This window comes from Sphingopyxis macrogoltabida (assembly GCF_001314325.1).
Classification (GTDB): Bacteria; Pseudomonadota; Alphaproteobacteria; order Sphingomonadales; family Sphingomonadaceae; genus Sphingopyxis; species Sphingopyxis macrogoltabida.
Map to the genome: position 1 here is coordinate 2,814,354 of NZ_CP009429.1, position 909,060 is coordinate 3,723,413.

At 65.2% G+C, this 909,060-nt stretch carries 848 protein-coding genes, 16 tRNA genes, 1 other RNA gene, 8 pseudogenes and 1 riboswitch (2 of these 874 running past the window's edge); of the genes and pseudogenes, 427 read left to right on the top strand and 446 right to left on the bottom strand.

All coding sequences use genetic code 11. The features are described 5' to 3' along the window. The 3 genes in view from LH19_RS13810 to LH19_RS13820 are tightly spaced (at most 59 nt apart) and all read left to right on the top strand, a layout consistent with a single transcriptional unit that may run on beyond the window. Positions 1 to 72: the end of an alpha/beta hydrolase gene (locus LH19_RS13810; RefSeq protein WP_054728989.1), read on the top strand. Its footprint begins 858 nt before the window's first position; only the last 72 of its 930 coding nucleotides appear in the window; its start codon lies beyond the left edge, outside the window; the stop codon is at positions 70 to 72. A 35-nt stretch (positions 73 to 107) separates the two neighbouring features. Next, positions 108 to 611, top strand: a complete 504-nt coding sequence (locus LH19_RS13815) for an SRPBCC family protein (RefSeq protein WP_054728991.1) — start codon at positions 108 to 110, stop codon at positions 609 to 611. A 59-nt stretch (positions 612 to 670) separates the two neighbouring features. Next, positions 671 to 1,861 carry a serine hydrolase domain-containing protein gene (locus LH19_RS13820; protein WP_054728995.1) on the top strand — a complete coding sequence of 397 codons (1,191 nt, stop codon included), beginning with the start codon at positions 671 to 673 and terminating at the stop codon, positions 1,859 to 1,861. Positions 1,862 to 2,296: 435 nt separating this feature from the next. On the opposite strand, the gene LH19_RS28690 is transcribed toward LH19_RS13820, so the two are convergent. Together LH19_RS28690 and LH19_RS13830 are read right to left on the bottom strand one after the other, a co-directional pair. Beyond that, complete coding sequence (locus LH19_RS28690; protein ID WP_145923367.1) at positions 2,297 to 2,845, bottom strand: S24 family peptidase; 549 nt, start codon at positions 2,843 to 2,845, stop codon at positions 2,297 to 2,299. A 20-nt stretch (positions 2,846 to 2,865) separates the two neighbouring features. Further along, a pseudogene (locus LH19_RS13830) lies at positions 2,866 to 3,965 on the bottom strand (IS3-like element ISSpma1 family transposase); the annotation flags it as partial. Between the two features lie 158 nt (positions 3,966 to 4,123). Here LH19_RS13830 and LH19_RS13840 point away from each other — a divergent pair. Both LH19_RS13840 and LH19_RS13845 read left to right on the top strand, forming a co-directional pair. Further along, complete coding sequence (locus LH19_RS13840; RefSeq protein ID WP_006954973.1) at positions 4,124 to 5,338, top strand: IS256-like element ISSpma2 family transposase; 1,215 nt, start codon at positions 4,124 to 4,126, stop codon at positions 5,336 to 5,338. Between the two features lie 117 nt (positions 5,339 to 5,455). Further along, positions 5,456 to 7,126 (top strand): class I adenylate-forming enzyme family protein, encoded by a 1,671-nt coding sequence (locus LH19_RS13845; protein ID WP_158514399.1) that lies wholly within the window; start codon positions 5,456 to 5,458, stop codon positions 7,124 to 7,126. Positions 7,127 to 7,428: 302 nt separating this feature from the next. On the opposite strand, the gene LH19_RS28030 is transcribed toward LH19_RS13845, so the two are convergent. After that, positions 7,429 to 8,547: an AraC family transcriptional regulator gene (locus tag LH19_RS28030; protein ID WP_082395699.1), complete on the bottom strand. Its 1,119-nt coding sequence runs from the start codon at positions 8,545 to 8,547 to the stop codon at positions 7,429 to 7,431. Positions 8,548 to 8,741: 194 nt separating this feature from the next. On the opposite strand from LH19_RS28030, the gene LH19_RS13855 reads away from it, so the two are divergent. Next, positions 8,742 to 9,913 (top strand): IS3-like element ISSpma3 family transposase gene (locus tag LH19_RS13855; protein ID WP_120218809.1). Its coding sequence is split into 2 segments (ribosomal slippage): positions 8,742 to 8,994 and positions 8,994 to 9,913, totalling 1,173 coding nucleotides; the frame shifts between segments, so codons are not numbered across the junction. A 33-nt stretch (positions 9,914 to 9,946) separates the two neighbouring features. Here LH19_RS13855 and LH19_RS29470 read toward each other — a convergent pair. Beyond that, positions 9,947 to 10,638: pseudogene (locus LH19_RS29470) on the bottom strand (IS3 family transposase); the annotation flags it as partial. 321 nt (positions 10,639 to 10,959) lie between these two features. Between LH19_RS29470 and LH19_RS13860 the strand changes: the two are divergent. The 4 genes from LH19_RS13860 to LH19_RS13875 all read left to right on the top strand — a co-directional run bounded on the left by LH19_RS13860 (position 10,960) and on the right by LH19_RS13875 (position 14,239). Then, on the top strand, positions 10,960 to 12,603 hold the full coding sequence (locus tag LH19_RS13860; RefSeq protein WP_054588524.1) for an FAD-binding oxidoreductase: 1,644 nt from the start codon (positions 10,960 to 10,962) through the stop codon (positions 12,601 to 12,603). A gap of 19 nt (positions 12,604 to 12,622) precedes the next feature. Next, positions 12,623 to 13,318: a glutathione binding-like protein gene (locus LH19_RS13865; protein ID WP_054588525.1), complete on the top strand. Its 696-nt coding sequence runs from the start codon at positions 12,623 to 12,625 to the stop codon at positions 13,316 to 13,318. 168 nt (positions 13,319 to 13,486) lie between these two features. Beyond that, entirely contained in the window at positions 13,487 to 13,678 is a 192-nt protein-coding gene (locus LH19_RS13870; protein WP_054588526.1) for a tautomerase family protein, read from the top strand. 366 nt (positions 13,679 to 14,044) lie between these two features. After that, positions 14,045 to 14,239: a hypothetical protein gene (locus LH19_RS13875; RefSeq protein WP_054729007.1), complete on the top strand. Its 195-nt coding sequence runs from the start codon at positions 14,045 to 14,047 to the stop codon at positions 14,237 to 14,239. A 102-nt stretch (positions 14,240 to 14,341) separates the two neighbouring features. Here the strand turns inward: LH19_RS13875 and LH19_RS13880 are convergent, their stop codons facing one another. Further along, positions 14,342 to 14,578: a hypothetical protein gene (locus LH19_RS13880; protein ID WP_013832744.1), complete on the bottom strand. Its 237-nt coding sequence runs from the start codon at positions 14,576 to 14,578 to the stop codon at positions 14,342 to 14,344. 272 nt (positions 14,579 to 14,850) lie between these two features. On the opposite strand from LH19_RS13880, the gene LH19_RS13885 reads away from it, so the two are divergent. Then, the gene (locus LH19_RS13885) at positions 14,851 to 15,135 is read left to right on the top strand and encodes a DUF6437 family protein (RefSeq protein WP_234715932.1); all 285 of its coding nucleotides are present in this window, start codon (positions 14,851 to 14,853) and stop codon (positions 15,133 to 15,135) included. Between the two features lie 117 nt (positions 15,136 to 15,252). On the opposite strand, the gene LH19_RS13890 is transcribed toward LH19_RS13885, so the two are convergent. From LH19_RS13890 to LH19_RS29740, 6 genes and pseudogenes are all read right to left on the bottom strand, one after another. Beyond that, positions 15,253 to 15,642, bottom strand: coding sequence for a single-stranded DNA-binding protein (locus tag LH19_RS13890; RefSeq protein ID WP_038575578.1), 390 nt, complete (start codon positions 15,640 to 15,642; stop codon positions 15,253 to 15,255). Positions 15,643 to 15,939: 297 nt separating this feature from the next. Continuing rightward, the gene (locus tag LH19_RS29475) at positions 15,940 to 16,368 is read right to left on the bottom strand and encodes a DUF6915 family protein (RefSeq protein WP_082395701.1); all 429 of its coding nucleotides are present in this window, start codon (positions 16,366 to 16,368) and stop codon (positions 15,940 to 15,942) included. Between the two features lie 10 nt (positions 16,369 to 16,378). Then, the gene (locus LH19_RS13895) at positions 16,379 to 16,816 is read right to left on the bottom strand and encodes a DUF6878 family protein (RefSeq protein ID WP_054729011.1); all 438 of its coding nucleotides are present in this window, start codon (positions 16,814 to 16,816) and stop codon (positions 16,379 to 16,381) included. Positions 16,817 to 16,933: 117 nt separating this feature from the next. After that, on the bottom strand, positions 16,934 to 17,887 hold the full coding sequence (locus LH19_RS13900) for a DUF2493 domain-containing protein (RefSeq protein WP_054729014.1): 954 nt from the start codon (positions 17,885 to 17,887) through the stop codon (positions 16,934 to 16,936). Between the two features lie 300 nt (positions 17,888 to 18,187). Beyond that, complete coding sequence (locus LH19_RS13905; RefSeq protein ID WP_015459196.1) at positions 18,188 to 18,610, bottom strand: hypothetical protein; 423 nt, start codon at positions 18,608 to 18,610, stop codon at positions 18,188 to 18,190. An 11-nt stretch (positions 18,611 to 18,621) separates the two neighbouring features. Continuing rightward, a pseudogene (locus tag LH19_RS29740) lies at positions 18,622 to 18,942 on the bottom strand (zincin-like metallopeptidase domain-containing protein); the annotation flags it as partial. 144 nt (positions 18,943 to 19,086) lie between these two features. On the opposite strand from LH19_RS29740, the gene LH19_RS13915 reads away from it, so the two are divergent. The 3 genes from LH19_RS13915 to LH19_RS13925 are packed head-to-tail and all read left to right on the top strand — an operon-like array spanning position 19,087 to position 22,228. Continuing rightward, entirely contained in the window at positions 19,087 to 20,304 is a 1,218-nt protein-coding gene (locus tag LH19_RS13915) for a tyrosine-type recombinase/integrase (RefSeq protein WP_054732971.1), read from the top strand. Continuing rightward, positions 20,301 to 21,239, top strand: a complete 939-nt coding sequence (locus LH19_RS13920; protein WP_054725041.1) for a tyrosine-type recombinase/integrase — start codon at positions 20,301 to 20,303, stop codon at positions 21,237 to 21,239. Before LH19_RS13915 ends, LH19_RS13920 begins: the two co-directional genes overlap by 4 nt. Continuing rightward, the gene (locus tag LH19_RS13925) at positions 21,236 to 22,228 is read left to right on the top strand and encodes a tyrosine-type recombinase/integrase (protein ID WP_054725040.1); all 993 of its coding nucleotides are present in this window, start codon (positions 21,236 to 21,238) and stop codon (positions 22,226 to 22,228) included. Before LH19_RS13920 ends, LH19_RS13925 begins: the two co-directional genes overlap by 4 nt. 82 nt (positions 22,229 to 22,310) lie before the next feature. On the opposite strand, the pseudogene LH19_RS28045 reads toward LH19_RS13925, so the two are convergent. Next, a pseudogene (locus LH19_RS28045) lies at positions 22,311 to 22,937 on the bottom strand (ArdC family protein); the annotation flags it as partial. 155 nt (positions 22,938 to 23,092) lie between these two features. Further along, positions 23,093 to 25,081: a ParB/RepB/Spo0J family partition protein gene (locus LH19_RS13930; protein WP_054729017.1), complete on the bottom strand. Its 1,989-nt coding sequence runs from the start codon at positions 25,079 to 25,081 to the stop codon at positions 23,093 to 23,095. A gap of 167 nt (positions 25,082 to 25,248) precedes the next feature. Here LH19_RS13930 and LH19_RS13935 point away from each other — a divergent pair, with 167 nt between their 5' ends. Next, the gene (locus tag LH19_RS13935) at positions 25,249 to 25,734 is read left to right on the top strand and encodes a hypothetical protein (protein ID WP_082395703.1); all 486 of its coding nucleotides are present in this window, start codon (positions 25,249 to 25,251) and stop codon (positions 25,732 to 25,734) included. A gap of 39 nt (positions 25,735 to 25,773) precedes the next feature. Here LH19_RS13935 and LH19_RS13940 read toward each other — a convergent pair whose 3' ends face one another. Genes LH19_RS13940 through LH19_RS13950 form a run of 3 tightly spaced genes read right to left on the bottom strand, consistent with a single transcriptional unit; the run spans position 25,774 to position 28,650 of the window. Continuing rightward, positions 25,774 to 26,493, bottom strand: coding sequence for an RES family NAD+ phosphorylase (locus LH19_RS13940; protein ID WP_054729020.1), 720 nt, complete (start codon positions 26,491 to 26,493; stop codon positions 25,774 to 25,776). Beyond that, complete coding sequence (locus tag LH19_RS13945) at positions 26,490 to 26,903, bottom strand: MbcA/ParS/Xre antitoxin family protein (RefSeq protein WP_054733577.1); 414 nt, start codon at positions 26,901 to 26,903, stop codon at positions 26,490 to 26,492. The genes LH19_RS13940 and LH19_RS13945 overlap by 4 nt, the downstream gene beginning before the upstream one ends. A 55-nt stretch (positions 26,904 to 26,958) precedes the next feature. Beyond that, positions 26,959 to 28,650, bottom strand: a complete 1,692-nt coding sequence (locus tag LH19_RS13950) for a strawberry notch C-terminal domain-containing protein (protein ID WP_234716184.1) — start codon at positions 28,648 to 28,650, stop codon at positions 26,959 to 26,961. A gap of 209 nt (positions 28,651 to 28,859) precedes the next feature. On the opposite strand from LH19_RS13950, the gene LH19_RS13955 reads away from it, so the two are divergent. Genes LH19_RS13955 through LH19_RS13965 form a run of 3 tightly spaced genes read left to right on the top strand, consistent with a single transcriptional unit; the run spans position 28,860 to position 32,316 of the window. After that, positions 28,860 to 30,407, top strand: coding sequence for a tyrosine-type recombinase/integrase (locus LH19_RS13955; RefSeq protein ID WP_054725389.1), 1,548 nt, complete (start codon positions 28,860 to 28,862; stop codon positions 30,405 to 30,407). Beyond that, positions 30,401 to 31,315 (top strand): tyrosine-type recombinase/integrase, encoded by a 915-nt coding sequence (locus tag LH19_RS13960; RefSeq protein ID WP_030540399.1) that lies wholly within the window; start codon positions 30,401 to 30,403, stop codon positions 31,313 to 31,315. Before LH19_RS13955 ends, LH19_RS13960 begins: the two co-directional genes overlap by 7 nt. Continuing rightward, positions 31,312 to 32,316 carry a tyrosine-type recombinase/integrase gene (locus LH19_RS13965; RefSeq protein WP_030540398.1) on the top strand — a complete coding sequence of 335 codons (1,005 nt, stop codon included), beginning with the start codon at positions 31,312 to 31,314 and terminating at the stop codon, positions 32,314 to 32,316. The genes LH19_RS13960 and LH19_RS13965 overlap by 4 nt, the downstream gene beginning before the upstream one ends. A gap of 137 nt (positions 32,317 to 32,453) precedes the next feature. Here LH19_RS13965 and LH19_RS13970 read toward each other — a convergent pair whose 3' ends face one another. Further along, positions 32,454 to 34,922 carry a strawberry notch family protein gene (locus LH19_RS13970; protein ID WP_054729026.1) on the bottom strand — a complete coding sequence of 823 codons (2,469 nt, stop codon included), beginning with the start codon at positions 34,920 to 34,922 and terminating at the stop codon, positions 32,454 to 32,456. A gap of 103 nt (positions 34,923 to 35,025) precedes the next feature. After that, the gene (locus LH19_RS13975) at positions 35,026 to 35,934 is read right to left on the bottom strand and encodes a DUF7146 domain-containing protein (RefSeq protein ID WP_054729029.1); all 909 of its coding nucleotides are present in this window, start codon (positions 35,932 to 35,934) and stop codon (positions 35,026 to 35,028) included. A 217-nt stretch (positions 35,935 to 36,151) separates the two neighbouring features. Between LH19_RS13975 and LH19_RS28050 the strand changes: the two genes are divergently transcribed. Then, positions 36,152 to 36,721, top strand: a complete 570-nt coding sequence (locus LH19_RS28050) for a lytic transglycosylase domain-containing protein (protein WP_234715934.1) — start codon at positions 36,152 to 36,154, stop codon at positions 36,719 to 36,721. Between the two features lie 44 nt (positions 36,722 to 36,765). Continuing rightward, positions 36,766 to 36,945 carry a DUF5818 domain-containing protein gene (locus LH19_RS29045; RefSeq protein WP_054729032.1) on the top strand — a complete coding sequence of 60 codons (180 nt, stop codon included), beginning with the start codon at positions 36,766 to 36,768 and terminating at the stop codon, positions 36,943 to 36,945. On the opposite strand, the gene LH19_RS13985 is transcribed toward LH19_RS29045, so the two are convergent. Further along, positions 36,933 to 37,694: a site-specific integrase gene (locus LH19_RS13985; RefSeq protein ID WP_234715935.1), complete on the bottom strand. Its 762-nt coding sequence runs from the start codon at positions 37,692 to 37,694 to the stop codon at positions 36,933 to 36,935. The two genes, LH19_RS29045 and LH19_RS13985, sit on opposite strands and share 13 nt — an antisense overlap. Positions 37,695 to 38,051: 357 nt before the next feature. On the opposite strand from LH19_RS13985, the gene LH19_RS13990 reads away from it, so the two are divergent. Next, on the top strand, positions 38,052 to 39,266 hold the full coding sequence (locus LH19_RS13990; protein ID WP_006954973.1) for an IS256-like element ISSpma2 family transposase: 1,215 nt from the start codon (positions 38,052 to 38,054) through the stop codon (positions 39,264 to 39,266). Here the strand turns inward: LH19_RS13990 and LH19_RS28055 are convergent. After that, on the bottom strand, positions 39,233 to 39,634 hold the full coding sequence (locus tag LH19_RS28055; RefSeq protein ID WP_082395705.1) for an Arm DNA-binding domain-containing protein: 402 nt from the start codon (positions 39,632 to 39,634) through the stop codon (positions 39,233 to 39,235). The two genes, LH19_RS13990 and LH19_RS28055, sit on opposite strands and share 34 nt — an antisense overlap. 94 nt (positions 39,635 to 39,728) lie before the next feature. Here LH19_RS28055 and LH19_RS13995 point away from each other — a divergent pair. After that, positions 39,729 to 39,810: transfer RNA gene (locus LH19_RS13995), tRNA-OTHER, on the top strand. Between the two features lie 496 nt (positions 39,811 to 40,306). Here LH19_RS13995 and LH19_RS14000 read toward each other — a convergent pair. Next, positions 40,307 to 42,301 (bottom strand): ATP-binding protein, encoded by a 1,995-nt coding sequence (locus LH19_RS14000; protein ID WP_205626791.1) that lies wholly within the window; start codon positions 42,299 to 42,301, stop codon positions 40,307 to 40,309. A 663-nt stretch (positions 42,302 to 42,964) separates the two neighbouring features. On the opposite strand from LH19_RS14000, the gene LH19_RS14005 reads away from it, so the two are divergent. The 5 genes from LH19_RS14005 to LH19_RS14025 all read left to right on the top strand — a co-directional run bounded on the left by LH19_RS14005 (position 42,965) and on the right by LH19_RS14025 (position 50,142). Next, positions 42,965 to 43,279 carry a hypothetical protein gene (locus LH19_RS14005; protein ID WP_054729035.1) on the top strand — a complete coding sequence of 105 codons (315 nt, stop codon included), beginning with the start codon at positions 42,965 to 42,967 and terminating at the stop codon, positions 43,277 to 43,279. Between the two features lie 396 nt (positions 43,280 to 43,675). Then, positions 43,676 to 44,254 carry an RNA polymerase sigma factor gene (locus LH19_RS14010; protein ID WP_054729038.1) on the top strand — a complete coding sequence of 193 codons (579 nt, stop codon included), beginning with the start codon at positions 43,676 to 43,678 and terminating at the stop codon, positions 44,252 to 44,254. After that, positions 44,251 to 45,159, top strand: coding sequence for a FecR family protein (locus tag LH19_RS14015; RefSeq protein WP_054729042.1), 909 nt, complete (start codon positions 44,251 to 44,253; stop codon positions 45,157 to 45,159). Before LH19_RS14010 ends, LH19_RS14015 begins: the two co-directional genes overlap by 4 nt. Before the next feature lie 82 nt (positions 45,160 to 45,241). Next, positions 45,242 to 48,175, top strand: coding sequence for a TonB-dependent receptor (locus tag LH19_RS14020; protein WP_158514428.1), 2,934 nt, complete (start codon positions 45,242 to 45,244; stop codon positions 48,173 to 48,175). Beyond that, the gene (locus LH19_RS14025) at positions 48,169 to 50,142 is read left to right on the top strand and encodes an Atxe2 family lasso peptide isopeptidase (RefSeq protein ID WP_054729048.1); all 1,974 of its coding nucleotides are present in this window, start codon (positions 48,169 to 48,171) and stop codon (positions 50,140 to 50,142) included. Before LH19_RS14020 ends, LH19_RS14025 begins: the two co-directional genes overlap by 7 nt. Here LH19_RS14025 and LH19_RS28060 read toward each other — a convergent pair. The 8 genes from LH19_RS28060 to LH19_RS14050 all read right to left on the bottom strand — a co-directional run bounded on the left by LH19_RS28060 (position 50,049) and on the right by LH19_RS14050 (position 55,919). Beyond that, on the bottom strand, positions 50,049 to 51,641 hold the full coding sequence (locus LH19_RS28060; RefSeq protein WP_167346280.1) for an asparagine synthase: 1,593 nt from the start codon (positions 51,639 to 51,641) through the stop codon (positions 50,049 to 50,051). The genes LH19_RS14025 and LH19_RS28060 overlap by 94 nt on opposite strands. A 101-nt stretch (positions 51,642 to 51,742) precedes the next feature. Then, positions 51,743 to 52,387 (bottom strand): lasso peptide biosynthesis B2 protein, encoded by a 645-nt coding sequence (locus tag LH19_RS14030; protein WP_054729052.1) that lies wholly within the window; start codon positions 52,385 to 52,387, stop codon positions 51,743 to 51,745. Between the two features lie 65 nt (positions 52,388 to 52,452). Then, positions 52,453 to 52,581, bottom strand: coding sequence for a benenodin family lasso peptide (locus LH19_RS28695; RefSeq protein WP_145923460.1), 129 nt, complete (start codon positions 52,579 to 52,581; stop codon positions 52,453 to 52,455). Positions 52,582 to 52,650: 69 nt separating this feature from the next. Then, positions 52,651 to 52,773: a hypothetical protein gene (locus tag LH19_RS29650; protein WP_257720431.1), complete on the bottom strand. Its 123-nt coding sequence runs from the start codon at positions 52,771 to 52,773 to the stop codon at positions 52,651 to 52,653. A 100-nt stretch (positions 52,774 to 52,873) separates the two neighbouring features. After that, the gene (locus tag LH19_RS14035) at positions 52,874 to 53,494 is read right to left on the bottom strand and encodes a GntR family transcriptional regulator (RefSeq protein ID WP_158514429.1); all 621 of its coding nucleotides are present in this window, start codon (positions 53,492 to 53,494) and stop codon (positions 52,874 to 52,876) included. Then, positions 53,491 to 54,378, bottom strand: coding sequence for a phytanoyl-CoA dioxygenase family protein (locus LH19_RS14040; RefSeq protein ID WP_054729058.1), 888 nt, complete (start codon positions 54,376 to 54,378; stop codon positions 53,491 to 53,493). The genes LH19_RS14035 and LH19_RS14040 overlap by 4 nt, the downstream gene beginning before the upstream one ends. Positions 54,379 to 54,389: 11 nt before the next feature. Next, positions 54,390 to 54,998: an acyl-homoserine-lactone synthase gene (locus LH19_RS14045; protein WP_054729061.1), complete on the bottom strand. Its 609-nt coding sequence runs from the start codon at positions 54,996 to 54,998 to the stop codon at positions 54,390 to 54,392. Between the two features lie 180 nt (positions 54,999 to 55,178). Next, positions 55,179 to 55,919, bottom strand: a complete 741-nt coding sequence (locus tag LH19_RS14050; RefSeq protein ID WP_054729064.1) for a LuxR family transcriptional regulator — start codon at positions 55,917 to 55,919, stop codon at positions 55,179 to 55,181. Between the two features lie 8 nt (positions 55,920 to 55,927). On the opposite strand from LH19_RS14050, the gene LH19_RS29050 reads away from it, so the two are divergent. After that, positions 55,928 to 56,065 carry a hypothetical protein gene (locus tag LH19_RS29050; protein WP_158514430.1) on the top strand — a complete coding sequence of 46 codons (138 nt, stop codon included), beginning with the start codon at positions 55,928 to 55,930 and terminating at the stop codon, positions 56,063 to 56,065. 91 nt (positions 56,066 to 56,156) lie between these two features. Here LH19_RS29050 and LH19_RS14055 read toward each other — a convergent pair whose 3' ends face one another. From LH19_RS14055 to LH19_RS14195, 29 genes and pseudogenes are all read right to left on the bottom strand, one after another. Beyond that, a complete protein-coding gene (locus tag LH19_RS14055) occupies positions 56,157 to 57,089 on the bottom strand; it encodes a DUF2493 domain-containing protein (protein WP_054729067.1) in 933 nt (310 codons plus the stop codon). Between the two features lie 309 nt (positions 57,090 to 57,398). After that, the gene (locus LH19_RS14060; protein WP_054729070.1) at positions 57,399 to 58,430 is read right to left on the bottom strand and encodes a DUF7146 domain-containing protein; all 1,032 of its coding nucleotides are present in this window, start codon (positions 58,428 to 58,430) and stop codon (positions 57,399 to 57,401) included. Between the two features lie 11 nt (positions 58,431 to 58,441). Beyond that, positions 58,442 to 60,304 (bottom strand): annotated as a pseudogene (locus tag LH19_RS14065) (strawberry notch C-terminal domain-containing protein); the annotation flags it as partial. Positions 60,305 to 60,352: 48 nt separating this feature from the next. Then, on the bottom strand, positions 60,353 to 61,357 hold the full coding sequence (locus LH19_RS14070) for a tyrosine-type recombinase/integrase (RefSeq protein WP_030540398.1): 1,005 nt from the start codon (positions 61,355 to 61,357) through the stop codon (positions 60,353 to 60,355). Continuing rightward, complete coding sequence (locus LH19_RS14075; protein ID WP_030540399.1) at positions 61,354 to 62,268, bottom strand: tyrosine-type recombinase/integrase; 915 nt, start codon at positions 62,266 to 62,268, stop codon at positions 61,354 to 61,356. The genes LH19_RS14070 and LH19_RS14075 overlap by 4 nt, the downstream gene beginning before the upstream one ends. Further along, positions 62,262 to 63,809: a tyrosine-type recombinase/integrase gene (locus tag LH19_RS14080; RefSeq protein ID WP_054725389.1), complete on the bottom strand. Its 1,548-nt coding sequence runs from the start codon at positions 63,807 to 63,809 to the stop codon at positions 62,262 to 62,264. Before LH19_RS14080 ends, LH19_RS14075 begins: the two co-directional genes overlap by 7 nt. 145 nt (positions 63,810 to 63,954) lie before the next feature. Continuing rightward, a complete protein-coding gene (locus tag LH19_RS14085; RefSeq protein WP_082395717.1) occupies positions 63,955 to 66,519 on the bottom strand; it encodes a strawberry notch-like NTP hydrolase domain-containing protein in 2,565 nt (854 codons plus the stop codon). A 92-nt stretch (positions 66,520 to 66,611) separates the two neighbouring features. Then, entirely contained in the window at positions 66,612 to 67,256 is a 645-nt protein-coding gene (locus LH19_RS14090; RefSeq protein WP_054729073.1) for a hypothetical protein, read from the bottom strand. 64 nt (positions 67,257 to 67,320) lie between these two features. Then, positions 67,321 to 67,830, bottom strand: a complete 510-nt coding sequence (locus LH19_RS14095) for a hypothetical protein (protein ID WP_054729076.1) — start codon at positions 67,828 to 67,830, stop codon at positions 67,321 to 67,323. Continuing rightward, complete coding sequence (locus LH19_RS14100) at positions 67,823 to 68,314, bottom strand: hypothetical protein (protein WP_054729079.1); 492 nt, start codon at positions 68,312 to 68,314, stop codon at positions 67,823 to 67,825. Before LH19_RS14100 ends, LH19_RS14095 begins: the two co-directional genes overlap by 8 nt. A 150-nt stretch (positions 68,315 to 68,464) precedes the next feature. Beyond that, a complete protein-coding gene (locus LH19_RS14105; protein ID WP_054729082.1) occupies positions 68,465 to 70,591 on the bottom strand; it encodes a ParB/RepB/Spo0J family partition protein in 2,127 nt (708 codons plus the stop codon). A gap of 198 nt (positions 70,592 to 70,789) precedes the next feature. Continuing rightward, a complete protein-coding gene (locus LH19_RS14110) occupies positions 70,790 to 72,016 on the bottom strand; it encodes a tyrosine-type recombinase/integrase (protein WP_054729085.1) in 1,227 nt (408 codons plus the stop codon). A gap of 299 nt (positions 72,017 to 72,315) precedes the next feature. Then, positions 72,316 to 72,531 carry a helix-turn-helix transcriptional regulator gene (locus LH19_RS14115; protein ID WP_054729088.1) on the bottom strand — a complete coding sequence of 72 codons (216 nt, stop codon included), beginning with the start codon at positions 72,529 to 72,531 and terminating at the stop codon, positions 72,316 to 72,318. Then, complete coding sequence (locus LH19_RS14120) at positions 72,528 to 72,755, bottom strand: hypothetical protein (protein WP_054729091.1); 228 nt, start codon at positions 72,753 to 72,755, stop codon at positions 72,528 to 72,530. The genes LH19_RS14115 and LH19_RS14120 overlap by 4 nt, the downstream gene beginning before the upstream one ends. Next, positions 72,752 to 73,084, bottom strand: a complete 333-nt coding sequence (locus LH19_RS14125; RefSeq protein ID WP_054729094.1) for a hypothetical protein — start codon at positions 73,082 to 73,084, stop codon at positions 72,752 to 72,754. Before LH19_RS14125 ends, LH19_RS14120 begins: the two co-directional genes overlap by 4 nt. After that, positions 73,081 to 73,269, bottom strand: a complete 189-nt coding sequence (locus tag LH19_RS14130) for a hypothetical protein (RefSeq protein WP_054729096.1) — start codon at positions 73,267 to 73,269, stop codon at positions 73,081 to 73,083. The genes LH19_RS14125 and LH19_RS14130 overlap by 4 nt, the downstream gene beginning before the upstream one ends. Continuing rightward, positions 73,266 to 73,448 (bottom strand): TraR/DksA C4-type zinc finger protein, encoded by a 183-nt coding sequence (locus tag LH19_RS14135; RefSeq protein WP_054733579.1) that lies wholly within the window; start codon positions 73,446 to 73,448, stop codon positions 73,266 to 73,268. The genes LH19_RS14130 and LH19_RS14135 overlap by 4 nt, the downstream gene beginning before the upstream one ends. A gap of 262 nt (positions 73,449 to 73,710) precedes the next feature. Next, positions 73,711 to 74,208, bottom strand: a complete 498-nt coding sequence (locus LH19_RS14145) for a hypothetical protein (protein WP_054729104.1) — start codon at positions 74,206 to 74,208, stop codon at positions 73,711 to 73,713. Continuing rightward, positions 74,205 to 74,381 (bottom strand): hypothetical protein, encoded by a 177-nt coding sequence (locus LH19_RS28700; protein WP_156344041.1) that lies wholly within the window; start codon positions 74,379 to 74,381, stop codon positions 74,205 to 74,207. Before LH19_RS28700 ends, LH19_RS14145 begins: the two co-directional genes overlap by 4 nt. Continuing rightward, complete coding sequence (locus tag LH19_RS14150; protein WP_054729107.1) at positions 74,378 to 74,701, bottom strand: hypothetical protein; 324 nt, start codon at positions 74,699 to 74,701, stop codon at positions 74,378 to 74,380. Before LH19_RS14150 ends, LH19_RS28700 begins: the two co-directional genes overlap by 4 nt. Then, entirely contained in the window at positions 74,698 to 74,883 is a 186-nt protein-coding gene (locus tag LH19_RS14155) for a hypothetical protein (RefSeq protein WP_054729110.1), read from the bottom strand. Before LH19_RS14155 ends, LH19_RS14150 begins: the two co-directional genes overlap by 4 nt. Beyond that, positions 74,880 to 76,016, bottom strand: coding sequence for a DUF6551 family protein (locus tag LH19_RS14160; RefSeq protein WP_054729115.1), 1,137 nt, complete (start codon positions 76,014 to 76,016; stop codon positions 74,880 to 74,882). The genes LH19_RS14155 and LH19_RS14160 overlap by 4 nt, the downstream gene beginning before the upstream one ends. Next, complete coding sequence (locus LH19_RS14165) at positions 76,013 to 76,234, bottom strand: hypothetical protein (protein WP_054729118.1); 222 nt, start codon at positions 76,232 to 76,234, stop codon at positions 76,013 to 76,015. Before LH19_RS14165 ends, LH19_RS14160 begins: the two co-directional genes overlap by 4 nt. Further along, a complete protein-coding gene (locus LH19_RS14170; RefSeq protein ID WP_054729121.1) occupies positions 76,231 to 77,094 on the bottom strand; it encodes a hypothetical protein in 864 nt (287 codons plus the stop codon). The genes LH19_RS14165 and LH19_RS14170 overlap by 4 nt, the downstream gene beginning before the upstream one ends. Positions 77,095 to 77,206: 112 nt before the next feature. Further along, positions 77,207 to 77,902, bottom strand: a complete 696-nt coding sequence (locus LH19_RS14175) for a hypothetical protein (RefSeq protein WP_054729124.1) — start codon at positions 77,900 to 77,902, stop codon at positions 77,207 to 77,209. Next, positions 77,899 to 79,158, bottom strand: coding sequence for an ATP-binding protein (locus LH19_RS14180; RefSeq protein WP_054729127.1), 1,260 nt, complete (start codon positions 79,156 to 79,158; stop codon positions 77,899 to 77,901). The genes LH19_RS14175 and LH19_RS14180 overlap by 4 nt, the downstream gene beginning before the upstream one ends. Beyond that, on the bottom strand, positions 79,155 to 80,285 hold the full coding sequence (locus LH19_RS14185) for a DUF6551 family protein (protein ID WP_054729130.1): 1,131 nt from the start codon (positions 80,283 to 80,285) through the stop codon (positions 79,155 to 79,157). Before LH19_RS14185 ends, LH19_RS14180 begins: the two co-directional genes overlap by 4 nt. Further along, the gene (locus LH19_RS14190; protein ID WP_145923461.1) at positions 80,282 to 80,632 is read right to left on the bottom strand and encodes a hypothetical protein; all 351 of its coding nucleotides are present in this window, start codon (positions 80,630 to 80,632) and stop codon (positions 80,282 to 80,284) included. The genes LH19_RS14185 and LH19_RS14190 overlap by 4 nt, the downstream gene beginning before the upstream one ends. 190 nt (positions 80,633 to 80,822) lie before the next feature. Beyond that, on the bottom strand, positions 80,823 to 81,629 hold the full coding sequence (locus LH19_RS14195) for a S24 family peptidase (RefSeq protein ID WP_082395719.1): 807 nt from the start codon (positions 81,627 to 81,629) through the stop codon (positions 80,823 to 80,825). Here LH19_RS14195 and LH19_RS28705 point away from each other — a divergent pair. The 25 genes from LH19_RS28705 (at position 81,623) to LH19_RS14310 (ending at position 96,291) form a co-directional block, all read left to right on the top strand. Continuing rightward, positions 81,623 to 81,835 carry a hypothetical protein gene (locus tag LH19_RS28705; RefSeq protein ID WP_054729138.1) on the top strand — a complete coding sequence of 71 codons (213 nt, stop codon included), beginning with the start codon at positions 81,623 to 81,625 and terminating at the stop codon, positions 81,833 to 81,835. The two genes, LH19_RS14195 and LH19_RS28705, sit on opposite strands and share 7 nt — an antisense overlap. Beyond that, positions 81,832 to 82,818 (top strand): CHC2 zinc finger domain-containing protein, encoded by a 987-nt coding sequence (locus tag LH19_RS14205; RefSeq protein ID WP_201258355.1) that lies wholly within the window; start codon positions 81,832 to 81,834, stop codon positions 82,816 to 82,818. The genes LH19_RS28705 and LH19_RS14205 overlap by 4 nt, the downstream gene beginning before the upstream one ends. Further along, positions 82,815 to 84,248, top strand: a complete 1,434-nt coding sequence (locus LH19_RS14210) for a replicative DNA helicase (RefSeq protein ID WP_054729143.1) — start codon at positions 82,815 to 82,817, stop codon at positions 84,246 to 84,248. The genes LH19_RS14205 and LH19_RS14210 overlap by 4 nt, the downstream gene beginning before the upstream one ends. Next, a complete protein-coding gene (locus LH19_RS14215) occupies positions 84,241 to 85,011 on the top strand; it encodes a DUF1376 domain-containing protein (RefSeq protein ID WP_054729146.1) in 771 nt (256 codons plus the stop codon). The genes LH19_RS14210 and LH19_RS14215 overlap by 8 nt, the downstream gene beginning before the upstream one ends. After that, positions 85,008 to 85,190: a hypothetical protein gene (locus LH19_RS14220; RefSeq protein WP_054729150.1), complete on the top strand. Its 183-nt coding sequence runs from the start codon at positions 85,008 to 85,010 to the stop codon at positions 85,188 to 85,190. Before LH19_RS14215 ends, LH19_RS14220 begins: the two co-directional genes overlap by 4 nt. Continuing rightward, positions 85,183 to 85,836 carry a transcription termination/antitermination protein NusG gene (gene nusG, locus LH19_RS28065; RefSeq protein ID WP_145923462.1) on the top strand — a complete coding sequence of 218 codons (654 nt, stop codon included), beginning with the start codon at positions 85,183 to 85,185 and terminating at the stop codon, positions 85,834 to 85,836. Before LH19_RS14220 ends, nusG (LH19_RS28065) begins: the two co-directional genes overlap by 8 nt. Further along, positions 85,827 to 85,903: transfer RNA gene (locus LH19_RS14230), tRNA-Met, on the top strand. The genes nusG (LH19_RS28065) and LH19_RS14230 overlap by 10 nt, the downstream gene beginning before the upstream one ends. A gap of 88 nt (positions 85,904 to 85,991) precedes the next feature. Next, positions 85,992 to 86,162: a hypothetical protein gene (locus LH19_RS28710; protein ID WP_156344042.1), complete on the top strand. Its 171-nt coding sequence runs from the start codon at positions 85,992 to 85,994 to the stop codon at positions 86,160 to 86,162. Then, positions 86,155 to 86,457: an HNH endonuclease gene (locus LH19_RS14235; protein ID WP_054729156.1), complete on the top strand. Its 303-nt coding sequence runs from the start codon at positions 86,155 to 86,157 to the stop codon at positions 86,455 to 86,457. Before LH19_RS28710 ends, LH19_RS14235 begins: the two co-directional genes overlap by 8 nt. Next, positions 86,442 to 86,678 carry a hypothetical protein gene (locus tag LH19_RS14240; RefSeq protein WP_054729159.1) on the top strand — a complete coding sequence of 79 codons (237 nt, stop codon included), beginning with the start codon at positions 86,442 to 86,444 and terminating at the stop codon, positions 86,676 to 86,678. Before LH19_RS14235 ends, LH19_RS14240 begins: the two co-directional genes overlap by 16 nt. A 166-nt stretch (positions 86,679 to 86,844) precedes the next feature. Then, positions 86,845 to 87,003 (top strand): hypothetical protein, encoded by a 159-nt coding sequence (locus tag LH19_RS28715; RefSeq protein WP_156344043.1) that lies wholly within the window; start codon positions 86,845 to 86,847, stop codon positions 87,001 to 87,003. A gap of 285 nt (positions 87,004 to 87,288) precedes the next feature. Further along, on the top strand, positions 87,289 to 87,771 hold the full coding sequence (locus LH19_RS14245; protein ID WP_054729162.1) for a hypothetical protein: 483 nt from the start codon (positions 87,289 to 87,291) through the stop codon (positions 87,769 to 87,771). Then, positions 87,707 to 89,353 carry a terminase large subunit gene (locus LH19_RS14250; RefSeq protein WP_234715936.1) on the top strand — a complete coding sequence of 549 codons (1,647 nt, stop codon included), beginning with the start codon at positions 87,707 to 87,709 and terminating at the stop codon, positions 89,351 to 89,353. Before LH19_RS14245 ends, LH19_RS14250 begins: the two co-directional genes overlap by 65 nt. After that, a complete protein-coding gene (locus LH19_RS14255) occupies positions 89,350 to 90,591 on the top strand; it encodes a phage portal protein (protein ID WP_082395723.1) in 1,242 nt (413 codons plus the stop codon). Before LH19_RS14250 ends, LH19_RS14255 begins: the two co-directional genes overlap by 4 nt. Beyond that, positions 90,588 to 91,445 (top strand): head maturation protease, ClpP-related, encoded by an 858-nt coding sequence (locus tag LH19_RS14260; protein WP_054729167.1) that lies wholly within the window; start codon positions 90,588 to 90,590, stop codon positions 91,443 to 91,445. The genes LH19_RS14255 and LH19_RS14260 overlap by 4 nt, the downstream gene beginning before the upstream one ends. Before the next feature lie 17 nt (positions 91,446 to 91,462). After that, positions 91,463 to 92,782, top strand: a complete 1,320-nt coding sequence (locus LH19_RS14265) for a phage major capsid protein (protein WP_234715937.1) — start codon at positions 91,463 to 91,465, stop codon at positions 92,780 to 92,782. A gap of 42 nt (positions 92,783 to 92,824) precedes the next feature. Then, complete coding sequence (locus LH19_RS14270) at positions 92,825 to 93,103, top strand: hypothetical protein (RefSeq protein WP_145923463.1); 279 nt, start codon at positions 92,825 to 92,827, stop codon at positions 93,101 to 93,103. 2 nt (positions 93,104 to 93,105) lie between these two features. Next, on the top strand, positions 93,106 to 93,468 hold the full coding sequence (locus tag LH19_RS14275) for a hypothetical protein (protein ID WP_054729172.1): 363 nt from the start codon (positions 93,106 to 93,108) through the stop codon (positions 93,466 to 93,468). A gap of 2 nt (positions 93,469 to 93,470) precedes the next feature. Then, positions 93,471 to 93,971 carry a head-tail connector protein gene (locus LH19_RS14280; RefSeq protein ID WP_054729175.1) on the top strand — a complete coding sequence of 167 codons (501 nt, stop codon included), beginning with the start codon at positions 93,471 to 93,473 and terminating at the stop codon, positions 93,969 to 93,971. Further along, entirely contained in the window at positions 93,971 to 94,315 is a 345-nt protein-coding gene (locus tag LH19_RS14285) for a head-tail adaptor protein (protein ID WP_054729178.1), read from the top strand. The genes LH19_RS14280 and LH19_RS14285 overlap by 1 nt, the downstream gene beginning before the upstream one ends. Then, on the top strand, positions 94,308 to 94,769 hold the full coding sequence (locus LH19_RS14290) for an HK97-gp10 family putative phage morphogenesis protein (protein WP_082395725.1): 462 nt from the start codon (positions 94,308 to 94,310) through the stop codon (positions 94,767 to 94,769). The genes LH19_RS14285 and LH19_RS14290 overlap by 8 nt, the downstream gene beginning before the upstream one ends. Then, positions 94,769 to 95,152, top strand: a complete 384-nt coding sequence (gp17, locus tag LH19_RS14295; protein ID WP_054729182.1) for a tail completion protein gp17 — start codon at positions 94,769 to 94,771, stop codon at positions 95,150 to 95,152. Before LH19_RS14290 ends, gp17 begins: the two co-directional genes overlap by 1 nt. Before the next feature lie 16 nt (positions 95,153 to 95,168). Then, positions 95,169 to 95,600, top strand: a complete 432-nt coding sequence (locus tag LH19_RS14300) for a phage tail tube protein (RefSeq protein ID WP_054729185.1) — start codon at positions 95,169 to 95,171, stop codon at positions 95,598 to 95,600. Then, complete coding sequence (locus LH19_RS14305; RefSeq protein WP_054729188.1) at positions 95,597 to 95,977, top strand: hypothetical protein; 381 nt, start codon at positions 95,597 to 95,599, stop codon at positions 95,975 to 95,977. Before LH19_RS14300 ends, LH19_RS14305 begins: the two co-directional genes overlap by 4 nt. A gap of 89 nt (positions 95,978 to 96,066) precedes the next feature. Further along, positions 96,067 to 96,291, top strand: coding sequence for a hypothetical protein (locus tag LH19_RS14310; protein ID WP_054729191.1), 225 nt, complete (start codon positions 96,067 to 96,069; stop codon positions 96,289 to 96,291). Here LH19_RS14310 and LH19_RS28720 read toward each other — a convergent pair whose 3' ends face one another. Further along, complete coding sequence (locus LH19_RS28720) at positions 96,292 to 96,711, bottom strand: hypothetical protein (RefSeq protein ID WP_145923464.1); 420 nt, start codon at positions 96,709 to 96,711, stop codon at positions 96,292 to 96,294. Between the two features lie 302 nt (positions 96,712 to 97,013). Here LH19_RS28720 and LH19_RS28725 point away from each other — a divergent pair, with 302 nt between their 5' ends. The 15 genes from LH19_RS28725 to LH19_RS14385 all read left to right on the top strand — a co-directional run bounded on the left by LH19_RS28725 (position 97,014) and on the right by LH19_RS14385 (position 109,041). Further along, positions 97,014 to 97,250, top strand: a complete 237-nt coding sequence (locus LH19_RS28725) for a hypothetical protein (protein WP_145923466.1) — start codon at positions 97,014 to 97,016, stop codon at positions 97,248 to 97,250. A gap of 59 nt (positions 97,251 to 97,309) precedes the next feature. Then, positions 97,310 to 97,840: a hypothetical protein gene (locus tag LH19_RS14320; RefSeq protein WP_145923467.1), complete on the top strand. Its 531-nt coding sequence runs from the start codon at positions 97,310 to 97,312 to the stop codon at positions 97,838 to 97,840. Continuing rightward, positions 97,837 to 98,304 carry a hypothetical protein gene (locus tag LH19_RS14325; RefSeq protein WP_145923468.1) on the top strand — a complete coding sequence of 156 codons (468 nt, stop codon included), beginning with the start codon at positions 97,837 to 97,839 and terminating at the stop codon, positions 98,302 to 98,304. The genes LH19_RS14320 and LH19_RS14325 overlap by 4 nt, the downstream gene beginning before the upstream one ends. 195 nt (positions 98,305 to 98,499) lie before the next feature. Continuing rightward, entirely contained in the window at positions 98,500 to 100,878 is a 2,379-nt protein-coding gene (locus LH19_RS14330; protein WP_054729204.1) for a phage tail length tape measure family protein, read from the top strand. Continuing rightward, entirely contained in the window at positions 100,875 to 101,468 is a 594-nt protein-coding gene (locus LH19_RS14335; RefSeq protein WP_054729207.1) for a hypothetical protein, read from the top strand. Before LH19_RS14330 ends, LH19_RS14335 begins: the two co-directional genes overlap by 4 nt. Continuing rightward, positions 101,468 to 102,070 carry a hypothetical protein gene (locus LH19_RS14340; protein ID WP_054729210.1) on the top strand — a complete coding sequence of 201 codons (603 nt, stop codon included), beginning with the start codon at positions 101,468 to 101,470 and terminating at the stop codon, positions 102,068 to 102,070. The genes LH19_RS14335 and LH19_RS14340 overlap by 1 nt, the downstream gene beginning before the upstream one ends. After that, positions 102,070 to 102,483 carry a DUF6950 family protein gene (locus tag LH19_RS14345; RefSeq protein WP_145923469.1) on the top strand — a complete coding sequence of 138 codons (414 nt, stop codon included), beginning with the start codon at positions 102,070 to 102,072 and terminating at the stop codon, positions 102,481 to 102,483. The genes LH19_RS14340 and LH19_RS14345 overlap by 1 nt, the downstream gene beginning before the upstream one ends. After that, positions 102,476 to 104,092: a phage tail protein gene (locus LH19_RS14350; RefSeq protein ID WP_145923470.1), complete on the top strand. Its 1,617-nt coding sequence runs from the start codon at positions 102,476 to 102,478 to the stop codon at positions 104,090 to 104,092. Before LH19_RS14345 ends, LH19_RS14350 begins: the two co-directional genes overlap by 8 nt. Further along, positions 104,092 to 104,583 carry a hyaluronate lyase N-terminal domain-containing protein gene (locus LH19_RS14355; RefSeq protein WP_054729222.1) on the top strand — a complete coding sequence of 164 codons (492 nt, stop codon included), beginning with the start codon at positions 104,092 to 104,094 and terminating at the stop codon, positions 104,581 to 104,583. Before LH19_RS14350 ends, LH19_RS14355 begins: the two co-directional genes overlap by 1 nt. A gap of 10 nt (positions 104,584 to 104,593) precedes the next feature. Beyond that, positions 104,594 to 104,974 carry a hypothetical protein gene (locus LH19_RS14360; protein ID WP_054729224.1) on the top strand — a complete coding sequence of 127 codons (381 nt, stop codon included), beginning with the start codon at positions 104,594 to 104,596 and terminating at the stop codon, positions 104,972 to 104,974. A gap of 2 nt (positions 104,975 to 104,976) precedes the next feature. Beyond that, positions 104,977 to 107,145 carry a hypothetical protein gene (locus tag LH19_RS14365; RefSeq protein WP_054729228.1) on the top strand — a complete coding sequence of 723 codons (2,169 nt, stop codon included), beginning with the start codon at positions 104,977 to 104,979 and terminating at the stop codon, positions 107,143 to 107,145. Between the two features lie 39 nt (positions 107,146 to 107,184). Continuing rightward, positions 107,185 to 107,541, top strand: a complete 357-nt coding sequence (locus tag LH19_RS14370) for a hypothetical protein (protein WP_054726344.1) — start codon at positions 107,185 to 107,187, stop codon at positions 107,539 to 107,541. Continuing rightward, entirely contained in the window at positions 107,538 to 108,326 is a 789-nt protein-coding gene (locus tag LH19_RS14375; RefSeq protein WP_054726352.1) for a glycoside hydrolase family 19 protein, read from the top strand. Before LH19_RS14370 ends, LH19_RS14375 begins: the two co-directional genes overlap by 4 nt. Further along, a complete protein-coding gene (locus LH19_RS14380; RefSeq protein ID WP_054726353.1) occupies positions 108,323 to 108,682 on the top strand; it encodes a hypothetical protein in 360 nt (119 codons plus the stop codon). The genes LH19_RS14375 and LH19_RS14380 overlap by 4 nt, the downstream gene beginning before the upstream one ends. Then, positions 108,679 to 109,041 (top strand): hypothetical protein, encoded by a 363-nt coding sequence (locus LH19_RS14385; protein WP_054729231.1) that lies wholly within the window; start codon positions 108,679 to 108,681, stop codon positions 109,039 to 109,041. Before LH19_RS14380 ends, LH19_RS14385 begins: the two co-directional genes overlap by 4 nt. Positions 109,042 to 109,299: 258 nt before the next feature. Here LH19_RS14385 and LH19_RS14390 read toward each other — a convergent pair. The 7 genes from LH19_RS14390 to LH19_RS14420 form a co-directional block, all read right to left on the bottom strand. Then, positions 109,300 to 109,373, bottom strand: a tRNA-Gln gene (locus LH19_RS14390). A 1-nt stretch (position 109,374) separates the two neighbouring features. After that, positions 109,375 to 109,448, bottom strand: a tRNA-Trp gene (locus tag LH19_RS14395). 19 nt (positions 109,449 to 109,467) lie between these two features. Further along, a tRNA-Pro gene (locus LH19_RS14400) sits at positions 109,468 to 109,543 on the bottom strand. A gap of 104 nt (positions 109,544 to 109,647) precedes the next feature. Further along, a complete protein-coding gene (locus LH19_RS14405; RefSeq protein ID WP_054729234.1) occupies positions 109,648 to 109,875 on the bottom strand; it encodes a hypothetical protein in 228 nt (75 codons plus the stop codon). Next, on the bottom strand, positions 109,865 to 110,305 hold the full coding sequence (locus LH19_RS14410) for an HIRAN domain-containing protein (RefSeq protein ID WP_054729237.1): 441 nt from the start codon (positions 110,303 to 110,305) through the stop codon (positions 109,865 to 109,867). The genes LH19_RS14405 and LH19_RS14410 overlap by 11 nt, the downstream gene beginning before the upstream one ends. Before the next feature lie 8 nt (positions 110,306 to 110,313). Next, positions 110,314 to 111,585, bottom strand: coding sequence for a tyrosine-type recombinase/integrase (locus LH19_RS14415; RefSeq protein WP_054729240.1), 1,272 nt, complete (start codon positions 111,583 to 111,585; stop codon positions 110,314 to 110,316). A gap of 183 nt (positions 111,586 to 111,768) precedes the next feature. Beyond that, a tRNA-Tyr gene (locus LH19_RS14420) sits at positions 111,769 to 111,854 on the bottom strand. Between the two features lie 80 nt (positions 111,855 to 111,934). On the opposite strand from LH19_RS14420, the gene rlmB reads away from it, so the two are divergent. Continuing rightward, on the top strand, positions 111,935 to 112,702 hold the full coding sequence (gene rlmB, locus LH19_RS14425) for a 23S rRNA (guanosine(2251)-2'-O)-methyltransferase RlmB (RefSeq protein ID WP_054729242.1): 768 nt from the start codon (positions 111,935 to 111,937) through the stop codon (positions 112,700 to 112,702). Between the two features lie 18 nt (positions 112,703 to 112,720). Here the strand turns inward: rlmB and LH19_RS14430 are convergent, their stop codons facing one another. Further along, complete coding sequence (locus tag LH19_RS14430) at positions 112,721 to 113,038, bottom strand: 2Fe-2S iron-sulfur cluster-binding protein (protein ID WP_054587150.1); 318 nt, start codon at positions 113,036 to 113,038, stop codon at positions 112,721 to 112,723. A gap of 101 nt (positions 113,039 to 113,139) precedes the next feature. On the opposite strand from LH19_RS14430, the gene LH19_RS14435 reads away from it, so the two are divergent. The 3 genes from LH19_RS14435 to LH19_RS14445 all read left to right on the top strand — a co-directional run bounded on the left by LH19_RS14435 (position 113,140) and on the right by LH19_RS14445 (position 114,852). After that, positions 113,140 to 113,757, top strand: a complete 618-nt coding sequence (locus LH19_RS14435) for a DNA-3-methyladenine glycosylase family protein (protein ID WP_054729245.1) — start codon at positions 113,140 to 113,142, stop codon at positions 113,755 to 113,757. Positions 113,758 to 113,852: 95 nt separating this feature from the next. Further along, positions 113,853 to 114,254, top strand: coding sequence for a ketosteroid isomerase-related protein (locus tag LH19_RS14440; protein ID WP_054729249.1), 402 nt, complete (start codon positions 113,853 to 113,855; stop codon positions 114,252 to 114,254). Between the two features lie 10 nt (positions 114,255 to 114,264). Further along, positions 114,265 to 114,852, top strand: a complete 588-nt coding sequence (locus tag LH19_RS14445) for a GNAT family N-acetyltransferase (RefSeq protein WP_054729252.1) — start codon at positions 114,265 to 114,267, stop codon at positions 114,850 to 114,852. An 86-nt stretch (positions 114,853 to 114,938) separates the two neighbouring features. On the opposite strand, the gene LH19_RS14450 is transcribed toward LH19_RS14445, so the two are convergent. From LH19_RS14450 to LH19_RS14460, 3 genes are read right to left on the bottom strand one after another with little or no spacing between them, the layout of a single operon-like run. After that, positions 114,939 to 116,351: an efflux transporter outer membrane subunit gene (locus LH19_RS14450; RefSeq protein ID WP_054729254.1), complete on the bottom strand. Its 1,413-nt coding sequence runs from the start codon at positions 116,349 to 116,351 to the stop codon at positions 114,939 to 114,941. Continuing rightward, positions 116,348 to 119,539 carry an efflux RND transporter permease subunit gene (locus tag LH19_RS14455; protein ID WP_054729257.1) on the bottom strand — a complete coding sequence of 1,064 codons (3,192 nt, stop codon included), beginning with the start codon at positions 119,537 to 119,539 and terminating at the stop codon, positions 116,348 to 116,350. Before LH19_RS14455 ends, LH19_RS14450 begins: the two co-directional genes overlap by 4 nt. Next, complete coding sequence (locus tag LH19_RS14460; RefSeq protein ID WP_054729260.1) at positions 119,536 to 120,723, bottom strand: efflux RND transporter periplasmic adaptor subunit; 1,188 nt, start codon at positions 120,721 to 120,723, stop codon at positions 119,536 to 119,538. The genes LH19_RS14455 and LH19_RS14460 overlap by 4 nt, the downstream gene beginning before the upstream one ends. 158 nt (positions 120,724 to 120,881) lie before the next feature. Here LH19_RS14460 and LH19_RS14465 point away from each other — a divergent pair, with 158 nt between their 5' ends. After that, on the top strand, positions 120,882 to 121,466 hold the full coding sequence (locus LH19_RS14465) for a TetR/AcrR family transcriptional regulator (RefSeq protein WP_054729262.1): 585 nt from the start codon (positions 120,882 to 120,884) through the stop codon (positions 121,464 to 121,466). A 15-nt stretch (positions 121,467 to 121,481) separates the two neighbouring features. On the opposite strand, the gene LH19_RS14470 is transcribed toward LH19_RS14465, so the two are convergent. Both LH19_RS14470 and LH19_RS14475 read right to left on the bottom strand, forming a co-directional pair. Beyond that, positions 121,482 to 122,486 carry a pyridoxamine 5'-phosphate oxidase family protein gene (locus LH19_RS14470; RefSeq protein WP_054729266.1) on the bottom strand — a complete coding sequence of 335 codons (1,005 nt, stop codon included), beginning with the start codon at positions 122,484 to 122,486 and terminating at the stop codon, positions 121,482 to 121,484. Beyond that, positions 122,483 to 122,872 (bottom strand): hypothetical protein, encoded by a 390-nt coding sequence (locus LH19_RS14475; protein ID WP_145923471.1) that lies wholly within the window; start codon positions 122,870 to 122,872, stop codon positions 122,483 to 122,485. The genes LH19_RS14470 and LH19_RS14475 overlap by 4 nt, the downstream gene beginning before the upstream one ends. A 215-nt stretch (positions 122,873 to 123,087) precedes the next feature. Between LH19_RS14475 and LH19_RS14480 the strand changes: the two genes are divergently transcribed. Further along, positions 123,088 to 124,218, top strand: coding sequence for a GGDEF domain-containing protein (locus LH19_RS14480; protein WP_082395733.1), 1,131 nt, complete (start codon positions 123,088 to 123,090; stop codon positions 124,216 to 124,218). A gap of 9 nt (positions 124,219 to 124,227) precedes the next feature. Here LH19_RS14480 and LH19_RS14485 read toward each other — a convergent pair whose 3' ends face one another. The 7 genes from LH19_RS14485 to LH19_RS14515 all read right to left on the bottom strand — a co-directional run bounded on the left by LH19_RS14485 (position 124,228) and on the right by LH19_RS14515 (position 131,648). Continuing rightward, on the bottom strand, positions 124,228 to 125,337 hold the full coding sequence (locus LH19_RS14485; protein WP_054729272.1) for an NAD(P)-dependent alcohol dehydrogenase: 1,110 nt from the start codon (positions 125,335 to 125,337) through the stop codon (positions 124,228 to 124,230). A gap of 69 nt (positions 125,338 to 125,406) precedes the next feature. Next, positions 125,407 to 126,423, bottom strand: a complete 1,017-nt coding sequence (locus LH19_RS14490; protein WP_054729277.1) for an aromatic ring-hydroxylating oxygenase subunit alpha — start codon at positions 126,421 to 126,423, stop codon at positions 125,407 to 125,409. Beyond that, positions 126,420 to 127,583: an ATP-grasp domain-containing protein gene (locus tag LH19_RS14495; RefSeq protein WP_054729279.1), complete on the bottom strand. Its 1,164-nt coding sequence runs from the start codon at positions 127,581 to 127,583 to the stop codon at positions 126,420 to 126,422. The genes LH19_RS14490 and LH19_RS14495 overlap by 4 nt, the downstream gene beginning before the upstream one ends. Continuing rightward, the gene (locus tag LH19_RS14500; protein ID WP_145923472.1) at positions 127,576 to 128,826 is read right to left on the bottom strand and encodes a cell division protein FtsA; all 1,251 of its coding nucleotides are present in this window, start codon (positions 128,824 to 128,826) and stop codon (positions 127,576 to 127,578) included. Before LH19_RS14500 ends, LH19_RS14495 begins: the two co-directional genes overlap by 8 nt. Next, a complete protein-coding gene (locus LH19_RS14505) occupies positions 128,816 to 129,664 on the bottom strand; it encodes an MBL fold metallo-hydrolase (protein ID WP_054733594.1) in 849 nt (282 codons plus the stop codon). Before LH19_RS14505 ends, LH19_RS14500 begins: the two co-directional genes overlap by 11 nt. After that, entirely contained in the window at positions 129,661 to 130,656 is a 996-nt protein-coding gene (locus LH19_RS14510; protein ID WP_054729286.1) for an NAD-dependent epimerase/dehydratase family protein, read from the bottom strand. Before LH19_RS14510 ends, LH19_RS14505 begins: the two co-directional genes overlap by 4 nt. Further along, positions 130,656 to 131,648 (bottom strand): 3-oxoacyl-[acyl-carrier-protein] synthase III C-terminal domain-containing protein, encoded by a 993-nt coding sequence (locus tag LH19_RS14515; RefSeq protein ID WP_054729289.1) that lies wholly within the window; start codon positions 131,646 to 131,648, stop codon positions 130,656 to 130,658. The genes LH19_RS14510 and LH19_RS14515 overlap by 1 nt, the downstream gene beginning before the upstream one ends. 102 nt (positions 131,649 to 131,750) lie before the next feature. Here LH19_RS14515 and LH19_RS14520 point away from each other — a divergent pair, with 102 nt between their 5' ends. Beyond that, positions 131,751 to 132,356, top strand: a complete 606-nt coding sequence (locus LH19_RS14520; protein ID WP_054729292.1) for a TetR/AcrR family transcriptional regulator — start codon at positions 131,751 to 131,753, stop codon at positions 132,354 to 132,356. A gap of 3 nt (positions 132,357 to 132,359) precedes the next feature. Here LH19_RS14520 and LH19_RS14525 read toward each other — a convergent pair whose 3' ends face one another. The 20 genes from LH19_RS14525 to coxB form a co-directional block, all read right to left on the bottom strand. Beyond that, the gene (locus LH19_RS14525; protein ID WP_054729294.1) at positions 132,360 to 133,664 is read right to left on the bottom strand and encodes a sugar MFS transporter; all 1,305 of its coding nucleotides are present in this window, start codon (positions 133,662 to 133,664) and stop codon (positions 132,360 to 132,362) included. A gap of 44 nt (positions 133,665 to 133,708) precedes the next feature. After that, complete coding sequence (locus LH19_RS14530) at positions 133,709 to 136,165, bottom strand: glycoside hydrolase family 3 protein (protein WP_234716186.1); 2,457 nt, start codon at positions 136,163 to 136,165, stop codon at positions 133,709 to 133,711. 109 nt (positions 136,166 to 136,274) lie between these two features. Next, complete coding sequence (locus LH19_RS14535; protein ID WP_054729299.1) at positions 136,275 to 137,480, bottom strand: MFS transporter; 1,206 nt, start codon at positions 137,478 to 137,480, stop codon at positions 136,275 to 136,277. After that, positions 137,473 to 138,537 (bottom strand): LacI family DNA-binding transcriptional regulator, encoded by a 1,065-nt coding sequence (locus LH19_RS14540; RefSeq protein ID WP_082395735.1) that lies wholly within the window; start codon positions 138,535 to 138,537, stop codon positions 137,473 to 137,475. Before LH19_RS14540 ends, LH19_RS14535 begins: the two co-directional genes overlap by 8 nt. After that, a complete protein-coding gene (locus tag LH19_RS14545) occupies positions 138,537 to 139,469 on the bottom strand; it encodes a glycoside hydrolase family 16 protein (RefSeq protein ID WP_054729302.1) in 933 nt (310 codons plus the stop codon). The genes LH19_RS14540 and LH19_RS14545 overlap by 1 nt, the downstream gene beginning before the upstream one ends. Then, positions 139,466 to 140,965: a tryptophan halogenase family protein gene (locus tag LH19_RS14550; RefSeq protein WP_054729305.1), complete on the bottom strand. Its 1,500-nt coding sequence runs from the start codon at positions 140,963 to 140,965 to the stop codon at positions 139,466 to 139,468. The genes LH19_RS14545 and LH19_RS14550 overlap by 4 nt, the downstream gene beginning before the upstream one ends. Then, the gene (locus LH19_RS14555) at positions 140,962 to 141,993 is read right to left on the bottom strand and encodes a cupin-like domain-containing protein (protein ID WP_054729307.1); all 1,032 of its coding nucleotides are present in this window, start codon (positions 141,991 to 141,993) and stop codon (positions 140,962 to 140,964) included. The genes LH19_RS14550 and LH19_RS14555 overlap by 4 nt, the downstream gene beginning before the upstream one ends. Then, complete coding sequence (locus LH19_RS14560; RefSeq protein WP_054729313.1) at positions 141,986 to 142,705, bottom strand: SapC family protein; 720 nt, start codon at positions 142,703 to 142,705, stop codon at positions 141,986 to 141,988. The genes LH19_RS14555 and LH19_RS14560 overlap by 8 nt, the downstream gene beginning before the upstream one ends. Beyond that, entirely contained in the window at positions 142,702 to 144,267 is a 1,566-nt protein-coding gene (locus tag LH19_RS14565; RefSeq protein WP_054729316.1) for a tryptophan halogenase family protein, read from the bottom strand. Before LH19_RS14565 ends, LH19_RS14560 begins: the two co-directional genes overlap by 4 nt. A gap of 104 nt (positions 144,268 to 144,371) precedes the next feature. Continuing rightward, positions 144,372 to 147,272, bottom strand: coding sequence for a TonB-dependent receptor (locus LH19_RS14570; RefSeq protein WP_234715938.1), 2,901 nt, complete (start codon positions 147,270 to 147,272; stop codon positions 144,372 to 144,374). 254 nt (positions 147,273 to 147,526) lie between these two features. Beyond that, on the bottom strand, positions 147,527 to 148,417 hold the full coding sequence (locus LH19_RS14575) for a class I SAM-dependent methyltransferase (RefSeq protein WP_054729323.1): 891 nt from the start codon (positions 148,415 to 148,417) through the stop codon (positions 147,527 to 147,529). Next, positions 148,410 to 149,807, bottom strand: coding sequence for a threonine synthase (gene thrC / locus LH19_RS14580; protein WP_054729326.1), 1,398 nt, complete (start codon positions 149,805 to 149,807; stop codon positions 148,410 to 148,412). The genes LH19_RS14575 and thrC overlap by 8 nt, the downstream gene beginning before the upstream one ends. A gap of 81 nt (positions 149,808 to 149,888) precedes the next feature. Further along, positions 149,889 to 150,533: an SURF1 family protein gene (locus LH19_RS14585; protein WP_054733597.1), complete on the bottom strand. Its 645-nt coding sequence runs from the start codon at positions 150,531 to 150,533 to the stop codon at positions 149,889 to 149,891. Continuing rightward, entirely contained in the window at positions 150,526 to 150,921 is a 396-nt protein-coding gene (locus LH19_RS14590) for a DUF983 domain-containing protein (protein ID WP_054729328.1), read from the bottom strand. Before LH19_RS14590 ends, LH19_RS14585 begins: the two co-directional genes overlap by 8 nt. Then, positions 150,922 to 151,797, bottom strand: a complete 876-nt coding sequence (locus LH19_RS14595; protein ID WP_054588118.1) for a cytochrome c oxidase subunit 3 — start codon at positions 151,795 to 151,797, stop codon at positions 150,922 to 150,924. A gap of 81 nt (positions 151,798 to 151,878) precedes the next feature. Then, on the bottom strand, positions 151,879 to 152,436 hold the full coding sequence (locus LH19_RS14600) for a cytochrome c oxidase assembly protein (RefSeq protein WP_054729331.1): 558 nt from the start codon (positions 152,434 to 152,436) through the stop codon (positions 151,879 to 151,881). Next, a complete protein-coding gene (locus LH19_RS29055) occupies positions 152,433 to 152,582 on the bottom strand; it encodes a hypothetical protein (protein ID WP_167346282.1) in 150 nt (49 codons plus the stop codon). Before LH19_RS29055 ends, LH19_RS14600 begins: the two co-directional genes overlap by 4 nt. Beyond that, complete coding sequence (locus LH19_RS14605; protein ID WP_054729334.1) at positions 152,579 to 153,490, bottom strand: heme o synthase; 912 nt, start codon at positions 153,488 to 153,490, stop codon at positions 152,579 to 152,581. The genes LH19_RS29055 and LH19_RS14605 overlap by 4 nt, the downstream gene beginning before the upstream one ends. A gap of 72 nt (positions 153,491 to 153,562) precedes the next feature. Next, positions 153,563 to 155,233 carry a cytochrome c oxidase subunit I gene (ctaD, locus tag LH19_RS14610; protein WP_054729337.1) on the bottom strand — a complete coding sequence of 557 codons (1,671 nt, stop codon included), beginning with the start codon at positions 155,231 to 155,233 and terminating at the stop codon, positions 153,563 to 153,565. A gap of 17 nt (positions 155,234 to 155,250) precedes the next feature. Next, positions 155,251 to 156,360 (bottom strand): cytochrome c oxidase subunit II, encoded by a 1,110-nt coding sequence (gene coxB, locus LH19_RS14615; RefSeq protein ID WP_054729340.1) that lies wholly within the window; start codon positions 156,358 to 156,360, stop codon positions 155,251 to 155,253. Between the two features lie 232 nt (positions 156,361 to 156,592). Here coxB and pyrE point away from each other — a divergent pair, with 232 nt between their 5' ends. From pyrE to LH19_RS14645, 6 genes are all read left to right on the top strand, one after another. Then, positions 156,593 to 157,183: an orotate phosphoribosyltransferase gene (pyrE, locus tag LH19_RS14620; protein WP_054729343.1), complete on the top strand. Its 591-nt coding sequence runs from the start codon at positions 156,593 to 156,595 to the stop codon at positions 157,181 to 157,183. Continuing rightward, entirely contained in the window at positions 157,180 to 157,929 is a 750-nt protein-coding gene (locus tag LH19_RS14625; RefSeq protein WP_054729345.1) for a pyridoxine 5'-phosphate synthase, read from the top strand. The genes pyrE and LH19_RS14625 overlap by 4 nt, the downstream gene beginning before the upstream one ends. Positions 157,930 to 158,044: 115 nt before the next feature. Then, entirely contained in the window at positions 158,045 to 160,201 is a 2,157-nt protein-coding gene (locus LH19_RS14630; RefSeq protein WP_158514433.1) for an autotransporter outer membrane beta-barrel domain-containing protein, read from the top strand. Between the two features lie 63 nt (positions 160,202 to 160,264). Further along, entirely contained in the window at positions 160,265 to 160,666 is a 402-nt protein-coding gene (gene acpS, locus LH19_RS14635; RefSeq protein WP_054729351.1) for a holo-ACP synthase, read from the top strand. Positions 160,667 to 160,673: 7 nt separating this feature from the next. After that, positions 160,674 to 161,516 carry a signal peptidase I gene (gene lepB, locus LH19_RS14640; protein WP_054729355.1) on the top strand — a complete coding sequence of 281 codons (843 nt, stop codon included), beginning with the start codon at positions 160,674 to 160,676 and terminating at the stop codon, positions 161,514 to 161,516. An 11-nt stretch (positions 161,517 to 161,527) separates the two neighbouring features. Beyond that, positions 161,528 to 162,631, top strand: a complete 1,104-nt coding sequence (locus LH19_RS14645) for an AI-2E family transporter (RefSeq protein ID WP_054729358.1) — start codon at positions 161,528 to 161,530, stop codon at positions 162,629 to 162,631. A 34-nt stretch (positions 162,632 to 162,665) separates the two neighbouring features. Here the strand turns inward: LH19_RS14645 and LH19_RS14650 are convergent, their stop codons facing one another. Both LH19_RS14650 and rpoZ read right to left on the bottom strand, forming a co-directional pair. Next, a complete protein-coding gene (locus LH19_RS14650; protein WP_054729359.1) occupies positions 162,666 to 163,199 on the bottom strand; it encodes an FKBP-type peptidyl-prolyl cis-trans isomerase in 534 nt (177 codons plus the stop codon). Between the two features lie 161 nt (positions 163,200 to 163,360). After that, the gene (gene rpoZ, locus LH19_RS14655; RefSeq protein ID WP_054588129.1) at positions 163,361 to 163,705 is read right to left on the bottom strand and encodes a DNA-directed RNA polymerase subunit omega; all 345 of its coding nucleotides are present in this window, start codon (positions 163,703 to 163,705) and stop codon (positions 163,361 to 163,363) included. A 145-nt stretch (positions 163,706 to 163,850) separates the two neighbouring features. Here rpoZ and LH19_RS14660 point away from each other — a divergent pair, with 145 nt between their 5' ends. Further along, positions 163,851 to 165,047 (top strand): phospholipase D-like domain-containing protein, encoded by a 1,197-nt coding sequence (locus tag LH19_RS14660; RefSeq protein ID WP_054729361.1) that lies wholly within the window; start codon positions 163,851 to 163,853, stop codon positions 165,045 to 165,047. Between the two features lie 3 nt (positions 165,048 to 165,050). Here the strand turns inward: LH19_RS14660 and LH19_RS14665 are convergent, their stop codons facing one another. Further along, on the bottom strand, positions 165,051 to 165,686 hold the full coding sequence (locus tag LH19_RS14665) for a class I SAM-dependent methyltransferase (RefSeq protein WP_054733600.1): 636 nt from the start codon (positions 165,684 to 165,686) through the stop codon (positions 165,051 to 165,053). 162 nt (positions 165,687 to 165,848) lie between these two features. Between LH19_RS14665 and LH19_RS14670 the strand changes: the two genes are divergently transcribed. After that, positions 165,849 to 167,147 carry an MFS transporter gene (locus tag LH19_RS14670; protein WP_054729364.1) on the top strand — a complete coding sequence of 433 codons (1,299 nt, stop codon included), beginning with the start codon at positions 165,849 to 165,851 and terminating at the stop codon, positions 167,145 to 167,147. Between the two features lie 3 nt (positions 167,148 to 167,150). On the opposite strand, the gene LH19_RS14675 is transcribed toward LH19_RS14670, so the two are convergent. Next, positions 167,151 to 169,475, bottom strand: a complete 2,325-nt coding sequence (locus tag LH19_RS14675) for a CDC48 family AAA ATPase (protein WP_054729368.1) — start codon at positions 169,473 to 169,475, stop codon at positions 167,151 to 167,153. A 162-nt stretch (positions 169,476 to 169,637) separates the two neighbouring features. Between LH19_RS14675 and LH19_RS14680 the strand changes: the two genes are divergently transcribed. Then, complete coding sequence (locus tag LH19_RS14680) at positions 169,638 to 170,516, top strand: LysR substrate-binding domain-containing protein (RefSeq protein WP_054588133.1); 879 nt, start codon at positions 169,638 to 169,640, stop codon at positions 170,514 to 170,516. 28 nt (positions 170,517 to 170,544) lie between these two features. Here LH19_RS14680 and LH19_RS14685 read toward each other — a convergent pair. Beyond that, positions 170,545 to 170,619 (bottom strand) — tRNA-Thr (locus tag LH19_RS14685). Between the two features lie 118 nt (positions 170,620 to 170,737). On the opposite strand from LH19_RS14685, the gene LH19_RS29655 reads away from it, so the two are divergent. Further along, on the top strand, positions 170,738 to 170,866 hold the full coding sequence (locus LH19_RS29655; protein ID WP_257720432.1) for a hypothetical protein: 129 nt from the start codon (positions 170,738 to 170,740) through the stop codon (positions 170,864 to 170,866). 86 nt (positions 170,867 to 170,952) lie between these two features. After that, the gene (locus LH19_RS14690) at positions 170,953 to 171,393 is read left to right on the top strand and encodes an MAPEG family protein (protein ID WP_054733603.1); all 441 of its coding nucleotides are present in this window, start codon (positions 170,953 to 170,955) and stop codon (positions 171,391 to 171,393) included. 7 nt (positions 171,394 to 171,400) lie between these two features. Here LH19_RS14690 and LH19_RS14695 read toward each other — a convergent pair whose 3' ends face one another. Both LH19_RS14695 and LH19_RS14700 read right to left on the bottom strand, forming a co-directional pair. After that, positions 171,401 to 172,081 (bottom strand): MBL fold metallo-hydrolase, encoded by a 681-nt coding sequence (locus LH19_RS14695; RefSeq protein ID WP_054729371.1) that lies wholly within the window; start codon positions 172,079 to 172,081, stop codon positions 171,401 to 171,403. Positions 172,082 to 172,122: 41 nt separating this feature from the next. Further along, positions 172,123 to 172,998, bottom strand: coding sequence for an EamA family transporter (locus LH19_RS14700; RefSeq protein ID WP_054729375.1), 876 nt, complete (start codon positions 172,996 to 172,998; stop codon positions 172,123 to 172,125). Positions 172,999 to 173,090: 92 nt separating this feature from the next. On the opposite strand from LH19_RS14700, the gene LH19_RS14705 reads away from it, so the two are divergent. Further along, on the top strand, positions 173,091 to 173,579 hold the full coding sequence (locus LH19_RS14705; RefSeq protein ID WP_054733606.1) for an Lrp/AsnC family transcriptional regulator: 489 nt from the start codon (positions 173,091 to 173,093) through the stop codon (positions 173,577 to 173,579). 25 nt (positions 173,580 to 173,604) lie between these two features. Here LH19_RS14705 and LH19_RS14710 read toward each other — a convergent pair whose 3' ends face one another. The 3 genes from LH19_RS14710 to ygfZ all read right to left on the bottom strand — a co-directional run bounded on the left by LH19_RS14710 (position 173,605) and on the right by ygfZ (position 175,596). Further along, the gene (locus tag LH19_RS14710) at positions 173,605 to 174,165 is read right to left on the bottom strand and encodes a retropepsin-like aspartic protease family protein (RefSeq protein WP_054729377.1); all 561 of its coding nucleotides are present in this window, start codon (positions 174,163 to 174,165) and stop codon (positions 173,605 to 173,607) included. Positions 174,166 to 174,226: 61 nt separating this feature from the next. After that, on the bottom strand, positions 174,227 to 174,838 hold the full coding sequence (locus tag LH19_RS14715) for a hypothetical protein (protein ID WP_054729381.1): 612 nt from the start codon (positions 174,836 to 174,838) through the stop codon (positions 174,227 to 174,229). A 32-nt stretch (positions 174,839 to 174,870) separates the two neighbouring features. Continuing rightward, on the bottom strand, positions 174,871 to 175,596 hold the full coding sequence (ygfZ, locus tag LH19_RS14720; protein ID WP_054729384.1) for a CAF17-like 4Fe-4S cluster assembly/insertion protein YgfZ: 726 nt from the start codon (positions 175,594 to 175,596) through the stop codon (positions 174,871 to 174,873). Between the two features lie 326 nt (positions 175,597 to 175,922). Between ygfZ and pyrC the strand changes: the two genes are divergently transcribed. Next, the gene (gene pyrC / locus LH19_RS14725) at positions 175,923 to 176,945 is read left to right on the top strand and encodes a dihydroorotase (RefSeq protein WP_054729388.1); all 1,023 of its coding nucleotides are present in this window, start codon (positions 175,923 to 175,925) and stop codon (positions 176,943 to 176,945) included. 89 nt (positions 176,946 to 177,034) lie between these two features. Here the strand turns inward: pyrC and rarD are convergent, their stop codons facing one another. Both rarD and LH19_RS14735 read right to left on the bottom strand, forming a co-directional pair. After that, entirely contained in the window at positions 177,035 to 177,952 is a 918-nt protein-coding gene (rarD, locus tag LH19_RS14730) for an EamA family transporter RarD (protein WP_054729391.1), read from the bottom strand. Positions 177,953 to 177,977: 25 nt separating this feature from the next. Then, the gene (locus LH19_RS14735) at positions 177,978 to 178,199 is read right to left on the bottom strand and encodes a hypothetical protein (RefSeq protein WP_054588143.1); all 222 of its coding nucleotides are present in this window, start codon (positions 178,197 to 178,199) and stop codon (positions 177,978 to 177,980) included. Between the two features lie 186 nt (positions 178,200 to 178,385). On the opposite strand from LH19_RS14735, the gene LH19_RS14740 reads away from it, so the two are divergent. From LH19_RS14740 to LH19_RS14755, 4 genes are all read left to right on the top strand, one after another. Further along, the gene (locus LH19_RS14740) at positions 178,386 to 178,793 is read left to right on the top strand and encodes a glycine zipper 2TM domain-containing protein (protein WP_054729394.1); all 408 of its coding nucleotides are present in this window, start codon (positions 178,386 to 178,388) and stop codon (positions 178,791 to 178,793) included. 180 nt (positions 178,794 to 178,973) lie between these two features. Further along, positions 178,974 to 179,525 carry a GNAT family N-acetyltransferase gene (locus LH19_RS14745; RefSeq protein WP_082395741.1) on the top strand — a complete coding sequence of 184 codons (552 nt, stop codon included), beginning with the start codon at positions 178,974 to 178,976 and terminating at the stop codon, positions 179,523 to 179,525. Beyond that, positions 179,522 to 179,971, top strand: coding sequence for a DUF1330 domain-containing protein (locus tag LH19_RS14750; protein ID WP_054729397.1), 450 nt, complete (start codon positions 179,522 to 179,524; stop codon positions 179,969 to 179,971). The genes LH19_RS14745 and LH19_RS14750 overlap by 4 nt, the downstream gene beginning before the upstream one ends. Before the next feature lie 86 nt (positions 179,972 to 180,057). Then, positions 180,058 to 180,813 carry a hypothetical protein gene (locus tag LH19_RS14755; protein WP_054729400.1) on the top strand — a complete coding sequence of 252 codons (756 nt, stop codon included), beginning with the start codon at positions 180,058 to 180,060 and terminating at the stop codon, positions 180,811 to 180,813. 72 nt (positions 180,814 to 180,885) lie between these two features. On the opposite strand, the gene LH19_RS14760 is transcribed toward LH19_RS14755, so the two are convergent. Further along, on the bottom strand, positions 180,886 to 181,068 hold the full coding sequence (locus tag LH19_RS14760) for a CsbD family protein (RefSeq protein ID WP_054729406.1): 183 nt from the start codon (positions 181,066 to 181,068) through the stop codon (positions 180,886 to 180,888). Positions 181,069 to 181,293: 225 nt separating this feature from the next. After that, positions 181,294 to 181,500: a 30S ribosomal protein S21 gene (gene rpsU, locus LH19_RS14765; RefSeq protein ID WP_003047635.1), complete on the bottom strand. Its 207-nt coding sequence runs from the start codon at positions 181,498 to 181,500 to the stop codon at positions 181,294 to 181,296. A 273-nt stretch (positions 181,501 to 181,773) separates the two neighbouring features. On the opposite strand from rpsU, the gene LH19_RS14770 reads away from it, so the two are divergent. Next, complete coding sequence (locus LH19_RS14770) at positions 181,774 to 182,538, top strand: class II aldolase/adducin family protein (RefSeq protein WP_054729410.1); 765 nt, start codon at positions 181,774 to 181,776, stop codon at positions 182,536 to 182,538. Positions 182,539 to 182,565: 27 nt separating this feature from the next. Then, positions 182,566 to 183,111, top strand: a complete 546-nt coding sequence (locus tag LH19_RS14775) for a (2Fe-2S)-binding protein (RefSeq protein ID WP_054729414.1) — start codon at positions 182,566 to 182,568, stop codon at positions 183,109 to 183,111. Between the two features lie 31 nt (positions 183,112 to 183,142). Here LH19_RS14775 and LH19_RS29485 read toward each other — a convergent pair whose 3' ends face one another. After that, entirely contained in the window at positions 183,143 to 183,613 is a 471-nt protein-coding gene (locus LH19_RS29485; protein ID WP_234715939.1) for a hypothetical protein, read from the bottom strand. On the opposite strand from LH19_RS29485, the gene LH19_RS14780 reads away from it, so the two are divergent. Continuing rightward, a complete protein-coding gene (locus LH19_RS14780; protein ID WP_234715940.1) occupies positions 183,572 to 184,207 on the top strand; it encodes an RcnB family protein in 636 nt (211 codons plus the stop codon). The two genes, LH19_RS29485 and LH19_RS14780, sit on opposite strands and share 42 nt — an antisense overlap. A 120-nt stretch (positions 184,208 to 184,327) precedes the next feature. Then, positions 184,328 to 185,608 (top strand): metal-dependent hydrolase family protein, encoded by a 1,281-nt coding sequence (locus LH19_RS14785; RefSeq protein WP_054729420.1) that lies wholly within the window; start codon positions 184,328 to 184,330, stop codon positions 185,606 to 185,608. 70 nt (positions 185,609 to 185,678) lie between these two features. Here the strand turns inward: LH19_RS14785 and LH19_RS14790 are convergent, their stop codons facing one another. After that, a complete protein-coding gene (locus tag LH19_RS14790; RefSeq protein WP_054729424.1) occupies positions 185,679 to 188,330 on the bottom strand; it encodes an EAL domain-containing protein in 2,652 nt (883 codons plus the stop codon). Between the two features lie 146 nt (positions 188,331 to 188,476). Between LH19_RS14790 and LH19_RS14795 the strand changes: the two genes are divergently transcribed. Next, positions 188,477 to 189,508, top strand: coding sequence for a fatty acid desaturase family protein (locus LH19_RS14795; protein ID WP_054729427.1), 1,032 nt, complete (start codon positions 188,477 to 188,479; stop codon positions 189,506 to 189,508). Between the two features lie 3 nt (positions 189,509 to 189,511). Here the strand turns inward: LH19_RS14795 and LH19_RS14800 are convergent, their stop codons facing one another. The 3 genes from LH19_RS14800 to LH19_RS14810 form a co-directional block, all read right to left on the bottom strand. Next, complete coding sequence (locus LH19_RS14800; RefSeq protein ID WP_054729429.1) at positions 189,512 to 189,991, bottom strand: asparaginase domain-containing protein; 480 nt, start codon at positions 189,989 to 189,991, stop codon at positions 189,512 to 189,514. Then, the gene (locus LH19_RS14805; RefSeq protein ID WP_054733612.1) at positions 189,988 to 191,616 is read right to left on the bottom strand and encodes a lysine--tRNA ligase; all 1,629 of its coding nucleotides are present in this window, start codon (positions 191,614 to 191,616) and stop codon (positions 189,988 to 189,990) included. The genes LH19_RS14800 and LH19_RS14805 overlap by 4 nt, the downstream gene beginning before the upstream one ends. A gap of 266 nt (positions 191,617 to 191,882) precedes the next feature. Continuing rightward, the gene (locus LH19_RS14810) at positions 191,883 to 192,194 is read right to left on the bottom strand and encodes a DUF2059 domain-containing protein (protein WP_054729432.1); all 312 of its coding nucleotides are present in this window, start codon (positions 192,192 to 192,194) and stop codon (positions 191,883 to 191,885) included. 201 nt (positions 192,195 to 192,395) lie between these two features. On the opposite strand from LH19_RS14810, the gene LH19_RS14815 reads away from it, so the two are divergent. After that, positions 192,396 to 193,610, top strand: coding sequence for an IS256-like element ISSpma2 family transposase (locus LH19_RS14815; protein ID WP_006954973.1), 1,215 nt, complete (start codon positions 192,396 to 192,398; stop codon positions 193,608 to 193,610). Positions 193,611 to 193,989: 379 nt separating this feature from the next. Next, on the top strand, positions 193,990 to 194,376 hold the full coding sequence (locus LH19_RS14820) for a PilZ domain-containing protein (protein ID WP_054729435.1): 387 nt from the start codon (positions 193,990 to 193,992) through the stop codon (positions 194,374 to 194,376). A gap of 383 nt (positions 194,377 to 194,759) precedes the next feature. Here the strand turns inward: LH19_RS14820 and LH19_RS14825 are convergent, their stop codons facing one another. The 4 genes from LH19_RS14825 to LH19_RS28080 form a co-directional block, all read right to left on the bottom strand. After that, on the bottom strand, positions 194,760 to 195,170 hold the full coding sequence (locus tag LH19_RS14825; protein WP_054729437.1) for a hypothetical protein: 411 nt from the start codon (positions 195,168 to 195,170) through the stop codon (positions 194,760 to 194,762). After that, positions 195,143 to 195,454 carry a hypothetical protein gene (locus LH19_RS14830; protein WP_054729439.1) on the bottom strand — a complete coding sequence of 104 codons (312 nt, stop codon included), beginning with the start codon at positions 195,452 to 195,454 and terminating at the stop codon, positions 195,143 to 195,145. Before LH19_RS14830 ends, LH19_RS14825 begins: the two co-directional genes overlap by 28 nt. A 7-nt stretch (positions 195,455 to 195,461) precedes the next feature. Next, positions 195,462 to 195,674, bottom strand: coding sequence for a hypothetical protein (locus tag LH19_RS14835; RefSeq protein ID WP_145923473.1), 213 nt, complete (start codon positions 195,672 to 195,674; stop codon positions 195,462 to 195,464). Between the two features lie 87 nt (positions 195,675 to 195,761). Beyond that, complete coding sequence (locus LH19_RS28080) at positions 195,762 to 196,583, bottom strand: helix-turn-helix domain-containing protein (protein ID WP_082395745.1); 822 nt, start codon at positions 196,581 to 196,583, stop codon at positions 195,762 to 195,764. Between LH19_RS28080 and LH19_RS29880 the strand changes: the two genes are divergently transcribed. The 51 genes from LH19_RS29880 (at position 196,473) to LH19_RS15085 (ending at position 235,039) form a co-directional block, all read left to right on the top strand. Next, the gene (locus LH19_RS29880; RefSeq protein WP_145923474.1) at positions 196,473 to 196,715 is read left to right on the top strand and encodes a helix-turn-helix domain-containing protein; all 243 of its coding nucleotides are present in this window, start codon (positions 196,473 to 196,475) and stop codon (positions 196,713 to 196,715) included. The two genes, LH19_RS28080 and LH19_RS29880, sit on opposite strands and share 111 nt — an antisense overlap. Positions 196,716 to 196,717: 2 nt before the next feature. After that, positions 196,718 to 197,779 (top strand): ParB/RepB/Spo0J family partition protein, encoded by a 1,062-nt coding sequence (locus LH19_RS14845; protein WP_082395749.1) that lies wholly within the window; start codon positions 196,718 to 196,720, stop codon positions 197,777 to 197,779. Then, entirely contained in the window at positions 197,776 to 198,078 is a 303-nt protein-coding gene (locus LH19_RS14850) for a hypothetical protein (RefSeq protein WP_054729451.1), read from the top strand. Before LH19_RS14845 ends, LH19_RS14850 begins: the two co-directional genes overlap by 4 nt. Then, complete coding sequence (locus tag LH19_RS14855; RefSeq protein ID WP_054729454.1) at positions 198,075 to 198,386, top strand: hypothetical protein; 312 nt, start codon at positions 198,075 to 198,077, stop codon at positions 198,384 to 198,386. The genes LH19_RS14850 and LH19_RS14855 overlap by 4 nt, the downstream gene beginning before the upstream one ends. After that, complete coding sequence (locus LH19_RS14860) at positions 198,383 to 198,934, top strand: hypothetical protein (protein WP_054729457.1); 552 nt, start codon at positions 198,383 to 198,385, stop codon at positions 198,932 to 198,934. Before LH19_RS14855 ends, LH19_RS14860 begins: the two co-directional genes overlap by 4 nt. A gap of 97 nt (positions 198,935 to 199,031) precedes the next feature. Beyond that, entirely contained in the window at positions 199,032 to 199,268 is a 237-nt protein-coding gene (locus LH19_RS14865; protein ID WP_062912968.1) for a hypothetical protein, read from the top strand. Next, a complete protein-coding gene (locus tag LH19_RS14870) occupies positions 199,268 to 199,732 on the top strand; it encodes a hypothetical protein (RefSeq protein ID WP_054729464.1) in 465 nt (154 codons plus the stop codon). Before LH19_RS14865 ends, LH19_RS14870 begins: the two co-directional genes overlap by 1 nt. Further along, on the top strand, positions 199,729 to 201,696 hold the full coding sequence (locus LH19_RS14875) for a transposase domain-containing protein (RefSeq protein WP_054729468.1): 1,968 nt from the start codon (positions 199,729 to 199,731) through the stop codon (positions 201,694 to 201,696). Before LH19_RS14870 ends, LH19_RS14875 begins: the two co-directional genes overlap by 4 nt. A gap of 13 nt (positions 201,697 to 201,709) precedes the next feature. Continuing rightward, on the top strand, positions 201,710 to 202,705 hold the full coding sequence (locus LH19_RS14880; protein WP_054729471.1) for an AAA family ATPase: 996 nt from the start codon (positions 201,710 to 201,712) through the stop codon (positions 202,703 to 202,705). A 23-nt stretch (positions 202,706 to 202,728) separates the two neighbouring features. After that, complete coding sequence (locus LH19_RS14885; RefSeq protein WP_054729475.1) at positions 202,729 to 203,382, top strand: DUF3164 family protein; 654 nt, start codon at positions 202,729 to 202,731, stop codon at positions 203,380 to 203,382. Beyond that, positions 203,382 to 203,642: a hypothetical protein gene (locus LH19_RS29060; protein ID WP_054729477.1), complete on the top strand. Its 261-nt coding sequence runs from the start codon at positions 203,382 to 203,384 to the stop codon at positions 203,640 to 203,642. Before LH19_RS14885 ends, LH19_RS29060 begins: the two co-directional genes overlap by 1 nt. After that, complete coding sequence (locus LH19_RS29065; RefSeq protein WP_054729480.1) at positions 203,639 to 204,040, top strand: hypothetical protein; 402 nt, start codon at positions 203,639 to 203,641, stop codon at positions 204,038 to 204,040. The genes LH19_RS29060 and LH19_RS29065 overlap by 4 nt, the downstream gene beginning before the upstream one ends. Next, positions 204,037 to 204,303 (top strand): LexA family protein, encoded by a 267-nt coding sequence (locus tag LH19_RS29070; protein WP_054729482.1) that lies wholly within the window; start codon positions 204,037 to 204,039, stop codon positions 204,301 to 204,303. Before LH19_RS29065 ends, LH19_RS29070 begins: the two co-directional genes overlap by 4 nt. Further along, on the top strand, positions 204,300 to 204,875 hold the full coding sequence (locus LH19_RS14905; protein WP_054729485.1) for a regulatory protein GemA: 576 nt from the start codon (positions 204,300 to 204,302) through the stop codon (positions 204,873 to 204,875). The genes LH19_RS29070 and LH19_RS14905 overlap by 4 nt, the downstream gene beginning before the upstream one ends. After that, the gene (locus tag LH19_RS14910) at positions 204,875 to 205,327 is read left to right on the top strand and encodes a DnaJ-like cysteine-rich domain-containing protein (protein WP_054729488.1); all 453 of its coding nucleotides are present in this window, start codon (positions 204,875 to 204,877) and stop codon (positions 205,325 to 205,327) included. Before LH19_RS14905 ends, LH19_RS14910 begins: the two co-directional genes overlap by 1 nt. Then, entirely contained in the window at positions 205,324 to 205,578 is a 255-nt protein-coding gene (locus LH19_RS14915) for a hypothetical protein (protein ID WP_054729491.1), read from the top strand. The genes LH19_RS14910 and LH19_RS14915 overlap by 4 nt, the downstream gene beginning before the upstream one ends. After that, on the top strand, positions 205,578 to 205,817 hold the full coding sequence (locus tag LH19_RS14920) for a hypothetical protein (RefSeq protein WP_062912969.1): 240 nt from the start codon (positions 205,578 to 205,580) through the stop codon (positions 205,815 to 205,817). Before LH19_RS14915 ends, LH19_RS14920 begins: the two co-directional genes overlap by 1 nt. Beyond that, positions 205,814 to 206,089: a hypothetical protein gene (locus tag LH19_RS14925; protein WP_054729497.1), complete on the top strand. Its 276-nt coding sequence runs from the start codon at positions 205,814 to 205,816 to the stop codon at positions 206,087 to 206,089. The genes LH19_RS14920 and LH19_RS14925 overlap by 4 nt, the downstream gene beginning before the upstream one ends. Beyond that, the gene (locus tag LH19_RS14930; RefSeq protein ID WP_054729499.1) at positions 206,086 to 206,472 is read left to right on the top strand and encodes a hypothetical protein; all 387 of its coding nucleotides are present in this window, start codon (positions 206,086 to 206,088) and stop codon (positions 206,470 to 206,472) included. The genes LH19_RS14925 and LH19_RS14930 overlap by 4 nt, the downstream gene beginning before the upstream one ends. Positions 206,473 to 206,863: 391 nt before the next feature. Then, positions 206,864 to 207,412 carry a glycoside hydrolase family 108 protein gene (locus LH19_RS14935; protein WP_054733615.1) on the top strand — a complete coding sequence of 183 codons (549 nt, stop codon included), beginning with the start codon at positions 206,864 to 206,866 and terminating at the stop codon, positions 207,410 to 207,412. Further along, positions 207,409 to 207,933, top strand: a complete 525-nt coding sequence (locus tag LH19_RS14940) for a hypothetical protein (RefSeq protein WP_054729504.1) — start codon at positions 207,409 to 207,411, stop codon at positions 207,931 to 207,933. The genes LH19_RS14935 and LH19_RS14940 overlap by 4 nt, the downstream gene beginning before the upstream one ends. A gap of 1 nt (position 207,934) precedes the next feature. Continuing rightward, complete coding sequence (locus LH19_RS28730) at positions 207,935 to 208,078, top strand: hypothetical protein (RefSeq protein WP_156344044.1); 144 nt, start codon at positions 207,935 to 207,937, stop codon at positions 208,076 to 208,078. Continuing rightward, on the top strand, positions 208,071 to 208,304 hold the full coding sequence (locus LH19_RS14945) for a hypothetical protein (protein WP_054729507.1): 234 nt from the start codon (positions 208,071 to 208,073) through the stop codon (positions 208,302 to 208,304). The genes LH19_RS28730 and LH19_RS14945 overlap by 8 nt, the downstream gene beginning before the upstream one ends. Continuing rightward, entirely contained in the window at positions 208,304 to 208,531 is a 228-nt protein-coding gene (locus tag LH19_RS14950; RefSeq protein WP_054729510.1) for a TraR/DksA C4-type zinc finger protein, read from the top strand. The genes LH19_RS14945 and LH19_RS14950 overlap by 1 nt, the downstream gene beginning before the upstream one ends. Beyond that, entirely contained in the window at positions 208,531 to 208,878 is a 348-nt protein-coding gene (locus LH19_RS14955) for a DUF2730 family protein (RefSeq protein ID WP_054729514.1), read from the top strand. The genes LH19_RS14950 and LH19_RS14955 overlap by 1 nt, the downstream gene beginning before the upstream one ends. Then, a complete protein-coding gene (locus LH19_RS14960; protein ID WP_054729517.1) occupies positions 208,875 to 209,171 on the top strand; it encodes a VpaChn25_0724 family phage protein in 297 nt (98 codons plus the stop codon). The genes LH19_RS14955 and LH19_RS14960 overlap by 4 nt, the downstream gene beginning before the upstream one ends. Before the next feature lies 1 nt (position 209,172). Then, positions 209,173 to 209,799, top strand: a complete 627-nt coding sequence (locus LH19_RS14965) for a phage protein Gp27 family protein (RefSeq protein WP_054729520.1) — start codon at positions 209,173 to 209,175, stop codon at positions 209,797 to 209,799. Continuing rightward, complete coding sequence (locus tag LH19_RS14970; RefSeq protein ID WP_054729523.1) at positions 209,796 to 211,430, top strand: hypothetical protein; 1,635 nt, start codon at positions 209,796 to 209,798, stop codon at positions 211,428 to 211,430. Before LH19_RS14965 ends, LH19_RS14970 begins: the two co-directional genes overlap by 4 nt. Beyond that, positions 211,427 to 213,544, top strand: coding sequence for a phage portal protein (locus tag LH19_RS14975; protein ID WP_054729526.1), 2,118 nt, complete (start codon positions 211,427 to 211,429; stop codon positions 213,542 to 213,544). The genes LH19_RS14970 and LH19_RS14975 overlap by 4 nt, the downstream gene beginning before the upstream one ends. Further along, complete coding sequence (locus LH19_RS14980; RefSeq protein ID WP_054729530.1) at positions 213,541 to 214,263, top strand: HK97 family phage prohead protease; 723 nt, start codon at positions 213,541 to 213,543, stop codon at positions 214,261 to 214,263. The genes LH19_RS14975 and LH19_RS14980 overlap by 4 nt, the downstream gene beginning before the upstream one ends. Positions 214,264 to 214,562: 299 nt before the next feature. Then, positions 214,563 to 215,879: a phage major capsid protein gene (locus LH19_RS14985; RefSeq protein WP_054729533.1), complete on the top strand. Its 1,317-nt coding sequence runs from the start codon at positions 214,563 to 214,565 to the stop codon at positions 215,877 to 215,879. 117 nt (positions 215,880 to 215,996) lie between these two features. Further along, the gene (locus LH19_RS14990; RefSeq protein WP_054729536.1) at positions 215,997 to 216,542 is read left to right on the top strand and encodes a hypothetical protein; all 546 of its coding nucleotides are present in this window, start codon (positions 215,997 to 215,999) and stop codon (positions 216,540 to 216,542) included. 37 nt (positions 216,543 to 216,579) lie between these two features. After that, entirely contained in the window at positions 216,580 to 217,536 is a 957-nt protein-coding gene (locus tag LH19_RS14995; protein WP_054729538.1) for a hypothetical protein, read from the top strand. A gap of 4 nt (positions 217,537 to 217,540) precedes the next feature. Further along, entirely contained in the window at positions 217,541 to 218,107 is a 567-nt protein-coding gene (locus LH19_RS15000; RefSeq protein WP_054729541.1) for a head-tail connector protein, read from the top strand. Positions 218,108 to 218,204: 97 nt separating this feature from the next. Next, positions 218,205 to 218,774 carry a DUF1643 domain-containing protein gene (locus LH19_RS15005; protein ID WP_054729543.1) on the top strand — a complete coding sequence of 190 codons (570 nt, stop codon included), beginning with the start codon at positions 218,205 to 218,207 and terminating at the stop codon, positions 218,772 to 218,774. Then, entirely contained in the window at positions 218,771 to 219,124 is a 354-nt protein-coding gene (locus LH19_RS15010) for a hypothetical protein (protein WP_054729546.1), read from the top strand. The genes LH19_RS15005 and LH19_RS15010 overlap by 4 nt, the downstream gene beginning before the upstream one ends. Beyond that, positions 219,124 to 219,561, top strand: a complete 438-nt coding sequence (locus LH19_RS15015) for a hypothetical protein (RefSeq protein WP_054729549.1) — start codon at positions 219,124 to 219,126, stop codon at positions 219,559 to 219,561. Before LH19_RS15010 ends, LH19_RS15015 begins: the two co-directional genes overlap by 1 nt. Then, positions 219,554 to 219,979 (top strand): hypothetical protein, encoded by a 426-nt coding sequence (locus LH19_RS15020; protein ID WP_054729552.1) that lies wholly within the window; start codon positions 219,554 to 219,556, stop codon positions 219,977 to 219,979. The genes LH19_RS15015 and LH19_RS15020 overlap by 8 nt, the downstream gene beginning before the upstream one ends. Before the next feature lie 34 nt (positions 219,980 to 220,013). Further along, positions 220,014 to 220,622, top strand: coding sequence for a hypothetical protein (locus LH19_RS15025; protein ID WP_054729555.1), 609 nt, complete (start codon positions 220,014 to 220,016; stop codon positions 220,620 to 220,622). Between the two features lie 10 nt (positions 220,623 to 220,632). After that, entirely contained in the window at positions 220,633 to 220,860 is a 228-nt protein-coding gene (locus tag LH19_RS15030) for a hypothetical protein (RefSeq protein WP_054729559.1), read from the top strand. A gap of 40 nt (positions 220,861 to 220,900) precedes the next feature. Further along, positions 220,901 to 221,362 (top strand): hypothetical protein, encoded by a 462-nt coding sequence (locus tag LH19_RS15035; RefSeq protein ID WP_054729561.1) that lies wholly within the window; start codon positions 220,901 to 220,903, stop codon positions 221,360 to 221,362. Between the two features lie 2 nt (positions 221,363 to 221,364). Beyond that, positions 221,365 to 221,601, top strand: coding sequence for a hypothetical protein (locus LH19_RS15040; RefSeq protein ID WP_054729564.1), 237 nt, complete (start codon positions 221,365 to 221,367; stop codon positions 221,599 to 221,601). Beyond that, on the top strand, positions 221,594 to 224,488 hold the full coding sequence (locus tag LH19_RS15045) for a M23 family metallopeptidase (protein WP_054729567.1): 2,895 nt from the start codon (positions 221,594 to 221,596) through the stop codon (positions 224,486 to 224,488). Before LH19_RS15040 ends, LH19_RS15045 begins: the two co-directional genes overlap by 8 nt. Beyond that, positions 224,488 to 225,183 carry a hypothetical protein gene (locus LH19_RS15050; protein ID WP_054729569.1) on the top strand — a complete coding sequence of 232 codons (696 nt, stop codon included), beginning with the start codon at positions 224,488 to 224,490 and terminating at the stop codon, positions 225,181 to 225,183. The genes LH19_RS15045 and LH19_RS15050 overlap by 1 nt, the downstream gene beginning before the upstream one ends. After that, a complete protein-coding gene (locus LH19_RS15055) occupies positions 225,167 to 225,763 on the top strand; it encodes a hypothetical protein (RefSeq protein WP_145923477.1) in 597 nt (198 codons plus the stop codon). Before LH19_RS15050 ends, LH19_RS15055 begins: the two co-directional genes overlap by 17 nt. Then, a complete protein-coding gene (locus LH19_RS15060; protein WP_054729575.1) occupies positions 225,748 to 226,182 on the top strand; it encodes a DUF6950 family protein in 435 nt (144 codons plus the stop codon). The genes LH19_RS15055 and LH19_RS15060 overlap by 16 nt, the downstream gene beginning before the upstream one ends. Then, positions 226,167 to 226,775: a hypothetical protein gene (locus LH19_RS15065; RefSeq protein ID WP_145923478.1), complete on the top strand. Its 609-nt coding sequence runs from the start codon at positions 226,167 to 226,169 to the stop codon at positions 226,773 to 226,775. The genes LH19_RS15060 and LH19_RS15065 overlap by 16 nt, the downstream gene beginning before the upstream one ends. Continuing rightward, positions 226,775 to 228,235 (top strand): phage tail protein, encoded by a 1,461-nt coding sequence (locus tag LH19_RS15070; protein WP_054729581.1) that lies wholly within the window; start codon positions 226,775 to 226,777, stop codon positions 228,233 to 228,235. The genes LH19_RS15065 and LH19_RS15070 overlap by 1 nt, the downstream gene beginning before the upstream one ends. Positions 228,236 to 228,245: 10 nt before the next feature. Beyond that, the gene (locus LH19_RS15075; RefSeq protein WP_054729584.1) at positions 228,246 to 231,509 is read left to right on the top strand and encodes an SGNH/GDSL hydrolase family protein; all 3,264 of its coding nucleotides are present in this window, start codon (positions 228,246 to 228,248) and stop codon (positions 231,507 to 231,509) included. Positions 231,510 to 231,689: 180 nt separating this feature from the next. Then, complete coding sequence (locus tag LH19_RS15080; RefSeq protein WP_054729587.1) at positions 231,690 to 234,431, top strand: ATP-dependent DNA helicase; 2,742 nt, start codon at positions 231,690 to 231,692, stop codon at positions 234,429 to 234,431. Positions 234,432 to 234,487: 56 nt separating this feature from the next. Further along, positions 234,488 to 235,039 (top strand): SixA phosphatase family protein, encoded by a 552-nt coding sequence (locus tag LH19_RS15085; RefSeq protein WP_054733618.1) that lies wholly within the window; start codon positions 234,488 to 234,490, stop codon positions 235,037 to 235,039. A gap of 12 nt (positions 235,040 to 235,051) precedes the next feature. Here LH19_RS15085 and LH19_RS15090 read toward each other — a convergent pair whose 3' ends face one another. From LH19_RS15090 to rpmF, 5 genes are all read right to left on the bottom strand, one after another. Further along, positions 235,052 to 235,456 (bottom strand): MerR family transcriptional regulator, encoded by a 405-nt coding sequence (locus LH19_RS15090; protein WP_054729590.1) that lies wholly within the window; start codon positions 235,454 to 235,456, stop codon positions 235,052 to 235,054. Positions 235,457 to 235,470: 14 nt separating this feature from the next. Then, positions 235,471 to 235,764, bottom strand: a complete 294-nt coding sequence (locus LH19_RS15095) for an integration host factor subunit alpha (RefSeq protein WP_054733622.1) — start codon at positions 235,762 to 235,764, stop codon at positions 235,471 to 235,473. 171 nt (positions 235,765 to 235,935) lie between these two features. Further along, positions 235,936 to 236,901 carry a beta-ketoacyl-ACP synthase III gene (locus LH19_RS15100; protein ID WP_054729593.1) on the bottom strand — a complete coding sequence of 322 codons (966 nt, stop codon included), beginning with the start codon at positions 236,899 to 236,901 and terminating at the stop codon, positions 235,936 to 235,938. Continuing rightward, positions 236,898 to 237,932, bottom strand: coding sequence for a phosphate acyltransferase PlsX (gene plsX / locus LH19_RS15105; protein ID WP_054729596.1), 1,035 nt, complete (start codon positions 237,930 to 237,932; stop codon positions 236,898 to 236,900). The genes LH19_RS15100 and plsX overlap by 4 nt, the downstream gene beginning before the upstream one ends. Positions 237,933 to 237,955: 23 nt before the next feature. Further along, positions 237,956 to 238,135 carry a 50S ribosomal protein L32 gene (gene rpmF / locus LH19_RS15110; RefSeq protein WP_011541714.1) on the bottom strand — a complete coding sequence of 60 codons (180 nt, stop codon included), beginning with the start codon at positions 238,133 to 238,135 and terminating at the stop codon, positions 237,956 to 237,958. A gap of 333 nt (positions 238,136 to 238,468) precedes the next feature. Between rpmF and galE the strand changes: the two genes are divergently transcribed. Continuing rightward, the gene (galE, locus tag LH19_RS15115) at positions 238,469 to 239,485 is read left to right on the top strand and encodes a UDP-glucose 4-epimerase GalE (RefSeq protein ID WP_234715942.1); all 1,017 of its coding nucleotides are present in this window, start codon (positions 238,469 to 238,471) and stop codon (positions 239,483 to 239,485) included. 8 nt (positions 239,486 to 239,493) lie between these two features. On the opposite strand, the gene LH19_RS15120 is transcribed toward galE, so the two are convergent. The 6 genes from LH19_RS15120 to LH19_RS29075 all read right to left on the bottom strand — a co-directional run bounded on the left by LH19_RS15120 (position 239,494) and on the right by LH19_RS29075 (position 249,245). Continuing rightward, entirely contained in the window at positions 239,494 to 240,066 is a 573-nt protein-coding gene (locus tag LH19_RS15120; RefSeq protein WP_054729599.1) for a TMEM165/GDT1 family protein, read from the bottom strand. A 232-nt stretch (positions 240,067 to 240,298) separates the two neighbouring features. After that, positions 240,299 to 240,496 carry a hypothetical protein gene (locus tag LH19_RS15125; RefSeq protein ID WP_054729602.1) on the bottom strand — a complete coding sequence of 66 codons (198 nt, stop codon included), beginning with the start codon at positions 240,494 to 240,496 and terminating at the stop codon, positions 240,299 to 240,301. Then, positions 240,496 to 244,725: a translocation/assembly module TamB domain-containing protein gene (locus LH19_RS15130; protein WP_054729605.1), complete on the bottom strand. Its 4,230-nt coding sequence runs from the start codon at positions 244,723 to 244,725 to the stop codon at positions 240,496 to 240,498. Before LH19_RS15130 ends, LH19_RS15125 begins: the two co-directional genes overlap by 1 nt. Next, the gene (locus LH19_RS15135) at positions 244,725 to 247,091 is read right to left on the bottom strand and encodes an autotransporter assembly complex protein TamA (protein WP_054729608.1); all 2,367 of its coding nucleotides are present in this window, start codon (positions 247,089 to 247,091) and stop codon (positions 244,725 to 244,727) included. The genes LH19_RS15130 and LH19_RS15135 overlap by 1 nt, the downstream gene beginning before the upstream one ends. A 146-nt stretch (positions 247,092 to 247,237) precedes the next feature. Beyond that, a complete protein-coding gene (locus LH19_RS15140; protein ID WP_054729611.1) occupies positions 247,238 to 248,701 on the bottom strand; it encodes a protein adenylyltransferase SelO in 1,464 nt (487 codons plus the stop codon). A 226-nt stretch (positions 248,702 to 248,927) separates the two neighbouring features. Beyond that, positions 248,928 to 249,245, bottom strand: coding sequence for a hypothetical protein (locus LH19_RS29075; protein WP_158514435.1), 318 nt, complete (start codon positions 249,243 to 249,245; stop codon positions 248,928 to 248,930). A 30-nt stretch (positions 249,246 to 249,275) separates the two neighbouring features. On the opposite strand from LH19_RS29075, the gene LH19_RS15145 reads away from it, so the two are divergent. The 5 genes from LH19_RS15145 (at position 249,276) to LH19_RS15165 (ending at position 254,555) form a co-directional block, all read left to right on the top strand. Beyond that, the gene (locus LH19_RS15145) at positions 249,276 to 250,760 is read left to right on the top strand and encodes a right-handed parallel beta-helix repeat-containing protein (RefSeq protein WP_257720433.1); all 1,485 of its coding nucleotides are present in this window, start codon (positions 249,276 to 249,278) and stop codon (positions 250,758 to 250,760) included. Positions 250,761 to 251,016: 256 nt separating this feature from the next. Beyond that, complete coding sequence (gene ftsH / locus LH19_RS15150) at positions 251,017 to 252,960, top strand: ATP-dependent zinc metalloprotease FtsH (RefSeq protein WP_054733626.1); 1,944 nt, start codon at positions 251,017 to 251,019, stop codon at positions 252,958 to 252,960. A gap of 89 nt (positions 252,961 to 253,049) precedes the next feature. After that, positions 253,050 to 253,415, top strand: a complete 366-nt coding sequence (locus LH19_RS15155; protein WP_234715943.1) for a hypothetical protein — start codon at positions 253,050 to 253,052, stop codon at positions 253,413 to 253,415. Positions 253,416 to 253,452: 37 nt separating this feature from the next. Further along, complete coding sequence (locus LH19_RS15160) at positions 253,453 to 253,944, top strand: DUF11 domain-containing protein (protein ID WP_082395753.1); 492 nt, start codon at positions 253,453 to 253,455, stop codon at positions 253,942 to 253,944. A gap of 5 nt (positions 253,945 to 253,949) precedes the next feature. Further along, the gene (locus tag LH19_RS15165; RefSeq protein ID WP_054729624.1) at positions 253,950 to 254,555 is read left to right on the top strand and encodes a DUF3800 domain-containing protein; all 606 of its coding nucleotides are present in this window, start codon (positions 253,950 to 253,952) and stop codon (positions 254,553 to 254,555) included. 10 nt (positions 254,556 to 254,565) lie between these two features. On the opposite strand, the gene LH19_RS15170 is transcribed toward LH19_RS15165, so the two are convergent. From LH19_RS15170 to LH19_RS15190, 5 genes are read right to left on the bottom strand one after another with little or no spacing between them, the layout of a single operon-like run. Continuing rightward, positions 254,566 to 255,582, bottom strand: a complete 1,017-nt coding sequence (locus tag LH19_RS15170; protein WP_054729627.1) for a zinc-dependent alcohol dehydrogenase family protein — start codon at positions 255,580 to 255,582, stop codon at positions 254,566 to 254,568. Continuing rightward, on the bottom strand, positions 255,582 to 256,400 hold the full coding sequence (locus LH19_RS15175) for an SDR family NAD(P)-dependent oxidoreductase (RefSeq protein ID WP_054729630.1): 819 nt from the start codon (positions 256,398 to 256,400) through the stop codon (positions 255,582 to 255,584). Before LH19_RS15175 ends, LH19_RS15170 begins: the two co-directional genes overlap by 1 nt. Beyond that, entirely contained in the window at positions 256,397 to 257,164 is a 768-nt protein-coding gene (locus tag LH19_RS15180; protein ID WP_054729633.1) for an SDR family NAD(P)-dependent oxidoreductase, read from the bottom strand. The genes LH19_RS15175 and LH19_RS15180 overlap by 4 nt, the downstream gene beginning before the upstream one ends. Beyond that, positions 257,161 to 258,576 (bottom strand): aldehyde dehydrogenase family protein, encoded by a 1,416-nt coding sequence (locus LH19_RS15185; RefSeq protein WP_054729637.1) that lies wholly within the window; start codon positions 258,574 to 258,576, stop codon positions 257,161 to 257,163. The genes LH19_RS15180 and LH19_RS15185 overlap by 4 nt, the downstream gene beginning before the upstream one ends. Beyond that, the gene (locus LH19_RS15190; protein WP_054729640.1) at positions 258,577 to 259,671 is read right to left on the bottom strand and encodes a phosphotransferase family protein; all 1,095 of its coding nucleotides are present in this window, start codon (positions 259,669 to 259,671) and stop codon (positions 258,577 to 258,579) included. It lies immediately after the preceding gene. A 203-nt stretch (positions 259,672 to 259,874) separates the two neighbouring features. On the opposite strand from LH19_RS15190, the gene LH19_RS15195 reads away from it, so the two are divergent. Then, entirely contained in the window at positions 259,875 to 260,252 is a 378-nt protein-coding gene (locus tag LH19_RS15195; RefSeq protein ID WP_145923480.1) for a nuclear transport factor 2 family protein, read from the top strand. On the opposite strand, the gene LH19_RS15200 is transcribed toward LH19_RS15195, so the two are convergent. Next, positions 260,253 to 261,254, bottom strand: coding sequence for a LysR family transcriptional regulator (locus LH19_RS15200; RefSeq protein WP_054729648.1), 1,002 nt, complete (start codon positions 261,252 to 261,254; stop codon positions 260,253 to 260,255). 150 nt (positions 261,255 to 261,404) lie between these two features. On the opposite strand from LH19_RS15200, the gene LH19_RS15205 reads away from it, so the two are divergent. The 4 genes from LH19_RS15205 to LH19_RS15220 all read left to right on the top strand — a co-directional run bounded on the left by LH19_RS15205 (position 261,405) and on the right by LH19_RS15220 (position 266,435). Continuing rightward, positions 261,405 to 262,670 carry a cytochrome P450 gene (locus LH19_RS15205; protein WP_054729651.1) on the top strand — a complete coding sequence of 422 codons (1,266 nt, stop codon included), beginning with the start codon at positions 261,405 to 261,407 and terminating at the stop codon, positions 262,668 to 262,670. A 191-nt stretch (positions 262,671 to 262,861) separates the two neighbouring features. Further along, on the top strand, positions 262,862 to 265,129 hold the full coding sequence (locus LH19_RS15210) for a TonB-dependent receptor (RefSeq protein ID WP_158514437.1): 2,268 nt from the start codon (positions 262,862 to 262,864) through the stop codon (positions 265,127 to 265,129). Between the two features lie 64 nt (positions 265,130 to 265,193). Then, complete coding sequence (locus LH19_RS15215) at positions 265,194 to 265,628, top strand: GFA family protein (protein WP_234715944.1); 435 nt, start codon at positions 265,194 to 265,196, stop codon at positions 265,626 to 265,628. Positions 265,629 to 265,637: 9 nt separating this feature from the next. Further along, a complete protein-coding gene (locus LH19_RS15220) occupies positions 265,638 to 266,435 on the top strand; it encodes an SDR family NAD(P)-dependent oxidoreductase (protein WP_054729656.1) in 798 nt (265 codons plus the stop codon). A 6-nt stretch (positions 266,436 to 266,441) separates the two neighbouring features. On the opposite strand, the gene LH19_RS15225 is transcribed toward LH19_RS15220, so the two are convergent. From LH19_RS15225 to LH19_RS15260, 8 genes are all read right to left on the bottom strand, one after another. Beyond that, positions 266,442 to 266,816 (bottom strand): limonene-1,2-epoxide hydrolase family protein, encoded by a 375-nt coding sequence (locus LH19_RS15225; RefSeq protein WP_054729657.1) that lies wholly within the window; start codon positions 266,814 to 266,816, stop codon positions 266,442 to 266,444. After that, positions 266,813 to 267,586 (bottom strand): SDR family NAD(P)-dependent oxidoreductase, encoded by a 774-nt coding sequence (locus tag LH19_RS15230; RefSeq protein ID WP_054729658.1) that lies wholly within the window; start codon positions 267,584 to 267,586, stop codon positions 266,813 to 266,815. The genes LH19_RS15225 and LH19_RS15230 overlap by 4 nt, the downstream gene beginning before the upstream one ends. A gap of 4 nt (positions 267,587 to 267,590) precedes the next feature. Beyond that, a complete protein-coding gene (locus LH19_RS15235; RefSeq protein WP_054729659.1) occupies positions 267,591 to 268,703 on the bottom strand; it encodes a hypothetical protein in 1,113 nt (370 codons plus the stop codon). Positions 268,704 to 268,727: 24 nt separating this feature from the next. After that, positions 268,728 to 269,135 (bottom strand): hypothetical protein, encoded by a 408-nt coding sequence (locus LH19_RS15240; RefSeq protein WP_054729662.1) that lies wholly within the window; start codon positions 269,133 to 269,135, stop codon positions 268,728 to 268,730. Continuing rightward, positions 269,132 to 270,160 (bottom strand): phosphotransferase family protein, encoded by a 1,029-nt coding sequence (locus tag LH19_RS15245; RefSeq protein ID WP_054729665.1) that lies wholly within the window; start codon positions 270,158 to 270,160, stop codon positions 269,132 to 269,134. Before LH19_RS15245 ends, LH19_RS15240 begins: the two co-directional genes overlap by 4 nt. Then, positions 270,157 to 271,218 carry a zinc-binding dehydrogenase gene (locus LH19_RS15250; protein ID WP_054729668.1) on the bottom strand — a complete coding sequence of 354 codons (1,062 nt, stop codon included), beginning with the start codon at positions 271,216 to 271,218 and terminating at the stop codon, positions 270,157 to 270,159. The genes LH19_RS15245 and LH19_RS15250 overlap by 4 nt, the downstream gene beginning before the upstream one ends. A gap of 107 nt (positions 271,219 to 271,325) precedes the next feature. Beyond that, the gene (locus LH19_RS15255) at positions 271,326 to 272,066 is read right to left on the bottom strand and encodes a helix-turn-helix transcriptional regulator (RefSeq protein WP_082395761.1); all 741 of its coding nucleotides are present in this window, start codon (positions 272,064 to 272,066) and stop codon (positions 271,326 to 271,328) included. A 168-nt stretch (positions 272,067 to 272,234) separates the two neighbouring features. Beyond that, complete coding sequence (locus tag LH19_RS15260; protein ID WP_062912970.1) at positions 272,235 to 274,547, bottom strand: TonB-dependent receptor; 2,313 nt, start codon at positions 274,545 to 274,547, stop codon at positions 272,235 to 272,237. 223 nt (positions 274,548 to 274,770) lie between these two features. Here LH19_RS15260 and LH19_RS15265 point away from each other — a divergent pair, with 223 nt between their 5' ends. The 4 genes from LH19_RS15265 (at position 274,771) to LH19_RS15280 (ending at position 278,154) form a co-directional block, all read left to right on the top strand. Then, the gene (locus LH19_RS15265; protein WP_158514438.1) at positions 274,771 to 275,499 is read left to right on the top strand and encodes a GntR family transcriptional regulator; all 729 of its coding nucleotides are present in this window, start codon (positions 274,771 to 274,773) and stop codon (positions 275,497 to 275,499) included. A gap of 129 nt (positions 275,500 to 275,628) precedes the next feature. Then, complete coding sequence (locus tag LH19_RS15270) at positions 275,629 to 275,943, top strand: EthD family reductase (protein WP_054729681.1); 315 nt, start codon at positions 275,629 to 275,631, stop codon at positions 275,941 to 275,943. 20 nt (positions 275,944 to 275,963) lie between these two features. Then, positions 275,964 to 277,166 (top strand): hypothetical protein, encoded by a 1,203-nt coding sequence (locus tag LH19_RS15275; protein ID WP_201258360.1) that lies wholly within the window; start codon positions 275,964 to 275,966, stop codon positions 277,164 to 277,166. A 4-nt stretch (positions 277,167 to 277,170) separates the two neighbouring features. Beyond that, a complete protein-coding gene (locus tag LH19_RS15280; RefSeq protein WP_054729687.1) occupies positions 277,171 to 278,154 on the top strand; it encodes a phosphotransferase family protein in 984 nt (327 codons plus the stop codon). A gap of 58 nt (positions 278,155 to 278,212) precedes the next feature. Here LH19_RS15280 and LH19_RS15285 read toward each other — a convergent pair whose 3' ends face one another. From LH19_RS15285 to LH19_RS15300, 4 genes are read right to left on the bottom strand one after another with little or no spacing between them, the layout of a single operon-like run. Then, positions 278,213 to 278,602, bottom strand: a complete 390-nt coding sequence (locus tag LH19_RS15285) for an acetyl-CoA carboxylase biotin carboxyl carrier protein subunit (RefSeq protein WP_054729691.1) — start codon at positions 278,600 to 278,602, stop codon at positions 278,213 to 278,215. Further along, positions 278,599 to 280,317 carry a pyruvate, phosphate dikinase gene (locus LH19_RS15290; RefSeq protein ID WP_054729693.1) on the bottom strand — a complete coding sequence of 573 codons (1,719 nt, stop codon included), beginning with the start codon at positions 280,315 to 280,317 and terminating at the stop codon, positions 278,599 to 278,601. The genes LH19_RS15285 and LH19_RS15290 overlap by 4 nt, the downstream gene beginning before the upstream one ends. Then, positions 280,314 to 280,916, bottom strand: coding sequence for a hypothetical protein (locus LH19_RS15295; protein ID WP_054729696.1), 603 nt, complete (start codon positions 280,914 to 280,916; stop codon positions 280,314 to 280,316). Before LH19_RS15295 ends, LH19_RS15290 begins: the two co-directional genes overlap by 4 nt. Beyond that, a complete protein-coding gene (locus LH19_RS15300) occupies positions 280,913 to 281,659 on the bottom strand; it encodes a PEP-utilizing enzyme (RefSeq protein ID WP_201258361.1) in 747 nt (248 codons plus the stop codon). Before LH19_RS15300 ends, LH19_RS15295 begins: the two co-directional genes overlap by 4 nt. Before the next feature lie 155 nt (positions 281,660 to 281,814). On the opposite strand from LH19_RS15300, the gene surE reads away from it, so the two are divergent. Next, on the top strand, positions 281,815 to 282,609 hold the full coding sequence (surE, locus tag LH19_RS15305) for a 5'/3'-nucleotidase SurE (RefSeq protein WP_054729699.1): 795 nt from the start codon (positions 281,815 to 281,817) through the stop codon (positions 282,607 to 282,609). A gap of 141 nt (positions 282,610 to 282,750) precedes the next feature. On the opposite strand, the gene LH19_RS15310 is transcribed toward surE, so the two are convergent. The 4 genes from LH19_RS15310 to LH19_RS15325 are packed head-to-tail and all read right to left on the bottom strand — an operon-like array spanning position 282,751 to position 286,575. After that, positions 282,751 to 283,809, bottom strand: a complete 1,059-nt coding sequence (locus LH19_RS15310; protein WP_145923482.1) for a phosphotransferase — start codon at positions 283,807 to 283,809, stop codon at positions 282,751 to 282,753. Next, entirely contained in the window at positions 283,799 to 284,986 is a 1,188-nt protein-coding gene (locus tag LH19_RS15315) for an acyl-CoA dehydrogenase family protein (protein WP_054729706.1), read from the bottom strand. Before LH19_RS15315 ends, LH19_RS15310 begins: the two co-directional genes overlap by 11 nt. After that, positions 284,983 to 285,744, bottom strand: coding sequence for an SDR family NAD(P)-dependent oxidoreductase (locus tag LH19_RS15320; RefSeq protein WP_054729709.1), 762 nt, complete (start codon positions 285,742 to 285,744; stop codon positions 284,983 to 284,985). Before LH19_RS15320 ends, LH19_RS15315 begins: the two co-directional genes overlap by 4 nt. A gap of 36 nt (positions 285,745 to 285,780) precedes the next feature. Continuing rightward, the gene (locus tag LH19_RS15325) at positions 285,781 to 286,575 is read right to left on the bottom strand and encodes an enoyl-CoA hydratase/isomerase family protein (protein ID WP_054729710.1); all 795 of its coding nucleotides are present in this window, start codon (positions 286,573 to 286,575) and stop codon (positions 285,781 to 285,783) included. Positions 286,576 to 286,735: 160 nt separating this feature from the next. On the opposite strand from LH19_RS15325, the gene LH19_RS15330 reads away from it, so the two are divergent. Beyond that, entirely contained in the window at positions 286,736 to 287,392 is a 657-nt protein-coding gene (locus LH19_RS15330) for a TetR/AcrR family transcriptional regulator (RefSeq protein WP_054729713.1), read from the top strand. Here the strand turns inward: LH19_RS15330 and LH19_RS15335 are convergent. Then, positions 287,387 to 288,415, bottom strand: coding sequence for a LacI family DNA-binding transcriptional regulator (locus LH19_RS15335; RefSeq protein ID WP_054729716.1), 1,029 nt, complete (start codon positions 288,413 to 288,415; stop codon positions 287,387 to 287,389). The two genes, LH19_RS15330 and LH19_RS15335, sit on opposite strands and share 6 nt — an antisense overlap. Before the next feature lie 127 nt (positions 288,416 to 288,542). Here LH19_RS15335 and LH19_RS15340 point away from each other — a divergent pair, with 127 nt between their 5' ends. From LH19_RS15340 to LH19_RS15365, 6 genes are all read left to right on the top strand, one after another. Next, positions 288,543 to 290,753, top strand: coding sequence for a beta-glucosidase family protein (locus LH19_RS15340; RefSeq protein WP_054729719.1), 2,211 nt, complete (start codon positions 288,543 to 288,545; stop codon positions 290,751 to 290,753). Positions 290,754 to 290,775: 22 nt separating this feature from the next. Continuing rightward, positions 290,776 to 293,043 carry a TonB-dependent receptor gene (locus LH19_RS15345; RefSeq protein ID WP_054729722.1) on the top strand — a complete coding sequence of 756 codons (2,268 nt, stop codon included), beginning with the start codon at positions 290,776 to 290,778 and terminating at the stop codon, positions 293,041 to 293,043. Positions 293,044 to 293,108: 65 nt separating this feature from the next. Next, complete coding sequence (locus LH19_RS15350; RefSeq protein ID WP_054729725.1) at positions 293,109 to 294,815, top strand: alkaline phosphatase family protein; 1,707 nt, start codon at positions 293,109 to 293,111, stop codon at positions 294,813 to 294,815. A gap of 16 nt (positions 294,816 to 294,831) precedes the next feature. Then, complete coding sequence (locus LH19_RS15355) at positions 294,832 to 296,376, top strand: carboxylesterase/lipase family protein (RefSeq protein WP_054729728.1); 1,545 nt, start codon at positions 294,832 to 294,834, stop codon at positions 296,374 to 296,376. 22 nt (positions 296,377 to 296,398) lie between these two features. Next, positions 296,399 to 298,009, top strand: coding sequence for a carboxylesterase/lipase family protein (locus LH19_RS15360; protein ID WP_158514439.1), 1,611 nt, complete (start codon positions 296,399 to 296,401; stop codon positions 298,007 to 298,009). A 44-nt stretch (positions 298,010 to 298,053) separates the two neighbouring features. Continuing rightward, complete coding sequence (locus LH19_RS15365) at positions 298,054 to 299,334, top strand: sugar MFS transporter (RefSeq protein ID WP_054729735.1); 1,281 nt, start codon at positions 298,054 to 298,056, stop codon at positions 299,332 to 299,334. Between the two features lie 14 nt (positions 299,335 to 299,348). Here LH19_RS15365 and LH19_RS15370 read toward each other — a convergent pair. Then, positions 299,349 to 299,423, bottom strand: a tRNA-Gln gene (locus LH19_RS15370). Between the two features lie 55 nt (positions 299,424 to 299,478). Further along, positions 299,479 to 300,564, bottom strand: a complete 1,086-nt coding sequence (locus LH19_RS15375) for a branched-chain amino acid aminotransferase (protein WP_054729738.1) — start codon at positions 300,562 to 300,564, stop codon at positions 299,479 to 299,481. 79 nt (positions 300,565 to 300,643) lie between these two features. Here LH19_RS15375 and LH19_RS15380 point away from each other — a divergent pair, with 79 nt between their 5' ends. Then, positions 300,644 to 301,156, top strand: coding sequence for a MarR family winged helix-turn-helix transcriptional regulator (locus LH19_RS15380; RefSeq protein ID WP_054729741.1), 513 nt, complete (start codon positions 300,644 to 300,646; stop codon positions 301,154 to 301,156). Between the two features lie 2 nt (positions 301,157 to 301,158). Here LH19_RS15380 and proC (LH19_RS15385) read toward each other — a convergent pair whose 3' ends face one another. Both proC (LH19_RS15385) and LH19_RS15390 read right to left on the bottom strand, forming a co-directional pair. After that, positions 301,159 to 301,989 carry a pyrroline-5-carboxylate reductase gene (gene proC / locus LH19_RS15385; protein WP_054729744.1) on the bottom strand — a complete coding sequence of 277 codons (831 nt, stop codon included), beginning with the start codon at positions 301,987 to 301,989 and terminating at the stop codon, positions 301,159 to 301,161. Between the two features lie 37 nt (positions 301,990 to 302,026). Beyond that, positions 302,027 to 303,709, bottom strand: coding sequence for an alkaline phosphatase family protein (locus LH19_RS15390; protein ID WP_082395765.1), 1,683 nt, complete (start codon positions 303,707 to 303,709; stop codon positions 302,027 to 302,029). Between the two features lie 84 nt (positions 303,710 to 303,793). Here LH19_RS15390 and LH19_RS15395 point away from each other — a divergent pair, with 84 nt between their 5' ends. The 5 genes from LH19_RS15395 to LH19_RS15415 all read left to right on the top strand — a co-directional run bounded on the left by LH19_RS15395 (position 303,794) and on the right by LH19_RS15415 (position 308,193). Next, positions 303,794 to 305,863: a protein-disulfide reductase DsbD family protein gene (locus LH19_RS15395; RefSeq protein ID WP_145923484.1), complete on the top strand. Its 2,070-nt coding sequence runs from the start codon at positions 303,794 to 303,796 to the stop codon at positions 305,861 to 305,863. Then, complete coding sequence (locus LH19_RS15400) at positions 305,863 to 306,603, top strand: TlyA family RNA methyltransferase (protein WP_054729749.1); 741 nt, start codon at positions 305,863 to 305,865, stop codon at positions 306,601 to 306,603. Before LH19_RS15395 ends, LH19_RS15400 begins: the two co-directional genes overlap by 1 nt. 64 nt (positions 306,604 to 306,667) lie before the next feature. After that, positions 306,668 to 307,216, top strand: coding sequence for a TspO/MBR family protein (locus LH19_RS15405; RefSeq protein WP_054729753.1), 549 nt, complete (start codon positions 306,668 to 306,670; stop codon positions 307,214 to 307,216). A 37-nt stretch (positions 307,217 to 307,253) separates the two neighbouring features. Beyond that, on the top strand, positions 307,254 to 307,595 hold the full coding sequence (locus LH19_RS15410) for an accessory factor UbiK family protein (RefSeq protein ID WP_054729757.1): 342 nt from the start codon (positions 307,254 to 307,256) through the stop codon (positions 307,593 to 307,595). Positions 307,596 to 307,686: 91 nt separating this feature from the next. Further along, positions 307,687 to 308,193 carry a type III secretion system chaperone family protein gene (locus LH19_RS15415; RefSeq protein WP_054587356.1) on the top strand — a complete coding sequence of 169 codons (507 nt, stop codon included), beginning with the start codon at positions 307,687 to 307,689 and terminating at the stop codon, positions 308,191 to 308,193. A 112-nt stretch (positions 308,194 to 308,305) separates the two neighbouring features. On the opposite strand, the gene LH19_RS15420 is transcribed toward LH19_RS15415, so the two are convergent. The 6 genes from LH19_RS15420 to LH19_RS15445 all read right to left on the bottom strand — a co-directional run bounded on the left by LH19_RS15420 (position 308,306) and on the right by LH19_RS15445 (position 315,502). Then, positions 308,306 to 309,265, bottom strand: coding sequence for a right-handed parallel beta-helix repeat-containing protein (locus tag LH19_RS15420; protein ID WP_082395767.1), 960 nt, complete (start codon positions 309,263 to 309,265; stop codon positions 308,306 to 308,308). A gap of 93 nt (positions 309,266 to 309,358) precedes the next feature. Then, positions 309,359 to 311,977 carry a methionine synthase gene (gene metH, locus LH19_RS15425; protein ID WP_054729764.1) on the bottom strand — a complete coding sequence of 873 codons (2,619 nt, stop codon included), beginning with the start codon at positions 311,975 to 311,977 and terminating at the stop codon, positions 309,359 to 309,361. Between the two features lie 22 nt (positions 311,978 to 311,999). Then, complete coding sequence (locus LH19_RS15430) at positions 312,000 to 312,524, bottom strand: GNAT family N-acetyltransferase (RefSeq protein WP_054729767.1); 525 nt, start codon at positions 312,522 to 312,524, stop codon at positions 312,000 to 312,002. A 4-nt stretch (positions 312,525 to 312,528) separates the two neighbouring features. Next, positions 312,529 to 313,578, bottom strand: a complete 1,050-nt coding sequence (locus tag LH19_RS15435) for a homocysteine S-methyltransferase family protein (protein WP_054729772.1) — start codon at positions 313,576 to 313,578, stop codon at positions 312,529 to 312,531. Beyond that, a complete protein-coding gene (gene metF, locus LH19_RS15440) occupies positions 313,575 to 314,513 on the bottom strand; it encodes a methylenetetrahydrofolate reductase (protein ID WP_054729775.1) in 939 nt (312 codons plus the stop codon). The genes LH19_RS15435 and metF overlap by 4 nt, the downstream gene beginning before the upstream one ends. Then, positions 314,510 to 315,502 carry an ArsR/SmtB family transcription factor gene (locus LH19_RS15445; protein ID WP_054587350.1) on the bottom strand — a complete coding sequence of 331 codons (993 nt, stop codon included), beginning with the start codon at positions 315,500 to 315,502 and terminating at the stop codon, positions 314,510 to 314,512. The genes metF and LH19_RS15445 overlap by 4 nt, the downstream gene beginning before the upstream one ends. Positions 315,503 to 315,738: 236 nt before the next feature. On the opposite strand from LH19_RS15445, the gene LH19_RS15455 reads away from it, so the two are divergent. From LH19_RS15455 to LH19_RS15470, 4 genes are all read left to right on the top strand, one after another. Beyond that, entirely contained in the window at positions 315,739 to 316,065 is a 327-nt protein-coding gene (locus LH19_RS15455; protein ID WP_054587349.1) for a hypothetical protein, read from the top strand. 185 nt (positions 316,066 to 316,250) lie between these two features. After that, the gene (locus tag LH19_RS15460; RefSeq protein ID WP_054729781.1) at positions 316,251 to 316,580 is read left to right on the top strand and encodes a hypothetical protein; all 330 of its coding nucleotides are present in this window, start codon (positions 316,251 to 316,253) and stop codon (positions 316,578 to 316,580) included. An 84-nt stretch (positions 316,581 to 316,664) separates the two neighbouring features. Then, on the top strand, positions 316,665 to 316,868 hold the full coding sequence (locus LH19_RS15465) for a hypothetical protein (RefSeq protein WP_054729784.1): 204 nt from the start codon (positions 316,665 to 316,667) through the stop codon (positions 316,866 to 316,868). A gap of 145 nt (positions 316,869 to 317,013) precedes the next feature. Continuing rightward, positions 317,014 to 317,697 (top strand): DJ-1/PfpI family protein, encoded by a 684-nt coding sequence (locus LH19_RS15470; RefSeq protein ID WP_054729787.1) that lies wholly within the window; start codon positions 317,014 to 317,016, stop codon positions 317,695 to 317,697. Here the strand turns inward: LH19_RS15470 and LH19_RS15475 are convergent. The 6 genes from LH19_RS15475 to LH19_RS15500 all read right to left on the bottom strand — a co-directional run bounded on the left by LH19_RS15475 (position 317,694) and on the right by LH19_RS15500 (position 323,980). Continuing rightward, on the bottom strand, positions 317,694 to 318,440 hold the full coding sequence (locus tag LH19_RS15475; RefSeq protein ID WP_054729790.1) for a glutaminyl-peptide cyclotransferase: 747 nt from the start codon (positions 318,438 to 318,440) through the stop codon (positions 317,694 to 317,696). The genes LH19_RS15470 and LH19_RS15475 overlap by 4 nt on opposite strands. 207 nt (positions 318,441 to 318,647) lie before the next feature. Beyond that, a complete protein-coding gene (gene groL, locus LH19_RS15480) occupies positions 318,648 to 320,291 on the bottom strand; it encodes a chaperonin GroEL (RefSeq protein WP_054729793.1) in 1,644 nt (547 codons plus the stop codon). A 63-nt stretch (positions 320,292 to 320,354) separates the two neighbouring features. After that, positions 320,355 to 320,645 (bottom strand): co-chaperone GroES, encoded by a 291-nt coding sequence (gene groES, locus LH19_RS15485; protein ID WP_054587343.1) that lies wholly within the window; start codon positions 320,643 to 320,645, stop codon positions 320,355 to 320,357. Between the two features lie 121 nt (positions 320,646 to 320,766). Continuing rightward, positions 320,767 to 322,164 (bottom strand): MATE family efflux transporter, encoded by a 1,398-nt coding sequence (locus LH19_RS15490; protein ID WP_054729796.1) that lies wholly within the window; start codon positions 322,162 to 322,164, stop codon positions 320,767 to 320,769. A gap of 102 nt (positions 322,165 to 322,266) precedes the next feature. Beyond that, entirely contained in the window at positions 322,267 to 323,382 is a 1,116-nt protein-coding gene (locus LH19_RS15495; RefSeq protein WP_054729798.1) for a TIR domain-containing protein, read from the bottom strand. A gap of 25 nt (positions 323,383 to 323,407) precedes the next feature. Next, entirely contained in the window at positions 323,408 to 323,980 is a 573-nt protein-coding gene (locus LH19_RS15500; protein ID WP_054729801.1) for a Pycsar system effector family protein, read from the bottom strand. Positions 323,981 to 324,134: 154 nt separating this feature from the next. Between LH19_RS15500 and LH19_RS15505 the strand changes: the two genes are divergently transcribed. The 3 genes from LH19_RS15505 (at position 324,135) to LH19_RS15515 (ending at position 327,671) form a co-directional block, all read left to right on the top strand. Beyond that, the gene (locus LH19_RS15505; RefSeq protein ID WP_054590139.1) at positions 324,135 to 324,371 is read left to right on the top strand and encodes an acyl carrier protein; all 237 of its coding nucleotides are present in this window, start codon (positions 324,135 to 324,137) and stop codon (positions 324,369 to 324,371) included. 7 nt (positions 324,372 to 324,378) lie between these two features. Then, positions 324,379 to 325,581, top strand: a complete 1,203-nt coding sequence (spt, locus tag LH19_RS15510) for a serine palmitoyltransferase (RefSeq protein ID WP_054729804.1) — start codon at positions 324,379 to 324,381, stop codon at positions 325,579 to 325,581. 113 nt (positions 325,582 to 325,694) lie between these two features. Beyond that, complete coding sequence (locus tag LH19_RS15515) at positions 325,695 to 327,671, top strand: ATP-binding protein (RefSeq protein WP_054729807.1); 1,977 nt, start codon at positions 325,695 to 325,697, stop codon at positions 327,669 to 327,671. A gap of 35 nt (positions 327,672 to 327,706) precedes the next feature. Here LH19_RS15515 and LH19_RS15520 read toward each other — a convergent pair whose 3' ends face one another. From LH19_RS15520 to LH19_RS15530, 3 genes are read right to left on the bottom strand one after another with little or no spacing between them, the layout of a single operon-like run. Further along, a complete protein-coding gene (locus LH19_RS15520; protein WP_054729810.1) occupies positions 327,707 to 328,567 on the bottom strand; it encodes a hypothetical protein in 861 nt (286 codons plus the stop codon). Between the two features lie 13 nt (positions 328,568 to 328,580). Continuing rightward, complete coding sequence (locus tag LH19_RS15525) at positions 328,581 to 329,555, bottom strand: diacylglycerol/lipid kinase family protein (RefSeq protein WP_054587336.1); 975 nt, start codon at positions 329,553 to 329,555, stop codon at positions 328,581 to 328,583. 6 nt (positions 329,556 to 329,561) lie between these two features. Then, a complete protein-coding gene (locus tag LH19_RS15530) occupies positions 329,562 to 330,035 on the bottom strand; it encodes a DUF2141 domain-containing protein (RefSeq protein ID WP_054729815.1) in 474 nt (157 codons plus the stop codon). Between the two features lie 133 nt (positions 330,036 to 330,168). On the opposite strand from LH19_RS15530, the gene lptF reads away from it, so the two are divergent. From lptF to LH19_RS28735, 3 genes are read left to right on the top strand one after another with little or no spacing between them, the layout of a single operon-like run. Beyond that, complete coding sequence (lptF, locus tag LH19_RS15535; protein WP_082395769.1) at positions 330,169 to 331,377, top strand: LPS export ABC transporter permease LptF; 1,209 nt, start codon at positions 330,169 to 330,171, stop codon at positions 331,375 to 331,377. Continuing rightward, positions 331,377 to 332,474 carry an LPS export ABC transporter permease LptG gene (gene lptG, locus LH19_RS15540; RefSeq protein WP_054729817.1) on the top strand — a complete coding sequence of 366 codons (1,098 nt, stop codon included), beginning with the start codon at positions 331,377 to 331,379 and terminating at the stop codon, positions 332,472 to 332,474. The genes lptF and lptG overlap by 1 nt, the downstream gene beginning before the upstream one ends. Before the next feature lie 4 nt (positions 332,475 to 332,478). Next, complete coding sequence (locus LH19_RS28735) at positions 332,479 to 332,919, top strand: hypothetical protein (RefSeq protein WP_145923485.1); 441 nt, start codon at positions 332,479 to 332,481, stop codon at positions 332,917 to 332,919. A gap of 50 nt (positions 332,920 to 332,969) precedes the next feature. On the opposite strand, the gene LH19_RS15545 is transcribed toward LH19_RS28735, so the two are convergent. Continuing rightward, positions 332,970 to 334,061 carry a fatty acid desaturase family protein gene (locus LH19_RS15545; RefSeq protein ID WP_234716187.1) on the bottom strand — a complete coding sequence of 364 codons (1,092 nt, stop codon included), beginning with the start codon at positions 334,059 to 334,061 and terminating at the stop codon, positions 332,970 to 332,972. 126 nt (positions 334,062 to 334,187) lie between these two features. Here LH19_RS15545 and LH19_RS15550 point away from each other — a divergent pair, with 126 nt between their 5' ends. Then, positions 334,188 to 335,357: a hypothetical protein gene (locus LH19_RS15550; RefSeq protein ID WP_054729825.1), complete on the top strand. Its 1,170-nt coding sequence runs from the start codon at positions 334,188 to 334,190 to the stop codon at positions 335,355 to 335,357. Positions 335,358 to 335,396: 39 nt separating this feature from the next. Here the strand turns inward: LH19_RS15550 and LH19_RS15555 are convergent, their stop codons facing one another. Beyond that, positions 335,397 to 336,155 carry a TorF family putative porin gene (locus LH19_RS15555; RefSeq protein WP_054729827.1) on the bottom strand — a complete coding sequence of 253 codons (759 nt, stop codon included), beginning with the start codon at positions 336,153 to 336,155 and terminating at the stop codon, positions 335,397 to 335,399. A 271-nt stretch (positions 336,156 to 336,426) separates the two neighbouring features. On the opposite strand from LH19_RS15555, the gene ispG reads away from it, so the two are divergent. From ispG to LH19_RS15570, 3 genes are all read left to right on the top strand, one after another. Next, entirely contained in the window at positions 336,427 to 337,578 is a 1,152-nt protein-coding gene (gene ispG / locus LH19_RS15560) for a flavodoxin-dependent (E)-4-hydroxy-3-methylbut-2-enyl-diphosphate synthase (RefSeq protein WP_054729830.1), read from the top strand. Positions 337,579 to 337,648: 70 nt separating this feature from the next. Continuing rightward, the gene (locus LH19_RS15565; protein WP_201258362.1) at positions 337,649 to 338,065 is read left to right on the top strand and encodes a hypothetical protein; all 417 of its coding nucleotides are present in this window, start codon (positions 337,649 to 337,651) and stop codon (positions 338,063 to 338,065) included. 31 nt (positions 338,066 to 338,096) lie between these two features. Next, on the top strand, positions 338,097 to 338,585 hold the full coding sequence (locus LH19_RS15570; protein ID WP_054729833.1) for a GNAT family N-acetyltransferase: 489 nt from the start codon (positions 338,097 to 338,099) through the stop codon (positions 338,583 to 338,585). Between the two features lie 5 nt (positions 338,586 to 338,590). Here the strand turns inward: LH19_RS15570 and LH19_RS15575 are convergent, their stop codons facing one another. After that, complete coding sequence (locus LH19_RS15575; protein ID WP_054729835.1) at positions 338,591 to 339,334, bottom strand: class I SAM-dependent methyltransferase; 744 nt, start codon at positions 339,332 to 339,334, stop codon at positions 338,591 to 338,593. Positions 339,335 to 339,456: 122 nt separating this feature from the next. Between LH19_RS15575 and LH19_RS15580 the strand changes: the two genes are divergently transcribed. Further along, positions 339,457 to 339,879, top strand: coding sequence for a VOC family protein (locus tag LH19_RS15580; RefSeq protein WP_234715945.1), 423 nt, complete (start codon positions 339,457 to 339,459; stop codon positions 339,877 to 339,879). Here LH19_RS15580 and LH19_RS15585 read toward each other — a convergent pair. The 4 genes from LH19_RS15585 to LH19_RS15600 all read right to left on the bottom strand — a co-directional run bounded on the left by LH19_RS15585 (position 339,876) and on the right by LH19_RS15600 (position 344,023). Beyond that, positions 339,876 to 340,961: a S41 family peptidase gene (locus LH19_RS15585; RefSeq protein ID WP_054729843.1), complete on the bottom strand. Its 1,086-nt coding sequence runs from the start codon at positions 340,959 to 340,961 to the stop codon at positions 339,876 to 339,878. The two genes, LH19_RS15580 and LH19_RS15585, sit on opposite strands and share 4 nt — an antisense overlap. Before the next feature lie 81 nt (positions 340,962 to 341,042). Then, entirely contained in the window at positions 341,043 to 341,240 is a 198-nt protein-coding gene (locus LH19_RS15590) for a hypothetical protein (RefSeq protein ID WP_054729847.1), read from the bottom strand. 10 nt (positions 341,241 to 341,250) lie between these two features. Then, positions 341,251 to 342,384 (bottom strand): acyltransferase family protein, encoded by a 1,134-nt coding sequence (locus LH19_RS15595; protein ID WP_054729850.1) that lies wholly within the window; start codon positions 342,382 to 342,384, stop codon positions 341,251 to 341,253. Positions 342,385 to 342,505: 121 nt separating this feature from the next. Beyond that, on the bottom strand, positions 342,506 to 344,023 hold the full coding sequence (locus LH19_RS15600; RefSeq protein ID WP_054729852.1) for an acyl-CoA carboxylase subunit beta: 1,518 nt from the start codon (positions 344,021 to 344,023) through the stop codon (positions 342,506 to 342,508). 57 nt (positions 344,024 to 344,080) lie between these two features. Here LH19_RS15600 and LH19_RS15605 point away from each other — a divergent pair, with 57 nt between their 5' ends. Together LH19_RS15605 and LH19_RS15610 are read left to right on the top strand one after the other, a co-directional pair. Continuing rightward, complete coding sequence (locus LH19_RS15605; protein WP_054729854.1) at positions 344,081 to 344,578, top strand: thioredoxin family protein; 498 nt, start codon at positions 344,081 to 344,083, stop codon at positions 344,576 to 344,578. Beyond that, positions 344,575 to 345,354 carry an SDR family NAD(P)-dependent oxidoreductase gene (locus tag LH19_RS15610; protein ID WP_054729857.1) on the top strand — a complete coding sequence of 260 codons (780 nt, stop codon included), beginning with the start codon at positions 344,575 to 344,577 and terminating at the stop codon, positions 345,352 to 345,354. Before LH19_RS15605 ends, LH19_RS15610 begins: the two co-directional genes overlap by 4 nt. Positions 345,355 to 345,370: 16 nt before the next feature. On the opposite strand, the gene LH19_RS15615 is transcribed toward LH19_RS15610, so the two are convergent. Together LH19_RS15615 and LH19_RS29660 are read right to left on the bottom strand one after the other, a co-directional pair. Further along, positions 345,371 to 345,844, bottom strand: coding sequence for a hypothetical protein (locus LH19_RS15615; RefSeq protein ID WP_145923486.1), 474 nt, complete (start codon positions 345,842 to 345,844; stop codon positions 345,371 to 345,373). A gap of 197 nt (positions 345,845 to 346,041) precedes the next feature. Further along, positions 346,042 to 346,176 carry a hypothetical protein gene (locus LH19_RS29660; RefSeq protein ID WP_257720434.1) on the bottom strand — a complete coding sequence of 45 codons (135 nt, stop codon included), beginning with the start codon at positions 346,174 to 346,176 and terminating at the stop codon, positions 346,042 to 346,044. Positions 346,177 to 346,204: 28 nt separating this feature from the next. Here LH19_RS29660 and LH19_RS15620 point away from each other — a divergent pair, with 28 nt between their 5' ends. After that, positions 346,205 to 347,107 carry a DMT family transporter gene (locus LH19_RS15620; protein WP_054729861.1) on the top strand — a complete coding sequence of 301 codons (903 nt, stop codon included), beginning with the start codon at positions 346,205 to 346,207 and terminating at the stop codon, positions 347,105 to 347,107. Here the strand turns inward: LH19_RS15620 and LH19_RS15625 are convergent. Further along, positions 347,104 to 348,036: an L-threonylcarbamoyladenylate synthase gene (locus tag LH19_RS15625; RefSeq protein WP_054729863.1), complete on the bottom strand. Its 933-nt coding sequence runs from the start codon at positions 348,034 to 348,036 to the stop codon at positions 347,104 to 347,106. The genes LH19_RS15620 and LH19_RS15625 overlap by 4 nt on opposite strands. Before the next feature lie 76 nt (positions 348,037 to 348,112). Here LH19_RS15625 and LH19_RS15630 point away from each other — a divergent pair, with 76 nt between their 5' ends. Then, positions 348,113 to 349,855, top strand: coding sequence for an acyl-CoA dehydrogenase (locus tag LH19_RS15630; protein ID WP_054729865.1), 1,743 nt, complete (start codon positions 348,113 to 348,115; stop codon positions 349,853 to 349,855). 13 nt (positions 349,856 to 349,868) lie between these two features. Here the strand turns inward: LH19_RS15630 and LH19_RS15635 are convergent, their stop codons facing one another. Next, complete coding sequence (locus tag LH19_RS15635) at positions 349,869 to 351,716, bottom strand: gamma-glutamyltransferase family protein (RefSeq protein WP_054729867.1); 1,848 nt, start codon at positions 351,714 to 351,716, stop codon at positions 349,869 to 349,871. Between the two features lie 160 nt (positions 351,717 to 351,876). Here LH19_RS15635 and LH19_RS15640 point away from each other — a divergent pair, with 160 nt between their 5' ends. After that, complete coding sequence (locus tag LH19_RS15640) at positions 351,877 to 352,545, top strand: helix-turn-helix domain-containing protein (protein ID WP_054729869.1); 669 nt, start codon at positions 351,877 to 351,879, stop codon at positions 352,543 to 352,545. A gap of 9 nt (positions 352,546 to 352,554) precedes the next feature. Here LH19_RS15640 and LH19_RS15645 read toward each other — a convergent pair whose 3' ends face one another. After that, positions 352,555 to 353,205 carry a glutathione S-transferase family protein gene (locus LH19_RS15645; RefSeq protein WP_054729871.1) on the bottom strand — a complete coding sequence of 217 codons (651 nt, stop codon included), beginning with the start codon at positions 353,203 to 353,205 and terminating at the stop codon, positions 352,555 to 352,557. A 173-nt stretch (positions 353,206 to 353,378) separates the two neighbouring features. Here LH19_RS15645 and LH19_RS15650 point away from each other — a divergent pair, with 173 nt between their 5' ends. The 8 genes from LH19_RS15650 to LH19_RS15685 all read left to right on the top strand — a co-directional run bounded on the left by LH19_RS15650 (position 353,379) and on the right by LH19_RS15685 (position 364,182). Then, positions 353,379 to 355,007, top strand: coding sequence for a CHASE domain-containing protein (locus LH19_RS15650; RefSeq protein WP_054729873.1), 1,629 nt, complete (start codon positions 353,379 to 353,381; stop codon positions 355,005 to 355,007). Continuing rightward, the gene (locus LH19_RS15655) at positions 354,991 to 358,593 is read left to right on the top strand and encodes a hydantoinase B/oxoprolinase family protein (RefSeq protein WP_054729875.1); all 3,603 of its coding nucleotides are present in this window, start codon (positions 354,991 to 354,993) and stop codon (positions 358,591 to 358,593) included. Before LH19_RS15650 ends, LH19_RS15655 begins: the two co-directional genes overlap by 17 nt. Continuing rightward, entirely contained in the window at positions 358,594 to 359,277 is a 684-nt protein-coding gene (locus LH19_RS15660) for a DUF969 domain-containing protein (RefSeq protein ID WP_054729884.1), read from the top strand. It begins immediately after the preceding gene. After that, the gene (locus tag LH19_RS15665) at positions 359,274 to 360,212 is read left to right on the top strand and encodes a DUF979 domain-containing protein (protein ID WP_054729886.1); all 939 of its coding nucleotides are present in this window, start codon (positions 359,274 to 359,276) and stop codon (positions 360,210 to 360,212) included. Before LH19_RS15660 ends, LH19_RS15665 begins: the two co-directional genes overlap by 4 nt. 105 nt (positions 360,213 to 360,317) lie before the next feature. Further along, on the top strand, positions 360,318 to 361,307 hold the full coding sequence (locus LH19_RS15670; RefSeq protein WP_054729888.1) for a DUF2891 domain-containing protein: 990 nt from the start codon (positions 360,318 to 360,320) through the stop codon (positions 361,305 to 361,307). Between the two features lie 170 nt (positions 361,308 to 361,477). Then, on the top strand, positions 361,478 to 362,488 hold the full coding sequence (locus tag LH19_RS15675) for a LacI family DNA-binding transcriptional regulator (protein ID WP_054729890.1): 1,011 nt from the start codon (positions 361,478 to 361,480) through the stop codon (positions 362,486 to 362,488). Positions 362,489 to 362,586: 98 nt separating this feature from the next. Beyond that, complete coding sequence (locus tag LH19_RS15680) at positions 362,587 to 363,762, top strand: GGDEF domain-containing protein (protein WP_054729893.1); 1,176 nt, start codon at positions 362,587 to 362,589, stop codon at positions 363,760 to 363,762. Positions 363,763 to 363,882: 120 nt separating this feature from the next. Then, positions 363,883 to 364,182, top strand: coding sequence for a hypothetical protein (locus tag LH19_RS15685; RefSeq protein ID WP_054729895.1), 300 nt, complete (start codon positions 363,883 to 363,885; stop codon positions 364,180 to 364,182). 244 nt (positions 364,183 to 364,426) lie between these two features. Here the strand turns inward: LH19_RS15685 and tig are convergent, their stop codons facing one another. Further along, entirely contained in the window at positions 364,427 to 366,043 is a 1,617-nt protein-coding gene (gene tig, locus LH19_RS15690) for a trigger factor (RefSeq protein WP_054733644.1), read from the bottom strand. A gap of 90 nt (positions 366,044 to 366,133) precedes the next feature. Then, a tRNA-Leu gene (locus tag LH19_RS15695) sits at positions 366,134 to 366,218 on the bottom strand. Positions 366,219 to 366,397: 179 nt separating this feature from the next. Between LH19_RS15695 and LH19_RS15700 the strand changes: the two genes are divergently transcribed. The 3 genes from LH19_RS15700 to LH19_RS15710 all read left to right on the top strand — a co-directional run bounded on the left by LH19_RS15700 (position 366,398) and on the right by LH19_RS15710 (position 369,189). Further along, positions 366,398 to 366,616: a hypothetical protein gene (locus tag LH19_RS15700; RefSeq protein ID WP_054587146.1), complete on the top strand. Its 219-nt coding sequence runs from the start codon at positions 366,398 to 366,400 to the stop codon at positions 366,614 to 366,616. 88 nt (positions 366,617 to 366,704) lie between these two features. Next, positions 366,705 to 368,390, top strand: a complete 1,686-nt coding sequence (locus LH19_RS15705; protein ID WP_054729897.1) for an amidohydrolase — start codon at positions 366,705 to 366,707, stop codon at positions 368,388 to 368,390. 40 nt (positions 368,391 to 368,430) lie between these two features. Beyond that, positions 368,431 to 369,189, top strand: a complete 759-nt coding sequence (locus LH19_RS15710; protein ID WP_054729899.1) for a hypothetical protein — start codon at positions 368,431 to 368,433, stop codon at positions 369,187 to 369,189. On the opposite strand, the gene LH19_RS15715 is transcribed toward LH19_RS15710, so the two are convergent. The 6 genes from LH19_RS15715 to LH19_RS15740 all read right to left on the bottom strand — a co-directional run bounded on the left by LH19_RS15715 (position 369,186) and on the right by LH19_RS15740 (position 376,201). After that, positions 369,186 to 370,517 carry an amidohydrolase family protein gene (locus tag LH19_RS15715; RefSeq protein WP_054729900.1) on the bottom strand — a complete coding sequence of 444 codons (1,332 nt, stop codon included), beginning with the start codon at positions 370,515 to 370,517 and terminating at the stop codon, positions 369,186 to 369,188. The two genes, LH19_RS15710 and LH19_RS15715, sit on opposite strands and share 4 nt — an antisense overlap. A 13-nt stretch (positions 370,518 to 370,530) precedes the next feature. Then, the gene (locus LH19_RS15720; protein ID WP_145923488.1) at positions 370,531 to 371,013 is read right to left on the bottom strand and encodes a hypothetical protein; all 483 of its coding nucleotides are present in this window, start codon (positions 371,011 to 371,013) and stop codon (positions 370,531 to 370,533) included. Positions 371,014 to 371,094: 81 nt separating this feature from the next. Beyond that, a complete protein-coding gene (gatB, locus tag LH19_RS15725) occupies positions 371,095 to 372,561 on the bottom strand; it encodes an Asp-tRNA(Asn)/Glu-tRNA(Gln) amidotransferase subunit GatB (RefSeq protein ID WP_054729906.1) in 1,467 nt (488 codons plus the stop codon). Position 372,562: 1 nt separating this feature from the next. After that, a complete protein-coding gene (gene gatA, locus LH19_RS15730; protein ID WP_054729909.1) occupies positions 372,563 to 374,044 on the bottom strand; it encodes an Asp-tRNA(Asn)/Glu-tRNA(Gln) amidotransferase subunit GatA in 1,482 nt (493 codons plus the stop codon). After that, a complete protein-coding gene (gene gatC, locus LH19_RS15735; RefSeq protein ID WP_054729912.1) occupies positions 374,044 to 374,346 on the bottom strand; it encodes an Asp-tRNA(Asn)/Glu-tRNA(Gln) amidotransferase subunit GatC in 303 nt (100 codons plus the stop codon). Before gatC ends, gatA begins: the two co-directional genes overlap by 1 nt. Positions 374,347 to 374,419: 73 nt before the next feature. Further along, the gene (locus LH19_RS15740) at positions 374,420 to 376,201 is read right to left on the bottom strand and encodes a DUF4153 domain-containing protein (RefSeq protein WP_054729924.1); all 1,782 of its coding nucleotides are present in this window, start codon (positions 376,199 to 376,201) and stop codon (positions 374,420 to 374,422) included. A gap of 182 nt (positions 376,202 to 376,383) precedes the next feature. On the opposite strand from LH19_RS15740, the gene LH19_RS15745 reads away from it, so the two are divergent. From LH19_RS15745 to LH19_RS15765, 5 genes are all read left to right on the top strand, one after another. Beyond that, positions 376,384 to 377,661, top strand: coding sequence for a DUF3089 domain-containing protein (locus LH19_RS15745; protein ID WP_054729926.1), 1,278 nt, complete (start codon positions 376,384 to 376,386; stop codon positions 377,659 to 377,661). A gap of 97 nt (positions 377,662 to 377,758) precedes the next feature. Then, complete coding sequence (gene ruvX, locus LH19_RS15750; RefSeq protein ID WP_054729929.1) at positions 377,759 to 378,220, top strand: Holliday junction resolvase RuvX; 462 nt, start codon at positions 377,759 to 377,761, stop codon at positions 378,218 to 378,220. Then, on the top strand, positions 378,217 to 378,534 hold the full coding sequence (locus tag LH19_RS15755; RefSeq protein ID WP_234715946.1) for a DUF1294 domain-containing protein: 318 nt from the start codon (positions 378,217 to 378,219) through the stop codon (positions 378,532 to 378,534). The genes ruvX and LH19_RS15755 overlap by 4 nt, the downstream gene beginning before the upstream one ends. 13 nt (positions 378,535 to 378,547) lie before the next feature. After that, entirely contained in the window at positions 378,548 to 379,543 is a 996-nt protein-coding gene (locus LH19_RS15760; protein WP_054729932.1) for an aspartate carbamoyltransferase catalytic subunit, read from the top strand. Continuing rightward, positions 379,534 to 380,757, top strand: coding sequence for a dihydroorotase (locus tag LH19_RS15765; protein WP_054729934.1), 1,224 nt, complete (start codon positions 379,534 to 379,536; stop codon positions 380,755 to 380,757). Before LH19_RS15760 ends, LH19_RS15765 begins: the two co-directional genes overlap by 10 nt. A 177-nt stretch (positions 380,758 to 380,934) precedes the next feature. Here LH19_RS15765 and LH19_RS15770 read toward each other — a convergent pair whose 3' ends face one another. The 4 genes from LH19_RS15770 to LH19_RS15785 form a co-directional block, all read right to left on the bottom strand. Then, entirely contained in the window at positions 380,935 to 381,174 is a 240-nt protein-coding gene (locus LH19_RS15770) for a hypothetical protein (RefSeq protein ID WP_054729942.1), read from the bottom strand. Between the two features lie 200 nt (positions 381,175 to 381,374). After that, positions 381,375 to 382,742, bottom strand: coding sequence for an SPOR domain-containing protein (locus LH19_RS15775; RefSeq protein ID WP_054729945.1), 1,368 nt, complete (start codon positions 382,740 to 382,742; stop codon positions 381,375 to 381,377). 2 nt (positions 382,743 to 382,744) lie between these two features. Next, positions 382,745 to 383,392: a hypothetical protein gene (locus LH19_RS15780; RefSeq protein ID WP_054729948.1), complete on the bottom strand. Its 648-nt coding sequence runs from the start codon at positions 383,390 to 383,392 to the stop codon at positions 382,745 to 382,747. 15 nt (positions 383,393 to 383,407) lie between these two features. Further along, positions 383,408 to 384,130, bottom strand: a complete 723-nt coding sequence (locus LH19_RS15785) for a ParA family protein (RefSeq protein ID WP_054587134.1) — start codon at positions 384,128 to 384,130, stop codon at positions 383,408 to 383,410. 269 nt (positions 384,131 to 384,399) lie between these two features. Here LH19_RS15785 and LH19_RS15790 point away from each other — a divergent pair, with 269 nt between their 5' ends. Next, the gene (locus LH19_RS15790; protein ID WP_054729950.1) at positions 384,400 to 385,770 is read left to right on the top strand and encodes an SPOR domain-containing protein; all 1,371 of its coding nucleotides are present in this window, start codon (positions 384,400 to 384,402) and stop codon (positions 385,768 to 385,770) included. Positions 385,771 to 386,011: 241 nt separating this feature from the next. Beyond that, positions 386,012 to 386,512: a hypothetical protein gene (locus tag LH19_RS28740; RefSeq protein WP_145923489.1), complete on the top strand. Its 501-nt coding sequence runs from the start codon at positions 386,012 to 386,014 to the stop codon at positions 386,510 to 386,512. A gap of 2 nt (positions 386,513 to 386,514) precedes the next feature. On the opposite strand, the gene LH19_RS15795 is transcribed toward LH19_RS28740, so the two are convergent. Beyond that, on the bottom strand, positions 386,515 to 388,302 hold the full coding sequence (locus LH19_RS15795) for a sensor domain-containing diguanylate cyclase (RefSeq protein ID WP_054729953.1): 1,788 nt from the start codon (positions 388,300 to 388,302) through the stop codon (positions 386,515 to 386,517). Between the two features lie 60 nt (positions 388,303 to 388,362). Next, the gene (locus tag LH19_RS15800) at positions 388,363 to 388,965 is read right to left on the bottom strand and encodes a TetR/AcrR family transcriptional regulator (RefSeq protein WP_234715947.1); all 603 of its coding nucleotides are present in this window, start codon (positions 388,963 to 388,965) and stop codon (positions 388,363 to 388,365) included. A gap of 115 nt (positions 388,966 to 389,080) precedes the next feature. On the opposite strand from LH19_RS15800, the gene LH19_RS15805 reads away from it, so the two are divergent. Next, on the top strand, positions 389,081 to 390,523 hold the full coding sequence (locus tag LH19_RS15805; protein ID WP_054729955.1) for an 8'-apo-carotenoid 13,14-cleaving dioxygenase: 1,443 nt from the start codon (positions 389,081 to 389,083) through the stop codon (positions 390,521 to 390,523). Here the strand turns inward: LH19_RS15805 and LH19_RS15810 are convergent. Both LH19_RS15810 and LH19_RS15815 read right to left on the bottom strand, forming a co-directional pair. Further along, entirely contained in the window at positions 390,444 to 391,304 is an 861-nt protein-coding gene (locus LH19_RS15810) for an NTP transferase domain-containing protein (protein ID WP_082395779.1), read from the bottom strand. The two genes, LH19_RS15805 and LH19_RS15810, sit on opposite strands and share 80 nt — an antisense overlap. After that, positions 391,301 to 392,329 carry a D-alanine--D-alanine ligase family protein gene (locus LH19_RS15815; protein WP_054729957.1) on the bottom strand — a complete coding sequence of 343 codons (1,029 nt, stop codon included), beginning with the start codon at positions 392,327 to 392,329 and terminating at the stop codon, positions 391,301 to 391,303. Before LH19_RS15815 ends, LH19_RS15810 begins: the two co-directional genes overlap by 4 nt. A gap of 134 nt (positions 392,330 to 392,463) precedes the next feature. On the opposite strand from LH19_RS15815, the gene LH19_RS15820 reads away from it, so the two are divergent. Together LH19_RS15820 and LH19_RS15825 are read left to right on the top strand one after the other, a co-directional pair. Then, positions 392,464 to 393,978, top strand: a complete 1,515-nt coding sequence (locus tag LH19_RS15820; RefSeq protein WP_054729961.1) for a hypothetical protein — start codon at positions 392,464 to 392,466, stop codon at positions 393,976 to 393,978. Positions 393,979 to 394,142: 164 nt separating this feature from the next. Next, entirely contained in the window at positions 394,143 to 395,132 is a 990-nt protein-coding gene (locus LH19_RS15825; protein ID WP_054729970.1) for a hypothetical protein, read from the top strand. Between the two features lie 99 nt (positions 395,133 to 395,231). Here LH19_RS15825 and rplL read toward each other — a convergent pair whose 3' ends face one another. Together rplL and rplJ are read right to left on the bottom strand one after the other, a co-directional pair. Continuing rightward, on the bottom strand, positions 395,232 to 395,603 hold the full coding sequence (gene rplL / locus LH19_RS15830) for a 50S ribosomal protein L7/L12 (protein WP_054587123.1): 372 nt from the start codon (positions 395,601 to 395,603) through the stop codon (positions 395,232 to 395,234). A 58-nt stretch (positions 395,604 to 395,661) separates the two neighbouring features. After that, positions 395,662 to 396,177 carry a 50S ribosomal protein L10 gene (gene rplJ, locus LH19_RS15835; RefSeq protein WP_054729973.1) on the bottom strand — a complete coding sequence of 172 codons (516 nt, stop codon included), beginning with the start codon at positions 396,175 to 396,177 and terminating at the stop codon, positions 395,662 to 395,664. A gap of 363 nt (positions 396,178 to 396,540) precedes the next feature. Between rplJ and LH19_RS15840 the strand changes: the two genes are divergently transcribed. From LH19_RS15840 to LH19_RS15865, 6 genes are all read left to right on the top strand, one after another. Then, the gene (locus LH19_RS15840) at positions 396,541 to 396,984 is read left to right on the top strand and encodes an acetyltransferase (RefSeq protein ID WP_054729976.1); all 444 of its coding nucleotides are present in this window, start codon (positions 396,541 to 396,543) and stop codon (positions 396,982 to 396,984) included. A gap of 112 nt (positions 396,985 to 397,096) precedes the next feature. Beyond that, on the top strand, positions 397,097 to 397,702 hold the full coding sequence (locus LH19_RS15845; protein ID WP_407696662.1) for a PadR family transcriptional regulator: 606 nt from the start codon (positions 397,097 to 397,099) through the stop codon (positions 397,700 to 397,702). Then, entirely contained in the window at positions 397,702 to 398,022 is a 321-nt protein-coding gene (locus tag LH19_RS15850; RefSeq protein ID WP_054729980.1) for a DUF2218 domain-containing protein, read from the top strand. The genes LH19_RS15845 and LH19_RS15850 overlap by 1 nt, the downstream gene beginning before the upstream one ends. A 220-nt stretch (positions 398,023 to 398,242) precedes the next feature. Continuing rightward, positions 398,243 to 398,770, top strand: coding sequence for a DUF2975 domain-containing protein (locus LH19_RS15855; RefSeq protein ID WP_054587119.1), 528 nt, complete (start codon positions 398,243 to 398,245; stop codon positions 398,768 to 398,770). After that, positions 398,770 to 398,979: a helix-turn-helix domain-containing protein gene (locus LH19_RS15860; protein ID WP_054729982.1), complete on the top strand. Its 210-nt coding sequence runs from the start codon at positions 398,770 to 398,772 to the stop codon at positions 398,977 to 398,979. Before LH19_RS15855 ends, LH19_RS15860 begins: the two co-directional genes overlap by 1 nt. Before the next feature lie 135 nt (positions 398,980 to 399,114). Then, entirely contained in the window at positions 399,115 to 399,417 is a 303-nt protein-coding gene (locus LH19_RS15865) for a TFIIB-type zinc ribbon-containing protein (RefSeq protein WP_054729986.1), read from the top strand. Between the two features lie 3 nt (positions 399,418 to 399,420). Here the strand turns inward: LH19_RS15865 and LH19_RS15870 are convergent, their stop codons facing one another. From LH19_RS15870 to LH19_RS15880, 3 genes are read right to left on the bottom strand one after another with little or no spacing between them, the layout of a single operon-like run. Then, on the bottom strand, positions 399,421 to 400,818 hold the full coding sequence (locus tag LH19_RS15870) for an amino acid permease (protein ID WP_054729989.1): 1,398 nt from the start codon (positions 400,816 to 400,818) through the stop codon (positions 399,421 to 399,423). Positions 400,819 to 400,875: 57 nt separating this feature from the next. Beyond that, complete coding sequence (locus LH19_RS15875) at positions 400,876 to 401,517, bottom strand: YoaK family protein (protein WP_054729992.1); 642 nt, start codon at positions 401,515 to 401,517, stop codon at positions 400,876 to 400,878. Positions 401,518 to 401,521: 4 nt separating this feature from the next. Then, a complete protein-coding gene (locus LH19_RS15880) occupies positions 401,522 to 401,809 on the bottom strand; it encodes a 4a-hydroxytetrahydrobiopterin dehydratase (RefSeq protein ID WP_054587114.1) in 288 nt (95 codons plus the stop codon). A 51-nt stretch (positions 401,810 to 401,860) separates the two neighbouring features. On the opposite strand from LH19_RS15880, the gene LH19_RS15885 reads away from it, so the two are divergent. The 4 genes from LH19_RS15885 to LH19_RS15900 all read left to right on the top strand — a co-directional run bounded on the left by LH19_RS15885 (position 401,861) and on the right by LH19_RS15900 (position 404,049). Continuing rightward, positions 401,861 to 402,289, top strand: coding sequence for a metallopeptidase family protein (locus LH19_RS15885; protein ID WP_054587113.1), 429 nt, complete (start codon positions 401,861 to 401,863; stop codon positions 402,287 to 402,289). After that, positions 402,286 to 402,870 carry a heme ABC exporter ATP-binding protein CcmA gene (ccmA, locus tag LH19_RS15890; protein ID WP_054729999.1) on the top strand — a complete coding sequence of 195 codons (585 nt, stop codon included), beginning with the start codon at positions 402,286 to 402,288 and terminating at the stop codon, positions 402,868 to 402,870. Before LH19_RS15885 ends, ccmA begins: the two co-directional genes overlap by 4 nt. Positions 402,871 to 402,994: 124 nt before the next feature. After that, entirely contained in the window at positions 402,995 to 403,642 is a 648-nt protein-coding gene (locus tag LH19_RS15895) for a heme exporter protein CcmB (protein ID WP_054730011.1), read from the top strand. Further along, positions 403,639 to 404,049 (top strand): VOC family protein, encoded by a 411-nt coding sequence (locus tag LH19_RS15900; protein WP_054730014.1) that lies wholly within the window; start codon positions 403,639 to 403,641, stop codon positions 404,047 to 404,049. The genes LH19_RS15895 and LH19_RS15900 overlap by 4 nt, the downstream gene beginning before the upstream one ends. A gap of 52 nt (positions 404,050 to 404,101) precedes the next feature. On the opposite strand, the gene rplA is transcribed toward LH19_RS15900, so the two are convergent. The 10 genes from rplA to LH19_RS15950 all read right to left on the bottom strand — a co-directional run bounded on the left by rplA (position 404,102) and on the right by LH19_RS15950 (position 413,980). After that, positions 404,102 to 404,800, bottom strand: coding sequence for a 50S ribosomal protein L1 (rplA, locus tag LH19_RS15905; RefSeq protein ID WP_054730017.1), 699 nt, complete (start codon positions 404,798 to 404,800; stop codon positions 404,102 to 404,104). Between the two features lie 4 nt (positions 404,801 to 404,804). Beyond that, positions 404,805 to 405,236, bottom strand: coding sequence for a 50S ribosomal protein L11 (rplK, locus tag LH19_RS15910; protein ID WP_054587108.1), 432 nt, complete (start codon positions 405,234 to 405,236; stop codon positions 404,805 to 404,807). 156 nt (positions 405,237 to 405,392) lie between these two features. After that, positions 405,393 to 406,319, bottom strand: coding sequence for an acyl-CoA thioesterase (locus LH19_RS15915; protein WP_054730022.1), 927 nt, complete (start codon positions 406,317 to 406,319; stop codon positions 405,393 to 405,395). Between the two features lie 40 nt (positions 406,320 to 406,359). Then, positions 406,360 to 406,896, bottom strand: a complete 537-nt coding sequence (gene nusG, locus LH19_RS15920) for a transcription termination/antitermination protein NusG (RefSeq protein WP_054587106.1) — start codon at positions 406,894 to 406,896, stop codon at positions 406,360 to 406,362. Between the two features lie 44 nt (positions 406,897 to 406,940). Beyond that, entirely contained in the window at positions 406,941 to 407,138 is a 198-nt protein-coding gene (gene secE, locus LH19_RS15925; RefSeq protein WP_054730026.1) for a preprotein translocase subunit SecE, read from the bottom strand. Positions 407,139 to 407,324: 186 nt separating this feature from the next. Next, positions 407,325 to 408,677 (bottom strand): MFS transporter, encoded by a 1,353-nt coding sequence (locus LH19_RS15930; protein ID WP_082395783.1) that lies wholly within the window; start codon positions 408,675 to 408,677, stop codon positions 407,325 to 407,327. A gap of 30 nt (positions 408,678 to 408,707) precedes the next feature. Further along, a complete protein-coding gene (locus tag LH19_RS15935; RefSeq protein ID WP_054587103.1) occupies positions 408,708 to 409,028 on the bottom strand; it encodes a DMT family transporter in 321 nt (106 codons plus the stop codon). A 148-nt stretch (positions 409,029 to 409,176) separates the two neighbouring features. After that, entirely contained in the window at positions 409,177 to 411,291 is a 2,115-nt protein-coding gene (locus LH19_RS15940) for a TonB-dependent receptor (RefSeq protein WP_054730036.1), read from the bottom strand. A 44-nt stretch (positions 411,292 to 411,335) separates the two neighbouring features. Next, positions 411,336 to 413,369, bottom strand: a complete 2,034-nt coding sequence (locus LH19_RS15945; RefSeq protein ID WP_054730038.1) for a prolyl oligopeptidase family serine peptidase — start codon at positions 413,367 to 413,369, stop codon at positions 411,336 to 411,338. A 113-nt stretch (positions 413,370 to 413,482) separates the two neighbouring features. Next, entirely contained in the window at positions 413,483 to 413,980 is a 498-nt protein-coding gene (locus LH19_RS15950; protein ID WP_054730040.1) for an SRPBCC family protein, read from the bottom strand. Between the two features lie 169 nt (positions 413,981 to 414,149). Between LH19_RS15950 and LH19_RS15955 the strand changes: the two genes are divergently transcribed. Continuing rightward, positions 414,150 to 415,301, top strand: a complete 1,152-nt coding sequence (locus tag LH19_RS15955) for a helix-turn-helix transcriptional regulator (RefSeq protein WP_054730048.1) — start codon at positions 414,150 to 414,152, stop codon at positions 415,299 to 415,301. Positions 415,302 to 415,418: 117 nt separating this feature from the next. Next, positions 415,419 to 416,309 carry an alpha/beta fold hydrolase gene (locus LH19_RS15960; RefSeq protein ID WP_054730051.1) on the top strand — a complete coding sequence of 297 codons (891 nt, stop codon included), beginning with the start codon at positions 415,419 to 415,421 and terminating at the stop codon, positions 416,307 to 416,309. Positions 416,310 to 416,336: 27 nt separating this feature from the next. On the opposite strand, the gene LH19_RS15965 is transcribed toward LH19_RS15960, so the two are convergent. Further along, positions 416,337 to 417,512, bottom strand: a complete 1,176-nt coding sequence (locus LH19_RS15965) for a helix-turn-helix transcriptional regulator (protein ID WP_054730053.1) — start codon at positions 417,510 to 417,512, stop codon at positions 416,337 to 416,339. 118 nt (positions 417,513 to 417,630) lie between these two features. Between LH19_RS15965 and LH19_RS15970 the strand changes: the two genes are divergently transcribed. The 4 genes from LH19_RS15970 (at position 417,631) to LH19_RS15985 (ending at position 425,187) form a co-directional block, all read left to right on the top strand. Further along, entirely contained in the window at positions 417,631 to 419,322 is a 1,692-nt protein-coding gene (locus LH19_RS15970; RefSeq protein ID WP_158514440.1) for a DUF885 domain-containing protein, read from the top strand. Between the two features lie 17 nt (positions 419,323 to 419,339). After that, positions 419,340 to 421,406, top strand: a complete 2,067-nt coding sequence (locus LH19_RS15975) for a prolyl oligopeptidase family serine peptidase (RefSeq protein WP_158514441.1) — start codon at positions 419,340 to 419,342, stop codon at positions 421,404 to 421,406. Positions 421,407 to 421,556: 150 nt separating this feature from the next. Next, a complete protein-coding gene (locus tag LH19_RS15980; protein ID WP_054730058.1) occupies positions 421,557 to 423,686 on the top strand; it encodes a TonB-dependent receptor in 2,130 nt (709 codons plus the stop codon). 142 nt (positions 423,687 to 423,828) lie between these two features. Beyond that, entirely contained in the window at positions 423,829 to 425,187 is a 1,359-nt protein-coding gene (locus tag LH19_RS15985; protein ID WP_082395791.1) for an MFS transporter, read from the top strand. Positions 425,188 to 425,312: 125 nt separating this feature from the next. Here LH19_RS15985 and LH19_RS15990 read toward each other — a convergent pair. The 7 genes from LH19_RS15990 to LH19_RS16020 all read right to left on the bottom strand — a co-directional run bounded on the left by LH19_RS15990 (position 425,313) and on the right by LH19_RS16020 (position 429,710). Beyond that, positions 425,313 to 425,388, bottom strand: a tRNA-Phe gene (locus LH19_RS15990). Positions 425,389 to 425,483: 95 nt separating this feature from the next. Then, complete coding sequence (locus LH19_RS15995; protein WP_054730063.1) at positions 425,484 to 425,678, bottom strand: DNA gyrase inhibitor YacG; 195 nt, start codon at positions 425,676 to 425,678, stop codon at positions 425,484 to 425,486. After that, positions 425,668 to 426,660: an Rne/Rng family ribonuclease gene (locus LH19_RS16000; protein ID WP_054730065.1), complete on the bottom strand. Its 993-nt coding sequence runs from the start codon at positions 426,658 to 426,660 to the stop codon at positions 425,668 to 425,670. Before LH19_RS16000 ends, LH19_RS15995 begins: the two co-directional genes overlap by 11 nt. Further along, positions 426,653 to 427,225, bottom strand: coding sequence for a Maf family protein (locus LH19_RS16005; protein WP_054730067.1), 573 nt, complete (start codon positions 427,223 to 427,225; stop codon positions 426,653 to 426,655). The genes LH19_RS16000 and LH19_RS16005 overlap by 8 nt, the downstream gene beginning before the upstream one ends. Positions 427,226 to 427,239: 14 nt before the next feature. After that, the gene (gene infA / locus LH19_RS16010; RefSeq protein WP_010162480.1) at positions 427,240 to 427,458 is read right to left on the bottom strand and encodes a translation initiation factor IF-1; all 219 of its coding nucleotides are present in this window, start codon (positions 427,456 to 427,458) and stop codon (positions 427,240 to 427,242) included. A gap of 192 nt (positions 427,459 to 427,650) precedes the next feature. Further along, positions 427,651 to 428,517, bottom strand: a complete 867-nt coding sequence (locus LH19_RS16015) for a cupin-like domain-containing protein (protein ID WP_054730069.1) — start codon at positions 428,515 to 428,517, stop codon at positions 427,651 to 427,653. Beyond that, positions 428,514 to 429,710, bottom strand: a complete 1,197-nt coding sequence (locus LH19_RS16020) for a GNAT family N-acetyltransferase (protein WP_054730072.1) — start codon at positions 429,708 to 429,710, stop codon at positions 428,514 to 428,516. The genes LH19_RS16015 and LH19_RS16020 overlap by 4 nt, the downstream gene beginning before the upstream one ends. 80 nt (positions 429,711 to 429,790) lie before the next feature. On the opposite strand from LH19_RS16020, the gene LH19_RS16025 reads away from it, so the two are divergent. Continuing rightward, positions 429,791 to 430,219, top strand: coding sequence for a hypothetical protein (locus LH19_RS16025; protein ID WP_054730075.1), 429 nt, complete (start codon positions 429,791 to 429,793; stop codon positions 430,217 to 430,219). Between the two features lie 36 nt (positions 430,220 to 430,255). Here the strand turns inward: LH19_RS16025 and LH19_RS16030 are convergent, their stop codons facing one another. The 12 genes from LH19_RS16030 to LH19_RS16085 all read right to left on the bottom strand — a co-directional run bounded on the left by LH19_RS16030 (position 430,256) and on the right by LH19_RS16085 (position 446,226). Then, the gene (locus tag LH19_RS16030) at positions 430,256 to 432,151 is read right to left on the bottom strand and encodes an XrtA/PEP-CTERM system amidotransferase (RefSeq protein WP_054730079.1); all 1,896 of its coding nucleotides are present in this window, start codon (positions 432,149 to 432,151) and stop codon (positions 430,256 to 430,258) included. 11 nt (positions 432,152 to 432,162) lie between these two features. Further along, positions 432,163 to 433,677 carry an exosortase A gene (gene xrtA / locus LH19_RS16035; protein WP_054730081.1) on the bottom strand — a complete coding sequence of 505 codons (1,515 nt, stop codon included), beginning with the start codon at positions 433,675 to 433,677 and terminating at the stop codon, positions 432,163 to 432,165. Then, the gene (locus LH19_RS16040; RefSeq protein ID WP_054730084.1) at positions 433,677 to 434,882 is read right to left on the bottom strand and encodes a TIGR03087 family PEP-CTERM/XrtA system glycosyltransferase; all 1,206 of its coding nucleotides are present in this window, start codon (positions 434,880 to 434,882) and stop codon (positions 433,677 to 433,679) included. Before LH19_RS16040 ends, xrtA begins: the two co-directional genes overlap by 1 nt. A 12-nt stretch (positions 434,883 to 434,894) precedes the next feature. Further along, positions 434,895 to 435,941, bottom strand: a complete 1,047-nt coding sequence (locus LH19_RS16045) for a FemAB family XrtA/PEP-CTERM system-associated protein (protein WP_082396342.1) — start codon at positions 435,939 to 435,941, stop codon at positions 434,895 to 434,897. 17 nt (positions 435,942 to 435,958) lie between these two features. After that, the gene (locus LH19_RS16050; protein ID WP_054730087.1) at positions 435,959 to 436,819 is read right to left on the bottom strand and encodes an XrtA system polysaccharide deacetylase; all 861 of its coding nucleotides are present in this window, start codon (positions 436,817 to 436,819) and stop codon (positions 435,959 to 435,961) included. Between the two features lie 50 nt (positions 436,820 to 436,869). Next, positions 436,870 to 438,273 carry an XrtA/PEP-CTERM system-associated ATPase gene (locus LH19_RS16055; RefSeq protein ID WP_054730089.1) on the bottom strand — a complete coding sequence of 468 codons (1,404 nt, stop codon included), beginning with the start codon at positions 438,271 to 438,273 and terminating at the stop codon, positions 436,870 to 436,872. A gap of 21 nt (positions 438,274 to 438,294) precedes the next feature. Continuing rightward, positions 438,295 to 440,007 carry a hypothetical protein gene (locus LH19_RS16060; RefSeq protein ID WP_054730090.1) on the bottom strand — a complete coding sequence of 571 codons (1,713 nt, stop codon included), beginning with the start codon at positions 440,005 to 440,007 and terminating at the stop codon, positions 438,295 to 438,297. Next, positions 440,007 to 441,023, bottom strand: a complete 1,017-nt coding sequence (locus LH19_RS16065) for a P-loop NTPase (protein WP_054733658.1) — start codon at positions 441,021 to 441,023, stop codon at positions 440,007 to 440,009. Before LH19_RS16065 ends, LH19_RS16060 begins: the two co-directional genes overlap by 1 nt. 14 nt (positions 441,024 to 441,037) lie before the next feature. Then, complete coding sequence (locus LH19_RS16070; RefSeq protein ID WP_054730093.1) at positions 441,038 to 442,585, bottom strand: XrtA system polysaccharide chain length determinant; 1,548 nt, start codon at positions 442,583 to 442,585, stop codon at positions 441,038 to 441,040. Positions 442,586 to 442,636: 51 nt separating this feature from the next. Beyond that, positions 442,637 to 443,293 (bottom strand): XrtA/PEP-CTERM system exopolysaccharide export protein, encoded by a 657-nt coding sequence (locus LH19_RS16075; protein WP_054730096.1) that lies wholly within the window; start codon positions 443,291 to 443,293, stop codon positions 442,637 to 442,639. A gap of 174 nt (positions 443,294 to 443,467) precedes the next feature. Continuing rightward, positions 443,468 to 444,697 carry a pyridoxal-dependent decarboxylase, exosortase A system-associated gene (locus LH19_RS16080; protein ID WP_054730100.1) on the bottom strand — a complete coding sequence of 410 codons (1,230 nt, stop codon included), beginning with the start codon at positions 444,695 to 444,697 and terminating at the stop codon, positions 443,468 to 443,470. Continuing rightward, complete coding sequence (locus LH19_RS16085) at positions 444,694 to 446,226, bottom strand: acyl-CoA ligase (AMP-forming), exosortase A system-associated (RefSeq protein ID WP_054730108.1); 1,533 nt, start codon at positions 446,224 to 446,226, stop codon at positions 444,694 to 444,696. Before LH19_RS16085 ends, LH19_RS16080 begins: the two co-directional genes overlap by 4 nt. A gap of 74 nt (positions 446,227 to 446,300) precedes the next feature. Here LH19_RS16085 and LH19_RS16090 point away from each other — a divergent pair, with 74 nt between their 5' ends. From LH19_RS16090 to LH19_RS16105, 4 genes are read left to right on the top strand one after another with little or no spacing between them, the layout of a single operon-like run. Continuing rightward, positions 446,301 to 447,263 carry a GNAT family N-acetyltransferase gene (locus LH19_RS16090; protein WP_234715948.1) on the top strand — a complete coding sequence of 321 codons (963 nt, stop codon included), beginning with the start codon at positions 446,301 to 446,303 and terminating at the stop codon, positions 447,261 to 447,263. Next, positions 447,260 to 447,526 (top strand): acyl carrier protein, encoded by a 267-nt coding sequence (locus tag LH19_RS16095; RefSeq protein ID WP_054730113.1) that lies wholly within the window; start codon positions 447,260 to 447,262, stop codon positions 447,524 to 447,526. The genes LH19_RS16090 and LH19_RS16095 overlap by 4 nt, the downstream gene beginning before the upstream one ends. 17 nt (positions 447,527 to 447,543) lie before the next feature. Continuing rightward, on the top strand, positions 447,544 to 448,212 hold the full coding sequence (locus LH19_RS16100; RefSeq protein ID WP_054733661.1) for an alpha/beta hydrolase family protein: 669 nt from the start codon (positions 447,544 to 447,546) through the stop codon (positions 448,210 to 448,212). Continuing rightward, positions 448,197 to 448,988: a hydrolase 1, exosortase A system-associated gene (locus LH19_RS16105; RefSeq protein ID WP_054733664.1), complete on the top strand. Its 792-nt coding sequence runs from the start codon at positions 448,197 to 448,199 to the stop codon at positions 448,986 to 448,988. The genes LH19_RS16100 and LH19_RS16105 overlap by 16 nt, the downstream gene beginning before the upstream one ends. Here LH19_RS16105 and trxB read toward each other — a convergent pair. Next, entirely contained in the window at positions 448,985 to 449,950 is a 966-nt protein-coding gene (gene trxB, locus LH19_RS16110) for a thioredoxin-disulfide reductase (protein WP_054730119.1), read from the bottom strand. The two genes, LH19_RS16105 and trxB, sit on opposite strands and share 4 nt — an antisense overlap. A gap of 96 nt (positions 449,951 to 450,046) precedes the next feature. Here trxB and LH19_RS16115 point away from each other — a divergent pair, with 96 nt between their 5' ends. Continuing rightward, positions 450,047 to 450,673, top strand: coding sequence for a class I SAM-dependent methyltransferase (locus LH19_RS16115; protein ID WP_054730124.1), 627 nt, complete (start codon positions 450,047 to 450,049; stop codon positions 450,671 to 450,673). 33 nt (positions 450,674 to 450,706) lie between these two features. Here the strand turns inward: LH19_RS16115 and LH19_RS16120 are convergent, their stop codons facing one another. Beyond that, complete coding sequence (locus LH19_RS16120) at positions 450,707 to 451,099, bottom strand: RidA family protein (protein ID WP_054730127.1); 393 nt, start codon at positions 451,097 to 451,099, stop codon at positions 450,707 to 450,709. A gap of 143 nt (positions 451,100 to 451,242) precedes the next feature. Between LH19_RS16120 and LH19_RS16125 the strand changes: the two genes are divergently transcribed. Further along, complete coding sequence (locus LH19_RS16125) at positions 451,243 to 451,839, top strand: TetR/AcrR family transcriptional regulator (protein WP_054733668.1); 597 nt, start codon at positions 451,243 to 451,245, stop codon at positions 451,837 to 451,839. An 18-nt stretch (positions 451,840 to 451,857) separates the two neighbouring features. On the opposite strand, the gene trhO is transcribed toward LH19_RS16125, so the two are convergent. The 10 genes from trhO to LH19_RS16175 all read right to left on the bottom strand — a co-directional run bounded on the left by trhO (position 451,858) and on the right by LH19_RS16175 (position 462,372). Beyond that, a complete protein-coding gene (gene trhO, locus LH19_RS16130; RefSeq protein WP_082395793.1) occupies positions 451,858 to 452,595 on the bottom strand; it encodes an oxygen-dependent tRNA uridine(34) hydroxylase TrhO in 738 nt (245 codons plus the stop codon). Between the two features lie 28 nt (positions 452,596 to 452,623). Beyond that, positions 452,624 to 454,639, bottom strand: a complete 2,016-nt coding sequence (locus tag LH19_RS16135; protein WP_054730135.1) for a GMC family oxidoreductase N-terminal domain-containing protein — start codon at positions 454,637 to 454,639, stop codon at positions 452,624 to 452,626. Between the two features lie 29 nt (positions 454,640 to 454,668). Further along, entirely contained in the window at positions 454,669 to 455,463 is a 795-nt protein-coding gene (locus LH19_RS16140) for an SDR family NAD(P)-dependent oxidoreductase (RefSeq protein WP_167346284.1), read from the bottom strand. 31 nt (positions 455,464 to 455,494) lie between these two features. Continuing rightward, complete coding sequence (gene dmeF, locus LH19_RS16145; protein WP_054730141.1) at positions 455,495 to 456,427, bottom strand: CDF family Co(II)/Ni(II) efflux transporter DmeF; 933 nt, start codon at positions 456,425 to 456,427, stop codon at positions 455,495 to 455,497. Positions 456,428 to 456,438: 11 nt separating this feature from the next. Next, positions 456,439 to 456,711 carry a metal/formaldehyde-sensitive transcriptional repressor gene (locus LH19_RS16150; protein ID WP_054730144.1) on the bottom strand — a complete coding sequence of 91 codons (273 nt, stop codon included), beginning with the start codon at positions 456,709 to 456,711 and terminating at the stop codon, positions 456,439 to 456,441. A 215-nt stretch (positions 456,712 to 456,926) separates the two neighbouring features. After that, entirely contained in the window at positions 456,927 to 458,180 is a 1,254-nt protein-coding gene (locus LH19_RS16155; RefSeq protein ID WP_145923491.1) for an N-succinylarginine dihydrolase, read from the bottom strand. After that, positions 458,181 to 459,182 (bottom strand): arginine N-succinyltransferase, encoded by a 1,002-nt coding sequence (locus LH19_RS16160; protein ID WP_054730151.1) that lies wholly within the window; start codon positions 459,180 to 459,182, stop codon positions 458,181 to 458,183. After that, complete coding sequence (locus LH19_RS16165) at positions 459,179 to 460,390, bottom strand: hydrolase (RefSeq protein WP_054730153.1); 1,212 nt, start codon at positions 460,388 to 460,390, stop codon at positions 459,179 to 459,181. Before LH19_RS16165 ends, LH19_RS16160 begins: the two co-directional genes overlap by 4 nt. A gap of 73 nt (positions 460,391 to 460,463) precedes the next feature. After that, positions 460,464 to 461,135: a spermidine synthase gene (locus LH19_RS16170; protein WP_054730159.1), complete on the bottom strand. Its 672-nt coding sequence runs from the start codon at positions 461,133 to 461,135 to the stop codon at positions 460,464 to 460,466. A gap of 58 nt (positions 461,136 to 461,193) precedes the next feature. Further along, positions 461,194 to 462,372, bottom strand: a complete 1,179-nt coding sequence (locus LH19_RS16175; RefSeq protein ID WP_201258363.1) for a hypothetical protein — start codon at positions 462,370 to 462,372, stop codon at positions 461,194 to 461,196. Between the two features lie 188 nt (positions 462,373 to 462,560). On the opposite strand from LH19_RS16175, the gene LH19_RS16180 reads away from it, so the two are divergent. Then, complete coding sequence (locus LH19_RS16180; protein WP_054730160.1) at positions 462,561 to 464,654, top strand: malate synthase G; 2,094 nt, start codon at positions 462,561 to 462,563, stop codon at positions 464,652 to 464,654. Positions 464,655 to 464,672: 18 nt separating this feature from the next. Here the strand turns inward: LH19_RS16180 and LH19_RS16185 are convergent, their stop codons facing one another. Further along, positions 464,673 to 465,125: a hypothetical protein gene (locus LH19_RS16185; RefSeq protein WP_054730162.1), complete on the bottom strand. Its 453-nt coding sequence runs from the start codon at positions 465,123 to 465,125 to the stop codon at positions 464,673 to 464,675. A 193-nt stretch (positions 465,126 to 465,318) separates the two neighbouring features. Here LH19_RS16185 and LH19_RS16190 point away from each other — a divergent pair, with 193 nt between their 5' ends. Together LH19_RS16190 and LH19_RS16195 are read left to right on the top strand one after the other, a co-directional pair. Further along, complete coding sequence (locus LH19_RS16190; protein ID WP_054590101.1) at positions 465,319 to 465,567, top strand: hypothetical protein; 249 nt, start codon at positions 465,319 to 465,321, stop codon at positions 465,565 to 465,567. Positions 465,568 to 465,608: 41 nt separating this feature from the next. Further along, positions 465,609 to 466,379, top strand: coding sequence for an alpha/beta fold hydrolase (locus tag LH19_RS16195; protein ID WP_054730164.1), 771 nt, complete (start codon positions 465,609 to 465,611; stop codon positions 466,377 to 466,379). Here the strand turns inward: LH19_RS16195 and LH19_RS16200 are convergent. From LH19_RS16200 to LH19_RS16210, 3 genes are all read right to left on the bottom strand, one after another. Further along, a complete protein-coding gene (locus LH19_RS16200; RefSeq protein ID WP_054730165.1) occupies positions 466,315 to 467,367 on the bottom strand; it encodes an alpha/beta fold hydrolase in 1,053 nt (350 codons plus the stop codon). The genes LH19_RS16195 and LH19_RS16200 overlap by 65 nt on opposite strands. Positions 467,368 to 467,449: 82 nt before the next feature. Continuing rightward, the gene (locus tag LH19_RS16205; protein WP_054730166.1) at positions 467,450 to 469,117 is read right to left on the bottom strand and encodes an MFS transporter; all 1,668 of its coding nucleotides are present in this window, start codon (positions 469,115 to 469,117) and stop codon (positions 467,450 to 467,452) included. 114 nt (positions 469,118 to 469,231) lie between these two features. Further along, a complete protein-coding gene (locus LH19_RS16210; RefSeq protein ID WP_054730168.1) occupies positions 469,232 to 470,641 on the bottom strand; it encodes a DEAD/DEAH box helicase in 1,410 nt (469 codons plus the stop codon). A 359-nt stretch (positions 470,642 to 471,000) separates the two neighbouring features. On the opposite strand from LH19_RS16210, the gene LH19_RS16215 reads away from it, so the two are divergent. After that, positions 471,001 to 472,473: a glycerol kinase gene (locus LH19_RS16215; RefSeq protein ID WP_054730170.1), complete on the top strand. Its 1,473-nt coding sequence runs from the start codon at positions 471,001 to 471,003 to the stop codon at positions 472,471 to 472,473. A gap of 14 nt (positions 472,474 to 472,487) precedes the next feature. On the opposite strand, the gene rpmE is transcribed toward LH19_RS16215, so the two are convergent. The 12 genes from rpmE to rpsB form a co-directional block, all read right to left on the bottom strand. Continuing rightward, positions 472,488 to 472,715: a 50S ribosomal protein L31 gene (rpmE, locus tag LH19_RS16220; RefSeq protein WP_054587052.1), complete on the bottom strand. Its 228-nt coding sequence runs from the start codon at positions 472,713 to 472,715 to the stop codon at positions 472,488 to 472,490. A 115-nt stretch (positions 472,716 to 472,830) separates the two neighbouring features. Further along, positions 472,831 to 473,310, bottom strand: coding sequence for a 3-hydroxyacyl-ACP dehydratase FabZ (fabZ, locus tag LH19_RS16225; RefSeq protein ID WP_054730173.1), 480 nt, complete (start codon positions 473,308 to 473,310; stop codon positions 472,831 to 472,833). A 5-nt stretch (positions 473,311 to 473,315) separates the two neighbouring features. After that, entirely contained in the window at positions 473,316 to 474,005 is a 690-nt protein-coding gene (locus tag LH19_RS16230; protein WP_054730176.1) for an OmpH family outer membrane protein, read from the bottom strand. Further along, complete coding sequence (bamA, locus tag LH19_RS16235) at positions 474,005 to 476,707, bottom strand: outer membrane protein assembly factor BamA (RefSeq protein ID WP_054587049.1); 2,703 nt, start codon at positions 476,705 to 476,707, stop codon at positions 474,005 to 474,007. Before bamA ends, LH19_RS16230 begins: the two co-directional genes overlap by 1 nt. A gap of 72 nt (positions 476,708 to 476,779) precedes the next feature. Further along, a complete protein-coding gene (rseP, locus tag LH19_RS16240) occupies positions 476,780 to 477,913 on the bottom strand; it encodes an RIP metalloprotease RseP (protein ID WP_054730179.1) in 1,134 nt (377 codons plus the stop codon). Beyond that, on the bottom strand, positions 477,906 to 479,069 hold the full coding sequence (locus LH19_RS16245) for a 1-deoxy-D-xylulose-5-phosphate reductoisomerase (protein WP_054730181.1): 1,164 nt from the start codon (positions 479,067 to 479,069) through the stop codon (positions 477,906 to 477,908). The genes rseP and LH19_RS16245 overlap by 8 nt, the downstream gene beginning before the upstream one ends. A 1-nt stretch (position 479,070) precedes the next feature. Next, a complete protein-coding gene (locus tag LH19_RS16250; RefSeq protein ID WP_054730183.1) occupies positions 479,071 to 479,745 on the bottom strand; it encodes a phosphatidate cytidylyltransferase in 675 nt (224 codons plus the stop codon). A gap of 2 nt (positions 479,746 to 479,747) precedes the next feature. Beyond that, entirely contained in the window at positions 479,748 to 480,440 is a 693-nt protein-coding gene (gene uppS, locus LH19_RS16255) for a polyprenyl diphosphate synthase (protein WP_054730185.1), read from the bottom strand. A 34-nt stretch (positions 480,441 to 480,474) separates the two neighbouring features. Further along, a complete protein-coding gene (frr, locus tag LH19_RS16260; protein ID WP_054730188.1) occupies positions 480,475 to 481,029 on the bottom strand; it encodes a ribosome recycling factor in 555 nt (184 codons plus the stop codon). 50 nt (positions 481,030 to 481,079) lie between these two features. Beyond that, positions 481,080 to 481,802 carry a UMP kinase gene (pyrH, locus tag LH19_RS16265; RefSeq protein ID WP_054730191.1) on the bottom strand — a complete coding sequence of 241 codons (723 nt, stop codon included), beginning with the start codon at positions 481,800 to 481,802 and terminating at the stop codon, positions 481,080 to 481,082. Positions 481,803 to 482,034: 232 nt separating this feature from the next. Continuing rightward, on the bottom strand, positions 482,035 to 482,961 hold the full coding sequence (gene tsf / locus LH19_RS16270) for a translation elongation factor Ts (RefSeq protein WP_054730194.1): 927 nt from the start codon (positions 482,959 to 482,961) through the stop codon (positions 482,035 to 482,037). A 134-nt stretch (positions 482,962 to 483,095) separates the two neighbouring features. After that, positions 483,096 to 483,947 carry a 30S ribosomal protein S2 gene (gene rpsB / locus LH19_RS16275; RefSeq protein WP_054730202.1) on the bottom strand — a complete coding sequence of 284 codons (852 nt, stop codon included), beginning with the start codon at positions 483,945 to 483,947 and terminating at the stop codon, positions 483,096 to 483,098. 310 nt (positions 483,948 to 484,257) lie between these two features. Here rpsB and LH19_RS16280 point away from each other — a divergent pair, with 310 nt between their 5' ends. Next, a complete protein-coding gene (locus LH19_RS16280) occupies positions 484,258 to 484,518 on the top strand; it encodes a hypothetical protein (protein WP_054730205.1) in 261 nt (86 codons plus the stop codon). Here the strand turns inward: LH19_RS16280 and LH19_RS16285 are convergent. Then, a complete protein-coding gene (locus LH19_RS16285; RefSeq protein ID WP_054730209.1) occupies positions 484,502 to 485,284 on the bottom strand; it encodes a CDP-alcohol phosphatidyltransferase family protein in 783 nt (260 codons plus the stop codon). The two genes, LH19_RS16280 and LH19_RS16285, sit on opposite strands and share 17 nt — an antisense overlap. A gap of 1 nt (position 485,285) precedes the next feature. Continuing rightward, on the bottom strand, positions 485,286 to 486,020 hold the full coding sequence (locus tag LH19_RS16290) for a phosphatidylserine decarboxylase (RefSeq protein WP_054730219.1): 735 nt from the start codon (positions 486,018 to 486,020) through the stop codon (positions 485,286 to 485,288). Between the two features lie 140 nt (positions 486,021 to 486,160). Between LH19_RS16290 and LH19_RS16295 the strand changes: the two genes are divergently transcribed. Both LH19_RS16295 and LH19_RS16300 read left to right on the top strand, forming a co-directional pair. Further along, positions 486,161 to 487,375 (top strand): NADP-dependent isocitrate dehydrogenase, encoded by a 1,215-nt coding sequence (locus LH19_RS16295; RefSeq protein WP_054587037.1) that lies wholly within the window; start codon positions 486,161 to 486,163, stop codon positions 487,373 to 487,375. Positions 487,376 to 487,451: 76 nt separating this feature from the next. Then, a complete protein-coding gene (locus tag LH19_RS16300; RefSeq protein WP_054730227.1) occupies positions 487,452 to 489,233 on the top strand; it encodes a cation:proton antiporter domain-containing protein in 1,782 nt (593 codons plus the stop codon). 30 nt (positions 489,234 to 489,263) lie between these two features. On the opposite strand, the gene LH19_RS16305 is transcribed toward LH19_RS16300, so the two are convergent. Beyond that, entirely contained in the window at positions 489,264 to 492,236 is a 2,973-nt protein-coding gene (locus LH19_RS16305; protein WP_054730229.1) for a M16 family metallopeptidase, read from the bottom strand. Between the two features lie 99 nt (positions 492,237 to 492,335). On the opposite strand from LH19_RS16305, the gene LH19_RS16310 reads away from it, so the two are divergent. Continuing rightward, a complete protein-coding gene (locus LH19_RS16310; RefSeq protein WP_054730232.1) occupies positions 492,336 to 493,193 on the top strand; it encodes a carbon-nitrogen hydrolase family protein in 858 nt (285 codons plus the stop codon). 127 nt (positions 493,194 to 493,320) lie between these two features. Here LH19_RS16310 and LH19_RS16315 read toward each other — a convergent pair whose 3' ends face one another. Then, entirely contained in the window at positions 493,321 to 493,554 is a 234-nt protein-coding gene (locus LH19_RS16315; protein ID WP_054730234.1) for a hypothetical protein, read from the bottom strand. A 173-nt stretch (positions 493,555 to 493,727) separates the two neighbouring features. Continuing rightward, positions 493,728 to 494,525 carry an NUDIX hydrolase gene (locus LH19_RS16320; RefSeq protein WP_054733678.1) on the bottom strand — a complete coding sequence of 266 codons (798 nt, stop codon included), beginning with the start codon at positions 494,523 to 494,525 and terminating at the stop codon, positions 493,728 to 493,730. Between the two features lie 104 nt (positions 494,526 to 494,629). Between LH19_RS16320 and LH19_RS16325 the strand changes: the two genes are divergently transcribed. Continuing rightward, positions 494,630 to 495,286: a DUF4126 domain-containing protein gene (locus LH19_RS16325; RefSeq protein ID WP_054730242.1), complete on the top strand. Its 657-nt coding sequence runs from the start codon at positions 494,630 to 494,632 to the stop codon at positions 495,284 to 495,286. 202 nt (positions 495,287 to 495,488) lie between these two features. After that, positions 495,489 to 498,221, top strand: a complete 2,733-nt coding sequence (locus LH19_RS16330) for an autotransporter family protein (protein WP_054730245.1) — start codon at positions 495,489 to 495,491, stop codon at positions 498,219 to 498,221. Between the two features lie 3 nt (positions 498,222 to 498,224). Here LH19_RS16330 and LH19_RS16335 read toward each other — a convergent pair whose 3' ends face one another. From LH19_RS16335 to LH19_RS16385, 11 genes are all read right to left on the bottom strand, one after another. Next, positions 498,225 to 499,451, bottom strand: coding sequence for an NAD(P)/FAD-dependent oxidoreductase (locus tag LH19_RS16335; protein ID WP_054730249.1), 1,227 nt, complete (start codon positions 499,449 to 499,451; stop codon positions 498,225 to 498,227). 141 nt (positions 499,452 to 499,592) lie between these two features. Next, positions 499,593 to 500,183, bottom strand: coding sequence for a methylated-DNA--[protein]-cysteine S-methyltransferase (locus tag LH19_RS16340; RefSeq protein WP_054730256.1), 591 nt, complete (start codon positions 500,181 to 500,183; stop codon positions 499,593 to 499,595). A gap of 64 nt (positions 500,184 to 500,247) precedes the next feature. Then, a complete protein-coding gene (fahA, locus tag LH19_RS16345; RefSeq protein WP_054730259.1) occupies positions 500,248 to 501,561 on the bottom strand; it encodes a fumarylacetoacetase in 1,314 nt (437 codons plus the stop codon). Between the two features lie 99 nt (positions 501,562 to 501,660). Further along, complete coding sequence (locus tag LH19_RS16350) at positions 501,661 to 502,551, bottom strand: ROK family protein (protein ID WP_054730266.1); 891 nt, start codon at positions 502,549 to 502,551, stop codon at positions 501,661 to 501,663. 161 nt (positions 502,552 to 502,712) lie between these two features. Then, the gene (locus LH19_RS16355) at positions 502,713 to 503,657 is read right to left on the bottom strand and encodes an alpha/beta hydrolase fold domain-containing protein (RefSeq protein WP_054730269.1); all 945 of its coding nucleotides are present in this window, start codon (positions 503,655 to 503,657) and stop codon (positions 502,713 to 502,715) included. 4 nt (positions 503,658 to 503,661) lie between these two features. Further along, positions 503,662 to 506,889 (bottom strand): amidohydrolase family protein, encoded by a 3,228-nt coding sequence (locus tag LH19_RS16360; RefSeq protein WP_234715949.1) that lies wholly within the window; start codon positions 506,887 to 506,889, stop codon positions 503,662 to 503,664. A 19-nt stretch (positions 506,890 to 506,908) separates the two neighbouring features. Further along, positions 506,909 to 507,958, bottom strand: a complete 1,050-nt coding sequence (locus LH19_RS16365; RefSeq protein WP_054730275.1) for a YncE family protein — start codon at positions 507,956 to 507,958, stop codon at positions 506,909 to 506,911. A 79-nt stretch (positions 507,959 to 508,037) separates the two neighbouring features. After that, the gene (proC, locus tag LH19_RS16370; RefSeq protein WP_054730294.1) at positions 508,038 to 508,814 is read right to left on the bottom strand and encodes a pyrroline-5-carboxylate reductase; all 777 of its coding nucleotides are present in this window, start codon (positions 508,812 to 508,814) and stop codon (positions 508,038 to 508,040) included. Beyond that, positions 508,814 to 510,088, bottom strand: a complete 1,275-nt coding sequence (locus LH19_RS16375; RefSeq protein ID WP_234715950.1) for an amidohydrolase family protein — start codon at positions 510,086 to 510,088, stop codon at positions 508,814 to 508,816. The genes proC (LH19_RS16370) and LH19_RS16375 overlap by 1 nt, the downstream gene beginning before the upstream one ends. Beyond that, on the bottom strand, positions 510,085 to 511,473 hold the full coding sequence (locus LH19_RS16380) for an amidohydrolase family protein (protein ID WP_054730297.1): 1,389 nt from the start codon (positions 511,471 to 511,473) through the stop codon (positions 510,085 to 510,087). The genes LH19_RS16375 and LH19_RS16380 overlap by 4 nt, the downstream gene beginning before the upstream one ends. Beyond that, entirely contained in the window at positions 511,470 to 512,072 is a 603-nt protein-coding gene (locus LH19_RS16385) for an FMN-binding negative transcriptional regulator (RefSeq protein ID WP_054730300.1), read from the bottom strand. Before LH19_RS16385 ends, LH19_RS16380 begins: the two co-directional genes overlap by 4 nt. A gap of 211 nt (positions 512,073 to 512,283) precedes the next feature. Here LH19_RS16385 and pdxR point away from each other — a divergent pair, with 211 nt between their 5' ends. The 7 genes from pdxR to LH19_RS16420 all read left to right on the top strand — a co-directional run bounded on the left by pdxR (position 512,284) and on the right by LH19_RS16420 (position 522,091). Next, positions 512,284 to 513,744, top strand: coding sequence for a MocR-like pyridoxine biosynthesis transcription factor PdxR (gene pdxR / locus LH19_RS16390; RefSeq protein ID WP_054730302.1), 1,461 nt, complete (start codon positions 512,284 to 512,286; stop codon positions 513,742 to 513,744). Positions 513,745 to 513,838: 94 nt separating this feature from the next. Then, on the top strand, positions 513,839 to 514,336 hold the full coding sequence (locus LH19_RS16395; RefSeq protein WP_054730304.1) for a hypothetical protein: 498 nt from the start codon (positions 513,839 to 513,841) through the stop codon (positions 514,334 to 514,336). Next, positions 514,294 to 516,000: an amidohydrolase gene (locus LH19_RS16400; protein ID WP_234715951.1), complete on the top strand. Its 1,707-nt coding sequence runs from the start codon at positions 514,294 to 514,296 to the stop codon at positions 515,998 to 516,000. The genes LH19_RS16395 and LH19_RS16400 overlap by 43 nt, the downstream gene beginning before the upstream one ends. Before the next feature lie 165 nt (positions 516,001 to 516,165). Next, the gene (locus tag LH19_RS16405; protein ID WP_054730306.1) at positions 516,166 to 518,340 is read left to right on the top strand and encodes a TonB-dependent receptor; all 2,175 of its coding nucleotides are present in this window, start codon (positions 516,166 to 516,168) and stop codon (positions 518,338 to 518,340) included. A 150-nt stretch (positions 518,341 to 518,490) separates the two neighbouring features. Further along, positions 518,491 to 519,582, top strand: a complete 1,092-nt coding sequence (locus tag LH19_RS16410; RefSeq protein WP_062912976.1) for a PepSY-associated TM helix domain-containing protein — start codon at positions 518,491 to 518,493, stop codon at positions 519,580 to 519,582. A gap of 2 nt (positions 519,583 to 519,584) precedes the next feature. Next, on the top strand, positions 519,585 to 520,889 hold the full coding sequence (locus LH19_RS16415; RefSeq protein ID WP_062912977.1) for a putative porin: 1,305 nt from the start codon (positions 519,585 to 519,587) through the stop codon (positions 520,887 to 520,889). Further along, positions 520,889 to 522,091: a carbohydrate porin gene (locus LH19_RS16420; RefSeq protein WP_054730311.1), complete on the top strand. Its 1,203-nt coding sequence runs from the start codon at positions 520,889 to 520,891 to the stop codon at positions 522,089 to 522,091. The genes LH19_RS16415 and LH19_RS16420 overlap by 1 nt, the downstream gene beginning before the upstream one ends. Before the next feature lie 9 nt (positions 522,092 to 522,100). On the opposite strand, the gene LH19_RS16425 is transcribed toward LH19_RS16420, so the two are convergent. From LH19_RS16425 to LH19_RS16435, 3 genes are all read right to left on the bottom strand, one after another. Beyond that, positions 522,101 to 524,134, bottom strand: a complete 2,034-nt coding sequence (locus LH19_RS16425) for a TonB-dependent receptor plug domain-containing protein (RefSeq protein ID WP_145923493.1) — start codon at positions 524,132 to 524,134, stop codon at positions 522,101 to 522,103. Between the two features lie 113 nt (positions 524,135 to 524,247). Then, on the bottom strand, positions 524,248 to 525,357 hold the full coding sequence (locus tag LH19_RS16430; protein ID WP_054730316.1) for an amidohydrolase family protein: 1,110 nt from the start codon (positions 525,355 to 525,357) through the stop codon (positions 524,248 to 524,250). A 38-nt stretch (positions 525,358 to 525,395) separates the two neighbouring features. Beyond that, complete coding sequence (locus LH19_RS16435) at positions 525,396 to 527,573, bottom strand: TonB-dependent receptor (protein WP_054730318.1); 2,178 nt, start codon at positions 527,571 to 527,573, stop codon at positions 525,396 to 525,398. Between the two features lie 137 nt (positions 527,574 to 527,710). Between LH19_RS16435 and LH19_RS16440 the strand changes: the two genes are divergently transcribed. Together LH19_RS16440 and LH19_RS16445 are read left to right on the top strand one after the other, a co-directional pair. Beyond that, positions 527,711 to 528,289, top strand: a complete 579-nt coding sequence (locus tag LH19_RS16440) for a TetR/AcrR family transcriptional regulator (protein ID WP_054730321.1) — start codon at positions 527,711 to 527,713, stop codon at positions 528,287 to 528,289. A gap of 200 nt (positions 528,290 to 528,489) precedes the next feature. After that, the gene (locus LH19_RS16445; RefSeq protein WP_145923494.1) at positions 528,490 to 530,262 is read left to right on the top strand and encodes a tetratricopeptide repeat protein; all 1,773 of its coding nucleotides are present in this window, start codon (positions 528,490 to 528,492) and stop codon (positions 530,260 to 530,262) included. Positions 530,263 to 530,447: 185 nt separating this feature from the next. On the opposite strand, the gene LH19_RS16450 is transcribed toward LH19_RS16445, so the two are convergent. Both LH19_RS16450 and LH19_RS16455 read right to left on the bottom strand, forming a co-directional pair. Continuing rightward, positions 530,448 to 531,422: a DUF6607 family protein gene (locus tag LH19_RS16450; RefSeq protein ID WP_054730324.1), complete on the bottom strand. Its 975-nt coding sequence runs from the start codon at positions 531,420 to 531,422 to the stop codon at positions 530,448 to 530,450. 20 nt (positions 531,423 to 531,442) lie between these two features. Then, positions 531,443 to 533,686: a TonB-dependent hemoglobin/transferrin/lactoferrin family receptor gene (locus tag LH19_RS16455; RefSeq protein WP_322787383.1), complete on the bottom strand. Its 2,244-nt coding sequence runs from the start codon at positions 533,684 to 533,686 to the stop codon at positions 531,443 to 531,445. A gap of 179 nt (positions 533,687 to 533,865) precedes the next feature. Here LH19_RS16455 and LH19_RS16460 point away from each other — a divergent pair, with 179 nt between their 5' ends. From LH19_RS16460 to LH19_RS16470, 3 genes are read left to right on the top strand one after another with little or no spacing between them, the layout of a single operon-like run. Further along, positions 533,866 to 534,846 (top strand): toll/interleukin-1 receptor domain-containing protein, encoded by a 981-nt coding sequence (locus LH19_RS16460; protein ID WP_054730327.1) that lies wholly within the window; start codon positions 533,866 to 533,868, stop codon positions 534,844 to 534,846. Between the two features lies 1 nt (position 534,847). Continuing rightward, on the top strand, positions 534,848 to 535,834 hold the full coding sequence (locus LH19_RS16465) for a hypothetical protein (RefSeq protein WP_054730334.1): 987 nt from the start codon (positions 534,848 to 534,850) through the stop codon (positions 535,832 to 535,834). Positions 535,835 to 535,836: 2 nt separating this feature from the next. Continuing rightward, a complete protein-coding gene (locus LH19_RS16470) occupies positions 535,837 to 536,694 on the top strand; it encodes a hypothetical protein (protein WP_054730338.1) in 858 nt (285 codons plus the stop codon). On the opposite strand, the gene LH19_RS16475 is transcribed toward LH19_RS16470, so the two are convergent. The 9 genes from LH19_RS16475 to LH19_RS16515 all read right to left on the bottom strand — a co-directional run bounded on the left by LH19_RS16475 (position 536,691) and on the right by LH19_RS16515 (position 543,369). Continuing rightward, a complete protein-coding gene (locus LH19_RS16475) occupies positions 536,691 to 537,698 on the bottom strand; it encodes a PhoH family protein (RefSeq protein ID WP_054730340.1) in 1,008 nt (335 codons plus the stop codon). The genes LH19_RS16470 and LH19_RS16475 overlap by 4 nt on opposite strands. A gap of 130 nt (positions 537,699 to 537,828) precedes the next feature. Beyond that, positions 537,829 to 539,178 (bottom strand): tRNA (N6-isopentenyl adenosine(37)-C2)-methylthiotransferase MiaB, encoded by a 1,350-nt coding sequence (gene miaB / locus LH19_RS16480; RefSeq protein ID WP_054730345.1) that lies wholly within the window; start codon positions 539,176 to 539,178, stop codon positions 537,829 to 537,831. Positions 539,179 to 539,185: 7 nt separating this feature from the next. Then, positions 539,186 to 539,983 carry a lysophospholipid acyltransferase family protein gene (locus LH19_RS16485; protein WP_234715952.1) on the bottom strand — a complete coding sequence of 266 codons (798 nt, stop codon included), beginning with the start codon at positions 539,981 to 539,983 and terminating at the stop codon, positions 539,186 to 539,188. Then, complete coding sequence (locus LH19_RS16490) at positions 539,952 to 540,377, bottom strand: Fur family transcriptional regulator (RefSeq protein WP_054586989.1); 426 nt, start codon at positions 540,375 to 540,377, stop codon at positions 539,952 to 539,954. The genes LH19_RS16485 and LH19_RS16490 overlap by 32 nt, the downstream gene beginning before the upstream one ends. A 133-nt stretch (positions 540,378 to 540,510) precedes the next feature. After that, on the bottom strand, positions 540,511 to 540,942 hold the full coding sequence (locus LH19_RS16495) for a MucR family transcriptional regulator (RefSeq protein WP_054586988.1): 432 nt from the start codon (positions 540,940 to 540,942) through the stop codon (positions 540,511 to 540,513). Positions 540,943 to 541,057: 115 nt separating this feature from the next. Next, on the bottom strand, positions 541,058 to 541,528 hold the full coding sequence (locus LH19_RS16500; protein WP_145923495.1) for a GNAT family N-acetyltransferase: 471 nt from the start codon (positions 541,526 to 541,528) through the stop codon (positions 541,058 to 541,060). Then, positions 541,525 to 542,142 (bottom strand): tRNA (adenosine(37)-N6)-threonylcarbamoyltransferase complex dimerization subunit type 1 TsaB, encoded by a 618-nt coding sequence (tsaB, locus tag LH19_RS16505; RefSeq protein ID WP_054730347.1) that lies wholly within the window; start codon positions 542,140 to 542,142, stop codon positions 541,525 to 541,527. The genes LH19_RS16500 and tsaB overlap by 4 nt, the downstream gene beginning before the upstream one ends. A 20-nt stretch (positions 542,143 to 542,162) precedes the next feature. After that, complete coding sequence (locus LH19_RS16510) at positions 542,163 to 542,756, bottom strand: malonic semialdehyde reductase (protein ID WP_054730350.1); 594 nt, start codon at positions 542,754 to 542,756, stop codon at positions 542,163 to 542,165. A gap of 37 nt (positions 542,757 to 542,793) precedes the next feature. Then, entirely contained in the window at positions 542,794 to 543,369 is a 576-nt protein-coding gene (locus tag LH19_RS16515; RefSeq protein ID WP_054733699.1) for a NifU family protein, read from the bottom strand. 79 nt (positions 543,370 to 543,448) lie between these two features. Between LH19_RS16515 and LH19_RS16520 the strand changes: the two genes are divergently transcribed. Both LH19_RS16520 and LH19_RS16525 read left to right on the top strand, forming a co-directional pair. Continuing rightward, complete coding sequence (locus LH19_RS16520) at positions 543,449 to 544,321, top strand: hypothetical protein (RefSeq protein WP_054730353.1); 873 nt, start codon at positions 543,449 to 543,451, stop codon at positions 544,319 to 544,321. Positions 544,322 to 544,402: 81 nt separating this feature from the next. Then, positions 544,403 to 544,478, top strand: a tRNA-Thr gene (locus LH19_RS16525). A 45-nt stretch (positions 544,479 to 544,523) separates the two neighbouring features. On the opposite strand, the gene LH19_RS16530 is transcribed toward LH19_RS16525, so the two are convergent. Together LH19_RS16530 and LH19_RS16535 are read right to left on the bottom strand one after the other, a co-directional pair. Continuing rightward, positions 544,524 to 545,315 (bottom strand): DUF2569 family protein, encoded by a 792-nt coding sequence (locus LH19_RS16530; RefSeq protein WP_145923496.1) that lies wholly within the window; start codon positions 545,313 to 545,315, stop codon positions 544,524 to 544,526. A gap of 557 nt (positions 545,316 to 545,872) precedes the next feature. Then, entirely contained in the window at positions 545,873 to 547,087 is a 1,215-nt protein-coding gene (locus tag LH19_RS16535) for an IS256-like element ISSpma2 family transposase (protein WP_006954973.1), read from the bottom strand. Positions 547,088 to 547,245: 158 nt separating this feature from the next. Here LH19_RS16535 and LH19_RS16540 point away from each other — a divergent pair, with 158 nt between their 5' ends. The 11 genes from LH19_RS16540 to LH19_RS16590 all read left to right on the top strand — a co-directional run bounded on the left by LH19_RS16540 (position 547,246) and on the right by LH19_RS16590 (position 556,969). Then, positions 547,246 to 547,428 (top strand): Flp family type IVb pilin, encoded by a 183-nt coding sequence (locus LH19_RS16540; RefSeq protein WP_054730359.1) that lies wholly within the window; start codon positions 547,246 to 547,248, stop codon positions 547,426 to 547,428. A 73-nt stretch (positions 547,429 to 547,501) separates the two neighbouring features. Further along, a complete protein-coding gene (gene cpaB / locus LH19_RS16545; protein WP_082395799.1) occupies positions 547,502 to 548,452 on the top strand; it encodes a Flp pilus assembly protein CpaB in 951 nt (316 codons plus the stop codon). Next, positions 548,442 to 549,896: a type II and III secretion system protein family protein gene (locus LH19_RS16550; protein ID WP_145923497.1), complete on the top strand. Its 1,455-nt coding sequence runs from the start codon at positions 548,442 to 548,444 to the stop codon at positions 549,894 to 549,896. The genes cpaB and LH19_RS16550 overlap by 11 nt, the downstream gene beginning before the upstream one ends. Then, complete coding sequence (locus LH19_RS16555; protein ID WP_054730370.1) at positions 549,886 to 550,149, top strand: hypothetical protein; 264 nt, start codon at positions 549,886 to 549,888, stop codon at positions 550,147 to 550,149. The genes LH19_RS16550 and LH19_RS16555 overlap by 11 nt, the downstream gene beginning before the upstream one ends. A 67-nt stretch (positions 550,150 to 550,216) precedes the next feature. Next, positions 550,217 to 551,353 (top strand): AAA family ATPase, encoded by a 1,137-nt coding sequence (locus LH19_RS16560; protein WP_167346285.1) that lies wholly within the window; start codon positions 550,217 to 550,219, stop codon positions 551,351 to 551,353. A gap of 4 nt (positions 551,354 to 551,357) precedes the next feature. Further along, positions 551,358 to 552,725, top strand: coding sequence for a CpaF family protein (locus tag LH19_RS16565; protein ID WP_234715953.1), 1,368 nt, complete (start codon positions 551,358 to 551,360; stop codon positions 552,723 to 552,725). 1 nt (position 552,726) lies between these two features. Further along, a complete protein-coding gene (locus LH19_RS16570; protein WP_054730376.1) occupies positions 552,727 to 553,728 on the top strand; it encodes a type II secretion system F family protein in 1,002 nt (333 codons plus the stop codon). Position 553,729: 1 nt separating this feature from the next. Next, entirely contained in the window at positions 553,730 to 554,710 is a 981-nt protein-coding gene (locus tag LH19_RS16575; RefSeq protein ID WP_054730379.1) for a type II secretion system F family protein, read from the top strand. Continuing rightward, positions 554,707 to 555,603 (top strand): tetratricopeptide repeat protein, encoded by an 897-nt coding sequence (locus tag LH19_RS16580; protein WP_062912978.1) that lies wholly within the window; start codon positions 554,707 to 554,709, stop codon positions 555,601 to 555,603. Before LH19_RS16575 ends, LH19_RS16580 begins: the two co-directional genes overlap by 4 nt. Beyond that, entirely contained in the window at positions 555,603 to 556,502 is a 900-nt protein-coding gene (locus LH19_RS16585; RefSeq protein WP_054730384.1) for a tetratricopeptide repeat protein, read from the top strand. The genes LH19_RS16580 and LH19_RS16585 overlap by 1 nt, the downstream gene beginning before the upstream one ends. Next, entirely contained in the window at positions 556,499 to 556,969 is a 471-nt protein-coding gene (locus tag LH19_RS16590) for an A24 family peptidase (protein WP_054730387.1), read from the top strand. Before LH19_RS16585 ends, LH19_RS16590 begins: the two co-directional genes overlap by 4 nt. An 18-nt stretch (positions 556,970 to 556,987) precedes the next feature. Here the strand turns inward: LH19_RS16590 and LH19_RS16595 are convergent, their stop codons facing one another. The 4 genes from LH19_RS16595 to LH19_RS28745 are packed head-to-tail and all read right to left on the bottom strand — an operon-like array spanning position 556,988 to position 559,429. After that, on the bottom strand, positions 556,988 to 557,425 hold the full coding sequence (locus LH19_RS16595; protein ID WP_054730390.1) for a TadE/TadG family type IV pilus assembly protein: 438 nt from the start codon (positions 557,423 to 557,425) through the stop codon (positions 556,988 to 556,990). After that, positions 557,422 to 557,880, bottom strand: coding sequence for a TadE/TadG family type IV pilus assembly protein (locus LH19_RS16600; protein WP_082395804.1), 459 nt, complete (start codon positions 557,878 to 557,880; stop codon positions 557,422 to 557,424). The genes LH19_RS16595 and LH19_RS16600 overlap by 4 nt, the downstream gene beginning before the upstream one ends. 4 nt (positions 557,881 to 557,884) lie before the next feature. Further along, the gene (locus LH19_RS16605; protein ID WP_054730397.1) at positions 557,885 to 559,105 is read right to left on the bottom strand and encodes a pilus assembly protein TadG-related protein; all 1,221 of its coding nucleotides are present in this window, start codon (positions 559,103 to 559,105) and stop codon (positions 557,885 to 557,887) included. Between the two features lie 42 nt (positions 559,106 to 559,147). After that, positions 559,148 to 559,429, bottom strand: a complete 282-nt coding sequence (locus LH19_RS28745; protein ID WP_145923499.1) for a hypothetical protein — start codon at positions 559,427 to 559,429, stop codon at positions 559,148 to 559,150. Positions 559,430 to 559,523: 94 nt separating this feature from the next. On the opposite strand from LH19_RS28745, the gene LH19_RS16610 reads away from it, so the two are divergent. Further along, entirely contained in the window at positions 559,524 to 561,308 is a 1,785-nt protein-coding gene (locus LH19_RS16610) for a gamma-glutamyltransferase (RefSeq protein ID WP_054730400.1), read from the top strand. A 37-nt stretch (positions 561,309 to 561,345) separates the two neighbouring features. Here the strand turns inward: LH19_RS16610 and LH19_RS16615 are convergent, their stop codons facing one another. The 5 genes from LH19_RS16615 to LH19_RS16635 form a co-directional block, all read right to left on the bottom strand. Beyond that, positions 561,346 to 562,263: an alpha/beta hydrolase gene (locus LH19_RS16615; RefSeq protein WP_054730403.1), complete on the bottom strand. Its 918-nt coding sequence runs from the start codon at positions 562,261 to 562,263 to the stop codon at positions 561,346 to 561,348. Beyond that, entirely contained in the window at positions 562,263 to 563,537 is a 1,275-nt protein-coding gene (locus LH19_RS16620) for a metal-dependent hydrolase family protein (protein WP_082395806.1), read from the bottom strand. Before LH19_RS16620 ends, LH19_RS16615 begins: the two co-directional genes overlap by 1 nt. Further along, positions 563,534 to 565,234: a DUF885 domain-containing protein gene (locus LH19_RS16625; RefSeq protein WP_054730406.1), complete on the bottom strand. Its 1,701-nt coding sequence runs from the start codon at positions 565,232 to 565,234 to the stop codon at positions 563,534 to 563,536. Before LH19_RS16625 ends, LH19_RS16620 begins: the two co-directional genes overlap by 4 nt. 17 nt (positions 565,235 to 565,251) lie before the next feature. Next, positions 565,252 to 566,955: a gamma-glutamyltransferase gene (locus LH19_RS16630; RefSeq protein WP_054730408.1), complete on the bottom strand. Its 1,704-nt coding sequence runs from the start codon at positions 566,953 to 566,955 to the stop codon at positions 565,252 to 565,254. A gap of 208 nt (positions 566,956 to 567,163) precedes the next feature. Then, positions 567,164 to 568,318: a helix-turn-helix transcriptional regulator gene (locus LH19_RS16635; protein ID WP_082395808.1), complete on the bottom strand. Its 1,155-nt coding sequence runs from the start codon at positions 568,316 to 568,318 to the stop codon at positions 567,164 to 567,166. A gap of 119 nt (positions 568,319 to 568,437) precedes the next feature. On the opposite strand from LH19_RS16635, the gene LH19_RS16640 reads away from it, so the two are divergent. The 10 genes from LH19_RS16640 (at position 568,438) to LH19_RS16685 (ending at position 582,365) form a co-directional block, all read left to right on the top strand. After that, a complete protein-coding gene (locus LH19_RS16640) occupies positions 568,438 to 570,477 on the top strand; it encodes a prolyl oligopeptidase family serine peptidase (protein ID WP_054730411.1) in 2,040 nt (679 codons plus the stop codon). A 105-nt stretch (positions 570,478 to 570,582) separates the two neighbouring features. Next, on the top strand, positions 570,583 to 572,583 hold the full coding sequence (locus tag LH19_RS16645; RefSeq protein ID WP_054730414.1) for a S9 family peptidase: 2,001 nt from the start codon (positions 570,583 to 570,585) through the stop codon (positions 572,581 to 572,583). Positions 572,584 to 572,756: 173 nt separating this feature from the next. Then, a complete protein-coding gene (locus LH19_RS16650) occupies positions 572,757 to 574,898 on the top strand; it encodes a TonB-dependent receptor (RefSeq protein WP_167346286.1) in 2,142 nt (713 codons plus the stop codon). 64 nt (positions 574,899 to 574,962) lie between these two features. Next, a complete protein-coding gene (folD, locus tag LH19_RS16655; protein WP_054730420.1) occupies positions 574,963 to 575,904 on the top strand; it encodes a bifunctional methylenetetrahydrofolate dehydrogenase/methenyltetrahydrofolate cyclohydrolase FolD in 942 nt (313 codons plus the stop codon). A 73-nt stretch (positions 575,905 to 575,977) separates the two neighbouring features. After that, positions 575,978 to 577,225 carry a sarcosine oxidase subunit beta family protein gene (locus LH19_RS16660; RefSeq protein ID WP_054730423.1) on the top strand — a complete coding sequence of 416 codons (1,248 nt, stop codon included), beginning with the start codon at positions 575,978 to 575,980 and terminating at the stop codon, positions 577,223 to 577,225. Between the two features lie 12 nt (positions 577,226 to 577,237). Next, a complete protein-coding gene (locus LH19_RS16665; protein WP_054730426.1) occupies positions 577,238 to 577,537 on the top strand; it encodes a sarcosine oxidase subunit delta in 300 nt (99 codons plus the stop codon). Beyond that, positions 577,534 to 580,464, top strand: a complete 2,931-nt coding sequence (locus LH19_RS16670; protein ID WP_054730428.1) for a sarcosine oxidase subunit alpha family protein — start codon at positions 577,534 to 577,536, stop codon at positions 580,462 to 580,464. Before LH19_RS16665 ends, LH19_RS16670 begins: the two co-directional genes overlap by 4 nt. Further along, positions 580,457 to 581,020 carry a sarcosine oxidase subunit gamma gene (locus tag LH19_RS16675; RefSeq protein WP_054730431.1) on the top strand — a complete coding sequence of 188 codons (564 nt, stop codon included), beginning with the start codon at positions 580,457 to 580,459 and terminating at the stop codon, positions 581,018 to 581,020. The genes LH19_RS16670 and LH19_RS16675 overlap by 8 nt, the downstream gene beginning before the upstream one ends. A gap of 33 nt (positions 581,021 to 581,053) precedes the next feature. Beyond that, a complete protein-coding gene (purU, locus tag LH19_RS16680; protein WP_054730434.1) occupies positions 581,054 to 581,890 on the top strand; it encodes a formyltetrahydrofolate deformylase in 837 nt (278 codons plus the stop codon). A gap of 37 nt (positions 581,891 to 581,927) precedes the next feature. Continuing rightward, on the top strand, positions 581,928 to 582,365 hold the full coding sequence (locus LH19_RS16685) for a DUF1801 domain-containing protein (protein ID WP_054730437.1): 438 nt from the start codon (positions 581,928 to 581,930) through the stop codon (positions 582,363 to 582,365). On the opposite strand, the gene LH19_RS16690 is transcribed toward LH19_RS16685, so the two are convergent. The 4 genes from LH19_RS16690 to LH19_RS16705 all read right to left on the bottom strand — a co-directional run bounded on the left by LH19_RS16690 (position 582,353) and on the right by LH19_RS16705 (position 587,079). Further along, on the bottom strand, positions 582,353 to 583,591 hold the full coding sequence (locus LH19_RS16690; RefSeq protein WP_054730440.1) for an SAM-dependent methyltransferase: 1,239 nt from the start codon (positions 583,589 to 583,591) through the stop codon (positions 582,353 to 582,355). The genes LH19_RS16685 and LH19_RS16690 overlap by 13 nt on opposite strands. 41 nt (positions 583,592 to 583,632) lie before the next feature. After that, positions 583,633 to 584,412: a molybdopterin-dependent oxidoreductase gene (locus LH19_RS16695; RefSeq protein WP_054730443.1), complete on the bottom strand. Its 780-nt coding sequence runs from the start codon at positions 584,410 to 584,412 to the stop codon at positions 583,633 to 583,635. Further along, positions 584,409 to 585,248 carry a cytochrome b/b6 domain-containing protein gene (locus tag LH19_RS16700; protein ID WP_054730446.1) on the bottom strand — a complete coding sequence of 280 codons (840 nt, stop codon included), beginning with the start codon at positions 585,246 to 585,248 and terminating at the stop codon, positions 584,409 to 584,411. Before LH19_RS16700 ends, LH19_RS16695 begins: the two co-directional genes overlap by 4 nt. A 118-nt stretch (positions 585,249 to 585,366) precedes the next feature. Continuing rightward, positions 585,367 to 587,079: a class I adenylate-forming enzyme family protein gene (locus LH19_RS16705; protein WP_054730449.1), complete on the bottom strand. Its 1,713-nt coding sequence runs from the start codon at positions 587,077 to 587,079 to the stop codon at positions 585,367 to 585,369. A gap of 77 nt (positions 587,080 to 587,156) precedes the next feature. Between LH19_RS16705 and lgt the strand changes: the two genes are divergently transcribed. The 6 genes from lgt (at position 587,157) to LH19_RS16735 (ending at position 593,033) form a co-directional block, all read left to right on the top strand. After that, positions 587,157 to 588,032, top strand: coding sequence for a prolipoprotein diacylglyceryl transferase (gene lgt, locus LH19_RS16710; RefSeq protein WP_054730452.1), 876 nt, complete (start codon positions 587,157 to 587,159; stop codon positions 588,030 to 588,032). 25 nt (positions 588,033 to 588,057) lie between these two features. Next, positions 588,058 to 589,095 (top strand): class I SAM-dependent methyltransferase, encoded by a 1,038-nt coding sequence (locus LH19_RS16715; RefSeq protein WP_054730455.1) that lies wholly within the window; start codon positions 588,058 to 588,060, stop codon positions 589,093 to 589,095. Further along, positions 589,092 to 589,610, top strand: a complete 519-nt coding sequence (locus LH19_RS16720; protein WP_054730459.1) for a GNAT family N-acetyltransferase — start codon at positions 589,092 to 589,094, stop codon at positions 589,608 to 589,610. The genes LH19_RS16715 and LH19_RS16720 overlap by 4 nt, the downstream gene beginning before the upstream one ends. Further along, a complete protein-coding gene (gene pgeF, locus LH19_RS16725; RefSeq protein ID WP_054730461.1) occupies positions 589,607 to 590,368 on the top strand; it encodes a peptidoglycan editing factor PgeF in 762 nt (253 codons plus the stop codon). The genes LH19_RS16720 and pgeF overlap by 4 nt, the downstream gene beginning before the upstream one ends. Before the next feature lie 18 nt (positions 590,369 to 590,386). Further along, positions 590,387 to 591,670 (top strand): MFS transporter, encoded by a 1,284-nt coding sequence (locus LH19_RS16730; RefSeq protein ID WP_054730463.1) that lies wholly within the window; start codon positions 590,387 to 590,389, stop codon positions 591,668 to 591,670. Between the two features lie 70 nt (positions 591,671 to 591,740). Next, a complete protein-coding gene (locus tag LH19_RS16735) occupies positions 591,741 to 593,033 on the top strand; it encodes a cystathionine gamma-synthase family protein (protein WP_054730465.1) in 1,293 nt (430 codons plus the stop codon). Here the strand turns inward: LH19_RS16735 and LH19_RS16740 are convergent. Beyond that, positions 593,030 to 593,755 carry an HAD family hydrolase gene (locus LH19_RS16740; RefSeq protein WP_082395810.1) on the bottom strand — a complete coding sequence of 242 codons (726 nt, stop codon included), beginning with the start codon at positions 593,753 to 593,755 and terminating at the stop codon, positions 593,030 to 593,032. The genes LH19_RS16735 and LH19_RS16740 overlap by 4 nt on opposite strands. Before the next feature lie 89 nt (positions 593,756 to 593,844). On the opposite strand from LH19_RS16740, the gene LH19_RS16745 reads away from it, so the two are divergent. Genes LH19_RS16745 through LH19_RS16760 form a run of 4 tightly spaced genes read left to right on the top strand, consistent with a single transcriptional unit; the run spans position 593,845 to position 597,381 of the window. Next, the gene (locus tag LH19_RS16745) at positions 593,845 to 594,951 is read left to right on the top strand and encodes an ABC transporter permease (RefSeq protein ID WP_054730468.1); all 1,107 of its coding nucleotides are present in this window, start codon (positions 593,845 to 593,847) and stop codon (positions 594,949 to 594,951) included. Next, positions 594,951 to 595,829 (top strand): ABC transporter ATP-binding protein, encoded by an 879-nt coding sequence (locus tag LH19_RS16750; protein WP_054730471.1) that lies wholly within the window; start codon positions 594,951 to 594,953, stop codon positions 595,827 to 595,829. The genes LH19_RS16745 and LH19_RS16750 overlap by 1 nt, the downstream gene beginning before the upstream one ends. Then, positions 595,829 to 596,770 carry an MlaD family protein gene (locus tag LH19_RS16755; protein ID WP_054730474.1) on the top strand — a complete coding sequence of 314 codons (942 nt, stop codon included), beginning with the start codon at positions 595,829 to 595,831 and terminating at the stop codon, positions 596,768 to 596,770. The genes LH19_RS16750 and LH19_RS16755 overlap by 1 nt, the downstream gene beginning before the upstream one ends. An 11-nt stretch (positions 596,771 to 596,781) precedes the next feature. After that, positions 596,782 to 597,381, top strand: a complete 600-nt coding sequence (locus tag LH19_RS16760; RefSeq protein ID WP_054730476.1) for an ABC-type transport auxiliary lipoprotein family protein — start codon at positions 596,782 to 596,784, stop codon at positions 597,379 to 597,381. 9 nt (positions 597,382 to 597,390) lie between these two features. On the opposite strand, the gene LH19_RS16765 is transcribed toward LH19_RS16760, so the two are convergent. Continuing rightward, positions 597,391 to 597,864, bottom strand: a complete 474-nt coding sequence (locus tag LH19_RS16765) for an Lrp/AsnC family transcriptional regulator (protein WP_054730479.1) — start codon at positions 597,862 to 597,864, stop codon at positions 597,391 to 597,393. 118 nt (positions 597,865 to 597,982) lie between these two features. On the opposite strand from LH19_RS16765, the pseudogene LH19_RS29885 reads away from it, so the two are divergent. The 3 genes and pseudogenes from LH19_RS29885 to LH19_RS16775 form a co-directional block, all read left to right on the top strand. Further along, positions 597,983 to 598,312 (top strand): annotated as a pseudogene (locus LH19_RS29885) (Glu/Leu/Phe/Val dehydrogenase dimerization domain-containing protein); the annotation flags it as partial. Between the two features lie 190 nt (positions 598,313 to 598,502). Further along, entirely contained in the window at positions 598,503 to 599,024 is a 522-nt protein-coding gene (locus tag LH19_RS29245; protein ID WP_201258365.1) for a Rossmann-fold NAD(P)-binding domain-containing protein, read from the top strand. After that, entirely contained in the window at positions 599,021 to 599,383 is a 363-nt protein-coding gene (locus LH19_RS16775) for a nuclear transport factor 2 family protein (RefSeq protein ID WP_054730482.1), read from the top strand. Before LH19_RS29245 ends, LH19_RS16775 begins: the two co-directional genes overlap by 4 nt. Positions 599,384 to 599,387: 4 nt before the next feature. On the opposite strand, the gene pepN is transcribed toward LH19_RS16775, so the two are convergent. Further along, positions 599,388 to 601,979, bottom strand: coding sequence for an aminopeptidase N (gene pepN, locus LH19_RS16780; protein WP_054730485.1), 2,592 nt, complete (start codon positions 601,977 to 601,979; stop codon positions 599,388 to 599,390). Between the two features lie 46 nt (positions 601,980 to 602,025). On the opposite strand from pepN, the gene LH19_RS16785 reads away from it, so the two are divergent. Further along, positions 602,026 to 602,817 (top strand): Rossmann-fold NAD(P)-binding domain-containing protein, encoded by a 792-nt coding sequence (locus LH19_RS16785; protein ID WP_054730489.1) that lies wholly within the window; start codon positions 602,026 to 602,028, stop codon positions 602,815 to 602,817. Here LH19_RS16785 and LH19_RS16790 read toward each other — a convergent pair. The 5 genes from LH19_RS16790 to LH19_RS16810 all read right to left on the bottom strand — a co-directional run bounded on the left by LH19_RS16790 (position 602,814) and on the right by LH19_RS16810 (position 609,737). Further along, complete coding sequence (locus tag LH19_RS16790; RefSeq protein ID WP_054733716.1) at positions 602,814 to 604,052, bottom strand: DUF445 domain-containing protein; 1,239 nt, start codon at positions 604,050 to 604,052, stop codon at positions 602,814 to 602,816. The genes LH19_RS16785 and LH19_RS16790 overlap by 4 nt on opposite strands. Positions 604,053 to 604,167: 115 nt before the next feature. Further along, the gene (locus tag LH19_RS16795) at positions 604,168 to 607,584 is read right to left on the bottom strand and encodes an efflux RND transporter permease subunit (RefSeq protein ID WP_054730493.1); all 3,417 of its coding nucleotides are present in this window, start codon (positions 607,582 to 607,584) and stop codon (positions 604,168 to 604,170) included. A 31-nt stretch (positions 607,585 to 607,615) separates the two neighbouring features. Continuing rightward, complete coding sequence (locus LH19_RS16800) at positions 607,616 to 608,818, bottom strand: efflux RND transporter periplasmic adaptor subunit (protein ID WP_407696664.1); 1,203 nt, start codon at positions 608,816 to 608,818, stop codon at positions 607,616 to 607,618. 264 nt (positions 608,819 to 609,082) lie between these two features. Next, positions 609,083 to 609,352: a GlsB/YeaQ/YmgE family stress response membrane protein gene (locus LH19_RS16805; protein ID WP_054730500.1), complete on the bottom strand. Its 270-nt coding sequence runs from the start codon at positions 609,350 to 609,352 to the stop codon at positions 609,083 to 609,085. Between the two features lie 121 nt (positions 609,353 to 609,473). Beyond that, positions 609,474 to 609,737 (bottom strand): GlsB/YeaQ/YmgE family stress response membrane protein, encoded by a 264-nt coding sequence (locus tag LH19_RS16810; RefSeq protein ID WP_054730503.1) that lies wholly within the window; start codon positions 609,735 to 609,737, stop codon positions 609,474 to 609,476. Positions 609,738 to 610,118: 381 nt separating this feature from the next. Here LH19_RS16810 and LH19_RS16815 point away from each other — a divergent pair, with 381 nt between their 5' ends. From LH19_RS16815 to LH19_RS28750, 8 genes are all read left to right on the top strand, one after another. Beyond that, positions 610,119 to 611,036 (top strand): MBL fold metallo-hydrolase, encoded by a 918-nt coding sequence (locus tag LH19_RS16815; RefSeq protein ID WP_054733719.1) that lies wholly within the window; start codon positions 610,119 to 610,121, stop codon positions 611,034 to 611,036. After that, complete coding sequence (locus LH19_RS16820; RefSeq protein WP_054730506.1) at positions 611,037 to 611,825, top strand: hypothetical protein; 789 nt, start codon at positions 611,037 to 611,039, stop codon at positions 611,823 to 611,825. Next, positions 611,822 to 612,463 (top strand): DUF4230 domain-containing protein, encoded by a 642-nt coding sequence (locus LH19_RS16825; RefSeq protein ID WP_054730509.1) that lies wholly within the window; start codon positions 611,822 to 611,824, stop codon positions 612,461 to 612,463. Before LH19_RS16820 ends, LH19_RS16825 begins: the two co-directional genes overlap by 4 nt. Before the next feature lie 67 nt (positions 612,464 to 612,530). Then, complete coding sequence (locus LH19_RS16830) at positions 612,531 to 613,244, top strand: hypothetical protein (RefSeq protein WP_054730512.1); 714 nt, start codon at positions 612,531 to 612,533, stop codon at positions 613,242 to 613,244. Between the two features lie 69 nt (positions 613,245 to 613,313). Then, complete coding sequence (gene nadA, locus LH19_RS16835; protein WP_054586943.1) at positions 613,314 to 614,303, top strand: quinolinate synthase NadA; 990 nt, start codon at positions 613,314 to 613,316, stop codon at positions 614,301 to 614,303. A 129-nt stretch (positions 614,304 to 614,432) separates the two neighbouring features. Beyond that, a complete protein-coding gene (locus LH19_RS29250; RefSeq protein WP_082395814.1) occupies positions 614,433 to 615,626 on the top strand; it encodes a DUF2853 family protein in 1,194 nt (397 codons plus the stop codon). A gap of 844 nt (positions 615,627 to 616,470) precedes the next feature. Then, a complete protein-coding gene (locus LH19_RS28100) occupies positions 616,471 to 616,683 on the top strand; it encodes a hypothetical protein (RefSeq protein ID WP_234715954.1) in 213 nt (70 codons plus the stop codon). Between the two features lie 98 nt (positions 616,684 to 616,781). Next, positions 616,782 to 617,087, top strand: a complete 306-nt coding sequence (locus tag LH19_RS28750) for a hypothetical protein (RefSeq protein ID WP_145923500.1) — start codon at positions 616,782 to 616,784, stop codon at positions 617,085 to 617,087. Between the two features lie 152 nt (positions 617,088 to 617,239). Here LH19_RS28750 and LH19_RS16845 read toward each other — a convergent pair whose 3' ends face one another. The 5 genes from LH19_RS16845 to LH19_RS16865 form a co-directional block, all read right to left on the bottom strand. Continuing rightward, positions 617,240 to 618,958 (bottom strand): M56 family metallopeptidase, encoded by a 1,719-nt coding sequence (locus LH19_RS16845; protein ID WP_054730514.1) that lies wholly within the window; start codon positions 618,956 to 618,958, stop codon positions 617,240 to 617,242. Further along, positions 618,955 to 619,323: a BlaI/MecI/CopY family transcriptional regulator gene (locus tag LH19_RS16850; protein ID WP_054730517.1), complete on the bottom strand. Its 369-nt coding sequence runs from the start codon at positions 619,321 to 619,323 to the stop codon at positions 618,955 to 618,957. The genes LH19_RS16845 and LH19_RS16850 overlap by 4 nt, the downstream gene beginning before the upstream one ends. 361 nt (positions 619,324 to 619,684) lie before the next feature. Beyond that, positions 619,685 to 621,010, bottom strand: a complete 1,326-nt coding sequence (locus tag LH19_RS16855; protein ID WP_054730520.1) for a L,D-transpeptidase scaffold domain-containing protein — start codon at positions 621,008 to 621,010, stop codon at positions 619,685 to 619,687. Then, the gene (locus LH19_RS16860; RefSeq protein WP_054730523.1) at positions 621,010 to 621,264 is read right to left on the bottom strand and encodes a hypothetical protein; all 255 of its coding nucleotides are present in this window, start codon (positions 621,262 to 621,264) and stop codon (positions 621,010 to 621,012) included. The genes LH19_RS16855 and LH19_RS16860 overlap by 1 nt, the downstream gene beginning before the upstream one ends. 157 nt (positions 621,265 to 621,421) lie before the next feature. Beyond that, positions 621,422 to 621,862: an RrF2 family transcriptional regulator gene (locus LH19_RS16865; RefSeq protein WP_054730526.1), complete on the bottom strand. Its 441-nt coding sequence runs from the start codon at positions 621,860 to 621,862 to the stop codon at positions 621,422 to 621,424. A gap of 131 nt (positions 621,863 to 621,993) precedes the next feature. On the opposite strand from LH19_RS16865, the gene LH19_RS16870 reads away from it, so the two are divergent. Together LH19_RS16870 and LH19_RS16875 are read left to right on the top strand one after the other, a co-directional pair. Further along, a complete protein-coding gene (locus LH19_RS16870; protein ID WP_082396343.1) occupies positions 621,994 to 622,362 on the top strand; it encodes a group III truncated hemoglobin in 369 nt (122 codons plus the stop codon). A gap of 45 nt (positions 622,363 to 622,407) precedes the next feature. Then, complete coding sequence (locus tag LH19_RS16875) at positions 622,408 to 622,857, top strand: globin domain-containing protein (RefSeq protein WP_054730533.1); 450 nt, start codon at positions 622,408 to 622,410, stop codon at positions 622,855 to 622,857. A gap of 205 nt (positions 622,858 to 623,062) precedes the next feature. Here the strand turns inward: LH19_RS16875 and grxD are convergent, their stop codons facing one another. The 3 genes from grxD to LH19_RS16890 are packed head-to-tail and all read right to left on the bottom strand — an operon-like array spanning position 623,063 to position 624,011. Continuing rightward, complete coding sequence (grxD, locus tag LH19_RS16880; RefSeq protein WP_054586938.1) at positions 623,063 to 623,395, bottom strand: Grx4 family monothiol glutaredoxin; 333 nt, start codon at positions 623,393 to 623,395, stop codon at positions 623,063 to 623,065. A gap of 51 nt (positions 623,396 to 623,446) precedes the next feature. Continuing rightward, positions 623,447 to 623,680 carry a BolA/IbaG family iron-sulfur metabolism protein gene (locus tag LH19_RS16885; RefSeq protein WP_054586937.1) on the bottom strand — a complete coding sequence of 78 codons (234 nt, stop codon included), beginning with the start codon at positions 623,678 to 623,680 and terminating at the stop codon, positions 623,447 to 623,449. Positions 623,681 to 623,684: 4 nt separating this feature from the next. Further along, positions 623,685 to 624,011, bottom strand: coding sequence for a DUF1476 domain-containing protein (locus LH19_RS16890; RefSeq protein WP_054730536.1), 327 nt, complete (start codon positions 624,009 to 624,011; stop codon positions 623,685 to 623,687). A 211-nt stretch (positions 624,012 to 624,222) separates the two neighbouring features. Between LH19_RS16890 and LH19_RS16895 the strand changes: the two genes are divergently transcribed. The 8 genes from LH19_RS16895 (at position 624,223) to LH19_RS16930 (ending at position 645,185) form a co-directional block, all read left to right on the top strand. Further along, positions 624,223 to 627,324, top strand: coding sequence for a CHAT domain-containing protein (locus LH19_RS16895; RefSeq protein ID WP_082395817.1), 3,102 nt, complete (start codon positions 624,223 to 624,225; stop codon positions 627,322 to 627,324). 4 nt (positions 627,325 to 627,328) lie between these two features. Continuing rightward, the gene (locus LH19_RS16900) at positions 627,329 to 629,413 is read left to right on the top strand and encodes an adenylate/guanylate cyclase domain-containing protein (RefSeq protein WP_054733724.1); all 2,085 of its coding nucleotides are present in this window, start codon (positions 627,329 to 627,331) and stop codon (positions 629,411 to 629,413) included. Then, positions 629,400 to 630,158, top strand: coding sequence for a hypothetical protein (locus tag LH19_RS16905; protein ID WP_054730542.1), 759 nt, complete (start codon positions 629,400 to 629,402; stop codon positions 630,156 to 630,158). The genes LH19_RS16900 and LH19_RS16905 overlap by 14 nt, the downstream gene beginning before the upstream one ends. A 175-nt stretch (positions 630,159 to 630,333) precedes the next feature. Further along, positions 630,334 to 632,142, top strand: a complete 1,809-nt coding sequence (locus LH19_RS16910) for a ShlB/FhaC/HecB family hemolysin secretion/activation protein (RefSeq protein WP_054730545.1) — start codon at positions 630,334 to 630,336, stop codon at positions 632,140 to 632,142. A 28-nt stretch (positions 632,143 to 632,170) separates the two neighbouring features. After that, positions 632,171 to 642,325, top strand: coding sequence for a hypothetical protein (locus LH19_RS16915; RefSeq protein WP_054730546.1), 10,155 nt, complete (start codon positions 632,171 to 632,173; stop codon positions 642,323 to 642,325). Positions 642,326 to 642,371: 46 nt separating this feature from the next. Further along, entirely contained in the window at positions 642,372 to 643,838 is a 1,467-nt protein-coding gene (gene cysS, locus LH19_RS16920) for a cysteine--tRNA ligase (RefSeq protein WP_054733726.1), read from the top strand. Between the two features lie 38 nt (positions 643,839 to 643,876). Then, a complete protein-coding gene (locus LH19_RS16925) occupies positions 643,877 to 644,233 on the top strand; it encodes a hypothetical protein (protein WP_054730549.1) in 357 nt (118 codons plus the stop codon). A 7-nt stretch (positions 644,234 to 644,240) separates the two neighbouring features. Next, positions 644,241 to 645,185, top strand: a complete 945-nt coding sequence (locus LH19_RS16930; RefSeq protein WP_054730553.1) for a D-2-hydroxyacid dehydrogenase — start codon at positions 644,241 to 644,243, stop codon at positions 645,183 to 645,185. Here the strand turns inward: LH19_RS16930 and LH19_RS16935 are convergent. Then, positions 645,179 to 645,736 (bottom strand): hypothetical protein, encoded by a 558-nt coding sequence (locus LH19_RS16935; RefSeq protein WP_201258366.1) that lies wholly within the window; start codon positions 645,734 to 645,736, stop codon positions 645,179 to 645,181. The two genes, LH19_RS16930 and LH19_RS16935, sit on opposite strands and share 7 nt — an antisense overlap. Before the next feature lie 88 nt (positions 645,737 to 645,824). On the opposite strand from LH19_RS16935, the gene LH19_RS16940 reads away from it, so the two are divergent. After that, a complete protein-coding gene (locus LH19_RS16940) occupies positions 645,825 to 646,868 on the top strand; it encodes a winged helix-turn-helix domain-containing protein (protein ID WP_082395819.1) in 1,044 nt (347 codons plus the stop codon). Here the strand turns inward: LH19_RS16940 and LH19_RS16945 are convergent. From LH19_RS16945 to pyk, 6 genes are all read right to left on the bottom strand, one after another. Continuing rightward, entirely contained in the window at positions 646,865 to 647,713 is an 849-nt protein-coding gene (locus LH19_RS16945; protein ID WP_054730560.1) for a phosphodiesterase, read from the bottom strand. The genes LH19_RS16940 and LH19_RS16945 overlap by 4 nt on opposite strands. A 42-nt stretch (positions 647,714 to 647,755) precedes the next feature. Next, complete coding sequence (locus LH19_RS16950; protein WP_054730563.1) at positions 647,756 to 649,690, bottom strand: cytochrome c3 family protein; 1,935 nt, start codon at positions 649,688 to 649,690, stop codon at positions 647,756 to 647,758. A gap of 10 nt (positions 649,691 to 649,700) precedes the next feature. Further along, entirely contained in the window at positions 649,701 to 650,582 is an 882-nt protein-coding gene (locus LH19_RS16955; RefSeq protein WP_234715955.1) for a hypothetical protein, read from the bottom strand. Beyond that, the gene (locus LH19_RS16960) at positions 650,582 to 653,014 is read right to left on the bottom strand and encodes an NAD(P)-binding domain-containing protein (RefSeq protein ID WP_054730567.1); all 2,433 of its coding nucleotides are present in this window, start codon (positions 653,012 to 653,014) and stop codon (positions 650,582 to 650,584) included. Before LH19_RS16960 ends, LH19_RS16955 begins: the two co-directional genes overlap by 1 nt. A 206-nt stretch (positions 653,015 to 653,220) precedes the next feature. Next, positions 653,221 to 653,994, bottom strand: a complete 774-nt coding sequence (locus LH19_RS16965; protein WP_054730570.1) for an arginyltransferase — start codon at positions 653,992 to 653,994, stop codon at positions 653,221 to 653,223. A 316-nt stretch (positions 653,995 to 654,310) separates the two neighbouring features. Beyond that, positions 654,311 to 655,765: a pyruvate kinase gene (gene pyk / locus LH19_RS16970; protein ID WP_054730572.1), complete on the bottom strand. Its 1,455-nt coding sequence runs from the start codon at positions 655,763 to 655,765 to the stop codon at positions 654,311 to 654,313. 106 nt (positions 655,766 to 655,871) lie between these two features. Between pyk and LH19_RS16975 the strand changes: the two genes are divergently transcribed. The 15 genes from LH19_RS16975 to pal all read left to right on the top strand — a co-directional run bounded on the left by LH19_RS16975 (position 655,872) and on the right by pal (position 665,226). Next, on the top strand, positions 655,872 to 656,192 hold the full coding sequence (locus LH19_RS16975) for a DUF1244 domain-containing protein (RefSeq protein ID WP_054730574.1): 321 nt from the start codon (positions 655,872 to 655,874) through the stop codon (positions 656,190 to 656,192). Between the two features lie 62 nt (positions 656,193 to 656,254). Beyond that, complete coding sequence (locus tag LH19_RS16980; RefSeq protein ID WP_054586923.1) at positions 656,255 to 656,497, top strand: DUF2312 domain-containing protein; 243 nt, start codon at positions 656,255 to 656,257, stop codon at positions 656,495 to 656,497. A 32-nt stretch (positions 656,498 to 656,529) separates the two neighbouring features. Continuing rightward, the gene (locus LH19_RS16985) at positions 656,530 to 656,847 is read left to right on the top strand and encodes a heavy metal-binding domain-containing protein (RefSeq protein WP_054733731.1); all 318 of its coding nucleotides are present in this window, start codon (positions 656,530 to 656,532) and stop codon (positions 656,845 to 656,847) included. 56 nt (positions 656,848 to 656,903) lie between these two features. Then, a complete protein-coding gene (locus tag LH19_RS16990) occupies positions 656,904 to 657,650 on the top strand; it encodes a YebC/PmpR family DNA-binding transcriptional regulator (protein WP_054730577.1) in 747 nt (248 codons plus the stop codon). Next, a complete protein-coding gene (gene ruvC, locus LH19_RS16995) occupies positions 657,647 to 658,120 on the top strand; it encodes a crossover junction endodeoxyribonuclease RuvC (RefSeq protein ID WP_054730579.1) in 474 nt (157 codons plus the stop codon). Before LH19_RS16990 ends, ruvC begins: the two co-directional genes overlap by 4 nt. Before the next feature lie 127 nt (positions 658,121 to 658,247). Continuing rightward, positions 658,248 to 658,847, top strand: a complete 600-nt coding sequence (gene ruvA, locus LH19_RS17000) for a Holliday junction branch migration protein RuvA (protein ID WP_054730583.1) — start codon at positions 658,248 to 658,250, stop codon at positions 658,845 to 658,847. A 5-nt stretch (positions 658,848 to 658,852) separates the two neighbouring features. After that, on the top strand, positions 658,853 to 659,188 hold the full coding sequence (locus tag LH19_RS17005) for a hypothetical protein (RefSeq protein ID WP_145923501.1): 336 nt from the start codon (positions 658,853 to 658,855) through the stop codon (positions 659,186 to 659,188). Next, the gene (locus tag LH19_RS17010; protein WP_054730588.1) at positions 659,185 to 659,589 is read left to right on the top strand and encodes a GFA family protein; all 405 of its coding nucleotides are present in this window, start codon (positions 659,185 to 659,187) and stop codon (positions 659,587 to 659,589) included. The genes LH19_RS17005 and LH19_RS17010 overlap by 4 nt, the downstream gene beginning before the upstream one ends. Continuing rightward, positions 659,582 to 660,610 carry a Holliday junction branch migration DNA helicase RuvB gene (gene ruvB / locus LH19_RS17015; protein ID WP_054730592.1) on the top strand — a complete coding sequence of 343 codons (1,029 nt, stop codon included), beginning with the start codon at positions 659,582 to 659,584 and terminating at the stop codon, positions 660,608 to 660,610. Before LH19_RS17010 ends, ruvB begins: the two co-directional genes overlap by 8 nt. Before the next feature lie 101 nt (positions 660,611 to 660,711). After that, complete coding sequence (locus LH19_RS17020; RefSeq protein WP_054730595.1) at positions 660,712 to 661,206, top strand: YbgC/FadM family acyl-CoA thioesterase; 495 nt, start codon at positions 660,712 to 660,714, stop codon at positions 661,204 to 661,206. Then, positions 661,200 to 661,898 (top strand): protein TolQ, encoded by a 699-nt coding sequence (gene tolQ, locus LH19_RS17025; RefSeq protein ID WP_054730598.1) that lies wholly within the window; start codon positions 661,200 to 661,202, stop codon positions 661,896 to 661,898. The genes LH19_RS17020 and tolQ overlap by 7 nt, the downstream gene beginning before the upstream one ends. After that, positions 661,898 to 662,395, top strand: a complete 498-nt coding sequence (gene tolR / locus LH19_RS17030) for a protein TolR (protein WP_054730601.1) — start codon at positions 661,898 to 661,900, stop codon at positions 662,393 to 662,395. The genes tolQ and tolR overlap by 1 nt, the downstream gene beginning before the upstream one ends. Positions 662,396 to 662,471: 76 nt before the next feature. Then, positions 662,472 to 663,236 (top strand): hypothetical protein, encoded by a 765-nt coding sequence (locus LH19_RS17035; protein ID WP_201258367.1) that lies wholly within the window; start codon positions 662,472 to 662,474, stop codon positions 663,234 to 663,236. Positions 663,237 to 663,238: 2 nt separating this feature from the next. Continuing rightward, a complete protein-coding gene (gene tolB / locus LH19_RS17040) occupies positions 663,239 to 664,603 on the top strand; it encodes a Tol-Pal system beta propeller repeat protein TolB (protein ID WP_407696666.1) in 1,365 nt (454 codons plus the stop codon). Positions 664,604 to 664,716: 113 nt separating this feature from the next. Continuing rightward, on the top strand, positions 664,717 to 665,226 hold the full coding sequence (pal, locus tag LH19_RS17045; RefSeq protein WP_201258368.1) for a peptidoglycan-associated lipoprotein Pal: 510 nt from the start codon (positions 664,717 to 664,719) through the stop codon (positions 665,224 to 665,226). Positions 665,227 to 665,246: 20 nt separating this feature from the next. Here pal and LH19_RS17050 read toward each other — a convergent pair whose 3' ends face one another. From LH19_RS17050 to LH19_RS17120, 15 genes are all read right to left on the bottom strand, one after another. Next, complete coding sequence (locus LH19_RS17050; RefSeq protein WP_054730611.1) at positions 665,247 to 666,032, bottom strand: prepilin peptidase; 786 nt, start codon at positions 666,030 to 666,032, stop codon at positions 665,247 to 665,249. Between the two features lies 1 nt (position 666,033). Further along, positions 666,034 to 666,744 carry a type II secretion system protein N gene (gene gspN, locus LH19_RS17055; RefSeq protein ID WP_234716190.1) on the bottom strand — a complete coding sequence of 237 codons (711 nt, stop codon included), beginning with the start codon at positions 666,742 to 666,744 and terminating at the stop codon, positions 666,034 to 666,036. 2 nt (positions 666,745 to 666,746) lie between these two features. Next, positions 666,747 to 667,229, bottom strand: a complete 483-nt coding sequence (gene gspM, locus LH19_RS17060; protein ID WP_054730617.1) for a type II secretion system protein GspM — start codon at positions 667,227 to 667,229, stop codon at positions 666,747 to 666,749. Further along, on the bottom strand, positions 667,226 to 668,368 hold the full coding sequence (gspL, locus tag LH19_RS17065) for a type II secretion system protein GspL (RefSeq protein ID WP_054730621.1): 1,143 nt from the start codon (positions 668,366 to 668,368) through the stop codon (positions 667,226 to 667,228). The genes gspM and gspL overlap by 4 nt, the downstream gene beginning before the upstream one ends. Position 668,369: 1 nt before the next feature. Further along, positions 668,370 to 669,374 (bottom strand): type II secretion system minor pseudopilin GspK, encoded by a 1,005-nt coding sequence (gene gspK / locus LH19_RS17070; protein WP_054730627.1) that lies wholly within the window; start codon positions 669,372 to 669,374, stop codon positions 668,370 to 668,372. Beyond that, positions 669,371 to 669,982, bottom strand: a complete 612-nt coding sequence (gene gspJ, locus LH19_RS17075; protein WP_054730630.1) for a type II secretion system minor pseudopilin GspJ — start codon at positions 669,980 to 669,982, stop codon at positions 669,371 to 669,373. Before gspJ ends, gspK begins: the two co-directional genes overlap by 4 nt. After that, positions 669,979 to 670,344 (bottom strand): type II secretion system minor pseudopilin GspI, encoded by a 366-nt coding sequence (gene gspI / locus LH19_RS17080; RefSeq protein ID WP_257720435.1) that lies wholly within the window; start codon positions 670,342 to 670,344, stop codon positions 669,979 to 669,981. Before gspI ends, gspJ begins: the two co-directional genes overlap by 4 nt. Next, positions 670,334 to 670,897, bottom strand: coding sequence for a GspH/FimT family pseudopilin (locus LH19_RS17085; RefSeq protein ID WP_082395823.1), 564 nt, complete (start codon positions 670,895 to 670,897; stop codon positions 670,334 to 670,336). Before LH19_RS17085 ends, gspI begins: the two co-directional genes overlap by 11 nt. Further along, complete coding sequence (gene gspG, locus LH19_RS17090) at positions 670,872 to 671,351, bottom strand: type II secretion system major pseudopilin GspG (protein WP_054733739.1); 480 nt, start codon at positions 671,349 to 671,351, stop codon at positions 670,872 to 670,874. The genes LH19_RS17085 and gspG overlap by 26 nt, the downstream gene beginning before the upstream one ends. 10 nt (positions 671,352 to 671,361) lie before the next feature. Then, a complete protein-coding gene (gene gspF / locus LH19_RS17095) occupies positions 671,362 to 672,579 on the bottom strand; it encodes a type II secretion system inner membrane protein GspF (RefSeq protein ID WP_054733742.1) in 1,218 nt (405 codons plus the stop codon). Then, positions 672,572 to 674,065, bottom strand: coding sequence for a type II secretion system ATPase GspE (gene gspE, locus LH19_RS17100; protein WP_054730633.1), 1,494 nt, complete (start codon positions 674,063 to 674,065; stop codon positions 672,572 to 672,574). Before gspE ends, gspF begins: the two co-directional genes overlap by 8 nt. After that, positions 674,062 to 676,263: a type II secretion system secretin GspD gene (gene gspD, locus LH19_RS17105; protein WP_054730636.1), complete on the bottom strand. Its 2,202-nt coding sequence runs from the start codon at positions 676,261 to 676,263 to the stop codon at positions 674,062 to 674,064. Before gspD ends, gspE begins: the two co-directional genes overlap by 4 nt. 4 nt (positions 676,264 to 676,267) lie before the next feature. Continuing rightward, on the bottom strand, positions 676,268 to 677,149 hold the full coding sequence (locus LH19_RS17110) for a type II secretion system protein N (protein ID WP_054730639.1): 882 nt from the start codon (positions 677,147 to 677,149) through the stop codon (positions 676,268 to 676,270). A 135-nt stretch (positions 677,150 to 677,284) separates the two neighbouring features. Continuing rightward, positions 677,285 to 679,981, bottom strand: a complete 2,697-nt coding sequence (locus LH19_RS17115) for a TonB-dependent receptor domain-containing protein (RefSeq protein WP_054730642.1) — start codon at positions 679,979 to 679,981, stop codon at positions 677,285 to 677,287. A gap of 85 nt (positions 679,982 to 680,066) precedes the next feature. After that, entirely contained in the window at positions 680,067 to 681,635 is a 1,569-nt protein-coding gene (locus LH19_RS17120; RefSeq protein ID WP_054730645.1) for a hypothetical protein, read from the bottom strand. A gap of 299 nt (positions 681,636 to 681,934) precedes the next feature. Between LH19_RS17120 and LH19_RS17125 the strand changes: the two genes are divergently transcribed. Further along, a tRNA-Leu gene (locus tag LH19_RS17125) sits at positions 681,935 to 682,021 on the top strand. 471 nt (positions 682,022 to 682,492) lie between these two features. On the opposite strand, the gene LH19_RS28755 is transcribed toward LH19_RS17125, so the two are convergent. Both LH19_RS28755 and LH19_RS17135 read right to left on the bottom strand, forming a co-directional pair. Beyond that, positions 682,493 to 682,720 carry a hypothetical protein gene (locus LH19_RS28755; protein ID WP_145923503.1) on the bottom strand — a complete coding sequence of 76 codons (228 nt, stop codon included), beginning with the start codon at positions 682,718 to 682,720 and terminating at the stop codon, positions 682,493 to 682,495. Between the two features lie 113 nt (positions 682,721 to 682,833). Then, positions 682,834 to 683,187: a UrcA family protein gene (locus tag LH19_RS17135; RefSeq protein WP_054730651.1), complete on the bottom strand. Its 354-nt coding sequence runs from the start codon at positions 683,185 to 683,187 to the stop codon at positions 682,834 to 682,836. 119 nt (positions 683,188 to 683,306) lie between these two features. Between LH19_RS17135 and LH19_RS17140 the strand changes: the two genes are divergently transcribed. Next, positions 683,307 to 683,528 (top strand): hypothetical protein, encoded by a 222-nt coding sequence (locus LH19_RS17140; protein WP_082395829.1) that lies wholly within the window; start codon positions 683,307 to 683,309, stop codon positions 683,526 to 683,528. 125 nt (positions 683,529 to 683,653) lie between these two features. Continuing rightward, a complete protein-coding gene (trpC, locus tag LH19_RS17145) occupies positions 683,654 to 684,520 on the top strand; it encodes an indole-3-glycerol phosphate synthase TrpC (RefSeq protein WP_082395831.1) in 867 nt (288 codons plus the stop codon). A 161-nt stretch (positions 684,521 to 684,681) separates the two neighbouring features. Here trpC and LH19_RS17150 read toward each other — a convergent pair whose 3' ends face one another. Together LH19_RS17150 and LH19_RS17155 are read right to left on the bottom strand one after the other, a co-directional pair. After that, the gene (locus LH19_RS17150) at positions 684,682 to 685,905 is read right to left on the bottom strand and encodes a threonine ammonia-lyase (RefSeq protein ID WP_054730654.1); all 1,224 of its coding nucleotides are present in this window, start codon (positions 685,903 to 685,905) and stop codon (positions 684,682 to 684,684) included. Positions 685,906 to 685,954: 49 nt separating this feature from the next. Further along, positions 685,955 to 686,083: riboswitch (SAM-I-IV-variant riboswitch) on the bottom strand. A gap of 167 nt (positions 686,084 to 686,250) precedes the next feature. After that, positions 686,251 to 689,025 (bottom strand): M16 family metallopeptidase, encoded by a 2,775-nt coding sequence (locus tag LH19_RS17155; RefSeq protein WP_054730658.1) that lies wholly within the window; start codon positions 689,023 to 689,025, stop codon positions 686,251 to 686,253. A gap of 230 nt (positions 689,026 to 689,255) precedes the next feature. Between LH19_RS17155 and LH19_RS17160 the strand changes: the two genes are divergently transcribed. The 3 genes from LH19_RS17160 (at position 689,256) to LH19_RS28760 (ending at position 689,684) form a co-directional block, all read left to right on the top strand. Further along, a tRNA-Leu gene (locus tag LH19_RS17160) sits at positions 689,256 to 689,335 on the top strand. A gap of 15 nt (positions 689,336 to 689,350) precedes the next feature. Then, a tRNA-Ile gene (locus LH19_RS17165) sits at positions 689,351 to 689,426 on the top strand. A 45-nt stretch (positions 689,427 to 689,471) separates the two neighbouring features. Beyond that, positions 689,472 to 689,684 (top strand): helix-turn-helix domain-containing protein, encoded by a 213-nt coding sequence (locus LH19_RS28760; protein ID WP_145923504.1) that lies wholly within the window; start codon positions 689,472 to 689,474, stop codon positions 689,682 to 689,684. Between the two features lie 800 nt (positions 689,685 to 690,484). Here the strand turns inward: LH19_RS28760 and LH19_RS17170 are convergent. Next, positions 690,485 to 690,844 (bottom strand): hypothetical protein, encoded by a 360-nt coding sequence (locus LH19_RS17170; RefSeq protein WP_167346287.1) that lies wholly within the window; start codon positions 690,842 to 690,844, stop codon positions 690,485 to 690,487. Between the two features lie 179 nt (positions 690,845 to 691,023). Next, positions 691,024 to 691,623 carry an outer membrane protein gene (locus LH19_RS17175; protein ID WP_054730663.1) on the bottom strand — a complete coding sequence of 200 codons (600 nt, stop codon included), beginning with the start codon at positions 691,621 to 691,623 and terminating at the stop codon, positions 691,024 to 691,026. A 510-nt stretch (positions 691,624 to 692,133) separates the two neighbouring features. Here LH19_RS17175 and LH19_RS17180 point away from each other — a divergent pair. After that, complete coding sequence (locus LH19_RS17180; RefSeq protein ID WP_054730666.1) at positions 692,134 to 693,045, top strand: DUF481 domain-containing protein; 912 nt, start codon at positions 692,134 to 692,136, stop codon at positions 693,043 to 693,045. Positions 693,046 to 693,062: 17 nt separating this feature from the next. After that, on the top strand, positions 693,063 to 693,671 hold the full coding sequence (locus LH19_RS17185; protein ID WP_234716191.1) for an SOS response-associated peptidase family protein: 609 nt from the start codon (positions 693,063 to 693,065) through the stop codon (positions 693,669 to 693,671). A gap of 118 nt (positions 693,672 to 693,789) precedes the next feature. Here the strand turns inward: LH19_RS17185 and LH19_RS17190 are convergent, their stop codons facing one another. Together LH19_RS17190 and LH19_RS17195 are read right to left on the bottom strand one after the other, a co-directional pair. Continuing rightward, positions 693,790 to 696,564, bottom strand: a complete 2,775-nt coding sequence (locus tag LH19_RS17190) for a M16 family metallopeptidase (protein ID WP_082395835.1) — start codon at positions 696,562 to 696,564, stop codon at positions 693,790 to 693,792. A gap of 6 nt (positions 696,565 to 696,570) precedes the next feature. Beyond that, complete coding sequence (locus tag LH19_RS17195) at positions 696,571 to 697,176, bottom strand: TonB-dependent receptor (protein WP_145923505.1); 606 nt, start codon at positions 697,174 to 697,176, stop codon at positions 696,571 to 696,573. A 38-nt stretch (positions 697,177 to 697,214) separates the two neighbouring features. Between LH19_RS17195 and LH19_RS17205 the strand changes: the two genes are divergently transcribed. Further along, positions 697,215 to 698,386 (top strand): IS3-like element ISSpma3 family transposase gene (locus LH19_RS17205; RefSeq protein ID WP_145923318.1). Its coding sequence is split into 2 segments (ribosomal slippage): positions 697,215 to 697,467 and positions 697,467 to 698,386, totalling 1,173 coding nucleotides; the frame shifts between segments, so codons are not numbered across the junction. Between the two features lie 106 nt (positions 698,387 to 698,492). On the opposite strand, the gene LH19_RS17210 is transcribed toward LH19_RS17205, so the two are convergent. The 9 genes from LH19_RS17210 to LH19_RS17245 all read right to left on the bottom strand — a co-directional run bounded on the left by LH19_RS17210 (position 698,493) and on the right by LH19_RS17245 (position 707,251). Then, complete coding sequence (locus LH19_RS17210) at positions 698,493 to 699,578, bottom strand: hypothetical protein (RefSeq protein ID WP_201258369.1); 1,086 nt, start codon at positions 699,576 to 699,578, stop codon at positions 698,493 to 698,495. 534 nt (positions 699,579 to 700,112) lie between these two features. Then, positions 700,113 to 700,334, bottom strand: coding sequence for a hypothetical protein (locus tag LH19_RS28765; protein ID WP_145923506.1), 222 nt, complete (start codon positions 700,332 to 700,334; stop codon positions 700,113 to 700,115). A gap of 68 nt (positions 700,335 to 700,402) precedes the next feature. Next, positions 700,403 to 701,734, bottom strand: coding sequence for a spinster family MFS transporter (locus tag LH19_RS17215; protein ID WP_158514443.1), 1,332 nt, complete (start codon positions 701,732 to 701,734; stop codon positions 700,403 to 700,405). Between the two features lie 185 nt (positions 701,735 to 701,919). Beyond that, entirely contained in the window at positions 701,920 to 702,882 is a 963-nt protein-coding gene (locus LH19_RS17220) for a Gfo/Idh/MocA family oxidoreductase (protein WP_054730679.1), read from the bottom strand. Next, positions 702,879 to 703,721, bottom strand: a complete 843-nt coding sequence (locus LH19_RS17225; RefSeq protein ID WP_054730682.1) for a class III extradiol dioxygenase subunit beta — start codon at positions 703,719 to 703,721, stop codon at positions 702,879 to 702,881. The genes LH19_RS17220 and LH19_RS17225 overlap by 4 nt, the downstream gene beginning before the upstream one ends. After that, a complete protein-coding gene (ligA, locus tag LH19_RS17230; protein WP_054730686.1) occupies positions 703,721 to 704,131 on the bottom strand; it encodes a protocatechuate 4,5-dioxygenase subunit alpha in 411 nt (136 codons plus the stop codon). The genes LH19_RS17225 and ligA overlap by 1 nt, the downstream gene beginning before the upstream one ends. Further along, the gene (locus tag LH19_RS17235) at positions 704,128 to 705,153 is read right to left on the bottom strand and encodes an amidohydrolase family protein (protein WP_054730689.1); all 1,026 of its coding nucleotides are present in this window, start codon (positions 705,151 to 705,153) and stop codon (positions 704,128 to 704,130) included. Before LH19_RS17235 ends, ligA begins: the two co-directional genes overlap by 4 nt. Next, positions 705,150 to 706,028 (bottom strand): DUF1932 domain-containing protein, encoded by an 879-nt coding sequence (locus LH19_RS17240; protein ID WP_054730692.1) that lies wholly within the window; start codon positions 706,026 to 706,028, stop codon positions 705,150 to 705,152. Before LH19_RS17240 ends, LH19_RS17235 begins: the two co-directional genes overlap by 4 nt. Positions 706,029 to 706,099: 71 nt before the next feature. Further along, positions 706,100 to 707,251, bottom strand: a complete 1,152-nt coding sequence (locus LH19_RS17245; protein ID WP_054730695.1) for a LysR substrate-binding domain-containing protein — start codon at positions 707,249 to 707,251, stop codon at positions 706,100 to 706,102. A gap of 98 nt (positions 707,252 to 707,349) precedes the next feature. Between LH19_RS17245 and LH19_RS17250 the strand changes: the two genes are divergently transcribed. The 3 genes from LH19_RS17250 (at position 707,350) to LH19_RS17260 (ending at position 710,019) form a co-directional block, all read left to right on the top strand. Continuing rightward, positions 707,350 to 708,024, top strand: coding sequence for a 4-carboxy-4-hydroxy-2-oxoadipate aldolase/oxaloacetate decarboxylase (locus LH19_RS17250; protein ID WP_054730698.1), 675 nt, complete (start codon positions 707,350 to 707,352; stop codon positions 708,022 to 708,024). Positions 708,025 to 708,097: 73 nt separating this feature from the next. Beyond that, positions 708,098 to 709,132, top strand: a complete 1,035-nt coding sequence (locus LH19_RS17255) for a 4-oxalomesaconate tautomerase (protein ID WP_054730701.1) — start codon at positions 708,098 to 708,100, stop codon at positions 709,130 to 709,132. Further along, the gene (locus tag LH19_RS17260; RefSeq protein WP_054730704.1) at positions 709,129 to 710,019 is read left to right on the top strand and encodes an amidohydrolase family protein; all 891 of its coding nucleotides are present in this window, start codon (positions 709,129 to 709,131) and stop codon (positions 710,017 to 710,019) included. The genes LH19_RS17255 and LH19_RS17260 overlap by 4 nt, the downstream gene beginning before the upstream one ends. Here LH19_RS17260 and LH19_RS17265 read toward each other — a convergent pair. Together LH19_RS17265 and LH19_RS17270 are read right to left on the bottom strand one after the other, a co-directional pair. Continuing rightward, entirely contained in the window at positions 709,998 to 710,960 is a 963-nt protein-coding gene (locus tag LH19_RS17265; RefSeq protein WP_054730707.1) for a glutaminase, read from the bottom strand. The genes LH19_RS17260 and LH19_RS17265 overlap by 22 nt on opposite strands. A gap of 56 nt (positions 710,961 to 711,016) precedes the next feature. Then, positions 711,017 to 712,336, bottom strand: a complete 1,320-nt coding sequence (locus LH19_RS17270; RefSeq protein WP_054730710.1) for a metal-dependent hydrolase family protein — start codon at positions 712,334 to 712,336, stop codon at positions 711,017 to 711,019. Between the two features lie 253 nt (positions 712,337 to 712,589). Here LH19_RS17270 and LH19_RS17275 point away from each other — a divergent pair, with 253 nt between their 5' ends. Together LH19_RS17275 and LH19_RS17280 are read left to right on the top strand one after the other, a co-directional pair. Then, positions 712,590 to 714,917 carry a TonB-dependent receptor gene (locus LH19_RS17275; RefSeq protein WP_054730713.1) on the top strand — a complete coding sequence of 776 codons (2,328 nt, stop codon included), beginning with the start codon at positions 712,590 to 712,592 and terminating at the stop codon, positions 714,915 to 714,917. A 242-nt stretch (positions 714,918 to 715,159) separates the two neighbouring features. Continuing rightward, positions 715,160 to 716,656: an amino acid permease gene (locus LH19_RS17280; protein WP_082395838.1), complete on the top strand. Its 1,497-nt coding sequence runs from the start codon at positions 715,160 to 715,162 to the stop codon at positions 716,654 to 716,656. Between the two features lie 87 nt (positions 716,657 to 716,743). On the opposite strand, the pseudogene LH19_RS29490 reads toward LH19_RS17280, so the two are convergent. The 3 genes and pseudogenes from LH19_RS29490 to LH19_RS17295 form a co-directional block, all read right to left on the bottom strand. Continuing rightward, positions 716,744 to 717,219, bottom strand: a pseudogene (locus LH19_RS29490) (arginine N-succinyltransferase). Positions 717,220 to 717,284: 65 nt separating this feature from the next. Beyond that, positions 717,285 to 718,259, bottom strand: a complete 975-nt coding sequence (locus LH19_RS17290) for a LysR family transcriptional regulator (RefSeq protein ID WP_054730720.1) — start codon at positions 718,257 to 718,259, stop codon at positions 717,285 to 717,287. A gap of 214 nt (positions 718,260 to 718,473) precedes the next feature. After that, positions 718,474 to 719,625: an aminotransferase class V-fold PLP-dependent enzyme gene (locus tag LH19_RS17295; protein ID WP_054730723.1), complete on the bottom strand. Its 1,152-nt coding sequence runs from the start codon at positions 719,623 to 719,625 to the stop codon at positions 718,474 to 718,476. A gap of 196 nt (positions 719,626 to 719,821) precedes the next feature. On the opposite strand from LH19_RS17295, the gene LH19_RS17300 reads away from it, so the two are divergent. Continuing rightward, positions 719,822 to 720,766, top strand: coding sequence for a Rossmann-fold NAD(P)-binding domain-containing protein (locus LH19_RS17300; protein ID WP_054730726.1), 945 nt, complete (start codon positions 719,822 to 719,824; stop codon positions 720,764 to 720,766). Here LH19_RS17300 and LH19_RS17305 read toward each other — a convergent pair. The 4 genes from LH19_RS17305 to LH19_RS17320 all read right to left on the bottom strand — a co-directional run bounded on the left by LH19_RS17305 (position 720,729) and on the right by LH19_RS17320 (position 726,280). Then, the gene (locus LH19_RS17305; protein WP_082395844.1) at positions 720,729 to 721,337 is read right to left on the bottom strand and encodes a 4-hydroxylaminobenzoate lyase; all 609 of its coding nucleotides are present in this window, start codon (positions 721,335 to 721,337) and stop codon (positions 720,729 to 720,731) included. The genes LH19_RS17300 and LH19_RS17305 overlap by 38 nt on opposite strands. A gap of 155 nt (positions 721,338 to 721,492) precedes the next feature. Continuing rightward, positions 721,493 to 723,310 carry an AMP-binding protein gene (locus LH19_RS17310; protein ID WP_201258371.1) on the bottom strand — a complete coding sequence of 606 codons (1,818 nt, stop codon included), beginning with the start codon at positions 723,308 to 723,310 and terminating at the stop codon, positions 721,493 to 721,495. Positions 723,311 to 723,395: 85 nt separating this feature from the next. Next, on the bottom strand, positions 723,396 to 724,832 hold the full coding sequence (locus tag LH19_RS17315) for a glutamine synthetase family protein (protein ID WP_054730728.1): 1,437 nt from the start codon (positions 724,830 to 724,832) through the stop codon (positions 723,396 to 723,398). Between the two features lie 143 nt (positions 724,833 to 724,975). Beyond that, positions 724,976 to 726,280: an aromatic ring-hydroxylating dioxygenase subunit alpha gene (locus tag LH19_RS17320; protein ID WP_054730731.1), complete on the bottom strand. Its 1,305-nt coding sequence runs from the start codon at positions 726,278 to 726,280 to the stop codon at positions 724,976 to 724,978. Between the two features lie 153 nt (positions 726,281 to 726,433). On the opposite strand from LH19_RS17320, the gene LH19_RS17325 reads away from it, so the two are divergent. Further along, complete coding sequence (locus LH19_RS17325; RefSeq protein WP_054730734.1) at positions 726,434 to 727,234, top strand: IclR family transcriptional regulator domain-containing protein; 801 nt, start codon at positions 726,434 to 726,436, stop codon at positions 727,232 to 727,234. Positions 727,235 to 727,265: 31 nt separating this feature from the next. Here LH19_RS17325 and LH19_RS17330 read toward each other — a convergent pair whose 3' ends face one another. Continuing rightward, positions 727,266 to 728,234: a LysR family transcriptional regulator gene (locus LH19_RS17330; protein ID WP_054730735.1), complete on the bottom strand. Its 969-nt coding sequence runs from the start codon at positions 728,232 to 728,234 to the stop codon at positions 727,266 to 727,268. 246 nt (positions 728,235 to 728,480) lie between these two features. On the opposite strand from LH19_RS17330, the gene LH19_RS17335 reads away from it, so the two are divergent. The 3 genes from LH19_RS17335 to LH19_RS17345 all read left to right on the top strand — a co-directional run bounded on the left by LH19_RS17335 (position 728,481) and on the right by LH19_RS17345 (position 733,858). Continuing rightward, positions 728,481 to 730,655, top strand: a complete 2,175-nt coding sequence (locus tag LH19_RS17335; RefSeq protein WP_158514446.1) for a TonB-dependent receptor — start codon at positions 728,481 to 728,483, stop codon at positions 730,653 to 730,655. Between the two features lie 135 nt (positions 730,656 to 730,790). After that, positions 730,791 to 732,485 carry an amidohydrolase gene (locus LH19_RS17340; RefSeq protein ID WP_054730742.1) on the top strand — a complete coding sequence of 565 codons (1,695 nt, stop codon included), beginning with the start codon at positions 730,791 to 730,793 and terminating at the stop codon, positions 732,483 to 732,485. Then, on the top strand, positions 732,482 to 733,858 hold the full coding sequence (locus LH19_RS17345) for an MFS transporter (protein WP_054730746.1): 1,377 nt from the start codon (positions 732,482 to 732,484) through the stop codon (positions 733,856 to 733,858). The genes LH19_RS17340 and LH19_RS17345 overlap by 4 nt, the downstream gene beginning before the upstream one ends. Before the next feature lie 20 nt (positions 733,859 to 733,878). On the opposite strand, the gene LH19_RS17350 is transcribed toward LH19_RS17345, so the two are convergent. Then, positions 733,879 to 734,739 carry a patatin-like phospholipase family protein gene (locus tag LH19_RS17350; protein WP_158514447.1) on the bottom strand — a complete coding sequence of 287 codons (861 nt, stop codon included), beginning with the start codon at positions 734,737 to 734,739 and terminating at the stop codon, positions 733,879 to 733,881. Between LH19_RS17350 and LH19_RS17355 the strand changes: the two genes are divergently transcribed. Continuing rightward, positions 734,648 to 736,321, top strand: coding sequence for an amidohydrolase (locus LH19_RS17355; RefSeq protein WP_234715956.1), 1,674 nt, complete (start codon positions 734,648 to 734,650; stop codon positions 736,319 to 736,321). The two genes, LH19_RS17350 and LH19_RS17355, sit on opposite strands and share 92 nt — an antisense overlap. A gap of 75 nt (positions 736,322 to 736,396) precedes the next feature. Beyond that, a complete protein-coding gene (gene hisN / locus LH19_RS17360) occupies positions 736,397 to 737,179 on the top strand; it encodes a histidinol-phosphatase (RefSeq protein WP_054730756.1) in 783 nt (260 codons plus the stop codon). On the opposite strand, the gene LH19_RS17365 is transcribed toward hisN, so the two are convergent. Continuing rightward, positions 737,176 to 737,439 carry a helix-turn-helix domain-containing protein gene (locus LH19_RS17365; RefSeq protein ID WP_234715957.1) on the bottom strand — a complete coding sequence of 88 codons (264 nt, stop codon included), beginning with the start codon at positions 737,437 to 737,439 and terminating at the stop codon, positions 737,176 to 737,178. The genes hisN and LH19_RS17365 overlap by 4 nt on opposite strands. 116 nt (positions 737,440 to 737,555) lie before the next feature. On the opposite strand from LH19_RS17365, the gene LH19_RS17370 reads away from it, so the two are divergent. Together LH19_RS17370 and LH19_RS17375 are read left to right on the top strand one after the other, a co-directional pair. Further along, positions 737,556 to 738,563: a hypothetical protein gene (locus LH19_RS17370; protein WP_054730762.1), complete on the top strand. Its 1,008-nt coding sequence runs from the start codon at positions 737,556 to 737,558 to the stop codon at positions 738,561 to 738,563. A 16-nt stretch (positions 738,564 to 738,579) separates the two neighbouring features. Continuing rightward, a complete protein-coding gene (locus LH19_RS17375; RefSeq protein WP_006954973.1) occupies positions 738,580 to 739,794 on the top strand; it encodes an IS256-like element ISSpma2 family transposase in 1,215 nt (404 codons plus the stop codon). A gap of 160 nt (positions 739,795 to 739,954) precedes the next feature. On the opposite strand, the gene LH19_RS17380 is transcribed toward LH19_RS17375, so the two are convergent. Both LH19_RS17380 and LH19_RS17385 read right to left on the bottom strand, forming a co-directional pair. Continuing rightward, on the bottom strand, positions 739,955 to 740,386 hold the full coding sequence (locus LH19_RS17380) for a DUF5681 domain-containing protein (RefSeq protein ID WP_145923508.1): 432 nt from the start codon (positions 740,384 to 740,386) through the stop codon (positions 739,955 to 739,957). Further along, the gene (locus tag LH19_RS17385; protein ID WP_054730767.1) at positions 740,376 to 741,668 is read right to left on the bottom strand and encodes a site-specific DNA-methyltransferase; all 1,293 of its coding nucleotides are present in this window, start codon (positions 741,666 to 741,668) and stop codon (positions 740,376 to 740,378) included. The genes LH19_RS17380 and LH19_RS17385 overlap by 11 nt, the downstream gene beginning before the upstream one ends. A 717-nt stretch (positions 741,669 to 742,385) precedes the next feature. On the opposite strand from LH19_RS17385, the gene murA reads away from it, so the two are divergent. Next, positions 742,386 to 743,669, top strand: a complete 1,284-nt coding sequence (gene murA / locus LH19_RS17390) for a UDP-N-acetylglucosamine 1-carboxyvinyltransferase (RefSeq protein WP_054730770.1) — start codon at positions 742,386 to 742,388, stop codon at positions 743,667 to 743,669. Positions 743,670 to 743,779: 110 nt separating this feature from the next. Here the strand turns inward: murA and LH19_RS17395 are convergent, their stop codons facing one another. From LH19_RS17395 to LH19_RS17415, 5 genes are all read right to left on the bottom strand, one after another. Continuing rightward, complete coding sequence (locus LH19_RS17395; protein WP_054730773.1) at positions 743,780 to 745,054, bottom strand: alpha/beta hydrolase family protein; 1,275 nt, start codon at positions 745,052 to 745,054, stop codon at positions 743,780 to 743,782. A gap of 46 nt (positions 745,055 to 745,100) precedes the next feature. Next, complete coding sequence (locus tag LH19_RS17400) at positions 745,101 to 746,063, bottom strand: DMT family transporter (protein ID WP_054730776.1); 963 nt, start codon at positions 746,061 to 746,063, stop codon at positions 745,101 to 745,103. Then, a complete protein-coding gene (locus LH19_RS17405) occupies positions 746,060 to 747,070 on the bottom strand; it encodes a threonine aldolase family protein (protein ID WP_054733759.1) in 1,011 nt (336 codons plus the stop codon). The genes LH19_RS17400 and LH19_RS17405 overlap by 4 nt, the downstream gene beginning before the upstream one ends. 40 nt (positions 747,071 to 747,110) lie before the next feature. After that, a complete protein-coding gene (locus tag LH19_RS17410) occupies positions 747,111 to 747,857 on the bottom strand; it encodes a hypothetical protein (RefSeq protein ID WP_054730781.1) in 747 nt (248 codons plus the stop codon). A gap of 533 nt (positions 747,858 to 748,390) precedes the next feature. Further along, the gene (locus tag LH19_RS17415) at positions 748,391 to 749,608 is read right to left on the bottom strand and encodes an argininosuccinate synthase (protein WP_054586890.1); all 1,218 of its coding nucleotides are present in this window, start codon (positions 749,606 to 749,608) and stop codon (positions 748,391 to 748,393) included. Positions 749,609 to 749,747: 139 nt separating this feature from the next. Between LH19_RS17415 and LH19_RS28775 the strand changes: the two genes are divergently transcribed. Further along, on the top strand, positions 749,748 to 750,821 hold the full coding sequence (locus LH19_RS28775; RefSeq protein WP_054730784.1) for a tetratricopeptide repeat protein: 1,074 nt from the start codon (positions 749,748 to 749,750) through the stop codon (positions 750,819 to 750,821). A 20-nt stretch (positions 750,822 to 750,841) separates the two neighbouring features. Here LH19_RS28775 and LH19_RS17425 read toward each other — a convergent pair whose 3' ends face one another. Then, a complete protein-coding gene (locus tag LH19_RS17425) occupies positions 750,842 to 751,393 on the bottom strand; it encodes a hypothetical protein (protein WP_082395854.1) in 552 nt (183 codons plus the stop codon). Positions 751,394 to 751,474: 81 nt separating this feature from the next. Between LH19_RS17425 and LH19_RS17430 the strand changes: the two genes are divergently transcribed. Next, positions 751,475 to 752,434 carry a helix-turn-helix transcriptional regulator gene (locus LH19_RS17430; protein WP_054730787.1) on the top strand — a complete coding sequence of 320 codons (960 nt, stop codon included), beginning with the start codon at positions 751,475 to 751,477 and terminating at the stop codon, positions 752,432 to 752,434. Between the two features lie 10 nt (positions 752,435 to 752,444). Here LH19_RS17430 and LH19_RS17435 read toward each other — a convergent pair whose 3' ends face one another. Further along, entirely contained in the window at positions 752,445 to 753,422 is a 978-nt protein-coding gene (locus tag LH19_RS17435; protein WP_054730790.1) for an XdhC family protein, read from the bottom strand. A 42-nt stretch (positions 753,423 to 753,464) separates the two neighbouring features. Between LH19_RS17435 and LH19_RS17440 the strand changes: the two genes are divergently transcribed. Then, positions 753,465 to 754,043: a nucleotidyltransferase family protein gene (locus LH19_RS17440; RefSeq protein ID WP_054730793.1), complete on the top strand. Its 579-nt coding sequence runs from the start codon at positions 753,465 to 753,467 to the stop codon at positions 754,041 to 754,043. Positions 754,044 to 754,055: 12 nt separating this feature from the next. On the opposite strand, the gene paoC is transcribed toward LH19_RS17440, so the two are convergent. Genes paoC through paoA form a run of 3 tightly spaced genes read right to left on the bottom strand, consistent with a single transcriptional unit; the run spans position 754,056 to position 757,855 of the window. Next, complete coding sequence (paoC, locus tag LH19_RS17445; protein ID WP_054730796.1) at positions 754,056 to 756,263, bottom strand: aldehyde oxidoreductase molybdenum-binding subunit PaoC; 2,208 nt, start codon at positions 756,261 to 756,263, stop codon at positions 754,056 to 754,058. A 3-nt stretch (positions 756,264 to 756,266) separates the two neighbouring features. After that, a complete protein-coding gene (locus LH19_RS17450) occupies positions 756,267 to 757,217 on the bottom strand; it encodes an FAD binding domain-containing protein (protein ID WP_054730799.1) in 951 nt (316 codons plus the stop codon). Further along, positions 757,214 to 757,855, bottom strand: coding sequence for an aldehyde dehydrogenase iron-sulfur subunit PaoA (gene paoA, locus LH19_RS17455; protein WP_054733764.1), 642 nt, complete (start codon positions 757,853 to 757,855; stop codon positions 757,214 to 757,216). The genes LH19_RS17450 and paoA overlap by 4 nt, the downstream gene beginning before the upstream one ends. A gap of 270 nt (positions 757,856 to 758,125) precedes the next feature. On the opposite strand from paoA, the gene LH19_RS17460 reads away from it, so the two are divergent. Further along, positions 758,126 to 761,104 carry a DUF2339 domain-containing protein gene (locus LH19_RS17460; RefSeq protein WP_054730802.1) on the top strand — a complete coding sequence of 993 codons (2,979 nt, stop codon included), beginning with the start codon at positions 758,126 to 758,128 and terminating at the stop codon, positions 761,102 to 761,104. A 41-nt stretch (positions 761,105 to 761,145) separates the two neighbouring features. Here the strand turns inward: LH19_RS17460 and ald are convergent, their stop codons facing one another. The 4 genes from ald to LH19_RS17480 form a co-directional block, all read right to left on the bottom strand. Further along, positions 761,146 to 762,270 (bottom strand): alanine dehydrogenase, encoded by a 1,125-nt coding sequence (gene ald / locus LH19_RS17465; RefSeq protein WP_054730805.1) that lies wholly within the window; start codon positions 762,268 to 762,270, stop codon positions 761,146 to 761,148. A 115-nt stretch (positions 762,271 to 762,385) separates the two neighbouring features. Beyond that, positions 762,386 to 763,786: an amino acid permease gene (locus LH19_RS17470; RefSeq protein WP_054730808.1), complete on the bottom strand. Its 1,401-nt coding sequence runs from the start codon at positions 763,784 to 763,786 to the stop codon at positions 762,386 to 762,388. A gap of 103 nt (positions 763,787 to 763,889) precedes the next feature. Continuing rightward, positions 763,890 to 765,836 (bottom strand): CocE/NonD family hydrolase, encoded by a 1,947-nt coding sequence (locus LH19_RS17475; protein WP_054730811.1) that lies wholly within the window; start codon positions 765,834 to 765,836, stop codon positions 763,890 to 763,892. Between the two features lie 111 nt (positions 765,837 to 765,947). After that, positions 765,948 to 766,847 (bottom strand): LysR substrate-binding domain-containing protein, encoded by a 900-nt coding sequence (locus tag LH19_RS17480; RefSeq protein ID WP_054730814.1) that lies wholly within the window; start codon positions 766,845 to 766,847, stop codon positions 765,948 to 765,950. Positions 766,848 to 767,049: 202 nt separating this feature from the next. Between LH19_RS17480 and pip the strand changes: the two genes are divergently transcribed. Beyond that, on the top strand, positions 767,050 to 767,997 hold the full coding sequence (pip, locus tag LH19_RS17485) for a prolyl aminopeptidase (RefSeq protein WP_201258482.1): 948 nt from the start codon (positions 767,050 to 767,052) through the stop codon (positions 767,995 to 767,997). Positions 767,998 to 768,012: 15 nt separating this feature from the next. Here pip and LH19_RS17490 read toward each other — a convergent pair whose 3' ends face one another. The 4 genes from LH19_RS17490 to LH19_RS17505 form a co-directional block, all read right to left on the bottom strand. Beyond that, positions 768,013 to 769,266: a DmpA family aminopeptidase gene (locus LH19_RS17490; RefSeq protein ID WP_054730817.1), complete on the bottom strand. Its 1,254-nt coding sequence runs from the start codon at positions 769,264 to 769,266 to the stop codon at positions 768,013 to 768,015. 25 nt (positions 769,267 to 769,291) lie between these two features. Beyond that, a complete protein-coding gene (locus LH19_RS17495; RefSeq protein ID WP_054730820.1) occupies positions 769,292 to 770,185 on the bottom strand; it encodes a CPBP family intramembrane glutamic endopeptidase in 894 nt (297 codons plus the stop codon). Between the two features lie 38 nt (positions 770,186 to 770,223). Further along, positions 770,224 to 772,494 (bottom strand): penicillin acylase family protein, encoded by a 2,271-nt coding sequence (locus tag LH19_RS17500; protein WP_158514448.1) that lies wholly within the window; start codon positions 772,492 to 772,494, stop codon positions 770,224 to 770,226. Positions 772,495 to 772,721: 227 nt separating this feature from the next. After that, a complete protein-coding gene (locus tag LH19_RS17505) occupies positions 772,722 to 774,458 on the bottom strand; it encodes a TonB-dependent receptor (protein WP_054730828.1) in 1,737 nt (578 codons plus the stop codon). A gap of 87 nt (positions 774,459 to 774,545) precedes the next feature. Between LH19_RS17505 and LH19_RS28110 the strand changes: the two genes are divergently transcribed. Next, positions 774,546 to 775,342, top strand: a protein-coding gene (locus LH19_RS28110; protein ID WP_407696735.1) for an IS5 family transposase whose coding sequence is annotated in 2 segments (ribosomal slippage) — positions 774,546 to 774,918 and positions 774,918 to 775,342 — 798 coding nt in all. Because the reading frame shifts where the segments join, the coding sequence is not laid out codon by codon here. Here the strand turns inward: LH19_RS28110 and LH19_RS17520 are convergent. The 13 genes from LH19_RS17520 to LH19_RS17580 form a co-directional block, all read right to left on the bottom strand. Beyond that, on the bottom strand, positions 775,307 to 776,110 hold the full coding sequence (locus LH19_RS17520; protein WP_054730831.1) for a TonB-dependent receptor: 804 nt from the start codon (positions 776,108 to 776,110) through the stop codon (positions 775,307 to 775,309). The two genes, LH19_RS28110 and LH19_RS17520, sit on opposite strands and share 36 nt — an antisense overlap. Positions 776,111 to 776,165: 55 nt before the next feature. Further along, positions 776,166 to 779,789, bottom strand: coding sequence for an ABC transporter permease/M1 family aminopeptidase (locus LH19_RS17525; RefSeq protein ID WP_054730834.1), 3,624 nt, complete (start codon positions 779,787 to 779,789; stop codon positions 776,166 to 776,168). A 10-nt stretch (positions 779,790 to 779,799) separates the two neighbouring features. Then, on the bottom strand, positions 779,800 to 780,678 hold the full coding sequence (locus LH19_RS17530; RefSeq protein WP_054730838.1) for an ABC transporter ATP-binding protein: 879 nt from the start codon (positions 780,676 to 780,678) through the stop codon (positions 779,800 to 779,802). 465 nt (positions 780,679 to 781,143) lie between these two features. After that, positions 781,144 to 781,629 carry a heme-binding protein gene (locus LH19_RS17535; RefSeq protein WP_054730840.1) on the bottom strand — a complete coding sequence of 162 codons (486 nt, stop codon included), beginning with the start codon at positions 781,627 to 781,629 and terminating at the stop codon, positions 781,144 to 781,146. 11 nt (positions 781,630 to 781,640) lie between these two features. Then, positions 781,641 to 783,734: a PQQ-dependent dehydrogenase, methanol/ethanol family gene (locus LH19_RS17540; protein ID WP_054733770.1), complete on the bottom strand. Its 2,094-nt coding sequence runs from the start codon at positions 783,732 to 783,734 to the stop codon at positions 781,641 to 781,643. Between the two features lie 57 nt (positions 783,735 to 783,791). Next, complete coding sequence (locus LH19_RS17545) at positions 783,792 to 784,079, bottom strand: hypothetical protein (RefSeq protein ID WP_054730843.1); 288 nt, start codon at positions 784,077 to 784,079, stop codon at positions 783,792 to 783,794. Positions 784,080 to 784,089: 10 nt separating this feature from the next. Then, a complete protein-coding gene (locus tag LH19_RS17550) occupies positions 784,090 to 786,171 on the bottom strand; it encodes a M13 family metallopeptidase (RefSeq protein ID WP_054730847.1) in 2,082 nt (693 codons plus the stop codon). Positions 786,172 to 786,251: 80 nt separating this feature from the next. Further along, entirely contained in the window at positions 786,252 to 787,688 is a 1,437-nt protein-coding gene (locus tag LH19_RS17555; RefSeq protein ID WP_054730849.1) for an amidohydrolase family protein, read from the bottom strand. Between the two features lie 220 nt (positions 787,689 to 787,908). Beyond that, on the bottom strand, positions 787,909 to 789,756 hold the full coding sequence (locus LH19_RS17560; protein WP_201258372.1) for a DUF885 domain-containing protein: 1,848 nt from the start codon (positions 789,754 to 789,756) through the stop codon (positions 787,909 to 787,911). Positions 789,757 to 789,845: 89 nt separating this feature from the next. Then, the gene (locus LH19_RS17565) at positions 789,846 to 791,936 is read right to left on the bottom strand and encodes a PQQ-dependent dehydrogenase, methanol/ethanol family (RefSeq protein WP_054730852.1); all 2,091 of its coding nucleotides are present in this window, start codon (positions 791,934 to 791,936) and stop codon (positions 789,846 to 789,848) included. Positions 791,937 to 791,976: 40 nt separating this feature from the next. Then, on the bottom strand, positions 791,977 to 793,050 hold the full coding sequence (locus tag LH19_RS17570; protein WP_054730859.1) for a dipeptidase: 1,074 nt from the start codon (positions 793,048 to 793,050) through the stop codon (positions 791,977 to 791,979). Positions 793,051 to 793,067: 17 nt separating this feature from the next. Beyond that, a complete protein-coding gene (locus LH19_RS17575) occupies positions 793,068 to 794,636 on the bottom strand; it encodes an amidase (RefSeq protein ID WP_054730862.1) in 1,569 nt (522 codons plus the stop codon). 82 nt (positions 794,637 to 794,718) lie between these two features. Next, the gene (locus LH19_RS17580; RefSeq protein WP_158514449.1) at positions 794,719 to 796,968 is read right to left on the bottom strand and encodes a TonB-dependent receptor; all 2,250 of its coding nucleotides are present in this window, start codon (positions 796,966 to 796,968) and stop codon (positions 794,719 to 794,721) included. Between the two features lie 570 nt (positions 796,969 to 797,538). On the opposite strand from LH19_RS17580, the gene LH19_RS17585 reads away from it, so the two are divergent. Next, positions 797,539 to 798,432: a LysR substrate-binding domain-containing protein gene (locus LH19_RS17585; RefSeq protein WP_054730868.1), complete on the top strand. Its 894-nt coding sequence runs from the start codon at positions 797,539 to 797,541 to the stop codon at positions 798,430 to 798,432. A gap of 303 nt (positions 798,433 to 798,735) precedes the next feature. On the opposite strand, the gene LH19_RS17590 is transcribed toward LH19_RS17585, so the two are convergent. The 5 genes from LH19_RS17590 to LH19_RS17610 all read right to left on the bottom strand — a co-directional run bounded on the left by LH19_RS17590 (position 798,736) and on the right by LH19_RS17610 (position 809,277). Next, on the bottom strand, positions 798,736 to 800,058 hold the full coding sequence (locus LH19_RS17590; RefSeq protein WP_054730871.1) for a serine hydroxymethyltransferase: 1,323 nt from the start codon (positions 800,056 to 800,058) through the stop codon (positions 798,736 to 798,738). A gap of 82 nt (positions 800,059 to 800,140) precedes the next feature. Continuing rightward, on the bottom strand, positions 800,141 to 800,923 hold the full coding sequence (locus tag LH19_RS17595) for a phytanoyl-CoA dioxygenase family protein (protein ID WP_054730873.1): 783 nt from the start codon (positions 800,921 to 800,923) through the stop codon (positions 800,141 to 800,143). A gap of 496 nt (positions 800,924 to 801,419) precedes the next feature. Further along, positions 801,420 to 803,435, bottom strand: coding sequence for a S9 family peptidase (locus LH19_RS17600; protein ID WP_082395864.1), 2,016 nt, complete (start codon positions 803,433 to 803,435; stop codon positions 801,420 to 801,422). An 11-nt stretch (positions 803,436 to 803,446) separates the two neighbouring features. Then, on the bottom strand, positions 803,447 to 806,383 hold the full coding sequence (locus tag LH19_RS17605; protein WP_054730876.1) for a TonB-dependent receptor plug domain-containing protein: 2,937 nt from the start codon (positions 806,381 to 806,383) through the stop codon (positions 803,447 to 803,449). A gap of 107 nt (positions 806,384 to 806,490) precedes the next feature. After that, entirely contained in the window at positions 806,491 to 809,277 is a 2,787-nt protein-coding gene (locus tag LH19_RS17610; RefSeq protein WP_054730879.1) for a TonB-dependent receptor plug domain-containing protein, read from the bottom strand. 187 nt (positions 809,278 to 809,464) lie between these two features. Here LH19_RS17610 and LH19_RS29745 point away from each other — a divergent pair, with 187 nt between their 5' ends. The 4 genes from LH19_RS29745 to LH19_RS17630 all read left to right on the top strand — a co-directional run bounded on the left by LH19_RS29745 (position 809,465) and on the right by LH19_RS17630 (position 813,085). Next, complete coding sequence (locus LH19_RS29745; RefSeq protein ID WP_145923511.1) at positions 809,465 to 811,405, top strand: isoaspartyl peptidase/L-asparaginase; 1,941 nt, start codon at positions 809,465 to 809,467, stop codon at positions 811,403 to 811,405. After that, entirely contained in the window at positions 811,405 to 811,851 is a 447-nt protein-coding gene (locus tag LH19_RS17620; protein WP_054730882.1) for an Lrp/AsnC family transcriptional regulator, read from the top strand. Before LH19_RS29745 ends, LH19_RS17620 begins: the two co-directional genes overlap by 1 nt. A gap of 70 nt (positions 811,852 to 811,921) precedes the next feature. After that, entirely contained in the window at positions 811,922 to 812,206 is a 285-nt protein-coding gene (locus LH19_RS17625) for a hypothetical protein (protein ID WP_234715958.1), read from the top strand. 33 nt (positions 812,207 to 812,239) lie between these two features. Next, positions 812,240 to 813,085, top strand: coding sequence for a hypothetical protein (locus LH19_RS17630; protein WP_054730885.1), 846 nt, complete (start codon positions 812,240 to 812,242; stop codon positions 813,083 to 813,085). On the opposite strand, the gene LH19_RS17635 is transcribed toward LH19_RS17630, so the two are convergent. Continuing rightward, positions 813,082 to 813,702, bottom strand: coding sequence for a cation transporter (locus LH19_RS17635; protein WP_054730889.1), 621 nt, complete (start codon positions 813,700 to 813,702; stop codon positions 813,082 to 813,084). The two genes, LH19_RS17630 and LH19_RS17635, sit on opposite strands and share 4 nt — an antisense overlap. Before the next feature lie 69 nt (positions 813,703 to 813,771). Between LH19_RS17635 and LH19_RS17640 the strand changes: the two genes are divergently transcribed. Together LH19_RS17640 and LH19_RS28115 are read left to right on the top strand one after the other, a co-directional pair. Then, entirely contained in the window at positions 813,772 to 814,185 is a 414-nt protein-coding gene (locus LH19_RS17640; RefSeq protein WP_054730892.1) for a MerR family transcriptional regulator, read from the top strand. A 146-nt stretch (positions 814,186 to 814,331) separates the two neighbouring features. Next, positions 814,332 to 815,183, top strand: coding sequence for a BON domain-containing protein (locus LH19_RS28115; protein ID WP_201258373.1), 852 nt, complete (start codon positions 814,332 to 814,334; stop codon positions 815,181 to 815,183). A gap of 106 nt (positions 815,184 to 815,289) precedes the next feature. On the opposite strand, the gene ssrA is transcribed toward LH19_RS28115, so the two are convergent. Both ssrA and mscL read right to left on the bottom strand, forming a co-directional pair. Next, positions 815,290 to 815,644: a transfer-messenger RNA gene (ssrA, locus tag LH19_RS28120) on the bottom strand. A 30-nt stretch (positions 815,645 to 815,674) separates the two neighbouring features. Continuing rightward, entirely contained in the window at positions 815,675 to 816,091 is a 417-nt protein-coding gene (gene mscL, locus LH19_RS17650) for a large conductance mechanosensitive channel protein MscL (protein ID WP_054730895.1), read from the bottom strand. Between the two features lie 118 nt (positions 816,092 to 816,209). On the opposite strand from mscL, the gene LH19_RS17655 reads away from it, so the two are divergent. Genes LH19_RS17655 through LH19_RS17675 form a run of 5 tightly spaced genes read left to right on the top strand, consistent with a single transcriptional unit; the run spans position 816,210 to position 819,298 of the window. Next, positions 816,210 to 816,812, top strand: a complete 603-nt coding sequence (locus LH19_RS17655) for a LemA family protein (RefSeq protein ID WP_054730898.1) — start codon at positions 816,210 to 816,212, stop codon at positions 816,810 to 816,812. Between the two features lies 1 nt (position 816,813). Further along, positions 816,814 to 817,659, top strand: coding sequence for a TPM domain-containing protein (locus LH19_RS17660; RefSeq protein ID WP_407696667.1), 846 nt, complete (start codon positions 816,814 to 816,816; stop codon positions 817,657 to 817,659). Positions 817,660 to 817,671: 12 nt separating this feature from the next. After that, positions 817,672 to 818,352 (top strand): TPM domain-containing protein, encoded by a 681-nt coding sequence (locus LH19_RS17665; protein WP_054730901.1) that lies wholly within the window; start codon positions 817,672 to 817,674, stop codon positions 818,350 to 818,352. A gap of 12 nt (positions 818,353 to 818,364) precedes the next feature. Further along, positions 818,365 to 818,910, top strand: a complete 546-nt coding sequence (locus LH19_RS17670) for an NUDIX hydrolase (protein WP_054730904.1) — start codon at positions 818,365 to 818,367, stop codon at positions 818,908 to 818,910. Between the two features lie 55 nt (positions 818,911 to 818,965). Then, positions 818,966 to 819,298, top strand: coding sequence for a hypothetical protein (locus tag LH19_RS17675; protein ID WP_054586851.1), 333 nt, complete (start codon positions 818,966 to 818,968; stop codon positions 819,296 to 819,298). A gap of 43 nt (positions 819,299 to 819,341) precedes the next feature. Here LH19_RS17675 and LH19_RS17680 read toward each other — a convergent pair whose 3' ends face one another. The 5 genes from LH19_RS17680 to carA form a co-directional block, all read right to left on the bottom strand. Further along, a complete protein-coding gene (locus tag LH19_RS17680) occupies positions 819,342 to 819,977 on the bottom strand; it encodes a rhomboid family intramembrane serine protease (protein WP_054730907.1) in 636 nt (211 codons plus the stop codon). A gap of 17 nt (positions 819,978 to 819,994) precedes the next feature. Beyond that, a complete protein-coding gene (gene greA, locus LH19_RS17685) occupies positions 819,995 to 820,471 on the bottom strand; it encodes a transcription elongation factor GreA (protein ID WP_054730910.1) in 477 nt (158 codons plus the stop codon). Positions 820,472 to 820,567: 96 nt separating this feature from the next. Beyond that, a complete protein-coding gene (carB, locus tag LH19_RS17690) occupies positions 820,568 to 823,888 on the bottom strand; it encodes a carbamoyl-phosphate synthase large subunit (RefSeq protein ID WP_054730913.1) in 3,321 nt (1,106 codons plus the stop codon). Next, entirely contained in the window at positions 823,889 to 824,113 is a 225-nt protein-coding gene (locus LH19_RS28785; RefSeq protein WP_145923512.1) for a methionyl-tRNA formyltransferase, read from the bottom strand. A 3-nt stretch (positions 824,114 to 824,116) separates the two neighbouring features. Further along, complete coding sequence (gene carA, locus LH19_RS17695) at positions 824,117 to 825,319, bottom strand: glutamine-hydrolyzing carbamoyl-phosphate synthase small subunit (RefSeq protein ID WP_054730917.1); 1,203 nt, start codon at positions 825,317 to 825,319, stop codon at positions 824,117 to 824,119. Between the two features lie 131 nt (positions 825,320 to 825,450). Between carA and LH19_RS17700 the strand changes: the two genes are divergently transcribed. The 7 genes from LH19_RS17700 (at position 825,451) to LH19_RS17730 (ending at position 832,886) form a co-directional block, all read left to right on the top strand. Further along, positions 825,451 to 825,903 (top strand): GatB/YqeY domain-containing protein, encoded by a 453-nt coding sequence (locus tag LH19_RS17700; protein ID WP_054730920.1) that lies wholly within the window; start codon positions 825,451 to 825,453, stop codon positions 825,901 to 825,903. A 108-nt stretch (positions 825,904 to 826,011) separates the two neighbouring features. Next, positions 826,012 to 826,401, top strand: a complete 390-nt coding sequence (locus LH19_RS17705; protein ID WP_145923513.1) for an endonuclease domain-containing protein — start codon at positions 826,012 to 826,014, stop codon at positions 826,399 to 826,401. Next, positions 826,398 to 828,284, top strand: coding sequence for a DNA primase (gene dnaG / locus LH19_RS17710; protein WP_054733786.1), 1,887 nt, complete (start codon positions 826,398 to 826,400; stop codon positions 828,282 to 828,284). Before LH19_RS17705 ends, dnaG begins: the two co-directional genes overlap by 4 nt. 35 nt (positions 828,285 to 828,319) lie before the next feature. Further along, positions 828,320 to 830,335: an RNA polymerase sigma factor RpoD gene (rpoD, locus tag LH19_RS17715; RefSeq protein ID WP_054730923.1), complete on the top strand. Its 2,016-nt coding sequence runs from the start codon at positions 828,320 to 828,322 to the stop codon at positions 830,333 to 830,335. A gap of 376 nt (positions 830,336 to 830,711) precedes the next feature. After that, the gene (locus LH19_RS17720; RefSeq protein WP_054586842.1) at positions 830,712 to 831,005 is read left to right on the top strand and encodes a PspC domain-containing protein; all 294 of its coding nucleotides are present in this window, start codon (positions 830,712 to 830,714) and stop codon (positions 831,003 to 831,005) included. 258 nt (positions 831,006 to 831,263) lie between these two features. After that, entirely contained in the window at positions 831,264 to 831,935 is a 672-nt protein-coding gene (locus LH19_RS17725) for a DUF6975 family protein (protein ID WP_054730926.1), read from the top strand. Positions 831,936 to 832,040: 105 nt separating this feature from the next. Further along, positions 832,041 to 832,886, top strand: coding sequence for an AAA family ATPase (locus LH19_RS17730; RefSeq protein ID WP_054730929.1), 846 nt, complete (start codon positions 832,041 to 832,043; stop codon positions 832,884 to 832,886). Between the two features lie 86 nt (positions 832,887 to 832,972). On the opposite strand, the gene LH19_RS17735 is transcribed toward LH19_RS17730, so the two are convergent. Continuing rightward, positions 832,973 to 834,370 (bottom strand): methyl-accepting chemotaxis protein, encoded by a 1,398-nt coding sequence (locus LH19_RS17735; protein ID WP_054730933.1) that lies wholly within the window; start codon positions 834,368 to 834,370, stop codon positions 832,973 to 832,975. A gap of 274 nt (positions 834,371 to 834,644) precedes the next feature. Between LH19_RS17735 and LH19_RS17740 the strand changes: the two genes are divergently transcribed. The 4 genes and pseudogenes from LH19_RS17740 to LH19_RS17755 form a co-directional block, all read left to right on the top strand. Then, positions 834,645 to 835,823, top strand: a complete 1,179-nt coding sequence (locus LH19_RS17740) for a vWA domain-containing protein (protein ID WP_054730936.1) — start codon at positions 834,645 to 834,647, stop codon at positions 835,821 to 835,823. Between the two features lie 7 nt (positions 835,824 to 835,830). Then, positions 835,831 to 836,523 (top strand): immunity protein Imm33 domain-containing protein, encoded by a 693-nt coding sequence (locus LH19_RS17745; protein ID WP_054730939.1) that lies wholly within the window; start codon positions 835,831 to 835,833, stop codon positions 836,521 to 836,523. 41 nt (positions 836,524 to 836,564) lie between these two features. After that, positions 836,565 to 837,371: a lipid II flippase Amj family protein gene (locus tag LH19_RS17750; protein ID WP_082395868.1), complete on the top strand. Its 807-nt coding sequence runs from the start codon at positions 836,565 to 836,567 to the stop codon at positions 837,369 to 837,371. Continuing rightward, positions 837,364 to 838,206: pseudogene (locus tag LH19_RS17755) on the top strand (DUF817 domain-containing protein); the annotation flags it as partial. The gene LH19_RS17750 and the pseudogene LH19_RS17755, both read left to right, overlap by 8 nt. A 359-nt stretch (positions 838,207 to 838,565) precedes the next feature. On the opposite strand, the gene LH19_RS17760 reads toward LH19_RS17755, so the two are convergent. The 4 genes from LH19_RS17760 to LH19_RS17775 form a co-directional block, all read right to left on the bottom strand. Then, positions 838,566 to 839,810: a M24 family metallopeptidase gene (locus LH19_RS17760; RefSeq protein WP_054730942.1), complete on the bottom strand. Its 1,245-nt coding sequence runs from the start codon at positions 839,808 to 839,810 to the stop codon at positions 838,566 to 838,568. A 14-nt stretch (positions 839,811 to 839,824) separates the two neighbouring features. Further along, the gene (locus LH19_RS17765) at positions 839,825 to 841,030 is read right to left on the bottom strand and encodes an exo-beta-N-acetylmuramidase NamZ family protein (protein ID WP_054730945.1); all 1,206 of its coding nucleotides are present in this window, start codon (positions 841,028 to 841,030) and stop codon (positions 839,825 to 839,827) included. Further along, positions 841,027 to 841,593: a DOMON-like domain-containing protein gene (locus tag LH19_RS17770; RefSeq protein ID WP_054730948.1), complete on the bottom strand. Its 567-nt coding sequence runs from the start codon at positions 841,591 to 841,593 to the stop codon at positions 841,027 to 841,029. The genes LH19_RS17765 and LH19_RS17770 overlap by 4 nt, the downstream gene beginning before the upstream one ends. 114 nt (positions 841,594 to 841,707) lie before the next feature. After that, a complete protein-coding gene (locus tag LH19_RS17775; protein WP_054730952.1) occupies positions 841,708 to 842,019 on the bottom strand; it encodes a GIY-YIG nuclease family protein in 312 nt (103 codons plus the stop codon). 183 nt (positions 842,020 to 842,202) lie between these two features. On the opposite strand from LH19_RS17775, the gene LH19_RS17780 reads away from it, so the two are divergent. The 3 genes from LH19_RS17780 (at position 842,203) to LH19_RS17790 (ending at position 844,547) form a co-directional block, all read left to right on the top strand. Next, a complete protein-coding gene (locus tag LH19_RS17780; protein WP_054730955.1) occupies positions 842,203 to 842,883 on the top strand; it encodes a hypothetical protein in 681 nt (226 codons plus the stop codon). Between the two features lie 21 nt (positions 842,884 to 842,904). After that, positions 842,905 to 844,131 carry a tyrosine--tRNA ligase gene (gene tyrS, locus LH19_RS17785; protein WP_054730958.1) on the top strand — a complete coding sequence of 409 codons (1,227 nt, stop codon included), beginning with the start codon at positions 842,905 to 842,907 and terminating at the stop codon, positions 844,129 to 844,131. A 74-nt stretch (positions 844,132 to 844,205) separates the two neighbouring features. Further along, positions 844,206 to 844,547, top strand: a complete 342-nt coding sequence (locus LH19_RS17790; RefSeq protein ID WP_054586832.1) for a PilZ domain-containing protein — start codon at positions 844,206 to 844,208, stop codon at positions 844,545 to 844,547. On the opposite strand, the gene recG is transcribed toward LH19_RS17790, so the two are convergent. Then, positions 844,544 to 846,610 carry an ATP-dependent DNA helicase RecG gene (recG, locus tag LH19_RS17795; protein ID WP_054730960.1) on the bottom strand — a complete coding sequence of 689 codons (2,067 nt, stop codon included), beginning with the start codon at positions 846,608 to 846,610 and terminating at the stop codon, positions 844,544 to 844,546. The genes LH19_RS17790 and recG overlap by 4 nt on opposite strands. A gap of 159 nt (positions 846,611 to 846,769) precedes the next feature. Between recG and LH19_RS17800 the strand changes: the two genes are divergently transcribed. Next, on the top strand, positions 846,770 to 847,030 hold the full coding sequence (locus LH19_RS17800; protein WP_054730963.1) for a succinate dehydrogenase assembly factor 2: 261 nt from the start codon (positions 846,770 to 846,772) through the stop codon (positions 847,028 to 847,030). Further along, complete coding sequence (mfd, locus tag LH19_RS17805) at positions 847,027 to 850,521, top strand: transcription-repair coupling factor (RefSeq protein WP_054730965.1); 3,495 nt, start codon at positions 847,027 to 847,029, stop codon at positions 850,519 to 850,521. The genes LH19_RS17800 and mfd overlap by 4 nt, the downstream gene beginning before the upstream one ends. Before the next feature lie 121 nt (positions 850,522 to 850,642). Here mfd and LH19_RS17810 read toward each other — a convergent pair whose 3' ends face one another. Further along, entirely contained in the window at positions 850,643 to 851,839 is a 1,197-nt protein-coding gene (locus LH19_RS17810) for a GGDEF domain-containing phosphodiesterase (RefSeq protein ID WP_054730967.1), read from the bottom strand. A gap of 60 nt (positions 851,840 to 851,899) precedes the next feature. Between LH19_RS17810 and moaA the strand changes: the two genes are divergently transcribed. From moaA to LH19_RS17825, 3 genes are all read left to right on the top strand, one after another. Continuing rightward, positions 851,900 to 852,913 carry a GTP 3',8-cyclase MoaA gene (gene moaA / locus LH19_RS17815; protein ID WP_054730968.1) on the top strand — a complete coding sequence of 338 codons (1,014 nt, stop codon included), beginning with the start codon at positions 851,900 to 851,902 and terminating at the stop codon, positions 852,911 to 852,913. A 23-nt stretch (positions 852,914 to 852,936) separates the two neighbouring features. Continuing rightward, positions 852,937 to 853,707 carry an NAD kinase gene (locus LH19_RS17820; protein WP_054733792.1) on the top strand — a complete coding sequence of 257 codons (771 nt, stop codon included), beginning with the start codon at positions 852,937 to 852,939 and terminating at the stop codon, positions 853,705 to 853,707. A gap of 58 nt (positions 853,708 to 853,765) precedes the next feature. Next, positions 853,766 to 853,840: transfer RNA gene (locus LH19_RS17825), tRNA-Asn, on the top strand. Positions 853,841 to 854,424: 584 nt separating this feature from the next. On the opposite strand, the gene dpdD is transcribed toward LH19_RS17825, so the two are convergent. From dpdD to LH19_RS28125, 3 genes are all read right to left on the bottom strand, one after another. Beyond that, positions 854,425 to 856,719: a protein DpdD gene (gene dpdD / locus LH19_RS17830; RefSeq protein ID WP_054730970.1), complete on the bottom strand. Its 2,295-nt coding sequence runs from the start codon at positions 856,717 to 856,719 to the stop codon at positions 854,425 to 854,427. A gap of 738 nt (positions 856,720 to 857,457) precedes the next feature. Continuing rightward, entirely contained in the window at positions 857,458 to 858,084 is a 627-nt protein-coding gene (locus tag LH19_RS17835) for a TetR/AcrR family transcriptional regulator (RefSeq protein ID WP_082395870.1), read from the bottom strand. 120 nt (positions 858,085 to 858,204) lie between these two features. Then, positions 858,205 to 859,740 (bottom strand): glycosyltransferase, encoded by a 1,536-nt coding sequence (locus tag LH19_RS28125; RefSeq protein ID WP_201258374.1) that lies wholly within the window; start codon positions 859,738 to 859,740, stop codon positions 858,205 to 858,207. A 208-nt stretch (positions 859,741 to 859,948) separates the two neighbouring features. Between LH19_RS28125 and LH19_RS17845 the strand changes: the two genes are divergently transcribed. Next, a complete protein-coding gene (locus tag LH19_RS17845; protein ID WP_054730972.1) occupies positions 859,949 to 861,577 on the top strand; it encodes an inorganic phosphate transporter in 1,629 nt (542 codons plus the stop codon). Positions 861,578 to 861,639: 62 nt separating this feature from the next. After that, positions 861,640 to 862,587 (top strand): CorA family divalent cation transporter, encoded by a 948-nt coding sequence (locus tag LH19_RS17850; RefSeq protein WP_054730974.1) that lies wholly within the window; start codon positions 861,640 to 861,642, stop codon positions 862,585 to 862,587. Here LH19_RS17850 and ppk2 read toward each other — a convergent pair. The 3 genes from ppk2 to phhA form a co-directional block, all read right to left on the bottom strand. Beyond that, the gene (gene ppk2, locus LH19_RS17855) at positions 862,584 to 863,495 is read right to left on the bottom strand and encodes a polyphosphate kinase 2 (protein ID WP_054733799.1); all 912 of its coding nucleotides are present in this window, start codon (positions 863,493 to 863,495) and stop codon (positions 862,584 to 862,586) included. The genes LH19_RS17850 and ppk2 overlap by 4 nt on opposite strands. A 112-nt stretch (positions 863,496 to 863,607) precedes the next feature. Continuing rightward, complete coding sequence (locus LH19_RS17860; protein WP_054730976.1) at positions 863,608 to 864,834, bottom strand: amino acid aminotransferase; 1,227 nt, start codon at positions 864,832 to 864,834, stop codon at positions 863,608 to 863,610. Next, the gene (gene phhA, locus LH19_RS17865; protein WP_054730979.1) at positions 864,831 to 865,691 is read right to left on the bottom strand and encodes a phenylalanine 4-monooxygenase; all 861 of its coding nucleotides are present in this window, start codon (positions 865,689 to 865,691) and stop codon (positions 864,831 to 864,833) included. The genes LH19_RS17860 and phhA overlap by 4 nt, the downstream gene beginning before the upstream one ends. Positions 865,692 to 865,803: 112 nt before the next feature. Here phhA and LH19_RS17870 point away from each other — a divergent pair, with 112 nt between their 5' ends. Beyond that, a complete protein-coding gene (locus LH19_RS17870; RefSeq protein WP_082396349.1) occupies positions 865,804 to 866,256 on the top strand; it encodes an Lrp/AsnC family transcriptional regulator in 453 nt (150 codons plus the stop codon). A gap of 30 nt (positions 866,257 to 866,286) precedes the next feature. On the opposite strand, the gene LH19_RS17875 is transcribed toward LH19_RS17870, so the two are convergent. Beyond that, on the bottom strand, positions 866,287 to 867,624 hold the full coding sequence (locus LH19_RS17875; RefSeq protein WP_054730983.1) for an aspartate aminotransferase family protein: 1,338 nt from the start codon (positions 867,622 to 867,624) through the stop codon (positions 866,287 to 866,289). Positions 867,625 to 867,776: 152 nt separating this feature from the next. Between LH19_RS17875 and LH19_RS17880 the strand changes: the two genes are divergently transcribed. The 7 genes from LH19_RS17880 to LH19_RS17910 all read left to right on the top strand — a co-directional run bounded on the left by LH19_RS17880 (position 867,777) and on the right by LH19_RS17910 (position 880,350). Next, positions 867,777 to 868,325 (top strand): cupin domain-containing protein, encoded by a 549-nt coding sequence (locus LH19_RS17880; RefSeq protein ID WP_054730985.1) that lies wholly within the window; start codon positions 867,777 to 867,779, stop codon positions 868,323 to 868,325. Between the two features lie 163 nt (positions 868,326 to 868,488). Next, positions 868,489 to 869,775 (top strand): porin family protein, encoded by a 1,287-nt coding sequence (locus LH19_RS17885; protein WP_054730987.1) that lies wholly within the window; start codon positions 868,489 to 868,491, stop codon positions 869,773 to 869,775. Positions 869,776 to 869,796: 21 nt separating this feature from the next. Beyond that, positions 869,797 to 874,503, top strand: coding sequence for a hypothetical protein (locus LH19_RS17890; protein WP_054730988.1), 4,707 nt, complete (start codon positions 869,797 to 869,799; stop codon positions 874,501 to 874,503). Positions 874,504 to 874,613: 110 nt separating this feature from the next. Further along, entirely contained in the window at positions 874,614 to 875,300 is a 687-nt protein-coding gene (locus tag LH19_RS17895; protein ID WP_054730990.1) for a response regulator transcription factor, read from the top strand. 167 nt (positions 875,301 to 875,467) lie between these two features. Beyond that, a complete protein-coding gene (locus LH19_RS17900) occupies positions 875,468 to 876,643 on the top strand; it encodes a sensor histidine kinase (RefSeq protein WP_322787414.1) in 1,176 nt (391 codons plus the stop codon). Continuing rightward, positions 876,640 to 877,230, top strand: coding sequence for a hypothetical protein (locus tag LH19_RS17905; RefSeq protein WP_054730992.1), 591 nt, complete (start codon positions 876,640 to 876,642; stop codon positions 877,228 to 877,230). Before LH19_RS17900 ends, LH19_RS17905 begins: the two co-directional genes overlap by 4 nt. A gap of 285 nt (positions 877,231 to 877,515) precedes the next feature. Then, on the top strand, positions 877,516 to 880,350 hold the full coding sequence (locus LH19_RS17910; protein ID WP_082395872.1) for a CHAT domain-containing tetratricopeptide repeat protein: 2,835 nt from the start codon (positions 877,516 to 877,518) through the stop codon (positions 880,348 to 880,350). A 22-nt stretch (positions 880,351 to 880,372) separates the two neighbouring features. Here the strand turns inward: LH19_RS17910 and LH19_RS17915 are convergent, their stop codons facing one another. Further along, on the bottom strand, positions 880,373 to 881,032 hold the full coding sequence (locus LH19_RS17915) for a TetR/AcrR family transcriptional regulator (protein WP_234715725.1): 660 nt from the start codon (positions 881,030 to 881,032) through the stop codon (positions 880,373 to 880,375). Between the two features lie 146 nt (positions 881,033 to 881,178). On the opposite strand from LH19_RS17915, the gene LH19_RS17920 reads away from it, so the two are divergent. From LH19_RS17920 to LH19_RS17965, 10 genes are read left to right on the top strand one after another with little or no spacing between them, the layout of a single operon-like run. Next, complete coding sequence (locus LH19_RS17920; protein WP_234715959.1) at positions 881,179 to 882,345, top strand: amine dehydrogenase large subunit; 1,167 nt, start codon at positions 881,179 to 881,181, stop codon at positions 882,343 to 882,345. After that, on the top strand, positions 882,345 to 882,863 hold the full coding sequence (locus LH19_RS17925) for a MauE/DoxX family redox-associated membrane protein (RefSeq protein ID WP_054730995.1): 519 nt from the start codon (positions 882,345 to 882,347) through the stop codon (positions 882,861 to 882,863). Before LH19_RS17920 ends, LH19_RS17925 begins: the two co-directional genes overlap by 1 nt. Continuing rightward, positions 882,860 to 883,450, top strand: coding sequence for a redoxin family protein (locus LH19_RS17930; protein WP_054730997.1), 591 nt, complete (start codon positions 882,860 to 882,862; stop codon positions 883,448 to 883,450). Before LH19_RS17925 ends, LH19_RS17930 begins: the two co-directional genes overlap by 4 nt. Before the next feature lie 31 nt (positions 883,451 to 883,481). Then, positions 883,482 to 884,042 carry a methylamine dehydrogenase light chain gene (locus tag LH19_RS17935; protein ID WP_054730999.1) on the top strand — a complete coding sequence of 187 codons (561 nt, stop codon included), beginning with the start codon at positions 883,482 to 883,484 and terminating at the stop codon, positions 884,040 to 884,042. Then, the gene (locus LH19_RS17940; RefSeq protein ID WP_054731002.1) at positions 884,042 to 884,485 is read left to right on the top strand and encodes a c-type cytochrome; all 444 of its coding nucleotides are present in this window, start codon (positions 884,042 to 884,044) and stop codon (positions 884,483 to 884,485) included. The genes LH19_RS17935 and LH19_RS17940 overlap by 1 nt, the downstream gene beginning before the upstream one ends. Beyond that, positions 884,482 to 884,958 carry a hypothetical protein gene (locus LH19_RS17945; RefSeq protein WP_054731004.1) on the top strand — a complete coding sequence of 159 codons (477 nt, stop codon included), beginning with the start codon at positions 884,482 to 884,484 and terminating at the stop codon, positions 884,956 to 884,958. The genes LH19_RS17940 and LH19_RS17945 overlap by 4 nt, the downstream gene beginning before the upstream one ends. 29 nt (positions 884,959 to 884,987) lie before the next feature. Continuing rightward, on the top strand, positions 884,988 to 887,207 hold the full coding sequence (locus LH19_RS17950) for a TonB-dependent receptor (RefSeq protein WP_234715960.1): 2,220 nt from the start codon (positions 884,988 to 884,990) through the stop codon (positions 887,205 to 887,207). Positions 887,208 to 887,220: 13 nt separating this feature from the next. Then, positions 887,221 to 888,630 (top strand): aldehyde dehydrogenase family protein, encoded by a 1,410-nt coding sequence (locus LH19_RS17955; protein WP_054731008.1) that lies wholly within the window; start codon positions 887,221 to 887,223, stop codon positions 888,628 to 888,630. Then, entirely contained in the window at positions 888,627 to 890,234 is a 1,608-nt protein-coding gene (locus tag LH19_RS17960; RefSeq protein ID WP_054731009.1) for an AMP-binding protein, read from the top strand. The genes LH19_RS17955 and LH19_RS17960 overlap by 4 nt, the downstream gene beginning before the upstream one ends. Then, the gene (locus tag LH19_RS17965) at positions 890,231 to 891,904 is read left to right on the top strand and encodes an AMP-binding protein (protein WP_054731011.1); all 1,674 of its coding nucleotides are present in this window, start codon (positions 890,231 to 890,233) and stop codon (positions 891,902 to 891,904) included. Before LH19_RS17960 ends, LH19_RS17965 begins: the two co-directional genes overlap by 4 nt. Here LH19_RS17965 and LH19_RS17970 read toward each other — a convergent pair. Further along, positions 891,895 to 892,605 carry an anti-sigma factor gene (locus tag LH19_RS17970; protein WP_054731013.1) on the bottom strand — a complete coding sequence of 237 codons (711 nt, stop codon included), beginning with the start codon at positions 892,603 to 892,605 and terminating at the stop codon, positions 891,895 to 891,897. The genes LH19_RS17965 and LH19_RS17970 overlap by 10 nt on opposite strands. Then, a complete protein-coding gene (locus LH19_RS17975) occupies positions 892,602 to 893,090 on the bottom strand; it encodes an RNA polymerase sigma factor (protein WP_054733807.1) in 489 nt (162 codons plus the stop codon). Before LH19_RS17975 ends, LH19_RS17970 begins: the two co-directional genes overlap by 4 nt. A 139-nt stretch (positions 893,091 to 893,229) precedes the next feature. Between LH19_RS17975 and LH19_RS17980 the strand changes: the two genes are divergently transcribed. The 4 genes from LH19_RS17980 (at position 893,230) to LH19_RS17995 (ending at position 897,565) form a co-directional block, all read left to right on the top strand. Next, positions 893,230 to 894,471: a S8 family serine peptidase gene (locus LH19_RS17980; protein WP_054731015.1), complete on the top strand. Its 1,242-nt coding sequence runs from the start codon at positions 893,230 to 893,232 to the stop codon at positions 894,469 to 894,471. Positions 894,472 to 894,551: 80 nt separating this feature from the next. Further along, complete coding sequence (locus LH19_RS17985) at positions 894,552 to 895,448, top strand: hypothetical protein (RefSeq protein WP_054731017.1); 897 nt, start codon at positions 894,552 to 894,554, stop codon at positions 895,446 to 895,448. Between the two features lie 163 nt (positions 895,449 to 895,611). Continuing rightward, on the top strand, positions 895,612 to 896,520 hold the full coding sequence (locus LH19_RS17990) for an alpha/beta hydrolase (protein ID WP_158514450.1): 909 nt from the start codon (positions 895,612 to 895,614) through the stop codon (positions 896,518 to 896,520). 43 nt (positions 896,521 to 896,563) lie between these two features. Continuing rightward, on the top strand, positions 896,564 to 897,565 hold the full coding sequence (locus LH19_RS17995) for a LacI family DNA-binding transcriptional regulator (RefSeq protein ID WP_054731021.1): 1,002 nt from the start codon (positions 896,564 to 896,566) through the stop codon (positions 897,563 to 897,565). A 5-nt stretch (positions 897,566 to 897,570) separates the two neighbouring features. On the opposite strand, the gene LH19_RS18000 is transcribed toward LH19_RS17995, so the two are convergent. Continuing rightward, complete coding sequence (locus LH19_RS18000) at positions 897,571 to 898,500, bottom strand: alpha/beta hydrolase (RefSeq protein WP_054731023.1); 930 nt, start codon at positions 898,498 to 898,500, stop codon at positions 897,571 to 897,573. A 149-nt stretch (positions 898,501 to 898,649) separates the two neighbouring features. Between LH19_RS18000 and LH19_RS18005 the strand changes: the two genes are divergently transcribed. Genes LH19_RS18005 through LH19_RS18020 form a run of 4 tightly spaced genes read left to right on the top strand, consistent with a single transcriptional unit; the run spans position 898,650 to position 905,012 of the window. Beyond that, positions 898,650 to 900,953 carry a TonB-dependent receptor gene (locus LH19_RS18005; protein ID WP_054731026.1) on the top strand — a complete coding sequence of 768 codons (2,304 nt, stop codon included), beginning with the start codon at positions 898,650 to 898,652 and terminating at the stop codon, positions 900,951 to 900,953. A gap of 4 nt (positions 900,954 to 900,957) precedes the next feature. Continuing rightward, positions 900,958 to 901,914 carry an alpha/beta hydrolase gene (locus tag LH19_RS18010; protein ID WP_054731028.1) on the top strand — a complete coding sequence of 319 codons (957 nt, stop codon included), beginning with the start codon at positions 900,958 to 900,960 and terminating at the stop codon, positions 901,912 to 901,914. Next, positions 901,914 to 903,398 carry an alpha,alpha-trehalase TreF gene (gene treF / locus LH19_RS18015; RefSeq protein ID WP_054731030.1) on the top strand — a complete coding sequence of 495 codons (1,485 nt, stop codon included), beginning with the start codon at positions 901,914 to 901,916 and terminating at the stop codon, positions 903,396 to 903,398. Before LH19_RS18010 ends, treF begins: the two co-directional genes overlap by 1 nt. Before the next feature lie 27 nt (positions 903,399 to 903,425). After that, positions 903,426 to 905,012: a long-chain fatty acid--CoA ligase gene (locus tag LH19_RS18020; RefSeq protein ID WP_201258375.1), complete on the top strand. Its 1,587-nt coding sequence runs from the start codon at positions 903,426 to 903,428 to the stop codon at positions 905,010 to 905,012. Here LH19_RS18020 and LH19_RS18025 read toward each other — a convergent pair whose 3' ends face one another. The 4 genes from LH19_RS18025 to LH19_RS18040 all read right to left on the bottom strand — a co-directional run bounded on the left by LH19_RS18025 (position 905,013) and on the right by LH19_RS18040 (position 908,280). Next, positions 905,013 to 906,014, bottom strand: coding sequence for an alpha/beta hydrolase (locus tag LH19_RS18025; RefSeq protein ID WP_054731035.1), 1,002 nt, complete (start codon positions 906,012 to 906,014; stop codon positions 905,013 to 905,015). Then, positions 906,011 to 907,246, bottom strand: coding sequence for an MFS transporter (locus LH19_RS18030; RefSeq protein ID WP_054731036.1), 1,236 nt, complete (start codon positions 907,244 to 907,246; stop codon positions 906,011 to 906,013). The genes LH19_RS18025 and LH19_RS18030 overlap by 4 nt, the downstream gene beginning before the upstream one ends. A gap of 183 nt (positions 907,247 to 907,429) precedes the next feature. Further along, positions 907,430 to 907,505: transfer RNA gene (locus LH19_RS18035), tRNA-Val, on the bottom strand. Between the two features lie 55 nt (positions 907,506 to 907,560). After that, complete coding sequence (locus tag LH19_RS18040; protein ID WP_201258376.1) at positions 907,561 to 908,280, bottom strand: MarR family winged helix-turn-helix transcriptional regulator; 720 nt, start codon at positions 908,278 to 908,280, stop codon at positions 907,561 to 907,563. Positions 908,281 to 908,837: 557 nt separating this feature from the next. Between LH19_RS18040 and LH19_RS18045 the strand changes: the two genes are divergently transcribed. Continuing rightward, positions 908,838 to 909,060, top strand: partial view of a thermonuclease family protein gene (locus tag LH19_RS18045; RefSeq protein WP_054731040.1) — the start only. 365 nt of this gene lie beyond the right edge of the window; 223 of the gene's 588 nt are visible here — the first part of the coding sequence; the start codon lies at positions 908,838 to 908,840; the stop codon falls past the right edge of the window.

Consider the following 909,060-nt stretch of genomic DNA (forward strand, 5'->3'; position numbering starts at 1 on the left):
GAAACGCACATCACGGTAAAGCCCGCCGCGATGCACAGCTTCCTGCGAGCTTTCTATCTGAGGCACGGCTGATCCGGCTGCTGGGCCACCGACGCAACGGAGCAAACATGACCAAACCCGCCATATTCGTCACGATCGTCAACCACCTCGCCGCCGACATCGCCGCCGAACCCGATGCCGTCTGGGCCGATATTATCGATACGTTCGCCGAGGCCCGGCAGTGGCAGGCGGACGGTTATGTCATCGAGCGGATCGATGAGCCCGCCGCGGTTCTGAGTGGTTATCGCATGCAGCTCGAGCAGGACGGCGATGCTGCGGATCGGCGGATCGTCCATATAACCGAACGCGACGATACCGAACGGCGGCTCAGCCTGTTCGTCGAATTCCTGTCGGTTCCGAACGATGTGCTGGTTTATGCGACTTATCACGCACGGGAAGCTCCGGGTGGCGTGCACTACACGATCGATTGCCATACGCGGATGGGCATCGAACCGCCCGCGGAGGGCAGCAGGACCGCCGTCGCAACGGCAATCGACGGCCTGAAAAGCCATTTCGAGGCTCACCTCACCGGCTATCTCGAGCGCGTCAAGGCGCGTCTCGAGCCGGCCTGACCGTCCGGTTCAAAAACAGATCCGTCTCGCCAATCGCGGAATAAATGTCAGGAAAATCAATGAGCAGCTTCGATTTCACACCCTCCACCGCGTCGGACGCCGGCTTTGCGGCCGAACCCTTGCAGGAACTGCGGCTGTTTCTGCATACGGCCGTGGGACACGGAAACCTGCCGGGCGCGGTCATTTTCCTCGCGCGGGGCGACAAGGTCGTGCTGCACGAAGCAATCGGCCGGGGCGACATCGACGATCCCGCCCCCCTCCGCAGCGACGCGATCTTCCGCCTTTATTCGATGACGAAGCCGATGACCGCCGCCGCAATGCTGCTCCTCTACGAGGAAGGAAAGTGGAGCTTTGACGATCCGCTGTCGAAATATCTTCCCGAATTCGACGGCATCGCCGAACTTCCCGGCAGTCAGGCCTCGCGCGAGCCGGTGCTGCGCGAGCTGTTCACCCACAGCAGCGGGCACGGGTTCGGCGACACGATGGACGAGATCTTGGCGACCGTCGCCCGGATCGACATCTTCGGGGCAAAATCGCTGACCGATCTTGTCGGTCGCTACGCCCGGCTGCCGCTCCGGTATGAACCCGGAACGCGCTGGGAATACAGCATCGCCATGGACCTGCAGGCGTCGATCGTCGAACGGATTACAGGCCTCCGCTACGACCGCTTCCTGGAAGAACGGATTTTCGACCCGCTGGGCATGGCCGACAGCGGCTTCGCGCTGAGTCACGCGCAGAATGCCCGCCTCGTGCCCGGCTATGCGATGGACGCCGGGACCCGGCGGCTGCGGCCCGGCAATATGCTGGAAATGCAGGAGGTCATCTTCCCGCTGGGCGGCAGCAGCTTCCGTTCGACTATTGCCGACTATGCGCGTTTCGCTCGCATGCTGCTCAACCGCGGCACCCTCGGCGACACGCGCATCCTGAAGCCCGAGAGCATCGACCTGATGCTGACCAACGCGCTGCCGGACGATTTCCTCGCGAACAGCTACAACACGCTCCACTATGTCATAGGCGGCGGCAACGGCCACGGCATGAACGGCATGGTCTGCATCGATCCGGACAAGGCGAGCCGCCCCGTCGGCAAGGGCACCTATGAGTGGGCGGGTGCCCATGGCACTTGGTTCTGGGCCGATCCGGAGCATGATATCGTCTTCGTCGGGATGACCAACCGGGCCATGCCCCATCCGGAAATCCCGCCGCTCAGTACGGTGTCGCAGGATCTTGTCTACCGGGCTCTACGGGGTTGAACGCTGATCCCAAGAAGACTGCCGTCCGGTGTCACCAATGGTGGCGTCAGTTCCCGGCCGTGCGAGGATCAGCCATTTCCAATTCCCCAGTCAGAAGGCGTCAAGCGACGATCCTGAATTCGGAAACCAACCTCAATATTTCAATGGGTTAGATAAAACGACCGATAGATGCGGCAGCCATCGATCTCGCAAACTATCTAATAGTTCAACAATTTAGATGGGTTGGTAGCGGAGGAGGGATCCACCAACCTCACTTAAGCAGCTGTTAAATTGGCAGTTCTCTATTAGCTTCGCCAAAAATACCCCCTGCAATACCCCCATCTTGGGACCTTTGCGATGAGCGGAAATTCGATCGCGGCAAACCGTTGGACTTATCCCGAGCAGTGGGCATTCACTGCGCAAGTTGGCGTATGTCGCAGGCAGCATAGCTCCCACTCACCACACCTGAGAACCAATCCAGATCACTCTGCCGACGACATTGATCGCCTTTCGCTGAACACCGTTCCAGCTTGGATAAGCGGGATGGTCGGTCAGGACAGAAATGCGATTTTTGGTCGGATCCAGAGCGATCCGCCTGACGAACGTCTCTGACGATCCCCGGACAGCGTAGAGCCCGTCTTGAAGGGCATCGTGAGAGCGCAGCCTTTGGATTATGACTTCGTCGCCATTCTGCAGGGTCGGCTGCATAGCCTCACCAGCAATGGGTAAGATCGCCAAACCTGCAGGCCTGTTGCATAGGCGTCTTAGCCAGGCTTCATCTACGATCCGAGATCGTTCCTGTGGGATTTCCAAGCCCTTGGCCTCAATTACCGGCACAGTGATGACCGAACGTCGCGGAGTTGAAGGGCTCTCTTTTCCCCCGAGCAATTTGGCAGGAACATCGAAATGCAGAGCCAGCTGAGCGATGTCGCTTTGATCGAGACGCGCGGGCGTGCCGCGCTTGATGTATTGCTGGATATAGGCGGAGTTTTGGTCTGCCCCCACCGAGTGGACCGATTGGTTTGTTAGTGCATTAAGCTCATCGCCGCCATATCCGGACGGAGGTGGAGCGAAGCGGAACCGGAGGCCGGATATGGCGGTGTCGCCGTTTCCGGTGCCGGTGGCCGGTAGCCCAAGCTGCTATGCGGGCGGACGGTGTTGTAATGCCGCCGCCATGCCTCGATCAGCACCCTGGCCTCGGCGAGGCTGTAGAAGATCTCGCCATTGAGCAGTTCGTCGCGAAGCGACCCGTTGAAGCTTTCGTTATAGCCATTTTCCCATGGTGATCCCGGCGCGATATAGAGGGTCTTTACGCCGATCTGCCCCAGCCATTTCTGGACGGCGGTCGCGATAAACTCGCTACCATTATCGGATCGTATATGCGCTGGCGGCCCACGCGAGATGAACAGGTCGGCCAGGGCCGCCAGAACATCCTCATGCTTGAGTTGCCGTGCAACGATGAGCGCCAGGCATTCCCTGCTGGCCTCGTCGATGATCGTGAGGATGCGGAACTTGCGACCGTCATGCGTCCGCCCCTCGACGAAATCGTAGGCCCAGACATGCCCCGGATATTCGGGGCGTAGCCGGATGCACGATCCGTCATTGAGCCATAGACGCCCGCGCTTTGGCTGGCGCTGCGGGACTTTCAGTCCTTCACGCCGCCATATCCGCTCGACACGTTTATGGTTCACCGTCCATCCCGCATGGCACAGCAACGCCGTGACCCGGCGGTAGCCGTAACGACCATATTGCTTCGCCAATGCAATGATGTCCTCGGTCAGTGCCTGTTCGTCATCCGCCCCGCGCGGCATCTTGCGCTGCGTCGATCGATGCTGACCCAGCACCCGGCATATCCGTCGCTCGGATACCCGGACTGGCAGATCCCGTCGTACCTGATCGATGCAGCGCCGCCGCCGCGCGGGGCTCAGAAGTTTCCCCGTGCAGCCTCCTGCAAGATCAGCTTGTCCAAGGTCAGGTCCGAGATCGCCCGGCGCAGCCGCTGGTTCTCCTTCTCCAGATCCTTCATCCGCCGCGCCTGGTCGGTCTTCAGGCCGCCATACTCCTTGCGCCACCGATAATAGGTCTGCTCGCTGACCGCGATCCGGCGACAGGCTTCAGCCGTGCTCGTTAGCGTCCGCGCTCGTGGTGTAATTTCCGGTGTAGGCGATGGTGTATTCCGGGGTGGGGCATGCCCCACCCCGGAATGCGGCGTCGCTGGTGGCCACCGGGTTCATCGTTATGGTGGAGTTTGCACACTTCAACCGTGACGAAGAGGAGTTCCCGATGACCGAGGACAGATTACTGATCGAAGAGCTTGCTGCGAAGGGCGGCCAACCGGATTTTTTGCGCACCATCGCCGAGAACGTGCTGCAGCTGATCATGGAGGCCGACGTTGATGGCCTGATCGGCGCGGGTCGCCACGAACGCAGCAGCGAGCGCGCGACCTGGCGCAACGGCTATCGCGACCGTTCGCTGGATACCCGGGTAGGCACGCTGAACCTGAAAATCCCCAAGCTGCGTGCTGGGTCCTACTTTCCGGGCTTCCTTGAGCCCCGCAAGATGGTCGAGAAAGCGCTGGTTGCGGTGATCCAGGAAGCGTGGATCGGCGGGGTCAGCACCCGGCGGGTCGATGAACTCGTCCAGGCCATGGGCATGACCGGCATCTCCAAGTCCACCGTCTCCAAGCTTTGCAAGGACATTGACGAGCGCGTCCATGCCTTTCTGAAACGCCCGCTCACCGGCGAATGGCCGTATCTCTGGCTCGATGCCACCTATCTCAAGGTACGCGAAGGCGGGCGGATCATCAGCGTTGCCGCAATAATCGCCATGGCCGTCAACACCGAGGGCCGGCGCGAGATCGTCGGCCTGCATATCGGCCCCTCGGAAGCGGAGGTCTTCTGGTCCGACTTCCTGAAGGACCTTGTTCGGCGCGGTCTTACCGGCGTGAAGCTGGTCATCTCCGATGCTCACGAGGGCCTCAAGGGCGCGATCACCCGCGTCATGGGCGCCACCTGGCAGCGCTGCCGGGTGCACTTCATGCGCAATGCCCTGTCCTATGTGCCCAAGGGCCAGAACACTGTCGTCGCCGCCGCGATCCGCCAGGTCTTCCTGCAGCCCGATCAGAAAAGCGCAACGCAGGTCTGGCGACAGGTCGCCGACCAGTTGCGCACCCGTTGGCCCAAGCTCGGCGCCTGCATGGACGAGGCCGAAACCGACGTGCTCGCCTACACCGGCTTTCCCACCCAGCACCGCACGAAGTTACACTCAACCAATCCGCTCGAGCGGCTCAACAAGGAGGTCAAGCGCCGCGCCGACGTCGTCGGAATCTTCCCGAACGAAGACAGCATCATCCGCCTCGTCGGGGCTGTGCTGATGGAGCAGAACGACGAGTGGCAGCTCCAGCACCGATACATGCAGATCGAAGGCATGGCCGAACTCAACCAACCCATGATCGAGGAGGAAAATCAGCCCCTACACATCACCGCCAAAGCCGCCTGACGATGGCCCACGGCCACAGCCGAAATTACACCACCTTGACGGACGCGACCGGTTAGCGTATTAGTCTTGTGCCGATTTGAGCAAAAGTTGCAGCGAAGGATTAGAAAGGTTGGGATCGTGGATAGGGCAAGAGCTATTGCAAAACTTACGGCACCCGGAAGAAAGTATGAACTGCAAAATGTCTGTGTGAATGGAAACGAGGTAAAGTGGTTCGTAAACGCACCCACCTCGCTCAGACAGCTGATTAGCGAAGCGCGCTGCGAGAAGACATTTTTTGTCTATAATGATGAGCGCTACACGTTTGAGGAATTCTATCAGCGTGCGTCAAATCTGGGCAGACGCCTGATCGATGACTATGGAGTCAAACCTGGCGACCGGGTCGCAATTGGCCTTCGCAACTACCCTGAATGGGCGCTCGCATTTGCGGCGATAACTTCTATCGGAGGGATCGTCGCGGGGCTCAATGCATGGTGGGAATCGGACGAGCTTGAGTATGGCATTAGGCATATCGGGGCAAAGGTGGCCATAGTCGACCAGGAACGGCTTGACAGAGTCAAACTCCAAAGTGGTCTTGATTTTCTGACTCTTATTTCGGTCCGTTCAGAGCCATGTGACCGTGCCACACCCATCGATCAGCTTCTGCGTCAGCACGGCGAGCTTCCCGATATCCAAATCGAACCCGATGATGATGCGGTCATCTTGTTTACATCGGGATCGACTGGCCACCCCAAAGGGTCCGTCTCGACGCACCGCAACATCATTGCGGCGCTCTTGTCCTGGGAGCTTGATCTGGCAGTTTTGGCAACAATCCACGGTGGCGCGCCCAAAGGGCAATCGAAGCCGCATTATCCGGACGCAGCCTTGCTTGGCATGCCGCTTTTTCACGTCAACGGACTTCTTGCTGTATTGCTGACCAGTTTCCGCAGAAAGCGGAAGACTGTTGCGATGTACAAATGGGACCCGAATGTCGCTGTCGAGTTGGTTGAGGCAGAAAAAATTGTCAGCTTTGTTGGAACGCCCGCAATGACGGGAGACCTTATGCTGGCGGCGCAAAAGCAGGATAAAGATGTGAGCAGCTTGCTCGCCGTGGGTGGCGGCGGATCGGCGCGCGCTGAATCTCAAGTGAAGGGCATTGACGAGACATTCAAGAATGCAAAGCCGAACACCGGATGGGGGATGACTGAAACCAACTCGATCGGCACGTCGATCGGTGGCGAAGAATATCTAATGCGACCATCCAGTTCGGGCAGGGTGAGCGCGGTTCTTGAGCTCGGAATTGTTGACAGCGACGATAACTTTGTAAAGGCCGGAGAGCGCGGAGAATTGCTTGTTCGAGGAACCTCGGTGATTCACAAATATTGGGACCGACCAGATTCGAGCGGCGATTTTCTGGAAGGTGGTTGGTTCAGGACGGGAGATATCGCTTATCTCGACGAAGATGGATATCTCTACATCGTAGATCGGTTGAAACAGATCATCATTCGGGGTGGTGAAAATATCGGTTGCGCCGAGGTGGAATCGGCAATGTTAAACGATCCGGCAATTATTGAGGTCAGCGTTTACGGCGTAGCCGACCAAAGGCTGGGCGAGGATGTTGCGGCGACAATATATGTTGATCGGGAAGTAGACGTCGACGCCATAAGATCAAATCTGAAGCTCAAGATTGCCGGTTTCAAAATCCCAAAGCACATCCGGGTCACAACCGAGCCATTGGTTCGTATCGCGTCCGGTAAGATTGATAAGAAGACGATCCAAAAAGATCATCAAAAACTCCTAGATTTGGAGTGACGCAGATGAATATTCCAGGCTGTCACAATGTGACTGATTTTCATCGTCTCGCCCAGCGTCGAATTCCATTTCCAGTGTTCGATTATTTTGACGGCGCGGCCGAGTATGAAATCACGCGATGGCGCAACAGAGAGGCTTATGAGAGCTGCGACTGTTCCCCGTCAGCGTTCATGAGACAGATTAGCGGTTGAAGTTTAGGAGGGTTTTGGTTCTCGTCGTAGTGACGAAGGAACGAACATGAGAACCAAAAGTCGAGGTCGAAGCGCCCTGCCGAGTAGGTTGTAGCTTGAGCAGTGGAATCGCTAGGATGTATTCGCTTTGCGCCAACGACCGGGTGCCATTCCACCGACCCGTTTAAAAGCTCGACAAAAACTACCTGCTTCAGAGTATCCAAGCGTGTAAGCGATCTGCTCTAATGTCATGGTTGATGATAATAAGAGCTGGCAAGCACGTTCAAAAATAACTTCGGACTGGATTTGTCGAAAATTTGTTTCTTCTGTATGCAAACGACGCCTCAGAGTACTCATTGAGCACCCTAAAGCTCGACAAATTTCTGGCTCAGTGGACAGCTTTTCATTTGACATCTGCAGAAGCATTTCCTTGACTCTGTTTTTTGTACTTGAGTGGCGCCTTTCAAGGGTGTTGCTCAGCTTGTCCTCTAATCTCATGCGTGACCAACGGTCATCGAATTTCAATTGCATACGAAACAAGCTGCGATTGAATGAAATTGAATAGTTTTTCTGCCCAAATAGCGTTTCTGTTCCAAACGCCTTTCCAACCTCATCCATATTGTCCGGTCTATCGTTCTTGAATGAAGTTTGGCATGGATATACTTCGGAATTGGTTAACTCTTGGACCCAGGTAACCAGGGCAGCCATGCCTCTTGTAGCTAGAAAGTGTTGACTGAATGGTGGCAGCTTGTGCCCAAGAATCACGAATTTGATGGTGTCAGGATCTCGGACAACGGAAACTTCGTTGATCCACAAAGATATCTTGTAGAATTTGGCGCCAATCGTTAGCGCTTGTTCCAGCGTGCGGCTAGCCATCATGGCGAAACCTAGTGTTCCATAACAGGTCAGGTGTTGGCGCATTCCCAAAATCACGCCGTTGGCAGGATCATCGTCTATCTCCAGCAAGTTTTGAATTGCTCGGAGTTCTTGCCAGACCTGAATTTCGCAATATGGGTCTTCAATATCATCCAGATCTAATTCCGTTCCTTTCAGGATTTCGAGGGCTGGAATGTCGTGTTCGCGCGCGAAATAAACAAGGAGTCTCAACGATGTAACTTGTCGAATATCTGAAAATTCTTTTTTGTATGAGATGTGGGTCATTTTCGCGTCACCAAAGTTGAGACCACTTGTCTCCGATTGGAGCGGCAATGACAAGACTTCACCTGACTTCGGATCGATGAACTGGGCCATAGGCGCTGACGGGGAACATTGAGATTGAAGACATTGAAGTGAATAGCGCCTAGTGATCTAGACGCCTTCATTGTTTGTTTTTTGCTGTCGTTCGAAGTTCACAGGTGACAACATGGGGTTTGTGGCGTGTGACGTGACCCCCTGATTTTCCTCCAACAGTGATTAGAGTCCGGTCTTGAAGGAAGGACGGACAGATGAAGCGTTTGAGGTTTTCGGAAGAGCAGATCATCGGGGTGTTGAAGGAAGCGGAGGCGGGCGCGAAGACCGGCGAGCTGGCGCGGCGACACGGGGTGTCGGAAGCAACGATCTACAACTGGAAGGCCAAGTATGGCGGCCTTGAGGTGTCGGAGGCGAAGCGGCTACGCTCGCTCGAGGACGAGAACGCGAAGCTGAAGCGGTTGCTTGCGGACTCGATGCTGGACAATGCGGCGCTGAAGGATCTTCTCACAAAAAAATGGTGACGCCCGCCGTTCAGCGGGAAGCGGTCGCCCATCTCCAGGCTTGCCATGGGATGAGCGAGCGGCGGGCGTGCCGTGTCACAGGCGCCGATCGGAAGAGCATGCGCTACCGGTCGCAGCGTGGCGACGATGCCGAGGTTCGGGAGAAGCTGCGCGAGTTGGCGCAGCAGCGTCGCCGGTTCGGTTATCGGCGCCTGCATATCCTGCTGCGCCGGGAGGGCGTGATGATCAACAGGAAGAAGACCCAGCGCCTGTATCGAGAGGAGGGGCTGATGGTCCGACGAAGACGCAACCGGCGCCGGGCGATCGGTGCGCGGGCGCCCGCACCGGTGCTCGCGCTGCCGAACCAGCGGTGGAGCCTCGACTTTGTGCATGATCAGATGGCGTCAGGTCGGCGGTTCCGGGTGCTCAACATCGTGGACGATGTCACGCGGGAGTGCCTGCGCGCGGTGCCCGACACGTCGATCTCCGGGCGCCGGGTCGTGCGCGAGCTCAGCGATCTGATCGAGGAGCGCGGCAGACCGGGGATGATCGTCAGCGACAATGGGACCGAGCTGACATCGAACGCGGTGCTCGCATGGTGCGGTGAGGTCGGGGTCGAGTGGCATTATATCGCGCCGGGCAAGCCGATGCAGAACGGCTATGTCGAGAGCTTCAATGGCCGGATGCGCGATGAGCTTCTGAACGAGACGCTGTTCCTCGACCTCGATCATGCCCGCACAGTGATCGCGGCCTGGGCCGAAGATTACAACCAGGCGCGGCCACACTCGGCCCTTGGATATGAGACACCGGCGGCGTTCGCCGCCGAACTGCATAAGCAATGGCCTGTGCAGCTACGCCCTTCGGGCTCCGCTGCACAGGCCATTGCTTACACTGCGCTCATGCGCAACAAAGCTGCTGGGCTCTAATCCCCGCTGGTGGAAACCAGGGGGTCACGTCACGTGCTTTCGCACGGGGTTATAGAATTTCGATGTAGTCGAACTCATCCTGCCGAGCTTCTGCGCGGGTTTTTTATGTCCGCCTTCGGATCCGTTCGCGTTTGAGCAGGTTAAGGAAGCTCTCAGCGAACGCATTATCATGGCAGTTCCCGCGCCTGCCCATTGAGTGCTTGAGATTGTGGGCATGGAGGAGCCAGGTTCATTCGCGGGAGATAAACTGTGAGCCCTGATGGAGTGGATCAGAACTACGTTCTTCGGCTTTCTGCGCCACACCGCTATCAGCAGTGCCTGGCAGACCAGATCAGCGGTCTGCCGACTTTGTATCTGCCAACCAACCACCGCCGTGAATAGAGATCGATCACCACTGAGAGGTAAGCGAAGCCCTCATGCGTTCTGATGAAGGTGGTGTCTGTTACCCATGCTGCGTCGGACGCTGACACTGCAAACTGGCGATCCAACGTATTGTCGATCACAACTGATGGCGTGCCACAATAGCTGTCTGGACGCCGCTTATAGCCAACTTGAGCTTTGATCCCGGCTTGCCATGCAAGGCGAGCCACACGGTTGGGACAGCTCTGCTCACCCTGATCAAGCAGAACATCATGCAGATGCGGTTGCCGTACACCCTGCCACTCTTCCCGTGCCTCGTGGATGAGCTTGGTCTGTCGGGCATCTTCCTGCGCCCTCTGAATCAACTTATGAGACCTGACCCTGGCTGGGAAGTGTCTCGGGATCGACGCTGGAGCCAGACATGCAACGGTTCCTAACAACGAATCACTTCGCAGGCAGCGACCGCGAGCAGTTGAATTGGCTGATGGGCTTCTCGCGCCTGAACATGAGGCCTGTAGCAGCCCGCAATAGCCGAGGTTCTTGTCTGAATTTTCCAATCCAAGGGAGATCCCGGCCGCGCACGAAGTTGAATGAATCTGTCAAAAAACTGACTTCAATGGCAATAGAATAGGTTCGTCGACCCGTTAACTTCTGGTGCTCAAACTGATTTCTGAGGGCATTGAATCATGACTGAGCAAGCTGGCTACTATGGTAAGAGGCGCAAATGGCATAGCTGGGGATACGAAGACGAGGTCATTTCCCAGGCTGAGGTCAAGGAAATGGCCGTTCGCGTTGGCAAACGCCTGGGCATTGATGAGCCGGTGGTCTTGTCTGATCCAACGCTCGAGGAAATCGAGTTGAGGGAATCGCGGATCTCCATCCCTGCTTCCTTGTCGTCTTTTTGTAATTCAGACAAATGGGATCGCGTTTCTCATTCCTACGGCAAGAGCTTCAAGGACCTGACGCGCATTTTTCGGCGAGATTTTACCAATCCGCCTGATGTGATTGCCTATCCTCGCAACGAGGCCGAGGTTGCCGCAGTTTTGGATTGGTGCGGTGATAATGGCTATGCGGCAATTCCATATGGCGGCGGATCAAGTGTCACGGACGGCTTTACTGCCCCGGAGGATTGCGACGGTTCGGTAATTATCGATTTGGGGAACATGAACCAGGTGCTGGAGGTTGACCCGGTCTCCCGCTGCGCACTTATCCAGGCAGGTACGCTTGGGCCTTCGCTTGAAGATCAGCTAAAGCCGCACGGCCTCACATTGAGACATATTCCGCAATCCTGGGAGTTTTCATCGCTTGGCGGCTGGATTGCGACGCGTTCTTCGGGCCACTATGCTACCCACCTTACCCATATTGACGATATGGTGCAGAGCCTCAGGGTCGTAACGCCGCGCGGAACGATAGAAAATCGCAGATTGCCGGGATCAGGTGCCGGCCCGGATCCCGACCGCCTCTTTATCGGTTCTGAAGGCTCGCTCGGGATTATCACACAGGCATGGATGAAGCTTCAGGGGCGAGTGGTCTTCCGGGCGAATGCGACCATCACCTTTGACACGTTCTATCAAGGTGCCGCAGCCATTCGGCAGATCACACAGGCAGGCCTGTTTCCTGCGAATTGTCGTTATCTGGACGCGCAAGATGCCCAGTTTTATGGCGCTGGTGATGGCACAAAATCTGTGCTGCTGCTTGGCTTTGAATCTGCGGATCATCCCGTGGATGTCTGGCTGGAGCGCGGCGTTGAAATTTGCCAGGACCACGGCGGTGAAGTCGTGACCAAGACCGGATCGGGCGGCGATGCCTTGAAGTCAAGCCGCAGCGGCGCGCAGGGGAATTGGCGCGAGCAATTCCGTTACCTGCCGCGATTGATGCATACGCGCGCTGCGATGGGCGTGGTCAGCTTTACCTTTGAAACGGCCTATACCTGGGACAAATTCGAAGCCGTGGACACGGAAATTATTCGCCGGGTCAGCGAGGCGCAAAAAGCGCTGACCGGCGGTGGCATTGTTTGCCGCAGATTCTCCTTCCTCTATCCCGATGGGCCGGCGCCCTATTATTCCGTCGTTGCGCCTTCCACGCACGAGACGAGCCTTGAACATTACCAGGCGCTTTCCGACGTGGCTTCTGATGCGATATCGGAGCTTGGCGCGACAATCACGCACCACCATGCGGTCGGACGCAGCTTCCGTCCGTGGTACGACAAGGAAGTGGACCCGCTTTTCCGGGATATGTTGGCTGGCGCAAAGAATGCTGTTGATCCAGATTGGATTATGAACCCGGGAATGCTTCTCGACCGTTCGAATCATCTCAAGATCGTCGGATAAGGGGAGCAGGTCGCACGCTATGATCGAACTGTTTTTCTGGCCTACTCCCAACGGATACAAGGCGACGATTGCTTTGGCGGAATTGGGATTGCTTGGCAAAGTTACGCCAATCAATATTCTGGCCGGTGAACAGTTCGATCCGGCATTTCTTAAGATCAGTCCAAACAACAAGGTTCCCGCCATCATCGATCACGATGGTCCAAATGGCGAGCCGGTTGCGATATTCGAATCTGGCGCCATATTGCTCTACCTGGCTGAAAAGACCGGAAAGCTTCTTCCCAAGTCTGAAGTGAAAAGGCTGGAAGCCCTGCAATGGCTTTTCTTCCAGGTGAGTAGCATGGGGCCGATGCTCGGGCAGGCACACCATTTTAGAACATACGCGCCCGAGAAGATCGAATATGCGGTAGACCGCTACACACAAGAGGCCGCTCGCCTTTACAAAGTGCTCGATAACCGGCTGGCGGATCATGAATATCTGGCGGACGAATTTTCGATAGCCGATATAGCTACGTTCACATGGGTCAGGCCCCGAAAAATGCAGGGCCAGGACCTTGAAGATTATCCAAATGTGAAACGTTGGTATGACCAGATCAAGGTTCGCCCGTCTGTCTCTGAGGGCCTGAGTGTTCTGTCCGACAAGATGAAATGGCAAGCTAAGCCCGGTTCCAAGGAATGGAAATCGATGTTCTCCGGCTCGGAGAAAAAGTCAGATTGATCGGTCGGGCTTGCAATGCCTGCAATGAATTGCCCGAGAATCGCCCCACCGACGAGTTCGGGATTGTGAAGCAGGCAAAGTTGCCGGTCACGGCGACATTGATGATTCATCGGCATTCGGACAGAAGCCCATGATTTCACATCATATTTTTGAACAGGATTTGCCGCGATGCCTTATATCAATGTCCAGTTTACCAAGGGCGCTACCAAGGAAGCCAAGCGAGAGATCGTAAAAGGTGTCACAGATTTAATGGTGGAGCACCTCGGTAAGAGGCCCGAGCACGTCCATGTCGTGATTCAAGAAGTTGAATTTGAAGATTGGGGGTTCGCCGGAAAACTCGTTGCGGAGCTGTCAGACTAACTGTACCTGATTGAAAATTGGACCCAATTGGGTGCTGTCAGACTTGCTACAGCTCGTCTCCGATTGACAGAGCCATGGCAAGGTCGCGCTGAGATTAGGCAGCAAGAAACTGCCACTCGCCAAAATCGGCCGTTACTCGCTAATCTAACTCAGCTTCACCAGCAGCAGCTACTGCGTTCGGTGTGCTCTTCCGTCCCCAGCTTAGAGGGTAGGTTCCAGTGTCATGACCTGCACGGGATCGACGGTTTTGAATTCCCAAGACCAAGGGACGAAGACGATGCCGCTCGATTGCCGATCGTGTTAAAGATCGATCGAGTCCGCCGGCAGGAAGAATGGTGTCGCGGGCATCCCACCGGGAGCATGGCTATGGCGGACGTAACACTGAGCGCGACACCCAAAGGCAATGGTTTCCAGGCAACCGTGACCTATTCGAGCGGCGTGTCGATCAGTTCAGCGGAAGCCTTTCCGACGAAGGCAGAGGCTATTTCAGCAGCGGCCATGAAGGTACTCGACATGCCCGATCGGCTGGAGGAATTCGATGCGTCTAACGCCGAGGACTGATGCTGCAGGGAATGCTCGCGCGATGCCTACGGGAGCGACAATACGGGACCCGAGCAAAAAGAAAGGAGGAAGTCCTGACGGACTTCCTCCTTGTGTGTAGCCTCAGAATTCATCGCTCAGCTTTCCAGGCACTGTGTCGATGACCCGGTCCAGCATGGCCTTGGGCAGTGCGCCGTAATCGCCCTCATCGACCGCGATGTAACCTGCCTCACCATCGGTCAGGACATATTGGGTAAAGTAGCTGTGAAGGGACCGGGCATGAGCCTTGTCGAGTGCGGCAACGAAGGCTGCCTGATCTGCCTGGAATGAACCCTGCGCGATATTCAGTGAAGCGTACATGATCTTTCCTCCTGATGTTCGATGCGTCGCATCAGGAGCTGCGAGGATGTGGGCGACGGGCCGGGTCAGGGACCGCGCGTAGCGCGGCCGCGAAGCGGCGATGGGGGAAACGATTTTTGCCGGGCTTGCCCGGTAAAAATGGTGGGGCCCCGTCGTCCTTGACGCGGCCCCAAAGCCCGCATCACACTTGGACTTTCTGCGAGAGAGACCTCTCCAACGTCAGCGTGAAAAGCACTGGCATCGCGGCAAAAACCGTTTTCCTACATGGCCCCATGCTGGCACTGTCGCGCGTGGAGGGGACCAACGGCCAGCGAAAGGACAATCTGATGGCCAGGTCCAAACCGAGCGCGCGTAATGCGCTCAAAAAACTGCGCGAGCAGCGCGAAGAACTCGATGCACAGGAGGCCAGGCTCCGTGATGAAGCGGCCGCCGAACTGGGCAAGGTTCTTCTCGAATGCGGAGCCGAGACGATCGAACCGGCGCAACTGAAGCAGCTCATCCGCGAATCGCTCACCATCGGGATCGACGATGCCCTCAAGCGGCTCTCCCCCGCCTGACACTTCAACCGCGGCGGGGTGTGGGCTCGATGCCCCGCCCCGCCGTTCACGCCAGCGAGCACAAAAAAAGGCCCCGATGGCGCGAACCATCGGAGCCTTGTTGTTTGCGGGAAGAACTCAGTCCTCGTCGATGTCGGGCGCACCCTCATTGTTCGACGCCCGGCCTTTGGTGAGGAAGTCCACCTTGTCGGCGATGATCTCGCAGCCGTAGCGCTTGGTGCCGTCCTGGTCTTCCCACTGCGTATAGTGGATGCGCCCCTCGACCGTCACGAGCTGGCCCTTGGTGCAATACTTGGCGACGTTCTGGCCGAGCCCGTTGAAGCAGGTCACGCGGTGGAATTCGCTGTCCTTGGCGGTGTAGCCGTTTTCGTCCTTGTAGGTCTTGCCGTCCTTGCGGGCGGGACGGTCGGTGACGACCGAGATCGAGGTGATGTTGGTGCCGCCTTGGGTCGTACGGGTTTCGGGATCGCGGGCAATGCGGCCAACGAGGATAACGAGATTGGTCATGGTCTTTCTCCTGATCGAGCATTCCGGGTCCATCCCGGCTGCAAACCCGACTAGGAAGCGGCCCCGGCGAAGCGCACCGAAGGGAAACCTCGATCTGGTTCGGGTGGTGCGGGCAGCCGGGCGCAGCCCGGCAACTCGGCCGGACCAGATCGGGGTTGCGCGTCTCGACGGGGATGCTTCAGGAAAGGTTTGCTTACAGGCCGGGTTGGTCCCGAGTGCCTTGCACAGGCCAAGCCATGACTTTTCGTATTATCGGGATGCCACGTACCCCTGACCTCGCCTGCCTCGAAGGCGACATCATATCTCGACTACGGACGCTCCTCCCGAAGCCGACGAAAGACCCCCTGAAAACGCACCGCTAGCACCAGTCTCCACAGTGCCAAGCGGCATAGGCTCTTCCAGACGATGACCCCGCAACATCCAGTCTTGGGGCGTGATGAGGCGCCCCCAATCCGCAAAGGAAGGAATCGTACCCAAGTCCTCGCGGACGTGCTGTTCGCCTACAAGGCGAACGGGCACAACACGGCTATCGGCGTTGACGATAGTAGGCCCGAACAGCGTTTCGAGCATGAAGATGCCTTCGGCATGGTGCCGAAGGGCCCGGTGCCGCGGATCAGCAAAGATCGCCTTTGACTGGTCAAACCATTGGTGGAGCGGGAGGTAATCGTCCACCACCCCTCCCCATTTCCGAACCGACGATAGGGCGTGATAATAGCAATGAGCCATCGCACTTCTCCTAGAGATCAGTCGAATGGTCGTCGGCCGCCGTGTAACGCAGCTGGCAGTCCAGAACGAAACTCGGCGTAGCCACGTCGATGACCAGTTCGCCGCAAGCACCATCATTGATTTCCCATCCGGGATGATGGCGTTCGAGAGCAAGGTAAGTCAGTTGCTCGAGGGCGGAATTGAGGCTCTGGTCGTCGCCTTCTCCAGCACAGTCGATCATCACTTCGGGACACGGAACACTCGCCCCGCCGGCGTTAGAGAAGACGCATTCTTCGACCGCACCGCTGTCGCCGCACCCATCGAAACGGATTTCTACGCGGGCAATTTCGGCATTGCGCAGCGGGGCAATGATAGCTGCCTTGAGCCGTTGGATTTCACTTTGTGCCTGCGCCGCGCGTTCGGCTTGGCGGACAGTAAAGTCCGCCATGATTGCCTGAAAATCAGTCATGAGATTTCTCCTGCAATGTGCGGGCAAGAACCGATCGTCTTGCCCACGATATCAGGCGATCTCTTTCCTCTGACGGGCTGCGCCAGCGCCGATGGCGCTGGCGCGATGCCGGACGCATCAGTCGGTATCCTGAGCCGCGCGCTTGGGAGAAGTTCCAAGCGGACCGCGGCGATCGACGACGGTAATCCGACGGGATTTCGCTTCGATGACGAGGCGCTCCAGGACCCCGTTTCCGGGAAAGGCGACGACATAACGGGGGTCAAGCGAGAGCATACGCTCGTTGCGCTTGAATCCTGCGCGTGCCCCCAGGCGCATGTCGAGGGAGAAGCTGATTTGCGGGATGTTGCGTCGTTCCGCCCATGAAGATGCCAGACGGTCAACGCCCTTGGTATCACCGCCGTGGACAAGAACCATGTCAGGAACCCGGTCGTGAACCTTGTCCAGAGTAGCCCAGACGTTGTTGGCAAAAGTGAGAGCGTCCTGCTCGTTTGGATGGCGTGTGCGGCCACCGGAAAATATCACCGGCGTACCTTCTGGCATGGCGGCGCGGCGCTTGGCTTCGGACCGGGCTCGGACGAACTCGCGCCCCTCGACAAGCGCGGAAGTCAGCATGGCGCTGTGATTGAAGCGCGAACTCGACACGGGCTTCCACGAGGAGCCGAATTCGTTGAGATAGAGGGCAGCGGCCACTTCGCGCATCTCTTCGAGAGCGATCATGGCCCCTTCGGCACACTGTGCCCGCTCAACCTGGGTCTCGAGTTCATGGGTGTGAATTTCGGATCCATCGGCAGTAGCGAGGAGCGCTCGGACTTCGTCGGTTGCGCGGTCGACTGCGGTCGATTTGCGGGTCGCGGAACGGTGAAACATGTTGACGAACGCCCAGCCGAGGTCCTCGGCATCGGCCTCCAGCGCAGTCCCAGAGACCATCGCAAATAGATCGGACCAGACAGCTTCGAGCGTCTGGACTACCGCATCGTGGACCGGAAAATCATTGGTGGAAACCGGGGCAGGACCAATCGAAAAACCGGAAAGATCGAGGCCGGCAAGTTGGTCAGAAAATGATGAGTGCATGGGTATTGTCCTCCTGACTGGCGTGAGGCTGACGCACCCGCTCATGGCTGCGCCAGCGAGAGCCCGTCAGGGCCAGCTGGAGGCAGTCTCCGCACCCGACAGGGGAAACCTGCTTGGGCAGGCTGGCGCGGGCAGGCCAACGGCCCACAGGGCCGGGCCAACTCGGGCCTGCGCAAGCCGGGTTGCGGAAGACTGGCGGCTGGCCCAGGGCCTTTCTCGCATGGCTTCAGACCATGAGTGCAAAAGCAAGCTTCGTCAGGGAGGACAGGCACCTCGCCACGGTCAAAGTGACTGGCGCATTCAGGCCACCCGTTTTGCGTAAACGCCTTCACCGTTCGACATGTGACCGAGGCAGACGTAGTCGCCGAACAACGCTTCAAAACGCGGGGCGATCTGGGACAGCCAGCGTTGTGCTCTGGGCGATCTGGCCGTGCGCCAATCGGCATCCCAATAGGCGCCATCGTCACGCTCGACGATCCACACCGCGACTAGGCCGGCGTAAACCGACACGCCGAAATCTGCATAGGCATTGCGCATGAGGATGCGGTCTTCGCGGCCTCGCCAACCGTCGTGCGCGATCAGGGAAGGGAATGCCTGCCCTGCGCGCTCACGCAGATCCTCGCGGAGCCACTCATATTCGAAGTCCCAGTCGTCGTCGTTTTCGACTTCGAGCACGGTGAAGGCGACAATGGCCCCGCTGGGGTAACTGACCGATCGGCCCATGACACCCTCCTTCAGGCGGCCAACGCAGCGTCGGCAGACGCTTCGTCGGTATCATCGGCAGAGATCCGTCCTCCGAGTCTGAGCAAAAGCCTTGATGCTTCCTCAGCCTTCGCGGCAGCGGTGAGAATGGCACGGTCATCCTGCTTCAGGAGCTTGAGCCAGTGCTCGATATAGCTCGCATGGCTATCGAGGTGGGTGACTGGCAGACCGAGTTCAGCGCCAAGCATAGCGCTCGAAAGTTCGGCAATGAGTTCCTCGGCAGCGTAAGCTGCAGAACCAAATCGATTCTTGAGATTGCGGTCGAGGCGACTGGCATGGCCGGTCCAATGCGACTTATGCCGATATCGGCATAAGTCGCATAATGCCGTAACCCAAATTATGCCGCATCGTGGCGAGAAGGCGCGGTTGGCGGCATGATCGCGCTTGGCCCATTCGGCATAATCTTCGTCGCTCCAACAACATGGAGCACGATGATCATGACGGAAACTCAGTACACTTGCATCGAACCCTATCTCGACTCGTTCATCGAGAGCTTCGCGGCCGCCAATTACAAAACGGGAACGCTCAAAACCTACCGCCATCTCGTTCGGAATCTGGGGCGGCTGATGGACGCTGAGGGCGTGGAGCCTTCCGCATTGACGCTCGATCAGGCCGAACGGCTGGGACGGATGGTGCCGCGAAAACAGGGTCAGAAGCTTTGTCCGCATAATCTGGCGCGTCGGTTCGCCGCGCATCTCATCGACATTGGCGTGGCGCAGCCTGTGCCGCTGACGGACGCTGAGGTGATGCGGACCACGCTGTTGGCGGACTTCGAGGCCTATCTGGTCAAACAACGGGGCCTGAGCCCGCGCACGATCAGGCACACGCTGGGCTTCGCGAACCGGTTCCTCGACTATCGCTTCGGCAGGCAAATGATCGACCTGACGCGGTTGAGCGGTGCCGACATCACTGGCTTCGTGCAGCAAGTGCTGGCGCGCCGGACGCCCTATCGCGACAAGACGGTAGCGACGCATCTGCGGACCTTCTTCCAATATCTGTTCGCGCGTGGCGCGACCGCGACCAATCTCGCACCCAGCGTCCCCAAGACAGCCCAGCGCTGGGATGCGCGACTGCCCCGGCACCTCTCGCCCGATGGCGTTGAGGCGGTGCTTCGCTCGGTGCGCAGCAATCCCCGACATGCCGCACGCGACTATGCGATGTTGCTGCTGATGGCGCGGCTCGGGTTGCGAGCGCCCGAGGTGATCGCGATACGGTTGGACGATATCGACTGGCGCGCGGGCGAACTCATGGTGCGCGGCAAGGGCGAGTTGCACGATCGGTTGCCGATATCCGGCGAGGTCGGGGACGCGCTGAGCCGCTATCTTCGCGATGAGCGCGGGCCAACGACATGCCGAGCCGTGTTCGTCAGCCACCGCGCGCCGCACCGCGCGTTTAAGAACGGCCAGATCGTCAACGCCATCATCAAGGATGCACTGGCGGCGACCGGGCAAAAGCCGGTGACGCCATACGTCGGATCACATGTGTTGCGTCATAGCCTTGCGACCAGACTGGTGAACGCCGGTGCTTCGCTCGACGAGGTGAGCGACGTGTTGCGGCACCGCTCACGGTCATCGACCCTGATATATGCGCGGCTCGACATTGACGGGCTGCGGTCGGTCGCGCAGCCTTGGCCAGTTGCGGGAGGCGTGCAATGAGCATCGTCCTTCAACTCGACCGTTATCTGAGCGTTCGGCGCAGTCTCGGCTACGATCTTCGTACGGATGAACGGATACTCCGGCGCTTCGCCCGCTTCGCCGATCAGGAACGCGCTTCGCACGTCGATACGGCGCTGTTCCTGCGCTGGGATGCGAGCCTGCCCGTTGTAGGCACATCCACACGCTCGGCACGGTTCGGCAAGGTGCGGCTGTTCGCGCAGTGGCTGAGCGGTATCGACCCGGCGCACCAGGTGCCGCCGCGCGGGCTGCTCCCTGAGCGTTATGCGCGGCAGCGTCCTTATATCTATACGGAGGCCGAGATCGCCGCGATCGTCATGGCGGCCAAGGGTCTGCCGTCCATCTATGGCCTGCGCGCGCTGGCCTGCTCAACCCTGTTCGGGCTTATCGCCGTAACAGGGCTCAGGATCAGTGAAGCGCTGGCGCTCAAAGACGATGACATCGACACCGAGACTGGCGTGCTGCGCATACGGCGCGGAAAGCTTGGCAAGGAACGGTTGCTTCCGCTCGACCCAAGCGTGGTAGCGCAGCTCATCGCCTATGCTGCAGAGCGCGACCGACTGCTTGGACGGTCCTCGCCAGCACTGTTCGTCACGGAAAAGGGAACCCGCCTGACCGACTGCAGTGCCCGCTACAACTTCGCGCACGTCTGCCAGCGGATCGGGCTGCGGCCCGGCCAACAATATGGTCGGCACGGCCGGGGGCCGCGCATCCATGACCTTCGCCACAGCTTCGCGGTGCGCACGATGATCGGGTGGTATCGCGCGGGCAAAGACCCCGCGCGCGAAATGATCCGACTGACGACCTATCTGGGTCATACCAATCCCTCCAACACGTTCTGGTATCTGGAGGCGGTCCCGGAACTGCTCGATCTGGCGATGGCCCGTGCAACCCGCCGGCCGGAGGTGAACCAATGAGCGTCGCGACCTTGCCTGCGCTGATCCAGCGCTTCTTCACCGACCGGCTTTGCACGCAACTGGAGGCAAGCCGCCACACGGTTGCAGGCTACCGCGACACGTTCCGGCTCCTGCTTCGATATGCGAGCGCGCAACGTGGCAAGCCGCCGGTCAAGCTGACGGTCGAAGACATCGACGCCGATCTGGTTGCCGACTTCCTCAGCCATATCGAAACGGCGCGGGGCAACGGCGCTCGCAGCCGTAATACCCGACTGGCCGCGATCCGATCGTTCTTCCGCTTCGTCGCGATGACCGACCCAACCTGGCTACTGCACTGCCAGCGCATCCTCACCATGCCCAACAAGCGCTATGTGAAGCGTGCGGTCACATTCCTTGACGCGGATGAGATCGCGGCGTTGCTCGCAGCGCCGGATCGCACGACATGGACGGGGCGGCGTGATCATGCTCTGCTGCTGCTCGCGGTCCAGACTGGTCTGCGGGCATCCGAACTGGTTGGCCTCACGCGGGGTGATGTGGCGCTCGGCACCGGCGCGCACGTCCGCTGTATGGGTAAGGGCCGTAAGGAGCGCGCCACCCCGCTTCGCCGCGAAACGGCTAAGCTGCTGGCGACGTGGATCGGCAACGACAAGGATGAGAGCAGGCCGCTGTTCCCATCGATCCGGGGCGAGCGGCTGAGCCGCGACGCGCTCGAACATCTGGTACGCAAGCATTGCCTGACGGCATCGCGCGCATGCCCGAGCCTCGACACCAAGCGGGTCACACCGCATACGCTTCGCCACAGCACGGCGATGGAACTGCTCCACCACGGTGTCGATCAAACGGTGATCGCGCTCTGGCTTGGTCACGAAAACGTCGAGACCACCCAGATTTACATCCATGCCGACATGAGAATGAAGGAAAAGGCGCTCGCTCGCGTCGCGGCCCCTGCCACCCCGCCCGGCCGGTTCCGACCAGACGATAACCTCTTGGTGTTCTTAGAAGGGCTCTGATTATGCCGAACAGCCGCATGGCCGATGCCGGGCTGTCTGGCCTCCAGCGGAGGCCATGCGGCATAATCTGGGTTACGGCATTATGCGACAGCTCGTGCGCGAGCGTCGCGTAATAGTGGTCGAAGCCCGAGAAGAGATGCGCAGGCGGCATTGTCACCCGGTCAGCCACTGACTCATAATAGGCTTCGTCGCCCTGATGCCGCAGTACGGCCGGAATACGGGCAAAGAATGAGTCGAGTTCAGCCTGACGGCCCTCGGGCTCCACCACCTCAAGCGTCGCGGCGGGATGGAAACGCTCGGGCAGACCTTCGACCTGATCAGCATTGAAAACCGGATAGGCCTTCAGCACACGACGACTTTCGTCGGTTTTTTCGCCGGTGTCGGGTGCTTCGACTTCCTTGGTGTAGCTCTTGTAGAAGATGGCGATGGTGGATTTTTCACCTTTGCGCACCTGCGCGCCCAGTTCTTTGGCCTGATTGTAGGTCATCCAGAACGGCGAGGCGTAACCGCACATGTCGGCAACCATCCAGAGCCAGAATACATTCATGCCGCGATAAGGGACGCCGCACGCCCGCAATGGGCGCGCGACCGGCACACCGCGCCACGGCTTGATCCACGGCTTCGTGCCGGACTCGAGGCGGGCGATGATTTCTTGGGTGATACGGGTAGCAGGCGACACTCCGCCGCTTTGTCCCTTGCGATAGGCCATGTTGGATCTCCTGAAATGGCCTGACGACAGTTCCGTCGGTCAGTGCCGGAGATCCCGGAGCCCCCTCCGCTCTCTTTCCATGAAGGAAGCGGCCCCCCGGCATGTGCCGGAGGACCGCTTCACGGTGGCGAGCAGCCGTTCCTGTCAGGAGGAGGTCAGGCGGCCAGCTCGCTCGGGGGCTGATTGTCGTCGTTGGCGACGAAATCCGCGTCGGGGCTTTGCGCTTCGTTATCGGCAGGAATTTCCGGCTGATCGGCAAAGCGCATGACTTCGGGCACCCAGGCGAGCGCCCTTTCCCGAACTTCGACCTCGGTGATGTAGGTCCCCGCGAAGACGCGCTCGGCGCTCATCGCAAGATCGCCCTTTTTCACCGATGCAAAGCGTGAGGACAGTTCCAAACCGCCAACATCGGTGAGCGCATCAAGGATGACCTGCTTCGAGACGCGGTCGAAGTAGTTTGCCGCGGTCGGACGCCACCATTGCGCCATGTCGATGCCGATCGTGCTGCCCAGATGATCCTGGAACGTGATCTGACGTTCGCCTGCCATGTTGAGGCTCGCCTCGAGCGTGCGAGCGACGACGAAGCCGAGCCATGCTGCGCGGCTTTCATCAGCGAGTGCCCGAAACATCTTGAAGCGCGACGAAGCGTCCTCGCCAGATCGCCAGCTCTCATCGAGACCAGAGCGCAGGTCCGCAAGGGATGCGCTTGCCGGCGCATCCTTCGCTTCGAACCCGACAATCGGACCCGCAGGGACGCCGCCACGCAGGGTCGTGGCCGCGCGCGACCGCCAGTCGTGGGTGTCGGCATCCGCGAGGGTGAAGACCATGATGTCAAGCGAAAGGCCGGGATCCGAGGCTACGTGGAGCGCGAGCACGTCACGACGTTGCATCGCAAGTTCGTCGACCAGGCGCTTGGAAAGCGCTGCACGGCGTTTGCCATCACTGCCGACACTCGCAACGACTTCGACGACATCTTCGTCACCAACGACTTCGATGTCGCGCTCGCCATAGAACACCGGCTGGAGAACCGGTGTGCCGTCGCGCGAGAGAACGAGGATCATTCCGGCATCGGCCTTCAGTTCGGGTGCCAGCTCCGGGGGCTTTGCCCGAATGTCCTGGCATTCGCGCTCGATCGCTTCGATCGTCGCCTCGGCCGCAGCAATTGCTTCTTCGGCGCTGTCTTCGTCTTCAAGAATGGCAGCATGCTCGTCGTACGAGGCATCGAGCTCATCAAGGCGGGCCAGTTCGGCGTCAGTCAACGGAGCCGGCTCGGCTGGAAGTCGAATGAGGCCTTCGACGAGATCGTGACTGGCATAGGCGTCAAGCGTCGGCTTGACCCAGGCAAGACCCTGCTCTGCTGCGAGCGCCTTGGCGCGCTTCTCCATCTCTTGCACGGCGAGCGTTTCGAGAAGCGCGACATCGACCCAGGACTCGCTGTCATCGTCGTCGAAGAGTTCGCGTTCGATCCGGCCACCTGCAGCGATATAGGCTTCGCGACCGACAAGACGGGCCCGAGCATCGCTGCCGCGAACCGTGCCGGAGAGCACCATGCGTCGGATACTGTCGACGCTGGGCGCATAATAGCCCGAAGACGCTTGCTCATAGACGCGAGCCTGAATTTCTTGATCGGAGGTCGCGCCGAAAGCTTTGGCGAGATCGAGAGTGATTTCACCGGATGCCAGAGCATCGAAGACGACAGGCGCGAGAATCGCGAGACGCAGACGGCCTTCGACGAAGCGGACCGTCAGCCCGAAGCGGCGCGCGACATCTTCCGTCGAGGCACCAGCATCAATAAGGGCAGCGAAAGCCTGCGCTTCATCGGCTGGGTTCATCGCGAGGCGATGGAAGTTTTCGGCCAGGCTCGTTTCGACTGCGATTTCCGCATCGTCCTCAAGCACGAGGCAGGTAACCTCGTAGCCCTTCGGCAGGACTTTCTCCTCGGCAAGCGCCAGCAAGGCGCACCGGCGGCGCTCTCCGGCTTCGACCTCGAATTTGCCACGAGCCGCAGGCCGAACAATGAGGTTCTGCAACAACCCATGGGCTGCAATGCTCGCTTTCAGTTCGGAATCTGCGACTGGGTCGCCGTGACGGCGTACATTGCGAGGGGACTGGACCAACTTGGTCAGCGGGATCGTCTTGATCATGGGACTTACTCCTGATTGCGAGCTCAAGCATCGACCATCGACGCTCCTTCGGCTCAGTCAGAAGCAAGCTTCCTTTCCTCTTCTATGGGCGCAGTCGTTGATAAGGAAACCAGTCATTTACTGGTAAGATGGCATGTCACACCAGTATGATGCACGGCCCAACAGACATGTGGAACGAAGACAACGCCATTTACGATGATGGTGAATGGATTACCTGGACTGAGATCAACACACATCTGGCGCGTTTGGAGTTCGAAGCCCGGTTTCCGAACCTCGACGTCGATCTGGTTCCGATCTTTCAAGACTTGCTCGCTGTTGCGCAGAACTATTACGAGCTCACGGGTAGCCACCTTCAGGTGTATGGCGATCTCGGCGAACTCTATGGGGCAATCACTCACGGGCTCAAACTGCACCGGAATTACGCACAAGGATCAGATGGCAAAATTGGCAATCACTTCGTTGAAGTGAAGACGATTACGCCTTTCAAGAGCAACGACACAATTACGCTCAATCTCAGGCGCAACTTTAGCAAGGTCCTGATCGTGAAGATTGATTCTGACTTTGAGGTGCAGGGCAAGCTGCTCGACCGCAAAGCCCTGCCCAAGGTGAAGGGCACTACGTTGAAATTGAGTTGGGCGGATATCGTTTCATAGCTGGATTGCCTTTTGGCCTGCGCGCCGTAGATCTTTCGCTCAAGCAGAACCGACCACCCGAAACACTGCCCCTGTACCCGCATCTCGAACCAGATCGACACCCATTCCGTCCCAGTGGTAGTCGAGGTGACGTCCCTGAGTGGGGTCGGATGCACAGTCCGGGTAGAACAAGCCGACACATTCACCACCCGGATGCCGGATGCTCGGATAGACAAGACCTTCGGCCCCGCCCCCTTTAAGCTCAACAGCGAGGGCTTGCGATGCAGCATAGTTGTCGGGATCAAGTGCGGGATCGCCTGCGGCAAGGCTCCTGAGATCGTGAAGATTGGCGCTTACCGAAAGGATGATCTCACGGAACTGCGAGGTCCAACCTGGCGCTTCGGAAGTGCGAGCCATGAAGCGGACATGATGATGGATTGTCTCGAACAGCGCAGTTTCAAATGCATCCCCCGCGTATAAGACGCCGTAGGTCCCATCGGTGAATCGACTTGGTCGGTCAGTGCTGACATGCGTGAACGGGGCCATCAGATAGGATGCGCCGTTGCCCCCTACCCGGCGGTCAGCAGGTACCAGATCGAGATTGCCGATCGTCGCCATAATGCGGGGATTTGTTTTTTGCTCGGCGGAGATCAGCAGCGGCCAATCTGCAGGGTCTGCGATGTCTTCGAACAGGTCGATCGGTGGAAAGGCACTGCGGATAATCCGTACAGCGTCTTCCCACTCGACCTGGGCAACCGGAATCGCCTTGGGATCAATCACCAGGCACCACGTTCGGCATCAAGATAGCGACGCACCCGCATGATATCGGTCAGTTCGCCGCCAAGCATGACATCGAGCGCACTCGCTCCGGCAAAGGCGGCGTTACCTGCCTTAATCCAGGCGTAGCCACGCTGGGCTTCTGAAAAGATGATCCTCAGCGCCTTGTGGATACCCATCAGGTTGGAGAGCCGCGCCGCGCCATCGCGCGAGACACGGCCTGCACCCTCAGCCTTCCACCGCCGATAGGAGCGAACCGGCATGTCGAGCAAAGTCGCGGCTTGTTCGTCGGTTAGTTCCCATTTCCCAAACAGGTTCAGCACGGCGCGGAACATCGCCGCTGCTTCCTCTTGGGTTACAGGATCGGGCCGGAAGGCGTGGGGGACGGTATCAATTGGTTGCAGAGCCAGCATGACTATTCTCCATATGGCAGCATATACCACTTTGAATGCCATTTGGCAAGATGCATCAAATTTGGCCTGCAAGCCGCGCCAAGACCGCCACTGCGTTCGTCGTCGGGACGAAAAGCCGCGTCTGATAGCGTATGATCTCGGTGAAGCACCCATGTGCCTTGTACCAATCGAGGCGCGACGCCGACCAACCAGCCAGTTCGAGCCGCTGCGCGCCATTCACGAGGCTGCGCTTGAGCGTAAGCGCTTCGCGGCTTTTGATTTGCATCGGTCGCCCTGTCCCGAGCACCGCATCGACGGTCTGCTCTGCCGAAAAGGAATGTTCGTCTTCGAGCCCAAGCGCCTGGCACAGTTCGGGCACGCAATGAAGCGGAACCTCCCGACCTAACAGCGAGCGTCCGTCTCGCGCCGAGATCCGGCTGACCCGAACATAGTCGGAAGGTAGTTTGTCCCACACCGGAAGCAGCAGGCCGGTTGCAAGATGCAGTCGCTCGCGCTTGTGATTTGATGCGGCGTCATCGACCTCCGCCTGCCACAGGCGCTGAAATTCGGTTGGGTCCACCGGTTCCCAATTGCTCTCTTCGAGTTGATCGGCAGTGATGTGTCCGTGCTTCAAGGGGCGGACAAGTTCGAAACGGGCCACCCGTATACCTTCGTCTGTGAGCAGGCTGCGCGCTGGGACAAGCAGCCCGATCCGGCCTGAGCGCGTATTACGGAGAAGCTGCTGACGCGCACGTGAAAAGCCGTAGAGATCCTCGAGGCGTTCGAGACGCAAAGGCTTGAGCGCGCGGGCGATCTCGAGTTCCAGGAGATGCGTAGTCGCGCCCGACAGCGCATCGGTGCGCAGTAGCGTGTCGGTCAGCACCTCGTAATGCTCCACCGGAATGGTCTCGACCCCAATGTCGAGCGTGCCGGCCTGGCGTGCTGCATCGATCCGCGCTTCGACGAGGCCGAGAAACTCGTCAAATACGCCGTTTTGCAGAGCAATCGGCAATGCGAGGATGCGATTGAGCCAGCGCTGGATTGTTGGCAGGTCATCGACCATCCCGCCGTCGGGCCCTTCGACCCTGAGCCCGCTCAATTCCTCAAACCGAGAAAGCGTAACGGCTTCCAGCTTGCCTGCGAACAACAGGCCGAACCAGCGATGGAGCGCCTCCTTGGCGTAGGTGCTCTCGAGATTGTCGGCAGGATCGAAGAGGTTCTGCCCACCTGTCTGGCGCTGCCCTCGGGTCAGTGCCCCGAGACTGTCGAGCCGACGTGCAATGGTCGATATAAACCGACGTTCGCCACGCACGTCGGTGGTCACCGGGCGGAACAGCGGAGCCGACGCCTGATTGGTGCGGTTGGTACGGCCAAGGCCCTGAATTGCGGCATCGGCCCGCCAGCCCGGCTCAAGCAGGAAGTGGACCCGGCGCATCTGGTTCTTTGCCGCAAGGTCGGCATGATAACTGCGGCCGGTGCCACCGGCATCGGAGAAAACCAGAATCCGCTTTGTCCCGTCCATAAAATCTCGCGTTTCGGCCACATTGGCGCGCGGAGAGCGCGACTGGAGCACCTGGCGTCCATCGCGCCCGACGATCAGGCGGCGGGTACGGCCGGTGACTTCGGCGACCTGATCGACACCGAACCGTTCGATGATCGCATCGAGCGCCGTCGCGATCGGCGGCAAGGCACAGAGCTGCTCGATCATGCGGTCGCGCGCGGCAAGCGCCGAACGACAGAGAACAGGAGCACCATTCTCATCACTCATCGGTTCGGACCGGGCATTGCCATTCTCGTCCGTGAACACCGCCATCAACCGAACCGGGAAGCTTTTGGTGAGGTAATCGACCACGTATTCTTTGCAGTCGCAGTTTATGTCGAGCGTGGCGGCGGTAGGCGCAGGTTTCCTTCGGTTTTCCATGATTTCACTCCAGATAACTACGGTTCCGTCGACCTCAGCAAGTCGAAGGAGCCAACATGCGAACACGATCATCACTGCCGTTTCGGACTGCCCCGCTCCGGGTCGAAGATTCGCCCAGTCACGGCACTCTTCTCGCCGCATTTCTCTCCTCTCTGTCGCTCGACGAGAGGTCAGGCTGTGCGGTTCTGTATGGCGCGGCGGTCCGCCATTTCCTGCATTGGCTGGACCTGCACGAGATCGCGATCCGCACGATTGACGATCGGGCTGTCCGGCGGTTCGAGAAGCATCGGTGTCGGTGCCACCGGTATTCGGCGCAGCAAGCGCACTACAAGGCTGACCAAGCAGCAAGGGTCAGGCGCTTCGTCCGGTTCCTGGAAGATCAAGGCTACGTCGAAGTCGACGACGGGATCGACGATCTGCCACGGCACCTCGCTGACTATTCCGATGCGATCGATCGCCTGCAACTCGCCGAGGGACCCGCGCAGGCCTATCGGTCCGAGGCCGAGCATTTCATGGCCTGGCTTCGCATTACGCGACGCCAATGGATCGATATCGACGACACGATCATCGACCAGTACGCTGCGCATGATTGCCGATGCCCGGTATGGCGCAAGCGCGGCAAGCTGGTCGCCACGGGCACGAAGCGGCGGCGGCGATGCGCACGGCACTTCGTCGAGTTCCTGCGAGGCCGCGGTGTCATCCCATCGGTTGAACCGGTGGCTGACGATGACCCGCACATGTCGGCTTACCTCACGTGGCTCAAGCAACATCGCGGCGTCACCGATGAGACGATCCGGCGCTACCGGACCGATATCAGACGGCTCATGCCGATGCTGGGCGAGCCTTCGCAATGGGATGCCGCCGGACTCAGGAGCGCATTTCAACGACGAAGCAAGGAGACGCCGGGCTCGGCATCGCTGCTCGTCACGATAATGAGGAGCTACATCCGGTTTCTGGTCGTGCGTGGCGAGTGCCGGCCTGCATTGTTGCATGCAGTTCCATCAGTGCAGCGCTACCGCCTTTCGACGCTGCCGCGCCACGTCGACCCGGCAACGATCGAGAGGATCATTGCGGCCTGCCCGACAGATCGTCCGGTAGAAGTCCGGGACAAGGCCATCATTCTCCTGCTCGCCAGGCTCGGCCTGAGGGCTGCCGATGTTCAGGACATGCGTCTCGACGACATCGACTGGCGGTCCGGCCACCTGACGGTCAAGGGCAAGACGCGTCGACCGGACCGTCTGCCATTGCCGCAGGATGTCGGCGACGCGATCTTGGCATATCTTGCGGCAGCCCGCCCGGAGGCCGCCGAAGAGCATCTGTTCCTGCGTGCACAAGCACCGTTTCGGCCATTCCGCTCGTCCGCCGAGATCGCGGGCATCGTCGCTCGAACGCGCGACCGCGGTGGGATCGAAGGAGTGTCGACCGGGTCGCACATATTCCGGCATTCGCTTGCCACCAACCTGCTGCGCGCGGGCGCAGGCCTGGAGTCCGTTGGGACCATCCTGCGTCACAGCTCGCCTGAGACCACTGCCATCTACGCCAAGGTCGATCTGCCGATGCTCATGAAGATCGCGCAGCCATGGCCGGGAGAACCGTCATGCTGAACATGCACATTTCCAGATACGTCTCGCTCCATCGCAGCTTGGGACGGAAGTTCTCCGAACAGGAACGCTTGCTGCGCCAATACGCCGATTTCGCCGGCCGCGCCGGTGACCGGCACACCCAAGTGCAGCGCATTTACGACTGGTGCCACACGGCAAGCTCGCAGAACGTGGCCCGCCATAGGTTCGACGCCGTACGTAACTTCAGCCTTTTCGCTCATGCTGAAGATCCAGCTCACGAGGTTCCGCCTGCGGGCGTCTTCGGTCGGGGCAAGCGGCCACGCCCGACCCCGACCATCATCGAACCGGAACAGGTCCGGGCGATCATGACCGCGGTATTGGACGTTGCGCCCCAAGGCACGATCAGCCCGTACACGTATCATTATCTGTTCGGCCTGCTGGCGGCGACAGGTCTCCGGATTTCCGAGGCCCTCGCTCTTCAATGCAACGATCTGGTCGAGGATGGCCTGATCGTCCGCAACGGCAAGTTCGGCAAGCAGCGGCTGATTACCTTGCAGCCATCGACCCGTCAGGCGCTCGAAGCATATCTCGCCACCCGAGCAAGGCTTGGCGCCACGGGCAATGACCTGTTCGTGACCATTCGGGGGAGAGCACCACACAAGGTGCGCGCCCACGTGGTGTTCGTCAGGCTGGCCCGGCAGCTCGGATACCGCGGACCGACCGGAACGGCCGGGATGCGGTTACACGACCTGCGGCACACTTTCGCCGTGCGTTCCCTTGAGTCCTGTCCGCGCGACAGGGAAGCCATCGCACACCACATGGCCGGACTCAGCGTATATCTGGGGCATGCGTCGGTCGCCAACACCTATTGGTATCTCGAGGCCACTCCGGTGCTGCTGCGCGATATCGCTGTCGCCAGCGAGCAACTTTACCGGGGAGAAGCGGCATGACGGCACTCGCTCCGCACCTCTCGATCTACCTGCGTGAACATCTGCCGCGCGAACGTGCTGTCAGTCCGCACACGGTGAAGACCTATGCCAACTGCTTTGTCCTCCTGGTCCAGTTCGCTGCCGATCGGCTGAAGCGTCGGCCGACCGATCTCGAGATCGAGGATCTCGGCACCGACATGATCATGGCCTTCCTTGACCATGTCGAGAACGGTCGCGGCAGCTGTGTTCGGACCCGCAATGGCAGGCTCGCCGCGATCCGGTCCTTCTTCCGCTACATCGAGTATCGTATTCCGGCCTGCCTGGATCAGGCCCTTCGCGTCAGATCGATCCCTACCAAGAAGACCGACAAGGCGCTGATCGACTACCTCGACCGGGCAGAGATCAAGGCTTTGCTCGACGCCCCGGATCCCCGGACACGCCTTGGCACCCGCGATCGCGCAATGCTGCATCTGGCCTATGCTGGCGGGCTGAGGGTGTCGGAACTCGTAACGCTACAACTGCGCGATTTCCCGGACCGCTTCCTGTCCACCGTGCACATCATGGGCAAGGGACGGCGTGAACGGGTCCTCCCGCTCTGGAAGGAGACTCAGTTCGCATTGCGCGCGTGGCTTGCGATCCGCCCCGATGCGCAAGCTGCCGAGATATTCCTCAATGCCAGCGGGCAACCCATGACCCGCGACGGATTTGCGTTCCGTTTGGCGGAGCACGTCAAGCGCGCGGCAGAGAAGCAGCCGTCGATCCTTGGCAAGCGCGTAACACCGCACGTGCTGCGCCACTCCTGCGCAATGCACACGCTCGCGGCGACAGGGGACATTCGCAAAGTCGCATTGTGGCTCGGCCATGCCAGCATCCAGAGCACCGAGACCTATTTGCGCGCCGATCCCGAGGAGAAGCTGCAGATTCTCGCGGCGCACGGCGCTCCTGCCATCAAGCCCGGGCGCTTCAAGCCGCCATCCGATGCCCTGATCACGATGCTCACCGACGTTCGAAGGCGGGCCTAGCCCGTCTCCGGACAACCCCCTGGCACTCATATTATCTGGAGTGAAATCATGGAAAACCGAAGGAAACCTGCGCCTACCGCCGCCACGCTCGACATAAACTGCGACTGCAAAGAATATGTCTAATGTTGAGCTCAACATTACACGTATTCGCGAGGGGAGAGATCGATTTCGAGTGCTTCACGTTCCGCATCGGAGAGATCAGCGAGGCGGCGGTTGAGCATGGCTTCGGCGGTCGAGACAAGTTGCACTACAACAGCGTTGCCGTCGGCAAGTGCCGTATCAATCGCAGGCAGCAGGCTCGGCAGTTTCATGGATAGAAGGAGCTGCGCGAAGAAGCGCTGCTTGGTGCCTTCAAACACCGAAAGCGCAGCCGATTTGGCACCTGAATTGAGTGTCTCGCCACTGTCAGTGTCGACGATCCGCGTTGCCTCGAGAGCTTCGCGCAGGTTGGCATGAATGATTGCCCAGGCGTCTGCATAGGCGTCATAAACCGCTACCTGGTCGGGGGTCAGGCAATGCTCGAGAATCTCGTACTCAACTCCGGCGAATGAAAGTGCCCTCGCCGCGTACAGCCCCAGTGACTTCAGATCGCGCGCAACCAGTTCCATTGCAGCGATACCGCCATCGCGGATATCTGCGACGAAGGCTTCGCGATTGGCAAAAGCCGTCTCGGGACCCCAGAGGCCAAGACGGGTGGCATAGGCGAGATTATTGACGTCGGATGCCCCGGTCGCCGAAGCGTAGAGCACGCGGGCGCGCGGCAGCAGATTCTGGATGCGAACACCGGCAATGCCCTGCTCCGATCCCTTGACCTTACCACGTGAGCCCTCCCCGCCTGCGGCGTTGGCCATCGCATGGGCTTCGTCGAAGACGATGAGCCCGTCGAAGTCCTCCCCTGCCCATTCGAGAATCTGATCGAGCCGGGTCGCGTCGCTTCGACCCGAACGCAGTGTCGGATAAGTCACGAAGAGTATGCCCTCGCGCATCCCGATCGGGACACCGAGCTTCCATTGGCCAAGGGGCTGGACATCGATGGGAAGGCCGCCGAGCGCGCTCCAGTCGCGGCGGGCATCTTCGAGCAGAGCTTCGTTCTTGGAAATCCAGATGTGGCGCCGTTCATTCCTCACCCACCGGTCGAGGATGACAGATGCGACTTGTCTGCCTTTACCTGCGCCAGTTCCGTCACCAAGAAAGTAGCCCATGCGGTAGGCGTGCCCCTCAGCGCTCGCCTTCAAAGCGCAGCCCATGTCGTCGGGCTCGAACCGGCCCGGCAGATCGCGGGCATGCGCGCTTGCGGCATAGATCAGGGTCTCGGCCTGCGCAGCGGATAGGACGCCTCCAGCAATGATACTCGAAGGAAGCTGAGGCACCACTTCAGGCACGGGTGCGGTTATCGAACCCATCGCGACAGATTCGACCAGCGGGGTCGGGTGGGAGACCGCATCCGCAATTGAGATCCGGCTCGGCCGGTAGGGCAAATAATGCCCAACCTGGCTTTCGATCGGCGCAGGTGCTTCGAGCGGAGTAAAATCAAGCGGCAGGATCGACGGCACCGCAGCGGTTGGATGGACCTTAAGTGGAACTGGTTTCGCCCTGTTCGCCACCAGTCGAAGCGGCAATGCTGGCTTGATGCCGATGCTGGGTCCCGCGGGCAGGCTTACCCGGTCAGGGAGCATATCGATCAGCAGATGAAGCTCGGCAAAGTTTGCCGGCTGGGCGATGATCGGGCTGGTACCATCCTCAGCTTTGTCGAGAACCACGAGCCGGGTTGAGATTGAGGTGCCCTGCTTGATGAAACCGCGCTCAATCGTCGCGTTGAGGCGCAACGAGAGGGGACCAGCGATCCCGGCGAGGAACTTCGGAAGCTCGAACCATTCGGGCATCACAGCGACCAGGCGGCCACCGGGCATAAGGCGCTTCCAGGCAGAACGTAAGTGCCGGTCGCCAGTGCGGCTATCGTGGCCCCTCTCGATACCGTGTGAATAGGGCGGGTTCATCAGCACCACGCTCGGACCCACGTCGGGCGTGAGAAGTTCGTCGATCAGTTCCCCGTCAAATCCCGTGACTGTCGCCTCCGGAAACACAGTGCCCAAGCATTCGCGGCGCAGCGGCGATATCTCGTTGAGAGCGAGACGCGCAGCTGCCTTTGCTGCCCATACGCCCAGCATCCCGGTCCCGGCCGACGGTTCGAGAACCAGTTCAGCGGCAGAAATCGCGCATGCCTTTGCAGCCATCCAGGCCAGACGGGGCGGCGTCGCGAATTGTTGCCACTCGATCTGCTCGTCGCTCCGGTTGGACTGGGTCGGGACCAGACCTTCAAGGCGCGTGAAAGCCTCATCGGCAAAGCTGGATGACATTGCAGGTGAGAATTCAGTTGCCTGCGCCAGGAACAGCACCTGCGCCAATTCAAGTGCGGCATGGGCATCGCGTACGGACCAGCGTCCTTCGGCGTCGCTACCGCCGAAGTGATCGGCCATCATTGCATTCACAGTGACCCGTGAAATTGCTTGATCTGCAGCGAGCCGCGCGGCCAGCGCCCTCGCCGCAGCCAGCACTTGCGGCTCGGCGGGATCGGAGAATGCGAAAGCGGTATTTGCGTGTGACATGAGAGACCTCCTGAAGAGGCCCTGGGTTTGTCCGGGTGTCCGTTCGGATGGATCCGCCCGGGGGCCTCACAAGGCCCCAAGCCCGCTTTCCTCTAACCGACATTCAGACCGCAGCTCGGACTGAGCGCATGAGCACATCATTCCAGTCGTCGCCGGTTAGCTCCGGACGCCTGGTGACAATCAGCCGCCCTTCGCAAGCGTAGGCCTCTCGCGCACGCTCTTCAGCAAGGCGCCCGCCCGCATCATTGTCGACAAAGAGATATAGCTGGTGCACCGATTCCGGGATTGTGGCCAAGCCGAAGCGTTCGTTTCCTAGCGTCGCCCAGCAGGGAACCTTGAACATTTGCATCGCTGAGAGGGCCGTTTCGTTTCCTTCTGCGAGGCCAAGGCGTCCCTCATCCGGGTGCGCGAAACGCACCGCCCCAGAACCGGGGCTGCCTAACGCACGCCTGGGCTGATCGAAAGAAGCCAAACTAGTTTTGTCGAGGTCGAGGAAGGAGCGATGCAGCGCGAGAATTCCGGCATCATTGCGCACGGCCGCGACCATCGCGGGAAGAAACCGGACAGCACCCTTTGGCCCCAGAGGCATACGCGGGTGGAAACGCAGCTCCGGCGAAGCAATCGTGATGCCTCTGGACACGAGGTACTTTTCGGCGGGGCTGCCAGCGATGGTCGACGCCTCACGCCAGAGCCTCAGCGCATTGCGATTGGCGACTTCCTCGCGCGGTTCGGCCACGATCGGACCACTCGTGCCGTCGAACAGATCCGCAATTCGTATTCCGAGCCCGGCCATGGCTTCTATCACCGCCTCGTTCGTGCAGCCGGCAAAGCAATGAACAAGAATTGCGCGCTTTCCGAGCGTGATGCTTAGCGAAGGAGTGCGGTCGTCGTGGGCCGGGCAGCAGCACATTCCGCGCGAACGCGACCAGGCACCGCCCAGCTGCTCGACTATCTTGCGCGCGCGGGTTTCCAGTTGCAGACCTTGGAATTGGGATGATCGGTGTTGGTGCATGGGGGCATCTCCATTGTAACGTGCCTCCACCCGCGCAGCCTCCGCTCTGCGTCGCTGACGTTTCATTTTCCTACATCGCATGTTCTATATATGTTCTTTCCCGATTCGACCACCAAAGGATTCGGGAATGAGACTGAAATGGGCAGTAGTTGCAGCGGCAACGACAGGATTTGGGTCCGTCCTCCCCGCTCACGCGCAGGAACTTGAGCCCACTCAGATGACCGTTGCCTCGGAGTTGACGACCGATGGCTTCCGCGTTGCAGAAGGAACCGATGGCTTCCTTCTCGTCGAACACGGCATTTGGAGAATGCCTCCAGCGGGCTCGTCCGAGCCGCCGGCGACCGATGCGGGTCGAACCTATTTGCCCTATCGATATCCAAAGCCCCAAGGCAGCGCGCCATCCGGCTTCCGTCGGGCAAGCTACCTTCCTCATGTTTACGCTGCTGAGGCTCAATACTCGCTACCAAGTGGCCTTCTCGACGCTCTTGTATGGACGGAATCACGATATAATCCCATGGCCATCAGCAAGGCAGGCGCCGCAGGTTTGGGACAATTGATGCCAGGGACAGCGCGGGACCTTGGCGTTTCAAATCGCTTCGATCCCAAGGCGAACATCTTGGGTGCGGCCAGATATCTACGCCAGATGCTCGACAAATTCGGGGTAGTTCATCTCGCCCTCGCTGCCTACAATGCGGGCCCTGGCGCCGTCGAGCGGGCCGGCGGTATCCCACGTAATGGCGAGACACCGGCCTATGTGCGCGACGTGCTGCGTCATTGGCAATTTTGAGCAGGGGGTGGTTTGTGAGTTCCGGTCGAATACGCGTGTCGGGAATGCTGAGCCGCGGACGACGCGGAATGATCCTGACCACGAAATCGGACGAGGTTTGGATCGTCGAAAGCGAGGAAGTTACCGACGATCTCATCGGTTCGAACGTGATTGTCGAAGGCGTCGTTGCAGGCATGGATCGCCTACGCGCCGACTGGATTGGCGCGGGCAGTCATCTTTCTTGATTCTGGGGAGGATATTTCGCGACGAGCAGTAGAACCTCCCTACCCCACAGTGCGAGAGCTTCGCGTTTTTCATTCGTGTACTGATGCCGATGATAGACCCCGGCGACGCCAGCCATTGCCGAGCCGGACTGATGATTGAGAACGGCTTCTGAAACGACCAGCGGTATTCCAATCCTTTGCAGTCCGGTCGCCACCGTCCGGCGAATGTCATGCATGGTAAAATGAGCGGCTTCATAGCCGAGTTTCTCGTCCACGCTTGCCCTTATCCGCTTCCAGGCCTTTGACAGCCCACTGACACTGTTTGTGCTGGTGACCTTGGATGCCAATAGAATTTGGGATTGCTTGTGAGCATCTTCAGGCGCGATCCCGGCGGCCGTGAAGATGTCGGTGACGACCTCGAGAGCCTGTGCGGATAAAGGCACCACATTTGCCTTGCCGTTTTTCGCTCTATCTCCTGGTACAGTCCAGACTTTCCCCTTGAAGTCGAATTCGTCGCAAGTGGCGTCGAGCACCTCTCCCCGGCGCTGGGCCGTGAGAATCAACATCTGCACAAGATGACCAAACGGATAGCCATCCTCGACGGCGGCTTGCCACAGTGCAGCGACCTCTCGATCGCTGAGCACCCGGTCGCGAGGCTCGCTCCTTTTTGGGCGCCAGGCGTCCCGGCACGGATTGGCTGGCAAATGTTCAAGTCTGGTGAGCGCCCATGAGTAGAACGTCGAAAGGTGCCGATAAACGATGCGAGCCATCGTCAGGGTTTCCTTGCCCCGCTCAAATGCGATCTTCTCTACGAAGCGGCTGACGTCGCTTCGGGTGATCGAATCGGCGAGGCGGTCGCCTAGCTCAGGTTCAATGTACTTGCGGAAAACCCGGTCGAACTCATTCGCGCTCCGCTTTTTGCCGACGATCTGTTGAGCCAGGTATGTCTCGTATAGTTCAGCGACGGTGCGTTAGCGTCCGCGCTCGTGGTGTAATTTCCGGTGTAGGCGATGGTGTATTCCGGGGTGGGGCATGCCCCACCCCGGAATGCGGCGTCGCTGGTGGCCACCGGGTTCATCGTTATGGTGGAGTTTGCACACTTCAACCGTGACGAAGAGGAGTTCCCGATGACCGAGGACAGATTACTGATCGAAGAGCTTGCTGCGAAGGGCGGCCAACCGGATTTTTTGCGCACCATCGCCGAGAACGTGCTGCAGCTGATCATGGAGGCCGACGTTGATGGCCTGATCGGCGCGGGTCGCCACGAACGCAGCAGCGAGCGCGCGACCTGGCGCAACGGCTATCGCGACCGTTCGCTGGATACCCGGGTAGGCACGCTGAACCTGAAAATCCCCAAGCTGCGTGCTGGGTCCTACTTTCCGGGCTTCCTTGAGCCCCGCAAGATGGTCGAGAAAGCGCTGGTTGCGGTGATCCAGGAAGCGTGGATCGGCGGGGTCAGCACCCGGCGGGTCGATGAACTCGTCCAGGCCATGGGCATGACCGGCATCTCCAAGTCCACCGTCTCCAAGCTTTGCAAGGACATTGACGAGCGCGTCCATGCCTTTCTGAAACGCCCGCTCACCGGCGAATGGCCGTATCTCTGGCTCGATGCCACCTATCTCAAGGTACGCGAAGGCGGGCGGATCATCAGCGTTGCCGCAATAATCGCCATGGCCGTCAACACCGAGGGCCGGCGCGAGATCGTCGGCCTGCATATCGGCCCCTCGGAAGCGGAGGTCTTCTGGTCCGACTTCCTGAAGGACCTTGTTCGGCGCGGTCTTACCGGCGTGAAGCTGGTCATCTCCGATGCTCACGAGGGCCTCAAGGGCGCGATCACCCGCGTCATGGGCGCCACCTGGCAGCGCTGCCGGGTGCACTTCATGCGCAATGCCCTGTCCTATGTGCCCAAGGGCCAGAACACTGTCGTCGCCGCCGCGATCCGCCAGGTCTTCCTGCAGCCCGATCAGAAAAGCGCAACGCAGGTCTGGCGACAGGTCGCCGACCAGTTGCGCACCCGTTGGCCCAAGCTCGGCGCCTGCATGGACGAGGCCGAAACCGACGTGCTCGCCTACACCGGCTTTCCCACCCAGCACCGCACGAAGTTACACTCAACCAATCCGCTCGAGCGGCTCAACAAGGAGGTCAAGCGCCGCGCCGACGTCGTCGGAATCTTCCCGAACGAAGACAGCATCATCCGCCTCGTCGGGGCTGTGCTGATGGAGCAGAACGACGAGTGGCAGCTCCAGCACCGATACATGCAGATCGAAGGCATGGCCGAACTCAACCAACCCATGATCGAGGAGGAAAATCAGCCCCTACACATCACCGCCAAAGCCGCCTGACGATGGCCCACGGCCACAGCCGAAATTACACCACCTTGACGGACGCGACCGACGGTGCCGACACCCTTCGATCCCTTCCTCTTAGCTCCCGGCTTTCTGGCGATGCTTTTGCCTTGCTCAACATCGACGAGTAGGTCCCGCGCCTTCCGACGGGCGTGTGCAAGAGTGAAATTCGGGCCATGCCGCCCGATAGTCACGTTCAACCATTTACCTTGGACGCGCTTACGCAAGATATAAGTCTTGGTGCCGCTCGCTCCCATTCGGAGCCGCAGACCGGTCACGATGCCATCCGCGACCTCAATCTGCCCGCTTGCAGGCGCTTTCAATCCTGCGATCCGAGCATCTGTCAAACCAACCTTGTTCGCCATATGATCCTGCTACCTTAGGTAGCTTTTTGTAGTGGATACTGGTGAACATTTCAAGAACAATGCGGACTATGAATCGCAGATTTCCGCCGTTTTTGGACGCATGCGGAAGCGTAAGGACCCTCTGATTTCAGCTCTTAATCAGCGGGTCCTAGGTTCGAGCCCTAGTGCGTCCACCATTTCCTTGAAATCATTAGGAAATTTTTGCAGGCCTATACCCTGATCGCAATTGCGCTCGAATTAGGTCGGAAAACTCTGCACAAACCACAAATCCATCGCCGCGAAATCAGCCGTTTTTCAATGCTGTAGCACTTCGTATTTGCAAACGAGTTAGTAGGTCCGAATTGCCTATCCTTGGATGCTGCTGCTCATTTTGGCGACAAATTTGTCGGCCGATCAGGCAACCCGATCATGCAGGTGATCGATAGGACGGGTCTCTATCGATCAGAAATGGCCGGTATCTTGATCGATAGGCGCACTCGCTATCGATCATGAAGTGTATCCGGTAATGGCCGGCAAGCGAACGCCTCCCCCCGATCAAGCGCGGTCTGTCCGTCCTGCAATGGCCGATCGTTGACCGGCAGGTTTCGGGTGACGAGGCGGAAAATGCCGCCTCTCGTTGCAACAGATCAATTAGATTGCCAGGCTTTATGCAACCCCCCGGGAAACAGGGCTCTAGTCGGCGCTGAAGTAGCTCTTCCCGCTGATCCCGGCGCGATCAAAGAAGGCCTGATTGCGTCCGCGTGCGTCTCCCAGCAGCGTATCCCAGCCGACAAGTTCGATCGAGCCGTGGAAGCCGTCCCGAGGCTGATAAACGCGTCCCCGTCCGTCCGCAGTCCGCTGCCAGGTGTAGGTCCAGTCATCGAGCTTGCCGACAATGTCGGCTACCACAAAGCAGTGAAACACGGTGAGGTGATCGAGCTTGATTGGGCGGCCCTTCACATCTGTCATGGTGCCCGACTGCAGCCGACGGACATAGCGTTCAACCTGCAGCTGGGGGTTCTCATCGTCTGCATAGCTGGTCCGCCCGGGACGCTTGAACTCAATCAAAAGAACCTTCGACGGTTCCTCGACTTGGCGAAGGCCATGAACGTAGTCGAAGATGAGCACATCGGGCCGCTCATCGCTGTCGGTGGCGGCAGACAAGACGCTGAATTCCACGTCGGAGCTGAAATACTGCGCGAAGGTTAGACGCTCATCGACGATCCAAAGGTCGTGAGAACTCGCCGGCGCAACCTTCTTCGTCCCGTCTTCCAGCGTGTTCACACGCAGCGGACAGATGAAGGAATGCAGCACGTCCTCGCGCTGGTAGGAGCTGTCGCGCGTATCGTCGCGGACCTTCTCCATCAATATTTCGATGAAATCGAGAACCACCTTTCGGCGGATGATGTATTCTGCGAGGCTTCGCTGCTCGGCATCCTCAATTGCTCGGCCGGCCTCGCTCACTGCCGTGGCGAAAGAATCCACAGTGACGGCGCCATCCTTCAAACGAGTGAGGACGGACCTGATCTTCTCGGCCTGGCGCTGGTCACGCCTGAAGCGCTCCCGCGACAGATGCCCGTAGATTGCGTCATCATTTAGCTCGCCAGAAGGCAGCTTCGCCTGCAACTCGTCAGTGCTTCCGAAGGCCACCGATGGATAGGACTGCGTGATCTCTTGGATGATTCCTCGTTGCTCTCCGCTCAGCTTGGCGAGCGGCTCCTCAAGGAAGCGCTCGATCTCAACAGTGCAGACGTCGTTGATGATGCGGTCGAGGATTAAATCCTCGAACATGAATGCCGTCCGCTCCTGATTCACGTTCTGGTCAAGGAAATCACCTGTGAGGATCGCATGGAACACTCGGTCCTCACCCGGACCGAAGTATTTCAGCCCTAGCTTTCCATCGATGCTTTGCGAATGGACGGTCCGGTCATGCGCGATAAAGTGGACGAAATGCGATCCTTTTAGGTCAGCGCTCGCCACCTTATCACATTCCATCAGGGTAAGAAGCAGCTTGCCATACTCTTCGGTGACCAGCTCGATCCCCGCCTCCTTGCGATGCACGATCTTGTCGATGTCGCCGGGATAGTGGCGCGTCTCGTCACCGACATAGACCGTAACTGCCGGGCACCTTCCGCCGATGAACGTCGGCAGGAAGTGGGAGGTCAGATGCTGAAAAACGAAGCTGTCACGCCCGGGAAAGCGGGTTTGGTAGCCGTTGTCGCGCAAGCCCTCGAATCGGACGTGGAAAGACGTCCCCGCATCTGCCGTGGCGGAGGCCTCGACATAGCCTTCGATCTGGTCGTCGTTCGCCAAACGGAACCTAAAACTTCGGCTCGTTAAACGGTCATCATCCTGAAAAACTGTCCTCACATCAATCTTTTGGAAGCAGTCCAGCCACAACAGGCGACCGACGCCCTTACCGCCGATGCCGAGCTTGTTGTCAGTGTCCGTCGTCGTGAAGGCGTCCCAGTTGCGGTCGTCGAGGCCAAGCCCATTATCCTCGACCGTCGCCCATACACCCTCCTTCTTGCGATTGGTGTTTACGGTCACGAATACACGTCCCTCGGTTGTCACTGACTCGCCGAACTTGTTCTGCACCGAGTGGATGGCGTTGCTGATCGCCTCGAATAGCGGCTGCATCGCAGCCGCGACTGAGGTCGGCTTCGGCAGCCGGTCGATGCGCTTCACAAGATTCGGACGGAGGGATGTCACGCGCCTAGAACAACGTAGAACCCTGTGGAAGTCAATGCGGCGGGGTGTAGCGAACTGCCATGCTCACCCCCACCCCGCTACGCTCCACCGTCTTCTATCGTCTCAGAGTTCGGCTCCTGACACCGCTCCCAACGCCGCAATACGTATGGCCGCTTTCAGGATCATCATTCACAACGCTGAATGACTACGATCGGGCGCATTACCGACGCAAAAAAGGCGGCCCGAAAGGCCGCCAAGTTTGTGATGAAGGAGCTCCTCCATCGGGTCGCGACGCGCTGATACAAGAGGGAGATCAAGCCGCCCAATTATCGACCAACGGGAACGCGATTGTTTCCCGCTGATGCTGCTTTGCAACACACTGTATCTTTTGAAACTTGTCCCGCTATACGCAGCGCAATCAGGTGTTATTCTGCCCAACGACAATCAGAGATGTCATCACGCGGAATGCCTGCTATCAGGCGGTGCGTCCCGAGAGGATGAAGTAGCCGTTCAACGAGCATGGCGCATCGAAGACGAGAAAAGGGATCGTCCCCTACATGCCTTCCTCACCTTCACGCGCAGATCCGTCCGAGTTCGACATCGACAATGACAGTTAGCAAGCGGCCTGCAGGTACATTCCGGCGATTTATCCATCGACACATGCTCCGTTTCGACGAGCGCGCCTGTCGCTCATTACGGTTCCCGCCCGATTATATGCTGCCCGACGACGATACGGGACGGCGACTGCGGGAGCTGCTGGAACGTCTGGCATCCGGGAAAGTCACAGCCTTCTATGACAATGGCCTGCGCGTGCCCCGATCCATCTTTCATTCGCGGTCCGCCGGTCTGCTCTTCTCAGAGGAGGCCCGTTCCCGCCTGCTCGTGATCACGCCGTATTTTTTCTGCAGCGGCCGCGAGATTTCGGTGAACGCTGGGGAATTCAAAGCGCCTTGGGGTGGGTTTTCGGACCGATAAAGAGCGCCGCGAGCCGACTGTAGTAGACCTTCTCGTCCGGCTGGACGCGCTCGCGCGCCCGCGACAAAGTTAAACTCCCCCGCCCGGATCCTGTCAGCGCGCCCGAGCGCGGCGCACGGCGCGAAACCAGGCTTCGAGAAGAAGATTCAATCTGGACCAATCTCTCCCGGCGCGCTTGCCCTTCCGTTACGGCGGACTATGCTGATCCTCGCATCGGGTGTGAGAAGCGCGGTGCCGGGGATTGAGACACCCGCTTGACGTTCAAGGATTTTTGCCATCCCGCCGGGTGGCCGCGACGCATGTCCAAGCCTTCGGGCCAAAGGTTGCGGCCTCGTCGTCAAGCGAGACTCAACACCCGGCTACCCGCCGTCTCCTTCCGGGCTGGAAGGCAGACTTATGGATTTTGACAACGACGACGATCGCCGCCCCGGACTGAGCTCAGCAGACGCGGTGCCGCCCGGAGACTGGGAAGGGTTTGGCCGGGCCGCCCGGACCGAGGCGATCCTCGCCGAGCAGCGCCCTCGCCTTGCCGGTTTCTTCCGTCGCAATGCGCATCCGCAGGATGTTGCCGATCTCGTCCAGGAAAGCTTTCGGCGTTTCTTCAGCGCCAAGGGCTATTTCCACATTGGCGACAAGCCCGGCGCCTATCTCGCGCAGACAGCGCGAACGCTCCTTCAGGAAAGAGCGCGGTCGGGTGCCCGGCGCCAGAGTTCGGCACATCACAGTTTCGAGGAAGAGGATGTCGCGGGCCCCGATCCCCATCAGGCTCTCGAGGCGCGCGACCTGCTGCGACGCGCCGAGGAAGCGCTCGCCGACCTCGATTCCACCACACGGGATGTATTCCTTATGCACCGCGTCGAAAATCTCAGCTATTCTGAAATAGCTCGAATCAAAGGCATAAGGGTGAAGCGCGTGGAAAAGCTCATCAGCAAGGCCGTGACCGCAATACGCAAGGCGCGAGACAAGCAAAGGTGACGCAGCAACAGCAGGAGGCGGACGATTGGGTCGCCCTGATGCATGGCCCCGATGCCGAGACGCATCGCGAAGCGTTCGAGGCGTGGCGCAGCGAACCTAGGAACGCCGCGGCCTATGCCCGTTCGGCCGAGGCTTATGCCGTTGGATCCAGCATGTCGCCGGCGCGCGTCGAGGCGATGGCGCGCGCGAACGAGGAGAAGCGCGCCAAAACGCGCTGGGGCCTCGCTACGGCCGCGGCGCTGGTCCTGGTCGCCGGGGGAGCGCTCTATGTGCAGTCGCTAAGCGACGAAACGCGGCTGGCCCAGTCGCCGAATGCCAGCGAGGAGCGCGAGCTCGCCGATGGCACCAAGGTCATACTGACCAGCGGCGCCAAAATCGAAACCCGGTTCACCCCGGAGCGCCGCCTCGTCATTCTCACCAGCGGCGCCGCGCGTTTCGAGGTGGCGCACGACGCGTCGCGCCCCTTTACGGTCATCGCTGGCCGCTCGGAAACGACCGCACTCGGCACGGTTTTCGAAGTCGATCTGCGTAAGGGCGCCCCGCGTATTCGCCTGGTACAAGGCCTCGTCGAAGTCCGGTCGAACAGTGGCGGAGCCGTGCTCCGGCTCGAGCCCGGCCAGAGCGCCGACGTGCCGGCGGAGGGTCCGAAGATGGCGGGCATGATGGCGAGCCCGGTTCCGACAAAACTGCTCGCCGCGGACAATCTTCCGCTCAGATCGGTACTCGATGGCGCGAACAAGCTGAACGCGAAGCCGATCCGCCTCGCCGATGCGGCGCTGGCAAATCTGCCCGTCTCGGGGCGCTTCGATCTCGCGGACAGCGGAGCCCTCGCGCGCAAGCTCGGCACCGCCTTCGGGCTGGCGGTCGACGAACGGGCGGACGAAATCATCCTCGCCAAAAAATAATTCGCGTCGGCCGGGGAAATTTCCATCCCCCGGCATTTTGCCCCCCCGGACGGCCATCACGGCCGCAACCGGGAGGGTAAGAATGCGAAGGAAATATCTGGCCGCGATGCTGGCCTCGACCGCGGCGCCGGCCGTACTCTACGCGCCTATGGCGCAGGCACAAACCGACCAGCGGAGCTACGACATTGCTCCACAGCGGCTCAGCGATGCGCTGCGCAAATATTCGGAAGTGTCGGGCCGCGAGGTGATTCATTCGGGTAACCTGACCGAAGGCAAGCGCAGCGGCCGAGCACAAGGCCGCCTCACCCCCGACGCCGCCCTCACCCGCCTGCTTTCCGGCACCGGCCTGATCGCCGAAGTCGTCGATGGGGCGCTCGTGATCCGCGAGGGAAACGGCGATGCGGGGGCGGACCTCGCTTCGATTGACGCGGACGGCGATGCGATCATCGTCACGGGCTCGCGCATCCGCGGCGCCGGGCCGATCGGCTCGCCGGTCGTTACCCTCGATCGTGCCGCGATCGAGAAGGCCGGCTATGGCACGGTCCAGCAGATGCTTCAGTCGTTGCCGCAAGCCTTTGGCGGTGGACCCAACGAGACGGTCTCGGGAACGACGACGCGCAACGGCGGCGGCAATGACAGCAGCGCCGGATCGAGCATCAACCTGCGCGGGCTCGGAACCTCTTCCACGCTCGTGCTGATCGATGGCGCCCGGCCAGCCATCGGCGGGATCGGCGGCGTCTTCGCCGACATTTCGCTGATCCCGGTCAATGCGATCGACCGGGTCGAGGTGCTCACCGATGGCGCCTCGGCCATCTACGGCGCGGACGCCGTCGCGGGCGTGGTCAATATCCGGATGCGCACTCGCTTCGAAGGCGCCGAGACGCTGGTGCGGGCGGGAACGGCGGATGGCGACATGGGTGAAATCCAGGTCGGCCAGGTTTTTGGCAAGCACTGGGGCGGTGGACGCCTCGTCCTCGCCTATCAGTTTTCCGACCGCAGCGCCCTCCCCGGCTCAAAGCGCGATTTCTTCACCGAGGACCTACGGCCGTTCGGCGGACCGGATTATCGATCGCTCTATGCTGCACCGGGGACAATCACCGCGGCCAACGGCCAGCGCTTCGGCATCCCGCAAGGACAGGATGGCCGCGCACTCGCCGCGTCGGCGCTGCTCCCCGGGGTCCAGAACAAGCGCGACCAGCGGCAAGCGAGCGATATTCTTCCTCACCAGCGCACGCATAGCCTCTACGCGGCAGGCGAGATCGCGATCACTGATGGTCTTACGCTCCGCGCCAATATTCTCGCTGCCCAACGTCGCTTCAGGAAGGTGGCCAAGAGCGACTATCTGCAGGCCGCGCGAGTGCCGGTAACCAACCCATTCTATGTCGATCCGATTGGCACCAATCAGCCAGTGACGGTCACCTACAGCTATGTGAATGACCTCGGTCCGCAGATCGACACCGGCAAGTCGCGTGGTCTTACGGCCTCGGCGGGACTGGAACAGGAGGTCGGCCGATGGCGCATTCAGCTGGGCGGCGCGTTCGGCACACAGAAGAGCACGCTCGACCGCCTCAATGTCCCCAACCGCGCACGATTGGCGGCTGCGCTGGCCGACACCGACCCTGCGACGGCCTTCAATATCTTCGGCAATGGCACCGCCAACAACCCGGCGACTGTCGACCGCATCCGCGGCAGCTTTTCCTCGGTCGACGATTTCGAGAGCTGGTCCGCCGCGCTCCGCGCCGATGGACCGTTGCTGCGGCTGCCCGGCGGCGATGTGCGCCTCGCGATCGGCGCGGAGTATCGACGCGAGCGCTATGATACGGTGTCGATCAATGACATCAGCGCACTCGCGCCCTCGATCGACGATTTCGAATATTTTCCTGGGCCGCGCCATGTCCGCTCGACCTATGCGGAGCTTCTGGTGCCAATATTCGGACCGGACAATGCAGTTCCCGGTTTCCGGCGCCTCGACCTCACGCTGGCCGGACGCCTCGAGGATTACAGCGATGTCGGCCGGACCGCGAACCCGAAATTCGGTGTTCGCTGGGAGCCTGTTGCCGGCATCGCACTCCGCGGCAGCTATGGCACATCCTTCCGCGCCCCGGCATTCGACGAGCTCGTCGGCCCCGCGATCTCGCTGTACACGGCGGAGCAGGTGCCCGATCCGGCTTCGCCGACCGGCGTATCGACGGTGCTGGCATTGTTCGGCTATGCGCCCGGCATCGGCCCCGAGAAGGCAACGACCTGGACAGCCGGGTTCGACGTCGCGCCGCCTTCCATCCCTGGGCTCAAGGCCACGCTTACCTATTATGAGGTCGATTATAAGGGGCGGATCGGGACGGCGAGCGAGGATTATACCCGCTTCCTCGCCAACCGAGACCTGTTCGCAGGCGTGATCCAGGACAACCCTCCGCTCGCTCTGGTCCAGAGCTATTTCGATGCGCCGACCTTCTTCAACGTCGTAGGTGCGGCGCCGACCGACATCGTCGCCATTCTCGACGGCCAGATCCGCAACCTTTCGCGCGAGCAGCAGAAGGGGCTCGACTTCGACCTCGGCTACGCGCCCGAATTCGCCGGCGGCACGCTGGAATTCGGCTTGGGGGGAACGCATATCTTCTCGATCCGACGCCAGCTCACGCCCGGGGCACCGGCGGTCGATGTCGTCGGAACCTATGCCAATCCGGCCCAATGGCGTCTTCGCGGTCGCCTCGGCTGGTCGAAGGACGGCTTTTCCGTCGGCGGTTTCGTCAACTATATCGACGGTTACTGGAATCAGACCGCGAACCCCGTGCAACGCGTTCCCTCGTGGACGACGGTCGATCTGAATGTCAGCCAGAAAATCGGCGGCGACGATAATGGTCGCGGTTTGTCGCTGGGCCTCAGTGTCCTCAATCTGTTCGACAAGGATCCACCGCTCGTCTTCAACCGGAGCAATACCTCGGCGCTCGCCTACGATCCTGAAAAGGCGAGCCCGATCGGCCGCTCGATGGCGATCCAGGCGGTCATTCGGTGGTAGGGCGGTACGCCCTGTCGCTCGCCCTGCTGGCCGCGGCGTCGCCTGCGGCCAGCCAGGTGACGCCGCGCGAGATCGCCGAGATCGCCGATATCTCGGGGCTGGCAGCTTCTCCTGATGGAAGATGGCTCGCCTATCGCGTCGAACGACCTTCTACAGCAGACAACCGGATCGACGCCGAATGGTTCATCGTCGCCGCCGACGGCAGGACAAGCCCCCGTTCGCTGGGGCAGCTGGGCACCGCGCTATCTAATGACGCGGGCAGCATTCTTCCCGGCGAAATCGGCTGGACGCCGGACAGCCGTTCGATCGTCGTCCGTGCGCTGGTCGACGAGCGGGTCGGCCTCTGGAGAAGCGCTATCGACGGCTCTGGCTTTTCCCCAGCGATTGTCGCCGATGGCGATGTCGAGAATTTCGCGCTTCTTCCCGACGGCACGCTGGTCGTCAGGCAGCTCCCCTCGCGCGCAGAAACGATGCGCGCCGAGGAGCGTGAACGCGAGGCCGGAATTTTGGTCGATGGCCGCACCGACCTTGCCGCTCCCCTCTTCCGGGGCGGGATCGTGAACGGTCGCCACGCGACCCAGCGTTTCACCGGCGACTGGTTCAACCGCGCACCCCTCCTCGGCGAGCGCCCACCTATCCTGCGAACATGGAAGTTAGACACAGGCGAGGAGCGCCCGCTGTCCAAGGGAGAAATTTCGGCGCTGGCCGATCGACCGACCCTGGAACTTCCTGCCGCTCCGGCTGCCGCCCTCGAGGCTGCTGGCGCGTGCATCGCAGGTCCGGCATGCGCCGACGCCACGCTACGCCTCTCCTCGTGGATCGGGGCCCTGGGTGGCAGGATCGTAATGGCCCTCCGGGACGGCGCCTATCGGCAGACGCTTTATATTTGGTCGCCAGAGACCGGCAATGTCCGGAAATTGGCGTCCGGCGAAGGCTTGCTCGCGGGCAACCGGCTGGAAAGCACAGCCTGCGCTCCCGTCCCGGACGCCGTTTTCTGTGTCGAAGCCGCACCCTCGATCGCCCCTCGCCTCGTTCGCATCGGCTTCAACGGGCGCAAGACGATCATCGCATCACCCAATGGTTATCCTGGCGACGACGGGCTCCTTGCCGAAACCGTCGCTTGGCAGGTGAGCGGCAGCCGTGCGTCGGGCATACTTATCCGCCCGAAGATCCCCGGACGGCTGCCGCTCTTCGTCACCTATTATCGATGCGCGGGCTATCCGCGCGGCGGACTGGGGGATGAATGGCCACTGCGCGCACTTGCCGCCAGCGGAATTGCGGCGCTCTGCATCAACGCGCTCCCGGGCGGCGCGAAGGCGGAAGATCGATACGGGCTCGCGATGGCCGCGGTTCGTGCAGCGATCGACGAGCTCGATCGCCGGGGGATCGCCGATCGCAATCGCGTCGGAATGGGCGGTCTCAGCTTCGGGAGCGAAGTGACGATGTGGATCGCGACCCATAGCGACATGCTCCGCGCGGCCTCGATCGCCTCGCTGCAGATGGGTCCCGCCTATTATTGGTTCAACGCGCGGCCCGGGCGCGAGATGTTCACCGCGAATCTTGAGCAATACTTCGGCGTCGGGTCACCCGATGATGATCCCGACGGGTGGCGGCGAATGTCTGCTGCGTCGAATCTCGACAAGCTCGAAGCGCCCCTGTTGTTACAGCTTCCAGAACATGAGGCACGGCAGACCATCGAACTGATTTCGAAGGTCGCGACTGCCGAGATCGGCGAGACACACATTTTCCCGCTCGCGCCGCATATCAAGGTGGAGCCTCGACAGAGGCTGGCAGCCTACAACCGCAATCTCGACTGGTTTCGCTACTGGCTGAAGGACGAGAGCGACCCCGATCCCAAAAAGGCAGCGCAGTATCAGCGCTGGGCCGCCATCCGTGCCGCACGCGACGCACTCTCCAGCGAACGGAGCCAACGTTCGATATCCGCAATCTCGAGCAACCGGAAGTAATCGTGATCGCCAGAGATGCCGTCGCGGGCAAGATAGGCTTCAATTGCGGCGCGGTTGAGAAAACCGAGTGCGGCCAGTCGGCCGTCGAGCAACAGGCCGCGAAGTGCGGGCCGCTGCCGCAAATAGGCAGCGCTGCAGGCGCTCTCGAGCCGTCCCTTGCCCTTGCGCCATATGATCGACGCCGGCAGGCGCCGCGCAAAGGCCTGCCGCGCAATCGCCCGGTCGCGCCCGCCGGTGAACCATGTCCAGCTCGGAATAGAGAGGCATAGTTCGACGACGGGCTGCGATAGCAGCGGGGCAATGACGTCGCGGCCTGTCCAGCGCTCGGGTCGATCGAGAAAGTCGAGGATCCGGCGGATCGCCGCGACATGCTTGCGCTTCCCGCGCGGCGTGATCTCAGGGGCATCGTCCCAAGGATGGGGAAGCGGCTGCTCTGGCATCGCCTCGTTCCGACAGAATTGCGTTTCACGCACCCAAGGGGATCGCGGACCGTCGCGCCATGCACGCCACGAAAGCCGCGCCGCCTGCCAGAGGGTTGCCTCGCTTGCTTGGGCAACATTTCGGAGCGCAGCAAAACTCGTCCCGGATACGCCGCACGCCTGCAACGCGTCGATGACCGGGGCAACCGACGTGTCGAAGTCGAAGACATTGTCGCCTCCGATTCCTCCGAAAATCGCAACTGACCTGGCGCCCACGGCTTGTTCAAACGCGAGATCGAGCCCGCCAAGCACGCCATAGGCTCCGGGACGCGGGCGCACGGTGTTCGGCATCCCGACCAGATCGATCGTTGCTTCGTCGTTGAGCACTTCGAGCAGTTCACGACCGAATTGCGCGGAAACTGCAGCCGCGAAGCCGCGCTCGTCTCCGTCTGCGGCCGCAGTGGCAAAATTGATCGCGGAAAAGTCCGCGCCTGCGGCGTCGAGCGCCGCCGCGACGATGGAGGAGTCGAGGCCCCCGGAAAGTTCCAGCAGGATTTCGGGCCGACCCGCGCACCAAGCCCGTGTGCAGTCGATGATCACCGCCTCCAACTGCCGCGCAAGGTCATCGACGGAAACTGCCGGCTGGGGAGCGATGTAATTCCAGGGCGACCATGCCTCGGTCGTCGTGGCCGATGTGCCTGTCCAACCAAGCCGGCTGCCTGAGAGCAACTCGTTCAAACCCGAGACGCCGGTGCGCTCGGTGCGCAGATTGGGATAGGCGAGACTGTTCCCGACAAACGCTTCGTCAACCGCAAGACCGCATCCGAGCTCGGAGAGGATCTCCAGGCTCGTCGAGCAGAGAACCCCCTCGTCTTGCCTGGTCCAGTAGAGCGGCAACCCGGTCAGCGGCGCTCTCTCGATCGTCGCGGAACGGCCCGAGGCGCCGAAAGCGAGGTAATTTCCCCAACCTTCATCCGGACGGCCGGGACCGGATCCGCAGGGGGCAAAGCAATCGCCTACCACGATCGAGCCGTCTTCCAGACTCCGGCTGGGCAGGTCCGGCGAGCAATAGAGATGCAACGACCCGCCTTCATGGAGCGGCGCGAGACCGCAGCGTCTCGCTACGCCCGCAGCCCTGCCGCGGCTTGCCGGCGCTCCTAGCGCAGCGAGAATGTGGCGCCTCATCCGACCGTCAATATGGGAGTGAAGTTTCGGGCTTCGGCGGCGGTTCCTGTCAATATGGCTCGCTCCGTCTGTAGCCAGCAATGCGCGTTGAAGGGATTGAGCCTGACTCCGAAGACGAGGGTCGCGGCGACACCCTCACGAAGAAGAAGCCAGTCGAGCGCGAGGGCATCGACCAGGCAGCGCGGCGCGACGGGAATCAGCCAGCGGCTCGCGGCAAACCCCGCGGCCAGATCCTCGGCTTTGCTCTGCTTCCCGGCTCCCGCCCTGTCCGCCTTGGCGGCGGCAAGATATTCTGCAGTCCGCGCAAGCCGGGCGGGCCGCATTGCGAGGCGCGCCCAGATCAAGCCCCGCGCCGCCGCGAAGGCCGTGCCCCATCCGGAGCCGGACCGGGCGGAGCAGGCCGAGAGATCTTCCTCAGGGACGATGATCTCCGTTGCCCTGATCGCCCTCCCGCCATTCCCGGCGACGATCAAACCGCTGCCGGCGAGCCGCGTCATTGCGCGTTGATCGCCGGTCGCGCCAGAGCGCAAGCGATCGAATGTCACGCGGTCCTCGCCGCGAAGCGCGAGGTAGCGGTCGCGACGCAGGTCCAGAAACAGCAGTTCTCCGCCCACTTCGCAGAAGCCCGTGCCGGATGCCAATCGCCATTCCATATCGGTGCACGAGCTACCTCCGGGAGTGGCGCTTGCCGCTCCCGGACGCAGGCTCAGTCCTGGGCAAGACCGGGGCGGGTCATGCGGCCGCCGGATTCGAGCGGCAGTCCGAAATCGCCGGCCGTGTCGCCGCTGACTGTGCCGAGTTCGACGAGATCGTCCGTTTGCAGTTCGCGTTCCATAATCGCATCCTTGTGTGAAGCTTGAAGAGCGAGGCCGGGAGCCGGCAACACCGACCCCCGGCGCCCGGATCAGTCCTGGGTCAGGCCGAGCGGCTGATATTTGCCGCCGGATTCGATTCCGACCCGGTCTTCGCCCGCCGTGTCGACGCTGACGCTGCCGAGCTCGACGATGTCATTGGTTTCACGATCCATGATCGCTCTCCTTTGCCATGCTGCCGCGGAATTGCGGCACTACCAAAGCTACGCCGCTGATTTCAGATAGGAATTTTATAATTTTCGAATATGCCGAATATTATCTGAGTGGCTCGGTCCGGGGCTTGAGCTCGGCAACGATCCGCCCCGCCTGCGCGACACGGCGACGATGGAAGCTTGTGATTTTGCTCCGCAATCCGGTCCAGCGGCCGAAGCGATAATCCTCTTCCATTGCCGCCAGTAGCTCGCGGGATGCCGGGTCGATGCGCGCTTCTGCTGCACGGAAGATCTGACTTCGCTCGATATTAGCGATGAGCGCGTAGCGAAGCTCGCGATTCTGCGCGCCGATCGCGATCGTGCGAAACAGCGACTCGACCGCTTCCATGTAGCCGGCGTGCCCGGGCAGCTCGAAAAGACCGCCGGTCATCGGGTGCGGCGTCCTTCCCTTCAGCGCGTGGGAGAGCAACAAGCCTCCCCACCCGTAGAGATCGCAGAGATCGGCCTCGGCCAGTGAAGGCTGGCGAAACCCTTCCTGATGCCAGCTCTCCACGATGCGCTCGCCCGAAAGCCGGTGGAGCGCATCACGTACCGGGGTCGCGCTCGCATCGAGTGTCTTGGCGAGCTGCGTCGGATCGAGCCGCGTCCCCGGCGGATATTGCCCTGAGATGATCCGCGCCTTGAGGTCGAGATAAACCCGCTCCATCGTTGCGCCCGGGCTCATGATACTACCGCCCCGCCGCTCTCGCGCTGTCCCGCAACAAACTCCTCGAGCAGCGCATTCTGGTCGGGCCGAAGCGCATCGACCGCGGCGATCGGGTCTTCGGGATAGCCGCCGAACAGGAGCGATGGGCATTGGCCCTCGAAGTTGCCAAGGTTGGGCCGATGCTGCGTGTAGCCGACGAGCGCGGCAACCTCGGGCGGGAAATCGCATGCGATGTAGGGCGGATATGCCAACCACTGATTCTCGTATGGCTTCAGCCAGCCGAGACAGTAGCTGACGATAATCGCGCGGCGAACAGCATCGCTCCGGTTCGCGCCCGCCCCATGCAGGGTCGAGCCCAGGAAAATGATCGCGTCGCCCGGTTCGGCGATCGCAGCGACCGGCGGCTCGGGCGGCTGCTCGATGAGCGCCTCCTCGCCATGACTGCCGGGCCAGATGAGCGTCGCACCATTCTCGATTGTGAAAGGCGTGAGCGGCCACATGACGTTCACCAGATATTCGACCTCGCCGGTCACGCCCTGCCACATCTCCTGGTCGCGGTGCGGGAATTGGGCGAGCGCGCCGGGGTGGAGTTCGATCGCCTGGGTCAGGTTGAGTTGCATGCGCTCGCACCAGGGAAGGAGCGCCTCCTCTGCCGCAGCGAGAACGGCAGGATGCATCACCAGCTCGGCGGAGCGCGGCGCACGCAGCAGCAGGCGCCCGAACCGTTTCGTTCGCTCGCCATAGAAGCCGCCCTCGCAAAAGGGCGCGGCGTGAAAACGCGCGTCGAGATCGCGATCGATCGCCATCATCGCGTCGGGCGCCATAGCGCCGCGGAGGATCGCAAAGCCCCGCTCGTTGAGATCGGCCAGCGGGGATGCAACGACTTTGGAATGCCTGGTCATGGTCATTGTCCTCAGGCCGCCGCGGCGGCAGGCGCCGCCACCGACCGGATTCCTGCGGCCGCGAGCCGCCCCAATGTCTGCGCATCGATATCGATCCGCAGGGCGACCAGCGCTCCTTCGCCCGCGCCCTGCGGGGCACCGAGCATCCGGCAGTCCCAGCCGAAGGTCTGGATCTTGCGGAACCAGCCGAGCTCGGCGACCCCGACATAGGCGGAGATCCCGTTCGACAGCGCGAAGTCGACGAGCCCAATGAGGAGCGCGTCGCGCGCCTCGCGCCGCATCGCAGCGCCGATGTCCGGCGACAGGCAGAAGCGGGTGATCTCGAGGATATCGTCGCCCTCGGGCATCTCGCCATCGACGAGCGCCGGATAGAGGCTGCCGAGCAGCGATGGCCTCGTCGTCATAAGGAGCCGCGCCGAGGCGCGGTGCGCATTGTCGCGTCCGGCGACGAGGAGATAGGTCGCGTAAGCGTCATCGAACTGGTCGAGCTCGAATCGCCCTGCGAGAACGGGCACGTCCCATTTCAGAAGATCGATGAAGACGCGTTTACGCGCCTCGAACATCGAACGGAGCACCGCATGTTCGCGGGCACGGTTGGTCTGGTCGACGACTAATAGCATGGTGTCTCTCCGGATCAGGGTGAAAGAGACAGACCAATTGAACCGCATTTCGGAGCGGCGCCATATCAAGAAATGGGGGTGTCGCAGTCGCGGCGCACGGAGCTCGGCGCAGTGCTCGGCGCGCGGCAAAGCCGCGGCCTGCAAAATCTGGATTCCCTACGTGAAGGCTTCGCGAAGGCTCTAACGGCCAGCAATATCGGTGAAACTGATCGTTCCGTCCCAGAGCGCCCGAATGGCGAGTACTGTTCTGCTCGGCGCGTCGTAGCGGCCGCGGGCATTGCGGAGATGCTCGACGACGGTCCCGGGACGGAGCGCGAGAATCTGCCCGATCGCCCAGTCGGATTTACCGCGCGCCGCCCAGATGACGATGTCGCGCTGGCGGTCGGTGAGCCGCGGACGGTTCGCCTCGGGGACAGGGCCCGCAATCTGGCGCGCAGCCTCGAACGCGAAGGGTCCGAACATGCCGGCAAAGGGAAGATCGCGAACCGTCGGCCCGCCGCGGTGCCAGGCAAAGGATACCGAGCCGTGCGCTTCGCCTGGCACGTGTGAGGGAATTGTAAGTCCATCGCGGATGCCGTGCCGGCGCGCTTCGCCAAGCACGAGATCATCGCCCGCGCGAACCGGCGTCCAGCGCGGCGCCTCTTGCCACAGAAAGGCGGCGCTCGTGCGCTGGCTGGCGCGGTGAATGGGATCGGAGGGACCGAGGCGCTGCTCGTCGAAGCGCCTTGCCCAGCTATCAGGATAATTGTGAACGCGTATTCCCTGTCGGGGCGACAGCAGGAAATCGACATGGTGGCTAAGCGCAAAATAGTCGCAGCCCAGACGCGCGGCGGCAGCACCCATGAGGTCGAGCAGGCCCGCCTCGGTCCTTACCGTCATCACGTCGATCGCGAGCTCGCTCGCGGCGTCGAGAATGAACATTATGATCCATGACAATGCCGGTGAACGTCGCCAAGCCGAACATCTGGCACTGTTCCTTCGCCAAGAGCCCGCCGGCGGCGCCCACTCAATTAGGCACCGGCGAAGCGATGACATCACCGCTGGTCAAAGTGATCGGATGCACGTGAAAATGTGTAAGCGACGGATATATTGCAAATATATTCCGCAGAAACATCCAAATTGAGGATAGTTTTGGCGGCGCGCCCGCCACGCATGCGCTCAGCCCGGTTTGCCGCGATGGTCCCACACCGGGATCCCGAGCTTCTTCGCCTTGTCGACAAGATTGTCCTGAATGCCCGTGCCTGCAAACACGATGACGCCCGCAGGGAAGGCTTCCAGCATCGCGTCGTTGCGCTTGAACGGTGCCGCCTTCTTGTGTTTTGCCCAGTCCGGGCGGAATGCGACCTGCGGCACGCTTCGGCTTTCCGCCCAGCAGGCCGCGGCACGTTCGGCGCCGGTCGGCGTCGCGCCGTGGAGCAGCACCATGTCGCTGTGCCGCGCACGCACCCGGTCGAGGACATCCCAGATCTTCCGGTGATCGCCTCGGTCGGCACCGCCGGTGAAGGCGATGCGCGTACCTTCGGGAAGCAGTGCGGCTGCCTTCGCGCGAAGTCTCGCGTCGAGAAAGTCCCGGCTGTCGATCAGCGCGGACGTCATGGCCTTTTGATTGCTTCGTGACCCCGTGCGCGGCAACCATGCCTTGCGCAACAGCAGACGGAATTGGTCGGCGGCGGCCTCGCGGAAAAATTCCATCGCGTCGCGCCGCTCGATAAGCGAGATGCCCTCGCGCGTTGCCCGCTCGAGTTCGAGCGAGCGGATCTCGCTGCCATCCTGCTCGCGTTGGAGCCGTCGCTGGGTCTGTTCATTGTCGTCGAGCTGCCGCTCGACCCGCTCGCCGGCACGGTGGAAGATATTGACGAGATTCCAGAGAAGGTCGTCGAGATCGGGCTCGATCCGGGTCTCCACGAGACACCCCGCTAGCGCATCGAACATGTCGGCGATTGCACCCCTGGCAAGATGCGCATCGGGGAGCGGTCTCGGGTCGGGCTCATCCTCGAAGGGCCGATGACCGAAGAGCTGCATTTCCTGAAGCAGATAGGCCGTCGTTCCGGGTTCGGCTGGATGGTCGTGAGGGGTGGCGTCGCCGTGCATGATGGATCTCCGTCTGATTGTGCCGCGCCTCGCGCGGCCTTCGTGGCGACGGCCCGCGGCATGCGGGGTGGGCCCGCATCGCGGCAGGCCGCGACCGGAGCGCAGCGGAGGATGGCGGGCGCGCGGCTATTTTGTTTCGCGATGCAAAGGGGCCGCGAGGCCCCGGCGGAAAATAGCCGCGCGACCGCCATTGCGGTCCCGCTCCGCCTGCCGCAGTCGCCCTCTAACGAAGGCCGGGCGCGCGCCCGGCAGCGGGTGGCATACGCGACCGCCTGCCGCCCCCTGTCCCTTCCGGCCAGTCCAAGGCGATCAGAGAAGCTTCAATCGATCGGAAGGAACAAGCTGGCTGCGAAGCGAGGCCGCCAACGCGGCGCGGCCCACGGTCCTGAGGTCGCCGTTGAAGTCGCCATGCCGGGGTTCGAGCGGCCAAACGTCGATGCCGCATCGTGACGCGCGCTCGCTGAGCGTCGACAGCGCAGCGTCGCCGGCGGGATCATCGTCGCGCGCGACATAGAGCCGCTTCAGCATATCGGGAAACGTGATGGCGGCAAGATGCGCGCCCGAGAGCCCCGAGATCATCGGGAGGGCCGGCATGACCTGACGCAAGGACAGGATGGTCTCAATGCCCTCGCCTGCCGCCATGACCGTTCCCGACGCCCCGAAACGGACGCCATTGCCGAGGAGATGCCCGATAGCGCGTCGCGGATAGGCGATCGGCGCCTTGTCGGCGCTTTCGGGGTCGAGCCAGGTCCGATGGACGCCCATGACCGTCCCGGCGAGGTCGGTCACCGCCGCGATCATCGCCGGCCACGCCGGTCGCCCTCCGGGTGCATCGTCGATCGAGGCCCGGTAGAAGCAATGCGGATGAAAGCGCAGCGGATAATCCGGAAGGAGCTCGGTGATCGATCGTCCCACAAGATAGGCCTCACCGAGACTGGCCTTCAATGGCTTGGTCGCCGCCAGCAGCCGCCGCGCCGACTCCGGTGACCCGGTGGGAGCTTTTGTGGGTGCGGGGTTTCGCGGTGCCTCGGGCGGCGGCGGCATGCTTAGAAACCGCCGTGCTTCCTCGAGGGTCTCACGAAATGCCGTATGGCCGCAGCTCGCGGCGATGACGTCGAGGAGATCGCCATGATCGCCGCTCGCAGCGTCGGTCCATTTCCCGGGGGCGCCGCCATTGGCACTGGAAGCAAGCCGCACATAGAGGCTTCGCCCCGGAGAATTGCTGATGTCGCCGACCATCCAGTAATGGCCTTCGCGGCGCCCGTTGGAGAGATAACGACGGCACACCGCCTCGGCATTCTCCCCGAGACGGCGCGCAACTTCGGATGCTGGACTGGACATGCGGGGCTCCTTCAGGCGGCCTTGCGATCGGCGACCCGCACAATCGGAAACCGATCGACGAGCGCAGCGAACACATCGGCGCCAGCAGCCCCTGCCGGCACGTAGAGCCTCAGTTTCCACGAGACGATCTCGGAGATCAAGCCCATAGCCTTCAGCCGCTCGACGCCGAGATCGTTGAAGCCCGTAAGCTCGACGCGCCAGTCGTTCATCGCGCGCACCCGACGGACTATTTGCCCCTCCGCGAGCGACAGCACGACGTCGCCCGACTGCACCATGCGCCAGGCGTCGGCGACCGGCAGCTTTGCCGGCGCCTCGCCTGTCACGGCTGCGGCCCATGCCGGAGAGACCTTGCGACCGATCAGCCGCTCGCCCGCATCGGTCTGCAGCCGGTAGACTCGCGTGGACTCCTTCGGCAGCCGCTTCCAGATCGGCAGCAACAGGCCCGCGACCATGTGCAGCGTCGAATGCTCAAACTCGGGAAGCTCGCCGAGTTCCTTCGTCCACGCCGCAGCGAAACTGTCCTCGGAACACTTCTCCCAATTCGTGCCCTCATAATCGTCGGCGAGCATATGCAGTCGCTCGAGCGGCCGCTGCAGACGGATGCGCCGATGCACCGCGCCATCGTCATCGATGATGCTGCGCGCTCGCGACTTCATTGCTGCCCGGCAAGATCGGCTGTTCAAGACGAGAACGCCCATGCCCGTGGCCGCGACCTCTAGGGCATCGGCAAGGCTGATCGGAGACACCCGGTCCTTGCGCTGGATCGTGAGGAGCTGGGTCACCGCGCCGGTTCCGGGATGGGTGTAAATCGTCTCGCGTGCGGCGACCGTGAAGCTTTCGGCACGCAGCGTTTCGAGACCCATCTCATATGTCCCAGACGCGATTGCCCCCTCGATCCGCTGCGACAACAGACCCTCGAACACCTCGAACAGGATGTTCTGCAGGTCGATCTTCAGCGCGAGCATGCGGTTAAGGAAGGTGGTGATCGGCGGAAGCTCATCTTTGAGACCGCCATCGTCGAGGAGCGAGAGTCCCGTCGCCGCTTCGAATGTGAGCAGCGAGCAGCCATCGACCTTGCCGTCGGCGAGCAGGCCGTAGAGCTGACGGAGCGCATCGCGGGCATAGTGCGATTCCAGATTGTCGAGCGGACGGAACATATTCTGCCCGCCGGTCTGCCGCTGCCCGCGCGTGATTGCACCCAGCGTGTCGAGCCGCCGCGCGATCGTCGAGATGAACCTCTTTTGCGCCTTCACATCGGTCGAGACGGGACGGAAGAGCGGGGGCTGCTTCTGGTTGGTGCGATTGGTGCGCCCGAAGCCCTGGATCGCGGTGTCGGCCTTCCAGCCCGCCTCGAGCAGATAATGGATGCGCCGCCGCTGGTTCTTCACGCCAAGATCGGCATGATAGGATCGCCCGGTCCCGCCGGCTTCAGAGAAGATGAGGATGCGCTTCTCGTCATCCATGAAAGCATGCGTCTCGCCGAGGTTCGCGCTGCCCGGACGGTTCTGCACCGCGAAGCGCACCGGCTCCCCTTCCCCGCCGACGGGCACGATCCGCCGCGATCGCCCCGTGACCTCAGCAACCTGTTCGGTCCCGAAATGCTGCACGATCTGGTCGAGCGCACCCGGAACTGGGGGCAGCGATGCGAGCTTTTCGATCATGGCGTCGCGGTGGCGAGCGGCCTCGCGGTTGACGACCGGGTTGCCATCGCCATCGAACACCGGCCGCGACGACAGATTGCCGTCGCTGTCCTCGCAAGGCTCATAGAGCTGCACGGGAAAGCTGTGCGCCAGATAGTCGAGGACATATTCTTTGCAGTCGCAGTTTATGTCGAGCGTGGCGGCGGTAGGCGCAGGTTTCCTTCGGTTTTCCATGATTTCACTCCAGATAATATGAGTGCCAGGGGGTTGTCCGGAGACGGGCTAGGCCCGCCTTCGAACGTCGGTGAGCATCGTGATCAGGGCATCGGATGGCGGCTTGAAGCGCCCGGGCTTGATGGCAGGAGCGCCGTGCGCCGCGAGAATCTGCAGCTTCTCCTCGGGATCGGCGCGCAAATAGGTCTCGGTGCTCTGGATGCTGGCATGGCCGAGCCACAATGCGACTTTGCGAATGTCCCCTGTCGCCGCGAGCGTGTGCATTGCGCAGGAGTGGCGCAGCACGTGCGGTGTTACGCGCTTGCCAAGGATCGACGGCTGCTTCTCTGCCGCGCGCTTGACGTGCTCCGCCAAACGGAACGCAAATCCGTCGCGGGTCATGGGTTGCCCGCTGGCATTGAGGAATATCTCGGCAGCTTGCGCATCGGGGCGGATCGCAAGCCACGCGCGCAATGCGAACTGAGTCTCCTTCCAGAGCGGGAGGACCCGTTCACGCCGTCCCTTGCCCATGATGTGCACGGTGGACAGGAAGCGGTCCGGGAAATCGCGCAGTTGTAGCGTTACGAGTTCCGACACCCTCAGCCCGCCAGCATAGGCCAGATGCAGCATTGCGCGATCGCGGGTGCCAAGGCGTGTCCGGGGATCCGGGGCGTCGAGCAAAGCCTTGATCTCTGCCCGGTCGAGGTAGTCGATCAGCGCCTTGTCGGTCTTCTTGGTAGGGATCGATCTGACGCGAAGGGCCTGATCCAGGCAGGCCGGAATACGATACTCGATGTAGCGGAAGAAGGACCGGATCGCGGCGAGCCTGCCATTGCGGGTCCGAACACAGCTGCCGCGACCGTTCTCGACATGGTCAAGGAAGGCCATGATCATGTCGGTGCCGAGATCCTCGATCTCGAGATCGGTCGGCCGACGCTTCAGCCGATCGGCAGCGAACTGGACCAGGAGGACAAAGCAGTTGGCATAGGTCTTCACCGTGTGCGGACTGACAGCACGTTCGCGCGGCAGATGTTCACGCAGGTAGATCGAGAGGTGCGGAGCGAGTGCCGTCATGCCGCTTCTCCCCGGTAAAGTTGCTCGCTGGCGACAGCGATATCGCGCAGCAGCACCGGAGTGGCCTCGAGATACCAATAGGTGTTGGCGACCGACGCATGCCCCAGATATACGCTGAGTCCGGCCATGTGGTGTGCGATGGCTTCCCTGTCGCGCGGACAGGACTCAAGGGAACGCACGGCGAAAGTGTGCCGCAGGTCGTGTAACCGCATCCCGGCCGTTCCGGTCGGTCCGCGGTATCCGAGCTGCCGGGCCAGCCTGACGAACACCACGTGGGCGCGCACCTTGTGTGGTGCTCTCCCCCGAATGGTCACGAACAGGTCATTGCCCGTGGCGCCAAGCCTTGCTCGGGTGGCGAGATATGCTTCGAGCGCCTGACGGGTCGATGGCTGCAAGGTAATCAGCCGCTGCTTGCCGAACTTGCCGTTGCGGACGATCAGGCCATCCTCGACCAGATCGTTGCATTGAAGAGCGAGGGCCTCGGAAATCCGGAGACCTGTCGCCGCCAGCAGGCCGAACAGATAATGATACGTGTACGGGCTGATCGTGCCTTGGGGCGCAACGTCCAATACCGCGGTCATGATCGCCCGGACCTGTTCCGGTTCGATGATGGTCGGGGTCGGGCGTGGCCGCTTGCCCCGACCGAAGACGCCCGCAGGCGGAACCTCGTGAGCTGGATCTTCAGCATGAGCGAAAAGGCTGAAGTTACGTACGGCGTCGAACCTATGGCGGGCCACGTTCTGCGAGCTTGCCGTGTGGCACCAGTCGTAAATGCGCTGCACTTGGGTGTGCCGGTCACCGGCGCGGCCGGCGAAATCGGCGTATTGGCGCAGCAAGCGTTCCTGTTCGGAGAACTTCCGTCCCAAGCTGCGATGGAGCGAGACGTATCTGGAAATGTGCATGTTCAGCATGACGGTTCTCCCGGCCATGGCTGCGCGATCTTCATGAGCATCGGCAGATCGACCTTGGCGTAGATGGCAGTGGTCTCAGGCGAGCTGTGACGCAGGATGGTCCCAACGGACTCCAGGCCTGCGCCCGCGCGCAGCAGGTTGGTGGCAAGCGAATGCCGGAATATGTGCGACCCGGTCGACACTCCTTCGATCCCACCGCGGTCGCGCGTTCGAGCGACGATGCCCGCGATCTCGGCGGACGAGCGGAATGGCCGAAACGGTGCTTGTGCACGCAGGAACAGATGCTCTTCGGCGGCCTCCGGGCGGGCTGCCGCAAGATATGCCAAGATCGCGTCGCCGACATCCTGCGGCAATGGCAGACGGTCCGGTCGACGCGTCTTGCCCTTGACCGTCAGGTGGCCGGACCGCCAGTCGATGTCGTCGAGACGCATGTCCTGAACATCGGCAGCCCTCAGGCCGAGCCTGGCGAGCAGGAGAATGATGGCCTTGTCCCGGACTTCTACCGGACGATCTGTCGGGCAGGCCGCAATGATCCTCTCGATCGTTGCCGGGTCGACGTGGCGCGGCAGCGTCGAAAGGCGGTAGCGCTGCACTGATGGAACTGCATGCAACAATGCAGGCCGGCACTCGCCACGCACGACCAGAAACCGGATGTAGCTCCTCATTATCGTGACGAGCAGCGATGCCGAGCCCGGCGTCTCCTTGCTTCGTCGTTGAAATGCGCTCCTGAGTCCGGCGGCATCCCATTGCGAAGGCTCGCCCAGCATCGGCATGAGCCGTCTGATATCGGTCCGGTAGCGCCGGATCGTCTCATCGGTGACGCCGCGATGTTGCTTGAGCCACGTGAGGTAAGCCGACATGTGCGGGTCATCGTCAGCCACCGGTTCAACCGATGGGATGACACCGCGGCCTCGCAGGAACTCGACGAAGTGCCGTGCGCATCGCCGCCGCCGCTTCGTGCCCGTGGCGACCAGCTTGCCGCGCTTGCGCCATACCGGGCATCGGCAATCATGCGCAGCGTACTGGTCGATGATCGTGTCGTCGATATCGATCCATTGGCGTCGCGTAATGCGAAGCCAGGCCATGAAATGCTCGGCCTCGGACCGATAGGCCTGCGCGGGTCCCTCGGCGAGTTGCAGGCGATCGATCGCATCGGAATAGTCAGCGAGGTGCCGTGGCAGATCGTCGATCCCGTCGTCGACTTCGACGTAGCCTTGATCTTCCAGGAACCGGACGAAGCGCCTGACCCTTGCTGCTTGGTCAGCCTTGTAGTGCGCTTGCTGCGCCGAATACCGGTGGCACCGACACCGATGCTTCTCGAACCGCCGGACAGCCCGATCGTCAATCGTGCGGATCGCGATCTCGTGCAGGTCCAGCCAATGCAGGAAATGGCGGACCGCCGCGCCATACAGAACCGCACAGCCTGACCTCTCGTCGAGCGACAGAGAGGAGAGAAATGCGGCGAGAAGAGTGCCGTGACTGGGCGAATCTTCGACCCGGAGCGGGGCAGTCCGAAACGGCAGTGATGATCGTGTTCGCATGTTGGCTCCTTCGACTTGCTGAGGTCGACGGAACCGTAGTTATCTGGAGTGAAATCATGGAAAACCGAAGGAAACCTGCGCCTACCGCCGCCACGCTCGACATAAACTGCGACTGCAAAGAATACGTGTAATGTTGAGCTCAACATTACACATATTCGCGCGGCGTGATGTCGACCGACACGTCGCCCCACTCCTCGGTCGGGATCTCGGCGAGCCGCCGCTCCTGCAAGGCCTCGCCGGTCGAGACGATCTGCACCACCGCCGCATTGCCGGCATCGAGGTCGGCAGTGATGCTCGCGATCGTCGCCGGCGTCTGCATCGCGGTGATGAGATGGTTGAAGAAGCGCTGCTTCGTGCTCTCGAACGCCGAACGCGCCGCCGATTTCGCCTGCGTGTTGAGCGTCCCGTGGAGACTGCTCGTCACCCCGGACGCCTCCATCGCGGCATCCAAATTGTTGTGGATGACCTGGAAAGCGCCGGCATAGCTGTCGTAGATCCGGCGCTGCTCATCGGTCAGCGCATGTTCGAGCAGCTCATATTCGACGCCGTCGAATGAGAGCGAGCGGGCCGCGTAGAGACCGAGCGCCTTCAAGTCGCGCGCGAGCACTTCCATCGCGGCGACCCCGCCGTCCTCGATCGCCGCGACGAACTCGCTCCGCGTCGCGAACGGGAAATCGCTGCCGCCCCAAAGACCGAGCCGCTGCGCATAGGCGAGGTTCTGCACGGTGGTCGCGCCGGTTGCCGAGACATAAACGATGCGCGCATCGGGGAGTGCGTGCTGCAGCCTCAGTCCGGCACGCCCCTGCTGCGATGGCTTCTGGTCGCCCCGATCGCCCTTCCCGCCGGCGGCATTCGCCATCGCATGGGCTTCATCGAAGATAATCACCCCGTCGAAGTCGGGTCCCAGCCATTCGACGATCTGGTCGACGCGGCTGGCCCTGCCTTCACGCCCCTGGCTCCGCAGCGTTGCATAGGTGGTGAAGAGAATGCCCTCGGGGAGCTTGATAGGATTTCCCTGCCGATAGCGCGACAGCGGCGTCACGAGGAGTCGCTCTTGCCCCAGCGCCGACCAGTCGCGCTGTGCGTCTTCGAGCAGGCGGTCGGAAATCGACAGCCACACGGCGCGCTTCCGACCCTTGAGCATATTGTCGAGGATGATCCCAGCAACCTGCCGACCTTTGCCCGCACCAGTGCCGTCACCGAGGAACCAGCCGCGGCGGAAGCGGACGGCGGCCTCATTGTCCTCGCTCGCGGCAGTGACCATGTCCCACGTCTCGTCGACCGTCCACGCGCCCGAGAGATGCCCGGCATGGGCTTCGCCCGCATAAATGATCGATTCCAGCTGCGCGTCTGACAGCACGCCGTCGGCGATCAGATGCTCGGGAAGATGCGGTCGATAGGATGGCTTCGGCGGCGCGACCGACGCCATCGCGGCGGATTGCACGAGCGCGGTCGGATGCGGTTTCGACGACGGAATTGCGAGCGACTGCAGCGCGTAGGGCTCGTAGATCGCCTCGGCGAGTTGGCCTTCGGGCGCCTGCCAGTCGCGAGATTCATAACCGAGTTCGGGCGCCGCGACCGGGGCCGCAGACGACGAAAGCGTCCGGGCCGCGCCGTTCCCGGCCTGCACCAGAGCTCCGGTAGTAGCCGCGACACCCTCACGGGCCGGCGCCTCCGGAGGTGCCGGAGGCGTCCGGGGCGGCACATCCGCACGGACCCATTGGAGCAAGGCCCCAAGGTCGCCCGCCTCACCGCGCGACGGCGCGATCGCCGAAGCATCTGCGGCAGGCATCTTATCGATCACGAGGAGGCGCGTGCTCGTCGTCGTGCCATGCTTCGCATAGACTTTGCCGGCGATCGCCGCCGAGAACAGGATCGTCCCCAGCGCCTGCAGCCGCACGAACGCATCGCGCCATGCGGGCGCGTCGGGCGAGCAGTTCGCGCTAACGATCGCGACCAGGCGGCCGCCGTCCTGCAGCCGCGACAGTGCCGAGCCGATATGCCGGAGAGCGGCATCGCGCATCGTCCGCTCGACCTTGGCAACCGCCGAAAAGGGCGGGTTCATGAGGATGACGCTCGGACGAACGGCAGGAGCCAGCCTGTCGTCGATCGACGCGGCGTCGTGACGTGTCACGGCCGAGGGCGCGAACAGCAGATCGAGAAGATCGGCGCGGCACTCGCCCAGCTCGTTGAGCGCGAGGCGCGCGCCAGCGAGCTCGGCGTGAATGGCGAGCATGCCGGTCCCGGCCGACGGCTCGAGGACGGTGTCGTCCGGCTGGATCGAGGCGGCGTGGGCGGCAACGAAGGCTAATGGCAGGGGCGTCGAGAATTGCTGCATCGCCTGACTCTCGGAGGAGCGGCGCGTGTGCGTCGGAATGCGGCCCGCGAGACGCTGCCACATCGCGAGCTGTGCGATCGCGGAGAGCTTGCGAACCGCGGGCGTGGCGCCGTAGCGCCGGAGCAGGAGGATCTGTGCGACCTCGCACGCGTCATAGGCGGCTTTCCAGTCCCACGCGCCCTCGGCGTCGCTTGCGCCGAAGGCACCGGCCATAGCCGCGCGCAGCGCGGCCGTGTCGAAGGGATGGCCCGCTTCGAGCAGAGGAAGGATGGCCTCACCCGCCGCAAGCAGCTGCGCTGCAAAGGGGCTGGAGGGAACGGGCGCGGAATGGAGCGCCGCGGCTGACGCCGCGCGCGAAGGGAGGCTTTGCATGTCGGGAATTCCTCGGGAGAGCGGGCAGGAACAAGCCGCCGGCCGCTCTCTCTCGGACCCGGTGGCTCATCCCTTCCCGGCCCGTCTCTCCTCTATCCGAACCGCTCCCCTTGTTCGGTGAAGCTGTAGCCGTTGGCGATAATCGCCTCGTCGACCACCGCGTCGGAGCTCAGATAGTCGCTCTCGTCCTCGAGCTTGCCGTAGAGCCAGCGGGCGAGGTCGCGCAGCGCCTCGCTGAGGTCGTCCTCCGCGGTCGCGGTCATATCCTGATACCCGAGGCTGTCCCGCTGGACGCCGATTTCCATACTATACTCATGATAGTAGCGGCCGCGGTGACTGATGCGTGCTCTGAGCTGGAAAAAGTTGGGCCACTGGATCGCCGCCAGTGCATCGGCAATCCGATGGAGTTCAGTATCCTTTGGCGCATACGCGCGGATCAATGAGTCGGAACGCTTCGCGTAGCTATAGTCGCCCTCGAAGCAGGCACCGTCCCCCTGGCTCGCGAAGCCCGAGAACCAGATGCAGGGCTTTCGCCGCGTACCGCCCCCGTGGAGGCGAACAGGCACGGTCGCGAGGTCGACGCCCAGAATCTCGCATATCCGTTCGAAATCCTCATAGACGGCCCAATACCAGTCGTGGTCAAACGCGCCCTGAAGATACCACGCCCGCGCCTTCTCCTTTGCCTCCTCCGACAGTTCCTCGAGGCTGTAGACCGTCGTCTCGATAATCTCGGCCATGACAATCTCCTGAAAAAGAAAAGGCCCGGCGCTGCGGCCGGGCCAGGTCGGGACGATGGACGGGTCAGGCGTTGGCCAGCTCCTCGGGCCGCAGTCGGTTCCGAACCTCGTCGAGGAATGAAGCGGTCGACATCGTCTTGATCGCATCGGCGGTGATCAGCGTCGCCATCCCGCCGAAGCCGTCGGGCCGCATCTTGGTGCAGGTCCAGGCAGCAACGACCTCCACATCATCGAGCGCATCGCAGCGTTTGATGATGTCCTGGAAGATGCCCTCATAGCCGATCACCGACATGTCGAGGGCCAGCTCGCCCTCCGCCGGATCGAGCTTGCGCAGGTGATCCCGGATCGCCGTGACGGCATAGCTGTCTGGGAAGGGATCGACCTCGAGCAGCTGATGCACCTCGGCAAGGTCGAGATGGAGAAGGTCGTTCACATAGTCCTCCGCGAAGAAATAGACTTCGTCCTCGCCTCCCTCGTGGCTGAACATCCCGATCAGGAGACGATGCTCGAGCAAGGTCATCGCGGCGCGCGGGATATCCGGGCGCACGATCGTTGGCGAATGATAGTCAGCCATGCGCCGTCTCCTGCCCGTCCGCCTCGGCGGGAATGTCGGGATCGCCTTCGATGACGAGAGGCGGCACGGTGAACTCGGCCTCGTCGAAATAGCCGAGAATGCCCTCGACGCTGCCGCGCCGGACCACTTCGTGCCGATCGATCAGGACGCGATCGGATTCGTCGACGATGAAGCTGTCGGGCGTGCCTTCGCCGCGGAAGACGATCCGCTCTGCGCTCCATTCGGCGAAGAATCCGCCCGCCCAGAATCGGTAAGGCAGGCCATGATCCTGGCAGAAGGTTTCGAGCGGCTCGACCTTTCCCCAGGCGACTTCGTTCGCAAACAGTTCGAGCGGTTCGCCGACGGTACGGTGCGAAGACTCGAAGGCGGGGCCGTCCCATTCGATGGAAAGGCTCTCGCCCGCGATGACCGCCGCGAGTGCGAGCCAGGTCTCGGGCGTGAGATGGCCGCCGAGCTTGAACGATATAGAGACGCGGTCAGCCATGATGACCTCCCGCGACGAGGACCGGCATCGCCGGCGCGTTTGCTTGATTTTCTTTTCGCATCTTCAATCTCCGTGAAAAAGCGAAAGCCCGGCGCGATGGCCGGGCTTTCGAGGTGGAAGTTCGCAGGTGCCGCTATGCGCGGCGGAGATTCATTCGGCGCCGATCGCTTCGGGATCGCCCGCATCCTCACCTCCTTCCTCCGCGAGAAAGGCGGGAAGCTCGTCATCCGCCTCGTCGTTGGCCGGCGCCGTTGCCTCCGGCGCCGGGATGGCAGCGCTCTCGAGTTCGGGCGTCCGCATCGGCTCGGGGAGCCAGCCAGCGTCTTCGAGCAGGCGCTCGGCCTCGCGTGCCATGTCGCCCTTCTTCAAATGGTCGATCATTCCGGCAAGATTCTCGCCGCGTGCCTCGGCAACGTCGGCAAGAATCCGCAGCTTCGGAACGCTGCTCAGATAGCCGTCGGCGGTCGGGCGCCAGCCGGCCTCCACGACATCCAGCCCCACGGCCCGCGCGAGCACATGGCTGTGCGCCAGCCGCCGGGCGATCCCGTGCGCCGAGACGCGGCCGTCATAGCCCCGGACGATCTCCGCCTGTGCATTGACGCCGAGCGAGGCGCAATGCGCAAGAAGGCTCGCGCGGTCCTCGTCGCCGAGTTCAAGCAGCCAGTCCCAGACCTCCTTGTCGCTTTTCGGCAGGCGACCACGCCATTCGTCGAGGCGTTCCGCGATCGCCTGCCCCGGGGCGCAGTGACGCAGACCTGCCGGAGCGTTGGAAAAATGGACCGAGTTGATCGACGTCTGCAGACAGCTTTCGCGGCTGTAACCGTAAAAGCAGGACAGGACGAACGCATGGAGCACAGCGATATAGGCCGTCTCCGGGCACTTCGCGAAGGCGTCCTGTAGCGCGAGCGTTCTCCACGCCGTGAGGTCGGACACGAGGCGCTCTGACATCGGCTTCAAGGCACCTTCATCGTCCTCGGGCTCGGCCGCAGATTGGCCGGGAGCCGAAGGCGCGGACTTGGAACTGCCGTCGCCGCCGCCTGCGTCGTTCGCGCCCTCGCCCGTGCCCTGATCGCCCTCCTCCGGCTCGGCTTCGGGTTCATCCTCCGGCTTCACATAGCCGCGCTCGACGCTCAGCCTCCCGTCGATCCCGATCGAGACGAACGCGCCGGCGATGGCGATCTCGGCGGCATCGAAGACGATCGGGCGGTCGTTGATGCGGCTGATCTCGGCGTCGATCTCCTCGAGCCGGGTGTGGACCTCGTCGGGAACCTCGTCCGCATCGCTCCATTCGTTGCTCAGCGCTTCGCCCTCCGCTTCGAGGTCCGCGCCGAGCTTCTCCTCCTCTGCGCTCATCGGCACTTCGTCGCCGGCAAGGACGCGCATGCCGCGCCCCGGATTGAAGACATGCTCGATCGCGGCGTCGATCCATTTCCAGCCTTCCTCGCCGATCCGCGCCGCTTCGGCTTCGAACTTCTCGGCGACGAGCCGGTCGAGCAGGCCGACGTCGGTGAGCCAGCCGCCGTGATCGACTTCGAACAGGTCGCGAACGACACTGCCACCCGCCTCGACATAGGCGTCGAGCCCGACGAAGCGGACACGCTTGTCGGATACGCGGACGCTGTTCTCGGTCAGCCTCTGGCGGATGAGCGAAGCGGACGGCGGGAAGTCGTGCTCGACCATCTCCCAGACCTGAATCTGGCGCTCTTCATCGTCCGTCACCGTGAAGGCCATCAGGGTCTCGAGCGACATGCCGTCGTCACCATAGATGTCGAGTAGCTTTGGCGAGACGCTCGCCAGCTTGAGGCGCTGCCTGACCACCGCCGGCGTCACGAAAAAATGTGCGGCAATGTCCTCGACGGCATTCCCCTTGTCGGCGAGCGCCTGCATGCCGCGAAACTGATCGAGCGGGTGCAGATTTACGCGCTCCGAATTCTCGGCGAGACTGTCCTCTTCGGCCAGGATATCGTCGTTCGCAGCCCGCACCCTGCACGGGATCGGCGCATTGTTGGCGAGCCGCTTCTGCTTCACCAGCAGTTGGAGCGCGCGGTAGCGTCGCCCGCCCGCCGGCACCTCAAAATCACCGGTAGGGTTGCCCTCGCTATCGAGGATCGGACGGACATTCAGGTTATGCAGCAACCCGCGCCGTGCGATGCTGTCAGCCAGTTCGGCAACTGACTGGCCGGGCTTGATCCGCCGAACATTTGCGTCCGAAAGCCGCAACCGGTCGAGCGGGATGGCCTGCGGTTGATCGAGCGTGATTTTTTGCTTGGAAGCCATGACTTATCTCCGCGACGGCCGACCAAGAGACTCTCTCTCGGCCTTCGAACCGTCGCGAAGCGCCCCTTCCCTCTTGCTCTCACCCGCGCGGTTGGGGGGAGGCAGGGAAGTGAGCTACCGTTCACAACAATGATGCGAACTGCTTTTTGGCCCGCGATGATAACCACGTTTCGATGCTTGATAGGGAAAACGGCTCGTCTACTCCGCGTCTCCGCCTCCTGTCTGTTCCCCGTCGTCCTCAACAACTTTGCGGCCGAGGCAATAACTGCCCCACGCACCCATGAGCCTGACACGCTCGCCAGGCTTTTCCGCGGTCCCGAGGTAGGTCGTCCGACGGTAAGCGGCCTGCACTGCATCCGGCGTCTTGTGCGCAAGCGCCGCTTCCACAACGGCATCGGGGAAACCCTCGTTCGCCGCCCAATCGGTGAATGTCGACCGGAAGCCGTGGACATGAAAAGGCTCAGCCATGTCACGAAGGACTTTGAGCAGCGTCATATCGGACATATTCTTCCCACTCGCACCGGGGAAAATCACGTCTGTGTCCGGGAGCCTGAAAGCATGCGCTTTTGCAATCACTTCCAGCGCGGCATCGGACAGCGGCACGATATGCGACTTGCCACGCTTCATATGATCGGCGGGCACAGTCCATAGCCGCGCTTCGATGTCGAGTTCGTCCCAAGTCGCCAGACGCACCTCCTGGCTGCGCGCACCGGTCAGGATGAGTAGTTCCAAGGCAAGCCTGCTGTAGGATGGCTTGCGCTTCAGTGCAGTGATGAAACCGGGCAAAGCCGCATATGGCATAGCCTTGCGATTTTCGGTCTTCTTGAGTTGCCGCGGCAAGCCACGCCCCGCTTTCAGGCTGCTATTACCTGAGGGAGCCTCGCGTGAACGCCAGCCCTTTGCATGCGCATAATCCAGCACGGTGCAGATCCGGTTGCGCACCTGACGGGCGGTCTCGGGTATCTCCTGCCAGATCGGCGTGAGCACGTTTATGATGTCAGCCGCGACAATCGCACCGGTCTGCTCGTCGCCCAGTTTCGGGAAGGCATAATTCTCGAGGCTGGAAAGCCATTGGCGGGCGTAGATCTCGCTCTTCCATCCCGCCTCGTTCTCGGCGTGATATTGCCTCGCCGCCTCGCGAAACGTCACCTTGGCAGACTCCTCGTCCTTCCGCTCAGCCAATATGTCGCGCCGGTCGACCTTGACCGCCTTGCGAAGCTCGCCGGCCTTCTCGCGGACCTGCGCCAAAGTGAACAACTTCGCACTGCCCAGCCCGATGTCCTGACGCTTGCCGTCGCGCTGCAGGCGAAGGGTCCAAGACGCCCCTCCCCGCTTGTCGACCTTCAAAAACAAGCCGTCACCATCCTGGTACGTGCCCGGATTCGCGAGAGCGGCCTTGACTGCAACCGCCGTGAGTTTGCCCATGGGAATCTTCCCCCACACTTTCTCCCCACATTCTGGGGAACACGAGTGTGGGGGAAAGACAATCTTCCCCCACACTTCCCCCACACCACGCTCCGGCTGCAGGCAAATTGCCCCGGACGCATGCGGACGATGCGTGGATGATACGCTAGGTTTTCTGGGATTTCTAGGGGGTTCGGCGGACACCCTCGGATGGGAGGGTGGTGGACAGGGCTTCCGTCGAATTAGAGCCCATAAATGGCGCTTTTATGCGGGTTCTGGCCGGGGGTGATTTTACGATACCCCCACGCCTACCCCCATTTTTATTTTTGCTCCATTTCGGGAATCGAACTGTGGTTCGATTCGGGAAGCGAATTGAGGTAGTCGAGTATCTCCTGTTCGCGCCAGCAGACAACCCCTCCGCCGAGGTCTTGCGACTTCGGGAAGGTGCCCGCCTTCATGCGTGCATAGATGGTCGACGCGCTGAGCGGCACAAGCTTCATGACCTCCTTGAGGCGGATGCGGCGCTGCGATGTCATAGGCCTTCTTTCATCAGGCGATCCATGGTGGCGAAATTGCGCGGGTAGCCGATCGCGAACAACACGAGATCCACGGCAAGTTCCCGCTGCTGCTCAGTGTGCGCCTTCGGATCGTTGAACTTGATCGCGCGCTCGCCTGAGGCGTTGCGCACGATCTCGAAAGCAACGCCGGCCTCGGCCATTATGTGCAGCACGCGTCGCGCCATCTTCTCGCCGCGCTTCACTGGGCCTGCTCCTTCGGGATAACCGCGAACCCGAGCTCCCGCAAAGCTTCGACCAAAAAGCCCGCCATCGGGGCGAACGGCTCGCACGGCTCAACACTGCCGTCGGCATAGTCGTATGTCGCGAGCGCTTGGCTAACCGCTTTGATGTCGGTTGGTATCGGCCCGTCGATGTTCAGCCCCTCAACTGCCGCATTGCCGACGATCAGGAAGCCGTTTGCGGCGAGGGCGGAGAGGATGTCGCCTGTGATCGCATTTGCGCTGCCGGGACCGCCAGTCCTGCTGATCGCGACGTAGACCGCCCCGGATATAATGTCTGCGGCTTTCGTCATAACTGGTTCTCCGCTGTAGCCTCGACCGCTGCGATCGCCGCGCGCCCGACGGTGCGCGCGACCAGATCGGCGCGCCTCTCAACGAGAGGCTTGAGGGGTCCGGTGCCGACCTCTTCAACGAGGTCGCGCAGAACGGCATAGCCGACCGCGAGCATCCGAAATTCTTCGATCCTGCACTCGCTCATCGCGGCGACCTCCCGTCTCGGCAATATCCGCACCAGCCGTTCACGAGCCTGGGCATGTCCTCGCCGCACTTCTCGCACTCGCCGGGCACGCCGGCCGGGACCGGCGCGCGCGCGGCGCGCAAACTGTGTGCAAGGTGCTGGTCGGCAAGCTCGGTTGCCATGTCGATGTCATCAGCCATCAGCATGGCCCCTGAAAGCCATCGGGCTCGAACTCGCCGCACCAGTCATATCCTTGCGTGTATGGATAGCTGGTCGCATTGATCAGACCCGCTGTCTCGGCGCAGCCTTCATAGCGACGGGTAAAGGCGTACATTGCCCCGTCGAACGTGGGCGCTGACCGGCGGCATTGCCCGATGGGCTCCTCGTCTTCGCTCCGCCTGCTGTTGGCGTCCTTGAGCGCGTTCCAGAATCGACACGGCGCCGCGCAGCATTCCGAGCCCTTCATTCCGACTTCTCCGGCCAGCAGACGACCCGCGCGATTTCTTCGCTGATGATGAACTCGGCGCCGGGGTTCTGCTTCGCGAGGCGCGCCGCCTCCTGATGCGCCTTGAAGAAATTCGGGTGCTGCCGCCGCGGCCGCGCCGGGTCGGCCTTGTGCAGGATCATCGGCCCCCGCGATCGAGCAGCGGCGTCTTCGTCTGCCCGTGTCGTGTCGATAAGCGTCGTCTTGACCTCGGGAGGCTGGCCATAGTTGCCCGATCCGTAGACTTCGAAGGGCGGCGGGATGGTGGCGCTCATGTCGTTCTCCTGCTGAGCGGTGGGAGTTTGCTGCGCTGTGCAGCGAACCTCGGCGGCCGGGGCCGTCGTCGGGCTGTCGTTTCCGCAGACCGGGCAGAATGCGGCGATCATCCGACGCGCGGCTTCCTTGGCCTCCATCGGCAGTTTGACGACTGACCAGACGTGGCCGCACTCGGGGCACTTGGCGTAGAAGTCGCTCACGATGGAATGTCCCAGCCGACGATGACCTCGGCCTCGATGCCTGTGCATTGTTCACCGTCGCGGTCCGCGTGCGGCTTAGGAACCTCCACACCGCCGGGTATTTTATCGCGCCCGATCACGACCGTTTCGACAGCGCGCCAGCAATGGTCGCAGAGTTTGAGTTCACGCGTCACGACCGCTGCCCCTTTATCCGAGCCGGAAAAACCGGAGCCCACACAATTGCAGCGCGACCGCTCGCGTTCGGCCGGCGCTGGCCGCTGTCGCGGACCTTGCCGAGCCGGGACAATTCGGTGAGCCGCGGCCGGATCGAAAGGATCGACAGCCCCAGCTTGCCCGCGACTTCATCGGCGGTGAGGCCGTTCGAGCGCTCGACGACCGCCAGCGCGCGGGCGCGAAGCTGCGGCGTTTCCGGCGCGATCTTCGTAGCTGCCGCGCGCGAGGTGTCCCGATCCTGCGCGCCGGGCGCATGGGGATAGGTGAAGAGGTCCGTCACCGCTTCGGGTCCAATTCGATGTTCGCGATGGTTCCGTCAGCGGCGTATGTGACCTCCGCGCTCATGTCGGGTCGGCTGGACAGATCGATGCCGAAGATGATGAGGCGAGGCGGCACGACGCCCTGATATTCGGCGTCGCTGTGATCGCAGCCGTGGGGCTGTCCGCAGGCCCGGCAAGTCATGCCGCCACCTGCGCGTCGCTGTAGGCTGCGAGCAAGAAGTCGCGGATATGCTTGTTGCGGTCCGTTCCGCCCTTGCATTCAGCGATCAGGCTGGCCCAGCCGGGCATATCGAGGGTGCGGACGCCGGCGAGCAGGCGCGCGCGGTCGGGTTGCAACTCGGTGTCGACCAGTATGGCGCAGATGCCGGTGAAGACGGGGGAGCCGACAACCAGCCGCTCGCCCTTGAACGCCTCGGCCATGATTTCGAGCGCGGTCATTACGACGCGCTCGCCATGTCGGCGGCGCGCCTTCCCGATCGCGCTGGTGAACGCGACCTCGCCTGGCGCCCATGCGCCCGATCCGGTCTTGCGGCTGACCGTGAAGCCGACGGCCTCGATCAATCCCTTGATTGCCAGCGCATCCTCGTTGCCGCTGGCTTGCGCGGCGTGGAAGTCGTCGAGCCGGTTCACCGCGCGGCGCGCGCGGTTCATGGCGACGAACATCTTCGCTTCCTCGGCAACGCTTTCGAAGACGAAGACGCAGCAAGGCAGGAAAGGAATGTCAGTGCGCAGGTTCGACGCGGCAAGCCGGTGCTGCCCGTCGATGACGTAGAAATAGCCGTCGTCGCGCTTCGAAACGACCAGCGGCAAGCACATGCGCCAGTCCCAATCGTTCGCGATCCTGTTGATCAGCGCGCGGCTCGGCCCGGTGTCGATAGACCGCTGATAGCTATCGTCGATCCGCAACTCGCCGGGGTTCCGCATCTCGATTGAAGGCGGATTGCCCTTCGGCGCTGCGAACTTGCGTCCGACCGGCTTGGGCTTCGGCGGGTTCACACGCTTCATCACGAAAGGCTTCTTCGGCGCCGCAGCAGCGGGAGCGGTCTTCGGGTCCGGCTTTTCGGCCTCTTCCATCTCGGTGATGAACCGGCGCGCATCGTCGGCGTCGGGCCGGGTGTACGCGATACCGTTCCGCTCAAAGACGATCGCGCCCTTATGGACACGCGCCCGCAGATCCTCATCCTTGCCGACCTTGGTGCGGATCAGGAACGAGCCGTTCTCGTCCGGCCGCCCGACGGCATGTTTCAAAAGCCAGTCGGGCCACGCGGTCTTGGGCTGGCCCTTGTTGATGAATGAGGGGATTGTTCCGGTCATGCTGCCGACTCCGGGCCGGTGTCGGCAGCAAGCAGCGCCTCAAACTCCTTCTGAAGGCGCCAGACCTCTATCGCCAACTTGCAGCGGTCGGCGCTGCCAGCCATCGTGTCGGCTTCCTCCACGGCAAAATCGTACATCGCGTGGAGCCGGATGCGGGCGGCGTCGAATGCGGCCCATGCCGCCTCGACCGGAGATTGTTCGTACGCCAGGCGCATCATAGGGCCTCCTCAAAAATATGGTCGAATGCTTGGAGTGCGGCCGGATCGATCAGCGTGTCGCCAAGGGTCGTTTCGCTGTCGTCGGACAGGCGCTCGTTCAGGCTCATCGTTTTGCTGAACCGTGATGCGCCGCAGTCACTAATCGTGCGGTTCATGATTGCGCCGCCAAGCGCCTCCAGTTCATTTTCTGGAATGACGCCTTCCAGCACCGCGACGTAAAGATCCGAGATGATATCGGATCGGATGTCATCGGCGAACGCTCTGGGCACTAGCGCGTCAATGCGACCGAACAGCGCATCCTTGACGGATGACGACCTGACCACCTGTTGGCGGAGCTTCCCGGCTCGTGACCTTGTCCGAACATGCGGACACTCCGCCAACCACCGTTCCAAGACCGCGCTCGACGTCGAGTAATGAGACAGCAGTTGCCGCTTAAACATCGTCGGCGCGACAGCGACAAAATCTTCCGGCGCGCTCCGGCGATTCTTCGGAATTTCTCGCGCAGAAAGCCCAGTGTCCGCGAGCCAGCGCGCCACGACATCAAGCGATGTGTTAAAGTGCTTTCGGAGGTCCGAGCGCGTCATCCCTTGGCGAACCGTTAGAGCGAAATTTTCCGGCAGGGCGCGTCGTTCGCGACCTGACTTTGCGGTTGCCGGCAATTCTTGCTTCCCCTTGAGTTCGGCAATGAGCGGGGCAAGCCGATTACGGACAACATTCTTGCTCAGACCAACTTCGCGCCCGATGGCGCGAACGCTCGCGCCCTTAAGAAACATCGAGCGAATGGTAGCCATCGTGCCGGGGCCAACCTTGATAGGTTTACGCCCGACCGCTGCGGCGGTTGTGTCATTGACGCTCTTCATTTCAGCACCTGCGCGGCAAGATCTGCGATCGCGAGGCCAAGCGCGGCGAGCGCCATGGCCGTGAACAGGATCGCGGCCTCCCAGAGACGGCCGGACGGGTTGCGGGGCGCGCTCATGCGGCAAGGAGCCATGCAGGCTCGCCTTCTTCGGATTGCCCGGGGTCAGTGCACCGGCCGGACGCAATGGCGTCGTCCCGCTTGGCCCTTTGCTCGGGGGATAGCCATGTCATGTGGCGATAGACGGCCGTTTTCGACATGCCGGTCTTGGCGCAGATGCTCGCCACCTTCTCGCCAGCAACGAGCATCGCCGGAACTTCCCGATCGCGATTATTCGATTGGAGCCTGTGAAGCTTGCTGAGGTGCCGCGCCCGCTTCGGCGAGATGCGCTCCATCTCCATCGCCTTGCGCTGTTCGCGCTGCTCGGGCGTCAGGTAGCCTAGATATTTGCGGGCGGTCTTCGGCGCCATGCCGAACATCTTTTCAATTTCGGAGTACGCCAAGCCCGTCATGATCGCTTCGACCATGACCCGACGCTTCTCGATCTCTTCGGGCGAGGCCGTGCGAGTATCGGCGCGAGCCTGCAACGCCTTGGTCCGGGTGCGAACGCAGCCCCACTTATGAAAGCGCTCCTTGCCGCAGACGCAGGGCGGCAACGTGCCTTGCAGCTTCATGATCGCCACGAAGGGCGCCATGGCTGAGCGCGTCTGTTGGTGGCCGACACCTGTCATCGCGGACAGGTCGCGGTAGCTGTCGACGGTCGGCAGCAGCTCGACCATCATCGCCAGAAGCTCCGGGGCAACCTCGGTCATTTCGCCCTCCCGTGAAGCGGAACGACGTTGTCGTCTTCGTCCTCGGCATCGTCGGCGAGCAGGAGGGCTTGCATGTCCTCGGGGCGCATCGCCGGGAGCGGTGTGATGCCCTTCTCCGCCCCGGCCTTGCCCTGCGTCATGCAGGGGCCGACGGTGACCATCATCGGCCGGCGGGAGATCGCGGGACCGAGGGCGAGGAAGTGGCCCCGGACGAGATTGCGGACGCGCTCGCCGTCCTGCCGGGCGAGCCCGAGCAGATCGACGGCACGGTTGATGTCGATGTCGAGGAAGGTCCGGCCAAGCAGGAAATTGCTCGCCTCGGCGGCGACATTCTTGTGAAGCTTCGACAGGCGCTGCGTTGCGATGATGCCCGCGAGGCCGCGCTTGCGGCCCCGGCACATAAGGTTTTGCATCGCCTGCAGGCTGGCCTTGCGGGTGTCGCGATCTTCGCCATTGTCGCCGGTCGGCGCGAACAGGTGAGCCTCGTCGACCGCAACGATTGCCGGGTGCCAGTCTTCGGCCGGGGCGTCGAACAAGCCGCCGAGGAACGCGGCCACGGCATCCATCTGCCCGTCGATATCGAGCCCGTCGAGGTTGAGCACGACGGACCCCCGCGCGCGGCGGGTCCTGCCCGCGATCGACGCGAGGCGCCCGGTGTTGAAGTCGGCCGCATTGATGACCGTATGGCCGAACGCCTCACCGAAGCTGATGAAATCGCCTTCGGGGTCAATGATGACCTGCTGAACGATGCCCGCGCATTCTTCGAGCAGGCGGCGCAACAGGTGCGTCTTGCCGCTGCCGCTGTTGCCCTGAATGAGCAGGCGCGTCGTCAGCAATTCCTCAAGGTCGACGAAAGCCTTGCCGTCGATGCGGTCGCCGATCTCAAGGGCATTCTCGCCGGCCGGTTGAACCGGCGCGGCAAACGCCTCCTGAGCTTGTGCGGGAGTGATCAGCCGCGGCTCCGTCACCGAGGGGGATGAGGAAGGCGGCGAGAGCCGCGGCTGATCCGGCGCGGGGGCGTTGCGCCGTGGGGGTTCGATATAGCGCGCCTCGGCAATCCGCTCGGCGGCGCGCGCGGCGGCGGCGGCCGGGACGTGCTCGCCCAGCCCCTCCTCCTTGCGCCACCAAGCGATATTGTTGACGGAGGTCGAGCAGGCGTCCGCAATCTCGCGGTCGGTCTGCCCGGCCTCGTACAGGGCGCGCGCCAGCGACTTTTGAACTTCGCCGAAGTGGGAGCCGGTGCGGTGGAACATCATTCCGACTCCGCCTCGGCATAGGCTTCTTCCATCGCCTTGAGCATGGAGTCGATGCGGTCCTGACCGCTGTCGACGCCTTCGGTCGCCTCCTTCCAGCCGGGAATGCCGACTTCGGAGAGAACGCTGACCATCAGGTCGGCGTCGATCGGCCGGCCGTCCTTCTCCCTGCTCTGAATGAAGATGCAGAGCCCGGTGAAAATTGCGCCGCCGCCGGTCAGCACCAGCCCGTCAAAGGCTTGCGCGATCATGGTCAGGGCGCGCGTCGAGATTTCCCGGCCCTGCGAAATGAGCGCCTTCTTGATGGCCGCGACGAAAATCACCTCGCCCGGTTGCCAATACTGCCACGCCTGATTGCGGCCGACGATCAGGCCCGCGTCGGTGACGACATTGTGGATCTCGACCGCCTTGGCGTCGCCAGCGACGACAGCGGCGTGGAAGTCGTCGAGCGTGGACATCGCGCGGCGGCTGCGGTTGGCCTGAACGAACAGTTCGGCCTCTTGCTTCGGGTCGTCGAAATCGAACACCACGACGGGCAGATCGCGAATGTCGCCGCGCAGCTTGGCGCCTTCAAGGCGGTGCTGGCCGTCGATGACATAGAGCGAGCCTTCACGGCGCGAGACGATCAGGGGAAGGCACAGACGCCAGTCCCAATTCTCGGCGATCTTGATGATCAGCTTCTTCGACGCCCCGCCCTCGATCGAGCGCTGATAGGTGTCGTCCACGTTCAACTGGTCGAGCTGAGCGAATTGCGGCGCGGGCGGCGAGCCGATCATCGGCTTGAGCCGAAGCTGCTTATCACCGGCCCGGCGAGCCTCGCGGCTCTGGCGCTGGATGGCCGGGACCGGCGCGCGGGCCGCCTCGGTCTTCTGCGCCAGTTCGGCGACCGCCTCGTTGTCGGCGCCGACAGTCGCGGCGAGCTTCGCCTGAACCTCTTTCGGCAGGCAGGCATAGACCTGCCCGTCATAATCGAAGACAGCGAAACCACGTTCGACCCGCGTTTCGCCATCGCCGCCCGCGATGATGAAGCTACCGTTATCGGCGATTTCGGGCGATGCCATGGCCGCGACAACCCACTCGGGAAGTTCCTTGCCGACGGCATTGATCCAGATGCGCGAGGGGGCGGTCACGGCTGGCCCCCGTTCTGTTCACGGAGCGCAAAAAGGGCGGTGCGAAGCTGGCCGCTTGCGCCTTCCAGTCGATCCTCTACGAGCCCGGCGAAGACAGTAGCCTTCTCGATCAGATCGCAAAGATAGACCGAGGCATTACCGCCGGCCGGACGAACTTCACGGAGCGCGTCGTGCGTAAATCGGGCGATGGCATCCAGCAGCGCCTCGACAACCTGAAGATCGCCCAGCGAATTATCGATGAGGTTGGAAATTTGGACCTCTGCGGCCCGCGCGCGCGCCGCTTCTGCGGCGTCTTCCATGTTGGTAGTGCTGCGGACAATCCGCGGCGGACTTACATCGGCGGCCATGAGCCAACCTCCTGCTAGTGTGGAGCAGGTGGGATCGGCGGAGGCTGGCCCCGTCTGGTGGCCGAGCGCGTCTTTCCGTGCCTGCATCACCGTCTTCGGCCCGGAGGCGATCAGGTGATGCAGCACTTATAGGGTGTGTTTTACAACACCGTCAACCCCGTTAGGTGTTTTTTAACACTCTCTCCCGAAATCAGACCTTTCGGCCGATCCACACGACGCGGCCGGCAATGAAAACGTCGTCGGCATCGACTTCCTCCGGCGGGATGGTGGTATTGTCGGACATTATACGGACGCGATTGGGGCCGACGGTGCGCAGCCGCTTAATCATCGCCGCGCCGTGGACGCTGAGAGCCCAGATTCGATCCTGCATATTGAGGCGGCGCTGCGAGGTGTCGACGATGACCTGATCGCCGTTGATCATCGTCGGAAACATTGAGTCTCCGTCCCCTTGCGCGACGAACAGCATTTCGGGCGACGCGTGCGTCAAGCTGCGCAAAAACCCGGGGTCGAACAGCACCGGCAGCTCGTCCGGATAATCCTCGATATTGCGCCCGGCACCCATCGCATAGCTGATATCGACTTGGCGAAGCGCAATCGCACCGTCGCCTGCGTGCGCGGAGATAATCGGCGGATGATCCGACTGCACCGCCTGCCGCGCGCTCACTCGGCCGAAGGCGTCGGGCAACAGATCGCCAATCGACAGGCCAAGCACCTTCGCCAACTTCTCCACAGTGCCGAGCCGTACATCGCCCGTCTTTCCCTGAAGAATGTCGCGCACGACGGTTTCACCTAGCCCGGCGGTTCTCGCGAGCGCCTTCGGATTCGCGTTGCGCATCTTCATCGCCTGTTCCAGGCGGACGCGCAAAACCTCGATTGCTGTTTCGTTGCTCATGTCTTCGTGTGCCAAAAAACCGGCCTCCCCGCCATACGGTGATAAAAAACACCTTCTGCGCTTGAAGGTGTTACGAAAAACACCTATGAGCAGGGTTAATGACATCCCCTATCCTTGATGAAATCGAGCGCTTTCTTGCGCTGACCGGCATGAAGCCGACGCCATTCAGCCTCCGGGTGACCGGGGGCAAGGACCGCCACCTCGTGCGCGCCGCGCGAAACGGTCGCCAGTTGCGACCTGCGATGCAGGAAAAGGCGCGAAGGTTCATGACGGATTATGCGATGAACGTCGCGCGGGACAGCCGGGCATGATGTCGAAGCGGGGACGGCTGCCTGAAGCCGAGTTCAACCGGCGGATCGACGAAGCCCTCGGTCGTGTGAATCTGTCAGATGTCGTCCGGCCATATACAGCTCTGAGGCCGCGCGGCCGGGAATTGGTCGGGCTCTGTCCATTCCACGACGAACGGTCGCCTAGTTTCGAGGTCAACGACGCGAAGGGCACCTATCATTGCTTCGGGTGCGGTGAGGCCGGGAACGCACTGATCTTCCTGATGAAGAAAGCGGGGCTGACCTTCGGCGCTGCATTCGAAGCGCTCAGCGGCGACAAGTTCCCGACCGTTTCCGAGGAAGAGCGCGCGCGCCGAAAGGAAGAGGACGCAGCGCAGCGCGCGGCCGCGATCGCAGACGCGAGAATGTTCTGGAACCGGACGCGCCCTTATCGAAACAGCGTTGGCGAAACCTATGTGCGGGCTCGCGGCATCACCGCCGAGCTTCCCGCTTCGATCCGCTTCGGTCATGTTCCGCTCGGCCGGGACGATGACGGGAACTGGCGCGAGCCTATGCCAGCGCTGGTCGGCGCAATCACGATGGGGTCAGACCTTGTTGCGATCCAGCGCATATTCCTGCGCGACGACGGTAGCGACAAGCGATGGCCAAAGCCGCGCCGGTCGAAGTTCAGTCTCGGCCGGGTAAAGGGCGGCGCCTTGCGCCTCGATCACGGCCTGACCGGCTCCGAGATTGTCATCACCGAAGGCCCGGAGGACGGCATGACGCTGATGCAGGAAATGCCCGGCCGCCGTGTCTGGGTGGCGCTCGGCACGGACATGATGCCCGCCATCGAGTTTCCGCCCGATGTGGATAGCATCCTGATCGCTGGCCAGAATGACAAGGCCGGCCGTGGCGCTGTCGAACGGGCTGGCGAGGCCCTTCTGGCGAGGGGCTATTCCGTCCGCGAGACCTATCCGGCCCCTGAGTTCAAGGATTGGAACGACCAGCTTCGGGGGATTCGGACATGACTGCGGTGGCCGATCAATTCGAGCGGGCGGAAAGCATCAATCCGTTGGCCAACCCGGAAGCCGAGGTCCGGTTTCTGAGTGACCTGATCGCCGATAACCGGCTGATCGACCCCGCTGCCGACAGGTTGCGACCGGTCGATTTTTCGGTGCCTATGCACGGCGCCGTCTTCGGGGTCATGTTACAGCAGGCGGCGGCCCGGACGAATGTCGATGCCGTGACAATCGCTCCGTTCGTGACGGAGTTCGAGGACTGGCCGAAACTGAGCCGAACCCTCTCCGCGGCTGATCTTAATGCCGGTTCGACAAAGCAAACGAAGGCCTACCTAGAGCAGATCGTCGAACTGTCTCAGCGCCGCCGGATGGTGCTCGGTCTCAATGAGGTGATCCGGTCTGCAAAGTCGCCGGATATTAGCCCTGACGAGCTTGTCGTCCAAGCGGATGAAGCTGTTGCGGAAATGGCCGATCAAACGGCCGGTGATGAACAGGCCTCGGCGGGCGAATATGCCCAGCGCGTCATTGACAGCTTCGGCAAGCCGATCGTCGGGGTTCGTTCCGGCATCAACTCCATAGACAAGGTCGTAGGCATTCTTCGTCCGTCGTGGATCATCGTCGCCGGCGGGCGCCCTGGCATGGGCAAGACCGCGATGGTTTCGAGCTATGCAATCGGCGCTGCCCTGCTTGGCCACTCAACACTCTTTTTCAGCTTGGAAATGTCGGCCGACCAGATCACGCGGCGGATGCTGTCCGATCTTTGCCACAGCCGGGATTTTAGCGTTCCCTATGAGCAGATTCGCGACGGGACCGTGAAAGGCCGAAACCTAGAAGCGGTCATTGCAGCAAAAAATCGGCTCGACCAGCTACCAATCGAGATTTGCGACCGCGGCGGCCTGACGCTGGCGATGCTCGGGCGCCGGGTTCGCCGTCACAAGCGCCGCCTCTCTGCGCAGGGCAAGCGTCTCGAGCTTGTCATCATCGACTATCTGCAACTCATGCAGCCGAGCAGATCGAGCATGTCGCCGTACGAGTCTGCGACCGAGATCAGTAAAGGGCTCAAGGCACTGGCCAAGGCGGAGAATTTAACCGTCTTCGCTTTGGCACAGCTCAATCGTGACGTCGAAAAGCGGCCCGACAAGCGCCCTGCCCAAGGCGACCTGCGCGACAGCGGACAGATCGAGCAGGATGCCGACGTGCTGCTGTTTCTCTACCGCGAGGAATATTACCTCAACCGGAAAAAGCCCGCCGACGAGTTCGGCCCGAAATTTGAGGACTGGCGCAACGACATGGAGGCGGTGCGCGGTAAGATCGAGTTCCTCGTTCCGAAGCATCGCCACGGCCCCGATGGGCAGGCGCTGGGCTTCTTCTTTGGCGAAACCGTCTGCATTCGCGGATCCGATTTCTATTCGGCGGGGGAGGAGCAGGATTATGGCTGAGTTCCCTGCCCTGCCCCTGTTCACCGACGCCTATCTCGGCGACACGACTCATCTGACGACGTTCGAGCACGGCGCGTACTTACTCCTGCTCATCGTTTCGTGGCGCACGCCGGGCTGCCGCCTGCCCGACGACGATGTTTTACTCGCGCGATACGCTCGAACACCCCTCGGCAAATGGCGCAAGCTGCGCCCGATCCTGTCGCCGTTTTTCAAGATCAGCGAGGGGCACTGGCATCAGCCTCGGCTTCAAGATGAATTTCAGCTTTTGCAAAGCCGGAAAACCCAACAGAGCGAAGCTGGTAAGGCCAGCGCCAAGGCTAAAGCATTGAAAAGGCAGCATCGCGGCTCAACGCCCGTTGCCTCACCGTTGCAACGAGACGGCAACGAGACTCCAACCCCCACACCCACACCCACATCCGTATCTAAAGATACGGGCGCTGGCGCGCCGTCTGACGATCCTTTGAAGACCCTGTTCGACGCAGGGATTGAGCTGTTGACCGGCACCGGGACGCCCGAAAAGCAGGCGCGTTCGCAAATCGGCAAATGGCGAAAGATGATCGGGGAGGCGGAAACTCTCGCTGCCATCGTTGCCGCTCGAGATGCCAATCTCAGTCAGCCCAAAGAATGGATCGAAGCACGGGTGAACAAGATCATGGGGGGCCGGGCTGGCGACGAGGACGAAGAGCGCGCGATCAGTCGTGCGACGGCCGAGCGGTATCGGCGCATGGGGTTGGCAGGCAGCGGACCGAAAGGGGAAAGATGATGAAGGATCACACGCCTTGGCTCGCTCTATGGCCGCTCGCGACCTTGATGGTTGCCGCTCAAGACAAATCGAGCGCTGACGCTGATGCCGTCATCATGGCGTCGGCCATTGTCGCGGGATGCATAATCCTCGCCGTCTGGGGACTTTGCAGTCTGATCAAAGGGGCTTTCAATGACTGAACTATCGTGGTGCATTCTGCGAACCGGCGGCTCGCGGACCCTACCGCTGTGCCGATCGCTCAACGCGGCCGGGCTGGATGCGTGGACGCCAACTGGCGTTGCCGATCGTCGACGCGGCCGGTCGCGGGCGCGGGTCGAAGCTCCCGCCCCGATCCTCCCGACGTTTGTGTTCGCTGCCGCCTCCAATATCGAAACGCTGCTGGCGCTATCGTCGTCGCCCATCAATCCTCACCCTTCGTTTTCGGTCTTTCATCATGAGGGCCGGGTTGCGATCGTTGCCGAAGCCGAGCTTGCCCAGCTCCGTACCGAAGAGGGCCGGATTGCGCTGGTGCGGAAGCGCCGCGAGCGTCACGTCTTCGCCAAGGGCGCGAAGGTTGCGGTGCCCGACGGCCCCTTTGCCGGACTGACTGGCGTCGTCGAGGACGGCGGGAACGGCAAGTTCACGCTGGTCATGTTTGGCGAGATGCCCATTCAAATCGCGTCTTTTCTTTTGCGCGCCGAAGATATACAGGAAGGGCCTGCCCCAATGGGCCTCGCCGCACAGGTAGCGGCATTGTCGGGAAGCGTGGCTGAGCCACCCCCGGCGCCAAACGCAGGAAGCCCCGCTTCCGGCGCTGTGCAACGCAATTCCACAATGTCAGGGTAGAGCAGTCCGGTAGCTCGTCACGCTCATAACGTGAAGGTCGCGGGTTCAAATCCCGCCCCTGCCTCCAGTTGATCGAGGGTGCGGAGTGCGGTGGGGCCTACCGCTTGATGCCGTAGCAGGCGCTCCCCCTCGGTCATCCCGTTCGGGAGCAGCCCATGCCCCAGCCCGAAATCGCAACGAAGCTGCAGGACATCGCGCGCGGCGTTCATGATGTCGCATTCGACTTCATGGAGCCCGCCCGCGATCGGCGCGACGCCGAGGACCGCATTGCCCGGGTTGAGGATTTGGCGGCACGGTTGAGGGCAACGGTTCGCGGTCGTGGGTAGGCCGGCCGGTGGCTATCGATCCGCAGCCAGCAAGTGGTACGGATCGAAGCGATGGAAGGTCCGCCGCCGAGCCCAGCTTACCGCGCACCCGCTGTGCAAGATGTGCCAGGCCGAAGGTCGAACCACCGCCGCGACGATCGCCGATCACGTCATCCCGCACCGCGGCGACGAAGGCCTGTTCTGGAATGGCAAACTCCAGTCGCTCTGCAAGCCGCACCATGACAGCGACAAGGCCCTGATCGAAGCCGGTAAGGCGCCGATCACATACGGAGAAGATGGATGGCCGATCGGTTAAAGGTCATGATGAAGCAGAAGTATGACGGCGAGTTGACGCCGCTCCTCTGCACCCCTGATGGCACACCTCTGCCGGGCCAAGTGCGCGTCGATATCCGCACCGAGACGGATGAGCCTCCAAGCCTCACGGTCGAGTTCACCAATTTTGAGTTCGCGCTTCCGGATCCTCCCGCGCCGGGAACCGCGATCCTCCCCGATGGCCTGCCGCGCTACGATGCCTGAGATGATTTTCTTCGGCGGCACCTGTCTTTTTGTCGGGTTCGTCGTTGGCGCGATCTTCGAGCGGGATGCTTGGGAAACCGCGTCACGCGTTCGGGGTCAGGCATTGCCTCCGCCCCCGCCGCCCCCCGGTGCGCCGCCCCCGCCGATGCCCAAATAGGAGAACGTGATGGCCAGTGTGATCCACCGCGTCGACATGAAGCAGGTAAAGATATCGGTGAAGCTGCCGCGCGCCTTCGGGCTCCGCATATGGCTGACTGCCAAGCTTATCCGCCTCGCCGGTCTGGTGGCGCCGGTAACGATCGAGGTCGAGGTGAGCGATGCTTGAGCGGATCCGCATCGCGATCCGCGTTGCCACAAGCGCTGACCTGCCCGACTGGTTTGATGATGGTAGGCTCGCGATCCTCCTTGCCATTGCGTCGGGCCTGCTATCCATCGCCACAATCATTCGAACGGCCTAAAATCACATCGCAATGTGAGCAAAAGGGGCCGGGGGAGGGTCAAAACTTCCCATTTGGGAGGTTGGCTAGCGCGGTGGGCCCACGGAAAAACCACTAACACAGTTTTTTGCCCCGATTTCGCACCCTGAGCGCACATTGCAATGTGAGGCCATATGGCAAAGACGCCGCGCAGGCAGCGGGTCGATACGACCGCTGCCGCGATCAAGATCATGCAGGGGGCGAGCCGCGAGATTGTCCCTCCGGCGCACGTCCCGCTCGACGATTGCGACTGGCCTTTCTGGGAAAGCGTCGTCGCTGAGTTTGCGCGTGCCGAATGGACCGAGCATCAACTCGAACTAGCCGCTTTCCTCGCGAAGGACATGGCCGACGCCGAGCGCAACCGCCGCGAGATTCGCGTCGAAGGCGAGGTTCTGACCGCTACCGGCAAGGCGAACCCGCGCTGCAACGTGCTCGTCGCGATCGGCAACCGCATTCTGGCCACCCGCCGCAGCCTGTCGCTTCATGCGCGCGCGCGAGGCGGCGAGGCCCGCGACGTCGGCAAGCGCAAGGCCGCTGCCAAGGATTTAGAGAATGCAGCAGCCGGCCCCGGCGAAGAGGAAGAAGACGACCTCATCGCCCGCCCCACCGCCCACTAACCCGATCGTCTGCGGGCCAGTCCCGAAGCGGCGGGACTGGCGCAAGCTGAAGACGAGGGAACTTACTCGAGCCGAGCGCAACATGCGCTTTATCGAGATGCACTGCAAAATCCCGGAGGGGCCGAAAGGAACCGTCGGCCAGCCGATCCGGCTCGCGGGGTATCAGGAAGATTTCATCTACGCGGTTTATGACAACCACGTACCGACGAAGACCGCCATCCTGTCGATGGCTCGAAAGAATGCGAAGACCGCGACCATCGCCGCGCTCGTCATCGTCCATATTGCCGGGCCCGAGGCGGTGCAGAACAGCCGCATCAGTTCGGGCGCGCGTTCGAAAAAGCAGGCTGCGGAGGTCTATAACTACGCCTCTAAAATGGTGGCGACCAGTCCGAAGCTTGGCCCGCTGATCAAGCCGGTACCGAGCGGCAAGAAACTGATCGGCCTCCCGATGAACGTGGAATATGAGGCGCTCGCAGCCGAAGGCACGACGGCACACGGCGGCTCGCCGATCGTCGCGATCCTCGACGAGGTCGGCCAGGTCAAAGGGCCGAACGACGATTTCTTCGAAGCCATCATCACGTCGCAAGGTGCCTATGACGACGCGCTGCTGATCGTCATCTCGACGCAGGCGCCGACCGACGCGGCGATGTTGAGCGTGATGATCGACGATGCCGAGACATCGCAGGATCCATCCATCGTCTGCCACGTCTACCGCGCGCCCGACGAATGCGAACTGATGGACGAGACGGCGTGGGCGGCCGCTAACCCTGCAATGGGGCTGTTCCGGTCGAAGGCCGATGTCGCAAATCAGGCGCGCAAGGCCGTGCGAATGCCGTCAAGCGAAGGCCCGTTTCGCGTTCTTTATCTGAACCAGCGGGTCAATATGAACTCGCCGTTTGTGTCTGCGGCCATCTGGAAGAAGGGCAATCGGGAACCGAGCCCGTTTGTCGGGCCGGTTTATGGCGGGCTCGATCTCTCGTCGACCACCGACCTCACCGCCCTCGTCCTGACCAACCGGCAGGCCGACGGGCTGCACGTCCGTCCGTACTTCTGGATGCCGCGCGACACCGTGCTCGAAGCCAAGAAGCGGGACCGCGCACCCTATGACGTCTGGGTCAAGAAGGGGCTGCTGCGCACGACGCCGGGCAAGGTCATCGATTATGATTTCGTCGCCCGCGACATCGGCGCCATCTGCGCCGACCTCGATATTGCGATGATCGCTTTCGACCGCTGGCGGATGGACCGGATGAAATCGGCGCTCGAGCGGCAGGAAGTCGAGTTGCCGCTCGTCGCGTTCGGACAGGGTTTCGCGTCGATGTCGCCCGCGCTCGACGCGCTCGAATCGGATTTGTTGCAGGAACAGCTTTTCCATGGCGGGCACCCGGTGCTCGCGATGTGTGCGGCGAATGCCGTGGCTGTCGAAGATGCCGCGGAAAACCGCAAGCTCGACAAGGCGAAGGCCACGGGTCGCATCGATGGAATGCAGGCGCTCGCCATGGCGGAAGGGGTTGAGACCATGACGGCTGATACCGAAACCTCCACAGACGATTGGCTTGAAAGCCTCCGGGCGAGCGCCGCGTGAGCATTTGGACGAAGGCCCGAAACTGGCTTCTCACCAGCGTGGGACTGACGGACCCCCGTCTGTATGAGGTCCTGAGCGGCCGCTCGGCCGCGGGCGAGACGGTGACGAAAGAGTCTGCGTTGGGGCTCTCGGCCACGTGGGCCTGTGTCAATCTTGTGGCCGGCACCATTGGCAGTTTGCCGATCAACGTGTACCGACCTGGCGCTGACGGCCTGTCTATCGTTGCGAAGGATCACGCCCTCTATTCATTGCTGCACGACAGCCCGAACGCCGACCAGACGGCCTTGGATTTCTGGGAGTTCATTGCTGGATCGATCGAGCTCGATGGCAACGGAATCGCGGAGAAGGTCTTCCTCGGCGACAAGCTGGTAGCGCTCAAGGCGCTGCGTGCCGATTATGTAGGCCGTCAACGCCTCGCCTCGGGCGCGATCGAGTATCGATGGACCGACGAGGACGGGACGCCTCGCGTCGAAACTGAGAAGAAGGTCCTTCATATCCGAGGCTTTGGTGGCGGGCCGCTCGGTGGATTGGCCACCCTTTCCGTATGCCGCAATGCGTTCGGCTCGGCGCAGGCGACGGATCGAGCCGCGTCCGCGGTCTTCGGAAATGGCGCGACTCCGTCGGGTATCCTGTCAACCGACAAGCCGCTGAAGGCAGACCAGCGCAAAGAGGCAGAGGACCTCCTCACACAAAAATTTGCGGGCGCGTTGAATGCCGGGCGTCCGATGCTCCTCGACAACGGATTGTCGTGGACGCAGCTCAGCATCAACCCCGAAGATGCGCAGATGCTAGAAAGCCGCAAGTTCAGCGGCGAGGAAATTTGCCGCCTGTTCGGCGTGCCCCCGGCGATGGTCGGCTATGGCGACAAGGCCTCGAATTGGGGCACCGGTAAGGAGGTCGATGTTCTCGGCTTCCAGAAGTTCAACCTCCGCCGCCGCCTGAAGCGTATCGAGCAGTCGCTGGAGAAGCAGCTACTGACCGCCGCCGATCGCGCGGCCGGTATCACTATTCGGTTCAACATCGAGGCCCTCTTGCGTGGAGCGAGCGCCGAGCGCTCCTCGTTTTATCAGTCCGGCCTGACCAACGGCTGGCTGACGATCAACGAAGTGCGAGCCCTCGAAAACATGCCCCCGGTCGAGGGCGGCGACGTCCCGCGAATGCAGAGCCAGAATGTGCCGATCACCGAGGCCCCACAGATTGGCCACAACGGCGGCCCTCGCTTGGAGGAAACAGAATGAGCCTTCGCCCGCTGCCCGATATTCAGATCGCGCCCCCAAAGGCCGATATGAGCTTCGACCTCGCACCCAAGGCGCTCGCCGCTTGGGAGCCCGTCGCCGCTTCGACCACCGAGGATGACATCATCACCATCTTCGACCCGATCGGGGAGACGTGGGACGGCAAAGGCGTTACGGTCAATCAGATCGCCGAAGCGCTGCGGAGCATCGGCGCAAATCCCGTCACGGTTCAGATTAACAGCCCTGGTGGAAATTTCTTCGACGGGCTCGCTATCTACAATTTGTTCCGCGCGCACGCGGCGATGGTGACCGTCCAAATCATGGGCGTAGCCGCCTCGGCCGCCTCGGTCATCGCAATGGCTGGTGACGAAATTCAGATTGCGCGCTCCGGGCTCATGATGATCCACAACGCCCAATGGATCGCGGTCGGCGACCGTCATGCGATGATCGAAGCGCATGACAGGATGGTTCATTTCGACGAAGCAATGAACTCGCTATATGTCGACCGCACCGGAATCGATGCCGAAGAGATTGGCACGATGATGGACGAAACCACGTTCATGACCGGCCCAGAAGCGCTGGACAAAGGCTTCGCGACCGGCCTGCTCGAAGCCGATGAGGCGCCCACGAAAGTGCGCGCCACCGCGGATCGCTCGCCGCTGTACCGGCTTGAAGCCGTGCTCGCGCGTCAGGGGGTTTCCCGGACCGAGCGCCGCAAGCTAATCAAGGAAATTTCGGACGGTATGCCGCGCGCTGCCGACGAGAACGCCACGCCGCGCGCTGGTGACCCCGCCGTCGAAGACGGCACCGTTGGGCTGAGCCTCGCGCTGGCCCGGATGAAACTGGCACGGGCATAACGCCCTAGGAGACTATCATGCGTAAGAAGCACTTTGGCGGCGTCGCTTTGGCGGCGCTCGGCCCGATGACCCCTGCAGAAATCAAGGCTGGGCGTTATATGCGCGGTCCTGACCACCCCCGCACCGACATGGATACGGCGGCCCTTCTCAAGGAAGTGTCGGCTGAACTGGTCCGCGTCAGCGAGGACTTCACCAAAAAGGCCGACGAGGCGCTGACCGAAGTCAAGAACGCCGGGAAGCTCGCGGAGGAAACCAAGGCGAACGTCGATGAGCTGGCGACCAAGCAGACCGGTCTGATCGGACAGGTCGACGAACTGAAGGCCCAGCTCGGCGAAGTCGAGCAGCAGGTCGTTCGCCGTGGCCCCGAAAACGGCGGCTCTCGTACCCAGAGCGTCGGCGCGCAGCTCATCAGCGATCCGGATAAGATCAAGGCATTTGCCACGGCCCTTCAGGGCGGGCAGCGCCTCAACGTCCCGATCCAGAACGTGCAGGCGGCGCTCATCAGTTCGGGCGTCGGCGAAGGCATCGTCGAGCCGCAGCGCCTGCCGGGCGTCGATCAGATGCCGAAACAGCGCCTGTTCATCCGCGACCTGATCGCACCCGGCCGTACCGGCTCGCCCGCGATCTTCTGGGTGCAGCAGACTGGATTCGTGAATAACGCTGCGGCTGTCGCGGAAAACACGAAGAAGCCGGAATCGACGATCAGCTTCGACAGCAAGATCACGCCGGTTGCGACGATCGCGCACCTGTTCAAGGCGTCGAAGCAAATCCTCGACGACTTCCCGCAGCTTCAGTCGACGGTCGACGCCGAAATGCGTTACGGACTGAAATTCGCCGAGGAGCAGGAAATCCTGTTCGGCGATGGGACCGGCGTGCATCTGCTCGGCATTGTGCCGCAGGCTCAGGCTTTCGACCCTGCGTTCACGGTCGACTTCCAGAGTCCGATCGACGATCTCCGCCTTGCGATGTTGCAGTCGCAGCTTGCCCGCCTCCCGGCTGACGGCTTCGTCCTTCATTTCATCGACTGGGCGAAGATCGAACTGACCAAGGATGCGAACGGCCAGTACATCCTCGCCAACCCGCTCGGTCTCGCTGGTCCGACCCTCTGGGGTCTGCCCGTCGTTTCGACCGAGGTGCCGGAATTTGAGGGCGAGTTCCTGACCGGCCCGTTCAAGACCGGCGCGCAGTTGTTTGACCGCGAAGATGCCAACGTCGTGATCTCGACCGAGAACAACGACGACTTCGAAAAGAACATGATCACCATCCGTTGCGAAGAGCGCGCTGCGCTCGCGGTGAAGCGCCCCGAGGGTTTCATCACTGGCCCCTTCAGCTCGTAACAGCAGCCGGCCCGGCTTCGTCCGGGCCGGTCACCCAAGGAGGTGACCATGAAGGTCAGAGCATTGCGGACCATCCGCACCGACGCCGGGAACGTAAAGCGCGGGACAGTTTCCCCCGACCTTAGCGGTCCCGTAGCCAAATCGCTGATCGATCGCGGCCTCGCCGAAGCGATCGAGGACGAGGCGGATGCCGAGGAAAAAGCACCGAAGCCGCACGTTGCGGCGAAACCCAAGCCCACGGAAAGCGCGGAGGCGAACGCCAAAGCGCGAAAAACGGACGCCGCGGATGATCCCGCCGCCTCCGATGCGAAAGGAAAATAGTCATGCGCCGTCTCTCTGTTGAAATCACCACCGCTGCCGACGGCAGCGCCACTGCTTACTCGCCCCGAGTGTCGGGCGCGGTCCATTCGATCGTGTACGAGAAGATCGACTTTGCCGATGGCGTCGACTTCACCGTCACCGCCGAAAAGACCGGCGAAGGTATCTGGGCCGAGAGCAACGTCAACGCCGCGGCCTCGCGCTACCCGCGCGCCGCGACGCACACGACCGCCGGCGCGGCAGCTCTCTATGCGTCGGGCGGAACCGCTGTGCTCGACAAGCCCGCGATCGCGAACGACCGTTTCAAGATCGTGATCGCGCAGGGCGGGAATGCCAAAAGCGGCGTTCTCCACTTCTTGGTCGATTGATCATGGTCGATATCGCGCTCGCGAAACAGCATCTCGAATATGATGACACGGATCGCGACGCGCTGATCGGCCAGTATATCGCGGCGGCGGCGGCGTGGGTGGAGGGCTATACTGGCCTTCTGCTCACCCGCCGCGCCGTCACGCGGCGCTTCGCCAGCGCCGCCGCATATGTTGACCTGCATGTCGGACCGGCGCCGGTGATCGACAGCATCACCTATCAGGATAGCGATCTTGTCGAGACGACGATCGCAGACACAGAATATACTCTCGTCGATGGACGGCTCTATCCTGCATCGGCATGGCCCTATGCCCGGTACGGCCTCGTCGCCACCATTACGGCGGGCTTCGAGGACGGAGTACCCGCCGACCTGATCAGCGCCCAACTCCTGTTGATCGGCCATATGTTCGCCAATCGCGAAACGGTGATCACCGGCACGATCGCGACCGCCCTGCCCCTTGGCGTTGAGGCGCTGTGCCAGCCGCACCGGTTGGTACTCGTCTGATGCAAGCCGGGCGCCGCGACCGGAAGGTTTCGATCCAGCGACAGGGTGCGCCGGTCGATGACGGGTATACGATGAAGCCGGGTGCCTGGGCAGAGCTTGCGACGCGGAAGGCCCAGATCATCTGGCCGAAGGGCTCCGAACCTTTCGAGCAGGAGGGCATCGTGAGCCAGAAGCCCGCGACATTCATCCTGCCTTCCGACAGTCTGACCCGGACGATCACGACGCGCGACCGCATCGTTTATGGCGGGCAGGCCTATGACCTGAAAAGCGTCAACGACATCGGTCGCAACGAAGGCGTCGAATGCGTCGGCGTCTCGGATCCGGCTCGGCCGTCCGATGTCTAGTTTCAAATTCGAGGGCGGCAAGGAGCTGGAGGCCGCCCTAATGAATCTCGGCTCGCGCGTGACGGCGCGCAACGTCGGCCGCCGGGCGCTGACCAAGGCAGCGGAGCCCATCGCCGCAAAGGCGCGGTTGCTTGCGCCGAAAGATGAGGGCGACCTTGAGCGCTCGATCAAGGTCGGGAAAGCGATCCCGGCCTACCAGCGTGACGGAAACCGAGGGGACTATATCGCAGTCTTTGTCGGGATCGACGCGAGCGTTGATGAGCGTCTCGTCGTGTACGCCGCCGAGCAGGAGCGCGGCAACCCTGCTCGGAACCTTGAGGCCCAGCCCTACATGCGGCCCGCGTGGGACAGCGAGAAAGGCAAGGCGGTCGACCGGATCGCGCCCGAGCTGTGGGATGAGATCACCGCGGCCAACGCGCGCGCGGCGCGCAAGGCCGAGCGAAAGGCGAAGTGATGGAGGAAGCGCTTCGTTCCCGCCTGAAAGCAGCCGGACCGGTCGCCGCTATCGTCGGCACGCGGATCGATTGGGGCCTCCGGCCTCAGGGCGACCCGTACCCGTCCGTCGTCCTGAAGGTGATCAGCGATCCGATGCCGCAGGATTACAAGGGTTTCATCGCGATGCGCGAGACGCGCGTTCAGATCGATTGCCTAGCCGATGATCGGCTTACCGCCATCGCGCTTCGCAAAGCCGTCATCACCGCGATCGTCGCGGGCGGCACATATTTCGGCACGCGCTTCGGCCGTGCCTTCATCGACTCCGTTCGGGATTTGGGAGCGAAGACCGGCACGGAATTTGTCCATCGCGACAGCATCGACGCTCTCATCTGGCATAACTGAACCATAGGAGGCCTATATGGCTGGAGAAGGTATCGGGTGGGGCACGGAGTTCCACCTGCACAACGGCACGTCCCTCATCGAACTGCTCGGCGTTTTCAATGTCGGCATTCCCGAAGCGACCTCGGACGACGTCGAGATCACGCATTACAAGTCGCCCGACAAGTACCGCGAGTTCATTCAGGGGCTCAAGGATCGCGGCGAGTTCGTCGTCGAGATGAACTATGTCGCGGGCAGCGCGACCGACTTGCTGTGCCAGGCGGCGCTGAACGCAGGCGATACCCGCCCGTTCAAGACCGTCCTTCCCGATGACGCCGGCGATCCGGCGTGGGAGATCGAGGGCACGGCCTATGCGAAGGGCTACGCCCGCAACATCCCAGTCGATGATCGCATGACCGCGCAGCTCACATTCCGCGTCAGCGGCAACGTCACCGAAGGAGCGCCGGCATGAACCCGACCGTTAAGCACGTCACCGTGGGCGACAATGCCCTGACCCTGACCTTCAACTTCGGGACCATGTGCACCGCTGAAAAGGAACTCGGCAAGCCCTTTCAAAGCTTGTGGGCTACCGGCGAAGGGGCCGTGTCGGGCGTATCTTTCGATACCATTTCAATTCTGTGGTGGGCGGCCCTTCAGCGCAAACACCGCATGAGCCGCGATGGCGCCAATGCCTTGGTCGATGATGCGGGCATCGAGCAGGTTTCGACCTGGCTGACCGAAGGCATGGCCGACTATTTCGGGACCAGTTCGAAGGCCGACGGTGAGGCCGATGCCGACCCCGCGCCCGACGAACCGAAGGCGGGAAACGCCAAACGCAAGAAGGGCTAGATTACTTCGGCCTTCTGGAAAATTGGGTCGCAGCCGGCTTTGCTCCCGGCGAATTTTGGGAGCAGTCGGTTGCCACCTTCAACGCGGCGATGCGCGGCGCGGTGAAGGGGCGCAAGATCGCGCTTGAGCAGGCGGCGGCGGCGGCATGGTGGGGTAGCTATTTCGACCGCGAAAACCGGCTCGCGCCGTTCGGGAAGTATCTCAAGAAGATGCGTGGCGGCGGGCTGAACCGCGCCGCCGAAATCGCGTCGGCGTTCAAGGCCATGGAGAAGTCCGGCCTCAATGTGAAGGTTCGGAAGATCCCGAAGGGGTGATCACCGAAGCCCGTCGCACTCAGAACTGTCAGCCAATTCCGAAACGCGACCTTTCGTGATCGATACCGCATAGGTCTCCCATCCGGCATATGCGCCGAAGGCATTCTTCCCGTTCGCCTCGAAGCAATAGAGGTCGGGGTGCTTCCATGCCGGCCAGCGATAGCGAGTAGCTGGTTCATCTCGCAGGTACCGATCCATCAGCGCTCGGATTTGTCCCTGCAAAGTTGCAGGCAGGGGGCGGTCTTTGAAGGCAATTCCGCGCTGCTGAAAATTCCGGTTTTCTGCGGCCAGTTTGTCAAGGCGCTCCTTATCATCCCTGCAAATCTCGCCAGCTCGCGTCAGTCGGTCGCGAGCCGCACTACCGGCGGGCGGGCAATCTATTGGCTCAGCAGCCAGCAGGGCAAGAAGTAGAATCGACATTTGAGCCTCCCCGGAAAGGCCGGGAAGTTACTCGGCGTCGAGACCTTTTTCAACAAGGCGGCGGATTGCCTCGGGCCGATTAGTGTCGCCCGGCTGCGTTGACCGCCAGTCATCGATTCGGCGAAGTAACTTGCGTTCGATCCGCACCTTCACCGCCTCACTGTCAACAGGAGGCCTGCCCATCTTTTTAGGTCCATTAAGTGTTGACATGAATAGTTAATAGACCCATAAAGTCCGGGCGGCAAGGGAAATTGAGCCTTCCCAAGCCGCCCTAACCATCACCGATCCTTAGGAGATCAATCATGGCTTCTGTTGCCCCTATCACACCGCAAGTTAATAAAACATCCGCGCTGAGTGTCGCGCGAGACGTCCAATCATTGCTAAGTCAAGCTGAGGCAGTCCTGACGCTGGCGATCAACGACATCGAGGGCACCGGTAACGGCGTCAACGCGCTCGGCGCCGTGCGTGGCCTGATCGAGCTGTCGAACACGCAGACGGAAGATATCGAAATGCTTTTGATGCAGGAGGGCCGCGCATAATGGCCACTGCTGCAACCGCGATCGAGCTTCCGCCGATCCAGATCGAGGCGATCAGCTTTATGCTGATCGGCGACAGTCCACTCATCGTCCATGCGTGGTCTGAAAAGGCCAAGCGCCAGATGCTTGATAAGCAGATGAAAAAGGCGACCAAGGCCAAGGAGGCTAAGGACCCGCAGGCCGATTACGAGGCCTGTTTCTATCGCACGGCATCGGGCGGCTATGGCTTCCCGGCTATCGGCGTGAAGGCCGCGATGATTTCGGCTTGCCGGTTCGCCGATTTGAAGATGACCCTCGCGCGCGGCGCCTTCCATATCGATGCCGAAATGCTCGATGTCATCGGCGAACCCCGGCCCCGCGAAGACATGGTCAGGGTTGGCATGGGCACGGCGGATATTCGGTATCGTCCTGAGTTCGTCGAATGGCGCATACCGGTCACGATCAAGATCAACGCCAGCGTGATCAGCCCCGAGCAGGTCGCAAATCTTCTCAACATCGCTGGCTTCGGCGTTGGAATCGGAGAATGGCGTCCTGAGAAGAACGGGCAATATGGCCGCTTTCATGTCGCGTCGAGCGCGGAGGTCGGCTCGTGACGATGGTCTATCAGTGGAAGTCCGGGGCCTCGATCAAGCTCGACCCTGAGGTGGCCGGCGCCGTCCTCGAACGGCTTCGCACGACGCACAACGGACGGCTCACCGCCGAGGCCGTCGTCACCGAAGCCCAACCCCGCACGTCGCCGCTACACGACGCCTTCGAGTGGGATGATCGCAAGGCCGGACGGAAATGGCGCCTCGAACAGGCCAGTCACATGATCAGGTCGATCGAGGTCATCCGCCTCACGCCGGAGCAGAGCAAGCCAATCCGGGCATTCGTCAGCGTCCTGCGCGACGAGGATCGGTCCTATACGAGTACCGCCCATGCCCTGTCCGACCCGGAGCTTCGCGCTCAGGTCGTCTCGCAGGCGTGGCGCGATCTGGAAGCGTGGCGGCAGCGTCATGCAGAGCTGATCGAATTTGCGGCGGTTTTCACCGCAATGGATCAGGCTCGGGGCGCCTAAGACCCCGAAACACGGCAGGCAAGGCTGGGTGAGGCAAGGCATGGCGCGCCCCGGCGTGGACTGGCGCGGCAGGCGAGGCAGGTCATGGCATGGCGACGCGAGGCGCCGGCAGGGCAGTCAACTACCACAGTGCTGACAATCGGGACGGTCCTTTGGGGCCGTCCCCTTTGCACGTTCAGATAATAGGAGGCGCGGATGGCGGAGCTTTTGGGCAGCCTCCTTGTGCGATTGGGCCTCGAATCGGGCGCATTCAAATCGGGCCTCGACGCCTCGACGAAACAATTCCGACAGGCGCAAAAGCAGTTCGAGAAGATCGGCGCTTCAATGGCCGATGTCGGCCGCAAAATGACCTTGGGCATCACCCTGCCGATGGCGGCGATGGCCGCGCAGGCAGTGAGGGGCGCGCTCGAGCAACGAGCGGCAATGGGTCAGGTCGAATCAGCCCTCGCGTCGATGGGCAATGCGTCTGGTAAAACTGCCGACCAGCTCGCCAAAGCAGCCGATGCGATGGAAATGCACAGCCTCTTCGCGGCTGATGAAATTCTGACGAAAGTTACGGCAAATCTTTTGACATTCGGCAATGTCGCCGGGGAGCAGTTCGACCGGGCGCAACAGGCCGCCATCGATATGGCGACCCGCATGGGCGGTGACCCGCAGTCGGCCGCGATCATGCTCGGAAAAGCATTGAACTCGCCGATACAGGGCATCACTGCCCTGACCCGCGTCGGTGTCCAGTTCACGGCGGCGCAGAAGGCGCAGATCGAAGCGTTCACCAAAACCGGACAGGTCGCGCGCGCGCAAGGCATCATTCTCGGAGAGGTCGAGCGCCAGTTTGCGGGCGCAGCCCAAGCGGCGGCCGATACCCAGCCTTGGCGTCAAGCGCAGGTCGCGATTGATCAGGCCATGGACGCTATCGGCGAAGCGATTCTACCCGTTATTCCGAAAATAGTCGGTGCCGTAAAATCCGTCGCGGAGGCTTTTCTGAGCCTGTCACCGTCGATGCAAAAAGTCGTCTTCGTGACCGCCGGTGTAGCAGCGGCGTTCGGCCCGGTAGTGACCGTAGTCGGCCAGTTGACCATAGCGCTCGCTTCGAAACTCGCCCCGGCACTGTTGGCAATGCAAGCGAGGCTCGCGGCGGTTGCGGCGGCGGAGGTTACAATGGCAGGCGCCTCGGTCGCGTTGGCGACCGCTCTTCGCGGACTGTTGATCGCAACCGGGATTGGGATCGCGATCACCGCTCTAGCGGGCGGGATATACCTTTTCACTAATCGGACCCGCGAAGCCGTTCCCGCTTCGCACGCGTATAGTCGCGCATTGAGCACCGCAGAGCAGACGGCGAGAGATGCCAAGGTGGCATCCGACAACCTGGCAGGAGCGATGGGACGGGAGCGCGAGGCGGCGTTGAAGGCAGCAATGGCGCAGCGCGAACTGGCGGCCCAAAGGCTACGGGCTGCGCAGACGCGACTCCTTCAAGCTGAAACGGACGCTAGGGCGGCCGTCGCCGAGGCAAAGCGCACGGCGGCGCTCGCCAGCGGCGGCGGCCCCGGCGAGGGCATACAGGGCCGTGTTTCTTCCAGCCAGGAGAGGTTCAATAATGCGCGCCGGCAAGCTGGACAGGCGGTGTCTGACGCCAAGGCGGCCGAGGCAGCGGTTATCACCCTGCTCGGTGCCAAAGCGAAACTCGACCGAGACATTGCGGCCGCCACAGCGCCTATCAATTTGCCAACCGTCAATACCGCCAACATTGATGCGGGGACGAAGGCCGTTGAGCGGACCTCAGGTGCGGTCGGTGGGCTAGGAAAAGTAGCAAGCAACCTTCAGGAGATCCTTGACCGGCTTTTTCCTGCCGAAGCGAAGGCGCGAGAAGCGAATGAAACGCTAGGCGCCCTGAAGCAGGCGCTTGATCGCGGCAAGATCAGTGCGGAACGCTATTCGGACGCCATCGCGCAACTCTGGCGCAACTTCCTTGATCAACCCGATGGCTGGCTTGATGTCGACATCGCACCGGTCGACGGCACGAAATCCCTCGAAGAAATCAGCGCCGACATCTCCGACCGCATGGGCGAGGCGTTCGGCAAAGTAGGCCAACAGGCCGCGGTCATGAAGGTACAGGTCATCGAGAGTGTCGCGCAGATGGTCGAGGGCGCTCTGAGCGAGTTGGACCGTTTCGTCCGCGGCATTAAGTCCGGAAACTTCTTCGACATCATTGGCGGCATCTTCGGCGCGCTCGACAAATTTGGAAGCATCTTCACCGGGGGCAAGGGTTTCAGCCTGTTCGGGATGGAGTTTGGGAAAATCTCCGGAGCCCTCGCCGAAGGAGGCCCGGCGATGGCTGGGCGAAGCTATCTCGTCGGCGAAGAAGGGCCGGAGATTTTCACGCCCCACATCAGCGGCTCGGTCATTCCGAATGATGGCATCGGGCGCGGGGGTGGCATCGCGCAAATCGTCCCGTCCCCCTACTTCGACGTGATCGTGAACGGCCACGTCATGCGCGCCGGTCCCGGCATCGCCGAGGCTGGCGCGGCGCGCGCGCACGAACAATCGGCCTTCGCCAGCAACTGGAAGCTCGCATGATCGAGCTACCCGATGGCGTCGTCCCGAACGGCTTTTCGCCCGCGCTGATCGACTATGGCGGCATTCTGCGCCCGCCCACCGGCGGCGCGATCCAGCGCATCAATCGCTTGGGCAATCGCTTCCGCGTGTCGGTGTCGCTGCCGCCGATCCCCAACAAGGAATTGGGCCGTGTCGTCGTCTCCCGGCTGCTGAAGGCGAAGACCGAAGGCATCCGGATCGAACTGCCGTTGGCAGGTGTGGAACAGGGCTCGCCCGGCGCCCCGCTGGTCATGGGCGCTGGACAGGCGGGCGGCAGCATCATCGCGGACGGCTTTCGGCCGGGCTACGGCGTAAGCGAGGGCTTCTGGCTCAACATCGTTACCGGGGGCCAGTACTATCTCTACAACGCTGCCGCCCCGGTTCAGGCCGACAGCGACGGCGAAGCAACGATCCAGTTGACCCCGCTGCTCCGCAAGTCGCCCGCCGACAATGACGTGATCGTCCTGCAAAAGCCGATGATCGAAGGCCTCGTGATCGGTGATGAAATCGGCTGGTCGATCAGCCTCGCGCATCACATCGGTATCAGTTTCGACATCGAGGAAGCGGCCTGATGGATATCCTGACGCTGGCCGGGCTCGTCAAAGTCGAGCTGCCCGATGCGACCCTGCGGCTCTGCGACGGCGCGTTCGTGAAATGGGACGCCGAGACCTTCGAAAGCCAGGACGAAAAGTTCGGCACGATCGGTTCGCTGGAAACCCCCTCGCAGGGAACGGGCGACGACATCCCGGCAATGCGCGCGACATGGCTCCCAACCTCGTCCGCCGCCGCCGCCGACCTGTCGCAGGCGACCTATCAGGGGTGCCGGGTGCGGATGTGGATCGCCGAAGTCGATCCGGACACCGCAGCGGTTACTGGAACGCCGAGCCTTGAGTTTGACGGACAGGTCGATTCGACCGACCTCCTGATTGACCGGGGCCAGCGCGATCTCGAGATGACCATCTCGTCGCGCGCCGCGCGCCTGATGATCATCAACGAGGGCAACAATCTCAGCCCGCGTTGGCATAAGACGCTGTTCCCCGGCGAGACCGGCGAAGACAATGCCATCGGCGTGTCGGTCGGGGTGGCATGGGGCACGGGGCAGCCTGCGCAGACATCCGGAATATCTTCCGGCGGCAGCGGCGGTGGCGGCCGGCAATGGGCGGCGCAATTCTGATGAACCTCGCCGAACGCGCCGCCGCGACCCAGAAAACCTACGACAAGTTCCGGGGCAAATCGTTCGACTGGCACGGCGCGACATGCGGCCATCTGCTGCGCTCGCACCTTCGCAACATGGGGCACAAGCCGCCGCCTATGCCGTCGTACCGCTCTGCCGTCGGCGCGAAGCGGGCGCTCAAGGACATGGGGGCGTGTGACCTCACCGCCCTGCTCGAAGGTCTTGGCCTGATGCCGATCCTCCCCGCTGAGATGATCGTCGGCGATCTCGCGGTACTGCCGGGCGAGGACGGCCCCTTTGACGCTGTGGTGGTCTGCGCCGGGAACAAGATGATGGGCTGGCATGGCGCCGGGGAGGGCTTGCAGATGATCGCCGATGTCCTCCCCCATGTGAAGGCCGCCTTCCGTGTCTAAAGTGCTGCGGACGGTCGGAAAGATTGCCGGCGTCGTGGCGGGTGTCGCGCTGATCGCGTCGGGCGTCGGCTCGGCGCTCGGCGGGACCATGATGTTCTCCGCGCTGGGGGTGACGGCATCGGCGGCATCCATCGCCACCTATGCTGGGCTCGCGTCCGGTCTGGCCGGGATGCTTGCGCAGGCCACCGCAAAGAAGCCGCCAGCGCAGGGCAGCGTGAACCAGATCACCGTCGATCCGAATGCGCCCTCGCCCTACATCATCGGCGAGACCTATTTCGGCGGCATTCTCCGACACGATGTCGGTTATGGCGGCAAAGTCGGCAAGGTCCAGAATCCCTACCGAGGGATGGTGATCGAATATTCGGTGTGCGGGCCGGTCGAAGCCTTGGTCTCGATGCACGCCGATTTCGTAGAAGTGCCCTTCAGCGGCGGCGATGCGACGGGCTATTACGCCGGTTTCATGCACCGGGACTATCAGCTCGGCGCCTGCCCTGAAGCATCGGCGCTGGTCCCGAATTGGACGCCGATGCCGGGGTGGGATGCATCGTCGAAGCTGTCAGGCAAGGCCGCTATTCTCTGGGGCGCGCTGTTCGACAAGGCCGGGAAGAAATACACCAGCGGCGTGCCGCAGTTCGGCGCCGTCTGGCGGGGGGTGAAGGCGTATAATCCCCGGCTCGACGATACCTATCCGGGCGGATCGGGGGCGCAGCGCAGCAATGACCGCACGACGTGGGCCTACAGCGAGTGGCCCGACGATCACGCCCTGACCTATGCTCTGGCGCATTGGTACAGCGGGAAGAAAATGTTCGGCATCGGCCTGCCAGTCGATGCGATCGACGTTGAGGCCTTCGTCGCGTGGGGCAACGTCTGCCGCGCCAATGATTGGAAAGTCGGCGGCGTCATCTTCGAGCCCGGTGACCGGTGGGCGAACCTGAAGCGCATCATGGCGGCTGGATCGGCTGAGCCCATCTTTTCGGGCGGCGTCCTGTCGGTCAAATACGACGCGCCTCGCGTGTCGCTCGTCACCATCACGCCCGATGATTATGCGGATGGCCCGATCCGCACGCGCGGGATGCAGACGTGGGCCGAGCGCAAAAACACATATATCCCGAAATATCGCTCGGGCGATCATAAGTGGGAATATGTCGAGTCCGACGCGATCACCGACGCCGGTTATCTCGCCGAAGACGGCGAGGAAAAGGCGGACACCTATCAGATCGACCTTTGCCAGGACAAAGACCAAGCCGCGCAGCTCACCGCCTACAAGCTCGTCAATGGGCGCGAGATGTTCCCGATAGAGCGCAACCTGAAACCGCAGTTCCGCTTCTACAAGCCGGGGGACATGGTGACGATCGACGATCCGGAAGGCGGGCTGAACGCACAGGATTGCGTGATCGTTCGCCGGTCCATCGATCCGCAGACTCTCGCCGTTCGCTGGACCCTCATGTCAGAGACCGCGGGCAAGCATCCCTTCGCCCTCGGGCAGATCGGCACCGCCCCGCCGACGCCGACGCTGCTCGACCCCGCCGACCGCGACGAAGTGGCCAACGAGAACGGCGAAGACCTTGATTACGACGGCGGGGATTCGACGACGGAGGCCGAGGACTGATGGCTATCGTCAAGTTCCGCATCCGACGCGACACAGCCGCGAACTGGACGACCAACAACCCGACCCTCGCCCTCGGTGAGCCTGGCCTTGAGACCGACACGCGAAAGGTTAAATATGGCGACGGCGCGACGGTATGGACCAGCCTCGACTATTCGGCGGCCGGGGAAGTCGATTGGACGGACATCGCCAGCAAACCTGTTAGCCTGATCGCTATCGCTGCCCTGACTCCGGCGGCCGACCGGTTCCCCTATTACACATCGGGCAGCGTGGCAGCGCTCGGTACGATCACGGCTTTTGCGCGCACCATCCTTGACGACGCCGATGCGGCGACGGCGCGCGGGACGCTGGGGCTGGTGATCGGAACCAACGTCCAAGCCTATAGCTCAAAGCTCGCCGCCATCGCCGCGGCAACCCCGATTGCCGACGGCGCGCATGTCGCTGGGGGCATCACGATCACCACTGTCGGCGGGATCATCACCGCCATAGCCTGAGGAAAATCGCATGACCGTTCCGGCAACGTGGCCGCGAGACATCGCGGCGGCGGGCGGCGCCTATTGGCAGTTGCCGCAATTCAACGATGAACCGCTCAATTGCGTCTTTACCGTGATGGACACCGATTACACGGATGCCGATTTTGAAGGCGGCGTGCGGGCTGCGTTCGAAGAAAGCAGCCCTGTCCTTAAGGCCTTTACCTTCTCCACCGAGCTGGTCGAGGGGCACACGATAGTAACCTTCGGCCTGTCCGAAAGCGACATCCAAGACCTGCGCGAGGGCACTGACCCCGGCGCGAACGAAACCCTGTTCTGGAACCTGAAGGTCACGCCGGACGGCGAGCCCAAACGGACTTGGTTCGCGGGCGAATTTATTCTGATGGGAGCGTAGGAATGGCGACGAGAGCAATTGTCGGACAGCCGCCGGTTGAAGTCTATTTCGGCGAAAACACCGTACTGGCCCGGAAGGCAGCGGACGATGCGGCCGCGGAAGTCGTGCGAGCCCAAGCATGGGCAGAAGGCACCGAACCGGGCGGACCGGGAACCTATAGCGCCAAGGAGGGCGCAGAGCTATCCGAAGCATGGGCAACCGGAACCGAACCCGGTGGCCCCGGCACGAAGAGCGCGCAGCAAATCGTCGACGAGATCGACGCCGGGACCATGCTCCGTCAAGCCGAAAGCCCCGAAGCTGGCTTGCTGATCACCAATGGCGGCGAAGCCTTTGCCGTGGTGTCCGATCCGGAGGCAGGCGGGGCCATCTATCGCAACACGCCAAGCTCGAACCTATATAACACCGCGGCGAAGGTGACCGGCTATTACATCCAGTCGTCGACCGGCGCGCTGTCCCCGAACGTATCCGCAGCGGTCAGCGCCGACATCCCTTGCTCGCCGGGCGATCAGTTCACCATCTCGACCAACGGTAACCGGCAGGCCGAAGTTGCCTTCTACACCGGGCCGAATGCGACCGGGCCCATCTTGCCGGTCAACACCACGCTCGATCCCAAAACGGTGACCGCGCCTGCCACTGCAGCATTTATGAAGCTGACGGTGGCGTTTCCGGGCAAACCCGAGCCGTCGCAGATCATGGTCAACGCCGGGGCCGTCGCGCTGCCCTATGAGCCGTTCGGCAGCACGGCTGAACTGGTTTCGGTCTGGCCGCCCTCGTCTGCGGGTGCGACGCTGCATCTTGCCGGGAGCGGGATCAGCTATGTCGAAAGCGCGCGATCGGGAACGCTGATCCGCAACGGATTTGTCGCATTCCCTGTGCCGAACCTGACTGCCGCGCCGTGCCGCGTGAACCTGCGCGACAACCGGATTGGCGGGGTGCAGCTTCGCGACGGGTCGGACGATTCCGCGCCCGACAAGATCCTTGGTACCGATCTGGGCGGCAACCACGGCTATCGCATCAGCGAATGCACCGCGAACGGGCATGGCAAGGTCACCGCCGACGAAGGATCGGTATGGGCGCAATCGGGCGTTGAGTCTGTGCTGGTCAAGGTGCTGGACGCGAACAAGCTGTTGATGGCGCGCCGGACGACGAACGCTTTCATGACGACCGGGACGTGGACGCATGTTTCGGGTGCGACCAACACCGGCAATATCGTCATCACCGCGCAGCTCGGCAAATCTTGGTTCCCGCCGCACAAGAATTACAGCATCCGCGTCATGGTCGATGGCGTCACCATCGAAGATCAGACGGGGGACTGGCCCTATTCGAGGGACGTCAAAATTGTCGAAAGCTGCGATTTCATCTCGCGCCCCGACTATATCGCGTGGTGGGTCGCGAACGGCGGCGCATCGGGCGCCCCGGTCAACGCTGCGGCGAGCTATACGCAGACGCTGACCCATTATTTCGACCGCGACGGCCAACTGACGATCTATTGCGACTGGCTGGTCCTGAAATCGACGGCGATGGAATATCTGCGCGGCTTTCAGGTCGGGCTCCTCGGCTCGCCGCTCAGCATCGTCGTACCCGGTGCGGTGCCGTTCACCTATCAGGGCAACAGCATCGATTACAGTCGGGGGGCCGCCGCCAACCTGACCGTCGCTGGTAACGAGGCGATCAAGTTCGACGCGGCAAAGCTGCAGGCGACGGGCGAATATGGATCGCGGGCGCTGACGCTGTGGTCCGATGCGATCTTTGCGACCGGCTTCCTGCCAATCGGCGATGTCGCCCCCGGCGTCCGCCGCACGCGGGTGGCCAATCTTGCGCTCGAAATCGAGACGTCGGGCAAAATCTATGGCCGCGTCCTCGACATCGGCGCCCGCACCGCAGCGGCGGGCGAGCGGTACAGCATGGCGGCCTATCGCCATATTATCCCGCGCAGTTCGGCGCGTCTCAGTCTCTACACCGTCCGCACCCCGGATGGTGGAGCTTATGTCTATGCCGACTGGATCGACAAGCCTGGCCTCGATCGGCTGCCGCTGCCCGATGACCTGATCGGCCGCAACTTCACGGTCGTGGAGGCGCGCGGCGTAACCCTCTCGGCGGGCATTGTCGCCGGGTCGCTGCCTGTCGTCGTTGCCAACGGTGTCGCGGCGCTTATCCTGCGGGTGGACTGAGATGACCGACGGCACCGGCAACACCGAAATGGTCCGGTCATGACCCAGAGCCTCGGAGACGCCGCAACGACCCGCGCCATCGCCGAACAAGTCGGCAAGGCTTCGGCCGAAATAGCGATCAGGGAATTTGTGCAGACCCATCCCCATTTCGCGCCCGCTGCGCCGAAGCCTGACACGCCCACCTATGTGAAGTGGGGCGCCGGTATCGGGGCCACCCTCGTTGCTGCCGCGATACTCTGGATGGCCAATACGCTGAACCAGCTTCAGATCACCGTCGCGCGCATCGACGAGCGGCAAATCACCGACACGACGAAGGCCGACATCATCGAACTGCGGAAGCGGGTGACAGACCTCGAATCCTACCACCGGACACAGCCGACGGAGCGCAAGCAATGACCCCGATCCAGATGCTCGACATGGCCCGTCTCGCGGCGGCGAAGGTGCTGGTCCCAACCCCGAAGCCCGTCGTTATCCAGCCCCGCCCGGAACCGCGGATCGCGCAAGACCTGTCGTTTGCGCAGCGCCAGATCGATATCGACTTCCTCTGCCTCGCTTTCCCGCAGAACAAGCGAGCGAACCTCCTCCAGTGGGTGAAGCCGACGCAGGACGCCTGCTATCGCTGGGGAATCGACACCTTCCGCGAGGTCGCGAGCTTCCTTGCAAATATCAGCGTCGAGAGCATGGGCCTGACCCGCCTAGAAGAGAACCTGAACTATTCAGCGCGCCGCATGGCCGAAGTCTGGCCGGGGCGCTATGCGATCGGCGGCAAGGCGGCGAACGGGCCGAACGCGCTCGCGCACAGCCTCGCGCACAACCCTGAAAAACTGGCGAACAATGTCTATGCGAACCGCATGGGCAACGGGCCGCCGGCGTCTGGCGATGGATGGCGTCATCGCGGCTTCGGGCCAAAGCAGACGACGGGGAAGAAAAACCAGCAGGCGTTCGCCGACGCGGCGGGCATTCCGCTCGCCGACGTGCCTGCCTACATTCGCACGCCCGAGGGCGGGATGATGTCGGCAGGCTATTACTGGAAGGCCAACAATCTGGACGCCAAGGCGGCGACGCCCGGGTGGAAGGATGATCGGATCGCCGTCAACGGTGGCACCATCGGCCTCGCCGCTGTGGAAGCGATCGCAGACGACCTGATCGAAGAGTTGCTGCGGCGGGAGGCTATGGCATGACCAACCGCACCCCCGTCGAGCAGATCGAGCGCACCCGCAACATCCTCGCCTTCCTTCTGGTCGGCGCTTTCGTGGCGGTGATCCCCTTCCTGCTGTTCAAGGTGATCCCCGAGAAGAACGAGCAGATCATCACCTACATGGTGGGCCAGCTCAGCGGCATGGCCGTCATGGCTCTCGGCTTCTACTTCGTGAACAAGGTCGGGCAGGACGCGATCGATGCGACCAAGGCTGAGAACAGCCGGAAGTTCGCTGATGCCGTGGTTGCCGTCGCGCAGGCGACTGGATCCTCGACCCCCGAGCCCGATGTCATCCTGAGGCCGGGAGAGACGGCGCAGGCGGAGGAGCCGAAGTCATGATCAGCCTCATTGCCTATGCGCTCGCGCCCCGTCTCGGCGCTCGCATGGCGACTGTCACCGCATGGGCGCTCACCATCGGACTCGCCTTCCTCGCGCTGTACCTGGCCTATTGCTGGGCATGGGATCAGGGGCGGGACCACGAACGGGCAAAGTGGGAAGCCGCCGCCGAACTGCTCGAAGACGCCGACGCCGCGGCCGATGCCGAAGCGCTGGACGTCGCCCACGATATGAAAGGACAGGTCGATGCGACCAATCAACGCGCGCGCGATGCTGCTGCCGCTTCTGATGACCCTCTCGCTGCCGGGATTGGCGAGCTGCGGCGACAGGGTGGCGGTCAAGGCGACCAAGCCGCCAAGTGAATTGCTCACGTGCTCGGGCGAGCCTGTCGCGCCGCTCCTAGAGCCATCGGACGGGAGCGCAGAGATTCAGCGTCGCCGGGATTTGGCTACGCTGGCATACATCCTCAGCCTGCGATCCGCGTGGGGAGATTGTTGGTCAAAACTATCGGGCGTTAGGGCATGGGCTGATCGGCTGCCGGATTAAAAGGTAACCGACGCTTACATTTTTGCGCTGGGGCGAAGGGGCGGGGTGGACTTCGGTCTGTCCCGCCTTTTCTCTGGATCTCGCTGGTGGGCTCGAACCACCGTTTCCGCAGCCAAAATGCGGCGTCCTACCGCTAGACGAAGCGAGAATGGCATCGGTGGTAGGAATCGAACCCACGTCTTCGGGATTGGAAGCCGCTGCTCTACCATTGAGCTACACCGACACAGGGTGCGCTGATTAGCTGGTCAGGGGAACAGGATTTGAACCTGCGGCCTCTCGGATCCAAACCGAGCGCTCTACCAACTGAGCTACCCCCTGAAAGGCGGAGGTAGCGGACGCGCTTACCCTCGCCAGCTTTCGCTGACGGGTCGCGGTCGTTGTTGGAGGCGAGCATTCATTGCCATAGCCCGCATATGGCAGAATCAGCGTTGCTGCGCAACCCGCTGCGCCACCGCCATCCCTTTCCCGGTCAGGTCCGCGAATGCGCCGCCGAACGGCTCGGTATAGCGGACGATCAGGAACATAGCGGCAATCTCGTCGTCGCCCGCGGCCCATGCCAGCGCCTTGCCCGCCCGGGCGAGCGCGAGGAGGCGGCGCTGCTGGGGCCCTGATAGCTGGTCGGCGATATAGGCGAAGTCCTCACGCGCCAAACTCAGGCCCTTCCTCGTCTGGCCACCACTCGTCGCCAGCGCCGCGCTTCCCCGGCTCTGGCGCCGCGCGCGCGCCGCGCTGGCCCGGCTCATCGCGTTCGCCAGCGGCGGGCTCGGGCAGCACCGGCGCCTCGTCGAAGCCGATCCGAATGAAGGCGCCGAAGTCGTCGGCCCCCTGAAAGATCGCCGTCACTTCGCCGCGCGTCATCATCATGCCAATGAACGGCGCGCGCTCGGCCGGGACATAGCCCATCTGCACGCCCTCGGCCGTGTGGACCGCGATAGCGTTCGGGTCGGCCGGGTTCTTCGGCTCGCGGCGCAGTTCGACCGGATCGCCCGGCCGCTGCAGGTCGACGGCGAAGCGGCGGCTCACGCCGCGCGCGTTCGGGAATTGGACGCCGACGATCGGTAGGGTGATTTGCGACGGCATCCGCGTTCCTAGTTGCGCAGCCCTTCGAGCACATCGCCGGCCGGTTGAATATCCTCAAGCAGCATGTCCGCCCATATTTGCGCCAGCTCGCGGCGCCGTTCCATATGCGCGGCACGATTATAGGCGCCCTCGACCTTGTCTTCTGAGACGTGCGCCAGCATGAGGTTGATGACCTCGCGATCGTCGGGGGTCTTATTCTTGCGGCGCCATTCGTTCATGATCGTCGAGAAGGCCGAGCGCCAGCCGTGCGGACAATGCCGATGATTGTACTTGCCCTCCTGCACGCGGATCATCATCCCCCGCACCGTGTTATCCGACATCGGCCGGTGCCCATGCCGCTCGTTCGGGAAGACGAAGGGCAGATGCCCCGTCAGCGTCCGCATCGCCTCGATGACCTCGACCGCCTGTCGCGACAGCGGGACGATATGCTCATAGGTGACATCGTCTTTCAGCTTGAGCGCGAGCTTCATCGTCGCAGGCGGGATGCGCCAGATCGGCTCGTCGCCGTCCAGCCCCTCAAACTCCGTCCAGCGCGCGTGTCGCTGGACGGCCGAGCGCACCGCCGTTAGCGCGATCATGCGGTTGGCCAGCTTCGTGATAGGGCTCCCCCGCTCCCACTCCATGTCATAGATGAGCTGCTTGCATTCAGCCAGGTCGGTAAGGGCCGGTTGCTTTCCCGCCTTCGGCTTGGGCTTGAGGAGCGATTTCACGACCTCGGCCGGATCGCCGGTGCGGAGGCCGCCGGCCGCCGCGAAGGCGAAGACGCCGCTCGCGCGCTGGCGCAGGCGGTGCGCCGTCTCGATCGCGCCGCGGTTCTCCACCTTGCGGAGCGCATCGAGCAGGACCGCTTCGTTGACATCCTTGATCGGAAGCGAGCCGATGACCGGGAACAGGTCGGCCTCCAAACTGGTGATGACGTTTTTCGCGTGCCAGTCGCCCCAGCGAGGCTTGTTGAGCGCGTACCATTCCCGAGCGCACGCCTCGAAGGTATTGGACGACGCTAGCGTTCGCGCGGCGGCGGCCTGCTTCTTCTCAACGCCGGGGTCGCGGCCCTCGCGCAGCGTCGCCTTCGCTGCCTCGCGCAGCTCGCGCGCGCGGACGAGCGACACCTCGGGATAGGCGCCGAAGGTCAGCAGCTTCTCCTTGCCGCCGAAACGATATTTCAGACGCCACGACCGGTTGCCCGTCGTCGACACCAGCAGGAACAGCCCGCCTGAGTCGGACAGCTTATAGGGCTTGTCGGCGCCCTTGGCCTTCTTCGCCTGAACATCGGTGAGCACGCCGTTTCCTCCATCCTCTGGGGGTATCGGCGCTGGGGGTACGAGACAGTACCCCCGAGGCTACCCCCAATTTCGTTCGCAGAGGTCGGAAGGTCTCGGACAATGCCGGACAGCGGAACCCCCGCATTTGCAGGGGTTACTTACGCTTTCTCGGAAGATAATGGAAGCTCCCGGAGGAACATATGGTGGACAGGGCTGGATTCGAACCAGCGTACGGAAAACCGGGCAGATTTACAGTCTGCTGCCTTTAACCACTCGGCCACCTGTCCATGGGGCCCGCTTTGGGAAGCGGTCCAATGGCGAAACGAGGCTTGCCTGTCAATGCCAGTCATGGGAAAGGCCGCGCATCATGCGACAATTTTCCCGTCACCGCCGCCCGCAGGGCCAGAGCACGCGCGGCCAGCCTATCCGCTTCTGGGGACGCCACGCCGTGCTGGCGGCGCTCGCCAATCCCGAACGCACCGTCAAGCGCATCTGGGGCACCCGCGAGGCGCTGGGCCAGCTCGACCTGCCGCCGGTGATTCCGATCAGCTATGCCGACGTCACCGACCTCGCGCGCCTCGTCGCGCGCGATGCGCCGCATCAGGGGCTGGTGATCGAGGTCGATCCGCTCGAAAGCGTCTATCTCGGCGATCTGCTGCAGGAAGAGGTCGATGCCGACAGCCGGCGCCCGCTGATCGTCCTCGATCAGGTCACCGATCCGCATAATATCGGCGCGGTGCTGCGCTCGGCCGCCGCCTTCGATGCCGCCGCGATCATCACGCAAGATCGCCATAGCCCGCCCGAAAGCGGCGTCATCGCCCGCTCGGCGTCGGGGGCGCTCGAAACCGTGCCGTGGGTGCGCGTCGTCAACCTGTCGCGCGCGCTCGAAGAGATTGCCGAGGCGCAATATTGGCGCATCGGGCTGATGGGCGATACCGAAACGACCCTCGGCTCGACGCTCGACGGCAGCAAGGTGGCGCTGGTGCTTGGCTCCGAAGGCGACGGCATGCGCCACAATGTCATGGAGCATTGCGACGTGCTGGCACGGCTGCCGATCTCGCCGCGGATGGAAAGCCTCAACATCTCGAACGCCGCCGCGATCGCGCTCTACGCGGTCGCCACGGCGGGGCAATAAGCCGCTTATCAGGCGAAATCAGTCCTCGGCGGCGATCCGTACGCGCAGGCCGTCGAGCGCATCGCTGAACGGGAGCTGGCACGACAGGCGCGAATTGTCGTCGCGGTCGGTCGTCGAATCGAGCAGGTCGTTCTCGTCCTCGCTCATCGCGGGCATCGCAGCCTTGTCGCCCGCCTCGACATGGACGTGGCAGGTCGCGCACGAACAGCAGCCGCCACACAGCGCGAGCAGTTCGTCGAAGCCGGCGTCGCGGATATTTTCCATCACGGTCAGGCTGGTGTCGCCCTCGATCTCATGTTCGGTCCCGTCGCGCGTCACCACAATCAGCTTGGCCATGTGCATCCCCATATCGTTCGATTCGGATGGGCTATGTCGCGCGTTGCGCGGCAAATCAAGCGCTGCTAGAGCGGAAATCAGGAACAAAAGGAGAATATGCGATGGGCCTGAGCCAGCAGCAGCTCAACGCCGGAATCGACGCCCTCGCGGCGCTCGATACCAATTTCGCGCGCGCGTTCGGCCATGCGGGCTATCCCGAACCGCGTATCCGCGCCCCGGGTTACACCACGCTTTTACGCACTATCGTCGGCCAGCAGGTCAGCGTCGCCGCCGCCAATTCGATCTGGAACAAGCTGGAAGCGGGTTTTGGCGAGGGTTGTCCGGCCGAAGCGGTGGCCGCCGCCGATTTCGATGCGCTGCGCGCGTGCGGCCTGTCCGGGCAGAAACAGGGCTATGCGAAAAGCCTCGCGCAATTGATCCTCGACGGCGAACTGAAATTCGACGCCCTGCCCGCCGACGACGAGGAAGCGATCGCCCTGCTCACCAAGGTCAAGGGCATCGGCCGCTGGTCGGCCGAAATCTACCTGCTCTTTGCCGAGGGACGCCCCGACATCTGGCCCGCGGGCGACCTTGCGGTACAGGAGGCGGTCGGCCGCATTCTCCAACTCGAAGCCCGGCCGAGCGAGAAACGGGTACGCGAGCTCGGCGAAGCCTGGCGCCCGCATCGCGGCGCCGCCGCCATCTTCAGTTGGCACTGTTATAATATGGATGTGATCTAGGCTCTTCCCTGAGCCTGAGCCCTGCTATTTCTATATTGCGGCGAACCGGACAAGACGCCAATCGGGATCGCACAATCCCAGTCGATGAGGCTTTCATGACCACCACCCGCGATATCGTCACCACTTATTATGCGGCGTTCAACGCCGGCGACAGCGAAGCGATGCTCGCCTGTCTTGCCGAGGATGTCCGCCATGACGTCAACCAAGGCGATCCGCGCCACGGCAAGGCGCTGTTCCGCGAATTCAACGCGCATATGGCGAAATGCTATCGCGAACAGCTCACCGACATGGTGATCTTCGCCGAAGCCGACCGGGCCGCCGCCGAGTTCATCGTCAACGGCACCTATCTCGCCACCGACGAGGGACTGCCGGAGGCGAACGGCCAGATCTACCGCCTCCCCGGCGGCGCCTTCCTGTCGGTGAACGCCGACGGGCTGATCGACCGCGTCACCACCTATTACAACCTTACCGACTGGATGCGGCAGGTCGGCGCATGAGGATCGGCGCATGACCGTCGCGGTCGCGCCGGTGACGGGCGCGGGACTGACCGACGTCATCCCCGCGCTTGCCCGGCTGCGCATTACGGTGTTTCGCGACTTTCCCTACCTCTATGACGGCGCCGCCGCCTATGAGGTCGATTATCTCGCCGATTTCGCCGCCGCCGACGGCGCGGTCGTCGTCGTCGCGCGCGACGGGTCGGAAATCGTCGGGGCCGCGACCGCCGCGCCGCTGGCGGCCCAGGACGACGCCTGGCAGGCGCCGCTCGCCGCGGCGGGTTTCGACATCGCCCGCACCTTCTACTTCGGCGAATCGGTACTGCTCGGGGATTATCGCGGTCAGGGCATCGGCCACGCCTTTTTCGATCACCGCGAAGCGCAGGCGCGTGCCGAGGGCGCCGCACACGCCGCCTTCTGCAGCGTCATCCGCGCCGCCGACCACCCCGAGCGCCCTGCAGCCTATCGCCCACTCGACGCTTTCTGGCGCGGCCGCGGCTATGCCCCGCTGGACGGCGTGACGGCGTGGTACGAGTGGAAGACTATTGGAAGTGCGAAGGAAGAGCGGCATCAGCTTCAGTACTGGACGCGGAAGCTCTGATTTCCGGCAAAGGCTGAGGCGGCGTGACCTCTATCGGCCGAAACCAGCCGTCGGCCTCGCCGTCTGATCGGCGTGACAGCGTTCGCTTAGGCAGCCGCGTCCTGCCAGCCGCCGCCGAGCGCGAGGAACAGCGACACGAGATAGGTCGCACGTTGCTGTTCGGACTGGGCGATGCTCGCCTGAATCTGCGCCAGCGAGCGTTCGGCGTCGAGCACGACCTGAAAATTCTCACGCCCCGCCTCATAGCGCAGCCGCGCGATCCGGGCCGCCTCGCCCGCCTCGTTCGCCGCACGGCGCAGCGCCGCGAGCCGGTCGAGTTCGCCGGCATAGGCGGCGAGCGCGCTTTCGGTCTCCTCGAGCGCCGACAGCCAGCTCCCGTCGAAGGCCGCGAGCGCCGCGTCGGCGCCCGCTTCGGCCTGCTTCAGCCGCGACCGCGCAACCTCCATATTGGGGAAGTTCCACGAAATCAGCGGCCCGAGCGAGAAACGGAAGCCGTCCGACTTGCCGAGCCCCGAAATCGAATCCGCCGTCGATCCGATCGAGCCACCAAGGCTGATGCTCGGATAGAGGTCGGCGGTGGCGACATTGACCCGCGCCGATGCGGCGGCAAGTTCGCGTTCGGCGCGGCGGATGTCGGGCCGGCGCGCGAGCAGCGAGGCACCGTCGCCGACCGGAATCGGCCGGTCGAGTTCGGGCGGCGCCTGACAGGCGAGAACCGCCGCGGCGGGCGCCTCCGCCGGTGGCTTGCCGGTCAGCACCGCGAGCCGGTAAAGCGCCGCCGACCGCTGGGCGGTCAGCGTCGGGATCGTTGCGCGCGTCTGTTCGAGCAGCGCCCCCGCCTGCCCCGTTTCGAGCCGCGTCGCGCGGCCGCCTTCATACAGGCGGCGCGTCAGGTCGAATGTCTGCTGCTGGATACGCAGCGTTTCTTCGGCGACCGCGATCTGGCGGTTGAACGAGCAGACGTCGGCATAAGCGCGCGTCGTTTCGGCGGCGACGGTGATGCGCGTCAGGTCGAACGCGGCCTGTACCGCCTCGGCATCGGCACGGCTGGCGCGGATCGCGCTGCCGACGCGGCCGAACAGGTCGACCTGATAACCGACGTCGAGGCCGACGTCGTAGCTTTCGCCCTCGACCGTCCCCGGCCCCAGCGGGTTGCGCTGCCGCGCATAGGCGCCGCTGGCACCGACGCTGGTCGTGGGCAGCCGCCCGGCCCGCGATTCGCGCAGGACCGCGCGCGCCTGCGCCAGATTGGCGGCGGCGACGCGCAGGTCGGTGTTGGCGACGAGCGCCTGCTCGACAAGCGCGTCGAGCGTCGGGTCGGCGAACAGGCTCCACCATTCGCCCGGCGGCTGGTCGCCGGTGAAGGCCGGCGACTTGCCGGTTTCGAGGAACGGCGCCTGCGACGGCGCTGCCGGCGTCGGCGAGACATAGGCGGGGCCGACCGTGCAGGCCGACAGCGCCAGCGCGCCCGCGCCGATGAACAGGTTACGGATCATCATTGCGCCTCCAGCGGCGTATCTTTGTGTTTGTCGCGCGGTCCCATCAGCCGCTTCGCGCGGTCGCCGAGCTTGCGGCAGACGACGTAGAAGATCGGCGTGAAGATCAGCCCGAAGATGGTGACTCCGAGCATGCCGAAGGTCACCGCGGTGCCCAGCGCCTGCCGCATCTCCTGCCCCGGCCCGCTCGCAATCGCGAGCGGGATCACGCCGAAGATGAAGGCAAAGCTGGTCATCAGGATCGGCCGCAGACGCGAGCGCGCCGCGTGGACCGCCGCGTCGAGCGGGCTCATCCCGTCCTGTTCCTCGGCCTGCTTGGCGAATTCGACGATCAGGATCGCATTCTTCGCGGCGAGCGCGATGAGCACGACCAGCCCGACCTGCGTCAGGATGTTGTTGTCCATCCCGCGCAGGTTCACGCCGAGCATCGCCGCAAGGATACACATCGGCACGATCAGGATGACCGCGAGGGGCAGCGGCAGCGATTCATATTGCGCCGCAAGCACGAGGAAGACGAACACCACCGCGAGCAGGAAGATCAGCACCGCGCTGCTCCCCGCCGCCTTTTCCTGATAGGCGAGGCCGGTCCATTCATAGGCGAACCCAGCGGGCAGCGTCTTCGCCGCCAGCCCTTCCATCGCGGTCAGCGCCGCGCCCGACGAGACGCCCGGCGCCGCCTGTCCCTGCAGTTCGACCGCAGGGAACAGATTGTAGCGCACGACGCGCGTCGGCCCGCTGTCGTTGCGGAAGGTCGCGACCGACGACAAAGGCACCATCTCGCCCGACGTCGAACGCACCTGCAGGCGGCCGACGTCCTCGATCTTGCTGCGCGCCGACGGTTCGGCCTGCGCGGTCACGCGGAAGGTGCGGCCGAGGAAGTTGAAGTCGTTGACATAGGTCGACGCCAGATAGGTGCCGAGCGCCGAGTAGACCTGCGTCGGGTCGACGCCCAGGATCTGCGCCTTGTCGCGGTCAACCTCGGCGAAGATGCGCGGGCTACCGGTGTTGAAGAGCGAGAAGACCTGCGTCACCTCGGGCACCTGCTGCGCCCCGCCCATCATCGCCATCGTGGCCTGTTCGAGCTCGCGATAGCTTTCGCCGCCGCGCGCCTGCAGCATCATCGTGAAACCGTTGCCGTTGCCGAGACCCTGCACCGCGGGCGGTGCGATGACGAAGGCATTGGCTTCGGGGAGCGCATTGGCGAGCGCGCCCGAAAGCTGTCCCGACAGCGCTGCGGCGCTCAAATCCTTGCCGCGTTCTTCCCAGTCCTTCAGGCGGATGAACATCGTACCGGCGTTCGATGCGGTCGAGAAACTCGACCCGTCGAGCCCCGAAAAGGCGGCGATACTCTCGACCCCGTCGATGCCCGACACAGCGGTCCGCGCCCGTGCCAAGACCTCGCTCGTGCGGTCGAGCGACGCGCCCGGCGGCAACTGGACGACGCCGATCAGCACGCCCTGATCCTGGTCGGGGATGAACCCCGTCGGGGTCGCGGTCAGGCGCCAGCCGGTGAAGGCGAGCAGCACCGCATAGATAACCAGCATCATCCCGGTCTTGCGGATCAGCGACGCCGTCGTGCGGCCATAGCGGTCGGACAGCTTGTCGAAGCCGCTATTGAACTTGTCCGCGGCGCGGCGGACGAAGCGCATCACCGGGTTCTTCGGCTCCGCATGATGCTCCTCGTGCGGCTTCAGGAACAATGCCGCCATCGCCGGCGACAGGGTCAGCGAAGTCAGCAGCGAAAAGACCGTCGCCGCGGCAATCGTCACCGCGAACTGCTGGTAGAAAATGCCCGGAATGCCGGGAACGAAGGCCGTCGGCACAAACACCGCGACGAGCACCAGCCCGATCGCGATCAGCGCGCCCGACACCTCGCCCATCGTCCGGTGCGCCGCCTCGCGCGGGGTCAGCCCCTCGCGGATATGTTTCTCGACCGCCTCGACGACGACGATCGCGTCGTCGACGACGATGCCGACCGCGAGCACCAGCGCAAACAGCGAGAGCGAATTGATCGAGAAACCGAGCGCGAGTTGGACCGCGAAGGTGCCGACGAGCGCGACCGGAATCGCGACGATCGGGATGATCGCGGCGCGCCAGGTCTGGAGGAACACCAGCACGACGAGCACGACGAGCACAATCGCCTCGAGCAGCGTTTCCTGCACCGCGGTTACCGACGCCTGGACATATTCGGTCGGGTTGAACGGAATCTCATATTCGAGTCCCGGCGGGAAATCCTTCGATGCGTCCTGGACTTCCTTGAGCACCAGGTTGGCGGCGTTGAGCGCGTTGGCGCCGGGCTGTTGGATCACCGCCATGCCGATGCCCTTTTGCCCGTTGAACACGCCGCGCACGCCATAGTCCTGCGCGCCGAGTTCGACGCGCGCGACGTCCTTCAGGCGGGTGATCGCGCCGTTCGTCGTGTCGGTCTTGACGACGACATTCTGGAACTGTTCGGGCGTGACGAGGCGTCCGGGGACTTCGACCGGCAATTCGAAGGCAGGATTGCCCTTGCCATAGGGCGGCGCGCCGACCGAGCCGCCGGCAACCTGGACGTTCTGGCTCTGCAGCGCGGCGACGATTTCGGTCGCGGTCATGTTGCGCGCCGCTGCCTTGTCGGGGTCGATCCAGACGCGCATCGAATAGAAGCCGCCGCCGAAAATCTGCACGCCGCCGACGCCCTCGAGCCGCAGCAGGCGGTCGCGCAGCGTCGAGTTCGCATAGTTGCCGACATAATCGATATCGATCGCCGGATCGGTCGACTTCAGCGCGACGATCATCAGGAAGCCCGATTCCTGCTTGTTCACCTGCACGCCGATCTGGCGCACCTGTTCGGGCAGCCGCGGTTCGGCGAGCGCGACGCGGTTCTGCACCAGCACCTGCGCGGCATCGAGATCAGTGCCGGGCTGGAAGGTGACGGTGATCTGCGCCGCCCCCTGCGTTGACGACGACTGGATATACAGCATATTCTCGACGCCGTTGATCTCCTGCTCCAGCGTCGAGGCGACCGTTTCGGCGATCGTGTCGGGCGAAGCGCCGGGATAGGCGGCGTTGATGCTGATCGTCGGCGGGGCGATCTCAGGATATTGGGCGAGCGGAAGCTGCGGATAGGCGAAGGCGCCGATCAGCGTGATGAAGATCGCGATGACCGCCGCGAAGATCGGGCGGTCGACGAAAAAGCGGCTGAAATTCACTTGCCGGCTTCCTTGTTCGCCGGCGCCTTCTTCGCCTGCCCTGCCGGTGCTGCAACCTTGGGCATCAGCACCTTGCCGTCAGGCGCGATCCGGCCCTGCTGCGTCTTGACCGGCTTGCCCGGCATCGCGCGCTGGATGCCGTTGACGATGACGCGGTCCTTGGCGGTCACGCCCGAACGGATCACGCGCAGCCCGTCCACGACAGGGCCGAGTTCGACCGGACGCGCCTGCACCACGTCCTTGGGCCCGACGACATAGACGAGGCGGCGGGCGGCGTCGGTGACGATCGCCGTATCGGGCAGCAGGATCGCGGACCGCGGCGCCGACGCCGCGAGCTGGAGCTGGCCGAACAGGCCGGGGCGCAGCTTGCCGTCGGGGTTCTGGACGACCGCGCGCACGGCGATCGTGCCCGATCCGTTGCTCAGGGCATTGTCGACGAAGTCGATCCGCCCGTTCAGGCGGTAATCGTCTTCGCCCTGCAACCGGATGCGCACCGGCGAGCCGTCGATCGTGTCGCCGCGCCGCTCATATTCGAGCAGGCTCGCTTCCGATCCCTGGAAGGTGAAGTGCAACGGATTGGTCGACACGATCGTCGTCAGGATCGTCTGGTCGGCGGTGACCGAGTTGCCGGGGTCGACCAGCCGCTGCGACACGCGGCCCGAAATCGGCGCGGTCACGCGGGTGAAGCCGACGTTGAGCTCGGCACCGCGAATCGCGGCGCGATTGGCCGCGACATCGGCCTCGCCCGTCCGTACCGCGGCGCGGCGCTGTTCGACCTCTTCCTTGCTCGCTGCCTGCGACGCCGCGAGCGTTTCCGAACGCGCGAGTTCGGTGCGCGCGTTGGCGAGCGTCGCCTGCGCGCGGGCCAATTGGGCGCGCGCCTGATCGAGCGTCGCCTGCGACGGGCGCGCGTCGATGGTGAACAGCAATTGCCCGGCGCGCACATATTGGCCGTCGGTGAAATGGGCGCGCTGCAGATAGCCCGAGGCGCGCGGCCGCACCTCGACGCTGGAGACGGCTTCGAAGCGGCCGACATAATCGTCCCATTCGGTGACCTCGCGGACGAGCGGGGCCGCGACGGTCACGGGCAAGGCGGGAGGCCCGCCCTGCTGGTCGCCGCCGCCCGAACAGGCGGTCAGCAGCAGCGAAAGAAAGATTACGGGCGCGAGGAAGGGAGAGCGCATGGTTTTGGACCTATGTCTTTTTTCTAGGGGCATGTTCCGACATCGCGCCGCAGGGAGGGGGGAAGCGCAGCACGATGCCGGACAATGCCGACTAATGCCCAAGCCGAAATAAGTCAACAGATGTTGATTTATGTCCAGACCCGTGCAAAGGCGCCACCATGGAGCGGACCACATCCATCAAAAAGCGCGATGCCGCGGCGACGCGCAGCGCGATCCTGTCGGCGGCGCAACAGCGTTTCCTGCGTGAAAGCTATGACAGCGTCGGGCTGCGCGATATCGCCGGCGACGCCGGTGTCGATGTCGCATTGATCGGCCGCTATTTCGGCGGCAAGGAAGGGCTGTTCCGCGAGGTCGTCACCCATGACGACCGGCCGGGCATGTTTCGCGAACCCAAGAACATCGCCGAACTGCCTGCCTATCTCGCCCGCCTCGTCGCCGAGGATGGGAGCGACGACCGGCAGAAGCGCATGGAAATGTTCATCATCATGCTGCGTTCGGCCTCTTCGCCCAAGGCGAGCGAGATCATCCGCGACCTCGTCCATCTCGACGTCCTCGGGCCGCTCGCCGAACTGATCGGCGGCGATCACAGCGAGTTGCGCGCCAACATGCTGCTCGCGATCCTGATGGGCATTGGCGTATTGTCGACGATCATGCGGGTCGACAATTTCGGCGGCAGCGGCGCCGAGCGCGACGAATGCACCGAACGCTTCCGCTGCCTGTTCGAGGCGGCGCTAACCTGCTGACGCCATGTCCCGGCATCAATAGAGATTGTCCTTATAATCCTTGGCGAGGCCGCGCTCCATCAGGCCCGGCACCGATACGAAGGCACCGGCCAGCCGCGCCGCGAGCCCCTTGTCCTTGTTGAGCCGCACATGGTCGGCGAACATTCTGGCCGGCCGGATATCGCCGGGCGCTGCGGCCGCGGGCCACAGCCGCGCGCGACCGAGCGCCGCGCTGGCGCGCATCTCCATCGTCACATCGTCGATGCGCGCCGCCAGCAGCGGCGTCTTGTCACGAACCGCAAAGGCCGCCCGCGCCGATTCGTCGGCGGTCAGCCGGGCCTGCCCCCGCACCGACACCACCCCCGTCGATCCGGGAATCAGCAACGCCGCAGCGATTCGCGGCTGGACGACGATGTTGCGAAAACTGTCGGCGCGGCGGTTGCCCGGCCGATCGGCAAACCAGAGCCCGCCGGCACCCATCCGCGCCATGCTACCCGCGGGATCGCCCTTCGGGCTGAGGTCGGCGCCGCCGTCGGCATCGACCGTCGCAAGCGCCATGAAGCGACTCGCGTTGACGAAGCTGCCCGGATCGCCGGGCCACTCGCCGAGCGGCTCGGCCGACCAGAAATCGGAGCGGATGAGCGCCTTGGCGCAATGGCCGTAGCATTCCTCGATGGCGACGCGCAGGATGCCGCCATCGGTGCCGACGACGCGGCCGTTGATGCGCAAAGTTTCTCCGACGCCGGGAATGAGGAAAAGCGAACCGAATCCTGCGCCCGGCACCGCGAGTGCGGGATCGTCGATCAGGTCGAGCGGTATCGCCAGCACGGCCGGGTCCGCGGCGGACGCAAAGCCCGGATCGCCGCCGCCGAGCGTGATCGCGATCCCCTGCCCGTCCCCGAATCCGGCGAACATCAGCGGCGACGCGGCGAGCCAGCGCCGCGCGTTGGCATCGGCATGGTCGATCACCTTCAAATTGACCGGCGCCGGCGTCTTCCCGATCACGCCCTCGAGCACCGCGAGGCTGTCGATGGCGCTCATTGAAGGTCCCGCGGCGCAAGGGTGAGGAGGATTCGCGTCGAGCAGAGCGCACAGTCGAGCGCCGTGGCGGCGCCTTCTTTCGCGGCGAGGCAGCCCGGCACGCTTCCTCCTCCGCCGAGCAGCTTGGCAAGGCGTATTTCGTCTTCCGACAGCCCGTCCGCGCTGCCGACCGCGAAAGGATGGTCGAGCGCTTGTTCGTAAAGGTTGAGCAGACTGTCGAACGCCGCGGCGAGCATCGGGCAGCGCCGTTCCGACAACAAGGCGTGCAAGCGCGGTTGCGTCGCTTCGCCCTTGTCGCGCGCCGATCGCCAGCAGCGCGCCGCGGCCGTCGCCAATTCGGCCCGGTCGGGCGAAACCGCGGTGCCGTCGATCGCGACATGCATCATCGTCTTTTCCTTCGTTTGCGGCCCCTCAAAACCCGTTACGAGGCCTATGTCATATTTGCGAATGATTCGCAATAAGTCATTCACCGGGACCAAGCCAATGATATTCCAGCCTGTTTCTGCGGGTGCGATTCTCTCCTCCTCGCCCGCTCCGGACCCGTCGCCGAAAAGCGCTGAAACCCGCTTAAATCTAGCAACCAGCGCCCGTTAAACGTCGCATGACCACAAAAGCGACATCATCGAACGAGCCGGTAGGGCGGCTCCTAGATTGGCTGGGGCTGCGCAACCCGCACGGCAACGCCCCGACGCAGGAGAGTCCGCCACCCGGCGCGCGGCCTGCCTCGCTCGACCTCGCGCGGCAGGCGCGGCAGCAACTCGCACAGGCGATCACCGGCTTCCTGCTCGATCATGATCTCGACATATCGGCGTCCAACCTGTCGCTTGCCCACGGCGTCTTTTCGGGCAGCAACCCCGGCCTCGCGCGGCAGATCAACGCGCGGATCGCATCGGGTGAGGGTATCACCCAGCAATGGCTCGACGAATTCGCCAAGGAAGAGGCGTCGGGGCTCGATCATAGCGAAATCGACCGCATCGTCGCTCGCCTCGAATCGAACCTCGACGCCTTCCAGACCCACACCAAAGCGGCGCGCAGCGTCACCAGCGACTATGGCAGCGAGCTCGAACGCCATGTCCTCGACCTCGAACAGGTACAAAAGACCGGGCAGCTCGTCTCGAGCCTCGCCGATCTTGCCAAGGCGATGCTCGAACGCACCCGCCGCGCCGAAGACGATATGCGCAAGAGCGAGGACGAAGCAAAGGCGCTGCGCCGCAGCCTCGCGCGCGCCAAGCGCGACGCCGAAATCGATTATCTGACCGGCCTGCCCAACCGCCGCGCCTTCGAGGTGCTGCTCGAACGCCACCATGCCGAAGCCCGCGCCGCCTGCGAACCGCTGAGCGTCGCCTTCTGCGACATCGACGAATTCAAACGCGTCAACGATATCCATGGGCATGAGGCCGGCGACCGCGTCATCAAGCTGATCGCCGACACGCTGTCGAAGATTTCGGACGATCATTGCCATGTCGCGCGCCATGGCGGCGAGGAGTTCGTCATGCTGTTCCGCGGCCTCGCCCCCAGCGAAGCGGCGAAGCGGCTCGACGAGGCGCGCGAGCAGCTCGCCGAACGACGGCTGATCAACCGCAAGACCGACGAGCCGTTCGGCCAGATCACCTTCTCGGGCGGCGTGGCCGACGTCTTCGGCTATGGCGAGGTGCGCGAGGCGCTGAAAGCCGCCGACGAGGCGCTGTACCGCGCCAAGCAGGCCGGGCGGAACCGCATCGAACTCGCCTGACGGCTGCGGTCAGGGAATCAGCACGACCTTGATGCAATCGCCGCGCGCCTGCGCGGCGATTGCCTCGTTGATCTGATCGAGCGGAAAGGTCTGGATCAGCCGGTCGAACGGGAAGCGCCCCGCGGCATGGTGCGCGATCAGCTCGGGAATGAAGACCTGCGGGTCGCTGTCGCCCTCGATGATCCCGATGATGCGGTGGCCGGGGGTCATCAGCGCCGCGATATTGACGTTGATCGACGCCTCGGCCTTTGCCGGCACGCCGACCAGCCCGATCGCGCCGTGGCTGCCGAGCGCCGCCAGCCCCGCCTCGATCACTTCGGTCCGGCCGCTGCTGTCGAAGGCGAAATCGACGCCTTCCGGAACGATCGCGCGGATCGCTTCGGCAATATCGCCGGCCGCCGGATCGATCACATGCGTCGCCCCGAGCTCTTTGGCGATCTCGCGGCGCGCTGCAACGGGTTCGACGAGGATGATCGGCGAGCAGCCCTGGATCACCGCGCCCATGACGGCAGCAAGACCGACCGGCCCGCCGCCGAAGATCGCGATGCTCGCACCCGCCGGACAAGCGAGTGAGCGCATCACGCCGCCCGCGCCGGTCTGGAACCCGCAGCCGAGCGGCCCCAGCAGTTCGAGCGGCGCGGCGCTGCCGGTCACTTTGACGACGTTGCGCGCGCGCGTAATCGCGTGGCTCGCGAACGAAGACTGGCCGAAGAAATGCGACCCTACGGGCCCCTCGCCGTCCGCCCATGATTTCGAGCCGTCCTCGAGCCGCATCCCCGCATAGTTCAGCGGCACGAAGCTGCGGCAATAGCTCGGCAGTCCTTCGTCGCAGCGCGGACAGGTGCCGCAGCTCGAAAAGCCGAGCACGACCTGATCGCCGACTGCGAGCCCCTCGACCCCTTCGCCGACCGCCTCGATCACCCCCGCCCCTTCATGCCCGAGTACCGCGGGCAGTTGATAGGGGACGAACTGGTCGCGAAAGATCAGGTCGGTGTGGCAAAGCCCCACCCCGGCGATGCGCACGAGCACCTCGCCCGCGCGCGGGCTCTCCAGTTCGAGTTCTTCGACCGAAAAATCGGCGTGCGGCGCGCGCGCCACGGCTGCGGTGGCCTGGGTCATCCTCTTCTCCTGTTTTTGGTCGTGTAGCGGCGGCGTCCGCGGACGGCAATCGCCGCGCGCCCTGCCCCGTCAAAGCATCGCGTCGACGGGCGCATCCTGTCCGGCGGCGATCGTCTCGCCCTGCCACAGCCGCGACAGGCGGCTGCCCAATATATCGCCGGGCCCGGCGGTAAAGCGCGGAAAGCCGAAGGTCGTCATCACCTCCGACTGGCGCGCCAGCGCGCGGCGGTCCTGCGCGACGACGGGCGCGAGGAACAGCCGGATCGCCGCCTGCTTGAGCCAGCCGGGCGCGATCCCGCGCGGGGTGGTAAAACAGGCGAAGGGCATGAAGCTGTCGTCGGTCGACGGGGTGAAGAAGGCGGTGACGCACAGCGTCAGCTTTTCGGGGCCCTCCCAGCGTGCCTGCACGACGGTCGGCGGATAATAGCGCGATATGCTGCGCGACCGGTCGCGTTCGAGGAAACGCGACATCAGTCCGAGATCGGGCTGCTGCTGCTCGATCACCATCGCAATGCCGCGGCCGTCGCTTTCGACGAGCAGCGAGACGGGCAATCGCTTGTCGCGGCGACGGATGAAACCATGATGGAGATGGTTGGTGTGGAACGGATCCATCACATTTTCGATCGCGTCGAACGCCCGCCCGCGCCAGGTCCCCTGCTGCCACCAGAAATGGTCGTGTCCCGCCGCACCCAGCGTCGGCGGCAGCGGTGGTTCGGGCGGCGCATCGTCGCCCAGCGCCACGAAGATCCCGCCATGCCGCTCGGCGACGCGCAGCGCGTCGGCGCGCAATGTCTCGCTCCGCGCCGTGTCGAGCCGGCAACCGGGCACCGCAAGGCATTCGCCCGCCGTATCGAAACGCCAGCCATGATAGGGACATTCGATGCCGCCCCGATGCACCCGTCCTTCGGACAGCGGAAAGTTGCGGTGCGGGCAGCGATCGACCAGCGCGCCCGCCCTGCCATCCGCACGGAACAGGACGATCGGCACGCCGCAGAGCTTCAATCCCCGGACCTGCCCGACCTTGAGCTGGCGCGACAAGGCAACGAGGTGCCAGGCATTGCGCACCGCATCGGGGAGTTTCATCATGGCAGATCCTCTCCGTCCCATGCGATATCGGCGACCGTCATCGCGCTCGCGCTGGCGCCGCGCAGCATGCCCCGGAAGGCGAAGCCCAGGCCATCGGCAAATGCGCCGAGCGCGGGAAGCCGGTCGCCGGGCTGCCCGATCACGTCGCGGCCCTCCCGCAGCGCCGCGATCCAGCCGCCAAGGTCGCCGCGGCGCAACGCAACGCCCAGCCCGAAACTGAGCATCGCAGGAAGCAGATGGCGCGGGCGGCCGTCACCGCCGAGGCAATCCTCGCCGCTGCCGTCGATCGCCGCGGCCAGCCGCCCTTCCCCGGCGAGGAAATGGACCCCGCTCGTCGCGCGCGGGTTGCATTCGATCAGCCACGGCTGCCCATTTGCATCGAAGATAGCGTCGCAGGCGAACTGCCCGGTCAGCGACAGGCGTCCCGCGAGCACGGCCGCAATCTCGCGCAGAGCCACTGCCTTGGCTGCATCGAGCGGCTCGAACCCGAAACTCGCGCCGCCGCCGAGGCGCCAGTCCGATCGATAGGCGGCGAATGCGCGCAGCTCACCGTCGCGGGCGACCGCGTAAAAGCAGGCCTCGCCGCCGGGCACCCGCCGCTGCGCCACCCAGCCGCGCCCGGGCGCAGGTTCGACGCGGCGCAGTTCGCCCGCGGCAGGGCCAACCAGCGCGGCTTCGCCGAAGCGGCTGAAGCAGGGTTTGAATACCCACCCCGCAGACCCGTCGGCGAAGCGCGCGACGTCGGCCTCGCTCTCCAGCAAATGCGTTTCGGGCACCGGCAGGCCGAAACCCGCCGCCAGCCGGGCGAAGCGATATTTGTCGTGCAGGTCGCGCAGGGTCGCCAGCGGCGGCTGGAAAAGCCTGTCCGCCAGCCGCGGCGCCAGCGCCGGTGCTGCAAGGTGGAACGCTTCCTCGCAGGTCGGGACGATCAAATCGACCGACAGTTCGTCGACCAGTTCGCAGATGCGCTTGGCAAAGGCCGCAGCGTCCGCGCGCGGCGCGGGATAGGACAGGAATGTCCCGGTCCGCCGCGACCAGCGGCTGATCCGTGCCGATGCGCTGTCGGCGCAAAAGGTCCGGTACCCCGCGGCCGCGAAGTCGCGGGCGATATCGAGCGCCGCGGCGGCGCGCGCGCCGGTGACCAGTACCGTCCTAGTCATGCCAGATGACCCGTCGCCGCTTGGGGAAGGGTTCGGCGGGCCGTTCGTGCGACAGGCTGACGGCAACCGGAATGGCGAGCCGCTCCCGAAACTGCGCGGCCGCCCGCTCAGCGCTTTCGGCCGGAATGCGCGGGTCTAGGCGCAATTCGACCGTCTGCGGACCGCCGATCGCCTGCCAGAGCGCGGGCACGCCGAGCAGGCGATCGAGACAATCCGCGACCGCGCCCGGCGCGATCGCTTGCCTGCCCCAGCGCCAGATATCGCCGACCCGCCCGGCAACCGGGCGGATGACACGCCCCGCATAACCGCAGGCGCAACCTTTCCCCGCCGGTTCGAGATAATCGTCGAGCCGCACCCGCACTACCGGCTGGCTGTGGCGGCGCAGATCGGTGACGACCGGACGAAAACCGGGGGTATTTGCGACCGGTTCGAGCTCGACGGCCAAGCTGTGCTCGTTGAGGTGCAATGCACCGGCGGCGCAGGCAGCGCCGACAAATCCTTCGGTCGCCTGATAGATCGAACGCGGCCGGACCCCGAACACCTCCCCCACCCAATCGATTTCCGCCTCGCTCATCGGTTCCGAACCGAAAAAGATGTGTTGCAACGCCGGCATGGCGCCGCGACCGCGCCCGCCACCCTCGGCGAGTGCGAGCAGGCGATGCGGCGGCGCGATCAGGACCGTCGGCGCGAAGGAGGCAAAGGCTGCGCGCGTCACAGCCGCCGGTTCCGCCAAAGGAAAATAGCGAAAGACAAAGAAGCGGCCGCCGACATCGCTGTAGAGGTTGCTGTTTGCACGAAGGTGGAGCGCGATGCGCTGCGGCCGGAGCATCGCACGAAGCGGCAGCAGGCGCGCGAGGCTTTGTCCGATATAGTCGGCGCGCTCGTTCGCATCGGCGATGAACAGGCCGCGCTGGCCGCTCGTCCCCGTCGACCAGCCGACCCCGAGCCCGTCGATGATCCCCTCCGCCGACCCGGTTTCCGCGGCATCGGCGGCGCGGCACAGGCGATCGTGATCGAGGCCGAGGCTGTTCCATGCGCCATAGTCGCGCCGCATATCGGCGGGAGCGACAACGGGAAAGGCGCCCGGTTCCTTGCCCGCCAGATCGGCAAGCGCGGGCGTCCGCCGCAGCGCGGGCTGCAACGCCGCCCATTGGCGATCGCGCTGCCGCGCCAGTTCGGGCGCCGTCATGCGCATCGCCCGGCGCGTCCGCAGGATCGAGGCAAGGATGGCGCTAGACCGCATCGCCGTCCGTATAGGCCGCGGCCGCGCGGGTGCAGTGCGACGGCAGGATGGCCAGCGCGCGATTGTTCGTCAGCGCTGCGTGCAAGCTCGCGAGCGTGTCGCGATAGGTTCGCGTTTCGCCAAGCAATGCGGTGGTCAGCCGCGGCGGCGGCACGCAGCGCCGGATCGCCTCGATCGACCAGGACGCATCGCCCGCAAGCAGCACCGCGCGGTCGGCCCGGTCGCGCAGGGCAAGGCCCCAATGTCCCTTGCAATGCCCCGGCAGCGGCACTGCGATCAGGCTGCCGTCGCCCAATATGTCGGCGCCCTCTGTAAAGGGCGCGAAGTCGGCGGGAAGCGCCACGACCGGCGCATCCTCGAAGAAAGAGCAAGCGGCGTCGCATTCGGCGGGGACCAGATCGGCGAGCAGGCCCTGCCGGACCCGGCGCAACCGGCCCGGGCGGCGCAATTCGGTCAGGCCCGCCGCCGAGCAATGGATCGGCACGCCGGCAAGGTTGCGCATCCCCGCGACATGGTCGCCGTGGAAATGCGATACCACGACCGCGGCGATCTCGTCCGCCGCAATGCCATGCGTCGCGAGCCACGTCTGCCAGGCAAGATCGGGCGAAATCCGCACCGGCGTGGTCCAGCGATAGAGGCGCTCGGGAAACGGCCTCGTCGCCTCGATGAACGCCGGATCATAGCCGGTGTCGAACAGGATGATCCCGCGTTCGGGATGGCGGATCACCCCGACCATCGCCGGAAAGTCGGTCGCGCACAGGCTGGCGCCGCGCATCGTCATATATTCGGGATGGCGGCACGATCCGCGCGCCAGCCATTGCAGTTCGACGCGCCTCATCGCTTCGCCTTCCATTGCGCGGCCTCGGCCAGCAGGGTTTCCAGCGCATCGTGGCGCGGGCGAAAACCGAGCAGCCGCTCGGCGGGCGCCATGTCGAAGCTTTGCGAACAGGCGAGCGTCGCCAGCGTATAGCGCGTCAGCACCGGCTCGGCGGCGGATCGTGTCAGCCGCCCCCACCCCTCCGCCACCACGGCGATACTGCGCGCGAGCGGCACCGGGAGCGTGACCAGTTCCGAGTTGGTGCCCAGCGCCGCCGCCAGCCGCACCGCGACGTCGCGCACCGCGACCGGCCGTCCGCCCGAAATATTGATCGCGATCCCGCCGATATCGGGGGCGCGGTCTTCGGCAAGCATGATCGCTTCGGCGGCGTCGCGAAGGTCGGTGAACTCGACGCGCGCATGGCCGCCGCCGGGCAGCGGCATCCGCCGCCGCATCGCAAGTTCCGCCAGCTTCGGCAGGATCACCCGGTCGCCCGGCCCGACCAGTGCGCGCGGGCGGATGGCGCAGCAGGCCATGTCGGCCGAATCGGCGGCAAGCACCATCCGCTCGGCGGCGAGCTTGGTCCGCGCATAATCGTTGAGCGGCGGATCGGCAGGGGCGGCGTCGATGCCGATATTCTCGCGATCGCGGAAGGAGGCAAAAATCGACGGCGAGGAAATGAAGACGAAGCGCCGGCACCCCGCCGCGCGCGCGGCGTCCAGCAACCGTGCGGTCGCTGTGACATTGGCGCGGACGAAAGCCTCCCTCGCCCCCCAGCTCGCCGACAGGGCGGCCGCGTGAATGACCGACTCGACACCCGCGACGAGCGGCGCAAGGTCGCCCGCTTCCGCAAGGTCGGCGGGTACGAACCGCGCCCCCAGCGCTTCCAGCGCCCGCGCCTTGTCCGCCGAGCGTCCGGTCGCAACGACGTCATGCCCCCGTGCGCGCGCCGCGCGCACCAGCGCGGCGCCCAGCCCGCCGGTCGCGCCGGTGACGAGAAGGTGCCGCACCATCAGACGCGCAGCACCATCGCGCCGGCGCTGATCCCCGCCGCGGTGCCGAGCATCAGCACCGTAGAGCCCGATGCGATCCGCCCCGTCTCCAGCCCGTGCGCGAGCACGGTCGGGATCGACGCCGCGATCTGGTTGCCGGTGTGCGCAAAGATGTCGATCACCCGCTCGGGCCGCGGCTCGAACAGGCGGCGGACATGCTCGACCCCCGGTGCGCTCGCCTGATGGCAGACGACGGTGTCGATATCGTCGATCGTGCAGCCAGCATCGGCGAGAACGCGGTCCAGCACGCCAGGCAGGCAGCGTGCCGCCGCCTTGAAGATGCCGAACGCATCCATCTCGAACCGCGATCCGGCGACGAGCGCGTCATAGCCTTGCTCGACCCGGATGCGCGTGCCCCCGGCGCGGAGCTGCGCGAGCGCATGATCGGCGCCGTTGGTGACGAAATGCGACGACAGCAGCCCCGCCGTTCCGCCCGGCGCCGCCTCGACCGCCAGCGCGGCGGCCCCGTCGCCAAAGATCGACATCGTCTTGGGCCGCGACGGGTCGAGCCCTGCCGAAGCGATATCGCTCGCGAAGACGAGCGCGCGGCGCCAGCGGCCGGTCGACAGCCCCATCGCGGCGATGTCGAGCGCGGTCAGGAAAGACAGGCAGGTCTGGTTGACGTCGAACGCCATGATTCCCGAGCGGCCGAGGCCGAGCCGGTCCTGCACGAGCGCGGCGGTCGACGGGATCGGCTGTTCCATCACGCCGCAGCCGCCGATCAGCACGTCGAACGCGCCGTCGTCCCAGCCCGCGCTCGACAACGCGCCCTGCGCCGCGGTTGCCGCCATCATCGAACTCGTCTCGTCCGGACTGGCGACATGCCGCGCCGCAATCCCGAACTCGGCCTCGCTCCAGCCGCGTGGCCGGCCGAAACGCACGTCGAGTTCGTCGGAGGTCACCACCCGCTCGGGGCGGTAAGCGCCCCAGCCAGCGATCTTCATCGGGATCATGTCTCGTCTTCCCATCAACATGAGCCGACTTCTACCCGATTAATTATGCACTGTTCAATATATAAATTAGACAGTGTCCAATTTTGGTGCTAGCGCGAGGTCATGGCCCGCCGATCCGATCACACACCCAAGGAATTGCGCCAGCTTCTGGTGAATTGCGGCCATGCGCTGATGGCCGAAACGGGCTTTGCCAAATTCTCCGCACGGGCCGCAGCGCGGCGGGCGGGCTATACCGTCGGCACGATCTACAATGTCTTCGGATCGCTCGATTCCTACCTGCTCGCGATCAACACGCGCACCTTCACGCTATGGGCCGACTGGCTCGAAGCGGCACTGGCGCGATGCGAAGATCGCGACGCACGGATCGAAGCGCTGGTGCGCAGCTATTTCTCTTTCGCCGAGGCGAACCGCCATTGCTGGATGGCGATCTATGACCATCGCCGCCCGTCCGGCCTGTCGCTCGACGAGGCCGACATGCGCGAGCGGCACCGGCTGACCGCGATCGTCGATCGCGAAGTGACCGCGGCGCTCGGGCGCGACGAAGGCGAGGCCACGCGCCGCCTTGTCCGCTCGCTCATCGCGACGGTGCACGGCCACTGCGCGCTGCACCTCGGCGGCAGCTATGCCCTGATGGACGAGCCCGATCCGACCGCGCAGGCCGTTGCCCGCGTGCGCGAGATATTGGAAGCGAACCGGACTCGCGGCTGATGGCTACGCCGTCGCCCGGCGCGCCGCCCACAGCCCGAAGCCCGCGATGATCGCATAGCAAATCAGCGGCACAGCAAGCGCGAGCCGGATGTTGCCGCTGACGTCGGCCACCGTTCCGAACAGATAGGGGACGATCGCACCGCCGACGATCGCGGTGCACAGGATGCCCGATCCCTGCGGCGTCCGTTCGCCCAGCCCCTCGGTACCGAGGCTGAAGATCGTCGGGAACATCAGCGAGTTGCAGAAACCGACGAGGATCAGTGCCCAGCCCGACAGCGCCCCGGTCGTCACCGCCGAGAGGATGATCAGCGATATCGCCCCTGCCGCAAAGGTCGCGAGGACGCGTCCGGGCTTCGCCAGCCGCAGGATGAAACCGCCGAGCAACCGGCCGACCAGTGCGCCCAGCCAGTAGATGGCGACCAGCTTGCCGGCATCCTGCATTCCCAGCCCCATCACGCTCGGTTCGCCGAGATAGGCGATGAGGTTCGATCCGATGGCGACCTCGGCGCCGACATAGGTGAAGATGCACAAGGCGCCGAGCTGGACGCGGCGATTGTGGGTGAGCAGGCTCCACGTCCCCTCGAGCTTCACATCGTCGGCCTTGGCGTGATCGAGCGCGCCGCGGAACATCCAGAACACCGCCGCGATGACCAGCATCAGTATGCCGAGCCACATATAGGCGGTGCCGATCGAGGCGCCCTCGGCGACGCGATAGGCCTGGATTTGCGCTTCGGTCGACGTTTCGGGGTCAAGCGGCTTGGAATCGCCCAGCAGGAAGGTCGCGCCGCCATAGACCATCAGGAACACGCCGATCGAATTGAACGCCTGCGCGAAGGTCAGGCGGCTGTGCGAGGTTTCGATCGGTCCCAGCGTCGTGATTACCGGATTCATCGCTACCTGCAGCACCGTGATCCCGGCGCCGATGCAGAACAGCGCCGCAAGGAAGCCGGGATAGGATGCCGCCGCCGATGCCGGAACGAAGAGGAACGCCGCCGCCGCGACCAGAACGAACCCGAGTACGAAGGTGCGGATATAGCCAAGCTTCGACATGATGATGCCGGCGGGAATCGAAAAGGCGGCATAAGCGATGAAAAACGCCATTTGGACGAGGTTCGCCTGCGCGTGCGTCAGGTGGAACATCGACTTGAACTTGCCGACCAGCAGGTCGTTGATGTTGGTCACCCCGCCCAGCAGGAAAAACACCGCAAAGGCGAGGATGAGCACGACCAGCGTGCCGCCGCCGCTCTTGCCCGGCCGTCCGGCCGGGTTCGGGTCTGCGCTCGTCGCAACATTCGGCGCCAGTGCCATGCTCTTCTCCCCTTCCACTCCTGCCCGCTATGTTGCGGGTCTGGTCATTTCGCGGCTGGCGGACAGGGCAGATTCTCCCCGACCGCCTCGACATTCGCATTCAGCAGCGTCACCGCCAGCCCCTTGTCGCCGCCGAGCGTCACCGCATGGGCGACACGCGTCAGATCGGCGCCCGCGTCGGCGAAGCAGCGCAGCGGCAGCTTGATCGTCGAAACCTGCTCCTTCGGCGCGGCGCTGACCAGCGCAGAAATGTCGAACGCCGGGCCGCCGAGCGCGATACTGACCGGCCCCTGCCCGACCGCGTCGACACGCCAGTCGAGACGCAGCGCGAAACTGTTATTGAGCTGGCGCGACAGGTCGGCGTTGGGGCCCGACAGGGTGAACGATGCCGGGCCGTTCCAGACGAAGCTCTTGCCGTCCTCCTGCGCCTTCACGTCGACCGAGCGCGTCTTCAGCAGGCCATAGCTGCTGTCGACCGGTGCCGATCCGACTTGCCGCGATCCGCCCGCATCGACGATCGACAAGGTCCACGGCGCGCGCGCGCGGCCGCCGCTGAAGAATTTTTCGACATTGAGCATACCGGCGATGTCGACGCCGGGCGCTTCAGGCAACTGCGGCACCGCGGTCTTGTCGCCATAGGCCAGCCCATAACCGACCGCGAACTGCGGCTTTTCGACCGGCGAACGTGCGTCGGCGGGCCAGGCGAAGGGCAGCTTGCCGGTAAAACCGCGCGCCGTCTTGCCGCCCTTGCCCGCAACCAGCACATCGGCGATGCCGGCCGCCTGCGATCCGGGCAGCCAGCCGGCCACAAAGGCATCGGCGGCATTGATCTCGGGGTTGGTGAACAGCGGCCGCCCCGACAGGAACAGCGCCACGACCGGGATGCCCGCCGCCTTCAGTTTCTTGAGCGTCGCGAGATCCTTCGCCTCCGCCGGCTGGTAATCGAGCGTCGGGACATCGCCCTGGAATTCGGCATAGGGCTCCTCGCCGAATACGACGATCGCGACATCGGGCTTTTCGGTGAAGCTGCCGTCGGCCGAGAGCGTGGCCTTGCCGCCCGCCTCGCCGACCGCCTTGTTCAGCGCTTCCCAGATCGTCTGGCCGTTCGGAAAGTCGGCGTGGGTCACGTCGGTTCCCTGCCAACTGATCGTCCAGCCGCCCGACTGCATCGCCATATTGTCGGCGCCCGGCCCCGCGACGAGCAACTTCGCGCCGGGCTTGATCGGCAGAACGCTACCATTATTCTTGAGCAGAACCAGCGATTTGGCGACCGCTTCGCGCGCGACTTCAAGATGTGCGGGCGCGCCCACGGCGGCAAAATCGCCGCGGCTGCCATGTCCCGCGTCGAACAGCCCGAGCTTGTATTTCACCCGCAGGATGCGCCGCACCGCATCGTCGAGCCGCGCCGCGGAAATCCGGCCGTCCTTCGCCTGCGCCAGCGTCGTCTCGTACAGCCCCTTCCAGCTATCGGGCGCCATGAACATGTCGAGCCCGGCGTTGATCGACTGGGCGCAGTCGGTGACGCTGCATCCGGCGACCTGCCCATGCCCGTTCCAGTCGCCAACGACGAAGCCGGCAAAGCCCATCTTGTCCTTGAGCGCGTCGGTGAGCAGCCCCTTGTTGCCGTGGTGCTTGATCCCCTGCCAGCTCGAAAAGCTTGCCATGACGGTGAGCGCCCCGGCATCGATCGCGGCTGGATAGCCCTGTGCGTGCTTGGCGATCAGCTCCTGCTCGTCGATCTTGGCATCGCCCTGGTCCTTGCCCTCGAACGTGCCGCCATCGGCGAGGAAATGCTTGGCTGTCGCCGCCACGTGCGTCGCATCGACCGTCTTTCCGGCCACCAGCGGCCCCTGCAGGCCGAGCACCATCGCCTTGGCATAATCGGCGATCAGTTTCGGGTCGGCGGCATAGCCTTCATAGCTGCGGCCCCAGCGCAAATCCTGCGGGACCGCCAGCGTCGGCGCGAAAGTCCATTCGATGCCGCTACCCGCAATCTCGGCCGCCGTCACGGCGCCGATCCGCTGGATCAACTCGGGATCACGCGCTGCGCCGAGCCCGATATTGTGCGGAAACAGCGTCGCGCCGGGGATATTATTATGTCCGTGGACGGCATCGACGCCGAAGATGATCGGGATCGCCACGCCATTCGCCTGCGGGCGCAGTGACACCGCGCGAAACTCGCCGACCAGTTTCGCCCAGTCGGCGGCACTCGACCGCTCGTTGCCGTTCGGGCCGCTATTGCCGCCGGCGAGGATCGAACCGAGCGGATAGGTTTCGAGGTCTTTGGGCGTGATCGTGCTGATATCGCCCTGCACGAGCTGGCCGACCTTCTGCTCGACCGTCATCTTCGCGATCAGCGCATCGATCGCCGCTTCGGTCTTCGCATCGGTGATCGCCGCGGGGCTCTTGGCCGCAGGCCAGAGTTCGGGATGGACGGCCGCGGCCTCGGTGCCCGCCTGCTCCGGCGCCGTCGCCAGTGCGGTGCCTGCCAACAGCAGCATGCTCGCCACAGCTATCGCCTGTCGCCGCATAATCTCTCCCGATCCTCATTATGTGAACGTTATCAAACGCTCCTCTCGCATAGCCCCGAGGTGAAATCAAGCGGTTGTTTCAGGCGGACCGCGGGCGCTGGGGCATCGTCGCGAGCAACAGCACTGCAACGCTCGTCAGCGCGGCGAGCAGCAGGAACAGCGCATCGAAGCCGAAGCCGGGGACGAGCGAAATTGTCAGCCAGGGCATGATCAGCGACGGCACGGTGTTGGTCAGGTTGAAGATGCCGAGATCGCGGGCGCGATGTTCGGGGCGCGGCAGGATGCGCAAGGTCTGGCTGGTGTGCAGCGACAGAAAGACGGTCGTCGCGATGCCGAAGACGAGATAGCTCGCCTTGGCAAGATCGGGCGTCGCCGACAGCGCCATCCCGACCATACCGATAGCCGAAACCGCCGCAGCGAGAACGAGCGGGCGAAAGGGCCGGTCGTGGCGGTCGGCCCAGCGCCCCGCCACCAATGCGATCGGCACCGCGAGCGTCAACGCGAAGCTGAAGATACGCGCCTTTTCATTGTCGTGCATAGCCGGATCGATCGACCGGAACCAGAAATAGAGATAGGCGAACAACGCCGCCTCGGCGATCTGGACCAGCAGCCGGGCGAGCCACATCCGCACCGCAGGGCCCGTCGGACGCGCCGCGCGACCGTCCGCGACGACGGCCGGGGCCGGCGCGCCAAGTTCGGGAAAGGCGCGCGGCCGGCCGAGCAGCAGCACCGGCAGTACCGCCGCGGCGACCAGCGCAGCGATCAGCGCCAGCCGGTCATTCGCCGACACCAGCCCCGGCAGCGTCACCAGCGCCCCCGACCAGGCGCCGAGGGCTGGCGAGAAGGCGAGGAGCCCGCCGAGCAGCCCCTTCTGATCGTCGGGGACGCAATCGCCCGCCCATGCGGCAAGCGGACCGAGGATCATGTTCAGAGCCAGTTGCCAGGCGACGATCAGGCCGACGAGCGTCGTCACATCGTCCGCCAGCGGCATCGCGATCAGCAATCCGATGGTAAGTGCAAGGCCGGCGGCCACCCAAGGCCTCCGGCTCTGCGTCCGGTCGCTCAGCCAGCCGAACACAATCCCGCCGACGCTCGCGGCAACCGCACCGAAGAAAGTGACATAGCCGAGCGATTGCACGTCGGCCGCACCCGCGAGCCCGCTCATCCGCGCGGGCAGCCAGATCGTCAGAAAGGGGACATAGGCGATCGCACCGCCGGCCGAAGCGAGCGCATAGAGCAGCAGAAAGCGGATTGACTGGCGGCGCGCGACGCCCGTGTCAGTCATTGCGATCCGCTGGCAGGGCCGCCGTCGAACCGCGCTGGACGAGGCTGCCCTTGACCACCGTCGGCTTGTCGGGACGCGGTCCGCCGCGCTGCGCCGCGATGATCAGTTCGACCGCGCGCGAGACGGTATCGGCGACCGGCTGGTCGACCGCGGTCAGCGGCGGCTGGGTAAAGCGCACGATCGGGGTATTGTCGAAACTGACGATCGACAGGTCGCGCGGCACGTCGAGACCGCGCGCCCGCGCCACTTCGAGCGTCGCGAGCGCCATCTGGTCGTTGCTCGCGATGATCGCGGTCGGGCGGTCGCCACCGTCCAGCAGCTTCGCCGCCGCGGCCTCGCCCGAAGCAAAACCGAAATCCCCCTCGGCAAGCAGGCCGTCGGTGGCCAACCCGGCTTCGGCCATCGCCGCCCGCCAGCCGTCGACGCGCCACCCGCTCAGATTATATTCCGACGATCCGGCGATGAAGCCGATGCGTTTGTGCCCCAGGTCGATCAGGTGCCGCGTCGCGAGTTCGGCCGAGCCCTCATCGTCCATCGTTAACGCAATGCCGGCCTCGCCGCCGAGCGAGCCGATGCGCGCGAAGGGGATTTTCTGGTGATGGAGCAGCCCCACGATCTGCACATTGTCGGAGTGCGGCGGAGTCAGGATCACGCCGTCGGGCTGCAACGCGGCGATCGTCGCGCGCAACTCGCGTTCGACATGGTCGCTGTGCGTGTCGACCAGTTCGAAGATCATCCGGTAACCAAGTTCGGCGCATTTGAGCATCCCGCCGAGCAGCATCTGGTCGACCCAGTCGACCCCCTGCCGCCCGCGCCAGTCGGCGATCGTCCGTTCGCGGTCGTTGATCGCAAGGATCAGATAGGATCGCGAACCGCTCATCCGCTGCGCCGCGATCGACGGGACATAGCCGAGCTTGTCGATCGACGCCTGCACGCGCTCCTTCATCTCGGGACGCACATTGGGTTCGTTGTTGATGACGCGGCTCACCGTCTGCAGCGACACCCCCGCGTCGGCAGCCACATGCTTGATCGTAACCGATTGACGTCGCCGCCCCATCATCTTCCCCGGTGGCTGATTGCGCTGCAATCGCTAATGGCATCGTCACCACATTGCCAGACGCGAACCCAGTCTATTTCCATAATTTTGGGATATCCGCTTTCATCAACTCCCTTCACTCCGCGTCCTTCGGCGAGCCCGCCGCCGATGGCGAGGTTCAGAATCAGGTGAAAGGGCCGGTCGAACGGCGCCGCCGGATCGTCAGCCCCGCTCGTCGACCATTCGCTTGCGACGCGCGTGGCATAGGGCTGGCCGTCGACCGTCCAGACGATCTTTCCCTTTTCCCAAACGATGCCGAAGACATGAAATCCGTCGAGCGGTGCGGGCAGCGCCGTTTCGTCGCCCTTATGCTTGTTGTCCGGCCACGCTCCGCCGAAATGCAGGGTGCCGAGGATGCGGTTCTCGATTCCGCCGGCGCAGCTTTCGCAGCGGACGCCAAGGTTCACCGCCTCCAATATGTCGATCTCGCCCGACGCTGCCCACGGTCCATAGACGGGCCTTTCGGGCAACATCCAGATCGCCGGCCAGGTCCCCTGCCCCTGCGGCAATTTCGCGCGCACCTCGATCTTGCCATAGGTCCACGCCGCCCGGCCGCGCGTGACGAGGCGCGCGGAGCTATAGTCCTTCGTCGCGGTCGCTTTCGCCTTTGCGGCATCGTCGCGCTGCGACAAAGGGAAAGCCGGGCCCGTCGTCCGTTCCCGCCGCGCCGTGATGACCAGCCGGCCGTCTTCGATCGCGGCGTTGGCGGCCTTGTCGGTGTAGCATTGCCGTTCGTCATTGCCGCCGCCCCAGCAATCGACATCGAAATCCCATTTGCTCCGGTCGATGGCGGGGCCGTCGAATTCGTCCGACCACATCAGCCGCCAGCCATCCCCGGCCGATCCGGCCGCGGCGCCACTCGCCAGCAAAAGGATCGCAGCGGCAGCGGTCATGCCGTCGCCGGAGCCTCCGCCCCGCAATAGCGAGCGACATAGGCGTGGTGTTCGGGCAGCGTCGCGACGGTGCTCGTCACATTGTCGCGCAGCATCTGCAGCAGCCGGTCGAGTTCGTCGTCGCGCAATTTCTCGGCGATCGGGTGATAACTTTGCGGCTCGATCCCCTGCCCCATCATCACCTGCACCCAGCTATTCTCGGCGAACAATTCCTCATTCTTGCGGAAGACGCGGCCGGTCTCGCGGAACAGCTCGATTTTCTGCTCGAGCGAGGCGGGGATCGGCATGTTCGCGACGTGGCGCCAGAAGGGGCTGTCGCGGCGGTTGGTCGCCTTGTAATGCAGGATGACGAAGTCGCGGATTTGTTCGATGTCCAGCCGCTGCTGGTCGTTGAACTCGGCGGCGTCGCACTCGCTGACCCGGCCATTCGGCATCATGCGGATAAAGCGCAGCACCGCGCGCTGGATCAGATGCACCGTGGTCGCCTCGAGCGGCTCGACGAAGCCGCCGGCCAGCCCGACCGCGACGCAGTTGCGGAACCATTGCTTGCGCCGCACCCCGCCCCTGAACTTGATGTCGAAAGGCTCGATCCGCGGCGTGCCGACGCTCGACATCAGCCGCTCATAAGCGGCATCGCGCGACAGATAGCCGCTCGAATAGACAATTCCCGCGCCCATCCGGTGCTGTAGCGGGATGCGCCATTGCCAGCCCGCGTCGTGCGCGATCGCCTGCGTATAGGGCATCGGCGGGCCGAGATGGTCGGACTGGACCGCAATCGCGCTGTCGTTCGGCAGCCAGTGCCCCCAATCCTCGAACCCCGCGTGCAGCGCGCCGTCGATCAGCAGGCCGCGAAAGCCGGTGCAGTCGACGAACATGTCGCCCTCGATCCGCCGGTCGCCGTCGAGCAACAATGCCGCAATGTCGCCGCTCTCGCTGTCGAGTTCGACGCGGGCGATCTTGCCCTCGACACGCCGCGCGCCATCCGCCTCGGCCAGCTTGCGGAGGAAGCGGCCATAAAGCGTCGCGTCGACATGATAGGCATAGTTCATCCGTTCTTCGGGCAGATGCGCGAACTTGCCCTGCAGCCCCGCGACCAGTTCGACGCAATAATCATCATAGGATTGCGCGTGCCCGCGCGCCTTGCCGTGCAGCCAGAAATGCTGGAAACCCGCCGACCAATGGTCCTTCCCCGACAGGCCGAAGCTGTGGAAATAGCTGTGGCCGTCGTGCTTCCAGTTGTCGAACAATATGCCGAGCTTGAAGGTCGCCTGCGCCGCCCGCATAAATTCGGGCTCGGGAATACCGAGGATGCGGTTGAAATTGACCAGCGGCGGGATTGTCGATTCCCCGACCCCGATCGTCCCGATCGCTTCGGATTCGACGAGGGTCAGGTCGACCGTGTGCCCCATCGTCCGCGCGATCGCCGCCGCCATCATCCAGCCGGCGGTACCACCGCCCGCGATCACGATACGGCGGACGGGTTTGTCTTCATTCATCGGCTGAGCATCCTTAACAGAAAAGCCCGCAGCCGCCCCGCACTCTCGGGAGTGAGCGGGGCCAATATGCCGCGGGCCGGTTCGGGAATATGGTCGGTCACATGCGCGCCATTGTCGAAGACATAATGGTCGAACATCACGCGCCAGATCGCCTTATCGGCGTCGGGCAGGTCGCGGATCGCGAGGATCGCGTGATGGAGCGCGTCCTGCGGCTGGCCGAGCCAGGCCGGGCTGCGCCGCCACCAGTAATTGACCAGCACATTGAAATCTTCGAGCCCCTCGACATGGTGCCACCACATCGACGGGATGAAGATCGCGTCACCGGGTTCGAGCTCGACGGTCTGCGCCGCGGCGAGCGCGTCGACAAAGCGCGGGTGCGCGGCGAGGTCGGGCGCATCGAAATCGACCATGCTGACCACCCGTCCGGCGGGGGTATTGTCGATCGGGCCCAGATAAAGGTTCGAAAACTGGTGCGGCGGGAACAGCGTGAAGCGGCGGCGGCCGACTGCGCAGCACGCAAGATTGTCGGGAAAATCATTGTGCGCCGCGATCCTGGTCCGGGTCCCGATCCAGATGCTTTTCAGCAGATCGCGCGCGCCAAGGTCGATCCGGTTCGCTTCGTCGAGCCCGTCGAAATGCGACGGGATATCGATCGAGGCCAGGTAGACGGTGCGGATGTCGCCAAGCTCTTCAGCCTTGTCGAGCCCGGCGAAGATATCGCCGAGCTTGCCCGTCCCGACGCGGAAATTCATCGCCATGTCGGCGTCGTAGAACAGCCGCCCGTCGTGCCCCGGCGGGCCGATAGAGACCTTGAACGCGCGGTCGCGGGCGTGATCGAGCAGGTAGCGCCGCGCCGCCCGCGCCCCCTCTCTGCCCGCCGCGACCAGCGGCCAGTCGGCGACGAGTCCGCGCAGGACAAAGGGCTCGCGCGCGCCTTCCAGCAACGCGTCGAGCCCTGCCCCCTTATCCCATAGCCGCTCGGGCACCGGCGCGATGCGCTCGTAAATGGGCGTATTGCGTTCAGCCACTGGCGAGCCTGCGGTTCTTTCGCGCGACGAGCGCCGAAAGCTGCGACAGCGATGCCAGCGCCATGAAAATGGGCATCAGATGCCCGTCGGCATGCAGGCGCGCCAGCGCCCCGGCGTCGAGCGCCTGCAGCTTCGTCTCGTCGATGATGTGAAAGCCGACGAGCGAATGGAGCGAACCGTCGTCGAGCGTCACCTCGAGGCTGAACGGTTCGAGCAGGTCGTGCTCGCGCAGCGCAGCGAAAAACGCACCGCTGGCCCGGTAACCGTCGTCGAGGTCGCCCATCCGCTCGGCAATATCCTCGAGATAGGGCGTCGGACCGCCCTCGGCGTCGAACAGGCGGACGCCTTCACCGCCTGCGGCGATACGCGGGTGGTCGAGGTCGATATGCACCTGACCCGGCCCGTCGCCGCTCGCCGGGCGCCCGATCAGGAAGGGCTGGATCGCCAGCGACCAAGGGCGATAGCGCGCATCCCAGCGGCCGCCTTCCAGGAAAAGATTTTCGGCCGGTTCAAAACCGAACAGCGCCAGCGCGGTAAAATCGTCGCGCCCGGTCTCGCGCCGGAACAGGATCGGGAAATGGCCCTGTACGCTGCGAAACTCGCTCGGCACGGTCAGCGTCGCCATCACCCCGTCGCCCAGTTCCGCCGCGGCATTGGCGCGGACGCGCAGGTCGCGATGGCTGTTGCTGTCGAGGACGGCGTGATGGGTCATTCGGCAGCTTCTTTCTGTTCGGCCGCGGCGCGGTCGTCCGCCAGCGCATCGAGATAAAGACGGTTCGTCGGCAGCCCGGCGGCAAGCGTGCGCGCCCGTTGCCGCATCTCGGCCAGCGCCGCCAGCGCACGGTCGCTCGCGGGCCAGCCGGCGGGGGCCGGAAAGCCCATGCCATAAAGGATATATTGGTGGCTCTGCGCCGAGAAAATCTCGTCGACATAGGGGAAATCCCACGCCGACGGCGGCTGGCTGCGCCACAGCTCGAGCATTTCGGCAAGATGCGGGGGAATATGCGCCGGGTCGCGATGCGCGCGCCAATAAGGCTCATCGCGGCGGCTGAGCACATAATGGAGCTTCAGGAATTCGACGATGCGGTCCCAGCGATAGCGGAACAATTTGTTGAAGCGCCCGGCATGGATATCCATCGCGGCGCGGTCGGCCGGAAAATTGTCGGTCAGCGCGCGCAGCGACAGTTCGATGAGGACGATCGCCGAGGCTTCGAGCGGCTCGATGAACCCCGCCGCCAGCCCGATCGACAGGCAGTTCTTTTCCCAGAAACGCGCGCGGTGCCCGGTCCGGAAACTGATATGCTTGAACGGCACCCCGAAGGCCTTCGTCTCCGGCACCGCCCCCGGCAATTCGCGGGCGATATAGTCGCGCAGGACCGTCTCGGCCCGCTCGGCGTCCATGAAACGGCTCGAATAAACGCAGCCGATGCCGCGCCGCGACGGCAGTCCGATGTCCCAGATCCAGCCCGCCTCGTGCGCGGTCGCGATCGTCTGCGAGGCGATGGGACTGCCCGGCGGCACCGGCACCTGCGACGCGATCGCGCGGTCGTTAAAGGCGTGATCGCTGCGGTCGATCCAGTCGACCCCCAGTGCGTCGCCGATCAGCAGTCCCTTGAAGCCGCTGCAATCGATGAACAGGTCGCCGGCGATCTCGCGGCCGCTGCGCGTCGTCAGCGCGGCGATGTCGCCATTGTCGGCGTGCCGGACGCCGGTCACATGGTCGAGGATATGGGTGATGAGCGGGCTCTGCTTCGCATGCCGCGCGAGCAAGGCGCCGAATTTCTCGGTCGCGAAATGATAGGCATAGTTGGTCGCGCCCTGATAGTCGGGCATCGAGCGCTGGCGCGGCGCGAGGTGGAGATTGCAGACCGCCGCCTGCGCGCTCATCGCCGCGGCAAAGGGCTGGTCGGGCGAAGCCTCCTGCCAGGCCGCCAGCAACTCACCCGTCGGCAGCGCCGGCGGCGTGGTGAAGGGATGAAGGTAGCTGTCGCCGGCGGAACCATCGCGCCAGCCGTCGAACCGCGACGCCTGCTTGAACGCCCCGTCGCACGCCGCAAGAAACTCGCTCTCGTCGAGGCCGATCGTTGCCAGCGTCGTGCGCATCGTCGGCCAGGTGCCTTCGCCGACGCCGACGATGGGCACGTCGGGCGCCTCGACCAGCGTGATCGACAGCGGCGCGGCCTTCGCACGGCGCGAGTTTGCAATCAGCGATGCCGCGAGCCAGCCGGCGGTGCCGCCGCCGACGATGACAACCCTCTCCACCAAATCGTTCATTGCACCCGATCCTAGGCCTGCGTTGGCCCCGCGTCACGCAAAAGAGCCGCACCCGGCACGGGCGCGGCTCTCTCACCAGGGGGACTGGCTGACAAATGCCCGTCCTAGAAGCTGAACCTCACCCCCGCCGCGTAGCGGGCGAAGCCGGGTGACACGAAGGTGACGTTGTTCACATGCCGCATATGCTTGCGCTGGCTTTCACCGGTCAGGTTGATCGCCTCGACGAACCCGGTAATCCCCGGCATGAACTCGTAACTCGCGCTCGCGTCGATCTGCCAATAGGCCTCGGTATAGGTCGGGTTCGGACCCGACGAGAACAGGAATTTGTCGCGCCAGTTCCACGCGACGCGCGCCTGGATCGGACCCTTGTCATAAAAGAGCACAGCGTTGGCGCTGTCGCTGAGCCCGACCAGCGCGAACTGCGGCACCGACGCCGGCTGCGCATTGTCATAGGTCGCGCTGCCGTTGACGATCGTATAGTTCAGGATGACGCCGAAGCCGGTGTCCCAGAAACTGTGCTGCAGCGCGAACTCCCACCCGTTCAGCGATGCGGTCTGATCGCTGTTGATCGGCGTCGTGATCTCGAAATTGACCAGCGGATCACCCGGCGCGGCGTTGATGATATTGCCCGTCACCGTATCGGGGAAATTGGTGATGATATATTGCCGGATCTCGGCAACGGTGGCGTCGGCGCCAAGATCGGCCAAGGCGGCGTTCCAGCGCGGCCCGCCCACCGGCGTCGTCAACCCGAACGCGCTGCTGTCGATCCGGGTCGAGGATATGAAGTTGCTCACATCCTTGTGGAAATAGCCGGCAGAAATATAGCTGTCGCGGGCATAATACCATTCGGCCGACAGATCGATATTCTTCGACTTGTACGGGATCAGCCCCGGGTTGCCCTGCGCGCCGCCGCCGCCGCCGACGCGGAACAGCGTATCGATCGTACGCCCGCCCTGCATCAAATCATAGGACGGACGCGTGATGGTGTGGCTATAGGAGGCGCGCAGCTTGACATTGTCCATCGGCGATACGTCAAGGTCGAACGCGGGCAACCAATTGTCGTACGAACCCTTGAAGCGGGTGAAATCGCTGTCGCCCGAAAACACGACATTGAATTCATTGTCGCCGACCCACGTCGTCGTCACCGGCACGGGAACCAGCGCCGACGATGAAATGTCGGTTGTCTCGTAGCGGATGCCGGCGACGAAATGCGCCGGATTCTGGAACAGGTCGAATTCGGTCGCGACCTGCAGATACGGCGCCAGCGTTTTTTCCGAAATCCGGCGGTCGGTGTTGAAATTGGCAAGACAGGTGCCCGGGATCGCCGAGCCAGTGGCGGGATTGCTGCATGTCTGGAAATTCTGCTCGACCAGGTCGGCCATGCGTTCGAAATCGAAGGTATAGAAACTCTCGATCATCCCCGGCTGGGCCAGCCCCGGGAATTTGTCGGGCAAGGTGACCAGCGAGAAAATATCGTCGGGAATGCTCGATGCCGGCCCCGCCCCGCCCCAGGTGTCGTCGTTCTGGATCGTGCCGAAGGCAGAGCGAACCTTGCTGTCGACATAGGAGACGCCGAAATCGATACTGTCGAGGAAGCCGCTGTCATGGTCATAATGACCGCGCAACTGGACCTGGTCGATCCGGTTGCGGAAATAGGCGTTGCGGAACGCATTGCCGGTCGGCGTGATCAACGAGGTATCGAGCGGGTCGATCCCCGGATACATTTCATAGGAAATGACGGGGAGGTCGTTTTCAAAATTAATCCCCTGCCCGCGCACCCCGAACACGGCATTGCCCAGTGACATGCTCGATCCGAAGCGATTGACTGGCTTGACGGTCGCGGTCGAATGATGCGCGTCGAGTTCGAACGTCACACCACCCGGGCCATTCCATTCGAGATTGAAGCCCAGCGACTTGTTTTCGGCGCGGTTTTCGGTCAGCGCGCCGCTGTACGACAGGTCCTTGCCGCCATAGAGCGCGTTCGGCCCCGGCGTCCCGGTCGGCGGCGCAAACAGCTCCGAATAGAAGATCGGGCCGGCGACCGGACCGTCGGTCCATGCACTCGACGTATCTTCGTGGTTGAACCAGACACCGACGTTGCTGTTCCGGTTCTCAACCGTATTGCGCGAATAGATATAATCGATCGTCGCGGTCAGATCGTCGCTTGGCCGGAACTGGAGGACGGCCTGGCCGTTGATCCGCTCGCGATTGATGTCGTTGAGGTCGTAAGAAGCGTTCTGCGGCACCTGATAGACGTCGGTCGGCCCCGGCCGGTTGGTAATATTATCGGCCCGCGGCGTGCCCGGCTGGGCCAGCGAGCCCCAATTATTCTCGTTGCCGAGATAGCCGTCGCGCCAGCCGACATTGGCGACATTCTCGCTTGCCTTGCGCTTCTGGTACGAGCCCGCAACCATGATGCCGATTGTGTCGTCGGCGAAGGTCGAGCTGAAGATGCCCGAGATTTCCGGCGTGACCGGATTACCCTCGTTGCGCGACGAGTCATAGACAGCTTTAGCGGACAGGCTGCCGCGCATTCCCGGCTTGTCCAGCGGACGCGGGGTCCGAATGTTGATGACCGAGCCGATCCCGCCCGATTCCATCGTCGCGCGGCCGCTCTTGTAGACCTCGACCGCCGCGATGCCTTCCGATGCGAGATTGTCGAAATCGAACGAGCGCGACGACGGCGCATTGTCGCCGCCGCCGATCAGCGCGGTCGGCATCTGGCGGCCGTTCAGCGTCACGAGGTTGAACTCGGGGCCGAAGCCGCGCACCGTCACCAGCGATCCTTCGCCGTTCGAGCGGTCGATCGACACACCGGTAATGCGCTGGAGCGATTCGGCGAGGTTGGTGTCGGGGAACTTGCCGATATCTTCGGCCGAGATCGCATCGACAACCCCCTGCGCCTCGCGCTTGATGTTCGCCGAGGCCTCGAGGCTGGCGCGGATACCGGTGACGACGATTTCGTCGCCGGCTGCTTCGCCTTCGACCGGAGCCTCCTGGGCCATCGCCACTTGCGCCATGCCCATCAGGGACAGAGCAGACGTACCGACCAGAAATTTGGCAAACCACTGTTGCTGAGACGCCCGCATCCCTTTTCCTCCCACATCGACCGCTCTTTTCGTGGCGGCATACCCGTTATGTGAACGTTATCTAAATGGGAACGTTATCATTGTCAACGCATCGACTGTCCGTTTCCGGACATTTTGCTGCGCATTTGATGCAGCAAACGTATGCAACATAATCTTGCCGGCGCTAAGCGTCAGCGACTCCAGCGCGCGAAAATCGCCGTAGGCAGCAACAGCCCCCTCGCCTCCTCGCGCACCGCAAGTTCGCCACATTCGATCGTCCCGGGCAGATCGGCGAACAATTGCGCCAGCAATTCGCCAATCGCCAGCGCCGACATGCGCACGGCATAGACGGTCAGGAACAGCGCGCGGCTGTCGGCGTCGAGCAATTGGCGGCAGTCCGCGAGCAGCGGCGCCAGCCCCTCCTCGATCTGCCAGCGTTCGCCCCCCGGACCACGGCCGAACTTCGGTGGGTCGAGCAGGATCGCGTCGTACCGCCGTTCGCGCCGCACCTCGCGCGCCGTGAATTTGCCCGCGTCGTCGACGATCCAGCGCACCGGCTTGTCGGCCATGTCCGCCAGCGCCGCATTCTCGCGCGCCTGCGCCACCGATTTCTTCGACGCATCGACGTGGGTCACCGACGCGCCGATTGCGGCCAACGCCTGGCTGCCGACCCCGGTATAGCCGAACAGGTTGAGGAAGGCCGGATCGGGTTTGTCCGCAACCCTGTCCCGCAACCAGTCCCACACCGGCGCCATGTCGGGAAAGAAGCCGAGGTGTCGAAACGGCGTGCACGACGCCGTGAAGCGCGTCTCGCGCCAGCCGAGCGGCCAGCCCTCCGCCGGCACGGGTTTGCTGTAATACCAGCGGCCGCCGCCATCGTCGTCCGAAGCCGGAATGAACTCGCCATCGGCGGCATCCCATTCGCTGGCAGCCAGCGCGGGCCGCCACATCGCCTGCGGTTCGGGGCGGATGAAGCGATAGCGGCCATAGCGTTCTAGCTTGCGCCCGCCGCCGCTGTCGATCAGCCCGTAATCGTCCCAAGCCTCCCCGACGAGGGTGCGCAGGGGAGCAAGCTCAGCCACGCGCCGCCTCGGCGAGGATATGGGCCTTCACCGCGTCATAATCGCCGGGCAGCTTCGCATAACGTTCCTCGCGATCGAACAAATTGCCGAGCCGCGCCGGCAACGGCGGACGAACCCCGGTCGCGCGCTCGACCGCGTCGCGGAACTTCGCCGGATGCGCGGTGGCCAGCGTGACGACCGGCGTCGCGGGATCGATGTCGAGGCTGCGCGCGGCGGCAAGGCCGACCGCGCTGTGCGGATCGATAATCTGGCCGCCATGCTCCTGCGCCCAGCGCAGCGCCAGCGTCATCGCGTCGCCGTCGATCCGCGCGCTCGAAAACAGCCCGCGCGATCCCGCGAGCATGTCGGCGGGAATGGTCATCGCACGGTTGCGGTCGAAATCGCCCATCATGCCGTTGATCGCGGCGCCATCGCGGCCTGAAAGGTCGAAGAGCAAGCGTTCGAAATTGCTGCTGACCTGGATGTCCATGCTCGGCGTCGCGGTCGGGGTGACCGTGCCGGCGCTGTAGTCGCCGCTGGTCAGCGCGCGGTGGAGGATGTCGTTGACGTTGGTCGCGACGACCAGCCGTGCAACGGGCAATCCCATCTGCGCCGCGACATAGCCCGCAAAGATATCGCCGAAATTGCCCGTCGGGACACTGAACGCCACCGGCCGGTCGGGCCCGCCGAGCCGCACCGCGGCGTAGAAATAATAGACGACCTGCGCCATCAACCGCGCCCAGTTGATGCTGTTCACGGCCGACAGCGTGATCTGCCCGCGCGCTTCTGCGTCGCCGAACAGCCGCTTCACCATCGCCTGCGCATCGTCGAAGCTGCCGTCGATCGCGATATTGTGGACGTTCGGCGCCAGCACCGTCGTCATCTGGCGGCGCTGGACGTCGCTGACCCGGCCTTCGGGATGGAGCATGAAGATGCGAATATGCTCGCGCCCTGCCACCGCTTCGATCGCCGCCGATCCGGTATCGCCCGAGGTCGCGCCGACGATCGTGATGTCGGTGTCGCCGCCCGCAAGGAACTTCTCGAACAATTGCCCGAGCAGTTGCAGCGCGACGTCCTTGAACGCCAGCGTCGGGCCGTGAAACAGTTCGAGCAGCCAGTGGCGATGATCGAGCTGGACCAGCGGCGTCACGGCATCATGGCCGAAGCGGCCGTAAGCGGCGCGGCACAGCTCGTGTAATTCGTCCTCGGTCAGCACGCCGTCGACGAACGGGCGCATGACGCGCACGGCGGTTTCGACATAGTCGAGCCCGGCAAGCGCGCGAATCTCGTCGATCGACATCTGCGGCCAGCGTGCCGGCACATAAAGCCCGCCGTCACCGGCAAGCCCCGCGAGCGTCGCGGCACGAAAGTCGAGGGTCGGCGCAGAGCCGCGGGTGCTGATATATTCCATGACGCCGATGCGCCTAGAGCGGTTTCAAGCGAAATGGAACATTTCGCGGCGCGGAAATCGCGGAAAAACTTCGGCGACGGCTCAAGGCCGCAAGCGGCGACGGACCGCCAATATATAGATGACCAGCGCCGCGGCGGCGAACAGGAACCATTGCCCGGCGTAGGCGAGATGATTGTTCGGCGTGTCGGCCGCCGAAGGCACCGCGCTCGCGCGCAGTCCGGCGGCAGGCGCATCGGTGACAAGCATCGCGCGTGCCGGCGTCGCCTTGCCCGTCATCCGCGCGATCAGCGTCGGCTGCTCGGGGCCCGGGACGATCGTTCCCTGCACGATGCCGCCGGTCCATTTCGGCGGCGCGAAATCGTCGCCGATGCCGATATCGACCAGCACGCCCGGCCCTTCGGCGCCGGTGCGGCAATCGGCGACCATCCGGATCCCCGCCTTGCCGGCGCGGTCGGTGCCGCTGCGCGGGTCCCAGCGTACCGGCTCGAGGCAGACGACGCTGCTCTTGCGATAAAGAAACCTGTCCTCGACCGGCGGCAGTTCGGGATAGGTGACCAGCGACGACATCGCCATGTTGCGCTGATAGAGTGCGATCAGCGCTTCCTTCTCGCCCTTGCGCTGCAACTGCCACACGCCGAGCGCGATCATCACCGCGACGGCGGCGAGCACCAGAATCGTCGGGATCAGCGGCCAGCGCGGCCCGGCCTGCGGTGTCTCGTCAGTCATGCGGTTCATCCATGCGGCGCCCTTCCGCTGCCTTGCGCTGATGCTCGCTCGCCAGCAACGCGCCCTTGCCGACCCTGAGACCATAAACCACCGCCGCGGCAGTGAGCGGCACCCAGAGCACGATATGCACCCAAAGCGGCGGCCGGACCAGGGAATCGAGCGTCAGCGCAGCTGCAATCAGCAACGCGCCGATGATCAGGGTCAGGAACGCCGCGGGCCCGTCGCCGACATTATAGGCGCCATAGTCGAGCCCACACGCCGGGCAGCGGTCGCGGAACTTTACCGGCCCCTCGAACAGCGTCGGCCCGCCACATTCGGGACAGAGACCAAAAAGGGCAGCGCGCCAAACCGGCGGCTGCCCCTTTTGAGACTGGTTATCGACCGTCACTTAGTGCGCGGCGACAGGTGCGCCCCAGCCGCCCCAGACATAGACGATGATGAAGAGGAACAGCCATACGACGTCGACGAAGTGCCAGTACCAGGCGGCGGCTTCGAAACCGAAGTGCTGCTGCGGGGTGAAGTGGCCCTTGTAGGTGCGGACGAGGCAGACGATCAGGAAGATCGTGCCGACGAGGACGTGGAAGCCATGGAAACCCGTCGCCATGAAAAAGGCCGAGGTGTAGTTGATCGTGCCGAAGGGGAACGGTGCCTCGGCATATTCATAGGCCTGAATGCAGCTGAAGACCGCGCCCAGGATGATCGTCGCCCACAGGCCTTTCTTCAGCCCCTCGCGGTCGCCGTGGATCAGCGAATGGTGTGCCCAGGTGATCGTCGTGCCCGAGCAGAGCAGGATCAGCGTGTTGAGCAACGGCAGCGAGAAAGCGTCGATGACGTGGATGCCCTTCGGCGGCCACATGGTCGCGGCAGCGGCGCCGTCCTGTCCGAACAGCGAGGTCACCGCGCCGTCGACCAGTTCGACGGGCACCGGGAAGAGCGAAAAATCGAACCATGCCCAGAACCAGCCGACAAAGAACATCACTTCCGACGCGATGAACAGGATCATGCCGTAGCGCAGATGGAGCTGGACGACCGGGGTATGGTCGCCGGCATGCGCTTCGTTGATGACGTCCGACCACCAGCTGAAGAAGGTCGCGATCACGCCCATGAAGCCAAGGCCGAGCACCCATTTGCCGGCGCCGCCGAAATAATCGGCGTGCATCGCCATCACGAGCCCGAAGAACATCACCAGAGCCGCGACCGAACCGATCAGCGGCCAGACGCTGGGATTTACGAGGTGATAGTCATGATGTTTTGCACCGGACATTGCATATTTCCCGTTTTTGCAGCCCCAGCATCGCGATTCCCCATCGCCCGCCGGTCTTGAAAGACTCTGTCGATCGCGGCCTTAGCTCGCGTTTTTGTCCTCGTCTACAGGGTGGAAGGTGTAGCTGAGTGTGATTTCCTGAATGTCGCGCGCGTCGGGGTCGTCCATGATCTTGGGATCGACGAAAAACAGCACCGGCATGCGCATCTGCTGCCCCGGTTCCAGCCGTTGCTGGGTGAAGCAGAAACACTGGATCTTGGTGAAATATTTGCCCGCCTGATCGGGGGTGACATTGAAGCTCGCGGTCCCGACGACCGGATGCGCCGATTGATTCTCGGCGATGAAGATCGCCATGTCGCGCGCGCCGATGCTGACCGTATCGGTCGGATGTTCGGGATAGAATTTCCACGGCAGCTTCGGCGAGACATTGGCGTCGAAGCGAACCGAGATGGTGTCGCTGAGGATCTTCGGCGTTTCGGCGGCGGCGACCGGATCGTAGCGCTGCGTCGTGCCGCCGAAGCCGGTCACGCGGCAAAACAGATTATAGAGCGGCACCGCCGCGAAGCCGAGCCCGACCATCGCCACGGCGAGCAGGGCAGCCAGACTGCCCGTTTTGGCATTTCGCGACATCGTCTTCATTTGGGGCCCACCATCCGCGCGATCGTGATGAAGAAAAAGAGGAAGGCCAGCCCGCCGAGCAGCCAGCCCATCAGATTGGCGCGGCTGCGCTGGCGGCGGCGATATTCTGCCTCGTCGAACGGTTCTTGCGTCGGCTCTTCGGTCATAATGTCCACCAATGGTCGGCGACGACGGCGCCGAAGAGAATGAAAAGATAGGCGATCGAATAAGCGAAAAGCCGCTTTTCGGGCTGCATTGGATCGCCCTCGCGCGAAACGCGCGTCCCGACCTGGATCGACAGCAGCACGAACAGCGCCGACAGCAGGGTCGCGGTCCAGCCATAGGGCGCGCCGGTGTAGCCGAGCGGCCAGGGCGCGATCGCGGCGACCGCCATGATCAGCGCATAGAAGAGGATCTGGCGCCGCGTCGATTTTTCGCCCGCCACGACCGGCATCATCGGGATCCCCGCGGCGGCATAGTCCGACCGCACGAACAGCGCGAGCGCCCAGAAATGCGGCGGCGTCCACAGGAAGATGAGCAGGAACAGCAGCACCGGCAGCGGCGCGATGCTGCCTGTCGCCGCGACCCAGCCGATCAGCGGCGGAAAGGCCCCGGCGGCGCCGCCAATGACAATATTCTGCGGCGTCCGCGGCTTCAGCCACATTGTGTAGATGAAGACGTAGAACAGGATAGAGCCGGCGAGCAGAAGCGTCGCCTGCCAGTTCGACGCGAACAGCATCAGGAACAGCGAAAAGGCAGCAAGGCCGACGCCGAACTGCAACGCGGTCTGCGGGTCGAGCCGCCCCGCGGGAAGCGGCCGCCCTGCGGTGCGCTTCATCTTCGCGTCGAGGCCGGCTTCATACCATTGGTTGAGCGCGCCCGACGCCCCTGCCCCCAGCGCAATCGCGAGGATCGACGAAAAGGCGAGCACCGGGTGGACGCTGTCCGGCGCCGCGAGCAGGCCGCACAGCGCGGTGAACACCACCAGCGACATGACGCGCGGCTTGGTCAGCGCGAACAGGTCGCGCCAGTCGGCGGGAAGCGCCGTTTCGCCATGGGTCAGGCTCTGCGCCATGTTTACTCCGGCCTGTTGGGCATCGCCCCCTGCCGGAAGTCGGCAGAGGGCGAAGCTTGTCAGGCGATAGTCTTACGCGATCCGGGGCAGTTCGTTGAACTGGTGGAACGGCGGCGGGCTCGACAGCGTCCATTCGAGCGTCGTCGCGCCTTCGCCCCACGGATTGTCGGCGGCCTTCTTACCCGCGAACAGCGAGTAGATGATGTTCACGAAGAAGAAGATCATCCCGACGCCCATGATCACATAGCCATAGGACGAGATCAGGTGCCAATGGGCATAGGCTTCCGCATAGTCGGGGTAACGGCGCGGCATGCCCTGCTGACCCAGGAAGTGCTGGGGGAAGAACATGACGTTGACGCCGATGAAGAAGATCCAGAAGTGCAGTTGGCCAAGCGCTTCGCTGTACATCCGGCCCGACATCTTCGGGAACCAGTAATAGAAGCCGGCGAAGAGCGAGAAGACCGCGCCCAGCGACAGCACATAGTGGAAGTGCGCGACGACATAATAGGTGTCGTGCAGGTTGGTGTCGACGCCGCCGTTGGCGAGAACGACGCCGGTGACGCCGCCCACGGTGAACATGAAGATGAAGCCGAGCGACCAGACCATCGGGGTCTTGAAGCTGAGCGAACCGCCCCACATCGTGGCAATCCAGCTGAAGATCTTGATGCCCGTCGGGACCGCGATGACCATCGTCGCTGCGGTGAAGTACATCTTCAGGTTCACGCTCATGCCGACGGTGAACATGTGGTGCGCCCACACGATGAAGCCGACGACGCCGATCGCGACCATGGCGTACGCCATGCCGAGATAACCGAACACCGGCTTGCGGCTGAAGGTCGAGATGATCTGGCTGACAATGCCGAAGCCCGGCAGAATCATGATGTACACTTCGGGGTGGCCGAAGAACCAGAAGAGATGCTGGTACAGAACCGGATCGCCGCCGCCCGTGGCATCATAGAAGGTGGTGCCGAAGTTGCGATCGGTGAGCAGCATGGTGATCGCTGCGGCAAGCACGGGAAGCGCGAGCAGCAGCAGGAAAGCGGTGACGAGCACCGACCACACGAACAGCGGCATCTTGTGCAGCGTCATACCCGGCGCGCGCATGTTGAAGATGGTGGTGATGAAGTTGATCGCACCGAGGATCGACGCCGCGCCCGCAAGATGGAGCGAGAAGATCGCCATGTCGACCGCAGGCCCGACCGAGCCGCTGGTCGACAGGGGAGCATAGACCGTCCAGCCCGTCCCGGCGCCATTGCCGCTACCGCCCGGGACGAACAACGAACCGCACAGCATGACGAACGCGACCGCCGTCAGCCAGAAGGACACGTTATTCATGCGCGGGAAGGCCATGTCGGGCGCGCCGATCATCAGCGGCACGAACCAGTTGCCGAAACCGCCGATCATCGCGGGCATGACCATGAAGAACACCATGATCAGGCCGTGCGCCGTAATCATCACGTTCCAGAAATGCTTTGCCGCCGTCAGGTCCTGCGCGCCGCCCATCGCCTGCGCCCAGGTCCCCAGATACTGGATGCCGGGGTGCGCGAGTTCGAGGCGCATGAGCCCCGACAGACCGCCGCCGACGATGCCGGCGATGATCGCGAAGATCAGGTAGAGGGTGCCGATGTCCTTGTGGTTCGTCGACATGAACCAGCGGACGAAGAAGCCCGGGGTGTCGTGATCATGGTCGTCATGCGCATGGTCGTGGCCGTGCGCGGGTGCAGTCGCTGCGATATCGGTCATCTGTCGGACCCCTTGGATTATTTCTTGGCGGCCGGGACAGCGGCGGGAGCCGCAGCCGGCGCTGCTTCGGTCGTGGTGGCAGCCGGCGTGGCCGGCGCGGGAGCGGGCGCAGCCGCAGGCGTTGCGGCAGGAGCCGGCGCCGCAGCGGCAGGCGCCGCGGCCTCGGGACCGGCCGGGTTACCGCCCTTCGAGCGGACCCACGCTTCCCACTTGTCGACCGGCAGGACTTCGACCGCGATCGGCATATAGCCGTGATCGACGCCGCACAGTTCCGAACACTGGCCGTAATAGACACCGACCTTGGTCGGGGTGAAGGTCGTTTCGTTGGCGCGGCCGGGAACCGCGTCCATCTTGGTCCAGAAGGCGGGAACCGCGAAGCTGTGGATCACGTCGGCGCCGGTGATGATCAGCTTCACCTGACGGCCGACGGGAACGACCATGCGGTTGTCGACGGCGAGGTGATAGGGCTCGCCCGCGGCCTTCGCCTGGTCTTCGGTCAGGATCTTCGAGACATATTCGCCGATGCCCTGATCGGGATAGGCATAGCCCCAATACCATTGATAGCCGGTGACCTTGATCGTCAGCGCGTCCTTCTTCGGCGGCTCATATTGCGCCGCAAGCAGGCGGATCGACGGCACCGCGATCACGGCGAGGATCAGCACGGGGATCGCGGTCCAGATGATTTCGATGAAGGTGTTGTGCGTCGTCTTCGACGGCACCGGGTTCGCCTTGGCGCGGTAGCGAGCGATGACCCAGAGCAGCAAGCCCAGAACAAGCAGCGTGATGACCGTAATCACCGGCAACAGGATATAGTGGTTGAACCAATAGGCCTGCTCGCCGATCGGAGTGACCTGCGGCTGGAAGTTGATGCCCGCATCGACCGGCTGGCCAACACCGGGGGTCGGCTTCATCGGGACGTAAGTCGCATCGCCCGCGGGAACGGCGGCATCCTTTGCAGCCGGCGCAGCAACCGGAGCCGCCGAGTCAGGCGCTGCCGGTGCCGGAGTCGCAGCCGTCGTCGCGGCGGGTGCTTCGGCAGGAGCCGCCGCCGGCGCCTGCGCATGGCCGGCGCCCACGGCGCCGAGCGACAAAGCCGCCGCGATTACAAGGGTTTTCAAGCTCTTCATAAGGATAGTGCCGCCCGTTGCTTGTTGTTATTCTGATGCTTCATTCCCGCCTTCGCCGACCGCGGACATGCGTCGCGGCCGCCGTCCGGCGGGCTGAATCTCGCGGGCGCTATAGACCCGCTTGCCGCTTGCCTCAAGCATCTCTAACACTATTTTACGGCAGGCAAATCCCGGCCGCCCAAACCCCGCCGTCCACCATGGACGACGACAGCAACAAAAGACCGATCTCCCGATGACCGACGATGAAATCCTGGCCGAATTCCGCGCCGCCGACGCCCTGCTGCAGGGTCATTTCCTTCTCTCCTCCGGCCGCCACAGCGAATATTATCTGCAGTGCGCGCGCGTCCTGATGGACACGGCGCGCGCCGGCCGGCTCGCGAGCGCCCTCGCCGCCAAGCTGCCGCGCGACCTTCGCCAGGCGATCGACATCGTCGTTTCGCCCGCGATGGGCGGCGTCATCATCGGGCATGAAATGGGCCGGGCGCTCGGCAAGCCGGCGCTCTTCGTCGAGCGTCCGACGGGAACCTTCGAGCTGCGTCGCGGCTTTGCGATCGATCCCGGCGCCAAGGTGCTGATGGTCGAGGACGTCGTGACGACCGGCCTGTCGTCGCGCGAAGCGATGGATGCCGTGCGGGCCGCCGGCGGCGACGTGATCGCCGAGGCCGCGCTCGTCGACCGCTCGGCCGGCAGCAACATCGACCTCGGCGTCCCCTTCTATCCGCTCGTCGCGATCAACTTCCCGACCTATGCCGCCGATGAGTTGCCGCCCGAACTCGCGGCCACCCCGGCGATCAAGCCCGGCAGCCGGAGCGTCGCAGCTTGACCGGCAACGCTTCTTCCCGCCTGCGGCTCGGCGTCAACATCGACCATGTCGCGACGATCCGCAACGCGCGCGGCGGCGAACATCCCGACCCGGTGCGCGCCGCCGAGATCGTCGCGGCGGTCGGCGGCGACGGCATAACCGCGCATCTGCGCGAGGACCGGCGCCATATCCGCGACGACGACCTTGCCCGCATTCAGGCGGCGACCGACCTGCCGCTCAATCTTGAGATGGCGGCGACTGACGAGATGCTCGAGATCGCGCTGCGTCACATGCCGCATGCCGCGTGCATCGTCCCCGAAAAGCGCGAGGAGCGCACGACCGAAGGCGGGCTCGACGCGGCGGGGCAGCACAACCACCTCGCCCCGATCGTCGGCCGCCTCAACGATGCGGGAATCCGCGTCAGCCTGTTCATCGAACCCGATCCGCGCCAGATCGAGGCGGCGATGCGGCTGAAGGCACCCGTCGTCGAATTTCACACCGGCCGCTACGCGCATTGCGAGGGCGAAGAGCGCGCCGCCGAGCTGCGCCGCCTCGCCGACGCCGCTGCGCTCGCATGGAAAAACGGCATCGAGCCGCACGCCGGGCACGGCCTTACTTATGACAATGTCATTCCGGTCGCCGCGATCCCCCAACTCGCCGAACTCAACATCGGCCATTATCTGATCGGCGAGGCGGTGTTCGTCGGGCTGGAAGCCGCGGTGCGCAGGATGCGCGAGCTGATTGACGAGGTTCGCGGCGCTCCGTAAATATCTTCTAAAATAAAGTGGTTCGGTCGCAGCACTCTACTATCGGGGGAAGAGGGATATGCGGTGGCAGGCGTCAGGACGCATTTCGCTTTTGGCAATGATGGCGGGCGATCCGTTGGGATTCAGCGTAGCGAGCGCCCAGACGACGACCGAGACATCGTCGAGCGGCGACCTTTACATGAGCGAAGACACGTCGGAGACCGTTACGGGCTCGACGCTTTATTCGGCGGAATTCCAGACCGAGATTAACGGCGAAAGCGGAACGATACCGCTGACCGGCCTGCTCCGCTATTTTGACCGGTTTGACGACGCCGAAATCCAGCAAGCCGCTGCGGCGCAATTGCCCGCCGAACATGTTCATATGGTCGGAGACGTACCCGTCACAATCGTCAGTTGGTCGCCCGCGGAGCTGGTCGAATCCAATTATGAGGTCATCGACACTTTCACGTCGGAAACGCCCTATTCGACCGTCAGCAGCGTCGTCACGACGCAGCTCACGTCAGGCGACGGCCCCGACAATGTCGTGCCGACGGGGTATCGGTCGGACTGTTATTCATTTGGCGCCAATGGCGCGACCAATTTTGAACCCTTCGGCGGCTCCTTCGCCGACTGCTCGGGGGGTGAAGAGTTTTTCGAGGTCGCGCCGGGAACGGTCAACAGCAACACCCATACGACAACCGTCTATACCCAGGGCACCCGTTATGTCGAAAGCGTTGATGAAGGCTATTTCGACCGATATGTCCTGCGCCCGCGCGAAAGCCTGAGTGCCTCGTCGGGCACGCTGGCAACGACGATCCGGTCGGCAACCACGGTACGAACCGACAGCTACGAAACGCGGATCATGGGAATGGTCGGCGACACCAACCTGTTCGACACCAGCCAAGCGGGTGCCTTTACCGATGCCGCGGTCCAGGCCGCAATCGTCGATCTGTCCAAACCCCGCGGCTATGCGATCGGCGGCGCGCCCGTCGTCGTCACCTGGTCGGCTCCGGTCCGCGTCGCGAGCAGCGAGCAATTGCTTTCCTCCTCTGTCGACACGCAGACCAGCACGCGCCGCTTCGATGCGGTCACCATAACGACCACCAACGGCGGGATGGCCGGCGGCGAAGTGCTGATCGGCGATCGCGGAACCTGTACCGATACGGGGACCGGAGGGGCGACGAACGGAGCTTCGCCGACCGGTGCGTTCGCCACCTGTGATGGCGGCGTGACCTATACGCTCGCCAGCGGCGAGACCAACACCAACATCCACACGACCGATGTTACCGAAACCACGATCAGCAGCGTCACGACCGAAAACTGGCTGAATTCGGAAACCTACCGGCTTGCGGGCACTCCTGTCGCGATCGGCCAGATTCACGCCGCGCTGCGCGATGTCCTGTATGGCGGAGATTTTGAACGCCGGCATGCCGACGCGATCGCAGCGGCGCTGCCGCGCGGCGGCGAGCGCCGGTTCGGCCTGTGGGCGCTCGCACGAACCGGCCGCGATACGAGCAAGAGCGATGCAGCCGGCGCGGGGAGCCGCCGGACGACGCGTGGCGGCTCGGGCGGCCTGGCGATCCGGTTGTCCGAAGCGGCCCAGTTCGGTCTGGCGATCGACTACGGCAAGACCGATGTCGCGCTCGCGGGGCTGGCCGAAAAGGGCGAGGCTCGCCTGACGCAGATCGGCCTCGGCGCCGAGCTGTCGCCCGGCATCTGGCGGATCCGGCTGGCGGCCGGGCATGGCTGGGGCTCGATCAGCACCGAGCGGGGCTCCGACGCGATGGGCGGCATCTCGCGCGCCGGTTATGACGCGTCGCTCTGGTCGGCCTTTGCCGAGGCGGGACCCGAATTCGCTATCGGCGATGCGCGGATCCAGCCGTTGGTCGGGATCGCGTGGACCAGAGCAAAACTCGGCGGCTTTGCCGAGTCCGGCGGCATCGCGCTGGAAGGCGGAAGCGACAGCGCCACACGCCTCGCCGTCTCGTTCGGCGCGCGCGGCGAACTGCAACGGCGGGCCAGCGACGGATCGGGATTTCGTCTGTCGGCGAGCCTGCGCGGGACGCGGGTAGCGGACGGCCGCGGCCGTGTCAGGGGCGTCGCCTTCATCGGCACGCCGGGGCAATTGCTGCATGTGACAAGCGCGCGCGAGGGGGGCCTCCATGCGGTCGGCGAGATCGGTGCCGCCTATTATACGGCGGGCGGCGTCGGCTTCCATCTCGGCGCCGACGGCGCTGCGGGAAGTGGCGATCGGAGCTGGCGGGCGACAGGCGGGATCAGCATCGCCTTCTGAACCTCTGCGCCATATTCCACTTTCGCTCTGGAATTCTTGCGACTTATCTCGCATTGCCCGCACATGATCATCGGTCTCGGCTCCGACCTCTGCAACATCGAGCGCATCCAGGCCTCGCTCGACCGGTTCGGCGAACGCTTCGAAAAGCGCGTCTTTACCGACGTCGAGCGCGCCAAGGCGGCGCGTCGCCCTTTCACGCGCGCCGGCACCTACGCCAAGCGCTTCGCAGCCAAGGAGGCTTTTTCGAAAGCCGTCGGCACCGGCTTCAAGCGCGGCGTGTTCATGAAGGACATCGGGGTCGTCAACGCCCCGTCGGGCGCGCCGATGCTCGCGCTCACCGGCGGTGCGGCCGAACGGCTGGCGCAGATGATCCCCGCCGGCCACACCGCGCATATCCATCTGACGCTGACCGACGACCATCCTTGGGCGCAGGCCTTTGTCATTATCGAAGCAATCAGGGACTGACCGGGTTATGGCGAAGCAGGCGAACAAGGATGACGGAAGCTGGGGCAAGCTGATCCGCGATATCGTGGTCATCCTCCTCCTCGTCCTCGGCATCCATAGCTGCGTTGCCAAGCCTTTCTATATCCCGTCCGATTCGATGATGCCGGTGCTGCGCAACGGCGACCGGCTGATCGTCAGCAAATATCCCTATGGCTGGTCCTATTCGTCGGTCAGCTTCCACCTCGCGCCCAAGATCGAAGGCCGGTTGTTCGGCAAGCTGCCCGAACGCGGCGACATCGTCGTGCTCGAGCATCCGGTGACGCGGATCGACTATATCAAGCGCGTGATCGGCCTGCCGGGCGACACGATCGAACTCAGGAACGGCGAACTCAGCATCAACGGCAAAGCGGTGAAGCGCGAAGTCCAGCCGATGCTGTCGATCCCGGCCGACGCCAACACGCCCGGCCCCGACAGCAGCCTGTTCCGTTTCATCACCCGCGGCGCCGACGGGCGAACGGTCCTCGAACTGCCGATCGTTCGCGAAACACTGCCCGGCGGCGCGACCTTCGACACGATCGACATGGGTCCGGGCTATACGACCGACGATTATGGACCGATCACGGTGCCCGCCAATCACGTGTTCCTGATGGGCGACAACCGCGACGGCAGCGCCGACAGCCGCGTGTCGACCGACCGCAAGGGGCTGGGCGGCCCCGTCCCGTTCGACGCCATCGCCGGGCGCGCCGAAATCATCAGCTTTTCGACCGACGGAACGGCGCAATGGTATAATCCGCTGAGCTGGTTCCAGGCGCTGCGGTCGGGCCGCGCGGGAACCGATCTGCGGCCGGAGCGTGACGCCAAGGCACAGTAGGAGCGCGGGACATGGTTGAGCGGAAAGAGCGCGCGCAGGCCCGCGCCAAGGCCACCGCCAACGCCCCCGGCCCGACCGAGATCCGCAGCCAGCTCGTCCGTAGCGAGCTTTTGAAGGCTAGCGTCTGGATCGGTCTTGCACTGTTCGTCGGCGTCTGCGTCATCCTGATCCAGCCGATCCTGCTGATCTTCGCCGGCATCGTCATGGCGTCGATGCTCGACGGCGGCACCCGCCTGCTCGGCCGCGTTCTGCCGATCGCCCGCGGCTGGCGGTTGCTGATCGTCTGCCTGTCGCTCGTCGTATTCCTTGTCTGGACGATGATGTTCGCGGGCTCGCAGATCGCCGATCAGGCCGCAACGCTCCAGACCGTGGTGATGGGACAGGTCGAGCGCATCGCCGCTTGGGCGAGCGAGCATGGCATGGGCAATTTGCAACTCGACACGAAGACGATCACCGACAATCTGGCCGGCACCTTCGGCCGGGTTACGGCGGCAGTCGGTACAGTGCTCGGCGCGCTGACCAGCCTCGTCATGGTCCTCGTTCTCGGCATCTTCATCGCGATCGAACCGCGGCTCTACGAACGCGGCGTCGCGTGGATGCTGCCGATGAAGAGCCGCGAGAATTTCTATATCACCACCGCACGCATGGGCTTCACGCTGCGGCGACTGATGGCGGGGCGCCTGCTCGGCATGCTGGTCGAAGGCATCGGAACCTGGCTTGCCTGCCTGATGGTCGGTATTCCGATGGCCGCGCTGATGGGCCTCCTTACCGGGCTGCTCGCCTTCATTCCCAATATCGGGGCGATCGTTTCGGGCGTGCTGCTGGTCCTCGTCGGTTTTTCGGCGGGCACCGACACCGGCCTGTGGGCGATCGCCATCTATTTCATCGTCCAGACCGTCGATGGCTATCTGATCGTGCCGATGGTGGCGAAGCAGACGGTCGACCTCGCCCCTGCCCTCGTCCTCGGCGCACAGATATTGTTCGGCGCGCTGCTCGGCATCATGGGCCTGTTCCTCGCCGACCCGATCGTCGCGATGATCAAGGTCGCGCTGGAACGCGAGGCCGAACGTAATGCGGGGGCGCTGCCCAAAACGAAAGCGGCGGCGAGTCCCTGACCCGCCGCCGCTTCCGAAAACCCTGATTGGCCGCTTATTGTTGCGGCGCGCCCGGGGGCGGACCAGCCGGCGCACCGGGACCGCCCGGGCCACCCTGCTGCATCATCTGTTGCTGCTGCATCATCTGCTGCATCGCACGGACTTCGGCTTCCGACCGGAAATCGAGCAGTTCGACGTCGAAGTGAAGCGTGCTGCCGGCAGGAATCGGCCCCGTCTCGCGGTTGCCATAGCCGAGCTGCGGCGGGATGCTGATCTTGTACTTGCCGCCCTTCTGCATCCGGGTCAGCGCGTCGGCAAAGCCCGGAACGACCTGCGCCACCTGCATCGGCGCCTGTTCGTTGGCGTCGAAAACCGTGCCGTCGTCGAGCTTGCCTTCATATTTGACGAGCACGACATCGGCCTTGGTCGGGCTGGGTCCGGTGCCCGCCTTCACCACCTCGAACCCGATGCGCGGGGTGCTGAAAACGGCGAAACCGATCGCCACCGCGACCAGCGCCGCAAGCGATACCCACAGCAGCCAAAGGCCGCCCTTGCTTACCGGACGCAATGGAACCGTTGTGACGCTCATGACCGCTGATCCTTCCCCTGCCCCGGCCGGGGCGCGAATACCGGGCCCGCCTATAGGCGGAGCGGCGCCGGGCGGTCCAGAGGCAATTGCCATCGCTCGGGCCATGAAAAAGGGGCCACGGTTTCCCGCGGCCCCTTTTTTGTTCGGTCGAACGTTGGCGCTTATTCGAAGTCGCCGCCACCGCCGGCCGGGCTGCGCGGCGGAGCCGCGGCCGTGAGGCGAAGCGCTTCAGCCGAACGGCTGATCGAGCTGATTTCATCGGGCGTATCGTCATCGTCGACGACAACCTTCTGCATCGAACCGACCAGCGTTTCCGACAGATCCTTCGGGCGTACGGTCTGTTCGGCGATCTCGCGCAGGGCGACGACGGGATTCTTGTCGCGGTCGCGGTCGATGGTCAGTTCCGAGCCACCCGAGATTTCGCGCGCGCGGTGCGCCGAGAGCAGAACCAGGTCGAAACGGTTGGGAACTTTGTCGACGCAATCCTCGACGGTAACGCGGGCCATGGTAATTCCTTGATAGAGGAGAGGCCAGCCTTTGGGGGGCTGGCGGCAAGCGCTGCGCGCTAGCAGCGGCGCGGGCGAATGTCAATCAAACCGCCCGCTCGTCGCCCCCTTGCCCCCGTCGCCGCGCCCGGCCTATGAGCGACCCATGCCCGCACATCCCCTCCCCGTCGGCGACGCCAGAACGCTGACGGCCGATGTGGCTGGGCATCGGCTCGAGGTCATCGTCGACGGCGAAGCTCGGCTCGCGCGCATCCTGTCGCTGCTCGGCGGCGCGATCCGCAGCATCGACATGGTCATGTACATCTTCAAGCACGATGCCGCGGGCAGCCGGGTGCTCGACGCGATGACCGCGGCGGCGAAGCGCGGCGTCCGCGTTCGCGCGGTGATCGACAGCTTCGGTTCCTCCGACATCTCCGACAGCGTGTTCGGCCCGCTCCGCGCCGCGGGGGGCAGCGTGACCTTTTTCTCGCGCCATTGGCGGTCGAGCTACTTGATCCGCAACCACCAGAAATTGCTGCTGATCGACGACCATGTCGCGGTGACCGGCGGCTTCAACATCGCCGACCCCTATCTCAGCAACCGGCGGACGCATTGCTGGTTCGACCTTGGTATCGTCGTGCGCGGGCCGACCGTCGCGCGCATGGTCGAATGGTTTGCCGAAATCCACGACTACACCGTCCATAACGACGGGAAGCTCCTGATGCTGCGCCGGCTGATCCGCGAATGGCCGGTCGACAGCGGGCCGGTGTCGTGGCTCGTCGGCGGTCCGACCCAGCGGCTGTCGCCCTGGGCGCGGTCGGTGCGCGCCGATCTCGACGGTGCGAAGCAACTCGACATGGCGATGGCCTATTTTTCGCCCGGCCAGGGCATGCTGCGACGTCTCGGGCGGCTGGCAAAGCGCGGCCGCGCCCGCTTCGTGATGGCGGCAAAGTCCGACAATCCGGCGACGATCGGCGCCTCGCGCCTGCTGTTCGGCTATCTGCTGCGCAAGAAGGCGACGATCTGGGAATATCTCCCGTGCCGGCTGCATATGAAACTGATCGTCGTGGACGACGTCGTCCATGTCGGCACTGCGAACTTCGACATGCGCAGCCTGTTCGTCAACGTCGAGGTGATGCTGCGCGTCGCGGATGCCGGATTCGCACAGCAGATGCGCGATTTCATCGCCGGGCTGGAGGGCGATTGCGATGTCATAACCCCTGCGGTGCAGAAGGCGCGCGCGGGATGGCTGACCCGGCTGCGCTGGATATTGTCGTGGTTCGTCGTCGGCGTCGCCGACTATACCGTGACGCGGCGGCTGAACTTCGGTCTCGCCGAAACCGATCCCGACACCGAAGTTTAGAACTCAGTCTTTCCAGCCCCAGAACAGGAAGCAGGGCGGCACATTGACCCACTCGAACGCATCGTCGATGCGCTTGAAATGCGCCGCGAGAAAATCGCGGGCGCGGGCACGGAACTGATAGACGAGAAAGGCGCCGCCGGGACGGAGCGCCCGATGCGTCGCCGCCGCGATCGCCGGGCCGACACCGGCGGGCAGCGTCGAGAACGGGAGGCCGGAGAGGATATAGTCGGCATGCGCGAAGCCGTGCGCGGCGATGATTTCCTCGACATCCGCCGCCGACCCGTGAACCGCGACGAAGCGGCTGTCGCGGATATCCTTGCGTAGATAGTCGATGAAATCCTCGTTGGTGTCGATCGCGATCAGCGTCGCATCGCCCGCCATCTTTTCCAGCACCGGGCGGCAGAAGGTGCCGACACCGGGGCCATATTCGACGAACAGCTTGGTATTCTTCCAGTCGACGGGCTTCAGCATGTGGCGGATCAGCGTCGGTGACGACGGCACAATCGATCCCACCATCACCGGGTGCTTGATGAACCCGCGGACGAACATGCCCCACGGCCCGAAAAAGCGCTTCAGCCTTTCGCGGATCTTGCGGATCGGCGCGACGTTCGATTGGGCCTGCGCCCGGGGATTGGTCATGATGGCTTTCGCGTTGTTGCGGCTGGCCAATTGCGTGGCAAAATCGGCGCGCGGGCGCAAGGAAAGAGTGGGGGTTGACTCTGGACAGAACGCCCTGCCGGTGTAGGGAGAGTGTCGCACGCGACGAGCCGAAGGCGGCAGGCACAGGCAGGGGAACAGGACATGGCGACCGCTTCGCATTCCATCCCCGCCGACCGGATGGCGGTGCTGTTCGCGGTCATGCTGGTCGCGGCGGCGGGCAATACCGCGATGCAGTCGATCCTTCCCGCGATCGGGACGACGTTGCACATCCCCGACGTGTGGGTCAGCCTGGCCTTCAGCTGGTCGGCGTTGCTGTGGGTGCTCACCGCGCCGCACTGGGCGCGGCAATCGGACAAGCGCGGGCGCAAGGCTTTGATGGCGCTCGGCGTCGTCGGCTTCCTTTCGTCGATGGCGCTTTGCGGCATCGTCCTGTGGGCAGGCCTGAAAGGGCTGATCGGCGCGGGGCTCACCTTCATCGTTTTCGCGCTGTTCCGCAGCCTTTATGGCGGGCTCGGCTCGGCCGCGCCGCCCGCGGTGCAGGCCTATGTCGCCTCGCGCACCGATCCAGAGCAGCGGACGCAGGCCCTGTCGCTCGTCTCCTCATCCTTCGGCCTCGGGACGGTGATCGGACCGGCGGTCGCGCCCTATTTCATTCTTCCTGTCGTCGGTCTTGCGGGGCCGATGATCGTCTTTGCATTGATCGGGCTGGTCGTGCTGATCATGCTTCGCTGGCGGCTGCCGAACGACACGCCGCGTTTCGCCGCACGCGGCGCGATCGCTCCCTACCCGCTGTCCGCCGGACCGGCCGAGCCGACCGGCGAAGACGAGAATGATCCCGATGCTCCGCCACAGGAGCCATTGAGTTGGCGCGACCGGCGCATTCGTCCCTGGCTGCTCGCAGGCTTTTGGGGCGGACAGGCGCAAGCGATGATGCTCGGCGTTATCGGCTTTCTCATCCTCGACCGCCTTGATCTGCGGGCCGATCCGGACACAGCCGCGAAATTGACCGGAACGGTATTGATGGCGGGCGCCTTCGCAACGCTACTGGCCCAATGGGGCCTGATCCCGCTGTTCAAGCTGACCCCGCGACCTACTGTATTGTGGGGTGCTGTGCTCGCCATCGGCGGGATATTGATGACCGGCGTCGCGCAGGACCTGCACGGTATCGTTATCGGCTTCGCGCTCGCCTCGCTCGGTTTCGGCCTCTTCCGTCCCGGTTTCACCGCAGGGTCGTCGCTCGCGGTGCCCCGCCGCGATCAGGGCGCAGTTGCCGGAATGACCGCGTCGATCAACGGCTCGGCCTATATCGTCTCGCCCGCGATCGGCGTGCTGCTCTACAACTGGCACCCGATGGTCGCTTATGGTCTGATGGCGGCATTCTGCGGCTGGCTGGTGCTGTGGGGCTGGTCCGCGCTGCGGCTGGACCAGCCCCAAGCCTAGGAATTACTCCTTGTCGACTTCCTCATGCTTCCGCTCGCGGACCGGCTTGAGCATGCCCGGCGCGAAGAAGCCGATCGGATTGACGCTCATCGCGGCCTGCTTGATCTCGCCCTGGATCTTTTCATAATCCTTCTCCATCGCCTCGGTCACCGAGGCGCGGGTGTCCTTCAGCGCTTCTTCGAAGTCGGCCATCGTTACCGTGTCGCTATCCATCGACCGCTTGAGCGCCGCGAGTCCGGCGCGGCGCGTCAGATCTTCCAGATCGGCGCCGGTGAAGCGATCCGTCCGTTCGGCGAGCGCCGCGAGATCGACATCGCCGGCCAGCGGCATCTTGCCGGTCTGGATTTCGAGGATGCGCTGGCGCCCCTCGGCATTGGGCACCGAAACATAGATGAGCTCGTCGAGCCGGCCCGGCCGCAGCAGCGCCGGATCGATCAGGTTCGGGCGGTTGGTCGCGCCGATAACGACGACCGACTGCATCTCCTCGATCCCGTCCATCTCGGCGAGGATCGTGTTGACGACACGCTCGGTCACCTGCGGTTCGCCCGACGTCCCACCGCCCCGGGCGGGAACGAGGCTGTCGAGTTCGTCGATGAAGATGATCGTCGGCGCCACCGCGCGGGCGCGGGCGAACAGCCGCGCAATCTGCTGCTCGCTCTCGCCATACCATTTCGACAGCAGGTCCGACGATTTGATCGAGATGAAGTTGGCGTCGGATTCGCGCGCCGCCGCCTTCGCGAGCAGCGTCTTGCCGGTTCCGGGCGGGCCATAGAGCAGGAAGCCCTTGGCCGGACGGATGCCGAGGCGGCGGAACGCCTCGGGGTTCTTGAGCGGCAGTTCGATGCCTTCGATCAGCTTGTCGCGCGCCGCGTCGAGCCCGCCGATGTCGCTCCACCGCGTTTTCGGCGCCTGCACCATCACTTCGCGCATCGCCGAGGGCTGGACGCGCTTCAGCGCATTGTTGAAGTCCTCGCGCGTCACGCGCAGTTCGTCGAGCACCTCGGGCGGGATCGTCCCTTCCTCTAGGTTCAGCTTGGGCATGATCCGCCGCACCGCCTCGATCGCCGCCTCGCGGGTCAGCGCCGCCATGTCGGCGCCGACGAAACCGAAGGTCGTCCGGGCGAGTTCGTCGAGGTCGACATTCTCGCCCAGCGGCATGCCGCGGGTGTGGATACCCAATATCTCGCGCCGTCCCTTTTCGTCGGGCACCCCGATGACGATCTCGCGGTCGAAGCGGCCGGGCCGCCGCAGCGCCTCGTCGATCGCGTCGGGACGGTTGGTCGCCGCGATGACGACCAGATTGGTGCGCGGTTCGAGCCCGTCCATCAGCGTCAGCAATTGCGCGACGAGCCGCTTTTCGGCCTCGCCCTGCACCTGCCCGCGCTTCGGCGCAATCGAATCGATTTCGTCGATGAACAGGATCGATGGCGCCGACTTTGCCGCCTGTTCGAAGATATCGCGCAGGCGCTTTTCGGATTCGCCATAGGCGGACCCCATAATCTCGGGGCCGTTGATCAGGAAGAATTGCGCCTCGCTTTCGTTCGCGACGGCGCGCGCCAGCCGCGTCTTGCCCGTTCCCGGCGGCCCGTGCAACAGCACCCCGCGCGGCGGATCGACACCAAGGCGGCGGAACAGTTCGGGGTAGCGGAGCGGCAGCTCGACCATCTCGCGCAGCTGGTCGATCGTCTCGCCGAGCCCGCCCAGATCGTCATAGGTGACGTCGGTGCGGCGCGAATCCTGCGGCTCCTGAAATTCGGGAAGCAGCTCGACTTCGGTATTTTCGTCGATGAAGACGACGCCCTTGGGGCTCGCCGACACGACGAGCAGCCGTACTTCGGCGAGGGCATAGGCCGGCGCGTTGAGCATCTGCCGGAGTTGCGGCGGCATGTCGCCGGCCGACACCCGCTGCTGCCCCGCAGTCGCGACGGTATCCCCCGCGACAAGCGGCCGCCCGAAGAAGCTGCGCTTCAGCGCATTCGCCGATCCCTGGAGGCGGAGATTTTCCTGCGCCGGCGCAAACACGACCCGCGTCGCGGGGCGCGTCTCTACCCGGCTCAGCGTCACCATATCGCCCGCACCGGCACCGGCATTGGCACGCTGCAAGCCGTCGAGGCGCACGACTTCGAGCCCTTCGTCCTCGGCATAGGGTGCCATCACGCGCGAGGCGGTCTCGCGCTTGCCGTTGATTCCGATAATATCGCCCTCGGTCACTCCGAGTTCGGCCATCGCGGCGCGCGAAATCCGCGCGACCCCGCCGCCGCTTTCCTCGGCGCGCGCGTTGGCGACCTGCAGCTTGACTTGCTTTTCTTTTACCGGTGCATCCGCCAAGGCGTTTCTCCCTCAAAAAGGTCAGAACGGCAAAGATAGGGTGGTCGTTCCCGATTTGCGACCCCCCGAGGAAGCGATCGGCGCGAAAGCAAATTATACTGCACCGCACAATAATTCTGGCGTGACTTCGCACGCCATGGCATCATTGTGCCCGGCACGAACATGGCACGACTTCCTCCCCTCAGCAGCATGGAGGCCTTTCTCGAGGTCGCCCGCCACGGCACGGTAAAGGCTGCGGCAACCGAGCTCGGACTGTCGATGCCGGCGCTGTCGCGGCGCATCCAGACGCTCGAACATGCCGTCGGCCGGCCATTGTTCAACCGCCACCATCACGGGCTCAGCCTGACCGAGGCGGGGCGCGAGTTGCAGGATCATCTGGCACCGATTCTCGACGAACTGCGCGGCGCGATCAGCCGTGCCGGCAGCCCGGATGCCTCGCTCCGTCTTCACCTCAACGTCCTGCCGCTCTTTGCGCAGCAGCGCCTCTTCCCGCGCCTGCCCGAACTGCGCCGCGAACACCCCGAACTGCATATCGATATCGAGACGATGTCGCATGGCGAGGCACGGCTGGGTGACGGCATCGATGCCGCGATCGCGCTGGCGCGGGCGATCGACCCGGCGCTCTATGCGGCGCGGCTCGATCAGGACAAGGTCTTCCCCATCGCCTCGCGCACGCTGACCGACGGCGACCGGCCGCTCACCGTCCCCGAACAATTGCAGCGCTCGACGATCCTGCTCCACCGCGAAATGCCCGAGACGTTCAGCGAGTGGAAACAGGCGATCGGCATGCCCTATCTCGAACCGGCGGGGACCGATTTCTTCGATTCGGGACCGTTGATGCTCGAAGCGGCGGCGCAGGGCATCGGGGTCGCCTTCATGCACGGCCATCATTTCGACGATGCGCAGGATCCGCGGCTCGTCCGGCTGTTCGATTTCGACGTCGACAGCCCGTACAGCTACTGGTTCGTCTGCCGCCCGCGCGCGCTGCGCCAGCCGGCGGTCAAGCTGTTCCACGACTGGCTGCTGGCGGCAAAAATCTGATTTTTCGGTGACCCGGCCGGGCCGGAAATGGTGCTGCTGGAGAGGATTGAACTCTCGACCTCACCCTTACCAAGGGTGCGCTCTACCACTGAGCTACAGCAGCAGCCTGATGCCGCGGGGCACGACGGTGCCGGGCAGGCGCGGCCTATGGCGGGGCGCCCTTCGCCTGTCAAGGTGCGAAGGCTTGACGCTGCGCCGATTTCGCAGGCAAGGATCGCGCCGTGAGCAAGCCGCCCTCCCCCGCCGATCTCGAACGCGAACGCCGCCTCGCGGAGGCGTTGCGCGCCAACCTGCGCAAGCGCAAGGCGCAGGCGCGCGAGGCGAAGCCGGAAACCCCGCCGGAAAGCTGAGCCGTAGCGCACGGTCTTGCACTCGCTTTCGGCCGATGCCACACCCGGCCGAGGGCCGCAGTCGCCGGCCGGGAGGGGGACCCGATATGATAATCTTGCCGATCAGCCTGACCATCGCCGCGGGCGCCGCCCTGCTCAACCTCTGGCTCAGCATCCGCGTCGGGCGGGTGCGGACGCGCGAGAAGATCTTCGTCGGCGACGGCGGCAATGATGCGGTGATCCGCCGCATGCGTGCTCACAGCAATTTCGTCGAGAACAGTGCCTTCGTGCTCATCCTGCTCGCGCTTGTCGAGCTCGGGATCGGCTCTTCGCTGTGGCTGTGGGGCGCGGGCGCGCTCTACCTCGTCGGCCGCATCCTGCATGCGCTGGGGATGGATGGCATGATGTGGGGCCGCATGGCGGGGACGATCATCACGATCCTGACCCAGCTCGGGCTCGCGATCACCGCGCTCGTCGCGGTTTATCTGACCCCGGTCAGCTTCACCTCGAGCGCCGTGACCGAGACGGTCGCGGCCGAAGCGCGATAGGCTGAACTTACGCCGTCCCCATCGCCATATCGCTGACATAGGGGTTCGTCCGCCGCTCGTGCGCGAAATTGCTGTGCGGGCCGTGACCGGGCAGGAACGTCGTATCGCCGCCGAGCGGCCACAGCTTCTGCGTGATCGAATCGAGCAGCTGCTGGTGATTGCCGCGCGGAAAGTCGGTGCGGCCGATCGATCCCTGGAACAGCACGTCGCCGACAACCGCCAGCTTCGACGGCGCATGATGGAAGACGACATGCCCCGGCGTGTGTCCCGGACAGTGGATGACGTCGATGACCAGATTGCCGACGGTCACGGTGTCGCCGTCGACGAGCCAGCGGTCGGGCTCGAAAATCTCGCCGGTCATGCCGAAGCGCGCGCCGTCCTCACCCAACCGCTCGATCCAGAAACGGTCGTCCTCGTGCGGCCCCTCGATCGGCACGCCCAGCTCTTTCGCCAGCACCCCAGCCTGACCGCAATGGTCCATATGACCATGGGTGACGAGGATCTTTTCGACCTCCACCCCGGTCTGCCGCACCGCTTCGCGGAGCTTTTCGAGATCGCCGCCCGGATCGATGAAGGCCGCCTTGTTGGTCTCGGTGCACCACATCAAGGTGCAATTCTGTTCGAAGGCGGTGACAGGCACGATCGCGGCGCGCATCGGGGGATTCGGGGGGGGATTGGGAGCGTTCATGGCGGCCGATGTGGGGAAACGCGGCCAAAATGGCAAGCCTGTCAGGTCTCCAGCGTGGTCGTCGGCCGCGATGCCACCACCGAGCTGCCGATCGCCGAAACGATGATGCAGCCAATCGCGAGCCACTGGACCGGCGTCAGAACCTCATCGAGAATCACATAGCCCGCCAGCGCCCCGACCGCCGGGGAAGCGCCCAGCAGCATGCCGAACACATGCGCCGGCAGCCGGCGCATCGCTTCGATCTCCAGCGAATAGGGGATCGCGCTCGACAGGAGTGCAATGCCGGCACCGATCAGCAGGACGGCGGGCGAGAATAATATCGTCCCCGTCGTGCCCAGCCCGATCGGCAGGGTCAGCACCGCCGCAACGAGCATGCCCCACGGCGCCGCGTTGCTCCCGAGCGTGCCCGCGACCCGCTTGCCGAAGATGATGTAGAGCGCCCAGCAGGCGGCGGCGGCGAATGCAAAGGCGATTCCGACGGGATCGAGCCTGTCGTCATGCCCGAGCGGCAAAAGCAGGATCAGGCCGAGGACAGCCAGCGCGAGCCACAGGAAATCGCGAGGACGGCGCGACGCCAGCAGCACGACGGCAAGCGGGCCCATCACCTCGATCCCCGTCGCAATCCCGATCGGAATGCGGGCCAGCGCCTGATAATAGGTCAGGTTCATGGTGCCCAGCATCGCGCCATAGATCAGCAGCGCCGGGATGGCGGCGCGGGTAACCGGGCGTCGCCACGGGCGATACAGGGCAAAGAGCATCGCCGCCGCCAGCGCGGTCCGAAGCGATGTCACGCCATAGGCGCCGAGCATCGGAAACAGCTGCTTGGCGAAACCGGCGCCGAGGTTCATCGATATCTGGGACGCCAGCGCCGCGCAGATGCCGATCGCGGCGGCGTGCTGGCCAGAGGTAGATCGCATGTCTATCATGGCGGCGGGAAATAATCTCGTTTAGGCGGGTTGTGCGCGCAAATTCGGGCGCAGAAATGCAACAATCGCTCAGGACGGTGCCGATGCGCGTATCATCCCCTCATGCCAACCGGTCGCTCGACGATTTCGACCGGGCGATTCTCCGGATCATCCAGTCCGACAACAAGACGCCGCAGCGCCGGATCGCCGACGCGGTCAACCTGTCGGCCGCGGCCGTACAGCGCCGGATCGCTGCGATGGAGGCTGCAGGTGTGATCGAAGCCAATGTGGCCGTCATTGCGCCCGAGGCCCTGTCGCTGGCGATCACCGCCATCGTCGAAGTGCATCTGCTCGACGAGCGCGCGGCGACGGTCGATGCGGCGAAGGCGCTCTTTGCCGCCGAGCCGACGGTGCAGCAGGCCTATTACGCGACCGGCGGCGTCAGCTTCGTCCTGATCATCGTCTGCCGCGACATGCGCGAATATGAGGCGCTGACGCGGCGGCTGTTTTCCGAAAGCGACCTTGTCGACCATTTTCGCACCCTGATCGCGCTCGATCGGGTCAAGGCCGGAAGCGCCCTTGTAATATCATAGCCGCGTCCCGCGCAGCGCGGCGGCCTCACCGCAGCGTCATCGTGTCGCCTTCGACATTCACGGCGGCGAGCCTTGCCAAATAGCTTTGGCCGAGCAGCGAAACGCCCATGTCGGCGTCGACCACCGCCGCCTGTACCCGCCGCACCTCGATCCCGTCGATGTCGACGCTGTCGAGCATGACCGTGCGCATCGGAACGTCGCCGCCCGCGGTGCGCGCAGTGCCCGAAACGGGCAGGCTGTCGACATCGATGCCGATCGTCTCTGCGTCGCGCCGGGTCAGTGCGATGATCGACGCCCCGCTGTCGACCATCATCTTGATATCGACGCCGTCGATTTCGGCAGTGGCGTAAAAATGCGAATCGCCGGACCGGTTGATGCGTACTCCGCCCGACGAGGCGCGGGCCTGTGCGGTCGTATAAGCGCTTCGGTCCTTACCGCGCTGGGTCGTCCAGTTTTCATTGTCGTCGCCGCCGCGATCGACAACCGGCCCGGTAGCGGCCAGGTTCGTCGAACGGCCGGCGATGCCCGCCATGCCGACCGATACCGCCGCGATGACCGCGGCCAAACCAAGAAAGCGCCCCAACATGCGGCGCTTGTCGCAGACTATCGTTGGTTATTGGTTAAATGCGCGGCACTTCCTGCCGCAATCAGCCGCGCTCGACGAAGGCCCGCCAACTCGCGATACCGCCGCGCAGCGAATAGGCGATGCGCGCGCAGGCATAGGGACGCCCCGCCGCATTGTCGGCCTCCGCCGCAGTGCTCGGCCAGGCCGCGTCGCTGCCCTGCCCTGCCGACCAGCAGACCAGCGCTTCCGCCTCGGGCCGCGCCGCGATTTCGGCGCGGTCGGCGGGGCTGTAGGATGCCGGAATATTCCAGCCGAGAATCCGGCGTTCGATCGGCCCCCGGGCCGTGAGCAGCGGCGCAAAGGCCGCGCATTCATCGGCGAGCAGCGTCGCGACCGCCGCGCTCTCCCGCTCGCCCAGCCAGCGCCCGCCGAGCAAGGGCTGCCAACGGGCCGGCTGGCCCGACCGCAGCGCCGGCAGCAGTTCGTCGGCGGCCGCCTCGAAACGCGCGCGCCATGGCGAGTCGGCCGCAAGCGGCGCCAGCAGCGACGGCACCGCAGTCATTTCGGCCTCGATCGGCACGAGTGGCGTGGCATTATCGGCCAATGCAGGTTCGGGTGTGCAAACACCAGCCGCGAAGGCCGGGGTCGCGGCGAAAACGGCGACAAGCGCCGACGGGATCAGAAGCGCGCGCATGGACGATATAGTAGCAGCGATCGCTGCACCTGTCATGAACCGGCAGCCAACCCCTCACGCATCCAGAACGGCGCCGTGGAAGGATCGATATTCTCGACGCGGCGATGTTCGACCGACAGTCCGAGGTCGGGATAAGCGACCATCTGCCGCTTTTCGTCGGCCTCGCCGATCGGCACCACGACCAGCCGCCGGTTCACCTTCTGCCGCCAGTTCATCCGCGCGGTATTTTCCTGTCCGACATAGCAGCCCTTGGTAAAGCTGACGCCGTTCAGTTCGGCGGCATTGCATTCGAGCCACAAGGTTGCACCGTCGCCGAGTTCGCCGCATCCCTCGGTGACGCCGAGCGACAGGCGATGCGCCTGCCAGGCGGCATCGGCGCTTTCGCCTTCGCCGGCGGGGGCCAGCCAGCGCTGGCCGAGTTCGGCAAGGCGCGGATCGACGACGCCAAGGTCGCCTGCCGTTGCCCAATGGACCGCAAGACCGGGCTCGACCGCGATCGTGATCGGGCGGCGCAAGCGATAGAGGGTCAGCCGCTTCGCAAGCGCCTCGGCGGCGTCACGTTCGCAATCGACGAGCACATCGTCGCCATCGCCCCACAGCAGGAAATCGAACAACACCTTGCCCTGCGCGGTCAGCAACGCCGCCCACACCGGCAGGTTGCCCGACGTATCATTGGTGACGAGCCCTTGCAGGAAGCCGCGGACGTCCTCCCCCGACAGACGGATCAGGGCGCGGTCGTTGAGGGTGGTATTGGCCATGGCGATAATTTAGGGACAGAAGCCACAAATTGCACGCTCGAGGCGTCGAAATGGCGAAAATATCGGGTTCGGGCGGGTGCAGCGGGTAGCATCGCTACCCGCAAAGCTGACCGGGCCTGAGATTGAAGCCATTTCAACGTCCCTTCGGGATTTGACCGATTTTGTCCATTGCTTCGTCGGCAAGCCTTGACCTATCGACATAGGCCTGCGCCTTGCCTTCTCGCACTGAACAAAATCGCTTCAAACCTCGAGCGTGCAATTTGTGGCTTCTGTCCCTAAGGACGCCGCAGCCGAAACCAAGCCCACTTATCGACGAGTCCGCCCGCATGACCGACCGCCTGACCATCCGCCGTCCCGACGACTGGCACGTCCACCTTCGCGACGGCGCGATGCTGGAACATGTCGCGCCCTACACCGCGCGCCAGTTCGCGCGTGCGATCATCATGCCGAACCTGTCGCCGCCGGTCACCACCGCCGAAGAAGGCCGGGCGTATCGCGACCGGATCAACGCCGCCGTTCCCGCCGGGCTCGACTTCACGCCGCTGATCGTCGCCTATCTTACCGACCATAGCGACCCTGACGAAATGGCGCGCGGCCATGCCGAGGGTGTTTTCACGGCCGCAAAACTCTACCCCGCGCATGCGACCACGGGCAGCGCCCACGGCGTCACCGATATCGCGAACATCATGCCCGTGCTCGAGCGCATGCAGGACATCGGCATGCCGCTGCTGATCCACGGCGAGGTTACCGATCATGATGTCGATATCTTCGACCGCGAGGCGGTGTTCATCGAACGCACGCTCGCACCGCTCGTGAAACGGCTTCCGGCGCTCAAGATCGTCTTCGAACATATCACGACCGCCGAAGCCGCCGCGTTCGTCGCCGAGGCCCCGGCAAATGTCGCCGCCACGGTGACGCCGCAGCATCTGCACATCAATCGCAACGCGATGCTTGTCGGCGGCATCCGCCCGCACGCCTATTGCCTGCCGGTCGCCAAGCGCGAGCATCACCGGCTCGCGGTGCGCAAGGCCGCGACGTCGGGTTCGCCGAAATTTTTCCTCGGCACCGACAGCGCACCGCACGCGGTGCACACCAAGGAAGCATCGTGCGGCTGCGCGGGCATCTTCAACGCCCCCTATGCGCTCGAAAGCTATGTCACCGCCTTCGACGAGGATGGCGCGCTCGACCAGTTCGAAGGCTTCGCGAGCGAGCACGGCCCGCGCTTCTATGGCCTGCCGCTCAACGAGCAGACGGTCACCCTCGAGCGCGGCGAGACCATCGTCCCCGACCGGATCGGCGAGGTCGTGCCGTTCCACGCCGGCGAAACATTGGGATGGCGGCTGGTTTAAAATCCCTCTTCGTCACCCCGGACTTGCTCCGGGGTCCATGACTTCAACGCCGCAGTGGATGCCGGATCAAGTTCGGCATGACGAAGAATCTAAGCCCCCGGCATCATTCGTTCGGCGCGCAGCTTGCGCCAGATATCGAAACTGAACACTGCGATGCTCGTCCAGATGAGCAGGAAACAGGCGAGCTGCGCCGGCTTCAGCGGCTCGCCGAATACGAACAGGCTGAGCAGGAACTGGATCGTCGGTGCAAGGAACTGGACGAAGCCGAGCGCCGCATAGCTCATTCGCCGCGCCGCCGTGGCGAAGAGCAACAGCGGCACCGCCGTCACCACGCCGCCGGCCGCGAGCAGCCAGCTCACCCCCGCGTCACTGCCGAAACCGCGGCCGTCGCCGGCCCAGATGAAATAGCCTGCGATGGCCAGCGAAACCGGCAGCAACACCGTCGTTTCGATCGCCAGCCCCGGCAGCGACCCGACGGGTACCACCTTGCGGATCAATCCGTAGACGCCGAAACTGAACGCGAGCGTAAGGCTGATCCACAGCGTGTCGAGCGCGCCGCCGAGCAGGATCGCGACCCCGACCGCGGCGATGGCGACCGCAAGCATCTGCAGCCGCGACAGCCGTTCGCCGAGAAAGACCATCCCCAGCATCACATTGACGAGCGGGTTCAAATAATAGCCGAGGCTCGCCGCCAGAACATGGTCGGTAAAGATCGCGTGGATATAAACCAGCCAGTTGATCGCGATCAGCACCGAACTCGCGAGCAGCATCCTCAGCACGCGCCAGTCCTTCAGCGCGCCCAGATAGTCGCCGATCTGGCGGCGGAACGCCATGATCAGGAAGCAGAAGGGCAGCGACCAGATGATCCGCTGCGCCAGCACTTCGATTGGCGGCACGCTGGCAAGCAGCTTGAAGAACAGCGGGACGAAACCCCACAGCCCATAGGCGAGGAGCGCATAGGGCAAGCCGCCCCGATCGCCCGCCGAAGCGGCAGTCTGCTGCGTCATGGTCGAAAAGCCTTTCGGCGGGAAATCAGATGATGCCGCCGCCCAGCATCAGGCGAATAACCCCGATCACGATGACGACGATGTTGAGATTGCGTCCGCTCGTCTTGTCCGACATCGCGCCGAGCGCGAGGCCGACGACGGCAAACGGGATGATCACCCAGTTCGCCCAGCCGAGCAGCGGGATGAAGGCGAAAACGGCCAGAACCAGCGCGATAACGCCAATGACGAGCGATCCGATATTCAGCATGGCCGATATGTCGCATGCCCTTTGCCGCCCCGCAAGACCTTTCGGTTCGTCGATGCAATGGCTCGGTTCGTCTTGTTGCCTCGGGTTCATGCAACGGGAATTGGACCCCGGTCGTTTTCCCTTTCGAAGCGCCCGATGCCCTCTTGCACAAGCGGGCGAGGCGCCGAACCAGGAAAGGACAATAGAATGCGCAATTTCACCAAGGCCCTTTTCGGCACGATCGCCGCGGCCGGTGTCATGGCTTCGGCCCCCGCTTCTGCCGGCGTTTCGACCGCTGTGCAGGCTCCCGGCTATCACGCCAGCGAACAGACGAGCGATTTCTACAAGAAGCGCCGTCATCGCGACCGCGACTATTATGCCCGCAACGACCAGCGCGTGAATTCGAACACCCGCGTCTGGCGCGGCAGCGACGGACGTTATCGTTGCAAGAAGGACAATGGCACGACCGGTCTCCTGATCGGCGGCGCGGTGGGCGGCCTCGCCGGACACGAGATTGCGGGCAACGGCGACAAGCTGCTCGGCACGGTGCTCGGCGCCGCGGGTGGCGCGCTGCTCGGCCGCGAGATCGACAAGAGCAAATATCGCTGCCGCTAAGCGATAGCGTTACCGTTACGGGTGTGGGTCCGAGACCCCTCCGCCCGCACACGTGATGGCGAGGACGCCGGCCGGGAGGTCGGCGTCCTCAACATCGCGTGTGCGGGCCGCCGTGCGTCGGGGCTTGCCCCTCTCGCGCTCTTCCCGCAGAAGCATCGGCCAACGCTGCGGAGAGATATCATGCTGAACGGCCCGCTGCTCGTAACCGAGCGCCTGATCCTCCGTCCGCCCGCGACAGAGGATTTCGACGGCTTCGCCGAAATGTGCACCGAAGCCGATACCATGCAGTTCATCGGCGGCACCTGCGAACGATCGCAGGCGTGGCGCATGTGGTGCACGCTCGCGGGTGCATGGCATATCCGCGGCTTTTCGATGTTTTCGGTGATCGAACGCGACACCGGCGAATGGGTCGGGCGGCTTGGGCCATGGGAACCCGACGGCTGGCCGGCGCCCGAGGTCGGTTATGGCGTCCGCGCGAAATTCGCGGGCAAAGGTTACGCCTTCGAAGGCTGCATCGCGGCGTGCGATTTCGCGGTCGAATTTCTGAAATGGCCCGAGCTGATGCACAGCATCGATCCGGCGAACACCCGCTCGCAGGCGCTTGCGCGGCGGCTCGGCGCGACGAACAGCGGCCCGACCCGCCTTCCCGCGCCGTTTCAGGATGCGCCGGTCGATGCCTGGACGCAGAGCGCCGATGCGTGGCGGATCAAGCGCAAGGAATTCCGGCTGTGACCGATGATCGTCACATCGACCCCGAACGCGCGCAGTTCGACGCCTTCAAGGCGCTGCCGCGCGACACGGTGATCCACATGCTCAACCTCGTCCGCTTCCGGGACAAGGCCGCCTACCCTGCGGGTCACCCGCTCGCCGGGCACGACCTGACCGGTGCCGATGCCTATGCGAATTACGGGCGCGACAGTGGCCCGGTCTTCCAGCGCGTCGGCGGCCGCATCGTCTGGCGCGGTACGATGGAGGCGATGCTGATCGGACCCGATGGCGAGCGTTGGGACGCAATCTTCGTCGCCGAATATCCGGACAGCGGCGCGTTCATGGCGATGGTGACCGACCCGGTATATCGCGAAGCGGTCGTCCACCGGCAGGCCGCGGTCGCGACCTCGCGCCTCATCCGCACCGCGCCGGGGCTGAATCCGTCCCGGTCCGAGACAGTTTTCGGCTAACAAAGTCTTACCCGTTAACGCATTTTCTTCGCACCTTTTTAACCAGGATCGGGCATTCCGGAGAAGATGTTAAGGGAGTGTTAGCGATGATCATGCGCGGAAAATGGCTGGTTGCGGGTTTGCTGGTGGCCACCGCTCCGTTGGCCGGCTGCCGGGACAATCCCAATGCCAAGGCCGAATTGTCGCCGCTCGACGACGGCCTGACCAATGCAGACCCGACGATCAAGGGCTCGCTCGAAGACAAGATCATGGTCGATCCGAAGCTGGCCGGCCAGTCGAACCAGAATGCCGTGGGTCCGGGCAACAAGCCTGTCGACGGCGGCGTTCCGGGCGTTGCCGGCGCCAAGGCCGCCAGCGCCGCCGAAGCCGCAGCGGCGCAGGCCGCCGGCAAGCTGCTCGCCGCGCCCAAGGCGCTGCCCTATGAAGCCGATTGCAAGGGCGATTGCGCCAACGCTGCCAAGCGCCCGGTCACCATCGGCGCGCTCGCCCGCGAACAGGCAAAGGGGAGCTGCGATGCCAAGCTGACCTATGGCAATGCCTGGGCCGACCGCCTGCCCCCCGCCTTCCGCCTCTATCCGCGCGCGACCTTGCGCGAGGCAGCGGGCGTCGCCGGCGGCAAGTGCAACATCCGCGTCGTCAATTTCCAGACCGCGGCGTCGATGCAGGCGGTGCTCGACTATTATCACACGATGGCGGTCCGCGCCGGATACACCAGCGACCACCGCGTCAATGGCGACGAGCATGTACTCGGCGGCACGAAGGGCGAACTGGCCTATGTCCTGTTCATGCGTCGCGACGGCGGCATGACCGACGTCGATCTGGTCGCCTCCGGCGGCAAATAAGCCAGCGTATATCGCGCAACAAAAAAGGCCCCGGTTTCCCGGGGCCTTTTTCTTGGCGGACGAACATGCCCGTCAGATTTTGTCGCCAAGCGCGCCCTGAACCTTGCCCTTCAGATTCTGGGCTTCGCCCTTGCGTTCCTGCGCTTCGCCTTCGGCGCGCAGACGCTCGTTATCGGTCGCCTTGCCTGCCGCCTGCTTCACATTGCCGGCAGCCTCGTTCGCAAGGCCTTTCGCTTTTTCGGTGAGTTCACCCATCGGGATTCTCCTTTGTCGCAGAGGCGGGAGGGGCTCGCCTCTTGCAGGAGAAACGGGCGAATGAGGCGCTTGTTCCTGTCGCGCGAGACAAGCCGTTGCAAAGCAACGCCAAATGCGCTCACCGACATCGGCAACTTGGCGACAAGCATCCGGCCAATGAAAAAGGGCGCCGCGGTTGCCCGCAGCGCCCCTTTCACGAACTGGATCCCGAACGGATCGACGGGCTTACTTGATCCCGTCGCGCTCCATCCGCTTGCGCTCCATCTTGCGGGCGCGGCGGACGGCGGCGGCGCGCTCGCGCGCACGCTTTTCGCTCGGCTTCTCGTAGTGACGGCGCAGCTTCATTTCGCGATACACGCCCTCACGCTGCAGCTTCTTCTTGAGCGCGCGAAGGGCCTGGTCGACATTATTGTCGCGAACGATGATCTGCATACGCCGTGTCGTCTCCTGTTCGTCAAAACGATTTCGGCACCGGAGAGCCGGTTTGCCGTAAATCGCCGATATTCGGGCAATAAAAAGAGCGCCGCGAAAGCGCGACGTTCCAATGAAGCGCCAACTAAAAGGATTCGCGCCGAAATGCAAGCCCCAACGCGGCGAACCGCGCCTGCCGCGCCACGGGACCGCGCGCGCCTCGCCGGGATTGGCCTGCCCGCTGCCTTGTGGCATAGGTAGCAGGACGAAACCAATCACAGTAAGGGACAGGCCATGGCGACCCAGCTCAAGCGCAACAGCAAATATAGCGAAGCCGAATGGACGGCGCGGCAGGAACTCGCCGCTTGCTACCGCATCTTCGCGATGATGGGCTGGGACGAGATGATCTTCAACCACATCACGGTGAAGCTCGAAGATCAGGAAGGCGCCTTCCTGATCAACCCCTATGGCATGCATTTCAGCGAAGTCACCGCCTCCAGCCTGATCAAGATCGACATCGACGGCAACAAGCTGGACGAGGATAATCCCTGGCACGTCAACAAGGCGGGCTTCGTCCAGCACAGCCTGTTCCACCGCGTCCTGCCCGACGCCCATGCGATCATCCACACCCACACGACCGCGACGATGGCGGTCTGCGGGCTCGAAGGCGGTCTGCAGCCGACGAACTTCTATGCCTGCAATTTCATGGGCCAGCTCGCCTATCACGATTTCGAAGGCGTGACGGTCCGCGAGGAAGAGGGCGAGCGGCTGGTCGAGCATCTCGGCAACAAGCGCATCCTGATGCTGCGCAACCACGGCCCCGTCGTGATGGGCAAGTCGCTGTCCGACGCCTTCATCAAATATTGGGCGCTGCAGCGCGCCTGCGAGATCCAGCTCGCGACGATGAGCATGGGCAAGCCGATCCTTGTCGACGAGGAGGTCATCAAGGTTCACCAGCGCGACCTTTATATGGCGGCGATCCCCGGTCAGTCGGGCAAGGCCGAGTTCGACGCGATGGTGCGCAAGGTCGACAAGATCGACACAAGCTGGCGTGACTAATCGCGCGGCTGCGCTAACAGGGAATGCATGACGCGATTCTCGGTCAACGACCGCCCGGTCGAATATCGCATGGACCCCGAAACGCCCCTGCTGTGGGCGCTGCGCGACGCGTCGAACCTGACGGGGACCAAATATGGCTGCGGCACCGGCGAATGCGGCGCGTGCACCGTCGATATCGATGGCGAGGCGATTCGCAGTTGCCTCGTCACCATCGCCGAATGCGAGGGCCGCTTCGTCACGACGATCGAGGCACTGTCGCGCGACCGCAGCCATCCGGTGCAGCAGGCCTGGGTCGCCGAACAGGTGCCGCAATGCGGTTTCTGCCAGTCGGGAATGATCATGGCGGCCGCAGCCTTGCTCCGCACCAACAGCAATCCGACCGACGCCGAAATCGATGCGGCGATCACCAATATCTGCCGCTGCGGCACCTATCCGCGGATTCGCGGTGCCATCCGCCGCGCCGGCCGCGTGCTGCGCGGCGAGGAACGGATCGCCGCCGCGCCGCCGCCCGGCATCCGCCCCGAGGATGCGGCACGCGCCGTTCCCGCCATGCGCAAGCCCCCGGGAAGCTGAACCTAAGGCAACACCCCGGTTCAGCGGCCGATCATCTTGCCTGCGGTAACTTTCTCTTCATCTTCCCGGCTGGTGCCTCCAGCGTGCGGGACATGAATTGGAGTATGGCGAGATGAAGAAGATGTTCGGAGGGTTGCTGATCGCTGCGACGGTCCTCACCCCCATCGCTCCCGCCGCGGCACAGGCCTCCGGCGAGCGAATGCAGATCGCGCAGAACGATCGCGGCAATCGCGGCGACCGTGGTCCGCGCGGCCCCGAAGTCCGGCGCGGCGGCGGCGGCGAAGGCCGCGCCCAGCGTCAGGCCCCGCGTTCGCAGCCGCAACGCGAGCAGGTGCAACGTCAGCAGGTCCAGCGTCAGCAGCGCGATATGCGGGCCGATCGCGGCAATCGCTGGAACGGCCAGCAACAGCGCCAGTGGCAGCAGCGCGGTACCGATCAGCAGCGCGTGCGCCAGCAGCAGGTGCAGCGTCAGCAAGCGCAGCGCCAGCAGCAGATTCGCCAACAGCAGATCCGGGGCCAGCGCGGCACCTATGATCGCAACCGCGACGGCCGCGTCGACCGCCAGTGGGACCGCGACCGCAACGGCCGGGTCGACCGGCAGTGGGATCGCAACCGCAACGGTCAGGTAGACCGGCGTTACGACCGCAATCGCAACGGCGACCTCGATCGCCGCTGGGATCGCAACAACAACAACCGTGTCGATCGCCGTTACGACCGCAACCGCAACGGCTATGTCGACCGCCGCTATCGCGACGGCCGCCACGATCGCTGGGACCGTAACAACAGCCGCTGGAGCCGCGACTGGCGCAGCGACCGCCGTTACGACTGGCGCAGCTATCGCGACCACAACCGCAGCTATTACCGGATGCCGCGCTATTACAATCCGTATCGCGGACGCGGCTATACGCGGTTCAGCATCGGCTTCACGCTGGGCTCGCTGTTCTATGGCTCGCGCTACTGGATCAACGATCCGGGCTATTACCGCCTGCCGCCGGCCTACGGCGGGTATCGCTGGGTGCGCTATTATGACGACGCGCTTCTGGTCGACACCTACTCGGGCGAAGTGGTCGACGTGATCTACGACTTCTTCTGGTAATATTCCTTTCGGTTATCAGATGAATAAACTGAAGGGGCCGGTCCGCCGGCCCCTCTTTTTATGGGCTTGCCCTCCCCCGCCCGACGCGCCACGGTCGCGCCACGAAACAGGGGAGCGAATATGCAAAAATCGGGATTGGCGACTGCCACGGCAGTCGCGCTGGCGCTTTGCGGTGCGGCCTCGGCGGAGGCACGCACCACAGTCATCTATGCCGGGCAAGTGATCACCGATGCCGACAAGCCGGTGCAGGGACCCGCGACCGTTACCGTCACCGATGACCGCATCACCTCGATCACCGCTGGCCGCGCCGAGGCCCCGGCGGGCGCGGAGGTCGTCGATCTCGGCGACAAGACCCTGCTTCCCGGGCTCGTCGACCTCCACGTCCACCTCACCGGCGACCCCGGCGACGATTATCGCGCGGCGGCGGTCGATCCCGACGAATGGGGCGTGGTGGTCGGCGCGAAGAATGCCGCCATCACGCTGCGCGCGGGTTTCACCACGGTGCGCGAGGCGGGGTCGGCGCAATATACCGCCTATGCGCTCCGCCGCGGTACCGCGAACGGCTTTATCGAGGGGCCGCGCATCGTCGCAGCGGGCCCGGCGCTGTCGATCATCGGCGGCCACGGCGACGTCACGGGCTTCCGCGAAGATGTCCACGCCGTGCTCGATCAGGGCTACACCTGCACCGGCGCGCTCGAATGCGCCGAGAAGGTGCGCAAGGCGTCGCGCGCCGGGGCCGACGTTATCAAGATCACCGCAACAGGGGGCGTCCTGTCGCAGCAGGCACGCGGGCTCGAGGGCCATTTCACCAGCGCCGAGTTGCAGAGCATCGCCGATACCGCGCATTCGCTGGGGCTGAAGGTCATGGCGCATGCGCATGGCGCGGGCGGGATCACCGCGTCGGCGGCCGCGGGCATCGACAGCATCGAGCATGGCACCTTCGCCGACGATCCGACGCTGAAGGTGATGAAGGCCAAGGGTACCTATCTCGTGCCGACGTTGATGGCATTCGAGGGCATAAGGGAACGGCTCGGCAAGGGCATCTATACGCCGACGGTCGAGGATAAGGTCCGGATGACGCTGAACGACGTCGGCAAGGCGGTTACGCGCGCCAAGGCGCTGGGCGTGCCGATCGCTTTCGGCACCGACGCCGGAGTATTCGAACATGGCCGCAACGGCGGCGAGTTCGCGTTGCTCGTCAAATATGGGCTGACCCCGCGCGAGGCGCTGGCAAGCGCGACGACGGTGGCCGCGAAACTGCTGTCGCTCGAAAATGAGATCGGCCGCATTGCGCCCGGCATGTCGGCCGACATGATCGCGGTCGACGGCGATCCGCTCAGCGATGTGACGACGCTTGAAAAGGTCGGCTGGGTGATGGTGCGCGGGCGGATCGCCGGCTGACGATCGCCTTCCCCAATTCGTCATCCCGGCGAAGGCCGGGATGACGAATGGGAAATAATCAGCCGCGATTTCAGGCGATGCGCTGGAGGCGTGGCGGCTGTACCGCCCTCGTCGCCCGGCCCTGCGCGGGACTGATGAGCATTTCGATGTCGACGGCTTCGGTGAACTGCACGCCGACGCGATTGTCGCTCGACCAACGCGCCTGCGCATCGAGCGACAGGTCGGAACCGAATTCGAGGATGAGGTCGGTCCCGGCGGGCACGTTCCACAGCCCCTCGATCAGCGCGCCGCGCGACGACATATTGCGGACGATGGCTTCATATTGATAGCCGCCGCTGGTGACCTGGATCGTGCGGAAGGTCGTCCGGCGCGGCTCGCGGGCGCTCTTGTAGCCCTTGGCCTCGACGCGACCGCCGCCCTCGCCGAGCAGCACGAGAACTTCGCCGAGTTCCATCGGCTTGCCATAAATATAGCCCTGGACATGGCTGCAGCCCAAGCCGCGGATCAGCGCCAGATCGTCGTGCGTCTCCACCCCCTCGGCGGTGGTTTCCATGTCGAGCGCCGTCGCAAGGCCGACGATCGACGAGATGATCGCGGCGTTCATGCTGTTCGGATCGGCGGCGCCGAGCACGAAGCTTTGGTCGATCTTGATCTTGTCGAACGGCGCCTTCTTCAAATAGCCGAGCGCCGAATAGCCGGTACCGAAATCGTCGAGCGCCAGCCGTACGCCGGTGCGCTTCAGTTTCTGGAACATCGCGAGATTCTCGGGACTCTCGTCAAGGAAGACGCCCTCGGTGATCTCCAGTTCGAGCTGGTCGGGCTGGATGCCCGCCGCCGATACCGCGCTCATGATCGTCGTCGGCAGCTTTTCGTTGGCGAATTGTCGCGGCGAGACATTGACCGCGACACGGTAGCCCGGTCCCAGCCGGGCAATCGTCGCGCAGGCGGTGCGAATGATCCATTCGCCGATCGGGATGATGAGGTTCGATTCCTCGGCGATGGGTATGAACTTCGACGGGCTGATCACACCCTCGGGTTCGCGCCGCCAGCGGATGAGTGCCTCGAAACCCGAAATTCGCTCGGTTCCGACATCGACGATCGGCTGATAGAGCAACGCCAGCTCGTCTCGTGCGAGCGCGTCGCGCAGCGCATCTTCGATCGCCTTGCGCTCGCTCGCCTGATTGTGCATCGCATCGGCGTAGAAGCGATAGACGCCGCGCCCGGCGTCCTTGGCGGCATAAAGCGCAAGGTCGGCGTTACGGACCAGTGCCGAAACGGACACACCCTGCCCTTCGGATACGGCAATCCCGATCGACGAGCCGATCCGGACCTGCTCGCCCTCTATGGCGAAGGGCTTGGCAAGGCTGAGGATGATTGCGTTGGCGATGCCCGCGAGCTTTTCGGGCTGGGTGAGCTGCGGCAACACGATTTGAAACTCGTCGCCGCCAAGGCGTCCGACCTGTCCCTTGTCGCCGACGATCTGGGTCAGCCGTCCCGCCACTTGCTGGAGAAGCTGGTCGCCGACCGGATGCCCCAGCGTGTCGTTGACCGCCTTGAACCGGTCGAGATCCATCATCAGCAACGCGCACGGCTGCGCCTGTCCGGCGTGGCTGCGCAATGCCCGCTCGAGCAGGTCGGTGATGTGCAGCCGGTTCGCCAGCCCGGTCAGCGTATCGTAACGCGCCAGCTGGTTGATCTCGCGCTCCGATCTTTTCTTTTCGGTGAGGTCGGTCCCGCTGCCGCGGAATCCCTGGAAATTGCCAAGTTCGTTGCTGATCGGGTTGCCCGAAATCGACCACCAGCGTTCTTCGCCCTGCACCGCCGCCTGGACCGTCAATTCGTTGAACGGCGTCCGCGACGAGAGGCTGAAACCCAGCGTGCGCTCTTCGCTCTCGTCGTTGCCGATTCGCTTGCGAATGATGTCGGTAAAAGGCCGGCCGAGGATGTCGGACAGCGACAGTCCGAGCTTCGCCGCGACGGTCGGCGAAATATAGACGAGTTGGCCATAGCGATCGGTTTCCCAGAACCAGCCGCGCCCGGCCCGCTCGAAATCGCGGACGAGGCCCAGCGCGCGCTGCTGGTCGCTGATCGCAAACCGCTGCGCCCGGGTCGCGCGGCGCTGATGGCGGATGTCCTCGCGCATCATGACGATCAGCAGGCCCAGAAACACCAGCCCCGCGACGGCGAAGGGCCATGATGCGATGCCGATCGCGCCGCCCAGTGCCGTCGCACCGGCAAAGGCAAAGAAGGCGGGGCGTGCGATCGCCACCGCCGACGCCGCGACAAGGATCGATCCGATCTGGATCGCGGTGAAGGCATCGAAGAAGAAACGGCCGTCGGGAACCGCAATCGCCGCGAACATCGCGACAGCGTTGAGCAACGTACCCACCGCGATCAGCGCCATGCTGGCCATCATGACCAGCCGCAGCCGTTCGGGGTGCAGCGCCCGCCCGCCCCGCATCGCCTGCCCGACAACGGTCAGCGCGAGGTCGCAGAGCAGGCCGATGCCCATCACCAGCCATTGCGACGGCCGGTCGAGGAAGCCGGCCACGCCCGGCACGAAAGCGAAGACGAAGAAGGTCAGCGCGCGGCCGATGAGCACATAGTGCCATAGCTGCGCAACACGCATCAGGCGCGTCACGAATTCAGGCGAATCGAGCAGCGATTCGTCCGTGGACGGATCGCTGACGACCGGCCGAACAATCTTGCGCTGCGCCCCCAACTACCCTCTTTCCTGCCTATCCGAAGGAGCCCGAAGCTCTGTCGGAAAGGGGTTGCCAAATCCTTATCGTCGCAGGCGAAATGTGCCGATATTGTACCAAAATGGAAGATGTTCCGTTTCGCTTCGCAACTTGATATAGCGTCGGCATGTCCGCCGTCCGCCTCCTGCCGCCAGACCGCTTCTTCGATCGCGCCGAATGGTCCGCGATCACGACCGCATCGCGCTGGCGCGGTGCCTGGCTTGTCGCGCATGCGTGGATCGTCAGCCTTGCCGTGGTCGGTATTGCCGCATGGACGCAGAATCCCGCAGCCTGGTTACTGGCGGTGATCCTTGTCGGCGGGCGCCAGCTTGGTCTCGCCATCCTGATGCACGATGCCGCGCATGGACTGCTGCACCCGAACCGCAAAACCAACAATTTCCTCGGCCAGTGGCTGACCGGCGCGGCGGTCGGATCGGACCTGATCGCCTATCGCACCTACCACCTCCAGCACCACAAATTCACGCAGCAGCCCGAGGACCCCGATCTTTCGCTGTCGAAACCCTTTCCGACGACGCGCGCGAGCCTGTGGCGCAAGGTGCTGCGCGACCTGACCGGGCAGACCTTCTTCAAGCAGCGTGCCGCCCAGGTCGGTTTTGCGCTCGTCGGGCTGAAGGCGATGCTCCGCGGCGAGAAGGTCGAAAAGGGCCGCACCGGCACCAAGGCGGGGATGCCCTTCAACAAGCAGTCGGACGACGGCATGACGTCACCGACGGTCGATGCGGCAGGCGCAATGACGGTTACCCGCGCGGTCGGGCGCTTCCTGATCGTGCAGGCGGTGCTGCTCGCTGCCTCCCTCGCGCTCTACGGCTGGACGCCGTACCTGCTGTGGCTCGCTGGGTTGGCAACGACATTCCAGCTTTACCTGCGCATCCGCAACATCGCAGAACATGCGTGCACCACGACAGGGAGCCAGGACCCCTTCACCCATGCACGGACGACGCATGCCGGCTGGCTGGCGCGCGCGACGGTCGCGCCCTATTGGGTCAATTATCACGCCGAACATCATCTGTTCATGGGCGTACCCTGTTACCGCCTGCCCGCGGTCCATGCGATGCTCGGCGCGCAGGGCAAGCATGAGGCGATGACGATCGCGCCGAATTATCGCGCGGTGCTGCGACAGGTCACCGCGAACGGCTGATCCCTATTCGCTGACGAAGCGCGCGCCGGCGCGGTCCTTTACCGTTTTCTCGGGGTCGAAGATCATCCCGTTCATCGCGACATAGACCCCCGGGGGCAGCGTCTGCACCGCCGCCAGCGCGAAGCCGACATTGAATTCGGCATCGCTCGCGCGCACCGACGCAGGCTGCATCGCCCCCGTCAGCACGATCGTCTTGCCCGCGATGCCGGCGAGCACGCGGCCGGTGACGACCATCGTGTCGGTGCCGTGCGTAACGAGGACGTGCGCCGCATCGCTGGCCTCGACCGCGGCGCGGATCGCCGCGCGATCGGCGTCGCCCAATTCGAGGCTGTCCTTGCGCATCAACTGGGTCACGCGGTGAGCGACATGGACGTTGTTTTCGCGCAGCATGTCGGGGATCGCCGCAGGGCCGATCTGGAACTCGCTGAGCGCGTCGAAATAGATCTTGTCGATCGTGCCGCCGGTGGTGAAGATGTCGATCATGCCAAAGCCTCGGCGATCAGGCGCCGCGTGTTGGCGATCCCGAACAGCGCGATGAAGCTGCCCATGCGCGGCCCGGCGCTCGACCCGAGCAGGGTTTCATAGAGCGCCTTGAACCAATCGCGCAGGTTTTCAAAACCATAGGATTCGTTCTTGCCAATCTCGTACACGATATTCTGGATATCGTCGGCCGAGGCATCGACGGGCAATGCCGCAAGTTTCGCGTCAAGTTCCGCGAGCGCCGCACCCTCGCCGCCCGCCGGCTTGCGGCGCTGCAGCGTCGGCGCGACATAGTCGCGGTTATACGCCATCGCATTGTCGATCAGCCGGTCGAGCTCCGGATAAGCCTCCGCATTCGCGCCTGCGACATATTGGCCGAGATAGCGCCAGATCTGCTCCTTCGACGCATCGGCGCCCATTACCCCGACGAGGTTGAGCAGCAGGCCGAAAGTCACCGGCAGTTCGGCGGCCGGAACCTGCTCGCCGCGCGCGACATGGACATGGTGCGCGGGGTTGCCGAGGCGCTTGTCGGGCTCCTGCGCCGGATAATTGCCGCGCATCTGCAGATATTCGTCGACCGCCTTCGGGATCACGCCGATGTGAAGCTGCTTCGCCGCCTTGGGCTCACGATAGGCGAAGAATGCGAGGCTTTCCTCGCTGCCATAGTCGAGCCATTGCTCGAGGCTGAGGCCATTGCCCTTCGACTTCGAAATCTTCTCGCCCTTTTCGTCGAGGAACATCTCGTAAATCAGCCCCTCGGGCTTTTGCCCGCCGAGCGCGCGCGCGATCTTGCCCGACTGGATGCCGCTGTCGGTCAGATCCTTGCCGTACATCTCGTAATCGACGCCGAGCGCAACCCAGCGCATCGCCCAGTCGACCTTCCATTGCAGCTTGGCACCACCGCCGAGGATCGAATGGGTGATCGTCTCGCCGTCATCCTCGAACGACACGAGACCAGCATCGGCATCGACGACGGTCACCGGCACCTGCAGCACGATCCCCGACTTCGGGCTGACCGGCAGGACGGGCGAATAGGTCGCCGCGCGCTCGGCGCGGAGCGTCGGCAGCATGATGTCGAGAATGTCCTGATTGTGGCGCAGGACATTCTTCAGCGCGTCGTCGAACGCTCCGGAAGTGTAGCGCTCGGTCGAACTGACGAATTCATATTCAAAGCCAAAACGATCGAGAAATTCGCGCAGCATCGCATTGTTATGATGCGCGAAACTTTCATATTTGCCGAACGGATCGGGGATCGCGGTGAGCGGCTTGCCGAGATATTCGCGCAGCATATCCTGCTGCGGCACATTGTCGGGAACCTTGCGCAGCCCGTCCATGTCATCGCTGAACGCAACGAGGCGCGTCGCCGCAGGCACCCCGGATTCATTGGCGGTGATCGCCTCATAGGCGCGGCGAACCATCGTCGTGCGCAACACTTCGTTGAAGGTGCCGATATGCGGCAGGCCCGACGGGCCATAGCCGGTCTCGAACAGCACCGGCTCGGCTTGCCCGTTCTTGGCGGGCTTGCCCTCCGGATAGCGTTTCACCAGCTTGCGCGCTTCCTCGAACGGCCAGGCCTTGGACGTTTGCGCAGGTTCGCGCAGCGAAGGATGAAGGTGCAAGTCAGTCATGCCAGCGCCCATAGCGGGAAGAAGGCGGGATGGGAAGAAGGGCAGAAAACTGCGCAACTTCACACTGGAATCGCATGTTCGCCATGAGGCTGGCGGCGCTTGGAGCCACAAAAGCCCCGCATGCGCGCAGCGGCTTGTGTCCTTTGTGGCCTTTGGGAAGAGCGCCTGATGCATCGGAATAGCTTAGGCACAGCCGGATAATGCAGGAAAGACTTGTCGGCAGTTTGGGCGGATGTCGGTTTTGGGAGGGAAGCTGACGAAATGCCTTATCGAGCGCGATACTGTTCAACGGCCTTCGTCACGAGGACTTGCTCGGTCTCTTCTATATTGGTGCCGGTGTAAGCCTCCATCCGCCATGAGCCATCGAGATAGTGCTTACCGAGAGGGGACTCCAAAAAGTTCACGATTCCGCGTAATTCTTCCTCGGTGAATTCCCAGTTGATATGGTCCTCATATGCTTCCTGATATTGCGGGCGATATTTCTCGTAGGCCGCTTTCAGCGCATCGATAGGACCTGTCCATTGCTCGATCAGCGTTTTGTTCTGGCGAGTATTTTCTGCGCCTTGCGTCCATCCCAACTCGGGAATGAAAGCGTATCTTTCTAAGAAGCTCCCAGAATCGAGTTAGCGTCCGCGCTCGTGGTGTAATTTCCGGTGTAGGCGATGGTGTATTCCGGGGTGGGGCATGCCCCACCCCGGAATGCGGCGTCGCTGGTGGCCACCGGGTTCATCGTTATGGTGGAGTTTGCACACTTCAACCGTGACGAAGAGGAGTTCCCGATGACCGAGGACAGATTACTGATCGAAGAGCTTGCTGCGAAGGGCGGCCAACCGGATTTTTTGCGCACCATCGCCGAGAACGTGCTGCAGCTGATCATGGAGGCCGACGTTGATGGCCTGATCGGCGCGGGTCGCCACGAACGCAGCAGCGAGCGCGCGACCTGGCGCAACGGCTATCGCGACCGTTCGCTGGATACCCGGGTAGGCACGCTGAACCTGAAAATCCCCAAGCTGCGTGCTGGGTCCTACTTTCCGGGCTTCCTTGAGCCCCGCAAGATGGTCGAGAAAGCGCTGGTTGCGGTGATCCAGGAAGCGTGGATCGGCGGGGTCAGCACCCGGCGGGTCGATGAACTCGTCCAGGCCATGGGCATGACCGGCATCTCCAAGTCCACCGTCTCCAAGCTTTGCAAGGACATTGACGAGCGCGTCCATGCCTTTCTGAAACGCCCGCTCACCGGCGAATGGCCGTATCTCTGGCTCGATGCCACCTATCTCAAGGTACGCGAAGGCGGGCGGATCATCAGCGTTGCCGCAATAATCGCCATGGCCGTCAACACCGAGGGCCGGCGCGAGATCGTCGGCCTGCATATCGGCCCCTCGGAAGCGGAGGTCTTCTGGTCCGACTTCCTGAAGGACCTTGTTCGGCGCGGTCTTACCGGCGTGAAGCTGGTCATCTCCGATGCTCACGAGGGCCTCAAGGGCGCGATCACCCGCGTCATGGGCGCCACCTGGCAGCGCTGCCGGGTGCACTTCATGCGCAATGCCCTGTCCTATGTGCCCAAGGGCCAGAACACTGTCGTCGCCGCCGCGATCCGCCAGGTCTTCCTGCAGCCCGATCAGAAAAGCGCAACGCAGGTCTGGCGACAGGTCGCCGACCAGTTGCGCACCCGTTGGCCCAAGCTCGGCGCCTGCATGGACGAGGCCGAAACCGACGTGCTCGCCTACACCGGCTTTCCCACCCAGCACCGCACGAAGTTACACTCAACCAATCCGCTCGAGCGGCTCAACAAGGAGGTCAAGCGCCGCGCCGACGTCGTCGGAATCTTCCCGAACGAAGACAGCATCATCCGCCTCGTCGGGGCTGTGCTGATGGAGCAGAACGACGAGTGGCAGCTCCAGCACCGATACATGCAGATCGAAGGCATGGCCGAACTCAACCAACCCATGATCGAGGAGGAAAATCAGCCCCTACACATCACCGCCAAAGCCGCCTGACGATGGCCCACGGCCACAGCCGAAATTACACCACCTTGACGGACGCGACCAGAATCGATCCGGTCCTGAAGACCCGAGGACTTCATAAACCGATGAATCAGATCCAGCTTCTCTGCACTTGGCGGAGAGGATTCCTGTGCAGACGGCGCGATCATAGCCTTTGTACTTTCCGGCTCTGCGTTCGATGGCGAGTTGTAACCGAGGGCGAGCAGAGCAGCGCAGATTAGCCTTTTCATTTAGGCACTATGGCATCTTTGTGGATGACCGCAACCGGCCGTTTCCTACCGGTCACGGCCGATATTCAAACGAGCCACACCGCCCGAACTGCAATGCCATCATGGTTACCCGAAATTTACCATCTTTGCCGTAGCAAGGGGCCATGCCGTTTCCGCCCCCACCCCGCGCTCGCCGCCATGCCCGCACCGCCGTCGCCATCGACGTCACCGTCAATGGCGTCCTCAACCATGTCGAAGGCTGCATCCGCGACCTGTCGGAAGGAGGCGCACGGATCGACGGCGCGAGCCTGCCCGAACGGACGCGCTGCGAAATCCATTATGCGGGGCAGACGGTCTATGCCATCGTCATGTGGTCGGAGTTCGACCGCATGGGCGTGCGCTTCCCCTATGAACTGACCAGCGGCCCGCTGTACAACGCGCTAGAACGCGCGCGCGGGCAGGCAGCATTGCCGCCAGGACAGGTCTTCCTCAACAATCGACAGGCCAGCTTCGGGCGCCGCGGATTGATGAAGGGGGACAGGACATATTGAAGTGCTGCCGTTGACGGGATTATCCGGGATTGGGCGGGATTTCGCGGGCCAGACCGACGGAAATCGGGGCAATTTCGACCGGGGCAAAAATTTTGGCCTTCAAAGAGCTGTGTCTATAGCGATGGTTAAAATAGACAGGCTGCGACAGGAGCGTTTGAAGTTGGGCGCCGATAAGAAGGCGCGGCGCTGCGAGGCCTCTCAGAGGCTTCTAAACGGCGGGAAAGCGCGTTCTTTGGAGATCGGGCATCGCACCCGATCCGGGCGAAACACATAAAATCATGTGTCCCAGTTCCATCTGAAAGTGGGCGCAAGCGCGCCCAGTTCGGCGCGGCGCGGAAAGCGCGGATTTCAGGGGCGCGTCGCCGAAGCGGCGGCGCGGGCGATCAGCGAGAAGTGGGACAGTTTTTTTGTGCCTGGTCGAACGCGTCGCGGGCGGCCTTTGCATTCCGGGCGGCGCGGCGAAGGTCGATCTCGACCGTTGCGGTCGGCTCGATCCCGACGGCGCGCAGGACGCCGCGGAACGACGTCATCAAATAGGTGGTCCGGCAATAGCGGGCGATCGTTTCGGTCGCCTGATGGGCGCAGGGGTCGCGCATGGTTCGCCAGAAGTGGGCGAACGGCTCGCGGTCGCCCCGGCTATGCTGAAAGCAGACGGCGAGCGCGAGGCGCGTTGCCGTCGTCGGCGGCGCCGGCCCGTCCTCCACCCGCTCGACCAGTTCGGCGAGCGTGATGAGGGCAAGCCGTAAGGTGCGATCGGTCGCGGCCTTTACCGGGGCGACGGGAACTCGGTCCATTTGGCTCGCCCGCCATTATCTTCGATCGAGCAATAGCCGTAGCTGCGGATCGGTACGCCGAAGCTGTTCTGCGCATCATATTCTATACGATGAGACATGCCATCATGGCCGCCGCTTGCTTCGATGCGAACGTAAGTCGATGGAGCCTTGAGCGTGGCCTTGATGGCGTCCTCGCACATCGACAGCTCGCTACGTTGCGAACTGCCAGCCGCCCAGATCACTCCCCCGAAAAGTGCGCCAACGGCGGCTAAGAAGCCCAAGAGCGTCAGATATCCCCGCATCATCGTTCCCCTATCCTACGGCCCGAAGCTTGGGCCGGACTTCCTGCACCTCGACGTAGCGGCTGATGATGTCGGCCGGCACGGTCAGATAAATCATCTCGCTGTAGCGGTCCAAGCTGCCGTTGCCGGTGCGCACCGCGTCTTCCAGCGCTTCGTCCCGCGTGGCCCGCCAAGGACCGATCCGCTTCCTGAAAATCGACAACGCAAATTGCTCCTCCTGCACCCGTTCGCCTCCCCTCCCAGTTTCGAGTCGCAGCGCAAAATAGAACAGGGAGAGAACAAGAGCAAACCGGCGAGGTAAACAGCGTTGCTAAAGGGGACGAGCGAACTGACCGATGATGCGGGCGAAGGGCTGATATTGCTCCTCGTCGTGTCCGATATCGCGAGGCAGCACGGTCGGTTCGTCGCTGCTGTCCTCGCGCAGCGCGAAGCGGGCGATGATGACGCCGCCGTTGACGCTGAAAAGGTAGTGGGCACCGTGGATCAACCGTTCCCCCGGCTTGTGATCCTTGCAAAAGATCATCGTCAGGCGCTCGATCGCGAGCGCTTCGTATCGAGACGGCGCAGCGGCGATCCAAATGCCAGATGTCTCGCCCAAGCTGGAATAGAGCCAATCTTTGCGCATCTTCGTCGTGAGGATCGGCGGCAGCTTACCCTGTTCGTCGATCTCAAAGACCGAATATTCCGGTACGTCTACCCATTCAGCATCGTTGACGTCGATCAACGGGCTAACCGCTGTCGGTTGGTCTAATCGCCTACGGGCTACCTGCTCGCCAAAAAGCCATTCCAGATCGACGTCCAAAGCGGCGGCGATCTTCAAAGCGGCATCGATCCGGGGAGATCGCCCCTTCATGTAATCGCTAATTGACGATGCGGAGAGGCCAGACGCCTCAGCCAACCACTTTGCCTCCCGGTCGCCCAACGCCTCCTTAATCCGATTACTCGAATTCGCATTATCGGGTTGACGCCCCGGACGAGTACGATTATCCGAATTAACGTTACTGGTTATCGGATTGGGCATATGAAACTCGCTGATATACATCCCGAGGATATCAAAGCTTCGATACGCAAGCAGTTTGGCACAATCCGGAATTTCGAATTGTCCAAGGGCTTGCCGCGCGGGTCGGTGCATGAAGTTCTTCGCCGCCGCCGCTGGGCGCGTATCGAGCGTGCTATCGAGTCGGTCATTTCGGCGTCTCCATCCGAAAAAACGGATAGCAGCCGAGAAACCGAAACGCACCGCCTAAGTGCGGAGGCCCGATAGACATGGCCTCGAAATCCCCCGACGTGATCGTTGATCAGGTGCTGGAGCTGGACCCGGCGACGATCGAAGTTTCGGACGAAGGCCGGATCGGCTTCTTCTTCCCCGAAAAGGCGGAAGCCTATGCGGTGCTGTTCGCCCGTGACGGGCAGCGCGATCCGATCAAGGTCCGGCGCAACGGAAATCGTGCAAAGTTCCCTTGGACGCTCGTCGCCGGTCGCCACCGTCATGCTGGCTGCACGATCGCCGGGATGAAGGTCCGCGCGATCGAAGCGAAGGGCGATGCCGAAGAGCTGCGCGCCATACAGGCGAGCGAAAACCTCGACCGGCGCGAGCTGGCACCGCTTGAACGGGCCATGTTCGTCGCCGCGGTTGCCGACGCTGCAAGAGCCCGACTTCGCAAGCTGCACGACGGTAAGTCGCAACAGCAAATTGCGGCGGAAATTGGAGCTTCTGAGCGAAAGGACAAATTGTCCCCACGCTCGGATGAGCGCTCGGATAAAGTGCAGTTCACCGCCAGCGAAAAGGCCGACGCCGAGGCGGAAGATGCAGGGAGCATTTTGACCTCTGCATACAAATGGAGCGAGGCGACCGCCGAAGCTTGCGGTCTGGGTGTCCGCGACCTCAAGCGCTCGCTGCGCATCTTCCGGATCATCGTCGAGCCGAACCGCGACCTGATGGACGCGTTCAAGGATAGCGCTGCGGCGTCGAACGCCAGCGCGCTGCTGGCGCTGTGCGGGCACGGCAACAATGCGGCGAATGTGCGCAAGGCGATCGAATGGCTGATCGCCAACCCTGCGGCGAAAACGGCGGATGAGGCGCTGGTTGCGCTCGACATGATGCCGAGCCGGGGCAGCGCCGCGGCGGCGCCCGCGACGGGCGACACGAAGTTTCTGAACGGCCTGCAATCGAACCTCCAGCGCCTGTCGCTGGGCGGGCAGCGCCGCGCGGCCGAGGTGATCGCGCAGTCGATCGCGCCGTCGGTGCTGGTCGCGGTGCGCGACGCGCTGAACGCGCGGATCGCCGGACTTGAAACGGACCAATCCAGCAAGGGAGAGACGAAATGACGAAGGCCGTCGATGCCAAGATGCTTCGCATCGCGATCAGCGCGGTGCGGCCGATCGAAGACGAGTTGCGCACCCAACTCCGCGCTCTGCATACGGGCCGGTACGATGCGGACGGTCGCCGCAATGCGACGAGCGCCGCACTCGACGGTCTGACCAAGTTGGGCTTTACAATCGTCGATAACGCGTCGGTGTTCGCGATCCGCCTTGGCGGGCTGCGGGCCGAAAGCACCACCGGCGTTCTGGGCGCGATGACCAACTGGCTGCGCGCGGCCGAGGCCAAGATCGGAGCCGCAGCGTGAGCGCCGCGGCGAAGAACTGGGCCGCGGGCGATCTTGCCGTCTGCCTGCGCCGGGAGGGCTGGTGGAACGTCCTGACGCACGAAGCGCGCAACGGGCCGGTCACCGACGATATCGTTCGCGTGCGGACCGTTTGGCCGCTGCGCGACGACGACGGCGAGTATTGCGGGATCGGGCTGGAGTTCGAGGAATATCCCGACGACATCTATGCGCCGCAGTATTTCCGCAAGGTCGAGCCCGACCATGCCGCTGCCGATGACGCGGAGATCGTCGCGTTGATCCAGCGCGCGAGCGCGAGGGCGTCGGTATGAGCGCCGTCGCCGCCCGCTCGCTCGTCCAGTGGATCACCGAAAACTGGTCCAATCAGGACATGAACCATTCGACGTTCCGCGTCGAAGCCTTTGAACGCGCTGCGGCCATCGTCCTCGACGATGACGACGCGTCGCCCTCCCTTCCCCTTGTTCCGACCATCCCCCCCGGTCGGAACGGCGCGGCGGCTATCGCCCCCTCTGCCGCCGCGCCACCCCCTTATGTGCTGGCTCTCGATATCGTCGCCAGTCCGGGCAAGCGCCCGGTCCTGATCGTCGTCGACAAGGGCACGTCGGACTATTCGATCTATGAGATCGACGGCTGCTGCGCGAGCGCGGATGCCATCACCGGCATCATTTCGGCGATCGAACGCGAGATCGAAGTCACGGGCGCTGTTCCCGACTGCATCGAGACGGACAATAGCATCACCTTCTCGTCGCCCGAGCTGCACGAGTGGCTGACGGCGAAGGGCATCGGGCGCGTTTTCAGGTCGCCTTCGGCAATCGTCGAAGCGCTCATCCGGCAGCACTCGCCGGAATGGGGGCGGTGATGGCGCACTTCGCGATCAACCTGTTCTTTGTTGTCGTCGGCGCGGTTGGCCTGCTGGTCATCGCGGGCACGTTGCTACGCGCGTGGCGGAGGGCCTGATGGGCAATCTTCGTCCCGCGCCCGCCGCACTGACGCCGCAGCGGATCGACAGCCTGTTCGCGGCGCTCGACGGGCGCGAGAGTGCCTATGTCATCGACACGCTGGAGCGTCTCGGCCTGCCCGAGGCCGAGATCGCGCGGCTGTTCGCGCTCGCCAAGCGGATCGACCGCAAACCGCTCGCGGTGGCGGGCGCGCTGATCAGCATCGCGCTGGAAACCGTGGAGGCGCACGGCTGATGCCGAAGGCGCGCGCCACCAACCAGTTGGCCTTTGCGTTCGAGGCCCCGCGCCCGGCGACGCATGCGGCGGCGCTGGCGGGGATGGACGCGGAAGTCGCGCGCACGGTCGGCGAGGTGCTGGCGACCGCGCAGGCAAACGGCAAGCCGCGCGAGATCGCCGCCGCCGAAATGTCGGTCCTGCTGAACGAGCCGATTACGTTCGACATGCTCAACGCATGGTCGGCGCCCGGCAAGGGCAAGCACAATATCAGCTTCACGCGCATGTGCGCGCTGGTCGCGGTCACGAACCGCTTTGACCTGCTCGACCGCGAGCTGCGCCGGATCGGCGCCGCCGTGATCGTCGGCAAGGAATTGATGACGGTGCGCGCGGGTCACCTGCGCGCGGTCATCCGCAAAAATCAGGAAGAATTGCGCGAGCTGGAAAGGCTCGCGCCGCAAATCGGAGAGGAGCGCGAGATATGACGACGGGGGGAAAGGTGTGGTTCACGGCCAGTGAACTCGCCGACACGGGGCTGGCAGGACTGCCGAAACGCAAGCGCGAGATCAACCGGCTGGCCGATATCCAGAACTGGAAGGTCGCCGCCGACGATCGCGGCGCCCGGCTGGCGCGCCGCCGCGCAGGCCGGGGCGGCGGGTTCGAGTATCATGTCTCGTTGCTGCCCGCCGCAGCGCGCGCCGATCTCGTCCGGCGCGGCCTCGTCGCCAGCGAAGGCGCGGCCGAGGCCGGGAACTGCAACGACGTGTCGAACCTGTGGCATTGGCTGGCCGAACAGCCGGAAGCGATCCGGGCGGAGGCGCAGCGGCGCGCGAGCATCCTCGCGTGCATCGAAATGTTCGAGAGTTCGGGGATGCCGCGTTCGTCGGCGGTAACCGCCGTCGCCGCGTCCGAGGGCGTCAGCGCCGGGACGCTGTGGAACTGGCTGCGGCTGGTCAACGGCGTGACAGGTGCCGACCGCCTGCCGCATCTTGCTCCACGGCGCCAGGGCGGCGGCGTCGAGGCCGAGGTGGACGCGGAAAGCTGGCAAGAGCTGCTGTCCGATTATCTGCGCCTGTCGGGGCCGAGCTGGTCGACCTGCTACGATCGTGTCGCCAAAAAGGCGAAGAAGCGCGGGATCACATTGCCGCATTCGCGGACGCTGTTGCGCAAGCTCCAGCGGGAAGTTCCCGAACAGGTTGTGACGCTGCGCCGAAAGGGCGAGGAAGCGTTGCGGGGCATGCTGCCCGCGCAAATTCGTTCGGTCGCCGACATGCAGGCGATGGAGCTGGTCAATATCGACGGGCACCGCTGCGACGTGTTCGTCCGCTGGCCCGATGGCCGGATCATCCGCCCGACGATGATCGCGATACAGGATGTCTATTCGCGCAAGTTCCTGTCGTGGCGCTTTGCCGAGAGCGAAGATATGGTGACGGCGCGGATGGTGTTCGCCGACCTGTTCGCGAAATGGGGCATCCCCAAGGGGCTGCTGACCGACAACGGGCGCGCGTTCGCATCGAAGTGGCTGACGGGCGGCGCCAAGACGCGCTTTCGCTTCAAAATTCGGGACGAAGACCCGACCGGGCTGCTGGTCGCGCTGGGCATCCAAATCCATTGGGCGAAGCCGTATCGCGGCCAGTCGAAGCCGATCGAACGCGGGTTTCGCGACCTGTGCGATGCCATCGCCAAGCATCCGGCGTTCGAGGGCGCCTATACCGGCAATCGCCCCGATGCGAAGCCCGAGAATTACGGCAGCAAGGCAGTCGATTTCGAGACGTTCCAGCAAGTCTGGAACGCGGGCATGGAGGCGCATAACGCCCGGCTTGGGCGGCGCAGCGAAATGGCGGGCGGGCGCAAGAGCTTCGATCAGGTGTTCGAGGAAAGCTATGGCCGCTCGGCGATCGGCAAGGCGACCGAAGAGCAGCTTCGCATGGCGTTGCTCGCCGCCGATCAGGTTCGCACCGACCGCAAGACGGGCGCGATCGCGCTGGCCGGCAACCGCTATTGGGCGCCCGAGCTGAGCGAGATCGCCGGGCAGCCGGTGACGGTGCGCTTCGATCCCGAGCAGCTTCACGCGCCGATCCATGTCTATGACCGGGCGGGCCGCTTTCTGGTCACCGCGCCGCTGTGGGAGGCGACCGGCTTCCTCGACATGGCGGCGGCGAAGCAGCGGCAGCGGCTGGAGCGCAACTGGCGCAAGTCGGCGAAGGCAGCCGCGGAAGCGCTCGACCTGCTCAGCGCGGACGAGCTGGTGGCGCGGATGCCCGATTACGACGCCGAGGAAGCGGCGCCGCAGCCCGGCGCGGCCCGGATGGTGCGCCACCGTGGCCAGACGGTCGCGCAGATGAAGCCCGTCTCACAGGCCGCTGAGAAGGTTCTGAGCGCCCCCGACACCGACGCCACCATCGACCGGTTCGCACGCGCGGCCGAGCGCCATCTACGCGCGATTTAAGAGGAGAGAGACAGTGAACAACCCCGACGATTTTCCGGTCGACGAAGCCGCCGAGATCGAATGGATCAAGGAACGCAAAGCCACCAGCGGCATGTCGTGGAAGTCCATCGGCGACGATTGCGGCGTCAAGTCAGGCACGCTGTCGAACTGGGCGAACGGGACTTATGCGGCGCCCGGCGACTGGATCGCGCGCAAGGTCTTCAAATACCGGCAGATGCTGGAAATTCGCGACGAACGCGAGACTGAGGAAACCAGCGCCGGTCTTTCGCGTGCGCCCGATTATGTCGACACGAAATCAGGCCGACGGCTGCGCGGGCTGATGAGCAAGGCGCAGATGAGCAGCGCCTTGACCTACGCCGCGACGGGTTCGGGCATCGGCAAAACCGAGGAAGCCAAGCATTACTGCCAGTGCGTCGCCAAGGCATACCATGTCACGCTGACGCCCGTCACGACGACGCCCACGGCGGTGATGGAAGACGTCATTCGCGCGCTGGGCGGCAAGTCCGGCACGAGCTGGGCGCGGCAGCTTTCGGCGCAGATCATGGACATGGTTCGTGACAAGAAGATGCTGCTGATCGTCGACGAGGCGAATTACGCGACCTTCGACACGCTGGAGCTGTTTCGCGCGTGGAACGAACTGGCAGGGCTCGGCATCTGCCTGCTCGGTAACGAAGAGCTGCACAAGACGATCCGTACCGGCGCCGGCCTTGGTCGCCAGCACAGCATCGCCCGCCTCAATCGCCGGATCAGCATGGGCCATTTGCAGGACATGTCGCTGCCCGAAGATATCGAGGCCTATCTCGATGCGTGGCAGATCGATGACCGCGAGCAACGCGCCCTGCTGATGCGGGTCGGACTGACACCCGGAACGGGCGGGCTCGGCGAGATCAAGGAAATCGTATCCAACGCCGCGCTGCTCGCTTTCGAGGACGGGCAAGAGCTGTCGCACGCCCACCTGCGCGAAGCGATGGCGGCGCGCGCCACCGCCTACCTTCGCAACAAAAACTGACCTTCAACCAGAGGAGCATATCCATGAACCACGTTACCAATATCGCAGCGGCGCATCCGGCGACGATCGACGTCGGCGGCAAGCCGTATCTGCGCGATGCCAAGGGCAATCTGGTCCCCGTCGAAACCGTGAAGGCGACCGACCTGCTGATGGACGAGACGGTGCGCAAGATCACGGGCTTTGCGCGCGAGCTGTCGGCGCAGATGGCGCGCTTCAAGGGGCACACGTTCGAGGACGTCAATTCGCTCCAGGCGCTGTTCCGGCAGGAATATGACGCGCCGCTGGGCGGGGCGAAGGGCAACATCACGCTGACGACGTTCGACGGGCTGCAACGGGTGCAGGTGCAGGTTGCCGACCTGATCGCGTTCGGCCCCGAGCTGCAAGCCGCGAAGGCGCTGATCGACGAATGCCTGGTCGACTGGTCGGCGGACAGCCACGCCGCGCTGCGGGCGCTGGTGAGCCGCGTTTTCAGCGTCGAGAAGGAAGGTCATATCAACCGCGCCGAGCTGTTCATGCTGATGCGGTTCGAGATCGACGACGAGCGCTGGGTGCGCGCGATGAAGGCGATCCGCGACAGCATCCGCGTGATCGGGTCGAAGGCCTATGTCCGCTTCTATGAGCGCGGCGCGGCCGACGAGCCGTGGCAGACGATCAGCATCGACTTGGCGAGGGTGTGATGGGTCAGACGGTGATCCACATGCCCGCGCGGCGCCAAGGCCGGACCTTTGCGCAGCAGGTGCGACAGGAGCAGCTTGCTCGTGTCGCACCGGCGCGGTGCGGGCTTGTCGGCCGCGTCGCGGTTCCGGTCTATGCGCTTGAACGCGCTAACCGGTGCCCGGACTGCCACGGCGAAGCCTTTTTCGTCGGGCGGGTCACGGCCGAATGCGCGGGCTGCGGCCTGCCGCTGGCGATCGTCGATTTGCGGCGGGTGTCGTGACGCGCCAGTGCGCCTGCCTGCGGCCGATATGCCGCCAGAACCGTTCGGGCCGTTGCGCGTCGTGCGCTCAGAAGGCGCGCAACACGCCCGAGCTGATCGCGCGGCGCGCGGCGACGTTGCGCCACCGCCTCGCCACCGAACCGGGGATGCTGGCGCGATATCGCGACCAGCTCGACCAAACGCGGCGTGGGCCGGGGAACGAATATCGGCTGCGGCGGCTTCGCGCGGCGAAACAGCCCGACTGGGTGCCGGTCGAATTTCGCGAGCTTTATGCCGAGCTGAGCAAGGCCGGGCTGGCGCCCGCCGAAATCCGTTCGGCAATCGACAATCAGTTCGAGGCGAACGCCCGCGCCTTTGCGCGCACCGGCGCGCTGCCTCTGTGTGGAGACGCACGATGACCGACAATCAAGTTCAGCTTCTCGATTTCATCCGCGTTCGCATCGAGACGAAGGGTGCCGCGCCGAACTATGACGAAATGGTCGAGCACACCGGGAGGGGCCGACAGGCCATCTTCGACGATATCGACGCGCTGGAACGCGACGGCCATCTGGTCAAGGTTCCGGGCCGGCCCCGCGGGCTGCGCCTGTCCTACCGGACGTTGGTCGATGTTCCGACCGACGCGTTGCGCGCCGAGCTGGCGCGGCGGGAGGCGGCGATATGAGCGCCGCAATCAAGATGATCCACGTCGCGCGAAAGGAGCTGAACCTTTCGGAAGAGCGCTATCGCGACCTGCTGTTCGGAGCGACCAAGGGCGCGGCGACTTCGCTGCGGGCGATGTCGGACGGCCAACTGCTAGACGTGCTTGGCGAGATGAAGCGGTTGGGCTTTCAGGCGCGGCCGAGGTCCGGGCGGCTGAAAGGCGCCTATGGCCGCAAGTTCAACGCGCTGTGGCTGTCGGCCTATGCGCTCGGCCTTGTCCGCAATCCGAGCGAGGACGCGCTGATCGCGTTCGTCGAGCGGCAGACGGGCATCGCGCATGCGAACTGGGTGCGCGATCAGCGCGACGCGGCCCGCGTCATAGAAGCGCTCAAGAAGTGGATGGCCGACAAGGCCGGGGTCGAATGGCCGAAGGCGCCGGATAGCGACGGGCGCGCCGCCAAGGTCGCGGTGATCGCGGCGCAGCATCGGCTGCTCGGCTTTGCCGATCCCTATGTCGACAGCCCGGCCAATTCGTCGGCGCAGCTCGACAAGATCATCGCCGGATTGGGCGCGCAGATCAGGGGGGCGAAGTGATGGCGAACGGTGACGATTTCATCGACGCGATGCGGGCCGCGCTGCGCGAGGTCGGCGAGCGCCGGATGATCGACACGATCTTCGGTCGCCCCAGCCTGATGGCCGAACTGGAGCGCAGCGCGCCGGTCTTCAATCCCAATCCGATCCGCAACGCGCCCGAAACGCTGTTCGGCATCAAGTTTGTTCCCGATCCGATGTTCCCGGTCGAGACGCATTGCGCGGCGTGCGGCGGGAACGGCGAAGGCGGCGATGAGGCGACCTATTGCCCGAAGTGTGACGGTACGGGCGGAGATCGGATCGAAGGCATGATGCGCAATGGCGCGCAAATGATCCTGATGCGCTCGGAGCTGCCCAAGAAGTTCGCTCCGCATTTCCCCAAGGATATCCCGCTGCCGCGCCGAGCGGCGACGCGCAGCCGCACTATCCCTTGGCCGGTGGAGCCGCGAGCATGACGCGCGCCAAACCGACCCGCGCCGAGCAGCTTCGCCGCCATCGCGAAATCTTCACCTATGCGCTCGCGCATGGCCTGACGCTGCTTGAAGCCGAGGCGGCGATGGCGCGCGACAGTGCGCGGGCGGCGCGCGAGCGGTTGGCGCTGGTGAAGCGCTGCGGCCGGTCGGCCGTCGCGGCGCCCGCGCCGATCGGCGCCGAGGCGCCGCATGGCCCTGCCCCCGAAAATGCACCTTGGATGATGAGAGATTGATGATGGTACAGGACACCGCTTGGCTCGACATCGCCAACTGCCCCTCCCAAACGACCGTGCTGGTCTGCAATGACTGTCTGCTCGGATGGCACGCGGTCGCCATCCAAGATGCGCTCGGCGAGTGGTATTACGAAGGGATCGGCCTGCGTCTGCGCCTGAAATACGAGCCGACGCACTATCAGGAATTGCCATCCATCTATCCTATCTCGCTGCGGCTTGGACGGGTGAGCGCACAATGACCGCGCCCCGCGTTTCCGATCATGCCTTGCTGCGCTTCCTCGAACGGTCGGGGGTGCAGGTCGAGCAGTTGCGCGCGACGGTCGAGGCCTCGCTGGATCGCGCCGGGCGCGTCGCAGCCGAGATCGCGGCGAGCGAATATCTGATCGTCGTCCATGACCTGACCTTCGTCGTTCGCGACGGGACGGTGACGACGATCCTGCCCGAAGGGTCGCCGGGCTTTCGCGCCCGCGCGCTGGTCGGCGCGCACCGCAAGGGGAACGGCCAGCAATGAGCCTGCCCGGCGTTCTTGCCGAGATCGCCGAAGTAGCCGGCGAGGAAGCCGCGCTGGCGCTCGCCAGTCGCGTCGGCGGAACGATGGTCTATTTCCCGCCCGTACCCGCCAACGATCACTGGATTTGCCGCCTGATCGGGCGCGAGGCGGGGCGCGCCGTCTGCGACCGGCTGACGGCCGGGGTCGGGCCGCGCCGCGTCGAAATGCCGCTGGGGCCGACCGGCGCCCAGGCGAAGAAGCGGGCGCAGGTCGACGAGCTGCTGCGCGCCGATATGTCCGAACGTGACATCGCGCTGCGCACTGGCTACACGATCAGCGCGATCCGCAAGCGCAAGCGCAAGCTTGGCATCGTCCGCGACGACGGACAGCTTTCCCTCTTCTGATCGTCCTCTTTGCGCTTGAGCCGGTCCGTGGACCGGGGCGCGATCCCTTCCCGAAATAGCCAAACCCATCCCGATGACGACGCGCGCGGGGCGCGTCTTTTCGATCATGGGGACGGGCGATGTTCTTTCCGTATCAGCGGCGCTTTCTTGGGCTCTTGGGCGGACTCTTCGGAGTGCCGCTCCTTGTGGCCAGCCCGGCCCCGATCGCCGCCGAACCCGCCTCCGCGCCAACGCTTGCCCTTCGTCCGCGCCGTAGTGTCCGCTCGGCCCCGTATCCGCATCCCGGCTATCGCAGCCGCGGGAAGCAGGCAAAGCCCCGCAAGCGTCCCAACCGCCGTCATATCAGCCGCCGCGTACGTCGCGCGCATCGCCGGAGCAAGGCGGCATGAGCATGTTTATCGACAGGCTGATCGACGAAGTGATCGATCGCGAAGGCCCCTATGTGAACCACCCTGCTGATCGCGGCGGGCCGACCTGCTGGGGCATCACCGAAGCCGTAGCGCGCGAAAACAACTATAGCGGCCCGATGAAGGCCCTGCCGCGCAGCGTCGCGGCGGCGATCTATCGGCGCCTCTACTGGACGCGGCCGGGCTTCGACAAGGTTGCCGAGCGGGCGCCGCTGGTCGCGGCCGAGATGTTCGACACCGGCATCAACATGGGGACCGGCGTCGCGGCCGGTTTCCTCCAGCGCGTCTTGAATGCACTGAACAGGCAGGGTCGCGACTATCCCGATCTCATCGTCGATAACGCCATCGGCGCGCGGTCGCTGGCGGCGCTGGATGCGTTCCTGAAGGTGCGCGGCCGGGCGGCCGAACCGGTGCTGGTCCGCGCGCTCGATGCGCTCCAGGGCGAGCGCTATCTCGCGCTGGCCGAACGGCGGCCGAGCCAAGAGGCCTTCGTTTATGGCTGGCTCGCCAACCGGCTGGGCAACGTCAAATGAGCCTCGTCGGGTCGCAGGCGATCGTCGCGGCGGTGCGCCGCTTTTGGTGGGCGGTGCCGATCGCGGGGCTGCTCGTCTGGGCGCTGATCCTGCGCGGCAATCTGGCCGAGACGCGCGCGGCGCTGAGCGCCGAGCGGTTCGCGCACCAGCGGAGCGCGCTCAACTGGCAGCTCGCGACCGCGACGGCGCTTGCGGCCGACCTTCAGCACCGGATCGCCCAGGAGCGGCGTCAGGCCGAGGAAAGCAGGAGAATAGAAGATGATTATGAGGCGCGCATTGCCGATGCTCGCGCTCGCGCTGCCGCTGTCGGCCTGCGCGGACAAGCCGCCGCAGCCGATCAGGGCAGTCGCGGAGGCGCGCCAGTGCCCGGCCTTTCCGATCCCGCCCGCGGCGCTGGTGAAGCGGCCGGTCAAGATCGACTTTCTGCCGCCGACGCCCTGATCGCCACCGAACAGGCGATACAGCTCGACGCGCTGATCGACTGGATCGAGGCGCAGGCGCGCGTCGCGGGCGAGCGCTGAGATGTACGGCGTTGCCGATGTCCCCGAGCTGTTCGCCCGCTTGCTGCTCGTCTTCGCGCTGCTGTTCGGCGGCGCGGCGATTTTCGACCTTCTGCGCCGGCTGAGCTGCCCGCGCGCTCGCAAAAAGGACAATGACCATGACTAGCGGCGTCAAGCCCTGGTGGAAGTCGAAAACGATATGGGCCGCGCTGATCGCGTTCGTGATGTCGGTCGCCCCCGAGCTGGGCATCATCAATCCCGATGATGCAGCGGGCATCGGCGGTGACTTGACGGACATCGTGGCCGGCCTGTTCGCCGGCTTCGCGATTTATGGGCGCATCCGGGCGCGGCAGCGCATCGGCACGCCTCCTCCGAGCGACTGGGAGGGCTGATGTACCTCGCGGGCGAACGCGCGATCGAACAGGCCGAGGCGATGGTCACGGCCGAGCGCGACAAGGCCATCGCCGACATTCGCGGCAAGCTGGCCGAGCCGGGCGCCGACGCGTGCGACGACTGCGGCGAGGATATTCCGAAAGAGCGGCGGGAAGCGATGCCATCGGCCCGCCGCTGCACGACTTGTGAAGAACGCCGCGAGCGCGCGGCCAAGCGGGGTTGGTAATGGATTTGGCACTTTTCACCCAGTGGGCCGGCGCGATCGGCCTTGCCCTGGGCATCATCAACATGGCGTGGAACATGGCGGGCCGCGCGGCCAAGCCGGTAACGGAAAAGTTCAAGGCGCAGGATGACCGCCTCGACAAGCACAGCGTCGATCTAAAGGATCACGATCGCCGTATCCAGACGCTGGAGGGGCTTGTCCCGCACCTGCCCACGTCCTCGCAGGTCAATGAGCTGCGCGTAACGGTCGAGCGAATCGATACGCACCTGCTCAACCTCGACAAGACGATCGAGCTGTTCACCCGGATGGTGACGCGGATCGACGACTATCTGCGCGAGAACAAGGCATGACGTACGACGAGGATATCGCGCGCGACGCGCGCTTCTTCATCCTGCGCGAGCTGACCGAACAGATCGACGGGCAGTCGAACAGCGTTCACTTGCGCCGCATGCTCGATGCGCAGGGCATCAAGCGCGCGCCTGACTGGATCGTTACCCAGATGAACAAGCTGGGCGAGCTGGGCGCGGTGAAGGTCACCATGGCCGGCGAGATCGCGATTGCGGCTATCCTGCCCGCGGGCCGTCACCATGTCGACGAGCGGACGGTGATCGCGGGCGTCAGCAAGCTTTCGGATATCGTCTGATATGTCGGCGGACGGCGATCAGGCGCGGCGCGAAGGCCGCGGGCGGCTGTCGTCGATCGACCTGCTGCCCGAAGAGGCCGAGCCCGATATCGTGTGGGCGCTGGAACAGCTTCGACTGCGCGAGAAGCCGAGCAAGATGATCCTTGCCGAGTTCAACGCCCGGCTGGCCGATCGCGGCATTGCCTCGATCAGCAAGTCGGCGTGGAACCGCTATTCGGTCCGCAAGGCTATCCAGTTCCGCAAGCTCGACGAAAGTCAGCGGATGGCGCGCGAGCTGGTTTCGACGCTGGGCACCGATCGCGCCGACGACGTGACGGTCATGGTCGCCGAAATGATCAAGCTCGCATCGTTCCAGTTGCTCGAAGAGGGCGAGCTGGGGTCGAAGGGCGTCATGGAGCTGTCGCGCGCGCTATCGGGCGCTGTGGCGGCGCAGCGCGGGTCCGAGGAATATCGGCGCCGGCTGGAGCAGCGCGTCGCCGCACAGCACAACGCCATGGCCGATCGCGTCGAGAAGGTCGCCCGCGAGGCGGGTCTTACCGCCGAACGCGCCGCCGAGCTGCGCCGCGACTATCTGGGCATCAAGCCGAAACCGGCGCAGCCTGCCGAGCGCGGGGACGATGAAGGGTGAGCGAACCCGAAATCCTTTCCGACGAACTGCCGACCGCCGATCAGCCGCCACCCCGGTCGCCGATCGACGATTTCATTCCCGGTGGCGTGCCGCCCGCCGATCTCGATCCGTTGGCCGACGGCATCTTGATGAAGCACCAGAAGGAATATCTGGAAGACCAATCCGACCTGAAACTGGTCCGGAAGGGGCGGCGGACCGGCTTTACCTTCGCCGAGGCACTCGACAGCACGATCATCGCCGCGACCGCGAAGAGCGAGGGCGGCGACAGCACCTACTATATCGGCGACACCAAGGAAAAAGGCCTTGAGTTCATCGCCACCTGCGCGGGCTTTGCCAAGCATGTCGCGAAGGAGCTGCTGACGGTCGGCGAGTTCATGTTCGACGACGTGCAGCCGGACGGCTCGACCAAGCAGATCGCGGCCTATCGCATCAAGTTCGCGTCGGGCTGCGTGATCGTCGCGCTGTCGAGCAACCCGGCGAATATTCGCGGTCTTCAGGGCCGCGTCGTGATCGACGAGGCGGCGTTTCACAAAAATGTCGCCGCGGTGATCGACGCATGTAACGCGCTGCTCATCTGGGGCGGCGTGATCCGGATCATCTCGACGCACAACGGCGCGCTGAACCCGTTCAACGAGCTGATCAAGGAAACCGAGGCCGGGCAGTACGACTATAGCATCCACACCGCGACGTTCGACGATGCGGTTGCCAACGGCCTGTACGAACGCGTTTGCCAGAAGCGCGGCTGGACGCCGAGCGTCGAGGACAAAGAGAAGTGGTATCGCAAGGTCCGCCGCTCCTACGGGACGCGGGTCGAGGCGATGCGCGAGGAGCTGGACGCGATCCCGCGCGAGGGCGACGGCGTGCTATTGCCGCTGGCGCAGATCGAGGCGTGCAGCACGGACGAATACAAGGTGCTGCGTTGGGAGCCGCCCTATCCGGGTTTCGTCGATATGCCCGAGTCGGCGCGGCGCGGCGAAATGCTGAGCTGGCTGGTCCGCGAAGTCTTCCCGATCATTGCGCGCTTCGGCAACCAGTCGCTCGAATGGTATCTGGGCGGCGACTTTGCCATGCGGCAGGATCGCAGCTCTTTCCCGTTCGGCTATGTCGGTCAGGATTTGCGGCGGCACGTCCCGTTTCTGATCGAGCTGCGCAACTGCCCCTATGACCAGCAAAAGCAGGTGCTCTTCTGGGTTGTCGAGCAGCTTGAATTGATCGGCCTGTTCGGCGGCGGTGTGCTCGACGCCAACGGCAACGGCATGGTGCTCGCCCAGGAGTGCCGCCAGAAGTTCGGCGCCGATCGGATTGTCGAGCTAATGCCGTCCGACGCATCGCTCCGCGAAAGCACGCCGCTGTTCCGGGCGGCATTCGAAGATCGCACGATCCTGATCCCCGCCGATATCAACACGCGCGACGATCTTCGCCAGCTCCAGATTATCGGCGGCGTCGCGCGCGTGCCCCGGCATGTCCGCACCGAAGGCACCGATGGCGGCAAGCGGCACGGCGATAACGCCATATCGCTGCTCAACTTTCATTCGGCGACGAAGCGCGGCGGTGGCCAGCGCTGGCGCCCGATGATCCCTAATGCGGCCTCAAGGCCGCGCAACCCTGACACAGATTGGATCCCGGCATGAACGCCTTCGGCCGCTTCGCCAAAGCCGCCCAGGCGGCGCTTCGCACTTTCCGCCATAGCGGTGTCGCGGGCTTTGTCGGCGGCTTGCTGCGCCGGACGCGGATCGACTACCGCAAGGAAGTCGGCGACCTGATGGACGCGTCGGTCGTCATGGCGCCGGTGCAGTGGGTGCAGCGCGCGCTGCCCGAGGCGGTGCTCAAGGTCAGCAGGAAGAACAGCAAGGGCGAGATCGAGGAAATCTCCGATCACGGCATGCTCGCGCTGATCCAGAACCCCAACCCCTTCTATGCCGATATCGTGCTGTGGTGGGGCGTGGTGCTGAGCCTGCTGCTCGACGGCAACGCCTATTGGATGATCGTCCGCAACGGCGTCGGCCGGCCTGCGCAGCTCTGGTATATTCCGCATTGGATGCTGGAACCGAAATGGCCCGAGGACGGCAGCGAGTTCATATCGCACTACCGCTATTCGCCGGGCGGCGGCGCCGCCGCAACCGACGTAGCGCCCGAAGACGTGATCCATTTCCGGTACGGGATCGACCCCCGCAACATGCGCAAGGGCCTGTCGCCGATCTACGGCGTGATCCGCGAAATCTTCATGGACATCGAAAGCAGCAACTTCGTTGCCGCGCTGCTGAAGAATATGGGCGTGCCCGGCATCGTCATCGCGCCGAAGGGCGGCGCGATGCCCAACCCCGCCGATGTCGAGGCGACCAAGACATATGTCGCGGCGCAGTTCGGGGGCGATGGCCGCGGGCGTCCGCTTGTCCTGGGCGCGCCGACCGAAGTCAGTCAGTTCGGGTTCAACCCGCAGCAGATGGAGATGAGCGGCGCGCGCGACGTGGCCGAGGAACGCGTCTGCGCGGGCATCGGCATCCCTGCCGCCGTCGTCGGGTTCGGCGCCGGGCTTCAGACGACGAAGGTCGGCGCGACCATGGGCGAGATGCGCAAGCTCGCCTGGGAGAATGGCGTCCTGCCGATCGGCAAGCTGATCGCCGACGAGCTGAAGCGTTCGCTGTTGCCGCTGTTCGGCAACCCGGCCGGGCTCGATGTCTTCTTCGACACGTCGGAAGTCCCGGCGATGCAGGAGGACGAGGACAAGCGCACCGATCGCTGGAACAAGATGCTCCAGACCGGCGGCATCACCGTTTACACGTGGCGGATCGGGCTTGGCCTCGATGCCGACGACAGCCACAAATATTATCTGCGCGGCATCAACATGATCGAAGTGCCCGAAGGCGGCGCCCGTCCCGATCGCAGCGACCCGGCCACGGATCGCGGGGCGAAAAGCGCCGACAGCCACGCGGCGCACGATCATGCGCCGGGCGATCACGCGCCCCGCGCAACGCCGGATCGATACAAGCGCGCCGCCGCCTATGCGACGATGCTTCAGAACCAAGAAAGCGGGCTGGCAGACGGGTTTGAGACGCGTCTTATCGGCTTCTTCGGCGAGCTCGCGGATGGTGCCAGGACAGCGGCGCGTCCGCTTCTCGAGGAGCAACTGGGCAAGTCGCGCGGCGTGAAGTCCGATGACCTGCTCGTCGATATGATCCTCGACGAGCTGGGCATTCCGAAATGGGCGAGCCAGCTCCGCCGTCTGTACGAGGCGCATTATGCGGAGGTCGGCGACGCGTCGGGCGAAGCGGCCGAGGCAGCCGGGCTCGGCAAGTCGATGCCCGACCGGGTGGCGCAGTCGATCATCGCGGCGGGCGGCCGGCGCGCGGGCATCGTCGATCTGCAAGGCCAGACCAGGGCGGCGATGTTCGACGCGATCGCCGAGGGCCGCGCGGCCGGCGAAGGCGCCGAGGCGATTGCCGGGCGCATCTATCCGCTCGTCGCGGCCGGGGCGTCGAGCGATCCCGAGATACGGGCGCGGCGCATCGCGCGGACCGAGACGAAGTACGCGCAGAATATTTCGACGATCGAGCGCGGCAAGGCAGCGGGCGTGACGCGCTTTGTCGTGTTCGACGGGCGCCTTGGGCCGGGCCGGTCGAAGCTCGACCATATAGCCCGCGACGGGTCGATCGTCGGCGCCGCGCGCGCCGTCCAGATGGCCGAGGAAGAGCACCCCAACGGCACCCTGAGTTTTGGACCCCATTTCGACGAAGAGGACGAATGATGCAGACGAAGAGCATGGCCATCCAGGCGATGGACGAAACGGGCAAGGGCCTTGCGGTGCTGGCCACCCTGTCGGCGGTCGACAAGGGCGGCGATACCTATGCGCCGGGCGCCTTTAGCTGGAAGGAAGGCGGCGACCAGTGGGCGATGATGGTCCCCGGTCATAACCGGCGCGCGACGCCGTTCGGCAAGGCGCGCGTGTACGAGGAAGGCGACAAGGCCTATGCCGAGCTGCACCTCAACCTCAAGACCGCCGCGGGGCGCGACTGGCACGAGCATCTGCTGTTCGATTTCGCGACCGGTAGGCCGGTGCAGGAATGGTCCTATGGCTACAGCAGCGAATATACCTACCGGGTCACGGCGCAGGGCCGGACCCGCGTGCTGACCAAAGTCGATGTTGACGAAGTGTCGCCGGTGCTGCGCGGCGAAGGCGACGATACCCGCACGCTGGCGATCAAGGGCGCCAAGCTGCGCGACGAACATCACGGCCGGCTGCTCGCCGACCTGGGCGAGCTGGCCGGCGCGATCGATGCCGACCCCTCCATCGTGTCGGCATCGGGTGTGAAGCAGCTCCGCGAAATCCACGACGCGATCGGCCGCGTTCTCGCGGGCGGCGATGACGAGGCGACCGACGAAGTGAAGGCGCAGCTCGCGCAGGACACGGCGCTGGCGCACATGCTCCAGTTCGAGGGCACGAAGCGGCGTTTCGGCTTGCGGTAAAATTGCCGCAGAAAGCGCGTGGTGACCGCCCGGGGTGCGCCTGCCCCCGCGCCCGCGCCTTCTTAAAGCCCTGTGGGCCTTCTTAGCGCTTCTTAGAGGCATATAGACCGGCCTGTCCCCCCTTCGGTTTCGACGGTGGCGGCAGGCCGGTTGTCTTTTGGTCCGGTCTTCGTCTAGACCGGGGCATCCCGATACATCGCTGGCGATCCCTTGCCCCGGTCCGTGGACCGGGGCGAACGCGTACGGGTGCTGCTGCCACATGGGCCGGATTTCAATCCACCCATAGGGAGCAGCAGGTAATGGCGATCAAGGAATTGACCCTGAAGGACGCGCGCGAAAAGGCGCAGAAGCTTCAGGATGATCTCGGCAAGGTTTTTGGCGAGGCCAAGACCGACGACGGGCAGCATGACTTTCGCAAGGTGACCTTCTTCGGCGATGCCGTGAAGGGTTCGATCGCGGTGGCCGAGAAGGTCAAGCAGCTCGACGACGAGCTGAACGAGACGATGGTCCATGTCGAAAAGCTCGAAGGCGCCGAAAAGGCGGCGGCGAGTTTCCAGAACCGCTTGCAGCCGCAGCGCGGCTTTGCGCTGCCGGGCGCCAAAGGTGAAAAGGAGGCCAAGGGCTCGCGCCTTATCGGTTCGCTCGGCGAGCTGGTCACCGGTCACAAGGCGTTCGAGGCGTGGCAGCAGAATGCCCGCAGCGGCGGCGTCACGATCCAGCTCGACGATATCGGCGCGTTCGATTTTCTCGCCGCCGCGAACGGCTATGAGACGATCGGCGCCAAGGCGCTGATGTCGACGACGGCCGGCTTCGCACCCGAGAGCCCGCGCCTGCCCGGCTATGTCGATGCCGTCACGCGGCCGATCGAGCTGCTGGACATCCTGCCGACGTCGCAGACGGGCAGCGAGGCGATCAAGTATATGCTCGAAACGACCCGCAACCATGGCGCCGCCGAAGCGGCCGAGGGCGGCGCCTATGGCGAAAGCGAGTTCGTCTTCACCGAGAAGTCGAGCCCGGTGCAGAAGATCACCGACAGCGTACCAGTGACCGACGAGCAGCTTGCCGACGTGCCGTTTATGAACAGCTACCTCAACGGTCGCCTGTCGTTCGGTTGCCGCCAGCGGCTCGACCGGCAGGCGATGATCGGCGACGGCAACGATCCGAACCTGCGCGGGCTGAAGAACACGGTCGGCATCCAGGTGCAGGCCAAGGGCGGCGATCCGGTGCCCGATGTCTTCTTCAAGATGATGACGAAAATCCGCGTCACGGGCGGCGCGATCCCGACGCACCACATCATCCACCCGACCGACTGGCAGGGCATCCGCCTGCTGCGGACGAACGACGGCATCTATATCTTCGGCGCGCCGAGCGAGAGCGGTCCCGACCGCCTCTGGGGCCTGCCGGTGGTGCAGAACTCGGCGGACGTGGCGGGCACCGGCTATACCGGTTCGTTCCAGCCGGCGTGGGTCAGCCTGTCGGAGCGCGCGGGCGTCGTGATCGAGATCGGTTACGTCGGCACGCAGTTCACCGAAGGCAAGCGCACGGTGCGGGCGCAGCTCCGCGCGGCGCTGACCTTCTTCCGCCCCGCGGCCTTCTGTCAGGGCACCGGCCTCTAATCGGACGCCTGCCGGGCGGGCCAGACTGGTCCCTGGACTTCCCGGTAACGGCCCCGGTCGGGCGCGCCCTCTCTCTCCCGGCGCGCCCGGCCGGACACCCTTCCAAGGAGAATTTTGATGAAGATGCCTGGTTCGCAGCCGCGCGTGCGTTCGTGCCCTTTGGGCGCGCCCGCGCTCGGCGCCGACAATGCCATCCTTGCCGACACGGCGCTGCACGTCACCGACGATACCGAGGTGACCGTCTTCGCCGGTCAGCCGGCCGTGCCGCGCAACATCACGGTCAAGGGCAACGACGCCAATGTGACCGGCGATGTTATCGTCGAGGGCCTCAACGCCTTCAACGTGCCGATCGCGGAAACGATCGCGCTCGCGGGCGCGGCCGTCGTCGCGGGCAATCTGGCGTTCCGGCAGGTCACGAAGGTGACCCTGCCCGACTATGCGGTGGCCAATACCGAGCGCGTCCGCGTCGGCACCGGCGCCAAGCTGGGCCTGCCGGTCATGCTGTCGCGCGACACGATCCTTGCCGCCTTCCGCGGCGGCGCCCGCGAGGCGAACCGCCCGACCGTCGTCGTCGATGTCGACGAGGTCGAGAAGAATACCGTCACGCTCAGCTCGGCGCTGAACGGCACGGCGGTGATCGTCGACCTTTACGAAACCAACTGAGCCCTTCGACCCGCTCAGGATATTCGGGAGAATTAATATGAACATGATTGCCAAGGAACGGCTGTTGCTGACGGCCGACAAGTCCCGCCTCGTCGCCGATGGCGACCCCGAGGGCGCGACCCTCTATTGCACGCCGGGTACCGAAATTCCCGATAGCGCGGCGAAGCTGTTCGGGCTGGTCGATGGCCGGCTGGGTGAAGGCACGGTGCTTGTTGTCGAAGCCGACGAAGGCGGGCTGATCCGCGTCCGCATTTTCGACACGATCGCAGACGAGGCGATCGACGTTGCCAATATGCGGTTTACGCATGAGTTCCGCCTGATCGGCGAGAACGAGATCGACGAAGGCGGGCTGCTCGAAATCCTGAAGGAAGTCCGGCTGGACGTGCAAGCCGCGCTGATCTCGCCCGAGAAGGAAACCCTCTGGGTATCGTTCCCCGGGCGCGACAAGGCGATCGAAGCGCTTCAGGAGCATATCGACGACGATATCGCTGCCGGGCGCCCGCATCTGCCGGTCGGCGATGCAACGGCTGAGAAGGTCGAGAAGCTGAAGGCGATGGTGCTCGGCGGCTCTGCTCCTTCCGGCAGCGATCCGGGCAACGATCCGGCGACCGGCGCGAAGGAAGCGCTGCCGGGCGGCGACAAGGAAAAGGCGCCGGGACAGGACAAGGAAAAGAAGCCCGACGGCGATAAGGGCGCGGGCAGCGGCACCAAGGGTGCGGCGCCCGATGACCTGACGCTGGTCAAAGGCGTCGGCCCGAAAGTCGCCGAGGGCTTCGCCAAGGCGGACATCACGACCTTCGTCCAGATCGCGGCGATCGATCCCGCCAGTCCGCCTGCCGTCGAGGGCACGCGGGCCACCACCAATTGGGCGGGCATCGTCGAATCGGCGAAGGAAATCGTCGCGGCGGCTGCTGCGGCCGAGGGTTCGGGTGACGACGCCGCATCGGGGGATGGCGGCGGCGTTACCGGCGACGCGGGTCAGAAGGCGGACTGATCCCATGTCGCTGCTCGATCGGGTCAAGGAACGTAGCGGGTCGGACCTGTCCGACGACGAGCTGGAGGCGATCATCCTTGCGATCGCCGCCGAGCTTGACGCGCGCCTTGGCCCGGTCGGGCCGGTGACCGTCCATCTGGGCGATCCCGCCGATCCCAATAGCCGCTTCTATCATTCGCTCCGCGTCACGCCGCCGATCGGGGCGGGCGACGTGACGATCGTCGAGCTTGATCCGGGCAACAGCGGCGATCCCGGCGCCGAAACCATTTTGCTTCAGGGCGACTATCGCGTCCTGCACGACGGGCGCACGATCCAGCGCCTGACCAGCGGGCCGAACGGGCGCACCTATTGGGCGCCGCTGGTCCGCATCACCTATACGCCCGCGGGCGCATCGCAGCCGGCGCGCGACGAAGCGCTGATCAAGATCGCGATGATCGACCTGTCCTATCGCGGCGGCCTGAAGAGCGAGCGCGCGGGCGATTACAGCTTTACGCTGAGCGGCGATCCAGTCGCCGATCGCGAGGCGGTGTTTGCCGGGCTGGTCCCGGCGAGCGGGTTTCTGCTGGCATGATGGCGAAGCTCGCAGCGGCCGCGCCCGCCATCCTCTTCTCGATCGGCAGCGCCCTGTTCCTGATCGGCAATCTGATCCTCGTCGCGAGGGCGCTGCGATGATCGCGGCCGAACGCGACCTGCTTGGCGTCCCGGCGATCCGGCGTTCGGCGGATTTCGTCCATGGTGACCGCATCCGCCTGTCCCGCGACTGGGGGCCGGGGCCGCGCGCGTTCGTGCTGGGTCACAATCCGGCGCGCGCCGACGCCGATACCGACGATATGACGGCGCTGTGGCTGATCGCATGGTTCCAGCTCTTCGGCTTTGGCGGGTTCGACCTGGGCAATCTCTATCCGTTCGTGACGGCCGACCCCGCCGAGTGCCGACGCCGCGCGAACTGGGCCGCGACGAACGACTGGCACGCCCGCGACCAGATGCTGTTCGTGAACCTGCCCGCCGTCGTCGAGATGGCGCAAAAGGCCGATCAGATTTTCGTCTGCTTCGGCGCGATCGCGCAGGATTGGGATTGGGTCGAACATGTCGTCGAGCAAATCCAATCCGAGGTCGATCCCTGCCCCGATCTTTGGTGCTGGGGTAAAGCGAAGGCGGGTGCGCCGAAGCATCCGATGGCGCGCGGCCTGCACCGCATCCCGCGCGATCAGAAGCCGATCCTTTGGAGGGCCGCATGATCGGCCGCCGCCTTACCATGGTCGCGCATGTCCTGCGCAATGTCGCGACCGGCAAGGATGCTTTCGGCCATCCGGCCAAGCCGGACTATCAGCCGCATGGCGCGCTGCGCTGTTTCTCCTGGGCGCCGAAGGTCGGCGTCGATGCGATCGTCGAGGGGCAGAAGGTCGCGGTCAAACAGGATGTGCGGATGATGTTCGCGCTGTCGGGCGACCTGTTGCCCGGCGACCGGATCGCGCAGGTCACGAACCGCGACGGGAGCGAGATCCATTTTCGGGGGCCGCTGCGCATCGAGGGCGAAATCGACTTCAAGCATACGCACCGCGAAGTTGCGCTGGTGAGGGTCGCCTGATGCCGTCGAAGAGCCTGACATGGAACGGCGATGCCGTCAGCAAGCGGTGGAAGGACGCGCAGATCGCGGGGGTCAACGCGACGATGGGCGCGGCGGTCAATCACGCCAAGCGCAACCATCCGTGGCAGAACCGCACGGCGGTGCTGGAAGGCGCGATCAACATCACCGATCCGGCGAAGCCGATCGCGACGGGGGTCGAGGGCGTGTGGGGCGTCAACGACCAGGTGCAGGCGCGCATCCTTGAAGTCGGCGGGGTGATCACGGCGAAGAACGCCGCGGCGCTGGCGATCCCGTTGCCGGGCGGCGGCGTCGTCTTCCGCAAGTCGGTGGTCATCCCCGCCTATCCCTATCTGCGGCCCGCGGGCGATGCGACCTATCCGGCGCTCGCGCAGCGCATCCGCAGGGCGCACGATAAGGCGGGAGGCGGCGATGATTGAGGCCGATCCCATCGCCGCGTTGCGCACCTGGCTGCTTGCCGACGCGCCGATCGCCGAGCTGGTCGGCGAGGATGTGTTCGGCGGGTCGCTGGACGGCGACATATTGGATCGCGGGCCGAAGGCGGCGCTTGTCGTCACGCCGTCGGGCGGGCCGTCGCTGACCGGGCGCAGCAATGCCGAGTTCGACACGGCGCGCATCGACCTGATCGCCTATGGCGCGACGCCGGCCGAGGCCGATGCGCTGATGCGCACGGCGGCGCCGCGGCTGTGGACGATCGACCGCATCGTCATCGGCGACACGCTGATCCACTGGGTCAACCGGGCGGGCGGCGCCGGGATGGCGCGCAAGAGCGATACCCAGTGGCCGCAGGCCTTTCGGTCTTTCCAAATTCTCTATTCGCTGAGGCCGGTCGCCTGACCGCTCTCTTCGCCGTTTGCAAAGGAGTTGAAACATGGAACCTTATGAAATTATCAGCGGTCCGCTGGAGCTGTGGCGCGCACCGGTCGGAACGGCCTTCCCGCTGATCGATGCCGCGCCGGGCGTTGGCTGGATACTGGTCGGCAAGTCGGGCAAGAAAAATTACTCGGACGATGGTGTCAGCGTCCAGCACAACCAGACGAACAATAAGGTTCGGCCGGCCGGCTCGATCGGTGCGCGCAAGGCGCTGCGGCAGGACGAAGATCAGCGCATCACCGTGACGCTGTGGGACGCGACGCTGGAGCAATATTCGCTGGCGCTGAGCGGCAATGATCCGACGACGGTTGCGGCCGGGGTCGGGACGGCCGGGTATAAGTCGATCGGGCTGTCGCGCGGCGAAACCGTCAAGGAGTTCGCGGTCCTCGCGCGCGGCAAGTCGGCTTACGACGAGAATATGAACGCGCAGTATGAAGTCCCGCGCTGCTATCAGGACGCCAGCCCGACCGTGCTGCATAACAAGGGCGTCCCGGCCGGGCTGGAGCTGGCGTTCGAGGCGCTGGAGGACGACGAGGCCGAAAGCGACGACGAACGGTTCGGCCGGCTGATCATGCAGACGGCGGCGCCGCTGCCGGGCGGCGGCTAAGTCCCCGATCGTGCGTAGCGACGACGCCGCGCTGGTCGGCCGCGCCCGCGCGGTTCAGGCCGAGCTGCGGCAGCACAAGAGCGCGATCCGGGAGCATCGGTCCGCTGCCCAGGCGGCGGCGGCCGAGCTGGACAAGATCAGGGCGGAATGCGCGCGGCGCGGCATCGCCCTGACGCTGGTCCCCGGCGCCGCCCCGGTCCCCGGACCGGGGCGAGCGGGTCCGGCAGGCCGGGCATAGCCCGGCCACACCCCTTTCCAACCAGGCGCAGGAGATTTCCATGGCCGACGAGCCCTTGCTCGACCTGAATACGCTGATCAAGCGATCGACGATCGATCTCGACGGGACGCGCTATGAGCTGTTCAGCCCCGATGAACTGTCGGTGCTTGCCTCGCACCGGTTCAGCGTGTGGGCGCGGCGGATCGAGGTGCTGAACAAGCGCGACGACGAAGACGATGCCGTCGAGCTGGACGCGCTGATCGGCAAGGCGGCGCGCGCCGCGCTGGTCGATATGCCCGACGAGGTGTTCGACACCCTCACCGGCGCGCACCGGGCGGCGGTCACCGACGTTTTTATCGGGCTCCTGCTGCGCAAGCAGCTCGCGGTGGTGGGAGCGACGGTGCGGGCGGCGGGCGTCCAGCCGACTGGGGCGACATCCTCCCCCGGCTCCAGCGATATTATGGCGGCGACCCGCGATGGTGGCTGGCTGAAGCGCCTGCGGCGCTGGTTCGGGCGTATCTGAAAATGATGCCGCGGCTGAAGGCCGAAGAGCAGCTCGGCGCGATCGAGGCGACGGCGCTGGCGATGGGCCATTATGACAAGGGCACGATGCGGCAGAAGATGCGGGCATTGCGCGATGCCGTGTCGGGCGACGGCCGACGCGCCCCTGGCGTCAAAGCGAGCCCGGCGCAGCTCGGCGCGGTCGGCATCGGTGTAAGAATGCTTCCGGCGCCTTCTGAGAAGGTCGTCAGCGATGTCTGAGGCGCTGGGTGAAGCCCTTCTTTACCTGCGCACCGACGATCGCGGGTTAGAGGCGGGGATCAAGAAGAACCATGCGGCGAGCGATGCCTTGGGCATGTCGTTCGACGACACGTCGGGCAAAGCGACGAAGATGGGCGGCGCGCTGCGCGATGCCGGCAAGGAAGCCGGGGCAGCGGGGGGCAAGACGGGCGAATATTCGCGCGAGATCGCCAAGCTGAAGGCGATGCTCGATCCCGCGTGGGGATCGATGCAGAAGTTCCGGCAGGAAGCGATCGTCGCGCGCCAGGCGCTCGACGCGGGCGCGATCTCGCATCGCCAATATGTCGAGGCGATGAAGCTGAGCGCGGCGCAGGCGGGCATCCTGACGAACGTCCAGGCGAAGGCCACCCAGATCACCGGCGCGCAGCGCGCGGGCATCACTCAGCTCAACCAGAATGTCGGCGACATGGCCACGATGTGGGCCTTGGGCGCACAGCCGATGCAAATCTTCACGTCGCAGATCGGGCAGGTGGCGCAGGCGATGCAGCTCGCGTCGGGCGGCACCAGCCGGTACGCGGCCATTCTCGGTAGTCCGTGGATATTGGCGGCATCGACGGCGGCCGTCGTGCTCGTTCCGCTGATCGCGAACCTTTTTGAAACCGAAGAAGCGACGGATAAGGCGGGTAAAGCCAACGAAACTTGGGCCGACAAGCTGGACCGCAGCAAGCATAGCATCGACGAAGTACGCGCGGCGCTTCGGGATTATAATGCTGAGCAGAAGAAGGCGACCGAAACGACCCTCGACGCCGCTGCCGCCGTCGCAGCTCAGGCCGAGGCGGAACTAAGGGCAGCGCTGGCACTCCGACAAAAATTGGCGGCCCAGCTCGCAGCTGCTGAAGCCAACGCGTCCGCCAATGCCGGTCAAGGCACGGGCGGCGCGGCAGGCGCCTACACCAGCGGGCAGCTTGTGGGTATCGCGGGGCAAGTGAATGCGAATGAGGCGGCGATCGCGCGACTGACCCAAGATGCGCAAGACGCCGCGGCCAACGTCGCCGACGAGCTGGCGAAGCTCGACACCGATGTGACGGCGAATATCAAGTTCCAGTATGAGCAGCGGCGCAAACTTGCGCGCGAAACGATCAAGGATTTCGAAAAGCTTCAAAAGCGGCTTACCGAGCTGCGCAAGGCGGAGGCGGCGGACCTTGCGGAAGCCAGCGCCCAAAAGCGCGCCGATCGCAACAGCCAGTCGACCGTCGGCGATGCGACCCGGTTCATTTCGCCGGTGTCGGGCGGCACGATCCGGGGCCGCTTCGGCGAGAACCGAGGCAACCGCAATCATGCCGGCATCGATATCGCCGTGCCGGTCGGAACGCCGGTCAAGGCGCCCGCCGATGGCGTGGTGATCGAGGCGGGCACGCTGCCCGGCTATGGCAATGTCGTCTATATCGACCATGGCCGGGGCACGATCAGCCGCTTGGCACATCTCAGCAAGATCGGGGTGAGCAAGGGCGATGTCGTCAGCCAGGGCAATGTCGTCGGCCTGTCGGGTGGCGCGCGCGGCGCGCCGGGTGCGGGAAACAGCCGCGGGCCGCATGTCCACCAGGAAGTGCGGGTCAACGGGCGTCCGGTCGATCCGCGCGGCGGACCGTTCCAGACCGATCCGTCGAGCGCCCAGGACAAGGCGGAGAAGCTCGCCGAACAGGCGGCGCGCGCGGCCGAGCAGGAAGCGCGGCGCGTCGAACGATATACGCGCGACCTTGCCGGGCTTCAGGACGAAGCGCTCGACCTTCAGGCGCAGCTCGCCGAGACGGCCGAAGATCGTCACCAGCTCGAAAAGCAGGGCCTCGATATCGCGATTGCCGAGCAGCGGCGGCGGATTACCGACAACGCCGATTACACGGCGGCCGAAAAAGAGACGCTGCTGGCGGCGCTGGAAAAGAAGGCCAGTCTCGAGAAGGAACTGCTCGACCGGCGCCGCTCCGAAGAGCTGGCGCGTCAGCAGCTCGACATCGCGCAGGCGCTGGGCTCGAACCAGCATGATTTACTCCAGATGGGGTTGCGGCTGGCCGATACGCGGGAGGAGCGGCGCGACATAGAATTGCGCCTGCTGGACCTGACCTATCAGCAGGAACGCGCCGAGCTGGAAGCGGTGCTGGCGAGCAAAGCCTCGACCGACGCCCAGAAAGGAATTGCGCGCGCGCGGCTGGCGATCCTCGACCGGCTGAAGGCGGGCGACCGGCAAGCGCTTGAGCGCGAATATGAAAGCCCGCTCGAACGCTACAAGCGCGAGCTTGAGGGCGTCGGCCGCAACATGAACGACGAGATGGAGAAGGTCGCGGTCAATGGCCTCGACCGCCTCGCCGATGGCCTGACGGACGTCATCATGCGCGCGAAGTCGCTGGGCGATATGTTCAAGCAGGTCGCGAAGCAGATCATCGCCGACCTGATCCGCATCTTTATCCAGCAGCAGCTTATCCTGCCCCTGCTCAACATGATGGGCGTCGGGGGCGGCGGCGGAGGTATTTTCGGGACGCTTTTCGGCGGCGGCGGGGCCGGTGGCAAGGTCATCAACGCCGGAAGCGTCCTGAAAAAGGCGGGCAAGTTCGCCGGGCTGTTCGCCGATGGCGGGCTGATCCCGAACGGCAGTTTCGGCATCGTCGGCGAAGCCGGGCCCGAACCGATATTCGCAACGGGCGGCGGCGTCGGCGTGCTGCCCAATTCGGCATTGCGGGCGATGGGGCAAGGCAACCCCGGCGACACCTATTTCGACCTGCGCGGCGCGGTGATGACCGAAGATTTGCTGCGGCAGATGAACGCCATGTCGCAGGCGCACGCGCGCGGCGCCGTCTCCGAATATGACCGCGGCGTCGGCGGGCGCGTCCAAGACAATCTCGCGAGGCGCGGCTGATGTTCGAGCCCGAAATCTTCGACTGGCCGGCGAACCTGATCCCGACCGATATCACGATCCACGCGCCGCATGACACGGCGGGTCTGACGACGAGCGTCAACGGCGCGGTGCAGGCAAAGCCGGTGATCCGCCCACCTTTTAAGGTGACGCTGGAGTTCGAGACGCTGTTCGGTGCCGAGGTGCTGGCGTGGCGGGCGATCATCGGATCGCTGGAAGGCCGGTCCAACCGCCTGCGCATCCCCCTGTTCGACCTGTGGTTCGCGGCGAAGAAGCGGCAGATCGCGGCGGGCCGCGTCCCGCATTCGGACGGGACGGGCTTTTCGGACGGGACGCTCTATTCGACCGACGATCTTGAGGGCGTGACGGTGACCGCCGTGCAGGGGCAGCGGAACATCACGGCCGACTTCGCGGGCTATGCCGGCGCCGACCTGAACGCGCTCCTCCAGGCCGGGCTTTATTTCGGGCTGCACGATCAGCCGTATCTGGCGACACAGGTCTTTTGGGACGGCAGTGTCGCGACGATCCGGACCAACCCGACGATGCGTCACGCCTATGCCGATCAGGAGCTGCGGCTGCGCCCGGTGATGATCGCCGGGCTGGTCGACGACAAGGGCGGCACCCTTACCCTGAAACGCGGGCGCTGGGGCGGGCCGTCGCTGGAGCTGGAGGAGAGGTTCGATGGCCCTCTTCCCTGAGACGATTGCCATGGCGCTGGGCGGCGGCAAGGTCGAATGCGCCGAGCTGGTGCATTTCGATTTCACGACGCAGCCGATGGGGCTGTGGAACGGCGGCGGCATCTTGCGGACCAACGACGCCCGCCTTTGGTCGGGGCTGGGCACGCTGGGCAGCATGAGCGGGATCGAGCAGGCGGTGAACGGCGAAGCGCCCGAATCGGCCTTCACGCTGTCGGGCATCGATGCCGACGTGCTGCGGCTGTCGCGACAGGAGTTCGAGCCCGAATGCAAAGGCCGGATCGTGCGGGTGCTGATCCAGTTCTTTGGCATCGACGATCCCGCCGATCCGGGCAATCAGCGCCCGCTGGACAACCCGTTTCCGATCCATGCGAGCCGCATCCTGGGCGCGACGTTCACCGTCGACCAGGAGAATGGCGAGCGTGCGGTCACATTGTCGGGCGAAAGCCTGTTCTCGCTTCGGTCGCGGCCCAAATATGCGATGTATACCGACCGCGACCAACAGCGCCGCTTCCCCGGCGACAAGGGCTTCGAGTTCGTCCAGGCGATCGTCAACAAGGTGCTGACATGGCCGGACTATTGATCGCGTCCGCGCCGATCGGCGCGCCTCACACGGTCGCGGCCGAGCTGCGGCGCTGGGCCGTCGAACCGTTCGACCTTGGCATAGCCAACTGCGGGCTGAGCGTGATCGGCTATGTCGCGCGGGTAACGGGCGCGCCGGTGCCGGCGTGGCTGTTCGCTTTCGGCCGCAGGGGCGCGGCGCGGCTGATCGACGACGGCGCACAATTCGAGGCTGCCGCCTCGCGTGCGCTGTCGGAAATGGGATGCCCGGAAACGGACGCGCCCGCGCATGGCGACGTGGCGCTGGTCGAACTGCCCGGTTCGGGCCTGACCGCGTGCATCCGCGCCGGGACGCTGTGGGCGGCACGCGGCGCCTGCTCGGCCGAGTTGGGTCCGGGGACCGTGCGCAAGGCATGGAGGGTCGCATGCCGCAGGCCCTGACAGCATGGCTGGTCAAGATCGGGCTGACGCAGCTCGCTGCGACGCTGATTTCGACGGCGGTCACGATCGGCGCTTCGATGTTGCTCAATTCGATCTTCGGCCCCGGTCGCCCGAAGCCAAGCGACCAGCAGCAGAATATCCGCATCGCGGTCGGATCGCGGAAGCGCCATTATGGCATCGTCTGCACGGGTGGGCAGGAAAGCTTTATCGAGAGCCGCAACGGGACGATCGTCAAGATCGTGACGCTGGGGACCGGCGAAGAAACCGAAATCCTTGAGCACAAGATCAACGATCAGGTGGTGACGGTTGTCGGCGGCACGGTGACCGACGCCAAATTCCATGGCGCGCTCCATATCTACACGCGCCTGGGCACCGACGATCAGACGGCGATCGGCGAGGTGACGGCGGTGTGCCCCGAATGGACGGCCGACCATCGCCAGCGCGGCTGCTCGCTGGCGGCGATCATCGGCGACCCGGTGAAGCAAAGCAAATTCGGCGAGGTCTATAACGGCCAAATCCCGCAATACACCCAGACGCGCAAGGCGGCGAAGCTGTACGACCCGCGCAAGGATAGCACGATGGTGATCGGATAATGGCGGGCGAGCCGATCTATGGCGACGGCGCGCACCGGATCGCCGACAAATCGACGCGCGAGTGGTCGGACAATGCGGCGCTGGTGATCGGCGACTATGCCGCGCATCCGGACGGCTATGGGCTCGGTTACGAGAATGTGAACTGGGCGCGGATCGCGCGCGAGGCGGATTGCAGCGACGAGCCGGTGGAGACGGTGACCGGCGAGACGATCGCGCGCTGGCGCCTGTGGGGCACCTATGCTCTGGCGAGCGAGGAACGCCGGCAGGTGCTGGCCGACATGCTGAAGGCGTGCGACGGGCATGTCTGGCAGGATGCCGACTGGAAGTTCAATCTGATGGTCGGGCGATACGAAGAGCCGACCGTCGTCATCACCGACGATCATATCCTGTCGATGACGGCGAAGAAGGGACCGCAGGCGCGTCACGCGGTGAACGCGGTCAAGGTCATCTATACCGAAGCGGCGATTGGATATCGCGAGCAGGAAAGCGCGACGGTCGCCGATCCCGACGCCGAGGACGATCCGAACATCGATCCGCAGCGGGTCGATGCGCTGTTCGCGCCGCATCACAACCAGGCGGCAAGGATCGGCAAGATCAACCTGCGCCAGCTTGGCGACCGCTGGCACCTGTCGGGCGCGCTCAACCTGTTCGGGCTCAACCTGATCGGCGAGCGTTTCTGCCGGGTCCGGTCGGAGATGCTGGATATCGACGCGGTGTTCAAGATCGGGCCGCTGCGGCTGGAGCTGGCGGCAGGGCGCGTGCTGCCGCAGGCGCTCGACGAAGTGCATCCCGACGATTGGTCATTCGACGCCGAGCTGGAAGAGGGCGTGCCGCCGCTGACGCCGGACATGACGCCCGACGTGCCGACCGTGCCGCCGCCGACCGACCTTGTGCTGTCGGCCGTGCCGATCGCGCTGGGCGACACCAACGGCGTCGCGATCGGCGCGAGCTGGACGATCCCGCGCGCCGACCTGGGCTTTCGCGCGCGCTATCGTCCGGTGGCGGGTGGCGAATGGGTGATGATGACGGTCGACGAGGACGCGGCGACGGCGCGCAGCGGGCCGGTCGATAGCGGCACCGAATATGAGGTGCAGGTTTGGTCCCTGACGGTCGGATATCGCGAGAGCACGGCAATCACCGACACGATCACGCCGGTTGCGGCCAATGTGTTGGGTCCGCCGACCGAACTGGCAGCGGTGGGCGGCGTCGAAGAGGCCGATATCCAGTTCCGGATGCCGGTGCAGGCGAGCCTTGCCTATGCGCGCCTCTATGGCAGCGACACGAATGATTTCGGGACGGCGGTGCAGGTCGGCCCCGATCAGGTCGCCGACCCCGGCGACATGGTGACGATCACCGAAATCGAGCTGCCGGCAGGCACGCGATATTATTGGGCGCGGGCGTTCAAGGCGGGGAGCGGCCAGTCCGCGCTCGCCGGGCCTGTGTCGGCAACGATCAGCTAGGAGCACGATCATGGGCGTCATCGCCGACAAGTTTGAAGAGGCATTTCGCGATTTTACGACGGCGGGCGTCATGTCGAGCGGGAGGTTCACGCCCGACAAAGCGCTGATCCGCGCGCTGGGGATGGTGATCGAGAGCCAGATCGTGACGAGCGGGCTTGGCTTTGGCAATGCCGATACCGAGGCAGGGTTGCCGGTCGACGGGCCTGCCGACGAGACATCGCCGCATATCGTGTTCGTCAACGATGACCCGGACGCGGAAAAGAACGGCCCGTGGGTGTGGCGGAACGACGCCTGGGAATATTACACCGAGTTCTATGCCGCGCTGGCCAATGTCGTGGCCCCGCTGGTCGCGCAGGCGCAGGCATGGGCGGAAGGCAATGATCCGGGCGGGCCGGGCACGAAAAGTGCGAAGCAATGGCACGACGCAGCGGCTGCGTTGGTCGCCGTGCTCGGCGATACATGGCCGCTGAAGCCGCCAGCATGGAGCAACGCGCTGCGCGGGCGTTACGGGATCGGCGGGGCGAGTGCGTTGTCGCTGAGCGGCAGCGCCGTCCAGAAAAGCAATATCTGGTCGCAGGACATTTACGACGCCTATGGCGAACCGAATGTGATCGAGATCAGCGGGGTCGCGGCGGCGGCGGGCGCCTATACTCCCGAAATCGATATCGTGCTGAGCGTCGCCGACCTTGCCCGGATCGGAATCATCCCCGACGACGTGGCGCCGCCGACGATTTCGCTGCGCGCGGCGATCATGTTGTCCGGGCTGGTCAATCAGAACATCACGACGGTGGTGGCCGATGGTTATGGGCAGGTTGCGTTCGCGCTGCGGTATGACGGCGCGAACGGCAGCACGGTGTCGGCCTTCTCGGCCGCCCGGCAGGACATCGTTTTCTATAACAACAATGCCGCGCTGCACGGCAGCGGCTATAACCCGCCGGGCAATCCGTTCGCCGGCAGCGTCGGTGCGATGCTGGCCGACACTGGTCGGTTCAAAGGCTATAAGCGCAGCGGGTTCAAGGTCTATGCGACGCTAAACGGCAAGGCGCTGACGCACCTGAAAATCAAGATCTTCGGCCGCGCGGTGGCGGAAGGTGCCTATACGCTGCGCCTCGCGCGGCTGGCGGTGGTGGCCGGATCGGTGATCGACGACGCCAAGAGCTATATCGACCGCGAGGACAAGGAAGCCGCGACGGTTTCGCCGAGCGAATATGGCTTTGTGACCGTGCAGAACGCCAGCAAGGTCGGGGTGTTCGGAAACAGCTTTTCTTATGGCCAGTTCAATCCCCGCGGGAAAAACTGGATCGCCAAAGCGTCGGCGTTCACAGATTATAATTTCGAGAATTTGGCGATCTCCGGCGACACGGTGATCACCCAGATCGAGCGTGTCCGGGCTGGCCGCATTTCGTTCGGCAACCGCTCGGCAAAGGATTTCGGCCTGACCTATGCGATGCTGGTCGCCGCCGAAAATGACCCGACCTATGAGCGCAACAAGGACTATGCCGACGACATTCGCGCCTTTTGCCAGACAGCGCGCAGCATCAACGGCACGCCGATCATCGCGACCGAATGGCTGAAGGAACAGTTCGGCGGCGAGTATCAGGTGCAGCTCCACGCGTTGGCGGCCGAGTTCGACGGCTATTTCCTGAACCTGACGACGACGGGGCGGCGTTTCGACAATGGACGCGACCTTGAGTTCTGGGGCAGCGGCCATCCGGGGGTCCGCACGAACCATCTGTTCGCCGATCCGGTGACCCAGTTCGTGCGGAGCCTGCCGCGCCCGCGCCAATCGCTGAAAATCTTCCGCCGCCGTCCGTCCTACGCTGTCGCCGGCCTCGACGACCTGGTCTATGACAGCCACTTCGAGCGCGCGCAGCGGTTCATGGAAATCGACAGTGGCCACAATTCGATGGTCACGGCGGCCGACAAATATATGGACGCGCTCGCCACGAGCGGCGGCGCGATCGGTTATGCCAGCAACGATAGCGAGTATTTGAAGCTGCAAGCCGGCGTGGCGGTCGCGTTCGCTGATTATGCGACGGTCGACGCGATCCTACCGGGCACCGACCAGACGCTGGACGAGGTGGCGCTGCTGCTTTCCGATCCATCGGTCACCGTCTATGTCCGCGACGTGCTGGCGGCACCCTATGAGAGCGCGCCGCCGACCGGCGTGCGCTATGAGCGCTTCACGTCGACCGGCAACCCCGCCGTCGTGCCCGGCGATACCTATACGTCGGACGATGCGGGACTGCCCGGCGCGTTCACCATCGTCGGCAAGGTCGGTGCCGAGGTGCTGATGTCGCCGATGGACCCGAACCGAGCGAAGCGCGGCGCCGGAACGCTGACCCGGACAGGCGGCAGCGGCGCGCCGTCGATCACCTACACGGCGGCGATGCCGGGGGCTCACCCCGACTATTACACGAACTTCGGCAAGCCTGAGGGGCATTGGGTTCAGGTGGTCGGCAGCAGCGCGGGCGTGTTCACAGTTACCGACCTGCGCGGGCGGATGCAGGTCGATCGCATCCAGTTCCTGATCTATAAGGTCGGCGGCTTCTCGCTCAGCGACGTGCGCGTGCGCTACAAGGGCGCGAGCGGCAAGCCTGCGGTGCCGAGGCCCTATTTCGGGCCGCGTGCCCGCGGTAAGCAGCTTCTCGCGCAGACGCTTTGCGGCACGGTCGGCCAGCTCGCCAACTGGACGGTGATCGGGGCGCTCAATGCGGGCAAGCACGTCGGCGATAATGTCGGGACGCCTGTCGGCACGACGGGCTATGTCACCGTCAACACGGTCAACAAGCTGAAGCAGGCAATCGCCATCCCGAACGACACACGGGAAGACCGCGAGATCGAAATCAGGATCACGTGCCGCCGCTGGGTGGAGAAGGTAAATAGCGGAACCTATCCGGTCGCGGCGCCGATCACTGGTGACAGCTTCGACTGGGGGCAGTTGCAGGTCGAGCTGATCGAAGGCGGCATCGCGGCGGTGCGGACGGAAGAAGTCGGGCTGCATTGGAAGGAGGTGACGTTCCGGTGCATCGTGCCGGCGTACACGGCGACGCTGGACGTGCAGATCAGCGGCACCATGGGCGATATCGACATCGCTGAAGCAACGGTGTCGTTCGTGGCGGTCGATGACTGGTCGGCTGCTGTGGCGGGGCTCAGTGCGCAGGTCACCGCGCTCGATGCGCAGGCGTTGGCGCTTGACGCCAGGGCGGATGCGATAGAGGCAGCAGCGGCGCTTCTGGACGCGCGGGTCGGGGTTCTTGAGGGTGGCGCCTAGGCTGTTTCTTAGGGGCCCTTCAGCGCCTCCTGAGGGGCTTCTCAGAACTAGCGGCGCGGGGGTTGAGTGCTACAATCGGTCTTGTCACAAACTATAAAACCTTTTGTCGCGCTTCAATTGAGCTGAACCTTTCGTCGCGGCACGCTTGCCGCGTTCGCCTTTTGTCCCTAGCTTGGCGCGGTGCCTCCCGCTCCGCTTCCCCTGCCCGCTATCCACGCAAGCCATGTCGGCATCTGGATCGCCGATGCCGGCGGGCGCGTCCAGCGGGTCGGCCGGGGCGAAGCGATCGCCGCGGTCGCGGCAACGCCGCACCTGTTCATCAATGCGACGCTGACCGGCGACCGGCTTGGCTACCCCGAGCTTTCGGGGCTCGACCTGCTCGAACTCTTCGCGTTCCTTTACCCCGCGCGCTTCGCGGTTCCGACCCCGGCCGGTATCGCCGCGGCGGCCGGCATCGCGGCGCCAAAGGCAGAGGAGGAAATCGCCGCATTCCTGCCGCTCGCCGCCGCGGCGATGCTCGCCAGCCTTACCGATCCCGACTGGCCCGAACGCGAGGGCGCCTGGCACGCCCTGCAGGCGCTGGCCCGCCAGCGCTGGCCATGGACGCCGCTGGTCCAGCCGGCGCTGGCGGCGCCCGACAAGGCCGACCGCTGGCTGTTCGCCCGCCTGCCCGAGTGGGAAGAAGTTCCGCCGCGCGCGCAGCCGCGGCAGGTGCGCATCGCCGAGGCCGATGTCGCGGCGCGGCTCGACCGGCTGACCGGCGACGGTGCCGAGCGGCGGCCGGGGCAGCAGGATTATGCGCGCGCGACCGCCGCGATCTTCGAGCCGCGCGACCGCAAGGACGCACCGCAGATGCTCGTCGCCGAAGCCGGGACCGGGATCGGCAAGACTTTGGGCTATCTGGCGCCGGCAAAGCAATGGATCGACCAGTCGGCGGGCGCGGTCTGCATTTCGACCTTCACCAAGGCCCTGCAGCGGCAATTGGCACGCGAGACCGAAAAGCTTTACCCCGACGCCGCGACGCACCGCGAAAAGGTGGTCGTGCGCAAGGGGCGCGAAAACTACCTCTGCCTGCTCAACCTCGAGGACGCGTTGCAGGGCGGCTTTTCGGAGCGGGCCGCGATCCTTGCCCAGCTCGTCGCGCGCTGGGCCGCCTATACGCGCGACGGCGACATGATCGGCGGCGACCTGCCGGGCTGGCTCCCGGCATTGTTCCGCCGCAACGGCACCACCGCACTGACCGACCGGCGCGGCGAGTGCATCTATGCCGGCTGTCCGCATTTCCGCAAATGCTTCATCGAACGCTCGGCGCGCGCCGCGACGCAGGCCGACATCGTCATCGCCAACCACGCGCTGACGATGGTGCAGGCGGCGCGTCCGCGGGACGCAGGCGCTGCGGCAACGCGACTGATCTTCGACGAGGGCCATCATCTGTGGGATGCCGCCGACAGCATGTTCGCGGCGGCGCTGACCGGGCAGGAAGCGGTGGAAATCCGCCGCTGGGTGCTGGGCCCCGAGGGCAAGTCGCGCGGACGGCGGCGCGGACTCGCGGCGCGGCTCGCCGATGTCGCGAGCTATGACGAGGCAGGCGATCGCGCGATCCAGGCGGCGATCGCCGCCGCGGCAGAACTGCCCGGTGACGGCTGGCTGGGCCGACTCGGCGAGAATGCCCCGTGGGGCGCGATCGAACAGCTGCTCGCCGCGGTGCGCGGACAGGTCTATGCCCGCGCAGTCGACACGCGGACCGCCGATAGCGGCTATGGCCTCGAAACCGAACTCGCCGAGCCCGACGCATCGCTCGTGACGGCGGCGGCGGGCGCAAGCGATGCGCTCGAAGCGCTGCTCCGCCCGTTGATGACGCTCGGCAAACGGCTCGACGCGCTGATCGAAGATCCGCCCGACTGGCTCGACGGGCAAGCGCGCGCGCGCGTCGACGGCGCGCGCCACAGTCTCGGCACGCGGATCGACACGCTCGGCGGCTGGCTGTCGCTGCTCGGGCGCGTCGGCGGCCCCGCCGACCCCGATTTCGTCGACTGGCTCGCGGTCGACCGCTTCGACGGGCGCGAATATGATTGCGGCCTGCACCGCCACTGGCTCGATCCCGCGCGGCCGGTCGCCGAGGCCGTCTACCGCCCCGCACAGGGCGTGCTGGTGACGTCGGCGACGTTGCGCAGCGGCAGCCATGCGGGCGCCAACGGGGGCTGGGCCGAGGCCGACATCCGTACTGGGGCGCGGCACATGGACGGGCCGGTGCATCATTTCGCGGTGCCGAGCCCGTTCGACTATGCGCGGCAATCGGAGGTGCTGATCGTCACCGATATCGCGCGCGGCGACCTGCCCGCGCTCGCCGGTGCGTACAGCCGGCTGATCGAGGCGTCGGGTGGCGGCGCGCTGGGGCTGTTCAGCGCGATCCGGCGGCTGCGCATCGTCCATGCGCGCATCGCCGACCGGCTCGCACGCGCCGGGCTGCCGCTCTATGCGCAACATGTCGATCCGCTCGACACCGGGACGCTCGTCGACATTTTCCGCGCCGACCCGCACGCCTCGCTGCTCGGCACCGATGCCCTGCGCGACGGCGTCGATGTGCCCGGCGATTCGCTCCGCCTCGTCGTGATGGAGGGGGTGCCCTGGCCGCGCCCGACGATCCTCCACGCTGCGCGTCGCGCGGCGCAGGGCGGCAGCGTCTATGACGATATGGTGATCCGCGGCCGCATCGCGCAGGCGTTCGGGCGGCTGATCCGGCGCAGCGACGATTTCGGGCAGTTCGTCATGCTCTCGCCCAGCTTCCCGTCGCGCCTGCTCGGCGCCTTTCCGGAGGGCACGCCGATCCGCCGCCTGCCGCTCGACGAGGTGGTCAATCATGTCGCCGCCGCGAACGTCGAACGGCGAAAAAGCGCTTTTGCCGCCTTTTCACCGTCATAAGTTTCCGGCACAAGGCGGCGAATTACAAAGCATCAAGTAGAGCGGTGGGGAAGATTTTGAAGAGTTTGACGATCCTGCGCCATGCCAAGTCGGGCTGGGACGCCACCGTGGAGCGCGATTTCGACCGGCCGATCAACGTTCGCGGCCAGCGCGGCGCCGAACTGATCGGGCAATGGCTGAAACGCCAGAAGCTGCCCGTCGACCGCATCATCGCCTCGCCCGCGGTGCGCGTGACGCAGACGCTCGATATCTTCCAGCCCGCCGCCGACCTCGACGCGCTCGAACCGCAGTGGGACCGGCGTATCTACCTCGCGTCGGCCGCGACGCTGATCGACGTGATCCGCGACATCGGCGGCGATGCGACGCACCTGCTCATTTCGGGGCATAATCCGGGGCTGGAGGATCTGATCCTGATGCTCGTTCCCGAATCGGCGGACGATGAACTGCGCGCGCAGGTCGAGCAGAAGCTGCCGACCTCGGCGCTCGCCCGGCTCGAAATCGATATCGACGACTGGCACGCGCTCGACACCGGCAGCGCCCGTTTCGCCGCGTTCATCCGCCCGCGCGATCTCGACCCGGCCCTGTCGCCCGCGATGGACGAGGATTAAGCGCGATCGGGATTAACCGAGCGCCGCCGCGAGCCGCTCGCGAAGCGCAACCAGCGCTTCGACCGATATCCTGCCCGCGCCCTGCGCGACAGGATCGTTCCCCGGTGCCGGCGCACGGGCCGGAGAGGCCTCTACGGCCGGCTGCGCCTTCCCGTCCGAAAGCGCCTTGCGTGCGCCCTCGACCGTGAAGCCCTGGACGTGCAGCAGATGGTGGATCCGCTCGGCGAGCGCGACGTCCTCGGCACGGTAATAGCGGCGGCGTCCCGAACGCTGGAGCGGCTTCAACTGCGGAAAGCGCGTTTCCCAATAGCGCAGGACATGCGTCGGAACGCCGATGCGGTCGGCAAGTTCGCCGATGGCGAGCATGGCGCCGGCGCTCTTGCCGCCGCCATCGCCCGGATTTTCGAACTCAGCCATGGCCGGAGCCCGGCCTATTTGCCGGCGACGCGGGCACGCATCGTCTGGCTGGCGCGAAAGGTCATCACCCGCCGCGGCAGGATCGGCACCTCGATGCCGGTCTTGGGGTTGCGGCCGATCCGCTGCGCCTTGTCGCGCAGGACGAAGGTCCCGAAGCCCGAAATCTTCACATTCTGACCGTCCGCCAGCGCGTCCGACATATGATCGAGAATCGATTCGACGATCGTCGCCGATTCGTTGCGCGACAGCCCGATCTGCTGGTTGATCCGGGTCGCGATATCGGCGCGCGTCAATGTCCCTGCAGTCATGATCTTCCCTTCCCCCTCCTGAAGCGGATGCATGTGGGAATCCCCCGACAGCCCCCACCGTCACGAGTCCCAGATGCATCTTGTAACAAAAGCGAATTAATCCGCCAAACTGAAACGGATGGAGCGAGAAGTTGACGCGACGAATTTGGCCGCGCCAGACTCTACCGGACTCTAGACGCGAAGGACCGCGGCGCCCCAGGTGAAGCCGCCGCCCATCGCCTCGAGCACGACGAGGTCGCCGCGCTTGATCCGCCCGTCGCGCACCGCGAGGTCGAGCGCCAGCGGCACCGACGCGGCGGACGTATTCGCATGCTGATCGACCGTCAGCACCACGCGTTCGGCGGGCAGGCCCAGCTTCTTGGCGGTCGCGTCTATGATCCGCTTGTTCGCCTGATGCGGGACGACCCAGTCGATATCCTCGGCCGACAGACCGACGTCGCCCATCACCTCGCCCAGCACCGACGCGAGGTTGGTGACAGCATGGCGGAACACTTCGCGTCCCTGCATGCGGACATGGCCGACCGTGCCGGTCGTCGACGGGCCGCCGTCGACATAAAGCATATCGCAATATTGCCCCTCGGCATGCAGCCGCGTCGCAAGGATGCCTTGATCGTCATCGACATCTTTCGCCGACAGGACCACCGCACCCGCACCGTCGCCAAACAGCACGCAGGTCGTGCGGTCTTCCCAGTCGAGAATGCGGCTGAAGGTTTCGCTGCCGATCACCAGCGCATGTTTCGCGGCGCCGGTGCGCAGCATCGAATCGGCGACCGATACCGCATAAAGGAAGCCCGAACAGACCGCCGCCACGTCGAAGGCGATGCAGTCGGGCGCGCCGAGCAGCGCCTGCACCTTGGTCGCGCTGGCCGGGAAGGTGTTGTCGGGGGTCGCGGTCGCGACGATGATCAGGCCGATGTCGGCAGGCTCAAGCCCCGCAGCCGCCAGCGCTTCCTTCGCCGCAGCTGCGCCCAGCGTCGCGGTCGTCTCGTCGGGTTCGGCGATATGGCGGAACCGGATGCCGGTCCGCTCGACGATCCATTCGTCGCTGGTGTCGACGCGGTCGGCGAGTTCGGCGTTCGAAACGCGGGTGCGCGGCAGCGCCGAGCCGGTGCCGGCCAAAATCGCGCGCAACGTCACTTCGCCGCCCCGTTGCCGAAATTCGCGAGATCCTCGGTCACCTGACGCGTGATATCCTTTTCGATCAGCTCGGCGCAAAGGTGCACGGCCTTCGCTACGCCCTTCGCATCGGCGCTGCCATGGCTCTTGAGCACCACGCCATTGAGGCCGAGGAACACCGCGCCATTGTGATTATTGGGGTCGAGGTGATGGCGCAGCAATTCGGTCGCCGGGCGCGAGATCAGGAAACCGATCTTCGAGCGCACCGACGAGGTGAAGGCGCGGCGCAACAGGTCGGTCACGAAGCGCGCCGTCCCCTCGATCGTCTTCAACGCGATATTACCCGAAAAGCCGTCGTGGACGATCACATCGACATCGCCGCGCGACAATTTGTCGCCCTCGATGAAACCGACGAACTCCATCGGCAGGCCCTGCGTCTCGCGCAGCATCGCCGCGGCATCGCGAATCTCGTCGGTGCCCTTCAGTTCCTCGGTGCCGATATTGAGCAGCGCGACGCGCGGGCGTTCGAGGCCGAGCGCGGTGCGCGCATAGGCGGCGCCCATCACCGCGAACTGGGTCAGGTTGTTGGCGTCGCATTCGGTGTTGGCGCCGAGGTCGAGCATGACGACGTCATTGTCGCCAAGCGACGGCAGCAGCGCCGCGAGCGCGGGCCGGTCGATCCCCGGCATCGTGCGCAGCGCGAGCTTGGCCATCGCCATCAGGGCGCCGGTGTTGCCTGCCGACACGGCGCCGCCGGCATCGCCGCGCTTCACCGCATCGATCGCGAGCCCCATCGAACTGTTGCGGGCTTTGCGCAACGCCTGGCTGGGCTTGTCTTCGCCGGTCACCACGCCGTCGGTGTGGATGATATCCGACGCGGCGCGCAGGTTCGGGTGGTTTTCCAGCGCCGCCTTGATCCGCGTCTCGTCGCCGACGAGGAGGAAGCGGAGGCCGTCATGCTGGTGGCGCGCCATAGCGGCGCCGGCGCACATCACGCGCACGCCGACGTCACCGCCCATCGCATCGATTGCGATTCGCGGTGTCAGTGCCATTCAGCTGCCCTCCGGCTTAATGATTAAGCGCCGACCGACACCACTTCGCGGCCATTATAGTGGCCGCAGGCGTTGCAGAGGTTGTGCGGGCGCTTCAGCTCGCCGCAGTTCGGGCATTCCTGGAAGGCTTCGACCTTCAGGCTGTCGTGGCTACGACGCATGCCGCGCTTCGAGGGCGAGGTTTTTCGCTTGGGGACGGCCATGATATTTCCTGCATTATCAAATGTTCATACGAATCGGCGAACCCGGACTTGTCATTCCCGTTGCCGGAAATGACTGGCCCGCCCGCCGTGCCGAAGCCTGTTCCTGCCCGAAAAAGGCCGGAAAATCTTCCGCCGGAAGGTGCCTCAACGCCAGATGGTGTCGGGTGCCGGATCGGGCGCGGCTATAGCGTTTTTGCCCGCAAAGGCAAGCCCCGAGGCACGTCGACGCGCGAACTTCAAAAAGCGTCGGTAACCGGAGAGAAAGCCCGGGGTGGTATTCGCATCCTGATGAGTTAGAGCTCCCATCGAGCTCCGGCAACAGATGCGGCGGGAATGATGAAGGTTCTACTGACGGGCGGCGCGGGATATATCGGCAGTCATGTCGCGGTGTCGCTGGCAGCCGCCGGGCATGACATCGTCTGTTTCGACAATCTTTCGAATAGCTGCGCCGATGTCATCGACCGGATCGAAGCGATCACCGGCAAACCGGTCCCGCTGGTCGTCGGCGACATTCGCGACCGCGATGGCGTACGGGACGCCATTAAGGCACATGGCGCCAACGCCGTAATCCACTTCGCGGGACTGAAGGCTGTCGGCGAATCGGTCGCCGACCCTATGAAATATTATGACAATAATGTTCGCGGCACCCTGTCGCTGATTGAAGCAATGTCCGATTGCGATGTCCGCGCGCTGGTCTTTTCATCAAGCGCGACCGTCTATGGCCAGCCGCAATATCTGCCGCTCGACGAAGCGCATCCGACCTCGGCGACCAATCCCTATGGCCGCACGAAGCTGATGATCGAGGAAATGCTGGGCGACATCGCCGCCGCCGACCCGGAGTGGCGCATCGCGGTGCTGCGCTATTTCAATCCGGTCGGCGCACACGACAGCGGCCTGATCGGCGAAGATCCGGGCGGTACCCCCAACAATCTGATGCCTTATATCAGCCGGGTCGCGGCGGGACGCCTGCCCGAGCTTCCCGTGTTCGGGAATGATTATGCGACGCCCGACGGCACCGGCGTGCGCGACTATATCCACGTCGCCGACCTCGCCGACGGCCATGTCGCCGCGCTCGGCCGCATCGGCGCCGCGACCGACCCCTTATCGGTCTGGAATCTCGGCACCGGCCAGGGATATTCGGTGCTCGAGATGATTTCGGCCTTCGAACGGATCAACGGCGTTCCCGTCCCCCACCGCATCGAACCGCGCCGCCCCGGCGACGTCGCCAGTTGCTACGCCAGCCCCGAACGCGCACGCGACGAACTGGGCTGGGAAGCGAAACGCGGGCTCGACGAGATGTGCGCATCGACCTGGCGGTTCGAACGAACCGCCGCGATGCGCAACGCCTGACTTCGCCGCTAGCCGACCAAGCCCGCGGTCTGCGCCAGCACCCAGAGGCCGATTACGAGGAAAAGCGCCGCCGCGACCATCCGCACCTTGGCAAGGTCGACGCGCTTCAGCAGTTCGTGACCAAGAAAAATTGCCGGGACGTTGGCGATCATCATCCCCAGCGTCGTGCCGGTCGTGACCGCGAGGACGTCGTGATATTGCGCGCCGAGCGCGATCGTCGCGACCTGCGTCTTGTCGCCCATCTCGACGAGGAAAAAGGCGACCAGCGTCGTCATGAAAGCCCCGAAACGCGGCTTCGGCGCCTCGTCGTCCTCGAACTTGTCGGGGATCAGCGTCCACGCCGCCATTGCGACGAACGACAGGCCGATCGCATAGCGAAAGACCGGGCTGTCGAGGAAAGCCGCCGCCTGCGCGCCGAGCAACGCCGCGAGTGCATGGTTGGCAAGCGTCGCGACAAGGATGCCGAGGATGATCGGGACCGGCCGGTTGAAACGCGTCGCGAGCAGGATCGCGAGCAGCTGCGTCTTGTCGCCGATCTCGGCGAGCGCGACGACCGCGGTCGAAGTCAGGATAGCGTCCACAAATTTCTCCGGGGCCAGGCGGCGAGCAAGTTCCAACGGTCATCGCTCCCCGCCGCCCGGCCCGGACGAAAGGTGCGATGCCATTGGTCTCGCCCAAGCGGTAATCCCGCTTCCACCGCACCACGGCCTCTCGACCGAGTATGTTGACGCGGCGGCCCGTCCTTGCGGGACGGCTGGCTACTCCCCAGATGACGCAGGCTGGTTAGACGGGTCGGCGGCGCAAGGCAAGCCGTCAGTCGTAGGCAGGCTCGGCCTCGCCTTCGGCGGCGTTGGCCCGGCGCGCCTTTTCGGCGGCGGTGATTTCGGCATCCATTGCCTTGGCGCGCGCCTCGATTTCCTTTGCGGTCGCGTCGTAGCGATCGTCGAAGGCGGGCTCGCGCTCGCATCCAGCAAGGATCAACAACGGTGCCAGGATAAAGATACGGCGCATCAATAATCCTTTCGATAACGGATGCTGAGGTTCGATTGCCCCGACCCGCCGGCCTGACTGAGGATCGAAAGGGCTTTCGACAGGCTGATTTCGAGCTGCGTCGCGGTGTAGCCGCGCGCATCGGTGATCACCTCGAGATAGATGTCCTTCGAAATATATTGCCCGGCGGCCAGCGCGGTGCCGCGCCCGACCGCATCGTCGGGACCGAGGACCCGCAGCCGGTCGATCCCGGTCGCCGACTGGAGCGCGCCGAGCGGGCTCAGTCCCCCGCCCCCGCCGCGCAGCGTGTTGAGCGACGATGCAAGCTGCACCGCTTGCAGCGGCGACAGCGAAGTGATCGAATCGCCGAACAGGATGCGCGAGACGATCTCGTCCTGCGGCAGGCCCGGAACGCTCGAGAAGGTGATCTGCGGGTTCATCGCGCGGCCGGAGACGTTGACGTTCACCGTCACCGTATCGATCGTATCGCTCGCCACCAGTTGCACCGACGGGTCGAAGGCGTCGCCGGTCGGGAAGGTGACCCGGCCCTGTTCCAGCTCGAACGAGCGGCCCGCGAAACCCAGGGTACCGCGCACCAGTTCGATCTGGCCGTTGACGCGGGGTGCCTGCGTCGTCCCGGTCAGCTTGACGTCGGCCTGCCATTCGGATTCGAGCCCCATACCGCTGACGTAGATTTCGTCGGGTGCGCGAAGCCGTATGTCGAGGCGGATGAGGTCGAACAGGCTGCCGCCCACTGCCGCGAGCCCGTCGCCGGTGACGCGCCGCCGCCCGGTCGGGGGTTTGCGGCGGACGCCGGTGAGGACGGGAACTTTCGCCGCGCCCTCGAGCACGATCTTGTAGCGCGTTTCGGGAAGGCGGAGATCTCCCGACAGCAGCGCGGTCTGCCCCGCCACCTTTTCGAGGGTCAGCGTTCCCGTCGCGCGCGCGGCGATATTTTCGCTCCGCGCGAGGCGGGCGTTGTCGAGCGTCGCCGAGATATTCATCGGATAGCCGTCGGCCGAGGCAAGGCTGATATAGCCCTTCGCCTGGATGCTGCCGTCGCCGGCGGTCGCGGTGAGCTGCTCGATCTCCAGCCGGTTGCCGGTGAAGCGGCCGTTGACGGCGATGTTGGTCAGGCGGGTACCGAAGGTCTGGTTTTCATAGACCATATCCTTGCCGCGCACGACGCCGTTGAGGCACGGATCGGCAACGCTGCAACTGAAGTCGGCGGCGACCGCGATCGGCCCCGTCACATGCTGGTCGGCGGGGCCGAAGAAGGAATAGAGGGTATCGGCGGGGCCGTTGTAGCGGATGCCGCCGCCGAGCGGCGCGGCCTGCAACCGTTCCATCCAGCTTCCGGCGCCGGGTCCGAGCGGCCGCAACGACGCCTGCAGACGCCCGATCACGCTGCCGCGCTTGCGCATCACGGCACGCGCCTCGCCGCCGTCGGTGAGCAGTTTGCCGACAAAATTGACGTCGACCGGCTGGCTGACCGACGCGGCGGTAGTGCGCGTGAAATCGTCGATGGTCAGCCGCGCGTCGGCCCGAGGAAAGGCATCGGGATTGGCCTGTTCGAAGTCGAGACTGCCCGTGGCGCGCCCGCCCAGCCCCATGTCGGGGTAAACAGTGTTGAGGATCGCCATATTGACCCGGTCGAGGCGGCTCTGGATCATGATCCCGTCGCCGAAGCGCCCCGCGACGCGCGCATTGCTGCCGCGGCCGAGGTTGATGTTGGTCGGCAGCAGTTCATAGCCGTCGTCGCCCGGGATGATCCGCGCCGGGGACGTCGTACGGAAATTGATCCCCGTCGCGCGGCCCTGCACCGATGCGCGCCACAGCTTCGGTTGCAGGTCGGCGTTGGCGGCGATCCGGAAGGGGACGCCGCTCGTCCCCTCGACCAGCGCCTGCGCCTTGCCGCTACCGTCGCGATAGTCGATCTTCACGCGCCCGACCGCGATATCGTAATCGCGAATTCGGGTGTCGGCGATCTGGATGTCGGCAACGATGTGCGGCTGTTCATAGAGCGTGACGTCGGCATCGACGATCGCCGATCCGACCGCGAGCTTTGCCGGTCCCGGCAGCACGACATTGTTGGCGCGCACATTGATCGCCGCCGCCTGATATTTACCCGCGGCGCTGAGCCGGACGAGCCCGCCAAGCCCCTGCCCCGAGGCGTTAAGCTGGCCGGTAAACGGCCCTGCCGCGCTTTGCACAAGGCGCCCGTTGAAGCCGATCCCAGACAAATCGCCGCGCTCGATATCGATCGTCAGCGGTCCGGCTGCGGTCAGCAGAACGACATCTGCGGAGAGCGGACCGTAATCGGTGTCGCCCGTCGCGGCGAGGCGGTAGCCGTTCGGCGCGCCGTTGATCCGTGCGACGAGATTGGCGAGCCCGATGCCAAGCCCCGGCCTTTCGGCGGTGACCACCGCGCGCGGATCGCTGATCGTCCCCGCAAGCTGGACGCCGACGGGGCCATAGTCGGTCGAATTGGCGCGCGCCGCGAGCTGGATCTGGCCGTTGGGCGAATAGCTCCCCTGCCCGCCGGTGACGCGCAGGCGCGGCGCGGTCAGCCGCAGATTGGCGAAACGGATGATCCCGTCGGTGCCGTAACGCACATCGCTCGACGCCGTGGCATTGCCGCCGAGGAAATCGCGCACGCCCGAATTGAACAGCCGCGTCGAGCGAGCCCGCACTCGTCCGACGATCTCGAAGCCGCCGCGCGGCGCGGTCTTCAGATCGGCATCGGTGTCGATGTCGAAGATGCCGACGCTTTCGATCCGGTAGTCGTTGATCCGCCCGTCGATCGCGCCGGTATAGAAGCCCTTGTTGAGATCGGCGATGACGATCGCCTTGGCATCGATGCGCGGCGAACGCAGGCGCAGATTGTCGCTGAGAATCCGGCCGTTGCTGTAGGCAAGGTCGCCGTCGAGGCGGACCTGGACCAATGTGCCGCCCGCGACGGTATCGAGCCCGCGGATGCGCGCCGCGCGCCCGGCGACGGGAATGACGATCTGGTCGGCGTCGACCCGCGCCTTGCCCGCCAAGCTCAATGTTTCGACGATGATGTCGTTGACCGCGAGGCTGTTGGCGTTCGCCTGATATTCGACCGTCGGCAATGCGAAGGCGCCGTCGAGCTTCGCGGTCGCGCGCAGGCCGTTTGCGCGTACCGCAGGCGCGATCGCACCGGGGCGCAGGATGTTCACGGCGAGTTGCAGGCCATCGTAGCGGTTGGTTGCGAGGTCGATGCCGCCACTGATCCCAAGCCGCGCCGCATCCGACGACAGCCGGCCGTCGATCGCGGCCTTGCGCTCGGCGAGCCGTGCGGTGAGGTCGATCGCCGTTTCGGTGCCCAATATCTCCGCCGCCGGACCGGTGAGGAGCCGCGACGCCTGCGCCATGCCCTTGATCGCGAAGGTGCCGTCGCGCGCCGTCAGCGCCAGCCGCGCGAGGGGCGCCGCGCCGAGATTGGCGGTGAGGTTGCCGTTCCACACCTTCCAGTCACCGCGCCCGTCAAGCTTGGCGGTCAGCGGTTCCTTGAAGCCGCCCATCGCCGCGAGCACGCCGCCTTGCGGGGCGTTGACGTCGAGCGTCATCGCGAGCCGGTTCGCCTCGGGCACCGCATCAAGCAGCAGCTTCAGCGTATCGCCCTTGGCCTTCGCGCCGATCGTCTCGGCATCGGCGGTCACCTGCGCCCGCCGGTCGGCGATCGCGATCTTGCCGCCCAGGCGCGCCTCCTGCCGTTCTCCGGCCACCGCGGGCTCGAAGATGAAGCGGTCGACCTGCAATTTGCCGACGTCGATGTCGATGTCGGGAAGCAGCGGCTCGCCGGTATCGGGAACGACCTTGAAGGCCGGTATCCGCTGCATGGTGATTGTCTGCGCGGTCGCCGAGCGGACGTCGATATGATTGGCGAGATAGCGCAGCGGCCGCCAGTCAACCTTGACCTCGGGCGACGCAAGGAAGACGCCCTTGGGATCGGACAGGGTGAAATCGCGGATCGTCATGGCACTGAACAGCGACCCGTCGAGTCGGCCGATGCCGATCTTCATCCCGTTTTCGAATTCATATTTCTCGATCTGGGTGACGACGAACCGCCGTCCGGCGTCGCTGTTGAGACCCACGAGGAACAGCGCAAGGAGCAGGACGATGCCGAGCAGCGCAAGACCGATCCAGCGCAGGATGCGAAGCGGCCAGGATTGCGGCGGCGCCTTGTCGCTCGTGGCGATTTCGGGCGCGTCATCGGCCGCCATCAGAACGCCTGCCCGATCGAGACATAGACGGCGACGAGCGCCTCGCCCGGCTTGCGGCCGATCGGCGTCGCGACGTCGAGCCGCATCGGCCCGAAATTGGTGTAATAGCGCGCACCGATGCCGGCGCCGAAGCGGAGGTCGGAGAAGGTCGGCGTCGATCCGCGATAGACCTGCCCCGCGTCGACGAAACCGACGATGCCGAAATTACCGAAACGATAGCGCGCTTCGAATGCCGCCTCGTTGACGCTGCGGCCCCCGATCGGATCGTTGTTCGGATCCTTGGGGCCGAGTTGCTGGTAACCGAAGCCGCGCACCGACCCGCCGCCGCCGGCATAGAAGCGCCGCGACGGGGCGAGCCGTTCGCGCGCGGCGCCGAGGATCGAGCCGACCCGGACGCGCCCGGCGAGCACGATGCTGTCCGTCACCGGATAATAGCCGCTCGCATCGATGCGCAGCCGCCCATAGGGCGAGAAGCGACCGGCGAGCGAGCCTTCGGGCTGGATCAGCGTGGTGACGCGGAAGCCCTTGGTCGGATCGAGCAGGCTGTCGGTGCGGTCGATACCGACCTGCCCGGTTAGCCCGAGGATCGTGTAGAAATCGCGATTGCGCCGGCCGAGGGTGAAATCATAATCATCCTCACTCGTCGCAATCAGTTCGGCGCCATAGGCGTAGGTCAGCTTCTTTTGCCAGATCGGCGTCGAATCGCGACTGACGCGGAAGCCGACCCGCCCGGTCAACGCCTCGAACGCGTTGTAATTGCTGCGCGTCGCTTCAGCGACGAGTTCGAAGGTGCGGTCGCGCTTGCCCGCGTTCGAGCGGCGGAAGGTCGCGCCGATGCCCTGCTCCTGCGTTCCCAGCACAGCGCGGCCGATCAGCGCGCCTTCGGGCGGGAAGAGATTGCGGTGGGTCCAGCTTCCCTCGATCCGGATCCCCTCGCCGGTGCCATAACCGGCGCTGGCGGCAAGCGTGCGCGGCGGCCCCGCGTCCTGCGTCACCAGCATCGTCACATATTCGGTATCGTCCCCCGCGCTTTCGCCCGTCGGTTGCGGCTCGGCGGCGATGCTCGAAAAGAGGCCGGTTGCGACGAGCGCCTGCCGGAGATCGTCGACCTTGCGGCTGTCGTAGAGATCGCCGCGCTTGAAGCGCGCCAGCACCTCGACATGCTCGGCATCGAAGGCGAGGTCGCCCGTCGTCTCGATGCCGCCGAAGCGCGACCGCTTCCCGATCTCGACCGGCAGCGTGTAAACCGCGTCGCCGGTCGCGCCGTCGAGCAATATGTCGCGCTGCCCGACCTTGGCGAAAGGATAGCCTTCTTCGGGGAGCTTGAGCGCGATCGCCGCTTCGGCGCCCTGAACACGGTCGGCGACGATCGGTTCGCCGACAGCAATCGGGAAATTATCCTTGATCAATCCCGGCGGCACCGTCGCCGCCGCGTTGATGATGACGTCCGAGAATGTGTAACGTTTACCGGGGACCACATCGATGACCGCGACCAGCGGCCCGCGGTTGCCACGATTGCCTCCCGCGCCCGCCTGCGCATTGCCGCCCTCTCCCTCGGCGCGCGCGGTGCGGTCGATCCGCGTATTGACCGTGGCGTCATAATAGCCCTCGGACGACAGGATGCGCTGCATCAGTTCGCCGTCGGCGCTCAGCCGGGCGCGGACCATCGCCGCATTGTCCGCCTTGCCATCGCCGTCGTAGAGCGCCGACAGGTCGCCGAACAGATCGGCAAGGTCGACGTCGGTGCTGTCATCGGCGGGCGCAAGGCCGTTGACCTGCACCGTATAGGCAACCTCGCGATTGGCGTCGGGGTCCTCGGCCTCGGCAAAAACGACCGGCTCGACGTTGAAATTCTCGAGCGGCGGCAGCGGCGCGGCGAGTTCGGTGTCGGTGATCGGCGCGTCGCCGATGGGCTCGACGGTGTCGCCATCGGCCAGGGCCGGCAAGGGAACGCCGTCGACGACGGGCGGCTGCGCCTCGACGGTCGACGTGACGGCCGCGTCGGCCGGCTTCTTCGCGGCCTCGGCCGCCTGGCGCTGCTCGAACTCGGCGATCGATTCGAGCGGGCGGTCGAGTTCGGGGTCGTCTTCGGCGCCGATCGGCGGGATCGCCTTTTCGAACTCGTCATCCTCGATGATCGGCGCGACTTCGGGCAGCACGGCCTCGGGCGGCGGCGGGCTCGGCACCGCGATCGGGCCGGTCGCCGGCGCCTCGACGGTCGGAACGACCTTGGGCGGTTCGACCTCCTGCGCCGCGGCCGATGCCGTCCAGCCGGCCGAGAAAAGCGAGGTCGAAATAATCAACAGACGGCGCAGGCGCGAAAATCGGCGCGGGTGCAATTGACGAGATTTTTCAGAAATTTGCATCTGTCCACAGCCGATGGCGCACTTGTGGCCTCGGCAGCGCTGCGGCGCAACCGGATTTTGAAAGGGACTTGTCCCGAAAACTACTCATGTCGCCCGATCCGCCCCTGCCCGGCCCATGCCCCTTCTCCCAACGACGCGGGATGCGATCAGGTTCCGCAAAAGGTTGTATAAGGCGCAGAATCTTTTGGCGCCGGCTCGGCGAACGTCTCCCACCCGGCGCGCGCGACATAGGGATGGCGCACGACTTCGAGCAATGTCGTCCACGGCGCCATGTCGCCGGCCTCGGCCGCCGCCAGCGCCGCTTCGACGAGGTGGTTGCGCGGAATATAGAGCGGGTTGACCGCGTCCATCGCCGCTGCCCGCTCGACCGGCCCCGTGGCCTCGCGTTCCAGTCCGGCCCACCAGTCCGCGATCCATGCCGCCATCGCATCGGGCTCGGGCAACACCGCTTCCATCATCGTCGCGTCGCCGCGCAACAGCATTGCGAGGGCGCGGAAGAAGGAGGTGAAATCGACGTTCAGCCGTTCAAGCTCGCCGAACAACCCGTCGATCAGATCGGCGTCGGCTTCGTCGGCGCTGGCGAGGCCGAGCTTCAGGCGCATCCGCGCGAACCACGCGGCGCGGAACCGCTCGGGGATCGCCGTCACCAATTCCTTCGCGCGTTCGACATCCTCCGGACCGACCGCATGGATCGCGGGCAGCAGCGCCTCGGCGAAGCGCGCCATGTTCCAGTGCATGATCTGCGGCTGGCGGCCATAGGCATAGCGGCCGTTGGCGTCGATCGAACTGAACACCGTATCGAGCGCGAAGCGGTCCATGAAGGCGCAGGGACCATAGTCGATCGTCTCGCCGCTGATCGCGACATTGTCGGTGTTCATCACGCCGTGGATGAAGCCGAGCCCCAGCCAGTGCGCGACCAGTTCGCATTGCAGGCCGATGACGCGGTCGAGCAGCGCCAGATGCGGGTTCGGCGCCGCGGCGAGCTCGGGAAAATGGCGACGGACGCAGTAATCCGAAAGCTGGACGACATGGTCAGCGCCGAAATGCGCGGCAAAGAACTGGAAGGTGCCGACGCGGATATGGCTGCTTGCGATGCGCGTCAGCACCGCGCCGGGATGGGCGCGCTCGCGCTGCACCCGGTCGCCGGTCGCGACGGCCGCGAGCGAGCGTGTCGTCGGCACGCCCATCGCCGCCATCGCCTCGGACACCAGATATTCGCGCAGCACCGGACCGATCGCCGCCTTGCCGTCGCCGTTGCGCGAGAAAGGCGTCGGGCCCGATCCCTTGAGCTGGACATCGAATCGCGCCCCGTCCGGCGCCACGATCTCGCCGAGCAGGAGCGCGCGCCCGTCGCCGAGTTGCGACGAGAAATGGCCGAACTGGTGCCCGGCATAGGCAAAGGCGAGCGGGTTGGCGCCGCCAGGAAGATCCTGCCCCGAGAAGATGCCGGCGAGCCGGGCGTCGCTAGCCCCCGCGACATCAAGTCCCAGCCTGCCTGCGAGCGCGTGATTGAAGATCAGCAACGCGGGAGCGGAAGGCTTCGCAGCCTCGGCCGGCGCATAAAAACCTTCCATGGCGTCGTGAAAGCTGTTGTCGAAGGCAAAATTCATCGGGTGACTCCCAAACTTCCCCAATTCTCCGGCGTCCCTGCCACGAATGCAAGACCGATCGGGACTTCCCCGACTGGCCCGGCACGCATCGCGACCCGATCGACGAAGCTGCATTTGGACGGGCGGGCGTTGCATGTCATCTCAAACCGGTTAGCATTTCAAACCCGACCACCTACCCAACAGCCGCAATCCCCGGATAGTCAGCTGCAGCAAGGAATTGCCGCCTTCAGCTTTGCGACAGGTCGACGCAAAGATAATGCGCCGACATGTGACGAAAACGATCGATGACACAGGAAATCCAATGGAAAAGATGAATCGCCGTGAATATGGCCTGCTCCTTGCCGGGGCCGCCTATTCGCTCACCAGCACACCCGCCCGATCGCAACAAGCGGCCCCCTCGCCAAATGTATCGGCAGAAGCTTCGCCAGCGAGCAGAATCGGAAAGCTCGGGGGCGGCAGCGTTCAGGATTTCATCGACAGGATTGGGTCGAACCTGGGCAGCGAGGGAATAGGTTTCCAGCAGTTCGACAATGGCGCTGTTCATCGTACCGTTCAGGACAAGCTGCGGGATATATTGTCGGCAAAGGACTTCGGCGTGCTTGCCGACGGCCTCGCCGACGACACCAAAGCCCTGCAAAAGGCATTGGACTATGCGGCGCGCAACGATGTCGGCACGATCATGCTGCCGGCCGGGAAAATCCGTTTGACCGGCGATATCATCGTCGCTCACCAAGACAATCACAGCGGCAGCGAAACCGCCCAGATTACGGTTATGGGGCATGGCGCCGGGAAAAATGCCACCTGGCTCTATTTCGAAACCGGAAGCCTCAGGGTTCGCTCTTCCTCGCACATGCTGCGCGACTTTCGCGTCACGTCGAAAAATGGCGACGGGATCAAGATAGAACCCAGTTCCGAGCCCCCGCAATTCTCGGCACGGGGAGCCATGGAGAATATCCGCGCCGAAAACTGCGGCGGCTCCGGCGTGACCTTCGAAGATTGCTGGTGCTACCGCATGGACAATTGCTACGCCCGCTTCAACAAGGGCTGGGGGATCGAAGGCAAGGTCGGCCCGCTTACGGGCCTGTCGGTCAACGTGCTCGAAATCAGCGGCGGCGAATATCAGGGCAATGGCAGAATTGCAGGAGCCCGAACAAGCAAGGGCGGTGCCGGTCGAGGAACGGGCGGCGGCATATCGACGGGACGATGCGTCCAGTTCAACCTGCGCGGCGTTACGATCGAAGGCAATGTCGGCGATGGGCTGAAACTGGCCGAGCAGTGCCGCGGGCTGGCGGTCGACGGCTGCTATTTCGAGAAAAACGGCTCACATCCCGAAAACAGGGACATCTGCAACGATCGACCCGGTCAGGCGACCCATGGCCCCAACAGTATCGTAATCGTCAATTGCAACTTCAGCCCCCAGAATGCGAACGGCACGGTCCAGGAACGGGCCATCGACCTTTGGGATACGATCGACCTCAAAATCGTCCATCCGCAGATATTCGCGCTCTCGTCGGGGATTCTCTATTCAAGCGAACCGATCCGCATCCGGGAGAGCGTTCCCGCGCGCGCCAGAGGCTGGATCGAAGGAGGCTGGTACAGCTCGGCCAAATATGCGCAGGAGTGGATAGCGAACGAAACGCAATGCTTCGGGTTCCCCCGGAAACAGATGTTCAGTCCGGACGTCGAACTGAAGCCCGGAAGCGAAAGCGCCGCCAGCCGGAATTATTTTGTCCGCGTTCCCCCAACCTGCGCGAGGGGCGTCGACGTCGACCTTGTCACCCGGCCCGATGGAGGGGTGGGCACCGCCCGACTGACGCGCGTCCTGCGCCGCGGTCCGGCCGGCACACGCTTCAGCACAACAAGTTTCGACATCGCCCACCCGTCGCCTCTCGACAGCATCTACACGTCGACCTCTTCGGTCAGCGAAAAAATGCCCGGCACGCATGTCGAAGTCCAGATCGTACGGGAATCAGGGCATGAAAAGGATACGTTGCCTTCGTCGCTCTTTCTGCAGGCATTGGAGGTAACGATCTACGAAGGCCGTATTTCAGCAGGCTGAGTCCGGCCTGCGGCTTCAAACTCCCGCAACCTTGCGACTTACCGATTGCAGGGACAATGCGCTTTTGCTAGCGGCCCGCCCCGTGACCTCAGGTTCCCCGGCAACGGGGATGAAAAGGGAAGTCCGGTAAAGCCGGCGCTGCCCCGAGGCGAAAACCGCGTAAATAGCCGCCATTGGCTCATTGTCATTTAACCGGATTATCCTATCTTGTCCGGATAAGGCCGTGCGCTCGCGCGGCGATTGGGAAAGATTCCGCATGCAGGACGACAAGGAACCGCAGGGCAACCCCTGGATGAAGAGCGTGATGATCTGGAGCGGCATCCTGCTTGCCATGCTCCTTGTCGCCTCGATGTTCGGCGGCGCTTCGCAGCCCGCGGGCAATCCGCTTGCCTATTCCGAGTTCCGCCAGAAGGTCGAGGAAGGCAGCGTCAAGGACGTCGTGCTGTCGGAGGACAAGGTCACCGGCACCCTGTCGAACGGCGACCGTTTCACCGCCAATGTCGTGCGCGATCCCGACCTCCTCAAGATGCTCAACGACAATGGCGTCAAATATGACGGAAAGCCGACCGAAGTCCCCAATTTCTGGATGTATCTGATCGTCCAGTCGCTGCCCTTCCTGCTGATCCTCGGCATCGCCTTCTTCGTCTTCCGCCAGGTCCAGAAGAACAACGGCTCGGGCGCAATGGGCTTCGGCAAGTCGCGCGCCAAGATGCTCACCGAAAAGCAGGGCCGCGTGACCTTCGACGATGTCGCCGGTATCGACGAGGCGCGCGAGGAACTCGAGGAAATCGTCGAATTCCTGAAGGATCCGACCAAATTCTCGAAGCTCGGCGGCCAGATCCCCAAGGGCGCGCTGCTCGTCGGCTCGCCGGGTACCGGCAAGACGCTGCTCGCCCGCGCGATCGCGGGTGAAGCGGGCGTTCCCTTCTTCACCATTTCGGGTTCGGACTTCGTCGAAATGTTCGTCGGTGTCGGCGCATCGCGCGTCCGCGACATGTTCGAACAGGCGAAACGCAACGCGCCGTGCATCGTCTTCATCGACGAAATCGATGCGGTCGGCCGCCATCGCGGCGCGGGCCTCGGCAACGGCAACGACGAGCGCGAGCAGACGCTGAACCAGCTGCTCGTCGAAATGGACGGCTTCGAGGCGAACGAGGGCATCATCATCGTCGCGGCGACGAACCGCCCCGACGTGCTCGACCCCGCGCTGCTCCGTCCGGGCCGTTTCGACCGCCAGGTCGTCGTGCCGCGCCCCGACATCGAGGGCCGCCAGAAGATCCTCGAGGTCCACACGCGCAAAAAGCCGCTCGCACCCGACGTCGACCTCCGCCGCATCGCGCGCGGGACGCCGGGCTTCTCGGGCGCCGATCTGGCTAATCTTTGCAACGAAGCGGCGCTGCTCGCGGCGCGCAAGGGCAAACGCCTCATTGCCTCGAACGAGTTCGAGGAAGCCAAGGACAAGGTCATGATGGGCGCCGAGCGCCGGTCGATGGTGATGACCGAGGACGAGAAGAAGGCGACCGCCTATCACGAGGCCGGCCATGCGCTCGTCTCGCTGCATGTCGAGCATAATGATCCGCTGCACAAGGTGACGATCATCCCGCGCGGCCGTGCGCTGGGCGTGACGTGGAACCTGCCCGAACGCGATCGCTATTCGCAGAATATGAAGCAGATGAAGGCGCGTCTCGCACTCTGCTTCGGCGGCCGCATCGCCGAGCAGCTCATCTACGGCAAGGACGAGCTCAACACCGGCGCGTCGAACGACATCCAGCAGGCCACCGACATGGCGCGCGCCATGGTCATGGAATATGGCATGTCGGACAAGCTCGGCTGGCTGCGCTATCGCGACAATCAGGACGAGGTGTTCCTCGGCCACAGCGTGTCGCGCGCCCAGAATATGTCCGAGGAAACCGCCAAGCTGATCGACGCCGAAGTCCGCCGCCTCGTCGAGGAAGGCGAAAAGGTCGCGCGCAAGGTGCTCACCGACAATATCGACGAACTCCACCTGCTCGCCGGCGCGCTGCTCGAATATGAGACGCTGTCGGGCGAGGAAGCGAAGCGCGCGATCAAGGGCGAGGATATCGGCCGCGAAGGCGATCACGACAAATCGGGTAATCCGGTGTCGGGCCACGCGGGCGGCATGCCGCAGATCAAGCGCAAGCCGCGCCCGTTCGGCGACGCCAATCCGCAGGGTGCGTAGGTTCTGATCCGCACCGGCGATTCAGCACAGGTTCAGCGGCCGGACGCGATTTCCTTCGCATGATCAGGGGGATATATAGACGCGTCGGCATGGCGGCACTCGCAGCCGGCGCCGGCACGCTACTTTGCGGCATGGCGCCCGGTGACATGAACATTGCCGCATTCCTGATCCGTGCCGATGCGGTTTCGCGCCTCGGCCCGCTCGCGCTGGCGACGCCCGAAGGCAACCGGCTGAAGGGCGAAGTCGTCGGGGCCGGCAAGCGTTACAAGGCGCGCATCGATGCGCAGCGCAAGGCCGGGCTCAAGACGACAAGCTGCCCGCCCGAATCGGGCAGCCTCACCCCCGAGGAATGGCTCGCGCACCTGCGCAGCTATCCGGCCAGCCAGCGCCGGTCGGTCTCGGTCTATTCGGCCTTCGATGCATTGATGAAGAAACGCTATCCCTGCCGCAATTGATGCGCCAGACAAGGGACGGACCGAAGGAGTTGGGGCGATGAGGATTGGCTTATCCGGCGTGATGACATTGGCGGCGGCATTGTTTGCGACCGTCCAGCCGGCGGCGGCACAGGGCGGCGGTGCGCTGACCTCGAAAATCGAACTCCAGAAGGTGGTGCCGGGCACGGGCACCGACAGACACGCGGAACTTTACACTTTTGTCGCACCAGATGTCGTCGTCCCCGGCGACCGCATCCGCGTCACGCTGACCTTTACCAACAACGGCACGGCGCCCGCATCCGGGGTCAATATCGTCAACCCGATTCCCGAGGGGCTCGTTTTCGACGGGGCCAACGATCCTGCAGCGTTCAGCGTTTCGGTCGACGGCGCCAAGGCATTCGGCGCGCTGGACGCGCTAACCGTCCCGGTCGAGGGCGCCGCGCCGCGCGCCGCGGCCAACGCCGATGTGACCCATGTCCGCTGGCTGTGGCCCGATGCCATTCCCGTCGGCGGCAGCCGTTCGGTCGCTTTCTTCGGGCGGGTCAAATAGCGCCGATGACGATCTATTGCGACGAATCGGGGGGACTCAACACCGGCGTGATGACCTTTTCGGCGGTGATGCTGACCCCACAGGCGGCCGCCGACATCCATAGTCGTTTCCGCGGCGTGACCGGGCTGCGCGGCGAACTCAAGGGCAGCCGGATCAGCATTGTCGAGCGCGCGTACCTGCTTGAACTGTTCGACCGCGCCGGCGGCCGCGCGTGGGTCGCGGTGGCGCGGCGCGAAACGCTGGCGCAGAATCCGGGCGGCACATTGCCCAGCGACCTTGCGCTCTATGCAGCGCTGCTCAACAGCGCGATCGGGCACTGGCTTCCCGAAACGGGCGGCGTGTGCACCGATGTCGTGATCGACGACGGCCGCTACGACCCCAAGATTCTCTCGCACCTCCGCGAAGAAATCCAGGCCGGACTCGGCCAGTGGGGGCGCGCGTCGCTCGCCGACAGCCGCCGCAGCGACGGCGTCCAGATCGCCGACGTCATCGCGAACAGCCTGTTCAACACCGTGATCGGGTCCCCCCGCGCGCCGCGCATCCAGCGCATCATCGACCCGCTGCTTGCATCGAAAGCCATCCGTGTCGCGGAGTTGACGCACATTCCCTGACGCGGGCGCGTCAGAGCGAAACCGTGATCTTGCCCATATGTGCGCCCGAGAGCTGGTGACGAAAGGCGGCGCCGAGTTCGGCCAGGGGAAAGTCGCGGTCGATCACCGGACGAATCGCGTGCGCTTCGACGAAACGCGCTAGGTCGGCAAGATGCGCGACGCTGCCGACCGCCATGCCCCCGATCCGGATATGCCGCATCACCACGTCGCGTAGCGGCAGTTCGGGCGCGCCGTTCGAGGTCGACCCGACGACGAGCAGGTGTCCGCCCATGCGACACGCCGCGACCGAGCGCGCAAAGGTCGACTGGCCGCCGATGTCGAGCGCCAGGTCGACGCCCCTTCCCCCGGTCAGATCGCGCACGGCGGGCGCCCAGTCGGGAACGGTGCGGTAATTGATGCCATGATCGGCGCCGAGCTCTTTCAGCCGCGCCAGCTTGTCGTCGGACGAGGAGATCATCACGGTGCGGATGCCGATCGCTTTTGCGATCTGGAGCATGAACACCGACAGCCCGCCCGATCCCGGCAGCAGCACCGTGGCGCCCGCCTCTAGGCGTCCCTCGACCTGGAGCGCGCGCCACGCCGTCAGCCCGGCGCACGGCAGCGTCGCCGCCTCGGCGAACGACCAGCCCGTCGGCATGGCGCAGAGCGAATACGCCGGCACGACGACATGATCGGCAGCGAAGCCATCTGCGGTCTCGCCCGAAATCGCTCCATTGTTCGCGTCTGTCGGCGGGCCGTCGACCCAGTCGGGGAAAAAGGCGCCCATGACGCGGTCACCGACGCGCCAACCCTCGACCCCGGCGCCGAGCGCAGCGATTTCGCCGGCGCCGTCGGACATCGGAATGCGTCCCGCAGGCTGCGGGATGAAACCGGCGACCACCAGATAATCGTGATAGTTGAGCGACGTCGCGCGTATGCGAAGCAACACCTCGCCCGGCCCTGGCACCGGAATCGGCCCCTGCGTGACCGCAATATTGTCGAGGCTCGGCCGTTCGGCCAGCCCGATGAAGTTCCGCACGTCCGTCATCAGCGTCTCACCAGCGTTTCGGCGCCGTCGAGGTGACTCGCGCCTTCGAGGATACGGGTAAAATTGGGCATACCAGTGTGCGCAACCCCGCCCCCGTCGACGACCAGATTATGGCCGTTGACATAGCTTGCATCGGCGGAGGCGAGGAAAGCGATCGCCGCCGCGACTTCGGCTGGCTCGGCCGGTCGCCCGAGCGGCAGGCCGTCGGTCCACGCCGCCATGATCGCGGGATTTTCGGTAAGGCCGGTCGCCAGCGGGGTGCGGGTCAATCCGGGGCTTACGACATTCACCCGCACGCGCGGCGCATGATCCAGCGCCATCGCCCGCGTCAGGTTGATCACCGCCGCCTTCGCGGCGTTATAGGCAGCGAACCCATAATCGCCGCCGATCCCGGCGATCGACGCGACGTTGACGATATTGCCTTCGCTGCGTTCGAGGTGCGGCATCGCGGTGCGGCTCGCCCACATCACGCCTTCGACATCGACCCCCATCACCTCGCGCCAGTGGGCCAGATCGATGTCGGTGACCTTGCCGAACGACCCGATCCCGGCATTGTTGACGAGGATGTCGAGCCGGGCGCAGCGATCGACCGCCGCGGCGATCATCGCCTCGATATCGGCGGCGTCGATCATATCGACGCGGTGGCCGACGATCCGGTCGCTCGCGATCGACGCGGTCAGCGTGGCGATCGCCTCCTGGCGGATGTCGGCGACGACCACCGTCGCTCCCTCGCCGTGCAGGCGCCGTACCGTCGCTTCGCCGATCCCCGACGCACCGCCGGTGACGATCGCGACCTTGCCGTCGAACCGCCCGCTCACCGCGCGGTATACCCGCCGTCGACGGTCAGCAGCGCGCCGTTGACGAAGGAGGCACGGTCGCTGAGCAGCCAGCATGCCGCCTGCCCGACCTCCTCGGGCTGGCCGAAGCGGCCGATCGAATGGCGCTCGACCATCGGCGCGACCTGCGCCTCGAACGCCGGATTGCCGAGCAAGCGCTCCTCGACCATCGGGGTCAGGATCAGCCCGGGCAGCACCGCATTGACCCGCACCCCGGTGTACCGCGTCTCGCACGCCGCGGCGCGGGTCAGCCCGACCACGCCATGTTTCGTTGCGACATAATCGCTGGCATAGGGCGCACCGATGATGCCGTCGCCCGACGAATTGTTGACGATCGCGCCGCCGCTCCCCTGCATCGCCCGCGTCTGATATTTCATGCACAGGAAAACGCCGGTCAGGTTGATCGCCATGATCCGCGCCCATTCGGCAGCGTCGAGGTCGGGCACCAGCTTGTTCGCCATCTCGATCCCGGCATTGTTGAAGGCGCCGTCGAGCCGGCCGAACGCCGCGACCGCCCCGGCAACGGCTTCGGCAACCGAGGCTTCGTCCGACACGTCGCAGGTCCATGCCCGCGCGCTGCCGCCGATCAGATCGCGCGTCTCTTCGTTTCCGCGCGGATCGCGGTCGAACAACGCTAGCTGCGCGCCGTCCTCAGCAAAAACCCGCGCGGCGGCACGGCCGATGCCCGACCCGGCGCCGGTGACGATGACGACCTTGCCGTCGAGAAGCCGAGACGTGCCGCTCATGCCGGATGATGGATCGTCTGCGGCACGGTAAATTCGAGCAAGCCGTCCAAGCCGTTTTCGGCGCCGATGCCCGATTGCTTGTGTCCGGCAAAGGCCGCGAACGGGGTCAGCCCTTGCGCCGAATTGATCCAGACCGTTCCGGTTTCGAGCCGCTCCGCAACCTCGGCGGCGGCGGCGGGATCCGACGACCAGACCGACCCGCCGAGCCCGTATTCGGATGCATTGGCGCGCGCGACGGCTTCGTCGATATCGTGATAGCGCAGCAGCGGCAGCACCGGTCCGAAGGCTTCTTCGGCGACCACCCGCGCCTCGTCGGGCGGATTGTCGACCAGCGTCACCGGGACGAAATAACCCGGACCCTCGCCCGGCTCGCCGCCGGTCAGGAAGCGGTGGCCAGCGGCGCGGCTGTCGGCGATCATCGCCTTGACGCGCTCATATTGCGCGCGGTTCTGGACCGGGCCCAGCGCGCTGTCGGGGTCTGCTCCGTCGCCGATGCGGACGCGGCCCGCAATCTCGACCAACGCCGCCGACAGCTCGTCATAAATGCTGTCGTGCACGAACATCCGCTTCGCCGCGACGCATACCTGCCCGCTGTTGGTGAAGGCGGCCCAGAACAGCGGTTCGGCGATATCGGCGACCTTCGCGTCCGGCAGGACGATCGCGGCATCGTTGCCGCCGAGTTCGAGCGTCAGCCGCTTGAGGTTCGCCGCCGCGCTGGCCATCACCCGCCGTCCCGTCGCGGTCGAGCCGGTAAAGCTGATCTTGTCGATGTCGCCATGCTCCGACATCATCGGGCCCAGCGCATCGCCGCCCGATACGATATTGAGCACCCCGGGCGGCAACACGCTCTGCAGCAGTTCGCCGAGCCGCAGCGTCGCGAGCGGCGTGAAGGGCGAGGGTTTGAGCACCATCGTATTGCCGGTGAGCAGCGCCGGACCGATCTTCCAGATCGCGAGCAACACGGGAAAATTCCACGGCACGATCGCCCCGACGACGCCGAGCGGAACGTGCCGCGTCACGCTGCGCTGGCCGGGCATGGCATCGCTGACCGTTTCGGGAAGCTGCTGGTCGGCGACGACACCGATCCACCACGCCGCCGCCTGGATCTCCGCCAGCGCCGCGGCGTGCGGCTTGCCCTGTTCGGCGGTGAGCAACTGTTTCAGTTCCTCGGCATGTTCGGCGACCAGCGCCCCGATCGCCCGCAGCGCCGCCTGCCGGTCGGCGTAGGACGTCGCGCGCCAGCCGGGAAAGGCGGCACGCGCGGCAGCGACGGCACGGTCGAGCTGCCCCTGCGAACAGTCGGGAATCGTCGCGACCACCGCTTCGGTCGCGGGATTGACCACCGCGATCTGGTCGGACGAATTTTCGGCGCGACCGTCGATGGTCATGTTGAAGGCGGTGTTGATCATCATTCACTCCCGGAGCAGGGACAGGGCATCATGGTCGAGCACGTGGCTGACGTGGCGATCGAGCATGGTCAGGAACATCTGGTCGCCGCGCTCGGTGCGCTGGACCAGCATCGCGGCGCCGACCGCGACATTGATGCCGGCGAAGGTGAAATGGCGGTAATCGGCCTCGAATTCCGCGCGCGAATAGCCGGTCACCCCCTGCCCGCCCAATTCGTCGAGATAGGCGTCGATCAGCGCCGGCTCGGCCGCGCGCCGTGCTTCGGGCGCATATCCGCCGCCGATCAGATAGGCGACGTCGACCGCGCCGGTGCCAAGCGCGACCGACTGCCAGTCGACGACCACCAGCCGGTCGTCGTCGAACAGCATGTTGTCGGGCCGGAAATCATTGTGCGTGATGCAGCGCGGGCGCGGGCGCGAACGATCATAGACGTCGTACCCCTCGGCCAGTGCGTCGCAGACCTCTCTTTGCCGGTCGCTGAGCAGCGCGTCGTAGCGATCGCGAAAACCGGGCCAGGTCGACCGGAAGATCCCCGGCGTATAAAAGGGCTGCGCACCCGCTTCGGTGCCGAGCCAGCGATATTCGGCGCCCTCGCCCTGCTCCCAGAAGGCAGCGTGGAGCCGCGCCGCTTCGCGCACCGCGCGCCCGGCATGATGGTTCGACAGCCCCTTGAACTGATCGCCCGGCGCCGCGGGGGCGAGGTCTTCGAGCAGGAGAGCAAAGCCGCCGGCTGCGTCCATCTGTGCGCCATAGCAAAGCGGCACCGCGATCCGCGCCTTTGCCGCCAGTTCGCGATAGAAACGCACCTCGCGCGTGTAGAGCGACCAGGCAGCGGCGACGTCGCGGCTGGTCGGATCGGTCGACGAAAATTTGCCGATCAGCGTCGCAGGCGCGGCATCGCTGCCGGGTGCATAGGTCAGGCGAAAACGCGCGGTATCGCCGAGCTGTCCGGTGCCGATCCGTTCGACCGAGAGCGCGGCAACCGCAACGCTATATCCCGCCCCGGCCAGCATGGTTTCGATCCAGGCGGCGTCGACATTCTCCGGTCGCGGGACCGGGCGGTCCGCGACAAGATCCGCGGGCGCGTTGGCAAGGCTCACTCATTCTCTCCCGATGCCGGCTTCTGGGCCGGTTTCTGGACCTGTTCCGGCATGTCGGGGCAAGGATGCGGAGCCACCGGGTCAAAGTCCAATCGGCCTTTGCCGCCGACCTATTGGCGGCTCCGATGGATGATGCCGCCGAAACAATTGGTATCGCCGCCCCGCTGGCGGGAAGATCATATTTCCGCCGGGAGAGGAAAATCATGACCAACGACCGCACGCAGCACGCGCTCGCCATATTGGCCGCGATCGGCACGGGAACAGTCCCGCTCGATCCGTTCACGTCCGACGCACGCTGGTGGTGGAACGGCGGGCTCGATCTGCCGGTGGCGGAGTTTGCCGCGCTCCTCGCCACGCTTCATACCCAGACCGAAAGCGGCATCGTCGTCACGCCCGGCCTGATCATGGCGCAGGACGACAGCGTCATGATCGAGGCGACATCGGCGGCGCGGCTGACCAACGGCCGCATCTATGACAATCGCTATATCTTCCTGTTCCACTTTCGCGGCGACGCCATATGCGAGGTGCGCGAATATAGCGACAGCGCGCATGTCAACGCGACGTTCGATCTTACAGCTTGATCAACCGAAGGACGCAATCGGCAACCGCTCGACGCTTTCGCCCGCGGCCTCGCGTCCGGCCTGCCAGCGTTCGGCAAACTCGAAGAAGCGCCGCGCCGCCTTGTTCGGTGCGGTGCCCAGCACGACCGAGAAATCCATGAAGAAATTCATGCCCTCGACGGGCCGCAGCACCAGCCCGGCCGGGGTCGGAAACCAGCCGATGCCGATACAGCAATTGCCGCTGCGCAGCGCATAGCGTTCGATCGCCAGCGCATTGCCTTCGGACGGTGCGAGCGGAATCGCGCCGTGCGACAGCATGAAGCTGACCATCGGGTTGATAAAGGCGTCGCCATGCTCGCCGCTCAGCATCGCGACCCGGCGTCCGGCGAGCGCAGCGCCGGGGATCACGTCCATCGCCGCGAGTTCGCTCTCTTCCGGAACCAGCAGCCCGATCTTGCGGCGGCACAGCACGACGCGTTCGAGGGCATCGGGATATTGCACCTCGTTGACGATATGGCCGAAGGGCACGTCGCGGGTGAATTCACTCGCCGGCGTGTCGGTCGCGATGCCGAGCAGCAGCGCCGCGTCGAGCCGGTCGGTCAGCAGATCGCGGATCTGGTCCGACTGCAACCGGTTGTCGATGCTGTGCCGGATTTCGGGCCGCGCCGCGGCAAAGGCGTCGAGCAGGTCGATGCGATCGGTGAAGTCCATCGTGTACATCGCCGCGCCCAGCCGGAATTGCGTCACCGTCGCGTGCTGCATTTCCTCGGCGTCGCGGCGTACCTCTTCCGCACCCTCCAGCAGCGCCTCGACCTTGGGCAGCAACCGCGCCCCCTGTTCGCTGAGCGTCACGCTGCGCGAGGTGCGGTGGAACAGCACGAACCCCAATATCTGTTCGAGTTCCTTGATCTGTCCCGACACCGTCGGCTGGGTGAGGTGCAGCCGTTCGGCCGCCCGGGTGACCGAGCTTTCGCGGGCAACCGCGGCAAAGCTGCGCAGCAGCTTGAGATCGAGATGCTGCATATCCTCTAACCCAATCGCTCTGTCGGCAATTGCCGCCGAGCATAGCAGATCGATTGGCGGGGTCTATCGATTCACCGCGAAACCCGATTGGACGCGCCCCGCCCCGGCTCCCTACCAAGGCGCCGAGAGAGGAGAACCGACGTGGCCAACATGCTCGCGGACAATATCGACGAGATCATCACCGATCCGGCGACTTACGCGGACGAAGCGCTTTATCACCAGACCTTCGCCGAGTTGCGCAGGACCGACCCGGTGCATTGGTGCAATCCGGCGCAATATCATCCCTTCTGGGCGGTAACCCGGCATGCCGACATCATGCGGGTCGAACTGGATGCCGCGAATTTCCTTAACGAACCGCGCCAGTTCCTTGTCACCATCGACGACCAGAAGATGATGGAGGAGCAGACCGGCGAAAGCAATTTCGCGCGCAACCTCGTCGCGATGGATAACCCCGATCACAAGGCCTATCGCGCGCTGACCGCCGACTGGTTCGGCGCCAAGAGCGTCCGCGCGCTCGAGGAGAAGATCACCGAACTTGCGCGCGAAACCGTCGATCGCATGGTTGCAAAGGGCGGCACCTGCGATTTCGCCAAGGAAATCGCGGCCTGGTATCCTTTGCGTACGATCATGATCGTCCTCGGCGTGCCGCGCGAGGACGAGCCGCTGATGCTCGAACTGTCGCAGAAGGTCTTCGGCGGCAGCGATGCCGACACCGGCGGCGGCGAAGGCATGACATCGATGCTCGAGGCGTTTGCCGCGTTCAACGACTATTTCGGCCGCGTCGTCGCCGACCGGCTGGTGAATCCGCAGGACGATGTTGCGACGCTGCTGTCGACCGCGACGATCGACGGCGCGCCGATCGGCGAGGCCGAACGCAACGCCTATTTCCTGATCATCGCGGCGGCGGGACACGACACCACCAGCTCGGCGATCTCGGGCGGCCTGCTGGCGCTGATCCGCAATCCCGACCAGATGGCGAAGCTGCGCGCCAACCCGGATCTGATGCCGCAGGCGGTCGACGAATTCATCCGCTGGACGACGCCGGTGAAGCATTTCTTCCGGACCGCAGTGGCGGATTGCGAGGTCGGCGGACAGGCGGTGAAGGCCGGCGACAGCCTGATGATGTGCTATCCCTCGGCGAACCGCGACGAGGCGGCATTCGACGATCCGATGGAATTTCGCATCGACCGCAAACCCAACCGCCAACTCGCCTTTGGCTATGGCCCGCACGTCTGCCTCGGCCAGTTTCTCGCCAAGATGGAAATCCGGATTCTCTTCACCGAACTGCTCGCGCGCATCGAGGAAATCGAACTCGCCGGCGAGCCGGCATGGGTGAAGGCGAATTTCGTGTCGGGGCTCAAACGCTTGCCGATCCGCTATCGCTGCGAGGGGGCAGCGTCCGTCACCGGTGGATGACGGAAATCAGTCACGCTATCCCGCTCGCGATCCCGTCTAGAGAGGAGAAGATAATCGCGGCCTTCCATGCCTTTTTCCAATGGATCGACGAACAGTCTCGATTGGACATGGAACGGATGCGGGTGGGACACAGGCAACAAGACCCGCGGCCACGAAGCCGCGGTGACAGAATCGATGGGATGGAGGACCTTATGACAGCATTTCGCGTATTTTCGGCCGCCCTGCTCGGCGCAACCGCGCTGGCTTCGACGCCGGTGTGGGCGCAGGACAGCGGCGGTGAGACGCCCGCCGAAACCGAAGCTTCGGGCGGCATCGTCGATATCGTCGTCACCGCGCAGCGCCGCTCGGAATCGCTGATGAAGGTCCCGGTCGCCGTCTCGGCGCTCAACACCGAAGATCTGACGCGACAGGGGATCACGTCGAGCTTCGACCTCAGCGGCTCGGTTCCTTCGCTTCAGGTCACCAGCGCGTTCGGCGAGGCGCAGCCCAATTTCACGATGCGTGGCATCGGGGTCGGCAACGAATATGGCGCCAACCAAGTGTCGCCGGTCGGCGTCTACACCGACGACAATTATCTCAGCGCCCGCACGATGCACGGGTTGCAACTCTATGACCTCGAACGCGTCGAGGCGCTGCGCGGGCCGCAGGGCACGCTCTACGGCCGCAACACCACCGGCGGCGCGATCAACTTCATCTCGAACAAGCCGAACCTCGAGCCTGGCGCCCGCGGTTATGTCGAGGCAGGCTATGGCCGCTTCAACGAGGTCCGCGGACAGGGCGCCATCGAAGGGACGCTGATCGACGACGTCCTCGGCTTCCGCGCCGCCGTCAATTATGTCGAGGCCGACGGCTATGTGAAAAATATCTTCCCCGGCCAGCCCGACGCCAATTCCAAAGATTCGATCGCCGGCCGCCTGATCATCCGCGCCAAGCCCAGCGAACGGCTGGACATGATGCTGAAGTTCACGGGCAGCAAGGGCAAGCCGACGCAGGCCGCCGCCTTCCACCGCAACGACGGCACCGGTACCTCGACCTATTTCCGCTCGAACGATAATCTCAGCTTCTTCGAGACCAACCAGCCCGACCTCGGCTTCAACGACGTCAAAAATGCCGGCGTCCAGTTCAACATCAATTACGAACTGACCGACAGCCTCTCGCTCCAGACGCTGACCGCCTATGACTGGTCGAAGCAGGCACTGTCACAGGAAGGATCGGGCACGCCCGTCGTCGGCTTCCTCCAGACCAACTACGGCGACGTCTACAAGCAGTTCAATCAGGAAGTGAAACTGGCCTACAGCGGCGACAGCACCAATGTGCAGGCGGGCGTCTATTATGGCTGGGACAGCATCAACAACGTCGACAAATACCGCCTCGTCAGCACCCTCTATTTCTACCAGCATTACCGACAGGAACGGAACAGCTACGCCGCCTTCGCGCAGATCGATCAGGATATCGGCGATCATTTCGGCTTCACCCTCGGCGTGCGCTACACGAAGGACAGCAATCATCATTACGATGCCTATTCCTTCCTGACCGCCTTCGCCGATCCGACGACCTCTCCGGCGTTCGGCACCTATGATTTCGATCCGACCGATCCCGATGCCGCGGCCATCACCTTCACCCACGGCAGCATTTCGCCGACCGGCGTGATCACCCCCGAAGCGTCAAAGCGTCGCAAGAGCAGCCGCGTCACGGGCAAGGTCGGCATCGACTACACCTTCGACAGCGGCTCGATGCTCTATGCCAACTACAGCCGCGGCTATCGTGCGGGGTCGTTCGCCAGCCAGTTCTACGGCGGCAACCCGATCGATTTCGTGCCGCCCGAACAGGTCGATGCCTATGAAATCGGCGCCAAGACCCGGTTGTTCGACGGGATGGCGACCTTCACCACCGCAGCGTTCCTGACCAAATACAAGAACCAGCAGCTCAACGAGGTTATCGGCACCACCGGTTATATCCGCTCGGCGCCGGGTTCGACGATCAAGGGGGTCGAGGCCGAACTGAATATCCGGCCGGTCTCGTCGCTGACCGCGAACCTTTCGGTGACCTGGCTCGACGCCACCTATGACAAATTGACGCTTTCGGGGGTCAATCTCGACGGCAACAACCTGCCCAATGCGCCGACATGGACGATCAACGCCGGTGCCGACTGGACGATCGGGTCGATCGGATCGGGCGAAGTCGTCTTCTCGCCGAACCTCGTCTACACCAGCAAGCAGTTCTTCTCGCCGTTCAACAACGAGGCCGGCAACCAGTTTCTCAATTCGCCCGGCCATGTGCTCGCCGACGCGACGCTGGGCTGGGAAGGCGAGCAATTGTCGCTCCGCCTCTGGGCGACCAATATCTTCAACAAGAAATATTTCATGTACGGCCTCAACCTGCGCGATGCCTTCGGATACGACTATCTGCTCCACGCACCGCCGCGCATGTATGGCGTGACCGCGCGCTACAAATTCTAGGAAAAAGGGGAGTGGCCGGCGGGGTCTTCGGGTCCCGCCGGTTGCCGTTCCCGTGCAACAACCGATGAATATGACGACCGACAAGCCGACATCCGAACGCACGACCGGCGGCTGCCTCTGCGGCAGCGTTCGTTACAGTTTCGGCGGTGCGCCTTTGCTCACCGCCATTTGTCATTGCCGCAACTGCCAGCGGCAGTCGGGCAGCGCTTTCGGGATCGTCGCAGCAGTGGCCGAAGCGGATTTCGACCTGCAGGGCGAAACCCGGACCTTTCACGACAGCAGCGACAGCGGCCGGACGGTCGCGCGCGTTTTTTGCCCCGCCTGCGGATCGCCGATCCTGTCGACGATCGAGCCGATGCCGGGCATCATGCTGATCAAGGCAGGGACACTCGACGATCCCCGCGGGCTCCATCCTGCGATCGAAGTCTATTGCGACCGCGCCCTGCCCTTCCTGCCGGCGCTGGCCGGAACCGAACGCCATGCCGGATCGAACATCTAGGACAATCGAATGAGCGCAATCCTGAACCTGGACGGCAAGGTCGCCGTCATCACCGGCGCCGCGTCGGGCATCGGCCGCCAGACGGCGACGCTGTTTCATGCGCTGGGCGCGCGGCTGCTGCTGACCGATATCGATACCGCCGGGCTGGAGGCGTTTGCCGCCGAACTCGGCGGCGATGTGCTGACCGCCACCCATGACGTCACCAGCGCCGACGCATGGCACGCGGTATTCGGGCAGGCGGGCGCGGCATTCGGCCGGCTCGATATCCTCGTCAACAACGCCGGCATCATGATGTCCAAACCCTTTGCCGACGCCGGGATCGACATTCTGCGGCGGCAGATGGCGATCAATGTCGAGGGCATCTACATGGGGATGCAGGGCGCGTTGCCGCTGATGCGCGCCGCAATCGCCACGGGCGCGGGAACCACGTCGATCGTCAACATCTCTTCGGTCTATGGCAAGGTCGGCGGCGCGCAGTTCGCGGCGTATAGCGCGACCAAGGGCGCGGTGCGCGGGCTCGGCAAGGCGGTGGCCATCGAGCTGGCCGGGACGGGCATACGGGTCAACACCGTGCTGCCGGGACCGGTCGCAACCAACCTCGGGGCCAATTGGGATCCGCCGACCGACGCCGACGGCAATCCGCTCACCCCCGAGGCTGCGCTGGCGGCATGGACGAAGCTGATCCCGATGGGCCGGCTCGGCGATGCCAACGACATCGCGCCGTTGATCGCCTTCCTCGCCAGCGACGCCGCCGACTTCATCACCGGCTCCGAATTTATCGCCGACGGCGGCTATACCGCCGCCTGACCGGCGTCAGGGCATCGCGCGTTCGAGTTCGGCAAGGTCGAAATAATCGCGCCAGGCGGCGATACGGCCGTTGCCGTCGATCTCGAAAATCCCGGCCGCGCGCACCGACGTCCAGCCCTGCCCCGTAAAGCGGAACCGGTCGTCGCGTTCGGTGAAGACGATATTGCCGTTCGCCGCGATGGCGAGAATGCGCCAGTCGATGGCCTCGGCCGCTAGAAAGGGCGCCAGCATCTCCATCGTCGCCGCGCGGCCATGCGCCGGTTCGAGCGGGATACCCGCGCACACGACATCGTCGGCGAGTAATCCGGCGATGGCCATGGCATCGCGGCGGTTGAACGCCGCCACCAGCGCCTCGACCACCGCGACCGGCCCCGCCGTCACCCGAGCGGAACCTGCGTCGGCTGGCCCGAACCGGCGCTGACGCCGCCGTCGGCGACGACGATCGACCCGAACATGAAACCCGCCTCTTCGGAGGCGAGGAAGGCGGTCAGGTTCGCGATCTCTTCCGGCCGCCCCGGGCGCTGGGCCGGGATTTCCTTGATCCAGCGGTCGAGCAGGTCGGGCAGCGCCTTGAACGCGTCGGTGGCCGGGGTCTCGATGAACCCCGGACAGATGGCGTTGATCCGCACGCCCTCGCGCGCATGATAGACCGCCATCGCCCGCGTCAGCTGGATGACCGCCCCCTTCTGGGCCGAATAGGAGGGATAGGCCCCCTCGCCGCCGAGCCCCGAAATCGACGCGATGTTGATGATCGTGCCCTTCGTCTTGCGCAGGTGCGGGATCGCGGCGCGCGAGGAGAAGAAGACCGAGTCATAATTGACCGCATTGCTGCGCCGCCAATCCTCGGTGCTATGCTCGTGGATCAGCGCGACGGCGGCAACCGCCGCGTTGTTGACCAGGATGTCGAGACCGCCGAACAGTTCGACCGCATGCGCGATCAGCGCCTCGACATCGCCCTCTTCGCCGACGTCGGTCGCCATGAAATGCGCGTCCGGGTTGGCGAGGCGCCGCAGCGCCTCGTCGCCCCGCGCCTGCGTCCGGCCGCAGAACAGCACTTTCGCCCCGTCGTCGAGCAGCCGGCTGACGATGGCGTAGCCGATCCCGTCGGTGCCGCCGGTGACGATCGCCGCCCTGCCGCTCAATTTTCCCATCGGATCAGTCCTTGTCCCAGCGCGTGATGTCCATCGCGCTCTCGACGCCCAGCGGCGCATAGGCGCCGAGGATCGCCTGTTCGAACGTCCCGATCGTTTCCTCGACCGTGCCGTCGGGCGCCGTCATCCGGACCCGCGACAGCCGCTGGACGTGCAAATTCTCCAGCTTTTTCGGATCGAGATCGGCGACCGCGAAATCCTCGCGCTCGACGCGCAGCGCGCCATGGTAATTGCCGTGGAACCATTCGCTGTGGAAATAGCCGATGCCCTTCATCTGCATCCGGTGGAAAGGTTCGAATTCCAGCCGGTAGGGGCCGGTGCCGTAATCGACGGTCAGCACGCCACTTTTGGGCCACAGCGTGCCCGGTTCGAGCACCGTTTCCATCTCGGCATTTTCGGTTTCGAGGAAGGATTCGGGGCCGGTGCCGTCGGGGCAGAGCACCGACCTTTTGTTCCACACATGCCCGCTCGGTTCGGCGGCGATGTGGAAGAAGAAGCTCTTGTCCTTGAAATTGAGCGGCGTCCATTGCCAGAAATAGCCCTGCTCGCCCGCCAGCGGATTGGGCTGCGGGTCCGACATGCCGATCGGACGCGTGCCCCACGACCGGTCGCGGGTGCCCGTGCAGCGCGGGCTCAAATCGATGCGTTTGCCGTCGATGCTGATCCAGCCGGTCCAGTGGCCGTTCTGCGTCAGGCGCGTGTAGTCGAGGAAGCCCTTGGTGCCGACGCGGCGCATGAAGCGCGGTTCCTCGATCGGAAAGGCGCGGCCGGTGATCGTGATGTCGGCGGCGATACCGTCATGCTCGTCGACGACAATGCGGAGCTTCTGGAGCGGTTCGACCACCTCGATGCGGATCGGGCCGACCGACGTGTCCATGCGGTCGGTCAGGACGCGGCTGCCGCGCAGGCAATGCTGCACCCCGTCGACCTGGATCGAAATGCCGCAGTCGATGATATTGAGGTGCGGATAAATGCCCATGCCGGCCAGGAAGAACAGCGAGCCGTCGGGCTCGTAACCGTTGAACCAGTAACGGTCATAGAAATTGCGGTCGGTGCCCGAATAGGCGATCGGCTCGGGCGTCTGGTGGATCGCGAAATCGTCGGCGGCGGTCAGCATGTGTATCTCCAATATGGGGAGGGGTCAGAAATTGGCGGAGGCGACGCGGCGGCGCTCGACCGAGCATGCGAGTTCGCGCCAGATATCGGCATCGAGCGCGCGCGCTTCGTCATCGTCGCGGTCTTCGAGCGCCGCCTGCAAGTCGATGAGCGCAGCGCGCAGGCGGTCGTTCTCGGCTTCGAGCGCCGAGACGCGAAGGTCGGGCTTCGCAGGCGCCGCCATCGCGACGCCCCCACACTGCAACAGCGCGCGCACCGCCGCATTCTCTTCAAACAATCGCGCCGCGGCGCGGTCGAACTCTTCGGCGATCATGTCGATCATCGCCGATCCCATCGCGACATTATTGGCGCGAAAGCCGGTGAGTTCGGGGACGATTTCGGCGCGCAGCCGCGCGGCAAGGTCGCTCGCGGCGACCGGGATCGACGGTTTCATAAATGCCCCATCAGTTCGAGGATCGCGCGATCCTGCGCATTGCGCAGCCACCAGGCGGCATAGGCGTGGATCACCTCGCGCTCGCCGCTCGTCGTCGTCCAGGCGTGGGCACAGCTATTCCAGATGCCCTGCCCCTTCACGCAATTGAGCAGTTCCCACCAGTGCAAGGCCTCGGGATCGGCGGTGAGCCCGCTCGCCGCCTCCCAGATACGGATCGCATCCGCGCGCGGCGCGATGCCGCTGCGCCGGTCGTCCTTGCCGAAGGAAAAAACGCGCGCGAGGCTCCACGCCAGATCCTCCAGAGGATCGCCGCGATGCGCCATTTCCCAGTCGAGCACCGCGACCAGATTGCCCTCATCGTCGTACAGGAAGTTGCCGGCGCGAAAATCACCATGGACCATCGCCAGCTTCTGCGCCGGCGCCGGCGGATTGCGGCGGAGCCAGCGGATCGCGGCGCGGGTGACCGGCTCGGGACCGACATCATTCTTGTCGAGCGTCGCTTCCCAGAAATCGAGTTCCTGCATCGCCGTGCTCTCGGGCGTCGCGGGGGTCATGAACTCCAGATCGAGTTTTTCGACCGGCACCGCGGCGAGGCGCCCCATCGTGCCCCACATCTGCTCGGCGATATGGGGCAGCTTGTCCTGCCAGACGGGTTCCTGAAGCTGATATTCGCTGTTGTGATACCCCCGCATATCCTCGGCGATCGAGATCGCACCGCCCATCGGGCCAGGGTCTTCCTCGAGCAAGATCATCCGCGGCACCGGAATGCCATGACCATGGATCGCGCGGTACGAACTATATTCATGGTTGCGGTCGCTATCGACATTGCTGACCGGCGGGTCGCGGCGCAGGATCAGCCGGTCGCTGCGCGCCCCGGCACCGTCGCGATAGGACAGATCGAACCGGTAGGTCTCGCGGGAGGCGCCGAGCGGCAGCCGGTGCAGCCCCTCGATCCGGACATCCTGCCAGTCGGGGAAACGCGCCTGCAGATAGGCGGTCATGTCGGCTTCGGTCAGCGCTTTCATGTCGGTGTCACCATCAACTTGATGTCGGATCCGCCGCCCGACAGCGACGCAAAGGCGCGATCGACGTCGGCAAGGCCGACCGTTCCCGTTACCATCGGCGCAAGGCTGTCGGGGTCGGCCGAGATCATCGCAAAGGCATCGGCGAAATCGGCGGGCGAATAGGCAAAGACAAAGCGCAGTTGCAGCGCCTTTTGCAGGAAGAAGGCGGGCTCGATCGGGTCGGTTTCCATGCACGTGCCGACGACGGTGATCGTCGCGCCCACCGGCGCCGCGGCGCCGATCGCCATCAGCATGCCGGGCTTACCAACGCAGTCGAACAGGATCGCCCGCTCGCGCTTCTTCAGCTCGGGCGCCTGCGCCATCGCGTCCGACAGGCCGAGCGGCAGGCCAAGGTCGTTCCACCACCCCTCGCCCGCCGCATCGCCGGGCGCGAGCACGGCGTCGGCACCCAACCGCGCCGCCATCTCGCGCCGCGCCGCATTGGGTTCGATGGCCAGCACCGGCCCGAAGCCGAGCGCCTTCAGCCGCCTGATCACGAACAATCCCACCGGGCCGCAACCGAAGACGGCAAAGGCGCAGCTCGCATCGGCGCCGCTTTCGGCGACCGCGTGGACGGCGACCGACAGCGGTTCGGTCAGCGCCGCGATATCGGTCGACACATGATCGGGCACCGCGAAGGCCGCATCGGCCTGGAGCAGCATCTGTTCGGCGAACGCACCGTTGAAGCGGTTCGAATAGCCGATCAGTTCGACTCCGTCGGGCCCGGCGATGAAGGGCTGCGCAACGACGCGTTGACCGCGCTCGAACCCGTTCGAGGCTTCGAGGACCTCGCAGCAATATTCATGCCCCAACACGACCGGCTTCGCGGGGTCCATGAAACCGCGGAAACCCGCGCGGTGGAGCAGGTTGCACAGATGATCGCTATGATCCTTGGCATGCAGGTCGCTGCCGCACACCCCGCACACGAGCGGGCGGGTCAGCAATTGCCCGGCGCCGGGCACCGGCTCGGCGATATCGGTCAGGGCGAGCGTGCCGCCATCGAGGACCATGGCCTTCATAGACTTCCATTCCCAATCGTCCGCATTCCCGAAAGGCGCTGCGGATCATGGAAAGAGGCTATGGTCCGGCGCGCGTCATCGCCAGTGACGGAAACCCGCTATTGCCCTCAATGCCCGCCGAAAATCTTGGCGGTCATCGCGGCGCGATTATGGACATCGAGCTTGCGATAGATGCGCCGGAGGTGGTTTTCGACGGTGAATTCGGAGATACCGGCGATGAAGGCGACCTGCTTGTTCTGCTTTCCCGCACCGATGAGCTGGGCGATCTGCAACTCACGCGACGACAGTTTCGCCGCGACGCCGCCAGCGGCGGGTCCGCTGTCGGAGAGCGCGGCCTGCAACGTGCCGCGGCCCCCGGCACCCGCCAGGATCTCCTCGAACAGCTGGCTGACGACCATCTGCGAAATCGCCGCGCTTTCCCGTTCGAGCAACCCGTGCGCAACGTCCGATTTGCGGTGCCCGTCCGGGTGGCAATGCGCGCCGATCAGCAGGTAGAAATCGGGTAGCACCTGTTGCACCCAGGCACCGACGACATCGACCGAATGGCAGTTGATGAACTGGCGATATTCGGTCGCACCGTCGGCGACGCGGTCGAGCCGGTCCTCGCCCCAGCGGATCATCCGGCCGCAACGGTCGGTGCGATCGATCACCCGTGTGAAGGGGTCTTCCTCGAACACCCGGCCGTCCTTGTACGCATGCTGCGCCTCTTCGGAAACGCCATGGTGGAACAAATAGGTCAGGTCGGTCGCGCCCTGTGACTGCGCCGAAAAGAAGATCGACAGACTGTCGAGACCGCACGATGCGATCATCTGGTCGGCCCGGGCCGCAATATCGCGTGAAACCAGCATGTTTCCTCGCTCCTCTCCCTTCACGCGCGGCTTTTGCCGCGTCGTCCCGTTCAAAGCTTCTTTGAACGATTTCGTCCTACCATGACCGCGCGACAGGAGTCCACAGGCTGGCGGACGACGGACGCAAAGGGGACCCGGCCTCCCCTTTGCGTCCGCCGCGACGAACCGTCAGAAGCGATAACCGAGCGTCACGCCATAGGTCGCCGGTTTTGCCGCATAGCGGACGACGGTATCCTGTCCCGCCACGACGTTGGTCCAGTAATAGGTGCCGGTCACATTCTTGCCCCACAGCGTCGCTTTCCAGCGGCCGTCGGGCTCCTCGATCCCCAATTGCAGGTCGAGCAGCGCATAATCGTCGATCTTGTACAGCGGCGTTTCGCCGACGATCGCGTTGGTCGCGCTGCGATAGGTGAGCTGGACGCCGCCGAACAGGTTCAGCCCGCTGCTGAGCGGAATGTCGGCGCGCATGTTCGTCGCGGCCTGCCACTTCGGCGTGAAGGGCACCCGCGTACCCGCAAAGTCGGCGGTAACGCCGCCGGCATTGACGCCGGTGTAGCGATCGATTTCGGAGTCGACATAAGTCAGCGCCGCCCCGACGCTCAACCCCTGCGTCGGCCGTGCCTGCAGTTCCAGCTCGAACCCCTGAAGATGCGATTTCGGGATGTTGATGATCGCATCGAGAATGCCGAAGGTGGCATCGATCAGTTTCGAGCGCAGCTGCTTGTTGCGATAGTCCATATAGAAGACCGCACCGTTCAGCGACACGCGGCGATCGGCGAACTGCGCCTTGAAACCGCCTTCGTAATTGAGGATCGATTCCTGGACCGCCGGCGTGAACTGCGCGGTCGACGAGGCGTTGATGTTGCCGAAGGTCCCCGCCTTGTACCCCTTGGACACGTTGGCATAGAGTAAGAGGTCGCTCGACGGCTTGAAATCGACGCCCGCGCGCCACGAGATATTGTCCTCGTTGAGCTGGCTCTTGAACTCCGGCCCGTTGAAGAAATTCTCGTCGAGCACGAAACAGTCGGTCGGGCCCAGCGCCGGCCGGGTCGGGTCGCCGGACAGCAGGCGCGAGAAGAAGGTGAACAGCGCCGAAGTCAGGCCGTCGCCGCCATCGCGGTTACAGATGGTGGCGCTGCGCCGCGCATCGGTGTAGCGGATGCCGCCCTTGACGGTCAGCTTGTCGCCGATGTCGAACTCGACATTGCCGAAGGCGGCAAGGTTGCGCATCCGCTGGTCGCTGTAATTCTCGCTGGTCGTGATCCCGAAATTGTAAAAGGCCGACGAGTCCCCATAGAGCAGGTTCTCGATGTAATAGACCTTGTCGCGGCTGTAATTGCCGCCGACGATGAACCGGACGCGGCTGGCGGGATCGTTGGCGATCCGCAATTCCTGCGACAGGCTGCGGATGCGCCCCGCAAAGGCGCGCAGGTCGATGTCCTGCAGGTTCATCCCGTCCTGGTCGAGGGCGCCGCGCTGGTTGAACCGGCTGTACGCCGAAATCGAGGTCAACGTCAGCCCGCCGCCCAGCTCGATATCGCCGCGCAGCGACGCCTGCGCTAACTTGCGGTTGATGAACATGCCGTTGTCGGTCGACCAGTCGGCGGAGCGCGAATTCAGTGGCGATCGCGGATAGTCGCGGACAATCTGGGTGTTCGACACCGCCTGTTCGTTGAAGGCGAGATATTGCACCGCGAGCGGGTCGCTCTTGTCCTGCCAGCCGTTGATGTTGAGCTGGAAGCTCATGGTGTCGCTCGGCTCCCAGTCGAGCAGGAAGCGGCCCGCGAGTTCGCGGACGCGGCCGTTTTCGTCGTCACGGGTATAGCTTTTCTGCCAGGGCCCGCTGCGCGCGCCGCGAATGGCGAGGCGGGCACGGAGCGTCTCGCTCAGCGGGCCGCTGATATAGGCATTGCCGATAAAATGGTTGAAGCGGCCATAGCTCGCCTCGACCCCCGCCTCGAAATCGGCAGTGGGCTTGGCGGCGATATAGTTGATCGCGCCGCCGGTGGAATTCTGGCCGAACAGCGTGCCCTGCGGCCCTTTCAGCACCTCGATGCGCTCGAGGTCGAATGCGGTCAGCGTGGTCAGGACCGGGAACGGCAGCGGCACCTGGTCGAGATAGACGCTCGCGGTGGGATAGGAGCCGAGCGAGGTGTCGTAAAAGCCGACGCCGCGCAATGTGAAGACCGGCGTGTTGTTCGCGCTGTTGGTGTAGCTGAGGCCGGGGACCGCCTGTGCGATATCGGCGGCGGAGGTGATCTGGCGTTCGCTGAGGTCGTCCGCGCCGACCGCCTTGATCGTCAGCCCGACGCGGTTGATCGATTCCTCGCGCTTGTTCGCGGTAACGATGATCTCGTTGCCGTCGAACCCGCTCGCCGCGGGCGCGGCCGGACCCGCTTCCTGGCCATAGGCGGCAGCCGGCGCAGCCCCCAATGCCAGCATCGAACAGCCGATTGAAATGGCGACACGCATGGAACCCATCGATCCTCTCCTCCCGTTGCGGCCCGCATTTTCGCGAGTCCGTCTCCCGGCGAGGACGCCCCGCCGGACGCCTTCATTTCACATTGACGGACATCCGTCAATATCGTTCGACGATTTCGTGTGATGACAGCGTAAGACGGTTTCGAACACATATGATGGACGACAGGCGCCGCATAAGTTACATGCGGGGCAATCAGGGGCAGGAACCGAAATGGCGACAAATATGAAAACGGCACGAAAAAGTGCGGCGGCGGACGAGGCGACGGAGGCAAAGACGGCAAGCGACGGATCGGTCGCCAGCGCCGCCGACCGCGTTTCGGAATCGATCTTGCAGGGCATAAGGTCGGGGTCATTCGTGCCCGGACAGCACCTGCTGGAACCCGACCTGACGCGCCGGCTCGGCATCAGCCGGGGGTCCTTGCGCGAAGCGCTCAAGCATCTCGCCGCCGCCGGGATCGTCACCCTCAACCGCTTTCGCGGCGCCTATATCAGCACCCTCGACCGCAAATCGGTGCTCGACCTGCTCGACACGCTCGAACCGCTGGCGCGCTTGGGCGCGCGACTCGCCGCCGAAAATTGCGGCACCGAGGCGCAGCGCCGCCGCATGCTGGCCGCCGCCGCGAACATCGATACCGCGACGAGGGAGCGCAATCGCGGGCTCTACCTCGATCGCCGCCGGCAATTCTATGACGCGATGATCGACATCGGCGGCAATATGGAACTCGCGCGCGCGATGCCGCTCAGCCGCACCGACCTGTTCCGCGCGCAGGTCGAGACGATCCAGACCGAACGACAGCGGATGCTGCACGCCTCGGGCTATGCAAAAATCACCAGAGCGATCGTCGAAAACGACCCCGCCGGAGCCGATCGCGCGGTCAAAAAACACTTCGACGGCACACGAAAAACGATCCACGAATTGCCGTCTCACGCCTTCCCATCGTTGGAAATCTAGGGATTTTTACGCCTAACTGTCACACGCGCCCGCAATGCGTCCGTTAAAATCACTGGACGAAATCGTCCGACACGTTTAGCTCCCTCTCAACGAGCCGCGACGAATCGCGCGCCGCGGGAGAGGTGGGTCATGCTGTGCATCACAGCCATTTATCCGAACGAGCCGGGTAGCCGGTTCGACGCCGGCTATTACCAATCGTCGCATGCAAGGACCGCGCAGGCGCTGCTGGCGCCGCACGGGCTGACCGCCATTCGCACCACCGTCGGCACCGCGGCGCTCGACGGATCGCCGCCGCCCTTCTGGGCGGTCAGCGAGATGCATTTCACGTCGCGCGCCGCGTTCGACGCCGGCATCGCCGCCGAGGGCGCGGCACTGTTCGCCGACATTCCCAATTACACCAATGTCACCCCCATCCTGCAGGTCAGCGAACTGGCCGCAGCCTAAACCCACCCAGGAGAGCGACGATGTCCGGTTACAATCCCAACACCCCCTATGTCCGCAACGCAATGAGCGACATCGGCTATATCACCGCGCTCGACGAGGTACTGAACCACCAGATTGTCGATACCTTCTCGACCGTTTCGACCTCCGAACAGAGCTGGACCGAGAAGATCTGGTCGGCGATCGTCCGCAAGGATGGGACGATGGGCATCGATTTCGGCCTCGGCCGCTATCATAATCGCGGCGTCCTCGACGGCTGGGCGGCGGTATCGCGCGGGTCGGAGCAATGGACGGTGCGCGCCAACCGCGAACTGCGCGACGATCCGTCGATCACCCAGGTCGGCCCGCTGACCTACGAGATCATCGAACCGCTGCGCAAGGTCCGCTATGCGCTCGCCAAGAATGACGCCCAGCCGATCAGCTACGACATCGTCTTCACCGCCGAAATGCCGCCCTTCTTCGAGGATCGCCACAAGCAGCGCGAGCGCGACGGCTTCCGCGTCGGCTCCGACGTCGTCCGCTATCACCAGATCGGCGTGCCGTCGGGCTGGGTCGAGATCGAGGGCGAACGCTTCGAGGTCAATCCCGAGGAATGGACCGAATATCGCGACCATAGCTGGGGAACCCGGCTCGACGTCGGTGCGCACAATGCCGATGTTCGCCCCTCGTCCGACTTCGGCGACGTCAAGTTCGGCGAAGGCGAGTTCGTGCTCGTCTGGAGCCCGTTCATGCTCGAAAGCCCGAACGGCGAGCGCTCCTCCTTCCACTTCTATCATATGTCGAAACAGGGCCATATCTTCTACTCGTCGGGCTATCGCAACCTGCCCGACGGCACGCAGGAAAAGGTCGCGCGGGTGCGCCCCGAGCTGCGCTACGACGACAAGACCCGGCGCCTGCTCGGCGGCACCGTCCATTTCGACATGCTGCAGGGCGGCACCCACAGCGTCGAGATCGAAGTGATGGGCACCGCCGGCGTCCACCTCGGCCCCGGCCTCTACTTGGGCTTCGACGGCCGCAAGCACGGCTCGTGGCACGGCCCGTTGACGATCGAGGGCGAATATTTCCCCGACACGATGGACGTCGAGACGCTGAAGCGCATCCGCCAGCTCCGCGATTGCCCGATCCGCGTGCGGCAGGGCGACGCCGTCGGCTACGGCATCATGGAAACGATCATCCACGGCGCACATCCCGACATGGGCCTGACCGCCGCCAATTCGATCGTCTGATCCGGTGGCGCGCGACACCGACCAGCTCGCCGCCGGCCTGCGCGATTACCTGCCGCGCGGCGCCGGTATCACCGGGGTGACCACGCTGTCGGCGGGGCATTCGAACGAGACCTATCTGGTCGACGGTATCGGCGAGGTGCTGCGCATGCCGCCGTCGGAGGAAGGCCTGCTGCCGCCCTATGACATGGCGCGGCAGCACGCCGTGCTGTCGGCGGTCGCGAACTCAGCTCCCGGTGTCCCGCTGCCGCCCGTTCTCGAACTCTGCACCGACCCGTCCGTCCTGGGCGACGAATTTTTCCTGATGGGACAGGTGCCGGGCGAGGCCTTCGAATATGCGGTGCCCGACTGGCTCGCCGCCGATCCGGACGCCGGCGCCGAAAGCGTCTGCCGCCAATGGTTCGACGCCCTGCTCGCGCTGCACAACATGCCCGCCGGGGCGATGCCGCCGGGCGAACGGACGGTGCAGCAGGAAGCGCAGCACTGGCTCGACGTCGCGCGCGGCGCGGAGTCGATGCCGGTGCTCGTCGACATCCTCGAGGATCTGGCCAAGCGCCCGCCGCGCACCAGCGGCGCGCCGACCCCGGTGCACGGCGACCCCAAACATGGCAATTGCCTGTGGCACGAGGGACGGCTGACCGCGCTGCTCGACTGGGAGATGGCCCAGATTTCGGAGCCTTTGCTCGACCTCGGCTATGTGCTGATGTTCCACGATCAGGGTGAGGCCTCGCTCGCCGACGCGGGCTTTGCCCTGCCCGGCTGGTGGTCAGCCGACCGGATGATCGCCGAGTGGGAAAAGGGCACCGGCCGCACCGCCATCGACGTCGCACGCTATGCGGTGCTGGGACAGGCGAAGGTCGCGGCGATCATCTCGGTCGGCGCCTATCTCTTCAACAGCGGCCGTATCGCCGACCCGCGTTTCCAGGCTTTCGCCGGGGTGCTCCCCGCCTATGTGGCGCTGCTGGAGAAGCGCGCGATGGCTGCGGGATAAGGATCGCATCCGCAAGCGCGGCGAGGATTGCTTCGCCGCACTCGCGATGACGGAAGATTCAATCGGTTTCCAATCGCACCAGCGGTGCGCCATATTCGACGAGATCGCCGTCGTTCGGCAGGATTGCCGCGACGCGGCCCGCGGTCTCGCTGACGATGTCGGTCGCCTCGCCGAGCTTGTCGACCCGCCCGATCACCGTTCCAGCCTCGACCATCGCCCCCGGGGCGACCCGCGCCGAGAAAATGCCGAGGTGCGGTGCGGTGACATCGCGCACCGCCGCAAGCGCGGCGGCGACCGCCTGCCCCGCGCGCGCCAGCATGGGATTGGCGCCGCCATCGGCCTTCGCCATGAACAGCGACCAGCCGCCGCTGCGGAAATGCAGGTCGCGCCAGGGCGAGGCGGCAAAGCTGGCGAGCAGTGCGCGGACTTCCTCGATCGTCGAGCTCATGCCGCATCCCCGATCATCGTCAGCAAGACCGGCAGCACCGGTTCGGTAACGATCGTCGTCGCCCCCGCGCCGCGCGCGATCCGCGCGATATCGTCGTTGGCGAGCGCATGGCCGCGCACGACGCTGGCGCCGCCAATCGCTCCCGCCAGCGCCTCCGCATCGCCCGCCGCCAGCGCGCGGTCGACGTCGAACCCGTCGGGCCCGGCCGCGAAATCGACCACCGCAACGGGGCTCGCCGCACGCGCCCATTCGATAAGCTGACGGAGCCGGGCGTCGGCCTGCTCGTTCGGCGCCTCGGTCGCGAGCGTACCGGCATAGACCAGCCCGCCCGCGCCATCGACCGTCACCACCGTTCCCGCTTTCGCCACCGCACCGTCGCCGACCCCGACGACGCACGGCCGCCCGAGCGCGCGGCTGACCACCGCGGCGTGCGAGGTCGACCCGCCTTGCTCTGTCACCACCGCGCGCGCCGCGATCATGCCATGGACGTCGTCGGGACTCGTCGTCTTGCGCACAAGGATCACATCCTCGCCCGCCGCGGCGCGGCGTTCGGCCTCATCGGCGTCGGCGACCAGCACGCCGGTCGCCGCGCCGGGGCAAGCCCCCTCACCCGTCGCGAGCACCGCCGCACCATCGGTCGCGCCGTCGCTGAGCCGCGGCAACAGCAGCGTCCGCACCTGTTCGGCACTCACCCGCGACAGCGCGGTGGCGGGGTCGATGCGACCCTCGGCAACCATGTCCACCGCAAAGCGCACCGCCGCCGCCGGTGCACGCTTGGCCGCGCGCGACTGGAGCAGGTAGAGCTGCCCCGACTGGACGGTGAATTCGATATCCTGCACGTCGCCATGCTCGCGTTCGAGCCGATCGCTCGCGGCGAGCAGCGCGGCATGCGCCTCGGGCTCGGCCGTCGCCATGGCGTCGAGCGGCAGCGGGGTGAATTTCCCCGACACGACATCCTCGCCCTGCGCCCGCGGCAGATATTCGCCATAGGGTTCGGCCTCGCCGGTTAGCGGATTGCGGCTGAACAGCACCCCGGTTCCGCTCCGCTCGTCGAGATTGCCGAACACCATCGCCTGGATCGTCACCGCGGTGCCGAGGTCGTGCGGGATATTGTTATGCTCGCGGTAGCGCCGGGCGCGGCGGGTGTTCCAGCTTTCGAACACCGCGCGCACCGTCGCGAGCAATTGGTCGCGGACGCTTGCGGGCACCGGACCGCCCGCCGCCTCGACCGCCGCGCGCCAGTCGCCGGGCGGGGCGTCGCCTGCGAGTTCGACCGGCGCCTTGAGCACGATCGAGGCATAAAGTTCAAGGAAGCGCCGATGCGTGTCGCGCGCAAAGCCGGGGAGCCCCGTTTCCGCCGCCAGCGCCGCTTCGCCGGCATCGTCGATGCCGAGGTTGAGCACCGTGTCCATCATCCCGGGCATCGAGATAGCCGCGCCCGACCGCACCGAGAGCAACAGCCGCTTCTCGCCCGCGCCGAAGCTGCGGCCGGTTTCGCTTTCGAGCCACGCGAGCCCGGCGTCGATCTCTTCCGCTAGCCCGGCCGGAAAATCGCCGCTGTCGAGAAAGGCGAGACATGCCTTCGTGCCGATCACGAACGCCGGCGGCACCGGCAGGCCGAGCCCGCGCATCCGCGCGATCGACCAGGCCTTGCCGCCCGCCGCCTCCTTGGTCGGCAGTTCGGACCCGTCGAGCTTGATCGTCCAGCCACTCATTCGTCGCGCTCCGTGCCCATGATGCGTAGCAATTCCTCGTGCAGCTCGAACCAGACGGTGTGATAGGAGTCGCGGCGGATATCGCTGACCCATTCGATATCGCCGTCCTCGGCCGCTTCCAGAGCGGCGAGCAATTTGTCGCCATAGATCTTCAGCCGCGGCAGCTCGCGTGCGAGCCCCGTCAGGATCGGTTCGGCCTGTTCGTGCAGCGCGCCGAGCCGATCGACGATCTTCGCGTCATAATCCTTGTCGCGATGATCGTTCGCGACCTTTTGCCCGCCGACGTCGAGCGTCTGCCAGTCGGTGATGATCTGCTTCAGCGTCCGGTTGACCCGCTCGAACCCGTCATAGGCCGAACGAAACCCCGCATCGTCGCGCAAATGCTGGAAATGCAGGCCATAGCGCGACTGCAGCGCAACCCCTGCCAGCGGGGTCAGCGCATAAGCACCCTTCGCCTCGATCGCGCGGCCGGTCGCGACGGCTTCGGCCAGCAACGCGGCGGCGCGCTCCTCGCTCAGGCCGACCAGCTCGCCGATCGCCTTGGCGGGCGCGTGGCGCTTGATCGCGGCGCCGTGCAGCGCCAGGTCGCGGTCGTTCACGCCCCCTCTCCTTCCAGCAACCAGACGCGGCCGACACGTTCGACCCCGTCCTGATAATCCTCGGTGGTCTTTGCGGGCGCACTCGCCTCGATCATCACCGTGTCGCCGTCCCGAATCCCCGCGATCTTCGCATTCATCAGGCACGGAATATTATATTCGCGGGTCAGGATGCCGAGGTGCGAGCGCACCGTGCCGCCGGCACAGATGACCCCTGCAAACTGTTCGATAATCGGCGCCGTCAGCGTCCCGCCGCTGTCGTCGATCACCGCGATCGTCCCCGGCGGTACGCCGTCGGTCAGATAGGCGAGCACGCGGTCGTTCGAGCGGATATAGCGCGCCGTGCCGCTGATGTTCCGGGCGTGCTGGACAACATTGTCGCCGACGCCGCGCAGCGCGCGTCCCTCGCCATCGGCCTCGCCCGACGGCGCTTCGGGATGCGCGAAACCGGCATCGGTCGCCGCATCGTCGCCCGCCGATTTATAGGCTTCGGGCCGTTCGGCAACCGAAATGCTGGCCGACCAGTCGAAGCGGTGCCCGCTTGCCAGCAACCGCGCCTCGATCGCCGCAAAATCCTCCCTGGTCAGCAGGTCGTCGGCGCCGGCCATGGTGAAGGCGCCCCAGTCCCGCCCCGATTCGCGAAACCGGTCGCGCACCAGTTGCTGCACCAGCCCCAGCGTCGCCTCGACCAGCGGCGATGCCGGCGGCTTCACATGAAGTGCATTGTCGATAGGCAGCTTGGCCAACCCTCATCCCCTGACGTCGTTTTGCTTGCCCGCTAGGTGACCGAAGCGCGGCGCGATGTCAATAAGCATTGGGCAAAATCGTCGAACGATATTGACCAATGAATACTCTTTCCCCTATGAAGCTTCGACAAGCAGCATCGGGGAAGGATGACGACATGGGCCTGACGGCGAATCCGCGCATTTTGGTGGTCAACGACGACGGCATCGACGCACCGGGAATCGTGCTGCTCGAAGAGATTGCGCGCCAGTTCAGCGACGACGTCTGGGTCGTCGCACCCGACGAGGAACGATCGGGCGCGGGCCATTCGATGTCGATCAGCCACCCCGTCCGCGTCGTCCAGCGCGACGAACGCCACTGGGCAGTCCGCGGCACGCCGACCGACTGCGCGCTGCTCGGCATCTATGAATTTATGACCGACAAGGCGCCCGATCTGATCCTGTCGGGGATCAATCGCGGTCCGAACCTCGCCGAGGACATCACCTATTCGGGCACCGCGTCGGCGGCGATGGAAGGCGCAGTGCTCGGCATCCCCGCGATCGCGCTCAGCCAGATCATCCGCTACCAGAGCCCGATCCACTGGGACACGGCGCGCAAATATGCGCCGATCGTGATCCGGCAACTGCTCGAACTCGACTGGACGCCCGGGCTGTTCGTCAACGTCAATTTCCCCAATTGCCCGGTCGAAGAGGTTACCGGCATCCGCGCAACGACACAGGGCCAGCGCCCCTCGGGCTGCTTCCGTCCCGTCCGCCGCGTCGACGAACGCCATGTCCCCTACTACTGGATCAAGATCGGCTTCCCCGAGGGCGGCGACGACGACGGCAACGACCTGCATGCCGTGCTCGACAACAAGGTGTCGATCACGCCGCTGCAACTCGAAATGACCGCGCATGCGGTGGTGCCGGAGATTGCGGCGCTGTTCGCCGATGCGGATGCAGTAACGAACTGACGAGCGAGCGACGGCCTCGGGGTGGCGAGCGGACGTCGCCCCCATTTTCGTCATCCCGGACTTGATCCGGGATCCACCGCAGCACCGATAGTCATGGCCCCCGGATCAAGTCCGGGGTGACGATCAAGGTGACAGCCATCTTCAGCGGCAAGCCTCCATCGCCTGGCGCGCCAGCGAAGCGAGCCGCGGGAAGGCTTCGGCGCGTTCGCGGGCGTGGGCGCTGTTCGCGCTGCCGCGGATCACCCGCCCCTTGATGCCGTGAAAGATCGCCGCGAGGCGGAAGAAGTTGAACGCGACGTAGAAATCCCAGCCGGGAATCCCGCTCCGTCCGGTACGCCGGCAATAGGCATCGACATAGGCCGCCTCGGTCGGCAGGCCGAGCGGCACCGGGTCCGCACCGCCGAGCCCCGCGACGATATCGGGGGGCATGCGGTACATCAGCGCGTGATAGGCAAAATCCGAGACCGGGCTGCCGAGCGTCGACAACTCCCAGTCGAGCACCGCGACGACACGCGGCTCGGTGGGATGGAAGATCATATTGTCGCACCGGAAATCGCCGTGCACGATGCCGCTGTCTTCGTCGGCGGGAATATTTTGCGGCAGCCATTCGACGAGCGCGTCCATGTCGGCATTGCGGCCCGCCGCCTCGTCCTCCAGATATTGTTTCGACCAGCGTCCGATCTGGCGCGCGAAGTAATTGCCCGGCCGCCCGAAGTCGCCGAGCCCGACGGCCTCCGGATCGACCCGATGCAGCGCCGCGATCACCGTGTTCATCGCGTCGAAATAGGCCGCGCGCTCGCCGACCGGCACCTCGCCGAAGGACGCGTCCCAGAAGATGCGCCCTTCGACGAGCGCCATCACATAGAAGGCGCTGCCGACGACCGCATCGTCGTCGCAAATCCCCAGCACCGCCGGCACCGGCACCGCGGTCGGCGCCAGCGCCGACAGGACGCGCGCCTCGCGCAACACGTCGTGGGCGCCCTTCACCAGTTCCCCCGGCGGCTTGCGCCGCATCACATATTGCGCGCCCGGCGTCGTCAGCCGATAGGTCGGGTTCGACTGGCCGCCCTTGAACTGCTCGATCGTCAGCGGCCCCCGATAGCCGGCGACATTTGCCTCCAGCCAGGTCTCGAGCGCCGCCGCGTCGAGCGCGACGCGAACCTCGCCCGCGCCGATATTCGCCGATGCGTCAGTGGCCATGCGCATTCTTCCAGTCGCGCTTGATCTTCTTGGCAAGGCTCCACTTATGGACCTCGGTCGGACCGTCATAGATGCGGAAGGCGCGGACCTCGCGGAACACCTGCTCGACGATCGTCTTATCGGTGACCCCGGTGCCGCCCATCACCTGGACGCAGCGGTCGGCGATGCGCATCAGCGCTTCCGACACCGCAACCTTCGCCATCGAGCTTTCGGCGGTGCCGAGATCGCCGGTGTCGAGGATTTCGGCGCACCAGCGGATCATCAGCTCAGCCTGCTTCAGGTCGATCAGATTCTCGGCGAGCATGAAGCCAACGCCCTCATGGTCGATCAGCGGCTTGCCGAAGGCATGGCGCCGGTTGGCATAGTCGGTCGCGATCTCGTGCGCGCGCTGACAGGCGCCGTGCCAGCGCATGCAGTGCGACAGCCGCGCGGGGCTCAGCCGCACCTGCGCATATTTGAACCCCTCGCCCGCTTCGCCCAGCATCTGGTCGGCGGGAATGCGTAGATTGTCGATGACGACGGTCGCATGGCCGCCGGGCATCGAGCTGTCGATCGTATTGGGCACATGTTCGATGCGGATCGCCGGATCGGGCAGATCGACCAGGAACATGCACGCGCCGCCGCCGGCCGCGACATCCTCGGCCTTCGCCATGACGATGCCGACCCTCGCGCCGTCGGCGCCGGTGATGAAGCATTTGCGGCCGTTCACCACCCAGTGATTGCCGTCCATCCGGCAGGTCGTCTTCATCATCGACGGGTCGGACCCGGCGCCGCCCTCTTCGGCGGGCTCGGTCATGAAGAAGGCCGAACGGGCCTCGCCCCGCACCAGCTTGTCGAGGAAGCGCGCCTTGAGTTCGGGACTGCCGACCTTGCCGAGCAGATACATATTGCCCTCGTCGGGCGCCGCGGTGTTGCAAGCGAGCGGACCGAGCGGCGACAGCCCGGTCTTCTGCAGCACATAAGCCGTCTCGACCTGCGTCAGATGGTCGCCGTCGCCAAGGATATGCGGCGTCAACACCCCGGCGGCGCGCGCTTTCTCCTTCAGCTCGTCGACCAGTTCGTCGGTCGGCGCGCCATGATGGTCGCGGCGCGGGTCGCTTTCATAGGGAGCGACAATATCGCGGACGAACGCTTCGACGCGCTCGCCAATCGCGCGGGCCCGGTCCGAGACGCTCATCGCGGCGCCATCCGGATCGCACCGTCGAGACGGATCGTTTCGCCGTTGAGCATGGGATTCTCCACTATGCTGCGCACCATCTGCGCATATTCCTCGGGCTTGCCGAGACGGCTGGGATGCGGAACCTGCGTGCCGAGGCTGTCCTGCGCCGCCTGCGGCAGCCCCATCAGCATCGGGGTCAGAAAGATGCCGGGCGCGATGGTGACGACGCGGATGCGGTGCTGCGCGAGGTCGCGCGCGACCGGCAGCGTCATGCCGACCACGCCGCCCTTCGACGCCGAGTACGCCGCCTGCCCGATCTGCCCGTCAAAGGCCGCGACCGACGCAGTGTTCACGATCACGCCGCGTTCCTCGCCGACCGGCTCCGCCGCGGCGAGCCGCGCCGCGAACTGGGCGATCAGGTTGAAACTGCCGATCAGATTGACCTCGACGGTGCGGCGAAACGCATCGAGCGGATGCGCCTTGTTTTCCTTGCCGACGGTCTTGATCGCCGGCGCGACGCCCGCGCAGTTGACGAGGATGCGCGCCGTGCCGTGCGCCGCCTCGGCCGCGTCCAGCGCTGCAGCGACGCTCGCCTCATCGGCGACATTGGCGGCGACGAACAGGCCGCCGATCGCCTTGGCGTGCGCGGCGCCGACCTCTTCGTTAAGGTCGAGTATCGCGACCTTGGCGCCAAGCTCCGCGAGCATAGCAGCGGTCGCGCCGCCCAGCCCCGACGCGCCGCCGGTCACGACGGCCGCCAATCCTTCGATCTTCATTTTCAGCTCCTCAATCTACAATATCTGCGGCTGCCATCATCGCCCGGCACCCCGAAAATCGGGCGCGCGCTTGGCAAGGAAGGCAGCAATTCCTTCGCGGCTTTCCGGCCCCGCACCCGCTTCGGCTATGGCACGCGCCTCGTCTTCGAGCTGGGTCTCGAGACCATTGGTGAAACTCCGCTGCAACAGGCGGCGCGCCGTCCCGAGGGCATTCACGGCCGAGGCGGCCAGACGCTCGGCCGTTTCGGCGCCTTCCCCTGCCAGCGCGTCATCGTCGACGAGCCGCGTCACGATTCCGATCGCTTCGGCTTCTTCCGCCTTGATGCGGCGGTTGGTCAGGATGATCTCCTGCGCCTTGCGCAACCCGACGAGCCGCGGCAACAGCCAGCTCATGCCGCCGTCGGGGGTCAGCCCGATCGCCGAATAGGCGGCGGTAAAATGCGCCGAACGCGCGGCGAGGACGATATCGCCGGCGAGCGTCAGGCTCAGCCCCGCCCCAGCCGCCGGCCCGTTGACGAGCACGACCAGCGGGCATGGCATGCGCGCGAAACGCGCGACCGCCATGTGCAAGGTCCCCGCGAGCAGGCTGAGATGGGCGCCCGCGCCCTCGCCCGCCGTCGCAAAGCCGCCGACATCGCCGCCGGCGCAGAACAGCCGCCCCGTCCCGGTCAGGACGACGCAGCGAATCGACCGGTCGGTTTCACAGCGGATCGCGGCGTCCACCAATGCCTTCGCCATCGCGAGATCGATGGCGTTCCCCGACGCCGGACGGTTGAGCGTAATCGACGCGATTCCGTCCGAAACGTCGAAAATTACCGGCTGATCGGCCATGTTCGCCCCGTCATTTTCTGCTGCGCAGCGACCGTCGCTCGCTCACAAAGCTGCAACGTCGTGCATGGTTGAAACCAGTGCGTAAGTTATATACTCATGAGTATATGGAATGCTTCACCCTTTCCTGTCAACGGGAGTCCATGCCTTGCCGAGCCGCCGCATGACCCCGATTGCGTCCGAGCCCTCGCCTTTCCGCAGCCGCGAGGAGAAGCTCGCCGAGCGGGCGGAAAAACGCGAAGCCGTGCTGCGCGCCGCGGTCCGCATGTTCAACGCGCGCGGGTTCCACGCGACTTCGCTCGACGACGTCGCGGCCAGCCTGAATGTCAGCAAGCCGACGATCTACCATTATCTCGGCAACAAGGAACAGGTGCTGCTCGAATGCGTGAGCCGCGGGCTCGAGATGCTCGACGCCGCCGCGGCGAGAGCGCGGCTCCAAAGCGGGACCGGGCTCGACAGGCTACGCGAGTTTCTTCGCAGCTATGCCGAGGTCAATATGGACGATTTCGGCCGCTGCGTGATCCGGACCGGCGACGAAGTTCTGTCGGCCGAGGGGTCCAGGCGCTTTCGCGCGCTGAAGTCGCGGATCGATGCCGCCTTGCGAAGCCTGATCGAAGAGGCTGTCGCCGACGGCTCGATCGCCGCGACCGACGTCAGGCTTACCGCCTTCACCCTCGCCGGCGCGCTCAACTGGCCGTCGCGCTGGCACCGCCCCGACGGGCCGATGTCCGCGAGCGACATAGCGATTGCCATGGTCGATATCCTGACCGCTGGACTGGCGCCGCGAAGCGCGGCGAACGATGCTCCCCAGCCTTTATGACGTACCCCTGACGACAAGATTCGTCGGCAACAGAAGATTTCCGTCTCCCGGCTGGTTCGCATCGGCGATGATGCTGACCGCGCGAAAGGCAAGATCGGCAATCGGCTGGTGGACGGTGGTCAGCGGCGGCCACATCAGTTCGGCGATATTGCTGTTGTCGAAGCCGGCGACAGCGATATCGCCGGGGACCGACAGTCCCAGCTCGCGGATCGCGGCGATCGTACCGACGGCGATTTCATCGTTGAAGGCAAAGATCGCATCGGGCAGCGTCGCCGCGCCCCGCAGCAGTTCCAGGCTCGCCTCGCGCCCCGCCTCGGATATGCTTTCATGCAAGTCGATGCGGGTCAGCAATATGCTCGCCGGATCGCACCCCAATTCCGCCAATGCCTCGCAAAAGGCCTGTTCGCGGACCATCGCCGCCGCATGGTCCGCGGGTCCGGCGACGACGGCGAATCTGCGGCGCCCGCTGTCCCACAAATGCCTGGCTAATTCTCGCACCCCTTGCCGCTCGTCCGCCGCGACCGCGATCGAGCGGCCTGCCTGCTTGCCGGGCGCGATCCGCACATAGGGCAGGCCATCGCGATCGAGCGCGTCGAGCAGCTTCTCGTCGTCACAGACCGGCGGCGTCAGGATCAGCGCATCGCAATGCGCGCCGCGCAGCCCCTGTTCGTAGCGGTCGACGATGCTGTCGACGCCATGGTCGAACTCCTCGAGGACCAGGTGATAGCCATATTGGCGGCACGCCTTTGCGGCGCCCCGGAAAATCTCCGCGAAATAATAGGACGACAGGTGCGGCATGAACGCGCCGATCAGAAAGGAGCGCGACGCCGCCAGCGAGCGGGCGGCCTGGTTGACGCGATAGCCGGTCTCGCGAATCGCCGCCTCGATGCGCTCACGCGTGGCAGCGCTGACATTGGCATTGCGATTGACGACGCGCGACACGGTCTTGGCCGACACACCGGCGATCGCCGCGACATCATCGAGGGTGGCAGGCTTTTTCACGTCGGTGACGATAGGTTTCATCGCGCCTTGTTAGCCACCGAATACGTATCCAGTCCAGTCCTGATGTCAGCGCTGACATTTTCGATTGTCAGCGCTGACATGATTAGATAGCTAGCGATTCGAGAACAGAGATAAATGGGAGAGTTTCATGGGACCGTGGCTGTGCCGCGTAGCGCTTTTTGCCGCCTGTTCGCCTTTGGCCGTCGCCGCACAGGCGCATGCCGGCGATACAAACAACGACGCCGACCGGCGTGCCGCGACGACCGAAGCGGCGATGACGAACGAAGAACGGGTGACGCTTCTCAACGGCATCCTCGCCATGCCGCTCGGCGATACCAAGATTCCCGAAGGCGCCCCGCTCGGCGCGGGCTATATTCCCGGGATCGAGCGCTTGGGTGTGCCCGCGCTGACCGAAACCGACGCCAGCCTTGGCGTTTCCTATATCGGCGGCCTGCGCGGCGACGGCGCCACCGCCCTGCCGTCGGGCATGGCGATGGGGTCGACGTGGAGTCCCGAGCTGATGCAGAAGGGCGGCGCACAGATCGCCGGCGAAGCGCATGCGAAAGGCTTCAACGTGCTGCTCGCCGGCGGCATCAACCTCGTCCGCGACCCGCGCGGCGGCCGCGCGTTCGAATATCTCGGCGAGGATCCGCTCCATTCGGGCCTGCTCGGCGGCGCGGCGGTTGCCGGCATCCAGTCGCGGAGCGTGATTTCGACGATCAAGCACTTCGTGCTCAACCCGACCGAAATCGGCCGCCAGTTCCACAACGGCATCATCGACGAAGGCGCGCTGCGGATGAGCGATCTGCTCGCCTTCGAAATCGCGATCGAAAAGGGACAGCCCGGTTCGGTCATGTGCGCCTATAACAAGGTCAACGGCGCGCAGGCGTGCGGCAACGACCGGATGCTGAACGGCATCCTCAAGGGCGACTGGGGTTACAAGGGCTGGGTGATGTCCGACTGGGGTTCGGTGCGGGCGACCGATTTCGCGCTCACCGGGCTCGACCAGCAATCGGGGTCGCAACTCGACGGCGCGGTATTTTTCGGCCAGCCGCTGCTCGACGCCGCCAATCGCGACAAGCGCTACCAGCGCCGCATCGCCGACATGAGCCGCCGTATCCTGCGCTCGATCTACGCCGTCGGGGTCGATCGCAATCCGCCGCGCAAGGCGCCGATCGACGCCGCCGCGGGCGCCGCGGTCGCACAGGAGATCGCCGAGAAGGGCATCGTCCTGCTCCAGAATCGCGGCGACATCCTGCCGCTCGCCGCCACCGCAAAGCGCATCCTCGTCGTCGGCGGCTATGCCGATTCGGGTGTGCTGTCGGGCGCCGGATCGTCGCAGACGCAGGGCGAAGGCGGCCCCGCCGTGTCGCTGCCGACGATGAAGGACGGAGTATTTTCGGCGCTGATGGCGCAAAATTATCATCGTTCCTCGCCACTCGATGCCATTCGCGCCCGCGCGCCGCAGGCCGAGGTCGTCTTCCGCGACGGCCGCTATCCCGCCGAAGCGGCGGTCGCGGCGAAGAACGCCGACCTCGTCATCGTCTTCGGTACCCAGTGGATGACCGAAGGGCTCGACGTCCCCGACCTGTCGCTGCCGCAGGGGCAGGATGCGGTGATCGCCGCGGTGGGCAAGGCCAATCCGAACACCGTCGTCGTCCTCGAAACCGGCGGGCCCGTGGCAATGCCGTGGAAGGACGATGTGGGCGCGATCGTCGAAGCCTGGTATCCCGGCGCGCGCGGCGGCGAAGCGATTGCCGCGGTGCTGTTCGGCGACGTCAATCCGTCGGGCCGCCTGCCGGTGACCTTCCCGGCATCGGTTGCGCAACTGCCCCGCCCCGCCCTGCCCGGCGCCGAAACGGTCGAGCCGAGCTTCGCGGGTCATGGCAAGCCCGGCCAGACGCTCGACATCGACTATGATGTCGAGGGCGCCGACGTCGGTTATCGCTGGTTCGCCCGCAAGGATGAAAAGCCTCTCTATCCCTTCGGCTACGGGCTGAGTTACACCAGTTTCGAACGTTCGGGCCTCGCCGTATCGGGCGGCGCCAGCCCGACCGCCTCCTTCACGATCCGCAACAGCGGGGCGCGCGGCGGCGCCGATGTCGGGCAAGTCTATCTGATCGAAACCCCCAAGGGGAAAACGCGCCGGCTCGCCGCCTTTGCGCGGGTCGAGCTGAAGCCCGGCGAAGCGCGCACCCTCGACGTGCCGATCGATCCGCGCCTGCTCGCCGAATGGGGACCGAAGGGCTGGACGATCGCTCCCGGCACCTACCGCTTCGCGCTCGGCGCATCGGCCGAGGAACTGATCGAGGAAACCGCCGTCACGCTCGCCGGCAACACCTGGGGTTACCGCAAATAAACGATAAGACAGGGGGATTGAGATGAAGAAGATTTGGACTTCCGCTATCGCGCTCACCGCCGCGCTCGCAGCCGCCGCACCCGCCGCGGCGCAGGATGCGGCGGCGGCGGCCGACGAACAGAGTGGCGGCTTCGGCGAAATCATCGTCACCGCGCAGAAACGCGCCGAGAATTTGCAGGACGTGCCGATCTCGGCCACCGTCCTCAGCGCCGACCAGCTTGCGTCGCGCCAGATTTTCGATCCGTCGCAGCTCCAGCTCGTCGCGCCCAGCCTGCAGGTCAAGAGCTTCAACGCCGCGCTCGGCGCCTCCAATTTCTCGGTGCGCGGCGTCGGGACATTGAGCTTCTCGAACACCATCGAAGCGAGCGTCACTTCGGTGATCGACGGCGTCGTCATGGGAAATCCGTCGCTCGGCTTCATGAACTATCTCGATCTCGCGCAGATCGAGGTGCTCAACGGGCCGCAGGGCATGTTGTTCGGCAAGAACGCGTCGGCCGGCCTCGTCAACATCACGACGCGGCGCCCCGAACTCGGCCGCTTCGACGGGCAGGTGATGGGCGAGATCGCGCAGATGAAGGTGCCGGGCGACGGGTTGCTCTATCGCCTGCAGGGCATCGTCAACGTCCCGCTCGGCGACAATGCCGCGCTGCGCGTCAGTGCCTCGCAAACCCACACCGACCCGGTGATCAAGAATCTCGTCGCCGTTCCCGGCAGCCAATATGGGCAGGACCAGACCAGCCTGCGCGCCAAGCTGCTCTGGGAACCGACGTCGCAGCTCAGCATCTTCATCGCCGGCGACTATGCCCATTCCTCGGGCGTCGGCTCGGGCGGCAGCGCCGACCGCATCGTCCGTCCGACCAGCCGCTTCGCCGCCGAAAACGACGATCTCGGCATCGTCGCCGGACCCGATAATTTCTTTTCAAGCTATGGCGCCCCGACACGCGCGACCTTCGACGTCGGCGGGTTGCAGGCGAATATCGACTATGAATTCGCCAGCGGCCACACGCTCACCAGCATCACCGCCTGGCGAAAGTTCGACGCCGACAATCTGTTCGACTCCGACAAGCACCGCATCAACCTGCTCGACACCAACCACCAGCTCTCGAAGATCAGCCAGTTCACCGAGGAACTGCGGCTGGCGTCGCCGGTCGGCCAATTCTTCGAATATCAGCTCGGCCTCTATTATTATGATTCGAAAAGCGATTCCGACATCACCGCCGCCGGCGCCAACGGGCTGACGACCCCGCCGCCAGCCGGCTTCGAGGCATGGGTGGGGACGCGCTCGACGGGGTCGATGACCTCGAAGAGCTATGCCGCCTTCGGGCAGGGCACGCTCAACCTCAGCGACAGCTTCCGCTTCACCTTCGGCGGGCGCTACACCTCGGACAAGCTCAAGCTGCGCTCGGTCAGCGATGCGTCGGCCTTCGTCATCCCGCTCGGCGCGGCGGGGTCGCGCGACCAGCGGATCAGCGAGGAGAATTTCTCGTGGCGCGTCGGCGCGCAATATGACCTGACCGACGACGTCATGGCCTATGCCTCCGTCGCGCGCGGCTACAAGGGGCCGGGCTTCAACCTGACGATCGATCCGCGCGCGCCGCTCATCATGCCCGAAATTCCAACCTCCTATGAAGCGGGGATCAAATCGACGCTGCTCGACCGCCACCTGATCTTCAACATCTCGGGCTACACCTCGACCTTCAAGAATTTCCAGGCGCAGGCGTTCGATACCGCCAGCAACGGCTATGTCCTGCTCAACGCGGGCGCCCTCAAGTCGCGCGGGTTCGAGATCGAGGCGTCGGCATTGCCTGCCGAAGGGCTCGTCTTCAATCTCGGGGTCAGTTACGTCGACGCCTTCTTCTCCGATTTCCAGGCCGACCGCTGCTATCCCTTCCAGCCCGATTGCCGCGCCAATGGCACGATCGATTCATCGGGCAACCGGCTGCCGAACGTGCCCAAATGGACGGTCAGCCTGACCGGCCGCTATGAAACGCCGGTGAGTGAAAGCCTCGCGGTCTTCCTGCAGGGCGCGCTTTATGCTCGCACCAAATCGAACTTCAGCTCGACCGAGGATCCGAACACCAATTTGCCGGGCTATGCGCTGTTCGACGCGAGCATCGGGCTCAAGCAGATCGACGACAAATACAAGCTGACCCTGTTCTGCCGCAATTGCTTCGACAAGCGCCAGCCGACCTTCATCAACTCCAACTCGCAGTCGCGCGGCGACTATTACCATATGTTCGGGCTCAACTCGTTCCGGACGCTCGGCCTCGCGCTCGAAGGCCGTTTCTAAAGAGCCAGCAGCAGGTGCCGGACCACCGGGGGGATGGTCCGGCACCCAACCGGAGTTTGGGCAGGATGAAGAAGTGGATCGCAGCCGCGATTGGCACCATCGCTCTTGCGGCGATGAGCTCGGCGCCCGCCGTCGCTGAGGAAGGCCCGACGCCGAAGCTGGTCGTCCTGATCTCGATCGACCAGTTCTCGGCCGATCTTTTCGGTGCGAACCGCGGCGAATTTCGTGCCGGTCTCGCGACACTGGCACAGGGCATCGTCTATGCGAACGGGTTCCATGCGCAGGGCGTGACCGAAACCTGCGCGGGTCACGCGGTGATCGCGAGCGGCCGGCACCCCAATGCGACGGGTATCATCGCCAACCAATGGTTCGACCAGCGCGGCGGAGTCGACCGTTATTGCACCGACGACGGCATCCATGTCGCGGCGCGTGCGACCCGCAAGCTCGGGGTCGGGCCCGGGATGCTTCGGGTTTCGACCCTCGGTGACTGGCTGAAAGCCGCCTCGCCTGCCAATCGCGTCTTCTCGGTCGCGGGCAAGGACCGTTCGGCGATCATGATGGGCGGCCATCGTCCCGACGGCGCCTTCTGGTTCGACGGCAAGCAGGGCTTCGACAGCTGGGGCACGGATGCGGCGGAGGCGCAGCGCCGCCTGTCGCCGCTCGTGGGAATCAACGCCAGGCTCGCGCAGCGGCTGAGCGCGCCCCCGCCCGCTTGGACCTATCGCCGCGAAAGCTGCGCTGCCCGCGAAGCCGTCATTCCCCTGCCCGGCGGCAAAAGCTTCCACGCCCATCTGCCGCCCGATCCGGCGGCGTCGATCCCCGGCCAGCCACCCGCGAGCGGCCCGGCGCTCCCGCCGTGGTTCTACGATCAGGTCACCGTCGATGCCGCCATCGACCTCATCGACAGGCAAAAGCTTGGCCGCTCGTCGGGAACCGATTTGCTCGCGGTCGGCCTGTCGGCGACCGACATGGTCGGCCACGCCTATGGCACGCAGGGTCCCGAAATGTGCGACCAGATGGCGCGGGTTGACGAGGAAGTCGGGCGGCTGCTGAAACGGCTCGGGGACCTTCGCATTCCCGCGCTCGTCGCGCTGACCGCCGATCATGGCGGCGGCGATATTCCCGAGCGGCTGGCGGCGCGAGGCTATCGCGATGCCGGGCGGATCGACACCGCAGCGCTGCTCACCGAACTCAACGCCGCGGCGCGCACCGCGACGGGCATCGACTGGGACCCGCTGCGTCCCGCTTATTTCGACCCGACCCAGCTCGTCGTCGTCGATGCCGGCGGGCGATCGCTCGGCGACGCCGCACTGAAGAACCGCATTGCCGCAGCGACAGCCGCGCGCGCGCTCACCCAGCCGGGCATCGCGGGCGCATGGACGGCGGCGGAGTTGCGGACGCGCAAACCCGATGCGCGCCAGTCGCCCGACCTCATGCCGGTCGCCGATCGCATGGCGCTATCCTTCTATCCCGACCGCAGCGGCGACGTGCTGCTCGCGACCGATCCGCTGAAAATCGCCGCGCCGCCGCTGCCCGGCCTGTTCATGATGGGCCATTCGGGACCAAGCGACTTCAACCGCCGCGTCCCCATCCTCTTCTGGTGGCCCGGCGTCGTTTATCAGGAACGTGCTCTGCCGGTGCGCGTCGCCGACGTCGCGCCCACCCTCGCCGCGGCGATGCGGGTAGCGCCGACCGATGCGGTCGATGGCGAATGCCTTGAACTCGGCGATCCGGGCTCGGCGTGCCCCGCTTTGCCCGTATCCTCGCGATAGCTTTGAAAGGACAGAAATGCGCATATTCCCTGCCATCGCGCTCGCGCTGACAATCGCATCACCCGCCGCCGCTGCGGATCAATCTGCTGTCGAAACCCGCAGCGGTGCTGTCGAGGGTGTCGCCGAGGGCGAAAGCACGGCCTATCGCGGCATTCCCTATGCGCTGCCGCCGGTCGGCGACCTGCGCTGGCGCGCACCGCAGCCCGCCGAGCCTTGGCAGAAGCTTCGCGTTGCCGACAGCTTCGGCCCCGATTGCATGCAAATCCCCTACAAGGCCGATGCCGCGCCGCTGGGGGTCAAGCCGTCAGAGGATTGCCTTTATCTCAACGTCTGGACCCCGGCCGGACCGCTGCGCCGGAAATTGCCGGTGATGGTCTGGATCTATGGCGGCGGCTTCGTCAACGGCGGCAGCTCGCCGCCGGTCTATTCGGGCCGCGCCTTCGCCGAATCGGGGGTGGTCTTCGTCAGTTTCAACTACCGGCTCGGCCGCTTCGGCTTCTTTGCCCATCCCGCGCTCAGCCGCGAGGCCGCCGGGGCGCCGACGGGGAATTATGCGATCCTCGACCAGATTGCGGCGCTCAAATGGGTGCAGGACAATATCGCGGCATTCGGCGGCGATCCCGGCAACGTCACCATCTTCGGCGAATCGGCGGGCGGCATGTCGGTGCATGCACTGACCACGACCCCGCTCGCGAAGGGGCTGTTCCACAAGGCCATCAGCATGTCGGGCGGCGGGCGCGACCTGATGGGCCCGCTCAGGACCGCGGCCGAGGCCGAAGCGATCGGCACGGGCTTCGCGCAAGCGAAAGGGGTCGAAGGCGACGATGCCGCTGCCGCCGCTGCGCTCCGCGCCCTCCCCGCCGACAGCGTGATGAGCGGCCTCAATCTGATGAGCCTGTTCGGCGCAAAGGATTTCACGCCGCTCTATGCCGACGGCCGGATCATACAGCGGTCGGTCGATGCGGCCTATGCCACCGGCGACGGCGCCGCGATCCCGATGATGATCGGCGCCAACGACGCCGACGGCTTCTTCTTCGGCGGCGGGATCGATCAGGCCTATGCGCCGCTGGCGGCGGTGCGGGCGGATGCCGAACAGGTCTATGATCCCGCCGGCGGCAAGGACGCGATGCGCGTCGGGGTCGCGGTCTCGGCCGACATGATGTTCCTCGAACCCGCACGGCATGTCGCACGGATTATCGCCGCGCGCGGACAATCCCTGTTCACCTACCGCTTCGGCTATGTCCCCGAATATCTGCGCGCCAAGGTACCGGGCGCTTTCCACGCCAGCGAACTGCCCTTCATCTTCGACACCGTCGACGTCCGCCATGGCACCGCGACGGCACCCGCCGATCGCACCGCCGCGCGGCTGGCGCATGATTATTGGGTTAATTTCGCGAAGAACGGCGTGCCCTCCGCAAATGGCGGCGGGGCTTGGTCGCCCTACACCGCCGCGACCGACAGCGTGATGATCTTCGACGCCACGGGCGCGCATGAAGCGCCCGACCCGATCCGCACCCGCCTCGATTTCGTCGAACGGGTTGTGACGGCGAAAGCGCCCTGACCGGACAAGAGGAGTGATGTCGATGCGCCTTTTGCCTGTGCTGGCCGCCCTGCTCGGCTCGCTCCTGTCCGCACCATCGGCAAGGGCGCAGGTCCCGGTGGTCGCGATAGAAAGCGGCGAGCTCACAGGCGCGGTCGACGATGGCATTGTTCGCTTCCTCGGCATCCCCTACGCCGCCCCGCCGGTCGGCGACCGGCGCTGGGCCGCACCCGAAGCACCGCTGCCGTGGACCGGCCGGCGCACGGCAAACAGCTACGGCCCCGGCTGCGTCCAGGCGATCACCCCCGACGGCTTCGGTCCGTGGACGCGCGAATATGTCGCGCCGCCGCCGGTTTCCGAAGATTGCCTGACCCTCAATATCTGGGCGCCGGCGAACCCCGACGGCAAGCCGCTGCCGGTGATGGTCTGGATCCATGGCGGCGCCTTCATGTCGGGGTCGAACGCCGTACCGATCTACGATGGTGCCGAACTGGCGCGGCAAGGCATCATTGTCGTGTCGATCAACTACCGCCTTGGCGTCTTCGGCTTTGCCGCCTTTCATGATCTCGCGGGCGACCCCGGCGGCGGCACCAATTTCGCGCTGCAGGACATGATCGCGGCGCTCCGCTGGACGCGGCGCAATATCGGACGCTTCGGCGGCGACCCCGCGCAGGTGACGATTGCGGGCCAGTCGGCGGGCGCCATGGCGGTCCATATGCTGCTCCTGTCGCCACCGGCCGACGGGCTGTTCGCGCGCGCAATCGCGCAGAGCGGCATCGTCGAGGTGCCGCTGCCCGAACGCGGCGAAGCGGACCGTCGCGGCGCCGACCTGCTGGCGCGCGCGCGGCTGTCCGATGTCGCGGCGCTGCGCCGACTGTCCGCCGATCGGCTGGCGGCGCTGCTCGATGCGGGCCCGCTGGCCGGGGCCGGCGACGTCGGCGGCATGCCGCTGCTCGGCCCGGTCGTCGACGGATCGATCCTGCCCGCACAGGTCGCGGCGATGGAAGCGGCGGGCCGGCGCCGCGCCGTGCCGGTTCTCGTCGGACTGAATGCCGACGAAGGCGTCCTCAACCCCGCCTATTTCCACACCACCGCCGCGGAGGTGCGCGCCCGTGCGACGCGGATGGCGGGCGAAACGGGCACCGATGTCCTGCTGGCGGGCGATCCGCTCGACAGCGAAGCAGCGATATTGGCGACGGGCCGCAAGCTGACGCGCCGCTACGGGCTCGCCTCGCTCGCCGACTGGGCACGCGCGCATCGCGCACCCGCGTTCGCCTATTATTTCACCCATGCCGAACCCGGCCCCGGATCGGACCTGTTCGGCGCCTTCCATTCGGCCGAAATCCCCTATGCCTTCAACAGCTTGAACGCAGCCCCCGACCGGCCCTTTACCGACCGCGATCGCGACATCGCCGCAACCATGTCGAAATACTGGGCCAATTTCGTCAAGCACGGCGACCCCAATGGCCCGGGCCTCCCGACTTGGCCAGCTTTCGCCGGAATGGCCAGCAACATCATGGAATTGGGGACGAACTTCGCGCCCTGGCGCGCCGATCGGGAAAAGCTGGACCGACTGCTCGACCGGTTGCCGCATGGCCCCGGGCGATCGGTCTTCGGCATTGACAGCTTCGCGGAAACGCCGCGCGATCGGTGATCGGGACGTGACCCCGATCCTTTTCGCATTTCAGGAAAGACAATATGGCCATTGCATCCCCCGGCGTCGACGCATCCGATCAACCTTCGGCCCCGGTCGATGCGCCCGAACTGCGCCTGTTCGTGATGGGCCTGTTCTTCATCTTCGGCGGTATCACCAGCCTCAACGACGTGATCATTCCAAAGCTCAAGGAATTGTTCACGCTGAATTATACGCAGGCGATGCTGGTCCAGTTCTGCTTTTTCGCCGCCTATTTGCTGGTCGGCATCCCCGGCGCGAAACTGGTCAAGAAGATCGGCTATATGCGCGGCGCCGTCGCCGGGCTGCTGACGATGATGGCCGGCTGCCTGCTCTTCATCCCCGCGTCGCAGAGCGCGACCTATGGACTATTCCTGTTCGCGCTGTTCGTGCTCGCCAGCGGGGTGGTGATCGTGCAGGTCGTCTCCAATCCGCTGATCTCGCTCCTCGGCAAGCCCGAAACGGCGCATAGCCGCCTGACCTTTGCGCAGGCCTTCAATTCGCTCGGCACCACCGTCTTTCCCTATGTCGGCGCAACGCTCATTCTCGGCAGCCTCGCGGCGATCAGCGCCGACCAGCTCTCGGGCGTCGAACTCGATGCCTATCGAACCGCGGAAACCCAGGCGATCGTCCACGGCTATCTCGGCATCGCGGCGGCGCTTGCGGTCGTCGCCGCAGCGGTCTGGATGTTCCGGGGCCGGCTGCAGGGCGAACGACATGGGGAAAGCGCCGGGCTTGCCGGGCTCGACCTGCTGCGGCGACCGCGCTTCGGCTTCGGCGCGCTCTGCATCTTCCTTTACGTCGGCGCCGAAGTGGCGATCGGCTCGCTGATCGTCAATTACCTGATGCAGCCCGGCGTCATGGCGCTGCCCGAACAGGCGGCGGGCAAGCTGATCGGCCTTTATTGGGGCGGCGCGATGATCGGCCGCTTCATCGGGTCGGGGCTGATGCGCATCGTCAGCCCCGGCAAGCTCCTCGCCGGCGTGGCGGCCGGCGCGATCGCCCTGATCCTTGTGTCGACCGCCTCGACAGGCGCGCTATCCGGTTACAGCCTGCTGGCGATCGGGCTGATGAACGCGATCATGTTCCCGACGATCTTCAGCCTCGCCTGCGAGCGGCTGGGCAGCCGCGCCGCCGACGGGTCGGGGATCATCAATGTCGCCATTTTCGGCGGCGCCGTCGTGCCGCTCGCCACCGGCGCGCTTGCCGACGTCACGGGCAGTCTGGCGATCGCCCTCGCGCTCCCGGCTGCCTGCTATGCCGTGATCGCCGCCTTCGGCGTCTATGCCCGCAAACCTGCGCGATAGGGGAAAACACCGGCTGGCTGGGGCGGCAGGATTCGAACCTGCGAATGGCGGCATCAAAAGCCGCTGCCTTACCACTTGGCGACGCCCCAACGGGCCGGTGCGAGCGCGTCTATAGCGCCTGACGGCCGCTTGGCAAGCGAAGGGTCAGAGCCGCGTGACCCAGCCGTGCGGGTCTTCGGCGCGGCCGCGCTGGATGTCGACGAGCTTGCTCTTGAGCATCTCGGTGACCTGTCCCGGACCGCCGGCGCCGATCGTGAAGCTTGCCTCGCCGCGCGTCACCTTGCCGACCGGCGTCACCACCGCCGCGGTGCCGCAGGCAAAGCTTTCGGTCAGGCGGCCGCTTTCCGCATCGGCCTGCCACTGGTCGATCGCATAGGGTTCTTCGCGCACCGTCAGGCCGGCATCGCGCGCCAGCGTGATGATCGCGTCGCGGGTGATCCCGGGCAGGATCGTGCCGGTCAGCGGCGGGGTGACGATGCTGCCGTCGTCGAAAACGAAGAACATGTTCATGCCGCCCAGTTCCTCGATCCAGCGATGCTCGGCGGCGTCGAGGAAAACGACCTGGTCATGCCCCTTGGCGATCGCCTCGCGCTGCGCGATGAGGCTGGAGGCATAGTTGCCGCCGCATTTCGCGGCGCCGGTGCCGCCGGGCGCGGCGCGCGTATAATCTTCCGACACCCACAGCGAGATCGCCGGCGCCCCCGACTTGAAATAATTGCCGACTGGCGAGGTGATGACGAGGAACTGATATTCGGACGCCGGCTTGACGCCGAGGAACACCTCGCTCGCGAACATGAAGGGGCGCAGGTACAGCGCGCCGCCGTCGACCGGCGGGAACCAGTGCGCGTCGGCCGCAACCGCTTCCTTCACCGCCGCGATGAACATCTCCTCGGGCAGCTCGGCCATCGCCATCCGGCGCGCGCTGGCGTTAAAGCGTGCCGCATTGGCCTCGGGGCGGAACAGCGCCATCGAGCCGTCTTCGAGCCGATAAGCCTTCAGCCCTTCGAAGATTTCCTGCGCATAATGGAGCACCGCGGTCGCAGGATCGATCGCCAGCGGCCCGCGCGGCATCACCTGCGCATCGTGCCAGCCCTTGTCGTCCGAATAGCGGATCGAGACCATATGGTCGGTGAAAACGCGCCCGAACGCCGGGTCCGCGATCGCCGCCGCGCGTACATCGTCCGCAGTCGGGTTGGGATGCGGCAGACGGTTGAAGGCGGGAGCGAGCATGGCGTAAATACCTGTTGGCTGGGGTTGAATGGTGCGCGCCTCTTGCCAAAGCACGGCCTCGCGCGCAACGGTAGCGACTATGCCGGATGAAAATTTTCTTTCACAAGTTCCTGCCGCCTCTGCCCTTTTCTTGCGTGAGGAGGAAGTGCGCCGGGGTATCGAATATCTGTTTTTCGCGCATGGCGCGCTGTGGCGTGCGATCGACGCGCGGCTTGCCGAAAACGAGCTTGGACGGGCGCACTACCGGGCGCTTTATTTCATCGCGCGCCAGCCCGGGCTGACGATCACCGACCTTCTGACCTTGCTCGGCATCACCAAGCAGTCGCTCGGCCGCGTGGTCAAGGAACTCGAGGCGCGCGAGATGCTGACGACGCGGCCCGGCAACCGCGACCGGCGGCAAAAGGAGCTGCGCCTGACCGAAGCAGGCCGCGCGCTCGAAAAATCGGTCTTCGTGTTACTTCGCGACGCGATGAGCCGCGCCTACACCCACGCCGGACAGGCCGCCGTGACCGGCTTCTGGCAGGTCAGCGAAGCGCTGGTTCCGGCGCGCGAGCGTAGCCGGATCGCGGCGCTGGGGCGCGAGCCCGGTTAGGGTCAGCCGTCGCCGCGGGCGATGTCGGCGAGTTCGCGGCCGCGATCGCGCGCCGCGCGCAGCACATTGGTCATCAGCGCAACCAGTTGACCGCCCTCGTCGAGCACGTCGAGCCCGGCCTGCGTCGTGCCGCCCTTGCTCGCGACCTGCGCCGCGAGCGCGCCCGGCTTTTCGCCGCTGCTTTCGAGCAGCGCGGTTGCGCCGCCGAAAGTCGCGGTCGCCAGTCGCAGCGAATCGTCGGCCGACAGGCCCAGCCGCTCGCCCGCGGCGGCATAGGATTCGATCAGGCGAAAGACGAAAGCGGGACCGCTGCCGGTAAATGCCGTGACGAGGTCCATCGTCGAATCGTCGGCGAGCGCGACAACCGTGCCCAGCGGCTTGAGAAGCGCTGTGACGGCCGCCTCGTCGACCTCGCCAAGGCTGGCGACCGCCGATACCCCCGCGCCGATACGCGCGGCAAGGTTGGGCAGGATGCGCACCTGCGCCTTCGCGGCGGGAAAGCGCGCGGCCAGATCAGCAAGCGAGACGCCGGCAAGGATCGAGAGCAGGTGCGTATCGCCCTGCACGACCGGCGCGAGATCGCCCGCGACTTCGCCGAGCTGCTGCGGCTTCATGCCCAGCATCACCCATTCGGCGGTACCGTCGGCGGCCGACCAGTCGGCGAGCGAGGCGAAATGCGCGATTCCCTCGCGCGGCGCCGCAAACGGATCGACGATCGCGACCTGCGCCGGATCGAGCCCTGCCGCGAGCCAGCGGTCGAGCATGGCCCCCGCCATATTGCCGCAGCCGACCAACAGCATGCGCCCCGCAAATTTCCCCAATGTTTTCGTCATGGTCCCTGTCTTCTTGTCCGTTTTCTTTTATGTTTCTCTACCGGCAACTGCTTTCGGGCCCCGAAATCAGGTCGATGCAGCGCCCGTCGATCTTGCTCGCATCGACCGTCAGACCGATCAGCGACGCCAGCGTCGGCAATATATCGACCGTCATCACCGCATTGGTCTGCTCGAAACCAGCCAGCCCCTTCCGCCAGAACAGCATCGGGACGCGCCGGTCATAATCCCACACCGACCCATGCGTCGCAACATAGCGGCTCGTATCGGCGATCGGCGTGACGCGCGGCTTCAACACGACGATGAAGTCGCCCGACCGCTGCGCATTATAGGAGGCGCGCAGCTTGTCCAGCATGCTCCAGTTGTCGGGTGCTTCTTTCGAGATCGGCCGTGCGGCAAGCTCCTCGCCCGTCACCACCGCCTCGACCTGCGGAAAGGCCCGGAAGCGCGCGATGAATTCCGCCATTGCCGCCTTGCGCTGCGCCGCGGTCAGGCTCTTCGCCAGATACATGTCGCCGAACGGCCCGTCGCTGTAGAGCAGCGGCTCTGGCAGGCCGAGCTTTTCGGCGACCGATTTGGCGATCGCATCGGGATTGATCGCGGTATCGACCCGCGTGGCGGCGGGCCAGCCGTTCTGGCGGTTGCGCTCGGGAATATCGTGCCCGCCATGATCGGCGGTCAGCGCCACGGCATAGTCGATCCCCGTCGCATCGAGCCGCGCAAAGAAATCGCCGAGTTCGCGGTCGAGGCCCATGATCTGCAGGCACATTTCAGTGCCTTCGGTGCCAAAACCATGGCCGACATAGTCGGTCGCCGACAGGCCGAGAATGAGTAGGTCGGTCGTGCTCCCCTCGCCCAGCCGCCGCGCCTGACGCAGTGCAGCGCCGGCGGCGAGCACCGCGCCGTCGGCCTCGGGCGAGGCCAGGAAGCGCCGGAAATCACCGCCGTCGCGCGCGAGGCGGCCGTTACCGACGACCCGGTCGCCGACCGGGATCGCGATATCCTGATCCGCGCAGTCGGCGGGAAGCGGCAGCCCCTTACGCGGCTGGGCGATCGCAGCGGCGATCGCCGTGCCGGCCTGCGTCGCGGTCGGCGACAGCGCCGTTCCGCGATAGCTGGTGAGCCCAGTCGGCGCGAGCCACACCAGTTCGTCGGCCTTGCGACCGCCCATCATGATCGCGGCGCGATCCTTGCCCGCGACCGACACCACCTGCGCGTTCGGGTCGCGCGCCTTCATCAGGTCGCCGAGCGTCGGCACGAGGAGGTGATCGACCGACGGCGCATATTTGCCGCTGCCCGAACTGGTGCCCGGCACCGTTTCGTCCTCGGCGCAATAGAGTCGCTTGTCCTCGCGCGCCGCCGCCAGGTCGAAATAATTGTTCGCGATGATCCCGGTGTGCGCCGGATGGTTGCCGGTCAGGATCGTCGAATGGCCGGGACAGGTTTCGGTCGCGCCATGCGCCTGATAGCCCGACGGGAAGACGACGCCCGACGCGAGCCGCGCGAGGCCGCCCGTGAAATGGCCACGATATTGCGCGAACAGGTCGGCCGAAAACTGGTCGACCGAGATCATCACTATTAGCTTGGGCGGCGGCGTCGCTGCAGTGACTTTCTGCGCCGGTGGCGCTGCATCCTGCGCCACGCCTGCGCCGGGACCCGCGACACAAAGCACGGCTGCCAGCGCAGTCGTCAGATATTTGAGCTTCACGGACGGCGTCTCCATTCGGGGGGTGTCAGCGCGGGCTGTCCTCTCGACGAAAGCCGCCTATATGGCAAGCCTCGAACTACGGGCAGGCGCGGGTTGAGCATGGAACGCAGGCAAGACGGATTTGTGACAATGGCGTGGCGCGGCGCGCTCGCGCTGCTGGCGCTTGCCGTGCTTGCATCGACGTCGGCCGCTGCCCGCTCGACGCATATCACGCCAAAGCTGGTGGCCGAATCGACGGCGCCGGCCCCCGGCGGTACGACGACGCTGGCGCTGACGATGGAGCCCGAAAAGACCTGGCACGGCTATTGGTCGAACGGCGGCGACGCCGGTTTCGGCCTGCAGGTCGAATGGAATGCGCCCGAGGGCGTCACCGTCGAGCCTTTTCGCTATCCGGTCCCCGACGCGCTGATCCTCTTCGGCATGATGAACCATGTCTATGAGCATCCCTATGCGCTGCTCGCCGACGTGCGCATCGACAAAAGCGTCGTGCCCGGCACCGACCTCACCCTGTCGGGTGTCGCCAACTGGCTTGCCTGCACCGACAAGGTGTGCGTCCCCGAAAAGGCGGTCATCTCGGTCGCGCTGAAGGCCGGTGACGGCGCGGTTGCCGCCGCGTCGCGCGAACGCTTCGACGGCTGGCGCGCACTGCTTCCGCAGCCGCTCGACCGTCACGGCACTTGGGAACGCCGCGGCGACACGATCCGCTTCGCCATCCCCCTGCCCGCGAGCACCGCGATCGACGCGCCGCACCTGTTTGTCGAGACACGCAATCTGATCGACTATGCGGCCACGCAAAATGTCAGCCGCAACGGCGACCATATCATCGTCGAAACGCGCACCAAGGGCGAGGCGGTCGGACCGGTCGCAGCGCTGCTGAAGCTCGGTAGCGGGCGCGGGCTGTCGCTGCAACTCGAACCCGGCACCGTCCCCGCCGCAGGCAAAGCCATTACCGGGCCCTCCAGCGGGATCGATATGGCGATGTTCTGGACCGCGCTCGGCGGCGCGATCCTCGGCGGCCTGATCCTCAACCTGATGCCGTGCGTCTTCCCTATCCTCAGCCTCAAGGCGCTCAGCCTCGCGCGCTCGGGCGGCGACGCGCGCGCGGCAAAGGTGGAGGCGCTGGCCTATACCGCAGGCGCCGCCCTCACCGCGCTGTTGCTCGGCGCCGTCCTGCTCGGGCTGCGCGCCGCCGGCGAGCAGGTCGGTTGGGCATTCCAGCTCCAACATCCGCTCAGCGTCTTCCTTCTCCTCCTGCTCGCCATCGCCATCACGCTCAATCTCGCCGGCGTCTATGAATTGCCTTCGTTCGGCGGCGGCCAGCGGTTGGCGGATCGGGGCGGCGCGGCCGGCGGCTTCTGGACCGGCGCCCTCGCCGCCTTCGTCGCGACTCCATGCAGCGGGCCGCTGCTCGGCGCGGCGCTCGGCGCGACGCTCGTCCTGCCGGCATGGGCCGCGCTACCGATCTTCGGCGGCCTCGGTTTCGGCATCGCCCTTCCCTTCCTCGCCATCGGCTTCGTTCCGGCACTCCGCAACCGCCTGCCCAAGCCCGGACCGTGGATGGCCCGTTTCCGCAAATGGATGGCAGTGCCGATGGCGCTTACCGCGCTCGCGCTCGCGGTGCTGCTGTGGCGGCAGACGGGCAGCGTCGGTGCTTGGGCGGCCTTCGGCCTCTTGGTGTGGACGACGACGGTGCTGCTATCGCTGGGCAGGTCGCAGCGTGGAAAGGGATCGCGGTCGATCACGGCCTTTTTCCTGCTCGTTCTGATCGCCACTACCGTCGCCAGTGTCCTGCAGCTTGCCGACCATTCGCAAATCAAGGCGTCATCCAACAGTTCGGGCTCGACTTTTTCCCCCGCCGCACTCGCCAAGGCGCGAGCCACCGGCAAACCCGTCTTCGTCTATTTCACCGCCGACTGGTGCCTGTCGTGCAAGGCGAACGAGGCGGGCGCGATCAACCGCGAGGCCGTGCAGAACGTCTTCAAGGACAAGGGCGTCGTCACGCTCGTCGGCGACTGGACGAACGGCGATCCCGTCATCACGCGCACGCTTGCCGAACATGGCCGCAACAGCGTGCCGCTGTATCTCTGGTACGCACCGGGCGCGGCGCAACCCGAAATCCTGCCGCAGATCCTCACCCCCGGCCTGCTCACCGACAAGGCGGGCGGCTGATGGCGAAGCAGCGCGCCGACCAGTTACTCGTCGACCGCGGCCTCGCCGAAAGCCGGACGCGCGCGCAGGCGCTGATCCTCGCCGGGCTGGCGTTCGTCGGCGACCGCAAGATCGAAAAGGCAGGGCAGCAGGTCGCCGAGGATGCCGAGATCAGCGTCAAGGGCCGCGACCATCCGTGGGTGTCGCGCGGCGGGATCAAGCTCGACCATGCGCTGAGCCACCTCGGTTGGGACGTGACCGGCGCGGTCGCGATCGACGTCGGATCGTCGACCGGCGGCTTTACCGACGTGCTGCTCAGCCGCGGCGCGGCGCGCGTCTATGCCGTCGATTCGGGCACCAACCAGCTCGCGTGGAAATTGCGGCAGGACGAGCGCGTCGTCGTCCACGAACAAACGAGCGCCCGCATCCTGACGCCCGCGCACATTCCCGAACCCGTCGATCTGATCGTCTGCGACGCCAGCTTCATCGCCCTGTCGAAAGTGCTTCCGGTGCCGATGTCCTTCGCGAAAGACGGCGCCCGCCTTGTCGCGCTGATCAAGCCGCAGTTCGAGGCCGAACGCCACGAGGTCGGCAAAAAGGGCGTCGTGCGCGATGCCGCCGTCCATGCCCGCGTCTGCGCTGCAGTCCGCGGCTGGCTCGAAAGCGAAGGCTGGCGCGTCGCCGATCTGGTTGAAAGCCCGATCACCGGACCCGAGGGCAATGTCGAATTCCTGATTGCGGCCACAAAATCTGCGGCTTGACGCTGGGCACGCCAGCCGCGACACCTCTTCCGTTGGGAATCAAGAAATTGGTGGGGTCGCGTCGATGAGTGAAATCGCCACTGCGGGGCAGCTGCGCCTGTCCTATCTGCGCTGGGCGCTCGTCACCGTGCCCGCGATCGTGCTGATCGGCAGCCTGTCGGGGCTGCTCTCGAACAGCGGCTATGGCAACCGCTGGTTCGACGCCCTCGACCTGCCGCCGATCACCCCAGAGGGCTGGGTTTTCGCGACCGTCTGGCCGATCCTCTATATCTGCCTCGGCCTGTCGCTCGCGATGGTGCTGCACGCGCGCGGCGCGAAAGGGCGCGGCTTCGCGCTGCTCCTCTTCTTCGTCCAGCTCGTCGCCAACTTCGCCTGGTCGCCGCTCTTCTTCGGCGCGCATCAAGTCACCACCGCGCTGTACCTGATCATCTTCATCCTGATGGTGACGATCGCGACCGCCTTCGCCTTCGCGCCGATCCGCAAGGCGGCAGCATGGCTGCTCGTCCCCTATATGGCGTGGCTGTGCTTTGCCGCGATCCTCAATTTCCAGATCGACCAGCGCAATCCGGACGCCGAGACCCTTGTCCCGCACGCAGCGAGCACCCAGATATAAGCCGGCAAGGGGCACTCCCCCGACGAAGGAATTTGAAATGCAGAGCGAAAACCGCTTTTTCGACGATCTCGCCAAGATGGTGAACGGCATCGCCGGAACCGTCGCCGGCGCCGGCCGCGAGGCCGAGTCAGCGATGCGCGAGCGCGCGAAGGAATTTGTCGGCCGCATGGACTTCGTCAGCCGCGAGGAATTCGAGGCGGTGAAGGAAATGGCCGCGAAAGCCCGCGCCGACGCCGAAGCGCTGAAGGCCCGGCTCGACAAGCTCGAAGGCGCACCGAAGCCCGCGGCGGCAGCGCCGAAAGCGGCCGCGAAGCCCGCTGCCGCTCCGAAAGCGGCAAAGCCGGCCGCCAAACCGGCGGCGCGCAAGCCCAAGGCCTGACGCGCCACCAACGTCGATACCCAAAGATGTTACCCCAATCCGGCGGGGACGCGGACTCGCGTCTCCGCCGCTTTCGGTCTAAGGGGCAGGGATGAGCGACGATATTTACGACGACGACGACGGCCAGGAAGCGGCACCGATGGAGATGCTGGCATCCTATTTCGCCGCGCACGACTGGCCGCACGAAATGGTCGGCGAGGACGAGATCGTCGCGACGGCGCAGGGTAGCTGGACGGCCTATGAGCTACGCGCGGTATGGCGTGCCGACGACGGCGTCATCCAGTTGCTCGCCTTCCCCGATATCCGCGTCGTCGAGGACAAGCGCGCGGTCGCGCACGAAGCGCTCGCGATGATCAACGAACAGCTATGGCTCGGCCATTTCGAATTGTGGTCGAACAGCGGCACGATCCTGTTCCGCCACGGCATGCTCGTCGGCAGCGACGCCGCGCTGCCGCTCGACCTTACCGAAACGCTGATCGAAAGCGCGATCGACGAGTGCGAGCGCTTCTATCCGGTATTCCAGTTCGTGCTGTGGGGCGGCAAGACCCCGGCCGAAGCGCTCGCCGCGTCGCTGATCGAAACGCGCGGCGAGGCTTAGAGACAGCCTTTATTTCCCGTTCGCATCGAGCGAAGTCGAGATGCCCCTCGATCTTACGCGATCCCGATGGGTGTCTCGACTTCGCTCGACACGAACGGATTGAGGTATCGGTTTACCGCTTCTCGAACTTCGTCAGCCCGGCGCCCAATTCGTTGGGCCCGATCGCCAGCGCTTCGCCGCTCCAGTCGGCGACGAACACGGTCTTGCCGGACAGTTCGGCCGGCACGCTCGCGCGATTGCCGGTGATCGACAGGCCGCGCGAAGGATTTTTGCGCTCCTCGGCCGCGACCGCGATCAGCGCCGAATGATTTTCCTTGTCGCGGCCCTGGATGATCAGGTTGTTCGCGATCCGCCCGGTCGAACCCGACGGCAGGTCGATCGCATAGTTGGTCGCTTTGCCCTGGGTATCGTCGAAGCTGTTGTCGCTGATGTCGACCTGCACGCCGCGCGTTTTCAGATAATGGCCGCCGCTGCCTTTCTCGAAGCGCGAACGGGTGACCGTAACGCGGCCATAGACACCGGTATAGACGCTGTGCGCGCAGCTCAGACCCCGGTCGCAGCGGCCGAGGCGCGAGAAGGTCGAACGGTCGATGGTCAGCGCCGCCCCTTCATCGTCGCCGGTCAAAATGCCCTCCTCGCTGTTGCGGAACAGGCTGTTGACGATGTCGAGGTTGCTCTTTTCGAGCCGGATGCCCGCGCCGTTGCCGTCGGGCACGCGGATATTCTGGAACACGATGCCGTCGACCTTCGCGCCGTCGCCGCGCAGCACCAGCGCCGCCTTGTCCTCGCAGGCCACGCCGTCGAAGATCGCCCGGCCGGGTTCGACCGCGACGAAGGCGATGCGGCCTTCGGTCTGGACCGCGCAATCGCGGTGATAGCCGGGCGCGATGCGGATCGTGCCGCCGCCCCCGCCGATCGCGTCGACCGCGTCCTGCAGCCGCCCGAAAGCGCGGCCCGATTCGGCCACCACATAGGGTCCACTGCCCGCCTGCGCCGGCAGCGGCGCGGGGGCGAAAAGCAACGGAAGGGCGAGCAGCGGCAGCAACGGCCGGCGAAAAAGAGACTGTGCCATGAAGGGCTTATAGCCGATCCGGCGACGCCAGTCGTGTCCAAGGCTGGTTAACCGCGCGGCCGTCCCTTTTTCGGACAGCCGCGCGCGGCAAAGTTAATCGAGGTTGGGGCGCAGCCAGCGCGTCGCGGTTTCGATATCGACCCCGCGCCGCTGTGCATAATCCTCGAGCTGGTCGCTGCCGATCCGCGCCACCCCGAAATACTGGCTTTCAGGGTGCCCGAAATAGAAGCCGCTGACCGCCGCGGTGGGCAGCATGGCAAAGCTTTCGGTCAGCACCAGCCCGGCATTGTCGCCCGCCTGCAACAGGTCGAACAGGATCGGCTTCAGACTGTGGTCGGGGCACGCGGGATAGCCCGGCGCCGGACGAATACCGCGATATTCCTCCTTGATCAGCGCTTCGTTGGTGAGCTGCTCGCCGGGTGCATAGCCCCAGAGGGTCGTACGGACATGTTGGTGCAGCCGCTCGGCGAACGCCTCGGCGAAGCGGTCGGCGAGCGCCTTCAGCAGGATGTCCGAATAATCGTCCTTGTCCGCGCGGAAGCGCTCGGAAAAAGGCTCAATGCCGTGGATGCCGACCGCGAAGCCGCCCATCCAGTCACCCGCCGGGTCGATGAAATCAGCGAGGCACATGTTCGCCCGGTCGCGGCTCTTCTTGATCTGCTGACGCAGGAAGGGCAGCGTCACATGGCGTTCCTCCTCGGCGATGTGGATGGTGACACTGTCGCCGTCGCGCGCGCACGGCCAGAAGGCACAGACGCCGCGCGCGGTCAGCCACTTCTCGGCGATCAGCGTATCGAGCATCGCGTCGGCGTCGGCCTTCAAGGCCCGTGCCGTTTCGCCGACCACATCGTCGTCGAGGATCGACGGGTATGTCCCGTGCAACTCCCACGCGCGGAAGAACGGCGTCCAGTCGATGCATTCGCGCAAATCTTCGAGCGACCAGTCGTCGAAGCGGTGCAGCCCGGGCTGCAACGGCGGCGCGGGCTTGTCGCTGAGGTAGGCGTCGTAAAAATTGGCCCGCGCCTCTTCGAGGGTGTGGAGCACGCTCTGCCCCTTGCCCGCGCGCACGTCGCGGATATGCTCATAATCCTGCTTGTAGCCGCCGACGAAGGCGTCGAACCCGGTATCGCTGACCAGCGCCGTCGCCACTCCGACTGCGCGGCTCGCGTCGAGGACATGGAGCACCGGCCCCTTATACGCCGGATCGATACGCAGCGCGGTGTGGACCTTCGATGTCGTCGCGCCGCCGATCAAGAGCGGCATCGTCATGCCTGCGCGCTGCATTTCCTCGGCCACCGTCACCATCTCGTCGAGCGACGGCGTGATGAGGCCCGACAATCCGATCATGTCGGCGTCATTCTCGTTCGCCGCCTCGAGAATCTTGCTCCACGGCACCATGACGCCGAGGTCGACGATCTCGAAGCCGTTGCACTGGAGCACGACGCCGACGATATTCTTGCCGATGTCGTGGACGTCGCCCTTGACCGTCGCCATCACGACCTTGCCCTTGCCCTTCGCGCCGGGTTCCTTCGACGCCTCGATGAAGGGCAGCAGGTGCGCGACCGCCTTTTTCATCACGCGCGCCGATTTCACCACCTGCGGCAGGAACATCTTGCCCGATCCGAACAGGTCGCCGACGACGTTCATCCCGTCCATCAGCGGGCCTTCGATCACCTCGATCGGCCGGTCCATCGCCAGGCGCATTTCCTCGGTATCCGGGACGATATGCGCGTCGATGCCCTTGACCAGCGCATGTTCGAGCCGCTTGCGCACCTCCCAGCCGCGCCATTCCTCGGCCGCCTTTTCCTGCGCGGCGTTGGTACCCTTATAGCGTTCGGCGAGCGCGATCAGCCGCTCGGTCGGGCTCAGTTCCTCGCCTTCGACCTTGCGGTTGAGGATGACATCCTCGCATGCATTGCGCAGTTCGGGATCGATCGTGTCATAGACGTCGAGCTGCCCCGCATTGACGATCGCCATGTCGAGCCCGGCGGGGATCGCATGATAGAGGAAGACGCTGTGCATCGCGCGGCGCACCGTCTCGTTGCCGCGGAACCCGAACGACAGGTTCGACAGGCCGCCGGAGAAATGTGCGTGCGGGCAGCGGACGCGGATTTCCTTCACCGCCTCGATGAAGTCGACCGCATAATTGTCATGCTCCTCGAGCCCCGTCGCGACCGCGAAGATATTGGGGTCGAAGATGATGTCCTCTGGCGGAAAGCCGATGGTCATCAGCAATTTATAGGCGCGCTCGCAAATCTCGACCTTGCGCGCCTCGGTATCGGCCTGCCCGACCTCGTCGAACGCCATCACGACGACCGCGGCGCCATAGGCCATGCACTTGCGCGCATGCGCAAGGAAAGGCTCCTCGCCTTCCTTCATACTGATCGAATTGACGATCGGCTTGCCCGGCACGCATTTCAGTCCCGCTTCGATGACGTCCCATTTCGAACTGTCGATCATCACCGGCACTCGCGCGATGTCGGGCTCGGCGGCGATCAGCTTCAAAAAGGTCGTCATCGCATATTCGGCGTCGAGCAGACCCTCGTCCATGTTGACGTCGATAACTTGCGCGCCGTTCTCGACCTGCTGGCGCGCGACCTCGACTGCCGCAGTATAGTCATCGGCGAGGATCAGCTTCTTGAACGCCGCCGATCCGGTGACGTTGGTGCGCTCGCCGATATTGACGAAGCTGGAAGAGGCGGCGGTGGTCATCGGATCATCCTGAACATGTGCATTAGGCGGCGAGCGGACGGGCAAGCACGAGATCGTCGTAGAGCTTGCCGCCGACATTGAACCGGCGGGTGCCGAGGTCGGCGAACCCCTGTTTGCGATAAAAGGCGAGCGCCCGGTCGTTCTGCGCATAGACGCCAAGCAACAGGCGGCGATGGCCGCGGGCGGCTTCCAGCGCCTGCGTCATCAACGCGGCGCCAAGGCCGGTGCCATGAAAGCGCGACAGCGAATAGATGCGCTTCAATTCGATATCGCCGTCGCGGGCGGCCGCAAGATCAGGCTTGCCAACGAGCACGAATCCGACCGGCGCGCCGCCGGGCTGCGCTTCGGCAAGCCACGCCCGGGCGCCGTTGGCCAGAGCGGCGCGATAGGCCACTTCGCAATGCTGCGCGGCGCAATGACCGACGATCGCATCGCCGTCGAGGATGCCCGCAAAGGTCTCGAGAAAGGTCGCCGCGCCGATCAGCGCGAGCGCCGGCGCGTCATCCGCTCCGGCCTCCCGGATCGTCCATTTCGGAATGTCCGTCATCGGTTCAGGCGGCCATGGTGAAGGGCTCGAGCCCCGCGAGCCGCGTCCGCACCGGCACGTCGGGGACGGGCCGCGGCACAAGCCCCGCGATCGCCTTCGCCATCGCGGCGATATGCGCCGGGGTCGACCCGCAGCAGCCGCCGAGGATGTTGACCTGACCGTTTTCGGCCCATTCGCCGACCAGCCCTGCCGTGGTGTCGGGCAGCTCGTCATATTCGCCGAGCTCGTTTGGCAGACCGGCGTTCGGGTAGACCATCACCAGCGCATCGGCGAGGTCGGACAAGACCTTCACATGCGGACGAAGCTGCGATGCGCCGAACGAGCAGTTGAGCCCGATCGTCAGCGGCTTCGCATGGCGCACCGCGTACCAGAAGGCCTCGACCGTATGTCCCGACAGGTTACGCCCGCTGAGGTCGGTCAGCGTCATCGAAATCATCAGCGGCAATTCGCGCCCGACCTTCGCCTCGGCCTCGAGTGTCGCGGCGATCCCCGCCTTGGCATTGAGCGTGTCGAAGATCGTCTCGATCAGGATGAAGTCGGCGCCGCCCTCGGCCAGCGCAACGACCTGATCGAGATAGACATGCTTCAACTCATCGAAATCGATCTCGCGATAGCCGGGGTTGTTGACGTCGGGCGACAGCGACAAGGTCTTGTTCGTCGGCCCGACCGCGCCCGCGACAAAGCGTCGGCGGCCGTCGATCGCTTCATATTTCACCGCCGTCTCGCGGCCCAGCCGGGCGCTTTCGATATTGATGTCGGCGACCAGTGCCTCGGCGCCATAATCGGCCTGGCTGATCCGGTTGGCGCTGAACGTATTGGTCGACACAATATCCGACCCCGCCGCGAGATAGGCCTCGCCGATCGCCGTCACGATATCGGGCCGCGTCAGCGCAAGGATGTCGTTATTGCCCTTCTGGTCGTGCGACAGGCCGAGGTTGCCGGCATAATCACCCTCGGCGAGCTTCCGAAGCTGGATCTGCGTGCCCCAGCCGCCGTCGGTGAGCAGGATGCGTTCTTTCGCTGCCGCCTGCAGCGCTTCACGTGCACTTGTCATGCCGCTTGGTCCTTTGCCGTCGCCACCGGCCGCAGCCCCAGCAAATGACAGATCGCATAGCTGAGTTCGGCCCGGTTGAGCGTGTAGAAGTGGAAATCACGCACCCCGCCCGCATAGAGACGGCGGCTCATTTCGGCGGCGACCGTCGCCGCGACGAGCTGGCGCGCCGCCGGATGATCGTCGAGCCCGTCGAACAGCGACACCATCCACGCCGGAATTGCGGTGCCGCACATATCCGCCATGCGGCGCGTCTGCGCCACGCTCGATACGGGCAGAATGCCGGGGATGATCGGCGCTGTGATCCCCGCCGCCGCCGCCGTGTCGCGAAACCGCAGAAAGCTGTCGGGTGAGAAGAAGAATTGCGTGATCGCGCGCGTCGCACCGGCGTCGAGCTTGCGCTTCAGATTGTCGAGGTCGGACTGCGCACAGTCGGCGTCGGGATGGACCTCGGGATAGGCGGCAACCGAGATGTCGAACGGCGCAACCGCCTTCAGCCCCGCGACCAGCTCGATCGCATTGGCATAGCCTTGCGCGTGCGGACGATAGGGACCGCCCGACGGCACGTCGCCGCGTAAGGCCACGATATGGCGCACACCGGCTTCCCAATAGGCCTCGGCCACCGCGTCGATCTCGGCGCGCGAAGCCTCGACGCAGGTCAGGTGCGCCGCGGGTGGCACGCTGCTCGTCGCGGCGATGCGCGCGACCGTCGCGTGGGTGCGCTCGCGCGTCGATCCCCCGGCGCCGTAGGTCACCGACACGAAGCGCGGTGCGAGCGGCTCCAGCGCATGGAAGGTATCCCACAACTGGGCTTCCATCTTTTCGGTCTTGGGCGGGAAAAATTCGAAGCTGACGCCGATATCGCCATCGAGATTGGCGAACAAAGGCGAAGCCGCGGCACGGCGGGCCTCCGCGAGCGAGTCGAGGTTCGATGTCATGCCGCAAGCCTTTTACGCTGGCCGTCGCTGCCTTGGGCGACGGGGGATTGATCTTCGTCGCTGCGCCGCCGGCCAAGCCACAGCTTGACCGCAAGTTCGCCGCCTTCGAGCGTCTGCGAGGTTTCGAGCCCCATGCCCGCCGACGCGAACCAGCCGCGGATCTGGGCATCGGAGAAGCCGAGGCGGGCATGCGCCGCGAGCGTGCGCATCTCCTCGTCCTCGTGCGGCGCGAAATCGACGATCAGCAGATGCCCGCCGCCGCGCAGCACGCGGCCCGCCTCGGCGATCACGCGATCGGGTTCGTGCGCGAAATGCAGCGCCTGATGGATAACGATGCTGTCGACGCTGGCATCGGCCACCGGCAGGTTCAGGAAATCGCCCTGCACCAGATCGATCGGCACCGGCTGGCCGGCGAGCTTGGCGCGCGCGATGCGCAGCATTTCGGGGCTGCGGTCGAGCGCCGTGATGCGACGCGCGGTCGGCGCGAAAATCTCCGCCATCCGGCCGGTCCCGGTCCCGATATCGAGCAGGTGGCCGAGCCGGCGATTGTGCATGATCGCGAGGATCGCCGCCTCGACCTCACTCTCGGCGACATGGCGCGACCGGATCGCATCCCATTCGGCGGCATGTTCGGCAAAATAGCGCTCGGCGGCGGCGGCGCGTTCGGTGCGGACCGCGACGAGGCGGCGGGCGTCATGCGCGATCACCAGCGCCTCGCGCGGCGAGAAGGGCCATTTATCGGCGCGCGCGATCGTTTCGCCGACAGGGCCGTCCTGCGCAAGGCGCAGGAAGACCCAGCTCCCCTCGCGGCGGCGTTCGACAACCCCCGCGTCGACGAGGATACGGACGTGCCGCGACACGCGCGGCTGGCTCTGGTCGAGCACGACCGCGAGCTCGCCGATCGCCAGCTCCATCTCGCGCAGCAGCGCAAGGATACGCAGGCGCGTCGGGTCCGCAAGGGCGCGAAAAATGTCGAGCAGCTCAGTCACAAAGACACATATAAAGCTTTCTTTATATCCGGTCAATCATTGACGAAGCCCCGTTTCCCGCCGCTTGCGACGCCGCGCGCCACTCCATCCATCGATTTGCACCCATGATCGGACAAAAGGCCGTTGCGCCCATTTTGACGAAAATGTAGCTCTTTGGGCGATTGGCAATTTGCCGGGTCGAAAGGTTCGTGTCCGAAATGCCGGTCGATCAATTCAATCGAGAGGGGTATTCCCAAATGAAGAAATCGATCACTCTGTCGCTCGTTCTCGCGGCCTCGATGGGCCTCGCCGCTTGTGGTGAAAAGGCTGCCGAAGCCCCCGCCACCACCGACGAATCGGCGGCAACCGTCGAAGGCGCCGCTGACGGCGCGATGGAAGCAGCCGAAGGCGCTGCCGACGCGAGCGCTGCTGCCGGCGACGCTGCTGCCGCTGCCGGCGCTGCTGGCGACGCCGCTGCTGCTGGCGACGCTGCGACCGCGACCGACAAGGCCGCCGAAGCTGCTGGCGCTGCCAAGGAAGCGACCGACGCTGCCAAGGCTGCAACCGAAGAAGCCAAGAAGTAAGCTTCTTTCGGGCCATTCGGCCAGAATTAAGGAGGGGGGTTGCCGACTTGGTCGGCGGCCCCTTTTCTTTTGGCCGTGCGGCCGAAAGCATGGGCATGCAGGATAGTTGCCAAGCCCCGAATCCACAGCTAATTCTTCACGACCGTGGCCGGTTTCGGTCACTCGGATGTTCGAAAGGAAATTTCATGCGCAAAATCATCATCGCCTCGATGGCCGCTGCGGCCTTCAGCCTCGCCGCTTGCTCGGAAAAGGCGCAGCAGGAAACGTCGGAAGCCGGCGAAGCCGTCGCCGATGATGCTGCCGCTGCCGGCGATGCCGTCGCCGAAGGCGCTGCCGATGCCGCCGACGCCACGGCCGCCGCCGCGGGCGAAGCTGCCGATGCGACCGCCGCTGCCGCCAAGGACGCCGGCAACGCCGTCGAAGGCACGGTGAACGCCGCTGGCGACGCCGCCGCGAAGGCCGGCGACAAGATCGCCGACGAAACGAAGAAGGCGGAAGCCAACGACAAGCAGTAATCGGGGCTTGCGCGCCAAGCGCGCGCAATCCGGAACGGGGGCTCCATTCCACGCGGATGGAGCCCCTTTTCGTGGGAGATTAGGATGCCGAGGATTGGCCTTTCCCTGTACGCCGCAGCGACGATCCTGACGGCAGGATGCAGCCGCACCGACAATGAGCCGGGCCCCGGTGGGGTGACGGTCAGCGAGGCAAAGGCGCTCGACGATGCCGCCGAGATGCTCGAAAGCCGCGACAGCGTCCCTGCCCCCGAACCGGCAAAGGACGAGAAGGCCAAGGCGAGCGAATAATCGCCTTTCGCTCGGCCGGGCGCAAAGCTAGACTGCACGCGCCCCGCAACTGGCGCTGATGATGGAGTCCCATCGGGAAGCGGGATTGGTCGAGAACCAGAGAGCCGCGCGCCTGCGTGATCCGTTGCAACCAAGGACCATCCGCATGCCCGACGCCCGGCCCGAACCGATCCAGATCGTCTTCCTGCTCTTTCCCGGCATCACCCAGCTCGATTTCACCGCACCAGCGCAGGCGCTAAGCCGCATGCCCGGCGCGACGCTGGCGGGCGCTGCGGCTACCATCGCGCCCATTGCCACCGACAGCGGCTTTTCCATCCTGCCGACGCATGATTTCGCGAGCTGCCCGCAGGCGGACATTCTCTGCGTTCCCGGAGGGCATGGCGTCGCCGAAGCATTGGGCGATGCCGCAACGATCGATTTTATCGCGCGGCAAGCCGCCGGCGCCCGCTCGACGACGAGCGTCTGCACCGGCGCCTTCCTGCTCGGCCGCGCCGGGCTGCTCGCGGGGAAGCGCGCAACGACGCATTGGGGCTACACCCATTTGCTGCCGCTTGTCGGCGCCGAACCCGTCGCCGGCCGCGTCGTCGAGGACGGCAACATCGTCACCAGCGGCGGGGTGACCTCGGGGCTCGACTTCGCGCTGACGCTGATCGCGCGGTTGCAGGGCGACACGGTCGCACAGGCGATCCAGCTCGCCATCGAATATGACCCCGCCCCGCCCTTCACCGGCGGCCACCCCGACCGTACCCCCGCCGCGGTCACGGCCGGACTGAAGGCGCGCGTCTATGACGCCGCGGCGGCGCGAATGGAAGAAGCGCTCAAGACTTAACGGCAGTCGGAGAGCGTAATCTCGTAGAGTTTGGGCCAATATTTTCCCGTCACGAACAGGCGCTTTTTCTTCGCATCCCATGCGATGCCGTTGAGCACGCTGTCGTCGCCCGAAACACCTGCATCGGCCTTCAGCCCCGACAGGTCGACGAGCGAGGCGACATCGCCGCTTTCCGGATCGATCCGGACCATGAAATCGGTCATCCAGATATTGGCCCAGACCTGCCCGTCGATCGCCTCGAGTTCGTTGATCATGCTGATCGGCCGGCCGCCGAAGCGCACGGTGACGCGCTTTTGCTCGGTCATCGTTTCGGGATCGAGGAAGCGGAGGTCCGAGGTCCCGTCGCTCAACACGAGCTGGTCGCCCACCGTCGTCAGCCCCCAACCCTCGCCCGCATAGGTGAAGTTGCCGAGCGGCTTCAGGTCCTTGATCGACCAGCGGTGACCGATGCCGTTCTGCCAGGTCACGCCGATGATCTGGTCCTTCCACCGCGCGATGCCTTCGCCGAACTGGTCGGCGGGCAAGCTGGTCTGGGCGAGCGCCTTTCCGGTGTCGAGGTCGAGCCGGGCAACGCGCGACCTGCCATATTGGCCCGTGCCCTCGTACAGATGATCCCCGTCCCAGAAGAGTCCCTGCGTGAAGCTGGTCGTATCGTGCGGATAGCTTTGCACGATGCGATAACCGCAGCGCTCGACCGGCGCGGGGTCCGCGGCGGCGGCGGCAAGGGCGAAGAGCAGGATCATCCTGCATAGCTATGACGGGCGGAATGAACTGGCAATGTCCCACTTTCGTCACCCCGGACTTGATCCGGGGTCCGGCTCGGCGACGCTGGAAAGCGGGACCCCGGATCAAGTCCGGGGTGACGGGATGGTAAAAGCGCAAAGAAAAAGGGCCGGAGCATCGCTGCTCCGGCCCTTGTTTCTGTCGGCGGGTGGCCGAACGGTTTGGACTTAGAAGTCCATGCCGCCCATGCCGCCCATGCCGCCGCCGCCCATGGGCATGGCGGGCTTGTCTTCGGGCAGCTCGCTCACCGCCGCTTCGGTGGTGATGAGCAGACCGGCAACCGAGGCCGAGTCCTGCAGCGCGGTGCGGACGACCTTGGTCGGATCGATCACGCCGGCAGCCACGAGGTTTTCATAGACGTCGGTCGACGCGTTGAAACCGAAGTTGCTGTCGTTCTGGTCGAACAGCTTGCCCGCGACGACGCCGCCGTCGAAGCCGGCGTTCTCGGCGATCTGGCGGACCGGAGCCTGCAGCGCGCGACGGATGATGTCGATACCGCGGGTCTGGTCTTCGTTCGCACCGGCGAGGCCGTCGAGCGACTTGGTCGCATAGAGGAGCGCAGTACCGCCGCCGGGGACGATGCCTTCCTCGACCGCAGCGCGGGTCGCGTGCAGCGCGTCGTCGACGCGGTCCTTGCGTTCCTTCACTTCGACTTCCGAAGCGCCGCCGACCTTGATCACGGCAACACCGCCGGCGAGCTTCGCCAGACGTTCCTGCAGCTTTTCACGGTCGTAATCCGACGTCGTGGTCTCGATCTGCGCGCGGATCTGTTCGACGCGGCCCTTGATCGCATCGGCTTCACCCGCACCGTCGACGATGGTGGTGTTGTCCTTGTCGATGGTGACGCGCTTGGCCTGGCCGAGCATGTTCAGCGTGACCGACTCGAGCTTGATGCCCAGGTCTTCGCTGATCATTTCGCCGGCGGTCAGGATCGCGATGTCCTGCAGCATCGCCTTGCGGCGATCGCCGAAGCCCGGCGCCTTGACGGCCGCGACCTTCAGGCCGCCGCGCAGACGGTTGACGACGAGCGTTGCAAGCGCTTCGCCTTCGATGTCCTCGGCGATGATCAGGAGCGGACGGCCCGACTGCACCACGGCTTCGAGGATCGGCAGCATCGACTGGAGGTTCGACAGCTTCTTCTCGAAGATCAGGATGTACGGATCCGAAAGCTCGACGAGCATCTTTTCCGGGTTGGTGATGAAATAAGGCGACAGGTAGCCGCGGTCGAACTGCATGCCTTCGACGACGTCGAGTTCGAAATCGAGGCCCTTGGCTTCCTCGACGGTGATCACGCCTTCCTTGCCGACCTTTTCCATCGCTTCGGCGATCTTCTCGCCGACTTCGGTGTCGCCATTGGCCGAGATGATGCCGACCTGCGCGATTTCCGAGGTGCCCGAAACGGGCTTCGACTGCGCCTTCAGCGTCTCGACGACCTTGGTGACCGCGAGGTCGATGCCGCGCTTCAGGTCCATCGGGTTCATGCCGGCGGCAACCGACTTCATGCCTTCGCGGACGATCGCCTGGGCGAGCACGGTCGCGGTGGTGGTGCCGTCGCCGGCCTTGTCGTTCGCCTTCGATGCGACTTCGCGCAGCATCTGGGCGCCCATGTTTTCGAACTTGTCCTTCAGTTCGATTTCCTTGGCGACGGTGACGCCGTCCTTGGTGATGCGGGGCGCACCGAAGCTCTTGTCGATGACGACGTTGCGGCCCTTGGGGCCCAGCGTGACCTTCACCGCGTCGGCGAGGGTGTCGACGCCGCGCAGGATGCGCTCACGCGCGTCGCGGCTGAATTTTACGTCCTTAGCAGCCATGTGCTTATTCCTTTCAAAGGCGCAGAAAACTGCGCAACTTTACTCGCAAATCGATGAAACCGCTCAGGCAATGACGCCGAGAATGTCCGATTCCTTCATGATCAGCAGCTCTTCGCCGTCGACCTTGACTTCGGTGCCCGACCATTTGCCGAACAGGATGCGGTCGCCGGCCTTGACGTCGAGCGGGGTCACCTTGCCGTCGTCGGCGCGGGCACCGGTGCCGACGGAGACGACTTCGCCTTCCTGCGGCTTTTCCTTGGCGGTGTCGGGGATGATGATGCCGCCGGCCGTCTTTTCTTCGGCTTCGATACGGCGAACGAGCACGCGGTCGTGCAGTGGTCGGAACTGGGTCATGAAACTCCCTCCAGAAGTGCAAATGATATCATTTTAGCACTCACATGCCGGGAGTGCTAACAGGCGGGCATATGGGTGGGAGTCAAAAGGCCGTCAAGCAGCGGCGGTCAACTTTTTTGCGTCAGGCCGGAAGAAGGCCGAGACGGCTGCGCATCCGCCAGCGCGTCAGCAGCACCGCCGAGACGACGATCAGCCCGACCGCCAGCCCGATCCACACCCCGACACCGCGCAGCGGCGTCCAGAAACCGAGGTAGATGGCGGTGCCGTATCCGGCAATCCAGTAACCGCACACCGCAATGATCATCGGGATGCGCGTATCCTGGAGCCCGCGCAGCACCCCCGCCGCCACCGCCTGTGCGCCGTCGAAGAGCTGGAAGGCCGCGGCGACGACGAGGAACTGCATCGCAAACCCGACCAGCGCGGCATTGCGCGCCGCATCGACGTCGACATAAATCGACAGCACGAGCTTCGGGAACAGCCACATGATCAGCGCGGTAAAGGCCATGAAGCCGATGCCGAGCAGCAGCGACGCCTGCCCCGCAAAGCCGATGCCGCGATGATCGCGCGCGCCATAAGCCAGCCCGACGCGGATCGTCGCCGCCTGCGCCACCCCGAACGGGATCTGGAAGGCGAGCGCCGCGACCTGCAGCGCGATCGTGTGCCCCGCCAGTTCGGTTTCGCCGATACGGCCCATCAGGAAGGCGGCCCCGGTGAACAGCCCCGCTTCGGCAAGGATGGTCAGGCTGATCGGCGTGCCGATGCGCAGCATCTCGAAGAAGCGCGACCATTCGGAGCGCCACCAGTTGCCGAACAGGCGGTAGCGCCGCAGCCGCCTGTCGGTCTGGATGACAACGACATAGGCGAGCAGCATCAGCGCGCTGGTCATCACGCTCGATATCGCCGAACCGTGGAGCCCGAGCGCGGGCAGGCCGAGATGGCCGAAGACGAGTACCCAGTTGCCGAGCGCATTGACGCCAAGCGCAAAGAAGGTGATTGCCGTCGCGATCGTCGGCCGGCCGAGCGCCGAGACGAAAATGCGCAGCACGCTCGCCGCGATCATCGGGAACATGCCGAACATCAGGATGAGGAGGAAGCTCGCCGCGCGCGCCGTCAGGTCAGCGGGCTGGCCGGTCGCGCGCATGATCGGGCCGCCCGCTGCGCACACGCCCATGAAGAGCAGCGAGACGAGCGCGCTCAGCCACAGCGCCATGCGTACCGTGCGCCGTACCTCGCGCACGCTGTGCTTGCGGCGGCCGAGTTCCGCCGCGATCAGCGGCGCCGCCGCGCCGACCAGGCCCGTCCCCGTCCACAGCAACAGCCCGAAGATCGAAACGCCCAGCGACGAGGCGGCGAGCGCCGTATCGCCCAGCCGGGCAACGAAGATCACGTCGATCGCGTGCACCATCATCTGGAGCAGGTTCGCCGCCGCCAGCGGCAGGGCGAGCGCCCACGTCGCGCGGAACTCCGCACGGAAATTCTGCGGACGATCCGCAGTCAGGGGGTGGGCCTGCTCGAGCATAGCCGGCCCGGATAGGCGCGGGCGCGCGGCGCTTCAATCCCCCGGCAGCGCGCGAAGCGAAATTCCCGTCCATGGTGGCAAATCGGCCACATCGGCCGTCGGTCAGCGCGATGGGTCGAGGTAGATTTCGACGCGGCGATTGGCGATGGCTTCCACCGGCGTCCCGGCCAGCGGACGGCTGGTGCCGACACCCCGGGCCCGGATCGCTTTCGGATCGACGCCGCGCGCGCGCAGTTCGTTCGCGACGATATCGGCCATCCGCTGGCTATCGGCGAGCGTGCCTCCGCCGCTTTCGACATGACCTTCGACGCGAACCGAGCCGCGGCATTCACGCCACGCCAGCCAGGTGTTGCTGATCGTCAGATTGCCGACGGGCGGCATGTCGGTGCGCCGGGCAACGAAGGACAGGACAAAGGGATCATCGGGACGGCAGAAGATTGGCTTGCCCCCGCCGGCCGCCGCCATCGGGACGACCTCTGCCGGTGCCGGCAGGACGGGGAGGTCCGACGATGCGGTCGCGGAGACGGGCGCCTGCTGCGGCGGCTCGGGGTCGTCACGTCCAAAGGTGAGTGCGGCGACCGCGACGAGCAGCAGAGCACTCCCGGCGAACAACGGCCAATAGCGTGCTGGCCCGCCGCGAGTGGCTTCCGCCGCCATCGGATCCGCGGGAGCAGCCCGGCCCGGGTCCGGCGGCGCGCGATGCGCCAGTGCGGCGGCACGCTGCCGCGCGGTTTCGACAAGCGGGTCGTCCGGATTGGCGGCGATCCAGCCGCGCCACAGCCCCGCATCGGCCGCCTGTTCGCAGCGGACATAATCGCCCAGCCCCGGCCGCCCGACGAGGCGGCCGATCCGCCCCACCACCTGCCGCCAGCCCTCGCCAGTCTGGAAATCGCGGCGGTCGAACAGGTCGACCGCCTGCACCGACGCGAATTCCAGCGGCGGCAGGCAATCGTCGAGCCGCGCCGCGACCAGCCGCTCGTTCTGCCGCCCGGTGCGCGCCTCGGCGCGGATCCAGTCGCTGTCGGCGGCGAGCGCCGACCAGAGCACGAGAACGGCCTTCGCCGAGCGCACCTCGCGTTCGATTTCGCGATCGAAATCGGTGCCGGGTTCGATATGCGCGTCGAACCAGACCGACAGTTTCAGGTCGACGAGCGCGTTGTAGATGGCGACGCAGCGGCCGCGCTCCTCGCGCTTGTAGCTGATAAAGACGTCGGTCATCGTCCCGGGATAATGCGCAGGACGGCTATTTGCTCCACAGCATCGCCATCTCGACCGCAAAGGCGATGAAGGTCAGCGTCAGCCCGACTACGAACAGCCGGTAGGCATAGGCAAGGTAACGATATTTGCGCCGCGCTAGGACGATGCCGTTCTGATAGGTATCGCGCAGCATCGTCTCGTACAGATCCTCCTCGGTCCGGAGGCGCGCCTTCACCGCCGCGATGAACTCATCCTCGTCCATCTGCGCGAAGCGGCCGAAGAAGAGGATGTTGCTGTGATCCTTGCCGTCTCGATAGACGACCGGCGGCGCCTTGCCGACGCGCGGCAGCACCGCCGAAATCGCGAACAGCGCCGACAGGAAGGAAAAGGTCGCAAGGATCGCGAGCGGCATCGCCAGCGCCCCTCCCCCCGACCGCGCCTGCCCGATCGCGAGGGTGAAGACGACGAAGGTCGCGCCCATCAGGATCGATGCCTTCTGGTCGGCCATCTGCGACAATTGCATCGTGATCTGCTGGTTGGTACGGACGAGATGCACGGCATTCGGCGGGAAGGAAATCGGCGGCGGCGCCGGCGATGTCGTTGATTCTGCGCTGTCCATGCTGCCATGCCCCTGCCAGCGACCCTGTCACAGGAATGGCATGAAGTACCGCAACCGGCAAGATGCTGCCCTGTTCCCGCCGCATTCGCTTGCCAATCGGGCGGCAGCGCGGCATTCCCGCGCGCAATCTTATTTCTTTACGGGACGCACTTGCATGAGCACCGCCCTTCGCGACCAGATTTACGGCCTTATCGCCCCCTTCAACAAAAAGGGCGTCGAGCTGACCGATGCCACGACCTTTGCCGGCGACCTCGAATGGGACAGCCTGACGGTGATGGATTTCGTCGCCGAGGTCGAGGACACGTTCGACATCATCATCAGCATGAACATGCAGGCCGAAATCGAAACCGTCGGCCAGCTCGTCGCCGCGGTCGAGAAACTGCAGGGCTGACACCGCGATGACCGATCTTTTCAGCAAGTTCGACCCGCTGATCCAGCAGCGCGAGGCGCTGCTCGCGACCGGCGTCACCGATCCGTTCAGCCTGGTGATGGAAAAGGTCCTCTCGCCGACCGTCGCGATCTGCAACGGGCGCGAGACGATCCTGCTCGGCACCTATAATTATATGGGCATGACCTTCGACGACGACGTCATCGCCGCCGGCAAGGACGCGCTCGACAAATTCGGCAGCGGCACGACCGGCAGCCGCGTCCTCAACGGCACCTATCAGGGGCATAAGGAGTGCGAGGACGCGCTCAAGGAATTTTACGCCATGGATCATGCCATGGTGTTCTCGACCGGATATCAGGCGAATCTCGGCATCATTTCGACGATTGCCGGCAAGGGCGACTATGTCATCCTCGACATCGACAGCCATGCGTCGATCTATGACGGGTGCAAGATGGGCGACGCCGAAATCGTCGCCTTCCGCCATAACGACGTCGAGGCGCTCGAAAAGCGGCTGAAGCGCCTGCCCCCCGAAGCGGGCAAGCTTGTCGTGCTCGAAGGCGTCTATTCGATGCTCGGCGACGTCGCGCCGCTGAAAGAGATGATCCGCGTCTCCAAGGAAGCCGGCGCGATGGTGCTGGTCGACGAAGCGCATTCTATGGGTTTCATTGGCGAACATGGCCGCGGCGTCGCCGAGGCGCAGGGCGTGATCGACGACGTCGACTTCATCATCGGCACGTTCAGCAAGAGCGTCGGCACGGTCGGCGGCTTCTGCGTGTCGAACCATCCGAAATTCGAAATCATGCGGCTCGTCTGCCGTCCCTATGTCTTCACCGCCTCGCTGCCGCCGAGCGTCGTCGCGACCGCCGCGACCAGCATCCGCAAGCTGATGCACGGATCGAACAAGCGCGCGCACCTGTGGGAAAATTCGAAGACGCTGCACAAGGGCCTCAAGGACCTCGGCTTCCAGCTCGGCACCGAAGAGCCGCAGTCGGCGATCATCGCGGTGATCATGCCCGATCTCGAAAAGGGTGCGATGATGTGGGAAGCGCTGCTCGAGGAAGGGCTCTACGTCAATCTCGCGCGTCCGCCGGCGACCCCCGCGGGCATGACGCTACTGCGCTGCTCGCTCTGCGCCGAGCATTCGAGCGAGCAGGTCGGCGAGATCCTTGCGCGCTTCGAGCGTGCGGGCAAACGCGCCGGGATCATCGGCTGAAGCCGCTGCAAGGCCCGACCAGCGGATTCCTTTTCGGGTTGAATCGAAGCATCGGCCGCGCGCTGCCCGCTTCGCCGCTTTGCGGCAGGGCGCTTGTCCGGTAAAGACGGCGCGTGTTCGAGAGGGATTTCGATATCGAGACCGAAAGCCGGCGGGAGCGTGTTCGCTTCTGGCTGACGATCGGGGTCGCGACCATCCTGGTCGGCGTCGTCGCGGCGCTCGTCCTGCTGCTGTCGCGCGCCAACGATAATTACGAACGCTCGCTCGGCTGGCAGACGCAGAGCATGGAGGTCATCTCGCAGACCCGCTCGCTCGACGCCTCGCTCGCCCGTGCCGAGGCAGCGCTCGGCCGCTTCGCGGTGGGCTTGCAGAAGGAAGACGGGCGCGTTTTCGAGCAGCAATGGGGCCGCGCGCGCCAATATCGTGTCCAGCTCCAGCGCAACGTCCGCGACAATCCGGCGCAGGCGAAGCTGGTCGCGGAACTGACGCACGAAATGGACCGGCGCGGCGCCCAGCTCGGCGACGCGGCGCTCAGCGCCAATTATCGCCAGACCGTCGCCGCCATTTCCAAATATCACGCTGCCGGGCACGATCAGGGGCTCGGCAAGATCGACAAGCTGCTGACGCGGATCATCGACAACGAACGCACCCTGCTGCGCGAACGCAACCGCCTCGCGGCGGCCGATCGCGCCAGCCTCAACCAGGCGATGCTGCTCTTCTCGCTGCTCGGTGCCGGCGCCGCGGTGATCGCGATCGGTGCGACCTTCTCGCTCGTCCGTGCCGAGGCCGAACGGCGGCTGGCGCGACGCGAGCAGTTGGTCGAAAGCGACCGTGCGATGCAACTCGAAGCCGCCGTCGAGGCGCGCACCGCCGAACTGGAGCAGGCCAACACCGCACTGCGCAGCGAGATGAGCGAACGCCTCTCGGCCGAGGAACAACTGCGTCAGGCGCAGAAGATGGAAGCCGTCGGCCAGCTTACCGGCGGCATCGCGCATGATTTCAACAATATGCTCGCGGTCGTCGTCGGCGGCCTCGAACTCGCGCAGCGCTGGTTGTCGGAAGCGCCCGACAAGGCACAGCGCCACCTTGCCAATGCGCTCGATGGCGCCAACCGCGCCGCCGACCTGACGCGGCGGCTGCTAACCTTCGCGCGCTCCGAGCCGGCGCGGCCCGAAATAACCGTCGTTGACGAATGCATCGCGTCGTTCGCCGAACTCGTCGAGCGGACAATCGGCGACCGGATCGCGCTGACGCTCGATCTTCAGGCTCCCGACCTCGCTTGCCGGCTCGACCGGCGCCAGTTCGAAAATGCGCTGCTCAACCTCGCGGTCAATGCCCGCGACGCGATGGACGGCCACGGATCGCTGACCATCCGCACCCTGCGCGACGAAGAAGAGGAAACGGCGGCGCTGGCGGTGCAGGTGATCGACACCGGCTGCGGCATGTCGCCCGAAGTTCTTGAGCGCGTCTTCGATCCCTTCTACACCACCAAGCCCGCCGGTCAGGGCACCGGCCTCGGCATGAGCCAGGTCTTCGCCTTTTGCCGCCAGTCGGGCGGCGAGGTACAGATTTCGTCGACCGAAGGCGAAGGAACGAGCGTCGCGATGCTGCTGCCTGTCGCCCGCGCCGAAGAGGCCGTCGACACCGACGGCGATCCCGGCGAAGGTGTGGCCCACCCTACCCTCGCCGACGCGCTCAGCATCCTCGTCGTCGAAGACGACCAGCGCGTCCTTGCCGCGACCGTCGACGCGGTCGCCGAACTGGGCCACAGGCCCGTCGCGTGCGGCAATCCGCTGGAGGCCGAAGCCCTTGTCGAAGGGCAGTTCGCCGCTGGCAGCGGCTTCGACCTCATTCTGTCCGACGTGTTGATGCCCGAACTCACCGGGCCCGAAATGGTCGCGCAACTGAAGCAGCGCTGGCCCGAACTCTCCGTCCTTTTCGTCACCGGCTATGCCGGCGATGCCAGCGAAGACGCCGCCTTCGGCGACCATGACGTGCTGCGCAAGCCCTTCACGCTGAGCGCGCTCGACCAGGCGATCCGGCGGAGCGGCGATACGCGGCCGGGCGATGGACAACGGCTGGCGAGCTGAGTTTTTCGCTTGCCGCATTTTCCGGGTGAAAATGCTCAGCGGATCGCGCCGCTTTTCATCAATCGCGGTACGAGGGTCAGCGCCGCGACGAGCGGCCAGCGGCGTTGCCACGGCTTGATCTCGATCTTTGTGCCCGCGTGGCGGTTGATCTTCCACGCCAGATAATCGATCCCGCCCGCATAGGTCAGGCTCGCCTTGGCCAGCCGGACGATGCTGAGCGCCTTGCCTTCGGCGCGGCGCCGCGCCCACCCCCCGCTCCGCACGCCCGCCGGGAACGCGGCGATCGCCGGGGCGCTGAAAGCGAGATAGCGTCCGGCATCGGCGTCAACCACCGATTGCGCGCGCCCCGTCCGCTCGGCGCGGAGTTCGACCGAATAGGTCAGCGCAAAGGCGCGCCGCCACCAGTCGAGCGGCGCTTCGCCTGCGACGCCCCCCGCCGCCGCGAGCAACGTCGGCGCGGCGCGTGCGACCGCCGTGACCGCGCGGTCCGCCGCGGTATCGTCGACAACCCAGACCAGCCGCGACGGCTGCGCGAAACGCGCCCAGACCGACACATTGCGCGTTTCCGGCCCGTTCAGCCGGTGAAAATCGGCTTCGCTGAGCACGGCATATTTGGCGATCAGCCCGTCATGCTGGAACGGAAAGACGTTGGGCGGGATCAGCCGATTGGCGACCGCCTGCCAGCGCTTCGGATAGGCATCGCCATAATCCGACACGATCAGGTAGAAATCGAGCATCAGCCCGTCGAGCTCGCTTTCGCGGAGGCAGCTTCCGTAAAACAGCACCGCGCGCGCGCTGCCCGGATATTCGGCCGCGATCGCCGCGGCCATCGCCGCGACGCGCGGGTCGACCGGGACCGATAATTCGGCGCGGACCAGTTCCCCGATATCGGTCATGACGCGATGCTTCTCAGGCGGCGAGGCGCAGGAACGGCACCGGCTGCGTCGAGGTCAGGATGATCGGCTGGCCGCCCTTCGCCTCGAAAATCTCGCCGTCGAGGATGACGTTCGACCGCTCGCCCTCGATGCGGATCTCGTCGCCCTGCTGGAAATGCACGCCTTCCAGCTCTTTCTGCCCCAGCGTCCCGCGCCAGGTCGCGCCGAGCATGCGGAACAATGCGCCGACGCTGCTGTCGGTCGCCAGCAATTTCATATGGCCGTTCGTCCCGCCGCCGTCGCTCGTCCGGATGCTGAGCAGCAGCTTTTCGAGCGTCGTGACGATGAGCAGCGAGAATTTGCCCTTGAACTCGCCCTGCCGCACCAGCGACACGGTCATCGGCTCGGGCTTGGGCGGCAGGCGTCCGCCGCCGAGGCCAAAGATGATCGAAAACAGCCCGAGCACTGCAGCCAGGAAATGCGACAACCCGTTCGGCAGGCCGAGCGGATAGATGCGGTTGCGGCAATAGAGCATGACGTCGGCGAGATAGGCGCCGCCCAAGAACATGCCGAGCACCGGCCGCGTCTCGCCGCCGCTGTCGAGCGAAATGAGCTGGCGTTCGATCACATGATCCTCGAGCCGCCCCGATTCGACCAGTTCGACGACGCGCTCAAGCGCCTTTAGCGGATCGCCCTCGGCGCCGAGGTCGAGCGCGATCAAATTGGTCTTGCCGTTGGGAAGCACCGCGACCGGCGGCGGCGAACCGCCGAAATGGCCGCCCGAATACAGCTCGGTCAGCGCCGCCTGCACCGTGCCGTCGCCGCCATTGATCACGATGATCCGCGGGCTGACCATCGCGATGGTACGGATCGCTTCGCCGATCTGGTCGACGTCCTCGACCTCGTAATGAAAAATGTCGGGATGCGCCGCGCAATATTCGCGAACCCGGGGCAACAGGGCACGGTTGCCCGTCGAACGCGGATTGGAAAGAAGCGCGACGCTGGCCATTGCCCCTTACATATATTTCATCGTGATGGAGATCGTCCGGGGGGCGTCTCCAACCGAAAAGGCCGTCTTCTTGTAGCTCGGCTTGCCGAGGTTGAAGACGTTGATGCTGGGATTGTTCGACATCCCGCCGCCGTCCGACGACAAATCGGTCTTGCCGTTGCCGTTGACGTCGTGACGCACCGCGATGCCATAGGTCCCGGCTTCGGGAAGCGGCACGCAGACGGTCATCGACCCGGCGCGCGCCGGCACTTCGATGCGGGTGATCCAGCGGCCCTTGGCAAGCCAGTCGGCCGCCGTGCCGCGATAGCTTTGCACGCGAATCTTGCCGGTCGACGCCTTGACGCCGCTGATCTGGACCAGAGTCGACGGTCCGCTCTTGCACTTCGACAGATCGTTCGTGATGACGCGGCCTTCCGCCTGCGCCGATGCGGCAAAAGCCAGCAACGCAACACATAGCGAGGCCGATACAAATTTCGACATGACCTCAAAACCTCCAGAGGCTATAGCCATGCCAGCCACGCAAAAAGCATGTGCCGACACGGGTCCCTGTCGCCCTTGAATCGGTATATCGGAACCATTTGCGGCCAAATCATGGTGATGGGGCGACGAAAGATTGAATAAGCTACCTGCCATCGACCGCTATATCGCGCGGCTCATCTTCTTTCCCATGCTCGGCACGCTCGTCCTGTCGGCGATGCTGCTCGTGCTCGAAAAAATGCTCCGGCTGTTCGATTTCGTCGCCACCGAAGGCGGCCCGGTCAGCGTCGTGTGGCGGATGCTCGCCAACCTGATCCCCGAATATCTCTCGCTCGGCATCCCCATTGGCCTCATGCTCGGCATCCTGCTCGCCTTCCGCCGGCTCGCGACGTCGAGCGAGCTCGACGTGCTCAAGGGTGTCGGCATGAGTTTCGGGCGCTTGATGCGTGTACCCTTTGCCTATGCCGTCGCGCTGGCCGCGCTCAATCTCGCGATTGTCGGCTTTATTCAGCCGGTTGCGCGCTATGCTTATGAAGGTTTGCAATTCGAGCTGCGGTCGGGGGCGCTCGGCGCGTCGATCAAGGTCGGCGAATTTACCAAGCTCGGCCAGCGCATGACGCTGCGGATCGAGGAAAGCTATAACGACGGCCGCAGCCTGCGCGGGATTTTCGTGCGCGGTGAGCAAAAGGACGGTCAGAGCGTGTCGGCGACGGCCTCGCGGGGCCAGTTTCTCGCGACCGACGATCCCGACACGATCATCCTGCGTCTGACCCAAGGCGTGCTGATCCACGAATCGCCGAAGTTCGCGGTGCCGCGCGTGCTGAGCTTCGACAACCACGACCTACCGATCCCGCTGCCCAAGATCGAGGCCTTCCGCACCCGCGGCGGCTCCGACCGCGAGATGACGATCCCCGAACTGTTCGTCGCCGGCAAAGACAAGGCCGAATCTCCCGATACCCGGCTGGAAATACGCGCGAATTTCCACTTCCGTATCGTCGAGGTGATGTCGATGTTCCTGATCCCGCTGATCGCAATCGCGCTCGCAATCCCACCAAAACGATCGACCTCGTCGCTCGGGGTCTTCCTGTCGATCGTCCTGCTTGTCACCCAGCACAAGATCAACCAATATGCCGAGGATCTCGGCGCCCGCGGCACCGTCGACCCGATCCTCGCGCTGTGGGTGCCCTTCCTCTTGTTCGCGGCGCTCGCGGTGTGGATGTATTACACCGTCGCGCACGTCCCCGGCGGCCAGCCGATCGGCGCACTCGAACGCGTCGCCGCCAAGGCCGGCCAGAAGCTCCGCGCGCTGATGACCATTTTCCAGCGTAAGCCCAAGATCGCCTGATGCACCAGCTCCACTTCTTTCCGTCGCGCACGATGGCGCTTTACGTCGGACGTCTGTTCCTCGTCCGCAGCTTCGCGATCCTTTTCGCGCTGGTGCTGATCCTGCAAACGCTCGATCTGCTCGGCGAGAGCGGCAAGATACTCGCGGTGGCGGGCAACAGCGACAGCGACGTGTGGCGCTATGTGGGCTTGCGCCTGCCACAGATCGTCGAGACCTTCCTGCCCTTTTCGGTGCTGCTGGGGACGATCCTGACGCTGATCACGCTCAACCAGAACAGCGAGGTGATCGCGATGAAGGCGTCGGGCATGTCGGCGCATCAGGTGCTCGCGCCGCTGTTCCTCGCCGCGCTGCTCGTCGCCGGGATCAGCTTCGTCTTCAACGAACGTATCGTGACGCGCGCCAACGCGGCGCTCAGTGCCTGGCAAAAGGTGCAATATGCGCAGGTGCCCGCCGACAGCGGGCTGCGCAGCAACATCTGGGTGCGCGCCGGCGACGACCTGATCAACGCCCAGACGGTGCAGACCGGCGGGCCGACGGTCGTCTTGGGCAAGGTCGCGATCTACGAGCGTACGCAGGGCGTCCTCTCGTCGATCCTTTCGGCCGACAGCGCCCGCGCGGTCGACGGCGGTTGGGAGCTCACCAATGCCAAGCGCTTCCTGCGCCGCTCGGGCACGCTCGAACCGCTCGGCAACATCGTCGCGGCGAAGGGCGTGCGCCCCGACCAGTTCACGCTGGCGCAGGTCGACGGCGACGAACTGCCCTTCCTCCAGCTCCAGTCGGCGATCGCCGATCTCGAAGCCGCGGGGCGGCCGGTCGACGCGCTGAAGGGCGTGCTCTGGCACAAGATTTCGGGGCCGCTGTCGGCGATATTGATGCCGCTCTTGGGCGCCGTCGCGGCCTTCGGGCTCGCGCGCTCGGGCAAGCTGTTCGTCCGCGCGATCCTCGGCATGGCCTTGGGCTTCGCTTACTTCGTCGCCGACAATTTCGCGCTCGCGATGGGCGATCTCGGCGCCTACACGCCCTTCCTCGCCGCATGGGGGCCGTTCATATTGTTTGCGCTGATCGGCGAGATGATTTTGATCCGGACCGAGGAATAGCGAGATGTCAGCTAAGTCACTAATGACTGAAGACGACCGCGCATGGAATAATTTTGTCATGCTGAGCGATGAATCGAATAAAAACGAGATATATCGATCTGCTGCTATCGCCAATCTGTATATGGGCGGGGCAAATAGTGGGGGAATAAACTCGTTTCTTACATCGACGCCACATTTAAGCGGCCATGAGGTACTAACCGCACTAGCAGATATCGGTGCAGATATCGCAGCGAAGCATCTGACAGATATACTGCAAAAACTGGGCGAACCCCTCGCTCGTTCAACAGCGGAAGATCGCTGGAACTTATTAGACAGATGCTGGTGTGACGAACTGGAGGACTTGGACGTCCTTTCACAGGAGGCCGACAGCGACCTTATGGCCTCTTTATGGCGGCACGTCATCAGTCACAAAGCATACTACAACGCTCTCGGCGATACACACTAGATCTGCTTGTTCTACAGAAGATGCGTTACTGGTGGTACAGGCCGCAAGCTTCAGGCCGCCGCCCCGCCCCGCGCCGACCCCGCCACCAGCCGCCCGACCAGCCCCGGCAATCCGGCATAATTGGCGCCATGATATTGCGAGTCCGCGGGCAGCGCGTCCTTGAGGCGGCGATGCGCCTCGGGCAGCGCATGATAGGGAACCCCCGGCAGCAGATGGTGGAGCGCATGGTAGCGCAGCCCGACCGGCGCCCATAGTTCGGGCAGCACGCCCGGCGGCGGCACGTTGACGCTGTCGAGGAACTGCGCGGTCACGGTCAGCACGCCGCCGTCATTTTCCCACAGATGCGCGACGAGAGTACGGATCTGGTTGAGCACGACGGTCGCCGACGCGATGGCGCCGAAGATGATCAGCGCGCGCAGCGGCACCCAGCCGAAAACGCCCGCAGCGATCAGCAAGGTCGACCACGCCCAGGCGCCGCCCTCCTGCCAGGCCCATTGCCGGCGGAACTCGCCCTCGGGCGGCTTGCGGCGGAACATCGGGTTGATGATCAGCCCCGAATAGCGTTCGACGACGATCCGGCGCAGCGGCGGGATCAGGAACGACAGCGGGGTCAGCACCGCATAGCGGAAGACGAAGGCCAGCGGCGCAAAGGCCGCGAGGACGACGAACAGCGGCACCGTCCACGGCTTCATCAGCGCCAGCGGCAGATATTCGGGATCGTCGACCGTGCCATATTTGGTGCGGTTGTGGTGCAGGCTGTGGATGCCCTCGTACATGAACGACGGGATCAGCAGCGGTACCCCGATGAGCATATTCCAGCCGAGGCGGAACCCCGGCAGCGCATTTTTGCGGATATGCGTGATCTCGTGAATGAAGCTGCCGGCGCGGTAGAGGGCGAGCACGGCGACCAGCGAGGCGGCGAGCATCCACGCCGTCGACGGCGCGAAAATCGCCGCCGCGATGCCGGCATAGCCGGCGAAGGCCGAAATCAGGAAATCGGTCCAGTAGATGCGCGGGCTGGGCGCGGTCAGGTCGCGCGTCAGCTCCGACGCCGCGCGGATCATCGCCATATCGTCGGCGATCGCGGATTTCGGGGTCGCTGCCGCCTGCGGCTCGGACGCCCGATCGACAAGGGTGTTCATCGCAAACATGGGATGCTCTTCATCATGATTTCGTGGCAGCAAAATGGCCGAATGCGGGTCGCCAGTGCCGCATCTATGCCCTAATGCGTCGCCACATATATAGGACGCCCCTGTCAGGAAACCAGTATGAGCGGACATTCGCAAGGCCCCGTCACCATCCATCCCGTCAAGTCCAAGGCCGACCTAACCGAGTTCGTCGAGCTGGCCTTCCGGCTCAATCGCGGCGATCCGGCGTGGGTGCCGCCGCTGAAGGGCGAAGTCTATGGCCTGCTTACCCCCGGCAAGAATCCGTGGTTCGAGCATGGCAAGGCGCAATTTTTCCTCGCGCGCCGCGACGGGCGAACGGTGGGCCGCATCTCGGCGCATATCGACGATCTCGCGCTCGCACAGCCTGTCGAGCAAGGCATGGGCCCGGGCACCGGCAATTGGGGACTGCTCGAGGCCGAGGATGCCGAAACCGCCGCCGCGCTGCTCGTCACGGCCGAGGATTGGCTGCGCGGCCAGGGCATGCACCGCGCGCTCGGGCCGCTGTCGATCTCGATCTGGGACGAACCCGGGCTGCTGATCGAAGGCTTCGATACTCCGCCGACGATCATGATGGGACACAACAGCCCGCTCTACCGCGGCTGGATCGAGGCGGCCGGCTATCGGCCGGTGAAGCAGCTTTTCAACTATGACGTTCGCGTCGATGAAGGTTTCCCGCCGCTGGTCAACCGCATCGTCGCTGCAGGCGAGAAGAATGCGCGGATCCGCATCCGCAAGGTCGACAAGCGGCGTTTCGACGCCGAAGCGAAGCTGATCATGGGCCTGCTCAACGACGCCTGGTCGGACAATTGGGGCTTCGTGCCGCTGACCGACAGCGAGATCGCCTATATCGGCAAGAAGCTGAAGGACATCGTGTTCGAGGACCTGATCCGCGTCGCCGAGGTCGACGGCGAGGCGGTCGCGTTCATGATCGTCCTGCCGAATGTCAACGAACTGCTCATTGACATGGACGGGTCGCTGTTCCCCTTCAACTGGGCGCGCCTGCTCTGGTGGCTGCGCAAGCCGAAGAGCCGCATCCTGCGCGTGCCGTTGATGGGCGTGGCCAAGAAGCTCCAGAACAGCCGCATGGCGAGCACGCTCGCCTTCATGATGATCGAGTTCATCCGCCGCGACGCGGTGCGCGATTATGCCACCCAGCGCGGCGATATCGGCTGGGTGCTCGACGACAATCAGGGGATGAATGCGGTCGCCGCAGCCATCGAGGCCAAGGTCAACCGCGTCTACCAGATTTACGACAAGCCGCTGGGCTGAAAAGACCCGCCGCCGCTCGGGCAGCGGGTCTGCGTACGATCAGAACGAAAAGCCGAGCGAGAAGACGACGCCCGAATCGAAATATTTGTCGACCGCCTTCACCCCGGTGGTCGGAATGTCGGTGTCGACATATTTGACCCCCGCGGTGATCGGCCCGAAGCTTGCCGAGGCGCCGATCGACCAGTCCCAATAATGGCTCCCCGGGGCCAGCGCGCCGAGCCCGCCGTCGGTGTAGCCCGCCTGCGCCGACAGCGTCACCGGCGTCGTCGGAATGCCCGCCGAAAGCCCGGCGCTGAGGTAGATGCTGTCGTTGCCGCCCAGCGACTGCTGATCCCACGCATAGCCGACGGTGCCCGTCGCCTCGACCGGCCCCAGCGTATGCGAGACCTTGCCGATGATCTCGAAATAATCGGCCGGCCCGGCCGCCTTCTCGCCGCCCGGATAGCCGTAATAGGTCAGCCCGATGTCGATTTCGGTCCCCGATGCGATTTCGGTCGCATAACCGCCATAGATATCGATCTCGGTCTTGCCATAGGTCGGCGTGTCTTCGAGATTCGAGCCCCAGACGCCGAGATAAAGGCCGCTGTCGTGGCTGACGGTCAGCGTCGGCTGCACCGCGACATCGCCGCCGGTCAGCGATATGCCGCGAAACCGGTAGTCGGAGACGACCTCGATCCCGCCCGAAACGGTGATCGGACCGGCGGAAACGCCGCCCTCCTCTTCCTCCGCCATGGCCGGCGTCGACATCGCCGACGCCGCGAGCAGCACGCCGAGGCACGCCTTGCTGAGAAACTTCATGGATGATCCCCTCACATTGTTTTTCCGGATCGTCCCCACCCTGCCGAACGCGCTCTCACCTGTCTGATGCGGGCCTGCAGCGACGAACGCGCTAAAAAGTGCCGATTTTGACGCAATGCACAATCGGAAACTGCACCTGCGGTCCATTCGGGCTATCGGGTGTGACATTGCCGCCACATTGCCGGTCTGCACGCTTCGCTTTGCCAAGCGCCGCCCGCGGGGCTAAAGAGCGGCGCATATCTCCCCCTTCACGAGCATCGTCGAGAGCATCATGAGCGATCACAATCCCGGCCTGCGCCCCTGGCGCGACATCGCGCGGCGGACCAGCCGCCAGATCATGGTCGGCAGCGTCCCGGTCGGTGGCGGCGCGCCGATCACGGTGCAGACGATGACCAACACGCTGACGTCGGATGCAGTGGCGACGATCGACCAGATTCGCCGCTGCGAGGAAGCCGGCGCCGACCTGATCCGCGTCTCGTGCCCCGACACCGACAGCACCGCGGCGCTCGGCAAGATCGTCCGCGCGGCGCGCGTGCCCGTAATCGCCGACATCCATTTCCACTACAAACGCGCACTCGAAGCCGCCGACGCCGGCGCCGCCTGCCTGCGGATCAACCCGGGCAATATCGGCTCGTCCGAGCGCGTCGGCGAGGTCGTGCGCGCCGCCAAGGCCAACGGCTGCGCGATCCGCATCGGGGTCAATGCCGGCAGCCTCGAAAAGGACCTGCTCGAAAAATATGGCGAGCCCTGCCCCGAGGCGCTCGTCGAAAGCGCGCTCGACCATATCAAGCTGCTGCAGGACCATGATTTCCACGAGTATAAGGTCGCGGTGAAGGCCAGCGACGTCTTCCTGGCGGTCGCGGCCTATATGCAGCTCGCCGACGCGGTCGACTGCCCGCTTCACCTCGGTATCACCGAAGCAGGCGGACTGATCGGCGGCACCGTGAAGAGCGCCCTCGGCATCGGCAATCTGTTGTGGGGCGGCGTCGGCGATACGATCCGTGTCAGCCTGTCGGCCGAACCCGAAGAGGAAGTGCGCGTCGGCTATGAGATCCTGAAAGCCCTCGGCCTGCGCACCCGCGGCGTCCGCGTCGTGTCGTGCCCGAGCTGTGCGCGGCAGGGCTTCGACGTCATCCGCACCGTCCAGGCGCTCGAAGATGCGCTCGGCCATATCAAGACCCCGATGTCGCTCTCGGTCCTCGGCTGCGTCGTCAACGGCCCCGGCGAGGCGCGCGAGACCGACATCGGCATCACCGGCGGCGGCAACGGCAAGCATATGGTCTATCTCTCGGGCGTCACCGATCATCATGTCGAGGACGCCGACATGATCGCGCATATCGTGAAGCTGGTCGAAGCCAAGGCGGCCGAGATCGACGCCGGCAGCGCGGTGAGCATGGACACGCTGCACGGCAAGGCGGCGTAGGGCGGGCCAAATCGCCTTTTACATCGCTGTCAGCAAGCGCTAGCCTCGCGCCATCGCGAGGAGCACCGCCATGCCCGACAAGTTCGATAGCTTCGACCGCATCGCCCAGTTGCTGCTGTTGATCGCGGCGGTCACCACCGTCGCCAACGGCGCCTTCATGCTGGTCAAGCCGCTCGACTGGTATGTCTTCGTCCCCACCGTCGTCACCACCGGCCCGCCGAACGCCCATTTCATCCGCGACATCGGCCTCGCCTATCTCGGGTCGGGGCTGATCCTCTTTTACGCGGCGCTCGACCCCGTGCGCCGCTGGCGCGCGGCGGTGGTCGGCGGGCTGTGGCTGAGCTTCCATGGCCTGCTGCATATCTATGAGGTCGCCGCCGGTATCTGCGGCCCCGCGACCTTCTGGGCCGACGCCCCGGCGGTGATCGGCCAGCCGGCGCTCGTCATCGCGGCGCTCGTCCTGCTGCGCGTGCGCAAGCGGATTTGACAGCGGCTGCGGCGTTCGACAGACGGGCGCGATGACGCTCTCGATCCGCCCCGCCACCCCCGCCGACCTGCCGCTGATCGCGCAGTTCATCCGCGACCTTGCCGACTATGAAAAGCTCGCCCACGAGGTGCGCTTCGACGAAGCGAAGCTCGGCGAAAAGCTGTTCGGCCCGCGCCCCTATGCCGAGGTCGTGATCGGCGAGATCGACGGCACGGCGCAGGGCTTCGCGCTGTTCTTCCACAATTTCTCGACCTTCGAGGGGCGGCCCGGCATCTATCTTGAGGATCTGTTCGTCCGTCCCGACGCGCGCGGTTCGGGGCTCGGCAAGGCGCTGCTCGCGCATCTCGCCAAGCTCTGCGTCGAACGCGACTGCGCCCGCCTCGAATGGTGGGTGCTCGACTGGAACACCCCGTCGATCGGCTTTTACCAGAGCCTCGGTGCAAAGCTGATGGACGAATGGACGGTGATGCGCGTCGACGGCGCGGCGCTGACGGGGCTTGCCGCCAGCGCACACGCCTGACGCCTTCACTTCGGTTTGCGGAACCGCAGCACGAACTGGTCCGTCTTGCCCTGCACGGCGGGGTCGAACACCGGCTTCGTGCGGTCGTCGCCCGCGTTGGCGAGCAGGTCGCTTTCGCCGTCGAGGACGAATCCCGCCGCCTGCACCTCGGTCTTCACGGCCTCGGCATCGATGCGGTGCAGGCTGCCGGCGTCGCGCGTGCCCGATCCCGCTGCGGCGCTATGATCGCTGACCATATAAATGCCGCCGGGCTTCAGCGCCGCGAACGCCGCGCGGTTGACCTGGTCGGCGAGGTCCGCAGACGCATCGCCGCCCTTGAGATCGTGATAGTTGCGTGACGTCCACACGACGTCGGCGGGCCCCGCGCGGGCGAGGTCGGCGAGTGCCCCGATCTGCAGCTTCACATTGCCGCGGCCGGGCTCGCGCACCAGCTTGCGCAGCGGATCGGATTCGCGCGGGATCACCGCGACGACGGTGCCGCGCGGGCCGACCGCCGCCGACAGCACGCGCGTGAAATAGCCGCCGCCGGGCAGGATTTCGACGACACGCTGCCCTGCCTTGACGTTGGCAAAGCGCAGCATCATCCCCGGCTTGCGCGCCGCATCCTCGGCAATATCGGCGGCCGGTCGCGACGGCTTGGCGGTTCCCATCATCTGCGCGGCGGCGGGCATGGACGGCAAGGCGATCGCGCCCGCCAAGGTAAGGCCGCAAACGGTGAGCAGGCGAATCTTGTGCGATGGTTTCAGCATGGCCAACCTCCCTGAATATATGCCGGACCGGGATAGCCGGACCGCCGCCATCAGGAGCGTGTTATTCGACCAACACAGTTCAGGCGCCGACCAACCGACGAATGGCGGAACGATGGCCATGGATGCCGCGTTTTCCCGCCATGTTCGACCATACCGGAATCGTCGTCAGCGACCTCGCCCGCGCCCGCACCTTTTACGACGCCATCGGCAAGCCGCTCGGTCTCGTCACCGCCGACAATGGCGAGCAGGCCTTCGTCTTCGGCAAGAGCAAGGCGGAGCCGATCCCCTATCTGTGGGTCGGCACGCTTCGCCCGAGCTATTGGGCCGAAGGTTCGCGCACCGGCGTCAACCAGATGCACGTCGCGTTCGTCGCGACGTCGAAGGACGCCGTACACGCCTTTCACGCGGCGGGCGGGACTGATCATGGCGCGCCGGGTCCGCGCGAAGGTGCCGAGGGCTATTACGGCGCCTTCCTGCTCGACCCCGACGGCAATAATATCGAGGCCGCCTTTCGCGACAACCTGCCCTATCTGCGCCGATCCTAACGCGCCGGAGCGGGCTTGCGCCGCTCCATCGGCCGGCTCGGCATATGCGTGTCGGACAGTTTCTTCGCTTCGCCCGCCTCGACGCCAAGGTCGGTAAGCACGCGGACCAGCGCCTCGGCGGGCGGAACCGCGATATCGGGCTGCACCCCGTCGCCTTCCCAGTCCTTGCCCGTCGCCGGATCATAGGTGCGCCCGACCGGGATGAAGGCTTCGTAGCCGCCGCCGAGTTCCTCGCCGCGCCCGAAATGATTGGCGCCCGCGGTCGGCGCGCCGACCAGCGTCCCGCGTCCACTATGCTTCATTGCCAGCGAGAAATGCTCGGCCGCCGACGCGGTGCCGCCCGATGTCAGCACATAGACTTTTGCATCGCGCAGCCTCGCGTCGCCGTTCGGCGTCGCCCAATGTTCGCGCGTCACCATCCCCGGATCGCCGTCGACCTTGCGCATCGAAGGGATGCCGTCGATCGGCGAACCGCCCTCGGCATCGACCGAGGCGCGCGTCGCCATCGTCACCAGTCGCGTCGGCGCCGAAAACAGCCATGGGAACATCACGTCCATCTGGTCCATGCCGCCACCGCCGTTGGTGCGCAGGTCGAAGATGACCGCCTTGGCATCGGCATGGTCGGCGATGAATTTCGCCGCCGCCGCGGTCACCGCCGGATCGTCGGGGAAGATGTTGAAGCGGATATAGGCGATCCCCGGCGCGATCCATCCCGGCTGTTCGATCGGCACCCGCGGCGGATAGCGGGTCGGCGCAGTGCCGCCCGGCGCGGCGGCGCCCTCCGGCACCCGTACCCGCAGATGACCGTCGGGGGACACCGCATTGACATCGGCATCGATCGCCTCGCCCAATGCCTCGCCGGAAAGCGGCGCATAGCGGCCCGCGGCGATGGCGGCGCGGATCGCGGCGGCATAGCGCTTGCCGGTCGCGGGATAGACATAATCGCTCTCGAGCAGCGCGGCATATTTTTCGGCGATGGCGTTGGCGCTTACATCGTCGGCGGCCAGCACCGGGGCGGCCGGCAGGACGGGAGCCGCAGCAACGCTCGCGGCGATCAGCAAAGCAGGCAAAAGGCGAATCATTCTTGTCTCCATCCGGCCCCTGTCGGAACGAGGTGTATCACACTCGCAATACGGATCAACTACATTTGTAGTCGTTCCGGTTCAGCGGTTGCGCGAGAACCAGACCAGCGCCGCGCCGGCGGCAGCGAGGATCGCACCGTTGCGGGTCCAGGTCGTATCGCCGAGCATGAAGCTGCTCGCCGGCCAGCGTATGATATCGAGCCCCTGCAACATCCATAGGCCGCCCATCAGCAACGCCGCGACACCGACAACCGCCATGACCGCTTTCAATGCCCCCATGTCGTCTCCCCTACCCGCGCTGCAATCCGATCAGCGGCCGCAGCCAGCCGATGCTGCGCCCGATCGCGTAGAAAAGCCAGCATCCCGATACGGTCGCGGCAAAGAGGATCAGGAACGACGGCAGCGCGTCGACGCCGGCGTGCAGCAGGTACCAGCCGACCACGACGATGATCGTCTGGTGGATGATGTAGAAGGGGAACACTGCCTCGGCGAGTGTCGCGCGCCAGGGGTGGTCGCGGTTCCAATAGTGATCGGCGATCCCGACCAGCGCGACGATCGCCGCCCAGCCCTGCACCAGCCGTGCGATGTGATAGGGCGGAAACACGCAGTCGGGCGCGATCGTGTCGCCCGGCCACGTCCATTCGACCCACGCCACGGGCACGAAGGCGACGACGGCCAGCACCGCCGCAACCTTCCACCAGCGCGCCACCGCGTCGAACAGCGACGGCCGGACGCGGAGCAGCCAGCCGGCGGCAAAGGCCACCAGATAATGGAGGTGCGACGGCCCGTCGTCGAACAGCGCATGCGTTTCATCATGATCCGGAAAAAGCGCATAGATGATCAGCCACGCCGCAAGCGGCCAGACGAGCAGCCCCCAGCCGTTCAGCCACCGCGCCGCCGCGTCGGCGATCCGCGCCCGGACGCCTTCGGGTACGACCGCGAGCAGCAACGCCGCGAGCATCGTATAAACCCACAGATAGACGACGAACCACAGATGCTGCCAGGTCGGCAGCGCGATGCCGTCGATGAACTGGAAACCGAAATAGTCGTGCAGCCAGAAGTGCAGGAAGCCTTGGCGGTAGCCGTGCTGTCCGGCAAGGTCGATCCACGGCTGCGGCGGGATGAAGACGGCCACGCCGAACAGCAGCGGCACCAGCAGCCGCGCGCTGCGCGAACGTGCGAAGGTTCCGCTGCCGCCGAGCTTCGCGAACAGCGCCGCGCTGGCATAGCCCGAGACGAGGAACAGCAGGGCCAGCCGCCAGCCATTGGTCGCCAGCATCGGGATCGCGACCCAGTCGATCGGCTCGGCAATCTTCACATGCCAGTCCCACGGCACGAAATACATCCCGATATGATAGAAGATCAACAGCGCGAACGCGCCGATCCGCAGCCAGTCCATGCCGTAATGGCGTGCAGTGGTCATCGGCACTCCCCTCCCCGTCATTGCGAGCGCAGCGAAGCGATCTCCGGCTCTCGTTCCCGTATGACGCTGGCTGGAGATTGCTTCGTCGCTGCGCTCCTCGCAATGACGAAATCAGGTCGTCCTATTTCAGCACCCGCCACGCCAGTTCGGCAAATTCGCACAGCAACGGCCGCGTATCGCGCGGGTCGATGATATCCTCGACGCCGTACTTCTCCGCCGTCCGGAACGGCGAGCGCACGCGGTTCAGCCGCTCCCGGATCGCTTCCAGATGGGCCGCCGGGTCCTCGGCCGCCTCCAGCTCGCTCTTGTAGGCGACCTCGACCCCGCCCTCGATCGGCAGGCTGCCCCAGTCGCCCGACGGCCAGGCGAAGCGATACTGGAAACGCTCGGCGTTCGACATCGCGCTCCCCGCAATCCCATAGGCCCGCCGCACCACCAACGACGCCAGCGGCACCGTCGCGCGATAAATCGCATTCATCGCCTGCACCCCATAGCGGATCGTTCCCGTCCGCTCGGCCTCGCCGCCGATCATGAAGCCCGGATTGTCGACGAGGTGGACGATCGGCAGCCGGAACTGGTCGGCCATCTTCACGAAGCGCTCGGCCTTTTCGCTCGTCTTCGCGTCCCACGATCCGCCGAGATAGGACGGATCGCTCGCCAGCACCGCGACCGGATAGCCGTCGAGCCGCGCGAATGCGGTGATCACCGCCCGCCCCCAGCGCGCGCCCATTTCGAAGAAACTGCCCTGATCGAACACTGCATCGGCGATGCGCCGCATCGAATAGACCATCTTCGCTTCGCGCGGCACGACCGACAGCAGCGCCTCCTCGCGGCGACCCACCGGATCGCGGCATTCGGTCCGCGCCGCGCGTTCGTGGATCGACGACGGCAGATACGACAGGAAACGCCGCGCCGCCGCAAAGGCTTCGGCCTCCGACGCCACCTCGTCGTCGACGACGCCGTTGCGCGTATGGACATCGGTTCCGCCCAATTCCTCGCGATCCAGCGTATCGCCGATCGCCGCCGCAACCGCCGGCCCCGCCGCGAAGAGCTGCGACAGGCCCCGGACCATCACGCTGTAATGGCTCGCGACGACGCGCGCGGCGCCGAGCCCTGCGGTCGGCCCGAGCGCCAGCGCGACCACCGGCACGGTATCGAGATTGGCGATGATCTCGTGCCACCCCGGAACGTGCGGGATATAGGTATAGCCCATATCCTCCAGTGTCTTGACCGACCCGCCGCCTCCGGTGCCGTCGATCATGCGAATCAGCGGCAGGCGATATTCATGCGCCATCGCCTCGCACTGGACGAACTTGCGGTGCAGCGCCGCGTCGGCGGCGCCGCCGCGCACCGTGAAATCGTCGGCCGAGGCGACGACCGGGCGGCCGTCGATATTCGCCCGCCCGAAGATGAAGTTCGACGCGGCGAGGTCTTCGAGTTCGCCGTCGGGACCATAACTGCCGCGCCCCGCGATCTTGCCGATCTCGCGAAAACTGCCGGGGTCGACGATCGCCGCAAGCCGCGCCCGCGCGTCCATCTTGCCGCGCCCGTGCTGGCGCGCGACCTTTTCTTCCCCGCCCATTTTCTCGGCCATCGCACGGCGTTGCCCGAGTTCATCGACTTCTTTTTTCCAGCTCATGGGGGCGGAGGCTATCTTACGTTGACGGAAACGTCATGCAAAACCTATCGTTGGGCGATGACGCGCCGGTTCGCCCTTCCCCTCGCCATCTCGCTGCTGGCGCTCGCGCCTGCCGCCGCCCGCGAAACGCGCACCATCCCGGGTGTCGAAGACCCCTACCGGACCGACGCTTTCGTCGCCGACCCGATGCCGGCGATCGACGCCGCACTCGCGAGGGCGCGGCAGTCGGGCAAGCCGGTCCTCCTCGTCATGGGCACCGGCGATTGTCACGACAGCGCTTGGCTTGCCAACCTGCTCGGGACCGCGCGTTTCGCGCCGGTCCGCGACCGCTACGAGATCGTCTATGCCGATATCGGCATGCCGCATGTCCGCGGTCTCGGACGCAGCCCCGAGGTGCCGAAACGCTTCGGCTTCCGGATCAAGGGCACGCCGACCGTCGCGATCCTCGATGCCGAGGGCCGCGTCCTCAACCGCAAGGCCGCACCGAAGTGGCGCAACGCCGCCAGCCGCAGCGACGACGAAATCTATCAAGAACTTATGGGGAGAGACGAATGACCGACATGAACCTTGCAGGGCGCGTCGCGCTCGTCACCGGCGCGTCGCGCGGGATCGGCCGCGGCATCGCGATCGGGCTCGCCGAAGCGGGCGCCGATGTCGCGGTCAACTATACGCGCGGCGAAGAGGCCGCCGCCGAAACCGTCGCCGCGATCCAGGCGCTCGGCCGGAGGGCAAAGGCCTATCAGGCGTCGGTCATCGACGAGGCCGCCTGCGCCGCGATGATCGCCGGCATCGAAGCCGACTTCGGCCCCCTCTCCATCCTCGTCAACAATGCCGGCATTGCGAGCCGTGGCCTCGCGGTCGCCGACACCGACCCGGCAGAGGTCGACAAGCTCTTCGCCGTCCACGCCGCCGGCCCTCACCGCCTCTCGCGCCTCGCGCTGCCGCAGCTTCGCCGGCACGAACGGAGCGACATCGTCGTCATTTCGAGCATCGCAACGCTTGCCAACGCCCCGAACGGCGCCCCCTACACGATGGCGAAAGCGGCCGGCGAGGCGCTCGCGCTGACCCTCGCGAAGGAGGAACTTGCGAACGGCGTCCGCGTCAACATCGTCGCCCCCGCGCTCACCGTCAGCGACATGGGCGAAAAGCTCTCGCGCGCGATCACCGGCAACGCGGACATCCACCACCTCGACACCACAATGCCCTTCGGCCGCGTCGCCGTCCCCGCCGACGTCGCCGCGGCGGTCGTCTGGTTCGTCAGCGACGCGAACCCCTATTGCTCGGGGCAGAAACTCAACATCGACGGCGCGGGAATGGCGACCTTTCGCTAGCCCGCACTTTTCAACCTCAGCGGAACCAGCGCTCGGTGTTGACGACGATGTCCCGAATGCAGTTCGATTTACGATCGGGCCAATAAAAGCCCAGCAACCCCTCCCGCTGCCGGATATTATAGCTCGGGCAACTCGCGTCCCGACAATTGTCCTCGATCTTCCCGCCAGGATATTTCACGGTTACCCGGTCGGTCCTGATGCAGACGCGGTCCAGACCTTCAATTGTGAAGATAGCACCGCCGTCGCCTCGCCGCAGATGCAGGCGCGGACCGCCAAGTGCGGGGATCGCAGATTTTTCGACATAGCAATCTCCGGATCTGCATTTGTCCGGCAAACCGAACGCTTCGACAAAATCCGCAGCGGTCAACTCATGGTCGGGATTCACTTTGTCGAGCCGCTCGAATAGCGCTGCTTCAGCCGGGTTGAACGCATCCTTGGGCGCCAGCCAGAAAAACAGGGCACCGCCGATGGCCAGCGTCAGAAGCGTCACATGAAGAAAGCCTCGCCAGTTCATGATATAATATTACATTGATTTTGGAAGGGTGGCAAGTTGCGGAAAGACCGGTTGAAAAATCAACCCATCCCATGCTCTGCCGGGATGCCCGACGGCGGCCCTTCGGGCATGCGCGTTAACTCCGCTTCGCCCGCGTCCGCCTCGTAACGCGCCAGCAGTTCGTCGGGGTCATATTAGATCCCGATCGGATTGTTGCCGAACAGCTCGCTCTTCATATAGGCGACCCCGTCGGCGACGCTGCCATGGTCGACCTGAAACTCCATCCAGCAACCCGCCGCGATGCGGCGCGCCTTCGTTTCGTTGTGCAAGTCCAAACCCCTCCGCTAGAGCCATCTCATGCGTCCCGATTCGGCCTCTCCTCTTGTTCCGTTCCTGATCGCGTGCGCGGGCATTGCGACCTTTTCGGCGATGGACGTGCTGATGAAGGGGCTGTCGATCGACATCGGCGCCTATAATGCGGTGCTCTGGCGCACCGGGACGGGGACGCTGGTCAGCGGCGCAATCTACCTGGCGGCGCGGCCGAAATGGCCCGACCGGGCGACGATGCGGATCCACGCATGGCGCTCGCTGTTCGTATCGGGGATGGCGCTCAGTTTTTTCTGGGGGCTCGCGCGGCTGCCGATGGCCGAAGCGATCGCCCTCGCCTTCGTCGCGCCGCTGATGGCGCTCTATATGGCCGCCATTTTCCTCGGCGAGAAGATCGGGCCGCGCTCGATCGCCGCCTCGCTGCTCGGGCTCGCGGGGGTGATCGTGATCGTCGCGGGCAAGCTCGGCGGCAGCGACTATTCGGATGAGGCGCTCTGGGCGGTCGGCGCCGTATTCCTGTCGGCGATCTTCTACGCCTATAATCTCATCCTCGCGCGGCGGCAGGCCAAGATGGCCGAGCCGCTGGAAATCGCCTTTTTCCAGAATTTCTTCGTCGCCGCGATCCTCGCGCTCGGCGCGCCGTGGTTCCTCGCGGTGCCCGACGCCGGGCAGGCGCCGCATATCTTCGGCGCCGCAGTGCTGGCGACCACCTCGCTGCTGCTCCTGAGCTGGGCCTATGCCCGCGCCGAGACGCAGATCCTTGCGACGACCGAATATACCGGTTTCCTGTGGGCGATGCTGTTCGGCTGGTTCTTCTTTAACGAGGCAGTGGCCTTGCCGACGCTCGCGGGTGCGGCGCTGATCGTCGCCGCCTGCCTGATCGTCATCCGCAAGGCGCCGCATGGCGACCCGATCGAGCCGGCGGCGGCCTAAACCGCCGCGCGCGCCAGCCGGTCGTTGATCGCGGCGCCCAGCCCTTCCCCGGGGATCGCCGCCACCGCGATCCGCCCCTTCGCGCTCGCGGCGCCCGCGTGCAGCGCATCGAACAATCGCGCCGCCGCCTCGGTCAGGTCGCCGGCCGCGCTCAGATCATAGTCGCCCGCGACGGCGCCGAACCCGATCCCATATTCGTCGTCGGCAAATTCCGTCGCTCCCAGCCGCACCGGTTTCCCCGGCGCATAGTGGCTGGCGAGCATGCCCGGCGCAACGACCTCCGATCCCGCCACCCCCGTCACCGGCAGCCCGCTCGCCTCGCCCAGCATCGCGGCGGTCACCGGCCCCGGCCGCAGCACTTCGACCGCGCCGTCCCGGATCCGCGCGATCGTCGATTCGACCCCCGCCGTCGTCGCCCCGTCATCGATCACCAGCGCGATCCGCCCGTCGAGGCTCGCGAGCACATGTTCCGCCCGCGTCGGGCTGACCTTCCCGCTGGCATTGGCGCTCGGCGCCGCCAGCGGTGCGCCGGTGGCGGCGAGCAGCGCCTGCATCGCGCGATGCCCCGGCACCCGGATCGCGATCGTCCCCAGCCCCGCCGTCGCGATGCTCGCGACCGGGCAATCATGGGTGCGCGGCACGACCAACGTCAGCGGCCCCGGCCAGAAGGCCGCAGCCAGCGCGCGCTCGGCAGCGCCGAAGACCCCCAGCTTTTCGGCTGCCTCCAGATGCGGAACATGGACGATCAGCGGGTTGAAATCGGGCCGGCCCTTGGCGGCATAGATGCGCGCGACCGCGCCCGAATCGCGTGCGTCGGCGGCGAGGCCATAGACGGTCTCGGTCGGCACCGCGACCGGCTGGCCGCGGGCGACCAGCGCCGCCGCGCGCGAAATCGCGTCGCTGCCGTAGGGGCAGGTTTCGGTGTTCATGCTCTCGTTTGACCCTCAGCCATGCCGCGCTATAGCGCCCGCGAATGGGGATTCACCAGTAAAGTCGGGACAAGAGATGACCTATACTCCGCCCACCACCGAACAATTGTTCGTTCTCGACCATATCGCCCGCGTCGACGCGATGGCCAGCCACGACAAATTCGCCGCCGCGACCCCCGACATGGTCGAGGCGATCGTCACCGGTATCGGCGACTTCGCTGCCGAGGTTTACGCCCCGCTCAACCGCGTCGGCGACGTCCAGAACCCCAAATGGGACAATGGCAAGGTCACCATGCCGCCGGGCTTCAAGGAAGCGTACCGGCAGTTCGTCGAGGCGGGCTGGGGCAGCCTCGACGGCCCCGGCGAATATGGCGGGCAGGACCTGCCCTTCACGCTCGCGACCGTGGTGATCGAGACGCTCGGCAGCGGCAACATGGGCTTCACGCTTTGCCCCATTCTGACCGCGGGCGCGATCCACGCGCTGATGGCCTATGGCACCGAGGAGCAGCGGCAGACCTGGCTGCCCAAGCTGGTCAACGGCGAATGGAATGGCACGATGAACCTGACCGAGCCCGCCGCGGGCAGCGACGTCGGCGCGCTGCGCTCGACCGCCGAGAAGGTGACCGAAGGCCAGCACGCGGGCCTCTACAGGATCAAGGGCCAGAAGATCTTCATCACCTTCGGCGAGCATGACCTCACCGACAATATCGTCCACCTCGTCCTTGCCCGCACCCCCGGCGCGCCCGAGGGCACGCGCGGTATCTCGCTGTTCCTCGTCCCTAAATACCGCCTCGATGCGGCCGGCAACCCGACGATTTCGAACGGTGTCCATTGCGCCTCGATCGAGCACAAGCTCGGTATCCACGGATCGCCGACCGCGGTGATGGTCTATGGCGACGGCGAGGATTGCCTCGGCGAGATCGTCGGCGACGAGATGGGCGGCATGCGCGCGATGTTCGTGATGATGAACAACGCCCGCCTGATGGTCGGCTGCCAGGGCGTCCAGATCGCCGAGCGTGCGACGCAGCAGGCGCAGCGCTACGCCGCCGAACGCGTTCAGTCGTCGCTCGCCGGTTCGCCCGACCGCACCCCGGTGACGATCGACCAGCACCCCGACGTCCGCCGCATGCTGTGGCGGATGCGCGCCCAGACCGAGGCCGCACGGGCGCTGACCTATTATGCCGCGGCGCAGATAGACTTCGGCAAATTGGGCGACGAGGCCGCGGCGATGCGCGCCGAGATACTCATCCCGCTGGTCAAGGCGCATGCCACCGACATCGGCTGCGAGGTCGCCAGCCTTGGCGTGCAGGTGCACGGCGGCATGGGCTTCATCGAGGAAACCGGCGCCGCACAGCATTATCGCGACGCGCGCATCGCGCCGATCTATGAAGGCACCAACGGCATCCAGGCCGCCGATCTCGTCGGGCGCAAGCTCGGCATGGCGGGCGGCGACCTCGTCCGCGGCCTGATCGACGACATCGCGCACGGCGCCGCCGACTTCCCCGAACTGCAGCAGCTCGTCGACGCGTGCCGCGCGGTCACCGACTGGATGGTGAATGCGAACACCGGCGACCGGCTCGCGGGCAGCTACCCCTATCTCACCATGCTTTCGACCGCGACGTGCGGCTGGCTGATGGCGCTCCAGCACAAGGCTGCGAAGACCGCGCTCGACGAAGGCAATGGCGACGCCGCTTTCCTCGAAGCCAAGGTCGCTTCGACGCGCTTCTACCTGCAGCAGATCGTGCCCGCGGCAACCGGCCTCGCCCCCTCGGCGCTCGCCGGCGACGCGGCGCTCGCGCCGCTGCCCGCGCTCGGTTGAGCGAACGCCGCGGTCAATAAGCGAGGGCGCAGCCGTCGGCGCGCATCTCGCTGGCCGCGGCGTAGACGCGCGTGTCGCCGTCCATCCGGTGTTCGACGCGCTGATAGCGGCCGAACCCGCCATCGGGCTCGCCCAGCGTCCAGCCGATGTCGGCGAGCTGTCGCCGCGCCGCCTCGGGCACCCCGCTTTCGAGGCGAAGCAGGCCGTTGGCGCCGAGATCGGGAGCGTCCTCGCCCATCGTCTCGGACGATCCTTCATGGTGCCAGCGCGGCGAGTCGCCCGCCGCCTGAATCTCCAGCCCGTAGTCGACGCGGTTGACGACGATCTGCGCCTGCCCCTGCGGCTGCATGTCGCCGCCCATCACGCCAAAGCTCATCCACGGAACATCGCCGCGCGCCGCGAACCCCGGGATGATCGTCTGGAACGGCCGCTTGCCCGGGGCATAGATGTTTGGATGCCCGTCCTGCAGACTGAAGAGCTGCCCGCGGTCCTGGAACATGAAGCCCAGCCCGTCGGCGACGAGCCCAGACCCCATGCCGCGGAAGTTCGACTGGATCATCGACACCATCATGCCGTCCTTGTCGGCGCAGCTGAAATAGGTCGTGTCGCCGCGGCTCGGCGCCTGCCCCGGATAGACCGGCGACAGCAGCCGGTCGGGACGGATCAGCTTGGCACGCTCGGCCGCATAGTCCTTGGAGATCAGCCATTCGACCGGCACCTGGGCGAAGTGCGGATCGGCGTAGTAGCGCGCGCGATCCTCATAGGCGAGGCGCTTCGCCTCGGCCTGCAGGTGGATCGACAGCGCCGACTGGAAACCCGCGCCCTTCAGGTCGAAATGCTCGAGGATATTGAGCATCTGCAGCGTCGCGATCCCCTGCGTGTTGGCGCCGAGCGCATAGACGTCGGTGCCGCGATAGGCGGTCTGGTGCGGCTCGATCCATTCGGACTTGTGCGCGGCCATGTCCTCGTAGCGCAGCCAGCCGCCGATCCGCTTGAAATAGGCGTCGATCGTCCGCGCGATTTCGCCTTCGTAAAAGGCATCGCGACCGCCCTCGGCGATCAGGCGAAAGGTACGCGCGAGGTCGGGGTTGCGAAAGACCTGCCCCGCCGCCGGTCCTTTGCCGTCTTCGAGGCCGTAAGTGCGCAGGGCGTTTTCGACCTCTTCGATCCCGCGCCCGGGCTGGCGAAAGCCTGTCAGGCTGCGGCGGATATAATAAGCGATCATGTCGGGCACCGGCGCCCCCGCCTCGGCATGCGCGATCACCGGTTCGAACAATTCCTTCCACGGCAGCTTGCCGTAGCGCTGGTGCATCGTCCACCAGCCGTCGACCGCCCCCGGCACCGACACGCTGATCGCACCATAGGCCGGCAGCGTCCCGCCCTTGGCGCGGCTGCGCACCGTCGCCAGATCGAGCCCGCGCGGGCTTTTCCCCGATCCGGCGAGACCCGCGAGCTTCTTTGCCTTGGGGTCCCAGATCATCGCATAGACATCGCCGCCGATACCGTTCGCCGTCGGTTCGAGTAGCCCGAGGCAGGCGTTGATCGCGATCGCCGCGTCGACCGCCGATCCGCCGCGCTTCAACATGTCGATCCCCGCCTGCGTCGCCAGCGGATGCGCCGTCCCCGCAGCACCGCTCAGCCCATAAGCTGCGGTACGCGACGCAAAGCTCGCGCCGACCGGCCGGTCGCCGCCCTGGACATCGGGCCGGACGAAGCGGTCCGCGCCCGCTTCCCAGACCGGCGGCTGCGCGGCGGCGTCGCCTGCTTTCGGTGCGGCCTTCGGCTTGCCCTCCTGCGCGAGGCCGACCGTGGGCAACAGCGCGGCGGCGGGCACGGCGGCCAGAAGTGTGCGACGATCCATGGATTTGTCTCCCGGGGAAAAAATCCACTTTCGCGGCAAGCGATGAGGATGACAAGACCGGATGTCCCGGGGTCAGGCCCCAGCGCGGAGGCGGGCGCGCGCGCCATCTTTCGCCGCTGCTGCTAACCTTCTTTTAACCGGCGAAATCCCACAACCGGATATGGCCATTTCCGGATATTTTCTTCCCTCGCCGCAGAACACCGACAAACGTCAGGACACGCGGCGAAAACTCAGCCTTCTGGCCCACGGCGTGCAGCATGACGGCACCGGCATCGCGGTGCAGATTCACAATATTTCGGGCACCGGCCTGCTCTTCGAAAGCGACATCGAACTCGCGTCCGGCGACCGGATCGAAATCGCGCTGCCGCACGCCGGCGACATCAGCGCGGTGGTCATCTGGGCCAGCGGGCGGCTGTTCGGATGCCAGTTCGAAGGCCCCGTCTCGCCTGCGACGCTGAGCGCGGTGGAGCTCAAGAGCGCTCCCGCCCCGGCGCCCGTCTTCGACGAAGAAACTGCGGCCCCGGCGATGGACGACAGCTTCGGGCTCCGCTTGCAGCGGCTCCGCACCATGGCCGGGCTCAAACAGGCCGATCTCGCGGTGCGCATGGGCGTCGGCGCGGCATCGGTCTCAAGCTGGGAAAAGGGCCGCGCGCGCCCGAAGCGGAGCAGCATGGCAAAGCTCGCCGCCATTCTCGGTGTCCAGACCGCCGACCTGATCGAGGACGCCGCGCCCGAGGGGTTGCAGAAGCTGCTCGACCGCTGCCGCGAACAGATTGCGCGCGCTGTCGGCACCCGCCCCGACCGGATCCGGATCGTCGTCGAACTCTAGCGCGATACCCTAAGCGGCGAGCACCTTCGCCATCATCCGCTCTTCCTTTTCGATCCACGGCGCCATGCTCGGCCGCGACAGGATCGCTTCGCTCCACGCCGCGATCTTCGGATGCACCGCCGGGTCGACCACGGTCCCGCAATGGCGAAAATTCATCAGCGGCGACGCGACGGCAAGGTCGGCAAGCGTCAGCCGGTCGCCGACGAGGAACCCCGATGCCGGGATCGCGCCTTCGAGATAGTCGAGCAATTTCGGCAGTTCCTCGCTCTCGGCCAGCGCCGCGGCGGCAAGGTCGCCCTCGCGCCCGAGGAATTTCGGCGCGACGATGCGGTTGAAGAACATCTTGCCGCTGCACAGCGCAAACACCGTATCGGCAAATTCCTCCCACCAGATCACTTGTCCGCGCTGCTGCGGATCGGCGGGAATCAGCGGGGGCTCCGGATGCTTGGCTTCGAGATACTGGATGATCGCGCTCGAATCGGCGAGTAGGAAACCGCCGTCGTCCATCGCGGGCATCTTGCCCAGCGGCGATGCGGCGCGGAACCCCGGATCGGGGTCACCGATCCCGACGCCCTTCAACTCGAAAGACAACCCTTTTTCGCCCAGATAGCCCAGCAATTTGCGGACAAATGGCGACACGACCGACCCGTAAACGATCATCTTTTTCCTCCTCGGCAGGCCGTCCAGCATAGGAGAAAGGTTGCCCGTTGCAACCCGTCGTGGCGTCCGCGTCCGAGGCGTAGCGAAAGGCGCTTGCCTTCGCCCGACCGGCGTGGAAAGACCGTCGTCAGGGGGTCGCTGCCGCGGCAGATATCATGCGGGGATAATCGCCAATGCGCCCTTCGCTCTGGGCAGACCGGTTGATGGGGCTGCTCGTCCGTTTCGTCGGGCTGCTCATCCTGCTGGCCACCCTCGCCGCTTCGGCCGCCAGCTTCTTCTACAATCAGTCGCAGGAATCGGATCAGGCCGCGCGCGTCGCGATGCAGGTCAATATGCGGCTGCGCGACCATGTCGCGATCCTCGAAGGCGTGCGTGCGCTCTATCAGTCGGACAGCGCGACCAGCGGTCCCGGCATCAAGGCCTATCTCGGCGCGCTGCAGCCGCAAGTGCAGGCGCCGGGGATGGAGGGCATCGGGATTGCCGCCGCGATGCGCGCCGCGACGCCGGCGGCGCTCGAGGCGAAACTGCGCGAAAATTATGGCGAGGATATCAAGGTCTGGCCGGCAACCGACCAGCCGATCGGCTTCGCGGTCGTCCTCGTCGAACCTTACACGCCGCGCCGCCACGTCGCGCTCGGCTTCGACATGTACAGCGAACCGGTCCGGCGCGCAGCGATGCGCCGCGCCTGGCAGACGGGCCGCCCGGCAGCGAGCGGCATCGTCCAGCTCGCGCAGGAAAAGGCCGCCAAGGTCAAGCAGCCCGGTTTCCTCGTCTACATCCCCGTCTACACCCGCGATCCGCTGCCCGGCGAAGAACCGGGTGGCGACACCATCGCGACCACCGCCGGCACCCGCCCGGTCGAGGCGTTCGTTTATGCACCGTTCCGGGTCCACGACCTGATGCGCGCAGTGCTGGGCGCCCAGCTCGATACGATCGACGGGATCGAAGTGCGCGCGGGCGCCGGCCCGGCGGCGCCGGTCGTCTTCCGGCACGGCAAGATCGGCTGGGACGCGCACGAACAGACGCTGCGCATCGCCGACCGCGAATGGACGATGCGCATCTCCTATGGCCGGTTCATCGACCGGCTCGGCCGCCCGCTCGGCATCCTGCTGTTCGGTATCGCGCTCGCCCTGCTCGCGACCCAGCTTCACCGCGTCCAGCGCCGCCGCATCGACGTCGCGCAGGCGCTCGCCGAACAGCAGGCGCGCCATGCCGAGGATCGCGAGCTGATGATCGGCGAAATGGCGCACCGGATGAAAAACGCCTTCGCGCGGATCGGCGCGCTCGCGAGGATCACGCTGCGCGAAGCGAAAGACCTCGCCGATTTCGAAACGAAATTCGACGGCCGGATGCGCGCGCTCTCCGATGCGAAGCAGATGCTGGTGACCGGCGCGGTCGATCATGTCGAGCTTGGCCGGATCGTCCGCCGCGAACTCGAACTCGCCGGCCGTTCGGCCGACCAGCTCGCCGCCGTCGAGGGACCCGAAGTCCGCCTCGACGACGACGGCGCGCAGGCGATCTCGCTCGCGATCCACGAATTCGTCACCAACAGCATCAAATATGGTGCACTCGCCGGCAAGGGCGACCTCGCCGTCGGCTGGCGGCGCGATGCGGGCGATATCGAATTGTCGTGGGTCGAAAGCGACCTGCCCGAAACGCCGCAGATCGACCATGAAAGCTTCGGGACGCAATTCATCCGCACCCTGATCGAGCGGCAATTGAAGGGAAGCTGGCAACGGACCGCGGTTGACAAGCGCCTCGCCATCGTCATTCGCTGGCCGGATAATGGCCCCACCGACTGACGACCGTTGGCATATCTGGATCGACCGCGGCGGCACCTTCACCGATGTCGTGGCGCGGTCGCCTGACGGCGAGGTGGTTACCGCCAAATATCTCAGCGAAGACCCCGCCCGCCCCGGCGACGCGGCGGTGGGCGCGATCCGCGAATTGACCGGCTCGGGCCCGGGCCCGCTGCCCCCGCTAGCGATCCGCAAGGGCAGCACCGTCGCCACCAACGCACTGCTCGAACGCAAGGGCGAACCGACGCTGCTCGCCATCACGCGCGGGTTCGGCGATGCGCTGACCATCGGCTATCAGGACCGCCCCGAGCTGTTCGCGCGCAGGCTCGACCGCACCCCGCCGCCCCATGCGGAGGTGGCAGAAATCATCGAACGCGTCGGCCCCGACGGCGACATCCTGACCCCGCTCGACGAGGATGCCGCACGCGCCGCGCTACAGTCGGCGCGCGACGCGGGTATCAGCAGCGTCGCGATCGTGCTGATGCACGGCTACTGCTATCCCGCGCACGAACAGCGGCTTGCCGAAATCGCCGCCGAAATCGGCTTTGCGCAAATCTCGACCAGCCATGACGTCAGCGCGCTGATCAAGCTTGTCGGGCGCGGCGACACGACGCTCACCGACGCCTATCTGTCGCCCGTGCTGCGCCACTATGTCGACCAGTTCGTCGGCCAGCTCGGCGCCAACGTCGATGGGGGCATCGACCCGCAGTTCATGAAAAGCTCGGGCGGCCTTGCCTCCGCAAACGCCTTCCACGGCCGCGATGCCATCCTCTCCGGCCCCGCGGGCGGCATCGTCGGCATGGTCGGCAGCGCCGCCCCCTTGGGTAAGGACCGCCTCATCGGCTTCGACATGGGCGGCACCTCGACCGACGTCAGCCATTATGCCGGCCGGCTCGAACGCGATAACGAGACGATCGTCGCGGGCACGCGTATCCGCGCCCCGATGCTGCGCATCCACACCGTCGCCGCCGGCGGCGGCTCGATCTGCCGCTGGGACGGAGCGCGCCTACTCGTCGGCCCCGAAAGCGCGGGCGCCAACCCCGGCCCGGCCGCCTATGGCCGCGGCGGGCCGCTAACGGTCACCGACTGCAACATCCTGCTCGGCAAGATCCAGCCCGATCATTTCCCCAGGCTGTTCGGCCCGAACGGCGACCAGCCGCTCGACCGCGATATCGTCGTGCAGAAATTCGCCGCGATGGCGGCCGAGGTCGGAGGCATCACCGCGCAAGCGCTCGCCGAAGGGCTGCTCGCCATCGCCGTCCAGCAGATGGCGAACGCCATCAAGCGCATTACCATCGCGCGCGGCCACGACATTACGCAGGGTTACAGCCTCGCCGGCTTCGGCGGTGCCGCGGGCCAGCATGTCTGCCTCGTCGCCGACGCGCTCGGCATCGACGAAATCCTCCTTCACCCGCTCGCCGGGGTGCTCTCGGCCTATGGCATGGGCCTCGCCCGCCCCTCGGCGATCCGCGAGCGGACGCTGGGGCTGAAGCTCGACGAAGACTGCGCGGCCACACTCGCAGCCGCCGAAGCAGAACTGGCGGACGCGGCCCGCGCCGACCTCGCGGCGAACGCCGAAACCGCCCGCGAAACCTTGCTCTTTGTCCGCCTCGCCGACAGCGACAATGCGATCGAACTCCCGCTCGCCCCGCCAGCCGAGGTCGCAAGCGCCTTCGCCGCCGCCTTCCGCCAACGCTTCGGCTACGCCCCGCACGCCAATCTCGTCGTCGACCGCATCCGCGTCGAACTCACCGAGGCCGGCGATGCCCCCGCGACGCTGCCGCCACCATCCGTAGCCGCGGAGACCGGGCCCGAAATCGTCACCGCCTGGCTCGCCGGGGGCGAGCATCGGGTCCCGCTCCATCGGCGCAGCGCTCTCGCTCCCGGCCGCACCGTCGCCGGCCCTGCGATCATCATCGACGCGCTCTCGACCACCATCGTGGAGCCGGGCTGGCGTGCCGAAATCCAGCATGAGGGTACGTTGCTCCTCGCCCGCACGCGTGCCGCCGAAACGCACGCCGCCACAACCGACGATCTCGCGCAACCCGACCCCGTCCGCCTCGAAATCTTCAACAGCCTGTTCATGGCGATCGCCGAGGAAATGGGCGGCGCGCTCCAGCACAGCGCCTCGTCGATCAACATCCGCGAGCGGCTCGACTTCTCGTGCGCGATCTTCGACGCGGGCGGCAGCCTCGTCGCCAATGCGCCCCACATGCCCGTCCACCTCGGCTCGATGGGCGAAAGCGTCCGCACCATCCTCCGCCAACGCATGGGCGACGGGCGCGGCATTCGGAAGGGCGACGCCTACGCCCTCAACGCCCCCTACGACGGCGGCACGCACCTACCCGACATCACCGTCATCATGCCGGTATTCGTAGAGGGCAATGCGCCGAGCTTCTTCGTCGCCGCGCGCGGCCATCACGCCGACCTCGGCGGCATCGCCCCCGGCTCGATGCCGCCCGACAGCACGAGCATCGCCGACGAAGGCATTCTTTTCGACAATGTCCTGATCGTCGACGACGGCAATTTCCGCGACGCAAAGGTCCACGCACACCTGCTCGACAGCGAATGGCCCGCGCGCAACCCCGCGCTCAACATCGCCGATCTGAAGGCGCAAGTCGCCGCCTGCCAGCGCGGCGCCGGCGCGCTCGCCGACCTCGCCGCGACCCACGGCGCCGCCACCGTCGCCGCCTATATGGCGCACGGCCAGCGGCAAGCCGAAGCCGCGGTGCGCCAGCTCGTCGCGCGCCTCGACGACGGCGCTTTCCGCTATGCGATGGACAATGGCGCCGAGGTCGCCGTCGCGGTCAAGGTCGATCGCAAGGCACGCCATGTCACTATCGACTTCACCGGTTCGTCGGCGACGCTTCCCGACAATTTCAACGCCCCGCTGCCCGTCGTCCGCGCCGCAGTCCTCTATGTCCTGCGCACCATGCTCGACGATCCGATCCCGATGAACGAAGGCTGCCTCGCGCCGGTGACGCTGATCGTTCCCGAAAACTCGATGCTCTCGCCGGCCTTTCCCGCCGCGGTCGTCGCGGGCAATGTCGAAACGAGCCAGGTCATCACCGACGCGCTGTTTATCGCTTTCGGCGCGATGGCGGGGGCGCAGGGGACGATGAACAATTTCACCTTCGGCGGCGACACTCACCAATATTACGAAACGATCGCCGGCGGCTCGGGCGCCGGTCCCGGCTTCGACGGCACCAGCGTCATCCAGACGCATATGACCAACAGCCGCATGACCGACCCCGAAGTGATGGAAACGCGCTTTCCCGTCATCGTCGAGGAATTTTCCATCCGCCGGGGTTCGGGCGGTGCGGGCAAGTGGCACGGCGGCGACGGCGCGACCCGCCGCATCCGCTTCCGCGAGCCGATGACCGCCAACATCCTCGCCAACCGCCGCAGGATCGCTCCCGCGGGACTGGCGGGAGGCAAAGACGGCGCACCCGGCCGCAACCGGGTCGAGCGCGCCGACGGCTCGGTCGAAACGCTCGGCGCCACGGGCAGCGCGAAGCTCGAAGCCGGCGATGCTTTCGTGATCGAAACCCCCGGCGGCGGCGGCTATGGCAAGGTCGGGGAGGGATAGATGCTCGTCCTGATCGGCATCCTGATCATCATCGCGGGCTTCCTGCTCCGCTTCAATCCTTTGCTCGTGATCATGGCCTCGGCGCTCGCGACCGGGCTCGCCGCAGGGCTCGATATCACCGCCATCATCGCCGCCTTCGGCAAGGCGTTCAACGATACGCGCTATGTCTCGATCGTCTGGATCGTCCTGCCGGTCATCGGCCTGCTCGAAGCCTATGGTCTCCAGCAGCATGCCCGCACGCTCATCACCCGCATGAAAGGCGCGACGCTCGGGCGCCTGCTCACCTCCTATCTGCTGCTCCGCCAGGCGATGGCCGCGGTGGGGCTTACCTCGGTTGCCGGCCACCCGCAGACCGTCCGCCCGCTCGTCGCGCCGATGGCCGAAGCCGCCGCCGAAGCGAAGAATGACGCGCTCACCGACGACCAGCGCGAGGAAGTGAAAGCCTTTTCCGCCTCGACCGACAATGTCGGGCTGTTCTTCGGCGAGGATATCTTCCTCGCGATCGGCTCGATCCTGCTGATGAAGGGCGTCCTCGAAGGCTATGGCTACCAGATCGAGCCGCTGCACTTCTCGCTGTGGGCGATCCCGACCGCGATCGCCGCTTTCATCATCCACGGTTTCCGTCTCCGCCGCCTCGAAAAGCGCATGGTCCGGACGGATGCGGCGCAGGATGCGGGCGAATGATCACGCTCGGTTTCGTCTATGTCCTCGCGGGCCTGACCTTCGCGGCCTTCGCGCTGCTCGGCCTGCGCGATGCCGACAATCCCAAGCGCTTCGGCAACGCCGCCTTCTGGGGCCTGCTCGCGATGTCGATGCTGGCGGGCGACCGGCTCGGCGACTTCGGCAACGGCCTGCTCGTCCTTGCGCTCGTCGCGATCGCGGGCACCGGCCAGATCGGTCGCGCGCCCGGCGGCGACGTCGCACCCGAGGTGCAGGCGGCAAGGGCCGCGAAGCACGGCCCCTTCCTGCTTCTCGTCGCGCTGATCATTCCCGCGGTTGCCCTCGCGGGCACCTTCCTGTTCAAATGGGTCCCCGGCCTCGCCGATCCCAAGCAGGCGACGTTGATCTCGCTCGCGCTCGGTGTCCTCATCGCGCTCGCGGTCGGCATGGCGCGGCTCAAACCGCCGCCGTTGCTCCCGCTTCAGCAGGGCCGCCGCCTGCTCGACGCGGTCGGCTGGGCGGCGATCCTGCCGCAGATGCTCGCCAGCCTCGGTGCGGTCTTCGCCCTCGCCGGCGTCGGCGAAGTCGTCGGCGGCCTCATCGGCACCGCGATTCCCGAAGGCAGCCTGTTCGGTGCCGTGCTCGCGTTCGGGCTCGGCATGGCGCTGTTCACGATGGTGATGGGCAATGCCTTCGCGGCTTTCCCGGTGATGCTCGCCGCGGTCGGCATGCCCTTGCTGATCAAGCAATATGACGGTGACCCCGCCGTCGTCGCGGCGATCGGCATGCTCGCGGGCTTTTGCGGCACGCTGATGACCCCGATGGCGGCGAACTTCAACCTCGTCCCCGCCGCGCTGCTCGAACTCAAAAACCCCTATGGCGTGATCAAGGCGCAGATCGGCACCGCAGTGCCGCTGCTCGCGGTGAACATCGTCTTCATCTACTTGTTCGCTTTCTAGCGCCCCGTGTTTCCGTTCGTGTCGAGCGAAGTCGAGACACCCCGAAGGCACGCACAACCGATGGGCATCTCGACTTCGCTCGATGCGAACGGATAAGGAGGTCCCATGCACCTCACCCCCGAACACGCCACCCGCTTCGCCACCGCAACGCTCGCCCACCTCGGCCGCGAATATCCGTACAAGATGGACCTCGTACTGAACGGCCCCGAGGATGCGCGGCCGCCGCGCGCGCATCACCCGATCTTCCACGGCAGCTTCGACTGGCATAGCTGCGTCCAAGGCTGGTGGCAGATCCTCCGCCTCGCGCACCGCTTCCCCGACCTGCCCGTCGCCGCCGACATTCGCGCCCGCGCCGGCGCCATGCTCGTCCCCGAAAAGGTGGCGGGCGAGCTGGCGTTCCTCAGCCGCCCCTATTCGGCTGCCTTCGAGCGCCCCTATGGCTGGGCGTGGCTCCTCGCGCTGCATGCCGAAGCCGCCCGCCACGACGCCCCCTGGGGCGCCGCCCTCGAACCGCTCGCCATCGCTTTTGCGGCGCGCTTCCACGCCTTCCTGCCCAAGCTCACCTATCCGCTGCGCGTCGGCACCCATTTCAACATCGCCTTCGCCCTCCTCCTCGCGCGCCACTGGGCCGAAACGCTCGACCCCGCCCTCGTCGCCCTCATCGACACCCGCGCCCGCGACTGGTTCGCCGCCGACCGCGACTGTCAGGCGTGGGAGCCCGGCGGCGACGAATTCCTCTCCCCGGCGCTTACCGAAGCGCATCTGATGGCGGTCGTCCTCGGGGACGGCTTCGCCACATGGTTCGACGCCTTTCTCCCGCGCACGGCCGCCGGACAACCCGTGACCCTCTTCACCCCCGCCACCGTCTCCGATCGCAGCGACGGCAAGATCGCCCATCTCGACGGACTCAATCTCAGCCGCGCGTGGAGCTGGCGCGCCATCGGCGCCGCGCTCGGCCCCGCCCATCCCGGCAGCCCCGTCGCCGAAGCCGCCGCGCAGCGCCATCTCGCCGCCGCCCTTCCCCACGTCACCGGCGACTATATGGGCGAGCATTGGCTCGCGAGCTTCGCGCTGCTTGCGCTCGACGGCCTGTAACGGCGCGCCCTTCTCTGTCGTCACGAACCCCGGACTTGATCCGGGGTTCATGACGACGGCGCAGCGATGGATGCCGGATCAAGTCCGGCATGACGAGGGTTTGAAACCACCCGCATTGACAACCCTGCTCCCCACAGCGACAGACGGCGCAAAGGGGGAGAAGGATTGCCATGAAGACGTTGCGCCCGACATCGTTCGACGTCGCCGAACGCGCCGGTGTCTCGCAATCGACCGTCTCGCGCGCGCTTCGGAACAGCCCCGGCGTCAATGCCGAGACACGCGCGCGCGTCTCCGCCGCCGCGCGCGAACTCGGCTATGTCGTCGACCGCCACGCTTCGTCGCTGCGTCTCAAGAGCAGCGAGACGATCGCGCTCGTCACCATCTGCCGCCCCGGCGAGGACCGCAGCGCGATCAATCCTTTCTATTTCGCCTTGCTCGGCAGCATCGCCGCCGCGACCTCGGCACGCGGTTTCAACCTGCTCGTCTCCTTTCAGGAGAGCGAGGCCAATTTCCGCGCCGATTTCGTCGCCTCGGGGCTCGCAGACGCGATGATCGTCATCGGCACCACCAGCAACCGCGCCGCCTGGCAATATTTCGCCGAGGCGCAGGCGTCGGGGCTCGATTTCGTCTGCTGGGGCAGCCCGGGCAGCCCGTTCCACTGGATGCGCAGCGAAAATGACGAGGGCGGCCAGCTTGCCGCCGCGCATTTCGCGAAGACCGGCCGCCGCCGCATCGCCTTCGTCGGACCGCAGCAGTCGCCGCAGCGCCAGTTCGACGAACGGCGCGACGGTTTCGCGGCGACGCTCGCCGCACACGGCCTCACCCCCATCGTCGTCGAGCCGCCCGCCGCCGCCGATCGCCACGCGCAGGGCGTCGCCGCAACGCGCGCCTTGCTGGAGGCCCATCCCGACATCGACGCCATCTTCGCCGCGTCGGACATGCTCGCGCTCGGCGTGCTGCAGGAGCTCAAGGATGCAGGACGCCGCGTACCACAGGATGTCGCGCTGATCGGCTTCGACGGTATTCGCGCCGGCACGCTGGCCGATCCGGCGCTCACGACGCTCGAACCCGATCTCGACGCCGCCGGCGAAGCGCTCGTCGCGATGGCGCTCGAGGACGACGAGCATACGCGCAGCGGCACGCGCATCCCGGTCCACCTCGTCGTGCGCGGCACCGCCTGAACGAAATTCTGCGGTAACCGTGACTTAACTCCCCAAAAAGTAACTTCCTGTTATCCACGCGGGCGTATCCCGGACGGACGGGAAGCGGGAACGGCAAATTGAACGGACAGCTTTTCATTTCGCTGCTCAATCCGGGCATCGGCCTGCTGTTCGCCGCTGCCTTTTTCCTGCTGTGGCTGAACCGCCGCGAAGCCTATGTTGCTTATGCATCGGCCGCCTATGTCGCCACCGCCGCCGCCTTCCTGATCCAGGACGTCGCGCCCGCGCTGCCGATGGAGTTGCAGCGCCTGCCCGCCAATTTCGGCTTCCTGCTCACCGGCATGCTGTTCGCCGCCGCGATCATCAAACGCTATGCGCTCCCCGTTCCCTGGCGCGCGATGGCGGTGACGATCGCGGTGGCCATGGCCTTCTTCACCTGGTTCCTGCTCGTCCAGCCCGACATCCCCGGGCGCATCTATTCGGTCAGCGTCGGCGCCGGGGTGATCGCGCTGATGATCGTCCGCGCCCTGTGGCCGCTCGACAAACCCCATCTGATCGACCGCGTGCTGTTCTGGGTCTCGGCGCTGTCGGCCGCCAATCTGATCGTCCGCCCGGTCGTGATCCTCACCTTCAGCGGCGGCTTCGACGATTATGTCGGTTTCCAACAGTCGGTCTATTGGACCACCGTCCAGTTCAGCCAGGCGATGGTGTCGATCGCCGCGGCGATCAGCCTGATGGTCGCGGTCGCCATCGACATGATCGCCGAACTGCGCCAGCAGGTCGACGACGACGAGCTTTCGGGCCTGCTCAACCGCCGCGGCTTCGAGGCAAAGGCGGGCGCGGCGCTTCGCCGCTCCGCCGACGACGGTCTCCCCGCGGCGCTGCTGATCGCCGATCTCGACAATTTCAAGCAGGTCAACGACAGCCACGGCCACGCGTGCGGCGACGCGATCATCGCCGCCTTTGGCGCGCATGTCCGCGCCGTCGGCCCCGACGGCATGATCGCCGGGCGGATCGGCGGCGAGGAATTTGCCCTGTTGCTTCCCGGCACGGGAATCGAGGCGGCACGCCAGCTCGCCGAAGCGGTGCGCACCGGCCTTGCCGGCGCCTGCGGCGACCAGATTCCGCCCGCCCTGACGCCGACCGCCAGTATCGGCCTTGCCGCGAACGTCCCCGGCACCGGGCTGTCGCAATTGATGCGGCAGGCCGATGAGGCGCTTTATGTGGCGAAGCGTTCGGGTCGCAACTGCGTCCGCACCTTCACCCCCGCCCCGGTCCTTCTCGCCACTGCCTGAAACGTCCGGCCGCGCCGGACCCGCGCGCCCCGCGCCTCCCGTCCGCTCGCACTTTTTGTGCATTGCACACTAAGCAGGCATATACTAACATAGCTTATTAATTTCACTAAGGGGGTCCCCATGCGTTTCCATTTCGTCATCGCACCGTTCATTCTCGCCGCCGCGACCGTGCCCGCGGTCGCCGCGCAAGCCACCGACACGCCGGCCGCCAGCGCGCTGCCCCGCGCGCCCGTCGAAGGCGAAGTTCTGCGCGACGCCAAGGCGCGCATCCTCGGCAAGGTCTACAAGGTCCAGCCCTCGGGCGGCGTGCTCGCCATCGTCAACCGCCAGACCGTCCGCATCCCCGCCGACACGCTCAGCATCGTCGACGGCAAGCTGGTCACCAGCCTTACCAAGAGCGAAGCGCTCAAGCAGAAATAGGGCCCGGCGCTCTCCGAACCGGGTAGTTTCTGCAATGGCCGGTTGGGGGTGGAGAGCTGTCATTCCATATTCGTCGCCCCGCGAAGACTGGGGCCGCTGGCAACCTTGCGCAACGCCTATAGCGGCCCCGCCTTCGCGGGGGCGACGAATTGGGAACGTCCCCTCCCCACCCCACAGCCTACATCGACAAAAAAGGCCGGATGGATCGCTCCACCCGGCCTTTTTAATTCTTCAGGCGCGAAGCTTATTTCTTCGCGGCCGCCTTCTTGGCCGGAGCCTTCTTGGCGGCAGGCTCTGCCTTTTCAGCAGCGGCTTTCGGCGCCGCGGCCTTCTTCGCCGCAGGCTTTTCCTCGCTCTTGGCGGGCGCCGCTTCGGCCTTTTTCGCCGGCGCCTTCTTGGCGGGCGCAGCCTCGGCGGCTTCTTCCTTCACTGCTTCCTTCTTGGCGGCAGGCTTCTTCGCCGCCGCCTTCTTGGCCGGCTTGTGGTCGTGATCATGGTCGTGACCGCAGCCCGGGCCATGGACATGGCCATCGTCGTCGGCTTCGATCGCCGCCTCGATCTCTTCGCGCGTCACTTCGCGGTCGGTGATCTCGGCCTTGTCGAACAGGAAGTCGACGACCTTGTCTTCATAGAGCGGCGCGCGGATCTGCGCGGCGGCGAGCGCGTCCTGCTGGACATATTCGACGAAGCGCTGGCGGTCTTCGGGGCGATACTGCTGCGCCGCCTGCATGATCAGCCGCTGCATTTCCTGCGCCGAAACCTGCACGCCATGCGCCTGCCCGATTTCCGAGAGGAGCAGGCCAAGGCGGACACGGCGCACCGCGATCCCGCGATAATCGTCGCGATCCTTTTCGAGTTCGGCCTTCGCCGCCTCGGGATCTTCCTCGTGGCTGACTTCATGCTCGAGCTGCTGCCAGATCTGGTTGAACTCGGCCTCGACCATCGTCGGCGGCACGTCGAAATCGTGGGCGGCGGCGAGCTGGTCGAGCAGCTTGCGCTTCATATAGGTGCGCGTCAGGCCGTTGAGTTCCTGCTCGACCTGATCCTTCATCAGCTCTTTCAGCTTGTCGAGGCTTTCGAGGCCGAGCGACTTGGCGAACTCGTCGTCGATCTTCGACGCTGCGGGAACCTTCACTTCCTTCACCTTGACGGCGAATTCGGCGGGCTGGCCCTTGAGGTTCTCGACCGGATATTCGTCAGGGAAGGTAACCTTCAACACCTTTTCGTCGCCGACCTTGACGCCGACAAGCTGGTCCTCGAAGCCGGGAATGAGCTGGCCCGAGCCGATCTCGACCGCCATGTCCTCGCCCGTGCCACCGTCGAAGGCGACGCCGTCGACCGAGCCGGCGAAATCGATGATCACCTGATCGCCGGTCGCGGCCTTCTTCGTCTTCGGCGCTTCCTCGAAACGCTTCATCTGCGCCGCGAATTCCTCGATCTTCGCCATCACCGCCTTGTCGTCGGCGGGAACGGTCAGGCGCTCGAGCTTCAGCCCGTCGATCGACGGCGCCGCGATGTCGGGCAGCACTTCGAGCGCGACGGTCAGCTCGGCGTCCTTGCCGCGCTCATAGCCATCGGCGAGAGTGACGGCGGGCTGCAGCGCCGGGCGCAGCTTTTCCTTCGCCATCAGGTCCTTGACGCCCTGGTCGATCGCCTTGTTCAGCGCGTCGGCCGACAGCGCCTCGCCATGCATCTTGCGGATCAAATTCGGCGGCACCTTGCCGGGGCGGAAGCCGGGCATGCGCACAGTGGGCGCAACCGCCTTCACTTCGTCCTCGACGCGCGCGTCGATGTCCTTGGCGGTGATGGTCAGGCTATATTCGCGCTTCAGGCCTTCGTTCAGCGTTTCGACGGTCTTCATTGCCTTGATCTTATCCTTGCTCAAAATCTCGTATCGACAACCCAGCCGAAATGGCGGAGTTCCCCTGTCCCGGCTTGCTGCTCGCGAAGGTGGTGCGGGCGAAGGGACTCGAACCCCCACATCTTGCGATACTGGTACCTAAAACCAGCGCGTCTACCAATTCCGCCACGCCCGCTTGAGAAGCCTCGGCCGGGTGCACGAAATCGCGCGCTGCCGCGCACGCCCGTGCGGGCCGCGCGGGGCTATAGCAGACGCGTGGCCAAGGGCAAGGGCGGAAAGCCCCCTTTACCTAGGCGCATCCCGCTGTCGGAACATGGCGGCCGGCCGTTCGTTGGTAAAGCAAGGAGAGCCACGATGAGCTTCAAGTCCAACCTTTACGTCCACGCCGCCGATCCGCTTCCCAAGCCGAAGCCCGACGTCATCGATCCGGTCGCCCCGCCCGAACAGCCGGTCCAGCCGACGCCGCTCGAGGATCCCGCCGGTCAGCCGCAGGAAATCCCCGGCAGCCCGGGCGGCGGCGATATCGACCAGCCCGGCCGCGGCCCCAGCGAAGTGCCCCCGCAGCAGGTCTGACGCATCGCCCACCGTCGCAGTTCGATAGCATGCGAAGCACTTGACCCGTCCCTCCCGCCCCATCACGATGGCGGCGGGGGAGAGACATATGAAATTGACCGCCGCACTCGCCGCGCTGTTGCTGACCGTCGCTGCGCCTGCCGCCGCGCAGGATATGATCCTGTATCGCGGCGGTCCGATCGTCACGATGGATGGCGACACGCCGCAGACCGTCGAGGCCGTTGTCACCCGCGGCGACCGCATCGCCTTTGCCGGTAGCGAAAAGGAGGCGCGCCGCGCTGCGGGCAAGGGCGCGACCGTCCGCGACCTTGCCGGCGCCACCATGCTGCCGGGCTTCATCGACGCCCATTCGCATTTCACGGTGGCGACGATGAGCGAGGGCGGGCTTGATCTCCGCGACGGCGCGCATGCGGCCGTCACCGATATCGCCGGGCTGCAGCGGGCGATTGCCGACCATATCGCGACTAAGGCAATTCCGCCCGGCGGCTGGGTCGTCGTCTGGCAATATGATCAGGAAAATCTCGCCGAAAAGCGCCACATCACCCGCACCGAACTCGATGCCGTCGCCGCCGACCGGCCCATCGTCGTCCTGCACGTCTCGCTCCACGGCCTCGTCGCCAACAGTGCCGCACTGACCGCCGCGAAGCTGACCGACGCCAGCCAGCCGCCGCCCGGCGGCATGCTGCTGCGCGACGCCGCCGGCCGCCTCAACGGCGTGCTCCTTGAAAAAGCAACCTTCCTGATGCTCGCCGCGATGCCGCAACCGACGGCAGACCAGAAGCTCGCCGCGCTCGACGCGGCACAAAATGCCTATTTCGCCGAAGGTTACACGCATGCGCAGGACGGCGCGACCCTGCCGCCCGACATCGCCTTCCTGACCGGCGATGCGGCGCGCGAGCGGCTGAAAATCGACCTCGCGCTGCTCCCCTTTTCGACCGGCCTCGACGCGCTGCTCGCGAACCCCGACCTCCGGTTCGGCGAATATCGCGGGCATGTGAAGCTGCAGGGAATCAAGTTCGTCCTCGACGGATCGGTGCAGGCGCGCACCGGCTATTTCACCCGCGATTACCGGCGCGGCAGCCCCGAGGGGCACCATCCCTGGCACGGCGAGCCTGTCCTCTCCGAAGCGGCGTTCATCGCGCAGGCAAGGAAGGTCCACGAACGCGGCTGGCAGCTCTTCGTCCACGCCAACGGCGACGCCGCGATCGACATGGCGATCCGCGGCTTCGACGCGCTCGGCATCAAGGCGGCCGACAACCGCCGCCCGATCGTCATCCATTCGCAGTTCCAGCGCCCCGACCAGCTACAAGCCTATCGGCGGATCGGCGTCGGGCCGTCCTATTTTTCCAACCACACATGGTATTGGGGCGACGTCCACCGCACCAACTTCCCCGCCGAGGTCGTCGCTTTCATCAGCCCCCTTCGCTCGGCGCGCGCCGCAGGCCTGACGCCCTCGAACCACAGCGACTATAGCGTCACTCCGCTCGACACGCGCTTCATGCTCTGGACCGCGATGGCGCGCGTCTCGCCGACCAGCGTCGTCAGCGGCCCCGCCGAGCGCCTGAACGCCTATGAAGCCTTGCAGGCGCTGACCACCGGCCCCGCTTGGCAAGTCTTCGAAGAAGACCGCAAGGGCCGCATCAAGCCCGGCCTGCTCGCCGACTTCGTCATTCTCGACAAGAACCCGCTGACCACCCCGGTCGACGCCATCAAGGCCATCAAGGTCCGCGAAACGATCAAGGAAGGGCGTAGCGTCTGGCGCGCGACGCCCTGAGCCGATATCCTCGCGCCGCATCCACAACAGGGGTCTCATCATGCGTCACAGCCTTGCCCTTTTGGTCGCCGTCATCGCCCTCCCCGCGCCAGCACTTGCGCAGCCCGCCCCCGACCTCGCCGATCTCGCCGGCGCCCGCGCGGCGGGCGGCGAAACGCAGCTTCTCGCGCGCGGCTATGTCGCGCGCTTCTCGAATACCGTCGGCGAACAGCGCTACACCTTCTGGTGGAATGCCCGCACCGGCCGCTGCATCTCGGTATCGACCGTCGACGGACGCTATGGCGCGCTGATCGTCGTCCCGGCCGAAAATTGCCGCGACGGCGATGCCGACAACGACGGCCTCGATCACCATCAACCCGCCGCCGATCCGGGCTATCGCGATCCCGGTTCGCTGGTTCTCGTCTGCTACGGCGCGGGGACCCGGCCGACGGTCCAGAACAATCCGCGCTACAGCTGGAACCCCCACGCCCACAAATGGGAATGGAGCAACGAGCTCAGCAACAGCGCGCAGGGATTTAACAGCGATATCCAGCTCGAACTCTACGGTGACCATGGCCGCATTCACCTCGGCCCGAAACTGGTGCCGCCGATCCATTCGGGCGGCGACAACGGCTGGTGGGATCTCGACAATCTGGTCGTCACCCCCGACCGCATCACCGCCAGCTATCGCCTCAATGGCCTCAACAAACCGAAGCTGACCGTCGATCGCCGCTCCGGCCGCATCACCATCGCCGCGCAGACCAATTTCTCGGGCCAGTGCGATATCGGCGACTGGGGTGCCGGGCAGAGGCGGTTTTAGGGAACGGACCGCCGCGTCGCCACTTCGGCCAGCATCGTCTTCAGCGCCGCGGCATCATGCCAGCGGCCGCCCGTCATCACGCCCAGCGGCGCTCGTAACGTCGCGGGTTTTTCCAGCGGATTGTCGGCGACCAGCAGCAGGTCGGCGCGATAGCCCGGCGCCACGATGCCGAACTTCGCCGCGCCCGGTACCGTCTTGGCGATGAACTCGCCCGGGGTGCGCGTTGCCGCCGACAGCGCCTGCCACGGCGTCAGCCCGGCGCCGCGCATCGCGTCGATCTCGTCATGCAGCGCAAAGCCGGGTACCAGCCCCGCGATCGTCGGCGCATCGCCGCCCGCAATCAGCGGGACCCCCGCATCGGCCATCGCCTTGACGAAGCGCGCCTCGAACGCCACCCGCCGCGACAGGTCGACCGCCTTTTTCTGATAGCCCGAGCGCGCCCAGTCGATCCGGTCGCCGGGCGACACATAGCGCGCCTCGGGCGCTGCGAGATAGGCTTTCACGGCCTCGGGCTTGCCGAACTGCGCCGCGATCGTGCGATAGGTGAACAGGTCGGACGTGACGAACGCGCCATGCGCCTTCACCAGCGCGATCGCGTCGGCGATCCGCGCCGCGGCGGGCGGCGCCTGCTGGTCGCTCGCGGGCGGTTCGGGGAAGAAGCCGGTGAAAAACTCCTCGACATGCGCGATCATCGCCTGCCCGGCGGCGAGCTGTTTCGCGAGGCCGACCGCCGCGACATTATGCCCGACGACGCCGATCCCCTGCACGCGCGCTTCGTCGGCCAGCGCCGCGAACGCCTCCGCCGACAGGTTGGTATAGACCTTCATGAAGCTGTAGCCGTTCGCCTTTGCCAGCCGCACGATGGCGCGCGCCTCGTCGGGGGTGCGGACGATGAAATGGCCATATTGCGGGTCGCCATCGACGACGAAGGCGGTGAAGATATAGGGTCCGGGCACCTCGCCGCGGTTCACCGCGATCCGCGTCCGTCCGGCAAAGGCGTTGGTCGCCTCGCCCATGTTGAGCATCGTCGTCACGCCATTGGCGAGCAGCAGCGTCAGGTCGTCACGCTGCGTCACATGATTGTGCATGTCGGCAAGGGCCGGCATCAGCCACGCGCCCTTGCCGTCGATCACCGGCGTCCCGGCGGGCAGCTTCGCCTGGATCCCGACGCTAGCGATCCGCCCGTCGGTGACGATCACGGTGGTGCGTGGAATCACGCGTTCGCGGTCCATCGGCACGACATTGACGTTTGCGAAGACGATCGTCTCGGCCCGCGCCAGCGCGGCGCAGGCGAACATCATCGACAGCGCCAGCAGCGCCCGCAGCATCCGCCGCGCCGCGTCAGCCGGCGCAGAAAGCGACAAAGCGCGCGATCGCCTGCTTGCCCGCCGGCGTCGCCGCCATATCGGTCGCGACGCCATCGGCCGTCATGCGCAGCCACCCGTTCGCCGCAAAGGCGCGGATGAAAGGCGCATCGCCGGCGATTTCGTCGGTCGACGAGAAATAGGGCATTTCCTCGGCCTCGGTCGTGCCGGCCAGCCGCAATGCCTGGTCGCCCGATACCAGCTCGATCGCGCTGAGATCGGGCGAGCCGCCCGAGATCCCGGCAAAGATGCGGTTGCCGCCCTCTTCGCAGGTGAAATTCAGCGGCTGGTCGTCGGTGTCGGTGACTTCATAGGCAAGGATCGCGCTGTTCGCCCGATCCTCGTCATTGACACGCATCGTCCAGTCGTACCCGTCGTTCACCGCGGGCGCGCTCGCAGCGGCCCCCGACACGATCGCCAGAGCACCGCCAACCGAAACCAGAAACCGCTTCATCATCATTCCACCCTTCGTCATCATTATGCATTGATTTCAATGCTTATGACCGCGAAGCGGCTGAATTGCCTGTGAACTGGATCACCGTCAAGCGAGCGCCTTCTTCAGCAGTTCGTTGACGACCTGCGGGTTCGCCTTGCCCTGCATCGCCTTCATCGTCTGCCCGACGAAAAAGCCGAACAAGGCTTCCTTGCCGCCCTTATACTGCTCGACCTTGTCGGCATTGGCGGCGAGGACCTTGGCGATCTCGGCCTCGATCGCGCCGGTGTCGCTCGTCTGCTTGAGGCCTTCGCGATCGACGATGGCGGCCGCGCCGTCGCCGCTTTCGAGCATCTTTTCGAACACGGCCTTGGCGATCGTGCCCGAAATCGTGCCGTCGGCAACGAGCCCGAGCAATTCGCCCGCCTGCGCCGGTGTCACCGGGCAATCCTCGAAGCTCTTGCCGAGGCGGTTGAGCGCCCCGAACAACTCGCTCGATACCCAGTTCGCCGCCGCAGCCGGCTTCGCGCCGGTTTCCAGCAGCGTATCGAACCACAGCGCGCTCTCGACCTCGGCGGTCAGCACGTCGGCGTTATATGCCGAGATCCCGGCCGCCAGATAGCGCGCCCGCTTGGCGTCGGGCAGTTCGGGCAAGGACTCGCGGCATTCCGCCAGAAACGCATCGTCGAGTTCGAGCGGCAACAGGTCGGGATCGGGGAAGTAGCGGTAATCATGCGCATCTTCCTTCGACCGCATCGAGCGCGTCTCGTTGCGGTCGGGATCGTAAAGCCGCGTTTCCTGCACCACGGTGCCGCCACTTTCGATCAGCTCGACCTGACGTTTCGCTTCGCCCTCGATCACCGCCATCACGAAGCGCACCGAATTGACGTTCTTCGTCTCGGTGCGCGTCCCGAACTCGTCGCCGGGCTTGCGGACGCTGACGTTGACGTCGGCGCGCATCGAGCCCTCTTCCATATTGCCGTCGCACGATCCGACATAGCGCAGGATCGACCGCAGCTTGCGCACATAGGCCCCCGCTTCGGCGGGCGAACGCATGTCGGGGCGCGAGACGATTTCCATCAGCGCGACGCCCGAGCGGTTGAGGTCGACATAGGACATCGTCGGATGCTGGTCGTGCATCAGCTTGCCGGCGTCCTGCTCGACATGGATGCGCTCGATCCCGATCACCTTGTCGCCCGGAATCCCTGCCTTCTCGTCGGCTGCGATCGTCAGCGAACCTTCGCCGACAAGCGGATGATAAAGCTGCGAAATCTGGTAACCCTGCGGCAGGTCGGCATAGAAATAATTCTTGCGATCGAACCGCGACCATTTGTTGATCTCGGCCTCGATCGCCATCCCTGTACGCACCGCCTGACGGATGCATTCGCGGTTCGGCACCGGCAGCATGCCCGGCATCGCGGCATCGACCAGCGACACCTGTGTGTTCGGCTCGGCCCCGAACGCCGTCGCGGCGCCCGAGAACAGCTTGGCGTTGGAGGTGACCTGCGCATGGACCTCGAGGCCGATCACGACCTCCCACTCGCCAGTTTCGCCCTTGATGCGATAATCGCTCATCTTACCACCACTTCTCGGCGCGGGCGTTGAAGCCCGCCCGCTCTTCAATTGCCAGCCCCGCGTTCAGCACGCCCTGCTCGTCAAACGCCTTGCCGATGATCTGCAAGCCCAGCGGCAGTCCTTCGCGGTTCAGCGCCGCGGGGACCGACATCGCGGGCAGGCCCGCGAGGCTCGCGGGCACGGCGAACACGTCGTTGAGATACATCGCCAGCGGATCGGCGGTCTTCTCGCCGAGCCCGAACGCCGCCGACGGCGCGGTCGGCGCGAGGATGACGTCGCACACTCCGAACGCCTGTTCGAAATCGCGCGCGATCAGCGTCCGCACCTTCTGCGCCTGCGTATAATAGGCGTCGTAAAAGCCCGCCGACAGCACATAGGTGCCGATCATGATGCGGCGCTTGACCTCGGGCCCGAAGCCGTCGGCGCGCGTCGCGGCATACATGTCCTGCAATCCGGCCTTTTCGGGCAGGTCGCGGAGGCCGTAACGCACACCGTCATAGCGCGCGAGGTTCGACGACGCTTCGGCGGGCGCGATGATATAATAGGCCGGCAGCGCGTATTTGGTGTGCGGCAGGCTGATGTCGACAACCTCGGCCCCGGCATCCTTCAGCATCGCGATACCCGCATCCCACATCGCGTCGATGTCGGGATCGATGCCTTCAAGGCGATATTCCTTAGGAATACCGACTTTCTTGCCCTTGAGATCGCTCGACAAAGCGGCTTCCCAATTGGGCACCGGCAGGTTCAGGCTCGTCGCGTCCTTCGGATCGAAGCCCGCCATATTTTCGAGCATGATCGCGCAGTCCTTGACGTCGCGCGCCATCGGCCCCGCCTGATCGAGCGAGCTCGCGAACGCCACGATGCCCCAGCGCGAGCAGCGGCCGTAGGTCGGCTTGATCCCGCTGATCCCGACGAACGCCGCAGGCTGGCGGATCGAGCCGCCGGTGTCGGTCCCCGTCGCCGCGGGGCACAGCCGCGCCGCGATTGCCGACGAGCTGCCGCCCGACGATCCGCCCGGCGCGAGCGCGGCATTGCCGCCATCCTTGCGCTTCCACGGTGAGATCACATTGCCAAAATAGCTCGTCTCGTTCGACGATCCCATCGCGAACTGGTCGAGGTTGAGCTTGCCGAGCATGCCGCAGCCCGCGTCCCACAATTTCTGCGAAACGGTCGATTCATAACGCGGGACAAAGCCTTCGAGCATATGGCTCGCGGCTGTGGTCTGGACGCCGTTGGTCGCGAACAAATCCTTCATCCCGATCGGCACGCCCGACAAGGGCTTCAGCGTCCCCGCCGCGCGGTCGGCATCAGCCGTCTTCGCCGCCGCGATCGCATGTTCGGGCGTCTCGACGATGAACGCATTCAGCGCCTTCGCGCCCGCGACATTGGCGTTGAACGCCTCGGCGACCTCGACAGCACTGAAATCGCCCGCGCGGTGCCCGTCGCGGATCTCGGCGACGGTCAGGTTCGTAAGTTCGGTCATTATTCGATTACCTTGGGAACGCCGAAAAAGCCGTGCTGCGGCGCGGGCGCATTGGCGAGAATATCGTCGCGGCGGTTGCCGCCGGTCAGCGGGTCGGCATCGACGATATCGTCGCGCAGCCGCAGTATGTTCGGGATCACCGCAGTCATCGGCTCGACCCCGGTCACATCGACCTCGCCGAGTTGCTCGACCCAGCCCAAAATGCCGTTCAATTCGCCTTCCATCGCGGCGGCTTCCGCATCGCTGATCGCGATGCGCGCCAGCGACGCGATTTTCCTTACCGTTGCCTGATCGATTGCCATTCTAGTCGCCTTATCGGGAGAAGCTGCGCCGCTAGCATCCTCCCCCGCGCGCTTCAAGGCAGGCGCGCGATTCTCACTCGAAATCCTCGCCCAGCGGCTTGCCATTGACGAAGAGCTGCCGCCGCTGGACCGGCCGCACCTCGATCACCGCCTTTTCGAGCTCGTCGATCGTCAAACCCTCCGCGATCGCGCCACCGCGAAACCCTTCATAATCCTCGGCCCATTCGCCGGTCTTTGCATCCCGCGCGAACAGCACGACATTGTTGCCGCGCCCGGCCACGACGATGCGGTCGGAACCCAGCACATAGGCGGCGCACGGCGCAGTCTTGCACTGGCCGCGCGTATCGAGCGCTGCATAGGCCTCGGGCGGCAATAGCTGCCCCGCCGGCAGCACCCGCACCTTGTCGCGGATCGGCTTGGCGCCATAGGTCACATCGGCGGCATCGACGGCCTCGCCCGGGACGTTCAGATCCCAGCGATTCTGCGCGGCGAGCGCCCATTTCGCCAGATCAGCCCTAGCCTTGTCGGGCGACTTCGCCAGATCGGCGAGCGCCCGCCGCCCCGCGGGCCCGAAATCGAACGCCAGCGCCGCCCAGTCGAATTTCTCGGCCTTTGTCGTGCCGGTTTTCAATCGCGCCAACTGGTCGCGCGTCGAAATTGCGCCGAAATCCATCAGCGGCAGCGCGAGGAACAGCGCCAGCAGCATCAGCCCGATCGCCAGCTTCTGTTGCAACGGCCGCAGCAGATCGTCGAAATCGCGGCGCCCCTTCGCAACCGACCACAGCCCCGCCGCGCCATAGGCGAGCGCGATGATCGCCGCGATCACCCCCCAGATGCGCTCGGGGGTCCAGCCATATTGGATGACGCGCAAATGCATCGAGTAGAAAGCGATGACCGCAAGCGGCAGCACCGCCGCGACCAGCACCGCCGCCGCAATCTGCAGGAAGCGGTTCGCGGACCGGTCGTCGCGCCCGTTGCCGATCACCGCATTGGCGAGCAGCACGGCGAACGCCGCCGCCGCCATCATCAGCGCCGCGGTGGAAAATCCCGATTCCCAGAGCGGCGTCAGCCCGGTGCCGAGCAGCGACAGCAGGAACAGCGCCAGCGCGGCCGCCAGCACCGGCGCCAGCACGCCGAGCACGATCATCACCAGCCGCTGCAAGGTCGCGACCAGCTTGTCGCGCTCGCGCAGCAGCCCGACCGCGCCGCCGAATGCCGCTCCCGCGAGCATCCAGCCGAACCATTCGCCGTTCAGCAGGCGCTCGATCAGGTCGATCCCGATCAGCTTGAACATCTGCCCGATCAGCACGACGAGCAGGAAAGTGATGCCGACGAAGACCAGCCCCGCCGCGCCGATCACCGCGTCGGTCCAGGCGTGGCTGTGCAGCCGTTCGTAGGGCATCTGCCACAGTTTCCAGAAGCGCCAGTCGGGCGCGACATCGCGGCGTGTCTGAAACAGCGGCGTCGCGACGAGCACCGCCAGGATTCCCGACCAGAACGGCCATTCGATCGGCGACCCGTTGAGATTATAACCCGCCGAATAGCCGCTGATCAGCCCCATCACCGCGCCCCACAGCAGCGCGAAACCCAGTGCCCAGTGCCAGCGGCGGATTTCGACGCCGAGCAGGAAAACCACCGTCGAAACGGCGATGAAGGCCGCAAGCGCGTCGAGCAGCGGCGCCGGTTCGGCGACATATTGGCGGTCGACGAGCATGTGGAACAACAGTCCCGCGAGCGCCCCGATCGCCGCCATGATCCACGGGCGCAGCGGCCATGGTGCGTCATTCTCGTCGAGTCGTACCGAGGCGAGCCGGGGCGAATCGGCGGCGGGCGTGCTTGCAGGGGCGTCGGTCATGCCCAATGTCTAACTTCCAATTTCGTCATGCTGAACTTCTTTCAGCATCCATGGCCTGCCATCCCGACACGCGACGCATATCGTCGCGCCTCGGGCCGTGGACCCTGAACCAAGTTCAGGGTGACGAGTATTTGAAGGACCGCTAGATAGCGCCCAAACTTTTTCTCCCCCATGGAGCCCAAATGGCCCGCAAATTCCTCTACCTCATCGCCGCGATCATCATTCTCGTCCTCGGCGTCGGCATCGCCTGGCAGCTCGCGCCCGCCTGGTTCGGCCGCGTCGCGTTCGTGCCGTCGACCGAATTCAAGCCGCAGGCGGCGATCGCCCCCAACGCCTATGACGATCCTGCGATGTGGATTTCGCGGCCGGGGATCGAGAACGATCCGTCGGCATGGCGACCGCCCGCCGACGGCGCCGCGACGCCCAAGACCGGGGACGGCGACAAGCTGATTCCGCCGGCCCGCGCGGCAACCGCCGCGGCGCCCGCCGAAGCCGCCGCGCCCAAGGGCGACGCCGCGATCTTCTTCGTCCACCCGACCAGTTATTACAGCAAGTCGAGCTGGAACGCGCCGCTCGAGGACCGCGACGCCAATTACCGCACCACCCTGTTCATGCAGGGTATGGCGAGCGCTTTCGGCGACGCCGGCGAACTCTGGGCGCCGCGCTACCGTCAGGCGACGCTCGGTGCCTTCCTCGCCGAAGACCGCGTGACGGCGGGCAAAGCGATAGACGCCGCCTATCGCGACGTCGAACAGGCGTTCGACGCCTTCCTCGCGGCGCAGCCCAAAAACCGGCCGATCATCCTCGCCGGGCACAGCCAGGGCGCGCTGCACATCGAAACGCTGATCAAGAACCGCATCGCCGGCACCCCGCTCGCGAAGCGCATCGTCGCCGCTTACGTGATCGGCTGGCCGATCAGCGTCGATACCGACATCGCGGCGCTCGGCCTCCCCGCCTGCCAGACCCCCGAGCAAAAGGGCTGCCTGATCAGTTGGGCCAGCTTCGCGGAGCCTGCCGACCCGATCATGGTGACCGACGCCTATGACGGCACGATCGGCTACGACGGTCGCCCGCGCGCGGGCACGCGCATGCTGTGCACCAATCCGCTCACCGGCATCCCCGATACCGCGGCGGGCCCGGAGGCCAACATCGGCACGCTCAAGCCCGCCGACGGCTTCAAGAAGGGATCGCTCGTCGCGGGCAAGATCGGCGCCAAATGCGACGATACGCGCGGCCTGCTGATGATCGGCGATGCCGAGGTCGCCAAGGATTATGCGCCGAGCTATGTGCTGCCGGGCAATAATTACCACGTCTTCGACATCACCCTGTTCTGGGCGAACGTCCGCGCCGACGTGCTGCGGCGCCTCGCGACGTTCGAAGGCAAGCCATCGCCGGTGCCGCCGCCCGCGACGCCCCTTCCCGCCCCGGCGGCTACCGTAACTGCGGCACCGAAAACCTGATGCCGTTCGCATCGAGCGAAGTCGAGATGCCCCGAAGGCAGGCCTACCGATGGGTGTCTCGACTTCGCTCGACACGAGCGGCTAGAGAGGCGGTAATATGATCACCACCGCCGCTCCCGACTTCGCCGCCGCGCTCCCGGACGGCGGCCGCCTGATGGGCCTCGACGTCGGCACCAAGACGATCGGCGTCGCCTTCTGCGACGCCGGCTGGAGCTTCGCGACCCCCGACAAGACGATCGTCCGCAAGAAATTCTCGGTCGACCTCGAGGCGCTCGGGACGCTCGTCGCCGCCCATTCGATCACCGGCCTCGTCGTCGGCCTCCCGCTCAACATGGACGGCACCGACAGCCCGCGCACGCAAAGCACCCGCGCCTTCGCGCGTAACCTCGCCCCGCTCGCCCTCCCCCTCCTCCTCTGGGACGAACGCTGGTCGACCGCCGCGGTCGAGCGCGCGATGATCGCCGCCGACGTCAGCCGCGCCAAACGCGCAGAACGCGTCGACAGCGCCGCCGCCGCTTTCATCCTGCAGGGCGCAATCGACGCCCTGACCCGGGCTTGATCCGCTATTTCCTCTATTGGCTCGCCGCCGCGAACGGCATCGCCTTTGGCTTGATGGTCGCCGACAAGCGCCGCGCCGCAGCCGGCGTGCGCCGGATACCCGAGTCCACCCTGCTGCTCTGGGCCTTTCTTGGCGGCGCCCTCGGCACCGTCGCCGCATCGCGGCTCGTCCGCCACAAGACGCGCAAGCAGCCATTCGCGACGTGGATGATGATCTGGCTGTGGCTCGACATCCTCCTGCTCGCCCTCTGGACGTTCGGGATATTGGAACCATGGATCGCCTCGGCACTTGCCTATTTGCGCGCCGCCACCTAAACGCTCGGCTTTAATGACAAACACAACCATCCGACCCGCCAGCGATTATCCGCCCGGCGGCGATGCCTTTCGCCATCGCCACCTCACCGGCATCGCCCAGCTCACCCCGTGGGAGATTTCCTACGTCCTCGACGCCGCCGAACAATGGGTCGAGATGAACCGCAGCGGCGCCGCCAAACATGACGACCGGCTCGCCGGCCTGACGATCATCAACGCCTTTTTCGAAAATTCGACGCGCACCCTGCTGTCGTTCGAAATCGCCGGAAAGCGCCTCGGCGCCGATGTCGTCAACATGCACGCCGCGCAATCGAGCGTGAAGAAGGGCGAAACGCTGATCGACACCGCGATGACGCTGAACGCGATGCGCGCCGACGCCATCGTGATCCGCCATCAAAGCTCGGGCGCGGTGCAACTGATCGCCGACAAGGTCGATTGCCCGGTGCTCAACGCCGGCGACGGCCGCCACGAGCATCCGACGCAGGCGCTGCTCGATGCGCTGACCATCCGCCGCCGCAAGGGCCGGGTCGAGGGCCTCACCATCGCCATCTGCGGCGACGTCCTCCACAGCCGCGTCGCGCGTTCGAACATCCTCGCGCTGACCCTGCTCGGCAACGAGGTGCGCATCGTCGCGCCGCCGACGCTCACCCCGCCGGCGATCGATCGCATGCACGTCACGACCTTCACCGACATGGACGAAGGCATCAGGGACGCCGACGTCGTGATGATGCTCCGCCTCCAGAACGAGCGTATGGATGGCGCTTACCTGCCGTCGGCGCGTGAATATCATGCGCTTTACGGCCTGACACCGAAGCGGCTCGAAAAAGCGAAACCCGATGCGATCGTCATGCACCCCGGCCCGATGAACCGCGGGGTCGAGATCGACAGCAGCGTCGCCGACGATGTCGAACGCTCGACGATCACCGAACAGGTCGAAATGGGGGTCGCGGTCCGCATGGCGTGCCTCGACATATTGACGCGCCGCAAGCGGGGAGTGCCGGGATGGAACTGAAACCGCTCCACATCACCGGCGCGCTGTTGATCGACGGCGACACGCCGCGTCCGGGCAGCCTGCTCGCGGTCGACGGCCGCATCGCGGCGATTGACCCGGCCGACGTTCCCGAAGGCGCCGAAACCATCGACGCTCGCGGCCAGTGGCTCGCCCCCGGGATCATCGATCTCGGCGTCTTTGCCACCGACAAGCCCGCCTTCCATTTCGGCGGCATCACGCGCGCCGCGCTGATGCCCGACAGCGGGCCGCTCGACAGCGCCGGCCTCGTCGAGCGTGCGGCCAAGGGCGGCAAACCCGACCTCTGGGTGCATCCGCTCGCCGCCGCGACCAAGGGCCTCGCCGGCCGCGAACTCGCCGAAATCGGCCTGATGAAGCAGGCGGGAGCGCGCGCCATCGCGACCGGCCGCAACCGCATCCCCGACAGCGGCGTCATGCGGCGCGTGCTGACCTATGCCGCCTCGCTCGGCCTCGTCACGATCATCCATGCCGAGGATGAAGGGCTGACGGCGGGTGCCGTCGCCACCGACGGCGAGATGGCGACCCGGCTCGGCCTGTCCTCTGCCCCCGCCATCGCCGAAGCGATAGCGATCGCGCGCGACCTTGCGCTGGTCGAGGAAACCGGCGCGCCCGTCCATTTCCGTCAGGTCACGACCGCGCGCGGGCTCGACCTGATCCGCGCCGCCAAGGCGAAGGGCTTGCCCGTCCTCTGCGGCATCACCCCGGCGCACCTGTTGCTCTCGGACACGGCAATCGGCGACTTCCGGACCTTCGCGCGCCTGTCGCCACCGCTGCGGTCGGAAGACGACCGTCAGGCGTGCCTCGCAGCCATCGCCGACGGCACGATCGACATCCTCGCCTCGGGCCACGACCCGCGCGGTCCCGAAGACAAGCGCCTCCCCTTCGCCGAGGCGCTGCCCGGCATGGCGGGCGCCGAGACGCTGCTCGCGCTCGGCCTCAATCTTGTCCGCGACGGCCATATTTCGCCGGGGCGCCTGTTCGAGCTGCTGGCGCGCACCCCCGCCTGCCTCCTCGGCGTCGATGCCGGCCGCCTTGGCGTGGGCAAGGAAGCCGACCTGATCCTCGTCAACGAAGCGACGCCCTGGCAGGTCGATGCCAAGAAGATGGCGGCCTGGGCCGGCAACACCCCCTTCGACGGCATGCCGGTGCAAGGCCGCGCGACCGCGATGTGGAAGGGCGGCCTGCGTATCCGCTGACGGCACATCCCGCTCCGCCGAGGGCCCCGGCTTTCGCCGGGGTTCACAAAACGGGCGAAAGTCCGCTCCCAACCCCTAACCCGCCACCGTTGCTGTGAGTTCACAGCCAATTCTATCGCCAAAGAAAAAAGGCCCCGTCTTTCGACAGGGCCTTTTCATGTTCTTCAGACGAAGCGATCAGACGCTGACCGGATCGTCCTTGTTGTCGTCGAGGATCAGCACGAGGCCGATGATCGCCGCGAGAGCAAGAAGACCATAGAGCCAGGTCGAATTTTCGAGTTCGCTCTGACCTTCGACGGTCGAGGTTGCACGCACGCCGTCGAATGCGGCGGCAGCCGGCGCAGCCGAAGCAGCGACGGGCGCAACGGCCATCGAGGTTGCCGCGAGGGTGATCGCAGCCTTCTTAAAGAGATTCATAGTAAACTCCGTCCACTGTTAGCAATCGCCCCCTAATCAGGATTTTGTTACTTATCAATGTATTTCATACCAATATGGCGCAAAATAAATTTGGGTCGTTTAAAACTCTCTGCGTCGTGCGGGACGACCGGAAAAAAGCGAAGGGGCGTGGCCTTACGGCCACGCCCCTTCCTCGGTCCACTCCCCCCGGAGTGTCGAAACTATCGCGACGCGAGCCGCAGCGGGCTCGATTTCGCGGCCCACTGGATGTTTTCGGCGCCGCCCATCTGGCGGATGAAGCACACCTGCCCCTGCGCTTTCAGTTGGCGGCACATCTCGGTCGCGTCGCCGCGCGTTGCCAGGCCGTTGACCGTCAGGCGATAGAAGGTGCGCCCCTTTACGACCGCCGCATGGCTGGACGCCGGGAAGCTGGTGAGCATGCCGTTCCGCTTTTTCAGCACACCCCATTTTTCCTTGGCGATGCCAAGGCTGTCATAGGCGCCGAGCTGGACGGCCCAACCGTTCGGCTTCTTGGAATTGAAGGCGGCGGGAACGATCCGCGTCGCGAGCTCGAGTGCCTGCGCCTGCGCGGGGCGCACGGTTTCGGCGGGTGCGCCGGGTGCGGCGCGATAGGGCGCTGCGTCGGCCATGATCACGTCCGGAGCCGCTGCGGGCTGCGGCAATTCGGTCACCGGGACGACGCCATTCTCGTCGCGCTGCGGCATCGGCAGTTCGACCGTACGGATGCTGGTGTCAGCGCTCGCCAGCACGGGCGGCGGCGGGGCGAAGCTCTCGACCGGCGCCGGGTCGGCGGCGGCGAGCACGACCTTGTCGTCCGCCGCGGCGGCCATCCGCACCTCGGGCGCATTGGCCAGCGCGAGACGGACCGGCATGCCGGCGTCGGCCTTGGCCTTGGTGCCGATCAGCGTCGCGACACGCAGGCGCGCGTCGGGCTGCGATGCGAGTTTCGACCATTCGCCCATGCGCGCGTCGAGCTTCGCGAGCGACAGATCCTGCGCGGCGAGTACGCGGGCCTGCGCCCAGCGGCCCGACAGCGCGAAGGCCAGCGCCAGATTCTGCCGCGTGCGGGCGCTCGCACCCTCGGCACGCGCTGCTTCGGTGAGGACATAGATCGCCGATTCGCTGTCGCCCGCCAGCGCCAGCGCCAGCCCGGCGTCGGGCGCCGGCACGGTCGCCTGGTGGGCATTCAGCAGCGCGACGGCATCGGGCGTCTTGCCCTGCGCGATCTGCGCCAGCGTCAGCGCGAGGATGGTATTCGCGTCGGTCGCACCGAGTTCCATCGCCTCGGTAAGCGCCGCTGCGGCCGAATCGAAACGGCCGTCGTTGAGATAGGCCTGGCCGAGCAGCGCGCGATAGCCGGCGTCGCGCGGGCTTGCGGCAACCGCGGCTTCGGCATGGCCGACCGCCTTGTTCGCCTTGCCCTTTTCGAGCGCGACACGCGCCGCGCCCGCCGACTTTTCGGCGACCGTCGGCTTGTTCGAAGCCGAGGCGAGCGTGCCGTTCCCGAAGGTCGTCACGCCGAGGACGAAGCCCGAAATGGCCAGCTTCATCAGCATGTTGCGTTTCATGGTCAGTCCCCCTTGTGCATCGTCCGGCGCGCCGGGCGCGCCGCCGGGAGGCGGCTTGCCATCGCGTCGATTTCGGGCAGCGTCGACAGATATTCGTCGAGCAAATCGGTCAGGATCACCTGCGAAGACCGGTTGGTCACCGCGCTCGCCAGCCGCAGCCGCAGGTGGCGCTCGGCGTCGAGGCGCAGCGTGAACGCCGCCTTTTCGCGGGCACGCAGCGCCCGCGGTTTGCGCTCGACGGGGCGCTGTTCGACCTTGCGCGCCACCGCGGCGACGCGATCGACCAGCGATTCCTGCTGGCGGACGACCTCGGGGATCGCCGGCGGTTCGGCCAGATAGGCTTCCTCGTTCGCCAGCGCATCGGTGAGTTCGTGGCCGGCGCTTTCCTCGACCGCATGTTCGGCCTCGGCATTATGCGCGAGCACCGATCCGGCCAGCATCGGCTTCAAGTCGACCATGTTCGTCGGTTCGGCCGACTGGTCGGGATCGACATCATATCCCATGTCGTTCCAGCCGAGGTCGTCGTAACCGGTGGTGTTCAGCGTCGCGGGGCCGCTGCCCAGCGGCTGGCGGCGCATCGCGGGACGCGCGGCGCCCTTGCGCGCGAGAAGTCCGGCGCTCAGCGATGCGAGGGGTTTGGGTTCGCCCATCATTCCGGCTCCCCCTTACTGGCCCGCGATGCGGCGGCCGAAACCGCCGCCCATCGGACGGACCGCGCCGTAACCCGCCTGCGAAGGCAGCGGCGCCGAGAAGATGGTGCGGCGGAAATTCTTCTCCAGACGGTCGTTCATATAGGACCAGAGCTGGCGGATTTCCTCGGCCGAGCGGCCGTTCGGATCAACTTCCATCACCGTGCGGCCGTCGATCATCGACGCGGCATAGTCGGTGCGGTGATGCAGGGTGACCGGGGCGACGGTACCGTGCTGCGACAGCGCGACCGCAGCCTCGCTGGTGATCTTTGCTTTCGGCGTCGCGGCGTTGACGACGAACACCAGCGGCTTGCCCGCGCGCTCGCACAGGTCGACGGTGGCGCCGACGGCACGCAGGTCGTGCGGGCTCGGGCGCGTCGGGACGACGATCAGTTCGGCAACGCCGATAACGCTCTGGATCGCCATGGTGATCGCCGGGGGCGTATCGATGACGGCCAGTTTAAAGCCTTGCTGGCGCAGGATTTCAAGGTCGGAAGCAAGCCGCGCAACGGTGGTCTGCGCAAAAGCCGGCAGGTCGGTTTCGCGTTCGTTCCACCAGTCGGCGAGCGAACCCTGCGGGTCGATGTCGATCAGCACGACCGGTCCGGCGCCGGCAAGCTGCGCCTGCACCGCCAGATGTCCCGACAATGTCGTCTTGCCCGACCCGCCTTTTTGTGAAGCCAATGCCAAAACGCGCACGACTGTCCCCCTCAAAACCTCAATCGCGATGGGGAATGCCACGCAGGCCGCTAAAATTGGGTTAACGATGGCAAAAAGAGGGTGAACGACTTCTTCGCACCTATGGTAAACAAAGCCTTAGTGAATAACTGTCCCGGAACGGATCAGGATTCGCACCCCCCTTACCCGTCGCTAACGCGCTGTTAGCCATTTGGGGTTAGGGCAGCTTCGGGACTGCACACCGCCAAGGGATCGGAACCCTGCGCGGCGCAAGTCATTGGAGAATATAGATGCGTTCATTCCGCACCGCCCTTTTGCTGGCGCTCCCGCTCGTTTCGGCGGCGATGCTCGCCGCCCCCGCACATGCCGATGTCAAACAGGGCGTCGAGGCCTGGCAGGCGGGCGATTATCAGGCGGCGGTCGCCGAATGGCGTCCGCTCGCGCTGGCGGGCGACGCCGATGCTCAGTTCAACCTCGGTCAGGCGTACAAGCTTGGCCGCGGCGTGCCGACCGACCTCGCCCAGGCCGAAGCCTGGTACCGCAAGGCCGCCAAACAAGGGCATCTTCAGGCCGAGGACAATCTCGGCCTCATCCTCTTCACCGCCAATCGCCGCGACGAGGCGATGACCTATATCACCCGTTCGGCCGAGCGCGGCGAACCGCGCGCCCAATATGTCCTCGGCACCGCGATGTTCAACGGCGACCTCGCGGCGCAGGACTGGCCGCGCGCCTATGCGCTGACCAAGCGCGCCAGCGACGCCGGGCTCGGCATCGCCTCGGCGCGGCTCGCGCAGCTCGACAATCTCATCCCGCTCGAACAGCGTCAGCGCGGCCTCGCGATGCTGCCCGAAATGGAAAAGAGCGAACAGCGCGCGCGCCTCGCCGCGGTGAACGCCGCCGCGCCGGCGCCCGTCAAGCCCGCGCCGTCGCCGGTCAAGACCGCCAGCCTGCCCGCGTCGCAGCCCGGCACCAGCTACACCCCGCCGCCGGTGATCACGCCTGCCCCTGCTCCGGCGCCAGCCCCGGTTCGCGCGCCTGCGCCTGCGCCCGTCGCCGCCGCACCGGTCGCCGTTCCGCCGGCGCCCGCTCCGCTTTCGTCGCCCGCGGCCGAAGCCGCTGCCGCCGCAGCCGTTCAGGCGACCGCGAATGCCGCCGCCGCGACCGCCGCCGCACCCGTTCCGGTCCGCGCCGTACCGGCGCCGATCCAGACCGCTGCGATCCCGCCGTCGCAGCCCGCGGCCGCGCCCGTGCAGCCCGGCACCACCTACGCCGCGCCACCCGAGAGCGGCGAACTGCCGCCCGCTGCGACCCCGGCGCCCGTGCCTGAGCTCGTTGCGGCCTCGCCCGCGCCGGTCGAGGCCGCGCCGCTGCCGGAAACCGCTCCGGCGCCTGCCGCCGCGCCGGCGCCCGCCCCGGTCCGCCATGCCGCCGCCAGCCCGTGGCGCGCGCAGCTCGGCGCCTTCGGGGTCGAGGGCAATGCGCGCAAACTGTGGCTGAGCCTCGAAAAGAAGCATCCGTCGTTCGCCGCGCGCCAACCCTATCTGGTGCAGGGCAAACTCACCCGACTGCAGGTGGGCGATTTCGCCAACAAAGGCGAAGCCGAAAGCTTCTGCGCCACCCTCCGCAAATCGGGCCAGGCCTGCCTCGTCGTCGACAGATAGGCGGTCGGCGCGTCGGTTCGGTATAGAGAACGGACATTCGCTCCTTCCTCTCGTCCTCCCGGACTTGATCCGGGATCCATAACCGCGCCGTTGTCGTGGACCGGATTAAGTCCGGGGTGACGATGATGGGCGGACCGGCTGCCCGGTGGTCAGCGGCAGCTACCCCTGATCGACGAACCGCAATATGCGGTGGGGAGCGGGCCGAGTTGAATGTAAACTGACTTCATGCGATGCCATCTCGATGCAATGGCGTTTAGCGATCCTTTTGCCAGCTATTATGACAGTACAGGCTTGTGAACGCCAACGCCCCGTCGTTTCGGAGGAACTTGTCCGCGAATTAAAGGATGAGCTGCCCGGCATCACTGAACAATGCCTCAACAGGCTACGCTATGGCGGCATCGACGCAATGCCGACCCGCGCAGATCAATGCTTTGAAATGGGTCCTAAAAAGCTTTGGAAGGGTTTGTGGCGCAACGACTTTGAAGGCTCACGCTTTTGTGCTTCGCCAGCGGAATCATGCTCATCCGATACGTCCGGTGAGCGCATCTGGCTTTCCGACCCCGACAATATTCTTCGGGTAAAGACCGGCGACGAGGCGCTTTACAGGATCGAATTTTGGGGACGCCGCACGTTGAAAGCGGGAGCGCATGGGCATTTGGGGGGATCGGATCATGACTTGATCGTGGACGAAGTTATTTCTCTAGCTCGCATGGTACCAGAGAGCCCCGGCGACGATTCTTGATCCTACGCCGCCATACGCAGCCGGTTCCGCCCCTCGCGCTTGGCGCGGTACAGCGCTTCGTCGGCGCGGTGCAGCAGGTCCTCGACGCTGGCTTCGCCGGCATAGACTGCCAGCCCGATGCTGACCGTGACGCGGGCGGGGCCATCGGCCGAGCGGTCTTCGGCCTCGATCGCCTTGCGCACCCGTTCGGCGACAATCTCCGCCGCCTGCGCGCTCGACCGCTGGAATACGCAGACGAATTCCTCGCCGCCGAAGCGGCCGACCATATCCTCGTCGCGCAGCGATGCCTCCGCGCGCTGCCCGACGCGGCGGATCACGACATCGCCGACGGCGTGGCCATAGCTGTCGTTGATCCGCTTGAAATGGTCGATGTCGAAGATCGCGACGGCCAGCGGCGCGCCATTGTCGCGCGCGCCGATCAGCGCGCGTTCGAGGAAGGCGAGCGTGTGGCGCCGGTTCGGCAGCCCGGTCAGAAGGTCGGTGTTCGCCGCTTCCTCGGCCGAATTGCGCGCCGCCTCCAGCGCGCGGGCATTGTCGACCGTCTCGGTGATGTCCTGGATCGTCCCGAAAATGCCGACCGGCCGTCCCGAGCGGCTGAATTCGATCGAGCCGTGCGACACGATATCGCGGATCTCGTCATCGTGCGGCCGGATCACCTGCCCGTGATATTCGAACGGAACCCCGTCCCGCACCGCATCCTCGAGCGTCTGGCGGAGCCGCGTGCCGTCGCCGGGCATATAGAGGTCGAGGCTGCCCTCGATGCTCATTTCGGTGCCGGGATCGAGCCCGTGGATGCGGTATGCCTGATCGGACCAGTGGATCGTCCAGCGCACCAGGTCGACGCGCCAGTGGCCGACCAGTGCCGCGGCCTCGGCCTGCAGCAGCCAGCGATTGCTCTGTTCGAGCCGCCGCGACAGCCGTTGCCGCACGACGAGCAGCGCCGCGAGCGGCAACACCGTGCCGAGCAGGGTGAGCAGGTAGAATTGCAGGAAGAAGACTTTCATCTTCGGCGCCGCGTCGATGCCCGCGATCGGGCCATGGCCTTGCCCGGTCAGCAGCGACGCGATGATCGCGACGACCAGCATGCCCGCGGCGGCACCGAACGGGCCGAGCCGATAGGCGGCGGCGACGACTGCGACGCAGGGGATGAAGGTCACCGGAAATTGGGACTGCGAAAAGGACGCCGTCGTCACCAGCGCCGCGAGCGTCAGGATCACCGTCGCTTCGATCCGCATCGCCAGCGGCATGTTGCGGAGCGCTTTCGATTCGGCGAGCCGGGCGAGCATGATGATCGGCGGCGTGACGATCAGCATGCCGAGCCCGACCGTCGTCAGCCACGACAGGAAGAAGTCGGCGCTGCCGCCGGTGAGTGCCCATGCGATCGCGGCGCTCACCGTGCTTGCGGACAGCGCCGCGACACAGAAATTGCCGACCGAACGCGGCACCATGAACGACAGTTCGCCCGCCTCGCGGCGGCGCAGCACCCACAGCGCGATCGCGGCCTCGGCGCCGTTGGCGAGCGAGAAGGCGGCCGACGTCCAGAGCGGCGAACCGGCCATCATGTTGGCGGCAAGGCTCGCCGCGGCCATCGCCGCAAAGGATGGTAGCCGGGCGTGCGACGGCATCAGCAACAGCAGCGCGAGGAAATAGCCGCTCGGCGGCCAGATCGCGGCGATATTGTCGGCGCCCTTCGTCGCGTACAACGACAGGCTCGCCAACAGATAATAGCCGAGCGCCGTGGCCGAAAACCAGAAAGCCGCCTCGACTCTTGGGGGGAGCGATCGCGTCATCTCCCCAAAATCGCCGAAACTGGCAAATAAATTGCTAAGATTACAAAGGGCGTGGCAGCGTCAGGCGACCCCGCCAAACGTCAGCGCGACGACATCGGCAACTTTCGCCTCGTCCCATTCGATGCGGCGGTCGAGGATCAGCATCGCCAGGCCGTGGACGAGCGACCAGGCGTGGAGCGCCGCGACGTCGGGGTCCTTCACCCCGGGCAAGGCCTCGCCGACCCCGGCGCGCAGCAGGTTGTACGCCGTCTCCCCGCCATCACTGCCGGTCTCGCGATAACGCTCGGGGATCTTGCGCGTGAAGCTCAGGCGGAACAGCGCCGGTTCCTCGTGCGCGAAGCGGACATAGGCGATGCCGGTGGCCTTGAAGCCGGCGCTGCCGCCGCCCGCCTTCAACCACGCCTGCGCCTGCAAAGCGCCGAGCCGCCGCAGCCCCTCGTCGGCGAGCGCGTCGAGCAGCGCCTCCTTGTCGGGGAAGTGGCGATAGAGCGCGGTCGCGCTCACCCCGACGTCGCGCGCCAGCGCGCGCAGCCCCAGTTCGCTCTCGTCGCCCGCGGCAAGCCGCTCCATCCCCGCCGCGATCACCGCCGCGCGCAGGTCGCCGTGATGATAGGCACCCTCGGCCTTCGGTTTCGCCTCCGAACGCCCCTTTGCATTTTTCATGTTGACACTGTTACCTTTGTTGGTCATATATGTTGTCACTGTAAACATATCGAGTCGTCCGCGCAAGCCCACGCTGTGCGGCACCTTCGCCAACTTCCGCTCGAGGAGCAACATCATGGCCAGCAGCGTCGAAACCCTGATCCGCAGCGCCGTCACCAAGGGCATCGTCAAGGTCGCGGACTTCAACCGCAAGCGCCTCCCCCGCCCCACCGACGCGCACCCCTATCTCACCGGCATCCACAAACCGATGACCGAAGAACTGACCCTCGAAGCGCTGCGCGTCGACGGCGAAATCCCCGCGGCGCTGAAGGGCCGCTATCTCCGCAACGGCCCCAATCCCGCCATCGCCCCCGATCCCGCCAGCTATCACTGGTTCACCGGTGCGGGCATGGTCCACGGTATCCGCATCGAAGGCGGCAAAGCCGACTGGTATCGCAACCGCTGGGTGCGCGGCAGCGAAGCCTGCGCCGCGCTCGGCGAAGCGATCCCGCCCGGACCGCGCAGCGACGGCAACGACGCGCCGAACACCAATGTCGTCGGTTTTGCCGGCCGCACCTTTGCGATCGTCGAGGCCGGCGGCAAGCCGGTCGAGCTCAGCGATACGCTCGACACCGTCGCGCACAATCCCTTCGACGGCACGCTCGCCGGTTCCTACACCGCGCATCCGCACCACGACCCGTTCACGAACGAGACGCACGCGATCACCTATGCCGGAACCAATCCGAACCAGGTGTGGCACGTCGTCCTCGACGCCGACGCACAGGTCATCCGCGAGGAAGCGATCGCGGTCGCCGACGGGCCGTCGATCCACGACTGTGCGATCACCGAAAATTATGTGCTCGTCTTCGACCTGCCCGTCACCTTCTCGATGAAGTCGCTGCTCGCCGGCTATCGTTTTCCCTATGAATGGAACGACGCGCACCCGGCGCGCGTCGGCCTGCTTCACCGCAAGGGCCGCGGCGACGAGATCGTCTGGGTCCCGGTCGAGCCTTGCTATGTCTTCCACCCCGCCAATGCCCATGAGACCGCCGACGGCAAGGTGATCGTCGACGTCGTCGCGCACGAAACGATGTTCGCGCGCTCGAAACGCGGCCCCGACAGCGAGCGGTCGCGGATGGAACGCTGGACGATCGACCCCGTCGCCGGAACGACGGTGCGCACCGTCATCCACGACCATGGCCAGGAATTTCCACGCTACGACGAGCGGCTGACGACGCGCCCCTATCGCTATGTTTACAGTGTTTCCTTACCCGAGGGCGAGGCGGTCGAGATGATGATCGCCGACACGCGGCTATTCCGCCACGACCTTGAACGCGGGACCACCGACACGCGCGATTTCGGCCCCGGGCGCCATCCCGGCGAGTTCGTCTTCGTGCCGCGCAGCGCCGAAGGCGCCGAGGATGATGGCTGGTTGATCGGACTGGTCGTCGACATGAACGACGAGACCACCGACCTCGTCATCCTCAACGCCGACGATTTCAATGGGCCGGCACAAGCCGTCGTTCATCTGCCGCACCGCGTTCCGCCGGGGTTTCACGGCAACTGGGTCGCGGACTGACGAGACCGCGGCGCCACATCAGCATTTCGGTCACCGCCAGCGACCGCGCATTGTCGACATCGATCGCCGTCGCCCCGTCGCTCACCAGCAGCGGGGCGATGTCGACCTTCAGGTGGCGCGAGATGCGCCGGAAGATATGGTGGACCGGCCCCAGCCCGAACCGGAAGCGGAGCAGGTTGATCAGGCCGAACGCCTGCATCACGCGGATCGGCTTCTTGACGAACTGCCCGCCGCCGCGAAACGCCTCGGCCGCGCGCAGCGCGCCGCGATCGCCGATCCAGTAGGCGTTGCAGTTCGACACCGCGACGTCCGAAAATTCATAGAAGCGCCGCTGCCCCTCGGGATGCGCCGCCAGCACATCCTCGCGCCGCGCGAGCGCCACCCCGGCGCCAGCGCCCAGCCGCGCCGCCTCGCTGCCGATCTCGGCAATCGTCGCGGGCGTTAGCAGGCAATTGTCGGCGGTCGTGATGAACAACGGAAATTCTGCACGGTCGGCGACGGCCAGGACCGAGTCCGCCAGATTGTCGGCGGCCGGAACGATGACGAGCCGTTCGCCGAGCCGCTCGACCACGGGGTCGGCCAGATCGTCGAGCAAGCTTTCATGATGGGTCGAGACGAATATCCGCGCCGCGTCGGTCTGTAGCGCGCTGTCGAGCACATGCGCGATCATCGCCCGGCCTGCCACGGGGACAAGGCATTTGTCGCCGACCCCATGCGCCTCGGCGAGCGCGTCGACGGCACCCGGACGGCGACCGGCAAGGATCAGGATCGAACCGCTCATGCCGCATCCCTCCGCGCAAAACCGACAAGCTGACGGATCATGCTTTCGGACACGATCGTCTCGATCAGGTCGGCCTGCGTAAAGCCCGCCGCGACCGCCGCGCGGCCAAAGACCTTCTCCGACCATAGGTTGCAGTTGAGATTGACTTCGAGCAGCCGGATCTCGCCGGTCGCGAAATCGACGCGAAATTCGAACCGCCCATAATCGAAAGGCCGGAATATCTCGGCCATCTCCGTCGTATAGCGGGTCAGCCGCGCGCCGATCTCGGCATCGTCGAAGAGTTTCAGGCTGTATTTCTGGCTGCGGTCGACCAGATCGCGCTTTTCCTGATAGGTGCGCAAATGGCTCGGGTCGGCCTGCTCGAAGACCATCATCGGCAGCATCGCGGGTGCGCCGTCGATCGTGACCACCGGCACCTCGACATCGCTGCCGTCGATGAAGGGCTCGACGATCGCATCATGATCGAGCGCCTGCACCTCGGCGATCGCCTGCGCCAGTTCGCCCCGGTCGTGCGCATCGCGAATGCCCCACGACGCCGAACTGTTGTTCGGCTTGATCACCCAGCGCCGCGCCGGCGGACAGCGCGACACGTCGATTGGCGCCCCGCGACGAAACAATGCCCAGGGCGCAGTCGGAACGCCCCGCGCTGCGGCTTCGAGCTTGGTGAGATGCTTGTCGTCCGAAAGCCCGCGGACAATCGGCGAGGCACCCACATAGGGCAGCCCCAGCCGGTTGCAGAGCAAGGGCAGCAACATCTCGCTGTTATAGAAGCCGCCGCGATTCAGCAGCGGAAAGACGAAATCGGCATCGGGGCGCGCAAAGAGGTCGGCATAATTGTCGGCAACGACGAGCGGCATGCCGAGCCCTTCGAGTATCTCGCGCGTCTCGCGATGGTAAAGCGCGTGATTGCCGTCCTCGCTATGGAGCCCGCCGGTCCATTTCGCATGTTTGGCGATGAAAAGAAGCCGCTGGGTATCGCGCAGGCGATCCGGCAGCCGGGTCGGGGTGAGATCGGTGGTTCGCATGTGACGCTCTGACCATAGTCAGGTTTCATGCCGATGACTTTTCGATGACTAGCCTGAAACCAAAACGCCAAATCTCTGTCATCTTGGACCGGTAATTCGGGTGGATAGACCCCAATCCGATCGGATCCATCCGCATGCTTTTGAACCCGAAAAGTTTCGACAAAGACGGCTCGCGGTCGCACGGCGAATATGCCGCGCGGCTTGCTTCGGCGCTCGTCAGCGGAGGGGACGGGCGCATCCGGCTCGATGCGCAGGGCCGCAACCAATATTACGCCAGCGCCGCCCCCAGCGACGCGCTGGCCTATGGCTCATCGACGATCAGCAGCATTTCGGACCATGCTTTCGAGACGCTGGTCGGCCGGTGGCAAGACCGCCTCCACCGGCCGGTCGCGGCCGCCGACTATGCCGCGGAGCTGGACGCAATCCGTTACCGGCTCGGCGCATATTTCGGCCTTGGCGGCGAAGACGCGATCGTCTTCGCCGCGTCGGGAACCGATCTCGAATATGTCGGCCTGGCCGCCGCCTATGACGGGTGTCCGATCACGGCGGTCCTGCTCGGCCGCGACGAGGTGGGCAGCGGCTGCGTCCACAGCGCGGCGGGCCGTTTCTTCGCCGAAGAAACCGCCACCGGCGCGCGCGTCGTTGCCCAATCGGCAATCGACCAGGTCTTTGCCGGGATCGAGCTTGTCGACGTCGCGGTCCGCGATGCCGCGGGTCGCCCGCGCGCATCGGCCGCCGTCGCGGCCGAACTGTCGCTCCATATCGAGCGCGCCGCCGCGGGCGGCCGCCGCGCCGTCGTCCATGTCGTCCACGGATCGAAGTCGGGGCTGACACTCCCCGCGCTCGCCGATGTCGAGCGGCTCGTCGCAACGCATGGCGACGCGATGACCGTCGTCGTCGACGCCTGCCAGCTCCGCATCGCACCGCATGTCGTTCGCCGCTATGCCGATCTCGGCTGCGTGGTGCTGATGACGGGCTCGAAGTTTGCGGGAGGGCCTCCGTTCAGTGGTTTCGCGCTCGTTCCCGCTGCGCTGCGCGACCGCGCGCAGCCGCTGCCGCAAGGCTTCCGCCGCCTCGCCAACCGCGCCGAATGGCCCGCCGACTGGCCGGGCGCCGACTGCCTGCCGGCGAACGGCAATTTCGGACTTTTGCTCCGGCTGCAGGCGGCACTGATCGAAATCGAACGCTTTGCGGCCTTGCCCGCGGGCCGCGTAACGCACGTCGCGGCGCGGTTCAGCCATCATGTAATGCGCATCGTCAAACGCCTCGAACTCGCCGAAGTCCCGGGCGCCGGCGCAAGCTGCCTCGCCACCGAAACGCTGCGCACCCTCGACCTCTCGGCACGCTGGCCGCAATGCGATTTCGACACGGCAAAGGCGATGCACGGTCACATCGCCCGCCAGTCCCGCCAATGGTTCGGCCAAGAAATCCGTCTCGGCCAGCCGGTGAAGACGCATCCGCTGCTCGATGGCCGTATGGCGGGCACGTTGCGTTTGTCGCTCTCGATGCCGCTGATCGTCGAGATGGCTGCGATGGACGATATGGCGCTCGATCAAAGACTGGATCGCGACATGTCGCTCCTCGGCGCCGCAATTTCGACAGCGGGGGCGATGGCGCTCGATGCGCCCCAGCCTGCCCCCATCGGCTGACCGCAAAACCGGTCTCACCACACGACAAACAGGCCCGGATTCTTCGCCACGCCGTCCCGGCCGCACGGCTCATCGTGGAATCCGGCCTATTTTCGCAGCGCTTTCCCGTCGTGGGTCGTTTCTTCTTCACTATGACCCAGAAACTTCCCCTCTCCCGCCCCGCCATGAGCGCGATTGCCGCGTTCCTGGCCCTGTCCACGCCGGCCGCCTTTGCGCAGGAAGCCCCGGTCGTCCCGATGACGCCGCCGGTCGCCACGACGCCCCCGGTTGCCTCGCCGCCGACGGTGGCGCAGCCGAGCACGACGGCGCCTGTCGCCGCACCGCAGACGGCGCAGCCGCCCGCGCCCAAGCCGGTAATCCGCGTACCGCTCGATCTTCCTGCGGTGGAAGCTGAGCCGGCTCCCAAGGCAGCCGAGCCCAAAGCGGCTGCGGCACCGCAACGCGCTGAACGCCCGGCGCCGCGCCCGATCGCACGCGCCGCGGCCGAGCCGGTCGCGACGCCCGAGCCTTCGGCTCCGGCCACTGCCGAAACCGCCCCGCTGGCGAGCGAAGCGACCCCGGTCGTCGCGCCCGTGATGGCGCCCGCCGAACCGGTTGCCGAACCCGCCGTGCGTCCCGTCGAGACAGCAGCTACGGGCGATAGTTTCCCTTGGGAACTCGCTGGCGGAGCCGCCGCGCTGCTGATCGTCGGCGGTGCCGGCCTGGCTTTCGCGCGCCGTCGTCGTCGCAGCGAAGTCGACACCGTGGACGAAGGTATGAGCTATGAGGCGATGAAAGCCGCCGAGGCGGTGCCTTATAACCCGCCGCGCGAGGAATTGCCGGCTTCGCGCCCTGCGCTCGCCAGTACGCCGTCGTTCGCGGCTGCACCGAGCGGCAGCATGGGCCGTCACGAAGCGATGGCGCTTGCCGGTCCGACGCCCGACAATCCCTTTGCTACGCTCAAGAAGCGGCTCGCCCGCGCGCGCTTCCTTGATAGCCAGGAACGCGCCGAATATGACGCGACGCTTGCGGCGCAGAAGGATATGGCCCGCAAGCCGGTCAGCGCTTGGGAAATCGCCCAGCGTCCGGCGCCGGCCCCCGCCGAGCAGGAAGTGCGCCGCCCCGAACCGGCCCGCGTCCGCACCAGCTTCCGTCCGGGCTATTCCAAGAACTGACCGGCGGTCGCATAAAGAAAAAGGGCGGTGCCTCGCGGCACCGCCCTTTTTCTTTTGCAGGAACGCTTGCGGGCGATGCCCGCAAGGCCCCGAACCGAATTACTTCAGTTCGACGGTCGCGCCGGCGGCGAGCAGCTTGGCCTTCAGCTCTTCGGCTTCGGCCTTGTTGACGCCTTCCTTGACGGCCTTCGGCGCGCCTTCGACGAGTGCCTTGGCTTCGCCCAGACCCAGGCCGGTGATCGCACGGACTTCCTTAATCACGTTGATCTTGTTGCCGCCGTCACCCGTCAGGATGACGTCGAATTCCGTCTGCTCTTCGGCAGCCGGGCCAGCAGCGGCAGCAGCCGGAGCGGCAGCAACGGCAGCGGCGGCCGAAACGCCCCACTTTTCTTCGAGCAGCTTCGAAAGCTCGGCAGCTTCCAGAACGGTCAGCGCCGAAAGGTCTTCAACGATCTTTGCAAGATCAGCCATGTTCATTCTCCATCAGAACCGGGATATCCCGGCAGTAAGTTTCAAGGTTAGTTCGAAATCACGCTGCTTCTTTGGCGGCATATGCGCCAAAAACCCGCGCCAGCTGGCCCGCCGGGGCTGCGGCGATCTGCGCAACCTTGGTGGCCGGAGCCTGCACCAGACCGATGATCTTGGCACGCAGCTCGTCGAGCGAGGGAAGCGAAGCAAGCGCCTTCACGCCGTTCACGTCGAGCACCACGTCGCCCATGCCGCCGCCAACGATTTCAAGCTTGTCGTTGGTCTTGGCAAATTCCACGGCGATCTTCGCAGCCGAGACCGGGTCGGTCGAGGTCGCGAGGGCCGTGGGACCGGTCAGCAGTTCGCCGATGCCGGTGTAGGACGTGCCGTCGAGCGCGATTTTGGCAAGACGGTTCTTCGTGACGCGAAACTCGGCCCCTGCATCGCGCATCTGCTGGCGCAGCACCGTCGACTGAGCGACGGTCATGCCGAGGTTGCGGACGACCACAACAGCAGCAGCTGATCCCAGCGTAGCGTTCAGCGAGGATACGGCTTCGGCCTTTTCCGTACGATCCATGCCTATACTCCACTCATCTGCCCGGATGCGCGGGCGTCGAAACGCACACGCCGCCGGGCGGCTAAAAAACGCAGATACAGGCGCGAGCCGAGGCTCACCTGCATTTGCGTTGGCGATGTCCGATGGGGTCGGTCAAGACGCGTCGCCTGCGAAGGCAGGCGGGCGACCGAATAAGACTGTTCCCCGTCTCGGCTGGAAATTAAGAAGGGCAAATTCCCTTCACCAACTGTCTCGGACGGAATTGCCCCAAATCCGCAGAGCGCGAACCCGTGGCAACACGGGGGCGCTCATAGCGCTCGCGTGCGCAAAGTCAAGCCGGCGGGACGCTTGGCGGATGCCACGCGGTGTCATAAGGGCGAAGGCATGCTGACCATCCGCAAATCCACTTCAGCCGACGCGGTGCGCGTGATCGAGATCTGGCGCGACGCCGTCGATGCGACGCACGACTTCCTTACCCGCGAAGACAGGATGGCAATCGAGGAAGAGGTCCGGTCTTTCCTCCCTGCCGCGCCACTCTGGCTCGCCGTCGATCGCAGCGACCGGCCGCTGGGCTTCATGCTGCTCGACGGGTCCAGCATGGAAGCGCTGTTCATCGACCCCGCGCATCGCGGCCGGGGTGTCGGCCGCATGCTCGTCGAACATGCCCTCACCCTGCTCCCGGCGCTGACCACCGATGTGAACGAGCAAAATGCGCAGGCGGTCGGTTTTTATGAGCGCATGGGTTTTGTGCGGACGGGCCGGTCCGACCGCGACGGCCAAGGCCGTGCCTATCCGTTGATCCACCTGCGTCACGCGCCGCGCGGCTAGATCGCAGCCGCCCCGTTCCTCCATTTCATTCGCCCGTTTCTCCCAAATACCCCTTGCGCATCTTTCATTAAGATATATCTTAGAACTATCAAGAATCACTCTAAGGAAAGATATGATGCGATTTTACGGACATATGGGCGGCGGCTGCGGGAAGCGCCACGCCATGCATCGCGGCGGCCGCGGACGCGGTTTCGGTCATGGCTTCGGCCGCGGCTTCGGCGGGCGTCACGGCCATGACGACGAAGGGCGCGGTCCGCGCCGGCGGATGTTCGACAGCGGCGAACTGCGGCTCGTGCTGCTCAAGCTGATCGCCGACGAACCGCGCCACGGCTACGACCTCATTCGCCAGATCGAGGAACTGACCGGCGGCGCCTATGCCCCCAGCCCCGGGGTCATCTACCCCACGCTGACGCTGCTCGACGACATGGGCCAGATTGAGGCGCAACAGAGCGACGGAGCCAAGAAGCTGTTCGCGATTACCGACGACGGCCGGTCCGAACTCGACGCGAACGCCGGACTGGTCGACGGGCTGATCGCCCGCCTCGCCGCGATCGGCGAGGAACGGCAGCGCACGGATTCGGCTTCGGTGCGCCGCGCCATGGGCAATTTGCGGCAGGTGCTGGTCGACCGGCTCGGCCATCGCGATGTCGCTCAGGAAACCCTGCACGCCGTCGTCGCGCTGATCGACGAAGCCGCGCAGAAAATCGAGCGGCTGTGATGACGATATCCGCTACCGCAAATGTGCCGACTGCGCATGCGAGCAAATATCTGCAGCAGCTATGCAAGCACTGGCAGCATAACCTTGCCGTCGAGTTCACCGCCGAACATGGCACGGTGACTTTCCCGAAGGACGCGCGCGGCGCCGACTGGCCCGGCGACGGACTGGTCACCTTCGATGCCGGACCCGACGCGCTCGCGGTCCGCGTCGACGCCAGCGTCGACGGGCAGCTCGAGGGACTGAAAGGCGCCGTCGCGCGCCACCTCGACCGCTTCGCCTTTCGCGAAGCGCCGCTGACCTTCGACTGGCAGGCGCTCTAGCTGTCCGTCATTCCGGCCCTTCGACTGCCTTGCAGGCGCTCAGGATAAACTTCAGCCTTTGGCTGAAGGCCGGAATCTCGGCTTATGCTCCATGATGCAACGCAAGATCCCGGCCTTCGCCGGGATGACGGATAGATTCATATCGTTTTTCGATATTATCGATTGACGATAAACATGAATCGGCATATTGTTTTTCGATAAACATCCATCGGAGAATGACATGTCGACCGCCAGCCCGGCCCTTCTCGGTGCGACACGCGGCCTGCTCTGGCTCTTCCTCGGGCTGGTCGCCGTCGCCACGCTGCTCGTCCTCACGATCGGCGTCGCGCTGGCCTTTGCCTGGCCGGAAACGCTCGCCCATTTCAAGGACACCGGCGTTTTCCTCGACGTCGCCTCGGCGCGTGCGCCGCTCGGCTTCATGATGCTGCTGTTTCTCGCCATTCTCCTCGCCACCGCCTTCATGCTGCGCCAGCTTCAGGCGCTGGTCGCGAGCGCGGCAACCGGCGATCCTTTCGCGCCGACCAGCGCGCAGCGATTGCGCCGCGTCGGCTGGGCGCTGGTCGTCACGCAGGCGGCGGCACTGCCGATCCACTGGATTTCCAGCCGCATCGTCGCGACCGGCAGCGACCTCGGCAGTGCCGGCGGCCTGTCGCTTGGCGGGGTACTGGCAATCCTGCTCGCCTTCGTGCTTGCCGCGGTGTTCGAACAGGGCAGCGCGATGCGCGACGAACTGGAGGGCACCGTCTGATGGCGATCGTCGTGAAGCTCGACGATCTGCTCCTCGACCGGCAGATGACGCTCACCGACCTGTCGGAGCGCATCGGCATCACGCTCGCCAACCTCTCGATCCTCAAGACCGGCAAGGCCAAGGCGATGCGTTTTTCGACGCTCGAGGCGATCTGCACCGAACTCAATTGCCAGCCCGGCGACCTGCTGGCGTTCGAATCCGACGGCTGAACACAGCGCGGTTATCCCTCCCCCTCACCCGCCCCGGAATCTTGCGCCGGGGCGGGTTTTCTTTTGCCCGCGACGCGGAACGCAAGACATGGCAGGACGTTGGATCGGAGCGGCCCCGTCGGGCCGCTTTTATCGATGAAAGGAACATCCGTGACCGATGCCCAGGGGCTGCTCTGCCCGACCTGCCGCGTGAACCTCACCATGTCGGAACGCCAGGGGATCGAGATCGATTATTGCCCGCAATGCCGCGGCGTCTGGCTCGACCGCGGCGAGCTCGACAAGATCATCGAGCGCAGCGAGACCGCGAGTGCCCCGGCCCCGCGTGCATCCGCGCCGCCGCCGCAGCCCGAATATCGCGAGCGCGGCTACGACGACCGCCACCATGGCAAGCCGTACAAGAAGAAGTATAAAAGCTTCCTCAGCGATCTGTTCGACTGATCGTCAGCCGATGACCGCGTTCCGGCGCGCGTAGATGAAATAGACGCCGAGCCCGACGACGTTCCAGACCACGAACCAGAACTGCGTCTGGGCCGGCAGGCTGAAAAACAGATAGATGCAGCCGACCACCGCGATGCCGCCGACCACCCACGGCAGCGGCGTACGGAAGGTGCGCGGCGCATCGGGCGCGCGGCGGCGCATGATCAGCATGCACACCGACACCGCGCTGAAGGCGGCAAGCGTCCCTGCGTTGGCCAGCGCCGCCAGTTCGCCGAGCGGGATGAAGCCGGCGAGCACGGCGACGACGAGCGCGGTGAAAATGGTGATGCGCACCGGCGTCCCGCGCGACGACAGCTTGGCGAGGCTGGCAGGCAGCAGTCCGTCGCGTGCCATGGTGAAGAAGATGCGGCTCTGCCCGTAGAAAAAGGCAAGGATGACCGTCGGCAGCGCAATGATCGCCGATACCGCCAGATATTGCGCCGCGAGCGGGCTGCCGAGCTGGCGCAGGATCAGCGCCAGCGGCTCGGGGCTGTTGGCGAAACGTGTATAGGCGATGGCGCCGACCGCGGCGACCGCAACGGCGATGTAGATGGCGACGCACGCAACCATCGATCCGACGATGCCGATCTTGAGATCGCGGTCGGGGTTCTTCGCTTCCTCGGCCGCAGTCGCGATCGCGTCGAAGCCGTAGAAGGCGAAAAAGATGATCGCCGCCGCCGCCATCACCCCGCGTTCGACGCCGTCGGGACCCATATGCTTCGCAAAGCCATAGGGGCTGAAGGGTTCGAGGTTCGCGGCATCGAACGCCGGCAGTGCCACCGCGACGAAGACCACCAGCGCAACGATCTTGACCAGCACCAGAACGGCGTTGAGCGTCGCGCTCTCGCGCGTACCGACGAGCAGTAGCCCGGCAACGATGGCGATGATCGCGATCGCCGGCAGGTTAACGATCCCGCCGAGTTCGGGCCCCTGCATCAGCGCCATCGGCACACCCGCCCATGCCTGTAACAGCGGCGCAGCATAACCCGACCAGCCGACCGCGACCGCGCTGACCACCAGCGAATATTCGAGGATCAGGCTCCACCCCACGACCCAGGCGAGCAGTTCGCCGATCACGACATAGCTATAGGTATAGGCGCTGCCCGACGCCGGGATCATCGTCGCCATTTCGGCGTAGGCGAGCGCGGCGCAGGCACAGATCAGACCCGCGATGCCGAACGACAGGATCACTGCGGGGCCCGCCTTGTCGGCGCCGACACCGATCAGCGTCAAAATACCCGTGCCAACGATCGCCCCGACGCCAAGCGCAATCAGATGCGGCCAGCCGAGCGTCCGCGCCAGCGCCTGCCCCTCATGTGGTTCGGGAATGATCGGTTTGCGGCGAAACAGGCTGTCGGTCATGCGTGGGCTCCCCATTTTGCCCGCTTGTGCGATGGGACGGGCCCGAAGGCAAGGCGGTCAGGCGGGAATCCGCATGATCGACCGGGCATAAAGCGACAGCGCGGCGGAAAGCAGAACGGCACAGCCATAGGCCGCCAGCGGTCGCCAGGTCACCATGGCAGCGCCCGCCGATGCGCCGGCCACCAGCCCGCCCCACAGCCCGAGATGCGGCAACCAGTGGCCGTCGCCCTCGCGCCGTAACGCATTGGCGATCTTTTGCCCCATCTGCACCAATGTTCCGGTCATATAGGTTACGCCGACCACCGCCCCGTCGCGTCCCTCGAACGCCGCATTGGCGACGCCCATCGCGAGGGCCAGGCAAGCGACAGCCGGCCACCCCGCATCGGCGAGACGCAGCGCGAAAGCCGCGCCCAGCAGCGACGTAACACATGCGAGCACCAGCGGCGTCCGTACCCGCCGGAAGCGCGCCGCGATCAGCGAACCGGCAACCACGCCGCTCACGAAGATGGCGATGAGCGCGCCCGCGATCAGCGCGGCATCGCGCCACTCCGCTACCCCCACCGCAAAGCGGGTCGAGTTGCCGGTCATGAAGGAAACGAAAAAGCCCGCCGATTCGACGAACCCGGTCGCATCGACGAAGCCGGCAAGCATTGCCGTTCCGACCGCAAGCATCCGAACCCGGCGGTCGAAACGGATCATCGCCTCAGACCAGCGCTTCGATCGCTTCGGCCAGCTTCGCGTCGCGTTCGGACAGGCCGTCCGCGTCGTGCGTGGTCAGCAGGATGTCGACGCGGTTGTAGACGTTCGACCATTCGGGATGATGATCCATCTTCTCGGCGATGATCGCAACGCTCGCCATGAAGCCGAAGGCCTGCGCGAAATCGGCGAATTTGAACTGGCGGGTGATGGCGTCGCGCTGCGGCTCGTGCGTCCACTCGGGGAAGCGGGCAAGGAGAGCGCTGCGCTGCGCATCGTCGAGTTTCTGGACCATGTCTTTTCTCCCGCTGGTCAATATCGTGCGGCCGCCATAAGGAAGGGCGCGATGAGCGACAAGAGTGCCCTTGACCGATTGCCCGCCGGCTGGACCGGCGGCGCACCCGACGCCGACGCGCTGTTCGCGATGGCGGAGGCGGCGCTGGAGACGATGCCCGCCGCTTTCGCGCCGCATATCGCAGGCGTCGTGATCGCGATCGAGGAGTTCGCGGACGACGAGGTGCTGGCATCGCTCGACATCGAACATCCTTATGATCTGACCGGCCTGTACGAGGGCCGGCCGCTGACCGAGCGTAGCATCGACCAGAGCGGCGGCATGCCCGACCGGGTAACGCTCTATCGTGTCCCGATCCTCGTCGAATGGATCGAGACCGGCGAAAAGCTCGAATGGCTGGTGCGTCACGTCCTGATCCACGAGATCGGCCATCATTTCGGCTTTTCCGACGACGATATGCACGCATTGGAAGATATGGCGTGACCGGGCTTTTGCGGCTCGACGACGTGACGTGCATCCGCGGCGACCGGCTGCTCTTCGAAAAGCTGTCGCTGGTGCTGAACCGCGGCGATGCCTTGTGGCTGCGCGGTCCCAACGGCGCGGGGAAGTCGAGCCTGATCCGCCTTGCCGCGGGGCTGCTCCGCCCCGCCGCGGGCACGGTCGAGCGGCGCGAGCGGGTCGCCCTGATCGACGAGGCGGCCGCACTCGACGCCGAACTTCCCTTGCGCCGCGCGCTCGATTTCTGGGCGCGGGTCGACACGGTCGACGGGCATGCCGTCGATCGGGCGATGGCGGACATGGCGCTCGCCCCGCTTGCCGAGGTGCCGGTGTCGATGCTGTCGACCGGCCAGCGCAAGCGCGCCGCGATGGTGCGGGTAATCGCAAGCGGCGCGCCGATCTGGCTGCTCGACGAGCCTGCGAACGGCATGGACGACGCAGCGCAGGCGCGGCTCGTCGCGGCCGTCGCGAAGCACCGCGCGAACGGCGGCGCCGTGCTGCTCGCCTCGCATTTCGCGCTCGGCATTCCCGACCTCGCCGAACTCGATATGGGCGCGCTGGCATGAGACGGCTTCCGTCATTGCGAGGAGCCGAAGGCGACGTGGCAATCTCCAGCTATCGGCCTTGCGCGAGGCCGATAGCTGGAGATTACTTCGCTTCGCTCGCAATGACGAGCTCGGGGTTTCCGGCGTGACCGCCCTCATCGCCCTGTTCTGGCGCGACCTGCGGCGGGCGTGGGGCAGCGGCGCGCTGTGGCTGCCGGTGCTCTTCTTCCTGCTCGTCGCGACCGCCTTTCCCTTTGCCGTCGGCCCCGATGCGCCGCTGCTGCGCCGCGCGGGCGGCGGCATGGTGTGGGTCGCCGCGTTGCTCGCGGCGCTGCTGCCGATCGACCGGCTGGTAAAGCCCGATCGGGACACCGGCGTGCTCGACCAGCTTGCGGTGCGCGGCTTCGCCGACGAACTGATCGCGGCGGTCAAGATCGGCGCCCATGGCATTGGTTTCGGGCTGCCGCTCCTCATCGCACTTTTTCCGGCGGCGGCGCTGCTTGCGCAGGATGGCGGGCGCACCCAGTTGCTCGCGGCCGGCATCGCGATCGCGATCCCTGCGCTGGCGTCGCTCGCGGTGCTGAGCGCAGCGCTGACCGCGAACCACAAGGGTGGCAGCGCGATCGGCGGGCTGCTGATCCTGCCGCTTGCCGTGCCGCTGCTGATCTTCGGCGCCGGGATGCTCGACCCGTCGGGGCGCGGCGCCATCAAGCTGCTCGCGGCGACCAGCCTGCTGCTGACCATGATCGGGCCGTTCGCGGCAGGCGCGGCGCTGCGGGGGCTGCGCGAATGACGCGCCAGTCGCTCGCGCATGTCGCGCTCGTCGTGCGCGACTATGACGAGGCGATCGACTTCTATGTCGGCACCTTGGGCTTCACGCTCGTCGCCGACGACTATCAGCCCGCGCAGGACAAGCGCTGGGTGCTCGTCGCCCCGCCGGGCAACCCGCCGGGCGGCGCGACGATCCTGCTGGCGCGCGCGACAAACGAACATCAGGCCGCATTCATCGGCGACCAGTCGGGCGGCCGCGTCTTCCTGTTCCTGCAGACCGACGATTTTGCCCGCGACTATCAGCGGCTGCTCGACAAGGGCGTCAGGATCGAGCGCGCACCGCTCGAGGCCGATTATGGGACCGTGGCGGTGTTCCTCGACCTCTATGGCAACAAGTGGGACCTGATCGAGTTTCGCCGACCTGAATAAGAAAAGGGCCGGAGTTTCCCCCGGCCCCTCCCTTAAATCGTTGCGGTGCCGATCAGGCGCCGGCGACGTCGGCCGTGTCGACCTTCACGCCCGGGCCCATCGACGACGACAGCGCGACCTTGCGGACATATTTGCCCTTGGCGCCGACCGGCTTCGCCTTGACGATCGCATCGACGAAAGCGTCGAAGTTCTGGCGGAGCTTTTCCTCGCCGAACGACAGCTTGCCGAGGCCAGCGTGGATGATGCCGACCTTTTCGACGCGGAATTCGATCTGACCGCCCTTGGCGGCCTTCACGGCTTCGGCGACGTTCGGGGTCACGGTGCCCAGCTTCGGGTTCGGCATCAGGCCCTTCGGACCCAGCGTCTTGCCGAGGCGGCCGACGATGCCCATCATGTCCGGCGTCGCGATGACGCGGCCATAGTCGAGGTTACCCGCGAGCATGTCTTCCATCAGGTCTTCGGCACCGACCTTGTCGGCGCCGGCGGCCAGCGCCTTGTCGGCATTATCGCCGCGGGCGAAGACCGCGACCTTGACGTCCTTGCCGGTGCCGGCGGGCAGCGTGACGACGCCGCGGACCATCTGGTCGGCGTGACGCGGATCGACGCCCAGGTTCATCGCGATTTCGAGCGTTTCGTCGAACTTGGCGGTCGCCAGTTCGCGCACCAGCTTGATCGCTTCGTCGACGCCGTGGAGCTTCAGCGCATCGACCTTGCCCTCAAGGGCCTTCTGCTTCTTGGTCAGCTTAGCCATGGGTTCAGCCCTCCGTCACTTCGAGGCCCATCGAGCGGGCGCTGCCTTCGATGATCTTCGTCGCCTGTTCGATGTCGTTGGCGTTGAGATCCTTCATCTTGATCTCGGCGATTTCGGTCAGCTTCGAACGGGCGATCTTGCCGCCGCTGATCTTGCCGGGCTCCTTCGAACCCGACTTCAGGTTCGCGGCCTTCTTGATCAGATAGGTCGCCGGGGGCGTCTTGGTGACGAAAGAGAAGCTCTTGTCGGCATAGACGGTGATGATGGTCGGCGTGGGCGTGCCCTTGTCCATGCCATCGGTCGCGGCGTTGAACGCCTTGCAGAATTCCATGATGTTGACGCCGCGCTGACCGAGCGCCGGCCCGAGCGGCGGCGACGGGTTGGCGGTGCCGGCGGGCACCTGCAGCTTGATGTAGCCGCTGATCTTCTTGGCCATGATAGCCTCCTGTCTTTCTGTCGCCCCGGACCGGATCCGGGGCTCAAAATAAGCGGTCGAACAGAAGGGCATCACCCCTTCCTCCCGCGCGGAATCACGCCCTTATCTGACGCGAAGCGGCGCCGTTAGCCGCAAAACGGCTGCAAAGCAAGGCTTTTACCCCTGCGGCACCAGCCGCAGCAGCCCTTCCTGCATCGCCGACGCGATCAGCGTGCCGTCCTGTCGGTAGATCAGCCCGCGATTGATGCCGCGGCTGCCGCCGGTCCAGTCGCTGTCCATCACATAGACGAACCATTCGTCGACGCGGATGTCGTCGTGAAACCACATCGCATGATCGAGGCTGGTCGAGAACAGGCCGGGCGTCATGAAATTGAGCCCGTGCGGCAGCATCGCCGAGGACAGGAGCCCCATGTCCGACGCGAAGGCCAGGAAGGCACGGTGGACAAGCGGGTCGTCGCCGACCGGTGCCGCGACGCGAAACCATTGATAATGCTGCGTTGCCTTTGCCGACGCGGGCGGGCGATGATTGCGCAGCTCGAAGGGGCGGCGGCGCGCCATATGGAAGAAAGTGTCCTCGGACACGTTCGGATCGGCGGCGATCGTCTCGAGGAAGTCGCGGCACGCCTCCGGCGGCAGCAGGTCGGGAATCGGGACCTGATGCGACAGACCGGGCGTCGGAAGCTGGAACGAAGCGGTCAGGTTGAAGATCACCTTGCCGTCCTGCCGCACGACGACGCGGCGGTTGGCGAAGCTGCGCCCGTCGAAGTCGCGGTGGACACGGAAATGCAGCGGTTTGGTCTCGTCGCCGCCGCGCAGGAAATAGGCGTGCAGCGAATGGACCTGTTTTCCGGCATCGACGGTGCGTGCGGCGGCGACCATCGCCTGCGCGATCACCTGCCCGCCGAAGATGCGCTCGCGCGCCGTAGTGGCCGCCGCGGGAAAGGTGAATTCGTCGGCCTCGTCCGCCGGTTCGAGGTCGAACAGTCGCGCCACTGCGGCGACGACTTCACTTGCATCGACGCTGGCGTTGATCGCACGCGCGCGTTCGAGACGAGCCTGAACTGCATCGGGAGTCAGGCTCATATGCTCATCCGCCGTTGGGGAAGGATGACGGCGCCGGCCGTCACTTCATGCGTTCGACCTGCTCGAAATCGAGCTCGACCGGGGTCGCGCGACCGAAAATCGACACGCTGACCTTGACGCGCGCCTTTTCGAAATCGAGTTCCTCGACCAGCCCGTTGAAGCTGGCGAACGGACCGTCGAGCACCTTGACCTGATCGCCGATTTCGTAATCGACGCGGATTTCCTGCTTCGGACGGGCCGCAGCCTCTTCCTTGCTGTTCAGGATGCGCGCGGCCTCGGCTTCGCTGATCGCCTGCGGCTTGCCCGACGAACCGAGGAAGCCGGTGACCTTCGGGGTGTTCTTGACGAGGTGATAGACATCGTCGGTCATCGTCAGCTTGGCGAGAACATAGCCGGGGAAGAATTTGCGTTCGGCCTGCACCTTCTTGCCGCGCTTCACCTCGGTGACCGTCTCGACCGGCACTTCGACCGCTTCGACGAGCTGGGTCAGCCCCATGCGTTCGGCTTCGGCGATCACCGAATCGCGTACCTTGTTCTCGAAACCCGAATAGGCGTGAATGATGTACCAGCGCGCCATAATCTGCGTGTCCTGTCCCTGTAAGTCCGTAAAGGTCGCGCGGCTCAGCGCGCGAGCGACGTCAGCCAGCCGACGATCGCGTTGAAAACCGTGTCGACGCCGACGAAGAACAGCGCGAGGATCGTCGTCATGATCAGCACCATGATCGTCGTCTGCACCGTTTCACGACCGGTCGGCCACACGATCTTGGTGGCTTCCGACTTCACCTGATTGACGAATTCGCCGATGCTGGTCTTGGCCATGTCGATCGTCCTGTCCTTCGTGCGTCCAATAACTGACGGCCAGATGGGTTGCCGCCCCCCGCACGTCAAGCGCGCTTCGGGCAATAGTCCGCCCACCCTACCCGAGCATGTCGGCGAAAGGCGGAAGGAAAACGGCGCATCTGTCCGAATGGGCGGCCTTTACTTGGGCCGCGCGGCGATTGCAAGTCAAAGGCGGGCGAACCTGCGCTGCATCAATACAAGCAGACCGGCCATGACGATCCAGCTCGCGGTCGGCTGGAGCGCGAAGAGGAGATGGAGTTCGCGCGCCGCCGCCTGTCCGTTCTGCGGATCGAAACCGACGATATCGAGCATCGCGTAGCTGACCGCGATCGCGGCGGCGACCCCGAACTTCTGCATCAGGTTCAAAAGCGCGAACAGAAAGGCGGACCGGTTCCGCCCGCACCGCTCGGCATCGCGCGGGATCAGGTCGGCGAGCATCGAATAGGTGAAGAGCAGCCCGACAAAGCCGGTGCCGAGCGCGAGAGAAAAGCCGACCGCCTGCCCGAGCCCCTCCGGCTGCCGGAACAGCGTCGTGACGAGCAGCGTGGAAATTAGCAGCCCCATCGCCATCATCATCGGCGGCTTGCCGAACCGCCGCGCAAGAAATGTCCAGACCGGCGACGCAAGCGCGCCGCCGATAAAGCTCGCGAAGAGCAGCACCGCGCTCTGCGCGTCCAGGTCGAGCACCGCGGCGGCGAAGAAGACAAACAGCGAGGTCAGCGACCCGAAAGCGAAGCTGTTGAGGAACTGCACCCCGAGCAACAGCATCAGCGGCGGAAAGCCGAGCGACGCGCGGATTTCATGCCGCCATCCGATCCCCGGTTCGGCGACCACCGGGCGGCGCGGGACGTGGCGGATCGCGAACAGCGCGATCGGCACCATGACCAGAAAGACGCTGGCATAAGCGATGATCCTGCCCTGCAGGCTGATCCCGGGGATCAGCAACTGTGCCGCCGCCGGCGCCGCAAAGGCAAGGATCAGCGCGATCTTCGAAAACCAGTCGCGCATCCCGTAAAGCAGCGCGCTGTCGGCGGGCGAACGCACCAGCGCCGCGCCCCACGACAATTGCGCGACCTCGTAGAGGCTGTAGCTCGAATAGAAGAGCACCATCATCAGGAACAGCGCCGCGAAGGGCAGCCGGTCACCCACCGTCACCAGCGCGAGCAGCAGCAGCGACAGCGGCACGATCGCCTGCAGCATCCAGCGCCGGTGCGCGCCGATGCCGGTGCGGACGCGGTCGACCATCGTCCCGATCAGCGGATCGACGATACCGTCCCAGATCGTCGTCAGCGAAAAGAGCAGCCCGACGAGGGCGACCGAGATCGCCCCGCCCTCGGCGATATAGGGCGGCAGATAGACGCTGAACGGCAGCCCGAGGATGACCGTCGGCCCCGCGGTCGCGGCATAGGCCGCGACAACGCGCGGACGCAGGGCCGTCGTTTCCCCGGGGCGGCCGGATGATGGCAGGGCTGTACTGGCCAGGACGCTAACTCCCGCAACGGGAAGGCTAGCTTCCAGCTATTGACAGCAATGTCAACAAATCACAGGTCAGGCAGGCGACGACAGCTTCATCAGCAACAGCCCCCCGACGATCAGCAGCGCCGCCGCGATCCGCATCGCATTCGCCTGTTCGCCGAGCCACAGGATCCCGACAAGGAAAGCGCCGACCGCCCCGATCCCGGTCCAGATCGTGTAAGCGGTGCCGAGCGGCAGCGATTTCATCGACAGCGACAGCAGCACAAAACTGCCGATCATGGCGACCAATGTGACGATCGACGGTCCCAATCGGGTGAAACCGTCCGATTGCTTCATCGCAAAAGCCCAGACGATTTCGAGCAGTCCGGCGATACCAAGATAGACCCAAGCCATGGGCAGCCTCCTTCAAAGCCGCCGGGCCGTCCCGGACCTGAAACCCGCGCATGGAGCGGGCGAGGACGTGGCCTCCTTTACCGGCCGCCCCATAGCGCTGGGCAGCGCCGGCGGCAAGCTTTGCAGCCGCCGCCTGCGTCGTCGCGGATCAGAATCGCGCGTTCGCGCCGATACCGATCACGCGCGGCCGCTGCTCGATATTCTCGCCGATCGTCCCCAGCGGTCCGATGAGGTTGGGCGCGTTTTCGTCGAACAGATTGTTCGCGAACAGCGCGACTTCGACCGGACCGAACCCGACACCAACGCGCAGGTTGACCAGATCGCGACCCGGCCGCGGGATGACCGGCGGCACGTTGAAGAGGCGCAGCGTGATCTGCGACGGCCCGGCGTGCTGGTAATCGATGCGGAAGATGCCGGTGACGCTGTCGGTCAATTGCGGCCGGTAATCGAGCGACGCCGACCAGGATTCGCGTACCGCACCGTCGACCGGATCGCCGACCGCCTTGTCGATCGTCGCCTTGTCGAACTTCAGATTGTTCCAGCCATAGGTCGCGGTCAGCGTCAGCGCCCTGGTCGGCCGCGCCGTCGCCGACAGGTCGACACCCCAGCCGTCGACATGGCCGCCGTTGGTGACCGCGGCGAGCGCGCTGCCGGGAACGAAAGTATAGGACTGCACCTTCGACCATTCGCTGCGATAGAGGCTCGCGTCGAGCGTCAGCTTGCCATCCAGAAGCTGGTGCTTCGTCCCGAGTTCATAGGTCCAGATCTCGTCCGAATCATAAGTCGGCGGAATACCCGGGCCCACCGAGGTCGCGTTGAATCCGCCGCTGCGGAAGCCTTTGGCGACGTTCACGAAGACCATCGAACTGGGCGAGAATTCGTAGCTGAGGTTGAAGCGGGGGTTGAACGAGTTGAAACTGCCGTCACCGATATCGGTTGTCGGCACGCCGAAATTGACGCTTTCGATATGCGCCGTCTTGTGTTCGTCGAAATAGCGCAGGCCGACAATCGCCTTCAATTGCGGCGTGAAGGCATAATTCACTTCGCCATAGAGCGCGTAGGATTTGTTGCGGAACAGGACGTCGGAGGCGACAAGATCGATTGGCGAGGGGTTCGGCGCCGTCGGGGTCGTCGTGACCGAATGGAATTTCGAATCGCGGTAGATCGCGCCGACCTGCCAGCCGAAGGGGCCGTCGCCTTGCGACGCGAGGCGGATTTCCCCGTTGTAGATGTTGAAATCGGAATCGGTCGCGGTGCCGACGCGGTCGATGAAACCCGGCGGGAAGATCATGTTCAGCGTCGGCAGATAGAAGGCGGAAACGTCGGACTGACCGCTGTTGTGCCGGTCGATATAGCTCGTCGAAAAGCTGAGGAGCGCGGTATCGAGGTCGTAGCTCATCTTCCCTTGAAACAGCGTATAGCGATCGTTGACCGGCTGCGGCAGCAACGCCGTCGTCCGGTAAACGACGCCGAAATCCTGATTGGCCTGTTTCGATTCCTGATAGACGCCCATCAGCGACAGGCTGAGCCGGTCCGAAGGCTGCGCGAGCAGCGTCCCGCGCAGCACATAGATGTCGGCCGAATTGATATTCTTTTCGCCGCTGACGGCATTGTCGATGTACCCGCCGATCCGTTCATAGCCCGCGACCAGCCGGACACCGAGCTTGTCGGTTGCGATCGGCAGGTTGAGCACCCCGACCGCCTTGTAATTGCTGTCGCCATAGCGGGTCGACGAATATTCGCCCTCGAACGATCCGCCGACCGCATCGAGCCGCGGCGCCGCCGGAATGTAACGGATCGTGCCGCCCATCGAGCCCTGGCCGTAGAGCGTCGCCTGCGGCCCGCGCAGCACCTCGACCCGTTCCATGTCGTAAAGGCGGACGTTGAACGGATCGCCCTGCGTATCGAGCCCGAGCGGTGTTTCGTCGAGATAGAGCCCGACGGTCGAAGAACCGATCGTCGTCGCGAGACCGCGGAGCTGCACGAACTGGCGGCTGACGCCATATTCATAGGTCGAGAGGCCCGGCACCGAATATTGCAGGTCCTTGAGATCGGTCGTTCCCCGCGCCGCAAGCTCGTCGGCCCCGATCGCACTGATCGACAGCGGCACGTCCTGCAACCGCTGTTCGTAGCGCTGCGCGGTGACAATGATGTCGCCCGACGATGCTTCCGAGGCCGTATCGCTGCCGCCCGTCACCTGCGCAAAGGCGGCGGCCGGCAGCATCGCCGTACCCGCCATCAAAGTCATGATCCGTTTTTTCATCTTGCCGCTCCCCTATAGTGTTTCGAGATTTCCGCGATGCCGGGCTATGCGCGCGCCGCGGTCAGGCCGATCTGGTCCATCACAAAAGCCAGCCATTCGCCGTTCCAGCGGGCGGCATCGGCCGGATCGTGCGCCCCATGGCCGGTATCGCGCCAGACGCGCAGATGGATCGGACGATCGCCGGCATTGGCTTCGTCGAGCCGCGCGGTGAATTTGCGGCCATGGAACGGCATGCAGCCGAGATCCTTCTCGCCGAAGACCTGATAAATCGCCGGATAGGCGACGCCGTCGCGGACGTTGTGATAGGGCGACCAGCGCCGGATACTGGCGGCGTGATCGGGCTGTGACGGATCGCCATAATCCTCGAAAAATATGGCCCGCACCCCCGCGACGGCCGCGCTGTCGGGCAACGGTTCCAGCAGGTCGAAGATCGGCACCGTCGCCACCACCGCCCGCCACAAATCGGGCTGCTGGACGATCGCGACCCCGGCGAGCAGGCCGCCGTTGCTGCCGCCCATGAAGGCCATTTTGTCGGGCACCGCGATGCCGTCGGCGATCAGCGCCTCGGCCACCGCGCGCAGGTCGTCGAATGTGTTCTGCTTGTCGAACAATCGCCCGCCGTCGTGCCACGCCTTGCCATATTCGCCGCCGCCGCGCAGCGACGCCTGAACGAAGACGCCGCCCGCTTCGATGAACGGCACGTGCGTCGCGGGAAAGGACGGAAGCTGTGACAGGTTGAAGCCGCCGTAGGCATAGACAAGCGTCGGTTGCGGGCGGCCCGGGTCAACGTCCCTGCGGCGAACGACGAAGTAGGGAATGCGCGTCCCGTCGCGGCTGGTCGCGAAGCGCCGTTCGGCGATCGCGTGGTCCAGTTCGTGCTTTGCTTCGCCGATGCGGCGCAGTTCGCCGGTTTGCGGATCGTGGATGAACAGCACCGACGAACGGGTGAAGGTCGTGTGCGTCAGCGCGAACATGTCGGTCGGACGAACCGCGCGTTCGGTGAGCATCGACTGCGACGATCCCGGATTTTCCAGCGGCAGCGTTTCGACCAGCCTGCCGGCGAGATCGAAGACCCGCACGCGCAGCGACACGTCGACGAGGTCGCCGACATAAAGCCGTTCGCCGACGACACCGGCCCAGCCGATGAAGCCCTCGCCTTCAGGGACGAGTTCGCGCCAGGTCGCCATATCGCGCGACGTCAATGCCGGAATGGCGACGACGCGGCCGCGCGGAACGCCGTTGTTGACGCGCGCCACATAAGTCTCGCCGTCGATCCAGCTCCCATCGCATTCGCCCTCGAAATTCTCGGGCAGGAAAGGCGTCGGCACGAGCGTTTCGAGGTCGACGTGGACGAGCGCAACATGCTCGTGCGGTTCGGTGACGGCGACGCCGCGGCGGCCGTCGGGAGAGACCTGCAGCGTCAGGCCCGAATGTTTGGCCGCGACGAGTTGCTCGGGAAGCGGCACCGCGGCGCGTTCGCTGGCGCCTTCGGCCACGGGTACGAAGCGCAGTTCATGCACGCCCTCCACGGTGCGGCCGTCGAGCCAGAAGCCGCTTTCGTCGGGGAGCCAGCCGGGCCGCGCACCCGAATAAAGAATCGCGGCGACATCGAGGACATGCCGTCCCGTCGCGCTTTCATAGACCGACCATGTCCCCATCATGTCACCGTCGACGCCCCAGGCGATCGCGACGAAACGGCCGGCGGGCGACGGCTCCACAAACGCAAGCATCACATTGCCGCCGCCGTTCGCCGCCGACATCACCTGCCTCGATACGATGGTGCGCCCCGGCCCGTCCGGCTCGGTGCTGACCCGCAAGACCTGATCGTCACCATCCTGCGCATAGCCGAACCAGAAGGCGCCGCGCTTGCGCGGCACGAAATAGCCGCCGGCATCGGCCAGTTCGAGCAGCCGGTCGCGAACGGGGGCAAAGTTGGGCGAAGCCTCGGCCGCCGCGCGCGCGACCCGGTCGCGCTTCCACTGCCATTCGAGCGCCTCGGCGGTGTCGTCGTGAAGATGCGCGAAGCGATCCTCGAACGTGACGCCGCCGATGGTCTTGCGGACGGGCTTCGCCTGCATGTCTTTTCCTCTTTCCATGATCGGGCGAGTGTAGTCGCCCACCGGTCCCGCTCCATTCGCGAGCGGACAAAAGCCTTTGGCGATTTTCCAAAATCGCCGGCAGCGCGTGCGGATCAGCCCGGCATTTCGACGCGCGCCTTGATGCTCGCAAGATAGGCATTGAGGTGCACATCGGCGCCCGAGGTCATTTCGGCGACCGCCGCCGCGAGATCCGGCCCGTCGCCGCCGGCCGGAGCATCGACCTTAACGCTTGTGTGGCAATCGATGGCATAGCTGGTACCGCCCGCGGCTTCGCGCGCATGATAGGTTGCGTAAACGCGCATGCCGCCGGGCACCGAGAGATAATCGGCCATCACGCTCAGGCGGCGCGCGGTGTCGTCGCGCTCGGTGATGTGGACGATGCGTTCGTCGACCACGCCATCCTGTTCGAAGCGCATGCGATAGCCGCCGAGGGTCGCGGCCGGATCGTCGAGCGGTTCGATCGTGCCGAATTCGCGAAACTTCTTGGCTTCGACATAGTCGCTCAGGATTTCGCGCCACACCGCATCGGGCGCGGCGGCCATCTCCAGCGCCACATGATTGACCATCGTCACCGGAACCTGTTCAGCCACTCGCTATCTCCCGAATATATCGACCTGCCCTTTCCCGGGCTTTCGCGGCCGCAGCCGGTCTGGAACGCCCGGCCGTCGCGGGTTATAAGGGCAAGGTCTGGACGAGCTCCATTCGATATCGTACAATAGTGTATATTGAGCGTCCAAAATGACGGCGTCAGGAGATGCGATGCAGCAAGCGATCCCTCCCGGTTCCGGCGCGCAGACTGCCGCCGTGACGATTTCGCCGCTCACCCGCGGCCGCAAAAGCCTTCGGGTGACGGCCGCCGCTGCGCGGCGCCGCTTTCCCGTCGATGCAGACACATTGCCCGCAGTATCGGTCGAGCGCGAAGTGCCGGATTTCCTTGGTGACGAAGACCCCGAGCGGATTCCGGGCGTCGAAACCTTTACGCAGCTTGGCCACCCCGGCCATTTTCGCGTTCACGGCCTGACCGACCATGCGTTCGGGCATTTCGAATTCTGCCGGCTGGACGACGGCTTTTTCGCAGGGATTTGCGACACCACCTACCTCGAACCGCTCGCGACAACGATGGTCGCCGACAATATGCTGCGGGTGATCATCGCGAGCGAGGGCGACGGCGAATATGCGACCGCGCGTGGCGAAATCGTCGACTTCAAGGGGCCGGGCGCGGTGATCATCATCGAACCGGCCGGCCAGCCACCGGCCGAGACGGTGTTCTTCGGGCGCAACCTCGGTGTCCACCTCTATATCCACTGCGACGCGCTGAAACGCCTGTACGCCGGAGAGGAAGGCGACCTGCCGGCGCTGCTCAGGGCTTTCATCGCCGGCAGCCTGCCCGCCACGGTCGCGCGCCGTTTACCGCTGACACCGCAATTGCTGCGCTTCCTCGAGGATCTGAAGGATTGCACGCTGGAAGGCCGCAGCCGACGGTTGCTGATCCAGTCGAAGGCCATCGAGATCCTCTGTCACGCCTTCGAGGCCCTCGACCAGGACGCGAATGGCGAAGCCTTCGCGGGCGCGTCGAAGCTCGCGGCCAGTGGCGTCCTCAAGGCACAGCGCCTGCTGAGCGACAATTTCGTGAGCCCGCCGTCACTCGACGACCTCGCGCATCAGGTCGGGCTCAGCCGCAGCGGCCTGTGCGCGGCGTTCCGCCAGATCGTCGGCCAGACGGTGTTCGACTATATCGCCGACCTGCGCATGCAGCAGGCGCTGGCCCTGCTCAATGAAAGCGGCGCGACGATCTCCGAAGTCGCTTATGCGGTCGGCTATGGCCATCCTTCGAGCTTTTCGGTCGCGGTGCAGCGCCGCTTCGGCACGACCGCGAGCGAGCTGCGGCGGCGCGGTCTTCCGGCCGCCTGACATCTCGCAGCGGCCGGCGCCTTTCCGACGATTGCCAAACAGTTTTGCACGCACGCCTAAGCGGGCCGGCAGCGTGCGTCATATGCGGGTTCCGATACAGAAGGCTGCGGGGTGCAAATGGAAGATATCGCTCTGATCGATCCGCCGGTGCAATCGATGACGCTTGCCGACGGGCGGACATTGTCCTGGCAGGAGTTCGGCGTGCCCGACGGACGGCCGGTACTCTATTTCCACGGCGGCGGCAGCTTCAGCCTCGAAGCCGGGATTTTCTATCGCGAGGCGGTGCGGAACAACCTCCGCCTCATCTCGACCAACCGGCCCGGCGCCGGGGATTCGACGCTTTGCCCCGGCCGCCCCGTTGCTGCTTATTCCGACGATTTGACCGAGTTGCTCGACCGGCTGAAAATCGAAAAATTCGCCTGCCTCGGCGAATCGAACGGCGGCATGATGACGCTGGCGACCGCCGCGACGATGGCGCCGCGCGTTCTCGGTGCCATTCCGATCAATCCGACTGTTCCATGGTTCGACCCGGTGGCACGGCGCGTTTCTCCGGGTTCGGTGGCCGTCGCCTATCGCCTGATGCGGCACGCGCCGTGGTTGCTCGCGACGCTGGCGAAAGTGGCGGCGGGCCGGATGCCGAAGATGAAGGCGGCCCGGCGGCCAAGCACCGGGCGGTTCGACCGCGCGAACCTGATCGGCCCGCCGCCGGGCACCGAGCCCGATGTCGCCGACCTGCAGTGGCGGATCATGGCATGCCACAACAAGGCCGCGCTCCTCGCCGAAGTGCGCTGGGCATCGGCGGACTGGGGATTCGACCCGCATTCGATCCCCACCCGCCTGGACTTCTTCTGCGGCGTCCATGACGCGCAGGCGCCCTTTGCGCTGGTGCTCGCGGATCATAACCCCGACGCCAGCTTCCACTATTTTTCATACGGGCATAACGCCTTCTCGCACCCCGATGTGCGGCGGCGGATCATGGATATGATCGCAAGCTATTTCGAGCGCTGAGCGGAGCGCACCGCGGCGGGCTCGCGATCAGATCGCCGGCAGTCCGCGCCGCCGTAACTCGCTCGGCGACGTACCGAAACGGCGCTGCACTGCGAGCGAGAAGCTCGACGGATGGCTGTACCCGACCGCATAGGCGATCTCGGTGATCGAGGCGTCGCGCTGGTTCAGCAAGGCGAGCGCATGCTGCATCCGGAGGTCGGCGATATAGTCGAACACCGTCTGGCCGACGATCTGGCGAAAGCCCGCACACAGGCTGCTGCGGCTGAGCCCCGCCTCGCGCGCAAGGTCGTCGAGTGACGGCGGGCTGGCGAAATTGTCGATCAGCAGGCGCTGCGCCCTCAGCACCCCGCGCGTCATCAGCGCCGAGGCTTCGGGCGACCCGAAATCCTCCTCCTGCGCCATCGCCTTGAAAGCATGGCAGAGGATTTCGATCGCCTTCGATCGGATGAACAGGCGGCGGCTGTGTTCGGTGAGGTCGCAGGCGTGCAGGTCGTCCAAGCAGCGGATGAGCCCTGCCCCGAGCGGCAGGCGCCGCGCGACCGTCTGGCGCAGGTTGCCGGCGATAAAGGCCTGCAGCACCGCCGGCAGTTCGTGTTCGCGTTGGGCATAAAGGCGCTGGAGCGCGCTGCGGTGGATATAGACGCTCGCCGTCCGGCAATGGCCGGCGAACACAGCCTGGGCGGGCGGCATGCCGGCGGGTTCGATAATGATCGCACAGCCGGCGCCTTTGAGGTCGAGCCGGTCGCCGCGCGGCGAGACATATTCGGCATCGTCGTCGCTTGCGACACGCACCCGCAACAGATCGGGGGCCGATATCGTCATCGGATACGGCGCGGCATGGGTGATATCGTTGAAATGGATCAGGAACCCGTCGGCCAGACCGCAACATTCGAAATATCCGGTGCCGATGTCCGCCGCCGGATAGGCCCGGCAATGATGGGTGTCGCCCAGGGGTTCGACCGCCTCGACCTCGCGCTCCGCGTTCCTCGCCGCCTCCTCGGCCCACCCCGCAGCCCATTGCTTCATCGCATAGTTCATCGCCATGGGAGGAAGGTCGCCGGCAATCGCGAAACGCCGAAATCCGAGTGCCGTCGAGGATCGCGACGCAACTGCGAGCTCGGTGCGCGAACGCCGCTTGGCCATTCGCCGGGTCAGCGCCGAATCGGCGGGGGCGGTGCTGGCATCGGCAAGGCTCGATCGCATGACATTCTCCCGGGCAGGCCGTGAATTCGACGATTAACAAACAGTTTTGTACGATAAGCTAAGTCGGCGGTCCAGTCCGCAGTTAAGGTGCCCCGATAACAGACGGGAGATGACCGGCGTGCCGACGAATATCGAACAGAAGCAGGCGCTCGACGCGCTTGTCACCGAAAGCTGGGAAGCCTTGCTCGAGCGCGATCCCTATACCGCCACGACCGCCGGCCGGAAGGTCACGGGGTTCGGCCGCGGCGACCTTGCCGAAGCCGAAGCTGTCGCGGCGGCGGCGCGGATCCGGCGCAAGCGTCTGGACAGCATCGATATTTCGGGGCTCGATCGCACCGACCGGCTGACCGCCGCCTTCCTCGCCAACCTGCTCGACACCGAAATCGACGAACCGCAGCGCTGGTGGACGAGTTTCGGCATTGCGCCCTATTCCAGCCTGTTCCTGTCGATGGTCCCGCAAATGCTGTTCGCGCCGATCGACCTGACCGATCCCGCCGAGGCGGATCGTTACCTGAAGCTGGCCGGGGATTTCGCCGATCTGGTCGAGGCGCTGCGCGAACGTGTCGAGGCACAGGCCGGGCGCGGCTGGCGGCTGCCCAAGCCCGCGCTTCCAGGTGCCCGCCGCGCGCTCGAAGGCAATGGTTCGATGGCGGTCACCGCCATCCTTCCCGCCGACGACCGCGCAGTGAGCGAAGAGACGCGCACGGCGATCGCGACACTTGTCGACGAACGGCTCAAACCCGCCTTCGCCCGCCTGATCGACATGATCGGTCCCGATTATGAAGCCGCGGCGCCCGAAGCCGCAGGCATGATGCACCAGCCGGGCGGCGCCGACGCCTATCGCCTGTGGCTGCGCTATCATCTTGGCGCCGACATCGACCCTGCCGACCTCCACCAGACCGGCCTCGACGAAGTCGCCGCGCTGGCCGCCGAGATGGAACGCGTGCGGGTCGCGCAGTTCGGCCACAACGGCGACGAAGCCTCGTTCCACGAATTGCTGGCGCGCGATCCGAAAGCGAAAGCGCCATCGGCCGAGGCGCTGGAAGCAACCTATAACCGCCATCTCGATCGCATGGCGCCGGTGTTCGCACGCATGTTCCGCAAGGCGCCGCTCGCCAAAGGCATTGTGAAGCGCCTGCCCGCCGAGCTCGAGGCGGGAATGACCTTCGGCTATTATTCGCAGCCGAAGGAGATCGGCGCCGACGGCATCTATTATTACAGCGGCAACGGGATTCCCGAGCGGATGCAGATGAATGCCGCGGCGCTTATCTTTCACGAGTTGGTTCCCGGCCACCATGTCCATCTTTCGCGCCAGCAGGAGAATGAGGCGCTTCCCGAAATCCGCCGCAACCTGCTGATCTCGACCGCCTTCAACGAAGGCTGGGCCGAATATGCGTCGGGGCTCGGCGAGGAAGCGGGTCTCTTCGACAATCCTTATGATTATTACGGCTTCCTGTCGCACCAGCGGTTCGTGTCGCAGCGGCTCGTCGTCGATACCGGGCTCAACGCGCTCGGCTGGACGCTCGATCAGGCGCACGCCTATATGAGCGCCAACACGCTCGAAAAGCCCGAGCAGGTAACGAGCGACATCTTGCGCTATGCCACCGACCTGCCCGGGCAGGCGCTCTGCTATCGCTGGGGCTGCCTGAAGTTCCGCGAATTGCGTGCCAGGGCCGAAGCCGCGCTGGGGCCGAAGTTCGACCTCGCCGATTTCCACGAGGCGATCCTCGATCAGGGGGCGCTGCCGATCCCGGTGCTCGAACAAAGCCTCGACGAATGGGCGCGCGAACGCGCTGGCGTCGCGGCTTGAACGAAGGAACAACGAACATGACCGACACAGTTTTGCCGCCGGCTGTCCGCATCGCCTATCCCGACACCGCAAGCCGCCCCGAAAGCGTCGCCTTCGGCGCTGTCCGCTATGACGATCCGTTCCGCTGGCTTGAGGAGGACACCGACCCCGGAGTGGTGGAATGGCAGCGGGCGCAAGACGACCTCGCACAAGCGCATCTCGCCGCCCTCCCGGCCTTCGGGACCTTCGTCGAACGGCTGCAGGCGATCGGCGAAACCGACGATGTGACGGTGCCGATGTTCGCGGGCGGGCGCTGGTTCCGGCGCCATGTGCCCGAGGATCGGGATCTCGCGGTGGTCGAGGTCAGCGCAGGGCCCGGCGAACCCGGCCGACGCATCGTCGATCTCAACGCGATGCGGACCGACGAACCGCTGCATCTTGCCGGGTTTCACCCCTCGCCCGACGGCCGCAAAGCGATCTTCGCGTGGACAGCGGGCGGCCGCGAAGAGCCCGATGTCCGCGTCATCGACATCGACACCGGCGCGACCCTCGTCGACGGCCTGCCCCACCGCAAACCGCAGAACTTCGCCTGGCTGCCTGACGGCAGCGGCTTCCTCTATCTCGCGCTCGACGCCGCGATTGCCGGCGAACCGGGTCTCCGGCGCCTCCTGCTGGACGCGCCGTCGCAGGCGCCGGCCGAAGATGTCGTCCTCGACCATCCCGTCGTGCGGCCGATCCTGTGCGCCGACCGCCGCCATATCGTGCTGGCGCTCGACCACCTCGCGCCGCGGCTCGACTATATCCTCGATACGCAGGGTGACGCGGGTTGGCAGCCCTTCCTGAAGGGTATCCCCGGCATCTTCCGCGGCGACATCCTCGGCGACAATTTCCTCGCGATCACCGACGACGGCGCCCCGCGCGGCCGGCTCGTCGCGATCCCGCTGGCAACGCCGGCCGATCGCGAAACGTGGCAGGAGATCGTCCCCGCGTCGGACAATGTGCTGGCGTTCGTGCTCGTGACGGGCGGTCGCGCCGTCCTCCTCGAATGGGTCGACACCTATTCGCGCCTCCGCGTGATCGACAAAGAAGGAGAGATCGAAGGCGAAATCGCCCTCCCCGGCCGCGGCATGGTCAACAGCTTCGGCGCCAATATGGTGCTGCCGACGATGCTCGACCCGATCGCGCGCGCCGCCGAAGGCGAAATCCTGTTCGTCTTCTCCGCCTTCGATCGGGCGCCCGCGCTCTACAGCGCGAACCTCGCGACACGTGAAACCAAAAAGCTGGGCGAACCGAAATACCGGCTCGACGTGCAGGTCCGCGACCTCGATTGCCGCAGTGCCGACGGCGCGCGCGTCCTCTATCATGTCGTCGCGCGGTCGGACCTCGACCTCTCGAAGCCACAGCCGACGGTGATTACCGGTTATGGCGGCTTTAATGTGACGGTCGCGCCGGGCTGGCTCGGAACCCAGTGGGCAGCGTGGATCGAAGCCGGCGGCGTCGTCGCGCTCGCGCATCTGCGCGGCGGCGGCGAGCATGGTACGCCGTGGTTCGAGCAGGGGCGGATGAAGCTCAAGCAGAACAGCTTCAACGACGTTCACGCGATCGCCGGGGATCTGATTGCGCGCGGTATCACCGCGCCCGCACGCCTCGGCGTCACCGGCGGTTCGAACGGCGGCGTCATGGCGTCGGCGGTCGCGGTGCAGCGTCCGGATCTCTATCGCGCCAGCATCCCCGTCGTCCCGATCACCGACGTCCTCGCCCGCGTGCGCGACCCGGTCACGATGGTCTCCTCGCTCGATTATGGCGACCCTGCCGACCCGGAGATGGCGGAAGCGATCCATCGCTGGTCGCCATATCAGAATGTCCGCGATGGTCTTTCCTACCCGGCACTGCTGATCGACTGCGGCGCGAACGATCCGCGCTGCCCGCCCTGGCACGGCCGCAAGTTCGCGGCGCGCGTCCAGCAGGCTTCGATCGGCGACTTGCCGATCCTGCTCCGGGTCCGCGCCGACGCCGGGCACGGCTCGGTCGGCAAGGCGCAGAAGGTCCGCGTGTCGGCAGACAACCTCGCCTTCTTCGCCCACCAGCTCGGACTCGAAGAATAGCGCGCTTCTAAACGCCGATTCCGCCGATCTCCGAACAGTTTTGCACGTTCGCCTAAGCGATGGTGCCGGTCGAAGATTAGCTTGCGACCAAAGCTCGGAAACCGGGCGGTCGACCGTTCGATAATGACAGAAATATTGGGGAGTATTTTAATGACCAAGTGGATCGCAGCCTTGATGGCGGGCACAGCTCTGCTTCCGGTAGCCGCCTATGCGCAGGACACCGTCAGCGGCGTCGCCGAAAGCACCGACAGCCTGCCGGGCGACATCATCGTCACCGCGCAGCGTTACAAGCAGCGGCTGCAGGATGTTCCGCTGTCGGTCAGCGCGGTGAGTGGCGACGAGCTTGCAGCTCGCGGGACGACCGACCTCAAGGACCTGCAATATTCGGTCCCGGGCTTTTCGACCTATGAAACCGGCGCCGGCCGCTCGACCGTCCAGCTCCGCGGCATCGCGACCACGATCGGTTCGTCGACGGTGGGCGTCTATTTTGACGAAACCCCTCTCGCGCTCGATACGATCAGCGACGGATTCAATGTCCGGATGCTCGACCTCGAACGCGTCGAGGTCCTGCGCGGCCCGCAAGCGACGCTTTATGGACAGGGGTCGATGGGCGGAACGATCCGCTATATTCCGGCGGCGCCGCGGCTCGACGCGGTGAGCGGGTCGTTCAACGGCGAATATTCGACGACGCGTTATGGCGCCGACAATTACAAGGCCGTCGGTGTCCTCAACCTGCCGCTCACCACCGACGTCGCGGGCATCCGCCTGGTCGCCGGTTACGAACGCATCGGCGGGTTCATCGACAATGTCACGACCGGCGAAAACAACGTAAACTCGGCGGATATCTATACAGTGCGCGGCAGCTTCCTGTTGCAGCCGACCGACCGTTTCTCGCTGTCGCTGATGGGCCTCTACCAAAAAATCGATCAGGCCAATCAGGACAATGGCCGCAATTATCAAACGAGCGCCGTCCTCCCCTCACCGCTACGCGATCGCTACACGCTCGTTCAGGGCAAGATCGGCTATGATCTCGATTTCGCCGAACTCACCACTTCGGCAAGCTGGATCGACCGGCGCAATGTGACACAATTCGATATTTCGGACGCCTTCGTCCCCGTCCTCGTGGGCGGTTTCGGCCTGCCGCCCGGCTTCATCGACCAGATCGGGATCGTCGCGACGACCGACTATGAAATCTTCAACAGCGAAATACGGCTGGCATCGCAGAGCGACGGGCCGCTCGGCTGGCAGTTCGGGGCGTCGTACAACAGCACGAACATTCACCAATATGGCGGGACGTTCACCGCGCCCGGCTCGCTCCCCTTTGCGATCATCGCCAGCGACGATTTCCGCGAGAACAAGGCCTTCACCCTTTACGGCGAGGCGAATTACGCCTTTACACCGCAATTGAAGGCCATCGTCGGGGTGCGCTATTATCGCGAACACAAGCAGCGCGACGTGCGCAGCACCAACTTCGGCCTCACGACGACCGATACCGGCGACGCGACGTTCGAAACGGTCAATCCGCGCGTCAACGTCAGCTATGAATTCACGCCCAACTCGATGGTCTATGCCAATGTCGCGAAGGGCTTTCGCAGCGGCGGCTTCAACCAGACCTCGGCTGGCGGCGGCATCATCGACGTTCCCCCGTCGTACGAGCCCGACAAGATCTGGACCTATGAACTGGGCACCAAGCATCAGTTGTTCGGGAACAAGCTGATCCTCGACGCCAGCGTCTATCGCAGCCTATGGTCGGACGTGCAGTCGAACAATTTCGCTCCCGGCGGCGTGGTCATCATCATCAACAATTCGGGGCATGTGTCGGGCTGGGGCGTCGACCTTTCGGCGACCGTGCGCCCGGTGCGGGACCTGACGCTGTCCGCAACCTATGGCTGGAACAACCTGAAGTTCGACGAAGCGACCGCCGACAAGGCGCCCGGCGATCCGGTCGACGCGGCGGTACGCAACAGCTGGTCGGCTTCGTTCGACTATCGCCCGCAGCTTTCGGACAATGTCACCGGCATCTTCCGCGTCGATTACCAGCATGCCGGCAAGGGCCAGTTCACCCTCCGCAATCAGCCGGTCCCGGTAATCGAACGGCCGCGCCGCGACATCGTCAATCTGCGCGTCGGCGTGGCCGCAGGCCCGGTCGAGGTCGCGCTGTTCGCGAACAACCTGTTCGACGAGGATGCGCCGGTCATCATCGGCCCCTTCTCGCTCTTCTCCGAAAATGTCGAACAGCGTCCGCGCGTGATCGGAATCAGCGCGAGCGGGCGATTCTGAACAGGGATAATGTCATCCGGCATCGGTTCCCCACCACACGGACCCGCTGCATCTGCTAAAGCTGGACGAGCACAGACGATGAGGAAGGCGAAGGCATGAAGCAGTCGGCGAGCGATGCGGATACGTGGGGCAAACTCTCGTCATGACCGGTTTGGCTCACTCCGAAATGCCCGCCGCCACAAAAGCCGGCGATCATGCGGACGGCGCGGGGGCGAAAGCGCCCGCGTCGGCATGGTATGCGCTCGCGATCCTGATCGGCACCACCCTGTTCGCCTTCGTCGACCGGCAGATCATCAACCTGATCGCACCGTCGTTGCAACGCGATCTCAATATCAGCGACCTGCAACTCGGCATGTTGCAAGGCCTTGGCTTCGCCTTCTTCGCCAGCCTCGCCGCCTATCCGATCGGCTGGCTTTCCGATCGCTTCGGTCGCCGCCTCGTCCTCGGCTGCTGCATCATGGTCTGGTCGATCTCGACCGCAGCCTGCGCATTCCAGACAAGTTTCACGGGGATTTTCGCGGCCGCAGCAGGCATTGCGATCGGCGAGGCGGCGCTGACCCCGGTCATCTTCTCGATGCTGCCCGACCTGTTCCCCGAACGCCAGCGCAACACCGCCAATTTCATCTTCTTCGCCGTCGCCCTGCTGGGCGCCGCGCTGGGCCTCGCGCTGGGCGGCGTGACGCTGGACCTGCTCGAGACGAACCACGGCTCCCTGCCGGCGTTCTTTGCGAGCATGGATAGCTGGCGGGTCGCGCTGATCCTTGTCGCCGCCCCCGGACCGCTCTTTGTCCTGCTGCTGTCGACGATCCGGATGACGAGCAATTCAGGCCGCGTCGCTGCGGAGGGCGAACCCGCCCTGAACAATATCCTGCCCTTCCTCCGCGAGCACTGGCGCGCGATCGCATGTATTTACGGCGCCATCTTTGCCTACAGCCTCCCGCTTGGCGCGGTGGGTGCCTGGTTGCCCGTCGCGATGCCGCGTGCCTTCGAGGGGATCGATGCGGCGTCGGTCGGCGTCCAGCTCGGAATCGCGATGGGGGTGGGCTCGATCGCCGGCCTGATCATGGCGCCGATCGGCATCAAGCTGCTGCGCGGCGACGCCGACCTCAAGCCCCTGCGGACAGCCCGCTTCTATCTGACGGTTGCCAGCCTGCCGACCCTGTTCATCCTGTTCGCTTGGCAGCCGTGGCAAATCTATGCCGCGGTCGGCGTCCAGGTCGCACTGCTACTCGCGACGGGCGCGCTGATGCCCGGTGTCTTGCAGCAACTGTCGCCGCCCCACCTGCGCTCGCGCCTGCTGTCGCTGCTCGGCATCTCCGGCGCGATCGCGACCGGCCTCGCCCCGATGATCGTCGGTGCCATGTCGGGCCTGCTCGATCCCGATCGGGGGCTGCTGACCGCCATGGTCCTCGTCGGCCTGCCGGCATGGATCGTGGCCGCGATCCTTATGTCGATGGCGCGTCGTCCGTTCGTCACGACGATCGCTGCGATCCGCGGCTGACTTCCCGCCGCTGGATTAGCGGACCGCGACGCACTCGCCGCGCACGGCTAACGCCGTGCGTCGGCATTCGGGCCGCGGCGCCGCAAATGGCTGTCGGGCGTATTTTGCAGAGCGGGAGTAAAAGATGGTGCCCGGGGACGGGATCGAACCGCCGACACTGCGATTTTCAGTCGCATGCTCTACCAACTGAGCTACCCGGGCAAGGCCGCTGCGGCCGGTCGGCCGCGCTGCGAGCGGCGGCTATAGGCAGGGCTTTCGATCCTGTCCAGTGGCTTTGTGACCGCTTTTTTCGCCGGTCATCCCTCGTCGAAACGATCGTCGTCGGCGGTGCCGTCGGGCGGCTGGTCGACCGGCACGCGATAGCCTTCACCGAACCAGGTCAGGAGGTCGCGGTCGCGGCAACCGCGGCTGCAGAAGGGCTTATATTCTTCGTCGCGCGGCGCCCCGCACAGCGGGCAATTGCGGCGCTTCGTGCCGGCTTCACTGGGCATGGCCCGCTCCTTTGATCGTGGCATCGCCGGCAAGTTCGACGCGCCGTCCGGTCCGTGTCTGCAACGCATCGATCCACGCCGGGTTCGCCGCGATATGATCGATGACCGCCGGACGCGCAGTGATCCGGAGCATTCCCGTCCCGCCTGCACGTTCGGCCTGCCGGAGCAGCAGCGCGGCATCGGTCGCAACCGGATCGAGCCTTATCTGTTCGATAAGCGACGGCCGCTCGCGGCGGCGGATGATCTGCATGAGGCCGAAGCCGTTGACCGCCGTGCGCTCGAACGGTGGCGGCAGCGCCGCGTCGACAAGCGCGTCGATCGCAAGGCGTCCCGTCCGGTCAGGCAAGGACGGGAAATCGATCCCGATCGACCCGCCGATATCGCAGCAGCGAATAACGGCGGCGGCCGCTTTCCCCCCGGTCTTGGCGAGCGCCAGCGCGTCGCCGTCGCCGTCGATGTCGATCAGCACCATCGCCGGGGTTGCATCGACCCACAGCGCGCCGCCGGCAAACGGCCAGTGTCCGGCGCGAACGCGGTCGACAAGTTCCGACCAGCCCGCCTGTTCGAGCAGGTCGGGGCCGGTCGGCCGCACTTCGGTAACCGCAACACCGCTCGCCGCAATGCGCGCGCGCAGGTCCGGCCCGTCGGCTAGCGGCGTGTCCGGCTCCGCCAGCACCGCACGCGCCGGTTTGTCGCGGCCGCGTTCGCGAAGCGCCATGCGGGTGATTTCGACGACCAGCCGCGCGCCGGTCGACGTTGCGGGTGGCACCGCGGCAAGCGTCGCCTGCGGTTCGCCGGGCCAGTCGAGCACGACGAGCGCGCCCTTGCCACCCCGTCCCGCCTCGACCAGCCGCGCCGCGACGACCGCGCCGACGCGCGGACCGTCGCCGTCGCGCTCGATGCGGGCTTGGATGATTTCGCCATCCTCGACGAGCGCGGCGCGTGCCTCGCCGATCCCGGCTTCGTACAGCCACTCAGCCAAGTGCGATTCCGGCGCTGGCGAGGAGCGTCGCCGTTTCGAACATCGGCAAGCCGACGACGTTGCTATGGCTGCCCGACAGGAAGCGGACAAAGGTCTCGGCGCGACCCTGGATCGCATAGCCGCCCGCCTTGCCCATCCCTTCGCCGCTTTCGACATACCAGTCGATCTCGGCGGCGCTCAGCGCCTTGAACGCGACGATCGTATCGACGACGCGCACCCGCGCCCGGCCGTCGGTGCCGACGACGCACAGCCCCGACCAGACGTGGTGCCGCCGGCCCGACAACAGCCCAAGCATGCGGCGAAGATCGGCCTCGTCGGCGGGTTTTTCGAGGATGCGGCGCCCGACCGCAACCGTGGTGTCGCCGGCGAGCACGACCTCGTGCGGCGCGCGTTCGATCGCCAGCGCCTTTCCCTCGGCAAGCCGGGCGACATAGGCGCGCGGCAGCTCGCCCTTGCGCGGCGTTTCGTCGATGTCGGGTGACGCGATGCGCGCCGGAATCACGCCGATCCGCGCCAGCAATTCACGCCGGCGCGGCGAAGTCGAAGCCAGAACGAGCACGGGCATAGTCGCCGCGCCGCTCACTTGAAGCGATAGGTGATCCGACCCTTGGTCAGGTCATAGGGGGTGAGTTCGACGAGCACTTCGTCGCCCACGAGAACGCGGATGCGGTTCTTGCGCATCTTGCCGGCCGTGTGGCCCAGAATCTCGTGGTCGTTTTCCAGTTTGACGCGAAACATCGCGTTGGGCAGCAGTTCGACCACCTGGCCGCGCATTTCCAGAAGTTCTTCTTTCGCCATCAATCCTCTATGGGCTCGAAATATAAAGATGGGCGCCCATAGCTCCAAAACGCGCCGATGGGAAGCAATCTGTGGCCTGATGTTTGGCACTATCGTGCAACGGCACCGGCCCGCTCCCCCACCCGGCCTCCCCACGATAGTAAACCAGGGAGGCTGGGTGGGGGAGCGGGCCGGTGCCGCAAGGATTAGGCGTCACTCGACGAGCCGCAGCTTGCGCGCGACCCGCCAGCCGACCGTCTTCGCCCAGGCATAGCTCGGCCAGCGCGGCGGCATCGCCGGATCGAGCCCCATGCGGCGGAGCGCCGCGTTGGCGGCGTGCGCTTCGGATTCGCGGTAGCTCCATTCGCTGCGCCAGGTGATCGACAGCGAGATCGACGGGGCGTCGCCATTGGCGACGAAGTGCGGCGCCATCACCGGCATCAGCACCGCGTCGCCGGGGGCGAGCGGCACCTGTTGCGCGCCTTCGCGATAGGCCTCGTCCCACGGCAGGTTGCGATGTCCCCCGGTGTGATAGCGCTCATGCTCGCGGCGATGCGCGAAGCGTTCGTCGCCGGCGGGCCAGACGTTCATCACCTTCGTGCCCCGAAGTTGCAGCAGGATATTATGTTCGGGATCGAAGTGGAATGGCGTGATCGATCCGGGCGAGGAGATGAATACGAAACCCTGCGGCGTCAGCATCGCACCGGTGCGCGGCTCGACGACATCCTTGAGTTCGCCGAGCAGGTCCATGAGCAGGGTGCGATAGGCCTCCTCGCTCTCGATATTCTTGAGCACCGCCCAGCTGCGGTTGGTGTCGATGGTGCGGATCGTCTCGCCGATCGACAGGCCGTTCGACGGCACATCCTCGGGCAGAATGCCGATCGGCACGTCGCCGGGATTATATTCGACCTGTCCCGCCGGCAGCCCTTCGCCAAGTGCCGCGAGCGCCTCCAGCGACAGCAACGGGTGATCGCGCAGGCCGTGATGAAGCAGCCCCGCCTGCCGCGGATAAAGTTCCTCCATCCGGTCCAGCGTTTCGGCGGGAAAGACGGTGCGGGCAATCGGCTGGTGCATGGTCATGCGGGGTCCTGTGGTTCTTCAGCAGCGGGGGCCGGGCGCTTCCAGCGCCGCCAGCCGCGTTCGAGTTTCGTGAGAATGGTGAAGCGCAGGCGGTCGGCGGCGCCGGACAATGGCACATTGACCCACAGGAGGTGGCGGCGTTCGCGCCACACACTGTCGATCATCGGATGGCCCGGCGCGGCGCAACTATCGACCCAGGCGATCCGGCCGTCTTCGAGCAGGTCGAGATTGGCCTGCTGGAGCAGCACGCCGGGAGAGAAGCGCGCATAATCCTCGTCGAAGGCGGTCTTGAACGAGAAGCCGCCCGGCGGGCAGAGGAAATTGACGAGCATCGCGAGCGGCCGGCCGTCGAGATCGAGCGCGCGGAGGTCGAGCTTGCCGGCGTCGGCCGCGCCGGTGAGGATCGCGCGGAACCATGCCTCGGTATCGCCATGGCTCGCGAGCGCCGATCCCGCCCGCCCTTTCCAGCCGCGTGCTTCGAGATCCAAAAAGGCGTCGATCCACGGATCGAGCGGCTCGCCGGCCTGCCAGCGGCGGAACGCAACCGCGCCCTGCTCGGCCAGCCGGTTCGCCTGCCGCCGGAGTTCCTTGCGTTTCTTGCCGCGAACCGCCGCCTCCCAATAGGCATCGGGCGACAGGTCGCTTTCGAGCAGCGCGCGTTCCTCGCGGTGGACCACCTCGACCTCACCGCCCCGCATCCGGACGACGTCGATGAGGGCGCGGTGGAGCGGCCCGTCCTCGGTCAGCCGCGGCAGGTGCAGCAGGGTCTTCGCCCATGGCGCCGCATCGCACCAGCCGAGCAGGATGGACCAGAAAAGATTTTCGAACCCGGCGCGAACCAGCGGCGCGCCGTGGAAATGATTGGGATGCGCCCAGCCATCGACATGGCGCAGCGGCAGGCGGCCGTAATGGGCGGCAGGGGCGAGCGGCATCACGCCGATCACCGGGCCATCGCTGCCATCGCGGACGAGGATGAGGCGCGCACGGCGATCTGGGTCGAGCAGGTGCAGCGCCGACTGCAGGCACCAGCGCTCGGCAAAGGGATTCGGCTCGCTCGCTTCCGCCGCCAGCCGGTCCCACGCCTCGGCAAGCGGCGGCGACAGCGCCAGCGGATCGACGACACGCACCGTCAGCGGCGCGGCGTCGGCGGGCACGGCGACGCCGTTGATCGGAAAGGCGGGATGGACCGTCATCGGCAGCGAGCCTAGCAGCGAAGCGTTAAGGATGGGTGGCAATTTCGATGCGCCTTTCCCGCTCTATCGGGCTCAGACCTATGGTTGGCGCCCAATTGCAGCGTTTCGGCGATGCGCTATGTTGCCTCTCCATGAAAATGACACCCCTCGAACTCGCCGCACTGGATGCTGTCCGGACGGAATCGGCCGAATGGGCCAGCGTGGTCGATCCGCTTTTGCTTCGCGGTGACGTGCTGTCGCGCGTCAATACCGGCGGCGGTTTCTTCACGGAGTTGCAACGCGCGCCCCGACAAGACGGCGCAGACCCGAAACAGCGATCTTCGCAGAACAATGTCTGGATCAACGTCGTGGGGCTGGCATATGGGCTCGGAATCATCCTTCATCTGCGAGACGGCATCGCGCTTTTGGAAGGATATGCGGTCGGCCCGGAGGATACGTCGAAGATCGATCTAGCGCGAGGTCGCTTCGAGATCGCCGACGAACCGGGGCCGATATCGAACGACAGTTAATCCCGGACGCGATTTTCGCGTCCGCAAACGAGCGCCTCAAATCCCGAACAGCTTGGCCAACGACTTTTCCAGCATGAAGAATTGCCAGATCAGCCGCCCGTGATCGCGGCGTCCCGACTGGTGCGCGGCAACGATCCGCTCGATCTCGGCCATGTCGAACCACCCCGACCGCGCGAGGGTCGACGAGGTCGCGAGGCCTTTGGCAGCATCGACGAGCGGGCCGCGGAACCAGTGCGACACCGGCGTCACGAACCCCATCTTGGGCCGATAGAGAATGTCGTGCGGCAGATAGGGCTCCATCGCCTGCTTGAGGATCGCCTTGCCCGTCCCGCCCTTCACCCGCATCGATGCCGGCAGGCTCGCTGCAAACTCGATCAGGCGGTAATCGAGCAAGGGCTCGCGGGCCTCAAGGCTGACTGCCATGCTCATCCGGTCGGTCTTGGTCAGAATGTCGCCGGGCAGCCAGATCATCATGTCCGCATATTGGGCGCGGTCGAGCGCCTCGCGCGCCGGCGCCTCGGCCATCGCCCGCCAGTATCGCGCCTCGGCGACATGATCGCCGAGCGCGTGCTTCGCGGCATCGTTGAACAGGCGCACGCGCTGGTCGGGGCCGGTGACCCCGACCGCTTCGGCATAGCCTTCGGCGCCGCTCTTCGACAGGCTGGCGAGCGTCGCGCGCGCGCGCAGCGGCCGCGGAGCCCAGTCCATCTGCGGCCAGACACGCGCCAGCGGCCCGAGCACGCCGCGCCGCAGGAATCCCGGAATCAGCCCGCGCAGCCGCTCTTCCTGATGCTGGAAAACGAGGCGACGATAGCCCGCAAAGGCCTCGTCGGCGCCGTCACCCGACAGCGCAACTGTCACCTCTTCACGCGCGAGTTCGCACACGCGATACGTCGGCAACGCACTGGCGTCGGCGAAGGGCTCGTCGAACATGTCGGCGATATGATCGACGAGCGCGAAGTCGCCCGCCGCGACGGTACGGGTGCGATGATCGGTGGCGAACCGCTCGGCGATCTGCTGCGCATAGGCGGTTTCGTCGAGCGCGGCCTGGTCGAACCCGATGGTGCAGGTCTTGACCGCCTTCGCGCTCGCCTCCGCCATCAGCGCGACCACGGCGCTCGAATCGACCCCGCCCGACAGAAAGGCGCCGAGCGGCACGTCGGCAACCAAGCGGTCGGTCACCGCGGCGCGCATCAGATGGACAAGATGTTCGGCGGCTTCGTCTTCGCTGGCGCGGATACGCTTCGAAAAATCGGGCGCCCACCAGCGCGTCGGCGCCGGAACCGGCTTGCCGCGTTCGAGCAGCAGATAATGGCCCGCGGGCAATTTCTGCACTCCCGCGACGATGCAATTATCGTCGGGCACATAACCGAGCGCGAGGAAATCCTCGATCGCGCTGAGGTTCGCTTCCTGCCGCAGCAACGGGTGCCGCAGCAGCCCCTTGAGTTCGGATGCGAACGCCACCGAACCGTCCGACAGGCGCGCGTGGTGGAGCGGCTTCACCCCCAGCCGGTCGCGCGCGAGGAACAGGCAGCCCCGCGCATGATCGTGGATCGCGAACGCGAACATCCCGTTGAGTCGCGACAGGCAATCGACGCCCCACTGGCGCCACGCCGCGATGATCACCTCGGTATCGCCGCTGGTGCGAAAGCGATAACCGCGATCTTCAAGTTCGGTGCGGAGCTCACGGAAATTGTAGATTTCGCCGTTATAGGTCAGCGTAACGGCCTCGTCGTCGCTGGCCATCGGTTGCGGGCTACCCTCGATATCGATGATCGACAGGCGCAGATGCGCAAGGCCGACGCCGGGCGCGGTCCATTCACCCGCGCCGTCGGGCCCGCGATGCGCCATCGGATGGAGCATCGCGCGCAGCCGCGCCGGATCGACCGGCTTCGCCGTTTCGAGATGATAGATGCCTGCGATCCCACACATATCGTCGTCGCTTAGCGGGTTTCGAGCGCGCGGTCAGCCATTGCCTGCGCGCCGCCCGACGCCGACACGAAATCGGCGATGGCCTCGCGCCCGCCCTGCCCCGCCTCGCTCGATACGATCAGCGACAGCGCGCGCGGGTCGCCTCCGAGCAGGCGCGCCTGCAATCCGGCGAGTTTGGCGCGGCGCGGACTGCCCGTCGCCTCGCCGCCGACGACGTACCAGGTGGCCGCGTCGCGCAGCACCGGGCCCGGGTGGAGCAGCCGCTCCGTCTTTCCGCCATCGACCGGCGGCAGCGGAGCGCTCCACGCCCATTTGCTGTCGAGATCGACCGCGCCCTGTCCGAAGGCGACGACTTCGCGTCCTTCGGCCTGCCGCTCATAACCGCCGATCGCGACGGTCACCCGGCGACCCCTGGCATCGGTGAAGTGCCGCATCAGCCGCTCGTCGGCGCCATCGTAACGCGGTGCCCATGGCGTTCCCGTCGCCAGCGTCCCGGCCCAACCCGCAGGCGTTTCGACCGCCATCGTGCCCGGCAGCGGCGCCGACCGGCCGCCGACCAGCACCGCCCAGCCGAGGAAGAGGAGCGGCAGCGCAAGAGCGGCGGGCAGCACGGCCTTGGCGGGCCCGGAAAAGCGCGGCAGTCCATCGAGCCCGCGGATATCGACCGCGGCATCGTTCGCGGGACGATCGAACCAGCGCCACGCGACGAACATCACGAGCAGGATGACCAGACCGAAGAATATCCAGCCGTAAAAGATGTGGTCGATACCGCCCGCCGCCTCGATCCCCCAGATCTCGGCCGCGACCATCGTGCCATAGGCGCGCAGCGCATTGGCAATGATCGTCGTCGCCAGCGCCAGCGCAACGAAAACGATCCGCCGCGTCCAGCTCCGGAAGCAGAGATGCGCCGCAAACACCGAATAGGCGAGCATCGCGATCAGGAAATTGACCCCCGAACACTCCTCCGCGACCTCGAAGAAGCCGGCCTTCGTCGTGACGAACACCCCCTGCATCTCGGCGGCGATCCCCGACAGGTGGAGCAGGATGACGCTGATGTGCGCGGTGAACGTCTGGAGCATCGGCACCAGTTCCTCGCCGAACGGCACCAGCAGCAGCGCATAGCCGAGCGGAAAGAGCAGCCCGCGCACCAGCTTCTCGCCGAGCGTCGCCGCGACCACGCCCTGCAGCATCAGGACCAGCCCGACCTGCCGGAACAGCCCGACGCCTGCCGCTTCGCCGACGAGCCAGACGAATCCGGCCCCGGCGATCCAGATCAGCGCCGGCCACCAGAAGGCGGGCGTCAACGTCCTGAGTTGCGGCACGCGCTGTGCGACGAGCCAGCCGATCATCGGCACCATCAGCAGACAGTGGGTGAAAGTCGAGCTGTGCCACCAGATGCCCGCCATGTCGGCCGCGTCGCGATAAAAGAGTGCGAGAACCGCCGCCGACAAGGCGACCAGCGCCGCGATATGCTGCTGCCAGCGCGACCAGCCTTGCAGGCGGTCGAGGGCGCGCAAGGACGGCATCAGGCGGCAATCCCGAGCAATTGCCCAAGCGGCGCCAGGCGCGCGTCCCAGCCATAACGCTCGATCATCCGCGCGCGTGCCGCCGCCCCCATGGTCGCGGCGGCGTTCCGATCGTCGAAAAGCGTGCAAACCGCTGCGGCCATCGCCTGCGCGTCATCGGCAACGACCAGATGCTCGCCCGCGACGGCATCGATGCCGGTTGCCGCCGCCGCGCTTGCGGCCACCGGCCGCGCCATCGCCATCGCCTCGAGCAGCTTGTTCTGCACCCCGCGCGCCAGCAGCAGCGGCGCGACGACCGCGTCGGCGGCGGCCAGCCAGGGCCGCACGTCGGGAACCTCGCCGGTCACCATCACCCCGGCGTGTTTTTCAAGCGCCCGCACCTCATCGGTCGGCGCACGGCCGACGATCGCGAAACGCGCCGCGGGATGCCGCCGACGAACGAGCGGCAAGATGTCCTCGGCGAACCAGCGCACGGCGTCGATATTGGGGCGATAATCCATCTGGCCGGTGAACACCGCGAGCGGCCCCGGCTCCGCCGTGACGGGCTCTAACGCCAGCGCCGGGTCGAACTTCGCCGTGTCGATGCCATTTTCGACCGCGCGAACCTTGTCGCTGCCCAGTCCGCTGCGCGAGCGAAACAGCGCCGCCTCGGCTTCGCTGACGAACAGGCTCGCATCGACCTCGCGCGCGATATCGGCCTCGAATGCCGCCAGCTTCTTCGCCTCGCGCCGGTGAATCCAGTTCAGCGGCTGGCGGCCGTCCTGTTCGGCATAGGTCGCGAACTTGGCCGAATCGACGTCGACGAAATCCATGATCACCCGCCCGGTGAAGCCGGCCGGCAGATATTGCGCCATCTGGCCCGAGAAGGCGACGATATGGCTGATCTTGCCCTCACCCAGCAGGTCGTCGATTTGGTGCGCGAGCGCGAGGTTGCGGAACAGCCGGTTCGATACCGGCTCGCCATGCAGCAACGCCTGCGCGAGCGCGACCGGCCGCGAAACGTCACGCACTTCGATCGCCAAACTTTTGCAAAGCGGGGCCATTTTGTCGCGCGCCAATGCCGCATCCGCAGCATTGTCGGCGAGCGCCGCGACATGGACCGGCGCGAGCTTCACCAGCGCTTCGAACATATGCCAGCTGCGGATGCGGTCGCCGCGATCGGGCGGCCACGGCGCCCGGTGCACGAGAAACAGGATTTCGGCCATCACCCCAGAAACCTAACCAAGTCCGCGGGCGATCAGCGGGCCGATCCGGTTTGCCGCCCAGAGAGGCAGCTTTTTCCACAGGTCGACCTGCAGCCGGTATTTGGCGCTGTTCGGATTGGTGTCGCGCGGCTTTTGGCCGGGCGCGAGCCAGCGTGCATAGACCAGCGGCTGCGGCTCGAAGCCCCAGTTCTTCTTGTAGCTGTACGGACCGGTGCCGACCTTCGACCGGCCGAAATCGAAGCGCGTGCACCCGCGTTCGCGCGCATGGCGCATCAGCGCGAAATACATGAGTTCGTTGGCGCGCAGCCCGCGCGCCTCGGCAAGGCCGCCGCCCCAAAAGGGCATGACCGTGCCGCGCCAATAGAGGCTGAGAACGCTCGCCACCGCCCGCCCGTCGCTGCGAACGGTCAAGATGTCGGCGTCGCCGCCGAAAGCGTCGAGCACTGCGTCGAACAGCGCCTTCGGAAACACCGGCGTTCCAAGGTTGCGCACGCTCGTCGCATAGATGCGGTAATGGTCGCGCCGCTCGGTCGTGTCGTTACCGGTGGTGACGGTCAGGTCGCCGCCCAGCGCCTTGCGCACCTCGGCTCGCTGCTTGCGCGGAATGGCGAGCAGTTCGGCTTCGTCGTCGGCGGAAAGATCGCGCGCAAAGCCGGCATAGACGCCTTCCTCGCGATGCCAGCCGGCGCCTTCAGGCAGCGCTCCGCCGCGCAGTTCGACCGAAGGAACGGCCAGCGACGCGGCCATTTCGGCGGCGCCCTGCGCCAGAATGGCGGCCACCGCCGGATCGTTCGCGAGGATGCCGCCATCGACCGCAAAGCCACTGCCGACCAGCGCCTGCCCGAATAGCGGCGAACGGACGTGATGAAGCGGCAGGATGCCGGTCAGCGCTCCGGACGCATCGCGCGCGGTGACCAAGTGACAGCGATGCCCGGTCGCCCGGGTGATCGCCTCGCACCAGCCACGGCTGTGAAACGGCGTCGCGGCGGGGTGCGCCGCGACATAGGCGTCCCACGCGGCCGCATCGGAGAGCGGCGCGCCGGAAAAACCGGGCTTCATCGGGACGCTCGGCGCATTCACGCCGCCGCGCGCCACGATTGCGCCCGCTGCTGCTGCGCGGGCAACAGCGCGTCGGCGCGCGTCCATTCGAAATCGGCGAGCAGTTTCTTGAGCTTGCCAGCCATAGCCGACAAGCCGCTATAATGGCGTATCTTCGATTTGAGCGGCGCGTCGGCGACGCGCGGCTGGCCGGGGTCGATTTCCCACGGGTGGAAATAGAGGATCGCGGGATGCCCCTCGGCATTCATCCGCGTGATCGCCCAGCGCGTGAAGCCATAGGGCAAGAGGCGCATGAAGCCGCCGCCGCCCGCCGCGAGCGTGCGCCCCGCAACGCGCGCGGTCGTCACCGGCCATTCGACGAGATCGCTGTCGGCCAACGGACGCCACGCATGGCGGGGGCTCGCAGGCCAGCCATAATGATCATGCGCCACCGGCGCGACGCTCGACGAATAGGCATAGCCCTGTTCGGCGAGGATCGGGTGCGCCCACGGCGTGCGCTGATCGACCGAGAAGCTCGGCGCGCGATAGCCGCGGACCGGCACGCCGCCGATATCTTCCAGGATCGCCTGCGTTTTCTTCAGGTCGGCGGCGAATTCTTCGGCGGTCATCGCGAAGACGCGCTTGTGGTCATAGCCATGGCTCGCGAGTTCGTGCCCCGCGGCAACAATCCGCCCGATCAGCGCCGGATAGCGTTCGGCGACCCAGCCCAGAGTGAAGAACGTGCCTTGCACGCCAGCCTCGGCGAACAGAGCCAGCACCGCGTCGCAATTCGCCTCGACACGGCATTCGAGGCCGTCCCAGTCGTCGCGGTCGATCGTGCGCTCAAAGGCGCCGACCTGGAACCAGTCCTCGACATCGACCGAGAGGCCGTTCTGCATTGTCTCTCACCTTCATCGGCCCCGGCTCGTTTCCGGCCAAGCGATGGACGTCAGGCGGCCCAGACCTGCGACCGGGCCGGATTGGGCGCATTCTCCGGATCGCGTTCGACCCATTCGATCAACAAATCAAGCACCCGGCGCAGCGCCGCGTCCTGCTCGACCAGCCGTTCCTCGAGGCTCGCGATCTGCTGTTGCAGCGCTTCCAGATGCGCCGCGTCGACCGTGGCGGGTACCGCGACAGGCGTTTCGGCCGGGTTTTCCGCCGGAGTTTCGATCGCCGTTTCAGGCGCGAGTTCGAAAATGTCGGCCGACTCTTGCGGTCCGGTCTCCACTGCTTCCGTCGCAGGCGCAACGCCGAGCTGTTCGGCGACGAGCGACCGCGCTTCGGCGAAGCTCGGGCTGGCATAGGCAGGCGGCGAGGTGTCGGCAGGACCCGCGAAAGGCGGCCGTTCCGGAGCCGCCGGCGCATCGTCATAGACCGCCGAAGCCCGCGGCCATTCGAGCGGCCGTTCGATTTCTGCGCTCGGTTCCGCCACAGGGTCCGGCTCAGCAACTGCGGCCGCAATCGGCGCGGCAGCAACCTCTGCCTGTGCGACGACATCCTCGACCGGCAGCGGCGTCAGCGCCGCTTCGTCGATGCCGCGATCGGCCTCGATCTCGGCGACGACGGCGCGGACCTGCTGCCCGGTGATCCTGGTCATCTGCTCGACGGCGCCATAGAGGAGCAGACGGCTGACCAGCACGTTGAGCTTGCGCGGCACGCCAGCGCTATAGTCAAAAATCTCCTCGAACGCGTCGGGGCTGAAGCTGGGGTTGCCGGTCCAGCCGACCTTGCCGAGGCGGTGCAGGATATAGGGCTCGACTTCCTCGGGCTCCATCGGGTCGAGATGGTGCGTCGCGATCACCCGCTGGCGAAGCTGTTCGAGCGTCGGCGAGTGGAACAGCGTCTGGCGGAATTCGGGCTGGCCGAGCAGGAAGATTTGCAGCAACGAATGGCCGCCGAGCTGGAAATTCGACAGCATGCGCAGTTCTTCGAGCGCCGAAATGGCGAGGTTCTGCCCTTCGTCGACGATCAGCAGCGTGCGGCGCCCGGCGCGGGCCTGTTCGCGCAGATATTGCTCCATCGAGCGCAGCAGTTCGGCCTTGCTCTCGGTTTCCCATTCCAGCCCGAACTGTTCGGCGACGAGGCGCAGCAAATCGTCGCCTTCGACCTGCGTCGACACCAGCTTGACCGCGGTCAGGCGATTGGGGTCGATCGTGTTCATCAGATGGCCGACCAGCGTCGTCTTGCCCGCCCCGACATCACCGGTGATGACGATGAAGCCTTCGCCCTGCGCAAGGCCGTAACCGAGGTAGGACATCGCCTTGCGGTGCGTGCCGCTCTCGAAATAGAAATGCGGGTCAGGCGTCAGCTGGAACGGGCGGCCGGTGAAGCCATAAAACTGATCGTACATCGCTAAATCCTTCGTTCCGGATCAGAAGCTGTATCGCATGCCGACAAGCGCCGATCCGATAAGTTCGCTGTTGAAGCCTTCCTGGTCGAACGCCGTCAGGCTGGCCGCGGCGTGGCCGGTCAGGCCGCGCCAGAGCCGCCGCGAATAAGCGGCCGAAACGCCCGCCGACTGGACATTGGCGGCACCCGGCGCACCATTGTCGAAATAATTATAATAGGCGGCAAGAGTGAGGTCGGAATCGCGGTCGAGCTGGCGGCCCGCCGAGAGGAAGAGATAATAATTCTCGTCGATCACGCCATTGAGGTCGGAAATCGCCGACAGGCCCGGCAGCAGCAGTTTGCGGCGATCGTAACCGGCGCCGACACCATAGCTCCAGCCACCGAGGCGCGATGAAAATACCGCCTGCACGCCGCGATTGCGGAACTGCGCGGTGGTCGTGTTGCCGAGCTGATTGGCTAGGCAGCCGCCGCCCTGATCGCCGAACACGCACGGGTTGATGCTGCCGTCGACAGGATTGCGGATCGGATCGAATTGGGTCGGCAGTGCGGCGAGCCCGCTCGACAGGCCGCGCGCAAAGCTCGACAGCCCGTCATAGACGCCGACCGACAGGGTTGCATGGTTGGCGCGATAAGTGAAGCTGCCGGTATAGATGGTGTCGCCATAGCGGCGGCCGACCTTCGCGGTGAGCGCCGTGCGGCGGTTCGGCTGCCACATCACGCCGGCGTCCCAGATCAGCCCGTCGGTATCGAAGGACAGCTCGCGCGGCTTGGACTTGTCGGTGATGAAGCGGCCGTTCGCGTCGCGGACGGGCACACCGTTCGCATCGACCACCGGATCGCGCTGGCCGATTTCGATGTCTTCGTAGCCGACACCGCCGAGCAGCGCGAGCGTCGGCCCGATCGGCACGGTCACGTCGGCGCGCGCAAATTTGCCTTCGTACCGTTGATCGAGCTGGCTGGCGTCCTCGCGTTGGTAGCCGCCCGACACCTGCCAGCCGAACGGCAGGTCGCCGGGCCTGGCCCCGACGCTGGCCCACGCGACATGGTTCGTCGAGCTGTCGAAAATGTCCTGCGCCGTCACGCCGGGAGGCGTCGGGTCGTCGACGTCGATCTTGGTGTAGCCGAAGCGATAACCCGCCCCGACGTCGAGCCCGCCGATGCGGCGCGCGAAGGTCGGGCCGGCATAAACCGAGTAGAGATTGGAGACGTTGGTTCCGTCGCGCAGGAAGACGCCGGTGTCGCCGCCATAACCATCGGCGCGGGTCCGCGTCGCGAGTGCCCCGGCTTCGAGGTTCAGCCCGCGCGCCGCTTCGATCCTGCCGCGCGCAAGACCGCTCAGCGAGCTCGAATTGCCGAGCCCGCCCGATTCGCCGATGCGATATTCATAGCGAACGCTGCCCGCGAGTTCGGCGCGGCGCGTCACGATCGACGCGTCGACCCCGGCCGCGAGCGTCGTATAGGTGAGCACATCCCCGTCGCCCTTGAGATCGGCGGACAGAACCTGTCCGACCTCGAGATAGGGGCTGACATTCACCTGCTTCTTCGCACGCCGACGCTCGGCGCGCGCCTCGCTGCGCCCGCCTTCGCTTGAAGATGCAGCAGGGCCACCCGCCGACGGCGCATCGCCGCTCGATCCCGGATCGCCCGAAAATTGTGCGTGCGCGCTCGTTGCCGTCCCGGCAAGCAGCAAGGCAGCCAGCGTCCCCACACGACGCATGGTGGTTTTGGTGCGCATTATGACGCGCCTCCTTGTCCGTAATAGGTGCCGAAACGGCGGCCGCCTGGCGAATATTTCACGCCGTTGAGGAGCAGCTGGATATGCGGACACGCGCCCATCAGGCCGATCGCGTCGCGCAGCGAGGATTCGAGCGTTTCGTCGGCGCGTACGACCATGATGAGCTGGCCGACATGCCCCGCCAGCACCGCTGCGGGCGAAGCCGCAAGCACTGGCGGAGAATCGAGGATCAGGATGCGGCCCGGCGCCCCGGCTTCGAGCTGGCCGAGCAGCGCCTCGGTCCGCGCCGAAGCGAGCAGTTCGGTGTCATGCATATGCTGCATGCCCGCCGGCATCACCTTCAGCCCCGCGATGTCTGTCTGGATCATGCAGTCGCCGAGCGGCAGGTGCGGATCGGCGAGCGCGTCCATCAAGCCGGGACCGTCCTCCAGCCCCAGCGCGTCGAGCACGCTCGGCTTGGCGATATCGGCATCGATCAGCAGCACATCATGGTCGGCCTCGACGGCGAGGCTGAGCGCGAGGTTGACCGCCGAAAAGGTCTTGCCCTCGCCGGGGTTAGCCGAGGCGATGAGCACGCGGTGGCCGCGCGGCACCACGGGGCGGTTCGGGGTGCCAGCGAAGTTGCGGATGATCTCCCGCTTCACGATACGATATTCTTCGGAAATACCCGTCACCGGCGCACCGGGAACGATCATCCCCCGCGCGGCGAGGCGGTCGCGATCGATGCGCCCCTGCCGGGTCGGCACGATCGCCGGAGCGGCGCGCGCGATATCCTTGCGCGGCGACGGCTTAACCGTCGGCGCCGGATCGACGGCGGGCGCTTCGGGCCCGAGGATTTCGGCCGCGGGCGCTTCCGCCTTCGGTTCGTCCTTGGGCTTCTTCGCCTTCTTCACCGGCTCGGGCGGCAGGTTCGACACGTCGATCGTCGGCGCATTGGCCGCGGGATCGATACCAAACATGTCGGCAGCGCGTTCGAGGAGCGAGGGCGGGCGCTTGACGGGGCGTTGATCGGTCATTTTCTTGTCCCCCGTCACGCGACCATGCCGCGCTGGATAAATTCGGCGACGAGCAGCAGCACATAGAGACCAACGAGCGCGCCGCCTCCGCCCGCGAGCCAGACGAGCCGCTTCTTGCGCTCGACATGACGTTCGGGGGTCACCACCTCGGTGATCGAACCGATCACCGGCAATCCGCTCGCACGTTCGAGCTTCGCCGCGGTCGCATAGCTGGTGCGGACCTGGCCGAGGCCAAAGGCCACCGCGATCCCGCCGCCGATGCCGGCGAACAGCACGAGCGTCAGGAACAGCGGCCGGTTGGGCGCCGCAGGACTGGTCGGCTTCGACGGCGGGTCGAGCAGCTCGATCTTGATCGCGTCGGTTTCGGTCTGCACCTCGCCGCGCATCCGCACCTGTTCGCGCTGGGTGAGCAGCCGGTCATATTGCGCCTTGAACGCGGTATATTCGCCGTTGATCCGGTCATATTCGGCGGCGATGCCGGGGTTCTGGATCTGCTGCGTCGTGATCTTGGCGATGTCGCCGGTGAGCTGCGCCTTGCGCGACGACAGCGCGCTCACCGTCGCCTGACGTTCGGCACGCATCGCGGCGAGCGACGCATAGGCCGGGTTCTGCGCATTGCCACCGCCCCCGCCGCCCGTACCTTCGCGATCGGCGATGGCTTTCAGCGAAGCGATCTGGCTCTTGAGCGCGATGACGTCGGGGTGCGCGTCGGTCAGCCCGCGCGCGCGCATCGCCGACAATTCGCCCTGCGCGCCGGCAAGCTGCTGCCGCGCGACGCCGCCGCCGACGCCGCCCATGCCGGGGACGTTGATCGTCGCCGGGGTCGAAGCGAGCTGGCCGTTGGCGGCGGCAAGCTGCGCCTGCGCCGACACGAGCTGCGAATCGATCTGGTTGAGTTCGGCGCGTGCTGCATCGACGCGCTGTGCGGGCGATCCGGCGCCGCCGGGGATCAGGCCGATATTCTGCGCCTCGAAGGCGGCGCGGCGCGCTTCGACCTCGCGCAGCGCCTTTTCGCGGTCGGCGATCTGCGAATCGAGGAATTTCAGTCCCTCGCGCGCGTTCATCCGGCCACCGCGCAACTGGTCGTCGCGGAACACGGTGATCAGGCTGTCGAGAACCCCCGACGCGAGCTTCGCATTATCGGCATCGGACAGGCTGCCGACCCCGACAGATGAGGTGATCTCGAAGATATTCTGCTGCTGCGGGACGACCTTGATATTCTTTTGCAGCATCGCGACGGCGCCCGCCTTTTCGCGGTCGCTGGCACCCGCCGGAAGCAGGCCGGTCGTGATCGCAACCTTTTCGAGGTTGCGCGCGCTGGTCAGCGTTTCGCGGATCTGGTCGATTTGCTGATTGCCGCCGAACGACCCGGCCTGCCCGTCGTCGGGCAGGATCTGGTTGATGTCGACGAGCAGCCGGGCGCGTGAATCATAGCGGTTCGGGATCGACGCGATCGCCAGCCAGCCGAGAATGCAAATCCCCCACGCGACGCCGAGCACCAGCCAGCGGCGCGTCCAGACGCTGTGCAGCGCCACCCGGAATTCGTCGTAGAGGCTGTTCATCGGTCGGGGTCAGTCCTTGGGGGTTGATCGGGAGGCGCGCGCCGGGCTGCGTCAGAACATGCTTTCGGGAATGATGATCACATCACCCGGCTGCAGACGGACGTTCGCCTTCACATCGCCGCGCTTTATCAGGTCGTTAAGCCGCAGCCCATATTCATGCTGCTTGCCGCTGCCCTTGTCGTAACGGACCAGCCGCGCCTTGTTGCCCGCCGCATATTCGCCGAGCCCGCCGACCGCAATCATCGCGTCGAGCACGGTCATATTGGCGCGGAACGGGATCGATGCGGGCTTTTCGGTCGCCCCGACGACCCGTACCTGCTGCGAGAAGGTGCTGTTGAAGCTGGTGACGATCACGCTGACAATCGGATCGGTGATATATTGGCTGAGCTGCAGCTTGATGTCCTGCTGCAGCATCGTCGGCGTCTTGCCGACCGCGGGCATGTCGGTGATCAGCGGGGTCGTGATGCGCCCGTCGGGCCGCACCTGCACCTTGCCGCCCAGTTCGGGGTTGCGCCACACGAAGATCTGGAGCTCGTCGAGCGGACCAATGATATATTCCTCGCCCGGCCCTTCCTGATTGGCGACGAAGCTCGCGCTCGGCAGTTGCGGTGCCGTGCCGACGCCGCCTGCACAGCCCGTCAGCGCGGTCGCGGCGATGCCGGAAAGCAGGGCCGCGCGCGCGGCACCAAGCGGGGAGAAGCAAGCCATATTCGTATCACCTTTCGAGCGGCTGGCCCCGTCGCAGCAGGGCAACCCCTTACCACGACAGCCATTGCGTCAGGATCAGCCATGCTCGAAAAGGGTGAACATACCGTTAGTATTGGAATAAGTTTGGACCGCACCCGTCGCAAACTGTGCCGTATTGACACAATTCTGCAATGATCAGACGAGCATCTCGCGCGCCGGCCCCTGCCCGAGAAAAGTCGCCGGGCTCGCCGAAGCGCCATAGGCACCGGCCTGAAATACCGCAATCAGGTCGCCGACATCGGCGCGCGGCAATGCGACCTGGTCGCCGAGGCGGTCGAGCGGGGTGCAGAGGCAGCCGACGACCGAAACCGTCTCGACCGCCTCGCCGCCGAAGCGGTTCGCGACGGCGATCGGATAGTTGCGGCGGATCACCGTCCCGAAATTGCCGCTTGCGGCGAGCTGGTGGTGGAGCCCGCCGTCGGTGACGAGGAAGGTCTCGCCATGGCTGACCTTCCGGTCGACGACACGGGTCAGATAAACCCCGGCCTCGGCAACGAGCCAGCGGCCAAGTTCCATCGCGAAGCGGCTGTCCTCAAGCGCCCGGTCGCGCGCGTCGAGCGTCTCGGCAAGCGCCGCACCAACCGCGGCAGCATCGACCGCCTTGTCGCCGGGGAAATAGGGCACCCCCATCCCGCCGCCGAGGTTGACGAGCGGCGGCACCGCGCCGGCCTCGTCGGCCAGCCGCGCCGCCAGCGCGACCGTCTGCGCCTGCGTCTCGGCGATCGCCGCGGCATCAAGTGCCTGCGATCCCGCGAAGATATGAAAGCCCTGCCAATCGGCCCCGGCGTCGATCAGGCGGCGCACCAGCGCCGGCACCTCATCGGCATCGACCCCGAACGGCTTGGCGCCGCCGCCCATCTTCATCCCCGATCCCTTGAGATCGAAGTCGGGATTGACCCGTACCGCGAGCTTCGGCGTCACGCCGAGCCGCGCGCCGATCGACAGCGCGCGTTCCGCTTCGCCCGCCGATTCAAGATTGAGCGTCGCGCCCGCCGCAATCGCTGCTTCGAGTTCACGGTCGCGCTTGCCGGGCCCGGCAAAGCTGATGTGGTCCGCCGCCATGCCGCTGGCGAGCGCCGCCTTGAGCTCGCCGCCCGACGCGACATCGAACCCGTCGACCAGCCGCGCCATATAAGCCAGTAACGGCGCATAGGGGTTCGCCTTCATCGCGAAATGCAACTGGACATTATCGGGCATCGCCGCCCGCCATTCGGCGACGCGCGCGGTCAGCAGTGCGCTGTCATAGACGAACAGCGGCGTGTCGCCCGCGGCATCGACCAGCGCCTCGGCGCGGTCGCTGCCGATCATCAGCATGCCGTCGTCGTCGGCCGTAAAACCGGGCGGGATCGGACCGTGCGGCTTCATGCCGTCACCTCCTGACGCCAATCCGCGGCGATCGCGACCCGGTCGAGCTTGCCGTTCGGGTTGCGCGGCAGTTCATCCCGCCATTCGACCACCTGCGGCTGCATGAAATTGGGAAGGTTCTGGCGCAAATAGGCCGCCAACCCTTCCCCATCAGCAACCCCGTCCTTGCCGCGCACGATCAGGATGATCGCGGCGCCCAGCCGCTCGTCGGGGATACCAAACGCGACCGCCTCATAGACAAGCCCCGAAGCCACCGCGACATCCTCGACCTCGGTCGGACTGACGCGATTGCCCGCGGTCTTGATCATCGCATCGTCGCGGCCGACGAAATAAAGGAGATGGTTGGCATCGCGGCGCACCGTGTCGCCCGACCAGACCGCCATGCCGCCATATTGCGACGCACGCGGCGCCGGCTTGAAGCGCTGCGCGGTCCGCTCCGCGTCCTGCCAATAGCCCTTGGCGACCAGCGGCCCGCAATGGACGAGTTCGCCCGGCTCCTCGTCGGCGGTGATCGTCCCGTCGGGGCGGCACACCAAAATTTCCGCATGGGGGATCGCGCGGCCCATCGAGGTCGGATGGTCGGCGACGAATTTCGGATCGAGATAAGTCGACCGGAACGCCTCGGTCAGCCCATACATCGGATAGATATCGGCGCTGGGGAACGTCGCCCGCATCGCGTCGATCAGCGAAGGCGTCAGCGCGCCGCCGCTGTTCGTCAATCGCCGCAGCGATCCGGCGGTTTCGGCAGGCCAATCGCTTTCGACGAGCTGGACCCAGAGCGGCGGCACGCCGGCAAGCGTCGTCGCGCCGTGCCGCGCGACCGCCTTCACGACGTCACGCGGGGTGAGGTAGTCGAGCGGCGCGACCCCGCCGCCGGCAAACCAGGTCGAGAGCAACTGGTTCTGCCCGTAATCGAAGCTCAGCGGCAGCACCGCAAGCACACGATCTTCGGGAGCCAGTTTCAGATAGGATGCGACGCTTTCGGCGCCGAGCCACAAATTGGCATGGCTCAGCATCACGCCCTTCGGCCGCCCCGTCGAACCGCTGGTATAAAGGATCGCCGCCAGATCGTCGGGTTCGGCGAGCGAGAGCGGCAACCCCTGCCCTCCCGAATCAATCACTTCCTCGGCGACCTTCAAATCCCGCACCGCGCATTCATCCAGCCGCGTGTCGCCGAGCATATCGGCGCGTGCACCGTTGGTGACTAGCAGCTTCGCGCCACTATCGGCAAGGATATGCGCAACCTGCGCCCCCTTGAGCAGCGGATTCACCGGCACATGGATCAGCCCGGCGCGCGCCGCGGCGAGCGGCATCATGCACGCGAGCCGCGTCTTCGCGCTCCAGCTCGCGACGCGCTCGCCCGGGCCGCCCGCCTGTTCGAGCAGCCATGATGCGAGCCGCCCGACACCGGCGTCGAGTTCGGCAAAGCGCGTTACCTTGTCGCCGATCAGCAGCGCAGCCGCATCCGGCGCGCCGCAGCGGGCGAGATGATCGATCGGATGCGAGGGCGGTTTTGCGGCTTTGGTCATCGGCTGTTAGGAGACTGGTGATAGAGGCCCGCACCATGCAAGGGAACGGTGAACATCCCGCTAATGATAGCAAAGTGGCGGCGGATGCGCGCGCTGCGGGCTTTGCCTCGCCCTTCGACCGCGGCGAATGGTTCGACCTGCTCGAGACGCATGGTTTTGCGGGCGCGGGACGTATCGATGCTCGCGGCACCAGCGATGGCGTCAGCGCCTGGCTGCCGCTTCGCCGCGAAGGACCGGGGCGTTTCGCGGGTCTCACCAACTGGTACAGCTTCTCGATCCGTCCGCTTTTCAGCGGTTCCGGGGATCGCGCCGCCGCGCTCGCCGACCTGTTCGGCAAGCTGCGCGAACAGGCGGCGCGCCTGTCGCTCTATCCCGTGCCCGATGCCGACCGCGCCGCGATCGCCGATGCGCTGCGTACTGCCGGCTGGTGGGTGAAAGCCCTTCCCGCAGGCGACCGCCACTGGCTCGACCTCTCCGATATGGATCATGATGGCTGGTGGGACAGCCGCCCCGGCGCGCTCAAGAATACGGTGAAGCGCAAGGCGAAGAAGGGCGTCGTCGATATCGCGCTGTTCGACGTCTTCGATGCGGACGCATGGGCCGCCTATGAGCAAATCTATGCCGCAAGCTGGAAACCCGAGGAAGGCGACCCCGCGCTGCTGCGCGCCTTTGCCGAGGCCGAGAGCGCGCGCGGCGCCTTTCGCATGGGGCTCGCACGGATCGCGGGCGAGCCGGTGGCGGCGCAATATTGGACGGTCGAGGACGGCTCCGCTTTCATCCACAAGCTGGCGCATGTCGAAGACAGCCTGAAGGCCTCGCCCGGCACCTTGCTGTCGGCCGCGCTCTTCCGCCATGTGATCGAGGTCGACGGCGTCCGGCGCGTCGATTTCGGCACCGGCAACGACGCCTACAAGCGCGACTGGATGAACCGCCACGAACCGCTGTGGCGGATCGAGGCTTTCAATCCGTCGCGCATCGCGGCATGGGGTCCGGCGTTGAAGGCCTTTGGCCGCTCCATGCTGGGGAAAGATACGTGACCGATCACATCAATGTCGATGCCACCTTGCGCGCGCTGCTCGCCGATGTTCTCGGCCTCGGCGAAGAGCGCGCCGCCGCGCTGACCGCCGACAGCGGCCTCTTCGGCGAGCTGCCCGAGTTCGATTCGATGGCGGTCGCAACGGTGCTCACCGAGATGGAGGACCGCCTCGGCATCCTCATCGACGATGACGAGATCGACGGCGAAATCTTTGAAACCTACGGCAATCTCCTCGCCTTCTCCGAACGCAAGGTCGCCGGCTGAGGCGGATGCGGAGCGGCATGGGCGAACAGCAGCTCCGCTTCGATCCCGCCGGGGTACCGCGCGCGACGATCCTGATCGTCCCGCCGCTGTTCGAGGAAGCGAACCGCACCCGCCGCACGCTGGTGCTCGCGATGCGCGCACTCGCGGTGGACGGATATGCGGCGCTCCTCCCCGACCTCCCCGGACAGAATGAAAGCCTCGTGCCGCTCGCCGATGTCGACCTCGCCCGCTGGCAGGATGCGCTTGCCGAGGTGACGGCGGCCATCGACGGTCCCGTAATCATCGCCTCGATCCGTGGCGGTGCGTTGATCGATCATCGGGCGAAGGGGACCGCATGGTGGCGCCTCGCTCCCGCCGGCGGCGCCTCGCTGCTCCGCACGCTGATGCGCGCACGCGTATCGGCCGACCGCGAGGCGGGGCTGGCTACCTCGCTCGAAAGCCTTCAGACCGAAGCGAAGGCCGCGCCGCTGCTGCTCGCCGGCAACCGCCTGTCGCCCGCGATGACGGAGCAGCTCGGTGCAGCCGAGGCCCAGCCCGTCAGCCCGCTGCGCAGCATCGGGCTCGGCGCCGACGGCATTGCCGGAACCCCGCTCTGGCTCCGCGCCGAGCCGGGCGAGGATGGCGCGATGGCGCAAGCCATTGCGGCCGATATCTCGGAATGGAGCCGGTCATGCGGCATCGGCTGACCTTTGCCTGCGACGGCGCCATGCTCGCCGCGACGCTCGACGAAGCCCCGGGGACGACCGGCCTGCTGATCGTCTCGGGTGGCAATGAAATCCGCAGCGGCGCGCACCGCGGCATGGCGATGCTCGCCGGGCGGGTCGCGGCCGCCGGCTATCCGGTGTTCCGCTTCGATCGCCGCGGCATCGGCGACAGCGAAGGCGCCAACGGCGGCTATACGAGCAACGCGCCCGATATCGCCGCCGCGATTGCGGCATTTCGCAACGCGGCGCCGCAGCTCACCCGCATCGCCGCCTTCGGCAATTGCGATGCCGCCAGTGCTCTGCTGCTCCATCAGCCGCTTCCCATCGATGCCCTGATCCTCGCCAACCCATGGACCTATGAGAGCGACGAAGCCGAGGCGGACGAGCCGGCATTACCCCCGGCCTCGGCGATCCGCGCGCGCTATCTGTCGCGGCTGAAGGACCCGAAGAGCTTGCTGCGGCTGTTCAAGGGCGAAATCGATATCGGCAAACTCTTCCGCGGCCTTTCGGCGCTTGGGAAACCAGCGGCACCCGCCGCCCCGGACGGCCTGCCGGCGCGCCTCGACGCGGCGCTTGCCGGCGTGGCCTGTCCCGCGACGATCCTGCTCGCGACCGGTGACCGGACGGCGCAAGCGTTTATCGAAAACTGCCGGACCGACAGCTTGTCGATCGAACGCCTCGCCAGCCCGTCGCACAGCTTCGCCGGCGACGATGCCGACTGGCTATTCCAGCGGATTCTCGGCGCCCTCGCGGGCTAGGCGTCGACCAGCGCGTGATATTCGGCCTCGGCGAGGAAGCGCTCGGCGTCGAGCGCGGCCATACAGCCCATGCCCGCCGCGGTCACCGCCTGCCGGTAGACCTTGTCGGTGACATCGCCCGCCGCGAACACCCCCGGGATGCTGGTAAGCGAAGTTCCCGGTGTGACCTCCAGATAGCCGTCGGCGTCGAGCGGCAGCTTGCCCTTGAACAACTCGGTCGACGGGCTGTGGCCGATTGCGACGAAGCCACCGTCGGTCGGCTCGTGGCTTGCTTCGCCGGTTACCGTGTCGATCAGGTCGACGCCGACGAGGCCTGAAACGCCCTCACCCGCGACGAAACGGTCGACGCGCTTGTTCCACAGCACCTTGATCTTCGGATTGGCGTGCAACCGGTCCTGCAAAATCTTCTCGGCGCGCAGATGATCGCGGCGGTGGATCAGCGTCACGTCGTCGCTATGGTTGGTGAGGTAAAGCGCCTCCTCGACCGCGGTGTTGCCGCCGCCGATCACCACGACCTTCTTGCCGCGATAGAAGAAGCCGTCGCAGGTCGCGCAGGCCGACACGCCCTTGCCGCCCAGTTCCTGCTCGCCCTCGACGCCCAGCCACTTGGCCTGCGCGCCAGTCGCGATCACCAGCGTTTCGGCCATGTAGACGTCGCCGCCGTCGCCGGTCAGCTTGAAGGGGCGCTGCGACAGGTCGACGTCGACGATGGTGTCCCAGATCATGCTGGTGCCGACATGCGTCGCCTGCGCGGTCATCTGTTCCATCAGCCACGGACCCTGGATCACCTCGGCGAAACCCGGATAATTTTCGACGTCGGTGGTGATCGTAAGCTGGCCGCCCGGCTGCAGCCCCTGCACGACGATGGGCATCATGCCCGCGCGCGCAGCATAGATGGCGGCGGAAAGGCCGGCCGGGCCCGAGCCGAGGATGAGCATCTTGGTGTGGTGAACGGCGGCCATGATCTTCCTTTGCAGCGCACTGTACGGACAAGCACAGATGGGTGTTGCCAACCGCGCTAGCAAGGGTCACCTTCCGCGCCAAGGGGAGTCGGAAAAATGGCGAGCTGGTGGGAACGTCATGGGGTGCCGCGGCTGATCAAATGCGCCTGCTCGCAGGGGCAGATCATGAAGCTGCGCAGCAAGATCGTGCCGCACGCACAGGGCGACGTCCTCGAACTCGGCTGCGGCGGCGGCATCAACATGGAATTTTACGATCCTTCGCGGATCGCGAGCTTCACCGGGCTCGACCCCTCGCCCGAATTGCTGGCGATGAGCCGCGCGGCGGCGCAGGCGCGCGGCATGACCGCCGACATCCGGGGCGGCGTCGGCGAAGCGATGCCGTTCGAAAGCGCGCGCTTCGACACCATCGTCACCACCTTCACCCTCTGCTCGGTCGCCGACCAGGCCGCGGTGCTCGCCGAGATCCGCCGCGTGCTGAAGCCCGGCGGCACCGCCCTGTTCCTCGAACATGGCGGAGCGCCTGACCCGGGCGTCGCGAAATGGCAGCGCCGAATCGAGCCCTTGTGGAAGCGGATCGGCGGCAATTGCCACCTGACCCGGCCGATCGCCGACGCCTATGAACGCGCGGGGTTTGCGGTCGACCGGCAAGCCGCCGCCTATGTACCTAAAACGCCCCGCCCCTTCGGCTGGACCGAATATGGCGCGGCCCGCCCGCTGCGTTGATCCGCCGCTTCGCAACGCTCTCCCCGGTAATGGTCAGCCGGGAATGCGGGCGATGACCTTGATCTCGAAGTCGAAGCCGGCAAGCCAGTTAACGCCGATCGCGGTCCAGTTCGGATAAGGCGCCTGCGGAAAGGTTTCGCTTTTGATCTTCATGATCGTTCCGAACTGATTTTCGGGATCGGTATGGAATGTCGTCACGTCGACGATATCGTCGAGCCCGCATCCGCCCGCCTGCAGAGTTGCCTTGAGATTCGCGAACGCCAGGCGGACCTGCGCCTCGAAATCGGGCTCGGGCGAACCATCGCTGCGGCTGCCGACCATCCCGGATACGAAGAGGAGATCGCCCGATCTGATCGCGGCGGAATAGGTCTGCGACGTATAGAGGTCATGCCGACCGGCAGGGAAGACAGGGTCACGCTGAGTCATGAGGAATTCTCCTTTGCGGGGCGCTCGAAAGCAATGCCAAGGGGTTGAATGTCGATTGGACATTTTTCATATACGGGACGTATATAGAATTCCTGTGGCGGCGTTCAAGTGACATACGCTGCGTATTTGAAATGGAGTCCATCATGGCTGCGCGGCGCCGGGCGGAAACAATGGAAGAAAACCGCGGCAAACTGATTGCCGCCGGACGCAAAGCCTTTGCGTCCGAAGGCTTTGCGGCAGCGTCGATGGACGAACTGACCGCATCCGTCGGCCTGACGCGCGGCGCGCTATACCATAATTTCGGCGACAAGCAGGGGCTGCTCGCGGCGGTCGTGGCGGAAGTCGATGGCGAAATGGCGGCGCGAGCCCGGGCCGCCAGCGCCGATGCGGGAGATGACTGGGAGCGCCTCCTCGCCGAAGGCGAAGCCTATATCGCGATGGCGCTTGATCCCGAGGTCCGACGGATCGTGCTCCTCGACGGCCCCGCCTTTCTGGGTGACCCGTCGCACTGGCCCAGCCAGAACGCCTGTCTGGAGGCAACGAAGCAAGTCGTCGAAAAATTGATTGCCGACGCTGTCATGAAGAGCGTCGATATCGAAGCCGCCGCCCGCCTCCTCTGCGGTGCAGCGCTGAATGCCGCCCTGTGGGTCGCGGCCAGCGACGATCCGCAATCGGTCCTGCCCAAGGCCGTCGGCGCCTTTCGCCTCATGGCAGAGGGTTTTCTCTCGCGGGAAGGCTGATTTTTCCCGCGCGCTCGGTCAAGTGACCGGCTCCTCCTTCTCGCCGACCTCGACGAGGCCGTGACCGACGCTCACCCGTTCGTCGAAGACGAAACAGCTCCCGTGCCAGCGGCTCTCGGTCTCGGGCACCTGTTCGAGATAGGCGAGAATGCCGCCCTTCAGATGCACCACATCCTCGACGCCCTCGCTGCGCAGGAAGGCGGTCGATTTCTCGCAGCGGATGCCGCCGGTACAGAACATCGCGATGCGCTTGCCTGCGAACTCGGCAGCATGGGCACGCCACCAGTCCGGGAAATCGCCGAAGCTTCGGGTCTGCGGGTCGACCGCGCCGGAAAAGCTGCCGTAGCCGACCTCGAACCCGTTGCGCGTGTCGATCAGCACCGTATCGGGATCGTCGACCAGCGCGTTCCAGTCGGCGGGATCGACATAGGGCGCCGCATTGCGTGCGGGGTCGAGCCCGGGCACCTTCATCGTCACGATTTCCTTCTTCAGCCGGACCTTCATGCGCTGGAAGGGCATCGCGGCGGCGGAAGAATATTTGACGTCGAGGCCGGCGCAATCGGGCAGCGCCCGGATATGGGCGATCACCGCGGCTACTCCTTCCGCGCTGGCCGCGACCGTGCCGTTGATACCTTCGCGCGCCAACAGCAGCGTGCCCTTGACCTCATGCGTAGCGCAAAGGTCGAGCAACGGCTGGCGCAGCGCGGCGGGGTCGTCGAACGGCGCGAAACGATAAAGGGCGGCAACCTGGAACATCGCGGCGGCATGTAGGCGCGATCGGCGCTCAGCGAAAGGGATCGCTCCGCCCGGTCGCATATTGCGCCATTGCCATCGTCGTCCACTGCGCATTGACGCGAATGCAGCTCGGGAAAACGCTGGCGTCGGTGACAAGGACATTGGTCGTCCCGTGCACCCGGCATCGGGGATCGACGACGCCATATTGCGGGCTCTCGTTGATCGCATTGCCGCCGTGCGGGTGGCTGCTCGACAGAGTGATATCGTCCTGTTCGCGAATCTCGCGCGCGAAGAAGGCGTCGATATCCATATCCGCCGTCACCGTTCGGCCGCTCGCGACCGCCGGATAGCATTCGATCGCGCCGGCGGCGAAATGGACCTTGGTCAATGTCGCCATCGCGCGACGCAGCACCGGCAGGTCGTCGGTCGTATCGAGCCGGAATTCGAGCTTGTCGTCCTTCACCCGCCCGCGCCGGTCGGCGGGAAACAAGATGCCCGCCGAATGGACGCGGCCGAAATTCTGCATCCTTGCCGCGTGATCGGCGAACCAACCGGGCATCAGCGACGCCATCGACATCGGCGGCTGAAAATGGCTTTCGAGCAGGAAGTCGCCGCAATCGACATAGCTCGCCATCTGGTCCTCGTCCCACGCGTCGCCGCCGACGCCGTCGGGCATCAAGGCGACGACCGGCGAAGCGACGTTGAGCGAGACCTGATAGCCGGTGCCGTCGATATCGCTGCGGTCGAGCAGCTTCGACGAAGCGATCGTCCCGCACGCGACGACCACCCCGACGCGGGCGCGGACGAGCCGCTGCGACCCGTCGGGGAGGATCAGCTTCACCGCCTCGGCCTCGCGCCGCCCGTCGATCGCGGTCTGCCAGACGATCCGCTCGGCCTTTGTCCCCGGCAGGATGCGCGCGCCGTGATCGCGGCACGCCTCGGGCAGATAAGTCTGCGCGATCCCCATCCGGCGGCCATAGGCGCAGCCCGAATTGCAATAGCCGCAATAGGCGCAGGCGGTCGGCGTGAAGGGCGGCCCGAAATTCTTCGCGAACCAGTCGGCGACCGCGCGCTGCTCGCGCGGGTCCGAAGAGGCGGCCGCATAAGCGGCCCACCCGTTCAGCAGATGCGGGCCGTTGTGCCGCCCGCTGCGCGGTTCGATCTTCGCGATGCCGAGCTTTGCCTGCACCGCATCATAGCTGGCGTGAAAGGCCGCGGCGTCCACCGGCGCCCCGATGCTCGCCCATTTCGCCAACACGTCGAGCGCGTCGGGGTGGGTGCGCCCCGGCTCGTTGACGCGCAGACATATCCCGTTGTTGATCGTCGACGATCCGCCGACGCAGCGCCCCTGAAAGACCACGAAATCGCGGTTGGTCGAGGTCTGCAGCGCGCCATGCTTGTAAAGGCTGGCGACCATGTCGAGTTCGTGATGGGTGATCGCGTAGCTGGGGTAGAAGGGACCCGCCTCGACGACCAGCACCTTGTACCCCTGGGCCGCGATGTTGAACGCCGCGACCCCGCCGCCGGCGCCCGACCCGAGGACGATCACGTCATATTCGTCGCCGAGGCTGGCCGCGTCGAGGATATGCGCCGGGTCGATCTCGCGCCCGTGCACGGCTTCGATCGGTATCTCGCCCGTCCCGCGCTGGCGGAATTTGGGCAGGGTAAAGCCGATCTGGCGATGCACCGGGTTCGCCGCATTCGCATCCTGATCGCCGGGTTCGAGCCCCGGCTGCCAATGGCCGTAATAGCAGGCATAGACGATGCCGCGCAGCCGGGCCATGTCCTGAAACAGGTCGATCTGGCTGTTCTGCAACCGGTCCCTGACCTTCTCCGCGCGTCCCGCGACATCGTCTTCGGTGAAGAAGGGGCCGCCGAGCACGAGCTCGGTCGCGGTCAGCGACAGGCGGATTTCGTCGAGCTTGGTGCCGCCGACCTTGGCAAACAGGTCGCAGATGTTGGCGACAACCTGATCGGCCGAAATCACCATATCGGCGCCGTCAAACAACGCCTCGGTGAGCGCCTTCAGAAATCTGAGTTGCCCGAAATTAAACGGTGCCGTCATCGCCGCTGCCCCCTGTTTCGGGGACCGTCTTACGCGATCTGGCTGCCTCCATCCACCGGAACGAGCGCGCCGTTGATATAGCTCGCGCGGGCGGAGAGCAGGAAGACGATCGCGTCGGCATATTCGCGGGGTTCGCCCATGCGCTGCCCCCAAAAAGCGGCGCCGTGGCCGGCCATCATCCGCCGCTCGATCTCCTGCTGCGACACGCCCGCCGCCGCGGCCTCGTCGGCGATCGCAGCGTCGAGCCGCGCGGTGCGGATCCATCCCGGCAACACCGCGTTGACGCGAACGCCGCTGCCCGCGACATCGCGCGCGAGATTCTTGACGAGATGCGCGAGCGCCGCCTTCATCGCGCCATATTGCGCGGTGCTTTCGCTGTAATGGCGCACCGAATTGGCCAGCACATTGACCACCGCCCCCTGCCCCGCCGCCTTCATCGCCGGGATCACCGCCCGGTTGAGCCGCGCGGCGGTCAGGAAAATCCCCTCGAAGGCTGCGATCCACGACGCGTCGCTGCCATAGGGCGGCGCGGCATCGGCTTCGCGCGCCGGAAAGGGTCCGACGGTGTTCGCGAACAGGTCGATCCGGCCGTGCCGTTCGAGCATCGCACCGACCGCCGCGGCAACGCCGTCCGCATCCGCCGCGTCGAAGGCATGAATGGTGGCCTTGCCGCCCGCGTCGCGGACCATCGCCGCCGTTTCCTCAAGGCTGTCGGCGCTGCGCCCGCCGAGCAGCAAATGCGCGCCCTCGCGTGCCAGCCCGAGCGCGGCCGCCCGGCCGAGGTCGCGCCCCGCGCCCGCGACCAACGCGATCTTTCCGTCCAAACCAAAGTCCATCGCCCTGCCCCGCCGCCTATCAGCGCACCGCGATCGTCAGATGCGCGATCGAACCGAGATCGCCGAGCCGGGCGCGAAGCTCGGCCGCCGATAAAGCGCCCTCGACCTCGACGATCGCCGCCCGTGCCTCGGGACCGACGCGCCAGACGTGCAGGTCGGCGACGCGCAGGCCGTCGATCGCAGCGATCCGGTTGCGCAGCTCTGCCGCCAGCCGGTCGTCGGTCTCGTCGAGTAATATCGCGGCCGTGTCGCGCATCAGGCCCCACGACCAGCGCGCGATCACCAGCGCGCCGACGATCCCCATCGCCGGGTCCATCCACCCCAGCCCGAGATAGCGTCCCGCGAGCAGCGCCGCGATCGCAAGCACCGACGTCAGCGCATCGGCAAGGACGTGGAAATAGGCCGAGCGAAGATTGTTGTCGTGACCGTGGGAGTGGTCATGGTGATGGCCATGATCGTCGCCATGATCATGGCCGTGGTCATGACCATGATGATGTCCGCCCATCAGCAGCAGCGCGCTGACGATGTTGACCGCGAGGCCGAGCACTGCGACCAGCGTCGCGCTCGCAAAATCGACGCGCACCGGATCGACCAGCCGCAGGATCGATTCAAAGGCGATGCCGACCGAGAAGATGCCGAGGATAACCGCCGAGGCAAAGGCGGTAAGGTCGCCGACCTTGCCCGTCCCGAAGCTGAACCGCGGATCGTGCCGGTGCCGTTTGGCATAACGATAGGCGAGCGCCGCGAGCCCGAGCGCGCCAGCGTGGGTCGCCATATGGAAACCATCGGCCAGCAACGCCATCGAGCCGGTCCAGTAACCGGCCGCAATCTCGCCGACCATCATCACCGCGGTCAGCGCGACCACCCACAGGGTGCGCTTGGCATTTTCGTCGTGCGCGGACCCGAGGAAATCGTGCAGCGGCTGTGTCGCCGCGGATTCGGTCGTCGACATCGCCCGCTCCCCTATTTGGAATAACGGCGGATGACCGCCAGCAATTCGTCGGCCCCCGCCTTGCGCTCCGCAGCGGCGAGACCCGGTGCCGCAACATGCGACTCGAGATGTTCGGCGATCACTTCGTCGAGCAGACCATTCACCGCGCCGCGCACCGCGGCGACGCGGTGCAGGACGGTGGCGCAGGGTTCGCCCGCGACGATCGCCTTCTCGACCGCGCCGATCTGGCCGGCGATGCGGCGGACGCGGGCAAGCAGTTCAGGGTTTGTGGACGTGTGACCCATATCATACCCCCCTATCCTATTCTTTGATATCGCGCAAGCGTATGGCAGGCGGATACGTGTCTGTTTCGGGGTGGGGAGCGGACGTTCGCCCGTTTTGTGTACCCCGGCGAAAGCCGGGGCCCAGAGCGTTAAGAAACACCGTTGTGCGACGCCGCCCTAGGCCCCGGCTTTCGCCGGGGTACACAGCATTGATGGCAGCTTCCGCCCAAAACCGGTCATGCCAGTTCGTTCAGCCCCAGCGTCTCCAGCAACGCGGTCCGCGCGCGGCGCACATCGGCGGCGAGGCCCGGCGAGCCAAGGTCGGCGGCGGAAATCGCTTCGGGCCAATGTCCCGCGATGACGTCGGCGATCCGGTCGAGCTTCGCCTCGTCGGCCATAAAGCGCGGATCGACAGCCGCCGGATCGGCAACGACCCGCAGGCGCAGGCAGGCGGGACCGCCGCCGTTCGCCATCGACTGGCGGACGTCGACCGGGAACAGCTTGCGGATCGGCCCGTTGCCCGCAACATGCGCCTCCAGCCAGTTCCACACCGACGGCGTTTCGCGCGCTTCGGTCGGCAGCACCAGCCCCATGCCCGCGCCATCCGGCAGGCTGACGAGCTGCGCATTGAACAGGTAGGATTTGATCGCGTCGGGCAGGCTCACGGCATTCGCCGGGACCTCGACGATTTCGACCTCGGGAAAGGCGGCGCGAATCCGCGCATGCGCGTCTTCGCGATCCTCGAACGCGGTTTCGTGGGTGAAGAGGACGCGTTCGTTGGCGACCGCGACAACGTCGTTATGAAACGCGCCGCCCTGGATCGCGGTGTCCGACTGACGGATGAACAAAGTCCGCGCCGGATCGAGCCGGTGCCGCCGCGCGATCGCTTTCGAGGCGTCGAGATGCTGGCGCGCCGGAAAGCGTCCGCCGCTTAACCCATAGACGAAAATCTCGATCCCCGCCGATGCGTGGCTGTCGCAAAGCCGCATATGGTTCGCGGCACCCTCGTCACCGAAGGGCGCGGGAACGGGCGCGTGAACCGCGAAGGCGGGGTCCGCGAAGGCAAGGCGAAGCTGCGCCAGCGTGCCCTGCCATTCGTGGCTGCGATGCGGCATGGTGACGAGGTTCGCGACGGTCAGATGGCATTTGCCGTCGCTGCTGTCGGCGGCGGGCGAAACGGTCGCGGCGTTCGCCGCCCACATCGACGATGCCGACCACGCCTGTGCACGCAGGTGCGGCTCGGCGGCATCGAGCGTGGTCGCGAGCGTTTCGAGCCAAGCCGCATCGGGGCGATCGAGCGGCACGAAAAAGCCCTGCGGCAGCCCAAGCGTAAGGTTGTGGCGCATCTTGTCGATGCCCTGCAGCGCCGCCGCGCGCGGCTGCGACACGTCGCCGGCATTGCTGGCCGACGCGATATTGCCGCGACTGAGGCCGGCATAATTATGCGTCGGCCCGATGATGCCGTCGAAATTGATTTCGGTCGTCATCACTCAGCGTCCGATCCAACTGATCGCGTCGCCCTTGCCGACGCCCAATATACGCGCCGCCTCGGCATCGATCGTCCCGTCGGCGCCGACCTTTCCGAAGCAGCAGCGGAAACCGGCGAGACGCCCGGTCGCGATCAACGCATCCTCGCCGCCTTCGGCAATCCCCGTCACCTCGACATGTCTTGCGTTGCGGATGCTGGCAACCTGGTCGGTGCGCGCGGTCATCGTCGGACCGCCGTCGAAGATGTCGACATAATTTTCGAAGGCGAAGCCTTCATTCTCCAGCATCCGCATCGCGGCACGGCCGGTCGGATGCGGCACGCCGATGACGCTGCGCGCATTTTCGCCCAGCATCGCGATATAGACGGGATGCTTGGGCATCAGGTCGGCGATGAACTGGTTGCCGTGCACGGCGTTGAACTGGTCGGCTTCCTGGAAATTCATCCCGAAAAACTTGCCCGCGACCCCGTCCCAGAAAGGCGAGCCGCCCGCTTCGTCGATCACCCCGCGCAGTTCGGCGAGGATACGGTCGCCGAAGCGCACCCGATGCCGCGCAATAAACAGGTAGCGCGAGCGGGCGAGCAGCAGCCCGAGACCGCCCGCACGCGCCGCGGGGTGAAGGAACAGTCCCCCGACCTCGCTCGCGCCGTTGAGGTCGTTGCTCAGCATCAGCACCTGCGCATGAAAGGTGCGACCCAGCTGTTCGCTATGCTTGCTGTCGGTCCCGATGCGATAGCTGTAAAACGGCCAGCGCTGGCCGACCTGCCCGAAAATCTGGCACGTGCCGCGCACCTCGCCGCTGTCGAGATCCTCGAGCACCATCAGATACAGTTCGTCGGCGGGATATTCCTTGTCGGAATTGAACCCCGCCTCGGCGCGCTCGAGCTTGGCGCGGAGCGCCTTCTTGTCGGGGGGGAGGTTGGTAAAGCCGCCGCCGGTCAGCTTCGCCATCTCGTAAATGCTCTGCAAATCGCCCGGCTTGGCCGCCCGGATCACATAGTTCACACAGTCCCCCGTTCCGCTATTCTCATCATGGTGAGCGCCGACAGTTGCGCGCGTTCGGCAAGGCTGTCGACGATCAGAAATTCGTCCGATGAATGGATCGCGCCGCCGCGCGGCCCCATCGTATCGACCACCGGAATCCCGCACGCCGCGATATTATTGCCGTCGCAGACGCCGCCGGTCGCATTCCAGCCGATCGGCGGCAGGCCGAGCGCGGCACCGCAGTCGCGGACCAGTTCGAACAGCCGCGTCGCGGCCGGGTCGAGCGGCTTGGGCGGACGGTTGAAATTGCCGTGAAGGTGGCAATGGACGTCGTGCTCGTGCGACACCGCCGCGACCGCATCGCGCAGCGCCGTCTCGGCCGCCGCCATGGCGTCGGGCGTCGACGGACGCATGTTCACGCGCAAAATCGCCTGATCGGGCACGACATTGTTCGGGCCGCCGCCGTCGATCTTCGCCGGATTGACCTTGAGCTCCGCCGATTTCAACGCGTTCAGTCGCAGCGCGAGATCGGCCGCGGCGATCAGGGCGTTGCGCCCCTCCTCGGGATTGCGCCCCGCGTGCGCCGAACGGCCGTGAATGAGGATCGAGAAATTGCCGCTTCCCGGCCGCGCGCCCGCGAGCGTCCCGTCCGGCAACGCGGGCTCATAGGTAAGCGCCGCAGTCTTGCCCTGCGCCAGCTCGGCGATCAGCGCCGCCGAGGCGTGGCTGCCGGTTTCCTCGTCGCTGTTGATCATGACGTCATAACCGACGCGTGCGGCGAAGGGCGACGCTTCGAGTGCGCCAAGCGCAGCAAGGATGACCGAAATCCCCGCCTTCATGTCGGCGGTACCGGGGCCGTTCAGCACGCCGTCTTCCAGCCAGCGCAGCGACTGGAACGGATGATCGGCGGCGAACACCGTGTCCATATGGCCGGTCAGCAGCAATTGCACCGGCGCTTCGGGGCGGACGCGAAGATGCAGATGGTCGCCGCGCTGGATCGTCTTCACATGGCCTGCGGCGTCGACATTTTCGACCGAATCGGGTGCGACGAGCCGGACCTCGCCGGGCAAGGCGGCAAAGGCATCGGCCAGCAGTCCAGCGACCGTCCTGAGGCCCGCGAGATTGCCGGTGCCGCTGTTCACTGCGGCCCATTGTTCGACCTGCGCCAGCATCGGGGCATCGGCGGCGCGTTCGAGCGTCGCGCTTTCACTGGCGGTGAGGCTGGTCATCCACCGCCTATAGCCAGCCCGAGGGCGCTTTGCGACCCCCCTCGCCGCTGCCGATGGTTTCCAGCGTAACCGGTCAGGCGGCGCGCGCGAACCAGATCAGGTGGCGCGGCCCCTTGCCGCTCGCCCGCGCGCGGACGGTCACTTCCTCGACCGTGAATCCCGAATCCTTCAGCCGGCGCGTAAACCGGGCATCGGGCGCCGCCGACCAGACCGCCAAGATGCCGCCGGGACGGAGCGCCGCTTTGGCGCGGGCGAGCCCGCCCATCGAATAGATGCGGTCGTTGCCTTCGCGCGTCAGCCCGTCGGGGCCATTGTCGACGTCGAGCAGGATCGCGTCATATTTCCCGACCACGCCCCCGATCACGCCCGAAACATCGGCCAGTCGCAACTCGACGCGCGGGTCGTCGAGCCCGCCGGCGGTCAACGCCGCCATCGGCCCGCGTGCCCAGTCGATGATCTCCGGTACCAGTTCGGCAACGGTCACACGGGCGTCCGGACCAAGCCGGGCCAGCGCCGCACGCAGGGTGAAGCCCATGCCGTAACCGCCGATCAGCAGGTGCGGCGCGGCATCGCTGCGCAAGCGGTCGCAGCTCATCTCGGCAAGCGCTTCCTCGGACCCGCTCATCCGGCTGTTCATCAACTCGTTGCCGCCGATCGCGATGATGAAATCGCCGCCGCGCCGGTACAGGCGCAATTGCTCGCCGCCGGGGACATTTGCGGTGTCGATGAGTTCGCGGGGTGTCATGCCCTTGCCTATACGTGGCAGCCCGGAAGTTGCCACCGGCGATTTGGGCTTCTCCGCCTTATTGGACAGGCGGCTTGAGCAAGGGCGTATAGCCCCGCAGCTGAAACGCCATCCGCGGCGACAGATCGGCGGCGACGCGGTCGAGTTCCTGTGTGGCCGCCTTGTCCTTCCCTTGCGCCAACAGGCTGCGCGCCAGCTCGATCCGGGCGCGGGCGCTCACGTCGAGGTTGCCGAACGGATCGAAGAAGGAATCGATCCGCGTCCTGTCCTGCACCCCGTTCCAGGTGAAGGGAACGGCGGCGGCCGGATCGTTGGCGATCGCCGCGTAGCGCCGCGCGGCCTCGGCTGGCGAAAGCTTGCCTGTCAGCACCTCATGCCGCGTCCGGAACAATTCGGCCTCGCCCCTATTCTTCCCCGCCGCGAAATCGCCGAGCACGCGTTCGACCCAGCCCCAGTCGACATTGCCGGTCGCCGCCTGCATGCCCAGCAGGTTGAAGGCGAGGATGGCGGCGCGCTGTTCGCCGGTCGTCGCTTCACGGACCTGCTCCGGCGTCGGCCGGCCAAGGCTGGCGGGCGACACCAGTTCGATATCGCCATCATGCTTGAGGATCGCCTCGATATCGGGCTTGTGGAAATAGCCGACGACGACGAGCAACGTCTCGCCGCGATGCGCGCGGGCGGCGGCGCGGATATTCTGTGCCTGCATGAAGGTGCGATAGAGATAGAGGCGGCGCGGCAGGTCGCGATCGGCGCGCGGCGCGGGCTCGCGCGCCCATTGCTGCTGCGCTTCGAGTGTCTTCGGATCTTCGGCAGAAAAGAAGTCCCACGCCAGCACCTTCTTGTCGGGAAAGGTCAGAAAGCCCTGAAAACCCTGCGCCTTGCGAACTTCGAGCGGAGTTTCGACATCGAGGCCGAAGCCCAGCTTCTGATCCTCGATCGGCGGCATCCAGTCGATCGGGCACAGCGCGGTCGGATGCGTTTTCGCAAAAGGCAGGATCACACCCTGGACCTCATAGGTATATTCGTAAAAGTCGCCGCGTGCCGCCGGCGCGGGCGGGCGCTCGATGCAGATCGCCGCCGGCTTCACCAGCTTCAGATAGGCGGCGAGCATCGCCGGCTGGTCCTTTTCGGACACCAGTTGGGCGGCGTGATCGACGCCGAGAATCGCGACCTTCGTCCGGGGCGCCTGTGCGAATGCCGTGGCGACCGAAAGAAGGAGGGCCACCAACATCGCCATATGCCGCACCATGATTTGCATCCCCTGCTCCAATTGCTGTCCATCCCGATGACGACGCGGCCGCGCCGAACCCTTCATGGCTGTCGCATGACGGCAGGCGGTTGCCAACGCTCGCCGATCACGGCATAGGGCAGCGGCCCTTTCCTCCCCGGGTTCACTGGCGCCGCGCGCCGACCAAAGGGTGTTTCATGACTGATTTTCTCGATCGCAGTGGTTTGTCCGTCGATTCGCGCCTGATCGATTTCGTCGAGCAGCGGGCGCTTCCCGGTACCGGGCTCGATGCCGCGGGTTTCTGGAACGACTTTGCCGCACTGTTCGGTACTTTCGCGCCCGAAAATGGCGCGCTGCTGCAAAAGCGCGAGGATTTGCAGGCGCAGATCGATGCGTGGCACCAGACGCGCGAGGGACAGGCACATGATGCCGCCGCCTATCAGGCCTTCCTGCGCGAGATCGGCTATCTTGTCGCCGAGCCCGCACCGTTTCAGGTCGGCACGCAGAATGTCGATCCTGAAATCGCGACGATGGCGGGACCGCAACTTGTCGTCCCGGCGCTCAACGCGCGCTTTGCGCTCAACGCCGCCAATGCCCGCTGGGGCAGCCTTTACGACGCCTTCTACGGCACCGACGCGCTCGATGCCCCGCCCGCCAAACCGGGCGGCTATGACGCCGACCGCGGCGCGGCGGTGATCGCACGCGCCAAGGCGTTCCTCGACGAAACGGTACCGCTGGCCTCGGGAAGCTGGGCGGACTGGCAGGGCGGCGAGCCGGCACTGGCCGACCCGTCGCAGTGTGTCGGCAGCAAGCCCGGCGGCATCCTGCTCCGCCACAATGGCCTGCACATCGAACTGGTGATCGATCCCGCCAGCGCGATCGGCAAGTCCGACCCCGCCGGTATCGCCGACGTCCTCCTCGAGGCCGCATTGACCACGATCATCGACCTCGAGGATTCGGTCGCGGCGGTCGACGGCGAGGACAAGGTGCTCGGCTATATCAACTGGCTCGGGCTGATGCGCGGCGACCTCACCGAAAGCTTCGCCAAGGGCGGCGCCACCGTCACCCGCGCTATGGAGCCCGACCGCGAATGGACCGCGCCGGACGGCACGGCTTTCGCCCTCCCCGGCCGCAGCGTGATGTTCGTCCGCAACGTCGGCCATCTGATGACGACGCCGATGATCAAGCTGCCGAACGGCGACGAAGCGCCCGAGGGGCTGTGCGACGCGGTGATCACCAGCCTTTGCTCGCTCCACGACCTGAAAGGTCTCGGCACGCTGACGAACAGCCGCGCGGGCAGCATCTATATCGTGAAACCCAAACAGCACGGCCCCGAGGAATGCGGTTTTACCGACCGGCTGTTCGATGCAGTCGAGGATATGCTCGGCCTCGCACGCCACACGATCAAGGTCGGGGTGATGGACGAGGAGCGCCGCACCTCGGCGAACCTCGCCGCCTGCATCCACGCGGTGAAGGACCGTATCGTCTTCATCAACACCGGCTTCCTCGACCGTACCGGCGACGAGATCCACACCTCGATGCGCGCGGGCCCGATGATCCCCAAGGGCGAGATGAAGGCGTCGGACTGGATCGCCTCCTACGAGGATCGCAACGTCCGCATCGGCCTCGCCTGCGGCCTGTCGGGCAAGGCGCAGATCGGCAAGGGCATGTGGGCGATGCCCGACCTGATGAAGGCGATGCTCGAGGCGAAGATCGGCCATCCCAAGTCGGGAGCGAACACCGCGTGGGTGCCGTCGCCGACCGCCGCGACGCTGCACGCGCTGCACTATCACGCGGTCGACGTGTTCGCGCGGCAGAAGGAAATCGCCGGCGAGGCAGTGCCGTCGCTGGGCCGGCTGCTGAATATCCCCGTCGCCACCGGGCGCAACTGGAGCGAGGCGGAAATCGCGCGTGAACTCGACAACAATTGCCAGGGTATCCTCGGCTATGTCGTGCGCTGGATCGATCAGGGCGTCGGCTGCTCGAAGGTGCCCGACATCGACGATGTGGGCCTGATGGAAGACCGCGCCACGCTGCGCATTTCGAGCCAAGCGCTCGCCAACTGGCTGCTTCACGGCGTGTGCACCGAAGCGCAGGTCGATGCCGCGCTGGCGCGGATGGCGGCAAAGGTCGATGCGCAAAATGCGGGCGACCCGCTGTACGAGAAGCTGTCGCCCGACGGGATCGCCTGGCAGGCAGCGCGCGCGCTGATCTTCGAGGGCGTTACCCAGCCGTCGGGCTACACCGAGCCGCTGCTCCATAAATACCGGCAGGCGAAGAAGGCGGCCTGAGCCCAGCGCCAACCGTCGTCAGCGGCCGATGCTTTTCGCGGCCGCGGCGGCTTGGGCGCTGCCCCTGGCAAACAGGAAGGCTTCGGCGCACGGACGCTGCAAAACGGTGAAAACACCGCGCGCCGCGTTGCCCGAAATGGCGTCCGAGCCCGGATGGCGCAAGGCGATCAGGAACGGACCGGCCGGCATCGCTTCCGGTAGGCCGAAGGTGGAGTTGTCCCAGGTCGCGGTGACCCGATCGGTCGCCGTGCCTTTCAACACATCGTCGACCAATATGTCGAAACGGGCGTGCCCGCCCGGATTGCGTTCGTTCGGGACGATGGCATAGTTCGAGATGCGTCCCCACAGGATGACGTCCGCTTCCGCCAGATCGGCCATCTCGGCGGGATTATGGACCCGGCACGCGAACGCCGGAGTGGCGACGCCGGCAAGCGCCGACAACAGAAGCAGATGGACAAGGTGGTTTCGCATTGACCTCTCCCTGCGAAGGCATCGCGCCGGGCCGGTGATGCGGTGCGACCGCTTAACGATCGATGAGCATTTTTCCAGCCTCGCACCGGTAAGTATTCCCTCGCCTGTCGGATTAACTTACAGTTTACCATAAGCGCGGCGCGGCGAATCGCGCTTTTGCGCCACTGGCATGGCTCTTGCCTAGGATATGGCAATGCTGAAGAAAATCGGACGCCTGTTCGTCATCAAGACCCGGTTCGAGGCGTGCCTCATCATCTATGCGCTTGCGCTCGGCGCGATGGCGCGGGGTCATGCGTATCTCGACCAGTTCCCGGGGTTCGGCGGCAAGCTGCTGATGGTGGCGTGCAGCGGCGCTGTCTTCCTTGCCGGCGCGAAGATTTTCGACTGCCTCCGCTACGAACAGGCGGCAAAGGCGGCTCAACAGAGCGACACGCCGGCCTGACGGCCTTTCCCCCGTAACCGAAACATGTCAAGGCGGGCGCCATGACGAGGATCAGCGGGCGCCCCGCCATCAGCATGGAACATGTCTATGGCATGACGCTGCGCGTCGCGCGCTGGCACGTCGGCGAGGCGGGCACGCCATTGTTGTTCCTGAACGGCATCGGCGCCGATATCGCCGCGGCGGCGCCGCTGCTCGCGCAGATCGCAGGGCGCGAGGTGTGGACGCTCGACATGCCCGGCGTCGGGGGATCGCCCGACGCGCTGCTGCCCTATGGCGCCCCGACGATGGCGGCGGTGGTCATGGAGATCGCCGGCCGGCTGGGGCACAAGGCGCTCGACGTCGCCGGCTTCAGTTGGGGCGGCGCGCTAGCGCAACAGGTGGCGATCCAGTTTCCCGGCCGGGTCCGCCGCCTTGTCCTGATGGCGACGACCCCGACGGTGACCGCACCGGGGATCGGCTGGGCTGCCCTGCTCGACGAGGACATGCTCGCGAGCGGGCTCAAGCTGCCGACCGCGACCCCGCTCGGCCTCGCTTACCAGACGATGGCGATGGCCGGCTGGACCAGCGCGGCGATGTTGCCGCAGCTCAGGAACGTGCCGGTGCTGGTCCTGATGGGCGAACGCGATGGCGTCGTTCCCGCATGCCATGGACAGGCGATCGCCGAACTGGTCGACGGTGCGCTGCTTGAGGTGGTGCCGGGATCGCACCTGTTCCCCTTTACCCACGCCGCCGCAACGGCCGAGCGGATCAGTGCGTTTCTGGATCGGGAGCCGGTGAAGCAGCTGCATTCGGGGCGGCAAGCCGCCGCCTGAGGAAATCGGCGATCGCGTTGGCGGTCGCATCGGGCGCTTCCTCCATCGGCAGATGCCCGATATCGTCGAGCAGCACGACCTCCGACCCCGCGATACGTTCGTGGAAACTCTGTGCCGCGCTCGGGTTGATCAGCCGGTCTTTCTTGCCAAACAGGATCAGCGTCGGCACCTTGATGGCGCCGATGCGGTCGGCCATCGCCGGTTCGCGGTCCAGCGTCGCGCGGAGCGACGTCGCCTCGCGGTTGCCGGGAAAGCGCAGCAGCTGCCAATAGCGATCGACCATCGCGTCGTCGACGATGTCCTGCCGTTCGACCGACCCGCGCAGCGAGCTTTCGACCAGAGCGCGCGGCGTGATCTGTCCGGCGAGCCAGCGTCCGGCGGGATATTTGAGGATACGGAAACCGATGTTCGACGGCGGCGGCTTATCGCCCTTGCGCGGCGGCATACCCGCGGCGTCGAGCAGCAGCAGCGCGTCGACCCGCGCCGGTTCGGCGAGCGCATAGCGCCACGCCACCCAGCCCCCCATCGAATTGCCGCCGAGGGTGAAATGATCGAGCCCGAGCTTCGCCGCGACCACATCGACCGCGGCGATCATGCCGTCGGCGCTGTAATCGCGGTCGGGGGTGCCGCCGGTCAGCCCGTGCCCGGGCAGATCGAGCGTGACGATGCGGTAGCGGTCGCCGAGCCGCTGGACGAGCGGCTCCCAAGTATGGAGGCTGCTGTTCGATCCGTGGAGCAGGACGACGACCGGCGCATCGCGCGGCCCCTGATCGCGATAATGGATGCGCTGCCCCGCCGGCCCTGCGGCAAATTCGGAGGTCTCGCCGCCATATTTGGCGATCATTTCGTCGCGGTCGGTGTCGGGGGTCCGCAGCATCAGGAAGAGCAGGACGAGCGCAACAATCAGGCCGAGCGGGATCAGCACCCGCTTGCGGCGAAGCAAAGGGCGCCGCGGCGGCAGCGGCTCAAACTCGTCCTGGTCGATCATCGCGTCATCGTCCCCCAACGACCCGATGCAAACCTAGCCGCGCGGCGCGGCGGCCGTCAACGTCCGTGGTCGGTTTCCGACGCTATTGATGGATCGAACGGCGGAAGGTTTCCGGAAGGAACAGCAGGCCGACAATCACCGTGATCACCGCCACGACCACCGGATACCAGAGGCCATAGTAGATATTGCCGGTCGCCGCGACCATCGCGAAGGCCGTCGTCGGCAGGAAGCCGCCGAACCAGCCGTTGCCGATATGATAGGGCAACGACATCGCGGTATAGCGAATGCGGCTGGGGAACAGCTCGACCAGCAGCGCGGCGATCGGGCCGTAGACCATCGTGACGAGCAGCACGAGGTAGAAGAGGATCGCGACGACGAGCGGCTTGTTGATTGCCTTGGGGTCGGCAGCGGCGGGATAGCCCGCCGCGGCGGTGGCGGCAGCCAGCTCTTCGCGGAAGACTTCGATCGCGCCGGCGCGCTCGCTTTCGGCGAGGCGCCATGGTTCGGGCGCGATCAGCACGCGGTCGCCGATCCGCACCTGCGCCGGCTGCCCGGCGACCCGGGCGCGCGTGTGGCTCGTGTAGCTGACACCCGCCTTGGCCAGCGCCGATTTGGCGATGTCGCAGCCGGTGCTTTCAAATTTCTCCTTGCCCACCGGATCGAACTGGAACGCGCAGGCACCGGGATCGGCGGTGACCGAAACCGCGGCGCTCGTCTGTGCCTTCGCCATCGCCGGGTTGGCGGCGGCGGTCAGCATCTGGAAGGCCGGGAAATAGGTGATTGCGGCGAGCGCGCAGCCCGCGAGGATGATCGGCTTGCGGCCGACCTTGTCGCTGAGCCAGCCGAAAAAGATGAAGAAGGGCGTGCCGAGCGCCAGCGCAATCGCGATCAATATGTTCGCGGTCGCGCCGTCGACCTTCAGCGTCTTTTCAAGGAAAAAGAGCGCATAGAATTGCCCCGAATACCAGACGACCGCCTGCCCCGCGACCGCCCCGAACAGCGCGATGATCACCCATTTGAGGTTCGCCCAGCGCCCGAAGGCTTCGGTCAGCGGCGCCTTCGATGTCGTCCCCTCCTCCTTCATCTGCTGGAAAACAGGGCTTTCCTCGAGCTGGAGGCGGATCCACAGCGACACGCCGAGCAGGATCACCGAGATCAGAAACGGCAGGCGCCAGCCCCAATCGGCAAAGGCTTCCTCGCCGATCGCCGAGCGGATCGCGATGACGACGCCGAGCGCCGCGAACAGCCCCAGGGTCGCGGTGGTCTGGATGAAACTGGTGAACAGGCCGCGTTTCCCCTCTGGCGCATGTTCGGCCACGTAAGTCGCGGCGCCGCCATATTCGCCGCCGAGCGCGAGCCCCTGGACGAGACGCAGCAAGACGAGGAGGATCGGGGCTGCGACGCCGATCGACGCATAGCTGGGCAGCACACCGACGAGGAAGGTCGAAACCCCCATGAGGCCCATGGTGACGAGGAAGGTGTTCTTGCGGCCGACCAGATCGCCGATTCGCCCGAAGACGAGCGCCCCGAACGGGCGCACGGCAAAACCCGCGGCAAAGGCCGCGAGCGCGAAGATGAAGCCCGTGGTTTCGTTGACGCCCGAGAAGAATTGCGCCGAGATGATCGTCGCGAGCAGGCCGTAGAGGTAGAAATCATACCATTCGAACACCGTGCCGAGCGACGACGCAAGGATGACCTTGCGCTCGCTCTGCCGGGTGCCGGCCGCTACCGCCGCCTCGCCGTTCGTCATCCCCTGCCCCTTCCTGTCGTTGGTGGCGGGAAGGTAGACGGTGCGGACTCGGCGTCAATGGGCCAGATGCCGGATGCGAGGGCGTCCAAGCCGCCCTCGCATCAATTCGACCGATCAGCCGACGCGCTTCACCGCGCCCTTGTGCGCACCGACGCTCTTGTTGCGGGGCCGGAAGCGGCGCTTGCGCTGCGGCTGGCCGTCGGCCGTCACCGGACCGTCGCGGCGCGGACCGCGATCGCCGCGCGGCTGGCCCCCGTCACGGTGCCCGGCGTCGCGCTGACCGCCATCGCGCTGGCGCAGCGCATCCTCGCGTTGGCGTTGGGGATTGCGGCCCTGGCTGCCCGTATCGCGCGGCGGCTGCGCCGGCTTCGGCAGCTTGCGCACCAGCTCGTTGAAATTTTCGGGCAGCGGCATCGGTTCGGACTTGCTCCGCGTGACGCGTTCGATGTCGCGCATGTACGGACGCTCATCAGGCGCGATGAAGCTGATCGCCTTGCCCTCGGCGCCGGCGCGCGCGGTGCGGCCGATGCGGTGGACATATTGTTCGGGTACGTTCGGGATCTCGAAGTTGATGACGTGCGAAACGCCCGATACATCGATGCCGCGCGCCGCGATGTCGGTCGCGACGAGCAGCTTGATATCGCCCGATCGGAACGCCTGCAGTGCCTGGGTGCGCTGCGACTGGCTCTTGTTGCCGTGGATCGCCATCGCCTTGATCTTCGCGCCGGCGAGATGGCGCACGACGCGGTCGGCGCCATGCTTGGTGCGGGTGAAGATCAGGGCGCGGTCGATATCTTCGCTGGCAATGACGGCATGGAGCAGCGCCTGCTTTTCCTTCTGTTCGACGAAGGTCGAATATTGGCTGATCTTTTCGACGGTCGTCGCGGCGGGCGTCACTGATACGGTGACCGGATCGTTGAGGAACTGGTCGGCAAGCCCGGCGATTTCCTTCGGCATCGTCGCCGAGAAGAACAGGTTCTGGCGGCGCGACGGCAGCAGTTTGGCGATGCGGCGCAGCGAATGGATGAAGCCCATGTCCATCATCTGGTCGGCTTCGTCGAGGACGAAGATTTCGACATCGTCGAGGCGCAGCGCGCGCTGGTCGATCAGGTCGAGCAGGCGGCCGGGGGTGGCGACGAGAATATCGACGCCGCCCGACAGATCGCGGATCTGCTTGTTGATCGGCACGCCGCCGAACACCGTCGTCACCGACAATTTGGTGAAGCGGCCATAGTCGCGGCAGCTCTGCGCGATCTGCGCCGCGAGCTCGCGCGTCGGGGCGAGCACCAGCATCCGGCAGCTGCGCGGATTGGCGCGGTGCGGATAGGTCAGCAGGTGATGGATCGAGGGCAGCGAGAAACCGGCGGTCTTGCCGGTGCCGGTCTGCGCGATGCCGCACAGGTCGCGGCCCTTCATCAGCGGCGGGATCGCCTGCGTCTGGATCGGGGTCGGCTGGGTATAATCCTTGGCGGCAAGCGCGCGATTGATGTCGGCGTGCAGGCCAAAGTCGTTAAAAGTCGTCATAAAATACTCACATAGGGCGACGCGCAGGCGCATCCGTTCGCATCGAACGGACGGCGCACGGCCGCGGGTTCGAAACGACCCGCGTGAAAGGGTGCCTCTGGGGACAAAGCGCTGGTCCGGCTCGTCCCGCGCCTGAAACGGGCGGGAAAATCACGCTGCCGGTGGTTGCGGCGGATCGGTCCGCCATGCTGCGCTGCACCATCATATGGCACGGGTTGCGCGAAATTGCAAGATTATTGCGCTTACCTATTCCCCCGTTTGCCCTGAGCTTGTCGAAGGGCCGTTCTTTCTTCATGAATTGGGGAAGAGAAGAACTGTGCTTCGACAAGCTCAGCACGAACGGACGAGGGGTGTGTACATTGACCGAGAAGATCATCGTCATCGACGAGGGCACCACCTCGACCCGCACGATGCTTTTCGCCGCCGACGGCACCCCGCTCGGCAGCGCCCAGCGCGAGTTCCGGCAATATTATCCGGCGCCCGGCCTCGTCGAGCATGACGCCGCCGAAATCTGGGACGCAACGCTCGCCTGCACGCGCGAGATGATTGCGCAGGCGCGCGGTGCGGCTGCGGTGGCGGCGATCGGCATCACCAACCAGCGCGAAACGATCGTCTTCTGGGACCGCAAGACCGGCGAACCGCTCGCGCCCGCGATCGTCTGGCAGGACCGGCGCACCGCGGCAGACTGCACCGCGCTCAAGGACGCGGGGCATGAAAAGGCCGTGCAGGAAAAAAGCGGCCTCCTGCTCGACCCCTATTTTTCCGGAAGCAAGATCGGCTGGGCGCTGAAGCATTGGGCGCAGCTCGAAGAGGCTGGCGACCGGCTGGCGGTGGGCACGATCGAATCCTACCTCGTCTACCGGCTGACCGGCGGGGTGCATGTGACCGACGCGAGCAATGCGTCGCGGACCCTGCTGATGGACATCAACGACCAGAACGGCTGGGACGCCGGTCTCTGCGACTTGCTTGGCGTTCCGATGCGGCTGCTGCCCGAGATCACGGGCTGCACCGCGACGGTCGGCACGACCGACCCCGCGCTGTTCGGCGGCGCGATCCCGATTACGGGAATGGCGGGCGACCAGCAGGCGGCCACGATCGGGCAGGCGTGCCTCGCGCCGGGGCAGACCAAGGCCACCTTCGGCACCGGCGCCTTCATCCTGTCGGCGAGCGGTACCGAACGGCCGCACTCGAACAACCGCCTGCTCGCGACGGTGCTGGTGCAGGAAGGCGATGTCCGTTCCTACGCCCTCGAAGGGTCGGTGTTCGTCGCCGGCAGCCTGATCAAATGGCTCCGCGACGGGCTCGGCCTGCTCGCCAGCGCGGGTGAGAGCGAGGGGCTGGCGCGGTCGATCGACGACAATGGCGGCGTCTATCTGGTCCCGGCCCTGACCGGCCTTGGCGCCCCGCACTGGCGGCCGGACGCACTGGGCGCGATATCGGGGCTGAGTTTCGCCAGCGGCAAGGCGCATGTCGCACGCGCCGCGCTCGAGGCGCAGGCCTATCAGGCACACGACCTTAAATCGGCTTTTGCCGCCGACGGGGTCGATTGGGCCGAATTGCGTATCGACGGCGGCATGGCCGCGAACGACTGGATGGCGCAGGATCTGGCCGACATGCTCGATCTGGTGGTCGAGCGGCCGGGCTTCGTCGAGAGCACGGCGCTGGGTGCCGCGATGCTCGCGGCGACCGGCGCGGGAATTTATCCCGACCTCGCGAGTGCGACGGCCGCGATGCGCGGCACCGCAACGCGCTTCACCCCCGCGCTCGCTGCCGCAAAACGCAAAACGCGCCTTGCCGGGTGGCAAAGCGCGCTTGCAAAAGTCCTCGGCTGACGCCGAAGCGCGATTTAACGCTTGAGGGTGAGACCACCGAAGCGCTTGTTGAACTTCGCAACCTGACCGCCCGCGTCGAGCATGCGGCCCGTGCCGCCGGTCCATGCCGGGTGCGCCGTCGGGTCGATTTCGAGCGTCATCACGTCGCCCTCTTTGCCCCAGGTCGAGCGCGTCTGATATTCGGTACCATCGGTCATCTTGACCGTGATGGTGTGATAGTCGGGGTGAATGTCTTTTTTCATCTCTTGGCTCCTGCGCCGCTGGTTTCCGACCAGCGGCTGAGTCGATGCTGTCCCCGCTATGGGGCCCGCGAAGCGGTGGCCCCTAACGGCGAACGCCTGATTTTGCAAGTCTTGCTTAGTCGCCGGGCGGATCGGCGATCATCGCGGTGAACTGGCATTCGGTCGCCAGTTGCCCGCCGAGCATCGCCTTGCCTTCGAACTTGCAGATATTCCGCTTCGCCTGAAGGATGGTGACGTGGAGGTCGAGCAGGACGCCGGGTTCGACCGGTTTCCTGAACTTCACGCCGTCGATGCCCATGAAATAGACGAGCTTGCCCGAACCGCCGAGGCCGAGCGATTCGACCGCGAGGATACCGCCAGCCTGCGCCAGCGCCTCGACGATGAGGACACCGGGCATGATTGGCCGGCCGGGGAAATGACCCTGAAAAAAAGGCTCGTTCATCGTCACCGCCTTGACCGCGTGGATCGAGGTGTCCTTCACCATCGATTCCACCCGGTCGACGAGCAGCATCGGATAACGGTGCGGCAGCAGCGTCAGGATCCGGCGGATATCCACCGGACCCAGGGCCCCCGCGTCCTTTTCCCCGTCAGCCATCAGGATCAGCGCGTCGTCGGCGGCGTGCCGGTCGCCGGGGCGGCGGGAGCGGGCGTGCCCTGTGCGGCGCGCGCGGCGTCCATCAACTGCTGGTTGCGCTGCTGGACGAGCTGGCCCGGCTGGTAGCCGGCCGGCGCTGCGGTCGACACGCTGGGCAGGATGCGGTTGAGTTCGGTCACCACCGCGTCGGTGATGTCGACATTATTCTCGCGTGCCAGCACCGCGTCGGGGTTGAGCAGCAGGTCGACCTTCTTCGCGGTCATCGCCGCCTTGATCGCTTCGTTCATGCGAACGCTGATCTGGTCCTCGACATAAGCGATAGCGAGATCGACCGGCGCGCTGATCTGACCAAGTTCGGTCTGCGCAGCCTGGCGCTTGTCCTGCACGGCCTTGGCGGCCGCCTGCAGCGCCGCCTGATTCTGCGGCGTCTTCTTCGCTTCTTCCTGATATTTGGCGATCAGGACGTTGATTTCGGCCTGCAGCGTCTGGCCGCGCGACTGCTGCTGGTCGATCTGCGCCTTGTAGGTCGTCTCGATCTGCTGCGTGGCGGTCTGGAAGGCGTTCGAACGCGCGGCGGCGGCACGGACGTCGGCGACGGCGATGGCCTTTGCCTGCGCGAATGCGGGGGCCGACACGACGGGCGAAACCGACAGCGCGGCGAAGGCCAGCGCCGAAGCGACAAAAATTTTCTTCATCAGAATTGGGTTCCTACGTTGAATGAGAAGCGTTTGGTATCATCGCCCTCTTCTTTGCGAAGGGCGTAAGCGAAGTCGATCCGGAAGGGACCGAAAGGCGAGTTCCAGTTGACACCGGCACCGATCGAGACGCGCGGCATCCAGCTATCGCCGAAATAACGTTCCTCGAACGGGGAGAGGTTGGAGGTCGTCCCGGTCGGACAGCTGCTGTACGACCCCTGCGGGATCGCCGGGGTCGCAGCGTTGTTGTCATGATCGACCAGCGCCTGCGTACCGAAGCTGATCGCGCCGGTGGTGCCGTTGCGGCAAAGATTCTTGGTGAGACCGTCGGACGGATCCTTGAAGTCGGCGAGCGTGGTGAGGTCGGGACGCTTGACGCCGAAGACCGAACCGACGTCGAGGAAGACCGACGGCCGGAGGCCGAGTTCCTTGGCTCCGGTGCCGAGCGGAATGTCGATCTCGAGCCGCCCCTGATAATAGGCGCGGCCGCCGAGCGCGTCGTCGATGCGCTGTTTGGTCGTCGTGTCGAGGATCGGGTTTGCGGGATCGGTCACGTCGACCGACGCATAGCGGATGACGCGCGGACCGACGCCGCGAATGTCGAAACCGCGCATCTGCGGTTCGCCGAGGAAGAAGCGGTCGGTCAGGCGGACCTTGTCGCTGGTCGGGGTCGGGCGCCCGCCGAGCGGGTAGATATAACCGCCCTCGGCCGAAACATTGAGGATGAAGCGGCTGCCGAGGTTGAAGTGCTTGCTCGCCGCGGCGCGGGTACGGACATATTTGACGCTGCCGCCGAGGCCGGCGAAATCCTGGCTGAGCGACAGCGACTGGCCGCGCGTCGGGCGCAGGCGGTTGTCGCGGTCGTCATAGGCGATGGTGAAGCCGAGCAGCGAGGTCGTACGCTTGCCGATCGCGTCGCAGAGGTAACGGCCGGCGACCAGCGGGTCGCACTCGTCGCGGAAATAATAGAGATTCTTGTCGAGCGACACATCGTCGAAGTTCAGGCTGTAACGCGTGAAGAACGACAGGAATTCGGTGAGCGGCACACCGGCGTTGATCTGGAAGCCCGTCGTCGACTGTTCGAACGTCGTGCGGCGGTCGCTGCCGATGAAGTTGAACGAGTTCAGATCGCGGCGATAGACGGTGCCGCCGATCGAGATGTTGCGGTCGAACAGATAGGGCTCGGTAAAGCCGAGTTCGACCGACTTCGAATAGCTCGAATAGTTGACCGACGCCTGCAACTGCTGGCCGAGGCCGCGGAAGTTGCGCTGGCGGATCGATCCCTGCAGCAGGAAATTCTCGATCGACGAGAAACCGGCCGACAGCGACAGTTCACCGGTCGGCTTTTCCTCGACATTGGTTTCGAGGATGATGCGGTCGGGGGCGCTGCCTTCCTTGCGCTCGATCTCCAGATTTTCCTGGAAATAGCCGAGGCTGTTGATGCGGTTTTCGGTGCGCTTGACACCGAAGCTGTTGAACGCATCGCCTTCGTTCAGGCGGAACTCGCGGCGCACGACCTTGTCGTGGGTCAGCGTGTTGCCGTTGACGTCGATGCGCTCGACGTAAGTCCGCGGACTTTCGGCGACGTTGAAGGTAATCCCCATCGTCCGCGTTTCGGGGTCGCGGCGGAACTCGGGGCTGATGTCGGCAAAGGCATAACCGAACAGACCGGCGGTCTCGCTCAGGCTTTCGACGGTGTCCTCGACCAGCTTCGCGTCGTACCAGTCGTCCTTCTTCATCGGCAGCAGCGTCTTCAGCGTTTCCGGCCGAAAGTCGCGGATTTCGCTCTTCACGTCGACGTCGCCGAACTTGTAGCGTTCGCCTTCCTCGACGACATAGGTGATGATGAAGTCCTGCTTGTTGCTCGTCAGCTCGGCGACCGCCGAAATGACGCGGAAGTCGGCATAGCCGTTCTGCAGGTAGAAAAGGCGCAGCTTTTGCTGGTCATAGGCGAGACGGTCGGGGTCGTAGCTGGTGTTCGACGACAGGATCGTCAGCAAGCCCGATTCCTTCGTCGCCATCTCGTCGCGGAGATCGCCGTCGCTGAACTTCTCGTTGCCGATGATGTTGATCTGGCGGACCTTCGACTTCGGACCTTCATTGATTTCGAAGACGACATCGACGCGGTTCTGGTCGAGCGACACCATCTTCGGCTCGACGGTCGCGGCGAAGCGGCCCTGCCGCTTGTAGAGTTCGATGATGCGCGCGACGTCGGCGCGAACCTTCGACCGGGTAAAGATCTGGCGCGGCGCGAGCTTGATCTCGGGGCGGATCTTGTCTTCCTTCAGGCGCTTGTTGCCCTCCAGAATGACGCGGTTGATCACCGGGTTTTCGGTGACCTGGATCGTCAGCGCACCGGCATTGTCGGTGATCTGGAAATCCTTGAAAAGTTCGGTCGCGGCAAGGTCCTTGAGCGCCTGGTCGAGTACCGAGCGGTCATAGGGCTGGCCGACGCGCAGACGCAGGTAGGACAGGATCGTCTGCGCTTCGAGCCGCTGGTTGCCGGTGACGGTGATCGACTGGACGGTCGTCGCCGACGGCACAGCTTCGGGCGCGGGGGGTGCCGGGACGGTCGGCACGGTAGCCGGCGGTGCAGCTTCCTGCGCCATGAGCGGCGCGACGGGAGCCAGCATCGTTCCTGCCATGAGGAGTGCCGACAGCTGCATCCGCGCCGAAATTTTGTGTGAAGCCACGCTGTTCATCCCGCAAAAATAACCCACAAGCGGCGAACGCCCTTTTTCGGCAGTTCGCGCGCACTCCCTGCCCCAGTCCGGCTATCCAATCAAGCGGGCGATCCGGTCCCACAGGCCGAATGAGCCCAAATCATTGAAAGTCACGACCAGCATCAGCGTCACGACCGCCGCAAAGCCGAATCGGAACGCCCATTCCTGCACCTTGGCGGGCGCGGGACGTCGCCTGATCGCCTCATATCCGTAAAAAAGCAAATGACCGCCATCGAGCATGGGCAATGGCAACAGGTTTATGAACCCCAGATTGATGGAGATCAGCGCGATCAGGAAGATCAGCGACGCAATCCCGAGGCTCGCGGCCTCACCCGACACCTTCGCGATGTTGAGCGGCCCGCTCAGATCCTTGACCGACCGGTTGCCGGTCAGAAGCTGGCCCAGCACTTCGCCCGTCTGCCGGACGATCTGCGCGGTCTGCTTGAGCCCGATCAGCGGCGCCTCGACGAGCGACACCTTCTCGAACACCACCTCGCCCGCCGCGATACCGATGACGCCGCGTTCGAAGCTGTTGCCGAACCGGTCCTGCTCCTTCACCAGCCGGGGGGTGAGCCGCAGCGTTTCTTCGGCGCCGCCGCGTTCGATCCTTACATCCATGGCCTCGCCGGGGCGGTGCGCGACCGCCATCGGAATATCGGTAAAGACGTCCATGGCGCGGCCGTCGATCGAGACGATGCGATCGCCCGCGCGGATGCCCGCGGCGGCGGCGGCCGAACCCTCCATCACCGAGCCCGCGACGGGCGGCGTTGTCGGCGTGCCGCCGATCCACGCGAAGCCGGCGAGGATCAGGATCGCGAACAGAAAATTGGTCACCGGCCCGGCGAGGACGATCAGGGTGCGTTTCCACACTGGCTGGGCGGGAAAGCTGTGCGAGCGTTCGGCTTCCGGCAGCTTCTCCCATTCGGCGTCGGGCTGGCTGACCGCATCGCGGTCGCCCGCGAACTGGACATAGCCGCCAAGCGGCAGCCAGCCGATCTTCCATTCGGTGCCGCGCTTGTCGGTCCACGCGAGGATCTTGCGGCCGAAGCCGATCGAGAAGGTATCGGCCTTCACGCCGCACCAGCGCCCGACGATATAATGCCCATATTCGTGCACGAACACGAGCGGGCCGAGCACCAGCAGGAAGGCCAGAATCGTGAAAGGAATGCCGGGGGCTTCAAGCATGTTCGTAATGGTCCACAAAATGCTGCGCAGCCGCGCGTGATGCGGCGTCGACGCTGAATATGTCGTGAAGCGATACCGGTACCGGCGGCGCTTCGGCATCGATCACCCGGCGTACCGTGTCGACGATGGCGGGAAAGGAAATGCGGCCGGCGAGAAAAGCGGCGACTGCGACCTCGTTTGCGGCGTTAAGCTGCGCCGGGCGCGCGCCACCCTCGGCGATCGCGGCGCGGCACAGCGCGGTCGCGGGGAAGCGTATTTCGTCGGGTGCCTCGAAATCGAGCCGCGCGATCGTTGCAAGGTCAAGCGGCGCGCACGGCGTCGCCATCCGTTCCGGCCATGCAAGAGCGCTCGCGATCGGAATGCGCATGTCGGGCGAACCAAGCTGTGCCAGTGTCGAGCAGTCGATATATTCGACGAGGCTGTGGATCACCGACTGCGGGTGGACGAGAATCTCGATGCGGTCGAGCCCGACCGGGAACAGATGATGCGCCTCGATGAGTTCGAGGCCCTTGTTCATCATCGTCGCCGAATCGACGCTGATCTTCGCGCCCATCGACCAATTGGGATGCGCAACCGCCTGCGCCGGCGTGACGCGCGCCATGTCGGCGGCGCTCATGGTGCGGAACGGACCGCCGCTCGCGGTCAGGATGATCCGGCGCACCTGCTCGATCCGCCCGCCCGCGAGGCACTGGAAAATCGCATTATGCTCGCTGTCCACGGGCAGCAGCGTCGAACCCGACGCGCGCGCCGCTGCGGTCATCAATTCGCCCGCCGAAACGAGCGCTTCCTTGTTCGCCAGCGCGACATCGGTGCCCGCCTCGATCGCCGCCATCGTCGGCGCGAGGCCGGCGCAGCCGACGATTGCCGCCATGACGAGGTCGGCGGGGCGCTTTGCCGCTTCGACCAGCGCTTCGGCGCCGGCGCTCGCCTCGATCCCCGTCCCGGCCAGCGCTTCCTGGAGTTCGGTATGGCGGGCTTCGTCGGCGATCACCGCGATATCGGGGCGGAATTCCTTCGCCAGCTTTGCCAGCTCGGCGACGTCGCTGTTCGCGGTCAGCACAGCGATCTGCCACGCCTCGCCATCGCGCCGGACAAGATCGAGGGTCGATTGGCCGACCGATCCGGTGGCGCCGAACAGCGAGAGGCGCCGCGCCATGTCAGCCGGCCGCGCGCACGGCGATCTGGCCCGCAAACGCGAGGCCGCCGAGGATCAACGCAACCGGGAGCAGGCCGTCGACGCGGTCGAACAGGCCGCCATGACCCGGAATCAGCTTGCCCGAATCCTTGACCCCGGCGCGGCGCTTCATCCAGCTTTGCGCGAGATCGCCAAGCTGCGCCGCGAGCCCCATGAACAGGCCGATCCACAGCGGCACGCCGATGATGCCGCCGCGATCACCGATCGTCGCGCTGGCGACGAGCGCTGCGATCATGCCGCCGATCAGCCCCGACCAGGTCTTCGACGGGCTGATTGTCGGTGCAAGACGCGCACCGCCAAAGGCGCGGCCGGCGAAATAGGCGCCGATGTCGGTCGCCCAGACCATGCCGAACACCCATAGTGCCGCAGTGACGCCCAGATGGTCGCGAATATACCAGAGCCCGGCCATCGATCCCGCGACGAGCAGCGGGCCGAGCAGCAGCAATGCCTTCTTCGTCCCGCCGGGAACCGCCATCGCGCGGACGAGCGCGAACCATTCGACGAGCACCAGCGCGCCGCCGACCAGCAGCAGCAGGCCGAAGGCGATGCCACCGAACCACAGCGCGGTCCCCGCGATCGCGAACATCACGATCGCCGATCCGATCCGCACCCACAGGTCCGATTTGCCAGATGCCATGCTCATAATCCCCCGTAGCGGCGATCGCGCCGCGCAAACTGGTCGAGCGCCGCCTTCAGGTCGGCGGGCTTGAAATCCGGCCACAATGTGTCGGTAAAGTAAAGTTCGGCATAGGCCGACTGCCAAAGCAGGAAATTCGACAGCCGCACCTCGCCCGACGTGCGGATCAGCAGGTCGAGCGGCGGCATGTCGGCGGTGTCGAGATGCGCGGCGATGCTGTCCTCTGTAATCGGCCCCTCTGCCGCGGCCGCGGTCGCGGCGCGCACCAGTTCGTCCTGCGCGCCGTAATTGAGTGCCACCGCCAGCGTCGTACGCTTGTTGCCAGCGGTACGCTCGAGCGCGTTGTCGATCAGCGCGACGACGTCGGGAGCGAGCGCGCGCCAATTGCCGATCACTTTCAGCTTCACGTCATTGGCGGCAAATTCGTCGAGGTCGGAGAGGATGAAGCGCTTCATCAGCCCCATCAGGTCGCTGACTTCCTCTTCGGGCCGCTTCCAGTTTTCGGAACTGAAAGCATAGAGCGTCATCGCCTCGATGCCGAGGTCGCCAGCGGCGCGGACGATCGTGCGTACCGCCTCGACGCCGGCCTTGTGACCGGCGACGCGGGGCAGCAGGCGCTTCTTGGCCCAGCGGCCGTTGCCGTCCATGATGATGGCAACATGGCGCGCACCATGGCTGGCGGCCGGTGTCGTCATAGTCCGTACAGCGTCCCGGAAATCCCCCGATCCACTAGCCCAGGATTTCCTTTTCCTTGGCGGTCGCGGCGGCGTCGAGTTCGGCGATCGTCGCGTCGGTCAGCTTCTGGACATCGGTTTCGGCGCGCTTGCGCTCGTCCTCGCTGATTTCCTTCTTGTTTTCGTCGGTCTTCAGATTGTCCATGCCGTCGCGGCGGACGTTGCGGACCGCAACCCGCGCCTTTTCGGCATATTGGCCGGCGAGCTTCGACAGCTCCTTGCGGCGCTCCTGCGTCATTTCGGGGATCGGCAGGCGCAGCGTCTGGCCGTCGACGATAGGGTTGAGCCCGAGGCCCGCCGAGCGGATCGCCTTGTCGACCGGGCCGACGTTCGACTTGTCCCACACCTGCACCGACAGCATGCGCGGTTCGGGTGCGCTGACCGAGGCGACCTGGTTGAGCGGCATGTGGCTGCCATAAACCTCGACCGTCACGGGATCGAGCAGCGCGGTATGCGCGCGGCCGGTACGCAGGCCCGCGAGGTCGTGCTTCAGCGATTCGACCGCGCCGTGCATGCGGCGTTCGAGATCGGCCTTGTCATATTTCGCCATCTGTCTTTCCTCTCTTGATCTTGTCAGGCCGCGTCGCCGGCATCATTGCGTTAGTCGGCATCGCCGACGACGGTGGAGACCCCCTCGCCCGCCAGCACGCGCGCCAGATTGCCCGGCTCGCGGATGTTGAACACGACGATCGGGATATGATTGTCGCGGCACAGCGCCACCGCGCTCGCGTCCATCACCTTCAGATTGTCCGCGAGCACACGGTCGTAGCTCAGCGTGTCATAGCGCACCGCCGAGGCATCCTGCTTCGGATCGGCATTATAGACGCCGTCGACGCTGGTACCCTTGAGCAGCGCGTCGCACTTCATTTCGGCGGCGCGGAGCGCGGCACCGCTGTCGGTGGTGAAATAGGGCGCACCGACACCGGCGGCGAAGATCACGACGCGGCCCTTTTCCATATGGCGCTCGGCGCGGCGGCGGATGACGGGTTCGCACACCTTGTCCATCTCGATCGCCGACTGGACGCGGGTTTCGACGCCAAGCTGCTCGAGCGCATTCTGCATCGCCAGCGCGTTCATCACCGTCGCCAGCATGCCCATATAATCGGCCTGCGCGCGGTCCATGCCTTTCGCCGCCCCGGCCATGCCGCGGAAGATATTGCCGCCGCCGATGACGAGGCAGATTTCGAGACCGCTTTCCTTCGCCTGCTTGACCTCCGCCGCCATGCTCGCGACCGTTTCAGGGTCGATGCCGAAAGGACTGGAGCCCATCAGCGCCTCGCCCGACAACTTGAGCAATATGCGTTTCAGGCCGGGCAATGCCATGATCGGGGGAACCTCTTGTAAACAGCAGATACGCGAATGGCGCGCACCCTAGTGAAGGCGCGCGCCATTGCCAAGCGGACTGCCGTGTCCGAACGGAGCCTTCCCCACTTTCGTCACCCCGGACTTGATCCGGGGTCCACCTGCCTTCGGAGGCCGGAATGGATGCCGGATCAAGTCCGGCATGACGAGAAGGAGGGATTGACTCCCTTTCAGGTCAGCAGTCCAATTCTTCTTAAACGCCTGCGGCCGCCGCGACTTCCGCCGCGAAGTCGCTTTCTTCCTTCTCGATGCCTTCGCCGAGCTGGAAGCGGACGAAGCCCTTCAGCGTGATCGTCGCGCCGACATCCTTGCCGGCGGCGGCGACGACTTCGGCGACCGGGGTCTTGCCGTCCATCACGAAGAGCTGCGACAGCAGCGCATTTTCCTTGCGGTACTTGGCGATCGCACCGTCGACCATCTTGCCGACGATCTCGGCGGGCTTGCCCGACTGGGCGGCCTTTTCTTCCGCGATCGCGCGTTCGCGCGCGACGAGGTCGGCGTCGAGGTCGTCGCCGTTCAGCGCCAGCGGGTTCGCGGCGGCAACGTGCATCGCGAGCTGCTTGCCGAGCGGTTCGAGAACATCGGCACCAGCGGTCGATTCGAGCGCGACGAGCACGCCGATCTTGCCCATGCCAGGGGCGGCGGCGTTGTGGACATAGCCCGTGACGACGCCCGAGTTCACCGTGATGATGGCCGAACGGCGCAGCGACTGGTTCTCACCGATCGTCGCGATGTTGCTGGTCAGCTTCTCGGCGACGGTGCCGCCGGTCGGATAGGCCGCAGCATTCAGCGCGTCGATGTCGGTGATGCTGCCGGCGAGCGCGACCTGCGTCACGTCGCGAACGAATTCCTGGAACTGCTCGTTCTTGCCGACGAAGTCGGTTTCGCTGTTCACTTCGACGAGCGCGCCCTTGGTGCCATCGGTGGCAAAGCCGACGAGACCTTCGGCGGCGACGCGGCCGGCCTTCTTGGCGGCGGCGGCGAGACCCTTGGTACGCAGCCAGTCGATCGACGCTTCGATATCGCCGTTGTTTTCGGCGAGCGCCTTCTTGCAGTCCATCATGCCTGCGCCCGTGCGGTCGCGCAGTTCCTTGACGAGAGCGGCCGTAATCTCAGCCATGGGAAAATCCTTTCAAAAGGGGCGAGCCCATCTGGCCCGCGGGACGCCCGCGCGCATGGCGGGGCGATAAGTCAAAGGGATGACAGGGACGGCGCGAACCTGTTGCCGCACCGTCCCGTCATGCCCGAGGACGCTTAGGCGTCGCTCTGACGTTCGGTTTCGGCCGCGGCTTCGGCCGGGACCTGTTCGTCTTCGGTCACAGGAGCGGCGACGTCGGCAGCCGGAGCGGCTTCTTCGGTCAGCACGGCTTCAGCGGCGGGCTCGACAGCCGCGCCAAGGTCTTCACCGCGGTTCGCGCGGGCCTGCTGGCCGCCACGGGTCGCCGCTTGGGCGACCGCATCGCAGTACAGGCGGATGGCGCGGGCAGCGTCATCGTTCGCCGGAACCGGGAAAGCGATGCCGTCGGGCGAGACGTTCGAATCGAGGATCGCGACGACGGGGATGCCAAGAACATTGGCTTCCTTGATCGCCAGCTCTTCCTTGTTCGCGTCGATCACGAACATCACGTCGGGAATGCCGCCCATGTCGCGGATGCCGCCGAGGCTGAGTTCCAGCTTGTCGCGTTCGCGGGTGCGGTTGAGCACTTCCTTCTTGGTGAGGCCCGAGGTGTCGCCCGAGAGCTGCTCTTCGAGCGTCTTGAGGCGCTTGATCGAGTTCGAGATCGTCTTCCAGTTGGTGAGCATGCCGCCCAGCCAGCGGTGGTTGACGAAGTGCTGGCCCGAAGCGCGGGCCGCATCGGCGATCGGGCCCTGCGCCTGGCGCTTGGTGCCGACGAACAGCACCTTGCCGCCAGCGGCCGAGGTCGAGGCGATGAAGTCGAGGGCGCGCGCGAAGAGCGGCACGGTCTGCGACAGGTCGAGGATGTGGATGCCGTTACGCGCACCGAAGATATACGGCTTCATGCGCGGGTTCCAGCGGTGGGTCTGGTGGCCGAAGTGGGCGCCAGCCTCGATAAGATTCTGCATCGTGACGACAGGTGCCGCCATGGTCTTTCTCCTTCCGGTTGGTCCTCTGGAAAGCAAGAACCGGGATCCGCAAGCGGACGATCCGGCACCGGTTTATGTGCGCCTTCCATGTGGAATGGGCGGCCCGTTAGCTGCCCCGGCAGCAAAAAGCAAGGGCCCGGCCGAGGTTTTGACGCGCAGAATTACGAGGCGCGCGCCTCATCCCGGCGACAAACCGACTCCGTTCGTCGCAAAACGGTTGAGAACAAAACGAGAACATGGAACGAAGAACCCACGGAAACCGTCCCAACGGGAATAAGGTTTCGCACAAAGAAGCCGGAAGGACAAGATCATGGTTCAGGTCGCAGCCGCACTCCTTTTCGCCCTCGCCGCCGGGCTGGGCATCACGGTCATTCTGGCAATGTTCCGCAGCAATGAAGATGCGATCCTTTCGGCGCTCCTTGGCGAAGGCGCCTTCCCGGCCATTGCCGGCCCGCAGCCCGATCCGGCGTCGCGGAAACTGACGCTGCGCCGTTCACCGGCCCGCCGCGATGCTCCGCGTCCCGTCCGCACCGTCACCCGCGTCCAGCCGCAGCTCAGCCGCGCCGCTTGACCCTTGCATAGCTCGCGAGGCCGAAAGGCAGCGTCGCGGCATAAACCGCGCACACCGCGAGCAAGGTCAGCCACGGCGCGGTAACCAGCGCCGCGCCCAGCAGGCCAACGCCCGCCAGCGCGAACAGACGCCACGAGCGGCGCAGGCGGATCGAAGCCCAGCTATAGGTCGGGATCGCGGAGATCATCAGCATCGCGATGCCGAGCGCCCAAGGCATGACGACATACCATTCGCGAAACAGGTCGTTCGCCGTCACCAGCCACAGATAGACGGGCACGAACGCCATCCCCGCCCCGGCGGGCGCGGGGATGCCGGTGTTGAAGCCCGCCGATTTGTGCGGCTGGAAATCGGCGTCCATGCGCGAATTGAAGCGCGCGAGCCGCAGCGCGCAGCACACCGCAAGCGCGAGCGCGGCGGTCCAGCCGAATTTCGGCGCATTGTCGAGCGACCAGAGAAACAGGATCATTGCCGGCGCGACGCCGAAAGCGATGACGTCGGACAGCGAATCGAGTTCGGCGCCGAACTTGCTCTGTGCGCGCAGCAGCCGCGCGATCCGCCCGTCCATGCCGTCGAGCACCCCGGCGAAGATGATCGCCGCGAGCGCCTTTTCCCATTCCTCGCCGATCGCGAAGCGAACGCCGGTCAGCCCGAAGCACAGCGCCAGCGCGGTGATCGCGTTGGGCGCGAAGGCGCGGAGCGGGATACCGCCGATGCGGCGGCGCTCAACTTCGGTGTCCTCGGCGGCAGGCGACGCGTCGTCGGCCATCCTATTGCCCGATGCCGTCGATCATCTCGGCCTTGCCGATCCGCGCGACGATGGTTTCGCCCGCCAGCGTGCGCTGGCCGAGCAGCACCTGCGGCGTCGTTCCTGCGGGGATATAGACATCGACGCGGCTGCCGAAACGGATGAGGCCGACGCGCTGGCCGGTCGACAGCTCGGTGCCCATGCTGACGAACGGCAGGATGCGCCGTGCGACGAGCCCGGCGATCTGGGTGAAACCGACGCGCACGCCATCGGCGCGCTCGACGACGAAATGCTGGCGCTCATTCTCCTCGCTCGCCTTGTCGAGGTCGGCGTTGAGGAATTTCCCGGGAATATAGACGAGCTTGCGCAGTGTCCCGGCGACCGGGGTGCGATTGATATGGACGTCGAACACGCTCATGAAGATCGAGACGCGCAGCATCGTCGGGGCGACGAGGCCGTCGGGCCCGGCGATCTCCGGCGGCGGCGCAACTTCGGCGATCTGCGTCACCAGCCCGTCGGCGGGCGCGACGATGAGGTCGCTGCCGGTCGGGGTGATGCGAACGGGATCGCGAAAGAAGGTGCCGACCCAGATCGTCACGCCCAGCATCAGCCAGCCGGGGATCGTCCAGCCGAGCAGCCAGAAGCAAAGGGTGACGATGCCGGCGATCAGCAGGAACTTGCGCCCTTCGGGATGGACCGACGGCCAGCGCCACTTGATACCGTCGCCGGGGCGGTTGGAAGAGATGGTTGTGGACATGGCGATCTTTCTAGGGTGCGTCCCCGGCACTGACAATCGAATAAGGCGATGGTTCCGCATCCGTCAGGGCCATTGATCAATCGCCCCGCTTTGCCTAAGGCCCCTCGCAACTCCGACTCCCCAAGGAAAAAGGCGAAGATATGGGCAAGATCAAGGTAGCCAACCCGGTTGTCGAACTCGACGGCGACGAAATGACCCGGATCATCTGGCAATGGATCCGCGAACGGCTGATCCTGCCCTATCTCGACATCGACCTGCATTATTACGACCTCGGCATCGAGGAACGCGACCGCACCGACGACAAGATCACCGTCGAAGCCGCCAATGCGATCAAGAAGCACGGCGTCGGCGTGAAGTGCGCCACGATCACCCCCGACGAAGCCCGCGTCGAGGAGTTCGGGCTCAAGAAGATGTGGAAGTCGCCGAACGGCACGATCCGCAACATCCTGGGCGGCGTCGTCTTCCGCGAGCCGATCGTGATGCGCAACGTTCCCCGCCTCGTTCCCGGCTGGACCGACCCGATCGTCGTCGGCCGCCATGCATTTGGCGACCAGTATAAGGCGACCGACTTCCGCGTCCCCGGCCCCGGCAAGCTGCGCCTGGTGTTCGAGGGCGAGGACGGCACGCTGATCGACGAGGAAGTGTTCCACTTCCCCTCGTCGGGCGTCGCGATGGGCATGTACAACCTCGACGATTCGATCCGCGACTTCGCGCGCGCCAGCCTGAACTATGGCCTCGCGCGCCAGTGGCCGGTGTATCTGTCGACCAAGAACACGATCCTGAAAGCCTATGACGGCCGCTTCAAGGACCTGTTCGAGGAAGTGTTCCAGGCCGAATTCAAGGCGCAGTTCGATGCGCTCGGCATCGTCTACGAGCACCGCCTGATCGACGATATGGTCGCCTCGGCGCTGAAGTGGAGCGGCAAGTTCGTCTGGGCCTGCAAGAATTACGACGGCGACGTCCAGTCGGACACCGTCGCGCAGGGCTTCGGTTCGCTCGGCCTGATGACCAGCGTGCTGATGACCCCCGACGGCCAGACGGTCGAATCCGAAGCGGCGCACGGCACCGTCACCCGCCACTATCGCATGCACCAGCAGGGCAAGGCGACCTCGACCAACCCGATCGCGTCGATCTTTGCCTGGACCGGCGGCCTCAAGCACCGCGGCAAGCTCGACGGCACCCCCGAAGTGGTGAAGTTCGCCGACGACCTCGAAAAGGTCTGCGTCGCGACGGTCGAAAGCGGCAAGATGACCAAGGATCTCGCGCTGCTGATCGGCCCCGACCAGAATTGGCTGACCACCGAAGGCTTCTTCGAAGCGATCGTCGAGAATCTCGAAGCCAAGATGGGCGCCTGACGGCAAACATAGTTTAGCGATTTAGTCGACATGGGCGACTAGCCAATCGGGGCCGGCCTGCATAAGGTCGGCCCTTATGGTATCGGAAACAGAAACCTCCCTCATCGGCGACGCGCTGGTGGTGCTGGGCGCTGCGGGAATCGTCATTCCCGCTTTCGCCCGCTTCCGCCTGCCGCCCGTGATCGGCTTCATCCTCGTCGGCCTGCTCGTCGGCCCGTCGGGCTTGGGATCGCTGACCGGCGATTATCCATGGCTGCGCCACGTCACCATCGGATCGGCCGAGGAAATCGCCCTGTTCGCCGAGCTCGGCATCGTGCTCCTGCTCTTCTCGATCGGGCTCGAGCTGTCGTTCCGGCGCCTGTGGCAACTGCGCAAGCTGGTGTTCGGCATCGGCGCCGCCGAACTCGGGCTGGGCGGGCTGATCCTCGGTACCGCATTACTCCTGCTCGGCGACCTTTCACCCGCCGCCGCCTACGGCCTCGGTATCGCGCTCGCCCTCTCCTCGACCGCCCTCGTTCTTCCTATTGCCGGCACCAAGTCGGCCGTAGGCAAATCGGCCTTTTCGATGCTGCTGTTCGAGGATCTGGCGCTCGTTCCGATCATCTTCATCCTCGCCGCCCTGTCGCCGACGGCATCGGGCGACAGCGCCGAATTGCTGCTGACGACGCTGTGGCAGGGCGTGGTCGTCGTCGCCGGACTGGCGATCGGCGGCTGGTTCCTGCTGCCGAAGATATTTGCCCAGGCCGCGCGCGCCAAGGATCCCGAGCTGTTCCTTGCCGCCAGCCTGCTTGTCGTCATCGTCGCCGCGCTGGCGACGGCGGCCGTCGGCCTGTCGCCGATCGTCGGCGCGCTGCTCGCGGGCCTGATGATCGCCGAGACCGAATATCATAACGAGGTCGAAGCGATCACCGCCCCCTTCAAAGGCCTCGCGCTCGGGGTGTTCCTGATCAGCGTCGGCATGGGCCTCAACCTCAAGACGATCGCGGCGCTGTGGCCGCAACTGATCGGCGCGGTCGTCGGCGTCGTCGTCGTCAAGGCGGTCGTCACCGCCGCGTTGCTGCGCTTTTCGGGCGTCGTCCGGCGCGGCACCGCCGCCGAAGTCGGGCTGTTGATGGCGAGCCCGTCGGAAACCACCCTGATCGTGCTCGCGACGGCGCTGCAGGCGCAGCTCATCAGCCGCGACACCGCCGAATTCTGGCAGCTCGTCACCGCGATCGGGCTGACGATCACCCCGCTGCTGGCGCGCGTCGGCCACGACATCGCGCGGCGGATCGAGATGCGGACCGGCGACGCGCAAAGCGAGGAAACGCCCGAAGGCCGCACCGTCATCGTCGGCTTTGGCCGCGTTGGCCACACCGTCGCCGAACTGCTCCGCGAGCATGGGCGTCCCTATGTCGCCGTCGACGCCGATATCGACACCGTCGCCGCAGCCCGGCGCGACGGCTTTGTCGTGCGGTTCGCCGACGTTGCCCGTCCTGGCAGCCTCGACAAGCTGGGCATCGATAATGCGAAGGCGATCGTGCTGACGATGGACGATCCGGTGCAACAGCTCAGGATGACGCGGCAGTTGCGCCAGAAATATCCCGAGCTGCCGATCATCAGCCGCGCGCGCGATGCCGACCATGCCGGGGCGCTCTATCAGGCCGGCGCTTCCGACGCGGTGCCCGAAACGCTCGAAAGCTCGTTGCAGCTCGCCGAGGCAGTGCTGATCGACCTTGGCGTCGCGATGGGGCCGGTGATCGCGTCAATCCACGACGTCCGCGCCAAGATGCGGCAGGACATCATGACCAAGGGCAAGCTCGACCACGAACCGCGGATCCGCCGCACCCGGCGGCACGCGACGGGCAGCGACAGCTAGAACTAGAACCAGCCGCCCGCCAGGCGCAGGTCAACGCGAGGCGGCAACCGGCGCCGAGGCCTGCGATCCGCCCGCGGCGGCCGCCCCAGCCGCCGAGGCATCGGCCAGCGTCATCCCCTTGGGCAGGATCGCCAGCGACCATTGGCGCGCCGGCGTCAGATAGAGTTTGGCGAGGCGCTGGATATCGGCGGCGGTGACCGCCGCGATATCGTCCTGGATCGACAGCGCCGCCGCGGCAACGCGCGGATCGCGCGTCGCGCCTTCGAGCAGGAACATCCAATAGACATTGCCCGTCGAGGCGCGCGCGACCTGCTCGCGGATCGGCCCGGCGTTGCGCGCGAGTTCGTCGGCGCTGACCGGGTTGGCGACGAGGTCGGCCGCAATGTCCTTCGCGATGCCATAGAAACGGTCGATGTCCTTCGGCGCCAGCAGGCTGCCGACGAGCAGATAACCGCCGCTATTGTCGAACCCCGTCGGCCAATGGCTGTCGACGACGGGGCCATAGCTGGCCCCTTGTTCGGCGCGCAGCCGGTCGAACAGGCGGTCGTTGAAGATCGCCGCCAGCACTTCCAGACCCCGCGCATCGCGCGGGCTCGCAAGGCCGCCGCTCGTCGGCCAGGCGGTCATCGCGGCCGCCTGTCCCTGTTCGCCGCGATGATAGGCGACTTCGGGCACGGTCACATGCTTGGCAAAGGCGACCTTCTGGCCGCCCGCCGGCGCCAGCGGGGCGCGAGGCGACAGGGCGCCGAACGTCTCGGCCAGGATCTTGCGATAATCGATCGACGCCATGTCGCCGAACAGCTGGACCTCGATCGGCCCGCTCGCAAGACGCGGTTCCCAGAAGGCGCGGAACTTTGCCGGCGTTAGTGCCTCGATTTCGGCCTTGTCGGGCGCCGACCAGCGCGCGTCATTGCCCGAAAGCCAGCCGCGCAGATTGCGGTCGAGCACGGCGTTGGGGGTCGCGTCGTTGAGGTCGTAGCCGGTGAGGAAACCGACGCGCAGGCGGTCGACGGGCGCCGTATCCCAGCGCGGCGACGCCAGCTTGCCCGCCAGCAGCTTCATCTGGTCGGCAAGGTCGGCGGGCTTGCTTTCGGCGGACAGTTCGAACGCGTCGTCGTCGATCGCGAAGTTCATCTGGATCTGGCGCCCGTTGGTGAGCTGGTCGATCTCGTTCTGGCCCCACGGACCGATGCCGCTCGCGATCAGGGCATAATCGCCCGTCCACAGCAGGTTGGGTGCGTCGGCGGCGACGCTGCGGTTGCCGGTACCGAAACGGACGTTGACGCGCACCTTGCCGGGTTCGACCTTGTTGTTCGAGACGAGCGCCGTCACGCCGTTGGCGAACTCGATACGCTCGGCGCGCAGCCCGGGGACGAGGGTTGTCGATGCGATCGTGCCCGGTGCGCCGATCGCCGGTAGCTGGCTGAAATCGGCCTTGATCGCCGCCAGCCGGTCGTCGCGGACCAGCGCCGGCGCCGCCAGCGCGGCGAGCAGCGCGCCGTCGCCGCCGTCGATTGCCGTCGGCGTCGTCAGTACGACGCGCGTCACCGGCGCACTGAAGATCGCGCGGCTGATCTCGAGCATCGCCTGCGGCGTCGCCGCGGCGCGGATCGACCGGAACATATCGACCTGCCCCTGCGGGCTGGTCACCGTTTCGCCGATGTCGACCGCGCGCACCATGTCGTCGGCCAGCCGCGCGCCCGGCTCGTTGCGCGCGTTTTCGAGTTCCTTGCGCAGGAAAGCTTCGATCTCGTTCGCTTCGCGGTCGATATCGGCCTGCGAGGGCGGCGTCTTCATCGCGTCGGCGATCACCCCGCGCACATCGGCAAGCGCCGGCTTCCAGTCGCCGAGCGGCACGATCTGCGCCATCGTCACGTCGACGCTGCGGCTGACATATTCCTGCTCGACCGTCGCGACGAGGTAGCTGCCGCCCGCGCGGGCGCGGTTTTCGAGGCGGCGATTGACCAGCGCCTGCGCAAGAAACTCCATATAAAGCCGCCGGGTATTTTCGACGGTGTCGATCCGCTTCTTCCACGGCCGGACCATCGCGAGCGACAGCGCGACCGGCTGGTTCGCCTCGACGATCGCGCGGGCCACCGGCGCCTTAGGGTTCGGTTTGCCGAAATCAGGCTGCGCCGGATTGGGGCCGCTGGCGCGCCAGTCGCCATAATATTTCTCGATCAGCCGGGCGAATTCGGCGGGATCGCCGTCGCCGACGATCACCACCACAGCGCGGTCGGGGCGGTACCAGCGGTCGTGGAAGGCGGTCACCGTGTCGGCGCGCGCCGCGCCAAGCGATTCCACCGTGCCGATCGGCGACCGGTCGCCGAGCAATTGTCCGGCGAACAGATGGGCGCTGGTCGCGTCCGATATCCGTTTTTGCGGGCCGTCCGATTCGCGCAGTTCGGACATGACGACGCCGCGTTCGGCGGTCACCGCGGCGTCCGAAATCCGCGGTTCGCGGACCATCCCGGCGAGCAATTTCATGCTCTCGTCAAGGTTGGCCGGCGTGATGCTGGGCAGGTCGAGTTGGTACACCGTCTGCGTCGGCGTTGTCTGCGCGTTCGAATCGCTGCCGAAAGTGACCCCGAACCGCTGCCAGATCCGCTTCGCTTCGCCGTCGGGGATATGTTCGCTGCCGCGAAATGTCAGATGTTCGAGGAGGTGCGCAAAGCCGCGTTCCTTTTCGGTTTCGAACAGCGATCCGACGTCCATCCGCACGCGGATCGAAACCTGCCCCGGGGGGACGCCATTGTTGCGCACGGCATAGCGGACACCGTTCGGCAGGACGCCAAAGGTCCATGCGGTATCGCGCGGGATATCGCTGCCGACATAGAGCCAGTCATCGGCCTTTGCGGTGCCGGCCGTTGTCTTGGCGGAAGGTGCAGAAGTTCCGCCGGTCTGCGCCGCGGCAGGCGGCGCTAGCAGCAGGGCGGTCGCCGCACAGGCCGGAAGCAGAAATCGGAAAAGCGAGAGCGTGGTCGACGCAGGAGAATAGGACATCGGCCCATCTTATCGCCATCGAAGCTTGCTGGCCACTGAACTGTCGCGTCCCCCTGCGCGCCTCTTGTCCTGCCTGCGCCAGCGGACTAGCCAGACGCGATGGACAACATCTCTCCCTCACCCGTCGCGGCGCTGATCCAGATGACCAGCGGTATCGATCCGGACGCCAACCTCGCGACGATCGATCGCGCGATGGCCGAAGCCGCCGCGCGCGGCGCCGCAATGGCTTTCCTGCCCGAAATGTCGCTGCTGCTCGACCGCGACCGCGCGCGTTCGGCGGCGCATATCCTGCGCGAAGCCGACAGTCCGTGGCCCGCAGCGCTGCAGGAGATGGCGCGGCGGCACGGGCTCTGGCTGCATTCGGGGTCGATGCCGCTGCTCGCCGACGATGGCGAGCGCCGTGTCAACCGCAGCCATATCATCGCCGCCGATGGCAGCATCCGTGCGCGCTACGACAAGATCCACATGTTCGACGTCACCCTGCCGTCGGGCGAGAACTGGACCGAATCGGCGGCCTATGCCGGCGGCGACGCAATAACGGTTGTCGACACGCCGCTCGGACGGCTCGGCCTCAGCATCTGTTACGATGTCCGCTTCCCCGAACTTTATCGCGCGCTTGTCGATCAGGGTGCCGATATCATCGCTGTTCCGGCCGCCTTCACTGTATCGACCGGCGAGGCGCATTGGCATGTCCTGCTCCGCGCCCGCGCCATCGAAACGGGTTGCCATCTCCTGGCGGCGGCGCAGAACGGCACGCACGCCGACGGGCGTGCAACCTATGGCCACAGCCTTGCCATCGATCCGTGGGGTGCAGTCATCGTCGATGCAAGGAACGGAACGGCGGCCAATGCGGGTTTCGATCTGGCGCTAGCGCCGATCGAAAAGGACGCGGTCGTCCGGGCAAGGCAAGCGATCCCGCTGGCGCGGTCCCGCAGCGTGCGCGCCATCACGCTATAAGAGCCTATACGGCCACCGGATTTCACGTTCCCCGGCGCCCACTCCCATATGCCCACCTTCACCGGACGCACAAAAGGCCCCGAGCGTAGCTCGGAGCCTTTTGGTATCTTTGTCGAGCAGCCGCGGCTTACGGGCTGGTCGGAGCATCCTTGTCGTTGTCGATCAGGAAGTAGAGGCCCACGCCGAACGCAATCGCGGCCAGCACACCGAGAAGCCAGCCATTGCCTTCCATCTCGTTCTGGTCGCTGACAACCGACGTCGCACGGGCACCGTCGAGGGCGGGCGCAGCCGATGCCGCAACCGGCGCAACGATCATCGATGTCGCCGCAAGGGAAACAGCGGCTTTCTTCAGCAGGTTCATCTTATTCTCCGTCCACTGGAACTTTGTCTTCTCGAATCACACCAGAGAATCGTCCCCGATCTGCTTCTGCGCTGCCGTCTTAGGGTTTGCCTTTCGCGATTGCAATATATTTTGCCTCGGTCTGCGACGACTAGAAAATTGCAAAATTGGCGAAAAATTGATCCGGATAAATTTTACCCTCTCCGCACGCGTTCGAAGCTTTCGCTGGTCACCGGGTAGCCGAGATGACCGGGTATGCAGAGGTGGGTCTCGCCTCCCCGCTCCTCGAGCCACGGCGTGACGAGCTCGACCGGAAACTGCCGGGAATGGGATGAAAACCCTTCAAAATCATCTGCTTGTGACAATTTCTCCAGATTACGCCGGGTCGGGAAAATTACCGACACCTCGCCGTTGTCGGCCATCGCCAGCGTGTGCTTCGCGCTGGCCCAGAAAATATGGCTGTGCTCGGCCTCCTCGACGGTGAGCTCGTGGCCGTGCAACGGCGCCGCCACCGCATAGAAACGCGTGTCGAAGGTTCGCGCTTCCTTGAAATTGGGGCACCAGCGCGCAAAGGGCACCAGCGCGTCCAGCACGAGTCGCTCGCCGCGTTCCGCCAATATGTCGGACAGCAGGACATCGCTGAGCAACGCCTGCCGCACGCCCGCCACATCCGCCTCGGCCAGTCCCGGCCAACCGACCGCGAGCCCCGTTTCCTCCAGTGTCTCGCGGAGAGCCGCGACGCGCGCCGCGCCATCGGCCTCATCGTCGGCAAAGCCGTGCTGGCGCGCGACGAGATAGTCGTCGGGGTCGACCCGCCCGCCGGGAAATACGACGGCGCCCGCCGCGAAGGCCATGTTGCTCGAACGCTTCACCATCAGGATTTCGTCGGGCCCGCCGTCTTCGGAGGGGCGCATGATGACGAGAGTCGCCGCAGGGATTGCCCCGTCGGGAAGGCCCGCGACGGCGCCGGGCGATGAAGCTGTATCGGTCATGCCCATGGCGATAACTGGCCCGCGGCGGCTTGTCATCCGGCCATTGCAGCGACCCGCCCACCGGTGCAAGATGCCGGATCGCTGCAAGAACCGGGAGCAGAACCATGGGGATTGTCGAGATTTTGGGCGTCGCGGGCAGTCTCAGCCTGCTGGCCGGCTGGCGGCTCTACCTCACCATCCTCGCGACGGGCATCGCGATGCATTTCGGCTGGCTGCCGCTTCCCGAACATCTCGCGGCGCTCAAGGTGCTCGCCAATCCGTGGGTGCTCGGCGTCGCGGCGATCGGCACCGTCGCGGAATTTACCGCCGACAAGATCGCGTGGGTCGATTCGGCGTGGGATACGGTGCACAGCGTCATCCGCCCGCTCGGCGGCGCGCTGCTGGCGCTGGCGCTCGTCGACTCCTCCGACCCGGCGTGGCAGGTCGTCGCCTTCCTGCTCGGCGGCGGCGGCGCCCTGCTCAGCCACGGCGCCAAGGCGACGACGCGGGCGGTCGTCAACGTCAGCCCCGAACCCTATAGCAATGCGGTGGTTTCGACGGGCGAGGATGTCGCGACCGGCGGCCTGCTGGCGCTCGCCATCGCCTTCCCGCCGCTGGCGATCGCAATCGCCATCGTCATGGCGGTCGCCGCCGTCGTGGTGATCATCGCGCTGCGCCGCCTGCTCCGCAACATCAAGGCGACGCTGAAAAAAGCGCTCGGCGATGCGCCTGCATCTGCGGCAGTCGAATTGCCGCAGGCCGGCACCAGCGCTCCGGATTAGCGATTTGGCAACCACTGCCGCATAGGCAGCTATTTGCAAACCGCGCATTTTTCCGCCGAACGTTTGCGGAAAACAGGGACCAGGCTGCGCCCCGCACGAAGGGAAGCCTATGCCTCGGAAATCGAAAACCCCCGCATCCTGTCGCGCATTCGGCGCGGCACCGTCCTCGCAAACCCGCCGGCGACTGCTCCTTTCGTCGGCGATGGCGCTCGCGCTTGGACAGGCGGCACCGGCGTTCGCGCAATGCGACCTCGTGCCGACCCCCGGCGACGACAGCTATGTCTGCGACAGCGGCACCGCGCCGGGCGGCCTTGCCGATCCCGGCGGCAACAACCGGCTCGACCTGCCGTCCGGCGGGACAGGAATTATCGACGGCGACGTGACCTTCGGCGCGGGCACGGACGTCATCGTCATGGGATCGGGCGAAATCCGCGGCATGGTCGATCAAGGCAATGGCGACGACCGCTTCGAGATTATGGCGGGCACGGTCACCGGCAATGTCCAGCAGGGCGAAGGGCTCGACGACTTCCGGATGACGGGCGGCGAGATCGGATCGCTGAATCAGGGCGGCGCGCTCGACAGCTTCTTCATGTCTGGGGGCCGCATCGTCGATGCGTTCGACGACGGCGACAGCGCCGTGATGACGGGCGGGCGCATCGGCCGCGTGAACATGAAACTCGCCGACAATCTGTTCGACATGTCGGGCGGCACGATCGACCGCAACCTCGTCACCGGTTTCGGCAACGACACGATCATCCTGTCGGGCGGAACGATCGGGGGCAATATCAGCGTTTCGGGCGGCACCGACAGCGTCACGGTCACCGGCGGTTCGGTCGGCGGCGAGGTCCGGATGAGCAGCGGCACCGACAGCTTCGTGTGGGACGGGGGCGGTGTCATCCACGGCGCGATCGATATGGGCGACGATGACGACAGCGCCCGCCTCGCGAATCTCACCGCCGCGAACATCGGCGCGACGCCGGCTGTCGGCGGCGGCGACGGCACCGACGGGCTGACCTTCGACAATGTCACGACGGGCAATGTCGCGCGCTTCACCGGATGGGAGACGATCGACGCCCTCAACGACACCGAATTGACTTTCGACGATTTCCTTACCCTCGGCGATGCCGGGACCGGCACCGGCACGTTCCGGATCGACGCGTCGAGCACGATCTTCGGCGGCGGCGCGCAAGGCGGCGTTATCGCCTCCACCGCCGGCCAGCGCGCGACCGTGATCAACGCCGGCCGCATCGACCTGACCAACGGCGGCAACCTGCCCGGCGACAGCTTCACCATTGCCGGAGACTATGTCGGCAACGGCGGGCTGCTGCTCATCGATACGGTGCTCGGCGACGATGCTTCGCTGTCGGACAAGCTGGTGATCGACGGCGGCTCCGCTTCGGGAACGACCGGGGTGACGGTGCTGAATGCCGGGGGAACCGGCGCCGCGACGGCGCAGGACGGCATATTGATCGTCGAGACGCTGAACGGCGCGACCACCGCAAGCGGCGCCTTTGCGCTCAATCACCGCGTCGCGGTCGGCGCATTCGAATATTATCTGTTCCGCGGCGGCATCTCGGCCGACAGCGAGGAAAACTGGTATCTGCGTTCGACGCTGGTCTCGCCGCCAGCCGCAACGCCCCCACCACAGCCCGCGCCCGCCCCGCCGCCGCTCGAACCTGCGCCGCCGCCGCCACCCCCGGTGGCGCCCGAACCGCCGGCGCCGCCGCCTCCCCCTGCGCCGCCCCCGCCACCCTTGCCCCCCGAGCCGACCCCGGCCGATCCAGACCCGGTCGACCCGTCGCCGCCGGTGATCATCGACGATCCGGCGCCGCCCGAAGAGCCCGCCCCGCCGCCCGCACCCGAACCCGAGCCGCCGGCACCACCCCCGGCACCGCCGACCGAGCCCGCCCCGGTTCCGGTGCCTGATACGCCGACCCCGCCGCCGACCCCCGGCGCAACGCCGGTGATCGCCGAGGTCGTGCCGCTCTATCGCCCCGAGGTTCCCGCCTATGTCGTTGCCGTACCCGTCGCGCATTATCTGGCAACCGCAGCGCTCGGCACCTTCCACGCGCGGCGCGGCGAGCAGGCACTGCTGCGCGGCGGCAAACTGCTCCCCGCGACATGGGGCCGCATCCTCCGCGAGGACAGTGAACTCAAATGGCAGGGCGACGTCGCGCCGTCGTTCGACGGCGACCTCAAGGGGTTCCAGATCGGGCAGGACCTGTTCGGCCAGGGCGACGCCGACGGCACGAACGTCCGCGCCGGTATCTTCATCGGCCGCGCCGAAATGGACGGCACGACGCGTGGCCGGTCGCTCGGCTGGAACGACCTGACCGTCGGCCGGATCGACACCAAGAGCACCAGCTTCGGCGGTTATGCGACGCTGACCGGTGCGAACGGCTGGTATGTCGACGCCGTCGTCATGCATAGCTGGTTCGACGGCGAGGCGTCCGCCGACAGCGGCCTTGCCATCGACATCGACGGCACCGGCTGGGCCGCGTCGCTCGAAGCCGGCTATCCGCTGGCGCTATCGGGGCGCTGGACGCTCGAACCGCAGGCCCAGATCGTCTGGCAGAAGGTGTCGCTCGACGATCGCGCCGACATGTTTTCGACGATCGATTTCCGGGCGGACGACGCCCTGACGGGGCGCTTCGGGTTACGCCTGCACGGCGATTTTTGGAGCAGGAACAGTCACTTCCAGCCCTATCTTCATGCCAGTTTGCGCCATGGCCTGTCGGGACGGCAGACGACCCGGTTCGGCGACGACCCGATCCGCACCGATCTCGGCCGTACCGAATTCGAGGCCGGCGCAGGATTGGTTGCCCGCCTCGGACAGAATGTCGGCATCCACCTGAAAGGCGATTATGCGGTCAACGCCGATGGCCCGCGCAGCCGGCGGCTGGGCGGGACGGTCGGCCTGACCATCAACTGGTAGGCGTCAGGCCGGCAACAGCTCCTTGAGCGGCGTGCCGGCGTCGGCGAGCTGCTCGGCGGTCGCGACGAGCCCGGCGGTGACGATCATGCGCCCTTGGACATAATCCTTGGTCGCGTTGACGCAGTCGATGGCGATGACCTTGCCGGCCTTCAGATAGACGATCGAGAAGCTGCGCGTCGCAGGATCGCCGCGCAGCACCGCCTGATCATGCCCGGTCGACAGCCCCGCGGTCTGGAGCTTCAGATCATATTGGTTCGACCAGAACCACGGGATGGCGTGATAGGGCGCCTCGTCGCCGACGATGCCCTTGGCGACGACATTCGCCTGGTCGTTGGCATTCTGCACCGATTCGAGCCGGATGCAGGCGCCCTCGGCAAAATGATTCTCATGCGCCGCGCAGTCGCCGATCGCATAGATGTCGGGCAGGCTCGTCTTGCACAGGCCGTCGACGAGCACGCCGTTGCCGCCTTCGGCACCCGCCGCGACCAGCGGCTCGACCGCGGGGACGATGCCGATGCCGACGATCACCAGGTCGGCGGGAATGACCTCGCCGTCCGCCAGCCGCACCCCGGTGACCCGGGTCTCGCCCTCGATCGCCGCGACCGAGACGCCGAGCCGCAGGTCGACGCCGTGATCGCGGTGCTCCTTTTCATAGAAGCGCGACAATTCCTCGCCCGCAACACGCGCCAGCACCCGGTCGAGCGCTTCGAGCAGCACGACCTTCTTGCCCGCCTTGGTCAGCACCGCTGCCGCCTCGAGCCCGATATAGCCGCCGCCGATCACGACGATCTGGCCCGCAGTCTCCGACGCCGCCTTCATCGCGTCGGCATCGGCCCTGGTCCGCACGCCCTGCACGCCGGGCAGGTCGCCGCCGGGGATCGGCAGCATGCGCGGGGCTCCGCCGGTCGCCCAGACGAGCTTGCCGTAACCGATCGTCTCGCCGCCGTCGGTCGTCACCACATGCGCCGCCGGATCGACCGAGACGACACGCTTGCCGAGCAGCATCGTCACTTCGCGCTCGTCCCAATATTTGGCGGGGCGGAGCTGGATGCGTTCGAATTCCTTCTCGCCCGCGAAATATTCCTTCGACAAAGGCGGGCGCTCATAGGGAAGCTCGGGTTCGTCGCCGATGATCGCAATGCTGCCTTCGAACTTCTGCGTCCGCAGCATCACCGCGACCTGCGCGCCGCCATGCCCAGCACCAACGATCACAACGTCGAATCGCATCATCTTTGCCCTCTCGCCTCTCTCACCGATCTGCGAGCGCGTCCCTCGCACGCGCGGCCCCACGATGGCAAGGGACCTTGGCGCGGGATTTTTCCCCCAGGCCGTAGCGGCGATCGGCCGGGCCGATACGCGCATCGCCGGTCTCTAGAAGTCGAAACCGGTCTGAACATCGTCCTGACCGCGCGGCGTCTTTTTCGCGGATGCCGGCGGTGCGACCGTCACCCCTTCGAGCTCGAGCATCCGTGCCTTCGACAACGATCCGCCGGGCGCAGAAAAGCCGCCGATCTTGCCGCCGGCACCGGTCACGCGGTGGCAGGGGACGATCAGCGGGATCGGATTGCTCGCCATCGCCTGTCCGACGTCGCGCGCAAATTCAGGACCGGCGCCCAGCGCCTTGGCGATGGCGCCATAGGTGGTCGTCTCGCCCCACCCGAGATCGCGGACGCGGGCGTAGACTTGCCGAAAAAAGGGCTCCTGCTCGCCCATGTCGACGGGCACAGCGGCGAAATCGACTTTCTCTCCGGCGAAATAGCGCAGCACGGCGTCGACGATGGCCTCGACCGGCGGCGGCGGCGTGGACCGCAACGCGCCGGGCAGGCGGCGGAGCAGCGCCCGCTCTGCCTCGCCCGCGCTGGCGGCGGGCAAGCGAAGCGCCGAAATCCCCTTATCGTTCCAGCCGAGCGCAACGAACCCCGCCGCGGTTTCAAACAGGTGATAGGAATTCTGCCTTGTCATCCTGCCTATATTTTATCGCCGCCGGCCGAATGCAACACCCGCTCCGACCGGCGCGCGGTGCCGCTTATCCGCCGACCGCCGGCAACACCACCGCGCGGCAACTGCCGAAACCGATCTGGGCATAGCCGTCCTTGCGCGCGCGCGCCGACAGCAATATCTCGTCGCCATCCTCGACGAAGCGCCGCGTTTCACCGTTCGGGAGCGCGACCGGATCGCTGCCGCCGCGCGTGATTTCGAGCAAGCTGCCGAACCCCTCGCGATCGGGTGCCGAGATCGTCCCGGTGCCGAGCAGGTCGCCGGGATTGAGGTTGCAGCCGCCTGAAGCATGATGCGCGACCATCTGCGCGACCGTCCAGTACATGTTCGACGCCGGTCCGCGGCTCAGCCGGTGCGGCGCCAGACCGGCGGCGCGCATCGCCCCGGTCAGCAGCGAGACTTCGAGTTCGAGGGCGAGCGCCCCGCCCGCCTGATCGACCTCGTCCCACAGATAGGGCAGCGGCCGCGGATCGCCCGCTGGGCGCGCCGGCTGCGCGCAGCGGAACGGCGCCAGCGCCTCCGCCGTCACCACCCACGGCGAGATCGTCGTCTGGAAATTCTTGGCGAGGAAGGGACCGAGCGGCTGATACTCCCACGCCTGGAAATCGCGCGCCGACCAGTCGTTGAGCAGGCAGAAGCCCGCGATATGATCGGCCGCCGACGCGATCGGGATCGTCGTTCCGAGTGCGTTGCCCGCGCCGATCCACACCCCGAGTTCGAGTTCGTAATCGAGCCGCTGCGACGGCCCGAAGGCGGGCTCCGCCGCATCGGGCGCCTTGTGCTGGCCGACTGGCCGCACCACGGGCACTCCGGAAGGCCGGATCGACGAGGCACGGCCATGATAACCGATCGGCACATGCTTGTAATTGGGCAGCAGCGGATTGTCGGGGCGGAACAGGGTTCCGACATTGGTCGCATGATGGATGCCGACATAGAAGTCGGTGTAATCGCCGATCATCGCAGGCAGGTGCAATTCGCAGTCATCCGCCGGATGCAGCGCCGGTTCGACCGCGGCGCGATATTGCTCGTCGGACAGCAGGTCCGACAGCCGCCGGCGAAGCGTCACCCGCAACGCGCGCGGCAGCGCGAACAGGGCGTTCAGCCTGTTCCCGCCGCACGCCGGCACGACATCGGGGGGCAGCATCGCCGCGACTGCCGCGAGGTCGAGAATCTGGTCGCCGATCGCCACCCCCGCGCGCGCCGCGCCGTCCTGTGGCGAGAAAATGCCATAGGGCAGGTTCTGGACCGGGAAGTCCGGGTGGCCGTCGGCGCCCGGCACCCAACTCGTCCGCCGGGCGTCATGGGTTTCGTCGATCGCTTGGCGATCGGCTGCATCGGTCATGTCAGTCGCCTATTTAGTTTCAATTGAAACCATATAGGCGGGCCGTGAAACGCGTGTCAACGACCGCGTACCAGGATCGGCGTGCGGCGGCGTTGCGGCCTATTTGCCCGCTGCCGCCCGCGCCATCAGCATCGCGCCCTCGAGCCCCGCGTCGGCGAGCGCCGCCGGCACCAGATAGGTCGCCGGATCGATGTCGGCGGCGGCGCCATAGGTGCCGAGTTGCGCCTGCAATTCGGTGCGAACGGCATCGATAAGGCCGTGGGCGCCAAGCACGCCGCCACCCAGTACGATGCAATCGGGCGACCAGGCGAGCGTCAGCGTCGCGCAGAGCTGGGCGAGATAATCGGCGGCCAGCGCCAGCACGTCGGGCGCATCGGCAAGATCGGCGATATCGCCCAGCCGGCGCCGGATCGCGGGCCCCGCAACCAGCCCTTCGGCGCAATCGGCATGGAAGGGGCAGCCGCTTGCGAAACGATCGCCCGGACGGCGAACCATCCGGATATGCCCGATTTCGGGATGCGGGTTACCCTTGAGCGTTTCGCCTGCAATCGACAGCCCACCCCCGATGCCGGTGCCGACCGTGACATAGGTGACAAGCCGCTGGCCGCGCCCGGCGCCGATCTGCTGTTCGGCGAGCGCTGCCGCATTGACGTCGCTGTCGACCACCACGGGTGCGCCGAGTTCGGCGGCAATCGCGCCGCGCAGATCATAGCCCGACCAGCCGGCCTTGGTGGTGGCGAGCATCCGGCCGTAGCGCGGGCTGGCCGGATCGACGACGATCGGGCCGAAACTCGCCACCCCGACCGCAACGAGCGTCGCGCCGGGAGGCATCACCCGGCGAACCGCGCCGGTCAGCAACGCAATCGACGCGTCGGGCGCCACGGTATCGAACCGCCCTTCCCCGATCACCGCGCCTTCGGGGTCGGCCAGCCGATAGAGCAGCTTGGTGCCGCCGGTCTCGATGGCCGCAATCAGATGCTTGTGGGTCATAGCGAGGCGGGACGCGCGCCCGGATCGCGCGGGAAACCGGGCGAGGCAAAGTTCATATCGGCGTCATCCTGGTCCATGGGCTCCCACATCGCCGCTACGCGATAAAGCGTTTCCCGTCCACGAAACGGCGATGGTGCAACCTTCGAATGCCGATGGGCAAATCAGTCCAGCCGGTCGCGAATGAAGGTGGCGCCGTCGCGGATCGCTTCGCGCGCCACCGCCGCGACCGACATCGCCTCGAGGAAGCTGTGCGTCGCCCCGGCATAGATTTTCGCCATCGTCGCGACGCCCGCCTGCTCGAGCCGCTCTTCCATCGCCAGCGACTGTTCGGTCAGCAGGTCGCATTCGGGGATGACGAGGAACACCGGCGGCAGACCGGCAAGGTCGGCATGGATCGGACAGGCGAAGGGATCGCGCTGGCCCGCGTCCCAGTCGGCGAGGTAATTGACGTAATAGCTCTGCGCCTCGGCGCGATCCATGATCGAACCCGGACCGCCGAAGCGTTCCTCGGCGCGATCGGAGACCTCGGGCGTAAAATAGCCGTAATTGGCGAGGATCGCCCGCACGAGGCCGCCTTCGCCGCGCTCGCGAAGGCGAAGCGTCGCCGCGAAAGAAAGATTGGCGCCCGCGCTGTCGCCGCCCAGCGCGAGCCGCGCCGCATCGACGCCAAGCTCGCCGCCATGCGCCTTGAGCCAGAGAATCAGCGCCTCGATGCGATCGAGCGCGACGGGATATTTATGCTCGGGCGACAGCGGATAATCGACGCCGATCACCACGAACCCGCCGGCCGCCGCATATTCGCGCATCAGCCGGTCGTGCGTATCGATCGAAAACAGCGTGAAGCCGCCGCCGTGCAGGTAAATGAGCGCCGGGGCGGGCGTCGCGACGCCTGCGGGGCGATAGACGCGGATGCGGAGTTCGCCCGCACCGGGATCGAAAGTCCGTTCGACGGTTTCGGCCATCGCCGGGCCGCCCTCGGTCCAGCGCGCCCGCACCTTTTCGGACACCGCGCGCTGGTCGGGAAAGCCGAGGTCGCCGAAGGGCGGGTGCTCCGCCCAGCGCCGCTTCATTTCATCGAGAAAGGCCTGGATTTCCGGATCGATCATTGCGCTATTTCCCTTCTGCCACCGGCAGCCACTGGCTTGGACGCTGTTCGCCCGCGAACCAGCTCGGCGGCGACTTGCGCGCTTCGGGCCACAATTCGTCGAGCGTATCGGCATCGAACAATTGTCCGCCGCGCATCACCAGCTTGACCGACCTTGTGTTGCGGATGTCGGCCAGCGGATCGCGTTCGAAGACAACGAGGTCGGCATATTTGCCCGGTTCGAGCGTCCCCATGTCGCCGAGGCGGCCGATCGTCTCCGCCGCGCCCGCCGTCGCGGCATGGAGGACCGCCATCGGCTTCATGCCGCCGAGCGCATGCGCCTCCAGCTCGTAATGATAGCCGATGCCGGGGTCATCGCCGTGCGACCCTACCCCCACCAGGGCGCCGCTTTCGGCGAGCCGCGCGGCGTCCGCCGCCAGCGCCGGCAGGCGCGAGGCATCGAGCGAGCTCCATTCGCGATGCGCCAGCTTGTGCGCGATCGCCGGCGGCGACCAGAAGCGCTTGACCTTGGCATCGAGCGCCGGGTCATATTTGGCGACAAAATAATGGCGCGCCGACGGCCCGTTGGTGTCGATGAGCAAAGTCGCGACATAGCTCGTCCGCATCAAGCGATAGAGGGTCAGCACATCCTCCTGGAACGGCGAGATCGGCAGCGCATGCTCGTTGCCGGCATAGCCGTCGATGGCCTGGGTCAGCATCAGCTTGGGATTGAGGCTGCCCTCGGTCGTCGGCAGAAGGCCGAGTTCGCGCGCGGCGATCGCGATCCACTGACGCACCGTCCGGCTCTCGCCGCGATATTGCTTGATGTTGCGCAGCCCCCACGCGTCGCGATAGCGGCGCAGCACATCGCGCACCTGATCGAGCGAGGTGAAACGCTCCTTCGAAAAGAGCGCAGGGCCCGTCGAACGCAGCCGCGGCGCGACGACCAGCCCGGTATCGATCAGATCCTGATAGGCGATCTGGTCGATGCCCAGCGTCGAGGGATCGAAAGAGGTCGTCACCCCGAAGGCCAGCCGCGCCCGCAGCCCCCATTCGTCATAACCGATGACGTTGCGGCGAACGCCGCCGATATGGTCATGGTCGTCGATAAACCCGGGGCCCACCGTCTGGCCGCCGAGCTCGCGGGTCGGAGTTCCGGCCGGAATCGCAAAGCTGCCGCGCGGACCGATCGCCGCGATCCGGTCGCCCTCGACGAGGATGTCGGCGTCGTCGATCACCCGGTCGCCGCCCGCCATGGTGAGCGCGCGGGCACCGCGGAGCAGCAAGCGACCGATGGGCCGCGCCCGCGGCAATTCGGCGACCAGTTCGATCCGGTCCTTGGGCGCCGCCGCGGCACCGGGTCCGGGCAATATCTCGACATAATTGCCGACCGACCAGAGCAGGCTGCCGTCGCGGCGCCAGTCGAAGAAATCGGCGCCCATCGCGGTGACCTTGCGCGCCGGGTTGCCGGGCGCCGTCAAATCGATCGCGCCGCCCTCGGACGGCGGCACGGGCATCACGTAGAGCTGTTCGCTGGTCTGTGCGGCGAGCCACTTGCCGTCGGGGCTGATGCGAATGTCATCGGCGGCGGCGAGCTGGTCGGTGAAATAATAGCCCTGCCCCTTCACCGATGCGACCGGACGCCGGGCGCCCGAAGCCAGATCGATGGCGACAAGGCCGGCGTCGCCGAGCAGAAAGGCGGTGCCGTCCTGACCGTCGACGAAATGCGGGCGACCGCCGAGCTGTCCCGATGCGACGACGCGCGCGGTCCCGCCACGCACCGGAAGCGCGACCAGTTCGGCAGGCCGTATCGTCCCGAACTCGAAGCTCGTATGCTGGCGCGCCGCGGCAGGCGAGCGCACTGCGAGGATCGAGCGGCCGTCGGGGGTGAAGGCCGGATGCGTATAGAAGGCGGGGATGTCGCTGATCTTTGCGGGTTCCCCCGATCCGTCGGCGGCGATCGTCCAGATCGACCCGCCCGCCGTTTCGCTCCACGTCACATAGGTCAGGCGCTTGCCATCCGGGCTCCACGTCGGCAGCGACGGCGGATCGCCGCTGATTGGCAAGCGGATCGCCTTGCCGCCGCCCAGCGGCTGGACATAGACGCTGCCGAGCGCGGCAAAGGCGACGCGCGCGCCGTCGGGTGACGGCGCGGTTCCCTGCGGCAGTTTCGCGCGCACCGCGCCCGTTTCCTCGCGAAAGGCGATCCGCGTCGTCGGCCCGACCGCAAGCTGGACCCGCGCCGTGAAGGGGATGCGCGATGCCGGCGAGCCGTCGACCGGCCGGCGCTCGATCTTGCCTTCATAGGCGATGAGGATCGCCTTGCTGTCGGGGGTGAAGGCATAGCGCGGGATCAGGTCGAGCCACGCGGCCCCGTTCATCAGGTCGAGCGGCGCCGGCCCCAAATCGCGATCGATGCCGGTCGCCAGTTCACGGACGCGCAGGTTCGTCCGCGCCATCTGCCGCGTCGCATAGGCAAGGAGCTTGCCGTCGGGCGAGATCGCCGGGCGGAAAAAAGTTTCGCCGCCGGCTTCGCGTCCGCCCGAGCTCTCGATCACGGTCGTTTCGGCGCCGGTAGCGATCTCGCGACGGACGACCATCCACGACACGGGTCCGTCGAACGAAAGATCGCCGGTCTGCCGCGCATAATAAAGATATTTGCCGTCGCGCGACGCCGACGCGCCGAGCGTGCTTTGCCACGCCGAACGCGGCGCATCCTCGGCGGGCTTCGCCGGCGCAACGAGTTCGCCGGGCGATCCGTCGATCGGATGACGCCAAAGTTCGTAGCGGTCGATCCGAATGCGATAGCGGCTGACATAGACCGACTTGCCGTCGGCGCTCCATTCGGGCGAGGTGCGCACCTCGCCTTCGTCGCCGGTGCTGATCCGCCGCGCGCCACTGCCGTCGGTACGTGCGATCCAGACATTGTCGCCGCCCGACCGGTCGCTGACATAGGCGATCCATTTGCCGTCGGGCGAGAAGGTCGGCTGCACCTCGAACGCCATGCCGGTGGCAACCGGTACCGCGCGGCCGCCCTTCACGGGCATCGCGTAAATCTCGCCGAGCATGTCGAAGAGGATCGTCTTGCCATCGGGCGAGACGGCGAGCGACATGAAGGTCCCGCTCGACACTTCATAGTCGAGCGTGCGGGCGGGCTGCATCGGCAGGCCGCTCATCTCCTCGGCGTGCAGAAGCGGAACCGCCAGCGCGAACGCCGACGCCAGCCCGCAGAGCCCCCGAACCATCTGCTTCATAACGCCTCCCCTCCCCACCTCAGTTGGGCTGCCACGTTTCCACCCGGAAGCTGTCCGGATGATAGCGCGTCACCTCTTCTTCATCGCCCTTGCCGGGGAAATCGGTCGAATCCGCGTTGACGAGATAGAGCCGCCCGGTGCGGTGATCCATGTCCATCATCCGCGCGCCATAGGCGGTGCGGACCGTCGCGACGAGGCGCAGGCTGTCCGGCCCTTCGCGCTGGATCACGGTCATCGATCCTTCGTAATTGCTGCTGACGATCCGTTCGCGTTCCTCGTCATAGGCAAGCGCGTCGAGCCCCTTGCCGATCGTCACCCGCGACAGGATTTTGCCGCTCGCGGGATCCATCAGAAAAACGGCGGGCTTGTCGCCGGTGCAAGCACCGAGCAGGCGGTCGGTCGCGGCGAGATATTTCATCTTCGACACGTTGCAGCCGACGTCCCAGCGCGCCTGCTCCTTGAGGGTGCGCGAGTCGAGCCTGAGCACGATGCCGTCGAGGCGCGCCGGCGCATAGAGGTGCCCTTTGCCGTCCGCCGCCGGATCGTCCATCTTGCGGAACGGGAAACGCGTCGTCGCGAGCAGCTTGCCGGTTGCGGCATCGATGCTGAACCAGGTCGCTTCGCTCGGCCGGGTGCCGGTGATGACGTGCAGGCGGCCCGTCGCGGGGTCGAGCGAACCGCTGTTGAGCCCGCCGTCGCTCGCGAGCTTGGTGCGCGCGATGACCGTCAGCGTCTTGAGGTCGAAGCTCAACAGCGAGCCATCGTCCATCGCGACATAGCCGCGGTTATATTGCGGGAGCAGCACCGGACCGTTGGCGCCGCGCGAATTTTCCATCGTCTTGATCGGCTGTCCGCGATCGACGTCGTAAACGGTCAACCCATCGCCCAACCGCCCCATGAACAGGCGCGCGCTGCCCGGTTCGAACTTCACATAATCCCAACCGGTGTCGGTGCTGGGCAAGGTAACGCTGCCGGTCATCGCATAGGGAAGCTCCGGCCCGGCCTCCTGCGCAAAGCCCGGTGCGGCGACGAGCAGCGCAGCAGCAAAAACAGAAAGAACCGGTTTCATCGGAAAGCCTCCATTTTCCAGAAATCACTCAAGACAGAGCAGACCGCGCTGGTCGGTCCGGCCATCACCCGGCCGTTTTTCAGCCGGCAAGTTCGCGCGACCGCGCCGCCGCCGCGTCGACGACAGCACGCAGCAGCAGATCGACCGAGCCATCCGCATTCATCTGCGCCAGTCCCGCCGCCGTCGTGCCGCCGGGGCTCGTCACCTGTTCGCGCAGTGCCGCGAGCGAAGACCCGTCGGCTTCGGCGAGCGCCGCCGCACCGGTGAAAGTGGCGCGCGCAAATTCCATCGCGAGCGGCGTCGGCAAGCCCGCCGCTGCTCCGGCGGCCGCGAGCGCTTCGGTGAAACGGAAGAAATAGGCGGGGCCGCTGCCCGACACGGCGGTCACGGCATCGATGAGCGCTTCCTCGTCGAGCCAGACGACCGCGCCCGCAGGCGCGAGCAAGCTATCGATCGCCCCCCGATCTTCGACCCGCAAATCGGGTCCCGGTACGGCCGCGCTGATTCCCCTGCCGATCGCGGCCGGCGTGTTCGGCATCGCTCGCACGACGCGGCCAGTGCCGAGCGCCGTTTCCAGCCGCTGAAGTGTGATCCCCGCCATGATCGAGAGAAAAAGCGCGCCGCGCTCGGCGAGCGGCCGCAGCGCGTCGGCGACCGCATCGAATGCCTGCGGCTTGATCGCAAGAACGACCGACAGCGGTCCGTCGACCACGATATCGGCGAGCGATGCGGCGCGCTCGACCCCATCGGGCACCTCGGCGGCGAGCGGATCGTGGACGAGCACGCGGCGACTGCCGACCCAGCCGCGCGCCATCGCGCCGCCCATGCGCCCGCAACCGATCAGGAGCACCGTCATCAGCGAACCTCCCGATAGCGCTCGGCGAGTTGGTCCTGCCGCGACCGGATCGCCGTCTCGCGACCCTCGACGATCACCGAGAGCGCGTTGGTCGAGGGCTCGAGCGGGTCGCCGTCCCAGATCACCAGATCGGCGTCGGCGCCCGGCGTCAGCGTGCCGCCGCCGCGACCCCAGATGGCGAGCGGGTTGACGGTGACGGCCTTCAACGCCTCGGCATAAGGGAGGCCGTTGGCGACCGCGATCCCCGCCCCCTCGCGCAACCCCATGCCGGCATTGTAATTGGTATGAATGACGCCGCCGGCCTGTCCCACCGCGACCATGACGCCCGCCTTGGCGAGCAGCGCCGCATTATCCTGCCGCGCGCCGAGCTGGTCGAAATTGAACGGCAGGTTGACCTGCGGGTCGACGATCACCGCCACCTTGGCCGCAGCGAGTTGGTCGGCGACGCGCCAGGCCTCTGCCCCGCCGACGATAATGACGCGGATACCGAAGTCGGCGGCGAGCGACGCCGCCTGACGGATGTCGGACTCGCGATGCGTCTGGATCGCCAGCGGCACCTCGCCGCGCAAAACCGCCGCCAGCAGTTCCTCGCCGCCATGACGTCCGCCGGGCCCGCCGTGCGGCGGCGGCGATGGGCGCTTGCGATCCTTCTTGCCCTCGGCGGCGGGGGGACCATCGGCTTTGCGTTTCGCCTCGGTGAGGGCGTTGCGAAGACTGTCCCACTGCGCGGCGCGCGACCCGATCCGGTCCCATGCGCCACCACCGATCACGGTATAGACCCCGACATTGGCGACATCGAGGATATCGACGCCGTCGCGCAGCCGCGCGAAGGCGGGTTCGCCGTTGAACGGCGCGCGCCGCGACGGCGACGGATAGACGAGCGCGCGCGTCAGACCGTCGGCGCGCGCCAGGCTGACCAGCGTCGAATTGCCGTTGAGCGCGCGGCTGACGTCATAGCCCGGATTGCGGTCGTCGGCCGAACTCGTGTCGACGGTATCGGATGAGCCCGCAATCTCGACGAGGCCGATCTGGGTCGCGCCGTTGACGAGCCCGGGGGTCACCGGCTTGCCGCGCGCATCGATGACGCGCGCGTCTGCCGGTGCCACGCCGCCCGCCGCGACCGATACGATACGGCCGTTCTCGATGACGATCGTCGCGTCCTTCACCGGCGCATCGCCTTCCATCGTCCACGCCTCGGCATGGGTGACGGCGAGCGTCTGCGCCGCGGCGGGCATGGCGATGGCGAGCGCGATCAGGCTGGCGAGCGTCTTCACGGCCGTACTCCCCCGCGTCCGAGTTCGAAATCCGAAACCGGCCCCGCCGGCGGCTTCGCGCGATCCCACGCCACCGCGCCGCCGATCAACACGAGATCGGCGTGGGTGTAGATGCTGAACGGATCGCCCGACCAGACGACCAGATCGGCCTGCAATCCCGGCGCGATCGTGCCGACCTGCTTGTCGAGCCCGAGCAGCTTCGCAGGGTTGCCGGTCGTCCATTTGATCATCCGTTCGGGCGGGATATCGACGCCGATGCGGCGCCCGGCAGCGGCGGCCTTTGCTGCGGCGATGTTGAGCCGCTGGCCGTCGGCGGGCGAGTCCGAATGCATCATCACGCACACCCCCGCCTGTTCGAGCAGCGGCGCCTCGGCGCGGATCGCATCCTGCGCCTCGACCTTAAACCCCCACCAGTCGGCCCATACCGCCGCGCAGGTGCCCGCTTCGCGCAGCAGGCCGGGAATCTTGTATGCTTCGGTCGCATGGTGGATCGCACCGATGCGGAAACCGAATTCCTTCGCGACACCCAGCGACGCCGCGATATCGCCGGCGCGATAGCAATGGAGATTGACGCGGACGTCGCCCGCAAGGATGCCCGCCAGCGTCTCGAGCTTGAAATCGCGCGGCGGCATCGCTCCGGCGCCGGCGCGCGCCTGCTCGACCGCGCGCTTGTAGCGCTGCGCGTCGGCGAATTGCTGCCGCATATAGGCGATGACCCCCTGCCGGCTCGTCGGCCCTTCATTGTCGTCGTCGGCGCCCCAACTCTTCGGATTCTCGCCGCACGCCATCTTGAAGCCCTGGACGCCGCCGGCCGCCTTCATCCCCCACACGGTCGGCGCGCGGACCGGCTTCACGACGACCGAATGGCCTGCGAAGATCGGCGTCGATCCGGGGAGGATCTGGAGCGTCGTCACCCCGCTGGCCAGCGCCCGATCGAACGCCATGTCCTGCGCATTCACCGCCGTCTCGATCCACGTGTCGGCGCTGTTCGGCGTCGCGACTTCGGCGACGTCGGAGGCTTCGCGGTCGATTTCGGTCAGCGGCAGGACATAAGTCCCGTCATGGCTGTGCACGTCGATCACCCCGGGCGTGATCCAGCGGCCGGTGGCATCGACCTCGGGCACGCCGGGGTTCGCCAGTCGCTTGCCGACCGCCGCGACCTTGCCCCCGCGAACCAGCACGTCGCCGCCGTCGATGCGCCCCCCGGCGCCATCGAGGATGGTTGCGCCGCGGAGCAGCATGTCGCTGGCCACCGGGGCCTGATAGCGGCTCGGATACGGATCTTCCTGCCAGGGGAGCGGCGCCGATCGCTGTGCGTCTGCCGGCGCTGCGAACAGCAATGCGCCCACCATGACCGAGAGACCGAGCTGCCGCATCCTCATCATTCCCGCCCCTTGTTGAACCGCCGCATCCATGCCGTCGTCGGTGCGTCGGGCAGCGTCGTCACGATCGACGCGAATGTTTCCGGCTTTTCGTCCTGCCCCAGCTTGAACTTGCCCGACAGCGAGGTCACCGAGGCCCGGAAACCGATGATATGGCCCAGCATCGCGCCATATCGCTCGCCGAGTTCACCAACGTCCCACGGCTCGGCACGCGCCGATTCCATGGCGGCGACGAGCAGTTCGAGCGACCATTCGGTGAGCTCGGCATCGAAGCGGACCTCCGCGCCGATCCTGAGCTGCGCATAATTCCAGGTCGGACCCCAATTTTTGAGCCCGGCATGTTCGGGGCTGACATAGGCGTCGGGTCCCTTGAACAGGATCGTCGCGCGCGGGTCGGCCTCAAGCGCCGTCAAAAGCGGATTGGAGCGCATCAGGTGACCGACCAGCTCGACGAGCCGGCCGTCCGCATCGAAGACACCGACCAGCGGCAGCAGGCTTGCCTCGACCGCGCCTGCCGGCCCGCCACACACCCAGGCGAGCGGATATTGCTCCACCAGCGCGCGAACGTCGGCATTGTCGAATGTGTCGAAGAGCCCCACCATACCCCCTGAAAAATCATGCGAAACCGAAAATCGTCACCCGCCTGCGGGCACACCGGTCCCGGCACCGATACGCTGATTGTTCCCCAGCCTTGGCACTCCGGCAAGCACCAAAAACGAAAAGTGCGGGGGACCAGTGCAGGTTGCAGTCTGGAAAATATCGCGATAGGATTGGCCCCTTCGTTCACGAAAATTTACCCGCGAGGCAGGTCCAATGCTGCGTCCCTTACAAGTGAGCCTGGGCGAACGGATCGATCCGTCGCGCGACGTCCCCATCTATATGCAGATCATTCAGGCGGTGATCCGCGATATCGAACGCGGCCGGCTGGCGTCGGGCACCTATCTGCCGAGCAGCCGCGAACTGGCGCAGACGCTCGGGGTCAATCGCAAGACGGTGGTGATCGCCTATGAGGATCTGATCGCGCAGGGGTGGCTCGATTCGGCGGGCACCCGTGGCACGATGGTCGCCGCTTCGCTTCCCGACCCGGTCATCCGCCATCATGGCGAGGCCGAAGCGACGATGAGCAGCGCCGTCATCGACTATCGCTTTGCCACGCCGCCCGAACGGCCGCTCGCAGTGCCGGGCGGGCCGGGGCTCAAGGTCGACGAGGGCGCTCCCGACGGCCGCCTCTTTCCCGTCGAGCTGCTGGCGCGCGCCTACCGGCTGGCGGCGCTCCGCGCGTCGCGCGACAATGGTTTCCAGTATCGCGATCCGCGCGGCTCGCCGGCGCTACGCGAAGCCATCGCCGCGATGCTGCGGAGCCAGCGCGGCCTGCCGGTCAGCGCGGAAAATATCTGCATCACGCGCGGCAGCCAGAACGGCATATTTCTTGCGGCGCAGGTCCTGCTCGGGCGCGGCGATTCGGTGATTGTCGAGAAACTGACCTACGAACCCGCGGTCGCCGCGTTCCGCGCGCTCGGCGCCAATATCGTGCCGGTGGGACTCGACGAGGACGGCATCGACATCGACGCGGTCGAACATGCCTGCCGGCGCAATGCGGTGCGCGCGGTCTTCGTGACCCCGCACCACCAGTTTCCGACCACGGTGTCGCTGCGCCCCGAACGCCGTCTGCGCCTCCTCGACCTCGCCCGCCAGTTCGGCTTTGCGATCATCGAGGATGATTATGATCACGAGTTCCACTTCGAATCGCAGCCGTTGCTGCCGCTCGCGGCCTATGGTCCCGGCCATGTCCTCTATGTGGGATCGATGTCGAAGCTCCTCCTGCCCGCACTGCGCATCGGCTATGTCGCCGCGCCGCCCGCCGTCGTCGAGGCCATTGCGCACCGCGTGTCGCTGACCGACGGCATGGGCAATGCGCTGACCGAGGATGCCGCCGCCGAGCTGATCGAAAGCGGCGAACTCCGCCGCCACGGCCGCAAAGTGCTCCAGATCTACGCCAAGAGGCGCGCCAATTTCGCGGCCGAAATCGACCGCACGTTAGGCGACATCGCCGAATATCGCCTGCCCGACGGCGGCCTTGCCTTCTGGCTCAAGGTCAACACCGATCTCGACAAGATGGAAGAACGCGCCGCGGCGATGGGGCTTCGCTTTGCCTCGTCGCGGTCTTTCATGACGACCGAAGATGCGCCGCGCGGCCTGCGCATCGGTTTCGCCAGTCTCAACGCGCACGAAGCGCGCACTGCCCTGTCGGCGCTTCGCAAGGCGGCGGGATAGTCCTTCCGACTGGCCCCCTCCCTCTCCCGCTTATTGGATGTTTTGCGATCCATCCCGGAAGCGGATCGTGTGGCCGGTTCAGGAGGGAGATATCATGAAATACGCATTCGCCTTGACGATCGCCGCAGCGGCCCTGCCGTTCTCCGCCGGCGCGCAACAGACGCCCGCCCCCGCCGCGCCTCCGCCCGCCGCCGACGCGCCCTGGCCCGAAGCGTGGTTCGAAATCTTCAAGCTGGCGCCGGGCAAGCAGGAACAGTTCATCCGCGAACTCGCGCTCGCGGACGAAGTCGCCGCCGCCGGCGGCTTCCCGCCGACGCAGCTCTTCTTTCATGAAAATGGCGCCGACTTCGACGTCATCCTGTTCAAGCCGGTGACCGGCATCGAACCGACCCCCGAACAGGCGGCGGCGATGGAACGGAAAAGCAAGGAACTCGGCCTGCCGAGCGGCCCCGCCTATTTCGTCAACATCCGCGCACTGGTCGCCGAGCACACCGATTCAAAGACCTATGGCCCACTGTCGGCGGCCGCCTGGCTCGCAAGGCTCGACACATGGCGCGCCGCGAACCCGCCGCGCAAGCCGGCGGGCAAGTGATGCTCGGCCGCCGCACGCTCCTCGCCCTCGCCGGCGGCACCGCTGCGGCGGCCGCTACGCGCGCCTTCGCCCACGCCGAGGGCGACCTCGACGCCGCCTATATCAACGCGACAGTGTGGACGGGGGCGGGCCCCACGGCGCGCACCGATGCAATCGGCGTCATCGGCGACCGGATCGCCGCGATCGGCGCCGACGCGGTACGCGCGCGGACCGGCAAGCGCACGCAAATCGTCGACCTTGCCGGCGCGTTCGTCACGCCGGGCTTCATCGACCCGCACGTCCATTTCGTGACCGCATCGACGATGCTGTCGCAGCCTTCGCTGCGCGACGCCGCCAATCCGCAGGAGTTCGTCGCGCGTATAGCAGCGGCGGCAAAGGCGCTGCCCAAGGGGCAGTGGCTGGAGGGCGGCAACTGGGATCAGGACCGCTGGGGCGGCGAGATGCCGCACAAGGACTGGATCGACGCGGTTACGCCCGACACGCCTGTCGCGGTCATCCGTTACGACCTCCACATGCTGCTGCTCAATTCGCTCGCGCTGAAGCTGGCCGGGATCGACCGCAACACGCCCGACGTGCCGGGCGGCGTGATCGAACGCGACGCCAAGGGCGAACCGACCGGCATCGTCAAGGACGCCGCGAAGGATCTGGTGGTCCGCGCGATCGGCGCGCCTTCCGAAACGCAGATCGACGCCGCGACGCGCAAGGGTATCGAACTTGCGCTGAGCAAGGGCGTGACGCAGGTCCATCCGACCGAGCTCGAAACGATCAGCTTCGATTCCACCCGGCGGCTGCGCGCGCTCGGCGAGACGGGACTGCGCTTCCGCCATTATCTGCCGCTCAAGGATTGGGAGGCGCAGGTCGCACTCATCGCGGAACAGGGGCGCGGTGACGACTGGGTGCAATGGGGGGCGTGCAAGGTGGTGTTCGACGGTTCGCTGGGATCGCGAACGGCGCGCTTCTACGAACCCTATAGCGACGATCCGACGACGCGCGGCATCGTCGTCACCGACCCCGCCGATCTCCGCCGCTGGATCGAAGGCGCCGACAAGGCCGGGTTGCAGGTGACGGCGCACGCGATCGGCGACGAGGCGAACGATATCGTGCTCGACACGATGGCGGCGGTGGCGAAGGCCAATGGCCCGCGCGACCGTCGTTTCCGCATCGAACATGTGCAGCATATGAAACCGCATGCGATCGGCCGTTTCAGGGAACAGGGCATCATCGCGTCGGTGCAGCCCTATCATGCCATCGACGACGGCCGCTGGGCGGTGCGACGCATCGGCGAGGAACGGCTGAAAACCAGCTTTGCCTATGGGTCGCTCGTCGGCTCGGGCGCCCATGTCTGCATGGGCTCGGACTGGCCGGTCGCGCCGATCGATCCGCTCACCGGGCTCGACGCCGCGGTCAATCGCGAAACGCTCGACGGCCAGAATCCGCAAGGCTGGCACCCTGAACAGCGGGTCACTCTCGCGCAGGCGATGCACTGCTACACGCAGGAAGGCGCCTTCGCCGGGTTCAACGAAACCAGACTCGGCCTGATCGCGGCTGGCTTTCTCGCCGACTTTGTGGTCTGGGATAGCGATCTATTTGCTATCGATTCGCATTTGCTTGTAAAGGCCAAGGTATTGAAAACGGTCGTCGGCGGGATTGTCCGGTTCGGATAGTCCCGTCGCAGGCCGAAAACTGGACCCGCCTTGGTCCCCAGTCGCTACGCAAATTGGATGTTTTACGGCCCAACCGGGTCAAACATGTTACGGTTCCGATTATGGGCTTGGCAACCGCCTCGCTCGATCGGACGGGAATTCGGACACCATTTCGGGGGAAATATCATGGTTGCAATTCGGGGCATCGTTCGGGGGACCAGCCTCCTGACGCTGGGCGCTACGCTGGCGGTTGCCGGGCCGGCTTTCGGGCAGGATGCGGCGGACAGCGAAAGCATCGTCGTCACCGCGCAGCGCAACAACCAGACCAAGGTGACCGGCGGCGGCAATGTCGGTGTCTTCGGCACCAAGGCCGCCGAAGATATTCCCTTCAATATCCGCAGCTACAACGAGGCGCTGATCCTCAACCAGCAGCCTGACACGCTCGGCGAAGTGCTGGAAAACGACCCGACGGTCCGCACCACGCTGGGCTTCGGCATCGCCGGTGAAGTCTTCGTTATCCGCGGTTTCGAACTGGATGCCAGCGATGTCGGCTTCGACGGTCTCTACGGCATCACGCCGCGCCAGCTCGTCGCGCCCGAACTTTTCTCGTCGGTGCAGGTGATCAACGGCGCGAGCGCCTTTCTGAACGGCGCCGCGCCCGGCGGCAGCGGCATCGGCGGCAGCGTCAACCTGATCCCCAAAACGGCCGAGCGCGACATGACCCGCGCGACGCTCGGTTACACGTCCGCCGCGCATTTCTCGGGCGCGGTCGACGTTGCCCGCCGATTTGGCGCCAACGGCGAATGGGGCCTCCGCGTCAACGGATCGGCGCGCCGCGGCGACATCGCGATCAACGACGAATTTCACTCGAGCTATGTCCTCGGCGCCACGCTCGATTATAACAACGGCCCGCTGCGCAGCTCGCTCAATCTCAATTACCAGCGGCTCAACCAGTCCTATTGGCGCGGCCAGGTGGGTATCGGCGCGGTCATCCCGCGCGTGCCCGATGCCGACACCAACTATTCGCAGCCGTGGAGCCAGATCCTGACCAAGGACTTCTTCGGCGCCTTCAGCATCGAATATGACCTGTCCAGCGAGGCGATGGTCTATGCCAAGGTCGGCGCCCGCGACGGGCGCGAGGATCAGACGACCGCCAGCATCACCGTGCTCGATGCGGTGACCGGTGCCGCCACCGGCGCCGGATCCTACGTCCCGCGCGAGGATAATAACGAATCGGCCACCGCCGGCATCCGCATCAAGCTGGAAGGCGGCGGCATGAGCCACGAGGTCAACGCCGGCGTCGCGGTAAGCTGGCAGGTCAATCGCAACGCCTATGATTTCGATTTCATCGGCTACGCGACCAACCTCTACGATCCCGTCGTCGCACCGCGGCCCATCCCCAACCAGTTCGTCGGCGGCGACCTCGACAATGTGTTCCCGATCGGCCGCACCCGCGTGTCGAGCGCCTTTTTCTCGGACACGCTCGGGCTGTGGGACGACCGCATCCTGATCACCGGAGGGCTGCGCCTGCAGGAGATCAAGACGACATCCTATTCTTACGCCGACGGCTCGCGCACCGGCGGCTACAAGGAATCGGCGATAACCCCGGTCGTCGGCCTCGTCGTCAAGCCCGTCGAGGGTCTGTCGATCTATGGCAACCGGATCGAGGGTCTGCTGGCGGGCACTATCGCGCCGCCGACGATCGACGACGGCCAGGGCGGCTTTCTCCCGGTCGTCAATGCCGGCGCCGTGCTGCCGCCGGTCAAGTCGACGCAATATGAAGTCGGCGGCAAGCTGAACTTCGGCCGCTTCAACGCGGGTCTCGCGCTGTTCCGGATCGACAAGCCGAACAGCTTCGTCGACCCGGTCACGCTGATCTATGGCAATTACGGCGTGCAGCGGAACCGCGGCATCGAGATCACGCTCGACGGTGAACCGGTCGACGGCCTGCGCATCATCACCGGCCTGACCATCAACGACGCCAAGCTGCGCCGCACCGAAGGCGGCATCAATCAGGGCAATGACGCGATCGGCGTGCCCGAAGTGCTCGCCAACGCCAACGTCGAATGGGACCTGCCGTTCCTGCCCGAACTGACGCTGGTCGGCCGCGTGGTCTATACCGGCAAGCAGGCAGCGAATGCGACGAACACGCTCGAACTCGATAGCTGGACCCGCTTCGATCTCGGCGCGCGCTATGTCGCGCTGATCGGCGAAACCCCGCTGACGCTGCGCTTCAACGTCGATAACGTCGCTGACAAGCGCTACTGGGCCTCGGCCTATAACGTCTTCAGCGCCTTCGGCACCCGGCTGCTGCAGGGCGGCCCGCGCACCTTCAAGGCATCGGCCTCGATCGAATTCTGAGCCGACAGCAAAGACGCCCGAAAGCCCGGCCGGCGACGGCCGGGCTTTTTCTTTGCCCGGCAACATTGATCGGCACAAGGACACTTGGACCCATCGATATACCGAAAAGTGGATGTTTTTTGGACCGCGCCCGCGCGGCAACAAGAGAAGATGACCGAAACATCCCGCACGACGCGACCGCCGCTTCGCCGGCAGATATTGACGGCGCACCGATGGCTCAGTCTTGGCGCCGCCCTGTTCTGGCTGCTCCAGGCGCTCACCGGCATCCTGATCGTCTTTCACTGGGAGATCGGCGACGCGGCGCTGAGCGATATCCACCGCAAGACCGACCTCCCCGCGATCGAGCGCCGCCTCGATGCGATCGCACCCGCCGGCGGCGACAGGACGGTGACGACGATCTGGACAACCGCCGGGTTGCCCGACCGCTACACCGTCTATTTCGACGAAGCGGGCGGCGATGGCGGCAAGGTCCGCATCGCCGGCGACGGGACGGTGATCGACGTGCCGAAGCCGGACGAGACGACGCTGATCGACTTCCTCGTCGGCTTCCACCACGACCTGCTCGGCGCATGGGGGAGCTGGATCGTGTCGATCAGCGGCCTGCTGCTTTGCTCCAACCTCGTCCTCGGCCTCGTCGCCGCATGGCCGCGGCGCGGGACGTGGCGCACCGCGCTCATCCCGGCGCGACGCGGTCCGGCGGCGGCGCGGCTCTATTCCTGGCACCGCGCGGTCGGCCTGTGGGCGGTCGTTCCGGCGCTCGTCATCGCCGCGACCGGCACGATGCTGAAATTCGAAGACGGCGTCGGCACCGCGCTCGGCGCCGAAAGCGTCGCCATGGCCGCCAATCCGCAGACCGGCGCTCCGGTCGGCTTCGCAGCGGCGGCCGGCGCGGCGCTCGGGGCGATCCCCGGCAGCAGCCTGACCCAGGTCGCCTGGCCCGAAGCCGACGACGCCACCTATCGCATACGCGTTCTCGCGCCCGGCGAAATCCGCCGCGCCTATGGCGGCAGCATCGTCCTCGTCGATGCCAATGACGGCGCCGTCCGGGGGGTATTTCCGATCGCCGAAGCCGAACCCGCCCGCGCCTTCATGAGCGCGCTGTTCCCCATCCATACCGGCGAGGCGGGCGGGCTGATCGGACGGCTCCTCTCGGTCGCGATCGGCCTGTGGCTGGTGACGATGATCGTCGCCGGCCTGCTGCTTTGGTTCAAGCGCCGCAAGCCGGCGACAAGGAAGAATTGATCATGAAAATCCGCGCTCTCCTCCTCGCCGCTACGGCGCTGTCGATCGCGCCTGCGGCCCAGGCGCAGGAAGACCGGCTCGGCGCGCTCGAACGCAAGCTCGCCGAACAGCAACAGCGGATCGAGCAGCTCGAAAGCCTTGTCGCGCGGCAATCGCAGATGCTCGAACAGGTCGGCACCCCCGCCCCTGCCCCTCAGGTCGCGCCGCCGGTCGCGGCAGCGCCCGTTGCGGCGAGCACGCCCGCCGCGGCGCCGCAACTTGCAAGCGCTGCACCGGCACCGGGCGGCGAGTTCGGCATCGCGGGCCTCGACGTCAGCGGCGACATGCGCGTGCGGCAGGAATGGAATTACGGCACCGCGCGCGACCGGTCGCGCAGCGCCGTCCGCGCCCGCCTCCGCGCCACCTACAAGATCGACGATCATTTCGCGGTCGGCACCCAAATCGCGACGGGCGATCCCGACGACCCCAATTCGACCGACGTGACGCTGGGCAATTTCGTCGATGACTTTGCGGTCTCGCTCGATCAGGCGTGGGTGCGCTACACCAATGGCGGCCTCACCGCCTATGCCGGGAAATTCCCGCAGATCTTCCAGCGTACCGACATGCTGTGGGACGGCGACGTCTCGCCGCAGGGCGTCGGGGTCAGCTATGGCGCCCGCCTCGGCGGCGCGCGTGTCGATGCCCGCGGCATCTGGTTCGTCATCGATGAAGCCGCAGTGGCACGCGACAGCGACATGCTCGGCGGTCAGCTCGCGCTTTCCGCTCCGCTCGGCGCGACGCTGAAGGCCGGGCTGACCGGCAGCTATTATCATTACCGCCTCGGCTCGGTGGCGGGCGCCGATGCAGGGGATTTCCGTGGCAACCTCATTTCGGGAGGCCGCTACCTCTCCGACTTCCACCTGATCGAGGGCATCGGCACGCTTGGCTGGTCGGGCCTCTCCGAACGCTGGCCGCTGGCGTTCACCGCCGACTATGTGAAGAACCTCGGCGCCGCGGTCGCCGGCGATACCGCATTCAACCTCGAACTGGCGGCGGGGCGGACCGCGAAGCCCGGCGACTGGCGCATCGCCTATAATTATTCGGAAGTTCAGGTGGACTCGGTCCTCGCCGCGTTCAGCCACGACAATATCGACCTGTCGACCAACTACAAGCTGCACGGGGTCGGCATCGGCTATGTCCCGGCACCGCATCTGCAGCTCGATCTGCTCTGGTATCATTACCGGCCGCTCGACCCGGCCTATGCCGGCGCGCTGCCGCCGCGCGAGTGGCTCGACCGCATCCGCCTCGCCTTCATGGTCAGCTTCTGATGCTGACCCCGGCGCTCGCACTCGCTTTCTCCGGCGCGCCGGCGGGGGACGCCCCTGCCCCGCATGCCGGCGGCCACGCACCCCACGGCCACACCCATGCCGGCGGCGAGATCGACGAAGACCACGGCCCGATCCTGCTGCAACTGACCTATACCGGCGAAGTGATGGGCAATGTATCGGGCGGTGTGCGCAAGGGCGCGCGCTATCTCGACAATCTCGACATCGTGTTCGAGGCCGATCTGGAAAAGCTCGCCGGCTGGACGGGCGCCCAGCTCCATCTCTACGGCCTCTACAACAACGGCCGCTCGATCGGCGCGCTGGCGGGCGACACCCATGGGGTGAGCAATATCGAGACCGGGGTTTCGGCGCTGCGGCTCTACGAGGCATGGATCGACCAGAAGATCGGCGAGCGCGTGTCGGTGAAGGCGGGTCTCTACGACCTCAATTCGGAGTTCGACTCGCTCGACGCCGCGGGGCTGTTCGTCAGCAGCCCGCACGGGATCGGGACCGACTTCGCGCAAAGCGGCCGGAATGGCCCGTCGATCTTTCCAAGCACCTCGCTCGCCGCCCGCTTTCAGGTCGAACCGGCCGACGGCTGGGCGGTGCGCGCCGCGGTGCTCGACGGCGTGCCCGGCGATCCCGACCGTCCGCGACGGACCGCGATCAAGCTCGGGAATGGCGACGGCGCGTTGCTGGTCGGCGAGGTGCAAGCGCCGCTGAAGGGCGGCAAGCTGCTGCTCGGGCACTGGCAATATACGGCGTCGTTCGAACCGAACGACGGCGGCGCCGCGGCGAAAGGCAATAGCGGCACCTATTTGCGCGGCGAGATGCCGATCGTCGTGCAGGGCGAACGCCGCGCCGATCTGTTCGCACGGGTCGGCACGGCAAAGGGCCGGTTCAACATGTTCGACGGCTTTGCCAGCGGCGGGATCAAGTTCGCCGGCTGGATCCCCGGCCGCGAGGAAGATGAATTCGGCCTCGCCGTCGCCGCAGCCTTCACATCGGACAGCTATCGCGCGGCGACCGGTGCCAGCGCCTCGGAAATCGCGATCGAGGCGACTTATCGTGCGCCGCTGACATCGTGGCTGACGCTCCAGCCGAGCCTCCACTATATCCGGCGTCCGTCGGCCGATCCGACAATCCCCGATGCCTTGGTCATCGGCCTGCGCGCCGAGACAAGCTTCAGCCCGATCGGGTTCTGATCCCGCGGCTCAGCCGCCGAAGCTGCGCTGGATATTGATCCCCGCATAGCGGCCGCTGCGCAGCGTGCGGACTTCGCGATAGCGGAAGGCGCTGTCGCCGCGAATGCCGGTATAGATGTCGCGCGTCCGTACTGCGGCGCTGTCGGTCAGGTTGCGGCCGAAAAGGCGGATCGTCCAGCGCGCGTCGGGTTTATATTCGACGAACAGATCGAGCCGCCCGCCGAGCCGCTCGGTCTCGATCTCCTCGATCTTGAAGCTGCGCTCCTCTTCGGCGACGACAAAACTGCCGCCCCACCGCAAGTGCCAGGCGGGGAGGTCGTGCGTGAGGCTGATCTTCGCCTCGATCGGGACATCTTTCGAGATGCGCCGCCGTTCGCCGGTCGACGGATCGGTCGCGCGGCTCCGCCGCGCCGTCGCATCGGCGGTGACAAGGACTCCCTTCAACCCCGCCGCGTCGAGCGGCAGTTTGAGCGATGCTTCCAGCTCGTCGCGGCGCGCGCTGCCGATATTGCCGACCCCGTCATAGATCGCCCCGTCGGCAAAGATCGGCAGCTGGTCGACCAGATCGGATATCCATTCGCGGCGCGCGGTCAGCACGATCGAGCCGGCGCCGAAACGATGTTCATAGGCGGCCTCGGCGCGCCACAGCGTCTCGGGCTCGAGGTCGCGGTTGCCGGCGCTGATCGTCCCCGCGTTGAGCGACGCCGCGCCGACGAAATCGTCGAAATCGAGCTGCCCGACCTCGCGTTCGACGAGCAGCCGGATTTCGTCATGCGGGCCCGGCGACCAGTTCAGCCGCGCGCGCGGTTTGACGAACGCCAGCGATTTGGCAAGATCGCTGTCGCCCTTCTGCGTGAGGCGCGAGATTTCGTAGCGGATGCCGGCCTCCGCGGTCAGGCGCGGGCCGAGCGTCCAGCTCGAATTGGCGAAGAATTCGCCGCGATGCTCCTCGACGCGCACCTGCGCATTGGGGAGCGGCACCGCGACGTCATCCTCGAACAGCAGGTTGCGGCTGTCGAGAATATTGATCGCCCCTTCGCCGCCGACTTCGAGCGCCAGCGCGCCGCGATGATGCCGCCACGCCGCGCGCAGGATCGATTCGCTGCTCGTCGCACGCTCGTCCGACAGGTCGTTCGAAGCGCCCGCGATTTCGCGGTCGATCCCGGTTTCGCGTTCGGCGCGATGGTTGGCGACCAGTTCGATATCGTCGGCCGCGCCGAGGGTGCGTTCGTATCGCAGCCCGGCTTCCCAGGTCCGCGTGTGGTTGCGCTCGCTACCGGTGATCGTTTCGGGTTCGGGAAAGCGAATGTCATAGCCAATATCGGCGAACATCCGCACATCCTTGAACAGGCCGTTGAGGCGCAGCGTGCCGCCGAACAGCGGCGTGCGATAGCCGGCGCTCGTCTCGACCACCGTCTCGCCTTCGGGCTGCGCATAGTCCGCCAGCCGCAATGGCGTGCCATCCGCCGCGAAGCGGTCGCGGGTGCCGAAGCCATGTTCGTCGTCGATCGTCCGATAGACGGCGCCGAACAGGTTGAGGACATGGCCGCCACGGTCGAGATCGACCTGCACCGATCCGCGGGGCGCGCTATACCCGTGGCGGAACAGGGCGTTCTCGGCCTCGATCCTGCCCGCAAGACGGCTGTCGGAGCGCAGCACGACATTCGCGAGCAGCGCGAAGCCCTGCATGTCGATCCCCGGCGTCCCGGCGCGGACGAGTTCGATGCGCGCGACGCGCGCCGCCGGAATGCGCTTCAGCATGTCTTCGAGCGTTTCCGCCTTGCCCGCCGGCCGCTGGCCGTCGATCAGGATATTGCCGGCTGCGCCCGAATAGCCGCGAACGTCGGTGTTGCCTTCGACGAGCCGGAAGCCCGGCAAAATCGCCAGCATGTCGAAAGCCGTCGTCGGCTGAACGCGCGCGAAATATTCGGGCGTATAGGCCGTGCGGCCTTCGCTCGCCATATCCTGCGCGGCCGCGGGAAACGCCATGGCGGGCGCCGCGAGCAGGACGCCCAGGGTAAAGGAGACATGATGAAGGCGCACCGGCGGTTCCCCGTTCGTCGGGAGGACCGTCCTCCGCTGCGCGCTCTATGCAGCGATGCCGCTGACGGGAGGCCCGCGGACGATGTCAGGTTGATGTCAGCTTCGCCGGTACATCATCGCGCTCGCGATCCGCTCACCCAACCGGCGCGCAGATAGGGGGCAAGGTTGCCGCAGAGTTGCCGCCATTCGGCGTCGGTGACGGGCAAGGCCGTCCGCTCGATCGCGAAATATTCGGCGGGCGGCTCGAGCGCCGGCCAGTCGCTGGCGAGGACGAAGCGGTCAAGGCCGATCTTGCGCATCCCGGCGACATAAGCGGCGCGCATTTCGTCGAAGCTGCGCGTTTCGGACGGATCTTTTATCGGCGCCTTGCTGGGGTCGAATTGCGCGACTGCCGAAAGATCGAGCACGAGATTTTTCGTCCCCGGCGCCTTGCGCGCAATCGCCTTTCCATAGAGGTCCAGCGCGTCGAGCGTCGGCTGGTCGATGCCGCCATAACCGCCGCCGTGCGCGATCTGCACCGGCAGGTCGCCTGCGCGCGACAACACCTTGTCGATGAAGGTCGCGATGTTGGCGACCGTGAACGGCGCCGCGCCGCGCAGATGAATGACGAGCGGCATATGCGCCCTGTTCGCCGCCGCGACGAAGGCGCCGAGCTTGCGGACCTGCGCCCGGTTGCCCGGATCGAAACCGCTGTTCCCGAGGTGGAGCTTGACGCCCCACGCCCCCGGCTGGCGCGACCAATAGCCGAGTTCATCCAGTGCATTGGGCTGAAACGGATTGATCCCGACGAAGGCGACGAGACGATCGTGCGAGGCGAGCGCCGCGTCGACGTTGAAACGGTTTTCCGCCCGCATCCGCCGCGCCCTTTCTTCCGGCTCGAGCGGAACGGCGGGAAAGCCGAACATATAACCCATCGAGAGCAGGACCCCTTTCGGGATGCCGGCGCGGTCGAGCTCGCGCACCGCATCGGCGCCGCTGCGCGTGGCGTACAGATCGTCCGAGATACCGTCGAACACGGTGGGCATCGCCTTTTGCATTTCGCCCAACCACGCGGAAATCAGCGGGCTCTGGATATGCATATGATGGTCGGCGAGTGGCACCGGATCGGCGCCCTCCGCCTGCGCGGCGGCGGGCGCGGTCCAGCATAGAGCAACCGCAATCAGCATGGCATGCGCAATGGCCGCGATGACAGGCCGCGCAGCGCGATATCCGATTATGCTCATATTTTCTTATCCTTATCTCGCAAATTTCTCATTGATCCTCAGAAACGCGACGACAGGCTGAGCCCGATCGTCCGCGGCTGGAGGATGGTGACCTGCGCCGGCCCGTCGAGAATGGACAGGCTCGTTTCGGCGCTGAGCTGTCCGCGCACGTCGAAGAGGTTGCGCACGAAGAGCTGGGCATCAACGGGGCCGGCGCTGAAGCCGGCGCGCAGGTCGACGGTGACATAATCGGGTATCGCATATTGGGGGAAGCCGCCGTTCAGGTCGAAACTGGACGTCCGGTCGGCAACATAGCGCAGGCTCGCCCCGATGCTCGGCCGCAGCGCGCTCGCGGTTTCGACATGGTCGGCGTTGATCGATGCGGTGAAGTGCGGAACGTTCGGCAACCGCTCCCCTTTCCGCGCGCCGACCGCGGGGGTGTCGCCGGTGACATAACCGTCGTTATAGGTGAAGGCGCCGGTGATCGTCGTGCCCCGATCCGGCCGTGCGGTCAGCGTCAACTCGGCGCCCTTGATCCGCGCATTGCCGGCATTGGTCAGCACCGAAACCCCGCCCGCCGCGGTCGGGAGCTGGATGTCCTTCCAGTCGATCAGGAAGATCGACGCATCGGCGCCGAAACTGCGGTCGGCGGTTTCGGCTTTCAGGCCGAGCTCGTAGCTGTCGAGCGCGTCGGACTTGAAACTGAGCGGCGCCAGCAGTTCGCCGGTGTCGGGATCGCGCGCGACGAAGTTCGGCCCGCCCGCGCGGTAGCCGGTCGCAAAGCGGGCATAAGCGGTGACCTGGCGGCTGAAACGATAGCGCGCATTGGCAAGATAGGTCACCACCCCGGCGCCCGACTCGACCGCCGGCGCCGACCCGATCAGCAGCCCCGACGCCTTTTGTTCGTACCGCTGGTCGTTACGCGCGTAGCGGAGGCCGCCGGTGACGTCGAACTTGTCGGTGAGGTGCCAGGTCAGATTGCCGAAAAAGGCATATTCGCGGTAGATGCTGGGTAGCGACACATGCGCGACATCGACCCCCGGCAGCAGGTCGAGATTGGCGTCGAGCGCATCGACGGCCTGAAAATTGGCGCTCTTCTCACGCGTGTAAAAGGCGCCGATCAGCCATTCGAGCGTCCCCGGCGCCGACGCCAGGCGGATTTCCTGCGTGAACTTCTTCGTGCGCAGGTCGAACGAGACCGGCGCCGCGGCAATGCCCGGCACGAAAGGCGCAAGCAGCGCCGGGTAGAGTCCCGAGGCATCGAGGACATATTCGGCCCGGCCGGTCTGGTAGCTGGTGATCGAGGTCAGCGCCGCGGCGCCGAAATCATAATCGACCTGCCCGCTGATCAGACGGAAATTCGACCGGAACGGTTCGGCCAGCGGATGCCGCTGGTCGAGCGGTCCATCGACCGGATCGCCGGCGCGCGTATAATGCGCATAGAGCGCACCCTCACGGCGGACATTCTGCGCGAAACCGGTCAGCCGGATCGACAGATCGTCGACCGGCTCGAGCAGCAGATCGAGACGCCCGCCATAGACCTTGCCGCGGTCGACATCCTTTTCGCCGGTCTCGAGATTGTCGATATAGCCGCCGCCGCGCGAATAAAATGCGCTCGCGCGCAGCGCCGCCTTGTCGATCGCCAGTGGCACGTTGACCACCGCGGCGCCATTATAGTTGGTACCGCCGTAGCGCGTGTCCGACACCCCGGCCTGCACGCGCCCCTCGAAGCCACCGAGCACCGGCTTGCTCGTCACATATTTGAGCACCCCGCCCATCGAACTCGCGCCATAGAGCGTGCCCTGCGGCCCGCGCAGCACCTCGACCCGGTCGAGATCGAACAGCCCGACGTCGAGCGCGAGCTGCGCGCCGCGGGCAAAGGCCGAGGTCGAGCCATAAGGGACTTCGTCGACATAGATGCCGACCGTCTGGATCACGTCGGCGCCGGTCGTGACGCCGCGCAGGCTGACCGACGATTTGCCCGGACCCTGCGTCGTGAACTGCAGCCCCGGCACCGACGCGGCAAAATCCGAAAATTGGGTCGCGCCGAGCTTGGCGAGATCGTCGCCCGTCAGCGCGGTCACCGACTGCGGGGTATCGAGCAGGCGTTCGGACCGTTTTTGCGCGGTGACGACGATATCGTTCGGATCGGTTTCGCCCGCATCGGCCTGCGCCAAGGCCATTTGCGGAACCAGTGCGCCCGCCGCGCAGCACGAAAACCACAGCCACTTCGACATTTTTTCCTCCCCCTGAAACCATCATCATTATAAAAGAATGAACATTCGTTTTTCATAAGAAATTTTGGCTGTCAAGGGTTGATGCCGGCCCGCCGGCTAAATAGAAGAATGATCAATCGTTTTTTTGAAGGTGAGCCATGCCCAAGCGCGACCCCGGCCATATGAACTCCCAGCGCGAGCGCATCATTCTGGCGGCGATCGCCTGCATTGCGCGCAAGGGAGTCGAGGGCACCTCGATGGCCGATATCTGGAAGGAAGCCGGGCTGAGCGCCGGCGCGCTCTACGTTCACTTCAAGAATAAGGAAGACCTGGTCACTCAATGCCTGCGTTTCGAACTGGCGCCGGACCGCGCCCCGCCGGCGACGTGGGATGAACTCAAGCAGCGGATGCTGGACTTCGACGCGCGCCCTGGCCTCGATGCGACGATCGTGACCCGCGCGCGCATCCACCTGCGCGCAGCGTGCATCAATCCGGGCGAATTGCACGACATCATGCGGGGATTTCTGAACGGGCAGATCGTCGATCTGACGGGATGGATCCAGCGCCTGGTCCGCGAGGGGATCATCGCGCTCCGCATGGACGCGGGCCAGACCGCAGCGGCGATCTGCGCACATGTCGACGGCATGTTATGGATGGCGCTGGCGACCGACCGGCCGCTCGACCAATATTTGCCCGAAATATCTGCCGGGCTGGACCAACTCATAACGCGGCCATAGCAGCGGCGGAACAGCCGCTATCGCAAGCACGCCGGCGCAGCCATCGATCGACCGCGACGGAAGCGTCCCAGCAACTCCAGCCCGCCGGCGGAGGGTGGGCACCGGCAACCGCGGTCATTGCCCGATCGAAGTTGGGAATCGCTTCCTTCCGTGATAATGTCGTGCGGTTGTTTCTGGTTCGCCTTGGGGAGGGCAGGATTATGATACATCGACCTAGCCGTATCGCTGTTCTTGTCGGCATCGGCCTCTTCGCCGCGGGCGACAGCGCCTTGCCTGCCTTTCCGATTGCGACGCTCGAAGCGCTCGACCCGAGCCGCCTCGCCGGCTTCGTCTGCGGCGCGCGGCGTGCCGGCTCGTCGCTCGCGCAAAATCTGCTCGTGGCGGCCGCCTTCGCAGCGCCCGCCAGCGAGGGCCGGCCCATCCCGCTCTTCGCCGATCTCGCGAAATCGCCCTTCCCCGTTTCGACCGCGAACGGACAGGCACGCGGCTATTTCAGCCAGGGCCTGCTGATGACCTATGGCTTCAACCATGCCGGCGCGGTGCGCTCCTTCCGTACCGCGCAGCGCCTCGATCCAGGCTGCGCGATGTGCTGGTGGGGCGAAGCGGTGGCGCTCGGCCCCAACATCAACGCGCCGATGGACGAGCGCGACCGCGACGCGGCGCTGGCGGCGATGGACCGGGCGATGGCGCTCCGCGACACGGCGACGTCGCTGGAACGAGCGCTGATCGAAGCCGTCGCCCATCGCTATTCGCGCGATCCGGCGAGCGATCGCGCCGCGCTCGACGCCGCCTATGCCGATGCGATGCTCGACGTCGCGCGCCGGTTTCCCGCCGATGACGACGTCGCGGTGCTGGCGGCGGAGGCCGCAATGGATACCAGTCCCTGGAATTACTGGATGACCGACAAGCTGACGCCGGTGGGCCGCAGCGGCGAGGCGGTGCGCCTCATAGAAACCGTCCTCGGCCGCAATCCGGCGCATGTCCAGGCGAACCATCTCTATATTCACCTGATGGAATCGCGCGATCCCGCGCGCGCCGAAGCCGCCGCCGACCGGCTCGCGCGCCCCGACGCGCCCAGCGCCGCGCATCTGGTGCATATGCCCGGTCATATCTACCAGCTACGCGGCCGCCATGCGGATTCGATCCGCGTCAATGTCGCCGCCGCGCGGGCCGACGAGGCCTATATCCGCCGCGCGGGTGACCAGGGCCTCGTGCGCTACGGCTATTACCCGCACAATGTCCATTTCATCGTAACCTCGGCGCAAATGGCGGGCGATATGAACACCGCGATCCGCGAGGCGAAGCGGCTGCGGACCCTGCTAGATCCCGAGACCTCGGCGCAGATCGGCTGGATTCAGGCGATCGACGCCGCGCCCTATTTCGCCATGGCCCAATTCGCCACGCCGAAGGCGATATTGGCGATGCCGGAACCTGATGCCCGCCTCGGTTATCCGACGGCGATGCGGCATTATGCCCGCGCCATCGCCTATACGGGGCTTCGCGACCGCAACGGGTTCGACCGCGAAATCGCCGCGATGGCTGGCCTCCGGGCATCCGGCGCGCTTCAAGGCCTGGTCGATCAGGGCATGCCCGCTGTCGATCTCGTCATGCTGGCCGAAAGCGCAGCGCAAGGCCGCTTCGCGTCGGCGCTCGGCCGCCACGACGAAGCGATCGGCTTCTATCGGCAGGCGGTCGAGATCGAGACCCGCCTTCCTTATCAGGAACCGACCTACTGGTATTATCCCGTGCAGCAATCGCTCGGCGCCGCCTTGTTCGAGGCAAAGCGTTATTCCGAAGCGAGCGACGCCTTCCGCGCCGCGTTGACGCAGGCGCCCAACAATGGCTGGGCGCTCTACGGGCTGGGGCAGAGCGAAGCGGCGCAAGGCAAGAAGCTGGAAGCAGCTGCCGCAAACCGGGCCCTGTCGAAGGCCTGGCTGGGCAACACCCGCTGGCTGCGGATGGACCGGCTGTAGCGTTGGGCCGTCGGCTTTGGGGTGGGAAGCGGACGTTTCCAACTTTTGTCATCCCCGCGAAAGCGGGGACCCAGAGTAGTGTAAACCCGCCCTGGGTTCCCGCTTTCGCGGGAATGACACAATTGAGGAATTCCAAACGACTTACGTCCACTCCCGGCCGAAAGCTGCCGCCAAAACACCTGCTTTCAAAGCTTCCGCGTATTCGCCTCGATCAGCTTCTTCGCTTCGGCGATGGCCTTGGCCGTCGTCAGCTTCTTGTCCTGCACCTCGTCGGCCATTTCGAGGAGGCGGCCGCTGATCACGGTACCCGTTTGGGCCTCCTCGTCGATCGCAATCCCGCCCTTGGCCGTGGCGACGCGGTCCCATTCGGCGCGGACGGCGGCCCAGTAGTCCCTGGTCGCGGCCCAATAATCGTCGGCCGCCTTCACGTCATACTGGTCGTATTTGATATAGGTGTTGAGGACATATTCCTGGACGATCGGCACCAGCTTGCCGTCTTTTGTCCCCATCTTGGTATTGTCCTGCCAGTGGACCCAGCCGTCGGGGCTCGGCTGGTGGCGGTTGATCGACAGATAGCGGTCGTAAACGGGGTTGCGCACGGCATCGCGGCGCGCGAGCGGGCGCCAGGTCCAGTTCGACCGCCAGCGGCGGACGCCGCCCCGCGTTTCAAATTGGCCCCAGCCGCCGTAGCGCGGCGAATCGTCGACCTGCCAGACGGTCTGCGACCAGCGGCCGGTGCGCATCTTTTCGGGGACGTCCTCCCACTGCCATGTGTTGCGGTCCGAATAGACGAGCAGTTTCGCGGGTTCATATTCCCAGTCCTGCCGCCAATGCTTGATGATCATGCTCTTGTCATCGTCGCCGGTGATGACGAGCATGTGCTGCAGCACGATCTTGCGACCGGTATCCTCGATGACGCGGACGACTTCGTTGCCGCCCGAGCGCTTAGGTTCGAGCACTTCGTAATCGGGGTCCCAGCGCGTCGATTCTTGCATGTTGAAGCTGACGCGGTAATTGCCCGCCATTGCAAGGATGTCGGCGCGGTCCTGCTCGAAGCTCGCCGCGGCGGCTTCGGCGGCGATCGGCGGATGCGCCGATGCCCCGGCGGGAAGTGCGGCCGACAGCAGCAGGGTGGCGGCGATGGTGCGATATATTTTCATCGGTGCAGTCCTTCGATGATTCAGAAACGGAAGCTCAGCGACACGCTCGCGTTGCGGCCGGGCTGGGTATAGGCGTCGGTCACTGTCGAGGCGGCGCCGAGACCGCGCACGTCGCTCCACCAACTGTATTTCTTGTCGAGGATGTTGAAGACGCCGGCGCGCAGCGTCAGCGCGTCGACGATGCGAACGAAAGCGGTCGCGTCGAGGATGGTGAAGCCGCCGGGACGGAAGCAGGCGGCGCCGCTGCAGATCGTCGTCGGGTCGCCGTCGACATCGGTGCCGACGGTGCGCGACACTTCTTTGCCCGCGCTGTGCGTCATGACGAGCTGGCCACCGAAACGGCCGCCCGGCGCGCGATAACCGATTCCGGCAACAAGCTTCAGCGGATCGATCGACGACAGCGGCAGCCGTTCCAGCCCCGTGCCGCGCACGGTGCCGGTCGCATAGGATAGGGCGAGCGTCGTATATAGGCCGGACGACGCTCGCCCCTCGAACCGCGCCTCGGCCCCCTTGACTTTGACGCGATCGAGATTGACGAATTGATAGATGGCGGGGTCGGCGAAGGTGCCGCTGCCATCGACCACTTCCTGACTGATGAAATCCTTGTAGCGCGCCGAAAAGGCGGTGACGTCGAGGCTGACCGCATCGGAGGCGAAGCGCACGCCGCCCTCGAAGCTGGTGCTGCGTTCGGGCCCGAGATCGGGGTTCGGGCGCGAGGTATAGCCGAAGGCGAGATTCTCGAAGAACTGGTTCACCTGGCTTGGCTCGGGCGCCTTGAAGCCGGTGGCATAGTTGGCGAAGAGACGGATTTCGTCGGTCAGTTTCCACACCGCGCCGAATTTCGGCGACACGCGCGAACCGCTCTGATCGGCTGCCCCGGCACCGGGGAAGAGCGGATCATTGCGCGGCGACAGGTCGTACCAGTCGAAGCGCAGCGCCGGGTAGAGCAGCAGGCGGCCGTCGGCGATACCGATCTCGTCGCCGACGAACAGGCCGCCGCGCGTGAAATCGGTGGTCGGGAAAGCGCGCGACGGGAAGACGTCGGGCGGGGTCGGCAGCACGCCGTCACGCAGTCCGCGCTGGCGCGTCTTGCTGATGTCGCCGCCAAAGACGATGCGGTGGGTGATCGCGCCGGTATTGAAATCGGCGCGCGCATCGGCCGAGGCACCGATGACGCGGTTCTCGAAGCTGTTGAGCCGTTCGCGGTCGGCGGCAGGGGTACGGTCCTCGTCGGTGAACTGGACGTCCTCGCCATCCTGCCAATAAAGCGCGACGCGCGCGAAATCGATCACGCCCTCGCCTTCCCAGCTCCAGTCGAGCGACACGCGCTTGCGCTTGCCGGTATCGACGGCCTCGAGCAGTTCGACCGTCGCGCTCTGCCCCGTCAGGCCTTCGGTGAACAGGCGGGTATCGAGATATTCGCCGGTCAGGCGCAGCTTGTGGCCGTTCGCGGGGTCGTAGACGAGGCGCGCGAGCGCGGCATTCGAGCGGCCGTCCTGCGGATTGGGCTTGGTGCGGAGCGCACCGGTGCCGCCCACCGTCCCCTTGTTGTCGAGCTCGTTGTAATCGCGGCGGGTATAGGCGCCCATGATCGACCAGTCGCCGCTGCGCCCGGCGACGATCGCGGTTTCGCTGAACTCATTGTCGGCGCTGCTGTACGACGCCCGCAGAAGGCCGCCGACATTCCTGCCGTTTTCGAGGAAATCGGCCGGATCGGCGGTGACGAAGCTGACCGCACCCGCAAGCCCGTCGCTGCCGTAGAGCGCCGACGACGGGCCGCGCAATATCTCGACCGACTTGATCAGGCCGAGGTCGACATAGTCGCCGCGCCCCGCCGCCTGCGCCCCGAAGCTGAACCCGTCGGGAACGCGCACGCCGTCGACCTGGATCAGCACGCGGTTCCCGCCGATGCCGCGGATGTTGAAACCGTCGTTGCCGGCGCGGCCGGTGGCGCTGAGCGCCGCGTTGAAGCGGGCCGGCTGGCGCTGGACGCTGACGCCGGGTTCGAAGCGGACGAGGTCGCGGATGTCGGTGACGAGTTCGTCGGCAATCTGCTCGGCGGTCTTGACGGTGATCGTCACCGGCACATCTTCGGCCAGCGCCTCGGTACGCGTCGCGGTGACGACGATCTGGCTCTTGCGCGCCGCCCAATAGTCGCCGTCATTGTCCTGCGCGGCCGCGGGCGAGGCGACCGCCGCGAGCGCGAGGCCGAGCGCGCTACCGGCGGCGAGACGGGACATGAATGGCGAACGGACGGTGATCAAATTTCTTCCCCTATTTGATTGCGACTGACTCGCAATAGCGGCGCATTAGGGGCGTCGGCGCGCTAGGTCAACAATTATGATATTGAGAATCGTTTGCATAATATTCGCGCCGTTTGACAGGGAAGTAGCGCATTGCCCTTCCCTCCCGTGCACGCCATGATGCGCGGCGGGGGAAAGCCATGCCGGCACAGGTTTTCATCAGCTATTCGTCGAAGGACCGCACCGTCGCGAATATGGTGTGCGCGTTGCTCGAAGAGCGCGGGCACCGCTGCTGGATCGCGCCGCGCGACATCCTGCCCGGCGCATCGTGGGGCGAGGCGATCATCGACGGGCTGAAGGAATCGGCCGTGTTCGTGCTGGTCTTTTCGCAAAACGCCAATGCGTCGCCGCAGATCCTGCGCGAGGTCGAGCGCGCGGTGCACCTCGGCCTGCCGATCATCCCCTTTCGCATCGAGGATGTGCTGCCCGAACGCAGCCTCGAATATTTCATGAGCGTGCCGCACTGGCTCGACGCGCTGTCACCGCCGGTCGAGGACCATATCGTCCGGCTGGGCGATGTCGTCGGCCAGTTGGTGCACGGCGCGGCAGGCCGCGGCGATTATATCCCGCGCAAGCCGCGGGGCGCGAAAAGCGTGAGCTGGAACAACGCGCTGGTCCGCGCGGGCGCGGGCGGCGCGGTGCTGGCGCTGCTGCTGCTCGCCGCTTGGCTGGGCGGGCTGGCGCCGCCGGAATCGCCGGTCGGCTGGCTCGCCGCGCTGCTCGCCATCGCGATCCCCGTGGGGGCGATTGCCGCTGGCGGCGCGAAACTATGGACCAGAGGCTGGGTGCGCGGCGTGCTGCTCGCGCTGCTGCTCGCGGCGGCAGCGGGATATGGCTGGACGCGCAGCGCCTATGTCATCGCGGGCGAGAATGGCGCACCGCTAGTGCGCGGCACCGAGTGTACGCCTGACGCGAAGCTGGTGTTCGAAAGCGAATGCCCCGATCTGCCGTCCGACGCGCTGGCCGATGCGGCCTATGATCCGGCGATGCTGTGGACGGCGGCGTCGATCGGGCGGGTGAAGCTGATGCTCGCCGCCGCCTGGGCGCTCGCGGCGGCGGTGGCAGCGTTGCTCGTGGCGGGATGGATGGGCGGCCCGCGGCGGCTGAAACAGGAGGATTGAGATGGGCAAGGCGAAGATGCTGATGCTGCTGGCTGCGGTGGCGTCTCCGGTGACGGCGACCGCGAAGGAACCGCTCGATGCCGCGGGGCTCAAGGCGATCGAAACGCGGGTGCCGCCGCAAAGCTGGTACCCCGACGGCTATTACGACATCCGCATCGCCGCCGAGGGGCAGGTCGCCGATTTCCCGCGCGAGACGCTGACGATGGACTGGGGCGACGGGCAGCCGCCCTATTACGACGTCATCGACTGCAACGCCGAATATGTCAGCCTCGACGAAACCGACCCGCTGACCGCGCGCTATGGCCCGGTGGCGCTCGAGGTCGCGCGGCTGCGCGGCGAGTTCGAGCGGATGAAATATCCGCTAGCGGTTTATGCCGGACCGCTGCTCGAGTTCGAGAAGGCGAAGATCGAAGAGGCCAAAACCGCACCCGAACCCGTGTCCGAAGCCGAAATGAGCGACGCGATGGCGATGGAGGCGAGCGCCGCTGCCGACGCGGCGGTCGCGGAGGCTGCTGCCGATGCTGCTGCGGCGGCGGATGCGGCGTCGATGGAGGCCGCACCCCCGGCCGATGGCGGCATGGACGAGGCCGAAACCTATAACGACCCCTATTTTCTGCTCGCCAAGGCAGTCGAAGCGAACCGCGAGCGGCTAGCGCCGAAGCTGCCGAAGGTGCTTGCCGATGGCGGCTGCGGCGCCGGCGAAGGGAGCAGCGTCATCGTCAAGACGGTGCCGCCGCAGGGCGAGGTGCTGCTGATCAACGCCTTTGCCTTCAAGGTTTGCACCCGCAAGAAACCTGACCCGTGGGATCGCTTCGCCTGCAAGTGGAACGAGATCGAAACCGGCGTCGAGAAGCCGCTTTCCGGCCGCTATGTCTATCAGGTCAAATGGCCCGACGGGACGGTGCGCAAGGGAACCCGCGACATCGTCCCCAATTACGAAGATGAGGCGGTCGCGGCCGTGGTGACCTTCAAGAAAGTCGGAAGCTGACGATGGGCGGTCGGACGATCGCAGCGCTGCTGATGCTGGCGAGCCCGTCCGTTGCCATGGCGCAGGATGCCGCCGCCGATGACGGTGCAGCCATGAAAGCGCTGGAAGCCGATGTGCCGCAACAGCCGTGGTATCCCGGCGGCTATTACGACATCCGGATCGCGGCCGAAGCACAGGTCGTCGAATTTCCGCGCCCGGCGAGCGATCTGCCCGCGACGCCCGAACAATCCTATAATCTGGTTGCTTGCGATGTCGAACGGCCGGGGAACGATGCCTCCGATCCGATGCTGGAACGCTATGGCTATGTCGCGCTGGAAACCGCACGGCTGCGGGCCGAACTGCGCCGGATGCATTACCCGGCCAGCATCTATGCCGAACCGCTGCTGGCTTTCGAACGCGAATCGATCGCGAGAGCCGAGGAACGGGCGACGAATGGCGATCCCTATACGTCGCTGGCCGAGGCGCTGGAGGCTGCACGCGCCGGCGCCAAGGCGCCTTTGTCCCCGGTTTTCGAATATCGCGACTGCACACCGCCGCCGATGGCCGCGCCAAGCCGTCCCCGGTTGGGCGCGGTCCGCTCGCCGCCTGCTCCCGGCGTCAAATTCCGCACCGAGCCCCCGGCCGGCGAACTGTGGATGATCAGCGCCTTCGCCTTCAAGGTTTGCGTCCGCAAGCAGCCCGATCCGTGGGACCGCTTTGCCTGCAAATGGAACGAGGTCGAGACCGGGGTCACCAGGAACATCTCGGGCCGCTTCGTCTATCAGGTGCGCTGGCCCGACGGCACCGTGCGCAAAGGTACGCGCGAAGTCGCGCCCGCAAGCGGGTCGACGCCGGTGACGTTCAAGAAGGTCGGGAGTTAGGCCCCCGGCCCTTCATAGGCATCGACGATCCGCCCGACGATCGGATGACGGACGACGTCGGCGCTGGTGAAATAGCTGACGTTGATGCCCTCCACCCCCTCAAGGCGCCCGACCGCATCGGCGAGCCCCGAGCTGGCGGGGAGCGGCAGGTCGACCTGCTTGGGATCGCCGCAAATCACCATGCGGCTGTTCATGCCGAAGCGGGTGAGAAACATCTTCATCTGCGGGATCGTCGTGTTCTGCGCCTCGTCGAGGATGATGAAGGCGTCGGCGAGCGTGCGGCCGCGCATGAAGGCAAGCGGCGCGATCTCGATCTCGCCCGACGCGATGCGACGTTCGACCTGTTCGGCGGGCAGGCAGTCGTGGAGCGCATCGTAGAGCGGGCGCAGATAGGGATCGACCTTTTCCTTCATGTCGCCGGGCAGGAAGCCGAGCTTCTCGCCCGCCTCGACCGCGGGGCGCGACAGGATCAGGCGCTGGACGCTGCCGGTGATGAGCTGCGCCACCGCCTGTGCGACCGCGAGATAGGTCTTACCCGTCCCCGCCGGGCCGAGCGCGAAGATGATGTCGTCGCGCGCCAGCGCCTGCATATAGGGGACCTGTGACGGCGCGCGCGGGACGATCGTCTTCTTGCACGTGCGGATCATCACCGTCGGCGCTTCGTCCTTGTCGTGGCGGATGATGCCGGCGAGCATCGGCTGCGCCGACATCGCGATCACCCCGTCGACCAGCCCCGCATCGACCTCCTGCCCCTGTTCGATGCGGTTATAGAGTTCGGTGAGCACGTCGCGGGCGCGCGCCGCGGCTTCGGCCTCGCCCTCGATCTGGACGCGATTGCCGCGCGCCGAAATATAGACGCCGAGACGGTTTTCGATGGCGACGAGGTTGCGGTCGAATTCGCCGAAGAGGAGGCCCAAAAGCTGCGTTCGCTCAAATTCCGCCGTCAGTCGGACGCGGTCGCCGGGTTCGGCGGGGGTGGAGGCAGTCAGCGGGCGTTTGGACATATGGGCAAGGCTCCTTCGATCGACGACATGACTGTACTCCCGCGATGACGGGAGTCCATGACTTGCAAGCTGCGAATGCGACGGAAGGAGGCCGAGTGTGTCTTCGCGGAGACACACCGTGCCAGTCGCACTAGGCGACTTCTTCCATCAGGGCTTCGGCGCCGACGCTATTGGCCCCGGCCGAGACGATGCGAACATCGATCATGTCGCCGATCTTGAGCCCCGGCGCGATGACATGCACCGACTGGAGCCAGGGCGACTTACCGATGAGCTGGCCTTCGAGCTTGCCCTTGCGTTCGAGCAGCAAGCGCGTCGTGCGGCCGACGGTCGCCGCGTTAAAGGCGTGCTGTTGTTCGTTGAGCAGCGCCTGCAGCCGCTGGAGACGGTCGTTCATTACCGCTTCGTCGATCTGGTCGCCCATCGTCGCGGCGGGCGTGCCGGGGCGGCGCGAATATTTGAAGCTGTACGCCATCGCATAATTGGTCGCGCGGACGATATCGAGCGTCGCTTCGAAATCCTCCTCGGTCTCGCCGGGGAAGCCGACGATGAAATCGCCCGAGATGGCGATGTCGGGACGCGCGGCGCGGACGCGCTCGATGACCTTCAGATAGCTGTCGACCGAATGACTGCGGTTCATCGCCGCGAGGATGCGGTCGCTGCCCGCCTGCACCGGCAAGTGGAGGAAGGGCATCAGCTTGTCGACCTCGCCATGCGCGGCGATCAGCCCCTCGGTCATATCGTTGGGATGGCTGGTCGTGTAACGGATGCGTTCGAGCCCGTCCTCGCGGGCGAGTTCGCGGATCAGCCCGTCGAGGCCGATCGCCCTGCCCTTCTCGTCCTCGCCGTCCCAGGCGTTGACGTTCTGCCCCAGCAAGGTGATCTCGCGGACACCGCCGGCGACCAAAGCGCGCGCCTCGGCGATCAGGTCGGCGAACGGCCGGCTGATTTCGGCGCCGCGCGTATAGGGGACGACGCAATAGGTGCAGAATTTGTCGCAGCCTTCCTGCACGGTCAGGAAAGCTGTCGGGCGCTGGCCGCCGGCGCGCTTCGGCAGGGCGCCGAACTTGCTCTCGGCCGGCATGTCGAGATCGACGGCTTTCTCGCCCTTCGCGGCGCGCGCGATCAGGTCGGGCAGGCGGTGATAAGCCTGCGGGCCGACGACGACATCGACCGACGGCGCACGGCGCGCGATCTCGGCGCCTTCGGCCTGCGCGACGCAGCCGGCGACGGCGATCGTCGGGCGACTGCCGTCGGCGCGTTTCAGCCGCCCGATGTCCGAATAGACTTTCTCGGCCGCCTTTTCGCGAATGTGGCAGGTGTTGAGCACAACCAGGTCGGCATCGGCGCCCTCGGCCGCGGCGACATAACCCTCGGCACCCAGCATCTCGGCCATGCGCTCGCCGTCATAGACGTTCATCTGGCAGCCGAAGGATTTGACGTGGAAGGTCTTGGGAGAATTTTGGGGAGAGTCGGACTTCATCGGCGCGCTATAGGCGATGCAGCGCGGCGGCGGAAGGGCGGCCGACCTCGGCCATGCGGCGGGCGATCGCGGCGCGCGCCGCCTCGCTGATCGCCTTGCGATCGTGCGTCACCTCGGCGGGCAGCGGGTCGAGATAGTGGATGGTCAGCGGGATCGACCGCTTGCGCGCGATCAGCCGCTTGAAATTGTCGAGGCCCGATTCGGGGTCCTGCCAGGCGATGGCGGTCGCTTCGTCGCCATAGTCGAGGAAGACGGGCTGGATGCGCAGGTTCGGCGGCGGTGGAACGACCGCCTGGAACAGCGAACCGCGAAACGGCAGCAGCCCGTCGCCGGGTCCCGTCGTGCCTTCGGGGAACAATGTCACCGGGCGGCCGCGCGCGAGCGCACCGCGGAGGCTGTCGGTCTGCGCATGGATGTCGCGCCGCGCCTCGCGCTGCACGTAAATCGTGTGGTTCTGGTCGGCGAGCCAGCCGACGAGCGGCACATCCTCGACCTCCGCCTTCGACACGAAGGCCGACCGCGCCGCGCCGCCGAGGGCGAGGATATCGAGCCAGCTCAGATGATTGGCGGCGAACAGTACGTTGCGGCGGAGCCGCGTGCCGGTGGTGCGGACACGCAGCCCGGCGATCCAGCCGACGGCGTTGAGGAACGCCATCACCATCGGCGACGGGCGCCCGACGGCGCGATAGCAAAGGTGCGGGACGATCAGGAACAGCAGCGCCAGGACCATCAGGGTCATGCGCGCGACCGAGCGCCAGGTGATCGAGGCGCGATCAGTCGCGCTTGCGATCGAGGGAGACACCATAAAGCTCCATGCGATGGTCGACGAGGCGGAAGCCAAGCCGTTCGGCGATCACCTTTTGCAGCGCCTCGAGTTCGGGATCGACGAATTCGATCACCTTGCCCGTTTCGACGTCGATCAGATGGTCGTGATGCGCCTCGGGCGCCGCTTCGTAACGCGAGCGGCCGTCACCGAAATCGTGGCGGTCGAGGATGCCCGCTTCTTCGAACAGGCGGACGGTGCGGTAAACGGTGGCGATCGAGATGCCGCTGTCGATCTTCGACGCGCGTTCGTACAGCGTTTCGACGTCCGGATGATCCTCTGAATCGGAGATCACGCGGGCAATGATGCGGCGCTGCTCGGTGATGCGCAGCCCCTTTTCGTGGCACAGGGCTTCGAGGTCGATGGAACCGGTCATGCTGGCCTTTCCTGCAATATGCAGCCATGTCTTTGTTCTGCGAACTGTATAGGGTCGCACCGCCGATAGGACAAGGGCGGCACCGAGTGGTCCCGCCCTTCCCTGCCCGCATGGGGCCAGATGATCGTAGGTCTTAGGCCTTCTTGCGCTTGCGGCCGCCACCGCGGCCCTTGGTGCCGAGGCCGATTTCCTTGGCCAGCGCGCGGCGGCGCTCGGCATAGTTCGGCGCGACCATCGGATAGTCGGCTGGCAGTCCCCATTTGGCGCGATAGTCGTCGGGGGTCATGCCGTAATGCGTCATCAGGTGGCGGCGCAGCATCTTCAGCTTCTTGCCGTCCTCGAGGCAGACGATGTGATCGGGCTTCACCGACGAACGGATCGACACGGCAGGCACCGGCTTTTCCTCCGGAACTTCCTGATGACCGAGGTTGGAGAGCGCGGCGTGGACATTGTTGATCAGTACCGCGAGATCGGAGATCGCGACGCTGTTGTTGCTGACGTGCGCCGCGACAATGTCGGCGGTCAACGTCACAAGCATTTCAGAAGTATCGGCTTGATCCGACATGAGAGCGTATCCTTATCATTTTCCCAGAAGAGCAGGCAAGAATATCAGCGTTATTCTTCCGCCTGTCGATTATCCTGCCAGACAAATGCCGGAGCCGCAACGGTAGAATACTAAGTTATAACCGTACGCCCGACCGCCGCATGGTAATCGCGTCGCGCAGAACGCCGTCGGCGCCGCGGTAATAGGCCGGCCGGCGCCCGCATTCCGAGAAACCGGCGCTCTGGTAAAGATGAACGGCGTCATTGTCAGCGCGCATTTCGAGGAAATAGTCGTCGGCACCTTCGAGCAGCGCCCATTGCTGCCAATCGTCCATCAACAACTTGCCGACGCCCTGCCCGCGCCGGTCGGGGTCGACCGCGAGCAGCAAGAGCTCGCTCTCCGGCCCCGCGATGCGTGCGGCGGCAAAACCGCAGGGCCGCTCGCCATCCCAAGCAAGCGAAACGCGCGCCGACGGCAGCGCGAAAAGCGTCAGCAACTGCGCCGCGCTCCACGCTTCGCCATAAACGGGATCGAAGGACGCCTCCATCACGCGCATCACGGCGGACAGGTCGGCGACCCGCGCGGTGGCAAGGCGGATCGCCGTCACGCCGCCCCCATCGGCTTGGCGTCGGGCGCGCGGCCATAAATCGGGCTGGGATCGTCGAACAGAGCAGCGTCGGGCAGCCGCACGAAAGCCGCCGCATCGGGTAGCGAAGACAAGGCACGCCCCGAACCGCGGCGCGCGACGAAAGGTTCGGCCCGATTGCCGACGACAAGCGCATCCTCGATCAGCACCGCGTCGTCGGGGAGCAATGATCGCACCGCGGCACGGGGCGACAGGTCGGCGGCGAAAGGCTGGACGAACCATTGGCCGTGCCCGCCCTCCATCACGACAAGGCCGCCGTCGGCAGCCGCGATCGCATCGGCAGCGCCCGCCGCGACGAGGGCGAGGGTCGAAAAGCCATGCACCGGCACCTGCCAGCCGAGCGCGAGCCCGCGCGCCGCCGCGACGCCGATGCGCACGCCGGCGAAGCTGCCCGGGCCGCAGCCGACAACGATGATATCGGCGCGGCCACCGTCCTCGAGCTCGGCGATCAGCGGCACCAGCCGTTCGGCATGGCCGCGTCCGATAACCTCGTGACGGCGATCGACGACGCGTCCATCCACGATCAACGCCACCGAACAGGCCTCACTCGCCGAATCGATGACCAGTTGCCGCATCGAGGAGCCGGAACGTCCGCTCAGGCGATGCTGTTGAAGCGGCCGAAATCGGGCCGCGGGCTGCGTTCGAAAATGCTCGCCGGATCGCCGTAGCCGAGGGTCGAGATGAAGTTGCTCTTCACGTTCGGCTGGTCGGCGAAGAAGGCCGCATCGACCGCCGCATTGTCGAAGCCCGACATCGGGCCGGTGTCGAGCCCGAGTGCGCGCGCCGCGAGGATGAAATAGGCGCCCTGCAGGCTCGAATTGCGGAACGCGGTCGTCTCGGCATGCGCCGCATTGCCCGCGAACCAGCTCCGCGCGTCGGTGTGCGGAAACAGCTCGGGCAGATGCTCGTAAAATTCATTGTCCATCGCGATGATCGCGGTGACCGGCGCCTTCAGGATCTTTTCGGCGTTCGCCGGCATGGTGAGCGGCGCCAGCTTCTGCTTCGCTTCGTCCGAAACGCACCAGATGATCCGCGCCGGCAGCGCGTTGGCGCTGGTCGGGCCATATTTCATCAGGTCCCAGATCGCGTGCAATTGCGCTTCCGATACCGGCTTGTCGATATAGCCGTTATAGGTGCGCGCGGTACGAAACAGCTGGTCGAGGGCGCTATCGGAAAGCGGCTCGCTCATCGGGCATTCTCCTGTCGGTATTGGCTGGTCGGGGTCCTCAGACGGCGTGGACGGCCGTCACTTCGGGCACATAATGTTTGAGCAGCGATTCGATGCCGTTCTTCAGCGTCGCGGTCGACGAGGGACAGCCGGCGCACGCGCCCTGCATCTTCAGATAGACATTGCCCTTGTCGAAGCCGCGATAGACGATGTCGCCGCCGTCGTTGGCGACCGCCGGGCGGACGCGCGTTTCGATGAGTTCCTTGATCTGCTCGATGATGTCGGCGTCGGCGGGATCGTCGGCAAAACCGGCCTCATCCTCGGCCGGCACCGAAAAGCCGGCGGCCGCGGGATGGAACAGCGGCAGGCCACCAAGGAAATGGTCCATGACGATGCCGAGCACGTCGGGCTTCACATCGGCCCATTCGGCGCCCGGCGCGATTGTCACCGAGACGAAATCGCGGCCGAAGAAAACGCCGGTGACATCGCCGAGCGTGAAGAGCGCGGTCGCCAGCGGCGACGCCTCGGCCTCTTCGGGGCTGGCAAAGTCGCGCGTTCCCGTCTCCATCACCGCCCGGCCGGGCAGGAATTTGAGCGTCGCGGGATTCGGCGTCGATTCGGTTTCGATCAGCATGGGGTGCATGTGGGACGCCACGGCCCTTTGTGCAAGATAACATAGATGCGCCGCAGCATAGATGCGCTAGGGGCGTGCGATGCGCCGCTTCGCCCATTTTGCCGCCCTCGACTGGTCCGGCGCGCGCGGGCCGCGACAGCGCGGGATTGCGCTGGCGGTGGCGAGCGGCGCCGATGCCCCGGCACTGGTACGGCCGGGACATATCTGGTCGCGCGGCGAGATACTGGACTGGCTCGAGACGATCGCAGCGACGGGTGAGGACATGCTGATCGGTTTCGACTTTTCGGCCGCCTTCGCCTTTGCCGACCGCGGCGCCTATTTCCCGCTCTGGAACGAGAGCCCCGACCACCTGCCGGGGCTGTGGGCGCTGGTCGAGCGGCTGGCGGCAGGCGAACCGCATTATGAGATCGGCGCCTTCCTCGCGCATCCGGAGGCGCGCCGCCATTTCCGCCACGCCCGCGGCGACACCGGCGACCTGTTCGAGCCCGGCGCCGGGCGGCTGCGCCTCGTCGAGCAGCATCAGCGTGCAACGAAACAGGCGGCGAGCGTCAGCAATTTCAACCTCGTCGGCGCGGCGCAGGTCGGCAAGGCCAGCCTCGCGGGGATGCGGCTGCTCCACCGGCTCCGCGGGCGCATCCCGCTCTGGCCGCTCGACCCGGTGCCCACGCAAGGCCCGCTGCTCGTCGAAATCTACACCAGCCTTGCGGCGCGCGCCGCCGGGATGGCCGCGGGGCGCAGCAAGATCCGCGACGGCGCCGCGCTCGACGCGGCCCTCGCCGCGCTCGGCTCGCCGCCCGCCGGCATATGCGGCCCGGTCAGCGACCACGCCAGCGACGCGCTGCTCGCCGCCGCCTGGCTCCGCACCATCGCGCCCGCGCCGGCGAGCTGGTCCCCTGCCCCGCTGACCGACGAGCTTGCCCGTACCGAAGGCTGGACCTTCGGCATCGTCTGACGCTTTTTCGAGGGGGCGCATTTTATGGCGATCGGATGTTTCCATCCGGCCGGAAAATGCTCTAGGGGGCGCAAATGGCGCGCCGGCTTAGCTCAGTTGGTAGAGCACCTGATTTGTAATCAGGGGGCCACGGGTTCGAATCCTGTAGCCGGCACCAGTTCCGCCTCTTCGCCATAGACCTCTGCTGCGGCGGCCGCCCCGACTAGGCAGGCTGGCGCCAGCGGTAGGTGACGTTCACGCGTTCGGACAGCAGCAGATAGGGCATCCACACGACGATGCTGATGAACGCTTTCTGGAGGTTGCTGGTCAGCAGCGGGACGATCGCCGCCGCCACCTCGGCCGGCAGATGGGGGGCGCCGCTGACATATTCGGCGATGGAAATCTGCGAGGCAACGTCGACACCCCACGTCAGCAACAGCATGCGCGGGAAAAACGGCATCCGGCGGAGCGCCATGAAGAAGCAGAGCGCATAGAGGAAATTCATGACGATCAGGTCGGTCGCCATCGCGAAATAAATCATCTGGCCCCAGACCGGCGACGATCCGGTCATCGCCGGTACCCCCGCCATGAATTCGGCAGTGCGGACGGGGATATTGAGCAGCATGCCGAGCAGCAGCGACGCCATGACCCCGACCGGGCCAAAGGCGGGATGATCGCGCGCCGCCAGCGCATTCAGCGGGCGCCAGTTGCCGAAGCGCGCAAGGCGGATTTCGGGCTGCGCAAAATCGGTGCCGCGCGGGAACAGTGCGTTCGCCGCCCAATAGGCGAAGAAAGGGCTGGCGAGGATCAGCATGTGCGGAACGAACAGCACCAGCATCGAGGTCAGGCCGGTCGCTGGCGTCGCCGGGAACGCCATGCGCGCGAAACAGATCAGCGCAACGACGACGGTCCAGCCGAGCAACAATGCGCGAACCTTGTTCTCCAGCGGCGCGACGAAGCGCACGCTCTGGCGGAACAACCGCTCTCTCACCGTCCGGATGGCCGCGCTGGTCATGCAAAGCTTCTCCTGCCTCGATGCTTATGTAAAACGGCCATGGTTAACAAATGATTTGAGATCGGATCGGTTGCAGCGACGCGCAGCACCCTGCGGTCGGCGCGATCGGCGGAACAGGGCAGGTTTCGCGAACCCTGCGGCGAAAAGCATCGCGGTAACGGGCGGTTACGAATCGCCGCCGCGACTCGCGATCGAATCAACAAATATGAAGTTTAAATGACGTTAAAGTTGAAAATGGTTAATGCAAAATAGTCGCCAAGTGCCTCATAACATAGGTTAATATTCTGTTGACCATCGGGGGCAAAAGCGATTGAATCAACTGGTTCCTGAGGGGGGACCGCATTGACAGGTTGAGCCGGCGCAAGCCGCAGTTTCGAAACCGGGTCGCGTCGGTTCTTATGCACTCCTTTCCTCGGGAAATGTCTGGCCGCCTCCATGGGGGGGGAGGGCAGACATCGCCGCTTTCCCTTGACCCGGAGGCGGTAACAGGAGTCAGACCATGAAGAAGGTCGCGTCCGTCAAGGTGGTGTAATTTCGGCTGTGGCCGTGGGCCATCGTCAGGCGGCTTTGGCGGTGATGTGTAGGGGCTGATTTTCCTCCTCGATCATGGGTTGGTTGAGTTCGGCCATGCCTTCGATCTGCATGTATCGGTGCTGGAGCTGCCACTCGTCGTTCTGCTCCATCAGCACAGCCCCGACGAGGCGGATGATGCTGTCTTCGTTCGGGAAGATTCCGACGACGTCGGCGCGGCGCTTGACCTCCTTGTTGAGCCGCTCGAGCGGATTGGTTGAGTGTAACTTCGTGCGGTGCTGGGTGGGAAAGCCGGTGTAGGCGAGCACGTCGGTTTCGGCCTCGTCCATGCAGGCGCCGAGCTTGGGCCAACGGGTGCGCAACTGGTCGGCGACCTGTCGCCAGACCTGCGTTGCGCTTTTCTGATCGGGCTGCAGGAAGACCTGGCGGATCGCGGCGGCGACGACAGTGTTCTGGCCCTTGGGCACATAGGACAGGGCATTGCGCATGAAGTGCACCCGGCAGCGCTGCCAGGTGGCGCCCATGACGCGGGTGATCGCGCCCTTGAGGCCCTCGTGAGCATCGGAGATGACCAGCTTCACGCCGGTAAGACCGCGCCGAACAAGGTCCTTCAGGAAGTCGGACCAGAAGACCTCCGCTTCCGAGGGGCCGATATGCAGGCCGACGATCTCGCGCCGGCCCTCGGTGTTGACGGCCATGGCGATTATTGCGGCAACGCTGATGATCCGCCCGCCTTCGCGTACCTTGAGATAGGTGGCATCGAGCCAGAGATACGGCCATTCGCCGGTGAGCGGGCGTTTCAGAAAGGCATGGACGCGCTCGTCAATGTCCTTGCAAAGCTTGGAGACGGTGGACTTGGAGATGCCGGTCATGCCCATGGCCTGGACGAGTTCATCGACCCGCCGGGTGCTGACCCCGCCGATCCACGCTTCCTGGATCACCGCAACCAGCGCTTTCTCGACCATCTTGCGGGGCTCAAGGAAGCCCGGAAAGTAGGACCCAGCACGCAGCTTGGGGATTTTCAGGTTCAGCGTGCCTACCCGGGTATCCAGCGAACGGTCGCGATAGCCGTTGCGCCAGGTCGCGCGCTCGCTGCTGCGTTCGTGGCGACCCGCGCCGATCAGGCCATCAACGTCGGCCTCCATGATCAGCTGCAGCACGTTCTCGGCGATGGTGCGCAAAAAATCCGGTTGGCCGCCCTTCGCAGCAAGCTCTTCGATCAGTAATCTGTCCTCGGTCATCGGGAACTCCTCTTCGTCACGGTTGAAGTGTGCAAACTCCACCATAACGATGAACCCGGTGGCCACCAGCGACGCCGCATTCCGGGGTGGGGCATGCCCCACCCCGGAATACACCATCGCCTACACCGGAAATTACACCACGAGCGCGGACGCTAACCATGAAGAATTTTCTGAAGAATTTCGTGCGTGACGAAAGCGGCGCTTCGGCCGCTGAATATGTCCTCATCCTCGCAATCGTCGGTTCGGCTATCGCCGCTTCGGCCGTTGCTCTCGGCGACTCGATCGGCGGGGCGATGGATAAAGCCAAAGCCACGATCGATGGCTACGATTACGCACCCTAAATATCCGAATTTATTGGTCGGATGCTGTTGAGGCATCCGACCAATATTGTTTTAGGTCAGTGGGGGCGGACCAATGTTTGCGGGTAGGAACGGGATAGTTGTCGGTGCGGCAGTCGTATTGGGCTTGTTCGTCGTATTTCTGGCGAATTCCTTTTTCAGCGGCGTGGAAAGACAACAGAAGCTGCAAGCCGAGCAATCGCAGCTCGTTCAGGTTCTCGTTGCGTCGCAGCCTTTGGATTTCGGTTCCGTCCTGACCCCCGAGAATACAAGATTGGTGCCCTGGCCGGCGGGCTCCCTGCCCGAAGGCGCCTTCAAGACGCCAATCGGCGTCATAAACAACCCCCGCGGACCGCGCGTCGCGCTGCGCCCGATTGCCATCGGTGAGCCGATCCTTGCTTCCAAAATCAGCGGCATCGGGGGCCGGGCTGCCGTCTCGGCTTTGCTGCCTGACGGCATGCGTGCGGTCGCGGTCGGCGTTAACGCGGTGACCGGGGTCGGCGGCCTCGTGACGCCGGGCGACGTCGTCGATGTGCTGGTAACCCGTGAAATGGGCGGCCAGGATGCCAACGACAAAGACCAGATGACCGACATCGTGCTCGAAAAGGTCCGGGTGATCGCGATCGATCAGGTTTCCGACGAAGACAAGACCGACCCCAAGGTCGCGAAGACCGCGACGCTGGAGGTCGATGCGGTCGGCGCGCAGAAACTCGCCTTGGCCACCGAGATCGGAACGATCTCGCTCGCGCTGCGCAATGTGACGAGCATCGAGGATGGCGCGAACATGACGGTGACCCAACAGGATCTGGGCAGCGGCTGGCTCTCGGCGCCGCGGCGCTCGCAAAACCAGCCTTCCCCCGGCCTCGCCGGCCTGCCGCCGGGCTTCCTGAGCGAAGCGCCGATGGCCGCGCCGCGCTATGCCGCACCGCGCGCACCCGCCGCGCCGCCGCGCCCCGCCGGTCCGTCGGTCGAAATCGTGCGCGGCACCACGCCGACAACCTATGAGGTCAAACGCCATGGCTCGTGATTATCGCCGCGGCGCCCTGCGCCTGATCCTGCTGCCGCTGGCCTTCGCGGCCGCGCTGCCCGCCGCACACGCGCAAATGAGCAGCGCCGGAATCCATGCCGGCCAGCTCGATGTGCCGCTGAACAAGAGCCAGACGGTGACGCTCGACCGTCCCTTTGGCCGCGCGATGATCGGGTCCGACGAGATCGCCGACATCATGCCGATCTCCGACCGCTCGATCTATGTTCTCGGCAAGAAGATGGGGACGACCAGCCTGACCGTCTACGACAAGGGCGGACGCGTCATCACCATCGTCGATGTCGCGGTCGGCCCCGACGTGCTGTCGCTGCGCCGCCAGCTTTCCGAACTGATGCCCGGCGAGCCGATCGACGCGCGCATCTCGAACGATGCGGTCGTGCTGTCGGGCGTCGTCAGCAGCGCCTCCGCGGCGCAGAACGCGGTGCAGATCGCCGGGACTTATGCCGGCGAGAAGGTCGTCAACATGATGGGGATCGGATCGAGCCAGCAGGTGATGCTGGAGGTCCGCTTTTCGGAGATCAACCGCCAGACCGGCAAGGAAATCGGCGTCAGCGGCTTTTTCCGCAACGGATCGGGCAGCTTCGATGGCGCGATCGGCAACGGCGCGTCGCTGATCCCCGATGTCGATACCGGCAACGGCGTACTGAAGCTGGGGTCGATCACCGACAGCTTCGGCATTTTCCGCAAGAGCTTCAATGTGGCCGGGCTCGACATATTGGGCGTGCTCGACAGTCTCGAGAAGAAGGGTCTGGCCAAGACGCTCGCCGAACCGACACTCGTCGCGCTGTCGGGCGAAAAGGCGAGCTTCCTCGCCGGCGGCGAATTTCCCATCCCCGTCGTTCAGGGCGGTGGTGGCATCGGTGGCAACAATGGCGCAAGCATCACGATCGAGTTCAAGCCATTCGGCGTCAGCCTCGGCTTCACCCCGACGATCCTCGCCGACGGGGTGATCAACATGATCGTCGAGCCCGAAGTCAGCTCGATCGATCCCAATAATTCGATCGTCCTCAACGACATCACCATCCCCGGGCTGCAGACGCGCAGGGCATCGACGACGCTCGAACTGCGCGACGGCGAATCCTTCGCCATCGCGGGGCTGATCCGGCAGGATTTCGCAACCACGGTGCGTCAGGTGCCGCTGCTCGGGTCGATTCCGATCATCGGTTCGCTGTTCCGCTCGTCGGGCTTCAAGCGCGGCGAGACCGAGCTGCTGATCGTCGTCACGCCGCGCCTCGTCCAGCCGATCCGGCCGAACCAGGTCGCGCTGCCCACCGAACGCGTCGGCGATGCGAAGGAACTCGACCTGTTCCTGCTCGGCCGCACCGACGGCGCGGTGCCCGCCGTGCCGCCGATCGACCAGACCGCGCCGCCGGCGAAGCCGCGCGCCCCGGCGACTGCCCAGGAAGGAAGCGATTATGAATATTGATCGTCGCATCGCCGCCGCAGCCGGGCTCGCGCTGATCGCGGCGGGCTGTACCCCGACCGATGCCACCTTCGGCAATGCAGTGCGGCAGACGATGGCGGCGCAGGTCGTCAATCCCGACCCGCAATATGACGATCCGGTCCCGACGACCGAGGGAGCCAAAGGGGCCGAGGCGGTCGAGCGCTACCGGACGGACAAGGTGAAGCAGCCCGACACGATCCGCACGACCGACACCGACACCGGCTCGCCGCGATAAGACGAGGGGTGGTTCCGTGGGCAAGAATATCGACATGGGACCTGCCGCCAGCGATGGATTTCTGCGCTTGAACTGCAAGATCAAACTGCTGATCTCCGACGAGGAATTCGGACGGTCGGCGCTCTCCCGCGACGAGTTTTCGGATCTGTCCTTCGAACTGGTCAGCCTCGGCGCCGATGCGCCGGTGCGGCCCGACATGATCGGCGATGCCGAATTGCTGGTCGTCGAGCTGCACGCCGGCGACCCGCGCTCGATGCAGCGGCTGACCGCGCTGCGCGCCCGCTATCCTGCCATACCGCTGATCGTCGCGATGCGCGACGGCGACCTCGCCACCACGCGCGCGCTGATCCGGCAAGGCGTCGACGATGTCATCGCGCTGCCGATCCAGCGCGCCGAATTCGACGACGCCGTCAACAATCTGCTCGCCGCAACGGCAAAGGAAGCGACGCGCGAAGCAGGACTGGCGCCGGTCATCGCGGTGGCGCAAAGCGTCGGCGGGATCGGCGCAACGACGGTCGCGACCCACCTCGCCCACTATCTCGGCGCGATCGGCGAAGGCGGCTGCTGCCTCGTCGACCTCGATCTCCAGTTCGGCAATGCCGCCTCCTATCTCGGCCGTTCGTCGGGGCTGACGATGGACGACCTGCTCGACGCCGGGACGCGCGCCGATGGCGAATTGCTGCGCACCGTCGCGGCGGCCGACGAAGGTATCGCGGTGATCGCGGCGCCCGAAAAGATCGCGCCGCTCGAGGCGGTCGAAGTCGACCAGCTCATGCGCGTGCTCGACCTTGCCCGGCGGCAATATGGCCATGTCGTGCTCGACCTGCCCGGCAACTGGGCGAACTGGACGCTGTCGGCGATCGACAAGGCCGACCTGATCCTGCTCGTCGTCGATCTGTCGATCGGCAGCCTGCGCCAGGCGCGGCGGCGGCTGACCCTGTTCGAGGAAACGGGCATCGACCCGGCGCGCATCCGGATCGTCGCCAATCGCATCGAAAAGCGGATGTTCCGGACGATCGGGGTACAGGACGCCGCCGACGCGCTGCACTACCCCGTCTTCGCGACCGTCCACAGCGACTATGCCGTCGTCCAGTCGGCGCAGGATCAGGGCGTGCTCGTCGGATCGATCGCGCGCAAGAACAAGGTCGCTGCCGATCTGGCCGCGCTGGCGGAACAGGTCGTCGGCGCACTGGGCGGGGGCTGAGCGCATGTGGCAGGTCCAGAAGCGGAAGAATGCGGGCGCCGAGGAAGCGCCGGCGCCGATGCCGGGTCCCGCCGGCGGGGAGAATGGCGACGACCGCGCCGCCGCGCTCCTCCTCCTCAAAGTACAGGTCCATCGCGAGTTGCTGGACGAAATCAACCTCGCCCAGCTCGACAAAATGTCGCGCGCGCAGATCGAGGCGGAAGCGGGCGACGTCATCACCAATATCCTCGGCCGGCACCAGATGGCGCTGACTGCCGTCGAACGCAAAACGCTCGTCAGCAACGTCCTCGACGAACTCCTCGGCCTCGGCCCGCTCGAACCGTTGCTGCAGGACGAGACGATCACCGATATCCTCGTCAACGGTCACGCCACGGTGTTCGTCGAACGCATGGGCCTGCTCGAACGCGTCGGCACGCGTTTCAAGGACGAACGGCATCTTTTCCGGATCATCCAGAAAATCGCGAGCGGAGTGGGACGCCGCATCGACGAGTCTTCTCCCTTCGTCGACGCCCGCCTGCCGAACGGATCGCGCGTCAACGCGATCGTTCCCCCGCTGGCACTCGACGGTTCACTGCTCTCGATCCGCAAATTTTCGCACATCCCGATCAACATGGCAAAGCTTGTCGAATTCGGCAGCGTTCCCGCCGCGATTGCCGAGGTGCTGGAGGGCGTCGTCGCGGCGCGGCGCAATATCCTGATTTCGGGCGGCACGGGCTCGGGCAAGACGACGCTGCTCAACGCGGTGTCCTCGTTCATCGACGAGCGCGAACGCATCGTCACCATCGAGGATTCGGCCGAACTGCAATTGCAGCAGGAACATGTCGCGCGCCTCGAGACGCGCCCCGCGAATATCGAGGGCCGCGGCGAGGTAACGCAGCGCGATCTCGTCAAGAATGCGCTTCGTATGCGGCCCGACCGGATCATCATCGGCGAGGTGCGCGCCGGCGAGGCGTTCGACATGTTGCAGGCGATGAACACCGGTCACGACGGTTCGATGACCACCGTCCACGCCAACACCGCGCGCGACGCGCTGGCCCGCGTCGAACAGATGGTCAGCATGAGCGGGATCGAGATGTCGCCACGCGCCGCGCGAGCGCAAATCGCCTCGGCCATCAATGTCGTCGTCCAGATCGGCCGCCTGTCGGACGGGCGCCGCCGCCTGCTCAGCCTTTCCGAGATCACCGGGATGGAGGGCGATATCGTCACCATGCAGGACATTTTCCTGTTCCGCATGACCGGCCGCGATGCCGACAACCGGGTCCTTGGCCATTTCGAGGCGACAGGGATCCGTCCGAAGTTCCTCGATACCTTGTCGGCATATGGGATCGAACTGGCGCCCGACCTGTTCCGGCCCGACCGGCCGGTGGCCTGAGATGAGCGACACCGCCCTTCGTTTCGTGACCATGGTGGTGCTTTTCGCCTTCATCGTTCTGGTCGCGCAACTGGCGGGCGGCGCCATCGCCGACCGGCGCAGCAAGAGCCGCGCGGTCAATGCGCGTCTGCGGATGATCGAGGCGGGGGTCGACCGCGAAATGGTCACCGCCCGGTTGCGCAAGGACGTTCCGCACGACATTCCCGGTGCCCCGCGCTGGGTTTCGGACGCGGCGCGTGCGTTTCACCGCATGCTCAACGCCGCGAATATAAAGCGCTCGCCGCTCGAGATATTCATCTTCATGCTGCTCGGAGCGGCGATAGTCACGGCTGCCATCCTCACATTGGCGGGATGGTCCGGCACCGCGGTCACCATCGGGGTCATCCAGCTTGCGATGGCGGTGGGCATCGTCGTCGGCCTGCTCCTGCCGTGGATGGTGATCGGCCGGCTGGCCGATGCGCGGCGGCGGCGCATGGAAAGCCAGTTTCCGGTCGCCCTCGACGTCTTTGTCCGCGGGCTGCGCGCCGGGCATCCGATCCCGGCCGCGCTCAACCTGCTGGTCGAAGAGATGGAAGATCCGGTCGGCACCGAATTCGGCATCGTGGCCGACGAGATCGCGTTCGGTTTCGGCCTGCGTGAAGCCTTGGCGCGGATGGCCGAACGGTGGGGGCTCCCCGATATCGACATGTTCGTCGTATCGGTCTCGGTCCAGATGGAAACCGGCGGCAATCTCGCCGAAATCCTGGAAAATCTGGGCCGGGTCATCCGCGAGCGCGCCAGCATGTTCATGAAGGTCCGCGCCCTGAGTTCGGAGGGCCGGATGACCGCTCTCGTCCTGACCGTACTACCTATTCTGGCGTTCATCGGCCTGTTTACCGTCAGGCCGGCCTTCTATCTCGATGTTGCCGACGATCCGATCTTCATCATCGGTTTCGCGGCCATATTGCTCCTCTACCTGATCGGCTTCCTTGCGATCCGGAAGATGGTGGACCTCAAGGTCTGACATGGTCGAACAGATCGCCCTGTCCCCCTTCATGCGCTGGGCCGTCCTGTTGCTGCTGTTCGCGCTCGTGACCGCCGCCACCTTTCTGGCGATCCGGACCGTACTCAGCCGCCGCCTGGTTCTCGATCGGCTCGAAGAGCAATCGAAGGCGGCCATTTCGGAAAGCGTCGCCGCCAGGTTGCAAGCGTCCACAGCAAAGGCCAGTGCCTGGGCAAGACTCACCGAACGGATCGAGCGAGGCGGTCTTTCGCTGGGGGATTCCGATCCCAAGGCATTGCAGCGCAAGATGATCGCAGCAGGCTATCGCTCACCGCAGGCTCCGAAAATCTTCACGCTCGTCCGCCTGCTCTTGATCGTGCTCCTGCCCACGATCGTCGTTCTCCCCCAACTGGCGTCGGACAAGCCGATCTCGTTGCTGAGCCTCTATCTGCAGGGAGCGGGCTTCGCCGCGATGGGCCTCTTTTTGCCCAATCTCTACCTGACGGCGAAAGCAGACCGCCGGCGTCAGGAAATCGTCAACGGCTTTCCCGATTGCCTCGATCTGATGCTGGTCTGCGTCGAAGCGGGGATGGGGCTCGAAGCCGCGCTGGACCGGGTGGCGCGCGAAATGACGACTTCGCACCCGCTCGTCGCCGAAACGTTGCTGCAAACGACCCTCGAATTGCGCGCCGGCGCCAGCCGCGAAGAAGCGTTGCGCGCCATGGCCGACCGCACCCGCGTCGACGAGATCCGCGCCTTTGCGACGCTGCTGATCCAGTCCGACAAGCTGGGATCGAGTATCGCAATGACGCTCCGCACCTACGCCAGCGAGATGCGCGAAAAGCGGCGAATGCGCGCCGAGGAAAAGGCGCATCGCCTGCCCGTCCTCCTCTCGATCCCGCTCGTCGTCTGCATGCTGCCGGTCATGATCGGCGTGCTGATGCTGCCCGCTGCCGTCCGGGTCGTGCGCGAAGTCGCGCCGGCCCTGACGGGAGGGGGATGACCGTGCGCGTCCGTGCCCTGTCCTTCGCACTGGCCGCATGCGTTCTCGCAAGCTGCTCGTTCGGCCCGCGCCTGCAATCGGCGCTGCCGGTGGTTCGGGACGTGCCGGTTCTTGCCGGCCTGTCGCCGGCCGAATCGCTCGCCCGCGCACGGACCTATCTGACGTCGCGGCAATATGGCCTGGCGATCGAACTGTTCAGGGCAGCGGGCCGCGATCCGGCGCTCGAGATCGACAGCCTGAACGGGCTTGCGATCGCCTATGACGGTATCGGACGGCGCGATCTCGCCGAACGCTATTTCCAGAAAGCGCTCGCGGTCCGAACCGGCGACGAACGCACACGCCACAACCTCGCGGCCTTCTATGCAGCGTCGGGGCAGTCCGAAAAGCGGCAGGCCCTGCTCGCCGACGCGGCGGCGGCACCGATCGATACGCAGGCGGCCGCTATCACGAGCGAGTCGTCCTTTCCGCCGACACCGGGTTCCGCCGCGCGACCGGTCGCGGCCGCGAACGCCGATCTGCGCACAACAAGCCCGCTTGGCGAAACTTTTGCCCCCTTGCTGGTAAAGGCCGGCTTCAGTGACGAAGCATCGTCGCCGCCGGCGTCGCTTTCCGACGATTTGTCGATAGCGTGCCTCGGCCACAGCGCCGTTGCGCGACGCGATGCCGACGGCGCGATGCGGATGTTTCGCATCAGTATCGGCGAAGTCTTTATCGCAACCGAACCCGGCGGAACCTCCTGCGCCTTGGCCCCGCCGGCCGGGGATCCGGCAAGCGGAGCCGGGACGATGAGCAACAAGGCCTATCTGGAGCTGCTCGCTGCCTATCTCGACCGGCTCAACCGGCTGAATCTTTTCGCGGGGCTTGCCTTGCCTACCCCGACCGGGGCAAGCTGATGCACCGCCGTCGTAACCCGATACTCGCGATGATCGCGGCGATCGCTGCCGGCTGGCTGTCGTTTGTCCCGCTCCGGGCCTATGAAAATCCACCCGCGCCTCCCCTGCCCACCGACCTCGCAGCACAGCGTGCCGATATGCTGGGGGCGATCGACAAGGCGTTGGCGGGTCAGCGGCTCGTCGAAGCAAAGGCCTTGCTCGACCGGCTGGAACCCGAACCGGGCACGGGCGAAGACGATCGCGCCGACCTGCTTCGTGCAGAATGGCTGATCGCGGTCGGGCGTCCGCGCGATGCGATCCCGCTTCTCGTATCGACCGAAGAGATCGACGGCCGACAATGCCGGAAATTGTCCGCTGGCATGATCGCCCTCACCCAGCTTTCCGAACTCGATCAGGCCGACCGTCTCGCCGCTGCTCCCGCAGCGACCTGCATCGCGGATCCGTTATACTGGCGCAGCCTTGCCCGATTGCACCTTGCCCGCGATCGCGCGCCGGCTGCGGTAAGCGCGCTTCGCAGGGCTCTTGCACTGGTTCCGGAAAACAACGCCGTGGCGGCCGATCTGGGCGTCGCATTGATTGCAACCGGCGATGCCGCCGAGGCGGCGGATCTGTTGTCGAAGCTTCTGGCAAGCGACCCCGGTCAGTCCGAGGTCCGGATGAACCTCGATTATGCGAACGGCATGCTGGGATTGCAGCCAGCGCGCGCGGCATCGGACAGCGACCTCGGGTGGAGCAACCGCCTGCAGTTCGCGGGGCTGGGCGCGCAACGGGCGAACCATCTTGTCCTTGCCGAGGCCTTGCTGGGTCAGGCGCTGATCGAACGGCCGCGCCATGACGACAGGCTGTGGCACCAATATGTCGCCGTCGCCGGGCGCCACCGAAAGGGCGCGGGACTTTGATCGCCATCAAGGCGGCGTTTGTGACCATATTGGCGTTCGCCGCCTGGTCCGACGCGCGCCGCTTCCTCATTCCGAACATCTACTCGTTGCTGCTGTTGCTGCTCGGCGCGCTGGCTTGGGTCGCGGGCTTCCCCTTTGCCGCGCCGCTCTGGTCCCACGCGGCGCATTTCGTCTTGGCGCTCGGGCTGGGAATGCTGCTGTTTCATTTCGGCTGGTTCGGCGGCGGCGACGTGAAACTCTATGCGGCGCTGGCTTCGTGGTTCCCGCTCTCGAGCGGCCTTTTCCTGTTACTTACCGTGTCGTTGAGCGGTGCGGCGGTCGTCCTGCTGTCGATCGTCTTTCACCAGATCCGGGCATTTTACGGTCCGGCGGAGCGCAAAAAGGGCAGCTTCATGACGCGCCGGATCGCGTACGGGCTGGCGATTGCGGCCGGCGGAGTATTTTCGATGCTCTGGCGCTATTCCTGACCTGCGGCCCGCGGCAACTCAGGTTACCGGCGTGGCGGGACGGCAGGCCTTTGCGGTCAGCGTAACGCTCAGCGGGATCGCCGGCACGAGCGCCTGAAAATCATAGGATGCCTCGACCTGCCGGCCGCATGCGGGGGACGATGCGGTGAAATTGTCCGCGGTGAGGCTCGCAACCCCGGAATTATTGGCGGCGGTCGCGGCAAAACCCTGAACATTCTCCGCCGTGTCGCACAGGCGCGTCGTCAGTTCGGCGCGATCGAGCGCGTAGCAACGCGCCGCCGCCTCGACCACCGATTGCATCGTGCTGCGCATCCACATCGCCCGCCCGAATTCGATGATGCCAAAGCTGAACACCAGCAACAGCGGCATGACGAGCGCGAACTCGGCGGCCATGGCGCCGCCGCGCGCGGCGCGAAATCGGCGATGCCACGCGGCCATTCCGATCCGCCCGGTCATGATATGCGCACCGTGGCGGTGCCCAACAGCGACACCGGGCTGAACCAGATCGGCGTATAGTCGGTGCTCGTTTGCACCGTCACATAGCGGCCGGGAAATTCGTTGTTCGCGCATTTCACTCCGGCGCTGCCGGGGGTAATTCCCGCTGCAGCATCGGGGCAGCCGAAAACTGGTAACGGCTCTGCGGGGAAAGTGACCGCCAGATTGGTCGCGCTCGTTGCGGCCGCCTTTACTTTCGCGGCGTCGAACCCCTTGGTTGCGTTGACGAACGCATAGTTAGCGCCGGCGCGCGCTGCCGCCTGCACCTCCATCTTCGTCCACGCCATCGCGCCGAGATCGATGGTGCCGATCAGCAACGCGATCAGGATCGGCAACACCAATGCGAACTCCACACCACTTGCGCCCGATCGATGGCGCAGCAGGTGGTTCAGGAAGGAAGACACGCGTCCGGGCATCGCCTCACTCCATCAACGCGATGGATGAACCGCCCGGGCTGCGGATGCCGGTGCCCGGGCAATTATTGTTCATGTTCGCGTTGTTCTTCATGTCGATGCGTTGCGCCACCAACTGCGTGCACAGCCCGGCGTTGAACGTCATATTGTTCTTAAAATTGATATTCTGATTGCGGAAATACATCGCGCCCTGGACATTGAACGTCACATTGTTCTTGAAGTCCTGGCTGGTCGGTGACGTCGCCAGGCTCATGATGGCAATCCCGGCATAGGTGCCTGTGCTGGGCGCCGTGATGTTCAACGTCATGCCGTTGTTCGTGTTCGCGTCGTTAAACGCGGCGCCGTTCATAAGGATCAGGGTCACCCCGCCGGTTGCATTGATCTTCAGATTGTTGCCGTTGGTCAGGGTCTTTCCGATGTAGTAGGTGCCGGCGGACAAGTTGATGGTCACGCCGTTCCCGACCGCGATGCCTTCGCAAAAATAACCGGGGCTGTAGTTGACCGTCTGGTTGTTGCTCGCGGTCATCTTGGCGGTGCCGGTGCAGGAGGATGGTACCGTCACGTCGGCATAGGGGTCCGCCACCGGCGGAACGCCGGTCTGTTCGGTTCCGATCGTCGCGCCGTTGCTCTTGCTGACCGTCCCCGACACATAAGCCGATCCGAAAATCTTGCTGTTGTTGGACATCGACATATTGGCGTTCGAATAGACGGCACATCCGGGATTTGTGACTTCGTTGTTGTTGCTCATGCTGACCGCGGTGCCGCTCGTGGCAAGGCCGATGATGCAGGCGTTGCCGCCGGCGGAACCGCCCGCGACCGCGCGGGCGCGGACATTCGCTTCGCCGCCGAGCAGATATCCGGCGAGCCAGGTCGCCTGCGGCTCGGTCACCGTCACTTCCCAATAGCCGCTTTTCCCGGCAAACTGTCCCGCGGCTGGAGGGTTGGTCACGGTCACCGCGACGCCATTCTGGCCATCCACGAAACCCATGCCCGCCGTGATCGCGCGGGCATTCATTGCCGCGTTGGCACTGGTGTTCCCGGCTTTTGCCGCCACCGCCGCCGAGAAGGCGGCCTGATCGGCAGCGCCCTGCGCCTGCCGCTTCTGGACATTCCAGATGCCGACATCGACCGCCAACGCACCCATGCCGACGAGAACCGGCATCGCGATTGCAAAAACGGCTGCCGTCGCGCCGCGGCGATCCGCAGGCAGCCTGGTCCAATTCCGCATGCGAGCCCTCCCACAAGAATCACGCTGCGACCCGAAAGAAAGCTACGCCATGGTTGATGAATCTTCAACCAAGAAGTTGGCAGAAAAGCGCGCTTCATGGCACAAAATGAGGCATATTATCCAAGCAAAGGCGGCGCGAATATTATAAGCCGATCCGCCAGATTGCCGGACTCCGCCCTTCCCTCCGATGGAAAGATCCTTTTTCTTCCATGTCATCATGTCCGATTTGCATCGGCCATGCTGTTTACCGCCAGATCTCATCTCATAGATTTTCATTCCTTTATAGCGACTTATCTCGTCGCCCGTTTCGCGAATATGCCGCACGACCAATTTTATACATTAGTGCTTGATTTACGTGAACGCTGGCGCCTAGACTTCCCGCACCGCATGCGCGGCGTGATCGGCGGAGGATTTCGACATGACAGAAGCAGTGAAAGAAGGTCCGGCGCCCAGCAACGCAGCGCCGACGCCGAGCGCTGGCGCCGGTGCGGCAAAGACCCTCGCGCCTTCGGGCTGGCCGGCGGCGGAACGCGACCATTTCTGGCGCATCCAGCAGGCGGCGCTGCCCGGCAACCCGGCCGGCCGCGGCCAGGGCGGCGCGGTGGCGACGGCGCTCAACGGCTTCGCGGCGCGCGTCGGCGAGGAGGCGCTGCGCCAGGGCGGATCGGCGGTCGATGCGGTAATGAGTTCGGCGCTGGCGCAGATCGTGCTCGGCGGCGGCGCGGTGATCAGCGTCTTCGGCATCCTGGCGCTGATGCATGTCGACGGCGCCAGCGGCGAGGTGACCTCGCTCAACGCCGGCTGGAACACCGTGCTGGGCGAGGATGATCCGCTGTCGATCCCGGGCAAGCTGAACGCCGCCGGCGACGGCATCGCCAATATGATGGGCTCGGGCGAACCCTCGGGGCGCACCGCGCTGGTCGGCGGTTTCATGCGCGGGCTCGAGGCGGCGCATCGCCGCTATGGCAAGCTGCCCTTCGCGCGGCTGTTCGAGGCGGCGATCGAACTTGCCGAGGACGGCTTCATCGTCTCGCCGGGGCTGGCGCGCTATATCGATATCCGCAAGCAAGACCTCGCGCGGCTTCCCGAAACCAAGGCGGTCTTCTTCAAACCCGACGACACCCCCTATGCCGAGGGCGATCATTTCCGCCAGCCGGCGCTCGCGGAGACGCTGCGCCGCGTCGCGGTGGAGGGCGCCGACTATATGTACACAGGTGCATGGGCGGCGAAATGCATCGAGGCGATCCAGGCCGATGGCGGGCGGATGACGCTGGACGACCTTGCCGCCTACCAGCCGGTGTGGTCCGACCCGGTGACGATCGAGCGCCGCGGGCACACGATCGCGCTGCTCGGCGAGCCGTGCGAGGGCAGCGTCAACCTTATCGAAACGCTCAACCTCTGCGAAGTTGCGGGCATCCGCGAGCGCGGCCATTGGTCGCAGTCGGCCGACAGCCTGATGCGCCTCGCCAAAAGCTGCGCCGCGATGGGCGGCATGCGCTACGAGACCGAAGAGGAGCAGGCGGCGACCTTCCCGGGGATCGAGATGAGCCGCGACGCGCGGCTTTCCAAGGAGCATGCGCGCGCGCTCTGGTCGCGGCTCGAGGATCAGTCGCCGATCCGCTTCCTGCCCAAGGGCACGCATTCGGACGTCGTCGTCGCGGTCGATGCCGACGGCAATATGGCGGCGCTCTGCCACTCGATCAATTGCCTGATCTGGGGCCGCACCGCGATCGTCGTCGACGGCGTCTCGGTCGGCGACCCCGCCGCCTATATGCAGACGATGGTCGCGGCGACGCCGCAGGGCGGGCAGCTTCCCAACCCGATCGAGGTCGGGATCATCCTGAAGGACGGCAAGCCCGACACCGCCTGGTCGTCGATGGGGGTCGGGCTGCATTACCAGACGACGCAGTCGCTGCTCAACATCGTCGATTTCGACATGGGCCTTGAGGAAACGGCGAATGCGCCGCGCCTGTTGCTGCCGATCTCGCCCGACGCGAGCCAGCGCGAGTTGATCCTGCGCGTCGTCGACGGCGAGGTTCCCGACGAAGTGCTCGATGCCACCGGGCTCGAAATCAAGCGCATCCAGCCGGTGGAGGCGCGTTTCGCGCAGGGGCTGTGGGTGGCAATCCGGCGCGACGCGGTAACGGGCGAGCTGACCGCAATCTCGCCGACCTACACCAACGGGCAGGCGACCGCTTTCTGATCGACGGGAGGGCGGCGCGGTCGCCCTCCCTACCCTGTCATTCGGTTGCGGCGAGCGCCGCCTGCCAGTCGGGCCCGGCGGCGACCGGCAGGAGAAAGCGCAAAGCGCGCGCGATGGCGGCGCCAGCCACCGATCCGTGCGTCTCGCCGGGAAACTGGACAAACTGCGTCTCGACGCCATGGCGCGCGAGGGCGGCGCGCATCCGGAACGCATTGCTGATGATCGCAAAGTCGGCGAACATCGTCCCCGGGTCTTCCTCCAGTGCCCCCGCCGACAGAAAGGCGCGCCGGCCTTCGGGCAGCGCGGGAAGCTGCTCGATCAGCCGCACCATGACCGGGTCGCCCACCGATTGCGGCAGCGCGCCGGCGACGGGCGATTGCGGGTCGACGAGCATCGGGCTCATCAAGGCATAGCCCTGAAACAGGTCCGGCGCTTCCGCCATCGCATAAGCCGCGAAATGCCCGCCCGCCGAAATGCCGAGAAGAACGCGGCGCGCCGGGTCGATCTCCCCGACGTGCCGCTCGACGGCGGCGATGACATGATCGCGCAGCGCCGCGAGGAAAGCATCGGCGCCGCCAAATTCGAAACTGCCGTAAGCGCCCGCCGAAAAGCTGCGCCGCGGTCCGCGGTAAAAATCGAGGAAGCGGCGCATCGAGACGAAGGCGAGGTCGCCTTTCTCTTCGGCATAGCCGATCCCAACCACAACGGCGGGAGCAAGCTCACCGCCGAGGCTGCCGACGCGAACCGCATCGACGACGGTTCCGAACATATAATCGGCGTCGGTGACGTAGACCACCGCGGTCGGGCCATCGTTCGCCCCGACCGCGGGCTGGATCGCGCGCGCGATCGAGATGCGCAGCGCGGTGCCGAGACCCGGCGGCTGGATGACGAAGGTTTCGATCCCAGCCGCCGGACCGGGCGCCGGCACCAGTTCGGCGGGCGTGTCGTCACTCATCACTGCTTCTCCTTGCCGGCCGTTATGCCGAGATCCTTCACGATGCGCCCGTCCTGAATGACGAGCGGGATATACGCACCGCCATCCTGAAACAGCCCGAGGTCGTCGAGCGGATTGCCATCGACGAGGATCAGATCGGCGATCATTCCCGGCGCGATACAGCCGAGATCGTCCTCGCGCCGGAGCAGCCGCGCGTTGACGATCGTCGCCGAGCGGATGACGTCGGCCGCCGGCATCGCCTGCCCGCGGAGCAGGAACTCGCGGCCCTGCCGCGCGTGGAACGGCCCGAGCAGGTCGGTCCCGAAACCCAGCTCGACGCCTGCCGACCGGCAGGTTTCGAGCGATTTCAGCCCCGCGTCGAACACCCCGGCATTCTTGGTCAGCGCGGCTGCCGGCATGCCATATTCGGCGCCATGCTGATCGAAGCTGTCATAGGTGGCGAGCGTCGGGACGACGAAGGCGCCGCGTTCGGCGGCCAGCGCCGCCACCGGCGCGTCGATCATATTGCCATGCTCGATCGAACGCACACCGCATTCGAGCGCGCGGCGGATCGCCGCCGCCGAATAGGCGTGGGCGCAGACATAGACGCCCCAGTCGGTCGCCGCCTGCACCGCTGCAGCGATTTCTTCGGCGGTGAACTGGAGGCTGTCGAACGGATCGCTCGGCGAGGCGATGCCGCCCGAGACGGTCAGCTTGATATGATCGGCACCGCGCCGCAACTGTTCGCGCACCCCGCGCAGCATGTCGGATACGCCGTCGGCGATGTGCGAGAGCAGGTCGATGCCGCTGCAACAGCCGCAGGTCGCCGGGCCATGTTCGACCGGGCTGCGATAATCGACATGGCCGCCGGTCTGGCTGATCGCCTTGCCCGCGATGAACAGGCGCGGGCCGCGCAGCGTGCCGCTCGCCACTGCTTCCTTGAGTCCGTGATCGGCGCCGCCGGTGTCGCGCACCGTCGTGAAGCCGCGGTCGAGCATGTCGTTCAGGATCGGGCCGGCGCGCACCGCGGCGAGCGTTGCGGGCATCGTCTTGAGCCGGCCGATGTCGAGTTCCGACACCATGACATGGACATGCGCGTCGATCAGCCCCGGCATCAGTGTCCGGCCGCTGCAGTCGATCACCCTGCCGTCATCGGGCGTCACCGGCCGGTCGGAGACTTCGCCGATCCGGCCACCCCGCACGAAGACCGACCGGCCATCGATCAGCCGCCCGGCCTCGACGTCGAGGATGCGCGCGTTCGTCAGGACGAGCGCGGCATGGCCTGAAACGGTCAAGCCGCCTCCGCGACCCGCTGCCGCGCGGTCCAGTCGTCGATCAGCGCCTCGAGCACCGGCAGCGTCACCGGCCCCGCCGCCATCAGCGCATCATGGAAATCGCGGATGCGGAAATCGTCGCCGAGCGCCGCCTCGGCACGCGCGCGCAGTTCGCGGAACTTGAGGTTGCCGATCTGGTAGGCGAGCGCCTGTCCCGGCAGGCCGATATAGCGATCGACCTCGGCGGTCACCGTCTCGAGCGGCATCGCCATATTGGCCTGGAAATAGGCGATTCCCTGCTCGCGGCTCCACCCCTTGGCGTGGATGCCGGTGTCGACGACGAGCCGGACCGCGCGCCAGATTTCCATCTCCAGCCGTCCGTAACGCTTTTCGGGCGTATCGTAGAAATCCATCTCTTCGCCGAGCCGCTCGCAATAGAGCGCCCAGCCTTCGAGACACGCCGAGTAACGCAGCCCGCCGAAGCGGCGGAAGGCGGGGAGCTGGTCCATCTCCTGGATCAGCGCGAGGTGCATCAGATGCCCCGGCCATGCCTCGTGCAGCGCGAGCGGCAGGTGCATATAGCGCGGGCATTTGCCGGGGATCGACGTGATCCAGTGAACGCCCGGCATGCTGCCGTCGGCCGGGTTGGGCTGCGCATAGGCGGGCGGCATCTTCTCGGCGACCGCCTCGGGGATGCTCTGCACGCCATAGGTGGTCCGCGGCACGCGGCCGAAGAATTCGGGGATGCGCGCGTCGATCCGCTTCGACAATATCTCGATCTGTTCGCGCAGCGCCTCGCCGCTTTCGGCGATCTGGCTGTTGTCGGTCTGCAGCCGGCGGCGAAACTCGCCAAGGTCGCCTGCGCAGCCCGCGTCGGCGGCCACCGCCAGCATCTCGCCGGTAATCCGCTCGACCTCCGCCAGGCCGAGCGCATGAATATCATGCGGATCGCCCGGCAGCGTCGTATATTCGCGGATCAGATGGCCATAGAAAGCGTCGCCATCGACATCGTCGATACTCGCCAGCCCGTCGCGCGCCGCGGGGAGCAGCACCGTCTCCAGGAAATCGGCATAAGCCAGCACGGCGGGATAAACCGCCCGCTCGACAACCACCATGCCCTCTTCGGCAAGCGCCGCCCACGCCGCCGACCGGCTGGCGGTGCGCGCCAGCGGCTGGAAGAAGGCATTGGCCGCGACGGGCATGGCGACCATGCCGCGTGCCTGTTCGACCGCGCGCTCGATCACCAGCCGCGGATAGCGCAGCCCCTGCTCCACGCCTTCGCCGAGCAGGGCGCGGATGTCGCCCATCGCTGCCGGGACCGTCTGCAATCGCGCGATATAGGTGCGCGCGTCCGCAACGGTCGCGAGCGCGGTGGCGTTCGCCCAGTAAGAAAGGGTGAAATCGGGACCGAGCGGATAGAGCGGCGGCCGGAGATAGGCGCGGCAGGCCACCGCCGAGACCAATGCCGACAGCTCGTGCTCGAGGAGCAACCAGCTCGCCCGGTCCTGCGGGTCGAGCCCGTCGGGCGCGATCGCCCGGAGTTTCGCCAGCGCTGCTTCGGCCCATTCGGCGCGGCGGCGATGGTCCGCCGGCGCTTCGCGAAACAGACTGCCGGCATCGGTCGCGACGCCCGCCATGATCGCCTCGATCGGAAATTCGGCGCAGCGGAAAGCCCAATAATCTTCGGCGAACTGCTTCAATAGCTGATGCTCGGCCATTTTTTCTCTCCCGTTCTTCAAGCCGCGATGCCGTCGGCGACCGCACAGCGGCGGGGGTCGGCGACCGCCGTCAAGGTTCCGCTCGCATCATCGTGCGCGATGACCGAGAAGCTGCCCATGTGATAATCATAGCCCGACAACGCCCCGACGCGGACGCCGAGCTTGTGCAGGTCTTCGACGACGCCGGGCGCAAGACGATCCTCGATCGCGACAAGCTGCGCTTCGCTCATCGGCAGCATCCGGGGTGCGTCGACCGCGGCGTAGGGATCGAGCTTGAAGTCGAGCAGATAGGCGAGCACCTGCGGCAGCGTGCAGTGGATGTTGCCCGGCGACCCTGCCGAAAAGACCGGCTTGCCGTCCTTCAGCACCAGCGTGTTGCCGATGATGCAACGCGCCTTGGCGCCCTTGATCAGCACCGTGTCCATCGGGCTCTGCAAGGCACCGAAGGTCGCGTGGCTGCCGACCATCGGGATGCCGCCGACGACCTGCCCCGGAATTCCCGAACCTTGCAGCGTGTCCATGAACTGGCACCAATTGCCCTCGGCATCGACGACCGCGATCTCGCAGCTACCGCTCGGCTGCTTCTCCTCATGGTTGACCAGCCGCGGCTTGCCCGACGGCCCGGCAAAGGCCGACATCATGTCGCCCGCACCCGTGCCGTCGCCCGCCAGCCGGATATGATCGGTCATGTCGACCTTCGGCCGCGACCCGCGGATCAGCTTGGCGAGATGTTTGTGATAATCGTCGTCGAGCACCTCGGCGCGCGGCACGCCATAGACCTGATCGTCGCGCGCATATTCCCAGTGCCGTTGGCCCTGACGCAGCGCATGGCCCATCGCCCAGATATGCTCCGCCGAACCCGGCGCCATGTCGCGGATGCCAAGATGCTTGAGCACGCCGAGCGCGACGCTGCTGAAAAAACCCTGCGCCTGCGGCGGCCCGAGGAACAGCACCTCATATTCATTATAGGCGAAGCGCAGCGGCTCGACCCAGCGCGGCGGCGTCTCGGTCATATGGTCCATCGAGACCTTCCAGCCGAGCGCGTTGCCCTTGGCGACGAACTTCTCCGCCCACGGGCCGGTGATCATATAGTCGGGCCCGTTGTCGCGCACGCCGCGCAGCGTGTCGGCCATCCCCGGCGGGGTGAAGATGTCGCCGACGTTCGGGAAATAGCCGTTCGGCTGATAGAAATCGCGGCCTTCGGGGAAATAGGTGATGAACTTCTCGCCGAAGATGTTCACGCCATATTCGAAGGTCGAAACCTCATGGCCTTTCTCGGCCCAATGCACCGCATCGGTGCAAAGGTCGGCCCAGTCCTTCGTCGCAAATTTCCGGTGGATTTCCTTGAGGCCGGGCATGAAGCCCGGGATGATCGCCGACGGCGGCGAGGTCGCATAGCTGCCGAGGCCCGGCGGCACCGGCTTGAACGGCGGCAGACCCGACGGATGGCCGCCAAGGCTATCGAGCTGGTGGACCTTGCCCGTCTTCGCCTCATAATAGAGCATGGTGACGAGGCCCGCATGATTGGTCATGAAGGGTTCAGCCGCAGCCTGCACCATCGCGCCCGCGATCACCGCGTCGGCCGCGTTGCCGCCGCTGTTCAGCACCTTCATGATCGTTTCGGTGACGATCGCACTGTCGGTGGTGACGGCCGCCTTGAGGCCGGTGACCGGCGTCTTCGGGCCGGGGTTGCGGATATAGTCCGAGGGGTTGCTGCTCAACGCTTGTCTCCTTGTCCCAAAGCGACGGCTTATTACCGTTCAACGCCCATCGCCCGTTATCGCGGGCCGAAATCAAAACAGTGCTGAACTGACTGGGGTGCGTCGCATTAACATGCATTGCTGTCTTTTTTGATGCAAGCCCTTTTGTGCGCGGTGGCGCACGACCCGCTCAAAAGCCGTCAGCGCTATCGCTGACGGACAGGGACGATCAGACGAACGGCAGCGCGCCGCGGCGAAGTTCGCTGGGGCTGATGCCGAAGCGGCGCTGGACCGCGACCGAAAAGCTCGACGGATGGTTGAAACCGACGGCATAGGCGATCTGGGTGATCGACGTGTCGCGCTGCCCGAGCAACGCCAAGGCGTGCTGCATGCGCAGGTCGCCGACATATTCGAAGACGGTCTGTCCGACGATCTGCCGGAAACTGGCGCAGAGGCCGCTGCGGCTGAGACCGACCTGCTGGGCGAGTTCTTCGAGCGACGGCGGATCGACGAAATTCTCCATCAGCAATTGCTGCGCCTTGAGTACCCCGCGCGTTGTCAGCGCCGAGGCCTCGATAAAGGCAGCGCCCTCCTCCTGCCCCAACGCGCCGAACATATGGCAGAGAATCTCGATCGCCCGTGACTGGATGAACAGCCGGCGGCCGTGCCCCTTCAGCGGGCACGCATGCAGCCGGTCGAGACCACGGAGCAGCGCCGCACCGAGCGGCAGGCGACGCGCAACGGTGCGCTGGAGGCTGCCCGCAAGAAAGGCCTGCACCACCGCGGGCAAATCCTGCTCGTTCCCCGCGTAAAGGAGCTTCAGCGCATCGCGGTGGAGATAGATTTGCACCATATGATTGTGGCCCGCGAACACGGCTTCGGCGGGCGGCAGCCCCGGAGGCTCGATGATGATCGCAGCACCAGGCCCCTTGATGTCGAGCGTATCGCCACGCGACGCGACATATTCACCGTCGCCGGCGCTGGCGATCCGCACCCGCAACATGCCGGGCGCCGATACCGACAGCGCATAGGGTTCGGCAAAGACCACCTCGCCGATGTGGACGAAAAACCCGTCGGCGAGCCCGCAAACTTCGGCGTAGCCCGAGCCGAAGGCTTTGGCGAAGTTCATCCGATAGTGGCCCGGATGGCCAAGCGACTCGAACGATTCGACCTCGGGGGGCAGACGTTCGTCTTCGGCGAGCATATAATCGCCGGCCGCACCGCTCAGCGCCAGCGGCTGAAGTTCTTCCGACGGTACCGGAAAGCGCCGTGGTCGGCCCCCAGCGACATTGTTGCGGTTTCCGGGCCCTCGACCGGCGACCGAACGCGAAACGGCCGGCGACCTGACGGGTCGCGCTGCGGCGGCTTGGTTCGATCGAGGCATGGCAGTCTCCCGGTCCGGTCACTTCGCGACGCTCGGCAAACAGTTTTGTACGTTATCGAAAGCAACCCGTCCAGTGGCGGCTAGGATCGCGGTCAAGACACGAAAGAGAGGATCAGACCATGCAAGCCATTCCCGTCCGGAAAACCGTCGGCGGCGTCGCGTTCGAGGATCGCTTCGCCCATCTGCAGGACGACACGCCCGAGGCGCTGGAATGGCAGTGGGCGCGCGACCGCGCCGCGCAAGCGGCTGCCGAGGCTTCGCCCAATTATCGCCCCGTCTATGACCGGTTGCTGGCACTGGCCAGCGGCGGCGGCCTGTTCGCGCCGCGCAAGGTCGGCGGCATCTGGTTCGGTTACACGGGCGACGGCGGCGAGATCGCCTTGCGCGCCGGCGAAACCGCGCCCGGCGAAGGCCAGGTGATCGCCTCGACCGCCAGCCTTGCCGAAGCGGCGGGCGGCGGCGCGGTGATGATGACGTGGTTCGAACCTTCGCCGAACGGCCGTTACGTCGCGCTGGCATGGGGACGCGATGGCGACATGAGCGGACAATGGACGGTGTTCGAAACAGCGACCGGCCGGCGCATCGTCGATGTTCCCGCGCTCGCCTACACCGGCGCACGTCCCGGCTGGCTTCCCGACGAGAGCGGCTTCTGGATCGACGGCCGCAGCGATGAGGGGCTGCACCGGCTGCACTTCGTTCCCGTCGCCGATGGCGCAACCGAACGGCCCGACGTCGTGCTGCCGGAAACGCTCGTCGAGGCGAAGCATTCGGGGCTGACAGCGCATGTGTCGCCCGACGGCCGCCGCGCCATTCTGGTCACCGAGCCGCACGAGCATATCGCGCTCGCCCTGCTCGATCTCGATACGCTCGCCGCGACGCCCTTCCTTCCGGACGGCTGGGACGGCGAGTGCGACGGAAGCTGGATCGACGCCGAAACCTATGTCGCGCGCGTCAACGACGGCGCGCCGCAGGGCCGGGTCGTCGCCATTCCGGTATCGCATTCGACCGACCGGTCGACGTGGCGCGAGCTGGTTCCCGAGAGCGAGGGCTTCATCGGCTGGGCTGGCGTGATCGGCGGGCGGCTCTATGTCGGCGATCTTCTCGACGTGTCGCTCCGCGTGCGCGTCTTCGATCTCGAGGGCCGGCCCCTCGAAACGCTACCGCTCGACAACCCGGGCTCTTCGCCGTCGATGCTGCTCGAACGCTGCGTCCGCCCGAACGACATGCTCATTTTCACCCATGCCACCTTCACCCGCTCCGCGGTCTTGCTGACGCACGATCCGGAAACGGGCGAATTGCGGCAACATGACGAGCCCGTGCATCGGCTGGATGATGCCGTCGTCGAACGCCGTTTCGCAACCAGCCGCGACGGCACGCGCATCCCCTATTTCATTGTTCGCCAGCAGGCGTTACCGCTCGACCGGCCGCAGCCCGCGCTCGTCCACGCCTATGGCGGTTTCAATGTGTCGATGCTGCCAAGTTTTCCCTCGAATTTCGTGCCCTTCATCGAGGCCGGCGGTATCTTCGTCCAGGCATCGCTGCGCGGGGGCGCCGAATATGGCAAGGGATGGCACGACGCCGGCCGCCTCCGTAACAAGCAGAACACCTTCGACGATCTGGCAGCCGTCGCCGAGGCGCTGATTGCCGACGGCATCTCGAAACCCGAGTTGATGGCCTTCATGGGCGCAAGCAATGGCGGCATGCTCGCCGGGATCGCGATCGTCCAGCAACCGCATCTCTGGCGGGCGGTGGTTCCGTCGGTGCCGATCTTCGACATGATGGAAATGCTGCCGCTGACCGCCGCGACCGCCGGCGTCCGCGCGATCATGTATGAGGATTATGGCGACACCACCGTGCCCGACGTCGCCACGTCCGTCATCCGCTGGTCGCCCTATCACAACATCGCCGACGGCGTCGCTTACCCCGCAGTCTACCAGATCTTCGGCGAGCATGACGTCGGATGCATGCCCTTCCATGGCCGCAAGTTCACCGCGCGGCTCGACGAAGCCGACAGCGGCGGCCGCCCGATCCACTTCCGGGTGTGGCGCGACACGGGGCATGGCGTGGTCGATCCGGCGAGGGTGGCGGCGTGGAATGGCGAATGGCTGGCGTTTGTCATGGACCAGATCGGGATGAAAGCGGCCGAACCCACTGCGTGACGGCGATCGCCTTCGCGGCCTGAAACGTCGATCCGACCATACACTATTGTACGTTCCGTCAATCTCGATATCATCGCATCCGAAAATTTCAGCCGAGGGAATCACATGCAGACCGACTTTCGCCGCCACCCGCTGTTCGAGAAGGCCGAGGCGCTGACCCGCGCCTGGCTGCGCCCGGGAACGGGCGAAGTGGCCGCGCTCGGACAGCTCGCGGCGAGCCCAGACGGCCGCCGCGCGGCCGCGGCGGCCCAGCTCTGCGAAGTGCTCGAAGGCGCGCCCTCGACGCGGATCGCCATCGTCGATCTCGCATCGGGCGATCTCGATATCGTCACCGGCGGGCCGCGCTCCGACAGCGCGCCGGGCTGGTCGCCCGACGGCCGCTCGATCGCCTTCCTGTCGGATCGCGAGCAGGCCTATGCAAACCGCCTGCGCATCCTCGACGTCGAAACCGGCGCCGACCGCGCCACGGCCGCGGTCGACGGCTTCGTCGAATATCTGCAATGGTCCGCCGACGGCAAGGCGATCCTGCTCGGCGTGGCGGGCTATGGGTCGGACCTCGCAGGCGCGCAGGGCGCTTTCTCGGTCAGCCTCGAAAGCGAAGCCGGCGAACAACCGGCATGGGCACCGACGGTCGAAGGGGCGCCCGAAGCCGCGCCCTGGCGGAGCGTCTGGCTCTATGACCTTGCCAGCGGCACCGCGCGTCAGGTCACTCCGGCCGGGGTCAATGTCTGGCAGGCCGTCTGGTGCGGCCCCGATCATGTCGCCGCCATCTGTTCCGACCAGCCCGAGGAGACATGGTGGTATTCCGCCGACGTCCGGCTGATCGAGGTCGCCAGCGGCGGCGTCCGCACGCTCTTCGAGCCTGCCGACCAGCTCGGTTCGCTTGCCGCAGCACCCGCCGGGGGCACGGTTGCGGTCGTCGAGGCGGTGTGCAGCGACCGCAATATCGTCGCGGGCGACCTGCGCCTGATCGACGTGGTGAGCGGTGAGATCGCCCGGCCCGCGACGCTCGATGCCGACGTCGTCCAGTTGAGCTGGCGGGGCGACGACGCGTTGCTGTTCGTCGTTGCCGACGGCCCCGAAACCGCCGTCGGCCTGCACGACCGGCCGGCGGCGGCGAGCCGCGAAATCTGGCGCGGCGGCGAACGCACGCCTTCAGGCATGATGTTCCCCGAGGTCGCGCCGCTGGGCACCGCGGCCGGCGATATCCTGTTCATGTGCGAATCCTTCTTCGAGGCGCCGACCTTGCGGGCCCTCGAAGAAGGAACCGAGCGCGAAATCCGCCGCTTCGGGACGCCCGAGGTCGATGCGGCGGTGGCCGGGCTCGGATCAGCCCGCGACGTCTGCTGGACCGCGCCCGACGGGCTGGAGGTTCATGGCTGGCTGCTCACCCCGCCGGGCCCCGGGCCGCATCCCCTGATCATGCAAATCCATGGCGGCCCGGTCTGGTATACGCGGCCAATCTACATCGGCCGCTCGGCGCTGCCGCAAATGGCGCTCGCTGCGGGCTATGCGCTGTTCCAGCCCAACCCGCGCGGATCGAGCGGGCGCGGCCAGAGCTTTGCGCGGCAGGTGTTTGGCGACATGGGCGGCGCCGACACGCAGGATTATCTGTCCGGGCTCGACGCGCTGGAGAAGGCGGGCATCGTCGACCCGGCCCGCATCGGCGTGACCGGCGGCAGCTATGGCGGCTTCATGACCTCGTGGCTGATCACGCAGGACCAGCGCTTTGCCGCCGCCGTCCCCGTCGCGCCGGTGACCAACTGGGTCAGCGAGCATCTGACCTGCCACGTCCCGACCTTTTGCGAGATTTTCCTCGACGACCGGATCAGCAATCCGACCGGCAAATATTTCTCGCGCAGCCCGATCCATTTCGCCGATCGCGTCAAGACGCCGACGCTGAACATTTGCGGCGCGCTCGACAAGATCACGCCGGCGGGGCAGGCGCTCGAATTCCACCACGCGTTGCAGATCGCCGGGGTCGAGAGCGTCCTCCTGACCTATCCGCAGGAGGGGCATGGCGTCCGTACCATGCCGGCATCGTTCGATTATACAGCGCGACTGATGAGCTGGTTCGCAAGGCACATGCCCGCAGACCGCGCCTGACTCATCGCGCGATTCGAAGACGTCGAATCGCACCGATTACGATCAAAAATGCCGCAGTTTTCATGGGTTATCGGCGATCCAGTTTTGCGTTGACCTACAGTACACTACTGTATAGTCATTGAGTCGAGAGAGATAAGCTTGGACCAGTTCGGGAGGGTGGAATGAAACAGTGGATGGTGGCTCTTTTGGTCGGCACGGCGCTATGCCCCGCGGCCGCATATGCCCAGTCGGACGCCGAGGCCGACCAAGCCCCGGGTGACATCATCGTCACCGCGCAGCGCTATGAACAGCGGCTTCAGGACGTGCCGGTGTCGATCACCGCAATCGGCGCCGACGAACTCGCCTCGCGCGGCGCCGCGACGCTCGGCGACCTCCAATATTCGGTGCCCGGCCTGTCGCTGTACGAATATGGTCCCGGCAAGCAGGTGGCGCAGCTCCGCGGCATGGCGAACCTTCAGGGCGCATCGACCGTCGGCATCTACCTCGACGAAACGCCGCTCGCGCTCGATATCCAGGGGGATTCGATCTCGGTTCGTCTGCTCGACATGGAACGGGTCGAAGTGCTGCGCGGACCGCAGGCGACGCTCTATGGCGAAGGGTCGATGGGCGGCACGATCCGTTACATTCCCGCCGCACCGAAGCTCGGTCAGGTGAGCGGCTCCGCTGAAGGCGAATATAGCAGCACGCGCTATGGCGGCGACGGTTACAAGGGCGTCGGCGTCATCAATCTGCCGCTCGGCGAAAAGGCCGCGGTGCGCCTCGTCGGCGGCTATGAGCGCCTTGCCGGCTGGATCGACAATGTCACCACCGGCGACAAGAACGTCAACTCGCAGGATCTCTACACCGTGCGCGGCAGCCTGCTGGTCGAACCGACCGACCGGCTCAGCCTGTCCTTGATGGGGCTGTATCAGAAGAGCGATCAGGCCAATCAGGATTTCGGCGTCAACCGCCAGACGATCGTCGCAACCCCGGCGTTCAACAAGGAACGCTACGCGCTGGTGCAGGGCAAGTTCGACTATGACCTCGGCGGCCCGATCCTTGCGGGTTCATTGAGCTATATCGACCGCACGAACCGCAGCGCGAGCGACCTGTCGCCCTTCTATGTGCCCGTGCTCACCGCGCCGCGCGAACTGGGCGGGCTCGGCCTCGCTCCCGGCTTCATCGACCAGGTCGTCCTTGCAGCCACTTATGACCAGCAGGTCTTCAACTCCGAACTGCGGCTTTCGTCGCAGGGCGAAGGACCCGTCGGCTGGTCGCTCGGCGTCAACTATCGCGAACTCAAGAACCGCGTGATTTCGAGCGCCGAAACCGAACCGAACGACATTCCGGCCGACGCCCTGTTCGGCGATGGCCGGCCATCGATCCTGTATCTCGATCAAAGGACCAAGATCCGGTATCTCGCGCTGTACGGCGAAGTGACCGGCGAGATCACGCCCGAGCTGAAGGTGACGGCGGGCGTCCGTTATTTCCGCGAACGGAAAAGCCAGGTTTCGGACAATACCAACTTCGGCATCGATGTTCTCGACATCAACGCGGGCACGTTCGAAACGGTCAATCCGCGCCTGAACCTCAGCTATGAATTCTCGCCCGATTCGATGATCTATGCGAGCGTCGCCAAGGGTTTCCGCGGCGGCGGTTTCAACCTGACGTCGGCGGGCGGCGGCATTTTCGAGGTTCCGCCGACTTTCAAGCCCGACGAAGTCTGGACCTATGAAGTCGGGACGAAGCATCAGCTCTTCGACGGCAAACTGCTCCTCGACGCCAGCGTCTACCGCACCATATGGTCCGACGTGCAATCCTATGCCTTTGCGCCGGGCAGCGCGATCACCATCACCACCAATTCGGGCGACGTGGCCGGTTGGGGCGTCGACCTGTCGGCGATGTTCCGCCCGATGCGCTCGCTGACGCTCAGCGCCACCTATGGCTGGAACAACCTCGAATACAAGAATGCGACGGCCGACAAGCTGCCGGGCGACCCGGTCGATGCCGCGGTTCCCGAATCCTGGTCGGCATCACTCGATTTCCGCCCGGCGCTCGGCGGCGACGTCACCGGCATCTTCCGCGTCGATTATCAGCACGCCGCGGCAGGCCAGATCACCCTGCGCAACTTCGGCGGCCAGATCATCCCCCGCCCCGGCCGCGACCTCGTCAATGCGCGGATCGGTGCGGCGATCGGGCCGGTCGAGGTGGCGCTGTTCGCGAACAACCTGTTCAACGAGGACGCCCCGAACATCGTCGGCCCGTTCGGCGTCTTCCTCGAAAACCTCGAACAGCGGCCGCGGACGATCGGGGTCAATGCCCGCATGAGTTTCTGACGCACCATCCGGCGGCCTTGTCGCGGGGGATGCAGCGGTTCCGCCTTCGGGCGGGGCCGCTGCAATGCCGTCCGGCAAGATCGCACGGTGGGCAAGCCTCTCTCATCCAAGGACCGGAACATTGGCAAAAATAATCGACGGACAAAAGCTGGCGCGGGCCTTGCGCGTCGACCTGCTGAAGCGGGCAGACGCGATCGCCGCGCGGCGCGGCACGCCGCCGGGGCTCGCGGTCATCCTCGTCGGCGACGACGCCGCTTCGGCGGTCTATGTGCGCAACAAGATCCGCGCCTGCGAAACTGCCGGCATCCACTCGACATGCCTCCGCTTCCCTTCGACCGTCGGCAACGACGAATTGCTCACGACGATTACCGAACTCAACGAGGACGCCGCGATCGACGGCATCCTGGTGCAATTGCCGCTGCCGCCGCACATACTGCTCGATCAGGTGCTGGAGGCGATTTCGGTCGAAAAGGATGTCGACGGCTTCCATCTCTACAACGTCGGCGGGCTGGTGACGGGCAACACGATCTTCTCGCCCTGTACCCCCTATGGCGTCGTCAAGCTGCTCGAGAGCGAGAATATCGCGATCGAGGGGCAGAATGTCGTCGTCGTCGGCGCCAGCAATATCGTCGGCAAGCCGATGGCGCTGATGCTGATGGCGCGCGATGCGACCGTCGCGATCTGCCATGCCAAGACGCGCGACCTCGCGCAGTTCACGATCCTCGCCGACATCCTCGTCGTCGCGGCGGGGGTGCCCGGGCTGATCATCCCGCAGATGGTCAAGACCGGTGCCGTCGTCATCGACGTCGGGATCAACCGCCTGCCCGACGGACGCATCACCGGCGACGTCGATTTCGAGGGTGTTTCGGCCAAGGCGTCGTGCATCACGCCGGTACCCGGCGGCGTCGGACCGATGACGGTGACCATGCTGCTGGAAAACACCATTGCATCGGCGGAGCGTGGCTTGGCTCGCAGTGGGAGACTATTGGAAAATATGGATTCATAAGTGCGATTTTGCTCGCGATTCCAGTTGAAAAGTAAAATACACATCTGTATAAAAAGAATCGGAGGAACCGAGATTGACCAGACATTATTCCGCCCTGTCCCTGCTCCGCGAAGGCTTGAACGGCCAGCGCGGCTGGCAGCCCGCCTGGCAAGACGCCGATCCCAAGCCGCGCTATGACGCGATCGTGATCGGCGGCGGCGGGCACGGTCTGGCGACCGCCTATTATCTCGCGAAGAACCACGGCATCACCAACGTCGCGCTGATCGAGCGCGGCTGGATCGGCGGCGGCAACACCGGCCGCAACACGACGATCATCCGCTCGAACTATTTCTTCCCCGAGACCGCGGCTTTCTTCGAATTCGCGCTGAAGCTCTACGAAGACCTGTCGCGCGAGCTCAATTACAACATCATGTTCTCACAGCGCGGCATGTGGATGCTCGGCCATGATCGGCACGGCATGGAGATGCTGCGCCGCTCGGCGAATGCGATGCGGCTCAACGGCATCGATGCCGAACTGCATAACGAAGCGGGCGTGCGCGCCGAGATTCCGGGGCTCAACGACTCCCCCCGCTTCCCGATCCTCGGCGGCCTCAACCAGCCGCGCGGGGGTTCGGCGCGCCACGATGCCGTCGCCTGGGGCTATGCGCGCGCCGCATCGGCACTTGGTGTCGATATCATCCAGAATTGCGAGGTGCAGGGTTTCCTGATCGAGGACGGCCACGTCCGCGGGGTCGAAACCAGCCGCGGAACGATCCGCAGCGAATGCGTCGGCATGGCGGTTGCGGGTCATTCAACGGTGGTCGCCGAAAAGGCCGGCGTCCGGTTGCCGATCAGTTCCTACGCGCTACAGGCCTTCGTTTCCGAACCGGTCAAGCCGTGCCTCGACACGGTGTTGCTGTCGCCGGCGACCGGCACCTATCTCAGCCAATCGGACAAGGGCGAACTTGTTATCGGCGCCGGACTCGATCTCTATCTGTCCTATGCGCAGCGCGGAAACCTGCCGTGGATGGAGCGCGCTGCAGCTGGGGTGATCGAGCTGTTCCCCGCCTTCTCGCGGATGCGCTTCCTGCGCCAATGGGCCGGCATCTGCGACGTCGTCCATGATTCGACGCCGATCATCGGCGCCACCGACCTCGGCGGCTTCTATGTCAATTGCGGCTGGGGAACCGGCGGGTTCAAGGCGATCCCGGCGGGCGGCTGGTGCCTCGCCCACGCCATGGCGACCGGCGCCTCGCACCCGCTCGCGAGCGCGTTCAGCCTCGACCGTTTCAGGACCGGCGCGCTCATCGACGAGGCCTCGGCCTCGGGCATCGCGCACTAAGGGGGTTCCACCATGCTTCTGATCACTTGCCCCCACTGCGGCCCCCGCGCCGAGATCGAATTCCGCTGCGGCGGCGAAGGGCATATCGCGCGCCCGGGGCCGCATGACGCGGTCAGCGACGCCGAATGGGCCGACTATCTTTTCTATCGCACCAATCCGAAGGGTGAGCATCGCGAGCGCTGGCTGCATTCGGCCGGCTGCGGCCAGTGGTTCAACGTCGCACGCGACACGATGACGCACCAGATTTCGGCGGTCTATCCGATGGGTGAGACTTTGCCCGAAGCGTCGCCTGCGAAGGAGGCGGCGCGATGAGCGGCTGGCGCTCCCAAGGCGGCGGCGCGGTCGATCGCGGCCAGCCGGTTTCCTTCCGCTGGGCGGGCAAATCCTATCAGGGCTATGCCGGCGATACGCTGGCCTCGGCGCTGATCGCCAACGGTGTCTCGATCATCGGCCGCAGCTTCAAATACCACCGCCCGCGCGGGCTGATCGCGGCGGGGCTCGAGGAGCCGAACGCCATCGTCCAGCTCGAAGAGGGCGCGGTCACCGTCCCCAACGTCAAAGCGACGCAGATCGAGCTTTACGAGGGCCTGTCGGCGGCGCCGGTCAACGCCAGGCCCAGCGTCGAGTTCGACCTTCTCGCGGTCAACTCGCTGTTCAAGCGCTTCATTCCTGCCGCCTTCTATTACAAGACCTTCTTCTGGCCGGGCTGGCACCTGTTCGAACCGTCGATCCGTAAGGCAGCAGGCCTCGGCACCGCCCCGGCCGAGCGCGACCCCGACCGTTACGAACATCGCTTCGCGCATGTCGATACGCTGGTCGTCGGCTCGGGCGCGGCAGGGCTGGCGGCCGCCGAGGCCGCAGCGGCGCTGCCCGGCAACGAGCGCGTCATGCTCGTCGAGGCCGATTTCGAATTCGGCGGCGGACTCTTGTCTTCGACCGAAACGATCGACGGCCTCGCTCCGCTGGCGTGGCGCGACGCGGCGCTCGCCCGCCTGCGCGCGGCGCCCAACATGCTGATGCTCGATCGCACGATGGCGTTCGGCTATTACGACCATGGCCTGGTCGCGCTCTACGAGCGGATCAGCGACCATCTGCCCCCCGCCCGGCGTTCGGGCCCGCGCCAACGGCTGTGGAAAGTGCGGTGCAAGAAGGTCATCCTCGCCACCGGCGCCTTCGAGCGGCCGGTCGCCTTTTCGGGCAACGATCTTCCCGGCGTGATGCTCGCTTCGGCGGCGCAGACCTATGCCCGGCGTTACGGCGCGCTGGTCGGGCACCGCGCGGTGCTCTGTACGAACAACGATGGCGCCTATGATGCCGCCTTCGCGCTTCACGACATGGGCTGCACAATCGCCGCAATCGTCGACTCGCGCACCGCGCCCGGCACCGCCGCCGACGAGGCGCGCCGCCGCGGGATCGAGATCGTGCCGGGCTGGGCTCCCGTCGCCGCCAAGGGCCGCCGCGCAGTGCGCGGGATCGAGGTCGCGGCGCTCGATGGCAGCGCCCGCCGCCGCATCGCCTGCGACACGATCCTGACCTCCGACGGCTGGAATCCCGCCGTGCATCTCCATTCGCAGGCGGGCGGATCGCTCGCCTATAACGAAGGGCTGCAAGCCTTCCTTCCGAAAGGCAACGCGCAGGATGCGATCAGCGTCGGCGCCGCCGCCGGCATAATCGACGCCGACACCGCCATCGCCGCAGCGCGCGCCGCGGTTCGCGGTAAACCGGTCGAGGCACCGGTACCGGCGGCGGTCGGCCCGACCCGCCGTTTCGCCGATGGCGACATCAAGGCACAAACGGCGTGGCTCGATTTCCAGAACGATGTGACGGTCGCCGACGTCCAGCTCGCGAGCCGCGAGAATTTCCGCTCGGTCGAGCATCTGAAGCGCTACACGACGCTCGGCATGGCGTCGGATCAGGGCAAGACGTCGAACGTCGCGGGCATCCATGTTCTGTCGGGCCTGCTCGACAAGCCCGCGCCGGCCATCGGCACGACCAAATTCCGTCCCCCGTTCGACCCGGTGACGATCGGCGCTTTCGCGGGCCGCGCTACCCGCGAAAATCTCGCGCCGGCCACGCACACCCCGTCGCACACGGCGCAACTCGCCCTCGGCGCAAAGATGGAAAATTACGGTTCCTGGCTGCGTCCCGCCTGTTTCCCGCAGGCCGGTGAGAACGAGCATCAGACGATCGCGCGCGAAGTCAAGGCGGTGCGCCAGTCGGCGGGGCTGTTCGATGCATCGACGCTCGGCAAGATCGAGGTGAAGGGCCCCGACGCCGCCGAATTCCTGCAGCGCATCTACGTCGGCGGCGTCCGTACGCTCAAAGTCGGGCAGTGCCGCTATGGCCTGATGCTGAGCGAGCATGGCATCGTCTATGACGACGGCGTGTTCGCGCGCATCGGCGAGGATCATTATCTGGTCGGCACCACGAGCGGCCACGCCGCCGCGATCGCCGAAACGCTGAACGAATGGCTGCAGTGCGAATGGCCCGATCTCCGCGTCCTGGTCGAGAATGTGACGACCGCCTGGGCGGTGATGAATGTCGCCGGACCGCAGGCGCGGGCGATCTTCGCCGCCGTCGGCACCGACATCGACCTGTCGCCCGAAGCTTTCCCGCACATGCAATATCGCGCCGGCACCGTCGGCGGCGTCCCCGCCCGCGTCCAGCGCGTCAGTTTCAGCGGCGAGCTGTCCTATGAAATCGCGGCGCCGTGGGGTTATGGCGCCGCGCTCTGGGACGCGCTGATGCAGGCCGGACAAACGCATGGCATCGTGCCCTTCGGCGTCGAATCGTTGATGGCGATGCGGATCGAAAAGGGCTTCCTGCACGTCGGGTCGGATACCGACGGCACGACCTATCCGCAGGACCTCGGCTTCGGGCCGGCGATCGCGAAGAAGAAGGATGATTTCGTCGGCCGCCGCTCGACGATGCGCCCCGATGGCCTGCGCGACGACCGGCGCCAGCTCGTCGGGCTGGAAGTGACCGACGGCGGCGGCGCGCTGGAGACTGGCGCACACGTCCTGCCCGCCGATGCGACCGAAGCGCGCGGAACCCAGGGCTGGGTGACGTCGAGCGTTCACTCGCCGACCCTCGACCGCCCGATCGCGATGGCGCTGGTCGAGCGCGGCCGCGACCGGATGGGCGAAGCGGTGCGCGTCTGGGACCTTGGCCAATGGCGTGCGGCACGGATCGCCGACCCGCGCTTTTACGACCCCGCAGGAGAGCGCACCCATGGCTGAGCCCGATACCATCGTCCTGCTGCGCCGGGCGGCACCCGATACAGCCGACATCGACCGGTCCGACCTGTCTTTCCGCCGCGAACCGGAACTCGGCATCGCCAAGCTCCGCCTGTGGGGCCGCACGGCCGATGCCCGCTTTCACGAGGTCGCCGGAATCGCTGCGCCGAACGTCCGCACCGCCGTCGACCATGGGGGATTGAGCTTCGCCTGGCTGGCGCCCGGCGAATGGCTGGTCACCGGCCCCGAAACCGCGGTCGCGGACTGGGTCGCCGCGGCAATGGCGACGGGCGCCGACGACGTGCTCGCGATCGATTACAGCCATGCGCGCGCCGCCTTCCTCGTCGCGGGCACCAACGTCCGCGCGGCGCTCGCGGCGCATTGCCCGCTCGACCTCTGGCCCGACGCCTTTCCGGTCGGCGCCGTCGCGCGCTCGCTGTTCGGCGACACCGGCCTGTTCATCGCCCGCCTCGCCGACGCGGAGGGCGCCCCCCGTTTCCGGATCATCGTCGATCAGACGATGGCCGCCTATGCCGCGCGCCTCTTCGCCCGCGCTTAGGGTTCATATTCATCCGATCAGGAGCCTGACCCCGTGACCCACAATTTCGTCCTGCGCTTCCGCTCGCCCGATCGTCCGGGGATTATGGCGGCGGTGACCCCGCTCGTCGCCGCGCAAGGCTGCGATATTCGTGCCGCCGAAGTCTATGGCGACCCCGAAACGGGCCATTTCTTCTGCCGCATGGAGCTGGTGAGCCCGGTCGATCACGAAACGCTGTCCACGAAGATCGCGGGCGCGGAAGACTATCTGCTGGACTGGGATCTCAAGGACCTCGCTCACAAGCAGCGCGTGCTGATCGCGGTCTCCAAATTCGGCCACTGCCTCGTCGACCTGATCCACAAGCAGGAGATCGGCCAGCTTCCGATCGAGATCGTCGGCGTCGTCTCCAACCACGACACGATGCGCAAGACGGTCGAGTGGCATGGCCTGCCCTATCATCATCTGCCGATGAGCGACGGCAAGGAGGCGCAGGAAGCGCGTTTCCTGTCGATCATCGAGGAAAGCGGCGCCGAACTGACCGTCCTCGCACGCTATATGCAAATCCTGTCCGACGATTTTTCGGCGCGGCTCGACGGGCGCTGCATCAACATCCATCACAGCTTCCTGCCGAGCTTCAAGGGCGCCAAACCCTATCATCAGGCGCATACGCGCGGGGTGAAGATCATCGGCGCGACGGCGCATTTCGTGACCGCCGACCTCGACGAGGGCCCGATCATCGAACAGGATGTCCGCCGCGTCAGCCACGCCGTCGTCGCCGACGAGATGGTGGCGATCGGGCGCGAGATCGAAGCCTCGGTACTCAGCCGCGCGGTTCGCTGGCACGCCGAGCACCGCATCTTCCAGAACGGCAACAAGACGGTCGTGCTCTGACCGCCTTTCGGCTACCCTGCCGGCAGGGAGACCGCCGATGGGCAAGACCGAGATCAAGACCAAGGCCACCGAGATCAGCGTCGCCGACTTCATCGCCGCCGTCCCCGATGCGCGGCGGCGCGAGGAAGCGGCGGTGATCGACGCGATGCACCGCCGCGTCACCGGCCTCGCGCCGAAGATGTGGGGTCCGTCGATCATCGGCTACGGCAGCTATGACTATGTCTATGACAGCGGCCGCTCGGGGACGATGTGCCGCGCCGGGTTCAGCCCGCGCAAGGCGGCGATGACGCTCTATCTGATGGGGCATTACCTCGACCGCCAGCCCGAGGCCGACGCGCTGCTGGCAGAGCTCGGCAAATATAAAAACGGCAAGTCGTGCCTTTATGTAAACAAGCTCGCCGATGTCGATCTGGACGTGCTCGAAAAGCTCGTCGTGCTGAGCTGGGACGTCATGAACGAGCGCTACCCGGCGTAGCGCGCCTCCGCCTCGCCGATATAATCGCGCGTCAGCGGCAACGCGTGGCGGCTGCGCGCGAACTGGATCTGGTAATTGCCCATCCCGCCGCTCTCGAACGCCGCGGTCGCGCCGGCGAGATAAAAGGTCCACATCCGGAAAAAGCGATCGCCCATCATTTGGGCGATCTCCTCCTCGTGCGCCAGCGTCCGCACATACCATTGGCGGAGGGTCAGCGCATAATGGAGGCGCAGCGTCTCGATATCGGTGGCGATCAGCCGGCTCTTCTCGCTCGCCGCCAGCGTCTCGCTGAGCGCCGGGATATAGCCGCCGGGGAAGATATATTTGCGCGTGAAGGCATCGGTCGCGCCGGGCTTGCCGAAACGCCCGATCGTGTGGAGCAGCATGACGCCGTCGGCCGTCATCAGATTAGCAGCGGCGCGAAAGAAGGTGTCGAAATTCGCCGCGCCGACATGCTCGAACATACCGACTGAGACGATCCGGTCGAACCGCCCCGGCTCGCGCGCGGCGAGGTCGCGATAATCGATCAACTCGAAGGTCACCCGGTCGGCGACCCCCGCCGCCTCGGCACGCTGGCGGGCGAGCGCGAGTTGCTCCTCCGACAGGGTAATCCCGAGCACCTCGACCTTTTCGAGCTTCGCGAGCGTGATCGCCATCCCGCCCCAGCCGCAGCCGATATCGAGGATTCGCTGCCCCGGCGCGAGCGCCAGCTTCGCCGCGATATGTGCCTTCTTGGCCTCCTGCGCTTCCTCGAGCGTCATATCGGGGCGCGGCCAATAAGCGCAGCTATACTGCATGTCCGCGTCGAGGAAGAGCCGGTAGAGATCGTTGCCGATGTCGTAATGATGTTTGACGTTGGCGCGCGACTGGCGCTGGCGGTTGATCGAACCGATCCGCGTTTTCAGCCAGTCGGTACGTCGGCCGAGCCACGTTTTGTCCTTGAGCTTCGCGCCGCGATCCCATGGCGTGTTCATGCGGATCAGCGCGACAAGCTCCATGATGTCGCCCTCGACGATCCGCATGTCGCCGTCCATGAAGGCTTCGGCGGCGCCGAGCCGCGGATCGAGGATGATTCGCCGCATGCCGCGGCGGCTTGCGAAACGTATCACGACCTCGGGAAAGCCCGGCGCAGGTTCGCCGAATACTTCCTGCGTTCCGTCGGGAGCGACGACGGTCAACCGGCCCTGGCGAATAACGCGGGAGAGGAACGGGCGCAGAATCGACATAGAATCAACGATCAAAGCTTATAAACGAGAAGCAGCCACCTTCAAATCCCGGCATACCATTCATAGTCGATACGGTCTTCCCAATAGCCGCCCTTGCCCGCGCCGATCGCATCGAGACTGGCGACCGCCTCGATCGCATTCACATATTTGGCATGCTTGTAACCAAGCTGTCGTTCGATGCGCAGGCGCAGCGGCGCGCCATTGGCGATCGGCAGCACCGCATCGTTGAGCGCCCAGGCCATGATCGTCTGCGGGTGCAGCGCGTCGACGAGGTCGCAGCTTTCATAATAGAGCGCGTCGCCGATCCGGTCGGCGCAGCGAAAGACGATGTAGCGCGCATTGTCGCGGAGCCCGGCGGCGGCAAGGATGCGGCTGAGCTGCGGCCCCGTCCACTGGCCGATCGCGCTCCAGCCCTCGACGCAATCGTGGCGGGTGATCTGGGTACGCTGCGGCATCGCGCGGATGTCGGCCATCGACAGCGACAGCGGACGCGCGACAAGGCCGGTGACCTGTATTCGCCAGTCCGCAAAGCCGGTGGCGGCATGCGCGGCATAATCCCCCCCGGCCGGGAGTTTCGTGCCGTTCGACCGGAAGACCGGCGAGAGGTCGGCGCGGGTGAACTCGCGCGCCAGCGCATCGCGATCGGTCAGCGCACGCTGGCTGTGCTGGTGCATCGCCTCGCCCATCGACAATATCTTGCGCACCGCGGGCGCCTCGTTGATCGCGTCGCAGCCCGAGAGCAGCGGCAGCGCGCCCGCCGCCGCGACTAGCCCGCCGGCGCGCGCGATCAGGCGCCGCCGCGGCAGGATGAGGCCGCTCATGGCGCCGCGTCCCGTTCGGGCGGCAGGCGAAACCAGCCGGTGACCATCGAGCGGATCTCGTTCACCGGCCCGGCGAGCAACACCATGACGATATGGACGAGGAAGAAGAGGACGAGCGCCCATGCTGCAATGAAGTGCACCGAGCGCGCCGACTGCCGCCCGCCGAACAGGTCGAGCAGCCACGGTACGGTGGCATTGAACCCGGGCGACATGGTGAGCCCGGTCAGGATCATCAGCGGCAGCAGCACGAATATGACCCCGATATAGCTGAATTTCTGGAGGATATTATAGCGCGCCGCCGCCTCGCCCCGCGGAAAGCGCAGCCGGGCATGATCCTTGATATCCTGCCAGATATGCCGCGGCGACCATTCGCCGCGCCGGATGTGCAGATCCTTCGCCAGATGCCCGCCAAGCAAGGCCCACAGCATGTAGAGCGTCAGTGCGATCGACAGCACCCAAGCGAAAAACAGGTGCCAGCGGCGCCCGTCGGCAAGGCTGTAAGTGGTCGGGATCGTCGCCCAGCCGGGGAAGGCCCAAGTCTGTTCGACACCCTTGGTGTCAGTCCAGCGCCCGAGGACGCCGGTCGTCTCGATCCGCGTTTCGCCGATCCGCACGAAGCCGGTTTGCGGGGTCGATCCGATCGCGAACCAGGCATGGTCGGCGTTCGCACCATATTGGCCCCAATAGAGCCGCGGGTGCGCGTTGAAGATCATCAGCCCGCTCATCAGCAGGATGAGCAGGGTCACCGCATTGAGCCAGTGCCAGATACGCGTCGGCAGCCGGTGGCGATAGACGCGCTTCGTCGGCGGAGAAATCGGAGCAGCGATCTCGTCCATGACCCTCCGTCCCGCTCACATACCGTCATCCCGGCGAAGGCCGGGATCTCAACGGCGCATCAAAATGCCAAGTCGAGATCCCGGCCTTCGCCGGGATGACGGTCAAGGGGGCGTTTCGCTACGCGACCGCCTCCGCGGCATATTCTTCGCGATATTGACTGCGCAAAGTGACCTTGTCGATCTTTTCGCTGCCCAGCTTGGGCAGCGCCGCGTTCGACATCCAGATCTTGTACGGCACCTTATAGGGGGCAAGCCGCGCGCTGAGGAACGAACACATATCCTCCGCAGTCACCGTGCTGCCGGGTTTCATCCAGACGACCGCACCGACAACCTCGCCGAGCCGTTCGTCGGGCAGCCCGAAGACGGCGCATTCGTTCGCCTCGGGATGTTCGTAGATCGCCGCCTCGACCTCCTGACAACTGATATTCTCGCCGCCGCGGATGATGATGTCCTTCTTGCGGTCGACGATGAACAGATAGCCGTCTTCGTCGAGGTAACCGAGATCGCCGGTGCGGAAATAGCCATTGTCGAAGAAGGCCGCCTTCGTCGCCGCTTCGTTGTTCCAATAGCCTTCGAAATTGGCGATCGACCGGATACACACCTCGCCGACCTGCCCTTGCGCAAGGGCATTGCCATTGTCGTCGAGGATCGCAAGGTCGACGAGCGGTTTCGACGCCGGCCCCGTCGACAGCGGCTTGGCGAGGTAGTTTTCGTTGATGATGCCGCAACCGACCGCATTGGTTTCGGTAAGCCCGTAACCGAGCAGCGGCTTGGCGTCGCCCATCTCTTCCGACAGGCGCTTCACATGCTCGGGCGGACGCGGCGCGCCGCCGCCGGCGTAGCTCTTGCACGTCGACAGGTCGTAATTCTTGCGGTTCGGATGGGTGAGAATTTCGTAGCTCATCAACGGCACGCCGACGAAATAGTTGCACTGCTCGTCCTGGATCAGCCGCATCGCTTCCTCGGCATTCCATTTGGGCATCAGGACGAGTTTGCGCCCCAGGGCGAAGCTTTGCAGGAACACCGGGATTTCGGCGGTGACGTGGAACAAGGGGGTGCAGATCAGCGTCGCCGGCTGGATGTCCGACATCAGCCCTTCTTCGGTCAGCAAATGGACGATGCTCGCCGTCTGCGTCACATAGTTGAAGATCCCCTGCACCACCGCGCGATGACGCGAATAGGCGCCCTTCGACTGGCCGGTCGATCCCGAGGTGAAGAGGATCGTCGCCAGATCGTCGCCGGTGAGGACGGGAAGCACGGTGTCGGCGCTGCCGCCGGCGTCGGTGATCGGGGCGATCGCCTTGTCGATCGGCTGCGCGATGTCGAGCGTGACGACCTTCGCGCCGTGGCTGATGCCCGGTTCCTCGAGCCGCGCCGCGCGCTGGACGTCGGCGATGACGAGTTTCGTCTCGCTGTCGTCGATCCCCGCCGCAAGTTCGCCGCCCTGCCACCAGCCGTTGAGCAAAGTGGCGCAACCGCCGGCGAGCAGCACGCCGATATAGGTGACGCACCAGGCGTTGGCGTTGCGCATCGCGATGCCGACGCGGTCGCCGCGCTGGACGCCATAGCCTTCGATCAGTCCGGCCGCGACCTTGCGCGCGGCGGCATAGACCTGGCTAAACGACAGCCGTTCGTCGCCCTCGACCAGAAAGGTCGCATCGCCATGCTGCGCGGAAAAATAGGCAACATAATCGGCAAGGTTGGTCGGCGCATTGACAATAAAGGGCAGCTCGCGTCCGAAACGTTCGATGGATCCGACCTGGATCGGCCCGCCCGGACCGGTGATCAGATTATAGGCGGCGTCCAGGCGCAAATCGAGCGCGGATGGCATCGGGCATCTCTCCTCTTGGTCTCGCTCGCCTTACCCCCTATGGGGAAGGCCTCTCCTGGGGAAGGGTCCGAGACTTTATGTTTCTTTTTGCAACCTTAGCCGAAGCAACGCAATATGTGAACTTTCACGACCTGATGGGCGAGAATAGCGAGATTGCGTTCAGCGTCTTCGGCCTCCCCATCCGCTGGTATGCGCTGGCGTATCTGGCCGGGATTTTCGTCGGTTACTGGTATCTGCTGAAGCTGATCGCGCAGCCCGGCGCGCCGATGGCGCGGCGTCACGCCGACGACATGATCTTCTACGCGATGCTCGGGATCATCCTCGGCGGCCGGCTGGGTTATGTCCTGTTCTACAACCTCGGTTCCTATCTGAACGACCCGCTGTCGATCTTCAAATTGTGGGACGGCGGCATGTCGCTCCACGGCGGGGTCATCGGTGTTTTGACGGCGATCTGGTATGTGACCCGCAAGGAAAAGCTGAGCTTCCTGCGTTTTTGCGACTATATCGCGTGCGTCGTCCCCTTTGGCCTCTTCTTCGGCCGCCTTGCCAATTTCGTGAACGGCGAACTGTGGGGCCGCGCGACGACGGTGCCGTGGGCGATCATCTTTCCGGACAGCGGTACGCTGGACCCGCGCCACCCCAGCCAGCTTTACGAAGCCGGGCTCGAGGGTATCGTCATGTTCGCGATTCTCGCCTTCTGCTTCTGGCGCACCGACGCGCGCTACAAGCCCGGCTTCCTGTTCGGGCTGGCGGCGATCATCTATGGCCTCAGCCGCTTCGCGGTCGAGTTCGTGCGCGAACCCGACGTCCAGCTCGGCACCTTGTCGTGGGGGCTGACGATGGGCCAGACGCTGACCGTCCCGATGCTCGTCGCCGGCGTGTGGCTGGTCGCGACCGCCAAGGGGCGCCGCCAGCGGATCGAACCGGTCGCGGGAACCGACAGCATTGCGTGACGGACGGCCGGGCCCCGCCGATCTGATGATCCAGATCGCGGCGGCGCGGGCGATGACGGTCGCCGATTATATGGCGGCGGCGAACGCGCATTATTATGCGACGCGCGATCCGCTCGGCACCGCAGGCGACTTCACCACCGCCCCCGAAATCAGCCAGATGTTCGGTGAACTGATCGGCATCTGGATCGCCGACCTGTGGATGCGCGCCGGCAGCCCCGCCTTTCGCTACGTCGAACTCGGCCCCGGGCGCGGCACGCTCGCTGCCGATGCGCTCCGTACGATGGAACGCTTCGGCTGTGCGCCGCAGGGGGTCCACCTCGTCGAGACGAGCCCGGTGCTGCGCGCTGCGCAATCCGCCCGCTTGCCCGCCGCCGTCCACCATGACGATATCGCCGACCTGCCCGACGATGCACCGCTGATCATCGTCGCGAACGAGTTTTTCGATGCGTTGCCGATCCATCAATATGTCCGGACAGCGGACGGTTGGCGCGAGCGTCACGTCGAGCGCCACCACGGTCATCTCGTGCCGGTACCCGGCGATGTCCCGGCCGACGAGGCGGTTCCCGTCGTGCTGCGCCAGCAAGGCGATGGCACGATCGTCGAGACCGCGCCCGCCTCTGCCGCGATCATGCAGGCGTGCGCTTTCCGCCTAGCGCGGCAGGGCGGCGCGATGCTCGTCATCGACTATGGTCATAGCGGCCCCGCGGCGGGCGATACGCTGCAGGCGGTCAAGGCGCACCGCTTCGCCGATCCGTTCGCCGATCCGGGCGAGGTCGACCTGACCGCGCATGTCGATTTCACCCCCCTCGCAGATACCGCCAAGAGCGCCGGGGTGCGTGTCGCCGGGCCCGTCGGGCAGGGCGACTGGTTGCGCCGGCTCGGTATCGACGCACGCGTCGCAGCGCTCGCCGCAGCGGCGCCCGGTCGCGCCGACGAGCTTGCGGGCCAGCGCGACCGGCTCGTCGATGCAGACGCGATGGGCGCGTTGTTCAAGGCCATGGCGCTCTACGCCCCGCAATGGCCGCACCCCGAAGGCTTTGACGCAAGCGAAGAGGCAATATGACGAAGATAACTCCCGCCGCCGACGCCGATGTCGGCGAACTGACACTGTTCGCGAGCCAGACCTTCACCCATACGTTCGGGCATATCTATGACCCCGCCGATCTGTCGGCCTTCCTCGCAGGATGGAACCCGCCCGAAAAGCTGCGCGCGCAAATCGCCGATCCGGCGTGGGCGATCGCGCTGGCCCATGGTGATGACGGCGCGATCGCCGGTTTCATCAAGATGGGCCCGCTTGATTTCGACCTGCCCGAAGGCCAGCCGGGCGACGATGCGGCCGAGCTTCACCAGCTTTATGTCGGCCCGGCGGCGCAGGGCACGGGCATCGCCGCGGCGCTGATGGACTGGGGCATTGCCTGGGCGCGCGAGCGCGCAGCGATCCTGTATCTGTCGGTGTTCACGGAGAACGCCCGCGCTCAGGCTTTCTACCGCCGCTATGGCTTCGTCGACGTCGGCCGCAACGCCTTTCGCGTCGGCAACCATATCGACGAAGACCGCTTCTTCAGGCTCGACCTGTGACCGCCCCTTTCGAAACCGCATCCTCGCTAGGCAGCGTCCCGCACGGCTTCTTCGGCCGCCGCGGCGGCGTGTCGACAGGCGACCTCGCTTCGCTCAACTGCGGCCTCGGTTCGGGGGACGATCCGGCACTGATCGCCGAGAACCGGCGGCGGGCCACTGAAGCAGTGCTGCCCGGTGCGGCGCTCACCGGCCTCTATCAGGTGCATGGAAATCGCTGCATTATCATTGATAAAGGCAGCGACCTTGCTACACGACCCGAAGCCGATGCGCTCGCCAGCAAAACGCCCGGCATCCTGCTCGGCATCCTCACCGCCGACTGCGTACCGGTGCTGTTCGCCGACCGCGAAGCCGGCGTCGTCGGCGCCGCGCACGCAGGGTGGAAGGGCGCGATCGCCGGGGTGACCGATGCGACGCTCGACGCGATGGAAAGCCTCGGCGCCCGCCGCGAGGACATCGCCGTCGCAATAGGCCCGTGCATCGGCCGCGCCTCCTACGAAGTCGACGACGGCTTCGTGCAGCGCTTTCTTGCCGACGATCCGGCCAACGAGCGGTTCTTCGCCGCCGGTCGCGCCGACCATGCAATGTTCGACATCGCCGCCTATGTCGCGGCGCGGCTCGCCGCGGCCGGGTTGACGCGAATTGCCATCGGCGGACAGGATACTTATGCCGATGCCGAAAGCTGGTTCAGCTATCGCCGGGCGTGCCATAAAAATGAAAACAGCTATGGCCGCCAACTATCGGTAATCGGGCTGAGATAAGATAAAACGGGGGAAGCGATGAAGGCCTTGGCGATACCACGCAAGCGGCTGGTTTCGATCATCGGCGGCTCGGCTGGCAATCTCGTCGAATGGTACGACTGGTTCGCTTATGCCGCCTTCGCCATCTATTTCGCCCCGGTCTTCTTTCCCAAAGCCGATCCCACCGCGCAGCTCCTGAACTCGGCCGCGATTTTCGCAGTCGGTTTCGTCATGCGGCCGATCGGCGCGTGGGTGATGGGGCGCTTCGCCGACACGCGTGGGCGCAAGGCAGGATTGTCGCTGTCGGTGGCGCTGATGTTCAGCGGATCGATGCTGATCGCGGTGGCGCCGACCTATGCGACTGCAGGGCTGCTCGGTCCCGCGACGCTGCTAATCGCGCGCATGTTGCAGGGCCTGTCGCTCGGCGGCGAATATGGCGCCAGCGCGACCTATTTGTCGGAAATGGCGCCGCGCGAGCATCGCGGTTTCTGGGCGAGCTTCCAATATATGACCCTTTGCGGCGGCCAACTCTGCGCGATCTTCGTCGCCGTGGTGTTGCAGGGCTTCCTGACCGAGGCCGAACTCACCGCATGGGGCTGGCGTATCCCGTTCGTCATCGGCGCACTGCTCGCGCTCGGCGTCTATCTGCTGCGCCGCAATCTCGCCGAAACCCCGTCGTTCGAGAATCAGGCGGTCGACCGCCCGGTTTCGACCGCAAAGCTGCTGTGGACCGAACACCGCCGTGAAAGCATCCTTGTCGGCATGCTGTCGGCGGGCGGCGGCCTCGCCGCCTATACCTACACCAGCTACATGCAGAAATTCCTCTACAACACAGTGGGTTTCGACAAGGCGACCGCGACCTATATCATCGCCGCCGCGCTGCTGTGGTTCACCGCGATGCAGCCGGTGTTCGGCGCACTGGCCGACAAATTCGGGCGCAAGCCGATGCTGCTGCTGTTCGGCATCGGCGGCGCAATCGCGGCGGTGCCGACATTCATGACGCTGGAGACGGTGACCTCGCCGGTCGTCGCCGCGCTGCTCATCATGATCCCGCTGACGCTGCAGAGCGGCTACAGCGCGAACAATGCGCTGGTGAAGGCCGAGCTCTTCCCGGCGCATATCCGGGGCCTCGGCGTCGCCCTTCCCTATGCGATCGGCAATGCGATGTTTGCAGGGACGCTCGAAATCGTCGCGCTCGGCCTGAAGGACGCGGGCATCGAGCGGGTCTTCTATTTCTACGTTGCTTTCGTCATCGCGATGGCGGGCGTTGCGACCCTGCTCCTCCCCGAAACTCGTGAGCGGAGCCTGATCGTCGAAGATTGATCCGCGCAATATAGTATCAAAGGAAACCGGGACCGCTATAAGGGCTGCATCCACTGAACGGAGCATCCCCATGGCCAGGCGCGGCAATCCCAAGATGAACAGCAAGAAAATCGGCGACAAGACGCTGAGCCCCGCAACACTGATGATGGGACTCGGCTATGACCCGATGCTGTCCGAAGGATCGCTGAAGCCACCGATTTTCCTCACCTCGACTTTCGCCTTCGAAAGCGCCGCGGCGGGCAAGCGCTTCTTCGAACATATTACGGGCAAGCGGCAGGGCCCCGCCGACGGGCTCGTCTATTCGCGCTTCAACGGGCCGAACCAGGAGATCCTCGAGGACCGGCTCGCAGTCTGGGACGGTGCCGACGACTGCCTCGTCTTTTCGAGCGGCATGTCGGCGATCGCCACCCTGCTCCTCGCGCTCGTCGGCCAGAATGACGTCATCGTCCATTCGGGCCCGCTCTATGCCGCGACCGAAACGCTGATCGCGCGCATCCTGTCGCGCTTCGGGATCAGCTTCGTCGATTTCCCGGCCGGCGCGACGCGTGAGGAACTCGACGCGATCCTCGCCCGTGCCACGGCGCTCGCCGCCGAGAAGGGTGGCAAGGTTGCGCTCGTCTACCTCGAAAGCCCCGCGAACCCGACCAACGCGCTCGTCGATGTCGAAGCGGTGCGCGCGGCGCGCGATGCCGCCTTCCCCGGCGAGCAAAAGCCGGCGATCGCGATCGACAACACCTTCCTCGGCCCGCTCTGGCAACAGCCGCTGAAGCAGGGCGCCGAACTCGTCGTCTACAGCCTGACCAAATATGCCGGCGGCCATTCGGACCTTGTCGCGGGCGGCGTGTCGGGCGACCAGCGGCTGATCGATGTGATCCGCCCGATGCGCAATACGATCGGCACGATCTGCGATCCCAACACGGCATGGATGCTGCTGCGTAGCCTCGAGACGCTGGAACTGCGCATGAGCCGCGCGGGCGAGAACGCACTGAAGGTCTGCACTTACCTCCGCGATCATCCCAAGGTCGAAGGTCTCGGCTATCTCGGTTTTATCACGGATGCCCGGCAGAAGGACATTTTCGACCGCCATTGCTCGGGCGCGGGGTCGACCTTCTCGCTCTTCATCAAGGGCGGCGAGGAAGAAAGCTTCCGTTTCCTCGATGCGCTCAAGATCGCCAAGCTCGCAGTCAGCCTCGGCGGCACCGAAACGCTCGCCAGCCATCCCGCGGCGATGACCCACCTGTCGGTACCCGACGAGCGCAAGAAGGCGCTGGGCATCACCGACAATCTGGTGCGCGTGTCGATTGGTATCGAAAATGCCGACGACCTGATCGCCGATTTCGCGCAGGCGCTCGACGCAGTCTAGTGCCTGCGCTTCGTGCGCCAATCGACCACCTGCCAGCCCATTTGCGGCGCCAGCCGCTTGAGCTTGCGCGACGGTGTTGTCGCCACCCCCTCGTCGGCGAAGTGCAGCATCGGGTGATCGGAGACATGGTCCGAATAGGCGCGGATATGCGCGGCATCGCGGGTGATCGCATTGCGTTCGAGCCAGTCGGAGATGCGCGCGAACTTCGCCTCGCCATAGCAATTGTCGCCGGACAGTCGCGCGTGGATATGGTCGGCGCCATCGGGCTCGTCGAGCTGCGTCGCCAGCACGTCGTCGATGCCCAGCCGCGCCGCGATCGCATCGACATAAAGGTGGAAGGATGCTGTCGCGAGGAGCAGGCGGTACCCCGCCTCGCGGTCGGCGGCGATCTGTTCGAGCGCGGCCGAATGCAGACCGCGCGCAATCACCTTGTCGGCATAGCTTTCGGCAAGCGGGGCGATTTCAGAGCGGCGGAAGCGCTTGCCGACGAGCAGGCGAAGATTGATCGCCTTGAGCCGCGACCGGTCGATCAGGCGCGCCGCATAGGCCAGCCCGGCGAGCCCGACGACGGGCAGGAGCAACAGCCGCCATTGCTGGCGCCGCTGCGCGACATGCATCAGGAAACCGCTGTAGGTGCCCGACCGCGTGATCGTCCGGTCCATGTCGTACATCGCGACGCGATGGGTGTAGTCGATCGTCGGGGCAGGCGGCGGCGCTTCCATTCCGTCGCTCTAGCCGCTGGCTGCGCGGCGGCCAAGAGGGCGGGATTCGCTTGCCGTGCCAAGGCAAATAATACAGGGTCGCCCGCAAGATGGTGGCCAAGGCTGATTTTGAATATGATGAGGGGACCGGCGGCGCCGATGTGCGCTTTTCGGGGCGCCTGACCCTCGCGCGGCTGAACGACCTGCCCGCCCGGCTCGAGGCGATCGGGCCGATCGCGACGCTCGACCTGTCGCGAATCGACCGCATCGACACCGTCGGGGCGTGGATCGTGACGCGCACGGTCAATGAACATGGTGCCAAAGTCACCGGGGCGAGCGAAGAAGCCCAGCGGCTGCTCGACGCACTGGCCGACGACAAGAGCGAATATCGCGTCCATCGCGACCGCCGCTCGCCGCTGATCCGCATGCTCGAACAGGTGGGTACTGCGAGCGTCGCGGTGTGGCACGAACTGCTCGGCATCATCGGCTTTTTCGGCGCGATGATCATCGCGCTCGGCACCCAGATCAGGGCGCGGCGGCGGCTGCGCTGGAACGCCATCGTCACCCGTTTCCAGACCGTCGGGGTCGACGCGCTTCCCATCATCGGCCTGATGACCTTCCTGATCGGGATCGTCATCGCGCAGCAGGGCGCCGTCCAGCTCCGCCAGTTCGGGCTGGAAGTGTTCACGATCAATCTTGTCGGCCGCGCCTCGATCCGCGAACTCGGCCTGCTGATGACCGCGATCATGGTCGCCGGCCGGTCGGGATCGGCCTTTGCGGCGCAGATCGGCACGATGAAACTGACCGAGGAGATCGACGCGATGCGCACCATCGGCGTCTCGCCGATGGAAGCGATCGTCTTGCCGCGCGTCGCGGCCGCCACCATCCTGATGCCGCTACTTGGCTTTTATGCCAGCATCTGTGCCATCATCGGCGGCGGCGTCTTCTGCTGGATCGGGCTGGAAATCGCCCCGCTCACCTATATCCAGATGCTGCGCGATATCATCCCGATGACCGATTTCTGGGCCATGCTGATCAAGGCGCCGGTGTTCGGGCTGCTGGTCGGCGTCACCGGCTGTTACGAAGGCATGCAGGTTCGCCAGAATGCCGAGGAAGTCGGCAAGCGGACGACGTCGGCCGTGGTCGCCGCGATTTTCCTCGTCATCGTCCTCGATGCCTTTTTCGCGGTCTTCTTCTCTTCGATCGGATGGAATTGATGAGCGAAGAGATAAAGGAAGAGATTGCGGAAGAGCTGGCGGCGGCCGATGCGGTGCGCCCCGAAAAGTTCGAAAATGCCATCTGCATTCGCGGTCTCGTCAACAAATTCGGCGAGGCGGTGATTCACGACGGGCTCGACCTCGACGTGCGCTCGGGCGAGATATTGGGCGTGGTCGGCGGATCGGGCACCGGCAAGTCTGTGCTGATGCGCTCGATCATCGGCTTGCAGACCCCCGATGCCGGCGAGATCGAGGTTTACGGCAAGACGCTCGACACCATTGCCAATGAAGAGGAATCACGCGACCTGCGGCGCCGCTGGGGCGTGATGTTTCAGGGCGGCGCGCTCTTCTCGACGCTGAGTGTCGCCGAGAATATCCAGGTGCCGCTGCGCGAATATTATCCGCGCCTCGACCAGCGCTTGCTCGACGAAATCGCCGCCTACAAGGTCGCGATGGTCGGCCTGCCGCCCGACGCCGGGCCCAAATATCCCGCCGAGCTGTCGGGCGGGATGGTCAAGCGTGCTGGCCTGGCGCGCGCCCTCGCGCTCGATCCAGCATTGCTTTTCCTCGACGAACCGACCGCCGGGCTCGACCCGATCGGCGCGGCGAAATTCGACGAGCTGATCCGCGAACTCGCCGACACGATGGGGCTGACCGTCTTCCTGATCACCCACGACCTCGATTCGCTTTATGCGACCTGCGACCGCGTCGCGGTGCTCGCCGAAAAGAAGGTGATCGCGGTCGGCACCATCCCGGAACTGCTTGCCACCGAGCATCCGTGGATACAGGATTATTTCAACGGACCGCGCGGCCGCGCTGCGGCGGGCGGGAACCAAACCGCGAAGAAAACCGTCTTGGGCGGCGATAGGAAAAGCTGATGGAAACACGCTCGAACAACGTCCTCGTCGGCGCCTTCGTCCTCCTTTTCACGGCGGCACTCGCGTTTTTCGTCGTCTGGCTCGCCAACGACAGCGGCGGCGACAAGCGCGAATATGACATCTTCTTCAAACAGTCGGTCGACGGGCTGAACAAGGGCGCGCAGGTGCAATTTTCCGGCGTCCCGGCGGGACAGGTGCGCGAAATCGCGCTGTGGCCCGACGACCCGCAATTCGTGCGCGTGCGCATCGAAGTGAACGAGAATGTCCCTGTGCTGCAGGGAACGACCGCGGCGCTCGAGGGCGTCGGCTTCACCGGCGTGTCGCAGATTTCGCTCGACGGCGCGGTCAAGGGTGCACCGCCGATCACCGACAAGGGCCCGGCGGGCAAGCCGGTGATCCCGACCCGCGTCGGCGGTCTCGGCGAACTGCTCAACACTGCACCGCAACTGCTGCAGCGGCTGTCGACGCTGTCCGAGCGGCTCGCCGAACTTGCCGACGACCGCAATCAGGAAAGCTTTGCCGCGATCCTCAAGAATGTCGAGCAGTCGACCGCGATCCTCGCGCGCAACGGCCCGGCGATCGAAAAGGCGCTCGCCGACACGCGGATCGCGATCCAGCAAACCGGCAACGCCGCCGAACAGATCGGCAATCTCGCCGCCTCGGCGCAGGGCACGATCGACCGCAACGTCGACCCGGCGATGGCCAATCTGCGCGACACGCTGAAATCGGCGAGCGCGTCGATGGCGACGCTCGAAGCGGCCATCGCCGACGCCCGCCCCGGTCTCCAGACGTTCAGCGAAACCACCGTTCCCGAAGCCAATGCGCTGATCCGCGACCTCCGCCGCACTTCCTCGACGCTGTCCAGCCTGACCGACAAGCTCGACCAGCAGGGCGCCGGCGCCGTGATCGGCGGCAGCAAGCTGCCCGACTATAAACCATGAGGACCCTGCTTATGCTCCGCCGCCTTCGCACCCTGCCGCTGCTCGTCCTCGGCGCTGCCTCGCTCTCGGCGTGCGTCAGTCTGGGCGGCAAGACGCCACCCTTCCTGCTGACCCTCGATGCTGCGGCCGCTCCCGTCGCCGGCGAAGCGCGCACGGCCAGCGAAGCCGCGACGCTGACGATCCTGATCCCGACCGCGCCGCAGAAATTGCGCACGGTGCGCATTCCGGTGCAGCAGGACAATGCCAGCATTGCCTATGTGAAGGATGCGCAATGGGTCGAGGCGCCGCCGCGCCTGTTCCAGCGCCTCGTGTCCGAAACCGTCGCCGCGCGCACCTCGCGCGTCGTGCTCGACGAAGGGCAATATCTGACCGCGCCGGGCGACCAGCTCGCCGGGCAGCTCATGGAATTCGGCGTCGACGCAGCGACGAACGAGGCGGTCGTCGTCTATCAGGCGATGCTCGTCAACGCGGGCGGCAAGAGCGTTACCCAGCGCCGCTTCGAGGCGCGCGAACCGATCGGGAGCAAGGTCGAAGCGAAACCGGTCGGCGAGGCGCTCACCGCGGCGGCGAACAAGGTCGCGGTCGATATCGCGGGTTGGCTCGGCAGCTAAGGCCGGCGCTCAGGCGCCGGCATGGCCGAGCGGCAGGCTCGACGTGCGCTTGACCTCGCTCATCACGACGCTCGACGTCACCTCCCCCACCGCGGGAAGCTGCGAGAGCGTTTCGTAGAAGAATTTCTCGTAATAGCCGATGTCGGGGACGATGACCTTGAGCAGCACGTCGATCCCGCCAAGCAGGATATAGCATTCGAGGATTTCGGGAATTTCCTGCACCTGCTGCCGGAACGCCGAGGTCGCCTGCGGGTCGTGGGCAACGAGCTTGACCGTCGCGAATATCTCGATGGTCAGGCCCAGCGCGGCAGGATCGACCAGCCATGTCTGGCGCCGGAGCACGCCCCTTTCCTTGAGCGCCCGGACACGCCTCCAGCAGGGCGGCGGGGTCATTCCGAGCTTGTCGGCAAGCTCGGCGATCGAAAGGCCGCCATCCTCCTGCAACAGTGAAATGATTCGGCGATCAATCGAATCCAAGGTCATATATTTTATCACAATTGCCAGTATGAGGTATTATAATTACCTCGATTGACGATTTATCGCAATCATCCTGAATGAAATTACCCGCCTCTCCTGCGACATTCGTTGGCAGGAGGAAGCGATGTTTCACCACCATCCGTCATTCGACCGGCACAAGCTGGTCACCGCGCGCCACGACGATGCGTCGGGCCTGTCGGCAATCATCGCCGTCCACGACGACAGCCGCGGCCCGGCGATCGGCGGGTGCCGGATCAGTCCCTATGCGACGCCCGATGCCGCGCTCAACGACGTCCTCCGCCTGTCGCGAGGCATGACTTACAAGACCGCGATCGCCGACATCCCATACGGCGGGGGTAAGGCGGTGATCATCGCCGATCCGCGCACCGACAAGACCCGCGCCCTGCTCGAAGCAATGGGCGATTTCGTCGAGAGCCTTGATGGCACCTATATCACCTCGTTCGATTCGGGTTCGACGCTCGACGATGTCAGGACCATCGGCACGCGGACGCGCTTTTCCGCGGGCACCCTGCCCGAAGCTGGTGACGCGTCGCAGTCAACCGCCGAGGGGGTTTTTGTCTGCATGCGCGCCGCGGCGGAACTGGCCCTCGGCCGCCCGACGCTGGGGGGGGTGCCGTGTCGCGGTGCAGGGGGTCGGCAATGTCGGCGGACGGCTTGTCCGGCTGCTCGCCGATGCCGGGGCGCAAATCTGGGTCGCCGATGCGAACGAGAATCTGGCGCGCGAGGTGGCGGAGGAGACCGGCGCGTCGCTTTGCGGCATCGACGACGTGCACCGGATCGACGCCGATATCTTCTCCCCCAACGCGCTTGGTGCGATCCTCAACGAAAGCAGCATCACCGAACTCAAGGCGAAGGTCGTAGTCGGCGGCGCCAACAACCAGCTCGCGACACCCGACGACGACCTCCGGCTGCGCGCAGCGGGGATCGCCTATTGCCCCGACTTCCTCGCCAACGCAGGCGGGATCGTCAATCTCCACTACCAGCGCTCGACATGGTCGCCCGCCCGGCTCGCCGAACATATCGAAGGGCTGGCCGCGACGTTTCGCGAAATTTTCGAAACCGCTGCCAAATCCGGTGCGGGCACGGGTGCGGTCGCCAATGCCATTGCCGAGGATCGCATTCGCGCCGCCGGGGGCCGGCGGTGACGGCGCACATCATCCGCGAATATTATGCGCGCATCGACCGCTGCGACACCGACTGGGTCGTCGACCTGTTCGATGACGACGCGGTCTATGAACGCGCCGAGACCGTCTATACGGGGCGTCCGGCAATCGCCCGTTTCTTTCGCGAGGAGCGCCAGATCCGCGGCGTCCATCATATCGAAGCGCTGGTCGCCAACGATGACGGTGATCTGGTCGTCGCCATCGGCCGTTTCGACGGCGCCGGCGCCGCGGGGGACGTGCGCAACATAGGCTTCGCCGATATGTGGCAATTCGGCGATGGCGGACGCATCCATCTCCGCCGCACCTTCCTTGCTCGCGGCAGCGACTACGTCCGCCAGTAAAGCCCTATCCCGCCAGGCTCTTGCTCGCCTGTTCAGTCACGTCGCGTGATAGCCCCGGCTGGGCAAGAATGCGTTCGAGTTCCGCACGCATCATCGCCCCCCGCGCTTCGTCGAAGCGCTTCCAGCGGCCGAGCGGCGGGATCATCTTCGCCGCGGTCTGCGGATTCTTGGGATCCAGCGCGATGACGAGGTCGGCGATCAGCCGGTAGCCCGCGCCGTCGGCCTGATGGAACGCCGCCTGATTGCCGCTGAACGCGCCATAGAGCGAGCGCACGCGATTGGGGTTCGCCAGCGTGAAGTCAGGATGCTGCGCGAGGGCTTTCACCGCATCGACGGTGTCGGGGCGTAGCGACCAGGCCTGCACCTGGAACCATTTGTCGAGCACGAGCGGATTGTCGCGATAGCGCTGGTAGAAGATGTCGAGCGCATGGGCGCGCTCGTCGCTGTCGCCATGCGCCAGCGTCGCGAGCGCGGCCTGCCGCTCGGTCATCCCGTCGGCGCCGGAGAAAATCCCGAACGCCAGTGCCGGGACGTCGTCCTGCCCCGTTGCCGCGAGATAGGCGAGCGCGACGCCGCGGAGGCGCCGGCCGCCCTTGGCCTTGCTCGACAGGTCGGTCGCGGGCGGTGCGGCGCCCGCGAGAACGGCGCGCCATTCGCTCTCAAGCGCGACGCCGATCGCCGCCTGCAGCGCCAGCCGCTCGCGCCGGATCGCGTCGGGATCGACCGTCACCATCTGATCGCCGATGAACGCCTCGCTGGGCAGCAGCACCGCTTCGGCGACGAAGGCCGGATCGGCTGCCGCGCCCGCGAGCGTCTGCGCGACGGCATCGATGACCGCCTGCGTATCGCCCGTATCGCCCGAGGCCGCAGCGACGAGCGTATCGAGCATCAGTTGCTGGAGCGCCTCGTACCGCGCGAACGGGTCATCGTCGTGCGCGGCAAGCCAGGCAAGTTCGCCCGGCGCGCGCTCGAAATCAACGATCACGGGAGCGGAGAAGCCGCGGTTGACCGACAGCGCCGGCCGCGATGCGAAGCGGCCGAGCGGCACCCGCTGCGCCGCGCCACTCAGCGTCACCAGCGTGTCGGGCAGCGTAGCGCCGCTGCCGTCCATCGCAAAGGCGGCAAGCCGCAGCGGCATCATCATCGGCGCCTTGTCGGGCTGCCCCGGGGTCGGGGGCACGGCCTGCCTGATGTCGAGCGACCAGTCGTCGCCGTCCTGCGCCAGCGTCAGCGACAGCCGCGGCGTGCCCGCCTGCTCGTACCAGCGGCGGAACTGCTTAAGGTCGATATCGCCGCCCTCCTCCATCGCGCGGACGAAATCCTCGCAGGTCGCCGCTTCGCCGTCGTGACGATCGAAATAGAGGTCAGTGCCCTTGCGAAAGCGCTCGGGCCCGAGCAGCGTCGCCATCATGCGAATGATCTCGGCGCCCTTGTTGTAGATGGTCGCAGTGTAGAAGTTCGAGATTTCCTGATAGCTGTCGGGACGGATGGGGTGCGCGAGCGGCCCCGCGTCCTCGGGAAATTGCGCGGCGCGGAGCAGGCGGACGTCCTCGATCCGCTTCACCGGCGGCGACCCCATGTCGGCCGAGAAATTCTGGTCGCGAAAGACGGTGAAGCCTTCCTTCAGGCTGAGCTGGAACCAGTCGCGGCAGGTGACGCGATTGCCCGACCAGTTGTGGAAATATTCGTGCGCGACGACGCCCTCAACCCCGTCGAAATCAACATCGGTCGCGGTGTCGGGATCGGCGAGGATATAGCGGGTGTTGAAGATGTTGAGCCCTTTGTTCTCCATCGCCCCCATGTTGAAATCGCTGACCGCGACGATGTTGAACAGGTCGAGGTCATATTCGCGGCCATAGACGCGCTCGTCCCACGCCATGCTGTCCTGCAGCGCCTTCATCGCATGCCCGGTGCGCGCTTCATCGCCCTTGCGGACCCAGATGCCGAGTTCGACCTCGCGCCCCGACATCGTCGTGAAGCTGTCGCGGTTGACGACCAGGTCGCCCGCGACGAGTGCGAAGAGATAGGAGGGTTTCGGCCACGGATCTTCCCAGAGCGCCCAGTGGTCGTTCCCCGCTTCGCCCTGCTCGACGCAATTGCCGTTCGACAGCAGGATCGGGAAAGTCGCCTTGTCGCCCGTCATCCGCACCTTGTAGCGGCTCAGCACATCGGGCCGGTCGGGGTGGAAGGTGATGCGGCGAAATCCCTCTGCCTCGCACTGGGTACAAAGCATGTTGTTCGAAGCATAGAGGCCCATGAGCTGGGTGTTCGACGCGGGTGCGATCACCGTATCGACCTCGACCACCGCCGCCGTGCGGTCGCCAAGGTCGACGATCAGGTCGCTGCCGTCCATCCGCCAGTCGTTCCACACCGCACCGTCGACGCGCACCTCGGCTGCGGTCAAGCCGTCGCCGCGCAGGAGCAGGGGCGCGGGGGCAGCCGCATGGCGGACGACCGAAAGCGCGGCGCTGACCTTCGTCTGTTCGACGCCCAGCGCGAAATCGAGCGCGATGTCGGGAATTTGCCATTCGAGCGGGGCGTAATCGCCGCGATGAATGGTGACGGGGATGGCGGGCGTGGAAGAGAGGTCGGTCATGCGAACGATCTAGGCATGGCGCCGCCGACGCGCAATAAGGCGCGCGATGGCACATATGCTGATTTTCGGAATGGGTTACGCGGCGAGCCACCTTGCGGGGCGGTTGCAGGCGCGCGGCTGGGAAGTGCTCGGCACGACGCGCGACGGACGCGGCGACACGATCGCTTTCGCGGACGAGACGGCGGTCCTGATCGCGCTGCGCGACGCGACGCACATCTTGTCGTCGGTCCCGCCGGTCGACGGTATCGATCCGGTCCTCGCACGCTATGGCGAAGCGATCGCCCTCTCTCCCGCCGGCTGGACCGGTTATCTGTCTTCAACGGGCGTCTATGGCGATGCGGGCGGTGCCTGGGTCGACGAAAGCGCGCCGGTCAAGGGCCGCCGCCCCGATCGCAACGCCGCCGACGCTGCATGGGGAGGGCTGCGCAGCGATGTCCGCGTCTTCCGCCTGCCCGGCATCTACGGCCCCGGCCGTTCGATCCTCGACCGGATCGGCGAGGGCCGCGCGCACCGCATCGCCCTGCCCGGCCAGGTCTTTAGCCGCGTCCATGTCGACGATATCGCGGGCGGCGTCATGGCGTCGTTCCGAGGGCCGGCAGGCGTGTATAATCTCGCCGACGACGAACCATGCCATCAGAACCGGCTCGTCGAATGGGGTTGCGCGATGCTCGGCGTGCCGGTGCCGCCGCTCCAGACTTTGGACGAAGCCGGCCTGTCGCCCGCCGCCCGCGCCTTCTATGCCGAAAACCGCCGCGTCGCCAACGGCAAGGCGAAGCGGCTGCTGGGGTGGGCGCCGAAGTATCCGACGTTTCGCGAAGGGCTGGCAGCCTGCCGCTAGAGCAGCACGTCGACCGTATGGATCAGCACGCCAACGAGGCCGCCGACGAGCGTGCCGTTGATGCGGATATATTGGAGGTCGTCGCCGACGGCATTTTCGAGCCGGTCGGTGATCGTCTTGGCATCCCAGCCGCGGATCGTGTCCGACACCAGTTTGAGCGCGGTTTCGCCATAGCTGTCGACCATGCCGACCACGGCGCGGCGCGCATAGCGGTTGAGCGTGCGCTTGATCGCGGCATCCTCGCCCAGCATGCTACCGAACTGGGTGACAAGTTCGCCGATGCGGCCCGCGAGCATCGTATCGGGGTTGCGCGCCGCCTTGAGCAGCGCGGTACGGCCCTGCTCCCAAAGCCCATCGAGCCAGCGCTTCACCGCCTTGTTCTCGAGCAACTCGTCGCGCACCTTGGCGACCTTGGCCTGCACCTCGGGATCGTGCTGGAGGTCGAGCGCCATCTTCGCGAGCCCTTCCTCGACGCGGATACGCAGCGGGTGCGTTTCGTCGACCGCCATTTCGCTGAGCAGCTTCGACAACCCTGCGACGATGCGGTTCGAAATGCTCTCGTCGAGCCCGGTGAAGCGAACGATCGCATTGCTGTTGTCGTGGACCATCTGGTGAATCAGATGTTCGTTGAGTTCGAGCGTCTTGGACCCCCATTTGACCATCGCGTCGAGCAGCGGCTGATGCCGCCCCTCGGCAAGCGCAGCCTGCAGGGCCTGCCCCAGCAAGGGTGCGACGTCGAGTTCGCGAAGGCGGTCGGCGATCGCCGATTTCACCATCCCGCCAAGCCGCTGCTGGTCGAGCGCGCCGAGCCCGTCGGCGATGATCCGCGACGCGCCAAGCCGCAACCGCCCGCCGCCCTCACCCGGTTCGGAGAGGAATTTGCCGACCGCGCCCGCGACGTCGACCGTCTGCATCTTGCGTGCGATCAGCCGCGGCAGCAGGAAATTGGTAAGCAGGAAGCGTGCGAGCGTGTCGCCGATGCGGTTCTTGTTGCGCGGCACGATGGCGGTGTGCGGGATCGGCAGCCCCATCGGATGCCGGAACAGCGCCGTCACCGCAAACCAGTCGGCGAGCCCGCCGACCATCGCCGCCTCGGCAAAGGCGCGGACGAAGCCGATCGCCGGGTGGACGTCCTGATAATATTTCGCGCCGACGAAGACGAACGCCATGACGACCAGCATGCCCGTCGCAACGACGCGGATGTTGAACCCGCCGGTCGGCACGGCAACGCCCATGCCGAGGGGGCGTGCGCCAAGGTCTTCCGAAGAATTGCTTTCCGTCATCACCGTTCAAATGGCGGCTTGGCGCAAAGGTTGCAACCGGCGCGGCCTCCATCCGGGCCGCGCCGCGTCATTCGGCCGGATGCGGCGCGGGCGCCGAGTGCGGCTTCGTATCGTCGCCGGGTTTGTACGTCAGCAGGTTGCGCGCAAAGAAACCGCCAAGTCGCTTCTCGACGCTGTCGGCAAGACTGAATCCGGCGGGAACGATCAGCAGCGTCAATATCGTCGACAGGACAAGTCCGCCGATGACGACGACGCCCATGGGCGCGCGGAACGCTCCGTCGCCCGACAGGGACAGTGCCGTCGGCACCATGCCCGCGACCATCGCGATCGTCGTCATAACAATCGGCTGCGCGCGCTTGCGGCCTGCATCGAGTAGGGCCTCCATCTTGCCGACCCCTTGATCCATCTCCTCGATCGCGAAGTCGACGAGCAGGATCGAGTTTTTGGCGACGATGCCGAGCAGCATCAGCAAGCCGATATAGACGGGGATCGAGACCGCCATGCCGGCGACAAGCAACCCCAGCAGGCCGCCGAGCGGCGCCAGCAGCAGCGACGACATGTTGACGAGCGGCGACACAAAGCGGCGATAGAGCAGCACCAGCGTCGAGAAGACGAGCATCAGGCCCGCCACCACCGCGATGATGAAATTCTTGATCAGCTCGCCCTGCCATTTGGCTTCGCCCTGAACGATCTTGCGGACGCCCTGCGGCATGGTTTTCACCGCGGGCAGTGCGTCGATCTTTTGCTGGGCGTTGCCCGTCACCAATCCCGGCGCCAGATCGGCACCGATCACGATGCGCCGCGTCTGGTTGTAGCGGCGCAGTTCGGTGGGGCCGGCGCCAAAGCCGATCTCCGCCACCGATTTGAGCGGTACCGTCACGCCGCGCGACGTCGGTACGGGCAAATTCTCGATCGTCGACAGGCTGCGCCGCGAATCCTCCGAGAGCAGCACGCGGATCGGAATCTGGCGATCGGAAAGCGAGAATTTCGCTGCATTCTGGTCGATATCGCCGAGTGTCGCGATGCGGATCGTCTGGCTGAGCGCCGCCGTCGTCACCCCGAGATCGGCGGCGAGATCGAGGCGCGGCGTCACGATGATTTCGGGGCGCGGAATATCGCCCTCGATCCGCGGCGAACGGATTTCCTTGAGCCCGCGCATTTCGCCGACGATTTTCATGGCATGTTTTTCGAGCGCAACCGGATCGTCGCCGCCGATCACCATGGTGATGTCGCGTCCGGAAAAACCGCTCGACTGGCTCTGGAAACTTACCCGGGCGTCGGGAATCGCCGCCATCTTCGGTTGCAGCGCACGTTCCCATTCGACGCTCGTCACCTCGCGCTTTTTCTTGAGCGTGATATAGACGCCGCCGCCGCCGACGTTGACGTCATAGAAGGCATTTTCGACATTCTTGTCGCCCGACAGGATCGTGTTGATCTGGTCGGAGATATGCTCGCTCTGCGCCAGCGTCGAACCCGGCGGCAGCTCATATTTGACCTGACTATAGTCGCTGTTGATCGTCGGCTGAAACTGCTGCGGCAGCACCGCGAACAGGATGATGCTCGTGACGAAGGCGGCCCCGCCGATACCAACGATCCAGACGCGATGGTCGTACAGTCGCGCCCAGGCGCGCTGGACCATGAACTTCGCCCAATTGGTGAAGGCGAACCGGCGCACGCCGATCTTCCATGCCAGCGCCCCAAGCAGGATCGCGAGCAGGCTGGTCAGCAGGAAAGTAACGATCGCTATCGCCGGCGTCTGCAGCAGGAAGTGCAGCGCCGTGTTCGGGCGGCTTCCCCCCGGGGGAACCGGCTGGAAATAGGAGACGATCGAGAAGACGACCGTCAGCGCCGCGAGCAGCAGCGGAACGAAAAGGAAGACGAGCCGGGTCTGCACCGCCTCGAAACGCTCGCGCACGGCCTTGTGTTTGCTGTTGTCGAGCGTCCACGCGAGGACGCGCTCGTACCGGTCGATCCATGGCCCTTCGGCGTGCGCCTGCTCGCCCTGCGCGGACAGGAAATAGGCGGCGATCATCGGCGTGATCATGCGCGCGACGGCAAGGCTCATCAGCACCGCGAAGACGACGGTCATGCCGAACTGGATGAAGAACTGGCCCGAAATGCCCGGCATCAACGCGACCGGAAGGAAGACCGCGACGATCGACATCGTCGTGGCGACGACCGCGAGCCCGATCTCGTCGGCGGCGTCGATCGACGCCTGATAGGCGGTCTTGCCCATCCGCATATGTCTGACGATATTCTCGATCTCGACGATCGCATCGTCGACGAGCACCCCGGCGACGAGGCTGAGCGCGAGCAGCGACAGGGCGTTCAGCGAAAAGCCCATCATGTCCATGAACCAGAAGGTCGGAATGGCGGACAAGGGGATCGCGAGCGCACTGATCAACGTCGCGCGCCAGTCGCGCAGGAAGAGGAAGACGACGACGACCGCCAGCACCGCACCCTCGACCATCGCCGCCATCGAGCTGCGATATTGTTCCTTGGTATAGTCGGTGCGGGTGAAGAGGATCTTGAAATCGACCTTCGGGTTGTTCTTGGTGATCTCGGCGAGCTTCTTCATCGTCTCATCATGGATCGTGACGTCCGACGAGCCCTTTGCCTTTTCGATCGCAAAGCTCAGCACCTGCTTGCCGCGGATCTTCGCGAGATTGCGCTGCTCGGCATAGCCGTCGGTCACCTTGGCCACATCCGCCAGACGAATGGTCCGCCCATTGCCGATCGAGATGCGCGTCTCGCCGAGCTGGAAGGCGCTCGCCGCATTGCCGAGCACGCGGACCGCCTGCTCGGCGCCCGCGATCTCGGTGCGGCCGCCAGCAGCGTTGAGGTTCACCTGGCGCAATTCCTGGTTCACCTGGCTTGCGGTCAGGCCATAGCTCTGCATTCGTGCGGGATCGAGGATGACGCGGATTTCACGATCGACCCCGCCCGAACGGCTGACCTTCGCCATGCCGGGGATCGAGAGCAGTTCCTTCGCCACCGTATTGTCGACGAACCACGACAGCTGTTCGAGCGTCATGTCGGTCGCCTCGACCGCGAAATAGGTAATCGGTCCGCCCGCGGCGTCGACGCGCACGACCTGCGGCTCGAGAATGCCTTCGGGCAGCTCGCTGCGAATTTGCTGAACCGCCTGATTGACGTCGTTATAGGCGCGATCGATCGGGGTCCCGATCGCGAACTGGATCATCGTCGAGCTGCTGCCCTCGTTGACGTAGGACGACATTTCGTCGACGCCGCTGACGCCGCGAACCGCGGCCTCGATACGCTGTGTCACCTGCGTTTCGAGCTCGGTCGGCGCCGCGCCGGGCTGCGCCACCATGACCTGCACCAGCGGAAATTCGACGTCGGGCTGGTCGTTCACGTCCATCCGGTTGAAGCTGACGACCCCCGCCAGCAGCAACAGCACGAAGAGGACGATCGGCGGCACCGGATTGCGGATGCACCAGGCGGAAATATTGCGAAAGCTCATGATATAAACGCCTTTGTGCGCACCATCCGGATTATTGCGACGCCTTCTGAATCACCGGCTTCACCTTGTCGCCGACGTTCAGGAACGCGCCCGCCAGCACAACGACCTTTTCGTTTCCGGTCAGGCCCGACGCGATCGACACGCCGCTGTCGCTGACGGTGCCGACCTTGATCGCGCGCTGTTCGATCTTGTCGTCCTTGCCAACGATCAGCACATAATTGCCGTCGGCCCGGCTGTGGACCGCACTTTCGGGCAGCAACGGCGCCTCGGCGGTGCCCGCCACCAGCCGCGCATCGGCAAAGCCGCCCGGCCGCAGCGAACTGCTGTACGGGATCGCGATGCGGACCATGCCCTGGCGCGTGTCGGTGTTGACGACGGGGGAAACCTGCCACACCTGCCCGGCAATCTGCAGGCTGGTTCCGACCGGGGTGACGGTCGCGCGCGTTCCCGCAGCGACGCGCTGCAGATCGGCCTCGGCCATCTGCGCGAGCATTTCCATTTCGCCGCCCTTGGCCATGCGGAACAGCACGCCGCTGCCCGCGCCGACGATCTGGCCCGGCTCGACCTGCCGCGTCAGCACAAGCCCCGCAGCCGGCGCCACGATGTTGAGCCGACCGTTGCGCGCGACCGCTTCCTGATATTGCGCCTGCGCGACACGGACACGCGCGTTGGCGGCATCGCGCGTCGCGCGCTTGCGGTCCATGTCGGCCTTGGAAATGAAGCCGCGTCCGACCAGCGCTTCGGCGCGTTCGAGTTCGGCCTGTGCGAGATTCGCATCGGCTTGCGCGACGCGGATCGATGCGGAGAGACCCGCCGCCTGCTGCGTCTGCACCGACCGGTCGATGATCGCCAGCGTCTGCCCCGCGCCGACCCACTGGCCCGGCTCGACGAGTACGCGCACGACTTCGCCGCCCTCGCCCGCGACGCCGACCGGCATCTCGCGGCGCGCCGCAATCGTGCCGTTGGCGGAAATCGCGGCCTCGACCGAAACGCGTCCCGGGATCACCACCGTGACGCTGGGCGCATTCGTCGTAGCAGCCTCGTCCCCCGCAGTCGCGGCGCCATCGCCCATGCCCTGCTTGAACCCGTACCAGGCCGCCACGAGCACCAGCGCGACCAGCACGAGCGCGACGATCAGCCGCGTCCGCTTGCGGCGATTGTCCGCATCGTCGTAAAAGCTTTGGGTCGACCCCGTCAGGCTGTCCATCACATCCACTTTCCGCTCGTAGTTCACGCCGAATTCCCAATCTGCCGTTCGTGGCAGCCGACACGACGATCGCCCGACAGCGATCCGCCCCCAGTCCGCACGACCCAGTTTCGTCGAGGTGTATTATCTAATTAAATCACCCGTGACAAGGGGGAAACAACGCCGCTTCGCCCGCAATCCGGCTGCGCCTCATAGCCGCCGGACCCGGCGATTTCCAAAGAAAAAGGGCGCCCCGCCGATGCGGGCCGCCCTTTTGCTGCCGGTCCGAAATGGACCGGAACAGGCGTTTCGTCAGCGCACGCGACCGCGCCGGACGAGGTTTACGATGGCGAGCAGGATCACCGCGCCGATGAAAGCGGTGAGCAAGGTCATCGGGTCAAAGGCGTCGCCGCGCAAATGTCCGCCGCCGAGGAAGCGCCCGAACAGGAAGCGTCCGAGGATCGATCCGATACAGCCGACGATGATGTTGAGGAAAATACCCTGCTGTGCGTCGGTACGCATCACGATGCTGGCCAGCCAGCCGATCACACCACCCATGATGATTGCGATAATGAAGTCCATAATATTGACCCCCTACGATCGTTTCCATCGCCTGCCTTCGCAGACGCTATGTTGGTAACCCAAATATTTGAAATCGCCTAGCAGAATGGCGGCGGCGCCGAATGGAGCCGCCGCCCTCCCGTCAGCGCACGCTGCCGCGGCGCACCAGGTTGATGATGCCGAGCAGCACCACTGCACCGATAAAGGCCCAGAGCAGGCCGACCGGACTGAAGGCATCGAGGCTGGCACCCATGCCGAACATGCCGCCGAGAATGTTGCCGAGGAACGCGCCGACGATGCCGACGACGACGTTCAGGATGATCCCCTGCTGCGCGTCGGTGCGCATGACGATGCTGGCCAGCCAGCCGATGACGCCGCCGACGATCAAAGTGATAATCAGACCCATGTTATTCCCTTCCTCAACCGGCCGAGCAGATGCCGAAACGCCGGCAAAAAATGCGAACGCCTCATCGCGTCCGGACATCGTTTCAACGATGCTGCTAAAATGCGAAGGGGGTACGAAAGGTTCCCGGCCGGCCCCGAAAGGCGCGGCCGGGAAAGTAGGATCAGTTCCCGATCTGGAACTGTTCCGGGTCGCAAGGCGGGAATAGCGGCGCGCCAGCGGACGCGGTGTGAGATGCGTCACAGGACCTGATATTTTTCGAATAGTGTGTCGCGCTGGCGAAAGCCCGCGGCCCGCCGCAACTAGCGTTCCGAAATCGCAGCCTGGACCTTCTTTTCGCCGGCGACCCTTTTCCTTTGGCCCCCGCGATGCCACATGGCGCGCATGAGCGAAGAAAAGCCCTGGCCCGACACGATCCGCGCCGGCGACTGCGAGCAGCACGAGCCGCTCGTCCGGCGCGTGCTCGCACCCAACCCGTCGCCCTATACCTTTACCGGCACCCAGACGTGGATTGTCGGGGCGGGCGCCGACGTCGCGGTGATCGATCCCGGCCCCACCGGCAGCGGCATGAGCATCGGCGATCCGCCCGACGCGAACGGCGCCGGCCATGTCGACGCGATCCTGCGCGCGGTTGCGGGGCAGCGCGTCGCCGCGATCCTTTGCACCCATACCCACCGCGATCATTCGCCCGCCGCCGCGCCGCTCAAGGAAGCGACCGGCGCGCCGATCATCGGCTGCGCGCCGCTGGTCCTGACCGACGATGGCCCGCGCGCCGATTCGGCCTTCGATCCGGACTATGCGCCCGACCGCGTGCTTGGCGACGGTGAACGGATATCGGGCGACGGCTGGACGATCGAGGCGGTCGCCACGCCCGGCCACACGTCGAACCATCTTTGTTTCGCGCTGCCCGAAAGCCGCGCGCTGTTCACCGGCGACCATGTCATGGCGTGGTCGACCAGCGTCGTCAGTCCGCCCGACGGCGACATGGCGGCCTATATGGCGAGCCTCGCAAAACTCTACGATCGCGACGACCGCGTCTATTATCCGGCGCACGGGCCCGCGGTAACGAAGCCGAAACAGCTTGTTCGCGGCATGCTCGGCCACCGCAGGCAACGCGAACGCCAGATCCTGCGCGAGCTGGAAAAGGGCACGGCTGTGATACCGGTCATGGTGCAGCATATGTACAAGGGCCTAGACCCCCGCCTGACCGGCGCCGCCGGTCGTTCGGTGCTCGCCCATCTGCTCGATCTCGAAGCGCGCGGCATCGTGCGTACCGAGAACGAAGAATGGGAACTTGCCTGAATGCTTTTGCCGATCCTGATCGCTGCCGCCCAGCCGGTTGCCGCACCCGCATCCGGCCCGGTCGTCGTCGCCCTCGTCGCAGGCGATGGCGAAGCGCGCTGCCTGCCCGACCGCAGCCTCTGCCTCGAACTGCCCGGCGAAGGAAAGGACGAAGGCGGACGCGAGCTGCGCATCTCCTCGCCCGGATCGGGCGACGATACCGGCACGATATCATTGCCGCTGCCTTACGGGGCAGACGGCAAGGGTGTGAGCCTATGGCCGAACATCATCCCCGTCCCGAGCACGAACGAAGACGCTGCGCAGCCCGCAGCAGAATTCCTCGTCGGCGTAATCGAGGAGGAGCGCGCCATGTATTCGGGCGGCGGCGGATCGGGCGGGAGGCTCCATCTGCTCCGCGTCGGCGTGGCGCCGCACGCAGCGGGCCTCGTCGAGGTACTCGACACTGTCTGGGACAGCTCGCTGATGATCCGCGCCTGCTTTTCGGAGCAGGATATGAAAAACCGGCTCGAAGCCTGCCATGACGAATATAGCTTCACCGGCGCGCTGGCCGCGGCGGCGCCCGATGGCGGCGAACTGCCTGCGCTCACCCTCCGCACGGCCGCGACCGCCTATCCGCAGACGTCGCGCCGGACCGAGGACAACAGCAATATCAAGCTGAAGAAGAGCGACCTTACGCACTGGAAGGATCCCGAATGCAGCTACACGCGTTTGCTGCATTATAACCCCGCGACGGCGCGATACGAAATGGATCGCCCGGCGCCCGATTGCTCGGTCTATACAACGCCATGACATCATCTTCTTCCTCGCCCCGTATCCTCTCGCGCCTCATCCTGCTCGCCGCAGCGCTGATAATGCTGCTCGCCGTCTGGTGGGCGGTCGCGGCGTGGCGCGACTGGCAGAAGGGCTATGATCCCGAAACCGTGGTCGCGGCGAGCCTGCAGGGCCTGCAGGAGCAGAATATCCTCGTGCCCTTCACCGCGCGCTACGTCGCGGTGGTGACCTCGACGCAGAGCCGGCTCGGCCTCAGCGCGAAGAAGACGCTGATCATGCCGGGCACGGTGCGCTACGAACTCGACCTCGGCAAGCTGAAGCAGTCCGACCTCGACTGGGATGCCGCGACCAACGCGCTGACCGTCACGCTGCCGCCGCTCCGGCTCGCGGGTCCCGAGATCGATATCGACGCGATCAGCGAGTTTCGCGACGGCGAAATCCTGCTGGCGCTGACCGATGCCGAACGGACGCTCGACGCCGCAAACCGCAAGCGCGCGCAGGAAGAGTTGATCAAGCAGGCCAAGGGCACGACGCCGATGCGGCTCGCGCAGGGTGCGGCGAGGACCGCGGTCGAACAAAGCTTCGCGATGCCGCTCAAGGCGGCGGGGATCGACGCGAAGGTGACGGCACGCTTCGCCGCGACTCCGGGCGGCTAAGAAGCCGCTTTCCGCTTTTTCGCGGCTGCGCTATCCTCCGCCTCGGGGTCGGACAGGGGGAAAAGGCATGGCTACGACCGCAGGAGGCGCGGTACGCGCCGAGCTATTCTGGCATCGCATGGCGATCGGCCTCGCGATCTTCATCGTCTTCGGCTTTCTCCAGTTCGCCCTGCGCGGCTTCGTCGATCCGGTCGCGGCGCCGTTCTGGGTGCATGCGCACGGCATCGCGATGCTCGCATGGCTCGGATTGCTGATCGTCCAGCCGACGCTCGTCTCGCGCGACAATCTGCCGCTGCACCGCAAGCTCGGATGGGCCGGGGCCGCGCTGGCGCTGGCGATCACCGCGCTCGGCGTCTTCACCGGCGTCGCATCGCTGGTACTGAACCGGTTTCCGCCCTTCTTCTCGCCGCCCTATTTCCTGGCCCTGACCACCATCGAGGCGCTGGCATTCGGGGCGATGGTCTGGGCTGCCGTGCGCCGCCGCCATACCACCGCGTGGCACCGGCGGCTGATGATCGGCGCGACTATTATCATTCTTGAACCGGCGCTGGGCCGCCTCCTGCCAATGCCGCTGATGGTCGGCTGGTCCGACATCCCGGTCGGCCTCATCCAGCTTGCGGTCGTCGGCATCATCGCGCTTTACGATCGCCGCACACTCGGCCGCATCCACCCGGCAACCAAGGCGATCGCGGCGGTTGTCATCCTCGTACGCGCCACCATCTATCTGCTTGCGTTGACGCCCCCCGTCATCGCGCTTGCGGAAAGACTGGCCGGCGGCTGACGCGGCGAATTGCCCTGCCGCAGGTCGCCGTGTAGAGGGGGCGCCAAAGGCACCAGACAAGGATAAGCCATGACTGCTCCCGTTCGCGAGAATCTCTCCGGCCTCGACCTGCGCGCCGAAATCGACCGCCTCCGCAAGGAGCGCAACGCCGTCATCCTCGCGCATTATTATCAGAAGCCCGAGATTCAGGATCTCGCCGATTTCGTCGGCGACAGCCTCGAACTGTCGCGCAAGGCGGCCGACACCGACGCCGACGTCATCGCGTTCTGCGGGGTCAAGTTCATGGCCGAGACGGCGAAGATCCTCAGCCCGCAGAAGACGGTGATCCTGCCCGACATGGATGCCGGGTGCAGTCTCGAGGACAGTTGCCCGCCCGAACAGTTCAAACGCTTCCGCGAAGCACATCCCGACCATATTGCGCTGACCTACATCAACTGCTCGGCGGCGGTGAAGGCGCTCTCCGATGTCATCGTCACCTCGTCGAGCGCCGAAACGATCATCAGCCAGATCCCGCCCGAACAGAAGATCATCTTCGGTCCCGACCGCCATCTCGGCGGCTATCTCAACCGCAAGTTCGGGCGCGAGATGCTGCTGTGGCCGGGCGTGTGCATCGTCCACGAGGCGTTCAGCGAGACCGAGCTCTTGAAGCTGAAGGCGCAGCACCCGGACGCGCCGGTCGCCGCGCACCCCGAATGCCCGCCGCACATCATCGACCACGCCGATTATGTCGGCTCGACGAGCGGCATATTGCAGTTCGCGAAGAGCTTTCCCGGCGACACGCTGATCGTCGCGACTGAGCCGCACATCATCCACCAGATGGAACTCGCGCTGCCCGGGAAGACGTTCATTGGCGCGCCCGGGGCCGACGGCAACTGCAACTGCAACATCTGCCCGTATATGGCGCTCAACACGATGGAAAAGCTGTACATCGCGCTGCGCGACCTCGAACCTCGGATCGAGATGGAGGAAGGGCTGCGCCTCGCCGCGCGCAAGAGCCTCGACCGCATGCTCGAAATGGCGTCGGGGACGATCGGCAAGGGCGATCTCGGCAAGCGATAGGCGGTCCGGCCCTGCTGCCGGTTGCCTTCGGGCAAAAAAGCCATAGGTTCCAACGACCGGGGCCCGAGTCCCGCCGCTCCGGCGGGCGCCTGATGGCGGTTGCTTGCGCCCCCGAAGGAGGTAGGTCGCATGGCTCAAGACTGGCTGGCTGATGTCCGCAAATATGCCGCCGACGCCGATGAAAAGGTGGTCGCGGCAATCGTCAAATATCTGGGCATCGCGCTCAGAAAGGTCGATTCCTCGCTCGTTTCCTTTACCGACAAGAAGGAAACCGACCGGGTTCGGGAGAATTTCCTCAAAAAGAAGCTCGGCCTGACGCACGATGACGCGACGCTCGACGCCGCGATTGCCGGGGTCGGCGAGCGAATGAAGGGCGATCGGACCAAGAACCGCGTTACCGTCTATTATCTGCTCGCCGAACATTTCGGGCTCCTGACGCTGTTCGGCGGGGTCGCGGGCGCCGCTGCCGGCGCCGCAGGGCTTGCCGGAGCGGCCGGCGCTGCTGCGGGCCTGGCCGGATCGCCGAAGGGTGACGGCGGCGGCGTAGACACCAATGGCGGCGCCAAGGCGGACGACCCCGCCCCGGCACTCGACGCGCCGCTTGCGGCTGCCGCGCTGGGTGCGGCCGGAGCGGCGGCGGCGACTCCTGCCGCCGCGGCGCCACCGCCCGCGCCGGAGCCTGTGCCGCCTCCCCCGCCTCCCCCGCCTCCACCACCGCCGCCCTCCGCAGCGCCGGCCACGCCGCAGGCCGCCTATTCGGCGCCCGAGGAGACTCCCGGCGGCGGCGGCATGGGCTGGCTGCCGTGGCTGCTGCTTGCGCTGCTCCTGCTTGCGCTGATCTTCTTCGGCATGCGCTATTGCTCGAAACAGGAAGCGCCCGTCACGCCGACCGGCGACGCCATCGCGATCAGCGAAACCGCGACGCCCTCGGCCGGCGACGCCATACCGGCTCCCGCCGCGGCGATTCCCGAGGGCGCGGGCGTGATCGCGGCGGAGCGCGAAGGCAAGCCGATGCTGACGGTCTATTTCGACACCGGCAAATCGGTGGTGTCGAACGACCTGTCGACCGCGGCAGCGGCGGTGAAGACCTATCTCGAAGGCAATCCTGCGGCGACGCTCGCCGTATCGGGCTATAACGATCCGACGGGCAACGCCGCCGCCAATGCCGAACTGTCGAAGAACCGCGCGCAGAGCGTCAAGGCGGCGCTCGAAAAGCTGGGCATCGCCGCCGACAAGGTGGTGCTCGAAAAACCCGCCGAGACGACGACGACCGGGACCGACAATGCCGCGGCGCGCCGCGTCGAGGTGACCGTCAAGGGTTAGTCGGTCCTTCGGACGAAATGGAAGCGGAGCCTTCGGGCTCCGCTTTTTTTGCGCCGCCGGTCTCCTTCGAGTCGCTGTCGTCCCGATGTCGAAAAGCGGCCGGTGCGACTCGCGGCCACCGCAAAGTTGGCGCATTTCGAATCCGAAAATGTTGCGCCGCTGTTACAAAAATGCTGCGCAGCAAAGGCTTGTTGCTAATGCCGGACTTATCCACAAGCGCGACGGTTTGGGCGCCGCATTGCGATGCTTTTTTGTTGGCGGCCCCGCGGCTTCATGTCAGCTTCAAATCATCGGACGACAGAGACGTCGACCCGCCGGGACATTAAGGGTGGTTGCAAGACTAGCCGGAAGAGAACGGATCGGACTGACGAGGAAATCGAACGATAGCTTGATCACGGAACGCAGCGATTCCCACGAGTTGAGGCGGACCCGATCGAGTACAGGAAGACAGCCCATCGCTTGGACAGCGATTGCTTCGGCAGACGCAAGAAGAGATGATGAAGAGTTTTCCAGGTGCGGCCGGCCCCCGAAAGGGGGCCGACCAAACCGTCGCCGGACTGTTACGGCGCGTGCGAAGACGCATCGTTTTGCGGGCTGCTGATCGCAAGAACAGCGGACCGGGATGAGGCGGATCGCCGCCACTGGAGCAAGACCGGATAGTGGGGGTTGGCAGCGATGCCGGCCCCCATTTCGTATGCGCTCCGCTCGCGGTGGCCGCGCGTCTGGCCGCCCACGACGGCGGCTCGGCAGCTTTCGGCCGATTGCAGTCGTTCCTCGCGAATGGCACGCTGAATGGATGGGTCGCCGAACTCCAATCCGATTCGCCGTCAAGCCCGAGAGCGAGATGGAAGCCGTTGCTTATGTCCGCGAACGGGGATTTGAACCTAGCGAGATCGAGCGTGACGAACACGGCTTTGTCTACCTAGTGTTTTCTCCGCTACCGGACAGCCAATGCCGCACTTTGGCGCAGGCGCTGCCAATCCATCTAAGTGCGAAGATTGGCTTCGCGATGAATGGCGCGCCACCGTTTACAACGCCCGACCAAAATGACCGCTAACCGACCGCTTTATGCCGTTCAGATCAGAAATTTCTCTTCCCACTAGCGGACGCCGTAAATGGTAGGCTACCGCCCGCCATCAGGAGAGCCTATTACGCATGAAAATTCGGAAGATCATTGGCCGATGGACAAAACGCGAGGAGAGCGCTCTCAGCCATCAGTTTCACGGCAAGTCTGCCGATGATCGGTTCCGTGGGTTGCGACGATCCGAGCGAAATGAAGCGAAGCTATTTATTTTGGCGTTTGCTCCGGCGATTTTGACCACACCCTTCATCGGGAAGTGGTCCGATGCCTCATTTTTAGGCAAATCTATTATGGTGGCATCCGGTCTTTGGATGATCGGGGTTCTCTTGGTTGGAGGATATCTGTTGTTCAGGTCTATCTATCGGACAACACACAAATGATCTGACCGAAAGCTGCCATTCCCCTCCCCATCCCAAACCAAACACACACCGACAAGGCAGCACGGGAGAAGCGAGTGGACGCGCCACTCCCTTCCCCCGCCCCTGCCGCCGACCTCACCGGGGACGAAGGTCGGCGTCGAAACTCCGGAAATTCAGTCGCCCGATTTTTCCGTTTCGGCGATCGCCTTGTCCAGATCGGCCGCCACCTTGGCGCGCATCGTGTCGGACATCGCTCCGTCGCTTTGGCGGAGATTGTCGCGCGCCTTCTTCAGCGCCGAAAGCCGCGCCGCCTTGCCGCCGGGCCCATCCGCGCAGGCGATCATCACAAAACGGCTGCGCTTGCCGCCGTCGCTTTCCTCGCGGTCGACTGCCGGCGGGGCGCTGCCGTCGCCGCAGCGGGCGATCGCCATCGCCTGCCCGCGTACCGGCGCCCATCCGGCGGCAGGCATCGGCGGCATCGGCGGCATCGGGGGGAGCGGCGCCAGTGCGGTGCGGAAGCGCGCCTTGCGCTTCGCCTCCAGCTTGTCGGCGATCGCCTCGGCGCGGGTGCCGGTGATGCCCTGTTCCTTCAGTGTCGCGACGATATCGCTGCGCGACAGGCCGCCCGGCATCGCGAATTCCAGATGACGGACGCCCGTCGCGCCCCTGTCCCCGGTGCTGCCCCTGTCGCCGGTGCTGTTGCTGTCGTCGCCGCTTTCGCGGATCGTGACGCGCCGTACCTCTCGCTTCGAACCATCGTCGGACGTCCAGACCTGTTCGGTCACGCCGTCCTTGCCCGAGGTGACGAGCATCACCCCGTGCGGCGCATCGGGCGCCGCCGGGGCCTCGGGCGGCAACGGCGCATCGGGCGGCAGCGGAGCTGCGGGCGGTGGCGGGGGTGCCGGGGGTTCGGGCATGTCCACGGACTGCACGCTCGCGCTCGCGATCCCGGCGGGGACGAGGGTCGCCGTCGTCGCAAGGACGCCGAGCGCCACGCCGCCGACGAGCAGCCGTCCCGCGAGACCGCGCCGTTTCGAGATATCCTGTCGCATCAACATCGTCAGCCTCTCCTGCAGATTGTCGTGCACCGCCATCGGCGCAGCTAGCGACAGCCGCGCGCCCACCGCCGCCTTGGCGATCGCCGTGGCATAGCGGGCGGTGCGTATGTCGCGCGGCGCCGCGTCGGCCCCACAACCCACCATGGTCAGCACCCGCGCGTCGCACGCCGCTTCCTGGTCGAAGCGGAAGGCGCGGAGCGCGCGCCAGGCGAAGGGATTGAACCATTGCGCCGCGAGCAGCACCAGCGCAGCCGCATTCGCCCACAGGTCGCCGTGACGGTGGTGGGTCAGTTCATGGTCGATCGCGAGCGCGCGTTCCTCGGCGGCATAGCGCGCGAAGAAATCGCGCGGCACCGCAACATAAGGACGGAGCAGGCCGAAAGCGACCGGGCCGTCGACGGCCTCGCTCATGACCAGCCGGACCTTGCCGACCGCTTCGAGTTCGACCCCGCCGCGCAGCACTGCCGCCCGAAAACGGTGGTGCGCCAGCAGCGCGCTGACCAGCACCGCGACCGCCCCCGCCGCCCACAGAGCGAACAGCAGCGGCACGGCATCGGCCATCGACCAGACTGGCGCATCGGCCGCCGAAACGACGGTGGTCACCGGCGCGACCGTGGCGAGCAGCGCCGTGTCGACCGGCACCGTCACGACGGGATCCGCGAACGGCAGCGGCGGCAGGATCAGGCGCAGCGCCGGAACCAGCCACAGCGCATAGGTCAGCCGCGGTCCGAAATGGCGCGCGAAGGGTTTGCGGACGATCAGCACCGCCAGCACGAGGATGGCGGTGGCGAACATCGTGTCGCCCCAGGCCTGCATCAGCACTGCGGCGCTCATGACTTGAGCTTCCGGAGCAACGCCTCGATTTCGGCGATATCGGTGTCGGTCAGCGCCTCGCGCTCGGCGAGATGCGCGATCATCGGGCTGACGCGCCCCCCGAACAGCCGGTCGACGAAGCGCTGCGATTCCTCGCCCACCGCGTCGGCGCGTTCGACCGCGGGGCGATAGAGATAGCGCCGGCCGTCGGCCTCCGCGGTGACGGCGCCTTTCTGGACCAGCCGCGCGAGCAGCGTCTTGACCGTCGCCTGCGTCCAGCCATTGACCTTGCCGATGCGCGTGGTGAGTTCGGCGGCGGTCTGCGGATTATCATCCCACAGCGCCGACAGCACCTGCATTTCCGACTCGCTTGCCCGTTCCGCCATATCGAAAACCCCTCCGTCCGGCGTCGCCTCGCAACGCGACTACAAATGTAGTCAATGGCCTGAACGGCGGATGAATGATAGCGCGATCGAAGGTGTCGGAATATTTGACAAGCCGGAGCGGCGGTAAGATTTTGCTAACCAGCGTGTCCTGCCGGAATCCGTGTCCGCCCCAAACTGGCACGGCAATTGTATGGTATGAGATGTTCCCGAGTGTTCCGCTCAAGCGAGCGGCGGGGGACATCGGTCTGGTCCCTGATGTCCCCTGCCCTCACCGGGAAATCCCCACTTACCCCCGAAGCAGACGGGGGGCGGAGCGGCCGAAAGGCCCCGCCCCCCGGAAGCTCTTTCAGCAGCCCGAGTTCTATCCGTCGCGGCCGTAGACGTCGTTGCGGAAGGCGACACCGCGTTCGGTAGCAACGGCGGTTATATAGGTGAGGTAGACCGGCACCTGCACCGGCAACGCCACGGCCTGTTCGGGCGCCTTCGACTTCGTGCGGATCGACCGCTGCATCAGCCACTGGCCAAGCTCGGCGGCATTTTCCAGCCGGATGCAGCCGTTGCTGAAATGGCGGTCGGGTTTCGCGAGCAGGTCGCGCGCCGGCGTGTCGTGCAGGTAAATGCCTTCCTTGTTCGGGAAGAGGAATTTCACCTTGCCCATCGAATTGGCCCCGCCCGGCAATTCGCGCAGCCGCAGCACCTGCGACCCCGATGCCACCGCGTGCCAGTCGATTTCGGATTGGGACAGCTTGCGCGGATTGGGGCCCCAATCCGACAGCGCCTCCATCCGCAGCGAAGCGAGGCTGCGCCCCGCAAGGACCTTGGGCGCAATGCTTTTTTCGGCGAGATAGTCGGGGACGTTCCAATAGGGATTGAGGATCGCCCATTGCAGCTTGCCGGCGAGCATCGGCGTCTGCGTCTCGGGCGCGCCGACGACCACCTTCATCGTCCCCGCGCGCTTGCCGTCGCCATAATACCAGAGCTGCCCCGAAGAGGCATCGACGACGACATGGTGAACCCACGGCCCCGGCAGGACGCGCGCGCGGTCGAGGTTCAGGCGCAGGCGCGCCATCTCGGCCTTCGACGCCCCCTGTTTCTGCGCATGGCCGACGAGGCGGCGGAGGCGGACATAATGTTCGCTCATCCAGCCCATATCGCCGACATAGGCGGTGAAGGACTTGGGAAAGGCGGCGGCGCGCAGCACCGTCAGCGTGTCGGGGCGCTTCGGTTTCAGCGCCTTGTCGGCATAGGTCATCTTCGCCTTGCCGGCGCCGCGCTGGTCGCGGACATAACGCGCGAAGGCATCGGACAGCGCGAGTTCGGCATCGGCCAGCGCCTGCGGATTGCCGGTTCTGGCCCGCGCGACCAAAGTGCGCAGTTCATCGACGTCGTAGGAAGAGGCTTTGAGGCCGTCGAGGCCGGCCGAGTCGAGATAAGCGACCAGCGTCGCCGCCTGCGGTCCCACGCCGCCCGGCCCGACCCACAGCGGCTTGAAGCCACGTTCGGCATAAAAGCGCCGGAGATCGCCGCCGGCTTCCGCGCGCATCGCATCGAGGACGGCGGCCGGAACCGGCGCCGCGCGCGCGGCCTTCGGCGCGGCGATCGCAGGCGGTTGGAATCCGACACCGAGCGCCAGCGCGATGAGGAACAGGGGAACGCGGCAGCGCCGCGTTCCCCGGCCATGCGGCATCAGCCGCGTTCTCCGAGACGGGTCGGGGCGGGCGGCGGCGGGGGCGGCATCATCGGCGCGTTCGGATGATAGATGCCGTCGGCAGTGTAATAACCGTCGATAATCCCATCGCCGTCGCGATCGGCGGCGACGCTGCCGGGGACGGCGCCGGGCGGCGGAGGCGGCGCGGCAGCGACCTCCTCCTTCTGCGAGCAGGCCCCGAGCGCCATCGCTGCGGCGGCGGTCACGGTAAGGACAAGAGGTTTGAAACGCATAGAGACCACTCCTTTTTTGGGCGCACAGAACTGCGGTCGCGCGCGAGAGTTCAACCCGGAGAAAGGTGCCTATGTTGCGGCGAGGCGTTGTCGGGCGCGGCCAAAGGTGCTTTTTGGACGATAGTTCGTGCAACCTTGCCGCTTATGCCGGCGCACTTCAATCGGCGGGAGCGCTGTCTTCGATGCCGAACAGCGCCGCAAATGCCTGTCGCTTTCGCAGCAGGTCGGCGAGACTATAGCCGTCGAGCACCCGCATGAAGGCCGCGAGCGCTTCGGCGAGCGCGCCCGTCAGGCCGCAGGCGGGCGCGATGATGCAGCTTCCGCAATCGACGAGATCGAAGCCTTCCTCGGTATGGCGAACGACCGCCCCGACATTGATCTCCGCTGCCGGCCGGGCAAGGCGAACGCCGCCGAACCGGCCGCGCACGCTTTCCAGATAGCCGGCGTTCACCAGGTCGTTGACGACCTTCATCAAATGGTTCTGCGAAATGCCGTAGGCGCGCGAAATCTCCGAGATCGGGCTTAGCCGCTCACTGTCCTGCGCGCCCACATAGAGGAGCACGCGCATCGCATAGTCGGTGTAGCGCGTCAGGCGCATCGCAATCCTCGAAAGCCGCTTCAATCAGATAATATGCATTTTTGTTGCATGTTTCAAATCGCACGAATACATGCGCATTAAATACATGATTGGAGCGAGTCGTGGACCGGGACAGCCAGATCGATGAAGCGATGCTCGAGCGCCTGATTCCGCGCTTTTACGAGCGCGTGCGGGCCGATGCCGAAATCGGCCCGTTGTTCGACGCGGCGGTGCACGACTGGCCCGGCCATCTCGACAAGCTCGTCGCCTTCTGGTCGTCGGTGATGCTGACCAGCGGGCGCTACAAGGGCAACCCCGTCGCCGAGCACCTCAAACACAAGGCGCAGATCACCCCTGCGATGTTCGACCGCTGGCTCGCGATCTGGGCCGCGACGACCGACGAACTGACCCCACCTGCCATCGCAACGGCGCTGCAGGCAAAGGCGGGGCGCATCGCCGAAAGCCTGCAACTCGCCCTCTTCTTCCGCCTCGACGACCCGTCGGGCGGCAAGGCGGGCTGACCGCCCGCAATCCGTCTCCCCTCCCTGAAACAGAAGGATAATGTCATGCGTACCGCTTCCGCCCATGCCATGGAAATCGTCAAGGCCACCGCACCGGCGCTCGAAAAGCACGGCCTTGCGATCACCACCGCCATGTATGCGCGCTTGTTCCGGAATGCCGAGATCGAGGCGATGTTCGACCGCGCCGCGCAAGCGAACGGCGAGCAGCCGAAACGGCTCGCGGCGGCGATTCTTGCCTATGCGAAGAATATCGACAAGCTGCAGAACCTCGGCCCCGCGGTATCGCGCATGGTCGCGCGCCATGTCGAAACGGGGGTGAAGCCCGAACATTATCCCCATGTCGCCAACGCGCTGTTGCCCGCGATCCGCGACGTGCTGGGCGAAGCGGTCGCGACCGACGAGGTGCTCGCGGCGTGGGGCGAAGCCTATTGGATGCTCGCCGACATCCTGATCGCCGCCGAGGCACAGGCCTATGAGGATGCCGAAGCGGCGTGATGGTTTTCGACCGGTTGCGGTCGTTTCCACCATCGTCATCCCGGACTTGATCCGGGGTCCATGACGTCGGCGCTGCAGTGGATCCCGGATCAAGTCCGGGATGACGAATACGGGTGGAGCAACGTCCCTCCCCACCCCGACGCCGCCATACAAAAGGCCCGCCGGCGCGTGCGCCAGCGGGCCTCGATGTCCGCCGGTCGGCCGCTTATTCGGCGCGCGCCGGGATATCCTGGACCAGCGTGTGGAGTTCGCCGGCTTCCCACATTTCCATCATGATGTCGGAGCCGCCAACGAATTCGCCCTTTACATAAAGCTGCGGGATCGTCGGCCAGTCGGAAAATTCCTTGATCCCCTGCCGGATTTCCATGTCCTGCAGCACGTCGACGCTGTCATATTCGACGCCAAGCCGGTCGAGCATCGCGATCGCGCGCGAGGAAAAACCGCATTGCGGGAACAGCGGCGTGCCCTTCATGAACAGCAGGACGGGATGATCGGCGACCAGCTTGGCGATGCGGTCGTGGGTCGTGGGGTCGGTCATGTCGTGTCTCCGGTCCGGCGCGTAAAACTGCGCCGCAAAAATCCATGCCCCCTATGAAGGAACGGCGGTCGTCAATTGCAAGGCATGAAGTTCGCCGCCCATCCGCCCGCCGAGCGCGGCATAGACCGCCTTGTGCTGGGCGACGCGGGACATGCCGCGAAACGATTCGCTGACGACATGCGCGGCATAATGGTCGTTGTCGCCCGCGAGATCGCGAATCGTCACCTCGGCATCGGGGAACGCCGCCGCGATCATCGCCCGCAGATCATCTTCGCGCATGCCCATGATATCAGCCCTGGCTGTCCATGAACTGGCGCCGTGCCTCTGCAGTCTTGTCGTTGAGAACGCTGCGAATCTCGGCATCGCTGATCTCGACACTCGCCGCGGTCAGGTCGCCCGCCAGCTTGCGGATGACGTCCTCGTCGCCCGCTTCCTCGAAATCGGCCTGGACCACCGCCTTGGCATAGGCGTCGGTTTCCTCGGGGGTCAGCCCCATCCGCTCGGCCGCCCATTCGCCGACGAGCCGGTTGCGACGCGCGGTAATGCGGAACTGCACTTCCTGGTCGCGGGCGAATTTCGTTTCGAAAGCCCGTTCACGATCGTCGAATGCGCTCATCTTGTCCTCTTTGCAAAAATCTGCCGGTCCGTTGCAGATAGGTTGCGCGCCCCGGCGAAGCAAGCCGCCTGTGCCGCAGATCACTTCCCTTTTTGATGCGAAGGGGTTAGGGTCCGCCGCACACGGGAATGGGTCGCACCGCAGCGTTGAAAGACTGCGCCTTGCCGTAATCGTCGGCGGGCGCCCAGGCTTGTGTTTGGGGGATTGCGTAATGACGGCTCGACGCCCGGCTCTTCGGCCGTATTTTCTGGCGGCGCTGGCGATGCTGGCGAGCACCTCGACCGGTGCCGCACAGGCACAGGGCGGCGATCCCACGCTTCGCGACAGTTTTTCGATCGGCGATCAGGGCGGCTCGCTGTGCGAAGTGCAGTCGACGGTGCGCGACAGCGTGATCAAGGGCATGTTCGACCGCGCTTGGATGATCGTCTGCCGCGATGCGAGCCAGCCGGTCGGCTATGTCCGCACGCTGCGTTCGACCCCCGGCGAGGCGCTGGCACGGATCGAGGCGGGCCGCGCGGGAACCATCGTCTGCGCCGCCGGCGGCGCCTGCACGGTCAAGGACAGCGACGTCGCATGGGCGACGCGTATCGAAGCCGACGGTAACACCAGCTACAGCGTCGAGGGCTTCGCCGCCTATGGCGATGCGCTGAACCTTGCGCTCCAGTCGGTGCGCGAACGCCGGGTCGTGCCGGGTGTAATCAAGGTGGCGACGACCTCGGTCGGCGGCAACGACGGCTTCGCGCGCACGCTCGCCGGCACAATCGACGTCGACCGGGCGCTGGCCGAAGGCTATCGCCGCAACCACAGCGGCGACTATGCCGAGGCGGCCGAATTTTTCGAGGCGCTGTCGCGCCGCGCGATCGAGGAACAGGCGGCCGCCGACCTCGACCCCACCGAATTCACGCTCAACCGCGCGCTCCAGAAATCGAATCTCGGCGAATTTGCCGAGGCCGAACGCCTGTTCGGCGAGGTCGAGGCGATCCCGACCAGCGACGCCGTGCAGCTTCGCCTGCGCCGCAATTTCCGCGCGATCCACGCGCTGAACCAGCGCGATTACGATGGCGCCGCGGCGCTGCTGCAGGCGCCGATCCCGCCGCTCGCCAATGCGGTGAGCGTCAACGGCGATGCGGTCACGCTGACGCCCGAAATCGTTGCCGGGGTCAACAGCGGCGCGAACGCCCGCGCGATCCGCCAGACCTCCGACCGCGAACGGCTGACCCCGGCCGAACGCGCTCAGATCATCGACGCACAGGCGGTCCACCTGCTCGGCACCGTCGAACGGCTGCGCGGCAATCCGGCGGCGGCGAAGGCGGCGCAGATCAAGGGGCTCGCCGATGCGATTGCCGTCCGCGAAGGACGCGTCACCTCGATCGTCCGCCTGCGGTCGCAGATGCTCGGCGAACTCGCGCTCGCCGAAGAGGCGGAGGGCGATATCGCCGGCGCCGATGCGCGCTTCCTCGAATCGATCAACGCGCTGGCGGTCGAATATCCCGAAACCAACGCGCTCGCTTCGGCGCGCGCGCGCTACGCCGCCTTCCTGACCCGCCACGGACAGGACGACAAGGCGCTGGGCATCTACCGCGAGGTCGTCGCGGCGCTTGCGGGATCGCAGCGCTCGACCACCGGCATGGCGAACATGATGGCGCCCTATTACCGGCTGCTCGCGGCGCGCAGCGCCTCCGACCCGGCGGCGATCGGCGATTTCTTCGTCGCCAGCCAGTTGCAGGTGCGCCCGGGCGTTGCCGACACGCAAGCGGTGCTAGCCCGCGAACTGTCGGCGGGTAGCAGCGAGGGGTCGCGGCTATTCCGCCAGGCGACGACATTGAACCGCGACATCGAACGCGCCCGGATCGAGGATGCGCGGCTGGCGCAGATGCCGGTCACCCCGGAAATCAACGCGCTGCGCGCCGACCTCAAGACCCAGCTCGACAATCTCGGCTTCCAGCAGGCTGAGACGGTCGTCGCCCTCTCCGCCTTCCCGCAATATCGCGTCGTTGCGCCGGGCAAGCTCGACCTTCCCGAACTGCAGCAGGTGCTGCGCCCCGACGAAGCCTATCTCAAGATGCTCGTCGTCGGCGACGCGGTCTATGCGATGCTGATCGAACAGGGCGGCGCGCAGCTCTGGCGATCGGACATCGGCGCGGGCGACCTGGAGACCGCTGTCGACACGATCCGCGCGTCGATTTCGGTGGTCGAGAACGGCCGCCGCGTCACCTATCCGTTCGACGCCGCCGCGGCACGCAAGCTCTATACCGGGTTATTCAGCCCCGCCGCGGAGCGCCTGCCGGCCATCGCCCACCTGATCTTCGAACCCGACGGCGCAATGCTGCGCCTGCCGATCAACCTGCTGGTCACCGCCGACACCGGGCTGGCCGATTACGAACGGCGGCTTGCCGATCCCGAGGCCGATGCCTTCGACATGCGCCAGATCGCGTGGCTCGGCCGCTCGACGCGCCCGAGCACCGCCGTCTCGGCGCTCGCCTTTCGCAACGCGCGCCAGTCGGCGCCATCGGCGGCGGCGAACCAATATTTCGGGCTCGGCCAGAATCTGCCGGTCGCCGGCACGCTGCCTTCGCTCGGCTCGCGCGGCGCCGCAGGCGGCACCGATGCCGATTGCCAATGGGACATCGCGCAGTGGAGCCGGCCGATCTCGGCCGACGAACTCGTCACGGCGCGCAGCGCGATGGGCCGCGATTCCGCAACGCTGCTGACCGGCGGCGCCTTTACCGATACGGCGGTCAAGGCGCGCGCCGATCTTGCCGACTACCGGATCATCCATTTCGCGACGCACGGCCTCGTGACCGCGCCGCGCGCCGCTTGCCCGGCGCGGCCCGCGCTGGTTACCTCGTTCGGCGACAGCAGTTCGGACGGGCTTTTGACCTTTCAGGAAATCTACGACCTCAAGATCGATGCCGACCTCGTCATCCTGTCGGCCTGCGACACGGCGGGCGCCGCCTCGGTCAGCGCGACGCGCGAGGCGGGCGTCGCGAGCGGCGGCGGCAACGCGCTCGACGGACTGGTGCGCAGCTTCATCGGCGCCGGCGGCCGCTCGGTCATCGCGAGCCACTGGCCCGCGCCCGACGATTTCGACGCGACCAAGCGGCTGATCGGCGGCCTGTTCGGGACCCAGCGCGGGACCAGCGTCGCCGACGCGATGTGGGCGACGCAAGCGCGGCTGATGAACGAGAAGCAGACCTCGCATCCCTATTATTGGGCCGGTTTCGCGATCATCGGCGACGGCGGCCAGCCGCTGCTCCACGATACGGTGAACACGGCACAGAGTGGAGAGGCAGCCGGCCGCGCGGCTCGCTGAGACGATGGCGACGACCGTAACCGCACCCGCGTCCGAAATCGCGGCGCCGGCCGACCGGCCGGCTGCGGTGCCGCTGCGCAAGCGCGTCCGCCAGCTCGTGCGGCAACTCGGCCCGTGGCGGATGGTCGTGCTCGGCCTGTTCCTGCTCGCTGCGGTCCTGATCGCCCGGTCGAGCTGGCAGATGCCGCTGATCAACGCCGCCGAACGCGCGCTTTACGACGCGCGCGCGACCGCGATGGCGCCGCATGTCGGACAGGACAAGCGCATCGTCATGATCACCTATAATGACGAGACTTTGTTCAACACGGGCATCCGTTCGCCGCTCGACCGGACCCTGCTCGCCAACGCGCTCGGCAATCTCGATCAGATGGGCGCAAAGGCGATCGGCATCGATATATTGTTCGATTCGCCGCGCCCCGACGACGACCTGTTGAAAACGCAGCTCCGCGCGATGAAGACGCCGACCTGGCTCGCCTATGTCGAGCAGGAGAGCAACCCCAACACCATCTTCTATGAACAGCAAAAGTTCCTTGAGGCGTGGCATACCGACGTACGGACGGCGAAGACACGGCCGACGAGCGTGTTGTTCCGCACCGACGACGACAGCGTGATCCGAAAGTGGCCCGACCGGCCGAAGAAGCTGCCGCCGCTGATGGCCAACGCGCTCGCCCCGGTCGATGCGGCGCACGCCAATTATCAGGGCAATATCCGCTACCTGCTTCCCGCCCGCGCCGCCGAAGGGCAGGAAGAACCGGTGTTCGCGAACATCCCGATCGACGCCTTTGCGGTGCCGATGGACGCCGAAACGCGCGCCGGCTTCGCCGATCTGGTCAAGGACCGCTATGTCCTGATCGGCGGCGACATCATCGATACCGATCAGTTCAACACCCCGCTCAGCCGCTTCATCAATCCGCTGACCGGCCAACACGAAACGATGATCGGGCTGGAGGTGCACGCGCTGATGCTGGCGCAGCAGCTCGATGGAGCGTGGGCGACGCCGCTGTCGTCGCCGATGCTGTGGGCGCTCGCCATCCTTGTCGTGCTCGCCGGCGGGCTGACCAGCCTGATCGACATGCGGCCGCGCTGGGTCGTCCTCGCCTTCCTCGCGCAGATGGCCTTTTTCATCGTCGCGCCCTTCTGGCTGCAACGGCAAGGGTTCGACACCACCACCCTCCCCGCCTTCGGCTGGGCGCTCGGCTGGCTGTTCGGCTATGCCGCGGTCGGTACGGCGGCGCGCACCGTCGGATCGCGCCAGCGTGCCTTTGCACAGTCGGCGCTCGGCAAATATCTGCCCGCCGACGTCGCGGCGCAGATCATGCGCGACCCCGACCAGCTGTCGCTGCACGGCGAACGGCGCAACATCTTCTGTATCTTCACCGACCTCGAAGGCTTCACCAAATTGAGCCATGCGACGACGCCGGAAACGGTCGCGCGCCTGCTCAACGCCTATCTCGACCGCCTGTCGGACATCGTACTCGACCATGGTGGCACGATCGACAAGTTCGTCGGCGACGCGATCGTCGCCTTTTGGGGCGCGCCGCTCAGCCGTCCCGACGACGGGACACGCGCCGCCGCCGCAGCGCTCGCCATGTATGAAGCAGGCGAGCAGTTCCGTATCGATCTCGCCGAAGGCGTGCCACCGCTGGGAATGACGCGCGTCGGTCTTCACGTCGGCGACGCGATCGTCGGCAATTTCGGTGGCGAGGGACGTATCCAGTACACCGCGCTCGGCGACAGCATGAACACCGCCTCGCGGCTCGAGGCCGCGAACAAGAGCCTGAAGACGGGGGTGCTGATTTCGGCCGAGGCTGCGGCACGGTCGGGCCGCGACGATCTGGTGCCGATGGGGCGCGTCACGCTGCGCGGCCGCGCCCAACCGGTCGACACCTTTACCCCGCGCCCCGATCTGGCACCCGAACGGCGCGCGCGCATCGCCGCGCTTGTTGCCGCGCACGCGGCGGGCGATAAAAGCGCTTATGTGACCTGTGCCACAGCATTGGCGAAAGAAGAGGATCAGGATGCATCCGTCCTGTTCCTGATCGAACGCCTGAACGAGACCGAAAAAGGAGAAAGCTATGTCCTTTCCTGACCTGCCGATGCGCCGCCTGGGGATGGCCGCCGCCGCGATCATGGCGGTCGCGGTTGCCGGCACCGCTGCCGCCCAGTCGATGGTCGTCCGCTCGACCGGTCCGTCGGCCAGCAAATATCCGACCGGGACGAAATTGAAGTCGACCGACAAGGTGACGCTCGTCAACGGCGACAAGGTCGTGCTGATACAAGCGGGCAAGACCCGCACCCTGTCGGGTCCGGGGACCTTCGGCGCGACCGGCACCGTGCAGGTCAGCCAGTCGATGGGAACGACGGTGACGCGGATGATCGCCAAGAGCCCGACGATGCGCTCGCGCGGCGGGGCGACGCGCGGCGACAACATCGTCGCCACCGATACACGCGCGCCCAACCTCTGGTATCTCGACTATCGCGAAGGCGGCACTTTCTGCGTCGCCGATCCCGCGACCCTGCTGCTCTGGCGCCCGACCATGGATACCGAAGAGCTGCTGACGATCGAGCAGGCAGGCAAGATCGAAAAGGTCGCGCTCGTCAACGGCGCCAATTTCCGCAAATGGCCGACCGACGTCATGCCCGTCCAATATGGTGTTGAATATCGCCTGTCGGGTGCGGGGCTGCCGACTCCGGTGCGGGTGCGCTTTGCGCAAGTGGACAGCGTTCCCGACACCGTCGAGGGATCGGTCGATATGCTGGTCGCCAAGGGCTGCTCGCCGCAACTCAACCGGCTGGTCGACGCAATGTCCGAATCGGAGACCGCAGGGGGCTGAGCCATCGTGCCCATTGAACGGACGGAGGGCATCTGATACCAGTCGAACAAGCCGCCGGGTTGAGCGGTAAGTCCTTTCCTTGGGTCGATAAATTCGCGCTGCCGCCTGTGCGGCAGGGCATCTGAATTGGCACGTCGCGAGCGATCGCGCGGGCGTTCGTACACAAGGGGTGGTGATGGGGTATCTGGGGGATCACGCGAAGGCCGACAGCGGGCGATTGAAGGCCGTTCTGTCCGGTTCGGCGGCGCTAGCGGCCTTAGTTGTTCCCGGCGCAGCGCTGGCGCAGGCGACGCCGCAAATCCCGACGCGCGAAGAGATCCAGCAACCGGTGCTGCCCCCCGCGGTTCCGCCGGGCGAACAGATCGTCACCGCCGACGACAGTATCGAACGCGCGCCCTGCCCGCTCGCCAATCCTGAATTTTCGAACGTCCGTATCACGCTCCGCAGCGTGCAATTCCGGGCCGTCGACGGGATCGACCCGGCGATGCTCGACGCAAGCTGGTCCGATCGCGTCGGGCAGGAAGTGCCGGTTTCCGTCGTGTGCGACATTCGCGACCGCGCGGCGACGATGCTGCGCGCACGCGGCTATCTCGCCGCGGTGCGCGTGCCGCCGCAGACGATCGACGACAGCATTGTCCGCCTCGACATTCTCGCCGCCCGCATGACGCGCATCGAGGTCCGCGGCGATGCGGGCGCCAACGAAGGACTGCTCCAGCGTTACCTGTCGCGGCTCGATGATCAGCCGGTGTTCAATATCGTCGACGCCGAACGCTATCTGCTGCTCGCGCGCGACATTCCGGGCATGGACGCGCGGCTCACGCTGCGCCCCGGCGGCGCGCCCGGCGAGGTCGTCGGCGAGGTGACGGTGGCGCGGACGCCGGTGATGTTCGACGCCAATATCCAGAATTTCGGATCGCACGATGTCGGCCGTTGGGGCGGCGTCGCGCGCGTCCGCTTCGCCGGGCTGACCGGCATGGGCGACCTGACCACCGCAAGCTTCTATGCCAGCGGCGACCCCAAGGAACAGAAGGTGCTGCAGCTCGCGCACGAGTTCCGGGTCGGCGGCGACGGGCTGCGCTTCGGCGCCAATTACACTTATGCCTGGACCCGCCCCGACATCGCCGGCTTGCCGATCAAGTCGAACACCCAGATCGTCAGCCTGTTCGCCGCCTATCCGCTCATCCTGACGCAGGCGCGGCGCCTGACCCTCGCCGGCGGGATCGACATTATCGACCAGGACATCGGCCTCGGCCCCGTCCCGCTCAACCGCGACCGGCTGCGCGTCCTCAACCTGCGCGCCGACGCCGGCTGGATCGACGCCGCCTCGATCGCCGGACGCAACGGATACAGCCCCGCCGAACCGCGTTTTTCCTTCGCCACCTCGGTCGAAGCGCGGCAAGGGCTGAACGCGCTCGGCGCGAGCAAGAATTGCGGCCCGACGGGCGCCGCCTGTTTTCTGCCCGGCCGCGTGCCGCTGACCCGTATCGAGGGCAAGCCGGACGCTTTCCTCGTCCGCGCCAATGCGAACGCCGAATGGCGGCCGACGAAATTGTTCACGCTGGCCGCGGCGCCGCGCGCGCAATGGGCGAGCGATCCGCTCCTCTCCTATGAGGAATTTTCGGGCGGCAATTTCACCGTCGGACGCGGCTTCGATCCCGGCACGATCATCGGCGACAGCGGCGTCGGTGTCGCGCTCGAGGCGCGTTACGGTTCGTTCGTCCCCGCCAATACCAAGAGTTTCGCTTTCCAGCCCTTCGTCTTTTTCGACGCCGGCTGGGTATGGAACAAGGATCGCGCCTTCGCAGGCCTCAATCCGCAGAAACTCTATTCGGCCGGCGGCGGTGTGCGGGTCGCCTATGGCGCTCTTGCTCGCGTCGACGTGACCCTCGCGGTGCCGCTCAATCGGGCCGGCTTCCTGACCGAGCGGCCCGACCCGCGCTTGCTGGTTTCGCTGACGACCCAATTCGGCGTGCGGGCGCGCTGACGTGACTTTTGCATCGAGGATGACTGCCATGCGTGCCATCTCCACCCCGTCGCCGGTCCGCCATGGCAAAAGGCACCTGCTCGAAAGCTGCGCCATCGTGGCGGGGATGGCCGCGCTGGCCTACGGCGGCCCCGCGCTGGCGCAGGGTGTAGCTGGAACCGGGCAGGTCGTCGCCGGACCGGGCCTCAGCGGCGCGACCATCTCGCCCCCCGCACCGCTCGGCCCGACCGCACCCCCCAACACGACACAGGTCACCACCACAGGTCCGCAAACGATCATCAACTGGACGCCGACCGATACCAGCACCGACACCGCACTGGGCGCGATCGATTTCCTGCCTGCGGACAACAACCTCGAATTTTACGGCACTGGCCAATATACAGTGCTCAACCGCTTCATCGGCCCCGCATCCGCGGCACGGCAGATCGGAATCAACGGCACGGTCAACGGCTATATCGGGTCACCCTTTGCAAGCGGCGGAAACACCCAGGGCGGCAATATCTGGTTTTACAACGCCGGTGGTATCCTGGTCGGCGGCAGCGCGACCTTTAACGTCGGCAGCCTGCTGCTCACCGCGAACAACATCGACACGGCGGATGGGCTGTTCGGACCGGGCGGTGAAATCCGCTTCCGCGGCGTGGCCGGGACTTCGGAAGTCCAGATCGCACAGGGCGCAACGGTCAATGCCCTGACGGTCGGCAATCCGGGCGGCAGCTATGTCGCGCTGGTCGCGCCGCGCATCGTCCAGCGCGGCCGGGTGCGTACCGACGGATCGACCGCCTATGTCGCGGCCGAACAGGCCGATATCAGCATCAACAACGGCCTGTTCGACATCAATGTCACCGTCGGCGCCGCCGATGGCGATGTCATTACCCACAGCGGCGTGACGACGGGCCCGGCGCACCAGCAGGGCGATACCGACCAGAACCGTATCTATATGGTCGCGATTCCGAAGAACGACGCGGTGACGATGCTGGTGTCGGGCCAGATCGGTTACGAAGACGCGCTCTCGGCGCAGGTCGATCCCGACGGCGCGGTGCGTCTGTCGGCGGGTTATAATATCGTCGACGGCGAATTTGCGGCGGCACCCGTCGCGACCGGCACGGCCAATATCACCGTCAACGATACGCTCTTCCTCAGCGATGTCGTCGCGCATGCCAGCGGCGCCTTTACCGGCCGGCCATTGAGCGAAATTCCGCCGCCGATCTTCGACACACCCGACTTCGCCCATGTCGGCCGCATCTCGGTACAGGGCAACGCGACCTTCATCGGCGACGAGAGCACGACGATCACCGTCGACACGAACCGTTTCGTCGGCGCGACCGGCGACCTGATCATTCAGACCGGAGCGGCCGGCGGCGTGCCCGGAGCGGTGAACGTCAACGTCGACGGCGGCCAGATATCCGCAAGCAATCTGTCGATCCTCGCCGATGGTGCGGTCGATGCGGCAACCGGCGACAGCCGCGGCGGCACCGCCGCGCTGACCGTTTCGAACGGCGGCTCTGCAAGCGCGGTCGGAACCGTCACCGTCTCGGCGAACGGCATTGCCGGACGCGATACGGCCGGTGCCGGCGGCGACGGCACGGGCGGCACCGCCACGATCACCGTGACCGGATCCAATCTGGCGACCGGCGTCGCGAGCCGGGTTGCCGGCAACACCATCGTCGCAGCGGCCAACGGCGTGGGCGGCGGACTCGAGGACGGCGGCTCGGGCATCTTCACCGCCTCCGACCAGGGCGGCAGCGGCACCGGCGGTAACGTGACGATCAGTGTCCAGGACGGCGCCTCGCTCACCGCGACCGACGGCTCGGTGACCGCGAGCGCGAGCGGCTCGGGCCAGATCGGCAATATCCAGTCGGGCAATGGCACGGGCGGCGCGGCACGGATCGAAGTCGCCGGCGCGGACAGCGTCTTCGACACGCCGACGACGACGATCGACGCTTTCGGAGCAGGCGGCGGCAGCATATCCGACATCGTGATCGGGACGATCCCGTCGCAGGGCGGCGGCTCTGGCCGCGGCGGATCGGCGACCCTGAGCATCGCCGGCGATGCAACGACCGCGATCAATCCCGGCGCCACCAGCCTGAACGTCACCGGCAGCGGCGGCGGCGCGGTCGGCGCCGAAAATGTCGCTGGCGGGAACGCGGTCGGCGGCACTGCGACGGTCGAGGCCAGCGGGCTCGTCGCAGTCACCTTTCCCTCGCTCACGGTAACCGCGGACGGATTCAGTGGCGGCGCCTCGTCGCCGAGTTTGCTGACCGGGCAGAGCGGCAACGCCACAGGCGGAACGATCAACGTCACGGCCGACAATGGCGCAACGCTGACCGTCGACGCGAACGTGCAGCTCTTCGCGGCAGGGATCGTCGCGTTCAGCGAAAATCTTGGTAGCGGCCTTGGTGGCAACGTGACTGTTTCCGCCGAGGATGCCGGTACGATCGACGTTGCCGGCGGCATCGGAATCGATGTTTCGGGCGGTGGCTTCGGCACCAGTATTTCCGAAAGCGGCGGCAGTGGCACCGGCGGCAGGGTCAATTTGCTGGCGGCGCGCAGCGGCGTGTTGACGGCGTCGCGATATGACGTGGTGGCGAGCGGGCTGACCGCGAATGTCCGGGGCACGGGTGGCCCGGCACAGGGCGGCTTCGTCAATATCGAGGCGACCGCCGGCGGCAGCATTGCGGCGACCGACGTCAGCCTCGGCACGATCATCGACGCCAGCGCGCTGAGCGGCGTCAGCGCCGACGGATCGGTCGCCGGCGGCGGCACCATCCAGATCACCGCCGGGGGCGGCAGCATCGACTTCAATGCAACGACGACCCTCCAGGCGAGCGGCGTGTCGGGCGGCGCGACGAACGCCGGCAGCAGCACGACCGGCAATGGCGGCTTCATCCAGATCCAGGTCCTCGACGACCCCACGGGCCCCAGTTCGATCGCCTTCGACACCTTGCAGGGTGGCGCCGACGGGCTCACCGCCGTCGATGTCGAATCCGCGCCCGGCTTTGAGCAAAGCGCGGGCGACGGTCAGGGCGGAACAATGGCGATCTCGGTCGCGGGCGGCACCTTTACCGCGAATTCGATCAACGTCACCGCCGACGGCTATGGCGGCGGTGTCGGCACGGCGAGCGGGACCGGGCGAGGCGGCACGGCAAGCTATACCCAGACGGGCGGCACCGTGACCGTCGGCGACATGGCGATCAGCGCCAGTGGCTTCGGCGGCTTCGCACCCGATGTGTCGGGCCAGGGACTTGGCGGCAATGCGACGATCGACCTGCTCGGCGGCACGCTGACCGGCGGCGATATCGTCGCGATGGCTGTCGGCATCGGCGGCGCCGGCGCCATGGGCAATGATTTCGACCCCGCGGGCGCCATCCCCAGCGGCAGCGGCGGCGAAGGGCAAGGCGGCACCGCGACGATCACCGTCGACGGTGCGACGGTCGATGCCAGCACCCTCGCGGCCTATGCCACCGGCAGCGGCGGGACGGGCGGCGTATTCGTGGCGTCGTCGTTCGGCGACCCGCCGGGCAACGGCGGCGACGGCGGCACCGGCCTCGGCGGCACCGCAACGGTCACCGTCGCCACCGGCACGGTCACGGCAGCCGGCATCCTTGCCGATGCCGCCGGGATCGGCGGCGAAGGCGGCACCGTCTTCGCATCGAGCAGTTCGGGCGTCCCGGTCGGCACCGGCGTCGGCGGCAACGGCGGCGAGGGCCGCGGCGGCAACGCAACGATCGATTTCACCGACGCAGCGACAGTGACCGGCGACATCACCAGTTCGGCGGCCGGGATCGGCGGCAGCGGCGGCGGCGGCTTTTCGGGCGGCAACGGCGGCCTTGCCATCGGCGGGCTCGCGCAAGCGATCGTCACCGGTTTCGATGCGGGAACGCTGGCGGTCACCGTCGATGCGAGCGCGGTCGGCGGTAACGGCGCCGACGGCAGCAATGGCACCGGCGGCCGCGGCGGCGACGCCCGCGGCGGGACGGCGCGCATCGAAGCGACGGGGGCCGGCGCCAGCGCGACCGTCGGTCAGGCCAATTTCGTCACCGACGGCGTGGGCGGCAACGGCGGCAATGGGGGAATTCCCTTTGGCGCAACGCCCGATGTCGCGCCGCGCGGCGGCGATGGCGGCACCGGCGAAGGCGGCGCGCTGGAAGTCGTCGCCAGCGGCGGCGCGACCGTCCTACTCGGCCCCGATACCAGCGGCACCGTGGCGCTCGGCAGTCGCGGCACCGGTGGCAACGCCGGCAACGGATCGGCGGCCGCCTTCCTCGACGGATCGCAGGGCGGCGACGGCGGCAATGGCGGCGGCGCGATCGGCGGCACCGTCCACCTGCTCGCGAGCGGCGGCACGATCACCTCGAACGGTGTCCCGGTGGATATCGCCGTCGATGGGACCGCAGGCGTCAGCGGCAGCGGCGGCGCCGGCACTGGCACCGGCGCGGACGGTGCCAGCGGCAGCAGCAACGGCACGACCGGCGGCCGGGTCAGTTTCGAAGCCTTCAGCAATCCGGGCGAAGCCGGCCAGATATCATTGGGTGCCACGACGATCGCCGCGAACGGCGACAGCGCCGGGCGCATCGAGATGCGCGCCGAGGGCACGATCGCGATGACGAGCCTCTCGGCCGAAGCGCTGGGCCTCGCCCCGCCGACCAATCTCGACACCGACACCGCCAGCACCGGCATCTTCATGAGCGTTTACGGCGATACAGGCGCGATCACGACCACCGGCGCAATGTCGCTCAACACCGGCAGCTCGATCGGCGTCTATGCGCAGGCGGCCGGGACGGTTGCGGCGGGCGGCGACCTGACGATGCAGGCGGCCGACGAGATCGATATCCGCCACGATTTCCGCACCGGCACCGCGCCGACCATCGCGGCGGGTGGCGCCATGTCGATCAACGCCGCAGTCAGCATCCGCGCCCAGACCGGCAGCTTGCTGAGCGCCGGGACGTCGCTTCTGCTCAACGCTTTCGCTTCCAACGGCGGGATCAATGTCGACGGAATCGAAGCGGGCACGTCGACGCTCATCCTCTCGCAGAATGTCGCGCGCGTCGGTTCGTCGACCAGCGGCGACGACCTGACCATCAATTCGTTCCTCATCGACGTCGGCAGTGCCAACGCCGGTGACGATATCAGCATCATCGGCAATAATTTGACGCTCGGCACGCTGACCACCGACGGCAGCGGCCTCGACTCCGAAATCGACGGATCGAACATCTTCCTTCAAAGCGCCGCGGCGACGACGGTGACGCATGCCGAAGCCGATAATGATTTCACCGCCGTCGTCGGCAGTTTCCAGACCGGGCTCAACTCGATCATCACCGGCGGCGACATCATCGTCAACTCGCCGGGTGCCGTCGACCTTGGCAATTCGACCGCGGGCGGTTTCGTCTCGGTGAACGGCCAGTCGATCGCCTTCAATGCGATCGACGCCGGATCGACGGTCTTCCTGACGGCAACGGGCACCGTCCCCGGCGCCGCAGGCATCGGCGGCGTCTCGATCGATGCCGGCGACAATATCAGCCTGAATGCGACCGAGATCGGAATCACCGGCACCGTAGCCAGCGGCGGATCGATCGTCGCGAACGGCAGCGCCGGCGCGGTCGCGATCGACACCGCCAATGCCGACGATACCATCTTCATCGAAGCGACCGGCGATATCACCGGCGCCTACAACGGCTTCCGGGGCGTATCGCTGAACGCGGGCGGCGATATCGCCGGTTCGGCCAGCGCAACCGGTTTCGAAAGCTCGAGCAGCGGCACCCCGATCGCGGCCAGCGTGTTCGTCGATGCGGGCGGCGACGTCACCCTGACGTCGGGCAATGCCGCGGGGATGTACGGCGTCAATGCCGGTGGCAGCGCGACGCTCACCGGCGTCAGCGCCGGCGAGGATTTGCTCGTCCGGGCCGGCACCACCGCCAGCCTGACCAACCTGACCGCAGGCGACGACCTGACGGTGCAGGCGCCCGGAACGATCACCGCGGCCGGCCTGCTCACCACCGGCACCGGCCCCGACAACCAGTCGATCGATTACAGCACCGGTTTCGACGTCATCACCTCGTCCCCCGACGGATCGAACATCGTTCTGACCTCGACCGGCGGAAATGTCGCCGCAAACAGCGCGAACGCTTTCGACAATCTGACCGTCACCGCGGCGGGCACCTTGTCCTCGACGGGATTGCTGCAATCGGGGCTGGTGACCAGCCTGACGGGCAACCTCGTCAATCTGACCGCGGTCACCGCGGGCACCGACATCGGCGTCAATTCGGCCAGCGCCGCATCGGCAACCGGCGCGCTCGCCGCCGGGCACGACGTGACGGTCGTTGCCGCGGCCAACGTCAATATCGCCGAACTCGATGCCGGCGACGACGTGAGTGTCAATGCGGGCGGCACCGCCCGGATCGGCGCCGCCTACAGCTATGGCAGCGGTCTCGACAATGAAGGCAATGGCAGCAACATCGGCATCACCGCCGGCGGCGCGCTGATCCTTGCCGGCATCGTCCAGTCGGCAGGCAATGTCACGCTGCAAGGCCCGTCGGTTTCGACCGCGGCGATCGACGCCGCCGGCGACGTCGCCGTCACGGCCACGGCGGGCAGCATCGTCGCAAACGGCGACATCAGCGGCTTCCGCATCACCCTCGATGCCGCCGGAAACATCAGCCACGCGGCGAACAGCCGGATCGACGCCGACTTCACGCTGCGGCTCGACGCCGACGGAAACATCAGGGTCGGCACGGCGTCGTCGGGCGACGACATGTTCCTGACGGCGGGCGGGACGATCACCGGCGGGGCACTCACGTCGGACCGGAACATCCTCCTTTTCGCCGACCAGGCGGTCAACCTGACGGGCGACGCCAGCGCCGGGCTTGCGCTGCGCATCGAAGGCAGCGCGGTCGACCTTGGCGACATCGCGGTCGATGCCGCCGAGCTCGGGATCACCGCGACGAGTGGGGGCGTCCAGTCCACCGGAGCCATCAACGCCAACGGCCCGGTCACGGTGGTCGGCGCGGGCGCGGTTTCCATGACCGGCGACATGATCACGCGCAGCGTGATCAACATCAGCGGGGCATCGGTCACGGTCGGGAATGTGACCGGCAGCGATTCGATTAGTCTCATCGCCAGCGACGGCGCGGTCAACTCGACGGGGACGCTCGACGCCGGGCGCAACATTTTCATCTCGACCACCGACGGCGGCAGCTTCAACCGCATGGTCGCGGGCGACGACATCGCCATCAATGGCAGCGGCGACATCGATATCGCCTTCATGAATGCGACCGGCGACAATCCGGACGGCGAAGAGATCGGCAGCAATGTCGGCATCAACCTGACCGCGGGCAACGTCTTCGTCGCGCATGGCGAGGCGGCGGACGATTATGTCGTCAACGCGACCAGCTTCCGCACCGGGCTCAACTCGATCATCGCCGGCGGCAATATCGACATCACGACCGTGGGTGCGTCCGATCTGGGCAATTCGACCGCGGGCGGATCAATCACGGTCGCTGCGCAATCAATCGCGTTCAACACGCTCGATGCCGGGGCGACGATCAACCTCACCGCGAACGGCACCGCGGCGGGTGCCGAAGGGATCGACGGGGCGACGGTGATCGCGGGCAGCGACATCAACATGAACGGCAACAGCATCGCGATCACCGATTCGGTGACCGGCGCCGCCAATTTCTTCGCGATTGGCAGCGGCGGGGCGGTTGCGGTCGCCCGCGCCGATGTTACCGGCACCATCTCGATCTTTGCCAACGGCAATCTGACCGGGACCTATGTCGCGGGGAACAATATCTTCCTCGATTCGGCCGCCAATATCACCGCATCGGCGAATGCGAACGGCGGCAACCTGTTCGTCGACGCCGCGGGCAATGCGACGCTGACCGACAGCGGCGCGGCGAGCATGTTCGGGGTCAATGCCGGACAGGCGGCATCGATTACCGGAGGCACGGCGGGCGAAGACCTGCTGGTCATTGCGGGGACGACGGCGAACCTGTCGAACGTAACCGTGGGCGACGACGTCACCGTCCGCGCCAACGGCGCGATCACGGCGCAGGGTGTCCGCACCACGGGCGCCGGCACCGATAACCGCGCACTGAGCTTTTCCCCCGCCAGCGGCTTCACCATCAGCTCGGGCGAAGGCACCTCAGCCACCGACGGCGCCGATATCGTCATGGCGTCGGCCAGCGGCGCGATCAACGCTGGCGGGCTGTCGGCGGGCGACGATATCCTGCTAACGGCCGCGACTGCGCTGACCCTAAATGGCGCCACGACGCTCGGCCTCGGCATCACCGGTGGCGACAGCAGCATCCGCACCCAGAGCGCCAGCGCGGTGCTCGGCGGCCTTGCGGCGGCTAGCGACGTGGTGGTCGATGCCAGCGGCGCGATCGCGGTCAACAGCCCGTCGACCGCCGGCCGCGACGTGATCATCAACGCCGCCTCGGCCAATATCGCGATCTTGACGAATCCGGCGGGCGATCCGGTCGATACGCTTGCCGCCGGACGCGACCTTTCGATCCAGACGGCGGGAGCCATCGCCGGCGGCAGCGTGAGCGCCGGGCGCGACCTGACGCTGTCGGCGGGGTCGACGATCGACATCGCGCGCGCCTCGACCGCAGCAGGCGGATCGCTGACACTCGACGCGGCCGCCGGCATCACCGCCGCCTCGCTGGGCGGCGGCGGCGCGACCAGTCTGACGAGCGCCGACGGAGCCATTGTGGTCGGCAACCTTGCTTCGGCGGGACCGGTCAGCGCCATCGGCGACAGCGTCGCGATCGACGGAGCGGGCAATCTGATCTTCAGCCAGCTTCAGGCGGCGGGCGGCAACGCCCGGGTTACCACCGGCGGCAATCTTGCCATCACCGCCGGAACGGTCTCCGGCGAAGCGCGGCTGTCCGCCGGCGGCAACCTTGCCGTGACCCGCCTCGATGCCGGCGATGCGATCCTCGCATCGAACGGCACGATGACGCTCGGCAATGTGACCGCCGACGAAACCCTCGCGGCAACCGCACAGTCGCTGCTGACGGTGAACGGCGCCGTCACGGGGCGGACGATGTCGCTCGCATCGGCCGATATCGCGATCGCCAGTGCCGGCCGCGTCGGCACTGGCACGACCGAAAGCCTCGAACTCCGCAATATCGATAACCGGGTGCAGACCTTCATCGGCGGCACCGGGACGCAGAACGGCTATCATATCGACAGCGACGAGCTGACGCGCGTCTATGGCACCGATATCCGCATCTTCGCGCCCGCGGTCGACCGGTCGGGCGGGCGCTTCATCGGCACCCTGCCGCCCGATGTGGTGATCGACGATTTCACGATGACCGCAGGATCGTCGACCTCGAACCTCGGCACGAACGGATCGCTGACGATCGCCACCCCGGGGACGGCGCGCGTCGTCGGCGATGTCGCGTTGACCGGTATGGGCGACAACAACGCCCTCAACATCTTCGCCGACCAGTCGCTCGAAATCATTCTGGGCGAGGCGTCGATCCGCCTTTCGGGGAGCAGCAGCAGCGCGCCCGCCGGGCGGTTGAACCTCGCCTCCGAAGACGTGATCGTCGCGACGCTCGCGGCGATCGACGATGTCGCGGCGGCCGGCAGCACCGACGCGATCGAGGACCGGCTGGCGCAGAACGATGGCATTACCAGCGACGAGGGCGCGCTCTTCGCGGGCGGCATCAATGTGGGGGTCAGCGGCGGCTTCTATGTCCAGAACAGCGGCGGCAGCGACTTCGGCGAACGTCGCGGCCTGACCTTCGGCGCACTCGGCCTCAACGTCGATACCGCGGGTACGGACACGCGGATCGTGATCAACGGCGTCCATCTCGGCCCGTCGGGACAGGTCACCGGGCTCGACACGATCCCCCTGCTGACGATCAACGGCATCGCGAGCGGCCAGGCCCCCACCGACGCCTTTGACCAGCGTTCGCGCTTCAACGGCTGCCTGATCGCCAACACCGGCGCCTGCCTCACCATACCCGAGCCCGAATATCACAACAGCTTCCCGGTGCAGGATGTCATCGAGGAAGAGGTCGACGACGACGGCGACGACGGTATCACGCTGCCGCAATCGCTGATCACGATGCGCGACCTCGACCCGCTGACCGGCGAGCCGCTGCTCGACGATCCGGTGACCGGCGCGGGCAACGACGATCTGTGGACGCCGGCCACCGACACGCAGCAGCCCTGAGCCTTTCGGTTGACGGACCGCCTCGGCGCGAGGCATGGGCGACGGCATGACCGACGCCCCTGCCCCCGCGCCCTTGCGGCTGTTCAACAGCCTGACGCGCAGCCTGGAACCATTCCAGCCCGTCCACCCCGGCGAGGCGCGGGTCTATTCGTGCGGGCCTACGGTCTATAATTATCAGCATATCGGCAATATGCGCGCCTATGTCTTTGCCGACACATTGGGCCGTACGCTGTCGTTCAAGGGCTATGCGCTGCGCCACATCATCAACATCACCGACGTCGGCCACCTGACCTCGGATGCCGATGCCGGCGACGATAAGATGGAGAAGGCTGCGGCGCAGCAGGGCAAGACGGCGTGGGACATCGCCGCCTTTTACACCGCCGAATTCAAGCGCGACCTCGACTGGCTGAACGTCCGCAACCCTGCGAAATGGACCGTCGCGACCGATTATGTCCCGCGGATGATCGAGTTCGCGAAGCGTATCGCCGATACCCATTGCTACGAACTCGACAGCGGCCTCTATTTCGACGTCTCGACCGTCGCCGATTACGGCCGCCTCGCGCGCGCGGTGACCGACGAGGGCGAGGGGCGGATCGAGGAAGTGGACGGCAAGCGCCATTCCGCCGACTTCGCGATCTGGCGCAAGACGCCGGCCGGCGAGACGCGCCAGATGGAATGGGATTCGCCGTGGGGCCGCGGTGCGCCGGGCTGGCATCTCGAATGCTCGGTCATGGGCGAGGCCGAACTCGGCATGCCGTTCGATATCCACACCGGCGGCATCGATCACCGCGAAATCCACCACCCGAACGAAATCGCGCAGAATCAGGCCTATCGCGGCCGCGGCAGTCTGGACTGCGCCGAACATTCGGGCGCGCGCCTCTGGATGCACAATAATTTCCTGATCGACCGCGGCGGCAAGATGTCGAAGTCGACGGGCGAGTTCCTGCGACTCCAACTGCTCGTGGACCGCGGCTACTCACCCCTCGCCTATCGCCTGATGTGCCTGCAGGCGCATTATCGCGGCGAACTGGAATTCTCCTGGGAAGGGCTCGGCGCGGCGCTGACGCGGCTCAAGCGGCTGGTCATGGCAGCGGCTACGGTTCGCGAGGCCGACGGCGCCGCAATAACCGACCGCCGTCTCGCTGACCTGCTCGAAAAATTCGACGCCGCCATGTCGGACGACCTGGGCACCGCAGTCGCGCTCACGCTGCTCGAAGAAGCGGCGGCGATGAAGAAGATCGACGCCGGGCAAAAGCGGGCGACGCTGGCCGCGATGGATGCGGTGCTCGGCCTCGGCGTGCTGACGCTCGAACGCACCGACCTGCGCATCCGTCCGAAATCGGCGACGATCGCCGAAGCAGAGATCGAAGCCATTCTCGCGCGCCGCAAGGAAGCCCGCGCCGCCAAGGATTTCGCGGCGTCGGACGCGCTGCGCGACGAACTCATCGCCGCGGGGGTCGAGGTGATGGACGGCGACCCACTCGGCTGGGACTGGCGGCTCGAAGCCAATTAGAGGCTTGTTCCGCCTTCACGGGCTGCTAGCCTCGTTGCATGTCGCAACTCATCTGCTGGCTCCTCGTCGGACTTGTCCACCTGATTCCGGCGCTGGCCTTGTTCCGGCCGGCGCTGATCACGCGGCTCTATGGCGTCCAGCCCGACAGTCCGGTCTTCGTACTGATGCATCACCGCGCGGCGCTGTTCTTTGCCGTGCTCGTCGCGTGCGTCTGGGCGGCCTTCGATCCCGGCGGGCGAAAGCTGGCAACGCTGCTCGCCGCGGTGTCGATGCTGAGCTTCCTGTTGCTCTACCAATCATATGGACGCCCGGCACAGCTCGGCACCATCGCGCTCGTCGATCTTGTCGGCCTCATCCCGCTCGCATGGGCAGGCTGGCACGCGTTTCAGCAGTAGGAAAACCATGACCAAGACCATCACCGTCCTCTCGGGCCTGATCCGGCCGCTCGTCGAAAACCGCCTGCCCGACTGGGTCGAACCGCGCTTTTTCCAATCGAAGGAAGAGGCGCTCGAACTCGCGCCGGAGGCCGAAATCGGCTGGTTCGACATGTACGACAAGAAGGATATGGTGGCGGCGATCGGCGCGGCGACCAGGCTCAAATGGCTGAATTCCATCTATGCCGGGGTCGACGGCATGCCGCTCGACCTGCTCCGCGAACGCGGGACGGTGGTCACCAACGGCGCCGGGATCAACGCGATCACCATCGCCGAATATGTCGTGATGGGCATGCTGACCGTCGCCAAGGGCTATCGCGACGTCGTCCGCGCGCAGGAGCGCCGCGAATGGCTGATCGACTCGCCGGGCAAGGTCGAACTCTTCGGCTCGAAGGCATTGCTCCTCGGCTATGGCGCGATCGGCAAGCTGATCGAAGAACGGCTGCAGGCGTTCGCGGTCGAAGTCACCGTCGTCCGCCGTTCGCCGGGTGAGAACACGCTCGGCCCCGACCAGTGGCGCGCTAGGCTCGGCGATTTCGACTGGGTGATCCTCGCGGTCCCCGCAACGCCCGAGACCGACGGCATGATCGGCGCCGCCGAACTTACGGCGATGAAGCCCAGCGCAACCCTCATCAACATCGCGCGCGGCAGCGTCGTCGATCAGCAAGCGCTGGTTGCCGCACTCGACGCGAGGCAGATCGCATCGGCCTTCCTCGACGTCACCACCCCCGAACCGCTGCCCGCCGACGATCCGCTGTGGAGCCTCGACAATGCCCACATCACGATGCACCTGTCGGGCCGCGCACAGGACAAGATGTTCATCCGCGCGGCGCAGCGCTTCCATGAAAATCTGACGCGCTGGGAGAAAGGCGAGCCGCTCGAACCGCGCGTCGATCTAACATTGGGCTATTGATCCGCCGCCACGCTGCGGAACAATAATGCCGCGGCGCCCCACATCAGCACAAAGACGACGGTAACCGGCAACACCGCGCGGTCGGCACCGTACGCGACCACGCCGACGACGAGTTGGGCCAACGCAGCCGCCGCCATAGCGCGGGCCAGCCCTGCCGCTCGCGCGCCCGCGCCGACCGCCCCCGCGATCGCAACGAGCAGGACGCCGCCAAACATCAGATTGGCCGGATTGCCCTCGTCGCCGATGATCCCGACCGCGCCGTTGATCCAGACGAGCAGGAAACCCGCGAGAAGCGCAATGCCTGTACCAAGTCGGTAGGCAATCCTGTCGCTGCTGTGCACCGCGACTTCGAGCACACCGCCGACAATGGCGAACATCACCCCCGCGAAGATGAAATCGCCGGCACTCCAGTCGACCGCGTCGGTGAACTGCATCGCGACGAACGGCAGCAGCAGCAAGAAGGCTGCCATCCCCCAGCCGACGATCCGCCAACCGCGCCAATACATCGCGCGCTCGATGAACGTCCTGGCCATTGCCTCCATATTCGTCATTGTCTTGCCTCCATTCCTGTGTGAGGCCTGCTGCCTGCCCCGGACGCGGGGCGAGCGGCATGAGCAAAATATGAGATTTGGCTGAAAAATGACCGTGGAAAGCTATCGCTTCGATGCCTTTCTGTTCGAGCCCGGCGACCGGCGTCTGCTGAAAGGCGGCAGCCCGGTCGATCTTAACGCCCGCTATCTCGACGCGCTCGCGTTGCTCGTGCGCGAGCAGGGGCGGATGGTACCCAAGGATCGCTTCATGGCCGAGGTCTGGCATGGTGTGCCGGTGACCGACGAGGCACTGACCCAATGCATCCGGACGTTGCGCCGCTTGCTCGGCGACGATGCGACACGGCCGACCTTTATCGAAACGGTTCCCAAGCACGGCTATCGGTTTATCGCGGCGGTCGAAACCGCCGTGGCGCCTTCCACGTCGCCGGCGGCGGCGCCCCGCATCCACGATATTCTGCTAACCGGCGGTGCGGGTACGGCCGGCGCGGCGCTCGCCGGCGCGATCGGCGGGCTGCTCTATGGTCTGGTTGCAGCGGCCCAGCCATCAGCGACAGGCGGCAACGCCCTCTCGGTGCTGCTGGTGCTGCTCGCGCTGACCACGACGCTGGCGGCGGTCGGCGGCGCCGGCGTATCCTTCGGTATCGCCACTGCGCACTACGCCCGGACGCGGCGTGACATGTGGACGATCGCTGGCGGCGCGGCGGGCGGTTTTATGGTCGGGGCGATCGCCAAGCTGATCGGGCTCGATGCGTTCAGCCTGCTGCTGGGACAAAGCCCAGGCGATTTTACCGGCGCGGCCGAAGGCGCCCTGCTCGGCGGGACCGTCGGGATCGCCCTTTGGGCTGCCCGGCGAGGCGCACCTTGGCCGTTCGCAAGGCGCACCGCGCTCGCCGCGCTCGTTGGTGCGGCCGGCGGCGCGACGATCAGCCTGTTGGGAGGGCGGCTGTTCGGCGGCAGCCTCGCGCTGCTCGAACGCCGCTTCCCCGGCTCGCGCCTCGATCTCGATGCGATCGGCGCGCTCTTTGGCGAGCGCGGCATCGGAACGGCAGGCGAGCTGGCCACGGCCATGCTGGAGGCGGCGCTATTCGCCGCGTGCATCGCCGGCGCCATGATTGCGGCCGAAAAGAATTAAGCCGGTCGCTCGGCCTTCAACTCGCGGACCAGCGGCTGCAGATTGCGGTCATATTTCGCGAGCATCGTGTGTGCGCCGGCGTGATCGTAGAAGCTCACCAGTTCGCGCCCGTTCCAGCGGTGGAGCGCATAGGCGGGATCCTCGGCGACGATCATCGGGCGGTCGTCGGGGTGGTCCTCGTCGATCGGCCTGAGGTCGAGCGACACCTGCGGCGCCGTCGATGAGCAAATCGCGATGGTGCGGCCTTCCCATGCGACGGTGACGCTGCGGTGCAGGTGGCCGCAGATCAGGCCCCGGACCTGCGGGTGGCGCCGCACGACATCGCCGAAGGTCGCGACCCAGGGTTCGTCGGGGTGCGTGTTCATCCACTCGATGCCGCTCTCGACCGGCGGGTGGTGCATCACGATATAGGTCGGCTTGTTCCCGTCCTTCGCCAGTTCGGTATCAAGCCAAGCGGCGCGGCGCTCGCAAAAGGCGCCGCCGTGGCGCCCTTCCTCGAGCGTATCGACCGTCACCAGCCGCAATTCGGGCAGCTCGATCGCATATTGGACAAAGCCGTTGCCGTCGTCGAACCCCGGAAACTGGGCGTGGAAATTGTCGCGCACGTCGTGGTTGCCGACGCTCGGCCACACCGGAAAGGGGCAGCGCGAAAAGGCGGTGGCGAGGCGGCGATAGCTGTCGGCATCGCCGCGGTCGGTGATGTCTCCCGTGGCGAGCAAAAGATCGGGACGGTTCGGGCCGTCGATCAGCACGTCGAGGACCTCGTCGAGCCGCTTGCGGTTATATTCCGCCGGATTGTCCGGATCGAAACCGATATGAATATCGGTGATCTGGGCGATCAGCATATCCGTCCCCTGCTCCGGCCGGCTGGTCCGACCGCCCAATCTTCATCCACCCCTGTCGGCGGGTCTTAGCGCAGGCGCGCGCCACGTCACATCATAAAGACCGCGCCGCTCGCCACCTGTGATCAGGCTCACAGTATAGGCGCCGCGCGGCGGACGGTCTGTGATCGCGCTCACATTCTTCTTGCGCTGCGTCGGCGGCATCCACGGCTTGCCGCCGTCCGAATGATATTCGTGACACATCGCACAGGGCGATTCGGTCGCCGTCTCGACCTTCACCAGCCGCGCGCCGCCCTCGCCGACATGGCAATCGCGGCACTGGCGGACGCCGGGAACCAACAGGTCGGTCGCGGCCTTCGATCCCGGCGCGGCGGTGTGACAGTCGGCGCAGTCGGTTTCCTTGTGCGCGTCATGATCGAACCAGCCCTTTTGCAGGAAGCGCGACGTCTGGTCGACCGCGGCGACCCGCCAGCCGGTTCCGGCCTGCGGCGCGAAGATCGTGTGGCAGTCGTAACAGGCGCCGCCCTTCGAGAAGACCGCGCGCACCGCGTCCTGCGCCCGGCTCGGCCGCACGGCGACCTCGCGGAAATAGATGTTGTAGACCTGTCCCTCGGCATATTGGCCCGGCCGCCGCCGCTGCATTCCGCCAAGCTGTAACGGCCGAGCCGGCGGGGTCGAGCGATAATAAGCGGTGAGGTCGGCGACGACCTGATCGGGCTCGCCATGGCGCAGCGTGCGCGTGACGCCGCCGACGGTCTCGAACGCGAGGCTGTGGCACATCGCGCAGTCGCGCTCCATCTCGACCGGCTTGATCCGGACCCCGTCGGCGTCGGGACGATGGCAATTTTCGCATTCGAGCTTTTGCCCGAAATCGTATCGGCCGCGGAAACTCGCCGCCATCCGCGCGACGCCGCCGGTCGCCTGCAAATGCATGTCGTGCGGGAATTTGAGGCCGTTATAATCGACCGTGCCCTTGGCGAGCGTCGTGCGCACCAGCTTCGCGCCCGGCGCCGAGCGGACGAGCGGGCGGAATTCGGGGTGGCTGGTGCCGAAATCGCCGGCGTCGCCGAGCAAGGTCGGATGCCCCGCACTTTTCAGCCGCGCCGACATGCCGTCGTGGCAATCGGCGCAGAATTTCTGCGGCGTCGCGGGCATCGGCCCCGCGCCCTCATGCTCGGTATGGCAATCGACGCAGCGCCCCTGCGGCTTGTTGAAGGTCTTGGCGAACCCCGCGAGGATCTTCTCGCCCACCCCCGGCGGATGGCGCGCCGCGAGCAGCATCGCCGCCGGGGCGTTCGCATGCGCCATGCTCATCGCCTTGTGTTCGCCGGTGTGACAATTGACGCACGCCTTGTCGGTCACCGCCACGAACGGCTCGACGTGGCACGACTGGCAATCATTCTTCAGGCTGGCGTGCGCGCTCGACAGCGGCCCCGACAGCCAGGCGCTGTCGGCATGATAGCCGTCGGGGCGCTCGTTCACATTCTTGTAGCTGTACCACGCCCAGATCGGCCCGATCAGGAAGGCGGCCAGCATTAGCAGGCCGAACACCCACGCCCCGATGCGCTTGCCGGGCATCACCCCGGCGAGCGAGAAGGCCTTGGCCTCATCGACGTCCTTCGACGATTGCGACAGCTCGTCGATCCGCTCGACGAGCAGGATGATGTCATCGCCCTCGCGCGCGATCGTCAGCCGGTGACCGCCGAAACGCAGTTCGGCGCCCGCGGCGCTGTCGATATCGGCGGTGTCGACCGAGCGGCCGTTGATGTCGAAGCCCAGCCCTTCGCTGGCTGCAACCCGGACGTGACGCCCGTCGGCGCTGCTGATCGTCGCATGGTGCGGGTTCACCGCGAGGTCGGCGACGTGGATCGTGTTGCTGCCCTCGCGGCCGAGCGTGATCGTGTCGCCGGGCAGCGGCGCGTCGCGGATGATCTGCTTGCCCGTCTTCGTCGTCGAAATGCGGCGCAGGATGAAGCTCATCGGTCCCGCCTCACCAGTAGAAGAAGACGCTGATGATGTGCGCCGACAGCGCCGCGATCAGCGCGAAGGTCAGCGGCACATGCACATAAAGCCAGATTTCGAGCAACGCGCGGATGCGGAGGTGTTGACGCAGCCGCCCCAGCGCCGCCTGCTTCTGCGACAGCAGCCCGACGACCTTCTCGCGCGCCTCGGCATCGCTGCTCCGCGATGCCGACAGCGCACGGTGCGCCGCCGCCGTCGCGCAATCGGGATAGCGGCCCGACAGCCGTGCGCCGATCCCGCCCGCGAACGGGTCCTCGTCGAGCGCGGCGAGCACCGGCGCCGTGTCCTCGGGCGTCAGCGGCTGCGCTGCCGTATGGAGCTGGCGGTCGAAGGCGCGGATCGCCTCGAGCATCTGCATCTGCGTCATTTCGTCACGGTTGTTCGACAGGGCGGCGGGCAGGGTCGCATAGACGACGACGCCATAAAGCCCCGACAGGATGACGAGCATCATCAACGCCCAGGCCAGCGTGTGGACATTCCAGCCGAGCTGGAAGCCGGTGTGCCAGGTGCCGATGATAATCAGGCTGAGCCCCAGATAGACATGCGCCGAGGTCCACGCCTTCAGCGACCAGTGATCGCTCGTCATCTTGCGCTTGCGATAACCCAATGCGGTGAGCCACAGGATCAGGCCAGCGCCGATCGTACCGAGCGTATAGCCGTACCAGCTCCCGCCATTGTGCCGCGGCGTCACGTCGACCAGCGCGTAGCTGACGATCACGAGCAGGCAAAGGCTGGCCGAGATCTTGGCCCAGCGAAAACCCGCATAGCGCAAGAAGCCCTCATGCCGCCGCTCGCGCACGCGCTCGACCTGCGTGGCCTTGTTGCGCCGCCGCTGAAAGAGACTCGCCATCAGTCGGCGTCCTCTTGCAGCCGCGCGATCGACAGGAATTCCTCCGGCGACACGCGGATTGCGGCGCCGGTCGGGCATGCCCGCACGCAGGCGGGCCCGCCCGCGATGCCCTTGCACATGTCACACTTCACGGCAATCTTCTTGGGCTTCTCCTCGCCCAATTGCTTCTTCGTCCATTTGGGCGACGGCTCGCCGGGGCCGGGGCCGAAGCCGGTGAGCAGCCAGCGCAGCAGGCTTGGCTTTTGGGGTGGCGCCGCCTCCATGCGGATCACGCCATAGGGGCAGTTGCGCATGCAGTTGCCGCAGCCGATGCAGCCGGGCTCCATGAACACCTCGCCGTCGGGGCCGCGGTGGATCACGTTGGGCGGGCAGTCGGCCATGCAATGCGGATGCTCGCAGTGGCGACAGCTCGTCGGCACGTGCAGATGCGCAAAGGTCTTGCCCGCCTCGCGGTCGAGCCGCGACAGACCTTCGTGGCTGTCGGCGCACGCTTTCTCGCAATTGTCGCAGCCGACGCAGAGATTCTCGTCGATCAGGAGCGCGTCGGTGGCTTCGCCGAGCCCCTCCTTCATGATGAAGCTCGCGGTGTCCGAATAGAGGTCGACCGCGCTCGAATAGCTTGCCTTGCGCGATTCGATGAAGCTGTTCATTTGCGCGCGCTCGGCGACCGCCGCCTCGGTCGCCTCGCGCACCTGCGGCCGCGCAGCGAGCATCTTGCGAAAGCTTTCACCGGTCAGCTTGATGAGCTCGGCGCCGACTGCCGCCTTCACCGTGGCGTTGCGCGGCTCGCCGCTCAGGACGCCCATCTCGCCGAAGAAGCTGCCCGCGGGCAAATAGCGGAGGAAGATCGGCTTGCCGCCGATATCCTTCTCGACCACCATCGATCCCGAGCGGATGACATAGACGTCGTCGCCCTGCTCGCCCTCGGTCAGCACCGTCTTGCCCGCGGGCACGCGCTCGACCTCGGCCGTGTCGACGACCTCGGCCAGATCGTCGACCGTCAACCCACCCTTGAAGATCTGGAGCAACTGGCGCTCGAGCGAGATGCGGTTGATCACACGCTTTGCGCCGGGCACCGCCGCCATCAGCTTGAGCGCCGCAGTCCGCGACACCTCGACGAAAATGCTGTCCTCGCCGGCGCGAATCGTCGCGCCGCGCTTGCGCCCCGAAATCAGCCCGACCTCGCCGAAGATCGATCCTTGTTCGATCGGGACGGTCAAATCGGGACCGACCTCGACCTCGGCATGGCCGTCGGCGATCGCGAACAGCGACGATCCCGGCTCGCCCTTTTCGAACACGACGTCGCCCTTGCGGTAGAAGGCGACCTTCGAATCGAGCATGAATTCGCGCATCTGGAGCGGCGACACATCGGCGAAGATGCGGATGCGGGTGCGCAGATATTCGAGCCATTCGCTCACCGGTTTCTGCTGCGGCAGCCCCGCGAAGATTGCGGCCAGATCCTTTTCGTCGGCGGGGGTCAGCGCGGTGTTGCCGTTGATGAACTCGACGACGTCATAGCCCTGGTTCATGCAATGCTTGATCAGCGGATAGCCGGCGAGGGCGCCGATCACGAAAATGCCGGGTACGGTCGATTCAAAGGTCGGCGACAGCTTCGGAAAGGCTTCGCGGTCGGGCCCGGTAAATTCGATCCCCATCGATTCGACGAAACCGCGCGGCGCGACCGACCCCAGCCGTGCGACGATCACGTCGCACTGGATCTTCTCGTCGCCGGTCGGCGTCTCGAGCGTCAGCCAGCCGGGTTCGACCATCTTCGGCTGCGTTTCGGTACGGATCGACATGAAGCCATTCTCGCCCGCCTCCATCATGTCGGAGACATTCTTCGCCTTGGCGCGCGCGAAATCCTTCGAGCGGTTCAGAATGGTGACGGTATTTTCGAGCGCCTCTTCGGCGACGCCGAGCGCATTCTCGATACCCGCGTCGCCCGATCCGACGACGGTAATATGCTTGTCCTTGAAATCCTCGGGGTCATCGACGGTATAGATGATGTGCGGCAGGTCGTTGCCCGGACAGCGCATCCGGTTCGGATTGCCCTGCGTGCCGATGGCCAGCACGATATTTTCCGCCTTGAATACGCCCTTGCTGGTCTTGATCTCGAACGCGCCCTGCTGCCCGGTCACTTCGGTAACCTCGGCTTCCTTGACGACATTGACCTTGTTGCTCGCCGCATCCTCGTCCCAGTTACCGAGAATATATTCGCGCGCCCCCTCGGCGAAACGGCAATCCGATCGCAGGTCGAGCCGATCGGGCGTCGCGAGGACACGCTTGCCCTTCTGATATTTGAAGATCGTATCGGAAAGATGGTCGGTCTTTTCGAGCAGCACATGACTGAGCCCGAGCTGCCCCGCACGCGACGCGGCGCTGAGCCCCGCGGGGCCCGAACCGATGATCGCGACCTTGACCGCGTCACTCATGCACGCGCGCCTTCGCGGCCGGAAGCCTCGATCGAAAAGACATGGAACGCGTGAACGGGCATCCTATTCCCCCCAACCGCTTACCCCTAAGCGACCTTAATATGGATGCGACCCGGACTTATGTCCTGAAGATGAAGCTATGCCCTTGAAAGCGGGAAAAGGTCAACCGGCGAGGCGGAGCTGCGAGACGTTCGCAATAGACCGATTCAGGCGAGCTCGAACATCGCCGCGATGCGATCCGAAGCCACCGGCTCGAACCGCGCCCAGCCGTCGGGGCCCAGCTTTTCGAGCGGGCGGAAGCGTGCCTTGTACGCCATGCGCGCCGATCCTTCGATCCAGTAGCCGAGATAGACATAGGGTAAACCGGCGTTCGCGGCGCGGATCACATGGTCGGCGATGATATAGGTGCCGAGCCCCTCGCGCATCGGGTGCGCCGCGTCGAAGAAGCTGTAGATCATCGACAGCCCGTCGCCCTGCCGGTCGGTCAGGCAGCAGCCGACGAGGCGGCCGCGGCTGCCGTCGACGGTCGGTTCGCGATATTCGATCATATGGCTGTCGACCGGGGTCTGTTCGACCATGTCGGCGAAATCCTGATCGTCCATGTCGGCCATGCCGCCAGTGGGATGGCGCGAGGCGAGATAGGACTGGAGCAGGCTATATTGCTCGTCGGTCGCCCAAGGTTTGCAGGCGGTCGCAATCAGGTCGCCGTTGCGGCGCAGGTTGCGCTTTTGCGAATTGCTCGGCTTGAACTCGCTTGCACAAACACGGACCGACACGCACGCCGAACAATCGGCGCAGCTCGGGCGATAGGCGACCGACTGGCTGCGCCGGAAGCCGATACGGCCCAGCGCATCGTTGAGTTCGTTCGCATTGTTGCCGCTGAGTTCGGTGAACACCTTCCGTTCGGTCTTGCCCTCCAGATAGGGGCACGGCGCCGGGCTGGTGACGAAGAAACGCGGGAAACGGAACGGTGCGGACACGCGTGGGAACCTCCGGGCTTTTGCGATGCCGTTCCCCCCGACGCGGGTCCCGACGCGCTACATGCACCGAATATGCCGCGCCCGGTCAATGGTGCAAACAGCATTTACCATTTTTGTTCGTCCCGTTCTGACTCAACTTCGCAAATTGCTGAATCGGCGGGTAACTTTTGTGCCGAAGTGAATCACTTCCTCCCTGTGCCGCAGGCATGAGGAGGTGGCAGCGCGAAGCGCTGACGGAGGGGCTGGGGCTTCTCGCCCCTCCACCGCCTTCGGCGGTCCCCCTCCCCACCGCTGCGCGGCAGGGAGGATGCATTGCTTAGGCGTATCCGCGGAGCTCGTCGCCGGTCAGCGTTGCGACATGCAGCACGTTGGTCGACCCCGGCGTGCCGAACGGCACCCCCGCCATCATCACCAGCTTGGCGCCCGCCTTGCCGATGCCGTGGCGCAGCGCCATGCGCTTGCCCTTGGCGATCATCTCCTCGAAGCTGCCGATGTCGCGGGTCGGCACCGCATGCGCGCCCCACAGCAGCCCCATTCGCCGCGCCGCCTCTTTCTTCGGGGTCAGGACGAGCAGCGGCGCGCCCGGCCGCTCGCGCGCGACGCGGCGCGCCGTCGACCCCGAGAAGGTGAAACAGATGATCGCATCGGCAGCGATCGTCGTGATGATACTGCCCGCCGCCTCGGCCAGCGCGTCGGCGGTGGTCGCGTCGGGCGCAGTCTCGGTAAAGTGCAGCCGGCGGAAATAATCGGGGTCGCTTTCGACCGAGCGCGCGATCGAATCCATCATGGTGACAGCTTCGACGGGCCACGCCCCCGCCGCGGTCTCGGCCGACAGCATGATCGCATCCGCCCCGTCGTACACCGCCGTGGCAACATCGCTGACTTCGGCGCGTGTCGGCGACGGCGAGACGATCATCGATTCGAGCATCTGCGTCGCCACGACCACCGGTTTGCCCATCCGCCGCGCAGTCGCGACGATCCGCTTCTGCAGCGGCGGCACGGCTTCCGGGGGCAGTTCGACCCCCAGGTCGCCGCGCGCGACCATCGCGGCGTCGGCAATCTCCAATATCTCATCGATCCGCTGGACACCCGACGGTTTTTCGAACTTCACCAGCAAGGCTGCCTTGCCGCCGATCAGCCGCCGCGCCTCGGCGACGTCCTCCGGCCGCTGGACGAACGACAGCGCGATCCAGTCGACATGCTGTTCGAGCGCGAAGGTCAGGTCCTTGCGGTCCTTTTCGGTCAGCGCGGCGAGCGGCACGACGACATCGGGGACATTGACCCCCTTGCGGTCCGATATCCGGCCGCCGACCTCGACGATCGTCTCGATCCGGTCGGTGCCAACCTTCTTGACCCGCAGCACCAGCTTGCCGTCGTCGACGAGCAGCCGCGTCTCGGGTTCGAGCGCGGCAAAGAGTTCGGGGTGCGGCAAGTGGACGCGGGTCGCATCGCCCGGCGTCTTGTCGGCATCGAGGACGAACTTCCGCCCCTTCACCAACTCGGCGGGGCCGTCCTTGAAGGTCCCGACGCGTAGCTTTGGCCCCTGCAGGTCGACGAGGATCGTCGTCGGGCGCCCGGTCTCTTTCTCCAGCGCCCGGATCGCCGCGATGACCTTCGCGTGACCCGCATGATCGCCGTGACTCATGTTGACGCGGAAGGCATCGGCGCCGGCGCGGTGCAGCACCGCGATCATCTCCGGGTTCGCGCTCGCGGGGCCGAGGGTCGCCAGGATGCGGACCTTGCGCTGGCGGGGCGTAAAACTCTGGACCACGGGTGCTCCGACAATTGGAAAGGCTGGGCGGCTTGCCTAGGGCGTATATCCCCGGCAAGGCAAGCCGCGTATAGCTATTCATGCCACCACCGGAAGGAAATCCGCCATGTCCTGCAGCGACGACCAGATCCCCGCGAACGATGCGCTCGACAGTCTCGACGATGCGGTGGCCGCCGCGGCCTTCCGTCGCCTCGTGCGGCTGCTCCAGCACCGCAGCGATGCCGCGAATATCGACCTGATGGGGCTCGCCGGTTTCTGCCGCAATTGCCTCGGCGACTGGATCGCCGAGGCGGGCGACCTCGAAAAGGAAGCCGGCCGCGCGATCGTTCACGGCATGCCGACCGCCGAATGGAAAGCGCTGCATCACACTGCGGCGACCGCCGAACAGCTTAAGCGGATGGAAGAAAGCATGGCGAAGAATCCCTGACGCCGCTAGGACGCGCCAGCCGCGATTCTCGCGTCACATCTTTCCCATCACCGGAGCCTGAAATGAGCGAAGCCACCACCACCGACCAGCAACTGCGCCTGTTCATCGAGCGCGTCGAACGGTTGGAAGAAGAGAAAAAGGGCATCGCCGACGATATCCGCGACACCTATAACGAAGCCAAGAGCAACGGCTATGATCCCAAGATCATGCGCCAGATCGTGCGCCTGAGGAAAATGCCGATCCACGACCGCAAGGAAATGGAAGCGATCCTCGACGTTTATAAATCGGCGCTCGGCATCGACTGACGCACACCACGAGAACCCGCAGGAGAGTGACGATGTTCAGCACCACCACCAATAATGTCGAAGGCCGTCCGGTCCGCGAATATCTGGGCATCGTCACCGGCGAGGTGATCGTCGGCGCCAACCTGTTCCGCGACCTGTTCGCGAGCATCACCGACATCGTCGGCGGCCGTTCGGGCAAATATGAGGACGTCCTCGCCCGTGCGCGCAAGGAAGCGATCGCCGAGATGGAGGCCGAAGCGACGCGCCTCGGCGGCAATGCGGTGATCGGCGTCGATCTCGATTACGAGGTGCTCGGCCAGAACGGCTCGATGCTGATGGTCTCCGCCAGCGGAACGGCCGTGGTTGTCTGATCGGCGCGGCCGCGCTAGGGCGGCGGCCACATTTTTCGATCCGATGGAGGTAGGCTGTGGCCGGCCATAGTAAATTCAAGAACATCATGCACCGCAAGGGTGCGCAGGACAAAAAGCGCAGCAGCCTCTTCTCGAAGCTCAGCCGGGAAATCACCGTCGCGGCGAAGATGGGCCTGCCCGATCCCGACGCGAACGCGCGCCTGCGCGCCGCGGTCAACGCCGCCAAGGCGCAGTCGATGCCGAAGGACAATATCCAGCGCGCGATCGACAAGGCGGCCGGCAACGACGGCGATAATTACGAAGAAATCCGCTACGAAGGCTATGGCCCCGGCGGCGTATCGCTGATCGTCGAGGCGCTGACCGACAACCGCAACCGCACCGCGACCAACGTGCGCACCGCCTTCAGCAAGAACGGCGGCAACCTCGGCACCAGCGGCAGCGTCAGCCACGGCTTCGACCGGCTCGGCCTCATCAACTATGGCGCGAGCGCGGGCGACGCCGACACGGTGTTCGAAGCCGCGCTGGATGCCGGCGCCGACGACGTCGAATCGTCCGAGGACGGCCACGACATCTGGACCAGCGTCGACAGCCTGCACGAAGTCGCAAAGGCGCTCGAAACGAAGCTCGGCGAGGCCGAAGGCGTCAAGCTGGCGTGGAAGCCGACGCTGAAGAGCGAAGTCGGCGACGAAAGCGTCGCGCAGACCTTGTTCAAGCTGATCGACACGCTCGACGACGACGACGATGTCCAGACCGTCTGGGGCAATTATGAAATCCCCGACGCGGTGATGGAGAAGCTCGGCTGATCATCCTCGGCCTCGATCCCTCGCTCAGTTGTACCGGCTGGGGCGTCATCCGCGTCGAGGGCAGCCGGATCAGCCATATCGCCAATGGGCAGGTAAAGACCGACGCGAAGGCGTCCCTGCCCGACCGGCTCGCCTATCTCGATACGGTGCTCGCGGCGGTGATCGCCGATCATGTACCGGCGTGCGCAGCGGTCGAAGAGGTGTTCGTCAACGACAATCCGCAATCGACGCTGAAGCTCGCGCACGCCCGCGGCGTGGTGCTGCTGGGCTGCGCGCGGAGCGGACTCGCGGTCACCGAATATGCGCCCCGGCTGGTCAAGAAGGCGATCGTCGGCACCGGCGGGGCGGCGAAGGAGCAGGTGCAGGCGATGCTGCGCGTGCTGCTCCCCGGCGCCAAGGTGGCGGGGGCCGACGCCGCCGACGCGCTCGCGGTCGCGATCTGCCACGCAAACCACCGCCCGCGCCTCTGAATTTCGTCACCCCGGACTTGATCCGGGGTCCATCGCCGCAGCGCCGATATGGATGCCGGATCAAGTCCGGCATGACGAAAGAGGGAAATTGATTCCCTTTTCGTTCTCCTCGCGCTAGGCACGGGCCATGATCGCGAAACTCACCGGACGGCTCGATTCCAGCGGCGCAGGCCATGCGGTGATCGACGTCGGCGGCGTGGGCTATCTGGTCGAAGCCTCGGCACGCACATTGGACGCGCTTGGCCCTGTCGGCGGCGAGGTCACCATCCACACCGAAATGCTCGTCGGCGAGGATTTTCTGCGCCTGCTCGGCTTCGCCAAGGCCGAGGAACGCGACTGGTTCCGCCTGCTTACCAGCGTTCAGGGTGTCGGCGCCAAGGTCGCGCTCGCCATCCTCTCGGCGCTCGAAATCGGCGATTTGCAGCGCGCCCTTGCGAGCGGCGACAGCGCGATGATCGCGCGCGCCAACGGCGTCGGGCCCAAGCTCGCGCAGCGAATCACGCATGAACTGAAGGACAAGGCGGGCGCGCTCGGCGGGATTGCCGGTTCGGGGGCCGCCCTATCCGCCACCGCCGGCCCGCTCGGCGACGCGGTTGCAGCGCTAACCGGGCTGGGCTTCAAGCCCGGCGAAGCGAGCGCTGCGGTTGCGGCGGCGAGCGAAGAACTGGGTGCGGCTGCCAGCCTCGACGCGTTGGTACGCATAGCGCTCAAAAAGGCGGCAAAGTGAGTCGCATGCTTATTGTTGCGGCTGCCGCAGGTGCCATGCAATGCCTCGGTGGCTGCGATGCGGCAATGGATCGGATCGCCCAGGATCGCGCCATCGAACATGCGAAGGGACAGGTCGCGGGCGCGCTCGGTGGAGGCGAGCCCCGCTTTCGTAACGTTTTCCAATCGCCGGCGAACTTCACCTGCGGCAACGTTGCCCGCTATCAATCTATCAAATTCCAGCGCTTTTTCGCCTCCGGTATCGACGAACCTTTTCTCGAAGAGGATTTCGGGAAAGATAAGATGGATATGATGTGGGATGCCGCATGTGTCCGGCCGCCGAGCGGGAAGCCGCAAGAATGAACAGCATCATCCGCAACGCCTCCTGCCGCTGTGGCCAGCTCCGCATTACCTGCACCGGCGAGCCGATCCGCGTGTCCGTCTGCCACTGTCGCAATTGCAAGGCGCGGAGCGGAAGCGCCTTTTCCGCACAGGCGCGCTTCCCTGCCGATCAGGTTCGCATCGAAGGCGAAGCGAAATTGTACCAACATGCCGGCGGCAGCGGCACTCTCGCGGACTTCTACTTTTGTAAGGACTGCGGCTCAACGCTCTGGTTTCTCAACCGCCCGGAACTCGACAGCTATGCCGTGCCGATCGGCAATTTCGAACCCGGCCATGACTTCGAGCCGCAATTTTCAGTCTATGAGGATCGTCAGTTACCTTGGGTTTGTATCCTCGGCGAGGCAATAGAACGGTATGACTGAGCCCGCCCTCACCACCCCGATCCGCACCCCCGAGGATGCCGATGCCGCGCTGCGGCCGAAGTCGCTTGCCGAGTTCGTCGGGCAGGCGGCGGCGCGCGAGAACCTCCGTATCTTCGTCGAAGCTGCGAAGTCGCGCGGCGACGCGCTCGACCATGTGCTGTTCTTCGGCCCGCCGGGGCTCGGCAAGACGACCCTCGCGCAGATCGTCGCGAAGGAGCTCGGCGTGGGTTTCCGCTCGACCAGCGGCCCGGTGATCGCCAAGGCGGGCGACCTCGCCGCGCTGCTCACCAATCTCGAGGACGGCGACGTGCTGTTCATCGACGAAATCCACCGCCTGTCGCCTGCGGTCGAGGAGATTCTCTACCCGGCGATGGAGGACCGCGCGCTCGACATCATGATCGGCGAAGGACCGTCGGCGCGCAGCGTCCGCATCGACCTGCCCAAATTCACCCTCGTCGGCGCGACGACGCGGCAGGGTCTGCTGACGACGCCGCTGCGCGACCGTTTCGGCATTCCGGTGCGGCTCAATTTCTATACCCATGCCGAACTCGAACAGGTGATTACGCGCGCCGCGCGGCTGCTCGCGCTGCCGATCGCGTCCGACGGCGCGCTCGAGATCGCGAAGCGCTCGCGCGGCACGCCGCGCATCGCCGGGCGACTGCTCCGCCGCGTGCGCGATTTCGCGACCGTCGCGGGGCATGCGGTGGTCGATGCGAAGGCGGCCGATGCGGCGCTCAACCGGCTGGAGGTCGACGCGCTCGGGCTCGATGCGATGGACCGGCGCTATCTGACGATGATCGCCGATATCTATCGCGGCGGGCCGGTCGGGGTCGAAACCCTCGCGGCCGGATTGTCGGAGCCGCGCGACACGATCGAGGATGTCGTCGAACCCTATCTGCTGCAGATCGGGCTGATCGCGCGCACCGCGCGCGGCCGCATGCTCAACGCCAGCGCATGGAAGCATCTGGGGCTCAATCCGCCCGCCGGATCGCAGGACGGACTATTCGATCAGCAAAAATAGGCGGATTTCTGCCGATTTCATTCTGCCAACCGGCTTCGATCTGCGACGAACCGTTCAAGAGGGGTTTGCGACGAGTCGTTGCGACGCTATCGGTCAGGACAATGGTAAACGTCCCGCCCCCTTTCGTCCCCGGCGCCTTCGTCGGGGCTGCGCATCATTACCGGGCGCGCGTCTACTTCGAGGATACCGACCTCAGCGGCATCGTCTATCACGCCAATTACCTGCGTTACATGGAACGCGCGCGATCGGACATGCTGCGCCTTGCGGGCATCGACCAGCGCGCCGCGATGGACGCCGGCGAGGGCGCGTGGGCCGTCACCGACCTTGCGATCAAATATCGCAGCCCCGCAAAGCTCGACGACGACCTGCTCGTCGTCAGCACCGTGGAGGCGGTGCGCGGGGCAAGCGTGATCATCGCGCAGCGCATCCTTCGCGGGACTGACACGTTAAGCGGCGAGACATTAACGCCTACCATACTGACCGAAGCGCAGGTCACGGCAGCCTTCCTGTCGCCCGGGGGGCGGCCACGCCGCCAGCCGGCAGGCTGGGCCGACCGGTTTACCGCCATCATGAATGGAGAGAATATCCCTTGCTAGACAATATCAAGCTGGCCGCCGACGCGGCGACGCTGTCCCCCATCGCGCTGTTCCTGCAGGCCGACTGGATCGTGAAGGGCGTGATGATCGGGCTGCTTCTGGCCTCCATTTATGTCTGGGCGGTGATTTTCACCCACGGCCGCAGCGTCGGCAAGCTGATGGGCGCGTCCGAACGGTTCGAACGCGATTTCTGGCGCGCCGGCAATCTCGACAAATTCTATGACGAGAACGGCCGCGAGGAATTGCCCAGCGCCAAGATCCTCGCCGCCGGAATCAGCGAATGGCGGCGCTCGACCGCGGGCAAGAATGTCGACCGCGACGGTACGCGAGAACGGCTGGGCATCGCGATGAACGCCGCGATTGCGGGCGAGGTCGACAGGCTGGCCGAAAAGATCGGCACGCTCGCGACGATCGGATCGGTCGCGCCCTTCGTCGGCCTGTTCGGCACCGTCTGGGGCATCATGCGCAGCTTCACGGCGATCGCGGCGTCGAACAACAGCAGCCTCGCCGTTGTCGCGCCGGGCATCGCCGAAGCATTGTTCGCGACCGCGATCGGCCTGTTTGCCGCCATTCCCGCGGTGATCGCGTACAACGCCTTTTCGCAGCGGCTGAACCGGCTCGAATCGCGGCTCGGCCGCTTCGCCGACGGGCTGCACGCCACCTTCAGCCGCGAGCTCGAGGTCGAAGCCTGATGGGCATGACCGGCCCCTCGGGCGGCATCGGCGGACGGCGCGGCCGCGGCAGCCGCCGCGCGCCGATGTCGGAAATCAACGTCACACCGCTCGTCGACGTGATGCTGGTGCTGCTGATCATCTTCATGATCACCGCGCCGCTGCTTGCCTCCGCCGTTCCCGTCGACCTGCCCGAAAGCCGCGCCAAGCCGGTCGAGACCGAGGAGCAGGAACCGGTGCAATTGTCGATCACCGGCGACGACACCCTCTATATCGGCGAGGAACAGGTGAGCGAGGCCGAACTCCCGGCCCGGCTCGACGCCATCGCGCGCGAGCAGAAGGAGGGCGAACGCCCCCGGCAGATCATGCTGCGCGCCGACAAGGGGCTCGATTACGGCCGCGTGATGCGCGTGATGGGCGAACTCAATCGCGCCGGGCTTTCGCGGATCGCGCTGGTGACGATGGGCTCCGACACCGAACCCGCCGTGGTCACCAGCGGTTCAGAAACCGGGCAATAGGCTGGAAATCATGGCCGTAACACGGGCAGAGAGGGGCAATCAGCGAAGCGGCATCCTTGTCGCAGTGGTCGCGCATGTGCTGATCATCGGCCTGCTCTCGGTACAATGGACCGCGGGCGAGCGGCGTTTCGACAATCCGCCGATGGAGGTCGACCTGATCGCCGAAACCGCCGCCACATCCAGCGCGCCGGTGATCAGCGAAACCCCGCCGGCCGCGCGGCTGGGCGAAGAGAATGCTGTCGACATCGCCGCCCCCGAACCGATGCCGGCACCGCCCGAACCCGAACCCGTCGTCCGCCCGACCCCGGCCCCGGCGCCGAAACAGGTGTCGCGCCCGACGCCGGCACCGCCCAAGAAAACGCCGCCCGCAGCCAAGAAAGCACCGCCCAAGGCAGCGCCCAAATCCGCTCCGTCGAAAAGCGCCACGGCACGCCCGACGGGCCGGCTTGACGGGATCACCGACGGGCTGGGACGCGAACAGACCAAGTCACCCAGCAAGGGCGCCCCCGCCGCAAAGACGGCGGCGGAGGTCCGGCGATCTGCGCAATTGGCCGTGGATCGCGAAATTAGGCCCTATTGGCAGCGGAATGCACCGCTCGGATATGAAGTTGAGCTTCTCCGGTTAACCTTGGAAATACGCCTCCGCGCCGACGGTACCGTGATCGATGTCAAGCAAGTTGGCGAATTAGGCGGCACAACTGAATCCAATGCGCCACAACAAAAACGATTCGTCGAACAGGCCCGCAAGTCGGTTGTTCAAGCTGCCCCATTCGAAATTTCGGCGGAAGGTTATGATGGCGTCATCGTCATCAGGCAGCCTTTCGCGGCTGTGAGGAGATGAAGATGAAAACCCCTCTCGCATTAGCGATGAGTTTTTTGGCGCTGGGAGCCGCTCCGGCATTTGCGCAGCAACCGACGCCGCCACAACCGGCAGAACAAGTCCAGGACTCGCCGGAAGTCGTTGCAGAGATTGGTAGCGAAAAATCGGTCATCGCGATCCCGGCGCTGGCCACGCCCGCGGTCACCACCGTCGCAGGTTTGCGCACCGATACCCTCGGCCGCCAGATCGCCGAAGTCATCGCCGCCGACCTCGAACGCAGCGGGCTCTACGCCCCGCTCGGCCCGGGCAGCGTCCGCGCGATCACCATGCCCGAGGTCACCGCGCCGCGCTTTGCCGACTGGCAGGCGCGCAATGCCGAAAATGTCGTCCATGGCTTCGTCCGCACCAACAGCACCGGCGGGCTGATCGTCGGCTGTTATCTTTACGACACCGACCTCGGTAGCGAACTGGTGCGGCAGGGCTTCGAAATCCAGCCCGGCGACTGGCGCCGCGCCGCGCATAAATGCGCCGACGCCATTTATTCGCGCCTGTCGGGCGAGGCCCCCTTCTTCGACAGCCGTGTCGCGTACATCGCCGAGAGCGGCCCCAAGGGGAACCGCATCAAGCGGCTCGCGATCATGGATTCGGACGGCGGCAACCACCGTTTCATCACCAACGGTCAGGCGCTGGCGATATCCCCTCGCTTTTCGCCCGATTACAAGAAGATCGTCTACGTCAGCTATTTGAACAACCGCGTCCGCGTCTTCATCTACGACGTCGCCAACGGCTCGCAGAAGCTGGTGACCGAAAGCGGCAACGCGACCTTCGCGCCGCGCTGGTCGCCCGACGGGACGCAGATTCTCTATTCGATGGCGGTCGGCGGCAACACCGACATCTATCGCATCTCGGCAAACGGCGGCACGCCGGTGCGGCTGACGACCACTGCGGGAATCGACGTCGGCGGCAGCTTCTCGCCCGACGGCAAGAAGATCGTGTTCGAAAGCGACCGGTCGGGCAGCCAGCAAATCTATACGATGAACATCGACGGATCGAACCAGCAGCGGATCAGCTTTGGCGGCGGGCGCTATGCGACCCCCGAATGGTCGCCGCGCGGCGACCTCATCGCCTTCACCCGCATGGGCGGCGGCGAGTTCCGCGTCGGCGTGATGACGCCGGCGGGCGGCGGCGTCCGCCTGCTCACCAATAGCTGGCAGGACGAAGCGCCGACATGGTCGCCGAATGGCCGCGTCATCCAGTTCTTCCGCACCTCGCCCGGCCGCGAGGGCAAATCGAGCCTGTGGCAGGTCGACCTGACCGGTGTGAACCTGCGCCGTCTGCCGACCCCGCAGGACGGGTCTGACCCGAGCTGGGGCCCGGTGCTCCCCTGATCGACGAGGCCCGAGGCGGAACCAAAGGAAATCCGCGGGGTTGAATCGCCATCCCAATGCGGCTTAACTCCGCATCGTCACCATAAGAGTGCAACAACAAGAGGACAGAAGACATGACGATACGCAAAACCACCGCGATGATCGCGGCGATCACCATGCTCGCTGTTGGTGCCTGTTCGAAAAAGGCCCCTGACACGCTTCCCCCGGCGCCCGAAGGCACGGGCACCGACACCGGACCCAGCACCGGCGGCGTCGTCCCCGGTTCGCAGCAGGATTTCATCGCCAACGTGTCTTCGGACCGCATCTTCTTCGGTTTCGACCAGTATAATGTCGATGCCGAGGACCAAGCGACGTTGCAGAGCCAGTCGCAGTGGCTGCAGCGCAACCCGGCGGTCCGCGTCCTGCTCGAAGGCCATGCCGACGAACGCGGCACCCGCGACTATAATATCGCGCTCGGTGAACGCCGCGCCAATGCCGCGAAAAACTATCTCGCCTCGCTGGGCATCGATCCCAACCGGATTCAGGTGATCAGCTATGGCAAGGAACGCCCCGCTGCGGTCGGATCGAACGAGGAAGCCTGGGCGCAGAACCGCCGCGCGGTGACCGTCGTTATCGAACGCTGAACGCTTTAGCCTGACTGACGTCAGGAATGGCCAGCAGAGCTGGCCAGGAGCGACCAGACCGGCACCGCGATCCACGCCGCGGTGCAGAGGAAGACACCGAAGGGGACGCGCCGCAACGCCAGCGGCGCGTCCCCTTCCCTGTTCTGCGCAACGAGCACCCACGCGATACCGCCCAGACTGGCGAGGAGCAGCATCAAGGGTAGCGCCTGCCAGCCGAGCCAGGCGCCGACCGCCGCGACGAGCTTCGGGTCGCCGCCGCCCATGCCCTCGGCCCCGCGCGCGCGGCGATAAAGCAGGGCTATAGCCGCGAGGACCAAGCCCCCTGCGAGGGCGCCGATCCAGCGATCGAGCAACGGTGTGCCGAGCAGCGGGCCGGCGAAGAGCAGGCCCACGACCGCCAGAAGGGCATTCAACCGGTCGGGCAGCCAGAAATGGCGCGCATCGAGCAGCGCGAGCGGCAGCAGCAGCCAGCCGAACAAGGCCCAGAGCCAACCCGCCGTCCCCGGCATCGACACCAGCGCCACGACGCCGATCAGCGCCGACGCGATCTCGACCCGGCCGTGGAAAGGATCGATCGGAGCGCCGCATCGGCGGCATCGTCCGCGCGACCATAAAGCCGACAGCAAGGGAACGAGGTCGCGGGCGCCGAGCGGCTGGTGGCATGCGTCGCATTGCGACCGCCCGAGCACCGATCGCCCTTGCGGCCAGCGCAGCACCAGGGTCGCGATAAAGCTGCCGAGGACGAGCCCGATCAGCGCGGCGAAAGCGACACCGATGCCGACGGGCAAGGCGCCCGGGTCGGGCACCTCAGAAACGGCCCGCGCTGGTCAGGACGAAACCGCCCTGCCCCGGTTTGAAACCCAGCGCGGCAAGCGCCGCCGCCATCGCCGGGTCGCGGTCGACATTGATCGCGAAGCCGGCGCGATAGGTGCCGCGGCCGTCGAACGACAATGTCAGCCGCTCCATTCCCGACTGGCTGGCGAGCGTGGCCTGCGCGCGGCCGCCCGCGCAGCGGAGCGGTCCCGAAAGCCCGCGCGACAGATCGAGGCCTGCAATCGTCGTCCCGACGACAAGCTGCAACCGGCCGCCCGCTTCGACGCAATTGCCCGCCGCGTCGAACCGCGCCGTCGCGCCCTCGAAGCGGATGGTGTCGACCGGGATGAGCCCGAAGCCGCCCGCCAGCGATGTCATGCCATTGATGTCCGACATCCCGCGCGGGTCACTGCCGTGGAGGCGCCCGGCAAGCGCGCCGAGCCGCGCGTCGGTGCGCGAGAAGACGAGTTCGGTGCGCCCGCCAAGCAAAGCCAGCGGCGACAGGCTGGCGCTCACCGTGCCGAGCGGCAGCGCGCCGAGCCGCGCGTCGACCAGTTCGCCCGACCAGACCGAACCGCGAATCTCGCGTGCGGAAATCCCCGCATCGGTCGCGCCCGACAGACCAAGCGCGAGCCGCATCGGGAAGGTCGCGATGATCAGGATCAGCGCGAGCAGCACCGCCGCGATCGTCATGCGCCGCTGCATCGTCACTGGCCGCCCTTCCTCAGTTCGGCCGTCATCCCGACGGTCCCGTCGACCGCCGGCGTGATCGTCAACTGGTCGACGACAAAGCCCTGTCCTTCGAGCGATGCGAGCCAGTCGGTGAGCACGGGCGCTTTAGCCGTCGCGATGGCGATCGTCGCCTGCCGCTGCCCGCGCGCCTCGTTGCGGTCGAGCGTCAGCCCGATCTCGCTCGCCGACTGGGCAAGATATTGATCGATCGCCGCGGCATCGACCGCCACAGCGACCGATTTCGCCGGGCGCTGCGCCAGCAATTGCACCTTGGCCGCGACGCGCCCCTCGCGCTCGACCGCAGCGCGATGCTCCGCCTCGAGATCGGCAAAGACGGCGACGGCCGGGCGGCCGATGCCCCACAGGATCACGCCGAGCGCCAGCACGCCCGCGATACCGACCAGCCAGCGCTCGCGCCCCGAAAGCCCCGTCCACCAATTCTGCAATTTTTCGGTCATGGCACCGCCCGGATCGTCACATTGGCCATCTGCAGCCCGTCGGCTCCCGCCATCGGCTGCGCGGTGACGCGATAACCGCGAGCCTGCAACGCCAGCAGCACCTTGTTCACATCGTCGACACGCGGCGCTGCCAGCGTTGTCGTCAGCGTCCCGTCGGTACGGTGCGAGAGGCTTTTGAGCGTGACGCCGGGCACGTCGCCCATCGCCCCGTAGAGCGCCGAGGCGGGCACGGAAAAGGCGAGCGGACCGCCCCCGGCGGCGGCGAGCCGGCGGTCGAGTTCGGCCTCGGCCGCCGTCGCGTCGGCCGCAGTGACCCCCGCCTTCTTCGCCATCGCGACGACCGCATCGTCGGCGCGCGCACTATCGCTCGACAGGCGGATGGCGTGGGTGATCGGGATGAGCAGGCTGATCGCGACCAGCACGATAAACAGCCGCTTGGCAAGCCGCAGCATCGCGGGATCGACCGACCAGCTTCGCTTCGGCTTCCACCCGCCGCTGAGCAGGTCGAGCGGCGGCGCGGCGAGCGTCAGCAGCAGCGCCTCGCGCATCCGATCGGCATCGAGCGGCGCGATATCACGCCCTCCCGCGATCAATCGATCGAGTTCGGGATCGGACGCATAGGCGCGGTCGGCGGTGCGCACGATCTGCTCGCCGCCGAGTTCGGCGGTCCATAGCGTGCCCGGTTCGGGCGGCGGCACCGTCGCCGCCGCAGGCACGATCGCCGCGGGATCGAAGCCCCGCGCCTTGAGCCAGCCCGTCCATGCGGTCATTGCCGCGTGGGTCGTCACGGCGACGGGCACCGCCTGCCCCGTGTCGGCGGGCTGTCCCGACACGACATGCAATCCAGCGGCATCGCCCAGACTGTCTTTCAGCGTATCGATCCGCGCCGCCGCGGCCGCCTGCGCCGGGGCCGCATCGGGATAGTGCCGCCACTGGATCGGCACGTCGGCGGCGGGAGCAAGCGCGACAAGCCGGTCGTCGGCACCATCGTCGTCCGGCTTTTCCCACGCGTCGACCCAGCCATCGTCCTGACCCGAATCGACGATCACGCCATCGTCGACGCGCAGCCACGCCGGCCGCGTGCCTTCGTCGTCGAGCGCCGTCAGCGGCGGAAGCCACAGGATCAGCGTACGCGCCACGTCAGTCGCCCTCGCCCCAGTCACGGCGGACGATCGACGGCGGCGCGGTACCCGCAGCGGGCGCGCCGCCATTCGCATCGATGAGCGAAACCGAAGTCAAGAAACCGTCCCCCATCGTCACATTCGTCGTCAGTGTCAGCCAGCGGCTCGTCATCCCCGCCTGTTCGGCGGCGTCGCCCGGATCGATCCCGGCAAGCGGCCCCGCTTTCCAGAATCGGACGCTGCTGCCATAGCCGTCGGCGGGCCGCGCTGCCAGCGCGGCGCGCGCATTCGCCACCCCGATCTCGCCGGGACGCAGCATCGCGACCAAAGGCGCCTGTTCGGGCGCCAGCGTGTTGACGTTGAGCCGGATCGGATCGGCGACCGGCAGCACGCAAATCCAGGGCTTGAGCCGCGCATAGATTTTCGGCGTCACCCCGCGCACCGCGCGCAGTTCGCTGATATCGGCCATTTTGCGGTTACCGGGCAGATAGGATGCCTGCATCGACCGGTAGACGCCGTCCTCGGCGCCTAGCGGTCCTTCGTTGCTGTCGCTGTCGATCCAGTCGGCGGTCGCTGCCGCAATCGCCTTCGCCTGACCGGGGTCGATGCCGAGCAGGGTCATCAGTTCGGCGAACTGCGCCACGGCGCCGGCGCGCTGGCTGAGCCGCCCGGGCGCCGCTTCGACAACGAGCGCGTTGAGGTTGAAGCAATTATTCGCATCGGTCAGCCGCGCCCGGCCTTCGCCGCCCGGCAGCGGCAGCACGAACTCGCGCCCGAGCCAGCCACCGGCGAGCGTCAGCCGCGACGGATCACGCCCGACCAGATCGGCAACGCGGCGCAGCGCAATCTGTTCGGCGGCAAAGCTGTAGGCGCGGCCCTGATCGATCGTCGCCGCGCTGCCCGCGATCCGCGTCGCGAGCGTGAGCCGGTCGAGCGCCGTCGCAGCGATCACTGCCATGACCGCGACGAGCAGCAGCACGCCGAGCAGCGCGGCACCGCGTTCGCCTCTCGCCGGCGGCCTCATGGCACAGGCGCCTGCAAGGGAGGCGGAGGCGGCAATGCCGGGGCGGTGAGGAACAGCATGGCAAGCGGCGCCCGGCCCCGGCGGGTCAACCGCACTTCGACCGCACGCGGCAGGCGGTCGCCGGGCTCCGACGTCCAGCTCTCGCCCCAATTGCCCCGTTCGTCGCGATAGCGCACGGCGACCGCGTCGACCTCGCCGATCAGGCGATCGCCGTCGTTCAGCGCCGCGCCGTCGAGCATCGGCTGCACCGCGCGCCGCCATTCGCCGCCGGTCAGAGCATAGGCGACCCGTTCGACCGCAGGGCGCGGCCCGCCGTCCTGCGACGGTGCGCCGCCGTGGACGAAGGCGAAGCCGGTGGGCGAACCGATGAATGCCGGCACGGGCTCCCCCGCCTGCCCGCGCGTCGGGCGCTGCACCGCTTGCGCAAGGTCATTCGCCATCAGCGCGCGCACCCGGTTGATGCCGCCCATTGCCTTCAGGCGAAGCTGAACGGCATCCTGCGTATCGATACTGCTACGCAGCAGGCCGACTCCCATCGCGGCGATCGCCGCAAAGATCGACAATGCGACGAGCATTTCGACGAGCGTGAAGCCGCGTTCGTCCTTCATTGCGACGGCCTGATGATCGTCAGCACCGCCTGCCCGCGTCCGCTTTCGGGCCGGACGGTCAGGTCGATACGAAGCAGGCTGTCGTCGGCGGTCCTGGCGACGCGCTGTTCGACGCGCCAGTTGCGGCCGGCATTGGCGACGCCCGTCGCGCTGTTGCCGATCGTCGGCGGCGCCGGATCGGTCCACAGTTCGACAGCACGATTCTGCGCGACGATCCCCGCCATGGTGCTTTCGTCGAGATCGCCGGCTGTCCGTACGGCAAAAGCGTCGAGACGGACGAGCGTCAGCGCCGCAATGCTGATGATGCTGAGCGCGACGAGCATTTCAAGCAGCGTAAAACCGCTTTCACGATCATTGGCCACGGCTGACCTCCCCCGTCGCCGAAACGCGCACGGTTTCGCGCGCGTCGCCGCCCGCAAGGACGACGGACTGCGGCGTCGGGCTGGTCCCGACGCGATCGAAAAGGATGCGCGATACGCCCTGCCCGTCGCCGGCAACGAAACGGACATCGCCCGGCCAGTTGCGCTGTTCGAACGCGCGGCCGGGCAGCGGCTGCCACGCCCCTTCGACCCGGCGCTCGAAGCCATAGCCCGACGGCGCGAAGTTGACCGCGACGCTGCGCCCCTCGATCACCGCCACGTCGCGCGCGGCGGCAAGGCGGGCGGCAAGGCGATCGGCCTCGCTGCGCACTGTGCGTTCGTCGCCGGGGATCGTCAGCACCACTGCGGCGGCGGCAAGCGCGAGGATGGCGAGCACGACCATCAGCTCGACCAGCGTGAAGCCGCGCTGGCCGTCAGGACAGTGCGCCCCGGTGGGAGCCGGGGCCCATGAAAGATTGTGCGGGCGCAAATGGGCCCCGGCTTTCGCCGGGGAACATCCAGCGAGCGCCTCAGCCTTCTCCGCGAATGTCGGCATTGTCGTCGGTCCCGCCGGGCGCCCCGTCGGCGCCGAGCGACCAGACGTCGAACGCCTTTCCGTTCGGCCCCGGCGCCTGATAATTATAGGGGCGGCCCCACGGATCTTCGGGCAGCTTCTTGATATAGCCGCCGCGGCGATAGCGTTCGGGTTGGGCGAGTGCCGGCGGCGCCGAAACAAGCGCATTCAGTCCGTCGGTGCTCGCCGGATAGGTGAGATTGTCGAGGCGATATTGTTCGAGCGCGGTTTCGAGCGTCGCGATGTCGGCTTTCGCCTTGGTCACCATCGCGCGATCCTGGCTGGGCAGCACGTTGATCATCACCACCGTGGCGAGCAGCCCGATGATGAAGATCACCACCATCAGTTCGGTCAGCGTGAAGCCGCGCTCGTCGCGCTTCCGGCGGCCGGCGGCGGATCGGCCGGGATCGAGCATCAGGCGAAAGAAAAGCTGCATAAGCGACATATTATAGACCTGCGAGGTTCTGCAACTGGAGGATCGGAAGCAGGATGGCGAGAATGATGAGCGCGACGCAAGACCCCATAAGGACAATTATGACAGGTTCGAGAAGCGCCATCGAGGCGGCGGTAAAACGATCGAACTCGCGTTCGAGATAGTCGGCGGCGCGTTCGAGCATCTGCTCCAATCGCCCCGCGCTTTCGCCGCTCGCGGTCATATAGACGAGGAGCGGCGGAAAGACGCCCGCGTCGCGCAGCGCGGCGGAAAGGCTGCCGCCGGCGCGGACCTGGTCGACGATCGCCGCGGTCGCTCCGGCGAGCGCCGCGTTGCGGATCGTCGGGACGGTGAGCCGCAGCCCTTCGACGAGCGGCAGCCGGCTCGACACCATCGTCGACAGCGTGCGGGCGAAACGGGCAGCATAGAGATCGCGGAGCAGGCGGCCGAGCAGCGGCAGGCGGAGCAGCCGCGCATCGACCCGCGCCTTGAACGCCGGGCGGCGCATCGCGGTGACCCAGCCAAAGGCTCCGGCGGCCAGCAGCAGCGCGATCAGCCACCACCAGTTGGCGGCAAAGCCCGAGATCGCGATCACCGCGCGGGTCAGGAAGGGCAGTTGCTGTCCCGTGTCGGTGAATTGTTCGACGACGCGCGGGACGACGAAGATCATCAGCGCCGCAACGACGCCGATCGCGACCACGGCGAGGACGATGGGATAGGCGAGCGCCGCGACCAGCTTGCCGCGCACTTCGGCCTGCCGTTCGAGCAGGTCGGCGAGCCGGGCGAGGATCGTCGTCAGGCTGCCGGTGGTTTCGCCCGCCGCGACCATCGCGCGATAGAGCGGCGGGAAGCTCGCCGGCTGACGCGCCATCGCGTCGGCAAGCCGGCGGCCTTCGAGCAGCCCGGCGTGAACGTCGGCGATCACCGCCCGGGCGCTTTCGGCCTCGCTCTGCCGCGTCAGCGTGCGCAGCGCTTCTTCGAGCGGCGCGACCTCGACCAAAGTCGCGAGCTGGCGCGTGAACAGCGCCAGTTCCTTGCGGCCGAGCTTGTTGCGGCGAAAGGCGAGCAGCGACCGTTCGGCACGCGGCCGCGACCCCGCCGCCTCGACCGCGACGATATGGAATTTGCGCCGCACCAAGTCGGCGCGCGCGGCATCGTCGTTCGCCGCGGTCAGCCGTCCCTTGCGCTCGCGCCCCTGCGGGTCGATCGCCACATAGCGATAATCAGGCATCGACATCCTCGCGCCGCGCGACGCGGATCGCCTCCTCGGCGGTGGTCAGCCCCTTGGCAACCATCGTACGCGCCGCCGACGCCAGCGTCGGTGCTTTCAGAAAGGCATGTTTGGCGATCATCGCCTCGTCGCCGCCGGCGTAGATATAGCGGCGCACCGTCTCGTCGACCTTGATCGCCTCGAACACCCCGATACGGCCCTTGTAGCCGCTGCCGCCGCACTGGTCGCAGCCCTTGGGCCGCCAGATGACGGTGCCGATATCGAGCCCGAGCATCGCGGCAACGCTGTTGTCGGCCTGCACCGGTTCGCGGCAATGCTCGCAGAGCTTGCGGACGAGCCGCTGCGCGATCACCGCGCGTAGCGTCGAGGCGAGCAGGAATGGTTCGACCTTCAGATCCTTGAGGCGCGTGATCGCGCCGACCGCATCGTTGGTGTGGACAGTCGACAGCACGAGGTGGCCGGTCAGCGACGCCTGCACCGCGATATCGGCGGTCTCGCGGTCGCGGATTTCGCCGACCATCACGACGTCGGGGTCCTGGCGCAGGATCGCGCGCAGGCCCGCCGCGAAATCGAGCCCGACCTTGGCATTGACCTGCGTCTGGCCGATGCCGTCGACAGCATATTCGACCGGATCCTCGACGGTCAGGATATTGCGCTGGCCGTCGTTCAACTGCTTGAGCGCGGCATAGAGCGACGTCGTTTTGCCCGATCCGGTCGGCCCGGTAACGAGAATGATGCCATTGGGTTCGGCAAGCGCTTCACGCAGGATGCGGTCGGCCTCGCCCGACAGGCCGAGGACGTCGAAATCGATCCCCGCGGTATCCTTGTCGAGGATGCGCATCACGACGCGCTCGCCGGCCCGGCTGGGCAGCGTCGAAACGCGGACGTCGACCGCCTTGCCCGCCAGCGTCAGCGCGATGCGCCCGTCCTGCGGCACGCGGCGTTCGGCGATGTCGAGCCGCGCCATCACCTTGATGCGGCTGACGACGACGGGCGCAACGTGCGGCGGCATGCGCAGATGCTCGCGCAGCACCCCGTCGGTGCGCATGCGTACGACCAGCCCGCTTTCATACGGTTCGATATGAATGTCGCTGACGCCCTGCCGCACCGCTTCGGCAATGATCGCGTTGATCAGGCGGATCGCGGGGGCATCGTCGGCACTGTCGAGCAAGTCTTCGGCGCTCGGCAGGCTGAAATCGAGGTCGCTGCCGTCGAGCGATCCCGCCATCGCGGCGGCCGAGGCATCGACGGCATAATGATCGGACAGCAGTCGGTCGAAATCGGCGGCGCTGGCGGTCGCAACGCGTAGCGGCTGCGCCAGATAGCGCTTGACCTCAATGAGCACCGCCGGGTCGCTGTCCTCGCGGAGCGTCGCCAGCCAGATGCCGCCCTCCCCCGGCGCGATCACGACGCCGTGCGCGCGCGCGAAGCCATAGGGAATATCGACCGGCGCCGGGGGCGCGGCGGTCGGTTCGGAATCGGTCACGGATATTCTCCGGGCGGCGGCGCGGGCGCGTTCGAGATCGAGGGCGGCACGTCGGTGCTGATCACATTGCCATCGGGCCCGCGCAGCGCGGGCAGATCGACGGGAGTGACGGTCACATCGCCGGCCGAGGGCGGCGACGGCGGCGTCGTCCCCATATAGTCGCGGACCAGCGTATCGATCGCCGGTTCCTGATCGGGGTTCCGCTGCAACTGGAAATTGCGGACATAGCCGTAACGCCGCGCGGTCAGCGCAGCATTATCCTCGCGATTGCGCAGGACGGTCGGGCGGATGAAGACCATCAGGTTCGTCTTGGAACGGCTGCGGCTCCGCGACTTGAACAATTCGCCGATCAGCGGGATGTCGCTCAGCAACGGAATACGCTCGATCGTCTTGCGCTCGTCGTCGTTGAGCAGGCCGCCGATCGCGAGGATTTCGCCGTCGTCGACCGTCAGCACGGTCTCGAACGAGCGCTTGTTGAGGATGAGGTCGCTGTTGCGCGACGACACCGGACCCGCGACGCTCGACACTTCCTGACGGAGGAACAGCTTGACCTCGCCCGCGCCGTTGACCTGCGGCGTCACTTCGAGCTTGATGCCCACCTCTTCGCGCTGGACGGTGCGGAAGGCGTTGTCGAAATTGTCGCTCAGCGCTTCGCCCGTCGTGATCGGCACTTCCTGTCCGACGAGGAATTTCGCCGCCTGATTGTCGAGCGTGACGATATGCGGCGTCGCGAGCAGGTTCGACGTCGTGTCCGATTTCACCGCGTTGATGATCGCGCCGAAGATCGTGTTCTTGCCGATATCGCCCGCGAACCCTGCGAAACCGCCGGTCGCCTGGAGCAGCGACGCCGCCGCGGCTTCCTGCAGGCTGCTGCCGAGCGCGCTCGACGTCTGGGTGACGACGGTGGTGCCGTCGACGGTCGTCTTGTCTTCGGTCAGCTTGGTCGCGGCATAGGCGCCGCCGAGCGTGAAGATGTTCGGCTGGGCATTGCTATAATTGGTTGCGACGAACGGAATATTCTTGCCGCCGAGCAGGAACTGGACGCCGAGCCGCTTTGCCGCATCGTCGCCGATCTCGACGACGATCGCCTCGACCAACACCTGCTCGCGGCGGCTGTCGAGCTGGCGGATCAGTTCGCCGAGCATCCGCTGCACTTCGCTGTTGGCGGCGACGATGATCGCATTGGCGCCTTCGTAGCGGGTGACGATCGCCGGACCGCGGGTCGAGATGCTGCCGCCGGCGCCGCTGACCGAGGTCGGCGCGCTGTTCGTTGCGGCGGCGGGCGCAGCACCGGCGCTGCCCGATGACGAGGAAGAGGACGAAGCCGGCGGCAGTCCGGCCTTCTGCGCCGGATCGCTGCCGCCGCCGATCAGTTGCTGAAGCGTCGGCAACAGCGTTTCGGCATTGGCATGTTCGAGCCAATAGACGCGCAGCTCGGTGCCGCCCGCCGCCTTGGCATCGAGGTCGTTCGCCATCTGGACGAAGCGCGCGACCATCGCCTGATCGCCGCGCAGGGCAATCGCGTTGCTGCTGTCGATCGGCACGATGGCGACGGGCGATTGCGCGCCCTCGCCGGCTGCAGGCACCAGCGCCTGCAGCGCGGCCGCGATCTCGCGCGCGCCGGCATTTTTCAGCGTCACGATCTGGCTCGTTGAACTGTCGCGGTCGATGCTGCTCGCGAGCGCGCGGATGCGGCGGATATTGTCGGCGAAATCGGCGACGACCAGGCTGTTGGCGTTGCGGTTCGCGGTCAGCGATCCCTGCGGGCTGACCAGCGGGCGCAGCGTTTCGACCGCCGACACGGCGTCGATGTGGCGCAGGCGGATGATTTCGGTGACGAACTGGTTCTGCGCCGCGCCGCCGCTGCCGATGCGGCCGGGCTGGGCGGCGGCGCCGTCGATCGGCTGGACGCGATAGCTGCCGTTCGGTCCCGGCACCGCGACCAGCCCGTTCGAGCGCAGCGTCGAGAGGAAAATCTCGAAATATTCGCTCCGCGACAGCGGCCGGTCGGTCACCACCGATACCTTGCCATTGACGCGGCCGTCGATGACGAAAGTGCGCCCGGTGATCCGCGCCGCATCCTGGATGAACGCGCGGATATCGGCGTCGCGGACGTTCAGCGTATATTGCGCGAGCGCGGGTCCCGGCGTTGCGGAAACGAGCGCGGCGGCGAGCATCAGGGACAGTTTGAGACGCATAAACCTATTGCTTCGAGAGGAAGATGGCGACGGGGACGACGCTGGCACCGCGCTCGACCTCGAGCGAGATGCGCGCCCCCGGCGTAAACTGGCCGGCGAGCGAGGCGGCATCGCCCGCCGAACCGATCGGGCGGCCGTTGACCGAGCGGATGACATCGCCCGGGCGCAGCCCGGCGGCGCGGAACACGGCGCCGTCGCCCTGCGGCTGGACCGCGAGGCCGGTGACCTTACCGCTCTCGGTCCGCGGGGCGAAGCCGACGCCCGATTTCAGGGCCGCCGGCGACATCTCGCCGCTGGCCGAGACACCGCTCGCGGGGGCCGCAGCGGTTTCGGGGGTCGGCATGGCGGGGGCGGCCGCGGGACTGGCGACCGGCGCCTCGCCGCTCTGATCGAGGAACAGGCTTTCGCGCGCGCCGCCGCGATCAAGCAGCACATGGTCGAACGCGACGCCCACCAGCTTGACGCCGGGCGCGATCTCGTCGCCGACGGCGTAGCTGTTCTGCACCCCGTCCTCGCCGGCGATGATCGCCGAACCGCTGCCCGTCGCTTCGTTGATATTGACCCCGAACAGGGTGAGGCCGAGCGCGGTGACGGTGGCGCTGGCGGGGCCCTGCGGTGCGGTGCGGAAGAAAGGGTCGAGGCCGACGAACAGCGCGCGGCGCTCGGCGGGCGACGCAATGACCGCCGCCTGCGGTTGCCAGGCGCCGAGCGGCGACAGCGGCACGATGAGGGTCCAGAGCAGGCGGATACATTGCCAGACCAGCAACGCGCCGAGCAGCGCGACCAGCAGCAGCGGCCAGATGTCGCGCGGCGCGCGTTTGGTCCGCAGCCAGACGGGCAGGCCACGCGGCAGCCGAACGGCCGATCCGGGCATCAGCGTCGCCATGAAATAACCCTGTCCCCCGCCTGAAAGCATTGCACGCGAATCGCCTAGGGGCGATTGATGACAATCAGTTGACGGGAAGATTACAGTTTTTTGTCAGCCGGGCGAGTCCGGTGCGATCGGACCCGCCCTGCCCGATCAGAACTTCACCGACGCACTCAGCGAGAAGGTCCGGCCCAGCTTGTAGCGGTTGAAGAAGATCTTGTTGTCGCCCGCGGTCTGCACTTCCTGATATTTGCGTCCGGTCAGGTTGCGCGCCTCGAACTTCAGCTCGATTTCCTTGTTCAGCAGCGTCAGCCCCTGCCGCGCAACGAAGTCGAGCTGGATGCCCGGCTTTTCCTCGAGGTCGGGCTGGCCCGACGGACCGCGGCTGGTGACGCGCGGGCTGGCATAGGTCAGCAGCAACGTCTGCTGCGACAGCTTGTCCTGATCCTCCAGCCCGATCTGGAAATTGAGCAAATGGTCGGACTGACCCGTCATCGGTGCGCCGTCGAAGAAGAAGTTGGCGGCATTCTGCACCACGCCATTGATCACCGTGGTGTCGCCGTCGCGGACCCGGATTTCGGATTTGGTGTAGGTATAGTTGCCGATCAGCACGAGGCGGCGGCTCTGCCAGAAGGGCGAGTCCGACAGCTTGTCGAGCGGGAAATATTTCTGCACTTCGACCTCGGCGCCGTACAGCGTCGCCTTAGGCGCGTTGGCGTAGCTGCTGTTCACCGACGAGTCCGAAATCGAGGTATAGGTCTCGATCGGATTGTCGATCGACTTGTAGAAGCCGGCGACCGTCAGGCGCTGATCCTTGGCGAAATACCACTCATAGCGCGCTTCGGCATTCCATAGCTCGCTGTCGGTCAGCGACGGGTTGCCGCGGAACAGGCGGTTCGATTCGGGGTCCTGATAGACCTGCGCCACCAACTCGCGGAACTGCGGCCGCGCGATCGTCTTCGATCCGTTGACGCGCAGCTGCATGTCGGGCGCGACCTCCCAGGTCAGCGTGACCGCGGGCAGCCAATAGTCGTTGTTCAGGTTGGTCGCGACGATCGCCGACGATCCGGTGCCGAACAGGTCGATCGGAACGACGGTCTGCTTCGCTTCCTCGTAACGCACCCCGGCGTTGACGTTGACGCCGGGCACGATCTCCGCCTGCAACTGGCCGTAGCCGGCGTGGGTCGTCAGCTTGGCGTCGAAGGCCGCGGTGCCGTCCTGCGCCGAGGTTTCGAGCAGCGTGATGTCGTAAAGCTGGATCGTCGCGTCGGAGAGCAGATAGTCGGGGCGCAGCTGTTGCACCGCCAGCGGCAGGTTCGAGGCACGGAACTGGAAGGTCCGGCGTTCCGAAACGCGATGCGTGTCGCTGTAGGCATAGCCGACCGTCGCGGTGATCCGCGGAGCGAGCTCGTACGACAGGTCGACGCCGCCCGACCACAGATCCTCGTTGAGGTCCGAAAAGGCGATCGTCGCATCGCCGCGGTTGCCGCCGAGGTCGTTGACGAACTTGTCGCCTACCGGGTCGCCCGGCTGGTTGGTGCGGACATAGGTAAAGCCGCGCTCATAGGGTGCTTCGCGCTGCGAATTGGCGTAGGCGCCGCGCAAGTCGAGCTTCAGCCGGTCGAAGTGGAATTCGCCGACGAGCTGCGTGTTGATGAGCTGGCGCTCGTACCACGCCGTATCCTGCTTCATGATGTCGCGGTCCGACTGGTTGGCGTCGGTACCGAGCGCGAGGCGCGCCTGCTTCAACGTGTCGCGGATATAGAGGTTGGTCCAGCGGATCTTGTGGTCGCCGAGTTCGAGCCCGAAACCGAGCAGCCCGTTCACCACGACGCGATTGTCGGTGATGACGCGGTTGTAGCTCGTCTGCGGATCGCCCGACAGGTCGTCGTTGACCGACGTCTGCTGCAACGTGTCGCGGGTGCGCCACTTGTTGCTGATCCCCGCGGTCGCGATGATACCGAGTTCACCGTTCGGCAACGCAATCGTCGTGCCGCCAGTGATCCCGGCCGACCAGTTGATCGGGATATGGTCGTTTTGCTGGAGCAGCGTCGTTTCGGCGTTGACCAGCTCCATCTGGATCGCCTCCAGCTGGTCCTGGGTGAAGTCGGCACCTTCCAGAATCGGCTTGCCACTGGCGAGCGCGGCCTTGAGCAGCGGCGGCACATCGCGCGTGCCGTCGTCGAAACCGGTCCAGTCGGTGTCGCTGCCATAATAGGTATAGCCGAGCTGGTTCGTCGTTTCGCTGTCCCAGCCGATCCCGCCGCTGAAGGTCAGGAAGGGTTCGCGCGGCGTCGCCTTGGTCGTGAGATTGATCACGCCGCCGCCGAATTCGCCGGGGAAGTTCACCGAGAAGCTTTTCTGGACCAGCGTCGAATCGATGACGTTGGTCGGGAAGATGTCGAGCGGCACGACGCGCTTCAGCGGCTCGGGGCTGGGCAGCGGCGAACCGTTGAGCAGCGCCAGCGAATAGCGATCGCCAAGGCCGCGGACATAGACGAAGCCGCCACCGACGACCGACAGGCCGGTAACGCGCTGCAGCGAGCCCGAGATATCGCCCTCGCCGGTCCGCGCGATGTCGGCCGACGACAGCGACGACACGACTTCGGGGGTCGAACGGACGATGTTGGGGGTAAAGCGGCCCGTGACGACGATCTCCTGATCGGCGCCGCCCGGAATCGAAATATCGACCTCTTCGTCGGCGGACGCGGCGTCGTCGGTGGCCGGTTCGGCGGCGACGGGCGGCGTGTCGGCGGCGGGTTCGGCGCTCGCATCCTGCGCCAGAGCGGCAGGCGCGACGAGCGCGGAACTGAGGAGAAGCAGGCTGGCGAAGATCGGCCGCTTGGTCATGTGAAAGTCCCCGAGGAATATGCAGGTAGGGAGCGGGCCGCCTGTGTCAGGCCTGCCCGCTCCCCATTTGGCTTGCGAGCGGCGATCAGGTGACCGGAAGCGCCGAGCAGCTGCCGCTGCTGGTGCCGAAGTCCGCCGTCGCCGAGTTACAGGTCCAGCCCTGATACCAGGTGTCGTTGGCATCGCGGACCGCGCCGACATAGGCCGTCGTGTCGAAGAAGGGCGCGATCGTCTTGGCATCATAGGCCGCGAAGCCCGTTTCGGTCGCGCCGTTGATGAACAGGTTCGCGAGGCTCGGCGTATAGTCGAAGCGGTTGTCCGTGCCGGCGTTGAAGATCGCCTGGACTTCCGCGTCGGTCACCGCCGGGCTGCCGCCACCGCGGAACGGACGGTCGGCGCTGCACTTCAGCGATACCGAGAAGAAGCGCGGCGGCCCCTGTTCGTCGGTACCCGCCGTCTGCGTCGTCGACGTGCTGTCGATGCGGATACACGAGGTGTCGCTGGTCATCAGGCCGTTGACGAAACTGTAGTCGGCGCCGCCGCGGATGCGGATGGCGGCGGCGTTGCTGTTGTTGGCGTTGCGATGGATGAAGGTGAAGTTCGAGATGGTGACGTTCTGGCGCGGAACGGCCTGTTCGTTGCCGTCCGAGTCGATTTCCATCATCGAGTCGCCCACCGTTCCGCCGGCGCGGCCGATCGCGATCGCATATTGGATATTGCCCTTGTAGCCGACGTCGGTGTCGAAGCTGTCATCCTCGGCGCCGGTGACGACCATATGCTTGAAGTTCGGCCGGCCGCCGAACACTTCCATGCCGTCGTCCGAGCTGTTGTGGATCTGGATGTGGTCGAACTGGGTGGCCGAACCGACACCCGACGGGGTGAGGCCCTGCAGTTCCTTGTCGGCGCTCAGGATGAAGCCCGAATAGCGGATCTGGACGTACGACATGCGGCCCGAATTGTCGGCCGGCTGCGCACCGCCATAGAGCGCGTTCGACGTGCCTTCGGTGTCGCGTTCGCAATCGACCGTGCCTTCGGCGGCGCCCGGCGCGAGGCAGTCGGTGACCGGCGCGCGTCCCAGCACAACGACACCGCCCCACAGCTGCGAGGTGCTGTCACCCGCCGAACTGACGACGTTGCCACGACCGGTGAAGATGATCGGCTGGGTCGGGGTGCCGACGGCGTCGATCTTGTTGCCGCGGTTGACGACGAGGTACGAAACGCCCGTCGAACCGAAGACGATGACGCCCGGATCGATCGTCAGCGTCGCGACGGTGTTGGTGCTCGCCGCACCCTGGTCGGTGCCGACGTCGACGCGGCCGGGCAGCGAGTAGATGACGCCGTCGACCTTCGGGATCGCCGTCGTCGAGTTGAAACGCGCGGGGAAACCGCAGTTGCGCCACGTGCCTTCGTTGCCGGTGATCGTGCCGAGGTCGGTGAGCTGGTCGGCGCCCGCGATGGTCGGGCAGTTCGCCGCCGGGGTAACGCCCGTCGGGGTCGGCGTCGGAGTCGGGGTGGGCGTGGGCGTCGGGGTCGGCGTCGGAATGACGATCACACCTTCGCCCGGCGATGCGACGCCGTCGGCGCCGCACGCCGCAAGAATGGAACAGGCCACGCCGCTGAGCATGACCAAACGAACGCGTGCGAAAGCCGCCATGAAAATCTCCGTTCCCGGTGCGCCTTCGCGCCCCACATGAAAAACCACCGATCAACGAGAAATGTCTGTGCTCGCCCCCGGTGACGCCGCCACTAGGGTGATTCGATGACGGTCTGACGCCAGAGCGATGACAGTTGAGTGACGGTTTCAGGACGCTTTGGTGACACGCCCGGCGCGCGGGGCCCGGCATTGCCGTGCCGCGAAGAAACAAATGCTGCGAAGCTCGCTTGCATCGCCCCGAAAGCTTTGCTAGGCGCCCGCTCCTACCTGGTGCCGGCCCGTCCGGACCATCATGATGTGCGGTCGTGGCGGAACTGGTAGACGCGCAACGTTGAGGTCGTTGTGGCCGAAAGGCCGTGGAAGTTCGAGTCTTCTCGACCGCACCATTTTCGCTTCTAAGCGATTGATAAATAACCCATTTTTTGTGATCATGGTTTCTGGCCCACCCTTTGGGCCACCCTTTCTGCGTCGGTGCAGCGCACGTTTTCAGGCGTTCATTGGATGCTGCGACCAATTGCCCCGTTCTGCGGAGCCAACCTTGTAGATTGCAAGCTATGGTGCCGGGAGGAAGTGCCCGAGATTCAACCTCGCGCCCAAGACTCGCCTAGCTAAACGTCCTGGCCGCAGGAGATCAGGCGCACTGCTTTCGCATTAGCCCCGATCGCGCGCGCCCTTTTTTTCATAGGCCAGGATCGCGAATGTGCGGAAAGCCCGGCTCGGCTCGTCTTCATAAGGGGGCATGTGAATCGGGCGACAGGCCGCGAGCGACCCCGACCACGGGGAGACCCATGCGCGAACGAGATGATAGTGAAAGCGGAGTCGGCCCCTCACCTGTCGGTCTTCCCAAGATAGCCCGATCAAGGATGGCCCAACTCGTCGTAGAAACCGAGAGATGCCCACTGATCCTCGATCGCGTCCTGGAAATCATCCGCGAGCGCGATGTGCTTCCCTTCACGATCACGGCCAAACGCGACCTCCGGGTGCAGATGATCGAAATGGAAGTCAGCGCGCCCGAACAGCAACCAGCGCTCGCCCTGTTGCAGGATATCCGCCGCCTCGCGAACGTTCGTTTCGCGCGCTTTCATTATCCCTCCGAACCGCCTTTCGAGGCTTCGACCTCGGCGAAGCTGTGAGGCCCCGTCGAGGGCACGGCTCACATGATGGAAGCGCCCGCCATCGGCGGACGCTTCCCGACCTCTTACTGGACGGCCACGGCCTTGTTGCCGCCCCCGCTCGCGTAGCGCACCCGATTGGCCTCGGCTTCGGCGATCGCAACCTGCTTCTGGGTCGCAGCCTGTTCGGTCACGACCCGCTCACATTTGCGCGCATGAGCGATCTCGGTGAGGGTGCGCGCGAGCGTCGGGCACGCCATCTTCACCGAACCGCGGATGCGGCGTTCAAGCACGGCGACGTCGGCCGGATCCGTGAGATCGAGATCACGGTGGCTGATGGTCACACGGACAGGCTCGATGCCCCCACGCGCCTGAACAGCCGCCGGCGCGCCAGCGAGAAGCACAGTAAGGGGGAGAAGAAAGCGAACGGTCGATTGCATGTTATGATTTTCCCTGAATGGATCGTGCGACCGGCACCGATGCCGCCCCCACATCGTAGAGACGCGTGAGGAGGCCGCATCTGCAGCCGATTCCGTAAAGGAATTTCGATAGAAGGTTGATGACAGAGAAGATGACGATAAGCGTAGAGATCGAGCGGATGGTGCGGCGGCTGGAGGGTGTGACCATCTGCGACAATTGCATCACCGACCGTCTCAACCTGTCGGTTCCGAGCCAGGCGAATGCCGTCACGCGCTCGCTCGCCGGCCAGCAAGTCTATGAGCGGCTGAAGGACGCCTGCGGTCTTTGCGGCAAGACTCGCACGGTCATTCGCACGCGCTAAGCCGCGCCGGAGCGCCGGCTCCGGGCGGCACCAAGTGCGGAATCGACCAGCACAAGCGTCTTACCCTGTGACGCGCGGCTTTCCTCGCAGCGCTCTTCCCTGCCTGCCATCCACACGGAATCGCCATGAACAAGCTCGCTCAGATCCTCGACACCAAGGCGAAGGAGGTCGCGGCGCGGCGACGGATACGCTCGATCGGCGATCTGGATCGGATCGACGCCGGACTGATACGCGGCTTCGAGGCGGCGCTGCGCGAGCGGGTCACGAACGGCGACTTCGCGCTTATCGCCGAGATCAAACGCGCATCGCCCTCGCGCGGCCTCATCCGCGAAGACTTTCATCCTCCGAGCCATGCCCGCGCCTATGAGGAAGGCGGGGCTACCTGCTTGTCGGTGCTGACCGACGCGCCCTGGTTCGAGGGACACGAGGATTATCTGATCGCGGCCCGAGCAGCCTGCGACCTCCCTGTCCTGCGCAAAGACTTCATGATCGATCCCTGGCAGGTCGCCGAAGCGCGCGCGATCGGCGCCGACGCGATCCTGATCATCGTCGCCGCGCTCTCGGATGGGGCTATGCAAGAGATTGAAGCCGCCGCGATCGAGCGCGGTCTCGACGTGCTCGTCGAGGTTCATGACGACAAGGAACTCGACCGCGCCGTCTCCAGACTTCGTTCGCGTCTCATCGGTATCAACAGCCGCGATCTTCGCACCTTCGCGACCGATCTCGGTGTTGCCGAACGTCTGGCAAAGCGCGTTCCACAAGGCACCCTTGTCGTCGGCGAGAGCGGCATCCGATCGCACGCCGATTGCGCGCGCCTCGCCGCAAGCGGCATCCGCTCCTTCCTCGTCGGCGAGACCCTGATGCGCAGCCATGACATTGCAGCCGCGACACAGGCCCTGTTCGATGCCGACGCCGTCATTCCAGCGGCGCCGCGCCTCACAACGCCAACGCGCCGTTCAGCGCGCGCCGGGCGGATCATACAACCGGTCTGACCTACAGCGTCTGACTCGGCCCGTTCGGGTGACGCTATTTGGGGCGCGGTGGCTCATGGCCTTGCCGCGGCTGCCTTTCACCCGGGTGCTCGTCTTCGACGGTGCCAGGAATGAGGAAAAGCGGCCGCCAGGCGGCGGCGCGCCGCGCCGCGCGGCGCCGATCAGGCGACAGAGCGCGCGACCGCATCGAATCCTCGCTGGCGAAGTGCGGCGAGCACCCGCTCGCCATGGTCGCAATCCTGCAGTTCGACGACAAGGTCGAGCGCCGCACGTTTGGGATTGAGCGCGAGGCTCATCCGTTCATGCGCGACATCGACGATATTCGCACCTTCCTCGGCGAGCACTGTCGCGAGAACCGCCAGCGCCCCGGGCTGATCCGATATCGGCACATCGATCCGCATCAGGGATCCTGACCGGATAAGATCGCGCAGGATCACATTGGCGAAGATGCGCGCATCGATATTGCCGCCTGTCAGCGGGACGGCGATACGCTGTCCGGCAAACAGGTCGCGATGCTCGATCACCGCCGCGAGGCCCGCCGCCCCGGCGCCCTCGCACACCGTCTTCTCGACCGACTGCAGCAGCGCGATTGCGCGCTCTATCGAGGCTTCCTCGACGACGAGGATTTCGTCGACCCAGTCCGCCACAATCCGCCGGGTGAGGCTGCCTGCATATTTGACCGCGATGCCTTCGGCGATGGTAACGCCGTCGGGAAGAACACCCTCCTCGCCCGCCATGGCGCGCGCCATCGACGGATAGACGGCCGACTGAACGCCAATGATCCTGATCTTGGGGTTTATGGTCTTTGCCGCGATCGCAACGCCCGAGACGAGGCCGCCGCCGCCAACCGGGAGCAGGATCGCGTCGAGATCGGGGACCGCTGCCATCAGCTCAAGCCCGAGCGTTCCCTGTCCCGCGATGACCTCGCCATCGTCATAGGGATGGATCATCGTCGCATCGAAGCTCTTCGAATAGTTCACTGCCGTTTCATAGGCCTCGATCAGATTGGCGCCGGTGACGACGACATTCGCGCCATGCTCGCGGGTGCGCGATATTTTGGTGAGCGGCGTTCCGTTGGGCATCATGATCGTCGCGCGAATGCCGAGCCGCGCGGCATGATAGGCGACCCCCTGCGCGTGATTGCCCGCCGACATCGCCACCACGCCGGACACGCGCTCACGCGGCAGCAGGCCGAGCAGCTTGTTCAGCGCGCCGCGCTCCTTGAAGCTCGCGGTGAACTGGAGATTCTCGAACTTGAGGAACAGCTCGCAGCCGAGCAGGCGCGAAAGCGTCTGGCTCGGCACGCAGGGCGTCGCCATGATCTGGCCGGCCATACGCGTGGCGGCGGCCTCGATGTCGGCGAAGGTCGGAATAGTCTGGTTCACTCGGTTACCCCTGGCTTTGAACAAGCACCGGGACGACGCGGCCGAGAAAGGAACCCCGATTGGTTGCCGTCCGGCCGCATCGCCTTCCCGTGAGGGAAGACCACCACCTTGCGCGGGTGAGCGCAGGTTGGCGCGGGTGCTTCGCCGTGAGGCGCACGCCCGTCTCCTGATGCAGACACGGTTTCGGACCCGCGTCCAAGATCCGAAACGATGATAAGCGGGGAGAAGGGCCCAATAGCCCCCTCCCCGCTCCCACACGTCTCAAGTGTAAGACGCTGCAGCCACCCCGATCCGCACCCCGACCGCAAATATTCGCGAAGGGTGCGCCAAGCCGGCGGCGAGGTCTCAGCGAATGACCTTGCCGTCGGCGTCGATCACACGGACTTCTCCAAGCTTCAGCGCCCGTACCGACGCCTCGATCTTGGTCAGATCGCCGACGACGATCCACGTCAGCGGCTTACCAGCAAGGATATCGGCGCCCGCCGCATTCGCCGATGCGAGCGTCACCGCCGCGATCGAGCCGGGATAGGTCGCATAATAGTCATCGGGAAGATCGAAGGATATCTGATCGATCACCGCGCCGGCGATACCCGCCGTCTTCGACCATTGGCTCGACAGCCCGAGAGTCATATTGTCCTTGGCCTTCGCGAGTTCGTCTGCGGTGAGTTTCTTCTCGCCGATCGAGCTCCGGAACAGGTTCGCGATCTCGGTCATCGATTCGGCGGTCTTGTCCGTCTGCACCGAGGCATTCGCGCCATAGGTGCGGCTTCCGCGTCCCCCCGCGATGCCCGCGCTCGCGCCATAGGCCCAGCCCTTCTCCTCGCGCAGTTTCATGTTGATCCGCGACGTGAAGCTGCCACCGATCGCCGAAATAAAGGCACCGCGCGACGCATTGTCGCCCTCGACGCGGCGGGGCGCGATGACGCTGGCGGTGATCACAGATTGCGGAGCCCCGGGCTTGTCGATCAGATAAACGACCGTTTCCCTGGCAGGCGGCGTCAACGGCACGATCCGCTCAGGCACATCCCCCGCGCGCCACTTGCCGAACGCCGCTTCGACGAGCGGGCGAATCTCGGCAAGGGTCGTGTCTCCCGAGACCACCAAAGTCGCATTGTTCGGCTTGAACCAGCGATCATGGAACGCGCCGAGCTTGGCGGGATCAATCGCAGCGATATCCGCTTCGGTCTGGACGCGTCCGTAGGGCGAGTCCGGCCCATACATGATCGATGGCGTAAGCCGGGCGGCCGCCTTGGCGCCATCCTGCTTCGCGGCAGCGAGCCCTGCCAGCGCATTGGACTTGTTGCGATCGACATCCTCGGTCCGATAGGCCGGGTTGAGGACGACGTCGGCGTAGATCGCGAGCGCCTCCTTCAGGGTCGGCTTGACCGCCGACAGCGAGACGATGCTCGCCTCGCCGCCGCCGCCCGACGTCACGCTTGCGCCGAGCGCACCGAGTTGGTCGGAAAGCTGATCGCCTGTGCGGGTCTTTGTTCCTTCATCCATCAGGCCTGCGGCGAAGGCTCCTACGCCATTGGTATCGATTCTCCAGTCCTTGGCCATGCCCGTGTTGACGAGAAGAGACATGTTGACGACCGGCACGCCCGCGCGGCGTGCGACAACGAGCTTCAGCCCATTCGCAAGTTCAGCCCGTTCCACCGCGGGAAAGACCGCCGGGACTGCCGCGCCCGGCTCTGGCATCTTCGACCGATCAGCGCCCTCGGCCGCGGCCGAAAGCTGGCCGAAGGGCAGCATGTAAAGAACATAGTCGCCATCGGTGAGCCAGCGCTTCGCCGCGCCCTGCAAGTCGGCGGCTGTGGCGGAACGATAACGGCCCCAAGCCTCCTTCCATGCATCAGGAGCGCCGAGATAGGTTTCGCTCTCGGCGAGGATATTGGCCTTGCCGCTGAATCCGCCGATGGCCTCCAGCCCTCGCGCAAAGCCCGCGATCGCCGTCGTCCGTGCCTTGCCCATTTCGGCGGCGCTCGGCCCGTTTGCGATGACCTTGCGGAGTTCCTCGTCGACGATCTTCTCGACCTTCTCCAGGTCGACACCGGGCTTGGCGGTGACACTGATCGAGAATTGGCCGCCGATCTCACGATTGTTCACGCTCGCATCTACGCCGGTCGCGACCTGCTCGTCGATCACGAGCCGCTTCATCAACGGGCTAGTACGGCTTCCCGCGAGCGTCTGGGCGAGGAACTGGAGATAGTCGGTGTCCGCCGACCTATAGTCCGAGATGTTCCAGGTCCGGATGAAGACAGGCTGGGCGGCGCGGACATAGGTGGTCTCGCGCACCGTGCCCGTGCGCCGAAGCGGCCAGCTCGTCGGCTGCGACACCGGCGAGCCCGGTTCGATATCCCCGAAATATTTCTCGACCTTGGCGAGCGCTTCCTCGGGCGTGATGTCACCCGCGAGCACGAGCACGGCATTCGAAGGACCATAATAGTCGCGGAACCATTGCTTCACATCGTCGAGCGAGGCGTTGTCGAGATCCTCCATCGAGCCGATGACGCTATGGCCATAGGGGTGGTCGGGCGGCGTCGTCCCCTTGATGATCAGATCCTGCGCCTTGGCATAGGGGTTGGTCTCGCCGCGGCGCTTTTCATTTTTCACCACCGCGCGCTGCTCGTCGAGCTTCGCCTGGTCGATCGCGCCGAGCAAATGCCCCATCCGATCACTTTCGAGCCAGAGGATCGAATCGAGCGCCGCCTTGGGCACCGTCTGGAAATAGTTGGTCCGGTCTTCCGAGGTGGTGCCATTCAGGTCCGAGGCACCGAGCCTTTCGGTAGCCTTGAAGAAATCGTCGTTGAAATGCTCCGAGCCGTTGAAGACCAGATGCTCGAAGAGATGCGCGAACCCCGATTTACCTACCGGCTCATTCTTTGATCCGACATGATACCAGATGTTGACCGCGACCAGCGGCGCCGACTTGTCTTCATGGACGATCAGCGTGAGACCATTGTTCAGAACGAACTTCTTCGCCGGAATATCGATCTCGAGACCGGCCAGCGGATCCGCCGCCGACGCGGCGGCGCTTGCCAGCTTCGCGGTCGCAGCGGGGATCGCAGTGAGCGACACCGACGCCAGCAGCGCGGCGGCAAGAGGCTTCAACAATGTCATGAAATCCGTCCCTCTATATGGTCAATAGAAAGAAGACGCGCGCGGGGAGCAAATCCGCACGGCTGATGGGTCTCGCCGGTGGGACCATCGACGGACACCCGACCTCGGTCGACGAACGACAGCCGTCTATCCACGCTCACCGGAAGGTCTGAATCAAAAATATCGAAGCCCGGGTTGCGGGAATGCCGTCATCGGACGTCTCTATAGTGCGAGGGTCCGCGCGAGCCCGCGCGGACGTGGCGAAATGGCAGGCGCAGCGGACTTAAAATCCGCCGGGGCATCCAGTGCGGGTTGAGTTCCGCCGTCCGCACCGTCGGTCTGGTTGGGGCCTGTAGCTCAATGGTCAGAGCTGGCCGCTCATAACGGCTAGGTTGCGGGTTCGAGTCCTGCCGGGCCCACCAGAACGTACCCCCCGGCCCGCGCCCGGATCGACAGGAAGTTTCTCGATGCCAAATCCGCTCCGAACCGCGCTCAGCGTTCTCGATGCGGGCGATCAGCTCGGGCTTTCAAGGCAGGCAGTCGTCTTCCTGATCGAGTCCGGTCAGTTGCCTTCCCATTTCGAGGGGTGGACGCGCCGCGTTCTGATTTCCGATATCGAAGCATTCGACGGCAAACGAGATTGCCATAGGTCGATCGAAGTAGAGCAAGGTTCAGCCTAAATTCCCTCCCCGATTGCGATTTCAAGACTGCCGAGCGTCTTACCCTTGAGGGAGCGGCGACCGCAGTACCGTCGCTTCCGGGTTCGTAGGGGCAGCGTCTGACCCGGCGCAGAATTTCCGAAGCCGCGGCCAGAGCCCCTTGCTGGCTCCATGCTTCGCGGCTCGAACCATCTCTGACCGCGGGCGCCAAAGGCGCTCGCGGTCCCTTTCATCGCGGAATCCGGTTCATGCCAGAACGGAATACGACACTCTTCAATCGGCGTCTGGGGGCCGCTCGGGCGCGCCTACAAATAATTTTCGCCTGACGTTGCGGAAACCGCCCTTTCGGACGTCTTGAGTTTGGGGGGCGATGCTCATGCAGTCCAGCAAATCGCTCCAGGTTCACGGCATCTGTGCGTCTCCCCGGCGCGCGCTGCCGGGCCGCGGCGCGGGATTCCAGAGAAGCTACCCGCGTCGCGGCCGGAACCGCTCGTCCCTATAATTTATGATCCGAAATGGTGCGGTTTTGCCCGGCTCATGCGTCTGAGTCATCGGGGGTAGGACGACGTCACCAGCGACGTCGCCCATCGGTCCACGGCGGCATGTGATTCCCTGTGCCGTCGGCGCGAGGTCGGGTCTTGGGGGGAGCCGTCCCGGCCCATCGCGGGATCGCTTCCCGGCCGCGGGAGTTCCACTGGCTCCCGCGGCCGTAGCCCCGATCAGCGAAAAGACGTGTCCGCGCGGCAAAGTCTGCTCTGCCGCCAGCAGCGGGAGGACGTCTGGGCGGCACGAGGGATTGCCCCCGTCCCGAGACCAGCGCCTCAGGGGCGGGCGCCCGAGAAACGTCGCCAGTCGGCAAGCACCCGATCACGCTGCGCCACAAGCGTATCGCGCCGCGCAGCCGCCGCCCGCAGATCGTCGATACGGTCCGCACCATGCAAGTTTCGAGCGTCGATGTCGCGAACATCGGCCTCGGCCTCTTCGATCCGCGGCGCAATGCAGGTCATATAGGCATCGACGATGGCTTTGCCGTGACGCAGCATGGCAGGCGAGGCAGTCTCAGCGAGAGCGAAGGTGGGAATGAGACAGGGAGGATCTTCGGTGGCAGCCGCGACGTTCGCGCTCGCGACCATAGCCAGGATTTGTCCGATCGTCCTGGCCCTGACGGTCCATCCCCCCATTGCGTGTCCCCTTCCCGCTTCCACCAGAAGATAGACGCGCGACGCGGCACGAACCGCACCGCAGAGATGCAATCAAGCGATGGGCGCGCCTTCCCGCGAGGACGCGCCCACCTTCCCCATCCGGGGTCGTAAGCCATCGTGCGCGGGCACGATGGCTCTATTCCGGGGAAGGTTTTCGATCAGAAGCGGACGCCGAGGCCGACGACGATCTGGTGACGATCGATGTTCGCGCCGACACTGTTGCCCGCGTAGGAGACATTGCCGTAGTTCGAGTAACGATATTCGAGACGGCCATAGCCGCCGGCACCGAACAGCGCGTTGATCTTCTGCTCGAGGCCCGCGCCGACGCGGTAGCCGTCACCCTTCGGGCGCGCCTTGTCGACGGTGGTGCCATCGTCATAGCGCACGTCGATGGCGGCGTTGGTGTAGCCGGCCTTGGCGTAGAGCAGCGTGTTCGGGGCAACAGCGAAGCCGATGCGGCCTCCGATATAGATGTCGCGGCCCGCGCCGATGCGCAGTTCGTCCCCGGCGACGAGCGCGTCGGTGTAGATTTCGCGAACGCTGCTGTCGTTGAGCTCGGTCTCGATGCCGATTACACCCTGACCGACGGCGATGTCGTAACCGGCGGCGACGCCATAGACGAGGCCTTCGTCGCCCTCGACGATGTCATAGCCCGAGAGCAGTTCGACGCGCGCGCCTTCGAAGCCCGTGTCCTGGGCGAGCGCGGGGGAGGAAAGCGTCGCAACCGCGAGCGCGGCAGCCGAAACGATAGTTTTCATTATTATCTCCATTGGTTCGCAAGAAAGCTTGCCACTGGAAGACGCCCGGCTTGATCTCGTCCGCAGCATCAAAGACATATTATTATATTATTGTGACATATAGTTGCTGAAATGTCACAGCCGCACACGAGCGGAGTAGATGCCCAAGGGGGCAGAACCGCCGGGTCGCATGGCGGCTCTGCCCTGTCCGTTCAATGGTCACGAGAGGGAGAGTGGACCATCTAACGCCTTGGTGGACTGACAATCCTTCTGGTTTGTGTATCCATTTTTGAAGACGCGCGAGCGCGCAACTTCCGCACTCGATGGCGAAATAAAATTACCCAGCCTGCCAATCCCTACTTAACCGCCGTCCAGAGCGAAACGCGATCGACCAGCCCACCACCGGACACCCACTTTGACGCCCGGACCATTACCCCGCGCACATAAAACCCGCCAACCCTGTGAAATCTTGCTCCGTCCCGTTGCGCTTTCGGAGTCCTCACGCGTCTTCCTAGTGGGAGGATATTTCCGATGCTTTCAGCCTTCGCGCTCACCGCCGCCATGCTCGCGCCGACGACAGTCGCCGCGCCGACCGATGCGCGTGCTCTGATTTGCGCCGCCGCGGCCGAAGGCGACCGCGATATGGCGCTCAGGATCGCCCGCCTCGCCGCCAAGGCGGAGCCATCGGGGGAGGCGTCCTTCGCCGCTCTCGCCAAGGCGATAGAGGCGAGCGGCCAATGCCCGGTGGCCGAACCCGCCAAAGCGGACGACACTACCACTGAAGACACAAAGCCGAAGGCGGCCGATCTCAAGGGCAGCCTCGAATTCGGGCTCGGTCAGACGAGCGGTCCGACCGACGCCGCCAATGCCAATATCGCCGCCTTGCTCGAGAACAGCGGCGAGCGCTGGTCGCAGAAACTCCGCGCGACGCTCGACTATCAGGACATTGAGGGCATCGCCGCCGCCGAACGCTATACCGCGTCCTGGGACTTGAGACGCGGCCTGTCGAAGACCGCCTTCGTCACCGGCCTCGCGACGTTCGAGAGCGATCGCATCGCGGGTTTCCGCCGGCGCACGACGCAGAGCCTCGGCTTCGGCGGCAAGTTCAGCCTCGCCTCCAAGCTCGCGCTCAATGTGTCCGGCGGCCCATCATGGCGCCAGATCGAGTGGTTTGGCGACCGCGACAGCGAGACCCAGTTCGGCGCGCGGGGCTCCGCGGCGCTCGACTGGATCCTCGCCCCTGGCGTGAGCCTCGCGGCATCGGGCTCGGGAATCTTCGAAGCAAACAGCGGGACGCTCGAGGGCCAGGCATCAATCACCGGCAAGTTGATCGGGCCGCTCGCGACGCGGTTCCAACTCACCGCCCGCCACGAGACTAATCCCTATCCCGGGATCGAACCGACCACGACCACCAGCCGCGCGAGCATCGTCTATAGTTTCTGACCCAGCGGAGTCCGATCCTGCCCACACTCTATTATTGCCGCACCAGCCTCAGCGAAGTCGCCGACCACTTCCAATGCGAGCGACCGCGCCCGACCGATTGGTCGCCGGAACTCTGGCCCGGCCGCACCGGCCTCATCGTCCGCCAGGTCGAAGGACAACGCCGGATCGAGGCCATGCGCTGGGGCCTGCCACCGCCCGCGCATTCGCCACATCGCAACGAACCGCCCCGCCACAACATCTGGTTCCGCCAGATCTGGCCGGACGAGAGAGAGCTTTGCGATCCCGAAGCCCGCTGTCTGATCGTCCTCGACAGCTTCGCGCTGCCAGACGGTCCGGCTGGCGCCCGGACACGGACGTATTTCGGCTATGACGATCGCCCCATCTTTGCGTGGGCCGGCATATGGCGCGACGACGGCGAAGAGAGCGGGTTCGCCGGCTTCAATGTCGAAGCAGGCCCACCACACACACACCGCACGATGCCCGCGATCGTCCAGCCGTCAGATTACGCGACATGGCTCACCATCGACATTGCCTCGGCACACCAACTGGCACGCACGATCTGCGCCGATCCGAGCCTTTATAGCGTGGCAAGTGACCAGCCATGGAGTACGAATAGATCGACATGATCAGAATGGAAAATATTGGCGTGTTGACGTCCCGGTCACCGTGACACTCGCATGTGCGACGGGCAGGAAGGGCGTGAGCTAGTAGAAGATCCAATTGTATAATTCAGATGCCCCAACTCTACTGTTCCGCTTCCGGCACTGGTCCTTTCCGAGGAACCAAGGCGAACGTCCGGAAGTTCTCGGTCACCAAGTTTTTGGCGATCCAATCGGTTATCTGCATTCGCGTAACCAAGGGCGGAGCGGCCGTTCCCAATGATATCCACATTTCAGCTATCTCAGCCACCGATCGCGACTTTTCTGCATAGGCAGATTGCGACTGGCTCAACTCGACTTCCGAAGGCCCATCGAGCCGCAATCGTGTTAACTCCTCCAAGGTCGCCGTAACGAGCCGGTCAACATTCTCCGGACTGGTATCGAACCCAATCGAGAACATTGAACGCTCCGGAACATCCAACATCGAAAAATTCACACCGACGCTATATGTTCCCATTTCGATATCTCGCAGCCGGTGATGGAGGCGTTGCGCGACAATATCCCGAACCATGAATCCGGCCTGCTCATCAGGCTCGCTAGCCAGAGCGGGCCTTTGAGAGACGATTGCCACTTTTGCGAGGTCTCCCGAAACAGACACATAATCATTTCGTTTCGCTTGTGTCTGAACGCTCAGCGGTCTCCGTCTGGCGGTCGCAGGAGGTCGCCCGGGGATATCGAGCGATGCCCGGACAGCGGCGTAAACTTCAGCCTCATCGACATTGCCTTCGACCACAATCGTCATGTGCCGGGTATCATCGAAGATCGTTTCGATCATCTGACATACGCGCTTCAACGCCGGCTTCGCACTAGTCTCGGCAACTGGTGGCGTCAGTTCTTTCGCAATCCGCGCGCTGAACTCTTCTGGCCCGATTGCTGTCTCATCCGGCTGACGCTCGGCTCTCACACCAAAGGGTGGCTGAGCTAATTCAGCAAAGGCATCTGGGTTGCACTGCGGCCGGGTGATTTGCGCGTGCGCTAGCCGGATTACCATCATCCAGTCATCGGCTGGACCGCTCGCGAGCACACCTTCCCGACCTTCATAGACGACGGGGCGGACCGACATACCCCGCGATTTCAGAAACCTGCCCAATTCGAACTTGCTGAGGTTTCCGAGACCCGATGCGGCGACAAGACGACCGGCGAACAGAGCGGCATCGACGTCCTTCTCTCGGAAGCGACTCCCCCCTCCGCGTCGCAGGATCGCGAGTTGCACGTCCCCCGAGGTTCGCTGGACAAGCAGCGTCGCTTGCGAGCGAGGTAGCATCCACCGATGGAACCCGCCGTCCTCTAGCACCGGCTCGGGCGCGTCTCGCCTTTCGATTGCTGGCATTGCCCCCAGGTCCGGCGTACGGACTGGGCCGGGCAAAAGCTTTGCCGGAGGCGCTGTTCGTGCCTCCGCTTCGAAGCGCGTTAATTGATCTGTCGACGGAACCAGATCACCATCCTGCTCAGGATAGCTTAGAATAATGTCCCTGTTCTTAGCATCAAGCCAAGACGCCAGCATCGCGTTGACATCCTTCGAGCTGACGCCGAGCATAGCGGACCGCACCTCGGCGGAACCGGGGTCACGCCGACCATACAGGAACAGGCTCGCTAAGTCCGCGCTCAGCCGATCAACCGAAGGCTCGACAACTTGGAAGTTGCGAACGATTTCTGATCTGACCCTTTCGATATGCTCTTCAGAGAAGCCTTCGCGTTCAACCGTCGATAATATCGTCAGCGCTTGCGAGAGACCCGCGGCGGCCTCACCGCGCTTAAGGGCCAAATTCATCAGGAAAATGTCGGTCCCGAACGGAGAGGCCGGGTTTGATTGATCTGCGACCGAGACACCTCCCCCCCTGATTGGCGCTGAGTATCGCTGCACGACATTCTCCAACGCCCCATCAAAGAGCTTCGCGATGATCGCCTGTATTGCGATCTCTTCAGCGCGCGTCCGATCGCCGGGTTCCGCGCGCTTGTACTTGAAGCTCAGTTGCAGCCTCGTTTCTCGCTGGTCCGCCCCTCCTAGTTTGACATAATGCCCGCCCTTCAAATCGACATCAGCTATCGCTGCGCGGTTCGGTGCGGGCTCTACGGACTCGATATTGGAGAAGAGCGCCTCGACATGCTCCGCAACCCGTTCGGGATCGACATCACCGACGATGATGATTGCCATATTCGAGGGAACATAGAATGATCGATAGACCGAACGGATCGTCTCGGGCGACGCGCTCAGCGAGCCCGGCGGATCCTGCCTGAAGCCAAACACCGGATGCCCCGGAAACCAAGTACGGCGCTGGGCATCGAAAAAGTCTCGCATGACGGTCGATGTCCCACGTCCTTCTTCAATGACCGCAGACCTCTCCCGATCGATGTCCTCGGCAGTGAGCGTCGTGGGAGTTGCCCAGCCCAGAAGAATGTCCAGTCCTTCAGCGAGCGCGTCCGCATTGTCTGGTGGAACACGGACAAAATAGGATGTTTCGGCGTAACCGGTGCCCGCATTTGTATCGTTACCGCGCTGCCCGCCCAAGCGCGCAACGCGTTCCCATATCGATCCTTTTGATGGATCGGTCATTTTTGCATGAACGATATGCTCTATGACATGGGCGACTTGCTGCTCGGCAGGAAGAGCCTCGGCGTCGCCCACCCGGACTACGAGGCTCAATTTGATCTTCTCGCCTGGCTGCCCGCCCCGCTGGACATAATAGGATAGTCCGTTCGGTAGAATGCCGGATCGAACAACGCCTTGGGCGTCGTCCGAATTTTCAAGAGCAGAAGCAACGCCTGATTTAAGAACGACCAGCAGTATCAGAAGGAGCAGGATGAACGGTCTGCAGCGTAAGGCCGCAGACCGTCTTTCCTGTATGACGAAATGCTCCACAGGGCGTCAGAAGCTGGCTGAAAGCCCCACCGTCACCCGCCGGCCGCCATGATAGTAGCCGCCAGTATAATATTTGGGGCCGCCGTTGACGCCGCCGATCGAATCTTCCGTGAGGGCGTCCTTCTTACCCTTGAGCAGATCATTGCCTTCCAAGCTGAGCCGAACATCCGACCCCGCTAGGCGAAAGCCATAAACCGCCCGGAAATCGAGCGAACTCGTTGCCTCGCGATAGGAGTCCATCTCGAATGCCTGCGCGGCCCCCAATCGTCTGGCCTGCGCCGTGTAGTAGAGTGAGGCGTCCAATCCGGGCCTCGTGTAGGTCAGGCCTATGGTGCCCGAATTTTCCGGAGACAGGTCGAACGGAACCTGACGTTCATAGGTCACAGTCTCGCGGTTCACGACGTTGCCCGCGGAATCATATACTGGCGCCGTAAACCAACTGAGCGTCTGCGTTTTCTTGCTTCTGGAGAAAGTGTAGTTGGCATAGACACCCAGACCGGAAAGTACGCCAGGCAAGAAGGTGAGCCGCTTCTCGACCGCGACTTCGAAGCCCCATATCGTCGCCATATCGGGGTTGTTCTGCGGTGACGTGACCCCCTGATTTTCCTCCAACAGTGATTAGAGTCCGGCCTTGAAGGAAGGACGGACAGATGAAGCGTTTGAGGTTTTCGGAAGAGCAGATCATCGGGGTATTGAAGGAAGCGGAGGCGGGCGCGAAGACCGGCGAGCTGGCGCGGCGACACGGGGTGTCGGAAGCAACGATCTACAACTGGAAGGCCAAGTATGGCGGCCTGGAGGTGTCCGAGGCGAAGCGGCTGCGCTCGCTCGAGGACGAGAACGCGAAGCTGAAGCGGCTGCTTGCGGACTCGATGCTCGACAATGCGGCGCTGAAGGATCTTCTCACAAAAAAATGGTGACGCCCGCCGTTCAGCGGGAAGCGGTCGCCCATCTCCAGGCTTGCCATGGGATGAGCGAGCGGCGGGCGTGCCGTGTCACAGGGGCCGATCGGAAGAGCATGCGCTACCGGTCGCAGCGTGGTGACGATGCCGAGGTTCGGGAGAAGCTGCGCGAGCTGGCGCAGCAGCGTCGCCGGTTCGGTTATCGACGCCTGCATATCCTGCTGCGCCGGGAGGGCGTGATGATCAACAGGAAGAAGACTCAGCGCCTGTATCGGGAGGAAGGACTGATGGTCCGACGAAGACGTAACCGGCGCCGGGCGATCGGTGCTCGGGCGCCCGCACCGGTGCTGGCGCTACCGAACCAGCGGTGGAGCCTCGACTTCGTGCATGATCAGATGGCGTCAGGCCGGCGGTTCCGGGTGCTCAACATCGTCGACGACGTGACGCGGGAGTGCCTGCGCGCGGTGCCCGACACGTCGATCTCCGGGCGCCGGGTCGTGCGCGAGCTCAGCGATCTGATCGAGGAACGCGGCAGGCCGGGGATGATCGTCAGCGACAACGGGACCGAGCTGACATCGAACGCGGTGCTCGCATGGTGCGGTGAGGTCGGCGTCGAGTGGCATTATATCGCACCCGGCAAGCCGATGCAGAACGGCTATGTCGAGAGCTTCAATGGCCGGATGCGTGATGAGCTTCTGAACGAGACGCTGTTCCTCGACCTCGACCATGCCCGCACAGTGATCGCGGCCTGGGCCGAAGATTACAACCAGTCGCGGCCGCACTCGGCACTTGGATATGAGACACCGGCGGCGTTCGCCGCCGAACTGCATAAGCAATGGCCTGCGCAGCTACGCCCTTCGGGCTCCGCTGCGCAGGCCATTGCTTACACCGCGCTCATGCGCAACAAAGCTGCTGGGCTCTAATCCCGGCTGGTGGAAACCAGGGGGTCACGTCAGGCCAGACGCAGCGGTGAGTGGCACTGGCAGGGCCCCTGTTATTTTCAGATTCACGCTGCCACTCGCCGGGCTTCTATTCCTCGATAGTGCCGAGAAGCATCTGAACCAATGGAATTTGAGGTGCGGGCTCATCTGGAAATTTATAGTCGGGATGCACATCAGCAAGTGAGGTAGCGGGCTGATAATCCGTGTACAAAATGGCCGGAAGGCGTTCGATCGTTAGCCCAGTTTGGCTGTACCCATTTGACCGCATACCGCCGGCAATATTTGGGTACTTTGAATATTTGATCTCGTTGTGATCCGGTCGGAAACGGTTGATGAGCAGCGCTTCGACTTCGCGCGTCAAGCATTCGTCGCCAAGTTGAACCGGAGATTGATGAAGAAAACGATCGAAGGAGGCTTCATCAGAGTAGTCGATCATCTGAACGATCGGGTTCGGTCCAACGAGAGGGTTCTCATCAATAGCGCCGACGATTGGAACGTCCGTCAAGCCCGCGACCCGCAATATGATCAACGAAATCTCGAAACGCGAGCGTGCATCAGGAGAAGATCCGATCTCGCGCTCCACCGTGAGGATTTTTTGCATCTTTGTGTGACCGGTCAGGCGTTTCCATACCTTTTGGGAGAAACTTTTTCCGATGTAGTGAACCTTAAAATCCAAGAATGTGAGCGGATTGCCATCATCCGCAATTTCCACAATGAGATTGTTCACGAGCATCTCGTACAGGATTTTTTGTGGGCTCCACCAAAGGACAAAACTCCCATTTTCACGATAGATCTTGAGGGCGCCGACATTGCGGAGGGGTTGGACGTTTCCCGCTTCTCCTGAATGCCAGCCAGCGCTTATTTGGACTATCTCGCCGTCCTGACAGATTTCGTTCGCGACTAAATTGATCCGGCATGACAGAGGAGGAGACACCCCGTCAGCGATTTGGAAGTTGATATAATATTCTCCGAAAGTCACGTTGTCGAAATAGGTTAGAGGACGTTGGACCACGAGATAGAGCGTGGATTTGTCCCATCGCTCCTGGATGATCTCTTCCACCTTTAGAAATTCGAACTCCCATGCGGATACGATAGGATAGGTCGTGCTTGCAATCACTCTAGCCACGCGCGTAGCCGGGGCCAGTGTGCCGGTAGGGTCATTTTGTTCACTCATGTTCCGACCATAATAAGTGCATTAGGTCTTTCCAACAATTAAGCTAGGTTGATCTCAATAGAAAAGGCTGGCGAGGCTCGGCACTGTGTCTTGATTTTGGCCCCATAACGTTTGACCGAGACGAGCTGTGCGCCGAGTTTTTCTTGAATCGTCGACTTCCCTTGAATTATCTTTTCGCACCTTGCGGGATTAGCTAGCCGCTTTCACGGCTGTGGCCGCTATCGTTCGATTAGGGCAGGTTCGCTTGAATAGGACATCGGCTAGTTCGAAAGCCCCGGTCGGCGATGGCGGCTAGCCAGTACATCTCGTTCACACCGAGAGGGGCGGCAATCTCGAACGGCGGCTATCGCTTTCTGGGCCCTCAAAGCGGACGGTCCGTAACCGGCCACCAGCTTTCAGTGTCTCGTTCGCGGCGACTAGATACTTTTCGGAAACTACGGATCGTGCCCTGCGAGCGGCCCGTCTGGCGGCTTTGCCGCGGTATTCATGTCGGTTCGCTTAAGCACCGCGGCCCATGAAATGAGGAAGGAGGGATCATCGCCTAGCCCATTCACTCAATTCATTAGGCAGCCCGATCTCGCTCGTATCGAGACCCGCGGAATTGGAAAAACAATGGTCGCCGATGAGATCATCGTGCGCAGCAACCGCGCTGTGATAGTTTCCCAGGTTCTCGTCGTTGAAGAGTACCGACCACCGACCGTTGGGGTTCTGGGCAATCGCAAAAACGCCCCATCGGGTCTTATGGATATACCGCATCGTTCCTACTCCTGTGTTAGCCTAGCATCGCACATTTACGGGCGCCAAAGTAAACGCCAGCAACGTCGTTAGGGCGTACTTCCTTGGTCGTTTGCGATTGATTTGCGAGCTTGGAAAAAGCAGAGGCCCGCCAAAGCACTAACCGCAGTCAAGATGATCATCGCCCAGCGCAAGCCTTCGGCCGGACCAAGCGTTGCCGCAAGAGCATCGCTGAGCAAGCCGATCGAGATAGGCCCAGCTCCAATACCGCACGCGTTCAGAATGAGCAGGAACACTGCCATCGCAGTTGCTCGCGAACGCTCGTGCACAATGCTCTGAACGCATGCAAACACAGGGCCATACCACATATTCTTGAATATCGTCGGAAGAAGTAAGCAGACAAGCGATGCAAGGCCCGATTCCAAGGTAAAGGCCAGCACGAAAAACGGGATAGCCAGCAACGTGCCGATCGCCGGGATGACGGCGTATACGCCGGGTCCGCGACCTATATGGTGATCGGCGACAGCGCCGCCGCCGTAGGTTCCCAGTGCTCCGCCGACCCCCAGCAAAAGGCCGAGCGCAATACCCAGAGCGCCCGTCGTGCCAAGACCGAGCCAGTCGGCCAGTGCCGCGACATCGCCCTGATGGTTACGCATGAAAAAGGAAGCGTAAAAGGAGAGATGTCCATAGCCGACGAACGACGTCAGCGCGGCGCCGCCCGCCAACCACCAGAAACTCCTCTTGCCTGCCAGTTCGCAGCAGGCCTCTCGGAATGTTGGGATTGCGTCGCGCTCCTCTGCCTTGGCCACGCTTCCTGCATCTCGCAGTGCCGATCGCGGGTCGCGAAGGGTTAGGAAAGCCAGAACAGCAACGAGCAGGCCCGGGAGGCCCGCCAGCAACAGGGCGTTGCGCCACCCCCAGGCATCGACCGCGAGGCCACCGACGACCATCCCGAGGAGCGACCCGACGGGGACGCCCAGCGCGTAAATTGCCAAAGCCCGCGCACGCACTGTCTTGCTGGTGATATCCCCAATCAGTGATTGAGTAGCCGGCGAGCATCCAGCTTCGCCCATCCCGACGCCGATACGAAACAGCAGAAGCTGAACGAAACTCGTCGCGAGTCCACTCAACGCCGTAAAGCCGCTCCATATGAATAGCGAAACCGCAATGATCTTTCCGCGGTGGTAACGATCGGCAAGCCGCGCGACGGGAATACCGAAAGTCGTGTAGAGCAGCGCGAATGCGAGACCGGTAAGTGCGCCAATCTGCCAGTCCGCGAGCCCGAGATCCTGTTTTATCGGTTCTGCCAAGATGTTCAGTATCTGGCGATCAAGAAAATTCAGCGTGAAGATCAGGAAAAGAAGCCCGACCGGATATACCGGGAACGGCCTTTCTCCCGCCGGCGCTTCCGTTCCGGTCATTGGCTTCCCTTTCCCCATGCCTTCGACCTCTTGTTGCGGATCGAAAGCGAGCTGGTTGCAAACGTGAAGGCTGTTCTTTTAGCTTCGCGCTGCTCGGCCGACCTGGCCCATCGGATATTCGCGATTCCATTCGACCGCCCAGTGACCAGCCAGCGAACCCTCGCGCAACATGAGGTCCGCCCTGTTCATGCGCCGCAGCCGCTCCGAGCAACATCGAGTTGCGCTGCCAAATTGTGGAGCACATGGTAGCAAGGAAGCACCTGCGCGACGCTGGCGTTGGGCTCGCGCCCTTCACGGATCGCCGCGACGAACTCGCGGTCCTGCAGCTCGATGCCGTTCATCGACACATCGGCCTTCGACACGTCGACCGGTTCTTCCTTGCCCGTCACCAGATCGTCGTAGCGTGCGATCCAGGTGCCGTTGTCGCAGATGTAGCGGAAGAAGGTGCCGAGCGGCCCGTCGTTGTTGAACGACAGCGACAGCGTGCAGATCGCACCGCTCTCGGCCTTGAGTTGGATCGACATGTCCATCGCGATACCGAGTTCGGGATGGTGCGGCCCCTCGATCGCATTCGCCTGCACGATCGGCCCCGCTTGGTACGCGAAGAGATCGACCGTGTGCGCGGCATGGTGCCAGAGCAGGTGGTCGGTCCATGAGCGCGGCTCGCCCTTGGCGTTCATGTTCTTGCGGCGAAAGAAATAGGTCTGCACATCCATCTGCTGGACGTTCATCTCGCCTGCCGCGATCTTGCGATGGATATATTGATGGCTCGGATTGAAACGGCGGGTGTGGCCGGCCATCGCCGTGAGCCCGGTCTCTTGTGCCTTGGCCAGCACCGCCTCGCCGTCGCGGAGATTGTCGCAGAGCGGGATTTCGACCTGCACATGCTTGCCCGCGTCCATGCACTGGATCGCCTGCGCGGCATGCATCTGTGTGGGCGTGCAGAGGATTACGGCATCGAGGCCCGGCTGATCGAGCGCTTCAGCGAGCTCGGTGGTCGCATGCGGAACACCATATTTGGCGGCGACCGCCTCGGTCGGTTCGAGCCGGCGGCCGACCACTGAGATCACCTCGACCCCGTCGATATTCCTGAGGCCATCGAGATGCTTTTCCCCGAAGGCGCCGGTCCCCGCGAGTGCAATTTTCATGGATTTGGCTCCAGTACGATATGGCCGATGGCGGTGTTGCTGCACGGGACATGATAATGGCGGTGGAGGAGGCGCGTGCTCGGCCCAAGCGCGCCGCGCATGATCAGCCACATCACCATCTCGATCCCCTCGGACCCGGTCTCGCGCAGATATTCGATGTGGGGAATGTGGCGGAGATGATCGCTGCCCCCGACCAGCCCGTTGAGGAAACGGTTGTCCCACTCCTGGTTGATGAGGCCCGCACGCGGTCCCTGCAGCTGATGGCTCATCCCGCCCGTCCCCCAGATCTGGACGTTCAAATCCTCGGGGAAACTCGCAACGGCGCGCGCGATCGCCTCGCCGAGCGCCCAGCAGCGATTGCCCGAGGGCGGCGGATAGGTGACGACGTTGACCGCGAGCGGCACCACCCTGACCGGCCATTCGGCGACGTCGCCGAACATCATGCTAAGCGGCACGGTCAGCCCATGATCGACGTCCATCTCGTTGATGATCGTCATGTCGAACTCTTCGAGGATTAGGCTCTGGGCGATATGCCAGGCGAGATCGGGATGGCCGATCACTTGCGGAACCTGGCGCGGCCCCCAGCCCTCGTCGGCGGGCTGGTAACGCTCACCGCAGCCGATCGCGAAGGTCGGGATGAATTTCATGTCAAAGGCCGAGGCGTGATCGTTGTAGACGAGGATCACGACATCGGGCTTCGCGGCCTTCTCCCACGCGCGGGTCCAGTCGAAGCCCGTAAAGATCGGTCCGAAATAGGCGTCGCGATCCTTCTTCTGGTCGTGCGCGACACCAAGCAGCGGCACGTGGCTCGACCCGACGCCTGCGGTTATGCGCGCCATCAGCGCCCCTCCCCTTTCGAACGGACGCCCTCGGGGGAGCGCCCCCCGGCGTTCATCATCGCCTGATATTCCTCGACGCTGGCGCCGGTCATCGTGCTAACCGCCTGAACGAAGCTGAGCCCGTCGGTCGAAAATATCTTTGAGAGGAAATAGATGTTGCCGCCCAGGTTGAGCAGCCGGTTGTAATCGCGCGCAAGCACCGCCTGTTTCTGGTCCTCCGACAGCGGCCAGCCGGCGAGATAGGCCGCCTCGTCCGCTTTCCATCGTTCGCGGTTTTCGGGCTTCATCAGGCTCATCGCGAACTGGTTGAGATAATAGCCCTGACGCGCGCGTGCCGCAGTGAAAACGCGGGTGCCGGGGATATCTTCGAACTCGGCCAGATAGGCGTGGATGTCCTTCGGCGCGGTCATATTCCGCGCGCCGTCAGCATCGCGTTGAGCCGCGGGAAAACCCGGCGGGCGTTGCCCTCGAAGATCGCGTGACGCTCCGCATCGCCGATGTCGAGCGCATCGACGTAGCGCTTAGTGTCGTCGAAATAATGGCCCGTCGTCGGATCGATGCCGCGCACCGCGCCGATCATTTCGCTGCCAAAGAGGATATTCTTGTTGTCGATCACATCGGCAAGCAGGTCGACCCCCGGTTGGTGATAGACGCAGGTGTCGAAGAAGATGTTGTTCATCAGGTGCGTATCGAGCCCGGGCTTCTTCAGCATGTCGGCGAGCCCGCGGTAGCGGCCCCAATGATAGGGAACCGCGCCGCCGCCATGCGGGATGATGAAGCGCAAAGTCGGAAAGTCGGCGAAGAGATCGCCTTCGAGCAATTGCATGAAGACGATGGTGTCGGCCGCGATATAATAGCCGCCGGTCGCGTGCATCGCTGGGTTGCAGCTGCCCGAAACGTGGATCATCGCGGGCACGTCGAGTTCGACCATCTTTTCGTAGAAAGGATACCAATATCTGTCGGTCAGCGGCGGGTGTTGGAAGTGGCCGCCGCCGGGGTCGGGGTTGAGGTTGCAGCCGATGAAGCCGAGTTGGGTGACGCAACGTTCGAGTTCGACGATGCTGTTCCGCATCGTGGTCCTGGGCGACTGCGGGAGCATGCACACGCCCGCGAAGGTTTCGGGGAACAGGCCGACGACGCGCGCGATCAGGTCGTTGCAGCGGATCGCCCATTCCTTTGCCACCGCTTCATCGCCGACATGCGGCGCCATGGACGACGCACGCGGGGAGAAAATGGTGAGGTCGGCGCCGCGCTCCCGGATCAGGCGAAGCTGGTTGGCCTCGATCGTCGCGCGGACATCGTTATCCGAGATATCGGGATAGGGCGGCGCCGGGACTCCGGCCTTGAAGGCGGCCTTCTGCTCCTCGCGCCATGTATCATGCGCCTTGGGCAGCACGGTGTAATGGCCATGGCAATCGATGATCAAGGTCACGCGCTCCGTCCCTCTTTTACGTTGGCGGACATGTTTGCCGCGCCGATCATGGCGAGCTTTTCCGCCAGTCCCTCGGGCGGCGCGGCGCCCACATTCCCGACGGCGCGCTGGCGCGAAATGGTGGCGCGCGCCATCGCAGGATCGACGCCGAGTTCTTCCAGCGTCCTCGCCGCCTCCTCCATTTCGGCGGCGCGGCGGAGGCCATGCACGAGCATGCGATCAAGATTATAATCGACGCGCGATGCCCAGCCCTCATCGCGCCAGCTGGCATCGAGCGATGCCATGACGGCGTCGGATACCCCCGCGGCATAGGCCGCGAGCGCGCATTCGGCGGACAACGCTTCGATCCCTTTCACCATGACCGATCGGATCATTTTGATCGCCGAGGCATCGCCGATCCGCCCACCGGCGATCGCGATGTCCGAAAAGCCCGCTTTGCGGAGCACGCCCGCCGCCGCCACAGCATGGGGTCCCGCGATCAGAAGCGGCACGGCGTGGCGCAGCGGAAGAACGGGCCCCATGATCGCGACGTCGACATAGCGTCCGCCCGCCGCCTCGACCGCTTCGGCAGCACGCCGCTTCGTTCCCGGCGCGACGCTGTTCATGTCCATCCACAGAGCGCCCGCGTCGATCAGCGGCGCATAATCCTGTGCCGCCGCCAGCGCGCGATCGGCAGTCACGAGCGAAAAGATGGATTTGGCTCCCGCGAGCGCACCGGACGCGTCGTCGAAACCCAGCACGCCAGCCGCCGCGTAATCGCGGCTTTTTTCATCGCGCGTCAGCGGATCGGACGTTTTGACGTCGTGCGCCCGCGCGCCCCGCGTCGCCAGCGCCGCACCCGCCTCACCAAATCCGATATAGACCGCATCGACCATGGTCGATCGTTATGGTGCGCCGGTCGCCCCCACCAATCGATAAATCAACGTAGCCATAATTTTTTTCGAATTCATTCTCCGTTGATGACGTGGTACATCAGGTCGACAAAGGCCCGTTGGCGCGCGGTCGGACGCCATTGGCTGCGGTGCGTGACGCCGATCGTTCGCACGACGTCGGGCGGCGCGTCGCAGATATGCGCAAGCCAATGCGCCTCAAGCTCGACCGCCACCTGATCGGGCGACAGCAAGGTCAGCATGTCACTGCCCATCAGAATTTGCCGGATCATCATCACCGAACCGCATTCGACAGGCACCCGCGGCTTTTCGATGCCGGCCGCGTCGAACATGCGGTTCCACTGCGCACGCAGCGGCGTGCCATTTGGCGGGACAATCCACGGAAGACTCGCCAGCGCTACCATGTCGACCTTGCTCTGCCCGGCGAGTGGATGGCCGTGGCGGCCGATCACCGCGGGCCGGTCGTCGAACAACCGCCGCCGGACCAGATCGTCGCCTGCGCCCGGATCGCGCAGGGCGCCGACCAATATGTCGAGCGTGCCATCACGGAGCGGCTCGATAAGCTCCGCATAGGACCCCTCGACGATGTCCACGACGGCCTCGGGCCACTGCTTCAGGAACAGCGCGACGGCAGACGGCAGGATGCGCGCCCGTGACAAGGGCATCGCGCCGATGGCGATCCGCCCCGTTTCCTGTCCCTTCAGCGCATCGACCTCGGCAATCCCGGCTTCGAGCTCGGCCCGCGCGAGGCGGAAATTGCGCGCCAGGCGCCGCCCCTGGTGGGTTAAGGCGATGCCGCGCCCGCGCCGTTCGGTGAGCGAGCGGGCGAGCGCGACCGAAAGGTCGCGGACGCCACGGTGAAGCGTGGGCTGCGACAGGCCGGTCGCAAGGCTGGCCCCGCCATAGCTTCCCGCGTCGGCCAGGGCGATGAAGGCGTGCATTTCGGCCATCGTCACGCGCGGCGATCCGACAAGGTCGAGCGCCGCGGTGATGCGCGGGACGAGCAGGCGCGCCGCCTCGGTCGGACGGATCCCGCCAGGATGGCGTTCGAACAAAGGCAAGCCGACCTGCCTTTCGAGCCGGGACAGCGCCTGCGTCACCGCGGGCTGGGTCAGATGGACGGCGCGTGCGGCCTCGCTGATCGTACCGAGCCGCGCCGTTTCGGCCGCAGCCTTCAGATGCCGAAGGTTAAGGTTCCAGATATTCATCCTGCAACTCTTAGCAAAAGCTTATGGCATGCGTATAGTTTCGACTTGTCGCGTCGCCCCCAGGGGATCATCGCGCTTTCGAAGCGAAGGAGACGAACATGGCGGCGATCGTCGTACAGACCATCGAGCGGGCAGACCCTGCAGTCGTCGACGGACTGGGCGCGGCCGGCGTCGCGACGGTGCACGAAGCCCAGGGTGGTATCGGCCTGCTCGCGCACCATATGCGCCCAATCTATTCCGGCGCCCGCATTGCGGGCAGCGCCGTCACCATTTCGTCGCCGCCGGGCGACAACTGGATGATCCACGTCGCGGTCGAGCAGTTGCAGGCGGGCGACATTCTGGTCCTTGCGCCGACGAGCCCCTGTGTCGACGGCTATTTCGGCGACCTGCTGGCGACGAGCGCGATGGCGCGCGGTTGCCGCGGCCTCGTGATCGACGCGGGTGTCCGCGACGTCCGCGACCTCACCGAAATGGGCTTTCCCGTCTGGTCCAAGGCAATATTCGCGCGAGGCACCGTCAAGAATACGCTGGGATCGGTCAATGTGCCGATCGTTTGCGCCGGTGCCGCGATCGAGCCCGGCGACGTGATTGTCGCCGACGATGACGGCGTGTGCGTGGTAAAGCGCGGCGATGCAGCCGCGGTCCTTGCAAAGGCGCAGGCGCGCGAGGCGGCCGAGGAAGACAAGCGCCGACGGCTTGCGGCGGGCGAACTCGGCCTCGACATCTATAGCATGCGACCCCGCCTCGAAGAGATGGGCCTCAAATATGTCTGACCAAGCCCTCTCAGGAAAAGCGGGAACCGCTTTTCCGCCCGGAGAGGGCGTCCACCAAGATGCCGTACGCTGCATGTGGATGCGCGGCGGGACGTCAAAGGGCGGTTATTTCCTGAAGCAGGACCTGCCGGCCGATACCGCCGCGCGCGACGACTTTCTGCTCCGCGCCATGGGATCGCCCGATCCGCGTCAGATCGACGGCATGGGCGGCGCCGACCCGCTGACCAGCAAGGTCGCGGTGGTGAGCCGGTCGGACCGCCCCGGCGTCGACGTCGATTATCTGTTCCTGCAGGTCTTCGTCGATCAGGCGATCGTTACCGATGCGCAGAATTGCGGCAACATCCTTGCCGGTATTGCTCCCTTCGCGATTGAACGCGGCCTTGTGACTCCCGCGAACGGGCAGACCCGCGTTGTGATCTTCATGGAAAACACCGGTCAAGTCGCCGTCGCGACGGTCGAGACGCCGGGCGGGCAGGTACGGTATGACGGCGAAGTAGCGATCAGCGGCGTCCCGGGAACCGCCGCACCGATCCCCCTCGCCTTTCGCGATACCGCAGGCTCGTCATGCGGCGCGCTGCTCCCGACCGGCAACGGCGCCGATACGATCGTCGGCGTTCGCTGCACGCTGATCGACAACGGCATGCCCTGCGTCGTCATCGCTGCCGCCGACGTCGGCATCACTGGCTATGAAGACCGCGAAACGCTTGAAGCAGATGCCGCAATGAAGGCGAAGGTTGAAGCGATCCGGCTGCAGGCGGGGCCGATGATGAACCTTGGCGACGTCGCCGAAAAATCGGTGCCCAAGATGATGCTCGTCGCGCCGCCGCGGGACGGCAGCGCGATCGCCGTCCGCTCGCTGATCCCGCACCGCGCCCATGCCTCGATCGGCGTACTCGGCGCGGTGAGCGTCGCGACCGCCTGTTTGATCGAGGGTTCGCCCGCCGCCGCAGTCGCGGCGGTGCCCCCCGGCGTCAGCAAGACGCTGGGCGTCGAGCATCCGACAGGCGTCACTGAATGCGTCGTGACGGTCGATGAAAAGGGCGCGCCGGTCGAGGCCGGGATGCTGCGCACCGCGCGCAAGCTGATGGACGGAGTGATATTCGCATGAGCACCGACGAGAACGGCCGCATCCGGAGCTGGACGCTGACCCCGTCGACGCCCCGATATAGCCCGCCTGCCGGCGCGGTCGATGCCCATTGCCATGTCTTTGGCCCCATGGCGCGATTCCCCTTCAGCCCGAAGGCCAAATATCTGCCACAGGACGCCGGGCCGGACGCGTTGTTCGCGCTGCGCGAAAAGCTGGGTTTCGCACGCAGCGTGATCGTCCAGGCAAGCTGCCATGGCACCGACAATGCGGCGACGCTGAACGGCATCGCGGTGTCGGGCGGCACCTGCCGGGGCGTCGCGGTGGTCGATCCCGCGATTTCCGATGCGGATCTCGACATGCTGCACGCGGGAGGCATCCGCGGCGTGCGCTTCAATTTCCTGAAGCGGCTGGTCGACGATGCGCCAATGGATAAATTCCTTGACATCGCCAAGCGCATCGAACGGCTCGGCTGGCATGTCGTCGTCTATTTCGAAGCCGACAGCCTGGACGAGATGCGGCCCTTTCTTGCCGCCATTCCCGTCCCCATCGTCATCGACCATATGGGGCGGCCCGATGTGACGCAGGGGCGGGAGGGCGCGGATATGTCGGCGTTCCGTACGCTGCTCGACGGCCGGACGGACATATGGACGAAGGTGACCTGTCCCGACCGGCTCGATCCGGCGGGCGCGCCCTATGCCGACTTCGTGAAGGCGGTGCGCCCGCTGGTCGCGGATTATCAGGATCGCGTACTGTGGGGCACCGATTGGCCGCACCCGAACATGGAAACGCGCATTCCCGACGATGGCGGGCTGGTCGAGGTGATCCCGCAGATCGCGCCAACCGCGGCGCTGCAGCACAAGCTGCTAGTCGCCAATCCGATGCGGCTCTATTGGCCCGAGGAAGACTGAGTCGCCGCGCCGCGGCTGCCGAAGATCGACCAGCCTGTCTGTTCGGTAAGGAGCTGGAGCGCGCGGACGCCCAGCGTCGAATTGCCATAGCCGTTGAGGCCGGGCGACCGCACGGCGATTGAGGCGACGCCGGGAACGACGGCTAATATGCCGCCGGAAATACCCGACTTGGCAGGAATCCCGGCACGAAAGGCAAAGTCGCCCGACTCGTCATACATGCCGCACGTCAGCATCAGTGCCAGGATCCGCCGCGCGCGCCGTTCAGAAACGACGCGGCCGTTCGGCATCCGTCCGCCGCACATGAGAAAGCGGCCCGCGCGCGCAAGCTGGCAGCAATCGAGCATCGCTGCACAATAATGCACATAGGTTCCCAGCACTTCGTCGACCCCGTGACGGAGGTTGCCGAAGGCATCCATGAAATAGGCGAGCGCGCGGTTGCGGCCGCTCGCGGCCAGTTCGGATCGGGCGATGTTCTGATCGACGAAAATCGACAAATCGTCGGCCAGGAAGCGGAGGAAGCGGATGAACTCACCGATCGCTTCCTTGGGCTGATGCGGCGACAGGTTAAGGTCGGCAAGCGCGATGGCGCCCGCGTTGATGAACGGATTGCGGGGTATGCCCCCTTCACGCTCCAGCTGCACGATAGAATTATAGGCAGTACCCGACGGCTCGCGGCCGAAGCGTGCCCATAGCTGGTCGCCGATCCGCCCGAGCCCCAGCGTCAGCGCGAAGACACTGGAGATCGACTGAAGCGAAAAAGGCGTATCAAACGCACCGGCCGACACCATCGAACCGTCCGGCATAGCGATCGCGATGCCGATCGTTCGAGGATCGGCGCGCGCGAGTTCGGGAATATAGGATGCCGCGACGCCTGCATCGGCGTCGGCGACGCATTGTGCGACGACATCTGCCGCAAGTTTTTCAAGCTCCGCGCAGTCCATGACAGCTCGCTCTGGTTTGCGGCAAGAAACGGTCCCGCCGAACGCCGGGATCAAACCTAGTCCTGGTCGAGCACCACCGGCCGGCCATCGCGCTTATAAACGATCCCGCCCTTCATGACGAAATGAACCTTCTGCATCACCCGGATATCCGCGATCGGGCTCGATTCCACCGCGATGATGTCAGCGAACCGGCCGGCCTGGATGCTGCCGACATTGTCGCTGTCGCCCAGCAGATCCGCCGCATTCTTCGTCGCCGACAGGATTGCCTCGCCCGCGCCGAGGCCATTGTCGACCATCAGCGGAAATTCCATGGCGTGGTCGCCCTGCCCCAGGTCGGTGCCGTAAGCGATCCTGACGCCTGCCTTCACCGCATAGGGGAACTGCTTTTTCGGCAGCAGGTCGTTGGCGAGTTCCTTCTCCACCGTCCCCGGGCGCAGCTTTTCCGGATGCTCGACCGCGGCCTTGTAATAAACGTCGAAGACGCTGAGCGTCGGGACCAGATAGGTGCCACGATCCTTCATCAGCCGATAGGTTTCGGCATCGGCAAAGGATCCATGCTCGATCGAATCGACCCCCGCCGCAACGGCCGACTTGATCGCCGCCGGCGGATAGGCGTGCGCCGCGACCTTCATTCCCAGGCTGTGCGCGGTGCGGACGGCCTCGGCGATTTCGGCGTCAGTCATCGTCTGGTGCGTGGGATCGTCGCCCGCAGATCCGATGCCGCCCGACGGCATGAGTTTGATCGCCGTGGCCCCGCGGCGATAATGCTCACGCACCCGAAGGCGCGCCTCGTCGGGCGAATCCACGATGCCGTTCGTCCATACCGGGTTGGAAAAGGCACGGTCCAGGCCCGTCCGGTAATCGCCGTGCCCCGCGGTCGGCCCCAGCGGCTCCAGCGCCACCCACAGCCGCGGCCCGGGCATCAGACCCGCGTCGATCGCTTTGCGCAGAGACACGGTAGCGTCACCGCCGCCCACGTCGCGCACGCTGGTGAACCCCTGTAACAGCATCGCGCGCGCGTTAACCGCCGCGGAAAAGCCGCGGTCGATATCATTCTGAGTGAAGGCGCTACCCATCGCGTTAGTGACGCCCGGAAGCGCCATGCCCAGATGGACGTGGCAATCGATAAGCCCCGGGAGAACCGTCGACCCCGACAGATCGATTACCTCAAAACCCGGGGGCGTGACGAAGCCACTTTCGATCTTGACAATGCGGTCGTCGCGGATCGAAATCGATGCTGGTCCCTTTTCCAGGGCCGTGACGCCGTCGATCAGGCGACCCGCGTGGATCACGAGATCGCGTGCGGAAGCCGGCATCGCCAGCAAGGCGGTGACCGCTATCGCGGCGCTGCAAGCAAAGCGCATTTTTCCCAGCATCGAAAGCCTCCATGTCCACGCCATGTTCGCGCGCGCCGACGGCAACCCGGGCGCTCCATCAAAAAGGCTATTCCGCACCCAATGGGGTCACAAGCCACGAACCGGAAAGTGAACTTCGAGTCATCGGCATTTTTTGTGCGCAAACCGGCGTTCATATCTTTCAAAAATGTGACGCAGGGGAACGCTGTGCACATCGGCCGGCGGCGGCCGTACTGACGGCGACGCCAAAAAACCGCTATCAAGGGGGGAAGTTATGACCAAATCAAATTCCAAACGGCAATCACTATCGATCGCCAAAATCAACCGGATGCCGCTCTTGGCACTCGGCCTTTGCGCCGTGATCGCGCCGTCGCAGGCTTATGCCCAGACCGAACCAGAGAAGGCGCCGCAGGAAAGCGCCGCAGATCAGAGGGACACCGACATCGTCGTGACCGCCCTTCGGCGCGAAACAACGCTGCTGGAGACGCCCGCCGCGATCTCCGCCTTTGACGGCGAGGCACTGGCCGAAACTGGATCGACCTCCATCCGCGACTTCGCTGCGCGGACGCCCAGCCTGCGGCTGGTCGACAACGGCCCCGGCCGTAACCGCATCTCGATCCGCGGCATCGTATCCGCCGGCGAGGCGACCGTCGGAACCTATTTCGACGATATTTCGATCCCCGGCTCGCTTGGCCCGGCGAGCGATCCCGGCGGCCGCTCTCCCGACCTCAAGCTTTTCGACATCGAACGCGTTGAAGTGCTGCGCGGCCCGCAGGGCACGCTCTATGGATCGGGGGCGATGACCGGTGCGATCCGTTTCATCAACAAAAAGCCGTCGATGGATTTTGAAGGCCGCGTCGAGGGTAATGTGCAGACGACGCGCCACGGCGAAGCGAGCTATGGCGTGCAGGGCATGGTCAATGTTCCGGTGGTCGACGATCTGATCGCCGCGCGCCTTGTCATGTATAAGCATGACGTTGGCGGCTATGTCGATTATCCGGCCCTGGGCCTGAAGAATGTCAATGGCGCCGACAGCTATGGCGGCCGCCTGCTGGTGCGGGTCACGCCGACCCCGAACCTGACCTTCGACGCCGGGGTCTATATCCAGCGCATGGACTCGGCGAATTCGATCTACACGCCGGCCCTCGGGAAATTCCAGTCCGAAAGCCGTCTGAAACAGCCGTTTTCGGACGACATGGATATTTATAGCGGGACGGTGAACTGGGACGCCGGGGCCGTAAACGTGACCGCGATTTCGAGCTATATCGATCGCCGTTCCTATTACACCTTCGACGACACGGTCTATCTGGAGAGCCTAAAGTCCGACTTCGGCTGCATGTGGATCCGGCAGCAGTTCGCGCGTCCCTGCACGGCGCCGGAACTCACCGACTTCTCGAACTATGTCGACACGTTCTTGCCGTCGCTGGTCGCACAGCCGATGACGACGAAGAGCTTCATCAACGAGTTCCGTCTCGGTTCGCAGAATTCGGGGAAATTTGCCTGGACCGCCGGCATCTACCGCGAAACCCGCAAAGATGGATTGGTCAGTAAAGACATCGGCGTCGATCCGGTGACCGGCGAGGCCTATTTCCCGGAACGCATTCCGACCAGCCGTTTCGTCAACCAACGCTATGTTCAAACGGCCTTTTTCGGCGAAGCGACCTTTTCGCCGACGGAGCAGCTGGACCTCACGGTCGGCGCGCGGCGCTATTCCTACAAAAAGCGTATCACGGGCGCGGTGACAATCCCGTGGGATCTTCTGGCGGCGGTCGCGACGCCTCCCACGACCTTCCGGACGAGCGAGAAGGGCTGGGTTCTCAAGGGCAATATCTCGTACAAGCCCACCGACGGCACGATGATCTATGCCCAAGCTTCGCAGGGCTTCAGGCCGGGCGGCGCAAACCAAGTTCTGGGCCTCGCCAGCGCGCTTACGCCGTATCGGGCGGACAGCCTGTGGACCTATGAGCTGGGCGCCAAGACGCAGCTTCTCGATCGCCGCGTTGACCTCAGCCTCGCGGTCTTCCAGACCGACTGGGACGACATGCAGGTCACCGGCGTCCCGGCGAGCGGCGGCTTCTTCCGCTTCCTTTCGAACGCCGGCGCGGCCCGAATCCGCGGCCTCGAAGGCGAGGTCAACGCCCGGATTGGCGACAATCTGACCATCAGCACAAACGCGAGTTATATCGACGCCAAGCTGACCGAAGACCAGCTCAACGCCAATGTCCGTGCGGCAGGCCGGAAGGGCGACCGGGTCCCGTACATCCCGCGCCTCTCGGGCTCGATCAACACCGAATATCGCGTGCCGGTGTCGGACAGCGCGTCGGTCGCGTGGATTTCCAACCTGTCGTATCAGGGCTCGTCCTGGTCGGAATTCCCGCGGACCAGCGCGACGAACGCCAAGCTTCCGTCCTATTGGCTGCTCAACACGCGCCTCAACCTGGAACTGGATGACGCGGCGTGGCGGTTCTCGGTCTTCGTGAACAATGTGTTCGACGTGACCGGCCTGACCTATCTGGCGGCGACCGACGACAGCTATGCGGGACCTTCGGGCACCGCGAGCACGCCGCGGACCATCGGCGTCTCGGTCAGCAGAAGTTTCTGACCGCGGACAACATTCGACAAGTCCCGGTCCTCGGGACAGCTTTCGATAGTCCCGATCCCCCCGTGACGGCGGGGACCTAACACAGCCGATCCGGTTTTGCGGGGACATTCAGGCGGCTCATCGATGTCCGTTCGCGGGCATGGGTGAGCCGCTTCGATCGTCGGGCGCCCCTGGGCAGGGCGCGCCTGCCCGGGCAGGCCCGTGCAACAAGACCCGGAACACACAAGACACTGGGAAAAAGCATGAAAAGCAAGCCGAACTTCAGGCTTTTCGACAAGATGTCCGCGCGCAAGTCGATCGCGCAGATCCAGCACGAGGCCGCGACCAGCCAGCTCGATCGAACCTTGGGCAAGTGGCACCTGCTTCTCATCGGTGTGGGCTGCATCATCGGCGCGGGCATTTTCGTCCGGACAGGCAGCGCCGCCGCGCTTCATGCCGGACCGGCAGTCCTTCTGTCATTCCTGATCGCCGGCGGCGTCTGCGCCTTCGCCGGCTTGTGCTATGCCGAAATCGCCTCGACCCTGCCGGTGTCGGGGTCCGCCTATACCTATGGCTATGCGACGCTCGGCGAATTCGTCGCTTGGACGATGGGGACGCTGCTGCTGCTCGAATATGGGCTTGCCGCCTCGGTGGTGGCGGTGGGGTGGAGCGGCTATGTCGTGAATCTGCTGGCGGACGTGGGCCTTCACATCCCTCCTGAAATTACGGGGCCGCCCGGACAGATGCTGGACCGGGGCGGCACGCCGGTCATGGCGATCTTCAATCTTCCCGCATTTCTGGTCTGCTTGGCGCTCACCGCGCTTCTGACGCGCGGACTGTCGGAATCGGCGAAGCTCAACAATCTGGTCGTCATGATCAAGCTGGGCGTACTAGCGGCCTTTATCATCGTCGGCGCCTTCGTCGCCCTACCCCATATCCAGGACCTCGTGAGCCGCAACTGGACGCCGTTCATCCCGGCCAACCAAGGCGACGGGAAGTTCGGGATCGACGGCATCATGCGCGCGGCGTCGATCGTCTTCTTCTCCTATATCGGGTTCGAGGCCGTTTCGACGGCGGGCCAGGAAGCTAAGAACCCCGAAAAGGACCTGCCCTTCGCGATCATCGGATCGTTGGTCGTCTGCACCGTCATCTATACGCTGGTCGCCGCGGTCATGACGCTGTTGCTGCCCTATGGCTCACTCGACGTTCCCGAACCGGTCGCGCTGGTCGTCGACAGTTTCGGCGGCGGTTGGACGTGGCTCGCGGCGCCGATCAAGATCGGTGCGATCATCGGCCTCACCTCGGTGGTCCTCGTGCTCATCTATGGCCAGACGCGAATATTCTATGCGATGGCGCGCGACGGCCTGTTGCCGCGCATATTCGCGGCCGTGCATCCGAAGTTCCGCACCCCGCACATCAATACCGCGCTGGTCGGCACCCTCACCGCGCTTGCGGCGGGGCTGTGTGATCTCAACCTGCTCGGCGACATGACGTCGGTCGGCACGCTCGCGGCATTCGCGATCGTCTGCGTGTCGGTGATATATCTCCGCCGCGCCGCGCCAGACCTGCCGCGCGGTTTTTCGACGCCCTTCTATCCGCTGATCCCTCTGCTGGGCATCGGGTCGTGCCTCTATCTGATCACCACGGTGCCGTGGGACGTCCTGGCCTTTTTCTTTTGGTACATGCTCGCAGGGCTGCTGCTCTATTTCGTCTATGGTATCCGTCACTCGCATCTGCGGAGCGACGGCGCGGAGCCTTAAGCGGCCCGCTTCACCGCCGCTAGTCTAGGCCGCGGTGAATTCCAGCAGACGGCCCTGCGCGAAAAGGCTGGCCGCCGTTTGCTCGCGTCAGTTCGAACCCGCCTGGGACCAGCCAGGCTTCGGAAATCGAACGCAGGCGATCGGTTTGCGCAGTAGCGTCGGCCCGGCGTCAAAGATATCGACATATCCGTCATAGACAAAGCCTTCGGCCTCCAGCGTCGCCTTTGCTGGACCGATCCTGGATGCGGCACGCCGGTGACGGCCTGCGCCGTTTCGGGCAGCAGCGCGGTATAAATCGGAAACCGCGGCATTAGGTCGATGATGAACTAGTTGCCCTGCGTCGCATTGTGACGGTCGGCGGCCCGGAAATCGCTGCCGCAAAAATTGCGGCGCACCGCCTCCCAGAAAGGCGAGGTGCCCCCGTCGGTCCACCCGCGAAGCTCCACGACGATATCGCGGCCGAAGCCTTCGCGGTGCTGCGCGATGAAGAGATAACGGCTGCGCGCGTGAAGCTGTCCATGCCCGCCGGAGCGTGCCTCCGGATGAAGGAACACGCCGCCCACTTCCGACGCGCCGTCCAGGTCCGCGATTTCATCTGCAGCAAAGCGCGCGAATATAAGGCCGCGCCTTAACTCGGCTCAGATAACTTGGCCCCTATCGAACGTAGCGGCTCGCCCCCACCGTTCAGCGCTTCGCTGGCCAGGTTCACAAAGGCAGAAACCAGCGGGAAAAACTGTGTGTCTTCGTGATAGAGCAGCCGGATATTCGTCGTCTTTCGAATTTCGGCGGGCAAAAGCCGACGCATTTTTCCCGCATCTACCCATGACTGCGCATAGTGATGCGGCAGGAAGCCCACGAAATTACCGGTCAGGATCAGCATCGCGATTCCCTCGGTAAACTGGCCAGTCGCGCTGGCGCTGAGATGAGCGTTATATTCGTCGTGCAGTTCGACTTCAGAATAGGCATGGCGCGCGAACCGCTCGGCATTCAAACGGTCCACCGTCAGTTCGGCGTCGTCGACGTGGAACAACGGATGGCGATCGGAACAATAGAGATAACCGGCTTCAGAAAACATCGGCAGCGACTTGGTTCCGTGCACCTTGCCCCGCTCGGCGGAAAAGCCGATCTGAAGCCGGCGGTTCGCAACCGACTGGTCAATTTCGGCGGCGGAGGCCACAATGATGTTAAGGTCGACCTTTGGATAGGCCTTTGAAAATCTTCCCAGAATATCGATGATCACGGTGCGTTGACTGGTGATCAGCGTGTCGATGCAGCCGATGAACAGCGCGCCGATAGGCTCGCGCTTCAACGCGTTCAGCTGACTGCGGAAACCTTCGATTTCGCCGAACAGGCGCGTGCTCGCGTCATAAATTACCTGTCCCTCGACGGTCAGCGCGAAACCTGATCGCCCCCGGTGGCAAAGCTGAACATCGAGCCGCGTTTCCAGATCCGATATCTGCTTGCTAATCGCCGATTTCGACATGCGCAATTCGACCTCGGCCAACGAAAAACCGCCGCTGTCGGCAACCGCCCGAAAGGTGCGGATCAGCTTCAGGTCGACATCGGAAATCTGCCCCGTGAAGATACGGATGGCCACCGACATTAAGATGCTCCCTTCCGCGGAAACCGATGGCAGTTAATTGACCAGTTCGGGAAACATCAAGAGGTTTATGGATCGCAGCGGCGAAAGATTCCCATGCATTGCCGCCCACGACGCCGCGCGTGATCGCTCCATCGCCGGCGCACACGAAGGGGCGGGGTTCGCGAAACCGATTTCGCGGCGGCGGAGCTGCCGGAAGATGGGGCCCGGCTATGCCCTAAAGATGGGCTGAAATAGCTGCGAGGCCCTGATCGATATCATCGATATTATTATAATAGTGTGGCGAGAAGCGAATGAAGTCGCGCCGGAGCGAGGCGATGACATTGGCTTCCTTCAGCGTCTGCGCGAATTCGCGGCTGTTACGTCCGGGAAAGCGCGCCGCGACGATGGCCGAACGATGGGCCTTGTCCTCCGGGCCGAGAATTTCCGCGCCCAGCCCCTTCAGTCCGTCGATCAAATGATCGGCGATCCGGCGATTATGCGCGGCGATCCGGTCGACGCCGGTGTCCAGAATATGGCGGACGGATTCATAGGCGCCATAGGCGGTCCCATAGGCCATCGTGCCGAATTCGTACCGCTTCGCAGTGTCCGGCAGTTCAAGCCGATCGGGCTGGAAATCCCACATGTCCTTGTGGCTGCGCCAGCCCAATATCCCTGGGTTGAGCTGTTGCAGCGCGGGCGCGACATACATCATGCCGGTGCCGAAAGGTCCGCAGAGCCATTTATAGGTCGAGGTCGCGACGGCATCGACACCCGTCGTCACGTCGATGGGCACCTGCCCCGCCGACTGCGTCGCATCGACGACAAGCAGTGCGCCGTGCCGGTGCGCCGCGTCGGCAAATCGCGCGAGCTCATATACCTGACCGCTGCCCCATTCGACATGGCTGAGCACGACGACGGCGGTATCATCGTCGATCATGTCCTCCAGCGCGTCGACATCGATCGTCAAACTGCTGTCGGCGCGCATCCAGGTCAGTTCAGCCCCGGTGTGATCGCACACGCGCTTCCAGGGATAAATGGTGGAAGGATGCGTGTTGTTCGTCGCCAGGACGCGCCGCCCCTTGGCCGGCATCACCGCCCAAGCCAGCGATTGCATCAACACGGTTTCACTGGAGGCGATGGCGATGCCGTCGGGATCGGCGTTGAACAGGCCGGCGGCCGCGGTGTTCAGATTGTCGAGACATTCGACCTCGGCCTGTTCGTCAAAGGCGATGGTGCCTTCCTCGGCCAACGCGTTCTGCCAACGCGAAATTGCAGCAGCGCCGCCCTTGTGGCTGAGGCCGACCGAAGCGGCGTCGAGATAGACGTGGCGCTCGGCCGGCGGAAAGACGTCGGCCGCGCCGAGGCGAAACGAATTATCGAATGACAAGATGGAAACTCCCCCAGAAACAGGGCAGCCCCCGCCCCGGACAATATGTCGTTATTCCGGCGGTCTAGGGCCTTATCGGCGACGATGCGTCTCGTATCTCATCAACAGAGATTTCTAATCCTGACAACTAAGCCCACCGATATCCCAGCTAGGACGGGCGGGCGCGATCGGGGATCGGCTGCATGGGGAGAACAAAGTGACCAAGATAACGGCTCTTGAACAGATTCTGGTGGCGCTTCCCGATATCGATGTCGTCGGCGAGATCGAGCGCGGCTTTGTGGCGCTGTCCGAAGGCAAGGTCGACGTTCCGCCGGTCGGCGAGCTGCTGTTTCCTGAGGATAATGGCGAGTTTCATATCAAATATGGCGTGGTGCGCGGCGACGATGTCTTTGTCGTCAAACTCGCGACCGGCTTTTTCGGAAATGCGGCGCTGGGGCTGCCACCCTTTTCGGGCTGCATGCTCATCCTTTCCGCCAAGACCGGTGAAGTGCTGCACATCCTCCTCGAAGAAGGCGAACTGACCAATCACCGGACGGCTGCGGCCGGCGCCGTCGCGGCGCGCCATCTGGCGCCGCCACGCGTCGATGTGATCGGCATTTGCGGTTCGGGCGTGCAGGCACGCCTGCAGGCCGATTATCTGCGCCAAGTCACGCCGTGCCGAACGCTGCTGCTGTGGGGCCGCGATGCCGGCCGCGCAGCCGCCGCGGTGAGCGATATCGAACAGATGGGCTTTGACGCCCGCATGGCAGCGAGCGTCGAGGAACTGGCCGCTTCCTCGCAGCTGATCGTCACGACGACGCCGGCGGACGCACCCTATCTGCTGTCCAACTGGGTCAAGCCGGGTACGCACATCACCGCGATGGGATCGGACACGCCGCACAAGACCGAGATCGACCCCGCGATCCTGCGCCGCGCCGGGCTGGTGGTTGCCGACAGCATCCCACAATGCCTGCTGCGCGGGGAGATCCGCGCTGCGATCGAAGCCGGCGCCATTGGCCCGGATGATGTCGTAGAGCTAGGCTCGCTTATCGCGGGCAAAGCAGGCCGGCGCACACCCGACGACATCACGGTGGCCGACCTAACCGGCGTCGCCGTTCAGGACATCATGATCGCCAAAGCGGTCGTCGCTCGTACAAGCTGACGGATTTAGCCGCCCTCCCACGCCGGAACGTCCGAGGGGTCGAACTGTGAATCCGGCCGGCCGGAAGATAATAGAGCGTTAGCAGCGCGCCGTTCCGGACCTCCGGATAGTGCCGCGTCCCGGGCGCCGCGCACACCCAGCCCAGCCCCTGCCAGTCGTCCGGTCCTGCAAGCTCTGCCCCCTTGTCGATCGGGATCACCAGATTGATCTCGCCATAGGGATGGCCGTGATAATGGCCTGCAAAGATCGTGTCGGTGCCATCCTCGCGTCCGGGCACCCCGTCGCCGTTGTTGCTGTCGATATACACCGCCGAAAGACTGAAGAAGAAGGTGTCGGCGCTGGGCGGCGCGATCGGCTGCCGTCGGTAATAGGGGCCCGTCACTTCGTCGGCCGCGACCCATCCTTCCTCGAACCCCTGCCGCGCCAACGCGACGATCGCGTCGAAAGGCATCGTGCCAGGGCCATGGTTCCCATTCAGCCAGTGCCGAAGCTCCTCGTCCGGCGTGCGGTCCCGGATTTCCTCGAGGAGCAGGATATTGGCATCAATCAGCCGCTGCAGGTTCACATTCATCGCTCTCACCATCGACCTGAAATTCGCCGCATATCGTCTATTGCGGCCCAGAAAAGATGCACGCACCAAACTGGCACATCGGACCCGCGCCGAGAATTGTAATATCGGCAATGCCCTAGTGCATCGCCTTCAACATTCGCGCGCCCACCGCGCCGTCAATCGACGATCAGCACATCCACGTCGGGCTCGGCGGTATATAGCCGCTCAACGTCCGCTGCGCGATTGGCGAGGATCGCCCGCTGGTTCAAATAACCCTTTTCGGTGATCTCCCCCGCCGGCACCGACGGCGGATCACTTTGAATCAGGACGCGCTGAACGCGTCGCGAGGATCCGCCCTGTCTGTGGTTAAACAACTTCAGCTTTTCGCACAGCGCCGCAATGCGGGCGGCGTCGCCCGCCACCTCCGGCGTCACCCACAGCAGCGCGCCGACGAACGGCCGGTCGCCGCCGGTGACGGCCGCGTCGATGATGTCGGGGCTTCCCGCCGCGATCATCGCAGTGCGCAGCGGGCCGACCGACACCCACGTGCCGCTGGAGAGCTTGAAATCCTCCGAAATCCGGCCGTCGAAAACGATGCCCTGCCTCAGATCGGCGGCATCGAGGAGGCGCGCCGCATCGCCAAGGCGGTAAAATCCTTCCTCGTCAAAAGCTTCGCGGTCCGGCTGTGCGCGGCCGAGATAGCCGGTCATCACCGATGGCCCCATAATCCGGACCTCCAGCTTGTCGGCAACGGGCGCAAGCTTGAGCGTCACGCCAGGGATCGGAAAGCCAATGAAGCCGACCTTGTCGGTCGCCCAGCTGACCGTCGTGACGGCCTGGACCTCGGTCGAGCCATAGGAGGTGACGAAGGGAATGCGGCGTCCGACCGCGACGACCGCCAGCCGCTGCAGCCGGTCGGCAACGCTTTGCGAGAGCGCCGCGCCGCCATAGGCCATCCAGCGCAATCGCGAGAAAACGGCCTTGGCGGCTTCCGGATCCCTTTCCAGCGCGCTGGCGAGCATTTCGAACGCGATCGGCGCCGACCCCATGGTGACGGGGCGCAGTTCGACCAGGTTGCGCAGCGTCGTCGCAAAGGCATCGCCCACCGGGCGTCCTTCATCGAGGTGAAGCGTACCACCAGCCCAGATATTCTGGTTAAAGGTGAGATTGCCGGCGCTGAGATGGCTCCACGGCATCCAGTCGAGCGCGAAGGGCGGAATGCGCTCGGCCGGATCGGCGAGCAGCCCGGCGTAGCCCGCGAGCGTCGCCGTCATCATCTTGTGCGTCTGTGGCACGGCCTTGGGCATGCCCGTGGAACCCGAGGTGAACATATATTTCGCGACCGTGTCGCCGCCGATCGAAGCCAGCGCGGCATCCACGCCGGCGTCCGCCGCCCCTTCGACAAGCGCCGCAAAGGGAATGATCCCCGGCCCGCCACCTTCGGCAGAGATGACCTCAAGGTCGGGATCGAGGCTGCGAAGCTCGCGGATCGCGCCTTCGAATGCGGCGGCCGACTGAACGAAGACCAGCCGGGGCCGGATTGTCAGGAAACAGTGTCGCAACCGCGCGAAGTCACTCGACATCGCGCTGAAGGCTTGGCTGAGCGCGGTGCACACCGTCGACGAATAATAACAGGCCAGCATCAACGTCGCATGCTCGATCGAGTTGCCTGACAGAACCATGACACCGCCCGTTCCGGGCATGTCCTGATCGATCAGCCATTGCGCCGCCGAACGGGCAGAGCGGCGCATATGGCCATAGGTCGGACCTTGCCACGCCCCATTGGGGCCGCGGCGGGCGAGGAACGGCCGGCCCGGATGTTCGGCGGCGCGCGCTTCGAAAAGATGCCCTATCGAGGGCGGCACGTCGGCGGGCGCATAAGGCGTACGCAGCAATATGCTCCCGTCGTCGCGGTGTTCGATATCGAGCGCGAGCGGCCGATAGGGCATCTCGGCCATCGGCGCGTTGGCCACGTCTTCGTCTTCCATCTGCATTACCGCCCCTCCCAGGCCGTGTCGCGCCGCGGGATCGGCACCGAAAGGCCGATTGCCATTTCGCGCCGCCTTTCCCGCATCATGATCAGAAGTCGGAGAAATATTCGCGGTGCTCCCAATCGGTCACCGTTTCCTCATAGCGCGCGACCTCGGCCATTTTGATGTCTGAGAAATAGTCTACGAACTTCTGCCCAAACGCGTCGCGGACGAAGGGATCGTCGCGCAGCGCGGCGACGGCCTCGCGCAGCGATTTGGGAAGCAGCGTCGCATCGGTTTCGTAAGGCGAATCCGCGGGCGGGCCGGGATCGATCGCCAATTCGATCCCGTTGAGCCCAGCCAATATCTGAGAACCCATATAGAGATAGGGATTGGCTACCGGTTCGCCGATCCGGTTTTCGATTCGCGACGCCGGGTCGCCCGGGCTACCGAGCACGCGCAGCATGACGCCACGATTGTCACGGCCCCAGTTCACCCGGTCGGGCGCGAGCGAATAGGAGCGGTAGCGTTTGTATCCGTTGATCGTCGGCGTCGAAAAGACCGCTGACGCGCGGGCGTGCTTCATAAGTCCGCCCAGATAGTTCATTCCCAGCGGCGATAGATGACTGCCTTCTTCGGTCGGCATGAACAGATTGGTGCCGTCCGTTCGGTTCACGAGCGACTGGTGAAGATGCCAGCCCGACGAAATGACGTTCGGCATTTTGGGACGACACATGAAGGTCGCGTGATAGCCGTGTCGATGGCAGATCTGTTTCACCGCACTGCGGAACAGCACCATATCGTCAGCGGGGTCCATACCGACGCCAGGCTTGAAGGTGAATTCGCACTGGCTGGGACCGAATTCGACCTCGATGGATCGTAGCGGCAGGCCGAGCGCCTCGACATCGCGGCGCAGGATTTCTAGCACCGGCTCGATCTGGTCGAACCGTTGTTCGGTCAAATATTGATAGCCGGTGTTGAGCAGCGCCACTTCGGGTGGCCGACCAGGCTGCCCCGCAGCTTCGGCGCATATGTCGCCGTCGATCCGCTTGAACACATGAAATTCTACTTCGAGCCCGGCAATATAGTCGGCGTCTATGCGCCGGAGCCGATCGAGCGCCTGACGATATTGGTACCGTGTCGACAGGGGAACCGGGCGACCGTCGCGAAAATAAAGGTCGCAAAGCATCCATGCCGTTCGCGGCGCCCAGGGCAGCATCCTGAATGTCGTCGGATCGGGAACCATGATAAGGTCGGCAGCGCCCTGAAACTCGCTCTCGCCGAGCCCGCCACCCGCCATGAAGACCGGAAAGACCGTCTTATGCGATGTGTCCTTGAGCAGCAGCGTCGACGTCATCGTGCAACCGCCGCGAAATACGCTGGCGCATTCGTCGGCGGTCAGCGTCTTGCCGCGCAGCAGGCCGTGCTGATCGGCAAAGGACAGGCGCAGGGTGTCGGCATGCTCCCTGCCGCACGCCCTCAACACCTCGGTCGCCGCCGCCCGCTGCTCACTGCTCCAAAGATCATTGTCGGCAATAAAATCCATTATCAATCCCATCCCGATTCTGCGGGTAAGTGTCGCATGCCGGCCTTATGCGGAGGCGTCCGCCCCCCGGCCGGACGCCTCCGCTGCCCCTCGCCCCGATTCAATGTCGCCGTCCCGCCTCGCGCTCGTCCGATGCAGCGAAATCAGGCGTCCGCCAATTGCCAAGGCGCCCTGGCCTTGCGGTCCTGTTCCGCCACGCGCCAATTATCCTGCCAGCCGTCCTTCGGTACGACGACGTCGATACTCGCGGGGAGATCCATTTCGCTGAGATCAAGCCCCGTCATGATCGGTCGCTCGCCCGCCTGCGCCTGCTTGATCGAGCGGATCAGCAACTTTCGATAGACGAAGATGCATTTGTCTGACGTCCCAAGATGCTCCTTGGTCCGATCCTGGATCCTGCCCTGCGATTCGACCGCCCACTGGTCGTGGACATTGATGTCGTGGCCCATGCCGGTGTAGGTCGACGCCGCCTGCTCGTCCGCGTCGAAGCCATAGTCGTTCGACCGATCGCGGCGCGAGCGATAGTCGGGCAAACTATAGAGTTCGAGGCGCTGGGCCCGCATCGTAGCCTTGTCCATCGGTTCCTCGTAGCTCGTGAAGATCGCGAACCAGTAGGTGTTATAGTCGTCGACCGGCAGATGCCATTGGGTGATCGTCACCGTCGGGCTCATCGGGATGACGAAGGCGTTCGGAAAAAAGAGATTGGTGACGCGTACATGCGCCGTCTGTGCATCGAGCTGACGCGTGGTGTCGATCCGGAAGCCGAAGTCGGTCGATTGCGTCGCGATGTCGGGCTGTTCGAACTCGCGCAGCACCTTGGTGATCGGGATTTCGGAATTGGCAGATACGTCGCGGAACTGCTTGCCGAAGGAATCGTCCGGATTCTCATCCTCGAAGAATCGATGCAGAAATGAGGCATGACAAGGATCGATGCCCACTTCGAGCGCCTGCAACCAGTTGCATTCGATCAGCCCCTTGAACGCGAAGGTATAAGCCGGGTCGGCGGTAAAAGCGTCGATCGGCGGCAGCGCCGGCGGCTTCCCTTCGCCAAGATAGGCAAAGATGATGCCCGACCGCTCGACGACGGGATAGGAAGGCTGGCGGACGCGCGAGCAAAGCTTGCTTCCGGCCGGCTCGGCGGGCGTTTCGACACAGCCGCCTTGCTGATCGAACATCCAGCCGTGGAAAGTGCAGCGCAGCCCCCCCTCCTCGAGCCGCCCGAAAGCTAGGTCAGCGCCGCGGTGCGGGCAATTGCGGTCGAGCAGGCCATAGCCGGCGTCATTCTTGAACAGAACATATTCCTGACCGAAAGCCCGGACCGCTTTTACCGCGCGCTTCATGTCCAACTCGTCGACCAACGCGATAGGCTGCCAATACATACGGAGCAGATTCCCTGCGGGCGCATCCTTCGCGACGCGCGTGATAAAGTCGTTTTCTTGGGCGTTCATATGGCCTCCAGCCGAATCTTAAATGTTCGATGAACGAACAGATAGAGGATAAATGACTATTTGCGCAACGACTTTGGTACGCCTAGAGGGATTGCGTATGGAAACTGATGTTGCCGGAACACGATAAATCCATGGATCACAGCCGGGTGCATCATGCCTAGGACCAGTCGTACCGCCGAGCAGCGCGAAGCGCTGGACGCGCTGGGGCCAGATTTTCTGGAAGGCACGGCGCGCAGCTTGCGGATATTCACGCTGTTCGGCGGCACCAATCGTCGCATGACGCTTAGCGAAGTGGCGAAGGCCGTCGGCATGTCGCGCGCCACCGTGCGGCGGACGCTCTACACGCTGGCGGCACTCGAATATCTCGATGTAGAGGGCAATACCTTTGGCCTCACTCCCAAGGTCCTGTCATTCGCCGCCGCCTATCTGACGTCGGACATCGTGCCGACCGTCATGCAGCCGCTCGTCGACAAATTGTCGGCGCAGCTGAATGAAGCCTGCGGCGCGGCCGTCCTGCAAGGCACGCAAACCGTGATGATCGCGCGCGCCAGCCCGGTGCGCGCACTGACCCTCGACCTGCGCGTCGGATATGCGCTTCCCGCCTATTGCTCGTCCGTCGGACGCATTCTACTGGGCGGGCTCGACCCCGCTGACCTCACCGAAATGCTAGACCGGTCGGACCTCCTCCAACTGACGCCCGATACGATCATCGACAAGGAAGTGCTCAAAGCCCGGATTATTGCCGATCGCGAGCAAGGCTATTCGATCGTCGATCGCGAAGTCGAACAGGGCTTTCGTTCGATCGCTGTGCCGGTCCGCCAGATCGACGGCAAGGTTCGCTGCGCCCTGCATGTAGGAGTCCACACCGAACGCGCGACGATGGGGCAGATGATAGACCGCTTCCTTCCGTTGCTGCGCGCCACCGCGCAAGAAGCGCAGGGGATGCTGATCTAGCGCCGGTCGCCACTCCGCGCCGCGGCAGCACTCATATGTCGGCGGCAAGGTCCGCGAGCAACGATATCAGCCAGACGAGTCCCTGGTCGTGGCGACGATCGGCGCGCCACACCGCCTGAAGATCGGTCGCACGCGGCTGATAGGGCAACGGTGCAATCGCGAGATCATGCGCCCCGACCAGCTGCTCGGCCCATTGGCGCGGCAGGATCGAAATCATGTCGGTTTTGCGGAGCAGCCGCGGAATGGCGAGCGTATGCGGCGTCGCGACCCGGATATGCGCCGCACGACCGGCCGCCTGCATCGCTGTCATCAGCCGTTCGCTGTCGAACATTTCGGACTGGCGCGACAAGCCGCGCTCCTCAAAAAAGCCGTTCACCGCTCCTTCCCCCTCGCCGCCCACCGAAATGGTCACCAGCGGATAGGTCGCGAGGTCATCGATCGATATGCGCTTGCCGGCAAGCGGATGCTGGCTTCGCATCACCAGCACATCGACCTGCGACCAAAGTCTGCGCGCCTCGAAACGCGGCGGCACGCAAGCGAACACGCCCACGGCGACGTCGATGCGCCCGACGTCGAGTTGCTCAGCAAGATCAAGGCGCGTCAAGGGTCGGATGCGGAGGTCGACGCGCGGCGCAATGCCGGATAGCAGGTCGCTGAGGCGGGTGATCAGCACGTCGTTGACGCCGTCGGTCGCCGCCAATGTGAAGCTGAGCGACGCAGTTGCAGGATCGAAGAGCGGTGCGCCCATCACCGACTGGACGAGGGTAAGCGCCCGCTCGATCGGCGGCGCGATCGCGTGCGCACGCTGCGTCGGGACCATCCCACCTCCGGTGCGGATAAAGAGTTCGTCGCCGATCGTATCGCGCAGCCGGCGAAGCGCATGACTGATCGCCGAATGGCTCAAGTTCAGCTGCCTTGCCGCCCGCAGCACGCTCCGCTCGAGATAGACTGCGCGGAAAACCCGCAACAAATTCAGATCTAGCCTGTCGAAATTGGTCATATCTCTGTGTCCGGGAGGCCACTTCGGCCTCGCTGAAGTGCACCATTTTCAATTTACTACTGAAGATTCGCCGCTTTCCAAGCCAAAAACGCGCATGCATGTTCGATGAACGAACAAAAGGCTGTTAAAAGTCTATGGCAGGTGGAACACTGCACAAGGGGAAAGAGCATGCGTAATCGACAATCGCTTATGGCTAGCGCCATCCTTCTCGCCGGGCTGATCTTACCGAATGCAGCCCATGCCCAAGTGGCCGAATCCGATCAAACCGTGATCGGCAGGGACGCTTCGACAAACGAGGGCGGGGACGGTGAAATCGTCGTCACTGCGCGTAAGCGCTCTGAATCCGCGCAGAAAGTCCCGATCACGCTGTCGGTCGTCAGCGGCACACAGCTGCAGGAACAAAATCTGACCTCCATCCAGTCGCTGCAACAGGTGACCGCGGGCCTGACCGTTCGCACGACGCCGAAAAACTATATCAACCTGACGCTCCGCGGGCTTGGTACCGGCAGCGCGACCGATGTGTTCGAGCAGTCGGTTGCCGCTTTCGTCGACGGCACCTACGCAGGCCGCGCGCCGCAGTTTAACGCCGCGCTGTTCGATTTCGACCGCGTCGAGATCATTCGCGGCGCCCAGGCCTCGCTCCTGTCGAAGAATACCAGTCTCGGCGCGCTCAGCCTGACGACGCGCAAGCCCGGCGAGGATTTCGGTTTCAACATCGTCGGATCGCACGAGTTCGAACTCGGTTCCTACCATCTCGAGGCCGGGATGGACATTCCGCTGGCCGATAATCTGAAGGTCCGCATCGCGGGCAAATATGGTGATCAGCACGGCTGGGTCCGCAATCCTAACGACAATAGCGAGGTGCCGCGCACCAAGACCTATGGCGGCCGCATCACGCTGGTATATGAACCGGCCGACAGTCTGGACGTGACCCTCTCCTATTCGCGTTTCCGTGCCAACACGATCGGCCTGCCGCTCGAATATTTCGCGGATCCTACGGGGCAGATCCGCTCGCTGGCGGTGCTGGCCGGCGATACGCAATTCGAACTCAATTCGGATCGCCGCGCGTCGGTCAGCTCGATCTATGGCCCCGATTACGACCGCACGACCGGCGACCGTGCGATCGCGACGATCAACTATGATCTCGGCGGACACACGCTGACGTCGGTCACCTCCTATTCGCACTATAAGGAAAACCGCTATTTCGACGCCGACCATATCGTCGGCAACTATGTCGACGGCTTCTATTTCACCGGCAACCGCCAGTGGCAGCAGGAAATTCGGCTAACCTCGCCGGTAGACGAGGGCGCGCTCGATTATGTGATCGGCGCATCCTATTTCCACGAGGTCTGGCGATACCGCGAGAATGTGATCTCCCAATGCGTCGGCTGTTCGCCGGCGCAACTCGCGGCCTTTCCGACGCAGGGTGCCTATATCACCACCGACCGGCAGACGACGCGCGACCTCGCCGCCTTTGCCCAGGCCAACCTGCGGCTGACCGATACGCTGGGGCTCAGCGCGGGGATACGCTACACGAACGGGCGCCGAGCCGCGACGCTGACGCGCTTGACGACGATCCCGGGCTCGGTGACCGCCGTGCTCGCGCCGCCCTTCCCCGAGACGACACTCCACCGCAAGGAGAACAATGTCGACGGTTCGATAGGCATCAACTTCACGCCGCAGTCGAACCTGCTGTTCTACGCGTCGATTTCACGCGGGACCAAGGCCGGCGGCTTCATCAACTCGCCGACCAATCCGTCGACGCCCATCGGCGCGGCCGCCACCGAATATGGCAATGAAACCGCAACGACCTATGAAGTCGGCGGCAAGTGGACGCTTCCGCGGGGAGGCCGTCTGAATATTGCGCTTTTCAATACCGACGTCAGCAATTTCCAGCAGACCGTATTCATCAGTCCGCGCTTCATCGTCACCAGCCGCGACCTTCGCGCTCGGGGCGTCGAAGTCCAGGCATCCTATCAAGTCGCTGGTCCGCTGCGGTTCGACGGATCGGTGACCTATGCGGATACCATCCGCACTAAGACAGGCGGTCTGCACGCGCAGGGTGCGCCGAAATGGAGCGGCAACGCGTCCTTCAACATCGAGCAGCCGGTCAGCGACGCGACGACCCTGACCGGCAATATCGGCTTGGAATTCCGCAGCTCGATCTTCCTAACCGATGAGGAACAGACGCTGGGCTATACCCCGTTCACAACGGTTCCGAAAGGACAGAGCTACGCCTATCTCAACGGGCGCATCGGCATCCGCAATGAACAAGGCTGGGAAATCGCGCTGATAGGCAAGAATCTGACCAACAAATATGTCTTCGACTACAGCACGCCCGCGCCTTCGGTAGGCCGAGGATCCTACGTTAACCCCAATATTCCGCGCACTATCGCACTGCAATTGATGTTCAAATACTGATGGATGCCACTGGAGGCGGCGCATCGCGCCGCCCCTCTTTTTTGCGAGAATGACATGCATTTGACCCCAACATCGAAACCCGCGGCACAGGGCGCTTCGCTGGCGAGGCGCCCTTTCGCTTTTCGCATTGCATTGATGACGGCGCTTGCACTGGGCGTCGCCCCTGCATTGGCGGATGCGCGCTCGGCCAACGACGCCGATGCAGTCTATTACAACGGCAAGATCGCAACCCTCGACAAGGCGTCGACGACCGTATCGGGGGTCGCGATCCGCGACGGCCGCTTCATAGCAGTCGGCGACGACAAACTCGCGCGCAGCTTTGTCGGCAAGGATACCGAGGTCGTCAATCTGCGAGGTCGCACAGTGATACCCGGCCTCAACGATTCGCACACCCATGTCGAAGTTTATGGTCAACAAGCATCCGCCGTACCCTTGGCGAAGACGAAGACGGTCGCCGAAGCGCTGGCGGTGTTGAAATCCTTCGTCGCCACCCGTCCACCCGGCGAATGGGTGATCGGAAGCAGCTGGCATCCCCTCTCGCAGCTGGCCGAACATCGCTATCTAACGCGGGCAGAGCTCGACGCGGTCGCCCCTAACAATCCGATCTATCTGCCGACCGTCGGCCACTCAGCGATGGTCAACAGCGCAGCGCTGCGGCTGGCAGGGATCGATCGGCGTACCGTCGATCCGGCAGGCGGCAAGATCGAGCGCGACGCGAACGGCGAGCTGAACGGCGTCCTTCAGGAAAAGGCGGTCGAACATGTCGCCTCGCTGATTCCGCCCTATACGATCGAACAAATCGAGGACCAGTTCCTGCGCTCGTTCGAATGGGCTAATAGCTATGGCATCACGAGCGTCCTCGAAGGCGCGCTCCGGCGCGACCAGATCCGCGCGTTGCAACGCCTCATGGACGACCGGCGTCTGCCCGTGCGCGTCGGTGTCCTATGGGCCCCGAATGCCGCCGCGCCATTCGAAGACTGGCAGACGCTCATGGAAGGCAACGGCTTTTCGTCGGGCTTCGGCAATGAATGGCTGAAAATCGCCGGGATCAAGATCGTCGCCGACGGCGGCATGACGCTGCGCACCGCATTCACGACCGACGCCTATCCCGGCGATCCGCATTATCACGGCATCGCGGCGCTCACGCACGACCGTCTGCTTCGCCTGGTGGAGATCGCCAATACGAACGACTGGCGTGTTGCTACCCACTGCGTCGGCGACCAGGCATGCGACTGGGTGCTCGACGCCTATGAGGCCGCGAACCGCCAGCGCCCGATCGCCGATCGCCGCTTTGCCCTGATCCACGGCAGCCTGATCCGGGCGGATCAGTTGCGCCGGATGAAGGCGCTGGGCGCCCGATTGGAAGCGCAAAATCTGTTCATGTGGGACAAGGCTGCTACGGTCGAAAAGTTCCTGGGGACGGAAGCTGCCAATCGGGCCATCCCCGACCGCCTGGCGATCAACATCCTCGGCATCGATAATGTCTCGCTGGGCAGCGACTTTCCGATCAGCACGCTCAACCCCTTCGTCAACATGTACATCGCCGTCACACGCAAGGATTCGACAGGCACCGTCTATGGCGCCGACCAGGCGGTGACACGTGAGGAAGCGCTGCGCATGTACACCGTGTCGGGCGCGTTCGCGACCCGCGACGAGGATGCGAAAGGCACGATCGAAATCGGCAAACTCGCCGACATGGCCGTCCTGTCCGACGATTATTTCTCGGTCGATGCCGAGGCGATCAAGGACATCCGCGTGGAGCGCACCGTGGTCGGGGGCAAGACGGTCTTTCTCCGCCCCGACGCGAAGGCGGACGGGGATATGAAATGAGCACCATGGATACCGATCCCGATATGGGCACCGAAGCTGGCAAACGCAGCGTCGGCCAGATCATCGATGACGGTCCGTGGAGTGGCTATCAAAAACTGATCCTGTTCCTCGTCGCGCTGACGATTGTCTTCGATGGCTTCGATGCGCAGGTCATCGGCTTTTCCATCCCGGCGCTCAGCGCCGAATGGGGGATCGATCGCGCGGCCTTTGCGCCCGTGGTTGCAAGCGGCGTCTTTGGTATGATGATCGGCAGCACGGTTATCGGACCGATCGTCGACCAGATCGGGCGACGCGCAACGATCATCGGTGCGGTGCTGGTCTATGGCGCGGCGACGCTCGCCGCCGCGGCGGCGCCCGACATGACCACGCTCGCCATCCTGCGCTTCGTGGCGGGCGCCGGCATCGGCGCGGCGTTGCCCGCGGCGACGACGATCGCGGCGGAATTCACGCCCGCTCGCTATCGCACGATCGCGATCGTCGCCGCCATCGTTTGTGTCCCGCTGGGCGGTCTACTCGCCGGACTGACCTCGCAGGCGATGCTGCCGGGTTTCGGATGGCGAAGCCTGTTCGTGATCGGCGGCGCGCTACCGTTGGCGCTGGCATTCTTCCTTATGCGCAGCCTTCCGGAATCGCCAAGCTGGCTGTCGCTCAAACCTCACCGCTCGGGCGAACTGGTCCAGCTGATGCGGCGGATGGGGCATGACATAGTCCCGGGCGCCCTTGCGCGGCAGCAAGCCGACGTCCTGCCTGGCGTAACGGAGGCGGCGGCCAAGATCTTCGGTGGCGCTCTGATCCGCCGCACTATGGCGCTATGGGTGATGTGCTTCTTGTCAATGCTGACGATCTACAGCAGTTTCAACTGGCTGCCGGCGCTGCTGACGGCTTCGTCGATGGAGAGCCGCGACGCCGGATACATGCTGACCGCCTATAACTTTGGTGGCGTTGCGGGCTCGCTGCTGAGCGCATTGGCCATTACACGCTTCGGATCACGCCCGACGCTGACGCCGGTCGCCTTCTTGGCCAGCTTCACCGCCTATGCCGCAACGACCTTCGATCCGGCAGCGCAAGCGTATGAACTCGCAATATTGTTCGCGATCAACGGCGCCTGCGTGAACGGGCTCCAGGCAGCAATCTATGCACTGTGCGCTCACAGCTATGCGACCAATATTCGCGGGTTCGGCACCGCATTGACTTTGGCCGTCGGACGGATCGGCGCGATCGGCAGCGCCTTGGTTGGGATCGCCTTTGTCAGCGCCGGGCGCTTCGAAGCCTTCATGATCTTCTCTGCCTGCGCCATGCTTGGAGTGGCGACGATGCTGATGTTTCTTGATAGCCACATCCCGCCTGCCGACAAGGCCGCTGTGCAACGCTGAAGAATGTGGCTGTACAGGGCTTAATTCCATGCCGATGCGACAGCGGCGGCTTCCCTCGTTGCCTGGGCGATGCCTGCACGGGCGGCGTCGGCCTGTCGCTCAAAGTCCATCAAATTCGGCCCCATTGCCGATTCAGCGGTCGCATCGGGTGTGATGAGGACGACAGCGGCACCATCGGCGCGCAGTCCCGCAACTTCGCGCTCCAACTGCCCGGCGATGTGGACGGGCGCCCGCGCGGTCTGGACGGCTATCACGACGACGATGTCGTGCCCTGTCGCGAGGTCGGCGTTGGTGAAGGACCGGAAGCCGCCGTCAATGTAGCGGCGCCCCTGAACGAATGTCGGCGGAAACATACCGGGCACGGCGCAGCTCGCGGCGACCGACGCAACCAGATCGGCGCCCGACGCGCAGTCGAGAATTCGGAACGCGCCATTGTCCGCATCCACTGCGGTGCACGCGAAATAAGCCTCCGGCCAATCACGTCCTCTTGGCGCGCCCAGAAATTGTTCGACCAAGGCGAAGGCGGCCTCGGCCCCCATGGTCCTCGCAGCCAGTGCCTTTCGGCCGAAATCGCGGCGGACCTCCACCGGATCGCGGCCGCTGCCATGGGCATCGGCAATGACCTGCATCAGGCCGCCTGGCGATGCAGATGGCGGCGCGGCGGGTGCCATCGGTCGCTGCTGGAGCGAGGGTGCCGCCAGTGCCGACAGGTCTGCGGAAAGCCGAACGCGCGCGCCCAGAAGGGCCCCAGCGGACGTCCCGAAAACGCGATCGGCTATGGAAAGGTCGATGCCCGCCTCCGCGAGTCCCGCAATGACACCCGTTTCCCAGGCGAGCCCGACCGGCCCGCCACCGCCGAGTACCAAGCCGCGCGTTTTCACGACGCTACCGCCTGTGCCGCGCAGCGGCGCTCTCTCCCGAAATATAAGTTCACCAACGCTCTCCGCTGCCTATGATCATGCACCGATGGATATCAGGGCGGACGATATCCGTTGGCCATGCTGGAATGGAGAAGTGAACTACAAACAATTGGTATTTAATCCGCCACCGAATTGCGAAGGTTGGCGGAATCCGGCGCCCGCCGAGCTTGCCTTATCCTCCCCATTTTGGAGTATGTGGACTATGCCCCTTCCCACCGTCGGCAAGCGTCTGCCGATCCTGGCCGCTACTCTTGCAAGCGCGATGGCGACGACACCGGCCTGCCTTGCCAAGCCCCTTGACGTGGCGGCGGAAAAGGCGGCGATCTCCAGACGGCTCGACACCGAATATCCGCAGCTCGACGCGCTCTACAAGGATTTGCACAGGCACCCCGAACTCAGTCATCAGGAAGTGCGGACAGCCGCGAAGCTTGCCGCGGAGATGCGGCGGCTCGGTTTCGAGGTAACCGAGGGCGTCGGCGGTACGGGCATAGTCGCGATCCTCCGCAACGGCACCGGACCGACCGTGCTGGTGCGCACCGATCTCGACGCCCTTCCGATGGAGGAAAAGACTGGTCTGCCCTATGCCAGCAAGGCGCGGCAGACGTGGCAAGGCAAGCTGGGTCCTGTCGCGCATAGCTGCGGCCACGACGTGCACATGGCGACCTGGATCGGCACCGCAGCCATGCTGGCCGCAAGCAGGGAGCGCTGGAACGGTACGTTGATGTTTGCCGGGCAGCCGGGCGAAGAGGCCGGTGACGGCGCGCAGAAGATGCTCGACGACGGCTTGTTCAAGCGGTTCGGCAAACCCGACTTCGGCTTTGCTCTCCATGTCGCGCCCGCGCCGGCTGGAGCGGTGATGTACAAATCTGGTGCCGTGCTCTCGAACTATGACGATATCGAGATCCGCTTCAACGGCCGCGGGGGGCATGGGGCGATGCCCGCGGCTACGATCGACCCGATATTGCAGGCGGCACGCTTCATCGTCGAGGTCCAGAGCGTCGTGAGCCTGCAAAAGGATCCGCTATCTCCGGGTATCATTTCGATCGGCGCGATTCAGGGCGGGTCCGCCGGGAATATCATTCCCGACACGGCAATTATCAACGGAACGATGCGGTCCTTCACACCCGAAACGCGGGCGGTTCTGCGCGTGGGAATAGAGCGCACGGCGAAGGCTGTGGCAGACATGGCTGGCGCACCGCCACCGGTAATAAAATTCTCCAACAGTTCCACCGCGGTGGTCAACGACGCCACGCTGACCAAATCCACCGCCGAAATCTTTTCCGCAGCGTTCGGACCCGCCGCGATCGAGCTTCCGACACCCAGCCCTGCCAGCGAAGATTATTCGGCCTTCATCGAGGCCGGCGTGCCGTCGGTCTATTTTTATATCGGCGGGACTGACCCAGCGAAGTTCACCGAGGCGCAGGCGAAAGGCGAGAGTCTGCCCGTCAACCATTCCCCACTGTTCGCGCCGTTACCCGAACCGACGATCCGGACAGGAACGGAGGCAATGACGCTCGCCATATTGGGCGCCTTGGCCCGATAATCTGATTGTCCACTTGGCTCAGCGTCGCGCGAATCGGTACATGTCGCAATGCTCTGCCGTCGCTAGCGTTCGGCCATGACACTTGCTTCCGATATCCTACTCGCCAATCGCCTTGCGGACGTCGCGGGCACAGTGATCCGTCCTCTTTTTCGAGCAAAGCTCGCGCACGAGATCAAGGCAGACTTTTCGCCTGTGACCGAGGCTGATCGCGCCGCCGAGGAGGCAATGCGTCGCCTGCTTGAAGTCGAGGCACCAAGCGACGGCATCATCGGTGAGGAATATGGCAGTGAGCGTCTCGATGCGAGCCGGCATTGGGTGATTGATCCGATCGATGGCACCGCGAGTTTCATGTCGGGCCGGCCGATCTTCGGCACTTTGATCGCTCTGCTGCAAGAGGGTTCACCTATCTTGGGCGTTATTGACCAGCCGATTTCAGGGGAGCGCTGGGTCGGCGCGGTCGGGCAACCGACGCTATTCAACAATCGGCCTGCAAAGACGCGGCGTTGCGGAAACCTCGCAGATGCTGTTCTTGCCGCTACAGGTCCGCATCATTTTAGCGAAGACGACGGCAAATGTTTCACGGCGCTTACTTCGCAGACCTCGCGTGCGCGTACTGTGTTCGGAGGCGACTGCTACAACTACGGGTTACTGGCAATCGGCCATGTGGACCTCGTCGTCGAAGCGGGGTTGAAGCTTCATGATTTTGCGGCGCTTATCCCGATAGTCGAAGGGGCGGGTGGAACCATGTGTGACTGGCACGGAAACCAATTGCACTGCGAAAGCGAAGGTCATGTGATCGCGCTTGGTGATCACGCACACATCGCGCAAGTGATCGACTTACTCGACTATTGTAATTAGCATAAGCGTATGGCGGACGCCGCGAAGCGAGTAGCCAACTGAGCATCGAGCAGTTCAGCGACGTCAACGCCAAGAGCCACTGCAATTCGCTCGAGTACAAGCACCGACGGATTGCGCACGCCACGCTCGACGCCGCTGATGTATCCGCGATCAAACCCGCTATCGGTCGCAAAATCTTCTTGGCTGATCTCGCGCTCCTTGCGCAGCCGCCTAAGGTTCCAGCCGATGCGTTGTCGAACGTCCATCGGCCAGTAGATCAAACCATGAGACTAATTAGCCCACGACTTATAAGTCTCATTTTACTGGACTAGGCCGCGCTCTTCGAGCACCGATCAGCCGTCGCCGACACGTCGCGATCGAACTGCTCGGGTAGAAGATGGCTGGATCCCACAATCAGCAACTGAGTGCGCCGCCCGAACCCGTCCGCGCGTCCAGGATCCAGTACATCAAACTCGGGGCCGGCGGTGCGTGGGAGGCATCCTGTTTCGCGAATGACCGGATCGAATGGGGCATAGACAGCGATCCGCATGATCTGCCGATGGCGGAAAATTGGACAGCGCTACGCGAGCATTACACTAGCGTCGGCTTCGCGCCATCCACCGCATCCGGCTATGTCACCGAGGCTCGCGTCTTCTACGAAGGCGCCGCGGATGTCCTCTGGATCACCTTCTCCCGCGGCCACCTGTGGTGGACCTTCGCTGAACCCGAAGTCCACTATCTCGGCGCAGCGGGAGACACCGCCGGAAGCCGCTATCGCACAGCGATTGGCGGGTGGAAGAATTGCGACATCCATGGCGCCCCGCTCAGCATCGACCGGCTAAGCACCCGCCTCACCAAACTCGCTTCCTATCCGCGCACGATCTGCGCGGTCAAAGAAGCCGAGCTCTGTCTTCGTTATATCAACGGCGAAGAGGACGGCGATGCGGCAGCCGTGCAGGCGTCGCGCGAACAGCTCGAACAAGGGCTCGAAACGCTCATCAAGCGATTGAACTGGGATGATTTCGAGCTGCTGAGCGACCTTATCCTTGCGCGGAGTGGATGGCGGCGTATCTCGTCGCTCGGCGGAATCCTCAAGGATATCGACCTGCTCGTCGAGCAACCGCTCACCGGCCAGCGCATGGCGGTGCAGGTCAAATCGGCCGCTACCAAGGAGACCTTTCTCGATTATCGAACACGGCTGATCGAACAGGGAGTGGCGGACAGCATGCTGCTCGTCTGCCACTCCCCTTCCTTCGACTTCGCGGTTAGCGTCCGCGCTCGTGGTGTAATTTCCGGTGTAGGCGATGGTGTATTCCGGGGTGGGGCATGCCCCACCCCGGAATGCGGCGTCGCTGGTGGCCACCGGGTTCATCGTTATGGTGGAGTTTGCACACTTCAACCGTGACGAAGAGGAGTTCCCGATGACCGAGGACAGATTACTGATCGAAGAGCTTGCTGCGAAGGGCGGCCAACCGGATTTTTTGCGCACCATCGCCGAGAACGTGCTGCAGCTGATCATGGAGGCCGACGTTGATGGCCTGATCGGCGCGGGTCGCCACGAACGCAGCAGCGAGCGCGCGACCTGGCGCAACGGCTATCGCGACCGTTCGCTGGATACCCGGGTAGGCACGCTGAACCTGAAAATCCCCAAGCTGCGTGCTGGGTCCTACTTTCCGGGCTTCCTTGAGCCCCGCAAGATGGTCGAGAAAGCGCTGGTTGCGGTGATCCAGGAAGCGTGGATCGGCGGGGTCAGCACCCGGCGGGTCGATGAACTCGTCCAGGCCATGGGCATGACCGGCATCTCCAAGTCCACCGTCTCCAAGCTTTGCAAGGACATTGACGAGCGCGTCCATGCCTTTCTGAAACGCCCGCTCACCGGCGAATGGCCGTATCTCTGGCTCGATGCCACCTATCTCAAGGTACGCGAAGGCGGGCGGATCATCAGCGTTGCCGCAATAATCGCCATGGCCGTCAACACCGAGGGCCGGCGCGAGATCGTCGGCCTGCATATCGGCCCCTCGGAAGCGGAGGTCTTCTGGTCCGACTTCCTGAAGGACCTTGTTCGGCGCGGTCTTACCGGCGTGAAGCTGGTCATCTCCGATGCTCACGAGGGCCTCAAGGGCGCGATCACCCGCGTCATGGGCGCCACCTGGCAGCGCTGCCGGGTGCACTTCATGCGCAATGCCCTGTCCTATGTGCCCAAGGGCCAGAACACTGTCGTCGCCGCCGCGATCCGCCAGGTCTTCCTGCAGCCCGATCAGAAAAGCGCAACGCAGGTCTGGCGACAGGTCGCCGACCAGTTGCGCACCCGTTGGCCCAAGCTCGGCGCCTGCATGGACGAGGCCGAAACCGACGTGCTCGCCTACACCGGCTTTCCCACCCAGCACCGCACGAAGTTACACTCAACCAATCCGCTCGAGCGGCTCAACAAGGAGGTCAAGCGCCGCGCCGACGTCGTCGGAATCTTCCCGAACGAAGACAGCATCATCCGCCTCGTCGGGGCTGTGCTGATGGAGCAGAACGACGAGTGGCAGCTCCAGCACCGATACATGCAGATCGAAGGCATGGCCGAACTCAACCAACCCATGATCGAGGAGGAAAATCAGCCCCTACACATCACCGCCAAAGCCGCCTGACGATGGCCCACGGCCACAGCCGAAATTACACCACCTTGACGGACGCGACCACTTCGCGAGTGTCGGCGATCCATCAGCCCAAATTTTGACGGGCAGTCGGTTGGCTCGGCTGGCTATCGATTGCGGCCTGACGCAATGGGTCCTCGATCGCGCGCGCTAACTATCCGCCATTTGGCGATCCGGGACGGAACTCCTCGTTCTCCTGAAATTCATCGGCCAGCGCCTGAAGGAAGCGGCGCCGCGCTTCATCGCTCGGGATGACGCTGGACGAGAGGACATTAAAGGCGCCAGCCTTGTCCAAAGCCTGAAAGGCTCTCGTTCGCTGCGCGGGCGTGCCGGTCAATGCATCGTTTATAAGGGCGATGGCGATCGCCGCGCGCTTGGATACTTCACGCTCCTCACCATTGATGCGAACCTTGATCGGCTCACTGGCAACGGCGATGAGCAGTTCATTCATCATTCGATGATCGGGGGATCGGTCCTTCGGCGGTCGCCCCTTCGGATTGCCGGATCGCCCTGGCCGGAACCGATGCTCGCGCGGCGGCTTCCCCTTCCCCACCTCATAGGGCATTTCAGAATAATCATTCGACATGGTCGACTCCATTTTCAGTTGCTTCAACGTGGGGTTGTTCGGGTTCGGGCTCCGCGTCGACCAGCACGGCCTTTCTGCCGGTGAGGCGTTCCCATCGGGCAATGGTGCGGTCGACGTAGCGGGGCTCATATTCGACGAGGCGGGCGGCGCGATCGATGCGCTCGGCGGCTATCAGCGTGCTGCCGGAGCCGCCGAAGAGATCGACGACGATGTCGCCGGGCGCGGTCACATCGAGTAGCGCCTCGGCGACCAGCGCTACCGGTTTCACGGTCGGATGAAGCTCGAGCGCCTTCTTTCTTCGCTTCCCCACCCCGGCCATGCCGGGAAAGCTCCAGATGTTCGTGCGGTTCCGACCGTTCTTTCCAAGCTCGACATTGTTGAGATGCGGCGCGGTGCCGTGCTTGAACACTAATACGAGTTCATGCTGGCTCCGATACAGCGAGCCCATTCCGCCCTGCCCCTTGTCCCAGACGCATATATTCAGGCGCTTGTCGAAGCAGGCGTCGCCGGCCTCGATCAGCTCGCCGACATGGGCATGGTCCATACAGACGAACGCGATCGCACCATCGGCGAGGATCGCGGTGAGATTCGAGATGGCGCCGGACAGAAAGGCCGCGAACTGCTCGCGCGACATCTCGCCCGACGCCATCGCGAATTCGTCATGCTCGCCGCTACCCGAGACATGGCCGTTGATCTTCACATTATAAGGAGGATCGGTGAATGCCGCCTTCGCAACACCTCCGTCCATCAGACGCGCGATCACAGCGGGATCCAGGCTATCGCCGCAGATCAGCCGGTGCGCACCCAGTATATAAAGGTCGCCTGGCTTAGCGCGCGGTGGAGCGGTGTCGTCCGCGGGCTCCTCATCAAGATCATCATAAAGCCCGGCCTGGTGATGACCGACGATGCGATCAACTTCGCTGATGCTGAACCCGGTGAGGCCGATATCGAGTGTCGGCACTTCAGCGCGGATCTCTTCCAGCTCAAGCCGCAATGCCTCAACATCGAAGTTCGCAACTGCCGGCAGCTTGTTCGCTGCGAGCGCATAAGCACGCAGCTCGGCTTCGCTCAAATGCTCGATGCGGATCACCGGCACCATGTGCCAGCCGAGCTGCTTCGCGATCTCCCAGCGCAGGTGGCCATCGACGATCACTCCGGCGGCGTTGATCGCGAGCGGTTGCAATATGCCATATTCGGCCATACTCGCCTCGACCATTCGGCGCTTGTGCGCGGGATGCTTGCGGACCCGCCGCGCGGCAGGCGACAACTCGGACAGCGCCACATGCTCGTGCGGACATTGCACCGACTGACGGTTTGATCCCGTCGAACTCTTGTTGGGCTTAGGCACGCGGACCTCCTCGTTTGAGGTCTCGCCGACATGCGAAGACGAGACCTGGTTAAACTCAGTCCTCGTCTTCTGACGCAGCCCTTCCGCAGAAGTGCGCGTGCGGCTTATATACGCGCCCGCTCGCCCGGCCGCAACCAGTCACGCAAATTTTCTGATTTTGTTTTAAGAGTTTACATTTCTTGGAAAGCGCGGCTTTCCCTGATCTGACCCGCATCCTTCCTTGCTAATGCCGAGATCATTCCCTGTTATGGCGAGTAGGGAAAATCACTTCAAAAGTGGCGGAAAAGCTCGGCATACGAGCGGCCGGAATCGACTTAAACAGACCAAAATTCGGAATTTCCCTGTTATTCCCTGCTTATCAGGGAAAAGCAGGGTGAGACCGGAGCTGTCCAGACTGCGTGGCGCACCATCATCGCCATTTCATGGCGTATTTCCCTGATTTGGCGGCTCTTCGCGGTCGCCCATGGCCGTTCTTCCAATGCTGGCGGACGGCGTCGCCATCGCATCCGGCCCGCCGCGCCCTATCGACGGCAGTGGAAACCGGGGTGCCCATTTCGATGGCCATAGAAGTTATGCACCGCGAATGAAGGCGCCCCGAGCTTGATCGCGGCATCGGCTTGCGCGCATCGGCGCATCGGCTAAAGACAGCCGATGGATCAGATCGTCATTCGCGGCGGCCAGCGACTCAAGGGCCGAATCCCCATCTCCGGCGCGAAGAATGCGGCGCTGACATTATTGCCTTGCGCGCTGCTCACCGACGAGCCGCTGACGCTCCGCAACTTGCCGCGCCTCGCCGATGTCGACGGTTTCGGCCACCTGCTCAACCAGCTCGGCTGCTCGACGACGATCGAAGGCTCGCGTCCCGAGGATTTCGGACGGGTGATGACCGCGCGCGCGACCACCCTCACCTCGACCGTCGCGCCTTATGACATCGTCCGCAAGATGCGCGCCTCGATCCTCGTCCTCGGCCCGCTCCTCGCCCGCGCGGGCGAAGCGACGGTATCGCTCCCCGGCGGCTGCGCGATCGGCAACCGTCCGATCGACCTGCACCTGAAAGCGCTCGAAGCCTTCGGCGCCGAGATCGAGCTTGCCTCGGGCTATGTGAAGGCCAGCGCGCCCGGCGGGCGCCTCGCGGGCGGCAAGTTCACCTTTCCCGTCGTGTCGGTCGGCGCGACGGAAAATGCGGTGATGGCCGCAGTCCTCGCCAAGGGCACCTGCATCCTCGAAAACGCGGCGCGCGAACCCGAGATCGTCGACCTCTGCAATTGCCTCGTCGCAATGGGTGCCCAGATCGACGGCATCGGCACCGAAACGCTGACCATCGAGGGCGTCGACCGCCTGCACGGCGCCACCTATCGCGTCATGGCCGACCGGATCGAGGCGGGCAGCTATGCCTGCGCCGCGGTGATCACCGAAGGAGATGTCGAACTCGTCGGCGCCAAGGCGGCCGAAATGGAAGCAACGCTCGCCGCGCTGCGCCAGGCCGGCGCGACGGTCGAGGAAACGAAGGGCGGCATTCGCGTCGCCATGTCGGGCCGCGCCGAACCCGTGACGCTGTCGACCGCGCCCTATCCGGGCTTCGCGACCGACATGCAGGCGCAGTTCATGGCGATGGCGACGCTCGGCAAGGGCGCGTCGCTGTTCACCGAGACGATCTTCGAAAACCGCTATATGCACGTCCCCGAACTGGCGCGCATGGGCTGCGACATCGAGGTGCGCGGCCGCAGCGCGGTGGTGCGCGGGGTCGACAAGCTGATCGGCGCGCCGGTGATGGCCACCGACCTGCGGGCATCGATGAGCCTGATCATCGCCGGTCTCGCCGCCGAGGGGACGACCGAGGTCAACCGCGTCTATCACCTCGACCGCGGCTATGAACGGCTTGAGGAAAAGCTCCAGGCGGTCGGCGCCGATATCGAGCGGATCAGCGCCGGGTAAGCTCCCACACCTTCCTTATCGTCATCCCGGCGGAGGCCGGGATCTCTCCGGCGGTTCAAACGCGATGGCGAGATCCCGGCCTTCGCCGGGATGACGAATATGATTTAGACCTAACGGGTCGCCGTCAGATGTTCGGCGCGGCCGTATGTGCCGTGCACGTCGCCCCTGATCCAGTCGCCGAGCAGTTTCAGATAACCGTCGGTGATGCGGGTCGCGCTGCGCGACCCGTCGGCGGCGGTCGTATATTCGACCATCCCGTGATCGGTGTCGGGAAAGAGATAGACGTCGAACGGCTTGCCCGCCTTGGCGAGACCGAGCAGCGCGGCACGCGTGGTCTCAATCGGGGCTTCACGATCCTCCCCTGCGAGCACCCAGAGCAGCGGCGTGTCGAGCTTCCGAAGCGCTGCGACCGCGTCATAATCCCAGATCAGCTCGACATTGTCGAACCGCGCGCGACCGATCCGCCGCAGTTCGTCGTCGGTCATCCGCGCAATATCGCCGCTATATTCGCCATCGATCTTCGCCGCCCAGGGCTTGTCCGCCATCTCGCGCCGGACCGCGTCCAGATCCTCATATCCGGCGGTAAAATTCGACAGCACCAGCTTCGCCGTCGCCGCCGACAGCCGGTTGACGAGCGCCACCGCATCGTCGCCGAGCCCGGCGGCGCGGACCTCCGACACCATCTGCTCGCGATCCTCCTCGATCGGCGAGGCGACAAGGCCGAAGCCGATCGCGACGAAATCGGCCTTGGTGCGCGTCGCGGCGAGCGGCGCAACCCAGCCGCCCTGGCTGCCGCCGAAGAAACCCGCGCGGCCGAAGCGGCCCGCCGCCATGCTCCGTGCCTGTTCGAGCGCATGCGCCGCGTCGTCGGCGAGCAGTTCGAAATTCTGCGTATATTCGCCGTCCGATCCGCCGGTGCCGCGCTTGTCGTACACGAACACCGATATGCCGTGCGCCGCCATCGCATAGCCATAGACGCCGCCGATCGGCGACGTCCGTTCGGACCCGTGGACCATGACGACCAGCGGCCGCTTCGCATCGGGCGCGCCCGGCGGCTCGATCAGCACGCCGTTCATCTTGGTGCCGATGCTGTCGAAGGTGGCGGGGGTCTCGCGAAAGGCGAGCCGCGCCCAGCGGGCGCCATCGACCGTCACCGCGTCGGCACTGCACGCCAGCGGCACACCGGCATCGGTCGTTGCGCCGCGGCGCCCGTCGCGAAACAGGTAACGCAGCCCGGGCGCGGGGATATTGGGCGCCTTGGCGAGAACGACGAAATCGCCGCCGGGCGCCCGATAGGCGCCCGGGGTGCAATCGGCGGCGGTCTGTGCCGACGCCGGCGCGATCGATGCGAGGGCGAGTGCGAACCCGAACAATATGTTTTTCATCGCACAGGTCTAGCGCAGGCCGATAGCGCCTGAAAAGGCCCTGCGATCACTCGGGCCGGTCGACCGTCACCGCGACCATATTGCCGCTCACCGTCGGGCGCTCGGGGCGCTTGGCGACCGCGATCACCAGCCCGACGAGCGCGACGACACCCCCAGCGATCGACAGCGGCGACCAGCGATAGCCTTCGAAGGCGGTCGAAAACCCCATGGCGATGATCGGGACGAGGACGCTCGACCACGCCGCCTGCCCGGGCCCCACGGCGCGGATCACGTTGAAATAGAGCGGAAAGGCGAGCGCGCTTGCGATCACGCCGAGATAGAGGACACCGCCGAGATAAGCGAAGGTCGGCTCGATGACCGGCGGCCCCGTGGTGATCCATGCGTAACAGCCGTCGAAGAGTGTCCCGAACAGCATCGCCCACGCGATCATCACCGTCATCGATTGCGCGCGCGCGATGCCCGTTCCCTGCATCACATTGGCGACCGACGCGCTCATCACCCCGGCGAGCGTGAAGGCGGTACCCGTGAGCACCGCCGCCGGTCCGAGCGCCGCGGCGCGATATTCGTGCAGGATCATCATGCCGACCCCGACGATCGCGATCCCCGCCCCGGCGAGAAAGCGTCCTTCGAGCGGCGTTTTCAGGAAAGCACGGCCGAGCAGCGTGTTCGGCACGATCAACAATGCAAAGAGCACCGCGACCAGCCCCGAGGTGATATGTTGCTCGGCGCGATAGACGAAGTTGAAATTGAACGCGAACTGCGCCGCGCCGAGGATGACCGCGAACGCCATCGCGCGCGGTTCGAGCCCCAGCCGTTCGCCGCGGATCATGGCAAAGGCGAACATCGCGAGGCCCGCGACCGCGAAACGATAGGTCACCGACCAGCTTGGCGGGACAATGCCCAATTGGCCGGTGATGACGATCCAGGTCGAACCCCAGATCAGCGTGACCAGCGCGAAGGGAATGAGGACGCGCGGGCTCAGCAGCGAATGCGCTGCCGCGCCGCTCATAGCGCCGCGATGGCCGCCGCGAGCGGCGCGACCGATTCGCTATCCTGGTCCCAACTGGTCACGAGGCGCGCCGCGCCGGTTCCCCAATCGTAGAAATCGAATCCCGCCTTGCGGAGCCGCGCCGCTTCGTCCGCGGTCAGCTTGACGAACAGTTCGTTCGCCTCGACCGGGTACATCAGCCGGTCGCCGCACGCCGCAGCGAGCGCTGCCGCGCCGGCATTGGCCGCCCGCGCGTTGGTGAGCCAGAGGTCGTCCTTCAGCATCGCGCGGATCTGCGCCGCAACGAAGCGGCCCTTGCTGAGCAAGTGCCCGCCGCGCTTCTTGAGCTCGCGGACGCCCGCACCGCCGCTGCCGCCGAAAAAGACGATCGCTTCGGCCATCATCGCGCCGTTCTTCGTAAAGCCGAACGATAGCGCATCGACCCCGGCACGCCACGTCACATCGGCAGGCGCACATCCGGTGAAGGCGACAGCGTTGGCGAAACGCGCCCCGTCCATATGGAGCTTCAGGCCTTCGGCGCGCGCAACCTCGCTGATTGCGCCGACCTCGCTGGGCCGCCAGGCAAGGCCATATTCGGTCGCATTGGTGATGCTGATCGCCGCCGGCTGGACCTGATGGACGTCCTTGCGGACCATCGACAGGCGGGTCTTCAGTGCCTCGGCGTCGATCTTGGCCCCGCGCCCGGGCAGCGTCATCAGTTTCGCGCCGCCCGAATAAAAGGCGGGCGCCCCGCATTCGTCGACCTCGATATGCGCTTCCTCGTAACAAAGGATGCCCTGCCAAGGCCGCACGAAATGCGCGAGAATGATGCTGTTGGCGGCCGTTCCGGTCGGGATCCAGACGACTTCGCATGTCGTTTCGAACAGATTCGAAAAGGCCGCATCGAGCGACTGGCTGAGCGCATCACCATCATAGGCGGTGTCGACATGGTTGGCGGCCGAAAGCGCTTCCATCACCGCAGGATGGACGGCAGCGGCATTGTCAGAAAAAAAGCGGGTCGCAGTCATGAGCGGCGCCTTAGCGCAGGTCATGCGTCATGCTAAGCCTTCATTTGGATTGCTGTGGATCATCCTCGTCGGCTCCCGCCCCGCGCGCTACGCTGGCGCCGCCGGCAAGACCGAGGCCGCCGGCCATTCCCATGCCGCCACCGCCCGCGCCGCCACCGCCGCGGCCACCACCGCCCGATTCGCCGCCGCGCCCGGCTCCACCACCCCTGCCGCCGCTGCCGGACGGCCGCGCGGGTCCCTGCACCGGGATGCTGACATCGGCGGGGACCGGGTCGAGATCGAGCGCCTTGCGGATGAAATCGCGCAGCGCGACGACCAACTCATGCACGTGCACCGGCCGGCCGGCTGTCAATTCCTCCGCGGCGCGACTGGCGAGGCGGACCTGCTCCGCCGTCCCCAGCAGGATGATGTCGGACAGCGCCGCCTCGACCGCATCGCGAATGCGGCGCGGCCGGTCCGATTCGCCCGCTCCGCTCTCGCTCACCGACGAATCGGCTACCGGCGCACCTTCGGACTCGTTTTCGGCCTTTGCGTCCGTTTCGCGCCGCAGGTCGCGCAAATGCCGCGGATCGACCGCGAGATTGCCGGTGAAGGAACCGCCAAGTGTCTTGTAGGCGGCGATCAGCGTCCGCAGCCGCTCGTTGATCTGGCGGTTCATCCGCTCGCGGCGCTGCTGGATCGTCATCATGATCATCAGGCGGATGCCGACGCCCAGAAAGGTGACGAGCGCCAGCCCGAGCAAGGTCGTCCCGATGCTTTGCCAGGAAGAAAAGTCGAACAGGCGCATGACGGTCGCTCCCCTGACGCAAGCCTGCGCCAGCGCCAGAGAGCGCGCCGCAAGCGATACCGCTTTGGCGCGTTCAAACCGGCAGGGCTACCATCTTTTTATGTGCCAGAATCCTGCCCATCCGCGCGGCGATATATCCATTGGCCGAATGTCCGGGAACGACGGACCATATAGTGCCCCGGCATGATCACACGCGTACGAGGTCCATGACGGCTGAGCATAAGGCCCACGCGCGGCAAGACGAAAGAACAGGGCTGCCAGTCAAAGTCAGCCTGATCGACATATTGTTGATTTGCCATGATAAATCACCCGCTAAAACAGCGGCATCCTCTCCCGGAATATCTTGTGTCGGAATCGCGAGCGACTCCGACAACATGAGTCAGGGATAATCGAGGCAGAGGCAAATTTTGTGACAGGCGGCGGGCGCGGCTTTCCCTCGCTTGGGCGTGATCGGATACCCAAGCGCGATGAGCCGAGTCGGCAGGACCGAATCGTGCGCAGTCGGCCTGGGGGACCGACGGCTCGGGCGCCGCTTAGCGGTCGCGCTTCGCGAGGAGCTTCAGGCGCAGCGCGTTAAGCTTGATGAAGCCCGCCGCGTCCTTCTGGTCATAGGCGCCGGCATCATCCTCGAAGGTCACATGGCGTTCGCTGTACAGGCTGTGCGGCGACTTACGGCCGACGACGCTGGCATTGCCTTTGTAAAGCTTGAGGCGGACGGTGCCCGACACCTTTTCCTGGCTGTGGTCGATTGCCGCCTGCAGCATTTCGCGTTCGGGGGCGAACCAGAAGCCGTTGTAGATGAGTTCGGCATATTTCGGCATCAGCTCGTCCTTGAGGTGCGCCGCGCCGCGATCGAGCGTGATGCTTTCGATGCCGCGGTGCGCCCGCGCATAGATTTCGCCGCCCGGGGTCTCGTACATGCCGCGCGACTTCATGCCGACGAAGCGGTTCTCGACGAGGTCGAGGCGGCCGATGCCATGCTTGCGGCCGAGATCGTTGAGCGCCGCGAGCAGCGTCGCGGGCGACATCGCCTGTCCGTTCAGCGCGACGCCGTCGCCGCGTTCGAAATCGATCGTGATATATTCGGGCGTGTCGGGCGCATCCTCCGGGTTCACCGTGCGCGAATAGACGTAATCCGGCGTCTCTTCCCACGGATCCTCGAGCACCTTGCCCTCCGACGAGGTGTGGAGGAGGTTCGCGTCCGTGCTGAACGGGCTTTCGCCGCGCTTGTCCTTGGGAACCGGGATCTGGTGCTGCTCGGCCCACGCGATCAGCGCGGTGCGGCTGGTGAGGTCCCAGTCGCGCCAGGGTGCGATCACCTTGATGTCGGGATTGAGCGCGTAGGCGCTGAGTTCGAACCGCACCTGGTCGTTGCCCTTGCCGGTCGCGCCGTGCGCGACCGCGTCGGCGCCGGTTTCCTTGGCGATCTCGACCAGCCGCTTCGAGATCAGCGGGCGCGCGATCGACGTGCCGAGCAGATAATCGCCCTCGTAACGCGCATTCGCGCGCATCATCGGGAAGACGAAATCGCGGACGAATTCCTCGCGGACGTCGTCGATATAGATATGCTCGGGCTTTACGCCCATCAGCACGGCCTTCTCGCGCGCCGGGCCCAATTCCTCGCCCTGTCCGAGGTCGGCAGTGAAGGTCACGACTTCGCAGCCATAGGTCACCTGCAGCCATTTCAGGATGACGCTGGTGTCGAGCCCTCCCGAATAGGCGAGGACGACGCGCTTGATGGAATCGGACATGATGGTTCCCTTGGCGAGAAAAGACGGTCGCGCGCCTAACAGGACCGCCCCCGCGGCGCAACGCCTTGGCGCGTTCTTACAAGTATCGGGCGCGAATATACGCCAAGATGCGATGGGGTATGTGGGGGAGAAATTGGTCATGCGGACGATATTGGCGATAGCGGCGCCCTTGCTGGCGCTGGCAACGGCATCTTCGACGACCGGCGGCGGCGGGTCGATGCCCGATCCGGCGCGCGAATATCACCAGAATGTCGACTGCCATAACGCCTATGACCGGCTGGTGAGCGACCTCCACGCCGGCACCGCGATCTCGCCCGCCGAGCGCGAATGGGCGGTGGCGCACGAAGCTGCGGCGAATGGCGGCACGCCCTGCGCGCCGCCCCTGCCCGAAATGATCGCGCGCGGCGACGCGTGGCGGATCCGCACCATCGAAGGCCGCGACACCGCCGCCGCCTTTTACCACAAGCAAAAGGACCCGGCGGCGCTCAGCGAACTCGGCATGGCGTGGCTGGGCGGCACGGTCGAGGGCGGCACCCCGCAAGAGGGGCTGGAAATGATCAACGAGGCGGCAAAGCTGGGCGACCCGGTCGCGCTGTTCACGATGGGGACGGTATATGCCGCGGGCGCGCTGGGGGCGAAGCAGGATTATGCCAAGGCATTCGAACTGCTGAGCCAGTCCGCGGCGGCGGGCCATATCGACGCCATTTATCGCGTCGGGCTCCAATATCATGAGGGTCTCGGCGTCAAGAAGGACTATAAGAAGGCCTTTGAACATTTCCGCATGGCGGCCGAGCGCGGCCATTTCTACGCGATCATCATGGCGTTCGATATGATCAACAGCGACCGCGGCGTGAAGCAGGACTTCAACCTCGCCTATCGCCTGTCGCGCACCGTCGCCGAACAGGGCGAACCCTATGGCGCCGTGATGGCGGCATCGTCGCTCCTCCAGATGAAAGACCCGCTCAAGAATGAGGACGAGATTCTCTATTGGATGGACGAGGGTATCAACAAGGGCGACGAGAATATCCGCAACCAGTTGATCCCCCTGCGCGAGCGGGTCGTCGCCGCCTTCACCAAGGCCAAGGCGCCGCCGCAATATGTGCCTCGAGCGTTCAAGGCCTGCCCGATGAAGACGGTGTGCACGGTCAATCATTATTCGGGGCTGCAAAGCTGCACCACGAACAAGGATTACTGGAACGACTGCGACGGTTAGCCGGAGCCCCGGAGAGCCGGTCAGCCGGCCCGCGTCCAGTCCATGAACCAACCGTCGTCCCACGTCCGGCCGCCATCGCGCGAAACGCCCTGGAACCAGCGACAACTGGTCGGCGTGATCCGGTCCCAGACGCCGCGATAAAGCTCGTCCCCCTTCTCGCCCTCGCCTGCGGAGAGGAAGGTGCCGACGCCATCCTCGAACACGCCAAGCTGCCCTGGCACGCCGATCACGCCCGATTTGGCGTTGACCCAATGGTCGGACCAGATTTTCTTTTCGACGTCGAGCAGGCGGAGGCCCATGCCCGAAAAGCCGCGGGCCGGGATGCGCAACTCCTCGACGCTCGCAATGCCGCCGAGGATGGCGACCACGGTCGCTTCGCCGGCAAACTCGATCCACTTGTCCCCTTCGCGGAAGCGGTTGTGGATTCGCCACTCACCGGTGAGGAAGTCGAAGTCGCCGGGCTTGCCCACGGGTCTGGGGTCGATTGCGGCAACCGCCGCTGCGGGAATCAGGCTGGTCATCATCGCTCCTGTGCTGAGGGCGATCATGCGGCGTCGGTCGATCTGGCTCATGAAATCGCTCCTTGATGGAGCGCCGGTGTAGAGCGGCCTACCTGACATTTTCTGTCAGTTATTTTCTGCTAGGACGAAAACATGCGCGCGAGCCGTCTCCTCTCGATCCTGATCCTGCTGCAGTTGCGCGGTCGGCTGACGGCGGCCGAGCTTGCAGCCGAGTTCGAAGTGGCGGAGCGCACGATCTACCGCGACATTGACGCACTCTCCGCGGCGGGAATACCGGTCTATGGCGATCGCGGCCCGGGCGGCGGATTCCAGTTGCTGGACGGATACCGCACCCGCCTGACCGGCCTGTCGGCGGATGAGGCGGAAGCGATGATGATGATCGGTCTGCCAGGTCCGGCAAGCGAACTCGGCATCGGCGCCGCAACCAGCGCTGCGCAAAACAAGCTGATCGCCGCCCTGCCCGGCGGCGGCAGCGCGATCGCCGACCGCATGGCTTCGCGTTTCCATATCGATACCGTCGACTGGTATCGCAGCGGCGAGGACTTGCCCTTCCTGCCCATGATCGCCCGCGCGGTGCTTGACGAAAGGATGCTCTCGATGCGCTACGAAGGGTGGAACGGCGCGCGCGACTGGACGGTCGAGCCGCTCGGGCTCGTCCTGAAAGCCGGCATCTGGTACCTCGCGGCGCAGGGCGGCGGCAAGATACGCGCCTTCCGCATCGCCAATATCGCCGCGCCGACGGTAATCGACACCGCCGTCCGGCGCCCCGCCGGTTTCCATCTCGCAACATGGTGGCAAGCCGAGCAGGCGCGGTTCGAAGCCGAACTGTTCGCAACGCGCGCGACGATCCGGGCGTCCGCCAGCGGTTGCCGGCGTCTCGCCGCCCTGTCGCCGCGCGGCGCCGAAGCGGTCGCCGGGGGCAGCGAGCCCGACGCCAACGGCTGGCGCAATATGACGATGCAGGTCGAGGACAGCGACCATGGCGCGCGCGAAATGCTCGCGCTTGGCGCCGAGGTCGAAGTGGTGGCGCCCGAAAGCTTCCGCCGCCGCATCGGCACGCTTGCCGAAGCCATCGCCCTTCGACACCGCTGAACGCCCCGGATCAGATCATCTGGTCGATATCGGCCGCGGACGGTTCCAGATCACGGCTGTCCGGCAACAAGGCATGATATTCCTGCACGATCTCCGAAAGGATCGAAAGCGCGAGCGTTGCCGGATCGCGCGCCGCGGGAATGAGGCCGACCGTCGCCCGGAGCCGCCGGACGAGGTGGTCGGGCGTACCCGCCGACCGCAAGGCATCGCGCCGGATTTCCTGCGTCCGCGGGCTGCCGATCGCGCCGACGTAAAAGCCCGGAAGGTCGAGCGCGCGCGGCAACAATTCCTCTTCCCAGTCGCGGTCGTGGAAGACCGAGACGAACGCGGTCCACGGGTCGCTGGCGAAGGACGGCAGATGCGTCCGAGCGATCCATTCGACGATGTCGATTCCCTCGGCGGCAAGCCCGGCCAAGGCGCCCCGGTCTGGCGAAACGGCGCAGACCTCGGCACCGAAACCGGCGGCGAGGCGCGCCAGCGCGGTGAGTTCCTCACCCTGCCCCATCGCGAGGAGGCGAAGCCCTGGCAGGTAGCGAATGTTGAAGCCGTCGCCTTTCCAACCGCTGGCCATCGCGTCATCGACGCTCACCCCTTCGTGCGACAAGCGCAGCGTCGCCGGTTCGCGGCGGTCGTGCTGTGCCAGCACGCGGGCCAGCGCCGTAGGGTCGGGGTGCGGATTGAACAGCAGATCGATGCCGCTGCCGCACGGCAGGCGGATATCGAGATAGGGCGATCCGGCACCGAAGCGCACGAGCTTCGCCCGGCCGTCGGCGAGGGTGCCGATCGCTTCGGCGACGACCGCCGCCTCGATGCAACCGCCGGAGAAGGATCCGGCGTAGCGGCCATCGTCGGCCACCGCCATTTGCGCACCGATCGCGCGCGGCGACGATCCCTCGACATGGGTGAGCGTGACGAGCACGGTGCCCCGCCCTTCGTCGATCCGCGCAGCGGCGAAGCGCAATATTTCGGCCGGGGTGGTTGCTATCATCGGGCACTTGCGCTGAGAGGGAGGGAAGAGAGGCAGACCCCGATGATCGACGCCGCGAACATCACCGCCGTCCTGCTCGCCGCCGGGCAATCGCGACGGTTCGGCGCGGACGACAAATTGCTGGCCCCGCTCGCCGACGAACCGCTGGCCCTGCATGCGGCGCGGCGGATCGCCGAGCTGGCACCGGGGCGCCGGATAGCGGTCTGCTCCAACGGCGACGGCACACTGGCCGCAATGCTGTCCGGGCTGGGCTTCGACATCGCCGTCAATGCCGATGCGACGAGCGGTCTTTCCCAATCGCTGGCGCTCGGCATCGCAGCCGCCGCGCGCGGCCCCGAACTTGCCGCGCTGGTCTGCCTCGCAGACATGCCCTTTGTCGGCACCCGCCATTTGCAGAGCCTTCTCGCGCGGTTCGATCCGGTCTCCGCGCCGGTCGTGGCGTCGAGCGACGGCGAAACCGCAATGCCACCCGCGCTGTTCGACCGCGCGCTGTTCGACCGCCTGCGCGCGAGCGAAGGCGATCGCGGCGGCAAGGCCCTGCTCTCCGATGCGGCGCTGGTCATGGCAAGCGCCGGTGAACTGGCCGACATCGACCGGCCCGACGATCTTCGCCGAAACTGATAGCCTTCACGATCATACCGCGTCCGGCAGCCTGCCGATAAGCTTGTCGAGGGTGACCGGATAGTCGCGCACCCGCACGCCGGTGGCGTTGTAGATGGCGTTCGCGACCGCGGCGGCGACGCCGCAAATACCGAGTTCGCCGACGCCCTTCGCCTTCATCGGCGAGGTCGTCGGGTCGGTTTCATCGAGGAAGATCACCTCCTGATGCGGGATGTCGGCGTGGACGGGCACTTCATAGCCCGCGAGGTCGTGGTTGACGAAAAAGCCGAAACGCTTGTCGACCGCCAGTTCCTCCATCAACGCCGCGCCCGCCCCCATCGTCATCGCACCGATCACCTGGCTGCGCGCCGCCTTGGGGTTCAGGATGCGGCCTGCGGCACAGACCGCCAGCATCCGGCGAATGCGGATTTCGCCCGTCATCGCATCGACGCCGACTTCGCAGAAATGCGCGCCGAAGGTCGATTGCTGATATTTTTCGGCGAGGTCGCCATATTCCATCATGTCTTCGGCGACGAGTTCGCCGTCGGCGGCCGCATCGCCAAGCGCGGCGCTGCGCTTTCCGGACTTGACCTTGCCGTCCGCGAACACGGCATCGGCGGCGTTCATTCCAAGCTTCTGCGCCACCGCTTCGCGCAGCTTCACGCAGGCGGCATAGACGCCGGCGGTCGAGCTGTTCGCGCCCCATTGCCCGCCCGATCCCGCCGAGACGGGGAAAGCCGAATCGCCGAGCTTCACGACGACCTTGTCGAGCGGCAGCCCCATCATTTCGGCGGCGGTCTGCGCGATGATCGTATAGGTGCCGGTGCCGATGTCGGTCATGTCGGTCTCGACCGTCACCACTCCCGACCGGTCGAGCCGGACCCGCGCCGCCGAGGGTCCGTTGAGGTTGTTGCGGAATGCGGCCGCGACGCCCATTCCGACCAGCCAACGCCCGTCGCGGACCAGCCCCGGTTTGGCATTGCGCTTCGCCCAGCCGAATTTCTCGCCGCCCACGGTCAGGCATTCGCCCAGCTGGCGCTGCGAAAAGCGCCGCTCGGGCTTTTCGGGGTCAACCTGCGTGTCGTTGAGGATACGCAGCGCAATCGGATCCATGCCCAGTTTCTCGGCCAGTTCATCGACCGCGATCTCGAGTGCCATCAGGCCGGGCGCTTCGCCGGGTGCGCGCATCGCATTGCCTTCGGGCAGGTCGAGCACCGCGAGCCGCATCGCGGTCATCCGGTTCTCGCCGGCATAAAGCAGCCGGGTCTGCGCCACCGCGGTTTCGGGGCCGCCGCCGGGCAGGTCGCCCGACCAGCTTTGGTGGCCGATCGCTGTAATCTTGCCCTCGGCGGTCGCGCCGAGCCGGACGCGCTGGATCGTCGCCGGCCGGTGCGTCGTGTTGTTGATCATCAACGGCCGCGCCAGCGCGACCTTGACCGGCCGGCCAGCCGCCTTGGCACCGAGCACCGCGAGCAAGGCATCGGCGCGGTTGAACAATTTGCCGCCGAAGCCGCCGCCGATATAGGGCGAATCGAAGCGGATATTTTCCTTCGGGATGCCCAGCGTCTTGGCCATGTCGCCGACCGACCAGGCGATCATCTGGTTCGACGTCCACACCGTCAGCTTGTCGCCCTCCCACGCCGCGATCGACGCATGCGGTTCCATCATCGCATGGCTGTGGTCGGGGGTGGTGTAGCGCGCGTCGATCTGCACCGGCGCCTCGGCAAAGGCGCCGGCGAAATTGCCAATGGCGGTGTCGGGTTCGACCCCGAACGACGCCGCCGGCTTGGCCGCGCCATCCAGCGCGGCGGCGAGGTCATAGTTGCCCTTGCTGCGGGCATATTCGACCCGGACGAGCGCGGCGGCGGCGCGCGCCTGTTCGAAGCTTTCGGCAACGACGAGCGCGATCGCCTGATGATAATGGTCTATCGCGGGGCCGCCGAGCAATTTGGCGGTGTTGAAATCGCCTTTCGTGAGCTTGCCCGCATTGTCGGCAGTGACGACCGCAAGAACGCCGGGCGCCGCCTTGGCGTCGGCGAGGTTCATCGATGCGATCCGCCCCTTGGCGATCGCGGCGCCGACGACGAAGCCATAGGCCTGGTTCGCCGCGACATCGTGGCGTTCATAAGCATAAGGTGCGGTGCCGGTCGTCTTGAGCGGGCCGTCGATGCGGTTCGTCGGCTTGCCGACGACCTTGAGCTGGTCGATCGGGTTGGTCGTGGCGGGGGTCTCGAATTTCATGGCTCAGCCCCTCGCCTCTGCCAGCACCCCGGCGAGCGTGCGCTCGACCAGCGGGAGCTTGTAGGCATTTTCATGGGTGGTCTTCGCGCCCGCAAGCAAACCGGCGGCGACCGCCTTGGCGCCGCGCGGCAACTCCGCCTCTGCCGCCTCGACCCGCCAGGGCTGGTAACCGACCCCGCCGAGCGCGACGCGGCCCGTCCCGTCCTTCTGCACGATCGCGCCGACCGAAATCAGTGCGAAGGCATAGGAGGCGCGGTCGCGGACCTTGTGATAGACATGCGTTCCGCCGACCGGTCTGGGGAGCGTCACCGCGGTGATCAGCTCGCCGGGCGCCAGCGTGGTTTCGAGATGCGGCGTCGTACCGGGAGCGCGGTAGAAACCGGCAATCGGAATCGCGCGCGCCTTGCCCGCGGCGTCGACCGTTTCGACCACCGCGTCGAGCGCGCGCATCGCCACCGCCATGTCGCTGGGATGCGTCGCGATGCACGCCTCGCTGGCGCCGACCACCGCGTGCAGCCGGTTGAAGCCGCCGATCGCGGCGCAGCCGCTGCCCGGCTTGCGCTTGTTGCACGGCTGGTTGGTGTCGTAAAAATAGGGGCAGCGCGTTCGCTGGAGCAGATTGCCCGCGGTCGTCGCCTTGTTGCGGAGCTGCCCCGAGGCGCCCGCGACCAGCGCGCGCGACAGCAGGCCATAGTCGCGCCGCACCCGCGCATCGCTGGCAAGATCGGTGTTGCGCACCATCGCGCCGATGCGCAGCCCGCCCTCCCCGGTCGCCTCGATCTTGTCGAGCGCGAGACGGCTGACATCGATCAGATGCGCCGGGGTCTCGATCTCGAGCTTCATCAGATCAAGCAAATTGGTACCGCCCGCGATAAAGCGCGCGCCGGGCGCGCGAGCGAAGGCAGCGGTGGCGGCGGCAGGTGTATCGACGCGTTCGTAAGTGAAGCTTTTCATGCCTTCACCCCCGCGACATCGGTGATCGCATCGATGATGTTCGAATAGGCGCCGCAGCGGCAGATATTGCCGCTCATTCGCTCGCGCAGCTCCATGGCCGTCACCTTGGGCCGCGCGGTCAGGTCGGCGGTGACGTGGCTCGGGACACCGGCCTTGATTTCGTCGAGCACCGCGACCGCCGAGCAGATTTGCCCCGGGGTACAATAGCCGCATTGATAGCCGTCATGGTCGACGAACGCCTGCTGCATCGCATGCATGTCGCCGGGCGTGCCCAGCCCTTCGATCGTGGTGATCCTGTCGCCGTCGTGCATCACCGCGAGCGTCAGGCAACTGTTGATCCGCCGCCCGTCGACGATGACGGTGCAGGCGCCGCACTGGCCGTGATCGCAGCCCTTCTTGGTGCCCGTCAGATGCAGATGTTCGCGCAGCGCATCGAGCAGCGAAGTGCGCGTGTCGAGGTCGAGCGTGCGCGTCGTGCCGTTCACTTCGAACGCGACCTGGGCAGTGGGCGGCGGCGTGGCCGCGGGCCGTGCGCCTGCGGCGGCTTCGGCGGGCACCAATGTCGCGGCTGCGACCGATGCCGCGCTGCCCGCGAGCATACCGCGCCGCGACAGCTCGAATTCCCCGGGGGTCTGCATGCGTGTCTCCGATTCTCTTTTCTGTTTGCCGGCAGGCGCGGAACCCGCGGGAAAGGTCAGGCAGTCGATGCCGCGCGGTTCTGTGATGACCGCGTCGGCGAAGAAACTTCGGTGTTTGATAACGGTATCAGATTGGCGTTGGCGCGAACAGATAGCGGGCAAGAAATCTTCTTCGGCGAACTCCGCAACCGCGAGCAACCGTGGCGCATCTGCGAGGCCAATCGAAATTGGCGCCATTGCCTGCTACGAGGGTCGGCCGAAGGGATTAACATGTTCGACTTCTTCGCCTTTCTTGCCATCATCACCCTGTTCATCCTGCTGATGGATACGCGCAGCCGCCTGAAGCGATCCGAAGCGATGTGGAAGGACACGGCAAAACGGATCGGCGCGCTGCAACAAGGCCGGACGGTAGTCACGGCGGCGGAAAAAGCGGCGCAGGATGTCGCAACGCCCGTTCCCGAAACCGCCGTTCCCGTGCGAGGCGAGCCCGCTGTCGCATTCACGGCGGCACCTCCCGCAGCGATGTCCGACATGGCGCCGGAGACAGCGAAGGCCGAACCCGCATCTCCGGTCGCAACGCCGTCGCCGCGAAAGAAGGCGAAAGCCCCCGCGCCGTCCGAACCGCCGCGCAGCCTTGCGTCGCGGTTCGAGAATCTGTTCGGCAAAACGTTGCCGATCTGGGCCGGCGGCCTCACCCTCGCCATCGCGGGCGTGCTCATCGTTCGCTACGCGATCGACGCAGGTTTCTTTGCGCGCGTCTTCACGCCGGGGGTGCAGATCGTCACCGGGCTGCTGTTCGGCATCGCGCTGATCGGCGGCGCCGAATATGCCTGGCGCAACGAAGCGAAGCTGCGTGACGTGCGTGTGCCGCAGGCACTGTCGGGCGCGGGGATCGCGACGCTCTATGCCGCGATCATGGTCGCGGCGAATGTCTATCAGCTTGTCGGACCCCTGCTGGCCTTTTTCACGCTCGCGCTCGTTACCGCGGCGGCGCTCGGCCTGTCGCTCCGTTTCGGCCCGCCCAGCGCGCTGCTCGGCCTCGCCGGCGGACTCGCGGCGCCGGCGATGGTTGGCGCGGTCGAACCCAATGTGCCGCTGCTCGCCGTCTATCTCGCGCTCACGATCGCGGGGCTTGCCGGCGTCGCCAAGACCCGGCGCTGGCCGTGGCTCGCACTCGCCGCGCTGGTCGGCGGCGCTGGCTGGGGCGTGTGGATGGTCCTCACAAGCGCTGCGCTCGACACGCTCGCATCGCTGTCGACCGGCGGTTTCGTGCTGCTGCTTGCGATTGCCGTGCCGATGCTCGGCTATGACGGGCCACGCGCGGCAATGCTGCGCGCGGCCTCTGCCATCGTCGGGGCGCTCCAACTCGCCTTGCTCGTCGGCTATGGCGGCTTCGCGCCGCTGCACTGGGGTCTGTTCGCGCTGATCGCGGCTGCCGGTCAGTGGCTGGCATGGCGCGAACGCGGCTTCGCCATCGTTCCGACGATCAGCCTGTTCCTGTCGCTGGCGCTGCTCGCCGCCTGGCCCGACCCGACACCCTTCTGGTTCGGCCTCATCGGCCTTTCGCTGCTGGCGATCCACGCGGGTCCGCTTCTTGCGCGACTGTGGGCTGTTCCCCGGGAATTGCGGCGCACATGGGAAGTCTGCGCGCTCGCCGTCGCGCCGCTGCCGCTCACCAAATGGCATTTCTGGGATATCGCCGACAATAGCCTCGCCCTCGTGGCGCTCGGCGGCGCTCTCCTTGCGGCTGCGGGCATCGCGCGCGGGTGGCGAGCCCCCGATCGCGGCAGCGACAGCCGCGTTGCATGGCTGGCAGCGACCGCCGGCGCGCTGCTGGCGCTCGCGCTCCTGCTGATCCTGCCGATGTGGACGGCGCCGCTTGCCGTCGCGGCCATCGCGGCAGGCCTCCTCTTCTTCGGCAAGGCAGCGGGCGACCGGCGCATCGAGCGGGTGGCGACGGGCTTCCTGGCGGCAGCTGTTGTAGTCCTCGTCGCGACGCCGCTGGCGCTCGACGAATTACCCCGACTGATAGAAGGCGCCGCAAGCGCCGACAGCCGGGCGCTGCTCCGCTGGATCGGCCTTGCCGCAGCCGCGCTCCTGTTCGCGGTCCGCGCCGAAGGCGCGGTGGTGCGACGGATCGGGCAGGCCGCGGCGGCGCTGCTCGTCTATGGCGCCTGTGCCCAGTTCCTTCCCTTGCGCGCGCTGATGCTGGTCCCGGCACTCGGCGGCGCGGCGGCGCTGCTCGCGGCACGGCGGGTGCGGATCGACCGCGTCGATGCCGCGGCCGCAAGTTTCACCCTCCTCGGCCTCGGCTGGGCCGCCCTCCCGATCGCCTCCTGGATCACGGAGGCGTTGCTTTCGCTCGCTGCCCTACCGATGCAGCTCGAGAGCGGCCTGTTGACCGCCGAGCCGCTACTGCTGCGGCTCTTGCTTCCCGCGCTGTTCTTCGGGGTTTCGCTGTGGCTGATCCGCGACAGCGTGCCGCGCTGGCTCCGGATCGCCGGCATCGCCCTTGCCGGAACCGTCGGCGGCATCGCGCTGCACGCTTTCTATCGCCTCGGCTTCGCCGCGCTGGCGGGCGACGATTTCGTCGCAACCGGGATCGTCCAGCGGCTCGTTTGGGAAGGCTTGCTGATCGGCGGCGGCTGGCTTGCGCTGCGCCGCGGCATGACGGGCCTCGCCCGCCCGCTCATCCTTGCCGGCACCGCACATGCCCTGCTTTACGGGCTTGCCCTCCACAATCCGCTGTGGTCGGCGCAGGCGGTCGGCGCATGGCCGCTGGCGAACCTGCTGCTGCCGCTGTTCCTGCTGCCATGGTTCGGGCTGACCCGCATCCCGGCGCTCTTCGCCAAGCCGCCGGCCGCGCTCGACCGCTTCGTGCAGGTCGCCGTCATGCTGCTCGTCGCGGGTTTTGCCTGGGCGACGCTGCGCCAGTTCTTCCACGGCACGCTGCTCGCGGAGGGCGGGGTGACCGATGCCGAGAATATCCTGCGGTCGATCCTGCTCCTCGCACTCGCGCTCGGCTTCCTGCTCTGGGGTATCCGTACGCAGGGCCACGACTGGCGGATCGCTTCGCTGGTGCTGATGATCGGCGCCGCCGGCAAGGTCTTCCTGTTCGACGCCTCGGGGCTCGAGGGGCTGGCGCGGATCGGTTCGTTCGTCGCGCTCGGCTTCAGCCTGATCGGGATCGGCTGGCTTTACAGCCGCCAGCTCGCGCCGGACACGCCGCGCGAGTCAGCGACCGGATAGGGCATGGCCGGCAGCCCGGCCGGCCATGCCCCTCACGGCCATCAGGCCGCGAGTTTACGGATCGTGTCGCGTCCGTCGGCGAACGACAGGCCGAGCGCCTCGGCGACCGCTTCGTTGGTCACCTTGCCGCCCGAGACGTTCAGGCCGGCGAGCAGATGGGGGTCTTCGTCGAGTGCTGCGAGGCCCTTGTCGGCGAGCGCGAGGCCGAACGGCAAGGTCGCATTGTTGAGCGCCTGGCTCGACGTCAGCGGCACCGCGCCGGGCATGTTCGCGACGCAATAATGAATCACGCCGTCGACCTCGAAGGTCGGGTTTTCGTGCGTCGTCGGGCGCGAGGTTTCAAAGCAGCCGCCCTGATCGATCGCGACGTCGACCAGAACCGAACGCGGCTTCATCCGGCCCAGCATCGCACGCGACACCAGCTTCGGCGCGCTCGCGCCGGGCACGAGGACTGCGCCGACGGTAACATCGGCGTCGACCAGCTCTTCCTCGATGCTGTCGATCGTCGACATGCGGGTCCGCACGCGGCCGCCGAACAGTTCGTCGAGCTGGCGCAGGCGCGGCACCGAACGGTCGACGATCGTCACTTCGGCGCCGAGGCCGACTGCCATGCGCGCCGCATGCGTGCCGACGACGCCGCCGCCGATCACGAGGACGCGCGCCGGGGCCACGCCGGGGACGCCGCCGAGGAGCAGCCCGCGACCACCGGCATGGCGGCGCAACGCCGAACCGGCCGCTTCGATCGCCAGACGCCCGGCGACTTCGCTCATCGGCGCCAGCAGCGGCAGCGCGCCGGTGCGGTCGGTGACCGTCTCATAGGCGATTGCGTGGCAGCCTGATGCGAGCAAGCCCTTCGTCTGCTCGGGATCGGGGGCGAGATGGAGGTAGGTGAAGAGGATTTGACCCTCGCGCAACTGGACCCATTCGGACGGCTGCGGTTCCTTGACCTTCACCACCATTTCGGCGCGCTTGAAGACTTCGGCGGCGTCGGCCGCGATCGTCGCACCGGCGGCGCGATAGACATCGTCGTCGGCGCCGATGCCGAGCCCCGCGCCGGTTTCGACGAGCACGTCGTGGCCGCGGGCGACATATTCGCGCACCGAGCCCGGGGTCAGGCCGACGCGATATTCATGGGTCTTGATCTCTTTGGGAACGCCTAACAGCATAATGCCTCCGGTCATTGGGGATTGAGCCGGACGCGCGCCCGGCGGCTGGGGCAACTACCCTCCCCACCCCCGCCCCGCGCAAACGAGTAATGCTGCTTCCGAGGATGAGGGTTTTTCATCCTGCCGCGAGTTTGCTCCTGTGGTGGCCGTAGAGCGCGTAGATCAGGATTCCGACGGCATTCCAGACCAGACACCACAGCAATGTCTGCGCGGGCAGGCTGAAGAAGAGATAGAGGCAGCCGCCGACCGCGCCGAGACTGACCAGCGCGACGGCCGGGACACGAAACGGACGCGGCAGGTCGGGAGAGCGCCGGCGCAGGATGATCAGGCAAAGGCCGACGGCGATGAAGGCGATCAGCGTACCCGCATTGGCGAGCGCGGCGATCTCGCCGATCGGCAGCAGCCCGGCAAGGATCGCAACGAGCACCGCGGTCATCACCGTGATCCGCGTCGGCGTGCCGCGGCTCGAGATCCGCGCCCATCCTTGCGGCAGGAAACCGTCGCGCGCCATCGCGAGGAAGATGCGGCTCTGCCCGTACAGGAAGGCGAGAAGTACGGTCGGCAGCGCAATCACCGCCGCGGTCGCGACGACGTGTGCGACGCCTGCTTGGTCGATCGAGCGAAGGATCAGCGCGAGCGGCTCGGGGCTATCCGCAAACCGCGTGAAAGAAACCGCACCGACGGCAGTCGCGGCGACGAGCAGGTAGATGAGCGTGCAGACGACCATCGACCCGATGATGCCGATCGCCAGATCGCGCTCGGGCCGCTTGGTCTCCTCCGCCGCGGTCGAAATCGCATCGAAGCCGTAAAAGGCGAAGAAGATGATCGCCGCCGCCGCCATCACGCCGCGCTGCACGCCATCGCCGCCGGCGCCCGCCGCGAAGCCATAGGGCATGAAAGGATCGAGGTTCGCGGCATCGAAATGCGGCAAGGCGTAGAAGACAAAGAGCGACAGGGTCGCGATCTTGACCAGCACGAGCACGGCATTGATGCGCGCACTCTCGCGCGTCCCGAGCAACAGCAAGCCCGTGACCACGGCGATGATGAACACCGCGGGCAGGTTGATGATCCCGCCGAGTTCGGGCCCCTGCGTCAGCGCCGCCGGAAAACCGATGCCGGCGAGCAGCGGCGAGGCATAGCCCGACCAGCCGACCGCGACCGTCGACACGACCAGCGAATATTCGAGGATCAGGCTCCACCCGACCACCCAGGCGATCGCTTCGCCGAGCACCGCATAGGAATAGCTGTAGGCGCTGCCCGCCGCCGGCATCATCGCGGCAAGCTCGGCATAAGCGAGCGCCGCGCACGCGCACACCGCACCGGCGATGACGAAGGACAGCAGCACCGCGGGACCGGCGCGGTCGGCACCGACCCCGATCAGCGTCAAAATGCCGGTACCGACGATCGCCCCGACGCCGAGCGCCATCAGGTGCGGCCACGACAGGGTCGGCGGCAGCGCGTCGGGGTGGCGTTCTCCGGCCGGGGCGATCGGCTTGCGGCGTGTCCAGCTATTCAATGCGGTTCTCCGGTCGAAAATAGACGGTCATCCCGGCTCTCGCCGGGATTCCGCCGCTTGGTTATGAAGCATCGTCGGGATCCCGGTCCGTGCCGGGAGAAAATCAGCGAGCCATCGCCGCCGACTGGTCGAGCGGAACGACAGGCAGCCACACGCGGCTGGGCGTCTTACCGCCGCGTTCGATCGTCACCGTTGCGGGCCGATAGTCCGATGACTTCGCGTGGAAGATGTTGGGGACATAGGTCTGCGGATTGCGATCATAATAGGGAAAGAGGCTCGACTGGACCTGCACCATGATCCGGTGCCCCGGCTTGAACACATGGTTCACGGTCGGCAGGCGGAATTTATACTGCTGTACCTTGCCCGCCGGGATTGCCGAGGGATGCTCGAAACTCTCGCGATAGCGGCCGCGAAAGATTTCGAGAGCGATCGCAAGCTGGTAGCCGCCCATCTTCGGCTCGCTCGAATTTGTCGCGGGATAGACGTCGATCACCTTGACGACGAAATCCCCGTCGGTGCCGGTGGTACGCGCAAAGATGTCGGCGATCGGCGTACCCGACACGCGCACCGCTTCGGTCAGCACTTCGGTCTGATATGTCATCACGTCGGGACGGCCGTCGAACGAGCGCTGATCGCCGGTCAACCAGCTCTGCCAGCTACCATCGTCGAAATTCACCGGCCGCGGGTAATGCGGAACGGGCTTGGCGGGGTCGGCGACATAGGCGTCGCCGCCGGCCGCTCCCGCCTGAAAGCCCAGCCCGCCATTGGCGCCGAGATAGATCGGCGTCAGCGGCGCCGAACATCCCGTTTCGCAGGCGAGCGGCCAGTTGGTCAGCCGTTCCCAGCGGTCTTCGCCGGTATTATATGCCGTCACCGCCGGAATATTGGCAGGCGGACCATCGCGGAGATGCTCGTTGAAGAAGGGCAGGATCATGTCACGCCAATATTGGGTGATCGTATTGCTGCTCCACTGGAGCGGGCCGAGGTTGCGGCCGACGTCGTTGCGGTTCACCTGGCTGTGCGACCAGGGGCCCAGCAGCAGGTGGTTGTTGCCCATCTTGCCCTTCGCCTTCAGCACCTCCCACGAACGGATTGCGCCATAGATATCGTCCTGGTCCCACAAGGGCTGGACCCACAGGGTCGGCACGTCCGACGGGTTCGCCGCGAGCAGCTTGTCGAGCGCCAGTCCCTGCCACACCGCGTCATAAGCCGGATGCTCCTGTAACCGCCGCCAGAACGGCAGCCGGTCGTATCCGCGCGCCTTGCCCCAATCGCCCGCCGATCCGGCGGCGCGGAAATTGTCATAATCGTCGTAACCGCCGCGCGACGCGGCCTTGGCGATCGACCGGTCGCCCGTTTGCTGCGCGATATAGTCGGCCATCACCTGCCGGAAGGCACCGTTGTGGAACCAGTCGTCGCCCGTCCACGCATCGACGAGCGGGCTCTCGGGCGCCGCGACCTTGACCGCCGGATGCGGCTTGATCAGCGCCTGAACGACCGTCGTCCCTTCGTAGGACGAACCGATGATGCCGACGCGGCCATTGCTTTCGGGCAGGTTCGCCTTGTTCACCAGCCAGTCGATCGTGTCATAGGCGTCGGTGCCGTTGTCGACGCCGGTATCGTTCAGCGGGCCGACCATCGGCCGCGTGACGACATAGTCGCCCTCCGATTTATACTTGCCGCGAATATCCTGCCACACACGGATATAGCCCGCCTTCGCGAACTCGCGATCCTCGAAGGGCACCGCGTCGACCATCACCGGACTCGTCGTCCGCAACACCCGCGCCGTGGCATTATAGGGCGTGCGGTTGAGCACGATCGGCGCGTCTTTCGCCCCCTTGGGGACGAGGATGACCGTATAAAGCTTCACCCCGTCGCGCATCGGGATCATCATTTCGCGCCGCTCGTAATCGGCGTCCGCCGGCAGCGGGTTGTAATCGCCCGGAATGTCGCCGCCCGGCCTGACGATCGGCTCGGCGCCCGCAGCCTGCAACATCACGGGCAGAGGAAGCACGGCAGCAAGCGTCAGCACGACCAGCAGCGATTTCATCATATTCCTATGTCCCCGGCACACCCAGTTTTTCCAAGGGTGCGCGCGGGGCGGAGATGGCGCAATGCGATTATTCCTGCGCCTCTGGACCAGAATTGCTGCCTCTTGCCTTCACCCCGCCGTGCCGTCCGGCGTCGCCTGTTCGACGATCCAGTCGATGAAGGTTTCGGCGATGTCAGAGAGCGGCGACGATGCCTTGGTCAACAGGTAGAACTGATTGCCCGCTGCCACCCGCTTGTCCGAAAGCGGTTGCAGCCGCCCCTGCGCGATCAGGTCGGACAGCACCGACGTATGACCGATCATGAAACCGCGTCCGCTCAGCGTCGCCTCGACGACCATCGAATAGAGCGAGAAGGTCTGGGTGATCAGATTGGCCGGGCGCGCGTGGCCGGTATGCTGCAGCCACTGTTCGAAATCATTCGCCCAATAGGTGTCGAGCATCAGCGGCATTCCGACCGGCAGCCCGTGCTCGTCGCGCTCCGCAGTCTCGATGAGCGAGGGCGCCGCGACGGGGACAAGCTCGTCGAAAAACAGCGGGCGGGAATCGCAGCCCGGAAAGGGCGGCTGGCCATAGCGGATGGCGACATCGAAGTTCGACGTGCGCAGGTCGACGATCACCGGATCGGCCCAGATCTCGATCGTCGTATTGGCATGTTCCTTGTGAAAATCCTCGATCCGCGGGCCGAGCCACAGTTGTGCGAGCGCCGGTAGAATCGTCAGCCGGACTGCCTTGGTACCGCCCGAGGCGGTGATGTCGCGCGTCGCGGCCAAAAGCTGTTCGAGTGGCGGAAGTACGCGCTGCGCGTAGCGCTTCCCCGCCTCGGTCAGCCGGACGCCCTGCGGATAGCGCTGGAAGAGTTCGACGCCGAGATAGGCCTCGAGCGCCTTGATCCGCTGGCTGACCGCACCCGGCGTCACGCTGAGTTCGCCGGCGGCAAGCGCGAAGCTCTCGGTTGCGGCGGTCGACGCGAAGACGCGCAACCAGTCCAGATTCGGCAGCTCCCTCGGCATCAGAATATATCTTCCTCAGCAGCAAAATTAGTCGATTGCACAGGCACGCCGTTCGCGCGCCTTATGTCCTTGGACACATAGAGAATCATAAGGCCGCGCTCCGCATGGGCAAGCCCGGAGGAGGATACAGCAATAGTTCCTCTGACGGTAGCCGTCTCGCCGGAGCGCGCCTTGACAGCCATGGAGCGCAGCAGTGCAGACTTTGAGAAGCCTTTATCCGCCGATCGAACCCTATGAAACGGGAATGCTCGACGTCGGCGACGGCCACCATATCTATTACGAACGCTGCGGAACGCCGGGCGCCAAGCCCGCGGTCTTCCTGCACGGCGGCCCCGGCGCCGGCTGCTCACCCACCCACCGGCAACTCTTCGACCCGGCGCGTTACGACGTGCTGCTGTTCGACCAGCGCGGCTGCGGGCGTTCGACGCCGCACGCCGAGCTCGGCGCGAATACGACATGGCATCTCGTCGCCGATATCGAACGGTTGCGCGAAATGGCCGGGGTCGAACGCTGGCTCGTCTTCGGCGGCAGTTGGGGTTCGACGCTGTCGCTATCCTATGCCGAAACGCATCCCGAGCGCGTCAGCGAGCTCATCCTGCGCGGCATCTTCCTCGGCGCCGACCGGGACGTCGACTGGTATTACAAGTTCGGCGTGTCGCAAATCTATCCCGACAAATGGGAGGCTTTCCTTGCCCCGGTGCCGCCCGCCGAACGGTGGGACCTCGTCGCGGCCTATAACCGTATCCTGACCGGCAACGACCGGGCGGCCCAGTTGGAGGCAGCCAAGGCATGGAGCGTCTGGGAAGCCGGAACGATTACGCTGCTACCCGACGAGGAGCTGAGCGCGAATTTCGGCGAGGATCATTATGCCATCGCCTTTGCCCGGATCGAAAATCATTATTTCTTCAACGACTGCTGGCTCGAACCCGACCAGTTGCTGCGCGATGCCGGACGGCTCGCGGGTATCCCGGGAACGATCGTCCACGGCCGCTACGACATCCCGTGCCCGCTCCGCCGGGCGTGGGAACTGCACCAGAGCTGGCCCGGCTCGGATTTGCGCATTGTCGAAGGCGCCGGCCACGTCTTCAACGAGCCCGGCATCCTTCATGAACTGATCGAGGCAACCGACCGCTACGCGCGCAGCGGATAACCGGTTCGCCCGCCGCTATTTCCGTTTGGCGGCGGGCTTGCCCGTCGCGGCGGGCAGGCGTCCGTATTTGGCAAGGATCGTGCGAAGCTCGTCGTGCGGCAGCGCATGGACGGTGACGCCGTCGCGTCCGGTCATCGTCTTCGCCGCGACCAGCGCGTTGACGATCGATTCCTCGGTCGCATCGACCGCCGCCTCGAACACCTTGGTGATCTCGCTATTCGAGATTGCCGAGACCGCCTGCACGCCCGCGGCGCTTTCATCGAGCGCGCCGGCGTTGGCGGTCGAGAAGGCCATGAAGATGTCGCCCGACAGATTATGGCTGATATCGCCCATCCGCCCGATCGTCTGCGTCGGCCGCTTGGCGATGCGCTTGAGCTGGTGCGGCAACAGCGGGATGTCGGTCGCGATCACGACGATGATCGACCCCTCCGGCTCGTAAGGCTTTTTGTCGATCGGCGTGCAGCGGCGCTCGGGCTTGTAGACCGCCTTGCCCGGCAGGTCGCTGCACGGCAGATAGCTGGTCGCTAGTTCCTGTCCGACCGGTGCGCCGGCGATACGAAGCAACGGGCGCGCACCGTAATTGCACTGGACGAGCACCCCGACGGTATATTTGCGGTCGCCGATATCGACCTTGCGCGACGCGGTGCCGATGCCGCCCTTGAACCCGGCGCACACCATCCCGGTACCGCCGCCGACATTGCCCTCGGGCACCGGCCCGCCGGCAGCGGTCGCGATCGCCTGCAAGGCATGTTCGGTCTTCACATGCTGGCCATTCACATCGTTGAGGAAGCCGTCCCAGGTCTCGGCGACGACCGGGGTGTAGAACAGGCAGCACGCCTTGCTGTCGGCCAGATATTTGACCACGGCATCGCGCACCACACCGACGCTGTGCGTGTTGGTGATCATCACCGGCCCGTCGAACGAGCCGCGTTCTTCCATCCAGATCGTGCCGGTCATCTCGCCCGCCGCATTGGCCGTCGCCCAAGCGCCGAACACCGGCACCGTCGATGCCTTGCCGCGCGGCAGGATCGCGGTGACGCCGGTCCGCACCGGGCCGACCCCGACCTGAAGCGGGCCGTCGCCTTCGATGATTGTGCTGTGCCCGACCTCGACCCCCGGCACATCGGTAATCGCGTTGAGCGGGCCGGGCTCGCCATGGAAAGGCACGCCGAGGTCGCGGGCACGCGGCTCCTCTGCCGCCGCGCCCGGTGCGAGCAATCCGACCGCCATGACCGAAGCCAGTGCCCATCCGAAACGCCGTGCCGTCATGACCAATCCCCTTGTCTATCTTTAATTAGCTGGCTTCCCCGGACGCCCGCCGCGCATCATAGGCGGCGATCGCGCGATCCCGCCGCAGCCAGAGCAGCAGCGCGACGACGAAGGTGGTCAGCGGAATGAGGAAACCGAATTCGTCGATCGCATAGGCGGTGATGTCGCCCTTCGGCGCGGTCAGCGGCGTGTAGATCGTCTGGATGTACAGATTGTGGCTGCCGTGCATGATCGCGGCGGGCCAGACGCTGCCCGATTTCAACCGGAACCACGCCATGATGAAGCTGAGGTTCATGACCATGACGAAGAAGCAGGTGAGCGCGAACCATTGCGGCGCCCCGCTGTTGTAATTGGCGAAGATGATCAGCGGGACATGCCACAGCGTCCAGATGACGCCGGTGACCGCCGCGCCGCCGGTGAAGCCGAACCGGTCGTGGAGGCGCGGCGCAAGGAAGCCGCGCCAGCCGATCTCTTCGCCCAGCCCGCGCGCCGTCCCCGCGATAATCCCGGTGATCCCGACGAACAGGAAATAGGCAGGAACGAAGCGCCCCGGATCGGTGAAGGTCCAGCCGAGCCGTTCGGCGAGCGCCGCGATGCTCGCAGGCTCGGCGAAACCGCCCATGCCTGTCGTCCAGATGATGACATAGGCGACCGCCGCATAGAGGATCGGCAGCAAATAGCTGTACCAGGACGACCGCGTATCGCGCCACGCGAAGCCAAGCGAGGCCCAGTCGAGCTTCTTCCACGCCACCGTCACGATCGCGGCGAGCGCCGGTCCCCACATCAGCGCGGTGACATAGCCGGCGTTGCCGCCGCCAACCTCGCCCGTATAGCCGATCAGGAAGTAGGGCAGCGCACAGAAAGCCACTGTGAGCACGAGATAGGTCCAGATTACCGATCCCTGGCGCGTGTCGTTCATAGCCGCTCTCCTTTATTGCGCCTGCCCCGGCAGCAGGCTTATTGACGGATCGTTACCGGGTCCCCGATCGCCTGCGCCGCAATCTCTTCCTTCGAGAAGGGGTAGGGATGGAGCGCCAGCTTCGAAAATTCGCGCGTCTGGTCGGCGTAGTGCGGCGACGCGGGATCGGTCGATTGCGAATAGGTCAGGATCGCTTTCGCGACCGGCCCCTTGTCATCGAAGCTGACCGACTGGACATAGCTGGCACCGTGGACAACGCCGAAACCGCCCTTGACCGGCAGCGCAGCGGTATAGTTGAGCACCCCGGCGGGCGACCCCGAAATCGGAATTCGTTCCTCGCCGCGTTCGGCGAACTGCACTTCGCCGAGCGGCGCGTCGAGCGCGATGCCCATCTTGGTCAGCGTATCGGCCGCGAAAGCAAGGTCGGCGAGCAGCGCGTCGCCCGCGTCTCCGTCGATGGCGAGCGTGTGCGGCGTACCCACCACATCGCTGCGGTCGAACGCATCGGCCCACAGGTTGGCCCGACGCTCGGTCTTCGACCAGAAGATTGCAAACAGCATCGCCCCGCGGCTGTCGAGTTCGGCCTTGCCGTCCCATTTGGCGAGGGCTGCGCAGGCGGGTTTCGGCGCCTCGGGACGTTCGCACAGTTTCAGGACCGCGGGCATGACGAGGTCGCCGGCGAAATTCTTGTTGCCGAGCATCGTCCGGATGCCGACGTCAATATCGAACTTGCCCGATTTCAGGACGCTCCGGATTTCCTGGAGGCCCGACCGGGTGCGCATGCTGGGCAATAACAGGAAATCGGGGCCCATCATCGGCCCCAGTTCGGCGATCGGCGCTTCGATATTCGCCCAGCGATAGCTGTCGTTGCTATTCTGGACATAGTCGCGCCGATAGATCGCGGCCATCTTCGAGGCAGGGAGCAGCCCCGGCGCAGCGGTGCCGGGGGTCTTCTCCCATTCGCAAGCCGACCGGCTGCCGTCGAGGACATAGAGCCGCTGCAGAAAGCCGGGGGTCGGCGGCGACATCGTGCCGCAGGCGGCAAAGCGCTCGGCCGAGACATTGGCCGCGGGGCTGATGTCCGCATAGAGCGCGTCGCCCTTGCGGTCTGCGGCGAGGGTGTTGAGGAACGGCGCATGCAGATAACGGGTGAGCGCGGCGTGGATGTCGCCGACATTCCGGGCCCGCGCCATGGCGAGATAGCCCTCGCCGCTCCGCACATTGCCCTTGTTGGCATCGGCGAGGGCATAGGCGGTCTGCCGTGTCCACGCATAGTCGGTGCCGGGCATCGAGACGATCGGGCCGTAACGCGACTGGAACAGCGTCCGCACGACGGGCGCCCCGTCCTTCATCGCGACGGTAACCTCGCGGCGTTCCATCGGCACGCGCTTGCCGTCGACGATATAGGCGGTGGGATCGGCGGGATCGAGGGTCAGCTTGAACAGGGTCATATGCGCCGCGGTGTCGACGGTGTGCGTCCACGCGACATCCTTGTTGAAGCCGATCCCGACATAGGGCTGGTTGGTGATTGCGGCCCCCGCGACATCGAACTTGCCGGGGATGGTCAGGTGGATCTGGTAGAAGCGGTTGGGACCGTACCAGGGGAAATGCGGATTGCCGACGACCAGTCCCTTGCCGTTCGTCGTGGCGTCGCCGCCAAACGCCCAGCCGTTGCTGCCCAGCTTCATCGATTCCCGGATGTCGTCGGCGAACTGCGGCGCCGCGGCGACCGGCTTGGCGGCGGCCGTAGCGGCTTCGGCAGCGGGCGGTACAGCCTCCGCAATCTTCGCGGCCGCCATCGCCGATCCCGCCAGCATGGTGAAGCCGTTGAGCGAGCGCAGCACATCGTCGCGGGTGATTTCGCGCACCCATGGCTGGCCCGCGCATCCGGCGGGCAGCTTGTCCCGATTGTCGCGCAGGAAGCGGTTATATCCCGCCACCCAGCCCGCGATCAGCGCCCTTGAATCCTTCGACGTCTTGGCGAAGCCGGCGCGCAGCACCCCGATGTCCTGCATCGTCGCATAATAAAGGTCGCTGTCGATATTCTTCGCCGGGACAAGCCCGATCACCGTCGCCCCGTCGGGGCCGAAATAGCGCGAACGCTGGCCCGACGCGCTGACATAACCATCGGCCATCAGACAGATATTGTCCTGCGCCTGCGCATAGGCGGCGCCGAACCCCAGCCCGCCGAAATCCTTGGCCTCGACGTGCGGAACGCCGAAGGTAGTGCGGGTTATCGTCGCTTCGTAGCGGGGCGCTGCGAGCGCGGGCGAGGCAAGCATCGCCGGGATCACAAACAACGCCGCCATCGGTCCCCGCCCGCTCAAGCGGCGCATGCGTCGGCGCGAACGCGGTGCAAGGATGACGGCACTGTTCATTTCTTCTTTTCTTCCTCTGCCTGGATGAAGGGCCGGTCCATCACCCGATAATCTTTATAGCCGAACGGCCCGGCCATCGCGCCCCCGCGCGATGACCGGGCCGGTCTTTTGACGCCATCCGGAAGCAAGGGATTGGACGACGTCGATTTCTGGAGCCTCTAGAAACGATAGCCCGCCGTGATCCCGAACGTCCGCGGGCGCCAGGTCTGGACCTGAATGCGCTCGGACGGCTGGAAATGCAGACGGCCGATGATGTCGCGCGAGTTGGTCAGGTTGTTGACGAACAGCGAGACATCGAGGCCGTTGCCGGTGCGCACGCCCAGCCGGGCATTCAAATTGTTCTGGCTATCGGTCGTTCCCAGGATCGGGTTGAAACCGACATTGCCCGGCTTCACCGAAAAACCGCTCTTGTACGTCCACTGAACGGTACCATAGCCCGTCAGATCGTCGGGACCGAGCGGCGTCTCATACATGCCGGTCAGGTTCACGGTCCACGGTGCCGTGAAACGATCGCCCACGCGCGTGATGGTGTTGGTTGTGCCGGGAGCGAAGATCGTCTCGCGCTGTGTGGCGTCATTATAGCCGAGATTGGCGTCGAGCGTCAGGCCGGTGACGGGAAACAGCGTTATCTGCGCCTCAAGGCCGCGCGCGCGCGCCTTGCCGAAATTGTCGGTGAAGACGCCCGCGCAGCCCTCGATCTGGCGACTACGCTGCACGCCGCTCCAGTCGATCTGGAATGCGCTGGCAGCGAAGGTCGCGACGTTTCCGACCCGGCCCTTGGCACCGAACTCATAACTCCACACACTGTCCGATTTGTACGTCGCGGGAATAGTCGAATAGCCGATTTTCTCGAGACCTGCCAAGCAGCGTGCAACGAGATCGACGTCGCCCGCGGCGGTGTTGACGCCACCCGAACGGAAGCCCTTGGCCGCGGAGGCATAGACCATCAAATTCGGATTGACCTCATAGGTGAGGCCGAACTTGGGCGTAAACGGCTTTTCGACGCTGCGCAGAAGCGGACCCGTCGTGGTGACGTTGGTCAGCGCATCAAAGCTCTCCGCCTGTGATTCGAACTCGAGACGCGACCAACGGGCGCCCGCCGTCAGAGTCAGATTGTCGATGATTTCGAAATCGATGCTGCCGAAGAAGCCGAGGTTCTTGTCGACGATACGCGTCTGCGCATAGCCCGATGTTCCATCCGGCCCGAGCGGGAAGAAGACCGGCAACAGCGCTGCGAGTTCCGGCGGAAGGAAGAGATCATGATATGCGGACGGGTACAGATAATTGTCGTAAGGCGAGAAGCTCCTGTCTCCGTCACGCGCGCGCTGGCGGCTGTTCTGATAGAATGCGCCGAACACATATTTGAGGCGCGAGTCCGTATCGTTGGACTGGAGGCGCACTTCCTGGGTGAAGCTGCGCTGGACCTGGTCCGACAGGAGGACGAAGCATTCGCCGCAATCCGGCCCGCCGGGCCGCCCCGGCGACTTCGTATCGAAGCCGATCTGCGGCGTATTCGACCCGCCAAGCGTGGCGAAAAGATCGTAAACATCGCGAAGCGGGCCCAAGCTGTTCAGAATATTGTCGTAGATATCCAGAATGTAAGCGGTGCCGTCATCAACGGATTGGTTGCGGCGATCGACGATCGCCGAGTTGCTGATCAGCGAGACCGGACCCATGTCCCACTCGCCCTTGAGCTGATAGAGCTTGAACTCGTCCTCACCCCGCGACGCAATGCCCTCGCCGCTCTGAAACCGCGGCGGCTGCGCACGCGTCGAGCCGTTGCCATAGGTCCAATAGGTGCTCTGGTCGTCGCGGTTGTTCTTCTGGTAGAAGACCGACGGGGTGATCGAGATGTCTTCGGTCGGCTTCCACAACAGCGAGCCGTTGAAGACCATCGTACGGTTCGAGTTAGGTCACAAACTCATAAATGGGATTCCCTTTTTGGGGTGGTCGTGATTCAAGCTCCTGGAAGGGAGCTTATGATGAGCGTGCGTCGCTACGAGCTGTCGGATTTCGAGTGGTCGGTGATCGAGCCGTTGCTGCCCAACAAGCCGCGCGGAGTTGCCAGGGTCGATGATCGTCGGGTGCTGAACGGCATCTTCTGGCGTCTTCGAACCGGTTCGCCTTGGGCGGACATACCTGAGCGCTATGGCCCACCGACGACCTGCTACAACCGCTTCGTTCGATGGCGCAAAGCGGGAGTTTGGGACCGCATCTTCGAGGCGGTGTCGAGAGCCTATGAAGGCGAGCTTCAGATGATCGATAGTTCCTCGATCCGCGTCCATCAGCATGGCGCGAATGCAAAAAAAGGGGTCCGAAGGAAGCCGAGGCTGGGGACGACGCTCCAGCCCGATGCATGGGGCGCTCGCGGGGCGGACTGACCACCAAGATCCATGCGCTTGTTGATGCGAACGGCCTGCCGATCATGCTGAAGCTCACCGAGGGCCAAGCCCATGATGGCCGCAGCGCCGCCGACATGCTCGACGCGATCGGCGAGGATCAGATCCTCCTTGCCGACCGCGCCTATGACAGTGACGCGCTGCGTGAGAAGATCGCCGGACAAGGTGCCTGGGCCAACATCAAACCTTTGCCGAACCGGAGGAAGGTGCCGGCATTCAGCGCCTTCCTTTATCGCTACCGAAATCTCGTCGAGCGCTTCTTCAGTAAGCTCAAGCACTTCCGAGCCGTCGCAACTCGATACGAGAAGCACGACGCAAACTACCTCGCCCTCGTCAAACTCGCCTCAGCCAAAATCTGGATGCGATTTATGAGTCGGTGACCTAGAGTTCTTCTCGGCCGTACCGCGGGTCGAGTAGAAGGGGACGCGGTCGATATAGCCGCCGTCGCGGCGGTAATAGCCGCTGGCGCGGAAGGCCAACTTGTCCTGGACGATCGGACCGCCGACCGCGGCACCGATTTCATAGGACGGATCGCCGCCCTCGGTGAAGGCGAGTTCGGCGCGCGCATTGCCGGTGAACTTGTCCAGCGTCGGCTTTGCAGTGATGAAACGCACCGCACCGCCCATCGCGCTCGATCCAAACAGCGTGCCCTGCGGTCCGCGCAGAACCTCGACGCGTTCGAGATCGTAAAGCGCCGGCGAGAAGAAGCTCATCAGCACGAGCGAGCGGATGTGAACCGGCGTATCGTCGATATAGATACCGGTCATGGTCGCGCCGACCGACGATTGCAGGCCGCGGATCGCAATATACCGGATGCCCGAAAAGCCCTGCGTCAGATTGACGCCGGGGGTGTTGCGGGCAAGATCCTCGACGCTGCGAATACCCTTTTGATCGAGCGTCTCCTGGCTGTAGGCCGCGATGCTGAGCGGCACGTCAAGCACCGTTTCCTCGCGCCGGGTCGCGGTGACGATGATGTCATTGTCCGACCGCGGCCGTTCGTCGGCAGCAGTACGTCCGCTCTCGCCCGGCGCCGCCTGCGCCGCGTCCGCGGCCTCTGCGGCATCGACCGTCTCTGCAAACGCCGCGACCGGGTAGCTCAGCGCCAGCGCCGAAATTCCGGCAATCCAATATTTCTTTCCGTAGTTCATACTATCCCCCTAGTATATTAATTAAAATATTGATTTAACAAACTAAAACTTCAATTTATTCGATTGCCAGGACGTTGTCGTCGGTGTTGCGGTCGATATATTTGAGGTAAGGATCCAGCCCGACGAACAGCGGCTTTGCGTTCACGACCAGGGTGATCTTGCGTTTCCCGGTCGTCAGGCGCTGCGATTGCATCGACAGGACATTGGCTTTTCCGAACCCCTTGGCGCTCGGGTTGGCGGTGAAGACGCCGACGTCGATCATCGCGTCCAGCGGCGCATCGGTCTCGACGCCCTTGCCGTCGGCGTAACGCTTGTGCGCCTCGACGGTCATCGTCACGGTCCACTTGCCGTCCGGACGGCGGCTCGCCTGCGCGCCGGCGACCTTGAAGTCGTACAGCGTGATGTGCTGGAAGGAGTCGGTGATCAGTTGCTGTTGCTGCGGCGTCTTCGCCTCGGCGCGGAGCAGGTCGACCAGATGGCGGCCGGTCGGATAGGGCGGACCCTTGAACGCGAACTGCTGGACCAATGTGCGCAGCGCGCGGTTGACCTCGGCCTCACCCAGCTGGTCCTTGAGCAGGTACATGATGTTACCGCCCTTCTGGTAGCGGACATAGGCCTGCTCCTGCACCCGCTCGAGCGTCGGTTCGGCGACATTCTCCTTGCCGCGCGTCATGAGATAACCGTCCATGCCGCGCTTCAGGAACTTGCGGATCATCGCGTCGCCGTAGCGCTTCTCCATCACCATGATCGCCGAATATTGGGCGAGCGTTTCCGACAGGACGGTGCTGCCCTCCATGTCGGCACCGGTCACCTGGTGGAACCACCACTGGTGCGCCAGTTCGTGCGCGGTGACATAGGCGATGAAGTCGACGCCGTCCTTGTCATCGATCTTGGTGATGAACCCGGCACCTTCCGAATAGGGCACGGTGCCCGGGAACGCCTGCGCGAAATTATTGTAGACCGGGAATTCGATGACGCGGAACTGCTTGAACTGGTACGGGCTGAAATTCGTCGAATAATAGGCCAGCCCGTCCTTCGCGATGTCGACGAACCGGTCGACGTTATAGGTGTGCGTCGGGTGGTAATAGATTTCGATCCCGATGCCGTTCCACTCGTCCTTGCGCACCGCATATTTGGCCGCGTTGATCGAGAAGAAGTTGAGGATCGGCGCCTCGGTGCGGAAGCGCGCGATCTGGCGGCCGCCCTTCACTTCGCGCGAGATGCGCTGGCCGGGCGCCACGAGCACCTGGTCGACCGGACCGCGCACCGTCACGTCGGCGTTCACATAATCGCTGTCGTGGCGCAGGTAGGTGAAGGCACGGGCATGCTCGTCCTCGAGCTTGCTGAGCTTGAGATCGGGGTCGAGCCCGTATTTGCGCCGCGTCGCGCGATCCTGCAGCAGCGGCCAGCGCGACACGCCGAGGTTCGGCGTCAGCGCGAAATTGTTGAGGAAGGTGCCGTTACCGACGATCCGGTCCTCGTTGCCCGAGTTGCGGAACCCGCGCTGCTCGCGCAGCGTCTCGAACCGCACTTCGCGCTTCTCGCCCGGCGCCATCGGCTTGTCATAGGTATAGACGCGGAAATTATAGTCCTTGAGTTCCTTCGTCAGCCGCGCGCCCGGCACGTCGAGCGACAGCATCTTGATGCCCGGCTCGATCGTCGTGCCGAGGAAGCTCTTCGAGACCGACGGATGCGCCCATTGCAGATAGACCTGGCTGATCGGCTTGCCGGACCTGTTCTCGATGACATAGCTGCCGCGCGTGACCGCCCGCAATTGGTCGGGATAAAGGTCGACGTCGAGCGTCATGTCGGTGATGTGCGGCTGCGAATGCGCCTCATAGGGCAGCAGCGCCTTTTCGTAATTCGCCGCCCAATGCTGGCTTTCGTTGAACGTCGGGAAGTCGTTCAGGACATAGTTGTTGTAATAGATCCAGCTCCCGACCGCGACCATCACCGCCACCGCGACACCGGTGATCGCACCGGCGCGTCCGGCCAGCCGCTGCGGAAGGCGGCGGATGCGCACCTTGAGCGGCGCCGACGCGCCGCGCCGCCACAGGCCCCACGCCAGCACGGCGAGGATGACCGCGCCCGCCGCCCAATAGAGACGATACCAGGCCGCATAGCCCGCATATTGGCCGAGGCCGTTCATGTCCGACAGCGGCATCGGCGAGGTGGTGGCATAGATGTAGAGATGGCTCTCGAAGCCCATCGTCGGCAGCATCGATTCCGCGACGAAATAGAGCAGCATGATCAGCAGGCCGACGAACTTGTGCGGCGCCAGCGTCTGCACGAACACGGCAAGCACCGCGTACATCACCATGGTCAGGAACCAGGGCGCGAGGAACCAGGTAAAATAATGGCCATATTCGATCGCGGTGAAGCCCTTGAGCCATTGCACGGCAATCGCGGCGACAATCGACATCAGCCCCATCGCAAGCAGGATGACGCAGATTGCGAGAATCTTCGGGACCATGAAGGCCCAGTCGGGCGATGGGGTCGAATCGACGATCTCGTGCATCCGCCGCTCGCGGTCGCGCCACACCAGCTCGCCGGCATAGAAGGCGGCGATGAACAGCGGGATCGTCACGAACTGCTCGTGCAGCGCCTTGATCATCACGCGCGTGACCGGGTGGATCACGGTCACCGTGTCATCGCCGGCGAGCCACAGGCCGATCACCTGGTTCAGGAAGGCGAAGCCGAGCAGGACGATGAACACCGGGCTGCGGAGCACGCCGAGTATTTCGAAGCGGGTCAGCGCAGCGAGCGGCCCCCAGCCCAGCCCGCGATCGGTCGGCGGCGGCGGCGCGGCCGTCGAGACGACTGCCTGCGCGGACTCATCTTCGTTCGACTTGCCGCGTGCCGGGCGCCGGTCGGCGCGCGTCGCAAAGCCGGTGCGGATGAAGGAACGCCACGCCAGCGCCAGGAAGCCCAGCCCTAACGCCAGCCAGATCGCGCGGCTTTGCAGGATCAGACCCGCGAACGGCGGCAACAACAGGTTGCGGTCGTTGGCGGTCCAGTTCTTGGTGGCATAAGCGAGCGACGAAAGCCCGAACGGATCGCTCAGCGTCGAAAGCGCCCCGAATTCGGGGCGCCCGAGATAGATGCGGGTAAAGAGATAGATAGCGAGAACGACGAGCGCCCCGACATAGGTCGCCACCAGCGAGCGGGTGATCGTCGACAGCGCGAAAAAGCCCGCCGACAGCAGGAACAGTGTCGGCAAACAGAATAGCGCATAGGCGTAGAGATAGTCGCCGATATTGATCGGCCCGATCGTTTCCGGATCGAGCCCCGGCATGAATATCGCCGCCAGCAAGCCGAGCGGCACGCTGAAGAAAGCGAGCGACGCAGCGGCGAAGCCGCCGGTGAAGCGGCCGAACAGATAGTTGAACTTCGACAGCCGCGTCGCCTGGATGATCGGTCCGAAGCCGGTTTCGTCATCACGCAGCACCACGCCGGCGACGAAGGCGACGACGATGAACATCGCGAAGATCGACCAGATCGTCGATTGCATCGCGATCGCGAACGGCGCGTTGCGGAACACCTGACCGCCCCAGCCGATGCGGATGTCGTCGGACACCACCATGCCGAAGGCGAGCAGGAAGAAGACGATGAACGTCCCCCAGAACATGGGCGAGCGAAGCTGGTATTTCAGCTCGAATGCAGCGACGTGGCCAAACATGTCCGGTCCCTCAGGCGGCGCGGCGCAGCGGCAGCAGGGTCGAGAAATAGACGTCTTCGAGATCGCCCTCGGCGGCCGCGAACCCGTTGCCCGGATTATTGTCGGCAAGCACGTGGATCACCGTACGGCCCGACGCGAGGCGGGTCGCGATGATGTCGTACTGCGCGCGGTGCGCGTCGAGTTCGTGCTTGTCGATCGTCTTGGTCCACACGCGGCCCTTGACCTGCGCCACCAGTTCATCCGGCGAACCGGTGGTGATGATCTTGCCGCCCGCGATGATCGCTGCATTCTGGCAGAGGTCGGCGATGTCCTGCACGATATGCGTCGAGAAGATCACGACGATATTTTCTGCGACTTCCGACAGGAGGTTCAGGAAGCGGTTGCTTTCCTCCGGATCGAGACCCGCGGTCGGCTCGTCGACGATGACGAGGCGCGGCTGGCCGATCAGGGCCTGCGCGATCCCGAAACGCTGGCGCATGCCGCCCGAAAAACCGGCCACCGCCTTGTTGCGCACGCTCCACAGATTGACCTGGTTGAGCAGCGTCGCCACCGCATCGCGGCGCTCGCCGCGGTTGCTATATCCCTTGAGCACCGCAAGATGATCGAGCATGTCCCACGCCGAAACGCGCGGATAGACACCAAAATCCTGCGGCAGATAACCCAGCGTCCGCCGCAGTGCGTCGGGATCGGCGAGGACGTCGATCGCATCGAACCGGATCGCTCCCGAGGTCGGGACCTGCAGGGTCGCGATCGTCCGCATCAGCGTCGACTTGCCCGCGCCATTCGGCCCCAGCAGTCCGAACATCCCGGCCGGGACATTCAGCGAGACCGAGTCGAGGGCACGCGTCCCGTTCGGATAGACGTGGGTAAGATTCTCGATCTGGAGCATTAGGGTCCCCGCAGAAATGATAATTAGAGAGATATTCCGACCGTAAATTCCTGAAAGATTCAGAAGTATCTATTATTATTACTTTTTATTACTTCACGGCTTTAGGTACGCTTGCAATACAAGCGTCGGGTTCCCTGTAAACGGGAACAATGGCACCTCTCTGACTTTTATTGGTAACATCTTGCTGCACCAAAATGGCGCGACGCAAAACACAGTAATTCTGGTCCGTAGCACCAGATAGGCTAAGGGTACGGTCGTCGCGCAATCTGGCTGCCCCGGGATGCCGCGGATGACGCAGCGCGGGGCGCGAGCACCGGCTCGCGCCCCGCCTCGGCAGGAGGTTTTCGGACGTTTCAAGACAGGCAGGGCGGTCGCCGGCCAGCGGGTTTCGCGCGCCCGGCCGATCGCGACCGAGACCGATAAAAACAGGGCGTCAGGGGCCCGTGTTTGCCTATCTTCGCGGCGCTATTTGGCGCCAGACGCCGCTGCGTCGAGACCCGATTTGGCGACAGCCTCGTCGTCCTGCGCCGACCCGCCGCTGACTCCGATGCCGCCGACGATCCGGTCGCCGCGCATGATCGGGACGCCGCCGCCGACCAGCGCTGCGCCCGGCACCGACAGCAGCGATGGCTTCCCGCCATCGGCCAACTGCTCGAGGATCGAGGTCGGCGCGCCGATCGCCGCCGCAGTCGCGGCCTTTTTTTCGGCAAGCGCAAGGTTGATGAAGGAAGAGCCGTCCATCCGGTACGACAGAATGACCCGGCCTTCGCGGTTGACGACGACGATCGCCATGTTGAGCCCCTTTTCAGTCGCGGTCCGCTGGGCACGTCCGGCAATCGCCTGCGCGTCGGCCAGACCGACCATCGCATCGCCGGGTTCGGCAACGGCCGGCACCGCGGCCGAAACGGACAGGCACGCCGCAACCGCGGCCGAAAACAAGATTCGGGTCATTGGATCGATCCTCAATGGATGCTTTTCAGCGCCGTCGCCGGCTCGACCGCGACGGGTTCGGCCAGATAGGCGTGGATGTCGCGCGCGTCGTTCTTGCTCAATATATCGCCGAAAGCCGCCATGCCTGCATAGACGAATGCGCCATCGAGCACGATGCTGTTGAAGGCCTCATGCGTTTCGGGCGTCATCTTCCACAGGTTCGGATAGCCGCCCGATCCCGTCGAATCGCCATGGCAGCGCGAGCAGTTCTCGGCAAAGAGCTGCCCGCCGCGCGCCACCTGCGCTGCCGTTCCGCGGAAGTTTGCCGGCGCTGGGAGCAACGGCATCGGCTTGCGCAACGCCGCGAGCTTTACCGGTGCGCCGTCCAGCTTGAAGACGATCAGGCGCGGGTTGTTCTCGCGCTCGGCCGCGGCCCATCCGGGCATGAAATAGGCGTTCATCGCGCCGCCGAAGCCCGCCGCCACCGCGACATATTGCTCGCCGTCGACCTCATAGGCCATCGGCGCCGCCATGATACCGGTGCCGATGTTGATCCGGCGCAGCACCTTGCCCGTCCGCCCGTCATAGACGGTGAGGTAGCCGTCGGCCGAGCCCTGCATCACCAGCCCGTTGGCGGTCGTCATCACCCCGCCGCTCCAGAACGGCATCACCTTCGAACTCCAGACGAGCTTCTGCTTCACCGGATCCCAGGCCTTCAGCACCTGCTCGAACCGCGGCTTGGGTTGATCCTTCAGCAAAGGTGCCAGTGCCTTGTCGTTGGGATCGCCGAAGGCCGGCAGTCCGGTCTCCGTTCCCTGCACGACGCTATAGGGCCGATAGGGCTGCGGCTTCATCTGGAAGGTCATCGGCGTTTCGAGGACCGGAATATAGACGAGCTTCGTCTGCTCGTTATACGCCATCGGCGGCCAGTTGTGCCCGCCCGCCTCCGACGGCCAGACCAGTTTCTTGCCCTTGGAGAAATCCGACTGCTCGGTCAGCACGGGGCGTCCGGTCTTCATGTCGACCCGCTCGGCCCAGGTGACGGTGGTATATTTTTCCGCCGACAACAGCTCGCCGGTCACCCGGTCGAGGACATAGAAAAAGCCGTTCTTCGGCGCCTGCATGATCACCTTGCGCAGTCGCCCACCGACTTCCATGTCGGTCAGGATCATGTTCTGGGTCGCGGTATAGTCCCAGCTATCCTGCGGGGTCGTCTGGTAATGCCACTTCTTGCGCCCGCTATCGGCGTCGAGCGCGAGGATCGACGAGAGATAGAGATTGTCGCCGCCGGCGGGGCTGCGCTGCCACACCGAATGCGGGCTGCCGTTGCCGGTACCGACATAGACGATGTTGGTGTCGGGATCATAGACGATCGAATCCCAGGCGGTTCCGCCGCCGCCGAGATCCCACGCCGACTTGGGGTCCCACGTCTTGCGTGCCTCGGTCACTTCGGGATGTTCGTCGGGTCCCGCCGCCGGGTCGCCCGGGACGATGAAGAAGCGCCAGGCGAACTTGCCGGTCTTCTTGTCGAAGGCGCTGGCATAGCCGCGGACACCCATTTCGCCGCCGCCGTTGCCGATCACGACATTCTTGCCGGCGACGCGCGGCGCCCCGGTGATCGCATAGCTGCGGCTGCGGTCGGTGATCGTGTCGACTTTCCAGCTCGGCTTGCCGGTCTTGGCATCGAGGCCGACGAGATAGCCGTCGAGCGTCGCGACATAGACCATGCCGTCGTCGACCGCGACGCCGCGGTTCACCGCGTCGCAGCAGGTCCGCCGCGCGAACTGGCCGTCGACGTCGGGATCATATTGCCACAGCAATTTGCCCGTCTTCGCATCGAGCGCATAGACGACGCTCCATGGCCCGGTGGTGTACATGACGCCGTCGACGACGATCGGCGTCGCCTCGACCCCACGGTTGGTCCGGCCGCGGACGGCGAAGCCGGTGAATTCCCATGCGACGCCCAGCTTTTCGACATTCGCGGCATCGACCTCGGACGCCGTATAATATTGCGCCGTTTCGCGCATCCACGCCGCCGTCGCGCCCGCATCGTCACCCGATCCGCCGCATGCCGCGAGCGGCAGCGCCGCCGCGACGCTCAACACCAGTTTCCGCCATCCCCGCATGACCGAAATCCCTTCATTCATCCTCGAACACCATCAAACTTCCGAAAAATACCAACGTCAGCTTCGGCCACGACCGCCGAGCATGTTTTTGATCTTCTGGAACACCGAAATCCCGAACACGGCGGTGCAGGTCCAGAAGGCACCCTCGGTCACCACGGCCGCAGCGGTGACCGCCCCGACCCGCTGGCCCAGTGTAGGTTCGAACAGCAGCAGAAAGGCGCCGACCGCGATCCAGCTCAGCACCGCAAGCCCGATGACCGAAAAGGCGATGGTGCGGCCGAAGCGCCCGTGCAGGACGCCAGTCTTGGCCGGGCCGGCCGGCGGCGGATTAACCGGATCGTTCATGGCCAACTCCTCACCAGACCCGGATACGTTTTTCGGGCGCGAGATACAGTTTGTCGCCGGGCTTCACGCCATAGGCGTCATACCAGGCATCGAGATTGCGCATCACCCAGACGCGCTGGATCGACGGCGCATGCGCATCGGTCATCAGCCGCTGGCGCAGGTCCGCCTCGCGATAATTACGCCGCCAGATCTGCGCCCAGCCAAGGAAGAAACGCTGGTCGCCGGTGAAGCCGTCGATCACCGGTGCCTCCTTGCCGCCGAGCGACGCGCGATAGGCGTCATAGGCCAGCGTCATTCCGGCGAGATCGCCGATATTCTCGCCGAGCGCGAACTCGCCCTTCATATGCTCGCCGGGCAGCACTTCGTAGGTTTCGGCCTGTTCGACCATCGCCTGCGTCGCCTGTTTGAACGCTGCCTTGTCCTCGGGCGTCCACCAGTTCGCGAGTTCGCCCTTCTCGTTATATTGCGCGCCCTGATCGTCGAAATGATGGATGATCTCGTGCCCGATCACCGCGCCGATCGCGCCATAATTGACCGCCGGATCGGCATAGGGATCATAGAAGGCAGGCTGAAGGAACGCCGCCGGGAAGACGATCTCGAGCTGGTTGTAATGGGCGTGGGCGTTGACGGTCTGCGGCGTCATCAACCATTCCCAGCGCCGTGTCGGCTGCCCCGCTTTTTCGATCATATAGTCGAAGTTGAAACGGTTGGCGCGGACGAGGTTGCCGAACAGGTCGCCGCGTTCGACCTGCAAGCCGCTATAGTCGCGCCACTGGTCGGGATGGCCGATCTTGACGGTAAAGCCCTTGAGCTTTTCCTTCGCGCGCGCCTTGGTTTCGGGCTGCATCCACGCCAGCTTGTCAATGCGGCGGTCCATTGCGGCGAGGATGTTGTCGATTAATCCGCGCAGTTCGACCTTGTACGCAGGCGGGAAATAGCGCGCGGCATATTCCTTGCCGATCGCCTCGCCGAACGCCTCTTCCATGAAGTTGACGCCGCGCTGCCAGCGCGGAGCGCGTTCGGGCGCGCCCTTCATCACCGTACCGTAAAAGGCGAAATTTTCCTGCTCGATCGCATCGGGAAGCGCCGCCGACAGATCGTCAAGGCTACGCACCAGCAGCTGATCCTTCAGCACCTGAAGCGTGGTCTGGTCGAGGATCTGCGCCGCCGCCTTGGTCGCGCTCGGCATGCGGATCTGGACTTCGGCGATCGCCGGGTTCCACGCCTTCAGCACCGCCGCCATGTCGAGCGTCGGGGTGGAGAATTGCGCCGTCTCGGCCAGCGTGAACTTGTTGTAGGTCTTGGTGGAATCGGTCGAATCGTCGCGGTTCCAATAGGCTTTGGCGATCTCGGTCTCGACCGCCATGATCGCCTCGGCGCGCGCTTCGGTGCCGGTTTCGCCGGCCAGCGTCAACAGCTTCGCGAGATGCGCCACATAAGCCGCACGGATCGCCGCCATTTTCGGGGTATCCGCCAGATACATGTCCCGGTCGGGCATACCGGTACCGCCCTGTTCGATCACCAGGAGCATCCGCCCCGGCTGCTCGTCATCGGGCCAAGTGTAGGGCAGCCGGTAGCCCGCCCATGCCCCCGACGAGCCATAGACGCCGCTCACCCCGAGCTGCGCGGCCTCGGCGACCAGCGCCGAATAGCCCTTGCGGTCCTTCAATCCCCGGACCTTGTCGAGCCACGGCCGGATCGGCGCCAACCCGAGCGTCTCGACCGTCGCGCCGTCGAGATAACTCGCATAAGCGCGGCCGATCAGGCTGTTGTCGTCGGCCCCGGCGGCGTCGAGAATCCCCCGCACGCGCTGCTTCGACAAATCGTCGAGCGCGATGAACATGCCGTAATTGGCCTTGTCGGCCGGGATGGGCGTGTTCTTCGCCCAGGTGCCATTGGCATATTCATAGAAATCGTCGCCGGGTTTGGCCGCACGGTCCATGCCCGCAGTGTCGAACCCGAAGCTGCCGCGTTCCGGCTTCGGCGACGCTACGCCAGCAGCGGCCGCCGGCGCCTCCTGGGCCGAAGCTGCGGGCACGGTAGCGGCCAGGGCGGTACCGGCAAGCAGGGCGGCGGCGAACAGATTTTTCATGGGTTGAATGCCTTTTCGATTGGCAGGCCGGATTCAAAGCTCGTGGCTAATCGGTCCGGCGGCTCGCTCCGCTGCCCGCGCTATTTCCTCTCCGGCATCGGCACTTCTTCGTGCGCGGGCTTATAGATGCGGCCGTCCTGCAGCATCAGCCGGCCGCCGACGAAAGCGGTGCGCACTTTTTCCAGCGCCTTGAAATCTTCGTCGGGGTTGCCGTCGACGACGATGATGTCGGCCAGCTTGCCGGGCTCGATCGTCCCCAGCCGGTCGCCCATGTGCATGATCTCGGCGCTCGTCTTGGTCGCCGCGACCAACGCCTCGGCCTTGGTGTAGCCGATCTGGGTAAAGCTCTCGAGTTCGTTGATATAGGCGCCGGGCATATATTCGGGCCAATTGACGATCAGGTCGAGCCCGATCCCCATCTTGACCCCGGCGCGGCGCATCTTCTTGCCCATCTCCAGGATCGTCGTCTCGTTGAGTTCGAAGCGGCGCGAGGTCGAACCGAAATAGCCGCCCGACGAGCGGCTGATGATGCGATAGGGCACGAAGGTCGGGACCGAGGCGATGCCGCGCTTCGCCATCAGCGCGACCGCCGCATCGCTGCGCGGCAGCGGATGCTCGATCGAGTCGACGCCGGCCTTGATCGCCATGTCGATGTACTGCGTCTCGCTGTCGACGGTCACCGGCATGCCGAGCGAGTGCGCCTCGTCGACCGCGGCAGTGATTTCCGCCTGCGAATATTCGCTGGCGAGCTTGATCAGGTCGGCGCCCTTGGCGAACTGGATGCGCACCGCTTCGCGCCATTCGTCGGGGCCGGACGCGATCCGCACCATCGAATTGGGATTGTCGTTCGGCTTTTCGGGATAGCCCGGCATCATCGCGTGCAGCGCGGCGTGGCCGCCGGTCTGGGTGATCAGCTGCCCCGCGGTGAAGATGCGCGGCCCGGCGATTTCACCCGCCGCCTGCAGCCGCTTGAGCACGAAGGGCGTGTCGCCGTGCGACGCGACGTCGCGCACGCTGGTCACGCCGGCCTGCAGATGGATGCCCATCCGCCGCAGCCCGCGCATCGCCGATTCCGCACCGCTGAGATGCGCGGCCGAATAGACGCTGGAGTCGGCGACATCGAGGAAGGTCAGGTGCGTGTGGAGGTCGATCAGGCCCGGCATCACCGTCTTGCCGGTGACATCGTAAACGACGGCATCGGCGGGCCAGTTCTTGTCGTCGGGACCGAGGACGGCGGTGATCGCCTTGCCCTGCACGACGATCGTCGCCGGGCGCGCCGGCTTGCCGGTGCCGTCGAACAGCCGGCCGCCGACGAGCACGAACGATCCCTTCGGCGCGTTATAGTCGGCGGGGACCGGAATCCGCAGCACATCGTCCGAAAGCGGCACCGACTTGGGCAGCCACTGATCGCGATTATAGATCGGCCGCGCCTCGGGCCCGCTATCCTGCGCGAGCGCGGGCGAAGCAATCATGGTGGCGGCAAGCAGCAGCCCCGAAATCCGTGCGGCGATCTTCATCCTGTCCCTCTTGTCGTTCTGACGAACGCCCCGCCCGCAAAACCCTGGCGACGCCTTCGAATTTCTGTTTCCCAGCCCCAGTTTATCTTGGGCCTATGCCCCCTAATGGGTGACAGCCAAAGCCTGAGGCAACGTAATAAAGCTGACCCAGAGGGTCAGAAATTCTGGGCATTACCCGGGCGCGACCCGCCCGCCGAAGCAGGCGGGCCGCGCCAAAGGATCAGGCCGCCTTTTGCCTTGCGATCCACTGGTCGACGCGGCGTTCGAGCAGGTCGAGCGGCGCCTGCCCGCGGCCGAGGATCGTGTCGTGGAAGCCCTTGATATCGAACTTGTCGCCCAGCGCGTCTTCGGCCTTCTTGCGCAGCTTCTCCATCTGGATCATGCCGATCTTGTAGCCGGTCGCCTGCCCCGGCATGATGATGTAGCGCCGGACCTCAGCCTTGATCTGGCCTTCGGAAGCGGCCGAATTTTCGGTGAAATATTGGACCGCCTGATCTTCGGTCCAGCCCTTGGAATGGAGCCCGGTGTCGACGACCAGCCGGATCGCGCGCCAGATCTCAGTCGTCAGGCGGCCAAAGTCCGAATAGGGATCCTTGTAAGCGCCCATCTCCTTGCCGAGCTTCTCGGTGTAAAGGCCCCAGCCCTCCTGATAGGCATTGACGTACAGAAATTTGCGGAAGTTCGGGATGTCGGTCAGTTCCTGCGCGATCGCAAAGTTCATGTGATGCCCGGGCAGCGCCTCATGATAGGCGATCACCTCGAGCTGCGGGATCGGCATCGACTTCATGTCGAGCAGATGCGCGTAGAAGACGCCCGGCCGCGACCCGTCGGGGGTCGACATATAATAATGCTGCGCACCGCCGGCGATCTCGCGATAGGGTTCGACGCGTTTGACGATGACATCGGCCTTGGGCAGAATACCGAAATATTTCGGCAGCTGCTGCTTCATGAAGGCGATGTGCGCGGTCGCAGCGTCGATATATTGCTGCCGCCCCGCATCGGTGTTCGGATAATAGAAACGCGGATCGTCGCGGACGAATTTGAAGAAGTCCTGCAGCGTCCCCTTGAAACCGACCTGCTCCTTGATCTTCTCCATCTCGCCCTTGATCCGCGCGACCTCGTCGAGACCGATCTGGTGGATCTGTTCGGCGGTGAGGTCGGTCGTCGTCGAACTGACGAGCAGCATGTCGTAATAGGCCTTGCCGTTCGGATTCTTGCCGACCCCGGTCGCGACCGCATCGGCCTTCGGCAACTCGGATTCGAACCAGGCGATCAGCGCCTGATAGGCCGGCAACCATTTCGTGGTCAGCGCCTGCCGCGCGGCTTCCTTATAGGCATCGGCCTTGGCCTGATCGATCTTGCCAGCCTTGACCAGCCCGTCGATTTTCCCCGTGGCATCCGACCAGATCGCGCTCTCGCCCTCGCCGCCGAACGGCGCGCCGGTGATCAGTGCGCGCGCCTGCCCGATCATCGCTTCATAGGAAAAGCGCGGCACCCGCGACCCTGCCTCGGCATTTTTTTTCGCGATGTCGAGCAATTGCAACTGCGCGCGCGCGACTTCGCCGATCCGCACGATATAGGCGTCCATGTCCGCCACATCGTCGACCTTGTGCACCTGCATCAGGAATTGCGGGATGCGCGTGTGCGGCCCGTACATCTGCTGGAAGACATAATTGTTGCGCCGGAACTTCGCGTAGCCCGCCGCATCCTCATAGCGATAGATCCAGAGATCGTAGGAAAGCTGCGCATCCTCGGGCAGCTTGGCGCGGTCGAACTTCGCCTTCATCTCTTCGACCGACCGGCGCTGCCAGTCCATTTTGCGGTCTTCGGCTTCCTCCGAAAAATCGTCGATCTTGTCATAGTCGGTCTTGTCGCCCTGATAGCCGCGCGACATCGGACTGAACGCCATTTCCTCCTCGAACTTCGCGTCGAACCAGGCGTTGAGGCGCACCGTCTCGGCATCGACCGCAGGCGCTGCCGCGCCGGGCGCCTCGAAGGCAAATGCCGGTGCGCCGCCGAGTCCGGCGAGGACAAGCGCACCCGCGGCGGCGAGACGGAGCGCCGTCATGCGTCGGCGCGCCGAGTTGTTCATATGGGTCACATTCACGATCAATCTCCCGTTTATACGATGTCACTGCGGCCGTGCGCGGCCGCCGGTCATTTCTTCGCTTCTTCCTGCTGCAGCAGGCGCGCCTGCTCGCCCATATAGGCGCGGATGGTTTCGGCCTGTTCGGGCGTGATCCAGCGCGCGAAGCTCACCATGCCATTGTCCTTGAGCGCGCCGTCGATGACGATGCTCTTCCAGACCGCAGCGTCGGCCAGCGCCCCCGACCGGCGCAGGTCGGGTGCTGCGAGACCTTCGTGGCAGGCGGCGCAATTTTCGCCATAGACGATCGCCCCGGCATTGACCTTGTCCGCCGCGAAGCGTTCCTTCGGCGGATTGGCGGGCGCCGGGGTCAGGTCCTGCTTCGGCCAGGCGGCATTGCCGCCGAGTTTGAAGACCATGATCCGCCCGTTCGGCTGCGGCAGGCGCGGCCTTTTGGTGTCGGGAATCCCCATCGCACCGCCGCCCTTGCCGACCAGCACCGCGACATATTGCTCGCCGTCGATGCTGTAGCTGACCGGGCCGGCCATGATCCCGACCGGCTGCTTGTAGGTCCAGAGCTTCTTGCCGTCCTTCGCGCCGAACGCCGTGAACTCGCCATGCGCATTGCCCGCAAAGACAAGGTCGCCCGCGGTCGCCAGCGTGCCGCCATTGATCATCTCGGGCTGCTCGACACGCCACACTTCGCGCTGCTTGACCGGATCCCACGCGATCAGCGCGCCCGAACCGTTCGGCTCCTTTTCGTTGAGCATCACCTGCGCGCCGATATTGAGACGTCCGGGGCGAAATTTATACGCCGGGTCCTGATCATATTTCAGGCTCCACTGGACGGTCGGGATATAGACGAGGCCGGTGCGCGGGCTGTACGACATCGGCTGCCAATTGTGTCCGCCGACCGACGACGGCTCGATCATCTTCACGCCGTCCTCATAATAGGCGTTGGCGCTCATCACCGGGCGGCCGGTCTTGAGGTCGATGTGATCGACCCAGCTCTGCTTCACGAAGGGCTTGGCCGACACGAGCTTCCCGGTTTCGCGGTCGATGAGGTAGAAGAAGCCGTTTTTCGGCGCTTGCATCAGCACCTTGCGCTCCTTGCCATCGACCGGCAGCGTCGCGAGCATCATCTGCTGCGTGTGCGTGTAATCCCAGCTATCGCCCGGCGACCCCTGATAATGCCATTTATATTTGCCGGTATCGGCGTCGAGTGCGACGATCGAGGCAAGGAACAGATTGTCGCCCTTGCCGTCCGAACGGATCCGGCGGTTCCACGGCGAGCCGTTGCCGACCCCCAGATAGACCTGGTCGAAATCGGGGTCGTAGACGATCGAATCCCAGACGGTGCCGCCGCCGCCATAATCATACCATTTGCCGGCCCAGCTCTTTACCGCCGTCGCCATGATCGGGTCGGAAGCGGCGCCGTCGGGGCCTTTTGCCGGGTCGCCCGGCACGGTATAGAAACGCCAGACGAGCTTGCCCGTTTCGGTGTCATAGGCGGTGACATAACCGCGCACGCCCAGTTCGGCGCCGCCGTTGCCGATGATCACCTTGTCCTTGAACACGCGCGGCGCGCCGGTGATCGTATAGGGTTTCGAATTGTCGGTGGTCTGCGCGGACCAGATCTGCTTGCCGGTCTTGGCATCGACCGCGATCAGCCGGCCGTCGAAGGTCGCGACGAAAACCTTGCCCTTCCACACCGCAACGCCGCGGCTGACGACATCGCAGCAGCCATAGACGGCGCGGTCGCCGTCGACCTTCGGATCGAATTGCCAGAGCTCCTTGCCCGTCTTTCCGTCGAGCGCATAAACCTTCGACCAGGCGGTCGAGGTATAGATGACGCCGTCGACGACGATCGGCGTCGCTTCCTGCCCGCGGTTGGTGTCGAACTCGAAAGACCAGGCGAGCCCCAGCTTGGCGGCGTTGCCGGCGTTGATCTGGTCGAGCGCGCTATAGCGCTGCTCGAGGAACGTTCCGCCATGTGCCAGCCAGTTCGCCGGCTCGGCCGCCGCGTTCAGCAAGCGCTGCTGGTCGACGCCCTCCGCGCCCTTGCGCGGCCCGAACGACACCAACTGGCTGACGAGGATCGCGGCGGCGACAAGCGCCGCCGCGATGACGAAATATTTTCCCCGGCCCGACAGGATCTTCATAACGCCCCCAAGCTGTTTTCTGTTTATTGCAACGGAGCGATCAGGCGCCCCATATCTTTTCGAACACGCGCAGCAGGTTGCCGCCGAGCACCTTGCGGATTTCCTCGTCGGTCCAGCCGCGTTCCATCAGCCCTTTGGTGACATTGGGATATTCGGTCACCGTCTCGGTATCCTTGACCATGAACCAGGGCGGATTGTTGCTGTAGACATCGCCGGGCCACAGTTCGGGAATGATCGCGACGAGATCCTTGCGGCCCCACATGAAGTCGGAGCCGAGCGCGATATGATCGACGCCGACCAGCTTCTTCATATAGTCATATTGGTCGAGATGCTTTTCGATCCCGACCTGCGCCGTCACCGGTTCGGGCGAGTTGCGCACCCGGGCGTGGAAATCATTGACCTTGGTCAGCCCGATCACCCCGCCGGTCGCTGCGATCGCCTCGATCAGCTTGTCGGTCATGTTGCGGGCATTATCGACCTTCGAGCGCAAATTGGTGTGCGAGCAGATGACCGGCATGCCCTTCGAGATTTCGAGCGCCCCGAACGAGGTCGCCTCCGCCGTATGCCCGCCGACGTCGAGCACCAGCCGCTCCTTGTGGATTTCCTCGACCAGCCGCTTCCCCGCGCGGGTCAGGCCGACATCGGGGTCGAGCGATCCGCCGCCGAACGGACCCGCGACATTGTAGACGAGACCGACGATGCGGAGCCCGAGCTGCTTGTAGCCGCGCAGATTGCCGATCGCGGGCATGACCGGGTCGCCGTCGCGCACCAGAAATTCGGCCGATTGCCAACCCGACACATGCGCGATCTTGCCGGCCTTGTTCGCCGCACGGATATCGCGGACGGTGAGCGCCTGGACGATCCGGTCCGGATGCCGGTCGAGGAAATTATGTAGTTCGACGAAGCTGTCGAACCCGCCCCGGCTCTGACAAATCACATCGAGACCGGCGGCTTCCAGCTTGGCGAGATATTCGTCGTTGAGCGTCGAGCCGTCGAGGCCCTCGACCAGCGGCGCCGAATCCTGCAGCTTGCGCGCGTCCTGCACGCTCGCGCGCCGGGCCTGCGCCAGCGCGCCCGGCGCCGCGAACGCGGCCGCCGCGCCCAGCCCTGCCATGAATGCCTCTCTGCGATTCATAATCCCTCTCCTCGTCCAACCATATTGTTTCTCTTGTCCTGCCCGACCGGGCGGCGCCCGCGCCAGCCGGCCCGGCGTTCATAGGCGGCGCCGAGCGCCAGCAGTTTCGCCTCGCTGAACCGTGGTCCGGCGATCGTCATCCCGATCGGCAGCCCGTCCTTCGACAATCCGCACGGCACGCTGAGCGCCGGCAGCCCGACGAGATTGAAGATCATCGTGTTCTCGATCGAGAACAACGGCTCGACGCCGGGGCCATATTCGGAGGCAACCGCCGCCTTCACCGTCGGCGGCAATGTCTTGGTCGTCGGCAGCACCAGCACGTCGAAGCCGTCGAATGCCGCGTCGATCGTCCGCTGGCGCTGCGCGATCGAACGGATCATGGCTACATGCTCTCCCAGCTTGCGCGACGGGGACCCGCCTTTCGGATCGTCGAGCATTTCGGTGAGCATCTGCATGATGTTGCGCGTCCGCGTCTGATACGCGTCGGGCCGCTCGGCGAACGGGCGGCTATGGTAGCTCAGCAGGTCGGGGGCGGTGAACGCGCCTTCGGGCAGGTCGCCCCATCGGAAGTCGACGTCGCGGACGCTGCCGGCGATCGTCGCGAGGGTCTTGAGCGCGGTGTCGACCGCACCCGCAACCTCGGGATCGAGCCCGTCGAAGAAGGGACGTCGCGGGACGCCGACACGCAGCGCCGAGGCCGGACGGCCCGGCGCCGCGGCATAATCTTCGCGCGGCCGCTCGACGCTCGCGGGATCGAACGGATCATAGCCGGTCATCGCCCCGAGCAGCAACGCCACATCCTCGACCGTCCGCGCGATCGGGCCGATGGTGTCGAGAATCGCGATGCCCGGGCCGGCGCCGCCGTTCGAGACCAGCCCTGCGGTCGGTTTCAGCCCGACCACGCCGCACCATGCCGAAGGGATGCGCACCGACCCGCCGCTGTCGGTGCCAAGCGCGCCGAAACACATGCCCGCCGCGACCGCCGCTCCCGAACCGCCCGACGATCCGCCCGAGACATGGTCCTCATTCCACGGGTTGCGCACCGGGCCGTAATGCGAGGTCGCGTTGGTCGGGCTGACCGCAAATTCGGCGAGATTGGCCTTGGCGACGATGATCGCACCCGCCTGTTTGAGCCGCTGCACGACATGCGCATCATTGGCGGGCACATGATCTTTCAGCAGCGCGCTGGCATTGGTCGTCGGCGCGTCGGCGGTATCGATATTGTCCTTGAGCGCGATCGGCACGCCGTGCAGCGCCGAACGAAAGCGCCCGGTGCCCGCCTCGGCATCGAGCGCCGCCGCCTGCGCCAGCGCCTGTTCGCGCATCGGCGTGATGATCGCGTTGATCCGCGGGTTGCGGGCATCGATCCGGCGAAGGCAGGCCTTCGTCAGATCGCCGGCGGTCAGCGTACCGGCGCGGATTGCACTTGCCGCTTCGGCAATCGTCAGATCGGCAGGATCGCCTGCCGGCGTGTCCGGCACCGCGGCACGGGACGGGGACGCCAGAAGCGACTGCCCCCCACCCGCCGCCGCCGCGGCCGCAAAGAGGAGTTCGCGGCGGTTCATCGCAAAGGCAAATGCCGGCGCCCGAAGGCACCGGCACCTGCATCGGCAAGCATCGGTCTTGAGAGGACCGGATGCGCCACGATCAGAAACTGACCCCGAGATTGACGCCGATCGTCCGCGGCCGCAGCCGGTAGGCACGCCCGGCAGTCGCGCCGAAGATGTTATCGACCCAGGTGAAATCCTTGCGGTTCGTCAGGTTCCGCGCGTAGATTCCCAGCCTGAAATTATCGACCGTCACCCCGGCGCTGAGGTCGAAGAGATGGTAATCCCCCGACTTCAGTCCCGTTTCGGTAAAGTTGGTGTAGTAACCGCCGACATAGCTGTAATCGCCGCGGATATAGGCTTCGTTCTCGCCGATATCGAAGCGCTTCTCGAGCGCCGCCTTGACATTGTGGTCGGCCGAACCCGGCAGGTTGGTACCCTTGGTGCCCAGTCCCGGGACGGTTTCGTCGAGCGTCGATTTCACCCACGAGGTCGAGAATTCGGCGAACAGCCGGTCGCCGACTTCGCCGAACAGCTCGAACTCGACCCCCTTCGATACCGCCTTGCCGGCGTTGAAGTAGAAAGCTTCGCCGCGCGCCAGCGACAACGCGGGTGAAACCGGGATGCCGGTCCAGTCGGTGTAGAAGCCCGTCAGGCTGCTGCGCAGCCGTCCGTCGGGCGACTGGAATTTGACGCCGATTTCATAGGTATCGACCTTGTCGGGATCGAGCAGCCCCGGATCGACCGCACGTTCGATTCCGTCGGCGAATTCGACCAGCCCGTCGTTGTCGGCGTCGTCCTGGGGCAGGATCGCGCGCTGGAACTGCGGCTGGCGGAAGCCCTGCGCCCATTGTGCATAGAGGAACACCTCGTCGCTGGGTTTGTACGAGACATTCGCCTTCCACAGGAAACCGTCGGTCGTTGCGCTGCGCCCCTCGGCGGTCGTCGGCACGCCGTCGACGCGGGCGATCAGGATATCCTGTTCGAACTTGTAATAGCGTCCCCCAACGGTCAGCGTCAGCGGATCGATCGGGGTCAGCGAGGCCTCGCCGAACGCCGCGAACTGCTTTTGCTTGTTCTTGTTGTCCGCCGTCTCGCGCGGCGCGCTCGCCGGCGGCGGGTTGGCGGTACCGGTATAGCGGGTGAACGCATCGGCCTTCGTCTTGCGTTCCTCATAATAGAGGCCGCTGATGACCTGGAACGGCCCGTCGAACTTCGATGCGAAGCGGAATTCGTTGACGAACAATTCCTTGTCGGCGTTGGTCACCGAAGCGACCGCGAGCAGCGTCGGATCGGCAAAACCGAAGAAGCTGAAGTCGATGTCGTTGCGGCCGCGGCTCTTGATCAGCGAGGTCGAGTTGAGGAACGATCCGAAGCCCGCGTCATATTCGACGACGAGGTTGCTGATGTTGAGGTCCATGTTCACATAGCCGTTGCGGCCGCCATTCTCGCCGACCCGCACGCGCGCCTGCTGATAGGCGCCGGGCAAGGCAAGCTGGACTTCGCGGAAGCCGTCTTGGCGCAGGGCCTGATAGGCGTGCGACAGCGTGATCGACAGATCGTCGACCGGCCGCCACAGGATGCTGCCACGTACGCCGGTGACCGTCTCGCTGCCGGCATGCTTGTCGTCGCGGGCGACGGCGCCGATCGCGACCGCATCCACGACTTCCTGCGTCGGATCGCTGGCGGCGGTGTTGTTGATGTAACCGTCGTTGAACATGCGATAGGCAACGACGCGAATGCCGAGCTTGTCCTCGATCAGCGGCGCGTTGACGACGCCTTCGAGCGCATAATTATGGCTGCCGCTGCGCCCGGTGTGCGAATAGCCCGCGGTCAGGCTGCCCTCGACCTCGCGCAGGTTCGGCGCGTTGGGGATGACGCGGACAGTGCCGCCCATCGACCCCGACCCGTACAGCGTGCCCTGCGGACCGCGCAGCACCTCGACCCGGCTGATATCGACCATCTTGAGATCGGAGTTGCCGGCGCCATTGCCGTTGAGCGGCGGCCCAAGGCCCGTCACGGGCACTTCGCCGAAATAGCTGCCCACCGGCGTATTCGCCGAAAGCTGGTCGGCTTGGCCGATACCGCGAATAGTGATGGTGTTCTGGCCGGCGCCGCGGTCGGCGAAGCTGACGCCGGGCAGCGAAGCGAGATAATCCTCCATGCCGACGAGGTTGCGCTTTTCGATCGCGTCGCTGCCGAGCACGCTGACCGCCGCGGGCGTTTCCTGCAGCGTCGTCTCGCGGCGCGTCGCGGTGACGATGATGTCGGTGCTGGTAGCGCCGGCGTCTTCGCCGGCTTCCTGCGCTGCGGCATTCTGAACCGGGCCGAGCAATGCAACGGATGACAAGAGCGCCAGCAGCACCCTTCGGCACGAAATGGCGGAGCACGAAATTGCGGGAGAATCATATTCGGTAATCATGGCAACCCCTTAAATTCAAATATTTACGTCAAAATAGTTCCCGCATTTATCATCACTATTTAAAGAACTAATTCTGAAGTTATATTTTATTATTATTTTATAATATAAATTCAAATTATGCTGAAAATGCCTCCTATGGGTTTCATGTTTTTGAAGAACGCAAAATTTTTCTTTTTCATTTGGCCCACGGCATCAAGGCTGGGCGGCGCGCGGCGAACCGGGCGCGAGCCCAATTAGGAATGCTTCGCTTTGCCTGAGCAAACCAATAATGCTGGCGCACAGGGGTAGCTGTTCTGATCCTCGTTCCCGACACCCGCACTCCTCAAGACGCGCAGGTTCAAAATGCGGACACCTAGAAAATCTAGGCGTCTCCCCCAGAATTGGCCATGTCGACAGACGGTTTCACTTCTGTAGACCAGCCTGTTGATGAACCGAGCCAATCGGGAATCGGGGAAGGTAGAAAATGATCCATCACATATCGAAGCGGCAGGTCTGCTGATGCTGCGCGAAACGCCCAATCTCGACTGGCTGCGCGTCTTCGCCGAAACGGCCGCGACCGAGAGCTTCGCCCTAGCGGCAGCCCGTCTGGGCGTCACTCCGGGCGCCGTGAGCCAGCGGATCAAGGCGCTCGAAGCCTTTCTGCGTATCGACCTGTTCCAGCGCTATCCGCAGGGTGTGAAGCTGACCGAGGCCGGGAAACGCTATGCGCAGCGGGTTGCCCCGGCGCTCGACCAGCTCACCACCGCAACGCGCGAGATTACGTCGACCAGCACATCGAAGTCGGTGCGCGTCACCATGCTGCCGTCGCTGGCTCAGCTCTGGCTCGGCCCGCGGATGGAGGAATTTCACGCGCTCGAAACGAACACGACCGTCGAAATCTGGGCCGACCCGACGATCATCGACCTGCGCACCTCGAACTTCGACATGGCGATCCGCTATGGCAAGCCGCCCTTCCCCGGCTGCGACTATCGCGAGCTCTTCTTCGACGAACTGGTCCCCGTGGCGAGCCCCAAGCTGATCGAAAGCGCGACGTTCGACGAACAGGGTCTGCCCGTCGGCGCGTCGCTGATGATCGATCCCTATTGGGAGCATGACTTTGCCGACTGGATCGCGCGCACCGGCTCGACTGCGCCGAAGGCACTGAAGACCCAGACCTTTTCGCTCTATTCGATGACGGTCGATGCCACATTGCAGGGGCGCGGCTTCATGATCGGCCATACCGCACTGCTGGGCGAATTGCTGAAGACGGGGCAGTTGCAGACGCTGTCGGATAGACGGGTGCCATCGACGAACCAGTTCTACCTGCTGACGAAGACAGCGACCCCGCTGACCGCCGCGGCGCAAACCTTCGTCGACTGGCTTCTCGAACAAGCGAGGCCGGGCGTCGTCTGAACCGCCGGGCGCTGCGAACGCGGCATGGACGTCGGTTTCGGCCGGTTGCTGCCGTTCGTCTCCCCTCCCTTTTGGTGAGGGGCTGGGGGTGGATGGCCGCCGAAGGCGGCGCTCTGCCTCTTGCTCGCTGCGCTCGCTACCCACCCCTGACCCCTCCCTAAAAGGGAGGGGAATGACTTAAGTCCACCCCACGCCATACCGCGCTCGGGTTGGCAACGCTGCACCCCGAAAAGCACCGCCCCCGCGCCTGGGGGAGAGACCTGGCGCGGGGGCGACTCTTGACCGGTTGCGGGAGACGACCGGTTAGTTGCGGACGAAGTGCAGCGTCTGGAACTTCTTGCGGAACGCCATTGCGCGGTCGCGAACGGAGGCCGGATTGTCGGCGGTCAGTGCTTCGACGATGATGCTCGCCAGTTCGGGCATATCGTTGGTCGTCATGCCCCAGCGCACGATTTCGGGCGTTCCCATGCGGAGGCCGTTGAAACCGCCGGCAACGGGCTCGATCGGCAGGCCGATGCCCGAGGCGAGGATATTCGCCTCGCGCAGGCGCAGCGCGCCCTGATGACCGCCACCGAAGCTTTCGGCGCGCAGCGCGAACTGCTGCGACGAGGTGATACCGCGCGAGGTTTTGAAGACCGGCAGGCCCTGCTCGTCGAGCAGTTCGGCCAGCGTCGATGCCGTCGCCGCCATTTCCTTGGCATAGGCAGCGCCATATTCCTTCCAGTCGAGCAGCGCGAGCGCCAGCGACGCGGTCTTGGCGACGTCGAAATTCGCGGTCAGACCGGGATAGGCGATCTTGTCGATCCGCTCGGCAAGCGTCGCGTCGTTCGTCATCAACAGCCCCGAAGGCGGTCCGCCGAGGCTCTTGTAGGTGCTGCATCCCATCAGATGCGCGCCCTCTTCGAGCGGCTGCTGCCACGCCTTGCCGGCGATCATGCCGCAAAGGTGCGCGGCGTCGAACAGGACATAGGCACCGACCTCGTCGGCGATCGCGCGGATTTCGCGGATCGGATGGTGCCAGAGGTTGAGGCTGCCGCCGATCGTGATCAGCTTCGGGCGCACCTGCCGCGCGAGGTCGGCGAGCGCCGCGACGTCGACGGTGAAATTGTCGGCGTCGACGGGTGCGGTGTGCACTTTCAGACCGTAAAGGCCCGCAGCGCCGGCGGTGTGGTGCGTGACGTGACCGCCGATCGTGTCGGGCGGCGCGATGATCGCGTCGCCGGGCTTGCACGTCGCCATGAAGGTGTAAAGGTTGGCCATCGCGCCCGACGCGAGGCGGAATTCGACATATTTCGCGCCGAAGACCTCGGCTGCGACTTCGGCCGCCAGCACTTCGATCTGCTCGATCGCCTCAAGCCCCATTTCATATTTCGCGCCCGGGTAACCGAGCGAGGGGCGGCTGCCGAGCCCGCTCGAGAGCAGCGCTTCGGCGCGCGGGTTCATCGCGTTCGTCGCCGGATTGAGGTTGATCGCACCGACGTCGTGGATCTGGCGATTTTCCTCGACCAGTTCCGCCAGCCGCGCATCGACGGCATCCGACGAACTGCCGGCTACCTTGGCAGCAACGCTCTGGATCAGATCTTCGCTTGCTTCGCCTACCCAGGGTCGCCGCGCCAACATCGTCATAATCAATATCCCCTCAGGACGAGCCGCGCACCGATGCGCGCGGCTCGCCGCAGTCAAAATTCAAAAAATGCTTGAAGGCGCCTCAGGCGACCTTTTCGAGCAGGCAATCATCCTCGATCGCCTGAACCGGGGTCAGGTCGCGATGATGGAAATGATCCTTGCGATCGAACTTGGTGTGCGCATTCTCGACCGGGTTGAGGATCAGCGAGAAGATGCTGCGGTTCCAGGGCGACATGTTCGGCGGCGAACCATGGACGAGGCAGTCGCCGAAGATCAGCGCCGTACCGGCCTTGCCGGTCGCCGCGACGAGCGGGCAGGTCTCGGCGATTTCCTTGATCTTCTCCTGTTCGACGACCCACAGCGCGAAGCTCGTCGACACGGTGTCGTGCCAGGTCGCGACGCTGCCGAACTTGTGCGAGCCCTTGAAGAAATAGAGCGGGCCGTTGAACTCGGTCACATCGTCGAGGAAGATGTGGAGGTTCAGCGCCAGCGGCTGCGGCACGCCGTCATCATGGTGATGCGTCGAGAAATCCTGATGCCACTGCCATTGATCGCCATCGAACGCCGCCTTGACGTTGATCTTCGCCTGCTGGGCATAAAGCTCCGGGCCGGCAATCTGCTGCGCGGGCTCGACGAGGCGCGGATGGCGGATCAGCCGGTCGAACAGTTCGTCACGAAGGTGCAAACCCATCGCCGTGCGGACGACACCGCTCTTCTTTTCGCGGATGTTCGCCGGGTCTTCCTGTTCGAAGACGCGGTTCATCGCCTCGCGGATTTCGGCGATTTCCTCTGCCGAGAAGAGGTCGGGAATAACCAGAAAGCCATTTTCCTGATATTCGTCCAAGAGTTCCTGCGAAAGCTTCATAGCTCTACTCCACGGTCCTTATTGCCTGCGTTGATGCCCAATGCCGGGTTCGTGCCCGACATTTTTCGTTGTTCCCATATTTCGGATCAGTCGGTTGCATTCGCAAACCAATAATTTTCGCTCACAGCGTTAGCGATTCTAGCTCTTGGTGCATGCTCGCACCAAATACTCGCGGAACCGGCCCGACGGGCCAGCAGCGAACGGATCGATAGCTACCCAGAACCTGATTTATCGAGGATATTTTCCGCAAGCAGCGATAGAATTTCTGATAAATCTCGATACCGGGTAATCGATGACAATATAGGTCACGAATTTCGCCGCAACATCTCTCCCATTCTCGGCACGAAGCACGCCGTTATTCAGCTTAATGGGATCGCATCCTAAATAAGGAGGCGCGGTGCAGCATTATTTCTTTCGGCCACGCAAAGCCTTCGCATATAAACATATGCTGCTGACGAAGAGCGCCTGTCGGGAACCGGTCAGGCTGAAATAACGCCTATCTCTTCAGCCAGCGGTCGTACCAGGCGATGTTGCTGCGCATCCGGTGCACAAGATAGCTCGGCACCGTAAGCCCGTGATTTTCGCCGGGATAGACGATCAACTTCGTCGGTACGCCACGTGTCTTGAGAGCAAGGTACATTTGCTCGGCACCGACGCAGGGCACATTGTCGTCGGCATCGGCACACTGGAACAGCGTCGGCGCGGTGATCCGTTCGGGATGAAGAAAGGGATAGCCCAGCTTACGCCAGACATCGAAATTCTCCCACGGGGTCCCGAGCTCGAGGATATATTCGCGCGCATACATGTCGACGCCGAAGGTCGCCAGCACGTTGGCGACCCCCGCCCCCGACACCGCCGCCTTGATGCGTTTGTCGCTGGCGATCATGTAATCGGTGAGGATGCCGCCATAGCTCCAGCCGCCGACACCGATGCGGTCGGGATCGGCGACGCCGATGTCGATCGCATGGCTGATCCCGGCACTGATGTCCTTGACGTCGAGGTTGCCCCAGTCGGCATAGATGGCGCGCGAAAAATCGAAGCCGCGCCCCGACGAGCCGCGCGGATTGATCTTGAGCACCGCATAGCCCGCCGCGGCATAGAGCCGCGCGTCGATGTCGAACTCATGGCTGTGCTGGTAAACGGGTCCACCATGCAGGTCCGCGATCAGCGGGTAGCGCTTCGCCGGGTCATAATCGGGCGGCAAGGTCAGGAAACCGTGGATTTCCGCATCGCCGCTCTTGAATGCGACATCCCGGATCGGGCCCAGCGCGCGCGTTTTCAACCAGTCGTTATGATGCGTCAGCAGGCGCATGTCGCCCACCGCCTTGATCTCGGCCGGGCTGCTCGCGTCGGTGTCGAGCACCGCGATCCGGCCGTTCGTGGCGACGGCATAGTCGTACCCGAGCCGCGCGCCTTCGGTCAGATAGGTGATCGCGCTGGTGCCTGGGTCGATCTTTGCCAGCCAGGTGTCGCGATCCTGCTCGATCAGCGCGATCAACTGGCCGTCGGGGGTCCAGCGCGGATGATAGAACCAGCGGTCGATCCGCGCCGGCCGCGCCGTCGTGCCATCGACGACGTCGGCAACGACCATCTGCGGCGAGCCATAATAGATCCACTTGTCCTCGGCGCCTTCGAGCCAGACGAGCTTGCGCGAATCCGGCGACCAGGCGGGCCCCGAGCCCCAGTCGGGATCGCCGTCGGCGCCCGGCGAGGTGCTGATCCGGCGCGGTTCGCCGCCTTCGGGCGCGACGACGAAAATATCGTAGTTCAGCGTCCGGTCGGCGTCGCCATGATCCTTGGCAGTATAGGCGATCCATTTGCCGTCGGGCGACCAGGCCGGATGCCAGTGGTCGCGCGCGCCGGCGGTGACCTGCGTCGCCTTGCCGGTCGCGATATCGACGACGAACAATTGCTGGGTGCGATCGTCGAGATAACCGCGGCCGTCCTGCTTGAAGAAGAAGCGCTCGGTCTCGACCGGCGGCGGCGTCTTCGCCTTGCTGCCGACATGCTTGCCGATCTCCGCCACCACGACCGCGCGCTTGCCGTCGGGCGACAGCGCATAATCGCTGATCCCGCCGGCAAGCGTCGTCACCTGCCGCGCCGCGCCGCCGCCCGCGGGCATGCGCCACAACTGCGTATTCTCGTCTTCCTCTTCCTTGGTGTCGTCGGGGTCGGCGCCCGGTTTTTTCTGCGCGCCCGCATCGCTCAGGAACAGGATCGTCTTGCCGTCGGCGCTGTAGCGCGGTTGCCATTCGCTCGTCGCGGGGGTCTTGGTGAGTTGGACGGGCACCCCGCCCTCCCACGGCACCGTCCACAAATCGCTCTTCTCGGCATCGAGCTTGGTGTCGTTGACCGCGACGCTATAGGCGATCCGGCTGCCGTCGGGCGAAAAGCTCGGCCCGGCAACATCGGCGAGCTTGTGGATGTCCTCGAGCGTGACCGGCGCCGATTGCGCCACGGCGACCCCCGGCATCGCGCCAAGGGCAGCGCCCGCGAGAACGAGGGTCCGCATTCGCCCCTGCCTCACTTCGCTGCCCCCAGCGCGACTTTCACGCCCGTATAGAAATAGCGGCCCATCGCCGAAACCGGATAGCTCGCGTAGCCGAACGCCGGCTTTTCGTCGAAGAGGTTGTTGACCCCGGCATAGATGTTGAAGCGGTCGCCGACATCGATGCCGACCTGCAGGTCATGCTCCCACTTCTCCTTCACCTTGAAGAAGCGCGGGTCGCTGTAATCGGGATCGCCCGCCAGATCTTCGGCGACGAAACGGTCGGTCTTGCTGAACCAGGTGATGCCATAGGCGACGGTTATCGGCCCCTTTTGCCAGTTGAGATCGAAACTGGCGCTATACTTCGGAATATATTGCTCGCCGCGGTCGGAATCGAGCGTTGCACCCGGGCTGGCGACGAATTCCAGCCGGTCGAGATAATTGCCGACGAGCGAGATGTTGAAGGTGCCGAGATTATCGGTGCGCAAACGATAGGCGAGCGTCAGGTCGAGGCCGGCGGTCCGGAAACCCGCGACATTGTCGGGCTTGACGTTGAAGCCGATGATATAGCCGGTATCCGGGTCGCGGGTGATGCCCGGGCAGAACTGGTTGTCCAGCGTCGGCTGGTCGACGCATAGCTCGGCCAGTTCCTCGGCCTGCGGCGTGTTGATCGCATCCTTGATCTTGATGTCGTACCAGTCGGCGGACAGGCTGAATCCCGGGAGGAAGCTCGGCCGCAGCACGACGCCCGCGGTCCATGTCTTCGCGGTTTCCTCACGCAGGTTCACATTGCCGCCCGCCAGCCCTTCGGTGAACACGCTCGCCTGCGGCGTGCTCGACGGGCTGAAGGTAGTCGGATCGACGCCGAGCGCGGTCAGCAGCGCGGCGCAATTCGCTTCGCGGTTCGCGGTGCCGTTGTTCGTTTCCGCCGTGTCGCACGGATCGACGATGAAGTTGTACGACGAGCTCGCGGGCGCAAAAAGCTCGGCGATGTTCGGCGCGCGCACCGCCTGCGAATAGGTCGCGCGGAACGAGATGTCGCGCACCGGGGCATAGACGCCATCGACCTTCCACGTCGTCGTATTGCCGATCGTGCTGTAATCGGAAAAGCGGATCGCGGCGCCGAACGACAGGAGGTGCGCGAACGGCATTTCCTTCAGCAGCGGCACGTTGAGTTCGCCGAACGCTTCCTTGACCGTGAAGCCGCCCGACGCCGGCTGAACCGCGCCCGCCCAGGTCAGCCCCGCCGAAATCGCCGGATCGGGATCGAAACGGCTGCGTTCGCGGCGATATTCGCCGCCGAGCGCGAAACCGATCGGGCCGCCGGGCAGCTCGAACAGCGCCCCGAAATCGCCCGAGATCGAACCGGAGACCACCTGCTGCGTTACCTTCGAGAAGCTGACGCTGTCAGTGGTGACGAAATCAATCGCCGCGGGGTCGCGGACATTCTCGCCATAGATATTATAGGGAATGCAGCCGGCGAGTTCGGGCGGCGCGTCGGGGTCGAGGCTCGACCGGCAGACGGGCAGCCCGGTGTCGGGATCGGTAACCACGTCGATCGCCGCCTGCCACTGCGCCTCCAGCCGGTTGCCGCGCGACAGCACGCGCGTCTTCGTCTGGCCATAGACATAGGACAGCTCATATTTCGCATGTTCGGAGATCGCGCCATTGGCGCCGATCACGCCGCGCAGCGTCTTGCGCGTCACATCTTCGGTGTTGATGCCCATGTCGAAATTGTCGCGAGTGATCAGCACCCCGTCGGGCGTGTCGGGATCCTCGAAATATTCGGCCGCTGCGCCGGGGACGATCGCATCGCGGATCGACTGCGGCATGAACGGGTTTTCGGCGGTCTGGAACAAATAGAAATCATAATTGGGCTGCGACAGGCTGCGCGTCCGGGTGCGGACATATTTGCCCTCGGCGAACAGGTTGAACGCGTCGCTGAATTCATAATGGCCGAGCGCGTTGACGAGATGGCGCTCGATGCCGGGGAACAGGTCGCCCTGATAGCCGTCGACGGGCGTGCTCGAGCCGCCCTGCGTATAACCGCCCGATTCCTCGAGCACGAGGCCGCGGTCGTAGATGCGGCCATTGCCTTCGAAATCGGCGGCAAAATCGAAATCGACGTCGACCGCGCCGAAGCGCGAACTGTCGGCATAACGGACGTCGTTATAGACGATATTGTCGGGGATATTCGGGTCGTCTGGAATGTCGCCCTGGTTGCGATAGAGGTTCGCCGCCACCGGATTGCGCAGATAGGGCCGGTCCTGATCCGACACCCGCGCATCGCGATTATATTCATAGGCGATCGCGATATTGCCGCGGCCTCCTGCAAAATTCTTGCCCCAGGTCAGCGCGCCGAACTGGTTGCCGCCGTCGCCATATTCCGAGATGCCAATCTGCCCGCGCGCGGTCAGCCCCTCGAAATCATGCTTCAGCCGGAAATTGACCACCCCCGACACGCCGTCGGCGCCATAGATTGCCGACGCGCCGCCAGTGAGCACGTCGACCGTTTCGACAAGGTCGGTCGGGATCGCGTTGATGTCGACCGCCGCCGATCCCGCAAGCCCCGACACATGGCGTCGGCCGTCGACGAGCACCAAAGTACGGTCGGTGCCGAGGTTGCGCAGGTTGAGGAGGTCGAGTCCCGCCTCGCCGAAATCGGGGTTGGAGCCGCCGGTGAGGTCGCCGGTGCGCGAACCGACGAGCGCCGGGCTTTGCACAAGGAAGTCCGCAAGGCTGGTCTGCCCCGACTGTTCGATCGTCGCCGCCGAATAGGAGGTGACGGGGTTGGCGAAATCCAGCTCGGGGCGGGCGATGCGCGTTCCGGTGACGACGATTTCGTCGCGGGGGGTGTCGCTGCTACCCTCGTCCGTCTGATCGGATGCGGGCGGCGGTTCCTGCTGGGCAATCGCGGGCGTGATCCAGCTGGCACCGGCCAGCAGGGCGGACATGGCAAGCACAGGCTTCATCGGACGCAACCCCCTATTGGTTCAATCGATCGTCGACCCTTGTTTCATTTCGTCAAATTGCGCATCGCGGGGCAGCCCGGGTCGCCTTCCGGCGACCCGGCGGCGCATCAAAGCGCCGAGCCGCCGAGTTTGTAGGTCAGCTGCAGGAAGACGCTGCGGCCGATGCTGTCGAACCAGCTCGTGTTGTAATAGGGATAGCCCGACCATGTCGGATCCTTCACCGGGTCGGTGTCGAACAGGTTCCGGATCGTCAGCGACCCGCGCATATGATCGGTAAAATCATATTGTAGCGTCGCGTTGAACAGATAGCTCGCCTTGATGAAGGCATCCTCGTCATAGTTCGGCAGCTTGCCAAGACGGGTGCCCGAGAAGGTGAACTGCAACCCGTCGCTCGCCCAGGTGATGCTGCCGTTCGACTTGTCGCGCGGCAGGTAGAAGCCGCTGTCGAATGCCAGCTTGTTCTCGATCGGATCGCCCGGATATTGCTGGAAGCTGTGCTTGAACACGTGGCTGTGCGCAAGCGACAGGGTGAAGTCGCCGATACCGGTCGGCAGCGTGCCGCGGAAAGCAACGTCGATCCCGCTCGTCTTTTCGCGCGCGATGTTGATGGGGTTGACCCGGATCGAAGAAATCTGGCCGGCGAGCCCGCCACTGGTGAAACGGGTCACGCGGGCGATCGCATCCTGGCAGGTCGGCGAATTGGGATCGAGTTCGATATTGCCATCGGCGTCGGGGCGGCACGCCGCCTCGTCGCGGGCAATCTGGTCGATGCTGAGGTCGTCGACCTGATTGTCCAGCGATACGCGGAAATAGTCGACCGAGAAATGGAGGCGGCTCGATGGCGAAAAGACGAAGCCGGCGGTCAACGTCTTGCCCGTTTCGGCCTTGAGGTCACGATTGCCCGTCCGGTTCACCACGATGCCGCTGCCCGAATAGCTGCAATCGCCGACCTCTTCCTCTGGCTCTTCGATCCCGCACAGATAATAATCGTCGACGCTGCTCTGGACGTTCCCCGGGCCGGTGAAGACATAATGGAGATCGGGCGCGCGGAACGCCGTACCATAGGCCGCGCGGAACAACATGCTGCTGGTCGGACGCACCTCCAGCCCGCCATTATAGGTGAACTTGCCGACGTTGCGACCGCCAAAACCGAAGCGGTCATAGCGTCCGGCGGCCGACAGCGTGACGAAGTCGAGGACGGGAACGCGAAGCTCGCCGCCGATGGCGGCATGGCTGCGCTTGCCCCTGCCGTCGCTGTCTTTCCAGCTATAATAATAATCGGTCAGCGCCAGCGGATCGGGGCGCAGGTTGTAACCCTGCTTGCCATATTCGGCGACCATCGCAAAGCCGACGGGTCCGGCGGGAAGCTGGAACAATTCGCCGTTGGTCAGCGTCGCCTGGAGGTTGTTCGTCCAGCTGTACGGGCGATAGACGGTATCGGCCGAGATGCTGTCATATTCCGCAGGGGTCAGGGCCCGGTAAAAATAGACGTCGGGATCGCGGTTATAGATCGGATAACCGCTGTCCTCGTCGATCCCGAGCTGGGGACCGAGGAAGAAATCCTGCGCCTTCTGATTGATGATCTGCGGCCAGCGCACCACCGACTGATAGCGGCTGTAATTGAATGACAGTTCATAGTTCCAGGCGTTGCCGAAATTGCCGCGGACGCCGGGAGTGATGCTGTAGGTCGTCTGCTTGATGCGCTGCATCTCGAAGCCGCCGGTTTCCTCCGGCGCGAACTGGCGCGACCAATCGTCGATCGTGCCGTCGAACGCATTGTAGAAGCTGTTGTCCGAACTCGACGATGAATTTTCGAACGCCCAGCTCGTCACATCGTACATCAGGCGGACCTTGCTGATCCCGAACTGGAAATCGGTGAACAGCTTGGCGTTGTCCGACAGTTCGTAAGACATGCTGCCAAAGCTGTTGAAGCCCTTGCGCCCCGAAACGATCGTCCCATAGGCGATCGACGATTTGCTGCCGCAATAATAGCCGGGACCATAATCATCGATGACCGGGTCATAGTCGCCATAGCGCGGCCGCGAGGTATAGATGGTCGAACCGCGATTGAGATGGGACAGCCGCGCGCAGGTGTCGGCGCCCGGATCGATATAGCTGTCGTTCTCGATGCTGTAGCGAAGGAAGGTGCGCCGCGCGATCGTGCTGACGGGATTATCGTCGGTGCTGTCCTGGATGCTGCGGTCATAAGCCCAGAGCGGGCGCTGATCGAGATATTCGATGCCGCCGACGATATTGAAACGCCCCGACGACCAGCCGCCGGTGGCGGTGAAGCGATGCGACATGCCGCCGCCATGCTGGGTGCGCCCGTGGCGATAGTCGAGCGTGATACCGTCGAGCTTTTCCTTCATCTTGAAGTTGACGACGCCGGCGATCGCGTCGGAGCCATAGATCGCCGACCCGGCACCGCTCAAAATCTCGACCTTGTCGATCAGGCTGACCGGGATGTTCGAGATGTCGGTGAAGTTGCTGCGGCCGATATAGGGCAGCGGGAAATCGGCGATGCGGCGGCCGTTGACCAGCACCAGCGTATGGTTGGGGCCGAGCCCGCGCAGGTCGACCTGCTGCGCGCCGGGCGTGAAATCCGCGCTGCTGCCCGATTGCGGGCTCTGCGTCTCGCCACTGTTCTGCGTCATCGCCGCGAGCAGTTCGGGGACGCTGGTATAGCCGTTGGCGCGGATCGTGTCGGAATCGATCGTCGTGACCGGCGACGGACCCTGGTCGCGGATCGTCGGGATGCGCGAACCGGTGACGATGATCTCGTCGTTCCCGCCCTCGTTCGCGGGGTCCTGCGCCCAGGCGGGCGTGGCCAGCGCCGGCAGGCAGACGCCCAGCCCCAGCAGGATTCGAAGCGACCGCGCACCCAGAGCTTGCATCAAAATTACCCCTTTATGTCCCCCGGCGCGACTCACGGCGCGCCCGCGCCCATTTGACGCATTTTCGTTTCACCAGAAAGCTCCGATAATTTCAATCAATATGACGATTTGCGGAATCATATTGTCATTATCTGCGCTTATTATGTAACATCGTGCCATCGCATCGGCGCATCGGGGGAGATTTTGGATGTTGGCTATGATCGTGCGCGGGCTGCTCCTGCCGCTGCTGGCGGCGCTGGGTCTCGCCCTCTCCCCGGCGGTGGCAAAGGAAGCAAAGCCGAAACCGTACGAACATTATGTGTTCGGCAAACTGAACACGCCGACCCCGGGCCCGGTGTCGGGCGGGCTGCTTCTGATGGGCGGCGGCGATCGCAATATCGATTCGATGAAATGGTTCTTCGGCAAAGCCGGGAACGGCCATATCGTCGTGATCAGCGCCTCTTACGGGAAGGAGATCGGCGAGGAATTCTTCGACGAGGTCGGCGGCATCCAGTCGGCCGAAATCTTCGTCTTTCACGACCGCTCGCAATCGACGAACCGGAAGATTCTCGACCGGCTGCGCAAGGCCGACGGCATCTTCATCGCCGGCGGCGACCAGTCGCGCTACGTCCGTTACTGGCGCGGCACTCCGGTCGCCGAGATCCTCGACGCGCATGTCGCGGCGGGCAAGCCGCTCGCGGGGACGAGCGCGGGCCTCGCGATGCAGGGCGAGAAGCTTTACGGCGCGATGGACGACGGCAGCATCAAAAGCCCAGAGGCGCTCGCCGATCCGCTCGGCCCCGCCAACACGATCGAGGGCGATTTCGTCCATTTTGCGCTGCTCAAGGGCATCGTCACCGACACCCATTTCAAGGAACGCGACCGCCTCGGCCGCCTCTTCGCCTTTCTTGCCAAGGCGCAGGTCGGGCGCCCCGCCGACCAGCCCGCGATGATCGGCCTAGGGGTCGACGAAAGCGCCGCGCTCGCGGTCGAACCCGACGGCAGTGGACGCATCTATGCGACCGCGCCCGACGGCTATGCGTGGGTGGTCGACGGATCGACGCTGCGCGGCGTCACCGGCCGCGGCCCCCTCGATGCCCCGCGCGTCAAAGTGGTCGGCGTCGGGCCCGGATCGGTCGTCCACCTGCCGTCGGGCCGCGTCGACAATCCGGTCTTCGAGCGCCACTATGCCGCGCGCGCGGGCGAAATCGTCGAGGTGCCGCGCTGGTCGCTGGCGATCCACGGCGGCGCGGGGGTGATCGAGCGCAAGACGCTCTCGCCCGAAAAGGAACAGGCTTACCGCGCCGGGCTCGACGCCGCGTTGCGCGCCGGCGCGGCAGTGCTCGACAAGGGCGGCGCGGCACTCGATGCGGTCGCGGCTGCAGTACGGCTGCTCGAGGACAACCCGCTGTTCAACGCCGGGCGCGGCGCGGTCTTCACTGCCGAGGGCCGGAACGAGCTCGACGCCGCGATCATGGACGGCAAGACGCTGAAGGCCGGCGCCGTCGCCGGTGTGACGCGGACCCGCCACCCGATCGACCTTGCCCGCGCGGTGATGGACAATAGCCCGCACGTCATGCTGGCGCGCGACGGCGCCGATCGCTTTTCGGTCGAACAGGGCCTCGAACAGGCCGACCCCGCCTGGTTCCGCACCGAGGAACGCTGGCAGCAGCTGCTCGCCTGGCGCGCAAAACAGCAGGCGGCGGTCGATCCGACGCACCTGTTCGGTACCGTCGGCGCGGTGGCACTCGACGCCGACGGCCATCTCGCCGCGGCAACTTCGACCGGCGGCATGACCGGCAAGCGCTGGGGCCGCATCGGCGATAGCCCGATCATCGGCGCAGGCACCTATGCCAAGGACGGTCAGTGCGCGGTGTCGGCAACCGGGTCGGGCGAATATTTCATCCGCGAAAGTGCGGCGCGGCAGGTCTGCGACCGCGTCGCGTGGAAGGGCGAAAGCCTGAAGGATGCGGCCGACGACACAATCATGGCGGTCGGCGCGATCGGCGGCGACGGCGGGCTGATCGCGATGGGCCCCGACGGGCGCCCGGCGTTCGCGATCAACGATCTCGGCATGTACCGCGGCCAAATCACCGCCGGGGGTGTGCCCGCAACGGCGATCTTCGCCGACGAAAAGCTGGCCGACTGATGGCGAACGGCGGCGTCACCCTCGACGAGATCGACGAGCGGCTGCTCACCCTGCTGCGCGACGACGCGCGCCAGACGATCGCGCAACTCGCGAAGGAGCTTGGCCTGTCGCGCGGCGCGATCTATTCGCGTCTCGCGCGGCTGGAGGAGGAACAGGTCGTCGCCGGCTATACGGTGCGGCTCGGCCGCGCCTTTTCGGCAAGCCGGATGCGCGCGCATATGATGATCAAGACGCTGCCGCGCTATCACCGCGAAGTCGAACAGGCGCTTGCGGCGATCCCGCTGGTACAGGCGATCCACGCGATCAGCGGCGAATATGATATCATCGCGATGCTCGAGGCCGAGGACAGCACCCAGCTCAACGAGCTGATCGACGAGATCGGCCTGCTCGACGGGGTCGAGCGCACGACCACCTCGGTCATCTTGGTTACCAAGGTCGAACGTTAGGGTCGGGAAGTCTGGCCTTGACGGGAACCGGGGCGGCCGCTTGCCGTTATGATCGCAGGAGGGAACATCCATGCTTCGACGCCCGCAATCTTTCCCGCTGAAATATGTGTTGCCCGCACTCGCCACCGGACTGGCGGCAGGGGCCGGGATATTCGCCCTCTGGCGCCGCCGCCGCGCCGACGAGGGGCCGCAGCACGGTGCGGCCTTTTCGGATGACGAAACCGATCCCGAAAATTTTGCGCAGACCCGTTCGGCAGGCCCGGCTGCGATGCGCGATCCCGCGCGGCGGCGCTGGGACCGTGTCGATCAGGCGAGCGATGAATCCTTTCCCGCGAGCGATCCGCCTGCCTATTGAGGCAACTAGAGCGTAACCACGGCGGGAACTAGGATGGAAATTTTATTCGGGCTGATCGCTGCTATCGGCCTTCTGCCTTTTACCATCGCCCTGCTCCGTCTGCCCGCCGGGTCCGGACCGGTCCTGCCGGCTGCTCGCAACCTTGGCGCCTCGACGCTGCTCTGCGCGCTCGCTTTTAGCCTGACCTTCTTCGTTCAGGAGGTCGGGCTCGTCGTGCCGAAGGCGCTGGTGCCGGGGCTCGACCCCATTCTCTACCACAACGACCATGACTGGCGCGGCGACGCGCCGGTAGCCGAATTGCTGCAGGGCGGCGGCGCAATCGCCACCTTGCTGAGCGGCCTCGCCTTCCTGTGGCTAGCCGGACGGATCGGAACGGATCGTCCGGCATGGCGGATCTTCGCTTTCTGGATGGCGTTTCAGGGTCTGTTCCAGGCGCTCAGCCAAGCCTCCGTCGGCAGCCTGATCGCCGGAAACGACGTCGGGCGCGCGCTGACCTATATGGGCATCGGCCCGCTGGTCCGCCTTGCGCTGCTTCCGCTCACGGTAATCGGCCTGTTCGCCGCCGGCCGCGCGCTGGCGCGGCGCTATCCGCTCGCGACGGGCCAGCCGGATCGGGCAACCGCCCTCGCCCTGCTCGCGACGCTGGCGCTCGCCACGCTTCTCACCATCCCGTTTCGCGTCCCGCGCGAACCGGTCGAGGTCGTGCTGATCCCGCTCGTCGTGCACATCGTCGGCCTCGGCTGGCTGACGCTCGGACTGGCGACGACCACCGCGGCCCAGCCACCGCCCGGCACAGCCAGGCTGGCCATCCCCGCCGCCGCGCTCACTGCCCTGCTCGCCTTCTTCCAGCTCGTGCTGCGTCCCGGCGTCGCTTTCTAGGCGGCGGTCGCCAACTCGCCGCGCGCCTGCCGGAAGACGTCGAGGCTGCCCCAGATCGCCAGCCCCGCCATGATCGCCGCGACGACGAGATCGGGCCAGCCCTGCCCCGTCCCGAATACGCCGAGCGCCGCCGCCATCACCGCGACATTGCCGATCGCGTCGTTGCGCGAGCAGATCCACACCGACCGCATGTTCGCGTCGCCGGTGCGATAGCGATAGAGCATCAGCGCGACCGCGACATTGGCGGCGAGCGCGAGCGCGCCGATGATCCCCATCGTCTCGGCGTGCGGCGCACTCCCGCTCACAAAGCCCCAGATCGCCGAACCGAATACCCAAAGCCCGAAGGCCAGCATCGTCACGGCTTTCAGCAACGCCGCTCGCGCTCGCCACGCAAGCGCCATGCCCGCGACGCCGAGGCTGATCGCATAATTGGCGCTGTCGCCGAGGAAGTCGAGCGCGTCGGCCTGCAACGCGCGCGAGTCCGCCGCAACCCCGGCGACGATTTCGACTCCGAACATCGCGGCGTTGATGACCAGCGCGATCCACAGCACGCGCCGCCACTTCGGATCGTTGAGTGCGGTCTTGCCGCTTTTCCCTGCACAGCATTGATCGGCCATCGCCGAAATCTCCTGTTATCTTCGAGTCGGCACCCTATATGGACCCTGTAGCAACTACAGGGTCAAGCGATGAAAATCGGAGAACTGTCGCGTGCCACCGGCACCAACATCGAAACCATCCGCTATTATGAGCGGATCGGCCTGCTCCCGGCACCCGATCGCACCGCAGCCAATTACAGAAGCTATGGCGGCACGCATCGGGCGCGGCTGTCGTTCGTCCGCCATTCGCGCGACCTCGGCTTCACGATCGAGGAAATCCGCTCGCTGCTCGATCTTTCCGACCACCCCGAGCGCGATTGCAGCGAAGCCGACCGGATCGCCAGCCTGCATCTGGCGCAGGTCGAGGAAAAGATCGCGCAACTCGCCCTCCTCCGCGACGAACTGACGCGCATCGTCGGACGCTGCCGGGGCGGCGTCGCCGCCGACTGCCGTGTGATCGAGGCCTTGGGCGACCACCGCCTGTGCACCGTCGAGCATCCCTGACGCCGGGCGACGCCATCCTTTTCCACTCGCTTCGTCGAACAGCGAGGAACTTGCCGCCCCGGCGCGCGTCGGTCTGACAGGTTGGGGGCTGCGGCCCCACGGCCGTGCCACCAGCCGCTTCCCCAGACGAGACGAGGAGATGCAAGGTGGAACGGCAAGACTATAAGGGTCGCAGCGGCAACGAGGATACGGACGATCGTGACACGCGATCGGAACCGCTCCACGATCGGAATGCCAACCGCGAAGAAAGCGGCTACACATATGGCGGCTATCCCGAAGCCGGTTTCGGGCCGCGCGACGCGCGGCGCTACGGCGGTTCCGATCCAACGCGCGGCGGCGACCGTTACAGCGCCGGGCAGGCGCGCCGCTATGGCGCGGGCGATCGCCGCGAGCACGAACATTGGGACCGCGAACAGGGCGGCTACGCCGGCTATGGTTTCGGCGAACGCTATGACAGCAACCGCGGTGACCGCGATCAGGGCCGCGCGTCGCGCCGCGATTGGCGCGACGATTATGACCGCGCGCCGCTCTGGCTCGCCGGCAGCTATCCCGACCTCTATGGCTGGCCGACTGCCCTGCCCTATGCGGCCGCCGATTTCGGGCGCTCGACCTATCGCCGCGATGTCTATCCGGGCGGCGCGCGGCACCATGAGCGCGGATTGCTCGAACGCGCCGGCGACGAGGTCCGTTCGTGGTTCGGCGACGAAGAGGCTCAGCGTCGCCGCGACCGCGACCATCGCGGCCGCGGGCCGAGCGACTATATCCGGTCGGACGACCGCATCCGCGAGGATGTCAACGACCGTCTGACCGAAGATAGCTGGATCGACGCGTCGCGGATCAGCGTTGCGGTGTCGGAGGGCGAAGTCACCCTCGGCGGACAGGTCGACAGCAAGCACGCCAAACGCCGTGCCGAGGATCTGGCCGACGACGTGACGGGCGTGAAGCATGTGCAGAACAATCTGCGCGTCGACACCGGATATGTGCCGCAAGGTAGCTGAAGGTTGCGCTGAATCTGAAGGAAGGGAGCGGTTCGCCGCTCCCTTTTGGCCGACAGAAAGGGGATAAGGTGGGACGATTCTGTTGCCCGGCTCGTCCCCAGCCGCTGGTATCCGATTCTGTTGCCCGGTTCGGTCCGAACCGCGTTCTATTTGTCTAACCTTAGGCCGTGAGGCTTATCGGTTAGGCAGCAAGAGCGAGTGCTTCGTTATCGTTAGCACTTATCGTTTTGAGCCTTGAACGGGTTACTCAGCCCGGGCAAAAACATCGTCTTTGAACACACGTCGATCCTGGTTCGGCCCCGTCAGAAACCCGTGTCCCCATCAAGAAACGCGGGTTTGTGGTGGAGCCGCCGGGTACTGCCCCCGGGTCCGCTGTGTCTATTCCACGACACCATTTATCACCATAGCCGGCCGAAACCGGCACGACTGATATAGGAAGCCCGCCCGCGCTTGGAAAGAGCGCAGGCGGGCATTTTGTCGCGGATATAAAACTACTTCTTTTTCAGCTCGTCGCGGATTTCCGTGAGCAGGTCGACTTCGGTCGGACCGGCGGGCGCGTCGGGCGCCTTGCGGACGACCTTGTTCACCGTCTTCACCAGAAGGAAGATGATCCACGCGAGGATCAGGAAGTTGATCACCGCGGTAATGAACGCGCCATAGCCGACCATCGCGACCCCGGCTTTCTTGAGCGCCGCATAATCGGTTGCCGCGACGCCGTCGGGCACGCTGCCGAGCAGGATGAACTGGCTCGAAAAATCGACTCCGCCGAAGATCCAGCCGACAACCGGCATGATCAGATCCTCGGTCAGCGAGCCGGTGATCGTCGCAAAGGCGCCGCCGATGATGACACCGACCGCAAGGTCGATGACATTACCGCGCGCGATGAATTCCCTGAATTCTCCCAACATCTTGCTTGCTCCCCGATGGTTGGTGGTCCGCGTCGAAACTGCCGCGTGGATTGCACAAAGGCAAGCGCCATCCTATTATGTGTATTGTTGCGGCAAAACGCCGCGCGAGGGAGCATTGATGACCATGACCTATCGTTCTGCCCGTTGGCTGATTGTCCCGGTTGCCGCATTGTCGCTGTCCGCGTGCGGCATCAACAGCGTTCCCACCAAGGAAGAGGCCGCCAAGGCCAAATGGGCGAATGTCGAAGCCGCCTATCAGCGCCGCGCCGACCTGATCCCCAACCTCGTCGAAACCGCGAAGGGTGCCGCAAAGATCGAGCAGTCGACGCTCGAAGGCGTGATACAGGCCCGCGCCTCGGCGACGCAGGTCAAGCTCAGCACCGACGATCTCGAAGATCCCGCCAAGGTGCAGGCCTTCCAGCAGGCGCAGGGCAATGTGTCGAGCGCGCTCGGCCGCCTGCTCGTCACCGTCGAACAATATCCTGACCTCAAGAGCCAGGCGCGCTTCGCCGACCTGATGACCCAGCTCGAAGGCACCGAAAACCGCATCAACGTGTCGGTGCAGGATTATAATGGCGCAGTGCAGGACTATAATACGACGATCCGCACCTTCCCCGACATCATCGGCGCCAAGATCGTCCATGGCGCCAAGCCGATGACCCCTTATCGCGCGGTGACGCCGAACGCCAACGTCGCGCCGAAGGTCGACTTCGGGCAATAAGGTGGCCCTGACCACTCTGTTTCGTCCGCTCGCAACAGCCGCTCTCACCGGGCTGCTGTTGCTGACGGCCGCGCCCGCGACGGCGCAGACCTTTCCCAAGCTGACCGGGCGCGTCGTCGATCAGGCCGACATTATTCCGCCAGCCGAGGAAGCGAGCCTCAACACCCAGCTCGAACAGCTTGAGACGACGACCGGCCACCAACTCGTCGTCGCCACGGTCAGCGACCTCGAGGGCAATGACATCGCCGATTACGGCTACAAGCTCGGTCGCGCGTGGGGCATCGGCGACGAGGCGAAGGACGACGGCGTCGTTTTCCTGATCGCGCCAAACGAGCGGCGGATGAACATCTCGGTCGGCCTCGGGCTCGAACCCGTGCTCACCGATGCGCTGTCGGGACGGATCATCCGCGATATCGTAACGCCGAAATTCAAGGCGAACGATTATCCAGGCGGCATCCAGGACGGCGTCAACGCGATCGCCCAGCAAATCCAGCTCCCGCCCGAAGAAGCCGCCGCGCGAGCGCAGACTGCGGCGACGGAGGAGCGCGACCGCGCCGACGACGGCGATATCGGCGGGCTGATCTTCATCGGCTTCATCGTCTTTTTCTTCTTCATCCTGCCGATCCTCTCCAGCCTCGGGCGGCGCGGCAAGAAGCATCGCAAGAACCGCCCGTGGGGCGGCGCGCCGATCATCATCTGGGGCGGCGATGACGATGACTGGGGCTCGGGCGGCGGATCGTCGTGGGGCGGCGGCGGTTCGAGCTGGGGTGGCGGCGGCGGAAGCTTCGGCGGCTTCTCTGGCGGCGGCGGAAGCTTCGGCGGCGGCGGCGCGTCGGGCGGCTGGTAGGGGAGCGAGGCCATGAAAGTCAGCCATGTCAGCGAAGCCGATCACGACCTCGTCACCGTCGCGGTCGCGGCGGCCGAAGCGCATACCAGCGGCGAAATCGTCACCGTCGTCGCGGCGCAATCGAATGACTATGACGATGTCGCGCTCGTCTGGGCAAGCGTCATCGCCTTCCTCGCCATGTCGGTGATCGCGCTGTTCCCCGAATTTTACCAAGGCCTCTATTATCGCCTCACCGGCGGCTGGGGGCACGAACTCACTGCCAATGAATGGCTTGGCACGGTGATCGCAGTCGGCGTGCTCAAATGGATCGGCATGTGGCTGATCTTGCTGTGGCGGCCGCTCCGGCTGGCGCTGACGCCGCGCGCGATCAAGGCCGGACGCGTCCGCGCCCGCGCCGTAGATCTGTTCAAGGTCGGCACCGAGGCGAAGACCTTGGGGCGCACCGGCGTCCTCCTCTATCTCAGCCTCAAGGAACATCGTGCCGACATCGTCGCCGACGAGGCGATCGCGGCCAAGGTCGCGCCCGAAGTCTGGGGCGATGCGATGGCGGCGCTGATCGACGATGTCCGCGCCGGACGTCCGGGCGCCGGCATGGCCGCGGCGGTGACGCAGATGGGTGTCGTGCTCGCCGAACATTTTCCCAAGGGCGACGAAAACCCCAATGAGCTGCCCGACCGGCTGATCGAAATCTAAAAAGGACATTTCATGGCCCGCCCTGCCCCCGACGCCCCCATCGAGACCCGGTGGGAGGGAAAATTCGTTACCGTCAAACAGCAGGGAACGTGGGAATATGTCTCGCGCTCGCGCGGGATTCATGCCGCGGTGATCCTCGCGATCGACGAGGCCGCGGACGGCCGCCACGTCGTCCTCGTCGAGCAATATCGCGTGCCTATGGGCAGAAACTGCATCGAGCTTCCCGCCGGCCTCGTCGGCGACGACACCGCCGGCGAAGCGGCCGAAATCGCGGCCGAACGCGAGCTGGAGGAAGAAACCGGCTATCGCGCCGCCAACTGGCGCACCGTCGGCGAGTTTTTCAGCTCGCCCGGGATGGTGAGCGAAAGCTTCACCCTGCTCGTCGCGAAAGAGCTGACCAAAGTCGGCGAAGGCGGCGGCGTCGACAGCGAGGACATCGTCGTCCACCGCGTGCCGCTGGGCGGGATCGAGGATTTCGTCGCGGCGAAGCGCGCCGAGGGCTGCGGCATCGACGTGCGCGTCGCGATGCTGCTGGCGGGCGGATTGCTGGGCGCGTAGCTGATTGCGGACCTGAGGCCAGCATGTAAGACGTGTTTCTCAGATTGGGGGCCGTATGAATCCATCTGACAATGAGACGTGGCTTATCGAAATTGGCGACGAAGTTATCGCGAAGAAGGCCGACAAAGGCGAGGAGGCGCTGTCAGCGATTGAGCGCCTCATATATTGCGTTTGGGTCGCGGACTACAGCATGAGAAACGCGGGCGATCTATTGACCGCCGAAGACCTCTACGCGCCATACCGTGAGGAAGGAGAGCGCCTCGCTGAAAGAATAGGGCTTACGAAAACTAGAGCAGCCTTCGGCTTATCGTCGGCAAAGCTGGAAGCTTCCTATTTTAGTGCCTTCGAAGGAATATGCAGCGAGCTTCAATCCTGCTTGGCCCGTTGACGTCCGTTTCCCACGCCAAATCCGACGTCCAATCCAATCGGCACTACCGCCCCCCGAACCGCCAGCGGAGCAAAGGCCGCGCGAGCAGCAGCCCGGCGAGGAAGCCGCCGACATGCGCCCAGATCGCGATGTTGCCGAAACCGCCGCCGCCGGCGATGCCGATCAGCAATTGCAGCCCGATCCACGCCGCCGCGAGCCAGAGGGCGCGGACCCAATGGCCGGGGATCGGCCCGATCGCCTGCGTCCGCGAGCGGCTGAAGATCAGCGCATAGACCGCGATCAGCGCCGAGATCGCGCCGCTCGCGCCGACAACGACCGTGGTCGAAGCAGGGTCCGCGATCCACTGCGCCAGCGATCCCGCATAGGCCCCGGCGATCAGCAGCACCGCCATCGGCCCCGAACCGAGCGGCGCTTCGAGCTGGCGGCCGAGGAACAGCAGCACCATCATGTTGAAGGCAAGGTGCAGTACCCCGCCGTGCAGGAAGGCCGAACTCAGCGGCGTCAGGAAAAAGGGCAGCATCGTGCCCGGCGGGGCGATCAGTTCGGCGCCGAAGCGCGCCGGGATGAAGCCCGCGCCGATAAACGCCTGCTGCTGGTAGCCGGTGATCGACAGGACGATGAACAGCAGGGTGCAGGCGATCGCAAAGCCCGTGACCACGGGCGCGTGCTGCGGCTTCATCGCGCTGCGTCCACCGCTCAGACGAATTCGATCTTGGTCACCAGATAATATTTGTCGCCCGCGGGCACGGTGACTTCGATCTCGTCGTCGACGCGGCGGCCGATCAGCGCCCGGCCGAGCGGCGAATTATAGCTGATCTTGCCGTCCTTGGCGTCGGCTTCGGCCTGTCCGACGATCTGGTAGCGCACCGGCTTGTCGTCCTCGTCGGCGAGGGTGACGGTCGCGCCGAACACGATGCGGTCGCCCGACAGCGTCGTCGGGTCGATCACCTGCGCGCGCGACAATTTGTCCTCGATATCGCCGATCGTCGCTTCGACCTGGCCCTGCCGTTCCTTGGCGGCGTGATATTCGGCATTTTCCGAAAGGTCGCCATGCGCGCGCGCTTCCTCGATCGCATCGACGATCAGGGGTCGCTCGGCTTTGAGCGCCGAGAGCTGCACGCTCAGCTTCTCATAACCTTCCGCCAGCATCGGCACCTTTTCAACGCTTGCCATTATCCTGTTGTCCTTCGTCAATAATCCGCCGCCAGCGAAACTTCGCCGGGGCGGCCGAGCCGCTTTTCCGTCAATGTCGGGGGTGGGAGCGGTCCTTCAATAATAGTCCTGAAGCGGCTTTACTTCAAGAGAGCGCGCACGAAGCGCCCCGATCGCCTGCGTCGATGCGTCGCTTGCCGCCGCCGTCGTATAATAGGCGACATCGGCCGCGAGCGCCGAGGCGCGGATCGATTGCGAGTCCTGCAGCGACTGCCATCCTTCGGTGGTGTTGAAGATGAGCTGGACGTCGCCGTCCTTGATCCGGTCGACGATATGCGGCCGCCCTTCGGCAACCTTGTTGACGCGCTCGACCGCGACGCCCTCGCCCGCGAGATAGTCGGCGGTGCCACCGGTCGCGACGACCTGCCAGCCCCAGCCGGCGAGGCGGCGGACGGCATCGATGATGCGCGGCTTGTCGCTGTCCTTCACCGACACGAAAACGCGGCCCGTCGTCGGCAGCCGGTCGCCGGCGCCGAGCTGCGCCTTGGCAAAGGCAAGGTTGAAATCGCTGTCGATTCCCATGACTTCGCCGGTGGACTTCATCTCGGGCGACAGCACCGGGTCGGTGCCCGGGAAGCGCGCAAACGGGAAGACGGCTTCCTTGACCGCGACATGTTTGATGTCGCGGTTGATCTTCGGCAGGTCGGCCAGCTTCTCGCCTGCCATCACGCGCGCCGCGATCTTGGCGATCGGCGAACCGACTGCTTTCGCGACGAAGGGCACGGTGCGGCTGGCGCGCGGGTTGACCTCGATCAGATAGACCTCGTCGTCCTTGACCGCGAACTGGATGTTCATCAGGCCGCGGACTTCGAGCGCGCGGGCAAGCGCATCGGCCTGCCGCTCGATCTCGGCGACGATCGCCGGCGACAGGCTGTACGGCGGGATCGAGCAGGCGCTGTCGCCCGAATGGACCCCGGCTTCCTCGATATGCTGGAGCACGCCCGCGACGACGACGTCGGTTCCGTCGCAGAGCGCATCGACGTCGACCTCGATCGCGTCGCGCAGATAACGGTCGATCAGCACCGGCGAGTCGCCCGACACCTGCACTGCGGTCTCGATATAATTTTCGAGCTGCGCCTGGTCGTCGACGATCTCCATCGCGCGGCCGCCGAGCACGTAGGACGGGCGCGTCAGCACCGGGTAACCGATGCGCGCCGCGACCGCGACGGCTTCCTCGCGGCTGCGCGCGATGCCGTTTTCGGGCTGCTTGAGGCCAAGCTTGTTGACCAACGCCGCGAAACGCTCGCGGTCTTCGGCAAGGTCGATCGCGTCGGGCGAGGTGCCGAGGATCGGGATGCCTGCCTCGGCCAGCGCCTGCGCCAGCTTGAGCGGCGTCTGGCCGCCGAACTGGACGATCACGCCGACCAGCTCGCCCCGCGACATTTCGACGTGCAGGATTTCGAGCACGTCTTCGGCGGTCAGCGGCTCGAAATAGAGGCGGTCCGACGTATCATAGTCGGTCGACACCGTCTCCGGGTTGCAGTTGATCATGATCGTTTCATAGCCCGCCTCTTCCAATGCGAAGCAGGCGTGGCAGCAGCAGTAATCGAACTCGATCCCCTGCCCGATCCGGTTCGGACCGCCGCCGAGGATGACGACCTTCTTGCGATCGGACGGGTTCGCTTCATTCTCGGGCTCGCCGAAGGTCGGCGCTTCATAGGTCGAATAGAGATAGGGCGTCTGCGCTTGGAACTCCGCCGCGCAGGTGTCGATCATCTTGAACACCGGCCGCACGCCGAGCTTGTGGCGCAGCGCGCGCACTTCGGCTTCGGTGACCCCGCCGGTCATCGCCTTCACCGCCTCGTGGATCAGCCCCGAACCGCGCGCGGTTGCGCGGCGCGTGCCGGGGTGAAGGTTCGCCGACTGGAGCGCCAGATAGGCTAGGCGTTTGTCGGAAAAACCCATCGCCTTGAGCTTGCGCAGCCCCTCGGCATCGCGCGGCAGGCCGTTTTCGCAGACGTCCTGTTCGGCCGCGACGATCTCGGCGATGCGTTCGAGGAACCACATGTCGTAACCCGCGACGCGGTTGATCTCGGCGAGCGGCAGCCCCTCGCGGATCGCCTGCGCGGTGTTGAGCAGGCGGTCGGGGGTACGCTGCGCCAGTTCGTTGCGGAGCTGGTCATGCGTCGCGCCCTTGAGGCGGTCGACGAAATTAAAGCCCGAAAGCCCCGTCTCCAGACCGCGCAGCGCCTTCTGCAGGCTCTCGTGGATCGTGCGGCCGATCGCCATCACCTCGCCGACCGACTTCATCGCGGTCGACAGCGTCGCCTCGGCGCCCTTGAATTTTTCGAAAGCGAAGCGCGGGATCTTAGTGACGACATAGTCGATCGTCGGTTCGAACGACGCGGGGGTGACACCGGTGATATCGTTCATGATCTCGTCGAGCGTGTAGCCGACCGCCAGCTTTGCCGCGACCTTGGCGATCGGGAAGCCCGTCGCCTTCGACGCGAGCGCCGACGAGCGCGACACGCGCGGGTTCATCTCGATCACGATCAGGCGGCCATCCTTGGGATTGACCGCGAACTGGACGTTCGACCCGCCCGTCTCGACCCCGATCTCGCGCAGCACCGCGATGCTCGCGTTGCGCATGATCTGATATTCCTTGTCGGTCAGCGTCAGCGCGGGGGCGACGGTGATGCTGTCGCCGGTGTGGACGCCCATCGGATCGACATTCTCGATCGAGCAGATGATGATGCAATTGTCCTTGCGGTCGCGCACCACCTCCATCTCATATTCTTTCCAGCCGAGGAGCGATTCCTCGATCAGGACTTCGGTGGTGGGCGAGGCGATCAGGCCGCCGCGGACGATATGCTCGAACTCCTCGCGATTATACGCGATGCCGCCGCCGGTGCCGCCGAGCGTGAACGACGGACGGATGATCGACGGCAGCCCGGTGCGTTCAAGCACCGCAAACGCCTCGTCGAGCGTGTGCGCGACGCCGCTGCGTGCGCTTTCCAGCCCGATCTTGTCCATCGCGTCGCGGAATTTCTGCCGGTCCTCGGCCTTGTCGATCGCCTCGGCATCGGCGCCGATCATCTCGACGCCATATTTGGTCAGCGTGCCGTCGTTGAACAACGCCAGCGCGGTGTTGAGCGCGGTCTGCCCGCCCATCGTCGGCAGCACCGCATCGGGGCGCTCCTTTTCGATGATCTTGGCGACGATCTCGGGCGTGATCGGCTCCACGTACGTGGCGTCGGCGAGGTCGGGATCGGTCATGATCGTCGCCGGGTTGGAGTTGACGAGGACGATGCGATAGCCCTCCTCCTTCAACGCCTTGATCGCCTGCGTCCCCGAATAATCGAACTCGCACGCCTGACCAATAACGATCGGGCCGGCGCCGATGACGAGGATGGATTGGATGTCGGTTCTTTTGGGCATTTAAAAGTGCTTACTTCCAATTTCGACCAGCTTTTCAAAAGCAGCCTTATCCAGACGGATGGTTTGTGAGAGTTTACCGGGCTTTTCGCGCGTTGGCCGGCCGTAAGTATCAATTTGGATTAGGCGCTCTCGTCCGCAATCAACGAGGCGAACAATTGCCTCGACATCCTCGTGCGGGCGAGCGTCATCTAGTGGCAGAACGGTAAACTTCCTGACGGTTGCCATGGCTTAGTCCTTCCCCAAACCGCCCACAAACTTCTCGAACAGGTAGAAGCTGTCCTGCGGCCCCGGGCTCGCTTCGGGGTGATATTGCACGCTGAACGCATTTTTGCCCGTGATCGCGATGCCGCAGTTCGATCCGTCGAACAGGCTCTTGTGCGTTTCGACCACGCCCTTGGGCAAGGTCGCCGCGTCGACCGCGAAGCCGTGGTTCATGCTGGTGATCTCGACCACCCCGTCGCCCTCGTCGCCGCCGACGCGCTGGACGGGATGGTTGGCGCCGCGGTGGCCCTGATGCATCTTCACCGTCTTCGCGCCCGCCGCGATGCCGAGGAGCTGGTGGCCGAGGCAGATGCCGAAGATCGGGACATTGCGTTCGAGCAGCCCCTTGATCACCGGCACCGCATATTCGCCCGTCGCCGCGGGGTCGCCGGGGCCGTTCGACAGGAACACGCCCGCGGGGCGCAGCGCGACGATCTCGTCGAGGCTCGTCTTCGCGGGCACCACCGTCACCCGCGCGCCGGCCTTGACGAGGTTGCGGAAGATATTGTCCTTGGCGCCATAATCGACCGCAACGACATGCGGCGCGGCATCGCCGGCGCGCTTGTGGTCCGACCCTTCATAGCCAGATCCCAGATGCCAGACGCCCGCGTCCCAGCTTCCCTGCCGCTCGCGCGTCACCGTCTTGGCAAGGTCCATGCCCTCCAGCCCCGGCCAACCCTGCGCGAGCAGCAGCAGGCGATCGAGGTCGAACTTGCCGTCGGGGCTGTGCGCGACGACGCCCGTCGGGGCGCCGCCGTCACGGATACGGCGAGTCAGCGCGCGCGTGTCGATGCCGGCAAGCCCGATCAGGCCCTGCGCCTTCATCCATTCGGGCAGCGTCTGGACGCTGCGGAAATTGCTGGGCAGCGTCGGCAGTTCGCGCGTGATGCACCCGATCGCGGCGCGCTTCTCGCGCTCCATATCCTCGGGGTTCGCGCCGACATTGCCGATGTGAGGAAAGGTGAAGGTGATGATCTGCCCGGCATAGCTCGGGTCGGTCAGGATTTCCTGATAGCCGGTCATCGAGGTGTTGAAACAAATCTCGCCCACACCGGCGCCGCTGGCGCCATAGCCGATGCCCCACAGCACCGTACCGTCGGCGAGAACGAGGACGCCGGTGGCCCCCGAAGGCGGGGTTTTGGGCGCGGCAGAGGGGTTGGCAGGTGCCATTCAACATGCTCCGGACGGGGGGCTAAACGGCCGACCAACTAGGCGGCAAAAAAGTGATTCACAAGCTATCGGATTATGAATCTTCCCGCTAGAGAAGGCCTTTCCGAAATTTGCAGCGCACGAGGACACGCATGATTCGCGATGACATCAAGGCTGCGCAGGTTGCCGCGATGAAGGGCGGCGACAAGGCGCGCCTGGGCACGATCCGGCTGATGCTGGCGAAGATCAAGGACAAGGACATCGAACTCCGCACCGGCACCGCGCCGGCCGACGACGATGTGCTGGTAACCGACGTGCTGCAGAAGATGGTCAAGCAGCGCCGCGAATCGATCGCCATGTACGAACAGGGCGGCCGCCAGGAACTCGCCGACATCGAGGCGGCCGAGGTCGTCGTGATCGAGGATTTCCTGCCCGCGCAGCTTTCCGACGACGAAGCGACCGCGGCGATCAAGGGCATCGTCGACGAACTCGGCGCGACCAGCCTCAAGGACATGGGCAAGGTGATGGCCGCGGTGAAGGACCGGCTCGGCAGCCAACTCGACATGAGCAAGGCGTCGGGCTGGGTGAAGGCAGCGCTGTCATAACGGGACACGCCCTCCCCTAGCCCCTCCCGCAAGCGGGAGGGGAACAGGCGGACCGCAAGCGTATATTCTCCCCTCCCGCTTGCGGGAGGGGTCGGGGGAGGGCCTGTTATGGACAAGGGCTACAAACGACCCACCGCGCGCTCCCGCGAACTCCGCAACGACGCTACCGAAGCGGAGCGTAAGCTCTGGGCCTACATTAGCGCTCGAAAGCTTGCAGGCGTGCGCTTCAATCGCCAGTTTCCCATCGGCCCCTTCATCTGCGATTTCGTCTCTCGGACCCAGAAGCTCGTCATCGAAGTCGATGGCGGCCAGCACGCCGTTGATGTAGCGAAAGACGAAGCACGCACCGCCTATCTGGAATCGCGAGGATATCGGGTGATCCGTTTCTGGAACAATGATGTATTGGAACGGATCGAAGGTGTCGTGATCGAAATCGAGCGTGTTCTTGCGACATGCCCTCCCCCAACCCCTCCCGCCAGCGGGAGGGGAGTCAAGTGACCCTCACCCCGCAATGGCTGGACGAACTGCGATCGCGGATCACGCTGTCGACGCTGATCGGGCGGACGGTGAAGGTCACCCGCGCCGGCCGCGAATACAAGGCCTGCTGCCCCTTCCATAACGAAAAGACGCCCAGCTTCACGATCAACGACGAAAAGGGCTTCTACCACTGCTTCGGTTGCAGCGCGCATGGCGACGCGATCCGCTGGATGACCGACCAGCGCGGGCTGTCGTTCATGGATGCGGTGAAGGAGCTTGCCGCCGAAGCGGGCATGGACGTTCCCGCCGCCGACCCGCGCGCCGCAAAAAAGGCCGAGGAGCAGGCGAGCCTCCGCGACGTGACGCAGGCGGCGGCCGACTGGTTCACCCAGCAACTCGGCAGCAGCAACGGGGCACCCGCGCGCGAATACCTCGCCAAGCGCGGCATTTCGGAGGCGACGCGCAAGGCCTTCGGCTTCGGCCTCGCCCCCGACAGCCGCAGCGCGCTCAAGGAAGCGCTCAAGAAATTCCCGACCGCGATGCTTGTCGAGGCGGGCATGTTGATCGCGGTCGACGACAAGGAACCGTACGACCGGTTCCGCGGCCGGTTGATGATCCCCATCCGCGACGCGCGCGGCCGCGTCATCGCGTTCGGCGGACGCATCCTGGGCGACGGCGAGCCCAAATATCTGAACTCGCCCGACACCCCGCTCTTCGACAAGGGGCGCACGCTCTATAATCTCGACAAGGCCTCGCCCGCCTCGCGCCAGACGAACCGGATCGTCGTCGTCGAGGGCTATATGGACGTCATCGCGCTCGCCGAAGCCGGGATCGCCGATGCCGTCGCGCCGCTCGGCACCGCGCTGACCGAGAACCAGCTCGGCATGATCTGGCGCATGGTGCCGGTACCGGTGCTGTGCTTCGACGGCGACAGCGCGGGTCAGAAAGCCGCAATGCGCGCCGCGATGCGCGCGCTTCCCTTGCTCCGGCCCGGTTTCAGCCTCGCCTTCGCGACGCTGCCCGCAGGGCAGGATCCCGACGACCTCGTCCGCGCGCGCGGTGCGGCGGGCTTCGCCGAAATCCTCGAGGACGCGCAGCCGCTCGTCGAACGCCTCTGGGCGCACGAAGTCGCCGCCGGCCCGCTTGCCACCCCCGAGGAACGCGCAGCCTTGAAAACGCGCCTGCTCGCCCACGCCGACGCGATCGAGGATGCGGACGTCCGTCACCATTATCGCGAGGCGTTTCGCGAGCGGCTCGATGCGCTGTTTGCGCGGCGGCAGCCCGAGCGTGCCCCGCGCGTCCCCTGGGCGCCGTCGGCGCCGCGTGGAGCGGCAGGACGCCGCTTCGCCCCCGATCCGCGCCTGCAACCTCCCGCCCACGAGACGCGTTCCATCGGACAGGCGGGGATTGCGGCACCGCTCGTCGCCGCGCTCATCGGCGGATTGCTGCGCTATCCCGAAGCGCTGCGCCGCAACGAGGAGGCGCTGACGCGGCTTACCGTTCCCGATTCCGCCGACGCCGAATTGCTCGGCGCGATGCTTGACATCGCAATCGGTCAGGAAGGGCTTGATTGCGAGGGGTTGCTTGCCATATTGGAGCCAATGAAAGTGTATAATAGGGCGACGACATTGCTCAGAGCCGACGGAATGCACTTCTCGTTCAACCGCAGGCTGGAAAGCAGACAGGGGGCCGCTCCGGCGCCGGAAACGGCGCTTCGCGACCTTGAAGAATATATCGGCGTGCTGGTCACCCAGCCCGAAATCCGCGCCCGGCTGGCAGAGGCTACCGCGGACTTTCAGCGCACGATGGATGACGAAGGCCTGGCGCGACAACAAAGGTTGCGCGCGATGGACGAGGATTTGACCCGCCGGCTGGCCGCGCTGTCCGACAGCAGCGGCCAGTAACCGACCCACTTGATGCCCCCTAGGCAGGAACAGATATGGCCACCAAGAACACCGAAGCCGACACCGACGCCCCGCTGATCGACCTCAACGAGGCCGACGTCAAAAAGCTGATCGCGCGCGGCAAGAAGCGCGGTTACCTGACCTATGACGAGCTCAATGCGGCGCTGCCGCAGGATGAGATGTCGTCGGAGCAGATCGAGGACATCATGTCGGCGATCTCCGACATGGGCATCAACATCGTCGAGAGCGACGAGGATGTGCAGGAAGAAGCCGATCAGGAAGCCGACGACGAGGTCGACGTCAGCGCCGGCACCGGATCGCTGTCGAACCCCGCGGTCGAAAAGAAGAAGGAAACGGTCGATCGCACCGACGATCCCGTTCGCATGTACCTGCGCGAAATGGGCGCGGTCGAGCTGCTCAGCCGCGAAGGCGAAATCGCGATCGCCAAGCGCATCGAGGCCGGCCGCGACACGATGATCCTCGGCCTGTGCGAAAGCCCGCTGACCTTCAACGCGATCATCGAATGGTCGAACGCGCTCAACAACGGCGACATGCAGCTCCGCGAAATCGTCGACCTCGAAGCGATGCTGTCGAAGGACCCCGCGCCCGAAAACCTCGATGAGGAAGGCGGCGAGGACGACGGCGAGATCAGCGAGAAAAACGCCGGCGTCTCGTTCAAGGACGAGGACGAGGTCGAGGAAGAGCCCGCGGCCGACGGCGACGACGAGGATGGCGAAGGTTCGTCGGGCAAGCGCGAGAGCTTCGAGGAAGACGAGGAAGACAACACGCTCAGCCTCGCAGCGATGGAAGAGCTGCTGAAGCCCGATGCGCTCGAAAAGTTCGCGAACATCACCAAGAGCTTCAAGGCGTTCCAGAAGCTGCAGGAAGCCCGCCTTGAATCGCTGTCGGGCGGCGAGGAATTTCCGTCGGCGTCGGAAAAGAAGTATCACAAGCTGCGCGAGGAACTCACCGCGCAGGTCGAAAGCGTGCAGTTCCACGGCACCAAGATCGAATATCTCGTCGACCAGCTCTACAGCTACAACCGCCGCCTGACCGCGCTCGGCGGCCAGATGCTGCGCCTCGCCGAGCGCCACAAGGTACCGCGCAAGTCGTTCCTCGACAATTATGTCGGGCGCGAGCTCGAAGAGAATTGGCTCGATCAGGTGTCGGGCCTCGACAAGAAATGGGCCGCCTTCGCCGAGAACGAAGCGGGCGCGGTCGACCGCATCCGCATCGAAATCAGCGAGATCGCGCAGGCCGCCGGCATGAGCCTGACCGAATTCCGCCGCGTCGTGAACATGGTCCAGAAGGGCGAGCGCGAAGCGCGTATCGCCAAGAAGGAAATGGTCGAGGCGAACCTGCGCCTCGTGATCTCGATCGCGAAGAAGTACACGAACCGCGGCCTGCAGTTCCTCGACCTCATTCAGGAAGGCAACATCGGCCTGATGAAGGCGGTCGACAAGTTCGAGTATCGCCGCGGCTACAAGTTCAGCACCTATGCGACCTGGTGGATCCGGCAGGCGATCACCCGCTCGATCGCCGATCAGGCGCGCACGATCCGCATCCCGGTCCATATGATCGAGACGATCAACAAGCTGGTCCGCTGCAGCCGCCAGTTTCTCCACGAAAGCGGCCGCGAGCCGACCCCGGAGGAAATGGCCGAGCGTCTGTCGATGCCGCTCGAAAAGGTCCGCAAAGTGATGAAGATCGCCAAGGAGCCGATCAGCCTCGAAACGCCGATCGGCGACGAGGAAGACAGCCACCTCGGCGATTTCATCGAGGACAAGAATGCGGTCATCCCGGTCGACGCCGCGGTGCAGTCGAACCTCAAGGAAACCGTCACCCGCGTGCTGGCATCGCTCACCCCGCGTGAGGAACGCGTGCTGCGCATGCGCTTCGGCATCGGCATGAACACCGACCACACGCTCGAAGAGGTCGGCCAACAGTTCAGCGTGACCCGCGAACGTATTCGCCAGATCGAGGCAAAGGCGCTCCGCAAGCTGAAGCACCCGTCGCGCAGCCGCAAGATGCGCAGCTTCCTCGACCAGTAAGCTTCGGCAAGCCTCCGGACACCAGACACCCCGCCCTCACCGGCGGGGTGTTTCATTTTGCACTTTCGATCAAAGCCTTGATCGAATGGTGCACTGCACAATTTTTTGTGCTCACCCTCTTTAAATCTTCACATTTGGGCCCCAGATGTCGGCCGTCATCGCGATGCGTAGCGCTTCAACGACAAGAAAGCGCACGCCATCGAATGGCAATCATTCCCGCATAATGGGAATCGGTTCGCACTCAGGACGGCGCAGCCCCGATTGGCTGACATAAAAAATCCCGGAAAACCGGGGGCTGCAGAAACTGGCACGGCCTTTGCGATACACTTGGCATCGCCGCGGCGCAGGGCCCGCAGCCACAGGAAAGACAAAAAAGATGGAAAACGAAACCACCAACCTCTTCCGCCGCCGCGACACCTTCTTCGGGATCTGCGAGGCCGTTGGCCAGGACTTCGGCTTCAACCCGCTGTGGCTGCGCCTCGCCTTCGTCGCGCCGCTCTTCTTCTTCCCGGTCCAGACCTTCATCGGCTATTTCGCGCTCGGCGTCGCGGTGCTCGCGTCGCGCTTCCTCTTCCCCGCGAAGCTCGGCGATGCAGCTCCGGCGGCCGCCCAGCCCGCCGCGATCGCCCCCGCCGCTCCGGCGACCGGCGAACTCGCTCTCGCAGCCTGATTGGGCGCGGGCCGGGCTCCCTCTCCCCGTCTGACCCGCTCCCGGCTCCCTGACGTCCACTGGCGCCATAGCCAACCGGGACCGGCAAGCACCTTGCGCTTGCCGGTCCCTTTATTTTCGGACCGTCCCGCACCGGCACAGCATTTCGTCGATTCGGCGTACCTTATAAACGCGACGTTTACGACGTTACCCTAAGACTCATCGCCGGAATTCCAGAGGGGCGGGTTCATCACCCGCGCCGCATGCGAGGATCAAGCGTTGAGCCAGTCGACCCAGCCCAAGCTGCCGGCACGCGATGTCGCCGAAATGCTCGATTCGCTCGTCGCGAGCGAGGGCACCGGTGCGCATCCGCATGTCCGCTCGGGCGCGCTGTCGAGCGGCGTGCAAGCGATGCGCAACCTTGCCGATGCCGTCCATTTCCTCTGCCTCCTCCACGGCCGCTACCCCGGCGTCATCGACCATGCCGCGCGCAAGGCGGTCGACCCCGCCTCGCGCCAGTGGATGGACGAAGCCGCCGATGCCTTCGCGCAGGAACGCGCCTTCCTGTCGAAGATCGCCGCCGCCGTCGGCCCGGTGCCGAGCACGCAGGGACAGGCACAGAGCGAGTCCGCGGTCGGCGCGCAGTGCAAGGCGCTCGACATGCTCGCCGAATCCGACCGCCACGGCTGTGCGGTCGGCGCCGCGATCGCGCTGACGCTCGACTGGCGGACGATCCGCGTCCTGCTCGACATCAGCGCCCAGCGGCTCGACATGAACCCGCCGCGCTGCTCCCTGCCCGACCTGCGCGACACGGCGCGGCTCGCCGCAACGATCGCCGACAGCCCCGCGGTCGAGCGCGCCATGGTTTTCGGCGCCCAGCAACTGATTACCCAGCACAGCGGCCTGTGGGACCTGCTCGCCGCCCGCGCCGCGAGCCGGCACGACGCCTGATCCGACGCCGCAACGGGCGGCAACGCCTGTTTACTTGCACCGCCCACCCTCCCTCGCTATGCCCGCCCTGATTGACGTTCACGTTAAGGGAAAGGCAGCACGCCCATGCGCTTCGAAGGAACCAGCGCCTATATCGCCACCGACGACCTGAAGGTCGCGGTCAACGCCGCTACCTTGCTGCGCCGCCCGCTGCTCGTGAAGGGCGAACCCGGCACCGGCAAGACCGTGCTCGCCGAAGAGATCGCCAAGGCTTTCGACGCGCCGCTGATCACCTGGAACATCAAGTCGACGACCAAGGCGCAGCAGGGCCTCTATGAATATGACGCCGTCGCGCGCCTCCGCGACGGCCAGCTCGGCGAAGAGCGGGTCCACGACATCCGCAACTATATCCGCAAGGGCAAATTGTGGGAGGCCTTCACCTCGCCCAAGCTCCCCGTCCTGCTGATCGACGAGATCGACAAGGCCGACATCGAATTCCCGAACGACCTGCTCCAGGAACTCGATCGCATGGCCTTCCATGTCTACGAGACCGACGAGACGATCGTCGCGAAGGAGCGCCCGATCGTCGTCATCACCTCAAACAACGAAAAGGAACTGCCGGACGCCTTCCTGCGCCGCTGCTTCTTCCACTATATCAAATTCCCCGACCGCGACACGATGGCCGAGATCGTCGAGGTCCATTTCCCCGGCATCCAGAAGACGCTGGTCAGCCGCGCGATGGACATCTTCTACGAGGTCCGCGAAGTTCCGGGCCTCAAGAAGAAGCCGTCGACGAGCGAGCTGATCGACTGGCTGAAGCTGCTCCTCAACGAGGATATGCCGCTCGAAGTGCTCCAGAACCGCGACGTCGGCAAGGCGATCCCGCCGCTCCACGGCGCGCTGCTCAAGAACGAGCAGGATGTGATGCTGTTCGAAAAGCTGGCGTTCATGGCGCGGCGGCAGGGAAGCTGAATATTATCGTCGTCCCAGCGAAAGCTGGGACCGCCATCGACGAAGCGCTCCCGGTTGAGCGATCCCAGCTTTCGCCGGGATGACGGCTATAATTGATACGCCACCTCGACGTCGCCCCAGCGGCGGCCGTTGATGATCGCTGGCATGTAGACGTTGCGCACCGTCACATAATTGATCCCGTCGCCTTCCTGGCGATAGACCATCATGAAAAAGGGCGCCGTGCTGCGTTTGGCGGCCGCGTCGGCTTCGTCATAGAGGATGCGGCCGTTCCGGCAGTGCGCCGTGTCATGCGCGACATCGCCCGTCGGCGCGCGCGAGCAGTCGGTGACATGCGTCGGCAGGAAGCCGTTGATGTCGCTCGCCGACGACATCTTGATTTCGGGATGCTCGGCGACGATGCGGTCGAACAGCGGCCGCCAGTGGATATCGGCCCAGTCGCAGAGGCTGGTGCGGAAACGTTCGGGGTTCGACCCCGGCACGCGAACATAATCGGTATCGAAGACCTGCTCCATCGACAGCCTGCCCGCGGCGATCGCACCTTCGGCGAGCGCGACGAACTCATCGCGCACCTGCGCGGCAAGCTCGACAATCGCCGAATCCTGCGGGCTGACCCCGGCCGAGATCACCGCGTTGAACATGCGGTTCGACACATGCTCCATCGACAAGATGCTGTCGTGCGTTTCACCCAGCGTCGCGCCATTGTCGCGCACCGATGCGACGACGCGGTCGAGCGCGCCGCGCACCTTGGCGCCATTGGCATGGACCATCGCCGAACTCTGCGCGATCCGATCGCTCTGGTCGTCGAGCAGCGCCACCAGATGCGTCGCATCGTGCAGCGCGTCGGTGATCGTTTCGAACTGCGCTTCGGCGCGGCTCGACTGTTCGACCCCCGACTGGATTTCGGCGACCAGGCCGCCCGCTTCGGCCGCGAGGCTGCCGATGCTGCGGCGGATCTCGTCGGTCGCGCTGCGCGTGTTCTGCGCCAGCTTCTTCACCTCGGCCGCGACCACGGCAAAGGTGCGCCCGGCATCGCCCGCGCGCTCGGCCTCGATCGCGGCGTTGAGTGCCAGCATGTTGGTGGTCTTGGCGATCGACTCGATCGACTGGCTGACCTGCTGCACCTGCTCCATGACCGCGGCAAAATTGGTGACGTGCGCGCCCAGCCGCGCGACGAGATCGATCACCGAGCGGAATTCGGTGACCGCCGCGTTGACGCGTTCGGCACCGGCGTCGAGTTGCTCGCACGCGCGCGCCGACAGCAGTTTCGCTTCGTCGGTCGAATCGGCGATCTGGCGCTGATCGGCCTCCAGGCCGACGACATATTCCTCGAGCCGGCCGAGTTCGCCGATCTGGCGTTCCATCTGGTCGGTCGCGCGCTTGATCCGGCCGGCAGCATCGCTGCACCCGACCGCCAGCGCGCCACAGTCGCTCGCGACCGATTGGTCGAGGATCGGAGCCGCCGGGTCGATCGGATCGAATTTCATTGCGCCACCCACTTTGGATTAATCTGCGGGTGATGACCGATAATGGTTAACGCGCGGTCAATGGGCGAGGCGACGGCATCGGGGTGGAGAGCTGCCGTTCGCTCTTTGGTGTACCCCGGCGAAAGCCGGGGCCCAGGGCGTTAGAAGGCCGAGGTTGCGGAATGGCACTCTGGGCCCCGGCTTTCGCCGGGGTACAGCAACCGCCCAAAACCCGCGCACCTTCCGTTTACGTAAAGCAGTTGCACCCTTCCGCGCGACAGAGTACCCCTGACCCATGTTTTTCGGCTTCCTCGACGAGCTTCGCGCCGCGGGCATTCCCGCCAGCCTGAAAGAGCATCTGATGTTGCTGGAGGCGCTCGACCGCGAGGTGATCGACCGCAGCCCCGAGCAATTCTATTACCTCAGCCGCGCGATCTATGTGAAGGACGAAGGCCTGCTCGACCGCTTCGACCAGGTGTTCAACAAGGTCTTCAAGGGCATCATCTCGGACTATGGCCAGAACCCCGTCGACGTCCCCGCCGACTGGCTGAAGGCGGTCGCCGAGAAATTCCTGACCCCCGAGGAAATGGCCGCGATCGAGTCGCTCGGCGACTGGGACAAGATCATGGAGACGCTGAAAGAGCGGCTCGAGGAACAGCAGAAGCGCCACGAGGGCGGCAGCAAGTGGATCGGCACCGGCGGCACCTCGCCGTTCGGCAATTCGGGCTATAACCCCGAAGGCGTGCGGATCGGCGGCGAGAGCAAGCACAAGCGCGCGCTCAAGGTCTGGGAAAAGCGCGAGTTCCAGAACCTCGACAACACCAAGGAACTCGGCACCCGCAACATCAAGATCGCGCTCCGCCGTCTGCGCAAGTTCGCACGCGAAGGCGCCGCCGACGAGCTCGATATCCCGGGCACGATCGACGGCACGGCGCGGCAGGGCTGGCTCGACATCAAAATGCGCCCCGAGCGGCGCAATGCGGTGAAGTTGCTGCTGTTCCTCGACGTCGGCGGATCGATGGACCCGTTCATCAAGCTCTGCGAAGAATTGTTCAGCGCCGCGACCACCGAATTCAAGAATCTCGAATTCTTCTATTTCCACAACTGCCCCTATGAAGGCGTGTGGAAGGACAACAAGCGCCGCTGGTCCGAACGCCACCAGATGTGGGACATCCTCCACAAATATGGCCATGATTATAAGGTGATCTTCGTCGGCGACGCGTCGATGAGCGCGTATGAAATCACCCATCCGGGCGGCAGCGTCGAACATTTCAACGAGGAATCGGGCGCGGTCTGGCTCCAGCGGATCACCCATGTCTATCCCGCCGCCGTGTGGCTGAACCCGGTGCCCGAGGCGCATTGGGGCTACACCCAGTCGGTGAAGCTGATCAAGCAACTGATGAACGACCGCATGTATCCGCTGACCCTTGCGGGCCTCGACGATGCGATGCGCGAGCTGACGCGAAAGCATTGAACGGCGCATGGCGCTGCCGTCGTTGATCCGGCGCCTGTTTGGCCGATACGCGATCGAAGACCCGCGGCCGGTTGCGGAAAATGCGCCCTATACCTTCGAGCTGCCGTCCGAAAACGAACTGCTCGCGGTCGCACCCGGCGATCTCGTCAAGCTGATGTTTCGTTCGATCCCCGCCGGCCAATGGGAGGTCGAACGCATGTGGGTTATCGTCACCGCGGCCGACGGCGCGCATCTGGCCGGGACGCTCGACAATCATCCGGGCGACATGCCGCAATTGAAGGCCGGCGACCGCGTGAGCTTCGAACGCAGGCACATCATCGACATCATGTGGGACGATAATCGCACCGTACCGCCACCCCCGGCACCCGAACGGCGCGATTATTGGGACCGCTGTTTCGTCGATAATGCGATTCTCGACGGCCGCCGCAAGGTCGAATTTCTGTATCGCGAAGAGCCCGATCCGCCGCGCGACGACGACAAATTTTCCGACAGCGGCTGGCGGATCGAAAGCGATCCCCCCGATATGTTCGACATCGAGAGCGGCAACGCGCCTTTCAGCTATGTCGCTCTCGGCGCCGTGCTGAACCGCGACGACAGCTGGCTGCACCTGATCGACGCTCCGGTCGGTAGCGCCTTCGAGCGCGACCCGGATACGGGCCGGTTCGTCGCGGCCGACATGCCCGTCCACGATCCCGAGTGAATTCGCTCGAAATGATCCTCCCACAGGGCTAATCCCCGGCGATGATCGACCTCCCCCTCGTCACCATCCTGTTGCTCACCGGCTTCATCAACCTGATCGGTGCGCTGGCTTATGCGGCGCGCATCGCGGGGGTGCGGACGCGGCGGATCGCGATGTCCTTCGCGCTGTTCAACATCCTCGTCCTCTTCTCGCGCACTTCGAACAGCTTCCTCGGCCCCTTCCTCGCCAAGCGGATCGAGACGCGCATCCACGACGGCAGCGGCGCCTCGCTGTTCGTCGACATGCAGTTCGTGCTCGCGGCGGCGAGCATCGCGACCCTGGTCGGCATCCTGCTCGTCCCCACCGGGCAGCGGATGTTCGCTGCGGCGATCGGCTGGTATCAGGACAATCGTTCGACGACGAAGCTCGCGCTCAAAGCCGTCAGCCCGAGCGGATGGCGTACGCTCCGCCAGTCGCTCCGCTTCCCGAGCCTGTCGCATCTGAAGGGCTGGCACATGCCAAGGGGCATCGGCTGGGGCGTGCTGATCGCCAACTGCCTCGCGCAGTCGCTGCTCGCCGTCGGTGTCGTTGCCTCGCTCTACGCCGGCTATCTCGCCCCCGAATTTCGCGTCACCGCGTCGCAGCTTTCGGCGCTGATCAACGGCTTCGCGACGATCCTCCTGTTCGCCTTCATCGACCCGCAGCTGTCGGTGATGACCGACGACGCCGTCGAGGGCAAAGTCGACGAGGCCGATTTCCGCCGCGCGATCACCTATATATCGCTGAGCCGACTCGCCGGAACGGTCCTTGCGCAGGCATTGCTGCTTCCCGCCGCGATGCTGATCGCGTGGGTCTCGGTGCATGTCTGACGCCGGACGCGGTCACAGCCGCTTCCACGCCGTCCGCACCCGCCTCGAAGCGATGGCCGTCGAACCCGGGCCGCGCGGCTGGTTCCTCGAATTTCTCGCCTTCGGCTTCAAACAAGGCTGGGCGTGCCTGTTCGGCGGCCTGATGCTCGCGCTGCTCCTCGGCACGCACCTCTTCTGGCCCGACACCGTGCCGATCCACCGCTACGACGCCATCACCATCGGCGCGGTGCTGATCCAGCTTGGCATGCTCGCCTTCCGGCTCGAAACGCCGAAGGAAGCCATCGTCATCCTGATCTTCCATATCGTCGGCACGGTGATGGAGCTGTTCAAGACCGCCGCGGGATCGTGGCAATATCCTGAAGCGAGCCTGCTCCATATCGGCGCGGTGCCGCTTTTCTCGGGCTTCATGTACGCCGCGGTCGGCAGCTATATCGCGCGCGTCTGGCGCATCTTCGACTTTCGCTACACGGGCTATCCGCCGGCATGGGCGAGTTATGCACTCGCCGCCGCAATCTACGTCAATTTTTTCGCACATCACTGGCTGTACGATATCCGCTGGTTCCTGTTCGCCGCGACCGCGCTGCTCTTCTGGCGCTGCCAGGTGTGGTTCCGCCCGCTCCACACCCACCGCCGCATGCCGCTGCTCGTCGGCTGGGGCCTCGTCGCGCTGTTCATCTGGTTCGCCGAAAATATCGGCACCTTCGCGCGCGCGTGGACCTACCCCAGTCAGGACGATGGTTGGCACATGGTCGGGCTCGAAAAGCTCGGCAGCTGGTACCTGCTGATGATCATCTCGTTCGTGCTGGTCAGCCTCGTCCAGCGTCCGAAGGCGCCGGAAGGAAACCCGACGGAACGCACGCGCGCCATCTATCCGGAAGCTCGGTGGATCTTGGCGATTGACGATGGGATGCTGAGCGTGACCGACGACAAAGGCGAGAGGGAGAGCTGCGCTTTGTCCGACATCGCAGGGATCGCCATCGAAACCAACGACAGCGGACCTTGGGGGCCCGATATATGGTGGTTGTTCTTCGGGTTGGATGGCGGGCTAAATCTCGCTTACCCGCAAGGTGCGACCGGCGAAGACATGATCTTGGACTGGGTCACCAAGCTGGCCGGCTTCGATCATTCCGAAATGATCGCTGCAATGGCATCCACCGACAACGCCACCTTCATCGTCTGGCAACCGACAGCTTCTTAACCGAAAGGCCGGTCGATCGACGGCGGCGGCTCGCTGAACCATTTCGGCCCGCTGTCGGTCATGTAAAAACAATCCTCCAGCCGGATGCCGAATTCGCCGGGGATATAGATGCCGGGCTCGTTCGAAAAGCACATGCCCGGCGCCAGCGGCGTCGTTTCGCCGTGGACGAGGTTGACCGGCTCGTGCCCGTCGAGGCCAATGCCGTGGCCGGTGCGGTGCGAGGTACCGGGAAGCCGGTAGCCCGGGCCCCATCCGAGATTCTGATAGAAACCGCGCACCGCATCGTCGACGCGCCCCGCCGGCGTGCCGAGCTTTGCCGCGGCAAAGGCGACATCCTGCCCCTTGCGCATCTGGTCCCAGACCTCGCGCTGGCGCGCGCTGGCCTTGCCATGGACGAAGCTGCGCGAGATGTCCGACTGATAACCATGAACGGTCGCGCCGCAGTCCATCAGCACGACCTCGCCCGCGCGCACCGCCTGCGGCTTGCCCGATCCGTGCGGATAGGCGCTCGCCTCGCCGAGCAGGATCAGTTCGAACTCGCTTTTGCCGCCCAGCGCCACCGTCGCCGCGCGCATGATCGCGCCGATGTCGGCCGGGGTCATCCCCGCCTCGATCCGCGGCGCAGTGTGGCGATAGGCGGCCATGGTGATGTCGGCGGCGATCTGCATCAGCGCGATCTCCGCAGGCGACTTGTGCATGCGGCAGCCGCGCACGACCGGCGCGCCGTTGACGACCTTTACCTCGGGCATCGCCTTTTCGAGGCCGTCGACCGCGAAATAGCGCACCGTCTCCTCGACCCCGATCCGCCCCTTGCCGAGCCCGCGCTTGCCGAGCCATGCCGCGACCGCCGCCAGCGGATTTTCATCCTCGTTCCACGTCAGCACTTCGGCGTCGATGCCCAGGCTCTCGCGCACCGACGGTTCCTCGAAGAAGGGGGTGACGATCGCCGCCTCGCCCTCGCGCGTCAGCACCGCCGCGGTCAGCCGCTCGCTCCGCCACCATTCGACGCCGGTGAAATAGACGAGGCTCGACCCCGGCTCGATCAGCAAGGCGCCGATGTCGTTCGCGCGCATCAGCTCCTTCGCCTTGGCGATCCGCGCCATGCGCTCGTCGCGGCCGATCGGGACCGCCTTGGCGGCAAGGTTCGGCAGCGCCGCCGTGTCGGCGGCGAATGCCGGCACCGGCAGCGAAGCGGCGAGGCCGGCGAAAGCCGCGGTGCCGATAAATTGCCTTCGGTGCATCGTTGTTCCCCTCGTCAATAGATCAGCAGGTCCGCAATTTCCTCGCGCCATGCCGCTTCGTCGGGCAACGCAAGCGCGTCGAGATCGCCCGGCGCGGCGCCCGCGTCGTCGATCCATCCGCGCAGCAACGGCGAACCGTTGATCACGTCGATCGCCAGCACGTCGTTGGTATACTCATATTTGAAATCGGTGCCGCGCCAGATCGGATAGTCCGGATAGAGCGCGCGGATCGCCTTGAACCCCAGCGCCTGCACACGCCACGGCCGGAAGGAAGCATGGTCGTACCATGACCCCTCGGCATGGATATGGACGCCGCTGTTCAGCGCGCCGGCATGCTTGTGAAAGGTCGGCTGGAACCAGATATCGCGCAGCTTGCATCCCGCCAGCCATTCGGGCGCAAGGCGATACATTTCGGCGATGACGGCCTTGGCGTCGATATCAGGCGCACCGAACAGTTCGAGCGGGCGCGTCGTTCCCCGGCCTTCGCTCAGCGTCGCCCCCTCGACCATCACCGTCCCGGCATAGGCGCGCGCCATGTTGACGTTGGCGGCATTGGGGCTGGGGTTGATCCACACGCGCTCCGCGGGCCAGCCGAAGCCGGGGCCCTCGGGCTGCCACCCGTCCATTTCGATCACCCGATAATCGACGTCGAGACCGAAGTGGCGGATGAACCAGCGGCCCATCTCGCCCATCGTCAGCCCGTGGCGCATGACCATCGGTCCGGCGCCGACGAAGCTCTCCCACCCGGCGCGCAGCAGCGTCCCTTCGACGGGACGTCCCGCCGGGTTCGGCCGGTCGAGCACCCACACTGCCTTGCCATGCTCGGCCGCGGCTTCGAGGATGTAGAGCAAGGTCGTGACATAGGTGTAGATGCGGCAACCCAGATCCTGCAGGTCGACCAGCATCACGTCGAACGTGTGCATCGACTGCCCCGACGGCCGCCGCACCTCGCCATAGAGGCTGAACACCGGCATGCCATAGGTCGGATCGGTGAAGTCGGGCGACTCCATCATATTGTCCTGCAGGTCACCGCGTACGCCATGCTGCGGCCCGAACACCGCAGTGACGTCGATCCCGGCCGCGACCAGCGCATCGAGGCTGTGGGTCAGGTCGGCGGTCACCGAAGCGGGATGCGCGAGCAACGCAACGCGCTTTCCCTGAAGCGGCGCGCGAAGCGCGGGGTCGGCGAGCAGGCGGTCGATACCGAAAAGGGTCGTCATGCCCGCCCGCGTGCCTCAAGCGTCAGCGCAAAGCAATCGGGATGATGGAAGTCGGGCTTGCCCGGCGGATGGCGCAGCGCCCAATAGCTTTTGGCGCCGTCCACTTCCTCGATGACGGCAGACAGGGCCAGTTTCGACCCGGTATCGGGAAAGATGCCGGGTTCGATGCGCATCGCATAACGGCCGGGCGCGCGTTCCACTTCCATTTTCCACGGCGCTAGATCGTCGGAAGACAGCAGCGAACGATAATCGTCGAACTGGTAACAGGCCCAGCGACCGTCGGGCGCATAGTTGAATTCGGTATAGTCGGGCTGACCTTCCTCGGTCAGGAAAGCCTCGAAACAGGTGCCCTGCCACAGCCCATCGGTGCCGCTGTCGGCAATGACGAGTTCGCCTTCGCCCTGCGGCAGCACGATCGCTCCGATTTCGCCGTCGACGATAAAGCGCAGCGCAAAGCCGCCGTCGAACGACAAGTCGACCTCGACCGCAATCGAGCGCACCGCGCGTGCGGGCGTATCGGGGTGGCAGATCAATTGGCGCCGCTCGCTGGAGTGCACCGACATTCACCCCTCTCCCGTTCGTCCTGAGCTACATTCGGCTTCTGGCGCTTCGGTGTAGAAGAAAGAGCAGCCCTTCGACAAGCTCAGGGCAACGGTGTGTGGAAGTGATCGAGCCCCCTACTCCGTTTGTCCTGAGCTTGTCGAAGGACCGTCCTTGCCTTTCGCCAAGCTCGAAATCTTGTCCCAATCCCCGCGGATCAACGCCATCTTCTTCGCTCTGCTCCACCCCTTTATCCGCCGTTCGGCTTCCAGAGCTTCGAACCTGGTGGCAAATTCCTGACTCCACACCAGCACGATCGGCAATCGATCAGATGTGAAACCCGGAATAGCTCCGGCTTCATGTTGGGCGATGCGATACGGCAGATTATCGGTGTGCCCGGTGTAAAAAGCCCCGCCCCGGCAATGCAGCATATAGGCCCAGAAACTCATATCGAGCGGTGTAGAAGAAAGAACAGCCCTTCGACAAGCTCAGGGCCAACGGGATTGAGGGGATCGCCTCCAACTAAGCGTGGCGATGGGATGAGCGAAATTTGCGGTCGAGACAAGCATGCGGTCTTCGGCACCCCGGCCGGTCGATTGACAACCACAGCGCGACCGTAGACGAAATACGATATGGATATTTTCAAGCTTTCCAAATCGCTCGACGAACTCATTTTCGACATTCTGATGTGGGTGATTTTCTATCCCTATACCTTGGTTCGCGTGCTTATCTGGCCGGGACATATGATCGACTACGCCGCCGCCGAGCTGAAAAAAGACCCCGACAAGGAAGAACTCTTCGATCGCGGACTGAGCCCGCCGGTCTTCCTTTTCCTGTCGATCGTCCTCGCCTGGATGATCTCGCCGGCGGCACCCGCGACCGCCTCGTCCGAATCGGAAACCGCGATTGCGGGCCTGATCAACGGGTCGGTGATGTCGCTGCTGACCTACCGCTTGGCGCTCTACTGCGTCTTTCCCTTCGCCGGCGCCCTGATTTACGAATGGCGCACCCCCGGCAGCATCAGCCACCATAGCTTCCGCCTGCCCTTTTACCAGCAAGCCTATCTTTGTGCGCCGCTGGCGATCGTCTTTTCGATTACGACGGTCGTCGCGACCAGATTCCAGGACATCGACGTCCTCGCGTTCATGGCGCTCGCGATGTTCGCCATCCTCATCTGGTATTTCTGGTCGCAGGTCGTCTTCTTTCGCCGGACAATGGACAGTAGCTGGTCAGCCGCCGTCTTCTGGGGATTTCTGTCCGTCTGCCTCGGAGTCACTTTCCTGGGCGCGCTGGACTTCATTGTCGGCGCATAGGGTGTTAAGGGCGCGCCCGTTATGACCAGTTACAAATCCGATCTGCTGCGCCTGCTCGACGAGCGAGGCTATATCCACCAGATGACCGATGCGGACGGGCTCGATGCGCTCGCCGCCAAACAGGTCGTTCCCGGCTATATCGGCTTCGACGCGACCGCGCCGTCGCTGCACGTCGGCAGCCTCGTCCAGATCATGATGCTGCGCCGGCTGCAACAGACGGGGCACAAGCCCGTCGTGCTGATGGGCGGCGGGACGACGCGGATCGGCGACCCCACGGGCCGTGACGAAAGCCGCAAGATGCTGTCGGACGAGACGATCGCCGCGAACATCGCGTCGATCTTCAGCATCTTCCAGCGTTTCCTGACCTTCGGCAACGGCCCGACCGACGCGGTGATGGTCAACAACCACGACTGGCTCGGCAAGCTCGGCTATATCGAATTGCTCCAGGAAGTCGGCACCCACTTCACGATCAATCGCATGATGACCTTCGATTCGGTCAAGCTGCGCCTCGACCGCGAACAGCCGATGACCTTCCTCGAATTCAACTACATGATCCTGCAGGGCTATGATTTCCGGCACTTGTCGAAGGCGATGGGCGTGCGCCTGCAGATGGGCGGATCGGACCAGTGGGGCAATATCGTCAACGGCATGGAACTCGGCCGCCGGATGGACGGCGCCGACCTTTATGGCCTCACGACTCCGCTGCTGACCACCGCCGCAGGCGCCAAAATGGGCAAGACCGCCGCCGGCGCGGTCTGGCTTAATCCCGAACAACTGTCCCATTTTGACTATTGGCAATATTGGCGCAATTGCGACGACCGCGACGTCGGCAAGTTCCTGAAGCTGTTCACCGACCTGCCGATGGACGAGATCGCGCGGCTCGAAGCGCTCGACGGCGCCGAGATCAACGCGGCGAAAAAGATCCTCGCCGACGCCGCGACGGCGATGTGCCGCGGCGAGGATGCGGCGCGCAGCGCCTCCGAAACCGCTGCGCAAACCTTTGAAAAGGGCCAGATCGGCGGCGACCTGCCGCAGGTCGCAGCCCCCGCCGACGGCATCGATATCCTGACCGCGCTGCGCGAACTCGGCTTCGCCGCGTCGAACAAGGAAGGGCGCCGCAAGCTCGACGAGGGCGCGGTGAAGGTGGACGGCGTCGTGATCCGCGATCCGCATCACCGGATTCTGCCTGCCGCCGAGCCCGTTCCGCTCAGTCTCGGATCGAAAAAACACGGGCTGGTGACCGGCTGATCGCCGCGCGGGCGTTTACCGATTCTTGATGAATCGGGCCGATTCTGCCACACCAGACCAGCAAGGTATTCGGTATGCGCAAGATTGACCTTAAAAAGGCCCATTATGTGGGGCTCGATCAGCGGATTGCGCCGCGTAGCGACGTCTATTGCCGCTTGCCCTTCGTTCTGCCCGACGGCCGGCAGGAAATGTGTACCTGCGTCAACATCAGCGCCGACGGCATGCTGATGCGTTACGAACGCGGGCTGGAGATCGGCGACCTCGTCGTCTTCCGCATGCCGATCATCGGCCGCACCTCGGCGAAGGTGATCTGGTCGATCGGCGGCAAGACCGGCGTCCAGTTCGACAAGTCGATTTCGGTCGAGGATTATCTGCCGATGATCCGCGCCATGGGCGCACGCGGGGACGTCAACTAACCACTCCGAAGCAGCGGCACCGCCGCATCGCGCTCGAACAGGTAAAGGCAAAGGCGCACCGCCTCGCCGCGTCCCCCCTCGATACCGCCGTCGCGTTCGACGAACAGCCGCGCATCGTCGTGCGCGACCGGCAGCAGCCGCACGAGCTGTTCGGGCGTCGCGACGCGATAATCGGCGTCGCCCGACTGCTTGAGCCCGAGCAATTCGCCGCCGCCGCGCAGTTCCAGATCCTTCTCGGCGATCACGAAGCCGTCGTTGGTGTCGCGCATCAGCGCCAGCCGCTCGCGCGCGGTTTCCGAAAGGTTTTGCGATCGCAGCAACAAGCACACCGATTTCGCTGCGCCGCGCCCGACGCGGCCGCGGAGCTGGTGAAGCTGCGCGAGCCCGAAATTCTCGGCATGTTCGACGATCATCAGGCTGGCGGCGGGCACATCGACGCCGACCTCGATCACCGTCGTCGCGACGAGGACGCCGATCTCGCCCGCCTGAAAGCGCGCCATCACCTCGTCCTTTTCCGGACCCTTCATCCGGCCGTGGACGAGCCCTACCCGGGCATCGCCCAGCCGTTCGCGAAGCAGGGCCGCGCGCTCCTTGGCGGCCGCCAGTTCGCTGCCTTCGCTTTCGGCGACAAGCGGGCACACCCAATAGGCCTGCGCCCCGGTCGCGAGATGACGATCGACCCCTTCGACCACATCGTCGAGCCGGTCGAGCGAGATAACACGCGTATCGACCGGTGTCCGCCCCGGCGGCATTTCGTCGAGCCGCGACACATCCATTTCGCCATGATTGGCGAGCAGCAGCGTGCGCGGGATCGGCGTCGCGGTCATCACCAGCAGGTGCGGCGGACGCTGTCCCTTGGCGGTGAGCATCAGCCGCTGCGCGACGCCGAAGCGGTGCTGTTCGTCGACGACGACCAGCGCCAGATCCTTGTAGGACACCGTTTGCTGGAAGATCGCATGCGTACCAACCAGAATGTCGATACTCCCGTCGGCGAGCCCCATCAGCGTCGATTCGCGCGCCTTGCCCTTGTCGCGCCCGGTCAGGATCGCAAGGTTCACCGGCAACCCGCCGAGCATCCGCTGCAAGGTCGCATAATGCTGGCGCGCCAATATTTCGGTCGGGGCGAGCAGCGCCGCCTGCGTCCCCGCCTCGACCGCCGCCAGCATCGCGCGCAGTGCGACGAGCGTCTTGCCCGATCCGACGTCGCCCTGCAGCATCCGCAGCATCGGCCGGTCCTGCGCCATGTCGCCTGCAATCTCGCGCCCGACGCGCTCCTGCGCCCCGGTCAGTCCAAACGGCAATTGCAGCGCATCGGTCAGCCGCCCGTCGCCGGCAATCGCCCGGCCCTTGCGCGCTCGCAGCCCCTCGCGGATCAGCATCAGCGCGACCTGGCTCGCGAAAATCTCGTCATAGGCCAGCCGGTCGCGCGCCGCTTCGTCGCGCGGGCTCGCATGCGCGCGCGTCATCGCCTCGTGCCACGACGGCCAGCCACGCGCCGCGAGCAACGGCGCGTCGATCCATTCGGCGAGCTCGGGCCGCCGTTCGAGCGCCACCGCGCCAAGCTGCGACAGTCGCGCATTGGTCAGCCCCTCGGTTAGCGGATAGACCGGCTCGTGCACCGCGATCCCCGCCTCGTCGCCGGGTTCGGCGACATGGTCGGGGTGCACGATCTGGCGCATGTCGCCGTAAAGGTCGAGCCGTCCCGACACACGGCGCTTCTCGCCGAGCGGGAACAGCTTGCGCGCCAGCCCCGAAGTCCGCCCGAAATAGACGAGCCGGACATGGTCGCCGGCATCGTCGAACGCCTCGACCCCGAAGGGCGCGCGCGGGCTGCGGCCCGACCGGTAATCCTGCGCGGTGAGCTCGACGATGATCGTCTGTCCCGCCTGCGCCTGATCGAGCCGGTCGACCGGAAGGCGCGAGATCAGTCCCGTCGGCAAATGGAACAGCACATCGACCACGCGTTCGAGCCCGAGCCGCGTCAGCGGCTTGGCAAGCTGCGGCCCGACACCCTTGAGGTCGGTCAGCGCGGCAAAGAGCGGATTGAGTATCTCGGGTCGCATCGCTAGGGCGTGTCTAGCCTCGTCTTTCCGTTCGTGTCGAGCGAAGTCGAGACACCCCGATGGCAAGCGCCGGGCCGATGGGCATCTCGACTTCGCTCGATGCGAACGGGATGGGGAAAGTCCATCAACGCCTCGCCGGGCCGCTCAAGAAGAATCGCCATGCAAGACCGTCTCAAACGCCTCAAATTCCGTGCCTGGCACCGCGGCACGCGCGAGGCCGATTATATGATCGGCGGCTTTTTCGACCGCTATTCGCCCGAATGGGGCGAGGCGGAGATCGCCTGGTATGAAATCGTCGTCGAGGAAGACGACGTCGATATCATGGCGTGGGCGCTCGGCACCGGCCATCCGCCGGCCCATCTCGACAACCCGCCGCTGATCGCCGCGATGCGCCGGCTGGACTATATTCCGCTGCCATGACCCGAAGCGCTGCCGACATCTTCGCCGCCATCGCGCCGGCATCGGCGCCGCTGACGCTGGCGCGCGCCGCCGACGGCTTCCTGCCGCTGCTGCTCGCCGACCTCGCGCGCGCCAGCGACAAGCGTCTCGTCTATGTCGCCACCGACGATGCCGCGATGCAGGCGGTCGCCGACGCGGCGCCTTTCTTCGCGCCCGACCTGATCGTCCACCGCTTTCCGGCATGGGATTGCCTGCCCTATGACCGCGCGGGGCCCTCGATGCGCGCCAGCGCCGACCGGCTGGCGACGCTTTCGGCGTTGCAGGCACCGCCGAAACGCGGCGAACTGATCCTGACCACCGTCGCCGCGATTACCCAGCGCACCCTCACCCCCTTCCGCATCCGCCAGCTCGCGACGACGCTCGCGCCGGGGCAGCGGATCGACCGCGACGCGCTCGCCGACCTGCTCGTCGCCAATGGTTTCAGCCGCGTCGACACCGTCGCCGATCAGGGCGAGTTCGCGGTGCGCGGCGGCATCCTCGACCTCTTCCCGGCGGGCGAGGAAACGGGCCTGCGCGTCGATTTCTTCGGCGACGAGATCGAGAGCATCCGCCGCTTCGACCCCGCCGACCAGCGCAGCCTTGGCCCTGCCAAGGCGCTGCAATTGCTGCCCGCCGCCGAGACCCTGCTCGATCAGGACACGATCAAACGCTTCCGCTCGTCATACCGCGAACTGTTCGGCGCGCAGGCGACCGGCGACCCGCTCTATCGGGCGGTCAGCGAGGGGCGTCGTCAGGCGGGCATGGATCATTGGCTGCCGCTGTTCGAGGAACGGCTGGCGACCCTGTTCGACCATATCGACGGCGCGACGCCGGTGCTGCGCGGCCACCGCACCGAGGCGACCGCCGAGACGCGCTTTGCGGCAATTGCCGACTATCATGCGAACCGTGTCGCCGCCGAGCGCGAATCGCCGGGCAGCTATCGCCCGCTGGCGCCCGAGACGCTCTACCTGACCGAAGCCGAGTGGGCGGCAGCATCGACGCAGCGCCCGATCCATGTCGTCACGCCGTTCGATGTGCCCCCGGCGGCAACGGTCGTCGACCTCGAAACCTTCGCGGCGCGCGATTTCACCCCCGAACGCACCGCCGACCTCAACGTCTATGACAAGGTCGCCGACCATCTGTCGGACGAGCGCCGCAAGGGGCGCAAGACGATCATCGCGAGCTATTCGGGCGGTGCGCGCGAGCGCCTGTCGGGGCTGCTCCGCGATCACGGCGTCACCTCGCTGGCGCCGGCCGAGAGCTGGCAGGACGCGCTCGGCACCGCCTCGTCGGAAAGCGGCGGCGCGACTGCGATGGTCGTTCTCCCGCTCGATCACGGCTTCGCCTCCGACGCGATCAGCCTGCTCACCGAACAGGATATTCTCGGCGAGCGCCTCGTCCGCCGCCAGAAGCGCCGCAAGAGCGCCGACGCCTTCCTCGCCGAGCTCGCGACGCTCAGCGTCGGCGACCTCGTCGTCCACCTCGATCACGGCATCGGCCGCTATGAGGGGCTGACGCAAATCCCCGTCGGCAACAGCCCGCACGATTGCGTCGCGCTCACTTACGCCGGCGGCGACAAGCTTTACGTCCCCGTTGAAAATCTCGACGTCCTGTCGCGCTACGGCGGCGAGAGCGACGGCGTCGGGCTCGACAAGCTCGGCGGCGAAGCCTGGCAGCGCCGCAAGGCGCGGATGAAGGAACGCATCCGCGAGATTGCGGGCGAATTGCTCGCGACCGCGGCGCAGCGCGCGCTCCGTGCCGGCGAAGTGCTGGCGCAGGATGCCGCCTATCCGGCTTTTGCCGACCGTTTCCCCTATCAGGAAACCGACGATCAGGACCGCGCGATCGGCGACGTCCTCGAAGACCTCGCCTCGGGCCGCCCGATGGACCGGCTCGTCTGCGGCGACGTCGGCTTCGGCAAGACCGAGGTCGCGCTGCGCGCCGCCTTCGTCGCCGCGATGGCGGGGGTGCAGGTTGCGGTCGTCGTCCCGACGACCCTGCTCGCGCGCCAGCACTACACGAATTTCGTCGAGCGCTTCAAAGGCTTCCCGGTCAACATCGGCCGCCTGTCGCGCCTCGTTCCCGCCGCCGAGGCCGCGAAGACCCGCGACGGCCTCGCCAGCGGCCAGATCGACATCGTCGTCGGCACCCATGCCGTGATCGCCAAGGCGGTCGAATTCAAAAACCTCGGCCTCGTCATCGTCGACGAGGAGCAGCGCTTCGGCGTCGTCCACAAGGAGCGGCTGAAACAGCTCAAGGCCGACGTCCACGTCCTCACCCTCACCGCGACCCCGATCCCGCGCACCTTGCAGATGGCGATGTCGGGCCTCCGCGAACTCAGCGTCATCCAGACGCCGCCGGTCGACCGCCTCGCGGTCCGCACCTATGTGGCACCATGGGACCCCGTCGTCATCCGCGAGGCGCTGCTCCGCGAGCATGACCGCGGCGGCCAGAGCTTCTTCGTCACCCCGCGGATCAAGGATCTTCCCGATATCGAGGAGTTTCTGCGCAGCCGCGTCCCCGAAATCAAATATGTCGTCGCGCACGGCCAGATGGCGCCGGGCGAGGTCGAGGAGCGGATGAGCGCCTTTTACGACCGCAAATATGATGTGCTCGTTTCGACGACGATCGTCGAGAGCGGGCTCGATATCCCGAGCGCGAACACGCTGGTCGTCCACCGCGCCGACCGCTTCGGCCTCGCCCAGCTCTACCAGCTCCGCGGCCGCGTCGGGCGATCGAAGACCCGCGCCTATGCCTATCTCACCACGCTCGAGGGCGGCGCGATCACCGACACCGCCGAAAAAAGGCTCAAGCTGCTCGGCGATCTCGATACGCTGGGGGCGGGGTTCCAGCTCGCCAGCCACGACCTCGACATTCGCGGTGCGGGCAATCTCGTCGGCGACGAACAGTCGGGGCATATTCGCGAGGTCGGCTTCGAACTCTATCAGTCGATGCTCGAGGAAGCGATCCTCGTCGCCAAGGCCGAGGGCATGGGCGCCGCGCCGCCGCGCGAAGCGCTGTCGCCGGTGATCACCGTCGATGCGCCGATCCTGATCCCCGAGGATTATGTCCCCGACCTGCCGCTGCGTATGGCGCTCTATCGCCGTCTCAACGAGGCTGGCGACCGCCCGGCGCTCGACGCCTTTGCGGCCGAAATGATCGACCGCTTCGGCCCGCTGCCGCCTGAAACCGCGAACCTGATCCAGCTCATGGAGATTAAGGCGAACGCCAAGGCGGCGGGGATCGCCAAACTCGACGTCGGGACCAAGGGGGCGCTGGTGAGCTTCCACGGCGACCAGTTCGCGAACGTCCCGGGCCTCATCGCCTATGTCGAACGCTTGAAGGGCCGCGCGCGCATTCGCCCCGACAACAAGCTGTCGGTGAGCGGCGACTGGGTCAGCACGGGCTCGCGGCTGAACGGCGCGCTGCAACTGTCAAAGGGATTGGGGAAGCTGGCGCGGCAGGCTACCTAGGCTTAACCATCGCCTCCCAACATTGTCATTCCCGCGAAAGCGGGAACCCAGGGGTGGAGTAGGCCGACGCACGCTCTGGATCCCCGCTTTCGCGGGGATGACAAATTTGGCGGGGCGACGCTTAATTCATCAACGCCAACAACTGGTCACCCGGCACCGGCCCCGATTTCAGGAACCCCTGCCAGGTCGCCACGCCGATCTCGGCCAGCCGCGCCAGTTGCCGTTCGTTCTCGATCCCCTCGGCCACCACCAGCAGCCCCAGCGCTCGCGCGAGGTCGACGATCGCGCGCACGACGATGCGGTCGCGGTCGCTGCCATCGATCGTGCGGGTAAAGCCGCTGTCGATCTTGAGGTAATCAATCGGCAGCCGCGCCAGCAGCGACAGGCTGGAATAGCCGGTGCCGAAATCGTCGATCGCGATCGCACAGCCGAGCGCGCGGATCTGCGCGAGCTGCGCCGCGGCGCTCGCCGGATCGCTGAGCATCGCCTGTTCGGTGAGCTCGAGCGTCAGGCGGTCGGGGTCGACCCCCGCCTGTTTCGCCATCGCCGCAAACCGATCGGCGAATTCGGGATCGCCAAGATCGGCGGCGGTGATGTTGAGCGAGACACGCAGCTTGCCGAGCGCCTTCGGCCATTTCGCCATTTCGGCGAGCGCAACGCGGTGCGCATGCTCGGTCAGCTCGCATTCCATCCGCGCCGCCCGCGCCGCGGTGACAAGCGCGCCCGCGCCGAGCAGCCCCAGTTCGGGATGCTGCCAGCGCAGCAGCGCCTCGACCCCGGTCATCGCGCCGCTCGCGACATCATATTGCGGCTGATAGAAGATGACGACCTCGCCCTGCGACAGCGCGGCATGCACCATTGCCCCGTCGCGCGCCGACGCCGGGCGCGCGAGCTGATCGCTGGCGCTGCGGAGTTGCTCGGCGACCGGCTCGTCGCGCGTGATCAGCGCCGCCGCGATGCGGATCGCCAGCCGGCCGTTGGGGTCGCCGACCATCGGTTCCGCGAGCGCAACATGCAAAGCGCGCTCCTGCGCGCGCAAGGCGCCCAGCGACAGCGCCGCCGCGGGTACGATCAGAAAACGCGGCCCGTCGAGCCGGTCGACATGCGCCCCCTGCCCGAACTCGTCGCCGGTAAAATTCTCCAGCCGCCGCCCGACCTCGTCGAGCACGGCGTCGCCCGCCGCCGTCCCCGCGCTGTTGTTGATCCGCGCCAGCTGGTCGACCTGCACCAATATCACGCCGACGTCGGCATCATGCCGGCCATGGAGCGTTTCGAGATGGCCGACGGCGGCCGCAAATGTGTCGGGTAGGCGATTCATTGGCGCCCCCATAGCAGGCATTGCTTGCCAAACGCTTCCCTTTTGCATCACAATCACCCGATGAGCGCAGTTTCGGACTCCAACGCTGCCACGCTGACCGACGGCCATGGCCGCCGGATCACCTATCTGCGCCTGTCGGTGACCGATCGCTGCGACCTGCGCTGCCGCTATTGCATGGCCGAGCATATGAGTTTCCTCCCCCGCTCGGCGGTGCTCAGCATCGAGGAAATGGCGGAGCTTGCTGAGCGCTTCGTCGCGCGCGGTATTCGCCGTATTCGTCTTACCGGAGGCGAGCCGCTCGTCCGGCGCGGCATCGACACGCTCGCGACGCGCCTCGGCGCGATGATCGGCCATGGCCTCGACGAGCTGACCCTGACCACCAACGGCATGCGGCTTGCCGAATATGCGCCGATGCTCGCGGAGGCCGGGGTGCGGCGGATCAACGTCAGCCTCGACACGCTCGATCCCGACACCTTCCGCCACATCACCCGCGTCGGCGACGTCGCGGTGGCGCTGCAAGGGATTGCCGCGGCGCGGGCCGCCGGGCTCGACGTCAAGATCAACATGGTCGCGCTCGCCGGGCTCAACGAGGACCAGTTGCTGCCGATGCTCGACCATTGCGCCGCGATGGGCTGCGACCTGACGCTCATCGAGACGATGCCGCTCGGCGAGATCGGCGAGGACCGCAGCGATCATTATATCCCGCTCCACCAGTTCGTCGCGCCGCTGCGTGCCGAACGCTTCATCTATCCGGTCGACAAGCGCACCGGCGGCCCCGCGCGCTATTTCGCGGTCGAAGGAAGTCCGGTGACGCTCGGCCTGATCACGCCGCTCAGCGACAATTTCTGCGCGACGTGCAACCGCATCCGGCTGACCGTCGAGGGCCGCATCTATATGTGCCTCGGGCAGGACGACCATATCGACCTGCGCGCCGCGCTGCGCGACGGCGGCATCGGAACGGTTGACGGCTTGATCGACCGCGCATTGGCTGGCAAACCCCGCGCGCATGACTTTCATATCGAACGGGAGTCCAAACCGGCGGTCGCGCGTCATATGAGTGCAACGGGCGGGTGAAATCCGCCCGCGAGGGGACCAATATGCAACGCAAGATCGCGCTCGTCGCATCGAACGCGCCCGCCGCCGAAGAGGCCGAGGCCGAACTGCGGCCGCTTTACGACTTCGTCGACTTGCACGAGGCCGACATGCTGATCGCGCTCGGCGGCGACGGCTTCCTGCTTCATATGCTCCACCAGCTGCTCGACCAGCGCCGCAGCCTGCCGGTGTTCGGCATGAACCGCGGCACCATCGGCTTCCTGATGAACGAATTCCGCGTCGAGGGATTGCTCGACCGGATCGCGGCGGCGCGCCCCTTCCTCATCCATCCGCTGTCGGGCGACATCACGACGATCAGCGGCGAGCGCCACATCCTGCCCGCGATCAACGAAATTTCGCTGCTTCGCGAAACGCGGCAGGCCGCGAAGCTCGAGGTGTTGATCAACGAAAAGATGATGCTCGAGGAGCTCGCCTGCGACGGCGTGCTGGTGTCGACCCCCGCCGGATCGACCGCCTATAATCTCAGCGCCAACGGGCCGATCCTGCCGCTCGATTCGGCGATGCTCGCGCTGACCCCGATCAGCCCCTTCCGGCCGCGGCGCTGGCGCGGCGCGCTCGTCCCCGAATCGACGAGCATCCGTTTCAACGTCCGCGAGGCCGCAAAACGCCCGGTCAGCGCGGTCGCCGACCAGCGCGAAATCCGCGACGTAAAGACCGTTCTCGTCACCACGGACCGCAGCCGCCCGCTGACGTTGCTGTTCGATCCCGACCAGGGCCTCGACGAACGCATCGCGATGGAACAATTTATCGTTTGAGGCCTTGCAAATTCCGCCAAGCGACGGCAAAGGGGCCGCCTTCGCTTCGGCGGCGTGTTCCTCGGTAGCTCAGCGGTAGAGCAATCGACTGTTAATCGATCGGTCGTAGGTTCGAATCCTACCCGGGGAGCCAGCTTTTTTAGCCTCTTAAAACCCGTTATTTCTCAATGGGTTGAGGTTTTATAATACCAAATAGGTTAAATCGCAAAAATTGCGTGCCTCGCTAACCATCTGATATAAAATAGAAAATTTTTTCGTATCCCGCATAGGGTTTTCTTCGCTTGAGCCACCTCGCGAAGATGCCCTTTCCGGCATACTAAATATATGTGATTCCATGAGGATCTGCCGACCATACGCTCTTTTCCAGACTCCTCGGCGATGCTTTAGCGCCGCAAAAGAAGAGGAAGCCGTATGACCGCGCGAAAGATGGAGCCGACGGAGTGAGCGAAAGGGAGCGCGGGCTTATCCGGAGCGGCGCTCCTCTTGCCTGAGCCAAGTGACTGACGATGGCCGAGAGTGGTCGGGCAGCTTTTGGAGCGAATATGTCAAAAGCTGCCATCGGGGTTGTATAAGGGTACCTGACCGGCATTCGGTGGCGGATCGCGCCTGCGGATGCAAACCGGCGCTTCGCGTGGGTCGAGACCAACGCCCATTCCCGCGCTATCGCCTAGGCCCGAGGCGCTAAGCCCGAAGCTTGCCTTCGGAGGACATTTCGCCTCAGATTTCCCCAGCTTTTTCTATCACCGCGCGTATGATGCTTGCCGTGCCTTTGCCGGCAGCCCAAATAGGCTCCCCGCCCGGAAGCTCATCTTTTATGCAGTAGAATGCCGCGTGACTGCTGCTTTTCCACGTGAAGACGAAAATGTCAGCGGATCTTGCTAGATTTCTGAGTTTATCGGTGGCGACAAGATCGGAATTAACCTCGACGACGCTGCCCGGAAACATTTTTTCCAATGAAGCTTTCGCTCGCGCGCCCGCAGCTTCCGCGAGCGTATAAACCCCGATGAGCTTGCCGGTCAGATCGACACTTTCGGTTGGAGCCTCGTCGGACCCGTCTTTTCGTCGGAGAATATCAACCGACGCGGAATCAAGCCCGAAATCCTTCGCAAGGAATTCCATCGGAAGGAAGTCTTGCGGGCCGAGACGATGCGCGAAAGTTTGCGCCTGGCCCAAGACACGAAGGAAGAAGGCTTGGCGCGCGGAACCAGCGGCGTCTGACTGCGCCGGCGACACCGCAAGGATTTCACAGACGTCCAGGCTCCAAGGAAGATTGGCGTACGAGCGCACGCGATCTTGCACATCCTCGAGATCGGAAACGATCGAGACATACTCCGGGCCCGACAGCCCAAGTGCCAAAAGAATATTCAGAAGCTGCGCGAGAATGTCGAGATCAGATGTCGACAGACCATCGTCCATGGCGACAAGGGCGAATAGTAGCTCGGCTACTGGCTTGCCACCCTCCGACACTAACTCATCCGCCGGGAAGAAACTCTCAAAAATCTGGGGCACCGCACGGCGAGCAAGCATTGCCGCTTCGCCATTCAGATTGCCAATAATATCGGCGAATGCGCGCGCTTTGGCCGTATCGGATTTGAACTCCGCCGTAGTCCAGTTCGTAACTGCGGTTTGGAGGGCCTGCTCCGCACCGGATAGATCCTCGGCGCTCCGCAGCTTTTCAGCCCAAGCCATCCAACCGTTCGGTTCGTTTGCTCCTAACGCCGATACTCCCTCACCGGCCGAAACCAGCTCTGGGAACGGCAGCGGCGACAGTGGCGCGCTCAGCCCATGCAGCTTGTCGCGCATCGGCGGAGCCAGATTGCCGATCAATTCTGGATCGGCCGAATGGACAAGCGAAATCAGCCGCGCGCGCGCCTCTTCTGTACCGATGAACTGCGCGCAAGTGATCAAGCGGCCGATAATCTTTTTCGTGAGAGGCAAACGCGTATACAGGCTGAAGGCGCGATCATATTGAAGATCGTCGAAAATTTCGTCGGCTTCGGTTTCAGGATCGACCGCCGATACCGGTTCCGCCTGAGGACGCTCGACCAACACCCGGATTTTATCGCTGTCCTCGAGGAGGTTCCCCAGTTCGTCGATGATATCGCCATTGGGGCGGGACTGAAGTTGCTCGAACAGCAGAAAGGCTTTGACGACACGGGGGGTCCGGATTCCCCGGCGTGAAGCAAAGAGACGCGGATAACGACCTGCAACATGACTATCGAAGGTGGCCAGCGTTTTCGTGACGTCGCCTGCCGCTTCAACCGCGTCGACGTAGGTCCGGTACAAGGCTTCGATGATGTCGGCCAGGATACGAGGGGGCAGTGCCAGATCCGACATCGTTTGGACGAGCCAATGATTGCGCGCAATCTCAGGCCAAAGACCAAGACCCGCGCTCAAGCGGACGGTCAGGTATCGAAGATTCTCTTCATTGAGGCGGCCAGTCGTTTTGAGTTCGGCGATAAAGCCTTCGGCGGCGGCAGCATCCTTGGCGAGAAGAGCGCGCTCAAAGTCGCCGCGGATCGTACCCACTGGGCGCGCCGCCGTCTGTACGCGCTTCGGGCGCCGGCGAAGCAAGCCACAATATTCGTCCAGCCGCCTCGATATGATCGCCTTCGCGGCGCCATTGGCCCCGGAGAATTTCCAAACGCGGCCATTCGATCGACGCGCAATGGCCATCGCGCTGGGGTCGGAGGAATCGACATGGGCTTGTTCGAAAAGAGAAAGATATGTTGGCCCGAGCCATGCCTGCAATTCTGCGGCAAATTCGAAGCCGCCCTCTCCGGATCGAGTCGTTGCGTACCAACCGGCCACCTTCCCAGCCCTCACGAAGGGAAGGATAACCGGCGCCATACTGCCTGAATCGGCAAGCGCCAGAAGCCATGGCAGAACCTGTTCGGCGATTTCCGGCGGCGCGGTGCCGTCCCGAAGGCTTGCCCAATGCAACTCGTTCGGGTCCGAGAAAAACTCGCTGAGCCAAGCTTCGTCTTCAGCCACATGCGCCGGAGATAGCATCGATGCACGCCAATGTTGGAGAACTCCCTCGTGCGGACCTCCCCGTTCGCAGAGGCAAGAGCAACGGCTCGCTCTCTCAAGGATAGCTGCCGACGAGCCACCACCTTAGCCTTTTTTGCCGGCTTTTGATCGCCACCAGCAGAGCGGACCTCGCACGCGTGCGACAACGCCGCGATGGCTGGATCGAGGGCCAGGAGAAGTCTGGTGTTGGCCCTAAGCGTCTTGAAGCGACGAATGCTCGACCGGGTTTCCGGGAGGAAGAAGCGTGCGAAAGTTCGAGACCTATCCAGCTTAGGGAGCCATTTCTTTCAAGACATGCGAAAGGCTACGCCAAAGCACTCTAGCTTTGCGCGACCTTTGCCGACGGCACTCCCCGTACTCCAGGGCAGCGATGAAAAGAGCCTAAACTCTTATCGCAGAGCAGAATATCGTAGGTCGCCCAGACACTGCAACGGGGAAATCGACTTCGCGTAGGCTAGCGAAGAAATACAAGCCATAGAGCCGCCTAGCGCTCCTGCGGACACAGCAGCATCGCCTTGGCGCCGTCCGGTTACTCTGGCGTAGCTTCTCTGCGCCGACAAGCCGACGAACGACGATCTGCGTTTGGCCGAAAGGAGACGGGCAATTGTTAGCCGCTAAACCGAGACAGCAGATGCTTGGAGAGTTTCCAGTCATCTGCTCTCCTCTGTTCGATCAGCGACGGGGCCTACATCGTGCCGGAGCCGTTTGAGATTCCATCTAGATAGCAAGTTTGGCGGCAACGGCGTTTGCCGCCGCCTGGCCAGCTATGTGCAGCGGCGCTGGAGACCGAATAGAGCGCGACAATAGTATCGCCCCTTCAATCAGGCAGAAGATTTCGACCGCCGCCTGCCGGGCAAGTTCTGCGCTCATCCCCGCCCCAATGAAGCGCTGCTCCATAACCTCGATCCACGTTTCGAATACTTCCGCGGCGGCATTACGGAGCCCATCATCGCTGGAAGCCACTTCCAGGACGAGCATCGCGATCGGGCAACCACCGGCATAGCTGCTCGCCTCAAGCAAGCTGGCCACTTTCGCAAAAGAGGAGACTGTCGCATCCACGACATCGACGTCGGGAGGGTAGCAGGCCTCGAGCTGAGCTCTGTAACGCGCCCCGCCGTGGACGATGGCGGCAACGCCGAGCTCTCGCTTGCCCCCCGGGAACCAGTAATACAGCGTTGCGTGAGGCGCAGAAGCGGCAGCGGCGATGTCCTTTATGCCAGTCGCCGCGTAGCCTTGTTGGCTGAATAGTTCCAGCGCGGCCTCGATCAGACGGACGCGGCGCGTGACATTGTCCCGGTTTGAAGATTCTTCGGATTTATTCCGGGAGGCACGTCGCGATAACATATCGGCCTATCGGGTCAGGCAGGTATTCGCGTCATATTGTCGCAGTTCTTGGGATTGCCCACCCCGGCAACTGGCCGCCTGCTCTATATCGACATCTTCCATCGAACCGTTTCACTCCCGTCAGATTGCGGAGACCGCGCTATGCGGATCGATCAGGATTTTGGCATGCCGCTCGGGATTACCGAGCGCGGAAAAAGCTGCATCAACGCCTTCGAACCCGACTGTTCCAGTAAGGAATGGTTCCGGATTGACCTTGCCGTCGGCGATCATGTGCAGCACGTCGCGAAATTCACCGGGATTGTAGCCGACGGAGAAGCGCAGATCGACTTCCTTGAGCTGCGCCATCATCGGATGAAACCGGTCGGGTTCCATGCAGGTGCCGGCGACGACAATCCGGCTCATCGGCGGCGCGTCGGCGACGAGGCGATCAAGCATTCCCGGAACACCGACGCATTCGAACACGACGGGACCCGATGGCCCCGTGCGGAACCTGTGCATCGCCCGAAACAGCTGCCACCAGGGTACCAGGCGCAACCGGCGCAATTTGAAGATGAAGCTGTACACGAGGTCGAGCGGCAGGAAGGCGACGTTCCACCAGATGAACAGCGTCGCCATGCGCCGCTTGAACAGCAGCCGCCAATGCGCCTTGAACGCCTCCATAAGACCGCGCGACCAGCGCTTGCGTTGCAAGGCGAACTGCCGAAAGTCTTCCGGCACATTGGTGAAGGCGAGCGCATTATCGGCATAACCGATCCGGTAGTCGCGCTCGAGCAGCGCCCACGACACGACAATGTCTTCGCCGACACATTCCGGCCAGCCGCCGACCTCTTCGAGCGCGTCGCGCCGATAGAGCGAGAAGGCGCCCTGCGCGACGAGCGTTCCGTGATACATGCCCTGCATGCGCTTGACCGACGCGATGCCGTGGAAATAGTCCCACTCCTGCGCGCGGGTCAGCAAATTGGTGCGCGAGTTGCGAACCATCACGGCCCCCGCCACCGCCACCGTATTGTCGGGGTCGGACATATAGCGGCTGACGATCTGGGTCAGCGCGTTGCTCCGAACCCAGCAGTCGCCGTCGATCGTTATGACAAGGTCGTGCGACGCGGCCTTCAGGCCATCGTTCAGCGCGGCCGATTTGCCGCGGTTGACCTGAAAATCATGCAAGGCGAACGTCGCCGTGTCGGGAAGCGCCAGCGATGCCAGATGATCACGAACGATATTCGCGGTGTCGTCCGATGATCCGTCGTTGAGGATGAAGACTTCGAGCGGCCCGTGATAATCCTGTCGCGCAAGGCTGGTCAGCGTATCGCGGATCCCCCCCGCTTCGTTATATGCCGCGACGAGCACGGTCACGCCGGGCATCGTCCGTTTTGGCGAAACATATGCCAGCGGCCTGCGATCGAGCGACAGCGTCGCGATCAGGAAGGCATTCATGAAGCCGGGAACATAGGCGATGAAAATGATCGCGATGAGGGCGAAAGGCCAGTTCGTCACGGCCGCAAGATCGATCAGCCAGCGCTGAGACAGCCATACGCTAAGCGCCGTCCAGGCAATGGCGATCGTCAGCGCAAGAACGAACTTGCTACGCACGCCCAAGTACAGGCGGCGCCACTGTTCTTCCCTGGCAGGCGTATCGACCATAAGTTTCCCGTCCACGGCGCCCCCAGGCGGCCATGTTACACCAACATTTCTTTCCAACATCTTGATAGCCCCCACCATCGCGCTCTTTGGTCATTATGAGCGGCGGGGCCCTTGCAACGTCCCGTATGAAAGCGGGATGAACAGAACCGCGCTGCCGGCCGTCACATCAATGTCATGGGCGAGGCATAGCCCGGCACGGCATCCGACTCCGGGGAGATTCCTCATGAACGCCACGACCGCCGCCGCCCCACTCGATAGCGGCGAATTCGAACGCCCGGATCTCGACAAGGGATTGGGCGCGGCCGGCAACCTCGGCTTTGTCGCCGCGATTATCGTTGCGCTCGGATATGTCGCCTACAGCGTTTATGCCGACGCCGCGGCCGCGGGGGTCCATGCGACCGCCTTCCTGCCTTTCGCGCTGCTTTTCCTCGCGCTGGTCATCGCGCTCGGCTTCGAATTCGTAAACGGCTTCCACGACACCGCCAACGCGGTGGCGACCGTAATTTACACCAATTCGATGCCCGCCAACTATGCCGTCGTCTGGTCGGGCTTCTTCAATTTCCTCGGCGTGCTGCTCTCGACCGGGGCGGTGGCCTTCGGCATCGTCTCGCTGCTTCCCGTCGAGCTGATCCTGCAGGTCGGGTCGAATGCCGGCTTCGCGATGGTTTTCGCGCTGCTCATCGCGGCGATCGTCTGGAACCTCGCAACCTGGTATTTCGGCATTCCCTCGTCGAGCTCGCACACGCTGATCGGCTCGATCATCGGCGTCGGCGTCGCCAACGCCATGCTCCACGGCAAGAGCGGCACCGCCGGGGTCGACTGGGGCAAGGCGACCGAGATCGGTTACGCGCTGCTTCTCTCGCCGTTGCTCGGCTTCACCGTCGCGGCGCTGCTCTTCCTCGCGATGAAGGTGCTGATCCGCAACAAGACGCTCTATGAAGCGCCGAAGGGCAACACCCCGCCGCCGTGGTGGATTCGCGCCCTCCTCATCTTCACCTGCACCGGGGTCAGCTTCGCGCACGGGTCGAACGACGGGCAAAAGGGCATGGGCCTGATCATGCTCATCCTGATCGGCACCGTCCCGACGGCCTATGCGCTCAACCGCGCGGTTCCCGAGAAATATGTGCAGGAATTCGTCGTCAACTCGAACGCGGCCGAACAGGTGCTCGCGGCGCACGGCGGCGGCCCGGCCCCCACGCTCGCGTCACCGCAGGATGCACGCCGCGCGGTCACGGCCTATATCGCCGACAAGAAACTGTCGCCCGAAACCCTCCCCGCGCTCGGCGCGCTGGTCGATCAGGTCGAAACGCAGGTCAGCGGCTATGGCTCGCTCGCCAAGGTGCCCGCCGCCGCGACCGAGAATATGCGCAACGACATGTATCTCGCATCCGAGGCGATCAAGCGGCTGGGCAAGGAAAAGAGGCTGACCTTCACCGACGCCGAGACCGAAGCGCTGACGACATATAAGGGCTCGCTCGACAGTGCGACGCGCTTCATCCCGACCTGGGTCAAGATCGCCGTCGCCTTCGCGCTCGGGCTCGGCACGATGATCGGCTGGAAACGCATCGTCGTCACCGTCGGCGAAAAGATCGGCAAGTCGCACCTCACCTATGCGCAGGGCGCCTCGGCCGAGCTCGTCGCGATGGGAACGATCGGCGCCGCCGACATGCTCGGTCTGCCGGTCTCGACCACGCACGTCCTCTCGTCGGGCGTCGCCGGGACGATGGCGGCGAACCGCTCGGGCCTCCAGATGTCGACGATCCGAAACCTGCTGATGGCATGGGTGCTGACGCTGCCGGTATCGATCGTGCTCGCGGGAGTGCTGTACGCGATCCTCAGCGCTATTTTCTAAAAGGGACCACGCTCACGGCTCCGAAGGACGAAACGCCCGGCCCGAATTTCGGGGCGGTCCTGATGCAGCCCGGGCTGGTCTGGGGCTGCGCGCGGACGGACGAGGGGACGGTACTGATCGAAGAATGCGACGATCGGAAAGAGGCCGGCTTCCGCTGGCTTCACTTCAACCTCGCCGACGACCGTACTCCACGCTGGCTCGAACGCTCGACGAAACTGCCCCGCCCCATCCACGACCTGATGCTCGCGCGCGAAACGCATCAACAGGTGATCGTCGAGGACGGGATCGTCGGCCTCGTCCTCCAGGACTTCGAGCGCGATTTCGATGCCGCCGAAACCTCGCAGATCGGGGCGCTCCACATCGTTATCGCCCCCGGCCTGATGCTCACCGGCCGTTATCACCCGATCCGGTCGGCCGACATCATCCGTCAGCGGATTGCCGCGGGCTACGACGTCCGCGACGGCGCGGCCGCCCTGAACCTGGCGGTCGGTACGATGATCGACGGGCTCAGCCAGCATGTCCACGGCCTCGCGCACGGCATCCAGACTGCCGAGGACGAATTTCTCAACGAGCGGATGAACCCCGCGACGCGCGACCTCATCGCGGTGCGCCGCCGCGGCGCGCGGCTGCACCGCCTCGTTTCGGGGATGCGCGCGACGCTGGTCCGGCTCGAAAAGGACCCCGACCTGCCCGGCATCTTCCTCCCGGTTGCCGAGCGCCATGTCCAGCGCCTCCACGCGCTCGACACCGACGTTGCGAGCACGCAGGCCCAGCTCCGCCAGCTCCGCGACGAGCTAGACCTGCAGGCGGCGCAGAAGACCAACCAGAATCTCTATTTCCTGTCGGTGATCAGCGCGCTGCTGCTCCCCGCGACGCTCGTCACGGGCTTTTTCGGCATGAACACCGGCGGTCTGCCCTTCGCGCACACGCAGGCGGGGACCTTCGTCGCCGCGCTGGCCGCCATCACTTCGTCGGTCGCAACCTGGCTGCTGCTCCGCCGCCGGCCCTAATACAGCTCGGGCACATGCATTTCCGGCGGGATCGGATGCCGTTCGTAATCGGCATGCCGCACCCGCGCGGGCAGCACCACCTCAGGCCGCGCGACCTCCTGATAGGGGATCTGCGTCAGCAGATGTGCGATACAATTGAGCCGCGCCTTCTTCTTGTCGACCGCCTCGACAACCCACCAGGGCGCCTCGGCGATATGCGTGCGCTCCAGCATATCTTCCTTCGCGCGCGTATAATCCTCCCAGCGCCGCCGCGATTCGACATCCATCGGCGACAGCTTCCACTGCTTCAGCGGATCGTGGATGCGCATCTGGAAACGGAACTGCTGCTCCTCGTCGGTGATCGAGAACCAGTATTTGACGAGGATGATCCCCGACCGCACCAGCATCCGCTCGAACTCGGGGACCGAGCGAAAAAATTCCTCGCACTCTTCCTCGGTGCAGAAACCCATCACCCGCTCGACCCCGGCCCGGTTGTACCAGCTCCGGTCGAACAGCACGATCTCGCCCGCCGCCGGCAGATGCGGGACATAGCGCTGGAAATACCATTGCGTCCGCTCGCGCTCGCTCGGCGCGGGGAGCGCGACGACGCGGCAGACGCGCGGATTGAGCCGCTGGGTGATGCGCTTGATCGCACCGCCCTTGCCCGCCGAATCGCGTCCCTCGAACAATACCGCGACCTTCAGTCCCTGTTTCTGCACCCAGTCCTGCAGGACCACGAGTTCGTGCTGCAGCCGGAACAGTTCGCGGAAATAGAGGCGCCGGTCGAGCGCCTCGCGGTCGGGATGGTCCGACAGATCGTCGAGCAACGCCTCGAGCCGGCTTTCGTCCATCTCCATCTCCAGCTCCTCGTCGAAGCTGTCGGCGATTTCATCCTTGATGCGGTCGAGATCGGAAAGGCTGTCATCCATGGCGAGGCTCCTGCTGCCTTCGCGCATCGCTATGACCACAAGATTGCCGGCCTGTGACAGGACGGCCGGGGGCGAGGCGTCGCGGCGCCATCCCCATCCCGGACCCGATAAATCAAACGCTCGCGATCGCCGCATCCGGCACAACCGCACCCGCCTCATCGCCGAGATAGGGCGCGATCGCCGCGGCGAAGCGCGCGACATTGTCCTCGTTCAGGCCGGCGATGTTGATGCGGCCCGAGGCCGGCATATAGATCGCATGCTGGGCGCGCAGCGCCTCGACCGCCGCGGCATCGATCGGCAACAGCGCAAACAGCCCCTGCTGATCCGCGATCGAGGCGAGCGCCGGATGGATCGCCGCGAGCAGTGTGCGGAGCCGGTTGATGCGCGCACACATCGCATCGAGTTCGGCGCGCCATTCGGCCGCCAGATCGTCATCCTCGAGGATGACGCGGACGACCGCAGCGCCATGATCGGGCGGCATCGACCACAGGCTTCGCGCCAGCACGAGCATCGTGTCGCGCACCGCCGCGCCGGTTTCGGGCGTGGCGGACTGGACCCAAAGCGCCCCGACCCGTTCGCGATAGAGCGCGAAATTCTTGTCGCAGCTATAGGCCAGCAACGCCTCGGGGACGGCCGCAAGCAGCGTGCGCGTGCCCGCAGCATCGGCATCGAGGCCCCTGCCGAGGCCCTGATAGGCAAGGTCGACAAAGGGGATCAGGCGGCGCTCGGCCAGCTTGGCGACGAGGCGCTGCCACTGGTCCGGCGACAGCGCGGTGCCGGTCGGATTGTGGCAGCAGCCGTGCAAAAGGACGACATCGCCCGGGGCAGCCGCATCGAGGCTGGAGAGAAAGGCCTGCTCGTCGATCCCGGCCGTTTCGGCATCGAAATAGGCATGGTGCCGAACGGTCAGCCCGGCCTCGCGGAAGATCGGCCCATGGTTGGGCCAGGTCGGCGTTCCCACCCAGATGGTGCCCGCCCCGGACCGCGCGAGCAGTTCGGCGCCCAGGCGCAAAGCTCCCGTGCCGCCCGGCGTCTGCACCCCGGTGATGCGGTCGCTGGCCGCGAGTTCGGGCCCCAGCGCGATCCCGGCCAGCAGGTCGGTAAAGCGCTGGTCGCCCTCGGCGCCCAGATAGGCTTTCGACGGCTGCGCGGCGAGCAGACGCGCCTCGGCCTGCTTGACCGCGCGCATGACGGGCGTCGCGCCCGACGCGTCGCGATAGACGCCGACCCCGACATCGATCTTGTCGGGCCGTGGATCGGCGCGGTGCATGCCGATGACCGCGAGCAGCGCATCGGGCGGCTGGCGGTCGAGCGCACCGAAGAGCTGACCGCCGCTCATGCGGCCTGCTCGCGTGCATAGCGCTGCGTGCCGCGCGTATAGACATGGTCGGTCGGCAGGATCGCTTCGATCTCGATATCCTCCTGCCCTTCCAGCTCGGCATAAAGCGGGCCGAAATCGGTGTTGAGCGTCTGGTCGAGAAGATCCTCGAAGCTGTCGATGACGAAATAATTCTGCTGGAAATCGTCGATGCGATATTTGGTCCGCATCAAGCGCCGCAGGTCGAAACCGATCCGGTTCGGCGACGGATCGTCGAGCGCGAAGACCGACTCGGTATAGGAAGAGACGATACCGGCGCCGTAAAGCTTCAGCCCGCCTTCGGAACGGACGAGGCCGAATTCGACAGTGTACCAATAGAGGCGTGCGAGCTTTTCGATGACGCCCGCCTGCGCGGCGCGGCGGCCCCCTTCGCCATAGGCCTGCATATAATCGGCGAAGACCGGGTGCGCGAGCAGCGGCACATGGCCGAAGACATCGTGGAACACATCGGGTTCCTGCAAATAGTCGAGCTGATCGGGACGCCGGATGAAATTGCCCGAGACGAAGCGGCGATTGGCGAGATGGTCGAAAAACACGTCGTCGGGGACGAGGCCGGGCACTGCGACGACCTGCCATCCGGTCGCCTTCATCAGCCGTTCGGACAATTCGTCGAAATCGGGGATGCCCGGTTTCGACAGGCGCAGCATATCGAGGCCGTCGATGAATTCGGGTGTCACGCGGCCCGGCAGCAACCGCGCCTGACGGTCGAACAGCGTGTCCCAGGTCGCATGATCCTCCGCCGTATAGGCGTCCCAATCCTGCGGGATGGTCCAATCCGCGGCGGTGCCGTCGGGGCGAGTGAGGATGTCCTGTGCCATGCGCCGATAATGCCGCGTTACGGCGGAAATTGCTTTTCAAAATCGCGCCGATTATGGCATATCTTGAAACAGGAATTTCCCATTTTCTAAAAAATTGAAACAGGATTCGATCTTGGATGCAATAGACCGAAGAATCGTTGCAGAGCTGCAGCGCGACGCATCGCTCAGCCATGCCGAGCTGGGCGAGCGCGTCGGCGCGTCGAGCGCATCCTGCTGGCGCCGCGTGCGGGCGCTGGAGGACGCAGGCATCCTCACCGGCCATGTCCGTCTGGTCGACCCCGCCCGGATCGGGCGCGGCGTCACCGTGCTGTGCAATATCCGGGTGCGCAGCCACAGTATCGACGACCGGATCAGTTTCGAGCAATTCGTCCAATCCTGTCCCGAAATCGTCGAATGCTTCTCGATGTCGGGCGACTGGGATTATCTGCTGCGCGTCGTGGTCGCCGACGTCGCCGGTTATAACAGCTTCCTGATGGACACCGTGCTGGCGCATCCGGCGGTCGCCGGGGGCTCTTCGCATTTCGCGCTGGGAACGACCAAATACACGACCGCCCTGCCGATCTGACCGGGCCCTCTCCCTGTCCGGCCTGCCGGCTCAGGCGAGGCGCTTGAGCGCTTCGCCCAGCGTCGAGACGATCCGGTCGATATGCCCGGTCTCGGCGATCAGCGGCGGCGACAGCGCGACGATGTCGCCCGTCACGCGGATCAGCAGGCCGCGTTCGAAACAGTCGACGAACAGGTCATAGGCCCGCTCGCCGGCCGCGCCGTCACGGGACGCGAGTTCGATCCCCGCGACAAGGCCGATGGTGCGGATGTCGATCACATGTGGCAGGCCGCGCAGGCTGTGCATCGCCTCGCTCCAGTCCGGCGCGATATCGCCGGCTCGCGTCAACAGCCCTTCGCCGGCATAGATGTCGAGCGCCGCGAGCCCCGCCGCACAGGCGACGGGATGTCCCGAATAGGTATAGCCATGGAACAGTTCGATCTGCGCCTCGGGACCGTGCATCAGGGCATCGTGGACCGCGCGGCTCGCGAACACCGCGCCCATCGGGATGCAGCCGTTGGTAAGCCCCTTGGCCGTCGTCACCAGATCGGGGACCACCCCGAAATAATCGACGGCGAAGGGCGCGCCGAGCCGTCCGAAACCGGTGATCACCTCGTCGAAGATCAGGAGGATGCCGTGGCGGGTGCAGATTTCGCGCAGCCGCTCGAGGTAATTTACGGGCGGCAGCAGCACACCGGTCGACCCGGCCACCGGCTCGACGATCACCGCCGCGATCGTCTCGGCGCCGTGCAGCGCGACCAGCCGCTCGAGATCGTCGGCCAGTTCGGCGCCATGCTCGGGCAGGCCCCGGCTGAACGCGTTGCGCGCCGGATCGTGCGTGTGACGCAGATGGTCGGTCCCCGGCAGTTGCGGAAACACCCGCCGGTTGTTGACGAGACCGCCCACCGAAATGCCGCCGAAGCCGACGCCATGATAACCGCGCTCGCGGCCGATCAGGCGGGTGCGCGTGCCCTGGCCGGTCGCCCGCTGATAGGCGACCGCGATCTTGAGCGCGGTATCGACCGCCTCCGACCCCGACCCCGCGAAAAAGACGCGGTCGAGCCCCGCGGCCGGTCCGCCGGGCGCGATCGCCGCAAGCCGCTCGGCGAAGTCGAACGCGATCGGGTGGCCCATCTGGAAGCTCGGGGCATAATCCATCGTGTCGAGCTGGCGCGCCACCGCTTCGCTGATCTGGCGCCGGCCGTGACCGGCGTTGACACACCACAGCCCGGCGGTGCCGTCGAGCACCTCGCGGCCGTCGACGCTCGTATAATACATCCCCTGCGCCGCCGAGAGCAGGCGCGGCGCCGCCTTGAACTGGCGGTTGGCGGTAAACGGCATCCAATAGGCGTCGAGCGACGGCGCATTGGCGGGCGGTATATCGGGCATGTCGGCTTCCTTGTTTATCCGGCGCTTAGAGAAGCCCGTCAAAGCAGGCGCAACAAGCCCTTTACTTCGTCGCACGCCGGTGACGGATTTTCATGCTTTCTGCCACAGCCTGTTGCGATATATCGAACAGCTGCAACATAAGGAAGCAATGGATGAGCGTCGATGTCGGGGCGAGGCTGCGATTTGTTCGGACCCAATATGGCCTGTCGCAGCGCCAGCTCGCCAAAAAGGCGGGCGTGACCAACTCGACGATCTCGCTCATCGAGGCGAACCAGACCAACCCGTCGGTCGGCGCGTTGAAACGCATCCTCGACGGCATCCCGATCGGCCTCGCCGAATTTTTCGCGATCGAGCCCGATCGCCCGGCGCAGATATTCTATCGCGCCGACGAACTGACCGAGATCGGCAAGGGGCCGGTCTCCTACCTCCAGATCGGCCGCAGCGCGGCGGGGCGTGCCCTGCAAATCCTGAAGGAACGCTATGAGCCGGGCGCGGATTCGGGGCGCATCGCGCTCGTCCACGAAGGCGAAGAGGGCGCGATCATCATCAGCGGGCGGCTGGAGGTAACGGTCGACGACGAGCGCAGCATTCTCGGCCCCGGCGACGCCTATTATTTCGACAGCCGCCGGTCGCATCGCTTCCGCTGCGTGGGGCCCGAGCCTTGCGAACTGGTCAGCGCCTGCACGCCGCCGACATTCTGATTTCCCGCGAACCCCGGCGATGATTTGAGCGGCCGCCACCACCGCGCGAGCCGCCACGCCACAGCTATCAGCCTTTGTCATCATTCGGACGAACTTCGTCACCGGACAAGCGCCCCGCCCCAACCCTAGATCATCGCGAACGCAACGATCGACGGAAGAGGCCATGGCGAAACGATTTTTTTCCTGCACCGCACCGCTGCTCATCGCCGTGCTCGCGCCGCATGGCGCCGCACAGGCGCAGGACCCGGCGGCGGCGACCGCCGCTTATGACGCGCTGGCGGCCGAAGCCGCAACGCGGGCCGGCGATCCCGATTTCGACTATCGTCTCGGCATCGCCGCGCTCGATGCGGGGCGCTACGGCGAAGCGGTGATCGCCTTCCAGCGCGTGCTCGCGGTCCAGCCGGAGAACGCCCCGGCGCGCGCCGAACTCGCCCGCGCCTATGCACTGGCCGGCGATATCGACACCGCGCGGCAGGAATTCGCCACCGTCGTCGACGACCCCAGCCTGCCCGACCCGGTGCGCCAGCGCTTCACCGGCTTCGTGCGGCAGTTCGACAAGCAGATCGCGGGCGGCGGTTCCGACGTGTCGGGCTTTATCGACGCCCGCGCCGGTTACGACGACAATATCAACGCCGCGACCGACCTCAACACCATCGTCATCCCGCTGTTCAGCTTCCTCGGCCCCGGCACGCTGGGCCCCGGTGCGGTGGCGCAGGGCGACGAATATTACGAGATCCAGGGCGGTGTTTCCGCCGTCACCGCGATCGGGCGGCAGGACCGGCTGTTCGCAAGCGCGCTCGGCAACTGGCGCGATAATTTCGACAGCCGCCGTTTCGATCAGGCGGCGCTGACCGGGACCGCCGGCTATGCGCACAGCTTTGCCAATCGCGACGTCGTGTCCCTGTCGGGGCAGGTGCAGAAATTCTGGCTCGGCCACGATGGCTATCGCACCGCCTATGGCGTCATCGGCCAATATACCAAGACGCTGAGCGGCGGCCGCGCGCTGACGCTGTCGGCGCAGTGGAACCGGCTCGATTACGACGGCGCGCCGACGCGCGATGCCGATCGCTATGCCGTCGGCATCGGCTATGTCACCCGCACCATCGCCGCCGGCCTGTCGGGCGGCAAGGAAGAGACGCGCCGTGCCGCGGGCGATGCCGAATCGAACTGGTTCGTCGGCGCCAATATCGGCGGCGAGTTCCCGGTCGCGAACCGCATCGCGCTCGTCGCCGGCGCCGCCTTCGACCTGCGCCGCTACGATCAGGCCGATGCGCTGTTCCTCGTCGAGCGGGGCGACGAGCGGCTCGACCTCACCGCGGGGATCAAGGTCGCGCTGACCGATACCCTCTTCCTCCAGCCGCGCGCCACCTGGACGCGCAACTGGAGCAACATCGCCCTTTACGATTACGAGCGCTGGACTGCCTCGCTCGGCCTTCGCCTCGAATTCTGATCCGGACCGGGAGAGACGACCATGACGCACAACCCCCAGCTTCGCCCCCAACTTCGGCTCGCCACCGCCCTGCTCGTCGGCGCGTCGAGCCTCTCGCTCGCCGCCCCGGCCTTTGCCGGCGACCTGCTCTTTTCCTCGAAAGGCGACAAGAGTTTCGAATTCGGCGCCCGCGTCAACCAGCTCGACGGGCTGAAGCAGGTCCGGCTCGACGACGGCGCGGTCGTTTCGGTGCTCGGCGTCGCCGACTATCGCATCGACACCGACGGCTCGGTGCATCTCTATGCCGGCAGCCTGACCGTCGCGGGCGGCGACGGCACGACGATCGTGCGCATGCCCGACGGGGTCGAGGGCCGCATCGCCGGCCGCGCGTCGGCGGCGACCTTCAGCGTCGGCGCCGACGGCAAGGGCCGCGGCCATGTGCTGACCGGTGCGGTCGATATCGGTCCGGCGGACGCACCGCGCCGCTTTGCCGCAGGCCAGCTGTTCGCCTTCGCGCCCGGCGAACGCGCGCAACAGGTCGTCTCGAACGGCGCGCAGGCGACGCCGGCGGCCAGCGATGCGGCGGATGCCCCTATCGCCGACATGCGCGCGGGCGGCCCCGTGGCGGCGGCAGCGAACGGCGTGCCGGTGACGCTCGGCGATGCGCTGGCGGCGGCGGGCGCATCGAGCGATGTGCTCGCGGCGGCGCGCCGCGTCGATGCGGCGGTCGCCAACCCGGCGATCGAAAGCTTCCCCAGCGGCGACCTGGCGTTGCTCGTCGCCGGCGCGGCGGGGCTCGAACATGCCTATGGCGGCACGCCCTTTCCGGGCGCGCAGGCCGACATCATCCGCACCTATCTGGCGCATCTCGCCGCCGGCCGCTCGGGGGCCGATTTCCTTACCGCCTATGCGGGTTTCCTCGGCCAGTACCTCGACCTGCTCCGTTCGAACGCCGCGCCGTCGAGCTTCGGCAGCGCCAGCCTCGCCGACATCAACGCCTTCATCGCCTATGCCGGGTGTACCGGCCGGCTCGGCCAGCTCGGCGCGCAGGATCGTGTCCTCGCCGACGCCTATCTCGCCTTCCTGCAGGGCGGCGGCAGCCCCGACCGCTTCGGCCGCAACTTCACCGACCTGACCGCCGCCTATTTCGCCTTCATCCGCGGCGGCGGCAATCCCGCCGACTTCGGTCAGGCGAGCGCGGCGACGATCGACGCCTATATCCGCTTCCTCGCCGACAGCGGGCTCGTCCAGCGGCTCCGGGCCACCGACCGGGCGCTGCTCGCCGCCTATCTCGGCAACGGCGGCATCGCCTTTGCGGCCGAATATCGCGCCGCACTCGACGCCTATTTCGCTTTCCTCGCCAGCGGCCGCCTGCCCAGCGCCTATGGCGCGCTCGATGCCGCGACGCTGCGCAGCTATCTCGAAACGCTCGCCGATGCGGGGCTGCTCGATACCGTCGCGGGCGACCGGGCGGCCTTCTATTCGGCCTATCTCGCCTTCCTGCGCGGCGGCGGAGCCCCCGATGCCTTTGCCGGCCTCCCCGCCAACATCTTCGCGGGCTATGCGAACCAGCTCGACGCCTATTTCGCTTTCCTCGCCGCCGGCAATTTGCCGTCGGACTATGACGGCGCCGACATCGAACAGCTTCGCGCCTACCTCGCCGCCCTGCAGGCGGGCGGCGCGCTCGACCGCTTCCTTGGCGACCGCACCGAATTCTTCGCTGCCTATCTCGCTTTCCTGCAGGGCGGCGGGCAGCCGAACGCCTTTCCCGGGCTGAACGCGAACATCTTCGCCGGCTATGCCGATGCGCTCGCCGCCTACTACGCCTATCTCGCGAACGGCGGCGTGCCTTCCGCCTATGGCGCACTGACGCAGGAAACGATCCGCGCCTATATCGCGGCGCTGCAGGGGGCGGGGGCAAGCAACGCCTTTCTGGCCGAACTCGCGGGCTTCTACAGCGACTATTTCGCTTTCCTCGCGGGCGGCGGCAATCCCGACAATTTTGCGGGCCTGCCGGTACCGCCGGATTTCGCGGCGTTCGCCGCCGCGCTCAATGCCTACGCCGCCTTTCTCGCCGCGGGCGGGCTGCCCGCGGACTATGATGCGCAGCAACTGGCGACGCTGGAGACCTATCTCGCCAGCATCACCGGATCGGGACAGGCGGCGAGCTTGCTCGGCGCCAACGCCGACCTGCTCAACGCTTATTTCGCCTATCTCGCCGGGGGCGGCACGCCCAACGGTTTCAGCGGGCTGCCCATTTATAGCAATTACGTCTCGGCGCTGAATGCCTATTACGCCTTCCTTGCCGGGGGCGGGTTGCCCGCCGATTATACCGCGCTGACGCCGGCCCAGATCAGGGCCTATCTCTCGGCGCTGAACGGCGCTGGCGGCTTCGCCAGCCACGCCGGGCTCGACGCCTTTTTCACCGGATATTTTGCCTTTATCGCGGGCGGCGGCAACCCCGCTCAGTTCGCCGGGCTACCGGTCTACGCCGATTATGTGACGGCGTTGAACGCCTATTATGCCTTCCTTGCGGCAGGCGGCCTGCCCACCGAATATACTGCGCTGACGCAGGCGCAGATCAGCGCCTATCTCGCGGCGCTGAACGGGGCCGGTGGCTTCACGAGCCACGCCGGGCTCGACGCCTTCTTCGCCCAATATTACGCCTTCCTCGCCGCCGGCGGCGATCCGGTCGAATATGGCGGTTTGCCGGTGTACAGCGACTATCTGGCCGCGGTGCAGGCTTATTACAGCTTCCTCCTCGGCGGCGGCCGTCCGTCCGAATATACGGCGCTGACGCCCGAGCAGATCGAGACCTATCTGGCGCTGCTCGACGGGGCGGGTGTGCTTGACGACCGGCTCTCCGGACCGATCCTCGCCTTCCTGACCGGCTATCTCGCCTATCTCGAAACCGGCGGCGATCCCGACCAGTTTGCGGGCCTGCCCGATCCCGGCGGTCCCGACAATCCGCAATATGCCGGCGGCTTTCCCAGCGGCACAACCGGTGCCCGGGCCTATGCGGTGCATGCCGGCGTTTCCTATCAGGCCTCGGCCACGCCGCAACTCGACGCCGACGGCGTGCTCACCGATGCCGGCGATCTCGGCATCGGCACCGCGCAGGCGGTCGATGTCGCGGGAGACGCCTCGGTGGTCGTCGGACGCTATGTCGACGGCGCCCCACGCTTCCGCGGCTTCAATAACGATGTCGGCGCGAACGGCGGCATTCCGTGGGTGGTCACCGCCCCGCTGACGACGCCGCTGCCGACCAGCGGCACGATCGATTACGATGTGCTCGCGGCCACGAAACCCGTCTTCGCGTCGGGGCGCGCCGCGCCGGGCACCTTCGACGCGAACCTGACCATCGGCTTCGACGCCTCCAGCCTCAGCTATGGCTTCGACGGCACCATCGTCATGCCCGAAGCGGGCGGCAACGTGCGCTACGACTTCGCCTCCGAGGGCCGCGCCGACGGCGCCCTCGTCAGCACCTTCGGGGTCAATCCGGTGTTCAACATGAACGGCAAGATGACCGGCAACGGCGACGCCTGTTCCAGCGACGGCTGCCTGATCCTCTTCTACGGCGGCTTTGGCGGCTCGGCCGACCGCGTCGGCATGACCTATCAGACCATCGACAACCCAAATTTCCAGACCGCCGAGCGAATCCAGGGCGCGGTTGCCTTTGCCGCGACGGGCTCGGGCGGACCCGGCCCCGATCCGGACCCCGAACCGCAGCCGGAACCCGGCATCGCGACCGGCCAGTATGAGAACCAGTATCTGATCAACCTGACCTACGCCAATTTCGACGCCCAATATCGCTCGAAAGTCACCTATGACGATGCGGGCGTGCTGGTCGGCTGGACGCGCGACAATGGCTCGCCGCAGGGCGTCCAGCGCCCCGGCCCCGCCGGCGAAAGCGGCAGCGTCGATGGCGTTATCGGCTGGACGCGCTGGCTCGACACCAATAATTTCGGCCTCGACGATCCGAACCTCGCCAACAGCGGCAACCCGATCCTGTCGGGCACTTTCGCGACCGCGCTGCCCACGACCGGCCGTGTCGACTATGCCCTCGTCGGCGCGACGCGGCCGACCGACCGGCTCGCCAACCTTGCACCGGGCAGCTTCACCGGCAGTGTTGCGGTCGATTTCGCGACCAAGCGCGTCGGCTTCGATTTCGACATCGGCATCGACCAATATGGCTGGAACGTGAAGACGGCAGGCGGCGCGGCCGATCCGAACAACGGCGGCTATCGCCTGACCGGCAACAACGAGATCGACGGCCTCGCGCTGATCAGCGGCACCACCGCCGCGAGCTGCACCGCCACCTGCTCCAGCAATGTGCGCGGCGCCCTGTTCGGTCCCGGCGCGACCCATTTCGGCGCCGCCTATACGGTCAATGACGCGGGCGCCGGGCTTGTCGTCTCGGGCGTCGCCGCCTTCGCCGGCCAGCCCGCCGCGCCGACCAACCCCTATGCCCGCATGGCGCCGGGCGGCGGCAATCCCGTCGCGGCAACCGCAGCCCCCACGACGCCGCTGCCGGCCGGCGCGCCCGCCGGGACCGGCTCGCCGCCGCCAGCATCGCTTTCGGCCGATTGGGGGCGCTGGGCCGCATCGTCGGCAGGCACACTTCCCGTCGCCGCGCCCGGTACGCCTGCCCTGCCGACCGCGGCCCCGCAGCCCGGCGACGCGGGCGACCTGCGCCAGCGCGCCGAACGCCTGCTCGGCGGGCTGGTCAGCTTCAAAGCGCCGCGTTGACCGGGGCGCCGCGATCCTTTCCGGCCGGGCAGCATGCTTGCCCCGTCCCTTCGGCCGTGCCAGAAGGGACGGGGTCGCCTGCCATTATGGGGGATTGCAGCGCCAACATCATGGAAACGCTGAAGATATTATATGTCGAGGATGACCAACGCGCCGCCTCGGAGGTGCAGGCGCTCGCCGCCGCGCGCGGCGACATCGTCACCTGGGAAAACAGCGGCGCCGGCGGGCTGTTGCGCGCCGGCATGGAAAAATTCGACGTCATCATCCTCGATCGCATGCTCGGCGATCTCGACGGGCTAACGATCGTCAAACGGCTCCGCGAAAGCGGGGTGGGCACCCCGGTGCTCATGCTCTCGGCGCTCGGACGCACCACCGACCGTGCCGAGGGGCTCGACGCGGGCGCCGACGATTATCTCGCCAAGCCGTTCGAGGCCGAGGAACTGATGGCGCGGCTGCGCGCCCTCTACCGCCGCGCATCGGGACGCGAGCATAGCGCCGTCATCCTCTACGGCGCCTTCGAATGCCATGTGAAGGCGCGCACCGCCTTCCGCCAGAACCGGCACCTCGCGCTCAGCCCGCGCGAGTTCGAACTGTTCCGCTATTTCATGGAAAATGCGGGCGAGGTGGTGACGCGCGAGATGCTGCTGCGCGATGTGTGGAACATGTCGTTCGATCCGCAGACGAACGTCGTCGACGTCAACGTCGGCCGGCTGCGGCGCAAGCTCGAGGACGGCTTCGCCAGCCCCGCGCTCGAAACCATCTGGGGCTCGGGCTACCGCCTGCTCGACGGGAGGTAGGAGCGATCGCCCGCCGTTCGATCTTCTCGCGCATCGTCCGCCTCGCGATCCTGCTGTCGCTGGCGCTCGTCTCCGGCCTGTGGATACTGACCGACCAGACGATCCGCGCGACCGTCGCCGCTTCGGCGCGCAAGGCGGTCGATGTCGACCTTGCCGGGCTCGTCGATATCTATGCCACCAGCGGACGCGGCGAACTCGAACGGCGCATCGCCGACCGGCTGGCGATCACCCCGTCGGACGGCGGGGCGCCGCATTATCTGCTCGCCGATGCCCGCGGCGCGCGCCTCGCGGGCGACATTGCCGAATGGCCCGAACTCGACGCCGGGGTTTCGGAAAGCGGGACGATCCGCATCGGCGCCGGCACCGAAGTCTATGCCCGCGCGACCCGCCTCGGCCCCGCACTCCAGCTCGTCGTCGCGCGCGATACCGGCGACAATGGCGCGCTGTTGCAACGCGTGGCTTTGGTCTTTCTCGGCGGCGGCGCCCTGTTCGTGCTGCTCGTCGGCGGGCTTGGCCGCGCCGCCGCGGGCCGGCTGCACTGGCGGATCGAACGCATCAACGACGCCTTTCGCGATTCTGACGAGGATCGGCTGGCGACTCTGCGCGGCGGCGCCGCGCGCGACGAGATCGACGAACTCACCGGCCACAGCGCCGCGGCGCTGTCGCGGCAAAAACGGCTGATCGAGGCATATCGCGATGCCTCCGACCAGATCGCGCACGAGATTCGCACCCCGCTGATGCACCTCGACGGGCGGCTCACCAAGGCGCTGGCGGCGGGCGCCGACAGCGCCGTCGCCGCGCGGCTGCTCGAGGCACGCGGCGACATCAAGCGGCTCGTGGCGATGCTCGAATCGTTGCTCGACATCGCCGCGAGCAAGGCACGGCGCGGCGACCGCCACGGGCTGCGCCCGGTCGATCTCAGCGCGATGGTGACCCGCATCTGCGAACTTTACGCCGACAGCGCCGAGGATTCGGGGCATGATTTTTCGTGGTCGGTCGCGCCCGGCATCGTTTTCGAGGGCGAGGAAAGCCAGCTTGGCCAGCTCGTCACCAACCTGCTCGACAATGCGCTCAAATATGCGCCGGCGGGCAGTATGGTACGGCTGAAGCTCGCGCCAGGTCCGGTGCTGACGGTCGAGGACGACGGGCCGGGCGTGCCCGAAGCCGATCGCGAAAAAATCTTCGAACGCTTCCATCGCAGCGCCAATGTCCGGCGCGACGCACCGGGAAGCGGGCTAGGCCTTGCGCTGGCGCGCGCGATCGCCGAGCGCCACGATCTGACGCTCACGCTGGCGCCGTCCGAAAAGGGCGCGCGCTTCATCGTAAAGGAACAGGCGACATGACCCGGCGCAGCCACTCCCGCTGGATCGGCATCGGCCTTGTTGCGACGCTCGCCGGATGCGCGGCGCATGGCACCGAACCTCACGCTGCCGCCCCTCCGTCCGGCGCATCACGGGCCAGCGGCGTTGCGGCCGACCTCGCCGCCGCCGACGCGGCGCACGGGAATGGCGACAAGCGGGTGCTCGCGTCGACGCTGCTCCGCCTCGGCCAGCGCGGTGCACGGCCGCTCGATGCCGCGATCGCCGACGACCCGGTTCCGGTCTGGCGCGCGTCGGTTGCCGACAAGCTCCCGCCGTTACGCGGCCGCGCGCTCGGCCCCGGCTATGTGCGCGGCACGCTCGCGCCCGGCAACGAGACCAGCCTGAACCAGCTCTTCCTGTCCGGACAGGCGGCAACCATCGCGGCCGACTCGCAGCCGCAAAGCGAACTCCGGTTGCGCATCTACGACGGCGACGGCAAGCTCGTCTGCGACCGCAGGCCGGCGCACGCCCGCGATTGCCGCTTCACCCCGGTCTTCACCCAGCGCTACCGGATCGAGCTCAGCAACGGCGGGGCGCGGCGGGTGAATTATTACCTCGTGCTCGACTAGCGTTCGGTCCGCCGTCCGTTGACTGGAGTGGCTGGGGGGAGCGGACGTTCGCTCATTTGTGCACCCCGGCGAAAGCCGGGGCCCAGAGCGTTGGAAAGCTAGCCTAGCGTGAATACACCCTGGGCCCCGGCTTTCGCCGGGGTGCACGTGAGTTATGCCCATAACCCGCCGAAACCAGCCAGCCTATTTTCATTCCCCACGCCTGAGCTTCCTCAAAAGGCTTGAATTTTGCGCCACTTCCGGCGCAAGAGCGCGCGGGGTCGCACGCAGATCGGGGGACGAGCGATGCGGGATAGAACGGGCCGGGCGGCGCGACTGGCGGTAATGGCGATATGTCTGGCGTGGAGCGCGGGAGTAGCCGCAGCGCCGGCCTCGCCCGTCGACCGTGCGAAGCTCGACGCTCTCGTTGCGCGCATCGAGGTCGCCGAACCCGAAGCCGATCAGGCCGCCTATCGCGCCCTCGCCGACGAAACGCTGGCCGAGGCGCGGCGCCTCTACCCCGCCGGCCATCCCGAAATCGCGGCGCGCGAGCTTTACGGCGCCATATCGCGCGCTTCGGCAGGCGAGATGGACGCGGCGCTCGCGATTATCGACCGGATCGCGCCGCAACTCGAAAAGGCGCCCGGCTATCGCAAGAGCTGGCGCGATACGCTGAGCCTCCGCGCTTATGTCGCCAGCTTCAAGGGCGATCATACGGCCTCGCTCGCGCTCAACGAACAGCTTGTCGCCGATTATGCGAAGGACGCGCCGGGTAGCGACCACGCCGTCGCGCTTTCCAATCTCGCCGCCGCCTATCTCGAACAGGGGCGCCTCGACGAAGCGCTCGAACGCAACGCCCGGGCGGTCGAGATGGGGCTCGCGCTCGACCCCGTCCCCCCGGCGGTCGCGGTGTGGAGCGCCAACCGGATCGTCTATCTCTATTCGGCCGGCCGCACCGAGGAAGCGATCGCCGCGGCGCAAAATGCCATCGGGCGGACCGGCGGCGCACTGGGCGCCGACCATCCGATGATGGCCAATCTCTATGCCAATTTCGGCGCCGTCCTGTTTCGCATCAACCGTCCGCACGATGCGATGCCGATGATCCGGCGCGCTTTCGAACTGACCGAAAAGGCCAGCGGCGGACCCAACCAGAATAGCGCCGCGATGCGGGTGCAGTTTGCGCAGGCGCTGACCCGCGCCAGGCAATATGACGACGCCATCGCCTTCCTCGACGTCGCGACACCGATCATCGACAAGCAGCTCGGCGCGCAAAGCGACCGCGCCCTCGTCGCGCGCGATACGCGGCTGATCGCATTGATCGGCACCGGCCGCGGCGCCGAGGCGCAGCCGCTGGCCCGCGAACTTCTGGCCATCCGCGACGAGCGCCTGCCTGAAGGGCATCGCGATCGCGCCAACGCGCGCGACAATCTGGCGAAGGCGGCCTTCGCCAACGCCGACTGGGCGGGCGCCGAAAATGCGGCGGCGGAAGCGGTCGCGCTGCGCATGAAAATGCTGCCCGCCGACCACCCCGACCTGCTGCTGGCCCGCGCCATGGTGCTGCGCGCGCAGGACCGCGGCGACAGCCGTCCGGCCGCCGATCTCGTGGCGGAAGCGCGCAGCCTGTTCGCGGATCTCACGCTCGGCGCCAACCTAGCGCGCGGGTCGGCGCAGGCCGAACGCCAGCGCCCGGCCTATGGCTGGCTCGCCGAACTGTTCGCGCGGCGCGGCGCGATCAACGACGCGTTCGAGGCGCAGCAATGGGCGGCGCGCAGCAGTATCGACGATGCACTGGCCATAGCCGAAAGCGAACGCGCCGCCGCCACCGACGCCGGCTTCGCGACCAAGGTTGCCGAACGGCGCCAGTTGCTGGCCGCGCGGCAGGGGCTGAACGCCCGGATCGAGGCGAACCTCGCGCGCCCCGATCCGGCCTTCGACCTTGTCGCCGTGACGGGCGAACTCGCGGCCAACCGGCAAGCGATCCTCGCGCTCGACGCCGGGCTTGCGCCGTCCGAACTCGCCCGGCTCGTCTTCACGCCGTCGACGCTCGCCGAAATGGAAGCCGCGACCGGCAACGCCGGCGCAACCGCGATGCTCACCGATCTGGGCGGCGCGTGGCTCGCGACGCTCACCCGCGGCAACGAGCCGCTCCAATATCTGATCCCGGCCGCCGCGCCGGTCGGGGCGCTCGTCGCACGGCTCCGCGCCTCGCTCGACGCGGGCGATCGGGGCGCCTTCGACCGGGCGGCGGCGGCCGACCTCTATGCGTTGCTGTTTCCGGAAAAGGCGGCCGCAATGCTGCGCCCCGTGCGCCAGCTCGCGGTGATCGCCAACGGCTCGCTCGGCGCGCTGCCCCTCGGCCTGCTCGTGCCCGACGCGCGCAGCGGCGATTATCTGATCGACCGCCTCGCACTCAGCCGGCGGGTCCGCGCGCCGCGGGCCGGCGATCCGCATGGCGATGCGGCGCCCGCCGACGGCACGCTGATCGCCCTCGGCGGGGTCGAAGGCCGCAAGGCGGGCTCGCTGATGGCGATGCGCTCCGCCGGCACCGCGCGGGCCATCGATGCCTTGCCCGAGCTTCCCGACGCCGCGCGCGAACTGTCGGCGCTGGCCGCCGCGATCGGCGGCGGCAATTCGCGCCTGCTGATCGGCGAGCGCGCGACCGAGGCCGAATTGCGCGCGACCACCGTGCCGCGCGGCGCCGTGCTCGCCTTTGCGACGCACGGCCTGATCTCGGGCGAACTCGACGGGCTCGACGAACCGGCACTGCTGCTGACCCCGGCCGGCGGCGACGACGGCCTGCTCAAACCGAGCGAGATCGGCGGTCTCAGCCTGCCGGCGCGGCTGGTCATCCTGTCGGCATGCAACACCGCGGGGGCGGCCGGTGCCGACCGGCCGCAACTCTCGGGGCTGGTTCAGGGCTTTTTCCTCGCCGGCGCGGACGAGGTGATGGCCAGCCACTGGCCGGTCCGCGACGATGTCGCGCGGCGGCTGTCGGTGGGCACCGTCCGCGGGCTGCGCGCGGGTTCCGATCCGGCCAGCGCGCTCCGCGACGCGATCCGCAAGATCCGCAAGGGAAGCGACGGCGAGGCGCGCGTGGCGCATCCCGCCCATTGGGCGCCGTTCGAACTTTTCTCTCGATAGGGCAGCGGAGCAGAGTCGGGGTCTATTCGACTTTCAGGTCTTCGGACCGCAGATTCTTCACCAGTTCGATGAAGGATTTTTTGGCGAGCGCCTGCAACACCGGCATCCGCGCGGCCCAGGGCTTCTCATAGCCCGCGAAGACCGTCATTCCCTCCATCGACGCGGAAATGAACAGCGCCAGTATTTCACGTGCTTCGCCCGACAGGCTGGGGTTGATCTCCGCGATCAGTTCGTTGAGCGATACGCGCGCGCGTTCGTAAAGCTCGTTCATCCGGTCGTGAACGAAGCCGTCGTGGTTCGCCATCGCCCAGAGTTCGGGAAAGAAGCGCGTCGTCTTCTTCGTCGTGATATCCTCGAGGATGAGCTCGACCAGATTCTCGAGCCGCGCCTCGGCGCTTGCGCCGGGCTCGTGGATGATCTCGTCGAACGCTTCCTCGTAACTGCTGATCACCGCGTTCAGCAGTTCGCGAATCAGGTCGTCCTTCGATTTGAAATAATAGTTGAGGCTGCCGACGTTCATTCCCGATTCGGTCGCGATTCGGCGCAGCGTCAGCGCCGATGCGCCCTGATCGACCAACAGCGTCAGCGCCGACCGCAATATCTGCTCAAAGCCATCCTGACCCCGCGCATAGCCCCCCGTCCGCGGCGTGATCTTCAGGTCGGGAACGATGAAATTGGTCACTTTTTTAGGGCCTCCTCCCCTCCGCCTAGCCAGTTCGCCCTCGCCGGACAAGTGTCCGACTTTACTCACTTGACTAAAGTTAGTCGAACGCATAATTTTCAAATGCGGGCCACAAGAGCCCAGGGGATTGAATCAGGGAGGCCGGAATGGCGCGCGTCGATCGAATGGCGGCTTTTGCCATGTTGCTGATGTCAGCCAGCGCGGCGGGCGCACAAAATTTTCCGCAGCCGCTGCCCGAAGAGCCGGTCCCGACCGTTTCCGAATTGCCCGAACGCTATCCCGATAGCTGGGTCTTCGTGCACGATTTGCACTTCAACAGCCTGCCCGACGGGCGCGCCGCGATTGTCGATGTCGCCGCCGCAAACCACAATCTGCGCGGCCAGATTCCCGTCGCGCAGTTCGGCAACATCCTGCCGTCGACGACGCGCGGCGAAATCTATGTCGGCGAAACCTTCTATTCGCGGCTGACCCGCGGCGAACGCACCGACGTCATCACCATCTGGGATACGAAGACGCTGGCTCCGAAGGACGAGATCGTCCTGCCCGGCGGCAAACGCGGCCTGTTCGTGACGCTGCGCAACAGCCTACAACTGACCAACGACGAAAAATGGGCGCTGGTCTTCAACTTCACTCCCGGCTCGTCGGTGACCGTCGTCGATCTGGACGGCCGCAAGATTTTGTCGGACATCGACCTGCCGGGCTGTTCGCTCGTCTACCCGACCGGCCCGCGCGGCTTCACCTCGCTGTGCGCCGACGGCACGATGACCAGCATCGCGCTCGACGCCGCCGGCAAGGCCGGACCGGCGGTCACCAGCGAGGCGTTCAACGATATCGACGACGACCCGCTGTTCATGACCCCGGCGATGGTCGGACGCACCGGCTGGTTCGTCAGCTTCAAGGGCAATTTGCGCGCGATCGATTTTGCGGGAGCAGCAGCGAAAGACCTCGGCAGTTTCGCGATCCCGCCGCAGGCGGGCGGCGAACCCGAATGGCGGCCTGCCGGCTGGCAGGTCATATCGGCCGACCGCGCCGGGCTGCTCTACGTGCTGATGAACCCCAAAGGGGTCGAAGGATCGCACAAGGATGGCGGCACCGAGGCGTGGGTCATCGACCCGCAGGCAAAGACGCTGGTCCGCCGCATCGCGCTCAAGAACCACAGCCTGTCGATCGAGGCGACGCAACAGCAACAGCCATTGCTCGTCGCCTCGCGCCCCGACGGATCGCTCGACGTCTATGACGCGGCGAGCGGCGCGTTCGTCCGGACGGTCGCCAGCGTCGTCCACGATCCCATGACGATGACGGCCGCACGCTGATGGGTGCGATCGCGTCCGTCGCGGCGTTGTTCCTGGCGGCGGTCCTCGGGGCGTCGGCGGTGCACAAGATCGTCGATCGGGGCCGGCTTGCGCAAGCGACCTCGGGCCTCCTGCGACTGCCGCAGGTTGTCGCAATGCCGGTGACGATGGCGGCCGCAGCGACCGAGACGGCCGCGGCGCTGGCCCTGCTTTTCCCGGCTTCGCGGCCCGTCGGCGCCTTGCTCGCCGCGCTGCTGTGGTCCCTCTATGCCGCCGCACTATTTGCGGCGCGGCGGCGCGGCGACGCCGCGATCGACTGCGGGTGCGATTTCGGCAAGCCGCGGCGCGGGATCGGCCTCTTCGTCATCGGCCGCGCGATCGCGCTCGCCGCCGGCGCGCTTGTCCTCCTCATCTCTCCCGCAGAGGGCGGCGGCTTCGACATCCAGTCGATCCTCGCCGCCCTCGCCTTTGTCGCGCTGCTCTTCGCAGCCGGCGAAATCGCCCATCTTCCCGCCACCAGCCGGAGTGCTGCCCGATGACCGGATTCTTCCTTGCTTCGCAAATCCTGCTGTGGATCGCCGTCGGGGTCCTCGGCGTCCTCGTCGCGGCGCTCGCGCGGCAGGTCGGGGTGCTGCACGAGCGCATCGCGCCGGCGGGTGCGCTGACGCTGCACCAGAAGGTCAATGTCGGCGACAAGGCGCCTGAAATGACGCTCGAAACCCTGGACGGACGTCAGGTCGCGATCGGCGGCAAGCGCCGCCGCCATGGCCAGCTCATCTTCTTCCTCTCGCCCGACTGCCCGGTGTGCAAGACGCTCTTGCCCGTCGTCCGTTCGGCAAGCGGCGCCGAGCGCGGCTGGCTCGATGTGGTGCTCGCCAGCGATGGGGACGCCGCGGCCCATCGCCGGCTGGCGATGGCCGAGGGGCTGACGGGCTTCGACTATGTGCTGTCCGAGGAGCTCGGCCGGTCGCTCGGCGTGTCGAAGCTCCCTTATGCCGTGCTGATCGACGAGGAGGGCAACATCGCCTCGCTCGGCCTCGTCAACAACCGCGAGCATCTCGAAAGCCTGTTCGAAGCCAAGGAACGCCGCGTCGCGTCGATCCAGGAATATCTCGCGCGCGGTTGATCGCGCACGCCGCGACAAGAAGGGAACGAATATGTCGGGACTGGACAAATTTTCCGAAAAAATGACCCGCCGGGTCGCCCGCGCGACGTCGCGGCGCAGCCTGCTGACGCTGATCGGCGGCGCAATCACGGGGGCAGCGGTCATCCCTGTCTTGCCGGTATCGCGGGCGCAGGCACAGGGGCACGGCCATAGCGGCGGCGGCGATCCCGTCGCGCCGCAAACGACCGGCAATCCGCAGGACCCCGGCGACCAGACCCAGTGCGATTACTGGCGGTATTGCGCGATCGACGGTTTTCTGTGCAGTTGCTGCGGCGGCACCGCGAGCAGTTGCCCGCCGGGCACCGAAATGTCGCCGATCACGTGGATCGGCACCTGCCAGAACCCCGCCGACAACCGCGCCTATATCATCAGCTATAACGACTGCTGCGGCAAATCCTCATGCGGGCGCTGCCTTTGCAACCGCAACGAACGCGACCGGCCGATGGTCCGCCCGCAGGCGAACAACGACATCAACTGGTGTCTCGGCACGTCGAGCGCGATTTACAATTGCTCGACCGCCGTCATCCTCGGCGTCGCGCTGGAGCAGCAGTGATGACGCGGTGGGCGATCCTCTTCGCGCTGGCCGGGCTGACGGCCGCCGGACCGGCGACCGCCGCCGACGACGGCGCGACGATCTACAAGCGCTGCGCCGCGTGTCATCTGGCGAACGGCGCCGGGGTTCCCGGTGCCTTCCCGCCGCTGAAGAGCGATGTCCGGGCGCTGGCCGGAAGCGCCGCCGGACGCCGTTATCTCGCGCTCGTCGTGATCCGCGGCGTGTCGGGACCGATCACGGTCGAAGGCAAGGCTTATCGCGGGATGATGCCCGCGCAGGCCGGGCTGAACGATGCGCAGATCGCGGCGGTGCTCAACCATGTCGTCCGCGGCGGATCGGCAAAGGCTTTCACGGCGCGCGAGATCGCGGGATACCGCGCGGGCAGCGCCGCGCTCAATTCCGCCGCCGTCGGGCGCCTTCAACCGAGCGTCGCCGGCAAATGAAATGGCTGGCCGCCCCCGCGCTGATCCTGGCGACCGGGGCGGCGGTGGCGGCACCCGTTTCGGGCAGCCCGCCTTCCGGCAACGCCGCAGCAATGCCGGGCGTCGCCAATCCGGCGCGCGCGCGGCAGAACTGGATCCTGACCTGTCAGGGCTGTCACCGCGCCGACGCGACCGGAACGCCCCAGACGACCCCGACGATGGCGGGGTTCGTCGCGCAGTTCCTGCAGGTGCCCGGCGGGCGCGAATATCTGGCGCAGGTACCGGGCGTCGCGACCGCGGCGCTGTCCGACGACGCGCTGGCCGAAGTGCTGAACTGGTCGCTCCTGCGCTTCGATCCCGCGCATGTTCCCGGTGATTTCACACCCTACACACCCGCCGAGGTGGGGCGGCTGCGGCTGAAGCCGCTGCGAACCGAAGCGGCGGCGGTGCGGGCGGGCATGGTCGCCCGCTTCGCCCCCGCCGGAAAGCCATAGAAACAAGAATAGACAGGGGAGAATTTTCGATGACTAAGCTGATGATGCGCGACGCCACGCGTCCGCTACTGGCCTTGCTCATGGCGGGGGTTTCCGCGCCGGCGTTGGCGCAGGAGGCCGCGACCGAAGTCGCGGTGGCCGAAACCACGGACGGCACCGACATCGTCGTGACCGCGCAGAAGCGGTCCGAGCGTCTGCAGGACGTGCCGATCGCGGTCAGCGCGCTCGGCGGTGACTCGCTCGAAAAACAGCGGGTGACGCAGGCCGACGAACTCGCGGGCAAGATCGTCAACCTCCAGCTCACCTCGACCGTCGGCGACAACACGCCGATCTTCGCGCTGCGCGGCGTGTCGATGTCGGACTACAGCCTCAATCAGGCGAGCCCTGTCGCGACCTATTATGACGAAGTCTACAAGGGCAATTTCGCTTTTCTGGGCGTCGCCATGTACGACCTCGAACGCGTCGAGGTGCTGCGCGGGCCGCAGGGCACGCTTTACGGCAAGAACACCACCGGCGGCGCGGTCAACCTGATCAGCCGCACCCCGGTGCTCGGCGATACCGAGGGCTATCTCAACCTCGGCTACGGCAACTACAACCGCTACGAAGCCAATGGCGCGATCAGCGTTCCGCTCGGCGAGACATTGGCGGCGCGCGTCGCCTTCACTTTCGCGCGCGCCGACGGCTGGTTCAAGAACCAGCTTCCCGGCGAACCCGACCTTGCCAGCGTCCGCGAATATGGCGTGCGCGGCAGCCTGCTTTTCGAACCGAGCGATAGCGCCCGCTTCGTCCTCCGCGCCTCGACGAGCTACCAGAACCCGCGCAACTATGGCATCTATGCCCAGCCCGAAGCGGTGAACCGGCCGGGGCTCGGGCGGCGCGAGATCGAAGCGAACGTCACCGATCGCCGCCGCGCCCGCACCTGGTCGGTATCGCTGACCGGCACCGTCGACCTCTCCGACGCGCTCGCGATCACCAGCGTCACTTCGTGGGACAAGGGACGGCTCAGCTTCTACGAAGATACCGACGGCACCGCGAGCGAGCTGCTCGAAATCCCCTATGCCGACCGGGCGACGCAATTCGCGCAGGACCTTCGCCTCACCAGCGATTTCGGCGGGCCGTTCAACTTCATCCTCGGCGCCTATTTCAACCGCGAGAAGGTCTATAACCAGACGACGTTCGAGATCGGCAAGGACATCGATTCCGACGGCCTGCCCGGCGTCACCGACAATGATTGCGCGGTCGGCTTTCCGCTCGGCTGCCTGTTCCGCAACAGCTTCGACCAGCTCAAGAAAAGCTATGCGCTCTATTCGGACATGAGCTTCGAGGTCACCGACCAGCTCACCCTGCGCGGCGGTATCCGCTTCACGCACGACAAGGGGGTGCAAAGCAATTTCGAAGCCAATGCCTTCGGCCCCAACGAAGTGCTGGTGATGAACCTGATCCCGCCGTCGCGGCTCGATTACAGCACCGAAAACCTGTCGGGGAAGATCGGCGCCGATTACAAGATCAACCCCGACGTCATGGTCTATGGCAACTACAGCCGCGGCTATCGCGCGCCGAGCTTCAACGCGCAGGCCTTTTTCGATCCGTCCGAACTGTCGGTCGCCAAGGCCGAAAAGATCGATGCGTTCGAGCTGGGGCTGAAGAGCCAGTTCGCCGACCGCCGCGTCACGCTCAACATGGCGGCGTTCCGCTACACCTACAGCAACCAGCAGTTCATCAACGTCGATCCGGCAACCGCAGCGCAGACGCTGCTGAACATTCCGCGGTCACAGATATTGGGGGGCGAGGCCGAGCTGACGGTGCGCGCCACCGACATGGTCACGCTGCGCGCCGGGGTCGGCATTCTCGACACCAAGATCAAGCGGGGCACCGTCAGCGGGGTCGATGTCAGCGGCAACAATCTGTCGAACGCACCGAAGCTGACCTTCACCGGCGGCGTCGATGCGACGGTGATCGACGGCGGCAGCGGCAAGCTCAGCCTGCACGGCGACCTCAACTATTCGTCGAGCCAATATTTCGAAGTGCTCAACATCCCCCGCCTACGCCAGAAAAGCTATGTGCTGCTTTCGGGCCACATCGATTGGGAGTCGGCCGACGGGCGCTGGACAGCGTCGGTGTGGGGCAAGAACCTGACCAACAAATTCTATTTCACCTCGCGCGTCGACCTGCTCGCGGGCTTCGGCTTCGACTATAATCATGTCGGAACGCCGCGAACCTATGGCGTGACCGTTGGCACGAAATTCTGACCGGAGAGAATGGATGTCTGATTACAAGATGCTGATCGGCGGCGAGCTCGTCGAAGGCGACCACGCGATGGACGTCATCAACCCCGCGACCGAGGAGATATTCGCGACCGTCGCCCGCGCCTCCGAGCGGCAGGCCGACGAAGCGATCGAGGCGGCGGCAACCGCCTTCCCCGGATGGACCGAGGTGCCGCTGGCCGAGCGGCAGGCGAAGGTCAGCCAGCTCGCCGACGCGATTGTCGCCAACGCCGACAGGCTGGCGCGTGCGCTGACGCAGGAACAGGGCAAGCCGCTTGCCGAAGCGCAGGGCGAGATCGCGTGGGCGGAGGGCTATTTGCGCCACTATGCGACGCTCCAGATCGCCGAACGGACGATCCAGGACGATGCCGACGGACTGATCCGCGTCCGCCGCAAGCCGCTCGGGGTCGTCGCGGGAATCATCGCGTGGAACTTCCCGCTGCTCGTCGCCTGCTGGAAGATCGGCCCGGCGGTGATCGCGGGCAATAGCATCGTCCTCAAGCCCGCCCCGACGACGCCGGTCACCGCGCTGATGCTCGGCGAGCTCTGCCGCGACATCTTCCCGGCCGGGGTTGTGAACATCATCACCGACGCCAACGACCTCGGCGGTTACCTCACCGCCGATCCGCGCATCGCCAAGGTCGGCTTCACCGGATCGACCGCGACGGGCAAGAAGATCATGGCAAGCGCCGCCGACGGTCTCAAGCGGCTGACGCTCGAACTCGGCGGCAACGATCCCGGCATAGTGCTCGACGATGTCGATGTCCGCGCGACCGCGCAGGGCATCTTCAACGCCGCCTTTTTGAACTGCGGGCAGGTCTGCCTCGCGATCAAGCGCGCCTATGTTCACGACAGCATCTACGACGCGATGTGCGACGAACTCGCCCGCCTCGCCGAAGCCGCGGTGGTCGACGACGGGCTGGCGCAGGGCGCGCAGATCGGGCCGATCCAGAACAAGGCGCAATATGAGAAGGTGAAGGCCTTTCTCGAAAGCGCGCGCCGCGACGGCACCATCGTCGCGGGCGGCGAAGTCATCGACCGCGCCGGCTATTTCCTGCGCCCGACGATCGTCCGCGATGTCACCGACGGCGACGAGATCGTCGACGAGGAACAGTTCGGGCCGATCCTGCCGGTGATCCGCTATTCGGACATCGACGACGTCGTCGCGCGCGCGAACGCATCGCCCTATGGACTAGGCGCTTCGGTCTGGTCGTCCGATGTCGAGCGCGGAATGTCGGTCGCCGACCGGATCGAAAGCGGATCGGTCTGGGTCAACCAGCATGTCGCGATCGGGCCGCACATCGCGATGGCGGGGGTCAAATCCTCCGGCCTCGGCGTCGAACAGTCCGAAGAAGGCCTCGCCGAATATACCCAGCTCTCCGTCATCAACGTGGCCCGTGGCGGATGAGCGAAACCTTCGACTGGAATCCGCCAACGCATTATAATTTCGCGCGCGACGCGATCGACCGGCTGGCGAAGGAGCGGCCGGACGATCGCGCGATGCTGTGGACCGACGGATCGGGCGCGGTCGTGGACCGCAGTTTCTCGGAACTGTCGGACCATGCCGCGCGCGCCGCCGCTGTCCTCCGCGCCGCCGGGGTCCGGCGCGGCGATACCGTGCTGATCCTGATGTCGCGCGAGATCGAATGGTGGGAGTTGATGCTCGCGTGCCTGCGGCTCGGCGCCATCGCATCGCCGGGCACGGTGCAGTTGACGCCCAAGGACATCGCCTATCGCTGCGCCGCAGCCGAGGCGCGCTGTATCGTCGCGGGCGTCGATGTTGCACCGCGGGTGGACGAAACGCCGGTCGATGCGGCAATCCCGCTGGTCCACATCGGCGGCCCCCGTCAGGGCTGGACCGACTATGGCGAAGCGAAGGCGGCGATCGAACCGCTCGCCGAGATCGCCGACACTGCCTTCGACGATCCGGCGCTCTGCTATTTTACCAGCGGCACGACCGGCCAGCCGAAGATGACGATCCACGGTGCCGGCTATCCGCTCGCGCACGAGATCACCGGTCGCTTCTGGCTCGACCTCGGGCCCGGAGACCTCCACTGGAACATGTCCGATACCGGCTGGGCCAAGGCGGCATGGAGCAGCCTGTTCGCGCCCTGGCTGATGGGCGCCGCGATCTTCGTCAACCATGCGCCCGGGTTCGATCCGGCGGCCGCGATGGACCTGCTCGAGCGCCATCCGGTGACGACGCTGTGCGCGCCGCCGACCGCCTATCGCATGTTCGTGCGAGGCGATCTGGCAGGACGCAGCTTCGCGCACCTCCGCCACTGCGTCAGCGCCGGCGAACCGCTCAATCCCGAAGTGATCGACCTCTGGAAGCAGGCGACCGGGCTAGATATCCACGACGGCTACGGCCAGACCGAAACCGTGCTGCTCTGCTGCAACCGTCCCGGCGCCGCGCGGCAAGGCGCGATGGGCCGCCCGACCCCGGGGATCGACTTGGCGGTGATCGGGCAAGATGGCGCCCTTCTCCCGCCCAACGAGGAAGGCGATATCGCGCTGCGTGTCGGTGAGGGCCGCCCGCCCGGCCTCTTTCTGGGCTATCGCGGCGATCCAGACCGCACCGCAAGCGTGTTTCGGGGCGGCTGGTACCTGACCGGCGACCGCGCGACGGTCGATGCCGACGGCTATTTCTGGTTCGTCGGCCGCGCCGACGACGTCATTCTTTCTTCGGGTTACCGGATCGGGCCGTTCGAGGTCGAAAGCGTGCTCTTCGAGCATGAGGCGGTTGCCGAAAGCGCTGTCGTCGCCAGCCCCGACCCGACGCGCGGCGAGGTGGTGAAGGCCTTCATCGTCCTCGCCAAGGGTCACCTCCCGTCGGACAAACTCGCGAAGGCGCTGCAAGACCATGTGAAAGCCGCCACGGCGCCCTATAAATATCCGCGCCGAATCGCGTTCGTCGCAAGCCTGCCCAAGACAGTCAGCGGCAAGATCCGGCGCAAGGAATTGCGGGATGCAGAGTTCAGGGATTGGGAGTTCAGGAAAGCAGATGCATGACCGATAGTTTCGTACGCGGCGACCACAGCGAAGCGCTGATCGAGATGACGATCGGCGCGCTGTTCGATCAAACGGTGAAGCGTTACCCCGACGGCGAAGCGCTGGTCGTCCGGCACCAGAATGTGCGCTGGACCTGGCAAGAGCTCAGGACGCGGGTCGATGCAGTCGCAGCCGGCCTGCTCGAACGCGGGCTGAAGCCCGGCGACCGGGTCGGCATCTGGGCGCCCAATTGCGCCGAATGGGTCATCGTCCAGTTCGCGACCGCAAAGGCGGGGCTGATCCTCGTCAATATCAACCCCGCCTATCGCGTCGCCGAACTCGACTATGCGCTGAACAAGGTTGGCTGTGCCGCGCTGATCCTCGCGCCGTCGCACAAGAGCAGCGACTATGTCGCGATGCTCGGCGAACTGGCGCCCGAACTCGCGGTATCGGTACCCGGCCTGTTGAACGCCGCGCGCCTTCCCGACCTGCGGCTCGTCGTCGTGCTCGGCGAGACCGAACATGCAGGCTGCCTGCCGTTCGCGGCGCTCGCCGGCAAGGACACTGGCGCGCTTGCCGATATTCGGCTCGACCCGGCGATGCCGGTGAATATCCAGTTCACCAGCGGTACCACGGGCTTTCCCAAGGGCGCGACGCTGTCGCACCGGAACATCCTCAACAACGGCGCCTTCGTCGGCGCGCGGATCGGCCTGACCTCCCGCGACAGGCTGTGCATCCCCGTGCCGCTCTATCATTGTTTCGGCATGGTCATGGGCAATCTCGCCTGCGCCGTCCACGGCGCGACGATGGTCTATCCGGCCGAGGCCTTCGATCCGGGCGCGGTGCTCGAAACCGTCGAAGCCGAGCGCTGCACCGCGCTCTACGGCGTGCCGACGATGTTCATCGCGGCGCTCCAGCACCCCGACTTCGACCGTTTCGACCTGTCGTCGCTGCGTACCGGGATCATGGCGGGATCGCCCTGCCCGATGGCGGTGATGCGCGAGGTCATCGACCGCATGCACATGGATGAGGTTACCATCGCCTATGGCATGACCGAAACGAGCCCGGTGAGCTTCCAGAGCGATACCGACGACCCGCTCGACCTGCGCGTCTCGACCGTCGGCCGCGTCCAGCCGCACCTCGAGGTCAAGCTCATCGACCTCGGCGGCAACATCGTCGCGCGCGGCGAGACCGGCGAGCTGTGCACGCGCGGCTATTCGGTGATGCTCGGCTATTGGGACGATGCCGAGCGCACCGCCGATGCGCTCGATGCCGACGGCTGGATGCACACCGGCGATCTCGCGACGATCGACGAGGATGGCTATTGCCGGATCGTCGGGCGCATCAAGGACATGGTGATCCGCGGCGGCGAGAATATCTATCCGCGCGAGATCGAGGAATATCTGCTCACCCATCCCGATATCGTCGATGTCCAGGGCGTCGGCATTCCCGACGAAAAATATGGCGAGGAAATGTGCGTCTGGATCGTCGCGCGCGCCGGGGCGACGTTAGGTGAAGACGATGTCCGCGCGCATTGCCGCGGCCGCATCGCCCATTTCAAGATCCCGCGGCATATCCTGTTCGTCGACGGCTTCCCGATGACGGTGACCGGCAAGGTCCAGAAATTCGCGATGCGCGAGCAGACGCTCAAGCTACTGAAAGAGCGGGAGGGGGGCGTCCGCTACGGCTGAGGCGCTGCCGCCCATCCCGACGCCTGCGCCGCGCGCTCGGCAGCGGCATCGAAAGCTTCGCCCGCCATCATCGCCGCCGCGTCGGCGGCGAGCACACCCGAAGACGCCTGCCGGTAAGCGTGGCCCTGCTCCCCGGCCAGCGTGCGTTCGAGCGTCCAGCGTCCCCCGTCGCGGCAGCCGATGCCGGCAAGGTCGGCTCCCGCGAAGCTGCGGCAGATGCGCCCCGTCCGGTCGCGGAAGCTGAGGCCGATCCGCACCGCCGCATCGCCCGTCTGTTTCGACGCAAGCTGGGTATCGAGTGCTTCGGCAAGGGCGCCCGAAGCAACGAGCCTGCCGTTCGCGCCGGTGACGTCGGCCGCTGGCAGCCAGGGTTTGAAGCCGAGTGTCAGCCCGAGGACGAGCGACGCGGCGATCGCGCCCCAATGGATCGGCGCAAAGCGCGCCCGTTTGCGGTCGCGGCGTTCGGCAAGGCTCGTGTCGACCGCAGCGTTGCCTTCCAGCAACGCGCGTAACCGGTCGGGCACGGCTTCCTCGACCACCGGCGCATAATGCGCCGCCAGTGTCGCGCGGAGCGCGCGATAGCGGGCGATCTCCGCCGCCAACGCCGCATCCCCTGCCGCTTCGCGCGCGATACGATGCGCAGTGAGATCATCGAGTTCGCCGTCGACGAAGGCGGCGATGGTTTCGGGGTCAAAGCTCATGCCGCTTCTCCCAGCAGATGCATCAGCGTTTCACGCCCGCGTGCGAGGCGCGAGGTGACGGTACCCACCGGCACCTCCAGTATGTCGGCGGCCTCGCGATAGGCATAGCCTTCGACGAGGACGAGCATCACGACTTCGCGCTGCTCGTCGGGCAGCCGCGCCATCGCACCGTCGACATCGCCGCGCAGCGCGCCGGCTTCGACCTCGGCCGCGCCGTCCCCGGCGACCTGCGTGACCGCATCGTCGATCGGGGTGTGGACGCCGCGGCGGCCGACGGCGCGGCGCTCGTCGATCCAGAGATTGCGAATGATCCGGTACATCCAGCTATCCAGTCTTGTCCCTTGCTGCCATTGGTCCTGCGATTTCAGCGCGCGCTCGATCGCCGCCTGACACAGGTCGTCGGCGTCGCTGACATCGCGCGCCAACCCCCGCGCGAAACGGCGCAGCCGGGGCAGCAGCTCGATCAATTGCTCTTCGAAGCGCATCGTCGCCTTTTTCTTCACGGTCACAGGAAGAAACGACAGGCTTCTATCGTTTCTTCCGCAGCGTGCTAAATTTTTTGCATCGGCCAGCGAAGCCGGGCGTTCGAGGACGATCATGCGACGGACCGCGACAATTTTGGCGATGACCGCCCTGCTCCTTCCCGGGACGACGGGAAACGCGCACGCGCAGCTCGCGCTGCCGTCGGTCCGGTTGCCGGGCGACCTCCCCACCCTGCCGCCGCTCGCCGACCTTCCGGCCGAGCGGCTGGCCGGCCTCGGCGGAACGCTGGCCCAGCTCCGTCTCGACCGCATCGACAGCCTGCTCAGGGGCAATCGCGACCGCATCGAACTCGACGAGCGCGGCGAGCCCGCGGTGCGCGGCATCCTGATCGCCAGCGGCGTCGACGATGCGATGATCGGTGCTGCGGCGAAACAGGGCTACGCGCTGATCGATCGCGAGCGGATCGACGGTCTCGATCTCGACATCGCCCGCTTTCGGGTTCCGGGCGACCGCAGCCTCGCGCGCGCACGCAAACAGCTCGCCAAGCTGCTCCCGGGAGCGGAGGTCGATGTCGACAATATCTATTTCGCCAGCGGGCCCGGCGGCGCGCTGCCCGGCGCGGCGCTCGCGACCGCGCAAGGCAGTGGCGGCGCCACCCTCGGTCTCATCGACGGCGGCGTGGCCGCGCATCCCTCGGTCGCCGGGCGCGTCGAGCAGCGCGGCTTTGCGAAGGGCGCGCCCGCGGCGAGCCGCCACGGCACCGCGGTCGCCTCGTTGCTGATCGGCAAGGGAATGGTTCAGGGCGCCGCACCGGGTCAGCGCCTGCTTGCCGCCGACGTCTATGGCTCCGACCCTGCAGGCGGTAACGCCAGTGCCATCGCGCGCGCGCTCGGCTGGCTCGCGCAGAACGGCGTCGCGGTGACGACGATCAGCCTCGTCGGCCCCGACAACAAGCTGCTCGCCGCGGCGGTGACCCGCGCGCAGCAGCGCGGCATGCTGATCGTCGCGGCGGTCGGCAACGACGGACCCGCTGCCCCGCCCGCCTATCCCGCCGCCTATCGCGGCGTCTTCGCGGTCACCGGCGTCGATGCGAAGGGCCGCGCGCTCCCCGAAGCGAGCCGCGCGCTGCACGTCGATTTCGCAGCGCCCGGCGACGCAGTCCTCGCCGCGACCGGCGCGGGCAGCAGCGACCGGCTGCGCGGCACCTCCTTCGCCGCCCCGCTCGTCGCCGGCCGGCTCGCGCTTCGCTATCCGGAGCCTGCCATCGATCGCATCGGCCCCGCCGTCGCCGCGCTCGTCATGGAAGCGCAGGATCTCGGCAAGAAGGGCCGCGACAAGGTCTATGGCCACGGCCTGATCTGCGGCACTTGCGGCGGCCGCTGAACTTTTTCGGAAGATAATCGCACCCGCTGTCGTTCTCTCCTCAGGCCCACCCCCTCCGGGCCACAAGCAGGAGCAGGACAATGGCAAAATATCTCTTCAGCTCGGCCCTCGCGCTCGCCGCGTCGGCAATGGCTTTCTCGGCGCCGGCATCGGCGCAGATCCTCGGCGGCAGCGGAGGTCTTGGTGGAAATCTCGGCGGCACACTGGGCAGCACCCTCGGCAATCCCACCGGCCCGATCGGCGGCACGCTCGGCAGTGCGGGCGAGCTCGCCGGCTCGGGCCGCGGCGAGGCGAATATCGATCGCCGCTCGGGCCGCGTCCGCGGCAAGGGCAGCGCCGACGCGAACGGCAAGGGCTCGGCGAACGGCAGCGGCGATCTGCTCGGCAACAGCATCGGCGGTAACGCCAGCGGTTCGGGCCGGGCTTCGGGCGGCGGCAGCCTCGACGCGCAGGCCGTCGGCACCGATTATGTCGGCCAGACCGTGCGCGGCGCAGCCGACACGACGCGGGGAACCGCTTCGACGGTGGCCGGCACCGCGCAAGGCGCGGTCGGCGGCGTCCGCGACCGGGCCGGCGGCGCGCTTTCCGGCGTATCGGATCAGGCGAACGGTGCCGGATCGGCCGCAGGCAGCTTCCAGGGCAGTCTGGGACAGCTCGCCGCAGCGGGCAGCGGCGCCGCGAGCGGCTCGGGGATGTTTGCGGTCGAACCCGGCATGGCCGTCACCGACACGCGCGGCAAGGTCATCGGTTATGTGCAGGAACTGCGCCAGACCGGCAGCGGCGTCGTGCAGGCGGTGACGGTCGAGGTCGGCAACCGCGTCGCGACGCTCCCCGCCACCAGCTTCGCCGGGTCGGGCGACGTGCTCGTCACCGGCATGACCAAGGGCCAGCTCAAGGACACCGCCGAGCAGCAAGAAGGCGCTGCGGCCCAGCCTGCGCCGCAGGGCAAGCGCAGCGACGGCAACGCCGAACGCTGATCACCGATCGCCTATCGTTCATGAGGTCCCGAAAGGGGGAATGCGCCGGCCATTGTGCCGGCGCATTCTTGTCTGGACCGTGCGTCACCAAAAGCCGATTGGACAAGCGCGCTGCCTGTTGATATCGATGTCATCAACACGATTCCATAATCAGAGGATGCCCATGCTCGATCCCGATATCGCCGCCTTCACTGGACAGCCGCAGGAGATGCCGCCGCTGACGCCGGAGCTTATCCCGATGATGCGCGCCAATATGGCGATGATGGCGGCCGCGATGCCCGGAACCGACATCGACCATGTCGCAAATCTCGATGCCGACGGGGTGCCGGCCCGTTTCTATCGCCCGGCGTCCGACACGCCGCTGCCGCTGCTCGTCTTCCTCCACGGCGGCGGCTGGATGTTCGGCGACCTCGACACGCACGACGCGATGACCCGGCACCTTGCCGCAGCGAGCGGCTGCGCGGTGCTCGGTGTCGGTTATCGCCTCGCGCCCGAGCATAAATTCCCCGCCGGGCTCGACGATGCGATGACCGCGCTCGACTGGGCGCGCCGTTCGGCCGGCGATCTCGGCTGCGATCCCGCGCGCATCGCGCTCGGCGGCGAAAGCGCGGGGGGCAATCTGACCGCCGCCGCAACCCTCCGCCTGCGCGCCGAAAACAAGCCGCAGCCGCTGTTCCAGTTGCTCGTCCATCCCGCCACCGACCTCAGCTTTTCCTTGCCGTCGTTCGCCGAAGTCGGGGCGCCGGGCCTGTCGAAAAACTATCTCGATGCGTGCCGCGAATATTATCTCGGCAGCGCTTCGGTCGCCGATCCGCTCGTCTCGCCCCTGCGCGCCGACTGCTTGGGCGGCCTTGCGCCTGCGATCGTCCTGACCGCATCCGAAGATCCGCTGCGCGACGATGGCGAATATTATGCTGCTGCGCTCGTTCGCGCCGGTGTCGAGACGCTGGCCCGCCGCCTACCCGGCCTGCCGCACGGTTTCCAGTTCCTGCCGATCACGATTCCGGCTGTGGCCGCAGCCAATGACTTGATAGGAGGGCTGGTCCGCCGCTACTTCGCAGCAGGGCAGTGACGGTAAACGGCCGAGGGGTTCGGCTTTTGGGGAACGGGCAGCGATGAGCAGGACAGGCAAGAGCGAACGCCCGACGATGGAAATGGTCGCGACGCTGGCCGGCGTTTCGAAGATCACCGTGTCGCGCGCGCTGCGCGGCAGCGACCTGGTCCGCCCCGAAGTCCGCGAACGCATCGTCCAGGTCGCAGGCCAGGTCGGTTACCGGATGAATGTCGCGGCCCGCAGCCTGCGCACCCGCGAAACGCGGACGATTGCCGTCGTGATCGACCAGATCGATCCGGGTCGCCAGTCGCACACCGACCCGTTGATCCTGTCGATCATCGGCGGCCTGCTCGAAACGCTGACCCCCGCAGGCTATTCGACCCTGCTGACCACCAACGAGCATTTCCTGTCGTCGAGCGCGGTCGGGGCCGACGGCGCGGTCATGCTCGGCCAGGGCGAGGGCGCGCACCGCGTTACGCAGGTTTCCGCCATGAACCTGCCGATGGTCGTCTGGGGGGAGCCCGTCCCGGGCGTCAGCGTCAAGGTCGTGGGCAGCGACAATCGCATGGGCGGCAAGCTCGCCGCCGAGCATCTGGTCGCCCGCGGCGCGACGCGCCTGCTGTTCCTCGGCGACGTCCAGCATCCCGAAATCGCCGCACGGCTGGAAGGGTTTCGCGAAGCGCTGGCCTCGAGCGAGGCGCGCCTCGTCGGGGCGCTTTCCTGCCCGTTCACTGCCGAGGGCGGCGCCGAGGCGATCCGCGGCGCGCTCGATGCCGGAACGTCTTTCGACGCGGTCTTTGCCGCCAGCGACTTTATCGCTGCCGGCGCGTGCGACGCCCTGTCGGCACGCAAGCTTTCCGTCCCCGGCGACGTCGCGATCGTCGGCTTCGACGATGCGCCGATCGCCAGCGTGCATCGTCCCTCGATCAGCTCGATCCGTCAGGACGGCGCCGAGGCCGGCCACGCACTGGCCCATGCCGTCATCGCCTTGATCGAAGGCGACGCCGCTGCCCCCGCGCACGCACTCCCCGTTGAGCTGATCGCGCGCGAGACGAGCCGCTAGGGACCCTAGCCGAGGCGCTTGCGGAAGAAATCCGCGATGATTGCATAGGTCTCGACCGATTCGGGCAGGTCGACGTCCATATGATGCGCGTGCCATAGCCCGTCGAACAGGACGAAGCTTGTTTCGGTCCCCGCCGCGAGCAGACGGCGATGCATGACCGATACCGCGCTCGCGGCAAAATCGCGGGTCGCCGAAATCAGCAGGCTCGGCGGGAACAGCGCGAGCATTTCGGGATGTCCGGCGGACAGCACGAGCGGATCGGAAAGGTCTGCGCCGATGAAATAGGGCAGTTCCTCGACCTTCGGCGCCGCGCCCGATCCCGCCCGCGGATCGAACAGCTTCTGCGCCAGCGCCGCATCGCCGGAGAAGGGAAGCGGCGCGCCGTGAAACAGGCCGATCGCGCCGGGGACCGGCAGCCCATCGTGGAGGAAGCGCGCGACCGCCTGCGTCGTCAGCAACGCGCCGGCGGAGCAGCCGTAAATGCCGATCCGCGCGGGATCGACCGTTTCGATCAGCGCCCGGTAAACGGCGACGACGTCCTCGACCGCCGCCGGATAGACATGTTCGGGCGCGAGGCGATAATCGACCGCGAGCACGCGCATTCCGGCGACCGCCGCAATCGGCACCGCTTCGAGCAGCGCCCCCGGTCCTTCCCCCCACATGAAGGCGCCGCCGTGGAGGCAGAGCAGCACCGGGGCGTCGGCCGCGCGCCCCGCCGGGACCACCTCATAAACCGTGACGCCGGCAATCGTGCGTTCGGCGACATCGACCGCATATCTCGCCTGTGCCTTGTCGAGCAGGCGCTGGTTGTAGTCGCGGAAGAACGGCCGCGCCGCAGCGAGATCGGGCGGCGTCGCCGACTCTGCCAGAAAGGCGGCAAAACGCGCCTTCGCTTCGTCGCTGACCCACGGCCCGAATTGTCCGGCGTCGCTCATGGCACCCTCTCTGTTATCGATAGCAGAACTTAATCCCGGCTATTGATATACTTTCCTGTCCTTGATGCAAGAGCTGTTGACATCGATATCATTTTCAGCCATCCGCGTTGCCGACCGGACGAATCCGGCTATCCTTTGGGAGGGAAGACATGATTTCGATGCGTTCCGCCTTTCTGATCGCGCTCGCGAGCGGCGCGAGCCTGCTGCCCGCCGCCGCCTTTGCTCAGGCCGAAACGCCGCCGGCCGACGAGACCACCGCCAGCGACGACAGCGGCCTCGGCGATATCATCGTCACCGCCCGCCGCCGCGAAGAAAATCTGCAGAGCGTGCCGATCGCGGTCACGGCCTTCACCGACGAGGCGCTCGAACAAAAGGGCGTCACCGATCGCACCTCGCTCGCCGACAACACCCCCTCGCTGTTCACGATCAGCGGCGGCTATCCCCGCGAATTCGCCTATTTCGCGCTGCGCGGCCAGGGCCCGGCGTTCGGCTCGACCCCCGGCGTCGTCAATTATTTCGCCGAAGTGCCGAACAGCGTGAACGTCGACGGCCGCGTCGGCACCTATTTCGACATGGCCAATATCCAGGTGCTTGCGGGGCCGCAGGGCACGCTGTTCGGCAAGAATGCGACCGGCGGCAACATCCTGTTCGAACCGGTGAAGCCGCAGGACCGCTTCGAGGGCTATGTCCGCGTCCAGCTCGGCAATTATGACGACCGCCGGATCGAGGGCGCACTCAACACCCCGATCGTCCCCGGCCGGGTGATGCTGCGCGTCGCCGGCGAAGTCGGCCGCCGCGATGGCTATACCAAAGATGTCGGCCCCTTCTTCGAGGGCAAGGACTATGACAATCTGGCGTATGAAAGCTTCCGCTTCGGCCTGACCCTGCGCCCGACCGACGACATCGAACTTTATACGATGCTGCGCTATTATCACTCGGACACCAATGGCGGCGGCACTGTCCTCGGCGCGTATAACCCCGCCGCGGGTTTCGACGCCACGGCACTGGGGCTGGGCTTCCTGCCCGTCGCCGCCTTCTATCCCGGCGTGCTGACCGCGGTCGCCGAACAGCAAGCACGCGGCCCGCGCCGCGTCTCCTATGACCTCGACCAGTTTTCGGAGACGAAATATTGGCAGGTGATCAACCAGGCCTCGGTGCAGCTCAGCGACAATATCAAGCTGCGCAACATCATCAGCTATTCCGAGCTGCGCACGATTTACGGCTATGACTATGACGCCATGCCCTTCCCGATCGCCGGCCAGCGCGGGCGCATTCCGACCGTGGCCCCCAATTTCTTCACCGAGGAACTGCAGCTTCAGGGCACCTTGTTCGACGATGCGGTCGATTTCTCGGTCGGCGGCTATCTCGACCGGCAGAGCTGGAGCGATCCGGCGGGGATCGAGGAATATACTTTCTTCCCCATCGGCACGCTGCTCCCGACGATCTCGGGCTTCTTTACCCAGACGAACAAGAGCGAGGCGGTGTTCGGGCAGGCGACGGTCGATCTCGGCAAGCTGTCGGGCGCGCTGACCGGGCTCAGCGTCACGGGCGGCCTTCGCTACACGTGGGAGCACAGCTTCACCGCGCAGACGATCGGCGGTCCGCCGACGGTCTCGGGTTCGGTCGACAGCGATTATCCGAGCTACACCGCGACGCTCGACTATGATGTGACGCCCGGCGTCCATGTCTATGTCACCGCGCGCGATGCCTACAAGTCGGGCGGCGTCAACGGGCCGGTGCCGGTCGATTCGGAATTCCGCACCTACAAGCCCGAGCGGCTTTCGGACATCGAGGTCGGGCTGAAGTCGCAATTCTCGCTCGGCAATGTCGATGTCCGCGCCAACGTCGCCGCCTATCGCGGCATCTACGACAATATCCAGCGTACGACAGCGGAAGTGGTCGAGACGCCGGGCGGCACGATACCGCTCAATGTCACGCGCAGCGCGGCGAAGGGCAAAATCCAGGGCGTCGAGCTGAACCTGTTGGTCATGCCGGTGCAGGGGCTGACGCTCAACGGCAGCTATTCCTACATCGACGCGCGCTATACCGAGGTCGCCGACGCCAGCGCCGGCGCGATCCTCAACGGCGCGCCCTTCCCCTACACGCCGAAGCACAAGTTTTCGGTCGGCGGCTCGTACGAGACGTCGCTGGGCAGCGCCGGCGATCTGGTCCTCGCGGTCAACTATGCCCGCCAGACCAAGGTTTCGACCGCGCAGACCAATGCGTCCTTCTATAATTACCTGCCGGCCTATGGCCTGCTCAACGCCAGCATCGGGCTCAAGGATATCGGCGGACGGCCGCTCGACGTCAGCCTGTTCGCCAACAACATCACCAACGAGGCGAAGCCGGTCGGGGTACTCGACCAATATGCCCAGTCGTCGGGCATGGTCGGGCTGACCTATACCGAACCCCGGATGTACGGCGTGCGCATCGGCTACCGTTTCGGAAGCTGAGCCGATGGGTAAAAGCCCCGCCCAGCCGCCCTTTGCGCCGACGGTGAGCGAAGAAGCGCGCGCCGTCATGACGCCGCTGGTCGCAGCCGGGTCGGCGCCGGAAATGACCGCGACGCTGATGCGCAATGCGATCACGCGTAAGGCGGTTCGCGCGGCAGCGGCCAGTCACCTGAAGCCGCTGAACAAAAGCCGCGCGAAGCGTTTCGGCGTCGATGTCGGCAAAGGGACGGTGGCCGGGGTTCCCGTGAAGTTCGTGCGACGCCGGGAAAGCGATGCATCGCCCGACCAGCGGCTGCTGATCAATTTCCACGGCGGCGGCTTCATGGTCGATTCGGGATCGGAGACCGAAACCATCCCCATCGCCGGGCTGACCGGAATATCGGTCGTCACGGTGATGTACCGGATGGCGCCCGAACATCCGTTTCCGGCCGCGGTCGATGATGCGCTCGCGGTCTATCGCGATGCCCTGTCGCAGCGATCGCCGGCATCGATCGGCATCTATGGCACCTCGGCGGGCGCGGTCCTGACCGGCCAGCTCCTCGCGCGGATCAAGGCCGAAGGCCTGCCGATGCCCGCCGCCGCCGGCTTCTTTTCGGGATCGGCCGATCTCGCGCTCGTCAGCGACTGCGAAGCCTTCCTGCCGTCGATCATGGGAACACGGACAGGCCCCGAAGTCCTCGCCGATTATGCCGCCGGGACCGAGCGCACCGACCCCCTGCTCTCGCCGCTCTACGGCGACCTGACCGGCCTTCCCCCGACGATGCTGATGACCAGCACGCGCGACCAGCTATTGAGCCAAACCATACGCTTCCATCTCGCGCTGCGCAAAGCCGGGGTCGACGCCGATCTGATGGTTTATGAAGGCATGCTGCACGCCTTCTGGGCCTATATGGAATGCCCCGAGACCGAGGATGCGCTCGCGGCGCAGGCAGCCTTCTTCGACAGGCATCTCGCACGCTGATGGGTGCCGAACCGAGCCCCGCCGACCTCTACGGACCGCTCCTCGCCAAGGTGCAGGAGCGCGCGATCCTGCCCGACGGCAAGACCTTCGTCGATGCCCTGCCGCGGCGCCCGGTCGCCGACATCATGCGCGACTTCGCGGCGCTGCCCGCGGGCGACGCGGCGCTGCGCGCCTTTATCGCTGCCAATTTCGACCTGCCCACGCAAGGAACCGGCGCCAGCCCCGCCGTGCTGCCGCTCCGCGCGCATATCCGGGCGCTGTGGAAGGAACTCGCGCGTGCGCCCGAACAGGCGGCGAGCGGATCGGCGCTCGCCGTCCAGCACCGGCACGTCGTCCCCGGCGGTCGGTTTCGCGAAATCTATTACTGGGACAGCTTCTTCACCATGCTCGGCCTCGTCCGCGACGGCGAGCTCGAACTCGCCAACGGCATCGTCGATGCGATGACCGACCTGATCGAGGCGCACGGCCATGTCCCGAACGGGACGCGCACCTATTATCTCGGCCGTTCGCAGCCGCCGCTTTTCCACATGATGGTCGAATTGCTCGACGACGGACGCAGCAACGTCGCCGCCCGCCGCCTGTCGGCGATGAAGCGCGAACATGCCTGGTGGATGGCAGGCGCCGGCGAGGTCGAACCCGGCCGCAGCGGCGCGCGCGTCGCGCGGCTTGCCGACGGCGACCTCCTCAACCGCTATTGGGACCCGCGCGACACCCCGCGCGACGAAAGCTGGCGCGAGGATGTGGCGACAGCGGCCGCAAGCGGGCGCCCGGTGGGGGAGGTCTATCGCGACCTGCGTGCCGGCGCCGAAAGCGGCTGGGATTTCTCGTCGCGCTGGCTGGACGGCGATGCCCTGCCCTCGATCCGCACGACGGCGATCGCCCCCGTCGACCTTAACGCCTTCCTGTTCGGGCTGGAAACGGCGATCGCCGCGAGCGGCGACGGCGACGCGGAACATTATGCCGGCCTGGCTAGGGAACGGCGCGCCGCGATGAACCGCCATCTCTGGCACGCCGAAGGCGGCTATTTCGCCGATTTCGACGTCGAACGGGCCCGTCTGCGCCCGCCGCTCACCGCCGCCGCGCTGGCGCCCTTGCTGGTCGGCGCGGCGACGCAGGAACAGGCCGACAGCACTGCCGCGGCGGTCGCCGAGCGGCTGCTGGCGCCCGGCGGCCTGCACACGACGCTCGCCGCAACGGGCCAGCAGTGGGACCGGCCGAACGGCTGGGCGCCATTGCAATGGATCGCGGTCGCGGGGCTCAAACGCTACGGGCACGACGCGCTGGCGCGCGACATCGCCGCCCGCTGGGTCGATACGGTCGGCACCACTTTCGCCCGCACCGGACTGCTGTTCGAAAAATATGACGTCGAGCAGGCCGGGGTCGGCGGCGGCGGCGAATATGCGACCCAGACCGGGTTTGGCTGGACAAACGGCGTCACCGCCGATTTTATCGACCGCTACGACCTGTCACCACCGAGGGAATAGCGGCGGCGCGCCGCAAAGGGAGAGAAGATGTTAGCCGGCTTGATGCAGGATGCCCCCCTGCAGATCAGTTCGATCCTGACCCACGCCGCACGCGCGCATGGCGGGCGGGAGATTGTCTCGAAGCTCGTTGGCGAACCGCTGTGGCGCTATGACTGGGCGGGCTGCGAACGGCGCTCGCGGCAGGCCGCGCAGGCGCTGACGAAACTGGGGATCGAAAGCGGCGATCGTGTTTCGTCGCTGGCCTGGAACACGCACCGGCATCTCGAACTCTTCTATGCCGTCCCCGGCATCGGCGCGGTGCTTCACACCGCCAACCCGCGGCTCAGCGACGAGCAGATCGCCTTCACGATCAACCATGCCGGCAGCCGCATCCTGTTCTTCGAGGCCAATCTCGCCGAACTGGTCGACCGCCTCAAGCCGCTGCTTCCCGCGATCGAAGATTATATCCTGCTCGCCGACCCCTATGAGCAATTGATCGCTGCCGAGGACGGCGTTTTCGACTGGCCGCGGTTCGACGAAAATGCGGCCGCCTTCCTCTGCTATACCTCGGGCACGACAGGCGATCCCAAGGGCGTGCTCTACAGCCACCGCTCGATCGTGCTGCACGGCATGGCGGCGGGGCTCAGCAGCGCCTTCGGGTTCAGCGCCTTCGACACGATCATGCCCTGCTCGTCGATGTATCATGCGACGGCATGGGGCCTGCCCTTCACTGCGGCGATCAACGGCTGCAAGCTGGTCCTGCCATGCGACAGGATGGACGGCGCGAGCCTTGCCGAGCTGATCGCGGGCGAGGGTGTGACCTTCTCGGGCGGGGTGCCGACGATCTGGACGATGTATCTGTCGCATCTCGAGAACAGTGGCCAGGGCGTCGGCGACCTGAAACGCCTCGTCATCGGCGGTTCGGCCGTGCCGCGTGCGATGGCTGAAACCTTCCGCGAAAAATACGGCGTCACCGTCCTCCAGATCTGGGGGATGACCGAAACCAATCCGCTTGGCGTGATCTCGACCCCGACACCGCTGCTGATGGCGGAGGGCGAGGATTATGCGACCGAAACGATCCTGACCCGGCAAGGGCGGATGCAGTTCGGCATCGAGCTGCGCATCGTCGACGACGAAGGCACGTCGCTGGCGTGGGATGGCGAGCAGGCGGGCAAGCTGCAAGTGCGCGGGCCGTGGGTCGTCGATCGTTATTATCCCGACCTGCCGGCTGCCGACAGCGACGGCTGGTTCGACACCGGCGACATCGGCACCATCGACCGCTTCGGCTTCCTGCGCCTGACCGACCGGGCGAAGGATGTGATCAAATCGGGCGGCGAGTGGATCAGTTCGATCGACCTCGAAAATGCCGCCGTCGGCTGCCCCGGCGTGCGCATCGCCGCTGTCATCGGCGTCTATCATCCGAAATGGGAGGAACGGCCGCTACTGGTCATCGAGGCCCACGAAGGCGAAACGGTCACCGCCGACGCTATTCGCGCCCATCTCGAAACCCGCGTCGTGCGCTGGTGGATGCCCGACGATATCCTCTTCGCCACCGTCCCCCTCACCGCCACCGGCAAGATCGACAAGAAGGCGCTCCGCGATACCTATCGCGATCATCTCGCCGCGGCCGGCTGATCATTTAGCGGCGGCGAGCTTGTCCTTCAGGAAGCGCGCGATCAGCTCGTTCGCCTCGTCGGTCTCGGGAATGTCCATATAGCCCCAGAAAGCGTGCGGCAGCCCGTCGAAGACGACGAGCCGCGCATCGACGCCCTTTTCGGTCAGCTTCCGCGCGAAAATCGCCGTCGGGCTGAGCAGGAAGTCGCGCGTGCTGCTGAGCAACAGCGTCGGCGGGAAGCCCGAAACATCGCCGTGGATCGGCGAAATGACCGGATCGGTCACTGGCGTCTTGCCCACATAATCGGCGACCCAGTCGAAGGGCGGTCCCGGCATCCACGATTCCGAATCGCCGCGCTTCGTCAGGTCGGCATTGCCCGAAAAATAGCCGAGTGCTGCCGGCATCGGCCGCCCCAGGCTGGCGAGCTTCGCGACCAGTTGCCCCGACAGCGCCGCGCCCGCCGAGGTACCGAATACCGCGATCCGGCGCGCCGTCCGCTCCTTCTCCAGCGCCCGGTAGACCGCCAGCGCGTCGTCGAGCGCCGCAGGATAAGGGTTTTCGGGCGACAGGCGATACAGCACCGCCACGACCGGAATCCCGCTGCGCGCGGCAATCGGGATCGTCTCGGTCAGCGACCCCGAATCGACCGCGAAGCCGCCGCCGTGCAGGTTGAGCAGCACCGGCCCCGTGCCGAGCGTGTCCACGCCCTTGGGATAGACGATGCGCACCGGCACGCCGGCGATTGCCCCGTTTTCGATCCGCACCTCGTATCGCTTTTCGAGCGGCGCGCCCATGCCCGCCTGCATCATGTCGATGAGCTTGCGGACCTCGGCGATCGGCGGCACCGGGTCGGGCATCTTCTGCGCCGCCAGCGCCGCCACGGCCGCCCGCCCTTCCGGGCTGAGCGTTTCGGGCAGCGGCCAGCTCTGCATATCGCGCACGGGAGGCGCCTCCTGCGCAACCGCCGGCGCAGCTCCGGCGAGGAGCATGGCCAAAAGCAGGGTCTTGCGATTCATGATCATTCGGCTCCCCTTGCGGACAATTCGTCCGTGTCGATCCTGCCCGTCGCTCCGGTACGCCCCGGCCAGGCACAAAGCGCGCCGAGCAGTGCGAGCACCGCCATCGCGAGATAAGCCACGTCCAGTCCGTGCGACCAAAGCCGCCCCGACCCCGCCGTCGCGAGCGCGAGCACGACGCCGAGCAGCACGGCGTTCATCCCCTGCGCCGTCGCGCTGAGATGCGTCGGCACGCGCGTCGCGATCACCAGCATGATGCCGAGGATGGTGCCGGTCGCGGTAATGCCGTTGAGCAATTGCGCCGCGATCAGCACGGGCAGGCCGGGGCTGGTCGCCATGATCGCCCAGCGCAGTGCCCCCGCGATCGCCCCGGCGCAGATCAGCAGCCGCGGATCGCGCGGGCCGAGCAGCCTGGCGCCGAACCAGAAGGCCAATATCTCCGCCGCGACCGCCAAGGCCTGCAGCAAGCCGATGGTCGTCGTCGAAATGCCCTGTGCGGTCCACTGGATCGCGCCGAAGCTGGTCAGGACGCCGTGGCTGCCCATGATCAGCGATGCGGCGACCATCGCGAGGATCAGGCCGCGATCGCCGATCAGGTCGCGCCAGCGCCCGCCGCCTGTCTCATCCGCCGGGGCGAGCTTGCGGTCGCCGGGCAGGGCAAAAGCGACCACGGCAGGGGCGAGCAACAGGGTCGCAACCATCAGCGGCAGCATCCTGATCCCGAAGACGCCGATCGCCCAGCCCGCCGCGGCATTCGACGCGACCACCGCGATCGATCCCCAGACGCGTAGCCGCCCGAAGTCGAGCGACCGGCTGCGCACCGCCATCACCGCATAGGCGTCGGTGAGCACCGGGATCTGGTCCCACACGATCGAAAAGAAGATCACGATCACCACGCGTCCCGCATGGTCGGGCTCGCCGAGCAACAAGAGCACGATCGCCGCCGAGGCGAGCGAGGTATAGGCGATCGCGCTCCGCACCCAACCGCGCCGCCCGACGAACGCCGAAAAGGGGGCGACGGTCAGCAACCGCAACACCAGCGGGATCGCCAGCAATATTCCGATTTCTTCCGGCGAAGCCCCGGTCGATTTCAGCCACAACGGCAGGAAAGCGAAGAAGCCGTAGTGAAGATAGAGCGCCAGATAGAGCCCCGAGACCCCCAGGCCCAGACGATCGCGCTTGCCGCCGGGCTCGCCCTGCGCGGCTGCGCCCGCCCCCTCACCACTCATCGGAACCATTTGCCTCTCCCGTTTCTCGACGCCCGCATAACAATGAATGTTATCGATGTCATCAAGAATAGACGAAGTGGCTTCGACGGCGAAAGCGGATCGTCCGGACTATGATCCGTCCCGCATACGCGCCCGCTCCCACGCAACGCGGGACGGTCGTCGATCATCTTTATCGCAGGAAGGCGGTGTCCCTGGTGGGCGCTGACGGGCTCGAACCGCCGACCCTCTCGGTGTAAACGAGATGCTCTACCAACTGAGCTAAGCGCCCCCGTTTCGGGAGAGCGCGCCCCTGCCACAGCTTGGGCGCGGAGGCAAGCGCGCTGCTATTCCTCCAGCGCCTCGAAATAGCGCGCGAGCGAATCGAACGCGCCCTCGGCGAGCCCGATGAAGATGCGGCGGCCATCGTGCGGGTCTGCCTCGCGCAGGAACAGGCCGGCGTCGGTCATCGTCTTGATCCAGCGCAGCGCCGTCGTCGCGGGCACGGCGGCGGCGATGCACAGGCTCGACACCGACACCGGCTGGCGTTCGAGCCGCGCCGCATAAAGGTCGAGCAGCATGTCCCACGCCGGATCGGCGAACAGGTCGGCCGGGAAATATTGTTCGCGCATCCGCCGCTGGCGGAGCACCCGCCGCACCGCCTTGGCGCGCTGGCGCTCGATCGCGCGCTCCTCGGGTACGAAACTGCGCGGCACCGCCGCAAAGTCGCGCGGCGCCGAGCGGACCTGGCCCGGATAGTCGGCAAATTCCTCGGGGCGCGGCGCAAAGCCGGTCGGCGTCCCCGGCAGCCCGCCGCGCTGGCCCGCCAGATCGCCGAGCAGGCGCGAGATGCGGGCGACCTCTTCCTGCAACCGGTCGATCCGCTCCATCGCGGCGTCGCGGGCGACGTCATGGACCACTTGGTGTCGAGTCCGCCGGGCAGCAGCCAGAGCGGCGAGCCGGTCGGCCTCGTCGGCATCGACCAGAAACTCGGCGCGAAGCGAAGCCGGAACCGAAGCGACCAGCCGGTCGAGCGCCGCAAGCGACGTCTCGCAACCAGATGACATCCTCGCGCGTCCGCCGCCGCGCATATATCGGCAAGCATCTCGCCTTCTATCGTATCGGCTGCGGCCAGCCAGACAATATCCAGCATCGGCGCTTGCCTGATGTGGCCAGCCGCGCGCAGCGCAGGCAATGATGTGGCGAGACTCACATCTGCAAGCGACAAGGCGTCGGGCGCAAAGGCGGCGTGACCGACAACTAGCAACGGCGATTTCGCGCCGACCTGCATCGCCCCCGGCATCTCGGGCGGCGCCGACTCTTCTCCCGCCCGGAAACCGCCCGGAACATCCGCCATGTCGAGCCCGTCGCGCACTTCAACGTCCATCATGCTGCCTGTCCCCGTTCATTGCTCCACCCCGGCACAACTATGTCGTCATTTCGGCGATATTCACCTTTTGTTCGTTCCTGTTTGCCGCCGATACGGACCCAAGCCTGCGTGTCGGATGAGTCGGCGTCGAGCAGCCGTGCCGGATTTCATCCATTTTGGACATGTTTTGTTCTCACCGTCAACTGCTTATTCACGCTTGCCATTTGCGGGCGTCATCATCAGGCCGGTCGCGCGATGCCGGAAATCATCTCATCCCTCAGCCGCCTGCGTTGGCGCCGCCGGTTCCGCTCGTTCGTTGCGCTGATCCTGCTCGCGGGGCTGGCGATTGCGGCATGGACGTGGCTCCCGGCACCGGCGGCGACCGTCCCGCTGGTGCATGTCATCGACGGCGACAGCCTGACCGTTCGCCGGGACGATGCGGCGATGACGATCCGCCTGACCGGGCTCGATGCCGTCG

Excerpts from the sequence above, each read along its gene's own strand:
- LH19_RS13815 (WP_054728991.1), top strand. The coding sequence starts at position 108 with ATGACCAAACCCGCCATATTCGTCACGATCGTCAACCACCTCGCCGCC.
- LH19_RS13820 (WP_054728995.1), top strand. The coding sequence starts at position 671 with ATGAGCAGCTTCGATTTCACACCCTCCACCGCGTCGGACGCCGGCTTT.
- LH19_RS13840 (WP_006954973.1), top strand. The coding sequence starts at position 4,124 with ATGACCGAGGACAGATTACTGATCGAAGAGCTTGCTGCGAAGGGCGGC.
- LH19_RS28030 (WP_082395699.1), bottom strand. The coding sequence starts at position 8,547 with ATGGCCCAGTTCATCGATCCGAAGTCAGGTGAAGTCTTGTCATTGCCG.
- LH19_RS13860 (WP_054588524.1), top strand. The coding sequence starts at position 10,960 with ATGACTGAGCAAGCTGGCTACTATGGTAAGAGGCGCAAATGGCATAGC.
- LH19_RS13865 (WP_054588525.1), top strand. The coding sequence starts at position 12,623 with ATGATCGAACTGTTTTTCTGGCCTACTCCCAACGGATACAAGGCGACG.
- LH19_RS13870 (WP_054588526.1), top strand. The coding sequence starts at position 13,487 with ATGCCTTATATCAATGTCCAGTTTACCAAGGGCGCTACCAAGGAAGCC.
- LH19_RS13875 (WP_054729007.1), top strand. The coding sequence starts at position 14,045 with ATGGCGGACGTAACACTGAGCGCGACACCCAAAGGCAATGGTTTCCAG.
- LH19_RS13880 (WP_013832744.1), bottom strand. The coding sequence starts at position 14,578 with ATGTACGCTTCACTGAATATCGCGCAGGGTTCATTCCAGGCAGATCAG.
- LH19_RS13885 (WP_234715932.1), top strand. The coding sequence starts at position 14,851 with ATGCTGGCACTGTCGCGCGTGGAGGGGACCAACGGCCAGCGAAAGGAC.
- LH19_RS13890 (WP_038575578.1), bottom strand. The coding sequence starts at position 15,642 with ATGACCAATCTCGTTATCCTCGTTGGCCGCATTGCCCGCGATCCCGAA.
- LH19_RS29475 (WP_082395701.1), bottom strand. The coding sequence starts at position 16,368 with ATGGCTCATTGCTATTATCACGCCCTATCGTCGGTTCGGAAATGGGGA.
- LH19_RS13895 (WP_054729011.1), bottom strand. The coding sequence starts at position 16,816 with ATGACTGATTTTCAGGCAATCATGGCGGACTTTACTGTCCGCCAAGCC.
- LH19_RS13900 (WP_054729014.1), bottom strand. The coding sequence starts at position 17,887 with ATGCACTCATCATTTTCTGACCAACTTGCCGGCCTCGATCTTTCCGGT.
- LH19_RS13905 (WP_015459196.1), bottom strand. The coding sequence starts at position 18,610 with ATGGGCCGATCGGTCAGTTACCCCAGCGGGGCCATTGTCGCCTTCACC.
- LH19_RS13915 (WP_054732971.1), top strand. The coding sequence starts at position 19,087 with ATGACGGAAACTCAGTACACTTGCATCGAACCCTATCTCGACTCGTTC.
- LH19_RS13920 (WP_054725041.1), top strand. The coding sequence starts at position 20,301 with ATGAGCATCGTCCTTCAACTCGACCGTTATCTGAGCGTTCGGCGCAGT.
- LH19_RS13925 (WP_054725040.1), top strand. The coding sequence starts at position 21,236 with ATGAGCGTCGCGACCTTGCCTGCGCTGATCCAGCGCTTCTTCACCGAC.
- LH19_RS13930 (WP_054729017.1), bottom strand. The coding sequence starts at position 25,081 with ATGATCAAGACGATCCCGCTGACCAAGTTGGTCCAGTCCCCTCGCAAT.
- LH19_RS13935 (WP_082395703.1), top strand. The coding sequence starts at position 25,249 with ATGTGGAACGAAGACAACGCCATTTACGATGATGGTGAATGGATTACC.
- LH19_RS13945 (WP_054733577.1), bottom strand. The coding sequence starts at position 26,903 with ATGCTGGCTCTGCAACCAATTGATACCGTCCCCCACGCCTTCCGGCCC.
- LH19_RS13950 (WP_234716184.1), bottom strand. The coding sequence starts at position 28,650 with ATGAGTGATGAGAATGGTGCTCCTGTTCTCTGTCGTTCGGCGCTTGCC.
- LH19_RS13955 (WP_054725389.1), top strand. The coding sequence starts at position 28,860 with ATGCGAACACGATCATCACTGCCGTTTCGGACTGCCCCGCTCCGGGTC.
- LH19_RS13960 (WP_030540399.1), top strand. The coding sequence starts at position 30,401 with ATGCTGAACATGCACATTTCCAGATACGTCTCGCTCCATCGCAGCTTG.
- LH19_RS13965 (WP_030540398.1), top strand. The coding sequence starts at position 31,312 with ATGACGGCACTCGCTCCGCACCTCTCGATCTACCTGCGTGAACATCTG.
- LH19_RS13970 (WP_054729026.1), bottom strand. The coding sequence starts at position 34,922 with ATGTCACACGCAAATACCGCTTTCGCATTCTCCGATCCCGCCGAGCCG.
- LH19_RS13975 (WP_054729029.1), bottom strand. The coding sequence starts at position 35,934 with ATGCACCAACACCGATCATCCCAATTCCAAGGTCTGCAACTGGAAACC.
- LH19_RS28050 (WP_234715934.1), top strand. The coding sequence starts at position 36,152 with ATGACCGTTGCCTCGGAGTTGACGACCGATGGCTTCCGCGTTGCAGAA.
- LH19_RS29045 (WP_054729032.1), top strand. The coding sequence starts at position 36,766 with ATGCTGAGCCGCGGACGACGCGGAATGATCCTGACCACGAAATCGGAC.
- LH19_RS13985 (WP_234715935.1), bottom strand. The coding sequence starts at position 37,694 with ATGGCTCGCATCGTTTATCGGCACCTTTCGACGTTCTACTCATGGGCG.
- LH19_RS13990 (WP_006954973.1), top strand. The coding sequence starts at position 38,052 with ATGACCGAGGACAGATTACTGATCGAAGAGCTTGCTGCGAAGGGCGGC.
- LH19_RS28055 (WP_082395705.1), bottom strand. The coding sequence starts at position 39,634 with ATGGCGAACAAGGTTGGTTTGACAGATGCTCGGATCGCAGGATTGAAA.
- LH19_RS14005 (WP_054729035.1), top strand. The coding sequence starts at position 42,965 with ATGCTCCGTTTCGACGAGCGCGCCTGTCGCTCATTACGGTTCCCGCCC.
- LH19_RS14010 (WP_054729038.1), top strand. The coding sequence starts at position 43,676 with ATGGATTTTGACAACGACGACGATCGCCGCCCCGGACTGAGCTCAGCA.
- LH19_RS14020 (WP_158514428.1), top strand. The coding sequence starts at position 45,242 with ATGCGAAGGAAATATCTGGCCGCGATGCTGGCCTCGACCGCGGCGCCG.
- LH19_RS28695 (WP_145923460.1), bottom strand. The coding sequence starts at position 52,581 with ATGGAACGCGAACTGCAAACGGACGATCTCGTCGAACTCGGCACAGTC.
- LH19_RS29650 (WP_257720431.1), bottom strand. The coding sequence starts at position 52,773 with ATGGATCGTGAAACCAATGACATCGTCGAGCTCGGCAGCGTCAGCGTC.
- LH19_RS14035 (WP_158514429.1), bottom strand. The coding sequence starts at position 53,494 with ATGAGCCCGGGCGCAACGATGGAGCGGGTTTATCTCGACCTCAAGGCG.
- LH19_RS14040 (WP_054729058.1), bottom strand. The coding sequence starts at position 54,378 with ATGACCAGGCATTCCAAAGTCGTTGCATCCCCGCTGGCCGATCTCAAC.
- LH19_RS14045 (WP_054729061.1), bottom strand. The coding sequence starts at position 54,998 with ATGCTATTAGTCGTCGACCAGACCAACCGTGCCCGCGAACATGCGGTG.
- LH19_RS14050 (WP_054729064.1), bottom strand. The coding sequence starts at position 55,919 with ATGTTCATTCTCGACGCCGCGAGCGAGCTCGCGATCGACGTGATGACG.
- LH19_RS29050 (WP_158514430.1), top strand. The coding sequence starts at position 55,928 with ATGACAATGCCGGTGAACGTCGCCAAGCCGAACATCTGGCACTGTTCC.
- LH19_RS14055 (WP_054729067.1), bottom strand. The coding sequence starts at position 57,089 with ATGCACGGCGACGCCACCCCTCACGACCATCCAGCCGAACCCGGAACG.
- LH19_RS14060 (WP_054729070.1), bottom strand. The coding sequence starts at position 58,430 with ATGTCCAGTCCAGCATCCGAAGTTGCGCGCCGTCTCGGGGAGAATGCC.
- LH19_RS14070 (WP_030540398.1), bottom strand. The coding sequence starts at position 61,357 with ATGACGGCACTCGCTCCGCACCTCTCGATCTACCTGCGTGAACATCTG.
- LH19_RS14075 (WP_030540399.1), bottom strand. The coding sequence starts at position 62,268 with ATGCTGAACATGCACATTTCCAGATACGTCTCGCTCCATCGCAGCTTG.
- LH19_RS14080 (WP_054725389.1), bottom strand. The coding sequence starts at position 63,809 with ATGCGAACACGATCATCACTGCCGTTTCGGACTGCCCCGCTCCGGGTC.
- LH19_RS14085 (WP_082395717.1), bottom strand. The coding sequence starts at position 66,519 with ATGCAAAGCCTCCCTTCGCGCGCGGCGTCAGCCGCGGCGCTCCATTCC.
- LH19_RS14090 (WP_054729073.1), bottom strand. The coding sequence starts at position 67,256 with ATGGCCGAGATTATCGAGACGACGGTCTACAGCCTCGAGGAACTGTCG.
- LH19_RS14095 (WP_054729076.1), bottom strand. The coding sequence starts at position 67,830 with ATGGCTGACTATCATTCGCCAACGATCGTGCGCCCGGATATCCCGCGC.
- LH19_RS14100 (WP_054729079.1), bottom strand. The coding sequence starts at position 68,314 with ATGGCTGACCGCGTCTCTATATCGTTCAAGCTCGGCGGCCATCTCACG.
- LH19_RS14105 (WP_054729082.1), bottom strand. The coding sequence starts at position 70,591 with ATGGCTTCCAAGCAAAAAATCACGCTCGATCAACCGCAGGCCATCCCG.
- LH19_RS14110 (WP_054729085.1), bottom strand. The coding sequence starts at position 72,016 with ATGGGCAAACTCACGGCGGTTGCAGTCAAGGCCGCTCTCGCGAATCCG.
- LH19_RS14115 (WP_054729088.1), bottom strand. The coding sequence starts at position 72,531 with ATGACATCGCAGCGCCGCATCCGCCTCAAGGAGGTCATGAAGCTTGTG.
- LH19_RS14125 (WP_054729094.1), bottom strand. The coding sequence starts at position 73,084 with ATGACGAAAGCCGCAGACATTATATCCGGGGCGGTCTACGTCGCGATC.
- LH19_RS14130 (WP_054729096.1), bottom strand. The coding sequence starts at position 73,269 with ATGAGCGAGTGCAGGATCGAAGAATTTCGGATGCTCGCGGTCGGCTAT.
- LH19_RS14135 (WP_054733579.1), bottom strand. The coding sequence starts at position 73,448 with ATGGCTGATGACATCGACATGGCAACCGAGCTTGCCGACCAGCACCTT.
- LH19_RS14155 (WP_054729110.1), bottom strand. The coding sequence starts at position 74,883 with ATGACTTGCCGGGCCTGCGGACAGCCCCACGGCTGCGATCACAGCGAC.
- LH19_RS14160 (WP_054729115.1), bottom strand. The coding sequence starts at position 76,016 with ATGACCGGAACAATCCCCTCATTCATCAACAAGGGCCAGCCCAAGACC.
- LH19_RS14165 (WP_054729118.1), bottom strand. The coding sequence starts at position 76,234 with ATGATGCGCCTGGCGTACGAACAATCTCCGGTCGAGGCGGCATGGGCC.
- LH19_RS14170 (WP_054729121.1), bottom strand. The coding sequence starts at position 77,094 with ATGAAGAGCGTCAATGACACAACCGCCGCAGCGGTCGGGCGTAAACCT.
- LH19_RS14175 (WP_054729124.1), bottom strand. The coding sequence starts at position 77,902 with ATGACCGAGGTTGCCCCGGAGCTTCTGGCGATGATGGTCGAGCTGCTG.
- LH19_RS14180 (WP_054729127.1), bottom strand. The coding sequence starts at position 79,158 with ATGATGTTCCACCGCACCGGCTCCCACTTCGGCGAAGTTCAAAAGTCG.
- LH19_RS14190 (WP_145923461.1), bottom strand. The coding sequence starts at position 80,632 with ATGGCCGCCGATGTAAGTCCGCCGCGGATTGTCCGCAGCACTACCAAC.
- LH19_RS28705 (WP_054729138.1), top strand. The coding sequence starts at position 81,623 with ATGACATCCCCTATCCTTGATGAAATCGAGCGCTTTCTTGCGCTGACC.
- LH19_RS14195 (WP_082395719.1), bottom strand. The coding sequence starts at position 81,629 with ATGTCATTAACCCTGCTCATAGGTGTTTTTCGTAACACCTTCAAGCGC.
- LH19_RS14205 (WP_201258355.1), top strand. The coding sequence starts at position 81,832 with ATGATGTCGAAGCGGGGACGGCTGCCTGAAGCCGAGTTCAACCGGCGG.
- LH19_RS14210 (WP_054729143.1), top strand. The coding sequence starts at position 82,815 with ATGACTGCGGTGGCCGATCAATTCGAGCGGGCGGAAAGCATCAATCCG.
- LH19_RS14215 (WP_054729146.1), top strand. The coding sequence starts at position 84,241 with ATGGCTGAGTTCCCTGCCCTGCCCCTGTTCACCGACGCCTATCTCGGC.
- LH19_RS14220 (WP_054729150.1), top strand. The coding sequence starts at position 85,008 with ATGATGAAGGATCACACGCCTTGGCTCGCTCTATGGCCGCTCGCGACC.
- nusG (WP_145923462.1), top strand. The coding sequence starts at position 85,183 with ATGACTGAACTATCGTGGTGCATTCTGCGAACCGGCGGCTCGCGGACC.
- LH19_RS28710 (WP_156344042.1), top strand. The coding sequence starts at position 85,992 with ATGCCCCAGCCCGAAATCGCAACGAAGCTGCAGGACATCGCGCGCGGC.
- LH19_RS14240 (WP_054729159.1), top strand. The coding sequence starts at position 86,442 with ATGGCCGATCGGTTAAAGGTCATGATGAAGCAGAAGTATGACGGCGAG.
- LH19_RS28715 (WP_156344043.1), top strand. The coding sequence starts at position 86,845 with ATGGCCAGTGTGATCCACCGCGTCGACATGAAGCAGGTAAAGATATCG.
- LH19_RS14245 (WP_054729162.1), top strand. The coding sequence starts at position 87,289 with ATGGCAAAGACGCCGCGCAGGCAGCGGGTCGATACGACCGCTGCCGCG.
- LH19_RS14250 (WP_234715936.1), top strand. The coding sequence starts at position 87,707 with ATGCAGCAGCCGGCCCCGGCGAAGAGGAAGAAGACGACCTCATCGCCC.
- LH19_RS14260 (WP_054729167.1), top strand. The coding sequence starts at position 90,588 with ATGAGCCTTCGCCCGCTGCCCGATATTCAGATCGCGCCCCCAAAGGCC.
- LH19_RS14265 (WP_234715937.1), top strand. The coding sequence starts at position 91,463 with ATGCGTAAGAAGCACTTTGGCGGCGTCGCTTTGGCGGCGCTCGGCCCG.
- LH19_RS14275 (WP_054729172.1), top strand. The coding sequence starts at position 93,106 with ATGCGCCGTCTCTCTGTTGAAATCACCACCGCTGCCGACGGCAGCGCC.
- LH19_RS14280 (WP_054729175.1), top strand. The coding sequence starts at position 93,471 with ATGGTCGATATCGCGCTCGCGAAACAGCATCTCGAATATGATGACACG.
- LH19_RS14285 (WP_054729178.1), top strand. The coding sequence starts at position 93,971 with ATGCAAGCCGGGCGCCGCGACCGGAAGGTTTCGATCCAGCGACAGGGT.
- LH19_RS14290 (WP_082395725.1), top strand. The coding sequence starts at position 94,308 with ATGTCTAGTTTCAAATTCGAGGGCGGCAAGGAGCTGGAGGCCGCCCTA.
- gp17 (WP_054729182.1), top strand. The coding sequence starts at position 94,769 with ATGGAGGAAGCGCTTCGTTCCCGCCTGAAAGCAGCCGGACCGGTCGCC.
- LH19_RS14300 (WP_054729185.1), top strand. The coding sequence starts at position 95,169 with ATGGCTGGAGAAGGTATCGGGTGGGGCACGGAGTTCCACCTGCACAAC.
- LH19_RS14305 (WP_054729188.1), top strand. The coding sequence starts at position 95,597 with ATGAACCCGACCGTTAAGCACGTCACCGTGGGCGACAATGCCCTGACC.
- LH19_RS14310 (WP_054729191.1), top strand. The coding sequence starts at position 96,067 with ATGCGCGGCGCGGTGAAGGGGCGCAAGATCGCGCTTGAGCAGGCGGCG.
- LH19_RS28720 (WP_145923464.1), bottom strand. The coding sequence starts at position 96,711 with ATGTCGATTCTACTTCTTGCCCTGCTGGCTGCTGAGCCAATAGATTGC.
- LH19_RS28725 (WP_145923466.1), top strand. The coding sequence starts at position 97,014 with ATGGCTTCTGTTGCCCCTATCACACCGCAAGTTAATAAAACATCCGCG.
- LH19_RS14320 (WP_145923467.1), top strand. The coding sequence starts at position 97,310 with ATGCTGATCGGCGACAGTCCACTCATCGTCCATGCGTGGTCTGAAAAG.
- LH19_RS14330 (WP_054729204.1), top strand. The coding sequence starts at position 98,500 with ATGGCGGAGCTTTTGGGCAGCCTCCTTGTGCGATTGGGCCTCGAATCG.
- LH19_RS14335 (WP_054729207.1), top strand. The coding sequence starts at position 100,875 with ATGATCGAGCTACCCGATGGCGTCGTCCCGAACGGCTTTTCGCCCGCG.
- LH19_RS14340 (WP_054729210.1), top strand. The coding sequence starts at position 101,468 with ATGGATATCCTGACGCTGGCCGGGCTCGTCAAAGTCGAGCTGCCCGAT.
- LH19_RS14345 (WP_145923469.1), top strand. The coding sequence starts at position 102,070 with ATGAACCTCGCCGAACGCGCCGCCGCGACCCAGAAAACCTACGACAAG.
- LH19_RS14355 (WP_054729222.1), top strand. The coding sequence starts at position 104,092 with ATGGCTATCGTCAAGTTCCGCATCCGACGCGACACAGCCGCGAACTGG.
- LH19_RS14360 (WP_054729224.1), top strand. The coding sequence starts at position 104,594 with ATGACCGTTCCGGCAACGTGGCCGCGAGACATCGCGGCGGCGGGCGGC.
- LH19_RS14365 (WP_054729228.1), top strand. The coding sequence starts at position 104,977 with ATGGCGACGAGAGCAATTGTCGGACAGCCGCCGGTTGAAGTCTATTTC.
- LH19_RS14370 (WP_054726344.1), top strand. The coding sequence starts at position 107,185 with ATGACCCAGAGCCTCGGAGACGCCGCAACGACCCGCGCCATCGCCGAA.
- LH19_RS14375 (WP_054726352.1), top strand. The coding sequence starts at position 107,538 with ATGACCCCGATCCAGATGCTCGACATGGCCCGTCTCGCGGCGGCGAAG.
- LH19_RS14380 (WP_054726353.1), top strand. The coding sequence starts at position 108,323 with ATGACCAACCGCACCCCCGTCGAGCAGATCGAGCGCACCCGCAACATC.
- LH19_RS14385 (WP_054729231.1), top strand. The coding sequence starts at position 108,679 with ATGATCAGCCTCATTGCCTATGCGCTCGCGCCCCGTCTCGGCGCTCGC.
- LH19_RS14410 (WP_054729237.1), bottom strand. The coding sequence starts at position 110,305 with ATGCCGTCGCAAATCACCCTACCGATCGTCGGCGTCCAATTCCCGAAC.
- rlmB (WP_054729242.1), top strand. The coding sequence starts at position 111,935 with ATGCGACAATTTTCCCGTCACCGCCGCCCGCAGGGCCAGAGCACGCGC.
- LH19_RS14430 (WP_054587150.1), bottom strand. The coding sequence starts at position 113,038 with ATGGCCAAGCTGATTGTGGTGACGCGCGACGGGACCGAACATGAGATC.
- LH19_RS14435 (WP_054729245.1), top strand. The coding sequence starts at position 113,140 with ATGGGCCTGAGCCAGCAGCAGCTCAACGCCGGAATCGACGCCCTCGCG.
- LH19_RS14440 (WP_054729249.1), top strand. The coding sequence starts at position 113,853 with ATGACCACCACCCGCGATATCGTCACCACTTATTATGCGGCGTTCAAC.
- LH19_RS14445 (WP_054729252.1), top strand. The coding sequence starts at position 114,265 with ATGACCGTCGCGGTCGCGCCGGTGACGGGCGCGGGACTGACCGACGTC.
- LH19_RS14450 (WP_054729254.1), bottom strand. The coding sequence starts at position 116,351 with ATGATGATCCGTAACCTGTTCATCGGCGCGGGCGCGCTGGCGCTGTCG.
- LH19_RS14460 (WP_054729260.1), bottom strand. The coding sequence starts at position 120,723 with ATGCGCTCTCCCTTCCTCGCGCCCGTAATCTTTCTTTCGCTGCTGCTG.
- LH19_RS14465 (WP_054729262.1), top strand. The coding sequence starts at position 120,882 with ATGGAGCGGACCACATCCATCAAAAAGCGCGATGCCGCGGCGACGCGC.
- LH19_RS14470 (WP_054729266.1), bottom strand. The coding sequence starts at position 122,486 with ATGAGCGCCATCGACAGCCTCGCGGTGCTCGAGGGCGTGATCGGGAAG.
- LH19_RS14475 (WP_145923471.1), bottom strand. The coding sequence starts at position 122,872 with ATGATGCATGTCGCGATCGACGGCACCGCGGTTTCGCCCGACCGGGCC.
- LH19_RS14480 (WP_082395733.1), top strand. The coding sequence starts at position 123,088 with ATGACCACAAAAGCGACATCATCGAACGAGCCGGTAGGGCGGCTCCTA.
- LH19_RS14485 (WP_054729272.1), bottom strand. The coding sequence starts at position 125,337 with ATGACCCAGGCCACCGCAGCCGTGGCGCGCGCGCCGCACGCCGATTTT.
- LH19_RS14490 (WP_054729277.1), bottom strand. The coding sequence starts at position 126,423 with ATGATGAAACTCCCCGATGCGGTGCGCAATGCCTGGCACCTCGTTGCC.
- LH19_RS14495 (WP_054729279.1), bottom strand. The coding sequence starts at position 127,583 with ATGACTAGGACGGTACTGGTCACCGGCGCGCGCGCCGCCGCGGCGCTC.
- LH19_RS14500 (WP_145923472.1), bottom strand. The coding sequence starts at position 128,826 with ATGCGGTCTAGCGCCATCCTTGCCTCGATCCTGCGGACGCGCCGGGCG.
- LH19_RS14505 (WP_054733594.1), bottom strand. The coding sequence starts at position 129,664 with ATGAGGCGCGTCGAACTGCAATGGCTGGCGCGCGGATCGTGCCGCCAT.
- LH19_RS14510 (WP_054729286.1), bottom strand. The coding sequence starts at position 130,656 with ATGGTGCGGCACCTTCTCGTCACCGGCGCGACCGGCGGGCTGGGCGCC.
- LH19_RS14515 (WP_054729289.1), bottom strand. The coding sequence starts at position 131,648 with ATGATCCCGATGAAGATCGCTGGCTGGGGCGCTTACCGCCCCGAGCGG.
- LH19_RS14520 (WP_054729292.1), top strand. The coding sequence starts at position 131,751 with ATGGCCCGCCGATCCGATCACACACCCAAGGAATTGCGCCAGCTTCTG.
- LH19_RS14525 (WP_054729294.1), bottom strand. The coding sequence starts at position 133,664 with ATGGCACTGGCGCCGAATGTTGCGACGAGCGCAGACCCGAACCCGGCC.
- LH19_RS14530 (WP_234716186.1), bottom strand. The coding sequence starts at position 136,165 with ATGCTGCTGTTGGCAGGCACCGCACTGGCGACGGCGCCGGAGCAGGCG.
- LH19_RS14535 (WP_054729299.1), bottom strand. The coding sequence starts at position 137,480 with ATGACTGACACGGGCGTCGCGCGCCGCCAGTCAATCCGCTTTCTGCTG.
- LH19_RS14540 (WP_082395735.1), bottom strand. The coding sequence starts at position 138,537 with ATGGGGCGGCGACGTCAATCGGTTACGATCAAGCATGTGGCTGCCGAC.
- LH19_RS14545 (WP_054729302.1), bottom strand. The coding sequence starts at position 139,469 with ATGACCGCTGCCGCTGCGATCCTTTTGCTGGCGAGTGGCGCCGCGGCC.
- LH19_RS14550 (WP_054729305.1), bottom strand. The coding sequence starts at position 140,965 with ATGAATGAAGACAAACCCGTCCGCCGTATCGTGATCGCGGGCGGTGGT.
- LH19_RS14560 (WP_054729313.1), bottom strand. The coding sequence starts at position 142,705 with ATGACCCATCACGCCGTCCTCGACAGCAACAGCCATCGCGACCTGCGC.
- LH19_RS14565 (WP_054729316.1), bottom strand. The coding sequence starts at position 144,267 with ATGAACGATTTGGTGGAGAGGGTTGTCATCGTCGGCGGCGGCACCGCC.
- LH19_RS14570 (WP_234715938.1), bottom strand. The coding sequence starts at position 147,272 with ATGGCCCAGGAGGCTCCGGTCGAAGGCGAAGCAGCCGGCGACGAAATC.
- thrC (WP_054729326.1), bottom strand. The coding sequence starts at position 149,807 with ATGGAATATATCAGCACCCGCGGCTCTGCGCCGACCCTCGACTTTCGT.
- LH19_RS14585 (WP_054733597.1), bottom strand. The coding sequence starts at position 150,533 with ATGACTGACGAGACACCGCAGGCCGGGCCGCGCTGGCCGCTGATCCCG.
- LH19_RS14595 (WP_054588118.1), bottom strand. The coding sequence starts at position 151,797 with ATGTCCGGTGCAAAACATCATGACTATCACCTCGTAAATCCCAGCGTC.
- LH19_RS14600 (WP_054729331.1), bottom strand. The coding sequence starts at position 152,436 with ATGAAGACGATGTCGCGAAATGCCAAAACGGGCAGTCTGGCTGCCCTG.
- LH19_RS29055 (WP_167346282.1), bottom strand. The coding sequence starts at position 152,582 with ATGACCGAAGAGCCGACGCAAGAACCGTTCGACGAGGCAGAATATCGC.
- LH19_RS14605 (WP_054729334.1), bottom strand. The coding sequence starts at position 153,490 with ATGGCGCAGAGCCTGACCCATGGCGAAACGGCGCTTCCCGCCGACTGG.
- ctaD (WP_054729337.1), bottom strand. The coding sequence starts at position 155,233 with ATGACCGATATCGCAGCGACTGCACCCGCGCACGGCCACGACCATGCG.
- coxB (WP_054729340.1), bottom strand. The coding sequence starts at position 156,360 with ATGAAGAGCTTGAAAACCCTTGTAATCGCGGCGGCTTTGTCGCTCGGC.
- pyrE (WP_054729343.1), top strand. The coding sequence starts at position 156,593 with ATGACCGACGATGAAATCCTGGCCGAATTCCGCGCCGCCGACGCCCTG.
- acpS (WP_054729351.1), top strand. The coding sequence starts at position 160,265 with ATGATCATCGGTCTCGGCTCCGACCTCTGCAACATCGAGCGCATCCAG.
- lepB (WP_054729355.1), top strand. The coding sequence starts at position 160,674 with ATGGCGAAGCAGGCGAACAAGGATGACGGAAGCTGGGGCAAGCTGATC.
- LH19_RS14645 (WP_054729358.1), top strand. The coding sequence starts at position 161,528 with ATGGTTGAGCGGAAAGAGCGCGCGCAGGCCCGCGCCAAGGCCACCGCC.
- LH19_RS14650 (WP_054729359.1), bottom strand. The coding sequence starts at position 163,199 with ATGAGCGTCACAACGGTTCCATTGCGTCCGGTAAGCAAGGGCGGCCTT.
- rpoZ (WP_054588129.1), bottom strand. The coding sequence starts at position 163,705 with ATGGCCCGCGTTACCGTCGAGGATTGCGTCGACAAAGTTCCCAACCGT.
- LH19_RS14660 (WP_054729361.1), top strand. The coding sequence starts at position 163,851 with ATGCCCGCACATCCCCTCCCCGTCGGCGACGCCAGAACGCTGACGGCC.
- LH19_RS14665 (WP_054733600.1), bottom strand. The coding sequence starts at position 165,686 with ATGACCAATCCCCGGGCGCAGGCCCAATCGAACGTCGCGCCGATCCGC.
- LH19_RS14670 (WP_054729364.1), top strand. The coding sequence starts at position 165,849 with ATGGCGACCGCTTCGCATTCCATCCCCGCCGACCGGATGGCGGTGCTG.
- LH19_RS14680 (WP_054588133.1), top strand. The coding sequence starts at position 169,638 with ATGGCACGACTTCCTCCCCTCAGCAGCATGGAGGCCTTTCTCGAGGTC.
- LH19_RS14690 (WP_054733603.1), top strand. The coding sequence starts at position 170,953 with ATGATAATCTTGCCGATCAGCCTGACCATCGCCGCGGGCGCCGCCCTG.
- LH19_RS14695 (WP_054729371.1), bottom strand. The coding sequence starts at position 172,081 with ATGAACGCTCCCAATCCCCCCCCGAATCCCCCGATGCGCGCCGCGATC.
- LH19_RS14700 (WP_054729375.1), bottom strand. The coding sequence starts at position 172,998 with ATGCGATCTACCTCTGGCCAGCACGCCGCCGCGATCGGCATCTGCGCG.
- LH19_RS14705 (WP_054733606.1), top strand. The coding sequence starts at position 173,091 with ATGCGCGTATCATCCCCTCATGCCAACCGGTCGCTCGACGATTTCGAC.
- LH19_RS14710 (WP_054729377.1), bottom strand. The coding sequence starts at position 174,165 with ATGTTGGGGCGCTTTCTTGGTTTGGCCGCGGTCATCGCGGCGGTATCG.
- LH19_RS14715 (WP_054729381.1), bottom strand. The coding sequence starts at position 174,838 with ATGCGCGCGCTTCTGATCCCGTCGGCGCTTGTCGCCGTTTTCGCCGCG.
- ygfZ (WP_054729384.1), bottom strand. The coding sequence starts at position 175,596 with ATGGCCAATACCACCCTCAACGACCGCGCCCTGATCCGTCTGTCGGGG.
- pyrC (WP_054729388.1), top strand. The coding sequence starts at position 175,923 with ATGACCGACCGCCTGACCATCCGCCGTCCCGACGACTGGCACGTCCAC.
- rarD (WP_054729391.1), bottom strand. The coding sequence starts at position 177,952 with ATGACGCAGCAGACTGCCGCTTCGGCGGGCGATCGGGGCGGCTTGCCC.
- LH19_RS14735 (WP_054588143.1), bottom strand. The coding sequence starts at position 178,199 with ATGCTGAATATCGGATCGCTCGTCATTGGCGTTATCGCGCTGGTTCTG.
- LH19_RS14740 (WP_054729394.1), top strand. The coding sequence starts at position 178,386 with ATGCGCAATTTCACCAAGGCCCTTTTCGGCACGATCGCCGCGGCCGGT.
- LH19_RS14745 (WP_082395741.1), top strand. The coding sequence starts at position 178,974 with ATGCTGAACGGCCCGCTGCTCGTAACCGAGCGCCTGATCCTCCGTCCG.
- LH19_RS14755 (WP_054729400.1), top strand. The coding sequence starts at position 180,058 with ATGATCATGCGCGGAAAATGGCTGGTTGCGGGTTTGCTGGTGGCCACC.
- LH19_RS14760 (WP_054729406.1), bottom strand. The coding sequence starts at position 181,068 with ATGGGTGAACTCACCGAAAAAGCGAAAGGCCTTGCGAACGAGGCTGCC.
- rpsU (WP_003047635.1), bottom strand. The coding sequence starts at position 181,500 with ATGCAGATCATCGTTCGCGACAATAATGTCGACCAGGCCCTTCGCGCG.
- LH19_RS14770 (WP_054729410.1), top strand. The coding sequence starts at position 181,774 with ATGGCGACCCAGCTCAAGCGCAACAGCAAATATAGCGAAGCCGAATGG.
- LH19_RS14775 (WP_054729414.1), top strand. The coding sequence starts at position 182,566 with ATGACGCGATTCTCGGTCAACGACCGCCCGGTCGAATATCGCATGGAC.
- LH19_RS14785 (WP_054729420.1), top strand. The coding sequence starts at position 184,328 with ATGCAAAAATCGGGATTGGCGACTGCCACGGCAGTCGCGCTGGCGCTT.
- LH19_RS14795 (WP_054729427.1), top strand. The coding sequence starts at position 188,477 with ATGTCCGCCGTCCGCCTCCTGCCGCCAGACCGCTTCTTCGATCGCGCC.
- LH19_RS14800 (WP_054729429.1), bottom strand. The coding sequence starts at position 189,991 with ATGATCGACATCTTCACCACCGGCGGCACGATCGACAAGATCTATTTC.
- LH19_RS14805 (WP_054733612.1), bottom strand. The coding sequence starts at position 191,616 with ATGACTGACTTGCACCTTCATCCTTCGCTGCGCGAACCTGCGCAAACG.
- LH19_RS14815 (WP_006954973.1), top strand. The coding sequence starts at position 192,396 with ATGACCGAGGACAGATTACTGATCGAAGAGCTTGCTGCGAAGGGCGGC.
- LH19_RS14820 (WP_054729435.1), top strand. The coding sequence starts at position 193,990 with ATGCCGTTTCCGCCCCCACCCCGCGCTCGCCGCCATGCCCGCACCGCC.
- LH19_RS14825 (WP_054729437.1), bottom strand. The coding sequence starts at position 195,170 with ATGGACCGAGTTCCCGTCGCCCCGGTAAAGGCCGCGACCGATCGCACC.
- LH19_RS14830 (WP_054729439.1), bottom strand. The coding sequence starts at position 195,454 with ATGATGCGGGGATATCTGACGCTCTTGGGCTTCTTAGCCGCCGTTGGC.
- LH19_RS29880 (WP_145923474.1), top strand. The coding sequence starts at position 196,473 with ATGAAACTCGCTGATATACATCCCGAGGATATCAAAGCTTCGATACGC.
- LH19_RS28080 (WP_082395745.1), bottom strand. The coding sequence starts at position 196,583 with ATGCACCGACCCGCGCGGCAAGCCCTTGGACAATTCGAAATTCCGGAT.
- LH19_RS14845 (WP_082395749.1), top strand. The coding sequence starts at position 196,718 with ATGGCCTCGAAATCCCCCGACGTGATCGTTGATCAGGTGCTGGAGCTG.
- LH19_RS14850 (WP_054729451.1), top strand. The coding sequence starts at position 197,776 with ATGACGAAGGCCGTCGATGCCAAGATGCTTCGCATCGCGATCAGCGCG.
- LH19_RS14860 (WP_054729457.1), top strand. The coding sequence starts at position 198,383 with ATGAGCGCCGTCGCCGCCCGCTCGCTCGTCCAGTGGATCACCGAAAAC.
- LH19_RS14865 (WP_062912968.1), top strand. The coding sequence starts at position 199,032 with ATGGGCAATCTTCGTCCCGCGCCCGCCGCACTGACGCCGCAGCGGATC.
- LH19_RS14870 (WP_054729464.1), top strand. The coding sequence starts at position 199,268 with ATGCCGAAGGCGCGCGCCACCAACCAGTTGGCCTTTGCGTTCGAGGCC.
- LH19_RS14875 (WP_054729468.1), top strand. The coding sequence starts at position 199,729 with ATGACGACGGGGGGAAAGGTGTGGTTCACGGCCAGTGAACTCGCCGAC.
- LH19_RS14885 (WP_054729475.1), top strand. The coding sequence starts at position 202,729 with ATGAACCACGTTACCAATATCGCAGCGGCGCATCCGGCGACGATCGAC.
- LH19_RS29060 (WP_054729477.1), top strand. The coding sequence starts at position 203,382 with ATGGGTCAGACGGTGATCCACATGCCCGCGCGGCGCCAAGGCCGGACC.
- LH19_RS29070 (WP_054729482.1), top strand. The coding sequence starts at position 204,037 with ATGACCGACAATCAAGTTCAGCTTCTCGATTTCATCCGCGTTCGCATC.
- LH19_RS14905 (WP_054729485.1), top strand. The coding sequence starts at position 204,300 with ATGAGCGCCGCAATCAAGATGATCCACGTCGCGCGAAAGGAGCTGAAC.
- LH19_RS14910 (WP_054729488.1), top strand. The coding sequence starts at position 204,875 with ATGGCGAACGGTGACGATTTCATCGACGCGATGCGGGCCGCGCTGCGC.
- LH19_RS14915 (WP_054729491.1), top strand. The coding sequence starts at position 205,324 with ATGACGCGCGCCAAACCGACCCGCGCCGAGCAGCTTCGCCGCCATCGC.
- LH19_RS14920 (WP_062912969.1), top strand. The coding sequence starts at position 205,578 with ATGATGGTACAGGACACCGCTTGGCTCGACATCGCCAACTGCCCCTCC.
- LH19_RS14925 (WP_054729497.1), top strand. The coding sequence starts at position 205,814 with ATGACCGCGCCCCGCGTTTCCGATCATGCCTTGCTGCGCTTCCTCGAA.
- LH19_RS14930 (WP_054729499.1), top strand. The coding sequence starts at position 206,086 with ATGAGCCTGCCCGGCGTTCTTGCCGAGATCGCCGAAGTAGCCGGCGAG.
- LH19_RS14935 (WP_054733615.1), top strand. The coding sequence starts at position 206,864 with ATGTTTATCGACAGGCTGATCGACGAAGTGATCGATCGCGAAGGCCCC.
- LH19_RS14940 (WP_054729504.1), top strand. The coding sequence starts at position 207,409 with ATGAGCCTCGTCGGGTCGCAGGCGATCGTCGCGGCGGTGCGCCGCTTT.
- LH19_RS28730 (WP_156344044.1), top strand. The coding sequence starts at position 207,935 with ATGTACGGCGTTGCCGATGTCCCCGAGCTGTTCGCCCGCTTGCTGCTC.
- LH19_RS14945 (WP_054729507.1), top strand. The coding sequence starts at position 208,071 with ATGACTAGCGGCGTCAAGCCCTGGTGGAAGTCGAAAACGATATGGGCC.
- LH19_RS14950 (WP_054729510.1), top strand. The coding sequence starts at position 208,304 with ATGTACCTCGCGGGCGAACGCGCGATCGAACAGGCCGAGGCGATGGTC.
- LH19_RS14955 (WP_054729514.1), top strand. The coding sequence starts at position 208,531 with ATGGATTTGGCACTTTTCACCCAGTGGGCCGGCGCGATCGGCCTTGCC.
- LH19_RS14960 (WP_054729517.1), top strand. The coding sequence starts at position 208,875 with ATGACGTACGACGAGGATATCGCGCGCGACGCGCGCTTCTTCATCCTG.
- LH19_RS14965 (WP_054729520.1), top strand. The coding sequence starts at position 209,173 with ATGTCGGCGGACGGCGATCAGGCGCGGCGCGAAGGCCGCGGGCGGCTG.
- LH19_RS14975 (WP_054729526.1), top strand. The coding sequence starts at position 211,427 with ATGAACGCCTTCGGCCGCTTCGCCAAAGCCGCCCAGGCGGCGCTTCGC.
- LH19_RS14980 (WP_054729530.1), top strand. The coding sequence starts at position 213,541 with ATGATGCAGACGAAGAGCATGGCCATCCAGGCGATGGACGAAACGGGC.
- LH19_RS14985 (WP_054729533.1), top strand. The coding sequence starts at position 214,563 with ATGGCGATCAAGGAATTGACCCTGAAGGACGCGCGCGAAAAGGCGCAG.
- LH19_RS14990 (WP_054729536.1), top strand. The coding sequence starts at position 215,997 with ATGAAGATGCCTGGTTCGCAGCCGCGCGTGCGTTCGTGCCCTTTGGGC.
- LH19_RS14995 (WP_054729538.1), top strand. The coding sequence starts at position 216,580 with ATGAACATGATTGCCAAGGAACGGCTGTTGCTGACGGCCGACAAGTCC.
- LH19_RS15000 (WP_054729541.1), top strand. The coding sequence starts at position 217,541 with ATGTCGCTGCTCGATCGGGTCAAGGAACGTAGCGGGTCGGACCTGTCC.
- LH19_RS15005 (WP_054729543.1), top strand. The coding sequence starts at position 218,205 with ATGATCGCGGCCGAACGCGACCTGCTTGGCGTCCCGGCGATCCGGCGT.
- LH19_RS15010 (WP_054729546.1), top strand. The coding sequence starts at position 218,771 with ATGATCGGCCGCCGCCTTACCATGGTCGCGCATGTCCTGCGCAATGTC.
- LH19_RS15015 (WP_054729549.1), top strand. The coding sequence starts at position 219,124 with ATGCCGTCGAAGAGCCTGACATGGAACGGCGATGCCGTCAGCAAGCGG.
- LH19_RS15020 (WP_054729552.1), top strand. The coding sequence starts at position 219,554 with ATGATTGAGGCCGATCCCATCGCCGCGTTGCGCACCTGGCTGCTTGCC.
- LH19_RS15025 (WP_054729555.1), top strand. The coding sequence starts at position 220,014 with ATGGAACCTTATGAAATTATCAGCGGTCCGCTGGAGCTGTGGCGCGCA.
- LH19_RS15035 (WP_054729561.1), top strand. The coding sequence starts at position 220,901 with ATGGCCGACGAGCCCTTGCTCGACCTGAATACGCTGATCAAGCGATCG.
- LH19_RS15040 (WP_054729564.1), top strand. The coding sequence starts at position 221,365 with ATGATGCCGCGGCTGAAGGCCGAAGAGCAGCTCGGCGCGATCGAGGCG.
- LH19_RS15045 (WP_054729567.1), top strand. The coding sequence starts at position 221,594 with ATGTCTGAGGCGCTGGGTGAAGCCCTTCTTTACCTGCGCACCGACGAT.
- LH19_RS15050 (WP_054729569.1), top strand. The coding sequence starts at position 224,488 with ATGTTCGAGCCCGAAATCTTCGACTGGCCGGCGAACCTGATCCCGACC.
- LH19_RS15055 (WP_145923477.1), top strand. The coding sequence starts at position 225,167 with ATGGCCCTCTTCCCTGAGACGATTGCCATGGCGCTGGGCGGCGGCAAG.
- LH19_RS15060 (WP_054729575.1), top strand. The coding sequence starts at position 225,748 with ATGGCCGGACTATTGATCGCGTCCGCGCCGATCGGCGCGCCTCACACG.
- LH19_RS15065 (WP_145923478.1), top strand. The coding sequence starts at position 226,167 with ATGCCGCAGGCCCTGACAGCATGGCTGGTCAAGATCGGGCTGACGCAG.
- LH19_RS15070 (WP_054729581.1), top strand. The coding sequence starts at position 226,775 with ATGGCGGGCGAGCCGATCTATGGCGACGGCGCGCACCGGATCGCCGAC.
- LH19_RS15075 (WP_054729584.1), top strand. The coding sequence starts at position 228,246 with ATGGGCGTCATCGCCGACAAGTTTGAAGAGGCATTTCGCGATTTTACG.
- LH19_RS15090 (WP_054729590.1), bottom strand. The coding sequence starts at position 235,456 with ATGGCTGAGTTCGAAAATCCGGGCGATGGCGGCGGCAAGAGCGCCGGC.
- LH19_RS15095 (WP_054733622.1), bottom strand. The coding sequence starts at position 235,764 with ATGACTGCAGGGACATTGACGCGCGCCGATATCGCGACCCGGATCAAC.
- plsX (WP_054729596.1), bottom strand. The coding sequence starts at position 237,932 with ATGGCACTGACACCGCGAATCGCAATCGATGCGATGGGCGGTGACGTC.
- rpmF (WP_011541714.1), bottom strand. The coding sequence starts at position 238,135 with ATGGCCGTCCCCAAGCGAAAAACCTCGCCCTCGAAGCGCGGCATGCGT.
- galE (WP_234715942.1), top strand. The coding sequence starts at position 238,469 with ATGATGAAGGTTCTACTGACGGGCGGCGCGGGATATATCGGCAGTCAT.
- LH19_RS15125 (WP_054729602.1), bottom strand. The coding sequence starts at position 240,496 with ATGCGCCGTATCTTTATCCTGGCACCGTTGTTGATCCTTGCTGGATGC.
- LH19_RS15130 (WP_054729605.1), bottom strand. The coding sequence starts at position 244,725 with ATGGCGGCCGATGACGCGCCCGAAATCGCCACGAGCGACAAGGCGCCG.
- LH19_RS15135 (WP_054729608.1), bottom strand. The coding sequence starts at position 247,091 with ATGCAAATTTCTGAAAAATCTCGTCAATTGCACCCGCGCCGATTTTCG.
- LH19_RS15140 (WP_054729611.1), bottom strand. The coding sequence starts at position 248,701 with ATGAATTTTGCCTTCGACAACAGCTTTCACGACGCCATGGAAGGTTTT.
- LH19_RS29075 (WP_158514435.1), bottom strand. The coding sequence starts at position 249,245 with ATGAACAGCGCCATTGTCGAACTGCTGGAAACCTATTCCCTCGCTGCC.
- ftsH (WP_054733626.1), top strand. The coding sequence starts at position 251,017 with ATGCAGGACGACAAGGAACCGCAGGGCAACCCCTGGATGAAGAGCGTG.
- LH19_RS15155 (WP_234715943.1), top strand. The coding sequence starts at position 253,050 with ATGGCGGCACTCGCAGCCGGCGCCGGCACGCTACTTTGCGGCATGGCG.
- LH19_RS15160 (WP_082395753.1), top strand. The coding sequence starts at position 253,453 with ATGAGGATTGGCTTATCCGGCGTGATGACATTGGCGGCGGCATTGTTT.
- LH19_RS15165 (WP_054729624.1), top strand. The coding sequence starts at position 253,950 with ATGACGATCTATTGCGACGAATCGGGGGGACTCAACACCGGCGTGATG.
- LH19_RS15170 (WP_054729627.1), bottom strand. The coding sequence starts at position 255,582 with ATGACGGACGTGCGGAACTTCATCGGGCTGGCCGAACGGCCGAGCCTC.
- LH19_RS15180 (WP_054729633.1), bottom strand. The coding sequence starts at position 257,164 with ATGAGCGGCACGTCTCGGCTTCTCGACGGCAAGGTCGTCATCGTCACC.
- LH19_RS15185 (WP_054729637.1), bottom strand. The coding sequence starts at position 258,576 with ATGATGATCAACACCGCCTTCAACATGACCATCGACGGTCGCGCCGAA.
- LH19_RS15195 (WP_145923480.1), top strand. The coding sequence starts at position 259,875 with ATGACCAACGACCGCACGCAGCACGCGCTCGCCATATTGGCCGCGATC.
- LH19_RS15200 (WP_054729648.1), bottom strand. The coding sequence starts at position 261,254 with ATGCAGCATCTCGATCTCAAGCTGCTGCGCAGCTTTGCCGCGGTTGCC.
- LH19_RS15205 (WP_054729651.1), top strand. The coding sequence starts at position 261,405 with ATGCTCGCGGACAATATCGACGAGATCATCACCGATCCGGCGACTTAC.
- LH19_RS15210 (WP_158514437.1), top strand. The coding sequence starts at position 262,862 with ATGACAGCATTTCGCGTATTTTCGGCCGCCCTGCTCGGCGCAACCGCG.
- LH19_RS15215 (WP_234715944.1), top strand. The coding sequence starts at position 265,194 with ATGAATATGACGACCGACAAGCCGACATCCGAACGCACGACCGGCGGC.
- LH19_RS15220 (WP_054729656.1), top strand. The coding sequence starts at position 265,638 with ATGAGCGCAATCCTGAACCTGGACGGCAAGGTCGCCGTCATCACCGGC.
- LH19_RS15230 (WP_054729658.1), bottom strand. The coding sequence starts at position 267,586 with ATGGGAAAATTGAGCGGCAGGGCGGCGATCGTCACCGGCGGCACCGAC.
- LH19_RS15235 (WP_054729659.1), bottom strand. The coding sequence starts at position 268,703 with ATGCTGACCGCCGCCGACGATTTCGCGATCCACCAGACGCCCGAGCCG.
- LH19_RS15240 (WP_054729662.1), bottom strand. The coding sequence starts at position 269,135 with ATGAAACCGTCGATCCCGGTCGCCGCGAGCGACCTTGCCGCGCGGCTG.
- LH19_RS15245 (WP_054729665.1), bottom strand. The coding sequence starts at position 270,160 with ATGAAAGCGCTGACCGAAGCCGACATGACCGCCTATCTGCAGGCGCGT.
- LH19_RS15250 (WP_054729668.1), bottom strand. The coding sequence starts at position 271,218 with ATGAAGGCCATGGTCCTCGATGGCGGCACGCTCGCCCTGACCGATATC.
- LH19_RS15255 (WP_082395761.1), bottom strand. The coding sequence starts at position 272,066 with ATGCTGGTTTCACGCGATATTGCGGCCCGGGCCGACCAGATGATCGCA.
- LH19_RS15260 (WP_062912970.1), bottom strand. The coding sequence starts at position 274,547 with ATGGGTTCCATGCGTGTCGCCATTTCAATCGGCTGTTCGATGCTGGCA.
- LH19_RS15265 (WP_158514438.1), top strand. The coding sequence starts at position 274,771 with ATGAAAACGGCACGAAAAAGTGCGGCGGCGGACGAGGCGACGGAGGCA.
- LH19_RS15270 (WP_054729681.1), top strand. The coding sequence starts at position 275,629 with ATGCTGTGCATCACAGCCATTTATCCGAACGAGCCGGGTAGCCGGTTC.
- LH19_RS15275 (WP_201258360.1), top strand. The coding sequence starts at position 275,964 with ATGTCCGGTTACAATCCCAACACCCCCTATGTCCGCAACGCAATGAGC.
- LH19_RS15285 (WP_054729691.1), bottom strand. The coding sequence starts at position 278,602 with ATGAGCTCGACGATCGAGGAAGTCCGCGCACTGCTCGCCAGCTTTGCC.
- LH19_RS15290 (WP_054729693.1), bottom strand. The coding sequence starts at position 280,317 with ATGAGTGGCTGGACGATCAAGCTCGACGGGTCCGAACTGCCGACCAAG.
- surE (WP_054729699.1), top strand. The coding sequence starts at position 281,815 with ATGGGCCTGACGGCGAATCCGCGCATTTTGGTGGTCAACGACGACGGC.
- LH19_RS15310 (WP_145923482.1), bottom strand. The coding sequence starts at position 283,809 with ATGGCCACTGACGCATCGGCGAATATCGGCGCGGGCGAGGTTCGCGTC.
- LH19_RS15315 (WP_054729706.1), bottom strand. The coding sequence starts at position 284,986 with ATGAGCGTCTCGGACCGGGCCCGCGCGATTGGCGAGCGCGTCGAAGCG.
- LH19_RS15320 (WP_054729709.1), bottom strand. The coding sequence starts at position 285,744 with ATGAAGATCGAAGGATTGGCGGCCGTCGTGACCGGCGGCGCGTCGGGG.
- LH19_RS15325 (WP_054729710.1), bottom strand. The coding sequence starts at position 286,575 with ATGGCCGATCAGCCGGTAATTTTCGACGTTTCGGACGGAATCGCGTCG.
- LH19_RS15330 (WP_054729713.1), top strand. The coding sequence starts at position 286,736 with ATGACCCCGATTGCGTCCGAGCCCTCGCCTTTCCGCAGCCGCGAGGAG.
- LH19_RS15335 (WP_054729716.1), bottom strand. The coding sequence starts at position 288,415 with ATGAAACCTATCGTCACCGACGTGAAAAAGCCTGCCACCCTCGATGAT.
- LH19_RS15340 (WP_054729719.1), top strand. The coding sequence starts at position 288,543 with ATGGGACCGTGGCTGTGCCGCGTAGCGCTTTTTGCCGCCTGTTCGCCT.
- LH19_RS15345 (WP_054729722.1), top strand. The coding sequence starts at position 290,776 with ATGAAGAAGATTTGGACTTCCGCTATCGCGCTCACCGCCGCGCTCGCA.
- LH19_RS15350 (WP_054729725.1), top strand. The coding sequence starts at position 293,109 with ATGAAGAAGTGGATCGCAGCCGCGATTGGCACCATCGCTCTTGCGGCG.
- LH19_RS15355 (WP_054729728.1), top strand. The coding sequence starts at position 294,832 with ATGCGCATATTCCCTGCCATCGCGCTCGCGCTGACAATCGCATCACCC.
- LH19_RS15360 (WP_158514439.1), top strand. The coding sequence starts at position 296,399 with ATGCGCCTTTTGCCTGTGCTGGCCGCCCTGCTCGGCTCGCTCCTGTCC.
- LH19_RS15365 (WP_054729735.1), top strand. The coding sequence starts at position 298,054 with ATGGCCATTGCATCCCCCGGCGTCGACGCATCCGATCAACCTTCGGCC.
- LH19_RS15375 (WP_054729738.1), bottom strand. The coding sequence starts at position 300,564 with ATGCTCGCTCCCGCCTTCAACCGTCTGCCGCATCCCAACCCGACTGCG.
- LH19_RS15380 (WP_054729741.1), top strand. The coding sequence starts at position 300,644 with ATGCCGGATGAAAATTTTCTTTCACAAGTTCCTGCCGCCTCTGCCCTT.
- proC (WP_054729744.1), bottom strand. The coding sequence starts at position 301,989 with ATGACGAAAACATTGGGGAAATTTGCGGGGCGCATGCTGTTGGTCGGC.
- LH19_RS15390 (WP_082395765.1), bottom strand. The coding sequence starts at position 303,709 with ATGGAGACGCCGTCCGTGAAGCTCAAATATCTGACGACTGCGCTGGCA.
- LH19_RS15395 (WP_145923484.1), top strand. The coding sequence starts at position 303,794 with ATGGAACGCAGGCAAGACGGATTTGTGACAATGGCGTGGCGCGGCGCG.
- LH19_RS15400 (WP_054729749.1), top strand. The coding sequence starts at position 305,863 with ATGGCGAAGCAGCGCGCCGACCAGTTACTCGTCGACCGCGGCCTCGCC.
- LH19_RS15405 (WP_054729753.1), top strand. The coding sequence starts at position 306,668 with ATGAGTGAAATCGCCACTGCGGGGCAGCTGCGCCTGTCCTATCTGCGC.
- LH19_RS15410 (WP_054729757.1), top strand. The coding sequence starts at position 307,254 with ATGCAGAGCGAAAACCGCTTTTTCGACGATCTCGCCAAGATGGTGAAC.
- LH19_RS15415 (WP_054587356.1), top strand. The coding sequence starts at position 307,687 with ATGAGCGACGATATTTACGACGACGACGACGGCCAGGAAGCGGCACCG.
- LH19_RS15420 (WP_082395767.1), bottom strand. The coding sequence starts at position 309,265 with ATGGCACAGTCTCTTTTTCGCCGGCCGTTGCTGCCGCTGCTCGCCCTT.
- metH (WP_054729764.1), bottom strand. The coding sequence starts at position 311,977 with ATGACCACCGCCGCCTCTTCCAGCTTCGTCAATATCGGCGAGCGCACC.
- LH19_RS15430 (WP_054729767.1), bottom strand. The coding sequence starts at position 312,524 with ATGACGGACATTCCGAAATGGACGATCCGGGAGGCCGGAGCGGATGAC.
- LH19_RS15435 (WP_054729772.1), bottom strand. The coding sequence starts at position 313,578 with ATGACAAGTGCACGTGAAGCGCTGCAGGCGGCAGCGAAAGAACGCATC.
- metF (WP_054729775.1), bottom strand. The coding sequence starts at position 314,513 with ATGACATCGAACCTCGACTCGCTCGCGGAGGCCCGCCGTGCCGCGGCT.
- LH19_RS15455 (WP_054587349.1), top strand. The coding sequence starts at position 315,739 with ATGAAGAAATCGATCACTCTGTCGCTCGTTCTCGCGGCCTCGATGGGC.
- LH19_RS15460 (WP_054729781.1), top strand. The coding sequence starts at position 316,251 with ATGCGCAAAATCATCATCGCCTCGATGGCCGCTGCGGCCTTCAGCCTC.
- LH19_RS15465 (WP_054729784.1), top strand. The coding sequence starts at position 316,665 with ATGCCGAGGATTGGCCTTTCCCTGTACGCCGCAGCGACGATCCTGACG.
- LH19_RS15470 (WP_054729787.1), top strand. The coding sequence starts at position 317,014 with ATGCCCGACGCCCGGCCCGAACCGATCCAGATCGTCTTCCTGCTCTTT.
- LH19_RS15475 (WP_054729790.1), bottom strand. The coding sequence starts at position 318,440 with ATGATCCTGCTCTTCGCCCTTGCCGCCGCCGCCGCGGACCCCGCGCCG.
- groL (WP_054729793.1), bottom strand. The coding sequence starts at position 320,291 with ATGGCTGCTAAGGACGTAAAATTCAGCCGCGACGCGCGTGAGCGCATC.
- groES (WP_054587343.1), bottom strand. The coding sequence starts at position 320,645 with ATGACCCAGTTCCGACCACTGCACGACCGCGTGCTCGTTCGCCGTATC.
- LH19_RS15490 (WP_054729796.1), bottom strand. The coding sequence starts at position 322,164 with ATGCTCGAGCAGGCCCACCCCCTGACTGCGGATCGTCCGCAGAATTTC.
- LH19_RS15495 (WP_054729798.1), bottom strand. The coding sequence starts at position 323,382 with ATGACCGACGTCTTTATCAGCTACAAGCGCGAGGAGCGCGGCCGCTGC.
- LH19_RS15500 (WP_054729801.1), bottom strand. The coding sequence starts at position 323,980 with ATGGACAGCGCAGAATCAACGACATCGCCGGCGCCGCCGCCGATTTCC.
- LH19_RS15505 (WP_054590139.1), top strand. The coding sequence starts at position 324,135 with ATGAGCACCGCCCTTCGCGACCAGATTTACGGCCTTATCGCCCCCTTC.
- spt (WP_054729804.1), top strand. The coding sequence starts at position 324,379 with ATGACCGATCTTTTCAGCAAGTTCGACCCGCTGATCCAGCAGCGCGAG.
- LH19_RS15520 (WP_054729810.1), bottom strand. The coding sequence starts at position 328,567 with ATGACCGATATCGGGGAACTGGTCCGCGCCGAATTATCGGTCCCGGTC.
- LH19_RS15525 (WP_054587336.1), bottom strand. The coding sequence starts at position 329,555 with ATGGCCAGCGTCGCGCTTCTTTCCAATCCGCGTTCGACGGGCAACCGT.
- LH19_RS15530 (WP_054729815.1), bottom strand. The coding sequence starts at position 330,035 with ATGTCGAAATTTGTATCGGCCTCGCTATGTGTTGCGTTGCTGGCTTTT.
- lptG (WP_054729817.1), top strand. The coding sequence starts at position 331,377 with ATGCACCAGCTCCACTTCTTTCCGTCGCGCACGATGGCGCTTTACGTC.
- LH19_RS28735 (WP_145923485.1), top strand. The coding sequence starts at position 332,479 with ATGTCAGCTAAGTCACTAATGACTGAAGACGACCGCGCATGGAATAAT.
- LH19_RS15545 (WP_234716187.1), bottom strand. The coding sequence starts at position 334,061 with ATGAACACCCTTGTCGATCGGGCGTCCGAGCCGCAGGCGGCAGCGACC.
- LH19_RS15550 (WP_054729825.1), top strand. The coding sequence starts at position 334,188 with ATGAGCGGACATTCGCAAGGCCCCGTCACCATCCATCCCGTCAAGTCC.
- LH19_RS15555 (WP_054729827.1), bottom strand. The coding sequence starts at position 336,155 with ATGAAGTTTCTCAGCAAGGCGTGCCTCGGCGTGCTGCTCGCGGCGTCG.
- ispG (WP_054729830.1), top strand. The coding sequence starts at position 336,427 with ATGAGCGATCACAATCCCGGCCTGCGCCCCTGGCGCGACATCGCGCGG.
- LH19_RS15565 (WP_201258362.1), top strand. The coding sequence starts at position 337,649 with ATGCCCGACAAGTTCGATAGCTTCGACCGCATCGCCCAGTTGCTGCTG.
- LH19_RS15570 (WP_054729833.1), top strand. The coding sequence starts at position 338,097 with ATGACGCTCTCGATCCGCCCCGCCACCCCCGCCGACCTGCCGCTGATC.
- LH19_RS15575 (WP_054729835.1), bottom strand. The coding sequence starts at position 339,334 with ATGCTGAAACCATCGCACAAGATTCGCCTGCTCACCGTTTGCGGCCTT.
- LH19_RS15580 (WP_234715945.1), top strand. The coding sequence starts at position 339,457 with ATGCCGCGTTTTCCCGCCATGTTCGACCATACCGGAATCGTCGTCAGC.
- LH19_RS15585 (WP_054729843.1), bottom strand. The coding sequence starts at position 340,961 with ATGATTCGCCTTTTGCCTGCTTTGCTGATCGCCGCGAGCGTTGCTGCG.
- LH19_RS15590 (WP_054729847.1), bottom strand. The coding sequence starts at position 341,240 with ATGGGGGCATTGAAAGCGGTCATGGCGGTTGTCGGTGTCGCGGCGTTG.
- LH19_RS15595 (WP_054729850.1), bottom strand. The coding sequence starts at position 342,384 with ATGACCACTGCACGCCATTACGGCATGGACTGGCTGCGGATCGGCGCG.
- LH19_RS15600 (WP_054729852.1), bottom strand. The coding sequence starts at position 344,023 with ATGAGCTGGAAAAAAGAAGTCGATGAACTCGGGCAACGCCGTGCGATG.
- LH19_RS15605 (WP_054729854.1), top strand. The coding sequence starts at position 344,081 with ATGACGCGCCGGTTCGCCCTTCCCCTCGCCATCTCGCTGCTGGCGCTC.
- LH19_RS15610 (WP_054729857.1), top strand. The coding sequence starts at position 344,575 with ATGACCGACATGAACCTTGCAGGGCGCGTCGCGCTCGTCACCGGCGCG.
- LH19_RS15620 (WP_054729861.1), top strand. The coding sequence starts at position 346,205 with ATGCGTCCCGATTCGGCCTCTCCTCTTGTTCCGTTCCTGATCGCGTGC.
- LH19_RS15625 (WP_054729863.1), bottom strand. The coding sequence starts at position 348,036 with ATGAACACCGAAACCTGCCCCTACGGCAGCGACGCGATTTCGCGCGCG.
- LH19_RS15630 (WP_054729865.1), top strand. The coding sequence starts at position 348,113 with ATGACCTATACTCCGCCCACCACCGAACAATTGTTCGTTCTCGACCAT.
- LH19_RS15635 (WP_054729867.1), bottom strand. The coding sequence starts at position 351,716 with ATGGATCGTCGCACACTTCTGGCCGCCGTGCCCGCCGCCGCGCTGTTG.
- LH19_RS15640 (WP_054729869.1), top strand. The coding sequence starts at position 351,877 with ATGGCCATTTCCGGATATTTTCTTCCCTCGCCGCAGAACACCGACAAA.
- LH19_RS15645 (WP_054729871.1), bottom strand. The coding sequence starts at position 353,205 with ATGATCGTTTACGGGTCGGTCGTGTCGCCATTTGTCCGCAAATTGCTG.
- LH19_RS15650 (WP_054729873.1), top strand. The coding sequence starts at position 353,379 with ATGCGCCCTTCGCTCTGGGCAGACCGGTTGATGGGGCTGCTCGTCCGT.
- LH19_RS15655 (WP_054729875.1), top strand. The coding sequence starts at position 354,991 with ATGGCCCCACCGACTGACGACCGTTGGCATATCTGGATCGACCGCGGC.
- LH19_RS15660 (WP_054729884.1), top strand. The coding sequence starts at position 358,594 with ATGCTCGTCCTGATCGGCATCCTGATCATCATCGCGGGCTTCCTGCTC.
- LH19_RS15665 (WP_054729886.1), top strand. The coding sequence starts at position 359,274 with ATGATCACGCTCGGTTTCGTCTATGTCCTCGCGGGCCTGACCTTCGCG.
- LH19_RS15670 (WP_054729888.1), top strand. The coding sequence starts at position 360,318 with ATGCACCTCACCCCCGAACACGCCACCCGCTTCGCCACCGCAACGCTC.
- LH19_RS15675 (WP_054729890.1), top strand. The coding sequence starts at position 361,478 with ATGAAGACGTTGCGCCCGACATCGTTCGACGTCGCCGAACGCGCCGGT.
- LH19_RS15685 (WP_054729895.1), top strand. The coding sequence starts at position 363,883 with ATGCGTTTCCATTTCGTCATCGCACCGTTCATTCTCGCCGCCGCGACC.
- tig (WP_054733644.1), bottom strand. The coding sequence starts at position 366,043 with ATGAAGACCGTCGAAACGCTGAACGAAGGCCTGAAGCGCGAATATAGC.
- LH19_RS15700 (WP_054587146.1), top strand. The coding sequence starts at position 366,398 with ATGAGCTTCAAGTCCAACCTTTACGTCCACGCCGCCGATCCGCTTCCC.
- LH19_RS15705 (WP_054729897.1), top strand. The coding sequence starts at position 366,705 with ATGAAATTGACCGCCGCACTCGCCGCGCTGTTGCTGACCGTCGCTGCG.
- LH19_RS15710 (WP_054729899.1), top strand. The coding sequence starts at position 368,431 with ATGCGTCACAGCCTTGCCCTTTTGGTCGCCGTCATCGCCCTCCCCGCG.
- LH19_RS15715 (WP_054729900.1), bottom strand. The coding sequence starts at position 370,517 with ATGCTGCGGGCGCTGCTGGCGCTGTCGATGATGTTCGCCTGCGCCGCG.
- LH19_RS15720 (WP_145923488.1), bottom strand. The coding sequence starts at position 371,013 with ATGATGATGAAGCGGTTTCTGGTTTCGGTTGGCGGTGCTCTGGCGATC.
- gatB (WP_054729906.1), bottom strand. The coding sequence starts at position 372,561 with ATGAGCGATTATCGCATCAAGGGCGAAACTGGCGAGTGGGAGGTCGTG.
- gatA (WP_054729909.1), bottom strand. The coding sequence starts at position 374,044 with ATGACCGAACTTACGAACCTGACCGTCGCCGAGATCCGCGACGGGCAC.
- gatC (WP_054729912.1), bottom strand. The coding sequence starts at position 374,346 with ATGGCAATCGATCAGGCAACGGTAAGGAAAATCGCGTCGCTGGCGCGC.
- LH19_RS15740 (WP_054729924.1), bottom strand. The coding sequence starts at position 376,201 with ATGACCGACGCCCCTGCAAGCACGCCCGCCGCCGATTCGCCCCGGCTC.
- LH19_RS15745 (WP_054729926.1), top strand. The coding sequence starts at position 376,384 with ATGGCCCGCAAATTCCTCTACCTCATCGCCGCGATCATCATTCTCGTC.
- ruvX (WP_054729929.1), top strand. The coding sequence starts at position 377,759 with ATGATCACCACCGCCGCTCCCGACTTCGCCGCCGCGCTCCCGGACGGC.
- LH19_RS15760 (WP_054729932.1), top strand. The coding sequence starts at position 378,548 with ATGACAAACACAACCATCCGACCCGCCAGCGATTATCCGCCCGGCGGC.
- LH19_RS15765 (WP_054729934.1), top strand. The coding sequence starts at position 379,534 with ATGGAACTGAAACCGCTCCACATCACCGGCGCGCTGTTGATCGACGGC.
- LH19_RS15770 (WP_054729942.1), bottom strand. The coding sequence starts at position 381,174 with ATGAATCTCTTTAAGAAGGCTGCGATCACCCTCGCGGCAACCTCGATG.
- LH19_RS15775 (WP_054729945.1), bottom strand. The coding sequence starts at position 382,742 with ATGAAACGCAACATGCTGATGAAGCTGGCCATTTCGGGCTTCGTCCTC.
- LH19_RS15780 (WP_054729948.1), bottom strand. The coding sequence starts at position 383,392 with ATGGGCGAACCCAAACCCCTCGCATCGCTGAGCGCCGGACTTCTCGCG.
- LH19_RS15790 (WP_054729950.1), top strand. The coding sequence starts at position 384,400 with ATGCGTTCATTCCGCACCGCCCTTTTGCTGGCGCTCCCGCTCGTTTCG.
- LH19_RS28740 (WP_145923489.1), top strand. The coding sequence starts at position 386,012 with ATGCAATGGCGTTTAGCGATCCTTTTGCCAGCTATTATGACAGTACAG.
- LH19_RS15795 (WP_054729953.1), bottom strand. The coding sequence starts at position 388,302 with ATGACGCGATCGCTCCCCCCAAGAGTCGAGGCGGCTTTCTGGTTTTCG.
- LH19_RS15800 (WP_234715947.1), bottom strand. The coding sequence starts at position 388,965 with ATGAAAAATGCAAAGGGGCGTTCGGAGGCGAAACCGAAGGCCGAGGGT.
- LH19_RS15805 (WP_054729955.1), top strand. The coding sequence starts at position 389,081 with ATGGCCAGCAGCGTCGAAACCCTGATCCGCAGCGCCGTCACCAAGGGC.
- LH19_RS15810 (WP_082395779.1), bottom strand. The coding sequence starts at position 391,304 with ATGAGCGGTTCGATCCTGATCCTTGCCGGTCGCCGTCCGGGTGCCGTC.
- LH19_RS15815 (WP_054729957.1), bottom strand. The coding sequence starts at position 392,329 with ATGCGAACCACCGATCTCACCCCGACCCGGCTGCCGGATCGCCTGCGC.
- LH19_RS15820 (WP_054729961.1), top strand. The coding sequence starts at position 392,464 with ATGCTTTTGAACCCGAAAAGTTTCGACAAAGACGGCTCGCGGTCGCAC.
- LH19_RS15825 (WP_054729970.1), top strand. The coding sequence starts at position 394,143 with ATGAGCGCGATTGCCGCGTTCCTGGCCCTGTCCACGCCGGCCGCCTTT.
- rplL (WP_054587123.1), bottom strand. The coding sequence starts at position 395,603 with ATGGCTGATCTTGCAAAGATCGTTGAAGACCTTTCGGCGCTGACCGTT.
- rplJ (WP_054729973.1), bottom strand. The coding sequence starts at position 396,177 with ATGGATCGTACGGAAAAGGCCGAAGCCGTATCCTCGCTGAACGCTACG.
- LH19_RS15840 (WP_054729976.1), top strand. The coding sequence starts at position 396,541 with ATGCTGACCATCCGCAAATCCACTTCAGCCGACGCGGTGCGCGTGATC.
- LH19_RS15845 (WP_407696662.1), top strand. The coding sequence starts at position 397,097 with ATGATGCGATTTTACGGACATATGGGCGGCGGCTGCGGGAAGCGCCAC.
- LH19_RS15850 (WP_054729980.1), top strand. The coding sequence starts at position 397,702 with ATGACGATATCCGCTACCGCAAATGTGCCGACTGCGCATGCGAGCAAA.
- LH19_RS15855 (WP_054587119.1), top strand. The coding sequence starts at position 398,243 with ATGTCGACCGCCAGCCCGGCCCTTCTCGGTGCGACACGCGGCCTGCTC.
- LH19_RS15860 (WP_054729982.1), top strand. The coding sequence starts at position 398,770 with ATGGCGATCGTCGTGAAGCTCGACGATCTGCTCCTCGACCGGCAGATG.
- LH19_RS15865 (WP_054729986.1), top strand. The coding sequence starts at position 399,115 with ATGAAAGGAACATCCGTGACCGATGCCCAGGGGCTGCTCTGCCCGACC.
- LH19_RS15870 (WP_054729989.1), bottom strand. The coding sequence starts at position 400,818 with ATGACCGACAGCCTGTTTCGCCGCAAACCGATCATTCCCGAACCACAT.
- LH19_RS15875 (WP_054729992.1), bottom strand. The coding sequence starts at position 401,517 with ATGATCCGTTTCGACCGCCGGGTTCGGATGCTTGCGGTCGGAACGGCA.
- LH19_RS15880 (WP_054587114.1), bottom strand. The coding sequence starts at position 401,809 with ATGGTCCAGAAACTCGACGATGCGCAGCGCAGCGCTCTCCTTGCCCGC.
- LH19_RS15885 (WP_054587113.1), top strand. The coding sequence starts at position 401,861 with ATGAGCGACAAGAGTGCCCTTGACCGATTGCCCGCCGGCTGGACCGGC.
- LH19_RS15900 (WP_054730014.1), top strand. The coding sequence starts at position 403,639 with ATGACGCGCCAGTCGCTCGCGCATGTCGCGCTCGTCGTGCGCGACTAT.
- rplA (WP_054730017.1), bottom strand. The coding sequence starts at position 404,800 with ATGGCTAAGCTGACCAAGAAGCAGAAGGCCCTTGAGGGCAAGGTCGAT.
- rplK (WP_054587108.1), bottom strand. The coding sequence starts at position 405,236 with ATGGCCAAGAAGATCAGCGGCTACATCAAGCTGCAGGTGCCCGCCGGC.
- LH19_RS15915 (WP_054730022.1), bottom strand. The coding sequence starts at position 406,319 with ATGAGCCTGACTCCCGATGCAGTTCAGGCTCGTCTCGAACGCGCGCGT.
- nusG (WP_054587106.1), bottom strand. The coding sequence starts at position 406,896 with ATGGCGCGCTGGTACATCATTCACGCCTATTCGGGTTTCGAGAACAAG.
- secE (WP_054730026.1), bottom strand. The coding sequence starts at position 407,138 with ATGGCCAAGACCAGCATCGGCGAATTCGTCAATCAGGTGAAGTCGGAA.
- LH19_RS15935 (WP_054587103.1), bottom strand. The coding sequence starts at position 409,028 with ATGGCTTGGGTCTATCTTGGTATCGCCGGACTGCTCGAAATCGTCTGG.
- LH19_RS15940 (WP_054730036.1), bottom strand. The coding sequence starts at position 411,291 with ATGAAAAAACGGATCATGACTTTGATGGCGGGTACGGCGATGCTGCCG.
- LH19_RS15945 (WP_054730038.1), bottom strand. The coding sequence starts at position 413,369 with ATGCAGGCGAAGCCCGTCCGCAAGACCATCGGCGGCGTCACGTTCGAG.
- LH19_RS15955 (WP_054730048.1), top strand. The coding sequence starts at position 414,150 with ATGCAGCAAGCGATCCCTCCCGGTTCCGGCGCGCAGACTGCCGCCGTG.
- LH19_RS15960 (WP_054730051.1), top strand. The coding sequence starts at position 415,419 with ATGGAAGATATCGCTCTGATCGATCCGCCGGTGCAATCGATGACGCTT.
- LH19_RS15965 (WP_054730053.1), bottom strand. The coding sequence starts at position 417,512 with ATGCGATCGAGCCTTGCCGATGCCAGCACCGCCCCCGCCGATTCGGCG.
- LH19_RS15975 (WP_158514441.1), top strand. The coding sequence starts at position 419,340 with ATGACCGACACAGTTTTGCCGCCGGCTGTCCGCATCGCCTATCCCGAC.
- LH19_RS15980 (WP_054730058.1), top strand. The coding sequence starts at position 421,557 with ATGACCAAGTGGATCGCAGCCTTGATGGCGGGCACAGCTCTGCTTCCG.
- LH19_RS15985 (WP_082395791.1), top strand. The coding sequence starts at position 423,829 with ATGACCGGTTTGGCTCACTCCGAAATGCCCGCCGCCACAAAAGCCGGC.
- LH19_RS15995 (WP_054730063.1), bottom strand. The coding sequence starts at position 425,678 with ATGCCCAGTGAAGCCGGCACGAAGCGCCGCAATTGCCCGCTGTGCGGG.
- LH19_RS16005 (WP_054730067.1), bottom strand. The coding sequence starts at position 427,225 with ATGCCCGTGCTCGTTCTGGCTTCGACTTCGCCGCGCCGGCGTGAATTG.
- infA (WP_010162480.1), bottom strand. The coding sequence starts at position 427,458 with ATGGCGAAAGAAGAACTTCTGGAAATGCGCGGCCAGGTGGTCGAACTG.
- LH19_RS16015 (WP_054730069.1), bottom strand. The coding sequence starts at position 428,517 with ATGACCATGCACCAGCCGATTGCCCGCACCGTCTTTCCCGCCGAAACG.
- LH19_RS16020 (WP_054730072.1), bottom strand. The coding sequence starts at position 429,710 with ATGACGGTCCATCCCGCCTTTCCGATCAACGGCGTCGCCGTGCCCGCC.
- LH19_RS16025 (WP_054730075.1), top strand. The coding sequence starts at position 429,791 with ATGGTTGGCGCCCAATTGCAGCGTTTCGGCGATGCGCTATGTTGCCTC.
- LH19_RS16030 (WP_054730079.1), bottom strand. The coding sequence starts at position 432,151 with ATGTGTGGGATCGCAGGCATCTATCATCTCGAAACGGCGAAGCCGGTC.
- xrtA (WP_054730081.1), bottom strand. The coding sequence starts at position 433,677 with ATGCCGTCCTTGCGCGCCCTCGACCGCCTGCAAGGCTGGTCGCGCTGG.
- LH19_RS16040 (WP_054730084.1), bottom strand. The coding sequence starts at position 434,882 with ATGGCCGAAATCCTGTTTCTCGTGCACCGGGCGCCGTGGCCGCCCGAT.
- LH19_RS16045 (WP_082396342.1), bottom strand. The coding sequence starts at position 435,941 with ATGAAGCCCGGTTTTTCCGGCGCGCCGCTCTCCGATGCGGCCGCGTGG.
- LH19_RS16050 (WP_054730087.1), bottom strand. The coding sequence starts at position 436,819 with ATGCAGAACGGCCTCTCGGTCGATGTCGAGGACTGGTTCCAGGTCGGC.
- LH19_RS16055 (WP_054730089.1), bottom strand. The coding sequence starts at position 438,273 with ATGTACGATCAGTTTTATGGCTTCACCGGCCGCCCGTTCCAGCTGACG.
- LH19_RS16060 (WP_054730090.1), bottom strand. The coding sequence starts at position 440,007 with ATGCGCACCAAAACCACCATGCGTCGTGTGGGGACGCTGGCTGCCTTG.
- LH19_RS16065 (WP_054733658.1), bottom strand. The coding sequence starts at position 441,023 with ATGACCGATCAACGCCCCGTCAAGCGCCCGCCCTCGCTCCTCGAACGC.
- LH19_RS16070 (WP_054730093.1), bottom strand. The coding sequence starts at position 442,585 with ATGAACAGCCTCTACGACGAATTCCGGGTGGCGCTGCACAGCGTCTGG.
- LH19_RS16075 (WP_054730096.1), bottom strand. The coding sequence starts at position 443,293 with ATGGCTTGCTTCTCCCCGCTTGGTGCCGCGCGCGCGGCCCTGCTTTCC.
- LH19_RS16080 (WP_054730100.1), bottom strand. The coding sequence starts at position 444,697 with ATGAAGCCGCACGGTCCGATCCCGCCCGGTTTTACGGCCGACGACGAC.
- LH19_RS16085 (WP_054730108.1), bottom strand. The coding sequence starts at position 446,226 with ATGACCAAAGCCGCAAAACCGCCCTCGCATCCGATCGATCATCTCGCC.
- LH19_RS16100 (WP_054733661.1), top strand. The coding sequence starts at position 447,544 with ATGGGCGAACAGCAGCTCCGCTTCGATCCCGCCGGGGTACCGCGCGCG.
- LH19_RS16105 (WP_054733664.1), top strand. The coding sequence starts at position 448,197 with ATGCGGCATCGGCTGACCTTTGCCTGCGACGGCGCCATGCTCGCCGCG.
- trxB (WP_054730119.1), bottom strand. The coding sequence starts at position 449,950 with ATGGCCGCCGTTCACCACACCAAGATGCTCATCCTCGGCTCGGGCCCG.
- LH19_RS16115 (WP_054730124.1), top strand. The coding sequence starts at position 450,047 with ATGGCGAGCTGGTGGGAACGTCATGGGGTGCCGCGGCTGATCAAATGC.
- LH19_RS16120 (WP_054730127.1), bottom strand. The coding sequence starts at position 451,099 with ATGACTCAGCGTGACCCTGTCTTCCCTGCCGGTCGGCATGACCTCTAT.
- LH19_RS16125 (WP_054733668.1), top strand. The coding sequence starts at position 451,243 with ATGGCTGCGCGGCGCCGGGCGGAAACAATGGAAGAAAACCGCGGCAAA.
- trhO (WP_082395793.1), bottom strand. The coding sequence starts at position 452,595 with ATGTTCCAGGTTGCCGCCCTTTATCGTTTCGCGCCGTTCGACGACCCC.
- LH19_RS16135 (WP_054730135.1), bottom strand. The coding sequence starts at position 454,639 with ATGACGGCACCGTTTAATTTCGGGCAACTCAGATTTCTGAAGGCGCTC.
- dmeF (WP_054730141.1), bottom strand. The coding sequence starts at position 456,427 with ATGTCGACGACCGAATCCGCGGCGACACAGCCGCTGCACGATTTCCTC.
- LH19_RS16150 (WP_054730144.1), bottom strand. The coding sequence starts at position 456,711 with ATGGGTCACACGTCCACAAACCCTGAACTGCTTGCCCGCGTCCGCCGC.
- LH19_RS16165 (WP_054730153.1), bottom strand. The coding sequence starts at position 460,390 with ATGACCAGCCTCACCGCCAGTGAAAGCGCGACGCTCGAACGCGCCGCC.
- LH19_RS16170 (WP_054730159.1), bottom strand. The coding sequence starts at position 461,135 with ATGACACCCCGCGAACTCATCGACACCGCAAATGTCCCCGGCGGCGAG.
- LH19_RS16175 (WP_201258363.1), bottom strand. The coding sequence starts at position 462,372 with ATGGCGATGTTGGTGGCCCTCCTTCTTTCGGTCGCCACGGCATTCGCA.
- LH19_RS16180 (WP_054730160.1), top strand. The coding sequence starts at position 462,561 with ATGACTGATTTTCTCGATCGCAGTGGTTTGTCCGTCGATTCGCGCCTG.
- LH19_RS16185 (WP_054730162.1), bottom strand. The coding sequence starts at position 465,125 with ATGCGAAACCACCTTGTCCATCTGCTTCTGTTGTCGGCGCTTGCCGGC.
- LH19_RS16190 (WP_054590101.1), top strand. The coding sequence starts at position 465,319 with ATGCTGAAGAAAATCGGACGCCTGTTCGTCATCAAGACCCGGTTCGAG.
- LH19_RS16195 (WP_054730164.1), top strand. The coding sequence starts at position 465,609 with ATGACGAGGATCAGCGGGCGCCCCGCCATCAGCATGGAACATGTCTAT.
- LH19_RS16200 (WP_054730165.1), bottom strand. The coding sequence starts at position 467,367 with ATGATCGACCAGGACGAGTTTGAGCCGCTGCCGCCGCGGCGCCCTTTG.
- LH19_RS16205 (WP_054730166.1), bottom strand. The coding sequence starts at position 469,117 with ATGACGAACGGCGAGGCGGCGGTAGCGGCCGGCACCCGGCAGAGCGAG.
- LH19_RS16210 (WP_054730168.1), bottom strand. The coding sequence starts at position 470,641 with ATGACGACTTTTAACGACTTTGGCCTGCACGCCGACATCAATCGCGCG.
- rpmE (WP_054587052.1), bottom strand. The coding sequence starts at position 472,715 with ATGAAAAAAGACATTCACCCCGACTATCACACCATCACGGTCAAGATG.
- fabZ (WP_054730173.1), bottom strand. The coding sequence starts at position 473,310 with ATGGCTGACGGGGAAAAGGACGCGGGGGCCCTGGGTCCGGTGGATATC.
- LH19_RS16230 (WP_054730176.1), bottom strand. The coding sequence starts at position 474,005 with ATGAAGAAAATTTTTGTCGCTTCGGCGCTGGCCTTCGCCGCGCTGTCG.
- bamA (WP_054587049.1), bottom strand. The coding sequence starts at position 476,707 with ATGAACAGCGTGGCTTCACACAAAATTTCGGCGCGGATGCAGCTGTCG.
- rseP (WP_054730179.1), bottom strand. The coding sequence starts at position 477,913 with ATGCTTGAAGCCCCCGGCATTCCTTTCACGATTCTGGCCTTCCTGCTG.
- LH19_RS16245 (WP_054730181.1), bottom strand. The coding sequence starts at position 479,069 with ATGGCGCGGCGCCTCTCGCTGTTCGGCGCCACCGGATCGGTCGGCCAA.
- LH19_RS16250 (WP_054730183.1), bottom strand. The coding sequence starts at position 479,745 with ATGGCATCTGGCAAATCGGACCTGTGGGTGCGGATCGGATCGGCGATC.
- uppS (WP_054730185.1), bottom strand. The coding sequence starts at position 480,440 with ATGACGACACCGGCCGCCAGCCATGGTGCGCGCCATGTTGCCATCATC.
- frr (WP_054730188.1), bottom strand. The coding sequence starts at position 481,029 with ATGGCGAAATATGACAAGGCCGATCTCGAACGCCGCATGCACGGCGCG.
- pyrH (WP_054730191.1), bottom strand. The coding sequence starts at position 481,802 with ATGGCATTGCCCGGCCTGAAACGCATATTGCTCAAGTTGTCGGGCGAG.
- tsf (WP_054730194.1), bottom strand. The coding sequence starts at position 482,961 with ATGGCTGAGATTACGGCCGCTCTCGTCAAGGAACTGCGCGACCGCACG.
- rpsB (WP_054730202.1), bottom strand. The coding sequence starts at position 483,947 with ATGGCGGCACCTGTCGTCACGATGCAGAATCTTATCGAGGCTGGCGCC.
- LH19_RS16280 (WP_054730205.1), top strand. The coding sequence starts at position 484,258 with ATGGTTCAGGTCGCAGCCGCACTCCTTTTCGCCCTCGCCGCCGGGCTG.
- LH19_RS16285 (WP_054730209.1), bottom strand. The coding sequence starts at position 485,284 with ATGGCCGACGACGCGTCGCCTGCCGCCGAGGACACCGAAGTTGAGCGC.
- LH19_RS16290 (WP_054730219.1), bottom strand. The coding sequence starts at position 486,020 with ATGTCCACAACCATCTCTTCCAACCGCCCCGGCGACGGTATCAAGTGG.
- LH19_RS16295 (WP_054587037.1), top strand. The coding sequence starts at position 486,161 with ATGGGCAAGATCAAGGTAGCCAACCCGGTTGTCGAACTCGACGGCGAC.
- LH19_RS16300 (WP_054730227.1), top strand. The coding sequence starts at position 487,452 with ATGGTATCGGAAACAGAAACCTCCCTCATCGGCGACGCGCTGGTGGTG.
- LH19_RS16305 (WP_054730229.1), bottom strand. The coding sequence starts at position 492,236 with ATGTCCTATTCTCCTGCGTCGACCACGCTCTCGCTTTTCCGATTTCTG.
- LH19_RS16310 (WP_054730232.1), top strand. The coding sequence starts at position 492,336 with ATGGACAACATCTCTCCCTCACCCGTCGCGGCGCTGATCCAGATGACC.
- LH19_RS16315 (WP_054730234.1), bottom strand. The coding sequence starts at position 493,554 with ATGAACCTGCTGAAGAAAGCCGCTGTTTCCCTTGCGGCGACATCGATG.
- LH19_RS16320 (WP_054733678.1), bottom strand. The coding sequence starts at position 494,525 with ATGACCGATACAGCTTCATCGCCCGGCGCCGTCGCGGGCCTTCCCGAC.
- LH19_RS16325 (WP_054730242.1), top strand. The coding sequence starts at position 494,630 with ATGGGGATTGTCGAGATTTTGGGCGTCGCGGGCAGTCTCAGCCTGCTG.
- LH19_RS16330 (WP_054730245.1), top strand. The coding sequence starts at position 495,489 with ATGGCGCTCGCGCTTGGACAGGCGGCACCGGCGTTCGCGCAATGCGAC.
- LH19_RS16335 (WP_054730249.1), bottom strand. The coding sequence starts at position 499,451 with ATGATGCGATTCGACGTTGTGATCGTTGGTGCTGGGCATGGCGGCGCG.
- LH19_RS16340 (WP_054730256.1), bottom strand. The coding sequence starts at position 500,183 with ATGACAAGGCAGAATTCCTATCACCTGTTTGAAACCGCGGCGGGGTTC.
- fahA (WP_054730259.1), bottom strand. The coding sequence starts at position 501,561 with ATGACCGATGCAGCCGATCGCCAAGCGATCGACGAAACCCATGACGCC.
- LH19_RS16350 (WP_054730266.1), bottom strand. The coding sequence starts at position 502,551 with ATGACCCACAAGCATCTGATTGCGGCCATCGAGACCGGCGGCACCAAG.
- LH19_RS16355 (WP_054730269.1), bottom strand. The coding sequence starts at position 503,657 with ATGATCGATCCGGAAATCCAGGCCTTTCTCGATGAAATGAAGCGGCGC.
- LH19_RS16360 (WP_234715949.1), bottom strand. The coding sequence starts at position 506,889 with ATGAAGCAGATGGTTCGGGGGCTCTGCGGGCTGGCGTCGGCGTTCGCG.
- LH19_RS16365 (WP_054730275.1), bottom strand. The coding sequence starts at position 507,958 with ATGAAACCGGTTCTTTCTGTTTTTGCTGCTGCGCTGCTCGTCGCCGCA.
- proC (WP_054730294.1), bottom strand. The coding sequence starts at position 508,814 with ATGACGGTGCTCCTGATCGGTTGCGGGCGCATGGGCGGCGCGATGGCG.
- LH19_RS16380 (WP_054730297.1), bottom strand. The coding sequence starts at position 511,473 with ATGATGAGGATGCGGCAGCTCGGTCTCTCGGTCATGGTGGGCGCATTG.
- LH19_RS16385 (WP_054730300.1), bottom strand. The coding sequence starts at position 512,072 with ATGGTGGGGCTCTTCGACACATTCGACAATGCCGACGTTCGCGCGCTG.
- pdxR (WP_054730302.1), top strand. The coding sequence starts at position 512,284 with ATGCTGCGTCCCTTACAAGTGAGCCTGGGCGAACGGATCGATCCGTCG.
- LH19_RS16395 (WP_054730304.1), top strand. The coding sequence starts at position 513,839 with ATGAAATACGCATTCGCCTTGACGATCGCCGCAGCGGCCCTGCCGTTC.
- LH19_RS16400 (WP_234715951.1), top strand. The coding sequence starts at position 514,294 with ATGGCGCGCCGCGAACCCGCCGCGCAAGCCGGCGGGCAAGTGATGCTC.
- LH19_RS16405 (WP_054730306.1), top strand. The coding sequence starts at position 516,166 with ATGGTTGCAATTCGGGGCATCGTTCGGGGGACCAGCCTCCTGACGCTG.
- LH19_RS16410 (WP_062912976.1), top strand. The coding sequence starts at position 518,491 with ATGACCGAAACATCCCGCACGACGCGACCGCCGCTTCGCCGGCAGATA.
- LH19_RS16415 (WP_062912977.1), top strand. The coding sequence starts at position 519,585 with ATGAAAATCCGCGCTCTCCTCCTCGCCGCTACGGCGCTGTCGATCGCG.
- LH19_RS16420 (WP_054730311.1), top strand. The coding sequence starts at position 520,889 with ATGCTGACCCCGGCGCTCGCACTCGCTTTCTCCGGCGCGCCGGCGGGG.
- LH19_RS16430 (WP_054730316.1), bottom strand. The coding sequence starts at position 525,357 with ATGAGCATAATCGGATATCGCGCTGCGCGGCCTGTCATCGCGGCCATT.
- LH19_RS16435 (WP_054730318.1), bottom strand. The coding sequence starts at position 527,573 with ATGTCGAAGTGGCTGTGGTTTTCGTGCTGCGCGGCGGGCGCACTGGTT.
- LH19_RS16440 (WP_054730321.1), top strand. The coding sequence starts at position 527,711 with ATGCCCAAGCGCGACCCCGGCCATATGAACTCCCAGCGCGAGCGCATC.
- LH19_RS16445 (WP_145923494.1), top strand. The coding sequence starts at position 528,490 with ATGATACATCGACCTAGCCGTATCGCTGTTCTTGTCGGCATCGGCCTC.
- LH19_RS16450 (WP_054730324.1), bottom strand. The coding sequence starts at position 531,422 with ATGAAAATATATCGCACCATCGCCGCCACCCTGCTGCTGTCGGCCGCA.
- LH19_RS16460 (WP_054730327.1), top strand. The coding sequence starts at position 533,866 with ATGCCGGCACAGGTTTTCATCAGCTATTCGTCGAAGGACCGCACCGTC.
- LH19_RS16465 (WP_054730334.1), top strand. The coding sequence starts at position 534,848 with ATGGGCAAGGCGAAGATGCTGATGCTGCTGGCTGCGGTGGCGTCTCCG.
- LH19_RS16470 (WP_054730338.1), top strand. The coding sequence starts at position 535,837 with ATGGGCGGTCGGACGATCGCAGCGCTGCTGATGCTGGCGAGCCCGTCC.
- LH19_RS16475 (WP_054730340.1), bottom strand. The coding sequence starts at position 537,698 with ATGTCCAAACGCCCGCTGACTGCCTCCACCCCCGCCGAACCCGGCGAC.
- miaB (WP_054730345.1), bottom strand. The coding sequence starts at position 539,178 with ATGAAGTCCGACTCTCCCCAAAATTCTCCCAAGACCTTCCACGTCAAA.
- LH19_RS16485 (WP_234715952.1), bottom strand. The coding sequence starts at position 539,983 with ATGGTGTCTCCCTCGATCGCAAGCGCGACTGATCGCGCCTCGATCACC.
- LH19_RS16490 (WP_054586989.1), bottom strand. The coding sequence starts at position 540,377 with ATGACCGGTTCCATCGACCTCGAAGCCCTGTGCCACGAAAAGGGGCTG.
- LH19_RS16495 (WP_054586988.1), bottom strand. The coding sequence starts at position 540,942 with ATGTCGGATCAAGCCGATACTTCTGAAATGCTTGTGACGTTGACCGCC.
- tsaB (WP_054730347.1), bottom strand. The coding sequence starts at position 542,142 with ATGCGGCAACTGGTCATCGATTCGGCGAGTGAGGCCTGTTCGGTGGCG.
- LH19_RS16510 (WP_054730350.1), bottom strand. The coding sequence starts at position 542,756 with ATGAGCGAGCCGCTTTCCGATAGCGCCCTCGACCAGCTGTTTCGTACC.
- LH19_RS16515 (WP_054733699.1), bottom strand. The coding sequence starts at position 543,369 with ATGCTGATCGAAACCGAATCGACGCCGAATCCCGCGACGCTCAAATTC.
- LH19_RS16520 (WP_054730353.1), top strand. The coding sequence starts at position 543,449 with ATGCGCCGCTTCGCCCATTTTGCCGCCCTCGACTGGTCCGGCGCGCGC.
- LH19_RS16530 (WP_145923496.1), bottom strand. The coding sequence starts at position 545,315 with ATGACCAGCGCGGCCATCCGGACGGTGAGAGAGCGGTTGTTCCGCCAG.
- LH19_RS16535 (WP_006954973.1), bottom strand. The coding sequence starts at position 547,087 with ATGACCGAGGACAGATTACTGATCGAAGAGCTTGCTGCGAAGGGCGGC.
- LH19_RS16540 (WP_054730359.1), top strand. The coding sequence starts at position 547,246 with ATGAAGAATTTTCTGAAGAATTTCGTGCGTGACGAAAGCGGCGCTTCG.
- cpaB (WP_082395799.1), top strand. The coding sequence starts at position 547,502 with ATGTTTGCGGGTAGGAACGGGATAGTTGTCGGTGCGGCAGTCGTATTG.
- LH19_RS16550 (WP_145923497.1), top strand. The coding sequence starts at position 548,442 with ATGGCTCGTGATTATCGCCGCGGCGCCCTGCGCCTGATCCTGCTGCCG.
- LH19_RS16555 (WP_054730370.1), top strand. The coding sequence starts at position 549,886 with ATGAATATTGATCGTCGCATCGCCGCCGCAGCCGGGCTCGCGCTGATC.
- LH19_RS16565 (WP_234715953.1), top strand. The coding sequence starts at position 551,358 with ATGTGGCAGGTCCAGAAGCGGAAGAATGCGGGCGCCGAGGAAGCGCCG.
- LH19_RS16570 (WP_054730376.1), top strand. The coding sequence starts at position 552,727 with ATGAGCGACACCGCCCTTCGTTTCGTGACCATGGTGGTGCTTTTCGCC.
- LH19_RS16575 (WP_054730379.1), top strand. The coding sequence starts at position 553,730 with ATGGTCGAACAGATCGCCCTGTCCCCCTTCATGCGCTGGGCCGTCCTG.
- LH19_RS16580 (WP_062912978.1), top strand. The coding sequence starts at position 554,707 with ATGACCGTGCGCGTCCGTGCCCTGTCCTTCGCACTGGCCGCATGCGTT.
- LH19_RS16585 (WP_054730384.1), top strand. The coding sequence starts at position 555,603 with ATGCACCGCCGTCGTAACCCGATACTCGCGATGATCGCGGCGATCGCT.
- LH19_RS16595 (WP_054730390.1), bottom strand. The coding sequence starts at position 557,425 with ATGACCGGGCGGATCGGAATGGCCGCGTGGCATCGCCGATTTCGCGCC.
- LH19_RS16600 (WP_082395804.1), bottom strand. The coding sequence starts at position 557,880 with ATGCCCGGACGCGTGTCTTCCTTCCTGAACCACCTGCTGCGCCATCGA.
- LH19_RS16605 (WP_054730397.1), bottom strand. The coding sequence starts at position 559,105 with ATGCGGAATTGGACCAGGCTGCCTGCGGATCGCCGCGGCGCGACGGCA.
- LH19_RS16610 (WP_054730400.1), top strand. The coding sequence starts at position 559,524 with ATGACAGAAGCAGTGAAAGAAGGTCCGGCGCCCAGCAACGCAGCGCCG.
- LH19_RS16615 (WP_054730403.1), bottom strand. The coding sequence starts at position 562,263 with ATGAGTGACGACACGCCCGCCGAACTGGTGCCGGCGCCCGGTCCGGCG.
- LH19_RS16625 (WP_054730406.1), bottom strand. The coding sequence starts at position 565,234 with ATGGCCGAGCATCAGCTATTGAAGCAGTTCGCCGAAGATTATTGGGCT.
- LH19_RS16635 (WP_082395808.1), bottom strand. The coding sequence starts at position 568,318 with ATGCCTCGATCGAACCAAGCCGCCGCAGCGCGACCCGTCAGGTCGCCG.
- LH19_RS16640 (WP_054730411.1), top strand. The coding sequence starts at position 568,438 with ATGCAAGCCATTCCCGTCCGGAAAACCGTCGGCGGCGTCGCGTTCGAG.
- LH19_RS16645 (WP_054730414.1), top strand. The coding sequence starts at position 570,583 with ATGCAGACCGACTTTCGCCGCCACCCGCTGTTCGAGAAGGCCGAGGCG.
- LH19_RS16650 (WP_167346286.1), top strand. The coding sequence starts at position 572,757 with ATGGTGGCTCTTTTGGTCGGCACGGCGCTATGCCCCGCGGCCGCATAT.
- folD (WP_054730420.1), top strand. The coding sequence starts at position 574,963 with ATGCCGTCCGGCAAGATCGCACGGTGGGCAAGCCTCTCTCATCCAAGG.
- LH19_RS16665 (WP_054730426.1), top strand. The coding sequence starts at position 577,238 with ATGCTTCTGATCACTTGCCCCCACTGCGGCCCCCGCGCCGAGATCGAA.
- LH19_RS16670 (WP_054730428.1), top strand. The coding sequence starts at position 577,534 with ATGAGCGGCTGGCGCTCCCAAGGCGGCGGCGCGGTCGATCGCGGCCAG.
- LH19_RS16675 (WP_054730431.1), top strand. The coding sequence starts at position 580,457 with ATGGCTGAGCCCGATACCATCGTCCTGCTGCGCCGGGCGGCACCCGAT.
- LH19_RS16685 (WP_054730437.1), top strand. The coding sequence starts at position 581,928 with ATGGGCAAGACCGAGATCAAGACCAAGGCCACCGAGATCAGCGTCGCC.
- LH19_RS16690 (WP_054730440.1), bottom strand. The coding sequence starts at position 583,591 with ATGTCGATTCTGCGCCCGTTCCTCTCCCGCGTTATTCGCCAGGGCCGG.
- LH19_RS16695 (WP_054730443.1), bottom strand. The coding sequence starts at position 584,412 with ATGAGCGGCCTCATCCTGCCGCGGCGGCGCCTGATCGCGCGCGCCGGC.
- LH19_RS16700 (WP_054730446.1), bottom strand. The coding sequence starts at position 585,248 with ATGGACGAGATCGCTGCTCCGATTTCTCCGCCGACGAAGCGCGTCTAT.
- LH19_RS16705 (WP_054730449.1), bottom strand. The coding sequence starts at position 587,079 with ATGCCATCCGCGCTCGATTTGCGCCTGGACGCCGCCTATAATCTGATC.
- lgt (WP_054730452.1), top strand. The coding sequence starts at position 587,157 with ATGTTTCTTTTTGCAACCTTAGCCGAAGCAACGCAATATGTGAACTTT.
- LH19_RS16715 (WP_054730455.1), top strand. The coding sequence starts at position 588,058 with ATGATCCAGATCGCGGCGGCGCGGGCGATGACGGTCGCCGATTATATG.
- LH19_RS16720 (WP_054730459.1), top strand. The coding sequence starts at position 589,092 with ATGACGAAGATAACTCCCGCCGCCGACGCCGATGTCGGCGAACTGACA.
- LH19_RS16730 (WP_054730463.1), top strand. The coding sequence starts at position 590,387 with ATGAAGGCCTTGGCGATACCACGCAAGCGGCTGGTTTCGATCATCGGC.
- LH19_RS16735 (WP_054730465.1), top strand. The coding sequence starts at position 591,741 with ATGGCCAGGCGCGGCAATCCCAAGATGAACAGCAAGAAAATCGGCGAC.
- LH19_RS16740 (WP_082395810.1), bottom strand. The coding sequence starts at position 593,755 with ATGGAAGCGCCGCCGCCTGCCCCGACGATCGACTACACCCATCGCGTC.
- LH19_RS16745 (WP_054730468.1), top strand. The coding sequence starts at position 593,845 with ATGGTGGCCAAGGCTGATTTTGAATATGATGAGGGGACCGGCGGCGCC.
- LH19_RS16750 (WP_054730471.1), top strand. The coding sequence starts at position 594,951 with ATGAGCGAAGAGATAAAGGAAGAGATTGCGGAAGAGCTGGCGGCGGCC.
- LH19_RS16755 (WP_054730474.1), top strand. The coding sequence starts at position 595,829 with ATGGAAACACGCTCGAACAACGTCCTCGTCGGCGCCTTCGTCCTCCTT.
- LH19_RS16760 (WP_054730476.1), top strand. The coding sequence starts at position 596,782 with ATGCTCCGCCGCCTTCGCACCCTGCCGCTGCTCGTCCTCGGCGCTGCC.
- LH19_RS16765 (WP_054730479.1), bottom strand. The coding sequence starts at position 597,864 with ATGACCTTGGATTCGATTGATCGCCGAATCATTTCACTGTTGCAGGAG.
- pepN (WP_054730485.1), bottom strand. The coding sequence starts at position 601,979 with ATGACCGACCTCTCTTCCACGCCCGCCATCCCCGTCACCATTCATCGC.
- LH19_RS16785 (WP_054730489.1), top strand. The coding sequence starts at position 602,026 with ATGGCACATATGCTGATTTTCGGAATGGGTTACGCGGCGAGCCACCTT.
- LH19_RS16790 (WP_054733716.1), bottom strand. The coding sequence starts at position 604,052 with ATGGGCGTTGCCGTGCCGACCGGCGGGTTCAACATCCGCGTCGTTGCG.
- LH19_RS16795 (WP_054730493.1), bottom strand. The coding sequence starts at position 607,584 with ATGAGCTTTCGCAATATTTCCGCCTGGTGCATCCGCAATCCGGTGCCG.
- LH19_RS16805 (WP_054730500.1), bottom strand. The coding sequence starts at position 609,352 with ATGGACTTCATTATCGCAATCATCATGGGTGGTGTGATCGGCTGGCTG.
- LH19_RS16810 (WP_054730503.1), bottom strand. The coding sequence starts at position 609,737 with ATGGGTCTGATTATCACTTTGATCGTCGGCGGCGTCATCGGCTGGCTG.
- LH19_RS16815 (WP_054733719.1), top strand. The coding sequence starts at position 610,119 with ATGAGCGAAGAAAAGCCCTGGCCCGACACGATCCGCGCCGGCGACTGC.
- LH19_RS16820 (WP_054730506.1), top strand. The coding sequence starts at position 611,037 with ATGCTTTTGCCGATCCTGATCGCTGCCGCCCAGCCGGTTGCCGCACCC.
- LH19_RS16825 (WP_054730509.1), top strand. The coding sequence starts at position 611,822 with ATGACATCATCTTCTTCCTCGCCCCGTATCCTCTCGCGCCTCATCCTG.
- LH19_RS16830 (WP_054730512.1), top strand. The coding sequence starts at position 612,531 with ATGGCTACGACCGCAGGAGGCGCGGTACGCGCCGAGCTATTCTGGCAT.
- nadA (WP_054586943.1), top strand. The coding sequence starts at position 613,314 with ATGACTGCTCCCGTTCGCGAGAATCTCTCCGGCCTCGACCTGCGCGCC.
- LH19_RS29250 (WP_082395814.1), top strand. The coding sequence starts at position 614,433 with ATGGCTCAAGACTGGCTGGCTGATGTCCGCAAATATGCCGCCGACGCC.
- LH19_RS28100 (WP_234715954.1), top strand. The coding sequence starts at position 616,471 with ATGGAAGCCGTTGCTTATGTCCGCGAACGGGGATTTGAACCTAGCGAG.
- LH19_RS28750 (WP_145923500.1), top strand. The coding sequence starts at position 616,782 with ATGAAAATTCGGAAGATCATTGGCCGATGGACAAAACGCGAGGAGAGC.
- LH19_RS16845 (WP_054730514.1), bottom strand. The coding sequence starts at position 618,958 with ATGAGCGCCGCAGTGCTGATGCAGGCCTGGGGCGACACGATGTTCGCC.
- LH19_RS16850 (WP_054730517.1), bottom strand. The coding sequence starts at position 619,323 with ATGGCGGAACGGGCAAGCGAGTCGGAAATGCAGGTGCTGTCGGCGCTG.
- LH19_RS16855 (WP_054730520.1), bottom strand. The coding sequence starts at position 621,010 with ATGCCGCATGGCCGGGGAACGCGGCGCTGCCGCGTTCCCCTGTTCCTC.
- LH19_RS16860 (WP_054730523.1), bottom strand. The coding sequence starts at position 621,264 with ATGCGTTTCAAACCTCTTGTCCTTACCGTGACCGCCGCCGCAGCGATG.
- LH19_RS16865 (WP_054730526.1), bottom strand. The coding sequence starts at position 621,862 with ATGCGCCTGACGCGCTACACCGACTATGCGATGCGCGTGCTCCTCTAT.
- LH19_RS16870 (WP_082396343.1), top strand. The coding sequence starts at position 621,994 with ATGCTCGAGCGCCTGATTCCGCGCTTTTACGAGCGCGTGCGGGCCGAT.
- LH19_RS16875 (WP_054730533.1), top strand. The coding sequence starts at position 622,408 with ATGCGTACCGCTTCCGCCCATGCCATGGAAATCGTCAAGGCCACCGCA.
- grxD (WP_054586938.1), bottom strand. The coding sequence starts at position 623,395 with ATGACCGACCCCACGACCCACGACCGCATCGCCAAGCTGGTCGCCGAT.
- LH19_RS16885 (WP_054586937.1), bottom strand. The coding sequence starts at position 623,680 with ATGGGCATGCGCGAAGATGATCTGCGGGCGATGATCGCGGCGGCGTTC.
- LH19_RS16890 (WP_054730536.1), bottom strand. The coding sequence starts at position 624,011 with ATGAGCGCATTCGACGATCGTGAACGGGCTTTCGAAACGAAATTCGCC.
- LH19_RS16895 (WP_082395817.1), top strand. The coding sequence starts at position 624,223 with ATGACGGCTCGACGCCCGGCTCTTCGGCCGTATTTTCTGGCGGCGCTG.
- LH19_RS16900 (WP_054733724.1), top strand. The coding sequence starts at position 627,329 with ATGGCGACGACCGTAACCGCACCCGCGTCCGAAATCGCGGCGCCGGCC.
- LH19_RS16905 (WP_054730542.1), top strand. The coding sequence starts at position 629,400 with ATGTCCTTTCCTGACCTGCCGATGCGCCGCCTGGGGATGGCCGCCGCC.
- LH19_RS16910 (WP_054730545.1), top strand. The coding sequence starts at position 630,334 with ATGGGGTATCTGGGGGATCACGCGAAGGCCGACAGCGGGCGATTGAAG.
- LH19_RS16915 (WP_054730546.1), top strand. The coding sequence starts at position 632,171 with ATGCGTGCCATCTCCACCCCGTCGCCGGTCCGCCATGGCAAAAGGCAC.
- cysS (WP_054733726.1), top strand. The coding sequence starts at position 642,372 with ATGACCGACGCCCCTGCCCCCGCGCCCTTGCGGCTGTTCAACAGCCTG.
- LH19_RS16925 (WP_054730549.1), top strand. The coding sequence starts at position 643,877 with ATGTCGCAACTCATCTGCTGGCTCCTCGTCGGACTTGTCCACCTGATT.
- LH19_RS16930 (WP_054730553.1), top strand. The coding sequence starts at position 644,241 with ATGACCAAGACCATCACCGTCCTCTCGGGCCTGATCCGGCCGCTCGTC.
- LH19_RS16935 (WP_201258366.1), bottom strand. The coding sequence starts at position 645,736 with ATGACGAATATGGAGGCAATGGCCAGGACGTTCATCGAGCGCGCGATG.
- LH19_RS16940 (WP_082395819.1), top strand. The coding sequence starts at position 645,825 with ATGACCGTGGAAAGCTATCGCTTCGATGCCTTTCTGTTCGAGCCCGGC.
- LH19_RS16945 (WP_054730560.1), bottom strand. The coding sequence starts at position 647,713 with ATGCTGATCGCCCAGATCACCGATATTCATATCGGTTTCGATCCGGAC.
- LH19_RS16950 (WP_054730563.1), bottom strand. The coding sequence starts at position 649,690 with ATGAGCTTCATCCTGCGCCGCATTTCGACGACGAAGACGGGCAAGCAG.
- LH19_RS16955 (WP_234715955.1), bottom strand. The coding sequence starts at position 650,582 with ATGGCGAGTCTCTTTCAGCGGCGGCGCAACAAGGCCACGCAGGTCGAG.
- LH19_RS16960 (WP_054730567.1), bottom strand. The coding sequence starts at position 653,014 with ATGAGTGACGCGGTCAAGGTCGCGATCATCGGTTCGGGCCCCGCGGGG.
- LH19_RS16975 (WP_054730574.1), top strand. The coding sequence starts at position 655,872 with ATGTCCTGCAGCGACGACCAGATCCCCGCGAACGATGCGCTCGACAGT.
- LH19_RS16980 (WP_054586923.1), top strand. The coding sequence starts at position 656,255 with ATGAGCGAAGCCACCACCACCGACCAGCAACTGCGCCTGTTCATCGAG.
- LH19_RS16985 (WP_054733731.1), top strand. The coding sequence starts at position 656,530 with ATGTTCAGCACCACCACCAATAATGTCGAAGGCCGTCCGGTCCGCGAA.
- ruvA (WP_054730583.1), top strand. The coding sequence starts at position 658,248 with ATGATCGCGAAACTCACCGGACGGCTCGATTCCAGCGGCGCAGGCCAT.
- LH19_RS17005 (WP_145923501.1), top strand. The coding sequence starts at position 658,853 with ATGCTTATTGTTGCGGCTGCCGCAGGTGCCATGCAATGCCTCGGTGGC.
- LH19_RS17010 (WP_054730588.1), top strand. The coding sequence starts at position 659,185 with ATGAACAGCATCATCCGCAACGCCTCCTGCCGCTGTGGCCAGCTCCGC.
- ruvB (WP_054730592.1), top strand. The coding sequence starts at position 659,582 with ATGACTGAGCCCGCCCTCACCACCCCGATCCGCACCCCCGAGGATGCC.
- LH19_RS17020 (WP_054730595.1), top strand. The coding sequence starts at position 660,712 with ATGGTAAACGTCCCGCCCCCTTTCGTCCCCGGCGCCTTCGTCGGGGCT.
- tolR (WP_054730601.1), top strand. The coding sequence starts at position 661,898 with ATGGGCATGACCGGCCCCTCGGGCGGCATCGGCGGACGGCGCGGCCGC.
- tolB (WP_407696666.1), top strand. The coding sequence starts at position 663,239 with ATGAAAACCCCTCTCGCATTAGCGATGAGTTTTTTGGCGCTGGGAGCC.
- pal (WP_201258368.1), top strand. The coding sequence starts at position 664,717 with ATGACGATACGCAAAACCACCGCGATGATCGCGGCGATCACCATGCTC.
- gspN (WP_234716190.1), bottom strand. The coding sequence starts at position 666,744 with ATGCAGCGGCGCATGACGATCGCGGCGGTGCTGCTCGCGCTGATCCTG.
- gspM (WP_054730617.1), bottom strand. The coding sequence starts at position 667,229 with ATGACCGAAAAATTGCAGAATTGGTGGACGGGGCTTTCGGGGCGCGAG.
- gspK (WP_054730627.1), bottom strand. The coding sequence starts at position 669,374 with ATGAGGCCGCCGGCGAGAGGCGAACGCGGTGCCGCGCTGCTCGGCGTG.
- gspJ (WP_054730630.1), bottom strand. The coding sequence starts at position 669,982 with ATGAAGGACGAACGCGGCTTCACGCTCGTCGAAATGCTCGTCGCATTG.
- LH19_RS17085 (WP_082395823.1), bottom strand. The coding sequence starts at position 670,897 with ATGCCGACATTCGCGGAGAAGGCTGAGGCGCTCGCTGGATGTTCCCCG.
- gspG (WP_054733739.1), bottom strand. The coding sequence starts at position 671,351 with ATGCAGCTTTTCTTTCGCCTGATGCTCGATCCCGGCCGATCCGCCGCC.
- gspF (WP_054733742.1), bottom strand. The coding sequence starts at position 672,579 with ATGCCTGATTATCGCTATGTGGCGATCGACCCGCAGGGGCGCGAGCGC.
- gspD (WP_054730636.1), bottom strand. The coding sequence starts at position 676,263 with ATGCGTCTCAAACTGTCCCTGATGCTCGCCGCCGCGCTCGTTTCCGCA.
- LH19_RS17110 (WP_054730639.1), bottom strand. The coding sequence starts at position 677,149 with ATGGCGACGCTGATGCCCGGATCGGCCGTTCGGCTGCCGCGTGGCCTG.
- LH19_RS17115 (WP_054730642.1), bottom strand. The coding sequence starts at position 679,981 with ATGACCAAGCGGCCGATCTTCGCCAGCCTGCTTCTCCTCAGTTCCGCG.
- LH19_RS17120 (WP_054730645.1), bottom strand. The coding sequence starts at position 681,635 with ATGGCGGCTTTCGCACGCGTTCGTTTGGTCATGCTCAGCGGCGTGGCC.
- LH19_RS28755 (WP_145923503.1), bottom strand. The coding sequence starts at position 682,720 with ATGAAAGCGCGCGAAACGAACGTTCGCGAGGCGGCGGATATCCTGCAA.
- LH19_RS17135 (WP_054730651.1), bottom strand. The coding sequence starts at position 683,187 with ATGCAATCGACCGTTCGCTTTCTTCTCCCCCTTACTGTGCTTCTCGCT.
- LH19_RS17140 (WP_082395829.1), top strand. The coding sequence starts at position 683,307 with ATGACAGAGAAGATGACGATAAGCGTAGAGATCGAGCGGATGGTGCGG.
- trpC (WP_082395831.1), top strand. The coding sequence starts at position 683,654 with ATGAACAAGCTCGCTCAGATCCTCGACACCAAGGCGAAGGAGGTCGCG.
- LH19_RS17155 (WP_054730658.1), bottom strand. The coding sequence starts at position 689,025 with ATGACATTGTTGAAGCCTCTTGCCGCCGCGCTGCTGGCGTCGGTGTCG.
- LH19_RS28760 (WP_145923504.1), top strand. The coding sequence starts at position 689,472 with ATGCCAAATCCGCTCCGAACCGCGCTCAGCGTTCTCGATGCGGGCGAT.
- LH19_RS17170 (WP_167346287.1), bottom strand. The coding sequence starts at position 690,844 with ATGGGGGGATGGACCGTCAGGGCCAGGACGATCGGACAAATCCTGGCT.
- LH19_RS17175 (WP_054730663.1), bottom strand. The coding sequence starts at position 691,623 with ATGAAAACTATCGTTTCGGCTGCCGCGCTCGCGGTTGCGACGCTTTCC.
- LH19_RS17180 (WP_054730666.1), top strand. The coding sequence starts at position 692,134 with ATGCTTTCAGCCTTCGCGCTCACCGCCGCCATGCTCGCGCCGACGACA.
- LH19_RS17210 (WP_201258369.1), bottom strand. The coding sequence starts at position 699,578 with ATGAGTGAACAAAATGACCCTACCGGCACACTGGCCCCGGCTACGCGC.
- LH19_RS28765 (WP_145923506.1), bottom strand. The coding sequence starts at position 700,334 with ATGCGGTATATCCATAAGACCCGATGGGGCGTTTTTGCGATTGCCCAG.
- LH19_RS17215 (WP_158514443.1), bottom strand. The coding sequence starts at position 701,734 with ATGACCGGAACGGAAGCGCCGGCGGGAGAAAGGCCGTTCCCGGTATAT.
- LH19_RS17220 (WP_054730679.1), bottom strand. The coding sequence starts at position 702,882 with ATGAAAATTGCACTCGCGGGGACCGGCGCCTTCGGGGAAAAGCATCTC.
- LH19_RS17225 (WP_054730682.1), bottom strand. The coding sequence starts at position 703,721 with ATGGCGCGCATAACCGCAGGCGTCGGGTCGAGCCACGTGCCGCTGCTT.
- ligA (WP_054730686.1), bottom strand. The coding sequence starts at position 704,131 with ATGACCGCGCCGAAGGACATCCACGCCTATCTGGCCGAGTTCGAAGAT.
- LH19_RS17240 (WP_054730692.1), bottom strand. The coding sequence starts at position 706,028 with ATGGTCGATGCGGTCTATATCGGATTTGGTGAGGCGGGTGCGGCGCTG.
- LH19_RS17245 (WP_054730695.1), bottom strand. The coding sequence starts at position 707,251 with ATGAATATCTGGAACCTTAACCTTCGGCATCTGAAGGCTGCGGCCGAA.
- LH19_RS17250 (WP_054730698.1), top strand. The coding sequence starts at position 707,350 with ATGGCGGCGATCGTCGTACAGACCATCGAGCGGGCAGACCCTGCAGTC.
- LH19_RS17255 (WP_054730701.1), top strand. The coding sequence starts at position 708,098 with ATGTGGATGCGCGGCGGGACGTCAAAGGGCGGTTATTTCCTGAAGCAG.
- LH19_RS17260 (WP_054730704.1), top strand. The coding sequence starts at position 709,129 with ATGAGCACCGACGAGAACGGCCGCATCCGGAGCTGGACGCTGACCCCG.
- LH19_RS17265 (WP_054730707.1), bottom strand. The coding sequence starts at position 710,960 with ATGGACTGCGCGGAGCTTGAAAAACTTGCGGCAGATGTCGTCGCACAA.
- LH19_RS17270 (WP_054730710.1), bottom strand. The coding sequence starts at position 712,336 with ATGCTGGGAAAAATGCGCTTTGCTTGCAGCGCCGCGATAGCGGTCACC.
- LH19_RS17275 (WP_054730713.1), top strand. The coding sequence starts at position 712,590 with ATGACCAAATCAAATTCCAAACGGCAATCACTATCGATCGCCAAAATC.
- LH19_RS17280 (WP_082395838.1), top strand. The coding sequence starts at position 715,160 with ATGAAAAGCAAGCCGAACTTCAGGCTTTTCGACAAGATGTCCGCGCGC.
- LH19_RS17290 (WP_054730720.1), bottom strand. The coding sequence starts at position 718,259 with ATGTCGGTGGCCATCCGTATCTTCACGGGGCAGATTTCCGATGTCGAC.
- LH19_RS17305 (WP_082395844.1), bottom strand. The coding sequence starts at position 721,337 with ATGAATGTGAACCTGCAGCGGCTGATTGATGCCAATATCCTGCTCCTC.
- LH19_RS17310 (WP_201258371.1), bottom strand. The coding sequence starts at position 723,310 with ATGCAGATGGAAGACGAAGACGTGGCCAACGCGCCGATGGCCGAGATG.
- LH19_RS17315 (WP_054730728.1), bottom strand. The coding sequence starts at position 724,832 with ATGGATTTTATTGCCGACAATGATCTTTGGAGCAGTGAGCAGCGGGCG.
- LH19_RS17320 (WP_054730731.1), bottom strand. The coding sequence starts at position 726,280 with ATGAACGCCCAAGAAAACGACTTTATCACGCGCGTCGCGAAGGATGCG.
- LH19_RS17325 (WP_054730734.1), top strand. The coding sequence starts at position 726,434 with ATGCCTAGGACCAGTCGTACCGCCGAGCAGCGCGAAGCGCTGGACGCG.
- LH19_RS17330 (WP_054730735.1), bottom strand. The coding sequence starts at position 728,234 with ATGACCAATTTCGACAGGCTAGATCTGAATTTGTTGCGGGTTTTCCGC.
- LH19_RS17340 (WP_054730742.1), top strand. The coding sequence starts at position 730,791 with ATGACGGCGCTTGCACTGGGCGTCGCCCCTGCATTGGCGGATGCGCGC.
- LH19_RS17345 (WP_054730746.1), top strand. The coding sequence starts at position 732,482 with ATGAGCACCATGGATACCGATCCCGATATGGGCACCGAAGCTGGCAAA.
- LH19_RS17355 (WP_234715956.1), top strand. The coding sequence starts at position 734,648 with ATGCCCGCCTCCGCGAGTCCCGCAATGACACCCGTTTCCCAGGCGAGC.
- hisN (WP_054730756.1), top strand. The coding sequence starts at position 736,397 with ATGACACTTGCTTCCGATATCCTACTCGCCAATCGCCTTGCGGACGTC.
- LH19_RS17370 (WP_054730762.1), top strand. The coding sequence starts at position 737,556 with ATGGCTGGATCCCACAATCAGCAACTGAGTGCGCCGCCCGAACCCGTC.
- LH19_RS17375 (WP_006954973.1), top strand. The coding sequence starts at position 738,580 with ATGACCGAGGACAGATTACTGATCGAAGAGCTTGCTGCGAAGGGCGGC.
- LH19_RS17380 (WP_145923508.1), bottom strand. The coding sequence starts at position 740,386 with ATGTCGAATGATTATTCTGAAATGCCCTATGAGGTGGGGAAGGGGAAG.
- murA (WP_054730770.1), top strand. The coding sequence starts at position 742,386 with ATGGATCAGATCGTCATTCGCGGCGGCCAGCGACTCAAGGGCCGAATC.
- LH19_RS17395 (WP_054730773.1), bottom strand. The coding sequence starts at position 745,054 with ATGAAAAACATATTGTTCGGGTTCGCACTCGCCCTCGCATCGATCGCG.
- LH19_RS17400 (WP_054730776.1), bottom strand. The coding sequence starts at position 746,063 with ATGAGCGGCGCGGCAGCGCATTCGCTGCTGAGCCCGCGCGTCCTCATT.
- LH19_RS17405 (WP_054733759.1), bottom strand. The coding sequence starts at position 747,070 with ATGACTGCGACCCGCTTTTTTTCTGACAATGCCGCTGCCGTCCATCCT.
- LH19_RS17410 (WP_054730781.1), bottom strand. The coding sequence starts at position 747,857 with ATGCGCCTGTTCGACTTTTCTTCCTGGCAAAGCATCGGGACGACCTTG.
- LH19_RS17415 (WP_054586890.1), bottom strand. The coding sequence starts at position 749,608 with ATGTCCGATTCCATCAAGCGCGTCGTCCTCGCCTATTCGGGAGGGCTC.
- LH19_RS28775 (WP_054730784.1), top strand. The coding sequence starts at position 749,748 with ATGCGGACGATATTGGCGATAGCGGCGCCCTTGCTGGCGCTGGCAACG.
- LH19_RS17425 (WP_082395854.1), bottom strand. The coding sequence starts at position 751,393 with ATGAGCCAGATCGACCGACGCCGCATGATCGCCCTCAGCACAGGAGCG.
- LH19_RS17430 (WP_054730787.1), top strand. The coding sequence starts at position 751,475 with ATGCGCGCGAGCCGTCTCCTCTCGATCCTGATCCTGCTGCAGTTGCGC.
- LH19_RS17435 (WP_054730790.1), bottom strand. The coding sequence starts at position 753,422 with ATGATAGCAACCACCCCGGCCGAAATATTGCGCTTCGCCGCTGCGCGG.
- LH19_RS17440 (WP_054730793.1), top strand. The coding sequence starts at position 753,465 with ATGATCGACGCCGCGAACATCACCGCCGTCCTGCTCGCCGCCGGGCAA.
- paoC (WP_054730796.1), bottom strand. The coding sequence starts at position 756,263 with ATGAAATTCGAGACCCCCGCCACGACCAACCCGATCGACCAGCTCAAG.
- LH19_RS17450 (WP_054730799.1), bottom strand. The coding sequence starts at position 757,217 with ATGAAAAGCTTCACTTACGAACGCGTCGATACACCTGCCGCCGCCACC.
- paoA (WP_054733764.1), bottom strand. The coding sequence starts at position 757,855 with ATGCAGACCCCCGGGGAATTCGAGCTGTCGCGGCGCGGTATGCTCGCG.
- LH19_RS17460 (WP_054730802.1), top strand. The coding sequence starts at position 758,126 with ATGTTCGACTTCTTCGCCTTTCTTGCCATCATCACCCTGTTCATCCTG.
- ald (WP_054730805.1), bottom strand. The coding sequence starts at position 762,270 with ATGCTGTTAGGCGTTCCCAAAGAGATCAAGACCCATGAATATCGCGTC.
- LH19_RS17475 (WP_054730811.1), bottom strand. The coding sequence starts at position 765,836 with ATGAAATCGCTGCTGGTCGTGCTGACGCTTGCTGCCGTGCTTCCTCTG.
- LH19_RS17480 (WP_054730814.1), bottom strand. The coding sequence starts at position 766,847 with ATGCCGAGGGAGCTGCCGAATCTGGACTGGTTGCGCGTCTTCGCGTCG.
- LH19_RS17490 (WP_054730817.1), bottom strand. The coding sequence starts at position 769,266 with ATGACGGCACGGCGTTTCGGATGGGCACTGGCTTCGGTCATGGCGGTC.
- LH19_RS17495 (WP_054730820.1), bottom strand. The coding sequence starts at position 770,185 with ATGAACGACACGCGCCAGGGATCGGTAATCTGGACCTATCTCGTGCTC.
- LH19_RS17500 (WP_158514448.1), bottom strand. The coding sequence starts at position 772,494 with ATGGCGGCGTTGTTTGTGATCCCGGCGATGCTTGCCTCGCCCGCGCTC.
- LH19_RS17505 (WP_054730828.1), bottom strand. The coding sequence starts at position 774,458 with ATGGTCTTCAACGGCTCGCTGTTGTGGAAGCCGACCGAAGACATCTCG.
- LH19_RS17520 (WP_054730831.1), bottom strand. The coding sequence starts at position 776,110 with ATGAACTACGGAAAGAAATATTGGATTGCCGGAATTTCGGCGCTGGCG.
- LH19_RS17525 (WP_054730834.1), bottom strand. The coding sequence starts at position 779,789 with ATGTTTGGCCACGTCGCTGCATTCGAGCTGAAATACCAGCTTCGCTCG.
- LH19_RS17530 (WP_054730838.1), bottom strand. The coding sequence starts at position 780,678 with ATGCTCCAGATCGAGAATCTTACCCACGTCTATCCGAACGGGACGCGT.
- LH19_RS17535 (WP_054730840.1), bottom strand. The coding sequence starts at position 781,629 with ATGACCCGAATCTTGTTTTCGGCCGCGGTTGCGGCGTGCCTGTCCGTT.
- LH19_RS17540 (WP_054733770.1), bottom strand. The coding sequence starts at position 783,734 with ATGCGGGGATGGCGGAAACTGGTGTTGAGCGTCGCGGCGGCGCTGCCG.
- LH19_RS17545 (WP_054730843.1), bottom strand. The coding sequence starts at position 784,079 with ATGAACGATCCGGTTAATCCGCCGCCGGCCGGCCCGGCCAAGACTGGC.
- LH19_RS17550 (WP_054730847.1), bottom strand. The coding sequence starts at position 786,171 with ATGAAAAATCTGTTCGCCGCCGCCCTGCTTGCCGGTACCGCCCTGGCC.
- LH19_RS17555 (WP_054730849.1), bottom strand. The coding sequence starts at position 787,688 with ATGAAGATCGCCGCACGGATTTCGGGGCTGCTGCTTGCCGCCACCATG.
- LH19_RS17560 (WP_201258372.1), bottom strand. The coding sequence starts at position 789,756 with ATGACGGCGCTCCGTCTCGCCGCCGCGGGTGCGCTTGTCCTCGCCGGA.
- LH19_RS17565 (WP_054730852.1), bottom strand. The coding sequence starts at position 791,936 with ATGAAGATCCTGTCGGGCCGGGGAAAATATTTCGTCATCGCGGCGGCG.
- LH19_RS17570 (WP_054730859.1), bottom strand. The coding sequence starts at position 793,050 with ATGGCAGGGCTGGGCGCGGCGGCCGCGTTCGCGGCGCCGGGCGCGCTG.
- LH19_RS17575 (WP_054730862.1), bottom strand. The coding sequence starts at position 794,636 with ATGAACCGCCGCGAACTCCTCTTTGCGGCCGCGGCGGCGGCGGGTGGG.
- LH19_RS17585 (WP_054730868.1), top strand. The coding sequence starts at position 797,539 with ATGCTGCGCGAAACGCCCAATCTCGACTGGCTGCGCGTCTTCGCCGAA.
- LH19_RS17590 (WP_054730871.1), bottom strand. The coding sequence starts at position 800,058 with ATGACGATGTTGGCGCGGCGACCCTGGGTAGGCGAAGCAAGCGAAGAT.
- LH19_RS17595 (WP_054730873.1), bottom strand. The coding sequence starts at position 800,923 with ATGAAGCTTTCGCAGGAACTCTTGGACGAATATCAGGAAAATGGCTTT.
- LH19_RS17600 (WP_082395864.1), bottom strand. The coding sequence starts at position 803,435 with ATGCGGACCCTCGTTCTCGCGGGCGCTGCCCTTGGCGCGATGCCGGGG.
- LH19_RS17605 (WP_054730876.1), bottom strand. The coding sequence starts at position 806,383 with ATGAAGCCTGTGCTTGCCATGTCCGCCCTGCTGGCCGGTGCCAGCTGG.
- LH19_RS17610 (WP_054730879.1), bottom strand. The coding sequence starts at position 809,277 with ATGCAAGCTCTGGGTGCGCGGTCGCTTCGAATCCTGCTGGGGCTGGGC.
- LH19_RS29745 (WP_145923511.1), top strand. The coding sequence starts at position 809,465 with ATGTTGGCTATGATCGTGCGCGGGCTGCTCCTGCCGCTGCTGGCGGCG.
- LH19_RS17620 (WP_054730882.1), top strand. The coding sequence starts at position 811,405 with ATGGCGAACGGCGGCGTCACCCTCGACGAGATCGACGAGCGGCTGCTC.
- LH19_RS17625 (WP_234715958.1), top strand. The coding sequence starts at position 811,922 with ATGCTTCGACGCCCGCAATCTTTCCCGCTGAAATATGTGTTGCCCGCA.
- LH19_RS17630 (WP_054730885.1), top strand. The coding sequence starts at position 812,240 with ATGGAAATTTTATTCGGGCTGATCGCTGCTATCGGCCTTCTGCCTTTT.
- LH19_RS17635 (WP_054730889.1), bottom strand. The coding sequence starts at position 813,702 with ATGGCCGATCAATGCTGTGCAGGGAAAAGCGGCAAGACCGCACTCAAC.
- LH19_RS17640 (WP_054730892.1), top strand. The coding sequence starts at position 813,772 with ATGAAAATCGGAGAACTGTCGCGTGCCACCGGCACCAACATCGAAACC.
- mscL (WP_054730895.1), bottom strand. The coding sequence starts at position 816,091 with ATGTTGGGAGAATTCAGGGAATTCATCGCGCGCGGTAATGTCATCGAC.
- LH19_RS17655 (WP_054730898.1), top strand. The coding sequence starts at position 816,210 with ATGACCATGACCTATCGTTCTGCCCGTTGGCTGATTGTCCCGGTTGCC.
- LH19_RS17665 (WP_054730901.1), top strand. The coding sequence starts at position 817,672 with ATGAAAGTCAGCCATGTCAGCGAAGCCGATCACGACCTCGTCACCGTC.
- LH19_RS17670 (WP_054730904.1), top strand. The coding sequence starts at position 818,365 with ATGGCCCGCCCTGCCCCCGACGCCCCCATCGAGACCCGGTGGGAGGGA.
- LH19_RS17675 (WP_054586851.1), top strand. The coding sequence starts at position 818,966 with ATGAATCCATCTGACAATGAGACGTGGCTTATCGAAATTGGCGACGAA.
- LH19_RS17680 (WP_054730907.1), bottom strand. The coding sequence starts at position 819,977 with ATGAAGCCGCAGCACGCGCCCGTGGTCACGGGCTTTGCGATCGCCTGC.
- greA (WP_054730910.1), bottom strand. The coding sequence starts at position 820,471 with ATGGCAAGCGTTGAAAAGGTGCCGATGCTGGCGGAAGGTTATGAGAAG.
- carB (WP_054730913.1), bottom strand. The coding sequence starts at position 823,888 with ATGCCCAAAAGAACCGACATCCAATCCATCCTCGTCATCGGCGCCGGC.
- LH19_RS28785 (WP_145923512.1), bottom strand. The coding sequence starts at position 824,113 with ATGGCAACCGTCAGGAAGTTTACCGTTCTGCCACTAGATGACGCTCGC.
- carA (WP_054730917.1), bottom strand. The coding sequence starts at position 825,319 with ATGGCACCTGCCAACCCCTCTGCCGCGCCCAAAACCCCGCCTTCGGGG.
- LH19_RS17700 (WP_054730920.1), top strand. The coding sequence starts at position 825,451 with ATGATTCGCGATGACATCAAGGCTGCGCAGGTTGCCGCGATGAAGGGC.
- LH19_RS17705 (WP_145923513.1), top strand. The coding sequence starts at position 826,012 with ATGGACAAGGGCTACAAACGACCCACCGCGCGCTCCCGCGAACTCCGC.
- rpoD (WP_054730923.1), top strand. The coding sequence starts at position 828,320 with ATGGCCACCAAGAACACCGAAGCCGACACCGACGCCCCGCTGATCGAC.
- LH19_RS17720 (WP_054586842.1), top strand. The coding sequence starts at position 830,712 with ATGGAAAACGAAACCACCAACCTCTTCCGCCGCCGCGACACCTTCTTC.
- LH19_RS17730 (WP_054730929.1), top strand. The coding sequence starts at position 832,041 with ATGCGCTTCGAAGGAACCAGCGCCTATATCGCCACCGACGACCTGAAG.
- LH19_RS17735 (WP_054730933.1), bottom strand. The coding sequence starts at position 834,370 with ATGAAATTCGATCCGATCGACCCGGCGGCTCCGATCCTCGACCAATCG.
- LH19_RS17740 (WP_054730936.1), top strand. The coding sequence starts at position 834,645 with ATGTTTTTCGGCTTCCTCGACGAGCTTCGCGCCGCGGGCATTCCCGCC.
- LH19_RS17745 (WP_054730939.1), top strand. The coding sequence starts at position 835,831 with ATGGCGCTGCCGTCGTTGATCCGGCGCCTGTTTGGCCGATACGCGATC.
- LH19_RS17750 (WP_082395868.1), top strand. The coding sequence starts at position 836,565 with ATGATCGACCTCCCCCTCGTCACCATCCTGTTGCTCACCGGCTTCATC.
- LH19_RS17760 (WP_054730942.1), bottom strand. The coding sequence starts at position 839,810 with ATGCACCGAAGGCAATTTATCGGCACCGCGGCTTTCGCCGGCCTCGCC.
- LH19_RS17765 (WP_054730945.1), bottom strand. The coding sequence starts at position 841,030 with ATGACGACCCTTTTCGGTATCGACCGCCTGCTCGCCGACCCCGCGCTT.
- LH19_RS17770 (WP_054730948.1), bottom strand. The coding sequence starts at position 841,593 with ATGTCGGTGCACTCCAGCGAGCGGCGCCAATTGATCTGCCACCCCGAT.
- LH19_RS17775 (WP_054730952.1), bottom strand. The coding sequence starts at position 842,019 with ATGAGTTTCTGGGCCTATATGCTGCATTGCCGGGGCGGGGCTTTTTAC.
- LH19_RS17780 (WP_054730955.1), top strand. The coding sequence starts at position 842,203 with ATGGATATTTTCAAGCTTTCCAAATCGCTCGACGAACTCATTTTCGAC.
- tyrS (WP_054730958.1), top strand. The coding sequence starts at position 842,905 with ATGACCAGTTACAAATCCGATCTGCTGCGCCTGCTCGACGAGCGAGGC.
- LH19_RS17790 (WP_054586832.1), top strand. The coding sequence starts at position 844,206 with ATGCGCAAGATTGACCTTAAAAAGGCCCATTATGTGGGGCTCGATCAG.
- recG (WP_054730960.1), bottom strand. The coding sequence starts at position 846,610 with ATGCGACCCGAGATACTCAATCCGCTCTTTGCCGCGCTGACCGACCTC.
- LH19_RS17800 (WP_054730963.1), top strand. The coding sequence starts at position 846,770 with ATGCAAGACCGTCTCAAACGCCTCAAATTCCGTGCCTGGCACCGCGGC.
- mfd (WP_054730965.1), top strand. The coding sequence starts at position 847,027 with ATGACCCGAAGCGCTGCCGACATCTTCGCCGCCATCGCGCCGGCATCG.
- LH19_RS17810 (WP_054730967.1), bottom strand. The coding sequence starts at position 851,839 with ATGAATCGCCTACCCGACACATTTGCGGCCGCCGTCGGCCATCTCGAA.
- moaA (WP_054730968.1), top strand. The coding sequence starts at position 851,900 with ATGAGCGCAGTTTCGGACTCCAACGCTGCCACGCTGACCGACGGCCAT.
- LH19_RS17820 (WP_054733792.1), top strand. The coding sequence starts at position 852,937 with ATGCAACGCAAGATCGCGCTCGTCGCATCGAACGCGCCCGCCGCCGAA.
- dpdD (WP_054730970.1), bottom strand. The coding sequence starts at position 856,719 with ATGCTATCTCCGGCGCATGTGGCTGAAGACGAAGCTTGGCTCAGCGAG.
- LH19_RS17835 (WP_082395870.1), bottom strand. The coding sequence starts at position 858,084 with ATGTTATCGCGACGTGCCTCCCGGAATAAATCCGAAGAATCTTCAAAC.
- LH19_RS17845 (WP_054730972.1), top strand. The coding sequence starts at position 859,949 with ATGAACGCCACGACCGCCGCCGCCCCACTCGATAGCGGCGAATTCGAA.
- LH19_RS17850 (WP_054730974.1), top strand. The coding sequence starts at position 861,640 with ATGCAGCCCGGGCTGGTCTGGGGCTGCGCGCGGACGGACGAGGGGACG.
- ppk2 (WP_054733799.1), bottom strand. The coding sequence starts at position 863,495 with ATGGATGACAGCCTTTCCGATCTCGACCGCATCAAGGATGAAATCGCC.
- LH19_RS17860 (WP_054730976.1), bottom strand. The coding sequence starts at position 864,834 with ATGAGCGGCGGTCAGCTCTTCGGTGCGCTCGACCGCCAGCCGCCCGAT.
- phhA (WP_054730979.1), bottom strand. The coding sequence starts at position 865,691 with ATGGCACAGGACATCCTCACTCGCCCCGACGGCACCGCCGCGGATTGG.
- LH19_RS17875 (WP_054730983.1), bottom strand. The coding sequence starts at position 867,624 with ATGCCCGATATACCGCCCGCCAATGCGCCGTCGCTCGACGCCTATTGG.
- LH19_RS17880 (WP_054730985.1), top strand. The coding sequence starts at position 867,777 with ATGAGCGTCGATGTCGGGGCGAGGCTGCGATTTGTTCGGACCCAATAT.
- LH19_RS17885 (WP_054730987.1), top strand. The coding sequence starts at position 868,489 with ATGGCGAAACGATTTTTTTCCTGCACCGCACCGCTGCTCATCGCCGTG.
- LH19_RS17890 (WP_054730988.1), top strand. The coding sequence starts at position 869,797 with ATGACGCACAACCCCCAGCTTCGCCCCCAACTTCGGCTCGCCACCGCC.
- LH19_RS17895 (WP_054730990.1), top strand. The coding sequence starts at position 874,614 with ATGGAAACGCTGAAGATATTATATGTCGAGGATGACCAACGCGCCGCC.
- LH19_RS17905 (WP_054730992.1), top strand. The coding sequence starts at position 876,640 with ATGACCCGGCGCAGCCACTCCCGCTGGATCGGCATCGGCCTTGTTGCG.
- LH19_RS17910 (WP_082395872.1), top strand. The coding sequence starts at position 877,516 with ATGCGGGATAGAACGGGCCGGGCGGCGCGACTGGCGGTAATGGCGATA.
- LH19_RS17920 (WP_234715959.1), top strand. The coding sequence starts at position 881,179 with ATGGCGCGCGTCGATCGAATGGCGGCTTTTGCCATGTTGCTGATGTCA.
- LH19_RS17925 (WP_054730995.1), top strand. The coding sequence starts at position 882,345 with ATGGGTGCGATCGCGTCCGTCGCGGCGTTGTTCCTGGCGGCGGTCCTC.
- LH19_RS17930 (WP_054730997.1), top strand. The coding sequence starts at position 882,860 with ATGACCGGATTCTTCCTTGCTTCGCAAATCCTGCTGTGGATCGCCGTC.
- LH19_RS17935 (WP_054730999.1), top strand. The coding sequence starts at position 883,482 with ATGTCGGGACTGGACAAATTTTCCGAAAAAATGACCCGCCGGGTCGCC.
- LH19_RS17940 (WP_054731002.1), top strand. The coding sequence starts at position 884,042 with ATGACGCGGTGGGCGATCCTCTTCGCGCTGGCCGGGCTGACGGCCGCC.
- LH19_RS17945 (WP_054731004.1), top strand. The coding sequence starts at position 884,482 with ATGAAATGGCTGGCCGCCCCCGCGCTGATCCTGGCGACCGGGGCGGCG.
- LH19_RS17950 (WP_234715960.1), top strand. The coding sequence starts at position 884,988 with ATGACTAAGCTGATGATGCGCGACGCCACGCGTCCGCTACTGGCCTTG.
- LH19_RS17955 (WP_054731008.1), top strand. The coding sequence starts at position 887,221 with ATGTCTGATTACAAGATGCTGATCGGCGGCGAGCTCGTCGAAGGCGAC.
- LH19_RS17960 (WP_054731009.1), top strand. The coding sequence starts at position 888,627 with ATGAGCGAAACCTTCGACTGGAATCCGCCAACGCATTATAATTTCGCG.
- LH19_RS17965 (WP_054731011.1), top strand. The coding sequence starts at position 890,231 with ATGACCGATAGTTTCGTACGCGGCGACCACAGCGAAGCGCTGATCGAG.
- LH19_RS17970 (WP_054731013.1), bottom strand. The coding sequence starts at position 892,605 with ATGAGCTTTGACCCCGAAACCATCGCCGCCTTCGTCGACGGCGAACTC.
- LH19_RS17975 (WP_054733807.1), bottom strand. The coding sequence starts at position 893,090 with ATGCGCTTCGAAGAGCAATTGATCGAGCTGCTGCCCCGGCTGCGCCGT.
- LH19_RS17980 (WP_054731015.1), top strand. The coding sequence starts at position 893,230 with ATGACCGCCCTGCTCCTTCCCGGGACGACGGGAAACGCGCACGCGCAG.
- LH19_RS17985 (WP_054731017.1), top strand. The coding sequence starts at position 894,552 with ATGGCAAAATATCTCTTCAGCTCGGCCCTCGCGCTCGCCGCGTCGGCA.
- LH19_RS17990 (WP_158514450.1), top strand. The coding sequence starts at position 895,612 with ATGCTCGATCCCGATATCGCCGCCTTCACTGGACAGCCGCAGGAGATG.
- LH19_RS17995 (WP_054731021.1), top strand. The coding sequence starts at position 896,564 with ATGAGCAGGACAGGCAAGAGCGAACGCCCGACGATGGAAATGGTCGCG.
- LH19_RS18000 (WP_054731023.1), bottom strand. The coding sequence starts at position 898,500 with ATGAGCGACGCCGGACAATTCGGGCCGTGGGTCAGCGACGAAGCGAAG.
- LH19_RS18005 (WP_054731026.1), top strand. The coding sequence starts at position 898,650 with ATGATTTCGATGCGTTCCGCCTTTCTGATCGCGCTCGCGAGCGGCGCG.
- LH19_RS18010 (WP_054731028.1), top strand. The coding sequence starts at position 900,958 with ATGGGTAAAAGCCCCGCCCAGCCGCCCTTTGCGCCGACGGTGAGCGAA.
- treF (WP_054731030.1), top strand. The coding sequence starts at position 901,914 with ATGGGTGCCGAACCGAGCCCCGCCGACCTCTACGGACCGCTCCTCGCC.
- LH19_RS18020 (WP_201258375.1), top strand. The coding sequence starts at position 903,426 with ATGTTAGCCGGCTTGATGCAGGATGCCCCCCTGCAGATCAGTTCGATC.
- LH19_RS18025 (WP_054731035.1), bottom strand. The coding sequence starts at position 906,014 with ATGATCATGAATCGCAAGACCCTGCTTTTGGCCATGCTCCTCGCCGGA.
- LH19_RS18030 (WP_054731036.1), bottom strand. The coding sequence starts at position 907,246 with ATGGTTCCGATGAGTGGTGAGGGGGCGGGCGCAGCCGCGCAGGGCGAG.
- LH19_RS18040 (WP_201258376.1), bottom strand. The coding sequence starts at position 908,280 with ATGTCATCTGGTTGCGAGACGTCGCTTGCGGCGCTCGACCGGCTGGTC.